Annotated in this window: 860 protein-coding genes, 12 tRNA genes, 3 pseudogenes and 1 riboswitch (2 of these 876 cut by a window edge); of the genes and pseudogenes, 479 read left to right on the top strand and 396 right to left on the bottom strand. The window is 69.2% G+C overall.

Features of this window, described 5'->3' with window-relative positions; all coding sequences use genetic code 11:
• A protein-coding gene (locus tag C6569_RS11520) for an acyl-CoA thioesterase (protein ID WP_106748983.1) crosses the window boundary here: on the top strand, positions 1-6 show its final stretch. The gene continues 396 nt to the left of window position 1, outside the view; the window shows 6 of its 402 coding nt (coding positions 397-402); its start codon lies beyond the left edge, outside the window; the stop codon is at positions 4-6.
• Positions 7-12: 6 nt separating this feature from the next.
• On the opposite strand, the gene C6569_RS11515 is transcribed toward C6569_RS11520, so the two are convergent.
• Positions 13-627, bottom strand: a complete 615-nt coding sequence (locus C6569_RS11515) for a TIGR02466 family protein (RefSeq protein WP_106748982.1) — start codon at positions 625-627, stop codon at positions 13-15.
• 137 nt (positions 628-764) lie between these two features.
• Here C6569_RS11515 and C6569_RS11510 point away from each other — a divergent pair, with 137 nt between their 5' ends.
• The gene (locus C6569_RS11510) at positions 765-2,549 is read left to right on the top strand and encodes an ABC transporter ATP-binding protein (RefSeq protein WP_106748981.1); all 1,785 of its coding nucleotides are present in this window, start codon (positions 765-767) and stop codon (positions 2,547-2,549) included.
• A 15-nt stretch (positions 2,550-2,564) separates the two neighbouring features.
• Here the strand turns inward: C6569_RS11510 and C6569_RS11505 are convergent, their stop codons facing one another.
• The gene (locus C6569_RS11505; protein WP_106748980.1) at positions 2,565-3,356 is read right to left on the bottom strand and encodes an SIMPL domain-containing protein; all 792 of its coding nucleotides are present in this window, start codon (positions 3,354-3,356) and stop codon (positions 2,565-2,567) included.
• Positions 3,357-3,433: 77 nt separating this feature from the next.
• Here C6569_RS11505 and C6569_RS11500 point away from each other — a divergent pair.
• A tRNA-Ile gene (locus C6569_RS11500) sits at positions 3,434-3,509 on the top strand.
• Positions 3,510-3,772: 263 nt separating this feature from the next.
• The gene (locus C6569_RS11495) at positions 3,773-4,450 is read left to right on the top strand and encodes an outer membrane protein (protein ID WP_106748979.1); all 678 of its coding nucleotides are present in this window, start codon (positions 3,773-3,775) and stop codon (positions 4,448-4,450) included.
• 85 nt (positions 4,451-4,535) lie between these two features.
• On the opposite strand, the gene C6569_RS11490 is transcribed toward C6569_RS11495, so the two are convergent.
• Positions 4,536-6,104: a GMC family oxidoreductase gene (locus C6569_RS11490; protein WP_106748978.1), complete on the bottom strand. Its 1,569-nt coding sequence runs from the start codon at positions 6,102-6,104 to the stop codon at positions 4,536-4,538.
• Positions 6,105-6,196: 92 nt separating this feature from the next.
• Here C6569_RS11490 and C6569_RS11485 point away from each other — a divergent pair, with 92 nt between their 5' ends.
• Positions 6,197-7,693 (top strand): bifunctional aminoglycoside phosphotransferase/ATP-binding protein, encoded by a 1,497-nt coding sequence (locus C6569_RS11485; RefSeq protein WP_106748977.1) that lies wholly within the window; start codon positions 6,197-6,199, stop codon positions 7,691-7,693.
• On the opposite strand, the gene C6569_RS11480 is transcribed toward C6569_RS11485, so the two are convergent.
• The 16 genes from C6569_RS11480 to C6569_RS11405 form a co-directional block, all read right to left on the bottom strand.
• Positions 7,684-8,556 (bottom strand): ABC transporter permease, encoded by an 873-nt coding sequence (locus tag C6569_RS11480; protein WP_106748976.1) that lies wholly within the window; start codon positions 8,554-8,556, stop codon positions 7,684-7,686. The two genes, C6569_RS11485 and C6569_RS11480, sit on opposite strands and share 10 nt — an antisense overlap.
• Positions 8,557-8,574: 18 nt before the next feature.
• Positions 8,575-9,639, bottom strand: coding sequence for an ABC transporter substrate-binding protein (locus tag C6569_RS11475; RefSeq protein ID WP_181313726.1), 1,065 nt, complete (start codon positions 9,637-9,639; stop codon positions 8,575-8,577).
• 47 nt (positions 9,640-9,686) lie between these two features.
• Positions 9,687-10,748, bottom strand: coding sequence for an ABC transporter ATP-binding protein (locus C6569_RS11470; RefSeq protein ID WP_106748974.1), 1,062 nt, complete (start codon positions 10,746-10,748; stop codon positions 9,687-9,689).
• Positions 10,749-10,751: 3 nt separating this feature from the next.
• Positions 10,752-11,567: an ABC transporter permease gene (locus tag C6569_RS11465; protein ID WP_245898077.1), complete on the bottom strand. Its 816-nt coding sequence runs from the start codon at positions 11,565-11,567 to the stop codon at positions 10,752-10,754.
• A 28-nt stretch (positions 11,568-11,595) separates the two neighbouring features.
• The gene (locus C6569_RS11460; RefSeq protein WP_106748973.1) at positions 11,596-12,834 is read right to left on the bottom strand and encodes a metal-dependent hydrolase family protein; all 1,239 of its coding nucleotides are present in this window, start codon (positions 12,832-12,834) and stop codon (positions 11,596-11,598) included.
• Positions 12,835-13,001: 167 nt separating this feature from the next.
• Positions 13,002-13,397: a RidA family protein gene (locus C6569_RS11455; RefSeq protein WP_106748972.1), complete on the bottom strand. Its 396-nt coding sequence runs from the start codon at positions 13,395-13,397 to the stop codon at positions 13,002-13,004.
• A 62-nt stretch (positions 13,398-13,459) separates the two neighbouring features.
• The gene (locus C6569_RS11450; RefSeq protein ID WP_106748971.1) at positions 13,460-15,010 is read right to left on the bottom strand and encodes an AMP-binding protein; all 1,551 of its coding nucleotides are present in this window, start codon (positions 15,008-15,010) and stop codon (positions 13,460-13,462) included.
• Between the two features lie 73 nt (positions 15,011-15,083).
• Entirely contained in the window at positions 15,084-16,313 is a 1,230-nt protein-coding gene (locus tag C6569_RS11445) for an ABC transporter substrate-binding protein (RefSeq protein WP_106748970.1), read from the bottom strand.
• Positions 16,314-16,404: 91 nt separating this feature from the next.
• Positions 16,405-17,457 (bottom strand): branched-chain amino acid ABC transporter permease, encoded by a 1,053-nt coding sequence (locus tag C6569_RS11440; RefSeq protein ID WP_106748969.1) that lies wholly within the window; start codon positions 17,455-17,457, stop codon positions 16,405-16,407.
• A 2-nt stretch (positions 17,458-17,459) separates the two neighbouring features.
• On the bottom strand, positions 17,460-18,365 hold the full coding sequence (locus C6569_RS11435) for a branched-chain amino acid ABC transporter permease (protein WP_106748968.1): 906 nt from the start codon (positions 18,363-18,365) through the stop codon (positions 17,460-17,462).
• Positions 18,366-18,393: 28 nt separating this feature from the next.
• A complete protein-coding gene (locus C6569_RS11430) occupies positions 18,394-19,107 on the bottom strand; it encodes an ABC transporter ATP-binding protein (protein ID WP_106748967.1) in 714 nt (237 codons plus the stop codon).
• Positions 19,108-19,110: 3 nt separating this feature from the next.
• Positions 19,111-19,920, bottom strand: a complete 810-nt coding sequence (locus tag C6569_RS11425) for an ABC transporter ATP-binding protein (RefSeq protein WP_106748966.1) — start codon at positions 19,918-19,920, stop codon at positions 19,111-19,113.
• A 300-nt stretch (positions 19,921-20,220) separates the two neighbouring features.
• On the bottom strand, positions 20,221-21,213 hold the full coding sequence (locus C6569_RS11420; protein ID WP_106748965.1) for a fumarylacetoacetate hydrolase family protein: 993 nt from the start codon (positions 21,211-21,213) through the stop codon (positions 20,221-20,223).
• 5 nt (positions 21,214-21,218) lie between these two features.
• Complete coding sequence (locus tag C6569_RS11415) at positions 21,219-21,995, bottom strand: cyclase family protein (RefSeq protein WP_106748964.1); 777 nt, start codon at positions 21,993-21,995, stop codon at positions 21,219-21,221.
• Positions 21,996-22,021: 26 nt separating this feature from the next.
• Positions 22,022-22,687: a TetR/AcrR family transcriptional regulator gene (locus C6569_RS22385; protein ID WP_106748963.1), complete on the bottom strand. Its 666-nt coding sequence runs from the start codon at positions 22,685-22,687 to the stop codon at positions 22,022-22,024.
• 75 nt (positions 22,688-22,762) lie between these two features.
• Positions 22,763-23,071 carry a plasmid stabilization protein gene (locus C6569_RS11405; protein WP_106748962.1) on the bottom strand — a complete coding sequence of 103 codons (309 nt, stop codon included), beginning with the start codon at positions 23,069-23,071 and terminating at the stop codon, positions 22,763-22,765.
• Between the two features lie 79 nt (positions 23,072-23,150).
• Here C6569_RS11405 and C6569_RS11400 point away from each other — a divergent pair, with 79 nt between their 5' ends.
• Positions 23,151-24,131, top strand: a complete 981-nt coding sequence (locus C6569_RS11400) for an alpha/beta fold hydrolase (RefSeq protein ID WP_106748961.1) — start codon at positions 23,151-23,153, stop codon at positions 24,129-24,131.
• Between the two features lie 825 nt (positions 24,132-24,956).
• Here the strand turns inward: C6569_RS11400 and C6569_RS11395 are convergent.
• The gene (locus tag C6569_RS11395; RefSeq protein WP_146144785.1) at positions 24,957-25,325 is read right to left on the bottom strand and encodes a hypothetical protein; all 369 of its coding nucleotides are present in this window, start codon (positions 25,323-25,325) and stop codon (positions 24,957-24,959) included.
• A gap of 216 nt (positions 25,326-25,541) precedes the next feature.
• Between C6569_RS11395 and ettA the strand changes: the two genes are divergently transcribed.
• A complete protein-coding gene (gene ettA / locus C6569_RS11390) occupies positions 25,542-27,194 on the top strand; it encodes an energy-dependent translational throttle protein EttA (protein WP_106748959.1) in 1,653 nt (550 codons plus the stop codon).
• Between the two features lie 8 nt (positions 27,195-27,202).
• Positions 27,203-27,718, top strand: a complete 516-nt coding sequence (locus C6569_RS11385) for a GNAT family N-acetyltransferase (RefSeq protein ID WP_106748958.1) — start codon at positions 27,203-27,205, stop codon at positions 27,716-27,718.
• Between the two features lie 147 nt (positions 27,719-27,865).
• Here C6569_RS11385 and prmB read toward each other — a convergent pair whose 3' ends face one another.
• The gene (prmB, locus tag C6569_RS11380) at positions 27,866-28,777 is read right to left on the bottom strand and encodes a 50S ribosomal protein L3 N(5)-glutamine methyltransferase (protein WP_106748957.1); all 912 of its coding nucleotides are present in this window, start codon (positions 28,775-28,777) and stop codon (positions 27,866-27,868) included.
• Positions 28,778-28,872: 95 nt separating this feature from the next.
• Positions 28,873-29,061 (bottom strand): hypothetical protein, encoded by a 189-nt coding sequence (locus C6569_RS21955; RefSeq protein ID WP_181313725.1) that lies wholly within the window; start codon positions 29,059-29,061, stop codon positions 28,873-28,875.
• Between C6569_RS21955 and C6569_RS11375 the strand changes: the two genes are divergently transcribed.
• Both C6569_RS11375 and C6569_RS11370 read left to right on the top strand, forming a co-directional pair.
• Complete coding sequence (locus C6569_RS11375) at positions 29,051-30,841, top strand: tetratricopeptide repeat protein (RefSeq protein ID WP_181313724.1); 1,791 nt, start codon at positions 29,051-29,053, stop codon at positions 30,839-30,841. The genes C6569_RS21955 and C6569_RS11375 overlap by 11 nt on opposite strands.
• Before the next feature lie 19 nt (positions 30,842-30,860).
• A complete protein-coding gene (locus C6569_RS11370; protein ID WP_106748956.1) occupies positions 30,861-31,745 on the top strand; it encodes a 4-(cytidine 5'-diphospho)-2-C-methyl-D-erythritol kinase in 885 nt (294 codons plus the stop codon).
• 39 nt (positions 31,746-31,784) lie between these two features.
• On the opposite strand, the gene queC is transcribed toward C6569_RS11370, so the two are convergent.
• Positions 31,785-32,480 (bottom strand): 7-cyano-7-deazaguanine synthase QueC, encoded by a 696-nt coding sequence (gene queC / locus C6569_RS11365; protein ID WP_106751006.1) that lies wholly within the window; start codon positions 32,478-32,480, stop codon positions 31,785-31,787.
• Positions 32,481-32,708: 228 nt separating this feature from the next.
• Positions 32,709-33,716 carry a polyprenyl synthetase family protein gene (locus C6569_RS11360; RefSeq protein ID WP_106748955.1) on the bottom strand — a complete coding sequence of 336 codons (1,008 nt, stop codon included), beginning with the start codon at positions 33,714-33,716 and terminating at the stop codon, positions 32,709-32,711.
• Positions 33,717-33,840: 124 nt separating this feature from the next.
• On the opposite strand from C6569_RS11360, the gene C6569_RS11355 reads away from it, so the two are divergent.
• Together C6569_RS11355 and C6569_RS11350 are read left to right on the top strand one after the other, a co-directional pair.
• Complete coding sequence (locus tag C6569_RS11355) at positions 33,841-34,071, top strand: putative signal transducing protein (protein WP_106748954.1); 231 nt, start codon at positions 33,841-33,843, stop codon at positions 34,069-34,071.
• Between the two features lie 92 nt (positions 34,072-34,163).
• Entirely contained in the window at positions 34,164-34,931 is a 768-nt protein-coding gene (locus C6569_RS11350) for a tRNA1(Val) (adenine(37)-N6)-methyltransferase (protein ID WP_106748953.1), read from the top strand.
• 396 nt (positions 34,932-35,327) lie between these two features.
• Here the strand turns inward: C6569_RS11350 and glyS are convergent, their stop codons facing one another.
• The 7 genes from glyS to C6569_RS11320 all read right to left on the bottom strand — a co-directional run bounded on the left by glyS (position 35,328) and on the right by C6569_RS11320 (position 41,328).
• Positions 35,328-37,571: a glycine--tRNA ligase subunit beta gene (glyS, locus tag C6569_RS11345; protein ID WP_106748952.1), complete on the bottom strand. Its 2,244-nt coding sequence runs from the start codon at positions 37,569-37,571 to the stop codon at positions 35,328-35,330.
• Between the two features lie 32 nt (positions 37,572-37,603).
• A complete protein-coding gene (locus tag C6569_RS11340) occupies positions 37,604-38,062 on the bottom strand; it encodes an endonuclease domain-containing protein (RefSeq protein WP_106748951.1) in 459 nt (152 codons plus the stop codon).
• 206 nt (positions 38,063-38,268) lie between these two features.
• On the bottom strand, positions 38,269-38,766 hold the full coding sequence (locus tag C6569_RS11335; RefSeq protein WP_106748950.1) for a DUF3828 domain-containing protein: 498 nt from the start codon (positions 38,764-38,766) through the stop codon (positions 38,269-38,271).
• Entirely contained in the window at positions 38,766-39,695 is a 930-nt protein-coding gene (locus tag C6569_RS11330; protein ID WP_106748949.1) for a glycine--tRNA ligase subunit alpha, read from the bottom strand. Before C6569_RS11330 ends, C6569_RS11335 begins: the two co-directional genes overlap by 1 nt.
• Before the next feature lie 68 nt (positions 39,696-39,763).
• The gene (locus tag C6569_RS21950; protein ID WP_181313723.1) at positions 39,764-39,925 is read right to left on the bottom strand and encodes a hypothetical protein; all 162 of its coding nucleotides are present in this window, start codon (positions 39,923-39,925) and stop codon (positions 39,764-39,766) included.
• A gap of 81 nt (positions 39,926-40,006) precedes the next feature.
• Positions 40,007-40,765, bottom strand: coding sequence for a hypothetical protein (locus C6569_RS11325; protein WP_106748948.1), 759 nt, complete (start codon positions 40,763-40,765; stop codon positions 40,007-40,009).
• Positions 40,766-40,905: 140 nt separating this feature from the next.
• Positions 40,906-41,328, bottom strand: coding sequence for an OsmC family protein (locus C6569_RS11320; RefSeq protein WP_106748947.1), 423 nt, complete (start codon positions 41,326-41,328; stop codon positions 40,906-40,908).
• Between the two features lie 170 nt (positions 41,329-41,498).
• Between C6569_RS11320 and C6569_RS11315 the strand changes: the two genes are divergently transcribed.
• A complete protein-coding gene (locus C6569_RS11315; RefSeq protein ID WP_146144784.1) occupies positions 41,499-41,897 on the top strand; it encodes a hypothetical protein in 399 nt (132 codons plus the stop codon).
• Positions 41,898-41,989: 92 nt separating this feature from the next.
• On the top strand, positions 41,990-42,400 hold the full coding sequence (locus tag C6569_RS11310; RefSeq protein ID WP_106748945.1) for a GFA family protein: 411 nt from the start codon (positions 41,990-41,992) through the stop codon (positions 42,398-42,400).
• Positions 42,401-42,507: 107 nt separating this feature from the next.
• On the opposite strand, the gene C6569_RS11305 is transcribed toward C6569_RS11310, so the two are convergent.
• Positions 42,508-44,184 (bottom strand): electron transfer flavoprotein-ubiquinone oxidoreductase, encoded by a 1,677-nt coding sequence (locus C6569_RS11305; protein WP_245898076.1) that lies wholly within the window; start codon positions 44,182-44,184, stop codon positions 42,508-42,510.
• Positions 44,185-44,442: 258 nt separating this feature from the next.
• Here C6569_RS11305 and C6569_RS11300 point away from each other — a divergent pair, with 258 nt between their 5' ends.
• Both C6569_RS11300 and C6569_RS11295 read left to right on the top strand, forming a co-directional pair.
• Complete coding sequence (locus tag C6569_RS11300; protein ID WP_106748944.1) at positions 44,443-45,069, top strand: transglutaminase-like cysteine peptidase; 627 nt, start codon at positions 44,443-44,445, stop codon at positions 45,067-45,069.
• Between the two features lie 100 nt (positions 45,070-45,169).
• Entirely contained in the window at positions 45,170-45,994 is an 825-nt protein-coding gene (locus C6569_RS11295) for a uracil-DNA glycosylase (protein WP_106748943.1), read from the top strand.
• A 21-nt stretch (positions 45,995-46,015) separates the two neighbouring features.
• Here C6569_RS11295 and C6569_RS11290 read toward each other — a convergent pair whose 3' ends face one another.
• Positions 46,016-46,639 (bottom strand): ribonuclease HII, encoded by a 624-nt coding sequence (locus C6569_RS11290; RefSeq protein ID WP_106748942.1) that lies wholly within the window; start codon positions 46,637-46,639, stop codon positions 46,016-46,018.
• A 288-nt stretch (positions 46,640-46,927) separates the two neighbouring features.
• Here C6569_RS11290 and ruvA point away from each other — a divergent pair, with 288 nt between their 5' ends.
• Entirely contained in the window at positions 46,928-47,545 is a 618-nt protein-coding gene (gene ruvA, locus C6569_RS11285; protein WP_106748941.1) for a Holliday junction branch migration protein RuvA, read from the top strand.
• Positions 47,542-48,585: a Holliday junction branch migration DNA helicase RuvB gene (gene ruvB, locus C6569_RS11280; protein WP_106748940.1), complete on the top strand. Its 1,044-nt coding sequence runs from the start codon at positions 47,542-47,544 to the stop codon at positions 48,583-48,585. The genes ruvA and ruvB overlap by 4 nt, the downstream gene beginning before the upstream one ends.
• A gap of 41 nt (positions 48,586-48,626) precedes the next feature.
• Here ruvB and C6569_RS11275 read toward each other — a convergent pair whose 3' ends face one another.
• Positions 48,627-48,860 (bottom strand): hypothetical protein, encoded by a 234-nt coding sequence (locus tag C6569_RS11275; protein ID WP_106748939.1) that lies wholly within the window; start codon positions 48,858-48,860, stop codon positions 48,627-48,629.
• Positions 48,861-49,050: 190 nt separating this feature from the next.
• Here C6569_RS11275 and ybgC point away from each other — a divergent pair, with 190 nt between their 5' ends.
• The 5 genes from ybgC to tolB all read left to right on the top strand — a co-directional run bounded on the left by ybgC (position 49,051) and on the right by tolB (position 53,762).
• Complete coding sequence (gene ybgC, locus C6569_RS11270; RefSeq protein WP_106748938.1) at positions 49,051-49,515, top strand: tol-pal system-associated acyl-CoA thioesterase; 465 nt, start codon at positions 49,051-49,053, stop codon at positions 49,513-49,515.
• Between the two features lie 398 nt (positions 49,516-49,913).
• The gene (gene tolQ, locus C6569_RS11265) at positions 49,914-50,639 is read left to right on the top strand and encodes a protein TolQ (protein ID WP_106748937.1); all 726 of its coding nucleotides are present in this window, start codon (positions 49,914-49,916) and stop codon (positions 50,637-50,639) included.
• A gap of 12 nt (positions 50,640-50,651) precedes the next feature.
• Positions 50,652-51,107, top strand: a complete 456-nt coding sequence (gene tolR, locus C6569_RS11260) for a protein TolR (protein WP_106748936.1) — start codon at positions 50,652-50,654, stop codon at positions 51,105-51,107.
• 20 nt (positions 51,108-51,127) lie between these two features.
• Positions 51,128-52,360 carry a cell envelope integrity protein TolA gene (tolA, locus tag C6569_RS11255; RefSeq protein ID WP_181313722.1) on the top strand — a complete coding sequence of 411 codons (1,233 nt, stop codon included), beginning with the start codon at positions 51,128-51,130 and terminating at the stop codon, positions 52,358-52,360.
• A gap of 82 nt (positions 52,361-52,442) precedes the next feature.
• Positions 52,443-53,762 (top strand): Tol-Pal system beta propeller repeat protein TolB, encoded by a 1,320-nt coding sequence (gene tolB, locus C6569_RS11250; protein WP_106748934.1) that lies wholly within the window; start codon positions 52,443-52,445, stop codon positions 53,760-53,762.
• A gap of 3 nt (positions 53,763-53,765) precedes the next feature.
• Here tolB and C6569_RS11245 read toward each other — a convergent pair whose 3' ends face one another.
• Positions 53,766-55,205, bottom strand: a complete 1,440-nt coding sequence (locus tag C6569_RS11245) for a hypothetical protein (protein WP_106748933.1) — start codon at positions 55,203-55,205, stop codon at positions 53,766-53,768.
• A gap of 123 nt (positions 55,206-55,328) precedes the next feature.
• Between C6569_RS11245 and C6569_RS11240 the strand changes: the two genes are divergently transcribed.
• The 9 genes from C6569_RS11240 (at position 55,329) to C6569_RS11200 (ending at position 67,924) form a co-directional block, all read left to right on the top strand.
• A complete protein-coding gene (locus C6569_RS11240; protein WP_181313721.1) occupies positions 55,329-55,757 on the top strand; it encodes a MarR family winged helix-turn-helix transcriptional regulator in 429 nt (142 codons plus the stop codon).
• A 43-nt stretch (positions 55,758-55,800) separates the two neighbouring features.
• Positions 55,801-57,153 (top strand): MATE family efflux transporter, encoded by a 1,353-nt coding sequence (locus C6569_RS11235; protein WP_106748931.1) that lies wholly within the window; start codon positions 55,801-55,803, stop codon positions 57,151-57,153.
• A gap of 393 nt (positions 57,154-57,546) precedes the next feature.
• Entirely contained in the window at positions 57,547-58,044 is a 498-nt protein-coding gene (gene pal, locus C6569_RS11230; protein ID WP_106751004.1) for a peptidoglycan-associated lipoprotein Pal, read from the top strand.
• Positions 58,045-58,171: 127 nt separating this feature from the next.
• Positions 58,172-59,143 carry a tol-pal system protein YbgF gene (ybgF, locus tag C6569_RS11225; protein ID WP_106748930.1) on the top strand — a complete coding sequence of 324 codons (972 nt, stop codon included), beginning with the start codon at positions 58,172-58,174 and terminating at the stop codon, positions 59,141-59,143.
• Positions 59,130-60,173, top strand: coding sequence for a tRNA lysidine(34) synthetase TilS (gene tilS, locus C6569_RS11220; protein WP_106748929.1), 1,044 nt, complete (start codon positions 59,130-59,132; stop codon positions 60,171-60,173). The genes ybgF and tilS overlap by 14 nt, the downstream gene beginning before the upstream one ends.
• 191 nt (positions 60,174-60,364) lie before the next feature.
• Positions 60,365-62,284 carry an ATP-dependent zinc metalloprotease FtsH gene (ftsH, locus tag C6569_RS11215; RefSeq protein ID WP_106748928.1) on the top strand — a complete coding sequence of 640 codons (1,920 nt, stop codon included), beginning with the start codon at positions 60,365-60,367 and terminating at the stop codon, positions 62,282-62,284.
• A gap of 349 nt (positions 62,285-62,633) precedes the next feature.
• Positions 62,634-63,752 carry a mandelate racemase/muconate lactonizing enzyme family protein gene (locus tag C6569_RS11210; RefSeq protein WP_106748927.1) on the top strand — a complete coding sequence of 373 codons (1,119 nt, stop codon included), beginning with the start codon at positions 62,634-62,636 and terminating at the stop codon, positions 63,750-63,752.
• A gap of 222 nt (positions 63,753-63,974) precedes the next feature.
• Positions 63,975-66,806, top strand: a complete 2,832-nt coding sequence (locus tag C6569_RS11205) for an EAL domain-containing protein (protein WP_106751003.1) — start codon at positions 63,975-63,977, stop codon at positions 66,804-66,806.
• Positions 66,807-66,913: 107 nt separating this feature from the next.
• Positions 66,914-67,924, top strand: a complete 1,011-nt coding sequence (locus tag C6569_RS11200; protein ID WP_106748926.1) for an aldo/keto reductase — start codon at positions 66,914-66,916, stop codon at positions 67,922-67,924.
• 22 nt (positions 67,925-67,946) lie between these two features.
• Here the strand turns inward: C6569_RS11200 and C6569_RS21695 are convergent, their stop codons facing one another.
• From C6569_RS21695 to C6569_RS11185, 4 genes are all read right to left on the bottom strand, one after another.
• Positions 67,947-68,621 (bottom strand): hypothetical protein, encoded by a 675-nt coding sequence (locus tag C6569_RS21695; protein ID WP_146144783.1) that lies wholly within the window; start codon positions 68,619-68,621, stop codon positions 67,947-67,949.
• Between the two features lie 128 nt (positions 68,622-68,749).
• Positions 68,750-69,259: a hypothetical protein gene (locus C6569_RS11195; protein WP_106748925.1), complete on the bottom strand. Its 510-nt coding sequence runs from the start codon at positions 69,257-69,259 to the stop codon at positions 68,750-68,752.
• 57 nt (positions 69,260-69,316) lie between these two features.
• Entirely contained in the window at positions 69,317-70,489 is a 1,173-nt protein-coding gene (locus C6569_RS11190; RefSeq protein ID WP_106748924.1) for a GGDEF domain-containing protein, read from the bottom strand.
• Positions 70,490-70,693: 204 nt separating this feature from the next.
• Positions 70,694-70,963, bottom strand: a complete 270-nt coding sequence (locus C6569_RS11185) for a hypothetical protein (RefSeq protein ID WP_106748923.1) — start codon at positions 70,961-70,963, stop codon at positions 70,694-70,696.
• A 135-nt stretch (positions 70,964-71,098) separates the two neighbouring features.
• Here C6569_RS11185 and C6569_RS11180 point away from each other — a divergent pair, with 135 nt between their 5' ends.
• The 3 genes from C6569_RS11180 to C6569_RS11170 all read left to right on the top strand — a co-directional run bounded on the left by C6569_RS11180 (position 71,099) and on the right by C6569_RS11170 (position 72,762).
• Positions 71,099-71,827 carry a phosphatase PAP2 family protein gene (locus C6569_RS11180; protein ID WP_106748922.1) on the top strand — a complete coding sequence of 243 codons (729 nt, stop codon included), beginning with the start codon at positions 71,099-71,101 and terminating at the stop codon, positions 71,825-71,827.
• A 90-nt stretch (positions 71,828-71,917) separates the two neighbouring features.
• Positions 71,918-72,127: a hypothetical protein gene (locus tag C6569_RS11175; RefSeq protein ID WP_146144782.1), complete on the top strand. Its 210-nt coding sequence runs from the start codon at positions 71,918-71,920 to the stop codon at positions 72,125-72,127.
• A 2-nt stretch (positions 72,128-72,129) separates the two neighbouring features.
• Positions 72,130-72,762: a disulfide bond formation protein B gene (locus tag C6569_RS11170; protein WP_245898075.1), complete on the top strand. Its 633-nt coding sequence runs from the start codon at positions 72,130-72,132 to the stop codon at positions 72,760-72,762.
• A 652-nt stretch (positions 72,763-73,414) separates the two neighbouring features.
• Here C6569_RS11170 and C6569_RS11160 read toward each other — a convergent pair.
• Both C6569_RS11160 and C6569_RS21945 read right to left on the bottom strand, forming a co-directional pair.
• A complete protein-coding gene (locus tag C6569_RS11160) occupies positions 73,415-74,524 on the bottom strand; it encodes a TRAP transporter substrate-binding protein (protein WP_106748919.1) in 1,110 nt (369 codons plus the stop codon).
• A gap of 177 nt (positions 74,525-74,701) precedes the next feature.
• Positions 74,702-75,169, bottom strand: coding sequence for a hypothetical protein (locus C6569_RS21945; protein WP_181313720.1), 468 nt, complete (start codon positions 75,167-75,169; stop codon positions 74,702-74,704).
• A 157-nt stretch (positions 75,170-75,326) separates the two neighbouring features.
• Between C6569_RS21945 and C6569_RS22180 the strand changes: the two genes are divergently transcribed.
• The 4 genes from C6569_RS22180 to C6569_RS11135 all read left to right on the top strand — a co-directional run bounded on the left by C6569_RS22180 (position 75,327) and on the right by C6569_RS11135 (position 79,150).
• Positions 75,327-75,569, top strand: a complete 243-nt coding sequence (locus tag C6569_RS22180; protein ID WP_245898074.1) for a DUF3297 family protein — start codon at positions 75,327-75,329, stop codon at positions 75,567-75,569.
• A gap of 170 nt (positions 75,570-75,739) precedes the next feature.
• Complete coding sequence (gene glmM / locus C6569_RS11145; protein ID WP_106748917.1) at positions 75,740-77,086, top strand: phosphoglucosamine mutase; 1,347 nt, start codon at positions 75,740-75,742, stop codon at positions 77,084-77,086.
• 135 nt (positions 77,087-77,221) lie between these two features.
• The gene (locus C6569_RS11140; protein ID WP_106748916.1) at positions 77,222-78,109 is read left to right on the top strand and encodes an outer membrane protein; all 888 of its coding nucleotides are present in this window, start codon (positions 77,222-77,224) and stop codon (positions 78,107-78,109) included.
• A gap of 195 nt (positions 78,110-78,304) precedes the next feature.
• On the top strand, positions 78,305-79,150 hold the full coding sequence (locus tag C6569_RS11135) for an outer membrane protein (RefSeq protein WP_106748915.1): 846 nt from the start codon (positions 78,305-78,307) through the stop codon (positions 79,148-79,150).
• A gap of 13 nt (positions 79,151-79,163) precedes the next feature.
• Here the strand turns inward: C6569_RS11135 and C6569_RS11130 are convergent, their stop codons facing one another.
• Together C6569_RS11130 and C6569_RS11125 are read right to left on the bottom strand one after the other, a co-directional pair.
• Entirely contained in the window at positions 79,164-79,604 is a 441-nt protein-coding gene (locus tag C6569_RS11130) for a VOC family protein (RefSeq protein ID WP_106748914.1), read from the bottom strand.
• A gap of 13 nt (positions 79,605-79,617) precedes the next feature.
• A complete protein-coding gene (locus C6569_RS11125) occupies positions 79,618-80,829 on the bottom strand; it encodes a PA0069 family radical SAM protein (RefSeq protein ID WP_245898073.1) in 1,212 nt (403 codons plus the stop codon).
• Positions 80,830-80,976: 147 nt separating this feature from the next.
• Here C6569_RS11125 and C6569_RS11120 point away from each other — a divergent pair, with 147 nt between their 5' ends.
• The 6 genes and pseudogenes from C6569_RS11120 to C6569_RS11095 all read left to right on the top strand — a co-directional run bounded on the left by C6569_RS11120 (position 80,977) and on the right by C6569_RS11095 (position 89,114).
• Positions 80,977-82,023 carry an ArsR/SmtB family transcription factor gene (locus C6569_RS11120; protein WP_425440671.1) on the top strand — a complete coding sequence of 349 codons (1,047 nt, stop codon included), beginning with the start codon at positions 80,977-80,979 and terminating at the stop codon, positions 82,021-82,023.
• Entirely contained in the window at positions 82,023-82,937 is a 915-nt protein-coding gene (gene metF, locus C6569_RS11115) for a methylenetetrahydrofolate reductase [NAD(P)H] (RefSeq protein ID WP_181313719.1), read from the top strand. The genes C6569_RS11120 and metF overlap by 1 nt, the downstream gene beginning before the upstream one ends.
• Before the next feature lie 70 nt (positions 82,938-83,007).
• Positions 83,008-84,081: pseudogene (locus tag C6569_RS11110) on the top strand (homocysteine S-methyltransferase family protein); the annotation flags it as partial.
• 8 nt (positions 84,082-84,089) lie between these two features.
• Positions 84,090-84,776, top strand: a complete 687-nt coding sequence (locus C6569_RS11105) for a class I SAM-dependent methyltransferase (protein WP_106748911.1) — start codon at positions 84,090-84,092, stop codon at positions 84,774-84,776.
• Positions 84,777-84,808: 32 nt separating this feature from the next.
• Positions 84,809-87,484 (top strand): annotated as a pseudogene (gene metH, locus C6569_RS11100) (methionine synthase); the annotation flags it as partial.
• Between the two features lie 109 nt (positions 87,485-87,593).
• On the top strand, positions 87,594-89,114 hold the full coding sequence (locus C6569_RS11095; protein ID WP_181313718.1) for a glycosyltransferase family 39 protein: 1,521 nt from the start codon (positions 87,594-87,596) through the stop codon (positions 89,112-89,114).
• A gap of 9 nt (positions 89,115-89,123) precedes the next feature.
• Here the strand turns inward: C6569_RS11095 and C6569_RS11090 are convergent, their stop codons facing one another.
• The 3 genes from C6569_RS11090 to C6569_RS11080 form a co-directional block, all read right to left on the bottom strand.
• Positions 89,124-90,581: a hypothetical protein gene (locus tag C6569_RS11090; RefSeq protein ID WP_106748908.1), complete on the bottom strand. Its 1,458-nt coding sequence runs from the start codon at positions 90,579-90,581 to the stop codon at positions 89,124-89,126.
• A 7-nt stretch (positions 90,582-90,588) separates the two neighbouring features.
• Positions 90,589-92,565: a potassium transporter Kup gene (locus C6569_RS11085; protein WP_106748907.1), complete on the bottom strand. Its 1,977-nt coding sequence runs from the start codon at positions 92,563-92,565 to the stop codon at positions 90,589-90,591.
• Positions 92,566-92,789: 224 nt separating this feature from the next.
• Entirely contained in the window at positions 92,790-93,725 is a 936-nt protein-coding gene (locus tag C6569_RS11080) for a DUF2865 domain-containing protein (protein ID WP_181313717.1), read from the bottom strand.
• Between the two features lie 596 nt (positions 93,726-94,321).
• Here C6569_RS11080 and C6569_RS11075 point away from each other — a divergent pair.
• A complete protein-coding gene (locus tag C6569_RS11075; RefSeq protein ID WP_106748905.1) occupies positions 94,322-94,930 on the top strand; it encodes a TetR/AcrR family transcriptional regulator in 609 nt (202 codons plus the stop codon).
• Positions 94,931-95,050: 120 nt separating this feature from the next.
• Positions 95,051-95,473 carry a DUF2852 domain-containing protein gene (locus tag C6569_RS11070; protein ID WP_106748904.1) on the top strand — a complete coding sequence of 141 codons (423 nt, stop codon included), beginning with the start codon at positions 95,051-95,053 and terminating at the stop codon, positions 95,471-95,473.
• 4 nt (positions 95,474-95,477) lie between these two features.
• On the opposite strand, the gene C6569_RS11065 is transcribed toward C6569_RS11070, so the two are convergent.
• From C6569_RS11065 to C6569_RS11050, 4 genes are all read right to left on the bottom strand, one after another.
• Positions 95,478-96,035, bottom strand: coding sequence for a hypothetical protein (locus C6569_RS11065; protein ID WP_106748903.1), 558 nt, complete (start codon positions 96,033-96,035; stop codon positions 95,478-95,480).
• Positions 96,032-96,268 carry a DUF2798 domain-containing protein gene (locus tag C6569_RS11060; RefSeq protein WP_106748902.1) on the bottom strand — a complete coding sequence of 79 codons (237 nt, stop codon included), beginning with the start codon at positions 96,266-96,268 and terminating at the stop codon, positions 96,032-96,034. Before C6569_RS11060 ends, C6569_RS11065 begins: the two co-directional genes overlap by 4 nt.
• 67 nt (positions 96,269-96,335) lie before the next feature.
• On the bottom strand, positions 96,336-96,698 hold the full coding sequence (locus tag C6569_RS11055) for a PilZ domain-containing protein (protein WP_106748901.1): 363 nt from the start codon (positions 96,696-96,698) through the stop codon (positions 96,336-96,338).
• 54 nt (positions 96,699-96,752) lie between these two features.
• Positions 96,753-97,490, bottom strand: coding sequence for an aspartate/glutamate racemase family protein (locus C6569_RS11050; RefSeq protein ID WP_106748900.1), 738 nt, complete (start codon positions 97,488-97,490; stop codon positions 96,753-96,755).
• Positions 97,491-97,592: 102 nt separating this feature from the next.
• Between C6569_RS11050 and C6569_RS11045 the strand changes: the two genes are divergently transcribed.
• On the top strand, positions 97,593-98,330 hold the full coding sequence (locus C6569_RS11045) for a hypothetical protein (protein WP_106748899.1): 738 nt from the start codon (positions 97,593-97,595) through the stop codon (positions 98,328-98,330).
• On the opposite strand, the gene C6569_RS11040 is transcribed toward C6569_RS11045, so the two are convergent.
• From C6569_RS11040 to C6569_RS11005, 8 genes are all read right to left on the bottom strand, one after another.
• Complete coding sequence (locus C6569_RS11040; protein ID WP_106748898.1) at positions 98,327-99,322, bottom strand: ABC transporter ATP-binding protein; 996 nt, start codon at positions 99,320-99,322, stop codon at positions 98,327-98,329. The two genes, C6569_RS11045 and C6569_RS11040, sit on opposite strands and share 4 nt — an antisense overlap.
• 9 nt (positions 99,323-99,331) lie before the next feature.
• Positions 99,332-100,339, bottom strand: coding sequence for an ABC transporter ATP-binding protein (locus C6569_RS11035; protein WP_106748897.1), 1,008 nt, complete (start codon positions 100,337-100,339; stop codon positions 99,332-99,334).
• On the bottom strand, positions 100,336-101,238 hold the full coding sequence (locus C6569_RS11030; RefSeq protein WP_106748896.1) for an ABC transporter permease: 903 nt from the start codon (positions 101,236-101,238) through the stop codon (positions 100,336-100,338). The genes C6569_RS11035 and C6569_RS11030 overlap by 4 nt, the downstream gene beginning before the upstream one ends.
• Positions 101,239-101,242: 4 nt before the next feature.
• Positions 101,243-102,196, bottom strand: a complete 954-nt coding sequence (locus C6569_RS11025) for an ABC transporter permease (RefSeq protein WP_106748895.1) — start codon at positions 102,194-102,196, stop codon at positions 101,243-101,245.
• Positions 102,197-102,218: 22 nt separating this feature from the next.
• A complete protein-coding gene (locus C6569_RS11020) occupies positions 102,219-103,838 on the bottom strand; it encodes an ABC transporter substrate-binding protein (RefSeq protein WP_106748894.1) in 1,620 nt (539 codons plus the stop codon).
• Between the two features lie 70 nt (positions 103,839-103,908).
• A complete protein-coding gene (locus C6569_RS11015; RefSeq protein WP_215905744.1) occupies positions 103,909-105,576 on the bottom strand; it encodes an ABC transporter substrate-binding protein in 1,668 nt (555 codons plus the stop codon).
• Between the two features lie 242 nt (positions 105,577-105,818).
• Positions 105,819-107,222 (bottom strand): amidase, encoded by a 1,404-nt coding sequence (locus C6569_RS11010; RefSeq protein WP_106748892.1) that lies wholly within the window; start codon positions 107,220-107,222, stop codon positions 105,819-105,821.
• Positions 107,219-108,352, bottom strand: coding sequence for an NAD(P)/FAD-dependent oxidoreductase (locus tag C6569_RS11005; RefSeq protein WP_106748891.1), 1,134 nt, complete (start codon positions 108,350-108,352; stop codon positions 107,219-107,221). The genes C6569_RS11010 and C6569_RS11005 overlap by 4 nt, the downstream gene beginning before the upstream one ends.
• Before the next feature lie 251 nt (positions 108,353-108,603).
• Between C6569_RS11005 and C6569_RS11000 the strand changes: the two genes are divergently transcribed.
• Positions 108,604-109,056, top strand: a complete 453-nt coding sequence (locus C6569_RS11000) for a hypothetical protein (RefSeq protein WP_106748890.1) — start codon at positions 108,604-108,606, stop codon at positions 109,054-109,056.
• Between the two features lie 39 nt (positions 109,057-109,095).
• Here the strand turns inward: C6569_RS11000 and C6569_RS10995 are convergent, their stop codons facing one another.
• Positions 109,096-110,010: a lipid A biosynthesis lauroyl acyltransferase gene (locus tag C6569_RS10995; RefSeq protein ID WP_245898072.1), complete on the bottom strand. Its 915-nt coding sequence runs from the start codon at positions 110,008-110,010 to the stop codon at positions 109,096-109,098.
• Between the two features lie 13 nt (positions 110,011-110,023).
• Positions 110,024-111,046: a zinc-binding dehydrogenase gene (locus C6569_RS10990; RefSeq protein ID WP_106748889.1), complete on the bottom strand. Its 1,023-nt coding sequence runs from the start codon at positions 111,044-111,046 to the stop codon at positions 110,024-110,026.
• Between the two features lie 312 nt (positions 111,047-111,358).
• Between C6569_RS10990 and C6569_RS10985 the strand changes: the two genes are divergently transcribed.
• The 7 genes from C6569_RS10985 to C6569_RS10955 all read left to right on the top strand — a co-directional run bounded on the left by C6569_RS10985 (position 111,359) and on the right by C6569_RS10955 (position 118,398).
• Complete coding sequence (locus tag C6569_RS10985; RefSeq protein ID WP_106748888.1) at positions 111,359-111,640, top strand: acyl carrier protein; 282 nt, start codon at positions 111,359-111,361, stop codon at positions 111,638-111,640.
• Positions 111,641-111,761: 121 nt separating this feature from the next.
• On the top strand, positions 111,762-112,235 hold the full coding sequence (locus C6569_RS10980; RefSeq protein ID WP_106748887.1) for a 3-hydroxyacyl-ACP dehydratase FabZ family protein: 474 nt from the start codon (positions 111,762-111,764) through the stop codon (positions 112,233-112,235).
• 9 nt (positions 112,236-112,244) lie between these two features.
• Positions 112,245-113,450, top strand: coding sequence for a beta-ketoacyl-ACP synthase (locus C6569_RS10975; protein ID WP_106748886.1), 1,206 nt, complete (start codon positions 112,245-112,247; stop codon positions 113,448-113,450).
• Between the two features lie 10 nt (positions 113,451-113,460).
• The gene (locus tag C6569_RS10970; RefSeq protein ID WP_106748885.1) at positions 113,461-114,735 is read left to right on the top strand and encodes a beta-ketoacyl-ACP synthase; all 1,275 of its coding nucleotides are present in this window, start codon (positions 113,461-113,463) and stop codon (positions 114,733-114,735) included.
• Positions 114,735-115,484: an SDR family oxidoreductase gene (locus tag C6569_RS10965; protein WP_106748884.1), complete on the top strand. Its 750-nt coding sequence runs from the start codon at positions 114,735-114,737 to the stop codon at positions 115,482-115,484. The genes C6569_RS10970 and C6569_RS10965 overlap by 1 nt, the downstream gene beginning before the upstream one ends.
• A gap of 16 nt (positions 115,485-115,500) precedes the next feature.
• Positions 115,501-116,850, top strand: coding sequence for an O-antigen ligase family protein (locus C6569_RS10960; RefSeq protein ID WP_106748883.1), 1,350 nt, complete (start codon positions 115,501-115,503; stop codon positions 116,848-116,850).
• A 108-nt stretch (positions 116,851-116,958) separates the two neighbouring features.
• On the top strand, positions 116,959-118,398 hold the full coding sequence (locus C6569_RS10955; RefSeq protein WP_106748882.1) for a mannose-1-phosphate guanylyltransferase/mannose-6-phosphate isomerase: 1,440 nt from the start codon (positions 116,959-116,961) through the stop codon (positions 118,396-118,398).
• 101 nt (positions 118,399-118,499) lie between these two features.
• Here the strand turns inward: C6569_RS10955 and C6569_RS10950 are convergent, their stop codons facing one another.
• The 6 genes from C6569_RS10950 to C6569_RS10925 all read right to left on the bottom strand — a co-directional run bounded on the left by C6569_RS10950 (position 118,500) and on the right by C6569_RS10925 (position 125,655).
• Positions 118,500-119,840, bottom strand: coding sequence for an HlyD family type I secretion periplasmic adaptor subunit (locus tag C6569_RS10950; protein WP_245898300.1), 1,341 nt, complete (start codon positions 119,838-119,840; stop codon positions 118,500-118,502).
• Positions 119,837-121,567: a type I secretion system permease/ATPase gene (locus C6569_RS10945; RefSeq protein ID WP_106748881.1), complete on the bottom strand. Its 1,731-nt coding sequence runs from the start codon at positions 121,565-121,567 to the stop codon at positions 119,837-119,839. The genes C6569_RS10950 and C6569_RS10945 overlap by 4 nt, the downstream gene beginning before the upstream one ends.
• 134 nt (positions 121,568-121,701) lie before the next feature.
• Entirely contained in the window at positions 121,702-122,622 is a 921-nt protein-coding gene (locus C6569_RS10940; RefSeq protein WP_146144781.1) for an NAD-dependent epimerase/dehydratase family protein, read from the bottom strand.
• Complete coding sequence (locus tag C6569_RS10935) at positions 122,619-123,629, bottom strand: MraY family glycosyltransferase (protein ID WP_106748879.1); 1,011 nt, start codon at positions 123,627-123,629, stop codon at positions 122,619-122,621. The genes C6569_RS10940 and C6569_RS10935 overlap by 4 nt, the downstream gene beginning before the upstream one ends.
• Positions 123,630-123,987: 358 nt before the next feature.
• Positions 123,988-125,136, bottom strand: coding sequence for a DegT/DnrJ/EryC1/StrS family aminotransferase (locus C6569_RS10930; protein ID WP_106748878.1), 1,149 nt, complete (start codon positions 125,134-125,136; stop codon positions 123,988-123,990).
• Between the two features lie 138 nt (positions 125,137-125,274).
• A complete protein-coding gene (locus C6569_RS10925; protein ID WP_146144780.1) occupies positions 125,275-125,655 on the bottom strand; it encodes a hypothetical protein in 381 nt (126 codons plus the stop codon).
• Between the two features lie 29 nt (positions 125,656-125,684).
• Here C6569_RS10925 and C6569_RS10920 point away from each other — a divergent pair, with 29 nt between their 5' ends.
• Entirely contained in the window at positions 125,685-128,177 is a 2,493-nt protein-coding gene (locus C6569_RS10920; protein WP_106748876.1) for a M10 family metallopeptidase, read from the top strand.
• A 153-nt stretch (positions 128,178-128,330) separates the two neighbouring features.
• Here C6569_RS10920 and rfbC read toward each other — a convergent pair whose 3' ends face one another.
• From rfbC to rfbB, 4 genes are read right to left on the bottom strand one after another with little or no spacing between them, the layout of a single operon-like run.
• Positions 128,331-128,882, bottom strand: a complete 552-nt coding sequence (rfbC, locus tag C6569_RS10915; RefSeq protein WP_106748875.1) for a dTDP-4-dehydrorhamnose 3,5-epimerase — start codon at positions 128,880-128,882, stop codon at positions 128,331-128,333.
• Between the two features lie 51 nt (positions 128,883-128,933).
• Complete coding sequence (gene rfbA, locus C6569_RS10910; RefSeq protein WP_106748874.1) at positions 128,934-129,806, bottom strand: glucose-1-phosphate thymidylyltransferase RfbA; 873 nt, start codon at positions 129,804-129,806, stop codon at positions 128,934-128,936.
• Positions 129,803-130,705: a dTDP-4-dehydrorhamnose reductase gene (gene rfbD / locus C6569_RS10905; protein ID WP_106750997.1), complete on the bottom strand. Its 903-nt coding sequence runs from the start codon at positions 130,703-130,705 to the stop codon at positions 129,803-129,805. Before rfbD ends, rfbA begins: the two co-directional genes overlap by 4 nt.
• 1 nt (position 130,706) lies before the next feature.
• Positions 130,707-131,768 carry a dTDP-glucose 4,6-dehydratase gene (rfbB, locus tag C6569_RS10900; RefSeq protein ID WP_106748873.1) on the bottom strand — a complete coding sequence of 354 codons (1,062 nt, stop codon included), beginning with the start codon at positions 131,766-131,768 and terminating at the stop codon, positions 130,707-130,709.
• Between the two features lie 447 nt (positions 131,769-132,215).
• On the opposite strand from rfbB, the gene C6569_RS10895 reads away from it, so the two are divergent.
• From C6569_RS10895 to C6569_RS10870, 6 genes are all read left to right on the top strand, one after another.
• Positions 132,216-137,234, top strand: coding sequence for a glycosyltransferase (locus C6569_RS10895; RefSeq protein WP_106748872.1), 5,019 nt, complete (start codon positions 132,216-132,218; stop codon positions 137,232-137,234).
• 92 nt (positions 137,235-137,326) lie between these two features.
• Positions 137,327-138,145 carry an ABC transporter permease gene (locus C6569_RS10890; RefSeq protein ID WP_245898299.1) on the top strand — a complete coding sequence of 273 codons (819 nt, stop codon included), beginning with the start codon at positions 137,327-137,329 and terminating at the stop codon, positions 138,143-138,145.
• Positions 138,135-139,481, top strand: coding sequence for an ABC transporter ATP-binding protein (locus C6569_RS10885; RefSeq protein WP_106748870.1), 1,347 nt, complete (start codon positions 138,135-138,137; stop codon positions 139,479-139,481). Before C6569_RS10890 ends, C6569_RS10885 begins: the two co-directional genes overlap by 11 nt.
• Positions 139,482-139,513: 32 nt before the next feature.
• Entirely contained in the window at positions 139,514-140,596 is a 1,083-nt protein-coding gene (locus tag C6569_RS10880) for a DegT/DnrJ/EryC1/StrS family aminotransferase (RefSeq protein ID WP_106748869.1), read from the top strand.
• Between the two features lie 14 nt (positions 140,597-140,610).
• Positions 140,611-141,531: a hypothetical protein gene (locus C6569_RS10875; protein ID WP_106748868.1), complete on the top strand. Its 921-nt coding sequence runs from the start codon at positions 140,611-140,613 to the stop codon at positions 141,529-141,531.
• Complete coding sequence (locus C6569_RS10870) at positions 141,528-142,136, top strand: acyltransferase (RefSeq protein ID WP_106748867.1); 609 nt, start codon at positions 141,528-141,530, stop codon at positions 142,134-142,136. Before C6569_RS10875 ends, C6569_RS10870 begins: the two co-directional genes overlap by 4 nt.
• Positions 142,137-142,172: 36 nt before the next feature.
• Here C6569_RS10870 and C6569_RS10865 read toward each other — a convergent pair whose 3' ends face one another.
• The 5 genes from C6569_RS10865 to C6569_RS10845 form a co-directional block, all read right to left on the bottom strand.
• Positions 142,173-143,366, bottom strand: a complete 1,194-nt coding sequence (locus C6569_RS10865; RefSeq protein ID WP_106748866.1) for a DUF2793 domain-containing protein — start codon at positions 143,364-143,366, stop codon at positions 142,173-142,175.
• An 85-nt stretch (positions 143,367-143,451) separates the two neighbouring features.
• Positions 143,452-145,317 carry an adenylyl-sulfate kinase gene (gene cysC / locus C6569_RS10860; protein WP_106748865.1) on the bottom strand — a complete coding sequence of 622 codons (1,866 nt, stop codon included), beginning with the start codon at positions 145,315-145,317 and terminating at the stop codon, positions 143,452-143,454.
• Positions 145,318-146,211 carry a sulfate adenylyltransferase subunit CysD gene (gene cysD, locus C6569_RS10855; RefSeq protein ID WP_106748864.1) on the bottom strand — a complete coding sequence of 298 codons (894 nt, stop codon included), beginning with the start codon at positions 146,209-146,211 and terminating at the stop codon, positions 145,318-145,320. It lies immediately after the preceding gene.
• Positions 146,212-146,492: 281 nt separating this feature from the next.
• Positions 146,493-147,416, bottom strand: a complete 924-nt coding sequence (locus tag C6569_RS10850; protein ID WP_106748863.1) for a rhamnan synthesis F family protein — start codon at positions 147,414-147,416, stop codon at positions 146,493-146,495.
• 162 nt (positions 147,417-147,578) lie between these two features.
• Positions 147,579-149,504, bottom strand: coding sequence for a glycosyltransferase family 2 protein (locus C6569_RS10845; protein ID WP_215905806.1), 1,926 nt, complete (start codon positions 149,502-149,504; stop codon positions 147,579-147,581).
• Between the two features lie 260 nt (positions 149,505-149,764).
• On the opposite strand from C6569_RS10845, the gene C6569_RS10840 reads away from it, so the two are divergent.
• Complete coding sequence (locus C6569_RS10840) at positions 149,765-150,631, top strand: WSC domain-containing protein (protein WP_146144779.1); 867 nt, start codon at positions 149,765-149,767, stop codon at positions 150,629-150,631.
• Between the two features lie 2,190 nt (positions 150,632-152,821).
• On the opposite strand, the gene C6569_RS10830 is transcribed toward C6569_RS10840, so the two are convergent.
• The 9 genes from C6569_RS10830 to C6569_RS10790 all read right to left on the bottom strand — a co-directional run bounded on the left by C6569_RS10830 (position 152,822) and on the right by C6569_RS10790 (position 162,323).
• Complete coding sequence (locus C6569_RS10830; RefSeq protein WP_106748859.1) at positions 152,822-153,244, bottom strand: GtrA family protein; 423 nt, start codon at positions 153,242-153,244, stop codon at positions 152,822-152,824.
• A 2-nt stretch (positions 153,245-153,246) separates the two neighbouring features.
• Positions 153,247-154,527, bottom strand: coding sequence for an NAD(P)/FAD-dependent oxidoreductase (locus tag C6569_RS10825; protein ID WP_106748858.1), 1,281 nt, complete (start codon positions 154,525-154,527; stop codon positions 153,247-153,249).
• A 10-nt stretch (positions 154,528-154,537) separates the two neighbouring features.
• On the bottom strand, positions 154,538-155,464 hold the full coding sequence (locus C6569_RS10820) for an NAD-dependent epimerase/dehydratase family protein (RefSeq protein ID WP_181313995.1): 927 nt from the start codon (positions 155,462-155,464) through the stop codon (positions 154,538-154,540).
• Positions 155,464-156,234: an SDR family NAD(P)-dependent oxidoreductase gene (locus C6569_RS10815; RefSeq protein WP_106748857.1), complete on the bottom strand. Its 771-nt coding sequence runs from the start codon at positions 156,232-156,234 to the stop codon at positions 155,464-155,466. The genes C6569_RS10820 and C6569_RS10815 overlap by 1 nt, the downstream gene beginning before the upstream one ends.
• The gene (locus C6569_RS10810; RefSeq protein ID WP_106748856.1) at positions 156,231-157,559 is read right to left on the bottom strand and encodes an FAD-binding oxidoreductase; all 1,329 of its coding nucleotides are present in this window, start codon (positions 157,557-157,559) and stop codon (positions 156,231-156,233) included. The genes C6569_RS10815 and C6569_RS10810 overlap by 4 nt, the downstream gene beginning before the upstream one ends.
• On the bottom strand, positions 157,559-159,013 hold the full coding sequence (locus tag C6569_RS10805) for a UbiA family prenyltransferase (RefSeq protein WP_181313994.1): 1,455 nt from the start codon (positions 159,011-159,013) through the stop codon (positions 157,559-157,561). The genes C6569_RS10810 and C6569_RS10805 overlap by 1 nt, the downstream gene beginning before the upstream one ends.
• 201 nt (positions 159,014-159,214) lie before the next feature.
• Complete coding sequence (locus C6569_RS10800; protein ID WP_106748854.1) at positions 159,215-160,810, bottom strand: hypothetical protein; 1,596 nt, start codon at positions 160,808-160,810, stop codon at positions 159,215-159,217.
• A 148-nt stretch (positions 160,811-160,958) separates the two neighbouring features.
• A complete protein-coding gene (locus tag C6569_RS10795) occupies positions 160,959-161,858 on the bottom strand; it encodes an FkbM family methyltransferase (RefSeq protein ID WP_146144778.1) in 900 nt (299 codons plus the stop codon).
• 204 nt (positions 161,859-162,062) lie between these two features.
• Positions 162,063-162,323 (bottom strand): hypothetical protein, encoded by a 261-nt coding sequence (locus tag C6569_RS10790; protein ID WP_146144777.1) that lies wholly within the window; start codon positions 162,321-162,323, stop codon positions 162,063-162,065.
• Positions 162,324-162,488: 165 nt separating this feature from the next.
• Between C6569_RS10790 and C6569_RS10785 the strand changes: the two genes are divergently transcribed.
• A complete protein-coding gene (locus tag C6569_RS10785) occupies positions 162,489-163,667 on the top strand; it encodes a glycosyltransferase (protein WP_106748851.1) in 1,179 nt (392 codons plus the stop codon).
• Between the two features lie 81 nt (positions 163,668-163,748).
• On the opposite strand, the gene C6569_RS10780 is transcribed toward C6569_RS10785, so the two are convergent.
• The 5 genes from C6569_RS10780 to C6569_RS10760 form a co-directional block, all read right to left on the bottom strand.
• Positions 163,749-165,593 (bottom strand): polysaccharide biosynthesis protein, encoded by a 1,845-nt coding sequence (locus C6569_RS10780; protein WP_181313993.1) that lies wholly within the window; start codon positions 165,591-165,593, stop codon positions 163,749-163,751.
• Positions 165,594-166,045: 452 nt separating this feature from the next.
• On the bottom strand, positions 166,046-167,041 hold the full coding sequence (galE, locus tag C6569_RS10775; RefSeq protein ID WP_106748849.1) for a UDP-glucose 4-epimerase GalE: 996 nt from the start codon (positions 167,039-167,041) through the stop codon (positions 166,046-166,048).
• A 67-nt stretch (positions 167,042-167,108) separates the two neighbouring features.
• A complete protein-coding gene (locus C6569_RS10770; protein ID WP_106750995.1) occupies positions 167,109-168,491 on the bottom strand; it encodes a UDP-glucose dehydrogenase family protein in 1,383 nt (460 codons plus the stop codon).
• 111 nt (positions 168,492-168,602) lie between these two features.
• The gene (locus C6569_RS10765) at positions 168,603-169,628 is read right to left on the bottom strand and encodes an aldo/keto reductase (protein WP_106748848.1); all 1,026 of its coding nucleotides are present in this window, start codon (positions 169,626-169,628) and stop codon (positions 168,603-168,605) included.
• Positions 169,629-169,735: 107 nt separating this feature from the next.
• Positions 169,736-170,785 (bottom strand): AraC family transcriptional regulator, encoded by a 1,050-nt coding sequence (locus tag C6569_RS10760; protein WP_106748847.1) that lies wholly within the window; start codon positions 170,783-170,785, stop codon positions 169,736-169,738.
• Between the two features lie 281 nt (positions 170,786-171,066).
• Here C6569_RS10760 and C6569_RS10755 point away from each other — a divergent pair, with 281 nt between their 5' ends.
• Both C6569_RS10755 and C6569_RS10750 read left to right on the top strand, forming a co-directional pair.
• Complete coding sequence (locus C6569_RS10755) at positions 171,067-172,743, top strand: methyl-accepting chemotaxis protein (RefSeq protein ID WP_106748846.1); 1,677 nt, start codon at positions 171,067-171,069, stop codon at positions 172,741-172,743.
• 129 nt (positions 172,744-172,872) lie between these two features.
• Complete coding sequence (locus tag C6569_RS10750; RefSeq protein WP_106748845.1) at positions 172,873-173,106, top strand: hypothetical protein; 234 nt, start codon at positions 172,873-172,875, stop codon at positions 173,104-173,106.
• Between the two features lie 33 nt (positions 173,107-173,139).
• Here C6569_RS10750 and C6569_RS10745 read toward each other — a convergent pair whose 3' ends face one another.
• Both C6569_RS10745 and C6569_RS10740 read right to left on the bottom strand, forming a co-directional pair.
• A complete protein-coding gene (locus C6569_RS10745; RefSeq protein WP_106748844.1) occupies positions 173,140-174,129 on the bottom strand; it encodes a Gfo/Idh/MocA family protein in 990 nt (329 codons plus the stop codon).
• A 118-nt stretch (positions 174,130-174,247) separates the two neighbouring features.
• Positions 174,248-174,712: a YccF domain-containing protein gene (locus C6569_RS10740; protein WP_215905805.1), complete on the bottom strand. Its 465-nt coding sequence runs from the start codon at positions 174,710-174,712 to the stop codon at positions 174,248-174,250.
• 120 nt (positions 174,713-174,832) lie between these two features.
• On the opposite strand from C6569_RS10740, the gene C6569_RS10735 reads away from it, so the two are divergent.
• The 5 genes from C6569_RS10735 to C6569_RS10720 all read left to right on the top strand — a co-directional run bounded on the left by C6569_RS10735 (position 174,833) and on the right by C6569_RS10720 (position 178,630).
• Positions 174,833-175,555 carry a transaldolase gene (locus C6569_RS10735; protein ID WP_106748843.1) on the top strand — a complete coding sequence of 241 codons (723 nt, stop codon included), beginning with the start codon at positions 174,833-174,835 and terminating at the stop codon, positions 175,553-175,555.
• A 60-nt stretch (positions 175,556-175,615) separates the two neighbouring features.
• Entirely contained in the window at positions 175,616-176,089 is a 474-nt protein-coding gene (locus tag C6569_RS10730; protein WP_106748842.1) for a PaaI family thioesterase, read from the top strand.
• Positions 176,090-176,204: 115 nt separating this feature from the next.
• The gene (gene murJ, locus C6569_RS10725; RefSeq protein WP_106748841.1) at positions 176,205-177,746 is read left to right on the top strand and encodes a murein biosynthesis integral membrane protein MurJ; all 1,542 of its coding nucleotides are present in this window, start codon (positions 176,205-176,207) and stop codon (positions 177,744-177,746) included.
• A gap of 85 nt (positions 177,747-177,831) precedes the next feature.
• Positions 177,832-178,068, top strand: a complete 237-nt coding sequence (locus C6569_RS21940) for a hypothetical protein (protein WP_181313992.1) — start codon at positions 177,832-177,834, stop codon at positions 178,066-178,068.
• Positions 178,069-178,078: 10 nt separating this feature from the next.
• On the top strand, positions 178,079-178,630 hold the full coding sequence (locus tag C6569_RS10720; RefSeq protein WP_181313991.1) for a Fic family protein: 552 nt from the start codon (positions 178,079-178,081) through the stop codon (positions 178,628-178,630).
• A 126-nt stretch (positions 178,631-178,756) separates the two neighbouring features.
• Here the strand turns inward: C6569_RS10720 and C6569_RS10715 are convergent, their stop codons facing one another.
• Complete coding sequence (locus C6569_RS10715; RefSeq protein WP_106748839.1) at positions 178,757-179,716, bottom strand: DMT family transporter; 960 nt, start codon at positions 179,714-179,716, stop codon at positions 178,757-178,759.
• A gap of 245 nt (positions 179,717-179,961) precedes the next feature.
• On the opposite strand from C6569_RS10715, the gene C6569_RS10710 reads away from it, so the two are divergent.
• On the top strand, positions 179,962-180,363 hold the full coding sequence (locus tag C6569_RS10710) for a DoxX family protein (protein ID WP_106748838.1): 402 nt from the start codon (positions 179,962-179,964) through the stop codon (positions 180,361-180,363).
• Between the two features lie 352 nt (positions 180,364-180,715).
• Here the strand turns inward: C6569_RS10710 and C6569_RS10705 are convergent, their stop codons facing one another.
• A complete protein-coding gene (locus C6569_RS10705; protein WP_106748837.1) occupies positions 180,716-183,025 on the bottom strand; it encodes a xanthine dehydrogenase family protein molybdopterin-binding subunit in 2,310 nt (769 codons plus the stop codon).
• Between the two features lie 155 nt (positions 183,026-183,180).
• Between C6569_RS10705 and C6569_RS10700 the strand changes: the two genes are divergently transcribed.
• A complete protein-coding gene (locus C6569_RS10700) occupies positions 183,181-183,468 on the top strand; it encodes a hypothetical protein (RefSeq protein WP_106748836.1) in 288 nt (95 codons plus the stop codon).
• A 6-nt stretch (positions 183,469-183,474) separates the two neighbouring features.
• Here C6569_RS10700 and C6569_RS10695 read toward each other — a convergent pair whose 3' ends face one another.
• Positions 183,475-183,711 carry an Lrp/AsnC ligand binding domain-containing protein gene (locus tag C6569_RS10695; protein WP_106748835.1) on the bottom strand — a complete coding sequence of 79 codons (237 nt, stop codon included), beginning with the start codon at positions 183,709-183,711 and terminating at the stop codon, positions 183,475-183,477.
• A gap of 117 nt (positions 183,712-183,828) precedes the next feature.
• Positions 183,829-183,932, top strand: a riboswitch (TPP riboswitch).
• Here C6569_RS10695 and thiM point away from each other — a divergent pair.
• The 4 genes from thiM to C6569_RS10675 all read left to right on the top strand — a co-directional run bounded on the left by thiM (position 183,921) and on the right by C6569_RS10675 (position 187,311).
• Positions 183,921-184,721 (top strand): hydroxyethylthiazole kinase, encoded by an 801-nt coding sequence (thiM, locus tag C6569_RS10690; protein WP_106750993.1) that lies wholly within the window; start codon positions 183,921-183,923, stop codon positions 184,719-184,721. (Overlaps the previous riboswitch by 12 nt.)
• Positions 184,718-185,515 carry a bifunctional hydroxymethylpyrimidine kinase/phosphomethylpyrimidine kinase gene (thiD, locus tag C6569_RS10685; protein ID WP_106748834.1) on the top strand — a complete coding sequence of 266 codons (798 nt, stop codon included), beginning with the start codon at positions 184,718-184,720 and terminating at the stop codon, positions 185,513-185,515. Before thiM ends, thiD begins: the two co-directional genes overlap by 4 nt.
• Before the next feature lies 1 nt (position 185,516).
• Positions 185,517-186,584, top strand: a complete 1,068-nt coding sequence (locus C6569_RS10680; protein ID WP_106748833.1) for a TRAP transporter substrate-binding protein — start codon at positions 185,517-185,519, stop codon at positions 186,582-186,584.
• A gap of 112 nt (positions 186,585-186,696) precedes the next feature.
• Positions 186,697-187,311, top strand: coding sequence for a helix-turn-helix domain-containing protein (locus C6569_RS10675; protein ID WP_106748832.1), 615 nt, complete (start codon positions 186,697-186,699; stop codon positions 187,309-187,311).
• 110 nt (positions 187,312-187,421) lie between these two features.
• Here the strand turns inward: C6569_RS10675 and C6569_RS10670 are convergent, their stop codons facing one another.
• The 8 genes and pseudogenes from C6569_RS10670 to C6569_RS10635 all read right to left on the bottom strand — a co-directional run bounded on the left by C6569_RS10670 (position 187,422) and on the right by C6569_RS10635 (position 193,600).
• Entirely contained in the window at positions 187,422-188,279 is an 858-nt protein-coding gene (locus C6569_RS10670; RefSeq protein ID WP_106748831.1) for a DMT family transporter, read from the bottom strand.
• A 27-nt stretch (positions 188,280-188,306) separates the two neighbouring features.
• Positions 188,307-189,180, bottom strand: a pseudogene (locus C6569_RS10665) (fumarylacetoacetate hydrolase family protein); the annotation flags it as partial.
• Between the two features lie 118 nt (positions 189,181-189,298).
• Complete coding sequence (locus C6569_RS10660; RefSeq protein WP_106748829.1) at positions 189,299-190,360, bottom strand: hypothetical protein; 1,062 nt, start codon at positions 190,358-190,360, stop codon at positions 189,299-189,301.
• A 55-nt stretch (positions 190,361-190,415) separates the two neighbouring features.
• Positions 190,416-191,591, bottom strand: a complete 1,176-nt coding sequence (locus tag C6569_RS10655; protein ID WP_106748828.1) for a vWA domain-containing protein — start codon at positions 191,589-191,591, stop codon at positions 190,416-190,418.
• Positions 191,592-191,644: 53 nt separating this feature from the next.
• Positions 191,645-191,830, bottom strand: coding sequence for a hypothetical protein (locus C6569_RS10650; protein WP_106748827.1), 186 nt, complete (start codon positions 191,828-191,830; stop codon positions 191,645-191,647).
• Between the two features lie 45 nt (positions 191,831-191,875).
• The gene (locus C6569_RS10645) at positions 191,876-192,064 is read right to left on the bottom strand and encodes a hypothetical protein (RefSeq protein WP_106748826.1); all 189 of its coding nucleotides are present in this window, start codon (positions 192,062-192,064) and stop codon (positions 191,876-191,878) included.
• A gap of 85 nt (positions 192,065-192,149) precedes the next feature.
• A complete protein-coding gene (locus tag C6569_RS10640) occupies positions 192,150-192,701 on the bottom strand; it encodes a hypothetical protein (RefSeq protein WP_106748825.1) in 552 nt (183 codons plus the stop codon).
• 50 nt (positions 192,702-192,751) lie between these two features.
• A complete protein-coding gene (locus C6569_RS10635; RefSeq protein WP_106748824.1) occupies positions 192,752-193,600 on the bottom strand; it encodes an AAA family ATPase in 849 nt (282 codons plus the stop codon).
• Positions 193,601-193,884: 284 nt separating this feature from the next.
• Here C6569_RS10635 and C6569_RS10630 point away from each other — a divergent pair, with 284 nt between their 5' ends.
• From C6569_RS10630 to C6569_RS10620, 3 genes are read left to right on the top strand one after another with little or no spacing between them, the layout of a single operon-like run.
• Entirely contained in the window at positions 193,885-195,237 is a 1,353-nt protein-coding gene (locus C6569_RS10630) for a flagellar hook protein FlgE (RefSeq protein WP_106748823.1), read from the top strand.
• 35 nt (positions 195,238-195,272) lie between these two features.
• Positions 195,273-197,165 (top strand): flagellar hook-associated protein FlgK, encoded by a 1,893-nt coding sequence (flgK, locus tag C6569_RS10625; protein WP_106748822.1) that lies wholly within the window; start codon positions 195,273-195,275, stop codon positions 197,163-197,165.
• A 9-nt stretch (positions 197,166-197,174) separates the two neighbouring features.
• Complete coding sequence (locus C6569_RS10620; protein WP_106748821.1) at positions 197,175-198,758, top strand: hypothetical protein; 1,584 nt, start codon at positions 197,175-197,177, stop codon at positions 198,756-198,758.
• 86 nt (positions 198,759-198,844) lie between these two features.
• Here the strand turns inward: C6569_RS10620 and flaF are convergent, their stop codons facing one another.
• The 3 genes from flaF to C6569_RS10605 all read right to left on the bottom strand — a co-directional run bounded on the left by flaF (position 198,845) and on the right by C6569_RS10605 (position 200,935).
• Positions 198,845-199,216 (bottom strand): flagellar biosynthesis regulator FlaF, encoded by a 372-nt coding sequence (gene flaF / locus C6569_RS10615; RefSeq protein ID WP_106748820.1) that lies wholly within the window; start codon positions 199,214-199,216, stop codon positions 198,845-198,847.
• A complete protein-coding gene (flbT, locus tag C6569_RS10610; protein WP_106748819.1) occupies positions 199,179-199,592 on the bottom strand; it encodes a flagellar biosynthesis repressor FlbT in 414 nt (137 codons plus the stop codon). Before flbT ends, flaF begins: the two co-directional genes overlap by 38 nt.
• Positions 199,593-199,714: 122 nt before the next feature.
• A complete protein-coding gene (locus C6569_RS10605; protein WP_106748818.1) occupies positions 199,715-200,935 on the bottom strand; it encodes a flagellin N-terminal helical domain-containing protein in 1,221 nt (406 codons plus the stop codon).
• Between the two features lie 325 nt (positions 200,936-201,260).
• On the opposite strand from C6569_RS10605, the gene fumC reads away from it, so the two are divergent.
• On the top strand, positions 201,261-202,652 hold the full coding sequence (gene fumC / locus C6569_RS10600; RefSeq protein ID WP_106748817.1) for a class II fumarate hydratase: 1,392 nt from the start codon (positions 201,261-201,263) through the stop codon (positions 202,650-202,652).
• 86 nt (positions 202,653-202,738) lie between these two features.
• Positions 202,739-203,602 carry a DMT family transporter gene (locus C6569_RS10595; protein ID WP_106748816.1) on the top strand — a complete coding sequence of 288 codons (864 nt, stop codon included), beginning with the start codon at positions 202,739-202,741 and terminating at the stop codon, positions 203,600-203,602.
• 61 nt (positions 203,603-203,663) lie between these two features.
• On the opposite strand, the gene C6569_RS10590 is transcribed toward C6569_RS10595, so the two are convergent.
• From C6569_RS10590 to C6569_RS10575, 4 genes are all read right to left on the bottom strand, one after another.
• On the bottom strand, positions 203,664-204,101 hold the full coding sequence (locus C6569_RS10590) for a flagellar protein FlaG (RefSeq protein WP_106748815.1): 438 nt from the start codon (positions 204,099-204,101) through the stop codon (positions 203,664-203,666).
• A gap of 146 nt (positions 204,102-204,247) precedes the next feature.
• On the bottom strand, positions 204,248-204,727 hold the full coding sequence (locus C6569_RS10585) for a hypothetical protein (protein ID WP_106748814.1): 480 nt from the start codon (positions 204,725-204,727) through the stop codon (positions 204,248-204,250).
• 3 nt (positions 204,728-204,730) lie between these two features.
• Complete coding sequence (locus C6569_RS10580) at positions 204,731-205,060, bottom strand: rod-binding protein (RefSeq protein ID WP_106748813.1); 330 nt, start codon at positions 205,058-205,060, stop codon at positions 204,731-204,733.
• Positions 205,060-206,160, bottom strand: a complete 1,101-nt coding sequence (locus C6569_RS10575) for a flagellar basal body P-ring protein FlgI (RefSeq protein WP_106748812.1) — start codon at positions 206,158-206,160, stop codon at positions 205,060-205,062. Before C6569_RS10575 ends, C6569_RS10580 begins: the two co-directional genes overlap by 1 nt.
• Before the next feature lie 236 nt (positions 206,161-206,396).
• On the opposite strand from C6569_RS10575, the gene C6569_RS10570 reads away from it, so the two are divergent.
• Both C6569_RS10570 and dksA read left to right on the top strand, forming a co-directional pair.
• Positions 206,397-206,831: a flagellar assembly protein FliX gene (locus C6569_RS10570; protein ID WP_106748811.1), complete on the top strand. Its 435-nt coding sequence runs from the start codon at positions 206,397-206,399 to the stop codon at positions 206,829-206,831.
• Positions 206,832-207,030: 199 nt separating this feature from the next.
• Positions 207,031-207,447 carry an RNA polymerase-binding protein DksA gene (gene dksA / locus C6569_RS10565; RefSeq protein WP_106748810.1) on the top strand — a complete coding sequence of 139 codons (417 nt, stop codon included), beginning with the start codon at positions 207,031-207,033 and terminating at the stop codon, positions 207,445-207,447.
• A gap of 164 nt (positions 207,448-207,611) precedes the next feature.
• Here the strand turns inward: dksA and flgH are convergent, their stop codons facing one another.
• Genes flgH through flgF form a run of 4 tightly spaced genes read right to left on the bottom strand, consistent with a single transcriptional unit; the run spans position 207,612 to position 210,945 of the window.
• Positions 207,612-208,346, bottom strand: coding sequence for a flagellar basal body L-ring protein FlgH (gene flgH / locus C6569_RS10560; protein ID WP_106748809.1), 735 nt, complete (start codon positions 208,344-208,346; stop codon positions 207,612-207,614).
• Between the two features lie 44 nt (positions 208,347-208,390).
• Positions 208,391-209,386 carry a flagellar basal body P-ring formation chaperone FlgA gene (gene flgA / locus C6569_RS10555; RefSeq protein ID WP_146144776.1) on the bottom strand — a complete coding sequence of 332 codons (996 nt, stop codon included), beginning with the start codon at positions 209,384-209,386 and terminating at the stop codon, positions 208,391-208,393.
• Positions 209,387-209,394: 8 nt separating this feature from the next.
• The gene (gene flgG, locus C6569_RS10550) at positions 209,395-210,183 is read right to left on the bottom strand and encodes a flagellar basal-body rod protein FlgG (RefSeq protein ID WP_106748807.1); all 789 of its coding nucleotides are present in this window, start codon (positions 210,181-210,183) and stop codon (positions 209,395-209,397) included.
• A 12-nt stretch (positions 210,184-210,195) separates the two neighbouring features.
• Positions 210,196-210,945, bottom strand: a complete 750-nt coding sequence (flgF, locus tag C6569_RS10545) for a flagellar basal-body rod protein FlgF (protein ID WP_106748806.1) — start codon at positions 210,943-210,945, stop codon at positions 210,196-210,198.
• Positions 210,946-211,265: 320 nt separating this feature from the next.
• Here flgF and fliL point away from each other — a divergent pair, with 320 nt between their 5' ends.
• From fliL to C6569_RS10520, 5 genes are all read left to right on the top strand, one after another.
• Positions 211,266-211,775, top strand: a complete 510-nt coding sequence (gene fliL / locus C6569_RS10540; RefSeq protein ID WP_106748805.1) for a flagellar basal body-associated protein FliL — start codon at positions 211,266-211,268, stop codon at positions 211,773-211,775.
• Positions 211,776-211,784: 9 nt separating this feature from the next.
• On the top strand, positions 211,785-212,942 hold the full coding sequence (fliM, locus tag C6569_RS10535; protein ID WP_106748804.1) for a flagellar motor switch protein FliM: 1,158 nt from the start codon (positions 211,785-211,787) through the stop codon (positions 212,940-212,942).
• Entirely contained in the window at positions 212,942-213,421 is a 480-nt protein-coding gene (locus C6569_RS10530; protein ID WP_245898297.1) for a DUF6468 domain-containing protein, read from the top strand. Before fliM ends, C6569_RS10530 begins: the two co-directional genes overlap by 1 nt.
• 12 nt (positions 213,422-213,433) lie before the next feature.
• A complete protein-coding gene (locus tag C6569_RS10525) occupies positions 213,434-214,162 on the top strand; it encodes a MotE family protein (RefSeq protein ID WP_106748803.1) in 729 nt (242 codons plus the stop codon).
• A 262-nt stretch (positions 214,163-214,424) separates the two neighbouring features.
• Positions 214,425-217,880, top strand: coding sequence for a tetratricopeptide repeat protein (locus C6569_RS10520; protein ID WP_106748802.1), 3,456 nt, complete (start codon positions 214,425-214,427; stop codon positions 217,878-217,880).
• A gap of 37 nt (positions 217,881-217,917) precedes the next feature.
• Here the strand turns inward: C6569_RS10520 and C6569_RS10515 are convergent, their stop codons facing one another.
• The 3 genes from C6569_RS10515 to C6569_RS10505 all read right to left on the bottom strand — a co-directional run bounded on the left by C6569_RS10515 (position 217,918) and on the right by C6569_RS10505 (position 220,895).
• Positions 217,918-218,865, bottom strand: coding sequence for a type I restriction enzyme HsdR N-terminal domain-containing protein (locus C6569_RS10515; protein WP_106748801.1), 948 nt, complete (start codon positions 218,863-218,865; stop codon positions 217,918-217,920).
• 67 nt (positions 218,866-218,932) lie between these two features.
• Positions 218,933-219,709, bottom strand: coding sequence for a flagellar type III secretion system pore protein FliP (gene fliP, locus C6569_RS10510; protein WP_106748800.1), 777 nt, complete (start codon positions 219,707-219,709; stop codon positions 218,933-218,935).
• A 181-nt stretch (positions 219,710-219,890) separates the two neighbouring features.
• Positions 219,891-220,895 (bottom strand): flagellar biosynthetic protein FliO, encoded by a 1,005-nt coding sequence (locus C6569_RS10505; RefSeq protein ID WP_106750991.1) that lies wholly within the window; start codon positions 220,893-220,895, stop codon positions 219,891-219,893.
• Between the two features lie 210 nt (positions 220,896-221,105).
• Here C6569_RS10505 and flgB point away from each other — a divergent pair, with 210 nt between their 5' ends.
• The 8 genes from flgB to C6569_RS10465 all read left to right on the top strand — a co-directional run bounded on the left by flgB (position 221,106) and on the right by C6569_RS10465 (position 229,441).
• The gene (flgB, locus tag C6569_RS10500) at positions 221,106-221,531 is read left to right on the top strand and encodes a flagellar basal body rod protein FlgB (RefSeq protein WP_106748799.1); all 426 of its coding nucleotides are present in this window, start codon (positions 221,106-221,108) and stop codon (positions 221,529-221,531) included.
• 8 nt (positions 221,532-221,539) lie between these two features.
• Positions 221,540-221,956 carry a flagellar basal body rod protein FlgC gene (gene flgC / locus C6569_RS10495; protein ID WP_106748798.1) on the top strand — a complete coding sequence of 139 codons (417 nt, stop codon included), beginning with the start codon at positions 221,540-221,542 and terminating at the stop codon, positions 221,954-221,956.
• 4 nt (positions 221,957-221,960) lie between these two features.
• A complete protein-coding gene (fliE, locus tag C6569_RS10490; RefSeq protein ID WP_106748797.1) occupies positions 221,961-222,269 on the top strand; it encodes a flagellar hook-basal body complex protein FliE in 309 nt (102 codons plus the stop codon).
• Positions 222,270-222,278: 9 nt separating this feature from the next.
• Positions 222,279-222,545: a flagellar biosynthetic protein FliQ gene (locus C6569_RS10485; protein ID WP_106748796.1), complete on the top strand. Its 267-nt coding sequence runs from the start codon at positions 222,279-222,281 to the stop codon at positions 222,543-222,545.
• A 93-nt stretch (positions 222,546-222,638) separates the two neighbouring features.
• Positions 222,639-223,379: a flagellar biosynthetic protein FliR gene (gene fliR, locus C6569_RS10480; RefSeq protein ID WP_106750990.1), complete on the top strand. Its 741-nt coding sequence runs from the start codon at positions 222,639-222,641 to the stop codon at positions 223,377-223,379.
• A 3-nt stretch (positions 223,380-223,382) separates the two neighbouring features.
• Positions 223,383-224,450 (top strand): flagellar biosynthesis protein FlhB, encoded by a 1,068-nt coding sequence (gene flhB / locus C6569_RS10475; RefSeq protein WP_106748795.1) that lies wholly within the window; start codon positions 223,383-223,385, stop codon positions 224,448-224,450.
• A 130-nt stretch (positions 224,451-224,580) separates the two neighbouring features.
• Complete coding sequence (gene cckA, locus C6569_RS10470) at positions 224,581-227,283, top strand: cell cycle histidine kinase CckA (protein WP_106748794.1); 2,703 nt, start codon at positions 224,581-224,583, stop codon at positions 227,281-227,283.
• 37 nt (positions 227,284-227,320) lie between these two features.
• Positions 227,321-229,441 carry a DUF294 nucleotidyltransferase-like domain-containing protein gene (locus C6569_RS10465; protein ID WP_106748793.1) on the top strand — a complete coding sequence of 707 codons (2,121 nt, stop codon included), beginning with the start codon at positions 227,321-227,323 and terminating at the stop codon, positions 229,439-229,441.
• A 5-nt stretch (positions 229,442-229,446) separates the two neighbouring features.
• Here C6569_RS10465 and C6569_RS10460 read toward each other — a convergent pair whose 3' ends face one another.
• From C6569_RS10460 to C6569_RS10450, 3 genes are all read right to left on the bottom strand, one after another.
• Entirely contained in the window at positions 229,447-229,809 is a 363-nt protein-coding gene (locus tag C6569_RS10460) for a hypothetical protein (protein WP_106748792.1), read from the bottom strand.
• Between the two features lie 4 nt (positions 229,810-229,813).
• The gene (locus tag C6569_RS10455; protein ID WP_106748791.1) at positions 229,814-230,263 is read right to left on the bottom strand and encodes a hypothetical protein; all 450 of its coding nucleotides are present in this window, start codon (positions 230,261-230,263) and stop codon (positions 229,814-229,816) included.
• A gap of 122 nt (positions 230,264-230,385) precedes the next feature.
• Positions 230,386-232,014, bottom strand: a complete 1,629-nt coding sequence (locus C6569_RS10450) for a fumarate hydratase (RefSeq protein WP_106748790.1) — start codon at positions 232,012-232,014, stop codon at positions 230,386-230,388.
• A gap of 233 nt (positions 232,015-232,247) precedes the next feature.
• Between C6569_RS10450 and recA the strand changes: the two genes are divergently transcribed.
• The 4 genes from recA (at position 232,248) to C6569_RS10430 (ending at position 238,812) form a co-directional block, all read left to right on the top strand.
• On the top strand, positions 232,248-233,327 hold the full coding sequence (recA, locus tag C6569_RS10445) for a recombinase RecA (protein ID WP_106748789.1): 1,080 nt from the start codon (positions 232,248-232,250) through the stop codon (positions 233,325-233,327).
• 281 nt (positions 233,328-233,608) lie between these two features.
• Positions 233,609-236,266, top strand: a complete 2,658-nt coding sequence (gene alaS / locus C6569_RS10440) for an alanine--tRNA ligase (RefSeq protein WP_106748788.1) — start codon at positions 233,609-233,611, stop codon at positions 236,264-236,266.
• A gap of 85 nt (positions 236,267-236,351) precedes the next feature.
• Positions 236,352-237,530 (top strand): cyclic nucleotide-gated ion channel, encoded by a 1,179-nt coding sequence (locus C6569_RS10435; protein WP_106748787.1) that lies wholly within the window; start codon positions 236,352-236,354, stop codon positions 237,528-237,530.
• A gap of 43 nt (positions 237,531-237,573) precedes the next feature.
• The gene (locus C6569_RS10430; RefSeq protein ID WP_106748786.1) at positions 237,574-238,812 is read left to right on the top strand and encodes an APC family permease; all 1,239 of its coding nucleotides are present in this window, start codon (positions 237,574-237,576) and stop codon (positions 238,810-238,812) included.
• Between the two features lie 4 nt (positions 238,813-238,816).
• Here C6569_RS10430 and C6569_RS10425 read toward each other — a convergent pair whose 3' ends face one another.
• Positions 238,817-239,260, bottom strand: coding sequence for a GNAT family N-acetyltransferase (locus C6569_RS10425; protein WP_106748785.1), 444 nt, complete (start codon positions 239,258-239,260; stop codon positions 238,817-238,819).
• 149 nt (positions 239,261-239,409) lie between these two features.
• On the opposite strand from C6569_RS10425, the gene C6569_RS10420 reads away from it, so the two are divergent.
• Complete coding sequence (locus tag C6569_RS10420; RefSeq protein WP_106748784.1) at positions 239,410-239,748, top strand: hypothetical protein; 339 nt, start codon at positions 239,410-239,412, stop codon at positions 239,746-239,748.
• A gap of 101 nt (positions 239,749-239,849) precedes the next feature.
• Here C6569_RS10420 and C6569_RS10415 read toward each other — a convergent pair whose 3' ends face one another.
• Together C6569_RS10415 and C6569_RS10410 are read right to left on the bottom strand one after the other, a co-directional pair.
• Positions 239,850-240,455 (bottom strand): YdeI/OmpD-associated family protein, encoded by a 606-nt coding sequence (locus C6569_RS10415; protein WP_106748783.1) that lies wholly within the window; start codon positions 240,453-240,455, stop codon positions 239,850-239,852.
• Between the two features lie 116 nt (positions 240,456-240,571).
• Positions 240,572-241,792 carry an NADP-dependent isocitrate dehydrogenase gene (locus tag C6569_RS10410; protein ID WP_106748782.1) on the bottom strand — a complete coding sequence of 407 codons (1,221 nt, stop codon included), beginning with the start codon at positions 241,790-241,792 and terminating at the stop codon, positions 240,572-240,574.
• 237 nt (positions 241,793-242,029) lie between these two features.
• Between C6569_RS10410 and C6569_RS10405 the strand changes: the two genes are divergently transcribed.
• Complete coding sequence (locus C6569_RS10405) at positions 242,030-242,839, top strand: hypothetical protein (RefSeq protein WP_106748781.1); 810 nt, start codon at positions 242,030-242,032, stop codon at positions 242,837-242,839.
• A 165-nt stretch (positions 242,840-243,004) separates the two neighbouring features.
• A complete protein-coding gene (locus C6569_RS10400) occupies positions 243,005-244,201 on the top strand; it encodes an MFS transporter (protein WP_106748780.1) in 1,197 nt (398 codons plus the stop codon).
• A gap of 5 nt (positions 244,202-244,206) precedes the next feature.
• Here C6569_RS10400 and C6569_RS10395 read toward each other — a convergent pair whose 3' ends face one another.
• Together C6569_RS10395 and C6569_RS10390 are read right to left on the bottom strand one after the other, a co-directional pair.
• A complete protein-coding gene (locus tag C6569_RS10395) occupies positions 244,207-245,709 on the bottom strand; it encodes a serine protease (RefSeq protein ID WP_106748779.1) in 1,503 nt (500 codons plus the stop codon).
• A 94-nt stretch (positions 245,710-245,803) separates the two neighbouring features.
• Positions 245,804-247,084, bottom strand: a complete 1,281-nt coding sequence (locus C6569_RS10390) for an MFS transporter (protein ID WP_106748778.1) — start codon at positions 247,082-247,084, stop codon at positions 245,804-245,806.
• A 129-nt stretch (positions 247,085-247,213) separates the two neighbouring features.
• Between C6569_RS10390 and C6569_RS10385 the strand changes: the two genes are divergently transcribed.
• The gene (locus C6569_RS10385) at positions 247,214-248,413 is read left to right on the top strand and encodes a TrmH family RNA methyltransferase (protein WP_106748777.1); all 1,200 of its coding nucleotides are present in this window, start codon (positions 247,214-247,216) and stop codon (positions 248,411-248,413) included.
• A gap of 137 nt (positions 248,414-248,550) precedes the next feature.
• A complete protein-coding gene (locus C6569_RS10380; protein ID WP_106748776.1) occupies positions 248,551-249,870 on the top strand; it encodes a TadE/TadG family type IV pilus assembly protein in 1,320 nt (439 codons plus the stop codon).
• Between the two features lie 7 nt (positions 249,871-249,877).
• Here the strand turns inward: C6569_RS10380 and C6569_RS10375 are convergent, their stop codons facing one another.
• Positions 249,878-250,804, bottom strand: a complete 927-nt coding sequence (locus C6569_RS10375) for a DMT family transporter (RefSeq protein WP_106748775.1) — start codon at positions 250,802-250,804, stop codon at positions 249,878-249,880.
• A 206-nt stretch (positions 250,805-251,010) separates the two neighbouring features.
• Between C6569_RS10375 and C6569_RS10370 the strand changes: the two genes are divergently transcribed.
• Entirely contained in the window at positions 251,011-252,513 is a 1,503-nt protein-coding gene (locus C6569_RS10370; RefSeq protein ID WP_425440714.1) for a flavin-containing monooxygenase, read from the top strand.
• A 69-nt stretch (positions 252,514-252,582) separates the two neighbouring features.
• Here C6569_RS10370 and C6569_RS10365 read toward each other — a convergent pair whose 3' ends face one another.
• Entirely contained in the window at positions 252,583-252,903 is a 321-nt protein-coding gene (locus C6569_RS10365) for a DUF1476 domain-containing protein (protein WP_106748773.1), read from the bottom strand.
• Between the two features lie 330 nt (positions 252,904-253,233).
• Between C6569_RS10365 and purC the strand changes: the two genes are divergently transcribed.
• The 5 genes from purC to purQ all read left to right on the top strand — a co-directional run bounded on the left by purC (position 253,234) and on the right by purQ (position 256,380).
• A complete protein-coding gene (gene purC, locus C6569_RS10360) occupies positions 253,234-254,022 on the top strand; it encodes a phosphoribosylaminoimidazolesuccinocarboxamide synthase (RefSeq protein WP_106748772.1) in 789 nt (262 codons plus the stop codon).
• Positions 254,023-254,032: 10 nt separating this feature from the next.
• Positions 254,033-254,704 carry a hypothetical protein gene (locus C6569_RS10355; protein ID WP_106748771.1) on the top strand — a complete coding sequence of 224 codons (672 nt, stop codon included), beginning with the start codon at positions 254,033-254,035 and terminating at the stop codon, positions 254,702-254,704.
• 82 nt (positions 254,705-254,786) lie between these two features.
• On the top strand, positions 254,787-255,329 hold the full coding sequence (locus C6569_RS10350) for a hypothetical protein (protein WP_106748770.1): 543 nt from the start codon (positions 254,787-254,789) through the stop codon (positions 255,327-255,329).
• A 98-nt stretch (positions 255,330-255,427) separates the two neighbouring features.
• The gene (gene purS, locus C6569_RS10345; RefSeq protein WP_106748769.1) at positions 255,428-255,667 is read left to right on the top strand and encodes a phosphoribosylformylglycinamidine synthase subunit PurS; all 240 of its coding nucleotides are present in this window, start codon (positions 255,428-255,430) and stop codon (positions 255,665-255,667) included.
• Between the two features lie 14 nt (positions 255,668-255,681).
• A complete protein-coding gene (gene purQ, locus C6569_RS10340) occupies positions 255,682-256,380 on the top strand; it encodes a phosphoribosylformylglycinamidine synthase subunit PurQ (protein ID WP_106748768.1) in 699 nt (232 codons plus the stop codon).
• A gap of 389 nt (positions 256,381-256,769) precedes the next feature.
• On the opposite strand, the gene C6569_RS22380 is transcribed toward purQ, so the two are convergent.
• Positions 256,770-257,987, bottom strand: coding sequence for a TadE/TadG family type IV pilus assembly protein (locus C6569_RS22380; protein WP_106748767.1), 1,218 nt, complete (start codon positions 257,985-257,987; stop codon positions 256,770-256,772).
• A 173-nt stretch (positions 257,988-258,160) separates the two neighbouring features.
• Between C6569_RS22380 and purL the strand changes: the two genes are divergently transcribed.
• The 5 genes from purL to C6569_RS10310 all read left to right on the top strand — a co-directional run bounded on the left by purL (position 258,161) and on the right by C6569_RS10310 (position 263,166).
• The gene (purL, locus tag C6569_RS10330; RefSeq protein WP_181313990.1) at positions 258,161-260,371 is read left to right on the top strand and encodes a phosphoribosylformylglycinamidine synthase subunit PurL; all 2,211 of its coding nucleotides are present in this window, start codon (positions 258,161-258,163) and stop codon (positions 260,369-260,371) included.
• A gap of 17 nt (positions 260,372-260,388) precedes the next feature.
• The gene (locus C6569_RS10325) at positions 260,389-260,622 is read left to right on the top strand and encodes a BolA family protein (protein WP_106748766.1); all 234 of its coding nucleotides are present in this window, start codon (positions 260,389-260,391) and stop codon (positions 260,620-260,622) included.
• Positions 260,623-260,660: 38 nt separating this feature from the next.
• The gene (gene grxD, locus C6569_RS10320) at positions 260,661-260,999 is read left to right on the top strand and encodes a Grx4 family monothiol glutaredoxin (RefSeq protein WP_106748765.1); all 339 of its coding nucleotides are present in this window, start codon (positions 260,661-260,663) and stop codon (positions 260,997-260,999) included.
• A gap of 203 nt (positions 261,000-261,202) precedes the next feature.
• The gene (locus C6569_RS10315) at positions 261,203-262,450 is read left to right on the top strand and encodes a D-Ala-D-Ala carboxypeptidase family metallohydrolase (protein WP_106748764.1); all 1,248 of its coding nucleotides are present in this window, start codon (positions 261,203-261,205) and stop codon (positions 262,448-262,450) included.
• A gap of 101 nt (positions 262,451-262,551) precedes the next feature.
• The gene (locus C6569_RS10310) at positions 262,552-263,166 is read left to right on the top strand and encodes a glutathione S-transferase (protein WP_106748763.1); all 615 of its coding nucleotides are present in this window, start codon (positions 262,552-262,554) and stop codon (positions 263,164-263,166) included.
• Positions 263,167-263,259: 93 nt separating this feature from the next.
• Here C6569_RS10310 and rpsD read toward each other — a convergent pair whose 3' ends face one another.
• Entirely contained in the window at positions 263,260-263,877 is a 618-nt protein-coding gene (gene rpsD, locus C6569_RS10305) for a 30S ribosomal protein S4 (protein ID WP_106748762.1), read from the bottom strand.
• Between the two features lie 167 nt (positions 263,878-264,044).
• Positions 264,045-264,917 (bottom strand): glutamate racemase, encoded by an 873-nt coding sequence (murI, locus tag C6569_RS10300; RefSeq protein WP_106748761.1) that lies wholly within the window; start codon positions 264,915-264,917, stop codon positions 264,045-264,047.
• A gap of 176 nt (positions 264,918-265,093) precedes the next feature.
• On the opposite strand from murI, the gene C6569_RS10295 reads away from it, so the two are divergent.
• Positions 265,094-265,873, top strand: a complete 780-nt coding sequence (locus tag C6569_RS10295; protein WP_106748760.1) for an HpcH/HpaI aldolase family protein — start codon at positions 265,094-265,096, stop codon at positions 265,871-265,873.
• A gap of 102 nt (positions 265,874-265,975) precedes the next feature.
• Entirely contained in the window at positions 265,976-266,179 is a 204-nt protein-coding gene (locus tag C6569_RS10290; protein WP_106748759.1) for a hypothetical protein, read from the top strand.
• Positions 266,180-266,182: 3 nt separating this feature from the next.
• On the opposite strand, the gene C6569_RS10285 is transcribed toward C6569_RS10290, so the two are convergent.
• The 5 genes from C6569_RS10285 to C6569_RS22375 form a co-directional block, all read right to left on the bottom strand.
• Positions 266,183-266,737, bottom strand: a complete 555-nt coding sequence (locus tag C6569_RS10285; RefSeq protein ID WP_106748758.1) for an RBBP9/YdeN family alpha/beta hydrolase — start codon at positions 266,735-266,737, stop codon at positions 266,183-266,185.
• Positions 266,738-266,740: 3 nt separating this feature from the next.
• The gene (locus C6569_RS10280) at positions 266,741-267,151 is read right to left on the bottom strand and encodes a type II toxin-antitoxin system VapC family toxin (protein WP_106748757.1); all 411 of its coding nucleotides are present in this window, start codon (positions 267,149-267,151) and stop codon (positions 266,741-266,743) included.
• Positions 267,148-267,405 carry a type II toxin-antitoxin system Phd/YefM family antitoxin gene (locus C6569_RS10275; protein ID WP_106748756.1) on the bottom strand — a complete coding sequence of 86 codons (258 nt, stop codon included), beginning with the start codon at positions 267,403-267,405 and terminating at the stop codon, positions 267,148-267,150. Before C6569_RS10275 ends, C6569_RS10280 begins: the two co-directional genes overlap by 4 nt.
• Positions 267,406-267,457: 52 nt before the next feature.
• Positions 267,458-268,765, bottom strand: a complete 1,308-nt coding sequence (purB, locus tag C6569_RS10270; protein ID WP_106748755.1) for an adenylosuccinate lyase — start codon at positions 268,763-268,765, stop codon at positions 267,458-267,460.
• Between the two features lie 74 nt (positions 268,766-268,839).
• On the bottom strand, positions 268,840-269,433 hold the full coding sequence (locus tag C6569_RS22375) for a hypothetical protein (RefSeq protein ID WP_106748754.1): 594 nt from the start codon (positions 269,431-269,433) through the stop codon (positions 268,840-268,842).
• A 132-nt stretch (positions 269,434-269,565) separates the two neighbouring features.
• Between C6569_RS22375 and C6569_RS10260 the strand changes: the two genes are divergently transcribed.
• Positions 269,566-270,174, top strand: coding sequence for an N-acetylmuramoyl-L-alanine amidase (locus C6569_RS10260; RefSeq protein ID WP_146144775.1), 609 nt, complete (start codon positions 269,566-269,568; stop codon positions 270,172-270,174).
• A 278-nt stretch (positions 270,175-270,452) separates the two neighbouring features.
• Here the strand turns inward: C6569_RS10260 and rpe are convergent, their stop codons facing one another.
• Positions 270,453-271,136 carry a ribulose-phosphate 3-epimerase gene (rpe, locus tag C6569_RS10255; protein ID WP_106748752.1) on the bottom strand — a complete coding sequence of 228 codons (684 nt, stop codon included), beginning with the start codon at positions 271,134-271,136 and terminating at the stop codon, positions 270,453-270,455.
• A 146-nt stretch (positions 271,137-271,282) separates the two neighbouring features.
• Here rpe and C6569_RS10250 point away from each other — a divergent pair, with 146 nt between their 5' ends.
• Together C6569_RS10250 and C6569_RS10245 are read left to right on the top strand one after the other, a co-directional pair.
• Positions 271,283-272,527 (top strand): NAD(P)/FAD-dependent oxidoreductase, encoded by a 1,245-nt coding sequence (locus C6569_RS10250; protein WP_106748751.1) that lies wholly within the window; start codon positions 271,283-271,285, stop codon positions 272,525-272,527.
• A 5-nt stretch (positions 272,528-272,532) separates the two neighbouring features.
• Positions 272,533-273,210 carry a DJ-1/PfpI family protein gene (locus C6569_RS10245; protein WP_245898296.1) on the top strand — a complete coding sequence of 226 codons (678 nt, stop codon included), beginning with the start codon at positions 272,533-272,535 and terminating at the stop codon, positions 273,208-273,210.
• On the opposite strand, the gene C6569_RS10240 is transcribed toward C6569_RS10245, so the two are convergent.
• The 3 genes from C6569_RS10240 to C6569_RS10230 all read right to left on the bottom strand — a co-directional run bounded on the left by C6569_RS10240 (position 273,200) and on the right by C6569_RS10230 (position 274,975).
• Complete coding sequence (locus C6569_RS10240; RefSeq protein WP_106748750.1) at positions 273,200-273,463, bottom strand: hypothetical protein; 264 nt, start codon at positions 273,461-273,463, stop codon at positions 273,200-273,202. The genes C6569_RS10245 and C6569_RS10240 overlap by 11 nt on opposite strands.
• A 110-nt stretch (positions 273,464-273,573) precedes the next feature.
• Positions 273,574-273,876 carry a hypothetical protein gene (locus C6569_RS10235; RefSeq protein WP_106748749.1) on the bottom strand — a complete coding sequence of 101 codons (303 nt, stop codon included), beginning with the start codon at positions 273,874-273,876 and terminating at the stop codon, positions 273,574-273,576.
• Between the two features lie 106 nt (positions 273,877-273,982).
• Positions 273,983-274,975, bottom strand: a complete 993-nt coding sequence (locus tag C6569_RS10230; protein ID WP_106748748.1) for a P1 family peptidase — start codon at positions 274,973-274,975, stop codon at positions 273,983-273,985.
• A 142-nt stretch (positions 274,976-275,117) separates the two neighbouring features.
• On the opposite strand from C6569_RS10230, the gene C6569_RS10225 reads away from it, so the two are divergent.
• Positions 275,118-275,852 (top strand): cytochrome c biogenesis CcdA family protein, encoded by a 735-nt coding sequence (locus C6569_RS10225; RefSeq protein WP_106748747.1) that lies wholly within the window; start codon positions 275,118-275,120, stop codon positions 275,850-275,852.
• A 126-nt stretch (positions 275,853-275,978) separates the two neighbouring features.
• On the opposite strand, the gene C6569_RS10220 is transcribed toward C6569_RS10225, so the two are convergent.
• The 6 genes from C6569_RS10220 to C6569_RS10195 form a co-directional block, all read right to left on the bottom strand.
• Complete coding sequence (locus C6569_RS10220) at positions 275,979-277,109, bottom strand: branched-chain amino acid ABC transporter substrate-binding protein (RefSeq protein ID WP_106748746.1); 1,131 nt, start codon at positions 277,107-277,109, stop codon at positions 275,979-275,981.
• Positions 277,110-277,235: 126 nt separating this feature from the next.
• Complete coding sequence (locus C6569_RS10215) at positions 277,236-277,616, bottom strand: DUF6867 family protein (protein ID WP_106748745.1); 381 nt, start codon at positions 277,614-277,616, stop codon at positions 277,236-277,238.
• Positions 277,616-278,329: an ABC transporter ATP-binding protein gene (locus C6569_RS10210; RefSeq protein ID WP_106750987.1), complete on the bottom strand. Its 714-nt coding sequence runs from the start codon at positions 278,327-278,329 to the stop codon at positions 277,616-277,618. The genes C6569_RS10215 and C6569_RS10210 overlap by 1 nt, the downstream gene beginning before the upstream one ends.
• Positions 278,330-278,334: 5 nt before the next feature.
• Entirely contained in the window at positions 278,335-279,168 is an 834-nt protein-coding gene (locus C6569_RS10205) for an ABC transporter ATP-binding protein (RefSeq protein ID WP_106748744.1), read from the bottom strand.
• On the bottom strand, positions 279,165-280,580 hold the full coding sequence (livM, locus tag C6569_RS10200) for a high-affinity branched-chain amino acid ABC transporter permease LivM (RefSeq protein ID WP_106750986.1): 1,416 nt from the start codon (positions 280,578-280,580) through the stop codon (positions 279,165-279,167). Before livM ends, C6569_RS10205 begins: the two co-directional genes overlap by 4 nt.
• Positions 280,581-280,590: 10 nt before the next feature.
• A complete protein-coding gene (locus C6569_RS10195) occupies positions 280,591-281,508 on the bottom strand; it encodes an ABC transporter permease subunit (RefSeq protein WP_106748743.1) in 918 nt (305 codons plus the stop codon).
• A gap of 286 nt (positions 281,509-281,794) precedes the next feature.
• Here C6569_RS10195 and C6569_RS10190 point away from each other — a divergent pair, with 286 nt between their 5' ends.
• On the top strand, positions 281,795-282,286 hold the full coding sequence (locus C6569_RS10190) for a flavin reductase (protein WP_245898295.1): 492 nt from the start codon (positions 281,795-281,797) through the stop codon (positions 282,284-282,286).
• 106 nt (positions 282,287-282,392) lie between these two features.
• Here the strand turns inward: C6569_RS10190 and pcaC are convergent, their stop codons facing one another.
• Complete coding sequence (gene pcaC, locus C6569_RS10185) at positions 282,393-282,779, bottom strand: 4-carboxymuconolactone decarboxylase (RefSeq protein ID WP_106748741.1); 387 nt, start codon at positions 282,777-282,779, stop codon at positions 282,393-282,395.
• Positions 282,780-283,007: 228 nt separating this feature from the next.
• Positions 283,008-283,787, bottom strand: a complete 780-nt coding sequence (gene pcaD, locus C6569_RS10180; RefSeq protein ID WP_106748740.1) for a 3-oxoadipate enol-lactonase — start codon at positions 283,785-283,787, stop codon at positions 283,008-283,010.
• Between the two features lie 250 nt (positions 283,788-284,037).
• Here pcaD and C6569_RS10175 point away from each other — a divergent pair, with 250 nt between their 5' ends.
• The 3 genes from C6569_RS10175 to C6569_RS10165 all read left to right on the top strand — a co-directional run bounded on the left by C6569_RS10175 (position 284,038) and on the right by C6569_RS10165 (position 287,776).
• On the top strand, positions 284,038-284,532 hold the full coding sequence (locus C6569_RS10175) for a (2Fe-2S)-binding protein (RefSeq protein ID WP_106748739.1): 495 nt from the start codon (positions 284,038-284,040) through the stop codon (positions 284,530-284,532).
• Between the two features lie 64 nt (positions 284,533-284,596).
• Positions 284,597-286,960: a xanthine dehydrogenase family protein molybdopterin-binding subunit gene (locus tag C6569_RS10170; protein WP_106748738.1), complete on the top strand. Its 2,364-nt coding sequence runs from the start codon at positions 284,597-284,599 to the stop codon at positions 286,958-286,960.
• Positions 286,961-286,978: 18 nt separating this feature from the next.
• Positions 286,979-287,776, top strand: coding sequence for an FAD binding domain-containing protein (locus tag C6569_RS10165; protein WP_106748737.1), 798 nt, complete (start codon positions 286,979-286,981; stop codon positions 287,774-287,776).
• An 85-nt stretch (positions 287,777-287,861) separates the two neighbouring features.
• On the opposite strand, the gene C6569_RS21935 is transcribed toward C6569_RS10165, so the two are convergent.
• Positions 287,862-288,227 carry a hypothetical protein gene (locus C6569_RS21935; RefSeq protein ID WP_181313989.1) on the bottom strand — a complete coding sequence of 122 codons (366 nt, stop codon included), beginning with the start codon at positions 288,225-288,227 and terminating at the stop codon, positions 287,862-287,864.
• A 202-nt stretch (positions 288,228-288,429) separates the two neighbouring features.
• On the opposite strand from C6569_RS21935, the gene C6569_RS10155 reads away from it, so the two are divergent.
• From C6569_RS10155 to C6569_RS10105, 11 genes are all read left to right on the top strand, one after another.
• Positions 288,430-289,272: a DUF3108 domain-containing protein gene (locus C6569_RS10155; RefSeq protein WP_181313988.1), complete on the top strand. Its 843-nt coding sequence runs from the start codon at positions 288,430-288,432 to the stop codon at positions 289,270-289,272.
• Between the two features lie 57 nt (positions 289,273-289,329).
• Positions 289,330-290,247, top strand: coding sequence for an AAA family ATPase (locus tag C6569_RS10150; protein ID WP_245898294.1), 918 nt, complete (start codon positions 289,330-289,332; stop codon positions 290,245-290,247).
• Positions 290,248-290,251: 4 nt separating this feature from the next.
• Entirely contained in the window at positions 290,252-290,749 is a 498-nt protein-coding gene (locus tag C6569_RS10145; RefSeq protein ID WP_106748734.1) for a hypothetical protein, read from the top strand.
• A complete protein-coding gene (locus tag C6569_RS10140) occupies positions 290,749-291,939 on the top strand; it encodes a vWA domain-containing protein (protein ID WP_106748733.1) in 1,191 nt (396 codons plus the stop codon). Before C6569_RS10145 ends, C6569_RS10140 begins: the two co-directional genes overlap by 1 nt.
• A gap of 105 nt (positions 291,940-292,044) precedes the next feature.
• Positions 292,045-292,368, top strand: coding sequence for an XdhC family protein (locus C6569_RS10135; RefSeq protein WP_106748732.1), 324 nt, complete (start codon positions 292,045-292,047; stop codon positions 292,366-292,368).
• Complete coding sequence (locus C6569_RS10130) at positions 292,368-293,045, top strand: XdhC family protein (protein ID WP_106748731.1); 678 nt, start codon at positions 292,368-292,370, stop codon at positions 293,043-293,045. Before C6569_RS10135 ends, C6569_RS10130 begins: the two co-directional genes overlap by 1 nt.
• Before the next feature lie 34 nt (positions 293,046-293,079).
• Positions 293,080-294,687 carry an NTP transferase domain-containing protein gene (locus tag C6569_RS10125; protein ID WP_106748730.1) on the top strand — a complete coding sequence of 536 codons (1,608 nt, stop codon included), beginning with the start codon at positions 293,080-293,082 and terminating at the stop codon, positions 294,685-294,687.
• A 304-nt stretch (positions 294,688-294,991) separates the two neighbouring features.
• The gene (locus C6569_RS10120) at positions 294,992-296,242 is read left to right on the top strand and encodes a BtaA family protein (protein ID WP_106748729.1); all 1,251 of its coding nucleotides are present in this window, start codon (positions 294,992-294,994) and stop codon (positions 296,240-296,242) included.
• A 35-nt stretch (positions 296,243-296,277) separates the two neighbouring features.
• Positions 296,278-296,910 carry a class I SAM-dependent methyltransferase gene (locus C6569_RS10115; protein ID WP_106748728.1) on the top strand — a complete coding sequence of 211 codons (633 nt, stop codon included), beginning with the start codon at positions 296,278-296,280 and terminating at the stop codon, positions 296,908-296,910.
• A gap of 35 nt (positions 296,911-296,945) precedes the next feature.
• Positions 296,946-298,049, top strand: coding sequence for a glycosyltransferase (locus C6569_RS10110; RefSeq protein ID WP_106748727.1), 1,104 nt, complete (start codon positions 296,946-296,948; stop codon positions 298,047-298,049).
• A gap of 67 nt (positions 298,050-298,116) precedes the next feature.
• Entirely contained in the window at positions 298,117-299,577 is a 1,461-nt protein-coding gene (locus C6569_RS10105) for a glycosyltransferase family 39 protein (RefSeq protein ID WP_181313986.1), read from the top strand.
• On the opposite strand, the gene bcsS is transcribed toward C6569_RS10105, so the two are convergent.
• Positions 299,571-300,281 (bottom strand): cellulose biosynthesis protein BcsS, encoded by a 711-nt coding sequence (gene bcsS, locus C6569_RS10100; RefSeq protein WP_146144773.1) that lies wholly within the window; start codon positions 300,279-300,281, stop codon positions 299,571-299,573. The two genes, C6569_RS10105 and bcsS, sit on opposite strands and share 7 nt — an antisense overlap.
• A gap of 191 nt (positions 300,282-300,472) precedes the next feature.
• Between bcsS and C6569_RS10095 the strand changes: the two genes are divergently transcribed.
• The 5 genes from C6569_RS10095 to C6569_RS10075 all read left to right on the top strand — a co-directional run bounded on the left by C6569_RS10095 (position 300,473) and on the right by C6569_RS10075 (position 303,657).
• Positions 300,473-300,775 carry an usg protein gene (locus C6569_RS10095; RefSeq protein ID WP_106748724.1) on the top strand — a complete coding sequence of 101 codons (303 nt, stop codon included), beginning with the start codon at positions 300,473-300,475 and terminating at the stop codon, positions 300,773-300,775.
• A gap of 102 nt (positions 300,776-300,877) precedes the next feature.
• Positions 300,878-301,498 carry an exopolysaccharide biosynthesis protein gene (locus tag C6569_RS10090; protein ID WP_106748723.1) on the top strand — a complete coding sequence of 207 codons (621 nt, stop codon included), beginning with the start codon at positions 300,878-300,880 and terminating at the stop codon, positions 301,496-301,498.
• A 36-nt stretch (positions 301,499-301,534) separates the two neighbouring features.
• A complete protein-coding gene (locus C6569_RS10085) occupies positions 301,535-302,158 on the top strand; it encodes an exopolysaccharide biosynthesis protein (RefSeq protein ID WP_181313985.1) in 624 nt (207 codons plus the stop codon).
• Positions 302,159-302,229: 71 nt separating this feature from the next.
• Positions 302,230-302,478 (top strand): zinc-finger domain-containing protein, encoded by a 249-nt coding sequence (locus tag C6569_RS10080; RefSeq protein ID WP_106748721.1) that lies wholly within the window; start codon positions 302,230-302,232, stop codon positions 302,476-302,478.
• Positions 302,479-302,481: 3 nt separating this feature from the next.
• Entirely contained in the window at positions 302,482-303,657 is a 1,176-nt protein-coding gene (locus tag C6569_RS10075; RefSeq protein ID WP_106748720.1) for an FAD-dependent monooxygenase, read from the top strand.
• Between the two features lies 1 nt (position 303,658).
• Here the strand turns inward: C6569_RS10075 and C6569_RS10070 are convergent, their stop codons facing one another.
• Complete coding sequence (locus tag C6569_RS10070; RefSeq protein ID WP_106748719.1) at positions 303,659-304,195, bottom strand: DUF3617 domain-containing protein; 537 nt, start codon at positions 304,193-304,195, stop codon at positions 303,659-303,661.
• 94 nt (positions 304,196-304,289) lie between these two features.
• Positions 304,290-304,374: transfer RNA gene (locus C6569_RS10065), tRNA-Leu, on the bottom strand.
• Between the two features lie 224 nt (positions 304,375-304,598).
• On the opposite strand from C6569_RS10065, the gene C6569_RS21930 reads away from it, so the two are divergent.
• A complete protein-coding gene (locus tag C6569_RS21930; RefSeq protein ID WP_181313983.1) occupies positions 304,599-304,769 on the top strand; it encodes a hypothetical protein in 171 nt (56 codons plus the stop codon).
• A 6-nt stretch (positions 304,770-304,775) separates the two neighbouring features.
• Here C6569_RS21930 and gpt read toward each other — a convergent pair whose 3' ends face one another.
• The 4 genes from gpt to C6569_RS10045 form a co-directional block, all read right to left on the bottom strand.
• On the bottom strand, positions 304,776-305,270 hold the full coding sequence (gene gpt, locus C6569_RS10060; RefSeq protein ID WP_106748718.1) for a xanthine phosphoribosyltransferase: 495 nt from the start codon (positions 305,268-305,270) through the stop codon (positions 304,776-304,778).
• Positions 305,271-305,425: 155 nt separating this feature from the next.
• Positions 305,426-306,166, bottom strand: a complete 741-nt coding sequence (locus C6569_RS10055) for an OmpW/AlkL family protein (protein WP_106748717.1) — start codon at positions 306,164-306,166, stop codon at positions 305,426-305,428.
• A gap of 198 nt (positions 306,167-306,364) precedes the next feature.
• Positions 306,365-307,138, bottom strand: coding sequence for a competence/damage-inducible protein A (locus C6569_RS10050; RefSeq protein WP_106748716.1), 774 nt, complete (start codon positions 307,136-307,138; stop codon positions 306,365-306,367).
• An 85-nt stretch (positions 307,139-307,223) separates the two neighbouring features.
• Positions 307,224-308,087: a hypothetical protein gene (locus C6569_RS10045; protein WP_146144772.1), complete on the bottom strand. Its 864-nt coding sequence runs from the start codon at positions 308,085-308,087 to the stop codon at positions 307,224-307,226.
• Positions 308,088-308,284: 197 nt separating this feature from the next.
• Between C6569_RS10045 and C6569_RS10040 the strand changes: the two genes are divergently transcribed.
• Positions 308,285-308,767, top strand: a complete 483-nt coding sequence (locus tag C6569_RS10040; protein ID WP_106748714.1) for a VOC family protein — start codon at positions 308,285-308,287, stop codon at positions 308,765-308,767.
• Between the two features lie 302 nt (positions 308,768-309,069).
• On the opposite strand, the gene C6569_RS10035 is transcribed toward C6569_RS10040, so the two are convergent.
• From C6569_RS10035 to C6569_RS10025, 3 genes are read right to left on the bottom strand one after another with little or no spacing between them, the layout of a single operon-like run.
• Positions 309,070-309,894, bottom strand: a complete 825-nt coding sequence (locus C6569_RS10035; RefSeq protein WP_106748713.1) for a transglutaminase family protein — start codon at positions 309,892-309,894, stop codon at positions 309,070-309,072.
• A 14-nt stretch (positions 309,895-309,908) separates the two neighbouring features.
• The gene (locus tag C6569_RS10030; RefSeq protein ID WP_106748712.1) at positions 309,909-310,853 is read right to left on the bottom strand and encodes an alpha-E domain-containing protein; all 945 of its coding nucleotides are present in this window, start codon (positions 310,851-310,853) and stop codon (positions 309,909-309,911) included.
• Positions 310,854-310,867: 14 nt separating this feature from the next.
• Positions 310,868-312,265 (bottom strand): circularly permuted type 2 ATP-grasp protein, encoded by a 1,398-nt coding sequence (locus C6569_RS10025; protein WP_106748711.1) that lies wholly within the window; start codon positions 312,263-312,265, stop codon positions 310,868-310,870.
• A gap of 241 nt (positions 312,266-312,506) precedes the next feature.
• Here C6569_RS10025 and trhO point away from each other — a divergent pair, with 241 nt between their 5' ends.
• The 3 genes from trhO (at position 312,507) to C6569_RS10010 (ending at position 314,327) form a co-directional block, all read left to right on the top strand.
• A complete protein-coding gene (gene trhO, locus C6569_RS10020) occupies positions 312,507-313,262 on the top strand; it encodes an oxygen-dependent tRNA uridine(34) hydroxylase TrhO (RefSeq protein WP_106748710.1) in 756 nt (251 codons plus the stop codon).
• The gene (locus C6569_RS10015) at positions 313,259-313,471 is read left to right on the top strand and encodes a SlyX family protein (RefSeq protein WP_106748709.1); all 213 of its coding nucleotides are present in this window, start codon (positions 313,259-313,261) and stop codon (positions 313,469-313,471) included. Before trhO ends, C6569_RS10015 begins: the two co-directional genes overlap by 4 nt.
• Positions 313,472-313,571: 100 nt before the next feature.
• Entirely contained in the window at positions 313,572-314,327 is a 756-nt protein-coding gene (locus tag C6569_RS10010; RefSeq protein ID WP_106748708.1) for a proteasome-type protease, read from the top strand.
• A 9-nt stretch (positions 314,328-314,336) separates the two neighbouring features.
• Here the strand turns inward: C6569_RS10010 and C6569_RS10005 are convergent, their stop codons facing one another.
• Together C6569_RS10005 and C6569_RS10000 are read right to left on the bottom strand one after the other, a co-directional pair.
• Positions 314,337-315,449, bottom strand: coding sequence for a DUF1176 domain-containing protein (locus C6569_RS10005; RefSeq protein WP_106748707.1), 1,113 nt, complete (start codon positions 315,447-315,449; stop codon positions 314,337-314,339).
• Between the two features lie 77 nt (positions 315,450-315,526).
• Positions 315,527-317,740, bottom strand: coding sequence for a glycoside hydrolase family 3 N-terminal domain-containing protein (locus tag C6569_RS10000; RefSeq protein WP_106748706.1), 2,214 nt, complete (start codon positions 317,738-317,740; stop codon positions 315,527-315,529).
• Between the two features lie 172 nt (positions 317,741-317,912).
• On the opposite strand from C6569_RS10000, the gene C6569_RS09995 reads away from it, so the two are divergent.
• The 8 genes from C6569_RS09995 (at position 317,913) to C6569_RS09960 (ending at position 323,192) form a co-directional block, all read left to right on the top strand.
• Positions 317,913-318,695: an alpha/beta fold hydrolase gene (locus tag C6569_RS09995; RefSeq protein WP_106748705.1), complete on the top strand. Its 783-nt coding sequence runs from the start codon at positions 317,913-317,915 to the stop codon at positions 318,693-318,695.
• A gap of 33 nt (positions 318,696-318,728) precedes the next feature.
• Positions 318,729-319,583, top strand: a complete 855-nt coding sequence (locus tag C6569_RS09990) for an alpha/beta fold hydrolase (protein ID WP_106748704.1) — start codon at positions 318,729-318,731, stop codon at positions 319,581-319,583.
• A gap of 224 nt (positions 319,584-319,807) precedes the next feature.
• A complete protein-coding gene (locus tag C6569_RS09985; RefSeq protein WP_106748703.1) occupies positions 319,808-320,626 on the top strand; it encodes a hypothetical protein in 819 nt (272 codons plus the stop codon).
• A gap of 107 nt (positions 320,627-320,733) precedes the next feature.
• On the top strand, positions 320,734-320,949 hold the full coding sequence (locus C6569_RS09980) for a DUF3126 family protein (protein WP_106748702.1): 216 nt from the start codon (positions 320,734-320,736) through the stop codon (positions 320,947-320,949).
• Between the two features lie 123 nt (positions 320,950-321,072).
• On the top strand, positions 321,073-321,393 hold the full coding sequence (locus tag C6569_RS09975) for a DUF6949 family protein (protein ID WP_106748701.1): 321 nt from the start codon (positions 321,073-321,075) through the stop codon (positions 321,391-321,393).
• Between the two features lie 74 nt (positions 321,394-321,467).
• Complete coding sequence (locus C6569_RS09970) at positions 321,468-321,977, top strand: DUF1579 domain-containing protein (protein ID WP_245898293.1); 510 nt, start codon at positions 321,468-321,470, stop codon at positions 321,975-321,977.
• A 75-nt stretch (positions 321,978-322,052) separates the two neighbouring features.
• Positions 322,053-322,583 carry a gamma carbonic anhydrase family protein gene (locus tag C6569_RS09965; protein ID WP_106748699.1) on the top strand — a complete coding sequence of 177 codons (531 nt, stop codon included), beginning with the start codon at positions 322,053-322,055 and terminating at the stop codon, positions 322,581-322,583.
• Between the two features lie 3 nt (positions 322,584-322,586).
• Complete coding sequence (locus tag C6569_RS09960) at positions 322,587-323,192, top strand: 2-hydroxychromene-2-carboxylate isomerase (protein ID WP_106748698.1); 606 nt, start codon at positions 322,587-322,589, stop codon at positions 323,190-323,192.
• A 121-nt stretch (positions 323,193-323,313) separates the two neighbouring features.
• Here the strand turns inward: C6569_RS09960 and C6569_RS09955 are convergent, their stop codons facing one another.
• The 3 genes from C6569_RS09955 to C6569_RS09945 all read right to left on the bottom strand — a co-directional run bounded on the left by C6569_RS09955 (position 323,314) and on the right by C6569_RS09945 (position 325,674).
• Complete coding sequence (locus C6569_RS09955; RefSeq protein ID WP_106748697.1) at positions 323,314-323,958, bottom strand: transglutaminase-like cysteine peptidase; 645 nt, start codon at positions 323,956-323,958, stop codon at positions 323,314-323,316.
• A 383-nt stretch (positions 323,959-324,341) separates the two neighbouring features.
• Entirely contained in the window at positions 324,342-325,001 is a 660-nt protein-coding gene (locus tag C6569_RS09950) for a PilZ domain-containing protein (protein ID WP_106748696.1), read from the bottom strand.
• 73 nt (positions 325,002-325,074) lie between these two features.
• Complete coding sequence (locus C6569_RS09945) at positions 325,075-325,674, bottom strand: PAS domain-containing protein (RefSeq protein WP_106748695.1); 600 nt, start codon at positions 325,672-325,674, stop codon at positions 325,075-325,077.
• Between the two features lie 427 nt (positions 325,675-326,101).
• Between C6569_RS09945 and C6569_RS09940 the strand changes: the two genes are divergently transcribed.
• Together C6569_RS09940 and C6569_RS09935 are read left to right on the top strand one after the other, a co-directional pair.
• Positions 326,102-326,818: a rhomboid family intramembrane serine protease gene (locus C6569_RS09940; protein WP_245898292.1), complete on the top strand. Its 717-nt coding sequence runs from the start codon at positions 326,102-326,104 to the stop codon at positions 326,816-326,818.
• A 128-nt stretch (positions 326,819-326,946) separates the two neighbouring features.
• Positions 326,947-327,378 carry a CBS domain-containing protein gene (locus C6569_RS09935; RefSeq protein WP_106748694.1) on the top strand — a complete coding sequence of 144 codons (432 nt, stop codon included), beginning with the start codon at positions 326,947-326,949 and terminating at the stop codon, positions 327,376-327,378.
• An 8-nt stretch (positions 327,379-327,386) separates the two neighbouring features.
• On the opposite strand, the gene C6569_RS09930 is transcribed toward C6569_RS09935, so the two are convergent.
• Both C6569_RS09930 and hisI read right to left on the bottom strand, forming a co-directional pair.
• A complete protein-coding gene (locus C6569_RS09930) occupies positions 327,387-328,460 on the bottom strand; it encodes a patatin-like phospholipase family protein (RefSeq protein ID WP_106748693.1) in 1,074 nt (357 codons plus the stop codon).
• A gap of 3 nt (positions 328,461-328,463) precedes the next feature.
• The gene (gene hisI, locus C6569_RS09925) at positions 328,464-328,916 is read right to left on the bottom strand and encodes a phosphoribosyl-AMP cyclohydrolase (protein WP_106748692.1); all 453 of its coding nucleotides are present in this window, start codon (positions 328,914-328,916) and stop codon (positions 328,464-328,466) included.
• 189 nt (positions 328,917-329,105) lie between these two features.
• On the opposite strand from hisI, the gene C6569_RS09920 reads away from it, so the two are divergent.
• Complete coding sequence (locus tag C6569_RS09920; RefSeq protein WP_106748691.1) at positions 329,106-329,456, top strand: hypothetical protein; 351 nt, start codon at positions 329,106-329,108, stop codon at positions 329,454-329,456.
• Here the strand turns inward: C6569_RS09920 and C6569_RS09915 are convergent.
• Positions 329,453-329,818, bottom strand: a complete 366-nt coding sequence (locus tag C6569_RS09915; RefSeq protein ID WP_106748690.1) for a TfoX/Sxy family protein — start codon at positions 329,816-329,818, stop codon at positions 329,453-329,455. The two genes, C6569_RS09920 and C6569_RS09915, sit on opposite strands and share 4 nt — an antisense overlap.
• Before the next feature lie 120 nt (positions 329,819-329,938).
• Here C6569_RS09915 and gatC point away from each other — a divergent pair, with 120 nt between their 5' ends.
• The 10 genes from gatC to C6569_RS09865 all read left to right on the top strand — a co-directional run bounded on the left by gatC (position 329,939) and on the right by C6569_RS09865 (position 337,336).
• Positions 329,939-330,226, top strand: coding sequence for an Asp-tRNA(Asn)/Glu-tRNA(Gln) amidotransferase subunit GatC (gatC, locus tag C6569_RS09910; protein WP_106748689.1), 288 nt, complete (start codon positions 329,939-329,941; stop codon positions 330,224-330,226).
• A gap of 3 nt (positions 330,227-330,229) precedes the next feature.
• Positions 330,230-331,741 (top strand): Asp-tRNA(Asn)/Glu-tRNA(Gln) amidotransferase subunit GatA, encoded by a 1,512-nt coding sequence (gatA, locus tag C6569_RS09905; protein WP_106748688.1) that lies wholly within the window; start codon positions 330,230-330,232, stop codon positions 331,739-331,741.
• A gap of 4 nt (positions 331,742-331,745) precedes the next feature.
• Positions 331,746-331,961 (top strand): hypothetical protein, encoded by a 216-nt coding sequence (locus tag C6569_RS09900; protein ID WP_106748687.1) that lies wholly within the window; start codon positions 331,746-331,748, stop codon positions 331,959-331,961.
• 229 nt (positions 331,962-332,190) lie between these two features.
• Entirely contained in the window at positions 332,191-332,730 is a 540-nt protein-coding gene (locus C6569_RS09895) for a sigma-70 family RNA polymerase sigma factor (RefSeq protein WP_106748686.1), read from the top strand.
• Positions 332,727-333,434, top strand: coding sequence for an anti-sigma factor (locus tag C6569_RS09890; RefSeq protein WP_106748685.1), 708 nt, complete (start codon positions 332,727-332,729; stop codon positions 333,432-333,434). Before C6569_RS09895 ends, C6569_RS09890 begins: the two co-directional genes overlap by 4 nt.
• 120 nt (positions 333,435-333,554) lie before the next feature.
• On the top strand, positions 333,555-335,024 hold the full coding sequence (gene gatB / locus C6569_RS09885; protein ID WP_106748684.1) for an Asp-tRNA(Asn)/Glu-tRNA(Gln) amidotransferase subunit GatB: 1,470 nt from the start codon (positions 333,555-333,557) through the stop codon (positions 335,022-335,024).
• A gap of 40 nt (positions 335,025-335,064) precedes the next feature.
• On the top strand, positions 335,065-335,631 hold the full coding sequence (locus C6569_RS09880; RefSeq protein ID WP_106748683.1) for a hypothetical protein: 567 nt from the start codon (positions 335,065-335,067) through the stop codon (positions 335,629-335,631).
• 67 nt (positions 335,632-335,698) lie between these two features.
• Positions 335,699-336,157 carry an HPP family protein gene (locus C6569_RS09875; RefSeq protein WP_106748682.1) on the top strand — a complete coding sequence of 153 codons (459 nt, stop codon included), beginning with the start codon at positions 335,699-335,701 and terminating at the stop codon, positions 336,155-336,157.
• A gap of 79 nt (positions 336,158-336,236) precedes the next feature.
• Positions 336,237-336,869: a glutathione S-transferase family protein gene (locus C6569_RS09870; protein ID WP_106748681.1), complete on the top strand. Its 633-nt coding sequence runs from the start codon at positions 336,237-336,239 to the stop codon at positions 336,867-336,869.
• Positions 336,866-337,336, top strand: a complete 471-nt coding sequence (locus C6569_RS09865; protein ID WP_106748680.1) for a GNAT family N-acetyltransferase — start codon at positions 336,866-336,868, stop codon at positions 337,334-337,336. The genes C6569_RS09870 and C6569_RS09865 overlap by 4 nt, the downstream gene beginning before the upstream one ends.
• Before the next feature lie 16 nt (positions 337,337-337,352).
• Here C6569_RS09865 and C6569_RS09860 read toward each other — a convergent pair whose 3' ends face one another.
• Complete coding sequence (locus C6569_RS09860; protein WP_106748679.1) at positions 337,353-337,640, bottom strand: hypothetical protein; 288 nt, start codon at positions 337,638-337,640, stop codon at positions 337,353-337,355.
• A gap of 217 nt (positions 337,641-337,857) precedes the next feature.
• Here C6569_RS09860 and C6569_RS09855 point away from each other — a divergent pair, with 217 nt between their 5' ends.
• Together C6569_RS09855 and C6569_RS09850 are read left to right on the top strand one after the other, a co-directional pair.
• A complete protein-coding gene (locus C6569_RS09855; protein WP_106748678.1) occupies positions 337,858-338,556 on the top strand; it encodes a glutathione S-transferase N-terminal domain-containing protein in 699 nt (232 codons plus the stop codon).
• A gap of 123 nt (positions 338,557-338,679) precedes the next feature.
• Entirely contained in the window at positions 338,680-338,973 is a 294-nt protein-coding gene (locus C6569_RS09850) for an SEL1-like repeat protein (protein ID WP_245898291.1), read from the top strand.
• Here the strand turns inward: C6569_RS09850 and C6569_RS09845 are convergent, their stop codons facing one another.
• A complete protein-coding gene (locus tag C6569_RS09845; protein ID WP_281260403.1) occupies positions 338,974-340,188 on the bottom strand; it encodes an MFS transporter in 1,215 nt (404 codons plus the stop codon). It lies immediately after the preceding gene.
• Between the two features lie 124 nt (positions 340,189-340,312).
• Positions 340,313-342,154 (bottom strand): dihydroxy-acid dehydratase, encoded by a 1,842-nt coding sequence (gene ilvD / locus C6569_RS09840; RefSeq protein WP_106748676.1) that lies wholly within the window; start codon positions 342,152-342,154, stop codon positions 340,313-340,315.
• Positions 342,155-342,437: 283 nt separating this feature from the next.
• Here ilvD (C6569_RS09840) and C6569_RS09835 point away from each other — a divergent pair, with 283 nt between their 5' ends.
• The 4 genes from C6569_RS09835 to C6569_RS09820 all read left to right on the top strand — a co-directional run bounded on the left by C6569_RS09835 (position 342,438) and on the right by C6569_RS09820 (position 349,202).
• A complete protein-coding gene (locus C6569_RS09835; protein WP_245898290.1) occupies positions 342,438-344,441 on the top strand; it encodes a hydantoinase/oxoprolinase family protein in 2,004 nt (667 codons plus the stop codon).
• Positions 344,438-346,018 (top strand): hydantoinase B/oxoprolinase family protein, encoded by a 1,581-nt coding sequence (locus C6569_RS09830; RefSeq protein WP_106748674.1) that lies wholly within the window; start codon positions 344,438-344,440, stop codon positions 346,016-346,018. Before C6569_RS09835 ends, C6569_RS09830 begins: the two co-directional genes overlap by 4 nt.
• On the top strand, positions 346,015-347,664 hold the full coding sequence (locus C6569_RS09825) for a long-chain-fatty-acid--CoA ligase (RefSeq protein ID WP_106748673.1): 1,650 nt from the start codon (positions 346,015-346,017) through the stop codon (positions 347,662-347,664). Before C6569_RS09830 ends, C6569_RS09825 begins: the two co-directional genes overlap by 4 nt.
• 98 nt (positions 347,665-347,762) lie before the next feature.
• Positions 347,763-349,202, top strand: a complete 1,440-nt coding sequence (locus C6569_RS09820) for an NAD(P)-binding domain-containing protein (protein WP_106748672.1) — start codon at positions 347,763-347,765, stop codon at positions 349,200-349,202.
• Between the two features lie 74 nt (positions 349,203-349,276).
• On the opposite strand, the gene C6569_RS09815 is transcribed toward C6569_RS09820, so the two are convergent.
• The 8 genes from C6569_RS09815 to C6569_RS09780 form a co-directional block, all read right to left on the bottom strand.
• The gene (locus tag C6569_RS09815; protein WP_106748671.1) at positions 349,277-350,953 is read right to left on the bottom strand and encodes a dipeptide ABC transporter ATP-binding protein; all 1,677 of its coding nucleotides are present in this window, start codon (positions 350,951-350,953) and stop codon (positions 349,277-349,279) included.
• Entirely contained in the window at positions 350,950-351,795 is an 846-nt protein-coding gene (locus C6569_RS09810; RefSeq protein WP_106748670.1) for an ABC transporter permease, read from the bottom strand. The genes C6569_RS09815 and C6569_RS09810 overlap by 4 nt, the downstream gene beginning before the upstream one ends.
• A complete protein-coding gene (locus C6569_RS09805) occupies positions 351,792-352,823 on the bottom strand; it encodes an ABC transporter permease (RefSeq protein ID WP_106748669.1) in 1,032 nt (343 codons plus the stop codon). Before C6569_RS09805 ends, C6569_RS09810 begins: the two co-directional genes overlap by 4 nt.
• A 14-nt stretch (positions 352,824-352,837) precedes the next feature.
• Positions 352,838-354,451 carry an ABC transporter substrate-binding protein gene (locus tag C6569_RS09800; RefSeq protein ID WP_106748668.1) on the bottom strand — a complete coding sequence of 538 codons (1,614 nt, stop codon included), beginning with the start codon at positions 354,449-354,451 and terminating at the stop codon, positions 352,838-352,840.
• Positions 354,452-354,662: 211 nt separating this feature from the next.
• The gene (locus tag C6569_RS09795) at positions 354,663-355,424 is read right to left on the bottom strand and encodes an SDR family oxidoreductase (RefSeq protein WP_106748667.1); all 762 of its coding nucleotides are present in this window, start codon (positions 355,422-355,424) and stop codon (positions 354,663-354,665) included.
• Positions 355,424-356,779 carry an aspartate aminotransferase family protein gene (locus tag C6569_RS09790; protein ID WP_106748666.1) on the bottom strand — a complete coding sequence of 452 codons (1,356 nt, stop codon included), beginning with the start codon at positions 356,777-356,779 and terminating at the stop codon, positions 355,424-355,426. The genes C6569_RS09795 and C6569_RS09790 overlap by 1 nt, the downstream gene beginning before the upstream one ends.
• Before the next feature lie 106 nt (positions 356,780-356,885).
• On the bottom strand, positions 356,886-357,836 hold the full coding sequence (locus C6569_RS09785; RefSeq protein ID WP_181313982.1) for an NAD-dependent epimerase/dehydratase family protein: 951 nt from the start codon (positions 357,834-357,836) through the stop codon (positions 356,886-356,888).
• A gap of 96 nt (positions 357,837-357,932) precedes the next feature.
• Entirely contained in the window at positions 357,933-359,240 is a 1,308-nt protein-coding gene (locus tag C6569_RS09780; RefSeq protein ID WP_106748664.1) for an Hsp70 family protein, read from the bottom strand.
• A 157-nt stretch (positions 359,241-359,397) separates the two neighbouring features.
• Between C6569_RS09780 and C6569_RS09775 the strand changes: the two genes are divergently transcribed.
• Positions 359,398-360,918: a helicase HerA domain-containing protein gene (locus C6569_RS09775; protein WP_106748663.1), complete on the top strand. Its 1,521-nt coding sequence runs from the start codon at positions 359,398-359,400 to the stop codon at positions 360,916-360,918.
• A 14-nt stretch (positions 360,919-360,932) separates the two neighbouring features.
• Here the strand turns inward: C6569_RS09775 and C6569_RS09770 are convergent, their stop codons facing one another.
• The 3 genes from C6569_RS09770 to pdxR all read right to left on the bottom strand — a co-directional run bounded on the left by C6569_RS09770 (position 360,933) and on the right by pdxR (position 366,077).
• Complete coding sequence (locus tag C6569_RS09770) at positions 360,933-362,333, bottom strand: amidase family protein (protein ID WP_245898289.1); 1,401 nt, start codon at positions 362,331-362,333, stop codon at positions 360,933-360,935.
• Between the two features lie 26 nt (positions 362,334-362,359).
• On the bottom strand, positions 362,360-364,393 hold the full coding sequence (locus C6569_RS09765) for a molybdopterin-containing oxidoreductase family protein (protein ID WP_181313981.1): 2,034 nt from the start codon (positions 364,391-364,393) through the stop codon (positions 362,360-362,362).
• A gap of 124 nt (positions 364,394-364,517) precedes the next feature.
• Complete coding sequence (gene pdxR, locus C6569_RS09760) at positions 364,518-366,077, bottom strand: MocR-like pyridoxine biosynthesis transcription factor PdxR (RefSeq protein WP_106748661.1); 1,560 nt, start codon at positions 366,075-366,077, stop codon at positions 364,518-364,520.
• 341 nt (positions 366,078-366,418) lie between these two features.
• Here pdxR and C6569_RS09755 point away from each other — a divergent pair, with 341 nt between their 5' ends.
• Positions 366,419-366,976, top strand: coding sequence for a hypothetical protein (locus C6569_RS09755; protein ID WP_146144771.1), 558 nt, complete (start codon positions 366,419-366,421; stop codon positions 366,974-366,976).
• Positions 366,977-367,130: 154 nt separating this feature from the next.
• Here C6569_RS09755 and C6569_RS09750 read toward each other — a convergent pair.
• Together C6569_RS09750 and gcvA are read right to left on the bottom strand one after the other, a co-directional pair.
• Positions 367,131-367,221, bottom strand: a tRNA-Ser gene (locus C6569_RS09750).
• Between the two features lie 112 nt (positions 367,222-367,333).
• The gene (gcvA, locus tag C6569_RS09745; RefSeq protein WP_106748659.1) at positions 367,334-368,302 is read right to left on the bottom strand and encodes a transcriptional regulator GcvA; all 969 of its coding nucleotides are present in this window, start codon (positions 368,300-368,302) and stop codon (positions 367,334-367,336) included.
• A gap of 137 nt (positions 368,303-368,439) precedes the next feature.
• On the opposite strand from gcvA, the gene C6569_RS09740 reads away from it, so the two are divergent.
• The 5 genes from C6569_RS09740 (at position 368,440) to C6569_RS09720 (ending at position 370,785) form a co-directional block, all read left to right on the top strand.
• Positions 368,440-368,736: a DUF2917 domain-containing protein gene (locus C6569_RS09740; RefSeq protein WP_106748658.1), complete on the top strand. Its 297-nt coding sequence runs from the start codon at positions 368,440-368,442 to the stop codon at positions 368,734-368,736.
• Positions 368,737-368,739: 3 nt separating this feature from the next.
• Positions 368,740-369,279 carry a GNAT family N-acetyltransferase gene (locus C6569_RS09735; RefSeq protein WP_106748657.1) on the top strand — a complete coding sequence of 180 codons (540 nt, stop codon included), beginning with the start codon at positions 368,740-368,742 and terminating at the stop codon, positions 369,277-369,279.
• 65 nt (positions 369,280-369,344) lie between these two features.
• A complete protein-coding gene (locus tag C6569_RS09730; protein ID WP_245898288.1) occupies positions 369,345-369,782 on the top strand; it encodes an ArsR/SmtB family transcription factor in 438 nt (145 codons plus the stop codon).
• The gene (locus C6569_RS09725; RefSeq protein ID WP_106750981.1) at positions 369,677-370,135 is read left to right on the top strand and encodes an SRPBCC family protein; all 459 of its coding nucleotides are present in this window, start codon (positions 369,677-369,679) and stop codon (positions 370,133-370,135) included. The genes C6569_RS09730 and C6569_RS09725 overlap by 106 nt, the downstream gene beginning before the upstream one ends.
• 5 nt (positions 370,136-370,140) lie before the next feature.
• Positions 370,141-370,785: a glutathione S-transferase family protein gene (locus tag C6569_RS09720; protein ID WP_215905804.1), complete on the top strand. Its 645-nt coding sequence runs from the start codon at positions 370,141-370,143 to the stop codon at positions 370,783-370,785.
• A 91-nt stretch (positions 370,786-370,876) separates the two neighbouring features.
• Here the strand turns inward: C6569_RS09720 and C6569_RS09715 are convergent, their stop codons facing one another.
• Together C6569_RS09715 and C6569_RS09710 are read right to left on the bottom strand one after the other, a co-directional pair.
• Positions 370,877-372,244 (bottom strand): serine hydrolase domain-containing protein, encoded by a 1,368-nt coding sequence (locus C6569_RS09715; protein ID WP_106748655.1) that lies wholly within the window; start codon positions 372,242-372,244, stop codon positions 370,877-370,879.
• 101 nt (positions 372,245-372,345) lie between these two features.
• A complete protein-coding gene (locus C6569_RS09710) occupies positions 372,346-373,506 on the bottom strand; it encodes a M20 aminoacylase family protein (protein WP_106750979.1) in 1,161 nt (386 codons plus the stop codon).
• Between the two features lie 206 nt (positions 373,507-373,712).
• Between C6569_RS09710 and C6569_RS09705 the strand changes: the two genes are divergently transcribed.
• Both C6569_RS09705 and C6569_RS09700 read left to right on the top strand, forming a co-directional pair.
• Complete coding sequence (locus C6569_RS09705; protein ID WP_106748654.1) at positions 373,713-375,203, top strand: amidase; 1,491 nt, start codon at positions 373,713-373,715, stop codon at positions 375,201-375,203.
• A gap of 90 nt (positions 375,204-375,293) precedes the next feature.
• A complete protein-coding gene (locus tag C6569_RS09700; RefSeq protein WP_215905803.1) occupies positions 375,294-376,871 on the top strand; it encodes an ABC transporter substrate-binding protein in 1,578 nt (525 codons plus the stop codon).
• 61 nt (positions 376,872-376,932) lie between these two features.
• Here C6569_RS09700 and C6569_RS09695 read toward each other — a convergent pair whose 3' ends face one another.
• Both C6569_RS09695 and C6569_RS09690 read right to left on the bottom strand, forming a co-directional pair.
• Positions 376,933-378,798, bottom strand: coding sequence for a cation:proton antiporter domain-containing protein (locus C6569_RS09695; RefSeq protein ID WP_106748652.1), 1,866 nt, complete (start codon positions 378,796-378,798; stop codon positions 376,933-376,935).
• 117 nt (positions 378,799-378,915) lie between these two features.
• Entirely contained in the window at positions 378,916-379,689 is a 774-nt protein-coding gene (locus C6569_RS09690; RefSeq protein WP_181313979.1) for an SDR family NAD(P)-dependent oxidoreductase, read from the bottom strand.
• 283 nt (positions 379,690-379,972) lie between these two features.
• Here C6569_RS09690 and C6569_RS09685 point away from each other — a divergent pair, with 283 nt between their 5' ends.
• Both C6569_RS09685 and C6569_RS09680 read left to right on the top strand, forming a co-directional pair.
• The gene (locus C6569_RS09685; protein WP_106748650.1) at positions 379,973-380,440 is read left to right on the top strand and encodes an Lrp/AsnC family transcriptional regulator; all 468 of its coding nucleotides are present in this window, start codon (positions 379,973-379,975) and stop codon (positions 380,438-380,440) included.
• 644 nt (positions 380,441-381,084) lie between these two features.
• Positions 381,085-382,401, top strand: coding sequence for a tyrosine-type recombinase/integrase (locus C6569_RS09680; RefSeq protein ID WP_106748649.1), 1,317 nt, complete (start codon positions 381,085-381,087; stop codon positions 382,399-382,401).
• A 122-nt stretch (positions 382,402-382,523) separates the two neighbouring features.
• Here the strand turns inward: C6569_RS09680 and C6569_RS09675 are convergent, their stop codons facing one another.
• Positions 382,524-383,867, bottom strand: coding sequence for a porin (locus tag C6569_RS09675; protein ID WP_181313977.1), 1,344 nt, complete (start codon positions 383,865-383,867; stop codon positions 382,524-382,526).
• A gap of 548 nt (positions 383,868-384,415) precedes the next feature.
• Here C6569_RS09675 and C6569_RS09670 point away from each other — a divergent pair.
• The 9 genes from C6569_RS09670 to ppx all read left to right on the top strand — a co-directional run bounded on the left by C6569_RS09670 (position 384,416) and on the right by ppx (position 396,898).
• Positions 384,416-385,789: a porin gene (locus C6569_RS09670; RefSeq protein WP_146144770.1), complete on the top strand. Its 1,374-nt coding sequence runs from the start codon at positions 384,416-384,418 to the stop codon at positions 385,787-385,789.
• A gap of 316 nt (positions 385,790-386,105) precedes the next feature.
• Entirely contained in the window at positions 386,106-387,686 is a 1,581-nt protein-coding gene (locus C6569_RS09665; RefSeq protein ID WP_106748646.1) for an OmpA family protein, read from the top strand.
• A 160-nt stretch (positions 387,687-387,846) separates the two neighbouring features.
• Positions 387,847-389,625, top strand: a complete 1,779-nt coding sequence (gene aspS, locus C6569_RS09660; RefSeq protein WP_106748645.1) for an aspartate--tRNA ligase — start codon at positions 387,847-387,849, stop codon at positions 389,623-389,625.
• A complete protein-coding gene (locus C6569_RS09655) occupies positions 389,625-390,509 on the top strand; it encodes an alpha/beta fold hydrolase (protein WP_106748644.1) in 885 nt (294 codons plus the stop codon). Before aspS ends, C6569_RS09655 begins: the two co-directional genes overlap by 1 nt.
• A gap of 93 nt (positions 390,510-390,602) precedes the next feature.
• Positions 390,603-391,133 carry a CDP-alcohol phosphatidyltransferase family protein gene (locus tag C6569_RS09650; protein WP_106748643.1) on the top strand — a complete coding sequence of 177 codons (531 nt, stop codon included), beginning with the start codon at positions 390,603-390,605 and terminating at the stop codon, positions 391,131-391,133.
• 89 nt (positions 391,134-391,222) lie between these two features.
• On the top strand, positions 391,223-392,326 hold the full coding sequence (locus tag C6569_RS09645) for an AI-2E family transporter (protein ID WP_106748642.1): 1,104 nt from the start codon (positions 391,223-391,225) through the stop codon (positions 392,324-392,326).
• 37 nt (positions 392,327-392,363) lie between these two features.
• Positions 392,364-393,029 (top strand): HdaA/DnaA family protein, encoded by a 666-nt coding sequence (locus C6569_RS09640; RefSeq protein WP_245898287.1) that lies wholly within the window; start codon positions 392,364-392,366, stop codon positions 393,027-393,029.
• A gap of 88 nt (positions 393,030-393,117) precedes the next feature.
• A complete protein-coding gene (locus C6569_RS09635) occupies positions 393,118-395,385 on the top strand; it encodes an RNA degradosome polyphosphate kinase (protein ID WP_106748640.1) in 2,268 nt (755 codons plus the stop codon).
• Positions 395,318-396,898, top strand: coding sequence for an exopolyphosphatase (gene ppx, locus C6569_RS09630; protein WP_106748639.1), 1,581 nt, complete (start codon positions 395,318-395,320; stop codon positions 396,896-396,898). The genes C6569_RS09635 and ppx overlap by 68 nt, the downstream gene beginning before the upstream one ends.
• Here ppx and C6569_RS09625 read toward each other — a convergent pair.
• Positions 396,888-397,325, bottom strand: a complete 438-nt coding sequence (locus tag C6569_RS09625) for a winged helix-turn-helix transcriptional regulator (RefSeq protein ID WP_106748638.1) — start codon at positions 397,323-397,325, stop codon at positions 396,888-396,890. The two genes, ppx and C6569_RS09625, sit on opposite strands and share 11 nt — an antisense overlap.
• Positions 397,326-397,454: 129 nt before the next feature.
• Here C6569_RS09625 and C6569_RS09620 point away from each other — a divergent pair, with 129 nt between their 5' ends.
• The 3 genes from C6569_RS09620 to C6569_RS09610 all read left to right on the top strand — a co-directional run bounded on the left by C6569_RS09620 (position 397,455) and on the right by C6569_RS09610 (position 400,368).
• Positions 397,455-398,021: an NADPH-dependent FMN reductase gene (locus C6569_RS09620; protein ID WP_106748637.1), complete on the top strand. Its 567-nt coding sequence runs from the start codon at positions 397,455-397,457 to the stop codon at positions 398,019-398,021.
• 156 nt (positions 398,022-398,177) lie between these two features.
• Entirely contained in the window at positions 398,178-400,199 is a 2,022-nt protein-coding gene (locus C6569_RS09615; RefSeq protein ID WP_106748636.1) for an acetyl-CoA carboxylase biotin carboxylase subunit, read from the top strand.
• Positions 400,200-400,283: 84 nt separating this feature from the next.
• Positions 400,284-400,368: transfer RNA gene (locus C6569_RS09610), tRNA-Leu, on the top strand.
• Positions 400,369-400,474: 106 nt separating this feature from the next.
• On the opposite strand, the gene C6569_RS09605 is transcribed toward C6569_RS09610, so the two are convergent.
• Positions 400,475-401,989 carry a tripartite tricarboxylate transporter permease gene (locus C6569_RS09605; protein ID WP_106748635.1) on the bottom strand — a complete coding sequence of 505 codons (1,515 nt, stop codon included), beginning with the start codon at positions 401,987-401,989 and terminating at the stop codon, positions 400,475-400,477.
• Between the two features lies 1 nt (position 401,990).
• Positions 401,991-402,434 (bottom strand): tripartite tricarboxylate transporter TctB family protein, encoded by a 444-nt coding sequence (locus tag C6569_RS09600; RefSeq protein WP_181313976.1) that lies wholly within the window; start codon positions 402,432-402,434, stop codon positions 401,991-401,993.
• A 464-nt stretch (positions 402,435-402,898) separates the two neighbouring features.
• Here C6569_RS09600 and C6569_RS09595 point away from each other — a divergent pair, with 464 nt between their 5' ends.
• The gene (locus C6569_RS09595; protein WP_106748633.1) at positions 402,899-404,491 is read left to right on the top strand and encodes an ABC transporter substrate-binding protein; all 1,593 of its coding nucleotides are present in this window, start codon (positions 402,899-402,901) and stop codon (positions 404,489-404,491) included.
• Positions 404,492-404,520: 29 nt separating this feature from the next.
• Here the strand turns inward: C6569_RS09595 and C6569_RS09590 are convergent, their stop codons facing one another.
• The gene (locus C6569_RS09590; protein WP_106748632.1) at positions 404,521-405,294 is read right to left on the bottom strand and encodes a polysaccharide deacetylase family protein; all 774 of its coding nucleotides are present in this window, start codon (positions 405,292-405,294) and stop codon (positions 404,521-404,523) included.
• A 121-nt stretch (positions 405,295-405,415) separates the two neighbouring features.
• Here C6569_RS09590 and mgtE point away from each other — a divergent pair, with 121 nt between their 5' ends.
• The 5 genes from mgtE (at position 405,416) to C6569_RS09565 (ending at position 410,795) form a co-directional block, all read left to right on the top strand.
• The gene (gene mgtE, locus C6569_RS09585) at positions 405,416-406,828 is read left to right on the top strand and encodes a magnesium transporter (protein WP_106748631.1); all 1,413 of its coding nucleotides are present in this window, start codon (positions 405,416-405,418) and stop codon (positions 406,826-406,828) included.
• A 154-nt stretch (positions 406,829-406,982) separates the two neighbouring features.
• On the top strand, positions 406,983-408,548 hold the full coding sequence (locus C6569_RS09580; RefSeq protein WP_106748630.1) for a putative bifunctional diguanylate cyclase/phosphodiesterase: 1,566 nt from the start codon (positions 406,983-406,985) through the stop codon (positions 408,546-408,548).
• A 71-nt stretch (positions 408,549-408,619) separates the two neighbouring features.
• Positions 408,620-408,952: a DUF1330 domain-containing protein gene (locus C6569_RS09575; protein ID WP_106748629.1), complete on the top strand. Its 333-nt coding sequence runs from the start codon at positions 408,620-408,622 to the stop codon at positions 408,950-408,952.
• A gap of 89 nt (positions 408,953-409,041) precedes the next feature.
• On the top strand, positions 409,042-409,761 hold the full coding sequence (locus C6569_RS09570) for a ribonuclease activity regulator RraA (RefSeq protein WP_106748628.1): 720 nt from the start codon (positions 409,042-409,044) through the stop codon (positions 409,759-409,761).
• 38 nt (positions 409,762-409,799) lie between these two features.
• Positions 409,800-410,795 carry a glycoside hydrolase family 25 protein gene (locus C6569_RS09565; protein ID WP_245898286.1) on the top strand — a complete coding sequence of 332 codons (996 nt, stop codon included), beginning with the start codon at positions 409,800-409,802 and terminating at the stop codon, positions 410,793-410,795.
• 36 nt (positions 410,796-410,831) lie between these two features.
• Here the strand turns inward: C6569_RS09565 and C6569_RS09560 are convergent, their stop codons facing one another.
• The 4 genes from C6569_RS09560 to C6569_RS09545 form a co-directional block, all read right to left on the bottom strand.
• Complete coding sequence (locus tag C6569_RS09560; RefSeq protein ID WP_106748627.1) at positions 410,832-411,119, bottom strand: acylphosphatase; 288 nt, start codon at positions 411,117-411,119, stop codon at positions 410,832-410,834.
• Positions 411,104-412,351 (bottom strand): SAM-dependent methyltransferase, encoded by a 1,248-nt coding sequence (locus C6569_RS09555; RefSeq protein WP_106748626.1) that lies wholly within the window; start codon positions 412,349-412,351, stop codon positions 411,104-411,106. The genes C6569_RS09560 and C6569_RS09555 overlap by 16 nt, the downstream gene beginning before the upstream one ends.
• Before the next feature lie 6 nt (positions 412,352-412,357).
• The gene (locus C6569_RS09550; RefSeq protein WP_181313974.1) at positions 412,358-412,768 is read right to left on the bottom strand and encodes a gamma-glutamylcyclotransferase family protein; all 411 of its coding nucleotides are present in this window, start codon (positions 412,766-412,768) and stop codon (positions 412,358-412,360) included.
• A gap of 148 nt (positions 412,769-412,916) precedes the next feature.
• The gene (locus tag C6569_RS09545) at positions 412,917-413,399 is read right to left on the bottom strand and encodes a methyltransferase family protein (protein WP_106748624.1); all 483 of its coding nucleotides are present in this window, start codon (positions 413,397-413,399) and stop codon (positions 412,917-412,919) included.
• Positions 413,400-413,500: 101 nt separating this feature from the next.
• On the opposite strand from C6569_RS09545, the gene C6569_RS09540 reads away from it, so the two are divergent.
• From C6569_RS09540 to C6569_RS09530, 3 genes are read left to right on the top strand one after another with little or no spacing between them, the layout of a single operon-like run.
• A complete protein-coding gene (locus C6569_RS09540) occupies positions 413,501-414,673 on the top strand; it encodes an isovaleryl-CoA dehydrogenase (protein ID WP_106748623.1) in 1,173 nt (390 codons plus the stop codon).
• 13 nt (positions 414,674-414,686) lie between these two features.
• Positions 414,687-415,280, top strand: a complete 594-nt coding sequence (locus C6569_RS09535) for a GNAT family N-acetyltransferase (protein WP_146144769.1) — start codon at positions 414,687-414,689, stop codon at positions 415,278-415,280.
• Entirely contained in the window at positions 415,277-416,095 is an 819-nt protein-coding gene (locus C6569_RS09530; protein ID WP_342750266.1) for a YdcF family protein, read from the top strand. The genes C6569_RS09535 and C6569_RS09530 overlap by 4 nt, the downstream gene beginning before the upstream one ends.
• 4 nt (positions 416,096-416,099) lie before the next feature.
• Here the strand turns inward: C6569_RS09530 and C6569_RS09525 are convergent, their stop codons facing one another.
• Positions 416,100-416,366, bottom strand: coding sequence for a DUF3253 domain-containing protein (locus C6569_RS09525; RefSeq protein WP_106748621.1), 267 nt, complete (start codon positions 416,364-416,366; stop codon positions 416,100-416,102).
• Between the two features lie 81 nt (positions 416,367-416,447).
• Between C6569_RS09525 and C6569_RS09520 the strand changes: the two genes are divergently transcribed.
• Positions 416,448-418,442, top strand: coding sequence for a hypothetical protein (locus C6569_RS09520; RefSeq protein WP_146144768.1), 1,995 nt, complete (start codon positions 416,448-416,450; stop codon positions 418,440-418,442).
• On the opposite strand, the gene C6569_RS09515 is transcribed toward C6569_RS09520, so the two are convergent.
• The gene (locus C6569_RS09515; protein WP_106748619.1) at positions 418,439-419,116 is read right to left on the bottom strand and encodes a DUF599 domain-containing protein; all 678 of its coding nucleotides are present in this window, start codon (positions 419,114-419,116) and stop codon (positions 418,439-418,441) included. The genes C6569_RS09520 and C6569_RS09515 overlap by 4 nt on opposite strands.
• A 112-nt stretch (positions 419,117-419,228) precedes the next feature.
• Between C6569_RS09515 and C6569_RS09510 the strand changes: the two genes are divergently transcribed.
• The 5 genes from C6569_RS09510 to C6569_RS09490 all read left to right on the top strand — a co-directional run bounded on the left by C6569_RS09510 (position 419,229) and on the right by C6569_RS09490 (position 423,783).
• Positions 419,229-419,642, top strand: coding sequence for a rhodanese-like domain-containing protein (locus C6569_RS09510; protein WP_106748618.1), 414 nt, complete (start codon positions 419,229-419,231; stop codon positions 419,640-419,642).
• A 97-nt stretch (positions 419,643-419,739) separates the two neighbouring features.
• Positions 419,740-420,390: a glutathione S-transferase family protein gene (locus tag C6569_RS09505; protein WP_106748617.1), complete on the top strand. Its 651-nt coding sequence runs from the start codon at positions 419,740-419,742 to the stop codon at positions 420,388-420,390.
• A gap of 44 nt (positions 420,391-420,434) precedes the next feature.
• Positions 420,435-421,217 carry a molybdate ABC transporter substrate-binding protein gene (locus C6569_RS09500; RefSeq protein ID WP_181313973.1) on the top strand — a complete coding sequence of 261 codons (783 nt, stop codon included), beginning with the start codon at positions 420,435-420,437 and terminating at the stop codon, positions 421,215-421,217.
• A gap of 96 nt (positions 421,218-421,313) precedes the next feature.
• Positions 421,314-422,921 carry a carboxyl transferase domain-containing protein gene (locus tag C6569_RS09495; protein WP_106748615.1) on the top strand — a complete coding sequence of 536 codons (1,608 nt, stop codon included), beginning with the start codon at positions 421,314-421,316 and terminating at the stop codon, positions 422,919-422,921.
• 133 nt (positions 422,922-423,054) lie between these two features.
• Positions 423,055-423,783: an SDR family NAD(P)-dependent oxidoreductase gene (locus C6569_RS09490; RefSeq protein ID WP_106748614.1), complete on the top strand. Its 729-nt coding sequence runs from the start codon at positions 423,055-423,057 to the stop codon at positions 423,781-423,783.
• A gap of 14 nt (positions 423,784-423,797) precedes the next feature.
• On the opposite strand, the gene C6569_RS09485 is transcribed toward C6569_RS09490, so the two are convergent.
• The 3 genes from C6569_RS09485 to C6569_RS09475 form a co-directional block, all read right to left on the bottom strand.
• Entirely contained in the window at positions 423,798-424,094 is a 297-nt protein-coding gene (locus C6569_RS09485) for a GIY-YIG nuclease family protein (protein WP_106748613.1), read from the bottom strand.
• A 300-nt stretch (positions 424,095-424,394) separates the two neighbouring features.
• Entirely contained in the window at positions 424,395-425,792 is a 1,398-nt protein-coding gene (locus tag C6569_RS09480) for an amidase (protein WP_106748612.1), read from the bottom strand.
• A 96-nt stretch (positions 425,793-425,888) separates the two neighbouring features.
• Positions 425,889-427,424 (bottom strand): peroxidase family protein, encoded by a 1,536-nt coding sequence (locus C6569_RS09475; RefSeq protein WP_106748611.1) that lies wholly within the window; start codon positions 427,422-427,424, stop codon positions 425,889-425,891.
• A 261-nt stretch (positions 427,425-427,685) separates the two neighbouring features.
• Here C6569_RS09475 and C6569_RS09470 point away from each other — a divergent pair, with 261 nt between their 5' ends.
• The 3 genes from C6569_RS09470 to C6569_RS09460 all read left to right on the top strand — a co-directional run bounded on the left by C6569_RS09470 (position 427,686) and on the right by C6569_RS09460 (position 430,855).
• Complete coding sequence (locus C6569_RS09470; RefSeq protein WP_106748610.1) at positions 427,686-429,734, top strand: acetyl-CoA carboxylase biotin carboxylase subunit; 2,049 nt, start codon at positions 427,686-427,688, stop codon at positions 429,732-429,734.
• Between the two features lie 301 nt (positions 429,735-430,035).
• Complete coding sequence (locus C6569_RS09465) at positions 430,036-430,395, top strand: hypothetical protein (RefSeq protein ID WP_106748609.1); 360 nt, start codon at positions 430,036-430,038, stop codon at positions 430,393-430,395.
• A gap of 46 nt (positions 430,396-430,441) precedes the next feature.
• Positions 430,442-430,855 carry a DUF1489 family protein gene (locus tag C6569_RS09460; RefSeq protein ID WP_106748608.1) on the top strand — a complete coding sequence of 138 codons (414 nt, stop codon included), beginning with the start codon at positions 430,442-430,444 and terminating at the stop codon, positions 430,853-430,855.
• 9 nt (positions 430,856-430,864) lie between these two features.
• Here the strand turns inward: C6569_RS09460 and panC are convergent, their stop codons facing one another.
• Positions 430,865-431,707: a pantoate--beta-alanine ligase gene (panC, locus tag C6569_RS09455; protein WP_106748607.1), complete on the bottom strand. Its 843-nt coding sequence runs from the start codon at positions 431,705-431,707 to the stop codon at positions 430,865-430,867.
• Positions 431,708-431,724: 17 nt separating this feature from the next.
• Positions 431,725-431,946, bottom strand: coding sequence for a DUF2842 domain-containing protein (locus C6569_RS09450; RefSeq protein ID WP_106748606.1), 222 nt, complete (start codon positions 431,944-431,946; stop codon positions 431,725-431,727).
• Positions 431,947-432,039: 93 nt separating this feature from the next.
• On the opposite strand from C6569_RS09450, the gene C6569_RS09445 reads away from it, so the two are divergent.
• Positions 432,040-433,125, top strand: coding sequence for a COX15/CtaA family protein (locus tag C6569_RS09445; protein WP_106748605.1), 1,086 nt, complete (start codon positions 432,040-432,042; stop codon positions 433,123-433,125).
• Between the two features lie 289 nt (positions 433,126-433,414).
• Here C6569_RS09445 and C6569_RS09440 read toward each other — a convergent pair whose 3' ends face one another.
• From C6569_RS09440 to C6569_RS09430, 3 genes are all read right to left on the bottom strand, one after another.
• Complete coding sequence (locus C6569_RS09440) at positions 433,415-434,698, bottom strand: O-acetylhomoserine aminocarboxypropyltransferase (RefSeq protein WP_106748604.1); 1,284 nt, start codon at positions 434,696-434,698, stop codon at positions 433,415-433,417.
• 154 nt (positions 434,699-434,852) lie between these two features.
• On the bottom strand, positions 434,853-435,395 hold the full coding sequence (locus C6569_RS09435) for a CoA-binding protein (protein ID WP_106748603.1): 543 nt from the start codon (positions 435,393-435,395) through the stop codon (positions 434,853-434,855).
• Entirely contained in the window at positions 435,392-436,204 is an 813-nt protein-coding gene (locus C6569_RS09430; protein ID WP_425440706.1) for an enoyl-CoA hydratase, read from the bottom strand. Before C6569_RS09430 ends, C6569_RS09435 begins: the two co-directional genes overlap by 4 nt.
• 95 nt (positions 436,205-436,299) lie before the next feature.
• On the opposite strand from C6569_RS09430, the gene C6569_RS09425 reads away from it, so the two are divergent.
• A complete protein-coding gene (locus C6569_RS09425; RefSeq protein ID WP_106748601.1) occupies positions 436,300-436,746 on the top strand; it encodes a PaaI family thioesterase in 447 nt (148 codons plus the stop codon).
• Between the two features lie 211 nt (positions 436,747-436,957).
• Here the strand turns inward: C6569_RS09425 and C6569_RS09420 are convergent, their stop codons facing one another.
• Complete coding sequence (locus C6569_RS09420; protein WP_106748600.1) at positions 436,958-438,547, bottom strand: AMP-binding protein; 1,590 nt, start codon at positions 438,545-438,547, stop codon at positions 436,958-436,960.
• A 206-nt stretch (positions 438,548-438,753) separates the two neighbouring features.
• On the opposite strand from C6569_RS09420, the gene C6569_RS09415 reads away from it, so the two are divergent.
• From C6569_RS09415 to rpsI, 3 genes are all read left to right on the top strand, one after another.
• Entirely contained in the window at positions 438,754-439,458 is a 705-nt protein-coding gene (locus tag C6569_RS09415; RefSeq protein WP_106748599.1) for a glutathione S-transferase N-terminal domain-containing protein, read from the top strand.
• 206 nt (positions 439,459-439,664) lie between these two features.
• Entirely contained in the window at positions 439,665-440,126 is a 462-nt protein-coding gene (gene rplM, locus C6569_RS09410) for a 50S ribosomal protein L13 (protein ID WP_106748598.1), read from the top strand.
• Positions 440,127-440,128: 2 nt separating this feature from the next.
• Positions 440,129-440,605: a 30S ribosomal protein S9 gene (gene rpsI / locus C6569_RS09405; protein WP_106748597.1), complete on the top strand. Its 477-nt coding sequence runs from the start codon at positions 440,129-440,131 to the stop codon at positions 440,603-440,605.
• A gap of 71 nt (positions 440,606-440,676) precedes the next feature.
• Here rpsI and C6569_RS09400 read toward each other — a convergent pair whose 3' ends face one another.
• Both C6569_RS09400 and C6569_RS09395 read right to left on the bottom strand, forming a co-directional pair.
• On the bottom strand, positions 440,677-440,925 hold the full coding sequence (locus C6569_RS09400) for a hypothetical protein (protein WP_106748596.1): 249 nt from the start codon (positions 440,923-440,925) through the stop codon (positions 440,677-440,679).
• 57 nt (positions 440,926-440,982) lie between these two features.
• A complete protein-coding gene (locus tag C6569_RS09395; RefSeq protein WP_106748595.1) occupies positions 440,983-441,375 on the bottom strand; it encodes a VOC family protein in 393 nt (130 codons plus the stop codon).
• A 101-nt stretch (positions 441,376-441,476) separates the two neighbouring features.
• Between C6569_RS09395 and C6569_RS09390 the strand changes: the two genes are divergently transcribed.
• Complete coding sequence (locus tag C6569_RS09390; protein ID WP_106748594.1) at positions 441,477-442,313, top strand: alpha/beta hydrolase; 837 nt, start codon at positions 441,477-441,479, stop codon at positions 442,311-442,313.
• A 13-nt stretch (positions 442,314-442,326) separates the two neighbouring features.
• On the opposite strand, the gene C6569_RS09385 is transcribed toward C6569_RS09390, so the two are convergent.
• Entirely contained in the window at positions 442,327-444,351 is a 2,025-nt protein-coding gene (locus C6569_RS09385) for a PhoX family protein (RefSeq protein ID WP_106748593.1), read from the bottom strand.
• Positions 444,352-444,567: 216 nt separating this feature from the next.
• Here C6569_RS09385 and C6569_RS09380 point away from each other — a divergent pair, with 216 nt between their 5' ends.
• The gene (locus tag C6569_RS09380; protein ID WP_106748592.1) at positions 444,568-444,780 is read left to right on the top strand and encodes a hypothetical protein; all 213 of its coding nucleotides are present in this window, start codon (positions 444,568-444,570) and stop codon (positions 444,778-444,780) included.
• Positions 444,781-444,913: 133 nt separating this feature from the next.
• On the opposite strand, the gene C6569_RS09375 is transcribed toward C6569_RS09380, so the two are convergent.
• From C6569_RS09375 to C6569_RS09365, 3 genes are all read right to left on the bottom strand, one after another.
• Entirely contained in the window at positions 444,914-446,620 is a 1,707-nt protein-coding gene (locus C6569_RS09375; protein ID WP_215905802.1) for a methyl-accepting chemotaxis protein, read from the bottom strand.
• Positions 446,621-446,957: 337 nt separating this feature from the next.
• A complete protein-coding gene (gene glnA, locus C6569_RS09370) occupies positions 446,958-448,367 on the bottom strand; it encodes a type I glutamate--ammonia ligase (RefSeq protein ID WP_106748591.1) in 1,410 nt (469 codons plus the stop codon).
• A gap of 61 nt (positions 448,368-448,428) precedes the next feature.
• The gene (locus tag C6569_RS09365; RefSeq protein WP_106748590.1) at positions 448,429-448,767 is read right to left on the bottom strand and encodes a P-II family nitrogen regulator; all 339 of its coding nucleotides are present in this window, start codon (positions 448,765-448,767) and stop codon (positions 448,429-448,431) included.
• Positions 448,768-449,100: 333 nt separating this feature from the next.
• Here C6569_RS09365 and C6569_RS09360 point away from each other — a divergent pair, with 333 nt between their 5' ends.
• The gene (locus C6569_RS09360; RefSeq protein ID WP_245898285.1) at positions 449,101-450,612 is read left to right on the top strand and encodes an NAD(P)H-hydrate dehydratase; all 1,512 of its coding nucleotides are present in this window, start codon (positions 449,101-449,103) and stop codon (positions 450,610-450,612) included.
• A 15-nt stretch (positions 450,613-450,627) separates the two neighbouring features.
• On the opposite strand, the gene C6569_RS09355 is transcribed toward C6569_RS09360, so the two are convergent.
• Positions 450,628-451,872, bottom strand: coding sequence for a multicopper oxidase family protein (locus tag C6569_RS09355; protein WP_106748588.1), 1,245 nt, complete (start codon positions 451,870-451,872; stop codon positions 450,628-450,630).
• 277 nt (positions 451,873-452,149) lie between these two features.
• Between C6569_RS09355 and C6569_RS09350 the strand changes: the two genes are divergently transcribed.
• The 8 genes from C6569_RS09350 (at position 452,150) to C6569_RS09315 (ending at position 460,725) form a co-directional block, all read left to right on the top strand.
• Positions 452,150-452,234: transfer RNA gene (locus tag C6569_RS09350), tRNA-Leu, on the top strand.
• A gap of 43 nt (positions 452,235-452,277) precedes the next feature.
• A complete protein-coding gene (tig, locus tag C6569_RS09345) occupies positions 452,278-453,636 on the top strand; it encodes a trigger factor (RefSeq protein WP_106748587.1) in 1,359 nt (452 codons plus the stop codon).
• A gap of 172 nt (positions 453,637-453,808) precedes the next feature.
• Positions 453,809-454,444, top strand: a complete 636-nt coding sequence (gene clpP, locus C6569_RS09340) for an ATP-dependent Clp endopeptidase proteolytic subunit ClpP (protein WP_106750975.1) — start codon at positions 453,809-453,811, stop codon at positions 454,442-454,444.
• Between the two features lie 290 nt (positions 454,445-454,734).
• A complete protein-coding gene (gene clpX, locus C6569_RS09335) occupies positions 454,735-455,991 on the top strand; it encodes an ATP-dependent Clp protease ATP-binding subunit ClpX (protein WP_106750974.1) in 1,257 nt (418 codons plus the stop codon).
• Positions 455,992-456,370: 379 nt separating this feature from the next.
• Entirely contained in the window at positions 456,371-458,797 is a 2,427-nt protein-coding gene (gene lon, locus C6569_RS09330) for an endopeptidase La (RefSeq protein ID WP_106748586.1), read from the top strand.
• A gap of 201 nt (positions 458,798-458,998) precedes the next feature.
• Complete coding sequence (locus C6569_RS09325) at positions 458,999-459,274, top strand: HU family DNA-binding protein (protein WP_106748585.1); 276 nt, start codon at positions 458,999-459,001, stop codon at positions 459,272-459,274.
• A gap of 148 nt (positions 459,275-459,422) precedes the next feature.
• Positions 459,423-459,498: transfer RNA gene (locus tag C6569_RS09320), tRNA-Val, on the top strand.
• A gap of 132 nt (positions 459,499-459,630) precedes the next feature.
• On the top strand, positions 459,631-460,725 hold the full coding sequence (locus C6569_RS09315) for an AbrB family transcriptional regulator (protein ID WP_245898284.1): 1,095 nt from the start codon (positions 459,631-459,633) through the stop codon (positions 460,723-460,725).
• Between the two features lie 69 nt (positions 460,726-460,794).
• Here the strand turns inward: C6569_RS09315 and C6569_RS09310 are convergent, their stop codons facing one another.
• Positions 460,795-462,774 (bottom strand): methyl-accepting chemotaxis protein, encoded by a 1,980-nt coding sequence (locus tag C6569_RS09310; RefSeq protein ID WP_181313971.1) that lies wholly within the window; start codon positions 462,772-462,774, stop codon positions 460,795-460,797.
• Positions 462,775-463,006: 232 nt separating this feature from the next.
• Between C6569_RS09310 and C6569_RS09305 the strand changes: the two genes are divergently transcribed.
• Positions 463,007-463,083 (top strand) — tRNA-Asp (locus tag C6569_RS09305).
• Positions 463,084-463,247: 164 nt separating this feature from the next.
• On the opposite strand, the gene C6569_RS09300 is transcribed toward C6569_RS09305, so the two are convergent.
• On the bottom strand, positions 463,248-464,525 hold the full coding sequence (locus C6569_RS09300) for a hypothetical protein (protein ID WP_146144767.1): 1,278 nt from the start codon (positions 464,523-464,525) through the stop codon (positions 463,248-463,250).
• A 445-nt stretch (positions 464,526-464,970) separates the two neighbouring features.
• Here C6569_RS09300 and C6569_RS09295 point away from each other — a divergent pair, with 445 nt between their 5' ends.
• The 26 genes from C6569_RS09295 (at position 464,971) to sugE (ending at position 488,163) form a co-directional block, all read left to right on the top strand.
• Positions 464,971-465,348, top strand: a complete 378-nt coding sequence (locus tag C6569_RS09295; RefSeq protein ID WP_106750973.1) for an NADH-quinone oxidoreductase subunit A — start codon at positions 464,971-464,973, stop codon at positions 465,346-465,348.
• 10 nt (positions 465,349-465,358) lie between these two features.
• Complete coding sequence (locus C6569_RS09290; protein ID WP_106748581.1) at positions 465,359-465,940, top strand: NuoB/complex I 20 kDa subunit family protein; 582 nt, start codon at positions 465,359-465,361, stop codon at positions 465,938-465,940.
• A gap of 10 nt (positions 465,941-465,950) precedes the next feature.
• The gene (locus C6569_RS09285; protein ID WP_106748580.1) at positions 465,951-466,202 is read left to right on the top strand and encodes a hypothetical protein; all 252 of its coding nucleotides are present in this window, start codon (positions 465,951-465,953) and stop codon (positions 466,200-466,202) included.
• Between the two features lie 5 nt (positions 466,203-466,207).
• Positions 466,208-466,801, top strand: coding sequence for an NADH-quinone oxidoreductase subunit C (locus tag C6569_RS09280; RefSeq protein ID WP_245898326.1), 594 nt, complete (start codon positions 466,208-466,210; stop codon positions 466,799-466,801).
• Between the two features lie 2 nt (positions 466,802-466,803).
• On the top strand, positions 466,804-467,988 hold the full coding sequence (locus C6569_RS09275) for an NADH-quinone oxidoreductase subunit D (protein ID WP_106748578.1): 1,185 nt from the start codon (positions 466,804-466,806) through the stop codon (positions 467,986-467,988).
• Positions 467,985-469,040, top strand: coding sequence for an NADH-quinone oxidoreductase subunit NuoE (gene nuoE / locus C6569_RS09270; RefSeq protein WP_106748577.1), 1,056 nt, complete (start codon positions 467,985-467,987; stop codon positions 469,038-469,040). The genes C6569_RS09275 and nuoE overlap by 4 nt, the downstream gene beginning before the upstream one ends.
• Before the next feature lie 5 nt (positions 469,041-469,045).
• The gene (locus C6569_RS09265) at positions 469,046-469,279 is read left to right on the top strand and encodes a hypothetical protein (protein ID WP_106748576.1); all 234 of its coding nucleotides are present in this window, start codon (positions 469,046-469,048) and stop codon (positions 469,277-469,279) included.
• A gap of 9 nt (positions 469,280-469,288) precedes the next feature.
• Entirely contained in the window at positions 469,289-470,590 is a 1,302-nt protein-coding gene (nuoF, locus tag C6569_RS09260) for an NADH-quinone oxidoreductase subunit NuoF (RefSeq protein WP_106748575.1), read from the top strand.
• A gap of 5 nt (positions 470,591-470,595) precedes the next feature.
• A complete protein-coding gene (locus C6569_RS09255) occupies positions 470,596-471,057 on the top strand; it encodes a hypothetical protein (protein WP_106748574.1) in 462 nt (153 codons plus the stop codon).
• 169 nt (positions 471,058-471,226) lie between these two features.
• Complete coding sequence (locus C6569_RS09250; RefSeq protein WP_146144766.1) at positions 471,227-471,925, top strand: hypothetical protein; 699 nt, start codon at positions 471,227-471,229, stop codon at positions 471,923-471,925.
• Positions 471,926-472,043: 118 nt separating this feature from the next.
• Positions 472,044-474,119: an NADH-quinone oxidoreductase subunit NuoG gene (gene nuoG, locus C6569_RS09245; protein WP_106748572.1), complete on the top strand. Its 2,076-nt coding sequence runs from the start codon at positions 472,044-472,046 to the stop codon at positions 474,117-474,119.
• 9 nt (positions 474,120-474,128) lie between these two features.
• Complete coding sequence (nuoH, locus tag C6569_RS09240) at positions 474,129-475,148, top strand: NADH-quinone oxidoreductase subunit NuoH (protein ID WP_106748571.1); 1,020 nt, start codon at positions 474,129-474,131, stop codon at positions 475,146-475,148.
• Between the two features lie 10 nt (positions 475,149-475,158).
• The gene (locus C6569_RS09235; RefSeq protein ID WP_106748570.1) at positions 475,159-475,416 is read left to right on the top strand and encodes a hypothetical protein; all 258 of its coding nucleotides are present in this window, start codon (positions 475,159-475,161) and stop codon (positions 475,414-475,416) included.
• Positions 475,417-475,429: 13 nt separating this feature from the next.
• On the top strand, positions 475,430-475,930 hold the full coding sequence (gene nuoI, locus C6569_RS09230) for an NADH-quinone oxidoreductase subunit NuoI (protein ID WP_106748569.1): 501 nt from the start codon (positions 475,430-475,432) through the stop codon (positions 475,928-475,930).
• A 133-nt stretch (positions 475,931-476,063) separates the two neighbouring features.
• Entirely contained in the window at positions 476,064-476,669 is a 606-nt protein-coding gene (locus tag C6569_RS09225) for an NADH-quinone oxidoreductase subunit J (RefSeq protein WP_106748568.1), read from the top strand.
• 6 nt (positions 476,670-476,675) lie between these two features.
• The gene (gene nuoK / locus C6569_RS09220; RefSeq protein WP_106750972.1) at positions 476,676-476,984 is read left to right on the top strand and encodes an NADH-quinone oxidoreductase subunit NuoK; all 309 of its coding nucleotides are present in this window, start codon (positions 476,676-476,678) and stop codon (positions 476,982-476,984) included.
• 7 nt (positions 476,985-476,991) lie between these two features.
• Positions 476,992-479,073 (top strand): NADH-quinone oxidoreductase subunit L, encoded by a 2,082-nt coding sequence (gene nuoL, locus C6569_RS09215; RefSeq protein ID WP_106748567.1) that lies wholly within the window; start codon positions 476,992-476,994, stop codon positions 479,071-479,073.
• On the top strand, positions 479,073-480,596 hold the full coding sequence (locus tag C6569_RS09210) for an NADH-quinone oxidoreductase subunit M (protein WP_106748566.1): 1,524 nt from the start codon (positions 479,073-479,075) through the stop codon (positions 480,594-480,596). Before nuoL ends, C6569_RS09210 begins: the two co-directional genes overlap by 1 nt.
• A gap of 11 nt (positions 480,597-480,607) precedes the next feature.
• Entirely contained in the window at positions 480,608-482,044 is a 1,437-nt protein-coding gene (nuoN, locus tag C6569_RS09205) for an NADH-quinone oxidoreductase subunit NuoN (protein WP_106748565.1), read from the top strand.
• Positions 482,045-482,205: 161 nt separating this feature from the next.
• Complete coding sequence (locus C6569_RS09200; RefSeq protein WP_245898282.1) at positions 482,206-482,979, top strand: biotin--[acetyl-CoA-carboxylase] ligase; 774 nt, start codon at positions 482,206-482,208, stop codon at positions 482,977-482,979.
• Between the two features lie 3 nt (positions 482,980-482,982).
• Positions 482,983-484,668, top strand: coding sequence for a ribonuclease J (locus C6569_RS09195; RefSeq protein WP_106748563.1), 1,686 nt, complete (start codon positions 482,983-482,985; stop codon positions 484,666-484,668).
• Positions 484,669-484,774: 106 nt separating this feature from the next.
• Complete coding sequence (gene mce, locus C6569_RS09190) at positions 484,775-485,179, top strand: methylmalonyl-CoA epimerase (protein ID WP_106748562.1); 405 nt, start codon at positions 484,775-484,777, stop codon at positions 485,177-485,179.
• On the top strand, positions 485,176-485,448 hold the full coding sequence (locus tag C6569_RS09185) for a DUF1467 family protein (protein WP_106748561.1): 273 nt from the start codon (positions 485,176-485,178) through the stop codon (positions 485,446-485,448). The genes mce and C6569_RS09185 overlap by 4 nt, the downstream gene beginning before the upstream one ends.
• A gap of 511 nt (positions 485,449-485,959) precedes the next feature.
• A complete protein-coding gene (gene proS, locus C6569_RS09180) occupies positions 485,960-487,285 on the top strand; it encodes a proline--tRNA ligase (RefSeq protein WP_106748560.1) in 1,326 nt (441 codons plus the stop codon).
• Positions 487,278-487,721: a GNAT family N-acetyltransferase gene (locus tag C6569_RS09175; protein ID WP_245898281.1), complete on the top strand. Its 444-nt coding sequence runs from the start codon at positions 487,278-487,280 to the stop codon at positions 487,719-487,721. Before proS ends, C6569_RS09175 begins: the two co-directional genes overlap by 8 nt.
• Positions 487,722-487,842: 121 nt before the next feature.
• Complete coding sequence (gene sugE / locus C6569_RS09170; RefSeq protein WP_106748559.1) at positions 487,843-488,163, top strand: quaternary ammonium compound efflux SMR transporter SugE; 321 nt, start codon at positions 487,843-487,845, stop codon at positions 488,161-488,163.
• A 156-nt stretch (positions 488,164-488,319) separates the two neighbouring features.
• Here the strand turns inward: sugE and C6569_RS09165 are convergent, their stop codons facing one another.
• On the bottom strand, positions 488,320-489,423 hold the full coding sequence (locus C6569_RS09165) for a Kelch repeat-containing protein (protein ID WP_245898280.1): 1,104 nt from the start codon (positions 489,421-489,423) through the stop codon (positions 488,320-488,322).
• A 143-nt stretch (positions 489,424-489,566) separates the two neighbouring features.
• On the opposite strand from C6569_RS09165, the gene C6569_RS09160 reads away from it, so the two are divergent.
• Positions 489,567-490,319: a vWA domain-containing protein gene (locus tag C6569_RS09160; RefSeq protein ID WP_106748557.1), complete on the top strand. Its 753-nt coding sequence runs from the start codon at positions 489,567-489,569 to the stop codon at positions 490,317-490,319.
• A gap of 9 nt (positions 490,320-490,328) precedes the next feature.
• Positions 490,329-491,048 carry a DnaJ domain-containing protein gene (locus tag C6569_RS09155; protein WP_106748556.1) on the top strand — a complete coding sequence of 240 codons (720 nt, stop codon included), beginning with the start codon at positions 490,329-490,331 and terminating at the stop codon, positions 491,046-491,048.
• 30 nt (positions 491,049-491,078) lie between these two features.
• On the opposite strand, the gene C6569_RS09150 is transcribed toward C6569_RS09155, so the two are convergent.
• A complete protein-coding gene (locus C6569_RS09150) occupies positions 491,079-492,674 on the bottom strand; it encodes a D-alanyl-D-alanine carboxypeptidase (RefSeq protein WP_245898279.1) in 1,596 nt (531 codons plus the stop codon).
• 433 nt (positions 492,675-493,107) lie between these two features.
• Between C6569_RS09150 and C6569_RS09145 the strand changes: the two genes are divergently transcribed.
• A complete protein-coding gene (locus C6569_RS09145; RefSeq protein ID WP_106748555.1) occupies positions 493,108-493,446 on the top strand; it encodes a phasin family protein in 339 nt (112 codons plus the stop codon).
• 67 nt (positions 493,447-493,513) lie between these two features.
• Here the strand turns inward: C6569_RS09145 and C6569_RS09140 are convergent, their stop codons facing one another.
• From C6569_RS09140 to C6569_RS09115, 6 genes are all read right to left on the bottom strand, one after another.
• On the bottom strand, positions 493,514-494,719 hold the full coding sequence (locus C6569_RS09140) for a pilus assembly protein TadG-related protein (protein WP_106748554.1): 1,206 nt from the start codon (positions 494,717-494,719) through the stop codon (positions 493,514-493,516).
• 179 nt (positions 494,720-494,898) lie between these two features.
• On the bottom strand, positions 494,899-495,687 hold the full coding sequence (gene trpC / locus C6569_RS09135) for an indole-3-glycerol phosphate synthase TrpC (RefSeq protein WP_106748553.1): 789 nt from the start codon (positions 495,685-495,687) through the stop codon (positions 494,899-494,901).
• A gap of 4 nt (positions 495,688-495,691) precedes the next feature.
• Positions 495,692-496,708: an anthranilate phosphoribosyltransferase gene (gene trpD, locus C6569_RS09130; protein ID WP_106748552.1), complete on the bottom strand. Its 1,017-nt coding sequence runs from the start codon at positions 496,706-496,708 to the stop codon at positions 495,692-495,694.
• Positions 496,708-497,322, bottom strand: coding sequence for an anthranilate synthase component II (locus C6569_RS09125; RefSeq protein ID WP_106748551.1), 615 nt, complete (start codon positions 497,320-497,322; stop codon positions 496,708-496,710). Before C6569_RS09125 ends, trpD begins: the two co-directional genes overlap by 1 nt.
• Complete coding sequence (gene trpE / locus C6569_RS09120; RefSeq protein ID WP_106748550.1) at positions 497,319-498,836, bottom strand: anthranilate synthase component I; 1,518 nt, start codon at positions 498,834-498,836, stop codon at positions 497,319-497,321. The genes C6569_RS09125 and trpE overlap by 4 nt, the downstream gene beginning before the upstream one ends.
• 24 nt (positions 498,837-498,860) lie before the next feature.
• Positions 498,861-500,747: a peptidylprolyl isomerase gene (locus C6569_RS09115; protein ID WP_181313970.1), complete on the bottom strand. Its 1,887-nt coding sequence runs from the start codon at positions 500,745-500,747 to the stop codon at positions 498,861-498,863.
• A 168-nt stretch (positions 500,748-500,915) separates the two neighbouring features.
• Between C6569_RS09115 and tpiA the strand changes: the two genes are divergently transcribed.
• The 10 genes from tpiA (at position 500,916) to glmU (ending at position 510,420) form a co-directional block, all read left to right on the top strand.
• The gene (gene tpiA, locus C6569_RS09110) at positions 500,916-501,668 is read left to right on the top strand and encodes a triose-phosphate isomerase (RefSeq protein WP_425440705.1); all 753 of its coding nucleotides are present in this window, start codon (positions 500,916-500,918) and stop codon (positions 501,666-501,668) included.
• A 10-nt stretch (positions 501,669-501,678) separates the two neighbouring features.
• Entirely contained in the window at positions 501,679-503,094 is a 1,416-nt protein-coding gene (mdtD, locus tag C6569_RS09105; protein ID WP_106748548.1) for a multidrug transporter subunit MdtD, read from the top strand.
• A gap of 105 nt (positions 503,095-503,199) precedes the next feature.
• Positions 503,200-503,619, top strand: coding sequence for a preprotein translocase subunit SecG (secG, locus tag C6569_RS09100; RefSeq protein WP_106748547.1), 420 nt, complete (start codon positions 503,200-503,202; stop codon positions 503,617-503,619).
• Between the two features lie 196 nt (positions 503,620-503,815).
• The gene (locus C6569_RS09095) at positions 503,816-505,444 is read left to right on the top strand and encodes a CTP synthase (protein ID WP_106748546.1); all 1,629 of its coding nucleotides are present in this window, start codon (positions 503,816-503,818) and stop codon (positions 505,442-505,444) included.
• Positions 505,444-505,791: a DUF1190 domain-containing protein gene (locus C6569_RS09090; RefSeq protein WP_106748545.1), complete on the top strand. Its 348-nt coding sequence runs from the start codon at positions 505,444-505,446 to the stop codon at positions 505,789-505,791. The genes C6569_RS09095 and C6569_RS09090 overlap by 1 nt, the downstream gene beginning before the upstream one ends.
• 55 nt (positions 505,792-505,846) lie before the next feature.
• The gene (locus C6569_RS09085; protein WP_106748544.1) at positions 505,847-506,254 is read left to right on the top strand and encodes a DUF350 domain-containing protein; all 408 of its coding nucleotides are present in this window, start codon (positions 505,847-505,849) and stop codon (positions 506,252-506,254) included.
• Positions 506,255-506,264: 10 nt separating this feature from the next.
• Complete coding sequence (locus tag C6569_RS09080) at positions 506,265-506,849, top strand: hypothetical protein (RefSeq protein ID WP_106748543.1); 585 nt, start codon at positions 506,265-506,267, stop codon at positions 506,847-506,849.
• A gap of 1 nt (position 506,850) precedes the next feature.
• Positions 506,851-508,011 (top strand): glutathionylspermidine synthase family protein, encoded by a 1,161-nt coding sequence (locus tag C6569_RS09075; RefSeq protein ID WP_106748542.1) that lies wholly within the window; start codon positions 506,851-506,853, stop codon positions 508,009-508,011.
• Positions 508,012-508,117: 106 nt separating this feature from the next.
• Positions 508,118-508,963 carry a 3-deoxy-8-phosphooctulonate synthase gene (gene kdsA, locus C6569_RS09070; protein ID WP_106748541.1) on the top strand — a complete coding sequence of 282 codons (846 nt, stop codon included), beginning with the start codon at positions 508,118-508,120 and terminating at the stop codon, positions 508,961-508,963.
• A gap of 77 nt (positions 508,964-509,040) precedes the next feature.
• Positions 509,041-510,420, top strand: coding sequence for a bifunctional UDP-N-acetylglucosamine diphosphorylase/glucosamine-1-phosphate N-acetyltransferase GlmU (gene glmU, locus C6569_RS09065; RefSeq protein ID WP_106748540.1), 1,380 nt, complete (start codon positions 509,041-509,043; stop codon positions 510,418-510,420).
• Between the two features lie 4 nt (positions 510,421-510,424).
• On the opposite strand, the gene C6569_RS09060 is transcribed toward glmU, so the two are convergent.
• Positions 510,425-511,990 (bottom strand): ABC transporter substrate-binding protein, encoded by a 1,566-nt coding sequence (locus C6569_RS09060; protein ID WP_106748539.1) that lies wholly within the window; start codon positions 511,988-511,990, stop codon positions 510,425-510,427.
• Positions 511,991-512,278: 288 nt separating this feature from the next.
• Here C6569_RS09060 and glmS point away from each other — a divergent pair, with 288 nt between their 5' ends.
• A complete protein-coding gene (gene glmS, locus C6569_RS09055) occupies positions 512,279-514,105 on the top strand; it encodes a glutamine--fructose-6-phosphate transaminase (isomerizing) (RefSeq protein ID WP_106748538.1) in 1,827 nt (608 codons plus the stop codon).
• Positions 514,106-514,114: 9 nt separating this feature from the next.
• On the opposite strand, the gene C6569_RS09050 is transcribed toward glmS, so the two are convergent.
• The 6 genes from C6569_RS09050 to topA form a co-directional block, all read right to left on the bottom strand.
• Entirely contained in the window at positions 514,115-515,281 is a 1,167-nt protein-coding gene (locus C6569_RS09050) for an MFS transporter (RefSeq protein WP_106748537.1), read from the bottom strand.
• 55 nt (positions 515,282-515,336) lie between these two features.
• Positions 515,337-516,269 (bottom strand): PepSY-associated TM helix domain-containing protein, encoded by a 933-nt coding sequence (locus C6569_RS09045; RefSeq protein WP_106748536.1) that lies wholly within the window; start codon positions 516,267-516,269, stop codon positions 515,337-515,339.
• A 94-nt stretch (positions 516,270-516,363) separates the two neighbouring features.
• Positions 516,364-517,110 (bottom strand): NUDIX hydrolase, encoded by a 747-nt coding sequence (locus C6569_RS09040; RefSeq protein WP_106748535.1) that lies wholly within the window; start codon positions 517,108-517,110, stop codon positions 516,364-516,366.
• A complete protein-coding gene (locus tag C6569_RS09035) occupies positions 517,107-517,547 on the bottom strand; it encodes a DUF983 domain-containing protein (RefSeq protein ID WP_106748534.1) in 441 nt (146 codons plus the stop codon). Before C6569_RS09035 ends, C6569_RS09040 begins: the two co-directional genes overlap by 4 nt.
• A complete protein-coding gene (gene rnr / locus C6569_RS09030; RefSeq protein ID WP_106748533.1) occupies positions 517,544-519,871 on the bottom strand; it encodes a ribonuclease R in 2,328 nt (775 codons plus the stop codon). Before rnr ends, C6569_RS09035 begins: the two co-directional genes overlap by 4 nt.
• 95 nt (positions 519,872-519,966) lie before the next feature.
• Positions 519,967-522,684 carry a type I DNA topoisomerase gene (gene topA, locus C6569_RS09025; RefSeq protein ID WP_106750968.1) on the bottom strand — a complete coding sequence of 906 codons (2,718 nt, stop codon included), beginning with the start codon at positions 522,682-522,684 and terminating at the stop codon, positions 519,967-519,969.
• A 200-nt stretch (positions 522,685-522,884) separates the two neighbouring features.
• Between topA and C6569_RS09020 the strand changes: the two genes are divergently transcribed.
• Positions 522,885-523,169, top strand: a complete 285-nt coding sequence (locus tag C6569_RS09020; protein ID WP_146144765.1) for a hypothetical protein — start codon at positions 522,885-522,887, stop codon at positions 523,167-523,169.
• On the opposite strand, the gene dprA is transcribed toward C6569_RS09020, so the two are convergent.
• The 5 genes from dprA to C6569_RS08995 all read right to left on the bottom strand — a co-directional run bounded on the left by dprA (position 523,133) and on the right by C6569_RS08995 (position 527,966).
• Entirely contained in the window at positions 523,133-524,275 is a 1,143-nt protein-coding gene (dprA, locus tag C6569_RS09015) for a DNA-processing protein DprA (RefSeq protein WP_106748531.1), read from the bottom strand. The genes C6569_RS09020 and dprA overlap by 37 nt on opposite strands.
• Positions 524,272-524,889, bottom strand: a complete 618-nt coding sequence (plsY, locus tag C6569_RS09010; RefSeq protein ID WP_106748530.1) for a glycerol-3-phosphate 1-O-acyltransferase PlsY — start codon at positions 524,887-524,889, stop codon at positions 524,272-524,274. The genes dprA and plsY overlap by 4 nt, the downstream gene beginning before the upstream one ends.
• A gap of 110 nt (positions 524,890-524,999) precedes the next feature.
• Positions 525,000-526,301, bottom strand: a complete 1,302-nt coding sequence (locus C6569_RS09005; protein ID WP_106748529.1) for a dihydroorotase — start codon at positions 526,299-526,301, stop codon at positions 525,000-525,002.
• An 11-nt stretch (positions 526,302-526,312) separates the two neighbouring features.
• The gene (locus tag C6569_RS09000) at positions 526,313-527,263 is read right to left on the bottom strand and encodes an aspartate carbamoyltransferase catalytic subunit (RefSeq protein ID WP_106748528.1); all 951 of its coding nucleotides are present in this window, start codon (positions 527,261-527,263) and stop codon (positions 526,313-526,315) included.
• 46 nt (positions 527,264-527,309) lie between these two features.
• The gene (locus tag C6569_RS08995) at positions 527,310-527,966 is read right to left on the bottom strand and encodes an alpha/beta hydrolase (RefSeq protein WP_106748527.1); all 657 of its coding nucleotides are present in this window, start codon (positions 527,964-527,966) and stop codon (positions 527,310-527,312) included.
• A gap of 231 nt (positions 527,967-528,197) precedes the next feature.
• On the opposite strand from C6569_RS08995, the gene C6569_RS08990 reads away from it, so the two are divergent.
• The 8 genes from C6569_RS08990 to C6569_RS08955 all read left to right on the top strand — a co-directional run bounded on the left by C6569_RS08990 (position 528,198) and on the right by C6569_RS08955 (position 535,577).
• Positions 528,198-529,352, top strand: coding sequence for a cysteine desulfurase family protein (locus C6569_RS08990; protein ID WP_106748526.1), 1,155 nt, complete (start codon positions 528,198-528,200; stop codon positions 529,350-529,352).
• A gap of 52 nt (positions 529,353-529,404) precedes the next feature.
• On the top strand, positions 529,405-530,877 hold the full coding sequence (sufB, locus tag C6569_RS08985; RefSeq protein WP_106748525.1) for a Fe-S cluster assembly protein SufB: 1,473 nt from the start codon (positions 529,405-529,407) through the stop codon (positions 530,875-530,877).
• A 76-nt stretch (positions 530,878-530,953) separates the two neighbouring features.
• Positions 530,954-531,709, top strand: a complete 756-nt coding sequence (gene sufC / locus C6569_RS08980; RefSeq protein WP_106750967.1) for a Fe-S cluster assembly ATPase SufC — start codon at positions 530,954-530,956, stop codon at positions 531,707-531,709.
• Positions 531,710-531,717: 8 nt separating this feature from the next.
• Positions 531,718-533,064 (top strand): Fe-S cluster assembly protein SufD, encoded by a 1,347-nt coding sequence (sufD, locus tag C6569_RS08975; RefSeq protein ID WP_181313968.1) that lies wholly within the window; start codon positions 531,718-531,720, stop codon positions 533,062-533,064.
• A gap of 4 nt (positions 533,065-533,068) precedes the next feature.
• Positions 533,069-534,325, top strand: a complete 1,257-nt coding sequence (locus C6569_RS08970; RefSeq protein ID WP_106748523.1) for a cysteine desulfurase — start codon at positions 533,069-533,071, stop codon at positions 534,323-534,325.
• A 39-nt stretch (positions 534,326-534,364) separates the two neighbouring features.
• Positions 534,365-534,736, top strand: coding sequence for an SUF system Fe-S cluster assembly protein (locus C6569_RS08965; RefSeq protein ID WP_106748522.1), 372 nt, complete (start codon positions 534,365-534,367; stop codon positions 534,734-534,736).
• Between the two features lie 104 nt (positions 534,737-534,840).
• The gene (gene sufA, locus C6569_RS08960) at positions 534,841-535,218 is read left to right on the top strand and encodes a Fe-S cluster assembly scaffold SufA (protein ID WP_245898278.1); all 378 of its coding nucleotides are present in this window, start codon (positions 534,841-534,843) and stop codon (positions 535,216-535,218) included.
• A gap of 29 nt (positions 535,219-535,247) precedes the next feature.
• Complete coding sequence (locus C6569_RS08955; RefSeq protein WP_146144764.1) at positions 535,248-535,577, top strand: TfoX/Sxy family protein; 330 nt, start codon at positions 535,248-535,250, stop codon at positions 535,575-535,577.
• Here C6569_RS08955 and C6569_RS08950 read toward each other — a convergent pair.
• Together C6569_RS08950 and C6569_RS08945 are read right to left on the bottom strand one after the other, a co-directional pair.
• Positions 535,564-536,616 carry a GGDEF domain-containing protein gene (locus C6569_RS08950; RefSeq protein ID WP_106748520.1) on the bottom strand — a complete coding sequence of 351 codons (1,053 nt, stop codon included), beginning with the start codon at positions 536,614-536,616 and terminating at the stop codon, positions 535,564-535,566. The genes C6569_RS08955 and C6569_RS08950 overlap by 14 nt on opposite strands.
• 111 nt (positions 536,617-536,727) lie before the next feature.
• Positions 536,728-538,161, bottom strand: a complete 1,434-nt coding sequence (locus tag C6569_RS08945) for a DEAD/DEAH box helicase (RefSeq protein WP_106748519.1) — start codon at positions 538,159-538,161, stop codon at positions 536,728-536,730.
• Between the two features lie 262 nt (positions 538,162-538,423).
• On the opposite strand from C6569_RS08945, the gene C6569_RS08940 reads away from it, so the two are divergent.
• Positions 538,424-539,149: an alpha/beta fold hydrolase gene (locus C6569_RS08940; RefSeq protein WP_106748518.1), complete on the top strand. Its 726-nt coding sequence runs from the start codon at positions 538,424-538,426 to the stop codon at positions 539,147-539,149.
• Positions 539,150-539,151: 2 nt separating this feature from the next.
• Here the strand turns inward: C6569_RS08940 and C6569_RS08935 are convergent, their stop codons facing one another.
• Together C6569_RS08935 and parE are read right to left on the bottom strand one after the other, a co-directional pair.
• Entirely contained in the window at positions 539,152-539,613 is a 462-nt protein-coding gene (locus C6569_RS08935) for a hypothetical protein (protein ID WP_106748517.1), read from the bottom strand.
• A gap of 2 nt (positions 539,614-539,615) precedes the next feature.
• The gene (parE, locus tag C6569_RS08930) at positions 539,616-541,658 is read right to left on the bottom strand and encodes a DNA topoisomerase IV subunit B (protein ID WP_106748516.1); all 2,043 of its coding nucleotides are present in this window, start codon (positions 541,656-541,658) and stop codon (positions 539,616-539,618) included.
• 221 nt (positions 541,659-541,879) lie between these two features.
• On the opposite strand from parE, the gene C6569_RS08925 reads away from it, so the two are divergent.
• The 4 genes from C6569_RS08925 (at position 541,880) to argC (ending at position 544,417) form a co-directional block, all read left to right on the top strand.
• Positions 541,880-542,368, top strand: a complete 489-nt coding sequence (locus C6569_RS08925) for a TspO/MBR family protein (protein ID WP_181313966.1) — start codon at positions 541,880-541,882, stop codon at positions 542,366-542,368.
• 12 nt (positions 542,369-542,380) lie between these two features.
• Positions 542,381-542,572: a twin transmembrane helix small protein gene (locus tag C6569_RS08920; protein WP_106748514.1), complete on the top strand. Its 192-nt coding sequence runs from the start codon at positions 542,381-542,383 to the stop codon at positions 542,570-542,572.
• Positions 542,573-542,584: 12 nt separating this feature from the next.
• Entirely contained in the window at positions 542,585-543,163 is a 579-nt protein-coding gene (locus C6569_RS08915) for a cob(I)yrinic acid a,c-diamide adenosyltransferase (protein WP_106748513.1), read from the top strand.
• A gap of 204 nt (positions 543,164-543,367) precedes the next feature.
• Entirely contained in the window at positions 543,368-544,417 is a 1,050-nt protein-coding gene (argC, locus tag C6569_RS08910) for an N-acetyl-gamma-glutamyl-phosphate reductase (RefSeq protein WP_106748512.1), read from the top strand.
• Between the two features lie 32 nt (positions 544,418-544,449).
• Here argC and C6569_RS08905 read toward each other — a convergent pair whose 3' ends face one another.
• Together C6569_RS08905 and phaC are read right to left on the bottom strand one after the other, a co-directional pair.
• Positions 544,450-544,872, bottom strand: coding sequence for an acyl-CoA thioesterase (locus C6569_RS08905; protein WP_181313964.1), 423 nt, complete (start codon positions 544,870-544,872; stop codon positions 544,450-544,452).
• A 14-nt stretch (positions 544,873-544,886) separates the two neighbouring features.
• Complete coding sequence (gene phaC, locus C6569_RS08900; RefSeq protein ID WP_106748510.1) at positions 544,887-547,400, bottom strand: class I poly(R)-hydroxyalkanoic acid synthase; 2,514 nt, start codon at positions 547,398-547,400, stop codon at positions 544,887-544,889.
• Between the two features lie 128 nt (positions 547,401-547,528).
• On the opposite strand from phaC, the gene C6569_RS08895 reads away from it, so the two are divergent.
• From C6569_RS08895 to recJ, 7 genes are all read left to right on the top strand, one after another.
• Entirely contained in the window at positions 547,529-547,975 is a 447-nt protein-coding gene (locus C6569_RS08895) for a hypothetical protein (RefSeq protein WP_106748509.1), read from the top strand.
• A 108-nt stretch (positions 547,976-548,083) separates the two neighbouring features.
• Entirely contained in the window at positions 548,084-549,313 is a 1,230-nt protein-coding gene (locus C6569_RS08890; RefSeq protein ID WP_106748508.1) for an LL-diaminopimelate aminotransferase, read from the top strand.
• 15 nt (positions 549,314-549,328) lie between these two features.
• Positions 549,329-549,565 (top strand): hypothetical protein, encoded by a 237-nt coding sequence (locus C6569_RS22470; RefSeq protein ID WP_342750264.1) that lies wholly within the window; start codon positions 549,329-549,331, stop codon positions 549,563-549,565.
• Complete coding sequence (locus tag C6569_RS08885; RefSeq protein ID WP_342750263.1) at positions 549,562-550,134, top strand: dihydrodipicolinate reductase C-terminal domain-containing protein; 573 nt, start codon at positions 549,562-549,564, stop codon at positions 550,132-550,134. Before C6569_RS22470 ends, C6569_RS08885 begins: the two co-directional genes overlap by 4 nt.
• Positions 550,135-550,227: 93 nt before the next feature.
• A complete protein-coding gene (locus C6569_RS08880; protein ID WP_106748507.1) occupies positions 550,228-551,547 on the top strand; it encodes a homoserine dehydrogenase in 1,320 nt (439 codons plus the stop codon).
• A gap of 32 nt (positions 551,548-551,579) precedes the next feature.
• The gene (glpX, locus tag C6569_RS08875; protein ID WP_106748506.1) at positions 551,580-552,581 is read left to right on the top strand and encodes a class II fructose-bisphosphatase; all 1,002 of its coding nucleotides are present in this window, start codon (positions 551,580-551,582) and stop codon (positions 552,579-552,581) included.
• A 4-nt stretch (positions 552,582-552,585) separates the two neighbouring features.
• Positions 552,586-554,385 (top strand): single-stranded-DNA-specific exonuclease RecJ, encoded by a 1,800-nt coding sequence (gene recJ / locus C6569_RS08870; RefSeq protein WP_106748505.1) that lies wholly within the window; start codon positions 552,586-552,588, stop codon positions 554,383-554,385.
• Here recJ and C6569_RS08865 read toward each other — a convergent pair whose 3' ends face one another.
• Positions 554,386-554,739, bottom strand: a complete 354-nt coding sequence (locus C6569_RS08865) for a hypothetical protein (protein ID WP_146144763.1) — start codon at positions 554,737-554,739, stop codon at positions 554,386-554,388.
• A 242-nt stretch (positions 554,740-554,981) separates the two neighbouring features.
• Here C6569_RS08865 and lysM point away from each other — a divergent pair, with 242 nt between their 5' ends.
• From lysM to C6569_RS08850, 3 genes are all read left to right on the top strand, one after another.
• On the top strand, positions 554,982-555,416 hold the full coding sequence (lysM, locus tag C6569_RS08860; RefSeq protein WP_106748503.1) for a peptidoglycan-binding protein LysM: 435 nt from the start codon (positions 554,982-554,984) through the stop codon (positions 555,414-555,416).
• A 70-nt stretch (positions 555,417-555,486) separates the two neighbouring features.
• On the top strand, positions 555,487-556,464 hold the full coding sequence (locus C6569_RS08855) for a tripartite tricarboxylate transporter substrate binding protein (protein WP_106748502.1): 978 nt from the start codon (positions 555,487-555,489) through the stop codon (positions 556,462-556,464).
• Between the two features lie 67 nt (positions 556,465-556,531).
• Positions 556,532-556,607 (top strand) — tRNA-Glu (locus C6569_RS08850).
• A 434-nt stretch (positions 556,608-557,041) separates the two neighbouring features.
• Here C6569_RS08850 and C6569_RS08845 read toward each other — a convergent pair.
• Entirely contained in the window at positions 557,042-557,980 is a 939-nt protein-coding gene (locus C6569_RS08845) for a LysR substrate-binding domain-containing protein (RefSeq protein ID WP_106748501.1), read from the bottom strand.
• A 123-nt stretch (positions 557,981-558,103) separates the two neighbouring features.
• On the opposite strand from C6569_RS08845, the gene C6569_RS08840 reads away from it, so the two are divergent.
• The 6 genes from C6569_RS08840 to C6569_RS08815 all read left to right on the top strand — a co-directional run bounded on the left by C6569_RS08840 (position 558,104) and on the right by C6569_RS08815 (position 565,038).
• Positions 558,104-559,225: a mandelate racemase/muconate lactonizing enzyme family protein gene (locus C6569_RS08840; protein ID WP_106748500.1), complete on the top strand. Its 1,122-nt coding sequence runs from the start codon at positions 558,104-558,106 to the stop codon at positions 559,223-559,225.
• Positions 559,222-560,304, top strand: coding sequence for a mandelate racemase/muconate lactonizing enzyme family protein (locus tag C6569_RS08835; RefSeq protein WP_106748499.1), 1,083 nt, complete (start codon positions 559,222-559,224; stop codon positions 560,302-560,304). The genes C6569_RS08840 and C6569_RS08835 overlap by 4 nt, the downstream gene beginning before the upstream one ends.
• A 57-nt stretch (positions 560,305-560,361) precedes the next feature.
• On the top strand, positions 560,362-561,558 hold the full coding sequence (locus tag C6569_RS08830) for an ABC transporter substrate-binding protein (RefSeq protein WP_106748498.1): 1,197 nt from the start codon (positions 560,362-560,364) through the stop codon (positions 561,556-561,558).
• Positions 561,559-561,642: 84 nt separating this feature from the next.
• Positions 561,643-562,500 (top strand): branched-chain amino acid ABC transporter permease, encoded by an 858-nt coding sequence (locus C6569_RS08825; protein WP_106748497.1) that lies wholly within the window; start codon positions 561,643-561,645, stop codon positions 562,498-562,500.
• Positions 562,500-564,305, top strand: coding sequence for a branched-chain amino acid ABC transporter ATP-binding protein/permease (locus C6569_RS08820; RefSeq protein WP_245898277.1), 1,806 nt, complete (start codon positions 562,500-562,502; stop codon positions 564,303-564,305). Before C6569_RS08825 ends, C6569_RS08820 begins: the two co-directional genes overlap by 1 nt.
• Positions 564,286-565,038 (top strand): ABC transporter ATP-binding protein, encoded by a 753-nt coding sequence (locus C6569_RS08815; protein WP_215905801.1) that lies wholly within the window; start codon positions 564,286-564,288, stop codon positions 565,036-565,038. Before C6569_RS08820 ends, C6569_RS08815 begins: the two co-directional genes overlap by 20 nt.
• Before the next feature lie 7 nt (positions 565,039-565,045).
• On the opposite strand, the gene C6569_RS08810 is transcribed toward C6569_RS08815, so the two are convergent.
• The 6 genes from C6569_RS08810 to uraD are packed head-to-tail and all read right to left on the bottom strand — an operon-like array spanning position 565,046 to position 569,915.
• Positions 565,046-565,393, bottom strand: coding sequence for a hydroxyisourate hydrolase (locus tag C6569_RS08810; protein WP_106748496.1), 348 nt, complete (start codon positions 565,391-565,393; stop codon positions 565,046-565,048).
• A 10-nt stretch (positions 565,394-565,403) separates the two neighbouring features.
• Positions 565,404-566,369 carry an ABC transporter substrate-binding protein gene (locus C6569_RS08805; protein WP_106748495.1) on the bottom strand — a complete coding sequence of 322 codons (966 nt, stop codon included), beginning with the start codon at positions 566,367-566,369 and terminating at the stop codon, positions 565,404-565,406.
• A 5-nt stretch (positions 566,370-566,374) separates the two neighbouring features.
• Positions 566,375-567,874 carry a tripartite tricarboxylate transporter permease gene (locus tag C6569_RS08800; RefSeq protein WP_106748494.1) on the bottom strand — a complete coding sequence of 500 codons (1,500 nt, stop codon included), beginning with the start codon at positions 567,872-567,874 and terminating at the stop codon, positions 566,375-566,377.
• Between the two features lie 16 nt (positions 567,875-567,890).
• On the bottom strand, positions 567,891-568,334 hold the full coding sequence (locus tag C6569_RS08795) for a tripartite tricarboxylate transporter TctB family protein (protein ID WP_106748493.1): 444 nt from the start codon (positions 568,332-568,334) through the stop codon (positions 567,891-567,893).
• Positions 568,335-568,357: 23 nt separating this feature from the next.
• Positions 568,358-569,335 (bottom strand): Bug family tripartite tricarboxylate transporter substrate binding protein, encoded by a 978-nt coding sequence (locus C6569_RS08790; protein WP_106748492.1) that lies wholly within the window; start codon positions 569,333-569,335, stop codon positions 568,358-568,360.
• Positions 569,336-569,354: 19 nt separating this feature from the next.
• Entirely contained in the window at positions 569,355-569,915 is a 561-nt protein-coding gene (gene uraD / locus C6569_RS08785; protein ID WP_106748491.1) for a 2-oxo-4-hydroxy-4-carboxy-5-ureidoimidazoline decarboxylase, read from the bottom strand.
• Between the two features lie 93 nt (positions 569,916-570,008).
• On the opposite strand from uraD, the gene C6569_RS08780 reads away from it, so the two are divergent.
• Entirely contained in the window at positions 570,009-570,956 is a 948-nt protein-coding gene (locus C6569_RS08780) for a LysR family transcriptional regulator (RefSeq protein ID WP_181313963.1), read from the top strand.
• A gap of 91 nt (positions 570,957-571,047) precedes the next feature.
• Here C6569_RS08780 and C6569_RS08775 read toward each other — a convergent pair whose 3' ends face one another.
• On the bottom strand, positions 571,048-571,641 hold the full coding sequence (locus C6569_RS08775) for a helix-turn-helix domain-containing protein (protein ID WP_106748489.1): 594 nt from the start codon (positions 571,639-571,641) through the stop codon (positions 571,048-571,050).
• 328 nt (positions 571,642-571,969) lie between these two features.
• On the opposite strand from C6569_RS08775, the gene C6569_RS08770 reads away from it, so the two are divergent.
• The 11 genes from C6569_RS08770 (at position 571,970) to paoC (ending at position 583,980) form a co-directional block, all read left to right on the top strand.
• Positions 571,970-573,589: an ABC transporter substrate-binding protein gene (locus C6569_RS08770; protein ID WP_106748488.1), complete on the top strand. Its 1,620-nt coding sequence runs from the start codon at positions 571,970-571,972 to the stop codon at positions 573,587-573,589.
• A 63-nt stretch (positions 573,590-573,652) separates the two neighbouring features.
• The gene (locus C6569_RS08765; RefSeq protein ID WP_106748487.1) at positions 573,653-574,651 is read left to right on the top strand and encodes an ABC transporter permease; all 999 of its coding nucleotides are present in this window, start codon (positions 573,653-573,655) and stop codon (positions 574,649-574,651) included.
• On the top strand, positions 574,644-575,489 hold the full coding sequence (locus C6569_RS08760) for an ABC transporter permease (RefSeq protein ID WP_106748486.1): 846 nt from the start codon (positions 574,644-574,646) through the stop codon (positions 575,487-575,489). Before C6569_RS08765 ends, C6569_RS08760 begins: the two co-directional genes overlap by 8 nt.
• A gap of 74 nt (positions 575,490-575,563) precedes the next feature.
• Positions 575,564-575,818 (top strand): hypothetical protein, encoded by a 255-nt coding sequence (locus tag C6569_RS08755; RefSeq protein ID WP_106748485.1) that lies wholly within the window; start codon positions 575,564-575,566, stop codon positions 575,816-575,818.
• Between the two features lie 83 nt (positions 575,819-575,901).
• Positions 575,902-576,405, top strand: a complete 504-nt coding sequence (locus C6569_RS08750) for a (2Fe-2S)-binding protein (RefSeq protein ID WP_106748484.1) — start codon at positions 575,902-575,904, stop codon at positions 576,403-576,405.
• Positions 576,392-577,369 (top strand): FAD binding domain-containing protein, encoded by a 978-nt coding sequence (locus C6569_RS08745; protein WP_106748483.1) that lies wholly within the window; start codon positions 576,392-576,394, stop codon positions 577,367-577,369. The genes C6569_RS08750 and C6569_RS08745 overlap by 14 nt, the downstream gene beginning before the upstream one ends.
• Complete coding sequence (locus C6569_RS08740) at positions 577,363-579,558, top strand: xanthine dehydrogenase family protein molybdopterin-binding subunit (protein WP_106748482.1); 2,196 nt, start codon at positions 577,363-577,365, stop codon at positions 579,556-579,558. Before C6569_RS08745 ends, C6569_RS08740 begins: the two co-directional genes overlap by 7 nt.
• A gap of 101 nt (positions 579,559-579,659) precedes the next feature.
• Positions 579,660-580,070 (top strand): OsmC family protein, encoded by a 411-nt coding sequence (locus C6569_RS08735; protein WP_106748481.1) that lies wholly within the window; start codon positions 579,660-579,662, stop codon positions 580,068-580,070.
• A 90-nt stretch (positions 580,071-580,160) separates the two neighbouring features.
• Positions 580,161-580,820, top strand: a complete 660-nt coding sequence (gene paoA, locus C6569_RS08730) for an aldehyde dehydrogenase iron-sulfur subunit PaoA (RefSeq protein ID WP_146144762.1) — start codon at positions 580,161-580,163, stop codon at positions 580,818-580,820.
• Positions 580,817-581,773 carry an FAD binding domain-containing protein gene (locus C6569_RS08725; RefSeq protein ID WP_106748479.1) on the top strand — a complete coding sequence of 319 codons (957 nt, stop codon included), beginning with the start codon at positions 580,817-580,819 and terminating at the stop codon, positions 581,771-581,773. Before paoA ends, C6569_RS08725 begins: the two co-directional genes overlap by 4 nt.
• The gene (gene paoC, locus C6569_RS08720) at positions 581,770-583,980 is read left to right on the top strand and encodes an aldehyde oxidoreductase molybdenum-binding subunit PaoC (protein ID WP_106748478.1); all 2,211 of its coding nucleotides are present in this window, start codon (positions 581,770-581,772) and stop codon (positions 583,978-583,980) included. The genes C6569_RS08725 and paoC overlap by 4 nt, the downstream gene beginning before the upstream one ends.
• A 60-nt stretch (positions 583,981-584,040) precedes the next feature.
• On the opposite strand, the gene C6569_RS08715 is transcribed toward paoC, so the two are convergent.
• Positions 584,041-584,658 (bottom strand): glutathione S-transferase family protein, encoded by a 618-nt coding sequence (locus C6569_RS08715; protein WP_106748477.1) that lies wholly within the window; start codon positions 584,656-584,658, stop codon positions 584,041-584,043.
• 10 nt (positions 584,659-584,668) lie between these two features.
• On the bottom strand, positions 584,669-585,748 hold the full coding sequence (locus C6569_RS08710) for a TRAP transporter substrate-binding protein (protein ID WP_106748476.1): 1,080 nt from the start codon (positions 585,746-585,748) through the stop codon (positions 584,669-584,671).
• Between the two features lie 73 nt (positions 585,749-585,821).
• On the opposite strand from C6569_RS08710, the gene C6569_RS08705 reads away from it, so the two are divergent.
• Positions 585,822-586,475 carry a helix-turn-helix domain-containing protein gene (locus tag C6569_RS08705; RefSeq protein WP_106748475.1) on the top strand — a complete coding sequence of 218 codons (654 nt, stop codon included), beginning with the start codon at positions 585,822-585,824 and terminating at the stop codon, positions 586,473-586,475.
• A 3-nt stretch (positions 586,476-586,478) separates the two neighbouring features.
• Here C6569_RS08705 and C6569_RS08700 read toward each other — a convergent pair whose 3' ends face one another.
• The 12 genes from C6569_RS08700 to C6569_RS08645 form a co-directional block, all read right to left on the bottom strand.
• Positions 586,479-587,435 carry a PDR/VanB family oxidoreductase gene (locus C6569_RS08700; RefSeq protein ID WP_106748474.1) on the bottom strand — a complete coding sequence of 319 codons (957 nt, stop codon included), beginning with the start codon at positions 587,433-587,435 and terminating at the stop codon, positions 586,479-586,481.
• Positions 587,436-587,437: 2 nt separating this feature from the next.
• Entirely contained in the window at positions 587,438-587,848 is a 411-nt protein-coding gene (locus C6569_RS08695) for an MOSC domain-containing protein (protein ID WP_245898275.1), read from the bottom strand.
• Between the two features lie 181 nt (positions 587,849-588,029).
• Positions 588,030-588,749, bottom strand: a complete 720-nt coding sequence (locus C6569_RS08690) for a TetR/AcrR family transcriptional regulator (protein WP_245898325.1) — start codon at positions 588,747-588,749, stop codon at positions 588,030-588,032.
• Position 588,750: 1 nt separating this feature from the next.
• Positions 588,751-590,424, bottom strand: coding sequence for an AMP-binding protein (locus tag C6569_RS08685; RefSeq protein WP_106748471.1), 1,674 nt, complete (start codon positions 590,422-590,424; stop codon positions 588,751-588,753).
• A 32-nt stretch (positions 590,425-590,456) separates the two neighbouring features.
• Positions 590,457-591,161 carry an ABC transporter ATP-binding protein gene (locus tag C6569_RS08680; RefSeq protein WP_106748470.1) on the bottom strand — a complete coding sequence of 235 codons (705 nt, stop codon included), beginning with the start codon at positions 591,159-591,161 and terminating at the stop codon, positions 590,457-590,459.
• Positions 591,154-591,924: an ABC transporter ATP-binding protein gene (locus C6569_RS08675; protein ID WP_106748469.1), complete on the bottom strand. Its 771-nt coding sequence runs from the start codon at positions 591,922-591,924 to the stop codon at positions 591,154-591,156. Before C6569_RS08675 ends, C6569_RS08680 begins: the two co-directional genes overlap by 8 nt.
• The gene (locus C6569_RS08670; protein WP_106748468.1) at positions 591,921-592,922 is read right to left on the bottom strand and encodes a branched-chain amino acid ABC transporter permease; all 1,002 of its coding nucleotides are present in this window, start codon (positions 592,920-592,922) and stop codon (positions 591,921-591,923) included. Before C6569_RS08670 ends, C6569_RS08675 begins: the two co-directional genes overlap by 4 nt.
• Entirely contained in the window at positions 592,919-593,806 is an 888-nt protein-coding gene (locus C6569_RS08665) for a branched-chain amino acid ABC transporter permease (RefSeq protein WP_106748467.1), read from the bottom strand. The genes C6569_RS08670 and C6569_RS08665 overlap by 4 nt, the downstream gene beginning before the upstream one ends.
• Before the next feature lie 70 nt (positions 593,807-593,876).
• Positions 593,877-595,133, bottom strand: a complete 1,257-nt coding sequence (locus C6569_RS08660) for an ABC transporter substrate-binding protein (RefSeq protein ID WP_106748466.1) — start codon at positions 595,131-595,133, stop codon at positions 593,877-593,879.
• A gap of 52 nt (positions 595,134-595,185) precedes the next feature.
• Positions 595,186-595,983, bottom strand: a complete 798-nt coding sequence (locus C6569_RS08655) for an enoyl-CoA hydratase/isomerase family protein (protein WP_106748465.1) — start codon at positions 595,981-595,983, stop codon at positions 595,186-595,188.
• Entirely contained in the window at positions 595,980-597,086 is a 1,107-nt protein-coding gene (locus C6569_RS08650) for an acyl-CoA dehydrogenase family protein (RefSeq protein ID WP_106748464.1), read from the bottom strand. The genes C6569_RS08655 and C6569_RS08650 overlap by 4 nt, the downstream gene beginning before the upstream one ends.
• Positions 597,086-598,270: an acyl-CoA dehydrogenase family protein gene (locus tag C6569_RS08645; protein ID WP_215905800.1), complete on the bottom strand. Its 1,185-nt coding sequence runs from the start codon at positions 598,268-598,270 to the stop codon at positions 597,086-597,088. Before C6569_RS08645 ends, C6569_RS08650 begins: the two co-directional genes overlap by 1 nt.
• Positions 598,271-598,530: 260 nt before the next feature.
• On the opposite strand from C6569_RS08645, the gene C6569_RS08640 reads away from it, so the two are divergent.
• Positions 598,531-599,850, top strand: coding sequence for a tetratricopeptide repeat protein (locus C6569_RS08640; protein WP_106748462.1), 1,320 nt, complete (start codon positions 598,531-598,533; stop codon positions 599,848-599,850).
• Positions 599,851-599,922: 72 nt separating this feature from the next.
• Positions 599,923-602,010 (top strand): ATP-dependent helicase, encoded by a 2,088-nt coding sequence (locus C6569_RS08635; RefSeq protein WP_106748461.1) that lies wholly within the window; start codon positions 599,923-599,925, stop codon positions 602,008-602,010.
• Positions 602,011-602,044: 34 nt separating this feature from the next.
• On the opposite strand, the gene C6569_RS08630 is transcribed toward C6569_RS08635, so the two are convergent.
• The 3 genes from C6569_RS08630 to C6569_RS08620 are packed head-to-tail and all read right to left on the bottom strand — an operon-like array spanning position 602,045 to position 603,512.
• On the bottom strand, positions 602,045-602,698 hold the full coding sequence (locus tag C6569_RS08630) for a glutathione S-transferase family protein (RefSeq protein ID WP_106748460.1): 654 nt from the start codon (positions 602,696-602,698) through the stop codon (positions 602,045-602,047).
• Complete coding sequence (locus C6569_RS08625; protein ID WP_106748459.1) at positions 602,695-603,168, bottom strand: SRPBCC domain-containing protein; 474 nt, start codon at positions 603,166-603,168, stop codon at positions 602,695-602,697. The genes C6569_RS08630 and C6569_RS08625 overlap by 4 nt, the downstream gene beginning before the upstream one ends.
• The gene (locus C6569_RS08620; protein ID WP_106748458.1) at positions 603,165-603,512 is read right to left on the bottom strand and encodes an ArsR/SmtB family transcription factor; all 348 of its coding nucleotides are present in this window, start codon (positions 603,510-603,512) and stop codon (positions 603,165-603,167) included. Before C6569_RS08620 ends, C6569_RS08625 begins: the two co-directional genes overlap by 4 nt.
• Before the next feature lie 122 nt (positions 603,513-603,634).
• On the opposite strand from C6569_RS08620, the gene C6569_RS08615 reads away from it, so the two are divergent.
• The 6 genes from C6569_RS08615 to C6569_RS08590 all read left to right on the top strand — a co-directional run bounded on the left by C6569_RS08615 (position 603,635) and on the right by C6569_RS08590 (position 609,955).
• Positions 603,635-605,035 carry an amidase gene (locus C6569_RS08615; protein ID WP_425440704.1) on the top strand — a complete coding sequence of 467 codons (1,401 nt, stop codon included), beginning with the start codon at positions 603,635-603,637 and terminating at the stop codon, positions 605,033-605,035.
• A 162-nt stretch (positions 605,036-605,197) separates the two neighbouring features.
• Positions 605,198-606,250 (top strand): ABC transporter substrate-binding protein, encoded by a 1,053-nt coding sequence (locus C6569_RS08610; protein WP_106748457.1) that lies wholly within the window; start codon positions 605,198-605,200, stop codon positions 606,248-606,250.
• A 45-nt stretch (positions 606,251-606,295) separates the two neighbouring features.
• Positions 606,296-607,381 carry an ABC transporter ATP-binding protein gene (locus C6569_RS08605; RefSeq protein WP_106748456.1) on the top strand — a complete coding sequence of 362 codons (1,086 nt, stop codon included), beginning with the start codon at positions 606,296-606,298 and terminating at the stop codon, positions 607,379-607,381.
• On the top strand, positions 607,378-608,214 hold the full coding sequence (locus C6569_RS08600) for an ABC transporter permease (RefSeq protein ID WP_106748455.1): 837 nt from the start codon (positions 607,378-607,380) through the stop codon (positions 608,212-608,214). Before C6569_RS08605 ends, C6569_RS08600 begins: the two co-directional genes overlap by 4 nt.
• Positions 608,211-609,011: an ABC transporter permease gene (locus C6569_RS08595; protein ID WP_106748454.1), complete on the top strand. Its 801-nt coding sequence runs from the start codon at positions 608,211-608,213 to the stop codon at positions 609,009-609,011. The genes C6569_RS08600 and C6569_RS08595 overlap by 4 nt, the downstream gene beginning before the upstream one ends.
• A complete protein-coding gene (locus C6569_RS08590; protein ID WP_106748453.1) occupies positions 609,011-609,955 on the top strand; it encodes a polysaccharide deacetylase family protein in 945 nt (314 codons plus the stop codon). The genes C6569_RS08595 and C6569_RS08590 overlap by 1 nt, the downstream gene beginning before the upstream one ends.
• 3 nt (positions 609,956-609,958) lie before the next feature.
• On the opposite strand, the gene C6569_RS08585 is transcribed toward C6569_RS08590, so the two are convergent.
• From C6569_RS08585 to C6569_RS08525, 13 genes are all read right to left on the bottom strand, one after another.
• Positions 609,959-611,350, bottom strand: a complete 1,392-nt coding sequence (locus C6569_RS08585) for an amidohydrolase family protein (protein WP_106748452.1) — start codon at positions 611,348-611,350, stop codon at positions 609,959-609,961.
• Positions 611,351-611,407: 57 nt separating this feature from the next.
• Positions 611,408-612,250: an ABC transporter substrate-binding protein gene (locus C6569_RS08580; RefSeq protein WP_106748451.1), complete on the bottom strand. Its 843-nt coding sequence runs from the start codon at positions 612,248-612,250 to the stop codon at positions 611,408-611,410.
• A gap of 87 nt (positions 612,251-612,337) precedes the next feature.
• Positions 612,338-613,228: a polysaccharide deacetylase family protein gene (locus C6569_RS08575; protein ID WP_106748450.1), complete on the bottom strand. Its 891-nt coding sequence runs from the start codon at positions 613,226-613,228 to the stop codon at positions 612,338-612,340.
• Positions 613,215-614,039, bottom strand: coding sequence for an ABC transporter substrate-binding protein (locus C6569_RS08570; protein WP_106748449.1), 825 nt, complete (start codon positions 614,037-614,039; stop codon positions 613,215-613,217). Before C6569_RS08570 ends, C6569_RS08575 begins: the two co-directional genes overlap by 14 nt.
• A gap of 61 nt (positions 614,040-614,100) precedes the next feature.
• Positions 614,101-614,883, bottom strand: a complete 783-nt coding sequence (locus C6569_RS08565) for an amino acid ABC transporter ATP-binding protein (RefSeq protein ID WP_181314009.1) — start codon at positions 614,881-614,883, stop codon at positions 614,101-614,103.
• Between the two features lie 35 nt (positions 614,884-614,918).
• Entirely contained in the window at positions 614,919-615,773 is an 855-nt protein-coding gene (locus C6569_RS08560; protein ID WP_106748447.1) for an amino acid ABC transporter permease, read from the bottom strand.
• Positions 615,770-616,705 (bottom strand): N-carbamoyl-D-amino-acid hydrolase, encoded by a 936-nt coding sequence (locus C6569_RS08555; RefSeq protein ID WP_245898324.1) that lies wholly within the window; start codon positions 616,703-616,705, stop codon positions 615,770-615,772. Before C6569_RS08555 ends, C6569_RS08560 begins: the two co-directional genes overlap by 4 nt.
• A gap of 202 nt (positions 616,706-616,907) precedes the next feature.
• A complete protein-coding gene (locus tag C6569_RS08550; protein ID WP_106748445.1) occupies positions 616,908-617,807 on the bottom strand; it encodes a LysR family transcriptional regulator in 900 nt (299 codons plus the stop codon).
• A 93-nt stretch (positions 617,808-617,900) separates the two neighbouring features.
• Positions 617,901-618,950 (bottom strand): sensor histidine kinase, encoded by a 1,050-nt coding sequence (locus C6569_RS08545; protein ID WP_106748444.1) that lies wholly within the window; start codon positions 618,948-618,950, stop codon positions 617,901-617,903.
• A gap of 16 nt (positions 618,951-618,966) precedes the next feature.
• On the bottom strand, positions 618,967-619,413 hold the full coding sequence (locus C6569_RS08540; RefSeq protein WP_106748443.1) for a response regulator: 447 nt from the start codon (positions 619,411-619,413) through the stop codon (positions 618,967-618,969).
• Positions 619,410-620,861: a sensor histidine kinase gene (locus C6569_RS08535; RefSeq protein WP_245898274.1), complete on the bottom strand. Its 1,452-nt coding sequence runs from the start codon at positions 620,859-620,861 to the stop codon at positions 619,410-619,412. Before C6569_RS08535 ends, C6569_RS08540 begins: the two co-directional genes overlap by 4 nt.
• A 175-nt stretch (positions 620,862-621,036) precedes the next feature.
• Positions 621,037-622,020, bottom strand: a complete 984-nt coding sequence (locus tag C6569_RS08530) for a Bug family tripartite tricarboxylate transporter substrate binding protein (protein ID WP_245898273.1) — start codon at positions 622,018-622,020, stop codon at positions 621,037-621,039.
• A gap of 91 nt (positions 622,021-622,111) precedes the next feature.
• Positions 622,112-622,771, bottom strand: a complete 660-nt coding sequence (locus tag C6569_RS08525) for a hypothetical protein (protein ID WP_106748441.1) — start codon at positions 622,769-622,771, stop codon at positions 622,112-622,114.
• Between the two features lie 152 nt (positions 622,772-622,923).
• On the opposite strand from C6569_RS08525, the gene C6569_RS08520 reads away from it, so the two are divergent.
• Positions 622,924-623,751: an AraC family transcriptional regulator gene (locus C6569_RS08520; RefSeq protein WP_181313959.1), complete on the top strand. Its 828-nt coding sequence runs from the start codon at positions 622,924-622,926 to the stop codon at positions 623,749-623,751.
• Between the two features lie 14 nt (positions 623,752-623,765).
• On the opposite strand, the gene C6569_RS08515 is transcribed toward C6569_RS08520, so the two are convergent.
• The 5 genes from C6569_RS08515 to C6569_RS21925 form a co-directional block, all read right to left on the bottom strand.
• Positions 623,766-625,268 (bottom strand): tripartite tricarboxylate transporter permease, encoded by a 1,503-nt coding sequence (locus C6569_RS08515; RefSeq protein WP_106748439.1) that lies wholly within the window; start codon positions 625,266-625,268, stop codon positions 623,766-623,768.
• A gap of 3 nt (positions 625,269-625,271) precedes the next feature.
• Positions 625,272-625,745: a tripartite tricarboxylate transporter TctB family protein gene (locus tag C6569_RS08510; protein WP_106748438.1), complete on the bottom strand. Its 474-nt coding sequence runs from the start codon at positions 625,743-625,745 to the stop codon at positions 625,272-625,274.
• A gap of 19 nt (positions 625,746-625,764) precedes the next feature.
• Positions 625,765-626,754 (bottom strand): tripartite tricarboxylate transporter substrate binding protein, encoded by a 990-nt coding sequence (locus C6569_RS08505; RefSeq protein ID WP_106748437.1) that lies wholly within the window; start codon positions 626,752-626,754, stop codon positions 625,765-625,767.
• Between the two features lie 116 nt (positions 626,755-626,870).
• A complete protein-coding gene (locus C6569_RS08500; protein WP_106748436.1) occupies positions 626,871-627,209 on the bottom strand; it encodes a rhodanese-like domain-containing protein in 339 nt (112 codons plus the stop codon).
• A gap of 23 nt (positions 627,210-627,232) precedes the next feature.
• On the bottom strand, positions 627,233-627,406 hold the full coding sequence (locus C6569_RS21925) for a hypothetical protein (protein ID WP_181313958.1): 174 nt from the start codon (positions 627,404-627,406) through the stop codon (positions 627,233-627,235).
• 231 nt (positions 627,407-627,637) lie between these two features.
• Between C6569_RS21925 and C6569_RS08495 the strand changes: the two genes are divergently transcribed.
• Genes C6569_RS08495 through C6569_RS08485 form a run of 3 tightly spaced genes read left to right on the top strand, consistent with a single transcriptional unit; the run spans position 627,638 to position 632,081 of the window.
• Positions 627,638-627,841: a YgaP family membrane protein gene (locus tag C6569_RS08495; protein WP_106748435.1), complete on the top strand. Its 204-nt coding sequence runs from the start codon at positions 627,638-627,640 to the stop codon at positions 627,839-627,841.
• 11 nt (positions 627,842-627,852) lie between these two features.
• Positions 627,853-628,851, top strand: coding sequence for an efflux RND transporter periplasmic adaptor subunit (locus tag C6569_RS08490; protein WP_106748434.1), 999 nt, complete (start codon positions 627,853-627,855; stop codon positions 628,849-628,851).
• Positions 628,848-632,081 (top strand): efflux RND transporter permease subunit, encoded by a 3,234-nt coding sequence (locus C6569_RS08485; RefSeq protein ID WP_106748433.1) that lies wholly within the window; start codon positions 628,848-628,850, stop codon positions 632,079-632,081. The genes C6569_RS08490 and C6569_RS08485 overlap by 4 nt, the downstream gene beginning before the upstream one ends.
• A gap of 45 nt (positions 632,082-632,126) precedes the next feature.
• On the opposite strand, the gene C6569_RS08480 is transcribed toward C6569_RS08485, so the two are convergent.
• From C6569_RS08480 to soxY, 9 genes are all read right to left on the bottom strand, one after another.
• Positions 632,127-632,600, bottom strand: coding sequence for a c-type cytochrome (locus C6569_RS08480; protein WP_245898272.1), 474 nt, complete (start codon positions 632,598-632,600; stop codon positions 632,127-632,129).
• 84 nt (positions 632,601-632,684) lie between these two features.
• Positions 632,685-633,959, bottom strand: coding sequence for an NAD(P)/FAD-dependent oxidoreductase (locus C6569_RS08475; RefSeq protein WP_106748432.1), 1,275 nt, complete (start codon positions 633,957-633,959; stop codon positions 632,685-632,687).
• 55 nt (positions 633,960-634,014) lie between these two features.
• A complete protein-coding gene (locus tag C6569_RS08470) occupies positions 634,015-634,524 on the bottom strand; it encodes a DsrE family protein (protein ID WP_106748431.1) in 510 nt (169 codons plus the stop codon).
• 26 nt (positions 634,525-634,550) lie between these two features.
• Positions 634,551-634,880 carry a c-type cytochrome gene (locus tag C6569_RS08465; RefSeq protein WP_106748430.1) on the bottom strand — a complete coding sequence of 110 codons (330 nt, stop codon included), beginning with the start codon at positions 634,878-634,880 and terminating at the stop codon, positions 634,551-634,553.
• Entirely contained in the window at positions 634,877-635,590 is a 714-nt protein-coding gene (locus C6569_RS08460) for a c-type cytochrome (RefSeq protein ID WP_106748429.1), read from the bottom strand. Before C6569_RS08460 ends, C6569_RS08465 begins: the two co-directional genes overlap by 4 nt.
• Positions 635,574-636,869 carry a sulfite dehydrogenase gene (soxC, locus tag C6569_RS08455; protein ID WP_425440713.1) on the bottom strand — a complete coding sequence of 432 codons (1,296 nt, stop codon included), beginning with the start codon at positions 636,867-636,869 and terminating at the stop codon, positions 635,574-635,576. Before soxC ends, C6569_RS08460 begins: the two co-directional genes overlap by 17 nt.
• A 29-nt stretch (positions 636,870-636,898) precedes the next feature.
• Positions 636,899-638,596, bottom strand: coding sequence for a thiosulfohydrolase SoxB (gene soxB, locus C6569_RS08450; protein ID WP_106748428.1), 1,698 nt, complete (start codon positions 638,594-638,596; stop codon positions 636,899-636,901).
• A 59-nt stretch (positions 638,597-638,655) separates the two neighbouring features.
• Complete coding sequence (gene soxZ / locus C6569_RS08445; RefSeq protein ID WP_106748427.1) at positions 638,656-638,985, bottom strand: thiosulfate oxidation carrier complex protein SoxZ; 330 nt, start codon at positions 638,983-638,985, stop codon at positions 638,656-638,658.
• A gap of 14 nt (positions 638,986-638,999) precedes the next feature.
• A complete protein-coding gene (gene soxY / locus C6569_RS08440; RefSeq protein WP_106748426.1) occupies positions 639,000-639,464 on the bottom strand; it encodes a thiosulfate oxidation carrier protein SoxY in 465 nt (154 codons plus the stop codon).
• A 205-nt stretch (positions 639,465-639,669) separates the two neighbouring features.
• Between soxY and soxA the strand changes: the two genes are divergently transcribed.
• The 5 genes from soxA to C6569_RS08415 are packed head-to-tail and all read left to right on the top strand — an operon-like array spanning position 639,670 to position 643,108.
• Positions 639,670-640,491, top strand: a complete 822-nt coding sequence (soxA, locus tag C6569_RS08435) for a sulfur oxidation c-type cytochrome SoxA (protein ID WP_106748425.1) — start codon at positions 639,670-639,672, stop codon at positions 640,489-640,491.
• Positions 640,492-640,503: 12 nt separating this feature from the next.
• Positions 640,504-641,145, top strand: coding sequence for a sulfur oxidation c-type cytochrome SoxX (gene soxX, locus C6569_RS08430; protein WP_106748424.1), 642 nt, complete (start codon positions 640,504-640,506; stop codon positions 641,143-641,145).
• Between the two features lie 10 nt (positions 641,146-641,155).
• The gene (locus tag C6569_RS08425; RefSeq protein ID WP_106748423.1) at positions 641,156-641,560 is read left to right on the top strand and encodes a thioredoxin domain-containing protein; all 405 of its coding nucleotides are present in this window, start codon (positions 641,156-641,158) and stop codon (positions 641,558-641,560) included.
• A complete protein-coding gene (locus C6569_RS08420; RefSeq protein WP_106748422.1) occupies positions 641,557-641,958 on the top strand; it encodes an ArsR/SmtB family transcription factor in 402 nt (133 codons plus the stop codon). The genes C6569_RS08425 and C6569_RS08420 overlap by 4 nt, the downstream gene beginning before the upstream one ends.
• Positions 641,959-641,998: 40 nt before the next feature.
• Positions 641,999-643,108 (top strand): YeeE/YedE family protein, encoded by a 1,110-nt coding sequence (locus C6569_RS08415; protein WP_106748421.1) that lies wholly within the window; start codon positions 641,999-642,001, stop codon positions 643,106-643,108.
• A 4-nt stretch (positions 643,109-643,112) separates the two neighbouring features.
• On the opposite strand, the gene C6569_RS08410 is transcribed toward C6569_RS08415, so the two are convergent.
• The 10 genes from C6569_RS08410 to C6569_RS08365 form a co-directional block, all read right to left on the bottom strand.
• The gene (locus tag C6569_RS08410) at positions 643,113-644,021 is read right to left on the bottom strand and encodes an MBL fold metallo-hydrolase (RefSeq protein ID WP_106748420.1); all 909 of its coding nucleotides are present in this window, start codon (positions 644,019-644,021) and stop codon (positions 643,113-643,115) included.
• 73 nt (positions 644,022-644,094) lie between these two features.
• Positions 644,095-644,961: an ABC transporter permease gene (locus C6569_RS08405; RefSeq protein ID WP_106748419.1), complete on the bottom strand. Its 867-nt coding sequence runs from the start codon at positions 644,959-644,961 to the stop codon at positions 644,095-644,097.
• Positions 644,958-645,893 carry an ABC transporter permease gene (locus C6569_RS08400; RefSeq protein WP_181313957.1) on the bottom strand — a complete coding sequence of 312 codons (936 nt, stop codon included), beginning with the start codon at positions 645,891-645,893 and terminating at the stop codon, positions 644,958-644,960. The genes C6569_RS08405 and C6569_RS08400 overlap by 4 nt, the downstream gene beginning before the upstream one ends.
• Complete coding sequence (locus C6569_RS08395) at positions 645,893-646,879, bottom strand: ABC transporter ATP-binding protein (protein WP_106748418.1); 987 nt, start codon at positions 646,877-646,879, stop codon at positions 645,893-645,895. Before C6569_RS08395 ends, C6569_RS08400 begins: the two co-directional genes overlap by 1 nt.
• Positions 646,876-647,922 (bottom strand): ABC transporter ATP-binding protein, encoded by a 1,047-nt coding sequence (locus tag C6569_RS08390; RefSeq protein WP_106748417.1) that lies wholly within the window; start codon positions 647,920-647,922, stop codon positions 646,876-646,878. Before C6569_RS08390 ends, C6569_RS08395 begins: the two co-directional genes overlap by 4 nt.
• Before the next feature lie 6 nt (positions 647,923-647,928).
• Entirely contained in the window at positions 647,929-649,494 is a 1,566-nt protein-coding gene (locus C6569_RS08385) for an ABC transporter substrate-binding protein (RefSeq protein ID WP_106748416.1), read from the bottom strand.
• 67 nt (positions 649,495-649,561) lie between these two features.
• Positions 649,562-651,199, bottom strand: coding sequence for an ABC transporter substrate-binding protein (locus tag C6569_RS08380; RefSeq protein ID WP_106750958.1), 1,638 nt, complete (start codon positions 651,197-651,199; stop codon positions 649,562-649,564).
• A gap of 151 nt (positions 651,200-651,350) precedes the next feature.
• Complete coding sequence (locus C6569_RS08375) at positions 651,351-652,166, bottom strand: sugar phosphate isomerase/epimerase family protein (RefSeq protein ID WP_106750957.1); 816 nt, start codon at positions 652,164-652,166, stop codon at positions 651,351-651,353.
• 124 nt (positions 652,167-652,290) lie between these two features.
• On the bottom strand, positions 652,291-653,073 hold the full coding sequence (locus C6569_RS08370; protein WP_106748415.1) for an SDR family NAD(P)-dependent oxidoreductase: 783 nt from the start codon (positions 653,071-653,073) through the stop codon (positions 652,291-652,293).
• Positions 653,074-653,153: 80 nt separating this feature from the next.
• Complete coding sequence (locus C6569_RS08365; protein WP_106748414.1) at positions 653,154-653,690, bottom strand: VUT family protein; 537 nt, start codon at positions 653,688-653,690, stop codon at positions 653,154-653,156.
• A 135-nt stretch (positions 653,691-653,825) separates the two neighbouring features.
• On the opposite strand from C6569_RS08365, the gene C6569_RS08360 reads away from it, so the two are divergent.
• On the top strand, positions 653,826-654,692 hold the full coding sequence (locus tag C6569_RS08360; RefSeq protein WP_106748413.1) for a phosphatase PAP2 family protein: 867 nt from the start codon (positions 653,826-653,828) through the stop codon (positions 654,690-654,692).
• Positions 654,693-654,694: 2 nt separating this feature from the next.
• Here C6569_RS08360 and metC read toward each other — a convergent pair whose 3' ends face one another.
• Positions 654,695-655,876, bottom strand: coding sequence for a cystathionine beta-lyase (gene metC, locus C6569_RS08355; protein ID WP_106748412.1), 1,182 nt, complete (start codon positions 655,874-655,876; stop codon positions 654,695-654,697).
• Positions 655,877-656,107: 231 nt separating this feature from the next.
• Here metC and C6569_RS08350 point away from each other — a divergent pair, with 231 nt between their 5' ends.
• From C6569_RS08350 to C6569_RS08335, 4 genes are all read left to right on the top strand, one after another.
• Positions 656,108-657,133, top strand: coding sequence for an amino acid ABC transporter substrate-binding protein (locus C6569_RS08350; RefSeq protein WP_106748411.1), 1,026 nt, complete (start codon positions 656,108-656,110; stop codon positions 657,131-657,133).
• A gap of 136 nt (positions 657,134-657,269) precedes the next feature.
• Positions 657,270-658,463: an amino acid ABC transporter permease gene (locus C6569_RS08345; protein ID WP_106748410.1), complete on the top strand. Its 1,194-nt coding sequence runs from the start codon at positions 657,270-657,272 to the stop codon at positions 658,461-658,463.
• Positions 658,464-658,473: 10 nt separating this feature from the next.
• Entirely contained in the window at positions 658,474-659,787 is a 1,314-nt protein-coding gene (locus C6569_RS08340) for an amino acid ABC transporter permease (RefSeq protein WP_106748409.1), read from the top strand.
• A 38-nt stretch (positions 659,788-659,825) separates the two neighbouring features.
• Positions 659,826-660,599: an amino acid ABC transporter ATP-binding protein gene (locus tag C6569_RS08335; RefSeq protein ID WP_106748408.1), complete on the top strand. Its 774-nt coding sequence runs from the start codon at positions 659,826-659,828 to the stop codon at positions 660,597-660,599.
• 72 nt (positions 660,600-660,671) lie between these two features.
• Here C6569_RS08335 and sseA read toward each other — a convergent pair whose 3' ends face one another.
• The 6 genes from sseA to C6569_RS08305 form a co-directional block, all read right to left on the bottom strand.
• On the bottom strand, positions 660,672-661,529 hold the full coding sequence (gene sseA / locus C6569_RS08330) for a 3-mercaptopyruvate sulfurtransferase (RefSeq protein ID WP_245898271.1): 858 nt from the start codon (positions 661,527-661,529) through the stop codon (positions 660,672-660,674).
• Between the two features lie 13 nt (positions 661,530-661,542).
• Entirely contained in the window at positions 661,543-662,262 is a 720-nt protein-coding gene (locus C6569_RS08325) for an alanyl-tRNA editing protein (RefSeq protein WP_106748406.1), read from the bottom strand.
• Positions 662,262-663,302, bottom strand: coding sequence for a cysteine synthase A (locus C6569_RS08320; protein ID WP_106748405.1), 1,041 nt, complete (start codon positions 663,300-663,302; stop codon positions 662,262-662,264). Before C6569_RS08320 ends, C6569_RS08325 begins: the two co-directional genes overlap by 1 nt.
• Before the next feature lie 79 nt (positions 663,303-663,381).
• A complete protein-coding gene (locus C6569_RS08315) occupies positions 663,382-664,638 on the bottom strand; it encodes a class I SAM-dependent methyltransferase (protein WP_425440703.1) in 1,257 nt (418 codons plus the stop codon).
• A 208-nt stretch (positions 664,639-664,846) separates the two neighbouring features.
• On the bottom strand, positions 664,847-666,295 hold the full coding sequence (locus tag C6569_RS08310; RefSeq protein ID WP_106748404.1) for a cryptochrome/photolyase family protein: 1,449 nt from the start codon (positions 666,293-666,295) through the stop codon (positions 664,847-664,849).
• Positions 666,296-666,394: 99 nt separating this feature from the next.
• Positions 666,395-666,469: transfer RNA gene (locus tag C6569_RS08305), tRNA-Asn, on the bottom strand.
• Positions 666,470-666,601: 132 nt separating this feature from the next.
• Between C6569_RS08305 and C6569_RS08300 the strand changes: the two genes are divergently transcribed.
• Complete coding sequence (locus tag C6569_RS08300; protein ID WP_245898270.1) at positions 666,602-666,910, top strand: hypothetical protein; 309 nt, start codon at positions 666,602-666,604, stop codon at positions 666,908-666,910.
• Positions 666,911-666,919: 9 nt separating this feature from the next.
• Here C6569_RS08300 and C6569_RS08295 read toward each other — a convergent pair.
• A tRNA-Cys gene (locus C6569_RS08295) sits at positions 666,920-666,993 on the bottom strand.
• Between the two features lie 182 nt (positions 666,994-667,175).
• Here C6569_RS08295 and C6569_RS08290 point away from each other — a divergent pair.
• The 3 genes from C6569_RS08290 (at position 667,176) to C6569_RS08280 (ending at position 670,254) form a co-directional block, all read left to right on the top strand.
• Positions 667,176-667,841: a protein-L-isoaspartate O-methyltransferase family protein gene (locus C6569_RS08290; protein ID WP_106748403.1), complete on the top strand. Its 666-nt coding sequence runs from the start codon at positions 667,176-667,178 to the stop codon at positions 667,839-667,841.
• 161 nt (positions 667,842-668,002) lie between these two features.
• Positions 668,003-669,424, top strand: a complete 1,422-nt coding sequence (locus C6569_RS08285) for a TolC family outer membrane protein (protein ID WP_106748402.1) — start codon at positions 668,003-668,005, stop codon at positions 669,422-669,424.
• 173 nt (positions 669,425-669,597) lie between these two features.
• Positions 669,598-670,254 (top strand): DUF2497 domain-containing protein, encoded by a 657-nt coding sequence (locus C6569_RS08280; RefSeq protein WP_106748401.1) that lies wholly within the window; start codon positions 669,598-669,600, stop codon positions 670,252-670,254.
• Positions 670,255-670,260: 6 nt separating this feature from the next.
• Here the strand turns inward: C6569_RS08280 and C6569_RS08275 are convergent, their stop codons facing one another.
• On the bottom strand, positions 670,261-671,475 hold the full coding sequence (locus tag C6569_RS08275; RefSeq protein ID WP_181313956.1) for an MFS transporter: 1,215 nt from the start codon (positions 671,473-671,475) through the stop codon (positions 670,261-670,263).
• A 124-nt stretch (positions 671,476-671,599) separates the two neighbouring features.
• Here C6569_RS08275 and C6569_RS08270 point away from each other — a divergent pair, with 124 nt between their 5' ends.
• The 4 genes from C6569_RS08270 (at position 671,600) to C6569_RS08255 (ending at position 678,463) form a co-directional block, all read left to right on the top strand.
• On the top strand, positions 671,600-674,266 hold the full coding sequence (locus tag C6569_RS08270; RefSeq protein WP_106748399.1) for a valine--tRNA ligase: 2,667 nt from the start codon (positions 671,600-671,602) through the stop codon (positions 674,264-674,266).
• A gap of 288 nt (positions 674,267-674,554) precedes the next feature.
• Positions 674,555-676,276 carry a dihydroxy-acid dehydratase gene (gene ilvD / locus C6569_RS08265; RefSeq protein WP_106748398.1) on the top strand — a complete coding sequence of 574 codons (1,722 nt, stop codon included), beginning with the start codon at positions 674,555-674,557 and terminating at the stop codon, positions 676,274-676,276.
• A complete protein-coding gene (locus C6569_RS08260; protein ID WP_106748397.1) occupies positions 676,263-677,075 on the top strand; it encodes a tetratricopeptide repeat protein in 813 nt (270 codons plus the stop codon). Before ilvD (C6569_RS08265) ends, C6569_RS08260 begins: the two co-directional genes overlap by 14 nt.
• Positions 677,076-677,089: 14 nt before the next feature.
• Complete coding sequence (locus tag C6569_RS08255; RefSeq protein ID WP_106748396.1) at positions 677,090-678,463, top strand: cytochrome P450; 1,374 nt, start codon at positions 677,090-677,092, stop codon at positions 678,461-678,463.
• Here the strand turns inward: C6569_RS08255 and xth are convergent.
• Entirely contained in the window at positions 678,460-679,242 is a 783-nt protein-coding gene (gene xth, locus C6569_RS08250) for an exodeoxyribonuclease III (protein WP_106748395.1), read from the bottom strand. The two genes, C6569_RS08255 and xth, sit on opposite strands and share 4 nt — an antisense overlap.
• Positions 679,243-679,333: 91 nt before the next feature.
• On the opposite strand from xth, the gene C6569_RS08245 reads away from it, so the two are divergent.
• Positions 679,334-679,939 (top strand): pyridoxamine 5'-phosphate oxidase family protein, encoded by a 606-nt coding sequence (locus tag C6569_RS08245; protein WP_106748394.1) that lies wholly within the window; start codon positions 679,334-679,336, stop codon positions 679,937-679,939.
• Here the strand turns inward: C6569_RS08245 and erpA are convergent, their stop codons facing one another.
• Positions 679,940-680,290 carry an iron-sulfur cluster insertion protein ErpA gene (gene erpA / locus C6569_RS08240; protein WP_106748393.1) on the bottom strand — a complete coding sequence of 117 codons (351 nt, stop codon included), beginning with the start codon at positions 680,288-680,290 and terminating at the stop codon, positions 679,940-679,942.
• Positions 680,291-680,460: 170 nt separating this feature from the next.
• On the opposite strand from erpA, the gene C6569_RS08235 reads away from it, so the two are divergent.
• The 12 genes from C6569_RS08235 (at position 680,461) to pssA (ending at position 692,599) form a co-directional block, all read left to right on the top strand.
• Positions 680,461-681,678, top strand: coding sequence for a deoxyguanosinetriphosphate triphosphohydrolase (locus C6569_RS08235; protein WP_106750954.1), 1,218 nt, complete (start codon positions 680,461-680,463; stop codon positions 681,676-681,678).
• Positions 681,679-681,706: 28 nt separating this feature from the next.
• The gene (argS, locus tag C6569_RS08230; protein WP_106748392.1) at positions 681,707-683,461 is read left to right on the top strand and encodes an arginine--tRNA ligase; all 1,755 of its coding nucleotides are present in this window, start codon (positions 681,707-681,709) and stop codon (positions 683,459-683,461) included.
• A 124-nt stretch (positions 683,462-683,585) separates the two neighbouring features.
• A complete protein-coding gene (locus C6569_RS08225) occupies positions 683,586-685,196 on the top strand; it encodes an SPOR domain-containing protein (RefSeq protein WP_146144761.1) in 1,611 nt (536 codons plus the stop codon).
• Positions 685,197-685,213: 17 nt separating this feature from the next.
• Positions 685,214-686,272, top strand: coding sequence for a beta-N-acetylhexosaminidase (gene nagZ, locus C6569_RS08220; protein WP_106748390.1), 1,059 nt, complete (start codon positions 685,214-685,216; stop codon positions 686,270-686,272).
• A 44-nt stretch (positions 686,273-686,316) separates the two neighbouring features.
• Positions 686,317-687,144 carry a segregation and condensation protein A gene (locus tag C6569_RS08215; protein WP_106748389.1) on the top strand — a complete coding sequence of 276 codons (828 nt, stop codon included), beginning with the start codon at positions 686,317-686,319 and terminating at the stop codon, positions 687,142-687,144.
• Positions 687,145-687,156: 12 nt separating this feature from the next.
• Complete coding sequence (scpB, locus tag C6569_RS08210) at positions 687,157-687,870, top strand: SMC-Scp complex subunit ScpB (protein ID WP_106748388.1); 714 nt, start codon at positions 687,157-687,159, stop codon at positions 687,868-687,870.
• Positions 687,867-688,976 (top strand): ABC transporter ATP-binding protein, encoded by a 1,110-nt coding sequence (locus C6569_RS08205; protein ID WP_181313955.1) that lies wholly within the window; start codon positions 687,867-687,869, stop codon positions 688,974-688,976. Before scpB ends, C6569_RS08205 begins: the two co-directional genes overlap by 4 nt.
• Positions 688,977-689,070: 94 nt before the next feature.
• A complete protein-coding gene (locus tag C6569_RS08200) occupies positions 689,071-689,364 on the top strand; it encodes a twin-arginine translocase TatA/TatE family subunit (protein ID WP_106748387.1) in 294 nt (97 codons plus the stop codon).
• Between the two features lie 72 nt (positions 689,365-689,436).
• The gene (gene tatB, locus C6569_RS08195) at positions 689,437-690,090 is read left to right on the top strand and encodes a Sec-independent protein translocase protein TatB (protein ID WP_106748386.1); all 654 of its coding nucleotides are present in this window, start codon (positions 689,437-689,439) and stop codon (positions 690,088-690,090) included.
• Entirely contained in the window at positions 690,087-690,953 is an 867-nt protein-coding gene (gene tatC, locus C6569_RS08190) for a twin-arginine translocase subunit TatC (protein ID WP_181313954.1), read from the top strand. Before tatB ends, tatC begins: the two co-directional genes overlap by 4 nt.
• A gap of 75 nt (positions 690,954-691,028) precedes the next feature.
• Entirely contained in the window at positions 691,029-691,730 is a 702-nt protein-coding gene (locus tag C6569_RS08185) for a phosphatidylserine decarboxylase (protein WP_106748385.1), read from the top strand.
• A 32-nt stretch (positions 691,731-691,762) separates the two neighbouring features.
• Positions 691,763-692,599 carry a CDP-diacylglycerol--serine O-phosphatidyltransferase gene (pssA, locus tag C6569_RS08180; RefSeq protein ID WP_106748384.1) on the top strand — a complete coding sequence of 279 codons (837 nt, stop codon included), beginning with the start codon at positions 691,763-691,765 and terminating at the stop codon, positions 692,597-692,599.
• Here pssA and C6569_RS08175 read toward each other — a convergent pair whose 3' ends face one another.
• The gene (locus C6569_RS08175) at positions 692,600-692,788 is read right to left on the bottom strand and encodes a hypothetical protein (protein WP_106748383.1); all 189 of its coding nucleotides are present in this window, start codon (positions 692,786-692,788) and stop codon (positions 692,600-692,602) included.
• Between the two features lie 272 nt (positions 692,789-693,060).
• Between C6569_RS08175 and C6569_RS08170 the strand changes: the two genes are divergently transcribed.
• The 15 genes from C6569_RS08170 (at position 693,061) to C6569_RS08105 (ending at position 704,831) form a co-directional block, all read left to right on the top strand.
• Positions 693,061-693,933 (top strand): urease accessory protein UreD, encoded by an 873-nt coding sequence (locus C6569_RS08170; RefSeq protein ID WP_106748382.1) that lies wholly within the window; start codon positions 693,061-693,063, stop codon positions 693,931-693,933.
• Between the two features lie 9 nt (positions 693,934-693,942).
• The gene (locus C6569_RS08165) at positions 693,943-694,245 is read left to right on the top strand and encodes an urease subunit gamma (RefSeq protein ID WP_106748381.1); all 303 of its coding nucleotides are present in this window, start codon (positions 693,943-693,945) and stop codon (positions 694,243-694,245) included.
• A 20-nt stretch (positions 694,246-694,265) separates the two neighbouring features.
• Positions 694,266-694,850: a HupE/UreJ family protein gene (locus tag C6569_RS08160; RefSeq protein WP_106748380.1), complete on the top strand. Its 585-nt coding sequence runs from the start codon at positions 694,266-694,268 to the stop codon at positions 694,848-694,850.
• Between the two features lie 23 nt (positions 694,851-694,873).
• Positions 694,874-695,125, top strand: coding sequence for a DUF1272 domain-containing protein (locus tag C6569_RS08155; protein ID WP_106748379.1), 252 nt, complete (start codon positions 694,874-694,876; stop codon positions 695,123-695,125).
• Positions 695,122-695,433, top strand: coding sequence for an urease subunit beta (locus C6569_RS08150; protein WP_106748378.1), 312 nt, complete (start codon positions 695,122-695,124; stop codon positions 695,431-695,433). Before C6569_RS08155 ends, C6569_RS08150 begins: the two co-directional genes overlap by 4 nt.
• Before the next feature lie 60 nt (positions 695,434-695,493).
• Entirely contained in the window at positions 695,494-695,751 is a 258-nt protein-coding gene (locus C6569_RS08145) for an AbrB/MazE/SpoVT family DNA-binding domain-containing protein (protein WP_215905799.1), read from the top strand.
• Positions 695,748-696,158, top strand: a complete 411-nt coding sequence (locus tag C6569_RS21920) for a type II toxin-antitoxin system VapC family toxin (RefSeq protein ID WP_181313953.1) — start codon at positions 695,748-695,750, stop codon at positions 696,156-696,158. Before C6569_RS08145 ends, C6569_RS21920 begins: the two co-directional genes overlap by 4 nt.
• Positions 696,159-696,169: 11 nt before the next feature.
• Positions 696,170-697,885 carry an urease subunit alpha gene (ureC, locus tag C6569_RS08140; protein ID WP_106748376.1) on the top strand — a complete coding sequence of 572 codons (1,716 nt, stop codon included), beginning with the start codon at positions 696,170-696,172 and terminating at the stop codon, positions 697,883-697,885.
• A 226-nt stretch (positions 697,886-698,111) separates the two neighbouring features.
• Positions 698,112-698,846, top strand: a complete 735-nt coding sequence (locus C6569_RS08135; RefSeq protein ID WP_106748375.1) for an urease accessory protein UreE — start codon at positions 698,112-698,114, stop codon at positions 698,844-698,846.
• On the top strand, positions 698,839-699,534 hold the full coding sequence (locus C6569_RS08130) for an urease accessory protein UreF (protein WP_245898269.1): 696 nt from the start codon (positions 698,839-698,841) through the stop codon (positions 699,532-699,534). The genes C6569_RS08135 and C6569_RS08130 overlap by 8 nt, the downstream gene beginning before the upstream one ends.
• A gap of 3 nt (positions 699,535-699,537) precedes the next feature.
• Positions 699,538-700,158, top strand: a complete 621-nt coding sequence (gene ureG / locus C6569_RS08125) for an urease accessory protein UreG (protein ID WP_106748373.1) — start codon at positions 699,538-699,540, stop codon at positions 700,156-700,158.
• A gap of 101 nt (positions 700,159-700,259) precedes the next feature.
• Positions 700,260-701,780 carry a UxaA family hydrolase gene (locus C6569_RS08120; RefSeq protein ID WP_106750951.1) on the top strand — a complete coding sequence of 507 codons (1,521 nt, stop codon included), beginning with the start codon at positions 700,260-700,262 and terminating at the stop codon, positions 701,778-701,780.
• Positions 701,781-701,948: 168 nt separating this feature from the next.
• A complete protein-coding gene (locus C6569_RS08115; RefSeq protein ID WP_106748372.1) occupies positions 701,949-703,001 on the top strand; it encodes a TRAP transporter substrate-binding protein in 1,053 nt (350 codons plus the stop codon).
• 4 nt (positions 703,002-703,005) lie between these two features.
• Positions 703,006-703,515, top strand: a complete 510-nt coding sequence (locus C6569_RS08110) for a TRAP transporter small permease (RefSeq protein ID WP_106748371.1) — start codon at positions 703,006-703,008, stop codon at positions 703,513-703,515.
• Positions 703,512-704,831, top strand: a complete 1,320-nt coding sequence (locus tag C6569_RS08105; protein WP_106748370.1) for a TRAP transporter large permease — start codon at positions 703,512-703,514, stop codon at positions 704,829-704,831. Before C6569_RS08110 ends, C6569_RS08105 begins: the two co-directional genes overlap by 4 nt.
• Here C6569_RS08105 and C6569_RS08100 read toward each other — a convergent pair.
• Both C6569_RS08100 and C6569_RS08095 read right to left on the bottom strand, forming a co-directional pair.
• The gene (locus C6569_RS08100) at positions 704,828-705,205 is read right to left on the bottom strand and encodes an Ig-like domain-containing protein (protein ID WP_106748369.1); all 378 of its coding nucleotides are present in this window, start codon (positions 705,203-705,205) and stop codon (positions 704,828-704,830) included. The two genes, C6569_RS08105 and C6569_RS08100, sit on opposite strands and share 4 nt — an antisense overlap.
• Before the next feature lie 75 nt (positions 705,206-705,280).
• Entirely contained in the window at positions 705,281-705,607 is a 327-nt protein-coding gene (locus C6569_RS08095; RefSeq protein ID WP_146144760.1) for a hypothetical protein, read from the bottom strand.
• 125 nt (positions 705,608-705,732) lie between these two features.
• Between C6569_RS08095 and C6569_RS08090 the strand changes: the two genes are divergently transcribed.
• Together C6569_RS08090 and C6569_RS08085 are read left to right on the top strand one after the other, a co-directional pair.
• Positions 705,733-706,197, top strand: a complete 465-nt coding sequence (locus C6569_RS08090) for a PaaI family thioesterase (RefSeq protein WP_106748367.1) — start codon at positions 705,733-705,735, stop codon at positions 706,195-706,197.
• Positions 706,198-706,207: 10 nt separating this feature from the next.
• Positions 706,208-707,011 carry a crotonase/enoyl-CoA hydratase family protein gene (locus tag C6569_RS08085; RefSeq protein ID WP_106748366.1) on the top strand — a complete coding sequence of 268 codons (804 nt, stop codon included), beginning with the start codon at positions 706,208-706,210 and terminating at the stop codon, positions 707,009-707,011.
• Here C6569_RS08085 and C6569_RS08080 read toward each other — a convergent pair whose 3' ends face one another.
• A complete protein-coding gene (locus tag C6569_RS08080; protein ID WP_106748365.1) occupies positions 707,012-708,100 on the bottom strand; it encodes a malate/lactate/ureidoglycolate dehydrogenase in 1,089 nt (362 codons plus the stop codon).
• A 144-nt stretch (positions 708,101-708,244) separates the two neighbouring features.
• On the opposite strand from C6569_RS08080, the gene C6569_RS08075 reads away from it, so the two are divergent.
• A complete protein-coding gene (locus tag C6569_RS08075; RefSeq protein ID WP_106748364.1) occupies positions 708,245-709,078 on the top strand; it encodes an alpha/beta fold hydrolase in 834 nt (277 codons plus the stop codon).
• Here C6569_RS08075 and C6569_RS08070 read toward each other — a convergent pair whose 3' ends face one another.
• Together C6569_RS08070 and C6569_RS08065 are read right to left on the bottom strand one after the other, a co-directional pair.
• Positions 709,079-709,903: an OmpA/MotB family protein gene (locus C6569_RS08070; RefSeq protein ID WP_106748363.1), complete on the bottom strand. Its 825-nt coding sequence runs from the start codon at positions 709,901-709,903 to the stop codon at positions 709,079-709,081.
• 7 nt (positions 709,904-709,910) lie between these two features.
• Entirely contained in the window at positions 709,911-710,681 is a 771-nt protein-coding gene (locus tag C6569_RS08065) for a motility protein A (RefSeq protein WP_106748362.1), read from the bottom strand.
• Between the two features lie 157 nt (positions 710,682-710,838).
• Here C6569_RS08065 and C6569_RS08060 point away from each other — a divergent pair, with 157 nt between their 5' ends.
• The 13 genes from C6569_RS08060 to C6569_RS08000 all read left to right on the top strand — a co-directional run bounded on the left by C6569_RS08060 (position 710,839) and on the right by C6569_RS08000 (position 721,529).
• Positions 710,839-711,036: a hypothetical protein gene (locus tag C6569_RS08060; RefSeq protein ID WP_106748361.1), complete on the top strand. Its 198-nt coding sequence runs from the start codon at positions 710,839-710,841 to the stop codon at positions 711,034-711,036.
• Positions 711,037-711,107: 71 nt separating this feature from the next.
• The gene (locus tag C6569_RS08055; protein WP_106750950.1) at positions 711,108-711,749 is read left to right on the top strand and encodes a glutathione S-transferase family protein; all 642 of its coding nucleotides are present in this window, start codon (positions 711,108-711,110) and stop codon (positions 711,747-711,749) included.
• A 13-nt stretch (positions 711,750-711,762) separates the two neighbouring features.
• Positions 711,763-712,260 carry a hypothetical protein gene (locus tag C6569_RS08050; RefSeq protein ID WP_146144759.1) on the top strand — a complete coding sequence of 166 codons (498 nt, stop codon included), beginning with the start codon at positions 711,763-711,765 and terminating at the stop codon, positions 712,258-712,260.
• An 85-nt stretch (positions 712,261-712,345) separates the two neighbouring features.
• Positions 712,346-713,695: an SH3 domain-containing protein gene (locus C6569_RS08045; RefSeq protein ID WP_146144758.1), complete on the top strand. Its 1,350-nt coding sequence runs from the start codon at positions 712,346-712,348 to the stop codon at positions 713,693-713,695.
• 72 nt (positions 713,696-713,767) lie between these two features.
• Entirely contained in the window at positions 713,768-714,505 is a 738-nt protein-coding gene (lepB, locus tag C6569_RS08040) for a signal peptidase I (protein WP_245898268.1), read from the top strand.
• Between the two features lie 8 nt (positions 714,506-714,513).
• Positions 714,514-715,257, top strand: a complete 744-nt coding sequence (gene rnc / locus C6569_RS08035; RefSeq protein WP_106748358.1) for a ribonuclease III — start codon at positions 714,514-714,516, stop codon at positions 715,255-715,257.
• Positions 715,254-716,162, top strand: a complete 909-nt coding sequence (gene era / locus C6569_RS08030) for a GTPase Era (RefSeq protein ID WP_106748357.1) — start codon at positions 715,254-715,256, stop codon at positions 716,160-716,162. Before rnc ends, era begins: the two co-directional genes overlap by 4 nt.
• Before the next feature lie 3 nt (positions 716,163-716,165).
• Positions 716,166-716,399: a DUF1737 domain-containing protein gene (locus tag C6569_RS08025; RefSeq protein WP_106748356.1), complete on the top strand. Its 234-nt coding sequence runs from the start codon at positions 716,166-716,168 to the stop codon at positions 716,397-716,399.
• Positions 716,400-716,403: 4 nt separating this feature from the next.
• Complete coding sequence (gene recO / locus C6569_RS08020; RefSeq protein ID WP_106748355.1) at positions 716,404-717,114, top strand: DNA repair protein RecO; 711 nt, start codon at positions 716,404-716,406, stop codon at positions 717,112-717,114.
• Positions 717,115-717,155: 41 nt separating this feature from the next.
• Positions 717,156-717,944, top strand: coding sequence for an ATP12 family chaperone protein (locus tag C6569_RS08015; protein ID WP_181314008.1), 789 nt, complete (start codon positions 717,156-717,158; stop codon positions 717,942-717,944).
• Positions 717,945-718,015: 71 nt separating this feature from the next.
• Positions 718,016-718,957: a hypothetical protein gene (locus tag C6569_RS08010; protein ID WP_106748354.1), complete on the top strand. Its 942-nt coding sequence runs from the start codon at positions 718,016-718,018 to the stop codon at positions 718,955-718,957.
• A 101-nt stretch (positions 718,958-719,058) separates the two neighbouring features.
• On the top strand, positions 719,059-720,591 hold the full coding sequence (locus C6569_RS08005; protein ID WP_106748353.1) for an acyl-CoA carboxylase subunit beta: 1,533 nt from the start codon (positions 719,059-719,061) through the stop codon (positions 720,589-720,591).
• 104 nt (positions 720,592-720,695) lie between these two features.
• Positions 720,696-721,529, top strand: coding sequence for a universal stress protein (locus C6569_RS08000; protein WP_106748352.1), 834 nt, complete (start codon positions 720,696-720,698; stop codon positions 721,527-721,529).
• Between the two features lie 36 nt (positions 721,530-721,565).
• Here C6569_RS08000 and C6569_RS07995 read toward each other — a convergent pair whose 3' ends face one another.
• From C6569_RS07995 to C6569_RS07985, 3 genes are read right to left on the bottom strand one after another with little or no spacing between them, the layout of a single operon-like run.
• A complete protein-coding gene (locus C6569_RS07995) occupies positions 721,566-722,765 on the bottom strand; it encodes a dipeptidase (protein WP_106748351.1) in 1,200 nt (399 codons plus the stop codon).
• Between the two features lie 10 nt (positions 722,766-722,775).
• Entirely contained in the window at positions 722,776-723,948 is a 1,173-nt protein-coding gene (rnd, locus tag C6569_RS07990) for a ribonuclease D (protein WP_106748350.1), read from the bottom strand.
• 43 nt (positions 723,949-723,991) lie between these two features.
• Positions 723,992-724,543 (bottom strand): glutathione peroxidase, encoded by a 552-nt coding sequence (locus tag C6569_RS07985; RefSeq protein WP_106748349.1) that lies wholly within the window; start codon positions 724,541-724,543, stop codon positions 723,992-723,994.
• A gap of 183 nt (positions 724,544-724,726) precedes the next feature.
• On the opposite strand from C6569_RS07985, the gene C6569_RS07980 reads away from it, so the two are divergent.
• The gene (locus C6569_RS07980) at positions 724,727-725,674 is read left to right on the top strand and encodes an acetamidase/formamidase family protein (RefSeq protein ID WP_106748348.1); all 948 of its coding nucleotides are present in this window, start codon (positions 724,727-724,729) and stop codon (positions 725,672-725,674) included.
• Between the two features lie 18 nt (positions 725,675-725,692).
• Here C6569_RS07980 and C6569_RS07975 read toward each other — a convergent pair whose 3' ends face one another.
• Positions 725,693-726,469: a creatininase family protein gene (locus C6569_RS07975; RefSeq protein WP_106748347.1), complete on the bottom strand. Its 777-nt coding sequence runs from the start codon at positions 726,467-726,469 to the stop codon at positions 725,693-725,695.
• A 296-nt stretch (positions 726,470-726,765) separates the two neighbouring features.
• On the opposite strand from C6569_RS07975, the gene C6569_RS07970 reads away from it, so the two are divergent.
• Both C6569_RS07970 and C6569_RS07965 read left to right on the top strand, forming a co-directional pair.
• The gene (locus C6569_RS07970; protein ID WP_106748346.1) at positions 726,766-728,865 is read left to right on the top strand and encodes a hydantoinase/oxoprolinase family protein; all 2,100 of its coding nucleotides are present in this window, start codon (positions 726,766-726,768) and stop codon (positions 728,863-728,865) included.
• A gap of 5 nt (positions 728,866-728,870) precedes the next feature.
• Positions 728,871-730,511 carry a hydantoinase B/oxoprolinase family protein gene (locus C6569_RS07965; protein WP_106750947.1) on the top strand — a complete coding sequence of 547 codons (1,641 nt, stop codon included), beginning with the start codon at positions 728,871-728,873 and terminating at the stop codon, positions 730,509-730,511.
• A gap of 18 nt (positions 730,512-730,529) precedes the next feature.
• Here C6569_RS07965 and C6569_RS07960 read toward each other — a convergent pair whose 3' ends face one another.
• Complete coding sequence (locus C6569_RS07960; protein WP_106748345.1) at positions 730,530-731,048, bottom strand: winged helix DNA-binding protein; 519 nt, start codon at positions 731,046-731,048, stop codon at positions 730,530-730,532.
• Between the two features lie 314 nt (positions 731,049-731,362).
• Between C6569_RS07960 and C6569_RS07955 the strand changes: the two genes are divergently transcribed.
• The 6 genes from C6569_RS07955 to C6569_RS07930 are packed head-to-tail and all read left to right on the top strand — an operon-like array spanning position 731,363 to position 736,863.
• Positions 731,363-732,361 (top strand): TRAP transporter substrate-binding protein, encoded by a 999-nt coding sequence (locus C6569_RS07955; protein WP_106748344.1) that lies wholly within the window; start codon positions 731,363-731,365, stop codon positions 732,359-732,361.
• A gap of 13 nt (positions 732,362-732,374) precedes the next feature.
• Complete coding sequence (locus C6569_RS07950; protein ID WP_106748343.1) at positions 732,375-732,956, top strand: TRAP transporter small permease subunit; 582 nt, start codon at positions 732,375-732,377, stop codon at positions 732,954-732,956.
• 48 nt (positions 732,957-733,004) lie between these two features.
• Complete coding sequence (locus tag C6569_RS07945) at positions 733,005-734,309, top strand: TRAP transporter large permease (protein ID WP_106748342.1); 1,305 nt, start codon at positions 733,005-733,007, stop codon at positions 734,307-734,309.
• Between the two features lie 12 nt (positions 734,310-734,321).
• Positions 734,322-735,047, top strand: coding sequence for a 5-oxoprolinase subunit PxpB (gene pxpB, locus C6569_RS07940; protein WP_106748341.1), 726 nt, complete (start codon positions 734,322-734,324; stop codon positions 735,045-735,047).
• A complete protein-coding gene (locus C6569_RS07935) occupies positions 735,044-736,084 on the top strand; it encodes a 5-oxoprolinase subunit C family protein (RefSeq protein WP_106748340.1) in 1,041 nt (346 codons plus the stop codon). The genes pxpB and C6569_RS07935 overlap by 4 nt, the downstream gene beginning before the upstream one ends.
• Positions 736,085-736,095: 11 nt before the next feature.
• Positions 736,096-736,863 (top strand): LamB/YcsF family protein, encoded by a 768-nt coding sequence (locus tag C6569_RS07930; protein ID WP_106748339.1) that lies wholly within the window; start codon positions 736,096-736,098, stop codon positions 736,861-736,863.
• On the opposite strand, the gene C6569_RS07925 is transcribed toward C6569_RS07930, so the two are convergent.
• Both C6569_RS07925 and ribA read right to left on the bottom strand, forming a co-directional pair.
• Positions 736,850-739,117 carry a hypothetical protein gene (locus C6569_RS07925; RefSeq protein ID WP_106748338.1) on the bottom strand — a complete coding sequence of 756 codons (2,268 nt, stop codon included), beginning with the start codon at positions 739,115-739,117 and terminating at the stop codon, positions 736,850-736,852. The genes C6569_RS07930 and C6569_RS07925 overlap by 14 nt on opposite strands.
• Before the next feature lie 61 nt (positions 739,118-739,178).
• Positions 739,179-740,300 carry a GTP cyclohydrolase II RibA gene (gene ribA / locus C6569_RS07920; protein WP_106748337.1) on the bottom strand — a complete coding sequence of 374 codons (1,122 nt, stop codon included), beginning with the start codon at positions 740,298-740,300 and terminating at the stop codon, positions 739,179-739,181.
• Between the two features lie 257 nt (positions 740,301-740,557).
• On the opposite strand from ribA, the gene C6569_RS07915 reads away from it, so the two are divergent.
• Positions 740,558-741,109, top strand: a complete 552-nt coding sequence (locus tag C6569_RS07915) for a cytochrome b (RefSeq protein ID WP_181313952.1) — start codon at positions 740,558-740,560, stop codon at positions 741,107-741,109.
• Positions 741,110-741,194: 85 nt separating this feature from the next.
• On the opposite strand, the gene C6569_RS07910 is transcribed toward C6569_RS07915, so the two are convergent.
• Positions 741,195-741,371, bottom strand: coding sequence for a YdcH family protein (locus C6569_RS07910; RefSeq protein ID WP_106748335.1), 177 nt, complete (start codon positions 741,369-741,371; stop codon positions 741,195-741,197).
• Positions 741,372-741,606: 235 nt separating this feature from the next.
• Between C6569_RS07910 and C6569_RS07905 the strand changes: the two genes are divergently transcribed.
• The 3 genes from C6569_RS07905 to C6569_RS07895 all read left to right on the top strand — a co-directional run bounded on the left by C6569_RS07905 (position 741,607) and on the right by C6569_RS07895 (position 743,539).
• A complete protein-coding gene (locus C6569_RS07905) occupies positions 741,607-741,819 on the top strand; it encodes a YdcH family protein (protein ID WP_106748334.1) in 213 nt (70 codons plus the stop codon).
• Positions 741,820-741,951: 132 nt separating this feature from the next.
• The gene (gene purE, locus C6569_RS07900) at positions 741,952-742,461 is read left to right on the top strand and encodes a 5-(carboxyamino)imidazole ribonucleotide mutase (RefSeq protein ID WP_106748333.1); all 510 of its coding nucleotides are present in this window, start codon (positions 741,952-741,954) and stop codon (positions 742,459-742,461) included.
• Positions 742,454-743,539 carry a 5-(carboxyamino)imidazole ribonucleotide synthase gene (locus tag C6569_RS07895; RefSeq protein WP_106748332.1) on the top strand — a complete coding sequence of 362 codons (1,086 nt, stop codon included), beginning with the start codon at positions 742,454-742,456 and terminating at the stop codon, positions 743,537-743,539. Before purE ends, C6569_RS07895 begins: the two co-directional genes overlap by 8 nt.
• Here C6569_RS07895 and C6569_RS07890 read toward each other — a convergent pair.
• The 5 genes from C6569_RS07890 to C6569_RS07870 all read right to left on the bottom strand — a co-directional run bounded on the left by C6569_RS07890 (position 743,526) and on the right by C6569_RS07870 (position 747,124).
• The gene (locus C6569_RS07890; protein ID WP_106748331.1) at positions 743,526-744,419 is read right to left on the bottom strand and encodes a DMT family transporter; all 894 of its coding nucleotides are present in this window, start codon (positions 744,417-744,419) and stop codon (positions 743,526-743,528) included. The genes C6569_RS07895 and C6569_RS07890 overlap by 14 nt on opposite strands.
• A gap of 81 nt (positions 744,420-744,500) precedes the next feature.
• Positions 744,501-744,749, bottom strand: coding sequence for a cysteine rich repeat-containing protein (locus tag C6569_RS07885; protein ID WP_106748330.1), 249 nt, complete (start codon positions 744,747-744,749; stop codon positions 744,501-744,503).
• The gene (locus tag C6569_RS07880) at positions 744,746-745,726 is read right to left on the bottom strand and encodes a small ribosomal subunit Rsm22 family protein (protein WP_106748329.1); all 981 of its coding nucleotides are present in this window, start codon (positions 745,724-745,726) and stop codon (positions 744,746-744,748) included. The genes C6569_RS07885 and C6569_RS07880 overlap by 4 nt, the downstream gene beginning before the upstream one ends.
• Positions 745,723-746,514, bottom strand: coding sequence for an SDR family NAD(P)-dependent oxidoreductase (locus C6569_RS07875; protein WP_106748328.1), 792 nt, complete (start codon positions 746,512-746,514; stop codon positions 745,723-745,725). Before C6569_RS07875 ends, C6569_RS07880 begins: the two co-directional genes overlap by 4 nt.
• A gap of 73 nt (positions 746,515-746,587) precedes the next feature.
• On the bottom strand, positions 746,588-747,124 hold the full coding sequence (locus tag C6569_RS07870) for an MOSC domain-containing protein (RefSeq protein WP_106748327.1): 537 nt from the start codon (positions 747,122-747,124) through the stop codon (positions 746,588-746,590).
• A gap of 124 nt (positions 747,125-747,248) precedes the next feature.
• Here C6569_RS07870 and C6569_RS07865 point away from each other — a divergent pair, with 124 nt between their 5' ends.
• From C6569_RS07865 to tsf, 3 genes are all read left to right on the top strand, one after another.
• Positions 747,249-747,899: an HAD hydrolase-like protein gene (locus tag C6569_RS07865; RefSeq protein ID WP_181313951.1), complete on the top strand. Its 651-nt coding sequence runs from the start codon at positions 747,249-747,251 to the stop codon at positions 747,897-747,899.
• A 152-nt stretch (positions 747,900-748,051) separates the two neighbouring features.
• The gene (locus C6569_RS07860) at positions 748,052-749,050 is read left to right on the top strand and encodes a 30S ribosomal protein S2 (protein ID WP_106748326.1); all 999 of its coding nucleotides are present in this window, start codon (positions 748,052-748,054) and stop codon (positions 749,048-749,050) included.
• A gap of 138 nt (positions 749,051-749,188) precedes the next feature.
• A complete protein-coding gene (tsf, locus tag C6569_RS07855; protein ID WP_106748325.1) occupies positions 749,189-750,112 on the top strand; it encodes a translation elongation factor Ts in 924 nt (307 codons plus the stop codon).
• A 65-nt stretch (positions 750,113-750,177) separates the two neighbouring features.
• On the opposite strand, the gene C6569_RS07850 is transcribed toward tsf, so the two are convergent.
• Positions 750,178-750,825 carry a 2-hydroxychromene-2-carboxylate isomerase gene (locus C6569_RS07850; RefSeq protein ID WP_342750260.1) on the bottom strand — a complete coding sequence of 216 codons (648 nt, stop codon included), beginning with the start codon at positions 750,823-750,825 and terminating at the stop codon, positions 750,178-750,180.
• On the bottom strand, positions 750,822-751,556 hold the full coding sequence (locus C6569_RS07845) for an SDR family NAD(P)-dependent oxidoreductase (protein ID WP_106748324.1): 735 nt from the start codon (positions 751,554-751,556) through the stop codon (positions 750,822-750,824). Before C6569_RS07845 ends, C6569_RS07850 begins: the two co-directional genes overlap by 4 nt.
• A gap of 167 nt (positions 751,557-751,723) precedes the next feature.
• On the opposite strand from C6569_RS07845, the gene pyrH reads away from it, so the two are divergent.
• The 12 genes from pyrH (at position 751,724) to lpxB (ending at position 764,230) form a co-directional block, all read left to right on the top strand.
• Positions 751,724-752,440: a UMP kinase gene (pyrH, locus tag C6569_RS07840; RefSeq protein ID WP_106748323.1), complete on the top strand. Its 717-nt coding sequence runs from the start codon at positions 751,724-751,726 to the stop codon at positions 752,438-752,440.
• A 55-nt stretch (positions 752,441-752,495) separates the two neighbouring features.
• Entirely contained in the window at positions 752,496-753,062 is a 567-nt protein-coding gene (gene frr / locus C6569_RS07835) for a ribosome recycling factor (protein WP_106748322.1), read from the top strand.
• 20 nt (positions 753,063-753,082) lie between these two features.
• Positions 753,083-753,850, top strand: coding sequence for an isoprenyl transferase (locus C6569_RS07830; RefSeq protein WP_281260399.1), 768 nt, complete (start codon positions 753,083-753,085; stop codon positions 753,848-753,850).
• A 1-nt stretch (position 753,851) separates the two neighbouring features.
• A complete protein-coding gene (locus C6569_RS07825; RefSeq protein WP_106748320.1) occupies positions 753,852-754,700 on the top strand; it encodes a phosphatidate cytidylyltransferase in 849 nt (282 codons plus the stop codon).
• A 5-nt stretch (positions 754,701-754,705) separates the two neighbouring features.
• Positions 754,706-755,875, top strand: a complete 1,170-nt coding sequence (gene dxr / locus C6569_RS07820; protein ID WP_106748319.1) for a 1-deoxy-D-xylulose-5-phosphate reductoisomerase — start codon at positions 754,706-754,708, stop codon at positions 755,873-755,875.
• Between the two features lie 55 nt (positions 755,876-755,930).
• Complete coding sequence (gene rseP / locus C6569_RS07815; RefSeq protein ID WP_106748318.1) at positions 755,931-757,073, top strand: RIP metalloprotease RseP; 1,143 nt, start codon at positions 755,931-755,933, stop codon at positions 757,071-757,073.
• 235 nt (positions 757,074-757,308) lie between these two features.
• Positions 757,309-759,813: an outer membrane protein assembly factor BamA gene (gene bamA / locus C6569_RS07810; protein WP_245898267.1), complete on the top strand. Its 2,505-nt coding sequence runs from the start codon at positions 757,309-757,311 to the stop codon at positions 759,811-759,813.
• Positions 759,814-759,863: 50 nt separating this feature from the next.
• Entirely contained in the window at positions 759,864-760,922 is a 1,059-nt protein-coding gene (gene lpxD / locus C6569_RS07805) for a UDP-3-O-(3-hydroxymyristoyl)glucosamine N-acyltransferase (protein ID WP_106750944.1), read from the top strand.
• Between the two features lie 2 nt (positions 760,923-760,924).
• Positions 760,925-761,380: a 3-hydroxyacyl-ACP dehydratase FabZ gene (fabZ, locus tag C6569_RS07800; RefSeq protein WP_106748316.1), complete on the top strand. Its 456-nt coding sequence runs from the start codon at positions 760,925-760,927 to the stop codon at positions 761,378-761,380.
• Positions 761,381-761,383: 3 nt separating this feature from the next.
• Complete coding sequence (gene lpxA, locus C6569_RS07795; RefSeq protein ID WP_106748315.1) at positions 761,384-762,235, top strand: acyl-ACP--UDP-N-acetylglucosamine O-acyltransferase; 852 nt, start codon at positions 761,384-761,386, stop codon at positions 762,233-762,235.
• Complete coding sequence (locus C6569_RS07790; protein ID WP_106748314.1) at positions 762,228-763,079, top strand: LpxI family protein; 852 nt, start codon at positions 762,228-762,230, stop codon at positions 763,077-763,079. The genes lpxA and C6569_RS07790 overlap by 8 nt, the downstream gene beginning before the upstream one ends.
• A complete protein-coding gene (lpxB, locus tag C6569_RS07785; protein ID WP_106748313.1) occupies positions 763,076-764,230 on the top strand; it encodes a lipid-A-disaccharide synthase in 1,155 nt (384 codons plus the stop codon). Before C6569_RS07790 ends, lpxB begins: the two co-directional genes overlap by 4 nt.
• A 51-nt stretch (positions 764,231-764,281) precedes the next feature.
• On the opposite strand, the gene gltA is transcribed toward lpxB, so the two are convergent.
• Both gltA and gltX read right to left on the bottom strand, forming a co-directional pair.
• Complete coding sequence (gene gltA / locus C6569_RS07780) at positions 764,282-765,580, bottom strand: citrate synthase (RefSeq protein ID WP_106748312.1); 1,299 nt, start codon at positions 765,578-765,580, stop codon at positions 764,282-764,284.
• 152 nt (positions 765,581-765,732) lie between these two features.
• Positions 765,733-767,151 (bottom strand): glutamate--tRNA ligase, encoded by a 1,419-nt coding sequence (gltX, locus tag C6569_RS07775; protein WP_181313950.1) that lies wholly within the window; start codon positions 767,149-767,151, stop codon positions 765,733-765,735.
• Between the two features lie 112 nt (positions 767,152-767,263).
• Between gltX and C6569_RS07770 the strand changes: the two genes are divergently transcribed.
• Complete coding sequence (locus C6569_RS07770; protein WP_146144757.1) at positions 767,264-769,531, top strand: ComEC/Rec2 family competence protein; 2,268 nt, start codon at positions 767,264-767,266, stop codon at positions 769,529-769,531.
• 6 nt (positions 769,532-769,537) lie between these two features.
• Here C6569_RS07770 and lexA read toward each other — a convergent pair whose 3' ends face one another.
• From lexA to C6569_RS07740, 6 genes are all read right to left on the bottom strand, one after another.
• The gene (gene lexA / locus C6569_RS07765) at positions 769,538-770,230 is read right to left on the bottom strand and encodes a transcriptional repressor LexA (protein WP_106748309.1); all 693 of its coding nucleotides are present in this window, start codon (positions 770,228-770,230) and stop codon (positions 769,538-769,540) included.
• A 111-nt stretch (positions 770,231-770,341) separates the two neighbouring features.
• Complete coding sequence (locus C6569_RS07760) at positions 770,342-771,544, bottom strand: molybdopterin molybdotransferase MoeA (RefSeq protein ID WP_106748308.1); 1,203 nt, start codon at positions 771,542-771,544, stop codon at positions 770,342-770,344.
• A 3-nt stretch (positions 771,545-771,547) separates the two neighbouring features.
• Positions 771,548-772,033, bottom strand: a complete 486-nt coding sequence (gene moaC / locus C6569_RS07755) for a cyclic pyranopterin monophosphate synthase MoaC (RefSeq protein WP_106748307.1) — start codon at positions 772,031-772,033, stop codon at positions 771,548-771,550.
• A gap of 63 nt (positions 772,034-772,096) precedes the next feature.
• The gene (locus C6569_RS07750; protein ID WP_106748306.1) at positions 772,097-772,765 is read right to left on the bottom strand and encodes a DsbA family oxidoreductase; all 669 of its coding nucleotides are present in this window, start codon (positions 772,763-772,765) and stop codon (positions 772,097-772,099) included.
• Between the two features lie 28 nt (positions 772,766-772,793).
• The gene (locus C6569_RS07745) at positions 772,794-774,449 is read right to left on the bottom strand and encodes an AMP-binding protein (RefSeq protein WP_106748305.1); all 1,656 of its coding nucleotides are present in this window, start codon (positions 774,447-774,449) and stop codon (positions 772,794-772,796) included.
• Positions 774,446-776,281, bottom strand: coding sequence for an extracellular solute-binding protein (locus tag C6569_RS07740; protein WP_106748304.1), 1,836 nt, complete (start codon positions 776,279-776,281; stop codon positions 774,446-774,448). The genes C6569_RS07745 and C6569_RS07740 overlap by 4 nt, the downstream gene beginning before the upstream one ends.
• 215 nt (positions 776,282-776,496) lie before the next feature.
• Here C6569_RS07740 and C6569_RS07735 point away from each other — a divergent pair, with 215 nt between their 5' ends.
• From C6569_RS07735 to C6569_RS07720, 4 genes are all read left to right on the top strand, one after another.
• Positions 776,497-777,297 carry an invasion associated locus B family protein gene (locus tag C6569_RS07735; RefSeq protein ID WP_106748303.1) on the top strand — a complete coding sequence of 267 codons (801 nt, stop codon included), beginning with the start codon at positions 776,497-776,499 and terminating at the stop codon, positions 777,295-777,297.
• A 129-nt stretch (positions 777,298-777,426) separates the two neighbouring features.
• On the top strand, positions 777,427-778,467 hold the full coding sequence (locus C6569_RS07730; RefSeq protein WP_106748302.1) for an HpcH/HpaI aldolase/citrate lyase family protein: 1,041 nt from the start codon (positions 777,427-777,429) through the stop codon (positions 778,465-778,467).
• Positions 778,468-778,562: 95 nt separating this feature from the next.
• Positions 778,563-778,898 (top strand): heat shock protein HspQ, encoded by a 336-nt coding sequence (gene hspQ / locus C6569_RS07725; protein WP_106748301.1) that lies wholly within the window; start codon positions 778,563-778,565, stop codon positions 778,896-778,898.
• Positions 778,899-778,973: 75 nt separating this feature from the next.
• Positions 778,974-779,969 (top strand): AEC family transporter, encoded by a 996-nt coding sequence (locus C6569_RS07720; RefSeq protein ID WP_106748300.1) that lies wholly within the window; start codon positions 778,974-778,976, stop codon positions 779,967-779,969.
• Between the two features lie 4 nt (positions 779,970-779,973).
• Here C6569_RS07720 and C6569_RS07715 read toward each other — a convergent pair whose 3' ends face one another.
• Positions 779,974-781,194, bottom strand: a complete 1,221-nt coding sequence (locus C6569_RS07715; protein ID WP_106748299.1) for a UbiH/UbiF family hydroxylase — start codon at positions 781,192-781,194, stop codon at positions 779,974-779,976.
• A gap of 104 nt (positions 781,195-781,298) precedes the next feature.
• Between C6569_RS07715 and C6569_RS07710 the strand changes: the two genes are divergently transcribed.
• Entirely contained in the window at positions 781,299-782,000 is a 702-nt protein-coding gene (locus C6569_RS07710; RefSeq protein WP_106748298.1) for a CDP-alcohol phosphatidyltransferase family protein, read from the top strand.
• On the opposite strand, the gene C6569_RS07705 is transcribed toward C6569_RS07710, so the two are convergent.
• A complete protein-coding gene (locus tag C6569_RS07705; protein ID WP_106748297.1) occupies positions 781,993-783,696 on the bottom strand; it encodes a SulP family inorganic anion transporter in 1,704 nt (567 codons plus the stop codon). The genes C6569_RS07710 and C6569_RS07705 overlap by 8 nt on opposite strands.
• 155 nt (positions 783,697-783,851) lie before the next feature.
• On the opposite strand from C6569_RS07705, the gene uraH reads away from it, so the two are divergent.
• The 6 genes from uraH to C6569_RS07675 are packed head-to-tail and all read left to right on the top strand — an operon-like array spanning position 783,852 to position 791,430.
• Positions 783,852-784,208 (top strand): hydroxyisourate hydrolase, encoded by a 357-nt coding sequence (gene uraH / locus C6569_RS07700; RefSeq protein ID WP_106748296.1) that lies wholly within the window; start codon positions 783,852-783,854, stop codon positions 784,206-784,208.
• Positions 784,205-785,680, top strand: a complete 1,476-nt coding sequence (gene xdhA / locus C6569_RS07695) for a xanthine dehydrogenase small subunit (protein ID WP_106748295.1) — start codon at positions 784,205-784,207, stop codon at positions 785,678-785,680. The genes uraH and xdhA overlap by 4 nt, the downstream gene beginning before the upstream one ends.
• The gene (gene xdhB, locus C6569_RS07690) at positions 785,670-787,982 is read left to right on the top strand and encodes a xanthine dehydrogenase molybdopterin binding subunit (RefSeq protein ID WP_106748294.1); all 2,313 of its coding nucleotides are present in this window, start codon (positions 785,670-785,672) and stop codon (positions 787,980-787,982) included. The genes xdhA and xdhB overlap by 11 nt, the downstream gene beginning before the upstream one ends.
• A 3-nt stretch (positions 787,983-787,985) precedes the next feature.
• Positions 787,986-788,948 (top strand): xanthine dehydrogenase accessory protein XdhC, encoded by a 963-nt coding sequence (gene xdhC / locus C6569_RS07685; RefSeq protein WP_106748293.1) that lies wholly within the window; start codon positions 787,986-787,988, stop codon positions 788,946-788,948.
• 20 nt (positions 788,949-788,968) lie between these two features.
• Entirely contained in the window at positions 788,969-790,159 is a 1,191-nt protein-coding gene (locus tag C6569_RS07680) for a urate hydroxylase PuuD (protein WP_106748292.1), read from the top strand.
• On the top strand, positions 790,156-791,430 hold the full coding sequence (locus tag C6569_RS07675; protein WP_106748291.1) for an allantoate amidohydrolase: 1,275 nt from the start codon (positions 790,156-790,158) through the stop codon (positions 791,428-791,430). The genes C6569_RS07680 and C6569_RS07675 overlap by 4 nt, the downstream gene beginning before the upstream one ends.
• A 9-nt stretch (positions 791,431-791,439) precedes the next feature.
• Here the strand turns inward: C6569_RS07675 and C6569_RS07670 are convergent, their stop codons facing one another.
• Positions 791,440-791,691 (bottom strand): hypothetical protein, encoded by a 252-nt coding sequence (locus C6569_RS07670; protein WP_106748290.1) that lies wholly within the window; start codon positions 791,689-791,691, stop codon positions 791,440-791,442.
• A 48-nt stretch (positions 791,692-791,739) separates the two neighbouring features.
• Positions 791,740-792,630, bottom strand: coding sequence for a hypothetical protein (locus tag C6569_RS07665; RefSeq protein ID WP_146144756.1), 891 nt, complete (start codon positions 792,628-792,630; stop codon positions 791,740-791,742).
• 317 nt (positions 792,631-792,947) lie between these two features.
• On the opposite strand from C6569_RS07665, the gene lipA reads away from it, so the two are divergent.
• Genes lipA through C6569_RS07650 form a run of 3 tightly spaced genes read left to right on the top strand, consistent with a single transcriptional unit; the run spans position 792,948 to position 794,911 of the window.
• Positions 792,948-793,907 carry a lipoyl synthase gene (gene lipA, locus C6569_RS07660; protein WP_106748288.1) on the top strand — a complete coding sequence of 320 codons (960 nt, stop codon included), beginning with the start codon at positions 792,948-792,950 and terminating at the stop codon, positions 793,905-793,907.
• Between the two features lie 13 nt (positions 793,908-793,920).
• A complete protein-coding gene (locus C6569_RS07655) occupies positions 793,921-794,448 on the top strand; it encodes a P-loop NTPase family protein (RefSeq protein ID WP_106750943.1) in 528 nt (175 codons plus the stop codon).
• A 1-nt stretch (position 794,449) separates the two neighbouring features.
• Positions 794,450-794,911 carry a type II toxin-antitoxin system RatA family toxin gene (locus C6569_RS07650; RefSeq protein WP_106748287.1) on the top strand — a complete coding sequence of 154 codons (462 nt, stop codon included), beginning with the start codon at positions 794,450-794,452 and terminating at the stop codon, positions 794,909-794,911.
• Here the strand turns inward: C6569_RS07650 and C6569_RS07645 are convergent.
• Together C6569_RS07645 and C6569_RS07640 are read right to left on the bottom strand one after the other, a co-directional pair.
• A complete protein-coding gene (locus tag C6569_RS07645) occupies positions 794,890-795,402 on the bottom strand; it encodes a CinA family protein (RefSeq protein WP_106748286.1) in 513 nt (170 codons plus the stop codon). The two genes, C6569_RS07650 and C6569_RS07645, sit on opposite strands and share 22 nt — an antisense overlap.
• A gap of 1 nt (position 795,403) precedes the next feature.
• On the bottom strand, positions 795,404-796,588 hold the full coding sequence (locus tag C6569_RS07640) for a bifunctional 2-C-methyl-D-erythritol 4-phosphate cytidylyltransferase/2-C-methyl-D-erythritol 2,4-cyclodiphosphate synthase (protein WP_106748285.1): 1,185 nt from the start codon (positions 796,586-796,588) through the stop codon (positions 795,404-795,406).
• A gap of 142 nt (positions 796,589-796,730) precedes the next feature.
• Between C6569_RS07640 and dusB the strand changes: the two genes are divergently transcribed.
• The 5 genes from dusB to ntrX all read left to right on the top strand — a co-directional run bounded on the left by dusB (position 796,731) and on the right by ntrX (position 804,125).
• Positions 796,731-797,771, top strand: coding sequence for a tRNA dihydrouridine synthase DusB (gene dusB / locus C6569_RS07635; RefSeq protein WP_106748284.1), 1,041 nt, complete (start codon positions 796,731-796,733; stop codon positions 797,769-797,771).
• Entirely contained in the window at positions 797,768-798,892 is a 1,125-nt protein-coding gene (locus tag C6569_RS07630) for a two-component system sensor histidine kinase NtrB (protein WP_106750942.1), read from the top strand. Before dusB ends, C6569_RS07630 begins: the two co-directional genes overlap by 4 nt.
• Positions 798,893-798,902: 10 nt before the next feature.
• Positions 798,903-800,342, top strand: coding sequence for a nitrogen regulation protein NR(I) (gene ntrC / locus C6569_RS07625; protein WP_106748283.1), 1,440 nt, complete (start codon positions 798,903-798,905; stop codon positions 800,340-800,342).
• 151 nt (positions 800,343-800,493) lie between these two features.
• Positions 800,494-802,737 (top strand): sensor histidine kinase NtrY-like, encoded by a 2,244-nt coding sequence (locus C6569_RS07620; RefSeq protein ID WP_106748282.1) that lies wholly within the window; start codon positions 800,494-800,496, stop codon positions 802,735-802,737.
• Between the two features lie 20 nt (positions 802,738-802,757).
• The gene (gene ntrX / locus C6569_RS07615) at positions 802,758-804,125 is read left to right on the top strand and encodes a nitrogen assimilation response regulator NtrX (RefSeq protein ID WP_106748281.1); all 1,368 of its coding nucleotides are present in this window, start codon (positions 802,758-802,760) and stop codon (positions 804,123-804,125) included.
• Positions 804,126-804,137: 12 nt separating this feature from the next.
• On the opposite strand, the gene C6569_RS07610 is transcribed toward ntrX, so the two are convergent.
• Complete coding sequence (locus tag C6569_RS07610; RefSeq protein ID WP_106748280.1) at positions 804,138-804,587, bottom strand: nuclear transport factor 2 family protein; 450 nt, start codon at positions 804,585-804,587, stop codon at positions 804,138-804,140.
• Between the two features lie 295 nt (positions 804,588-804,882).
• On the opposite strand from C6569_RS07610, the gene C6569_RS07605 reads away from it, so the two are divergent.
• The 3 genes from C6569_RS07605 (at position 804,883) to hflX (ending at position 807,539) form a co-directional block, all read left to right on the top strand.
• Entirely contained in the window at positions 804,883-805,740 is an 858-nt protein-coding gene (locus C6569_RS07605; protein WP_106748279.1) for a D-amino-acid transaminase, read from the top strand.
• Positions 805,741-805,902: 162 nt separating this feature from the next.
• Positions 805,903-806,154 (top strand): RNA chaperone Hfq, encoded by a 252-nt coding sequence (gene hfq / locus C6569_RS07600; RefSeq protein WP_106748278.1) that lies wholly within the window; start codon positions 805,903-805,905, stop codon positions 806,152-806,154.
• Positions 806,155-806,180: 26 nt separating this feature from the next.
• On the top strand, positions 806,181-807,539 hold the full coding sequence (gene hflX, locus C6569_RS07595; RefSeq protein WP_245898321.1) for a GTPase HflX: 1,359 nt from the start codon (positions 806,181-806,183) through the stop codon (positions 807,537-807,539).
• Between the two features lie 6 nt (positions 807,540-807,545).
• Here hflX and mazG read toward each other — a convergent pair whose 3' ends face one another.
• From mazG to C6569_RS22370, 9 genes are all read right to left on the bottom strand, one after another.
• On the bottom strand, positions 807,546-808,400 hold the full coding sequence (gene mazG / locus C6569_RS07590; protein WP_106748276.1) for a nucleoside triphosphate pyrophosphohydrolase: 855 nt from the start codon (positions 808,398-808,400) through the stop codon (positions 807,546-807,548).
• A 442-nt stretch (positions 808,401-808,842) separates the two neighbouring features.
• On the bottom strand, positions 808,843-809,529 hold the full coding sequence (locus C6569_RS21685) for a hypothetical protein (protein WP_146144755.1): 687 nt from the start codon (positions 809,527-809,529) through the stop codon (positions 808,843-808,845).
• 315 nt (positions 809,530-809,844) lie between these two features.
• Positions 809,845-810,645, bottom strand: a complete 801-nt coding sequence (locus C6569_RS07580; RefSeq protein ID WP_106748274.1) for an MBL fold metallo-hydrolase — start codon at positions 810,643-810,645, stop codon at positions 809,845-809,847.
• A 6-nt stretch (positions 810,646-810,651) separates the two neighbouring features.
• Positions 810,652-811,446 carry a TatD family hydrolase gene (locus tag C6569_RS07575; protein WP_106748273.1) on the bottom strand — a complete coding sequence of 265 codons (795 nt, stop codon included), beginning with the start codon at positions 811,444-811,446 and terminating at the stop codon, positions 810,652-810,654.
• Positions 811,446-812,990 carry a methionine--tRNA ligase gene (metG, locus tag C6569_RS07570; RefSeq protein ID WP_106748272.1) on the bottom strand — a complete coding sequence of 515 codons (1,545 nt, stop codon included), beginning with the start codon at positions 812,988-812,990 and terminating at the stop codon, positions 811,446-811,448. The genes C6569_RS07575 and metG overlap by 1 nt, the downstream gene beginning before the upstream one ends.
• Before the next feature lie 24 nt (positions 812,991-813,014).
• A complete protein-coding gene (locus C6569_RS07565; protein ID WP_106748271.1) occupies positions 813,015-814,064 on the bottom strand; it encodes a DNA polymerase III subunit delta' in 1,050 nt (349 codons plus the stop codon).
• Positions 814,061-814,723 (bottom strand): dTMP kinase, encoded by a 663-nt coding sequence (tmk, locus tag C6569_RS07560; protein WP_106748270.1) that lies wholly within the window; start codon positions 814,721-814,723, stop codon positions 814,061-814,063. Before tmk ends, C6569_RS07565 begins: the two co-directional genes overlap by 4 nt.
• Positions 814,720-815,907, bottom strand: a complete 1,188-nt coding sequence (locus C6569_RS07555; protein ID WP_245898266.1) for a D-alanyl-D-alanine carboxypeptidase family protein — start codon at positions 815,905-815,907, stop codon at positions 814,720-814,722. The genes tmk and C6569_RS07555 overlap by 4 nt, the downstream gene beginning before the upstream one ends.
• Before the next feature lie 53 nt (positions 815,908-815,960).
• Complete coding sequence (locus C6569_RS22370) at positions 815,961-817,208, bottom strand: septal ring lytic transglycosylase RlpA family protein (RefSeq protein WP_281260398.1); 1,248 nt, start codon at positions 817,206-817,208, stop codon at positions 815,961-815,963.
• Positions 817,209-817,526: 318 nt separating this feature from the next.
• Here C6569_RS22370 and C6569_RS07545 point away from each other — a divergent pair, with 318 nt between their 5' ends.
• The 3 genes from C6569_RS07545 to C6569_RS07535 all read left to right on the top strand — a co-directional run bounded on the left by C6569_RS07545 (position 817,527) and on the right by C6569_RS07535 (position 819,868).
• The gene (locus tag C6569_RS07545) at positions 817,527-817,937 is read left to right on the top strand and encodes a hypothetical protein (protein ID WP_106748269.1); all 411 of its coding nucleotides are present in this window, start codon (positions 817,527-817,529) and stop codon (positions 817,935-817,937) included.
• A 126-nt stretch (positions 817,938-818,063) separates the two neighbouring features.
• Complete coding sequence (locus C6569_RS07540; RefSeq protein ID WP_106748268.1) at positions 818,064-818,978, top strand: AraC family transcriptional regulator; 915 nt, start codon at positions 818,064-818,066, stop codon at positions 818,976-818,978.
• A gap of 140 nt (positions 818,979-819,118) precedes the next feature.
• On the top strand, positions 819,119-819,868 hold the full coding sequence (locus C6569_RS07535) for an SDR family oxidoreductase (protein WP_106748267.1): 750 nt from the start codon (positions 819,119-819,121) through the stop codon (positions 819,866-819,868).
• Positions 819,869-819,951: 83 nt separating this feature from the next.
• Here C6569_RS07535 and C6569_RS07530 read toward each other — a convergent pair.
• Both C6569_RS07530 and C6569_RS07525 read right to left on the bottom strand, forming a co-directional pair.
• A tRNA-Ser gene (locus C6569_RS07530) sits at positions 819,952-820,041 on the bottom strand.
• Between the two features lie 183 nt (positions 820,042-820,224).
• Positions 820,225-820,506, bottom strand: a complete 282-nt coding sequence (locus C6569_RS07525; protein ID WP_106748266.1) for a hypothetical protein — start codon at positions 820,504-820,506, stop codon at positions 820,225-820,227.
• A 189-nt stretch (positions 820,507-820,695) separates the two neighbouring features.
• Between C6569_RS07525 and rimO the strand changes: the two genes are divergently transcribed.
• Both rimO and C6569_RS07515 read left to right on the top strand, forming a co-directional pair.
• On the top strand, positions 820,696-822,039 hold the full coding sequence (gene rimO, locus C6569_RS07520; RefSeq protein ID WP_106748265.1) for a 30S ribosomal protein S12 methylthiotransferase RimO: 1,344 nt from the start codon (positions 820,696-820,698) through the stop codon (positions 822,037-822,039).
• 269 nt (positions 822,040-822,308) lie between these two features.
• On the top strand, positions 822,309-822,980 hold the full coding sequence (locus tag C6569_RS07515) for a L,D-transpeptidase (RefSeq protein WP_106750939.1): 672 nt from the start codon (positions 822,309-822,311) through the stop codon (positions 822,978-822,980).
• Between the two features lie 421 nt (positions 822,981-823,401).
• Here C6569_RS07515 and lpdA read toward each other — a convergent pair whose 3' ends face one another.
• The 8 genes from lpdA to C6569_RS07475 form a co-directional block, all read right to left on the bottom strand.
• On the bottom strand, positions 823,402-824,841 hold the full coding sequence (gene lpdA, locus C6569_RS07510) for a dihydrolipoyl dehydrogenase (protein WP_106748264.1): 1,440 nt from the start codon (positions 824,839-824,841) through the stop codon (positions 823,402-823,404).
• A 24-nt stretch (positions 824,842-824,865) separates the two neighbouring features.
• A complete protein-coding gene (locus tag C6569_RS07505) occupies positions 824,866-825,351 on the bottom strand; it encodes a hypothetical protein (RefSeq protein ID WP_106748263.1) in 486 nt (161 codons plus the stop codon).
• Positions 825,352-825,363: 12 nt separating this feature from the next.
• On the bottom strand, positions 825,364-826,740 hold the full coding sequence (locus tag C6569_RS07500) for a pyruvate dehydrogenase complex dihydrolipoamide acetyltransferase (protein WP_106748262.1): 1,377 nt from the start codon (positions 826,738-826,740) through the stop codon (positions 825,364-825,366).
• Positions 826,741-826,763: 23 nt separating this feature from the next.
• Positions 826,764-827,057, bottom strand: a complete 294-nt coding sequence (locus tag C6569_RS07495; RefSeq protein WP_106748261.1) for a DUF5076 domain-containing protein — start codon at positions 827,055-827,057, stop codon at positions 826,764-826,766.
• 172 nt (positions 827,058-827,229) lie between these two features.
• Positions 827,230-828,639 carry a pyruvate dehydrogenase complex E1 component subunit beta gene (locus tag C6569_RS07490; RefSeq protein WP_106748260.1) on the bottom strand — a complete coding sequence of 470 codons (1,410 nt, stop codon included), beginning with the start codon at positions 828,637-828,639 and terminating at the stop codon, positions 827,230-827,232.
• Positions 828,640-828,720: 81 nt separating this feature from the next.
• Complete coding sequence (pdhA, locus tag C6569_RS07485) at positions 828,721-829,830, bottom strand: pyruvate dehydrogenase (acetyl-transferring) E1 component subunit alpha (RefSeq protein WP_106748259.1); 1,110 nt, start codon at positions 829,828-829,830, stop codon at positions 828,721-828,723.
• A gap of 183 nt (positions 829,831-830,013) precedes the next feature.
• Entirely contained in the window at positions 830,014-830,331 is a 318-nt protein-coding gene (locus C6569_RS07480; RefSeq protein WP_106748258.1) for an FtsB family cell division protein, read from the bottom strand.
• A 7-nt stretch (positions 830,332-830,338) separates the two neighbouring features.
• Positions 830,339-831,280 carry a DMT family transporter gene (locus tag C6569_RS07475; protein WP_106748257.1) on the bottom strand — a complete coding sequence of 314 codons (942 nt, stop codon included), beginning with the start codon at positions 831,278-831,280 and terminating at the stop codon, positions 830,339-830,341.
• A 222-nt stretch (positions 831,281-831,502) separates the two neighbouring features.
• On the opposite strand from C6569_RS07475, the gene C6569_RS07470 reads away from it, so the two are divergent.
• Positions 831,503-832,180 (top strand): YbjN domain-containing protein, encoded by a 678-nt coding sequence (locus C6569_RS07470; RefSeq protein ID WP_146144753.1) that lies wholly within the window; start codon positions 831,503-831,505, stop codon positions 832,178-832,180.
• Between the two features lie 66 nt (positions 832,181-832,246).
• Here the strand turns inward: C6569_RS07470 and eno are convergent, their stop codons facing one another.
• On the bottom strand, positions 832,247-833,530 hold the full coding sequence (eno, locus tag C6569_RS07465; protein WP_106748256.1) for a phosphopyruvate hydratase: 1,284 nt from the start codon (positions 833,528-833,530) through the stop codon (positions 832,247-832,249).
• 195 nt (positions 833,531-833,725) lie between these two features.
• Between eno and queF the strand changes: the two genes are divergently transcribed.
• The 9 genes from queF (at position 833,726) to rpmG (ending at position 845,698) form a co-directional block, all read left to right on the top strand.
• Positions 833,726-834,172, top strand: coding sequence for a preQ(1) synthase (gene queF / locus C6569_RS07460; protein WP_106748255.1), 447 nt, complete (start codon positions 833,726-833,728; stop codon positions 834,170-834,172).
• 141 nt (positions 834,173-834,313) lie between these two features.
• The gene (locus tag C6569_RS07455; RefSeq protein WP_106748254.1) at positions 834,314-835,183 is read left to right on the top strand and encodes a hypothetical protein; all 870 of its coding nucleotides are present in this window, start codon (positions 834,314-834,316) and stop codon (positions 835,181-835,183) included.
• Positions 835,184-835,283: 100 nt separating this feature from the next.
• Complete coding sequence (pimA, locus tag C6569_RS07450) at positions 835,284-836,939, top strand: dicarboxylate--CoA ligase PimA (protein ID WP_106748253.1); 1,656 nt, start codon at positions 835,284-835,286, stop codon at positions 836,937-836,939.
• Positions 836,940-837,032: 93 nt separating this feature from the next.
• Entirely contained in the window at positions 837,033-838,010 is a 978-nt protein-coding gene (locus C6569_RS07445) for a DMT family transporter (protein WP_106748252.1), read from the top strand.
• 82 nt (positions 838,011-838,092) lie between these two features.
• Positions 838,093-839,646, top strand: a complete 1,554-nt coding sequence (locus tag C6569_RS07440) for an OpgD/OpgG family glucan biosynthesis protein (RefSeq protein ID WP_106748251.1) — start codon at positions 838,093-838,095, stop codon at positions 839,644-839,646.
• Positions 839,622-841,820, top strand: coding sequence for a glucans biosynthesis glucosyltransferase MdoH (mdoH, locus tag C6569_RS07435; protein WP_425440702.1), 2,199 nt, complete (start codon positions 839,622-839,624; stop codon positions 841,818-841,820). Before C6569_RS07440 ends, mdoH begins: the two co-directional genes overlap by 25 nt.
• Before the next feature lie 192 nt (positions 841,821-842,012).
• Positions 842,013-843,788, top strand: a complete 1,776-nt coding sequence (locus tag C6569_RS07430; RefSeq protein WP_106748249.1) for a NirA family protein — start codon at positions 842,013-842,015, stop codon at positions 843,786-843,788.
• Entirely contained in the window at positions 843,785-845,383 is a 1,599-nt protein-coding gene (locus tag C6569_RS07425) for a sulfite reductase subunit alpha (RefSeq protein ID WP_106748248.1), read from the top strand. The genes C6569_RS07430 and C6569_RS07425 overlap by 4 nt, the downstream gene beginning before the upstream one ends.
• 147 nt (positions 845,384-845,530) lie before the next feature.
• On the top strand, positions 845,531-845,698 hold the full coding sequence (rpmG, locus tag C6569_RS07420; RefSeq protein WP_106748247.1) for a 50S ribosomal protein L33: 168 nt from the start codon (positions 845,531-845,533) through the stop codon (positions 845,696-845,698).
• 361 nt (positions 845,699-846,059) lie between these two features.
• Here the strand turns inward: rpmG and C6569_RS07415 are convergent, their stop codons facing one another.
• Both C6569_RS07415 and C6569_RS07410 read right to left on the bottom strand, forming a co-directional pair.
• Positions 846,060-847,433, bottom strand: a complete 1,374-nt coding sequence (locus tag C6569_RS07415) for a PleD family two-component system response regulator (RefSeq protein WP_106748246.1) — start codon at positions 847,431-847,433, stop codon at positions 846,060-846,062.
• Between the two features lie 12 nt (positions 847,434-847,445).
• Positions 847,446-847,817 (bottom strand): response regulator, encoded by a 372-nt coding sequence (locus C6569_RS07410; protein ID WP_106748245.1) that lies wholly within the window; start codon positions 847,815-847,817, stop codon positions 847,446-847,448.
• A gap of 94 nt (positions 847,818-847,911) precedes the next feature.
• Here C6569_RS07410 and C6569_RS07405 point away from each other — a divergent pair, with 94 nt between their 5' ends.
• Positions 847,912-848,214 carry a DUF3572 domain-containing protein gene (locus tag C6569_RS07405; RefSeq protein ID WP_106748244.1) on the top strand — a complete coding sequence of 101 codons (303 nt, stop codon included), beginning with the start codon at positions 847,912-847,914 and terminating at the stop codon, positions 848,212-848,214.
• 49 nt (positions 848,215-848,263) lie between these two features.
• The gene (locus tag C6569_RS07400) at positions 848,264-849,526 is read left to right on the top strand and encodes a DNA polymerase IV (RefSeq protein WP_106748243.1); all 1,263 of its coding nucleotides are present in this window, start codon (positions 848,264-848,266) and stop codon (positions 849,524-849,526) included.
• A 6-nt stretch (positions 849,527-849,532) separates the two neighbouring features.
• Here C6569_RS07400 and C6569_RS07395 read toward each other — a convergent pair whose 3' ends face one another.
• Positions 849,533-850,375, bottom strand: coding sequence for an EipB family protein (locus tag C6569_RS07395; RefSeq protein WP_181313948.1), 843 nt, complete (start codon positions 850,373-850,375; stop codon positions 849,533-849,535).
• Positions 850,376-850,554: 179 nt separating this feature from the next.
• Between C6569_RS07395 and C6569_RS07390 the strand changes: the two genes are divergently transcribed.
• The 3 genes from C6569_RS07390 to C6569_RS07380 are packed head-to-tail and all read left to right on the top strand — an operon-like array spanning position 850,555 to position 852,960.
• Positions 850,555-851,013 carry a RidA family protein gene (locus tag C6569_RS07390; RefSeq protein ID WP_106748241.1) on the top strand — a complete coding sequence of 153 codons (459 nt, stop codon included), beginning with the start codon at positions 850,555-850,557 and terminating at the stop codon, positions 851,011-851,013.
• Complete coding sequence (locus C6569_RS07385) at positions 851,013-851,768, top strand: glycerophosphodiester phosphodiesterase family protein (RefSeq protein WP_106748240.1); 756 nt, start codon at positions 851,013-851,015, stop codon at positions 851,766-851,768. The genes C6569_RS07390 and C6569_RS07385 overlap by 1 nt, the downstream gene beginning before the upstream one ends.
• Positions 851,769-851,778: 10 nt before the next feature.
• Positions 851,779-852,960: a GNAT family N-acetyltransferase gene (locus tag C6569_RS07380; protein ID WP_106748239.1), complete on the top strand. Its 1,182-nt coding sequence runs from the start codon at positions 851,779-851,781 to the stop codon at positions 852,958-852,960.
• 3 nt (positions 852,961-852,963) lie between these two features.
• On the opposite strand, the gene C6569_RS07375 is transcribed toward C6569_RS07380, so the two are convergent.
• Positions 852,964-853,293 (bottom strand): hypothetical protein, encoded by a 330-nt coding sequence (locus tag C6569_RS07375; RefSeq protein WP_106748238.1) that lies wholly within the window; start codon positions 853,291-853,293, stop codon positions 852,964-852,966.
• A 231-nt stretch (positions 853,294-853,524) separates the two neighbouring features.
• On the opposite strand from C6569_RS07375, the gene C6569_RS07370 reads away from it, so the two are divergent.
• The 3 genes from C6569_RS07370 (at position 853,525) to C6569_RS07360 (ending at position 854,689) form a co-directional block, all read left to right on the top strand.
• The gene (locus tag C6569_RS07370; RefSeq protein ID WP_106748237.1) at positions 853,525-853,776 is read left to right on the top strand and encodes a hypothetical protein; all 252 of its coding nucleotides are present in this window, start codon (positions 853,525-853,527) and stop codon (positions 853,774-853,776) included.
• A 157-nt stretch (positions 853,777-853,933) separates the two neighbouring features.
• A complete protein-coding gene (locus C6569_RS21915; protein ID WP_181313947.1) occupies positions 853,934-854,170 on the top strand; it encodes a hypothetical protein in 237 nt (78 codons plus the stop codon).
• 72 nt (positions 854,171-854,242) lie between these two features.
• Positions 854,243-854,689, top strand: coding sequence for an HIT family protein (locus tag C6569_RS07360; RefSeq protein WP_106748235.1), 447 nt, complete (start codon positions 854,243-854,245; stop codon positions 854,687-854,689).
• On the opposite strand, the gene C6569_RS07355 is transcribed toward C6569_RS07360, so the two are convergent.
• The 4 genes from C6569_RS07355 to clpS all read right to left on the bottom strand — a co-directional run bounded on the left by C6569_RS07355 (position 854,690) and on the right by clpS (position 858,808).
• Positions 854,690-855,040, bottom strand: coding sequence for an AzlD domain-containing protein (locus tag C6569_RS07355; protein ID WP_106748234.1), 351 nt, complete (start codon positions 855,038-855,040; stop codon positions 854,690-854,692).
• A complete protein-coding gene (locus C6569_RS07350; RefSeq protein WP_181313946.1) occupies positions 855,037-855,777 on the bottom strand; it encodes an AzlC family ABC transporter permease in 741 nt (246 codons plus the stop codon). The genes C6569_RS07355 and C6569_RS07350 overlap by 4 nt, the downstream gene beginning before the upstream one ends.
• Before the next feature lie 136 nt (positions 855,778-855,913).
• Positions 855,914-858,403, bottom strand: a complete 2,490-nt coding sequence (gene clpA, locus C6569_RS07345) for an ATP-dependent Clp protease ATP-binding subunit ClpA (protein ID WP_106748232.1) — start codon at positions 858,401-858,403, stop codon at positions 855,914-855,916.
• Positions 858,404-858,472: 69 nt separating this feature from the next.
• The gene (clpS, locus tag C6569_RS07340) at positions 858,473-858,808 is read right to left on the bottom strand and encodes an ATP-dependent Clp protease adapter ClpS (protein WP_106748231.1); all 336 of its coding nucleotides are present in this window, start codon (positions 858,806-858,808) and stop codon (positions 858,473-858,475) included.
• Positions 858,809-859,125: 317 nt separating this feature from the next.
• On the opposite strand from clpS, the gene C6569_RS07335 reads away from it, so the two are divergent.
• Positions 859,126-860,376: a hypothetical protein gene (locus C6569_RS07335; RefSeq protein WP_106748230.1), complete on the top strand. Its 1,251-nt coding sequence runs from the start codon at positions 859,126-859,128 to the stop codon at positions 860,374-860,376.
• 3 nt (positions 860,377-860,379) lie between these two features.
• Here the strand turns inward: C6569_RS07335 and mfd are convergent, their stop codons facing one another.
• Both mfd and C6569_RS07325 read right to left on the bottom strand, forming a co-directional pair.
• Entirely contained in the window at positions 860,380-863,895 is a 3,516-nt protein-coding gene (gene mfd / locus C6569_RS07330) for a transcription-repair coupling factor (protein ID WP_106748229.1), read from the bottom strand.
• Entirely contained in the window at positions 863,895-864,194 is a 300-nt protein-coding gene (locus tag C6569_RS07325) for an FAD assembly factor SdhE (protein ID WP_106748228.1), read from the bottom strand. The genes mfd and C6569_RS07325 overlap by 1 nt, the downstream gene beginning before the upstream one ends.
• Before the next feature lie 211 nt (positions 864,195-864,405).
• On the opposite strand from C6569_RS07325, the gene recG reads away from it, so the two are divergent.
• The 5 genes from recG to C6569_RS07300 all read left to right on the top strand — a co-directional run bounded on the left by recG (position 864,406) and on the right by C6569_RS07300 (position 869,388).
• Complete coding sequence (gene recG, locus C6569_RS07320) at positions 864,406-866,520, top strand: ATP-dependent DNA helicase RecG (protein WP_106748227.1); 2,115 nt, start codon at positions 864,406-864,408, stop codon at positions 866,518-866,520.
• A 2-nt stretch (positions 866,521-866,522) separates the two neighbouring features.
• Positions 866,523-866,888, top strand: a complete 366-nt coding sequence (locus tag C6569_RS07315) for a YbaN family protein (protein ID WP_106748226.1) — start codon at positions 866,523-866,525, stop codon at positions 866,886-866,888.
• Complete coding sequence (locus tag C6569_RS07310; RefSeq protein WP_106748225.1) at positions 866,885-867,793, top strand: PfkB family carbohydrate kinase; 909 nt, start codon at positions 866,885-866,887, stop codon at positions 867,791-867,793. Before C6569_RS07315 ends, C6569_RS07310 begins: the two co-directional genes overlap by 4 nt.
• Before the next feature lie 20 nt (positions 867,794-867,813).
• On the top strand, positions 867,814-868,557 hold the full coding sequence (locus C6569_RS07305) for a hypothetical protein (protein ID WP_146144752.1): 744 nt from the start codon (positions 867,814-867,816) through the stop codon (positions 868,555-868,557).
• An 84-nt stretch (positions 868,558-868,641) separates the two neighbouring features.
• Positions 868,642-869,388 carry an SDR family oxidoreductase gene (locus tag C6569_RS07300; RefSeq protein ID WP_106748223.1) on the top strand — a complete coding sequence of 249 codons (747 nt, stop codon included), beginning with the start codon at positions 868,642-868,644 and terminating at the stop codon, positions 869,386-869,388.
• 13 nt (positions 869,389-869,401) lie between these two features.
• Here the strand turns inward: C6569_RS07300 and C6569_RS07295 are convergent.
• Both C6569_RS07295 and C6569_RS07290 read right to left on the bottom strand, forming a co-directional pair.
• Positions 869,402-869,476: transfer RNA gene (locus C6569_RS07295), tRNA-Lys, on the bottom strand.
• Between the two features lie 133 nt (positions 869,477-869,609).
• Entirely contained in the window at positions 869,610-869,870 is a 261-nt protein-coding gene (locus tag C6569_RS07290; RefSeq protein WP_146144751.1) for a hypothetical protein, read from the bottom strand.
• A gap of 159 nt (positions 869,871-870,029) precedes the next feature.
• On the opposite strand from C6569_RS07290, the gene C6569_RS07285 reads away from it, so the two are divergent.
• Positions 870,030-870,533, top strand: a complete 504-nt coding sequence (locus C6569_RS07285) for a DUF2937 family protein (protein ID WP_181313945.1) — start codon at positions 870,030-870,032, stop codon at positions 870,531-870,533.
• Positions 870,534-870,536: 3 nt separating this feature from the next.
• Here the strand turns inward: C6569_RS07285 and C6569_RS07280 are convergent, their stop codons facing one another.
• Positions 870,537-870,899: a hypothetical protein gene (locus C6569_RS07280; protein WP_106748220.1), complete on the bottom strand. Its 363-nt coding sequence runs from the start codon at positions 870,897-870,899 to the stop codon at positions 870,537-870,539.
• Between the two features lie 136 nt (positions 870,900-871,035).
• On the opposite strand from C6569_RS07280, the gene C6569_RS07275 reads away from it, so the two are divergent.
• A complete protein-coding gene (locus tag C6569_RS07275; protein WP_106748219.1) occupies positions 871,036-871,860 on the top strand; it encodes a polyphosphate kinase 2 family protein in 825 nt (274 codons plus the stop codon).
• Between the two features lie 10 nt (positions 871,861-871,870).
• On the opposite strand, the gene tgt is transcribed toward C6569_RS07275, so the two are convergent.
• From tgt to coaD, 5 genes are all read right to left on the bottom strand, one after another.
• A complete protein-coding gene (gene tgt / locus C6569_RS07270) occupies positions 871,871-873,007 on the bottom strand; it encodes a tRNA guanosine(34) transglycosylase Tgt (protein WP_106748218.1) in 1,137 nt (378 codons plus the stop codon).
• Positions 873,004-874,080: a tRNA preQ1(34) S-adenosylmethionine ribosyltransferase-isomerase QueA gene (queA, locus tag C6569_RS07265; RefSeq protein ID WP_106748217.1), complete on the bottom strand. Its 1,077-nt coding sequence runs from the start codon at positions 874,078-874,080 to the stop codon at positions 873,004-873,006. Before queA ends, tgt begins: the two co-directional genes overlap by 4 nt.
• A 77-nt stretch (positions 874,081-874,157) precedes the next feature.
• Positions 874,158-874,658, bottom strand: coding sequence for a peptidylprolyl isomerase (locus tag C6569_RS07260; RefSeq protein WP_106748216.1), 501 nt, complete (start codon positions 874,656-874,658; stop codon positions 874,158-874,160).
• A gap of 31 nt (positions 874,659-874,689) precedes the next feature.
• Positions 874,690-875,256: a peptidylprolyl isomerase gene (locus tag C6569_RS07255; protein ID WP_106748215.1), complete on the bottom strand. Its 567-nt coding sequence runs from the start codon at positions 875,254-875,256 to the stop codon at positions 874,690-874,692.
• Between the two features lie 36 nt (positions 875,257-875,292).
• Positions 875,293-875,799, bottom strand: coding sequence for a pantetheine-phosphate adenylyltransferase (gene coaD, locus C6569_RS07250; protein WP_106748214.1), 507 nt, complete (start codon positions 875,797-875,799; stop codon positions 875,293-875,295).
• A 173-nt stretch (positions 875,800-875,972) separates the two neighbouring features.
• On the opposite strand from coaD, the gene C6569_RS07245 reads away from it, so the two are divergent.
• A complete protein-coding gene (locus C6569_RS07245; protein WP_245898265.1) occupies positions 875,973-877,139 on the top strand; it encodes a M20 family metallopeptidase in 1,167 nt (388 codons plus the stop codon).
• A 72-nt stretch (positions 877,140-877,211) separates the two neighbouring features.
• Here the strand turns inward: C6569_RS07245 and gyrA are convergent, their stop codons facing one another.
• On the bottom strand, positions 877,212-879,968 hold the full coding sequence (gene gyrA / locus C6569_RS07240; RefSeq protein ID WP_106748213.1) for a DNA gyrase subunit A: 2,757 nt from the start codon (positions 879,966-879,968) through the stop codon (positions 877,212-877,214).
• Between the two features lie 210 nt (positions 879,969-880,178).
• On the opposite strand from gyrA, the gene C6569_RS07235 reads away from it, so the two are divergent.
• Positions 880,179-880,808 (top strand): MarC family protein, encoded by a 630-nt coding sequence (locus C6569_RS07235; RefSeq protein ID WP_106748212.1) that lies wholly within the window; start codon positions 880,179-880,181, stop codon positions 880,806-880,808.
• A gap of 9 nt (positions 880,809-880,817) precedes the next feature.
• Here the strand turns inward: C6569_RS07235 and C6569_RS07230 are convergent, their stop codons facing one another.
• Positions 880,818-881,213, bottom strand: coding sequence for a DUF2306 domain-containing protein (locus C6569_RS07230; protein ID WP_106748211.1), 396 nt, complete (start codon positions 881,211-881,213; stop codon positions 880,818-880,820).
• A gap of 85 nt (positions 881,214-881,298) precedes the next feature.
• Here C6569_RS07230 and C6569_RS07225 point away from each other — a divergent pair, with 85 nt between their 5' ends.
• Positions 881,299-881,772, top strand: coding sequence for a hypothetical protein (locus C6569_RS07225; RefSeq protein WP_106748210.1), 474 nt, complete (start codon positions 881,299-881,301; stop codon positions 881,770-881,772).
• A gap of 29 nt (positions 881,773-881,801) precedes the next feature.
• On the opposite strand, the gene C6569_RS07220 is transcribed toward C6569_RS07225, so the two are convergent.
• Entirely contained in the window at positions 881,802-882,350 is a 549-nt protein-coding gene (locus C6569_RS07220) for a GNAT family N-acetyltransferase (protein WP_106748209.1), read from the bottom strand.
• A gap of 17 nt (positions 882,351-882,367) precedes the next feature.
• Positions 882,368-882,898, bottom strand: a complete 531-nt coding sequence (gene ssb / locus C6569_RS07215; RefSeq protein WP_106748208.1) for a single-stranded DNA-binding protein — start codon at positions 882,896-882,898, stop codon at positions 882,368-882,370.
• Positions 882,899-883,294: 396 nt separating this feature from the next.
• On the opposite strand from ssb, the gene uvrA reads away from it, so the two are divergent.
• The 3 genes from uvrA to C6569_RS07200 all read left to right on the top strand — a co-directional run bounded on the left by uvrA (position 883,295) and on the right by C6569_RS07200 (position 887,837).
• Positions 883,295-886,216, top strand: a complete 2,922-nt coding sequence (uvrA, locus tag C6569_RS07210; protein ID WP_106748207.1) for an excinuclease ABC subunit UvrA — start codon at positions 883,295-883,297, stop codon at positions 886,214-886,216.
• A 40-nt stretch (positions 886,217-886,256) separates the two neighbouring features.
• A complete protein-coding gene (locus C6569_RS07205; RefSeq protein WP_106748206.1) occupies positions 886,257-887,534 on the top strand; it encodes an MgtC/SapB family protein in 1,278 nt (425 codons plus the stop codon).
• A 138-nt stretch (positions 887,535-887,672) separates the two neighbouring features.
• A complete protein-coding gene (locus C6569_RS07200) occupies positions 887,673-887,837 on the top strand; it encodes a DUF1127 domain-containing protein (protein ID WP_106748205.1) in 165 nt (54 codons plus the stop codon).
• A gap of 5 nt (positions 887,838-887,842) precedes the next feature.
• Here the strand turns inward: C6569_RS07200 and C6569_RS07195 are convergent, their stop codons facing one another.
• The 4 genes in view from C6569_RS07195 to secD are tightly spaced (at most 25 nt apart) and all read right to left on the bottom strand, a layout consistent with a single transcriptional unit that may run on beyond the window.
• The gene (locus C6569_RS07195; RefSeq protein ID WP_181313944.1) at positions 887,843-888,715 is read right to left on the bottom strand and encodes a phytoene/squalene synthase family protein; all 873 of its coding nucleotides are present in this window, start codon (positions 888,713-888,715) and stop codon (positions 887,843-887,845) included.
• A gap of 2 nt (positions 888,716-888,717) precedes the next feature.
• Positions 888,718-889,116 (bottom strand): Mth938-like domain-containing protein, encoded by a 399-nt coding sequence (locus C6569_RS07190; protein ID WP_106748203.1) that lies wholly within the window; start codon positions 889,114-889,116, stop codon positions 888,718-888,720.
• A gap of 1 nt (position 889,117) precedes the next feature.
• Positions 889,118-890,077 (bottom strand): protein translocase subunit SecF, encoded by a 960-nt coding sequence (gene secF, locus C6569_RS07185; RefSeq protein ID WP_106748202.1) that lies wholly within the window; start codon positions 890,075-890,077, stop codon positions 889,118-889,120.
• A 25-nt stretch (positions 890,078-890,102) separates the two neighbouring features.
• Positions 890,103-890,123: the end of a protein translocase subunit SecD gene (gene secD / locus C6569_RS07180; RefSeq protein ID WP_106748201.1), read on the bottom strand. 1,596 nt of this gene lie beyond the right edge of the window; 21 of the gene's 1,617 nt are visible here — the last part of the coding sequence; the start codon falls outside the window, past its right edge — the gene reads right to left on this strand; its stop codon occupies positions 890,103-890,105.

Raw genomic sequence — 890,123 nt, 5'->3', positions numbered from 1 at the left:
GCGTGAAGCCGCCTAGCCCCAGCGGTAGTTGAAGCTGACGGAGATGCGCTCCTCGGCGCTGCGGTTCACCGGCACCTCGTGGCGCACGAAGCTCTCCCAGAGAAGAACGTCGCCGGGCTGCGTCTCCACCGAGACGAAGGTCTTCAGTTCGCGCGGCGCCGCGGCCTTGCGGGGCGGGTGGGCCATCATGCGGCCGCTGCGGGGGTCCTCGAGCTTCAGTGCCGCCGCGCCCTTCGGCATGGCGACGTAGAGCGTGCCGGAGACGACGCTGTGCGGGTGGATGTGGGAGGCGTGGGCACCCCCTTCCGGCAGCACGTTCACCCAGAGGGAATCGAGGACCAGCTTTCGGCCGCCGAGGTCCAGCGCCAGATCCTTGGCGAAGGCGGCGACGTGGCGGTCGAGCTGGCGCGCCAGCGCCTTGAAGGTGGGAAAGCGCCAGGGAAGATCATTCAGCGAGGCATAGCTCGTATATCCCGGATAGCCGTTCTTGCGGCACCAGCGGATGCCGGCCGCGTCATCCACCGCCAGCGAGCGGCAGGCCTGTTCGACCTCGGCGAGAAGGCCGTCCTCGGGGCCGATCTCGCCGCGGTAGAGCCGGGTCACGAAGAGGTTTTCGATGGTCGCCATGGCGGCCTCTCTTCGCACCGACGGCCGACCGCCGCAAGCGGCCGCCGGCAGGGGAAAGCCGGCGGGGGCGTTCGCCTTGGTGTTGTGCGCGAAACCTGATATTCGGCGCGCTGAAATCGCTGCGAGTTCCGCGCCCCATGAGGCTTCTCCGCCTGTTCCCCAGAATCGACGCCCAGCGGGGCCAGACGCTCAAGCGCCTGGTGGGGGAGAGCCTGCGCGCCTATGCGCCGCGCTATGCGCTGGCCTTCGTCTGCATGGGCATCGTCGCCGGCTGCACGGCGCTCAGCGCCTGGATCATGCGCGACCTGATCAACGGCGTGTTCCAGAACCGCGACTTCACGCTGGCGGTGTGGTTCGGCGTCACGGTCTTCTCCATTTTTCTCGTCAAGGGCGTGGCCTCCTACGCCTCCAACGTCATCCTCTCGCGCATCGGCAACGCCATCGTGGCGGCCCAGCAGACGCGCATCTTCAACCACCTGCTCTCCCAGGGCGTCGACTTCTATCAGCAGCATGCCTCCGCCGACCTGGTGACGCGGGTGACGCACAACGCCCAGGCCGCCCGCGACGTGCTGCAGAACATCGTCACGACGGTGGGCCGCGACCTCCTGACGGTCGCCGGTCTGCTGGTGGTGATGATCGTCACCGACCCCCTGATGTTCGTCGTCTCCGGCGCCGTCATGCCGGTGGCGGTCTACGGCGTGAACCGGCTGAGGCGGCGGGTGCGGCGGCTGGCGCAGAGCGAGTTCACCTCGCTCTCCTCCATGGTCGGCGTGGTGCAGGAGACGGTGCAGGGCGTGCGCATCGTCAAGTCCTTCGGCATGGAGGACCGGATGCAGGCGCGCATGGACGACACCATCGCCTCGGTGCGTCACCGCGCCGACAAGATCGCGACGCTCGGCGCGCGCACCGGCCCGCTGATGGAGACGCTCGGCGGCCTCGCCATCTCCGCCGCCATCGTCTACGGCGCCTGGCGCGTCATCCACCAGGGCGTCGATGCCGGCGCCTTCTTCGCCTTCGTGACGGCGCTACTCCTCGCCTATGACCCGGCCAAGCGGCTCGCCCGGCTCGGCGTCGAGGTGGAGAAGGGGCTCGTCGGCGTGCGGTTGATGTACGAGCTGCTCGACACCGAGCCGACGCTGAAGGAGAAGCCGCAGGCCCCCGCGCTGGCGGTCGGCGAGGGCACCGTCGCCTTCGACCGCGTGACCTTCGGCTATCACGCGGAGGAGCCGGTCCTGCGCGAACTGTCCTTCGTCGCCGCGGGCGGCAAGACGACGGCGCTGGTCGGCCCCTCCGGCGGCGGCAAATCCACCATCATCTCGCTGGTCCAGCGCTTCTTCGACGTCAGCGGCGGCGCCATCACGGTGGACGGGCAGAACGTGCGCGACGTCACCTTCGCCTCGCTGCGCGGCGCCATGGCCTTCGTCAGCCAGGACGTGTTCCTGTTCCAGGGCACGGTGCGCGAGAACATCGCGGTGGGCCGGCCCGAGGCCACCGAGGCGGAGATCGAGGCGGCGGCCCGGGCGGCCCATGCCCACGACTTCATTCTCGGCTTGCCGGAGGGTTACCAGACGCTGATCGGCGAGCACGGGCAGGGCCTCTCCGGCGGCCAGCGCCAGCGCGTCGCCATCGCCCGCGCCATCCTGAAGGATGCGCCGATCATGCTCCTCGACGAGGCGACCTCCGCCCTCGATTCGGAGAGCGAGTTCGAGGTGCAGCGGGCGCTCGACCAGCTTTTGAGCGGCCGCACCTCCATCGTCATCGCGCACCGGCTCTCCACCATCATGCGCGCCGACAGGATCCTCGTCATCGAGGCGGGCCGGGTGGCGGAAAGCGGCACCCACGCCGAACTCATCGCCCGCAACGGGCTCTACGCCCATTACGTGGCGATCCAGTTCGGTGAGCGCGACGACGCGGCCGAATAGGCATACGCCCGCCGGTCAGTCCACCAGTTCCCACACCACCGAAACGGACAGGCGGAAGGTCTGGTCTCCGGTCGCGACCGGCGTCGGACCGGAGGCGGAGAGCGAGCGCGCCGGAGCGCTGCGGGTCATGGGCGGCGGCATGGCGCCGCCGTGCTCGGTGATGGTGAGCACCTTGCCGAGCCGGGCGCCGGCGGCCTGTGCGAGGGCCTCGGCCTTGCGCCGGGCATCGGCGATGGCGGCGATGCGGGCCTCGTCCACCTTGGCCGACCAGTCGGAGACCGTGAGATCCAGCCCGTCGATCTGGTTGGCGCCGGCGGCGACCATGCGGTCGAGCACGTCGCCGAGGCTGGTGAGGTCGCGGACGCGCACCTCGACCCGGTGCCCGGCCGTATAGCCCGTGACGCGCGGGCGGTTGCCCGATCCGTAGTCGATCACGGGCCTGAGGGTGAGGGCGGAGGTGGCGACGTCGCGCTCGGCGATGCCGGCCTGCTTCAGCGCCTGCTGGACCTGCCGCATGGCGGCGGAATTGCCCTCCATGGCCTCGCGGGCGGTGCGGGCCTGGACCTGCGTGCCGCCGCCGATCACCGCCTCGTTGGGGGCGGCCGAGGCCTTGCCCTCGCCCTGGATGCTGATCTGGCGCTGGGTGCCGGCGGACTGGGCGCTCGCGGGGGCGAGGGTTGCCGCCATGGCGGCGAAGGCGAGGGCGGCGAGGGGAAGGCGGCGCGAGAGGCGGAGCGAGGACGAGGCCATGTTGATCCCGATGGTTGCACGCGGGCGATGATTGACGCCGCGGGAGCGGAATGCCATCACCGTTTCGTGCCGCCGCAAGGGTTTCTTTGCAGCCTTTTCGCGGCACGCCGCGCGCGCCGAGGCGCCCGGCCGGTGGGCCTGTAGCTCAATGGTTAGAGCCGGCGGCTCATAACCGCTTGGTTGGGGGTTCGAGTCCCTCCGGGCCCACCATTTGCTCTCCTCCCGAAAACGCGAGAATCGCAGACACGCCAGGGGTGTTCGCCGGCGGCCACCTGCCGTAGCTGGAGATGTGCCGCGCAGGGCGAGTTCAGCTCCTCCTTGCGGTCATTACGTAGCACGTAACTGCGGTATTCTTGACACAGGAGCGACACGAAGCGTGGTCGGAAGCCCGTTCGGTGATGGAAACTGTTGCTGTTGTGCCGCTCGTGGCCTTACGGAAGACTTCCTCGCGCGGACATTAGGGAAGATACGAAATGAAGGCACTGCTCCTCGCCACCACCGCTCTCTTTGCTCTTTCGGCTGGTGCGCAGGCCGCCGACCTCGGCGCACCGCGCACGCCGATCGCAGCCTCCGTCGTCGTCCCCGCGTTCAGCTGGACCGGTTTCTATGTCGGTGCGCACGCTGGCTACGGCTGGGGCAATTCGCGCTTCTTCAACGGCATTGCCTTCCCGACCTCCACCAACGGGCCGTTGATCGGTGGGCAGCTGGGCTTCAACTACCAGTTCAACCAGATCGTTCTCGGCGTCGAGGCTGATCTGGCCTATGCGGCCATCACAGGCCGCGCCAGCAATCTCGCGGCCATCTCCCACCGTACCAACATGCTCGGTTCCGTGCGGGCCCGCGCCGGCTTCGCCGCGAACCGCGCGCTCATCTATGTGACGGGCGGCCTCGGCTTCCAGGGCGCTGCGACGGCCCAGACTCCTGTCGGGCCCGAGAGCTACAGCCGTGTCGGCTATGCGCTCGGAGCCGGCATCGAATATGCGATGACGCCGAACTGGACGGTCAAGGCGGAGTATATGTACTACAATTTCGGCACCCGGACCCTCGGGCCGCTCTACGCCGGTACGGTGCGTTCGGACATCCACACCGTCAAGCTGGGCGTCAACTATCTGTTTTCGACGGGCCCCTCGGCTGTGGTGGCACGCTACTGAGCCTCTCCGCGGCGCACCGAATGTGCTCATCGAATGGGTCGCCCTCGGGCGGCCCATTTTTTTGGGGCTGATCAGAAACTCTCCCCTACCGTCCCGCCCTCATCCGCTTCGCCGCCATCTCGCCGATCATCACGCAGGTGAAGTGCAGGTTGGCGCGGCAGTCGGTGGGCATGATGGCGGCGTCGGCGACCCGCAGGCCCTCGAGGCCATGGACCTTGAGGTGCGGGTCGACCACGGCGGCGGGGTCGCCGGACGGGCCCATGCGGCAGGTGCCGGCAGCGTGCTGGATGTCGGAAGCCTCCTGGAGCATCAGCGCGTCGAGCTCCGCATCGGGGAGGGCGGCTGCCGCGGCGAAATCCATGCCGCTCTCGCCGAAGGTGATCGCTGAGGCGATGCCGGCGACGGCGGGATGGGCGGTGAGGGCGGCGAGGCGGCGGATGCCGTCGCGCATGCGTATGAGGTCGCGTTCGTCGTCGAGCATGTTCTCCTCGACCACCGGATTGGCTTGCGGGTCGGCGGCGGCGAGGCGCACCTCGCCGCGCGAAAAAGCGTCGTAGAGGGCGATGCCGATGGCGCCCTGGGGGGCGGGGCGGCCGTCGCCGAGGCCGCGATGGTTGAAGCCGATCATGATCATGTCGCGCTCGCCGCCGCCGGCGAGACCGGTGGAATAGGTGACGCAGCAATTGGTGTGGCGGGCATCCGGGTGCTCGGCCGCCGCCTCGGGGGTGAGGGCGAGGCTGGCGCGCAGGATCGGGTGGTCCATGAAGCCGCGGCCGACGGCGGGGACGTCGTGGACGACGGCAATGCCGAGGGCGGCGAGGTCGCTCGCAGCGCCGACGCCGGAGCGCATCAGGATGGCGGGGCTGTGGATGGCGCCGGCCGAGAGCACCACCTCGCGCGCCGCGATGTCCTCGCTCGTGCCGCCGTCGAAGCGGACGCGCACGCCGGTGGCGCGGCGGCCGTCGAACAGCACGCGGTCGACCAGCGCGCCGCCGCGGATCGTCAGGTTCGGCCGGCTGCGGGCGGGTTCGAGATAGCCGTCATTGGTGGTGACGCGCAGGCCGTCGCGGCTGTTGATCGGGTAGCAGGAGACGCCTTCGCCGGCGGGGGCGTTGAGGTCCTCCTTCCAGGGATGGCCGGCTGCGAGGGCGGCTTCGCGCAATGCCCGGTCGACGCTGCCCCACTCGGCGAAGGGCGTGCGGTGGACGGGGAGCGGCCCGCCGCGGCGGGCGCCGGGGCCCGTGCCGGTCACCGGATCGTCCTCGATGGCGTCGAAGAGCGGCAGGACGTCGGCTGCCGACCAGCCGGTGCAGCCGAGCGCCGCCCAGCCGTCGAAGGCCTCGGGAACGCCGCGGATGGCGATCTGCGCATTGACCGTGGAGCTGCCGCCCATGGTCTTGCCGCGCCAATAGAATTTCGGCTCCTGCGCGCGCGTGCGGCGGGTCATGAGGCCCGGCCATTGCCACTCGGCCTGATGACGCGGGTCGTGCATGAAGGGGATGATGTTGGCGCTGCGCAGGGCGTGCGGCGCCTCGGCGGCTCTCCAGTCGCGCCCGGCCTCCAGCAGCAGGACGCGCCGCCCCGGATCCTCCGAGAGCCGCGCGGCGAGGGCCGCGCCCGCCGAACCCGCACCCACCACGATGACGTCGATCATGCCGTCCCCTCCGCCTGATCCTCGTCATAGAGCCTCGCCATGATCCCGGCTATGCAGGCAGGCGCGGGGCGGGGTTTTGGAAGGCGCGGGACATGGGTGATGAAGGCGCTGACGGAGCGGAGGTTTTCGCCTTCCTGAAAGACCTCGCGGGCGAGGGCGCCGAGGTCGTCACCACGCACATTTCCAGGGTGGTGATCGGCCGGGAGGTGGTGTTCAAGCTGAAGAAGCCGGTGAAGTTGCCCTATCTCGACTTCTCCACGCCGGCGCTGAGGCTCGGCTTCTGCGAACGCGAGTACGCGCTCAACCGGCGCAGCGACCCGGACGGGCTCATCTATTCGGGCGCCAGCCGCATCGCCCGCAGGGCGGACGGCAGTCTCGCCCTCGACGGCGAGGGGGAGCTGGTGGACGCGGTGGTGCGCATGCGCCCCTTCGATCAGGCGGGCCTCCTCGACCGGTTGGCAGGTGAGGGGCCGCTGCCGGGGGATCTCGTCGACAGGCTCGCCGCCGACATCGCCGCGCTGCATGCGGCCGCTGAGGTTTCCGCCGACCGGGCTGGGGCAGCGCGCATGGCGCGGGTGCTGGACGTCAACGCCGCCGCCTTCACCGCCAGCGGGCTGATGGACGAGGCGGCGGCGCGACAGCTCGACGGGCTGTTCCGCGCGGCCCTGGACCGGCACGCGGCGCTCCTCGACAGCCGCGCCGCGGCGGGCCTGGTGCGCCGCTGCCACGGGGATCTCCACCTGCGCAACATCTGCACGATCGACGGCCGTCCCGTGATCTTCGACTGCCTGGAGTTCGACGAGGACCTCGCCACCACCGACGTGCTCTACGACCTCGCCTTCCTGGTCATGGATCTCTGGCATCGCGGCCAGAAGACGGCGGCGAACCGGGTGATGAACCGCTATTGCGACGCGAGGGCCGAGGCGGGGGGTCTGGCGCTCATGCCCTTCCTCGTGGCGGTGAGGGCGGCGGTGCGCGCCCATGTGACGGCGGCGGCCGGCGATGCCGGGGAGGCGCAAACCTATCTGGCGCTGGTCCGCGAGGCGCTGGCGCCTGCGACGCCCAGGCTCCTGGCCGTCGGCGGGTTGAGCGGCTCCGGCAAGTCGACGCTCGCGACCCTCGTCGCTCCATCCCTCGGGCCCCTGCCGGGCGCGCGCATCCTCTCGAGTGACCGGCTGCGCAAGGCTCGGTTCGGCGTCGCGCCGACGGAGCGGCTCGGGCCGGAGGCCTATTGCCCGGAGGTGTCCACCGCCGTCTATGGCGCGATGCGCGAGGGCGCGGCGGCGGTGCTGGCGGCGGGCCATGCGGTCGTCGCCGACGCGGTCCATGCCCGTTCCGCGGAGCGCGAGGCGGTGGAGGCGGTGGCGCGCGCCGCCGGCTGCCGCTTCACCGGCATCTGGCTCGACGTGCCACCCGGGCGGCTGAAGGCGCGGGTGGCGGCGCGGCAGGGCGACCCGTCGGACGCCACCGTCGACACGGTGGAGGCGCAGTTCGGCTACGATCTCGGCGTCATCGGCTGGCGGCGGCTCGATGCCGGCCGCCCGCAGGAGGAGCTGGCGGCGGAGATCGTGGCCTCGGCTCAGGCGTAGCGGCGGCGGATCAGCAGGCTCGAGGCAACGGTCAGGATCAGCGTCGCGGTCATCAGGATGAAGGAGACGGCGCCGCCGAAGGGCCAGTTGTTCTGCTGGGCGAAGGTGGAGAAGACCAGCGGCCCCATGGTCTGGAACTTCGGCCCGCCGAGCAGCACCGGCGTCGCATAGGCGTTCATCGCCAGGATGAAGGTGAGGATGACGCCGGCGAGGATGCCGGGCAGGGCGAGGGGGAAGAGCACGCGCGTCGCCATGGTCATGGGCGGGGCGCCGAGGGAGAAGGCGGCCTCCTCGACGTTGCGGTCGATGCCCTCGATGACGCTCTGCAGGGTCAGCACCATGAAGGGCAGGTTCACCGCGATGATGCCGATGACCACGGCGAGCTCGGTGTACATGATCTCGATGGGCTGGGAGATCAGACCCATTCCCATCAGCGTCGCATTGACGAAGCCCTTGGAGCCGAAGGCGACCATCCAGCCGGCGGCGCGCACCGCATTGCCGACGAAGAGCGGCAGCACGATCGCCATGACCAGCAGGTTCTTGTAGCGGGACTGGGTGCGCGCCAGCACATAGGCGAGCGGGAAGCCGAAGATCAGGCAGAAGACGGTGCAGGCCACCGCCACGCGGATCGTGCGCCAGAGCACCTGCAGGTAGAAGGGGTCGGTGAAGAACTTGACGTAGTTGGCGATGGTCAGCGCGTCGACCATGAGCTGGCCGGGCACGAAGGCGTTCAGGCTGTAGCGGAAGAGGATCGCGATCGGCACCATGAGGCCGACCGCGACGAAGAGGGTGGCGGGCACGAGAAGGCCCGCCGCCGTGAGAGTGCCGGGCTCGCCGACCGGACGTTCCGAAATTGCCGCCATGGCGAGCCCGAGCTCCGATCAGGCCTTGAAGACCTTGTCCCACCACTCCTTCATCGCCGCGTCGTTCTTGGCGAGAAAGGCGTAGTCGAGGTCCTTCATCTTCTTGTTCTCCTCCTCGGTGAAGCCGATGCGCTTCATGAGGTCGGCGGCAACGACGGCATTGGTGACGGTGGGCGCATAGCCCATGTCGACGGCGAAGGCCTCCTGCGCCGACTTCTCCAGCATGGCGTCCATATAGGCATAGGCGCCGGCCTTGTTGGGGGCGTTCTTCGGGATCATGAAGCCCGAGATATAGGCCATGGTGCCCTCCACCGGGGCGACGGAGTCCACGGTGATGCCGGCGTTCTGCCACTGTACGGCGCGCGCCTTCCACATCAGGCCGATGGAAATCTCCTCGGTCTTCAGCGCCTGAGCGAAGGCCTCGTTGGTCGGGTAGATGCGGGCGCCGCCGCGCTTGGCGGCGAGCAGCAGCTCCTTGCCCTTCTCGAGAGCCGTCATGTCACCGGCGGCGGCAAGGCCCGCGGCGAGCATCACGTACTGATACTGGATGTCGATGAAGCCGAGCTTGTTGCCGTATTTCGGATCGAAGGCATCCTTGTAGGAGGTCGGCGCCGGCGTCACGAGCTTCGGATTGTAGACGACGACCTTGCCCGAGATGATGTGGCCGATGCCATAGGGATATTTGGCGATCGGGATGATGTTGCCGGCGTTCTTCAGCTTGGAATAGTCGATCGGCTCGGCGAGGCCGGCAGCGTTCATCTCGAACATCTGGGCGGCGGAGAGACCCTGGATGTCCGTGGTGCCGCGCGGCAGGCGGCGCTCGGCGACCATCTTGGCGCGGCGGGGCGCGTCGGAGGCCTGGTCCTGCACCACTTCGAAGCCCTTGGACTTGAGGAAGGGCTCCTCGATGTTCTTGTTGAGGAGGCGGGCGTAGTCGCCGCCCCAGGTGCCGACGACCACCCGGCCGGCGGCCTGGGCGGAGGCCGGGGTGGCAAGGCTTGCGGGCAGGAGCGCGCCGGCGGCCGCGAGGCCCATGCCCTTCAGCGTCGTGCGCCTGTCGATTCCCTTGGTGAACTTCGTCATGTCGATGTCTCCCTTCTGGATTCCCAGTTGGCGGCGGCGCCGCGGGTTCATGCAGCCTCGCGTGGAAAGACGAGGCAGGCCGAGGCCGGCCAGCCGACCTCGATCGTGTCGCCGACCGCAGGCACCTGCCCGTCGGAGCGGTTGGGGATCTGCACCACCACGTGGTCGGTGGCATTGAGGCGCACGTGCACGTCGAGCAGCGCGCCGAGATAGGAGACGAAGGTGACCGTGCCCGCGGCGTGATTGTCGAGGCCCCGGGCTGCGGCACCGAGCGTCAGCCGCTCCGGTCGGAGGGCGATGGTGGCGGGCCCCTCGGCCGACGACGCCTGGCAGGACAGCGGCAGGCCGCCGTCGGACCGGAAGGTACCAGGGCCGGTGACCACGCCGGAAATCATGGTGGAGCGGCCGACGAAATCGGCGACGAAGAGATCGGCGGGGCGCTCGTAGAGGTCGGACTGGGTGCCGACCTGGCGCACGCTGCCCTCGGACATGACCACCAACCGGTCGGCCATGGTCAGGGCCTCCTCCTGGTCGTGGGTGACCATGACGGTGGTGAGGCCGAGCTGCTGCTGCAGGGCACGGATCTCCAGCCGCACCTCGAGCCGCAGCTTGGCGTCGAGGTTGGACAGCGGCTCGTCGAGCAGCAGCACGTCCGGCCGGATGACGAGGGCGCGGGCGAGGGCGACGCGCTGCTGCTGGCCGCCGGAGAGCTGGCGGGGATAGCGCTCGCCGTAGCCGTCGAGGCGCACGAGGCGCAGCGCCTCGGCGACGCGCGGGCCGATCTCGGCCTTCGGTGTCTTCCGCATTTCCAGGCCGAAGGCGACGTTCTCCGCCACGGTCATGTGGGGGAACAGGGCATAGCTCTGGAAGACGAGGCCGGCATTGCGCTTCCACGGCGGCAGGCGGGTGATGTCGGTGTCGCCGATGCGGATGGAGCCGCCGCTCGGCGGCACGAAGCCTGCGATCATGCGCAGCGTCGTGGTCTTGCCGCAGCCGGAGGGGCCGAGCAGGACGAGGAATTCGCCGTCGCTGACGTCGAGCGAGACGGACTTCACCACGGCGTTGTCGCCATAGCGCTTGGTCAGACCGTCGAGGGAGAGGGAGGCCATGGATCAGACGACTCGGGCAAGCTTGACGTAGCGGTCGGTGATGATCATGGCGACCGCGATGAGAAGGATCTGCAGGACGGAGACGGCGGCGACCGTCGGATCGATCTTCCACTCCAGATACTGGAGGATGGCGATGGGAAGGGTGATGCGCCCCGGACCGACGAGGAAGAGGCTCATCTCCAGATTGCCGAAGGAGGTGACGAAGCCGAACAGGGCGCCGGCCACCACGCCGGGCCGGATCGCCGGAAGGGTGACGCGGAAGAATGTCGTCCACTGGTTGGCGCCGAGGCTCTGGGCCGCCTCCTCGGCGGCGCGGTCGAGGCCCGTCAGGCTCGCGGTGACGAGGCGCACGGTCCAGGGAATGACCAGGAGGGTATGGCCGGCGACGAGGCCGCCGAGCGAACCGAGGATCGGCAGGCCCGTGGCGATCTCGGTCTCGATCTGGAAGACGTAGATCGACGTGCCCATGACGACGCCCGGCACGACCAGCGGCAGCAGCAGGAACTGGTTGAGCGCCGCGCTGCCGAGGAACTGGCGGCGGGCGAGGATCAGGCTCGCCGGCACCGCGATCAACAGGCCGATGACCGTGGCCGCCACCGCCACCTGCAGGCTGGTGGAGAAGCCGGTGACGAAGTTGCGGTTGTCGGCGATGGCGCCGAACCACTTCACCGAATAGCCCTCCGGCGGGAAGGAGGGGATCTCCTGGGCGAAGAAGGCGAGCCAGGTGACGAAGATGAGCGGCAGGAGGATGAAGCCGAGCGTCGCCCAGGCGACGCCGTAGAGCGCCACCCGGCCCCAGATGCGCCCGTCCATGGTCATGCCGGCGATCCCGTCATCGTGCCGCCCGTCAGGAGAGCTGGTTCTTGTGCATGCGGCCGCCTTGCATGATCAGGGCCAGATGCGCGCCCTGCTTGGTGAGCAGCGACAGGTCCTTCAGCGGATTGCCGTCGACGAGCACGGCGTCGGCATAGGCGCCGGCCTTCAGCGTCCCGATCTGCCCCTCGCGGCGGCAGAGCTTGGCGGCATGCATGGTGGTGGAGCGGATCACCTCGATGGCGGGGAGGACGCGGCCGCGAATGACGAATTCCTCCGACTGGTGGCGATGCATCTCGCCGAGGAGGTCGGAGCCGTAGGCCATGGTGAGCTTGGCCTTGTGCATGATCTCCAGCGACTTCATGCCGGCGAGGCGGACGGTGTCGACCTTGCCGACCGAGATCGGATCGAGGCCGAGGGCCGGCCCTTCGACGCCGAGATATTCGTAGGTGACCAGCGTCGGGCAGGCGATGGCGCCCTTTTCGGCAGCGAACTTCGCTGTCTTGGACTGGATGAGGTTGCAGTGCTCGAGGCTGTGGACGCCGCACTCCACCGCGCGGCGGATGGCCTCGTCGGTGTAGAGGTGGGCGGCCACATAGGTGCCGGCATTGGTGGCTTCCTCGACGGCGGCGATGATCTCGTCGCGCGAATAGCCGAGGAAGTGGATCGGGTCGTTCGGCGAGGCGACGCCGCCGTTCGCCATGATCTTGATGAAGTGGGCGCCCTGCTTGATCTCCTCGCGGCAGGCCTGACGGACGGCGTCGACGCCGTCGGCGAGGCGGCCGAGCGAGCCGAGGGTGCGCGTCCATGTCTCGGGGTCGCGGCGGTCGTAGCGCGAGCGCGAGTCGCCGTGGCCGCCGGTCTGGGAGAGGGCCTTGCCGGGGATAATGAGGCGGGGCGCTTCGATCAGGCCCTGTTCCTGCGCCTCGACCAGGGGATAGGTGGCGCCGCCGAGATCGCGCACGGTGGTGAAGCCGCGGTCGAGCATGCCCTTCATGATGCGGGCGGCGCGATAGGCGATGAGCGCGTCCGGCACCAGGGCGTTCTGGCCGATGTTGACCATAGTCGCGATGACGTGGACGTGGCAGTCGATGAGGCCGGGCATCATCGTGCGCTTGCCGCAGTTCATGACCGTCGCCTTGGACGCCTTGATCGGCTTGTCCGAGAGTTCCTTGACCTTGTCGCCCTCGACCAGCAGTTCGTAGCCCTCGACCAGTTCGTCGGCGACGGCCGGATCCAGCAGGCGGAAATTGCGGAACAGGGTCAGGCTCATCGCGGCGTCCTCACGCAGGCAGGCGGTCCGTGCTTCGTTCCCGGCCCGAAAAAGGCCGTCAGCGGCGGCTGGAACGATCAGCTTATCCTAGTTGGAGCCAGTGCCGGAGCACCAGCGTTCTGTCGGCGCGCATCGGTGCATATTTTATACACGTGCGCAAGATCGCGTCACGGGATCGCGGCGATGCACTCGATCTCGATGTCGAAGGGCGCCGGCCAGGGGTTGATGCCGGCGCTGGTGCGGGCCGGGAAGCCGTCGGGGAAACGCTCGCGGTAGAGGGCGTTCACCGTGCCCATCAGCTTGGGGTCGGTGATGTAGACGGTGGTCTTCACCGCCATGGCGAGGGACGAGCCGGCGAAGGCGAGTGTCGCCTCCAGGGCGTCCAGGGCCGCGCGGGTCTGCACGGCGATGTCGCCGCGCACGATGTCTCCGGTGTGGACGTCGACCGGCGGCATGCCGCAGGTGAAGAGGAGGTCGCCGACCCGCACGAGGGCCGAGGTCGGCGCGCCGAGCCGGCGGATCGCCTCGGAGATGACGGGAACCTCGATGACCTGGCGTTTCATGGCATATCCTCGGCGGGCCGCCAGCCAACCGCGCCAGCTCCTGTATGGCAAGCGCCGCCGGCTCAGACGATCTTCACCTTGCGGTCGCCCCAGTAGCGGTCGCGCAGCGCCTTCTTGTAGAGCTTGCCCGTCGGCAGACGTGGCAGGGCGTCCATGAAGTCGATGGAGCGCGGGCATTTCTGCACCGACAGGTGCTCGCGGCAGAAGGCCATGAGCTCGGCGGCGAGGGCCTCGCCCGGCTCGTGGCCCGGCATCGGCTGGATCACCGCCTTCACCTCCTCGCCGAAATCCTCGTTGGGCACGCCGAAGACCGCGGCGTCCGCCACCTTCGGATGGGTGATGAGCAGGTTCTCGCATTCCTGCGGATAAATGTTCACCCCCCCGGAGATGATCATGAAGGTCGAGCGGTCGGTGAGGTAGAGATAGCCGTCGTCGTCGACATAGCCGACGTCGCCGACGGTCGACATGGTGCCGTCGGCCGAGCGCGAGGCGGCGGTGCGCTCGGGATCGTTGAAATAGACGAAGGGGTTGGCGGTCTTGAACCAGATCTCGCCCGGCTCGCCCTTCGGCGCCGGGTTCATGTCGGCGTCGAGGATGTGCAGGTCGCCCATCAGCACCTTGCCGACGGTGCCACGATGGCTGAGCCATTGCTCGCTGTCGCAGGCGGTGAACCCCATGGCCTCCGTCGCCCCGTAATATTCGTGGATGATCGGACCCCACCAGCCGATCATGTCCTCCTTCACCTGCGGCGGGCAGGGGGCGGCGGCGTGGACGGCGATCTCGAGGGACGACAGGTCGTAGCGCGCGCGCACCTCGATCGGCAGCTTGAGCATGCGCGAGAACATGGTGGGCACGAGCTGGCTGTGGGTGACGCGGTACTTCTCGACCAGGGCGAGATAGGCCTCGGGGTCGAAGTGCTCCATGACGATCACCGTGCCGCCGCGGCGGATGGCGAGGCCGACGGCCGCCTGCGGGGCCGAGTGATAGAGCGGCGCCGGCGACAGGTAGATCATGTCGTCGCGGTAGCGCCAGAGCTTGTCGAGGAAGGTGTAGAGCGGCAGCGGCTCGGAGGGCGGGTTCTCCGGTAGCGGGCGCAGGATGCCCTTCGGCCGGCCCGTCGTGCCGGAGGAATAGAGCATGGGCGTGCCGAGCGCCTCGTCGGGAAGAGGCGTCGATGGAAAGGCCGCCACGGCGGTGGCGAAGTCGGGATGGGCGGTGTCGGCCGGGTCGCCGTCGACGACGAGGCAGAGCGTCACGTTAGGGCACTGCTTCAGCGCCTGCAGCGCCACGTCCTTCTTCGACCGCGAGGTGATCAGCAGCTTCGATTCGCTGTTGTTGAGGATGTAGGCGAGCTCGTCCGCCAGCAGGTAGGAGTTGACGCAGGTGTAGTAGAGCCCGGCCCGCTCGCCGGCGCCGCAGGCCTCGAGATAGCGGGCGTTGTTCTCCATGAAGATGGCGTAGTGGTCGAGCCGCTTCAGGCCTTGGGCGCGCAGCAGATGGGCGAGGCGGTTCGCCCGCTGTTCGAACTCGCGATAGGTGACCGTCTCGCCGGAGCCGGCCATGATGAAGGCGGGGCGCCCCGGATGGGCCTCGGCATGGTGCCCGGGATACATGGTTCGGCTCTCGTGGGCTGACGGGCGGGTCGGGGAAGAGGCGGCGCGGTCGCCCGCGCCGCCAGGTCTCTCCTCAGGACGTGCTCTCGTTGGAGAGGACGTCGCCGAAGAGCTCGAAGCTCTCGCCCTTGACCCGGGCGAGCTGCACCGACTGGATGGGATAGAAGTCGGTCGGCGAGGTGTTGACCTTGATGCCGGGCAGGAGCAGCGGCGACTCGAAGCCCTTCAGGTTGGCCGCCTCCTTCATGACGTTCTCGCGCGTCAGGTTGTTGCCGGCCTGCTTCAGGGTCTGCAGCAGGGTGTGGGCGACGGAGAAGCCGAAGTTGTGCCCGTCGTCGCGCATGTCGGCGTTGGGCATGTACTTGGCCATGAAGGCCTTCCAGGCGACGACGTCGGGCGAATTCGCCCACTGCGGGTCGTTGGCGTCCTTACGGTAGAGGGCGACCATGATGCCCTGCGAGTTCTCGATGCCGGCCGGCTTCAGCACAGAGCCGAAGGACGACGAGACGTTGTTGAGGTAGTGGACCGGCTTCCAGGCAATCTCCGCCGCCTTCTTGATTGCCTGCGCCGCGAACTTCGGCGTGGTGATGTTGAAGAACACGTCGGCGCCGGAGTTCTTCAGCTGGATCATCTGACTGTCGACGGTGGGGTCGGTCACCTCGTAGGTGGAGAGCTGGACGATCTTGCGCTCGTTGGCGGCGCCCAGGCCCTGCTTGAAGCCGTTGAAGTAGTCCTTGCCGTAGTCGTCGTTCTGCATCAGCACGCCGATCTTGGCGTCCGGCTTCGTCGACAGGATGTGCTTGGCGTAGATCGCACCCTCGGTGACGTAGTCCGGCTGCCAGCCCATGGTCCAGGGGAACTGGCGCGGATTGCCCCACTTGGAGGCGCCGGTGGCGACGAAGAGCTGCGGCACCTTGCGCTGGTTGAGATAGCGCTGGATGGCGGTGTTGGAGGGCGTGCCGAGCGGGTTGAAGACGAGCAGGACCTTGTCCTCCTCGACCAGCTTGCGCACCATTTCCACCGCCTTGGGCGGCGAGTAGCCGTCGTCGTAGGTGATGAAGTTGATCTTGCGGCCATTCAGGCCCCCGGCATCGTTGACCATCTTCATGACGGCTTCCGACGTGCGGCCGATGACGCCGTAGGCCGAGGCGTTGCCCGAATAGGGCATGATGTTGCCGATCTTGATCTCGGTGTCGCTGGCGCCGTCGTCGTAGCGCTTCTGGGCGATGGCGGGGGCGAAAACCGGCGTCACGGCGAGGGCGCCGAGGCCGGCGATGACCGTTCTGCGTTTCATCTCAGTCATGGGGGTAGTCCTCCGGTGGTTGGTGCGGTCTTCTGGGGCCGCTTGGCTTGCACAGTGTGGCGATGCACTGCGGTCGGATCGGGGCGGCGCGTCAGCCGCCCGGGGATGGACGCCTCAGCCGCGCCCACAGGGCGGCGAGGCCCCCGGCGATGCCGCCGGGCATGACGTAGATCAGCACGATGAGGGTGATGCCGTAGAGCGTCCAGGGCTGGAGCTCGAGCGGCAGGTGGATCGCCTGGGTCAGCTTCTTCGTCATGGCATCGGCATATTTCTCGATGAACTGGACGAAGATGCCGCCGATCACCGCGCCGGGTAGGGAGGCCACGCCGCCCACCACCGCGCCGACGAGGATGGCGATGGAGAGTTCGAAGCGGAAACTGTCGGGCGAGACGAATTCGAAGATGATGGCGTGCAGGGCGCCGGCAATGCCGACGTAGAGGGCGGAAATGCCGAAGACCGTCGCCTTGTAGCGCGCGGTGTCGATGCCCATCGTGCCGGCGGCGAGCGTGTGGTCGCGGATCGCCACCATGGCGCGGCCGGGGCGGGAGTTGAGGAGGTTGCGCGCCATCCAGAACATGCCCACCGCCACCACCAGCACGACCAGATACATCCACTGGTCGCCGGAGAGCGGCAGGCCGAAGGGCGCGTCGGGCTTCAGAAGGTTGATGCCCATGACGCCGTTGGTGAGCGGCTCGAGGTGCTTGTACTTCAGCATCTGCGGCACGGCGATGGCGAGGCCGAAGGTGGCCAGCGCCAGGTAGTGGCCCTCGAGCCGGAGCGCCGGCAGGCCGAAGAGATAGCCGATGACGAAGCACAGGACCGCGGCCGCCGGCAGGGTCAGCCAGTAGTTGACGCCGAACTGCTCGATGAGGATCGCCGCCGTGTAGGCGCCGACGGCGAAGAAGGCACCGTGGCCGAGGGAGATCTGGCCGTTGAAGCCGGTGAGCAGGTTCAAGCCCAGCACGGCGATCGCATAGACGATCATCAGGCTGAGCTGCAGGAAGGTGAAGTTGGAGATGAAGCCCGACTTGCCGACCAGGAAGGGCAGGGCGGCGGCGAGCACGAGGAGGCCGAGGAGCAGGGTCCGCGTCAGGTTGCGCGAGCCCTCCGCAGCGGCCGGGGCGGTCGAGGTGACGGCGGTCATGGCTACACCCTCTTGACGGTGGTGCGGCCGAACAGGCCGGCGGGCTTCAGGGTGAGGATGGTGATGACGATGATCAGCGCCACGGTCAGCTTCTCGCCGTTGCCGACGATGTAGATGCCGAAGGTCTTCTCGGTGAGGTTGCCGAAATAGGCGACGAGGTTTTCCAGCACCCCGACGAGGAAGCCGCCGAAGACGGCGCCGGCCGGGTTGGAGATGCCGCCGACCAGGGCACCGGCGAAGCCGTAGAGCAGGATCGAGGCCATCATGTTAGGCTCGAGATAGACGACGGGCGCGACCATGGCGCCGGCGACCGCCCCGACGGCCGCGGCGAGGCCCCACCCCAGCGCCAGCATCCAGTCGACCTTGACGCCGACGAGCCGGGCCGAGACCGGGTTCTGCGCCGCCGCCCGCATGGCGAGGCCGAGGGGCGTGAAGCGGAAGAAGGCGAAGAGGGCGAAGAGCATCAGCAGCGAGACGACGATCATGCCGATCTGGTGCGAGCCGATGTAGCCCGAGCCGGCGAAGGTCACGTTCGGGAAGGGCGAGGGGAAGTTCTTGATCGTGTGGCTCCAGATGCCGCCGGCCAGCGAGTGGAAGATGGCGAGGAGCCCAATGAAGACGACGACGATGGAGAGCACGGAGGCGTTGTGCAGCGGCCTCAGGATGACCCGCTCGATGGCGACGCCGAGGATGAAGGAGAAGAGGATGGTGAAGCCGAGCGCCGGCCAGAACGGAAAGCCCCACTGGATGAGCTGCCAGCAGATATAGGTGGAGAACATCGCCATCTCGCCCTGGGCGAAGTTCAGGTGGTCGGTCGCCGTGAAGATCATCACCAGGGCGAGGGCGACGAGCGCATAGATCGCCCCCGACGCCAGTCCCGATGCGATCTGCTGGATCAACTGTTCCATGCGTCTTCCTCTGTCCTCTGCTGCCGGCTCAGTAGCCGAGGTAGGATTTGCGAATGCCCTCGTCGTTTTTCAGCTCGGCCGACGGTCCCGACATGACCACGGTGCCGGTCTCCAGCACGTAGGCGTTCTCGGCGAGGTTCAGCGCCAGCGACGCGTTCTGCTCGACGAGGAGCATGGAGACGCCGGCCTCCTCGTTGATCCGCCGCATGATGTGGAAGATCTCCTGGACGATGAGCGGGGCGAGGCCGAAGGAGGGCTCGTCGAGCAGCATCAGCCGGGGGCCGAGCATCAGCGCGCGGGAGATGGCGAGCATCTGCTGCTCGCCGCCGGACAGCGTGCCGGCCTGCTGGGCGATGCGCTCCTTCAGGCGGGGGAAATAGGTGAAGACGAGGTCGAGGTCGCGCTTGACGCCGGACTTGTCGCGCCGGCCGTAGCTGGCGATCTTGAGGTTCTCCTCCACCGACAAGCCGACGAAGGTGCCGCGACCCTCGGGCACGTGGGCGACGCCGAGGCGGGTGATGTCCTCGGTCGCCATCGCGCCGATGGGCTGGCCGTCGAAGACGATGCTGCCCTCGCGGCGCACGAGCCCGCTGATCGCCCGTAAGGTCGTCGTCTTGCCGGCGCCGTTGGCGCCGAGAAGGGTGGTGATGCCGCCCTGGGCGAGGGTGAAACTCAGCCCGTGCAGGGCCTCCGTCGCGCCATAGAAGGCCTTGAGGCCGCTGATCTCCAGAAGAGGCGCCATGGATCAGGCTCCCGTCCCGAGATAGGCGCGGATCACCTCGGGATCGCGCTGCACTTCGGCGGGCGTTCCGTCGGCGATCTTCTTGCCGAAGTCGATCGCCACCACCTTGTCCGAGACGGACATGACCAGGCTCATGTGATGCTCCACCAGCAGCGTGGTGACCTTCTGAATGTCGACGACGCGGCGGATCTGCTCCTTCAGGACCTCGATCTCCTCGTGGTTCAGGCCGGCGGCCGGCTCGTCGAGGAGGAGGAGCTTGGGCCTTGCCGCGAGGGCGCGGGCGAGCTCGACGCGCTTACGGATGGGGAAGGGCAGCGGGCCGGCCGGCATGGCCGCGAAGGGCTCGAGGCCCATGAAGGCGACGAGTTCGCGGGCGCGATCCTCGATCGCCTTCTCCTCCTCCGCCACGCCGCTCAGCCGCAGCACCGAACGCAGGAAACCGGCATGGGTCTGGCTGTGGCAGCCGACCTTGACGTTGTCGAGCACCGACATGCGGTCGAAGAGGGCGACGTTCTGGAAGGTGCGCCCCATGCCGATCTCGGCGATGGCGTGGCGCGGCGCCTTCATGATCGAGCGCCCCTCGAAGAGGATGTCGCCCTCATTGGGAATATAGAGGCGGCTGAGGCAGTTGAAGAGCGTCGTCTTGCCAGCCCCGTTGGGGCCGATGAGCCCGACCACGTGACCGGGCATGACATCGAAGGAGATGCCGTTCAGTGCGATGATGCCGCCGAAGCGAACGGAAATGTCGCGGACGGCCAGGAGCGGCGCCGGGACGGAGTCCGGATGTGCGTCGGCAAAGCCAACGGATGTCATTGGCCGTTATCCTCCCTGGAAGCCCTGCGCTTTTTGCGCTGCCGTTTTCGGCCGGGCCTTATCGTTGGAGGCAGTGTGAACAGATATGGGCGGCGGCTGCAATGCCCGCCGCCGGCCTTTCTGAGCGTGCCGCAATGCGGCACGGACGGCGGACATACGCACCGGTAGGTTACCGGGCCGGACAAAAAGAATGAAATCTCATTCCATTAGCCGAAATTGCGCGCCCGGCCGCAGGGCCCGCCCTCTTTCCAAAGACGGAGGCGATTTCGCGGTGCGGGACGTGTGGTCCGCAGCTTCGCGTCAGGCACCGGCGGCCAGGATGCGGTTGCGCAGCGTGCCGAGGCCGGCGACCGAGAGCTCGATGACGTCGCCGTGGGAGAGGAAGCGGTCATGTTCGAGGCCGCAGCCTCCGTTCACCGTTCCGGAGCCGAAAACCTCACCCGGCCGAAGGGTTTCCGACCGCGAGACATAGGCGATCATGTCCTCGAAGGAATGGAGCATCCCGGCGGTGCTGCTGTCGGTCCAGACCTGGCCGTTCACCCGCGCCGTGGCGGCGAGGCCGTAAGGGTCGGGAAGCTCGTCGGCGGTGAGGATGTAGGGGCCGAGCGCATTGCCGGCGTCGAAGCTCTTGCCCTTGGCGGGCCCGAGCATGCCGGCCATTTCGGCGAGCTGGGCGTCGCGGGCGGAGAAGTCGTTGAAGATCGTGTAGCCGAAGATGTGCCGGCCGGCGCCCGCGTGGTCGATATTGGACCCGCCGCCCCAGAGTACGGCGGCGAATTCCAGCTCGTAGTCCATCAGCTTCGAATAGTCCGGCCAGACGATGTCGGCATCCGGGCCGACGATCGAGAAGCGGTTGGTGAAATAGTAGATCGGCCGCTCGCGATAGACCTTCGGCACCTCCGCCTCGGGCTTCAGCGCCTGCGCGGCGGCCTCGTCGCCCTTGGCCCGCGCGATGATCCGCCTCATCCCCACCGGCGCGTCGAGGATGTGGCGGGGGAAGACGGAGAAGTCGCGCACCTGCGGCGGCACGGGGATCGGCGCCAGCAGGCGCACCCGCGACAGCGGCCGGGCGATGTCCTCGTCCACCTTGTGGGTCGCCGCGAGGTGGCGAGCCTTGTCGAGGGCGCGCGGGCCCGCCTCGATCAGCGCCAGCATGGAGCGGAAGGCGGTGGCAGGCACGTGATCGCGGTGCGCCGCCGTGGCGAGGTCGAGCACGTGCTCGTCGCCCTCCGGCCCGATGATGGCGCCGAGGCGCTCGCGGCCGTGGGAGCCGACGAAGGTGACGAGCTTCATGGCGGTCAGTCCTCGAAGATGGCGACGGCCCGGCAGAAGCCGGCGGAGGCCTTGTGGATCTTGAACGGGAAGCAGGAAATGGTGAAGCCGGTCGCGGGTAGCTTGTCGAGATTGGTCATCTTCTCGATATGGCCGTAAGCGCGCACCATGCCGGCGCGATGGCCCTCCCAGATGAGACCGGAATCGCCCGTTTCCGCATATTTTCGCGCCGTGTGGACGAAGGGCGCGTCCCAGCTCCAGGCATCGGTGCCGGTGATCCTCACGCCGCGCTCGGTCAGGTACAGCGTCGCCTCGCGTCCCATGCCGCAGCCGCGGCCGACATAATCCGGCTCGCCGTAGCGGGCGCCGGCGGCGGTGTTGACGACGACGATGTCGAGCGGCTGCAGGGTGACGTCGGCGCGCGTCAGCTCCGCTTCCACGTCGGCGGCAGTGGCGACATAGCCGTCGGGGAAATGGCGGAAATCGAGCTTCACGCCGCGCTGGAAGCACCAGTCGAGCGGCATCTCGTCGATGGTCCAGGCGGGCTTGCCGCCGTCGGTCGTCGAGTGGAAGTGGTAGGGCGCGTCGAGGTGGGTGCCGTTGTGAGTGGAGACGTTGAGTTGCTCCACCGCCCAGCCCTCGCCGCCGGGCAGGTCGTGCTGCGTCAGGCCTGGAAAGAACGGCAGGATCTGCCCGACCGACTGCTTGTGGTCGACATAGGTGATCGATGGCAGGGCCGAGGGCGGGTCGGAGGCGATGTCGGCGCGCAGGGCCACGGAGAGGTCGATGATGCGGCGGGGCAAGGCGGTCTCCTTCGGGTGAGGCGGGTTCAGTGGACGTCGGGTCCGGCGGCGGCCAGAGCCCGCAGCCCCGCCGCGGCGAAGACGACGGCGCGGGCCAGCATGGCGTCGGTGTCCTCGTCGCGCGCTTCGCCGCCAGACAGCCGGTCGGCGCGGCCGGTCGGCGCCATCTGGGTGAGGGCGGCGCCGACGACGAAGAGATAGCCCCAGGTGGCGGCGGCGCGGTCGAGGCCCGGCAGCGCCGCGGTTAGCGCGGCGATGAAGCGCCCCGCCATGGGATCGTAGCTGCGGGCGACGAGATCCCTCCGCCAATCGTCCTCGGCGGTTCCGGTCGCGAGGATGAGGCCGGCAAAGCGGCTTCCGCCACGGCGCGGGTCATGGCCGGCCTCGATGGTGGGGCGCAGCAGGGCCTCGACGATGTCCTCCACGCTCGGCTGGCCACGCGCCAGCATGACGTCGAGCCGCGCCAGCCGGATGCGGTTGATGGCGCCCGAGCGGCGGGTGAACATGGCCTCGAACAGGCCCTCCTTGGTCTTGTAATGGTAGTGGAGCAGCGCCTGGGCGACGCCCGCGGCCTCGGCGATGGCGCGCATCGAGGCGCCCTCGAAGCCGCGCGCGGCGAACACGGCCTCAGCCGCGTCGAGGATGTCCTCCTTCGCGGTCGGCTTGCTCGTCCCGGCGGCTCGCACGGCCATGCGCCCTCCCGCTGATCGTGTGATCAGTCAAGGCCAGGGCGGCCCGGCGCTCAAGATCGGCCGAACAGGGGAGGGTCAGTGCCTGGCGGCGTTACGCTTGCGGGTCGCGGCGGCCTTCTTCGCGGAGGCGGACCGCTCCGCGGCGCTGCGCGAGGCGCTGGCGGCGCCACCCTTCGCGCCGCCCCGTTTGGCCGAGACCTTGGTGTCGGCCTTGCCGCGGCCGGAGCCAGACTTGTTGCCGCCGCCGCTCTCCTTGTTGACGGTCGCCCAGGCGATGGCTTCCGCCCGCTTCTCCGAGGTGCCGCGCTCCTCGTAGCTCTTCTCGATATGCTCGGCCTTGCGCTTCTGCTTGTCCGTATAGGCCGACTTGTCGCCCTGGGGCATCGCCGCCTCCTGTTCGGGGGAATGTTCAAGGGCCAACGGCTGGGGCAGGCTTGCGGTTCCGCGCACCTTCGGAGGTCCCATGTCCGCGACGGAAGACGCGCCGATCCCGCTCAGAACCGTGAAGGCCAACGGCATCACCATGCGCATCGCCGAACTCGGCGAAGGCCCCCTCGTCCTGTTCTGCCACGGCTGGCCCGAGGGCTGGGCCTCATGGCGCCATCAGATGCGGGCGGTGGCGGCGGCGGGCTACCGGGCGGTGGCGCCCGACATGCGGGGCTACGGCCATACGGACGCGCCGGCGGAGATCGAGCGCTATTCCATCCTCGACCTCGTCGCGGATCAGGTGGAGCTGGTGAAGGTGCTGGGGGCGGAGGACGCCGTCGTGGTGGGCCACGACTGGGGCGCCCCGGTCGCCTGGCACTGCGCGCTGCTGCGCCCGGACGTCTTCCGCGCCGTGGTGGGCATGAGCGTGCCCTGGACGCCGCCCGGCTACAGCGACCTGCTGACGGCGCTGGAGAAGCTCGGCATCCGCGACTTCTACATGCAGTATTTCCAGGCGCCGGGCGTCGCCGAGGCCGAACTCGACCGCGACCCCGAGGACAGCCTGAAACGCATCTATTTCGACGGGTTCGGCGACCGCACCGGCCGCCGCAAGTCGATGATCCGCCTGAAGACGCCGGGCGGCCTCATCGCCAACACCGATCCGCCGGGCGAGCTTCCCGCCTGGCTGCCGCCGGCGCACATGGCCTATCTCGCGGGGCAGTTCGCCCATTCCGGTTTCCGCGGCGGGCTCAACTGGTACCGTAACCTGCGCCGGAACGCGGCGCTGACGGCGCCGTGGCGCGGCCAGCCGATCCGCCAGCCCTCGCTGTTCATCGCCGGGAGGAATGACGGCGTGATGCATTTCCCCGCGTCGAAGGCGCAGATCGAGGCTTATCCGAAGACACTGCCGGGCTGCCGCGGCGTGCATCTCATCGAGGGCGCCGGCCACTGGATCCAGCAGGAGCGGGCGGAGGAGGTGAGCGGGCTGCTGATGGGGTTCATCGAGGCGCTGGGTTAGGCATCACTGTCGGCGGCGCTTCATCAACTTTCGATCGCTTCGTGTCGGCGCGAAATCTTGATTGCCTCCGTCGGCGGCTCATGCATGACTTCTTCGTCCGCTATGAAGGAGCTGCTATGATCATCTGCCGCCGTCGCTTTCTCGACACCTTCGGCCTCGGACTGATCGCCACCACGCTGGTGGGCCAAGCCCCTATCGCCTCTGCACAGCAGCCGCATCCCGCTTGCCGCGGCATGCGGCAAGGCAACCCGCAATTTGCCACCCTGGGCTGCCGTACCACCGGCGGGGCAAGCACCCATCCCACCCAGCAGCAGCGTCCGTCGAACAATGCCGTGGTTCAGCAACCTAGGCGCCCCAACGATACTCTAATCCAGCAGCCGCATCCCGCCTGCCGCGGCATGAGGCAAGGCAACCCCCAGTTCGCTACACTCGGTTGCCGCACCACTGGCGGAGCGGGAAGCCGCTAACAGCCGCAGATTTAGCAAGCTGACAGACGCTCGCAGAGCTGCCTGCAGGCATTCTTCGATTGGGAAGTATGCCGAGGCGCAAACGCCATACTGAGAATATTGCATTGATGTTTCTCTACCGCGACTTCCCAACGGGGGGCAGTCGGCCGGAGCTGGCAGGGGCCCGTTCTGCGCATGCGAAGTTCACGTCGTGAATGGCCGGGACGAACCCGGCCATGACGCGGATCGGAAGGCGCGTCACTCAACCGGCGACACCGTCCCGGCACTCCCTTTCCGTCAGGCCCGGGCTCGTCCCGGACATCCACGCATGTCCTCGGTCCTTGTCAGTCCTATCGGAGCCTGCGCGCCAACGCCCGCCTCACCGCGCCGGGACGAGCCGCTCCTTGCCGACGCCTTCCTGGCCGGCGATGGTCCAGGTGCCCTCGAGCGTGCCGTCGTCGTTGATGCGATAGACCACGAGGCCCACCGATTCCCCCAGCTTGTAGGCGGCCGAGAGCACGTTGCCCTGGCGCATGCAGAAGCCCTGGGTCGGCGGCGTGTTGACGATGGCCCAGCGGATGCCGCAATTGCCGCCCGCCGTGCCGCTGATGACGGCCACGCCGCGATAGCCGGTGCCGTTGCCGTTGTCGCCGATGACGTTGTAGCGGCCGGTGAGCTGCTGGGCGCTCGCCGCGCCGATGCCCGCGATCAAGACGGCCGCAGCGGCGGCCAGGATTGTCCTCGCCATGGATGTCCCCCCGAGATAGTCGTTCGGCGCTTGCCGCGCCCGGCCCCAGATCAGCACGGTTCCGCCGGCTTGTCATAGGGGCGCGGCACGGAAAATTCGCCGCATCCGGCTTGCGGCTTTCCCCGCCGCCCGCTATCTCGCGCTGATCACGCGACATCCAGCTCGACGCGGCGCGGCACCGCCGGTGCACGCGGCACATCAGGGACGCCCCACGCCATGGCTCGCCAGTTCGCCTACCACATGTCCGGCCTGACCAAGGCCTATCCGAACGGCAAAAAGGTTCTGGAAAACGTCCACCTGTCCTTCTACCCGGACGCCAAGATCGGCGTGCTCGGCGTCAACGGCGCGGGTAAGTCCACCCTGCTGCGCATCATGGCCGGAATGGACAAGGAATATACCGGCGAGGCCTGGGCCGCCGAGGGCGTGCGCGTCGGCTACCTGCCGCAGGAGCCGCAGCTCGATACCAGCCTCACCGTGCGCGAGAACGTCATGCTCGGCGTCGCCAAGAAGAAGGCGATCCTCGACCGCTACAACGAGCTCGCCATGAACTATTCCGACGAGACCGCCGACGAGATGGCGAAGCTCCAGGACGAGATCGAGGCGCAGGGCCTGTGGGATCTCGACAGCCAGGTGGACCAGGCGATGGACGCGCTGATCTGCCCGCCGGACGACTGGGCGGTGGACAAGCTCTCCGGCGGCGAGAAGCGCCGCGTGGCGCTCTGCCGCCTCCTGCTCGACCAGCCGGAAGTCCTCTTGCTCGACGAGCCGACCAACCACCTCGACGCCGAGACGACCGCCTGGCTGGAAGGCCACCTCAGGACCTATCCGGGCGCCATCCTGATCGTCACCCATGACCGCTACTTCCTCGACAACGTCACGGGCTGGATCCTCGAGCTCGACCGCGGCAAGGGCATACCCTACGAGGGCAATTACTCCTCGTGGCTGCAGCAGAAGCAGAAGCGCCTCCTCCAGGAGGGCCGCGAGGAGGAGACGCGCCTGAAGACGCTGCAGCGTGAAGCCGAATGGATGGGCTCCTCGCCCAAGGCGCGGCAGGCGAAGAACAAGGCCCGCATCCAGCGCTACGACGACCTCGTCAAGAAGGCCGCCGAGGCCGGCCCGACCACCGCCCAGATCATCATTCCCATCGCCGAGCGCCTCGGCAACAACGTGATCGAGTTCAAGGACCTGTCGAAGGCCTTCGGCGACAAGCTGCTGATCGACAACCTGTCGTTCCGCCTGCCGCCGGGCGGCATCGTCGGCGTCATCGGCCCGAACGGCGCCGGCAAGACGACGCTGTTCCGTATGATCGCGGGCCAGGAAAAGCCGGACGGCGGCGAGATCATCGTCGCAGACAACGTCAAGCTCGGCTATGTCGACCAGTCGCGCGACGCCCTCGCCGACAACAAGACGGTCTATGAGGAGATCTCCGGCGGCAACGAGATCCTCTATCTGGGAAAACGCGAGATCAACGCCCGCGCCTATTGCGGCGCCTTCAACTTCAAGGGCGGCGACCAGCAGAAGAAGGTCGGCCAGCTCTCGGGCGGCGAGCGCAACCGTGTCCACCTCGCCAAGATCCTGCAGCGCGGCGCCAACGTGCTGCTGCTCGACGAGCCGACCAACGACCTCGACGTCGACACGCTGAGGGCGCTGGAAGAGGCGCTGGAGGATTATGCCGGCTGCGCCGTCATCATCAGCCATGACCGCATGTTCCTCGACCGCATCGCCACCCACATCCTCGCCTTCGAGGGGGACAGCCACGTCGAGTGGTTCGAGGGCAATTTCCAGGACTACGAGGAGGACAAGAAGCGTCGCCTCGGCATCGATTCGACCATTCCGAAGCGGATTCAGTACAAGAAGTTCGCGCGCTGAGGGTCCGCATGACCGGAGAGCCGACCATCCGCCTCGCCGGCCCGGACGACCACGAGGCCATCGCCGCCATGAACCGGGCGATGGACCTCTTCTACAACCCGCAGCTGCCGCCGAGTGCGGCGGGCGACGTGACTGCGCTGATGCGGCGGATCGAGGCCGATCCGCAGCTGGGAACGCTGGTGGCCCTCGCGTTCAACGAGGGGCAGCCCGTTGGCATCGCCTTCTTCGTGCTGGTGCACCCGGGACGGCGGCTCGGTGGCATGCTCTTCGTCAAGGATCTCTTCGTCGTCGAGGCGGCGCGGGGCGCCGGCATCGGCGAGGCGCTGATGGCCTTTCTCGCAGGCTTCGCCCGCGACAAGGGCATCACCCGCATCGACCTGACCGCCGAGCCCCACAACGAGGGGGCCCAGCGCTTCTACGAGCGGCTGGGGATGAAGGTTCGGCCGGCGATCTCCTACCGGCTGGAAGGGGAGGGGCTCGATGCCCTGGCCAGGGGCGACGGCAAGCGGACCCCCCACCCCTGACCCCTCCCCGCCGCAAGCGGGGGGAGGGGAACTGCGGGACGTCTCGTCGCGATCTGCCACACCACGGGCGCATGAAGGGGCTCGTCCCCTCCCCCCGCTTGCGGCGGGGAGGGGTCAGGGGTGGGGGTGAACTCAGCGCTGCGATGGTTATTCGGCCGCCAGATCAGCCGCACTGAGCCAGAACACCTCGCCCTCGCTCTCGGCCGAATCGAGCCAGAGGAACGGCAGGTCGTATTCGGCCTCGAGGATGTCGCGCCCGGTTCCGATCTCGCAGATCAGGCCGCCCTCGGGGGTGAGGTGGTCGCCCGCCTCGGCGAGGATGCGGCGGACGATGTCGAGGCCGTCGGCGCCGCCCAGATGGGCCATGACGGGTTCGGCGCGGTATTCGGCCGGGAAGGCGTCCACCTCGGCCTTCGCCACATAAGGCGGATTGGCGATGATGAGGTCGTAGCGGCGGCCGGCGAGCGGCTTGAACAGGTCGCCGGCGATGAGATGGACCCGGTCCTCCATGTCGTGGTCGGCGAGGTTGAGCTTCGCCACCTCCAGCGCGTCGCGCGACAGGTCCACAGCGTCGACGGCAGCGTTCGGATAGGCCATGGCGGCGAGGATGGCCAGGCACCCGGAGCCGGTGCACAGGTCGAGCACTCGGGAGATCTCGAAGGGGTCGGGAACGGGGCCCGCGCCGTCCTGGGTGAGCGCCCCCGTCATCATCATCTCGCCGAGATAGGAGCGCGGCACGATGACCCGCTCGTCGACCCGGAAGGGCACGCCCTGGATATAGGCGCGGCCGACCAGGTAGGGCGCCGGCTTGCGGGTGGCGATGCGGGCCTCGATGAGGCCGATCAGCCGCTCGCGCTCCGGCCGCGTCAGGCGCGCCTCCAGCCAGGGGCCGAGTTCGTCCACGGGAAGGGAGAGGCCCTCGAGCATCATGAAGGCCGCCTCGTCGAGGGCCGTGGTGGTGCCGTGGCCGTAGACCAGCCGGGCCTGGGCGAAGCGGGTGACGGCATAGCGGACGAGGTCGCGCAGCGTCAGGAGTTCGTCGGCGGGCGAGAGGGCCATGAGGCAGATTCCGGAACGGGCGAAAATGCTCGCCCCCGCGCCCTGCTAAAGCCTCCCACGGCCGGCTTCAAGCCTCGCCGGGGCCGTGGGACCGATCAACGCGCGACGATCACGAAACCGCCATCTGCCTTGGCATCGCCCAACTCACCCGCCAAGGTCTCCTTGCGGATCACCGGCTTCGAAGGCATGCTGGACCGATGCCCCGCCGACCCGACAGGCGCATTTTCTCGCGTGCGGCGCCGATCTTCTCCGAGGAATGACGAGAGAGCGATTGTGACGATCAAGACCCCTTTCCGCGTCCTCGCGCTGGCGGCGGCCATCGCCACCGCCGTCGTATCCCCGGGCCTGGCCCAGGCGCGCAACCAGAGCTTCGAACCGCTGGGCGCGACCCCGACCTTCCGTGACGCCCTGCGCGGCTCCGTTTATGGCAACGTGCTGGCGGCGCGGCTGGCCTCCAACGTGCGGGACACCTCGGCGGCGTCGGTCTACTGGCGCGCGGCGCTGCGGCAGGATCCGCGCAACAACGAGATCCTGGAACGTGCCTTCGTCACCACGCTGGCCGACGGCAATGTCGACGAGGCCGGCCCGCTCGCCGAGCGGCTGATCCAGATCGATCGCGGCCACCGCCTGGCGCGGCTGACCCTCGCCATGCGGGCGCTGAAGGCGAAACAGTTCCAGACCGCCCGCACCCATCTGACCGCGGCGCCGCGCGCCAATGCCGACCTGACCTCCGCCCTGCTCATCGGCTGGACCCATCTCGGCTCGGGCGACGCGCAGGCGGGTGTCGCCGCGCTCGACCGGCTCACCGGTGCCGACTGGTACAACCTGTTCAAGAACTTTCATGCCGGCCTGATCCTCGACGCCGCGGGACGCCGCGCCGAGGCCGGCCGTCGGCTGGAGGAGGCCTACAAGCAGGACCCGACGATCCTCAGGATCGTGGACGCCTACGGCCGCTGGGCCTCGCGCGCCAAGTCGGCCGACGACGCTCGGCAGATCTTCGCCGCCTACGACAAGGTGATTCCCAACCACCCCGTGATCGTCGCGGCGCAGGAGCGGCTGAGCCAGCCGGGCGGGTCGCTGCCCATGCTGGTGCGCACCAGCCAGGCCGGTGCCGCCGAGGTGCTCTACGGCCTCGGCTCGGCCCTGTCGCGCCAGGGCGGCGAGGACCTCGCCCTCATCTACCTGCAGCTCGCGCGTTGGCTGGAGCCGCAGCAGGACATGGCGATCCTGTCGCTGGCCGACCTCTATGAATATCTGAAGCTGCCGCGCCGGGCGATCGCGGTGTTCGAGGCCATGCCGGAGAGCTCGCCGCTCTACCGCAACGCCCAGATCCAGCGGGCGCTTAACCTCGAACAGCTCGACCGCACCGACGAGGCGCGCAAGGCGCTGTCCGACCTCATCGCCCGCAACCCGCAGGATCTCGAGGCGCTGCAGGCGCTCGGCAACATCCAGCGGGCGCGCAAGATGTTCGGCGAGGCGGCGGAGACCTATTCCAAGGCGCTGGCGCTGATCTCCGATCCGGGGCCGCAGCACTGGATCTACTTCTACTTCCGCGGCATCGCCTATGAGCGCACCAAGCAGTGGGCCAAGGCCGAGGCGGACCTGAAGAAGGCGCTCGAACTCATCCCCGAGAACAATGCCCGCGGGCGGGCGCAGGTGCTGAACTATCTCGGCTATTCCTGGGTCGACCAGGGCATCAACCTGGAAGAGGGCCTCGCCCTCGTGCGCAAGGCCGTCGAGCTGACGCCCGAGGACGGCTATATCGTCGACAGCCTCGGCTGGGCCTATTACCGCATGGGCCGCTACGAGGAGGCGGTGGCCGAACTCGAGCGGGCGATCGAGCTGAAGCCGGAAGACCCGGTCATCAACGACCATCTCGGTGACGCCTACTGGAAGGCCGGCCGCGAGCTCGAGGCCCGGTTCCAGTGGAACCATGCCCGCGATCTCAAGCCGGAGCCGGACGACCTGCCGCGCATCCTGGACAAGATCGCCAACGGCCTGACCGACAATCCGGTCCAGACCAGCCGCAACACCGGCGAGGGGCCGGCTCCCAAGCCGAACTGACCGCTCCCGGCCCCGGTTCATGCCGCCCGGCCTCACCGCGCGCGCGTCCGCCAAGGTGAACCTGACGCTCGCCGTCCGGGCGCGGCGCGCCGACGGCTATCACGACCTCGAAAGCCTCGTCGTCTTCGCGGCAGCCGGCGACGCGTTGCGGTTCGTGCCCGGCGGAGCGGGGTTCTCGCTGGTGACGCGCGGCCGCACGGCGGGGGAGGCGGGGCCGGTCACCGACAATCTCGTGCTCAAGGCGGCGCGGCTCCTGGCCGAGCGTGTGCCCGGCCTGCCGGGCGGCGCCTTCACCCTCATCAAGCGGCTGCCGGTGGCGGCCGGCCTCGGCGGCGGCTCGTCGGATGCGGCGGCGGCGCTGCGTCTCCTGGCAAATGCCGCGGGTCTTTCCCTCGACGACCCCCGCCTGATGGAGGCGGCCCGGCTGACGGGATCCGACGTGCCGGTGTGCCTCGCACCGGCCGCCCGCTTCATGCGCGGCACGGGGCACGACCTCGGACCGATCCTCGCCCTCCCGAGGCTGCCGGCGCTGCTGGTCAATCCGCGGGTGGCGGTGCCGACCCCCGCCGTCTTCGGCGGGCTCGGGTTGGCGCCGGGGGCGACCCGGGGCGGCGATCCCGCCGTTGTCGTGGAGGATGGCAGTCGCCGCGACCGGCGGGCCCTACTGCCGCTGCTCGCGGCTTCGCGCAACGATCTGGAAACGCGGGCCCTGGCGCTCGCCCCGGTCATCGGGGAGGCGCTGGCGCTGCTGCGCGGCGATCCCGCCTGCCGGCTGGCGCGCATGTCGGGCTCGGGCGCGACTGTCTTCGGGCTCTACGACACTTGTCGGGCCGCCGCGGCGGCGGGCAAGGCGATCACCGCCGTCCGGCCGCACTGGTGGGTGAAACCGACCATGCTGGGGTGAGGGCGCACCGGCGGATCGGCAGGGCGGTATGGGGCCTCATCATTCCCGATAACGCCGCCAGCCGGCGGCCCGCAGGTGGCAGGCCGGGCAGGTGCCGCAGCCGTGGCCCCACGCGTGAAGTTCCGTCCGGACGCCGAGGTAGCAGGAATGCGAGTCGGTGCGGATCAGCTCGACCAGCGCTTCGCCGCCGAGGCGTTCCGCCATCCGCCAGGTGTCGGCCTTGTCGATGAACATCAGCGGCGTGTGCAGCACGAAGCGCTTTTCCATGCCGAGGTTCAGCGCCACCTGCAGCGCCTTGATGGTGTCGTCGCGGCAGTCGGGATAGCCGGAATAGTCGGTCTCGCACATGCCGGCGACGATGTGCTTGAGGCCGCGGCGATAGGCGAGGGCCGCGGCGAAGGTGAGGAACACGAGGTTGCGGCCCGGCACGAAGGTGTTGGGCAGGTCCTGGTCGGTCATCTCGATGGCGACCTCGCGGGTCAGCGCCGTGTCGGAGACCTCGCCGAGGGCGGCGAGCCCCAGCGTGTGATCGGGGCCGAGGCGGGCCGCCCAGCCAGAATTCACCCGGCCGAGCCCGTCGCGAATGCCGGCACGGCAGGCGAGTTCGACCTGATGGCGCTGGCCGTAGTCGAAGCCCAGCGTCTCGACATGGGCGAAGCGGTCGAGCGCCCAGGCCAGGCAGGTGGCGGAGTCCTGGCCCCCGGAGAAGAGCACGAGGGCGCCGTCGTCAGCCATGAGGGCGCGCCCGTCCGCAGGCAGCCATCGCAGACCGCGCCGCTGCGTCATCTCTCCCCGGCGGGGAGAGGTCGGCCTCGGGCCTCGTGAGGGGGCCGGGCCTGACGGCGAGGGGTTTCCCCCTCACACGTCTCGCTGCGCTCGGCGACCTCTCTCCGCCGGGGAGAGGTGAGACGCCGACCCGCTCCGAGATGGGTCGATCGAGGTCGCGTTCCGCCACGGCCGCCATCAATGGGCGCGGGAGATGCAGAAATCGACCGCCTGGACGAGGGCGTCCTTCATCGGGCTGTCGGGGAAGAGGGCGAGGGCGTCCTTGGCCATGTCGCCGTAGTGGCGGGCGCGTTCGATCGTGTCGGCGAGGGTCCCGTGGCGCGCCATGAAACCGGTGGCGGTTTCGAGGTCTCCCTCCTCGATGGCGCCGTCCACCAGCACCTTCTTCCAGAAGGCACGCTCCTGTTCCGAGCCGCGGCGGAAGGCGAGCACCACGGGCAGGGTGATCTTGCCCTCGCGGAAGTCGTCGCCGGTGTTCTTGCCGAGCTTCTGCGACTTGCCGCCATAGTCGAGGGCGTCGTCGACGAGCTGGAAGGCGATGCCGAGATTCATGCCGTAGGCGCGGGCGGCGGCCTGCTCGGCCTTGGGCTTGCCGGCGATGACGGGGCCGACCTCGCAGGCGGCGGCGAAGAGCTCGGCCGTCTTGCCGCGGATGACGGCGAGATATTCGTCCTCGGTGGTGGCGGTGTTCTTGGCGGCGGCGAGCTGCATCACCTCACCCTCGGCGATGACGGCGGCGGCGGTGGAGAGGATGTCGAGGGCGCGCAGGGAGCCGACCTCGACCATCATCTTGAAGGCCTGGCCGAGCAGGAAGTCGCCGACCAGCACCGAGGCCTCGTTGCCCCAGACCATGCGCGCCGCCGGACGGCCGCGCCGCATGTCGCTCTCATCCACCACGTCGTCGTGGAGGAGGGTCGCGGTATGCATGAACTCGACGGCCGCGGCGAGTTTCACATGGCCCTCGCCCTGGTAGCCGGCGAGCGCCGCGGTGGCGAGGGTGAGCATGGGCCGCAGCCGCTTGCCGCCGGAGGAGATGAGGTGGTTCGCCACCTCCGGGATCATGGTGACTTCGGACCCCGTGCGCGACAGGATCATGGCATTGACCCGGTCCATGTCCGCCCGCGTGGCGCCCACCAATGCCTCGATGGAGGCCCTGTCCTTTTCGAAGGGGACAACGACTGCCACGCCATGCTCCACTGCCGGCCCGCAGGATGCGGGCAAATTCGTGACGGACAATAGGCAGGTGGAGGCGGCATCTCAAGCCGCCCGGCCTTCACGAAACGTCGCGCAGCCGCCGGGAGGCCGGGTTTTGGAAGAGATCATCCGCACCGCCGACCCCGTTCTCGTCAGCGCCGTCGAAGCGCTCCTGGAGGGCGAGGGAATCTCCGTCTTCGTCGCCGATCGCCACGTCTCAGCCATCGAGGCGCGAATCACCGCGTTTCCGCTGCGTATTTTGGTACCGGAAGCAGACGTCGCGCGGGCTCGCGCTGCCATCGTTGCGGCAGGATGGGGCGATACCTTGCGACAAGGGGCGCCGTGACGGCGATTCAGGCCGAGAAAATCTGTTGAATCCGCAACTGTCGCTAGAATTGAAATATTCTAATCAGCGCGTGTGTATGCAATAAGGCGCATATGACTCTGCTCGACGACCCCCTCTTCGAACACACGGCCGACCGGATCCTCGGGGGCCGTGTGGCGATCACCCAACCGCGGGTTGGACATCGCGCCGGACACGACGCCGTGTTGCTGGCGGCCGCGGTGCCGGCCTCGCCGGGAGACCGTATTCTCGACCTCGGCGCGGGCGTGGGGGCCGCCGCCTTCTGCCTGGCGGCGCGCGTGCCGCAGTGTTTCCTCACCCTGGTGGAGATCGACCCGGCCCTCGCCGAACTCGCCGAGCGCAACGCCGCCGCCAACGGCTTCGGCAACCGCACCCGGGTCATCGTCATGGACGCGCTCGCCCGCGGCGCTCCGCGCGAGAAGGCCGGGCTGCTGGTCGGCGAGATCGACCGGGTCATCACCAATCCGCCCTTCCACGACCTGCCGCGCCATCGCCCCTCGCCGGGGGTCGGCAAGCGCCTCGCCCATTCCGGCGGCGACGAGCTGCTGGCGGGCTTCCTGCGCACCGCCGTGGCGGTGCTGCGCCCCGGCGGCACGGTGACGCTCATCCACCGCGCCGACCGCCCCGACGCCCTGCTCGCCGCGATGAAGGGCCGTTTCGGCGGCATCACCGTGCGCCCGGTCCACCCCCGGCCCGGCGCGGCGGCGGTGCGGCTCATCCTGACGGGAACGAAGGGCTCGCGGGCGCCGGTCTCCATCCTCCCGGGGCTGGTGCTGCAGGACAGCCTGGGACAGCCGACGCCGGAGGCCGAGGCCATCCTGCGCGAGGGGCGGGGCTTTTAGGCCCGAACCGATCGGCGACGTCAGTGAGGGGGAGGCCCTGCTGCCTTCAGAGGAGGCAGACACCGGCTTTGCCGCTATGCTCGGCCTTGTGCCGGGTATCCACGACTTGAACTCCGAAGCTCCAGAATTCGTGGATGCCCGGGACGAGCTCGGGCATGACGGCGTGTCATCGGGGAAGGTGGCGCAGACGCGCGGCCGTCATGTCCACCCTGATCTTCGGAACGTCCGTCACGGCGCACTGCGCCACCCTCCCCTGGAGGGGGAGGGTCGATCGCGCGCAGCGCGGTCGGGGAGGGGTGAAAGGCCTAACGGGAGCTGCGTCACCCCACCCCGTCGGCCTGACGGCCGCCGACCCTCCCCCTCCAGGGGAGGGTGGGGTGGACGGCGACGCCGCCGTCAACCCTCGATCTTCGAGAAATCCGCCACCGTGGCCGTGGCGGCGCGGAGTTCCGCCAGGATCTTCAGCCGGTTCTCGCGCAAGGCGGGATCCTCGGCGTTCACCGTCACCTTGTCGAAGAAGGCGTCGACCGCGGGCCGCAGCTCCGCGAGGGCCTTCATCGCCCCGGCATAGTCCTCGCGCGCCACGTGGTCTCGGGCATGGGCGCTCGCCGACTGGAGCAGGCCGAACAGCGCCCGCTCCTCCGGCTCGCCCTTCTCGTGGACGAGGGCGGCGTCCGGCGCGCCGTCATAGGCGCGGCCGTCCTTCTTCTCCTCGATGCGCAGGATGTTGATGGCGCGCTTGGTGCCGGCGAGGAGGTTTTTCCCGTCCTCGGTGCCGAGGAGGGCGGCGAGCGCCTCGACGCGGCGGACGACGAGCAGCAGGTCGTCATTGCCCTCGCCGGAGGCGAGCACCGCATCGACGAGGTCATGGCGCTGGCCCTGGTCGCGGAGCAGGACCTTGAGGCGGTCGTGGAAGAAGGAGAGGAGGTCAAATGGGAGTTGTTGATAATCGAATGAGGGCCTAGAAATTGTTTTCTTCCAGATGCCGCTGCCCCCGCGCGCCAAAAGCTTCGGGTCATCAACAGGACCTTCTGATACTTCATGTACCTGAAGAATCGGTGCCCAGTGCTCCGACATCTTGCTTGTCACTTCTGCGAGTTTAAGTCGGAATGAGTTCTCCAGCACCAACCTGATCACGCCCAGCGCCGCCCGGCGCAGCGCGAACGGGTCCTTCGACCCCGTCGGCTTCTCGTCGATGGCCCAGAAGCCAACCAGCGTGTCCAGCTTGTCGGCCAGCGCCACGGCGACGGCCACCTTGTCGGTCGGGACGCGGTCGCTCGGCCCCTGCGGCTTGTAGTGGTCCTCGATGGCGGCGGCGACGCTCTCGTGCTCGCCCTGGAGCAGGGCGTATTTCCGCCCCATCAGGCCCTGAACCTCCGGGAATTCGCCGACGACCTCGGTCATGAGGTCGGCCTTGGCGAGCTCGGCCGCGCGCTCGGCATCCTTCGGATCGGCGTCGACCAGCGGCGCGATGTCGCGGGCCAGCGTCATGATGCGGTCGACGCGCTCGCCCTGCGTCCCCAGCTTCTCGTGGAACACGACGTTGAGGGCGCGCAGCTTCGCCATGCGCTGGTCCAGCGGCTTGCCCCTGTCCTCGAAGTCGGGAAGCGGCTTCTGGTCGGTCTCCCAGAAATAGAGTGCGTCGGAGAGGCGGGCGCGGATGACGCGCTCGTTGCCGGCGACGATGGCCTTGCCGCCGTCGCTGGCCTCGAGATTGGCGGTGAGCACGAAGCGGTTGGCGAGGCGGCCGGTCTTCGGGTCCCGCACCACGAAGCATTTCTGGTTCGCCCGGATCGTCGCGCGGATGACCTCGTCGGGGATGGCGAGGAAGCTCTCCTCGAAGGCCCCCATGAGCACCACCGGCCATTCGACGAGGCCGGCGACCTCGTTGAGCAGGTCCTCGTCCTCGACGAGCTCCAGCCCCTGGGCGAAGCAGAGGTTCCGGGCGTCGGCGAGGATGCGGCGCTTGCGCTCCTCCGGGTCGGCGACGACGAAGGCCTTCTCCAGGCTCGTCAGATAGTCGTCCATGCGCCGAACGCGGATGTCGCCGGGCGCCATGAAGCGGTGGCCGCGCGTCGTCTCGCCGGATGCGATGCCGTCGATGGAAAAGCGGATGACCTCGGGGTCCTCGGTCTCGGGGCCGAAGGTGCAGAGGATGGACTGCAGCGGTCGCACCCAGCGCAGCGACGAGGACGAGACCGAGGCGGCGCCCCAGCGCATGGATTTCGGCCAGGGGAAGGCGCGGACGATCTCCGGCACGATCTCCGCGATCACCTCGGGCACCGGGCGGCCGGGCTTCTCGATGACGGCGATGTAGCTGTCGCCTTTCTTCGGATCGGACTGGATGGTCGCCTGGTCGATGGAGGCGAGGCCGGCAGCCTTGAGGAAACCCTGGATGGCGGCGTCGGGCGCGCCGACGCGGGGGCCCTTGCGCTCTTCCTTCACATCGGGCGAGGCGACGGGCAGGCCGTGGACCGAGAGGGCGAGCCTCCGCGGCGTGACGATGACACGGGCGCCCTCGTAGAGGCAGCCGCGCGCCACCAGCGCGTCGGTGACGGCCTTCTTCAGATGCGCGGCGGCATCCGCCTGCATGCGGGCGGGGATCTCTTCGGAGAGGAGTTCGAGGAGAAGGTCGGGCATCGAACGGTCTTCCGGGCCTCGGCGAGGCTCATTCACCCGTCCCGCGAAGGAGAGGGGCGGGCCGCAGGACGGCCTGGGGTGGGCTGGAGTCGCCGCCGCCGATGGGTGACGGGCGCCTCCGGATCGCGCCCCAAGAACACGGCTCGGTGCACCGTGTCCAGTACTGACGTCATTTCCCGCATCACCTGGTGGTTCCAGAAGCGCAGAACGCGGAAGCCCTGACCTTCCAGAAAGGCGGTGCGGACGGCGTCGTGCCGCCGCTGGCCCGGATGCCCGTGGTGATCTCCGTCAAGCTCGACGACCAGACGGCTCGCGAGACAGGCGAAATCCGCGACATAGGGCCCGATCGATACCTGACGGCGGAAATGGGTGCCGGCGATGGGGATGCGGTGCAGTTCCCGCCACAGCCGGCGTTCCGCCGGCGTCTGGGTTGTCCGCAGGAGGCGGGCCTGCTCCAACCGAAAGCGCCTGAGTTGATCCGTGTCGCGCACGTCACCCCACCCCGTCGGCCTGCGGCCGCCGACCCTCCCCCTCCAGGGGAGGGTGAAACGTGCGAGACATCCTGGTCAAGGAACGCGAGGCGGTCGCGCCTCGTCACCCTCCCCTGGAGGGGGAGGGTCGGCGGCCGCAGGCCGGCGGGGTGGGGTGAACCTTTGCTACGGGCGCCTGACGGCTGCCTTCAGCCGATCGCTGCCCGTCACTCACGCATCTGCAGGAGCTGCGACAGCACCCAGCCGGGGTCGCCGGCGCCGGAGACGTCGTCGATCAGCCAGCGGCCGTTCTCCAGCGCCATGTCGAAGGTGATGACCTGCGTCTCCGGTTGGCTGGCGAAGACCTTGAGCGTCACCGCCACCTTGGCCTTGCGCTCGTCGCGGCTGACGAGGCGGTAGACGTTGCGGGTGTGATAATCGTCGTCGCTGTCCTGGCAGCCGCAGGCGAAGCCGAAGTCGAGGCCGGGCATCACGTCGCCGGAGCGGCGGCTGCGGGCCTGCTGTTCGGTATAGAGGCGGCGCAGCCGGGGCGTCAGATAGGGGTTCACCGAGGCGCGGCCGGGCTTGGCGTAGAAGGCGCGCAGCGCCGCGACCGGGTCGGCGGGGGCGGGCGCCTGGGCCGGCCGCGGTGCCGGCTGGGCGAGGGCGGGTGCGGCGGCGAGGACGAGGCCGGCGACGACGAGACGGCGGTTCATCAGGATCATCAGGCGGCTCCACCCGCTTCGGTCTTCAGCCAGGCGGCGCCGCAGGCCTTCGCCAGTTCGCGCACCCTCAAAATGTAGCTCTGCCGCTCGGTCACCGAGATGACGCCGCGGGCGTCGAGCAGGTTGAAGGCGTGGCCGGCCTTGAGGCACTGGTCATAGGCCGGCTGGACCATCAGGTGGCGCTCGCCGCTCTCGCCCTTGCCGAGGAGCGAGCGGCATTCGGCTTCCGCCTCGGCGAAACGGCGGAACAGGGCGGCGGTGTCGGCATGTTCGAAATTGTAGCGTGAATATTCCTGCTCGGCCTGCAGGAATACCTCGCGGTAGGTGACCTTCTCAGGCCCTTCGCGGCCGTTGAAGTTCAGCTCCATGATGCTCTCGACGTTCTGCAGGTAGCAGGCGAGGCGCTCGAGGCCGTAGGTCAGTTCGCCCGAGACGGGGGCGCATTCGATGCCGGCCACCTGCTGGAAGTAGGTGAACTGGCTCACCTCCATGCCGTCGCACCAGCACTCCCAGCCGAGGCCCCAGGCGCCGAGCGTCGGGTTCTCCCAGTCGTCCTCGACGAAGCGGATGTCGTGCAGCTTCGGGTCGAGGCCGATCGCCTCCAGCGAGCCGAGATAGAGCTCCTGCAGGTTCGGCGGGTTCGGCTTCAGGATCACCTGGAACTGGTAGTAGTGCTGCAGCCGGTTCGGGTTCTCGCCGTAGCGGCCGTCCTTGGGCCGGCGGGAGGGCTGCACATAGGCGGCGTTCCACGGCTTCGGCCCGAGGGAGCGCAGCATGGTGCCGGGATGGGAGGTGCCGGCACCGACCTCCATGTCGTAGGGCTGGAGGATGACGCAGCCCTGCTCCGCCCAGAAGGCCTGGAGCGCCAGGATCAGGCCCTGGAACGAGCGGTCGGGCCGCATGTGCGGCGGCAGATCGGATCGAGACATCGCGGAGCGGCCTGTCGGGACGGTGAGTGCCGTCCCTTAAAGACCGGGTGCGAGGGGGTCAACCGCCGTCAGAACGGGCGGTATTCGCCCGTTACGGGATCGCGGCGCAGGCGGCGGACGCCCTGCTGCGCGCGTACCGGCTTCAACTGCGTCTGCAGCGACCTGCGGACGAGAACATAGGTGGCGATCACGACGACCGCGACCGCGGCCCCCATCAGGACTGGCGGCATGATTCTCTCCCGCGGGCCTCAATGATGCGTTGCACTATGTCACACAGTGATTCCGGCGAAATAGCGGCAGTGCACTTCTGGTTAACCGCAGGTGACCCGGCCGAGGGTCACGCCCTCGAAGAGGCCGCGCGCCTGGGGGGAGGCGTCGAGGCCGAAATCGGCCGGGGCGAGGGCGCCCTTTTCGGCCAGCGGCACGACGGCGCGGCGCACCACGCTCGCCTCCGGTCGGCGCCAGAAGGCGGTGTCGGCCGCGGCGCGCGGGTCGACCGGCGTGCGCGGCGGCATGAAGCCGGCGACGAAGAGTGTGATGTTGGCCGCCGCCAGATGGCGCAAATGGCTGTCGCAAGGCGTGTAGGCGAGGGCACGCAGGTCGTTGGCAAGATGGGCGGCGTGGTCGAGCACGCCGTTGCCGGTGCGGCGCGGACCGAGGGGCGGGGGCAGGAGGCGCGGCCCGTCGATCTCCACATAGCCGCCGGGCTTGCGCAAAACCACGGGGCCGACGGGCGTGTAGGTCATGGCCACGGCGGAGGTGCCGACGAGCTGCATGCCGGTGGTGGCGGTGACGGATTCCCGGACGCCGGGGACGAGCGACATGATGCGCGGGCCGCCGTCTTCGGTCGCGGCCGGGCCCGCCGGGCCGGGGGCCTGCCAGAGGGCGGCCATGCGCGGCACGCCCGGCAGGGTGAGGGAGCCGGTGGCGAGAGCGAAGCCGCCGAAGCCGAGGCCGGCGGCGCAGACGATCAGCGCCAGCATGGACACGCCGCCGGAGGACGGATCGGCCTCGCGGTCGCCGGCGCGGCCGCGCTGCTTGCGGAAGTTCATTGCCACGTCGTCGGCCATGAGCCCTCGCTGTGGGAGCGGAACAGAGCCTCGATCGTGACACGGGAGGTATGAGGGCGGGCTTAACGCGGGCGCGGTCTTTGACGAAAAAGCGCCCCGGCACGGTAACCGGGGCGCAATCTTTGGGCGCGGGATCGAGGTCAGACGAGCGAGGCGTCGAGGGTGATCTCGGCATTGAGCAGCTTCGAGATCGGGCAGCCCTCCTTGGCGCCCTTCGCCACCTCGGCAAAATCCTCGGCCGAAATGCCGGGAACATGGGCCGAGAGCGTGAGGGCCGATTTCGACACCTTGAAGCCGGCGCCGTCCTTCTCCAGGGAGACCACCGCCTCGGTCTTCAGCTCGGTGGGGGTCAGGCCCTTCGACTGCAGCGCAAAAGCCAGCGCCATGGTGAAGCAGCCGGCGTGGGCGGCCGCGATGAGCTCTTCCGGATTGGTGCCCTTCTCGTCCTCGAAACGGGTGGTGAAGGAATAGGAGGTGCCGTCGAGCACGCCCGACTGGGTGGTGAGCGTGCCTTTGCCGTCGCGGCCGGTGCCGTGCCAGACGGCGCTTGCGGAACGATTCATGGGGAACTCCTGAGGGTCGACGGCGCAGCATGGGCCATCCGGGTGCAACCGTCATGACGGCTGGAGGTTCCCTCGACCGGCCGTTGGGCAGGCCGTCGCGGCGGGCGCGCTTCGGCGCTAGGGTGGCGCCACGGATTCGCCGCAAGATGCGGCACACTGGACCCATGATCATGCGCGCGCTCCTTCTCGCCCTGACCGCCCTTCTGGCGATGCCGGCCCTCGCGGCGGCCCAGGCTCCCGCCCCGGGGCAGGGGCAGCGCCTGCGCGGCGCCGACTTCGCCGGCTTCTGGGCCTCGCAGCCGGGCGGCCGCGCCGGCGTCGAAATCCGCGTCAGCGGCGCCTCCATCGTCGCCCGCGAGCTCTTCACCACCCAGGCGGCCGGCCGCTGCGGCACGGAGGGGCGCGGCCGGCTCACCGGCTTCACCTCGCGGCTGAACTTCCGCGGCCGCTGCGCCGACGGCAGCCGCACCTCCGAGACCTGGTGCTCGGTGACGCTGGAGAGCCGCGACCGCATCTCGTCGCGCTGCGGCAACGGCCACCGCATGACGCTTCACCGCGTCAGGGGCTGAGGGTCTGCCCAACGGCCGGCCTCGCCAGATCGGCGGTGCCGCTCTAGCCTTCCGCCGCGCCGCCGGCAGACGCGGCGGGCCGGGAGACGACCATGCTGACGGGCGGATGCTATTGCGGCGCGCTGCGCTACGAGGTGGCGGGCGAGCCGATGTTTCGCGGCGAGTGCCATTGCCGCGAGTGCCAGACAATCTCCGGCGGGGCCGAGAACTATTTCATGGCGGTGCCGGTCGAGGGCTTTCGCTATGTGCAGGGCGAGCCGGCGCGCTACAGCCGCCCCGATCTCGAGAACCCGGTGACGCGCGAGTTCTGCGCGACCTGCGGGACCCACCTCGCCACACTGTCCCCGCGGCGCAAGAACGCGGTGATCCTCAAGGTCGGCGGGCTGGACGATCCCTCCGTCTATGGCGGGCCTGACGTGGTGTTCTACACGTCCGAGGCGCAACCGTTCCACCTCATCCCCGAGGGCGTGCCGGCCTTCGAGAAGTTCCCGCCGCCGCGGTGAGCGCGCGCGATCCCGGGCCCCGGGCCGGTTCTTGAGCCTGCGCTCGGCACTTCAGGTGTGCAGGGCGGCCGCCGCAGACGAAAAGGGCGCCCGCAGGCGCCCTCGTCTCACATCCCCGGATAGTTCGGCCCGCCGCCGCCCTCGGGCGTCACCCAGTTGATGTTCTGGGCGGGGTCCTTGATGTCGCAGGTTTTGCAGTGGACGCAGTTCTGCGCGTTGATGACGAACTTCGGGTCGGTTCTCGCGGCGGGGTCGGCATAGACGACCTCGTAGACGCCGGCCGGACAGTAGAGCCGGGCCGGCTCGCCATATTTCGGCAGGTTCTCGCGGATCGGGACAGAGGGGTCCTTCAACTGCAGGTGGACCGGCTGGTCCTCCTCGTGATTGGTGTTCGAGATGAAGACGCTCGACAGCTTGTCGAAGGAGATGACGCCGTCGGGCTTGGGATAGACGATCGGCTTCACCTGATCGATGGGCTTCAGGGTCTCGAAGTCCGCCTTGCCGTGCTTCAGCGTGCCGAAGGGCGAGACGCCGAGGATCGAATTGATCCACATGTCGATGCCGCCGAGGATGACGCCGCCGATGGTGCCGAACTTGGACCAGAGCGGCTTGACGTTGCGGACCGTCCAGAGGTCCTTGCCCACCGCGCTGGAGCGCCAGCTCGCCTCGTAGGAGGCGAGCTCGTCATGGGCGCGGCCGGCGGTCAGCGCCTGGACCAGGTGCTCGGCCGCGAGCATGCCGGAGTGGACCGCGTTGTGGGAGCCCTTGATGCGGGGCACGTTGACGAGGCCCGCCGCGCAGCCGATCAGGGCGCCGCCGGGGAAGGCGAGTTTCGGGACCGACTGCCAGCCGCCCTCGGTGATGGCGCGGGCGCCGTAGGAGAGGCGCTTGCCGCCCTCCAGCACGGGGCGGACCATGGGGTGATGCTTGAAACGCTGGAACTCGTCGAAGGGCGAGAGGGTCGGGTTCTCATAGTTCAGGTGAACGACGAAGCCGACGTAAACCAGGTTGTCCTCGGCGTGGTAGAGGAAGGAGCCGCCGCCGGTCTTCATGTCCAGCGGCCAGCCGAAGGAGTGCTGCACGAGGCCGGGCTTGTGGTTCTCCGGCTTGACCTGCCAGATCTCCTTCAGGCCGATGCCGTATTTGCCGGGCTCGCGGCCCTCATCAAGCTTGAAGCGCTTGATGAGCTGTTTGGTGAGATGGCCGCGGGCGCCTTCGGCGAAGAGCGTGTATTTGCCGCGTAGCTCCATGCCGCGGGTGAAGCGGTCGGTGACCTCGCCGTCGCGGGCGATGCCCATGTCGCCGGTGGCGATGCCGGTCACGGCGCCCTTCTCGTCGAACAGAACTTCCGCCGCGGCGAAGCCCGGATAGATCTCGACGCCGAGCGCCTCGGCGCGCGCCGCCAGCCACTTCGTCACGTTGCCGAGTGAGCCGATGAAGTTGCCGTGGTTGTTCATCAGCTTCGGCATGCCGAAGTTGGGCAGGCGCAGGCCGCCCGCGGGCCCGAGGAAATAGAAGCGGTCGTCGGTGACCTGCTGCTTGAGCGGGCGGTCGGGATCCTCGCGCCAGTCGGGCAGCAGGGCGTCGAGGCCCGTGGGGTCGATCACCGCGCCCGAGAGGATATGGGCGCCGACCTCGGAGCCTTTTTCCACCACCACGACGGTCAGGTTCTCGTCGAGCTGCTTCAGGCGGATGGCCGCGGAAAGGCCGGCCGGGCCGGCGCCGACGATGACGACGTCGTAGTCCATGCCCTCGCGCTCGGGCAGGTCCATCGGTTCGGCCATTGAGATCCCTCGTGATTCACGGGGGCCGGCAGCCCCATGCGACTTTTGTCGATTTCTAAAGCACGGCTTACCGCCGATGACAACGCATCGACCGGGGGAGGGTTGCGCCCTGCGGCGTTGCGCCGGCGCATCACCCGTTAACCAATTGGAAAGATCTCTTAAGGATGTCTTAACATCGCACTTGAGCCGCAATGATTAACAGGAGATTAATGGACCCGGGTCGCAGGGCAGTCATCGTTGGTTCAGGGGTTCTCACCCATGTTTCGCTTTGCGTCCTGGTTTTTGTTCGCAGCTCTCGGCATCGCCGGCCTCGCCGACGGTGCTCTCGCCCAGCAGGGCGCACGCCGGCTCGCGTCGCTGACGGCGGGCGCGGTCACCTCGGCGCCGATCGGCTGGGTCCAGTTCTGCGGCGAGAATCCGGCGGACTGCGCCGAGCGCTCGCCGGTCGCCCGCACCGTCACCCTCACCTCCGCCGCCTTCGCGCAACTCGCCCGCGTCAATCTCCAGGTCAACCGGGAGATCGAGCAGGTGACCGACATGGATCATTTCGGCGTCGAGGAATACTGGACCTATCCGGTCGGAGGAAAGGGCGACTGCGAGGATCTGGTGCTGGAGAAGAAGCGCCGGCTGATCGCCCTCGGCGTGCCGCGCGAGGCCATGCTGATCACCGTCGTCCGCGACCTCAAGGGTGACGGCCATGCCATCCTGACCGTCGTCACCGACCGCGGCGACTACATCCTCGACAACTTCACCAACGAGGTGAAGCTCTGGCACGAGACCGGCTACCGCTTCATCAAGCGTCAGTCGCCGACCGACCCGAACCAGTGGGTTTCGCTGAACGGCGGCGCCGCCGGCCCGCAGCTCGTGGCCAATCCGCGGCGCTGACCTCCCACCATCTCGTTTCGTCTCCCCGGCGGTCGCAGCGGGTGGAGACGCAAGGCCGGAGCGGGTCGCAGCGCTCCGGCCTTTCGCTTATGATGGGCCCATGACCCTGTCGCTCACCCCGGACGAAATCGAGGCGCTGCTCGTCTTCTACCGCGACGCGGGGGTGGACGTGGCCGTCGGCGAGGATCCCGTCGACCGCTTCGCCGAGGCGGATGCGGAGGCAGCGCGCCGACGCGAGGCTCTCGCCGCACGTCAGGAGGCCGCGCGCGCGCCGGCCCTGGCGCGGCCGCAGCCGGTGAGCGCCGCAGGAGCGCCGCCGGCGCCCGATTCGGCGGTGGCCGCGGCGCGGGAGGCGGCGCGCTCGGCGAAGAGCCTTGACGAGCTCCGCGCCATCGTCGAGGCTTTCGAGGGCTGCGCTCTGAAGGCGACCGCCTCGCGCACCGTCTTCGAGGACGGTGCGCGCGACGCCCGCGTCATGTTCGTGGGCGAGGCGCCGGGCCGCGAGGAGGACATGGAGGGACGGCCCTTCGTCGGCAAGTCCGGACAGCTCCTCGACAGGATGCTGGCCTCCGTCGGCCTCGACCGGCAGACCAACGCCTATATCGCCAACATCATCCCCTGGCGCCCGCCCGGCAACCGCACCCCGACGCCGCAGGAGATCGCCATCTGCGAGCCCTTCGTGCGCCGGCAGATCGAGCTGAAGGCGCCGGAGCTGCTGGTCTGCGTCGGCGCGCCCTCCACCGAGACGCTGCTCGGCCTCAAGGGCATCATGAAGATGCGCGGGCGGATGACGGGTTACGAGGCCGGCGGGCGAACGATCCGGGCCATCGCGACGCTGCATCCGGCCTATCTGTTGCGCAGCCCCATCGCCAAGCGGCTCGCCTGGCGCGACATGCTGACGATCCGGAAGACGCTGGAGCTGTAAGCCCGCGACAGTGCGGCTGCCTCACTCGGCAGTGGCCTTCAGCGTGCCGAAGGTCATGCGGTGATGGAGGCAGGGGCCGTGCGCCGCGATGGCCTCTCGGTGCGCCTTCGTCCCGTAGCCCTTGTGGACGGCGAAGCCGTAGCCGGGGTGGGCGGCGTCGACATGGACCATCAGGCGGTCGCGATGGACCTTAGCGAGGATCGAGGCGGCGGCGATGGAGAGCACCAGCGCGTCGCCGTCGACGATGGCTTCGCCCGAGACGCCGAGGGGGAGGGGCGGCACGTCGCGGCCGTCCACGAGAACGTGGCGCGCCGGCAGGGAGAGGCCGGCGACGGCCCGACTCATGGCGTGGAGCGTCGCCTTGCGGATGTCCGTGGCGTCGATGCGCAGCGGTCCCGACGAGGCGATGGCGCAGGCGAGGGCGGAGCGGGTGATCGCCGCGTAGAGCTCTTCGCGGCGGGTGGCGTCGAGAACCTTGGAATCGGCAAGGCCCTTGGGGATGGCGCTCGGGTCGAGGATTACTGCGGCGGCGACGACGGGCCCCGCGAGCGGGCCGCGGCCGGCCTCGTCCACCCCTGCGACGGGGGCGAATCCCTGCTTAAGGGCGCGCCGCTCGAGGGCGAATGTGGGAATCGGCTGGGCCATGACCCTGTCTCGCCAAAAGGGCCGGCGGGGGCAAGGGGAGCCGCGGAACGCGCCCCGACGTCCTTCCCGTTCCGATTCAGGTCGAGCGCCAAAAGTCGTTTAATGCCAGGCTCTTGACGGCAGAACCTGCCGTCCCGATTCCGGTCTCCATATTCCGATTCAAGTTCTTCACGTGGTGATTCAGGACGAGGGCGCCGGCGGACGACGTGAGGCCCCGGGGCCGGCGACGGGGGGACCGCGCCGCCGGCGAATCCGCTATAAGCGCAGGCTCAAACCGGCGGACCTCACATGATCGGCAAGCTCAAGGGCACCATCGACAGCTACGGACCGGACTGGGTCATCGTCGACGTCCACGGCGTCGGCTACGTGGTCCACTGTTCGTCGCGCACCCTGCAGTCGCTGCCGGCGGCGGGCGAGGCGGCCGTGCTCTCCATCGAGACCATGGTGCGCGAGGACATGATCCGCCTCTACGGCTTCGCCAACGACCTCGAGCGGGAGTGGTTCCGGCTGCTGCTGGCGGTGCAGGGGGTGGGCGCCAAGGTGGCGCTGTCGGTGCTTTCGGCGCTGAAGGCCTCCGACCTCGCCAGCGCCATTGCCCTGCGCGACAAGGCGGCCATCGGCCGGGCCAACGGCGTCGGGCCGAAGGTCGCCGAGCGCATCATCACCGAGCTCAAGGACAAGGCGCCGGGCTTCACCGACATCGATCCGGCTCTCGCCAAGCTCGCCGGCGACGTCGACGAGAAGCGTGTGGCAGGCCCGGTCGCCGACGCCATCTCGGCGCTGACCAATCTCGGCTACGGCCAGCCCCAGGCGGCGGCCGCCATCGCGGCGGCGGCGAAGAAGGCGGGCGAGGAAGCGAACACGCAGACGCTGATCCGGATGGGTCTGAAGGAACTGTCGTCTTGAGCGAGACCGACCGCATCCTCTCCGCCGAACGCCGCGACGACGATGCCGACACGCATCTCAGGCCGCAGCGGCTCGCCGAGTTCATCGGCCAGGCGCAGGCGCGCTCCAACCTCGAGGTCTTCATCTCAGCGGCCCGCTCTCGCGGGGAGGCGCTCGACCACGTGCTCTTCGTCGGCCCGCCCGGCCTCGGCAAGACGACCCTGGCGCAGATCCTGTCAAAGGAGCTCGGCGTCGGCTTCCGCGCCACCTCCGGCCCGGTCATCGCCAAGGCGGGAGATCTGGCGGCGCAGCTGACGAACCTCGAAGAGCGCGACGTGCTCTTCATCGACGAAATTCACAGGCTCAATCCGGCGGTCGAGGAAATCCTCTACCCGGCCATGGAGGATTTCCAGCTCGACCTGATCATCGGCGAGGGGCCCGCGGCGCGCTCTGTGAAGATCGACCTCGCCAAGTTCACCCTGGTCGGCGCGACGACGCGGGCGGGCCTCCTCACGACGCCGCTGCGCGACCGGTTCGGCATCCCCATCCGCCTCGCCTTCTATACGGTGGAGGAACTGGAGCTGATCGTCACCCGCGGCGCGCGGGTACTGGGCGTCGGCATGACGGCGGACGGGGCGAACGAGATCGCGCGGCGCGCGCGCGGCACGCCGCGCATCGCCGGCCGCCTGCTCCGGCGGGTGCGAGACTTCGCCATCTACCGGGATTCCGACACGATCACCCGGACCATCGCCGACGAGGCGCTGACGCGGCTGGAGGTCGACGATGCCGGGCTCGACGCCATGGACCGCCGCTATCTGAAAGCCATCGCGCTGAACTATGGCGGCGGTCCCGTGGGGATCGAGACCATGGCGGCGGCGCTGTCGGAGCCGCGCGACGCCATCGAGGAGATCATCGAGCCCTTCCTGATCCAGCAGGGCTTCCTGCAGCGGACGCCGCGCGGGCGGCTCCTGACCTCGGGCGCCTTCCGCCACCTCGGCCTCGCCGAGCCGCAGCGCGACGGGGCGCAGTTCATGCTCTTCAAGGGCGACGAGGAAGAGTGAGCCGCCGGCCCCCCGTGGGGACCGGCGATCATCGTCTCGGGTTACTGCAGCGCCTTGGTCATGGCGTCGGCGAGCGAGGCGCGCGGATTGGCGCGGCAATAGGCGATGATCTTGGCGTCGTTCGGGTCGGTCGGCGGCATCGCCGTTCCGGCCGCCTTCATCGCCGCTTCCATCTCTGCGAGCGACTTCAGGTAGCCGGCGCAGGTGTCGGCGCCCTGCGCCATGGCGGAGGTCGTCAGCAGCGCCAGGAAGGCGGCCGTCAGGATCGGTTTCATGTGGGGATGTCTCATGCGATGGCCCATGCGCGGTTGCGCAGGCCGGCGGCTTAGAGCACGCGGCCGGAGCGAAGTCGACACCCGGTTTCCGCAGGGCGAACCCTTCTGGAACGGTGCCTCGCTTTCGTCCCATCGCCGCGTTAAGCGGGTTCGCACGATCCGATACTCGGCGAGCGTAAGGGATTACCGCATGACCGATGGCCACCACCTGGCCGGCCGCATCGACGGCGAGACGCATATCCTCCCCGTCCGCGTCTATTACGAGGACACCGACTTTTCCGGCGTCGTCTACCACGCCAGCTACCTGCGCTTCATGGAACGCGGTCGCACGGATTTCCTGCGGCTCCTTGGCGTGGCGCAAGGCGACCTGTTCGAAACGGCCAAGGAGGAAGCCGGTGGCGGCTTCTTCTTCGTCGTGCGCTCCATGGGCATCGAGTTCCTGAAGCCCGCGCGCATCGACGACGTGCTGACGGTGGAGACGCGCACCGAGGTGGTGAAGGGCGCGACGCTGAACCTTGCGCAGCGCGTCAAGCGCGGCGGGGAGGTGCTGGTGGAGGCGAGCGTGCGCGTCGCCTTCCTCGCCGGCGGAAAACCGGTGCGCATCCCCGACGGGCTGCGGCAGGCGATGACGCCGCGGGAGACGGGGGCTGCCTGACAGCGGTCTCGGCTCCGCGCGCCGGGCCGCACCAGCAGGTCACATCTTCGCCAGTGAGCTTGTTAGCGGCCAACGAGCGGGATATGGCCAGCGACGCCGGTTCTCGCCGGCGCGACAGGGTCCACCCGCCGGCAGTCCGGCCTTGTCCCGATGCGCTGACGCATCATTCATGATGCAGTGCCGAAGATAACCCGTCCTTAACCTTATCAATGGCTTGGTAGGTGACCACGCGGAAGCACGTTCCGCGCCACGGTCAAGACACATTCAGGGGCCATTTCGCCCCTTCCAGGGACGATTGAGCGTCAATTGGTGCAGTTGCCGCGGTCCTCCCGTGTTTTCGACCAGGGCCGGAACGTTCGCGCGACCTCAGAGCCGCCTGTCGCGAAAAGGATTTTGCCATGACCCCCGCCGACGCAGCCGCGGTCGCCTCCCACGATGTTTCCCTCTGGGGCCTGTTCTGGGCCGCCCACTGGGTGGTCAAGGGCGTGATGCTCGGGCTCGTCGCCGCCTCCATCTGGGTGTGGGCGATCATCGTCGAGAAAATCATCATGTATCGCCGGACCAAGACGCAGATGGACCGCTTCGAGCAGGTCTTCTGGTCCGGCCAGAGCCTTGAGGAGCTCTACCGCTCTCTGGCACAGCGTCCCACCACGGCCATGGCCGCGCTCTTCGTCGCCGCCATGCGCGAGTGGAAGCGCAGCCACGAGACGGCCTCGCGCTCCTTCGCCGGCCTGCAGCAGCGCCTCGACCGGGTGATGAACGTCACCATCCAGCGTGAGGTCGAGCGGCTCGAGGCCCGGCTGATGGTGCTCGCCACCGTCGCGTCGGCCGGCCCCTTCATCGGCCTGTTCGGCACCGTCTGGGGCATCATGACCGCCTTCCAGGCCATCGCGGTGTCGAAGAACACCTCGCTCGCCGTCGTCGCGCCGGGCATCGCGGAGGCGCTGTTCGCCACCGCCATCGGCCTCGTCGCCGCCATTCCCGCGACCATTGCCTACAACAAGCTCGCCGGCGAGGTGAACAAGATCGCCAGCCGCCTCGAGGGCTTCGCCGACGAGTTCTCCGCCATCCTGTCGCGCCAGATCGACCAGCAGGCCGGCGGCTACGACCAGCGCGCGGCGTAAGGAGCCAGCCACATGGGTGCCCAACTCGCAGGTGGCGGTGGCGGTGGCGGACGGGGCGGCGGTCGCCGCCGGCGCCGCTCCCACGTCATGAACGAGATCAACATCACGCCCTTCGTGGACGTGATGCTCGTGCTCCTCGTCATTTTCATGATCGCCGCGCCGCTGATGACGGTGTCGGTGCCGATCGACCTGCCGCAGGCCTCGGCCCGCGCCATCCAGCAGGACAAGCCGCCGATCACCGTCTCGGTGCGGCAGAACGGCGAGATCTTCGTCGGCGACGACAAGGTCGAGTCCGCGGCGCTCGTCGAGCGCGTCCGAACCCGCGCCCAGAACGGCGCGGAGGAGCGCATCTTCGTGCGCGGTGACGCTGCGGCGAACTACCAGGCCATCATGGACGTCCTGTCGCAGCTGAAGGGCGGCGGCTTCACCAAGGTGGCGCTGGTCGCCACCGAGCGCGCGACGCGCTGAGGGCAGGGCAGGGACAGGCTTTGGCGCTCCACCCGCAGAAGGTCGGTTACGGGGTTTCGGTCGCGGGGCACGTGCTCCTCGTGGTCGCGGGCCTCGTCGGCTTCCTGACGTCGCCCTCGAAGGTCGACGAGGGCGAGAGCGTGCCGGTGGAGATCGTCTCCGACGAGCCGGCGCAGTCGACCCGCGGCGACCGCCGCGGCGAGCAGACGCCGACGCCGCAGCGCGTCGTCGACCGCCAGGCGCCGGAAGAGCGCCAGACGCAGGACCCGGCGACGCTTCCCGTCGCCCGCGAGCGGGTGCAGAACACCGACGTGCCGCCGCCCCCGCCGCCGCGCCCCCCGGTGCCCGAGCCGAAGCCGGAGGAGGCCGCGGCCCCGCCGCCGCCGGCCGCGCGCCCCGCCCAGCTCGCCGCCGTCCAGCCCTCGATGCCGGTGCCGCCGCAGCCCCAGCCGCGGCCGACGCCGCCGGCCGCGGCCGCCGAGCAGCAGCAGGAGGACCTCGCCGCCAAGGAGGCCGAACTCCAGGCCCGCCAGAAGCGCGAGGAGGAGCAGCGCCGCCAGGAACAGCAGCGCCAGGAACAAGCCCGCCGCGAGCAGCAGCGCCAGGAACAGCAGCGTCAGGAACAGGCGCGCCGCGAGCAGGAACAGCGCGAGGCCCGCGAACGCCAGGAACGCCAGCAGCGGGAGGCGCGCGAGCGGCAGGAGCGTGAACGCGTCGCGCGAGAGGCCCGTGAACGCCAGCAGCGCGAGGCCCGCGAACGGGCGGAGCGGCAGCGGCTGGAACAGGCCAATTCCCGGCAGTTCGACCCCAATTCCATCGCCGCCCGGCTGGCCACCAGCCGCTCGCAGGAGAACGACCGGCGGGCCGCCACGCGCACCGAGGCGACGGGCGCCACAGTCGGCCGGAACAACAATTTGGGCACCACGACGGGCTCGGCCGCCCGCATCACCGGTCGCGAGATCGACGCCATCCGCGCCTGGGCCGAGCGGTGCTGGGAAATTCCGATCGCGGCGCGCGAGGGCAACAGCCCGGCGGTGCGGCTGCGCGTCTCCTTCAATCCCGACGGTACCGTGACCGCCCGTCCCGAGGTGCAGAACCCCCGCAGCGATTCCAACTTCCAGGTTCTGGCCAATTCCGCCGTGCGCGCCGTCATGCGCTGCTCGGCCGAGGGCGGGGTGCGGCTGCCGCGCGAGCGCTACGACACGTGGCGCGAAGTCGTCCTCAACTTCGACCCCAAGGAAATGATGCGCTGACGGACGTGTTGCGCCGGCTTGTCGTGAGGTTCTCGACGAACCGCCATGCCAGCGCCATCTGAAGGCCTCAAGAGACCTGATCATGACCCTGCTTCTGAACCGCCGCACCATCCTCTCCGCCGGCACCGCCATCGCCGGCACGAGCCTGTTCTCCCCCTGGTCGCTGGCGCAGGGCGCCCCGCCCGTCATCGACATTCGTCGTGGCCAGGTGCAGCCCTTCCCCATCGTCGTGCCGAATCTCGGCGGCGAGGGCGACATGGGCCGCAACATCTCCGGCGTCATCGAGAACAATCTCCGTCGCTCCGGCTTCTTCCGCATCATCGAGAAGCAGGCCTACGGCAATGCGACGCTCGATCCCGACCAGCCGCCGAACTTCGCCCAGTTCCGCCAGCTCGGGGCGGCGGCGATCGTCACGGGCCGCGCCGGCCGCGGTGCCGACGGCCGTTCGCGCGTCGAGTTCCGCCTGTGGGACGTTGCCCAGGGCGGCCAGCTCCACGGCCAGCAGTTCGCCACCCAGGAGCAGAACTGGCGGCGCATCGCCCATCTCGTCTCCGACCAGATCTTCGAGCGCGTCACCGGCGAGAAGGGCCATTTCGACACCCGCATCGTCTTCGTCGACGAAACCGGTCCCAAGGACCGACGCCAGAAGCGCCTCGCCATCATGGACCAGGACGGCGCCAACGTGCGCTACCTGACCCGCGGCGGCGACCTCGTGCTGACGCCGCGGTTCTCGCCGTCGAGCCAGGACATCACCTACATGGCCTATGCCGGCGGTGAGCCGCGGGTCTATCTCCTCAACATCGAGACCGGTCAGCGCGAGCAGGTCGGCAACTTCCCCGGCATGACCTTCTCGCCGCGCTTCTCGCCGGACGGGCAGCGCATCGCGCTGTCGCTGCAGCAGGGCTCCGGCTCCTCGCTCTACTCCCTCGACCTGCGCTCCCGCGCGGCGGTGCGCCTGACCGACGGTTCGGCGATCGACACCTCGCCCTCCTATTCGCCGGACGGCAGCCAGATCGTCTTCGAGAGCGATCGCGGCGGCGGCCAGCAGCTCTACGTGATGAGCGCCGGGGGCGGCGGCGCCAACCGCATCTCCTTCGGCCAGGGGCGCTATTCCACCCCGGTCTGGTCGCCGCGCGGCGACTACATCGCCTTCACCCGCCAAGGCGGCGGCCAGTTCGCCATCGGCGTCATCAAGCCGGATGGCTCGGGCGAGCGCATCATCACCTCGGGCTTTCACAACGAGGGACCGACCTTCTCGCCGAACGGCCTCTTCGTCATGTTCTTCCGCGAGCAGGGGGCGGGTCCCAAGCTGTTCCAGGCCGACATCTTCGCCCGCGCCGAGAACATCGTCCCGACGCCGAGCTTCGCCTCCGACCCGGCCTGGAGCCCGACGCTGCGCTGAGGCTCAGCTCCGCCGCGGCGGAAAGCGGTAGAGCGGCTCGGACACCGGCGCCTGCGGCCAGAGGGTACCGCCACAGCGCTGGTCGAGCGCGACGAGCATGGTGTGGGCCTGCTGGCGCACCTCGTCGGTGGGTCCCAGCGCCCGCAGAAGGCCCAGGGCCGCGGCATGGCGCCCGGCGGCGAAGAGAACCTCCGCCTCGACGATGCGATAGCTGTCCGGCGCCGGCTCGCCTCGGCGGATGGACTGCGCCGCGTTCAGCCAGCCCGACCAGTCGAAATCGACCGAGAGCAGCGGCGGGCGCGGCGGCGCCGGGGCTTCCCCGCGCACATAGGCGGCGAGGCTGCGGCGGGTGAGGGATCTCTCCAGGGTCACGAGGGCGTTGCCCGCCGGCCAGGTGTCGCCGGGTCCGGGGAAGGAGGCGAGCAGGGTGCGTGCGCGCTCGGCGCCCAGCACCCTCACCGTTCCCGCCAGGATCAGCGCCCTGATCGCGTCGCCATCGGCGGCCGGATCGATCTGCCGGTCGCGGATGCCCTTCAGCAGCGGAGCGGCCACCTCGCTGCCGAGGCGAGGCTCGCCGGTCTGGTTCATGGCCGTGGCGAGGATGGTCGCGGCCGGCGTGACGCCGAGGAGGTCGAGAACCGTGTCGAAACCCTCGGCTCCGGCCGGTCGGCCGGCGTCGAGGAGATCGACGGCGGCGCGGAGGTCGGCGGGCAGGGCATCGCGAGCGGGGCGCGCGAGACCGGGCATCAGGCTGCCCCGCCAGACGGGCGCGAACAGCGCAGCGAGAGACCGGGCGTCGGCCGGGGGCTGCGGCGACCGCCTGACGACGGCGAGCCAGGCCTCCATATCGCCGCGATAGGCGGCGAGGTCGCGGGCGAGGGTCCAGAGGCCATGCGCTTCCGCCCGCTCCGCGACCCGGAGGTTGGTGTCGCGGTCGAGATCGGCCAGGGCGCGGGCGAGGGTGACCTGCAGCGCCCCCACCGCCTGGGCCGGCGCTCCCGCCGCCGCGGCGCGGGCGATGTCCGCGAAGAGCCAGTCCGCCTCGCCGTCGAGGACGAAGGCGCGCAGGACCGAGAGAGTGCCCGGGCCGGGCAGGGGCGAGGTGCGCGCGGCGAGATAGGCGGCCTTGCGCTCGGCCGTCGGCAGCATGGCGAGGCGGAGCTCCTCGATGCGCTGGGGAGGCTTCGGCCGCGCCGCGAGCCCGTTCACCAGAGAGGCCGCGGCTGCCTCGGGCAGTTCGCCGTAGCGGATCAGCAGATAGGCGGCGTCGGCGCCGAAGCGATCGCGCCAGAAGCGGCGCTCGTTGCGCGGGTCGACCAGGAGCAGGTCGGCGGCGGCGACCACGTCCGGGGAGACCGGGCAGGTCCGTGGATCGGCGGCGAACCCCTGTCCGGCCCAGATCAAGGCCGCGCAGCCGGCGGCGATGCGGGAGAAAAGCCTCATGCGCGGGCCCTCCGGACGGTGCTCCTCAGCCTATGCGCGCGGGCAACAGCCATGCAAGGGGCGAGGCTGCCGGCCGCTGGACTTGCCTGCATATGCAGATAATCTGCCGGCATGAATCGCCCCGTGTCTCAGCCGGACCTGCCCTGCATCTGCGCCCGCATCCGGCGGACTGCGCGGCGGGTGTCGCAGATCTACGACCGCCACCTGGAGCCCTATCGCCTGACCATCGGCCAGTTCGGCGTGCTCGCGCAGGTCCGCACCGGGGATGCGCCCTCGATCGGCGAGCTGGCGGCGCGGATGGTGATGGATCCGACCACGCTCACCCGCACCATCAGGCCCTTGCAGCAGCGCGGCCTCGTCGCTCTCGCGCCCGACGCGGCGGACCGGCGGACGCGGCGGCTCGCCCTGACCGAGGCCGGTCTCGGCGCCCTGCGGCAGGCCCGCCCCGGCTGGGCGGCGGCGCAGGACGAGGTGCGCCTCGCCCTCGGCGAGGAGGCGAGCGCCGCCCTCGTCACCCAACTCGATGGGGCGCTCTCCCGGCTCTCGCTGTGACGCACCGCCTCTTCCCCTTGCTCATCCCCCGGAACCCGGCGCCATGACCGTGACATCCGCACCCGCCGGCAATCCGATCATCACCGGGCCCATCGTCGCGACGATCCTGAGGCTCTCGACCCCCAACATGATGGCGATGGTGGCCACCGCCGCGGTGGCCATCGCCGAGACGGCCTATGTCGGGCTCCTCGGCACGGCGGCGCTGGCCGGCATGGCCCTCGTCTTTCCCATGGTGATGCTGCAGCAGATGATGTCGGCCGGCGCCATGGGCGGCGGCGTCTCCTCCGCCGTCAGCCGGGCGCTGGGGGCAGGGGACATCGAGCGCGCCCGCTCGCTGGCCTTCCACACGGTGCTCATCGCGTTGGCCGGCGGCCTCGGCATGACCGTGCTGTTCCTCGGAATCGGTCCGGCGCTCTACCGTCTGCTCGGTGGCCGCGGCGCGGCACTCGACCAGGCGCTCGTCTATTCCAACGTGGTCTTCGTCGGCGCTCTCGCCATCTGGCTGTGCAACCTGCTGGCGTCCGTGGTGCGCGGCATGGGCAACATGGCCGTGCCGTCCGCCACCCTTCTGGCGGTCGCCGCCATCCAGATCGTCGTCGGTGGCGGGTTCGGCCTCGGGATCGGCCCGCTTCCGCGCCTCGGCATGGCCGGGGTCGGGCTCGGGCAGGTGGTCGCCTACGGGCTCGGCGCGCTCTGGCTGATGCGCTACCTGCGCTCGGGCCGGGGCCGGTTCGTGCTGCCGCTGTCGGGTGTCGCCCTGCGCCTCGACCATGCAGCCGACATCCTCAAGGTCGGAACGGTGGCCATGCTGTCGTCGTTCCAGTCGGTCCTCACGGTGCTGATCCTCACCCGGCTGGTGGCCCAGTTCGGCGAGGCGGCGCTCGCCGGCTACGGCATCGGCTCGCGGCTGGAATTCCTGCTCATCCCGGTCACCTTCGCCATCGGCGTCTCGCTGGTGCCGATGGTGGGCATGGCGATCGGCGCGGGCAATGCGCCGCGCGCCCGACGGGCCGCCTGGACCGGCGGCTTCATGGCCTTCGTGGTCACCGGGGCGGTGGGGGTTGCGGGCTGGCTGATGCCGGAGGCCTGGGCGCGGCTGTTCTCGGCCGATCCGGCCGTGATCGAGGCGGCGCGATCCTATCTCGTATGGGCCGGCCCCGCTTTCGGCTTCTACGGGCTCGGGCTCTGCCTCTATTTCGCGGCGCAGGGCGCCGGGCGCGTCTTCGGACCGGTTCTCGCCGGCACGGCGCGGCTCCTCGTCATCGCCGTCGGCGGCTGGTGGCTCGCCTCCACCGGCCAGCCGGCCTGGACCATGTTCGCCCTCGTCGGCTTCGCCATGGTGGTCTACGGGCTCGCCACCATGGCGGCGATCTGGTCGACGCGCTGGGGGCGGTGAGCCTGGAGTTGTTGCATCCGGGCCACAGCCGCCGGCCGCATGCCGTTACCGGGAAGGCTTCTCGCCAGCGCCACCCGCCTGCCACAGTCTCGTCACGCTGCACCGTGATGCGGGAGGCGTGCCGTCGCCAATTCGGCGGCAGGTGCCGGAGGGACGCCGTCCGTTAACGGACGGTTGACCATCCGGGCGATTGGCCGGGCGGCGAGGATTTAACGCCTCACCGCCCGACCAATCGCAAAAAACAACGTCGATTCAGGATCATAACCGACCGGGCGTCGGGCGGTGAGACAGGATTGGTGACCGAGGCCACGCCGGGGACGTCCGATCCCGGAAGGTTCGCTTAACCGAATTCCTGATAGAGCTTCGCCCATGTTTCAGGTCAAGGAGACCATCATGCTGACCATGGCTCTCGGCCGCAATCTGAAGTTTGCAGCCATCATGGCGTTCGGCCTCGCGCTCGGCGCCTGCGCCCAGAACCCCACCAACCAGGCCGGTGCCGGCGGCGCCGGTGCGGCGACCCCGGGCAGCGCCCAGGACTTCATCGTCAACGTCGGCGACCGCGTCTTCTTCGAGACCGACTCGTCCGAGCTGACGCCCCAGGCCCGGTCGACCCTCGACAAGCAGTCTGTCTGGCTGAACCAGTACAGCCGCTATTCCTTCACCATCGAGGGCCATGCCGACGAGCGCGGCACCCGCGAGTACAACATCGCGCTGGGCGCCCGCCGTGCCCAGACGGTGCGCGACTATCTCTCGGCCCGCGGCATCTCCTCGGCCCGCATCCGCACCATCTCCTACGGCAAGGAGCGGCCGGTGGCGGTCTGCAACGACATCTCCTGCTGGTCGCAGAACCGCCGCTCGGTGACGGTGCTGTCCGGCGGCGCCGGCTCCTGATCTGCGGCGATACCGCATGCGGAAACGGCGCACGGGGCACCCGGGCGCCGTTTTTGCTTGAAATGGGCCGAAATCTCGCCCAATTGCGCGCATGAATTGCCACGAGGCGAAGGGCTGAGGGACTGCGATGATGATCGGACGGGTGGCGAAAGCCTGGTTCCGCCTGACGGGAGGCGCGGGGGCTGTGGCCGTGGTGCTGGTGCTGGCCGCGATGCCGGTGCGCGCGCAGAGCGCCGCCGACCTGATGGACAGGATCCAGCGCCTCGAGGCGCAGATCCGCTCCCTCAACGGCCAGCTCGAACAGTCGCAGTTCCGCGTCCGCCAGATGGAGGACCAGCAGCGGCGCATGCAGGCGGACATCGAGTTCCGCCTCAATGAGCTGGAGAACGCCCGCGGCGGAGCCCGTCCTGCCCAGCAGCCGCGCCCTTCGCAGCAGCAACAGCAGCCGCAGCGGCGCGGCGACGTCTTCGACCCCTCCGAGCAGCAGTCCGCGCCGGGTGCACCGCGCGATCTCGGCGCGCTGCCCCCGGGCGCCAATGCGGCGCCGCCGCGCACAGCCCAGGGCGGCGGCGGTGGCGGCAATGCGCCGCTCGACCTCGGCCAACTCGCCGGCCGCGCGGCCGCCGACCCGAGCCTTGAGCCGCCGGAACCGCGCTCGGCCATCCCCGGCGCGGTGCCCTCGACGGGGAGCACCGGCACGCAGCCCGTCATCGCCGCCTCGCCGCGCGACGAGTACAATGCCGCGCTCGCCCTCCTCCAGCGGCGCGACTACGAGCAGGCGGAGATCGCCCTGCGCGGTTTCCTGCAGAACCACCCGCGCGACCGGCTGGTGGGGGACGCTACCCACCAGCTCGGCGAGAGCATGTTCCAGCGCCGCCAGTACCGCGAGGCGGCCGAGCAGTTCCTGAAGGTCTCGACGGACTATCCGCGCACGGCGCGGGCCCCTTCCAGCCTGCTGCGCCTCGGCCAGTCGCTCAATGCGCTGGGCGAGCGCGAGGCGGCCTGCGCCGCCTATGCCGAGTTCAACCGCAAGTATCCGAACGCCAACGCCTCGACGAAGACCGCCGTGGTGAGCGAGCAGCGCCGTGCCAGCTGCTGAGGCCGAGGCGGCAGCGCCCCTCGCCGACGACGACATCCGCGACCTTCTCTCCTCCCTGCCATCCCATGACCACCTGGTCCTCGCCGTCTCCGGCGGGCCCGATTCCTGTGGGATGATGGCGGCCTTCGCCCGCTGGCGCGACATGGGCGGCGCCGTGCCGGCCCTCTCCGTCGCCTGCGTCGACCACGGACTGAGGCCCGCGGCGGCGGCCGAATGCGCCGGCGTCGTCGCGGCCGCAGCCGGGCTCGGCCTCACCGCGCAGATCCTGCGCTGGGAGGGCGGGAAACCCGCCAGTGGATTGCAGGAGGCGGCCCGCGAGGCACGCTACCGCCTCCTCGCCGACCATGCCCGTGCGGTCGGCGCCGGCGCGATCGTCGTCGCCCATCATCTCGAGGACCAGGCCGAAACCGTGCTCATGCGGCTGGCGCGCGGGTCCGGCCCGCTCGGCCTCAAGGGCATGGCGACTGCCAGCCGGCGCGAGGGCATGGACATTCTCCGGCCCTTCCTGTGGGTGCCGAAGGCGCGCCTCGCCGCCACGGCGGGGGCGGCCGGCCTCGTGCCCGTCGACGACCCGTCGAACCGCGACCCCGGCTTCACACGCGTCCGGCTGCGGCAGATGCTGCCGGCGCTCGCGGATGAGGGGCTCGACGCCGAGCGACTGGCCATCCTCGCCGGGCGCATCAGGATGATCGAGGATGCGCTCGCCCGGCACGCCGCCGATCTCGACACCGCCTCGCGCCAGCAGAGCGTGGTGCCCGGCACGGTGGTGTTCGACGCGACCGGCTGGCTCGACAGGCCCTTCATCGACGTGCAGCAGCTCCTCGCGGCGGTGCTGCGGGAGGTTGCCCCCGACGGCGCGCGGGAGCGGCTGGAGGCGCTGGAGGCGCTCGCCGGCGCGGTGTTGATGGCGATCGCCGAGGGCGGGCCGTTGCGGCAGACGCTGCAGGGCGCGCTGGTGACGGTCACCGCGGCGGGGCGCGTCATCGTGGCGCGGGAGCCGCCGCGCCAGCCGGCTCGTAGGTCGGACTGAGGATCGGTTGACCGCAAAAGGCCACGAGGCACAACGCCTCACCACGGCGGCGCTTCTGCTCCTTGGCAAGACCCCCGCGCGCTCCTACATTGGGACGGGTAAGGGTTATGCCGCACGACGCATGAGCATGAACATGGCTTGCGCGCCATTTCGGCGCCTCGCGGCGGCGACACCCTAGGGATGGACAAGCGATGAACTCCAATTTCCGCAATCTGGCCCTGTGGGTGATCATCGTCCTGTTGCTCCTGGCGCTCTTCACGCTGTTCCAGAGCCCGCAGCAGCGCGCCGGTTCGTCCGACCTTCCCTTCTCGCAGTTCCTCTCCGAGGCCGATGCCGGCCGCGTTCGCGACGTGACCATCCAGGGGCCGGAGCTGACCGGCCACTACACCGACGGGCGCACCTTCCAGACCTACGCCCCGCCGTTCCCGGGCCTGACCCAGCGCCTGGTCGACAAGGGCGTGCAGGTCCAGGCCCGCGCTCCCGGCGAGCAGGTTCCGTGGTTCGTGGCGCTGCTGGCCCAGTGGTTCCCGGTCCTCCTGCTGATCGGCCTGTGGATTTTCATGTCGCGCCAGATCCAGGGCGCCGGCGGCAAGGCCATGGGCTTCGGCAAGTCCAAGGCGAAGCTCCTCACCGAGGCCCATGGCCGCGTCACCTTCGAGGACGTGGCGGGCATCGACGAGGCCAAGCAGGACCTGCAGGAGATCGTCGAATTCCTGCGCGACCCGCAGAAGTTCCAGCGGCTCGGCGGTCGCATCCCGCGCGGCGTGCTGCTCGTCGGCCCGCCCGGCACGGGTAAGACCCTCACCGCCAAGGCGGTGGCGGGCGAGGCCAACGTGCCCTTCTTCACCATTTCGGGCTCGGACTTCGTCGAGATGTTCGTCGGCGTCGGCGCATCCCGCGTCCGCGACATGTTCGAGCAGGCCAAGAAGAACGCGCCCTGCATCATCTTCATCGACGAGATCGACGCGGTCGGTCGCCATCGCGGCGCCGGCCTCGGCGGCGGCAACGACGAGCGCGAGCAGACGCTGAACCAGCTCCTCGTCGAGATGGACGGCTTCGAGCCCAACGAGGGCATCATCATCATCGCCGCGACCAACCGTCCGGACGTGCTCGATCCGGCGCTGCTGCGCCCCGGCCGCTTCGACCGACAGATCGTGGTGCCGAACCCGGACGTGAACGGCCGCGAGAAGATCCTCAAGGTCCATGCCCGCAAGGTGCCGCTGGCGCCCGACGTCGACCTCAAGATCATCGCCCGCGGCACGCCCGGCTTCTCCGGCGCCGACCTGATGAACCTCGTCAACGAGGGCGCGCTGCTTGCCGCCCGCCGCGGCAAGCGCATGGTCACCATGTCCGACCTGGAAGACGCCAAGGACAAGGTGATGATGGGCGCCGAGCGCCGCTCGATGGCCATGTCGGAAGAAGAGAAGAAGCTCACCGCCTATCACGAGGCGGGACACGCGGTCGTCGGCCTCAACGTGAAGGCCGGCCTGCCGGTGCACAAGGCGACGATCATCCCGCGCGGCCGCGCGCTCGGTATGGTGAAGTTCCTGCCCGAGGGCGACCGCTACTCGATGAAGTACAAGGAATACACCTCGCACCTGGCGGTGGCGATGGGCGGCCGCGTCGCCGAGGAGATCACCTTCGGCAAGGAGAACGTCACCTCCGGCGCCGTCGGCGACATCGACCAGGCGACCAAGATGGCGCGCGCCATGGTCACCCGTATGGGCTTCTCCGAGGAGCTCGGCATGGTCGCCTATGGCGACAACCAGGAAGAGGTCTTCCTCGGCATGTCGATGGGCCGGCAGCAGAACATCTCCGAATCGACGGCGCAGAAGATCGACAAGGAAGTGAAGCGGCTGGTGCAGGAGGGCTATGAGGAGGCCAAGCGCATCCTCACCGAGAACCACGACGCCTTCATCCAGGTGGCCGAGGCGCTGCTCGAATACGAGACGCTGACGGGTGACGAGATCCGCGATCTGCTGGCGGGCAAGCCGCCGGTGCGCGACGCCGAGCCGGACAAGAACCAGCCTCGGCACTCCGCCGTGCCCTCGGCCGGCAAGGGCCGCCGCCCCGCCAACGACGACGGGCTGGAGCCGCAGCCGCAGGCCTGAGGCCGGCGCACATGACGGATTGAGGGAGGCGGGCAGCGATGCCCGCCTTCGTCGTTTGGGGAGCCGCTTTCCCCTGGCTCTTCAAAACGCCCCTCACCCTTACCCTCTCCCCGCAGGCGGGGAGAGGGGGACTTTTGCGTCGTAAATCAGGTTCTGCTGTGGAGCCAGGCGTTCCGCTCCCGTTGAAGCGCAACGCTGGTGCTCCCCTCTCCCCGCATGCGGGGAGAGGGTAAGGGTGAGGGGCAGAAAGACGAGACACGCCGAGCAGGTAGATGCCCCTCTCCCCTCCGGCGCCCTTGAGCCCGGCTCCGGTGCCGCCCACACTGCCGGCCTCAACCGGGGCCGCCCCATGACCATCGCCCGCATCGAGCCCTTCATCCTGCACGTGCCGGTGACGGGCTCCTCGATCTCCGACTCGACGCACACGCTCTCGCATTGGGGCGTGGTCGGCTGCCGCATCCACACCCGCGACGGCCGGGTCGGCACAGGCTTCACCGGCACCCATGCCGATCTCTCCGGCGACCGGCTGATCGCCCGCTGCATCGGCACCTCCGTGGCCGAGCTCTTGGTGGGCGAGGACGAGCGCGACGTCACCCGGCTCTGGCAGAAGGTCGCCCGCCATCCGCCGCTGCAATGGATCGGCCGGGCCGGCATCGCCCATCTCGCCCTCGGCGCCGTCGACGTGGCGCTCTGGGACCTCAAGGCCAAGGCCGCGGATCTGCCGCTCTGGCGCCTGCTGGGCGGGGCGACCTCGGAGCGGCTCACCGCCTACAACACCGACATCGGCTGGCTGTCGCTCTCCGACGAGGAGCTTCTCGCCGGCGCCCGCCGGGCGGTGGAGGAAGAGGGCTTCCGCGGCATCAAGGTGAAGGTCGGCTCTGCGGATATCGGCCGGGACATCGACCGGCTCGCCGCCCTCCGCCGCGCCCTCGGCGACCGCGTCACCATCGCCACCGACGCCAACGGCCGCTGGGACCTCGCGACCTGCCTGCGCTTCACACGCCGTGCGGCCGGACTCGACCTCCTCTGGTTCGAGGAACCGCTCTGGTACGACGACGTGGAGGGCCATGTGCGGCTGGCGGCGGAGGGCGGCATTCCCGTGGCGCTCGGCGAGCAGCTCTACACGGCCGAGGCCTTCTCCGACTTCATCCGCCGCGGCGCCATGCATTACGTCCAGCCGGACGTCGCGCGGCTCGCCGGCATCACCGAATATATCCGCGTCGCGGAGGCCGCCCATGCGGCGCGGCTGCCGGTGGTCGCCCATGCCGGCGACATGGGGCAGGTCCATGCGCACCTGTCCTTCTGGCATCCGGCGACGTCGTCCTTCGAGTACATTCCCTGGATCGCCGCCTGTTTCGCGGAGCCGGTGACCGTGCGCGACGGCGACCTCGTCCGGCCGGAACTGCCCGGAGCCGGCACCTCCATCCTGCCGGAGGCCTTCGATCGCCATGCGAAAACGCTGGACTAGCCGCCAAAACGGTATCGCGACCCTTGCTCCGCGCCGCGCGGCGCGGCTAAGTCAGTGCCCAAGCATGTGAACGGGCGCCGCATTGGCGCCACAAGCGGGGCTCATGGCGTGACGCCTGTTCCAGAACCAGTGGTCACGACAAGGCTCCGACTGTTCCGCGTGCGACACATCCGCGTCCTCCTGCGTCCCCTCGTGCTGCTGCTGGCCCTCGCCTGCGGCCTCATGTCCGGCACCCCGCCTGCCGAGGCCGCCGATCCCGTGGCCGTCACGTCGGGGTCGCCTGCGATCAATCTCGGCCGCGCCGTCACCTTCGTGCCGGGGGAGGGAGACCGCGTCTCGGTGCCCACCGCGCCGGGGAGCGACGGCATCGTCCGCCGCATGGAGGTGCGCCAGACGCGCACGGATTCGAGCGCCGTCTGGGCGGTCTTCACCCTCGCCAATGCCACCGACGAGCAGGTCGACCGGCTGGTGGTCGTGCCGCATTACCGGCTGATCCGCTCCGGCCTGCTGCGGCCCGATCTCGGCGCCCAGCGCCTGGTGTCGCTGACGCCGAGCCAGGGGTTCCGGCCCGAGCGGCAGAACGCGGTGGACCAGGACGTCTTCCTCATCACTCTCGACCCCGGCACGACGGTGACCTTCGTCGCCGAGCTGCACGACCCGCGCATCCCGCAGATCACTCTGTGGCAGCCCGACGCCTTCAAGGACCGCGAGAACTCCTTCACGCTCTACCGGGGCATCATCCTCGGCATTTCGGGCCTGCTGGCGCTGTTCCTCACCATCCTCTTCGTGGTGAAGGGCTCGCTCATGTTCCCGGCGGCGGCGCTGCTGGCCTGGGCGGTGCTCGGCACGCTGGCGCTCGACTTCGGCTTCTGGACGCGGGTGATGGAGCTGGGCCCGGCGGCCGTCGCCTTCTGGCGGGCGGTGGCGGAGGCCATCCTCTCCGCAACCCTGATGATCTTCCTCTTCGCCTATCTCGACCTCAACCGCTGGCACGTGCGCTACACCGTGCTGATGGCGGTGTGGCTCGCCTTCGCCGGCGGCATGGTGACGGTCGCCTGGTTCGACCCGCCGATCGCGGCGGGCATCGCCCGGCTCGGCATCGGCGCGGTGACCATCCTCGGCACGGTGATCCTCGTCTACCTCTCCTTCCTGCGCTACGACCGCGCCATCAACCTCTTGCCGACCTGGGCGCTGTTCATGGTCTGGTCGGGGGCGGCGCTGCTCATGGTGTCGGGCCGCCTCAACAACGAGATCGCCGCGCCCGCCCTGCTCGGCGCGCTGGTGCTGCTGGTCATGCTCATCGGCTTCACGGTGATGCAGCACGCCTTCTCGGGCGCCGGCGTGCCGCGCGGCCTCGTCTCCGACACCGAACGCAAGGCGCTCGCTCTCACCGGTGCCGGCGACATCATCTTCGACTGGGACGTCGGCACCAACCGCATCTGGGTCGGGCCGGAGCTGGAGGCCCAGCTCGGCCTGAAACGCGGCACGCTGGAAGGCGTCGCCACCAAGTTCGTCGAGGCGTTGCACCCGGCCGACCGCGACCGCATCCGCTCCACCCTGGACACGGTGGTGGAGCATCGCCGCGGCCGCCTCGTCGAGGAGTTCCGCCTGCGCTCCGCCGACGGGCATTTCCTCTGGATCATGCTCAGGGCCCGGCCCGTGGTCGGCTCGGATGGCGAGGTGGTGCGCCTCGTCGGCACGCTCGCCGACATCACCGAGTTCAAGGCGGCGGAGGAGCGGCTGCTGCACGACGCGGTGCACGACAACCTCACCGGCCTGCCCAATCGCGAACTCTTCCTCGACCGGCTAGAAGCCTCGCTGATGAGCGGCCACGGCGACGATCCGCGCCGGCCGACCGTGCTGGTGCTCGACATCGACCGGTTCAAGCAGGTCAACGATTCCGTCGGCATCTCGGTCGGGGATTCGATCCTCCTCACCGTGTCACGGCGGTTGGCCAGGCTCCTGAAACCGCAGGACACGCTGGCGCGGCTCAACGGCGACCAGTTCGGCATCATCCTCGTCTCCGAGCGCACGCCGGAACGAATCACGGGCTTCGCCGAGACCATCCGCAAGGCGCTGCGCGCGCCCATCGCCTTCAGCGAGCGGGAGATCTTCCTCACGGGCTCCATCGGTATCGCGCTCGCCGATGGCACCCAGCGCAAGCGCGACGACCTCCTGAAGGACGCCGAACTCGCCGCCTATCACGCCAAGCGCCTCGGCGGCGACCGCATCGAGGTGTTCAAGCCGGCGCTGCGCGCCCACAAGAGCGACCGTCTGGCGCTGGAGAGCGATCTGAGGCGGGCGCTGGAGCGCGGCGAGATCGCCATCGTCTACCAGCCCGTCGTGCGCCTTGCCGACCGCACGCTCGCCGGCTTCGAGGCGCTGGTGCGCTGGGACCATCCGCGCCTCGGGCGCCTGCCGCCGGCCGATTTCATCGCCATCGCCGAGGAAACCGGCCTCATCGTCGAGCTCGGCCTCTTCGTCATGGACCGGGCGGCGCGCCAGCTCGCCGCGTGGCAGCAGATCATGCCGCTGGAGCCGCCACTCTTCACCGCCGTCAACGTGTCGAGCCGGCAGCTGCTGCGCCACGACCTGCTGCAGGATCTGAAGGGCGTGCTCGCCCGCTCCACCGTCGCGCGCGGCTCGCTGAAACTCGAGCTGACCGAGAGCCTGGTCATGGAGAATCCGGAATATGCGGCGCAGATGCTGCACCGGATCCGCGAACTCGGCGCCGGCCTGTCGCTCGACGATTTCGGCACCGGCTACTCCTCGCTCGCCTATCTCCAGCGCTTCCCCTTCGACACGATCAAGATCGACAAGAGCTTCGTGCGTGCCGACCAGCGCGGCGTGCGCCCGGTGATCCTCAGGACCATCATCGCGCTCGGCCAGGACCTCGGCATGGAAGTGGTGGCGGAAGGGGCGGAGAGCGACGCCGACGCCGTCGAGCTCTTCCAGCTCGGCTGCGACTACGCGCAGGGCTTCGCCTTCGGCGAGCCGATGACCGCCGACCAGGCGACGAAGCTCCTCAAGGCCGCGCTCGCCCAGGCGGCGTGACGACCGCGCCGGCCGGGTGGTTTCGCCGGGCCTCGCATGCAGGGGCGGTGGTTTTCTTTTGACCGGAGGCGCGGCCTACTGTGCCGAAGTCACGACAGGAAACGCCCATGACGCCCCGCAATCTCGGCCGTTCCGGCCTCAAGGTCTCGCCCATCTGTCTCGGCACGATGATGTTCGGCGGCCCGACCGACGAGAAGGACGCCGCCCGCATCATCGCCCGGGCCAAGGACGCGGGGGTCAACTTCATCGATACGGCGGACGTCTATACCGAGGGCCGCTCGGAGGAGATCACCGGCCGGGCGATCAAGGCCGACCGGTCCCACTGGGTGCTGGCGACGAAGCTCGCCAACCCGACGGGCCCCGGCCCCAACGACCGCGGCCTGTCGCGCCTCTACATGATGCGCGCCGTGGAGGCCTCGCTGAAGCGGCTCGGCACCGACGTCATCGACATCTACTACCTCCACAAGGAAGACCACGGCACGCCGCTGGAGGAGACGGTCCGCGCCCTCGGCGACCTCATCCGGCAGGGTAAGATCCGCCATTACGGCGTCTCCAACCACCGCTCCTGGCGCATCGCCGAGATCTGCAATCTCGCAGACCGCATGGGCATCGACCGCCCCGTCGTCAGCCAGCCCTACTACAACGCCATGAACCGCATGCCCGAGGTGGAGCACCTGCCGGCCTGCGGCTTCTACGGCCTCGGCGTCGTACCCTATTCGCCGCTCGCCCGCGGCATCCTCTCCGGCAAGTACGACCCCAAGGCGCCGCCGCCGGAAGGCTCGCGCGCGGGCCGCGCCGACAGCCGCATGATGCAGACGGAATGGCGCAAGGAGTCGCTCGTCATCGCCCAGAAGCTGAAGGCCCATGCCGAGAAGCGCGGCATCACGCCGGGCCAGTTCGCCACCGCCTGGGTGCTGAACAACGCCTTCGTGACCGCGGCCATCGCCGGCCCGCGCACCATGGAGCAGTTCGAGGACTATCTCGGCGCGCCGGGATACGGGTTCACGAAGGCCGACGAGGCACTGGTGGACCGGCTGGTGCCGGCGGGCCATCCCTCGACGCCGGGCTATACGGATCCCGCCTATCCGCTGGAGGGCAGGGTGGCGCGGAGCGGGTGAGGGGGCTTACACATGGTGCAGATTAGCGTGGCTCGTTGTCGAGGTCCCGAAGTAGGTAAATTAGGTCGCCGGTAAGCAGGTCGCCATTCAATACTTCGCGACCATTGTCGGCAATTGAATAGGAGAGGCCACGCCAAGTGGCACCAAGCCTTTCGTCGCTGATATGTACTCGCCCGTTGTGGGCCATCGCATCACGCACAATTTTTCCAAAACGCCAGACTTCCGGCCACGAAGCGATCGGGCCATAGTATTCTCTGAGTCTATATTGCTGCTTCTGGTAATAGCTAGTTATAAGGGAACGGCCATACGAATCGAACAGGTGCGAAATGGCCCCGAACTGCGCAGGAGAATTGTCTTCCGAATACGACGCATCAATTTCCACAAATTCGAAATCGGGCGGATTTAGATTATGCGCGAGCTGGCTTAGCGTTTCATAGGGCTTCCATGCGATAAATTTGCCGGCGCGTCTGGACTGGAAAACTGCGCAGTCATCGGGGCGCCAACCGGCCACCTCTCTGTCCTTATAGAATTCAGGAATATGAAGAAAACTTGCAATTGATGTTAGGTAAGCGGACAGCTCATAAAAATATTCATCAGAATAGTGCACTAAAAACGAAGCGGGCGTATTGGGTATATGTGCTGGTTTGTCTTCCATCCGCCCAATGAGCAGGCGAATATGGTTTTCCGACCTGCCCATTTTGAAACCTTTCGATCGGGCCTGAGACGTCGCTTCGGTTCTGAAACAATCGCCGGTCTCCTGTCAGCCGGCAAGCAAAAGTAGGAGTAACCAATTATGCGCAAGATGCGCTGGTCCATCCTCTAGCCTCACCTCACCCTCACGCTCTCCCCACACGCCTGCGCATGCTCGGGCGCCGGACGGCGTTCCAGCCGGAAGGTGGTGCAGCCCTCGGCCTGGGTCACCCGGCCGGAGAGGACGGCGCCTGAGCGGTCCAGCGTGCCGGAGAGGCCGACCGTCTCGTAGTCGCGCGGGCGGACGATCCAGCGGCCGCCGGAGAGCGTCAGGCGGCGGGTGGCGGGATCGAAGCGGCCGGTCTGGCTGAAGCAGCCGGTGGGGACGCCCGGATTGCTCGGGTCCGCGTAGAAATGGAAGGTCGCGCGCACGCGGTCGGCCTCGGGCTCCTCCACGGTGAGGGTCAGGCCCGTGCGGCCCTGGAGGCAGACATAGCTGCCGCTCCATGTGCCGGCGACGGCGGCAGGGGCGGCAGGCGCCGCGTCCTCGCGGGGGGCTTCGGCCTTGCCCTTGGTCTGGGCCGGCGCGCCGTCTGCGGCCGCGAGGAGCATGAGGCAGGCGAGGGCGGTGAGAAACGGGCGCATGGAGCCTCCGCGGGCAAGCCCCGAATTCGCGCCGATCAGCCGCGCCCGGTCAAGCCCTCACCCCGCCAGCCGCATGCCGTCCTCGCGCGCGACCACGCGGTTGCGGCCGGTGCGCTTGGCCTCGTAGAGGCAGGCGTCGGCGCGGTCGATGAGGTGGTCGAGGTCCGGCTTGCCGCCGGCGATGACCGAGACGCCGATGCTGATGGAGACGTGGACCATCTCGCCGCCGGCGCAGATGTCGAGGCTGGCGATGCGGGCGCGCAGGCCCTCGGCGATGACGGCGGCGGTCTGCAGCGTGGTGTTGGGGAGGAGGGCGGCGAATTCCTCGCCGCCGAGCCGGCCGAACGTATCGGTGGGGCGCAGGTGGGCACGGATGGTCTCCGCCACCTTCACCAGCACGGCGTCACCGCCGGCATGTCCGACCGTGTCGTTGATCGCCTTGAAGCGGTCGACGTCGATGACCAGCATGCAGGCGGGCCAGTGGTCGGTCTCGGCCACGAGCCGCTCGGCGGTGGCCATGAAGGCGCGGCGGTTCGGCTGGCCGGTGAGCACGTCGGTCTCGGCGGCGCGGCGATAGCGCTCCTCGGCCCGGTCCTTGATCAGCGAGAGCTGGAGGAAGGAGATCAGCGTCACGTGGATGAGGGATTCCATCATGATCAGCGTGACCAGCGGCGAGGCGTTGATCTCGTTGGAGGCGGGCACGGTGCTGAACAGCGGCGGCAGCAGGCGGATGGAGAAGACGAAGCCGTGGACCATGAGCCAGATGGCGGCGGGGCGGCGGGTGACGAGGTGCTCGTCCTTCAGGTTCAGGAGCGCCCAAGCCGCGACGAACGAGCACGCCGCGATGATGCCGGAGTTGACGATGAGCCGCCATTCGACGCTCGACATGAAGGCCGGCCAGAGGCCGAGCGCAATCCAGACACCCGCCGGCGCCGCCACCCAGCCCCAGTCGAGCCGGCGGCGGCAGAAATCCATCGTGCCCTTCACGTTGAGCGAATAGCCGAGGATGATCAGGGCATTGCCGATGACGACGGTGAACAGTTCGGGAATGAAGCCGCGTGCCGCCACCATGGCCGCGCCGATGCCGCCCAGAATATTGGCGATGCCCCAGGCCACGAGGCTGCGCTGGTCGTTGTTCTGACGCGACGAGACGAGCAGCAGCCCGCCCGTCGTGAGCGCGATCAGGACGACGGACAGAGCTATTGTCCGGGGGCTCAGAAATTCGTGCACGGCGATCCTCGGCCGGCAGCAGGCTCATGCTCGGGCCCGCCAGCCGGATGGCTCACTGTCGCGCAGATTCCTTTGCACCTTCGTTAAGTTCGCCGCATTTGCACAGGGAGCAGTCGTACAAAATCACACAGGGCGGCGCCAAAAAGAAACGGACCGGCCGAGGGGGCAGCCGGTCCGTTCTCCGTCAGCTTACGCGTGGCTGGATCAATACCAGCGACACACGCGGAAGCCGCGACGGTTGATGAAACAGCGCCGGCGACGGCGCATCCAGCGGCGGCGACGGCGCACCCACGGCGGGGGACGGCGCCAGCGGCGGCGCTGCATCTCCTCCGGCATGGCGGCAGCGGCCGGCTGCAGCGCCGACCTGACGCCGGCCAGGTCCGTCGCCGGGGCGGCCTGGACCTGCGTGAACGCGGCGGTGGTGGTGACGGCAAGGCCGCCGGCGAGGGCCGTCAGAAAGATCCGGCGTTCCATATCGCTTCCTCCTCGAGTGAATTGCTCCAGCCCCGGACGTCAACACGCCGGGGCGCAGACGGTTCCCCGGCGGCAGTCGGATTGTCACAGGGCCGCGCCCTTGACGCTCCGCGGGGCGACGTCCAAGTCTCGCCGATGACGTTCCTTGCCTCATGGTCGGCCCCGCGCGTGCTCCGCCTCCTGCGCGAGGAGATCGGCCTCGCCATCGTTCTCGTGGTCATCGCCGGCGGCATCCTCGCCTTCCTGAGGCTGGCCGACATCGTGGTGGAGGGCGAAACGGAGGCCTTCGACCGGGCGGTGCTGCTCATGTTCCGCGACCCCGCCGACCTCTCGCGGGGGCCGGGCCCGGCCTGGCTGTCCGGCGTCATGCGCGACATCACCGCCCTCGGCGGGCTGGCGGTCTTGACCCTCATCGTGGCCGTGGTGACGGTTTATCTGGTTCTCGTCGGCAAGCGCGCGGCCGCCCTCTTCGTCGTGGCCGCCGTGGCCGGCGGCACCCTCCTGAGCCACGGCATGAAGCTGTTCTTCGACCGGCCGCGGCCCGACCTCATCCCCAATGCGCCGCTGGAGCTGACGGCGAGCTTCCCCTCCGGCCATGCCATGATCTCGGCCGTGACCTATCTGACGCTCGGCGTGCTGCTCACCCGCCTCGACGCGCCGCGCCGGGTCCACGCCTATTTCCTCGCCGTGGCCCTGGTGATGACGGTGCTGATCGGCATCAGCCGGATCTATCTGGGTGTGCACTGGCCGACCGACGTGCTCGCCGGCTGGTGCCTCGGCGCCGCCTGGGCGATGTTCTGCTGGCTGGTGGCGCTGTGGTTGCAGCGGCGCGGCAAGATCGAGCGTTCCGACGAACGCGGCTGAGCCCCGCAACGGCATCTTGACCGTCGCCGCCCCCGCGTCGCAGGCTGGTCGCGGCGGGGCGAGGGGTCCCGTCGGCGGCCTGTCGGGGGCGTGACGGTCATGATGGTGGCGGTGTTCGCGACGCTGGTGCTCGCCATCCTGCTCGGCCAGTTCGGCCCGCGCTGGGCGGCGCTGGCCAGTCTCTTCGCCTGCCTCTGCCTCTTCGTCTGGCTGTTCCTGTTCGAGATCTACAGCCCGGAATACGGCTTCCGCCTGCCCTGGCTGCAGGTCGGCACGGCCGAACCGCCGCGGGAGGCGTGAGGATGCTCGGCGGCGTCGTCGCGGTCGATCTGCCGATCACCCGCATGGAGCGGGTGGCGGCCGGGCTCAACTATCTCTTCCTCGCCGGCATGCTCGTCGCCATCGACGTCGTGATCACCGCGGCCATGGTGATGCAGTTCGCCAAGGGCGAGCTGCCGTGCCCGCTCTGCCTGCTGCAGCGGGCGGCGCTGTTCGGAGTCGGCTTCGCGCTGATGCAGAACTTCCGCGCCTTCTCCCACCGCAATACGGGAATCGGCCTGCTCTTCGCCCTGCTGCTGCTCGTCGTCTCGGTGCGCCAGACGCTGCTCGACATCGTGCCGCGGCCGGATCACGCCTATGTCGGCTCGGCCGTGTTCGGTCTGCACATGCCGGTCTGGTCCGTCGTCATCGCCACCGTGATCATCGCGGCGCAGGCCGTCGCCCTTGCTCTCTTCGGCGGCGAGCGCCGGGTGGCGCGCCTGCACGTCGAGGCCTTCCCGGCCCTGGCGCGGGTTGCCGATTTCGCAGCCGCCTATCTCATCGTGCTGGCGCTGCTGAACCTCGGCGCGGTGGTGGTGCAATGCGGCTTCGGCGCCTGCCATACCGACGGCTACAAGCTCATCCGGCTGGGCCTCGACGGGCTCTGGGCTCCCTGAGGGCCGTCCAGCCATGAGAAAGCCCGGCGCGGGGCCGGGCTTTCCTGGATGCCGAATAGAAGGGGTCGGTCAGGTCACCAGACCGGGCGCCGGCAGACCCACTCGCCCCAACGGTTGTAGAAGCAGCGCCGGGGCGCGACATAGACCGGGCCGCCCCAGCCACGACGGAAGCCCGGCCGCGGACCCCATCCGGGGCGGAAACCGGGCCGCGGACCGAACCCGGGCCGCGGGCCGAACCCGCCGCCACGGAAGCCGCCGCCGCCGCCACGGAAACCACCGCCGCCGCCGCGGAAACCGCCGCCGCCACCGCGCATGCCACCGCCGCCCCCACGACCGCCGCCGCCACGGCCACCGCCGCGCTGCATCTCCACCGGCTCACCGCCGGCGAGTGCGCCGCGGACGGCGTCCAACGTCGGCGAGGCTGCGGAAGCGGCCTCGGCCGCCGATGGTGCGGCGACGGTCAGTGCGACCGCGCCCCCTGCAAGACTCAACAGAAAAAACCGACGATCCATCGCGTTCACCCTCTGTTATGCGCCGCCCTGGGAGGAAGACTAGCACGTGTCATCCCGAACGTCATCGTCATCGTGGGTGCCCTGACGAAAGGTCATGTCGTCGATTTTGCTGCAGTGCGGGGCGCCAATATTGACGCGGCTCAGCGCCCCTGCACCTGCGACGATGTAAAGGCGTCGAACGGCAGTTCCGCGACACGGAACCAGATCTGCTCCTTGCGCCAGTAGGGCAGCCAGGAGTCGTAGAACTTGCGGAAATTGGCGTTGCCGGCCGCCAGTTCGCCATAGAGGGCCTGGGCCTCGCGGAAGGCGGCCTGCATGACGTCCTGCGGGAAGGCGCGGAGCTCGGCGCCGCTGGCGACGAGGCGGAAGAGCGCGTCGGGATTGGCGTGGTCGTACTTGGCGACGCAGAGGGTCAGCGCCTCGGCGCAGGCGGCCTCCAGGACGGCGCGATAATGGGCCGGCAGGCCGTTCCACTTGTCCAGGTTCACGAAGAGCGAGACGTTGGCGCAGCCCTCCCAGAAGCCGGGATAATAGTAATATTTAGCGACGCGCTGGAAGCCGAGCTTCTCGTCGTCGGCGGGGCCGGAGAATTCCGCCGCGTCGATGGTGCCGCGCTCGAGCGAGGGATAGATGTCGCCGCCGCCGATCTGCTGCGGCACGACGCCCAGGCGCGCCATGATGGTGCCGCCGAGGCCGGCGATGCGGAACTTCAGACCCTTGAGGTCGGCGACCGACTTGATCTCCTTGCGGAACCAGCCGCCCATCTGGGCGCCCGTGTTGCCCGAGGGGATGGCGTGGACGTTGTGGCCCTTCATGAACTCGGCGACGAGTTCGCGGCCGCCGCCCTGGTAGAGCCAGGCATTGTGCTGGCGGGTGTTGAGGCCGAAGGGCAGGGAGGTGTCGAAGGCGAAGGCCGGGTCCTTGCCGATATAAAAGCTGGAGAGCGAGTGGCCGCATTCCACCGTGCCGTTCTGCACGGCGTCGAGCGCCTGCAGGGCGGGGACGATCTCGCCGGCGGCGAAGGGCTGGATCTGGAACTGGCCGTCGGTGGCCTCGGCCACGCGCTTGGCGACCTGGGTCGAGAGGCCGAAGAGCGTGTCGAGGCTCTTGGGATAGGACGAGGTCAGGCGCCAGCTGATCTTCGGATTGGCCTGGGCGAGGGCAGGCGTGGCGAGGGTGGCGGCGGCGCCCGCGAGGCCGGCCGTGCCGATCATGCGGCGGCGTGTGGGGGCGGTGTCACGAACGGACATGGTGTCTCCTCCTGTCGGCTTTATCCGGGAGCAGCCGGGGGCTCCCGAGGGGCGCGGACCATAGACCGCCGCCCCGGGGCCTGCTCTGCGCTGCGGTCCGGTCTGCCATCCGGCCGGCCCATGGCAAAAGCCCGGCCGCGGGGGCCGGGCTCTGCCGTTGCGCCGATGGGGCGCCGGTCAGAAGAAGGGGAAGAAGGGAAAGGGGATCGCCGGCCTGCGGCAGACGCGACGCCCGAACCGGTTGATCCAGCAGCGGCGCCGATAGCCCCAGGGACCACCATAGTATCCTCCGCCATAATAGGGGCCGCCGTAGTAGCGGCGACGATAATATGGCCGGCCGTAGAAGCCCCGGCGGCGCCAACCCCGGCCGCCCCAGCCGCGCCCGCCGTAGAAGCGCCGTCCGCCGCCGCGGAACCGGCCGCCGCCGCGGAACCTGCCGCCACCTCGGAACCCGCCGCCGCGGCGTCCACCGCCACCACCTGGGCCCCGGCCGCGCTGCATCTCGATGGGTTGGCCCGGCGCCGCGCCGAGGGCGCCCTGGACGTCCGCGAGGCCGATCGGCCCTGCCGCGCTCGCCGGTGCGGCCGATGCCGCCAGGCCTGTTGTCCCGGCCAGCGCCGCGACGATGAAATATCTCCGATCCATGAGCTGTTCTCCTCGACCGTTCCTCCCCCGGTCGGGAAGGAACGACGGGCTCGCGGGATCGGTTCCTAGCGGGCGGCCCGGGACGCGGCCGCTTGGCAGGGCGGCGGCGGGCGTCTATGTGCGGGGAAAGACCCGTCAGCCCGCGAGGAGCCCGACCGTGACCGATCTGCCGACCCTGCCGGACCGCCTGTCCACCGATCCGAAGAGCCCCCATTACGACGAGGCGGTGCTGTCGCGGGAGGTGGGCATCCGCTTCAAGGGCGTGGAGAAGACCAATGTCGAGGAGTATTGCGTCTCCGAGGGCTGGATCCGCGTCGCCGCCGGCACCGCCAAGGACCGGTTCGGCAATCCGCTGACCGTCAAGCTGAAGGGTCCTGTGGAGCCCTATTTCAAGAGCTGAGCACCGTCGCCGCCGGTCACGCCGAGGTGCCGAGGCACCTGTCATGGTCGCTCATCATTTGTGAACGGCGCGCGGCGACATCACCCGCATCGGCGCCTATAAGTGCGGGATCGCGGTTCGTTTCGCGAATCGCATGACGACGCCTCCCGAAGACGCACGAGACCACGCCCATGCCCCGCAAGTATTTCGGTACAGACGGCATTCGCGGCCGCGCCAACGCCTTCCCGATCACGCCCGAATTCGCGATGAAGGTGGGGCAGGCCGCCGGCCTGTCCTTCCAGCGGGGCGAGCACCGCCACCGGGTCATGATCGGCAAGGACACGCGCCTGTCGGGCTACATGATCGAGAACGCGCTGGTCGCCGGCTTCACCTCGGTGGGTATGGACGTGCTGCTGGTCGGCCCGATGCCGACGCCCGCCGTGGCCATGCTGACGCGCTCCATGCGTGCCGACCTCGGCGTGATGATCTCGGCCTCGCACAACCCCTTCGACGACAACGGCATCAAGCTCTTCGCCCCCGACGGCTACAAGCTCTCCGACGAGGTGGAGCGCGAGATCGAAGCGCTGCTCGACCAGGACCTGTCGCGGCGTCTCGCCGCCTCCCGGCTGCTGGGGCGCGCCAAGCGCATCGACGACGCCCAGGCCCGCTACATCGAATTCGCCAAGCGCACCCTGCCGCGCAATCTCGACCTCGCCGGCCTGCGCATCGTCATCGATTGCGCCAACGGTGCCGGCTACAAGGTGGCACCGGCGGCGCTCTGGGAGCTCGGTGCGGAGGTGGTGACGATCGGCGACAAGCCGGACGGGTTCAACATCAACGACGCCTGCGGCTCCACCCATCCGGAGACGCTGGTGGAGAAGGTGCGCGAGATGCGCGCCGACATCGGCATCGCGCTGGATGGCGACGCCGACCGCGTCCTCATCGTCGACGAGAAGGGCCATGTGGTCGACGGCGACCAGCTCATGGCCGTGGTCGCCCAGTCCTGGCTCGAAGACGGGCGTCTCACCCAGCCCGGGATCGTCGCCACCGTCATGTCCAATCTCGGCCTGGAGCGCTTCCTCGGCGGTCTCGGCCTGCAGCTCGCCCGCACGCCGGTGGGTGACCGCTACGTGCTGGAACACATGCGCGAGCACGGCTTCAACGTGGGCGGCGAGCAGTCCGGCCACATCATCCTGTCGGACTATTCGACCACCGGCGACGGCCTGGTGGCGGCGCTGCAGGTGCTCGCCGTCGTGCTGAAGATGGGGCGGCCGGTCTCCGAGGTCTGCCACCGCTTCGAGCCGCTGCCGCAGATCCTGAAGAACGTGCGCTTCAAGGGCGGCAAGCCGCTGGAGGCGGTGAGCGTCGTCACCGCCATCGACGACGCCAAGCAGAAGCTCGGCAATCACGGGCGCCTCGTCATCCGCCCGTCCGGCACGGAGCCCGTCATCCGCGTGATGGCGGAGGGGGACGACCGCGACCTCGTCGAGACGGTGGTCGACCAGATCGTGGAGGCGGTTGCCAAGGCCGCCGCCTGACCCCTCTGCGGCGCTTTTTCACGCCCTGTTCACCACGCCCGTTAGGGTTAAGCAGGCTTTAAGCAATCCCTGCGAGCATTCCGGCATTGACCCTCGGACGAGCCCTGTCGGCGCGTCCATCGCCAGGACATTGCCATGCGCCGCCCTTCCACAGCCGTCCTCGCCGCCGCGGCGGCGCTCGCCGCGACGGCCGCCACCGCCGCCGACATGCCGCCGGTGCTCCGCCAGTCCCAGCCCGTGGTCCAGCCCGCGGAAAGCGGCGGCTGGTACCTGCGCGGTGACATCGGCGTGGCCGGGCACAGCATCGGCAATTTCGGTGTGCTGCAGAACGGCTCCCAGGTTCGCGTCGGCACCGGCGGCGTCAACGACTACCAGCTCCGGATGAAGTCGCATTCCGAGACGGTGTCGATCGGCCTCGGCGCGGGCTATCAGTTCAACTCCTGGTTCCGCGTCGACGTCACCGGCGAATACCGGGCGGGCGGCCGCCTGCGCGGCATGGACTACGTCAATTTCGACCAGAGCGGCGGCACCACCTCGCAGACCAATCTCTACAACGGCGGCACCCGCTCGATCGTCGGCCTGGCCAATTTCTACGTCGATCTCGGCACCTTCTGCCAGATCGGATGCCTGACGCCCTATGTCGGCGCCGGCTTCGGCTTCGCCCACACGACGGTGAGCAACTTCACCGACACCTCCACCGGCTTCAACAGCGTGACGGGCGCCACCGGTTCGCTCGGTGGCTATGCCACCACCGCCTCGCGCACGAGCTTCGCCTGGGCGCTGATGGCCGGCGTCGGCTACAAGGTCAACGAGCGCCTGACGCTGGAGGCCGGCTATCGTTACCTCTCGCTCGGCGACCTGCCGGCGCTGCTGCTGCGCGACCCGGCCACCGGCCTGCCGCGCGCCGGAAACGAGACCGTGCAGGTCAGCCGTCTGACCGCCCACGAGATCAAGATCGGCATGCGCTGGTCGCTGAACTGCTCCTGCGCCGTTCCCTCGGAGCCGATCGTCGCGCGCTACTGATCTGCCACTCTCGACCTCGTGAGACGACGGCGCGGGCCCAGGCCCGCGCCGTTTCCGTTTCTCAGGGCAGGGGGGGGAAACAGGGTTAATTCTTAACCTTAAGCCGCCCTTAACCGGCCTGTCGGAGACTGGCGTCCTGTTCGTCATGTGCCCCGGAGCAGGGGCGATCCCCCGAAGCGTTGCAGGAAACGAGTGATGACCCGTCCGACCCAGCGGCTGCGCAGCGCGACCCGCCTCCCGGCTGCGGCTCTCGCCGCCCTGGTGCTCGCCGCGGTCCCGGTGCGCGCCGCCGACACGCGCGGCGCAGCTCCCGCCGCGCCGCTGCTGCCGCCCGTGCTCGCCGAGGACTTCTCGTCGGGCTGGTATGTGCGCGGCGACGTGACCGCCAGCCTCTTCCGCCGCCCGGCGGCCCGCTATTTCGACACGGTCAATTTCGCGCCGGGCGCCTGGGTCGACCTGCGCGACACCCGCGCCGCCAGCACCTTCGGCGGCGGTCTCGGCGTCGGCTTCAAGTACAAGTGGCTGAGGCTCGACACGACGCTCGACATCCGCTCCACGGCGCGCCTGTCCGGATCGGCGCCGCCGGAGGGCAACTGGGCCTATGTTGGCCCGCTGCCGGTGCCCGCGCGCACCGAACGTTTCGGCGTCACCGCCCATTCCGCCCTGGTCAACGCCTATGTCGATCTCGGCGGCTGGGGCGGCATCACGCCCTATGTCGGCGCCGGCCTCGGCACCGCGCGGCTCGCCGCCTCGGCCTATGTCTCGACGCCGGTGCCGGTGGCCGCCGCGCTCGGCGAGGCGACGCGCACGCCGAACCTCGTCAACACGGTGAAATGGACGCTCGCCTGGGCCGCCATGGCCGGCGTCACCGTCGACCTGTCGCCGCAGACCAAGATCGACATCGGCTATCGCTACACGCATATGGGCGCGCTGCGCTTCGCCGATACGGCGGGCGGGGCCTACCGCACCACGGTGGCGGCGCACGAGATCCGCATCGGCCTGCGCTACATGTTCGGCGACGGCGTCGCCGCCGGGCACTGAGGCCCGCGAAGCCTCACATCGGCAGGTCGATGGTGCCGTCGTCCCTGAGAGGGAAGAAGGGGTTCCAGGCGAGCTCGAGAGGATGGCCGTCGGGATCAGCGACATAGCCGCAATAGCCGCCCCAGAAGACCTCCCGCGGCGCCTGCAAGGGCCTCGCTCCCGCTTCAAGCGCCCGGGAGAAGGCCGCGTCCACCGCCTCGCGCGAGGGAAGGTTGCGCGCCAGGGTGATGCCGCCGAAGCCGCCGCGCCCGCCGTCCGGCAGCCCCGCATCCTCGGCGAGAGCGCGGCGATCGAAGAGGCCGAGCACCACGCCTCCCGCGCGGAAGAAGCTGACGCTGTCCCGGCTCTGCGAGACGGACTTCCGGAAGCCGATCGCCTCGTAGAACCGGGTGGCGCGGGGCAGGTCGTCGACGCCGAGGGTGATTAGCGCCACGGCGGCGGGGGCGGGGGCCATTGGCGTTCCTCCTTCAGAACAGGCTGAGCTGCTCGGCCGCGGCGGCGCCCTTGCGGGCCGGCGGGGTGAACTGCCCGGTGTCGAGCCTCAGCGTCCGCTTGTTGAAGCCGAGGCGCTCGCGCGCCACCTCAAACCTGCGGCCGATCATCCAGGCGAAGGGACCGGTGCCCTTCTGCCTCAAATGGAAGGTGGCGTCGTAATCCTTGCCGCCGCGGGTCTGCTGGACGAGGGAGAGCACGTGGCGGGCGGCGTCCGGCCGGTTCGCCACCAGCCATTCGCGGAAGAGATCGCGGATCTCGTGCGGCAGGCGCAGCAGCACATAGCCCGCCTCCCTGGCGCCCATGTGCCAGGCGGCGTCGAGGATGCGCTCCATCTCCGCATCGTTGACGGCCGGGATGACGGGTGCGACCAGCACGGCCGTCGGCACCCCAGCCTCCGAGAGCAGGCGGAGCGCTTCGAGCCGCTTCGCCGGCGTCGAGGCGCGCGGCTCCAGCGAGCGGGCGAGCTTGCCGTCGAGGGTCGTCACCGACAGCGCCACCTTGGCCAGGCCCTTGGCGGCCATGCGGCCGAGAATGTCGATGTCGCGGGTGACGAGGTGGTTCTTGGTGACGATGCCGACGGGGTGATTCGCCGCCTCCATCACCTCGAGGATGCGGCGGGTGAGCTGCCACTGCTTCTCGACGGGCTGGTAGGGGTCGGTATTGGTGCCGAGGGCGATGGTGCGCGGCTGGTAGCCCGGCGCGGCCAGTTCCTTTTCCAGAAGTTCCGCCGCATTGGGCTTGGCGAAGAGCCGCGTCTCGAAGTCGAGCCCCGGCGACAGGCCCATATAGGCGTGAGTGGGCCGGGCGAAGCAATAGGTGCAACCGTGCTCGCAGCCGCGATAGGGGTTGATGGAGCGGTCGAAGGAGAGGTCGGGCGAATCGTTGCGGGTGATGATCCGCTTCGCCTTCTCCTCGGTCACCGTGGTGGCGAGGGCGGGCAGTTCCTCCAGCGAGCCCCATCCGTCGTCCACCGCCTCGCGGCTCTCACTCTCGAAGCGGCCGGAGGCGTTGGTGAGGGTGCCGCGGCCGCGGCGACGCGCGTCCGCGACGGCGGGACCCGAGGACAGGTCGAGGGCGCCGGCGGTCCTCAGCCCGAAAATGCGGGCCGCCGCAGCCTCCATTCCACCGCCGTTCAGGCGGGCCGCGAGATCCTCGGGAACGGGTTCGGGATGGGAGCGGGGCATGGACCGAGATCTAGCAGAGCGGCGATCCATCCTCAAGAACAAAACTGGAACATTCGCTGGCGCCGGCTGGCCGAAGCGGGCATTAAAAGGCGGCTTGCCACGACGCCGAAACGGGCATAAAGATATCTTTATATGTGAGTGAGGCCTGTGACCCTGTCCCTCGGCAAATCCTTCGGCGGCCCCGCCGCGGCCTATGGTTTCGACGACGCCGTCGCCGTGCTGCGCGCCGTCGGCGAGCCGACGCGCCTGCGCCTGCTCGCGCTGCTGGCCCAGGCGGAGCTGACGGTCACCGATCTCGTCGACATTCTAGGCCAGTCGCAGCCGCGCATATCCCGCCATCTGAAGCTGCTCCTCGAGGCCTCCCTCGTCGAGCGGGTCAAGGAGGGCTCCTGGGCCTTCTTCCGCGCCTCGGGGGAGGGCGCCGGCGCCCGCACGGTGGAGGCGCTCGCCGCCCTCGTCGATCCGTCCGACGCCATTCTCGCCAGCGACCGGGAGCGGCTCGCCGAGGTGCGCGCCAAGCGCTCGGCCGAGGCGCAGGCCTTCTTCCGCCGCCATGCCGCGGACTGGGACCGGCTGCGGGCCCTGCACGTGCCGGAGGAACGGGTGGAGAAGGCGGTGCGCGACGCGCTCTCCGGCGCGCCGCTGCGCTCGCTCCTCGATCTCGGCACCGGCACGGGCCGCATGCTGGAGCTCTTCGCCCCGGACATCGACCGCGGCCTCGGTATCGACGCCAGCCCGGAAATGCTGACGCTCGCCCGCGCCGCCCTCGACCGCGCCGGCATACGCCACTGCTCGGTGCGCACCGGCGACATCTATTCGCTCGCCCTGCCGCGGGACGCCTATGACGGCGTCATCATCCATCAGGTGCTGCACTTCCTCGACGACGGCGCCCGCGCCATCCGCGAGGCGGCGCGTGTCCTGCGCCCCGGCGGGCGGCTGGTCGTGGTGGATTTCGCCCCGCACGAGCAGGAATTCCTGCGCGAGGCGCAGGCGCATCGCCGCCTCGGGTTCGCGCGCGACGTGATCGAGGGCTGGATGGCCGCCGCCGGACTGACGCCGGCCCGTTTCGTCAACCTCGCCCCGGACAAGCCCGAGGGCGACAAGCTCACCGTTTCCATCTGGGTCGGCCGCGACCCGCGCATCGTCACCGACGCCCCGGCCCTGCCGGCGGCTGCTGCCATCGAGGTCGCCTGATGTCCTCCGCCTACAAGCCGAGCCGCTACGTCTCCCGCTCCCGCCTGAAGGTCTCTTTCGAGTTCTTCCCGCCGAAGACCGAGGAGATGGAGGCGACCCTGTGGGAATCCATCGAGCGGCTGGCGCCGCTCGAGCCCTCCTTCGTTTCCGTCACCTACGGCGCCGGCGGCTCCACCCGCGAGCGCACCCACGCCACCGTGTCCCGCATCGTCAAGGAGACGGCGCTGAAGCCGGCGGCGCACTTGACCTGCGTCGCCGCCACCAAGGCGCAGGTGGACGACGTCATCCGCGACTACTGGGCGGCTGGCGTGCGCCACATCGTGGCGCTGCGCGGCGACCCCGTGGGCGGCGTCGGAACGACGTACGAGAGCCATCCGGGCGGCTACGAGGGCTCGCCCGAGCTCGTCGCCGGCATCAAGGCGATCGGCGACTTCGAGGTCTCCGTCTCGGCCTATCCCGAGCGGCACCCGGAAAGCCCCTCGCTCGAGACCGACATCGACATGCTGAAGCGCAAGGTCGATGCCGGCGCGACCCGGGCCATCACCCAGTTCTTCTTCGACAACGACGTCTACCTGCGCTACCTCGACCGCGTCCGCGCCGCGGGCATCACCATTCCGATCGTGCCGGGCATCGTGCCGGTGCAGAACTTCAAGCAGACGGCCGGATTTGCCGCCCGCACCGGCGCGAGCGTGCCGGACTGGCTCGCCCGCCGCTTCGAGGGGCTGGAGAACGATCCCGCGACGCGCAAGCTTATCGCCGCGGCGGTGGCCGCCGAGCAGGCGCTGGATCTCGTCGACCGCGGCGTCACCGAGTTCCACTTCTACACGATGAACCGCGCCGATCTCGTCTACGCGGTCTGCCACCTTCTGGGCATGCGGCCGAAGGATGCCGCGCCGAGCGCCGTAGCGGCGTAACGGGGAATGAACTCTCTCCCTTCATGGGAGAGGGTGGCGCCCTTTTCGTTCCAGTTTTGGAGTCCGTCCGATGACCCAGTTTCCCCACCGCCATTCCGACGGCGCCGAAGTCCTCGCCGCCCTCACCAAGGCCGCGAAGGAGCGCATCCTCGTGCTCGACGGCGCCATGGGCACGATGATCCAGCGCTACAAGTTCTCCGAGGCCGATTTCCGCGGCGAGCGCTTCGCCCACTGGAACCATGATCTCAAGGGCAACAACGACCTCCTGATCCTCACCCGTCCCGACGTGGTCGAGGCGATCCACCTCGAATATTTCGACGCCGGCTCGGACATGGTGGAGACCAACACCTTCTCCTCCACCTCCATCGCGCAGGCCGATTACGGCATGGAGGAGCTGGCCTACGAGCTCAACTACGAGGGCGCGCGGCTCGCCAAGAACGCGGCGAAGCGCGCCGCGGCGAAGGACGGCCGCCGCCGCTTCGTCGCCGGCGCCTTCGGGCCGACGAACCGCACCGCCTCCATCTCGCCCGACGTCAACAATCCGGGCTTCCGCGCCATCACCTTCGACCAGTTGCGCGAGGCCTATGCCGAGGAGGCCCGCGGCCTCATCGACGGCGGCGCCGACATCATGCTGGTGGAGACGATCTTCGACACCCTCAACGCCAAGGCGGCGCTGGTGGCGATCGAGGAGGTCTTCGAGGAGAAGGGCGTCCGTCTGCCGGTGATGATCTCCGGCACCATCACCGACCTGTCGGGCCGCACCCTCTCGGGCCAGACGCCGGAGGCCTTCTGGTATTCGCTGCGCCACGCCAGGCCTTTCTCCATCGGGCTCAATTGCGCGCTCGGCGCCAAGGAGATGCGCGGCCACATCCAGGCGCTCTCCAAGGTCGCCGACACGCTGGTCTGCGCCTATCCCAATGCCGGCCTGCCCAACGAATTCGGCCTCTACGACGAGAGCCCGGAGGCGATGGCGGCGATGGTCGGCGAATTCGCCACCAGCGGCCTCGTCAACATCGTCGGCGGCTGCTGCGGCTCGACCCCCGACCATATCGCGGCCATCGCGAAGGCTGTGAAGGGCGTAACGCCGCGGCCGATCCCGGTCATCGAGACCAAACTCCGGCTCTCCGGCCTCGAAGCCTTCGAGTTCGCAGCGTGAACCAGGGTTTTTTCGACGATCCGGAAAAGGTCGCCGCCTACGAGCAGGGACCGCGCTGGTTCATTCCGGCCTATGAGGCGAGCCACGACATGGCCGCCGTGCTGCTGCACGAGTTCGTGCCGGAGACGGGGCACATCCTGGTCGTCGGCGCCGGCGGCGGCATCGAACTCGCGGCGCTGGCCAAGGCCGGGCCGGACTGGCGCTTCACGGGAATCGACCCGGCGAAGCCGATGCTCGACATGGCCGAGGCGAGGCTCGCGGCCATGGGCGCGGCGGAGCGGGTGGCGCTGATCCAGGGTTACGTCGCCGATGCGCCGGCCGGGCCCTTCGACGCCGCGACCTGCTTCCTCACCCTGCATTTCGTGCCCGACGACGGGTCCCGGCTCGCCCTGCTGGAGGACATCCGGCGCCGCCTGAGGCCGGGCGCGCCCTTCCTCCTGATCAATGGCTGCCTCGACAAGACGTCTGCCCGGTTCGGGCGCGACATGGCCCGCTACAGCGCCTTCGCCCGGTTCAAGGGTGCGCCAGCCGAGATGGCCACCATGGCCGCCACCACCGTCGCCCAACAGGTCCATCTGCTTCCGGCCTCGCGCGACGAAGCGCTGCTGACCGAAGCCGGCTTCCATTCCGTCGAGCAATTCTACCGTGGCCTCTGGGTCCACGGCTGGCTCGCCCACGCCTGAAAGTGTCCCTGATGACCACCCCCGTCGCGTCCTTCATCAATATCGGCGAGCGAACGAACGTCACCGGTTCGGCGAAGTTCAGGAAGCTGATCACCAACGGCGACTACACCGCCGCCCTCGACGTCGCGCGCGAGCAGGTCGAGAACGGCGCCCAGGTGCTGGACGTCAACATGGACGAGGGCCTGCTCGATTCCGAGAAGGCCATGGTCACCTTCCTCAACCTGATGGCCGCCGAGCCGGACATCGCCCGCGTGCCGGTGATGGTCGACAGCTCCAAATGGGAGGTGATCGAGGCCGGCCTGAAATGCGTGCAGGGCAAGGCCATCGTCAACTCGATCTCCATGAAGGAGGGCGAGGAGAAGTTCATCGAGCAGGCGCGGAAGGTGCGCCGCTACGGCGCAGCCGTCGTCGTCATGGCCTTCGACGAGGTCGGCCAGGCCGACACGTTCAAGCGCAAGATCGAGATCTGCGAGCGGGCCTACCGCATCCTCGTCGACCAGGTCGGCTTTCCCCCCGAGGACATCATCTTCGATCCCAACGTCTTCGCGGTGGCGACCGGCATCGAGGAGCACAACAATTACGGCGTCGACTTCATCGAGGCGACCAAGTGGATCCGGCAGAACTTACCGCACGCCCATGTCTCCGGCGGCGTGTCGAACCTCTCCTTCGCCTTCCGGGGCAACGAGCCGGTGCGTGCCGCGATGCACTCGGTCTTCCTGTTCCACGCCATCAAGGTCGGCATGGACATGGGCATCGTCAATGCCGGCGCCCTGCCGGTCTATGACGAGATCGACCCGGAACTGCGCGAGCTCTGCGAGGACGTGATCCTCAACCGCCGCCCCGACTCGACCGAACGGATGGTGGACGCCGCCGCGCGGTTCAAGGGCGACGGCGTCGCCCAGCAGGACAACAAGAAGGACATGTCGTGGCGCGAGAAGCCGGTGGGCGAGCGCCTGACCCATTCCCTCGTCCACGGCATCACCGAGTTCATCGAGCAGGACACCGAGGAGGCACGCCAGCAGGCCGTGCGCCCGCTGCACGTCATCGAGGGACCGCTGATGGACGGCATGAACCATGTCGGCGACCTGTTCGGCGCCGGCAAGATGTTCCTGCCGCAGGTGGTGAAGTCGGCCCGCGTGATGAAGCAGGCGGTGGCCTACCTGCAGCCGTTCCTCGAGCAGGAAAAGCGCGACATGGGCCTCGTGGACAAGCCCGCCGCCGGCAAGATCCTGATGGCGACGGTGAAGGGCGACGTCCACGACATCGGCAAGAACATCGTCGGCGTCGTGCTCCAGTGCAACAATTACGAGGTCATCGACCTCGGCGTCATGGTGCCGGCGCAGCGCATCCTGGACGAGGCCAGGAAGCACCAGGTCGACATCATCGGTCTGTCGGGCCTCATCACCCCCTCGCTCGACGAGATGGTTCATGTGGCGAGCGAGATGGAGCGCGAGGGCTTCACCGTGCCGCTGCTGATCGGCGGCGCGACCACCTCGCGCGTCCACACGGCGGTGAAGATCCATCCGAACTACACGAAGGGCCAGACGGTCTACGTGCTCGACGCCTCGCGCGCCGTGGGCGTCGCCTCGGCGCTGCTGTCGGAGGACCAGAAGGGCGGCTATATCGCCGACATCCGGACCGAATATGCCAAGATCGCCGAGGCGCATCTGCGCGGCGAGCAGGCCAAGCTGCGCATGCCGCTGGCGGATGCCCGCGCCAACCGCCTGAAGCTCGACTGGGAGGGTTACGTGCCGCCGAAGCCCGGCTTCATCGGCACCCGCGTCTTCGAGGACTACGACCTCGCCGATCTCGTCAGCGCCATCGACTGGACGCCCTTCTTCCAGACGTGGGAGCTGAAGGGGCGCTATCCCGCCATCCTCGACGACGACAAATACGGCGAGGCGGCGCGCAACCTGTTCAAGGACGCGCAGGTGATGCTGCAGCGGATCGTCGGGGAGAAGTGGCTGACCGCCAAAGCCGTGGTCGGCCTCTGGCCCGCCAACACTGTGGGCGACGACATCGTCCTCTACGGCGACGAGGCCCGCAGCCAGGAGGTCGGCCGCTTGCACACGCTGCGCCAGCAGATCGCCCGCCGCGAGGGCCGCGAGCGCGCCCATATCGCGCTCGCCGACTATATCGCGCCGGTCGGCACGAAGCCGGACTGGATCGGCGGCTTCGTCGTCACCGCCGGCATCGGCGAGGAGGCGCTGGCGAAGCGCTTCGAGGCGGCCAAGGACGACTATTCCTCCATCCTCGCCAAGGCGCTGGCCGACCGCCTGGCGGAAGCCTTCGCCGAGCGCATGCACCAGATCGTGCGCAAGCAGCTCTGGGCCTATGCGCCGGACGAGACCGCCTCGAACGAGGAGCTCATCCTCGAGCAGTATCGCGGCATCCGCCCGGCGCCCGGCTATCCGGCCCAGCCCGACCACACCGAGAAGGACACGCTGTTCCGGCTGCTCGACGCCGAGCGCGCCATCGGCGTCAAGCTCACCGAGAGCCGCGCCATGTGGCCGGGCTCTTCGGTGTCGGGGCTCTATTTCGCCCATCCCGACAGCGCCTATTTCGGCGTCGGCAAGGTCGAGCGCGACCAGGTCGAGGACTATGCGCGGCGCAAGGGCTGGACGGTGGAGGAGGCCGAGCGCTGGCTCGCCCCGGTGCTGAACTACGACCCGGCGATCCTCCGCAGCCTCAGCGAAGCGGCCGAATAATCGGGAATGGGGATCGCCGCCGGCATCGCGCCGGCGGCTCGGATGGGCTATCGAAGCGGTCGCTTCCCCCGATCCCCGTCAAAGGCCCATGAACGTCAACGATTCCAGGATGCGACCGGTCTGGACCGTGGCGGTCGTGTTTCTCGGCGCCTGGCTCGCCCGGTTCGCGCCGCTCCTGCTGACCCCCAACATCCATCACCCCGACGAGATCTTCCAGAGCTTGGAACAGGCGCATCGCCTGGTCTTCGGATACGGCTTCGTGCCGTGGGAGTTCGAGCATGCGGTCCGCTCGTGGATCCTGCCGGGCTTCATCGCGGGCTGGATGCGGGCGAGCCGGCTCGTCGGGGAGGGGCCGCAGATCTACCTGCCGCTCGTCGGCGCCGTGCTCGGCGCGATCGGCGCTGCGGCCGTCGTCTGCGTCTATCTCTGGGCCCGTCGCCTGTTCGGCTTCTGGCCGGCGCTGGCCGCCGCAGCCGTGCCGGCGCTGGCGCCCGAACTGGTGCATTTCAGCGGCAAGGCGCTGACCGAGGTGGTGGGCGGCCATCTCCTCGTCATCGCCATCTATCTCGCCTTTCCGGGCCATGAAGTGACGAACCGGGGGCGGTTGGCCGTTGCGGGCGCCGTCGCGGCGCTGGCGGTGGCGATCCGGCTGCAGATCGCACCCGCTGTCGCGCTCGTCGGCCTGGTGGCGCTCGTCCGCTGGCCGCTGGGCAAGGTCGCCTTTCCAGCTCTCGGTGCCGCCGCCGTGGTCGCCGGCGCCGGCGCCCTTGACTGGGCGACCTGGGGGACGCCCTTCCTGTCCTACTGGCACAACTTCACCTACAACGTGACCTACGGCGTCGCGGCCCATTTCGGCGTGCAGCCCTGGTTCGACTATCCCGCGCAACTGGTCGTCGTGTGGGGCGGTGCGCTGGCGGCGATCCTCGCCTTCGCCGCGATCGGCGCGGTGTTCCAGCCGCTGCTCGCCGCCGTCGCGGTGATCGTTCTGGCGACCCACCTGCCGATCGGCCACAAGGAATTGCGCTTCCTCTACCCCCTCCTGTTCATCGTGCAGGCGCTGGCGGGCCTCGGCATCGCCGGTACGATGCGCTGGTTGGCCGGGTCGGGACTGGTGGACACCCTTCCCGTCGCGGCGCGGCGGCCCGGCGTCGTCGCCTCTGGCGCGGCGGCGCTGCTCGCCCTGTTCCTCGTCGGCCGCCTGCCGTCCTTCATGATGACGCCGGCCGCGGGTTCGGCCTGGCTCGAAAAGAGGGACGACGTGGCGGTGTCGCGCGCGGTCGCCACCCTCGGCGGGGTCTGCGGCATCGGCGGCTACGGCGTGCGCTGGGCCGAGACGGGCGGCTACGTGATGATGCACCGGCGGGCGCCGTTCCACGAGGCCCACGGGCCGGAGGAATTCGCCGCCCGGCTGCCGGCCTTCAACACGATCATTTTCGACCGGGCGCTGCTCCGCCACGTCGGATGGCCCGGTGCGCAGTGTTTCGGTGAGCGCTGCGTGGTGCAGCGCCCCGGCGGCTGCGAGCCGCGGCCGGTCGCGCCGCTGTCCCTGCCGCCGCAGCTCGAGGGCGTGCCGCGGGTGAGGGCGCTCTGGCCACCGCCGGCATCGCAATGGGACAGCCCGCGCCCGTGACGCGACCGCTCAGCGGGTGCGGCCCGCAACGGCCGTGCCGGCCGTCTCAATGGAGCAGATATAACGCTTCAGCAGGTCGACGCGGATCGCCGGCACCAGGCTGCGCGCGGTGTCCATCGCGCCGAGGGTCGCGCAGGTAATCGGCGTGAAGGTGTCCGCCGGCATGACCATGATGAAATCGCGCGCCGGCCCCCGATTGATCGCCGACTGATAGGCCAGGCTCCAGGTCCAGGCGACCGGCCAGCCGCGCCCGCCAGCCTCTGCCTGCCCATCCACCCGCGAACCGTCGGCCATGAGCAGCGACACGCCGCGCGGCAGTGTCGACGCGGCAGGCGGCGGGCCGGCCAGCGCCTGTTCGAGAGCTCGCCAGTGGGTGAGGAACCGGCCCGCCTCGGCCACATGCCCGAGCGCCGAGACGCAGACGATCACGGCGACGTTCAGCGAAACGACGTAGCGGTTGCGGGAGATCCACGCCTCGGCGCGCCGCACGAGGGCGGGCTGGATGTCCTCGGCGAGACGCCAGACCAGCATCGTGCCGAGGGCGCCCGCGAGGCCGACGAAGACGATGGTGCGGGCGATATAGCGGCGCAGGACGTGGACGTCGCCCGGCCAGAGCCACAGCACGACCGCGGCCGCCATGGAGACCGCGGCGACCACCGCGATGCCGGAGCGGCGGGTGCGGGGGGCGACGACGAGGATCAGCCCCTGAAGCAGCACCAGGGCGATGACGACGGTCAGCGAGATGTTGTTGAGGAGGTTGTCGGGGCTCAGGAAATTCAGCGCGTTCTCGTGCACGGTGCGCTGGATCTCGGCATTGGGAATGGCGATCGTCGCCTTCACCACCAGGGGCGGCAGGCTCACGGCCGCGAGCACGGCCAGGAACCGCGTCTCGCGGTGGACGAGATAGCCGTTCAGCAGCACGAGGGCCACGAGAGGCACGGCCGCCTCGTGGACGAAGTTGGTGACGAGCGCGAAGGCGAACAGGACGGGGGTCCGCACGTTCCCCCGGCGCGTGGCATAGGCGAGCAGCGGCCAGATCATCGCGTGGGCGAGCCACATCTCCGTCGGGAAGAAGGTGACGCTGAAGGCGAGGACGATGGTGGAGACGGCACAGGCGAAGGAGAGCCGCGAGCCCTTGTCCTCGAGGAGGCGCGTGGCGACGAGGCCGGCCAGGGGAACGGCGGCCATGATCAGGGCGTAGAGCCCCGTCGCGGCGCCGGCATGGCCGGTGGCGCGGGCGATCAGCCAGGGCGGGACGATGGTGAGGGCGAAGGCGGTCAGGCGGTTGGGATAGCTCGCCCAGGCGAGGGTCCAGGGATCGGGCGAGAGAATGCTGAGCACGAAGAAGCTGCCGTCGGCGAAGCCTACCGTGCCGAAGAGCGGGTAGACGACGATCAGCGCCGCCGACAGCGCCATGGCCAGCACGATGGTGGCCGACCTGCAGGCCCTGAGGTCGTCATCGGTCATGCGGGGATCAGATGGTCACCTGGGTGCCGACCTCCACCACGCGGCCGGTCGGCAGGTGGAAATAGTCGGAGGCGGAATTGGCGTTCACCGCCATGCCGATGAAGATGTAGTCCTGCCAGAGCGGCATGCCGAGCTTGCCGGAGGCCTTCAGGTGCCGGCGCGACAGGAAGAACGAGGTCGACATCATGTCGAACTTCAGGCCGAACTTCTTGCAGGCGATGAGCGCCTTCGGCACGTGCGGCGTCTCCATGTAGCCGAAGCGAACGGTCAGCCGCGAGAAGCGGTCGTTGATCTTCTCGAAGGAGATGCGCTCGCCGTCGGGCAGGCGCGGGGTGTCGACGCTCTTCACGGCGAGGAAGACGTTGTGCTCGTGCAGCACCTTGTTGTGCTTGAGGTTGTGCAGGAGCGAGGCGGGCGCATAGGCCTGATCGGAGGTGAGGAAGACGGCTGTGCCGGCGACCTGGTGCGGCGGGCGCTTGTCGAAGCTCTTGAGGAGGTCGACCAGCGGCACCTCGATGCGCCGCGTCTTGTCGGCGAGGATGGCGGTGCCTTTCCGCCAGGTCAGCATGAGGAACATGATGACCGCGCCGATCACCAGCGGCACCCAGCCGCCGTCCACCAGCTTGAGGAGGTTTGCGCCGAAGAAGATGAGGTGGATGACGATGAGCGGCACCATGACGACCACGGCCAGGACGATGTTCCACCGCCACAGGCGGCGCACGACGAACCAGGCGAGAACCGCGGTGATGAACATGGTGGCGGTGACGGCGATGCCGTAGGCGGAGGCCAGGCTCGACGAGTTCTTGAACAGGAGCACCAGCGTCAGGACGCCGATGAGGAGGCCCCAGTTCACCGCCGGCATGTAGATCTGGCCGGAATGCTCCTCCGAGGTGTGGCGGATCGCCATGCGCGGCAGCAGGCCGAGCTGGATGGCCTGCCGCGACAGGGAGAAGGCGCCGGTGATCACCGCCTGGCTGGCGATGATGGTGGCGAGCGTCGCCAGCACGACCATGGGCAGGAGGGCCCAGGACGGCGCCAGCAGGTAGAAGGGATTGGTGAGCTTGGACGGGTCGGCGAGCACCATGGCGCCCTGGCCGAGATAGTTCAGCGTCAGGGCCGGAAAGACGAGGCAGAACCAGGCCCACTGAATCGGCTTGCGGCCGAAATGGCCCATGTCGGTGTAGAGGGCCTCGCCGCCGGTGACGGCGAGGAAGACCGCGCCGAGCGCCAGCAGGCCGATCGTGCCGTTGTTGGCGAGGAAGACGATGCCGTAATAGGGATTGAAGGCGTGGAAGACGCCGAGGTCGTCGGCGATGTGGATGGCTCCGACGATCGCCATGGCGAGGAACCAGACGATGCAGATCGGCCCGAAATAGCGGGCGACGCTGGCCGTCCCATGGCTCTGGACGGCGAAGAGCGCGACGATCACCACCACCGTGAGCGGCAGGATGTAGGGCTCGAAGACGGGCGTCACCAGCTTGAGGCCCTCGAGGGCGGACAGCACCGAGATGGCCGGCGTGATGGCGGCGTCGCCGTAGAACAGGGCCGCGCCCGCCATGCCGAGCAGGGCGACCACGTAGCTCGGTTTGCCGATGGCGCGCTGGGCGAGGGCGACCAGGGTGAGGATGCCGCCCTCGCCCTTGTCGTCGGCGCGCAGCAGCAGCAGCACGTATTTGCCGGTGATGATGAGGATCAGGGACCAGAGGATGAGCGACAGGACGCCGAGGACGACGTCGCGGCTCGGGGCGCCCGTAGCACCGTGCCCGGTCGCCGCCACCACGGCCTCGCGGAAGGCGTAGAGCGGGCTGGTGCCGATGTCGCCGTAGACGACGCCGACGGAGCCCACGAAAAGCCCCCAGAAGCTTGCCTGGGAATGAGCATGGCCGTGTTCGTTGCGCACCTGCCCCTGGGTCCGAGGGTCCTGAGCGGGACCGCCGTCGGCCTCAGCCGGCTTGGGGGCGCCGGCCGCCGTGTCATCTGCCATCGGATCGAACCCTTGGGGACGGTCTGGTTGGAGCTCCTGAGAGCGCGCGCTGAACCTGAGGCGGCGCCTTCTCTCTGCCGGCATCAATCAGGACGGCGCGCCGACCTCATCATGCGCCGGCGCAGCCGATCACCACGTACCCTCGGGGGTGCGGGACAGGAGGCCTCCGGCGGCACGCTTTTACTCCTCCGCCGGGGCCGGATCAATGGGGACGGCGGGAGGTGTCACCGCACCAGAGTGTCGCGCCTCAGGGTCATGTCGATGACGCGGACGGAGGGCCGGCCCTCGTTCACGGGAATGGAGACGGGTGTGGGAGCGGCGACGTCGCGCGATCCGCCACCGGCGATCCGCGCCGGCCGCGACAGCCGCGCCACGGGGGCCGAAATGCCGGTGTCGCCGGCCTGGATGCCCGCCTGGATCTCATCGACGCGGCGGCGAACGTCGGCCGGCAGCCGCCCGTAGGAGCGGGCCGCGACGAAGTCGCGCGGCTGGTAGGGGAAGCGCGAGGCGCCGCGGAAGACCTGGGCGCCAGTCTCGGTGACGACCACGTCGCCGGGGCGGAGGGTGACGTCGTGGGTGATGGGCAGGCGGGCGAGGCCGTTGGCGGCAGCGCCCTGGCAGGAGCAGGTCCGTTCCAGTCCCTGGCGGAAGCGGAAGGCGGTACGCAGGGCGGAATAGGTCTGGCCGCGGGCGTTGACGGCATCCTCGATGCTGCCCTGCCGGCTGACCGAATAGAGCGCCACCTCGGCGCCCGGACACATGGCGTTGCAGCTCTCCTGCTGCGCCTGTCGCGCCCCGCCGGAGGTCGCCGGGCCCATGGGGAAGAAGAAGCCGTCGCAGGTGCGCACGCAATAGGCGCGCGGTCCGCCGAGATTTTCGCCGGAGGCCGAGCGGCCCTGCTCAGACTGGCTCCTGAGGCCGCGCTCGCCCTCGCCGGGCCGCACGGTGATCTCCGGCACGTGGCCGCGGCTGCCGCCACCGAAGAGGGAGAAGAAGCCGAAGCCGCCGCCGCCACGGCTTTCCGGGGCAGCGCGTCGTCCGGTTTCGCCGCGGGCGATGGCGTAGAATTCGTCGCGGTCCTGGGCCGCTAGCGGACCGGCGATGCCGGCCGACAGAAGTGCGGCGCCGAGAAGCGCGATGCGGTGGAATCGAGAGGTCATCGGTCCAACCTCCGGCTGGGCCGCGCGCGGTCGACCGGCGAGGCCAGGACGGGGGACGACGGGCAGAGGCCCTCCGCCACCCGACGGGACGGCCGCACCGATAGCGGTATGATGTTGCGCGAACATGTCGCGGCCTCGGTGCCGCGCTGAAACAGGGCGGCGGCGAAGCTGCCGCCGACCGCGGCTCGCGCCCCGGCCGGGACGGGCCGGCAGACGGTCAGAATGCGCCGAAGAGAATAGCCCCCACGAAGGCGAATGCGGCGCACGCGTAGACGATGTTGACGTGACGCACGAGTTCCACGGCTGATCTCCCAAACAGGAACCGGGTTCCTCAAGCTAAGCAGGCTCGCCAGGGGCCGCCAAGAGGAATTTGAGGATATCCAGATGTCTTGGCGTGACGACGTCGGCACTGGTCGGTCTCCGGTTTGACGACACTGCGGAATTTCGCCCGATCAACGCCGCGCATCGGGTGAGGGTTCCTGACCCATCGGCGAGAGCCGGCCGCGCTCGGGGCCCGGTATCAGGGTCCCGCCAACCGTCGCGCGGTCGAATCGCCCTTGACGCGCGGCGGGCCAGATGTCACGCCATTTCACATCATGGCACGCACCCCCGACACCGAACTGTCCGAACGCCGTGGCTATCATCACGGCAACCTGCGCGAGGCTCTGCTGGAGGCGGCCCGCCGGCTGATCGCCGAGCGGGGGCCGGCCGGCTTCACCCTGTCGGACGCCGCCAAGCTGGCGGGCGTGTCCCCGGCGGCTCCCTATCGCCATTTCAAGGACCGCGAGGCCCTGCTGAAGGAGATCGCGGTCCAGGGTTTCCAGGCGCTGGGGCGGCGGCTCGAGGCCGCGGCACGGGCAGGAGGCCCCGACGGCTTTCTCGCCATGGGACGGGCCTATCTCGCCTTCGCGCGAGAGGAGCCGGCCTACTACGCCGCCATGTTCAATACCGGCCATCCCGGCGGCGGTGGGTCGGGAGACGATCCCGGTTTCAACGCCCTGCGGCAGGCGGTCGGTCGCGCTCTCGGCAGCTCCGACCCGCAGCGGGTGACGATGGCGGCGACCCTGGTCTTCGCCCTCACCCACGGGCTCGCCTCGCTCGCCGCGCCGGGGTCCATCGCCATGCCCGGGGGGCTGGACGATCCCGAGCGCATGCTCGACGTCGGCGTCCATGCCCTGCTGACGGGACTCGGCAAGGCTCCCTGAGGGCCGGCATCGCTGTTCCAGGCCGCCGTGACCTGCTGCTGCCGAAGGACATGTGAAAGGGCTTGACATATGGAGTGTGAATGATAATATATTTTACATTCACACTCATGGAGAGCGTCGATGACCTGCCTGAACCAAACCTCCCCGCGTCTGCCGGCCTTCCACGGCGGCTGGCGCGGTGCCGCCGAGCGGCGCTGGCACCCCGTGGAACTGGCGGCGATGATCGTCGGCTTCGTGCTGTTCTGGCCGATCGGCCTCGCCATCCTTGCCTGGAAGAAGTGGATGGGAAACGCGCCACGCGGACGCGGCCGTGGCCGCGACGGCATGCACGCCCTGGCCGGTCCCGCCGATACGGGCAACGTCGCCTTCGAGGACTATAAGCGCCAGGAACTGGAGCGACTGGAGGCGGAACGCCGCCGGCTCTTCGAGGCGCAGGACGAGTTCGCCGCCTATCTCGAGCGGTTGAAGCGCAGCCGCGACCGCGCCGAGTTCGACCAGTTCATGGCCGAGCGCGCCGCGACGCCCCGTCCGCCCGCAGCCTGACGGCTCAGGCGAGAGCCCGCATCATCGCGAAGATGAGACTGACGGCACCGCTGGCGACGGCGGTGCCGAATTTCATGGCTGAGACCCAGGGCAGGACCACCGCGACGTCTGCCACGCCTGAATAGGCGACGACGAGCAGGGCGTTCTCGCACAGATCGACCGCCGCATAGGCGAGGGGCAGGGCGAGGAGGAGGCGCTGCGTGCGCTCGTTGACCGGCACGTCGCGGGTGACGAGGCCCACCGCCAGCAGCAGCGCGGCCGTGACGGCGGCGACCAGCGGCAGGTCGAGCAGGAGGCCGGCGAGCGCCCGGCCGCGCAGCGACCAGATCACGTCGAGATAGTCGCGGAACTCGGCGGCGCTGTAGCCGCCGTGGCGGGTATCGGGCCGCAGCGGCCTCAGGCAGGCGAGCCCGTCGCAGGGCGCGGAGCGCAGCGCCGCCTCGATGGGGGCATGGACGAGGGCGCCGACGAGCCACAGCCCCAACACCGTGGCGAGGGCGAGGGCGAGGCGCGCCGGCGAGGCGTCGCGGGCGAGGGCTGCGGCGACGCCGAGCGGGGTCACAGGCCCTTCGCCTCCATCCAGACGATGATGCGGCCGGTCAGGGTTCGAGCGATGGGGATGGCGATATAGGCCGCGACCGCCGCGGCCGGCCAGGCGATGGCGAAGGCGGTCATCCAGCGGCGGAGATAGTCGGGCGGGAAACCGAGGTTCAGCCATGTGATGAGCGCCGTCATGAGGAAGGCCATGACGGCGGCCATGAGGATGGGCTGGATGATGGCGGCTTTGGGCGGCATGGCAGGCTCCGGAACGCTGGCGGATCAGTGCCGCCTGCCGCGCCGCGATGCAAGCGGGAGGCCGCCTTCAGTCCGACGATTGCTCGTTCAGGCGGCGCAGCAGCCGACGGTTTTGCTGCTCGAGGGTCTTGAGCTTGTCGGCCAGAGAGTCCGACCCGTTCGCCGCCGTCTCCACGAAGGCCACGCCGATCTCCGGCATCCGACGCCAGATGACGGCGCAGTCGAAGGTCTCGCCCTTCTGGGGGATCTTCAACTGGAAGTGATCGGGCAGGTCGTTTACCCCGCCGCAGTCCAGGCGCGCGCCTTTCGGCGTGAAATTGCGCACCGTGCACTCGGTCGAGCGCAGTCCTCCGGGGAACAGGATCGTTCCCTTCCAGAAGGTGCGTGAGCGCTGCAAGGCGCGACGCTCGGAGGCTTCGACGGTGGACACTGCGGGGGCAACCCCGTTGGAGGGACGCGACGGCGCCAGCCTAGGGGCCAGCGATTAACCGTCCGTTGATACCCCTGCGGAAGCAAAGCGTCCGCGATAGGCCTTGGGCCGCGGCGGGGCATAGCCGCCGGCCTTGGAGGTCTTCAGGCCGAGGGCATGGAGGCTCTCGGCGAGCTTCACGGCAGCCGCCACGCCGTCGATCACCGGCATCCCGTGTTCGGCGGAAAGGGCCGCCGCGAGGTCCGCCATGCCGGCGCAGCCCAGCACGATCGCCTCCGCCCGGTCCTCGTTCTTGGCGCGGGCGATCTCCGCCGAGATGCGGGCGCGGGCGTCCGAGGTGGGGTCCTCGAGTTCGAGGACCGGCACCTCGCAGGCGCGCACGCGGGCGCAGCGATGGGCGAAGCCGTATTTGTGGACGTTGTGCTCCAGCGCCGGCACCGACACGGCGAGGGTGGTGACGACGGTGAATTTCGTCGCCAGCAACGTCGCCATGTGCATGGCCGCCTCGCCGATGCCGACCACCGGCACCGCCATGAGCGAGCGCGCGGCATCGAGGCCCGTATCGTCGAAACAGGCGATGACGAAGGCGTCGGAAGCGGGCCGCGCCCGCATCTCCTCGAGCATGCCCGGGATGGACCAGACCTCGTCGTAATAGCCCTCGATCGAAGCCGGGCCACTATCCGGATTGACGGCCTCGATGACGGTGCCCGCCGCGGCGACGGCACGGGCCGCCTCGCCGATGGTGCGGGTCATGGAGGCGGTGGTGTTCGGATTGACGATGGTCAGGTGCATGGCGGGACGGTCAACGGCAGCGGCAGGGATGGGCGGGCCAAGTGTCGCATAGGCGGCACGACGCAATGAAGCGGAAACGCAGGCGCGCGAGAAATCCGGTCGATGACGATGGAGGCGGCCCTGGTGCGGCTCTTCGCGATGCTTGCATTTCTGATGCCGCTGGCTGCCGCCGGCGCGGCAAAGGCCGGCGAGGGCGACTGTTTCTCTGATGACTTCACCGCGGAGGCCGAACTCCAGGCGGCCGTCGTGCGCAACGACGGCACGCGGCTGAGCTATGTGAAAAATGCGCAGGATCAGGCGGGATGCCCGGCCGCCGGCGAGGCCTGCCGGGAAAGAGCCTATCTCGTCCCCGGCAATGCGATCATCGTCGCGAAACGCCATGAGGGGTTTCGCTGCGCCATTTATCTGGCGACAAACGGCCAGTCCCGGACCGGATGGCTGCCCGAGGCCGGGCTGATGACCTTGCCGCCGCCGCTGGCGCCCGACTGGAGCGGCCGGTGGCGTGCTGGTCGCGAGCAGTCGATCACCATCCGCCGAAACGGTGCCACCTGGGAGATCGATGGCGATGCCACTTATGGCGCGGGTGATCCGGAGCGGATGCGTCGCGGCAGCGTGAACATCGGAAGCCTGTCCGCCACCCTGCCGCGCAGCGACAGGGGCGGGCCGACGGCGGTCGCCTTCACCGAGGGGCCTGACCGGACACTGGCCTATGACGAGGGGGAGCCGACGGCCTGCCGCGTCAGGATGCAACTGGTCGGCCCCTGGCTCGTCGTGTCGGACAACCGCCAGTGCGGCGGCTTCAACGTCAGCTTTTCGGGCATCTACCGCAGGGGGCCCTAGGCGGCGACGGGCGCCGTCGCATCGGTCCTGAAGCAGCGCGCCTCGTGGCCGGCACCAACCGCCACCGGCTCTGGCGTCGCTTCCGAGCAGGCGGGGAGTGCCAGCTTGCAGCGCGGTGCGAAGGAGCAGCCGGGCGGCAGGTTGGCGAGGTCGGGCGGCGAGCCGGGAATGGCGTCGAGCCGCGTGCCCTTGGTCATGGCGTCGTGGGCGCGGCTCTTCAGGAGGCCGATCGTATAGGGGTGGCGCGGGTTGCGCAGGATGTCGCGGATCGGGCCGGTTTCGACGATGCGGCCGCCATACATGACGGCCACACGGTCGGCGACCTCGACGGCAACGCCGATGTCGTGGGTGACGAAGATGACGGCAATGCCGAACTCGCGCTGCAGCTCGCGGATCAGCAGCAGGATCTGGATCTGCACGGTGGCGTCAAGGGCGGTGGTCGGCTCGTCGGCGAGCAGTACCTTCGGATTGCAGGCGAGCGCCAGGGCGATCATCGCCCGCTGGCGCATGCCGCCGGACATCTCGTGGGGGTAGTTGTCGAGGCGCCGCTCGGGCGAAGGGATGCGCACACGCTCGAAGAGATCGAGCGCCCGCTTCTTCGCATCGGCCCAGGAGCCGCCGTCATGCTTGACGATGGTCTCGGCGATCTGGTGGCCGAGCGTATAGACCGGGTCGAGGGCGAGGGCCGGCTCCTGGAAGATCATCGAGACGTCGCGGCCGCGGAAGGCCTGCAGGTCCTTCGGGCCGAGCGCCAGCACGTCCCGGTTCGCCACCGTGATCGAACCCTCGACCTTCGTCCGCTTCTCCGGGTTGAGGCGGAGCATGGCGCGCAGCGTCACCGACTTGCCGGAGCCGGACTCGCCGAGGATGGCGAGGGTCTCGCCGCGGTCGAGGGCGAGGTCGACGCCGTTGATGGCGCGGATCGGCTTGGGGCCGCCGGTGAAGGTGACCTTGAGATTGCGGATGTCGACGAGGGGCGGGGTGGTCAGCATGTCATGCCCTCACGCGGCCGCGGCCGTCGGCGGCGCCATGGTGTGGCCGGAGCCGGGCTCGGAACGGAGGCAGGCGACGTCGTGCAGCGTCGCGGCGCGGGTCAGTACCGGCTCGCGCTGGGAGCAGACGCCCTCGGCAAACGTGCAGCGGGTGTGGAAGCGGCAGCCGGGCGGGGGATCGATGGGGTTCGGCGGATCGCCGAAGAGCGGCGCCTGCTCGGTGCGGTTGTCCGGGTCCATGGTCGGCATGGAGCGGGTCAGGGCGCCGGAATAGGGATGGAAGGGATCGTCGAAGATCGCCTCGGAGGGGCCGATCTCGGCGACCTTGCCGAGATACATGACCATGACCCGGTCCGACATGTAGCGGACGACGTGGAGGTCGTGGGAGATGAAGATGTAGGTGAGCTTGAACTCCTCCTTGAGGTCGAGGAGGAGGTTGAGCACCTGCGCCTCCACCGACTTGTCGAGGGCGGAGACCGCCTCGTCGAGGATGACGACCTTGGGCTGGAGCGCCAGCGCGCGGGCGATGTTGATGCGCTGGCGCTGACCGCCGGAGAGTTCGTGCGGATAGCGGCCGGCGAAACGCTGGGGCTCGAGGCCCACCTTGGCGAGGAGGTCGCGGGCGCGTTCGATGGCCTCGCGCTGCGGCACGCCGTGAACCTGCGGCCCGAAGGCGATGGAGCTCTCGATGGTGAGGCGCGGGTTGAGCGAGGCGTAGCTGTCCTGGAAGACCATCTGCACCTGACGGCGATACTCGGTCAGGGACAGGTCGGGCGAGCCGACCTTGGCGCCGTCGAAGAGGATCTCGCCGGCGGTGGGGTCCATCAGGTGCATGAGCAGGCGGGCGGTGGTGGACTTGCCGCAGCCGGATTCGCCGACGATGCCGAGGGTCTCGCCGTCGATGACGTCGAAGTCGATGCCGTCCACGGCACGCACCACCTTCTTCGGGCCGAAGAACCCGCCGGCGACGGGGAAGTGCTTGACGAGGCCGCGGACGGTGAGGAGGGGCAGGCTCATACCTTGACATCCATGGCGTTGCGCAGCCCGTCGGCGAGCACGTTGAAGGAGATCGAGGTGATGAAGATCATCACGCCGGGGAGGGCCGCGACCAGCGGCTGGTTGTAGATGGCCGTGCGCAGGGTGTTGAGCATCAGGCCCCATTCGGGCTCTGGCGGCCGCACGCCGAGGCCGAGGAAGGAGAGGCCGGAGGCGAGGATCATCGACACCGAGATGAGGCCGGTCGCATAGACGAAGATCGGGCCGAGCACGTTGCCGAGCACGTGGACGCGGATGATGGTGAGCGCATCGGCGCCGGAGGCGCGGGCGGCCTCGACGTAGTCGCGGTTGCGCACCTGCGTCGTCACCGCCTCCGCGACGCGGGCGATGGGCGGGATGAAGACCACGGTGAGCGAGACCAGCGCGTTCTGGATGCCGGCGCCGAGCGCCCCTGACAGCGCCACCGCGAGGAGCACCGAGGGGAAGGCATAGAAGACGTCGATGGTGCGCATCATGACCGTGTTGGTCTTGCCGCCGACATAGCCGGCGACGACGCCGATGAGGCTGCCCACCCCGAAGGCCATGAGCACCGGCGTGACGCCCATCATGAGAGAATAGCGGGCGCCGTAGATGAGCCGTGAGAGCATGTCGCGGCCGAGCTCGTCGGTGCCGAGCGGGAAGCCCGTCGTGCCGACGGGCCTGAGGCGGCGGATGGTGCGGCCGGCATAGGGGTCCATCGGCGCGATGAGCGGCGCGAAGACCGCCATCAGGATCAGCAGCAAAACGAGAATGCCCGCGGCGATGGCGAGCTTGTCCCGGCCGAAGCGCCTGATGACGCCGGACCAGTAGCCGGGGGAGCGCTCGATGGGCGCGACGGTCTTGGCCGGGTCCTGCGGCAGGAGCGAGGCGACGGAGGTCATCGGGTCAGCTCCTCTGGATGCGCGGATCGATGGCCGTCTGGATGACGTCCACGATGAGGTTGAGGAGGACGAAGAAGAGGGCGAGGACGAGGATCGTCCCCTGCAGCAGCGGCAGGTCGCGCTGGAAGATGGCGGCGTTGAGCAGGAAGCCGGTGCCGGGCCAGGAGAAGACCGTCTCGATCAGGATCGAGCCGCCGAGGAGATAGCCGAGCTGCAGGCCCATGACGGCGAGGGCGGTGGGGGCGGCGTTCTTCACCACATGGCCGAAGATGCCGAGCTCGGAGAGGCCCTTGGCGCGCAGCGCCGGCACGAAGTCCTGGGAGAGGATGTCGGCGACGAGGGCGCGGATGGTGCGCGCCACGATGCCCATGGGAATGACGCTCATGGTGACGGCGGGCAGGATCAGGTGGCGGAAATGGGCCCAGTCCGGCTGCCAGTCGGAGGAGCCGCCGGGGCCCGCGCCGGTGGGCGGCAGCCAGTTGAGCTGCACCGAGAACACGATGACCAGCACCATGCCGAGCCAGTAGTGCGGCACGGAGACGCCGATGACCGAGAGGATGGAGGCGATCTTGTCGACCGGGCTGTTGCGGAAATAGCCGGCGACGAAGCCGAACAGCAGCCCGAAGAAGAAGCCGATGAAGGTGGCGACCACCGACAGCAGCAGCGTGTTCTTCACCGCCCGCAGCACCTCGCTCGACACGGCGCGGCCAGTGGCGATGGAGGTGCCGAGATCGCCGTGCAGGGCGCGCCAGCACCACAGCAGGAACTGCTCGTAATAGGGCCGGTCGAAGCCGTAGGCCCGCATCATCTGCTGCTTGAGCTGCTCGGACGCATCCGGCGGCAGCACCGAGACGAGCGGGTCCCCCGGCGCGATATGCACCAGCGCGAAGCAGACGACCGACACGCCGATGACGATCGGGATCGTGTAGACGAGGCGTTTGCCCAGATAGGTCAGCATGCGGTGCGTCCTGCGGCCGGCGTCATGCGACGGTGACCGGGGTGATGTCCTGGTACCAGTTCTGGGCCTGGACGAAGCCCTTCACCCGCGGGGACAGGGCGCGCGGCGCGACGTCGTGGGCGACGAACAGGAACAGCGCCTCGTCGACGAATTTCTCATGGGCGCGCTGGATGGCGGCGAGCTGTTCGGCCGCGTCGAAGGACGAGCGGATCTTGGCGAGGCGGGCGTCCATGTCGGGATCGACGTAGTAGCCCCAGTTGGTGCCCGCCGGGGGCAGGAGCCCGCCGTCGAGGTGGCGGATGAGGGCGGTGAAGGGGTCCTGGCTGAAATAGGAGGAGTTGGTGGAATGGGCGCCGCGCGAGGAGGGGTGCTTGGCGCCGGCCCGCCAGGAGCTCACCAGCGCGTTCCAGTCCATGACCTCGAACTCGACCTTGATGCCGATTTCGCCGAGGTTCTGCTGGATCAGCTCGTTCATCACCAGCGGCTGCATCTGGCCCGATCCCGACGGCGAGATGATCGCCTTGACCGAGAGCGGCTTGGCGGGACCGTAGCCCGCCTCCGCCATCAGTTTCAGGGCCGCGGGGACGTCGGTCTTGACGTCGAATGAGGGCTTGCCGAACCAGGGGCTGGAGGGCGGGACCATGCCCTTGGCAGGCAGCATCATGCCGCCGAGGAGCTCCACCATGCCGGCGCGGTCGACGGCGAGGTTCGCTGCCTTGCGGATGCGAACGTCGTTCCAGGGCGAGCCTTCGACCCGCGAGAAATGCCAGGTCCAGTTGTGCGGATAGACGTTGGAGGTGATCTGCATGCCGCGGGAGCGGAGCTGTGCGAGGGCGTCGGTGGCGGGCGCCTCGATCCAGTCCACCTGGCCGGAGAGGAGCGCTGCCGTGCGGGCGTTCGGCTCTGGCATCGGCACCAGCACGACCCGCTCGAGCTTCGGACGCCGCGCCGGGTTCCAGTAGGCGGCGTTGGGGGTGAGTTCCAGCCGCTCGCGCGGGGTGTAGCGGTCCACCTTCCAGGGGCCGGTGCCCGAGGGGGCCCGCAGGAAGGCGTCCCAGTTGCGACCGACCTTCTCCCACTGCGCGGGAGAGGACATCAGGATCCAGGAGATTTCGTAGGGGAACAGGGCGTTCGGCGAGGAGGCGATGAACTCCACCGTCATCGGATCGAGCGCGCGGTAGCTCTTCACCGAGGGGATGCGGGTGCGGCCCTGGCCGGACTGGCGGGGGTCGTGCTGCGGGCTGTCGGCCTTCAGGATCTTGTCGAAGTTCCAGACGACCGCCGCGGCGTCGAAGGCGGAGCCGTCGTGGAAGGTCACGCCGGGGCGCAGCACGAAGGTCCAGCGGGTGGGATCGGCCGGATCGACCTTCCAGGAGGTGGCGAGGCCCGGGACGAGGCCGCCCGGCGCGTCGGCCTTGGAGAGGTCCCAGAGGATGAGGCTGTCGAAGACGTTGTAGCCGACGAAGCGCATCCCCTCGGCGCCCTGGTCGGTCTGGCCGTTGGGGAGCGGGATGTCCGAGGCGGTCATGGCGATGCGCAGGACGTTCGAGCCCTGGGCGCTGACCTGCGACAGGTCGAAGAGGGAGGCACCCGCGGCTGCCGCGGCGCCGGCAAGGATCTGCCGCCTGTCGAACGAAGGCATCTGGACCTCGGAACTATCTGGGGACGAACCGGGCGGCCTCGACGAGGCCGCCCGGCGCGGGGCGTGAGGCTCAGGAGCCCGGACGGATGTCCATCGGCGCGATGTCGATGAACCAGGACCGCGGCTGGACGACGCCGGTGACGCGGGCCGACATGGCGCGCGGGCCGACGTCGTGGGCGACCCACAGGAAGGGCGCCTCCTCGACGATCCGCTTGTGCAGGGCGGCGAGGGCCCGGTCGCGGCCGGCATCGTCGAAGGTCGAGCGGGCCGTCGCGGCGAGCTGGTCGAACTCGTCGGAGTTGAAGAAGCCCCAGTTGTTGGAGGCCGGCGGGTTGGTCTGCCGCGTCACGAAGCGGATCATGGCGAAGAAGGGGTCCATGGCCGCGAAGGTGACGTTGGTGGCGTTGGCGCCGCGGGCATTGGCGTGGCCCGCGCCCTCACGCCAGTTGGTGAAGACCGCGTTCCACTCGGCGACCTCCAGCTCGACGTTGAAGAAGCACTCCTTCAGCGCCTGCTGCAGCCATTCGTTCATGACGATCGGCTGCATCTGGCCGGAGCCCGAGGCCGAGGTCAGGACCTTCACGGTCAGCGGCTTGGCGGCGGAGAAGCCGGCCTCCTGCATCAGCTTCTGGGCGGCCGGCAGGTCGTACTTGATCTGGAAGGACGGGTTGCCCCACCAGGGATGGCCCGCCGGAACGGTGCCGACCGGAATCTCCATCAGGCCGCCCAGCAGCTCCTTCAGCTCGGCGCGGTTGATGCAGAGATTGGCGGCGTGGCGCACCCGGCGGTCGAGCCAGGGCGAGCCCTCGCGGAACGAGAACTGCCAGGGCCAGACGTGCGGCTGGGCGTTGGTGTAGAGGGTGAAGCCGCGCTGCTTGATCTGCGGCACGGAGTCGGGCGCCGGCGCCTCGATCCAGTCGACCTGGCCCGAGAGCAGGGCGGCGGTGCGGGCGTTCGGCTCAGGCAGCGGCAGCAGCACGACGCGGTCGACCTTGGGCCGGCGGGCGGCGTCCCAGTAGTCCTTGTTGGCGACCATCTCGAAGCGCTCGCGCGGCACCAGGCGGACGCCGCGGAACGGGCCGGTTCCCGAGGGAGCGGCGGCGAAGGCGGTCCAGGCCGCCGCGGCGCGGGCCTTCGGGTCGGCGACGGAGGCGGGAACCTCTGACAGCAGCTTCTGCCAGTGCGTCGGCGACGCCATGAACAGGTTGGTGAGGTTGATCGGCAGGAAGGAGTCCGGCGCCTTGGTGGTCAGCTCCACCGTGAGGTCGTCGATGGCGCGGGCCGAGGCGAGGTTCGGCATGCGCGAGACGGTGACGCCGACCTGGCTCTGGTCGAAATGCGGGGCGTTCTGGTCGAGGACCTTCTGGACGTTCCACACCACCGCCGCGGCGTTGAAGCGCGAGCCGTCGTGGAACTTCACGCCCGGACGCAGGCGGAAGACCCACTTGTTCTTGTCGGCGGCGTCGACGGACCAGGACAGGGCGAGGCCCGGGATGATGACGGAGGCGGCGTCCGCCTTCGACAGGTCCCAGTGGACCAGCGCGTCATACATCGGGATGCCGGTGAAGCGGTTGCCCTCGAAGCCCTGGTCGGGCTGGCCGTGGGTGCGCGGAATGTCCGCCGCCGTCATGCCGATGCGCAGGACCTTTTCCTGGGCCATGGCTGAGGCCGAGGTCAGCAGCGCACCCGCAAGGGCGAAGGCGCCGGCGATCAACGCCGGACGAAACATGGTTCGCATACGAAGTCTCCCTGATACTTCCTCGGCAAGGGCTGGCAAGGCACATGCCAGACAGCCCGACGAGCCGGTTGATCCGGCTTCTCGAAGCCTGACCCAGGGGAACCGGCAAAGGAATGCCGGGCCCGGGTGCAGGCTGCCCAAGAATTGAGCAGGTCGTTCCACGGAGATCAAGACGCGCGGATGCCGCGCGCCCGGTAAATCATCATTCTCCGTCCGGCATGGAGGCTGGAGGGTTCGGCGCCTCAGGCGGGCAGGGGGAAGGGGCCCGAGACGGCCGCCTCGACGCTGCGCGCGATGCGCAGGGCAAGGGCGTCGGCGAAGCGCGGGGCGACGACCTGGAAGCCGACCGGAAGACCCGTCGCCGTCGGCGCCACGGGCACGGAGACGCCGCACCATTCGAGATAGTTGACGAAGCGGGTGAAGATGCCCGGCGCGCCGGCCTCGTCCACCTGGGTCAGGGGAACGGCGGGAACGGGCGTGGTCGGCAGGATGAGGGCGTCGATGCCGTTGCCGGCGAGGAAGGCCCTGGCCGCGGCCATGCGCTGCCGGCGGATCTCGACGCCGGCGAAATAGCGCGTCGCGGGTATGTCGAAGCCGCCGCCGATGCGCCGTGCCGCCCAGCCGCCGAGCCGGCAGGGGGCCTCGCGCGCCAGGACGCCGTGGTGGTGGGCGCCTTCCACCATCATAAGCTCGCCGCAGGCCTGGGTGTAGGTGGCAAGGCTCTCGGGCAGCGAGACCGGAACGAGCCGCGCGCCCGCCTTCTCGAGGGCGGCGGCGGCGGCGCTGAAGCTCGCGGCGACACCGTCGTCCACGGTGATGTCCGGATCGATCGCCAGCACGCCGAGGGTGAGGCCGCGCACCCCCGCCTCCAGCCCGGAGCCGAGGTCGAGTCCCGGCCCGGCCTCGGTGGAGGGGTCGGCCGGGTCGGAGCCGAGCAGGACCTGGCTCATCACCGCCGCGTCGCGCACGGTGCGCGCCAGCGGGCCGATGGTGTCGAAGTGGAGGGCCAGCGGCACCACGCCGGCGCGGCTGACGAGGCCCATGGATGTCTTGTGGCCGACCGTGCCGCACCAGGCGGCGGGCAGGCGGACGGAGCCGCCGGTATCGGTGCCGAAGCCGATGGGCACCAGGCCGGCGCCGACGGCGACGCCGGTGCCGGACGAGGAGCCGCCGGGGACGCGGTGCGTCGTGGCGTCGTGGGGGTTCACCGGCGTGCCGGCGATCGGATTGGTGCCCCAGCCGCCGAAGGCATATTCCACCGTGTGGGTCTTGCCGACGACGATGGCGCCCGCGGCTCTCAGGCGCGACACGCACCATGCGTCCGCCGCCGCGGCCGGCAGGTGGTCGCGGGTGAGGGAGCCGGCCCGCGTGCGCTGGCCGGCGACGTCGATAATGTCCTTCACGGCGACCGGCACGCCGTGCAGGGGGCCGCGGCGCTGGCCGAAGGACTGCACCGTGTCGAGCATGTCGGCCTCGGCGCGCGCCTCGTCGGCCATCACGGCGATGAAGGCGTGGAGGCGGTCGTTGGCGGCGGCGATGCGCGCCAGCGTCGTCTCGACCACGGCCCGGGCGCTGGTCCGTCCCTCGGCGATGGCTTCGGCCGTGGCGACGGCGCCGGCGGCGAGGACGGTGGCTGCATCTGTCATGGCACGGTCTCCAGGGCGGGCAGGCCGAGGCGGGCCGCCACGATGTCGGCGAGGGCGAGGGAGGCGGTCAGGCCCGGGCTTTCGATGCCCAGAAGGTTGACGAGACCGGCGATGCCGTGGACCTCCGGTCCGTCGATGCGGAAATCGGGCATCGGCATGCCGGGCCCGTGCAGCTTCGGCCGGATGCCGGAATAGTCGGGCTGCAGGGCACCGTCGGGCAGATCCGGCCAATAGGCGCGGATGGCGGCGTAGAAGCCGTCGGAACGGCGCGGATCGACGACCAGGTCGTGCTCGCTCTCCACCCATTCGACGTCGGGCCCGAAGCGGCAGCGGCCCTGGAGGTCGACGGTGGCGTGGACGCCGAGGCCGGCCGCGTCCGGCATCGGATAGACGAGGCGGGAGAAGGGCTGGCGGCCGACGAGGGAGAAGTAGTTGCCCTTGGCGTACCATTGCCGCGGCGCATGCTGCTGCGGAAAGCCCTCCAGGCCGGCGAGGAACTTCGGCGCGTAGTGGCCGGCCGCGTTGACGACGATGCGCGCGGCGATCTCGGCGCCTTCCGCGCCGCCGGTGCGCAGCACGATGCCCTCCGCCGTGACGCTCGCGCCGAGGATCGGCGTCTCGAAGGCCACCATGCCGCCGGCATTCTCGAGATCGCCCTGGAGCGCCAGCATGAAGCCGTGGCTGTCGACGATGCCGGTGGAGGCGGAGAAGAAGGCGCGGATGCAGGAGACTTCCGGCTCCATGGCCCGCACCTCGTCGGGTGTCTTCCAGGTGAGGCCCTCGACGCCGTTGGCATGGGCCTGGTCCCAGATCGCCTGGAGCTTCGGCAACTGGTCTTCGGAGGTCGCCACCATCAGCTTGCCGCAGGCCTTCGCCTTCACGCCGCGGTCGGCGCAGTAGCGGTAGAGCAGGTGCTTGCCGCGCAGGCAGGCGGCGGCCTTGATCGAGCCGGTCGGATAGTAGAGCGCGGCGTGGATGACCTCGCTGTTGCGCGAGGAGGTGCCGGTGCCGATGGCGTCGGCCGCCTCGATGACGAGGGTGTCGAGCCCGGCGAGCGCCAGGCGACGGGCCGCGGCGAGGCCGACGACGCCGGCGCCGATCACCACCGCGTCGATGGACCAGTCTGTCATGGGAGGCGGGCAGGGGAGGTGATGCGGGCGGTCATGACGCCATTCTTAAGGGCCGCCTGCGTGCGGGGAAAGCGCACTGCCTGCGCGGCTGGTCTTCGGCCGCGGCCGGGCGAGCCGCGAGGTCCCGAAGGCGAGCGTGCCGGAGCCGCCAAAAAAGGTCCCGCGATACGGATTTGAGCGGATGCGAATACCGCCACACGTCTTCATAGGAGGAGCGCGGTGAACCTTTGCCGTAACGGAAAGCTCGCATCATGACATCGCTCCCGCCGCTCTTGTTCAAACGCCCGGCGCGCCGCCTCCTCGCGTTTCTGGCGCTCGGCGCCATCGGCGCCCTCGCGCCTTCGGGTGCCGCCTTCGCCCAGCAGCCATGGACCTGTACGCGCCTTGGCGACGCCAGCGTCGCGCCGGGCAAAGGGCCGACTCAGGACCAGGCGTTCCGCAACGTCCGCAGCAACTGCATTCGCACCTACACGCCGAGCAACCTGGTTCAGGCCAATTGCGTCGGGACCGCCTTCCGCTGCCAGCAGGATGCGCCGCCGCGATGGTTCGTGTGCCAGGACAGCACCGGGCGCTGGCGGCAGGAGGGGCCCAGCGCCGAGACCGCCAAGATGGGAGCGGTCAATGCCTGCACCGCGGCCAATGGCGGCGGCGCCGCCTATGGCACCTGCCTCAACGCCGTCACCTGCCGGCCGTCGAACAACTGAGCATCCGTGCCGCGGTGGCTGCGCGGCGGAAGGTCCGCCTCACCGCCAGCGGCGATGCAGCCAGAGCCATTGCTCGGGATGCTCACGCACCCAGTCCTCGACGATGGAGGTGAGCACCTGCATCGTCGCCTTCACGTCGACGCGGCCTTCGTCATCGCGCGGCAGGACGATCTCCTCCGTCGCCTCCAGGCGGAAGCGGTTGCCGGGCAGGCGGATGACGCGGACGCCGTGGACCGGGCAGTCGAACTCGCGGGCGAGGCGCGCCGCGGTCGGATTCGCCTTGGCGGGCCGGCCGAAGAAGGTGACGTCGACGCCGCGGTGGAGATGCTGGTCGATCAGCATGCCGACGTGGTTGTTCGCCTCGAGCTCTCGGGCGAGCTGCAGCACGCCGCCGCCGCCGGAGGCCACCAGCTTGCCCATGGTCTTGCCGCGGATGCGCTGGATGGCGCGGGCGACGAAGCGGTTGTTGGGCATGCGGTAGAGGGCTGTGGTGTCGAGCCCGTGGGCGGCTGCCGCCACCGCCGGCATCTCCCAGTTGGCGAGATGGGCGGCGAAGAAGATGGCGGGCCTGCCGTCGTCGCGCAGGCGCTCGTAGAGCGGCACGTCGTCGGTGACGATGCGCCCCTGGTTGGGCCTCGCGGGGTCGTAGTCCCACAGGTCGTCCATGCAGGCATATTCGAAGGCGGTGCGGCCGAGATTGTTCCAGACGCCCCTGAGGATCGCCTGGATCTCGTCCTCGGATTTCTCCGGGAAGGCCGCCTTGAGATTGGCGTAGCCCGTGCGGTTCACCGGCAGCAGGCGGCCGATGGCGGGCAGGATGGCGGCGCCGAGATTGCTCGCCCGGTCGGGACCGAGCGCGCGGATGGCCGCCATGGCGCCGAGCACCAGCATGCCGACGACCCAGTCGAACGGCACCATGGCGGCGGGGTAGTTGTGGCGGATCCAGCGGACCAAGGGCCGGCGGCCTTCAGAGGTTCACGAGGATCTTGCCGAAGACCTTGCGGCCTTCCAGCCGGTCCAGCGCCTCGGCGAAGCGGTCGATGGGAAGCTCGGTGTCGATCACCGGCGTGACGCCCGCCTCGATGCGCTTGAGGCCGTCGGCGATGGCGCGGATGGGGGCGCCGAAGGAGCCGAAGATCTTGTACTGCTGCTGGAAGAGCTGCATCAGGTTGAAGGTGATGGTGGCGCCTGAGGTGGCGCCGCAGGTGGCGAGCCGGCCGCCGCGCCTGAGGCAGAACAGCGACTGGTTGAAGGTGTCCGCGCCGGTGTGCTCGAAGGCGACGTCGACGCCCTTCTTCTTGGTGATCTTGCGCACGACGCCCTCGAACCGCTCGGTACGGTAGTTGATGGCGTGGTCGGCGCCGATGGCGAGGGCCTTCTCCGCCTTCTCGTCGTCTCCCACCGTGGTGATGACGGTGCAGCCGATGGCCTTGGCCACCTTGATGGCGACGGTGCCGATGCCCGAGCCGCCGGCCTGGACGAGGACCGTTTCACCGGGCTGGAGCTTGCAGTTGTCGAAGAGCATGTGCTCGACGGTGGAGAAGGTGATCGGCGCGGTGGCGGCGTCGCGCAGCGACACGGAGGCCGGCACCGGCAGGACGTGACGGGCTTCCATGGTCACGAATTCGCGAGCGAAGCCGTCGATGTGGAAGCCCATGATGCCCTGCACGTCGGTGCACAGGTTGTCCTGGCCGGCGCGGCAGAACCGGCACGTGCCGCAGGTCTTGGCACCGAACATTACGACCTTGTCGCCGGCCTTGAAGGAGGTGACGCCGTCGCCGACGCTCTCGATGGTGCCGGAGGCCTCGGCGCCCACCACCAGCGGCATCTGCCGTTTGGCGAAGGCCATGCCGCGGAAGCCCCAGACGTCGATATGGTTGAGGGCGACGGCGGCGATCTTGATGCGGACCTCGCCGGGGCCGGGGGCGGGGGCGTCGGCGACCTCCTCGATGCGGAGGTCGCGATCACCGTGAAGGCGCAGGGCGCGCATGGGACAGATCCTCTTGCGGGCGGAATGGCCCGAAACGCGGCACAACACACCGCCGCACCGGCAAAGACTGCAAGGCGCCGGTGCCTAAAGGCCCGGGGCGGGATCGTCAACCGATGCGGCGAGTTCGGGGCGCCCGGCAGCGGTAAGGCCCTGCCGCACCGGCGCGAGGAGGGCCATGAGACGAAGGGTTGATGCGGCAAGCCGCCTCATCTATAGCAGCACCACCCTGTTCGAGGCGCCCCGTGCGGGTGAATGCCTTGTTTCGTGCCGCTTTGATCACCATCTGACGGCCGCCACGGAGATTGCGCTACCATGTCGTCCACCTTCGAAACCGTCTCGAAGATCATCTCGGAAACCTGTGACATTCCGCTGGAAAAGATCACGCCCGAGAGCCACGCGATCGACGATCTCGGTATCGATTCGCTCGACTTCCTCGACATCGCCTTCGCCATCGACAAGGCGTTCGGCATCAAGCTGCCGCTCGAGAAGTGGACGCAGGAGGTGAACGAGGGCAAGGCGAAGACGGAGGACTACTTCGTCCTCGGCGCGCTCTGCGGCAAGATCGACGAACTGGTCGCCGCCAAGGGCGCCTGACGCCGGTCGGGCCCGTCCCGCGCCGAGTCCAGTCCATTCTGCATGACCGGCCGGGTCTTCCGGCCGGTTTCGTCATCCAACCCCTGTCGAAAGCCTCCCGGCACGGGAGATCCATCCTCCCATGCGGCTCGAATATTTCCAGATGATCACGCGCGTCGTCGCGTTCGACGCGCAGGCGAAGACCCTGACGGCGGCGGCGGACGTGCCGGCCGAGAGCCCGGTCTTCGAGGGTCACTTCCCCGGCTATCCGCTGCTGCCCGGCGTGCTGATGATCGAGGCCATGGCGCAGACCTCCGGCTGGCTGATCCTCGGGCTCAACAAGCTCACCGCCATGCCGTTCCTGGTCGGCACCAACACCACCAAGATGCGCGACTTCGTCCAGCCCTCGACCCCGCTGATGGTCCACGCGGAAATGGTCGGCGACGGCTCGGGCTATGCGGTGACCAAGGCCTTCATCACGCGCGAGGGCAAGAAGGTCGCCGAGGCGGAAATCAAGTTCGCGGTCAAGACCTTCCCCGATCCGAAATTCGCCGCGATGATCCGCGAGTGGGGGGAACGTCTCCAGTTCCCCTTCGAGAAGCTGGAAACGGCCTGAAGGGAGTGCATGATGGCGATTGCCCCGGAACGTGAGGCCTGGATCACCGGGATCGGCCTCGTCTCCGCGCTCGGCGAGGGGCTGGACGCCCATTGGGAGGCGCTGAACGGCGACCGCGAGGCCTGGTTGAAGCTCGATTCGACCACCCACGCGCCCTATCAGGTGCACCCGGCCGTGGCGCTCGACCTCGCGAAACAGATTCCCGATCGCGGCGACCGCCGACAGATGGAAGGCTGGCAGCGCCTCGGTACCTATGCTGCCGGCCTGGCGCTTGAAAATGCCGGCGTGAAGGGCCAGGACGACCTTCTGAAGACCATGCACATGATCGTCGCGGCCGGCGGCGGCGAGCGCGACTATGCCGTCGACGGGCAGATCCTGTCGGGGCTGGAAGCCTCCAACGAGCCGGGCAAGTTCCTCAACGAGCGGCTGATGAACGATCTCAGGCCGACGCTCTTCCTCGCCCAGCTCTCCAACCTGCTCGCCGGCAACATCTCCATCGTCCACGGCGTCGTCGGCTCCTCGCGCACCTTCATGGGCGAGGAAATGGCCGGCGTCGACGCGGTGCGCGTCGCCCTCGGCCGCTGCCATGCGGGGCAGGGCGACATCTTCCTGGTCGGCGGCGCCTATTCGGCCGAGCGCCCGGACACGATCCTGCATTTCGAACTCGGCCACATGAACTGGACCAAGCCCTGGGCGCCGGTCTGGGAGCGGCCGAAGGACGGCGGCGGCACGATTCTCGGTTCTGTCGGTGCCTTCCTCGTCGTCGAGGCGCGCGAACACGCCGAGAAGCGCGGCGCCAAGCCCATCGCCAGGTTGTCCAAGGTCTCCTCCGACCGCACCCGCCGCAAGAACGGCGATGCCGAGCACTCCATGGCGGTGCAGTGGAACGAGATTTCGCCCGGCCTCATTCCCGGGGCCACCGTCGTGATCTCCGGCGCCACCGGCGTCAGCGAAGCCGTCGCCATCGAGCGCGACCTGCTCGACCAGCGCCGGGTGCCGACGCGCGCCACCGGCTCGGTGATCGGCCACAGCGTCGAGGCGACCTTCCCGGCCAACGTCGCGCTCGCTGCCATGATGGTGGCGCGCGGCGAGGCGGTGCCGCCCATCGGCGGCGCGAAGGACGAGGCGCGCATGACCCGCAAGGTCAAACAGGCGGTCGTCACTTCCGTCGGACACTGGCGCGGCGAGGGCATGGCCCTGGTCGAAGCGATCTGAGGAGGGCAGCATGGCTCCAATGAAGGACAAACACGGCCGCCCCGTCGTCGTCGTCACCGGCATGGGCGTCGTCACCTCGCTCGGCCAGGGCAAGGACGAGAACTGGGCGAAGCTGACCGCCGGCCAGTCCGGCATCCACACGATCACCCGCTTCCCCATCGAGGGCCTGCGCACCACCATCGCCGGCACCGTCGATTTCGTGCCCTTCGAGAATGCGCCGGACCTGACCACCAAAATGGCGGCACTGGCCGGCGAGGAGGCGGTGCAGGAGGCGAAGATCGGCGACGCGGACAGCTTCCCCGGACCTCTCTTCCTCGGCATGCCGCCGGTGGAGCTGGAATGGCCGCAGCGCCAGGACCTCGCCCGCGCCTCGGGCAAGAGCGCCGACATCACCTACACGGACATCCTCAAGGGCGCGGCGGCGAAGGATTTCTCCGCCATGCAGACGCGCTTCCTGTTCGGCTCGGTGGGCGATGCGCTGGCCGACCGCTTCGGCACCAAGGGCGCGCCGATCTCCATCTCCACCGCCTGCGCCACCGGCGCGACCGCCATCCAGCTCGCCGTCGAGGCAATCCGCCGCGGCGAGACCGGCGCCGCCCTGGTCATCGCCGCCGACGGTTCGGCCAATCAGGAATCGCTGGTGCGGTTCTCGCTGCTCTCGGCGCTTTCCACCCGCAACGGCGAGCCCACCGCCGCCGCCCGGCCCTTCTCCAAGGATCGCGACGGGTTCGTCATGGCCGAGGGGGCAGGGGCCCTGGTGCTGGAATCGTGGGAGCATGCCACTGCCCGCGGCGCCACCATCCTCGGCGTGGTCGAGGGCTGCGGCGAGATGGCCGACAGCTTCCACCGCACCCGTTCCAGCCCCGACGGCGCGCCGATCATCGGCTGCATCAGGAACGCCCTCGACGATGCCGGCGTGACGCCCGGCGACGTCCAGTACGTCAACGCCCACGGCACCTCGACGCCCGAGAACGACAAGATGGAATATGTCGGCCTCGCCGCCGTCTTCGGCGACCATCTGGCCAAGGTGGCGGTCTCCTCCAACAAGTCGATGATCGGCCACACCCTGTCGGCAGCCGGCGCCATCGAGGCGGTGTTCACGCTGATGACCATCCGCAGCGGCGTCATCCCGCCGACCATCAACCACACCGAGGCCGACCCGGCCATCAAGATGGACCTGGTGCCCAACGTCGCCCGCAAGGCGAGCGTCACCCGCGCCATCTCCAATTCCTTCGGCTTCGGCGGGCAGAACGTCTGCCTCGTCCTCGCCGCGGAGCCGGCGTGATGGGGCGCGTTCTCGTCACCGGCGGCGCCAAGGGCATGGGCGCCGCCATCGTCCGGGCGCTGGTCGCCGGCGGCCACGACGTCACCTTCACGGTGCGCTCCTCGGGCGAGGCGGCGGAGGCGCTGGTGGCCGAGCTCAAGGCCTCCCATCCGGACCGCGACGTCGCGATCGCCACCCTCGACCTCGCCGACAAGGCGGCGGTGGAGGCCTTCTGTGCCACCCTCGAGAAGGGCGAGGCGCTCTACGGCCTCGTGCATAATGCCGGCCAGCCCTACGACCAGCTCGCCGCGGTCATGGACCAGGCCAAGGCCGAGGCGGTCATGCAGATCAACTTCTTCGCCTTCACCCGCCTGGTGAATGCGGTGGTGCGCCCGATGATGCGGGCGCGGATGGGCCGCATCGTCGCCATCGGCTCGGTTACAGCGGAGCGCTCCAACCAGGGTAATGCCGCCTACGGCGCCTCCAAGGCGGCGCTCGCCGCCTATTGCCGGACGCTCGCCATCGAGAGCGCCAAACGCGGCGTGTCGGTGAACGTCGTCGCCCCCGGTTTCGTCGATACCGACATGATGGCCAAGTATGCCGACTATCGGGAGAGCATGGAGAAGCAGATTCCGGCCGGCCGTTTCGCGCGGCCGGAGGAGATCGGCGGTCTCGTCGCCTATCTCCTGTCGCCGCTTGCAAGTTACCTCACAGGCGCTACCATCAGCATCGATGGTGGACTGACAGCTTCGATGGGGCTGCAGCGATAGGGCATCTCAAGTCTTCATGATGTCATCGCGCGGTGCGCCCGAACGAGGCGATGCGAACTGGCGGGCCGGACGAGGATTTCTCGGCGCCCTCTGGGCTTGGCTGTGGGCGACCATCGACGATCCCAACAGGATTGCCTGGCTCTATATCCCCGTCCTCGCCTTTCTGCCGCTGACCTTCGGCAGCGTCGCGACCTTCTTCTATTTCGGCGCCTGCATCTATGTCGGCCTGATCTTCCTCGGCCGGCGGATCGCGTGGGTCTGGCCGCCGACCACTGCCTTCGGCTGCCTCGTCACCCTCGGCTATTTCGCGGTGACCGCGATCTCGCCGCTGGCCTTCCCGAACAAGGCCGCGGGCTGGCTCGATGTCGGCACGGCCATGCACTACCTGACGCTGACGATGCTGGTCGGCACCCTCGTGCAGACGCCGAAGGTCGACGTCTTCGCGCTGTTCCTCAATGGCGTCAGGGCGGCTGCCATCCTCTCCTTCGGCCACGCCCTCCTGCAGGTCCAGGTCTTGGGGCATCCCCGTGCGACCGCCGGCATGGCCAATGCCATTCCCTTCGGCGACACGGCCATGCTGGCGGCGGGTCTCGCCATGGTCGGTTTCGCGCGCCTCTCCGGACCGATGCGGATCTTCGCCGTCATGGCGCTGGTCTGCGGCATCGGCGGCAGCTTCCTGTCGCAGACCCGCGGCGCGTTGCTCGCCCTGCCGCTGGTCGTCCTGGTCGTGGCGGTGCACATCTGGCCGGCTGTCCGCATGCGGCGCTGGCAGGCGGCGATGACGGCGGCCCTGATCGCCGGCGCCCTCGCCATCTTCGCCGTGGCGATGAAGGTGCCGGAGCGGGTCGACGAGGTTCGTCAGGCGCTGCAGAGCGAGACCATGGACCTGGAGCGCGACCCGTCCACCGCCCACCGGGTGCTGCTGTGGACCTACGGTCTCGAGGCCTTCGTCGACCGGCCGGTCTTCGGTTACGGGAGCCAGAACGCCGTGGCCGAGGTCCGCCGGCGCGCCGCCGCCGAGGGCTTCGAGATCCCGCCCTATCGCCACCTCCACAACGAGTTCATCTCGGTTGCGGTGGGCCGCGGCGTGGTCGGGCTCCTCGTCCTCGTCCTGCTGCTGGCCGCACCTCTGGTGATCGTGGCGCAGGCGCCGCCGGACGACCGCCAGCGCGACCGCTGGGCCTTCGCGGTGCTGTTGTCGGGAAGCTATGGCATCTTCGGTCTGACCAATCTCCTGTTCAGCCACGACCAGACCAACACCGTCTATGCGACCGCCTATCTCGTGCTCTTGGTGGCGGCCCATCAGGCGAGGGTCGGTCTCACCGCCTTCAGCCGCCCCTTCCTCGGCGTTCCTCCGCGGCCTTGAACGGCCGCGGCCGTTGACCATTCCGACAGATGGCGGTGGCGCGCCCGCCGGCCAGCGGCTAGGTAACCCCACCAAGATGATGAGTGATCGGTGAAGGACATGCCTTCAATGTCGAAGCAAGCGCGGATCGTACCGGTCATCCTGTCGGGCGGCGCGGGCACGCGGCTCTGGCCCGCCTCGCGGGAGGCCTATCCCAAGCAGTTCCTGCCGCTTCTCGGCGAGCGCTCCACCTTCGAGGAGACGCTCGCCCGGGTGGGTGACCGCGCCATCTTCGCCGATCCGGTGATCGTCACCGGCGAGGATTTCCGCTTCCTCGTGGCCGACCAGCTCGCCCGCGCCGGCACGCCCGGGCGCATCGTGCTGGAGCCGATGCGCCGCGATTCCGGCCCGGCCATCGCAGTGGCCGCCGAACTCGTGGCCGCCGCCGACCCCGATGCCGTCATGCTGGTGCTCGCCGCCGACCATCTCGTCACCGACGCCGCGGCCTTCGCCGCCACCGCCGAGGCGGGGCTCGCCGTCGCCGAGGCGGGCGCCCTCGTCACCTTCGGCATCCGTCCGACCCACCCGGCCACCGGCTACGGCTACATCCGCCCCGGCGACGTCATGGACGGGCGGGTGCGCATGGTCGCCGCCTTCAAGGAGAAGCCCGACGAGGAGACGGCGAAGACCTTCCTGGCCGAGGGCTATCTGTGGAACTCCGGCAATTTCCTGTTCCGCGCCGATGTCTTCCTCGCCGAGCTCGCCCGTTTCGAGCCGGAGATCGCCGGCGCCGCCAAGGCCGTGGCCGCGTCGATGAGCGTGGATCAGGCCGGCAGCATCACCTTCGAGCGCATCGACCGTGAGGCCTTCGCCGCCTCTCCGGCGAAATCGGTCGACTATGCCGTGATGGAGCGCACCGACCGCGCCGCCGTCATCGAGGCCGACTACGCCTGGTCCGATCTCGGCTCCTGGGACGCCCTGTGGGAGGCCTCGCCGAAGGACGGACACGGCAATGCCGCCCGCGGCGCGGTGTCGCTCGCCGACACCCGCAATTCCTACGTCTCCAGCGACGAGGTCCACACGGCCGTGATCGGGCTCGACGACGTGGTCGTGGTGGCGACGAAGGACGCGGTGCTGGTGGCCGGCCGGCAGGTGGCGGGCGAACTCAAGACGCTGGTCCAAGACCTGCGCGCGGGCGATGCCCAGCGCCGGCGGCTGGCCGAGGAGCATCGCAAGGTGCTGCGCCCCTGGGGCTCCTACGAGAGCGTCGACCGCGGCGAGCGCTTCCAGGTGAAGCGCATCGTGGTGAAGCCCGGCGCGCGGCTGTCGCTGCAGAAGCACTTCCACCGGGCCGAGCACTGGATCGTGGTGAAGGGTACGGCGACGGTCGAGGTCGACGAGGTGACCCGGATCGTGCGCGAGAACGAGAACGTCTACATCCCCCTCGGCGCCTGGCACCGCCTCGCCAACGAGGGCAAGATTCCGCTCGAGCTCATCGAGGTTCAGTCGGGCAGCTATCTTGGCGAGGACGACATCGTCCGCAGCCAGGACGACTACAAGCGCGTCTGAGCCCGAGGCTTCAGCCGCGCATCATGCGGCCGAGGCGGGCGAAGAACCGGATACAACCCGAACGATCGTCCCGCCTGGGGCCATGTGACCGTGTCTGGTCCTCAGCGCTCCCGGAAGGCGCGGTGGACCTGGTCGACGATCGGCTTGGTCAGATAGGCGAGGGCGGTGCGGTCCCCGGTCCGGACGAAGACCTCTGCCGGCATGCCCGGCACGATCCTGTTGTCGCCGAGCCTGGCGAGCTCGCCTTCGGTCACGGCGATGCGGGCCGTGAAATAAAGGGCGCCCGTCTGGGACTCCTTCACCACGTCGGCGGAGACCCGCTGCACCGAGCCCCTGACCTCGGGGGTCGTGCCGTGCGGGAACGAGGTGAAGCGGATGAAGGCCGCCTGACCCGCAGCCACCTTGTCGATGTCCTGCGGCGCGATGCGGACCTCGATGACGAGGGTGTCGTTGTCCGGCACGATCTGCATGATCGGCGGGCCGCCGGCGGGAATGACGCCGCCCACCGTGTGGAAGACGAGCTGGTGGACGTGGCCCGTGGCGGGAGCCTTGATTTCGATCCGCTTCAGCACGTCCTCGGCCGCCACCCGGCGCTCGCCGAGTTCGCCGACGCGGGCCTGGACGTCGCGCAGTTCCGTGGTCACCTCACGCTGGAGCTCCAGGTCGATCTGCAGGATCTGCAACTCGCTTTCGCTGATGCGCCCCTGGGCCCGGCCCCGCTCGGAGACGAACTGGCCGACGTCACCGGCGAGGCGCGCGGATTCGCGCTCCAGTTCGACGAGACGCGTGCGCGGCACGAGATTGCGGGAGAACAGGTCGCGGATATCCTGCAGCTCGCGCTCGATCAACTGGACCTGCCGGCGCCGGGCCTCCTCTTGCGCGGTGATGCCGACGATCTCGCCCTTTATCTGTTCGATGCGCTCGCGCAGCTGGCGCCGCTGGCTCTCGCGGGAGGCGCGGCGGGCCACGAAGAGCTTGCGCTCGCCCTCCACGGCACGCAGGACGTCGGGTTCGTTCAGCCGCGCGCTCAGGAACGGGGGGACCGTGATCGTGTCGGCGCCGTCTCGTTCCGCCTCCAGCCGCGCCTGGCGGGCGGTGAATTCGTCGAGCTGCTTGCTGATCACCTGAAGGTTGGCCCGGGTGACGGTGTCGTCCAGCCGGATGAGGAGATCGCCTTCGCGCACGCGCATGCCGTCGCGGATGTGCAGGCGCTGGATGACGCCGCCGGTGGGATGCTGGACCGCCTTCACGTTGCTGTCGACCACCACGAGGCCGCTGGCGACCACCGCGCCCGAGAGCGGAACGGTGGCGCCCCAGACGCCGAGGCCGCCGACGAAGACGATGGACACGCCGAGCCCCGCGGCGATGAGGCGGCGCAGCGACGTGGTGTTCTCCGCGATGTCGCGGGCCATGGCGTCGGGCGGGGAAGGGGCGCGGGTCATAGCTGGGCAACTCCCTTCTGGGGCGCGAGAACGCGTTTGAGGACTTCCTCCTTGGGGCCGAAGGCCTGCATGCGCCCGTCCCTCATGACGCCGATCATGTCGACCGCCGAGATGGCGCTGGGGCGATGGGCCACCACGATGACGATGCCTCCGCGGTCGCGGACATGGCGGATCGCGCGGGTGACCGCGGCCTCGCCCTCGGCGTCGAGATTGGCGTTGGGCTCGTCGAGAATGACCAGGAACGGATTGCCGAACAGGGCGCGCGCGAGGGCGACCCGCTGCTTCTGGCCGCCGGAGAGCACGATCCCGCCCTCGCCGATGCGCGTCTGATAACCGTCCGGCAGGCCGCGGATCATCTCGTCGGCGCCGGCGGCGCGGGCCGCCTCGACGATGTCTGAGGCCTGCGCCGAGACGTCGAACCGCGCGATGTTCTCGGCGACGGTCCCGTCGAAGAGGCCGATCTCCTGCGGCAGATAGCCGACGATGGAGCCGCGCGCCGCCTCGCCCCACTGGGACAGTTCGGCACCGTCCAGCCGGACCGAGCCGCTCAGGGGCAGCCAGGCGCCGCTGAGCGTGCGCACCAGGGTCGACTTGCCCGACGCCGACTGGCCGATCACCCCGAGAGCCTGGCCGGCGAGCAGTGAGAAGGCCACGCCCTGGACGATCGGCGTCGTCGAGCCGGGGGCACCGGTGTAGACCTGATCGACGGTCAGCGTCGTGCTCGGGCGGGGCAGGGCGAGCGACTCCGCCGGCGGGGGCAGGAGCCGCGTGCTCTGGCGCAGGCGCTTCCAGGCCTGCCGCGCCGCGACGAAGCTCTTCCAGTGCGCGACCGCGGTCTCGATGGGCGCGAGCGCCCGTCCCATCAGGATCGAGCCGGCGATCATGACGCCGGGCGTCGCCTGCTCCATGAGGACCAGATAGGCGCCGAGGCCCAGCACCGCCGACTGCAGCGCCATGCGCAGGATGCGGGAGAGGGTGCCGAAGGTGCCCACTGCGTCGGTGGCCGCCTCGTTCGCCTTCAGGAAGCGCGAGGTGAGGTCGCCGTAACGCGACGCAAGGGCCGGGCCCATGCCCATGGCGGCGATGGCTTCCGCGTTGCGGCGCGAGGTCTCGGTGATGGCGGCGCGCCCGCCGGCCTCGCGGGCGACGGCGACCATGGGGTTGCGCGTCGCCCTCTCGGTCATCAGCGTCACCGCCAGGAGCAGCAGGGCGCCGCACAGGACCATGATCCCCATCCAGGGATGGAGGGCGAAGCAGAGCCCGATGAACAGCGGCATCCATGGCAGGTCGAAGAAGGCGGTCGGCCCGAGGCCGGACATGAAGCCGCGCACCGCGTCCACGTCGCGGCTCGGCTGCATGGCGTCGGCCTGGCCGCCGATCCTGACGGGAGCCAGGGTGACGAGGCGATAGACCTGCAGGGCGAGACGGCGGTCGATCGTCGCGCCGATGCGCGTCAGCACCCGCTGGCGGACGACGTCGACCACGCCCTGCACGAGGAAGACCAGGGCCAGCAGCATGCTCAGTCCCACCAGCGTCTGGATCGAACGGCTGGTCAGCACGCGATCATAGACCTGCAGCATGTAGATCGCGCCTGCCAGCATCAGGATGTTGAGGACGCCGGAAAACAGGCCTGCCGCCACCAGCGCGCCGCGGCAGGAGGCGAGCGCCTCCGCCACCGGATCGTTGCGTCTGTCGGGCGTCGGAGGATGGGACGATGTCGCGGACATGGGTGCCACTATGATTTGAATGTGTCGCCAGGCAAATCCCTTGCGGGGGTGCTTCAGCTTCTTCGTTACTGTGATGCCGTTCCGAGAATTTTTAGCGACACCTGCGGCAGGATCGACGGCCGGGCCACGAAGCTTCAGCCGCGCATCATGCGGCCGAGGCCCGCCGCCGAACTCTCGACAGGGCGCCAGCCGAGGGCGCGGATCGCCGCATCGTCGAGGATGAGATCACGGCAGAGCTGATCGGCGAGGGCCGGGGCGAGGCGCGTCACCAGCCGCTCGGTCAGCGCCGCGGGCAGGCCGACGATGCCCGGCGGGCGCCCGACGGCCTGCCGCATGGCGCCGATCATCTGCCCGACCGTGAGCGGATCGCCGTCCGCGAGGTGGAAGGTGCGCCCCGCGGCATCGGGCCGCGCCAGCACGAAGGCGACGGCCTCCGCCACGTTGGCGTCGGACAGGATCGACCGCCGCCCCGCCAGTCCGCCGAAGGGAAGGGGGAGAGGCGACCGGGCGAGGCGGGCGAGGCGGGCCATGTTGCCCTTCGCTCCGGCACCGTGCAGCACCGGCGGCCTGAGAATGATCGCCTCCGGCAGTTCCTCCCGCACGGTCCGTTCCGCCGCGAGCTTGGAGCGGCCATAGGCGTCGCTGGGGGCGGGCGTCGCCGTCTCCGTCAGGGGATGGGGCGAGGAGGGGCCGCTGACGGCGCGCGACGAGGAGATCAGCACGAAGCGTCCGACGCCCCGGCGCCGGGCCGCGCGGGCGAGGCTGGCGGAGGCGTGGGCGTTGACGGCCTGCATCACCGTCTCGTCGAGGCCGGCGGGCCGGTGGGCGAGGCCGGCGGCGTGGACCACCGCCTCCACCCCTTCGAGCAGCGCGCTGAACCGGTCGTCGAGGCCGGATCCGGCGAGGTCGGGCAGGGTGGCCGGGCTCACCCGTCCCGCCGGCAGTGCGGGCAGGGGGCTGCGGGCCGCGGCGCGCACCGCAAAGCCCCGCGCCGCGAGGGCTTCGACGAGGGCCGCGCCGAGGAAGCCGCCAGCACCGGTGACGAGGATGGTCATGCCGGCCGCCCCGGCCGCCGGAGCCACGACAGGATCGGGATCAGGACCACGGCGACGCCGAGGGCGAGGAGACCGGCCGCCGCCAGCGGGTTTCCGGCCCGGACGGAGAGCAGCGCCAGGGCGGCGCCGGCGGCGGAGACCGCGGCGACCGTGAGCGCCACCCGCGGCGCCCGCACGCCGCCGTCGACGGCGCGCTGATAGGCGTGGTCGCGGTGCGGCTCGGTGAGCCGCGCGCCGGCGCGGAACCGGCGCAGGAGCGTGATCCCGCCGTCGGCCAGGGGATAGAGCAGCATGAGGAGGCCGGCGGCGGGGGAACCGGAAAGGGCGAGATCGAGCGCCAGCCAGCCGAGGAGCAGGCCGAGGGGGAGGCTGCCGGAATCGCCGAGGAAGATCTTCGCGGGATGGCGGTTCCACGGCCAGAAGCCGAGCATGGCGCCGAGGCCCGCCGCGGCGAGAGGGCCGCTCGCGGCTCCGGCCGAAGACAGCGTCGGGACGAGGGCGGCGAGGGCGAAGGCCGGCGCGGCGTGGGCGAGGGTGATCTCGTCGATGCCGTCGACGAAATTGACGAGGTTGACGGTGGCGACGAGCATCAGGGCCGCCGCGGCGCGCTCGACCCAGAACAGGGCCGGCGGCACGAGGGAGGCCTCCGCCGGCAGGCCGGCGACCGCCAGAGCCGCGGCGAGGGCCTGGGCGGCGAGTTTCGGCCGCCAGGGAAGCGGGCGCCTGTCGTCGACGAAGCCGAGGGCGGCGAGGCCGACCATGGCGGTGAGCAGGGCGAGGAGCCGCGGCTCGCCCGCACCGGCGACGAGCACGGCGGTCCCGCCGGCCAGGACGATGGCGGCGACCACGCCGAGGCCGGCGCCCTGAGGCGTGACGGCGCGATGAGAGGAGCGCGCATCGGGCTTGGCCGCGGCGACCCGGGCGAGCCAGGGCCGCAGCGCGGCTATGGCGAGCCAGGAGAGCAGGACGGCGGCGACGACCGTCGCGAGGCTGGAGACTGCGTGCATGTGCGAGGCGGACCGCGCCGGTGCCGATCAACCGCCCGGCGGGCGGCACGCGAAGCTAGCCGATTCTGCGAAGAATCCCGCGGGCCTCCGCATCGGCAGAGCAGCCAAGGCTGGGGCAGAAGGCGGCGGGGGCGGTTCAGAGAGCCCGCAGACGATCGCGGACGACCATCCAGGCCGAAGCCACACCGAGAACCAGAGCCACCAGCTCGAAAGCGTTCTCCACGTTCACGCCCGTACCCCTCACACGCCACGTCACGAGTGCTGCACTGCGAAAAGCTTTGTTACAATCTCGCGATCGCAACCGTCCGTCAACCATGAAAATGTGCTGACTTCGTCGCAGTCGAGTCCGGGCGGGGCCTCAGGCGAGGGCGGCGCGCACGCTCTCCACCACCCGGTCCTGCAGTGCAGCATCGAGATAGGGATGCATGGGCAGGCTGATCACGTCGCCGGCGAGGCGGTCGGACACCGGCAGGCCGTTGCCGGCGACCGGATAGTGCCGGTAGGCGGTCTGCTGATGCAGGGGACGGGGGTAATAGATCGCGGTGGGAACGCCCTGCGCCTTCAGCTTTGCGGCGAAGGCCGTGCGGTCGCGGCCGCGCAGCCGGATCGTGTACTGGGCCCAGACGGAGACGAGCCCGTCGGCGACGCGGGGTACGTCCACCAGTGAGGCGAGCGCCTCGTTGTAGCGGGCCGCCACCACGTTGCGCGCCGCGATCTCGTCGTCGAAGATCTTGAGCTTCTCGATCAGCACCGCCGCCTGAATCGTGTCCATGCGGCCGGTCATGCCGATGCGCTGGTTGTCGTATTTGTCCTCGTTGTTCTGGCCGTGGATGCGCAGAGAGCGGATGATGTCGGCGAGGCCGTCGTCGTCGGTGAAGACCGCACCGCCGTCGCCGTAGCAGCCGAGCGGCTTGGCGGGGAAGAAGGAGGTGGCGGTCGCCATGCCGATCGTGCCGATCTTGCGGCCCTTGTAGCTGCCGCCGAAGGACTGGGCGGCGTCGTCGAGAAGCCAGAGGCCGTTTTCGGCGCAGAACGGCTCGACGGCGTCGTAATCCGCCGCCTGGCCGAAGAGGTCGACGGCGATGACGCCGACGGGGTTCAGACCCGCCGCCTTCGCGGTGGCAAGGCCCTGGACCAGGGACGCGCGGTCGATGTTGAAGGTCTGCGCGTCGACGTCGACGAACACCGGGCTGGCGCCGAGCCAGGCGACCACCTCGGCCGTGGCGGCGAAGGTGAAGGCGGGGCAGAGCACCGCGTCACCGGGCTTCACGCCCTTCGCCATCAGGATGAGGGCGAGGGCGTCGGTGCCGGAGGAGCAGGACACCGCATGCTTCGCGCCGCAGAAGCCGGTCAGCGCCTTTTCCAGCGCGAAGACCTCGGGCCCCATGATGTAGGCGCCGTGGTTCACCACCTTCAGGATCGCCTCGTCGACGGCGGCACCGAGCCGGCGGCGCTGGGCGCCAAGATCGATGAAGGGAATGGGGGCGAAAGCGGCTGCGTCTGTCACGTGTCGAGACCGTCTGCGTTCTGGCGGTTATGCGGGGCCACGGCGAATCGGAATGTGGCGGCGAAATCTGCCGTGATCCGATAAGCAGTCTCAGCCGCTGCCGGAAATCACTTTATCTTCCAAAAGATGTTGGCCCCATCACCGCGGGAGGGTCGACAGGAGGCGCCGCGCCTCGTCGGCAAGCGGATCGCCGGGGTGCCGGGCGATGAACAACTCCAGCGCGGCGCGGGTCCCCGCGCGTCGGGCGGCCTCGAATTCCTCCCGCACGGCGAAATGGCCTGGGCGGACCAGCGGGGGATCATCCTTGTCGGGAGCCGAGGGAACGGTGGGGCCAGTCAAGGGTGGGTTTCCCGAATGAGAGGGCGTCGCCACGATGAGGCAGAGACCCAGGGCCAGCGCGTATCGACGGTGGAGGCCGGCCATGGCTGCGGCGGCGTCACCTTTGCGCCTCATTGACGAACTGTCAAACGTCGGTAACTTAAGCGGGCCAATATTGTGGATGTAATTCCGCTGCGGCATGTTCCTGTCCTGGCTGGGGGAGAGTCCAAATGTGCAACGTTTGTTCAGGGCCGATGCTTAGGGATTGGACGGGAAAAACAGTCCACTCCAATACCGGGGGGCAAGACGGCCCGGGCGATGTGTCGTTCAAAGGGCTCACCGGCGGCATGTTGCAGAGCATCTATGGCGGGATCACCGGCGGTGTGTCGCAGGGCGTCCAGCAACCCACCGGCGGGGTGTCGCAGGGCGTCACTATCGGCGACCCCACCGGCGGAACGGCGGCGGAGCCCGCATCGGGAAGCTACTCTCAAAGCGCCACCGGCAACACCAACATCGACGGTATCCTTTCCGGCTACAAGTGGACGACCACGGCCCTGACGTGGCGCATCCCCACGTCCGCCGACCAGTACGACACGGATCCCGGGACCGCAGGCATTCAATACGGCGATACCGCGCGAACCAGCACGTTTCTCGCCCCGACCGCCGCCATGACGACCGCGACGGCCGAGATCCTGAACCAGATGTTCGGAGCGGTGAGCGGCCTGAGCTTCACCCAGGCGGCCGCCAGCGACACCACGGCCGACATGTCGATCGGCAGGTCCACGGCCAGCCCGTCCACGAACTTCAATACGGCCTATGCCTACTACCCGTCCGGTCCGGGGACGGGCCTGTCGGGCGATTCCTGGTACAGCGACGCCTATGAATCGTTCGGCTCGGGCTACGCCTACTCCAACCCGGTCAAGGGTGGGTATGCCTGGACGACCTATATTCACGAATACGGTCACAATATGGGGCTCAAGCACGGGCACCAGACGGGAGGGCCGGGCAACACCGCCATGTCGGCCGATCGTGACAGCATGGAATTTTCCGTGATGACGTACAGGTCGTACGTCGGACAGGACACGGTCGCCAATCCAGGCTATCAGAACGAGCAGTGGGGCTTCGCCCAGTCGTTGATGATGTACGACATCGCCGCGCTCCAGGTGATGTACGGCGCCGATTTCACCACCAACAACACCAACACCGTCTACACGTTCTCGGCCACCACCGGACAGATGTTCATCAATGGTGTCGGTCAGGGGGCTCCGGGAGGCAACCGCGTCTTCCTGACGATCTGGGACGGTGGCGGCATCGACACCTACGACTTCTCGAACTACACGGGCAACCAGACCATCGACCTCACGCCGGGCTCCTGGTCGTTGATGTCGACCACCCAGCGCGCGCATCTCGGGCAGGGCAACTATGCCCGCGGGAACGTGTTCAACGCCCTGCAATACAATGGCGACGTGCGCTCTCTCATCGAGAATGCCATCGGCGGGTCGGGTAACGACACGATTACCGGGAACGCTGCCGATAATACGCTGACGGGCGGCGCGGGCGCAGACACTCTCATCGGGGGCGGCGGATCCGATACGGCCTCGTACGCGACGTCGACGTCGCGCGTCGTTGCCAATCTGGCGGATTCCTCGATCAATACCGGCGACGCCGCGGGCGACACATATTCCTCCATCGAGAACCTGCTCGGTACCAATGTCTCCGGTGTGGGCGATGCGCTGGTCGGAAATTCCGGTCGCAACTTCCTTGAGGGCTTGGGAGGCAACGACCAGTTGTTCGGCCGCGCGGGCGACGACGTGCTTTATGGAGGGGCGGGCGACGACCTGCTGCTGGGCGGCCTCGGCGCCGACTGGCTGGACGGCGGCACCGATACCGACACGGTGTCTTACCAGGAGGCCGGCAGCGGCGTGGTCGTGGACATGCTGAACGCCAGCATCCAGACGGGCGAAGCGGCAGGCGATCAGCTGATCAGCATCGAAAACATCTTCGGCTCCAGTTTCGACGACGCGCTCTGCGGCAACAACGGGCGGAACTTCCTCTACGGTCAGGACGGCAACGACGTCCTGTTCGGCCGGGGTGGGGCGGACGTGCTGTACGGCGGCGCGGGAGCGGACACGCTGTTCGGAGGCGCCGGCTCAGACTGGCTGGATGGCGGTGCCGGCTTCGACTACGCCTCCTATCTCGACGCCGGCGCTGCGGTCCAGGTGGACATGAACAACCCCGCCATCAACCTCGGGGATGCGGCCGGCGATCAGTTGATCGACATCGAAGGTCTCGTGGGGTCCGGTTTCGACGACGTTCTTCTCGGCAACAATCTCGGCAATGCCATCTTCGGCGCCGACGGCAACGACGTCATCTACGGGCGTGGCGGCGGCGATTATCTCACGGGCGGTGCGGGGGCCGACCAGTTCCGTTTCGCCAATGCCGGGGACGCCGGCGACACGATCTCCGATTTCCAGCGGGGCCTGGACACGCTCCAGTTTTCAGCCTCCGGGTTCGGAGGCGGGCTGGCGGGAGGCGCGCTCGCCGCCAACCGGCTCGTGCTGGGCACCGCTGCCACGCAGAATTTTGGGCAGTTCATCTTCGACTCCAGCACGAGCATTCTCTACTGGGATGCCGACGGCACGGGAGCCGGCGCCAAAATCGCGATGATGGCGTTGAGCAACATCAACACCCTGTCGACGTCGGACTTCCTCATCAACGCCTGACGGCGGACCTGGAAGGCCTCGCCGCGAGGTGATGATCTGCCACCGATGACGCCGTCCAGGGGGAAGCCCCTGGACGGCGCTTCCGCTCCACTGAATGCCGCATGCCCCGATCCGGGCGTCTTGCTGACGCTCCGGGTCGAAGCGCTGGCCTCATCAATCCATGGGCTCGATGTCCCGAAGCAGCGGCGCGGTCTTGTCCTTGTCCGACAGGTGCGCTTCCGCCTCGCCCACCGGCCAGTTCACGCCGATCCCGGGGTCGTTCCAGCGCACGCCGGCATCATGATCGCGGCTGTAATAGTCGGTGACCTTGTAGATCACCTCGGTATTCTCGACGAGGGTGCAGAAGCCGTGGAGGAAGCCGGCGGGAACCCAGAGCTGGCGCCAGTTCTCGGCGGAGAGCTCCACCGCCACGTGCTGACCGAAGGTGGGTGATCCCCGGCGGATGTCGACGGCGACGTCGAGGATGGCGCCGCGCACCACGCGGATGAGCTTGCCCTGGGCGCGCGGCGCCTTCTGGTAGTGCAGGCCGCGAATGGTGCCCCGGGCCGCCGACAGCGACTGGTTGTCCTGGACGAAGGTGACCGGGCCCGCCGCGGCCTCGAAGCGGTCCTGCCGGAAGGTCTCCGAGAAGAAGCCGCGGGCGTCGCCGATCCTGGTCGGCTCGATCAGCAGCAATCCCGCGATGGGGAGCGTCGAGATGTTCATCGGGCGGGCATCCTTCTATCCAAAACGCGAGCTGTCGACGGCGCGATCGGCCTAGCGATGTTCCTCGACCACGCGCTCCAGATAGCGCCCATAAGGGCTCTTGCCGAGGGCCTTGGCGAGCACGAGCAACTGGGCCGCGTCGATGAAGCCCTTCTCGAAGGCGATCTCCTCGGGACAACAGATCCGTGTGCCCTGCCGCTTCTCGATGGTGCGGACGAAGTTGGAGGCGTCGGTGAGCGAATCGGGCGTTCCCGTGTCGAGCCAGGCGAAGCCGCGGCCCATGCGTTGCACGTGCAGGTCGCCCCGCTCCAGATAGGCCCGGTTCACGTCGGTGATCTCGTATTCGCCGCGGGCCGAGGGCTTCACCGCCTTGGCGATGGAGACGATGTCCTTGTCGTAGACATAGAGCCCGGTCACCGCCCAGCTCGATTTCGGCGCCGCCGGTTTCTCCTCGATGGACAGGGCCCGGCCCGCAGGATCGAAGGCCACCACGCCGTAACGCTCGGGATCCTCGACGTGATAGGCGAAGACGGTGGCCCCGGTCTCCCGCTCCATGGCCTTGTCGAGCAGGTCGCCGAGGCCGGCGCCGTAGAAGATGTTGTCGCCGAGCACCAGGGTGGCACGCTCGCCGCCGACGAAATCCTCGCCGATGACGAAGGCCTGGGCGAGCCCGTTCGGCTTCGCCTGCTCGGCATAGCTGAAGCGGACGCCCCAGCTCTCGCCGGTTCCCAGGAGGCGCCGGAAGGCGGGCAGATCGTGCGGTGTCGAAATGATCAGGATGTCGTCGATGCCGGCCAGCATGAGCACCGACAGCGGATAATAGATCATCGGCTTGTCGTAGACCGGCACGAGCTGCTTGGAGACGCCGAGCGTGATCGGGTGCAGGCGTGTGCCGCTGCCGCCGGCCAGGATGATGCCTTTCATGACGTGAGCGTTCCTTGCTGTTGCAGTCTGTCCATGCAGCGGGCCAGCGCATCGGTCCAGGTCGGCATGGTGATCCCGTGCATGCCGCGAAGGCGGCTGCAGTCGAGGCGGGAATTGGCGGGGCGCCGGGCGGGCGTCGGATAGTCGGCCGTGGTGATCGGCCGGACGGCTGCGGAAGGGCCGCCGCGCGCGGCGGATTCGCGGAAGATCGCCTCGGCGAAGCCGGCCCAGGTGGTTTCGCCCGCGCCGCTCATGTGGAACACGCCGCGCAGAGCGGGGTTTTTTGGCTCGGCCAGCAGGTTCCGCGTCACGCCCACCACGGCGTCGGCGATGTCGGGTGCATAGGTGGGCGTGCCCTGCTGGTCGGCGACGACGGCAATCTCCGGACGGGTCGCGGCGAGGCGCAGCATGGTGCGCAGGAAGTTCTTGCCCTCGGCGGCATAGACCCAGGCCGTCCTGAGAATGGCGTGGTCGGGAGCGGCGGCGGCGACCGCCTCCTCGCCCATCTGCTTGGAGCGGCCGTAGACGCTGGTGGGGCCGACGGGATCGGTCTCGACATAGGGCGTCGCCTTCGTCCCGTCGAAGACGTAGTCGGTGGAGAGGTGCACCACCGGAACGCCGAGCGCCGCAGCGGCCGCGGCCACCGCGCCGGCCCCGTCCCGGTTGATGCGGAAGGCGAGGTCCTGCTCGGTTTCGGCGGCGTCCACCGCGGTGTAGGCAGCGGCGCTGACGACGGCGTCCGGCTCCAGGCGGCGGAAGGCGACCGAGAGGTCGCCGGGCGCGGCGAGATCGAGCTCCGGACGGCCGAGGGTGAGAACGGTCAGCGCGGGATCGTCCGCGGCGCGCTCCATCAGGGCGGACACGACCTGGCCCTTGAGGCCGGTGACGAGGAGGCGCATCTCAGGCTCCGGCAGGGGCGAGGAGGCCGAGGCGTTCGCCCGCATAGACCTTGTCGCGCAGGGGGCGCCACCACCACTCGTTGTCGAGATACCAGCGCACCGTCTTCTCGATGCCGGTGTCGAAGGTTTCCTCGGCGCGCCATCCGAGCTCGGCTTCGAGCTTGCCGGCGTCGATCGCATAGCGCTGGTCGTGGCCGGGCCGGTCCGTCACGAAGGTGATCAGCGAGGCGTGTGGTTCGGCCTTGGGGGCGAGGCGGTCGAGGATGGCGCAGATGGTGCGAACCACGTCGATGTTGCGCCGCTCGTTGCGGCCGCCGACATTGTATTTCTCGCCGATCCGGCCGCGGTTGACGATCAGGTCCAGGGCGCGGGCGTGGTCGTCGACGAAGAGCCAGTCGCGGATGTTGTCGCCCTTGCCGTAGACCGGCAGCGGCTTGCCGTGGAGGGCGTTGAGGATGACGAGCGGAATCAGCTTCTCGGGAAAGTGGAAGGGCCCGTAATTGTTCGAGCAGTTGGAGATGAGGCCGGGAAACCCGTAGGTGCGCGCCCAGGCCGAGACGAGATGATCGGCCGCCGCCTTGGAGGCGGAATAGGGCGAGGAGGGATCATAGGGCGTCGTCTCGGTGAACAGGCCCTCCTCGCCGAGGGAGCCGTAGACCTCGTCGGTCGAGACGTGCAGGAAGCGGAAGGCCTCGCCGCGCTCCGCCGGCAGGCCGGACCAGTAGCGCCGGGCGGCCTCCAGCATCACGAAGGTGCCGACGATGTTGGTGTCGATGAAATCCCCCGAGGCGCTGATCGACCGGTCGACATGGCTTTCGGCGGCGAGATGGATGACGCGGGTGGGCTGGAAGGATTCGAAGGCCTCGGTGACGGCGCCGCGGTCGCAGATGTCCACCCGGGCGAAGCGGTAGTTCGGCGCGTTCTCGATCGGTCGGAGCGAGGCCAGATTGCCTGCGTAGGTCAGCTTGTCGAGATTGAGCACGTCGACGCCGGCGGAGACCAGATGGCGGCAGGTGGCGGAACCGATGAACCCGGCTCCTCCTGTGATCATCACGCGATGCATCGATAGTGGCTCCTTCCTGCCAGTCCTATAGAATTGCCCGGGATCGGCCGGCAAGTATTTTTAGACAAAACCGGGCGCTGCGCCCCCGAGGGCGAGGGGGTCTTGCTGTCCGTGTTGCTGACGAGCAACGCTCTAGGGGAAACAAGCCGGCCGGAATTTCGTCGGCTCCCGGCTAAAGACAAACACCTGACGTTGCGTAGCGCCAGAAAAGGCGTGACGCTCGTGCCGATCACCGTCACCGGGTGGGGTGTGGGAAGCATTTCTGCCGGTCTAAACTGCCGTACTTCATGAGAGTTCCATGTTTGTGACGGTCTCCGACGGTGTTCGGGTCGGCCCCTCACGGAGAGGTATGGATCAGAACGCATGGGACGCTCGTTCCTCGTCGTGGCCATCTCCCGCGCTGCAGCCGCGCTTGAAGCGACAGCCTGCGTTCGCTAGACGAAACCCATGGTGAACAGATTGCAAAAACCGCCGTCATCTCGTTCGACCACGGGCACGCGGGCGAAGCGCCAAGGGATTCTCGTGCTCGGCATGCATCGCAGCGGCACGTCATCCCTGTCGGGGACGCTGGTCAAGCTCGGCGTGTCGCCGCCGAAAACCCTTATGCAGGGCAAGCACGACAATCCCAAGGGACATTGGGAATCGGAGGTCCTCGCCGCGTTTCACGACGAGCTGCTGGCGAGCGCCGGCAGCCGCTGGGACGACTGGCGGCCGTTCCGGGCGGATTGGTTCGACACCCCCCTGGCCGATGCGTTCAAGGTGCGCGCCAAGGTTTTGCTGAAAGAGGAGTTCGGGCGTTCGCCCGTCTTCGTGTTGAAGGATCCGCGCATCTGCCGATTCGCGCGATTCTGGCTCGAGGTCTTCGAGGAAGAGGGAATCGAGGCAAAGATCGTGCTGCCCCTCCGGTCGCCCCTGGAGGTCGCGCAGTCCCATCGTACCCGTGACGGCTTTCCCATCCAGAAGGGCTTGCTGCTCTGGCTGCGGCACGTGCTCGACGCGGAGGCGACGAGCCGCGATTTGCCGCGGGGCGTGTTCGAATGGCCGGCGCTGCTCAAGGACTGGCGCGCCGTAGCCATGCGCCTCGAGACCTCTCTGGGGACCCGCTGGCCGGCGATGACGGATCTCTCGGCGATCGAGGTCGACCGCTTTCTGGCCCGGGACCTCAAACACGAGAGCGTGCCGGAAGCTGAACTCGTCACCCATCCCCAACTGCACGCCTGGATCATCGAGGCCTATGAGGCGCTGCGCGAACTGGCGCGCAATCCCGCCTCGAACAGTGCGCGCGCGACGCTCGACACGATCAGGGACCGCTTCGACGACGCGGCCCGGTTCTTCGGCGGCGCACTGGCCGAGATCGAGGTGGCCTACAGCGAAGCGGAGGCGATGCTGCGGGTCGAGCGCGAAGCCGCTGCCCGGGCCGCCGCCGAGCTGAGGCAAGAACTGGACGGTGTCGCGTCGCGGGAGCACCAGGCGCAGGCGGCGCTGCAGGCGCTGCAGGAGCACCAGGCCGCCAAGGTGGAGGAGGTCGAGCGTCTCACGGTTCTCGTCGACACGACGCGCGCCGGAGCCGAGCAGGTGGAGGCCGCGATCCGCGCCGAAATGACCGCGGCCATCGATGCCGAGCGCCAGGCCCGCGCCGCCGAAGCCGAGGCGCGAGAGGCTGCCATCCTGGCGCTGGTCGCCGAGCGCGACGCCAAGATCGAGGAGGTGGCCCGCCTCACGGAGGTCATCGAGGCGATGCCGGCGGAGGCTTCCAGGACCGAGGCGGCTCTGCGTCAGGACTATGAGAGCATCCTCGACAGCGAGCGTCAGGCCCGCGCGGCCGAAGCTGCAGCCTATGCGGCCAGTCTCGCTGCACTGGAGGCGGAGCGGGACGCGAAGGCCGCCGAGGTCGCAAGCATCAGCACCTTGCTCGACACGACGCGGGCGAGTGCCGAAGAGGCCTTGGCGATCGTGCGCCGCGACCTCGAGACGCTGCTGGACAGCGAGCGCGAGGCGCGGACGGCCGATGCCGCGGCCCATGCTGCGGCGATCGAGGCGCTGTCGAGCGACCGTGACGCGAAGGTGGAGGACATTGCGAGGCTGTCGGAGCTGATCGAGACCCTGACGAGGGAGGCGCATGACGCCCAGGCGCGGTTGAGGCTGGAATTCGAGACCGCGCTCGCGGACGAGAGGCAGGTGCGGGACGCCGTGCAAGAGAAGGCCGCGGTGGAACTGGCGCGGGAACAACAGAGGAGCCACGCCGTTGCGGCTGAACTCGCGGCAATGCGTGCGGCGCTCGACGGGCTTCAGGCCGTGTCGCGCCTGCGGGACGATGAGGTGAACAGGCTCACTGCTCAGCTCGGATTGCTGCGGACGGAAACCGAGGCGATGGGACGAGCTTACGAGACCTCAACGTCGTGGAAACTGACGAAGCCTCTGCGCGCGATCAAATCCTTCGTCGACCGCGGGGCGCGTGCCGTCAGCGGCACTTCGTCCCTGGTGCAGGAGGTCGGTGGCGCCGGTTCCGCGATGGGCCTGCTCACCCGCAAGGTGACGGAACTCGGTCCGCGCGGCGCGCTGGCGAGGGCGCGGGCACAACTGCGGCGGATTCACCAGGGAGCTCCGGCGGCGGCCAACGATCCGGGGTCGGTGGCACCGGCACCGCCGCCGGTTCACCAGGAGCCGGTGATCGCTTCCCCCCACGGCGATCATCCCCTCAACCAGCGCTACCGGATGTTGCAGGAGGATGCGCAGCGTCGATTCTCGGCGGACAGCGGCACCGTGCCCGGTTCGGCCGGGCAGGGGGAGCGCATCGCCATCCTGATGCCGGTGTACAAGGTCCCGGTCCAATTTCTCCGCAGGACCATCGACAGCGTCATCAACCAGACGCACGGGAACTGGGAACTGTGCATCGTCGACGACTTCTCCCAGGACGAGGACATCGCGGCGGCGCTGGCGGACTACGCCGCCCGGGACAGCCGGATCAAGGTGTCCTTCGCGTCGAAGAATCTCGGTATCGCCGGCGCGTCGAACATGGCGCTTTCGATGATCGAGAGCCGCTATTTCTGCCTTCTGGATCATGACGACCTGCTGACCTGCGACGCGCTGGAGTGCTTCGCGCGCACGCTGATCGATGCTCCGGGCACCGACGTGATCTATTCCGACGAGTGCAAGATCGACGAGAACGACGTGGTTCAGGACGTCTTCGTCAAGCCGGACTGGGACCCCTTCCTGCTGCACAATTCGATGTATATCGGTCACCTGACCCTGTATCGGACCGAGATCGTCCGGAACATCGGCGGCTTCCGGTCGGACTATGACCTGTCCCAGGATTACGACCTCGCCCTGCGGGTGACCGAAGCTCACAACGCCATCATCCACCTTCAGAAGGTCCTCTACGGCTGGCGCATGATCCCGCAGTCTGCGGCCAGCGGGGGCAAGCCGCATGCCCGGATCACCAATATCGCGGCTTTGCAGGATGCGATGAACCGGCGCGGCTGGGCGGGGTCCGCCGTCGCGCTGCCCGCTGCCAATCGGGTCGTCCGCGACCGTTCGCTCATGCACCAGAAGGTCGGCATCATCATCCCGTCGGACAATGTCGAACGGATCGTCGCGTCCATCGCGTCGATCCGTTCGGGAACGACCTATGCGGCTTACGAGATCGTCGTCGTGACGAACTCTCCCGACATCCGCAAGCTGCAGGCGAGAGTCGATGCCGCCGCGCCGGTCAAATTCGTCCCTTACGACCTGCCGTTCAACTTCTCGGACAAGTGCAATCGCGGAGCCGAGGCCACCGATGCCGACGTCTACGTCTTCTACAACGATGACGTCAGGGTGAAGACCGCAGACTGGGTCGAGTCGCTTCTGGACTACGTCGTCGATCCCGAGGTGGGCGCGGTCGGGCCGAAGCTGCTTTACGAAAACCACACGATCCAGCACGCCGGGATGGTCACGGGTGTGCGCGGCCTCTTCGGCACGGCTTTTCACGTGCTCAACGGCGACTCGTCGGCCTATTTCAACTTCATCCAGTCCGTCCGCCAGGTGTCCAATATCTGCGGCGCGTGTCTGGCCATGCGCAAAGAGGTCTTTTGGGACATCGGAGGCTTCGACGGCATCGATTTCCCCATCGCCCATTCGGACGGGGACCTCTGCTTCAAGGTTCGCGCGGCGGGCCTGGCCTGCGTCTACACCCCGCACGCCGAACTCTTCCACATCGGTCACGTGTCGATCGGGGAAACCAAAAAGGCCGGTGCCAGCAAACCCAAGCCGAAGACGAAGGTCGACATCAAGACCCTCAAGAAGTGGCCCGAGTTCATCTCATACGATCCGTTCTTCCATCCGCAGATGGCGGGGATCCTCTACCACGACTCGCAGCAGGACTATCAGCTTCTGCCGCCGGTGGGGGCCGAGCCGCGCACGCGCGCGGATGGACGGGACATTCTCCTCGTGTTCCACGACCTGACCAACAGCGGTGCTCCGAGGGTGCTCTTCGAGGTGGCCGTGGCACTGGTCCAGGAGGGGCATTTCGTCGTGGCCGTCAGCCCGGCCGACGGCCCCTACGCCGCCAAGCTGCGGGCCAACGGCGTGTTCGTCATCATCGATCAGCTCATCCTGAGCGGGCATCCGTCGGTCCATGCCTTCGTCCGCAACTTCGACGCGATGGTCGCCAACACGGTGGTCGCCTGGCCCATCGTGGCGCAATGCGCGGCCGAGGTCGAAACCTACTGGTACATCCACGAGTCGCGGCTCGTCAGCGACATCTGTGCCGAGAACCCGGAGATCGCGAACGTGTTCAAGGCGCCCAAGCAGGTGTGGGCGACCTGCGAACGGGTGAGGGCCGCCGTCGCGCCCTATCGACCGGACGTCACAGTGAACGAGATCGGCCTGTTCGTATCCCCTCCGAAGCCGGCGCGCAGGAAGAAGACGAATTCCGTCGTGGTCGCCGTGGTCGGGTCGATCGAGGAACGGAAGGGGCAGGATCTCGCCATCGCAGCCCTCGACATCGTCAGGCAGCAACATGGCGGAGACATCGCCCTCAGGATCGTCGGACGAACGCTGGATCCGCATTTTCACAAGGAAATTCTGCGGCTGGCCGGTGGAAGGCCCGACGTGACGTTCGTCGGAGCCTTGTCGCCGGAGGGTGCGCTGGAGGAGATCGGCGCCGCCGACATCCTCCTCATTCCCTCGCGGGACGAGCCGTTCTCGCTGGTCGGCGCGGAAGCGATGGCGCTCGGCAAGGTCGTCGTCCTCGGGCCGGAGGTGGGTCTGGCCGCCTATCTGAAGGACGGCGCAAACGGCTTCGTCGCAACCTCGGGTTCGCCCCACGACCTGGCGGGCGCCCTGTCGAGGGCGCTGCAGTCACGCCGGCAATGGGCCGGCATCGGGCGGGCCGCCCGCTCGACCTTCGACCGGTACTTCACCCTCGAACAACTGCGCAAGCGGATGCGGGATGCGCTGGCACGGGTGCCCAGCGAGGCGGCATAAGACGGTCCGACCACGCCGGGTTGCCTGAGAACGTCGCACGGCGGCGGGATCAGGGACCCGAAGTGGGCAATCGAGAGTGACGGCGAGCTGGAGTGTCCGAGCGTGCAACGTCGAAGGATTTCGTAGTGTCCAACGCTTTCCCGGGCTCGATCACGTATCAGCTCATCGTTCGCGAGATCGAATCCCGCTACCGGGGGTCGGTCCTCGGCGTGCTCTGGTCGTTTTTGACGCCGCTGTTCATGCTGGCCATTTTCACCTTCGTCTTCGCCGTCGTCTTCCGGGCGCGATGGGGCGGGTCGACCGAGACGAGCCTGACCGAGTATGCGCTGATCCTGTTCGCCGGCTTGACGGCCTTCAGCCTCTTCTCCGAGGTCTTCGGCCGGGCACCGATGCTCGTCACGTCCCAGCCGAATCTGGTGAAGAAGGTGGTCTTCCCGCTCCACGTCCTTGCCGTCGTCGCGCTGGGGTCGGCGCTGTTTCAGGCCGGCATTTCATTTGCCGTTCTCATCGCCTTCCAGGTCACCATCGGTTCCGGCTTTCACTGGCCGACGCTCCTCGTACCGTTTCTGATCGTCCCGCTGTGCCTGTTCACGCTCGGCGTCGCCTGGTTTCTCTCCTCCCTCGGCGTCTATGTCCGCGACGTCGGACAGATCATTCCGCCCGTCGTGACCGCCCTCATGTTCCTCAGTCCGATCTTCTACCCCGTCACGGCGCTGCCGGAATGGATCCGTCCGGTCGCGAGCTACAGCCCCATCGCCTACAGCGTCGAGACCGTCCGCGACGCCATGATCTTCGGGCGGTTGCCGGAGGTGGTGTCCTATCTCGTGGCGCTGGCCGGCGGTCTCGCCGTGGCGGGGCTGGGCTTCGCCTTCTTCCAAAAGACGCGCAAGGGCTTCGCGGATGTCCTCTGAAGTCGATATCCGCATCCGCAACCTCTCCAAGGTCTACCGGATCTACGAGCGTCCGGAGGACCGGCTCATCCAGATGGCGACGCTGGGGCGGCTCAGGCGCTTCACCGAGTTCCCGGCCCTGCACGACATCTCGCTCGACATCCATCGCGGCGAGACCGTCGGCATCATCGGCCGCAACGGCTGCGGCAAGTCCACGCTCCTGCAGGTGATCTGCGGAACCCTGCAGCCGACCTCCGGCACGGTGGAGGTGACGGGCCGCATCGCCGCGCTGCTCGAACTCGGCGCCGGCTTCAACGGCGAGTTCACCGGCCGCGAGAACGTCTACATGAACGGCGCCATCCTCGGCTTCAGCCGCGAGGAGATGGACGCCCGCTTCGACCAGATCGCCGACTTCGCGGGGATCGGCGAGTTCATCGAGCGGCCGGTGAAGACCTACTCCTCCGGCATGTTCGTGCGCCTCGCCTTCGCGGTGGCCACCGCGGTCGAGCCGGATATTCTCGTCGTCGACGAGGCCCTGGCGGTGGGGGATGAAGCCTTCCAGCGCAAGTGCTTCGCCCGCATCGAGGCCATCAAGGAGCGCGGCGGCACCATTCTCTTCGTCAGCCACGGCGCCCAGACCATCGTTCAGCTCTGCGACCGGGCCATCCTCATGGATGGGGGCGAGAAGCTCATGGATGGCGATCCGAAGACGGTGGTGAACCAGTATCAGCGGCTGCTGACGGTCCGGCCGGAGGACCTCGCCCAGGAGCGCGCGGCGCTGAAGGCCGGCCACGTCGGGGGCGAGGCGCCCGCTCCGCCGGAGCAGGTCGAGGCGGGCGTTACCCCGCCCCCGGCGGAAACCCTCGATCCCGATTTGTTCGATCCGAACCTCGTCAGCCAGTCGACCGTCGCCTATCCGGTCAACGGCGCGACCATATCGAACATCCACATCGAGAACGCGCAGGGCGTCACCGTCAACGTGATCCATTTCGGCCAGGATTATCTCTATTGCTACGACGTCGACTTTCTCGACGACGTGGCCAATGCAGGCTTTGGCATGGCGATCCGGGACGTCTCCGGCCTGCATCTCTTCGGCCAGAGCTCGGCCCTGCTGGGGAAGGGGAAGCCCTACCGGGCGGGGCAGCGGGTGCGGGTGCGCTTTCCGTTCCGCAACCTGCTGTCACCCGGCACCTATTTCTGCAATGCGGGTGTCGGAAAGGTAGAGAACGACGAGGCGGTCTTCATGCACCGGCTGGTGGACGCGTTCCTGTTCCGGGTCAGCCATTCCGGCGCCGACCTTCTCTGCTCCAGCCAGATCAGCCTTCGCAACGGCGATGCCATCATCGAGACGGACTGAGGGCGGCCAGCCCCGGTCGAAGGAGGATCCTGATGGTCAGACATCGGTTTGTCGATCCCGTCATGCCACCGCCCAGTGCTTACGCGGCCTTCCTGCAGGAGGCCTATGACGGGCGTATCTTCTCCAATTTCGGCCCCCTGTCGCGCCGCTTCGAGGAACGCCTCTGCAGCCGGTTCGGCCACCGCGACGAGCGGTGCGTTGCGGCGGCCAGTGCGACGGCCGGCCTGTCGGCCGCACTGATCGTCTCATGCAAGGCGGGGGACGTTCTCGTTCCGGCTTTCACCTTTCCCGCGTCGGCCGGGGCGGTGTTCGCAGCCAATCTGACGCCCCGCGTCATCGACGTCGATCCGCGGACATGGGCGGTCACCCGGGATATCCTGGAGCAGGCCTTCGCCTCGGAGAGACCGGGCGCGGTGATGCTGGTCGCGCCGTTCGGCATGGCGACCGATTTCAGCGACGCGATCGCCTTCTGCCGGGAACAGGGTTGTCCGGTCATCATCGACAATGCGGCCGGCCTCGGCATCGCGCGCAAGCCGCTCCCCGCCCATCCCGGGGTGTTTGAGGTCTTCTCCCTTCACGCCACGAAGACGTTCTGCGCGGGGGAGGGCGGGGTCGTTTTCGCTCACGCGGATCGCGAGACGGACCTCCGTGCAGCGCTCAATTTCGGCCTGCAGCGCGGCCACGAGGGCGCGCGCTGGGGGTTCAACGGCAAGATGTCGGAATTCCACGCGGCGGTGGCCCTTGCCCAGCTCGACCGGATCGACGAAGCGGTCGCTCACCGGCAGGCCTACGCGACGGAGTATCTGGCTCGATCGCGGAGGCTGCGGCAGACGCTTCCCTGCGGAGTGGCCGACGCGCCCTGGCAATGTATTCCCTACCTGGCGCTCGACGAGGGCGACGCCGACCGGATCGAGGCAGAGGCGGCGCGGGGTGGGGTCGAGATCCGGCGCTACTATCGGCCGAGCCTGTCGCAGTGGCCGGCCCTTTCCCAAACGGCGATCTGCCCCGTGGCGGAGGATCTATCGCGCCGGATGTGCGCGCTGCCCGTGCGCGCGAGCGATGATCCGGTTGTTCGCGACGAGATCGTCGGTACTGTGGCGGGCTTGTTGAATTAGAATAGGCACGCCTGGTGGATTTCGAGTTTCGTATTCCGATCGCTCCTCGGCCGGCTTTTTTCGCCCAGGTGGAGTTCTTCAATTTCCGGCTGCGATCGCTTGGCGGTCAGTACCGTTTCTGTCCGCTTCACATCTATGTGGGGGAGAAATGCGACCTCGACGCGGTGAGGGCGCAGAATGCCTGGAGCACGGACTGGCCCGTCTTCTGGCACCGGGTCCCCGACGCGGTTTTCGATCGCTATGACATGTACGGGACGGCCAACAGCCGTTTCCTGGGACCCGAGCCCTCCGCCGGGACCATCCTGTTCTGCGATGCGGATACGGTCCTGGTGCGCGAGATCGGCGACCTGTCCCTTGCGGGGGTCACCGACCACGGCGTCGTGACGGGGCACATGGCGCATTATCCGCCCGAGGAAAACGGACCGACCCTGCCGCCATCGACCTCCGAACAATACTGGCCCGAGCTTCTGGCGCGTTTCGGCCTGGCGATGCCTGACCGGCTGCAACGCTATTCCTGCGACACGTCGGGGCGCTTCCCTCTCTCGCCGCCCTATTTCAATCTCGGCGTGATCGCGATGAACCGCCGCGCGTTCGATCTCATCGCCGGCCGGATGGACCCCATCATGGATCGGCTCGGCGGGATCACGCAGAGCTTCATGCGCTGTCAGCTGGCGCTCTCGATCGCCTGTCTGCAGGGGGCGATCGAGACGAAGCTCCTTGATGCCCGGTTCAATGCGGCCAATGATCCGCTCCATGCCTCACTCCACGGCGTCACGGCAGAGAATGTGAGAATTCTTCATTATCTCAGGGGCGCCCGGATCGATCGCAACCGGATCGGGGAGGCCGACTATGTCCGCAGCCTTCCCGAGGCCGGAGAGCTCGACCTGGACCTTCTGCTGCGATCGGAACTCCTGAAGTGGCACACGCGGCGATGACCCGTTCGACCCGGCTCAACGCAGATTACCTTTCGGACGCCGAACTGGCGGCGCTGGAGTGGGGTGCGCTCGGCTCCAATGTCCGTATCCACGCGACCTGCGTGATCAACAACAGCGACCGGATCTTCATCGGCGACAATGTCCGGATCGATCCCTATTGCGTCATCTCCGTTGGCAGCCGGCTGACCATCGGGAGCTTCGTTCATATCGCCACAGGCGTTTCCATATTGGGCGCCGGCGAGGTCACCGTGAGCAATTTTGCGGGCATCTCACAAGGGACGCGGCTGATCAGCTCGACGGACGATTTCTCGGGACGCGCCATGACCGGACCCCTCGTGCCCGATGATCTCAAGGCGGTGATCCATGGTCCCATCGTCATAGGGGAGCACGCCGTCATCGGAGCCAATACGATCGTCCTTCCGGGGACCAAGGTGAACGACGGAGCAACGGTGGGCGCCCTGTCGCTCGTCAATCGCGATCTTGAGCCCTGGACCGTCAATGCCGGCATTCCCGCCCGCCGCGTTCGCGACCGTGACCGCGAGCCCGAGCGGCTCGCGCAGGACCTGCGCCTGCGGCTGCGCCCGAGCGACTCTCGCGAGGGCTGAGCGGGCCGCCCGGACCGTCGCGTCGGCGCAGCCTGCTCACGTCACCACCGCCCGGTCCGTCACCCGCCGCCAGGCCGTCCCGTCCGAGAAGGCCAGGACCGGGCCGCCGCTTTCGTCCGCGACCATCACGATCTGGCCCGCACCGGCGTCGGCGGCCGGCAGTCCGGCGACCGCATAGCTCTTGCACATGACCGGGCCGTCGACCTCCAGCGTGACCCGCGGGGCGGTCGTACCGACGCCGACGCGACCGGTGCCGGTGACGACCATGTGCACCTGATCGTCCAGATAGGGGTTGCCCGTGGGAGCCCCGCCGGTGGCGTAGAAGAACAGGTCCTGCGGCACCGACCCGGCCGCGACCGCGCCGGTGATCCGGGCGCCGAAGCCGGCCGTGGTCAGATAGGCGGTGCCGTCGTGGCCGCTGAAGTTGAAGGCGCCGCAATAGTCTCCGCTCTCGGCGGCGGCCGGGGCCGCCGTGGTCCCACGCGCCTTGCGGAAGGCCGCCAGGGCCGCCGCGGCGTTGGCGGTGATCTGGGTGTTGACGATGCCGCGGGCCGGGGAGACGGTCGCCGCCACCAGCTCCAGCGCCGCCGCGGGGGCGGCGGTGCCGATGCCGACATGGCCGGTGGCGGAATCCACGACCAGCGCTTCGGTCCAGACGGCGCCGTCCGCGCTGACCTTCACATGCAGCTTGTCGTCGCCCGCCGTGCCGATCTCCGCCCGTCCCGACCAGCCCGTCTGGAACAGAAGGCTCGCCGTATCGGCGGGCGCGGCCTTGTTCACCTTCACCTGCGTGCCCTCGCCGGCATGGGTGAACAGCACGGCGGGGCTCGCCACCGCCAGCCGGTTGGTGTTGTCGGCGGGCGTGCCCACACCCAGCCGGTCCGCGCGGCGCGGCTTCAGGTCGCGCCAGGTGGTGCCGTCGAAGACCAGCGCGACGTCCTCCTCCGACAGCCAGGCGAGCCAGCCGGCGGCGGGGGCCTCGAAACGCCAGAAGCCCGCCTCGAAGGTCGCGACCTCGTCCGCGTGGCCGGCAAAGGCGCCGGTCGGTGCATCGCCGACCAGATGACGGACGCCCTCGGCCGGAGCGGCCGAAGGCTCGTTCCGCCGGTCCGCCGCCGTGAGGTGGACGAGCCGGTCGAGGGCCAGCAGCGCCTCGTTGTGAGTGATGTGCTTCTGCGCCTGGGCGGGGGCGATCAACGGCAACGAAAGGCGAGGGGTGGCGTCCGACATCGTGCATCTCCTGACGAGCGAGGATGCTCGATCAGAACCTCAATGTCAAGGAATAAAATCTTCATAAGGACCAAAGTCCTTTTTGCTACCTCGCCTTCGCGGCCAGGCCGAGGCGCTCGAGAACGGCGTCGGCGTTGTCCTCCGCCGAGCGGCCCTCCGAGTCGAGATGAAGATCGGGGGCTTCCGGCCGCTCGTAGGCGGCGCCGATGCCGGTGAAGCGGGGCAGGTTGCCGGCGAGGGCGCGGGCATACATGCCCTTGGGATCACGGGCCCGGCAGGTCTCCAGCGAGGCGTCGACGAAGACCTCGATGAAACGCCCCGGACCGACCGTCTCGCGGGCCTTCTCGCGGTCGGCGCGGAAGGGCGAGATGAGCGACACGACGACGATGAGCCCGGCATCCGCCATGAGGGCGGCCACATGGGCGACCCGCCGAACGTTCTCGCTGCGGTCCGCGTCGGAAAAGCCGAGATCGGCGGTGAGACCATGACGCAGATTGTCGCCGTCGAGAACGACGCTGTGTCGGCCGAGCGCATGGAGCTTGCGGTCGACGAGATCGGCGATGGTGCTCTTGCCGGCGCCCGACAGGCCGGTCAGCCAGACGACCCGCGGCGACTGGCCGAGCGAGAGGGCGCGGTCCGCCGGGGTGACGACCATGGTCTGCCAGGGCGTGTCCTGGTTCTGCCGCTCGACCGAGAGGACCACGCCCGCGGCCACGGTGCGGCGGCTGGTCCGGTCGATGATGATGAACGCCCCGAGCCTGCGGTTCTCGGCGAAGGGCAGGGCGGGCAGGGCCGTGGCGAGCTGCAGGCGGGCGACCGCAATGTCGTTGGCCGCGAGGTCGTCGTCGAGGGCCGTGATGCCGAGTGCGTCGAGGTCGAGCCGGCCTTCGACCCTGGAAAAGGCGACGGCGCCGCGGGCGGTGCCGATCTCGATGTCGTAGGTGCGTCGCGGCTGGATCGGCTCGGGCGACAACCAGATGAAGCGCGCCCGCAGCTGCTTGGCCAGCGCCATGGCCGTGCCGTCGGAGAGGACCGCGCCGCGCCCGAGGTCGAGTTCGGGGGCGAGCTCCACCGCCACCGCCTCGCCGGTTCCGGCCCCGCTCACCTCCACGCCTGCAGACCAGAGACGGGTGATCGCGGCCTCGTGGCCCTGGTGCGACCGCAGCCTCTGGCCGATCGTGAGGCGGCCGCCGGCCACCTCGCCGAAGGAGACGCGGCCGCCACCGTCCATGCGACCGGTGAGGGCGACGGGGAGCACCGTTCGTTCCGCCGCCGGGGTGGCGGCGGGCTCGAAGCCTTCGAGGACGTCGAGAAGGGTCGGGCCCTGGTACCAGGGCATCGCCGTGCTGCGAGTGACGACGTTGTCCCCTTCGCGCGCCGACAGCGGGATGACCGCGACCGTCCTCAATCCGAGGGCTGCCGCGAGGCCCTTCAGCTCCGCGGCGACCGCGTTGAAGGGGCCGGCTTCACGGCCCGCGAGGTCCATCTTGTTCACGGCCACGACGATGTCGCGGACGCCGAAGAGCGCCGCGATGGCCATATGGCGGCGCGTCTGCCGCTGCACGCCGTCCACGGCGGAGACGAGGACGACGGCGAGCTGGGTCTGCGAGGCCGCCGCCGCCTGGTTGCGGGTGTATTGCTCGTGTCCCGGGGCGTCGGCGATGAGAAAGGCGCGTTTCGCCGTGTTGAAGTAGCGATAGGCGACGTCGATGGTGATGCCCTGCTCGCGCTCGGCCTTCAGGCCGTCGACGAGGAAGGAGAAGTCGAGGCCGCCGCCAGGTCCGGCACGCAGGGCTTCGGCGAGATGATCCTCGAAGACCGAGCCAGACTCCATCAGGAGCCGGCCGATCAGCGTGCTCTTGCCGTCGTCGACGGACCCGCAGGTCATGAAGCGCAGGCGGGGGAGGCGCATCGGCGCGGGAAGGGCGGTATGCCCGGGCTCGGATGCCATTCAGAAGTACCCCTCGCGCTTCTTGTCCTCCATCGACGAACCGACATGGTCGATGACGCGACCGATCCGTTCGGAGGTCCTGGCTTCGAGCAGTTCGCGGATGATGGCGGGAACGTCGGTCGCCTCGGATTCCACCGCCGCGGTCAGCGGGTAGCAGCCGAGGGTGCGGAAGCGGATGGTGCGCGTCTCGACAGTCTCGTCCGGACGCAGCGGCAGCCGGTCGTCCTCGACCATGATGAGCTGGCCGTTGCGGCGGATCACCGGCCGGGGCTTGGCGAAATAGAGCGGCACGACCGGGATGTCCTCGGCCAGGATGTAGCGCCAGACGTCGAGCTCGGTCCAGTTGGACAGCGGGAAGCAGCGCATGGTCGCTCCCGGCTCGAGCAGCGTGTTGTAGAGGCCGAAGAATTCGGGGGGCTGATTGCGGGGGTTCCAGACATGGCCCGGTTCGCGCAGGGAGAAGACGCGCTCCTTCGCGCGCGAGCGCTCCTCGTCGCGTCGCGCGCCCCCGATCGCGACGTCGAACCGGTGCTCGTCGATCGCGTTGCGGAGCGGCTCGGTCTTCATCGCGGCCGTGTAGGTCGACGCGTCGTAGTCGAAGGGGTTCATGCCCTCGCCGAGCGCATCCGTGTTGGTCGTGACGATGAGATCCAGGCCGTCACGGGCGGCCAGGGCATCGCGGAACGCCACCATCTCGCTGAACTTGTAGGTGGTATCGACGTGCATGAGCGGCATGGGCAGCCGAGTCGGCGCAAAGGCCTTCTTCGCCAGGTGGTAGAGGACGGATGAATCCTTGCCGATGGAGTAGAGGAGCACGGGCCGCTCGAAGCGGGCCCTGGACTCGCGCAGGATGGCGATCGCTTCGGCTTCCAGTGCTCTGAGATGAGGGTCCATGGTTCTCTCGACGCGCCCCGTCGCCGTCAGGGGCGAGGGCGCATGTCTGGTCCGGTCAGCGCGAAGTCAAGCCTGAAGCGGGTCAGGCGCGCACATGGAGAGCCACCGAACAGATTGAGCATCGTGGCCCGTGCATTATCACAGCGAGTCTGCAAAGTCCCCCGATGGCCACGCCGACGGTAACACATTACGCTTTCGAGGCTCTTCGCAAGCCGGACTGCCGGTCGATCAGGCTCCCGTGCAATCAGGCGCTCGGCCGGGCAGGGGACCCCCTCGCCCGCCTAAGCGGACGAAGAACGCGGACCGTCCGCCGACCGGGAGGTGCCGCGACCGAGGGGGGCGTCTCCGCCGGGCGGCAACAGGACGCGACCGTGCGTGTCGCAAATCTGATAGCCGGACGCGGTGGCAGCGAGGGCGAAGCAGCGCTCCAGCGCATGGTGCAGCGTGCCGTCGATCTGACCTTCCTCGGCGTCGAAATCCGCGGCGACGAAGGGCAACCTGGCAATGGATGTCAGTGCGGCCGGCCTGAACCAGAACATCGACCCGCCGAAGAAGGCGAGTTGGGGCCGGGGCGGTGGATCGAGGCGGGCCAGCAGGGCCTCGACGCGATCACGGTTGGTGTGCCAGTGGCGCTGCGCGGTGAGGAAGACCCGGCGCCATCCCACCATCCCGACGGACGGATCGTCCATGATCTTCAGCACGCCGTCGACGATGTCGGGCCGCCCGGCCAGCGAGGTCAGCATGGCGCGGCGCAGCAGATCGCCGTGGGACAGGTGGGTGCTGCGCTTGGCGTGAATCTTCAGCACCGCATCCAGGCCGTCCAGCGCGCCGGACTGAAGGACGCCGAGGAAGGGCGCGATGTCGCGGCCTCTGTTCTCCACGACGGTGAGCGTCACGTCGCCCAGCGCGCCGATGAGGGGGCGCAGGGATTCCGCAGCTTCTTCCGGCGCCGTGATGTGGCACACGGCATCGTCCGGAAGATGGGAGCGGCAGGCGAGGATTTCGGGGAAGAGATCGGGGTAGTAGACGTGGGCGACCAGTCCCGTGCGCAGGGATGTCTGCGCCTGTGGTCGCGAGTCCTGGCTCTTGCGCGCCTCGCTCGCCAAGTAGAGCCGCAGCGCGACCGTGTTCGCGGCGGACAACGTGCCTTTGCCGATGCGCGTCAGGGCGCGTCCGACCGGTGATCCTTTCAGCCTATTGCGCATTGACCATGAAACTGTGAGCCGGAGGCGAGCCGGCCTGCCATTGTGTCCAACTGTCGCACAGGCCTCTCCGCAGTATCGCTTGGTGGCACGGGCAGGTCACCATGTCCAAGCCTATCCGCATCGAACCAGCGGGGGGATCAACAGCAAAGCGTCGAAACTGTTTCAATCGGGCAACGGTTCCACCCGGCGGTCGCGAGGAGCCTTGCCGCCCGCCGCTTCTGCGAGAGGTGGAAGGCGAGGCGGAACGGCAAGGTCATAGGTCTCGTGCTCGAGGGTCAGGTTCGGCGAATAGAAGGGATCGGCGTCGAGAACGGGCCCCCAGCGCTGCCGCATGGCCGCGACCTCCGCCTCGAACCGGGCCCGTTTCTCAGGGGTGGTGTCGGCGCCTCGCGACAGGCTTTCGTGGTGGAGCAGGCAGGCGAAGGGGGTCCAGACGTTGCGATAACCCGCTTCGCGCACCTTGAGGCAGAAATCGACGTCGTTGAAGGCGACCGCCAATTTCTCCTCGTCGAGTCCGCCGACCTCCCTGAAGATCGATGCCCCGACCACCAGACAGGCCCCCGTGACGGCGGACACGGTGCGGCGCAGTTTCAGGCTCCCGAAGTAGCCGGGATGATGTTCGGGGGCGCCCTTGTAGCCGTGGCCGGCGACCCCGCCGATGCCGAGCACGACGCCGGCATGCTGGATCGCGCGGTTGGGGTAGAGGAGCTTGGCGCCGACACAGCCGGTCCCCGGCCGGGCGGCGAGGGAGACCATTTCGGTGAGCCACGCGGGGTCGAGAATCTCGATGTCGTTGTTCATGAGGCAGAGAAAACGGCCGCGTGCCTCCCGGGCCGCCAGGTTGTTGAGGGCGGAATAGTTGAAGGGGCGGGGATCACGCAGGACACGGATGCGATCGTCGCGCGCGCACCACCGCTCGAACAGCGCCGCGGTGTCCGGCTCAGTCGAGCCGTTGTCGACGATGATCACTTCCAGGGCACCGTAGTCGGTCCGGTCGAACAACGACGACAGGCATCGGTCGAGGATGGGGGCGCCGTCGCGCGTCGGGATGATGATGGAGACCAGCGGGGGAGGCGCGGGGAGCGGGTAGGTCACCCGGTAGTAGGGCGTGGCGGGCGCCAGGGTCACGGTGGCGCCGGGCAGACGGCGATCGGCATAATGTTGCAGGGCGCGCAGGGCGGCGTCCACGGCGTAGCTCTTCTCGTGCGTGCCGAGCGCGGTGGAGCCTGGTGTCGCGCGCCAGTGATAGAGGACGCGCGGGACGTGGACGACGCGCTCGGTTCCGACCCGGTCGAGGATGCGCAGGGTCAGATCATAATCCTGGCTGCCCTCGAAGCCTGGGCGCCAGCCGCCGACGGCCTCGATATTGGCGCGCCGGTGCAGCGTCAGGTGGTTGAGATAGTTCTGGCTCAGGAAGAGATCGAGGGAGAAATCCGGCTTGAAGTAGGGGTCGAACCGGCGCCCGCCCTCGTCGATCTTGTCCTCGTCGGAATAGAGGATCTCCGCGTCGCGGTTCCGGCCGATCGCCTCGACCATGCACAGCAGGGCATGGGGCCGCAGGATGTCGTCGTGGTCCAGCAACGCGATCCACTCACCCGTGGCGAGCGCCAGGGCGTCGTTGGAGGCGCGCGCGATGTGGCCGTTCTCCCGGCGCCAGACGATCTTGATCCGGGGATCGGCCGCGGCCTCCGCCTCGAGGACTTTGCGGACATGCGGTGCCCGGGAGGCATCGTCGGCGATACACAGTTCCCAGCGGTCGTAGATCTGGCTGCGCACGGAAGCGATGGCCTCGCGCAGATGGTTCTCCGGCGTCTCGTAGACCGGCATCACGATGGAGACGAGCGGCCGGTGGGCGAGGGCGGCGGAGCGCTCGGCGAGGCGGGCGAGATCGGCCGCCGACAGCGTGTCGTAGCGGCGCAGCCAGGTCGCATAGCCGATGGCGGCGCGCGGCCTGGACCGCAGCCTCAGCTTGACGCGAAGGACGAAGCCGCCCAAGCCCTCGCGGCGCCAGATGCCGAGGAGCGCGCCGACAAACCAGCGCGTCCGGGCGAGCATGCGTGAGGGCGAGGGCGGCGATCCCGCCGTCATCGACGCGAGCGCCCCGAGGGAGGGGTTCTGCCCGCCGGGCCGCGACGGGGAGCCGCAGGATTCGTCAGTACAGGTCGTCGTGACGTCATGATTCGTCGGGCTCGTCCAACACCGGAAATCACATCATTCCTGCCGATGCCAGAAAATGACCAGAATTTCCATATCACGGAGGCTTGCGCCGTTGTTGTCGCGCGCATGGTTGCGGCGCCCCTCTTGTTCTGGCCTATTATCCGCACAGGGCCAATGATCGTGATGCAGGAATGAGTTCTCGTCTGTCGCGCGATGAAGCCGCTTTGATCGGTCCCTATGTGAAGGCGACCCTCCTGATTCTCGCGCGTTTCGACTGGCGCGACGACGAGGTCGCTCGCCGGGTGGAAGCGATGGCGGTGGCGCGTCTGCCGGGCATCGTCTTGCCGGGAGGCGCCGACGCCGAAACCGAAGAGCGGCTGTCGGGGGTTCTGCGGGCCATCCTGACCCACGTGGTGGCCCATGCGAAGGCGCCGGACTTCGACCTGCAGGCCTTCGCTGAACGGGACTTCGACCCCTGGTGGCGGCGGGCCTTTCTCCCCGACGAGGATCCGGCAGTCCCTGCCGCCCCCGCCCTCGCCGCCGATCCGCCCCGGCCATCGCCGGAGACGGTGGCTCCTGCGGTGCGGCGGCCGCGTCCCGCAGCGCCGCCTGCCGCCACCTCGCTCGGATGGGTGATCGTGCTGACGCTCATCCTCGGCGTCAGTGGCGCCGCCTTCGGGCTCTGGGCCATCTTCCAGCCCGACGACAGGCCCGTGGTGAACGTGACGACGCCCTTCGACGGCAAAGTCGTCCAGGCTGGCGTGCCGTACGTGATCGACGGCTGGGCTTTTCGAGGGTGCTTCGTCGATTCCCCCGATCGGGATCTGGCTTTCGTCAGCCCGCCGATGACGTTGACGCTCCAGGCCTGTTCCGCGCTGTGCACGGCCCGGGGCGCCCGGCATATGGGATTGCAGAACACCAATCAGTGTTCATGCGGAAATGCCGAGTTCGGCCGCCATGGCCGGGCCCAGAGCTGCAACAAGCCGTGCTCGGGTGACGGGCGGGCCATATGCGGCGACGTCTGGTCCCAGGCGATCTTCACGCGGGTGGGCCAATAGACGGTGAGAGCGGTCAAGGAGCGGACGGCCGCATGGGCGTGGCCATGGCCCCCCAGGACCAAAGGATCGACCCGGAATCCTTCAGCCTGACCATGAGGGGCCTGCCCGTCCCACCGGGGCAGAGCTGTTCCGAGGTGATCTCCACGGCACCCCAGCGGTGCGGCACGAGGGGGTCGAGGCCGAAGCGCTCCACCTCGCGGTCGCGCTCCAGCGTCATGATGAGCCCCGTGGCGAGAGGTCCGCGCAACACGGGGACGTTTGCAGGGCCGCAGCCGATGAGAGCGGGATCGAGCGTCAACGAGAGGTCCCCCGCGGCCAGGTCGTCGCCCTGCCAGGTCCCCGCCAGCGCGACGCCCGGCACCGGAAAGGTCTCTGCCGCAGGGGACAGTCCCGGCCGAGGTCCTGCGCCGGACAGTTGGGTTGCTGGCGCGATCGGGATGCCGGCGGGAAGTTGCCCCCGAATCCGGCTGGCGGGCAGAGAAAGATCGAGTGCGATCGTACAAGCCGGGCGCGTTTGGCCGAAGAGCGCGACGAGAGTGATGGGCCCGGACGGGCGATCCGCTTCCGCGCGCAGCGGCAGATGGAAGCCCCGCATCCGCGCCGGACGGTGAGCCCGCGCGTCGGGACGCAACAGCAGCGGACGGGTCGCGCCGATGATACGGGCGGAGGAATCGGTCGCGACGACCCATTCCGGAAGTCGCTGCAATCCGCGGTCCGTGATCCACCCCGTGACGGACCAGCCGTCGGCCGACACGCGCGCGGCGCTTTCGACGGCGCCTGAGGGACAGGCGGCAAGGGAACCCGGACGAAGGTCATCGGGCATTTGGTCGGGCTTGGCCGCGACACCCCACCGCGGCGAGAAGAGATTGAGGCGTGCCTGCCGCAGATGGTCGACTGCCGCGGTGATCATGGCGGGATGCGGATAAAGGCTGACCATCTCGCCCTCTGAGGGGACGTTCCAGAGAAGAAAGGTTGCGGCGCGTGTCAGCCGCTCGTTCTGCGCACGGATCTTGCCGAAATTCTCCGGTCGCAAGCTGGTCGTCGCAGCGATGACGAGGGCGACGAGGAGCGTCGCCACGACAGGCATTGCGAGCGATCGGTCGCCGAGCGTCCGACAGGCGCTGCGTGCCAACCCCGCCACGACGACGAGCCAGAGCATCAGCATCGGCGTCGCGTAGCGGCTCGACAGAGCCGCCTCCAGCCCCAGCGTCACACGCCCCCAGGCGGCGGCTGCCGCTGTGCCGAGAAGGAAGACGCCGATCGCCGCCAGCCGCGCCTGTGCGACGTCGACCTCCTCACCCCGCCACCACGGCCTGGCGAGCGACCACGCGAGGCCGCAAAATCCTGCGAGCGCCAGGGTGCCGAGAACCAGCGCCAGAGGGAATGATGGTGTGAACGGGCCGCCGATCATCGCGACGGCGAACAGGACGAGGTTGACGGGCGTGCGAAGGGCCGCATCGCCGAGGGGCGGACCGCCGCGGACCACGAAGGGGACGAAGGCGACGATGAGGAGGCCGAGCAGGGCAAAGCCGAGCCAGCGGCGGCGACGTCCGAGGAGGACCGCCAGGAGCGCGAAGGAAAAGACCAGCGCGATGCCGTTGCCCATGGAGACGATGGCGCCGATGGCGAGGATGGCGCTCACCGCCCAGCGCGCGACGTCACCGACCGTGCCGCCGAAGCGGCTCGTTCCCGTCGCGGCGAAGATGGCGAGGATCGCGAACAGGATGACCAGTGGAAACTGGGTCTGGAACCCGATGGTGAGGTTTTCCCACTGGGCGAGGGACAGCATGACCGCGCCGTAGACACAGGCTGCGGCGAGACGTTCGCGGCGTCGCCGCGGCTCGGGAAAGGTGAGCCGAGCCATGAGGGTCGCAAGGAGGACGTTGAGCGCGAGGACACCGGCGACCAGGACATATCCAGTATATTCGAAGACATAATAGTCGATCAGAAACAGCAGCTTGCTGGTCGCGATCACGTGTTCGTTGTGATGTTCCAGCAGGTAGCGCAGCGACAGCAGGGAGCCGGGATCCGTTGCTGCCCGCTTCGCCATCTCCCACTGATCCCAATAGAGGACGGGAGAGACATACACGGCCACGACCGCAAGGCTGTAGAGACACAGGCCGAGGCTGGCGGCGAGGATGGAGGCATGTGCGACAGATCGGATACGGCCCTCGGCAAGAAGGTCACGCATCATGCGCCATCGGTCCGGCCGGCGAAGGAATAAAACTTGTGACCGGCATAGCTCGTCACCACGGGACTGAGCACCCCGATGACATGCGCGACCGTCTCGGCATGAAAGGTGAAACCAATTGCCGGAAACAGCCACCGGGCGAGGCCGACGCTGACGACCCAGACCTGCACGAGCGCGATCCCGTTGATGATCGCGAAGCGGGTCAGCTCGCTCCTCATGCCGCGGCCCGATGCCTCGAAAACGAAGGCTCGCATGAGCAGATAGGCAGTCAGCATGCCGACGAGGTAGGCGATCACGACCGCCAGATCGAAGGGCAGGACCATCGACAGGGCGATGCGCGACAGGATGTTGGCGCCTGCGGCGATACCGCCCGTCGCGAGAAAGCGGACGAAAGGGGTGTCGAGACGGCGGGCCAGGGACATGCTCACCCCACCCGCTCCGCCATCATGCGGCCGAAGCGGATGCTCTCGGCGACGCCACGGTCCTCGGGATAGTAGTAGCAGGTGTCGGCGATCTGCAGCCCGGCGATGGGCGTCTGGACGGGCGGGAGCTTGTCGAGGAAGTTGGGCTCGCAGACCGGCTGGGCATAGGTGAGGCGCCCCACCTTGGCGTCGATGAGGTCGTCGGCACCGATGGTCGGGTTGATGCGGCGGATATAGCCGAAGGCCTCGTCGACGAAAGCCTGGTCGTCCCAGGCCCATTTGGGCTGCGTCGCGGGCATGTAGTAGGGCACGTAGACGATGGTGTCGCCGGTCGGCCTGAGGTTCGAGAACTCGATGATTCCGGGAATGTCGATCGTGTCGTCGATGATGTTCAGCCAGAAGTTCTTCGACACCGAGCGCTTCAGCTTGAGGATGAGGCAGACGACGCCGATGTTGCGGATCGCATCGTAGCGCGATTTCCAGTCGTCGGGCAGATCGGGGACGAGGCGGGAGACCAGCGGCGTCGGCACGGTGGAGATCACGGCGTCAGCGGGGAAGAAGCGGTCCCGCGAGGTGACCCCCGTCACGCGGCCGTCGGCCGTCTCGACGCGTGTCGCAGGGGTGGTCAGGTGCAGCCGGCCGCCCTTGGCCTTGATCGCCTCGACGAGCGCCTCGACCAGCGTTTCGGACCCCCCGTCGATGTAGCCGAGCTCCTCCTGGAAGATGGAGCGGCGGGAATTGCCGATACGTTTGACGCGCGTCGCGATCCAGGAGGCCGAGACCTCGTTGGCCAGCTCGTAGAACTTCAGGTCCATCAGGCGCTTCCACAGGGTGTCGTAGACGCGCTTGCCCGAGCCGCTCTCGATCCACCGGCGGGCATCGAGGTGTTCGATGGACCGGAAGTTCGGACGCTTCGTCGTCCAGAACATCTGCAGTCCCGTGCGGAACTTCGAGATCAGGTCGAGATGGGGGAAGGTGAGGAGGGAGATGGGATCGCCCCAGGGATGAACCTTGCCCTTCATGTAATAGGCCATGGAGGTCGGCACCCAGCGCATCCGGTCGCCGATCCCGAGCTCCGCCATGAGGGCGAAGGTCGGCGCGTCCGACTTGCAGACGAAGTGGTAGAAGCGCTCGATGGAGACACCGCCGAAATCGAAATGCGCCGCCATGCCGCCGGCGGTGTCGCCGGCCTCGATCAGATCGACCTCGTGGCCGAGGCTGACGGCTCGGTGGGCCGTGGCGAGCCCCATGGGGCCGGCTCCGATGACGACGATCTTCGACACCGCGTGCTCCTCAGAAGTCCAGAACGATCCCGGAATAGTCCGGGTGGCGGTAGGTTTCCTCCAGCGCCGTCCGCAGCGGCGTGGCGGTCACGCCGAAAATGCCGGGCCAGTCGATCACCGGAAAGGTTTCAGGGATCACGAGGGCCTCGAGCTGCCGCGTGGTGAAGGGCGGGTTGCGATCGACCCGCGCATAGGCCCACAAGAGAAGCCAGAACACCCGATAGGGCAGGTGGATGATCCGCGCCTTCGGCTCGACGATGGCATGGATCATGCGGATGAGGTCGCCGTAGTGGATCTGCTCCCGTCCTGAGATATCGTAGGTGCCCGTCGCGCGGCTCGCGAGGCACGAGGCGATGATGGCCGCGAAGTCGCCGACATAGAGCGGCTGGCGGATGAATTTGCCGTCGCCGGGGATGGGGAAGACCGGCGTGCGGTCCATGAAGCGGCGCAGCCAGCCGAGATGCTTGCGGTCGAACCACCCGAACATCAGGGTCGGGCGAAGAACCACATGGGGAATCTCGACGGTGTCGATGTAGCGCTCCTGCGCCGTCTTCGAGCGGGTGTAGAAGTCGTCGGCGCGCGAGTTCACGACCGAGGAGGAGATGTGGACGAAGTAGGGCACGCGGTGACGCCGCATGGCCTCGACGATCCGCTCCGTGGCGGTGACGTTGTTGGCGACGAACTCCGCCTCGTCGAGGCCGCCGATCTGCGCCTGGTTGAGGACGACGGCGTCGGCGCCGGCGAAGGCGTCCTGCCATGGGCCGTCGACCGCGAGATCGGCTTCGATGACGGTCATCTCCGGGTGGATCCGGCGGAGCAGCGCGGTGTTGGTCGGGTGCTTGTCGATGCCGACGATCGACACGCCCTGCTGCCGCTTCAGGCGCGCGATCAGGTTCTGCCCGACGAGACCTGCCGCTCCGGTAACGACGATACGCATCAGATATCGAGCCTGTTGAAGATGGAGGCGGGCAGGAAGCGGATGATGAGCATGATGAACCGCCAGAACCACGGCGCGTAGACCACCGGTCCGCCCTTGTCGGCGGCGCGGCGCACCACGGCGGCGACCGCCTCGGGCTTGGCCCAGAGCAGGCCCTTGCGGGTCATGCCCGCCGTCATGGCGGTGATGGTCGGGCCGGGCTTCACCAGCACCGCGCGGGGGCCGGTCGCCGCGAAGCGGTGGGCGATGCCCTCGACCAGCGCGGCGAGGCCGGCCTTGGCGGCACCATAGACGAAGTTCTGGCGGCGGCCGCGGTCGCCGGCGACCGAGCCGAGCACGACCAGAGATCCGCGCCCCTGGGATTCCAGCAGGTTGGCGGCTGCCAGGCACCACGCGGCCGCAGAGTTGAAGTTCACAGTCATGATCCGCTCCGCCGCGGCGGCGTCGCGCGCCGCCTCGGCCTGATCACCGAGGATCCCGTAGGCGACGAGGATGTGGTCGACGCCGCCGAGGGTGGCGGCAAAGCCCGACAGTTCGGCCGCGGCATCGGCCGGCGCCGCGAGGTCCGAGATCGCGACCTCGGCCCGCCCCGCGCCGCGGACCCCGAGGTCGGCGGCGATCGTGTCCAGCTTGGTCCTGTCCCGCCCGACGAGGAGGATGTCGGCGCCTTCCGCCGCGTAGAGCCGCGCCGTCGCCTCGGCGATGCCGGACGTGCCGCCGAGAATGAGGACGCGAAGGCGAGGGCCCGGCTGCGGCGTGATCTCGGTCATGGTCCGACCCTGTTCCAGAACATCGACGACATCAATGGATCGACGTGGGAGGCGAAACGCTCCCAGCCGGGATAGCCCGCGCGGAACATGTCCCGCGGGATGCGGCCGTCCTTGGCCGGATAGAGTTTCCCTCCGGCCTCTCGCACGATCGCGTCGAGCCTGGCAAGGAGCGCCAGGGTGCCGTCGCCGCGGTTGGGGAAATCGAGGGCGAGGGTCGTTCCGGGGCTCGGGAACGACAGCATGCCCGGCGAGGGGCGGTCGCCGAAGGTCTTCAGCACGGCGAGGAACGAGCCCTCTCCGGCGGAGGCGATGGCCCGCAGCATGGCGGCCGTGGCGTCCCGGGCGGCGTCGGGCGGGACGACCGACTGGTACTGAAACATGCCCCGCTGCCCATACATGCGGTTCCACTGGCCGATGGCGTCGAGGGGATAGAAGAAGGGCTGGTAGTGCTGGATGGAGTTGCCGGCGGTGCGGCGGCCGTTCCAGGCATAGAGTGCGTTGAAGGCGCGGATGCTCAAGCCGTTCAGGGCGAAGCCGGGAAAATCCATCGGGATGGTGGGTCCGCCGGCCTTGCCGGCCTCCAGCGGCCCTGCGGCTGCGTGACGCCCCCGGGTGAACAGGCCGCGGCCGGTCCGGGCGCCGCCCGCCAGACAATCGACCCAGGCCACGGTGTAGTCGAAAGCCTGCTCGCTCGCCTCCGCCAGGGCGAAGAAGCCATCGAGATCGTCGAAGGCGATCGTCTCGACGTCCATCATGGTGCTGGTGATGGGCATCAGCGAGAGCTCGACCCAGGTGATGATGCCCGTCAGTCCGAGCCCGCCGATGGTGGCGGCGAAGAGCCCCGTCTCGTCGTCCGGCCCGAGATCGTGCTCGCGGCCGTCGGACCTCAGCAGGCCGAGCCGGCGCACCCAGCAGCCGATGGTGCCGGCGCCGTGGTGGTTCTTGCCGTGAACGTCGTTGGCGACCGCGCCGCCGAGCGTGACGAAACGGGTACCGGGCGTCACCGGCAAGAAGAAGCCCCGCGGCACCAGGGCCCGCAGCAGCGCGTCGAACGACAGCCCTGCATCGGCCCGAAGCACGCCGGTCGCGGGGTCGAAGGCGATCATGCGATCGACGCCGGTCATATCGATGACGGCACCGGCCGGGTTCAGGACGCTGTCGCCGTAGGAGCGTCTCAGCCCGACAGGCAGGAGGGACGGGAAACGCTGCCGGCCCTCGGCGACCACGGCGGGGATGTCTTGCCGCCAGGTCGGGCGCGCGACGTGATGGGGCGCGCGGTTGACGCGGCCCCAGGAGGTCCATTCGCTCGTCGGCGCGAAGACCATCACAGCGCCAGGACGAAGAAGGCGGCGACGGCGAAGCCGAGGCCGATACTGGCCCGGTCCCGCAGGGCGAAGCTGACGGGGTCGTCGTTCATCTCACCGCGGTGGGCGAGGAGCCAGATGCGTCCGACCCAGATGGCGAGAATGATCGGCACCCCCCACAGCATCTTCGGATTGCCGTAGACGTCGCGGCGGAACAGTTCCTCGACGATGAAGAGCACCATGATGAGCAGCGAGGCGACGCCCGTTGCGATGCCGAGCGCCAAGGTCAGGCCGCCGTCCTGGACGCGGTACCCGCGGCTGCTCAGCGCGTGCTCGCTGCTGTTTCCGGCACGCACGATCTCGGTGTGGCGCTTGGCGATGGCCAGCGACGTGAAGAAGAACACCGAAAAGGTGAGAAGCCATTCCGAATAGGGATGGCCGAGCAAGGCCATGCCCATGACGAGGCGGGTGGTGAAGAGGATGCCGATGATCAGCGTGTCGAGCAGGGGGATGCGCTTCAGGCCGAAGGAGTAGGCGAGCGTCAGGGCGAGATAGGCGGCGAGGGCGGCCGCAAATCCCGCGGAGAGGTGGAAGCCGCCGACGAAAGCCACGGCGATCGCCGTGGCGGCGATGCCAAGGGCCCGGCGGATCGGCAGGCGCCCCGAGGCGATGGCCCTGTTGCGCTTCGACCAGTGCCGCCGGTCGGAATCCAGGTCGGCCACGTCGTTGATCAGATAGGTGGCGGAGGTCACCAGCAGAAGGCAGCACAGGCCGAGCAGGGTGATCGCGAGGGTGCGCAGATCCGTGAAGGCATGGGCCAGGACCAGCGGGACGAAGATCAGGGCGTTCTTCGACCAGTGATGAACGCGGAAGGCTTTCAGCGCCTGCTTCACCGTGAGGGGCGGGTTGGTGAACTCGGCCTCAATAGGCTTGCCGAGGGCGCGCGCGCGGCGGGCGACGCTCGATCCCGCGCCGGCGAGAACGATTCCCCGGGCGGCACGCCAGACGTGCAGATCGGCGGGAGAATCGCCCACATAGACAAAGCCTTCGGGGAATCTCCGGGCGAGATAGTCCGCTTTGGCGGGCCCCTTGAGGTTCTCGTCCCCCGATCCGACGGCGCTCGCGAAAATTCCGACGCGTGCCGCGATCGCGTCGACGACGCTCTGATGCGCCGCCGAACACAAATGAATGTCGCGGCCTCGCGCGGCCTCGGCGCGGAGCCAGGCAAGCAGATCCTCGCGAAAGGGCAGGGCGGCGGTCGAGAAGTCGATTTCCCCGGCCAGAGCGGCCTTCAGCGCGGCCCGGCCCTGCGCCAGCCTGGGCAGCGCCGACAGGAACTGGAGCGGATTGTGGAACAGGGCGTGCGCCGCCTGTTCGTCGAGCGAGTCCGTCAGGATCAGCGTGCCGTCGAGGTCGACGACGAGCGGGAGGGCCGTCGCTTCCAGGTCGGCCGATGTGGTCAGTGACGTGTCCAACGATCCACCCGATGTCGCCGCCAGGCCCAGGGCCACTTCCCAGCGCGTCGCCGCGTCATCGCAGGCGCGCAGGCGTCTTCTGGCACAAGCAGGTCACCATTGGAACCACCAAGTCTGCCCGCGGGAAGTATATACCGCCGCGGCACTTCGAGCCGCAGGCATCCGACGCCTCCACGACGGGAATCATCCTGTGGGGAGACGTCATCCCAATACAGTGGAATACACGCTCGCCCAAAGCCTCAGGAAGACGATGTTGAGGATCAGCTGCGCGCCTGCGACAGCTTCGAGCAGATATCCGCGCGACCCCTCGCCGCCGAGCCAGACCAGGGGGGCGACCGCGAGAACCGGCCACACGGCCTGCCACCCGTGAAGAAGCGGCACAGCCGGTGTTCCGAAGACCAGGATCAGGGCGATACCCGCAACACCGGCAATGATGGTCATCTGCCGCAGCGCGTGGGCTTCCACCGTCTTGTAGCCGAGCCCGATGAAAAAGATGAGCAGCCCGAGCGGGGCCCAGATCGTGATGAGGTGGCGCGTGACCACCGACCGCACCTCGAAGGGAAAGACGTCGAGAGCGAGGGGCGCCAACGTCGTGTAGAGGTTCTTCAGCCGCACCCACACGATGTTGACGATATCCAGGTCCGTGCGCTGGTTCTGAACGATCAGGTCTGCAGGAATCTGCATCACGGCTTGGCTCAGCACCATCCAGAGCGCGACGGCCGTCAACGCCAGGGCGCCGGTGATCGCATAGTGCCGCGCCTGTTCGCCCCACTGCCTCTGGAAGAACATGGTCCATGCCGCATAGGCCGTGAACACGCCGATGAAGGCCAGGGCCAGCGGATGGGCCCAGTAGGCCAGCCCCAATGCGACCCCCGCGGCGACAGGACGTCTGGGACCGCAGAACAGCAAGATCAGAGAGGCGATGATAAAGAACGCCGCGAGGTTTTTCGGCCAGGTGAAGATCGTATGCAAAATCACATAAGGCGAGAGCGAGCAGAAAATGAAGGTCAATACGATCTTTTGCCGGACCTTGAAGTGTACGAGCAGCACATAAAACGCAACCGCAACCAGCGCATTCAGCGTGATGCCCAGTGCCAGGAACAGCCGGAAGTCGAAATCGGACACCAGCGACAGCGTGTCCGGCCAACTGGTCGACACATAGTCGAACCTCGGCATCGGGTCGGGCTTTTCGATCGAGCTTCCCAGCAGAACCCGCGCCGGTACTGCTGCCAGGCCGACGAGGATCGGGCGGTTGCTCACCTCCTGACCGGGCATGATCGGCCGCACGTCCGCGAACTTGATGCCTCGTGCAAGATATTCCGTGACGACGGCGGGCAGCGAATTGTCGGCTGGCAGATGCCCGGTCAAGCTCTGAATCTGGACCGGCAAGACCCAGCGTTTGAAGACATAGGGGCCGTCGAACAAGGTAGGGGGCTGGCGCGCCGGTGCGAAACTGACCGTGAGGGCGACAAGCGTCGACAATCCCCAGACGACCAATGGCCCCGAGGCGCTCTTCAGGAACGTTACATACCAGGCGACGAACCGGATTTCGGCGGCGACGGCAGCCGCCGCCGCGAGGGCGACTATGAAGGCGAACATGCGCTTATCACCCGGCCATGCCGCGATGATCGCGCCCATGCATGCCAGGATGAGCACGCCGTAGAGGATGGCCGAGAGGACGGTGCGGGCCCCTTCACCGCTGCTTCCAACCCGGCGAACGACCATACCGCCAAGGGCCAGAATGCCCGCGACGTAGCAGGCGGCCAACAACACCGACAACGACCACACCGAGACCATCAGAACACAACCCCCAGCCTGCCGCGGACGTTCAGGACACGGCCTTGTTAAGACTATTCGCGCGTGCCGACCCGGTCATCCGATGCTTGCGAATCCCTGTGACGGGCAGCGTGTCACGGTGTGTAGCGGGCACGCAACGCCCCACAGATCACGGGATCCACGATTTCGCCCAGTCCGCCACTTCCCGACCAGTTGCGGCGCCGATCCCTTCCGGTCGCTCGAACTGATGGGGCTGCGCTTCGTGAACATCGTATCGGATGCGCTCGAAGAGGGTCGGGTCCTCGTCAAATCTGGCGAGAGGTACCGCGAGGACGTTCAATTCTGTCGCATCACCGAAAATATTGGTCGTGTCGCCGCGGTAGTTGTTGCGGTTGAAGGGGTAGCACACGTGCCAGAAGAGCTTGTATCCGAACTCGGCGAGGAGGCTTGCCGTCGGCGCGTACATAGCCGGTCCATTCTGTTCGAAATACACGATCGGGCGGCGCTGGGCGATGAGGCTGCGCGCCCCGACAAGCACGTCGAACTCCATGCCCTCGACGTCGATCTTCACGAGGTCGACGGGCAGTGAAGCGAACATATCCAGGGTCAACTGCGCCGAAACGGCCAGATCGGCGTCGTTGATTTCACTTCCCGAGATCGAGGGGACCCGCTTGTAAGAGATGGCCCCGTAGTTGGCGCCGGGGGCAGTGAGTGTCTTCAGGTCCATCGCAATCACGGCTTGGCTGGCGCCGACCAGAGCCTGAACCGCCGTCACATTCGGTCGGTCCCGCGTGTTCAGCCGCAGCATCAGGTGATTGTCGGAGAAGGGCTCGAAGGAGAAGACCTTGCCACTGTCGCCCACCATGCGTGAAAACGCGACCGAATGGCAGCCTATGTTGGCACCGACGTCGAGCACGGTCGCGCCGGTCTTGACGAAACGAGACAGGAATTCGATCTCGTGTTCAGCCCATTCGCCGTAGCGGGTCAGGCTGGCGCCGATGGTGCTGTCGTCTCCATTGTAATGCATGGCCCCGTAGCGACATTGGGAGCGAGTAATCTCGAACACCACAGTTCGTCTCCAACGTATGATGCACGGGGTTCATGTGCGAGGAACCCACACCGGCCACTCGACTGAATTCGAGGAAAGCAAAGCGCGTCTACCACGCCGAGCGACTTGGCACAGATGTTTCGGGAGAGCAAGGCGTTGCCACCTTCGGGAGGGGACGCGTTGAACATCCGGATGTCTCGGCCCGGAGATTCGTGCGGCGACTTGCTAGAGCTCCGGCCGCATCGCCCCCCGCAATGAGCGCTCCAGCGTCGCCGCGATCTGGACCTCGGAGGCGCGCTCGGAGAAGTCGCGCACGACCTGGGGCGGGAGGCGCGAGGCGAGGGCGGAGACGAGGTCCACGAGTTGCGCGAGGCTCGCCTCGAAGTGGGCCCGCAACACGTCGGAGATGGCACCCGGGAACTTGGCGTGCAGTTCGGAGGCCACCACGACGGCGGACCTGTCCAGGCCATCACCGGTGCGGATCACCCTGTTCACACACAGACGGACGAACAGGGACAGACAGCGTTCCACTTCGCTGGCGACGGATTGCATGTGCGGGGCCTGATGATCCAAACTGGTGCGCGGGGCCTAGGGGCCCCGGCGGAAGCGAGCGGTTTTGTCTCATGAGGCCAGCTTGAAGGCAAGGAAACCGTGACCGAGGCTAGTGTGGCGCCGCAGCCGGAACCGAATGCGGCGGCCGAAGCGGGGCCTCCGCTGGTCCTCTGTCTCATCAACGAAGCCTGGTTCTTCCGATCGCATTTCCTGCCCTGGGCGAGGCTGGCGCGGGCGCGGGGTTTCGAGGTCATGATCCTGGCGACACCCGAGCGGGAGGCGCAGGCCTTCGGCGACGGCATCGCGGTCGTCGCCAGCCGGGCGACCCGGGGCGGGATCGTTCCGCCGGGGCTCTGGGGAGCGTCGGGGCAGGTCGTCGCGCTGGCGGCGAGCCGGCGTCCGGTCATCCTGCACGCCTTCGGGCTGCACGGCATGGCCATCGCGGCGCTTGCGAGGCTGCGGGGCGTCAGGCGGCCGCTTGCCGTCAGCGTCACCGGGCTGGGCTTCTTGGTTTCCAGAGGTGCCGTCAGACGGGCCTTCGGCAAGGGCGTCGCCCGCATGCTCGGGGCCATTCTGGACGGGCCGGCGACGCGCTGGCTGGTGGAGAACTCCGCCGATCCCGCCGCGATGGGGCTCGGCAACGCCGTGGAGGAGGGCCGCGTGACGGTGCTGACCGGGGCCGGCGTGGACCCCTCGGCCTTCGCGCCCGCGCCCATGCCGGCGCGGCCACCGCTCAAGCTGATCCTGGTGGCGCGCATGGTGCGGTCGAAAGGTGTCGATCTCGCCGTCGCTGCGGTTGCGCGCGCCCGCCAGGCGGGATCGGACGTCACCCTGACCCTGGTCGGTGACTGTGACGGGGCAAACCCGGCCTTCTACAGCGAAGAGGACATGGCGCGCTTCGCCGCGACGCCGGGGGTACATGTGCTCGGGCGACGGACCGACATAGCGGCCCTCCTGGCCGACCATCACCTGTTCATTTTGCCCTCACGCGGGGGCGAGGGACTGCCGAAGGCCCTGCTCGAGGCCGCCGCCGCGTCTCGTCCGGCGATCGTGACGGACGTGCCGGGTTGCCGCGACTTCGTGCAGCCCGGCGAGACCGGTTACGTCGTCGCCGCTGGGGCCGTCGCGGCGCTCGCCGACGCCATCGCCGCGGCTGCGCAGGCCGACCTCCCGGCCATGGGGCGGGCAGCCCGTACGCGGGTCGAACTGACCGGCTCGGTCGACGTGGTGGGGAGCCAGGTGGTGAGGGCCTACCGGTCCCTCCTGGACCTTCTGTGACCTCGCGGCCCTCGGGCGGCGCAGCCGCTCCGTCGCCGCGCGGACAGGCCTCGCCTGTCGCCGTGCTCGCTTCGGGCGGGCTCAGTGGTCGGCGTTGCTCGCGAGCGCATTGCGGAGCGGGATGACCCGCGAGGGCCGCGCGATATCCGGAACCAGCTCGGCGATGATGCCGCGGGCGCGGTCGTCGTCGCCCTCCATGGCGGCCATTTGAAGCCGGGAGAGAAACGGTTGCAGGCGGGACAGCGCCGGAGGCTGCGCCTCGGCCGCGACGATGCCGCGGACGCCAACCTCGAGGCGGGGCTCGCGCTCCTCGAACAGGATCTCGGAAAGCCGCTCGCCGGGGCGGCGGCCGGAATAGACGATGTCGATGCCCTTGCCCGGCTCGAAGCCGGCGAGCCGGATCATCCGCTCCGCGAGATCGGCAATCCGGACAGGCTGCCCCATGTTGAGCACGAGAATGGCGGAATGGCCGGCCGAGGCCGCTTCTCCGGTGATCCGCGCCGCGGTCCACAAGAGGTCGGTCGCTTCGCGCTTGGTCATGAAATAGCGGACCATGTCCGGGTCCGTGACGGTGACCGGGCCACCCGCCTCGATCTGGGCACGGAATCTCGGCACGACGGAGCCGGCGGTCCCCAGAACATTGCCGAATCGGACGGCCACCAGCCGGGTTCGTCGTGCCGGGGCGCCATCCAGCAGTTGAGGCGCGGCGTCCAGGGCCTGGACGTACATTTCGGCCAGACGCTTGGTCGCCCCCAGGATCGACACCGGTTCGGTCGCCTTGTCGGTCGAGATGAGGACGAAGGTCGCGGCGCCGGCGGCGACCGCCGCGTCGGCTGCATTGACCGTTCCCATGACGTTGGTTCGCACCGCGTCCGAAACCTCCTGTTCGAGGTGCGGCACATGCTTCAGGGCTGCGGCGTGGAAGACGACGTCGGGCGCGAATTCCCGCGTGATGGAGAGGAGGCGGGTCCGGTCGCGAATGTCGCACAGCCGGCCCGTGACGGGGGTATCGCCCGGACGGCTCTCCACCATGGCCCGGTCGAGGATGGCATGGAGGGCAGCCTCGGAGCTGTCGAGCACCAGAACCTGGTCTGCACCGAACTGAGCGCTGCGGATGGCGAGTTCGGATCCGATGGAGCCGCCTCCGCCGGTCACGATGACCCGCTTGCCACGGACGAAGGCCCTGAGCGGCTCCTCTTCGACGTCCACCAGCGGGCGGATGAGGAAGTCGTCGTCGATGACGGTGTGGAGGCGGGCACGCTGGGCGTAGCCGGACGATTCCGTCACGTCGATGCGGATGGGGGGAATGCCCATGCGGCGGAACACGCCGATCGACGTCTCCACGAGGGCGGGGGTGCGGAGCGCATCCGGGGCGATGATGGCGCGCTGGATGGTGATGCCGCGTGACGCCGAATCGCGAACGATCTGCTCGATCTGGTCGGTGCTGCCCCAGACGGGGACGCCCCGGACCGCCTGGCCTATCTCCTGGGCCACGGGCGACACGATCCCGAAGACCCGGATCGGCCCGGCGACGCCGGCCTCCACGGCCCGCAGAACGGCATCCGCATCGGAGGCCCGCCCGAGAACGATCGCCGCCAGCGGGTCCGAGTTCAGCGTCGACTGGCGTTTCCAGGACCGGTAGGCCCTGTAGGCGATGCGGGGGCCGCCGAGCAGCAGCACCTGGACACACCAGTAGATCGCCAAGGTGCGGCCGCCGAAGATCTTGGGAATGTCGGCCATCCGCGGCGTGATGATATAGTCGATCAGCAAGAGCAGCGCGGTGAGGATGCAGACGGCCTTGAAGATCCCGAACAGGTCGAACAGCGAAGCGAAGCGCCAACGGGACGCGTAGAGCGAGCACGAGGCGTAGATGATCAGCGCAATCCCGGCGAAACCAGCGGCCCAGAGCACCGGGTCGGCACCCATGATGGCCGGCACCCGGGGGTCGCCGCGAAGCAGAAGGGCCAGAAGTATAGCCGCGACAGTTACCGCAAAGTCGTGAAAAACCACTGCGCCCTGCTTCAAGCGAGACGACAGGGTCCGACGCCCCATTTTGGTCAAGGCTGGCAGCTGTTGCATCAGGGTAAGTTATTCCCTTCGGGCTGCACTGTCAGTTCAAAAAATGTGTACGCTTGATTCGGTGTATTATCCTGACTGTATCATTTTGACTATATCCGGCCGTGTGGCGAGGATGTCTTTCCACGCGTGGGGAAGGCCAGGAGCCGGCCGGCGTGGCGTCCTGCCCGGTCCGCGGGCCGACCGCTGACGGTGACCCCGCGGTGTGGCGCGCGAATCGCCACTTAGGACGGCCCGACGGATCGGATAGGTCCCGGCGCCAATCCGAACGCGCGTGCCGCAGGGCCGGGACGACTTTCCGCTCAGCGGCGGCCGACGTCGCCGTTGGCGAGGCGCCGTTCCCAGGCATAGGCCGCCTCGACGATGCCGGTGAGGTCGTTGTGGGCGGGGGTCCAGCCGAGGCGCGTGCGCGCGCGCGTGGCGTCGGCCACCACCGCCGCGGCATCGCCCGGCCGGCGCGGGGCATAGTCGGCGCGGAAATCGACCTTGGTGACGGAGCGCACCGTGTCGATGACCTCCTTCACCGAATAGCCGTGGCCGTAGCCGCAATTGGCGACGAGGCTCTCGCCGCCGGCGCGCAGATGGGCGAGGGCGGAGAGATGGGCGCGCACCAGGTCGGTGACGTGGATGTAGTCGCGCAGACAGGTGCCGTCCGGCGTCGGATAGTCCGTGCCGAAGACGTCCATCTTGGCCCTGAGGCCGAGGGCGGTCTGCACCGCCACCTTGATCAGGTGGGTGGCGTTCGGGGTGGACTGACCGGTGCGGCCCTTCGGATCGGCGCCGGCGACGTTGAAGTAGCGCAGCACCACGTAGGAGAGGTCGTGTGCGGCGGCGGCGTCGCGCAGCATCCATTCGGTGATGAGCTTGGAGGTGCCGTAGGGGCTCTCCGGACGGGTGGGCGCCTCTTCCGCCACCGGCATGACCTCGGGCGTGCCGTAGACGGCGGCGGTGGACGAGAAGATGAAGCGGCGCACGCCGGACGCCACCGCGGCGGCCATGACCGCGCGGGTCTTCACCGTGTTGGCGAGGTAATAGCCCAGCGGATCGGCCACCGAATCGGGAACGACGATGCGGGCGGCGAAGTGGATGACCGCATCGATGCCGTGCAGGCGCATGACGGTTTCGACCAGAGCCTGGTCGCCCATGTCGCCGACGATCAGGGTAGCGCGCGGATCGACGGCCCAGGCGAAACCGGTCGAGAGATTGTCGAGCACGACGACGCTTTCACCGGCGTCGAGCAGTTCGAGAACCATGTGGCTGCCGATGTAGCCGGCACCCCCGGTGACGAGAACGGTCATGGTGTAATCCCCGCGGGCGGCCCTCGCGGCGCGCCTGATGTCCCGGTCCTGACCTAGCGCAAAGAGGTCAAGAAAGTTCCAAGACGGGCAAGGGCATCGCCGCCGACGCGGCGGGGGAGGCGGCGTCACGGGCGGCGGCGTCGCGGGCAGCGCGGCCGACGGAACGGTAGTGGAAGCCGGCCCGCGCCGCGACCTCGGGGTCGAGGAGGTTGCGCAGGTCGACGAGCACCGGGCTGCGCATGGCGCGCGCGGCGGCCGCGAGGTCCAGGGCGGCGAATTCGGGCCATTCGGTGAGGACGACGGCGAGATCGGCGCCGGCGAGGGCTGCCATGGCGCTCTCCGCCATGGCGACGCCCGGCAGGAGGGGGGCTGCCTCCGCCATGCCGGCGGGATCGAAGGCGGTGATGCGGGCGCCCTGCTTCTGGAGCTGCGGCAAGATGACCAGGGAGGCTGCCGAGCGCATGTCGTCCGTGCCGGCCTTGAAGGTGAGGCCGAGCACGGCGATCCGCCGGCCGGCGACCGAGCCGCCGGCGGCGCGGACGATCTTGCGCACCATCTCGCCCTTGCGGGCATCGTTCACGGCCACCGCCGTCTCGACCGAGCGCAGCGGCACGCCGTGGTCCTGGCCCGTCTTCATGAGGGCGAGCATGTCCTTGGGAAAGCAGGATCCGCCGAAGCCGGGGCCGGCCTTCAGGAACTGCGCGCCGATGCGCGGGTCGAGGCCGATGCCGCGGGCGACGTCGCCGACATCGGCGCCGATCTCCTCGCAGAGATTGGCGATCTCGTTGATGTAGGTGATCTTCAGGGCGAGGAAGGAATTGGCGGCATATTTGATCAGTTCGGCGGCGCGCCGGTCGGTGACGAGGAGCGGCGCGCCGCGCTCGGTCAGCGGCCGGTAGATCGCCGCCATCACGGCGGCGGCGCGGCCGTCGTCCGTGCCGACGACGATGCGGTCCGGCCGCATGAAGTCGGCGATGGCGACGCCTTCGCGCAGGAACTCCGGGTTCGAGACGACGGCGACGTCTTGCGTCGTGGTCAGGGTGCGGACGAGCGCCTCCACCTCGTCGCCGGTGCCGACCGGGACGGTCGACTTCACGACGACGACGGTTCCCGCGGCCAGATGCGGAGCGATGGTGCCGGCCGCCGCCATGACCTGCCCCATGTCGGCATGGCCGTCGGAGGGGCGGGGCGGGGTGCCGACGCAGATGAAGACGGCGGCCGCTTCGGCCACCGCCGCGGCGAGGGCGGTGGCAAAGGACAGGCGGCCCATCGCCACCTCGTCGCCCACCAGTTCGGCGAGGCCCTCTTCGTAAATCGGCATGCGGCCGGCGCGAAGGCCGGCGATCCGGCCCTCGTCGCGGTCTACCACGGTGACCCGATGGCCGATGCCGGCGAGACAGGCGCCGGTGACCAGGCCGACATAGCCGGCGCCGACGACGGTGATGGGCATTGCGACGTGCTGCATGGCGGGTGCCTCGCCTGCCGGGGCGGGTGATTCCCGTTCGCCCCGGCCCGGCTCCCCCAAAGCACCGCAAGGTGACAGCGGGACGACAGGCCCGCTTCACATGACCGGCGGCGGATTGCGGCTCATCATGGTGCGGCGCTGGTGCCAGTAGGGATAGGCCGGCGGAATGGCGCTGGCGGCGTCGAGCGCGGCGGTCTGCTCCGCCGTCAGCTTCAGCTCGCAGGCGGCGAGGTTGTCGCGCAACTGCGCCTCGTTGCGGGCGCCGATGACGATGGAGGAGACGGTGGGGCGGGCGAGGAGCCAGGCGAGCGCCACCTGCGCCATGGAGCGGCCGACTTCGGCGCAGACCTTTTCCAGCGCGTCGGTGACGGCGTAGAGCCTGTCCTCCGGCACGGGCCAGCTCGCATCGGTGGCCAGGCGGCTGTCCTCCGGCGGGCGACGGTTGCGGCCGATCTTGCCGGAGAGCTTGGCGCCCGACAGCGGCGACCAGACGAGCGTGCCCACATTCTGGTCAAGGCCGAGGGGCATGAGCTCCCATTCGAAGTCGCGCGCCACCAGGGTGTAATAGGCCTGGTGGGTGACCGGCCGCGGCAGGCCGTGGCGGTCGGCGAGCGCCAGCATCTTCATCAGGTGCCAGCCGGAATAGTTGGAGACGCCGAAATAGCGGATCTTGCCGGCGCGGATCAGCGCGTCGAGAGCCGTCAGCATCTCCTCGATGGGGGTCAGCGCGTCGAAGGCGTGGAGCTGATAGAGGTCGACATAGTCGGTGCCGAGGCGCTTCAGGCTGGCCTCGCAGGAGGCGATGATCTTGGACCTCGACGTGCCGATCTCGTTGGGGCCGGGACCCATGGGCATGCCGGTCTTCGTGGCGACGATGACCGCGTCGCGGCGCCCCTTGATCGCCTGGCCGAGGATCTCCTCCGACAGGCCGGCGGAATAGCCGTCGGCGGTGTCGAACATGGTGCAGCCGAGTTCGAGGCTGACGTCGATCAGTCGGGTGGCCTCGGCGACGTCGGTGGCGCCCCATTTGCGCAGGAAGTCGCTGCCCCCGCCGAAGGTGGCGGTGCCGAGCGTCAGGGCGGGGATCTTGAGGCCGGAGCCTCCGAGCGTGCGGTAGTCCATGGCGTCATGTTCCTCGGCCGACGAGCCGGGGAGTGTGTCTGCCGAACCCGCGGGTGCGCAAGGCGGGCGCTGCGGGAGAGGCATGCGGCTTCGCCGCGGATCAGGTCTCAGCCGTCGAGCGTCCTGTCCAGGGTGCTGACCGGGCTCTCACCGAAAGCCGCGCGATATTCGACCGCGAACCGCGCCGCATTGGTGAAGCCGAGGCGAAGCGCCGCTTCCTTCACCGTCGTCACCGTGCCGCTCTCGAACAGCCGTCGGGCCTGCCGGAGCCGGGCGGCCTTGATGGCGGCATGCGGAAGGGCGCCAAAATGCTTGCGGAAGGCGATCTGCAGCGACCGTACGCTGACATTCAAGGTTTGGGCGAGCTCGACGACCGTCAGCGGCTCGGTCATGGACTCGATGATGTCGAGCGCTTTTTGCACCTGGGCGGCGGACGGCAGCGGCACGTCGTCATCGGGATCACCGAAGACACCTGCCTGCTCGAGCACGAACACCTTGATGGCTTCCCCGATCGCTCGCAGCGAATGGCTGGCCGGGCCCTCCCGGGTCTGCGCCAGTTCGACGGTGGCTGCAGCGGCGCGCACCAGGCTCTGAAGGCCCGCCCCCAAGACTTCGCGGGAGGTGAAGAGCCGGGTGGCTGGCCAGGTGTCCCGCAGCGGGCGGTCCACGAGGAAGCGCGAGGCCTCAACCAGCTGGTCGAAGCGAATCAAGACGACGGTGTCGGAGCAGTGGGCTCCTCCCGTATGGCCCTTGACCCGGGCGGTATCGAAGATCATGCCCTCGCCGGGCTTCACGCCGTCCACGTTCCGCGAGCGGAGAATTGCGCCGCTGCCACCCCACACGCAGCAGATGCCGAGGTAACGGGGACCGCTCTCGATCAACATCGGGCCGCCACTGCGTACGCGGTTCATGACGGTTGCGGTGCCATCCGATGCGAAATCCAGGGCCAGAGTATAGGGATGGAGCCTGGAGGGTTCATTCCTCAGGCGTGAGTGGGTCGCCTTTGACATCACCTCGGCGGCTTCGTCGGGATCGCGGAACCGAGCATTCCACAGTGACAAGTCGGTATTCATTGCGAAGGCACTGTCAGTTCCACCGGTCGGGGGGTCTGCTTGACCGTACGTCACGACTACCGGGTTGCCGGTGCCGAGGTCCATGCGGGGAATGACGTATCGTTCATGTTTCAATTTGTAGTTGTAGACAAAAGAATTGCAAATATACACATTGCGAATACTAAATTATTAACCATATTTTATAGTCAATACTTAATTCTGAATTCAGCCCGCTCGATGTTTTGGGCCTGTCGCACCTGGGGCAGCCGCGCACCGGCTTCTCCGAGTCGACCGACAATCACGAGGGACCGTAGCCCACGTGATGGCTGCATCGAGACCGGGTAGCGCGTGATATCGCAGTCAGCAACAGATCAGCGGATCGGAACATGAAAAATATATCGTTATCGAAGAAACTCATGATTGTATTCGGGGCGCTGGTCTTATTGTCGTCGGCCCTCAACGGCGTGATCTTCTACAACAAGGCCACGTTGGAGACGACGAGCACCTGGACCAACCACACGTTCCGGGTGATCGATCAGGCCAACACCCTGATGGCGGCCATGGTGGATCAGGAGACCGGCTTTCGCGGATATCTGATCACCGGGCAGGACGGCAGCCTGCAGCCCTTCAGGGCCGGCCAGGAACAGTTCCGTGCCGCCATGGCCCGGATCAAGTCCCTGACGTCCGACAATGCGGCCCAGCAGCGACGCCTGGACGAGATCGCCGCGGCCGCCAACCAGTGGCGGACCGAGGTGGCGGAAAAAGGCATCCGCCTGATGGCATCGGAGGCCACGCGCGCCGCAGCGCGTGATCTCGAGATCACCGGCGCGGGCAAGACGTCGATGGACAGAATCCGCGCGCGGGTCGCCGAGGTCATCGATGGCGAGCGAGCCCTGCTGGAGACGCGGGAGCAGGCGCGCCTTTCGGCTCAGAGCACCATCACCTGGGTCATCGCCATGAGCGCCGTCGCCATGCTGCTGCTCGCGGGCGTGTCGATCTATCTGCTGACCGCGGCCATTTCGACCCCGATCAGGACCCTGACGACCGCGATGGGGCGCATCGCCGCCGGCGAGTTGCAGACCACCGTGCCGTTCCAGACCCAGCGCGACGAAATCGGGCTGATCGCCAAGGCGTTGCAGAGCTTCCGCCAAAGCCTGGCCGAGGCCGAAACCGCCCGCCGCGACCAGGCCGCGCGCGAGGAGACCGAGCGTCAGACCCTCGCTCGCCGCGAGAAGCTGGCCGCGGATTTCGTGGGTCGCATGCAGGACCTCGCGAAAGGCTTTGCCCAGTCTTCGGGCGAGGTCGCCGACAGCGCCCGCAATCTCTCCGCCACGGCGGAAGAGACCTCGCGGCAGGCTCAGGCCGTGGCGGCAGCTGCCGAAGAGGCCGCGAGCAACGTCCAGACCGTCGCGGCCTCCGCCGAGGAGATGGCGGCCTCCGTCCGCGAGATCAACGGGCAGGTCAGCCATTCCACGGTCGTCGCCGGAACGGCGTTTGCCGAGGCGGAGTCGTCCAATACGCGCATCGCGGCGCTCGCCACGGCCGCGAGCGCGATCGGCGACGTGATCAACCTGATCAAGGGCATCGCCGACCAGACGAACCTGCTGGCCCTCAATGCGACGATCGAGGCCGCGCGGGCCGGAGAGGCCGGCAAGGGCTTCGCGGTCGTCGCCGCGGAGGTCAAGCAGCTGGCCACGCAGACGGCGAAGGCGACGGACGAGATCGGCGCGAAGGTCGGCGAAATCCAGCTCGCGACGGACGGCACCGTGAAGTCGATGACAGAGATCGTCCGGGTGATCGGCAACATCCGGGAGATCTCCTCGTCCATCGCGGGAGCCGTCGAGGAGCAGGGCGCCGCCACCGCCGAGATCGCCCGCAACTGCCAGCAGGCTGCCATGGGAACGCAGCAGGTCACGCAGAACATTTCCGGCGTCGGCCAGGCCGCCGAGATGACGGGTGCCGCGTCGACGCAGCTGATGACGCTCTCAGGTGGTCTGTCGAGCCAGGCGGCCGACCTGCGGCAGGTCGTCGAGACCTTCGTCAGCGAGTTCGCCGCCGCGTAACCGACAGCGGGCTCGGGGCGATGTCCCGGGCTCGCCCGACCATCGCAGGCGCCTCACGCGCCTGCATCCGGCTTGCTCCACCGGCGTTCGAGCAACGCAGCTCGTTCCATCCCTTTCGATACCGATGCGATGACAAACATCGTTCCTTTGAGGCCGATCGCGTACACCCCCGCGGATTCGGAGAAAATCCTCAGTCACTTCGACGACATCTACCGCGATCTAGAGATCGTGAGCGACGCCGTGAAGCGAATGGACCTGCCGGATGACGTCGCCCGTCGGGTCATGCTCCTGCTCTCCGAGGCGCGTCTCGCCGTCTTCCGCGCCAACGGCATTTTCATCGGCAGGGTCGAATGGGGCGACTGACGTCGCCCTGAAGCGTGCGCGGTGGCGCGGGCCTCAGCCGCGGCCGCCCGCCACCAGCTTCGGCTGCACGGCCGGGGCCGCGCGCTCGCCGAGGCAGCGCATTGCGATGTCGAGGGAGGCGAGGCCGTCGGCGCCGCCGGTGACCGGCGCCTTGCCGGTACGCACGCTGTCGATGAAGGCCACGAGCTCGGCGCGCAGCGGCTCGGCATAGGCGACCGAGAGGTGGCGCATCGAATAGGAGCCGTCGGGCTTGTAGTCGAAGCACTCGGTGACCTGGCGGGTGATGAGGTCGCCGGTGATGTATTTGTTGCGGGTGGCGACGTGCACCGTGCGCGCCTTGAACGGCGTCAGCCAGTTGGTGTTGATGTGCGCGAGCACGCCGGACGCGGTGCGGAACTGCAGCAGCGCGATGTCCTCGCGCTCGGCATGGATGGAGTTGGTCTGCGGCTGGATCTCGGCGATCTCGGAGCCGGTGAACCAGCGGATCAGGTCGATGTCGTGGACGGCGAGGTCGATGACGACGCCGATGTCGGACATGCGCGGCGGGAAGGGACCGACGCGGGTGATCTGGATGGAGAGTATGTCGTCGTCGGCGATGGCCTGGCGGATCGACTGGACAGCCGGATTGAAGCGCTCGACATGGCCAACCATCAGCGTGACGCCGGCCCGTTCGGCGGCGTCGATGATGCGGCGGCCTTCCTCGACCGACTGGGCGATGGGCTTTTCGACGAGGACGTGAATGCCGCGGGCGATGGCGGCGAGCGCGATGGGCGTGTGGAGCTGCGTCGGCGCGGCGATGGTGAGCGCGTCGATGCCGGCATCCATCAGCGCCTCGAGGGAGGCGAAGCCCGGGCACCCCAGGCGGGAGGTGACGAAGTCGACCTGAGCGGCATCGGGATCGGCGACGCCGGCGAGGGTGACGCCCGGCAGTTCGGCCAGCACCCGCGCGTGGTTCTTGCCCATGACGCCGAGGCCGACGACGCCGACACGCAGGGGGGAGCCGGCGAAGGGGGACTGGGTCATGAACAGGCCTCGGGAATCGATTTACGGGCGGCGGCAGGGCCGTCTTCTGCCGCTCCTATACGATTTCGCGCGGGGGCAGCGCAAACCTCAGGCCGATCACGAAGGATGACGGGCCGTGTCAGCGCCGCCAGCCGGCCAGCGCCGTCGAGGCGGACTGGCGACGCGCCAGATCGGCGACGTCGGATGCGACGACGCGCTGCCCCAGCGGGAAGACCGAGGCCGCCGCCAGTTTCAGATGCGCCCAGCCGAAGGGAATGCCGACGATGGTGACGAAACAGGCGAGGGCAGCGGCGACGTGGATCACCATCAGCGTGAAGCCGATCGGGACGAACCAGATGACGTTGCCGAGGAAGCGCAGCACGCCCATGGCGCCCGACGGGCGTCCGGTGAGTTCGCTCGCCCAGACCACGTCGCGGCCGAAGGGCCAGAGCGTGTAGGAGCCGATGCGGAAACAGGCGAAGGCCCAGGGCAGGCCGATGATGGTGATCGCCGCGATCGCGCCGGCCACGAACCAGGCGAGGCCGGCAATGAGGCCGCCGAGAACGAACCAGAGGATGTTGAGGATGAGGCGGATGGGTCCCATGGTCTCCTCGCGGGTGGGGCAGGTCCATGAGATGGGGATGCCTGCGGCGCGGCGCATCCCCGTTGGACACCCGCGGCCCGCCGCCCTAAAACCGGCAGCCTGAAACTCCGGGAGACGCACATGCCGGCCATCGCCGACCTGAAGGTCAAGCTCTACACGGACGGGGCCGAGAAGGCCTCCATCGTCGAGATGGGGAAGAAGCCGTGGATCCAGGGCTTCACCACCAACCCCTCGCTCCTGAAGAAGGCCGGCGTCTCCGACTACGGCGCCTATGCGAAAGACCTCGTCGCGGCGGTGCCCGACCATCACATCTCCTTCGAGGTCTTCTCCGACGATCTGAAGGAAATGGAGGCGCAGGCGCGCGTCATCGCGACCTGGGGGAAGAACGTCTACGTCAAGCTGCCCGTGACGAACTCGAAGGGCGAGCCGCTCTACGACCTCATCCACAAGCTCTCCCGCGAGGGGGTGAAGATCAATTTCACCGCGCTCTACACGGTGGAGCAGATCAAGGCCTCGGTGGAGGCGCTGAAGGGCGGCGCGCCCTCCATCGTCTCGGTCTTCGCCGGGCGCCTGGGCGACGCCGGCCACGACTACATGCCGGTCATGACCTATGCGGTGGGCCTCGCCCGCGGCACCGACACGGTGGAGGTCATCTGGGCCTCGACCCGCGAGGTGTGGAACGTCATCGAGGCGGACCGCATCGGCTGCCACATCATCACGGCCCCCGCCGACATCCTGAAGAAGCTGGAGGGCCTCGGCCGCGCGCCGGAGGACATCTCGCTCGACACGGTGAAGGGCTTCGTGGCGGACGCGCAGGCCGCCGGGCTGACGCTCGACGTCTGACGCCGGCACCCGCCGAATGCCGGTCTTGAGGCCGGTGGCGGGGCAGGGCCCAATGGCGCCATGGATGGTGCGATTCCGACTGCAGGACCAGTGCCGCCGGGCTTCGTCCGCCTCGGCGAGACCGAGGGGTTCATCGGCCTCGCCGGCCCCTATTACTGGCGGCCGACGCCCTCGGGAGCGGTCGAGTATGGGTTCGGCGCGGAGCTCCGCCATGGCAACCCGAACGGCGTGCTGCACGGCGGCTCCCTCACCACCTTCATGGACACGGTGCTGGGCTACGAGGTGATCCGCGTCACCGGGCGACGCTGCGCCACCATCGCGCTCAATACGCAGTTCCTCGCCGGCGGGCGGGCCGGCGACTGGGTCACCGGGCGGATCGCCATGCGGCGGCTGACCGGGTCCATGGCTTTCATCGACGGAGAGGTGCTGGCCGGCGAGACACTGGTCGCCACCACGACCGCGATCTTCCGCCTGTTCAAGCCCGAGGGCGCGCCGCACCTCCTGCGCGGCGGGCCACCGATCGCGGCCGGCTGACCCACGCCGAATCGCTTCTCCTCGTCTAAACCTTCATTCGGCCGGAATGGGCGGCTAGCGCCCTTCGGCGTCGGCGGCCCGAACCGCCATGGCGCGCACAAGGATCCCGTCGGTCGTGATCAGGAACATCTTCTCGGTCTCGGCGCTGACCCTGCTCAGCCGGCTGTTCGGCTTCGTGCGCGATCTCATGTTCGCGGCGATTCTCGGCGCCGGACCACTGGCCGATGCCTTCTTCGTCGCCTTCCGCATTCCCAACCAGTTCCGCGCCATCTTCGCCGAGGGCGCCTTCTCCGCCGCCTTCGTGCCGGGGTTCGCCAAGGTTGCGGCGGAGCGGGGACAGAACGCCGCCCTCGTCTTCGCCGACCGCATCTTCGCCTACCTGATCCTCGCCCAGCTCGTGCTGCTGGCCGCCGCCTTCATCTTCATGCCGACCGTGGTGTCGCTGATGGCGCCGGGCTTTGCCGGCGACCCCGTGCGCTTCCCCGTCGCCGTGGAGCTCACCCGCATCACCTTTCCCTATCTCGCCTTGGTCTCGCTGGTGATCCTCGTCAGCGGCGTTCTGAACGCGGTCGGGCGCTTCGCCGCGGCAGCGGCGACGCAGGTCGTCCTCAGCCTCGGCATCATCGGCGGGCTGCTGCTGGCCCGGCATTTCCCGACACCCGCCCATGCCGCCGCCTGGGGCATCATCGTCGCCGGGATCCTGCAGTTCCTGCTCGTCGCGGTGGACGCGCTCAGGGCCAACGTCATGGTGGAGCTGCGCCTGCCCAGGGTGACGCCGGACGTGAAGCGGTTCTGGAAGACGTTCGTGCCGGCGACGCTGGGCTCGGCCGGCACGCAGATCGCCGTGCTCGCCGATACGGTGGTGGCGAGCTATCTCGTCGCCGGCTCGGTCTCCTGGCTCTACTATGCGGATCGGCTGAACCAACTGCCGATGGGCGTGATCTCCATCGCGGTCGGCACGGTGCTCCTGTCGGAGATGAGCCGGCGGGTCTCGGCGGGAGACGAGGCGGGCGCCCGCACGGCGCAGCTGCGCGCCATCGAGCTCACCTTCGTCTTCACCCTGCCGGCGGTGGCCGCCTTCATCGTGGTGCCCGACATCCTGATGAAGGCCCTGTTCATGCGGGGCGCCTTCTCCGAGAACGACGCGGTGCAGTCGGCCCGGGCGCTCGCCGCCTACGGCACGGGGCTGGCCGCGCTGGTTCTGATCCGGCCGCTCACCGTCACCTTCCACGCGCGCGGCGATACGACCACGCCCGTCATCGCGGTGGCGGTGGCGATCGCCGTGAACGTGGCGCTGAAATTCGCCCTGATGGGGCCGCTCGGCCATGTGGGTCTCGCCACCGCCACCAGTGTCGGCGCCTGGATCAACGTCATGCTGCTCCTGGTCTTCGCGCGGCGGAAGGAGCTGTTCACGCTCGACACGCGGGCCCGCACCGTGCTGCCGCAGATCGCGGTCGCCTTTGCCGTGCTGACCCTCGCCCTCGTCGTCTCGTCGACGATCATGGCGAGCCTGCCCGGCCCCGGCCTCGACCCGAAGCTGGCCCTCGCCATTCTCCTGGTGGTGGGCGGGGCGGCTTACGGACTGGTGCTGGTCCTGCTCTTCGGCAAGCAGTTCATGGCGGATCTCAAACGCCTGAGACGCGGATTGAACGGCTAGGTTTCGGCGAGCCGTTCGACGACACTTGAATTTGTCTCGCAGGGGAGCATCTACTGAGCTGCTCCTTCCCAGCATGTCCGGTGCCATGGCCCACACGCTTAAATTTCCCCGGTCCGACCGGTCGTTCGAGCAGCGCGTCGCCGACCTAAGGCAGGCCATAGCCGAGTTGCCGGACCGGGAGGTGGGGGACGCGGAGTACAAGACGCGTTGCATCAGCTACGTCGTCGGAAACGGTTTCGATGCGGTCCAGGACGGCACCAAGTTCTCCTCGCGATTTGTGCGCAGGGCGCTGGACCCCCGTCGCAAACTGGTCGCGCGGTGACCGAGGCGCCATGCCGGTCATCAGGTCCGACACCCATGGCGACCTGTTTGCCCAGATCACGAGCCTCAACCTGGAGCGTCAGCAACTCCTGTTGCGCGACTCCATAGCCGTCGCTTTGCGGATCCCGTTCAGGATCGACGAACACCTCGTCCTCGCCCTTCATGCGGCTTGTGCCACGTTCCTGGTAGAAAGGCCTGGGCGCTACAGGACCGAGCCTGTATTCGTCAGCTATTCTGACCGTCTCTTTCCCGATCCGGAACACGTCCCGACCCTGGTCCGCGAACTGATCGTGGACGTCTACCGGCGGTGGCACGAGGACGATCCCTTCACACTCGCTGCCTACGCTCTGTGGCGCCTCAACTGGATACACCCGTTCGACGACGCGAACGGCAGGACTGCCCGAGCAGTAGCCGTCTATATCGTGTCCGTGAAGTTCGGGAGGTGGATGCCGGGGCGCATCGACGCCCTTCAGATCATCAAGGGCAATCATGACCGCTACGTAGCTGCGCTCCAGCATGCCGACCGCGGTATGGCGCCTCGCCGGATTTCCTGGAGCCGATGAAGCTGCTTCTCCTGGACGCTTTCGAACAGCAGGTCGCCAGCGTCATCACGCCATCGGAGCCCGGGAAGCCCGGGGAGCCCTAACGGCCTCGCCGCCTGTGGCCGCGGCTCGCGGTTCCGCGCAGCCTCACCCCTGGGGCGTGGAGACCTTGCGCTGGCGGGCGCGCTCGATGCCGAGTTTGTGCTCGCGCCAGATGACGAAGATGCCGGAGGCGACGACGATGGTGCCACCGGTGATCACATAGGCGCTCGGCAGGTCGGCGAAGACGAGATAGCCCATGATCACCGCCCAAATCATCGAGAAATAGTCGAAGGGCGCGATGAGCGAGGTGTCGGCATAGCGGTAGCTCAGCGTCAGGAAAATCTGGCCGAGTCCGCCTGTGACGCCGACCATGACGAGGATGAAGGCCTGCAGCGGCGTCGGCACGGTCCACTGGCCGATGACGGGGAGGGCGAGGCCCAGCGGCCAGGTGAGCAGGGCGAGGGTGGCGCAGAGGGCCATGAAGGTGAAGACGATGGCAGCCGTCGTCTCGGTGTTGACGAGCCGGCGCACCTGGATGGTGGCGAAGGCGGCGCAGACCGCGCCGCCGAGGGCGAACATGGCGCCGGTGCGCTGGCTGTCGGGGCGGTTGCCGAGGGCGCCGACGTCGAGATGGGGCCAGAGGATGACGAGCACCCCGACGAAGCCGACGGCGACCGCCGACCAGCGATAGACGCGCACCTGTTCGCCGAGGATGAAATAGGCCAGCGGCACCACCATGAGCGGGGCGGCGTAGCTGATGGCGGTGGAATCGGCGAGGGGAAGCAGGGTCAGGCCGACGAAGCCGGAAAACATGCCGGCGGCGCCGATGACGCCGCGCTTCATGTGCGAGCGGAAGCTCACATAGCGAAAGGCGTCCATCACCTCATCGCGCCAGGCGAGCATGAGGAAGAGCGGGATGAGGGCGAAGAAGGAGCGGCAGAAGACCACCTCGCCGACCGGGATTTCCTTGCCCGCCACGCGCACCAGCGTCGACATGGAGGTGAAGGCCACCGTCGACATCAGCTTGAAGAGGATTCCCGTGGCGGCGCGGGAGAGGACGGGCATGAAGGGGAGGGGCTCGGGAGGGGATGCGGCTCGACCTCCCTTGAACCACGGACCGCCGGATTCTGGCAGGGCCAATGCTGCACGCATGCCCTGCGGAGACGTCCCCGTTCGGCCTGCGCAAGGCCATGGCCTCGCCGTTTTCACGCGCGGGGGGCGGTTGCGCGGAAGGTCGGCCGGGGTAAGGTCGCTTCACCACCCTGCAAGAGGTGGTGCCACGACCTCATCGTCACTCAACGGGACCCCCCATGGACAGCCTCAATCCGACCCTCAACGCCTGGGCGCCGCGCGTGCTCTCGGTGCTCCGCATCATGTTCGCGCTGGTGCTGCTGCAGCACGCTCTCGTGAAGCTCTTCGGCTTCCCCATGAGCGTCAACTTCGCTCCGGTCGGCTCGCTGCCGTGGATCGCCGCCTGTATCGAATTCGTCACGGGCCTTTTGATTCTGTTCGGCTTTTTCACCCGCCCGGCGGCCTTCATCCTCGCCGGCACGATGGCGGCGGCCTATTTCATCGGCCATGCCGGCCGGGGCTTCTTCCCCATCCAGAACGGCGGCAACCTCGCCATCATGTACTGCTTCACGGCGCTCTATCTGGTCTTCGCCGGACCCGGCCCGTGGAGCGTCGACGCCCAGCGTTCGAACAATCCCTGACCCCGACCCGTCACGTCGGTGACGACGACGGCCGCGAGTCGCAGCTGCGCCTCGCGGCTTTTTCTTGCGCCGATGCCCACGAGTAACGCGCGGGTAACCGGCGACTGCGGCCGTTATTCCGCACACAAATCGCGGGTTTCCGTTCACACTTGTGTGAACACCGCAGAGGATTTGTGCCGTGCAGCAGGGGCTTAGTCGGGAATCTGGTGGAGACCTGTTGTCTGGTCGCCCGCCTCAATCCGCGGAGATGGACGGCGATTGTCTTGCGAAAATGCAATGATTGCCTTGCCGGGATGCAAGCCCGGCCGGAGCGACGGCCGCCGGCGGGGATTGCCCGTCGGCGGCACCGTCTTCAGGCGGCCTTCTCGGCCCTCGCCTGCTGGATCGTCTGCCAGACGAGGGCGGGGGTCGCCGGCATGTCGATCTCCTTGATCCCGTAGGCCCGCCACAGCGCGTCGACCATGGCGTTCATCACGGAGGGGCAGGCACCGATGGTGCCGGCTTCGCCCGCGCCCTTGATGCCGAGGAGGTTGGTCACGCAGGGGACATTGCGCGTCTCGAAGTGGAAGTGCGGAATGTGGTCGGCCCGCGGCATGGCGTAGTCCATGAAGGACGCCGTGAGGAGCTGACCGCTCTCCTTGTCGTAGACGGTGCGCTCCAGCAGCGCCTGGCCGATCCCCTGGACGATGCCGCCATGGACCTGGCCGGCGAGGAGGGTCGGGTTGATGGTGACGCCGAAGTCGTCGACCACCGTATAGCCGACGATCTCGGTGGCGCCGGTGTCAGGATCGATCTCCACCTCGCAGATATGCGTCCCGTTCGGGAAGGTCGGCTCCGGCGGGCGCCAGGTGCCGTGGCTCTTCAGCTTATCCTCGGCCCCGGGCAGGGACGCGATCTTCTCGTAGGAGATCGCCTTGTCGGTGCCGACGACGCGCACCGCGCCGCCGACGATCTCGACGTCGGCGACGCCGACCTCCATCTCGGTGGCCGCCATCTCGCGGATGACGTCGGCGAGCGCCCGGGCGCCGACGTCGACGGCCGCACCGCCGACGGGCAGCGAGCGCGAGCCACCCGTGCCGGTGCCGGTGGGGATCAGGTCGGTGTCACCCTGGATGACGGTGATCTTCTCGACGGGAATGTCGAGATGCTGCGAGGCGAGCTGGGCATAGGCGGTCTTGTGGCCCTGGCCGTTCGACTGGGTGCCGATCTTGATGGTGACCGAGCCGTCCTTCTCGAGGCTCATCCAGGCGTTCTCCGGCGCGCCGCCGCCGCAGGCCTCGATATAGGTGGCCATGCCGATGCCGCGGATCTTGCCGGCCTTCTTCGCCGCCTTGAGGCGGTCCTTGAACGTGTCCCAGCCGGCGACCTCCATGGCGCGGGTCATGTGGCCGTCGAACTCGCCGGAATCGTAGGTGCGGCCGACGGGCGTCTTCCAGGGGAACTGGTCCGGTCCGATGAAGTTGCGGCGGCGCACCTCGGCCGGGCTCATGCCTGTCTCGATGGCGATGCGGTCCATCAGCCGCTCGATGAGATAGGCCGCCTCCGGGCGCCCGGCGCCGCGATAGGCGTCCACCGGCACGGTGTTGGTGTAGGCGTATTTCAGCCGCACGTGCATGGCGGGGAAGGCATAGACGCCGGCCAGCATGAGGGCGCCGACATAGGGGATGAAGGTCGCGTACTGGGAGAGGTAGGCGCCCATGTCGGCGACGGTGTCGACCTTCACCGCCAGCACCTTGCCGCGCCTGTCGAGCGCCGCCGTGGCGGTGGAGACGTTGTCGCGGCCCTGGCTGCAGTTGACGAAATGGTCGCCGCGGTCCTGCACCCAGGCCACCGGCTTTCTCAGCTTGCGGGCGGCCAGCATGCACAGCGGATATTCGCGGAACATGAAGGTCTTGGTGCCGAAGCCGCCGCCGACGTCGGGGGTGACGACGCGGATCTTCTCTTTCGGCATGTTGAAGATCTTGGTCGCCAGGGTGTTCTGGATGCCGTGGCTGCCCTGGCTGCCGAGGGTGAGGGTGAAGCTCTTGGCCTTGGAATCATATTCGGCGAGGCAGCCCCGCGTCTCCATGTAGTTGGTGACGAGGCGGTTGTTGACGATGGTCAGCGACACCGTGCGGTGGGCCTTCGCGAAGGCCTTCTCGGTCGCCTCCGCCTCGCCGAGATGGACCTCGGCGCAGAGGTTGCCGGGAATGTCGGGCCAGACCTGCGGGGCGCCCTTCTGCAGGGCGTCGACCGCGTCGACGATGGGCTCGCGCGCCGTCCACTCGATGGCGATGGCTTCCGCCGCGTCCTTGGCCCGGTCGAGCGTGTCGGCCACGACGAAGGCGACGCCGTCGCCGACGTGGCGCACTGTCGTCGAGCAGAGCACTTCCCAGGGCGGATTGGGGATCGGGTTCACCGAGGGCACCTGCGACAGGCAGGGCAGGTTGCCGATGCCTTCGAGGTCGGCATGGGTGAACACCGCCTTGACGCCCTTCATGGAGCGAGCGGCGCTGGTGTCGGTGATGACGAAGTCGGCGAAGGCGAAGGGCGAGCGCAGCACGTAGCCGACCAGCGCTCCCTCGGGTACGAGGTCGGAGACGAAGCGCCCCTCGCCCTTGATCAGCGGGGCGTCCTCGACCCTGCTCAAAGCCTGGCCCATTCCGAATTTCGTCGGCGTCATGTCGCGTGCTCCGGGGAACTCGGGCGGCAGAATGGAACGCTTCGAGGCTGCGAGGCAAGCCTCGCCATCAGCAGGGGCGCAATGCGGGTGGCTGGCCATCGCCCCGTGAACCCGCCTAAATGGCGCCGACCCGCAGCCGTTCCAGGAAGGACTTCATGGCGCCGGAAGAGCCCAAGCCATCGACGCCCCCCGCCGTCTATCTCGGCCTGGCCTTTTGCCTGGTCTCGGTGGTCTGGTGGTTCGCCTATTACGCGCAGTATGGCGGAGCCTTCTCGCTGCTCGGGCTCAAGGTTGCCTGCATCGGCTTCGCCACGCCGGAATGCGCCTTCTTCCAGGCGAACATCCGCAGCGCCATCCCGCGTTACGTGCCGGTCCTCTGGTATGCCGGCATGGTGACGCTCGCCTTCGGCGTCTGGCAGCTCTGGCGCCAGCGGCAGCCGTGAACGGCCTCAGAAGGCCTTGAACGTGATGATCGTGTGCGTGTCCTGGATGCCCGGGATGAGCTGCACCTGCTCGTTGACGAAATGGCCGATGTCGGTGCCGGGCTCGACGTAGAACTTCACCAGCAGGTCGAAATTGCCGGCCGTCGAATAGATCTCCGAGGCGATCTCGCGGTCGGCGAGGGCGGCGGCCACCTGGTAGGCCTTGCCGAGCTGGCATTTGATCTGGACGAAGAAGGCGATCATGGGGACCCTCGCGGCATGCAGGCCTTTCCCATGCCATCAAAGGGCGCGCGCGTCATCCCCCCGCAGGCCGTGCCGGGCGAGCTTGCGCCGGGCGCTGCCATGGCCTAACTCTCCCCCATAGTCTCGTCGGGGTGCCCTTCACCGGGCTGAGAGGTCGCAAGGCCAACCCGTCGTACCTGAACCGGGTCATGCCGGCGGAGGAAACCGAGATGGACGCATTGCCCCCGCGCGGGGAATCCGAGCTCCCGACCGACATTCTCGGCGCCGCCCGCGACGGCCTTGCGGCGGTCCGCGTGCGGCGGCCGCGCATCCACTGCATCACCAACACGGTGGCCCAGGCCTTCACCGCCAACGCTCTGCTGGCCCTCGGCGCGGTGCCGTCCATGACTACCGCGCCGGACGAGATCGCCGCTTTCGCCGGCGGTGCCGACGGTCTCCTCGTCAACCTCGGCACGCTGGAGCCGGAGCGCCGCGCCGTCATCCGCACCGCCATCGAGGCGGCGAGCGCGGCGGGGAGGCCCTTTCTCCTCGACCCCGTCTTCATCGACCGCTCGGCGGGACGCGCCGCCTTCGCCCGCGACCTCGCGGCGCTCGGGCCGGCGGCGATCCGCGGCAACGGCGCCGAGATCGCCGTGCTCGACACCGACGCCGATGCCCTGGCGCTGCGCCTCGGCACGGTCGTTGCCGCCACCGGCGAGACGGACCTGGTGACCGACGGCCGGCGCCTCGCCGCCGTCGCCAACGGCCATCCGCTGATGGCGCGGGTCACCGCCATGGGCTGCGCCGGGGCGGCGATCACCACCGCCTTCATCGCGGTCGGCGAGGACGCCTTCACCGCGACCGCCGCCGCCATGGTCGTGCTCGGCATCGCCGGGGAGCGCGCCGCCGAGACGGCGCGGGGCCCGGGAAGTTTCGCATCGGCCTATCTCGACGCGCTCTATGCGCTGGAGGCGGATGACATCGCCGCTCGGGCGCGCGTCACGTCACCGTCCCAGGGAGAGGCTTCATGACCGCCATCGCCGTCACCATCGCGGGCTCGGATTCCGGGGGGGGCGCCGGCATCCAGGCCGATCTCAAGACCTTCTCTGCCCTCGGTGTCTATGGCGCGAGCGTCGTCACGGCTCTGACCGCGCAGAACACGCGCGGCGTCCAGGCGATCCACGACGTGCCGCCGGACTTCGTCGCTGCGCAGATGGATTCGGTCTTTTCCGACCTGAAGGTCGGCGCCGCCAAGATCGGCATGCTGTCACAGGTCACCGTCATCGAGGCGGTGGCGGCGGGGCTCGACCGCCACCGTGTGGAGCAGGTGGTGCTCGATCCCGTGATGGTCGCCACCTCGGGCGACCGCCTCCTCAACCCCGATGCGGTCTCGGCGCTGCGGCGGCTGCTCTTTCCCCGCGCGGTCCTCGTCACGCCGAACCTCCTGGAGGCCGCGGCCCTCCTCGACCAGCCGGTGGCGCGCAGCGAGGAGGACATGCTCGCCCAGGGGCAGGCGCTGATCCGCCAGGGCGCCCGCGCCGTGCTGATGAAGGGCGGACATGCGGTGGGGGAGACGAGCGTCGACCTTCTGGTCACGTCGGCGGGGGCGGTGCGGCTGGAGGCCCCGCGCGTCGTCACCCGCAACACCCACGGCACCGGCTGCACGCTCTCCTCGGCGGTCGCCGCAGGCCTCGCCAAGGGCTTCGCGCTGGGGCAGGCCGTGAGCGAGGCGAAGGACTACGTGACGGCCGCCATCGCCGCGGCCGACCGGCTTGCGATCGGCGAGGGCCATGGGCCGACCCATCATTTTCACGCCTGGTGGTGACATGACCTTCAATCGCCGATCCGCCCTCGCCGCCGGCGCCGCCGGTCTCGCGGCCGCCCCCGGTATCGCGCGGGCCCAGGCGCTGCGCTGGCGCCTCGTCACCTCCTGGCCGCGCAACCTCCCCGGTCCCGCCTTCTCGGCCCAGCGCATCGCCGACCGGATCAAGCTCCTGTCGGGCGGGCGGATCGAGGTGCAGGTCTTCGCCGCCGGCGAGGTGGTGCCGGCCTTTTCCGTGCACGAGGCGGTGGGCAACGCCACGGTCGAGCTCGGGCACACCGCCTCCTTCTTCGCCATCGGGCGGGAACCGGGCCTCGCCTTCTTCACCGCCATTCCCTTCGGCCTGACGCCGAACGAGCACAATGCCTGGGTGCTGAAGGGCGGCGGACAGGCGCTGTGGGACGAGGCGGCGGCGCGTTTCGGCGTCAAACCCTTCCTCGGTGGCAATACCGGCGTGTCGATGGGCGGCTGGTTCCGCCGGGAGTTGCAGTCCGCGGAGGACGTGAAGGGGCTCACCATCCGCATGGTGGGGCTGGGCGCCGAGCTGTTCCAGCGCCTCGGCGCCACCGCCATCGCCGTGCCGCCCGGCGATATCTATCCGGCGCTGGAGCGCGGTGCCGTGGACGGGGCCGAGTTCACCTCGCCCGGATCCGACATCCAGCTCGGACTGTGGCGCGTGGCGCCCTTCTACTACGCGCCCGGCTTCAACAAGCCCAACGGGTCGAGCGAGCTCGTCGTCAACAAGGCGCTGTGGGACGGGCTGCCTGACGACCTCAAGGCGGTCGTGCAGGCGGCGAGCGAGGCGGAGCAGGCGGTGGCGCTCGCCGAAATCGAGATCCTCAACATGGAGGCGCTGGCGACCATGGTCTCGACCCACGGCGTCCGGCTGCGCGGCTTCCCGACGCCGATGGTGCAGCTCGCCCGCCGCCACGCCGCCGACCTCCTCGGCGAACTCGGCACGCGCAGCCCGATGGCCGGCAAGATCGCCGCCCATTACACCGCCTTCCAGGGGCGCATCGGACCGTGGACGCGGGTTTCCACCCACGCCGCGCTCGGCGCACGCGAGGTCTGAGGGCGGGAAGGGCCCCTTCGGCGTTCCGCGACCTTGCGCCACGGGGGTGAGGGCCATAGAACGGCGGAACGAACGTTTCGTTCGACACGACGCACGGGACAGCTTGCCGCCCATGGCCGACCGGGACCCCAAGAAGATCGAGATGGATGCCGGAGCCCACGTGCTGTCCGGCAATCTCGGCAAGACGGTGCAGCGGCTGCGCAAGGCCTACAACCTGTCGCTGTCCGAGCTGTCGGAACAGTCGGGCGTCGCCAAGTCCATCATCAGCCAGATCGAGCGCAACGAAACCAATCCGACGCTCGCCACCATCTGGCGATTGAGCCAGGCGCTGGACGTGTCGATCGAGCGGGTGCTGGCGACCGCCACCGAAGAACCCTTCCTCGAGAAGCTGTCGCGGGCCGACACACCGCTGCTGGTCTCCGACGACGGCAAGTGCCGCCTGTCGATCATCGGCTGGATCAAGACCGTCGAGTGGCTGCAGTGGTACGACTTCCAGTGCGACCCCGGCGGGATGCTGGAGAGCGAAGGCCACCAGCGCGGGTCCATCGAGAGCCTGTCGGTGCTGGAAGGCGAGTTGCAGGTGGAGGTCGGCGACCGGCTCGAGACGGTGGGGGCCGGCGAGAGCGCGCGCTATCGCTGCGACGGCCGCCACGTCATCCGCAACGTCGGCACAGGGCCCGCCCATGCGGTCATGGTCTGCATCCTCAAGGCCGCCGTGATGGAGTGACGGGCGGACCGCCTTGCCGCTCCGTCTCATCCGCGCGTTCGAAGTCCCTGACGCGGAATCGCTTTCGCTGCTCGTCCTGAGGTGGAGAGTCCGCCTCTTCACAGATTGATTCAGTCGCCGCGCCGGCGCCGCTCGCCCGCGAGGATCACGACGGCGATGCCGACGATCATGCCGGCCGAGGCCAGAACCATGCGCGCCGTCAGCGTCTCGCCGATGAAGATCACCGCGCCCGCCGCGGCGATGGCGGGGACGGTGAGCTGGATCGAGGCGGCGGTGACGCGCGGCAGCGCGGGCATGACGGCGTACCAGACGGCATAGCCGAGACCCGAGGCGAGCGCGCCGGAGGCGATGGCATAAGCGAGCCCGGCCGGCTCCGGCGGATGGACGCGCCAGCCCCAGGCCAGGAGCAGCAGGGCCACGGGCAGGCAGCGCAGGAAATTGCCGGCGGTGTCGGCGAGCGGCTGTGTCGAGCCGCGGCCGAGGACGGAATAGACCGCCCAGGAGAGGCCGGCGGCGACCATCAGCAGCACGCCGGCGGGCGAGGGGGCGGCGACACCGGGCGCGACCAGCCAGACGAGGCCGGAGAAGGCTGCGGCAAGGCCCGCCCATTCGAGGATGCCCGGCCGGTCGCCAGCGGCGATGGCATGGCCCATCATGCCGAACTGCACCGCGCCGAAGAGCACGATGGCGCCCACAGCGGCGCCGAGCCAGAGATAGGCGATGGAGAAGGCGAGGGCATAGCCAAAGAGGGCGGCGGCCTGGCGCCAGCTCCCGGCGACGGCGGGACGGCCGTTGCGGCGGCCGGCGAGATGGGCCAGCAGCACCAGGACGAGGGCGCCGGAGGCGAGGCGCCAGCCGGTATAGCCGAGATCGTCGATGGCGCCACCGGCCAGCGCCAGCCGCGCCAGGACGGAGTTGGCTGCGAAAGCGACGAGCGCCGTCGTCGTCAGGGCGATGAGCCTGAGCATCGGGGGTTGCGGGTCGGCGGGGGCCGGGCGATGAGGTCGCCCGGCCGCGATCCGCTCACTGCCAGGCGATCACCTTCTGCTTCTGCTCGCCGAGGCCCTCGATGCCGAGGGTCATGACGTCGCCCGCCTTGAGAAAGCGCGGCGGCTTCATGCCGAGGCCGACGCCGGGCGGGGTGCCCGTGGTGATGACGTCGCCGGGCTCCAGCACCATGAATTCGGAGATGTAGGAGACGATGGTCTTCACGTCGAAGATCATGGTCTTGGTCGAGCCGGTCTGCATGCGCTCGCCGTTGAGATCCAGCCACATGCCGAGCTTCTGCACGTCCTTGATCTCGTCGGTGGTGACGAGCCAGGGGCCGAGCGGGCCGAAGGTCTCGCAGCCCTTGCCCTTCATCCACTGGCCGCCGCGCTCGATCTGGTACTCGCGCTCGGACACGTCGTTGCAGACGCAGAAGCCGGCGACGACCGACATGGCGTCCTTCTTGGAGACGTAGCGAGCGCGCTCGCCGATGACGATGGCGAGCTCGATCTCCCAGTCGGTCTTCACCGACTTCTTCGGCAGCATGACGTCATCGTTCGGACCGACGATGCAGGAGCGCGCCTTGTTGAAGAGGATCGGCTCGGTGGGGATGGCGGCGCCGGTCTCGGCGGCGTGGTCGGCATAGTTGAGGCCGACGGCGATGAAGTTGCCGACGTCGCCGACGCAGGCGCCGAGGCGCGGCTTTCCCTTGACCAGAGGCAGCTTCTCCCAATTGGCCTTGGCGATCTTGGCGAGGCCCTTCTTGCCGAGGGCGGCGCCGGCGATGTCGGGCACCACGCCCGAGAGATCGCGGATCTTGCCTTCGGGATCGATCAGGCCAGGCTTTTCCTTGCCCTTGGCGCCATAGCGAACGAGTTTCACGACTTCCCCTCCCATTGTTGTTGAAGGTCGTCGTGGAATGATGCCGGGGTCTTCAATCGTTTCGCAAGGGCAGGGCGCGCATGGCCGGGCGGCGCGGGGGAGGGGCGGAGGGCGCTCGTTAGCCGACCCGGCCGGGCTGGCTCCGCAGGACGGACAGCATCTGGTCCCGGCCAATGAGCGCGGCCAGCGCCGCTTCGGCGGCGTCGACGTCCGGCATGGTCTCGGCGCCGTCCGATGCGGCATCCCATCGCGCGACGAGGTCGTCGAGATCGGGGCCACCGTCGCAGGGGGTTCCGAACATGCGGTCATAGATGGCGGCGTGTGCATCGCCCGAACGTTGCAGGAGCCTCGGCCAGCCGATCGGAAGGTCGTCCGATACCTGCGGGCCCGGCAGCAGCGCGAGCAGGCAGGACAGGCGATAGCGCATCGCATCGCCGCCGATGCCGGCGAGGGCATCGGCCCGCCAGGCGTCGTAGAGATCGATCACGCTCATTCCGGCGCCGAGCACGGCCATGCGCAGATGGGGGGCGGTTCCGGTGGCGGTAGAATGCGCGTCCCACCGGCGGTCGTTCAGGAAAGGGAGCAGATGCGGGATGGCGGGGTCGCCGAAGGCGGCAAGGCCGAGGATGATGCCGGCGATGTTGTCGACCGCCGTCTGGGCTGCCAGTCTCGGCAACAGCGGGAGGAGCCCTGGATCTGCCGCGTGAAAGGCCAGGCTCGGCAGGAATTCCGGGAACAGGCTCCGCGCGCCGAGACCCCGGATGGTTTCGCTGATCGCGGCGGAGATCGGCTCGCAGGGCAGATCCATCAGGCCGAGACAGGCTGCCCGGGACTCGTGGTGCGGCGCCTCCCTGGCGATGGCCCAGAGCGCGGGGACGGCCGGGGCATAGCCGGTCGTCCCGACCACCTGCAGCACTTCGGCGGGACAATCGGGCCGCAATCCGTGGGAATCCACCATGGCCGCGAACAGGGACCATCCCGTTTCGGGGGTTCCGAAACGGGCGAGAACCGGCAGCGCGAACGCATCGGCCGTTTCGAGACACCAGGGAAGCAGGGCCTGCGCGTCGGCGCCGGAGCCGAAACGCAGGACGATGTCGCGGAGGACGGCAGCCTCGATCGCGCGGCTGGGCGTCGGCACTGCCTTGAGGCAAGCGAGCAACCGTTCGGTCTGCACCAGCATGAGGGGATCCTCGATCAGAACCGTCCGGGGCGGCGGGCCGCGAGCGCCCGCCCGCCTACCGCACCAGCTCCTTCATCGCCTTGTCGAGGCCGGAGAGCGTGAGCGGAAACATGCGCTGCTCCATGATGTCGCGCATCATGCCGATGGAGTGCGTGTAGTCCCAGTGCTTCTCCTTCACCGGGTTCAGCCAGACCATGGAGGGGTAGATGGAGGCGACGCGCTTCATCCAGGTGACGCCGGCCTCCTCGTTGAAATGCTCCACCGAGCCGCCGGGCTGGGCGATCTCGTAAGGGGACATGGAGGCGTCGCCGACGAAGATCACCTTGTAGTCGTTGCCGTATTTGTGCAGCACGTCCCAGGTCGGCATGGTCTCGTCGAAGCGGCGCTGGTTCTTCTTCCAAACCTTCTCGTAGAGGCAGTTGTGGAAGTAGAAATATTCCATGTGCTTGAACTCGGCCTTGGCGGCCGAGAACAGCTCCTCGCAGAGCTGGATGTGCCAGTCCATCGAGCCGCCGACGTCGAAGAAGATCAGCACCTTGATGGAATTGCGCCGCTCGGGGCGCATCTGCACGTCGAGGAAGCCGTGGCGCGCCGTCTCGCGGATCGTGCCGTCGAGGTCGAGCTCGTCTGGCGAGCCGGTGCGGGCGAACTTGCGCAGGCGGCGCAGCGCGATCTTGATGTTGCGGGTGCCGAGCTCGACCGTGTCGTCGTAGTCCTTGAACTCGCGCTTGTCCCAGACCTTCACGGCGCGGAAGTTGCGGTTGCCCTCCTGGCCGATGCGCACGCCTTCGGGATTGTAGCCATAGGCGCCGAAGGGCGAGGTGCCGCCGGTGCCGATCCACTTGTTGCCGCCCTGGTGGCGACCCTTCTGCTCCTCGAGCCGCTTCTTCAGCGTCTCCATCAGCTTGTCCCAGCCGCCGAGCGCCTCGATCTGGGCCTTCTCCTCCTCGCTGAGGAATTTCTCGGTGAGCTTGCGCAGCCATTCCTCGGGCACGTTGACCTCGAGCCCCTCGGCCAGGGTCTCGAAGCCCTTGAAGGTCGCGCCGAAGACCTTGTCGAACTTGTCGATGTTGCGCTCGTCCTTCACCAGCGTGGCGCGGGAGAGGTAGTAGAAGTCCGTCGGCGCGCGCTCGATGATGTCGGCGTCCAGCGCCTCCATGAGCGTCAGGTATTCGCGCACCGTGACCGGCACGCCCGCCTTCTTCAGGTCGTGGAAGAAATTGATGAACATGGCGGCAGCTTAGAGCGCTCCGCGCCGCGCGTCATCCCGTGCCGTTGGGCGGATCAGCCGGGTCCCGCGCCGGGCGGGGACCCGAAGCCGGCCGTTGCGGCGAGGCGATCGACCTTTGCCCGATGGGCCTCGGACTGGCGTGTCCTGGCGTCGTTGCGGAGCCGGCCGGCGAACCACCAGGAGGCCGGCAGCGACAGGAGGATCACCGCAAAGGCGCCGAGATAGGCCATGTTGCGCATGTGAAATATGTGCTCCTCGTCGCGGTATTCGTCAATATGCCGGCCTCAGTCGCCGCCGCCGTCGCCACCACCACCGCCGTCGCCACCACCGCCGTCACTGCCGCCGTCTCCGTCGGGCACGTCGCCGCCCTCTGTGGACGGCGACTCACCGCCGGCCCCGCGGTCGCCCAGCAGCCAGGCGAGCACGAGGCAGCCGCCGCCGGCGGTGAGGATCAACGTGAGGGTGGTGGCCATGCCGTGCGGTTCCTTGCGCAGAGGCGATGACAGCGCGCCGGGTTTCAGCCGCGTGGCGGCGCGCCGCCCGCGCCATGTCGCGGGATCAGGCGGGCTCCCAGGCCCCTGTGCCGGCGCGGCAGAAGCGCTGCTCGTCGAGGGGCACCGGCGGCGGGGCGCCGACGAGGCCGTCGGCAGGGCCATAGACGGTCAGGGTGGAGGCGACGACCCGGCAGGGTCGGCCGCGGCTCGCCTCGACCGGATAGACCGAGAGGGTGATCTCGCGACGGGCGCCGGCGCGGCTCTGCCAGTTGGTCTCCATGCCGCGGGCGCTGGCGGCCGTGGCGAGGAGAAGAGTGCGGATCTCGCCCACGTCCTCGTCGGTGAGGGCGAGGATGGAGGGGCAGTCCTCCGCCGATCCGGTGCGCGAGACGGCGGTGACCGAGCCGAAGACGGCGAAGCCGCCGCCCCCCGCCATGGCGGCGCGGGTGCCCCCCGACTGGGTGGCGCGGCAGCGGGCGACCTGCCGCTCGACCGCCCATTCCGAGGCGTCGATCCGGCCCGGCGGGCTCGCATCGAGGCCGGCCGAACAGCCGGCAAGGAGAAGGAGGGCCGGCAGCGCGGCTGCGGGGGCACCCTTGGAGGTTACGGTCGGCATCTCTCTCGATCCGGTGCTGCTGGGCGCAGGCGCGCCGGGCGCACCATGACTCAGCCGCGCTTGGCGAGGAAGGCCAGACGCTCGAAGAGGTGGACGTCCTGCTCGTTCTTCAGAAGCGCGCCGTGCAGCGGGGGAATGGCCTTGCGCGGGTCCTTCTCGCGCAGCGTCTCCGGTGAGATGTCCTCGACCATCAGCAGCTTCAGCCAGTCCAGCAGCTCGGAGGTGGAGGGCTTCTTCTTCAGGCCCGGCACGTCGCGCACCTCGTAGAAGATGCGCAGGGCCTCGGCGACGAGCTTCTGCTTGATGCCGGGGAAGTGGACGTCGACGATGGCCTGCATCGTCTCGGCGTCGGGGAACTTGATGTAGTGGAAGAAGCAGCGGCGCAGGAAGGCGTCGGGCAGCTCCTTCTCGTTGTTGGAGGTGATGACGACGATGGGCCGCTGGGCCGCCTTCACCGTCTCGCCGGTCTCGTAGACGAAGAACTCCATGCGATCGAGCTCCTGCAGGAGGTCGTTCGGGAACTCGATGTCGGCCTTGTCGATCTCGTCGATGAGCAGTACCGGCCGCACCGGGGCGGTGAAGCCTTCCCAGAGCTTGCCGCGCTTGATGTAGTTGCCGATGTCCTTGACGCGCTCGTCGCCGAGCTGGCTGTCGCGCAGGCGCGAGACCGCGTCGTATTCGTAGAGGCCCTGCTGCGCCTTGGTGGTGGACTTGACGTGCCACTCGATCAGCGGCGCGCCGATGGCCTTGGCGATCTCGATGGCCAGCACGGTCTTGCCGGTGCCGGGCTCGCCCTTCACCAGGAGCGGGCGCTGGAGCGTGATCGCGGCATTGACCGCCACCTTCAGATCGTCGGTCGCGACATAGCCGCTCGTCCCCTCGAAACGCCCGGACGCCATGTGATGTGCCTCATGTCCTGATGGGTGGCGGAGGCGGCGGCCTCCATCGTCGGCGCGCAGGGTAGGGGGCGGGCCGGACACCTGCAACACCCGGCAGAATATGCCGATCGGCACAGGCATTTGTGCCGGGCAAGCGCCGTCAACCCTTCGTAAACCATTCAACGCACTGAAAAATCGACATTTTCCTTTTGCCGCCCTTTGGCATGGCGGCTGCACAGATCGTTACAGAGTGCGGCGGCGTTCCGTCGCGATCGGGACCGCCGGCATCGGCGAAGGGAAGTTCGATGGGTATCTTCGGTGCAATGACGACGGCGGTCAGCGGCCTCTCGGCCCAGGCCTACGCTCTGGAAAACATCTCCGGCAACATCGCCAACTCGCAGACGACCGCCTTCAAGCGGATCGAGACGAGCTTCGTCGACCTCATCCCCGACTCGGGTCCGAAGCGGGAGCTCTCCGGCTCGGTCACCGGCTATTCGCGGGCGACGAACACCATCCAGGGGCAGATCTCGGCCACCTCGATCACCACCAACCTCGCCATCAACGGCGACGGCTACTTCGTCGTGCAGCAGCCCTCCGGCTTCGTCGACGGTCAGCCGACCTTCGCCACCTCAAATTCCTACACCCGCCGCGGCGACTTCACCGTCGACGCCAACGGATACATGGTGAACGGCGCCGGCTACTACCTGCGCGGCCTGCCGCTGGACCGCACCACCGGCAACCCGCTGGGCTCCTCCCCGGTGCCGATCCAGATCACCAACGACGTCATCCCGGCGCGCGCCACCGACAACCTGAAGTACCGCGCCAGCCTTCCGACGACCCCGGCCACCGCCAACGCCAACAGCACTCCCGGCAGCGAGCTGATGCAGACCTCGTTGATCGGCCAGGCGACGATCGGCTCGGCGGACGCCGCCAATTTCGTCGCGACGTCCATCGCCGGTGGCTCGCAGACGGTCTACGACGCCCTCGGCAACGAGGTGAACGTGCAGGTCCGCTGGGCCAAGACGGCGAACGCCGCCGCCGGCCCGCCCGCCGTCTCCGACACCTGGAGCGCCTATTACCAGTCCTCCTCGGCATCGGGCGCCGAGACCTGGACGCGGATCGGCGGCGACTTCACCTTCTCCGCCACTGGCCAGCTGACCTCGCCGACCTCCAACCCGACGATCTCGAACCTGACCGTCAACGGCACCAATGTCGGCAACGTCACCCTCGACATCGGCACCAACGGGCTGTCGCAATATGCCCGCTCCGACGGCACGGTGCAGGTCACCGACATCGGACAGAACGGCTATGCCGTGGGCGAGCTGATGAACGTCACGATCACCGATGCCGGCCGCGTCCGCGGCAACTATTCCAACGGCCAGTCGGTGGACCTGTTCTCCATCCCGCTCGCCAGCTTCAACGGCGACAACATGCTGAAGCGCCTCGACGGCGGCGCCTTCGCCGAGACCTCGTCATCGGGTCCGCCGATCCTGGGTGCGGCCGGTCGCATCGTGTCGCAGAGCCTCGAGAGCTCGAACGTCGACATCTCGGAGGAGTTCACCAAGCTGATCATCACCCAGCAGGCCTATGCGGCCAATACGCGGATCGTCACGACGTCCAATTCGATGCTTCAGGAAACGATCAACATGATCCGCTGAAGCGGATCGTGACGCACGGCAAGGAGTGACCGGGCATGACACTGACCAGCGCCCTCAGCAATTCGCTGTCCGGCCTGAGGTTCACCTCGACGGCGACGGCGCTGACCAGCGCCAACATCGCCAATGCGGGGAACCCCAGCTATACGCGCAAGCTGATCGATCCGGTCGACGCCCTTGCCGGCGACCAGATCGCCGGCGTCGCCGTCGGTTCGATCCGCCGCGAGTACGACGCCTTCGTGCAGCGCCAGCTGGTCGGCGAGCGCTCCAATGCCGCCTATGCCTCGACGCGTTCGCAGTTCCTCTCCCGGCTCGACCAGATGATGGGCGCGCCGGGCTCGGCGCGTGCCCTCGACACGGTGCTCAACACCTTCTCCTCCTCGTTCCAGACGCTGCTGACCTCGCCGGAGAGCGACACGGCGCGGTCCGGCGTCATCAACTCGGCGACGGTGGTGGCGCAGACGCTACGCAGCCTGTCGAGCGCCACGCAGGACATGCGCCTCGACGCGGAGAGCGGCCTCGCGGATGCCACGGTGCGCCTCAACACGCTGCTCACCGACCTGTCGAAGATCAATGCGCGCCTGTCGGTCGCCTTCACCGACGAGAGCCGGGTCGGCCTGCTCGACCAGCGCGACGCCATGGTGTCGGAGATCGCCGATTACGTTCAGGTCCGCACCGTCTACGACGACAGCGGCGCGGTTCAGCTCTATGGCGGTGCCGGCTTCGTGCTGCTGTCCACCAGCCGCTCCGAGCTCTCCTTCGATTCCCGCGACATCATCGGCCCGACCAACGTCTACGACGAGGACCCGACCAAGCGGACGGTGGGCACCATCACGGCGACGACGCCGTCGGGCACAGTGGACCTGATCGCCGCCGGCGTCTTCACCTCCGGCAAGATCGCCGCGCTGATCGAACTGCGCGACAAGGCGCTGCCCGCCACCCAGGCCCAGCTCGACCAGATCGCCGCCAACCTCGCCCAGGCGCTGGGCAATACCTCGACCTCGACGCCGGTCACCGTCGCGGGCCCGGGCCCCACCACCGGCTTCGACACGGCGCTCGGCAGCGGCCTCGTCGACGGCGACACGGTGACCATGGAGCTGACGGCGAACGGCGTCACCCAGAAGATCACCTTCAAGCGGGTGGACGATGGCGCGGTGACCATGTCCGACGACATGACCGCCGACCCCAACGACATCGTCTTCCGTCTCACCGGCACCTCGGCGGCGGGTCATGCGGCGCAGATGCAGGCGGCCATCGACACCTGGGCGGCCGGCGCCGGCGCCCCGGCAGGCGCCTTCAGCGTCTCGGTCAGTGGCGGCAACCTCCGGGTGCTCGCCGATCCGACCGTCACCGGGGGCGCCAGCGTCGGCAGCGCCGCCGCCAACGTCACCGCCCGCACGCTCACCGATGGCGGCAGCGCTCTGCCCTTCTTCGTCGACACGGCGGCGGCGAACGGCCTCTACAGCGGTCAGGTCACGGGCTCCGGCGCGCAATATGTCGGTCTCGCTTCGCGCATCGACGTCAACGGCGCGCTGAAGGCCGACCCGAGCGCGCTGGTGAAGATCAACTCCAGCACGCTGGAGTCGGACGAGACGCGCCCCTCGTTCCTCGTCGCGGCGCTGGCCAGCACGGACCGCTATTTCGCTCCCGCCGGCAGTCTCGGCACCACCAGCAACCCGTTCCAGGGATCGGTGCTCTCCTATGCCCGCTCCGTCATCGTCACCCAGACGAACGACGCGGCCAGCGCTCTGCAGGTGGCCGAGGGCCAGGAGGCGGTCGTCACCCAGTTGCAGGCGCGGTTCGACAGCGTGGCGGCGGTGAACATCGACGACGAGATGACCCTGCTGATCCAGCTCCAGACGGCCTATGGCGCCAATGCGCGCGTGATGAGCGCCGTCCGCGAGATGCTGGACGTGCTCCAGAGAATGTAAGGCCGCGTCATGTCCATCCGCACCTCGGGAATCCTGTCGGGCCTGAACGCCAGCGACTTCATGCGCATGAAGACGCAGCTCTCCGATCTGCAGCGACAGCTCGGCTCCGGCCAGAAATCGGAGACCTATGGCGGCCTCGGCCCGGAGCGTGGCTTCTCGCTCGCCTTCCGCGCCTCGATGAGCCAGATCGACGCCTGGCAGCAGAGCATCTCGCTGGTGACGACCCGCATCTCCATCATCGACACCTCGCTGACCGGCATCGCCAAGACCGTCTCCTCGACCAAGACCTCGCTGCAGCCGAACGAGTACAAGCTGTCCTCGGGCCGCACCATCGGTCAGGTCGCCGCCGGCGACGGCCTGAACGCCGTCGTCTCCATGCTCAACGCCAACGACGGCACCCGCTACGTCTTCGGCGGCCGCAAGTCGGCGACCCCGCCGGTGCTCGATCCGTCGATTTTCCTCAACGGCGACAACTCCAAGGACGGCTTCAAGACCGTCCTGCTCGAGCGCATGCAGGCGGACCTCGGCGTCGCCGGCGCCAATCCGGAGGCCAATTCCGCCGCGACGGGCCGGGTGACGCTGTCGGCCCAGGGCACCCAGCCGGTGGTTCTGGCAGAGGACGGCGCCCATGACTTCGGGCTGAAGATCGGCCTCGTCTCGGGCGCCGTTGACGGCATCACCGCCACGAAGACGGCGGGCCCGCCGGCATCGCTCTCGATCGCCGCGGGGGCCGGCAACGCCTCGCCGAACCAGGCGCTGACCGTCAGCTTCACCCTGCCGGACGGCAGCGTCGAGAACATGACCCTGACGGCGGTCGCCGCCGACGCCGACCTGCTGGCGACGGGGCAGTTCCGGGTCGGCGCGACCTCCGCCGAGACGCTCGACAATCTCCGTGCGACGCTCGGGACGGAGGTCAGCCGCATGGTCGGTTCGAAGCTGGCAGCCGCGTCGGCGGTGAAGGCCGGCGACGACTTCTTCCACGGCGAGACCAATGCCGCCGCGCTCGCCGGGCCGCCGGTCGTAGAGCCGGGCGTGCCGAAGCGGTTGGTGCCGGGGGTCTCCGGCACCATGGCGGATGCGGTCGCCTACGACACGCCGCAGAACGCCGATGCGACCACCGTGCGCTGGTACCAGGGCGACCGGGTCTCGCCCAATCCGCGGGCCACCGCATCGGCGGAGGTGGACAATTCCCAGTCCGTCTACTACGGCGTGCGCGCCGACGAGGAGGCGCTGCGCACCGCGGTCCAGTACATGGCGGTGGCGAGTTCGCTGCGCTTCAGCGAGAGCGATCCGAACGGCCTCGAGCGCTTCCAGGCGCTGACGCCGCGGGTGGTCTCCGGCCTCAGCATGGACAATGCCGGCCAGACGGTGCAGTCGATCCAGATCGAGATCGCCGCGGCCAACACGGCCGCCGATTCCGCCAAGACCCGCCACTCCGACCGACGCGCCATGCTGGGCGGGCTCCTCGCCGACATCGAGGGGGTCGACGACAACGAGGTGACGGTGCAGATCCTGGCGCTGCAGACCAATCTGCAGGCGAGCTACCAGACGAGCTCGATGCTCTCGAAGCTCACCATCGTCAACTACATGTAGGCCGGCCGCGGCGGATCGACGGAAACGAAAAGGGCGCGGCCCCGGCGGCCGCGCCCTTTTTCCGTCCGTGGCGGCCGCGGCGCCCGTCAGCTTCGGCCGGCGAGGCCCGCGGCGATGTTGGAATTGATGGAGACGAGGATGCCGAGCTTCTCCGGCGCCGGCTCGATCTCGATGTCGATGGTGCGCTGGAAGATGAAGAGGCCGAGATTGGCGATGTTGTTCTTGATCGGCAGCGGCAGCGGGTTTTCCGGCTTGGTCGCCGAGGTCGACAGGATCGTCCAGAGCTTGCGGTTGTAGGCGAGGGCGGGGCCGAGTTCGGCCCGGCCGGCGTCCCAGTTGTCCTTGACCGACTGCAGCCTGGCCGCCGCCTTCAAGAGCAGGCTCGCCTCCAGGTCGCGGGGATTGGTCGTTGCCGTGACCTTAGCGGTCGACGCGTACGCCGCTGCTCCGTGATGCATGACCCAGCAGAGTCCCTTCGTACTCGATCAGGCCCTTCGTGGCCTTTAGAGCCTTGTACAGCGAACCGGTTAATATGTGATTGTTGATGTCGTCGATGAAGCCGAGTGTCGAGGGTGCGGCCTTCACCACGTCGTTGACCAGGTCGAAATACATCTTGTGGTGGCGGGCCGGCTCACGGGACAGATACATGAGCTGGACGAGAAGATAGATCTTCTTGCAGGGCGTATCGGCGGCTTCCACCGTCATCACGTCCTTCTCGCGCAGGATCGGCGCCTCGCCCTCTATGGTGAGACGCGTGCGCTGGTCGTCGTTGACGATGACGCTGTCGCCGAGAATGAACTTCTCGCCGGGCTTCAATTCGACCTTCAGCGCCATCCCCAGCCTCCGCACGATTCGTCAATGGCGGATGCTAGCACATGCGGCCGCCGCGTCGTGACCTGACGATTCCTCCGGCGCCTGTCGGTCAATGCGGATCGCCCCTTCCTCGCCGCCGCGCCTCAGCCGAACAGGCTGAGGACGCTCTGGTCGGCCTGGTTGGCGAGCGAGAGGGCCTGGGTGGAGAGCTGCTGGCGGGTCTGCAGGGCCAGCATGTTGGCGCCTTCCTCGTTCATGTCGGCGAGGACCAGGTTGTCGGCGCCGGTCTTCAGCGTGTTCGCCATTTCCTGGGTGAACTTCTGGCGGATCTGCACCAGGGCGAGGTTGGAGCCGAAGGCGCTCGACTGCGAGCGCAGCTTGGCCATGGCCTGCGACAGGTCCTGCATGGCGACGTTGATGTCGCGGTCGGTCTGGAAGTTGTTCATCTGGTCGCGGATGGCCAAATCCTCTTCCACCGAGAAGCGCACGCCGGTGATGGTCAGCGAGGAGGTCTGACGCTCGTTGAACATCGCCTGCAGCGTATCGGCGTTCAAAAGGTTCACGCCGTTGAAGCCGGCATCCTTGGCGAGCTGGTCGATCTGCCGGCGCAGCTCGGAGAACTGTGCCGCGATGTTGGAGCGGGTGACGTTGAGCTCGCCGGCGAGCTTCGACCGGTCGGCCAGCTTGAAGCCCATGTTGTCGAGGGCCGAGCCGGCGTTGGACGAGGACAGGGTGATCGGCTGGGTGCCGATGGCCTCGATGACGAGGCGACCGTCGGGGGAGAGGAGGGCGCGGGCATCGGCACCCGAGGTGCTGCCCACGGTGACGCCCGTACCCGAGGCGGTAGTTTCGGAGGTGTTGTCGTTGATGGCATTGACGAGGTCGCCGACCGTCATGCCCGCGGCGATGGTCAGCGTGGTCGAGCGGTTGGTGCCGGTGTTGATGGTGATCGTCTCGGTATTGGCGAAACCGAGATCGGTGAGCGGCGTCTGCATGGTCATGGCGCCCTGGGCGCCCCCGACCGTGGGCAGCACACCGGAGAGCCGGGCGGTGGTGGCGGCCGAGCCCTGTGCCTGGCGGGCGAGGGCCTGGGCGTTCTCGACCACGCGGACGATGGAGCGGATGCCGTTGTCGGCCGCTTCCAAGGTCTTGATCGCCGTGCCTATGCCGTCGAGCAGGTTGGTGATGTCGGTGGCGCGCGAATTGAGCATCGCGGCGGAGAAGAAGTTGCCGGGATTGTCGAGCGCGGTGTTGACCTTCTTGCCCGTCGACAGCCGGTACTGAGTCCGGTCGCGCAGGTCGGCAGTGCTCATCAGCGAGAGAAGATTGCCGCGAATGCCTTTTGAAAGGACGATGTCGCTCATGGGTGGTCCTCGGCCGGGCCCGACGATTCTCACGGGCCTTTGACGCACCCTGCCCCGTTAACCCTAATCAAAGGTTAATTTCCGTCCCGCGGCCAAAATCATGCGTGTTCTGAAAGGCTTGGGCGGGTAGGGTGTGGCCTTCGCGACACGGCAAGAGTTAACCGGCAGGATTTGCCGGGTGGTCCGGGCGAGGGGCATTCCGCCGGCCGGTCGATTGCGCGGCGGGCGCTTCGGGTCTATCCCCGCCGGCAGATCGAGACCGCGCGGGGCCTCCGCGACGTCGATGGCCCGTCCGAGGCCCGGACCCCTCCGGAGGTATTGACCCATGGCGAAAACCCGTACCGAAACCGACACGTTCGGCCCGATCGACGTCGCATCCGACCGGTACTGGGGCGCGCAGGCCCAGCGCTCCCTCGGCAATTTCAAGATCGGCTGGGAGAAGCAGCCGGCGCCGATCGTGCGTGCCCTCGGCATCGTCAAGCGCGCCGCCGCCGAGACCAACATGGCGCTCGGCCGCCTCGACCCCGCCATCGGCGAGCGGATCGTCGCCGCGGCGCAGGAGGTGATCGACGGCAAGCTCGACGATCATTTCCCGCTCGTCGTCTGGCAGACGGGCTCCGGCACCCAGTCCAACATGAACGCCAACGAGGTGATCTCGAACCGTGCCATCGAGATGGCGGGCGGCGAGATGGGCTCGAAGAAGCCGGTCCATCCCAACGACCACGTCAACATGAGCCAGTCGTCCAACGACACCTATCCGACGGCCATGCACGTCGCCTGCGCCGAGGAGATCCACCACCGGCTCATTCCCGCCCTGAAGCACCTGCACGGCGCCCTCGACGCCAAGGCGAAGGCCTGGGACGACATCGTCAAGATCGGCCGCACCCATACCCAGGACGCGACCCCTCTGACCCTCGGCCAGGAGTTCTCGGGCTATGCCCAGCAGGTCGCCAACGGCATCGCCCGCATCGAGCAGACGCTTCCCGCGCTGATGGAACTGGCGCAGGGCGGCACGGCGGTCGGCACCGGGCTCAACGCGCCGGTGGGCTTCGCCGAGGAGGTCGCCGCGCGCATCGCCGCCATCACCGGCCTCTCCTTCACCTCGGCGCCGAACAAGTTCGAGGCGCTGGCCGCCCACGACGCCATGGTCTTCTCCCACGGGGCGATCAACACGGTGGCGGCCTCGCTGTTCAAGATCGCCAACGACATCCGCTTCCTCGGCTCGGGTCCGCGCGCCGGGCTCGGCGAGCTCGCCCTGCCGGAGAACGAGCCGGGCTCCTCGATCATGCCCGGCAAGGTCAATCCGACCCAGTGCGAGGCGCTGACCCAGGTCTGCGTGCAGATCTTCGGCAACAACGCGGCGCTGACCTTCGCCGGCAGCCAGGGTCATTTCGAGCTGAACGTGTTCAATCCCGTCATGGCCTACAACTTCCTCCAGTCGGTGCGGCTGATGGCGGATGCGGCGGTGTCCTTCACCGACAATTGCGTCGTCGGCATCGCGCCGCGCGAGGACAACATCCGCGCCGGCGTCGAGCGTTCCCTGATGCTGGTGACGGCGCTGGCGCCGAAGATCGGCTACGACGCCGCGGCGAAGATCGCCAAGACGGCGCACAAGAACGGCACCACCCTGAAGGAAGAGGCGCTGAAGACCGGTCTGGTCACCGCGGCGGACTACGACCTGCTCGTCGACCCGCGCAAGATGATCTCGCCGGGCTGATCCCGCTACCGTCGGCCAGTCGCGCGGCATGACTGCCGCGCGGCTGCGCCTGTTGCACTGCACGCCGCGCTGTCGCAATCGGGACCATGCTCGCCCGCGACTTCGCCCTCCTGATGCTGGTCTGTCTGATCTGGGCGACCAATTTCGTCGTGACGAAGCTGGCGCTCGTCCATCTCGACATTCCGCCGCTGCTGTTCTCGTCGCTGCGCTTCGTGCTGGTGCTGCTCGTCGCGCTGCCCTGGCTCCTGCCCTGGCCGCGGCCGCGCTGGCGCATCGCTCTGGTCGGGCTGATGATGGGGGCGGGCGGCTTCGGCCTCGTCTCCATCGGCCTGATGACCGCGACGCCGTCGAGCGCGGCGGTGGTCACCCAGCTCGGCGTGCCGATCACCGCTCTGCTGTCGGTCCTGATGCTGGGGGAGCGGATCGACTGGCGGCGGGGCCTTGGCATCGGCCTCGCCTTCGCCGGCGCCGTCCTCGTCATGTACGATCCGAAGGGTTTCGTGCTGTCGATCGGTCTCGTCTTCGTGCTCGCCAGCGCCTTCGCCTCGGCGTTCGGCGTGGTGCTGATGAAGAAGATGCACAATGTCCGGCCGCTGCAGTTCCAGGCCTGGGTCGGGTTTGCCTCGGCCATTCCTCTGGCTTTCGGCTCACTGGCGCTGGAGACGAACCAGCTCGAGCGGGCGGCCCATGCCGGCTGGCCCTTCCTCGGCGCGCTGATCTACACGGCGATGTTCGTGTCGCTGCTGGGACACAGCCTGTTCTTCAGGCTGGTCATGACATACGAGGCGAACCTCATCTCCACCCTGACGCTGATGTGCCCGCTCATGGCCATCGGGCTCGGCGTCGTGATCACGGGGGATAGTTTCGACCTGCGGATGATCGCCGGCACGGTTGTCGTGCTCGCCGGCGTGGCGCTGATCCTGCTGGCCCCGAAGCGCACGGCGCCCTGAGGCGGATCAACGGCGAAAGCCGCCCCGCGGGGCGGTCACGGACGGCGGAGGCGCGTGAGGGTCAGGCGACCCGCTCGACCCGCTGGGTGTCGGCGGCCTCGCTCTCCTCCTTGCGCGCCATTTCGCGCGCATAGGCCCTGAGCTTCAGCACCATCTCCTCGGGAAACTGGCGAACGACCTCGCCGGTCTCCTTGTCGACGGTGCGGTAGACGAGGAGGCCGGCCGCGTCGTCCTTCTCGATCCGACGCTGGAGCGATTCCCGGATCGTGTCGGCGATCCGCTCCACTCGCGCGCGACGGTCGGCGAGGATGCGCTCGTCGCGTGCCGCGAAGTCGCCGGGGCGCCTGTCGTCGACGGACGTGCCGGCGGCGTTGGACGGTGGTTGTGTCACCCGCTGGGCGCGGGGAAGCTCCGTCCGTACCGCCTCGCGGTACTGGACGGTATCCGGCCGCCCGGTAGAAATCGTTCCGACGGCCGGTCGTGAGGACGGAATGTCCATGACCGGTACTCCCTGTGGGGGAGGAACCTCGTGGTCCCTCTTCTCCCAAGTGCCGGATCATGACGATGAAGTCCTAAACTCACGTTAGGACATATGGTAAATGTTGCAGCGCCACATCTTCTAAAATGACGTCGAATATCGCCGCTTCACAGGCTCCGGACCAGCGCCATCGGAGCGGAGGCGCGCGGGGCGGGGGCGTGGGCGCGGCCGTTGGCGCCGTAGCCGGCGGGGGCGCGGCGCGCCTGCACCGTCTGCGACACGTGGCGGATGATGCCCTCGGCGACGGCATGGGCGGTGGCGAGCACCGCGAGATTGACCTGGAGCGCCTCCTGCAGGACGGCATGCTCGGCCTCGACGGCGTCGAGCGCGGCGCCGGCATGGGCGCGCAGGGCGGCACCGTGCAGCTTGAGGCGCGTGAGGTCGGCGAGATAGCGGTGCGACAGCTCGGTCTTGCGCAGCTCGAAGGGGCGGGCGGCCTTGATGCGGGCGGCGCGAACCAGCGCCGTCTCCTCGGCGAGGACGGAGCGCAGTTCCGCCATGGTGCCACGCAGCCCGTCGACGAAGGCGACGGCCTCGGCGGCGCTGGCGAAGGGCGGCGGGGCGGGGCGGGCGGTGGGCTGCTGCATGGCTCAGTTCCTCGCGGGCAGGCGGCGCGGCGCGGCTTCCTGCGCGCCGATCAGTTCGCGGTAGACGTGGTTGGCGAGGCCGATGCCGCCCTGACCGGTGACGGACTTGGCGTATTCGTCGACGAGCATGCCGCGCCAGGCCTCGCTCTGCTTGCCGCCGAGCGGGGATTCCGTGCCGATGCCGGTGAACATCTGCGAGAACATGGTGTTGAGGAACACCTGTTCGAAGTTCTGCGCCTGCGACCAGGCGCGCTGCTCGCGCGAGCCGGCGACGCGGGCGGCGGCGGGCGTCGCCGCGTTGATCGCCGGACGTTCGGGGGTCTGGCTGCGCATTAGAGCACCTCGATCTCGGCCTGGAGGGCGCCGGCGGCCTTGATGGCCTGGAGGATGGCGATCATGTCGCGCGGGCCGATGCCGAGCGCGTTGAGGCCGTCGACGAGCTCCTGCAGCGACACGCCCTCGCGCACCAGGGCGAGGCGCTTGCCCTCCTCGGTCGCCTGGATCTGGGTGCGGGGGGTGACGACCGTCTGGCCCTGGGCGAGCGGGTTGGGCTGGCTCACCTGGGGGCGCTCGGAAATGGTGACGGTGAGATTGCCCTGGGCGATGGCGACGGTGGAGACGCGCACGTCCTTGCCCATGACGATGATGCCCGAGGCCTCGTCGATGACCACCTTGGCGACCTGGTCGGGCTGGACCCGGAGTTGCTCGATCTCGGTGAGCAGGGCGACGATGTTGCCCTCGAAGCGCTGCGGCACCTTCAGGTGGATGGTGGCGGGGTCGGTGGGCTCGGCGGTCGGGGCGCCGATGAAGTCGTTGATGGCGGCGGCGATGCGGCGGGCGGTGGTGAGGTCCGGGTTGCGCAGGGCGAGCTTCAGCGAGGCCATGCGGTTGATGGAGAAGGCCACCTCGCGCTCGACGATGCCGCCGTTGGAGACGCGCCCGACCGTCGGAACGCCGCGGGTGATGGAGGCGGCGGCGCCCTGGGCCTGGAAGCCGGCGATGGCGACGGCGCCCTGTCCCACCGCATAGACCTCGCCGTCGGCGCCGACCAGCGGCGTCACGAGCAGTTCGCCGCCCTGCAGCGAGCGGGCGTCGCCCATGGCGGAGACCTTGATGTCGATGCGGGTGCCCTGGGTGGAGAAGGGCGGCAGGTTGGCGGTGACCATGACCGCCGCGACATTGGCGGTGCGCAGGTTCATGCCGCGCGTGTTGACGCCGAGGCGCTCCATCATCGACTGGATGGACTGACGGGTGAAGGGCGAGTTGTTCAGCGTGTCGCCGGTGCCGTTGAGGCCGACGACGAGGCCGTAGCCGATGAGCTGGTTCTCGCGGATGCCCTCGACGTCGACCAGGTCCTTGATGCGCGAGGTCGTGGCCCCGGCCGGAGCGACGAAGGCGAGGAGACTCAGAAGAAGGGCGAGGCGGCGGAACATGGAGATCCCCAGATGTCGACAGGGACCAGCACGTGGCGTGCCAATGTCCTCGGGGTGATCAAGTCATTGATCCGTAAACAGAGTTTTGTCGGGATGCGGGAGCGTCCGGGGGTATTTCGCCTGCCGCCCGGCAAGTCTTGCCGGGCATTAACCGCCCCTTAACCATGGCGTGGCTCTCTTAACCCGTCGAAAGACCTGTTGCGCCTTGCTGAAGCGGCCGTTCCGGAGAGGGACCCATGCGGATCATCACGCCGCCTGCCATCGGAGCCGTCACCACCGGCCAGCCGGCCCAGAAGGCCGACCGGCCGCGCGCCGCGTTCGAGCTGCCCGGCGCGAGGACCGAGACGCCGGCCGGCACCTCCGCCCGTCCCGCCATGGCGGCGGCGGGTCTCGAGACGCTTCTCGCCGTGCAGGGCATGCAGCCGGAGGACCGCCGCGAGAAGCGCCGCCGGGCCATGCAGCGCGGCCGCCAGTCGCTCGACCTGCTCGACGACCTGAAGCTGTCGCTGCTCGCCGGCGAGCCCATGCCGGCGGTGCTGCTGAAGCTGCGCAGTCTCACCGCCGCCGGCCTCGAGGACTCGGGCGATCCGGGCCTCGACGGGGTGCTCGCCGAGATCGACCTCAGGGCCCAGGTGGAGATCGCCAAGCGCGAGGCGGCGGCCAAGGCCTGAACCCCCTGGCACCACAGCGCAAGCCCCTGAAACTCCCGGAAAACCTCCCCTCTGGCACGGTTCCTGCCTTTCCGGGTCGTGCGCTTGCCCGTCGATGACGGCGGGATGACTGGGTTTCAGGTTGTACGCCCTCGGGACGAGTGCTATGAGCGCGCCGAAACACGGGGCCTGCATCCGTGAATCATGAGGGGTTCGGTGCATGACGTTGGAGTTGGAAGCGGACTACCGCCCGAATGACTCGGAGCCGTTCATGAACGAGCGGCAGAAAGAGTATTTTCGCAAGAAACTGCTCGCCTGGAAGGACGATATCCTCCGCGAGGCCAAGGAAACCCTGCAGAACCTGCAGGACGAGAACCAGAACCATCCCGACATCGCCGACCGCGCCTCGTCCGAGACGGACCGCGCGATCGAACTCAGGGCGCGCGACCGCCAGCGCAAGCTGATCGCCAAGATCGATGCGGCCCTCGCCCGCATCGAGGACGGCAGCTACGGTTTCTGCGAGGAGACCGGCGATCCGATCTCGCTGAAGCGCCTGGAGGCTCGCCCCATCGCGACGCTGTCGCTGGAGGCCCAGGAGCGGCACGAGCGCCGCGAGCGGGTGTACCGCGACGAGTAGACCGCCGCCCCGCGTCGGGACAATCCGGCCGCCCCTCGGGGCGGCCGTTTCATTTTGGGGCGGGCTCCCCAAACGCCGACGCCGCCCGCGTCGGGAGAACGCGGACGGCGCCGGACTTGCCGTAGTCGCTGGGGAGCGGGGACGGCTGGGAGCTCTGGGGATCGTCAGAAGGGCAGCAGCACGTCGAGCACCTGCTGGCCGTAGCGAGGCTGCTGCTGATCGGTGATCTGGCCGCGGCCGCCATAGCCGATGCGGGCCTGGGCGATCTTGTTGGAATCGATGGTGTTGTCGCTCTCGATGTCCTCCGGGCGGACGACGCCGGCGACGATCAGCTCGCGCACCTCGAAATTCACCCGCATCTCCTGCTTGCCCTCCAGCACGAGATTGCCGTTCGGCAGGACCTGCATGACGACGGCCGCCACGTTGGTGGTCAGCGTTTCGGAGCGGGTGACGGTGCCCTTGCCCTCGTTGGAGTTGGTGCCGGTGGTGGAGACGAGGCTGGAGGGATCGGCGCCGGTGCGGGCGATGAGGCGCTCGGCGCCGAACAGGCTCGGCGTGCCCATGGTCTGCGAGCCGGTGCGCGACTGGTTGGTGGTGTTCTGGATGTTGGCCTGGTCCTGGAACTTGACCTTGACGGTGAGAATGTCGCCGACGCGCTGGGCCCGCTGGTCGCGGAAGAAGGCGCGCGAGCCGTTGCGCCACAGCGAGTTCGGATTGTGCGAGACGGGCTGCGGCTCCGGCATGGGCATGGAGACGGGGCGGTAGCCGGGACGGGTCTGCGGATTCTCGACCGCCGAGAGCGCGGGCGCCTGGCCGACGTTGCGCAACCGGTCTGGCGCGCCGCAGGCGGCCGTGGTCAGGCCGGCGAGAAGGATGACGAGCGGGCGGACGGTTCGCATGGCGGGTCCTGACGCGGAACGGGGGAGGGAGGACTGAAGGACCATCACGGGATCCTCGACGCGGTGGTGAGGGCGTTCGGTTGCGCCGCCAGGGAGACGCGGTTCAGGCCCGTCACCACCGCCTGGAGCTTCTTGCGCGACTGCATGTTCTCGACCTGGATGACGTCGCCCTCGGCGCCGGCCTCCAGCGCCTTGCCGCGCATGGTGAGCGACAGGCCGGGCAGTTCGACGACGATCAGCACGTTGGCGTTGCGCTCCACCAGCTCGGGCTTCATCAGGTCGGCGGTGCGGAACGGGCGCTCGGGCGACAGCGGACGGCGGGCCGCCATCCCCACCGCCTGACCGAGGCTCACGATGGTGTCGGCGGTCATGCCGGGCAGAGCGCTGCGCGGCCTGCGCTCGACCGTGAGGTCGCTGGTGCGGACCACTTCGCCGCGACCGATGGTGCGGGCCGGAACCACGAACTCGACGAGTTCATTGGCGGTGCCATTGACACGGAAGCCGCCGGTGCGTTCCGACCGGCCCGAGCCGCGGATGCCGAGCACGGCGTCGAAGCGGCCGCTGCGGGGATCGTGCTCAAGGCGCAGGATGTCGATCTGCCCGGACGCTTCGCGCTCCACGACGAGGGGCCGGGTGCCGCGATCGAAGACGACCTGGATGCGGCTGGAATCGCTGAGGCCGAGGGTGCCCGCCAGGCCGGTGGCGATCTTCTCCTCCATCTCGGCGAGCGGTACGGTGCGGGCGTCGCGGGTGACGGTGACCTCGCGGTTGCGGTCGGCCGATTCCGGCTCGAGACCGGCGCGGCGGGCCGCCTCGACGATCCGCCAGGCGGGCACCTGGCCGGTATGACCGGGATCGGGGGAGCGGAAGACGGCGACGTCGGCGTGGCGTCCGGCATTCTCGAAGAGGTCGCCGAGGCGTACCACCTCGCCGGCGACGGTGACGTCGAGGCGCAGGACCGGACGGCCCGACTGGGCAGTCGCCGGCAGGGCGATGCCGCAGAGCAGCGTGGCGAGGAGGAGGCGGCGGGCGCGGGACATGATCAACCTCACCGCATCAACTGCGACGTGGATTGCAGCATCTGGTCGGCCGCCGAGATGATGCGGGCGTTCATCTCATAGGCGCGCTGGGCGGCGATCAGGTCCGAGATCTCCGACACGGCGGTGACGTTGGACTGTTCGAGGTTCTTCTGCAGCAGGGAGCCCATGCCCTCGTTGCCGGGGGTGGTGGTGATCGCCTGGCCGGAGGCGGCGGTCTCCAGGAAGAGGTTGTCACCCATGGATTCCAGGCCCGCCTTGTTGACGAAGCGCGAAAGCTGGATCTGCCCGATGGTCTGAGCTGCCGTCTGACCGGGCAGGGTCGCCTGGACGACGCCGGCAGCGCTGATGGTGACGGCGGTGGCGTTGTTCGGCACGGTGATGCCCGGCTCGATCTGGTAGCCGTCGACGGTGACGATCTGGCCGTCGGCATTGCGCTCGAAGGAGCCGTCGCGGGTATAGGCGGTGCGGCCGTCGGGGAGCTGGATGCGGAAGAAGCCCTCGCCGCGGATGGCGACGTCGTAGTCCTTCTCGGTGGAGAGGACGTTGCCCTGGGTCATGACGCGGGAGGTGCCCGCCGCCTTGACGCCGGAGCCGATGGAGATGCCGACCGGCAGGAGGTTGCCCTGCTGCGAGTTCTGCGTGCCGGCGCGGCGCTGGTGATCGTAGAGCATGTCCTGGAATTCGGCGCGCTGGCGCTTGAATCCGGTGGTTCGCATGTTGGCGATGTTGTTGGAGATCACCTCGACGGTGAGCTCCTGGGCCTTCATGCCGCTGGCGGCGGTGTGGAGCGCGCGCATGGTTCAGCCTCCTCAGGTCGACGGGTTGCCGAGCGAACGGATGGCGTCCCGTCGCATCTGGTCGTGCTTCTCGAGGCTTGAGGCCAGCGACTGGTAGGAGCGGGTCACCTCGATCATGCGCGACAGCGCGAGGACCGGCGTGACGTTGGAGTTCTCGAGCGCGCCCTGCCGCACGTCGGCATTGGCGACGGTCACTGCCTGGGTGCCGTCACGCAGGCGGAACAGGTTGTCGCCGGCCTTCTCGAAGGCGCGCGGGGCGCTGCCGTCGACCACCCGCAGCCGGCCGCGGGCGCCGCCCGAGGAGGCGACCGAGCCGTCGCGGCCGATGGTGATGCCGACGTCGTTGGCCTCGAAGGCGATGGGGCCGCCCTCGCCGAGGACCAGGTGGCCCTGTTTGTTGACGAGCTGGTTCTGCGCGTTGAGCTCGAAGGAGCCGTTGCGGGTGTAGCGCTCGCCCTCGGGGGTTTGGACCACGAAGAGGCCGCGGCCGTTGATGGCGACGTCGAGCGAATTGCCGGTCTGGGTGATGCCGCCCTGGCTCAGATTGGTGGTGGTCGCGCGGTCCCAGACGAAGGACATGCGGCGATCGGCCCCGCGCTGGAACGTATCGTCCCGCGCGACCGGCATCAGGTACTCCTGGAAGACAACGTCGTCCTGCTTGAACCCCGTGGTGTTCAAGTTGGCGAGGTTGTTGGCGATGACGTCGAGCTCGCGCTGCAGGGCGACCTGCCGCGAGAGACCGACGAGACCAATGTTCTCCATCGGACCAGTCCCTTCGTGTCCGCCTCGCCTGACCGTCTCTCCCAAGACGGTCGTCAGAAGCGGTGCTCCCCAGTGGCCCCCGGATCCGTTCTCCCAAACGAGCCCGGCGACCGCAGAACACCTCGCAGCCTTCGTGCCAACTGGCCGGTGCGAGCAATATCAATTGGTTAACCATGACGGACGGGTGCGGGGCGGGCGGCACGAAAGGTCCGGTCGGCGGTTTCGTCCCGGCAAATCTTGCCGTGCCCTTAACGAAAATAAACGACCCGTTAACCATTGGGGCGGCAATGTCCCATTCAGAGAATCCGGGGCGCTAAGTGATGGCGAAGAAACCGAAAAAGCCTGAGGCCGAAGGCGACGACGCCGAGGAGGGCGCAGCGCCCGAGGGCGGCGGCGGCAAGAAGAAGCTGATCATGATGGTGGGCGCCGCGGTGGCGGTGGTCGCGCTCGGTGGCGGCGGCTGGTTCTTCTTCATGAAGAAGAAGCCGGAGACGGCCGCCGCGCCGCCCGTGGAGGCCGTCAAGCCGGTCGCCTTCGTCGACCTGCCGGACATGACCGTCAACCTGTCGGTCGGCCAGGACCGGCCCCAGTACCTGCGCGTCAAGGTGGCGCTCGAGGTGAGCGACGCCAAGGTCGCCGACCAGATCAAGCCGATCATGCCGCGCGTGGTCGACGCCTTCCAGCTCTACCTGCGCGAGATGCGCCCCTCGGACATCGAGGGGTCGGCCGGCATTTTCCGCCTCCGGGACGAGCTGACGCGGCGGGTGAACACGGCCGTCCATCCGGCGCGGGTGAACGCCGTGCTGTTCCGCGAAATCGTCGTGCAGTGACGGTCTGACATGGCTGGCGATATCGATCAGGACGCCCTTGCCGCCGAATGGGGCATGGCGCTGGAGGAGCAGGGCTCCTCGGGGTCGGATGCGGAGCAGGGCTGGGAATCCGTCGGCGAAGACGGCATGGCCCATGTCAGCGCCGGCTCCAAGGGCGGCGCCGAGCGCATCCTCAACCAGGAGGAGATCGACAACCTCCTCGGCTTCTCCATCGAGGATCTGGCGCTCTCCGACAATGGCGGCATCCGCGCCATCATCGACTCGGCGATGGTCGCCTACGAGCGTCTGCCGATGCTCGACATCGTGTTCGACCGCCTGGTGCGGCTGCTCACGACGTCCCTGCGCAACTTCACCTCCGACAACGTCGAGGTCTCGCTCGACCGCATCCACGCCGTCCGTTTCGCCGACTACCTCAACTCGATTCCCCTGCCGGCCATCCTCTCCATCTTCAAGGCGGAGGAATGGGACAATTTCGGCATCGCCACCGTCGATTCGAGCCTCATCTACTCGATCATCGACGTGCTGCTCGGCGGCCGCCGCGGCGTCACCGCCATCCGCGTCGAGGGCAGGCCCTACACGACGATCGAGATGGGCCTCGTCAAGCGGATGATCGAGGTGATCCTGGCCGACGCGGAAGCCGCGTTCCGGCCGATCTCGCCGGTCACGTTCAAGATCGACCGGCTGGAGACCAATCCGCGCTTCGCCGCCATCTCGCGCCCCAACAACGCCGCCATCCTGGTGCGCTTCCGCATCGACATGGAGGAGCGCGGCGGCTCCATCGAGATGCTGCTGCCCTATGCGACGCTGGAGCCGATCCGCGATCGCCTGATGCAGACCTTCGTCGGCGAGAAGCTCGGCCGCGACCCGGTCTGGGAGGGGCATCTGGCCACCGAGATCTTCCAGGCCCGCACCCATGTCGAGGCGGTGCTCTACGAGAACAAGTTCCCGTTGCGCAAGCTCATGAACCTGAAGGTCGGCGACACGCTGGTCCTCGACATGAAGCCGGACGCGCTGGTCAAGGTACGCTGCGGGGACGAAACCCTCACCGAGGGACGGATGGGCCGGGTCGGCGACAAGGTCGCCATCCGCATCCAGAAGCCGCTCCGCCGCGGGCGGACGACCATGACCCAATTCGAACAGATCTCGTCGGGCGGACAGGAGCAATGATGAGCAGCTTCACCGTGTCCATGGTCATCGAACTTCTGGTGGCCGGGCTCCTCGCCGCGACCATCGGCTATTGCATCACGCTCAACCGGCGCCTGACGCGGCTGCGCTCGGACGAACAGTCGCTGAAGGCGACCATCGCCGAGCTGATCACCGCCACGGAGATCGCCGAGCGCGCCATCCAGGGCCTCAAGGTCACGGTGCGCGAATGCGACGGCACCCTCGGCGAGCGGCTGCGCACGGCCGAGCGGTTCCTCGTCGACATCGAGCGCGAGGTGAAGGCCGGCGAGACGGTGGTGGAGCGCATCAGTCGGATCACCGAGGCGGCGCGCGATGCCGGCAAGCCGCGCGTGCCCCCGATCCCGGCGGTGCCGCCCATCGTGCCGGTCATGGTGCGCGAGCCGGGCGAGCACGGCAGCGCCGCCTCGACGCTGGCGGCCGCCAAGGCCTTCGCGGCGCGCGTGCAGACGCGCGCGGCCTGACGGGAGAGCCTCATGCGGGACCTGCGCCTCCTCCCCATCGTCACCTTCGCCGCCGGCGGGCTCCTGTTCCTGAAGGCGGTCGGGCTGCTCAGCGGCGATCTGCCCGGGCCGCGGCAGGTGCGGGCGCAGGACACGACCATTCCCGGCATCGAGACGACCTCCGACGCCAATCTGGTCACGGGCGCCACCCCGGCCGCCGCGCCGCCGCCGGCCGCCGCCGCGCGCCCGCCGCAGCCGACGCCGGTGGCGACACAGCCCCAGCCGCCCGCCATCTCCGCCTCCGAGCGGGCGATCCTCGAACGCCTGCAGGAACGCCGGCAGGAGCTCGACACCCGCCAGCGCGAGCTCGACATGCGCGAGAACCTGCTGCGTGCCACCGAGCGGCGCATGGAGCAGCGCGCCAACGAGCTGCGCGAGCTGGAGACCCGCATCACCGGTCTCGAGCAGCGCCGCGACGAGGCCGAGCAGGCGCGCTTCCGCGGCGTCGTCAGCATGTACGAATCGATGCGGCCGAAGGACGCCGCGCGGATCTTCGACAGCCTCGACATGAGCGTGCTGATCGAGGTCGCCCGCGCCATGCGCCCGCCGAAACTCGCCGACGTCATCGCCCAGATGCAGCCCGACCCCGCCAAACGCCTGACGACGGAACTCGCCCGCCGGCCGAACCAGCAGGCCTCCGCCGATCCGCGCTCGGTATCGCCCGACACGCTGCCGAAGATCGAGGGCCGGCCGAGCCGCTGAGGCGAAACGCGGTGTTAATCACGATTGCCCATGATGCCCGTCGAACGGTGGCACGGAGCCGCCGCATGCCCGTCTCCCGAGACCGGCGGAAGGTTCGAGTGGCGATCCCATGGACGGGAACGCGTGGTGCGTTTGGCGTGTGACGCGGGCCGGCCTTGCCGCCGCCCTGCTTTGTCACGTCCCCCTCTCGCCGGCCCTTGCGCAGGCGCCGTCCGCAGCCCCCGCGGCGGGTGAGGCGAGAGCGGCGGCGGCCAAGGCCGAGGTGAGCGCCTCGACCACCGGAGGCTTCGCCCGCCTCGTCTTCCACTTCGACCAGCAGATCCCCGCCGACGTGAAGATCACCGGCGGCGTGCTCGTCATCGCCTTCTCCCAGCCGGTCGAGGTGCAGGTCAACCAGCTGACCACGCTGCTGCGCGACTACGTCACCGCGGTGCGGCGCGACCCTGACGGCAAGTCGCTGCGCTTCGCCCTGGGCCAGCGGGTCACCGTCAATTCGATGGAGGCGGGCGAGCGGCTCTTCGTCGACATGATGCCCGACAGTTGGCGCGGCCTGCCGCCCGGCCTGCCCGTGGATGTGGTGGAGGAGCTGACGCGGCGCGCGCGCGAGGCCGAGCGGCGGGCGCGCCTCGCCGAATCCCAGCGCGTGGCGCGCACCATGCCGCCGGTGACGGTGCGCGTCGGCAACCACCCGACCTTCTCCCGTTTCGTCTTCTCCCTGCCGGAGCCGGCGGCGGTGGCCATCGACCGGACCGGCGACCGGCTGACGCTGCGCGTCGCCAAGCCCTTCACCTCCGACCTGCGCCACGTCCGCGACGCCCTGCCGCCCTTCGTCGGCGAGATCGAGGCCGATACCGGTGCCGACGAGCTGGTCTTCCGCATGGCGGTGTCGCCGCAGGCCGACGTCAGGGCCTTCCGGGAGGAGGGGACCTATGTGCTCGACCTGACGATGCGCGGCGCCCCGGCGGGCACGCGGGATCCCGCCGCGCTCGCCCAGGCGCGCCAGCCGGGCCTGACCCCGCCCGCCGTCACCATGCTGCCGGGCAACGTGCCGACGCCGCCCCTGGCCGCGGCCCGCCCGGCCATGCCGCCGCCGGCACCGCGTGCCGCTCCCGCTCCCGTGCCCGTTCCCGAGCAGACCCGTCCGCCCGCCGTCGCCGCCGAGGCCCCGCGTCCAACGCCGCCGCCCGTGCCGCCGGCGCCGGTCGTCGCCGCGGCCCCGGCACCGGCACCGGCTCCGGCGGCGCCCGCGCCGGTCCAGCACCATGTCGAGACCGCGGACCCAGCGGCCCGCCCGCCCGCGCCGCCGCCCGGCCCGGTCGCCATGCAGGCGCGCCGCGCCGGCGGCACCGTGCGCATCCTCGTGCCCTTCACCCGCGAGACCCCGGGCGCGGTCTTCCAGCGCGGCGACACGCTGTGGCTGGTCTTCGACACGATGGAGGAGGTGGCGCTCGCCGGGCTGCAGGCCGAGGCCGCCGGCATCTTCTCCTCGGTGGACGCCTCGCGCTCGCGCAGCGGCATCGCCGTCAGGATCGGGCTCGAGCGCCAGAGCCTCGCCTCGGCGGGGCGGGACGGCCTCGCCTGGATCGTCACGCTGGCCGACAGCGTTCTGGAGCCGCCGCGGCCGGTCCATCTGGCGCGCGCCACCGAACAGGGAGACCGGCTCATCGCCACGGTGGACTTCCCGCAGGCCGGCTCGGTGCACCGGCTCGCCGATCCGCTGGCGGGCGATACGCTGATCGTGGTCACCGGCGCGGGCCCCGCCCGCTCCTTCGTGCAGACGCGGGAGATGGTGGAGTTCACGGCGCTCGCAGGCAGCCACGGCCTCGTCTTCCAGCCCATCGCCGACGACCTGAAGGTCACCATCTCCGGTGAACAGGTCAACATCAGCCGGCCCTTCGGCCTGCAGCTCAGCGCCGGTCATGCGCGGCCGCAGCCGGTTCAGCGCCTCACTCGCCGCCCGCGCACCATCACCTTCGACCTCGAACTCTGGGCGATGGACGAGCAGGCGCCGTTCCGCGAGCGCGAAAGCGATCTCCTCGCCAATGCCGCCGCGGTTCACGACACCCAGCGCACCGCCAAGCGCCTCGACCTCGTGCGCTTCTACATGGCGCAGCAGCGCTGGGCCGAGGCCAAGGCCGTGCTCGACGCCATCGTGCGCCAGGACCGGCGGATCGCCGAGGACGGCACGATCCAGGGGCTGCGCGGCGTCGTCTCCATCATGATGCACCGGCCGGCGGACGCGCTGCGCGAGTTCTCGCATCCGGCCATGGCGAACGCGCCCGACATCGCTCTCTGGCGCGCGACGGCGCTGGCCATGGACGGGCGGTCCAAGGAGGCCCACGACGCCTTCGAGGGCTCCGACGTTTCGCCCGCCACCCTGCCGCACCCGCTGGCGCGGGCGATCCTGGTGCGCGCCATCGAGGCGGCGCTCGACAGCGGTGCCGTCGACCGCGCCGACAAGCACCTCTCCGACCTGCAGGAGATCGGCATTCCGCCCTCCGCCGAGCAACAGTTCGCCCTGCTGCGCGGCCGGGTGATCGAGGCCAAGGGCATGGACCGCGACGCCCTCGTCGCCTATGCGCGGGCCGCCAACGGGCCGGACCTGCCGGTGCGGGCGGATGCCGAGCATCGGCTGCTCGCAGCTCGCCACCGGCTCGGCGAGATCGACCGCAAGGCGGCGATCGAGGAGCTCGAGGTGCAGAGCTATGCCTGGCGCGGCGACGAGGTCGAGGCGCGCACGCTCGCCCTTCTCGCCAAGCTCTATGCCGACCAGGGCCAGTTCCGCGAGGCCTTCACCACCATGCGGCTCGCCATGCGGGCCCATCCGCGCTCGGATTCGGTGCGCGGCATGCAGGACGACGTCGCCCGTCATTTCGAGCGGCTGTTCCTCGACGGCAATGCCGACCAGATGAAGCCGGTGGACGCGCTGGCGCTCTACTACGACTTCCGCGACATGACCCCTCAGGGCCGCCGCGGCGATGAGATCATCCGCCGCCTCGCCGACCGGCTGGCCGGGATGGACCTGCTCGACCAGGCGGCGGCGCTGCTGCAGCACCAGATCGACCGGCGCCTGACCGGGGCGGCGCGCTCGCAGGTGGCGGCGCGGCTGGCGCTGATCCACCTCAGCAACCGCAAGCCGGCGGCGGCACTGCAGGTGTTGCGCGCCACCCGTCTCGCCGACCTGCCGGAAGAGCTGCGCATCCAGCGCTATCTGCTGGAGGCCCGTGCCCATGCCGATTCCGGCCGGCCCGACCAGGCGCTGGAGATGCTCTCCGACATCCGCACCCCGGAGGCGGAGATGCTGCGGGCCGACATCCACTGGGGCGCGCAGCGCCATCGCGAATCCGCCGAGCAGAGCGAGCGCTGGGTCTCCTCCCGCGCCGGCACCGCGCTCGGCAACGACGAGCGCCGCCACCTGCTGAGGGCCGCCATCGGCTATGCACTGGTGGATGACGCGCTCGGCCTCGACCGCCTGCGCAACCGCTGGCGCGACGCGATGAAGGGCACGCCCGACGAGCGCGCCTTCGACGTTGTGACCTCGCCCATCGAGGCGCGAGGCGTCGAATATCGCGAGATCGCCAAGTCCATCGCAGACCGCGACACGCTGGACGCCTTCCTGAAGAACTACCGCGAGCGCTATCCCGGCGAGACGCCGGGCGCCGGCGGGCCGCAGCAGCAGTCCGACACGCCGACCGGCGCCACCCCGCGGCAGGGGTGAGGCGCGCGGCGCGACAAGCAGTGTTCGAGTTTAAGTACTATTCAAAATGCACATAGTCGCGAAGGCGAAATGCGTGCTGGGGTAAATCTTCAGCGGCCGGTTTTGTGAGCGCGTGTGGGTTGAAACGGGCGCCGAGAACTCGCTTAACAATGAACGGCCTAAACGGCTCGTGTTCGCCCATTGTTTTCGGCCCCAGAGTTGTTTCAATATCAACTTCGATCGCAAGCTCGGCGAAGGCCATAAATGGCGAAGTCTTGAGTGCATGTTCGAAGTGGCCCTGTATAACGGCAGGCACAGCATTGATAATTTTCCGAATGTGTATTCGTTTAAAGTCCATACTTACACAGTGGAAAATACCACCGAATTCCATATTTGCTGAGCTTGTGAATCGTTTGTCATCTAGCCGAGCTATCAAATTTAGAGATGCAGGCAGAAAATTAACCGAGAATCCTTCGCGCACACCAAGACGTTCTATTGCTAAGCCCAGGTCGGGTGCGAAATCTCTAAGCGTCGGGTTTCTAAGATAAAGGGGACCCAGAAATTTCTCTATCTTCTCCCAGTTCGATGCGAATTCCTCAAACTTGAGGTGAAGGCAGGGGGTGCTACTGTCTGTCGAAAAAATAATAAGCTCTCGGCCATTGCAGAGACCAAACTGCTGGCATTTTATTTCCGGGTGGACGCAGTAGCTGTAAACCTGTTGGATATTGTCGCGCGACGTCACGTCTTCCATTGGAGATTTCGCGTCCAAAATGAAGACGGGCTTCTCATCGCACAAAAGCGTATAGTCAGGGATCATTTTGACGGGTAGTTTTCGAGTGCCGGCATGAATAAATGGGTGTGTCAGCGTCTTGCTGCGTACGATCCTGTCTGCTCCCGATATTCGAAAACCTAGACGGGTCAGAATAGGCAATATAACAGCCTCTCTAACGGAGTCTTCCTTGAACTGGGGGTCGTCGAATATTGCTGTATCTAATTTATCGAACATTTTGAATTCACGTACATGGAGGATGCGAGAAGATTTGCGTGTTCTGAGCGATTGTCAAATGCTCTGGTCACGTCCCGAAACTTCGCACCAGACTGCCGGCGACGAGATTCCAGCCGTCCACCAGCACGAAGAAGATCAGCTTGAACGGCATCGAGACGGTGACCGGCGGCAGCATCATCATGCCCATGGACATCAGCACGGAGGCGACGACGAGGTCGATCACCAGGAAGGGCACGAAGAGCAGGAAGGCGATCTCGAAGGCGCGGCGCAGTTCGGAGATCATGAAGGCGGGGATGAGCACCCGGAACGAGACCTCCTGCGGGGTGGCCGGTACCGGCTCGCGGGAGAGTTCCTGGAACAGCGCCAGATCCTTCTCCCGCACGTGCTTTAGCATGAAGTCGCGGAACGGCCCGGAGGCGCGCTCGAAGGCCTGCGGCATCTCGATCTGGTTCTCGATCAGCGGGCGGACACCGAGGTCGTAGCTCTGCTGCAGCGTCGGCGCCATGACGAAGCCTGTCAGGAAGAGCGACAGGCCGACGATGACGGCATTGGGCGGGGCGGTCTGGGTGCCGATGGCAGTGCGCAGCAGCGAGAGCACGACCGCGATGCGGACGAAGCTCGTCACCATGATGAGAATGGAGGGCGCCACCGACAGGATGGTGATGAGGCCGATGAGCTGGATCACCCGCTCGTTGACCCCGGCGCCCTGGCCGAGATTGATCGAGATGTCCTGGGCGACGGCGGGGCCGGCGGCGAGGGCGGCGGCGGCGAGGATGCCGAGAACCGCCGCGCGGCGAATGGCCGGGCGGGTCCTTGTCCTGCCGTCAGGGGTCGTCAGCGCCATCGCCGTCCCGCACCGTGCGAATCGTTGGCGCGAGTCTAGCAGGCTCGGGGCGCCGGGCCTGTGGATGGCGGGAGGGGCAGGACGCCGCGAGCCTGGCGCCGACCGGAGGCTCGCCCGACCGGCCTGACATGGCGCCAGCAGCGTTGCGGTTCCCGGGGCGTCGGAGCCCGAAGGCCCGCGCTCAGCTCTTCGGCGGGGTCGGGCCGCGGCCGAGGAGGGCGGCCATCTCCTCCTCCAGGCTGTCGAAGACCGACTTCTCGTCGGCCGACAGCGCCTTGGGAGAAGCCGCTGGAGAGCCGGGCTGGGGGCGGGCGGGAGCGGCCGGCGCCGCCGGGGCGGCGGGCTTCGGCCCGGCCTGGACCGGATTGGCGCCGATCGGCTTGCGCAGCGCGGCCTCGAGCCTTGCCGCGACGTCGTCGGTGCCGGCTGCGGCGGCCGCAGGCGGCGGCGCGGGGCGGGGCGGCGGCACCGGCGTGCCGGGGCGGACCGGCTGGGTGACGACCGGGGTGATGCGCGGCGGTTCCGGGCGGGCAGGCTCGGGGCGCGCCGGTTCGCTGCGGGCAGGTTCCGGTCGGGCAGGCTCGGGGCGGGCCGGCGCCGCCACCGGCGCGGGACGGACGGGTTCGGGGCGCTGGACCACCGGCGGGGGCGCCGGGCGGGCCGGCTCGACGCGCGGCGGCTCGGGACGGACGGGCTCGGGGCGGGCCGGGGCCGGCTCGGGCCGGGTGGGCATGTCGAGGTTCATCGGCCGCGCCGGAGCGGGTTCGCCGGCGGCCTGGCGGGCGGCGTCGCGCAGCGAGGGACGTGTCTGCGGCAGCGGCGGATCGGGCTCGACATAGGTCGGGGCGGGGGCCGCCTCGCGCAGGGACGAGGCCTGGACGGGCATGCCGCGGACGATGGAGGTCTCGACCACCACGTCGGTCGGGCCGCCGAGGAGCAGCAGATGCTCCACGTTGTCGCGGCGGATGAGGACGAGTTTGCGGCGCTGGTCGACGTCGGCATAGTCGAGGACGGCGAGCCGCGGCTGGCGGCCGCGGCCGCCCGAGCCGATGCCGAGGCCGCGCCCGCGGATGAGGCGGAAGATCCAGGCGGTCAGGCCGATGAGAACGAGAACGGCCGCGAAGGCGACGATGAAAGTGGCTGCCAGGGGGGCGTTGGGACCGAGCAGATTGGTGAGAAAGTTCATCGAGACCGATCCCATGGCATTGCGCACGCCCGCCCGGAAGAGCGCGCGTTAAATCTATGTTGAGGTTAACAGACCCGGCAAGCCTTGCCGACTTCGACCTCGCGGGATGGTTAACCCGGCGGGGCAGAGGTTGAAAGACCCTTAACGGTTAACCGGTCGTTAACCATGTGCCCGGCATCCTTTGCCTATCGAAGGGGCGGAGGAATCGACATGGCGACCAGCGACGTGCCGATCTTCTCCATGCTGCGCAACCGCATGCGCTGGCACCAGGACCGGCAGAAGCTATTGGCTGAAAATGTCGCCAATGCGGACACGCCCGGCTACCGGGCGCGGGACCTCAGGCCGCCGAGCTTCGAATCGCTGGCGCGCGGTGCTGCCGTTGCCACCGCCGGCGCCAGCATCGGGGCAGGGCCCATGCGCACCGACCCGCGCCACATCCAGACCTCGGGCAGCCAGACGACGCGCTTCGACGTGCGCCGCGACACCGGCCTCGTGACGACGCCCGCCGGCAACCGGGTCAACCTCGAGGACGAGATGCTCAAGGTCTCGCAGAACCAGATGGACTACCAGGCCGTCGCCGGGCTGTACCAGCGTTCGCTCGGCCTGATCCGGACCGCCATCGGCAAGAAGGGCTGAGACAGACCATGTCCACCGACTTCCTCAAATCGATCCGCATCGCCGCCGGCGGCATGCGCGCCCAGGCCGGACGCATGCGCATCACGGCCGAGAACATCGCCAATTCCAGCTCCACGGCGGAGACGCCCGGGGGCGATCCCTACCGCCGCAAGATCCCGACCTTCCGCACCACCTTCGACCGCGAGCTGCAGGCGACCACCGTGCAGCTCGGGCCGGTGCGCCAGCAGCAGGGCGAATTCCGCACGCGGTTCGACCCTCAGCACCCGGCGGCGGACGCCCGCGGCTACGTGAAGGTGCCGAACGTCAATTCGCTGGTGGAGAGCCTCGACATGAGGGAGGCGCAGCGCAGCTACGAGGCCAACCTCAACGTCGTCACCTCCACCCGCCGCATGATCCAGCGCACGATCGAACTCCTGAGAGCCTGATCCGATGTCGTCCTCGTCCATCGCCGCAAACGCCTATGCGACGGCCGCACGCCTGTTCTCGCCCGCCGCCGGTGCCAGCCGCGCCGCCGGTCAGGGCGGCGGCTTCGGCGAGATGCTGCGCAGCGCCGTGCAGAACCTCGACCAGACCGCCCGCACCACCGACCAGCGCAGCCAGGCCATGGCCGCCGGGCGGGCCGACCTCATCGACGTGGTGACGGCGGTGGCCGAAACCGAGGTCGCCATCGAATCCCTGGTGGCCGTGCGCGACAAGGTCGTGCAGTCCTACGAGGAAATCATGCGCATGCAGATCTAGGACAAGGCCATGAGCCCCGCAGATGTTCTCGACGTCGCCCGCGACGGCATTCTCACCGTGATCCTGGTCTCGGCCCCGCTGATGGCGGTGGGACTGCTGGTCGGCGTCGCCGTGTCGCTGGTCCAGGCCCTGACCCAGATCCAGGAGCAGACGCTGGTCTTCGTGCCGAAGATCCTCGCCATCTTCGCCACCCTCATCATCGCGCTGCCCTTCATGGGCGACATGATGAACGGGGTCACGGCGCGCATCATGGCGAAAGTGGTCATGGGCGAGTGAATCAGCTTTGATCGGCGGCGCCCTCGGCCCGCCGGCGAGGCCCGGCTCCAGGAGGGGGCGCTTCCCGTGACCGTCCCCATCACCCCGGAGATCATGGTCGTCTTCCTGCTCGTCTTCGCGCGGGTCGGCACCATGATGGCGCTGATGCCGGGCCTCGGCGAGCGCTCGCTGCCCATGCGGGTCAGGCTCGGCATCGCGCTGCTGCTGACCCTCGTCCTCTTTCCGCTGCACCGGCCGCTCTACGACATCGACCTCGCCCGTCCCGGCGGCGTGCTAATGGTGCTGTTCATGGAGATGGCGGTGGGCTTCACCCTCGGCATGGCGGCGCGCATCGCGGTCTCGGCCCTGCTGACGGCGGGCGTCGTCATCGCCCAGGCCATGGGCATCGGATTTGCCATGCAGGTGGACCCGACCCAGGGCCAGCAGGGCGCCGTCATCGGCACCTTTTTGTCGATGGTCGGTGTGGCGCTGGTCTTCGCCACCGACCTGCACCACCTCATCATCGCGGCGATCTCGGACAGTTTCACCATCATCCGGCCGGGCCTCCTGCCGGCCTCGGGCGATGCGGCGCAGTTCCTGACCATGGTGATGGCGCGTTCCTTCGTCATCGCCATCCAGCTCTCGGCGCCGTTCCTGGTCTTCGCGCTGGTCTTCAACATCGGCCTCGGCGTGCTGTCCAAGCTGATGCCGCAGATGCAGGTCTTCTTCATCGCCATGCCGGTCACCATCGGCGTCGGCTTCTTCATCCTCCTCCTCGTCCTGTCGGTGATGATGTCCCACTACATGGGCAGCCTCGAAGCGATCCTGGGCGAGATCGCGGTCAACCGGAGGTAGACCGTGGCCGAGGGGGAGGACAAAGACCAGAAAACACACGATCCGACGCAGAAGAAGCTCGACGACGCGCTGAAGAAGGGCGACGTCGCCAAGAGCCAGGACCTCGTCACCTGGTTCCTGTTGTTCATCTCGACCCTCGTCGTCGCCACCATGGCGGCGGGGTCGGCGGGCGGGCTCGCCGTGCCGCTGAAGAACCTCATCGCCAATGCCGACCTCGTCACCGTTGACCGCGCAGGCGGCATGCGGCTCATGATCTCGCTGATCCTCGCCGTCGTGGTGGCGGTGGGGCTGCCCTTCCTCGGCCTCTTCGTCGCCGGCATCGCCGCCAATCTCGTCCAGCACCGGCTGGTCTTCTCGGCCGAGAGCCTGAAGCCGAAATTCTCCAAGATCTCGCCCATGGCCGGCGCCAAGCGCATCTTCGGCCCCGACGCGCTGGTAAACTTTCTGAAAGGCCTCGCCAAGATCACGCTGGTGGGTGTCGTCATCTTCACCGTGCTCTGGCCGCAGCGCAGCACCATCGACAGCATCGTGCGGATGGACGTGGAGATGCTGCTGCCGCACACGTTCTCGATCGTCATGAGCGTGCTGATGGCCGTGGTGGCGATCATGGCGATCATCGCCCTGGCCGACTACGTCTACCAGTACCAGCGCTGGTACACGCGGCAGAAGATGTCGATCCAGGAGCTCAAGGAGGAGTTCAAGCAGTCGGACGGCAATCCCGAGGTGAAGGGCAAGATCAAGCAGCTGCGCCGCGAGCGCTCGCGCAAGCGCATGATGGCCAACGTGCCGACGGCGACCGTGGTGGTGACCAACCCGACCCACTTCGCCGTGGCGCTGAAATACGAACCCGGCATGGTGGCACCCGTCTGCGTCGCCAAGGGCATGGACCTCATCGCCCTGAAGATCCGCGAACTCGCCACCGCGAGCGACGTGCCGATCGTCGAGAACGTGCCGCTCGCCCGCGCCCTGCACGCCAGCGTCGAGGTGGACCAGCCGATCCAGGAGGAGCATTTCCGCGCGGTGGCCGAGGTGATCGGCTACGTCATGCGGCTCAAGGGCACGATGCGCTAGGCTGCGACACCCGATTTGCGCGCCCGATGGCGCCGCCGCCCTTGCCTCGCGGGCGGCGAAGCGGCACGACTAGGCGGCGAGAATCGGCGATGGATTCTCGTTTGACCCTGACCAACGGCTCTTCCCCGCCATGGCCTTCGCCGAAAAGAACATCCGCGCCGACCATGCCTCTCCGGCCCTTCCGGTGACGCGCCGTTCGGTCGATCGCTCCGAACAGCCCGGCTCGACCGCCATGGTGCTGGTCGTCGCCGTCGTGCTCGTCGGCGCGGCGCTGTTCTTCCTGATGATCGGCCGCGACAATGCCTATCCCTATGTGATCGGACTTCTGGCGGCCCTGGCGGTCTGCGGCGTCTTCTCGCTCTTCGCCTATGCCTCGGGCATCCTGCGCTTCGCCAGCGAGGACAATCGCAACGACTTCACCAAGGCCATGGTCGACAGCGCCAGCGAGGCGGTGGTGGTGAGCGACCCGTCGGGCCGCGTGCTCTACGCCAACCCGGCCTATCTCGGCCTGACCGGTGCGTCCGGGGAGGAGGACGTCCGGGCGGTGGAGCGGGCCTTCACCGGCGCGCCGGAGGTCTCGGAAGCCATCTACCGGCTGTCGCAGGCCGCCCGCGAGGGCCGCCGGCACCAGGAGGAGGTGCGCCGCGCCGAGGCGGAGGACGCCCGCTGGCTGCGCCTGAAGGTGCGCCCGATGACCGGGGAGGGGGCCACCCGCATCCGCGGCGGCGGCCGCGCCAGCGTCTGGACGGTGGAGGACATCACCCGCGACCGGCAGAGCGCGGAGAGCGCCTTCGAGACGCTGCAGAAGGCCATCGACTTCCTCGACCACGCCCCCGCCGGCTTCTTCTCCATGGAGCCGACCGGCGAGATCGCCTACATGAACGCCACTCTGGCGGGCTGGCTCGACCACGACCTGACCGAAGTCGGCCCCGGCGGCCTCGCCCTCGCCGACATCCTCGCCGCCGACGCCGCGGCGCTGCTGCGCACCGTGCCGGCCAAGCCGTCGGAAGTGACGACGGCGACCTTCGACCTCGACCTGAAGCGCCGCTCCGGCGAGGCGCTGCCGGTGCGGCTCCTGCACAAGGTGGCCTTCTCCGCCGACGGCACGCCCGGCGCCTCCCGCACCCTCGTCATCAACCGGGCGCGCACCGGCGACAGCGGCGACAGCCTGCGGGCCGCCGAGGTCCGCTTCGCGCGCTTCTTCAATTCCTCGCCGCTCGGCATCGCCACCGTCGACCGTGACGGCGTGGTCGGCCGGGCCAACCCGATCTTCGCCCGCATGCTCGCCGACACGGCCGCGGGGACGGGCGCCCGCTCCGTGCTGTCGCTGGTGAAGGAGAATTCGCGGCCGGCGCTCGCCCATGCCATCGCCGAGGCGGCCGCCGGCAAGGGCGACCTCCCCCCCGTCGACGGCGCGCTGCAGGGCGACGCCAACCGCTTCGCCCATTTCTTCGTGGCGCCGGTGGACGATCCGGAACAGGCGGGCGAGGCGGCCTTCGTCTATGCGGTGGAGACGACCGAGCTGCGCCAGCTCCAGGAGCAGTTCGCCCAGTCGCAGAAGATGAACGCGGTGGGCCAGCTCGCCGGCGGCGTCGCCCACGACTTCAACAACGTGCTGCAGGCCATCATCGGCCATGCCGACCTCCTGCTGATGGACCACAAGCCGGCGGACCCGTCGTTCAACGACGTCATGCAGATCAAGCAGAACGCCAACCGGGCCGCGAGCCTGGTGCGCCAACTCCTCGCCTTCTCGCGCAAGCAGACGCTGCGTCCGCAGGTGGTGCAGCTCGGCGACGTGCTGTCGGACCTGTCCATGCTGCTGCGCCGCTCGCTCGGCGAGCGCGTCGGGCTCGACATGATCCACGGCCGCGACCTCTGGCCGGTGCGTGCCGACGTCACCCAGCTCGAGCAGGTGATCCTCAACCTCGCCGTCAATGCCCGCGACGCCATGCCGGACGGCGGCAAGCTGACCATCCGCACCGCCAACGTGGCTGCGGCCGACATCGCCCGCCACCGCTCCAAGGACGATCCGGTGGACATGCCGGAGAGCGACGCGGTGATGATCGAGGTGACCGATACCGGCACCGGCATTCCCGACGAGATCAAGCAGAAGATCTTCGACCCGTTCTTCTCCACCAAGGAGGTGGGCAAGGGAACGGGTCTCGGCCTGTCGACCGTCTACGGCATCGTCAAGCAGTCCGGCGGCTATGTCTTCGTCGACAGCCAGGTGGGCCGCGGCACCGTGTTCCGCGTCTTCCTGCCCCGCCACGTGGAGAGCGCCGAGCCCGCCGCGCCCCCGGCGGCGGTTGCAGAGCCGCCCGCCGCCTCGACGCCGGCGGCCCCCGCCGTCATGCTGGTGGCCGGCTCTCCGGAGGCCGCGGGCGAGGCTCCCGCACCGTCCGAGCCGCCCGCGGCCCAGCCGGCGGCCCCGCCGGCCGCCGCCGCGCCGCCGCGCGACGATACCGGCGCCGGCACCATCCTGCTGGTCGAGGACGAGGAGGCGGTGCGGGCCTTCGCCTCGCGAGCCCTCGCCTCGCGCGGCTACACGGTGCTGGAGGCCGGCTCCGGCGTCGAGGCGCTTGAGGTCATGGCCGAGCACGGCGGCACGGTGGACCTCGTCGTCTCCGACGTGGTCATGCCGGAGATGAACGGCCCGACCCTGCTGGGCGAGCTGCGCAAGACCAATCCGGCCATCAAGGTGATCTTCGTCTCCGGCTATGCCGAGGAGGCGTTCAAGAACGACCTGCCGGAGGGCCAGGCCTTCGCCTTCCTGCCAAAGCCTTTCTCTCTGAAGCAGCTCATCGAGGCGGTGAAGCAGCAGGCGAAGAGCTGACTGGCGGCGCCGGCCGCGCGGGACTAGGCTACCGTCCATGCCGGCCCCGTCCGTCCAGCCGCTGATCGCCCTCGACGCCGTGGTGCTCGACACGGAGACGACGGGGCTCGATCCGGCCAAGGCGCGCATCGTCCAGATCGGCGCCGTGGCGCTTCGCCAGGGGCGCCTGCTGCCGGAGGAGCGGTTCGAGCGGCTGGTCGATCCCGGTGTGCCGATCCCCGCCTCGGCGACCGCGATCCATCACATCGACGATGCGGCCGTCGCAGGCGCCGCCACCTTCGCCCAGGCCTTCGAAGCCTTCGAGACGTTCCGGGCCGGCCGCATCCTGGTGGGCCACAATCTCGGCTTTGACCTCGCCATCATCCGGCGCGAATGCCGGCTGGCGGGACGGGCCTTCGCGCCGCCGCCCTCGCTCGACACGCGCCTGCTCGGCCAGATCTGCTTTCCGACCCTCGCCGGCTACACGCTCGAAATCCTCGCCGAGCGGACGGGGGTCACCCTCGACCGCGGCGGCCGCCACGACGCGGTGGGCGATGCCGAGAGCGCCGGGGCCATCTTCGTCGCGCTGCTGCCCTTCCTGAAGGAGAAGGGGGTGCGGACGGTCGCCGAGGCCAACGAGGCCTGCCGGCGGCTCACCGACGCCATGGAGGGCTTCGCCCGCGCCGGCTGGGAGGAGCCGAAGGCGGTGACGGCGGGCGGGCAGGGGGCCCTGTCGCGCATCGATTCCTATCCGTTCCGCCACCGCGTCGCCGACCTGATGGGCCGGCCGCCGGCCGTGGCGCCGCCCGACATGACGGTGATGGCCGCGGCGCGGCTGATGACGGAACGCCGCATCTCCTCGCTCTTCGTCGCCCCACCGGGCCCGCCGCGGGTCGACGCGGCGGGCATCGTCACCGAACGCGACGTGATGCGGGCGGTGGCGACGGGGGGCGCGGCGGCGCTGGAGCGGCCGGTGGGGGAGATCGCCTCGCGGCCGCTCGCCCATGTCGGGGCGGAGGATTTCGTCTATCGCGCCATCGGGCGGATGGACCGGCTCAAGGTCCGCCACCTCGCGGTATCGGACGCTGCGGGGGCGATCGTCGGAGCCCTGTCGGCGCGCGACCTCCTGAGGATGCGGGCGAGCGACGCGCTGGCGCTGGGCGACGCCATCGAAGCGGCCGAGGGCGCGCCGGCGATGGCCGCCGCCTTCGCCCGCATGCCCCTGGTGGCGCGGCAACTCATCGAGGAGGAGGTGACCGCCGTTCAGGTGGCCGCCGTCATCAGCCACGAGATCGGTGCCCTGACGGCGCGGGCCGCCCGCGAGGCCGAGGCCATGATGCTGGCGGAGGGCGCCGGACCGCCGCCGGTCGCCTATGCGGTGCTGGTGCTCGGCTCGGTCGGCCGCGGCGAGAGCCTGCTCGCCGCCGACCAGGACAATGCGGTGGTGACTGAGGTCGCCGCCGATCCTGAGGCCGCCGACCGCTGGTTCGCCCGCTTCGGCGCCCATATGGCCGACATCCTCGACGCGGCCGGCGTCGCCTATTGCAAGGGCGGCGTCATGGCCCGCAACCCCGGCTTCCGCGGCTCCATCGAGGATTGGCGCGGCCGGATCGCCGACTGGATCGGGCGGACGCGGCCGGAGGACCTGCTGGCCGTCGACATCTTCTTCGATTTCCGCGCCGTGCATGGCGACACACGGCTGGCGGAGGCGCTGTTCGACGAGGCCTATGCGGCGGCCCACGCGGCGCCGATGCTCGCCAAGCTGCTGGCCGAGCAGATCGGCGCACACCGGCCGCCGCTGACCCTGTTCGGCGGCTTCCGCCTCACCGAGGGACGCGTCGACCTGAAGCTCGGCGGGCTGTTTCCGGTGGTGGCGGCGGCGCGCTGTCTGGCGCTGCGCCACGACATTCGCCGGCGCTCGACGCGGGAGCGGATCGCCGCGCTGCGCGAGAAGACGATCGGCGCCGCCGAGGACCTGGAGCGCTGGCTCGACGCCCATGGCGTCCTTCTCGACGCCATCCTGCGCCAGCAGATCATCGACCTCGCGGCCGGCCGCCCGCCGGGGAGCCGGGTCGATCCCGCCATCCTCGGCAAGGCCGGGCAGGCGCGGCTGAAGGCGGCCGTCGGCAACCTCGCCCATGTGGGCCAGACGGTGAGGGATCTCCTGTTCCAGGCCTGACGGCCTCACCGGCAGTTGCGGGCTATGATCTCCTGCCAGTCGACGATGGAACCCTGCATGTGGGCGACGTTCTCGCGGCCGTGATGGCCCGGGGTGCAGCGACGGAAGACGTCGGTGGCGCGCCGCATCACCCGGACATGCTCGCGGAAGACGCCGCAGCGCTCTGCCATCGGCGCGCGGGCCGTGGCGGACAGCCGTTCGGTGGCCTGGCGCAGGCGGATGTCGGTCAGAACCAGATCGGCCTCGCAACGGCCGGTGTCCTGCGGCGCGACGCGCTGGACGGGAAGGAACGGCGCGCCCGGCCCCTTGGCGGCGAGCGAAGGCCCCGCGGCGACGACCGCGAGGACCACAGCGAGTGCGAGGCGCATGGGATCAGCGGCAGCCGTGGGCGATGACGCCGCGCCACTCGGCGAGGGACTGGCGGAAGAAGCCGACCTTCTGGGCTCGCTCCGGGCCGGCGACGCAGCTCTCCACCGTGTCGACGGCGCGGTTCAGCGAGACGAGGTGGCCGCGGATCGCCGGGCACTGGGCGGCCATGTCGGCCTCCTGCAGCCGCTCGACGGCGACGAGGCTGCGGTTGATCTCGGCCTCGGCGCCGGCGAGGCGCTCGCCGCACGGAGCGGCGGCCTGCGGCATGGTGGCGAGGCCGGCCATCTGGACGGGGGCGGGCACGCCGCCGGCGCGGGCCGGCCAGGCAGTCACGACCATGGCGCAGAAGGCAATGGCGGTGGCGGCGACCAGCGAGGAGGCGATCAGGGCGAGCGAATGGGCGTCGGCGCTGGCGGTGCGGGTGGTGGCGACGGTGACGTGCGAGGTGCGCATGGCGATTCCCTCCGGGATGGCGGCAGGAATGAACCGCGCCCGTTTCGTGGGGATTTCAGCCGCGAGGCCGGATGTTTCCGTGTGGAAACAGCGGGCTCGCGACCCTTCGCCGCAACAACAGCTCAGCCGAGGTTGAGTTCCTTGAAGAAGTCGTTGCCCTTGTCGTCGACGACGATGAAGGCGGGGAAGTCCTCGACCTCGATCTTCCAGATCGCCTCCATGCCGAGCTCGGGATATTCCAGCACCTCGACCTTGCGGATGCAGTCCTGGGCGAGGCGGGCGGCAGGTCCGCCGATGGAGCCGAGGTAGAAGCCGCCGTGCTTGGCGCAGGCCTCGCGCACCTCGCGGGAGCGGTTGCCCTTGGCCAGCATGACCATCGAGCCGCCGGCGGCCTGGAACTGGTCGACGAAGCCGTCCATGCGGCCGGCCGTGGTCGGGCCGAAGGAGCCCGAGGCGTAGCCCGCCGGGGTCTTGGCCGGGCCGGCGTAATAGACCGGGTGGTTCCTGAAATAGTCCGGCATGGGCTCGCCGCGGTCGAGCCGCTCGCGGATCTTGGCGTGGGCGGCGTCGCGGGCGACGATCATCGGCCCGGTGAGCGAGACGCGCGTCTTGATCGGGTGCTTCGACAGCGTCTCGAGGATCTCCACCATCGGCCGGGTCAGGTCGATCTTCACGACCTCGCCGCCGAGCGCCCCCTCGTCGATCTCCGGCAGGTACTGGGCGGGATGATGCTCCAGCTCCTCGAGGAAGACGCCGTCGCGGGTGATCTTGCCGAGGGCCTGTCGGTCCGCCGAGCAGGACACCGCGATGGCGATGGGGAGGGAGGCGCCGTGGCGCGGCATGCGGATGACGCGCACGTCGTGGCAGAAATACTTGCCGCCGAACTGGGCGCCGACGCCCATGGCCTGGGTCAGCTTGTGGATCTCGGCCTCCATGCCGACGTCGCGGAAGGCATGGGCGAACTCCGAGCCCGCCGTCGGCAGGCCGTCGAGGTAGCGGGCGGAGGCGAGCTTGGCCGTCTTCATCGTGTGCTCGGCGGAGAGGCCGCCGATGACGATGGCGAGGTGGTAGGGCGGGCAGGCGGCGGTGCCGAGCGTCAGGATCTTCTCGTGGAGGAACTTGATCATCCGCTCGTGGGTGAGGATGGAGGGCGGCGCCTGGAACAGGAAGCTCTTGTTGGCCGAGCCGCCGCCCTTGGCCATGAACAGGAACTTGTAGGCGTCCTCGCCCTCCGCATGGATCTCGATCTGGGCGGGGAGGTTGTTGCGGGTGTTCCTCTCCTCGAACATGGAGATGGGCGCCACCTGCGAATAGCGCAGGTTCTTCTTGGCGTAGGCGTCGAGCACGCCCTGGCCGAGCGCCGCCTCGTCGTCGCCCTCGGTCCAGACGAGGCGCCCCTTCTTGCCCATGATGATGGCCGTGCCGGTGTCCTGGCACATGGGCAGCACCCCGCCGGCGGCGATGTTGGCGTTCTTCAAGAGGTCGTAGGCGACGAACCTGTCGTTCGCCGTCGCCTCGGGATCGTCGAGGATGCGGCGGAGCTGGGCGAGGTGGCCCGGCCGCAGCAGGTGGTTGATGTCGACGAAGGCCTGTTCCGACAGGAGCCGGATCGCCTCGCGGTCGACCACCACGACCTCCCGGCCGAGGACGCTCTCGACCCGGACGCCCTCCGAGGTCAGCTTGCGGTAGGGCGTCTCGTCCTTCGCCAGGGGAAAGAGCGAGTAGGAGCCGGCGGCGAGCGGAGCGTTCATCGGGCGAGATCCGTCGATGGGGCCGGGACGAAGGGCCGGCCGAGGAGACGGCCCTCCTTTACGCCATCGGCAGACCAGTTTGAAGGTGTTCCAGGGTAGGAGGCTGCTGCCAGGCTGTGGCAGCAGAGGAGAGGGGAACAAAAAAAGAACTTGAAGACCAGAACAAACCGTGTACGGTCGATTTCACAGGGGTTTCGGCCATCAGGCCTTGCCAGCACAGGGGAGCTACCGCCATGAGTCAGGCCGCACTGCGACTCGTCGAAGGTTCATCCATGGACAAGACCAAGGCGCTGGACGCCGCTCTCTCCCAGATCGAGCGCGCCTTCGGCAAGGGCTCCATCATGCGGCTCGGCAAGAACGAGAAGCTGATCGAGATCGAGGCGATCTCGACCGGCTCGCTCGGTCTCGACATCGCGCTGGGCATTGGCGGCATGCCGCGCGGCCGCGTGGTCGAGATCTACGGGCCGGAATCCTCGGGCAAGACGACGCTGGCGCTGCACACCATCGCGGAAGCGCAGAAGACCGGCGGGGTCTGCGCCTTCATCGACGCGGAGCACGCGCTCGACCCGGTCTATGCCCGCAAGCTCGGTGTCAATCTCGACGACCTCCTGATCTCGCAGCCGGACGCCGGCGAGCAGGCGCTGGAGATCTGCGACACGCTGGTGCGCTCGGGCGCCATCGACGTGGTGGTGGTCGATTCGGTGGCGGCGCTCACCCCCAGGGCCGAGCTCGAGGGCGAGATGGGCGACAATCAGCCGGGCATGCAGGCCCGCCTGATGAGCCAGGCGCTGCGCAAGCTCACCGCCTCCATCTCCAAGTCGAAGACCATGGTGATCTTCATCAACCAGATCCGCATGAAGATCGGCGTCATGTACGGCTCGCCGGAGGTGACCACCGGCGGCAACGCACTGAAGTTCTACGCCTCCATGCGCCTCGACATCCGCCGCATCGGTGCCATCAAGGACCGCGAGGAGGTGGTCGGCAACCAGACCCGCGTGAAGGTGGTGAAGAACAAGCTGGCCCCGCCCTTCAAGCAGGTCGAGTTCGACATCATGTACGGCGAGGGCGTGTCCAAGATGGGCGAACTCATCGACCTCGGGGTCAAGGCCGGCGTGGTGGAGAAGTCCGGCGCCTGGTTCTCCTACGACAGCCAGCGGGTCGGCCAGGGCCGCGAGAACGCCAAGACCTTCCTCAAGCAGAACCCGGACATGGCGGCCAAGATCGAGGCGGCGATCCGGCAGAACGCCGGACTCATCGCCGAGAAGATCCTCGGCGAGGTCGAGCCGGACGGCGACGCCGACAGCCCGGACTGAGCGCGCGGCGCCGGTCTCCCCCTCTCGCGAAGGCCGGGTCCGCCCGGCCTTTCGTGCGTTCCGGGGGGAAGGAACGGCCGGCCGGGGCGGCCGGCGGCCGAGAACGTCGCTGCCGGCCGGCGGGGCGCGGCCGGGGCGCGGGACCGGGGGCTCCGCATCCGCGGGGAGGCGGCGCCCGCCGAAACCGGTTCCATCGGCCAAAAAATGGTCTAGAACACCCGCCGATCCCATTTCAGGCCGTGCCCGTTCCGGGTCCGGCCGCAACCTCTCAAGTTCGGGCCATGACCGGCGTCAACCAGATCCGCAAGACCTTCCTCGACTTCTTCGCCAGGAACGGCCACGCCGTGGTGGAGAGTTCGCCGCTCGTGCCGCGCAACGATCCGACGCTGATGTTCGCCAATTCCGGCATGGTGCAGTTCAAGAACGTCTTCACCGGCGTCGAGAAGCGGCCCTATTCGACGGCGACGACGGCGCAGAAATGCGTGCGTGCCGGCGGCAAGCACAACGACCTCGACAATGTCGGCTACACCGCCCGCCACCACACCTTCTTCGAGATGCTCGGCAACTTCTCCTTCGGCGACTATTTCAAGGAACGGGCCATCGACCATGCCTGGACCCTGATCACGAAAGAGTACGAGCTGCCGGTGTCGCGCCTCCTCGTCACGGTCTTCTCCGAGGACCAGGAGGCCTACGACCTGTGGAAGAAGATCGCGGGCCTGCCGGATTCCAAAATCATCCGCATCCCGACCTCCGACAATTTCTGGCGCATGGGCGACACCGGCCCCTGCGGCCCCTGCTCGGAGATCTTCTACGACCACGGCGACAAGATCTGGGGCGGTCCGCCGGGCTCGGCCGAGCAGGACGGCGACCGCTTCATCGAAATCTGGAACCTCGTGTTCATGCAGTACGAGGAGCAGGCCGGCGGCATCCGCACCGACCTGCCGCGTCCCTCCATCGACACCGGCATGGGCCTCGAGCGCATCTCCGCCGTGCTCCAGGGCACCCACGACAACTACGAGATCGACCTGATGCGCGCCCTCATCGGCGCCTCGGCGGTGGAGACCGGCGTCGAGCCCGACGGGCCCAACAAGGTTTCGCACCGGGTCATCGCCGACCACCTGCGCGCCGCCTCCTTCCTCGTCGCCGACGGAGTCCTGCCCTCCAACGAGGGCCGCGGCTATGTCGTGCGCCGCATCATGCGCCGCGCCATGCGCCACGCCTCGCTGCTCGGCGCCAAGGAGCCGCTGATGCACAAGCTGGTGCCCACCCTGGTGCGCGAGATGGGCCAGGCCTATCCGGAGCTCGTCCGCGCCGAGGGCCTGATCGCCGAGACGCTGCGGCTCGAGGAGACGCGCTTCCGCAAGACGCTGGAGCGCGGCCTGTCCATCCTCGACGCCGAATCGGCGGGCTTGAACGAGGGCGCCACCTTCTCCGGCGAGACCGCCTTCACGCTCTACGACACCTACGGCTTCCCGCTCGACCTGACGCAGGACGCGCTGCGCCCGCGCGGCATCGCGGTGGACACGGCCGCCTTCGAATCGGCGATGCAGCTGCAGAAGCAGAAGGCGCGTGCCGCCTGGGCGGGCTCGGGCGAGGCCGCCACCGACACGGTTTGGTTCGCGGTGAAGGAAAAGACCGGCGCCACCGAATTCCTCGGCTACGACACCGAGACGGCCGAGGGCCAGGTGCTGGCGATCCTGAAGGATGGCGCGGAGGTCGCGGCGCTCGCGGCGGGCGAGACCGGCCTCGTCGTCGTCAACCAGACGCCGTTCTACGGCGAATCCGGCGGCCAGCAGGGCGACCGCGGCGTGATGAGCGGGGAGGGCGTCCGGGCCGCCGTCACCGACACGCAGAAGAAGCTCGGCGATCTCTTCGTCCATGCCGTCACGGTGTCGGAGGGGCGCCTCGCCGTCGGCCAGGCGGTGCAGCTCGACGTCGACCACGCCCGCCGCGCCGCCATCCGCGCCAACCATTCGGCCACCCATCTCCTGCACGAGGCGCTGCGCCAGGTGCTCGGCGACCACGTGGCGCAGAAGGGCTCGCTGGTGGCCCCCGACCGGCTGCGCTTCGACTTCTCGCACAACAAGCCGATCGGCGACGACGAACTCGCGAAGGTCGAGGACATCGCCAACCGGGTGCTGCTCGCCAATGCGCCGGTGGTCACGCGCCTGATGGGGCAGGAGGAGGCGATCGCCTCCGGCGCCCGCGCGCTGTTCGGCGAGAAGTACGGCGATGAGGTGCGCGTCGTCTCCATGGGCCCGGCGCCCGAGGGCTCGAAGGCCTCGGGCTGGTCGGTGGAGCTCTGCGGCGGCACCCATGTGGCGCGCACCGGTGACATCGGCCTCGTCACCGTGGTGGGCGAGGGGGCTGTCGCCGCCGGCGTGCGCCGGCTCGAGGCCATGACGGGCGATGCGGCGCGGCGGCACCTCGCCGAACAGGCGCGCAAGCTCGAAGCGGTGGCCGGCCTCGTGAAAACCTCGGTCGCCGACGTCGAGGCGCGGGTGGAGGCCCTGGTCGAGGACCGCCGCCGGCTGGAGCGCGAACTCGCCGAGGCCAAGAAGAAGCTCGCCATGGGCGGCGGTGCCGCGGGGGCCGATCCGGTGAAGACGGTGGGCAGCCTCAAGCTCCTGGCGCGCAGCGTCACCGGCATCGAGCTGCGCGACCTGAAGGGCCTCGCCGACGCCGGCAAGGCGCAGGTCGGCTCGGGCGTCGTCGCCATCGTCGGCGTGTCGGAGGACGGCAAGGCCGGCATCGTGGTCGGCGTCACCGCCGATCTCGCCGGCAAGGTCAATGCGGTCGACCTCGTGAAGATCGGCTCGGAAGCCCTCGGCGGCAAGGGCGGCGGCGGCCGGCCCGACATGGCCCAGGCCGGCGGCCCCGACGGCCACAAGGCCGATGCGGCGCTGGCCGCCATCGAGGCGGCGCTCGCCGCCGCCTGATGGCGCATCGGCCGGCGTTGACGCGCCGGCCCGCAGCGCTGCACGCTGGCGCCACCGGGCGACCGGGCTGCGAAGGGGCTGAGGCATGGCGGTGGCGGGGCTGCGGCGGCGGGTCTACGAACTGCTCGACAAGGGCCTCGCCGGCTCCTGGGTGGCCGATCTCGTGCACGGAGCGCTCATCGCGCTGGTCATCGTCAACGTGGCGGCGGTGGTGCTGGAATCCATGCCGGCGGTGGCAAACGCCTACGAGCGGCAGTTCCGCCTGCTCGAGATCGCCTCCGTCGCCGCCTTCACGCTGGAGTATGTCGCGCGGCTCTGGGTGGCGCCGGACCATCCGCCCTACCGGACCCTGACGCCGCTGCGCGCCCGCCTGCGCGCGGCGTTGTCCCCGGCGCTGGTCATCGACCTCCTGGCCATCGTGCCCTTCTACGTGGGCCTCCTCCTCGACATGGACCTGCGCTTCCTGCTGCTGCTCAGGCTGGTGCGCTTCTTCAAGCTGGCGCGCTATTCGCCGGGCTTCGCCAGCCTCGTCGACGCGCTGTGGAGCGAGCGGCGGGCGCTCGGCGCCTCGCTGCTCATCTTCCTCGGTGCCCTCGTCATCGTCGCCTCGGCCATGCGGCTCGCCGAGCAGGAGGCCCAGCCCGACAAGTTCGCCACCATCCCGGACGCGCTGTGGTGGGCGGTCATCACCCTGACCACGGTCGGCTATGGCGACGTCTATCCGGTCACCGGCGCCGGCAAGCTCATCGCCGGCGTCACCGCCGTGCTCGGCATCGTCATGCTGGCTCTGCCGGTCGGCATCATCGCCACCGCCTTCGCGCGTGAAATCCAGCGCCGCGACTTCGTCGTCACCTGGAGCATGGTCTCCGGCGTGCCGCTGTTCTCGGGGCTGGACGCGGCCTCGGTGGCGGAGGTGATGCGCGCCCTGACCAGCGCCACCTACGAGCCCGGCGCGCTGATCTGCCGGGCCGGACAGCCGGCGCGCGCGGTCTTCGTCATCGCCGAGGGCGAGGTCGAGGCGGAGGGCGCCGGCGGCCGCCGCACCCTCGGTGCGGGACAGTGCTTCGGCGAGGCGGCGGTGCTGCAGGGCCGTCCGATGGACGTGACGGTGAGGGCGACGAGCCGGGTCAAGGTCCTCGCCCTCGACGCCGACGAGCTGCACCACCTGCGGGAGACGCGCCCGGCCCTCGGCGTCGTCATCGCCGCGGTGGCGGAGACCTGGGAGAGCGGCGAGGCGCGCGACCCGGCGGCCGGGCGTCCTTGATCAGGGCCCGTGCCTCGGCCGGCGGCCCGTGCGAGGGTGAGCCATGACCGATCGCCACCCGACGACGACCTCCCATCCGCCGCCGGCCCTGCGCCGCCGCCTCGGCCTCGTGCTCCTGGTGCTCTACGGCGTCGGCATCACCGTGGGGGCCGGCATCTACGTGCTGATCGGCACGGTGGCGGGACACGCCGGCGTCCATGCGCCGCTCGCCTTCGCCCTCGCCGCCGTCGTCATGGCCTTCACCGTCGGCTCCTATGCGGAGCTGGCGACGCGCTACCCGGTGAGCGCGGGGGAGGCGGCCTACATGCGCGAGGCCTATGGTTCGCGCCTCGCCTCCACGGCGACCGGCCTCCTCACCGTCATCATCGGCATCGTCTCGGCGGCGGCCGTGGCGCTGGGCTCCGCCGGCTATCTCCACGCGCTGGTGCCGGCGCCACGGCCGGTGCTCGTCGTCGCGGTGGTGCTGGTTCTGGGGGCCGTGGCGGCCTGGGGCATCCTGCAGTCGGTGGTGGTGGCGAGCCTGTTCACCCTGGTGGAGGTCGGCGGCCTCGTCGTCATCGTCATGGCCGCCGCCGGCGGCGACCTGCCGTTCCTCTCCGCTCTCGCGACGCTGCCGCCGGCCGATCCGGCCGTGCTCTCCGGCATCGCCGCAGCGAGCCTGCTCGCCTTCTTCGCCTTCATCGGCTTCGAGGACCTCGCCAATATCGCCGAGGAGGCGAAAGACCCGCACCGCAACCTGCCGCTCGCCATGGCCCTGACGCTGGTGGTGGCGACGCTGCTCTACGTGCTGGTGGCGGCGGTGGCGGTCAGCGCCGTGGCGCCGGCCGAGCTCGCCGCCTCGGAGGCCCCGCTCAGTCTCGTCTTCCAGCGCCTCGCCGGCACCAGCCCCGCCACGATCGGCGTCATCGCCGTGGTGGCGACGCTCAACACCGTGCTGGCGCAGATGACCATGGTGTCGCGCGTCGTCTACGGGATGGCCCGGCTCGGCGACCTGCCGGCCGTGCTCGGCCGGGTCCATGGCGCCACGGGGACGCCACTGGCGGCGACGGGAGCGGTGGTGGCGGCGGTGATCGTCCTCGCCCTGTCGGTGACACTGGAGCGGCTGGCGGTGGCGACGTCGATGGCGACGCTGCTGGTCTTCGCCCTCGTCAACCTGGCGCTGATCCGGCTGAAGCGGCGCGGCACGACAAGCGCCGCGCGTCACGTCACCGTGCCGTTCTGGGTGCCGGTGGCGGGGCTCGCCACCTGCCTCGCCATGGCGGCCTTCGCCGCGCTGCCGTGAGCCTTCAGAAGATCTTCCGGTACTGGATGAAGCCGGATTTGCCGGCGATGCGATCGTAGAGGAGCATCGCATGGTGGTTGGTTTCGTGCGTCAGCCAGTGGACGCGGCCGGCGCCCTTCTCCTTGGCGATCTCATAGACCTTCTCGATGAGGGCGCGGCCGGCGCCGGTGCCGCGCACGGTCGGATCGACGAAGAGGTCCTGCAGATAGCAATAGTCCTCCACGGTCCAGCAGGAGCGGTGCAGGATGGCGTGGACGATGCCGACCATGCGCTCTCCGTCGAAGGCGCCGTAGGCCCACATGGGCTCCCTGGGGTCGTGGAAGCGGGACCAAGTGACGTCGGTGACGCCCGCGGGAATGTCGACCTCGTAGAAGGCCTGGTAGCCGCGCCAGAGCGGCTCCCACTGGGCGCGGTCGGCGGGGGTCAGTTCACGGGTCGTCACGGCCATGGGTCTCTCCTCGGGGCCGCCAGTGTGGCGCCGGGTTCGCCGCCGTCCAGAGCCGTTTTGTCATCGCCGCCATCACCGCGGCCGATCGGTCGGCAACGCAATGTTAAGGCCGGGGATGCGAGGGTGGCGGCGAGGAAAGGATTTCCGCCATGGTCGCCAGTCTAGGCGCGTCCGCCTGGGACACGATGCAGTCGTTCCGCACCAGCCGCAGCTACGGCGCGGCGCAGGGGATGGCGAACGCGTCCGCCATGGCGAGCCAGATCTTCGGCGCCGATCCTTCCACCAATGCCGCGCTCGCCGTCTTCGGCGTCGACACCGGCAATGCCGACAGTCTGTTCGCCACCACCAACGAGGGTCTCGAGGCCTCGATGACCATCGCCATGGCGCGGGCCGCCTGGGCCAAGGACACGCCGTCCAAGGCCGACGAGGTGACGGACAAGGCCCTCAACGGCGACGGGCTCGGCGAGATGTTCGACTTCTTCGCCTGAGGGGTGAGGGCGGGCCACCCCGGCCATGCCCGAACATGACGGCGGTCGTGGGCGGCGCTCCGGAGAGCCGGTCCGCGCGATGAGCGGGCTGGTCGGGGGGATCACAGCCCCTTTCGGCTGCCTTGCGGGTAAATGGTCTCGCCGCGTGCCAGCATGGCGACAAAGGCCTCGATCCTCCTCCGCCGACCCGCTTCGGTCTTCAGGCTGGCGAGCCGAAACAGCAGTGCGAAACGGTTCTGCGCGGTGAGGGTCTGGAACATGGCCCTCGCCTCGGGATCTGCGTCGATGGCGGCCTGGAAATCGCCGGGTACCTGCGCGTCGCGCACGCCATAGGCGCGATCCCACCGCCCGTCGGCCTTGGCGGCCGCGACATGCAGCAGGCCGTGTTCGGTCATGCGGCCTTCCGCAGTCAGCCGGGCGACATTGGCCACGTTGATCTTGCTCCAGACGCTCTTTCGCCCGCGCGGGGTGTAGCGCTGCAGGTAGCTCGTGGCGTCGAGCGACTTGCGGATGGCGTCGATCCAGCCCCAGCACAGGCAGATGTCGATGGCCTCGGCCGGCGTGATCGACTTCAGGCCCGATGAAACCTTGTGGAGCTTGATCCAGACCTCGGTCTCGCTCGCATGGTGGCGCGAGAGCCAGAGATTGAACGTCGCGGCGTCCTCGAATGCGTGAACCTTGTCCGGATCGACCTGCATGGGCGGCAAGGGGGGCTCCATCGGTCCGGCGCCCACCGGGGACGCTTCACGAAAAGGGCCGGCCAGCATGATGCCGGCCGGCCCGAAAGGATGTCAGCAGCAGGCGCTGGCGCCCGACCCGCTCGTCAGTTCCACTTGCCCATGGCGGCGGAGAGGTTCTCCGAAACCTTGTCGAGGAAGCCGGTGGTGGACAGCCACTTCTGGTCGGCGCCGATGAGGAGCGCGAGGTCCTTGGTCATGAAGCCGCTCTCGACCGTGTCGACGCAGACCTTCTCCAGCTCTTCCGCGAAGCGCTTGAGCTGGGCGTTGTCGTCCAGCTTGGCGCGATGGGCGAGACCGCGCGACCAGGCGAAGATGGAGGCGATCGAGTTGGTCGAGGTCTCCTTGCCCTTCTGGTGCTCACGGTAGTGGCGGGTGACGGTGCCGTGGGCGGCCTCGGCCTCCACGGTCTTGCCGTCGGGGGTCAGCAGCACCGAGGTCATCAGACCCAGCGAGCCGAAGCCCTGGGCGACGATGTCGGACTGCACGTCGCCGTCGTAGTTCTTGCACGCCCAGACGTAGCCGCCGGACCACTTCAGCGCCGAGGCGACCATGTCGTCGATCAGGCGGTGCTCGTAGTGGATCTTCTTCTTGTCGAACTCGGCCTTGAACTCGGCATCGAAGATCTGCTGGAAGATTTCCATGAAGCGGCCGTCATACTGCTTCAGGATGGTGTTCTTGGTCGACAGGTAGACCGGGTAGCTGCGCGCCAGACCGTAGTTGAAGGAGGCGCGGGCGAAGTCCTTGATCGATTCGTCGAGGTTGTACATCGCCATGGCGACGCCGGAGCCGGGGGCCTTGAAGACCTCGCGCTCGATGACCTTGCCGTCGTCGCCGACGAACTTGATCGACAGGGTGCCGGCGGTGGGGAACTTGAAGTCGGTGGCGCGGTACTGGTCGCCGAAGGCGTGACGGCCGACGACGATCGGCTGGGTCCAGCCGGGGACGAGGCGCGGCACGTTCTTGCAGATGATCGGCTCGCGGAAGATGACGCCGCCGAGGATGTTGCGGATGGTGCCGTTGGGGCTCTTCCACATCTCCTTCAGGCCGAACTCCTTCACGCGGCCCTCGTCGGGGGTGATGGTGGCGCACTTCACGCCGACGCCGTGCTTCTTGATGGCGTTGGCCGCGTCGATGGTGACCTGGTCGTTGGTGGCGTCGCGATGCTCGACGCCGAGGTCGTAATATTCGAGATTCACATCCAGATAGGGGTGGATGAGCTTCTTCTTGATGAGGTCCCAGATGATGCGGGTCATCTCGTCGCCGTCGAGTTCGACGACGGTTCCCGCGACCTTGATCTTCGACATGGTCGGCCTGCTTGAGAGCGCTGGAGCAGAGGGGACTCAGCCTCGGTGCACCGGACATGCGCTCTGTGAGCCCGGGCCCCCGCGACTGGCGCGCGCGTCTTAGCAGAGGAGCGGGCAGGGGGTAAGGGCGAAGAAGGTCGGAGACGCGCGCGGTCGGCGGAACGGGCCTGACGCTGCGGCATCGCCAAAGCGGAGATGGCATGGCATAGGATTCGGATCCCGAACCCCGAGGCCGCCATGGTTCCGCGTCGCCTGCTCCCGCGCCACCTGATCCTCGCCTCGGTCCTTCTCGCCGGCCTCGCGCCGCAGCCGGTCCTCGCGGCCTGGCAGGCCTGCCAGGGAACGACGGTGGCGCGGCCGGCGCCGCTGCCCGGCGGCGAGCCGGTGGCCGCTCCGCAGAACCGGCTGGGGTGCCGCCACGGCGTCTCGCTGAAGGTCGGCGACGCGACGCTCTGGCGCTGCCAGGTGGTGCCGGCCGATGACGGCGACCTGCCGGAGGGGACGCCGCCCTATGCCTTCCTGATCGACCGGCCGGGGCAGGAGCGCATCACCCTGCCGGACGACCTGATGGCCGGGCGTTTCACCGCCTTCGAGGTGACCACCGTGGACCTCGATGGCGACGGAAAGGCTGAACGGGTGCTCGCCGCCTGGAACGGGCAAGGGAACGGGCTCGGCGTCAACCGCTGGACGATCCGCGTCTTCGACCGCGACTGGACGCTGCTCGGCACCTTCGAGGACGTGTCGGACTGGGGAGATACGAGCCTCTTGCGCGCACCCCGCGGACGGCGCGGCTGCGACGTGGCCGTCACCACCGTCGTCGACAGCGTCAACCGGCGCGGCGTGCAGGGCATCTCGTTCCGCGCCCGCTTTCACCGGCTCGCCGGCGGGCGGATGGAGGTTGCAACCGACCGGCCGATGCGCCAGCGCCGCTACGACCGCGCCTTCGAGCGGCAGCGGACGGCGCATTTCCGCCGCGGCCAGGAGGAGCGGGGCGACCCCGGCGCCTGGCTCAAGCGGGCGCCGGAGGTGCCGGTGGTGACGGATTGAGAGGCGGGGTCTTCGGGCTGGGGGTCTTTCGGACCGTCCATCCGCCCCAAGCGCCCCCGCGGATGACAGCCCCCCGCAAAAGCCGCTGACCACGCGGCCCGCAATAGGCTATGTGCAGCCCCCCGCTCGGCGCCATTCCCCCGGCCGAGCCCCGACGGACGGCCGATGCAGACCTTCGCAGCCCTTCTCCTCGGCTACATCCTCTCGATCTTCTTCCGCTCGTTCCTCTCGGTGCTGGCGACGAAGATCATGGCCGACATGCAGATCGGCGCCACCGAGCTCGCGGCCATGAGCTCGGCCTGGTTCATCGTCTTCGCGCTGATGCAGTTTCCGGTGGGATGGGCGCTCGACGCGCGGGGACCGCGGCGCACCGTGCTGCCGCTGATGGCGGTGGGCGGCATCGGCGTCGCCCTGTTCCCCTTCGCTCCGAACGCGCTCGTCGGGGCGCTGGCCATGGGGCTGATCGGGGTCGGCTGCTCGCCGGTGTTCATGGGCGCGCTCTACGTCTTCGCCCGCATGCACGCGCCACACCGCTTCGGCTTCCTGGCCTCCCTCCTCCTCGGCTTCGGCTCCATCGGCAACCTCATCGGCACGACGCCGCTGGCGCTGGCGGCGGAAGCCTTCGGCTGGCGGCAGGCGATGTTGGGCCTCGCCGTCCTCTACGGGATCGCCTTCGTGCTGGCGGCGCTGTTCCTGAAGGACCCGCCGCAACTCGACAGGCAGGCCGGCGGCGGCATTCTCTCGGGGCTCGGGCAGATCGTGGCGAGCCGCGTCGTCTGGGCCTTCGTGCCCATCGTGCTGTTCAGCTACGCCATCACGGTGACGCTGCGGGGCCTGTGGGTGGCGCCCTATCTCGAGAAGGTCGTCGGCCTCGACGCGCTGGCGCAGGGCGACGTGGCGCTGATGATGGCGCTGGCCATGACGGTGAGCGCCTTCCTGTTCGGCTGGATCGAGAGCCGCTGGGGTTTCGCCAAGGCCATGGCCCTGTTCGGTAATCTCGTCATCGCCGGCATTCTCGCCGCGCTGGCGATCAGCGGCGTGCAGACGGCGTTCTGGGCCGGGCTCGCCTTCGTCGCCCTCGGCTTCTGCGGCTTCAGCTACACGATCCTGATGGCGCATATGCGCCCCTTCTTCCCCGACCATCTCGTCGGGCGCGGCATGACGCTGATGAACTTCCTCTTCATCGGCGGCGCGGCGCTGGTGCAGACCGGCTCCGGCTGGCTCATCGATCTCGGCCGCGCGCAGGGGCTCGGGGAGGCCGCCGCCTTCGCCCGCATGCACGGCGTGCTGGCGGCGGTGCTGCTGGCCGCGACGCTCGTCTATGCGCTGACGCCGGCCAGCCCGCGGCGGGCGGGGCCGTAGGGCGATCACTGCTTGATGCAGGCGACCTGCTGGACGGCGTCCTTGGCGGCCGCCACGATGTCGGTGGTCTCGCGCCGCTGCATGTCCACCGCCGCCACGCGGAACGTGATGCCGTGACGGCGCAGGAACAGCTCGGCCAGTTCCGACCGGATGGCGAAGTTGACGGACTGCGGAATGTCGCCCGTCGACTGGGCGACGCGGGTGGCGTTCAGCTTGCCGGTCACGATGCCGACGATCCGGCCGCTGCGGTCGAGGAGAGGCCCGCCGGAATTGCCCGGCTGGACGGCGGCGCTGATCTGGATGAACCGGCTGTCGCCGCCGATGCCGGCGAGAGCCGAGACATCCCCGCGCGTCATGTTGAGCCCGTTGGCGAGGATGTTCTGGAGCGGAAAGCCGAGAGCGATGATCTCCTCGCCGATCGAAGGCGACTTCGGCGCGAAGGACAGCGGTGAGCCGGGCACGACGGCGCCGACCTGGAGCAGGGCGATGTCGTTGGTGGTGTCGGCATCGATCAGCCGTGCCGGACCGAACACGCCCACCGAGATGGCAGAGCAGTCGCGGACCACATGGGCGTTGGTCAGAAAATGGCCTGAGGTGCTGACGAGAAAGCCCGTGCCGGTCGACAGGCCCTGGCGGATCGGCTCCGACGGTCCGCCGACGCCGGACGGTGCTCCGGCCGGAACCGGCGGCGGAGCCTGCGACACGGGGGGCAGGGGCTGGAGGTTCTGGCTCGGAGGCAGGGAGGCCTGACGGCTGCGCAGGCCGGAATAGTCGGCCTGCGATTCCGCGACGCTCATGCCGTCGGCCTGCGGGCGGAAGTCGCTCGACATGGCCGACACGACGGGACCGAGGACGGGCGTCAGCGCGGGATCGTAGCTGATGGCGAAGCCGCGCAGGGCGCCGCCGGTGTCGTGCATGCGGACATAGTAGTTTCTGCCGCCGCGCTCCTCGCCCGCGATGACGAACCAGTTGCCGCGGAACACCTTGTAATGGGCCGGCGGGCGGTTGCGCAGCGTCATGTCGTAGTGCTCGCCGAGGCTGCGCTCGGCGCGGGGGATTTCCATCGTGACGATGTCGATGTCGCCGGTCGGCGAGCGCAGCCGCGTGCCCCGCCGCACGCGCTCCGTGGTGGCGATCAGGCCCGAGGGCACTCCCACGACCGTGCCCGTGGCATCGTCGCGGACGGTCCGGTAGCCGACGCCGTCGCGAACCCGGGCCGCGTCGGCCAGCAGCCGGTCGAGTTCGTCCGGGCGCAGGAGGCCGGTCTCCGGCCGGCCGAGGCGGGCCTGATACTGGCGGATGGCGTTGATGGTGCGGGGCGAGATGTTGCCGTCGGCGATGGCCGGGAAGACGTTCACCCAGATCAGGCTGCGTTGCAGTCCGATCCGCGCCGGCAGATCGAGCGAGGCGTAGAAGCGGATCAGGTCCGCGTCGGCCGCGGCAGGGCTCGGGCCGAACCCGAGCAGAAGTCCCACCACGAGAACAATGGCCCTTGCCTGCCGGATCATGGCTCGCCCCGCCGTTCGCCCAGGGAATATTCCGGGCAACCACGGCCGAAGACAAGTCGAAAATACCGCGGTCGCAACCTCCGCGCGCTTCGCCTCATGCCGTCCTGATCCGCCCCGCCACCGCGCGGACCCGGCCAGGTCCCGCCATCCAGATGGCGGCGGCGGAGACGAGGCTCACCGCGATGCCGATCATGAAGGCGAGGCGGTAGCTGCCGGTGAGGTCGTGGATGAGGCCGGTGACATAGGGCCCGGCGGCGCCGCCGGAGAGGGCGACGAACATCACCGTTCCGAAGATCGTGCCGAAGTGACGGCCCTGGAAGATCTCGGCCACCACGGCGCCCATCACCGAGGTGAGGCCGTAGCCGAGGAAACCCTGGACCGCGACCATCGCGTAGACGAGCCAGAGGGCGGGGCTCTTCTCCATGGCGATGAGAGCGAGGAAGCAGAGGGCGAAGCCGCCCACCGCCATGGACCAGATCCATTCGCGACCGATGCGGTCGGAGAGGGCGCCGAGCGCGATGCCGCCGGGAATGCCGAGGAGGCTGACGAAGCCGAGGGCCCAGGCGGCCGCCGTCGAGCCGAAGCCGATCTCGACCAGATACTTGGTCTGGTGCACCTGCACCGCGTACCAGACGTAGAGCCCGCCGAAATAGCCGAGCGAGAGCCACCAGAAGCGCGCCGTGGCGAGGGCGCGGCCGAGCGTCCAGTCGGTGGCGGCCCAGGCCGCGTCGACGACGTTGGAGCGGGGCGGGGCGGCGTCGGGCAGCGGCGTCGCGTCGCCGTCGGGCTCGAGGCCCATGTCCTGGGGGCGCTTGCGCAGCAGCAGGTTGAGGGGGGCGAGGACGACGAGGATGAGCAGGCCCATCGCCAGGCTCGCCCGCCGCCAGCCGGAGCCGTCGATCATGGCCTGCACCCAGGGCAGCAGCGTCACCGAGCCGATGCCGACGCCCGCGAAGGCGATGCCGATGGCGAGGCCCCGGTTGCGGACGAACCAGTTGGGCAGGAACAGCGACTGGCCGGAATAGCCAAGGCAGACGGAGCCGGACCCGACGAGGACGCCGATGGTGAGATAGAGGTGCCAGGGCTGCGAGGTGAGGGGGGCGAGCAGCAGGCCGGCGCCCATCAGCACGACGCCGAGCTCCATGACGGTGCGCGGTCCGGTGCGGTCCATCAGCTTGCCCATGAGCGGCGAGAGCACGGCCGAGACGAGGAAGCCGAAGGAGAAGGCGCCGGCGGTGAGCCCGCGGTCCCAGCCGAACTCGTCGATGATCGGCGCATAGAGCAGGGAGAAGGAGGTGCGGGCGTTGACCCCGATGCCCATGGTGACGAAGGTCACCGCGACGATGACCCAGCCGTAATAGAGGGGCAGGCGCATGCTCTCGTTCCTCCCGCGCCGTCTTGCCGCGGCGCCGCGCCATCATGGCCCGCCGCGGCCGCGCGGCCAATTCCCTCGGACGTCATTTGCCGGTATAGGCGCCGCTCCCGCACCGCAGCCGAAGACGCGATGACCTCCTCCCCGCCCGCCGCGCCGCCCGAAGGCAGCCCCGTCGTCGTCCTGGTCGAGCCGCAGATGGCCGAGAACATCGGCACGACGGCGCGGGCCATGGCGAACTTCGGCCTGTCGCGGCTGCGCCTCGTGGCGCCGCGCGACGGCTGGCCCAATGCGCGGGCCTATCCGGCGGCCTCGGGGGCGAACCGGATCCTCGACGAGGCGGAACTGTTCGGCTCGCTCGAGGAGGCGATCGCCGACCTGACCTATACCTTCGCCGCCACGGCGCGCGGGCACGATCAGGTGAAGCCGGTGCTCGGGCCCCGCGAGGCGGTGGCCGGCCTCGTGGAGCGGACCGGCGCGGGGGAGGCGGTCGGCGTCGTCTTCGGGCGCGAGCGGAACGGGTTGCTCGCCGGCGAGGTGGCGCTCGCCAACGCCATCCTGACCTATCCGGTCAACCCCGCCTTCTCCTCGTTGAACCTCGCCCAGGCCGTGCTGGTGCTCGGCTACGAGTGGTTCTCGCAGGCTCACGGCGCCGTGCTGCCGCATCGTGGCGAGGAGCGCTCCGAGCCCGCCACCAAGGCCCAGATGCTCGCCTTCTTCGCCTCGCTGGAGAAGGCGCTGGACCGGGTCGAGTTCTTCCGCCCGCCGGAGAAGCGCGAGGGCATGGTCATCAACCTGCGCAACATCTTCCAGCGCATGCAGCCGACCCAGCAGGACGTGGCGACGCTGCACGGGGTCGTCACGGCACTTGGCGACGGGGCCAAGGGCCCGGCGCGCGGCGCCACCCTGACGCCGGACGGCGCGGAGGCACTGCGCAACTTCCTCGCCGATTCGACCAAGGGGCTCACCGGCGGCACCGCGCCGATCCGCGGCATTTCCCGCCTCATCCGCCGCAATCCGACGGAGGCGGAAAAGGCGCTGTGGGAGGTGCTGGTGAAGGACCGGCGCTTCGCCGGCCGCGGCTTCAAACGGGCGGTGCCGATCGGCCCGCACGTGGCCGACCTCGTCTCGTTCGACCTGCGCGTCGTCATCGACTTCGAACCGCACACGCAGGGGGACGACGCCGCCGAGCGGCGGGCGGAGAAGCGGGCCTGGCTCGCCGAGCGCGGTTACCGCGTGATCGTCATGGAGGCGCGGGTCGTGGAGGCGGATCCGGCGGCGGCGCTGGACCGGCTCGAGATGCTGCTGGCGGAGCGTCGGGACGGCGGTTAGCGGTCTATTCATCCTGATCGCCGACAGAGCGCGTCTGCCCCCCTCCCGCGGCCCGCGCAACCCGTTTTCGACCATCCTGTTTACGGAACGTCAGGGGGGAAGGTGGCAGTTTACCGTCGAGAGACGGAGTTTGGCCCATGCCGCATCGAGACAGCGTCACGCCGGCCGGCGGACGGCGCCCCCATCGCGCCCTGGGGCGGCTCGTGTCGCGGTTTCGCCGCGCCTGTGGGGGCGGCGTGGCCATTCTCTTCGCCCTGTCGCTGCCGCCCCTGCTCGGCGTGGTGGGCTCGGCGGTAGACTATACCTACGCCTCGCGCGCCAAGGCCAAGCTCGACTCGGTGGCCGACATCGCCGCACTGGTCGGGGTGAAGGTGTCGGCCACCATGCCGACGGCGACGGTGGCCAAGGCCAATGCCACGGCGAGCTTCAACGGCAACAACACGCCGATGCCGCGGGTGACGCTGAACAAGGTCGACATCGCGGTGACCGACAACGGCCTCGTCCGCACCGCCACGGTCACCTATACGGCGACCGTCGAGAACGCCTTCATGGGCCTCTTCGGCTTCAACACCATGCAGATCGGCGGCTCGGCCAAAGCCTCGTCCACCCTGCCGACCTATATCGACTTCTACCTGCTGCTCGACAATTCACCGTCCATGGGCATCGGCGCCACGCCCGCCGACGTCGCCACCATGGTGGCGAACACCTCCGACCAGTGCGGCTTCGCCTGCCACGACCTGTCGAACCCCTCGAACAACTACTACAAGCTGGCCAAGAAGCTGAACGTCACCATGCGCATCGACGTGGTGCGCCAGGCCACCCAGCAGCTGATGGACACGGCCCAGCAGACCCAGACGTCCAACGGCCAGTTTCGCGCCGCCATCTACACCTACGGAGAGTCCTGCACCGTCACCGGCATGACCGAGATCGCCGCGCTGACGACGAGCCTGTCCTCGGCCAAGGGCAAGGCCAATTCCATCGACCTGATGACGATCCCCTACCAGAACTACAACAACGACCAGTGCACCGACAACACGGCCAACCTGTCAGCCATCAACAAGGTCATCGCGACGCCCGGGGACGGAACCTCGGCCGCGGCGCCGCAGAAGGTGCTGATGCTGGTGGCGGACGGGGTGACGGATGCCAACTATCCCTCGACATGCACGCAGCCGACGGCGTCCGGCGGGCGCTGCCAGGAGCCGCTGAACCCAGCCATGTGCGAGACGATCAAGGCGCGGGGCATCCGCATCGCCGTGCTCTACACCACCTACCTGCCGCTGCCGACCAACTCCTGGTACAACAAGTGGATCTCGCCCTTCCAGTCGACCATCGGCACGCGCATGCAGAGCTGCGCCTCGCCGGGCCTCTATTTCGAGGTGAGCCCCACCCAGGGCATCTCCGAGGCGATGACCGCGCTGTTCCAGAAGGCCGTGTCCACCGCCCGTCTGACGCAGTGACCGGGGGTCAGGCGCGGATCGCCACCGTCATGCCGGTCATGACCACGACCATGCCGAGCACTTCGGTGAGGGAGGGCCATTCGCCGATGAGCAGGGCGCTGGCGATGGCGGTGATGGCCGGGACGATGGGCAGGAACAGGGTGGCGCGGGCAGCTCCGAGCACCTGGTTGGCGGTGGCATAGAGGAACACCGAGCCGACACCGACCAAAAGGCCCTGGTAGAGCGCCTGCAGCGCCAGCGGAGCGATGCCCACGGCGGCGATCTTGACCGGCGCCAGCAGGGCGAGGACCGGCAGGAGCGTCAGCGACAGGATCGAGAGCGTGATGGTCAGGTCGAAGGCATCGGCGCCCCAGCGCTTGGCGAGGATGGCGAAGACCGACCACATGGCCGCCGCGGTGACGAAGAGGAGGTCGCCGCGCCAGGCCTCGCCCTGGCCGATCTCCAGAACGGCCCGCCACGAGAAGAGCCCGATGCCGGCCACGATGAGGGCGAGGCCGAGGATGCGGGCGGGGGGCGTGCGCTCCTTCAGCCAGGCATAGGAGAGGATGGCGGTGAAGACCGGGATCAATCCCGGGCCGATCACCGCCGTGTGCAGGGCGGGGGCGAAGGTGGAGCCGCCGACCAGCACCGTGGCGAAGGGGGCGCCGCCGAGGAGGGTGAGGGCGAGCGAGCGCCGCCAGCCGAGCCGTCCCACGGGAAAGGGTTTCAGCCGCCGCAGCGCGAAGGGCATCAGCACCAGGGCGGCGGTGAGGAAGCGCAGGATGGTGACGTCGACCGGGCCGAGGCCGTCGGCGGCCGACTGCCGCGACACCACCGCCTGGACGCCCCAGATCAACGCCGCGCCGGCGCCACAGGCGAAGCCGAACAGGGCGCCGCGCCCCCCGGCGGGGGGTGAGGAAACGGGCGGGGCGGCCGCCTGGTCAGCGTGAGCCATGGGAGCTTCGTCGCGGATGCGCCGTGGCGCGGCAGGCTGAGATGCCCGCTCGCGAGCCGCCCGACAAGCGGCGCGGGCGCAGGGCAGCGGCGCGCCGGGTCGTGCGGCCCACCGCCGGACGGGGGATGTTGACCGCCCTCGCCGGCGGCATAGGCTCGTGCGTCCGGGCGGCGGGCCGCCCGCTCGCGGAGCGGCAAGCCATGGACATGCAGGCCGGCGACGACCAATCGATCCCCGCTTCCGCTCCGGCGGAGGACCTGGACGTGCTGGTGGTCGGCGCCGGCATGTCCGGCATCGGGGCCGCCTGGCACCTGACGAAACGGCTGCCCGGCACGCGCTTCCTCGTGCTGGAGGCGCAGGGCGGGTTCGGCGGCACCTGGCGCACGCACCGCTTCCCCGGCATCCGGTCGGACAGCGACCTGCATACCTTCGGCTACAGCTTCAAGCCCTGGACCGGGCCGCCTATCGCCACGGCGGCGGAGATCAAGACCTATCTGGGCGACATCATCGCGGAGAACGGCCTCGACGCCCATATCCGCTACGGTCACAAGGTCCTGTCCGCCGACTGGTCCGGCGCCGAGGCGCGCTGGACGGTGACGGTCAGGCGGGAGAAGACCGGCGAGGTATTCGTCGTCAGGGCCCGCTTCCTGTGGATGTGCCAGGGCTATTACCGCCACGAGCAGGGCTATACGCCGGACTGGCCGGGCCTGGCGGAGTTCGCAGGTCCGGTGGTCCACCCGCAGACCTGGCCGGAGGACCTCGACACCAGGGATAAGCGGGTGGTGGTGATCGGCTCGGGCGCGACCGCCGCGACGCTGGTGCCGGCACTGGCCGGCCGCGCGGCCCACGTCACCATGCTGCAGCGGTCCCCGACCTTCTTCCGCACCGGGCGCAACGCCATCGAGCTCGCCGAGACGCTGCGCCAACTCCAGGTCGACGAGACGTGGATCCACGAGATCGTCCGCCGCAAGATCCTGTTCGACCAGGATGCCTTCACCCGACAGACCTACGAGAACCCGGAGCGGGTGAAGGCGGAGCTGATCGGCGCCGTGAAGGCGGTTCTCGGTCCGGACTACGACGTCGACACCCATTTCACGCCGCGCTACCGGCCGTGGCGGCAGCGCATCGCCTTCGTGCCGGATGCCGACCTGTTCCACGCCATCCGCCGCGGCGAGGCCTCGGTGGTGACCGGGGAGATCGAGCGGTTCACGGCCGGCGGCATCAGGCTCGCCTCGGGCGAGGAGATCGCCGCCGACGTCGTCGTCACCGCCACCGGCTTCACCCTCAGCGTCATGGGCGACATCCCGTTCAGCCGCGACGGCGTGCCCATCGACTTCGCCGAGACCATCACCTGGCGCGGCATGATGTTCACCGGCGTGCCGAACCTTGCCTGGGTCTTCGGCTATTTCCGGGCGAGCTGGACGCTGCGCACCGATCTCGTCGCCGACGTCGTCTGCCGCCTCCTGCCGCACATGGCGGCGAAGGGCGCGCGGGCGGTGGAGCCGGTGCTGCCTGAGGAGGCGAAGGGGCTCGATGCCGGCCCATGGACCGACCCTGAGGACTTCAACCCCGGCTACCTCCTGCGTGACCTCGACCGCCTGCCGAAGACGGGGCCGGGCGAGGCCTGGCGCCACAGCCAGGACTACTGGCGCGACAAGGACGTGTTTCCGTCGCTCGACCTGGATGATGCGGCGTTGAGGTACGGGTGAGGGGGGAGACGACAAAGGCCGCCGGACGATGCCCGGCGGCCCTTGAAAAGGCACGAAGGCGAGGGGGCGTCAGCCCGCCTGGACCTGCGCGATGGCGGTGGCCATGAGCTCGTCCATGGTGCGGCGGATCTGGTGGTCCGACTGACCGGCATTGGCGGCGTCGAGGTCGGCCTTCACCTTGCGGAACACGTCGTCGTCGCCGGCCTCCTCGAAGTCGGACATGACCACGGACTTGGCATAGGCCTCGGCCTCGGCGCCGGTCTTGCCGATCTTCTCGGCGACCCAGAGCCCGAGGAGCTTGTTGCGACGGGCCGTCGCCTTGAAGCGCAGTTCCTCGTCATGGGCGAATTTCTTCTCGAAACCTTCCTGACGCTTGTCGAAGGTGCTCATCCGCTTGGTCCTCGGCCTTGGGTCCGTGAGTGCATTGGCGGATCGCAAGACCCGCCGGGAAGGGGTATCGCCCCGTCGGGCTTGCATATAGGCGCGCCATCCCCACCTTGGCGAGAGCAAAGGCGTCGCACCACGCGTTTTCATGCAGGGGCTTTCCGGCCCGCCACACCGCAGTCTCGGCCAGTTTCGACCGAGTTCATTGTGCATCGGCGAACGATCGGATAGGAAGACCCTGCGGGCAAAGGCGTCGGCGCGCCCGATTCTGGCGGGTGCGCGCAAACGCCCAATGTTCCGTCGCCGGAGACCGGCAGACCGGAAACCTGGTGAGAGATGGACTTCCTCAAGACACGGTATATCCCCATGAGCCGCCGTCGCCGCATCTATGAAGGCAAGGCCAAGGTTCTCTATGAAGGCCCCGAGCCGGGAACCCTCATCCAGCACTTCAAGGACGACGCGACCGCCTTCAATGCCAAGAAGCATGAGGTGATCGACGGCAAGGGCGTGCTCAACAACCGGATCTCCGAGTACATCTTCTCGAAGCTGAACGACATCGGCGTGCCGACCCATTTCATCCGCCGGATGAACATGCGCGAGCAGCTCATCCGCGAGGTCGAGATCATCCCGCTCGAGGTGGTGGTGCGCAACGTCGCCGCCGGCTCGCTGTCGACGCGCCTCGGCATCGACGAGGGTACGCAACTGCCGCGCTCGATCATCGAGTTCTACTATAAGAACGATGCGCTGAACGATCCGCTGGTGTCGGAGGAGCACATCACCGCCTTCGGCTGGGCGACGCCGCAGGAGATCGACGACATCATCGCGCTCGCCATCCGCGTCAACGACTTCCTCTCCGGCCTCTTCCTCGGTGCCGGCATCCGCCTCATCGACTTCAAGATGGAATGCGGCCGGCTGTGGGAGAACGACGTGATGCGCATCGTCGTGGCCGACGAGATCTCCCCCGATTCCTGCCGGCTCTGGGACATCAAGTCGAATGACAAGATGGACAAGGACCGCTTCCGCAAGGATCTCGGCGGCCTGATCGAGGCCTATACGGAGGTGGCCCGCCGCCTCGGCGTGATGGGCGAGAACGAGCGCGCGACCGGTCCCGTCCTGGTGCAGTGACTTCTGCGCCATGCGCTCGTCCACGCGCAGGCCGATCCCAGACGCGCCGGCGGAGGCCGCCGGCGATACGTTCCAGCTGCTCCGCGCCGGCTTCCTCGCCGTCTTCGCCACCGTCGTCCTCGCCTCCTGCGCCTATGTGCCGGTGGCGGTGGAGGGCGTGGCGACGCGGCCGGACATCGCAGCGCGCGACGCGGAAAACCCTTGGATCTTCGTGCCGGCGGGCGCCTGGATCACCCGCGACACGGTCACGCCGGTCTCCGTCGGAGCCTGCCCAACGCCGGCCTGCCCCGAGCGGGTGGCGATCGCCGTCGTGGAGGCGAGGGGCCCGGAAGCCCGCACCCTCGCCAGGACCCTGCGCCAGCCCGGCCCTCTCGTGACGCGGCTCGCGGAGGGCAACCGCCGCCGCATCGCCCTGGTGACCGCCGCCCAGCGCAACGTTCCCGCCGCCGTCGCCGCCCGGCGCATTCCGCATCGGGTGGCGAGCCGCAGCCGGCCGTTCCAGCATCGCGCCTTCACCGGCTTCCGGCTGGAGATGCGGCGCGAGACCGGCCCCGCCCGCACCGCCCATGCCGCCGTGCTCGGGCGCCGGCAGGGCGACACGGTGAAGGTGGTCGTGGTGATCGGCGAAACCGCGGCCCAGGCCGAGGCGACCGCCAGGACCGTCGCCGACGCCAATCTGTGAGGCGAGCCCGCGCGGGCGCCGCCAAGCGGAAATGGAGCCCGGCTAGTCAGGCGCATCCGTCTCATCCGCGAGGACTCTCCCGATGATCCGCCTGTTCGCCCTGGCCCTGGCCCTGATCCTCTCTCCGGTTCCGCCCGCTCCGGCGTCCGCCCAGGGGGCGGCCGTATCGATCGAGGGGTGGGATCGGCAGGTGGCCGACACCGGAACCGTCTATTTCCGCTGCCGCGCCGCCACCTGCGCCGCCCAGTCCACGGTTAGCTACCGGTCGCAATCGGTGACCCGGATGCCGCCGGTGGCGGAGTTCCGCCGCCGCCAGGAGGAGACGAACCGCCGCATGGTCGAGACGAGCAACGGACGGCTGAGCCGCGTCGAGACGATCGACGTAGCGGAGGCGGACCAGGCCGGAGCGAAGACGCTCACCGCGGTGAAGCTGCTGGTGGCGTCCGCCGGCGCCAACCAGTATCTGGCGACGAGCCTCGTCCTGCAGGGCGGTCGCGCCTTCTCCATCGTCTCGACGGCGCCGAGCGAGGCCGCAGCCCGCGCCAACCTCACCACCTTCATTCCGGTCGTGCTGCTGCAGGGGGGCCTCACCCCGACGCCGGCGCCCGCCGGCCGCAGCCTCTGAGGGCATTTCGTGGCGGCGGGCGGCAATCCTCCATTGATTGCGGCGGCGGGGCGGTCTAGACGGACGCCATTCCCGCCCATGCCTCGAAGGAGCGCCCGATGAAGGCCCGCGTCACCGTCACGCTGAAGACCGGCGTTCTCGACCCGCAGGGCAAGGCGATCGAGGGGGCGCTGAAGAGCCTCGGCGTCGACGGCATCGGTTCGGTCCGCCAGGGCAAGGTCTTCGACCTCGAGATCGCCGACATGGACAAGGCCGCCGCCGAAGCGGCCATCAAGGCGGCCTGCGAGAAGCTGCTGGCCAACACGGTGGTCGAGAACTACCGCATCGAACTCGTCTGAGCGGGGACACGCCCATGAAGGCCGCCGTCATCGTCTTTCCCGGCTCCAACCGCGAGCGCGACATCGCCTACGCCCTGGAACTGACCTCGGGCGTGAAGCCGGCCCTCGTCTGGCACGGCGACAGCGCGCTGCCGGCCGGCACCGACCTCGTGGTGCTGCCGGGCGGCTTCTCCTACGGCGACTACCTGCGCTGCGGCGCCATCGCGGCGCGCGCCACGATCATGGACGCGGTGAGGGCCCACGCCGCCCGCGGCGGCCTGGTTCTCGGCGTCTGCAACGGCTTCCAGATCCTCTGCGAGGCGGGCCTGCTGCCGGGCGTGCTGATGCGCAATTCGCAGCTCAAGTTCATCGCCCGCAACGTCCATCTGAAGGTCGAGCGCTCCGACACGCCCTTCACCCGCCGCTACAATGCGGGGGCGGTCATCGAGGTGCCGGTGGCGCACGGCGAGGGCAATTTCATCGCCGACGCCGAGACGCTGAAGCGCATCGAGGACGAGGGCCGCGTGGTGTTCCGCTATTGCGACGCGAGCGGCGCCGTGGTGCCGCAGGCCAACGTCAACGGCGCGACCAATGCCATTGCCGGCATCGTCTCGGAGAACCGGCGGGTGCTCGGCATGATGCCGCACCCGGAGAACCACGTGGACCCCGCCATCGGCTCCACCGACGGCCGCGGCCTGTTCGAGAGCCTCGCGGAGGCGCTCCAGACGGCGTGAGGGCACGTCGCCGTCGCCTGAGCGCGCGGCCCTGCATCGGGCAAGTGCGTCCTTCGGGGCTCGCCCCCGGGCGATGCCGAGGCATCGCCGGGGCTCGCACCTCAGGATGAGGCGCGTGGCGACCGGCACCAGCGTCTGATCCGCGCCGGCCGTTTCGCTTCATTCACCCGCCGTGCAGCTTCCAACCTTCCTCATCCTGAGGTGCGAGGTCCCGGCGATGCGCCAGCATCGTCCGGCAGCGAGCCTCGAAGGACGCACTTCGGTCATGCAGGGCGCCTGTCCGCCGACAGGTGTCGTGCTCCATCGTCAAGCGCTCATGACAATGAAGAGCGCGCGTCGCCTGAACCTTCTCCCGCAAGGGGAGACCGGAAGGGCCTCAGCGTTCCGACCTACGCCGACAGGCGCATGCGCTTGATCATGCTGGTGATGGCCTTGAAGGCGTCGCCGATGCCGCCCGAACTCGTCACGTTGAAATACATGGAGGGGTCGGTGGCGCAGGCGCGCAGCAGCGTCTGGTTGCCCTCGATGACGCGCACGGTGAACAGCGTGATGCCGGCGGCCTTGACCACGGTGCAGGCCATCTGGGTGCGCGGGTCGATCTGCCCCGCGGCGCCTGACCCGGAGGCGTAACGGCTCTGGGTGTTGTCGCCGTCGGTGAGCAGGATCATGTAGCGCAGCACGTCGGAGGAGGTGCCGGTCTGCTGGAAGGGCAGGGCGGAGGAGAGCACCGCCAGGCCCATCTGCACGCCGATGGTGATGTTGGTGTTGCCGGTCGGCTGCATGGCGTTGATGGCGGCGCGGGCGGCAGTGAAGTTGGTGGCGAGCGGCTGGACGGCGGCGAGGCTCGACGTGGCGCATTTGACGCCGCGATAGCGCGTGGCGCTGGAGGTCGGCGCGGCGTCGGTGGTGTCGGCCGGCTGGTCGCGGTCGGTCAGGCAGCCGGTCCAGGCCGACTTGGTGGTGACGAGGGTGGAATCGATGCCGGTGCCGTCGAAGCGCATCCAGGTCTCGTTGCGATAGGCGGTGCCGATGTTGACCTGCGTGGCGAAGGGCACGACGGCGATCTTCACCTGATCTGCGGAGACGCGGGTCGCTTCGAGTTCCGAGATGAGGTCGAGCGCGGCCGCCTTCAGGGCGGCCATCTTGCCGCTCCAGGCCATGGAGCCGGTGTTGTCGAGGACGAGGGCGATCTCGATCTTCGGTTCGTTCCACGAGGTCTGCGAGATGACGCTGACCGGCATGGAGGAGACGCCGAGGGTGGCGGCGATGGTGGTCTGCAGCGAGCCGGAGACGGCGAGGCGGATGGTGTTGCCGTCGCGGGTCACGCCGAGCGTGCCGAGGGTGAGGTCGGCGGGCGGCGTGAAATTGCCGGCGAAGGCCCGGTTGGCGGCCTCCTGGAGGCCGGAGGCGGAGAGCGTCCGCGAATCCTTGGCGACTGCCAGCGAGGCGGAATCGAGTGCCGCCTGGATCTGCACCTGTATGCGCGAGACGCGGGTGTAGTCGACCGCGGCGCCCACGACGCCGAACACCGGCAGGGCGGCGAGGCTGAAGAGCAGCGCCACGTTGGCGCGGATGTCGGACCTGAATCGGGACAGTTTCGCCTGCATCTGTGTCGCTCCCGGACAGCGCCCCGTCCGGCGGCGTCCTTCGGGCGACACGGATCAAGTCCCGTGCCGGCGATGGACTGTTCAGCGCGGCACAGGCCGCTTCGCCGTTGCGAAACGGGGGCTTGCCGGTTAAGTGCATCGCTTGCGAGACGGGCCCCCGGGACGGACACGGCATGATCCCCAACGAACCGAAGATCACTCCCGAACTGGTGGCCAGCCACGGCCTCAAGCCGGACGAGTACCAGCGCATCCTGAAACTCATCTCGCGCGAGCCGAGCTTCACCGAGCTCGGCATCTTCTCGGCCATGTGGAACGAGCACTGCTCCTACAAGTCGAGCCGCCTGCACCTGAAGACGCTGCCGACCAAGGCGCCCTGGGTGATCCAGGGGCCGGGCGAGAACGCCGGTGTCATCGACATCGGCGACGGGCTGGCGGCGGTGTTCAAGATGGAGAGCCACAACCACCCGAGCTACATCGAGCCCTACCAGGGCGCGGCGACGGGGGTCGGCGGCATCCTGCGCGACGTCTTCACCATGGGCGCGCGCCCCATCGCCGCGCTCAACGCCCTGCGCTTCGGCGATCCCGAGCATCCGAAGACCCGCCACCTCGTGGCGGGCGTGGTGGCCGGCGTCGGCGGCTACGGCAATTCCTTCGGCGTGCCGACGGTGGGCGGCCTCGTCGGCTTCCACACCCGCTACGATGGCAACTGCCTCGTCAACGCCATGGCGGTGGGCCTCGCCCGCACCGACGGCATCTTCTACGCCAAGGCGACCGGCATCGGCATGCCCATCGTCTATCTCGGCTCGAAGACCGGTCGCGACGGTATCCACGGCGCCACCATGGCCTCCGCCGAGTTCGGCGAGGGCGCCGAGGAAAAGCGGCCGACCGTGCAGGTGGGCGATCCCTTCGCCGAGAAGCTGCTGCTCGAGGCCTGCCTCGAGATCATGGAGAAGGACTGCGTCATCGCCATCCAGGACATGGGCGCGGCGGGCCTGACCTGCTCGGCGGTGGAAATGGGCGCCAAGGGCGACCTCGGCGTCGAGCTGCACCTCGAAAACGTGCCGACCCGCGAACCCGGCATGACCGCCTACGAGATGATGCTGTCGGAGAGCCAGGAGCGCATGCTCATGGTGCTGAAGCCGGAGAAGGAAGAAGAGGCTAAGGCCATCTTCCGCAAGTGGGGCCTCGATTTCGCGGTGATCGGCCACACCACGGACACGCTGCGCTTCGTGGTCAAGCACCACGGCGTGGTGATGGCCGACCTGCCGATCAAGGAACTCGGCGACGAGGCGCCGCTCTATGACCGCCCGCACGTGCCGACGGCGCCGAAGCCGGTGATCGAGGCCGAGAGCGTCGCGGCGCCGCTGTCGAACCGCGAGGCGCTGCTGAAGCTGGTGGCGACGCCCGAACTCGGCTCCAAGCGCTGGGTTTACGAGCAGTACGACTCCATCATCCTCGGCAACACGGTGCAGCGGCCGGGCGGGGACGCCGCCGTCATCCGCGTCGAGCACGGGCCGAAGGGCCTCGCCATGACCTGCGACGTGACGCCCCGCTATTGCGAGGCCGATCCCGTCGAGGGCGGCAAGCAGGCGGTGGCCGAGGTCTATCGCAACATCTCGGCCGTCGGCGCGCGGCCGCTCGCCATCACCGACAACCTCAATTTCGGCAATCCCGAGCGTCCGGAGATCATGGGCCAGCTCGTCGGCTGCATCCATGGCATCGGCGAGGCCTGCCGGGCGCTCGACTTCCCCGTCGTTTCCGGCAACGTCTCGCTCTACAACGAGACGCACGGCCGGGCGATCCTGCCGACGCCGACCATCGGCGGCGTGGGCGTGCTCGACGACTTCCAGGCGAGCGTCGGCATCGCGCCGAAGCGCGAGGGCGAGCAGGTCTTCCTCGTCGGCGCGACGCGGGGCTGGCTCGGCCAGTCGGTCTATCTGCGCGAGATCTGCGGCCGGGAGGAGGGCGCCCCGCCGCCGGTCGACCTCACCGCCGAGCGCCGCCACGGCGAATTCGTCCGCGCCCTGATCGGCGAGGGCCTGGTCGGCGCCTGCCACGACGTCTCGGACGGCGGCCTGGCGGTCGCGCTCGCCGAGATGGCGATCAGCTCCGGCATGGGCATCACCGTCGAGACGCTGTCGCACGACCTGCCGGCCCATGCCTTCTGGTTCGGCGAGGACCAGGGGCGCTATGTCCTCACCGTCGGCGCCGACCAGATCGAGACGCTGGCGACGCGCGCGGCGGGTGCCGGTGTCGAACTGACGCGGCTCGGCGTCGCGGGCGGAGCCGCGTTGACCCTGCCGGACGAGGAACCCATATTGGTGACCGACTTGAAGGCCGCCTTCGAGTCGTGGCTTCCCGCCTACATGGCCCGGGCGGCCTGAACCGGAGAGTTCATCCCATGCCGATGGCCGCTGCCGATATCGAGCGGATGATCAAGGACGCGCTTCCCGACGCGAAGGTCGAGATCAAGGATCTGGCGGGGGACGGCGACCATTATGCCGCCACCGTCGTGTCCGAGGCTTTCCGCGGCAAATCCCGCGTGCAACAACACCAACTGGTCTATGCCGCCCTCAAGGGCAAGATGGGCGGCACCCTCCATGCGCTGGCGCTCACCACCGGCGCGCCCACCTGACGTCTTGAGCGGCCCTTGACGCCGCGAGCGAGAGAACCATGACCACAGCTCACGACAAGATCGATGCCGAGGTGAAGAACAACGACGTGGTGCTCTTCATGAAGGGCACGGCGCAGTTCCCGATGTGCGGCTTCTCCGGCCAGGTCGTCCAGATCCTGGACTATCTCGGCGTGCCCTTCAAAGGCATCAACGTGCTGGACGCCGACGACATCCGCCAGGGCATCAAGGACTATTCCAACTGGCCGACCATCCCCCAGCTCTACGTCAAGGGCGAGTTCATCGGCGGCTGTGACATCACCCGCGAGATGTTCCAGTCCGGTGAGCTCGCCGAGCTGATGAAGACCAACGGCATCACCGTCCGCGAGACGACGGGCTGACATCCATCCTAAGGAGGGCAGCCCGGCGGCTGCCCTTTCTCTTTCTGCCCGGAAGTTGCCACGATCGACTGTAAGAGGGATAAGACAGCGGGGGCGACGTGAGTGCTCCCTTCCGTTGCGCGGCATGGCCGCGCTGCCCAGGCCTTCGGGCCAGCCCATGACCCCCCCAAGGGGGCCGCAAGCCACGGAATGCGTCGCGCCGCATGCCTACCGCCGCTCCCTTCTCGCGTGCCCCCGGTCGGCGCGCCCTGGTCGCCACATTCGGCCTTCTGGTCGTCTCCTCCTCCGCGGCCCTCGGCCAGCAGTCGATGGGCTTCCAGTCCGGCACCACCAGCGTCGGCGGCGGGCAGCCGCTGAACCTCCTCTCTCCCACCTTCATCGCGCCGGCCCCACGCGTCGCAGCGCCCCGCGGCGGCCCCATCGCCGGCGCCGTTCCGGCAACGCCCCCCGCCACCGCCATGACCGCGCCGCTGCCCCAGCCGCGCCCCGACGGCGCGCCGCGCGCCGTCATCACCCAGGCGAGCGCGCCCGCCGCCGTCGCCGCCTCGCTGGCACCCGTCGTCGCCGCGCAAGGTCAGGTCCCCCAGGCCGCGGCGCCTCAGATCGCTGAAGCCGCGCCCGTCGGCCCGCCGCTGCTGCGCCCGTCCATGGACGAGTGGCCGCAGGAGGAGGATCGTGGCCGCGTCATCATTCCCAGCGCCTACCAGCGCCCCCAGCCCCAGCCGCAGACGGGCATCGAGGCGATCGCCGCCGCAGCGCCGGAACAGCCCGGCCGGCCCCAGGGGGAGGCGGCCCTGCCGGCCCGCGCCGTCGCCTTCCATGCGCCCGTGCCGATGGTCCGTCCCGGCGCCACCACGGTCGTGCCCGTCTCCACGGGACCGGCGGCCGTCTCCGCCCCGACGTTGGCGGCGGCCTCTTCGACCCCCGTCACCCTCAACAGCCAGGGCACGGCAACCACCATGGTGGTGCCCTCCGGGCCGGCCGGCAGCCTGCCGGGCTCGCAGCAGGCCGTCATCGTGACGCCGACGCCCGCCCGCGGTCCGGTGCTGGCGGCGCTGCCGCCCGACGGCGGCGCCCGCGACTGGCCGCGCTACGTACCCGGCGCCCGCGGCGAGGACCGCAACCTCGGCATCGCCGGCGAGCGCGTCATGCCTGATCCCGGCGTGCCGCTGACCTGCCTGCCGGCGCCGGTGCGCCGCGCCCTCAACGACGTCGCCCTGCGCTTCGGGCCGGTGCTGGTGCGCTCGACCCACCGCGGCAACCGCGCCTTCGTGCGCACCGACGCCTGGCGCGGCTCCTATCACCGCGACTGCCGTGCCGCCGATTTCCGCGTCTCCGGCAGCCCCGAGGCGATCCTCGCCTTCCTCAGGGCGCGTCACGATCTCGGCGGCGTCAAGCGCTACCGCAACGGCCTGTTCCACATCGACAACGGGCCGCGCCGCTCCTGGTGAGCATTCATTCCCGCGCCTGATCGGTTCATCAGAAGCCTGAATTTGCCGGCGACGCGCTTCCCGGGCAGCTTTCCGCCTATCCCACGGATCAGGAGGACCGGATGCTGCTCGTCGGAATGCTGGACAGTCCCTATGTGCGCCGCGCCGCCATCGCCGGCACCGTGCTCGGCGTCGATTTCGAGCACCAGTCGGTCTCGGTCTTTCGCCACATGGACCGGTTCCGCGCCATCAACCCGCTGATCAAGGCGCCGTCCATGGTGGCGGACGACGGCACGGTGCTGATGGAATCCCAGCTCATCATCCAGCATATGGAGGATGTGGCGGGGAAGAGCCTGCGGCCCGCCGATCCGGCCGCGCGGCTCGCCGACCTCCGGGCGACGGGCCTCGCCGTCGTCACCTGCGAGAAGGCCATCGCCATCGAGTACGAGCGCAAGCGGCCGGAGGCGATCCGCCATGCGCCCTGGCTCGAGCGGGTCGGGGATCAGCTGCAGGAGGCGCTGGCCGCCCTCGACATGGTGGCCGGCGAGCGCTGGAAGTCGCTGCCCGCCGCCTGGACCCACGGCGCCATCGGCGCGGCGGTGGCCTGGGGCTTCATCCGCTTCACCATTCCCGACGCCGTGCCGGCGGACGCCTTCCCGGCGCTCGCCGCTCACGCGGCGCGCTGCGAGGCGACGGAGGTGTTCCGGAACTGGCCCATCGACCGCGAGAGCCCGTGAGGGGCATTGAAATCGGGCGGCGAAAGTCGTGCCCCCATACGCAAAAGGCCGCCCGATGGGCGGCCTTTCCGTCTCTGCCGGGGCAGGGAAAAATCAGCGCGAGTAGAACTCGACGACCAGCGAGGGTTCCATCTGCGTGGCGTAGGGAACCTCGGAGAGGGTCGGCACGCGGGACAGCTTGGCGGTGCCCTTGCCGTGGTCGACGTCGAGATAGTCCGGCACGTCGCGCTCGCCCGACTGGACGGCCTCCATGAACAGGATCATCTGGCGCGAGGTGTCCTTCACCTCGACCACGTCACCGACCTTCACCTTGTAGGAGGGGATGTTGACGCGGCGACCGTTGACCTTGATGTGGCCGTGGTTGACGAACTGGCGGGCGGCGAAGACGGTGGGCACGAACTTGGCGCGGTAGACCACCGCGTCGAGGCGGCGCTCGAGCAGGCCGATCAGGTTCTCGCCGGTGTCACCCTTCACGCGCACGGCCTCGGTGTAGGTGGCGCGGAACTGCTTCTCGGAAATGTTGCCGTAATAGCCCTTGAGCTTCTGCTTCGCCTTCAGCTGGGTGCCGAAGTCGGAGACCTTGCTCTTGCGGCGCTGGCCGTGCTGGCCCGGGCCGTATTCGCGGCGGTTGACGGGGCTCTTCGGGCGGCCCCAGATATTCTCGCCCATGCGGCGATCGATCTTGTACTTGGCAGCGTGACGCTTCGACATCGCGTGTCCCTTATTCGTTTGCTTCGATAGGAGACGCGCCCTCCTCTTACCCCTCGCGGGATACGACAGGCAGGCCGCAAGAGCCTGCCGCGGGTGCGCAATCCCGCCGCATCGCCGTGAAGCGACCCGTCAGGAAGCGGCGTCCTTAGCCGCGACGCCTCGCGATGTCAATGAAGGGGCAACGGTTCGACGCGGGTTTCGGCGAGGCCGAAGCCCCGGAACATCGCCGAGAGGCTCGCCAGAGCCGCGCCGCCGGTGAGAATGGCAGTGGCCGGCTTCGGCTCGGCGGCAGGACCTGCCGGGCCGAGGATCTGGGTCAGGCGGCGGGCGATGGCGGGGGCCGGATCGATCCAGTCCACCGGCCAGGGGGCGAGGGCCCGGAAGGTGTCGACCAGCAGTGGGTAGTGGGTGCAGGCGAGCGCCACCGCATCGGTCCGCCGGCCGGCGCGATCGACGAAACAGGGGGCGATCTCGGCGGCGACGGCGGCGGGGTCCGCCGTCTCGCCGCGCATGGTCGCCTCGGCGAGGCCGGCGAGGCGGGGGGCGCCGACCAGGGTCACCTCGCAGCCGCCGCCATAGGTGGCCACCAGCGCCTTCGTATAGTCGCGGGCGACAGTGCCGGGGGTGGCGAGGATGGAGACCATGCGGCTCGCCGAACGCTCGCAGGCGGGCTTGATGGCCGGCACGGTGCCGACGAAGGGCAGGGGAAAGCGGGCGCGCAGATGCGGCAGGACGAGGGTGGAGGCGGTGTTGCAGGCGATCACCACGCAGTCCGGCGCGTGGGCGGAGATCAGCCGGTCCATGACGGCGACGACGCGGGCGACGAGGTGGTCCTCGTCGAGGCCCCCATAGGGAAAGGCGGCATCGTCGGCGCAATAGACGAAGCGGGCGTCGGGCCGGGCGCGCACCAGCTCGCGGTGGACGGTGAGGCCGCCGAGGCCGGAATCGAAGACCAGGATGGTCGGCGGGCGACCGGCGAGGTCGGCGCCGCGGGAAGGGCTGAGTTTCATGCCGGCCAGGGGATCGAAGGCGATACGCATCACGCACCTTCACGCAGCACTGCCTGTGAGAACCGGCGGAATTCTGGCGGCAAAGCGTTAAGGTTTAGCAAGCGTTCGGCCATCCCGGCCGCCGGCAACGCTGATCCGCGCCGCGGCGGCGTTGACGCCTCCCGCCATCGCGTCCATTCAATCGACAAAACCCTGGGAGGACCCGCATGCACCAGACACCGAAGCCGTTCGAACTCGCGCGGCGCCTGCGCGCGGGCGAGAGCCTGTTCACCGCCTGGATGAGCATGCCGGAGCCGCTGCTGGCCGATCACGTCGCCCGCGAGGGCTTCGACGCCGTCACCTTCGACATGCAGCACTCCTCCGTCGACCTCCTCTCGGCGATGCGCGGCATCTCGGCGGTGAACCATGCCGGCAAGCCGGCCGGCGTGCGCATCGCGCTGGAAGCCTTCGGCGACGGCGCGCGCCTCCTCGACACGGGCGCGGAGATCATCATCGCGCCGATGATCAACTCGGTGGCGGACGCCAAGCGGTTCGCCTCGGCGGTGAAGTATCCGCCGCTCGGCGACCGTTCCTGGGGCGGCAACCGGTTCCAGCAGCTCACCGGCATGAACCCGCAGGACTATCTGCGCCAGGCCAACGAGATGACGGTCAGCCTCGCCATGATCGAGACGACGGCGGCCCTCGCGGCAGTGGACGACATCCTCGCCGTGCCGGGCATCGACGGCGTCTTTGCCGGCCCGTCCGACCTCTCCATCACCCTTTTGAAGGGCGAGAAGCTCGACCCGAACAATCAGGTGGTCAAGGACGCCTTCGCCAAGATCATGACGGCTGCGAAGAAGGCCGGAAAGCTCACCGGCTGCTACGCGCCGAGCCCGGCGCGGGCCAAGGAACTCGCCGCCGACGGCTGGGGCTTCATCACGCTGATCAACGACAGCCTGATGGTGCGCGGCGGGGCGCAGAACGCGCTGAACGTCGTGCGCGGCTGACGCCGGGCTGCGCGGAGGCCGGCGATTGACCGGCCTCAATGCGCGGCGCATCCCGATGCGCGAGGAGAGGATGTCCCCCGGACCTCTGGGTGGAGCCTCTCCATGCGCAATCTCTTCATTCTGATGTTCATGCTGGCGGCGACCGTGTTCGCAGGCAGCGCCATGATCGTGGTGGTGGCGACGCCCTCGCTCTATGACCGGGGCATGGTGATGATCCCCGTGGCGGCGGCGCTCGGCGTCGTCCTCGCCGCGCCCGTCGCCTGGCTCGTCGCCCGCGCCATCAGCCAGGCGTCGAAGCCGGTCTGAGACTCAGCCCAGCGCCTTCAGAAAACCCGCGAAGCGCATCAGCCCCTCCGGCCAGGGACCGTGGCCGGAGGCGGCGTTGATGTGGCCCGCGTCTCCCGCATCGGCCACCGCCGCGCCCCAGGCGTAGCCGAAGTCCTCGGCGCGCTCATAGGCGCAATGCGGGTCGGTGCGGCTCGCCACCAGCACCGAGGGGAAGGGCAGGGGATCGCGGGGGATCGGCGCGAAATGCCGCTCGACCTCCGGGATGTCCGGGTGCTCCTCGATGTCCGGCAGTCCCACCAGGAAGCCGCCCGCGACCAGCCCCTTGGGGAAGAGCGGCGCGGCATGGGCGATGGTGACAACCCCCAGCGAATGGCCGACGAGGATGACGGGCCGCGAGCAGGAGGCGACGGCGGTGGCGAGATTGTCGACCCAACGCGCCTTGTCGGGCTTGTGCCAGTCGCCGAGATGGACGCGTCGTGCCGTCGGAAGCTTGGCCTCCCAGCGGGACTGCCAGTGGTCCTCGGCGGAGTTCGTGTAGCCGGGAACGATGAGGATGTCGGCGTCGGCGGTGCGCATGGGTCAGAAAACTTCCACGGATTCGTGGCCGGCGGCCCGGCGCAGTCTCGTATCGAGGGTGGCGAGGGGGAGGCCACGGCGACGGGCCAGTTCGAGATAGCTGGCGTCGCAGGCGGACAGATGGTGCCTGCGTGCCAGATCCGCCACGGGACCCCATGGCGAGGACGCCCCCTCCTGGTCGACGGTGACCGCGACCTTGGCAAAATCCGCGAGGAGGGCGGCGAGAATGTCGCCGTCGAACCGGCCGCGGCGATGGGCCTGAAGCGCGCCATTGACGACTTCGAGGCGCCAGATGCCCGGCACCACGGCTCCGTTCGCCAGGGCACGGACGACGAGGTCGGCCGCTCCGCCGACCATTTCATCGGGCAGGAAGGCCGCGAGCATGCAGGAGGCGTCGAGGACGACCGACGTCATCGCCGGCCGTCGTCACGCCAGGACAGGATCTCGTCGACAGTCACCTCGCCGCCCTTGAGCACTCCGGGCTTTGAAAGGCGAGCGCGGATGCGTTCGAGAGCTTCGATCCCCGGATTGGCCGCGTCGTCGCGGTCGGGCACCAGCCTGACGACATGCTTGCCGTTGCGCGTGATGCGAACCTCCTCGCCACGCTCCACGCGGTCGATAAGTTCAGACAGCTTCTGCTTGGCCTCGAAGATGCCGACGGTGGTCACGTCCGTTATCCTATCCAGTCAGGCTGGATAGTATCACGCTGCCCCCGACCCGTCACGCTTCGCCAAAAACGCGGCGGAAGATGGTGTCGACGTGCTTCAGGTGGTACCCGAGGTCGAACTTTTCCTCGAGTTCGGCCTCGGAGAGCGCCGCGCGCACTTCCGGGTCGGCCTTCAGGAGTGTCAGGAACTCGCCCTCGCCGCGCCAGACCGGCATGGCGTTGCGCTGGACCAGCCGGTAGGAATCCTCGCGGCTGACGCCCTTCTGGGTGAGGGCGAGCAGAACCCGCTGCGAGTGGACGAGACCGCCCAGGCGGTCGAGGTTCTTCTGCATGTTGGCGGGATAGACCAGCAGCTTGTCGACGACGCCGGTGAGGCGCACCAACGCGAAGTCGAGGGTCACCGTGGCGTCGGGGCCGATCATGCGCTCGACCGAGGAATGCGAGATGTCGCGCTCGTGCCAGAGCGCGACGTTCTCCATGGCCGGCAGCGCCATGCCGCGGACGAGGCGGGCGAGGCCCGTGAGATTCTCGGTCAGCACGGGATTGCGCTTGTGGGGCATGGCCGAGGAGCCCTTCTGCCCCTCGGAGAAGAACTCCTCGGCCTCCAGCACCTCGGTGCGCTGGAGGTGGCGGATCTCGGTGGCGAGGCGCTCGATGCAGGAGGCGACCACGCCGAGGGTGGCGAAGAACATGGCGTGGCGGTCGCGCGGGATGACCTGCGTCGAGACCGGCTCGACCTTGAGGCCCATGGCCCTGGCGACATGTTCCTCCACCCGCGGGTCGATCTGCGCGAACGTGCCGACGGCGCCGGAAATGGCGCAGGTGCGCACCTCCTCGCGGGCGGCCTCGAGGCGGGCGAGGCAGCGGTCGAACTCGGCATAGGCCTGGGCGAGCTTGACGCCGAAGGTGGTCGGCTCGGCGTGGATACCGTGCGAGCGGCCGATGGTCGGCGTCATCCTGTGCTCGAAGGCGCGGCGCTTGAGGGCGGCGAGGAGCGCCTTCACGTCGGCGATGAGCAGGTCCGATGCCCGCACCAACTGGACGTTGAAGCAGGTGTCGAGCACGTCGGACGAGGTCATGCCCTGGTGGACGAAGCGGGAGTCGGGGCCGATGAATTCGGCGAGGTGGGTCAGGAAGGCGATGACGTCGTGCTTCACCTCGCGCTCGATGGCGTCGATGCGCGCGACGTCAAAGGTCACGTCCTTCGCCTTGGCCCAGATGTTGGCGGCGGATTCCTTCGGAATGACGCCGAGATCGGCGAGGGCGTCGCAGGCGTGGGCCTCGATCTCGAACCAGATGCGGAACTTGGTCTGCGGGTCCCAGATGGCGGTCATTTCGGCGCGGGAGTAGCGCGGGATCATGGGACGGGCCTCGGCGATGTCTCGAATGCGCGCGGCTTAGCAGGGTTGCGCTGGAGCGGCAATCGGTGGTGCGCTCAGCGCCGGTTCTGGCGCCAGAACAGCAGGGCCGCCAGCGCCGGCAGGGCGGCGCCCCAGGGCCACCAGAGGCGGAAGGCCGTGGTGGCGTAGAGGTAGAGCGCGCCGGCGGCTCCCATCAGGTGGTGGAGGAAGGACATCTCGCCGTCGTGGTCCTCGGCAAAGGCGAGGGAGCGGGAGTGGACGGCGAAGACGAGGCCCGGCGCCAGGAGCATGACGGCGAGGGTGCCGGCGAAGGCGAGGCCGATCCACAAGGCGAGCGGCGGGGCGGTGAAGCGGGCGCGCAGGCGCTCCAGCAGCCACCAGAGCAGCGCCATGCCCGGCAGCAGCGGCAGGGATTGCAGGCAGACCACCGACAGGCTGCGCCAGGAGGGGGCGTGTCCGGCCATCAGCGTCACCACCGCCGCGGCGAGGAAGGCGGCCGCGGTGACGACGAGCCCGGCGCGCAGCGCGCGCGCCCAGACGCCGGGCCTTGCAAGGCGTGCGGACGGCGCGCGCGACGCCTTTCCCGCCGGCTTGCGCCGGGGCCGGGCCGGGGTCTTGCGGGCCGGTTCTGCCGCGTCTCTGTCGAGGGCTGCGCTGCGAGTCGCCATGGCGCGAGACTAGCCCGGACGAGGTTGACGGGGACTGAATCGGGCCACGCTTATCCCCACCGGAGAGGGCGGGGCGATCCTTCGTGAGGAAGGCCGGCCGTGGTGGCCGGCCCAGGCTTTGCGAGGGTGTCCATGTCCTTCTCGGTGCTCAATCACAGGCTGTGTCTCGACGGGCGACCCGTCGGCTTCCGCCAGTCGCCGCACGGCGGGCGGGCGATGACGCCGCGCCACCTCATCCTGCACTACACGGCCGGCCTGACGGCGCGCTCCGCCATCGGGTGGTTCCTCGATCCGCGCGCCAAGGCCTCTGCCCATCTCGTCCTCGACCGCCAGGGCGAGGTGACGCAGATGATGGCCTTCGACCGCACCTGCTGGCACTGCGGGCAGAGCAGCTGGCAGGGGGTGAGCGGTCTCAACAGCCAGTCGATCGGCATCGAGATGGTCAATGCCGGGCGGCTGGCGAAGGGCGCGGGCGGTCGGTGGCGGACCTGGACGGGCGAGGCGGTGCCGGACGGGGAGGTGGTCGTCGCCCGCCACAGGCACGAGGGCGCGGACGCCGGCTGGCATGCCTATCCTGCGGCGCAGGTGGCGGCGGCGATCGCGATCGGCCGGGCGCTTCGGGCCGCCTACGGCTTTGCCTCGGTGCTCGGCCACGAGGACATCGCGCCGCGCCGCAAGGTCGATCCGGGGCCGGCCTTCCCGCTAGCGGAGGTCGCGGCGCAGATCCTCGAGCGGGGATAGAGCGGGCGGAGGTGGGGATCATCTTTCGCGAACCCCGCCGCTTCGTCATGCCCGCGCCTGACCGGGGCACGACGTGTCGCCCTTGGGGGGCGATGGTCCGGCCCCTCACCCTTCGCCTCTCCCCGCAGGCGGGGAGAGGGGGGCGTCGACGTCACGGCCGTCCTGTGACCGTGATGCCGGGCACCACCGTGGCCGCAAGCGGCGCGACGCTGTTGCCCCTCTCCCGCCTGCGGGGAGAGGGTGAGGGGCTTCGGTTCAACGCTGTCGAGCGATCCCGCTCACACCATCGTGCCGCGGGCGGTCTCGGCGGTGGAGCGGATGGCGGAGATGGCGGCGCCGTACTGGGCCGGGCCGCCCTTGAACACCGCGGAGCCGGCGACGAGCACCGTCGCCCCGGCGGCTGCAACCAGCGGGGCGGTGTCGGGCGTCACGCCGCCGTCCACCTCGATGACGATGTCGCGGCCCGCCACCATCTGCCGGATCTCGGCGATCTTCTCGACCTGGGAGGCGATGAAGGCCTGGCCGCCGAAGCCGGGGTTCACGGTCATGACGAGGACGAGGTCGACGAGGTCGAGCACATGGGCGATGGCGCTCGCGGGGGTCGCCGGGTTCAGCGCCACGCCGGCCTTCTTGCCGAGCGCGCGGATCGCCTGCAGCGAGCGGTGGAGATGGGCGCCCGCCTCGGCATGGACGGTGATGACGTCGGCGCCGGCGCGGGCGAAGGCCTCGAGATAGGGGTCCGTGGGCGCGATCATCAGATGGACGTCGAAGACCTTGGCCGTATGGGGGCGCAGCGCCTTCACCACGTCCGGCCCGAAGGTGATGTTGGGCACGAAATGGCCGTCCATCACGTCGAGATGGATCCAGTCGGCGCCGGCGGCGTCGACGGCGCGCACCTCCTCGCCGAGCTTCGAGAAGTCGGCGGCGAGGATTGAGGGGGCGATGAGCACGGGGCGGGTCATGGCAGGGGTCTCGCGGGAGGGCCGAGGCGCCGGGTAGCACGCGGCAAGGTGCGCGGGCAACGAGGGGCTGCCATCGCTTGCGATACCGTCGGCTCCCCGGCAATGTTGCGCCGCCCCCAGACAGCCATGCCCGCAGCGACGGATCAATGACCGACATTCACGACGTAATCGTTCTCGGCGCCGGCATGGTCGGCGTCTCGACGGCCCTCCATGCCCGCATGCGCGGACTGAACGTGGTTCTGGTCGACAGGCGCCAGCCGGGCGAGGAGACGAGCTACGGCAATTCCGGCGTCATCGACGGCGGCAATCTCTATCCCGTCGCCATGCCGCGCGACGTTCCCACGCTGTTCCAGCATGCGCTGAACAGGCAGACGGCCTCGCACTACCATGTCGGCGCGCTGCCGAAGGTCGCCCGCTGGATGTTCGACTACTGGCGCTGGTCGGCACCGGCCAAGCTCGAGGAGACGGCGCGGGTGATGCGGCCCTTCTTCGCCCAGGCGGTGGAGACCCATCGCGAGCTGATGGCGGTGGCGGGGGCCGAGCGCTATTTCCGCCAGACGGGCTGGCTGGAGCTCTATCGCCGCCCCGAGAGCCTGGCGGCGCAGGACCGCCGCCTCGCTCTGGCGCGGGAATTCGGCATCGACAACGTCAAGCTCACCCATGACGAGACGCTGGAGCTGGAGCCGCACCTCAAGGGCGCCTTCGCCGGCTCCATCTGGTGCAAGGGTGCCGACACCGTGTCGAACCCCGGCGGCGTCACCAAGGCCTATGCGGAAGCCTATGTGAGCCGGGGCGGCCGTTTCGTCATCGGCGACGCCATGACGCTGGAGAAGGTGGCCGGCGGCTATCGCGTGCAGACGGCGGACGGCCCGGTCACGGCCCGGCAGGTGGTCGTCGCGCTCGGCATCTGGTCGAAGGCGCTGGTGGCGAAGTTCGGCTATTCGGTGCCGCTCTCGGCCAAGCGCGGCTATCACCGCCACTACAAGCCCGCCGGCAACGCCTTCCTCAACCGCCAGGTCTGCGACGAGGACGTCGGCTACGTGCTCTGCCCGATGGAGCAGGGCATCCGGCTGACCACCGGCGTCGAGATCGCGCTGCCCGACGCGCCGGCGACGCCGGTGCAGGTGGAGCGCGCCTTCGCCCATGCCAAGGATCTGTTCGACCTCGGCGAGCCGGTGGAGGCGGAGCCCTGGATGGGGCGGCGGCCGGCGACGCCGGATTCGCGCCCCGTCGTCGGGCCGGCGCCGCGCCACGAGGGCCTGTGGTTCGCCTTCGGCCACGGTCACTGGGGCTTCACGCTGGGCCCCGCCACCGGCAAGGCACTCGCCATCGCCATGCAGGGCGCGCCGCAGCCGCTGGACCTCTCGCCCTACCGCATCGACCGCTGGTGACGCCCATGAACGTCGTCATGCTCCTGTTTCCGCGGCTCACCCAGCTGGACCTCACCGGTCCCTTCGAGGTGTTCACGCGGTTCAAGGAGCTGAAGGTCCATCTCGTCTGGAAGACGATGGACCCGGTGACGGACGCCTCCGGGCTGAAGATCCTGCCGTCGGCGACCTTCGCCGATTGCCCGCAGGCCGACATTCTCTTCGTGCCGGGCGGGCCGGGGCAGATGGGCGTCATGGAGGATGCCGAGACGCTCGACTTCCTGCGCCGGCAGGCGGCCGGTGCGCAGTGGATCACATCGGTCTGCACGGGGTCGCTGGTCCTCGCGGCCGCCGGCCTGATGACCGGCTACCGGGCGACTTGCCACTGGTCGTCCATCGATCAGCTGGCGCTTTTCGGCGTGACGCCGGTGGCGGAGCGCGTGGTGGTGGACCGGGACCGCGTCAGCGGCGCCGGGGTCACCTCCGGCATCGATTTCGCCCTGACGCTCGCCGCCCTGCTGTTCGGCGAGGAGCGGGCCCGGCAGGCGCAGCTGTTCATGGAATATGATCCGGCGCCGCCCTATTCCGGCGGCAGCCCGGCCTCGGCGCCTGCTGAGATGGTCGCAACCGTCCGCGAGGGACTGAAGCCTTTCCTCGCCGAGCGACGGGCCATATCCGAGCGCGCGGCCGCCGCCCTCAGACGGTGATGTCGAAGAGCCGGGCCGCGGGCGGATAGGCGGCGGACCCTGCGGGAGCCGGGAGGACAGCCTCCCCGGCGCGGATCATGTCGGCGAGACGCCCCTCATAGACCACGGCGGGCTCCGGCACGCGGCCGGCCTTCCTGTCGAGCTGTTCCTGCTTCACCGGATCGCGGGTCGGGTTCTCGGGATCGAGCCCGCGCTTGGCGTTGCTGACGTCCGTGCAGTCGGCGCAGGGATAGCCGTTGACCATCTCGATCATGGGGCGACACGTCCGGTGAGTGACGCCTCGTGCTTCGGGGCGCGGGGCGGTGTCGTTACCCGCCCGCGCGCCATCCGTCCGGACATGGTGAAGAGGCGGTAAACGCCGCTTCAGACGGTGATGTCGAACATGCGGGCCGAAGGCATGACCGCGGCGGCATTGGGGGATCGGGTGGGCTGCCGCTCCGCAGCCTCGGCGGCGCGGCGCATCTCGGCGATGCGGCTGTCGTAGACGACGGCGGGGTCCTCGGTCCGGGTGGTCGTGGAGGAGCCGACGGCTTTGCCTTCAGCTTCCGCGGCTTCCTGCGCGAGGCGCGCCTCTTCCGCCCGGCGCGCCTCTTCGGCGCGGCGATATTCATCCGCACGCCGGGTCGTATCGATCCCTGCGGCGCTGGGGCCTGTCGTGCTCATCATGGGCGGCACCTCCTGGTGTCCACCCCGTCCGGGAGCCACAAAGCCACAGCCGGGCGGCCGTTGCGAGCTTTCGCTCTCCGGGTGGTGAAGCCTCGGTAAAGGGGCCTCAGCCGAAGCGGCTCTTCCAGGAGGGCAGGGCGCCGGGGAAGGGCAGGGCTTCGGCCTCGAACACTGCCCTGGCGCAGGCGCGGGCGAGAACGGAAGCGGCGGTGAAGCCGAGCACCGCCATGTCGCGGGCATAGTCGGCGACCGGTACGGCGCCGGTGGCGGCGGCGAAGACCGTGTCGCCGTCGAGCGGCGTGTGGATCGGGCGGATGGCGCGGCCGAGCCCGTCCTGCGCCATGACGGCGAGATGGGTCGCCTGGCCCTTGTCGAGCACGGCGTCGGTGACGACGAGGGCGATGGTGGTGTTTTCCGGGCGCGCGCCCTTCAGCTTCAGCGCATGGGCGTCCGCCGGCCAGGGGCTGGGCAGGCCGCGGCCGCCGAACTCGGCGCCGACCTCGTCCGTCGCAGACCAGAAATGGCCCGAGGCGCCGATGGTGGCGCTGCCGACCGCGTTGACGATGACGATGGCCCCGACCCGGTGGCCGGTGGCGGAGACGGCCGAGGCCGAGCCGACGCCGCCCTTGAGGTCGGCCGTGGTGGCGCCGGTGCCGGCGCCGACGGTGCCGAGCGCCACGGGAGCGGCGGTGGCGGCGGCGGCCGCCTGATAGCCGAGGTCGCGATAGGGCGAGAAGCGGCCCCACGCCTTGTCGCCGCCGGAGAGCAGGTCGAAGACGATGGCGCCGGGCACGATCGGCACCAGCATGGAACCGATGGCGAAGCCCCGGCCGTTCTCGGCGAGCCAGGCGCTGACCCCGCCGCAGGCGTCGAGGCCGAAGGCGGAACCGCCGGAGAGCACCACGGCGTCCACCGTCTGCACGGTCTTGTCGGGCCGCAGGAGCTCCGTGTCGCGGCTTCCCGGCGCGCCGCCGCGCACGTCGACGGCACAGACGGCGGGCCGGTCGAAGACGATGGCGGTGGTGCCGGTTCCGCGGGCGAGATCGGTGGCGTGGCCGACCTTGAGGCCGGCGATGTCGGTGAGGCTGTTGGATGTCATGCTGCGGTGCCGTCGGGGATCATCACGCGGCATCACGCCTCTGCGATTGGGGCAAGTCAACGCTTCCGTCACGTCCGCCGCACATATAGACACCCCTGAATGAACGACCTGCGGCGGCGGCTGCAAGCGGGGCGGAACCGGAATGCCTGACGTCACCCTCACCGCGGCCCTGCTCGCGGGCCTCGTGAGTTTCCTGTCCCCCTGCGTGCTGCCGCTGGTGCCGCCCTACCTCGTCTATCTCACCGGTGCGACGCTGGACGACCTGGCCGAAGCCGAGGCGAACCCGTCTCTCGTGCGCCGCGCCGTGATGCTGGCCCTCGTCTTCGTCGCCGGTTTTTCCACCGTCTTCGTCGCCATGGGGGCCTCGGCCTCGCTGATCGGCCATTATGTGCGCATCTACTCGGGCACCCTGTCGATGGTTGCGGGCGTGGTGATCATCGTCATGGGCCTGCACTTCCTCGGCCTGTTCCGCATCCCGCTGCTCTACCGCCAGGCGAAGATCGACATGGCCCCGCCCAAGGCGGGCCCGACGGGGGCCTATCTCATGGGCCTCGCCTTCGCCTTCGGCTGGACGCCCTGCATCGGCCCGGTGCTCGCCGCGATCCTGGCGGTGGCGGCGTCCGAGATGACGCTGCACAAGGGCGCCCTGCTGCTGGCGGTCTATTCCCTCGGCCTCGGCATTCCCTTCGTCCTCGCCGCCTTCGCCATCAAGCCCTTCCTGCGCTTCGCCGCCTCCATGCGCGGCCGGCTGCGCGTGGTGGAGATGGTGATGGGCGGGCTCCTCGTGCTCACCGGGCTCGCCTTCCTGACCGGCCAGATGTCGACGGTCGCCTTCTGGCTGCTCGAGACCTTCCCGGCCCTCGGGGCGATCGGCTGACGGCCGCCTTTCGGGTCGCTCCGCGGAACCGGAATTCCCGAGGTCCACGGCTGCGGGACATGAAAAAGCCCGCCCGGTTGCAGCCGGGCGGGCGTCGTTTTCCCAAGTCCGCCTTGGGCGGGACGATCAGTTGGTCGTCGGGTTCTCGAAGTAGGAGACCTTGCCGTCCGGGCCGGCGCGCCAGGTGTACATGACGTAGTCGGCGCGGGTGATGTCGCCCTTCTTGTCATAGGAGATGTCGCCGATCACCGTCTTGAAGACGTGGCCGGTGCGCATGAACTCGGCGATCTTCTTGGGGTCGACCGAGTTGGTGGCGACAGCCGCCTGCTGGAAGATCTGCACGGCGGCGTAGCTGTAGAGCGTGTAGGCCTGCGGCTCGAAGCGACGGGCGGTGCGGAACTTCTCGACGATGGCGCGCGCCTCGGGGCGGTTGCGCGGGTCCGGCGGGAAGGTCATGAGCGTGCCGGTGGCGCCGGGGCCGGCGATGGCGGCGAACTCGTTGTCGGCGATGCCGTCACCCGACATCAGCGGGGCGGCGACGCCCTGGTCGCGCATCTGGCGAACGATGAGGCCGCCCTCGGTGTGCAGGCCGCCCCAGTAGACGACGTCGACGTTCGCCGCCTTGAGCTTGGAGATCAACGCCGAGAAGTCCTTCTCGCCGGTGTTGACGCCTTCGTAGATCACCTCCTTGAGGCCGGCGGCGTTCATCGCCTTCTGCGTCTCGTCGGCGAGGCCTTTGCCGTAGGTGGTCTTGTCGTGGACGATGGCCACGCGCTTGCCGGCGAACTGGCGGGCGAGATAGGCGCCGGCCACCGCGCCCTGCTGGTCGTCGCGGCCGCAGGTGCGGAAGACGTTCCAGAGGCCGCGCTCGGTGTAGCGCGGATTGGTCGAGGCGGGGGTGATGGCGACGATGCCGTTCTCCGCATAGACCTCGGAGGAGGGGATCGACACGCCCGAGTTGAAGTGGCCGACGACGAACTTGACGCCGTCGCCGACGAACTTGTTGGCGACGCTCACGCCCTGGCGGGGATCGGAGACGTCGTCACCGACCGAGAGCTGGATGCGCTGGCCGAGAATGCCGCCGGCGGCATTGATGTCTTCCACGGCCTGTTCGACACCGTGGCGCAACTGGGCGCCGAACGAGGCGTTCGGACCCGTGATCGGGCCGGCGACACCGAGACGGATCTGCGCCTGGGCGGGAAGCGCCAGGGCGAGACCCAGACCGAGCGTGAGCCCGGCGAGGAGTTTGGTCTTCATCTCTCATCCTTCCCAAGAGGGGTCACGAGGGGATCGAGCCTTCGCGGAGGACGGCCATGCCGTCCTTGACGGGGATCGAACACCCTTTTGCGGGACTTGTCAGCCCGTCCGGCTGCGACCGATGCGTCATCGGGGTTTTTCCGGAGGGGAGGACAGCGGGACCGGCCGCTCGCTCCAGGTGAGCGGGCCGGTGCGTTGGTAGAGCCACCAGTACTGGTGGACCATCTGGTCGGTGCGGGTGGCCCGCCAGGAGAGGAGTCCGATGGCGGTGACGATCACCGTGTCGACGACGTAGTAGCGCAGCGACAGCAGTGTGCCCTCGAACAGGGCGAAATGGGCGAAGCGCACGGCGAGGCCGAGGACGAGGAGGTAGGCGATGGTCTCGGGAATGCCGCGCCAGGTCTGGGCGCAGGCCCGGCCGGTCATCACGGCGAGCCAGCCGCCCAGGACCAGCGTCACCAGCAGGAACAGCCAGATGGACGGCTCTTCGTAGAGAATGCCCTGCATCAGTGCCGGCCTCCCTCGAGATAGGCGGCGCGGACCTCCTCGCGGGCGAGGAGCTCCTGGCCGGTGCCGGCCATGGTGACGGCGCCGTTGACCAGCACGTAGCCGCGATGGGCAAGCTTCAGGGCGTGATAGGCGTTCTGCTCCACGAGGAAGACGGTGAGGCCCTCCTGGCGGTTCAGCTCGCGGATGGCGTTGAAGATGCCGGCGACGATGAGCGGGGCGAGGCCGAGGGACGGCTCGTCGAGCAGCAGCAGCTTCGGCCGGCTCATCAGGGCGCGGGCGATGGCGAGCATCTGCTGCTCGCCGCCCGAGAGCGTGCCGCCGCGCTGGTCGCGCCGCTCCTTGAGGCGGGGGAAGAGGGCGAAGACCTTGTCGAGGTCGTCGGCGAAGAAGGCGGGGTCGGTGAGGGAGGCCCCCATCTGGAGGTTCTCGTAGACCGACATGCGCGGGAAGATGCGCCGGCCCTCCGGCGACTGGGCGATCCCCATGCGCATGATCTGGTGGGTCGGCAGCCGGGTGATGTCCTGCCCGTCGTAGACGATGGAGCCGCGGCGGGCCTGCGGGCTTCCGCAGATGGTCATCATCAGCGTCGACTTGCCGGCGCCGTTGGCGCCGATCAGGGTGACGATCTCGCCCTTGGCGACGTCGATGTCGATCCCCTTGAGCGCCTGGATGGCGCCGTAGAAGGTCTCGACGCCGCGGGCGGTGAGCAGCGCCGTCACAGCCCGACCTCCGCCTCGACCTTCTCGACCTCGGAATCGTCGACGCCGAGATAGGCGGCGATGACCTTGGGGTCCTCGCGCACCTGGGAGGGCGTGCCGTCGGAGATCTTGATGCCGTAGTCGAGGACGACGACGTGGTCGGAGATTTCCATGACCACACTCATGTCGTGCTCGATGAGCAGCAGGGAGGTGCCGTGCTCCTTGCGGATGAAGCGCAGCAGGTCGTTGAGCACCAGGCTCTCGCGCGGGTTGAGGCCGGCGGCCGGCTCGTCGAGGCAGAGGAGCTCGGGGTCGGTGCACATGGCGCGGGCGATCTCGAGGGCCCGCTGCGGCCCGTAGGAGAGATCGCCGGCAGGATCGTCGGCGCGGTCGGTGAGGCCGCACTTGTCAAGCCAGTAGGCCGCCTTCTCGATGGCCCGGCGCTCGGCGCGGCCATAGGAGGGCAGGCCGAGGATGCCGCCGATCGACCAGCCGGAGGCGGACATCAGCGGGTTGTGCTGGGCCACCAGAAGGTTCTCCAGCACCGTCATGCCTGAGAACAGGCGGATGTTCTGGAATGTGCGCGCGACCTTCGCCTCCTGCGAGATGCGGAAGTCCGGCAGGCGCTCGAGCAGGTGGGTGCGCCCGTCGGGATGGCGCATGGTGATGCGCCCCTGGCTCGGCTTGTAGAAGCCGGTGATGCAGTTGAACACCGTGGTCTTGCCGGCGCCGTTGGGCCCGATGACGGCGGTGATCTCGCCGCGGCGCGCCTCGAAGGAGAGGTCGTTGACGGCGATGAGGCCGCCGAAGCGCATGGTCAGGTGCTCGACGGAGAGGATGGCCTCGCTCATCCGTGGCCCTCCTTCACGTGGTCGGCGGAGACGGCACGCCGGGTCTTCAGGAAGGCGGTGGGCATGCGGGTGGAGACGAAGCCGCGCGGCTTCCACACCATGATCGCCACCATGGCGAGGCCGAAGATGAGCATGCGGTACTGGGCGGGGTCGAAGTCGTTGCCGAAGATGGCCTTCAGCCAGTCGAGCTCGCGCAGGAGTTCGGTGCCGCCGATCATGGCGACGGCGGCGATGGCGGTGCCGATCAGCGAGCCCATGCCGCCGAGCACGACGATGGCGAGAATGACCGCCGATTCCATGAAGGTGAAGCTCTCGGGCGAGATGAAGCCCTGGCGCGCGGCGAAGAAGGAGCCGGCGAAGCCGCCGAACATGGCGCCGATGGCGAAGGCGGTGAGCTTGGTGTTGACCGTGTTGATGCCGAGGGAGCGGCAGGCGATCTCGTCCTCGCGCAGCGCCTCCCAGGCGCGGCCGACGGGGAGCTTGCGCAGCCGGTTCGACACCCAGGCGGTGAGCAGGGCGAGGCAGACGATGACGTAGTAGAGGAAGATGGTGCGGTAGACGGGCGAGAACTCGAGCCCGAACACGGCTGCGAAGCCGGTGTCGGAGGCGTTGAAGGGAATGCCGAAGAAGGAGGGCCGCGGGATCGTCGAGATGCCTTCGTAGCCGTTGGAGAAGGCCGTCCAGTTGATGAGGATGAGGCGGATGATCTCGCCGAAGGCCAGCGTCACGATGGCGAGATAGTCGCCGCGCAATCGCAAGACCGGGAAGCCGAGCAGCACCCCCCAGAAGGCGGCGAGGATGCCGGCGATCGGCAGGCAGATCCAGAAGGCCCAGACGCCGAGGCCGGGGAAGGTCGCCGGGATCACCTTGGTGGCGATGAGGGCATAGGCATAGGCGCCGACCGCGTAGAAGGCGACGTAGCCGAGGTCGAGCAGGCCGGCGAGGCCGACGACGATGTTCAGGCCCCAGGCCAGCATCACGTAGATGAGGATCTGGATGCCGAAATTGTCGATCCACTTGAGGGCGCCGGACCCCCCGGTGAGCGACATGATCATCATCGGATAGACGAAGAGGGCGACGAGGGCGGCCGGCGGCAGGCCGTTCCTGATCACGGCCCGGATGCTCGGCGGGATCAGGCCCAAGACGAGGTGGGAGCCGATAGCCGCCGTGGTCTCGGGCCGCACCCGGGCCTGCCAGAGCGACAGCAGGAAGCGGCCGGCCCACACCAGCAGCACGACGACCGCGAGGAGGTCCCAGCGCGGCTCGACGATGAGCCGGTTCTGCATGTCCTGTGTCGTCTTGAAGGCGAGCAGGGGGCCGAAGACGCCGGCGGCGACGATGGCGGCGAAGAGCGCGTCCTTCATGGCACGGGCCACGGGCGAGGGGGCGGCCGGTGCGGTGTCCACGGGCATGGTCACGGCGTCAGACCTTCTCGACGTCGGGACGGCCGAGGATGCCCTGGGGCATGAAGATCAGCACGATCGCGAGGATGGAGAAGGCGGCAACGTCCTTGTACTCGACCGAGAAGTAGGCCGACCAGAAGACCTCGATCAGGCCGATCAGGAGGCCGCCCAGCACGGCACCGGGCAGCGAGCCGATGCCGCCGAGCACCGCCGCGGTGAAGGCCTTCACGCCGGGCGTGAAGCCGTCGGAGAAGTTCACCACGCCGTAATAGACGAGGTAGAGCGTGCCGGCGACGGCGGCGAGCGCGGCGCCCATGACGAAGGTGATGGAGATGGTGCGGTCGACGTCGACGCCGAGGAGCGCCGCCATCTTGCGGTCCTGCTCGCAGGCGCGCTGGGCCCGCCCGAGCGGCGTCTTGGCCACCACCCACCAGAACACGGCGAGGAGCGCTGCCGTGACCACGACGATGACGATCTGCTTGTAGGACAGCGTCACCTGGTAGCCGCCGGCGGCCGAGAGCACGAAGACGTTGTTGAGGATGGGGTCGATGGCCTTGTTGCGCGGGCCCTGGGCGACCTGCACGAAGTTCGACAGCACGATCGACATGCCGATGGCGGAGATGAGCGGGGCGAGGCGGAAGGACCCGCGCAGCGGCCGGTAGGCGACGCGCTCGATGGTCCAACTCACCAGCGACGTGAAGACCATGGCGACGATCAGCACGATCATCAGCGCGATGAGGATGGACCCGACGCCGAGCCAGGTGGTCAGGATCATCAGCGCGATGAGGGCGATGAAGGTTGAGACCATGAAGACATCACCATGGGAGAAGTTCACCATGCCGATGATGCCGAAGACCATCGTGTAGCCGATGGCGATGAGACCGTAGATCGACCCCAGCGTGACGCCATTGATCAGCTGCTGGAAGAAGACTTCCATGCCGTCACCTTCCCATGTTCCCCTCCGGCGCGGGATAGCGCCGTGATGGTCACCGGCGCCGGCCGCCTCTGCGGGCGGTCCATGCGGCGGAGCCAACGCCCTATCGGTAGCAAGCGTCCGGACAACTCACAATGGCACGACGCGCTTTATTCACACGCCGGCCTCAACCTTAATCACCGAGAATTCAGTCCCGGCCGTTGGCCCGGGCGGCCTGTCGGGCCTATATCATCGGGAGAACAGAGGATTGTGCATGGATGGCGGAGCCAGCCGCTCGATGATTCCGGGAGTGCGCGCGGCCTCCCCCCAGGCCTATCGCGACGGCATGGCGCATGTCGCCGGCCATGTGCACGTCATCACCACGGCCGGTCCCGCCGGCACGGGCGGCTTCACCGCCATCGCCGTCGCATCCGTTTCGGACGACCCGCCGACGCTGCTCGTCTGCCTCAACCGCAAGTCCGCCAACGGCGCCCTGATTGCCAGTAACGGTGTCTTCGCCGTCAACGCCCTGCCGGCCGGCGCCGAGGGACTGGCGGAGACTTTCGCCGGCCGCCGCGGCCTGACCGGGGCCGAGCGCTTCGGCGAAGGCGCGTGGTCACCGCTCGCCACCGGCGCGCCGACCCTCGACACCGCCCTCGTCGGCTTCGACTGCCGGCTCGTCGAGATGCGCGCCATGGCGACGCACCACATCCTCATCGGCCAGGTGGAGGCGGTGCGCATCGGCCCGACCGGGCCGGCGCTCGCCTATTTCGACCGGGCGTATCGGCCGATCCCGCGCTGAGGGGGCGTTTGCGCGACCCATCTGCCGCTCGTTCCCGCAAAGAATGCCTCACCCGAACCTCCCCTCGCTAGCGCGACGAGAGGATAAGGGTGGGTCCTGCAGAATCTCAGGTCTTGATGCCGAGCTCGGCGAAGACCTCCTTCGCCTCCTTCATCGCCGTGTTGGCGGCGGGAACGCCGGCATAGACGGCGATCTGCAGGATCACCTCCTTGATGTCGTCGGTGGTGACGCCGTTGGAGAAGGAGGCGCGGCAGTGCAGGCGGAACTCCTCCCAGCGCCCGAGCGAGGCGCAGATGGCGAGCACCAGGAAGCTGCGCGTCTTGCGCTCCAGGCCGGGCCGGGTCCAGATCTCGCCCCAGGCGTAGCGGGTGATGAAGTCCTGGAACTCGCCGGAAAAGCCGTCGCGAGCCGCCAGCGAGCGGTCGACATGGGCATCACCCAGCACGGCGCGGCGCACCGCGAGGCCTTTTTCGAAGCGGTCTTTTTCGTCCATGGAGGTCTCCTGTCGGGGCGGGCGCCCTGAATCGGTGGAATTGCGTCCTTCGAGGCTCGCCCCCGGCCGATGCGGCCGCATCGCCGGGGCTCGCACCTCAGGATGAGGGGCGTTGGTGTCCTGCACGACGCGGGACACGGTCGGTCGTCACGCCAGGCTCGACCCTCTTCCTACTGAGGTGCGAGCAGGCAGAGCCCCGAAGGGCGCACCGACACTCTTGCCGGCGCCTCAAGGCCGCAGGAAGCCCATCACCGTGTCGGTGAAGGCCTGTTCCTGCTCGATGTTGGAGAGGTGCGCGGCGTCGAGCTCGACATAGCGCGCGCCCGGGATGGCGGCCGCGATCTCGCGGCCCTTCTCCGGCGGGGTGGAGCCGTCGTGGGTGCCTGAAATGACCAGGGTCGGCAGGCGGATCGACCGGATCGATTCGCGCTGGTCCATGTCGCGGATGGCGGCGGAGCAGGCGGCGTAGCCCTCGGGCGGGGTCGTCTCCAGCATGGCGACGATTCGCGCCACGGCCTTGGGGTCCGCCTGCTGGAAGCGCTTGGTGAACCAGCGGTCGACGATGGTCGGGATGAGGGGGGCGAGGCCCTCGCGCTTCACGGTGGCGATGCGCTGGTTCCACATGTCGGCGGTGGGCATGCCCGCGCCGGTATTGCACAGGACGAGGCGGGTGAACCGGCTCGCGTGGTGGGTGCCGGCCCACATGCCGCTCATGCCGCCCATGGAAAGGCCGCACCAGTCGGCCTTGGCGATGCCGAGATGGTCGAGCAGTTCGACGGCGTCGAGGGTGAGGCGGGCGAAGTTCGTCGGCCCGACGCGCAACTCGCTCTCGCCGTGGCCGCGCTTGTCGTAGCGCACCACGCGGAACGCCTCCGCGAAGGCCGCCATCTGCGGCTGCCACATCTCCAGCCGGGTGCCGAGCGAGTTGGACAGGAGAAGCGCCGGCTTGTCGCCACCGGTATCCTCGTAGCGCAGCGACAGGCCGTCGGAGGTGGTGAAGCGGGGCATGAGGGCTCTCCTGCGACAGGGGTGGCGCGAGAGACTAGGGGAGAGCCGCGACATTGCAACGGGGCAGGGGGATGCGCGCGCGTGGGGGCCGTCCTGCACTCTGGTAAGGTTCCAGCTTGACGCTCCGTTGAGAACGGGTCCAAACTGCAATTCTCGCCGAAAACAGGCCGTTTCCGGCGCGGGAGCTGGCGGCGGAGACAAAAAACATCCCGTAGGCGCCCGTTTTGATGGAATGTGAGGAGGAACGCCCATGCCGACGGTGACCCTGACGGTCAACGGACGACCGGTGACGGCCGATGTCGATCCGCGCACCCTGCTGGTGCAGATGCTGCGCGAAAACCTGCACCTGACCGGCACCCATATCGGCTGCGACACGTCGCAGTGCGGTGCCTGCGTCGTCCATGTCGACGGCAAGGCCGTGAAGTCGTGCACGACCTTCGCGGTGCAGTGTCAGGGCGCCGATGTCGTGACCATCGAGGGGCTCGCCAAGGACGGCAAGCTGCACCCGATGCAGGAGGCCTTCCGCGAGCACCACGGCCTGCAGTGCGGCTTCTGCACCCCGGGCATGATCATGGCCGCCGTCGACATCGTGAACCGCAAGGGCGCGGTGGACGAGGCGACGATCCGCGAGGAGCTCGAGGGCAACATCTGCCGCTGCACCGGCTACCACAACATCGTCAAGGCGGTGGAAGCCGGCGCCCGGGCGATGACCGGTTCGGCCCCCGCGCGCCAGGCGGCGGAGTAAGCGGCGCCACAAGCCGCACCCGCAGCCTTTCCCGTCCATCCGACGTCCCCAGGGAGGATCGTCCATGACAGTCACCGCCATCGGTGCCGCCGTCCGGCGCAAGGAAGACCACCGCTTCATCACCGGCAAGGGCCAGTATACCGACGACATCAACCGCCCCGGCCAGGCGCACGCCTATTTCCTGCGGTCGCCGCACGCGCACGCGACGCTGAACGGCATCGACATTTCCCGCGCGAAGACCATGCCCGGCGTCGTCGCGATCTACACCGGCGAGGACGTCGCGGCCGACAAGGTCGGCGGCCTCATCTGCGGCTGGATGATCCATTCGAAGGACGGCACGCCGATGCGCGCCGGCCCGCATCCGATCCTCGCCCAGGGCAAGGTGCGCTATGTGGGCGACCACGTGGCCGTGGTGATCGCCGACACGCTGTCCCAGGCCAAGGACGCGGCGGAGGCCATCGTCGTCGACTACGGCGTGCTGCCGGCGAACGCCGACACGTCCAAGGCCCAGGGCGGCCCGGAGGTCCATTCCGAGGCGCCGAACAACACGGTCTACGACTGGCACATCGGCGACAAGGCGGCGACGGAGGCGGCCTTCACGGCGGCCAAGCACGTCACCACGCTCGAGATCGTCAACAACCGCCTCGTGCCCAACGCCATGGAACCGCGCGCCGCGGTCGGCGAATACGATGCCGGCAACGACGCGCTGACCCTCTACACGACGAGCCAGAACCCGCACGTCGCGCGGCTCGTTCTCTCCGCCTTCGTCGGCATCGCGCCCGAGCACAAGCTCCGGGTCATCGCGCCGGACGTCGGCGGCGGCTTCGGCTCGAAGATCTTCATCTATGCCGAGGAGACGGTCTGCGTCTGGGCGGCACGCAAGTGCGGCCGCCCCGTGAAGTGGACCGCCGACCGGACGGAGGAGTTCCTCTGCGTCGCCCACGGCCGCGACCACGTCACGCGGGCGCAGCTCGCCACCGACGCCGAGGGAAAGATCACCGGCCTCAGGGTCAAGACCATCGCCAATATGGGCGCGTACCTGTCGACCTTCGCCTCGTCGGTGCCGACCTATCTCTATGCGACGCTGCTGTCGGGCCAGTACGCCATCCCGAACATCTATGCCGAGGTGGACGCGGTCTATACCAACACCGCGCCGGTGGACGCCTATCGCGGTGCCGGGCGGCCGGAGGCGACCTTCGTCGTCGAGCGGCTGGTGGAAGCGGCGGCGCGCGAGCTCGGCATGGATCCGGCGGCCTTCCGTCGGCGCAACTTCGTGTCGAAGTTCCCGCACCAGACGCCTGTCATCATGACCTACGACTGCGGCGACTACAAAGCCTCGCTGGTGAAGGCCATGGAGATGGCCGACGTAAAGGGCTTCGGCAAGCGCCGCCGCGAGGCGGCCAAGCGCGGTAAACTGCGCGGCCTCGGCTATTCCACCTATATCGAGGCCTGCGGCATCGCCCCGTCCCAGGCGGTCGGCTCCCTCGGCGCCGGCGTCGGCCTGTGGGAATCGGCGGAGGTGAGGGTCAACCCGGTCGGCACGGTGGAGGTCCTCACCGGCTCGCACAGCCACGGCCAGGGCCACGAGACGACCTTCGCCCAGCTCGTCTCCTCGCGCCTCGGCATCTCCATCGACAACGTCTCCATCGTCCACGGCGACACCGACAAGGTGCAGTTCGGCATGGGCACCTACGGCTCGCGCTCGGGCGCGGTCGGCATGTCGGCCATCTCCAAGGCGCTCGACAAGATCGAGGCCAAGGCGAAGAAGGTCGCCTCCCACGTGCTGGAGGCGGCGGAGGCCGACATCGACTTCAAGGACGGCAAGTTCACCGTGAAGGGCACCGACAAGTCGGTGGATTTCGGCACGGTGGCGCTCAACGCCTACATCGCCCACAAGTTCAATCCGCAGGAGCTGGAGCCGGGGCTGAAGGAGGGTTCGTTCTACGACCCCACCAACTTCACCTTCCCGGCCGGCTGCCACATCTGCGAGATCGAGGTGGACCAGGAGACCGGCGTCGCCACCATCGCCAAGTGGACGGCGGTGGACGACTTCGGCAACGTCATCAACCCGATGATCGTCGAGGGCCAGGTCCATGGCGGCATCGCCCAGGGCGTCGGCCAGGCGCTGCTCGAGGGCACGATCTACAACACGGAAGGTCAGCTCGTGACGGCGTCCTTCATGGACTACGCCATGCCGCGGGCCCACGACCTGCCGTCCTTCGACGTCGGCATGACGGTGACGCCGTGCCCGTCCAATCCGCTCGGCATCAAGGGCTGCGGCGAGGCAGGAGCCATCGCGGCGCCCGCCGCCGTCATCAACGCGCTGACCGACGCGCTGGGCACGGAGGACGTGCCCATGCCGGCGACGCCCCAGGCCCTGTGGACGGTCATCCAGAAACAGTCCCGCGCCGCCATCGCGGCCGAGTAAGGTTCGAAAGAGGTCATCATGTATCCTTTCAAATACCAGAAGGCCGCAACCGTCCGCGGCGCCGTCTCGCTCCTCGGCAAGGCCGAGGACCCCAAGCTGCTGGCCGGCGGCCACACGCTGATCCCGACGATGAAGCAGCGGCTCGCCAGCCCGAAGACGCTGATCGACCTTTCGGGCGCCGGCCTGTCCGGCATCGAGCAGAAGGGGCGCTCCATCGTCATCGGCGCGATGACGACCCATGCGGAGGTGGCGAACTCGCCCATCGTCCAGCAGGCGATCCCGGCGCTCGCCCGGCTCGCCGCCCATATCGGTGACCCCCATGTCCGCCATCGCGGCACCATCGGCGGGTCGGTCGCCAACAACGACCCGGCGGCGGACTATCCGGCGGCACTGATGGCGCTGGGGGCGACCGTCCACACCAGCAAGCGGAAGATTCCGGCGGAGGAGTTCTTCGCCGGCATGTTCTCCACCGCCCTCGACGAGGACGAAGTCGTCACCAAGATCGCCTTCCCCGTGCCCGGCAAGGCCGGTTACGTGAAGTTCCCCAATCCGGCCTCGCGCTACGCCATCGTCGGCGTATTCGTCGCCAAGAAGGGCGGCAGCGTCCGGGTGGCAGTCACCGGTGCCGGCTCCAACGGCGTGTTTCGCCACACGGCGATGGAGGAGGCGCTGGCGAGGCGCTTCAATCCGAAGTCGCTGGAGGGCGTGACGACGCCTGCCGAGGACCTGAACGGGGACATCCACGCCTCGGCGGAGTATCGCGCCCATCTCGTCGGCGTCATCGCCAAACGGGCCGTCGCGGCGGCCCTGGGCTGACGGCCTGCCGGAAGCTCGACGCAAAGGAAAGGGCCGGTCGCACCCGCGCCGGCCCTTTCGCATGGGTGACGGGAGAACCGTCCGCTCAGCCCGCCGGAGCCGCGATGCGGCGCGTCTGGAGTACCTCGATCATCTCGCCGTCCTTGCGGTAGGCGACGCATCGCAGGGCGCCGAGGGGACCGGCGAGGCCGGGGTCGCGGGCATGGTTCTGGGCGAGCAGCGGCAGGCACTGTTCCGGAGTCTCGACGACGCGCAGGGTGCGCCAGCCGCGCGAGAGCTCGGGGTTCACGGTGATGTATTCGAGGCGGACGAGGTCGGGCCGCTTGGGATCGATCATGCGGCGGACGCTGCCGGTGACGAGGGCCGCCTCGCCGGGAAAGAACACGAACAGCGTCACCGCTGCGGCGAGGAGAGCGAGCAGCAGAGTGGTCAGGATCGTGCTGTGGCGCATCGGGGAGCCCGCGCTGGAATTGACGATCCCTGCGCTAGCACGCGCCGCCTTAATGAAAATTCGAATCGAATCCGCGAAAAATGGTTGCAACCCGGGCCTTTTTCCCGAGCCGCCGACGGCGCGGGCCGGCGCCCCAAAAACGCCCCACACCGACGTGCACAGTCCGGGATCGTCGACCGCCCGTCTGCCCCGAGGTGAGCGCATGAAGCCCGTCCCAGCCGTCCTCGCCTGCGCCGCTCTGGCCCTCGCCGGAGCACAGCCGTCGGCGGCCCGGGCCCAGGGGGCCGGGCAGGGACAGGTCTCGGCCGATTACAGCGTTACCTTCCTCGGCCTCTCCATCGGCCGCGGCACCATGGTCTCGACCAGCGACGGGCGGAACTACCGCACGACGCTGGACGTCCGCGTCACAGGGGTGGCGGCCATCTTCTCGGGCGGGTCGGGCACGGCCACCGCCACCGGCCAGATCCGCGGCGCGACGCCGGTGCCCTCGAGCTTCACGGTGGCGATCCGCTCCGGTGGCAAGGTGGAGACGACGCGCATCGCCATGGCCGGCGGCAACGTCACCGGCGTCGAACGCGATCCGGACAAGCCGCCCCATCCGCGCGCGACCCCCGTCCTCCCCGAACATCTGCGCGGCGTCCTCGACCCGCTCTCCGCCGGCATCTTCGTCGCCGGCGGCTCCGGGCCGGTGGCGGGAGCGGCGGCCTGCGAGCGGCGCACCCCGGTCTTCGGCGGTCGCGAGCGCTTCGACCTCATCTATTCCTTCGTCGAGACGCGCCAGGTCGAGATCGGCGGATACAAGGGCGAGGCGGCGGTCTGCCGGGTGCGCTTCGAGCCGATCGCCGGCTACCGGCCCGACCGCAACGACATCCAGAGCGCGCGGCAGCGCTCCGCCGAGGTCGTTCTCGTGCCGGTGCGCGGCACCCGCACGCTCCTTCCGGCAAAGATCACGCTATCGACCGGCTACGGCACCGGCATCGCCCAGGCGACACGGCTCGCCCTCGATCCCGGCCAGCCGCCCGCACGGCGCGCCGCCGCGGATTGAGGTTCTCGACGGCATGCCGGCTGCGCTATGGTCCCAGCGTCCAGCCGGAGTGCCTCAGTGACGACTGCCCAGCCGATCCCGCTTCCCACCTCCATCGACGAGACTCTGGCCCTGCTCGGGCGCGGCGACTACGTCGCCGACCGGTCGCTGGCGACCGTGCTGTTCCTGGCGCTGAAACTGGGCCGGCCTTTGCTGCTGGAAGGGGAGGCCGGCGTCGGCAAGACCGAGATCGCCAAGGTCCTCGCCACGGCGCTCGGCCGCAACCTCATCCGGCTGCAGTGCTACGAGGGGCTGGACGTCGCCGCGGCGGTCTATGAGTGGAACTACGCGGCGCAGATGATCACCATCCGCCTCGCCGAGGCTGAGGGGGCGGTGGACCGCGAGGCGCTGGCATCGGGCATCTTCTCCGAGCGGTTCCTGGTCAAGCGCCCGCTGCTCAAGGCGCTCGAGCCTGATCCGCGCGGCCCGCCGGTGCTGCTCATCGACGAGCTCGACCGCACCGACGAGGCCTTCGAGGCCTTCCTGCTGGAGGTCCTGTCAGACTTCCAGGTCACGGTGCCCGAACTCGGCACGATCAAGGCGCCGGCGGCGCCCATCGTCATCGTCACCTCGAACCGCACCCGCGAGATCCACGACGCGCTGAAGCGGCGCTGCCTCTACCACTGGGTCGACTATCCCGACGCGGCGCGCGAACTCGCCATCCTCAAGGCCAAGGCGCCGGGCGCGCCGGAGCGGCTGACGAAGGAGATCGTCGCCTTCGTGCAGCGGTTGAGGAAGACCGACCTGTTCAAGGTGCCGGGCGTCGCCGAGACGATCGACTGGGCGACCGCGCTGACCGAACTCGACGCCGTCGGGCTCGACCCGCAGGGCGTCACCGACACGCTCGGCGTGCTGCTGAAATATCAGGACGACATCCAGAAGATGCAGGGCGGCGAGGCCAAGGCGATCCTCGACGAGGTGAAGGCGGGACGCTGATCCGATGGCTCCGCTCGCCCTCGTCACCGATCCCGGCCGGATGGCCTGGCTGAAGGCCGCCGCCATCGGCGCGGCGCTGCTGGTGGTTCCGCTCGCCTGGTGGACGGCGCTGTCGCTCGCCGGAGTGCGGATGCCCGCGCCCGGACCCTCGCCGCTATCCATGGCGATGATCGTCGCCGCAGCCATTCTAGTCGCGCCGCTGATCGAGACGGCGGCGCTGGCGGTGCTGCACTGGCTGGTGGCGGTGCTGCTGCGGGCGCCGGTCGCCCTCTTCGTCGCCGCCGCGGTGGCGGCGGCGGTCGCCGCGCACCTGCCGCTGACGCTGGTCAGGACACCGGTGACCGCGGCGATCTTCCTCGTCTTCGCCCTGCAATATGCCGGCTGGCATGCCGCCCGCGGCTGGCGCACCGCCTTTCTCGGCACGGCGCTCGCCCATGGCGTCTACAATGCCGGCTCGCTAGCCCTTTCGCCGGTCTTCGCCTTCCTGCTGAGGCCCGCCTGATGGCGAACGCGCTCGCCGAGAACATCACCCATTTCGCCCGCGCGCTGCGCACGGCCGGCCTGCCCGTCGGGCCGGGGACGGTTCTCGATGCGGTGCAGGCGGTGGAGGCGGCGGGCATCGGCTCGCGCGAGGACTTCTACTGGACGCTGCACGCGGTGTTCGTGACGAAGCACGAGCAGTCGGTGCTGTTCCGCACCGCCTTCGAGATCTTCTGGAAGAAGCGGCACCTGATGGAGAAGCTGCTCTCCATCCTGATGCCGGTGGCGCCCGCGACGCCGGGTAAGCCCGATCCGGTGTCGCTGCGCCTGCAGGAGGCCTTCTTCAAACAGGCCGAGAGCGTGCCGGTGGAGAAGCCGGAGATCGAGGTGGATGCGAGCCTCACCGTTTCCGACATCGAGGTGCTGCAGAAGAAGGACTTCGCCCAGATGACGGCCGCCGAGATCGCCGAGGCGAGCCGCAGGGTGGCGGCCCTGGTGCTGCCCGACGATGCCGTGCCGACGCGGCGCCTCGCCCCGGACCCGCGGGGGCGGCGCATCGACCTTCGGCGCACGCTGCGCCGCTCCATCGGGGAGGGTGGCGGCATCATCGACCTCGCCCGGCGCGGGCCGAAGACCAAGCATCCGCCGCTCGTGGTGCTCTGCGACATTTCCGGCTCGATGAACCAGTACACGCGGGTGATCCTGCACTTCGTCCACGCGCTGATGGAGAACCGCCGCAACGTCCATGCCTTCACCTTCGGCACCCGGCTGACCAACATCACCCGCATGCTGAAGGCGAGGGACCCGGACGAGGCGCTGGCCGCCTGCACGGCGGCGGTGGAGGACTGGTCGGGCGGCACGCGCATCGCGCCCTCGCTCGCCGCCTTCAACAGGCTGTGGTCGCGGCGGGTGCTGTCGGGCGGGGCGGTGGTGCTGCTGGTGACCGACGGTCTGGAGCGCGATGGCACCGCCGACCTGGCGCGGGCCGCCGACCGGCTGCACCGCTCTTGCCGGCGGCTCGTCTGGCTCAATCCGCTGCTGCGCTTCGACGGGTTCGAGGCGCGCGCCCAGGGCATCCGCGCCCTGCTGCCCCATGTCGACGAGTTCCGCACCATCCACAACGTGGCGGCGGTGGCCGATCTCGTCGCGGCGCTGGACGCGCGCCGGACCGACCGGGCGCACGACCCGCGGCGGTGGATGAAGGCGCTGTAGGGCCATGGATGCCCGGCATCGAAGGACGTATCGAGCGCCCGCCCTTGCGCGGCGCTTCGGTTCGTCCGATGTCTTGGACGTTGGAGATGTTCCAGGGAGGCCGCCATGCTCTCGACCGACGACGATATCCTCGGCCAGGCCGAGGCCTGGGCGAAGGCCGGCAAGGGCGTGGCGGTGGCGACCGTCGTCGAGACCTGGGGTTCGGCGCCGCGACCGGTCGGATCTCATCTCGTCATCGACGAGGACGGCACCTTTCTCGGCTCGGTGTCGGGCGGCTGCGTCGAGGGCGAGGTGGTCACCGAGGCGCTGGACGTGATCGGCTCGGGCAAGGCCAAGATGCTCGAATTCGGCGTTGCCGACGAGACGGCCTGGCGGGCGGGCCTGTCCTGCGGCGGCCGTATCGCCGTCTATGTCGAGAAGGTCGGCTGATGCGCCTCGACCTCCTCTCCGCCCTCAATGCGGCGCGGGCCGGCCGGCGTGCCGCGGTTCTCGTCACCGATCTCGACGGCGGCGAGGCGCGGCTCGTCACGGCGGAGACCCTGGCCGGCGATCCGCTGGAGGGGGCGATCCGCGCGGCGCTGCGCACGGGCCGCAGCGGCGTCGTGGAGGGCACGCGCGCCTTCCTGACGGTGCAGGTGCCGCCGGCGCAGATGGTGATCATCGGCGCGGTCCACATCAGCCAGGCGCTGGTGCCGATGGCGCGCATGCTCGGATACGACCCGGTCATCGTCGATCCGCGCACCGCCTTCGCAACCCCCGAGCGCTTTCCCGGTGTCACCCTCCTGGCCCAATGGCCCGACGAGGCGCTGCCGGGCCTCCACGTGGACCGCTACACCGCCTTCATCGCGCTGACCCACGACCCGAAGATCGACGACCCCGCACTGACGCACGCCTTCGAGAAGGACTGCTTCTACATCGGCGCGCTCGGGTCGCGGAAAACCCATGCCCGGCGCGTCGAGCGGCTGACGGCGGCGGGCGTCGCGCCGGAAGCGCTCGCCCGCATCAAGGCGCCGGTGGGTCTCGCCATCGGCGCCATCACGCCGGCGGAGATCGCCGTATCGATCCTCGCCGAGGTGACGCAGGCCTGGCGGCAGGGCATCGCGTGAGCGGGTCCCGCAGTGGCGGCGAGGGAGGCGGCTGATGCGCTTCGGTCCCCTGGCGGTCGAGCAGGCCCTCGGCGGCGTCGTCGCCCATGCGGTGCGCCGGCCGGGGCTCCTCATGAAGAAGGGATCGGTGATCGGCGCTGCCGAGATCGCCGCGCTGAAGGCCGCGGGGATCGCGACCATCACCGTGGCGCTGGCCGAGCCCGGCGACATCGGCGAGGACGAGGCCGCCGGCCGCATCGCCGCCGCGGTGGCGGGGGAGGGCCTGCGCATCGATCCGCCGTTCACCGGCCGCGCCAATCTCTTCGCCGCCGAGGCTGGCGTGCTGATGGTGGACCGCGAGGGCATCGACCGGATCAACCGCATAGACGAGGCCATCACCCTGGCGACGCTGCCGGCCTTCGCCGCCGTCGAGGCGGGCGAGATGGTGGCGACCGTCAAGATCATCCCCTATGCGGTCGCCGGCGACAGGGTGGCGGAGGCGATCGCGGCGGGGCCTCTCGTCAGGGTCGCGCCCTTCGTGCGGCGGCGGGTCGCGGTGGTCTCGACCCTGCTGCCGGGGCTCGCCGACAAGGTGGTGGAGAAGACGCTGCGGGTGACCGCCGACCGGCTGGCTCCGGCGGGGGCGGCCATCGTCGCCGAGCGGCGCGTGCCCCATGAGGCCGCGGCCCTGACGGCGGCGATCGGCGAGGTGGCGGGCGGGGCCGATCTCGTCCTCGTCTTCGGCGCTTCCGCCATCGCCGACCGGCGCGACGTCATTCCGGCGGCGCTGGAGGCGGCGGGGGGACAGGTCGACCATCTCGGCATGCCGGTGGACCCCGGGAACCTGCTGATGGTCGGCGCGCTCGGCAGCGTCCCGGTGCTCGGCGCGCCGGGTTGCGCCCGCTCGCCGAAGGAGAACGGCTTCGACTGGGTACTGATGCGCCTGCTGGCCGGCCTGCCGGTGACCAAGCACGACGTCACCGGCATGGGGGTGGGAGGACTGCTGATGGAGATCGTGTCGCGTCCGCAGCCGCGCGAGGGTGAGATCGCGGCTCCGCCCGCCCCGCGCCTCGCCGCCGTCGTGCTGGCGGCGGGCCGCTCGACCCGCATGGGCGGCCCGAACAAGCTCCTGGCCGAGATCGGCGGCAGGCCGCTGGTGCGCCACGCCGTCGAGGCGGCCCTCGGGGCCGGTCTCGCCGAGGTGCTGGTGGTCACCGGCCACCAGGAGGCGGCCGTGCGCGCCGCTCTCGCGGACCTGCCGGTGCGCTTCGCCCATAATCCGGACTTCCCCGAAGGCCTCTCCACCTCGCTGAAGGCCGGCATCGCCGCTCTCGGCGAGGAGATCGACGGGGTCGTGGTGCTGCTCGGCGACATGCCGGCCATCTCCTCGGGCCTCGTCGGCAGGCTGGCCGCGGCCTTCGCGCCGGGGGAGGGGCGGCACGTCGTCGTGCCCGTCGCCGGCGGGCGGCGCGGCAATCCCGTGCTGTGGGGCCGCCGCTTCTTCGCCGAGCTGATGAAGGTCACCGGCGACCAGGGCGGCAGGGCGGTGCTGGCGGGCGCGCCGGAGGCCGTCGCCGAGGTGCCGGCCGAGACGGACGACGTCCATCTCGACCTCGACACGCCGGAGGCGCTCGCCGCGGCGGGCGGACGTCCCGCGCCTTAACGAAGCTGAAGTCCGTGCGGTAATTTTGACAAAAAAATCCCCGGGTCGTTGCCGGCCCGGGGCTTCAGATGATCATCTCCGTGGACGCGGAGTGGTTGGGACCGTCTATCTGACCATTCGCTGTGCAGCACAATCACAGCCGCATCTTTACCCTACCGGTTGACCTTAACCCGTCCCGACGGAAATCGCTGCAATTGTCCGCATCATCCTGCGGAACCGTCATCGCGGGGTCATCGCTGCTTCACCGGCGCGTCACGCCGTCCGCCTAACCCGGTCCGAACGCTTCCGAATCGGGATGAACGGCATGACTCTGGCGGCAGGCGAGGCGCGCAAGGCGACCCAGCGCAATATCGGGCGGGCCGTCGCCCGCCACCGGCCGCTGTCGCGGGCGGGACTGCAGGAGCAACTCTTCACGCTGATGTTCTCCGGCCTCGTCTATCCGCAGATCTGGGAGGATCCGGAGATCGACATGGAGGCGCTGGCGCTCGGCCCCGCGGATCACGTGGTGGCCATCGCCTCCGGTGGCTGCAACGTCCTCAGCTATCTCGTCGCCGGCCCTGCCGCGATCACCGCCGTCGACCTCAACGCCCATCACGTGGCGCTGAACCGGCTGAAGCTCGCCGCGGCCCTCCACCTGCCCGACCACGACAGCTTCTTCCGCTTCTTCGGCCGGGCCGACAACCGCGCCAATATCGCCGCCTACGACCTCCATCTGCGCGACCGGCTCGATCCGGCGACGCGCGCCTACTGGGAGCGGCGCGACTGGGCCGGGCGGCGGCGCATCCGGCAGTTTTCCGACAACATCTACCGCAAGGGCCTGCTCGGCTGGATGATCGGCACCGGCCATGCGGTCGCGCGGCTGCACGGCCGCGATCCCCGCCGCATGCTGGAAGCGCGCTCGCTCGCCGACCAGCGCGCCATCTTTGACGCGGAGCTGAAGCCGCTCTTCGCCTCGCCGCTGGTGCGCTGGCTGGTGAAGAACCCCGCCTCGCTCTACGGGCTCGGCATTCCGCCGGCCCAGTATCAGGCGCTGCTGACCTCGGCGAAGGCGGGCGGCGGGATGGAGGAGGTGCTGGTGGCACGCCTCGAACGTCTCGCCTGCGGCTTCCCGCTGGAGAGCAACTACTTCGCCTGGCAGGCCTTCGGCCGGCGCTATCAGGGTGCGGCGGGCGCCGTGCCGCCCTATCTCGCGGCCGGCCATTTCGACACGGTGCGGTCCCGTGCCGGCCGTGTCGAGGTGCGTCACGAGAATTTCATCGACCATCTGGAGAGCCTGCCGCCGGCCTCCCGCGACGCCTATGTGCTGCTCGACGCGCAGGACTGGATGACGGACGCGGTGCTGAACCGGCTCTGGGCGGCGATCCTGCGCACCGCCAGGCCCGGCGCCCGCGTCATCTTCCGGACGGCGGCGGAGGAGAGCCTGCTGCCCGGCCGCCTCTCGCCGGGGATCCTGGCGCGCTTCACCTATGACGCGGAGCGCTGCCGCGCCTGGACGGAGCGCGACCGCTCGTCGATCTACGGCGGCTTCCACCTCTACACCCTGGCCGCGCCGTGACCGCCCCGACGGACGTGTTTCCCGCCGCGGAGAGGATGGACGCCATCTACCGCTGGCAGGTCGGCATCTATGACGCCACGCGCAAGTTCTACCTGCTCGGCCGCGACCGCCTGATCGACGAGCTCGCGCCGCCCGCCGGGGGCACCGTGCTGGAGGTCGGCTGCGGCACGGGTCGCAACCTCGTCGTGGCGGCGCGGCGCTACCCGCAAGCGCGCTTCTACGGCTTCGACGTCAGCCCGGTCATGCTGGCGGAAGCCCGCCGCGCCGTCGCTCGCGCGGGGCTCGCCGACCGCATCCGCCTCGCCCGGGCGGACGCCGCCGGGTTCGATCCGCTCACCTGTTTCGCCCGTGACGGTTTCGACCGGGTGTTCTGCTCCTACACGCTGTCGATGATTCCGCCCTGGCAGGAGGCCCTCGGGCGGGCCATGGCGGCAGTCCTGCCCGGCGGTTCGCTCCACGTGGTGGATTTCGGCGGGCAGGGGCAATTGCCCGCCCTGTTCCGCTTGGGCCTGCGCGCCTGGCTGGCGCAGTTCCACGTGACGCCGCGGGACGGCGTCGCCGAGACCCTCGCGGCCCTGGCGGCGACGGAGGGCTGCGCCCTGCGACTGGAACGGCCTTACCGCGACTACGCGGTCCATGCCGTTGCGACACGTCCTGCCCTTGCTTGACCCCGTCGGCGGGCGGGGTCTATGACCCCGGCCCAATGACCCAGGACATCCCCACCGCCGGCGCCCCCGAACTGACGGTGGTCGTGCCCAGCTACAACGAACGCGAGAACGTGCCGGAACTGGCGCGACGCCTCGACGGCGTGCTCGCCGGCATCGCCTGGGAGATGATCGTCGTCGACGACGACAGCCCGGACGGAACGGCGGCCGTGGTCAAGGAGATTTCCCGCCGTGATCCCCGCGTGCGCTGCATCCGCCGGGTGGGGCGGCGGGGTCTCGCCGGGGCCTGCATCGAGGGGATGCTCGCTTCCTCCGCGCCGGTCGTCGCCGTCATGGACGGCGACCTGCAGCATGACGAGACGATTCTGCCGGCCATGCTGGAGCAGATCCGCGCCGGCCATGACCTCGTCGTCGCCAGCCGCAACATCGCCGGCGGATCGAAGACCGAGGGCCTGACGCCGATCCGCCAGGGCATTTCGGACCTCGGGCGGCGTCTGTCGTCGATGATCCTCAAGGCGCCGCTCTCCGACCCCATGTCCGGCTTCTTCATGATCCGCCGCGACATCGTCGAGGAGGTGGCGCCGCGCCTCTCCACCACCGGCTTCAAGATTCTGGCCGACATCGCCGCCTCGGTGCCCCGGGCCCCGCGCCTCGCCGAGGTGCCCTTCGTCTTCCGCGAGCGCATCCACGGCGAGAGCAAGCTCGATGCGAAGGTGGCGCTCGACTATGTCGGCTTCGTTCTCAACAAGCTGTCGGGCGGCATCATCCCGCTGCGCTTCATCTTCTTCGCGCTGGTGGGGACGAGCGGCCTGCTCGTTCATCTGGCGGTGCTCTATGCCGGGCTGACGCTCGACCTGCGCTTCGAATGGGCGCAGACGCTGGCGACCTATGTCGCCATGACGTCGAATTTCGTCATCAACAACGAGATCACCTATCGCGACGCGCGGCTGAAGGGCGGGCGCTTCCTGACCGGGCTCGTGCTCTTCTATCTCGTCTGCAGCATCGGCGCCTTCGGCAATGTGGGCGTGGCGAGCTGGCTCTATGCCGGCGACGTCGACTGGTGGCTGTCCGGCCTCGCCGGCGCCGTCATGGGCGCGGTCTTCAACTATGCCGCTTCCTCCGCCCTCGTCTGGCGGCGCTGACGTGGCGCCGGCCCTGCGCCCTGTCTGGGCGGGGAGCGCGGGTGCCGTCCTGGTTCTGGTCGCGGCCTTGACCGCGATCCGCCTGTGGGCGGCGGGATCGCTCGGCCTCGCCGCCGACGAGGCCTATTACTGGATCTGGTCGAAGAACCTCGCCTTCGGCTATTTCGACCACCCGCCGATGGTGGCGGTGCTGATCCGCGCCTCCACCGCCGTTTTCGGCGACGGCGAATTCGGCATTCGCTGGCTCTCGGTGCTGCTCGGGGCGGCGGCGAGCCTCGGCGTCTGGCGGCTGGTGTGGCGGCTCACCGACGATCGCGCCGCGGCGATCGCCGGGGCAGGCATGGTGCAGGCGACCCTGTTCCTCGGCGCCGGCGCGGTCCTGGTGACGCCGGACACGCCGCTGGTGCTGTTCTGGACGCTCGCGCTGCTGGCGCTGGTGGAGGTGTGGCGGACGGGGAAGGGAGCCTGGTGGCTCGCCGCCGGCCTGTCGGTCGGCCTCGCCTTCGTCTCCAAATACACCGCCGTCTTCCTCGGCCTCGCCATCCTCCTGTGGATCGTGCTGGTGCCGGAGCTTCGGCGCTGGCTGCGCTCGCCCTGGCCCTATGCGGGCGGCGTGCTCTGTCTCCTGGTGATGGCGCCGGTGCTGTGGTGGAACGTCGCCCATGGCGGCGCCTCGCTCACCAAGCAGTTCGGCCGCGCCGTGCCGAAGGCCTTCGATCCGCGCTTCGTGCCGGAATTCGTCGCCGGGCAGGCGGCGCTGCTGACGCCGCTGGTCGGGATCGTGGTGCTCTGGGGGCTCTGGGTAGCGGCGCGGCGAACCCTGGGTCAGCGCGAGCCGGGCGCGGTACTGGTCACCGTCTCGGTGCTGCCGCTGCTCGCCTATCTCCTCTGGTACGCGCTGTTCGACCGGGTGCAGGGCAACTGGACCGCCTGCCTGCTGCCGGCCTCCGTCGCCGCTGCCGTGATGGGCGCCAAGGCCCTGCCGGCCGCGCCCGCCATGGCAGCCGTGGTCAGGGCGAGCCTGCGCTGGTCGGTGGTGACCGGCGTGGCCCTCGGTCTCTTCGTCCTCGGCCACGCGGCGTTCCGGCTGGCGCCGCTCGCCATCGACCCTACCGGGCAGCTCCATGGCTGGCGGGCCGCGGCGGCGGCGGTTGAGGCCGTGGCGGAGCGGACCGGGGCGGGGACGATCGGCACGGCCAGCTACACGACGACGGCGCATCTGCGCTTCTACGGGTCCGGCCGGCCGCCGGTGGTCCAGCTTGGCGAGCGGCTGCGCTATGCCATGGAGCCGGAGCCCGACACCGCCACCATCGCCGCGCGGCCGGTGCTCGTCGCGGTCGAGAGCCGCCGCGAGGCGGAGGTCGCCGCGCGGCTCGGGCGGCACTACCGCGTCGTGGAGCCGGCAGGGGCGGTGGACCGGCTCTGGCGGCCGCGCTTCGGCCTGACGGACCGGATGGACCGGCTGGTGCTCTTCCTGGTGCGCGAGCCGGTGGCGCCGGGGGTTCCCGACCTCGCCGCGCCTCAATAGTCCCGCCACAGCGACAGGCCGCCGTAGACCCCGCCGCCGCCGCCGCGGTCCCGCGCATAGCCGCCCGAGAGCCGCAGCCCCACCGGCCCGATGGTGATGCCGGTGACATGCAGGCCAAGGCGGGTGCGCAGCGTGCCGTGATGGGCACTGAGCGTCGCCTCCGGCCCGACATGGACGCCGGAGGCGACGCGATAGCCCGGCGCGATGCGCAGGCTCGCCGCGTCGAAGGGGGTGGCATAGGTGGCGTGGACCTGGACGGCGACCCGGTCGGCCGGGGTCAGCCAGGCGTCGAGGACGAGCGCGGGCCCCAGCCTGGTGCCGAGATGGGGATCGGGCAGGGCGGGCGAGAGCCGCCGCGCTTCCATCGCCAGGCCGGCGAAGAGGGTCGCCGAGCCCCAGGTGCCCTGCTCGCGCCAGCCCGCCAGGAGCCGCGCGCTGGTGACCGTTTCGCTCACCCGGTCGGGCAGGGCCGGATCGATGCGGAAGCGGGAGAGGCCGGTGCCGGCCGTGGCGCGCAGGGTGAAGCCGCGGCCGTCTGCGCCCCGCCACGGAGAGAGGTCGAAGCCGGCGGAGAGATGGACCCCGTCGAAGGCCGCGTCGAGCCCCAGGAAACGGGTGGAGCGCGGTTCGCCGGGCGCCTCGGCGAGAGCCGCGACCGGCAACCATGCGACGGCGAAGGCTCCCCACACTCTCCATGCGCGCATGGCGCATTTCCCCATGAAATGGGTCGGGGCCGCCATATGGGGCATCACCGGATGGCCTTGCCGCCGCGCGGTGCGGAACAGCGCGTTAAGCCTTCGCTAACCATGCGGGTTGCTCAATCGGTACCGGGCACGGCCGGGAGCCGGGCCCCCGCAGACCGCAGTGCATCGTCGCAGCTTCGCCGGAGCCCGTCATGCCAGAGCCGTCCCCAGCCCCCGCCGCCCGCCGCGTCGACGCGGATTTCGTGCGGCTCATCGAAGGCTATTCCCTCACCACCGCCGAAATCCTGTACCGCATGCCGGACCACCCTCTGCTCCTGCAGACCTATCTCTGGCAGGACTACGACCAGGCGCCCTATTTCCCGGTGCTGAAGCGCTTCCTCGCCTTCTGGGAGAAAAGCCTCGACGGCCGGCTGCATGCGGTGACCGTCGCTTCCTCGCGCCTGGTGCGACCCTGCGAGTTCAGGCTGGCGCAGAGCGTGGCCTGGCTGCACTGACCGGCGCCAATTGTCGCAAGCGGAGGCGCCGCGTGCGAGGGCAGTGGCGGGCCGGCACGGGGCGACGTATGGTCATCGCCCTCGCATCAGCCGGAACCACTCGTGCCCGCCCCAGAAAAGACCTCGCAGATCATCGCGGCGCTGATGTCGGCCCAGGCGTCCAGCCATTCGGAGGTGCTGGGAAACCTGACAGTCGGCGACCTGATGGCCTCGCTGCGCTCGCGCGCCTTCGGCCTTTCGCTGATCCTGTTCGGCCTGCCGAACCTCCTGCCGATTCCCGGCCTGCCCATCTTGACCGGCATCGTGCTGGTGCTGCTGGCGCTGCAGATCCTCGTCGGACGCGAGGTGCCCTGGCTGCCGGCGCGCATCGCCGGCACGGCCCTGCCACGCGCCCGGCTGACGCAGGTGGTGAACCGCACCCTGCCGCTGCTCAGGCGGATCGAGACCGTGACGCGCCCGCGCTTCGCCGTGGCCGCGGGCCCGGCGGCGCGCCGGGTCGTCGGCCTCGCCGTGCTGGTGCTCGCGGTGCTGCTGATCATCGTCCCGATTCCCTGGATCGGCTCCATGCCCCAGGGCCTCGCGCTCTGCGTGCTCGGCCTCGGCCTGACCGAGAGGGACGGGGTTCTCGTGACGGCGGGATTCGTCCTCGCCGCGATTGCCACGGCGGTCGGCGCCGGAATCGGCTACACGGTCGTGGCGAGTACCCTTGCCGTCCTGTTCTGAGGACGCACGTTCCGCCGCGGAGACACAGCCTTGCAGGTGACACCCGATTCTTCGACGCTTCGGACCTCCGAGGTCTTCATCGCCCTCAAGACGGTGGGCGATGCGGACCGGATTTCGCTGGAGCAACTGACCCGGACGCTCGGAGACCGCGCCTTCGGGCTACTCGTGCTCATCTTCGCGCTGCCCAACATCATCCCGATGATCCCCGGCGTCTCCACCGTCTCGGGCGTGGTCATCGGCCTCGTCGGGCTGCAGATGATGGTGGGGCGGCATGCGCCGTGGCTGCCGGCGGCCATCGGGGAGAAGACGCTGCCTCGCGCCCAGCTCGCCGCCATGGTGGACCGGACGGTCGGCTGGGTGGCCCGGCTCGAGCGTGTGGCGCGGCCGCGCTGGACCTTCATGACGCGGGGCCTCGGCCATGTGGCGCTCGGCGCCATGTTCGTGCTGCTCGGCGGCATCCTCGCCCTGCCGCTGTCGTGGATCGGCAATTTCCCGCCCGGCGTCGCGCTGGTGGTGCTCTCCATCGGCCTGCTGGAGGAGGACGGTGTGCTGGTCGTCATCGGCCACGCCATCGGCATCCTCGCCACCGTGCTGGTCCTGGCGCTGGTGGCGGCGCTGGTGGCGGCGGCCGTCGCCAGTTTCGGCTGGCTGACCTCCTGAGGCCCTCAAGGCTGCTTCACTTGGACGCCCGCGGACAGTATGGTCCGCGCCAGCTTGGACGAGGACCTGCCATGGCCGATCACATCGTGCCCCATTTCGCCAATGACGACGGCGTCGCCGTCATCCATATCGGCGTCAAGGAATTCCAGTGCATGGGCGCCCGCGCGCCTTTCGACCACCCGCACGTCTTCCTCGACATTGGCGGCGACACCGAGATCGTCTGCCCCTATTGCTCGACGCTCTACAAGCACGATCCGGCGCTGCATGCCGACGAGACCCGCCCTGCCGGCGCCTATGTGAAGACCCTCGCCGACGCCTGATCGGTGGCCGGCGCTCGCCACGTCACCATCGCCGGGGCCGGCATCGGCGGGCTGACGGCGGCCCTGTGCCTCGCCCGCGCCGGCTTCGCGGTCACCGTGCTCGAACGCGCCCCGGCGCTTGAGGAGGTCGGCGCCGGCATCCAGCTCTCCCCCAATGCCAGCCGCGTGCTGATCGCGCTCGGCCTCGCCGAGGCGCTGGCGCCCGTCGTGGTGACGCCCGCGGGCATGGACGTGCGCTCCGGCCCCTCGGGGGCCCTGCTCGCCGCCGCCGACCTCGGCACTGAGGCGGCGCGGCGCTGGGGTGCGCCGTGGTGGGTCGTCCACCGCGCCGACCTTCTCGCCGTGCTGGCGGAGGCGGCGGCGCGCGAGCCCCTGGTGCAGGTCGAGACCGCCGCGGCCGTGGAGACGGTGACGCGGGCGGCGGTCGGCTTCGCCCTCACGGTGGCGGGCGGCGCGCGTCGTGAGGTGCCGGCGCTCGTCGGCGCGGACGGTATCCGCTCGGTGGTGCGCCTGAGCCTCGGCGATGCCGCCCCGCCGACCTTCCGCCGGCGCAGCGCCTTCCGCGCCACACTCGACATGGCGGCCGTGCCGGCCGCTCTGCGCGGCGACAGGCTCGGCCTCTGGCTGGGGCCGGACGTCCATCTGGTGCACTATCCGCTGCGGGCGGGAAGCCTCTGCAACGTCGTCGTCATCATCGGCGACGAGGCACCGATCGAGGGCTGGCGCGCGCCCGGCGATCCCGCCGTCGTCGCCGCCCGTCTGGCGCACTGGTCCGGGGCGCCGCGGCAGCTCGTGGCCGCGGCCGGCCCCTGGCAGCGCTGGTCGCTCGCCGACCGCCCGACCTGGTTCGGCCGGGGGGAGGGGGCGGCGACGCTCCTCGGCGACGCGGCCCATGCCATGCTGCCCTTCGTCGCCCAGGGCGGCGCCATGGCCGTCGAGGATGCGGCCGTGCTCGCCCGCTGCTGCGCCGCGGCGCCCGACGACCTGCCGCGGGCCTTTCGCGCCTATGAGGGCGAACGCGCCGCCCGCGTCGCCCGCATCCAGTCGCTCGCACGGCGCAACGGCGCGATCTACCACCTGAAAGGACCCGCCGCCTTCGCCCGCGACGCCACCATCCGCCTCATGGGCGGGCGCGGCCTCCTCGCCCGGCAGGACTGGATCTACGCCTACAGACCCTGACTCAGGGCTGGCGGGGCGTCGCCGCCTGGTCGCCGGTGCCGGCGAGATCGCGGATGTTGAGGCGCTGGCCGCCGGGCAGCAGGATGTCGCCGGGCCGGAGCCCGCCGCCGCAGCGGGCCGAGACGAAGCGGCCCTGCTGGGTGGTCAGCGTCTGTTGCAGTTCCGGCTGGCCGAGGACCTGGACCGTCCCCTCGATGCGCAGCGAATAGCTGGCCCTGAGGTCGCCGGAGATGACCGAGCGCGCCGTGGTGCGCGTCTGGCCGATCTGGCAGTCGCTCTCGATGACCACATCCTCGCCGTCGCGGCGGATGTCGTAGCGCTGGCACTGCCGGCCGAGCTGGCCGAAGCCGTATTGCACCATCTGCCGCTCGGTGGCGGCATCGGTGCAGGTCTGCAGGGTGAATTCCTGGCCGCCGGGCCCGCCGCCGGTCATCATGCGGATCTCCCAGTAGCCGGGACGGCGCAGGGGCAGTTCGGTCAGCGGCTGCGCGAGGGCGGGGCCGGCGGCGAGGCCGACGAGAAGCAGAACCCTCAGCATGATGTCTCCGGGACGGGGCGTCGTAACGGAACATAGAGCAGCGCCGCCTCGGGAACAGTGTCCGATGGGACACGGTCGGCCGGGTGCGAGGGGGTGGTGCGGACGGCCGGACTCGAACCGGCACGGGTTGCCCCGCAAGATTTTAAGTCTCGTGCGTCTACCGATTTCGCCACGCCCGCTCCGTCGCGAGGCTTAGCCGGATCGGCGAAGGCTGTCATCAGCCGCGTCGGCGCCGCCGCGAGATGACGTAGCGGCATCCCTCCGCCTTAACGATACCCTAACGTCAGGCGAACAGTTCGTTGACCATTTCGATCGGTCCGGTGAACCCGGCGTTGAAGGCTGCCGGCTAGGGTCGTCGGCGGGATTGCGGGGAGGGCCGGATCGTCACCTGAGGAGAGCGTCCGTGCAGCTCACTCCCGCCAAGATCGTCCTGTTCTTCGTCAGCGTCCTCGTGCTCATGAACCCGCCGCTGGTGCTCGGCCTGCTCGGGCCGGACGGCCGCCGCGCCGGGCTGATGATCGACGAGAGCCTCGGCACCGACACCATGCGCATCGCCATGTTCGGACGGCGGTGAGGAACGTCAGCCGGCGTCGCGGATCGGCGGCTGGAAGGTGTAGCCCATGTCCCAGGGGAAATAGATCCAGGTGTCCTGCGAGACCTCGGTGACGAAGGTGTCGACCATGGGCCGGCCCTGCGGCTTGGCATAGACGGTGGCGAAATGGGCTTTCGGCAGCATTTCGCGCACGACCTTGGCGGTCTTGCCGGTGTCGACGAGGTCGTCGACCACGAGGATGCCCTCGCCGCCGTCGGAAAGGAGATGCGGGGCGACCTCCTTGATCACCTTGAGCTGCCCCTGGCTCTGGTAGTCGTGGTAGCTGGCGATGCAGACCGTCTCGATCATGCGGATGCCGAGCTCGCGGGTGACGATGGCCGCCGGAACGAGGCCGCCGCGGGTGATGCAGACGATGGCGCGGAAGGGCCCGGCGCCGCTGATCCGCCAGGCGAGCGCGCGGGCGTCGCGGTGGAACTGGTCCCAGGAGACGGGGAAGGCCTTTTCCGGATTCGGGGTCGCCATGGGGCACTCCAGCGCAGGGACGTCGACAGGCCGGCGACACTAGCGGGGCGGTGTGCCGCGGCAAGCCGCGCGGCGCGCTTTTCCAAAGGGAATCTGCCGCCGGAGACGACGAAGGGCCCCGCAGGGCCCTTCGCGACGATGAGGTAATGCCCGGCTCAGAACCGGTAGGTGATGCCGGTGGAGATCAGCCAGGGGTCGATGGTGACGCGGCCCGAGGTGGTGGCCAGAACGCCGGTCGTGTCGGTGTACTTGAAGGTCGAGCGCAGGAAGATCTTCTTGACGTCGACGTTCACGCCCCAGTGGCGGTTGATCATGTAGTCGAAGCCGACCTGCAGGGCGAGACCGGCGGCAGGCGCCACCGAGAAGCGGTTGTAGGTGAAGGGCGCGCCGTTCGCCATGGCGCCCTGGGCCGACTGCGAGAAGAACATGGTGTAATTCACGCCGGCGCCGACATAGGGCTTGAAGGCGCCGAAATCGGTGAAGTGGTACTGCAGCATCAGGGTGGGCGGCAGCAGCCAGGTCTTGCCGATGGTTGCGGTGGAGCCGAGGGCCGTCGCCAGGGCGCCGGTCGGGCGGACGTTGTGCGGCGTCACGCCCAGGATGAGCTCCACCGCGATGTTCTTGGTGAAGTAGTAGGTGATGTCGAGCTCGGGCACGACCGAGGTGGAGATGCCGAGGTTGGAGATCGGGGCGACGGCCGCGCCGTTCAGCGTCGTCACCGCGCCGCTCGGCGAGGGAATGACGGCCAGGGCCCGAAGGCGGATCTGCCAGGGATTGAAGTCAGGGGCGACCGCGACGCTTTCGAAGGGGGTGCGCGGGGCGCCGATGTCGGCGGCGAGTGCGGGGGTGGCGAGGAGGGCCGCGCCGATGACGGCGCCGCGGATAACGGTCTTCATGAGGTGCCCCGATGGTATGCGAGCGTTTTGGTGGAACTGCGCGATCCGTCGGGGGTATCCGGCCGAAGCAGTGTTGCGGGTTGAGCAAGGGCACCATAGCGCCTCGCGGCCCTTGCGCTAGATCAAACCAGGCGGTTTCAAGGCACCATTGGTAGCTGACGGTGACGCTGTGTTGCGGCGGTGCAACAAACGGGGGCGTCAGGCCCCCCGCGTGATGGTCACCGGAGCGTCCGGACGCTTGTGCTCCTCGACCATGGCGACCACCGCCGTCTCGGCGGCGGCGAGCAGCGATTCGTCCTTGGCGCGCAGCACGAGGCGGGTCCAGAACCGGCCGTCCTGCATCATCGGGTAGGAGCCCATGATCACGCCCGGATGGGCCTTGGCGATCGCCGCATAGGGCGTGCCGATGTCGCCCTCGCGCAGGCCCGGCGCCTCGATGGAGACCTGCATCATCTTCGTGCCGGTCTTCAGGCGCGGCGCCACCACGTCCAGCATGGCCTGCATCACCGAGGGGACACCCGCCATGGTGACGACATTGCCGATCATGAAGCCGGGCGCCTTGGAGACCGGGTTCTCGATGAGCTCGGCCCCGGCGGGGATGCGCGCCATGCGCAGGCGGGCCTCGTTGAGGTCCTTCTCGGGAATGCGCTCCAGCAGCATGGCGCGGGCGCGCGGGTCGACGTCGATGGTGACGCCGAAGGCCTTGGCGATGCAGTCGGCGGTGATGTCGTCGTGGGTCGGGCCGATGCCGCCGGTGGTGAAGACGTAGCCGTATTTCGCCCGCAGGGTGTTGAGGGCGGGGACGATCTCGTCCTCCTCGTCCGGGACGACGCGCACCTCCTTCACGTCGATGCCGATGGCGGTGCAGTACTCGGCGATGTAGCCGATGTTCTTGTCCTTGGTGCGACCGGAGAGGATCTCGTCGCCGATGACGAGAATGGCGGCGGTGACGGTGGTCGGCTGCGCGGTCATGGAGCTCTCCGGGACTGCCGCCGAACTAGAGCGCGGCGGCGCCGGCGGCAAGGGGCTTGCCGGCGGCGCCGCGGAGCCTGTCGCGTCATGGACGCGGCTTCATCTCCTCGATCGCCTTGAGTTCGGCGGCGAGCGTCGCCTGGGCCTGGCCTGCCGCGGCCCGGGTGGTGCGGACCGCGTCGATCGGCGCCGCCGGGTCTTCTGCCGTCTTGAGGGCCGTGTCGAAGGCGGCGGCCACCGTATCCAGCCTCGCCCGGATGTTGCCCAAGGCCTGCTTCTGCTCGTCCGTAAGCTGGTCCTCCGGCATCTCGGCGGCCGCCCTCTTCACCTCGTCGAGGGTCGGGGCGGTGATCTTCAGGCCGTCGAGCTCGGCCCTCACCCGCCGGCGCTCGGCCAGGTGGGGATCGATGGGCTGCTCGTTCGGGCGCGAGCCGAAATAGAAGCCGATCATTGCCGCCAGCATGGTCGAGAGCATGGTCAGGATCTGCTTGGCCACGTCATCGGCCAATCGGTAGTCGGTGCGCGGAATGAAGGTGGCACGAATGGGCTCTACTGTCCCCGAGACCACCACCAGGCCCTCTCCGGCGAGCTGCGCCTGCAGCACCCTCGCCTCGGCGAGGGTGGTGACCGGCAAGAGGAACGGTTCGCTCGGCGCCACGAATCCGGTGCGGGACGTCTGGACCAGGAGGTAGCTGGCGAAGACCCCGACCAGGACGATGAACGCGAAGGTGAGGATGGCGCGGATGCTCCCCTCAGGCAGTCCGAAGGGATGGCGGGCGTCCAGCATGCCGAGGCGCTCGGCGGTGACGCTGAGAGCGCTCACGAATCCGGTGAAGGCGACGACACCGACCAGCACCAGCGCCGCCACCGCGGCAAAGCTGCGGGCGCCGGTGATCATGACGTAGCCGAGAACGAGAACGGCGCCCAAGGCGACCAACGCGGATATCATTCCAAACGGCTTTTGCATTGGATCGGCTCCTTCGCGCATGGTCGCGGGTGCACGTCAAGGTTGCGGTTTGCCGAGAGATCGCTGCAACTCCGGGCAATTCCGGACGCAGGGCGGGGGACGGCGCGTCGGCCGCCGGCGCTTGACGGGGTGCCCCTTCTGATACTTAATCGAATGGTTAAGTAATAGGGACGTCCCCCATGAGCCGCATCGTCTCCCGCATCATCCCGTGCCTCTGGTTCGACGGCGAAGCCGAGGCCGCAGCCGAGCATTACGTCGGCATCTTCCCCAACAGCCGGGTCACCGAGGTGATGCGCTGGCCGATGGACGGCATGGCGCCGGCCGGCAGCGTGCTGACCGTGACTTTCGAGCTCGACGGCACGACCTTCGTCGGCCTCAACGGCGGACCGCAGTTCACCTTCACGGAAGCCGTGTCCTTCCAGGTGATCTGCGAGAGCCAGGACGAGGTCGACCACTACTGGGCGCGGCTCGGGGAGGGCGGCAAGGAGATCGAATGCGGGTGGATCAAGGACCGCTTCGGCCTCGCCTGGCAGGTGGTGCCGCGGATGCTGCCCGAGGCGCTCGCCGGCGCCGACCGGGAGCGCGCGGCGCGGGTCATGCGGGCGATGATGGGGATGGTGAAGCTGGACATCGCGGCGCTGGAGGCCGCGGGAAGGGGGTGAGCCATTTTTCGGGGACATGACCCGCCGGGGAAGCGGACAGCTCGTCGAACGCTGAACCAAGGGTAATCTGCATAGCCGAAGTGCGTCCTTCGAGGCTCGCCATAGCATCGAGCGGACGCGAGGTGCGTCCGCATCTCGCTATGCGCTCGCACCTCAGGATGAGGAAGGTGGTGATTGGCAGGAAAGGCAGGGCGGGTGACGTCTTCGACATCTGCAACCCTCAGCCCTCCTCATCCTGAGGTGCGAGCGATAGCGAGCCTCGAAGGACGCACTTCAGTCTTGCAGGGCCTCGAACGGGCCTCCTACTGCACCTGCACCTGCCGCGAGGCCTGGTCGACCATGACCTTGACGGTCAGGAACTCACCCTCGCCGCCGTGGCGCGAGCCGCGGATGGGCGCGGCGTTGAGATAGTCGAGGCCGCAGGCGATGCGGATGTGCTGTTCGGTCGGGCAGAGGCCGTTGGCCGCGTCGAAGCCGACCCAGCCGAGGCCCTCGACATGGGCTTCGGCCCAGGCGTGCCCCGCCTCTTGGTCGACCGTGCCGTCGTCGTGCAGGAAATAGCCGCCGACGTAGCGGGCGGGAATGTTCAGGTGGCGCGCCGCGGCGATGAAGATGTGGGCGAAGTCCTGGCAGACCCCGCGCCTGAGCGCGAAGGCCTCCGCCGCCGTGGTGGCGGAGTGGGTCGGGTCCTTGTCAAAGGTGATGTCGCGGGCGAGGTCGTCGAGCAGGGCGTGCAGCGTGGAGAGCCTGTCGGAGGGCTGGTGGCGCGCCTCGGCATAGGCGCGGATGTCGGCGTCGGCGGTGGTCAGGTCGGTGCCCCGCAGGTAGAGGCCGGGCGGAAAGCGCTCGATGGCGCCGCGCACCACGCCGGCCGTGTCGGAGGTCTCGACGAGGCCGTCGACCCTGACGGTGAGGGTCTGCACCGGGCCGGTGCAGGAGAAGGTGTGGGTGATGTTGCCGAAGGCGTCCTCGTGGGCGTCCAGGCGGCAGTCCTGGTCGACGTCGATGCGCCAGTTGGAGACGTGCTGGCCCTCGTAGTTGCGCGGGGTCAGCCGCAGCGTCTGGATCACCGACCGGGCGGGGACGGCGTAGCTGTAAGTGGTCTCGTGGGCGATGCGGATGCGCATGGCGGGCGCCCGCTCTAGGTCAGGTATTGCTGGGTGATGGCGGCGCCCAGCCGGTTGTTCTCGGTGATGAAGTCCGAGACGAATTCATGCAGGCCCGACTGGAAGATGTCGTCGATGCGGGCGTTTTCCAGCCGCGTGCGGGTGGCGCGGGCGGCGCGTTGGGCCGGCCCCTGGCGGCCATAGGCGAGCGACAGGCTGTCGAGGTTGCGCACGATGCTCTCGTAGCAGGCGGCGAGCGAGCGCGGCATCTGGTCGTTGAGGATGAGGAGGTCGGCCACCAGCCAGGGCTTCAGGCTCTCCTTATAGACCCAGTGATAGGCGGTCAGCGCCGACACGGCGCGCAGGATCGCCGACCACTGGAAGTAGTCGAGCGAGCCGCCGACCTGCTCTGCGCCGGGCAGAAGCACGTGGTACTTCACGTCGAGGATGCGGGCGGTGTTGTCGGCGCGCTCGATCATCACGCCGAGGCGCGAGAACCAGTAGCCGTCGGAGCGCAGCATGGTGCGGTAGGCCGAGCCATCGAACCGGAGGCCGGTCTCCTTCACGAAGGACAGGAAGTTGGCGAGGTGCTCGTCCTGGTTGAGGCCGCTCGCCCGGTATTTCGACAGTTCCAGCCAGGCGGCGTTGATGGCGTCCCACATCTCGACGGTCAGGGCCGTGCGCACCGAACGGGCGTTGGTGCGGGCAATCTCGAAGCAGGAGCGGATGGAGGAGGGGTTGTCGGGCGAGAAGGCGAGGAAGTCGATGACCGTCTCGCGAGTCGCCTTGTCGTGCGCCTGGTAGAAGAGATGGGCGCAGCCGGCCGTGGCGACCGCCGATTCCCATTCGTTGGACGTGCCGGCATAGGCCGAGGGCAGATTGGCGAGGCGCGTCGAGGCCTCGATGATGCGGGCGAGATATTCGGCGCGCTCGACGTAGCGGGCGAGCCAGAACAGGTTGTCGGCGGTACGGGAGAGCATGGGTTCCGCCTATCTCACGAATCCAGGACCCAGGTGTCCTTGGTGCCGCCGCCCTGGCTGGAATTGACCACCAGCGAGCCCTCCTTCAGCGCGACGCGGGTGAGGCCGCCGGGGACGATGCGCACCTTGTCGCGCCCGGTCAGCACGAAGGGCCGGAGGTCGACGTGACGGGGGGCGACGCCCTCCTCGACCAGGGTCGGGCAGGTGGACAGCGCCAGGGTCGGCTGGGCGATGAAGTTGGACGGGTCCTTGATCAGCTTCTCGCGGAAGGTCTCGATCTCGGCCGTGGTCGCCTTGGGCCCGATGAGCATGCCGTAGCCGCCGGAGCCGTGGACCTCCTTGACCACCAGCTCGGGCAGCTTGTCGAGCACGTATTTGAGCTCGTCCGCCTCGCGGCAGCGCCAGGTCGGCACGTTCTTCAGGATCGGCTCCTCGCCGAGGTAGAACTTCACGATCTCCGGCATGTAGCTGTAGACCGCCTTGTCGTCGGCGACGCCGGTGCCGACCGCGTTGGCCAGCGTGACGTTGCCGGCGTGGTAGGCGGACATGATGCCCGGCACGCCGAGGGCCGAATCCGGCCGGAACACCAGCGGGTCGAGGAAATCGTCGTCCAGGCGGCGGTAGATGACGTCGACGCGCTTCGGCCCCTCGGTGGTGCGCATGTAGACGACGTCGGCCTTTACGAAGAGGTCGCGGCCCTCGACCAGCTCGACGCCGAGCTTGTCGGCGAGGAAGGTGTGCTCGTAATAGGCCGAGTTGAACAGGCCCGGCGTCAGCAGCACGCAGGTCGGGTCGGAGGAGGCCGAGCGGGGGGCCACCGACTTCATCGTGGCGAGGAGGTCGTCGGTGTAGTTTTCCACCGGCGCGACGCGGTGCTGGGAGAAGAGCTCGGGGAAGAGGCGGATCATCACCTCCCGGTTCTCCAGCATGTAGGAGACGCCGGAGGGCGTGCGGGCATTGTCCTCGAGCACGTAGAAGGTGTCGGCGTCGACGCGGACGATGTCGATGCCGGCGATCATCACGTAGATGCCGTGGGGCACCGGCTGCTGGTTCATCTCCGGGCGGAAGGCCGGATTGCGGTAGACCAGATCCTCCGGCACGAGGCCGGCGCGCAGGATCTCGCGCTTGGAATAGACGTCGCCGAGGAAGGCGTTGATGGCGCGCACACGCTGCGTCAGGCCCTTGGAGAGGCGCACCCACTCGTCGTTGGTCAGCACCCGCGGGATGACGTCGAAGGGAATCAGCCGCTCGGTCGAGGCGGCGTCGCCATAGACCGCAAAGGTGATGCCGATGCGGCGGAACAGCGCCTCGGCCTCGCGCGAGCGCGTGGCGAGCAGGTCCGTCGGAATGGTCTTCAGCCAGCGAGCCAGGGTTTCGTAGGCGGGGCGGACCGCACCGTCCGCGAGGTTCATTTCATCGAAGATCGGTGCAGCGCCTGCCATTGACGGCTCTATTCCCCTCTGGAAGACGAAGCATGGCCTCTCTCTTGCGGAGCGATCCTGACGCTTCGCCAACAAGCTAGCGGCAAATCACGTCGTTAGGGAAGGGGGCTTTCGCAGGCGCGAAAGGATCCCCATACCGAAATCGCATCCGCAGCGTTGCCGGTCCGGCCCCGGACGGCTATTGCAGCGCCATGCTCACCGGAAAGACCCCATGACCGTCCGGGTCGCCGCCCTTTACCGCTTCGCGCCGCTGCCGGACTGCGCCGACCTCGTCGCGCCGCTGGCGGAGTTCTGCGCCGCGCTCGGCGTGAAGGGCACGCTGCTGCTGGCGCCCGAGGGCATCAACGGCACGGTGGCGGGCGAGGCGGGAGCCATCGACGCGCTCGTCTCCCGGCTCTCGGCGGGATGGGTGTTCGGTGATCGCCTCGCCGGGATGGAGCTGAAGCTCTCCACCGCCGCCGCCATGCCTTTCGCCCGGCTCAAGGTGAAGGCGAAGCGCGAGATCGTCAGCTTCGACGGCGGCGTGACCGACCAATCCCGCCGAGTCGGGGCTTATGTGGCGCCGGCCGACTGGAATGCGCTGATCAGCGACCCCGGCACGGTCGTCGTCGACACGCGCAACGCCTTCGAGGTGGCGATCGGCACCTTCGAGGGCGCGCGCGACCCCGCCACCGCGAGCTTCGGCGACTTCCGCGGCTTCGTGGACCGGGAACTCGACCCGGCGCGTGACCGCCGCATCGCCATGTTCTGCACCGGCGGCATCCGCTGCGAGAAGGCGAGCGCCTATCTCCTCGACCGCGGTTTCGCCGAGGTGCATCACCTGAAGGGCGGGATCCTCGCCTATCTCGAACAGGTACCCGCGGCGGACAGCCTCTGGCGCGGCGGCTGTTTCGTCTTCGACGGGCGCCTCGCCCTCGGCCACGGCCTCGCCGAGGTACCCGAGACCGCCCGGGGCATCTGCGTATGACCGACACCGACCTCGCCGCCCGCCTCGACGCGCTGGAGATCAAGGCCGCCTATCAGGACCAGGCCATCGAGGACCTCAACGCGACGATCACCGCGCAGTGGAAGGAGCTGGAACGGCTCGGCCGGCTCGTCGCCCGCCTCGAGGACCAGTTGCGCGAGGCCCAGAGCGCCGGGCCGCAGGGGCCGGAGCCGCCGCCGCCCCATTACTGACCCACCGGGCTTGGCTGTGGACGAAGCCGGCGGGGCGGCCTCGCGCGTTGCCCCTGGCGGTGGGCGCCGCTACACCCGACGGGTTCTGGGAGAATCGCTGATGACCTATTGTTGCGGCATCCTCGTGCGCGACGGGCTCGTGATGATCGCCGACACCCGCACCAATGCGGGGCTCGACAACATCTCGACCTTCCGCAAGCTGCACATCTTCCAGCAGCCGGGCGAGCGGGTGATGGCGCTCGCCTCCGCCGGCAACCTGTCGATCACCCAGTCGGTCCTCGGCTTCCTGCACGAGGGCCTGCCCAACGAGGAGACGGGCGAGCTGGAATCCATCCTCAATGCCCCCACCATGTTCCAGGCGGCCCAGCGGGTCGGCCGCGCCATCCGCGAGGTCCGGCGCATCGACGGGCCGGGCCTGGAGGAGGACGGCATCAAGTTCGAGGCCTCCTTCCTGTTCGGCGGCCAGATCAAGGGCCGGGCGCTGCGGCTCTTCATGATCTATGCCGCCGGCAACTACATCGAGTGCACGGTCGACACGCCCTACCTGCAGATCGGCGAGCACAAGTACGGCAAGCCGATCCTGGACCGCGCCATCAAGTTCGACACCAACCTGAACGACGCGCTGAAGATCGGCCTCGTCTCGATGGATTCGACCATGCGCTCCAATCTCGGAGTCGGCATGCCCATCGACATCGCGGTGATGCCGCGGGGCGATGCGATCCTGCAGACCCATTACCGGATCGAGCCGGGCGAACCCTATTTCCACGACCTGCGCGAGCGCTGGTCGGCGGCGCTACGCAAGGCGCATATGGACATTCCGCCGCCGCCCTATGCCGGCTCCAACGTGGTGAAGTGAGCCGCGCGCTCAGCGGGTCCGGTACAGCGTCAGCCAGTTCGGCGGCAGGAGGCCGCGGCAGGTCGGCATGACCTCCAGCCGCAGCGGCTGGAACCGGGCGCCGTCCCAGCGCCATTCGCCGATCTCGCCGCAGTCGGACATGCCGCGTCCCTTGGCGAGGTGGAAGACGGTGCCGCCGGCGGGATCGAGCTCGCCGTTCCACAGGATGTGGTCCGGGTTGCGGTTGCTCGGCGGATCCTCGGCCGCCGGCAGGGCCTCGCGGATGCGGGGAAACGAGGCCGGACGGACACGCGGGCTCGGGCCGTCTTCGAGGATGTAATAGGCGCGGCTGAAATTGTAGGCGCCGCGCCAGCAGCGCACGCTGATGAGGACGAGACGCTCCGACAGGCGCTGGGCCTCGATGTCCTCGTCGTTGTCGTCCTCCTGGTTGCAGGCATCGCCGGGAATGGCGCGGAAGGCCTGCATGACCGGCCCGGTCCAGGCCTCCGGCAAGGGCGAGGGCACGGGCGGACCGGTCATGGCGACGCCGTCGCGCCGGGCTGGGGCTTGCGGCGGGCGCGGCACGATGGCGGCCGGCGACTCGCCGGGGCGGGCGAGGGCGGTGACGGTGCCGACGCGCTTCTGGCGGTCGTCCATCCACAGCAGCGCCGCCATGGCACCGTCCAGGGAGATGGGATCGGCACGTTCGCCGCTGCCCTGCGCGGGGTCGAGGGAGACGGCGAGGCTGCGGCCGCGGCGGATCTCGTCGATCAGCCGCCCCGCCGCCGCACGGTCGGTGAGGGTCACCTCGCCGTCCTCGACGGTGGCGCCCCGCCCGATCACCACCTCCACCATAGCTCCGCCGTCGGCCGTCACCTTGAGGCGGGTGCCCGCGGGAAGGGTGGCGTCCTGCGCGAGGATGACGGTGACGGTGGGCACGGCGCCGGGATCACCGGACCGGTCGATCCGTACCGCGAGCTGGGTGGAGGAATCGCGGGCGGCCATGCCGAAGGCGCGGCAGGTGCGGGCATTGTCACAGCCCACCACCCAGTCGCGGAAGGTGCGGACATGGCCCCGCTCCTCGGCGAGGGCGGTGCCGACGGCCAGACACAGGCCGGCGGCGAGAAGGGTACGGAGATGCATGGGCGCGGCGTCCTCGGCTGGCGTTGCCGCCTTGTCCGCCCGCAGCGTTTCCGCCGCTTGCCGCCCGGCAGGCGGCTCTAGTTCACCGTGAACCGGGCCGTCAGCGTGGCGTTGGAATCGCCGCCCACATAGACGTCGTACTCACCCGGCTCGATCCTGAACCGGCCCTGGTCGTCGTGGAAGCCGAGGGAGCGCACGGGGAAGGCGAAGCGCACCGTGGCATGACCGCCGGCGGCCACCTCCACCTTCTCGAAGAAGCGGAGCTGGCGCAGCGGCCGCGATCGCGATCCGACGCGCTGGTGCACATAGACCTGGACCACCTCCTTGCCGGCAGGGCCGACGGTGTTGGCGACGCGCACGCTGCCGGCGACGGTGCCGTCGCGGGCGAAGCGTCGAGCGTCAAGCGTGAGGGCCTCGAAGGCGAAGCGCGAGAAGGAGAGGCCGAAGCCGAAGGGATAGAGCGGCTCGAGCTTCTCGTCGGTGTAGCCGGTCTCGTAGCGCGCGTCGGTCAGGCGCGGCCGGCCGGTGGGCAGGCGGTCGTAATAGATCGGCACCTGCCCGGTGGCGCGCGGGAAGGTCATGGGCAGTTTGCCCGAGGGGTTGACCCGGCCGGTGATGACCTCGGCGAGGGCCGTGCGGCCCTCGGTGCCGAGGTGGAAGGCCTGGAGGATGGCGGCGACGCGGCCTTCGAACCGCGTCAGCACGAAAGGCCTGGTGGTGTGGAGGATGACGACCACCGGCTTGCCGGTGGCGATCAGCGCGTCGAGCAGGGCCTGCTGCACCGGCGGCAGGTCGAGATGGGCGCGCGATGTGCCCTCGCCGATCTGCTCGCAGTCCTCGCCGAGCATGACGACGACGATGTCGGCGGCCTCCGCCGTGCGCACCGCGCCGGCCGTGTCGCCGGCGGCGAGGTTGCAGTGGGTGGCGAGGCCCGGCGCGAAGGAGACGGCGACCTCGGGGCCGAGCAGGCGGGAGAGCTCGTCGGGGAGCTTCGGCGGGCGGACGCGCGGCAGGCCCGCATTGTCGGAATACTGCCAGTCCTCCTGATGGGTGGCGGCGCCGCCGACGACGGCGATGGAGCGCACCGAGGAGCGCAGCGGCAGGGCCTGCTCGTGGTTGCGGAGCATGACGATGGATTCGCGGGCGACCGCGAGAGAGGCCTCGCGCGAGGCGGGGGTGGCGAGGTCGCGGGCCGCCGTCGCCGGGTCGAAGGGCGGCTCGTCGAAGAGGCCCATGTGGAACTTGACGCGCAGCACGCGGCGCACCGCATCGTCCAGCGCCGCGGCGGGAACGCGCCCCGCCCGGATCTCGTCGGCGAGATGGGCGTCGTAGGCGCCGGACATCATGTCCACGTCGACGCCCGCGAGGAAGGCCTTGCGCGCCGCCTCCGCCCGGTCGGCGGCCATGCCGTGGTTGATCAGCTCGCGGACCGAATCGAAGTCGGAGACGACGAAGCCGCGGAAGCCGAAACGCTGCTTGAGGATGCCGGTGACGAGCGCCCGGTCGCCGGTGGCGGCGATGCCGTTCATGGCGCTGAGCGAGGTCATGACGGTGAAGGTGCCGGCGGCGATGGCGGCCCGGAAGGGCGGAAGCTGGTAGTCCCAGAGCTGGGAGACGGGGATCCAGACGCTGTTGTAGTCGCGCCCGCCCTCCGGTGCGCCGTAGCCGACGAAGTGCTTGGACGAGGTCGCGAGCCCGCCGCGATGGTAGCCGGTCACGCGGGCCGCGGCGACGACCGAGGCGAGGTGCACGTCCTCGCCGGCGCCCTCCATATTGCGACCCCAGCGGGCGTCGCGCGTCATGTCGATCATCGGCGCGAAGGTCCAGTTGATGCCGACGGCGCGGGCCTCGCGGGCGGACCAGTAGGAGGCGAGTTCGACGAGGCGCGGGTTGAAGGTGGAGGCCTGGCCGATGGGCTGGGGGAAATAGGTGGCGAAGCCGTTGATGGCGTCGAGGCCGAGGATCAGCGGGATCTTCAGGCGCGACTGGGCGACACGGGCGCGCACGGCGGCGATCTCGGCCGGCGCGGTGAAGTTCATGACCACGCCGGTGCGGCCCTCGGCCACCCATTCCGGGCGGAAGTCGTCGCCGCGGCCGCGCAGGTTCAACTGGCCGATCTTCTCGGCCATGGTCATGCGGGCGAGGAGGGCGTCGATCCGCCGCTCGATGGCGCGCGCCTCGGCGCCGGGCTTCCAGGCGAGCGCCGGCGGGCCGGAGGGTTGCTGGGCGAGGGCCTCAAGGGGCGCAAGGGCGAGGAGGAGCGGCAGCAGGCGACGGATCAAGGCGGTCATCGAAGGGCGCACGGCTCCTGGGGCGGACGGCCGGCGGGACAACCGCCGGACACGAAGGCGTCAGCTTCCTAGCCGTCTTTTCCCGCCTTCCGCAACGGCCACGCCGCGTCGCATCGGCGCCCGCCGCCCCCGAGGGTTCCGCGCCGCGCCGCGTCCGGTTACAAGGGCCGCCATGATCGCCTCGACCTCCCGCCTTCCCAAGCACAGCTTCTCCTCCGACGGGGTGGAGATCGCCTATTTCGACACCGGCGAGGGCGATCCCGTCCTGTGCATCCACGGTTTCGCCTCCACGGCGCACATCAACTGGACCTATCCCGGCTGGGTGGACACGCTGACCAAGGCCGGCCGCCGGGTCATCGCCCTCGACAACCGCGGCCACGGCGATTCGGAGAAGCTCTACGATCCCGCCGCCTATCACACCACGCTGATGGCCGAGGATGCCCGGGCGCTGCTCGACCATCTCGCCATCGCGAAGGCCACGGTGCTCGGCTATTCCATGGGCTCGCGCATCACCGCCTTCCTCGCCCATCGCCATCCGGACCGGGTGAAGGCCGCCATCATGGGCGGGCTCGGCATCAAGCTCATCGACGGCGTCGGCCTGCCGGAGACCATTGCCGAGGCGCTGGAGGCCCCGACGCTCGAGGAGGTCACCGACCCGCAGGGGCGGATGTTCCGCGCCTTCGCCATGCAGACCAAGTCCGACCGTCGGGCACTCGCCGCCTGCATCCGTGGCTCGCGCAACCTGATGAGCCGCGAGGAGGCGGCCTCCATCGCCTGCCCGGTGCTGATCGCGGTGGGCACCAAGGACGCCATCGCCGGCGCGCCCGAGCCGCTGGCGGCGATCATCCCTAAGGGGGAGGCGCTTTCGATCCCCGATCGCGATCATATGCCGGCTGTGGGCGACAAGGTCTTCAAGGCCGGGGCGCTCGACTTCCTGGCCCGGCACGCCGCCTAGGCGCCGCGGCCGATCGATCGGAATCGCATCGCCATGTCCCAGCATCCCCGCCACGCGCGCTTCACCGGCCACGACGGCAACCGCCTGGAGGCCGACGTCTACGGCCACGGCGAGAAGGTGGCGCTGCTGCTGCACGGCGGCGGGCAGACCCGCCACGCCTGGCGCGCCACCGCCCGGCGGCTGGCCGAGCGCGGCTTCACGGCGATCGCCGTCGACCAGCGCGGCCACGGCGACAGCGAATGGGTGGCGAGCGGGGCCTACGCCTTCGCCGACTACGGGCGCGACGCGGTGGCCCTCGGGCGCGAAATCGCCGAACGGTTCGGCGCCAAGCCGGCGGCGATCGGCGCCTCGCTGGGCGGCATCGCCTCGCTCCACGCGCTCGGCCTCGAGCCCTGCTTCTCCGCCCTCGTGCTGGTCGACATCGTTCCGCGCATGGAGGAGACGGGCGTCCGCCACGTGCAGAGCTTCATGCGGGCCCATGCGCGAGAAGGGTTCGGGTCCATCGAAGAGGCGGCGGAATCGGTCGCCTCCTATCTGCCGCACCGGACCCGGCCGCCCTCCGTCGAGGGGCTGAAGAAGAACCTCAGGCTGCGCGAGGACGGGCGCTGGTACTGGCACTGGGACCCCGCCTTCCTGGAGGGCGGACGCACCGTCAACACCGACCGGGGGACGATCGTCGCGACGCTCGAGGACGCGGCCCGCCAGCTTACCGTGCCGACCCTGCTGGTGCGCGGCAACGCCTCCGACATCGTCTCGCAGGAGAGCGCCGACGCCTTCCTGGCGCTCGTGCCCCATGCCCGTTTCGTCGACGTCAGCGGCGCCGGGCACATGGTGGCGGGCGACAAGAACGACATCTTCGCCGACGCCATCCTCTCCTTTCTCGGCTGAGGCTCCCCGCTTTTGCGAGTCTCATCAGCGACTTCAGTCTGCCTGTTGAGGTTGCGATTCCGATTCAGGGCGGCGTTCACGTTGTGATTCCGATTCAAGTCTCGGCCGCAACCGGCCGGCGCGGCAATGCGGGAGAAGCAATGGAAACGGGAGGGCCGGGCAGCCGCCACGGCGGCGCAGTGCGGGCACACTAGAGAGGGGTCACCGACAAAGGGGACCCCGCCATGAACCGCAACGCCTGCCGCCCGCTCTTCGCCGCCCTCGCTCTCGCCGTCCTGCCGCCCGCGGGCACGGCCGCGGCGCAGTCGGTTCCCGGCGTGCCACCCTCCATCGGCCAGGAGATCGATCGGGCGCTCTCGCAGGTCCCCGAGGCCCATCGCCGTTCGGCGCCCGGCGGTCCGACGGTCGGCCAGGAGATCGACCAGCTCATCAACCGCCCGGTCGGCCAGGCCGCCCCCGCGCGCAGCCGTCAGGTGTCGCTGGCCTTCGAGAACAAGACGGACGTCAAAGCCCTGGTCATCCAGTTCACGCCCTCGGGCTCAAGCACCTGGGGCCCGAACCGCCTGGCGCGCGAGACGCTGAACCCGCGCGCCTGGATGCGCTGGCGCGTCAGCGGCACGGACTGCCGCTACGACGTGCGCATCACCTTCGCGCTGGGACAGGAGTTCGTTCGCCTCGACCACGATTTCTGCGCCCAGGAGAAGATCGAGGTGACGGCGGTGGACGCCGCCGCGGAACGCCCGGCGCTGCCGGTGCGGGAGGGCGTGGCGCTCTTCCGGGTGGTCAACCGTACCGACACCCGCATCGCGGTCCTCCGCGTCTCTCCGGCCGGCGCGCGGCGCCCGCAGGGCGACCTGCTGGGCATCTGGATGATGGAGCCCGGCGACGTCTATACCGGCCGGGTGCCGCGCGGCGGCGCCTGCCTCTTCGACGTGCGCGCCGGCTTCGACCCCGAGGACACCGACACGGTGACGCTCGCCCGCCAGAACCTCTGCGAGACCCCGGAGGTCGTCGTTCCGGCCCGTCGCTCCGCCGGCGGCTGAGGGAGGCGCCGGCCGGTCCACAGGGGCGGGCCGGGCGCGCGGCCGCTTTGACTTCATGCCCCCGGCCATGGCACACGGCGCATCCAGCGACACACAGGAGATCGGCCGTGGACCGCACCGAGATCACCAAGATTCAGGACTACCTGCGCCGCAAGTTCGGCAACCAGGCGATCAAGCTGCAGCCGAACATGCGGCGCAAGGAGATGGTCGAGGTGATGATCGGCGACGAGCAGATCGGCACGCTCTACAAGGACGTGGACGAGGGCGAGACCTCCTACACCGTCACCATTTCCATCCTCGACATCGACCTCGAGGAGGGTTGAGCGGCCTGCGGCGGTTAACCCTTCCTTAAGGAACTCCGCCCGACCCCTTAACAGATCCCTAACGACGCGGTACCGATTGGAACGGGGGCAGCTGGCCCTCGTGTCCGGTCCGGGTTCCGCGTCATGTCCCTGCTCAGCCTCCAGCTCTTCCACTCGCTCGCGCTCGGCTTCGCCATGTCGGGCCTTCTGGTGGCGCTCTACCGGGCTCTCGCCGCCAAGCCCGCCTCGTTCCGCCTGTTGCAGGGCGGCGGCGCCGCGGCGGTCCTCGCCGTTCCCTTCCTCGCCTTCGCCGCCCCGGCCATCATCGTGCGCAACACGATCCGCGGCCGCCGCATCGAGAACCGGCGCTTCGAATTCGTCTTCCTCGCCACGCTCATCGCGCTGATCTGGAGCCTCATGTCGGGCCGGGTGCTCACCATGATGCTGCTGACACTCGGCCTGTAAGGCCGCGACCCACCTGACACGTCCTGACACCGGCCGGGTGCAGCCTCGCTCCGTCACAGGAGCGGGAGCGGACCATGACGGGTAGCGGAATCAGCATGGACGGCGGCGCGGAACCGGTCGACGGCCGCCGCGACTTCGATTTCCTGATGGGGACCTGGTCGGTGCATCACCGGCGCCTGCGCCGGCGCCTGTCGGCGGATACCGTCTGGGAGGAGTTCGGCGGCACCTGCGCCGCGCTGCCCGTGCTCGGCGGGGCGGGGAACGTCGACGACAACGTGCTGCACCTGCCCGGCGGCAGCTACCGCGCGCTCAGCATCCGCGCCTTCGACGCGGCCCGGCGGCAATGGTCGATCTGGTGGCTCGATTCCCGGGAGGCCGCCATTGGCCAACCGGTCCACGGCCGGTTCGAGGACGGCGTCGGAACCTTCCTCGGCGACGACACCTGGCAGGACCGGCCGGTGCGCGTGCGCTTCCTCTGGTCGGGGATCTCCGAGCAGTCGGCGCGCTGGGAACAGGCCTTCTCCGCCGACGGCGGCGCCACCTTCGAGACCAACTGGGTGATGGATTTCCGCCGCGCGCCGTAGCGGCCCGCCCGTTCCGCCGACTTCTCAAGCCCGGCGGGGGGTGCGATAGGTTGCGGCCCAGACGCGGAGGACGCCATGCCCATCTATGCCATCGACGGAATCCAGCCGGTCCTGCCCGAGGGCGACCGCTTCTTCGTGGCGCCCGACGCCCATGTCATCGGCAAGGTGAAGATCGGCGCCGACGTCGGCATCTGGTTCGGCGCGGTGATCCGCGGCGACAACGAGCTCATCGCCATCGGCGAGGGCACCAACATCCAGGAAATGTGCATGCTGCACACCGACCCCGGCGCGCCGATGACGATCGGGACCGGCTGCACCATCGGCCACAAGGTGATCCTCCATGGCTGCACGATCGGCGACAACACGCTGATCGGCATGGGGTCGACGATCCTGAACAACGCGAAGATCGGGAACAACTGCCTGGTGGGCGCCAATTCGCTGGTCACCGAGGGCAAGGAGTTCCCGGACAACTCGCTGATCGTCGGCGCGCCGGCGCGCGCCGTGCGCACCCTCGACGAGGCCGCCATCGCCCGGCTGAAGCTGTCGGCCGCGAGCTACGTGAACAATGCCCGGCGCTTCAAGGCCGGCCTCACGCCGGTGGGCTGAGCCATGGCGGCCGTCGAATTCTTCTACGAATTCGCCTCGACCTATTCCTATCCCGCGGCGATGCGGGTGGAGGAAGTCGCCGCCAAGGCCGGCGTCACGGTACGCTGGCGGCCGTTCCTGCTCGGTCCGATCTTCGCCGAAGCCGGCTGGACGACCTCGCCGTTCAACCTGATCCCGGCCAAGGGTCGGAACATGTGGCGGGATCTCGAGCGGATCACCGCCGATCTCGGCCTGCCCTTCCAGAAGCCCGATCCCTTTCCGCAGAACAGCCTGACCGCCGCGCGGATCGCCACGTCCCTGCCGGACGACGGCAAGCGCGCCGCCTTCTCGCGCGAGCTCTACCGGATGGAATTCGGCGAGGGCCTGTCCATCACCGATGCGGAGGTTCTGGGCCGGGCGTTGACAGCGGCGGGAGTCGAGCCCGCCACGGCCCTGGTCGCGGCGGGTTCCGATCAGGTGAAGCAGGCGCTGCGCGCCACCACCGAGGAGGCGAAGGCGAAGGGCCTGTTCGGCGCGCCGAGCCTCGTCACGGCCGACGGCGAACTGTTCTGGGGCAACGACCGCATCGAGCAGGCGGTCGCCTGGGCGGCCAAGGGTGGCTCCGCCTGACATTCGCATCCCTTGAAAAAGGTGACGGCCGGCCCTCGTTCTGAGGTACCGGCCGTCTGTTCGCGAACCCGGTCTGGGGACGGGGAGGGGTGGGACGTGACCGAGGACGCGAAACCTCGTGCTAGCGGGTGGCGACCGCGGCGGGCGCGCGGCCCGGCCCGATCGTCAGCCACTGATTGGGGTCGTAAGCGGCCTGGCGCTTGATGAAGCGGTAGCCGGTCTGGTTCCACAGGCGGATGTCGCTCGTCTCGTTGTCGAGGACGTAGTCGCCCCGGTCGGTCCGGACGGTGAGAATGGCGTGGCCGTCGCCCTGGCGGTCACGCACCACGGTGATGAGCAGGGCGCTGGCGGGGAAGCCGGCCTCGATCAGCAGCTTCTTCTTGAGGAGCACATAGTCCTCGCAGTCGCCGCGCCCGGACGTCGGGTAGGTCCAGAGTTCCTCCGTCCCGTACTGGTCCATGTCGGTGACCGGTTCGATGGCGGTGTTCACATGGGCGTTGATGCGGATCAGTGTCGCCCAGGCGTGGCGGTCGGCCTTGACGAGATCGATGGTCTGCGAGCGCGCCCGGCAATCGGCGGGGAAATCACGGCAGAACTGCCGCCAGCCGATGGGGGCGGTCGTCGCACCCTGTTCGGTCAGGAAGGCGTGGCGGTCGCCCGGCTCCGCGCTCGCCGCCGGCATCGCCGCGACGAGGCCGAGCATCAGCGCGGCGAGTGCCGCGCCCTTCGTCTTCACCCCTGGCCACCAGGTCCTGCGACCGTTCATGACGTGTCCCTCCGTCGATGGCGAGACACTGGCAGGCCGGCTTTGCGGCGCGCTGAAACCGATCGGTGAAAGGCGACGGTTTTGCGAGAGGGTTCGTTCAGTTTAACGGCGGGTGGATTTACCCTGCCGCTTCCCGGGCCGATTCAGCGTATCGAGCGAAGCGGCTGATATGAAATACGAAATTGTCCTCGGACGGCGCGCCGTGATCACCACCGGCTTAAGCCGGGGGCCGGGAGCCGGTCACAGAGATGAACGGGCGGAGCCTCCTCCGCGGCATGCCGTTAACGGCCGTTTCAGCACGTGCGCACGCCGTGTCTCTAGGGCAGGTCGAAGCGGGGGGATGACGCACCGGAATACGGCGAGCGGGACGCCCGCGCGGGAGGTCAGCGGGCGATCATCACCGGCTCGGCGTCCGCCTTCAGGTCGGCGCCGAGCTCCTGGCCGAGGGCGAGGATGGTGTCGATGGGCTGCTGGCCCGAGAACTCGATGGCGACGCCGCGCTCCAGCACGCGCACGACGCGCGCCATGGTCCGGGAGATCTGCACGATGTCGCCGGGCTTCAGGTCCTCCGCCCCGCCGATGGCGGCACCCGAGAGCGAGATGTCGAGAACGCGCACCGGCACCTTCTCGCCGAGAGGCGTGGTGATGGTGGTGAAGGGATTGCGCGGGATGACGCGCTCGTGGCGGCGGTCCTCGGGCAGGCCGAGGATCTGGCGATTGGCGAGCCAGGTGAGCTGGTCGGCGAGTTTGTCGCGCTTGCGCAGCGAGGCCTCGATGGTCATCGAGAAGCCGGTCTCGGTGACGCGGACGATCATGCCCTCGATGCGGCCGATATGGTCGAGATAGGCGATGACGCGCTCGCCGAGCTTGCCGACCACCGGCGCCACGATGGCGGCGCCACCGGGTGACATGTCCACGACCTGGCAGGGAAATTCGCGCCGGTCCGACAACATGAAGCGGCCGAGGACGTCCACCCGCACGCGCTGGAAGCGACGGTTCTCTTCCGACGAAGGTGCGGACAGGACTTTCGCGAGCGCTGACATCTGGGCCGGAGCTGGAGGACGATGCGCCAAAGATTAACGGCTGAGCGTTAACGCAGTGTTTCGCAAGCCCCCTTCATGCCACATTCCCGCCGTGAATGAGACGCAGCGCCGGCCGGGTCGCAAAGGCCGCCGGAGCCGGCTGGACCGGGGCGGCGGCGGCCATGGCCAGCGTGCCCTGCCAGCTCGGCCAGAGCAGGCGGACGGCCTCGACGTCGATGCGGGCGATGTCGTCCCGGCCGATCCAGTAGGGCGGGTCGCCGGCGCTGATGGCGCCGATGAGACGGCCGCCGAGCCGGCCGCGATGGACCAGCGGCAGGATGACCGCCTCGAGGGCGACGCTGCGCCCGGCGACGCTGGTGGCGGTGAGGGAGGCCATGAGGCCGGCGGGGGCGGCCATGGCGTCGGCGAGGGTGCGGATCAGCGTCGCGCGCGCCTCGGGAGAGAAGACGTCGAGGAAGTCCGAGCCCTTCAGCTCGCGGGCGAAGACGGCGCAGGCCCGCGATCCCGCCAGCCGATAGGCGAGGGAGCCGTCACGGCCGGCCTCGAGGATGAAGGTGTCGCCGAGAACGGGGGCGATGGCACGCGGATCGACTTCGGCGCGGTCGGGGGCCGGGCGGCCGGCGCGCAGCTGGTCCCAGTAGGCGAAGAGGGTGCTGCTGGCGGCATTGTTCATGGGGGCCTCGTCTGTGCCGATCCGGGACGGAATGCGATGGGTCCTGGACGAGGGAGCAGCGGCCGTGCCACGCCGCGGCGGGCGGCGCAGGGTTAACAAAGCGTTTCCGCGTTAGGGTTAAGCAAGGGTTTCGATTGCCGGCGGCCCGGCGCTCGTGTTTCGCTCGGGACGTTCCACGAATTCGGGACGCCGGTGTGACTCCCGGCCGACCGCGCCACTTTCAGGCATTCTCCTGGGGACACGAGGAGATGGAGACGTGACCAATCGGGAATGGTTCGCCATTCCCCACGTTCCCGCCGGGGGAGATCGCAAGATCTCCCCCTTTTTTTTGCCCATGCGCCGACGATGACGACGGGATGCCGCTCTCGACAGGGGGGCGGGCTTGGCTCTAGTGAGACCGTCCCTCAGGCGATGCCGGCAGTCCTCCTTGTCCGAACGCGAACCGATCCTCAACATTCCCGGCGTCGTCACCGCGCTCTGCCTGGCCATGATCGTCATCCACGCCGTCAGGGCTTTCCTGCTGGGGGACGATGCCGATCGCGAGGTGCTGCTCGCGTTCGCCTTCATTCCCGCCCGTTTCGAGACCTCGCTGGCGGGGGCCTGGTTCCCGGGCGGGGCCGCGGGTGATGCCTGGACCTTCGTGACCTACGGTTTCCTGCACGCCGACTGGACCCATCTGGCCGTCAACGTGCTCTGGCTCACGGTTTTCGGCTCCGCCGTGGCGCGGCGCTTCGGGACGATCCGGAGCCTCCTCTTCTTCGCCGTGACGGCGGCGGCCGGCGCTCTCGGGCACCTCGCAGCGGTCGGTACCGCCTTCGTGCCGGTGATCGGCGCCTCGGCGGCGGTCTCCGGTTTCACCGCGGCGGCGCTGCGCTTCATCTTCCAGGCGGGCGGCCCGCTGGGCGCCATGCGGGCGGGCGGCGAGGACACTTACCGGGTTCCGGCCCTCGGCCTCGCCGACATGATCCGCAACGGACCGGTCATGGGCATGATCGCGGTGTGGATCGCGGTCAACGTCGCCTTCGGCGCCATCAACCTGCCGATGCCCGGCTTCGAGGGGCAGATCGCCTGGCAGGCCCATCTCGCCGGCTTTGCGGCAGGATTGTTCCTCTTCCGCTTCTTCGATCCGGTGCCGGCCGCCTGAGCTGTTGCACCGCACTGCTGCCGTCTTGTCTTCGCCACGGCCGGGGCGAATACTTCACGTCCGGGCGACCGGGCATGACAAGGCGGGGCGGCCCGCGACGGGCCTCCCTCCGCGACCGGAGGCAGATCATGAACGTGAAGAGCATTCTGGACGCCAAGGGCAGGGCGGTCGCCACCATCGCCCCAGACGCGACGCTCGCGGCCGCGGCGCATATGCTGGCGGAGAAGCGGATCGGCGCGGTCGTGGTGACGGGGGCCGGTCATTCGGTCGCCGGCATCCTTTCCGAGCGTGACATCGTCCGGTCGCTGGCCGAGCACGGGGCCGGTGCCCTCGACCGCTCGGTGGCCGAGACCATGACGCGCAAGGTCGTCACCTGCTCGGAGCAGGATTCCATCGGTCAGCTCATGGAGAGCATGACCGACGGCAAGTTCCGCCACCTGCCGGTGGTGGAGGGGGGCCGGCTGGTCGGCATCATCTCCATCGGCGACGTGGTCAAGCGCCGCCTCGCGGAGATCGAGAGCGAGGCCAACGCCCTCAAGGACTATGTGATGAACGCCTGAGGCGGCGTTCAGCTCACGGCCTTCAGCGCCTCGGCGAGATCGGGCAGCAGCCGTTCGGCGGCCTCCTCGCCGAGCGCGATGGCCTCGGCGGCGCGGTGGAACTCGAACAGGCCGATCTTCGACAGGCGGGGGCCGATCAGGATGTTCGGCGGGTCGCCGGCGAGGCGCTGGCGGGCGATGCGCTCCTGGGTGGCGTTGAAGGCCTTGGCCATGACGGTGGGAATGCCGGGGGCCCGGGCGACGGCGAGGCGGGGGTCGAGCCTGCCGGGTTCGAGGTCGAGCGACATGGCGGCGCGCAGCGGCCGCGCCAGCGCCCGCCCGATACCGCGGCCGAGACCGCGCCCGATGCCCTTGCCAAGATCGACCACCGCCCGCACGCGGGGACGCCGCTCGACCAGCGGCAGCGCCTCGTCCTCCGGGCTGGTGCCGTGGTCCTGAATGACGGTGGAGCGGCCGAGAGCGTCGGCATTGAGGCTCACCGCGATGACGAGCCGGGCGCCGAGGGCGCGCGTCACCGAGACGGGAACCGGATTGGAAAGGGCGCCGTCCATCAGCCAGCGGCCGCCTACCCTCACCGGCGGCAGGATGCCGGGCAGGGCATAGGAAGCGCGCAGCGCCGTCATCAGCCGGCCGCGGGTCAACCAGATCTCGTGGCCGGTGCCGATCTCGGTCGCCACCGCGGCGAAGCTGATCGGCAGGGTCTCGATCCGCGTCTCGCCGATCTCCCGCTGCAGCAGATGGGCGAGCCTGGACCCGCCCATCAGGCCGCCGCCGGATATGGCGATGTCCACGAGCCCGATGACGTCACGTCGCTTCAGCGACAGGGCCCAGTCGGTGAAGGCGTCGAGCTTGCCGGCGGCATAGAGCCCGCCGACCGCCGCACCGATGGAGGTGCCGGCGATGACGTCCGGCTCGTAGCCGGCGCGGACCAGCGTGCGGATGATGCCGATATGGGCGAGGCCGCGTGCCGCTCCTCCGCCGAGCGCCAGGCCGATCACCGGTCGCGGCGGCGGCGTGGCGGCGCTCTCGGCGAAATCGGTCGGCTCGGCCTCCGGCCGGCGTCGGCGGCGCAGCGTCAGCATGGGTCAGCCGAAGGCCGGGCGCAGGCGCTCGGCGTCGCGCGGCACCAGCCGCACGTCCTCGAGCGGGCCGCCGGTGGGGACGGCGCGGTAAAAACAGGTGCGGCGCCCGGTATGGCAGGAGCCGCCGTCGCCGCCGACCGTCACCTTCAGCCAGACGGCATCCTGGTCGCAGTCCACCCGCATCTCGACCACCGTCTGGATCTGCCCGGAGGTGTCGCCCTTGTGCCAGATGACCTGCCGCGAGCGCGACCAGTAATGGGCCTCGCCGGTCTCGATGGTGAGGCGCAGCGCCTCGGCATTCATGTGCGCGACCATGAGGAGGTCCCCCGTCTGCGCATCGCTGGTCACCGCGGTGATCAGACCGTCTTTGCCGAAGCGGGGCATGAGGCGGTCGCCCTCCTCGACGTCGCTCTTGGAGGGTGACGCAGCGGCCTGCGAGGGGTGATCGGTGCACATGGGCGCGGTCCGGGGAGGAAAGGGGCTCTCGCCCTGTCAAGTGTCCTATCCGGGGCTTGTGGACAAGCCCGCAGACGAAGATCGGCGGAAGTGCCAGGCCACCGCCGCGTCAAGGTTAACGAATGGTTCGGCTCGTCCCGGCCGGTCCCCGCAGGTTAATTTCCCGGCTTCCCGTCACCGGAGACCCCCATGAGCGAACAGCGAGACCTTTTCTCGAAGTCCGTCGTCGCGGATCAGGCCGAACTCAAGGCCAATGCCGCTCTCTATGCGGCGCGGGAGAGGGCGGGCGTTGTGGAGGAGGAGACTCACCCTTTCGTCACGGCGCCGCCGCGGGTGATCCGCCAGGGGGGCGCCGAGGCGGCGCGGGCGCTGCGCGAAAGGCTCGTCGCCGAGCACCGGGCCGTGGTGGTGGAGGCGGCGGCGCGCTTCGCCCGCCGCGAGCAGGGAATTCCGGCCCGCTCGATCCTCAAGTTCAGGCTCAGCGACCTGCCGCGGCTGGTGCGTCCCGACCGCGACCCGCCCAAGGAGGACGGTCGCTAGAGCCCTTCGGCCTTCTTCGGCCCCCGGGCCTTGCGGGCCGCCTTGGCCGGCAGGCCGGCGACATGGCCGACGGTCATCGCAACCCATTGGGCGAGCGTGTCCTCATCCAGCCCCGCCGGGTCGACATAGAGATAGCCTTCCATGGTGCGCCCGCGCATCTCCATGGGCCGCGTGCCGGGGCGGGAGAGCGCCGCCGCGTGCTGGTCACGCCCGACGCGCAGCAGCAGCCCGCGGGGCGACAGCGCCGCCACCATGTTGCCGCCGAGCAGCACTGCCGTACCGCCGAACATGGCGATGCGGCCCGTCTCGCCGTGGGGGGACGCGGCCGCCTCGATCGCGGCGAGAATCGTCCGCTCGTCCATCACGCCCTCCTCGCTGCTGCCGGATGCTAGCGCGCCGGCCGCCTCGTTACCATTGCGGCGCGAAACGGGCTGATGCTAAGAGGCGCGATCCCCATCCTCGTTCCAACGGGTGAATTCCGCATGTCCGTCGATCAGGCGACCGTCCGGCGCATCGCGCATCTCGCGCGCATTGCCGTGACCGACGAGGAGGTGCCGCACCTCCAGGATGAACTCAACGCCATCCTCGCCTTCGTCGAGCAGCTCAACGAGGTCGACGTCACCGATGTCGAGCCGATGACCTCGGTGACGCCCATGGCGATGAAGAAGCGCCAGGACGTGGTGAGCGACGGCGGCATCGCCGACCTGATCGTCGCCAACGCGCCGGAGCGCGAGGGCCATTTCTTCGCCGTTCCCAAGGTCGTGGAGTAAGTCGTGGCCGACCTGACCCAGCTGACCATCGCCGAGGCCCGCGAGGGCCTGACGCACAAGACGTTTTCGGCCACCGACCTGACTGAGGCCTATCTCGCCGCCATGGAGAAGGGCCGCAAACTCAACGCCTATGTGCTGGAGACGCCCGAGAAGGCGCTGGAGATGGCGGCGGCCTCCGACGCCCGCATCGCCAAGGGCGAGGCCGGGCCCCTCGAGGGCATTCCGATCGGGGTGAAGGACCTGTTCTGCACCAAGGGCGTGCGCACCACCGCCTGCTCGAACATCCTCGGCAACTTCGTGCCGCCCTACGAATCGACCGTCACCAGCAACCTGTGGCGCGACGGCGCGGTGATGCTCGGCAAGCTCAACAACGACGAGTTCGCCATGGGCTCGTCCAACGAGACGAGCTGCTTCCCCGGCCCGATCAATCCGTGGCGCCGCCAGGGCTCCAACGTCGGCGCCGGTTCCGGCGCGGTCGAGGGCACCTATCTCGTCCCCGGCGGCTCCTCCGGCGGCTCCTCGGCGGCCGTCGCCGCCATGCTGTGCGCCGGCGCCACCGCGACCGATACGGGCGGGTCGATCCGCCAGCCGGCGGCGCTGACCGGGACGGTCGGCATCAAGCCGACCTATGGCCGCGTCTCGCGCTGGGGCATCGTGGCCTTCGCCTCTTCGCTCGACCAGGCGGGGCCGATCGCCCGCGACGTCACGGACGCCGCCATGCTGCTGCGCTCCTTCGCCGGCGCGGATGCCAAGGACACGACCTGCGTCGACCGGGACGTGCCGGATTACGTCGCGGCCGTTGGCAAGTCGATCAAGGACATGACGATCGGCATTCCCCGGGAATACCGCATCGACGGCATGCCGGCCGAAATCCAGAAGCTCTGGGACGAGGGCGCCGAAATCCTCAAGGAGGCCGGCGCCAACATCGTCGAGATCTCGCTGCCGCATACGAAATACGCGCTGCCCGCCTATTACATCGTGGCGCCGGCGGAGGCCTCGTCCAACCTCGCCCGCTACGACGGCGTGCGCTACGGCCTGCGCGAGCCCGGCAAGGACATCGTCGAGCTCTACGAGAAGACCCGCGCCAAGGGCTTCGGCAAGGAGGTCCGCCGCCGCATCATGATCGGCACCTACGTGCTCTCGGCCGGCTATTACGACGCCTATTACGTGCGCGCGCAGAAGCTGCGGACGCTGATCAAGCAGGATTTCGAACAGGCCTATGCCTCCGGCGTCGACGCCATCCTGACTCCGGCGACGCCCTCTGCCGCCTTCGGCATCGGCGAGAAGGGCTCGGCCGATCCGGTGGAGATGTATCTGCAGGACATCTTCACGGTGACCGTGAACATGGCGGGCCTGCCGGGCATCGCCGTGCCCGCCGGCCTCGACAATCAGGGCCTGCCCCTCGGCCTCCAGCTCATCGGACGCGCCTTCGACGAGGAGACGCTGTTCTCGGTGGCGAGCGTGATCGAGAAGGCCAAGGGCCGCTTCCCCGTCTCGGACCGCTGGTGGGGATGAGCCGGTGATCACCGCCCGGGCCGTCGCGATCGCCGCCCTGACGGTCTTCGCCTGGCTCGCCTGGGCGCTCGCCCTGGTGATGACGGTCTATGTCGCGCTCGCCTGGTGGTCGGGCGACCCGGCCTTCAAGATCGCCTATCTCGCTGCGGCGGGGCTCGCCGCGCTCGCGGGCGGCTTCGCCTGCCGGCGCTTCGCCCGTCGGATCGGTGCGGCCCGCTAGCCGGGCAGGCGACGCCCGCATTGGCGCGGGCGCCGCCGGGGGCCGGCGCGACGGGCGGTGCTGCCAGGCCCCTGGGGTGGGTGGAGGGGGGTCCACCCGCTGCGCTCTACGGCGCGATTCCGGCAGCGGATGCGGCCGCCGGGCGAAAAGCAGGCGACAGCGACAGCCTGTCGCATCCAAAGGGTCCGCTTTGGTGTAGAACCACTGACTGCATGGTTCGGGAGGCTCCATGGTTGCGGTCAGCGTCGATCTCAAGGACGCCCTCGCGCGCTGCGCGGGCGGCGACAAGGCTGCCCTCAGGATGATCTATGACAGCGAATGCGCATCGATGATCGGGGTCGCGGCGCGCATCGTGAAGCGCCGGGAGCTCGCCGAGGAGGTCGTGCAGGAGGTCTTCGTCAAGATCTGGCGCAACGCCCACCGCTACGATCCCGGCCTCGGGCCGGCGAAGGCCTGGATCTACGCCATCGTCCGCAACCAGGCGATCAACACCCTGCGCAGCGGCAGGCGCGAGGACCTCGTCGACGAGGTGCCGGAGGACGCCGGCTCGGCCGTCGAGGCCTATGCCGCCGCCGAGCGCCTGCCCGACGGAAACGCCCTGCGCCGCTGCCTCGAGGGGCTGGAGGCGCGCCGCCGCACCAGCCTGCTCATGGCCTATGTCGACGGCTTCTCCCACGGCGAGATCGCCGGCCGCCTCGGCCTGCCGCTCGGCACGGTCAAGGCCTGGATTCGCCGGTCGCTGCTGGCGCTCAGGGAGTGCATGGGATGACCGACGATCTCATCGCCACCGCCGGTGAATATGTCGCCGGACTGATGTCGCCGGAGGAGCAGGAGGCCTTCGAGCGGCGGATCGCCACCGATGGCGAGGCGCGCCGCGCCGTCGCGGACTGGCGCACGCGGCTTCTCGCCCTCGACGAGACGGCGACGCAACTGACGCCCTCGGAAGGGCTCTGGCCGGCCATCGAAGCGGCTGTGGGTTCGGCGCGCCCGGCGCCGGAAGCCGCCCCCGGATGGTTCGCCCGCGTCTGGCAGGATGTCTCGACCCTGAGGCTCGCGTCGCTCGCCGGTGCCGCGGCGGCGCTGGTCATGGCGGTGCTGCTGGTGGCCCAGCCCTTCGGCGGCGGCGCGGGCAAGCCGGCGGTGGTCGCGGTGCTGAACGCCCCGAACGGCGGCGAGGCCGGCGCCATCGTCGAGGCCTTCGCCGACGGGCGCATCCGTGTCGTGCCGCTGCGCGCCATCCCGGTGCCCGAGGGAAGGGTGCTGCAGGTCTGGACGCTGTGGGACCGGCAGGTCGGGCCGCGCTCGGTCGGCCTGATGGAACGGGCGCAGGCGCGCGACTATGCGACCTCCGGCATGCCACGGCCGGTGGACCAGCAACTCTACGAGATCACGCTGGAGCCGGCGGGCGGCTCGCCGACGGGCCGGCCGACCGGGCCGATCCTCTATGTCGGGCGGGGCGCCACGCCGCTGTGAGACCAAGGGCTGCCGGCCGTCGCCAGTGAGCCGTCGTCAGGAGCGACTGCCCACTGCCTATTGCCGATGGCGGCCGCATTGGGCTACCCAAGCGCATCTCCTTCACCGCCGGGCCCATCCATGACCGCTCACGCCAATCCGAAGAACCTCATCCCCGGCGCCACCGGCGACTGGGAGGTGGTGATCGGCCTCGAGATCCATGCCCAGGTGGCGTCCAACGCCAAGCTGTTCTCGGGCGCGGCGGTCGGCTTCGGTGCGCCGGAAAACAGCCAGGTCAGCCTCGTCGACGCGGCCATGCCGGGCATGCTGCCGGTGATCAACGAGGAATGCGTGCGCCAGGCGATCCGCACCGGCCTCGGCCTCAAGGCGAAGATCAACCACCGCTCGGTCTTCGACCGGAAGAACTACTTCTACCCGGACCTGCCGCAGGGCTACCAGATCAGCCAGTACAAGAGCCCGATCGTCGGTGAGGGCGAGGTCATCGTCGATCTGTCGCCGACCGAAAGCTTCAAGGTCGGCATCGAGCGCCTGCATCTCGAACAGGACGCCGGCAAGTCGATCCACGACCAGCACCCCACCCTGTCCTATATCGACCTCAACCGCTCGGGAACGGCGCTGATGGAGATCGTCTCCAAGCCGGACATGCGCTCGGCCGACGAGGCCAAGGCCTATGTGACCAAGCTGCGCACCATCCTGCGCTATCTCGGCACCTGCGACGGCGACATGGAGAAGGGGAACCTGCGCGCCGACGTCAACGTCTCCGTGCGCCGGCCGGGCGAGCCCTTCGGCACGCGCTGCGAGATCAAGAACGTCAACTCGATCCGCTTCATCGGCCAGGCCGTGGACTACGAGGCGCGCCGCCAGATCGGCATCATCGAGGACGGCGGCACGATCGACCAGGAGACGCGCCTCTACGACGCGACCAAGGGCGAGACGCGTTCCATGCGCTCGAAGGAAGAGGCGCACGACTACCGCTACTTCCCCGATCCGGACCTGCTGCCGCTCGAATTCAGCCAGGCCTATGTGGACGACCTCGCCGCGGTGCTGCCGGAGCTTCCCGACGCCAAGAAGGCCCGCCTCATCGCCGACTACGGCCTGACGCCCTACGACGCCTCCATCCTGGTGCTGGAGAAGGAGAGCGCCGACTATTTCGAGGCGGTGGCCAAGGGCCGTGACGGCAAGAGCGCCGCCAACTGGGTCATCAACGAGCTGTTCGGCCGCCTCAACAAGGAGGGCAAGGACGTCACCGCCTCGCCCGTCTCGCCCGACCAGATCGGCGGCATCATCGACCTGATCCAGGCCGGCACCATCTCCGGCAAGATCGCCAAGGACCTGTTCGAGATCGTCTTCACCGAGGGCGGCGACCCCGCGGCCATCGTCGAGGCGCGCGGCATGAAGCAGGTCACCGACACCGGCGCCATCGAGAAGGTCATCGACGAGGTCATCGCCGCCAATCCCGACAAGGTCGAGCAGGCCAAGGCGAAGCCCACCATGCTCGGCTGGTTCGTCGGCCAGGTGATGAAGGCGTCCGGCGGCAAGGCCAATCCGGAAGCCGTCAATGCCATGCTGAAGGCGAAGCTCGGGATCTGAGGCGGGGCGCGGCCCGTCCTGCGCCGGACAGGACCATCGGATGGCGAGCCTGTGGACGTCGAACATCGAGCGGGATCCCCGCTATCGCGGCGCCGAGGAGATCGTCGCGGCGGCGGGCTATCAGATCGCGGTCGGGGAGGGCGTCATCGCCGTCGCCCACGAAGAGACCGGCGAGAGCCGGCGCTTCCGCTCCCGCAAGGAGTTCCTCGCCTTCGCCGAAGCGCTCGCCAAGGGCGAGCCGCCGCCACCGGCGAAGCGCAGCGCCGGCATCCGCAATGGGCAGGGGTTCGGCGAGCGGGCGGCGCGGGCTCCCGCCCCGCCTCCGGACGAGGCCGCTTCGGAGGCGGACATCGCCAGGCTCCAGGCCCTCTGCCGGACGCTCACCATCGAGCGCGACGCCTGGAAGGCGAGGGCGCAGATCCGCGAGGAGAGCGCCGCGAACGCGCCCGTCGACAATGGCGAGAAATACCGCGCGCTGAAGAAGTTCATCGCCCGCGAGTTCCATCCCGACCAGGTCCGCGCCGACGGCATCGAGCGGCTGGTGCGGACGGAAGTGTTCAAGACGATCTGGGCCCATATCGAGGAACTGGAGCGGTCGGGGCGGTGATGACGCTGCGGCTGCACGCAACTTGCTTGAGCCCGTCTGCAAGACGATTCCGCAGCAAGGCCGCCCCATGATCCTGCGCAACACCCCGCCGACCCCCGCCCGGCTCGCCGCCGCCGCCATCGCTACCGCCGGCGTCGTGCTGGCGGCCACCTTCGCCTTCCGGACCTTCTCGCTGCCGCTGCTGCTCGCCTCCATCGGCGGATCGGCGGTGATCGTCTTCGGCATGCCCGACAGCCGCATGGCGCGGCCGCGCAGCCTCTATGGCGGCCATGCCCTCGGGCTCGCGGCCGGGTTCCTCGCGGTTCTTGCCGGACGCAGCGACTATGCAGTCGCCGGGGCGGTGGCTCTGGCGCTGGTGGCGATGCTGCTCACCGATACGGTGCATTCGCCGGCCGGGGCCGACCCGATCATCGTGGCGACGGGCGGGGCAGGGTGGGAAATCCTGCTGATTGCAGCGGGCCTCCTGCTGCTCACCGACCTGCTCGGCCGCTTCGTGGGCTGGTGCTTCGGCGACCCGCCGGCGTGAATGGCAGCAGCGCGCGCAGACCCTCTTGCGCGGCAGCGGTAGCCGGGGCTTCCATGCGCCTCCCTGGGAGGACCTCACAATGACGAAGCGCTTCACGCTCCACGGTTTCTGGCTGTCCGGCCCCACCTACAAGGTGGGCCTGATGCTCAGCCTCTGCGGCGAGGATTTCGCCTATCATTCGGTCAACCTGCGCGCCGGTGAGCACAAGAGCCCGGCCTTCCTCGCCAAGAACCGGTTCGGCCAAGTGCCGGTGCTGGACGATGCGAAGACCGGCCTCGCGCTCTGCCAGTCGGCCGCCATTCTCGAACATCTCGCGGCCGAGCTCGGCAAGTTCCAGGGGGAGGGCGCCGCCGGCCCCGCCCGCGCCCGCGAATGGATGTTCTGGGACTTCGACCGGCTGGCCGGGCCGATCTACCGCTCGCGCGCCCAGCGCTTCGGCATCCGCAACTTCAACCAGCCGGTCATGGAAATGTACTGGGCCGAGGGCAATGCCGCCCTGAAGGTGCTGGAGGAGGCTCTGGCCGCCTCCGACTGGCTCGTCGGCACAAAGCCAAGCATCGCCGACATCGACGTCTACGGCGTCGTCGCCTTCGCGCCACAAGCGGGCTTCGACCTGAAGGCCTATCCGGCCATCGGCGCCTGGATGGCCCGCATGGAGGCGCTGCCGGGCTTCATCCCGAGCGACGGCCTGCCCAAGACGGCGCAGGCATGAGCGACGTCGCCGTCCGGGAGGCGACCGCGGCGGACGTGCCGCGCATCGCCGCGCTCATCGCCATGGGCAATGCCGCGAAGCCGATGACGGCGGAGGAGGCCGAGGCGGAGGGCCGGCTGCCGGTCTACGCGGAAGCCTTCGCCCGGGTCGCCGCCTCGGAGGCCAACCGCCTCTTCGTCGCCGAAAAGGACGGGCGGGTGGTTGGCACCTACCAGCTCACCGTCCTGCCGGGGATCGCCGAGCGCGGCCGCACCCGCGGCAAGATCGAGAGCGTCCATGTCGACCCAACGCTGCGCGGCACCGGGGTCGGCGCGGAGATGATGCGCCACGCCCTCGACAGGGCGCGGCAGGCGGGCATCGGCCTGATCGAACTCTCCTCGAACAAGAGCCGGACCGACGCCCACCGCTTCTACGAGCGGCTGGGCTTTGCCAAGAGCCACGAGGGCTTCAAGATGGTCCTCGACTGAGGCCCGAAGGCCGGTCTCAGCTCCGGCGGCGGGCCCGGCACTCGGGCAGGAAGCTGCGCCAGGTCTTGCCGGCTGCCTGGAGGCGGGTCTTGTCGCGCCGCCATTCGGCGCCGCAGTCGCGCATGATCTGGTCGTTGCGGAGCTGGGCGGCCGAGCGCGGGCGGCGCGTGGTGGTAGATGCCGGCGGCGTGGTGGTGGTCTCGGTCGCGGAACTCCGGCTGCGGCCGGTCGTGGCGGTCTGCGCAGCGGCGATGTCGGCGGTGAGGACGAGGGCGGCGAGGGCCGCGAGCCAGTGAAGTCGCATGGGTGATCCTCCTTGTGATCGGGCGCACCATCCCACCCTCCGGCCGAACCCGGGATGAACGCCATGTCGGTTGCATCCTGCCGTGTTCCCGCAACCGCGCAACTGGGGCATCGCACGGATACGCCAGGCGGGGTTCACCTGCCGCACCCAAGTGCTAGGCTCCAAGCCGACGGCCGCCGGACCAGACCGGCACCCCAGAGCCCCGCGGAGACGCCCCATGTCGCAACGTCCGATCGAACTCCACTACTGGCCGACGCCGAACGGGTGGAAGATCACGATCATGCTGGAGGAATGCGGGCTGCCCTACACGGTCATCCCCGTGAACATCGGCAAGGGCGACCAGTTCAAGCCTGACTTCCTGAAGATCGCGCCCAACAACCGCATGCCCGCCATCCTCGATCCCGACGGGCCGGGCGGCGAGCCGATCTCGGTCTTCGAGTCCGGCGCCATCCTCATGTATCTCGGGCGCAAGACGGGCAAGTTCTATCCCCCCGACGAGCGCGGCCGGGTGGCGGTGGAAGAGTGGCTGATGTGGCAGATGGCCGGCTTCGGTCCGATGCTCGGCCAGACGCACCATTTCCGCATCTATGCGCCGGAGAAGATCGAATACGCCATCAACCGCTACACCAACGAGGCCAACCGCCTCTACGGCGTGCTGAACCGGCGGCTGGAGGGCCGCGAGTTCATCTGCGACAGCTATTCCATCGTCGACATGGCCTGTATCGGTTGGGCCAAGCTCTGGGAGCGGCAGGGCCAGGACATGGCGCAGTTTCCCAACGTGAAGGCCTGGATCGAGCGCATGCTCGCCCGCCCCGCCGTGCAGAAGGGGCTGATGGTCAACAAGGAGGACCGCGCCGCGACACCGCCGACCGACCCGGCGGCGCAGGCGGTGCTGTTCGGCCAGAAGGCGCGCTGAGGGCGCCGGCCCGTTCACCTTCCCGTAGCGTTAATCCATCGTTGACCTATGGGAAGCAGACTGCGCGTGACTGAAGGGTATCGGGCGGCCGCAGGGCGGCCCGTTTCAACCGGAGATCATGCGATGACCGTGATGATCCTCGCAGAGGGCGACGCGCCGTCCATCGTGCCCGGCGATCTCGCCGAGCTCGCCGACAGGCCGGCGCGGGAACTGGGGACGCTCTACGCCGCCGGCCGGGTCGTGCCGCGCGACCTCGTCGCCGCCCATATGTGGTTCAACATCGCCGCCCTGAAGGGAGACCGCGACGCCGCCCATCGGCGGCAGGAGGTCGCCGCCGAGATGAGCAAGGACGAGATTGCCCAGGCGCTCGGCTGGGCGAGGGCATGGCTCGACGCGCAGGCTCCCGTCGCCCTCTGATCAGGCCGGGCGCGCCCGCGGCTTCTCGACGTCGGGCAGGAAGATCGTCAACAGGCCGATGAGCGGCAGGAACGAGCAGAGCCAGTAGACGTAGTCGATGCCCTTGGCGTCGGCGATCTGGCCGAGCACCGCGGCGCCGATACCGCCCATGCCGAAGGCGAAGCCGAAGAACAGGCCGGAGATCATGCCGACCTTTCCGGGCACCAGTTCCTGAGCATAGACGAGGATGGCCGAGAAGGCCGAGGCCATGACGACGCCGATGATCGCCGTCAGCACGATGGTGCCGGTGAGCCCGGCATAGGGCAGGGCGAGGGTGAAGGGCAGGGTCCCGAGGATCGAGCCCCAGATCACCACCTTGCGGCCGAAGCGGTCGCCGATGGGCCCGCCGAGCAGGGTACCGACCGCCAGCGCCCCGAGGAAGACGAAGAGCATGAGCTGCGAGTCGCGCACCGACACGCCGAAACGGTGCATGGCGTAGAAGGTGTAGTAGCTCGAAAGGCTCGTCATGTAGACGTATTTGGAGAAAATCAGCAGGCTGAGCACGCCGATGGCGGCGATGACCCGCCGGCGCGGCAGCATGGTCGGCTTCGCGGGGGCGGGGCGGGAGGCCTGGGCGGCGCGGCGCTCCGCGTACCAGCCGCCGACCTTCGTCAGGATGACCATGGCGGCGAGGGCGAGGACGGCGAACCAGGCGACGGATTGCTGTCCGCGCGGCAGGATGACGAAGGCCGCGGCGATGGGGCCGAGAGCCGTGCCGGCATTGCCGCCGACCTGGAACAGCGACTGGGCGAGGCCGTGGCGCCCGCCGGATGCCATGCGCGCCATGCGCGAGGATTCGGGATGGAAGACCGCCGACCCGAAGCCCACCAGTGCCGCCGCCAGCAGCAGGAAGGCGTAGCTGCCGGCATTGGCGAGCAGGATGAGGCCGGTCAGGGAGAAGCCCATGCCGACGGCGAGCGAATAGGGCTGGGGATGGCGGTCGGTGTAGAGGCCGACCAGCGGCTGGAACAGCGAGGCGGTCCCCGAGAAGACGAAGGCGAGGAGGCCGATCTGGCCGAAATCCAACGCGTAATTCGCCTTCAGCACCGGGTAGAGGGCGGCCACCAGCGACTGCATGACGTCGTTCAGGAGGTGGCAGGTGCTGAGCGCCGCCAGGATGCCGAACGAGGTGCGGTCGACGGCAGGGGGGGCCGTGTCGACGGACGTGCTGGTCACGAATGCTCCTCGGGGCGGCAGCGGATGCGGCAGTGATGCCCGATTGGGAGGCAATCGCTGCCTCCGGTCAATGCTGCCGCGGCGGGAGCCCGCATGCGCGGGGCGGGGGGCTCCCGCAGGTCCGTCAGTCGACCACCCGCACGGCGCCCTTGGCGGCGCTGGTGGCGAGGGCGGCATAGGCCCTCAGCGCGGTCGACACCTTGCGCTTGCGCGGGGCCTCGGGCTTCCAGGCGGCCTTGCCCTTCGCTTCCATGGCGGCGCGGCGGCGGGCGATCTCCTCGTCGGAGACGCGCATGGCGATCGTCCGGTTGGGGATGTCGATGTCGATCATGTCGCCCTCTTCCACGAGGCCGATGGCGCCGCCCTCTGCCGCTTCCGGCGAGGCGTGGCCGATGGAAAGGCCCGAGGTGCCGCCTGAGAAGCGGCCGTCGGTGATGAGGGCGCAGGCCTTTCCGAGGCCCTTCGACTTCAGGTAGCTGGTCGGATAGAGCATTTCCTGCATGCCGGGGCCGCCGCGCGGGCCCTCGTAGCGGATGACGACGACGTCGCCGGCCTTGATCTTGTTGGTCAGGATGGCGTCGACCGCGGCGTCCTGGCTCTCGAAGATGCGGGCCGGGCCGGAGAATTTGAGGATCGAGGCGTCGACGCCCGCGGTCTTCACGATGCAGCCGTCGAGGGCGATGTTGCCGAAGAGCACGGCGAGGCCGCCGTCCTTGGAATAGGCGTGGTCGGCGGAGCGGATGACGCCCTTTTCGCGATCGAGATCGAGCTCCTCGAAGCGGCGGTTCTGGCTGAAGGCGACCTGGGTCGGGACGCCGCCGGGGGCCGCCGAATAGAAGGTGCGCACGCTCTCGCTGTCGGAAACCTTGACGTCCCAGCGGGCGAGGGCGGCGGCCATGCTCTCGGTATGGACGGTGGGCAGGCTGGTGTCGATGAGGCCGGCGCGGGAGAGCTCGCCGAGGATCGCCATGATGCCACCGGCGCGGTGCACGTCCTCCATGTGGACGTTGGCGACCGAAGGCGCGACCTTGCAGAGCACGGGCACGCGCCGCGACAGGCGGTCGATGTCCTCCATGGTGAAGCCGATCTCGCCCTCGTGGGAGGCGGCGAGCAGGTGCAGCACCGTGTTGGTCGAGCCGCCCATGGCGATGTCGAGCGTCATGGCGTTCTCGAAGGCCTTGAACGAGGCGACGGAGCGGGGCAGCACGCTCATGTCGTCCTGCTCGTAGTGGCGGCGGGCCAGATCGACGATGAGGTGGCCGGCCTCGACGAAGAGGCGCTCGCGGTCGGCGTGGGTGGCGAGCACCGAGCCGTTGCCGGGCAGGGCGAGGCCGAGGGCTTCGGTGAGGCAGTTCATGGAATTGGCGGTGAACATGCCCGAGCAGGAGCCGCAGGTCGGGCAGGCGGAGCGCTCGATGACCTTCACGTCCTCGTCCGAGACGCGGTCGTCGGCGGCGGCCACCATGGCGTCGATCAGGTCGACCTTCTTCAGCACGCCCTCGGCAATGAACTTGCCGGCCTCCATGGGCCCGCCGGAGACGAAGATGGTCGGGATGTTGAGCCGCATGGCGGCCATCAGCATGCCGGGGGTGATCTTGTCGCAGTTGGAGATGCAGACCATGGCGTCGGCGCAGTGGGCGTTGACCATGTACTCGACGCTGTCGGCGATGATCTCGCGCGAGGGCAGCGAATAGAGCATGCCGTCGTGGCCCATGGCGATGCCGTCGTCGACCGCGATGGTGTTGAACTCCTTGGCGACGCCGCCGGCCTTCTCGATTTCGCGGGCCACGAGCTGGCCGAGATCCTTCAGGTGCACGTGGCCGGGCACGAACTGGGTGAAGGAATTGGCGACGGCGATGATCGGCTTGCCGAAATCCGAGTCCTTCATGCCGGTGGCGCGCCACAGTCCGCGGGCGCCGGCCATGTTGCGGCCGTGGGTCGTGGTGCGTGAACGATAGGCGGGCATGGTCGTTTCCGGTGCTCGGCGTTGGGTGCTTGATCGGTCCGGCGCGCGGTCCGTTGATCCAGCCTTTATCGGTTCAAAACGGGTTAGGCCAGTGCGGCGCGGGATCGTCCCCCATGCCCGCCCTCGGCATGGCTGGCATTCACCGCGGCTGGTTCGGGACTTGCCTGCGCCGCAGCCGTGCAGCGAGGTCAGGCCTCCGGCCCGAAAGCGGACCTACCGCCGCCGGCCCCGCTTGCCGTTCAATGACGGGCGGACCGGCGGGACCGGTCATGGAGCATGCGACGTGCAGACGAGAGACTGGGACATCGGCACCGATATCGGCGGCACGTTCACCGACATCATCGCCGTCAGGAGCGGCAGCCACGAGACCCGGATCGCCAAGGTTCCCTCCCGCCCGGACGCTCCGGTCCAGGCCATGATGGAGGCGCTCGCCGCCGTCGGCCTCGGCGCCGACGACGTGCGCCGCTTCGTCCACGGCACGACCCGCGTCACCAATGCCCTGGTCGAGGAGCGGCTGCCGAAGGTGGCGCTGGTGGCGACGGCAGGCTTCGAGGACGTGCTGGAGATCGCCCGCTACCGGCGGCAGGAGCTCTACCGGCTCGACATTCCGCCGAAGGCCCCGCCGCTGGTGCCACCGTCGCTCTGTTTCGGCATCGCCGAGCGGCTCGACCATACCGGCGCGGTGCTGACGCCGCTCACCGAGGGCGAGATCGAGCGTCTCGTGGCCTGGCTGAAGGCCAACGCCGTGCAGAGCGTCGCGATCTGCCTCCTTCATTCCTATGCCAATCCTGCCCACGAGAAGCGGCTCGCCGAGCGTCTGGCGGGCGTCGTGCCGCATGTCTGCGTCTCGCACGAGATCAATCCGGAGGCGCGCGAATACGAACGGGCGTCCTCGACGGCCTTCAACGCGGCGGCCATGCCCATCGCGGTGGAATACCTGACCGAGCTCGAGGAGCGGCTGCCGATCGGGCCGGGGCTGCAGGTCTTCCACTCGGCGGGGGCGATGGTGCCGGTGCCGGCGGTGAAGCGGCGGCCCCTCGTCATGGCCATGTCGGGGCCCGCGGCCGGCGTCTCGGCCTCGGCGCGCATCGCCCGGGACCTGGCGCGGCCGCGCGTGCTCACCTTCGACATGGGCGGCACCACCACCGACGTCTGCCTCATCGTGGACGGGGCGGCGGAGATGACCGACACCCGCATGATGGGCGGGCGGCCGCTGCGCCAGCCCATGCTCGCCGTCCATTCCATCGGGGCCGGCGGCGGCTCCATCGTCGATCTCGGGCCTGGCGGCCTCACCGTGGGCCCGAAGAGCGCCGGCGCGGTGCCGGGCCCGGCCTGCTACGGCCGCGGCGGCACCCGCGCCACCATCACCGATGCCAACGCCATCCTCGGCTATCTCGATCCCGAGGCGGTGCTGGGCGACACGATCCGCATCGACGTCGGCAAGGCGCGGGAGGCCGTGCAGCCCATCGCCGACAGGCTCGGGCTGGGGCTCGCGGAGACCGCCCTCGGCATCGTCAAAGTCGCCAACGCCACCATGGCGCGGGCGCTCAGGCGGGTGACCGTCGAGCGCGGCGTCGACGGCCGCGACTGCACGCTGCTCGCCTTCGGCGGCGGCGGGCCGATGCACGCAACGGGCCTCGCCGACCTCTACGGGCTCAGGGAGATCATCGTGCCGGCGGCCTCCAGCGCCTTCTCGGCGCTCGGCTGCCTCACCGCCGATTTCTCCTTCCTGCAGCAGCGTACGGTCCGCATGGCGCTGAACGGCTTGTCGCGCGAGGTTTTCGCCGCGCGCGTCGCCGAACTGGTGGCGGAGGCGCGCGATCCCCTCATCGCCAACGGCATCCCCGGGGACGAGATCGGCGTCGAGCACGTGGCCCTGATGCGCTACGCGGCGCAGAGCGATTCCATCCCCATCGGCTTCGCCATGCCGCTCGACCCCGTTCGGCTGGAGGCTGATTTCCACGCCCGGCACCATGAACTCTTCGGCTATGCGACGGGCGAGGACTGCGTGATCGAGGCGTTGCGCGTGAAGGCGACCAAGCCGTCGGTGACGCCGTTCTCGCGGCCGGACGTCGGCCGCCCGCAGGTCGCCGGCCGCAGCCGGCCCTGCATCTTCGGGCCGGAGGGGCCGGTGGAGACGCACATCCTGCCGCGCGAGACCCTTTCCGGCATCACCACGGGACCTGCCATCATCGAGGACGCCTGGTCCACCGTCATCGTGCCACCGGGATGGCAGGCGCGGCCCGACGACCTCGGCAACCTCTTTCTGACCCGGAGCGCCTCATGACCCCGCTGGACCCTTTCGTCGTCGAGGTCATCCGCCACGGGCTGTCAGCGGCGGCCGAGGAGATGAGCCTCGTCATGACCCGCTCCGCCCGCTCGCCGCTCTTGCGCGAGGCGGGCGACCTTTCCTCCGCCATCACCGATGCGGAAGGCGGTCTGGTGGGGCAGGGGCGCGACATTCCCATCCATCTCGGCGCCATGGCCTATACGGTGAAGGAGCTCCTCAAGGTCTGCCCCGCCTCGGGCATGAAGGAGGGCGACGCGATCATCTACAATGTCGGCGCGCTGGGGGGTAACCACCTCAACGACGTGAAGATCGCCCGGCCCGTCTTCGTCGAGGGCCGGCTCGTCGCCTTCGCCCTCAGCCTCGCGCACTGGCCCGACGTCGGCGGCACCTGGCCGGGGAGCTATCTGGCGAACGCCTTCGACACGTTCCAGGAGGCGATCCGCATTCCTCCGCTGCCGATCGCCAGCGCCGCGGGCGTCAACCGCTCGGTGCTCGACCTGATCCTCGCCAATGTCCGCGATCCCGTCTCCTGCGAGGGCGACCTGATGGCGCAGCTCGCGGCGACGACCGCGGCCGAGCGGCGCATCCGCGAGATGTGCGCGCAATACGGCACCGAGACCTTCGTCGCCACCATGAGCCGCCTGCACGACCTCTCCGAAGCCGAGATGCGCGCGGCGCTGGCCGAACTTCCCGACGGCACCTACGAGGGCGAGGATTTCCTCGACGACGGCGGGCCGAACGGCGAGCCGGCGCGGATCCACGTGACGATCGAGATCCGCGGCGACGAGGCGACCTTCGACCTCTCGGGATCGGCCGACCGGGTCGCCAATTTCTGCAACACGACGCCTTTCATTGCCCGTTCTGCGGTGGTCTATGCCGCGCGCATCATGAGCGGGCGCGACATGCAGCAGAACGCCGGCGCACTCCGACCCATCACCATCGTCACGCGGCCCGGCTCCATTCTCGAGCCGGGTTGGAATGCCGCCGTGGCCGCCGGCAACCACGAGACCTCCATGCGGGTGGTGGACGCCATCTTCCGCGCCATGGAAAGCGTCATCCCCGAGCGGCTCTCGGCAGGCGGGCCTGCGACCTCCGGCCTTCTCGCCTTCGCCGAGCCGCTGCCGGACAGTTCCTGGCGCATGCTCTACGAGGTGCATGGGGGCGGCGAGGGCGCCCGTCACGACCGCGACGGCTGCCCGGCGACGCGCGTCCACCTCGCCAACACCTCCAACACGCCGGCCGAGATGATCGAGGCGAACTACGCCATCCGCGTCGAGAAACAGGCGATCCGCCGGGATTCCGGCGGAAAGGGCCAGCACAAGGGCGGCGACGGCGTCGTCCGTGCCTATCGGGTGCTGGCGCCGAGCCTGTGGCTGACCACTTGCGTCGAGCGCTCGGTGATGCCGACCTACGGCCTCAAGGGCGGCGAGGAGGGCAAGCCCTATACGATCACGCTGGAACGTGACGGCAAGGCTGAGCGCCTGTCGGGCAAGGCGAACCTGCTGCTCAAGGCCGGCGACCTCGTGACGCTGGAGGGCTGCGGGGGCGGCGGCTACGGGGCGCCTGCCGCATGAGCACCTGGCCGGCCGGCGTCGACCGCACCGTCGGGCCTTTGCCCGAGAGCCTCGGCGCGGCGCTGAGGGCGACCGCGGCGCGGCGGGGCGAGGCGGTCGCCATCGCCTTCTACGGCGCCGAGATCAGCTTCGCGGAGCTGCTGCGGCGGGTCGAGCGGCTCGCCGCCCATCTCCAGCACGCCTGCGGCCTCGCCCACGGCGATCGGGTGCTGCTCGACATGCAGAACTCGCCCCATGCGATCATCGCCTATCAGGCGATCGCGCGGGCGGGCGGCGTGGTGGTTCCGGTCAACCCCATGTGCATGCCGTCAGAGATCGCCTATCTCGCCGAGGACAGCGGCGCGACGGTCGCGCTGATCGGGGCGGAACTGGTGGGACGGTTCGCGGCGATGATTCCGGTGCCGCTGACCCATGTGATCGTCGCCGCCTATGGCGACGAAATTCCGGCCGACACACCCTTCCGCTTGCCGCCGGTGATCGCTGAGAGCGTGCTCCCCGAGAGCCTGCCGCCGGGCTTCACCGCCTGGAGCGCGGCGCTGGCGGAGGCGCGGCCGCCGCGGCCCGACGTGAGCCGGCCGGACGATCTCTGCGTCATGCCCTACACCTCCGGCACGACGGGCAAGCCGAAGGCCTGCATGCACACGCACCACAGCGTGCTCTTCACCGCCTTCGTCCAGGCGCGCTGGTATTTCTACGACGACGACACGGTACTGACCGGCTTCATGCCGATGTTCCACGTCGCCGGCATGCAGCTCTCGCTCAACGGCTGCGCAGCCTGCGGTGCGACGGTGGTCGTCATGGCGCGCTGGGACCGCGATCTCGTGGCGGCTCTGTTCAAGCGCTATGGCGTGACGCTGTGGAGCGCGGCGCCGACCATGGTGGTGGATGCGCTGGCCGCGGAGGGCTTCGACGAGGCCGCCTTCGCCAGGCTCAGGATCATCACCGGCGGCGGCGCGGCCATGCCGACGGCGGTCGCAGCCGAACTGAAACGGCGGTGGAACCTCGCCTATGTCGAGGGATACGGCCTCACCGAGACCATGTCCCCGAGCCACCTCAACCCGGTGGATCGGCCGAAGCCGCAATGCCTCGGCGTGCCGGTGCAGGAGACCGACGCGCGCATCATCGATCCTGCGACCCTTGCCGAACTGCCGCAGGGCGAGGCCGGCGAGATCGTGGTGGCCGGGCCGCAGGTGATGCGTGGCTACTGGAACCGGCCGGAGGCGACGGCGGAGGCCTTCGTCACCCTCGAGGGCAAGCGCTTCCTGCGCACCGGCGACCTCGCCCGCATCGACGACGAGGGCTATTTCCACATGGTCGACCGCCTGAAGCGGATGATCTCGGTTTCCGGCTTCAAGGTCTGGCCCTCGGAATGCGAAGCGACGCTCTACCGTCACCCCGCGATCCAGGAATGCTGCATCGTTTCCACTCCCGACGCCTATCGCGGCGAGACGGTGAAGGCCTTCGTCGTGCGGCGACCGGGCATGGAGCTGTCGGCTGAGGCGCTGATCGCCTGGGCGCGCGACGCCATGGCCGCCTACAAGGTGCCGCGGCAGGTGGAATTCGTGGAGGCGCTGCCGCGCACCGCCTCGAACAAGCTCGATTGGCGCTCCCTCCAGGACGCCGAATGGGCCAAGGCGCGCCCGTGACGACCGGCCTTGCCGCGCCGGACCGTGACCATCACCATGCGGCCTGCATCTTGCCTGCCCGTGCCACGCTCCCCCGGCGTGCCGCCTGAGACCTCGACATGACCCTGCCGTCCCTGACCGCCCTCGAAGCCCGCATCGGCGATGACCTCGCGCGGATCGCCCATCCGCGCGCGCCCTGGCTGACCCCGCGCACGGGACCGGATGGGTCGCAGGCGCTGGACGTGCTGATCGTCGGGGCGGGGCAGTCCGGCGTCGTCGCCGCCTTCGGCCTGAAGCGGTCGCGTGTGGACAACGTGCTGGTGATCGACCGGGCGCCCTATGGCCGGGAAGGGCCCTGGGTCACCTATGCGCGGATGAAGACGCTGCGCAGCCCGAAGGATTTCACCGGCCCCGATCTCGACATCCCGAGCCTCACCTACCAGTCCTGGCACGAGGCCCGCTACGGTGCCGACCACTGGCAGGCGCTGGACCTCATCACCCGCGAGGACTGGAACGACTACCTCCTGTTCATGCGGAAAGTGACCGACATCCCGGTCGAGAACGACACGGAACTCCTGTCGCTCGATCAGGCCGGCGAGCTCGTCGCGGCACGGTTGCGCGGGCCGGAGGGCGAGCGCACCGTCTTCGCCCGCAAGGTGGTGCTGGCGACGGGGCAGGATTCGACGGGGCGCTGGTGGATGCCGGATTTCGTCGAGCGCCTGCCGGAGCGCCTTCGCGCCCACACCGCCGATGCCATCGACTTCGCTTCGCTCAAGGGCAAGGTCGTGGCCGTGCTGGGGGCCGGCGCCTCGGCCCTCGACAATGCCGCGGAGGCGCTGGAGGCAGGGGCGGCCTCGGTGCATCTCTTCTGCCGCCGGCTGGAGCCGCAGGTCATCCAGCCCTATCGGTGGATCACGTTCCGCGGCTTCATGAAGCACTTCGCCGACCTCGACGACGCCTGGCGCTGGCGCTTCATGAGCCGCGTCATGGGTCTGCGCGAGGGCTTTCCGCAGGCGACCTATGACCGCTGCGCCGCCCATCCGAATTTCGTCCTGCACACAGGCGCCGCCTGGACGGCCGCGCGCGCCGAGGGCGGCCGTGCCGTGGTGACGACGCCGCACGGCGACTTCGCCGCGGACTTCCTCATCTGCGGCACCGGCATCGCCATGGACTATGCGGCGAAGCCGGAGCTCGCCGCCTTCGCCGACAACATCGCCACCTGGGCCGACCGCTACGCGCCGCCCGCGGACGAGCGGAACGACCGGTTGGGCGCCTTTCCCTACCTCTCGTCGGACTACCAGTTCATGGAGAAGGTGCCCGGGCGCACGCCCTGGATCGCCAACGTCCACCTCTTCTCCATCGCCTCGACCATGAGCTTCGGCCCGTCGGGTTCGTCGATCAACGCCATGACGACGGCGGTGCCACGGCTGGTCGATGGCGTCACCAAGGGCCTGTTCGCGGCGGACGTGGAGGCGAACTGGCAGGCCTTCCTCGCCTATGACGTGGCGCAGGCGGAGGTGCGGCAGACTGTGCCGGGGCTCGGCGTCGCGGCGGAGTAGACAATGTTCGCGCCCTCATCGCGTCATGCCTGGGTCGACCCCGGGCATGACCTGACGCGCTTGCGGGGAAAGGCTCACCCCGCGGTCGCCGTTTCCCTGTGCCGGGCCGTGGCCGCTTCCGGATCGAAATGCGGGATCGCGGCGATGAGCTCCCGCGCATAGTCCGACGCCGGGTCGGTGAACAGCGCGCCGCTCGGCCCCTGTTCGACGATGCGGCCCTTCTGCAGCACGATGGTGCGCTCGCACATCATGCGGACGACGTTGAGGTCGTGGCTGACGAAGAGATAGGCGAGGCCGGTCTCGCGGCGGAGCCGGTCGAGCAGGTGCAGGATCACCGCCTGGACGGAGACGTCGAGGGCCGCCGTCGGCTCGTCGAGGACGAGAAGGCGGGGCTTCGCCGCGATGGCGCGGGCAATGCCGACACGCGCCTTCTGGCCGCCGGATAGCTGGTGGGGGAAGCGGTCGAGAAATTCGGCGGGCAGGCCGACGCGGCGGGCGCAGTCTTCCACCTGGCGGCGCAAGTCGCGGGCGTCCTGCACGCCGGCGAGCAGCTTCAGCGGATCGGCGATGCAGTCGAAGGCGGAGAAGCGCGGGTTGAGGCTGTCGCCGTGGTCCTGGAAGACGATCTGGATGTCCTTGCGGAACCGGGACCGATAGAATTCGCGCGCCGAGATCCTGCCGATATCCTCGCCGTCGAAGCCGATGGTGCCGGCGGAATGGTCGAGCAGGCGGCAGACGAGGCGGGAAATGGTGCTCTTGCCCGAGCCTGATTCCCCGACGAGGCCGAGGCTTTCACCCGGCGCGAGGTCGAAGGAGACGTCGTCGACACCGCGAAAGCCGTTGTCGAAGGTCTTGATCAGGTTCGAGACCGAGAGCAGCGGCTCGGCCGGCCGCCGCAGCGACACGCGCGGCGCCGGGGGCGCAGGCTCGCCGGCATCGACCACGAGGCTGTCGACGGTGGAATGGCGGGTCGGCGAGGCCGCGACGAGGCGCTTCGTATAGGGGTGGCGCGGGGCGCCGAAGAGGCTCGCGGGCACCGCCTGCTCGACCACCAGCCCCTGTTCCATCACCGCGACGCGCTGACAATATTGCGCAGCGAGGCCGAGGTCGTGGGTGATGAGGATCATCGCCATGCCGCGCCGGGCGGTGATCTCGGCGAGGAGGTCCATCACCGTCTTCTGCGTCGTCACGTCGAGACCGGTGGTCGGCTCGTCGGCGATGAGCAGGGCGGGCTCGCAGGCGATCGCCATGGCGATCATAACGCGCTGGCACATGCCGCCGGAGAGTTCGTGCGGATAGGCGTCGAGGCGGGCCTCGGGGTCGCGGATCAGCACGGATTCCAGCAGCTTCAGTGCCTTCTGCCGCGCCTCGGCCGCCGAGAGCTGTTCATGGGCGCGCAGCACGTCGGCGATCTGCAGGCCGACCGTGCGGATGGGGTTCAGCGCCGCCCGTGGGTTCTGGAAGATCATCGACATGGCCGCGCCGCGCAGCGGCTGCAGCATGGACCTGGAGGCGCGGGTGATGTCCTGGCCGCGGAAGGTGATGCGGCCGGCGGTGATGCGGCCTGCACGGTCGAGGAGCTGCATGACCGAGAAGGCGGTGACCGACTTGCCCGAGCCGCTCTCGCCGACGATGCCGAGGGTCTCGCCGGCGTCGAGGGTGAGGGAGACGCCCTTCAGGGCCTCCACGAGGCCGTTGCGGGTGGAGAAGGTGACCTTGAGGTCGTCGATGGTGAGGAGCGGCGCGGTCATGTGCGCATCCGCGGGTCGAGGATGTCGCGCAGGCCGTCGCCGAGCAGGTTGAAGCAGAGCACGGCGCTCATCAGGGCCGCGCCGGGGAAGACGACCAGCCACCACTTGCCGGTGGTGATGAAGCGGGCGCCCTCGGCGACCATGATGCCCCATTCCGGCGTCGGCGCCTGCACCCCGAGGCCGAGGAAGGAGAGGCCGGCGGCATTCAGGATGGCCCAGCCGAGGTTCAGCGAGATCTGCACCGCCATGGCGGGGAGGACGTTGGGGAGCAGGAAGAGCAGGACGACCCGCACGTGGCTGTTGCCTGAGGCGCGGGCAGCCTCCACCCAGCCGGAATTCCTCCGCACGTTCACCTCGGCGCGGGCGAAGCGGATGTAGAAGGGCAGGTTGATGATGGCGGTGGCGTAGATGATGTTCTCGACCCGGTTGCCGAGTGCCGCCACCAACGCCATGGCCAGCACGAAGAGCGGGAAGGCCATGAGAACGTCGACGAAACGGCCGACCCAGCGGTCAAGGCGCCCGCCGGCATAACCGCAGAAGGCGCCGATCATGGCGCCGAGGACGAAGGACAGGCTCACCGCCGAGGCGGCGATGGCGAGGTCGAGGCGCGTCGCCACCAGCACCCGCGAGAAGACGTCGCGTCCGAGCTGGTCGGTGCCGAACCAGTGGGAGGCGCTCGGTGGCTGCAGCGCCTGCGGCACGTTGGAGACGGTGGGGCCGTAGGGTGCGATGGAGGGCCCGATGATGGCGATGAGGACGAGCAGCGCCGCGCCGCAGCCGGCGACCAGCGTCACCGGATTGCCGCGCAAGATGTAGCCGGTGTGGCGGAGCGTGGCGCTCATTCGATGGAGACCCGGGGATCGGCGAGGCCGTAGAGCACGTCGATGGTGAGGTTCACCAGGACGAAGATGAAGGCCATCAGCAGCACGAAGCCCTGGACCGGCGCATAGTCGGAGGTGAGGAGGGCGTCGAGGGCGTAAGACGCAACGCCTGGCCAGGAAAAGACCTTCTCTACCAGCACGTTGGCGCCGAGCATGGTGGAGAAGACGATGCCCATGATGGTGATGACGGGCAGCAGCGCGTTGCGCAGGGCATAGACGAGCACGACCCGCCGCCGCGACAGGCCGAGGGCCTCGCCGGTGCGGACGAAGTCGCTGGTCATGACGGCGAGCATGGCGGCGCGGGTCATGCGCGCAAGCGGCGCCAGCACGAAGAGCGCCATGGTGGAGGCGGGAAGGACGAGCTGGCTCGCTGCGGCCCACCAGGACTCCCATTCGCCGGCGATGGCCGCGTCGATGAGGATGAAGCCGGTGACGACGGGGGGCTGCGAGGCGAAGACGTCGAGGCGGCCCGTGGGGTCGGGGGCGATGCCGAGGATGTAGTAGAAGGCATAGATCAGCAGCAGGCCGGAGACGAAGGTCGGCACGCAGACGCCGAGCGAGCACAGGAAGCGCACGCCGTGGTCGACGAGGGAATTCGGCCTCAGTGCGGCGAGGATGCCGAGCGGCAGGGCGAGCGACAAGGCGAGCAGCAGCGCCGTGAAGGTCAGCTCGAGCGAGGCCGGCAGGCGGTTGATGAGGTCGGCCACCACGGGCTGGCCGGTGTTCATGGAGCGGCCGAGGTTCCCGGTGGCGATGTCCCTCAGGTAGAGCAGAAGCTGCTGGGGCATGGGCTTGTCCAGCCCCATCTGCTCGCGGATCATCTGGATTTCCGCTTGGCCGGCATTGGGGCCGGAGGCGAAGAAGACGGCCGGATCGCCCGGCAACACCCGCATCAGCAGGAAGGTGAAGACGATCACCCCGAAGAGCGCCGGGACGGAGGACAGGGCCCTCCGTCCGGCGCGCCTGGCGATGCTGGCTGCGAGGCTCATGACCGGCGGACCCGTCAGGTGCGCTTCACGTCGCGGAAGTCGACCTGGCGGTGGTAGCCGTAGGTGTAGCCGTCGATGTTCTTCGGCATGACGGCGTCCTGGTTCGGCTGCCAGAGCATGACGATCGGCGTCTCCTCGGCCATGATCGCGATCATCTCCTTGCAGGTCGCGTCATACTTGGCCTTGTCGGTCTCGAAGCGCGCCTTGCCGGCGAGATCGGCGATGCGCTCGTCGTTCCAGCCGGAATAGTTCCAGCGCTGGGGGCCATAGAGGAAGGTGCGGAAGAAGTAGTCGGTCGAGGGCAGCCAGGCGATCGAGGTCTCGATGAAGAAGGGCAGCTTGCGCTCGGTGACCATGGTGGAAATCTGGGCGTCGGGCAGCTTCTGGATCTCGACGCGGATGTTGATGGCGGCGAGGGCTTCCTTCACCAGCGCCGCGATGGGCTCGGCGAAGGCGGCGGAGCCGAGGTTGAAGGCGAAGAAGGTCTCGAAGCCGTTGGGGAAGCCGGCTTCCGCCAGCAGCGCCTTGGCCTTGGCGACGTCCTGCTTGTAGGGCATCGGCTGGGGGAAGGAGGCGTCGGTGGGCGTACCCGACCAGGTGCCGCCGTAGAGCTTGGCGCCGCGCTCGAAGAGGCCCGCCTTGAACAGCGAGTCGTAGGGCAGGGCGGCGGCGATCGCCTGACGGACCTTCTTGTTGTCGAAGGGCGGCATCTTGGTGTTGAAGGCGATCATCGAGAAGGCGTTGAACTGGGGCGTCGAGATCGCCTTGACGCGGCCGCGCGCGACGAGCGTGTCGATGTCGCTCGGCTGCAGGTCGATGGAGAGGTCGGCGTCGCCCTTCTCGATGAGGCTGGCGCGGGTCGCCGCCTCCGGAATGGTCTGGCAGATGATGCGGCGGAAGGGCGCGGGCTTGCCGTCGACGCCGCCGGTCCAGGCATCGTTGCGGCGCAGGATGACCTGCTCGCCGGGCTTGAAGCTCTCCACCGTATAGGCGCCGGAGCCGGCCGTATTGTCCTTGGTCCAGTTCTGGCCCCAGGGGTCCTGCGGCGTCACGTGCTTCTTCACCAGGGCCGAGTTGAAGACGATGGCGTAGAGCGTGCAGAGGTTCGGCAGGGCGAGACGGTCGGGTTTGTCGATCTTGCCGACGACCGTGTGGGTGTCGACGATGGTGAACTGCTCGGGCTTGGTCCAGGAGCCGGTGCCGATCTGGGCGGCGGCGAGGGAGCGGGCGGAGACGGCGCGGTCGTAGGACCACTTCACGTCCGCTGCCGTCACCGGCGTGCCGTCGTGGAACTTGGCGTTCTTGCGGATGTGGAAGGTGAAGGTCATGCCGTCGGGGCTGACGTCGACCTTCTCGGCGATCTCGCCGCGGATGGTGTCGATGTCGAAGACCCAGTTGCCGTTGCGCTGCTTGCGGCCGAAGGAGACGAGCCGGTCATAGACGTTGACGCTGACGCCGAAGGCCTCGCGCGTGGCGCCGGGCATGGTGGGGTCGAGGGTGTTGACGGCCGCGCCGGTGACGTAGCGCAGGGTCTCCGCGCGGGTCTGCGCCTCGGCCCTGCCGCCGAGATAGGGCGCTGTGGCGACGGCGGCCGTTCCCGCGAGGAGGTGACGACGGTTCAGCTTCATGACGCGGTCTCCGTTGACGCTTGCGGGCCCGGCATGGTGCCCGGCGGCTCGCCCAGATGGTTGCAATCTCCGTACCAGCAGCGAGAGCTGCTCATGCGATGCCGGTGCGAGGAGAATGTCCGTTCGCCGGAACCGCCGGCGTGGGAAATGCTCTTCGGCATTTGCACCCTGGGGAAGCAACGGGATCGCGCTGCCCAAGGGTTAGGCAGTGTCAGCCCGCGAGCCAGCCGCCGTCAACGGCTAGCGTGGTGCCGGTGGTGAAGGCGGCTGCGTCGCAGGCGAGATAGAGCACGGCCTCGGCGATCTCCTCCGGACGACCGAGCCGCCCCAGAGGGTGGCGCGCGACGGATCTGGCTTCCGCCGCGGCGGGATCGGCGGCGCGGCCGAAGCTGCGGCGGAGCATGGGCGTGTCGACGGCCCCCGGCGCCACCGCGTTGACGCGGATGCGGTCGGCGGCGAAATCCAGCGCCATGGTGCGGGTGAGGCTGAGAATGGCGCCCTTGGCGGCGATGTAGGCGGCATTGCCCGCACCGCCGGCAATGGCGAGCTGGGAGGCGGTGGTGACGATGGCACCGCCGCCCTGTGCCCGCATGAAGGGCACGACGGCGCGCGCCCAGAGCCAGGTGCCGCCGACATTGGCGCGGAAGACGCGGTCCCAGTCGTCGGGGCTGGTGGTCATGATCGTGCCGCCGACGGAGAAGCCCGCTGCGGCGAAGAGGATGTCGATGCGGCCGAACCGCGCCGTCACCGCAGCGGCGTCGCGGTCGGCGGTACCGGGCTCGCCGACGTCGGAGACGCAGGTCATGGCCTCGCCGCCTTCGGCGGTCACCATGGCGGCCGTCTCGTCGACGCCGGCGGCGTCGCGGTCGACGAGGGCGAGGCGCGCGCCCTCGCGCGCGAAGAGGAGAGCCGTCGCCCGGCCGATGCCCGAGCCGCCGCCGGTGATGACCGCGACCTTGCCCTGAAGGCGCATCAGGCCGCCTCGCCGGCAACGCCGGCCAGCGCCGCGTCCACCGCCTGTTTCAGGAGGTCCACCATGCGGTCGATCTCCGGGCGCGTGATGATGTAGGGCGGGGCGAGGATCACGTGGTCGCCGGAATGGCCGTCCGCCGTGCCGGGCGAGGGATAGCAGAGCAGGCCGCGGGCGAAGGCCTCGTCCTTGACGCGCTTGTAGAGCCCGAGGCCGCTGGCGAAGGGCGTCTTGGTCTCGCGGTCCTTCACCAGTTCGACGGCCACGAAGAAGCCGCGGCCGCGGATGTCGCCGACATGCGGGTTCTGGCCGAAGGCCTGGCCGAGGGCCTCCATCAGATAGGCGCCGTCGGTGCGGCACTTCTCGACGAGGCCGTCGCGGATGATGACCTTCTGCACGGCAAGGCCGGCGGCGCAGGCCGCGGTGTGCCCCGAGTAGGTGTGGACCGAGGCGATGGTGCCGAAGGTGTCGGCGATGGTGCGGTAGACCTCTTCCGTCATCAGCGCGGCGCCCAGCGGCGCATAGCCGCCGGCGAGGCCCTTGGCGGTGACCATGATGTCGGGCGAGACGCCGTCATGGGCGAGGGTGCGCCAGGTGCCGCAGCGGCCGACGCCGCACATGACCTCGTCGGCCACCATCAGGATGCCGTAGCGGCTGCAGATCTCGCGCATGCGGCGGGCATAGCCCTCGGGAGCCGGCACCGCGCCGCCGGCGGCGCCCACCACGGGCTCGAAGAAGAAGGCGGCGATGCGCTCGGCGCCGACACGGTGGATCTCGCGCTCGAACTCGGCGGCGAGGTGGTCGACGAGGTTCTCCGTCGCGACTCCGTCGGCGGGGCGGTAGTCGTTGGCGGGCGAGAGGTGGGTCACCGGCATGAGCGCGCCGACATAGGGCCGCCGGCGCGCCGGATGGCCGGAGAGCGACAGGGCGCCCATCGTATAGCCGTGCCAGGACTGGCGGCGGGCGAAGAACCGGTCGCGGCCGGCATGACCACGGGCAAGGTGATACTGCAGGGCGATCTTGATCGCGGTCTCGGTCGCCTCCGAGCCACCCGAGACGAAGGAGACGCGGCTCATGCCGCCGCCGGCCTGGTCGACGATGGTGTCGGCGAGGGCGTCGATGGGGTCGGAGGTGAAATCGGCGGAATAGCCGAAGGACAGCCGGTCGTACTGGGCCTTGATCGCCTCGATCACCTCGCGGTGGCCGTGGCCGAGGCAGAAGAGCGCCGGCCCCGAGGAGCCGTCGAGGAAGCGCCGGCCGTGTTCGTCGAAGACGTGGATGCCGTCGCCGCCCACGGCGCGCGGCAGCCTCTGCCCCGCGCGGTGCTGGTTGAGCCAGCGGTGCCCGACGTCGTCCATGGTGCTCTCCCTGATGCGGACGGGAAGGCTAGGGGAGGCGCTCGGCGACGGTCAAACCCGCCGGGCGCATGGCAGCCCCATCCCGATACCCGTCCCGCCTGGCGGGTCAGTCGCGGCCGGTCCAGGCGAGATAGTCGGCGGCCGCCGCCTTCAGGCCGAAGCGCGGCGCAAAGCCCGTCGCCGCCTTCAGGCGCTCGAAGTCGCTGCCCGGCCGGTCGGCGGGGATCTGGTAGCGCACGGTCGGCGCGGCGGGATCGACGGCGTGGCTCCAGCCTGGGAAGGCGGGGGCGATCTCGGCGCAGAAGTCCGCGATGGAGAACAGCTCCGGCCCGCCGAGATCGAAGATCGGCGCGGGATCCGCGAGGGTCGCGCCGCGCAGCGCCGCAAGGCCCGCCGCCGCGTCGCGGGAATAGAGCCAGCCGGCGAAGCCTGGGCGCGAGAGGCGGGTCGGCCGTCCGGCCTGCGCCTCGGCCATGACCTGCGCCGGCGCGGAGAGGATCTCGCGCACGCCGGTGTCGCGTTCATAGGGGCCGTAGACCCCGGCGATGCGCAGGATCGGCGTCGACAGGCCGTAGACGGCGCCGAGGCGGATCGCCACGTCCTCGGCCATCTTCTTGGTGAGACCGTAGAGAGCCGCCGGCCCGGGCGGGTCGAAATCGGCGCGGAAGCGCGCGCCGTCGCGCTTGGCGAGGGGATAGACGCTGGCCGAGGAGGCGATGACGACGCGCGGGCAGCCGGCCTCCGCCGCCGCCCGCAGGACCGCCGCCGTGCCGCCGACATTGACCGAGACGATCCGTTCGGGATGGGCGCGCTCCATGTCCTGCCCGGCGGTGATGGCGGCGGCGTGGATGACGGCGGAGAAGCGGTGGGCGCTCATCAGCGCCCTGAGGCCGTCGCCGTCTCTGATATCGCCGATGCTGACCTCGATCCCGGGGGGGAGCCAGCCCGGCTCCGCCGGGTGGGCGGCGAGCACCACGACTTCTTCGCCGGCCGAGACGAGGTGGTCGACGGTCGCAGCGCCGACGAAGCCGGTGCCTCCGGTGATGAGAACCGTCACGATCTGTCCTTCCGCGTGAGATGGGAGGCGATCATGGCGAGGTCGACGGCGTTGCGGGAGGTACCGTGACGCGGGGCGGGCATTCGCGCCCCGACGTCAGGCGGCCCAGCGCTCGGCGTCCGGCTCCCGGCCGATCAGGGCGAGGCCGTAGGCGATCGATTCGAACTGGTCGCCATGGGTCAGCCTCGCTTCGTCGAAGCGGTCGGTGAAGAGGCGGCGGATGGCCGGCACGAAGGAGGTGCCGCCGGTGAGGAAGACCCGGTCGATCTCACTTTCCCGGACGCCGGCGCGGGCGAGAGCCTCGTCGACGGTGGCGCCGATGCGCGCCACATCCGCGGCGATCCACGCTTCGAAATCGGCGCGGGTGATGCGGCCGGTGATGGCGACGTCCTCGGCCGCGAAGCGGAACTCCGCGGCGTCGGCGGCCGACAGCGTCACCTTGGCGTCGGAGACGGCGCGGTAGAGGGCCAGCCCGAGGTCGTAGTCGATGATGTCGATGAAGCGGCGCAGCTTGTCCGGCTCCACCGCCACCTTCTCGAGGTCGCGCAGGCCGGCGAGGTCGCCGTTGGACTTCATCATGGCGAGCTGATGCCAGCGGGCGAGATTGGCGTAGTAGCGGTTCGGCACGGTCAGCAGCTTGTCGAGCGAGCGGTAGTCGGAGCCCTTGCCAAGGGCGGGCGAGACCATGGCCTCGACGATGCGGTAATCGAAACTGTCTCCGGCGATGCCGATGCCGGCATGGGAGAGCGGTTCGGCGGCGAGCCGACCGTCGCGCCGGGTGAAGCGCATGACCGAGAAGTCGGAGGTGCCGCCGCCGAAATCGGCGACGAGGACGGTCGCGTCCCGGTCGAGGGCGCGGGCATAGAAGAAGGCGGCGCCCACGGGCTCATAGACGTAGCGGGCGGCGTCGAGGCCGAGCCGGCCGAAGGCGGCGCGGTAGCGCTGCATGGCCAGCGCCTCGTCGGGATTGCCGCCGGCGAAGCGGACGGGGCGTCCGATCTGCACCCGGGCGCTGGCGAAGCCGAGATCGCGGCCGGCATGGCGCTGGAGGGTCTGGATGAAGGCGACGAGGAGGTCCTCGAACCGCGTGGTCTGGCCGAAGATGCGGGTGTCCTTGAAGCTGGCGCTGGCGGCGAAGCTCTTGAACGACTGGATGAAGCGCTGCGCCCCGCCGCCGGCCATGAGCTGGTCCATGGCGAAGGGGCCGCCCTCGACCCGGTTGGTCAGCTTTCCCCCGCTGCGCTCCTGCCAGTAGCACAGGGCCGTGACGAAACCCTTCAGGTCGGCGTCGCCGTGACGGAAGGTGACCGCCTCGGCCGGGCCGTCGCCGCCGGCCAGCGCCACCACCGTGTTGGTGGTGCCGAAATCGATGCCGATGGAGAGGGGCGGGCTGGTTCTTGCCAAGATGGGGCCTCACGGGGGAAGCGGCGGGGCATAGACCATCGCCGCCCAGCCTACCAGAGGCCCGGCTGTTCCTGTGGGTTTCGCCGAAGCGGGGAGGCGCGCGCCGCGGCGGGGTGCTAGGAAGGCCGGCGCAGTGGATGAGGGTTCCTGAGTCGGGATGAAAGTCGATATCGACATGGGGTCGCAGTCCGGCGGGAAGGCGGCCACGCTCGATCTCGAGGAGTTGCTGGCGACCCGCCTGCTGGTGCAGGGCAATTCGGGCTCGGGCAAGTCGCACCTGCTGCGACGCCTGCTGGAGCAGAGCGCGCCCTGGGTGCAGCAATGCGTCATCGATCCGGAGGGCGACTTCGTCACGCTGGCGGAGCGCTACGGCCACGTCGTGGTGGACGCCGAGCGCACCGAGGCCGAGCTCACCCGCATCGCCGCGCGCATCCGCCAGCACCGCGTCTCCGTCGTGCTCAATCTCGAGGGCCTCGACGTCGAGCAGCAGATGCGCTGTGCGGCGGCCTTCCTCGGCGGGCTCTTCGATGCCGAGCGCGACCACTGGTACCCGGTCCTGGTGGTGGTGGACGAGGCGCAGCTCTTCGCCCCGGCGGTGGCCGGCGAGGTCTCTGACGAGGCGCGCAAGCTTTCCCTCGGCGCCATGACCAACCTGATGTGCCGCGGCCGCAAGCGCGGGCTCGCCGGCGTCATCGCCACCCAGCGCCTCGCCAAGCTCGCCAAGAACGTGGCGGCGGAGGCCTCCAACTTCCTGATGGGCCGCACCTTCCTCGACATCGACATGGCCCGCGCCGCCGACCTTCTCGGCATGGACCGCCGCCAGTCCGAGATGTTCCGCGACCTCGCCCGCGGCCATTTCGTCGCTCTGGGGCCGGCCCTGTCGCGGCGGCCGCTGCCGGTGACCATCGGCGCGGTGGAGACCTCGGCGCGCTCGACCAGCCCGAAGCTGACGCCGCTGCCGGAGGCGCCGGCGCCGGAGGATGCGCGCGACCTCATCTTCACCCCCGCCGCCGACGAGATCAGGGCGCTCCCCGTCCGCCGGCCTCCGCCGACCCCACCGGTCTCGACGGCCGACATCCTCACCCAGCTCGCCCAGGCCCGGCCAAAGGCGGAGGAGCCGGCCGAGCCCATGCTCCCGGTCATCGCCGAGGCCGAGCACAAGGCGCTGATCGAGGAGGTGCTGCGCGAGATCCTGGCCGATCCGGACGCCGCGTTCCGCACGGTGGCGGTGCTCTACCAGGACTTCCTCGTCCGCTGTCGCATCCGCCGCGTGCCCGGCGAGCCGCTAACGCTCGCCGATTTCCGCCGTCGCTTCGCCGTGGCGCGGGCCGGCGTCGACATGACGCGCGAGGGCGAGGAGGGCTGGAGCCAGGCGGTGACGCTCTCCGCCGGCCTGCCGGACGATCTGCAGGGCGTGTTCCTCGTGATTGCCCGCGCCGCGCTGACAGGGGCGCCGTGCCCCTCCGACGCCACCATCGCGAGGGTCTACGGCAGCCATTCGCCGAGCCGGGCGCGGCGACTCATCGCCTATTTCGAGGAGCGCGGGCTCTTCGTCATGCGGACGGACTTCCGTGGCCGACGCATCGTCGCTTCACCCGACCTCGGCTGCGAGACGGCGCCGGGTGATCCCGCCGGCCCGGTGGACGTCAGCCAGGACCTGCCGTCCGCCGCGGAATAGGGCATCCCGCCGGTTCAGCCGGTCCAGGCGGGGAAGGGCCGCGCCGCGAGGAAGGCGCGCGCCGCCCGCATGACCAGCGGGTCGGAGAGGCGCGGGCCGGCGATCTGCAGCCCGACCGGTAGGCCCTCCTGCGTGAGCCCGCAGGGCACCGAGACGGCGGGGCAATGGGCGAGGTTGAAGGGATAAGAGAACTCCGCCCAGGTGAGCCAGTCCCAGGCGTGGCCGGGCCAATGGTCGGGCACCTGGCGGCCGTGCGGAAAGGCGGCGACGGAGGCCGCCGGCGTCACCAACAGGTCCCAGCCCTCGCCAAACCAGCGCCCCACCGCTCCGGCATAGGCGTGGCGGCGCGCCTGGGCGGCCTGGACGTCGCGCCACGAGGCCCCGCCGCTCTCCCTGAGGCAGGCGACGAAGCCTTGGTCCATCGCGGCCTCCGCCGCGGCGTCGGCGGGCGCATAGGGCAGGAGAGGCGGACCCCAGAGGTCGCGGATCAGGCGCGGGCCGAGCGGGCCCCAGGCCGGTGCCACGGTCTCCACGGCGGCCCCGAGGCGTTCGAAGGCCCGCACCGCGGCCTCGACCATCCCGGCGATCTCGGGATCGACCCGGGCATGGCCGAGGTCGGGGCTGTAGGCGATCCTCAGGCCGGTGAGGTCCGGGCCGGCGGGATCGCGGCGGAAGCCGCCGGGCAGGGTGGTGTAGTCGGCGGAGTGCTGGCCCGCCATGACCTCCAGCATGAGTTCGGCATCGGCAGGGTCGCGGGCGATCGGCCCGATATGCGAGAGCCCGCCGTTGTTGGGCACGGGCAGGTAGGGCACCATGCCGAAGGTCGGCTTGAAGCCGACGACGCCGCAGAAATGGGCGGGGAGCCGCACGGAGCCGGCGCCGTCCGTACCGAGATGCAGCGGGCCGCAACCGGCGGCCGCGAGGGCCGCCGCGCCCGATGAGGAGCCGCCGGCGGTCCGGCCCCGTTTCCACGGATTGTCGGTGGCGCCGGTGAGCGGGTTTTCGCTGACGGCGGTCCAGCCCTGTTCGGTGGTGGTCGTCTTGCCGAGGATGACGGCGCCTGCCGCCCGCAGGCGGGCGACGGCGGGAGCGTCCTCGGCGGCAGGGGCGGGGTCGGAGTGCCAGGAGCCGCGGCGCGTCGGCAGGCCGGCCACGGCCTGCACGTCCTTGATCGTCACCGGGACGCCGTGCAGGGGCCCGAGACGCTTGCCGCGCATCACGGCGGCTTCCGCCTCATGCGCAGCGGCGCGGGCGCCGTCCACGTCGATCGCGACGAAGGCGTTGAGGCGCGGCTCCAGCGCGGCGATGCGGTCGAGCAGGTCGTCGAGGATCTCGACGGGGGAGGCGCACCGCGTGCGTACCAGCGCGGCCATTGCGTGGGCCGAGAGGGTGGCGAGCTGTCCGGTCGTGCTCATGTCGGCCCCCGCCGATCCGCCGCCGGTCAGGCTCTGACCTCCCAGGCCTCCACGTCGAGGAACGTGCTCTGGTAGGAGGCGCCTTCGCCGATGTCGGTGAGACGGTCGGAGCAGAGCATGTTGACCGTGCCGTCGACGGCCTCGGTGCCAGGGCGCTGGCCGGGGACGAGGATCACGCCGGGCTGGACGTCGTCAGCGACCTTCAGCACGAGGCCGATGGCGGCCCGCTCGTTGAACAGCCTCACCTTGGCGCCGTTCTCGAGGCCGCGTTTCGCGGCGTCCTGGGGGTGCAGCACGCAGAAGGGCTCGCCCTCGCGCTTGCGCAGGAAGGCGACGCCGGAGAATGCCGTGTGCGGCTGGAAATAGGAGGGCGCCGTGAGCAGGCGCAGCGGCCATTTCGCCGCGTCGGCCTCCTCCTGCGCGTCCGGCTGCCAGTCAGGCATGGGCGGGACGCCCTGGTCGGCGAGGGTCTGCGAGAAAATCTCCAGCTTGCCGGAGGGCGTCGCGAAGGTCTGGCCGGGGGGCGGGGCGACCTTGACGGGGACGCCGTCGTACAGACTGGCGGGATCCACGGCGGCGACCGCGCCGGTCGAGCCCTTGAAGAACTCGGGGAGGATCTCCTTCTCGCTCTTCGAGAAGATCGGGTCGGTGACGCCCATGCGGCGGGCGAGCTCCTGGGCCAGCCTGAAGTTCGACCAGGCCGCGCCCTGCGGGGCGACGGCGGCGGGCGAATACTGCATGTAGTAGCTGCCGTAACCGCGGTAGAAATCCTCGGTCTCGAGATAGGTCGTGGCCGGCAGGACGATGTCGGCATAGGCCGCGGTATCGGTCATGAAGGGGTCGTGGACGACGGTGAAGAGGTCCTCGCGGGCGAGCCCCTGGCGGACGAGGCCCGCCTCGGGGCAGGTCACGGCGGGATTGTTGGCGGCGATGAAGAGGGCGCGCAGCGGCGGGTCCTTCATCTCCAGGAGCTCGCGGCCGAGCAGGCTCTGGTTGACGAGGCGCGTGGCGGCCGGGCCGGAGGGCGGCTTGCGGACGGACGAGAAGTTGAAGTCCATCGAGCCGGCGGTGAGCAGCAAGGCGCCGCCGCCGGGCCGGCCGTAGGCGCCGGTGACGGCCGGCAGGGTGGCCACGGCGCGCAGCGCCTGACCGCCGCGGGCCAGCCGCGTCATGCCCTCGCCGATGCGGATGAAGGAGCGTTTCGCCGCGCCATACATCGCCGCGAGCGTCTCGATGTCGGCGACCGACAGACCCGTGATCTCAGACACGCGGTCCGGCGTGAAGCGCGGCACGATCTCGCGTTCCCAGCGGTCGAAGCCTAGCGTGTTGGCGGCGAGATAGGCGCGGTCGCACAGGCCGTCGCGCACCAGGATATGGACGATGCCGAGCGCCAGAGCGGCATCCGTGCCGATGCGGATCGGCAGGTGCCAGTCGGCGCTGGCGGCCGTGCGGCTGCGGCGCGGGTCGATGACGACGACCTTGACGCCGCGTTTGCGGGGTGCGTCGAGCTTCGCCCAGAAATGCACGTTCACCGCCATGAGGTCGCAGCCCCAGGCGATGACGAGATCGGAATCGACCACCGATTCCGGGTCGGCGCCGCCGACCGGGCCGAGCGTCAGGTCCCACGCGGTCTCGCAGCAACTGTCGCACACCGTCCCGGCCTGCAGGCGGCTGGTGCCCATGGCGTAGAACAGGCCGTTGACGATGTGGCGGTTCATCTGGCCCTGGTGGGCGCTGTAGGCGTAGCCGAGGAGGGCGAGCGGGCCGGATTCGGCGATGATGGCCTTCCAGCGGGCGGTGATCTCGTCCAGCGCCTCGTCCCAGGAGATCGACGCGAACCGGCCTGAGCCCTTGGGGCCGACGCGCTTCAGGGGCGTCTTCAGGCGCTCGGGCGAATGCACGAGTTCGGTGTCGCGATTGACCTTGGCGCAGGCGAAGCCGGCGGTGAAGGGCTGGTCCGGATCGCCCGAGATCTTCGTGATCCTGTCGCCGTCCACCTCGGCGATGAGGGAGCAGAGGTCGGGGCAGTCATGGGCGCAGGCCACGCGTACGGTCTTCATCGGCATCCTCGATCGGTGCGCGCGCGAAACGCCATCGGGGCGCGCCCGGCGATCTCAGTTTCGAACTGGAACAGCTGCAATGACCACTTGGGCCCTGAGCGGCGGGCCACTTGGCGCGCCGTCCTCAGCCGCGCGAGGCCGCCCCGGCGAAGGCGCGCCGGGGTACCGCCGGCCGCGACGGGGCGGCGGCGGGCCCCTCGGCCACGGCACGGACGATGCGACCGAGTTCGGCGGAAGCTGCGCGCAGCCTGTGGGCGTCGAAGCCGGAATAGCCGAGGACGAGGCCCTGGCGGGGCGGGGCGGCCAGGTAATGCGGGCTGACCGGCTTGACGACCAGACCCTGCCGGCGGGCGGCCTCGGTCACCGCGATGTCGGAAAGGCCATCGCGGAAGTGGACGACGAGCTGGATGCCGCAATCGGGCACCTCGATGTCGACGAGGTCGCCGAGGTGGCGGCCGATGGCCTCGACCACCACGTCGCGCGCCTCCTTGTAGCGCTGGCGCATGCGCCGGATGTGGCTGACCAGCAGGCCCTGGCGCATGAATTCGGCCGTCATGGCCTGCTGGAGTGTCGGCGGGGAGCGATCGGCGAGGAAGCGGGCGCCGCGGAAGACGTCGACGAGCTGGTGCGGCACCACGGCGAAGCCGAGCCGGATGCCGGGGAACAGCACCTTGCTGAGGGTGCCGACATAGACGACGCAGCCGTTGCGATCGAGGCCCTGGAGCGAGGCCAGCGGCCGGCCGGCATAGCGGAACTCGCTGTCGTAATCGTCCTCGATGATCCAGGCGCCGGTCTGCGCCGCCCAGGCGAGCAGGTCGAGGCGGCGCGCCATGCTCATCACCGCGCCGGTCGGATATTGATGCGATGGCGTGATGTAGGCCGCCCGCGCGCCACCGGCCGCGGCCATGCCGGCGGCGACGTCGAGGCCCGCCTCGTCCACCGGCACCGGCACGAGGGCGGCGCCGGCCGCCGCCAGCGCCTCGCGCGTGGCGCCATAGCCGGGATCCTCGATCCAGACGGGGTCGCCGGGATCGAGCAGCGTGCGGATCGACAGGTCGATGGCCTGCTGGGCGCCGGAGAGCACGACGACCTGCTCCTCGTCGCACCGGACGGCGCGGGCGGCGCGCAGATAGGCGGCGATCTCGCGGCGGAGGGCCGGTTCGCCGCTCGGATCGGCATAGGAGAGGTTGACCGGGTCGAGACGGCGCATCTGGCCGGCGCCGATGCGCCGCCAGTCCTCCACCGTCTTGGCGTCGACGGAGCAGCAGCCGGCGGCGAAGGGCAGGCTGCCCGGCAGCGTCATCTCGGCGGCGAAGCGACCGTAGCGCGCCCCCGCCACCGAGAGGCTGCGGCGGGTGGCGGCGCTCCCGCCGCCCGGGGCGGGCGGCGGCGCGAGGACGGCGGGCACCTCGTCCGAGACATAGGTGCCCGAGCCGCCGCGGCCGACCACATAGCCCTCGGCGAGGAGCTGGTCATAGGCGGAGACGACGGAGGTGCGGGAAACGCCGAGCCGGAGGGCGAGGGCGCGGCTCGAGGGCAGCCGGCCGCCGGGCGCCAGCGTGTTGGCGACGATCGCCTCGCGCAGCGCCAGATAGATCTGCTGGAAGATGGGGCTGTCGCCGGCCGGGTCCAGCGCCAGGTGCAGGAGATCGGACCATGTCGCGCGGGACGGCTTGTGTCGCATGGATCGCTCTCCTTGCGAGGGCCCGAGCAACCGCCGTGCCATGGGGAGCATGGCGTGGGGAGGGAGTCGGGGCAAGGGGAGGAACGAGAGCGATCGACGGCGCAAAGACAACGGTCATTTTGGCGAATTCGGTGCCGAACTGGCGCGCTCGACATGCGCGGCTCGCGCCAGCGAGGAAGAAGCGTTCGGTGATGGTGAGCTACCAGGCGGACCGACAAGCCGCGCAAGGGACGGACGCGCGGGTCTGCGAGGCTCGGCAGTGATGGCCTCCTCAGCCATGTCAGCGACTACCCCCGTAAGGTCGCAGGGCCACCGCGAATCCGCGAATGTCCGGGTGCGGCATGACCGACCGCCGCAGGCGCCTGTTCGAGTTCGACTATCCCGCGACGACCTGGACGGCCCCACCCACCTGCACTGCCCTGATCCTCACCCCCGGAGGCCGCATGGCTCGCGTCGACATCGTCTTTCTCGACCCCCTCGGCAAGCCTACGCAAGACAACGTCGCCGGCTTCCCCTGCATCAAGGTTCATGTCGGCTTCTATGGCGGCGGCGACGGCGGGATTTCGGAATGGGTCTGGGGCCTCATCGACACGGGCGTGTCCCGTATCCGCATGGATCCGGGCCTCTGCGAGCGGTTCGGCACGAAACTGGAGGGCACCTTTTCCGGCGTGCTCATCCGCGATGCAACGCGCTATCTGGCGCGCGTCAGCGTCGATCTCAGCCGGAACTACGATCTCAACGTCGACGCTGAGGTCCTGTCCCTCGTTCGTGACTATGAGAGGGTGCCGACCCGGGTGATCCTTGGTCGCGCCTTCCTGTCCCGCTGCCAATTCGTGTGGGATGGCGCAGGACAGCGCTATCATCTGGACTTTCCCGAGGCCGATGCGGCAGGCGCCTGAGAGGAGAGCGGGCGACTGCAACACTGTTGGGACAATGAAGAGGGCGGAGCGGCAAGGGCGACGTCCGAACTCTCAGCCAACAGCGCGACGGCGCGACCGGCCGACAGGCCCAATGCGGGTGTCGAGCGAAGCGTGGCTGCCGTGAGCGGGATGGTGGCGGAGACGGAGGGATTCGAACCCTCGATACCCTTTTGGGGTATGCTCATTTAGCAAACGAGTGCCTTCAGCCGCTCGGCCACGTCTCCGTTGACGGGTTCTATGCCCGCGCCGCCGCTGATTTGCAAGGCGGCAGGCCGGCCTTGTGGACAGGGGCGCGCCCCCGGCCTGCCGCAGCCGGCCCGCTCGCCCGGCCGTCCCTCACAGCACCGCCGCGCCGAAGCCGGCGCTGTCGGCCAGAGGCTCGGCGATGGCGTCCTCCGTCGCCTCCTCGCGCAGCCAGGCGCAGAAGGCGGCGACCTGCGGCCGCGCGGCACCGGCGCGCGAGCGGATGAGATAATAGCCGTGGGGGCCGTCCACCTGCCGGTCGAAGGGCGCGACCAGGGTGCCGGAGCGGATCGCCTCGTTGATCAGCGGCGAGACGCCGAGAGCGACGCCCTGGCCGCTCATGGCGGCCTGGATCATCTGGTCGTAGCGCGAGAAGCGCAGGGAGCCGGCCGGCCGCAGGTCCTCGATGCCGAGGGCGGTCATCCAGGTGCCCCAGTCGAACCAGGTGCGGCTGGCGCCGTGATAGTCGAGATGCAGCAGCGTGTGATGCCTCAGGTCCTCCGGCCGCAGCAGCGGCGTCGCGACGTCGGCCACCAGCGAGGGATGGCAGACCGGCAGGATGTCCTCGGCGAAGAGCTTTTCGGCGTCGGGCGCGGCGCGGTCCACCTTCGAATAGCGGATGGCGAGGTCGATCTGGCTGCGGTCGAGGTCGAGGACGCGGTCGTTGGCGATGATCCGGACGTCGATATGCGGGTTGAGGCGGGTGAAGCGCTTGAGGCGCGGAATCAGCCACAGCGAGGCGAAGCCGGTGACGGTGGTCACCGCGAGCTGGTTGTCGGCGCCGCGGGAGCGCATCTGGTTGATGGCGCCCTGCAGGCGGTCGAGCACGTCGACGGCGATACGCTGGAAGGCGCGGCCGTCCTCGGTGAGGGCGAGGGTGCGGTGGCGGCGCTCGAAGAGGACGACGCCGAGATGGTCCTCCAGCGTCTTGATCTGGCGGCTCACCGCCGACTGGGTCAACGCCAGTTCGTCGGCGGCGCGGGTGAAGGAGAGGGTGCGGGCGGCGGCCTCGAAGCCTTGCACGAAGCCCAGCGGGGGCAGGTCATAGCGTTTGCGTGCCATGAGCAGAACTCATCAGGTGTGTGAGATTTGATCGTTTGTGCGCTGCGGAAACCGCCTGCATTCTAAGCATAGAACGGCGCCGGTGTCGCGCCTCGCAGCAGCTTTCACATTCCCCTCACTCATCCAGGGAGGCCGCCATGGTCTGTCTCGATCCGTCCGTCCGCGTCGATCTCGTGCGGGGAGGCGTCGTCCGCCTGCCCGAGGCCGTGGGCACCCGCATCCTCGCCCTCGCCGGAGCCCTGTGGGTGACGCTGCAGGACGACCCGCGCGACGTCGTGGTCGAGGAGGGCGAGGCCTTCGTGGTCGACCGCGCCGGCCTGACGCTGGTCTGCGCCCTGGCCGGGCCGGCGGCTGTGCAGATCGAGACGGCCCCCGCCGCGCCGGCCGCCGCGCCGGAGACGAACGCGCCAGTAGCCGCCAGCCGGGCGGCCTGAACCATGGGCGCGGCCGACCACGTGGCGCTCGGCGCCGGGTTCCTCATCATCCGCCCCTTGGCAGCGGAGGAGGCGCCGCTCCTCGCCTCCCATGTGGCGGCGCTGTCGCCCGCCTCGCGGCACAGCCGCTTCCTCGGCGGCGTCAACCTGATCAGCGAGGCGGAGGCGCTGCGCCTCGTCGCCGGCCGCGACGTCTTCGCCCTCGCCGCCATCGCGGGCGGGCCGGGGGAGGGCGTGATGGTGGGCGAGGCGATCTGCGCCTTTGGCAGCGACGGCCGGGCCGAATTCGCCCTCTCCGTCGCCGATGCCTGGCAGGGGCGGGGCATCGGCCGGGCCCTGGTGGCGAGTCTCGCCCGCCGCGCCGCGCCGCGGGCCGCGCTCATCCACGGCGAGGTGCTTGCGGGCAACCGCCGCATGCTGGCGCTGGCGGCGCGGGCGGGCTTTGCCGCCGGCGTCTCGCGCAGCGATCCCCGCCTCGTGGCGATCTCGCGGCCGCTTCGCCCCGTCCCCGCAGCCTGCCGCCCGCTGCACCGCGCGGCCTGAGGGGGGCCGCTTGACAGCACGAGGCCGGCGCCCTAACACTTAACTTCATGGTTAAGCATCAGGCCTTGCCCCTCAACAGAACCTTCCAGGCTCTCGCCGATCCCACCCGGCGGGCGCTGCTGGCCCAGCTCGCCTCCGCCGAGGAGATGTCGGTCAGCGATCTCGCCAGGCCCTTCGCCATGTCGCTGCCGGCGGTGATGAAGCATCTCGACGTGCTGGCCGAAGCCGATCTCGTCACCCGGACCAAGTCCGGGCGAACCGTCCTCTGCCGGTTGAACGCTGCTCCGATGGAGGAGGCGGTGAACTGGCTCACCCACTACCAGATCTTCTGGACCCGCCGGCTCGACCGGCTGCAAGCCTTCCTGGAGGAGGAGTCATGTCCGCCCAGTCCCGACCGATCGACGCTCCGGCTCGCCACGGCGACGCCAAGCCCAGCCTCACCCTCCGGCGATGGCTCAACGCCTCGCCCGCGCGGGTCTACGCGGCGTGGACCGACCCGCTGAAGCTGGCGCAGTGGTGGGGGCCAGGCACCCCGGACGACATGCTCGTCGCCGATCTCGACGTCCGCGTGGGCGGCGACTTCCACATCGGCTTTTCCTATGCCGGCGAGCGCCATGACGTGCACGGCACCTACCAGGAGGTCGTGCCGGACGAGAGGCTGGTCTTCTCCTGGTACTGGAAATCGACGCCCGAGCGGGTGTCGCTGGTGACGGTGCGCTGCCGGCCGGACGGGGAGGGCTGCATGCTCACCCTCATCCACGAGCAGTTCTTCGACGAGGCGGCGCGCCTCGGCCATACGCGCGGCTGGACCGCCTCGCTCAACAAGCTCGAAGCCTACATGGCACAGGAGGCCTGACCGGCATGACGTTCCAGTCCCCCGACCGCATGCGGCTGCACTATGCCGAGACGCTGATGCCGCGGAAGGCCTGTTTCGTGGCGCGCCATCTCGACGCGCCGGTCGACTTCGTCCGCGTCGACCTCGGCAAGGGCGAGCACAAGGCGCCGGCCTTCCGCGCGTTGAACCCCAACGGCAAGGTGCCGCTGCTCGTCGACGGCGACCTCGCCCTGTGGGAGTCCGACGCGATCATGATGCATCTGGCGCTCGGCATGGGCTCCGATCTCTGGCCCGCCGATCGGCGCGGCCAGGTGGAGGTCCAGCGCTGGCTGAGCTGGGCGGCGCACGAGTTCAATCCGCAGGCCGGCACGCTCTATTTCGAGCACGTCATCCGCCCGATGTTCGGGATCGGCGAGGTCGACGGGCAGGCGGAGGCCGCCGCGCTCGCCCGAACTCGCAAGGGGTTGCAGATTCTCGACGCCGAACTGGCGGAAAGGAATTTTATCCTCGGTCCGACCCTCTCCCTGGCGGACGTTTCGGTGGCCGTCACCTTCCCCTATGCGGACAAGGCAAATATCCCGCTCGGCGACTACCCCGCGGTCGCCCGCTGGAACGACCGGCTGCGGGCGCTGGCCCATTGGGACGCGCCGTTTCCGCAGCTCGCCGTCTGACGAGGTCCAGAGGCCAGGGATTGGCCTCACGCCCGATCCTCCCCGGCCATCCCCGTGCCGGGAAGGGTCGGGCACCCTTCTTCCGCCGCCCTCAGGCGCCGTAGCGGCCCGCCGCCTCCTCGGCGAAGGCGAACTCGCCCACCAGGCGCACGCCGCCGAGCCAGATCTGCGATATCTCACCCTCGGCGTCGCGCATGCGGGTCGCCGCCTCGCCCGCCTGGTTGAAGCCGGGAGCACGGGTGATGAGGCCGGCGTCGAGCCCGGTCACGGTGATCTCGCTCACCTCGGAGAGAGGCGGGTTCAGCGCCGGCGGGCAGGCGAGAACCTTGTTGCCGACGGGCACGAGGTCGACCGCCCCCCAGAGCGTCCACCAGCGGCCGGCCCAGTCGGCGACCTCCGCGGCGGGCGGGCCGTTCTTCTCGAAGGTCTTGAGGATGTGGGCAATGCCGTCGACCCAGAGCTGCGCCGGGCCGTCGATGGCGTTGGTGAGCACCGAGATGGCGATGTCCTGCGCGGGGAAGACCGCCGTGCGCGACAGGGTGCCCGCGAAGGAGCCGGAATGGCCGAACCAATCCCAGCCGGCGACGGAGCCGGAGATGGTGCCGAGGCCGTAGTAGCGCTCGAGGGTCGATTCGTTGTCCCGCCAGTGGCGGCGCGTCATATCGCGGCGGGCCGCCGGCGAAAGCAGGGCGGCCGGCGACGAGGGCGCGAGTTGCGAGAAGAACCGCGCGAGGTCGGCGGCAGTGGAGACGAAGCCGGTGGCCGAGGCGAGATCGGCGGTCGCGGCATTGCCGGGAATGACCAGACGCTTGCCGAAGGGCAGGCGGGTGGAATGGCCGCTCGCCAGCGTGCCCTCGCGCATCAGGCCGATGTCGGCATAGGTCTCGGACAGGCCGGCAGGGCCGACGATCTCGCGCATGATCCAGTCGCGGTAGTGCTCGCCGGTGACCGCCTCGATGATGAGGCCGAGGATGCCGTAGCCGTGGTTGGAATATTTGAAGCGCTGGCCGGCCGGCAGGGGCGGGGCGAGGGCCAGTTCCTCGCGCAGCTGCGCTGCGGTGAGGAACGGCCTCAGGTCGGCGAAGTAGCCGGAGTCGGCCCCGTCGCGGACATAGCCGGCGCTGTGGGACAGGAGCTGCTGGACGGTGGCGGCGGCGGCCTCCTCGTGGAGCCCCTGCACGAAGGTGCCGGCGGCGTCGTCGAGGCGCAGCAGGCCGCGGTCCTTCAGCTTGAGAATGCCGGCGGCGGTGAATGTCTTGGAGTGGGAGGCGACCCGGAAGCGGTGGCGCGGGGTGAGCGCCTCGCCGGTCGACAGGTTCGCCGTGCCGAAGGCCTCCTCCAGCACGATTTCACCCTTGTGGGCGACGGCGATCGAACAGCCGGGCTGGTCGAGATGCTGGACCTGAAAATCGATCCAGCGCGGCACATAGTCGAGCGCGGCTCTCAGCCAGTCATCCATGGTTCACCCCTCGTCGCTTCTGTCGGGCGGACTGTGGCATGGCGGCCGGGCCGTGGCCAAGCGGCGCCGCTCCCCATGGTGAAGCGGCGCCGGACGGTGCGTCAGCCGGCCGCCAACTTCTTCTCCACGACCCGCGCATAGAAGGCGGCGGCGTAGGGCAGGACCTTGTCGTTGAAGTCGTAGGCGGGATTGTGGACCTGGGCGGAATCGCCGTTGCCGATGTTGATATAGGCGCCCGGCACCTTCTCCAGCATGAAGGAGAAGTCCTCCGAGCCCATCTTCAGCCCGCCGTCGCGGTTGACCTGCTCCTCGCCGACCAGTTCGGCCGCCACGTCGGCGGCGAAGGCCGCGTGGTCGGGCGTGTTGTAGAGCGGCGCGAAGATCAGCCGCCAGTCGACTTCAGCCGTGGCGCCGAAGCCGGCCGCGACCCCCTTGGCCATACGCTTCATGTTCTCCTCGAGCAGCTTGCCGATCTCGGGCTTGAAGAAGCGCGCCGTGCCGCGGATGAAGGCGGTGTCCGGCACCACGTTGTAGGCGTCGCCGCCCTCGATCCGCGTCACCGAGATGACGCCCTGGTCCACCGCGCCGATGTTGCGGGCGACGATGGACTGCAGCGCCGTGACGATCTGGCAGGCGGTCAGCACCGGGTCGATGGAATGCTCGGGATGGGCGCCGTGGGAGCCCCGGCCCTGCACCTTGATGTCGAAGAAGGCGCCCCCGGCCATCATGTAGCCGGGACGGATGGCGAACTTCCCGACGTCGAGCTTGGGCGCATTGTGGAAGCCGAAGACCACGTCGCAGGGGAAGCGGTCGAAGAGCCCGTCGGCCAGCATGGCGCGGGCACCGCCGACGCCTTCCTCGGCGGGCTGGAAGATGAGGGTCACCGTGCCGTCGAAGTTCTTCGTCTCGGCCAGGTACTTGGCGGCGCCGAGCATGCTGGACGTGTGGCCGTCATGGCCGCAGGCATGCATGCGGTTCTCGTACTTGGAGCGATAGGCGAGCTGGGTCGTCTCCTGCATCGGCAGGGCGTCCATGTCGCAGCGCAGGCCGACCGAGCGGGAGGAGGTGCCGACCTTGAGGCGGCCGACGACCCCGGTCTTGCCGACATTGCGATGGACCTCGTAGCCCCAGCCTTCCAGCGCCTTGGCGACGATCTCGGAGGTCCGCTGCTCCTCGAAGCCGATCTCGGGATGGGCGTGGAAATCGTGCCGCCAGGCGGTCATCTCGGGGGCGAGGGCGGAAATCTTCTCGGGGATCGGCATGGCGGGCCTGTTGGTGCGGAGGGTCGGCACGGGGCCGGGAAGAGGGACCATAGCCGCCGTCCGCGGAAGCCGCCATGCAAGGGGTGCGGACGAGCCTGACGAGCCATGCGCGGCTGCCATGCCTGGCTCCGGCGCGGTTGCCATGGCGGCCGCCCCCGTCCCAGGATGACGTACCCCGATCCTCCTGATCCCGAGTGCAGCCTGCCATGAACCCCTGCGATCTCACCGCCGTCGAGGCCCGCCGCCTGATCGGCGCGAAGAAGCTCTCCGCTTCCGAACTGCTGGAGAGCTGCCTCGCCCGCATGGACGCGGTCGACCCGGCGGTGAACTGCATGGTGGCGCGGGACGATGCGGCGGCGCGCGCCGCGGCGAAGGAGGCGGACGCCGCCGTGGCGCGGGGAGAGCCGCTCGGACCCCTGCACGGCCTTCCGGTGGGGGTGAAGGATCTCGAGAACACGGCCGGCCTCAGGACGACCTACGGCAGTGTCATCTTCAAGGATTTCGTGCCGGAGGAGGATCAGCTCATCGTCCGTTCCGTGCGCGAGGCCGGCGCCATCATCGCCGGCAAGACCAACACGCCGGAATGGGGCGCGGGCGCCAATACCCGCAACGCGGTCTATGGCGCCACCGGCAATCCCTTCGACCCGACCAAGTCGGCGGCGGGCTCCTCCGGGGGCTCCGGCGTGGCGCTCGCCTGCGGCATGGTGCCGATCGCCACAGGGTCCGATACCGGCGGCTCCCTGCGCAACCCGGCCGCCTTCAACGGCATCGTCGGCTTCCGTCCCTCGCCCGGCCTGGTGCCGAGCGACAAGCGGCCGCTCGGCTGGAATCCCTTGAGCGTGCTCGGCCCGATGGCGCGCACCGTGCCGGATCTCTGCCTCCTCCTCTCCACCATGGTCTCGGACGATTCCTGCGACCCGCTGGCGACCACCATCCACGGCAATACGGTGCGCCGGCCTGAGGATTTCGCCGTGCCGGCGGAGATCGACCTCGCCTCGCTCAGGGTGGCGGTGACGCCCCATTTCGGCTTCACGCCGACGGAAAAGCACATCCGGGCCGTGCTGGCCGAGAAGGTCGGGCTCTTCGCCCATCTCTTCGCCGGTGTCGACGAGGCGACACCCGATTGCAGCGGCACGGACGAGGTCTTCGAGGTGCTGCGCTCCGTCGCCTTCATGGCGGGCATGTACGAGCGTGTCAGGGATACGCCGGAACTCGTCGGTCCGAACGTGCGCGCCAATGTCGAGGAGGGGCTGACCTATTCGGCCCTCGACGTGACGAAGGCGCTCAAGCAGCAGACCGTGCTCTACAAGAACTGGGGCCGCTTCTTCGAGGGCTACGACGTCATCCTGTCGCCGGCGGTGACGCTGAGCCCCAGGCCCTGGTCGGAGCTCTATCCCGCCGAGATCGACGGCAAGCCGACGCGGACCTATTTCCACTGGCTCGCCAATGCCTATGCGGTGACGACGGTCGGCTATCCCGCGATTTCGCTGCCCGTCGGCCTCGACCATGCCGGCATGCCCTTCGGCCTGCAGATCGTCGGGCCTCGCGGCGGCGACGCCAAGGTGCTGGCGGTCGCGGCGGCGCTGGAGCGCGAACTCGCCGGCGACCCGCGCACGGCGCGACCGGTTCCCGACATCGCGAAGCTCGCGGCCGCGGCGCCCATCAGCGCCATGCCGGGCTTCATGGGCTTCGACTGACGGGTTCGACGGATTGCAAGACGGAGCGGGGCGCGCAACCATGCCGTCCTCGCAGTGAAGGCCGGCGCGAGCCGGGCAAGGGGGACCTGAATGATGTTCGACAGACGCACGCTCATGAAGGGCGCGGCGGCCACGCTGGTCGCGGCGCCCGCCCTGGCGCAGGACTGGCGCGCATCGACCATGCGCTTCATCCCGCAGGCCAACCTGTCGTCGCTCGACCCGATCTGGACCACCGCCACGGTCACCAACAACCACGGCTACTACGTCTACGACACGCTCTATGCGGCCGACATGGCGTTCAAGGCGCAGCCGCAGATGGCCGAGGGCCACGAGGTCCTCGACAACGGCCTGCGCTGGCGCATCAAGCTGCGCGCTGGGCTGAAATTCCACGACGGCGAGACCGTCCGCTCGCAGGACTGCATCGCCTCGATCATGCGCTGGACGCAGCGCGATTCCTTCGGCCAACTCGTCGGCAGGGTGATCGACAGCACCCAGGTGGTCGACGACCGCACCTTCGACATCAAGCTGAAGCGGCCGTTCCCGCTGCTGCTCGACGCGCTGGGCAAGCCGGACACGCCCGCCTTCATCATGCCGGAGCGCCACGCCAAGACCGAGGCGACCAAGCAGGTGACCGAGATGGTCGGCTCCGGCCCCTACCGGTTCGTGGCCGGCGAGTACAATTCCGGCAGCCGCGTCGTCTACGAGAAGTTCGACGGCTACGTGCCGCGCTCCGAGCCCGCGAGCCGCGGTGCAGGCGGAAAGGTGGCGTATTTCCCGCGCATCGAGTGGCACATCCTGCCCGACCCCTCGACGGCCGCCAACGCCATCATCCGCGGCGAGATGGACTGGTGGGAGCGCCCGCCCGCCGACCTGCAGCCGCTGCTGGCGCGCTCCCGCGACATCACCCGCGAGGTGACCGACCCGTCGGGTCGCGTCGCCATCATGCGGCTCAACCACCTGCAGGCGCCCTTCAACAATCCGAAGGTGCGCGCCGCCGTCCGCATGGCGGCGATCCAGGAGGACTATATGCGCGCCACCCAGGGGGACGACACCTCCGCCTGGCAGGTCTGCCGCAATCTCTGGCCGAAGGGCACGCCCTATTACAGCGGCGAGCAGGACGACCTGATGCCGCAGTCCATCGACAAGGCCAAGGCCGCCCTGCAGGCCTCCGGCTATAACGGCGAGAAGGTGGTGATCATCAACCCGACGGACTTCCCGGACATCGGGCCGCTCGGCCAGGTGACGGCCGACATCCTCAAGCGCGTCGGCCTGAACGTCGAGCTCGCCGAGACCGACTGGGGCACGGTGATCCAGCGTCGCGGCAGCCGCGAGCCGGTCGACAAGGGCGGCTGGAGCATCTTCCACACAACCGGCCCGGCGCCGGGCTGGGGCACCCCCGCCACCTCGCTGCTGGTGCGCGGTCAGGGCGCCCGCGGCTGGTTCGGCTGGTGGGACAGCCCGAAGGCCGAGGCCCTGACGGAGGAATGGCTCTACGCGCCCGACGAGGCGGGCCAGCAGAAGGCGGCGAGGGAACTCGGGCGCCTGGCGCTGGAGGAGGTGGCGACCGTTCCGCTCGGCCAGTTCACCCTGCGCACCGCCTATCGCAAGACGCTGACCGGCATGCCGCACGGCTCGGCGCCCTATCCGTGGAGCGTCAGGCGCGCCTGACGCCACCTGTTCGACTGCGCAAGGCCGGGCTCGTGCCCGGCCTTTTGCGTTGCGCTCCCGCTCAGGAGATCGTGCCGTCGCGCGGCGGCGGTGTGGGCTCGTCCAGGGGCACGAAGGGCAGGTCGCCGTGCGGCGCGGCGGCCGCCGGACTGTCCCGCATGGATGCCGGAGGGGGATTGGATCCGGCAGCCCGCGTGATCTCGGCGATGATGCCGCGGGCAATCTCCTGCTCGCCCATGATGACCGTGCCGGCGCCGAGGTTCGTGAGGTGCTCGACCTCCGCATCGGAATGGGCGCGGGCGATGATGATCAGCGCGGGGTTGGCGGCCTTCGCCGTCTCGACGATCTGGCCGGCCTCGAAGGCGTTGGGAATGGCGACGATGAGGCGGCGGGCACCGGCGATGTTGGCGCTGGCGAGGATGTCGCCCTGCACGGCATTGCCGGCGATGGTCTCGACCCCCTCGTCGCGCAGGCGGGCCTGGGGCCGGGTCGCGTCCTCGATGACGAGATAGGGGATGCCCTGCGCCCTCAACCCCTCGCCGACGAGGCTGCCGACGCGGCCATAGCCCACGAGGACGGTGTGGCCGGCGAGGGCGGTGCTCTGCGGCTCCTCGTCGTCGGTCGGCGCCGGCGCCGCCGGTGCCGTGGCGGCCTCGGCCGTGGGATCGGAAGCGGAGTCGGCGGGGGCCGGGGCGCCGGCCTGGCCCTGGTCGACGCGCCGCTTGATCCACCCCGCTGCGGCGAAGACGGCGGGGTTCAGCATGATCGACAGGATGGCGCCGGCGAGGATGAGGTCGCGGCCTTCCTGCGGCAAGAGCTTCAGGCCGACGCCGAGCTCGGCGAGGATGAAGGAGAACTCACCGATCTGGGCCAGCGAGGCCGAAATCGTCAGGGCCGTGCCCTTCGGATAGCGGAACGCGAGGACGATCAGGAAGGCCGCCAGCGACTTGCCAATGATGATGATGAACAGCGTGGCGAGGATCGGCCAGGCGGCCGTCACCAGCGTCCACGGGTTGAACAGCATGCCGACCGACACGAAGAAGAGCACCGAGAAGGCGTCGCGCAGCGGCAGCGATTCCTCCGCCGCCCGATGGCTGAGCTCGGATTCGCTCATGATCATGCCGGCGAAGAAGGCTCCCAGGGCGAAGGAGACACCGAAGAGCTTGGCGGCCCCGAAGGCGACGCCGAGGGCGATGGCGAGCACGGCCAGACGGAAGAGCTCGCGCGATCCGGTATGGGCGACATAGTGCAGGAGCCAGGGGATGACCTTGCGACCGAGGCCCATCATCACCGCCACGAAGCCGACGACCTTGAGCAGCGTCACGAGGATGACGCCGCCGATGCCGAGGCCGAGCCATTCGACCAGCGGGTCGCTGGCCGCGCTGGTGGAATTCTCGCCACCGAGGATTCCGGCGAGGGCCGGCAGGAGGACCAGCGCCAGGATCATGGCGATGTCCTCGACGATGAGCCAGCCGACGGCGATGCGCCCGCGCTCGGTCTCGATAATGCGGCGCTCCTGGAGCGCGCGGAGCAGCACCACGGTGGAGGCGACGGACAAGGCGAGGCCGAAGACGATGCCGGCGCCCATGGACCAGCCGAGGGCCCATGACAGCGCCATGCCCATGGCGGTGGCGGTGCCGATCTGGACGACCGCCCCCGGCACGGCGATGGCGCGGACGGAGAGCAGGTCCTTCAGCGAGAAGTGCAGGCCGACGCCGAACATGAGCAGGATGACGCCCATCTCGGCCAGCTCCGTGCCGAGCTTCTGGTCGGCGATGAAGCCGGGCGTGTGCGGCCCGATGAGGATGCCGGCGAGGAGATAGCCGACGAGCGTCGGCAGTTTCAGGCGATTGGCGATGACCCCGAAGATGAAGGCGAGCCCCAGACCAGCGACGATGGTGGCGATCAACGGGGTGTCATGCGGCATGGGGGGCCTTCATCCTCGGCACAATGGTTGGGGAACCGGCGCTCCGCGCCGGTTCAGCCATTATGGGGACCGGAACCCGGCGAGGCAACGCGACGCGCCGGGCGAGGCCCCGCGCCGTCAGATGCCGGAGGCGAGATAACCGCCGTCGACGGCGATCACCGTACCGGTGACGAAGCTGGCGGCGGGGGAGGCGAGATACACCGCCGCGCCCACCAGTTCCTGCGTCTTGCCCCAGCGCCCCATCGGCGTGCGCCTGAGGGCGTTCTCCTTGCGGTCCGGCGGCATCTTGGCGGCGTTCAGCTCGGTCATGAAGAAGCCCGGCGAGATGGCGTTGACCCGGACGCCCTGCGGCGCCCATTCCGCCGCCAGGGTCTGGGTGAGGCCGACGACGGCGTGCTTGGTCATGGCGTAGGGACAGGCCTTCGGCCAGCCGCGATGGGCGGAGAGCGAAGCGATGTTGACGATGGCGCCGCTGCCGCGCTCCAGCATCAACCGTCCGAAGACGGTGCAGGAGAAGAAGACGCTGGTCTGGTTGGTGCGGACGATGAACTCGACCTCCTCCTGCGTGAAGTCGAGGGTCGGCTTGATGATCGTGGTGCCCTGACAAGGCACGAGAACGTCGATCGGGCCGAGATCGCGCGTGACGGTCTCGGCCAGCCGGGCGAGTTCGCCGTCCGCCGTCACGTCGGCGACATAGCCTTTCGAGCCTGGATGGGCCGCCGCCAGGCGCGCCGCCGCCGCGTCGAGCTTGTCCGGGCTGCGGGCGGCGATGGCGACGCGGGCGCCGGCCTCGGCATAGCCGTGGGCGATGGCCTCGCCGATGCCGCTGGAGCCGCCGATGACGAGGGCGTTGAGGCCGGCGAGCGACAGGGACGTGCTGGGCGCGCTCATCGGGCGAGCCTCCGCCGGAGCGTGCGGGGGGACGGCCGGCCGGCGGCCGGGGCGGGCGGCATCAGGGGCATGGTGCATCTCCTCCACGGCCTTGTCGCGACCGCTGCGCCCAAGGTGCGGGCAGGCCGGTGCCGATGCAAGCGTCCCGCGGCCGAGCGCGGACGGCACGCGGGCCCCCTCCGAAAGAAGAATAAATTTCTCATTGTGCCGAGTTGTCGCATCCGTATAGGAACCGTTTTCTACGGAGCGTCAACAATCGGGCGCCCGTCCCGAGGAGCGGACCATGGACGCCACCGACCGTAAGATCCTGACCATCCTGCAGGACGACGCCAGCATCTCGATCGCCGAGCTGGCCTCGCGCATCAACCTGTCGCAGACGCCGTGCTGGAAGCGAATCCAGAAACTCGAGGCCGCCGGTTACATCATCAAGCGGGTGGCGCTGGTTTCGCCGGAAAAGCTCGGGCTGGGCCTCACGGTCTTCGTCTCGATCGAAACCTCCGACCATTCGCGCGACTGGCTGGCGCGCTTCGCCGAGACCGTCTCCGGCATGCCGGAGGTGATGGAATTCTACCGGATGGCCGGCGACGTCGACTACATGCTGCGCGTGGTGGTGACCGACATGGCCGCCTACGACGCCTTCTACAAGCGGCTGATCGACACCATCCCGCTGAAGAACGTCACCTCGCGCTTCGCCATGGAGCGCATCAAGTCGACGACGGCCTACGAGGTGCCGGACCAGCCGCGGCCGTGATCGGCGCGGCCTGCCACGACGCGTCCGCGTCGAGGACCGGGCGCCGGGAGCTAGGGTGACGATCCTACACGAGGACTTCAGGCCGGCTACCCCCGGTTGCAATCGACCGTGATGCCCCGGTCGATTCACGCCGCGAGCGGCGGTCCGTCGACCCGCTCCAGAAAAATGTCCTAGGTGAAAACCGGGTGTATGGGCCCGTATCTGCAACCCGTGATCATGGTATCACGGGCCGCTCACGGCTCCGTGATGCCCCGAACCGCCAAATGTACCAGCGGGAGTCGAGGGGCTGAGACCTGTAAACCCCCTCCAGAGCAGGCCTGGTGCCAGAGTAGGGCCGGCAGAACCCTTCGTTCCTCGTCTAGGAAAACCCGCTTCTCAGCGAAGCAAAAAAATCGAGTATGACGGTTCAGTTACAATCCTTTGGTGCTTCCCACTCGCACACGCAGGATTGATACTATGTGTGTGCAAGGAAGCCATGTGAAAACAACTGGCATTTGCACCCGTGCATGAAGTGGTTTTGGCTTCCGATAGGGAAGTTCACTTTCCTTTGAAGTGCCGACGCCGCCATGCCGAGTCTGCATGCGGGCCGTTGAGGTCTGCCAAATGGGGGATGCGTGGTGTTGGCGGTTCGGGGCGAACCACGGATGAACTTCGCCGTCGGCGGTGGCGTGACCTTCACGCCTCCGCTGCCGCCGGCGGTCCGTCGTGAGTTCGACGGACACGCGGTCGACGTCGACGTGGAAGGCCTTCGGTTTTCCGTCGTTATCGGCGAGGACATCCCGCTGCCCCTGAACTGCGCCTCCTTCCGGGAGGCGAAAGACATCGTCATGTCGGTGTCGATCCAGATCATGTCGGCCCTGCTGCAGTCCCGGCAGACGGAAGAGGTGGTGAAACACCGCGATCCCGCGCCGAGTCCGGTCCCGATCCGCGCCGCGACTCCGGCTTCGGTCGTGGTCCTGCACCGGCCGACCCCGGTTCCGGCCGCCGAACGCGGCGCCCCGGCCACGACCTTCGCCTCGCTGTTCGAAGCCTGGTCGCGCTACCATCTGAGCACCGGGGGGGCGCCGACGACGCCGCCCTACTGGAACGTGCTCGTCACCCGTTTCGCCGAATTTCTCGGTCACGACCGGCCGGCCGACGTGACGTCTCACGACATCCGCGCCTATCGCGACCATCTCATCGCGAGCGGTCGCCGGCTTCGCACCGCCCGGCATTCAGACTTCGCCGCTCTCAGGGCGATCTACCATTTCGGCGTCGAGAACGAGCTCGTTCCGGCCAATCCGACCATCGGCGTCAAGTTCAAGGCCGACCGGCTCGCCGCAGCGGAAACCATGTCGGCCTTTTCGGCCGACGAGGCGCGGACGATTCTCGCGGCGGCCGACCGCCAGACCATTCCCTCCCGCCGCTGGATTCCCTGGCTCACCGCCATGACCGGAAGCCGGGTCGCGGCAATCGCCAACCTGCGCAAGCAGGACGTGATCATGGTCGAGGGCGTCTGGTGCCTGCGCATCAGCCGGCAGGCCGGCCCGATCAAGACCGCGGCCTCCGAGCGGATCGTGCCGATCCACCCGGCGGTGCTGGAGCGCGGATTTCTCGCCTTTGTCGAAAAAACCCGGCGCGAACGCCTGTTTTTCGGCGAATCCGAGGGGGGAGTCGTCGGTTCGGGCAGCAATCCGCCGGTCGGGCAGGGCGCTCGACCCTACAATCCCGCCCGCTCGACCATCCGCCGGGTGACCGAATGGCTGCACGGGCTCGGTCTCGAGATCGGCCGCTCTGCCAAAAAGGATCCGAACCATGCCTGGCGGCACTGGTTCAAGGAACAGGCCTTCGCCGCGGGAATTCCGGAAAAGATCACGGATGCGATCGTCGGCCATGCCCAAGCGACGACCTCACGGCGCTACGGCGCGGTGTCGATCTCCGCGATGGATGCCGAACTGCGCAAGATCCTGCCGCCGGTCTGAGGGGGAGGGGGCGTTCGGCCCCATTTTCCGCATGCGCGGCCCGATGTGCCGGATACGGGAAAGCCCCGGCGGTTTCCCGCCGGGGCCTTTGAGACTGGAACCGGTCTTGCGACCGGACCCGATCAGAAGTTGCGCTGGACGCGGAACATGCCCGACCAGGCGTTGGCATTGCCCTGGCTCGAGATGCCGTTCGAGACGACGGCCACGTTGCCGGAGCCGTTCTGGCGCGCGCTGAGGTTCGAGTAGACGACCTCGACGCCGAGGTCGAGGTTGCGAACCGGCGACCAGATCGTGTTCACACCGACCTGCCAGAAGCGGATGTCGGCGAGGTTGCTGGTGACGACGGCCGGGGAGTCGACGTTGACGTACTTGCCCCAGATGGCCGAGCGGAGAGCCGGGGTCCAGAAGTGGCGGAAACCACCATGGATGCCCCAGGCCTTCGACTTCACGATGCCGGTGCCGGCAGCGTTCAGGTTGCCGTCGGCGTAGAGGGCGCTGACGAGACCGACGCCGACAGCCTGACGGGTCTGGATGAGGCCGTCCGAGTTGTCGTTCGTGAAGACGTAGCCGATGGCGCCGTCAGCGTAGGTGGCCTGCAACCACAGCACGTCGCCGCGGGCGAGCATGTCGAGGTTGAGACGCACGCCACCGCCGATGGCCCAGCCGGCAGCCGAGGCGCCGGTGGTCGGAGCGACGGTCGTCAGGTTGGTGCGCACCTCGTGATAGGCGGCCATGACCTGAGCGGAGCCCCAGCCCTGGTCGACGCGCAGGTTACCCACGATGTCGGGGATCTGGTTGCCGTTGTAGACCACGCCGTTCGCCTGCGAGGCGGCGGTCGTGATCGTGCCGATGGCGCCGATGCGGCGGAACTGCGGATCCTCGACCGAGATCGTGGCCGAGAAGCCCGAACCGAACGAGGCGGTGTAGGCGATCAGGTTGGACGAGTTGCGCGACGGGTCCATGGCGGAGCCCGACGAAGCCACGAACTGGACGTCGCCCTGGTAGAAGTTGAAGAACGAGGCCGAGTTACCGAACGTGAAGCCAGCGAACTGGATGAACGCGCGGGACATGTAGGCGGCCGAAGCCTGACCGGTCGAGCCGGCGCCGGTGGCGAGGGTCGACGGGACGACGTTGTTCGACGGGCCGCGCTGGATGAAGAACTCGCCGTAGGCGCGCAGGAGGCCGTACTCGGTGTTCGAGCGGGCGTCGAAGTTCAGCAGCAGGCGGGTGCGGGTGGTGTAGGCATTGGTGCCGGCACCGAACGTCTGGGTGGCATAGGCGTCCATGCGGACGTAGCCGCCGATGCGAAGGCAGGTGTCGGTGCCCGGGATGAAGAAGAAGCCCGCGCCGTAGGTGTCGCAGATGCGAACGTACTCGGCGGGAGCAGCCTTGCCCGGGAGATCCGCTGCCTGAGCGCCGGAGAGGGCAACGAAGCCCGCAGCAGCGCCGAGAAGAAGGCTCTTCACCGCCTGTGGCCTCCGGGGTTCTCCTGAGGGGCGATTCCGGCGCCTTTGGCAGCGCCGAGTCGCTCGCCGCGGTCCGCGCACTGCCTCTTCCGGCGATTCGTCGCGGATTGGCGGGTTGAGCGCCTCCGGCCGGGGATGCCGTCCCGCCGGGCCGGCCCGGAGGGGCGCGTGCCCTGCCGGACGAGGACTGAGGCGCCTGCGAAAGTTACTGCGGGTTAACGACTTCACGCCCCGTGAGTGGCGGAAAGCCGATGATTTTCATAAACTGGCCGGATATTTCGCCGATCCGCCTTGGTTAAGACGCCCGTGTCCTTCCTGCAACAGTGCGTGCCAAAGCCAGTGGGGACCCTGTTTGGAAGCGTTCTTTCGATTGATCGGCACCGGGGCATCGGTAATGGTGACCCTGCGACGAAGGGGGCACCCCGGTCGCACCGCCCTTCCTGGGGTCGAACGGCACCTTGCCACGACAGCAGAAAAGGCGGCCACACGGGGAATATCGGACCAAAGCCGTCAAAAGGCGCGGAACCAAGCTCCCTCAGGAGAAACATTTGGAGGTCTACACAATGAAGACGGTTAAGAGCCTTCTTCTCGGCGCTGCCGCAGGCTTTATCGGCCTGACGGGCGCTCAGGCAGCGGATCTCCCGGGCAAGGCTGCTCCCGCCGAGTACGTTCGCATCTGCGACACCTACGGCGCGGGCTTCTTCTTCATCCCGGGCACCGACACCTGCCTTCGCATCGGCGGCTACGTCCGTCACGAGAGCTATCTGGCTCAGCAGTTCTCCCCGGCGACCAACGTCTACTCGACGCGTACCCGCCTCCTGCTGAACTTCGACGCCCGCTCGAACACCGAGTACGGCCTCCTGCGCGCCTACGGCGAGTTCTTCGTCCAGCGCGGTCCGGGCGGCAACGCTCTCCCGGGTGCGTACGTGAACGTCGCCACCGGTCAGGGTTCGACGGTGCAGGCTTCCGCGACCTACATGTCGCGCGCCTTCATCCAGTTCGCCGGCTTCACCTTCGGTAACTCGGCCTCGTTCTTCAACTTCTACCAGGGCGACGTTCAGTTCGTGACCGCTGCCGGCGCCGCGTTCGACCCGGCCCGCGGTTCCTCGAACCTCATCGCCTACACCGCCTCGTTCGGTTCGGGCTTCTCGGCCACGATCTCGGTCGAGGATCCGCAGTTCAAGCGTATCGGCTCGCTGCCCACCGTTCCGGGCGGCGTGTGGACCCCGGCCTCCCAGGCCAACGGCGTCATCTACAACGGCAACGGCATCCCGGATGTCGTCGGTAACCTCCGCGTCGACCAGGGTTGGGGCTCCGCCCAGATCATGGCCGCCTATCACGAGGTTCGCACGACCAACGCCGGCATCGGCCGCACGGCTGCCGGCTGGGCTGTCGGCGGTGGTGTCCGTCTGAACCTCGACATGCTCGCCCGCGGCGACGTGCTGTGGTTGCAGGCTGCCTACGGCGACGGCGCTCTCGGCTATGTCGCTCACAACGATAACTCGGACGGTCTCATCCAGACCCGCCAGCAGATCGGCGTGGGCCTCCTGACCGCGACCTACGCTGACGGCGCTCTGAACGCTGCCGGCACGGGCATCGTGAACACGAAGGCCTGGTCCGTTCATGCCGGCTTCCGCCACTTCTGGACCCCCGCTCTGCGGTCGGCCATCTGGGGCAAGTACGTCGACGTGAACGCTCCGTCGGTCGCCAACAGCCAGGGTGTCAACCTGAACGACATCCGCTTCTGGCAGGTCGGTGTGAACACGATCTGGTCGCCGGTTCGCAATCTCGACCTCGGCATCGAGGTCGTCTACTCGAACCTGCGTTCGCGTGACACGGTCGGCGGCGGCGCTGTCAACGGCACCACCATCGGCACCCAGGGCGCCTGGTCCGGCGTGTTCCGCGCTCAGCGCAACTTCTGATCGGGTCCGGTCGCAAGACCGGTTCCAGTCTCAAAGACCCCGGCGGGAAACCGCCGGGGTTCTTTTTTGCAGCGGTTGCCAGTGGACAAGCGCGCGGCGAGGGCGGCACGGGTGACCCTGACGAGGTGTGCGTCAGGCAGCGAAAGCGGCGCACTCCCAAAGGCTTGTCCGATATTCTGAAGATTTCGAGTCACGTCGGGCGGGTGAAGCCGGGTTGTGGCGCGTGGTGCCGCCGGTTGCGGCGCGCTATTCTCTTGGCGGATTCGCGGCCGGCCCGAGGGCTCGCGCCGCGCGCGCCACGAGGGGAGACGAGGGCATGGTGACGATCCGCTGGCGGGATGCAGGCCGCCGCCTGCTCCGTGGTCTCGTCAAACTCGCCGCCGTCTCCGCCATGGCCGCGCCGGCTCCCGCCCTGGCGCAGGCGGCCGAACCCGTCCAGCTCTCTCTCGTCCGCGAGGGCGATGTCGTCGTGCTCGGCGGCGCGGTGCCGAACGAAGCGGTGCGCGAGGCGATCATTGCGGCGATCCGCGCCGCCTCCGCCGAGGCCTCCGTCATCGACACGACCACCGTCGCGCCGGAGGCGCCCGCCGGCTTCGCCGGGGCCGCCACCTTCGCCGCGGGCCTCGCGGCGCGCCTCAAACCCGGTGCCGTCCTCCTCTCCGGCGGCGACGTCGACGTCGAGGGCCGCCCCGAGGGCCTCGCGGGCCAGGCCGCCGTCACCGCCGCCCTGGCGGCGCTGCCCGAAGGCCTCCGCCTGAGGCGGCAGGCGCTGTTGCCGCCGATCGTGCGGCCGTATGGATTGGTACTCGCGCGCACGCGCGAGGGCGTGACCCTCTCCGGCGCCATCGCCGCGGCGGAGGAGGGGGCGGCGCTCGGCGCCTTCGCCGGCTCGCTCGGCCTCGGTCCGGTAACCGACCGGCTGGTCGTGGCGGCGGGAGCGCCCGAGGGTTTCGACCGGCCGGCCGCCGCCCGTTTCGCGCTGACGCAACTGGCGCGGCTCGCCACCGGCACGGCGACTCTCTCCGACAGATCCCTCGCGATCGAGGGCCGCGCCGCCGACAGGCCGGGCTTCGCCGCCGTCAACCTGGCCCTCTCCGGCCCATTGCCGGCGGGCCTCACCCTGGGACGCGCCGCCATCGCCGCCCCCGTCGTCTCGCCCTACGGCTGGTTCGCCGAGAAGACCGCCGCCGGCGTCCGCCTTCAGGGCTATGTCCCCTCGGAGGTCGTCCGCGGCGAAATCCGGGCCGCGGCGGAGGCGCTGTTCGCACCGCTTGCCCTCACCGATGCGCAGGAGATCGCAGAGGGCGCGCCCGACGGCTTCGCCCCCGCCGCCACCGCCGCCATGGGTCAACTCGTCCTCCTCGAGCGCGGCCGCGCGACCCTGCACGACAGCCGCCTCATCGTCACCGGCGAGGCGTCGTCGCCGACCGCCGCGGTCGCCGTCCGCGGCGCCATCGAGGGCTCGGCGCCCTACGGCTTCACCGTCGCCCATACGATCGCGGCGCCCGCCATCGCCGCGCCTCCGGCCGCCGCGCCCGCCGCCTGTCTCGGCAAGATCGAGGCGGAGATGGCGGCCGGCGGCGTCGTCTTCCAGTTCGGCCGCGAGGCCATGCGGCCGGAGAGCGTGACGCGGCTCCGCCGGATCGCCGCGCTGATGGCGGAATGCCCCGCCGTGCGCTTCTCGGTGGAGGGCCACACCGATTCCGACGGCGTTGCCGAGCAGAACGTCGACCTCAGCCACCGCCGGGCCCAGGCCGTGGTCGCGGTGCTGGTCCGGGCAGGCGTCGAGGCGAGCCGGCTGCTGTCGGAGGGCCACGGCGCGTCGAAGCCGCTGGTGCCGAACGATTCGCCGGCGAACAAGGCGCGCAACCGCCGCATCGAGATCATCGCGCGCTGACGGGCGACCGCTGCGGGGCGCGGCGGAATTTCATCGTCCCCTCCGGCGCTTGCCGCAATGCCGCTTCCGTTTGAAGCGGGCGCGTCCATCGGCTAAAGGGACGCGACGTTGAATTTTTGGGCCGCGCCCACCGCGCCGCCGTCGAGACTTCGAGGCTTCCATGCACCGCTATCGCTCCAAGACCTGCGGCGAGCTGCGCTCCACCCATGTGGGCGAGACAGTCCGCCTGTCCGGCTGGTGCCACCGCATCCGTGACCATGGCGGCATCCTTTTCGTCGACCTGCGCGACCATTACGGCATCACCCAGTGCCTGGCCGATCCGGATTCGCCCGCCTTCAAGGCGCTGGAGGCCTGCCGCGCCGAGTGGGTCATCCGCATCGACGGCAAGGTGAAGGCGCGCGACGAGGGCCTGAAGAACCCGAAGATTCCGACCGGCGACGTCGAGGTCTTCATCACCGAGCTGGAAGTGCTGGGCAAGGCGGACGAACTGCCGCTGCAGGTCTTCGGCGATCAGGAGTATCCGGAAGAGACGCGGCTGAAGTACCGCTTCTTGGATCTGCGCCGCGAGAAGCTGCACAAGAACATCATGACCCGCGGCGAGGTGGTGGACGCCATCCGCCGCCGGATGAAGGGGCAGGGCTTCTTCGAGTTCCAGACGCCGATCCTCACGGCCTCCTCGCCGGAGGGCGCGCGCGACTTCCTGGTGCCGAGCCGCATCCATCCCGGCAAATTCTACGCCCTGCCGCAGGCGCCCCAGCAGTACAAGCAGCTCATCATGATGAGCGGCTTCGACCGCTACTTCCAGATCGCGCCCTGCTTCCGCGACGAGGACCCGCGCGCCGACCGCCTGCCCGGCGAGTTCTATCAGCTCGACCTCGAGATGAGCTTCGTCGAGCAGGAGGACGTCTTCGCGGCGGTGGAGCCGGTGATCCGCGGCGTCTTCGAGGATTTCGCGGAAGGAAAGCCCGTCACGCAATCCTTCCCGCGCATCCCCTATGCCGAATCCATGCGCAAATACGGCTCCGACAAGCCGGACCTGCGCAACCCGCTGGTGATGCAGGACGTCTCTGAGCATTTCCGGGGGAGCGGCTTCAAGGTCTTCGCCCGCATGCTGGAGGACCCGAAGAACCAGGTCTGGGCCATTCCGGGCCCGACGGGCGGTTCCCGCGCGTTCTGCGACCGGATGAACGCCTGGGCGCAGGGCGAGGGGCAGCCCGGCCTCGGCTACATCATGTGGCGCGAGGGCGGCGAAGGTGCCGGCCCCATCGCCAACAATGTCGGCCCGGAGCGCACCGCGGCGATCCGCGATCAGCTCGGAATGAAGGAGGGCGATGCCGCCTTCTTCGTCGCCGGCGACCCGGAGAAGTTCGTGAAGTTCGCGGGGCTCGCCCGCACCCGCGTCGGCGAGGAGCTGAACCTCGTCGACAAGGACCGGTTCGAGCTCGCCTGGATCGTCGACTTCCCCTTCTACGAGTGGAACGAGGACGAGAAGAAGGTCGATTTCTCCCACAACCCCTTCTCCATGCCGCAGGGTGGCCTCGACGCCCTGAAGTCGCAGGATCCGCTCTCCATCAAGGCGTTCCAGTACGACATCACCTGCAACGGCTACGAGATCGCCTCGGGCGGCATCCGCAACCATCGGCCGGAGGCCATGGTGAAGGCCTTCGAACTCGCCGGCTATGACGAGCAGACGGTGATCGAGCGCTTCGGCGGCATGTACCGCGCCTTCCACTACGGCGCGCCGCCGCATGGCGGCATGGCGGCGGGCATCGACCGCATCGTCATGCTGATCTGCGGTGTGCAGAACCTGCGCGAGATCTCGCTCTTCCCGATGAACCAGCGGGCGGAGGACTTGCTGATGGGCGCACCGAACGAGGCGACGCCGAAGCAGTTGCGCGAGCTCTCGATCCGCATCGCCGTCGACCCGAAGAAGCCGTGATGGCGGCCGTGGCGGGGGAGGGCGCCTACGAGAGCCGCTTCGTCACGGCGAGCGACGGGCTGAAGCTCCATGCGCGGCTCTACGGCCGCCCGGTGGCGGAGCGACTGCCGGTCCTCTGCCTGCCCGGCCTGTCGCGCAATGCCGGCGATTTCGACGTCGTCGCCCGGGCGCTGGCCGAGGAGCGGCAGGTGGTGGCACTCGACTATCGCGGCCGCGGTCTCTCAGCCTTCGACCCGGACTGGCGCAACTACGCGCTGCCGGTGGAACTGGACGACATGCTGGCGGTAGCGACGGTGTTGGGCCTGTCGCGCGCCGTCTTCCTCGGGACCTCGCGCGGCGGCCTCCTGACCATGCTGACGAGCGCAGCGCGGCCCTCCCTCCTCGCCGGCGCCATCCTCAACGACATCGGACCGGTGATCGAGGGGGCAGGCCTTGCCCGCATCAAGAGCTATCTCGGCCGCCTGCCCGAGCCCGGCACCTGGGACGAGGCGGTGGCGCTCTTGAAGAGCATCGGCCAGTCGCGCTTTCCCGCGCTCACCGACGCCGACTGGCGGGGCCAGGCGGGGAGCATCTGGACGGAAGGGGACGGCCGGCTCGTCGCCGCCTTCGATCCGGCGCTGGCGAAGACCCTGGAGAGCGTCAGCTTCGACGGCCCCATGCCGACGCTCTGGCCGCAGTTCGACGGCCTCGCCGGCGTGCCGGTCATGGTCATCAGGGGCGAGCATTCCGACATCCTCAGCGCGGCGACCGTCGCCGCCATGGCCGACCGGCGGCCCGACCTCGACCTGCTCACCGTGCCCGGCCAGGGCCATGCGCCGCTGCTGACGGATGCGATGTCGATCGGGCGTATCCAGGCCTTCGTGCGCCGCTGCGACGGCGCCTGACGGCCGTCGGCCGCTGTGCCGTTCCGCCGCCTTGGCAGTGGGGGGCGGGCACTCTAATGTCGCGTTCCCGGGGGCTATCGCGACAGCGCAACAGTGAACATTCCAAATCTTCTGACGCTGCTGCGCATCTTGCTGGTGCCGGTGGTGGTATGGGCCATCTCCCAGGGGCAGATGGCTCTCGCCCTGGCCGCCTTCGTCATCGCCGGGATCACCGACGCGGTCGACGGCTATATCGCCAAGCATTTCGACCAGCAGACCGAACTCGGCGCCTATCTTGACCCGCTGGCCGACAAGACGCTGATCGTCTCCATCTACGTCTCGCTGGCGATCTTCGGCTTCATTCCGCCCTGGGTGGCGATCCTCGTGGTCTCCCGCGACATCATGATCGTCGGGGCGGTGGTCCTCTCGACCCTCATCGAGCGGCCGCTCACCATCCAGCCGCTCATGGTGTCGAAGGCGAATACGGTGGCGCAGATCGTCTTCGCCGCCCTGGTCCTGGCATCGAAGGGCCTGAAGATCGACCTCGACTGGGCGATCCTCGTCTGCATGTGGGCGGTGGCGGTCCTCACCCTCGCCTCGGCGGGCGCCTATCTCGTGAGCTGGACGCGCCACATGGCCAATTGAGAGCGCCGCTTCCGCCACGCGAGGCTTGAAAGCCGCCGCCCGCCTTGCGACGGTGCGCTGCCGTTCCACCGGCCAGAGAGGTTCCTCCCTTGACACTGCAGAGACAGGTCGGCTTCTGGATCGGCGGGCTCGCCGTGCTGGCGCTGTCGCTCTACGTGTTGCGCGGCATCCTGCTGCCCTTCATCGCCGGGCTGGCGCTGGCCTATTTCCTCGATCCCATCGTCAGCCGACTGGAAGGGATCAAGGTGCCCCGCGTCGCCGGCGCCCTCGCCGTGATCGGCACCTTCGTCGTCATCTTCATCGTGCTGACGGTGGTCATCGTCCCGATCCTGGCGAACCAGCTCACCTCCTTCGTCGCCCGCCTGCCGAGCTATGTGGTCCAGCTTCAGGCGCTCGCCACCGAGCAGAACCGCGAATGGCTGCAGCGCGTCCTCGGCGACCGGCTGCCGGACGTCTCGCGTAGCGTCGCCGACATCGTCACCCAGTCCACGGGCTGGATCGCCGGCTTCGTCCAGCAGAGCCTTTGGACGGGCGGGGCGACCTTCATCTACATCTTCGGCCTCTTCATCATCACGCCGGTCGTCGCCTTCTATCTCCTCAAGGACTGGCCGCGCATGATGGAGAAGATCGATTCCTGGCTGCCGCTTCAGCACCGCGAGACGATCCTCGGCCTGATGCGTGAGATGAACGTGGCCATGGCCGGCTTCGTGCGCGGGCAGGCCACCGTCTGCTTCGTGCTGATGGTCTATTACGGTATGGCGCTGAGCGGGGCAGGGCTCAATTTCGGCCTGCTGATCGGCCTCGGCACCGGCTTCCTCAGCTTCATTCCCTATGTCGGATCCATCACCGGGCTGACGCTGGCGGTGGGTGTCGCCATCGTGCAGTTCTGGCCGCAATGGACCATGGTGTTCGTCATCCTGGCGATCTTCGGCATCGGCATCTTCTTCGAGTCCTATGTGCTCTATCCCAACCTCGTCGGCGAATCCGTCGGCCTCCATCCGGTCTGGCTGATGTTCGCGCTGTTTTCCTTCGGCGCGCTGTTCGGCTTCGCCGGGCTGATGCTGGCCGTGCCGCTGGCCGCATCGCTCGGCGTCTTGACGCGGTTCGCGATCCGGCAGTACCTCGCCAGCCCGCTGTTCACGGGCGTGGCGCGGCCGCGGCCGCACGAGGGCCCGGGCCGGCCGGAGATGTGAGATGGTTGCCTGCGCACCGCGGGGGGGACCGCGCCAGATGGCGCTGGACCTGACCCTGCCCGAGAGCCTGTCCCGGGACGATTTCCTCGCCGCGCCGTGCAATCAGACGGCCCTCGACCTCGTCGAATCCTGGCCGGACTGGCCGGCGCGGGTGGTCGCGCTGGTCGGCCCGCCCGGTGCGGGCAAGAGCCATCTCGGCGCGATCTGGGCCGATCTCGCCGGCGCCCGTCGCCTCGCCGCCCGCGACCTCGCCGGGACGGCGCCGGGAGACGCGCTGGCCACCGGTGCTCTGCTGCTCGAGGATGCGGGGCCGAAGACCTCGGAAGTGGCGCTGTTCCACCTTCTCAACACGGCGCGGGAAGAGGACGCCTTCGTGCTGATGACGGCGCGCGAGGCGCCGGTCTCCTGGGGCGTCGGACTGAAGGACCTCGCCTCGCGGCTGAGGGCGCTGCCCTCGGTGGCCCTCGCCGAGCCGGAGGACGGGCTCCTGCGCGCCGTCCTCGTCAAGCTCTTCGCCGACCGTCAGCTCGTGGTGGATGCCGAGGTGGTGGAATATCTCGCCCGCCGGATGGAGCGCTCGCTCGACGCCGCCCGGCGCCTGGTGGCGGCGCTCGACCGCGAGGCGCTGGAGACGGGCCGGCGGCTGACGCGGCCTCTCGCAGCCCAGGTCCTCGACCGGATCATGCAACCGAACCTCATCTGAGCCGTTGGGGTCCGCGACCTGTTTGACGGTCGTCACAGTCCCGTCATGATGGCGGGTGATGGGTGGCGCAGTTCACCGCGGGGCTCCAATGACGGCTGGCGACACCAAGAAGGATGCAACGGCGCGCGTGGCGGCCGAGGTCAAGGGCTTCGGCCGCAGCCAGGCGCAGGCGGCGGCCTCCGCCGTGCGCGAGGTGGCGCAGGAGGTGGCCCGGAGCGAGCTGCGCGACAAGCCCGAGCGCTTCATCAACCGCGAGCTCTCCTGGCTGCAGTTCAACCGGCGGGTGATGGAGGAGGCCTCCAACCGCAATCACCCGCTGCTCGAGCAGCTGCGCTTCCTGTCGATTTCGGCCAACAACCTCGACGAGTTCTTCATGGTGCGCGTCGCGGGCCTGCGCGGACAGGTGCTGCAGGGCGTCGGCACCGTCTCGCCGGACGGGCTCACCCCGGTCGAGCAGCTCGCCAAGATCTCCGAGGCGGTGGCAAGTCTCGCCTCCGACCAGCAGAAGCGCTGGCGCGAGCTGCGCGAAGAGGTGCTGCACGAGGGCATCGTGCTGGTCGACGCTCCCGACGTGACGAAGGCCGAGCGCGCCTGGCTGGAGGATCATTTCCTCGGCCACGTCTTCCCGGTGCTGACGCCGCTCGCCATCGACCCGGCGCATCCCTTCCCCTTCATCCCCAATCTCGGCTTCACGGTGGCGCTGGCGCTCCAGCGCATCGCCGACGGCCGGCCGATGCGGGCGCTGATCCGCGTTCCCGCCAAGATCGACCGTTTCATCAAGCTGCCGGACCTCGCGGAGACCGGCGCCCGCCGCTTCGTGACGCTGGAGCAGACGGTGGGTCTCTTCATCAACCGGCTCTTCCCCGGCTACGACGTGAAGGGGCAGGGCGCCTTCCGCATCATCCGCGACAGCGACCTGGAGATCGAGGAAGAGGCCGAGGATCTCGTCCGGCATTTCGAATCGGCGCTGAAGCGGCGGCGGCGCGGCTCCGTCATCCGGCTGGAGGCCGAGGCCTCGATGCCGGACGACCTGCGCCACTTCATCGCCGGGGCGCTGGGCGTGGTCGACGACGAGATCTTCCGCGTCGAGGGCGTGCTGGCGCTGAACGAACTCTCCCAGCTCGTCTCGCTGGAGCGGCCCGACCTGAAGTTCGTGCCCTATGCGCCGCGATACCCCGAGCGCATCCGCGACCAGGGCGGCGACTGCTTCGCCTCCATCCGGCAGAAGGACCTGGTCGTGCACCACCCCTACGAGAGCTTCGACGTGGTGGTGCAGTTCCTCAACCAGGCGGCGCGCGACCCCAACGTCGTCGCCATCAAGCAGACGCTCTACCGCACCTCCTCAGACTCGCCCATCGTCAAGGCGCTGGCGGAGGCGGCGGAGGCCGGCAAGTCCGTCACCGCGCTGGTCGAGCTCAAGGCCCGCTTCGACGAGGAGGCCAACATCCGCTGGGCCCGCGACCTCGAGCGCGCCGGCGTGCAGGTGGTCTTCGGCTTCATCGAGCTGAAGACGCACGCCAAGCTGTCCATGGTGATCCGCCGCGAGGGCGAGAACCTCGTGACCTACTGCCATGTCGGCACCGGTAATTATCACCCGATCACGGCGCGCATCTACACCGACCTGTCCTACTTCACCGACGACCCGGTGATCGGCCGCGACGTCGCCCGCATCTTCAACTTCATCACCGGCTATGCCGAGCCGCAGGAGCTCGAGGCGATGGCGATCTCGCCCCTGAGCCTGAAGAAGAAGCTGCTGGAGCACATCGCCGAGGAGATCGCCTTCGCCAAGGCCGGCAAGCCCGCCGCCATCTGGCTGAAGATGAATTCGCTCGTCGACCCGATGATCATCGACGCGCTCTACGACGCCAGCCAGGCGGGCGTGCGCGTCGATCTCGTCGTGCGCGGCATCTGCTGCCTGAGGCCCGGCGTGCCCGGCCTGTCCGACAACATCCACGCCAAGTCCATCGTCGGGCGCTTCCTCGAGCACAGCCGCATCTACGCCTTCGGTGGCGGCCACGGCCTGCCGCACGCCAAGGCCAAGGTCTACATCTCCTCGGCCGACCTGATGCCGCGCAACCTCGACAGGCGCGTGGAAGTGCTGTGCCCGCTGGTCAATCCGACGGTGCACGAGCAGGTTCTCGACCAGATCATGATCGCCAATCTCAAGGACAACGAGCAGAGCTGGCGTCTCTTGCCGGACGGGACCTCGGAGCGTATCAAGCCGGCCAAGGGCGAAGAGGCCTTCAACGCCCACAAATACTTCATGACCAATCCGAGTCTGTCCGGACGTGGAAAATCGCTCAAAGAATCGTCTCCCCGCCGTTTCGCAAGCCGGGCCGAGCGGGCTGCCGAGTGACGCGTTCGAGATCGCCCCGGGCCGCCTCCAGCTCGGACCGACGATCGGGGTCATCGACATCGGGTCCAATTCCGTCCGCCTCGTCGTCTACGAGGCGCTGACGCGCTCGCCGACGCCGATCTTCAACGAGAAGACGCTGTGCGGCCTCGGCCGCAACGTGCAGACCTCCGGACGGCTTGCCGACGACGCGGTGGCGCGGGCGCTGGCCTCGATCCGCCGCTTCCGGGCGCTTTGCACCCAGCTCCGGGTCGGCGAACTGCACATCCTGGCGACCGCGGCCGTGCGCGACGCGAAGAACGGCGCGGAGTTCGTCGCCGCCTGCGAGGCCATCTGCGGCGTGCCGCTGCAGCTCCTCTCCGGCCGCGAGGAGGCGGCCTATGCGGCCCTCGGCGTCGTCTCCGGCATGTACCAGCCGAACGGCATCGTCGGCGATCTCGGCGGCGGCTCGCTGGAACTGGTCGACGTCAGAGGCGGGGCCATCGGCACGGGCGTGACCCTGCCGCTCGGCGGCCTCGCGCTGCAGGACACGTCGGGCCAGTCGGTGAAGAAGGCCGAGCGCATCGCCGCCAAGCTGGTCGGCAAGGTCGATCTCCTCAAGAAGGGCAGGGGCCAGACCTTTTATGCGGTCGGCGGCACCTGGCGCTCCCTCGCCAAGCTGCACATGGCCCAGCGCGGCTATCCCCTCAACGTCATGCACGGCTACGCCCTGACGGGGAAGGAGATCGCCGATTTCTGCTATCTCGTCAGCCGCCAGCCGACCGATTCCATCTCGCGCATCGACGTGGTGGCCGAGAGCCGCCGGCCGCTGCTGGCCTATGGCGCCTTGGTGCTGGAGGCGGTGGTCCGCGCCGCGCGGATCGAGCGGGTGGTCATCTCGGTCACCGGCGTGCGCGAGGGGCTGCTCTATTACCTCCTCGATCCGGAGGAGCAAGCCGCCGACCCGCTGATCGCCGCGGCGCGCGAACTCTGCCTTCTGCGCTCGCGCTCGCCGCGCCACGGCGAGGAACTGATCGCCTGGACCGACCGGTTCATGCAGGTCGCCCATCTGGAGGAGAGCGCCGAGGAGCAGAGACTGCGCCACGCCGCCTGCCTCCTCGCCGACATCGGTTGGCGCGCCCATCCCGATTATCGCGGCGAGCAGAGCCTCAACATCATCGCCCACGCCAATTTCGTCGGCGTCGACCATCCCGGCCGCGCCTATCTGGCGCTGGCGAGTTTCTACCGCCACGAGGGCCTGCTCGACGAGTTCATGTCGCCGCGCATCCGCGAACTCGTCGGGGTGCGGCTGCTCGATCGCGCCCGCATCCTGGGCGCGGCCATGCGGGTCGCCTATCTGGTCTCGGCCGCCATGCCGGGAGCGCTGCCGCGCGCGCCGCTGCGGGTCGAGGACCGCCGGCTCGTCCTCACCCTCGCCGGCGATCTGTCGGGGCTCGCCGGCGACAGGCTGTCGAACCGGCTGCGCACGCTCGGCCGCCTCGTCGGCCGCGACACCGAGCTGCGCGTCATCCCTTGAACACGGCGTCCGCCGGGCCGGCCGCGGCGGCTGGTGGGGCAGGGGCCTCGGCGGCGCCGTGGAGGCGGTCGAAGCGCGCCCGGGCGGCGTCCATTTCCTCGCGGTGGGCGAAGGCCCAGTTGCCGAGGGCGTTGATCGGGACCATCAGCGAGCGGCCGAGAGGGGTCAGTTCATATTCCACCCGCGGCGGAATGGTCGGATGGACGGTGCGGGTTACCAGGCCGTCACGCTCGAGGCCACGCAGCGACAGAGTGAGCATCCTCTGCGAGATGGTGCCGATCTCGCGCCTCAGCTCGTTGAAGCGGCGAGGCCCCTTGCGTCCCAGCAGGCGGACGATGAGCACCACCCATTTGTCGCCGATGCGGGCGAGGACGGGCTTCACCGCCGCGCAATCCTCGGGCCCATCATGTGCCACGGTTACATCCATGTGCCCTGCTTCCCCCGCTGTGCCTTCTTGCGCGATGCAACATAAGTTACCAGACTATCCTCGGTTACAAAGAGTAACCACGAGTTCCGTATCGCGGAAGCCCCTCGCGGCGCCGCCCAGGAGACCCCAATGAGCCTCAAGCTCCACACGATCATCACCAGCACCCGTCCGGGCCGCGTCGGTCCGCAGCTCGGCACGTGGTTCAACGACGTCGCCAACGCCCACGGCGCCTTCACGTCCGAGCTGGTCGACCTCGCCAGCTTCGACCTGCCGGTCTTCGACGAGCCGAACCATCCGCGCATGGCGAAGTACGAGAAGGACCACACCAAGGCCTGGTCGGCCAGCGTCAAGGCGGCGGACGCCTTCGTCTTCGTCACTCCGGAATACAATTACGGCGTGTCGCCGGCGCTCTACAACGCACTGACCTTCCTGTCGCAGGAATGGGCCTACAAGCCGGCCGGCTTCGTCGCCTATGGCGGCGTGTCTGGCGGCCTGCGTGCCGTGCAGCAGATCAAGCCGACGCTGACCACGCTGAAGATGATGCCCATTCCGCAGGCGGTGGCCGTGCCCGGCTTCGGCTCCTTCCTCGGCCCGGACGCCAAGTTCACGCCGAACGACCTCATGGCCACCAGCGCCAAGGAGGTGCTCGACGAACTCGCCAAATGGGCCGGCGCCCTGAAGCCGCTGCGCGGCTGAACGGCGCATTTTCGGCAGGCGATTTGCATGGGACAAGACCATCCGGCCGGTACCGCCGGGTCGTCATCCCATTAGCTGAGTGGACGGACGGGCGGGCTTGGCTCTAGAACCCGTCCGATCTGCTCCACTTTGCGTGCTGCCTGAAAGACTTCCCGCATGTTCAAGAAGATCCTGATCGCCAACCGCGGCGAGATCGCCTGCCGCGTGATCAAGACCGCGCGGCGGATGGGCATCAAGACGGTCGCCGTCTATTCCGACGCCGACCGTGACGCCATGCACGTGGAGATGGCGGACGAGGCCGTCCACATCGGCCCGCCGGCGGCTGCCGAAAGCTATCTCGTCATCGACAAGATCATCGCGGCCGCCAAGCAGACCGGCGCCGAGGCGATCCACCCCGGTTACGGGTTCCTGTCCGAGCGCGAGGCTTTCGCCCAGGCGCTGAAGGACAACGGCATCGTCTTCATCGGCCCCAATCCGCGCGCCATCGCCGCGATGGGCGACAAGATCGAATCGAAGAAGGCGGCGGCTGCCGCCAAGGTCTCGACGGTTCCGGGCTTTCTCGGCGTGATCGAGGATGCGGCGCACGCCACCCGCATCGCCGACGAGATCGGCTATCCCGTCATGATCAAGGCCTCGGCCGGCGGCGGCGGCAAGGGCATGCGCATCGCCAATTCAGCATCGGAAGTGGCCGAGGGCTTCACGCTCGCCAAGTCCGAGGCGAAATCCTCCTTCGGCGACGACCGAGTCTTCGTCGAAAAGTTCATCGTCAATCCGCGCCACATCGAGATCCAGGTGCTGGGCGACAAGCACGGCAACGTCATCTATCTCGGCGAGCGCGAGTGCTCCATCCAGCGCCGCAACCAGAAGGTCATCGAGGAGGCGCCCTCGCCGCTGCTCGACGAGGCGACCCGCCGCGCCATGGGTGAGCAGGCCGTCGCGCTGGCCAAGGCGGTGGACTACGATTCGGCCGGCACGGTTGAGTTCGTCGCCGGCCAGGACAAGTCGTTCTATTTCCTCGAGATGAACACCCGCCTGCAGGTGGAGCATCCGGTGACCGAGATGATCACCGGCATCGACCTAGTGGAGCAGATGATCCGCGTCGCCTACGGCGAGAAACTCGCCCTGACGCAGGATCAGGTGAAGCTGAACGGCTGGGCGGTGGAGAGCCGCATCTATGCCGAGGACCCTTACCGCAACTTCCTGCCCTCCATCGGCCGGCTCGTGACCTACCGCCCGCCGGCGGAAGGTCCGGCGGGGGACGCGGTGGTGCGCAACGACACCGGCGTGTTCGAGGGCGGCGAGATATCGCTCTACTACGACCCTATGATCGCCAAGCTGGTCACCTGGGCGCCGACCCGCGAGAAGGCCATCGCGGCGCAGGCGGACGCCCTCGACGCCTTCGCCATCGAGGGCATCCAGCACAACATCCCCTTCCTCTCCGCCCTGATGCAGCATCCGCGCTGGCAGTCGGGGGCGCTCTCGACCGGCTTCATCGCCGAGGAATATCCGGAAGGGTTCAAGGCGCGGCCGCCGGAGGGCGAGGCCGCCGGCGTCATGGCGGCGGTGGCGGCCTTCATCGACCACGTCCAGAACGTCCGCAAGCGCAAGATTTCCGGCCAGATGCGCCAGGGCCACCGGGTCGCGTTCGACCGCGACCGGGTCGTGCTGATGGCCGGCACGCGCCACGACGTCGAGGTGATCGACGAGGGCGGCAAGATCGCGGTGCGAATCTTCGACGGAGCGGGCGGGGCAGAGCTCAAGACCCACACGGTCTCCTCCTCCTGGACGCCGGGCCAGCCGGTGCTCGCGGGCCAGGTCGACGGCCGGCCGGTGAACCTCCTGGTGCGGACCGTCCCGAACGGCGTCGCGCTCGCCTATCGCGGCATCGCCACCACCGCCCATGTCTACACCCGCCGCGAGGCCGAACTCGCCGCGCTGATGCCGGTGAAGGTCGCCGCCGACACGGGAAAGAAGCTGACCTGCCCGATGCCGGGCCTCGTCAAGTCGATCGCCGTCTCGGTCGGCCAGGAGGTGAAGGCGGGCGAGGCGCTCTGCGTCGTCGAGGCCATGAAGATGGAGAACGTGCTGCGCGCCGAGCGCGACGGCAAGGTCAAGTCCATCGCCGCCAAGGCGGGCGACAGCCTGGCCGTGGACGCGGTCATCATGGAGTTCGAATGAGGTTGTCGACAGAGCGTTCTTTGTGCCTTGCAGGCACCCAAACGCTCTGCTAGACAGCGCGCCTCGCCGGAGAAATCCGGCGCTGCGGTCGTGGCGGAACTGGTAGACGCGCTACCTTGAGGTGGTAGTTCTTAACCGAGTGGAGGTTCGAGTCCTCTCGACCGCACCAAATTCGAAGCCCCGGTGGACGCTCAGTCCGCCGGGGCTTTTTGCTGTCGGGTGCGGGGCCGGAAGGCTCTGCCGGAGAGGCCGTGACGCCTCCGGTAGGGCAGGCGTCAGGACGCCGGTTCCGGTTCGGCCGTCGGGCGGCGGGTGGCCTGCCGGACCGCGGAGTACAAGGCCCACAGCACGAGCACGGCGCAGAGCGCCAGTAGCGTCGCGCTGATCGGCCGATCGAAGAGGCTGAGGTAGTCGCCCCGGGCCATCAGCATGGCGCGCCGGAAGTTCTCCTCGATCATCGGCCCCAGCACGAAGCCGATGAGGAGCGGCGCCGGTTCGAAGCCGAGCACCCGCATCGTGTAGCCGATCACGCCGAAGGCGAGCGCCAGATAGACGTCGAAGACGTTGTTGTTGACGCTGTAGACGCCGATGCAGATGAGCACGAGGATGGCCGGGTAGAGCAGGTGGTAGGGCACGGTGAGGATGCGCACCCACAGCCCGATCAGCGGCACGTTGAGGATCACCAGCAGCACGTTGCCGATCCAGAAGCTGGCGACCAGACCCCAGAACAGCTGGGGTTGGCTGGTCATCAGCATGGGCCCAGGGGTGATTCCGTGGATCATCAGCGCGCCGAGCATCAGCGCCATGGTCGCCGCGCCGGGAATGCCCATGGTGAGGGTGGGGATGAAGGCGGTTTGCGCGGCGGCATTGTTGGCCGCCTCCGGTGCCATGACCCCCTCGACGGCCCCCTTGCCGAAGCGTTCGGGCGTGCGCGAGACCTTCTTCTCCACCGCGTAGCTCATGAAGGCGGCGATCGTCTGGCCGGTGCCGGGAAGCGTGCCGAAGAACGAGCCGATGGCGGCACCGCGCGCCATGGGCAGGATGGAGCGCTTCAACTCGCCGGGCTTCGGCAGCATGGAGCGGAAGGTGATGGCTTTCGGCGGTTGGCGCTGGCTGCCGCGGATCGAGGCGATGATCTCGGAGATGCCGAAAAGGCCCATGGCGAGCGCGATGATGCTGACGCCGTCGAACAGGTTGTGAAAGCCCATGGTGAAGCGGTCCGCGCCGGTCTCGAGGTCGGCGCCGATGCAGCCGATGAGGACGCCGAGAACCACCATCACGATGCCCTTGACCGGGGTTCCCTGGCTGATGGCGCTGGCCGCCAGCAAGCCGAAGAGCATGACCGCGAAGTAGTCCGCCGCTCCGAAGGCCAGCGCCACCTGGGAGAGCAGGGGCGCAAAACCCATGAGCAGCACGATGCCGACGCTGCCGCCGACGAAGGAGGCGACGGTCGTCATGAACAGCGCCTCGCCGGCGCGCCCCTGCTGCGCCATCGGATAGCCGTCGAGGCAGGTGACCGCGGCCGAGGGGGTGCCGGGGAGATTGAGCAGGATGGAGGCGATGGAGCCGCCATATTCGGCGCCGTAGTAGACCCCGGCCAGCATGACGAGGGCGGCGGTCGGCGACAGGTAGAAGGTCACGGGGAGGATCATCGAGACGGCGGCAAGCGCCCCGATCCCCGGCAGGACGCCGATGAAGGTGCCGAGGAAGACGCCGAGGAAACAGTAGGCGAGATTTTCGGGGGAGAAGGCGGTCTGGAAGCCCAGCGCCATGTTGGACAGCAGATCCATGTCAGTACCACTTGATGGGCTGCATGGGCATGCCGAGCAGCGAGATGAAGAGGACGTAGGCCGCCACGCAGAGACCGGCGGCCAACAGCAGGGTCGGCAGGACGCGCGACCTGCGGTCGGCGAGAGCGGCGATCACCACGGTGGAGACGATCGCCGGCATCAGGCCGAGGAAATCCATGACGATGGCGAACGACAGGATCGCCGCGCAGACGCTCACAAGGGGGCGCCATGAGACCTCGGGAACATCTCCCGGGCGAAAGAGCGAGGAGGCCGCGATGATCACGGACAGCGTGATCAGCGTGCCGGCGGCGAGCATCGGGTAGTATCCCGGTCCCATCGCCGTGCTCGTGCCGACATGCATCTGCAGAGAGCGGAAGAGGAACCATGCCCCGAGCGTGAAGAGCAGGCCGCCGCCGATGAGGTCGCGAAGATCAATGCGCAGCACGTGGAGTTCCTCCCGTCTGTTGGTCGTCTTTGATTGTGCGCTGAATGCGGGATGGACGTTTGCCGATCCCGGCCCGGGCCATTCATAGTCATCGAGGCCGGACACGGGCAAGCAACGACCCGGTGTCGGGCGACCCTGCTTGGCCGGAACCACGGTGGCGTCGAAGGATTCTGGGAGGATTTACCGGCGCTGACGTCGGGAAAGCGGTGCTCCGGTGCATCATCTGAAACTTCAACCGGCCTCTTCGGTCGGGCGCGACCCGTCGCCACAGACGGCCGGATCCGCGCCGTCTTCCACCTCTTCCGTATCGCTGACCGATAGCGTTGTGCCGTTCGGGACCGGCTGTCTTGTCAACTTCGCATGTCTGGCCCGGACCCAACTCCCCTAGGCTCCCCGACGGGAGGCTGCGTCATCGTCGGGGCGCCGCCGGCATCCGCACAGCCGACGGACCGAGGGAGCTTTCCATGCGCATCACCCGTCGCCAGGGCCTTGTCGCAGCAGCGGCCATCCTCGCCGCGCCGCGGATCGGCTTCGCCCAGGGCCAGGCCAGGCCCCTGCGCTTCGTCGTCAATGTCGGCCTGCAGAACCTCGACCCGATTTCCTCGCCGTCCTTCGTGACGCGCAATTTCGGCTACATGGTCTTCGACACGCTGGTCTCATTGGACGGCAAGGGCGAATACAAGCCGCAGATGCTGGAGGGCTGGGAGGTCAGCGCCGACCGGCTGACCTGGAAGTTCAAGCTGCGCGGTGGCCTGATGTTCCACGACGGCCAGAAGGTGACCTCCGAGGACGTCATCGCCTCGCTGAAGCGCTGGGGCAGCCGCGACTCCATCGGCCGGCGCCTGATGGCGGCCACCGCCGAACTCACCGCCGACGGCCCCGACGCCTTCACCCTGAAGCTGTCGCGCCCCTTCGGCGGCGTCATCGACGCGCTGGGCAAGCCCTCCGTCCACGTGCCGATGATCATGCCGGCGCGTATCGCCTCGGCGACGCCGCCGACCCAGCAGGTCGCGGAGATCGTCGGCTCGGGCCCCTATGTGTTCCAGCGCAGCGAATGGGTGCCGGGCGACCGCGCCACCTTCCGCAAGTTCGACAAGTACGTCCCGCGCAGCGAGCCGGCCGACGGCCTCGCCGGCGGCAAGATCGCCAAGATCGACCGGGTGGAGATGCTGACCATGCCGGACATCGCGCTGCGCTATGCGGCGCTGACGCGCGGCGAGGTCGACTATCTGGAATATGCGCCGGTGGACCTCGTGCCGCGCATGCGGCGGGACCGCAACCTGGTCTTCGCCCAGGCGAGCGGGCGCGCCAACCTGATGTATGCGGTGTCGATCAACCACTTCCAGGCGCCGATGGACAACGTCCTCGTCCGCCGCGCCATCCAGCAGTGCCTCGACCGCGGCGAGGTGCTGGCCGGCGCCGGCTTCGGCGGCGACCTCGGCAAGCCCGACTGCACCTCCATGTTCATGTGCGGCGCGCCGTTCGAGAACAAGGGCGGCAGCGACGCGATCGCCAATCCGAGCATCGACAAGGCCAAGGCGCTGCTGGCCGAGGCCGGCTACAAGGGCGAAAAGATCGTCGTGCTGCACCCGCTCGACAGCCCGCTGCTCAATCCCTTCGGTGCCGTGCTCATCGACCGGATGAAGCGGGCCGGCTTCAACGTCGACGTGCAGGGCCTCGAATGGTCGGCGATCGCCCAGCGCTGGGTGCAGAAGAATCCGCTCGACCAAGGCGGCTGGAGCGTCATTCCGGTCGTCTATACCGGCTTCGACATGTCCGACCCGCTGTCCAATCTCGGCGTCGGCTTCAACTGTACCGGCAACCAGCCCTGGGGCTATTGCGTGCAGCCCATGGTGCCGGCCATCGAACGGTTCGAGGCGGAGAGCGACCCGGCCAAGCGCAGGGCGATCGCCGAGGAGATCCAGACTTTCGCGCTGGAGAACGCGACATTCCCCATCGCCGGCCAGTTCCAGAGCCCGGCCGTGTGGCGCGCCGAGCTGTCGGGGGTCATCGACTTCGGCTTCCCCGTCATGTGGAACATCGAGCGCAAGGCCTGATCGGGGCGGGCGGCCCGCGCCGCCCGCCCTCACGCCGGGACGATGTTGACCGCGCGGTAGCCCTCGTGACGCATGGCCTCGAGGAAGGCCGGCAGCATGGCCGCCGTCTGCGGTCGCGTGTCGTGGAACAGCAGGATGCCGCCGCGGGTCTGCTTCAGGCGGCGCATCACCAGGGCGAGCTGGGCCTGGGGCGCCATGTCGTTCCAGTCGCTCGCCCAGAGGTCTGCGCCGAAAATGCCGATCTGGCGCGCCGCCAGCCCCTGGTTCAGCGGCTCGGAATCGCCGAAGCCGGGATAGCGGAAGAAGGGCGTCCGGGGCCGGCCGGAATAGGTGCCGTAGAGCGCCCGGTCCACGGCGGCGAAACCGGCCTCGATGTCGGCCTCGGCCTGGGCCTGCGGCAGTTGCGCCAGCGTCATCGGGTGGGTGTTGGAGTGGTGGCCGACGGTGTGGCCCTCGGCGAGCACCCGCCGGGCGAGGGCAGGGTGGGCGGCCGCCTGCCGGCCGATCATGAAGAAGGTGGCCTTCACGCATTCGCGCGCCAGCGTCGCGAGGATCGGCTCCGTCGTGCCGGGATGGGGGCCGTCGTCGAAGGTGAGCAGCACGTCCCCCGGGGCGAGGGGCAGGGTGCGCGGATAGCTCTTGCGGCCGACGCGCAGGCCGCCCGCGGTGGAGACGGGGATGATGCGGGCCGTGCCCAGCCGGTCCGGCCCGCATTCCGCGGCCTGCGCCCCGCCCGCCGCCAGGGCGGACAGGGACAGCGCGCCGAGGACAGCCCGGCGCGAGGGCCTGTGGGTGGAGATCATGGGCTCGTCGTCCTGAGGTGAGTCGCAGCGGGCAATGCCGGTCGCAGCTTGCCAAATCGCTGCACTGCATCCAAGAACGTCCGATCCCTGATCCGATACCAGTGCCCGCCGGGAGGCCCCCATGGCCGAAACCACGTCGCCCGCCGCCATGGCCGAGGAATGGCGCGAGAAGGACTGGCGCGACGAGGAGGGCGAGCTGCTCCCCGAGGTCGTGGAACTCGTCCAGTCGATCCTCGCCGCGGAGGACGGCGCGAGCCTGAAGAGCCTCGTCTCCGACGCGCACGAGGCCGACCTCGGCGCCCTGTTGGCGCAGCTCGACGCGGAGGACCGCAGCCGGGCGGTGGCGCTTCTCGGTTCGGATTTCGACTTCAACGCGCTGAACGAGGTCGACGAGACCATCCGCGCCGAGATCCTCGAGGACATGGCCCCCGCCACCGTCGCCGAGGGCATCGCGACGCTGGAGACCGACGACGCCGTCGCCATCCTCGAGGATCTCGACGAGGACGAGCGCTCGGCCATCCTCGACAAGCTGTCGCCGGCCGACAGCTTCGCGCTGCGCCGCGCCTTCGACTATCCGGAAGGCTCCGCCGGCCGGCGCATGAAGGACGAGTTCATCGCTGTGCCGCCGTTCTGGACGGTGGGGCAGGTCATCGACCACCTGCGCGAAGCGGCGGACCTGCCGGACGACTTCACTGAAATCTTCATCGTCGACCCCGGATTTCACCTCCAGGGCCATATCCGACTCGACCGCCTGCTGCGCGCCAAGCGGCCGGTGGTGGTGACCGACATCCTCGAGGAGGAGATGCACACGGTCGGCGCCAGCGAGGACCAGGAGGACGCCGCGCTGCTCTTCGAGCGCTACAATCTGCTGTCCGCGCCGGTGGTGGACGAGGTCAACCGCCTCGTCGGCGTGCTCACCGTCGACGACATCGTCGACGTCATCGAGGAGGAGGCCGACGAGGACATCAAGGCGCTCGGCGGCGTCAAGGCGGACGAGGAGATCTCGGACAGCGTCTGGACCACCGCCAAGGGCCGCTTCCGCTGGCTGCTGATCAACCTGGTCACCGCCTTCCTCGCGACCACCGTGCTGAAGTCCTTCGAGCACCAGCTCGAGGCGATGGTGGCGCTCGCCGTCCTCGCCCCCATCGTGGCGAGCCAGGGTGGCAGCGCCGCGACCCAGACCATGACGGTGGCGGTGCGCGCACTGGCGACCCGCGAGCTCGGCCCGCGCAACGCCTGGCGCATCGTCCGCCGCGAGGTCTCGGTCGGCCTCTTCAACGGCATCGCCTTCGCCCTCATCACGGGGACCGTCGCGAGCTTCTGGTTCACCAATGCCGGCATCGGCGTGGTGATCGGCCTCGCCCTCGTCTGCAACCTCGTGGCGGGCTCGCTCGGCGGGGTGCTGGTGCCGCTGGCGCTGGACAGGTTGAAGGTCGACCCGGCCATCTCGTCGGGCCCCTTCGTCACCACGGTGACCGACGTGACCGGCTTCTTCAGCTTCCTCATGATCGCGAGCTGGTGGTTCAGGATCTGAGTCCGGCGGCCGTGGCAACGCTTTGAAATGCTTGCCGGATCGGCGTTCCGCTGCGCGCCTCCGAAGGATGGTGATCATAGCCGGCGCAGGAACCGGGCGTTAAGTCCCGCCCGCTAGACAGGTGCGGTAAGGGCCTGCCGTCCGGGGAACGGGAATGTCCATTTCGGTGAAGCGCCGTGCCGACGCGGCGTTGAGCGGCTATGTCTGGGCGGCGGGTGCCGCCGCTGCCACGTCCGGGGTTCTGGCGGGGGTCATGGGGTATCACGCCCTCGACCCGGCCCGGCTCGTCCTCGGCGCCGACGCTTCATGGGTGCCCCAGCTCACCGTCATGACGCTGGCCGCGACGCTGGCGGCCCTCGGCCTGCTCTGGTCTCTGCGCATCGCCCAGCGCCAGGTCATCGCGGGGGCGCGTTTCCTGCTGCCGCCCGGTATCGACGGGCTCACGGGCCTCGCCAACCGGGCCGCCTTCTGCCGCTCCTTCGAAGAGGGCCTCGACGGCGTCGACCGCAAGGGCGGCCTCACGCTCCTGCTGCTCGACCTCGACCACTTCAAGGAGATCAACGACACGTTTGGCCACCATGCCGGCGACACGGTGCTCGCCGAGGTGGCGCGCCGCCTGCGCTTCGTCTGCGGCCCGGAGGCGGTGATCGGCCGCCTCGGGGGCGATGAGTTCGCCGTGCTGATCCAGGGGTCGCCGGCCGCCACGGACATTGCCGCGGCCTGCCGCATGATCATCGCCGCCATTCGCAAACCGATCCCCTGCGACGGCCATGCGCTCGGCGTCGGCGTCTCCATCGGATTCCTGTCGACGGAGGACCGTACCGCGAGCCGCGACGACCTGATGCGCCGGGCGGACCGGGCGCTCTATGCCGCCAAGGCCGCCGGAAAGAACTGTGCCGTCGCCTTCCATCCCGACATGGACCGCGACGAATCGCACCGCCGCTACCTCGAACGCGAGCTGCGCGGTGCGTTGATCAACGGCGAAATTTCCATCGAGCTGCAGCCGATCTTCTCGGCGGACGGACAGAGGCTGGAGGGGGCCGAGGCGCTGGCGCGCTGGAACCACAGCTATCGCGGCCGGATCCTGCCGGTGGAGTTCATCCCGTTGGCGGAGACCAGCGGTCTCATTCACCAGCTCGGCCAGGTGGTGCTGCGCCAGGCCTGCCGGGCGGCGGCGCGCTGGGACGGGCCCTTCGTCTCCGTCAACGTCTCGCCGCTGGAGTTCCGCCGCGACGACTTCATCTTGAACGTCCGGGCGGCGCTGGAGGCCTCCGGCCTGCCGCCGGAGCGGCTGGTGCTGGAGATCACCGAAGGCGTGATGATCGAGAATGCCGACCATGCGCTGCACGCGATCCGCGCCATCCGGGCGCTGGGCGTGAAGGTGGCGCTGGACGATTTCGGTACCGGCTTCTCCTCGCTCAGCTACCTGCGCAAGTTCGAGCTCGACGCGCTGAAGGTCGACCGCAGCTTCGTCACCGATCTCGACAACGGCGCCGAAGCCGCCACCATCCTGCACTGCGTGGTCAATCTCGGCCGCGCCCTCGGCCTCTCGGTCGTTGCCGAGGGCGTGGAGACGGCGGACCAGGCGCGCTTCCTCAGGGCGGCCGGCTGCCACCGCATGCAGGGCTATCATTTCGGCCGGCCCATGCCCCTGGCGGGATTCGAGGCTCACTTCGGTCTCGCGCCGGACGGCGGGGAGGGGCATCGCGCGGTGGCATGACCTGCAAAGGTCATCGCGCCGGCGGCTCCGCCCTGCCACCGTGGCGCCTCACCCCGACGAGGACGCCCGCCATGACCGCCTATGCCGTCGCCCACCTGACATCCGTCGAGATGGGTCCCGCCATCCGCGCCTATCTCGCAGCGATCGATGCGACGTTCGCGCCGTTCGGCGGCCGGTTCCTCATCCACGGCGGCCGTGCCGAGGTGCTCGAAGGGCCCTGGTCGGGCGATCTCGTCGTCATCGCCTTTCCCGACCGCGCCAGTGCCGCTGCCTGGTACGGCTCGCCCGCCTACCAGGCCATCCTGCCGCTCAGGCGCGACCATGCCCGCGGCGCGGTCTTTCTGCTGGACGGCGTTGACGACAGCCACCGCGCCACCGACGTGCTGGCGGAAGGCGGGGGATGAGGGGGCTGTCCGGCATATTGTGCGCTCGACAGGCCGGCGCGGCTGGGGCAGGGTCCAGCCCTCTTTCAGCCCCTCCACGGACTCCTGCCATGACCGACGTCCTGCCCCTCGATCCCGCCGTCAAGGCGAAGCTCGAGACCATCACCACCGCGACCCTGACGACGGTCCTGCTCAAGAAGGGCCTGAGGAAAGTGTGGATGGCGGGCACGCAGCCCTTTTCGCATGCCGGCAAGCGCACGGTCGGGCGGGCGTTCACGCTGCGCTTCGTGCCGGCGCGCGAGGACCTCGCCACCCCTGCGAGCTGGTCGCATCCGATCTCGACCCGCGGCGCCATCGAGGCCATGCCCGAGGGCGTCATCGCCGTCGTCGACGCCATGGGCTCGAAGGACGCCGGCATCTTCGGCGACATCCTCTGCGCCCGCATGGCCAAGCGCGGCGTCGCCGCCCTCGTCACCGACGGCGTGGTGCGCGATGCCGACGGCGTGCGCGGCACGGGCCTGCCGGTCTGGTGCTCGGGCGCCGCGGCGCCGGCCTCGGTGGCCGCGCTCACCTTCATCAACTGGCAGGAGCCGATCGGCTGCGGCGGCGTCGCCGTCTTCCCGAACGACATCGTCGTCTGCGACGGCGACGGCGCCGTGCTCATCCCGCAGGACATGGTCGACGCCGTGCTCGAGGCCGCCGAGGCGCAGGAGCATCTCGAGGGCTGGCTGATGGGCGAGGTCGAGAAGGGCGTGCCGCTGCCGGGGCTCTATCCGCCCAATGCCGAGACCAAGGCCCGTTACGAAAAGGAAACGGGTCGTAAAGCATAAGAAGGGGACGAGCGGCCGCCATCCCGCGGCCGCAATCCTTGGCCACATCGCTGACCATGACACGACGCTCCATCGCCTTCACCGCCGTGACCCTGATGGGGCTGATGCTCGCCGGCTGCGGCAGCGTGCCGACCGAGGTCGCCGCGCCGCAGACGGGTGACCACCCGTTCCCGACCCTGACCCATACGGTGGGCCATCACGTCCACCCGGTGCACGGCATCGACGTGTCGAAGTACCAGGGCCAGATCGACTGGGAGCAGGTGAGGGCGGCCGGCGTCTCCTTCGCCTTCATCAAGGCGACCGAAGGCGGCGACCGCCTCGACAGCCGCTTCCGCGAGAACTGGGAAGCCTCGCGCCGGGCCGGCGTGCCGCGCGGCGCCTATCACTTCACCTACTGGTGCCGGCCGATGGCCGACCAGATCGCCTGGTTCAAGCAGAACGTGCCGGTGGAGCCGGACGCGTTGCCGCCGGTGCTCGACGTCGAGTGGAACTTCCAGTCGCCGACCTGCCCGCGCCGGGTGCCGGTGGCGCTGGCGCAGGCGAAGATGCGCGAGTTCCTGCACGCCATGGAGCGACACTACGGCAAGAAGCCGATCATCTACGCCGACATCAAGTTCCACCGCGAGGTGCTGGCCGGCAACGAGTTCGCCGAATACCCGTTCTGGGTCCGCTCGGTGGCGGCGGTGCCGCACGAGCGCTATCCCGGCCGGCGCTGGGCCTTCTGGCAGATCACCGCCACCGGCCGCGTCGCCGGGATCAACACGCCCGTCGACCGCAACGTCTTCGCCGGCACCCGCCAGCAATGGCAGCAGATCGCCCAGACCGGTTTCCGGCACCGGGGCCACGGAGCGACGGCGGTCGCCGCCGCGCCGGCTGCTCCCGCTGCGGCCCAGCCGGTGGCGCTCGCCGCCGCCGAGACCGCGCCCGCCCAGGTGCCGACCGCGACGACCTCCGTGCCCGCCGCCGCCGTTCCGACGGCCGATACGCCGGCCATGACCACGGCGCCGCTGCCGGCATCCCGGCCCCGCTTCTAGGATTCGCGGCGTCTGGCGACGCCGCGCCGCCGCCGGTCAGAGCGTCGGCCGGATCTCGAAGCCGTCGACCTGTTCGCGCGCCGGATCGGCGAAGCTGACCGCCTTGTGGTCGATGGCGTCGACCTCGGCGCCGAGCGGGCCGTTCATGGCGTCGCGCAGCAACTGCTCCGCCGCCTCGTCGCCGGCCCAGACCAGGGCTTCTACCGAGCCGTCCTCGCGGTTCCTCACCCAGCCGCTGGCGCCGAGTTCCAGCGCCCGGCGGCGGAACCACTGGCGGTAGCCGACGCCTTGGACGCGGCCGCGGATGGTCAGGTGGAGCGCCACGGCAGCACGCCCTCCCGCGTCGCCAGCTCCGCCTCGCGTTCGGTGATGAAGTCGCGCGTCACCGGCACGGCGTCGCGCCGCTCGGAGAGCAGGAGCTGGTAGACCATGTTGGAGCCGTCGCGGAAGCCGAGCTCGACGGCGGCGAGATAGAATTCCCACATGCGGGCGAAGCGCTCGCCCTGCATGGCGACGACCTCGTCCCGCACCGCCTCGAAGTTCTCGCGCCAGGCCTTGATGGTCCAGTAGTAGTGGAGGCGCAGCACCTCGCAATCATCCACCCACAGGCCGCAGCGCTCGGTGGAGGCGAAGACCTCGGAGAGCGCCGGCACATAGCCTCCGGGAAAGATGTATTTGCGGATGAAGGGCGCGGTGGTGCCGGGCGGCGACATGCGGCCGATGGCGTGGATCATGGCGTAGCCGTCGCGGCCGCAGAGCCGCTTTACGGTGGCGAAATAGTCGTCGAAATGGGCGACGCCGACATGCTCCATCATGCCGACGGAGACGACGCGGTCGAAGGTGCCGGTCAGCTCGCGATAGTCCTTCTCGAAGAAGGTGACGCGATCGGCGACGCCCGCCTGCGCCACCCGGTCGCGGGAGGCGGCGAGCTGGTCCGGCGAGACGTTGATGGCGGTGACCTTGGCCCCGCAGACGGCGGCGAGATAGGTCGCGAGCCCGCCCCAGCCCGAGCCGATCTCGGCCACCGTCATGCCCGGCTCGATGGCGAGCTTGGCGGCGATGTGGCGCATCTTGGCGACCTGCGCCTCCTTCAGGCTCATGTCGGGCCGGGAGAAGTAGGCGCAGGAATAGCTCATCGTCTCGTCGAGCCAGAGCTCGTAGAAGGCGCGGGGATGGTCATAGTGGCTCGACACGTTCGCCGCCGCCTGCCCGACGCGGTTCGACTGGTGGCGCCGCTTCAACGCGCGCCAGACCTTGCGCAGCGCCTGCTGCACCGGATGGGAACCGAGGCCGGCGCGGTTCACCGAGAAGAGGGTCAGGAGGTCGAGCACCCGGCCGCCGTTCTCGAAGGTCAGGCGGCCGTCCATATAGGCTTCGGCGGCCGCCAGCTCGGGATTGAAGAAGAGCTCGCGCTGCACCTTCGCGTCGTGGAGCCGGACGGTGACGTCGGGGCCGTCCCGGCCGGAACCGAAGCTCTCGCGGGCGTCGTCGTGGTGGATGACGGTCAGACGGCCGTTCCGGACGAAACGCGCGAGAAGATGGGCGAGCATGCTCATGGAGGTTCAGCCTCGAAAACCGTTCCGCGCGAGGCGGCGAAGCCCGGTCAGGGCGGCGACGGGCAGGTGCCAGGAGATCGCCGAAGCGAGCACGGCCTCCTCGAAGGGGTGCCGGAGGAGGCGCGCACCGGCCACCGTCCGGCCGCCATGATAGACGATCGCGGCGCGGGCGCCACCCGCGGTCAGGACCGGCCTGACCGCGCGCCGATAGCCTCCCGGGCCGACGCCCTCATAGGCGTCGAGCCGCACGAGGTCGCGCGGCGTCAGGCGCCAGAGGACACCGTGGACCATGCCGCCGGGGGCCCGCCGCACCGACAGGTATCCTGCCCGCGTGACGACGAGCCGGTGGCCGGCGAGGCGGCCGATGCCGACGGCGCGCGCGCCCGGCGCCCGCCGCGCCATGTCGGCCCTGCTCATGTTGGTGCCGTAGGCGAAGCAGATCATGGGGCAGGGATGGCAAAGCGCCGCAGGGACCGCAAGGGCAACGACCGAAGGGCGCGTGCATGACCGGAGCGTGCGGAGGCGGGCCTCGCAGGACGCACCTCACCAAGGCCGGGCGGGGGCGTCACGCCCACCGCCTCACGCGGCCGGCATAGGCCTCCCACGCGGGGCCGAACCGCGCCGCCAGATGCGCCTCCTCGCGCAGAACGGCGAAATGGGTCATGGCCAGCACGAAGACCGCCGCGGCGACGAGATAGGCCGCCGCGCCCTCGACGCCGCCGAAACCCGCAATGATCAGCGCCTCGCCGAGATAGATCGGATTGCGGCTCCAGGCGAAGGGGCCGGCGGTCACCAGGCGGCGGGCGGCGTGATGGGGCAGCACGGCGGTGCCGGCCCGCGACAGGGCGGAGGACGCCCAGAGAATGAGGGCGAGGCCGGCGCCGAGCGCCAGCGCGCCGGCGGCCTTGAACAGGATCGGCAGCGGCAGGGCGAGGGGAGCGAGGGCATTGAGCCCGTAACCGAGGGCGAGCGACCCGAGGAAGATGAGCGGCGGCAGCGGAAAGCGGTTCGGCCGCTCCGCATAAGGGGAATCCGCCTGGCCCGTCATCGTCGTCTCCCTGCCGCTCGGCCGATCATGACAGCCTGCCGGACGGCTTCTATAACCCTGATGTCGCAGCCGCACGAAGCCTGCGCGTGAAGGATGAAGCCATGCTGAGGAACACGCCGCGTCCCTTCGACTTCGACCTCGGCGAGACCGCCGACATGCTGCGCGACACGGTCTTCACCTTCGCGCAGGCGGAGATCGCGCCGCGCGCCGCCGAGATCGACAAGACCGACCAGTTCCCCATGGACCTCTGGGAGAAGTTCGGCGGCCTCGGCCTGCTCGGCGTCACGGTGGAGGAGGAGTACGGCGGCTCCGGCCTCGGCTATCTCGAGCACTGTATCGCCATGGAGGAGATCTCGCGCGCCTCGGCGTCGGTCGGCCTCTCCTACGGCGCCCATTCCAACCTCTGCGTCAACCAGATCCGCAAGAATGGCTCGGACGAGCAGAAGCGCCGCTACCTGCCGAAGCTGATGAGCGGCGCCCATGTCGGTGCCCTCGCCATGTCCGAGCCCGGTGCCGGCTCCGACGTCGTCTCCATGAAGCTGAAGGCCGAGAAGAAGGGCGACCGCTACGTGCTCAACGGCACGAAGATGTGGATCACCAACGGACCGGACGCCGACGTTCTCGTCGTCTATGCCAAGACCGATCCCGCAGCCGGCGCCCGCGGCATGACCGCCTTCCTCATCGAGAAGGGCTTCAAGGGCTTCTCCTGCGCCCAGAAGCTGGACAAGCTCGGCATGCGCGGCTCGCACACCGGCGAACTCGTCTTCGAGGACTGCGAGGTGCCGGAGGAGAACGTGCTCGGCCAGGTCGGCCGGGGCGTCAACGTGCTGATGAGCGGCCTCGACTACGAGCGCGCCGTGCTGGCGGCCGGCCCCATCGGCATCATGCAGGCCTGCATGGACGTGGTCATGCCCTATGTCCACGAGCGTAAGCAGTTCGGCCAGGCCATCGGCGAGTTCCAGCTCGTCCAGGGCAAGATCGCCGACATGTACGTGTCGATGAACGCCGCCCGCGCCTATGTCTATGCGGTGGCGAAGGCCTGCGACCGCGGCCAGACGACGCGCGAAGACGCCGCCGGCGCCATCCTCTACGCGGCGGAGAACGCCACCAAGATGGCGCTGGACGCCATCCAGCTCCTCGGCGGCAACGGCTACATCAACGACTATCCGACGGGGCGCCTCTTGCGCGACGCCAAGCTCTACGAGATCGGCGCCGGCACCTCCGAGATCCGCCGCATGCTGATCGGGCGGGAGCTTTTCGCCAAGACGATGTGACGGGGAGGGGGATGTGAGCGTCACGCTGAAGCCGCTGACACCCGATCTCTGGTCATCGCTGGAGGCACTGTTCGGCCGGAACGGCGCCCATGGTGGCTGCTGGTGCATGTACTGGCGCATTCCCGGACCGAGGAAGGCCTGGGCGGATGCCTGCGGCGCGCCGAACCGGGACGCCTTTGCTGCCGTGGTCGCGGAGGGGCCGCCGCCGGGGCTGATCGCCTTCCGCGGCGACGAGCCGGTGGGCTGGGTGGCGCTGGGGCCACGCAGCGCCTATCCGCGGTTCAATGCGGCGCGGACCGCGGCACCGCTTGACCCCTGCGACGCGACGGATGACCGCGTCTGGGTCATCACCTGCTTTTTCGTGCGCGCGAGCGCCCGGCGCGGCGGCCTGATGCGCACGCTGATCACCGGCGCCGCCGACTTCGCCCGCCGCAGCGGGGCCGATCGGCTGGAAGCCTGTCCCATCGACACGACACGCGACCTCGCCTGGGGCGAGGGCTATGTCGGCATCGGCTCGGCTTTCCGCGCGGCGGGATTTGCCGAGGTGGCGCGGCGGACGCCGACGAGGCCGCTCATGCAGCTCGACCTCGCACTCCGCCAGCCATGAGCCTCGCGAGCCACCTGTTCTTCTACCTGTCCAAGATCCTATGGTGGTTCGCAGCACCGTCGAACCTGCTGATGGCGCTCATCCTCGCCGGTGCACTGCTCCTGTTCACGCGCTGGGCGCGGGGAGGGCGGCGGCTGGTGCTGTCGGCGGCGCTCGGCCTGCTCGTCTGCGGCGTGTCACCGCTCGGCGTCTGGCTCGCCCGCCCCTTGGAGAACCGGTTCCCGCTGCCGCCCGAGGACATGCCGGCGCCGACCGGCATTCTCGTGCTCGGCGGGTCGATGGACCAGGTGACCAGCGCCGCGCGCGGACAGCCGACCATCGGCGCGGCACCGGGACGGCTCACCGAGGCGGTGACGTTGGCGCGGCGCTTTCCGTCCGCGCGGCTCGTCTTCACCGGCGGGTCTGCGACCCTGCTCGGCGAGGAGCCGGCCGACGAGGCGGGCGCGGCCGAGGCGCTGTTCCGGCGGCTCGGCGTCGACCCCGGCCGGATCACCCTTGAACGCGAGAGCCGCAACACCTTCGAAAACGCCGTGCTGACGAAGGCCATCGTGCAGCCGAAGCCGGGCGAGACCTGGTTGCTCGTCACCTCCGCCTGGCACATGCCGCGCTCGGTCGGCATCTTCCGGCAGGCGGGCTGGCAGGTCGTGGCCTATCCGACCGATTACGAGACACGGGGCCGGCCGCGCGAGCTCTGGCGGCCGATCCTTCCCGTCAGCCGCGGCCTCGACCTCGTCGACCGGATGACGCGGGAATGGCTCGGGCTCGCCGCCTACAGGCTGGGCGGGCGCACGGACACGCTGTTTCCTGGCCCCTGAGGCGTCAGTCCTGACGGGGGACGGTGAGGCGGTAGACGCCGCGGAAGTCGGCGGGGTCGACCGGCTTGCCCTTGCGCAGGATGACGAGCCGCCCCTCCATCGCCAGCGCCACGGCGGCCCGCCGGGCCGGCTGCATCAGCGTGTGCCAGTCGGTGCCGCGGGCGGCGGCCACGTGCTTGGCGGCCTCCGAGGGGCAGATGGACTTGTCCGGCCCGCGCGCCTGCGCGAGTTGCAGGATCGCAGCCTCGAGGTCTGAATCGGTCTTGGTCATGGCGCCGTCATGCACCAAGCCGCGACGGGCGTCGAGCCTCTGCGGCACCGGACGGAAACGAAGCGCGGCGATCTTCCGGCCATGAGCCGTCCCGCCTTTCTCCGTGCCGCCATGGCCGTCCTGCTGCTTCTCACGGCCCCCGCCGCGCGGGCCTTCGAGAGCGGCCGGCCCTTTCTCGACATGCTCGACCCGCCTGTCCTCGCGGCCCTCGAGGGCAGGGGCTTCGGCTTCGGCGCTGCGCTGGGGGAAAAGGGCGATGCGAGCAACGCGGCGCTGCAGGCGGCGAGCCCCGCCTGGCGGCAGCTCACGCAGACCGTATCCTCTGACATCGGGGAGCTGCGGCGGGCGATGGAGGCGACGGGCCGCCGCCTCTACGAGGTGACCGACGGCAACGTCGGACGGGTGTTCGAGACGGCCTGGCTGACCTCGCCGACGGCGCGGTTCGGCCTCGCCGGTGTCGTGCTGCGCCTCGACCGCCAGGACTTTGCGGATCCGGCGCGGCGGGAGGCGACCTGCGGCGAGGTCAGGCTCGTCTACCGGCTCGCCTACCGTTTCCAGCGCGGCGGGCGTGTCTATGCCTCGCGCATGCCCTTCTCGATCAACGTGGTGCACGACCTGCCGCGGCCCCCCGACGGCTGCGGGGTGCTCGCCCGCCGCTTCCGCGTGCCGGAGGGGCGCGCGGGGGCGGAGGCGCGCGCGGCCTGGCTCGCGGAGGGGCCGCTGGCCGGGGCGCGCGGCCTGCCGCGGCAGATCGAGATCAATGCCCAGATCGTCCGCTTTCCCTCCGGCATGGAGACGACCTTCGGCGGCCAGGCCGCCTATCTCATGCGGGTCTTCTCGGTGGAGGGCGAGGGCGGGGTGCGCCTCGTCGAAAAGGGGCTGGAGAACACGCCGGACGTCGCGCGGCTGCAGGGCGATGCGGTGCTGCGGGCCGACCTCGCCCGTTTCCTCGCCGAGCAGGCCGTGGCGGTCGACGGCGGCGTGCATCTGCTGCCGGAGCGGTTCCTCGCCACCCGGGCGCTGTCCTACTCCACCTACGGCTCGGCGCGGCTCGCCAACCGCCCCTATGCGCAGATCTTCGGGGCTGCCGGCGAGGCCTTCTCCGGCCTCGACTTCGCCGGGATGACGACCGCCGCGAGCCCGGCCGGGTTCATCGAGCGGCTCGACGCCGGCACCTGCCAGGGCTGCCACCAGAGCGGCGCCACCGCCGGCTTCCATCTCATCGGTGAGGACGAGCGGACGATGGCGCCGGTCAACCGCGTTCTCGTCGGCTATTCGCCGCACTTTTTCGCCGAGCGGCCGCGCCGCGCCGCCTATGCCGAGGCGCTGGCGGAGGACCGCGCGCCGAACCGCTACCGGCCGCTGCCGCTCAGCCCGCCGGCGCGCTGGGAGGGGGAGGGGGTTCCGGCCTTCCTGCCCGCGGGGCTCGGCCAGGCCTGCCTGCCCGCCAGCCAGCGCCGCCACATCGCGGCGGGCTTTGCCTGCGAGGGACGCGCCGCCTGTTCCGAACTCGCGCAGACCGCCGCCGTCGGCGTCGCCTACGGCCAGTGCGTGCTGAACGAGAAGCGCGACGAATTTTCCGGCCAGGCCTGCCTCACCGGCCGCATCACCACCACCGATCCGGCGCGCCCATGGCTCGACCGCTTCGCCGTCACCGGCCAGATCAACAGCCGCGCGGCCCGCATCAACGCCCGCGACCATACTTGCCGGCCGCCGGTTGGCGGCGCCCCGGCGGGCCTGGCCTATCGCCAGTGCGACGAGACGGACCGGCGCTTCGCCGCCTTCCGGCCCGGCCAGGCGCCGCCGAACGAGATTTGCGGCTTCGCGGGAGGGCGGGCCTTCGACATCTGCGTCGCCACCAACGACTTCGCCAACTGCCTCGGCGGCTCCATCGTGCGGGGCATGCGGGCGACCTGTTCGGCGGAGCGGCTCTGCCGCGAGGACTTCATGTGCCAGGCACTGCCGGCGGATCTGCCGGAGGTCGGCCGCGTCGCCGGGCTCGGCTATTGCTCGCCGACCTACTTCCTCTTCCAGATGCGCCTCGATGGCCATCCGGACCCGCGCCGGCGGAGCTAGATCACCGCCTGGCGGCTTTCGGAGAAGAACTGGCGGCGGTAGAGCACGGCGAAGACGGCCGTGGTCGCCACCATGAAGACGGCCGGCCCCGCGAACCAGCCGAGATAGCCGAGGGCGAAGAAGAAGGCGCGCTGGCCGCGGTTGAAATGGGCGGCGGCGATGGTGTTCATCCGCGCCGCGCGGCCGGCCATGGCCTCGGCCTCGGCGGAGTTGCGGCGCTCGCCCTCCGGCGTCGCGCCGATGAGAATGGCGCAGTAGTTGAACAGCCGGTAGGCCCAGCCGAACTTGAAGAAGGCATAGACGAAGATCACCATCAGGCCCGCCAGCTTGATCTCCCATTGCTCGCGCGACCCGGCATGGCCGAAGGAGAGCGACTGGACGACTTCCAGCGCCCGGTCCGAGGCGTTGATCAGACCGAGGCAGGCGCCGACCGCCAGAAGCGAGGTGGAGGCGAAGAAGGACGAGCCCTGCTGCAGGGTCATGTTGATCTGCGTGTCGACGATGCGGTTGGGGCGCACCAGCATCTCGGCCATCCAGCGCCGGCGATATTCGGCCATGGTGGCGGTGAGGCCGCGGCGCCTGCCACCCCAGACCTCCACCAGCCAGGCATAGGCGGCCCAGGCGAGCGCGAAATAGCCGAAGGCGAGGCCGTCGAGGAGGGTCATGCCGAACATGGACGATCGGTAGCAAGGGAGTGGCACCGACGTCCACCCGTCTGCCGTCCGTCGGGTGTCCGAGCCCGGCGGCATGGTGCTAGTGTCGCGGCTCGCAATGCCGGAGGATTCCATGCCGCAGACCATCACCAAGGGCTACAAGGCCCTGATCGACGAGGCCAATGCCGCCGTCGAGACGCTGACCATCGAGCAGGCCAAGGCCCTGCACGGGCGCGACGACGTGGTCTTCGTCGACATCCGCGACCCGCGCGAACTGGAGCGCGACGGCAAGGTGCCCGGTGCCTTCCACTGCACCCGCGGCATGCTGGAGTTCTGGATCGACCCGGAAAGCCCCTATGCCAAGCCGCAGTTCCAGGAGGACAAGAAGTTCGTCTTCTTCTGCGCCGGCGGGATGCGCTCGGCGCTGGCGGCCAAGACGGCGCAAGACATGGGCCTGAAGCCCGTCGCCCATGTCGAGGGCGGCTTCGGCGCCTGGAAGAAGACCGGCGGGCCGGTGGAGGAATGGGCGCCCAAGCCGAAGGCGTGAGGGCGATCCATCAGCCGATCACATGAGAGGATCACGAAGCTTGGCTGGAAGGGCTGCCGCCGCAACCGCATGATGCGCCTCTCCCGCGGAGGCGCTGATGAAGCTCGTGATCGGCAACAAGGCCTATTCGTCCTGGTCCTTCCGGCCCTGGATCCTGATGACGGTCCTCGGCATTCCCTTCGAGGAGGAGCTCGTTCCGCTCTACCGGGAGGGGTCGGCCGAGGCCATCCGCCGCGTCTCGCCGGGCGGCAAGGTGCCGGCCCTGATCGACGGCGACGTCGTCGTCTGGGAAAGCCTCGCCATCATCGAATATCTCGCCGACCGTTTCCCCGGGCGGGGGATCTGGCCGGCGGAGACGGCCGCCCGGGCCCATGCGCGGGCGCTGTCGACCGAGATGCATGCCGGCTTCCAGGCCTTGCGCAACCGCTGCCCGATGAACGTGCGCCGGGCGCCGAAGGCCGTGGCTCTCGGCCCGGAGGTCGAGGCCAATGTGGCGCGCATCGTCTCGGGCTGGGCGGAGGCGCGCGAGCGGTTCGGCTCGGGCGGGCCGTTCCTCTACGGCGCCTTCTCGGCCGCCGACGCCATGTATGCGCCGGTCGTGTCGCGCTTCCACGCCTATGCCGTGCCGGTGCCGCAGTCCGCGCGCGCCTATATGGACGCGGTCATGGCCCTTCCCGCCTGGAGCGCATGGGTCGCGGCTGGAGAGGCGGAGCCCTGGCACCTCGCCGATAGCGACGATGTGACGTGAGCTGCGACCCGGATGGGCCCATGATGGCCGCAGGGAACGCCATCATGACACCTCCAACCTCCACCCGCCGGTCCGTCTTCGCCCTCGCTCTCGCCGTCTTCGGCCTCGCCGGCGGCCCCGCCGCGGCCGCCGAGCTCCGGGTCATGGCGACCGGAGCCTCGAAGGAGGTCGTCCAGCGCCTCGCGGACCTGTTCCGGGCCCGCAGCGGTCACAGCGTCTCCCTCGTCGCCGACACGGCGGGCGGGGTCCGGCGGCGCATCGAGGCAGGCGAGGCGGCCGACGTCGTGGTGGCGACGCCGGTGGTGATCGATGCCCTCGTTGCCGCGGGTCGTCTCGCCGCGGGCTCTCGCTACGATCTCGCCCGGACCGGGATCGGCATCGGCATCGCCGAGGGCGCGCCGGTGCCCGCCATCGCCACTGTGGACGATATCCGCCGGCTCATCCTCGCCTCCCGCGGCGTCGCCTATGTCGATCCGGCGGGCGGCGGCACCAGCGGCATCTATTTCGTCCAGCTCGCCGAGCGGCTGGGGCTGAAGGACGCACTGGCGGCGCGGGCCCGGCCGCAGATGGGCGGCTATGTCGCCGAGCGCGTGGCGAAAGGCGAGGCGGACGTGGTGTTTCACCAGATCAGCGAGATCATGCCGGTGCAGGGCGTGCGCATGATCGGCCCGCTGCCGGCGGAGGTCCAACTGACGACGACCTATTCGGCGGGCCTTGCCGCGACCCCGGCCACGCCCGAGGCGGCGCGGGCCTTTCTGGCGCTGATGCGGACGCCGGAGGCGGCGGCCATCATCCGCGCGGCCCATATGGAACCGGCGGCGCCCTGACCTTTGGCCGGCCCTCCGCCACTCCGCCCGGATGACAGGTCATCCGGGCCGCGCTAACCAAGGCGTCCCGCAGCCCCTCGCCGGAGCCGTGACGCCTTGGCCATCCTGAAGTCATCGTTCAACGCCGCGACGCCCGATGCACGGGCCAATGCCGAGTCCTGGGCCGCGATCATCGCCGACCTGCAGGCCAAGCGCGCCGAGGCCGCGCTCGGGGGCAACGAGAAGAGCCGCCAGCGCCACGTCGCCCGCGGCAAGCTCCTGCCCCGCGACCGGGTCATGGGGCTGCTCGACCCCGGCTCGCCCTTCCTCGAACTGTCGCAACTCGCCGCCAACGGCATGTACGGCGAGGCCATCCACGGCGCCGGCGTCATCACCGGCATCGGCCGGGTGGAGGGACGCGAGGTGATGATCGTCGCCAACGATTCCACCATCAAGGGCGGCACCTACTATCCGATGACGGTGAAGAAGCACCTGCGCGCCCAGGAAATCGCGCTGCAGAACCGGCTCCCTTGTGTCTATCTCGTCGATTCCGGCGGGGCCAACCTGCCGCACCAGACCGAGGTGTTCCCCGACCGCGAGCATTTCGGCCGCATCTTCTTCAACCAGGCGAACCTGTCGGCCGCCCGCATCCCGCAGATCGCCGTGGTGATGGGTTCCTGCACCGCCGGCGGCGCCTATGTGCCCGCCATGTCCGACGAGACGGTGATCGTGCGCCGCCAGGGCACGATCTTCCTCGGCGGGCCGCCGCTGGTGCGCGCCGCCACCGGCGAGATCGTGACGGCCGAGGATCTCGGCGGTGCCGACGTCCATGCCCGCCAGTCCGGCGTCGCCGACCACTACGCCGTGGACGACGGGCATGCTCTGGCCATCGCCCGGCGCATCGTCGCCAACGTCAATTCGGTGAAGACCATCGACATCGCGCTCGCCGAACCGCGCGAGCCGAAATACGACCCGGCAGACCTCGAGGCTCTGGTTCCGACCAACCTCAAGACCCAGTACGACATCCGCGAGGTGATCGCCCGGCTGGTCGACGGCTCCGAGTTCGACGAGTTCAAGGCGCTCTACGGCACGACGCTGGTCACCGGCTTTGCGCGCCTGCACGGCATGCCCGTCGGCATCATCGCCAACAACGGCATTCTGTTTTCCGAAAGCGCGCAGAAGGGCGCCCATTTCATCGAGCTGTGCTGCCAGCGGCGCATTCCGCTGCTGTTCCTGCAGAACATCACCGGCTTCATGGTGGGCCGGCAGTTCGAGGCCGGCGGCATCGCCAAGGACGGGGCGAAGCTCGTCACGGCGGTCGCCTGTGCCCAGGTGCCGAAGATCACGCTGCTGGTGGGGGGAAGCTACGGTGCCGGCAATTACGGCATGTGCGGGCGGGCCTATTCGCCCCGCTTCCTCTTCACCTGGCCGAATTCGCGCATCTCGGTGATGGGCGGCGAGCAGGCGGCGAGCGTGCTGGCGACCGTCAAGCGCGAGAATTTCGAGGCCGAGGGCAAGGACTGGAGCGCCGAGGAGGAAGAGGCCTTCAAGGCGCCGATCCGCGCGAACTACGAGGCGGAGGGCCACCCTTACTATGCGACAGCGCGTCTCTGGGACGACGGCATCATCCTGCCGTCCGAGACCCGGCGGGTCTTGTCGCTGGCGCTGAGCGCGTGCCTCAATGCGCCGGTGCCGGAGACGAAGTTCGGCGTGTTCCGGATGTAATCGAGGGCCATCGCGCGGCGTTTTTCAGGACGCACTCGCGCCATGCAGCGCAGCCGCTCGCCTGATCCGCTGGGAGCCGGCTAGTCTCGTCCCCACAAGGGCCGGCGAACGGCCCGCATGAGGGACGAAACGCATGAGCACCCCTGAACCCGCCGCCTTGGTCACCGGCGGCTCCCGCGGCATCGGCGCGGCCATCGTGAAAAAGCTGCTGGCACGCGGGCTTTCCGTGGTCATTCTCGATCGCGAGGCCCCGGCTGAGTCCTCCGCCGCGCGCTTCGTCCAGTGCGACCTCACCGACCTCGCGGCGACTCAAGCAGCGCTGGCCGCCATCACCGCCACAAACGCCATCCTCTGGCTCGTCAACAATGCCGGCATCGCCGCCCCCGCGACGCTGGAGGAGACGACGCTGGAGGATTTCGACAGGGTCGTCGCCATCAACCTGCGCGCCTGCATCCTCGCCGCGCAGGCGGCGCTGCCGGCCATGAAGGCGGCGGGGCAGGGGCGGATCGTCACCATTTCCAGCCGGGCGGCGCTCGGCAAGGAGCTGCGCACCGCCTATTCCGCCACCAAGGCGGGGGTCATCGGCCTCACCCGCACCTGGGCGCTGGAGCTCGCGCCGCATGGGATCACGGTGAACGCCATCGGTCCCGGGCCGATCGAGACGGAGCTGTTCAAGTCGGCCAATCCGCACAATTCGCCGCGCACCCAGGCGATCATCCGCGGCGTGCCGGTGCAGCGGCTCGGGCAGCCCGAGGACATCGCCCACGCCGCCGATTTCTTCCTGTCGGAGGGCGCGAGCTTCGTGACGGGGCAGGTGCTGTACGTGTGCGGCGGGATGACGGTGGGCGTGGCGCCGATCTGAGGGGAGATGCGCCCTCAGGAGGAGCGTCCCAGACGGGAAGCGAGGTCAGGCAGCCGGTCCCACTCCCCCCGGATCACCGCCTCTTTCTTGGCGCGGCTCCAGCCCTTCAACTGTCGCTCGAAGGCGATGGCGTCGATGATGCGGTCGAACGCGCCGGACCAGACAAGCGTCACCGGCAGCCGCGCGGCCGTATAGCCGTCATGGAGACCCTGCTGATGCTCGGACAGGCGCCTCGCCACATCCTCTCCGCGGGTCGAGCCGACATAGGAGGACCCGTCGGAACAGCGCAGGATGTAGACGAAGGCGCGCATGAGGCGATCATCGCGGCAGATGCGCTCGGGGGCAATCTGCTTGCACGACGCAAGTGCGTCCTTCGAGGCTCGCCTTCTGCGATGCTGCGCATCGCAGCGGCTCGCACCTCAGGATGAGGAGGGGCGTGAATTGCATCCGGCCGGACGGCCTGTTGAGGGCATGCGGGCCATCCCTTTCGACGCTGATGCCAGTCCCGATCCCCCTCATCCTGAGGTGCGAGGCCCGGCGATGCGACAGCATCGGCCGGCGACGAGCTTCGAACGACGCACTTGGGTCATGCAGGGCGCAGACGCGCCGATCTAGGCGACCACCGGCCAGGCCTTCTGCGCCGGCCTGAGCTTCTCCATCGCCGCACAGAGCCGCATCACCCCCGCGTCGTCGAACCGGTGGCCGGTGACCTGCACGCCGATGGGGAAGCCCGTCGCGTCATAGCCCCAGTTGACGCTCGCCGCCGGCTGTTCGGAGAAATTCTGCGCCACGGTGAAGGGGATGTGCTCCAGCGCCCGGCGCGGGTCGTCGGTGGGGGAGTGGGCCTCGGCCGCATAGTTCACCGGGCAGGTGCAGGGCGAGAGCAGGACATCAAAACCCTGGATCGCCTTCGTGGCGGCCTCGCGCATGGCCTGTACGGCGAGGAAGCCGCTCATGACGTCGTCGCCGGTGAAGGCGCCGGCGCGCCAGGTCGCCCACTCGACGATATAGGGCAGGACGCGCGCCTTCTCGGCTGCCGAGAGCCGCGCCACGTCGCCATAAGAGCGGGCCTCGAAGAAGCGGCAGATGCCGTCGAGCATGGCTTCGGTGAGATAGCCCGCGACCGGCGTGACGATGGCGCCCTCCGCCGCGAGCGCCGCCGCCGCCGCCTCCACCGCCCCGACGATGGCGGGATCGGCGGGCAGGCCCGCCGGCATGGCCGTCATGACGCCGACCTTCAGGCCCTTGAGGTCGAGGCCGCCGAGGTCCGCCGCGAAGTCCTGGCCGTCATAGGGGAGGCTCGCATAGTCGCGCGGGTCGGGCCGCGAAATGACGTTCATCAGCAGCGCGCCATCCTCCACCGTGCGGGTCATGGGTCCTGCGACGCGGCCGAGGAAGGGCGGGTGGATCGGCACGCGGCCATAGGAGGGTTTGAGCCCGAACAGGCCGCAATGGGCGGCCGGCAGGCGGATCGAGCCGCCGATGTCGGTGCCGATATGCAGCGGACCATAGCCGGCCGCCGCCGCGGCGCCGGCGCCGGAGGACGAGCCTGCGGGATTCTTCGTCAGGTCCCAGGGGTTGCGGGTGACGCCGTGCAGCGAGGAGAGCCCCGAGGACATCATGCCGAAATCCGGCATGGTGGTCTTGCCGAGGATGACGCAGCCGGCCTCGCGCAGGCGCGCGGGTACCGGCGTGTCCTCCGCCCGCGGGGTCATGTCGGCGATGGGCACGCCGATGGGGGCAGGGTCGCCCTTCGTGCCGATGTTTTCCTTCACCGTCACCGGCACGCCGTCGAGGGCGGAGAGCGGCGCGCCCGCGGCCCAGCGCGTCTCCGCCGCCTTCGCCGCCGCCAGCGCGGCGTCCGACGAGACGATGTACATGGCGTTGAGCGCGGGCTCGCAGGCCTCGATACGGGCGAGGACGGCGCGCGTCACCTCAACCGGCGAAAGGCTCTTCGCCGCATAGGCTTCGGACAGGGCGGCGGCGGAAAGGTCGGCGAGATGTGGCATGGGGCACCCGGTGGCATTCGCGCCACCTTCGGCCCGGCCCGGGTGCTTTGCCAAGATGCGCGGCGCGCGCAAGCGCCATGCGATCCGTCTCCGGCCTCAGCCGTCGCCGAGGGGATTGATGTCGCCGACCACGCTCAGGAGATCAGCGAAGGTGAAACGCCCATCGACGGGGCCGATGCCGGAAGGGGTCCATTGCGGCGTCGCCGAGAGGTAGGACTGCGGATCGCCGGCGACGAGGCCGACGAAGACCTCCGCGACGATGGTCTTGCCGACGGGTCCGAGATGCTCGCCCCTGCCGAGCTGTTCGGCCTCTTTCAGGATGTAGTACCAGAGCGGCGTGTGGTCGATCAGGCGGTTGGCGGCGGCGACCGCACCGTCCGGCCCGGAGGAGAGCTGCGCCTTGGTGAGCGGCTTCACCTTCATGTGGGCGGCGATCGTCTGCCCCGAGGGCAGGCCGAGCAGCACGCCGCGCTTGAGGTTGCGGAACGCCAGATTGCCCTCGCGCCCGGCCGGGAAGCCGGGCAGCGTGTGGAGCGTCGGAATGAGGAACGGGTCGATCTTGCGGGCGACGTTGAACTCGAAGTTCGGCGTGCCCTTGGGGGTGCCGAGCTCGTGGAAGCGGCGCCAGTCGATCACCCAGTTGCTGGGAAGGGTCGCCATGCCGGGCAGGCCCGCCGGGAACGGGCCTTCGAAGAGGATGCGCCCACCGATACCGCCGGACTTGGCGGTGAAGTGGAACAGGAGCGGCAGGGTTGCCACCGTGGCGCCGCCCGGCCGGAAGACGATATTGTGGCTGTAGCCCTCGCGGATCATGCTGTGCCCGAAGCGGTAGGCGGCGGCGGAAAACTCCACCGGCATGAAGGGCCGTGACCGGAACCGGTAGAACTTCCGCCCCTCGTTCAGAATGCGGGCGGTGATCCCGGGTTCGCCGGTCAGCAGTTCCAGGAATTCGTGCAGGACCATCCACTGGTAGTGCCACGTCACGGTGCGGCGGGCCTCCAGGAAGAGGCGGTCGTCCGCCACGGTTCCGCGCAGCTTGTCGACGACGTGGTTGTGGAACTTGAGGAAGGCGAGATGGGTCTGCGCGACGATCAGGTTCTCGTCGTTGCGCGGATCGCCGATCAGGGCATGGCCTTCGGGACCGCGAGGCAGGTCACCGCCTTCGATGTCCGGAAATGTCCCCGGTGTGATCAGCTTGTCGCTTTCCGTGGCCAGGCCGAGCACGAACTTGTTGCCGATGAAGCCGAGCTTCTGCTCGCGGTGATAGAGATGCGGCATGACGTCGGGACCGAGCCCGTAGAGGCTGTCGAGATCGACACGCGGCGTGCGGAAATTGGTCTTGCCACTCCTGTCGGCGCGCTTCTCGGCGAGCGGCGTCACGTCGAGGGTGACGTCGTGGTCGATGAACTGGCCGAAATAGGTGATGCCGGCGGGAATCTTGGAATTGCCGCCGGGACTGCGGGGATCGGCATCCTTCATGGCGTTGGCCAGTGCCTCGAGCGCATCGTCCGAGGCGGTCAGCGGTGGCAGGCCTTCGAACATCCGGCCGAACAGGCCGGGGTCGGTATTGGCGGGCGATTGCAGGGAGAGCGGGGTCGGCTGGCGACCGGGCAGGCCATGCTGGATGGTCATGGGTCATCTCCGGAACACAGGCGGAAAGGCGGCTCGATGGCCCTGATGGACAGAGGCAGCCAGCCGCTCGCGCGCTGCCGCACGCGAAAGGCCAGTGTCGTCGGTTGCTCAAACCAGGGATAGCGCCATTATAGAATGCAACTTTAAGTTATTTGCAAGAGGGTCTGCAACCAGGGTTGTCCCGACCATCCGACGCATTGGCCCAAGGCCGCGAAGCGGCTAGCCTCGTCGTCCGATCACTGGTCAGATTGCGGGTGTTTCATGCTGTCCTCCGTTCTCATCGCCAACCGCGGCGAGATCGCCGTCCGCGTCATGAAGACGGCGAAGCGCCTGGGCCTGAGGACGATTGCGGTCTATTCGGAGGCGGATGCTGGCGCGATGCACGTGCGCATGGCCGACGAGGCCTATTGCATCGGCCCGGCGGCGGCGCGGGAGAGCTACCTCGTCATCGAGAAGATCATCGCCGTGGCGAAACAGGCGAAGGCCGAGGCGATCCATCCGGGCTACGGCTTTCTCTCCGAGCGCGCCGAATTCGCCGAGGCCTGCGCCGAGGCCGGCATCGTCTTCGTCGGCCCGCCCGCCTCGGCCATCCGCGCCATGGGCCTGAAGGACGGCGCGAAAGCCCTGATGCAGAAGGCCGGCGTGCCGGTGGTGCCGGGCTATCACGGCGCCAACCAGGAGCCGAAATTCCTGAAGGAGAAGGCCTACGAGATCGGCTACCCCGTGCTCATCAAGGCGGTCGCCGGCGGCGGCGGCAAGGGCATGAAGCGCGTCGACAAGGCAGTAGATTTTGATGAAGCGCTTGCCTCTGCTCAGCGCGAGGCTCAAGGAGCGTTCGGCGATCCGCGGGTGCTGATCGAGAAATACGTGCTGTCGCCCCGCCATATCGAGATCCAGGTCTTCGGCGACAGCCATGGGAACGTCGTCCACCTGTTCGAGCGCGACTGCTCGCTGCAGCGCCGCCATCAGAAGGTGATCGAGGAGGCCCCGGCCCCCGGCATGCCCGCCGCGATGCGCGAGGCCATGGGTCGCGCGGCGGTGGAGGCGGCAAAGGCGGTCGGCTATGTCGGCGCGGGAACGGTGGAGTTCATCGCCGACGGGTCGCAGGGGCTGCAGCCCGACCGGTTCTGGTTCATGGAGATGAACACCCGCCTGCAGGTGGAACACCCGGTCACCGAGTCGATTACCGGGCAGGATCTGGTGGAGTGGCAGCTCCGGGTGGCCTCGGGGGAGCGGCTGCCGCTCTTGCAGGAGAACCTTTCCATCGAAGGCCATGCGGTGGAGGCGCGGCTCTATGCCGAGGACCCGGAAAAGGGCTTCCTGCCCTCGACCGGCAAGCTGCACGCGCTGGAGTTCGGTTCGGCGGAGGGTGTGCGCATCGATACGGGCGTGGAAGAGGGCGCGGAGGTCTCCCCCTACTACGACCCGATGATCGCGAAAATCATCGCCCATGGCGCGACCCGCGACGAGGCGCTGGACCGGCTGGGTGCGGCGCTGGCCGCGACGGTGGTGGCGGGTCCGCGCACCAATGTGCGGTTCCTGAAGGCGCTGACCGAGGCGCAGGGATTTCGCGAGGGGGATTTCGACACGGGTTTCATCGACCGGAACGTCGAGGCGTTGGGGGCGGTGCCGCAGCCGATGGATGCGAGGGCGGCGGCTGTGGGGGTGTTGCGGCTGATTCAGGGCGACCTCAAGCGATTGAATCAGACGGGCATCGACTTTCGAGAGAGCCCTTGGGAACCGGCTCATGCGGACGGATTTCTGCTTTCCAACGATCCCTGGAAGCGCAAGTTGGCCGTCGTCGTTGACAGCGAAACCCAGAATGCAGTTGTGACGTGGTCGCAATCGGGTCCCGCCGTGGTGTTCGGGACTGGTGCTCCGGTTACCCCCGCCGCGCCGACGCTATATGGCTTCGGCCCGCTCTTCGACTTCATCTATGCGGGCGACAAGGTGTCCTATCCCTGTGACTCCAAGCTCGTATCCGCAGGTGACCGCGTCTTCGTCATCCGTAACGGCCGCCAGACCGAGGTTCGCGCCTTCGATCCGCTCGATGTCGACCTCGACCATCTCGACGGCGGCGGGTCGGTGAAGGCGCCGATGCACGGCAAGGTCGTGCAGGTCTTCGTCGAGGCGGGACAGCAGGTGGCCAAGGGCGACCGCATCGCCGTCATCGAGGCGATGAAGATGGAGCACACGCTGGTGGCACCCTCCGACGGCACGGTCACCATGGTGGCGGTGCTGGCCGGCGAGCAGGTGGCCGAGGGCGCGCCGGTGGCCTCCATCGAGGCGGCCGAGGCGCAGGCGGCGTGAGGGCGGTGATTCTGGTCGGCGAGCGCCCTGCACCGCCCAAGTGCGTCCTTCGAGGCTCGCCCCATCATCGAGCGAACGCGGGATGCGTTCGCGTCTCGCCAGGGCTCGCACCTCAGGATGAGGAGGGGAGTGCATGGCATCTGTGTGGATGAGGCGTCGGCGCCGCGCGTCCAGCCCGGATGGTGCAAGTCTCCCTCCTCTTCATCCTGAGGTGCGAGGCCCCGGCGATGCGTCCAGCATCGTCCGGAGCCGCGCCTCGAAGGACTCACTTGCCCGCTTGCAGTCTTCTTGGCGTTACGGAGTGGCCTTCCTCGCCCTCGCGGCCTTGCTCGCCGCCACCCACGCCTCCGCCTGCCAGTGCTTCAACTTCTCCCGCGCCGAGATCGTGCAGCGCGCCGACATCGTCTTCGAGGGCACGGTGGCGGCGGTCACCGTGGCGCGCGGCCAGGTGCAGGCGACCATCGACGTGCAGCGGCTGGAGAAGGGCCCGGACCTCACCTCCATCACCCTGCTGACGCCGGCGAGCGCGGCGGCCTGCGGCGTGTCGTTCCGGGTGCCGCAGCGGGTGATCGTCGCGGCGCGGCGGGACGGGCGCGTCTGGCGCACCGACCTCTGCATGGCGCTGGCGCTCCGGCCGCTGCCCTTTGTCCCCAGCCGCTGACGCCGCGGCCCTTGGGGCGGCGCACCCACCGCGCTAGATTGCCGACATGACCCTGCACCTCATCAAGCTCTGCGTCGGCGCCGACTCCGTCGAGGATTTGCAGCAATGGGTCGACTGGCGCATCAAGAGCTTCGGCGAGCAGGTCCACACCACCCGGATGCAGCCGAAGCGGGCCGGCGAGATCATCGGCGAGGGCTCGCTCTACTGGGTGATCAAGGGGCAGGTGCTCTGCCGCCAGAAGCTGCTGGGCGTGCGCCCCTTCACCGACGGCGAGGGCATTTCGCGCTGCGACCTCATCCTCGAGCCGGTCATCCACCGGGTGCAGCCCCGCCGCAAGGGGCCGTTCCAGGGCTGGCGCTATCTCGCCGCCGCGGATGCGCCGCCGGACCTCGATTCCGGCGCCACCAAGGGAATGCCGCCGGAGCTGGCGAAGGAACTGGCAGAGCTGGGGCTGCTCTGACCGGCAGCGTCACACCGCGATATTGTCGATGAGCCGCGTCTGGCCCAGCCTTGCGGCCACCAGCAGGCGCCAGGGCACGCCGGGGCGCGGCTCTCCCAGATCGTCGGCGGCGCGCAGTTCCAGATAGTCGAGGTCGAAACCGGCGGCGGCGATGGCTGCGCGGCCCTTCGCCACGGCCGCGGCGGGATCTCCGCCGAGCGCTGCCGCAACCTCCTGGAGAATGCGGTGGAGGGCGGGGGCCTTCGCCCGCTCGTCGGGGGAGAGGTAGACGTTGCGCGAGGACATGGCGAGGCCGTCCGCCTCGCGCAGTGTCGGGGAGCCGATCACCTCGACGGCCAGGTCGAGGTCGGCCGTCATGCGGCGGATGACGGCGAGCTGCTGGAAATCCTTTTCGCCGAAGACGGCGACGTCGGGGGCGACCTGCGTGAACAGCTTGGCGACGATGGTGGCGACGCCGGCGAAATGGAAGGGGCGGGAGGCGTCCTCCAGACCCACGGCCGCGGGGCCCTCGACCTTCACGGTGGTGGCGGCGCCGGGCGGGTACATGGTCGCGACGGCGGGCGCATAGACAGCCTCGGCGGCGACCGCCGCGAGCGTGCGAAGATCCGCCTCGAAGGTCCTGGGATAGGCCGTAAAATCCTCCGTAGGCGCGAACTGGGTGGGGTTCACGAAGATCGACACCACCACCCGGTCGGCGTGGCGCCGCGCGGTCTCCACCAGCAAGACGTGGCCGGCATGGAGGGCGCCCATGGTGGGCACCAGCGCGACCTTCAGGCCCTCGGCGCGCCAGCCGGCGACGCGGGCGCGGATCTCGTCGATGGTCCTTGCGACGGCGGGGGTCTCATCGCTCATGCACGTCTCCAAAGAGGTCAGGCCTCGTCGTCGTCGGGGTCGGGCCGCGTCATCCACCAGATCACCAACATGGCGACGGGAATCCAGGCGATGCCGGCCAGGGCGTAGAAGACCGGCTCGCCCACGGGTCCGAAGCGACGGACGGCGTTGTGCATGATCGCCATCACCACCAGGGCGTAGAACACCACCCAGATGAGGAGCAGGACCGTGCCGACGAGTTTGCGGGTGCGTTGACGCATGCGTGACCACCGGGCGGGGTTGCCGCCTTGCCGGGCGGGAGGGGAGGGCTATATCTCGGCCGGTACGCTCATCACAAGCTGGAGGATCGCCGCATGACGGCGCCAGCGGACCTTTCGTCCCGCCCCGACACCGACCGCGCCATCCGCCTCTGGCTGCTCGCCGTGGCCGCTCTCGTCTTCGCCATGGTGGTGGTGGGCGGGGCGACGCGGCTCACCGATTCCGGCCTTTCGATCACCGAATGGAAGCCGGTGACCGGCGCCCTGCCGCCGCTGACGGCGGCGCAATGGGCGGAGGAGTTCGCCAAGTACCGGGCAAGCCCGCAGTACCAGGCCATCAACCAGGGCATGAGCCTCGGCGACTTCCAGTTCATCTACTGGTGGGAATGGGGCCACCGCTTCCTCGGCCGGCTGGTGGGCGCGGCCATGCTGCTGCCCTGGCTCTACTTTGTGGCGCGCGGACGCATGTCGGCGCGGCTCGCCGCCGGCACCTTCGCCATCGGCCTGCTCATGGGCCTGCAGGGTTTCGTCGGCTGGCTGATGGTGGCCTCGGGCCTCCGGCCCGGCATGGTCTATGTGGCGCCGCTGAAGCTGATGTTCCACCTGTCGCTCGCCTGCCTCATCTTTGCGCTGCTGGTCTGGACGGCGCTGAGGCTGATGCCGGAGCGGCGTCGCGAGCCGGTGTCGGACGCGGTGCGCCGCGGCGGCATCGCCGTGCTGGCGGTGCTGGCGCTGCAGATCGCCCTCGGCGCGCTGGTCGCCGGCAACAAGGCGGGGATGCGGTTCAACGACTGGCCGCTGATGGACGGCGCGTTGGTGCCGCCCATGGCCGTGCTCTTCGACAAGCCGAGCGTCTTCGAGGCCTTCATCGATTCCCTGGCGCTCGTGCAGTTCAACCACCGCCTCGTCGCTTATGGGCTGTTGGGGCTGGCGCTCTGGCACTTGCTGGCGGCGCGCGGCACGGCCTATGGCAAGGGCGCCACGGTGCTGTTCGGGCTGATCGCGGCCCAGGCAGTGATCGGCATCGTCACGCTGATGCTGGTGGTGCCGCTCTGGGCGGGGCTGCTGCACCAGGGCTTCGCCGTGCTGGTGCTGGGCCATGCGCTGTCGCACGTCTTCGCGCTGACCCGCGCGCCGCGGATCGCGGGGCTGCCGGCGGGGCGCGCGGTTCCGGCGGAGTAGGGGGACGGCGTCTTGCAGTGAGCGAGTGCGTCCTTCGAGGCTCGCCGCCGGACGATGCTGACGCATCGCCGGGGCTCGCACCTTAGGATGAGGGGGTTGGGCGTCTGGCAGAACCGTTTCGCTGCGACAGCCGTGCTGCAGGTCTCCACATCCTCATCCTGAGGTGCGAGCCTGAAAGGCGAGCCTCGAAGGACGCACTGGCGACGTGCAGCAATCGTTCGAGTGGGCAAACCACTCGGTCATCATGCCCGGCACGAGGCCGGGCATGATGGATGTTGAAGCTCTGGCTTCACACCGCTCCCAGCGCCTTTTCCAAGTCGGCGATGATGTCGGCCGGGTCCTCGATGCCGATGGAGAGGCGCACCACCTCGGGCCCGGCACCGGCCACCGTCTTCTGCTCGTCCGACAGCTGGCGATGCGTCGTCGAAGCCGGGTGGATGATCAGCGAGCGGGTGTCGCCGACATTGGCGAGGTGCGAGAAGAGCTGCACCTCCGACACCAGTTTCACGCCGGCGTCGAAGCCGCCCTTGAGGCCGAAGGTGAAGACCGCGCCGGCGCCCTTCGGTGAGTATCTCTTCGCCAGGGCATGGCCCTTGTCGCCGGGAAGGCCGGGATAGGACACCCAGGCGACCTTCGCATGGGTCGAGAGGAATTCGGCCACCTTCTGGGCATTGGCGCAGTGGCGCTCCATGCGCAGCGGCAGCGTCTCGATGCCGGTGAGGATCTGGAAGGCGTTGAAGGGCGAGAGCGCCGGGCCGAGGTCGCGCAGGCCGAGCACGCGGGTGGCGATGGCGAAGGCGAAATTGCCGAAGGTCTCGGCGAGGACGATGCCGCCATATTCCGGGCGCGGCGAGGTCAGGAAGGGGTAACGGCCCGACTTGATCCAGTCGAAGGAGCCACCGTCGACGATCACGCCGCCGATGGAATTGCCGTGGCCGCCGAGGAACTTGGTGGCGGAATGGACGATGATGTCGGCGCCGTGCTCGAAGGGGCGGATGAGGTAGGGGGTCGCCAGCGTATTGTCGACGATGAGCGGCAGGCCGTGCTTCTTCGCGATCGCCGAGATGGCGGCGATGTCGGTGATCTCGCCGGCCGGATTGGCGATGCTCTCGATGAAGATCGCCTTGGTCTTCGGCGTGATGGCGCGCTCGAAGGAGGACACATCGTCCTGGTCGGCCCAGACAACGTTCCAGTTGAAGCTCTTGTAGGAGTGGTTGAACTGGTTGATCGAGCCGCCATAGAGCTTCTTCGAGGCGACGAACTCGTCACCCGGCTGCAGCAGGGCGTGGAAGACGAGGAATTCCGCCGCGTGGCCGGAGGCGACCGCGAGGGCCGCCGTGCCGCCTTCGAGGGCCGCCACGCGCTCCTCAAGCACCGCGTTCGTGGGGTTGCCGATGCGCGTGTAGATGTTGCCGAAGGCCTGGAGCCCGAACAGCGAGGCGGCGTGGTCGACGTCGTCGAAGACGAAGGAGGTCGTCTGGTAGATCGGCGTGGCGCGGGCACCCGTGGTCGGGTCGGGCTGGGCGCCGGCATGAACGGCGAGGGTCGCGAAACCGGGGGCGCGATCGGCCATGGGTGTCCTCCTTGGGGTGCCGCCCTGCGGCTGGCTTGATTGACGAACGAGATGTTCGTTTTACCGAACGCCGGAGGACAGGGTCAAGGAAAGAGAATTTTCTTTTCCGCGGCTCAGGGAGACGAGCGGTTTTCCGCGTGACGCCTCACCGCGGTCAATCGCCACCCTGAAAGGTCTGCCTCAGGCCGAGCTTCTGGAACTTGCCGGACTTGAGCTGGGGCGCGCGCTTGGAGGAAATCGTGCGGGAATTGACGCCCATCCAGGAGATTTCGGAGGAGAGCCGGCCGAGTTCGATCTTCGGGCAGCGATCCATCACCACTTTCAGGCCCGCCGCCTCGGCCTTCGCTGCGGCCTCGTCGTTGCGGACGGAGAGCTGCATCCAGACGACCTTCGGGCGAACGGGCAGGGCGAGGGCCTCGTCGACGATGGCGCCGGCCGCTTCGGAATTGCGGAAGATGTCGACCATGTCGACGGGTTCGGGAATGTCGGCGAGACGGCCGTAGACCCGGCAGCCGAGGATCTCCTGTCCCGCCAGGCCCGGATTGACCGGGTGGACGCGGTACCCGCGGTCGAGGAGATATTTGAGCACGAAATAGCTCGGGCGCACGGCATTGGCCGAGGCGCCGACCATGGCGACGACCTTCACCTCGCCGAGGATCGCCCGGATATGGGCGTCGGGATAGCTGTCGTGGTTCACCGGTCTTCCCATCGCGGCTGGCGCTTGGCGAGGGTGGCGCCGATGCCCTCCTCGGCGTCGCGGGCGAGCATGTTCTCCACCATCACGGCGCTCGCATGGTCATAGGCGTCGGAGAGGCGCAGGCCCATCTGGTCGTAGAAGGCCCGCTTGCCGATCTTCACCGTCAGCGTCGACTTGGCGGCGATGCGGGCCGCCAGCGCCTGCGCGGCTTCCAGTTCCTCGCCAGCGGGAACCACGCGGTTGACCAGGCCCATGCGCAGGGCCTCCTCGGCCGGGATCATGTCGCCGAGCAGCAGCATTTCCATGGCGTGCTTGGGCGCGACGTTGCGGGAGAGCGCCACCATGGGTGTCGAACAGAACAGGCCGATATTGACGCCCGGCGTGCAGAACCGCGCCGCGGTTGAGGCGACGGCGAGGTCGCAGGTGGCGACGAGCTGGCAGCCGGCGGCGGTGGCGAGGCCCTGCACGGCGGCGATCACCGGCTGGGGCAGGGCGACGATCTGCTGCATCATGGCCGAGCAACGGCCGAGGATGTCGGTGAAATAGGCACGGCCGCGGTCCGGATCGACGCGGCGGGCGGTCATTTCCTTGAGGTTGTGGCCGGAGGAAAAACAGGGGCCGACGGCGGTGAGCACCACGGCGCGCACGGAGCGGTCCGCGGCAAGGGCGGCGAAGGTGGCGGAAAGGGCGGCGAGCATCGCCTCCGACAGCGCGTTGCGGCTCGCGGGATCGTCGAGGGTCAGCGTCGTCACGCCGTCGCGGTCGTCGCGACGGAGGATGGGGCCGGGTGCCAGGGCAAGCGCGTTCATCGCCATCCGCCTTTCGCAAGAGGAGCGGGCGCGACTGTCGCCCGCTATCGTCGCCATCGCAAGGCGGCCGAACGACCGCGAGCCTGACGGATGCCATGACCCAGACGAAGCCGCCGCCGAAACTCGACACTGTCGCCATGGAAGCCTTCCTCGAAAAGGAGTTTCCACAGGTCTTCGGGGCGGGGAAGACCTTCCACGTCGAGGCGGTGGAGCACCGCTTCGCCCGCATGCGCTGCCGCTACGACCCGCGCCAGCTCCGCCCGGGCGGGACCATTTCCGGTCCCACGATGATGACGCTCGCCGATACCGGGCTCTACGTGGCGATCCTCGCCTCCATCGGGCCGGTGGCGCTGGCGGTGACCACCAACCTGTCCATCAATTTCCTGCGGAAGCCCGACCAGAAGGACCTGCTGGCGGAGTGCCGGATCATCAAGCTCGGCAAGCGACTGGCGGTCGGCGAGGTGGCGATCTGGTCGGAGGGCGAGCCGGACGAACTCGTCGCCCATGCCACGGGCACCTACTCGATCCCACCGGAGAGGTGAGGGGCCGGGGACCAGTCATGGCCCCTCACCCTTACCCTCTCCCCGCAAGCGGGGAGAGGGTTGCTCCGGCGTCGCGCGCTTCTGGAATCGATTGGCGAGGCTCGCCGGTTCAAGAACAAGCGGAACGTTGGAATTCCCCCTCTCCCCGCGTGCGGGGAGAGGGTAGGGGTGAGGGGCAGGACCGCCTCTCGCAGTGACAGTCGTCCGTCCCTCACGCCTCCAGGCGCTTCCTCAGTTCCGCCTTGGCGATCTTCTCCAGCGTCGAGCGCGGCATGTCGTCGACGAGGTGGACCTCGCGCGGCACCTTGAAGTCGGCGAGGGCGGAGCGGCAGGCGGCCAGCACCGTGTCGGCGAAAGCGGGCGGGGCGCCGGCGACGCCGCCCTGCGGGATGATGAAGACGACCGGCACCTCGTCGAGCATGGGGTGCTTCTTCGCCACCACCGCCACCTCGCGGACGCCGGGGACCGGCGCGATGACCTGCTCGATCTCGGAAGCCGCAACGTTCTCGCCGCCGACCTTCAGCATGTCCTTGTCGCGGTCGGCGAATTTCATGAAGCCCTCGGCCAGGAGGGTGATGCGGTCGCCGGTGATGAAATAGCCGTCCTCGTCGAAGCTCTCGCGCATCGCCTGGTCGTTGAACAGGTATTCCTTGAACAGCGACAGACCGGGAATGCCGCGGATGCGCAGGTGGCCGGTGCCGCCGACCGGCGTCGGCCGCCCGTCGTCGTCGACGACGCGGATCTCGTATTCGGGCGCGGCGCGGCCGATGGCCATGGGCGTGTTCGGCTGGTTGGCCTCGCCGACGATGCCGTGGGTGATGGTTTCCGTCATGCCCCACCAGCCGATGGTCTTCACCCCGAAGATCGCATCGGTCGGCGGTTCGCAGACGGCGCTGCCCCAGAGCCGGAAGGTGTGGGCCTTGGGAATGTCCCGCTCCATCAGGGCCCGCACGCAGAAGGGCACGACCGAGGTCCAGGTGCAGCGGTGCGCGGCGGCGGTGGCCCAGAAGCGGCTCGCCGAGAAGCGCGGCATGACCACGGCGGTGGCGCCGACCCAGAGCGCCGCGAGCACCGAATAGGCGAGTGCATTGGTGTGGAACAGCGGCAGGTGGACGAGGTGGACGTCCTCGGGGCGGAGGTCCTCGTGGACGGCGTTGACCTTCGCGCCCCAGAGCGCATTGGCGTGGGTCCAGAGCACGGCCTTGGGGCGTGCCGTGGTGCCGGAGGTGTATTGCACGCTGCAGGGCCAGAGCGGGTCATGCGGGCGCACCGGCCGGTCGGCGGCGTCGGCGAAGAGGGCGTCGAAGCGCAGCGCCTTCTCCGGAGCCGCCGCGGCCGCGGCGGGCTCGCCGCCGTCGTTGTCGGTGACGGCGATCCACCTGATGTCCGGGCAATGGGCGGCCACCGCGCCAGCATAGGCCGGCTGGGTGATGGCGGCCACCGCGCCGCAATGACCGGCGAAATAGGCGATCTCGGGCCCGGCGGAGCGGGTGTTGGTGGTGACGGCGACGGCGCCGAGCTCGACGCAGGCGTACCAGGCGAGGATCGCCTCGAGGCAGTTGTCGAGGTGGATGAGGACGAATTCGCCCGGCTTCACGCCACGCTTCGCCAGGCCCGCGGCGAGGGCGCCGACGCGGGCGTGGAAGGCGCCGTAGGTGAGTGTGACGGCCGGCCGCTCGAAGGGCGTCCAGACGATGAAGGGATGGTCGCGGCCGGTGCGGGCCCTGAGCGCCAGGAGCCAGGGCACGTCGAGGCCGGCGAAGGGGCCGACATGGCCCGCGGGCGGTGTGACCATCGGCATGGGGCTTCCTCTGATGTCGTGCGGGGCGGGTTGATCCCGCCTCCGGACGTGAGCCTGGGGCAGGGCGCTCCGCCGCTCAACTGGGCCGTGCGGCGGAGCCGGACGATCACGATGACGCGACGCTTGTGCGGGAGGAGTTGATCGCCGAGGGTCGGCGCCCATCTCTCGCCACACCGCCGTCCGGCCGACGGCCGAGGAGCCTCCCGATGTCCGACCTTTCCGCCTTCCCCGTCACCCGCCGCTGGCCGGCCGCCCATCCAGACCGCATCCAGCTCTATTCGCTTCCCACCCCGAACGGGGTGAAGGTGTCGATCATGCTGGAGGAGACGGGGCTCGCTTATGAGCCGCACGCCATCAATATCGGCCAGAACGAGACCTGGACGCCGGAATTCCTGGCGCTGAACCCGAACGGCAAGATCCCGGCGATCATCGATCCCGACGGCCCCGGCGGAAAGCCGCTCGCCCTGTTCGAGTCCGGCGCGATCCTGCTCTATCTCGCGGAGAAGACCGGCCGCTTCCTGCCCGCCGATCCCGCAGCCCGCATCGAGACCATCCAGTGGGTGTTCTTTCAGATGGCGGCGGTCGGGCCGATGTTCGGCCAGCTCGGCTTCTTCTTCAAGTTCGCGGGGCGCGACTACGAGGACAAGCGCCCCTTCGAGCGCTACCGCGCCGAGAGCCACCGCCTCATCCGCGTGCTGGAAACGCGGCTCGCCGGGCGGAGCTACATCATGGGCGATGACTACACGATTGCCGACATCGCGCTCGTCGGCTGGGTGCGCAACCTCGTCGGCTTCTACGGCGCCGCCGACGTCGTCGGCTATCACGAGCTGAAGGAGGTTCCCGCCTGGCTGGAGCGCTGCCTGGCGCGGCCCGCCGTGCAGCGGGGGCTGGAGATCCCGGCGCGCCCCTGAGCGCTGGCGACAGCGGCAAGCCCTTGCAGAATCGGACATAAAATCAAGGTATCAAAATACCTATTTTATAAGTTGCTGGTTTTGCGAGGGTTTTTGGCGGTCGCATGCGTTGACGCGCCGGCCGCTCTCGCCTATAGCCCTCCCGACGCGGCGGCCGGCTTTCCGGTGCGCCGCTTCCGATTTCCTCAATCCCGGAAGACACGACCATGAAGACCTATGTGGCGAAGCCCGCCGAGGTCGACAAGAAGTGGGTTCTGATCGACGCGAAGGGCCTGGTTGTCGGCCGCCTCGCGACGATCGTGGCGACGCGCCTGCGCGGCAAGCACAAAGCCACCTATACCCCCCATGTCGATTGCGGTGACAATGTCATCATCATCAACGCGGACAAGGTGGTCTTCACCGGCCGCAAGTGGGACCAGAAGGCCTACTATCACCACACCGGCTATCCGGGTGGCATCAAAGAGCGCGTCGCCAAGACCATCCGCGACGGCAAGTTCCCCGAGCGCATCGTCGAGAAGGCCGTGGAGCGCATGATCCCGCGCGGTCCGCTCGGCCGCCGGCAGATGTCGAACCTGCGCGTCTATGGCGGCGACAAGCACCCCCATGAGGCCCAGGCGCCCGTCGTCCTCGACGTCGGCGTGTTGAACTCCAAGAACGTGAGGGCCTGACCATGGCTGAGACCGTTTCGTCTCTCGAGGGCCTGAGCGCCCTCAAGCCGGCCTCCGCCGAGGCTCCGCGCCACGTGCAGAAGCTCGACAAGCAGGGCCGCGCCTATGCCACCGGCAAGCGCAAGGACGCGGTCGCCCGCGTCTGGGTGAAGCCGGGTTCCGGCAAGATCACCGTCAACGACCGCACCCTTGAGGTCTATTTCGCCCGTCCGGTGCTGCGCATGCTGCTCCGCCAGCCGCTCGTTCTCGTCAACCGCGACACGCAGTACGACATCAACGTGACGGTCGCCGGTGGCGGCCTCTCCGGCCAGGCCGGCGCGGTGCGCCACGGCATTTCCAAGGCTCTGACCTACTATGAGCCGGAGCTGCGCGGCGCGCTGAAGAAGGAAGGCTTCCTCACCCGCGACAGCCGCGTGGTCGAGCGCAAGAAGTACGGCAAGGCCAAGGCCCGTCGTTCCTTCCAGTTCTCGAAGCGCTGATTTCTCGCTTCACGACATCGAAAAGCCGGGCCCTGGGCCCGGCTTTTTGCTTTTCGGCCCTGTGACGGGGCTCAGGCGCTCTTCGGCACCAGGCGGTCGTGGGCCGGGATGGTGGTTCCGGCCTCGGTCGCGGTGGAATGGGCTTCCTTGAGCGTCTTCCGCTCAGTGGTCCCGCCGGCCTCGGCTTCCGCGTGCTGCTCATGGCTCTCGCCATCGCGTTTCACGGCCTTGTCGTGGGCGGGAATGGTCGTGCCGTCCTCCGTGGCCGTGTAGTGGGCCTCGCGCGTCGTCGTCTCGCGGGTGATCTTTCCGTCCTGCATGTCGTGATCTCCTCGGGGGTCTGCACCTCAACGGCAGGCGGGCGCGCTTGTTCCGGATCAGGATCGGACGGGGGTGGCGATCCACCAGGTGTTGCCGGCGGGATCCTTGAATCCGCCGCGCCGGTCGCCGTCACCCTTCTCGGAAGGCGCTTCCACCTCGACCGCACCGCGGGCGAGCGCCGCCGCATGTGTTGAGTCGACGTCGTCGACATAGACGTGCAGCCAGACCGGGAAGGCGGGGTAGTCGGCCGTCGCCTCGGCCAGCATGACGACGGAGTCGCCGATCTTGACGGAGGCGTGCATCAGGCTGCCGTCCTCGCGGTCGAGCGCCATGACCGGCGTCGCGCCGAAGACCGCGGCGAGAAAGCCCATGAGGTCGCGGGCGCCCGTCGCCATGACATAGGGGGAGACGGTGGAATGGTCGGCGGGCTGGCTGGCCGGTCGGGTCATGGTGATCTCCTGTGGTGGCGGGTGAACCGCATGCGGCCGTGGCGGTTCCCCCGGCTCCGTTCCGTGCGAGACTGGTATTCTCTGCAGGTGGACACCCGATCATGGCCATAGACGTCTCGCCCGTTCCACAGCCGACCCGCGATGCGGCCTACAACAACGGCCAGGCGGTGCCCTCGTGGACGGAGACTTTCGCCCGCTGGACGGAGGAATCGGCCGTGATTCGGGCGCGCCACGCCGCGACGATGGATCTCCCCTACGGACCCGGCGAACGGCAGAAGACCGACCTCTATCCGGGGACAGACCCCCGCGCGCCCTGCCTCGTTTACTTCCATGGCGGCTACTGGATGCGAAATGCCCGCGAGATGTTCTCCGTGCTGGGGGAGGGGGTGGCCTCCCGGGGCTGGTCGGTGGCGATGCCGGGCTACACGTTGGCGCCGGAGGCCTCGCTCGCCGCGATCGTCGGCGAATGCAGCGCGGCGCTGGACTGGCTGGCCGGAAACGCAGCCGCGCATGGTGCCGGCGGTCCGCTGATCGTCGCGGGATGGTCGGCGGGTGGGCATCTCGCGGCCATGGCGCTCAGCCACGAGGCGGTGACGGCCGGCCTCGCCATTTCCGGCATCTTCGAGCTCGCGCCTCTCGCCGACACCTATCTCGACGAGAAGCTGAGCCTGTCGCGCGAGGAGATCGCGGATCTGTCGCCGCTGCGCCGCCCGCCGGTGATGAAGCCGCTCGCCGTCACCTACGGCACGCGCGAGCTGCCGGCGCTGGTGGCGAACTCCCACGCCATGCACGCCGCTAGGATGCGCGCCGGCGCGCCAGGGCCGCTGCTGCCGGTGGAGGGAGCCGACCACTTCTCCATCCTCGACACCATGCGCCGGCCCGACGGCGCGCTGACGCGGGCGCTCCTCGACCTCGCGCCAGAGCTGCCGACGGTCTAGGGGCCAACGGTCCCTAGCTGCCCACCTTGCCACCGCCCTGGCGGGTGATGGCGACGATGGACGGCCGCGGCGGCATGTCCGGCGAGAAGTCCGGCCAGCGGGTCGACGGATTCTCGTAGGTCGCCGGGGCGGCGCTGGCATCCTCGGGATCGGCCTCGCCGGGGTGCTGGATCGCGACGAAGAAGGTCTCGCCGTCGGGGGTGAACTCGGGTCCGCAGAGTTCGGCGCCGAAGGGGCACTTGAAGAAGAGCTTCGAGGTGCCGCGCGCCTCGCCCTCGGTCTCCATGGCCCAGACGCCGTCGTTGCGTCCGGTGCGGCCGGGCGTGTTGCCGTCGGTGGCGACCCACAGCCGGCCATCCGCGTCGACGGCGCAATTGTCCGGCATGCCGAACCAGCCGTCCTGCGAGGTGCGGCTGTTGAAGGTCGCCCCCACCGTCGCGACGGCCGGGTCGCCGCACCGCACCAGAATGTCCCAGGTGAAGCGCGGCGCGGCATGGTCGCGGCCGTCCGGCAGCATCTCGACGATGTGGCCGAAGCGGTTGTCGGCACGCGGATTGGCGGCGTCGACCTCCTCCGCCTTGCGGCGGCTGTTGTTGGTCAGCATCACATAGACCTTGTCGGTGGCGGGGTTCGCCTCCACGTCCTCCGGCCGGTCCATGCGGGTGGCGCCGAGGAGATCGGCGGCGCGGCGCGTCTCGATCAGCACGTCGGCCTGGGAGTGGAAGCCGTTGGCGGATGTGAGGGGCCCCTCGCCGACGACGAGCGGCAGCCAGTCGCCGCTGCCGTCGGCATTGTAGCGGGCGACGAAGAGCGTCCCGCTATCGAGCAGGTCGGCGTCGCGCGCCCGGTCGCCGCTGACGCGGCCCGCTGTGACGAAGCGATAGACATAGTCGAAGCGCTCGTCGTCGCCGGAATAGAGCACGTAGCGCCCGTCGCGGGAGACGATGCCGGCGGCGCCCTCGTGCTTGAAGCGGCCCAGGGCGGTGCGCTTCTTCGGCGTCGAGGCGGGGTCGAAGGGGTCGATCTCCACCACCCAGCCGAAGCGGTTGGCCTCGTTCGGCTCCTTCTCCACGTTGAAGCGGTCGACGTGGTCGCCCCAATTGTACCAGCGGCCGGGAATGCCCATGCGGCGGTAGTTCGCGGTCTCGCGGTGGCCCTCCGGCAGGCGGCCGGTGAAGTAGCCGTTGACGTTTTCCTCGCAGGTCAGCCAGGTGCCCCAGGGCGTGCGGCCGCCGGCGCAGTTGTTGAGCATTCCGAGGACGCGGCGCCCTTGCGGATCGGCGGAGGTGCGCATGCGCGGGTCACCGGCGGCCGGACCGGTGATCGCCATGGGCGTCTCCGCGGTGATCCGGCGGGCGTAGCGGGAGCCCTGAACCACCCGCCAGCGGTCGCCCTCGCGGCGGACCTCCAGTACCGAACCGCCATGGGCCATCATCTCGACCGCGACGATCCCGGCCGTCATGCCAGAGAAGGCCTTGGCGCGGCCGAGCGGGCCGCCTGCATCCTGCCGGCCGAGGCCGGGGAACATGAGCTCCTCGTTGGTATATTCGTGGTTGACGCAGAGCAGGCCGTGGCGCGACGGGTTCGCGGCGCCGGGCAGCGGGAAATAGCCGAGATAGTCGTTGTTGTAGCCGAACTGGCGGGCCTGGGCGGGCCCCGTCTGGGCCGTCGGCGCAAAGGCCGGCGCATCGGCCAGAACCGGGTCGCCCCAGCGGATCAGCACCTCGGCGGCATGGCCGCTGGCCACCTCGGCGCGGTCGGTGGGGGTGGAGGAGAGTTCGCGGAAGCCGAAGGACGGCGTCGCCGACCCCGGCTGGGCGGCGGCGGTTCGGGCCGCGAGAGCCGCAGGGCCCAAGGCAGCCGTGATGGCGCCGACGCCGAGCACGCCCTTCACGAGTTCGCGGCGGTGGAAGCGCGCTGCGACGACGTCGCCGAAGGTCGGGCCGTCGGCCGGGCTGGTGCCGCGATCTTCAGCCAGTTCGGCGCGCTGGGAGACGCTGAGCAGGCCGGCCTCATGCGGCCTCGGTGCGTCGGACATGGTGTCAGGTTCCTCTTTCGTCGGCCCGGATCATTTCAGCCGAGGCCCGCGACAGTCCGGTGACGGATGGGAGTGAAACCCAAATGCCACAGGTGATCGCATTCCGCGCCATCAGGACGACATGGAACGCCGTCAGGACGTGATTGCAAAGTCCTCGTTTACGCCTGCCGCTTCACAGTGCGCGTCAGGGTGGGCGAGGCGTTCCGGAGTTGCGTCATGGACCGCGTGTTGGGACTGGTGACCGTCGAACAGGACATGGCGAAGCTGATGCGCGCCGCCGAGCGGGCGGGGCTGGCGCTCGGCTGCATCGACCCGGAGGAGACGAGCCTCGTGCTCCCCGGCGACGAGACCGATCCCGCCTGGACGCTGGGCCGCATCGGCGCCTGGGTCATCACCATGGGCCTCGCCGGCGCATTCCTGGTGCTTTGAGCGGCCATCGCGGGACTCTCGGCCCACCTCCATCCCTTCGCGTCGACCACGACGTCCGCCCGAGCGGCCCACCGAAAAGGGGCGCCCGAAGGCGCCCGTTCCGATGATCCGGTGAACGATGGTTCCCCCAGCGTCAGGCGGCCCTGACGGTGGCGAGGAACTGCCGGACCTCGTGCGACAGCCGCTCGGCCTGGCGGGCGAGGTCGGACGAGGCGGTGAGAACCTGATTGGCGCCGTGGCCGGTCTCGGCGGCGGCCTGGGCTACCGAAGTGATGGCCGAGGAGACTTCGGTCGTGCCGGTGGAGGCCTGGCCCACGGAGGCCACGATCTCGCGCGTCGCCGATCCCTGCTGTTCCACCGCCGAGGCGATGGAGGAGGTCGCCTGGTCGATGGAGCGGATGCTCGCGGTGATCCCGGCGATGGCGCTGACGGCCTTGTTGGTGGTCTCCTGGATGGCGACGATCTGGGCACCGATCTCGCTCGTCGCCTTGGCCGTCTGTTCTGCCAGGCCCTTCACCTCGCTGGCGACGACGGCGAAACCCCTGCCGGCCTCACCCGCGCGCGCCGCCTCGATGGTGGCGTTGAGGGCGAGGAGGTTGGTCTGCGAGGCGATGGTCGAGATCATCTCCACGATGTCGCCGATCCGCGCCGCACCCTGGGTCAGTTCGGAGACGATGGCGCCGGTGCCATCCGCCTCCTTCACCGCGCTGCGAGCGAGATTGGCGGAATGCTCGACCTGACGGCCGATCTCCTGCACGGAGGCGCCGAGCTCCTCGGCCGAGCCGGCGACGGCGGTGACGTTGGCGCCCGCCTCTTCGGCGGCGCTCGCCACCGAGGTCGACTGCGCCGAGGCTTCCTGAGCCGACGCGGAGAGCTGGGTGGCGGTCGCCTGCATCTCGGTGGCGGCGGAGGAGACCATGTCGACGATGCCGCCGACGGCGCCCTCGAAGCGGTCGGCGAGCTCGCGCATCATGACCTTCTGGCGCTCGGCATCGGCGGCCTTGGCGGCCTCTTGCTCGGCGCGCAGCCTTTCCGCCTCCATGCCGTTGGCGCGGAAGGTCTCGGCCGCCTTGGCGATGTCGCCGACCTCGTCACGGCGCTCGGCGCCGTAGGCGGCGACCTGGAAGTTGCCTTTGGCGAGTTCGGCGAGGACGGCGTTGATGCGCGCGATCGGGCGGGCGATGCCCACCTGGCCGATGACGAGGGCGAAGGCGATGCCGGCGACCAGGGCCAGGCCCATGAGCCCGTACATGAGCCGCTCCTTGGCGTCCGCCAGTTCCTGGATGCCCTTGGCATAAGCGTCGGAACGGGTGATGAGCAGGTTCGTCATCTCGGTGACGAGGCGGCGGGCCTCAAGCGTCAGCTCGCGGCTGGCCATGGCCATGTCCTTCAGCCGCTGCTGCTGTTCGGGCGTGGCGGTGCCCCGCACCTCTCCGGCGGCGGCGAAGGTCCGCTGGCTGAGGGCCAGCATGGCGTTGAAGGCGCCTTCGGCCTTGCGCAGCGCCTCCTGGACCTCCGGCGCGGTCGAACTGCGGATCATGCCGAAACGTTCGCGCGCCAGTTCCACCTCGCGGGCAGCGTCGGCCGGCAACTGGCGGATCAGGTCTGCCGTGGGGCTCGCTGCCAGGACGAATTCGAAGCGGTTGATGGCCATGACATGCTGGTTGAGGCGGGCCGAGGCGACGGCGCGACGGGCGGCGGCCGCAGCCTGGTCGGCGTCGTCGCCGACGCGGTCGAGGGCGAAAGATCCGATCAGCGCGACGGCGATGAGCGCCGCGTTCAGCATCGCCACGATGGCGAGGATTTTCGGCGTGATGCGGAACGAACCAAGCGACAGCATGTCAGGGAATCTCCGGGCTGGGGATGCGTTTCCCTTATGTCAGCCTTTATTAAAATACTCATTAACGATGTGGATAAAGGATTGTTGCGACGTTCCCCGTGCGAAGCTTGCGATGCGTTCACCATGGCTGCATCGGTCGTTTCGCGTTATGCGAGGCGGCGCGGCAGACAGCACGGCCGACAGATCACTCTCTGCGGCTGCCGGGCGAAAAAAAAAGGGCGCCTGAGAGGCGCCCTTTGGGACGGAAGACCACGCGGTCGAGCGCGGAAGATACGACCCGTTGTTGGTCCCCGTCGACGACGGGGCACGGGCGGGCCGCAAAGCCCGCCCGCCCGGATCAGACCGAGTAGTACATGTCGTACTCGACCGGGTGCGGCGTCATTTCGAAGCGCATCACCTCGGTCATCTTCAGCTCGATGTAGCTGTCGATGAAGTCGTCGTTGAAGACGCCGCCGGCCTTCAGGAAGGCGCGGTCCTTGTCGAGGTTGGTGAGGGCCTCGCGCAGCGAGCCGCACACCGTCGGGATCTTCTTCAGCTCCTTCGGCGGCAGATCATAGAGATCCTTGTCCATGGCCGAGCCCGGATCGATCTTGTTGGTGATGCCGTCGATGCCGGCCATCAGCATGGCGGCGAAGGCCAGGTACGGATTGGCGGTCGGGTCGGGGAAGCGGACCTCGACGCGCTTGGCCTTCGGGTTGGCCGTCCACGGAATGCGGCAGGAGGCCGAGCGGTTGCGGGCCGAGTAGGCCAGGAGAACCGGCGCCTCGTAGCCCGGGACCAGACGCTTGTAGGAGTTGGTCGACGGGTTGGTGAAGGCGTTCAGGGCCTTGGCGTGCTTGATGATGCCGCCGATGTACCAGAGGCACTCCTGCGACAGATCGGCGTACTTGTTGCCGGCGAACAGCGGCTTGCCGCCCTTCCAGATCGACTGGTGCACGTGCATGCCCGAGCCGTTGTCGCCGAAGACCGGCTTCGGCATGAAGGTGGCGGTCTTGCCGTAGATGTTGGCGACCTGATGGATGCAGTACTTGTAGATCTGCATCTGGTCGGCCATGTGCGTCAGCGTGTCGAACTTCATGCCGAGCTCGTGCTGGGCGGACGCGACCTCGTGGTGATGCTTCTCGACCTTCACGCCCATCTTGGCCATGGAGGCGAGCATCTCGCCGCGCATGTCCTGCAGGCTGTCGATCGGCGGAACCGGGAAGTAGCCGCCCTTGGTGCGGACGCGGTGGCCGAGGTTGCCGCCCTCGTAGTCCGTGTAGGAATTGGTCGGCAGCTCGGAGGAATCGACCTTGAAGCCGGTGTGGTAGGGCTCGGCGGCGAACTTCACGTCGTCGAAGACGAAGAACTCGGCCTCGGGGCCGACGAAGATGGTGTCACCGATCTTGGTCGACTTCAGATAGGCCTCGGCCTTCTTCGCGATGCCGCGCGGATCGCGGTTGTAGGGCTCGCCCGTCGAGGGCTCGAGGATGTCGCAGACGATGGAGAGCGTCGTCTCGGCGAAGAAGGGGTCGATCTGCGCGGTCGAGGGGTCGAGCATGAGGAGCATGTCCGACTCGTTGATCGCCTTCCAGCCGGCGATCGAGGAGCCGTCGAACATCGTGCCCTCGGCGAAGATCTCCTCGTCGATCATGGTGATGTCGAAGGTGACGTGCTGCCACTTGCCACGCGGGTCGGTGAAGCGGAGATCGACGTACTTCACGTCGTTCTCCTTGATCATTTTCAGGACATCCTTGGCAGTCGTCATTTAGTGCTTCCTCTTGGTTTGCACGTGTGCATTGCGGCAGGGCGGACCGGCCGAATTCCGTTCAGATCGCGTCGAGACCGGACTCGCCGGTGCGGATGCGAATGGCTTCCTCGATGGTCGAGACGAAAATCTTGCCGTCGCCGATCCGCCCGGTCTGGGCGGCACGGCGGATGGCGTCGATCGCCTTTTCCACCATGTCGTCGGGCATGACGATCTCGATCTTCACCTTGGGGAGGAAATCCACGACATATTCGGCGCCGCGATAGAGTTCGGTGTGGCCCTTCTGCCGGCCGAACCCCTTCGCCTCGGTGACCGTGATGCCCTGGAGTCCGACCTCCTGCAGCGCCTCCTTCACCTCATCGAGCTTGAAGGGCTTGATGATCGCCTCGATCTTCTTCATTCCGATCCTGCTCCTGTGGTCCGACCGCCGGATGTGGCTCCCGCCCCCGAACCGCATTCGCGGGCTAGCAGGAGATGTGCCAGAGGCGTCGCGTCCCGATTGTGCTGGAATCGCAAGGGGAAAGCCAGCCTTCAGGCGCTCCGGCCGGCGCCTGCGCCAGTCACAATGCCTCAGTTGTGAGCGGTATGCCTACTTTGTGTGCGTTTCGGGTGGCGCAGGGCGGTCCGCTGAGGAGCGGGGCGGGCCGGTGTGCCTCAAATTTAAGCGATGCCAGTCCCTCCACCGGCACGCGCCGCGATTGACCCGGTGCCGGCTGCTCCCGAAAGTGGCGCGATGACATGTCACCTCAGCGCCCTGCTGACTCCCGCGGCCATGGCCGAGGCGGATCGGCTGACCATATCCGCGGGCACGCCGGGCCGGGTGCTGATGCAGCGCGCCGGTATTGCCGTCGCCGATGTGGCGGCGCGCGGCACGCCGCCGGGCGCCTCCGTTGCGGTGCTCTGCGGACCCGGAAACAACGGCGGCGACGGCTACGTGGCCGCCAAAGTCCTGAGGGAGCGCGGGTTCCGGGTGACGGTCGCCGCTGCCGCGCCGCCGCAGGCCCGCGCATCGGACGCCGTGGCGGCCGCCGACGACTGGGGGAGGGCGCCGGTGCCGCTCGCAGCCTGGTCGGAGGACCGGCCCGCCGTGGTGGTCGACGCGCTCTACGGCGCAGGGCTTTCCCGCGACGTCGCCGGCGAGGAGGCGGAGGTGATCGACGCCGTCAACGCTTCCGGCTGCCGTGTCGTCGCCGCCGACATCGCCTCGGGCGTGGACGGCGCGACGGGCGCGGTGCGCGGCATCGCGGTGAAGGCGCACGAGACCGTCACCTTCTTCCGCCGCAAGCCCGGCCACCTGCTCATGCCGGGACGGCTGCAGTGCGGGCGGGTGCGCGTCGCCGACATCGGCATCTCGCCGGCGGTCATCGAGGCTCTCGCCATCCGCGACTTCGCCAACGAGCCGGATCTGTGGGGCGTGTCGCTGCCCCTGCCGCAGCCGGACGGGCACAAATACAGCCGCGGCCACGCGGTGGTCGTCTCCGGCGGGCTCGCCCGCACCGGGGCCGCACGGCTCGCCGCCCGCGGGGCGCTGAGGGCGGGGGCGGGGCTCGTGACGGTCGCCTCGCCGCCGGAGGCGCTCGCCGTCAATGCCGCCCATCTCACGGCGATCATGCTGGAGCGGATGGAGGGGGCGGACGGCCTCGCCGCCATCCTCGCAGATCGCCGCAAGAACGCCGTCTGCATCGGCCCGGCACTCGGCACCGGCGAGGCGACGCGCGCGCTGGTGGCCGAGGCGCTGGCGAGCGGGGCGGCGACGGTGATCGACGCCGACGGGCTCACCGCGTTCCAGGCGGATGCTGAGGCGCTGTTCGCCGGAATCCACGCCTGGCCGGACCGGCCGGTGGTGCTGACTCCCCACGGGGGCGAGTTCGCCAGGCTGTTCGGACCGGCCAAGGGCTCGAAGCTCGACGCCGCGCGCCTCGCGGCCGCGCGTTCCGGGGCCGTCGTGATCCTCAAGGGGCCCGACACGGTGGTGGCCTCGCCCGACGGCAAGGCCTCGATCGCCGCCAATGCGCCGCCCTGGCTGGCGACGGCGGGCTCGGGCGACGTGCTGGCGGGGTTCGTCACCGGCCTTCTCGCGCAGGGCATGCCGGCCTTCGAAGCGGCGAGCGCGGCGGTCTGGCTGCACGGGGAGGCGGGTCGGGCGGCGGGCATCGGGCTGATCGCCGAGGATCTTCCCGAGGCGATGCCGCGGGTCTTCGCGAGCCTCCCGGAGCGGTTCGCGCCGGCCGACGAGCCGGACTAGGCGGGGGCGGGGCGATCAGGCCACGTCGAGGGCGATCGCCACCGGCCCGCCGTCGGCATTGATCGGCTGGCTGGTGACGAGGAAGCGCCCGGCCTGCTCGGCGACGAAGGCGATCCGCGTGACCATGCCTGGGGCGACGAGCACCGTGTCGAGGAAATAGGGCTTCCAGCCGTCGTCGAGGCCGTCGAGCAGGCGCGCCGCATGGCCCTGGACGTGGACGGCATGGAGAACGGGGGACTCGTTGCGGATGGTGGCGACCACCACGGACCCGGCACGGGCGCGGAAGGCCGCCCCGGCGGGCGGGCCGCGATTGGCCTGGCCGGCGAGGATCGGGTCCTGCGCCGTGCCGCCGATGGGCCAGTCCCAGCGGAGCGCCCGGCGGAAATCCATGGCCTGGGGCAGGGCATTGGCGGGCAGGGGCTGCGGCGGCGGCAGCGCCGTCGCGCGGGCCGGTGCGTCTTCGACGGCAATCGTCTCATCGAGGCCTTCGCCGGCGAAGCGCGCCACCTGCAGCGGGACGCCCGGAGCCGCGGTGGCAACGTCCCAGAGGATCTCGGCGCGCTGCCCCGGCGCCAGCACGAGCCGGCCGCCGTCGAGCGGGAAGGGCTCGCAGGGCTGGCTGTCGAGGGCGACAAGGGTCAGGACCTGGCCGGGCAGGGCGAGGCGCAGGACGCGATTGGCGGTGCCATTGGCGAGGCGCAGCCAGAGCCGCTCGTTCGGCCGCACGGACCAGCCGAGGCGTCGCTCGCCGTTGGCAAGAAGGGCGCCCGGGCCCTCGCCGGGGGCCTCCGAGAGCAGAAGGGTCATTTCACGGTCGTGGACGGGGGGCGCCGCGTCGTCGACCAGCAGCAGGCCGGCGAGGCCGCGGCGCAGTTGCGCCTCGCCGCCGAGAAGCGGGGGGCGATAAAGAAAAGTGCCGGCATCCCGGAGGAGGAGGGGCGTCGCGCGCTCGGTGCCGGGGGAGACCGACGCCGGGTCGAGCGGCAGCCGCGCGCCCTGCCAGTGCAACGCCGTCGCCTCGTCGAGCCCGTTGCGGAAGAGCAGCGTCGCCGGCGCGCCGCGCCGCGCCCGCAACACCGGCCCGGGCAGGGTGCCGTCATAGCCCCAGAAGGGCGTCACGGCCTCGCCGTCGCCGAAGCGCCTGTCACCCGCTGCGGCGGTGAGCCGCAGGTCGCTCGCCTGCGCCGCCCGGCCGGCCAGGGCGAGGCCGAGAGCGAGGGCGCCGAGACGGCGGCGGGTCAGAGGCGGCATGATGGTCATCGAGGCTCCTGGCTCACGGACGGCGGCGATCGGCCATCACCGCCCGCGGGGGCCGGAGGAGATGGCATGGCCGGCCCGGCCTGCCAAGCGGCGGGCGCCGCGGCACCACCGACACTGTGGCGCCGCAGCGTTTCCGCCGCGTGCCGCGAGGGCGGCCGCAACGCCGCGGCGGAACCGTCATTTTCTTGGTGCAATCGCCAAAAGCCGATGTTATGAGGCCGCGCCCGGTGGATGACTTGCATCGACCGGGGCGAGAAGCTATTTCGAGCGGCCCTCGGCGGGCGTGGTGGAATTGGTAGACACGCGGGATTTAGGTTCCCGTGGCGAAAGTCGTGGGGGTTCAAGTCCCTCCGCCCGCACCATCCTGCCGGCCGCGCCGATCACGAACACGAAAGAAACGAAGCCATGCAGGTGACCGCCACCCTGTCCGAAGGTCTGAAGCGCGAATTCCGCGTGGTGGTTCCTGTGACCGACCTCGCCGCCCGCGCCGATGCCCGCCTCGACGACCTCAAGGGCCGCGTCAACATCAACGGCTTCCGCCCCGGCAAGGTGCCGACGGCGCATCTGAAGAAGCTCTACGGCCGCGCCGTGCTCGCCGAGACCATCGAGGCGGTGGTCGGCGAGGCCAACCAGAAGATCGTGGAAGAGAACGGCTTCAAGCTGGCCCAGGAGCCCTCGGTGAAGCTGCCGGAGGCCGAGGCCGAGGCGAAGGCCGTGTTCGACGGCACCGCCGACCTCGACTACACGGTGGCCTTCGAGGTGCTGCCGACGATCCAGCTCGCCGACTTCAAGGGCATCAAGGTCGAGAAGCCGGTGGTCGAGCCGGCCGAGGCCGACGTCCAGGCCATGCTAGAGACCATGGCCAAGCAGAACCGCCCCTTCGAGGCGAAGGCCGAGGGCGCCGCCGCCGAGAGCGGCGACCGCCTGACCATCGGCTTCGTCGGCACCATCGACGGCGAGAAGTTCGAGGGCGGCACCGCCGAGGACATCCAGCTCGAGCTCGGCTCCAACTCCTTCATTCCGGGCTTCGAGGACCAGCTCATCGGCGTCAAGGCCGGTGAGGACCGCGTCGTGAAGGTGAAGTTCCCGTCCAACTACATGGCCGAGAATCTCGCCGGCAAGGACGCCGAGTTCGCCGTTTCGGTGAAGTCGATCGAGAAGCCGGGCGACCGCGCCATCGACGAGGAGTTCGCCAAGATGGTGGGCTTCGAGGACCTCGCCAAGCTGAAGGCCGCCGTCTCCGACCGGCTGAAGAGCGAATACGCCGCCGCCTCGCGCCGCAAGGTGAAGCGCGCCCTGCTCGACGCGCTCGACGAGAAGCATGCCTTCGACCTGCCGCAGACGCTGGTCGACCAGGAGTTCGAGAGCGTCTGGCGCCAGGTCAGCCAGGACCTGGAGTCGCGCGGCAAGACCTTCACCGACGAGGAGACCACCGAGGAGAAGGCGCGCGAGGAATATCGCGCCATCGCCGAGCGCCGCGTGCGCCTCGGCCTCGTCCTTGCGGAAATCGGCGAGAAGGCCCAGATCAAGGTCAGCGACGAGGAAGTGTCGCGCGCCGTGGTCGAGCGGGCGCGTCAGTTCCCCGGTCAGGAGCAGCAGGTCTGGGACTACTACCGCAAGACCCCCCAGGCGCTCGCCTCGCTCCGCGCTCCGATCTTCGAGGAGAAGGTCGTGGACTACATCCTCGAACTCGCCGACGTCACCGAGAAGACCGTCTCCAAGGACGATCTGTTCAAGGACAACGACGAAGAGGAAGCCGCCTGAATGGCGCTGCGACCGGACAATTCCTTGTGAGGGAAGGGCCGCCGCTGGCGGCCCTTCGCTTTTCCGGCGCAATCGCGGTGGATTCACCGCGGATGCGCAGTGCCGTTAGGATGGCGTCAAAGAGATTCGGGGGATGCTCGCCCCGAATCGCGACCCCGAAGGACCGACGACGATGAGAGACCCGCACGACACGCTGATGAACTACCTGGTGCCGATGGTGGTCGAGCAGACCAACCGCGGCGAGCGGTCCTACGACATCTATTCCCGCCTCCTGAAGGAGCGGATCATCTTCCTGTCGGGCCCGGTCGAGGACGGCATGGCGACGCTGATCGTCGCCCAGCTCCTGTTCCTCGAGGCGGAGAACCCGAAGAAGGAGATCAACATGTACATCAACTCGCCGGGCGGCGTCGTCACGGCGGGCATGTCGATCTACGACACGATGCAGTTCATCAAACCGGCCGTCACCACGTTGTGCATGGGCCAGGCCGCCTCCATGGGCTCGCTGCTGCTCACCGCCGGCGCCAAGGGCCAGCGCTTCGCCCTGCCGCATTCGCGCATCATGGTGCACCAGCCCTCGGGCGGCTATCGCGGCCAAGTGACCGACATCCTGATCCACGCCGAAGAGGTGAAGGAGCTGAAGCGGCGGCTCAACGAGGTCTATGTGAAGCACACGGGCCGGACGCTGAAGGAGATCGAGGACGCCCTGGAGCGCGACAATTTCATGTCGGCGCAGAAGGCCCAGGAGTTCGGCCTCATCGACAAGGTGATCGAAGAGCGCGCCGACGAGCCCGAGGCCGCCAAGGCCTGATGCCCCTTGCGGTGACCCCGCGGCTGCCCGAAGCGGCATCCGGCGGGTGTCACTTTTGGGTCACCACGGGTGGTCCGCCGGTTGCATAGACTGATCCGACCGTCCGTGCGGTCCCTAAAAGGACCGTATGTGACAAAACAGCGTTAATCCTTTCTTGATCCCGCGGTGCGCACCATGTTTGGCTGAAGGGCCAATCGGCGTTCCGGGGGGCCGAGACATCGAGAGACCTTCGGGTCTCGCGTCAGACGATCCCGATCCGACAGGGTGACGGTTCGCGTTGGAGAGAGATGATGAGCAAGGCCGGCAGCGACGCGAAGAACACCCTCTACTGTTCCTTCTGCGGCAAGAGCCAGCACGAAGTCCGCAAGCTGATCGCCGGACCGACGGTGTTCATCTGCGACGAGTGCGTCGAGCTCTGCATGGACATCATCCGCGAGGAGTCGAAGTCCTCCCTGGTCAAGTCCAAGGACGGCATCCCGACGCCGAAGGAGATCTGCAAGGTCCTGGACGACTACGTGATCGGCCAGTTCCACGCCAAGCGCGTCCTCTCGGTCGCGGTCCACAACCACTACAAGCGGCTGAACCACGCCACGAAGCACAACGACGTCGAGCTGTCGAAGTCGAACATCCTGCTGATCGGCCCGACCGGCTCCGGCAAGACGCTGCTGGCCCAGACGCTCGCCCGCATCCTCGACGTGCCCTTCACCATGGCGGATGCGACGACGCTGACGGAAGCCGGCTACGTCGGCGAGGACGTCGAGAACATCATCCTCAAGCTGCTCCAGGCCTCCGACTACAACGTCGAGCGGGCGCAGCGTGGCATCGTCTACATCGACGAGATCGACAAGATCAGCCGCAAGTCCGACAACCCCTCCATCACCCGCGACGTGTCGGGCGAGGGCGTCCAGCAGGCACTGCTGAAGATCATGGAGGGCACGGTCGCTTCCGTGCCGCCGCAGGGCGGCCGCAAGCATCCCCAGCAGGAGTTCCTGCAGGTGGACACGTCCAACATCCTGTTCATCTGCGGCGGCGCCTTCGCCGGCCTCGAGAAGATCATCTCGACGAAGGGGCAGGGGTCGTCCATCGGCTTCGGCGCCACGGTGCGCGCTCCGGAAGAGCGCCGCACCGGCGAGATCTTCCGCGCGGTGGAGCCGGAGGATCTCTTGAAGTATGGCCTCATCCCCGAGTTCGTCGGCCGCCTGCCGGTGCTGGCGACGCTCGAGGACCTCGACGAGACGGCGCTGAAGAAGATCCTCACCGAGCCGAAGAACGCGCTGGTGAAGCAGTATCAGCGCCTGTTCGAAATGGAGAACGTCGACCTGACCTTCCACGAGGACGCCCTCGGCGCGGTTTCGCGCAAGGCGATCGAGCGCAAGACCGGCGCCCGCGGCCTCCGGTCGATCATGGAGAGCATCCTGCTCGACACCATGTATGACCTGCCGGGCCTGGAAGGCGTCGAGGAGGTCGTGATCTCCGAGGAGGTGGTGCAGGGCAAGGCCCGGCCGCTCTACATCTATGCCGAGAAGGAGAAGGCGCAGAGCGCCTGATTCCCTCGCAAAGCTTCGACGGAGGGCGGGTGCTGCACCCGCCCTTCTGCGTTTCAGGGGGCCGTCGCGGCCGGCTGCAACGGCCCGTTCACGAGCCTGTGCGTCCCGCACTTTCGTCGCCTTGACACCCGGGGTGTGCAGCGCCACCTAATGGTCACCGACAGACCCCCGGGCAGGGATTTGTGCCCGAGGTCGGCCAAGCGCCCCGAGACCTCCGAGGAAGCCGCAGAGCTTCCGGGCCGGCCTCAATCCCGCCGCCGTCCCCGCGCGACAAAAGCGTAATTTCGCGTCACCCTGCCAGGAATCATCCGAGCGCCGCCGTCGGCGCGGGCCCGTAAGGGCCGCTTTCGCGGCGTGTCGAGGAAAGGACGAGTGAACCATGAGCGAGACCAAGAAGCGTCCGCCCCTCAACCCCGGCGAGACCAAGACATTCCCGGTCCTGCCGCTGCGCGACATCGTGGTGTTCCCCCACATGATCGTGCCGCTCTTCGTCGGCCGCGAGAAGTCGATTCGCGCCCTCGAGGAGGTCATGCGCGCCGAGACGCACATCCTGCTCGCCACCCAGATGAAGGCGCAGGACGACGATCCGGAGCCGGACGCCATCTACGAGATCGGGACGCTCGCCTCCGTCCTGCAGCTCCTCAAGCTGCCCGACGGCACGGTGAAGGTGCTGGTCGAGGGCGTGTCGCGCGCCCGCATCGGCGCCTATTCCGGCCGCGAGGAATTCTATGAGGCCGAGGCCGGCGCCATCGCCGACGAGATCGGCGACAAGGTCCAGGTCCAGGCGCTCGCCCGCTCGGTGATCACCGAGTTCGAGGGCTATGTGAAGCTCAACAAGAAGGTCTCGCCCGAGATCGTCTCGGTGGTCAGCCAGATCGACGAGCCCTCCAAGCTCGCCGACACGGTCGCCTCGCATCTGGCGGTGAAGATTTCCGACAAGCAGGCCGTTCTGGAGACGATCGACGTCGCCAAGCGGCTGGAGAAGGCGCTCAGCCTCATGGAGAGCGAGATCTCCGTGCTGCAGGTCGAGAAGAAGATCCGCACCCGCGTCAAGCGGCAGATGGAGAAGACCCAGCGCGAGTACTACCTCAACGAGCAGATGAAGGCGATCCAGAAGGAGCTGGGCGACGAGGACGGCCGCGACGAGCTGGTCGAGCTCGAGGACAAGATCAAGCGCACGAAGCTCTCGAAGGAAGCCCGCGACAAGGCCAATCACGAGCTGAAGAAGCTGCGCCAGATGTCGCCGATGTCGGCCGAGGCGACGGTGGTCCGCAACTATCTCGACTGGATGCTGTCGCTGCCCTGGGGCAAGAAGTCGAAGATCAAGAAGGACCTGCCGGGCGCGCAGAAGCTCCTGGACGCCGACCATTTCGGCCTCGACAAGGTCAAGGACCGCATCGTCGAATACCTGGCGGTGCAGCAGCGCGCCAACAAGCTGACCGGTCCCATCCTCTGCCTCGTCGGGCCCCCCGGAGTCGGCAAGACCTCGCTCGGCAAGTCGATCGCCAAGGCGACGGGTCGCGAATTCGTGCGCATCTCGCTCGGCGGCGTGCGTGACGAGGCCGAGATCCGCGGCCACCGGCGGACCTATATCGGCTCCATGCCCGGCAAGATCATCCAGTCGATGAAGAAGGCGAAGACGGCGAACCCGCTCTTCCTGCTCGACGAGATCGACAAGATGGGCCAGGACTTCCGCGGCGATCCCTCCGCGGCGCTCCTCGAGGTTCTCGACCCCGAGCAGAACGCGACGTTCAACGACCACTATCTGGAGGTCGACTTCGACCTCTCGAACGTGATGTTCGTCACCACGGCGAACACGCTGAACATCCCGCCGCCCCTGCTGGACCGCATGGAGACGATCCGCATCGCCGGCTACACCGAGGACGAGAAGCGCGAGATCGCCAAGTCGCACCTCATCCCGAACGCGGTGGCCAAGCACGGCCTCAGCGAGAAGGACTGGTCGATCACCGACGAGGCGCTGATGACCGTCATCCGCCGCTATACGCGGGAGGCCGGCGTACGCAACCTCGAGCGGGAGATGTCCAACCTCGTCCGCAAGGGCGTGAAGGACCTCACGTTGACGAAGAAGAAGTCGATCAAGGTGACCCCGAAGGTGGTCGAGGAGTATCTCGGCGTGCCGCGCTATCGCTACGGCATGGCGGAGACCGAGGATCAGGTTGGCGCCGTCACGGGCCTCGCCTGGACCGAGGTCGGCGGCGAGCTGCTGACGATCGAAGCCGTGATGATGCCCGGCAAGGGCCGCATGACGGTGACGGGCAACCTGAAGGACGTGATGAAGGAATCGATCTCGGCGGCGGCCTCCTACGTCCGCTCGCGCGCGCTCGACTTCGGCATCAAGCCGCCCATGTTCGACAAGCGCGACGTCCACGTCCACGTGCCCGAGGGCGCGACGCCGAAGGACGGTCCGTCCGCCGGCATCGCCATGGCCACCGCCATGGTGTCGGTGATGACCGGCATCCCGATCCGCAAGGACATCGCGATGACCGGCGAGGTCACCCTGCGCGGCCGGGTGCTGCCCATCGGCGGCCTGAAGGAGAAGCTGCTCGCGGCGCTGCGCGGCGGGCTGAAGAAGGTCCTCATCCCGGAGGAGAACGCCAAGGATCTGGCGGAGATTCCGGACAATGTGAAGAACGGCCTGGAGATCATCCCGGTCAGCCGCATGGACGAGGTCCTCAAGCACGCGCTCATCCGCCAGCCCGAGCCGGTGGAATGGGACGAGGAGGCCGAACCCATCGCCCCGCGCAAGCCGGGCGAGGAGGATCCCGCCGGCGTCGTGGCGCACTGAGCCGCGCCATCAATCTAGAATGGTTCCAAACCCCGGGCCTCTGGCCCGGGGTTTTCTGTTGAAAGGCGCCGAAATCGTCCACAACAGCGGCGCAAACCCAGCATTTTCCTTGCTTTCACGATCATTGCGCGGCAAACGGGACGCCCGTCGGCAACGGAATCCCGCATTCCCGGACCGGCGCAAACTGAAGGAGAACAGCCCGTGACCAAGAACGAACTGATCGCCGCGGTCGCCGAAGCGGCGAGCCTCACCAAGGCGCAGGCGGGTGCTGCAGTTGATGCGACGTTCGATGCCATTGCCGCGACCCTGAAGGCCGGCGGCGACGTCAAGCTCGTCGGTTTCGGTGCCTTCTCGGTGACCAAGCGCGCCGCCCGCGAGGGTCGCGATCCGCGCACCGGCAAGCCCGTGCAGATCAAGGCCTCGAACGCGCCGAAGTTCTCGGCCGGCAAGGGCCTGAAGGACGCCGTCAACTCCTGAACGGATTGACGCCCTGCTGGAGAAACGCCGCTGCGGCCGCGGGCCGCGGCGGCGTTTCCGCTCCGGCCGGCCCGGAGGCAGGGCGGCATCGCGCCCCTTGTCGCCGCGCCGGGGGCGGTCTACATGGCGGAAACACCCGCAGTTCCGGGGGCGGTTAGCTCAGTTGGTAGAGCGCCTGCTTTACACGCAGGATGTCGGCGGTTCGAGCCCGTCACTGCCCACCATTCCCCCAGCTTCTCCGCTGTGAGTGCCCACCGGTGCGGGCACCTGATCTGTGGACATCGCGCCCCTGCGGCGCGTCGTGCCATGCTAAGCGGCGGCGAGACAGGGTCGGGACCGGCGGAGGGGGCAGGGACGTGACGGGGTGGCTTGCCGAGGTCCGCAGCGGTTTCGCCCAGCTGTCTCCCGCCATTTTTCCCTACCGCCGCTTCGCCTTCGCCCTCGTGCTCGGCGTCATCGGCGGCGCGCTCTTCTACTCCCTGCGCCTGCCGCTGCCGTGGATGCTCGGGGCCATGACCTTCTGCACCGTCGCGGCGCTGGCGCGCGCCCCGGTCGCCGCACCCGGCGTCATCCGCTCGCCCATGTCGGCGATCATCGGCGTCATGCTCGGCTCCGGCTTCTCGCCGTCCATCATCTACCAGCTGCCGCAATGGCTGGTGCCGCTGGCGGGGCTCGTGCTGTTCATGACCGCCTGCGGCCTCAGTGTCGTCTGGTACTACCGCCGCATCGGCGGCTACGACTGGGTGACGGCCTTCTTCTCCGGCATGCCCGGCGGCCTCGTCGAGATGGTCATCTACGGCGAGGAGCGGGGAGGCGACGCCCGCGTCATCGCCCTCGTCCATTCGGCGCGCATCCTGCTCGTGGTGCTGACGCTGCCCTTCATCATCCAGTTCAGCCAGGGCATCCGGCTGGACCGGCCGACGGGCGGCGTCTCCGTCTTCGACGCGCCGCTGACCGCCGAGCTCTGGCTCCTCGTCTGCGGCTTCGCCGGCGCCTTCCTCGGCCATGTGCTGCGCCTGCCAGCGAAGACCCTGCTCGGCTGCATGATCGTCAGCGCGGCGGTGCACGTCTCCGGCCTGTCCGACTTCAAGCCGCCCTTCGAGATCGTCAACGCGGCGCAGCTCGTGCTCGGCGTCGCCATCGGCTGCCGCTTCGCCGGCACCGCGAGCGGTGTGGTCTGGCGGGTGCTGGCGCTCTCGGTCGGATCCACCGCCATCCTGCTCTTCTGGATGACGCTCTTTGCCGTCACCGTCTCGCACCTGTCGGGGTTCTCGGCGGTGACGCTGATCCTCGCCTATTCACCCGGCGGGCTCACCGAGATGGCGCTGATCGCCGTGGCGCTCCATGCGGAGGTGGCCTTCGTCGCCGCCTTCCACATCATCCGCGTCTTCCTGACGATGATCGCCGCGCCGCTGACCTTCCGGCTGCTCGGCAGCGGGCGCGGTCCGTGAGCGGATACGACGAGGGCCGGAAGCGTCTCCGCTCCCGGCCCCTGGGACGGCGTGTTCCGTGCGGCTGCGTCAGGCGGCCTTGACCTCGGCGAGGAAGGTCTCGACGGAGCGGGAGAGGCTGATCGCCTGCTCCGACAGGCTGCGGGCGGCGGAGAGCACCTCGGAGGCCGAACTGTTGGTCTCGGCCGAGGCGGTGGTGACGCCGGTGATGTTGTCGACCACGCGGGCGGTGCCGGTGGCGGCGGCCTGGACGTTCTGCGAGATCTCGCCGGTGGCGGAGCGCTGCTGCTCGATGGCCGCCGCGACGGCGGAGGCATAGGACGCGACCTCCGTCATGGTCTGGGCGATGGCCTCGATGGAGCCGACGGCGGTGGTCGTCTCCTGCTGGACCGCGTTGATCTGCGCGGCGATCTCCTCGGTCGCCTTGGCCGTCTGGCCGGCGAGGGACTTTACCTCGCTGGCGACGACGGCGAAGCCGCGGCCGGCCTCACCGGCGCGTGCCGCCTCGATCGTGGCGTTGAGGGCGAGGAGGTTGGTCTGTTCGGCGATGGCGCGGATGAGGTTCAGCACCTCGCCGATGCGGCCGGCGGCCTCCGCCAGGGCCTTGACGCGCTGGTTGGCGCCGTCGGCCTCGGCGCTGGCGCGCTCGACGACGGCGTTGGTCTGCCCGATCTGGTTGGCGATCTCGTTGATGGAGGCCGAGAGCTCCTCGGAGGCGGCGGCCACCGACTGGACGTTGGCGGAGGCCTGGCGCGAGGCGCCCGAGGCCTGGTCCGCCTGGCCCGAGGCGCCGGCGGCGATGCCGGTGAGGGTGCGGGCGGTCTCCTCCATGCGGCCGGCATTGTCGCCGACGCCCTTCAGCACCGAGCCGATGGAGTCGGAGAAGTCGCGCACCAGGGCGTCGATCCGGGCCTGGCGCGCCTGGCGGGCGCGGGCCTCGGCCTCCGTCTCGGTCTCCAGCCGGGCGCGGGCGACGGCGTTCTCGCGGAACACCTCGACCGAGCGGGCCATGTCGCCGATCTCGTCGCGGCGGTCGACGGAGGGGACGCTCTGGGCGTGATCGCCGCCGGCGAGCGCCGTCATGGTCGCATTGAGTTCGCGGATGGGCTTGCCGAGATGGCGGGTGAGCAAGGTGGCGATGCCGATGCCGGTGACGGCGACCGCCAGCAGCACGCCGAGCAGCGTCAGCATGGCGGTGTTGCGGGCGGAGACGAAGGCGCTGGTGTCGATGGCGACCTCCAGCGTGCCGATGGACTGGCCGGAATAATTGCGCAGCGGGCCGGCGAGGACCGCGACGGGATGGCCGCCGATGGTGGATTCGCGCCACTGACCCGGCGCCTGCAGGGCCGCCTGATGCACCGGCAGCGCGAGCAGGGTCTTCTCGGCGAAGGTGGCGCCGAGCGAATTCAGCGTGGCGCCGTCGACGAGGTGCATGGCGATGTCGACCTTGAAGCGGCGCTTCAGGTCGGTGAGGAAGGGCAGGCCGAGGGCGGCGCCGATATCGGCGACGCCGACGATCTGGCCGCCGGCGCGGACCGGGGTGACGGCGAAGATCGAGACGTTGTCGCGGCCCGGCTCGATGCCGACCACCTGCCGGCCGGAGGCGATGGCGGCGCGGATCGTGGCGCGGCGGCTGAGGACGTTGTCACCGAAGGCCTGGGGTGCGTGGACGCGGGCGAAGGCGTTGCCGTCCGGCCGCTGGAAGCTGATGAGGCCGAGGCCGAGGCCGGTCTTCATCGGCTCGCCGAGATCCTTCATCGCGGCGAGGAGGCCGGCGCGGTCGTCCTTCTGGAAGCTGTCCGCGACGCGCGGATCGTTGGCGATGGCCTGGGAGGCGGCGGCGGCGCGCTGGCCCTGCTCGGTCATCGCGGCGACGACAGCCTCGTAGCGCTGGACGAGAGCCGATTCGATGGCCTGGTCGCTGAGGGCGTCCTGCTGGAAATAGCCCGCGACGCCGACGACGCCCGCGGCGACGAGGGCCGTGGCCGTCACGGAGACCATCAGTTTCGCGCCGATGGTGCGCAGGTGAAGCATGCTGCCGATAGCCATGGTGTTTCCAATCGATCCGGCGCATTCGCGCACCTTGTCCCAAGGGCATTTCAATCGATGGGGGTTAAGAAAGGTACAAATGTCATGAACCCCTGCGGTGATCGGCGAGGGCGGGCCCGGCGGCGCGCATCGGCCCATTTTCGCGGGTCGCCGCAATTCGCCTTGACAGGCCCCTGAGCCTCCCTTAAGTCCCGCCACCTCGACCGGCGCACGCAAGCGCGCCGAGCAGCGCGCGGGCGTAGCTCAGTTGGTTAGAGTGCCGGCCTGTCACGCCGGAGGTCGCGGGTTCGAGTCCCGTCGCCCGCGCCATTCTTCTCGAGGGGTCGAGCCATTCGCTCCTCCTCGGGTCGGGAACATCCGAGACTTCAGTCGTGCCCGATCGACACCGCGGGCGGACCGCGGGCGGCGGCCGTTGCCGTAGATGACGGGGAGCGACGGGCGCGAGGGGTTGCGCGCCACGTGCCGCCCTGCGGTCAGGGGAAAAAGCTGGGCCACAAGGTCGGGGCGACAAACCGGACGAAGACCGCGGTCGAAATCATCATTCCGGCAGCGCCGACGGCATAGACATAGGCCGGGACGCGCAAGGTCCCCGCCGCCAGCACAGCATAGAAGATCGGAAATATGAGATAGCGGCCGCCGATCAGAAACGCCACGAGGGTCGCGGCGCCCGTCTCTGCGCGGAGTCGGGCTGCGATGAGTCCGCAAGTGAGCACGTAGGCGCCGAGCGCCAGCGTGACGATCGGTACGGTCCCGGGCGTCCTCTCGATCGACGCTTTCCGCCAGCACGCGACCAGGCCGATGGCGGCCATTGCTGCGAAGGCACCCCCCCAAACCGCTTGAGTGGCGGGAATGCTGAGGTCGGGTTGCATGACCCACGGGGTCGCGAATGTAGCCCGCAGGGCCGCAATCGGCTGCTCAACGAGCAGCACCAGCAACCGCCTCACGCTGTCGACCCATTGCACCGCACCGTCGGCCCCACCGCCCCTGAGCATGATCGGGATGGCATGCAGGGCCGTCAGCACCGTTCCGACGATGAGCGGCCATTTGGCGAAGCGCCCGCTCGACTGTGCCCACGCGGTCAGGAAGAGGGCGAGCAGTGTTGCGGCGCTGATTGCCAACCCGACACCGAAAAAATGCATCGCCGCATAGCCCGACATGGCGCAAAGCCACGCCGTACGGGCGCTGGGATCGCGGGAAAATCGTGCAAGGAACATTGCCGCCGCCGATGCGCACGTCAGGCATGCGATCTGCATCACCATGAACGGCCAACTCATGAGGTCTGCTGCGAACGGATGAAACACCAGGATCGCCGCGAGACAGGCAGAACCGAAGACCGTGTTGGCGGGGTTGGCCTCGCGAAGGGCCGCAGTGGTCACCGTCGCAAAAATGGACAGCGCCAAACATTGCCTCACAAACCAGGCCGTCTCATTTGCCCCCAGCAGCTTAGACACCAACACTTCGGCAGTGAAGGCGATTGGAGCGAAGTGACCGGAATAAGCTCTAGCGACATAGGGCTGCATCGCCGCCCATGCGTCGGCGATTGGCAAGGAGGAAATCTGCAAAAATACGCCGGATTCCGCTCTCGAAAACTGCGTTGAAAATCCGAAAAATCGGTAAAAAAGAACGATTATCACGAACCATCCAGTAAAAGCGGCGATATGCGACCATGGTTTGTTTGCAAGCCCCGTCAACGCCGCGCCTTTCATGTGAGTTCGCACGGCAACTATTGTTGGCGGGTTGGCATTGCGCAACCCCTCTTCAGGCAACACGGCGGCGGGCCGGTATCGGGGCGGACACTTCCCGTCCGGACGGTGCGCGGGCGGGCGCTGTCGAGCGAGTCGTCCTGAGTCACCTCAAGTCCGCCGGCCCAATCCGTTCCGCTGAGGCCGCCTTGTCTACGCGGTGTCCACGCCCTTGCGCCCGACGCGGCGGAGAGGCCCGGGGGCTCGCCCCGGCGACCCTTGCGCGCCTGATCCCTCATCACCATTTCGTGGTTCCCGGCGCTGATTCGCGCCTTTCCAGGGCATTGCGCCGCGTCGACGCCGCCGCCCCACGGGAAAATCATAACGTTTCCAGGGAATGCGACTCCTGAAGGTCTGTCCGCTGCTTGCACCGCAACAGGGGAGGGAGTAAGGCACAGGACGACGCCGGATCGGGGGCTCGCGCGCCCCTTCCGGCCATGCTGGAGGGCCTATGATGCAGGCTGCGACGTCCGCGCTGCTCAATGACTATCTGCCGCTGGTGATCTTCATCGCCCTGGCCGGCGTCATCGGCATCGCTCTCCTGGTCGCCCCGTTCCTGGTGGCGTTCTCGCGGCCCGACAGCGAGAAGCTCTCGGCCTACGAATGCGGCTTCAACGCCTTCGACGACGCCCGCATGAAGTTCGACGTGCGGTTCTATCTCGTCGCCATCCTTTTCATCATCTTCGACCTCGAGGTCGCCTTCCTGTTCCCCTGGGCGGTCGCTTTCAAGGAGGTCGGACTTTTCGGCTTCTGGTCCATGATGGCCTTCCTCGGCGTATTGACGATCGGCTTCGTCTACGAGTGGAAGAAGGGCGCCCTGGAGTGGGATTGAGGTTCTGACCATGGCAACCGCTATCGACCGCGGCGCTCCGCTCGTCGCTCCGGCCCCCAAGGGCCTCGTCGGCGCCGACGGCCGCCCGCTCGGCGCCACCGACCCCTTCTTCACCGGCATCAACAACGAGCTCGCCGACAAGGGCTTCATCGTCACGGCGACGGACGATCTCATCAACTGGGCGCGCACCGGCTCGCTGATGTGGATGACCTTCGGCCTCGCCTGCTGCGCGGTGGAGATGATGCAGCTCTCCATGCCGCGCTACGACGTCGAGCGCTTCGGCTTCGCGCCGCGCGCCTCGCCGCGCCAGTCGGACGTGATGATCGTCGCGGGAACGCTGACCAACAAGATGGCTCCGGCCCTGCGCAAGGTCTACGACCAGATGCCGGAGCCGCGCTACGTCATCTCCATGGGCTCCTGCGCCAACGGCGGCGGCTACTACCACTATTCCTATGCGGTGGTGCGCGGCTGCGACCGGATCGTGCCCGTCGACATCTACGTGCCGGGCTGCCCGCCGACCGCCGAGGCGCTGCTCTACGGCGTGCTGCTGCTGCAGAAGAAGATCCGGCGCACCGGCACGATCGAGCGGTGAGGGGGCGGAGATGACCGAACCGGCCGACATGATCCTGCCGCTTCTGCGAGAGATGCGGGCGGAGAACGCCGCACTGCACGAGCAGACCCGTGCAGTGCTGGCTGCGCTCGACAAGCGGCTCGGGGGCGTAGAGGACGCTCAGAAGAGCTTCAGGCAAGCTCTGACGGCCGACACTCTCATGAGTCGCTTGGTCACGGGCGAATTCGAGGAACGCCTCGACGCCCTCGAGAAAAAGGTTCGGGAACTGGAGAGCCAGAAGTGACGGATCTGTCCGAACTCGGCGAGACCATCAAGGCGGCGCTTCCCGGCGCCGTGACAGGTGCGAGCGTCGCCTATGGCGAACTGACGCTGCAGGCGGAGGCGGGCGAGATCATCCGCGTGCTCACCCACCTGCGCGACGATCCGGCCTGCCTGTTCCGCAACATCATCGACATCTGCGGCGTCGACTATCCGGGCCGGCAGAAGCGGTTCGACGTGGTCTATCACCTCATGTCGCCGAAGCATAACCGCCGCATCCGCATCAAGATCCAGACGGACGAGACGACGCCGGTCGCCTCCGCCACCGACGTGTTCACCGGCGCCCTCTGGTTCGAGCGCGAGACCTACGACCTCTACGGCGTGCTGTTCACCGGTCACCCGGACCTCAGGCGCCTGCTGACGGACTACGGCTTCGACGGCCATCCGCTGCGCAAGGACTTCCCGACCTCGGGCTTCGTCGAGGTCCGCTACGACGACGAGGTCAAGCGCGTCGTCTACGAGCCGGTCCGGCTGCCGCAGGAATTCCGGCAGTTCGATTTCCTCAGCCCCTGGGAAGGCACCGACTACGTGCTGCCCGGCGATGAAAAAGCCAAGGCGAACTGACCATGGCCGAAGCCGAAATCCGCAATTTCACCTTCAACTGGGGCCCGCAGCATCCGGCGGCCCACGGTGTGCTTCGCCTCGTCATGGAGCTGGACGGCGAGGTGGTCGAGCGCTGCGACCCGCATATCGGCCTCCTGCATCGCGGCACCGAGAAGCTGATCGAGACCAAGACCTATCTGCAGGCGATCCCCTATTTCGACCGGCTCGACTACGTCGCGCCGATGAACCAGGAGCATGCCTTCTGCCTCGCCGCCGAGCGTATGCTCGGCATCGAGGTGCCTCGGCGCGCCCAGCTCATCCGCGTGCTCTACTGCGAGATCGGCCGCATCCTCTCCCACCTCCTCAACGTGACGACCCAGGCGATGGACGTCGGCGCGCTGACCCCGCCGCTGTGGGGCTTCGAGGAGCGCGAGAAGCTCATGATCTTCTACGAGCGCGCCTCGGGCTCGCGCATGCACGCCGCCTATTTCCGCGTCGGCGGCGTACATCAGGACCTTCCCGCCAGTCTGGTCGACGACATCGAGGCCTGGTGCGACCCGTTCCTCAAGGTGGTCGACGATCTCGACGCGCTGCTCACCCCGAACCGCATCTTCAAGCAGCGCAACGTCGACATCGGCGTCGTCACCCTCGACGAGTGCTGGGCCTGGGGCTTCTCGGGCGTCATGGTGCGCGGCTCCGGCGCGCCCTGGGACCTCAGGAAGTCGCAGCCCTACGAGTGCTATGCCGAACTCGATTTCGACATTCCGATCGGCAAGAACGGCGACTGCTACGACCGCTATCTCATCCGCATGGAGGAGATGCGCCAGTCGGTGAAGATCATGCGCCAGTGCTGCAAGCTGCTGCGCGAGACACCCGGCCCGGTCGCCGCCAAGGACAACAAGGTGGTGCCGCCGAAGCGCGGCGAGATGAAGCGCTCGATGGAGGCGCTCATCCACCACTTCAAGCTCTACACGGAAGGCTTCCACGTGCCGGCCGGCGAGGTCTATGCCGCGGTCGAGGCGCCGAAGGGCGAGTTCGGCGTCTATCTCGTCGCCGACGGCACCAACAAGCCCTACCGCTGCAAGATCCGCGCGCCGGGTTTCGCCCACCTTCAGGCCATGGATTTCCTGTGCAAGGGCCATTTGCTGGCGGACGTCTCCGCCATCCTCGGCTCCATCGACATCGTGTTCGGAGAGGTTGACCGGTGAGCGTTCGCAGACTGGCGCCAGACGAGGTCCAGCCGGCCTCCTTCGCCTTCACGCCCGACAATCTCGCCTGGGCGCAGAAGACCATCGCCAAATACCCGGCAGAGCGGAAGGCCTCGGCCGTGATCCCGCTGCTTTGGCGGGCGCAGGAGCAGCACGCCTACTGGCTGCCCAAGGCCGCCATCGAATATATCGCCGACATGCTCGACATGCCCTACATCCGGGTGTTCGAGGTGGCGACCTTCTACACGATGTTCCAGCTGCAACCGGTTGGAAAGAAGGCGCATATCCAGGTCTGCGGCACCACGCCCTGCATGCTCCGCGGCGCCGAGGCGCTGATCAAGGTGTGCAAGAGCCGCATCCATCACGAGCCCTTCCACCTCTCGGAAGACGGCGACTTCTCGTGGGAGGAGGTGGAGTGTGCCGGCGCCTGCGTCAACGCGCCGATGATCCAGGTCTTCTCCGACACCTACGAGGACCTGACGCCCGAGAGCTTCGAGAAGGTGCTCGACGCCTTCGCCCGCGGCGAGAAGCCGGCGCCGGGCCCGCAGAACGGCCGCCACGGTGCCGAGCCCGAGGGCGGGGCGTTGACGCTGCGCGACCTGCCGTTCAACGCCGCGTCGCCCGGCGGCACCGCGGTGGCGGAGAAGCCGAAGGTCGCCCCGGCTGCGCCGGCGCCTGAGGCCGGCCCGTCGGCCGAAGCCCTCGCCCTGGCGGCGAAGGAAGAGGCCGAGATCAAGGCGAAGCTTTCGACGCTGAGCGCCGACGCGACACCCGAGCAGAAGGCCGACGCCGTCGGGTCGCGGCCGCAGGGGCTGCCCGCTGCCCGCGACGCCAAGGCCGACAAGCTGCAACGGATCAAGGGCATCGGCCCGGTCAACGAGGGCAAGCTCCACGCCCTCGGCATCTTCCATTTCGACCAGATCGCCGCCTGGACCCGCGAGGAGATCCGGTGGGTCGGCACCTACCTGTCGTTCCCCGGCCGCATCGACCGCGAGGAGTGGACGGTTCAGGCCAAGGCGCTGGCGGCCGGTTCGCCGTCCGTGAAGGAGTGATCGGGATGACGCAGATCACCAACGAGCTGATGTTCGAGGTTCTCAAGACGATCCAATCTCGGTTGACCAACATCGAGACGGGCATTCGCGAGATCCGGACCGAACTCGTTGCGATCCGCGGCCATCTGGTGGCGACCCAGCAGGACGTCGCCAATCTCTATTCGGGTCAGGCTGCAATCGAACTCCGCCTCGAACATATCGAGCGGCGCCTCGATATCGCCGAAGCCCCGGCTCGCTGAGGACACGTGATGCTCGCCGACAAGGACCGCATCTTCACCAACATCTACGGGTTCCACGACAAGAGCCTGAAAGGCGCCATGGCGCGCGGGCACTGGGACGGGACCAAGGGTTTCATCGCGCAGGGGCGCGACTGGATCATCCAGCAGATCAAGGATTCGGGGCTTCGCGGCCGCGGCGGCGCCGGCTTCCCGACCGGCCTCAAATGGTCGTTCATGCCGAAGCAGTCGGACGGCCGGCCGCACTATCTCGTCGTCAATGCCGACGAGTCGGAGCCGGGGACCTGCAAGGACCGGGAAATCCTGCGCAACGACCCGCATACGCTGATCGAGGGCTGCCTGATCGCCGGCTGCGCCATGGGCGCCCATGTCGGCTACATCTATGTGCGCGGCGAGTTCATCCGGGAGCGCGAGGCGCTGCAGCGCGCCATCGACGAGTGCTATGACGCCGGCCTGCTCGGCAAGGGCAACAAGAACGGCTGGGACTTCGACCTCTACGTCCATCACGGCGCCGGCGCCTATATCTGCGGCGAAGAGACGGCGCTGCTCGAAAGCCTCGAGGGCAAGAAGGGCCAACCGCGGCTCAAACCCCCGTTCCCCGCGAACATGGGTCTCTACGGCTGCCCGACGACGGTGAACAACGTCGAGTCGATCGCGGTGACCCCGACGATCCTCAGGCGCGGCGCGACCTGGTTCTCCTCCTTCGGCGCGCCGAACAATGTCGGCACCAAGCTGTTCTGCGTCTCCGGCCACGTGAACAAGCCGGCGACCTTCGAGGAGGCGATGTCGATCCCCTTCTCGGAATTGGTCGAGAAGCATTGCGGCGGCATCCGCGGCGGCAAGGACAATCTGCTCGCGGTCATCCCCGGCGGCTCTTCGGTGCCGCTGGTGCCGGCCGAGCAGATCTGGGACGCGGCCATGGACTTCGATTCGCTCAGGGCGCTGCGCTCCGGACTCGGCACGGCGGCGGTGATCGTGCTCGACAAGTCGACGGACGTGGTGAAGGCCATCACCCGCATCTCCTACTTCTACAAGCACGAGAGCTGCGGCCAGTGCACGCCCTGCCGCGAAGGCACCGGCTGGATGTGGCGCGTGCTCACCCGCATGTCGGAAGGCCGCGCCCAGAAGAAGGAGATCGACATGCTCCTCGAGGTGGCGGGGCAGGTCGAGGGCCACACGATCTGCGCGCTCGGCGACGCGGCGGCCTGGCCGGTCCAGGGCCTGATCCGGCATTTCCGTCACGAGATCGAGAAGAAGATCGACGCCTATTCGGCCAACCCGCACGGCGAGCCCGTGCGCATCGCAGCGGAGTGACGACCATGACCCGGCACGGCCTGATCCTGATCGGCGCTCTCGTTCTCGGCGGCTGCGTGACGGCGGCCCCGCCGCCGCCCGCCCAGCCGACCGGCGTGGCGGAACTGCGCGTCACCATCAACACGACGCCGGACTATGTCCGCCAGACGATCATCGCCCGCGCTGCGGCTCGCGGCACCGCCGGCACCTCGCCCAACGCCCGCACCATCGTGCTGGAGCGCGAGATCCCTGAGACGACGGCGGCCCTGGCCGCGGTCTGCGGCCCGCACCAGCCGGGCCGCCGGGTTCGCGTCGTCCTGACGACGGACCGCGCCGGACCGCGCACCGTGGTGACCGAGCGGCGCTTCCTGCTCGACCGCGGCGGCGCCCGCTGCGCCGTGCTGCTGACGCCCGAGGACGTGGCCGCCGGCAACCGGTCTCTCGCCGAGCTGAAGGCCCAGGCCGAGACGCAGGTGGCGGGGCGCTGACGGGCATGAGGGCACCGCGCACCGATCGCAGGATCGACAGGGCCGCCGCCGGCGGATCGCCGTCGCTTGCGCCGGTCTCGGCCTTGATCGACGCGTGCCAGAACAAGACCCAGCCGGGAGTGGCGCCAGGGGCGACGTGCATCACCGCAACCACGATGGAGGGCCGGCCATGAGCGCTGCCGCCAAGGATGTGAGTGCATTGCAGACCGATTCCATCCGGGGCTTCGACGCCGTGGCCGGTCCCGCCATGGCGGCCATGGTGCTGCCGACGGCGATGATGATGGGCGGGTTCGTCGCCATGTGCGGCGTCGGCTTCGCCTTCGCCAGGGCCCTGTCGGCGACCGGGCGGCCGGAGACGGAGCCCGCCCCGGCGCCCGCCGCGCCGCGCCTCGTGGTCTCCAACCCGCCGGAGGCCGTTCCGACGGCCGCGGCCGAGGCGGCAAAGCCCGCGCCGGCCAAGCCGACGGGGACGCCGCCGAAGCCTTCGACGCCCGGCGGCACGCCGCCGAAGCCGAAGGCCGCCAAGGCCGTGTCGCCGAAGGACCGGCCCGCGCCGCCCAAGGCGCAGGCCGTGAAGGCGAAGGTCGACGAGGTGCCGGCTGCCGTTGCCGTGGCGGCCGCCAAGCCCGCGCCGGCCAAGCCGACGGGGACACCGCCGAAGCCGGCGACGCCCGGCGGCACCCCGCCCAAGCCGAAATCTGCCGCCGTTTCAAACACCGAAGCCGTTGCCGCGGTGCCGGTTGCGAAAAAATCTGTCCCCAAAGCGGCGAAAGCACCGACAATCGCGAAGACATCGACGGCCAAGGGCATTTCCCTGCCCAGGCTGTCGATCCAGAAGGCGCCGGGCTCCGAGCCCGGCAAGGATTGAACCTTCCGCCGGCCGGCCAGCCGGCCGGCGGAATCGAGACGAGGCGGCGTGAGCCGCCTGACGAGGATGCCGGAGCTGCGCGTGCGCAGATCCGGCCAGGACCGGATGGAATGAGCCGATGGCGAAGGTGATCGTCGACGGGCAGGAGGTCGAGGTGCCGGCCGAGTACACGCTGATGCAGGCGTGTGAGGCCGCGGGCGCCGAGATTCCGCGCTTCTGCTACCATGAGCGGCTGTCGATCGCCGGCAATTGCCGCATGTGCCTCGTCGAGGTGAAGGGCTCGCCGAAGCCGGTGGCCTCCTGCGCCCAGAACGTGCGCGACCTCAGGCCCGGCCCGAACGGCGAGCCGCCGGTGATCAACACCAAGACGCCGCTGGTGAAGAAGGCCCGCGAGGGGGTGATGGAGTTCCTGCTCATCAACCACCCGCTGGACTGCCCGATCTGCGACCAGGGCGGCGAGTGCGACCTGCAGGACCAGGCCATGGCCTATGGCGTCGACAAGTCGCGCTACAGCGAGAACAAGCGCGCCGTCGAGGACAAGTATATCGGCCCGCTGGTGAAGACGGTGATGACGCGCTGCATCCACTGCACGCGCTGCGTCCGCTTCACCACCGAGGTCGCCGGCATTTCCGAGCTCGGCCTGATCGGTCGTGGCGAGGACGCCGAGATCACCACCTATCTCGAGCAGGCGATGACCTCGGAGCTGCAGGGCAATGTGGTCGACCTCTGCCCGGTCGGTGCGCTGACCTCCAAGCCCTTCGCCTTCAATGCGCGCCCGTGGGAGCTGCTGAAGACCGAGTCGACCGACATGATGGACGCGGTGGGTTCGGCGATCCGGGTGGATGCCCGCGGCCGCGAGGTCATGCGCGTGCTGCCGCGCCTCAACGAGGCGGTGAACGAGGAGTGGATCTCCGACAAGACCCGCCACGTCGCCGACGGCCTGCGCACCCAGCGCCTCGACCGGCCCTATCTGCGCGAGAACGGCCGCCTGCGCCCGGCCACCTGGCCGGAGGCCTTCGAGGCCATCGCCGCGAGGGTGAAGGCGACGGCCCCGGCGAAGATCGGTGCCATCGCCGGCGACATGGCGACGCTCGAGGAGATGTATGCTCTGAAGGGCCTCGTCACCGCCCTCGGCTCGTCGAACATCGACGGCCGCCAGGACGGCGTGAAGCTCGACCCGGCGCTCGGCCGCGCTTCTTATGTCTTCAATCCCGGCATCGCCGCCATCGAGGAGGCCGACGCCATCCTGCTGGTCGGCACCAATCCGCGCCGCGAGGCACCGATCGTCAACGCCCGCATCCGCAAGCGCTGGCGCATGGGCGGGGTGAAGATCGCCGTCATCGGCGAGGTCGTCGACCTCACCTACACCTACGACTATCTCGGCGCCGGGCCGGAGACGCTGGCCGACGTCGTCGCCGGCAAGCACTCCTTCGCCGAGGTGCTCAAAGGAGCCTCGAAGCCGCTGGTCATCGTCGGGCAGGGGGCGCTCGCCCGCGCCGACGGCGCCGCGGTGCTGTCGCTCGCCGCCCATGCCGCGACCGCCTTCGGCGGCGTCGCCGAGGGCTGGAACGGCTTCGCCGTGCTGCACACGGCCGCCTCGCGGGTCGGCGCGCTCGATCTCGGCCTGGTACCGGGCGAGGGCGGACTGGACGCGGCGGCCATGGCGACCGGCGGCGTCGACCTCCTGTTCAACCTCGGCGCCGACGAGATCACGGTGGGCGAGGGGCCCTTCGTTGTCTATGTCGGCACCCATGGCGACCGCGGCGCGCACCGCGCCGACGTCATCCTGCCGGGCGCGACCTACACCGAGAAGTCCGGTCTCACCGCCAATACGGAAGGCCGCATCCAGGTCGTCAACCGCGCCGGCTTCCCGCCGGGCGAGGCCAAGGAGGACTGGGCGATCCTGCGCGCCCTCTCCGACGTGCTCGGGGTGAAGCTGCCCTTCGACTCGCTGGCGCAGCTGCGCGCGGCCATGGCGAAGGACTTCCCGCACACGCTGCGCATCGGCGCTCTGGCGCCGGTCGAAGGCGCTGCCATCGGCGCGCTCGCATCCCGCGGCGGCAAGGTGGAGGCGGCGCCCTTCGCGGCCTTCATCGACGACTTCTACATGACCAATCCGATCGCGCGGGCCTCCGCGACGCTCGCCGAGTGTTCGGCGATCGCCAAGGGCACGCACCGGCAGGCGGCGGAGTAAGGCAAGGCGATGACCGACTTCTGGACCCTGATCTGGCCGATCCTGCTCATCGCCATCCAGAGCCTCGTGCTCATGGTGGCGCTGCTGGTCTTCGTCGCCTTCATCCTGCTGGCCGACCGCAAGATCTGGGCGGCGGTTCAGCTGCGCCGCGGACCCAACGTGGTCGGGCCCTTCGGCCTGCTGCAGAGCTTCGCCGACCTCTTGAAATTCGTCTTCAAGGAGCCGGTGATCCCGTCGGGCGCCAACAAGGGCGTGTTCCTGCTGGCGCCCTTCGTCTCGGTGATCCTGGCGCTCGCCGCCTGGGCGGTGATCCCGCTCAACGAGGGGTGGGCCATCGCCGACCTCAATGTCGGCATCCTGTTCATCTTCGCGATCTCCTCCCTCGGCGTCTATGGCGTCATCATGGGCGGCTGGGCGTCGAACTCGAAGTATCCCTTCCTCGGCGCGCTGCGCTCGGCGGCGCAGATGGTGTCCTACGAAGTCTCCATCGGCTTCGTGATCATCTGCGTGCTGCTCTGCGTCGGCTCGCTGAACCTCTCCGACATCGTCCGCGCGCAGGACAAGGGCATCGGCCTGTTCGGCTGGTTCTGGCTGCCGCTGTTCCCGGTCTTCGTGATCTTCTTCATTTCGGCGCTGGCGGAGACCAACCGTCCGCCCTTCGACCTGCCGGAGGCGGAGTCGGAGCTGGTCGCCGGGTTCATGGTGGAGTACGCCTCCACGCCCTACATGATGTTCATGCTGGCCGAGTACGTGGCCATCATGACCATGTGCTCCCTCACCACGATCCTGTTCCTCGGCGGCTGGCTGCCGCCGTTCCCCTTCGCACCCTTCACCTGGGTGCCGGGGGTGATCTGGTTCGTGCTGAAGGTCTCCCTGGTCTTCTTCATGTTCGCCATGGTGAAGGCCTTCGTGCCGCGCTATCGCTACGACCAGCTCATGCGGCTCGGCTGGAAGGTGTTCCTGCCGATCTCGCTGGTGATGGTCGTCGTGGTGGCGGGCGTGCTGCAGTTCACCGGCTGGGCGCCGTAAGGAGCCCGCCATGGAGGGCCTGTTCAGCCCCGCCGGCCTGCTGGGCGCCCTGATCGGCGCAGCGGTGGGCTGGGTCGACTACCGGATCGTCTCGGGTCTGGTGGCGGGCAAGCTCAGGCAGACCGATCGCTCGACCACCGAGGCCGAGCGGCAGGACTACGAGCGCCGGATCGTGCTGGCGCAGCGGATCCTGATGGTCGTCATCGTGCCCGTCTTCGCGGGCCTTGGTTACTGGCTCGGCCGCTCGCTCAGCGGCTGGGGCATTTGAGGAGAAGAGGTCCATGGCGTCGACGTTCCGGCTCGACCGCGCGGCCAAAGCCCTGTTCCTGACGGAGTTCGTCTCGGCGTTCTTCCTGTCGATGCGCTATTTCTTCAAGCCGAAGGCGACGATCAACTACCCCTTCGAGAAGGGGCAGATCTCGCCGCGGTTCCGGGGCGAGCATGCGCTGCGCCGCTATCCCAACGGCGAGGAGCGCTGCATCGCGTGCAAGCTCTGCGAGGCGATCTGCCCGGCCCAGGCCATCACCATCGAGGCCGGCCCGCGCCGCAACGACGGCACGCGCCGCACCACCCGCTACGACATCGACATGGTGAAGTGCATCTATTGCGGTTTCTGCCAGGAGGCCTGCCCGGTGGACGCCATCGTGGAAGGCCCGAACTTCGAGTTCTCGGTGGAGACCCGCGAGGAGCTCTACTACGACAAGGCACGGCTTCTGGCCAACGGCGACCGCTGGGAACGCGAGATCGCCGACAGCCTGAAGAAGGACGCGCCTTACAGGTGACGACCGCGGGACGCGGCCCGGCGGTTCGCCGTCTGGACGGGTTCCAACTTGGACTTTATGAGAGGCGCGCGCAGGGCTCCCCCTGAGTCTTCGAAAAGCGCGCCCTCGAAACAGGAACGGGGCAAAGGGGCAGATGCTCGCCGGTCTCTTCTTCTACCTCTTCGCCGCGGTTCTCGTGGCCTCGGCCTTCATGGTCATCGCCGCGCGCAATCCCGTGCACTCGGTGCTGTTCCTCATCCTGGCCTTCGTCAACGCCTCCGGCCTCTTCGTGCTGATGGGGGCGGAGTTCCTGGCGATGATCCTGGTGGTCGTCTATGTCGGCGCCGTGGCGGTGCTCTTCCTCTTCGTCGTCATGATGCTCGACGTCGACTTCGTCGCGCTCAGGCAGGGCTTCCTGCAATATCTACCGGTGGGCGTGCTGATCGGCCTCGTGGTCCTCGCCGAACTGTTCATGGTGATCGGCGCCTGGACGCTCGGCGGCACCGCGCCCAAGACCATCACCGCCCCGATCCCCGCCGGCATCACCAATGCCGAGGCGCTGGGGCGGGTGCTCTACACCCAATATGTCTATTTCTTCCAGCTTTCCGGCCTCGTCCTGCTGGTGGCCATGATCGGCGCCATCGTGCTGACGCTCAGCCACCGCACCGGCGTGAAGCGGCAGGATCCGGGGGCGCAGTCGGCCCGCACGCCGGAGACGGCCATCGAGGTCGTCAAGGTCAAGACGGGCGAGGGGGTCTGAACCATGCTGACCATCGGTCTGTCGCACTACCTGTCGGTGGCCGCGATCCTGTTCACCCTCGGCATGCTGGGCATCTTCCTCAACCGGAAGAACATCATCGTCATCCTGATGTCGGTGGAGCTCATCCTGCTCGCCGTGAACATCAATCTCGTCGCCTTCTCCACCCATCTCGGTGATCTCGTTGGCCAGGTCTTCGCGCTCCTGGTGCTGACGGTGGCGGCGGCCGAGGCGGCCATCGGCCTCGCCATTCTCGTCGTCTTCTTCCGCAACCGCGGCTCCATCGCGGTGGAAGACGTCAACATGATGAAGGGCTGACCGGTCCATGTATCAGGCCATCGTCTTCCTTCCGCTCGTCGGCTTCCTCATCGCCGGCCTGTTCGGCCGGGCCATCGGGGCGCGCGCCTCGGAGATCGTCACCACGAGCCTTCTGGGCATCGCGGCGCTCCTGTCCTGGGTCGCCTTCTACCAGGTCGGCTATGCCGGGCAGGGCACCACGGTCGAACTGATGCGCTGGATCAGCGCCGGCTCGCTCAACGTGTCCTGGTCGCTGCGCATCGACACGCTCACCGCCGTGATGCTGGTGGTGGTGAACTCGGTCTCCTTCCTCGTGCACCTCTATTCCATCGGCTACATGCACGAGGATCCGGACCGGCCGCGCTTCTTCGCCTACCTGTCTTTCTTCACTTTCGCCATGCTCATGCTGGTGACGGCGAACGACCTGCTGCAGATGTTCTTCGGCTGGGAGGGCGTGGGCGTCGCCTCCTATCTGCTGATCGGCTTCTGGTACAAGAAGCCCTCGGCCAATGCCGCGGCGATGAAGGCCTTCATCGTCAACCGCGTCGGCGACTTCGGCTTCCTCCTTGGCATTTTCGGCCTCTACACCCTGACCGGCTCCATCGGCTTCGAGGCGGTGTTCAGCGCCGCCCAGGGCCTCTCCGGGCAAAAGATGGCCTTCCTCGGCTATCAGCTCGACGCGCTTACCGTCGTCTGCCTGCTGCTGTTCATGGGCGCCATGGGCAAGTCGGCGCAGTTCCTGCTGCACACCTGGCTGCCGGATGCCATGGAGGGCCCGACGCCGGTCTCCGCCCTCATCCACGCGGCGACCATGGTCACCGCCGGCGTGTTCATGGTGGCGCGCCTGTCGCCCGTCTTCGAATATGCGCCCGGTGCCCTGCAGGTGGTGATGTTCTTCGGCGCCACCACCGCTTTCTTCGCCGCCACCGTCGGTCTGGTGCAGAACGACATCAAGCGCGTCATCGCCTATTCGACCTGTTCGCAGCTCGGCTACATGTTCGTGGCGCTGGGGGCGGGGGCCTATTCGGTCGGCATCTTCCACCTCTTCACCCACGCCTTCTTCAAGGCGCTGCTGTTCCTCGGCGCCGGCTCGGTCATCCATGCGATGCACCACGAGCAGGATATCCGGCGGATGGGCGGGCTCGCGCCCCACATCAAGTTCACCTACGCCATGATGGTGATCGGCACGCTGGCCCTGACCGGCTTCGGCATCCCGTTCCTGCACATCGGCTTCGCCGGCTATCACTCGAAGGACGCGATCATCGAGGTCGCCTATGCCGCCCACGGCGCCATGGGGCCCTATGCTTTCTTCATGACCGTCATCGCGGCGCTGATGACCTCGTTCTACTCCTGGCGCCTGATCTTCATGACCTTCCACGGCCAGCCGCGCTGGGCCGGGGCCCACGGACATCATGACGACCATGCCCATGCCGACGCTGCCGCCCATGGCCATGCCGACCCGCATGCCCACGCGCATGGCGCCAAGGACGATCATCATCACGACGACCACGGCCACGGCCATGCCCACCAGCCGCACGAGAGCCCGCTGGTCATGCTGATCCCGCTCGGCGCGCTGGCCGTCGGCGCCGTCTTCTCCGGCGTCGTCTTCATGAAGAAGTTCACCGACGAGGCCGGCATCAAGGGCTTCTTCCGCGACTCCATCTTCATGCGGCCGGAGAACCACATCATCCACGAGTTCCACAGCGTTCCCGGCTGGGTGCCCTGGACGCCCTTCGTGATGATGGCGATCGGCTTCGCGCTCGCCTGGTACATGTACATCAAGCGGCCGGACGTGCCGGTGCAGCTCGCCCGCGAGCACCAGGGCCTGTACCAGTTCCTGCTCAACAAGTGGTACTTCGACGAGCTCTACGACCGCATCTTCGTGCGGCCCGCGCGCTGGCTCGGCCGCTTCTTCTGGAAGAAGGGCGACGGCTGGCTCATCGACGGGTTCGGTCCCGACGGCATCGCCGCCCGCGTCGTCGACATCACCCGCGGGGTGGTGCGTCTGCAGACCGGCTACGTCTACCACTATGCCTTCGCCATGCTGATCGGTGTCGCGGCCCTCGCCACCTGGTTCATGTTCTCCGGCGGCGTCGGAGGAGCACACTGATGTCGAATGCCCCGATCCTCTCGATCATCACCTTCCTGCCGCTGCTCGGCGCCGCGCTGATCCTGATGGTGCGCGGCGACGACGAGGCCGCCAAGCGCAACATCCGCATGATCGCGCTGTTCGCGACGCTGGTGACATTCGGCCTGTCGCTGATCCCGGTCTGGCTGTTCAACCCGGCGACCGCCGAGTTCCAGTTCGTCGAGCGCGCCCCCTGGCTCGGCGGGGTCATCAGCTACCGCATGGGCGTCGACGGCATCTCGCTGCCGCTCGTCATCCTCACCACCTTCCTGATGCCCTTCTGCATCCTCGCCTCCTGGGTCTCCATCGAGAAGCGGGTGAAGGAGTACATGGTGGCCTTCCTGGTGCTCGAGACGCTGATGATCGGCGTCTTCTGCGCCCTCGACATCGTGCTCTTCTACCTGTTCTTCGAAGCCGGCCTGATCCCGATGTTCCTCATCATCGGTATCTGGGGCGGAAAGCGGCGCATCTACGCCTCGTTCAAGTTCTTCCTCTACACGCTCGCCGGCTCGCTGCTCATGCTCCTCGCCATCATGGCGATGATCTGGACGGCGGGGACTTCCGACATCGCCGAGCTCCTGAAGACCGGGCCGAAGCTGTTCTCGCGCGACATGCAGTTCTGGCTGTGGCTCGCCTTCTTCGCCTCCTTCGCGGTGAAGATGCCGATGTGGCCGGTGCACACCTGGCTGCCGGACGCCCACGTCGAGGCGCCGACGGCAGGCTCGGTCATCCTTGCAGGCGTGCTCCTGAAGATGGGCGGCTACGGCTTCCTGCGCTTCTCGCTGCCGATGTTCCCGGAGGCCAGCGCCTTCTTCGCGCCGATCGTCTTCGCCCTGTCGATCATCGCCATCATCTACACCTCGCTGGTGGCGATGATGCAGGAGGACATCAAGAAGCTGATCGCCTATTCCTCGGTGGCCCATATGGGATTCGTGACCATGGGCATCTTCGCCGGCAACGCCGAGGGCATCCAGGGCGCCGTGTTCCAGATGATCTCCCACGGCATCGTCTCCGGCGCGCTCTTCCTCTGCGTCGGCGTCGTCTATGACCGCATGCACACCCGCGAGATCGCGGCCTATGGCGGGCTCGTGAACCGCATGCCGGTCTATGCGGTAATCTTCATGGTCTTCACCATGGCCAATGTCGGCCTGCCCGGCACGTCGGGCTTCGTCGGCGAGTTCCTGACGCTGATGGGCACGTTCAAGGCCTCGACGACGGCGACCTTCCTCGCCGCCACCGGCGTCATCCTCTCCGCCGGCTATGCGCTCTGGCTCTACCGCCAGGTGATCTGGGGCGAACTGACCAAGCCGTCGCTGAAGGCGATCACCGACGTCGACCGCCGCGAACTGACCATCCTGGTTCCGCTGGTGGTGCTGACGATCCTCTTCGGCGTCTATCCGCGCCCGATCCTCGCCACCTCCGAGGTGGCGGTGAACGCGCTGGTGGAATCCTACAATCAGGCGAACGGAGCGGCCCGCACGGCCGCCACCGTCCCGAGCCGCTGACGGTGCCGACGATGAACGCTCCGGTCCTCGACCTCGCCCCGATCCTGCCCGAGCTGATCCTAGCGCTCGGCGCCATGGCGCTGCTCATGTACGGCGTCTTCACCGGCGACCGCTCGGCCCGCACCGTGACGGTGGGCGCCATCGCGCTCCTGGTGGCGGCGGCGGTGGCGGTGATGCTGATCGGCGGCGCGCCGCGCTCCGTCTTCAACGGGTCCTTCGTCCTCGACGGCTTCGCGCGCTTCATGAAGGTGCTCGCCTTCCTCGGCGCCGCCGTGGCGTTGGTCCTCTCGCAGGACTTCCTCAGGCGCGAGCGGGTCGAGAAGTTCGAGTTCCCGATCCTCATCCTCCTGTCGACCACCGGCATGGGCGTGCTGATCTCGGCCGGCGACCTCATCGCGCTCTATATGGGCCTCGAGCTCATGTCGCTGGCGCTCTACGTCATCGCCTCGATCCACCGCGACAACGCCAAGTCGACCGAGGCGGGCCTGAAATATTTCGTCCTCGGCGCGCTCTCCTCGGGCATGCTGCTCTACGGCTGCTCGCTGATCTACGGCTTCACCGGCACGGTGCAGCTCGCCGGCATCGCCGCGGCCCTGAAGGGCGGCCCGATCGGCCTCGGCCTCGTCTTCGGCCTCGTCTTCCTCATCGCCGGCATGGCCTTCAAGGTCTCGGCCGTGCCCTTCCACATGTGGACGCCGGACGTCTACGAGGGCGCGCCCTCGCCGGTGACGGCCTTCTTCGCGGCGGCGCCGAAGGTCGCGGCCATCGCCATCTTCGCCCGCGCCCTCGTCACCGGCTTCCCGGCGGCGGCGCACCAGTGGCAGCAGATCGTCGTCTTCGTCTCGGTCGGCTCGATGCTGCTCGGGTCCTTCGCAGCCATCGGCCAGACCAACATCAAGCGCCTGATGGCCTATTCCTCCATCGGCCACATGGGCTTCGCGCTGGTCGGCCTCTCGGCAGGCACGGCGGCGGGCGTGCAGGGCGTGGCGGCCTACATCGCCATCTACATGATCATGACGCTCGGCACCTTCGCCTGCGTCATTGCCATGCGCCGCGGCGACGAGGCGGTGGAGACCATCGACGACCTCGCGGGGCTGTCGCGCACCAATCCGCTGATGGCGGCGGCGCTCGCGGCGCTGCTGTTCTCGCTCGCCGGCATCCCGCCGCTCGCCGGGTTCTTCGCCAAGTGGTACGTGTTCTCGGCGGCCATCGAGGCCAAGCTCTACACGCTGGCAGTGATCGGCGTGCTGTCGAGCGTCATCGGCTGCTACTACTACCTGCGCATCGTGAAGCTGATGTATTTCGACGAGCCGGCGCCGGCCTTCTCGCCGGTGCGGATCGAGCTGAAGACGGTGCTTGTCGCCTCGGCGCTGTTCAACACTCTCTTCGTCGTCTATCCGGCGCCGCTCGTCGCAGCCGCGGCAGCGGCGGCGCGGTCGCTGTTCTGACCCGGCCGGCATTCCGGCACCGCTCCTGCCGCGTCGCAGCACGGCCGGGCTTGTCCCGGCCTTTCGCGGCTTATAGGACTGCCGGGAGCGTCCGGCAGACCGGCGCGCCCTCTCGCCGGCAGCCCCGTGCCGCCGGTTCCCCCACGCGCATGCAGGATGTCGTGCTGACCCTTTCCGAGACCGCTCAGGCGGCAGGCTTCCAACTCGTTCATCTCGCCGAGGTCGGCTCGACCAATGCGGAGGCGCTGGCGCGCGGCGCGGCGGGCGAGACGCAGCCGACCTGGGTGGTGGCCGACCGCCAGACGGCGGGGAAGGGGCGGTGGGGCCGCTCCTGGACCGGCTTCGACGGCAATCTCTTCGCGACGCTCCTCCTCACCGATCCGGCGCCGGCGGCGCGCATCGCCGAGCTGTGCTTCGTCAGCGCCCTGGCGCTGGACGACGCGCTGCTGACGCTGGCCCCGGACCTCGAGAGCCGCTTCAAGGTGAAGTGGCCGAACGACGCGCTGCTCGACGGCGCCAAGGTCTCCGGCACGCTGATCGAGGCGACGACGCGTGGCGCGACCACGCAGGTCGCCATCGGCATCGGCGTCAACGTCGCGCACCATCCCGGCGACATGCCCTATCCGACCCAGAGCCTCAACGGGGCCGGCATCGCGGTGGACCGCGACCAGGTCTTTGCGGCGCTGAGCCGCTCCATGGTGACGGCGCTCGCCATCTGGCGGCGAGGCCAGGGCTTCAATGCCATCCGCGCCGGCTGGCTCGCCCGCGCCCACAATCTCGGCGGACCCATGGTGGCCAAGAGTGGCGACAGGCGCATCGAAGGCGTCTTCGTCGGCCTCGACGCCGAGGGACGCCTTCTCCTCGATACCCCGGACGGCCGGGAAATGATCACCGTCGGCGAGGTCGTTCCCGCGCTGGCCGGCACGGTGCACTGACCCATGGCGAAACGACCCCATTCCGGAACGGCCGACGAACTGGTGTTCTGCCCCCTGGGCGGCGTCGGCGAGATCGGCATGAACTTCTCGCTCTACGGCCACGGCTCGCCGGCCAAGAAGGACTGGCTGGCGGTGGACTGCGGCGTCGCCTTCGCCGGCCCCGACCTGCCGGGCATCGACCTGATCATGCCCGATCCGCGCTTCCTCACGGCGGAGAAGAAGCGGCTCAGGGCGCTGGTCATCACCCATGCGCACGAGGACCATATCGGCGCTGTGGCGGACCTGTGGCCGCGCCTCGGTTGCCCGATCTATCTCACCCCCTTCGCCGCGGCGATGCTGGAGGCCAAGCGCCTCAACGAGCCCGGCGCACCGAAGGTGCCGATCCACGTGATCCAGCCGGGGCAGGTGATCGAGGTCGGGCCGTTCTCCTTCGAGATGATCGCGGTGGCCCATTCGATCCCTGAATCGACCTCGCTGGCGATCCGCACGCCGCTCGGCCTCGTCGTCCACACCAGCGACTGGAAGATCGACCCGACGCCGGTGCTCGGCGCCGTCACCGACGAGGCGCGGTTCCGCGCTCTCGGCGACGAGGGCGTGCTCGCCATGATCGGCGATTCCACCAATGCCATCCGCGAGGGCATCTCGCCCTCCGAGCGCGAGGTGGCGAAGGAGCTGGAAAAGATCATCCGCGCCGCGAAGGGCAGGGTGGCGGTGACCACCTTCGCCTCCAATGCCGGCCGGATCCGCTCGGTGGCGGAGGCGGCGATGCGCTGCGACCGGCAGGTGGTGCTGGTAGGCCGCGCCATGGAGCGCGTCATCGGCATCGCCCGCGAACAGGGCATGCTGGACGGCATCCCGCCCTTCGTCGGTGCCGAATCCTACGGCTACCTGCCGCGCGACAAGGTGGTGGCGGTGCTGACCGGCAGCCAGGGCGAGCCGCGCGCCGCTCTCGCCCGCATCGCCAACGACGACCATCCGGAGGTGACGCTGACCCCGGGCGACACGGTCGTCTTCTCCTCGCGCACCATTCCCGGCAACGAGAAGGCGGTGGGCAACATCATCAACAGTCTGGTCAAGCAGGGGGTGAAGATCATCACCGACCGCGACGGGCTGGTGCACGTCTCCGGCCATCCGCGGCGCGGCGAGATGGAGCAGATGTACACCTGGGTGCGGCCGAAGATCGCCATTCCCGTCCACGGCGAGGCCTATCACATGGCCGAGCACGCGGCACTGGCGCGGCGCATGGGCGTCAAGGACGTCATCCTCGCCAATGACGGCGACGTCATCCGCCTCGCTCCCGGCGAGCCCGACGTGGTCGACACCGTGCCGGCCCAGCGCCTGTTCAAGGACGGCTCGCTGCTGATCGAGGAGGCGGCGCGTGTCGTTCCCGAGCGGCGGCGCCTATCCTTCGCCGGGATCGTGTCTGTCGCCATCGCCCTCGACGACCGCGGCCAGATCGTCGGCGACATCCAGATGGACATGGCCGGGGTGCCCGAGCAGGACGCCATGGGCGAGGATCTCGCCGAGCTCGTCGAGGAGACGGTCATCGACTGTGTCGAGGGCCTGCCCAAGGCCCGTCGCCGCGACCCCGATGCGGTGGCCGAGAGCGTCACCCGCGCCATCCGCGGCACGCTCAACGGCAGATGGGGCAAAAAGCCGATGTGCCATGTGCTGGTGGTGACGGTATAGCTGGGGCGAATGGGGAGTGGCGAATGGCGAATGGGGTCGACGCTGCCTGCCGCCGCGCCGGAGTCTCGCCACTCGCCACTCGCTACTCGCCACGAAGGAGCCCTCCATGATCGGACGCCTCAATCACGTCGCCATCGCCGTCCGTGACCTCGAGAAGGCCAGCGCGCTCTACCGCGACACGCTGGGGGCGACAGTCACGGCGCCGGTGGCCCAGCCGGCCCACGGCGTCACCGTCGTCTTCGTCGAACTGCCGAACACCAAGATCGAGTTCCTCGCGCCGCTGGGGGCCGACAGCCCGATCGCGAAGTTCCTCGACAAGAACCCGGACGGCGGCATCCATCACGTCTGCTACGAGGTGGACGACATCATCGCGGCGCGCGATCATCTGAAGGCGCAGGGCGCGCGTATTCTGGGGGACGGGGAGCCGAAGATCGGCGCCCATGACAAGCCCGTGCTGTTCCTGCACCCGAAGGACTTCAACGGCACTCTGGTGGAGCTCGAACAGGCATGAGTATCCCGGCCGCGCTCGCCATCTATTTCATCATCTGGTGGCTCGTCCTCTTCGTCGTCCTGCCCTTCGGCGTGAGGTCGCAGGTGGAGAGCGGGCGGGTGGTGCCGGGCAGCGATCCCGGCGCGCCGATGCGGACGGTGATGCGCGACAAGGTGATCGCCACCACCATCGTGGCGGGGATCGTCTTCGGGCTCTACTACCTGAATTACGCCTACGGCTTCATCACCCTGGACGACATTCCGTTCATGCCGCGGGCGGTGGTGGGCTGAGGGCCGAACCAAGCCCTGTATGCTGCAACGCAGCGCAAGAGTGGATAAGTATTCTTCCGGAGGGGTTGGCCTGCACTTTTTTTCGCCACCGGCTGCCCATGTTGGTGACAAACCATTTTTCGTGGTCTAGCCTTCCCTTGCTGCAAGAAAGAGGCCCCTGCGAACGACCGCGGTAAGGTCTCATGGCTCAGGTCTTGGGAGGAAGACCCCCCGGGTGCAGGTTCGGAAGAACCTTCGCGCGGGAAACAAAAAGAAGACGGCAGGCGCGATACTCCGCGACGTCGAGCTTCACTAGCATGTCCTAGAGGAGGCGGGATCCATGATCCCGCCTTTCCTTTTTTCCGGCCGGGCGCAGCGCCGCCGCCGGCAGGCCGTCGCGGAGCGGCGGCGCGCTGGGCCGAAGGGAGGCCATATCGGCCTTTCGTCTTGCTTCCGGCGGCAAAAGAGGGTCAATTCCCGCCTCCCGCGCCCTGGCGCGCGGCTGCCACCGCCATGCCCTCCGAGGTCTTCGATGCGTCTGTCCCGCTACTTCCTGCCGATCCTGCGCGAGACGCCGAAGGAAGCCGAGATCGTCTCACACCGCCTGATGCTGCGCGCCGGCATGGTGCGCCAGGAGAGCGCCGGCATCTATGCCTGGCTGCCCCTGGGCCTGAGGGTGCTGAACAAGGTGCAGGCCATCGTGCGCGAGGAACAGAACCGCTCCGGCGCCATCGAGCTGCTGATGCCGACCATCCAGTCGGCCGATCTGTGGCGCGAGAGCGGGCGCTACGACGCCTATGGCAAGGAGATGCTGCGCATCCGCGACCGGCACGACCGCGAGATGCTGTTCGGCCCGACCAATGAGGAGATGATCACGGAGATCTTCCGGGCCTATGTGAAGAGCTACAAGGACCTGCCGCTGAACCTCTACCACCTGCAGTGGAAGTTCCGCGACGAGGTGCGGCCGCGCTTCGGCACCATGCGCAGCCGAGAGTTCCTGATGAAGGACGCCTATTCCTTCGACCTCGACAAGGAGGCCGCGGTCCACGCCTACAACAAGATGTTCGTCGCCTATCTGCGGACCTTCGAGCGCTTCGGCCTGAAGTCGATCCCGATGCGCGCCGATACCGGGCCGATCGGCGGCGACCTCTCCCACGAGTTCATCATCCTGGCCGACACGGGTGAGAGCCAGGTCTATTGCCACAAGGACTATCTCGATTTCGCCGTGCCGCCGGCCGACACCGACTTCGACGACGTCGCCGGGATCAAGAACACGGTCGCCAAGTGGACCTCGCTCTACGCCGCCACCGACGAGATGCACGACGCCGCCGCCTACGAGGCGATCCCCGAGGCCTCCAGGGTCTCGGCGCGCGGCATCGAGGTCGGCCACATCTTCTATTTCGGCACCAAATATTCCGATCCCATGGCCGCCACGGTGCAGGGGCCGGACGGCAAACCGGTGCCGGTGCATATGGGCTCCTACGGCATCGGCCCGACGCGCGTCGTCGCCGCCATCATCGAGGCCTGCCACGACGAGGCCGGCATCAAGTGGCCGGCGGCGGTGGCGCCCTTCACCGTCTCGGTGATGAACCTCAAGCAGGGCGATAGCGCCTGCGACGCGGCCTGCGAGGAGCTCTACCGCACGCTCTCCGCCAAGGGCGTGGACGTGCTCTACGACGACCGCGACGACCGTCCGGGCGCCAAGTTCGCCACCGCCGACCTCATCGGCATCCCCTACCAGGTGATGATCGGCCCGCGCGGCCTCGCCGAAGGCAAGGTGGAGATGAAGCTGCGCGCCACCGGCGAACGCGAGATGCTGACGGCGGCCGACGTCGTCGCGCGCGTCACCGGTGGCTGAGGACCGGGACGCGGAGGCTGTCGAGATCCGGGCGGTCGGACCTGCCGACCGCGCGCTGTTCGCGCGGGTGGCGCCGGAGGTCTTCGACGGCGCGGTCATGCCGGAGCGGCTCGCAGCCTATCTCGGCTCGAAGGACCACATCATGGTTCTGGCGCTGCGGGACGGCGAGGTGGTGGGGCAGGTGGCCGCCGTCATCCACCGCCACCCCGACATGCCGGACGAGCTCTACATCGACAATCTCGGCGTGACGCCGGCGCTGCAGCGTCGCGGCATCGGCCGGCGGCTGATGGACGCGGTTTTCGCGCTCGGGCGGGCGCGGGGCTGCGAGGAGGCCTGGGTCGCCACCGAATTCGACAACCGGCCGGCGCGGGCGCTTTACACCCGGCTGGGGCCCGTCGAGGATGAGCCCGTCGCCTTCTATCTCTACGAGCTGTGAGGGCGCGGGCGCGGGGCCGGCCTTGCCCCGCGGCCGACAGTGCCTATCTCGGCAGGGCGGGGACGACCCCGCCGTCGGGATGGTTGCGCCGGGGACGACCCCGCATCAGGGGAGGGTCGTCATGGCCTGGATCTATCTCGCGCTTGCCGGCCTGTTCGAAGTGGGCTGGGCGGTGGGGCTCAAGTTCACCGAGGGGTTCACCCGGCCCGTTCCCACGGCCCTCACAGTCGCCAGCATGGCGGTGAGCCTCTTCCTCCTCGGCCTCGCGCTGAAGACGCTGCCGCTCGGCACCGCCTATGCCATCTGGACCGGCATCGGGACGGTGGGGACGGTCATCCTCGGCATCGCTCTGTTCGGCGAGAGCACCCAGGTGCTGCGCCTCGCCTGCATCGGGCTGATCGTCGCCGGCATCGTCGGGCTGAAGCTCGTCTCGCCGGAATGACGAGTCGCATGAATCGGTTGCGGCGGGATGCTGACAGATCGATTCCGGGCGTTGAGACGGTGATTCAAGGGCGGGTCTTGCCGAGAATTCGAGTCCGGAGCCCGCGCCAAGTCATTGGCGCGGGACTCGTTCTCCTCCGGAGGGAGGTTGCCCGCCTCAGCCCAGCGTGAAGGCCTCGTGGATGGCACTCTTCACGCCGCCGCCCATCTGCGGCCCGCCGCCGGCGACGTAGATGGCGTCGCCGATGGCCACCGCGCCCATGCCGTGGCGCGGGGTGAGCATGGGCGCATAGGCCTCCCAGCGGTCGGCGACCGGGTCGTAGGCCTCGTTCTGCCCGTAGACGCGGTTCCAGCCTTCGCCGCCCATGCAGAAGATCTTGCCGCGGTAGAGCACGGCGCCGTGGCCGGATCGGGCCGTCGGCATGTGGTTGCGCGCCGCCCATTTGTCCGCGGCCGCGTCGTAGACGTGGTGCAGCACCGAGTTGGTGTGGAAGCTGTCGACCCGCCCGCCGATGATGTGGATCGCGCCATTGACGTTCACCACGCCGACGTGGTCGCGGCCGAGGGGCATGGGCGCGAGGCGCGTCCAGCGGTCGTCCTTCGGGTCGTAGACGAGGTGCCAGTCGATGGACTTGCGCGTCTCGAAGCTGTTGCCGACGGCGCCGCCGATGGCGTGGATGCGCTCGCCGACAGCGATGCAGGCGATGGCGCCGCAGGCCTCGGGCAGGGGGCGGATGGCGGTCCACCTGTCGCCGTCGGCGCCCCAGACGAAACATTCGGCGTGGGGCGTGCGGTTCTGCTCGATGAAGCCGCCGATGGCGTAGAGCTTCGTGCCGGAGACGGCGACGCCAACGTGGTTGGCGCCGCGCGGCACTTCCGCCGCGGTGATCCAGGCATTGGCGGCCGGATCGTAGACGTGATGGTAGGGCCGGTCGACGCGCTGCTCGGCATAGCCGCCGACGAGGTGCATGCGGCCCTCGCGGCCGACGGCCCAGGCCATTTCGGTGCGCGGGATGGGGAGCGGCGCGCGGGCTTGCCAGCGGCCGGGGTTGGCGGCCATCGGCGCCGGGCTCACCGTATAGGCCTGGGAATGGTGGACCTCGGGAATGTCCATGCGGCCCGGCGCGTTCAGCCGCTCGAACTGGCCGTCGCGGTGGGGGTGGTGCGGCCCGTGGCCGGCATGCGGGTTCTGGGCGAAGGCGGCGCCCGAGACGAGGGCGAGGCCGCCGGAAAGCATGAGGCGTCGGGAGGGCTGGGTCATCGCGGTCACCGGGGTGAGAGGGCGCGGGAGGCGGAGGTTAACGCGGCCCTCGCGGCCGGCAAACGCCCGTGGTGGTCTAGACCGGCCACGGGCCGCGGCGGATCGCGGCTTGCATTCGACGCCGCCTTCGCCAAATTCAGCCCATGACGCAGAAGAATCCCCTCGCGCCCGGCCAGACCGGCACTCCCACGCCCGGCCGGACCGGGGCGGGCGGCGTATCCGTCTCGGGCGCGGCGGACATCGCCGCCTTCCTCAAGACCGCCGCAGCCGTCGGCCCGCCGAAAGTGCCGGGTGAGCGCGGCCGCCTCGTCTTCGCCCTCGACGCCACGGCCAGCCGCGAGCCGACCTGGGGCATGGCGCAGGAGATTCAGGGGCAGATGTTCACCGAGGCCGCGCGGGTCGGCACGCTCGACATCCAGCTCGTCTTCTTCCGTGGCATGGGCGAATGCCGCTCGTCGGGCTGGGTGGCGGACGCGGCGAAGCTGAAGGCGCTGATGGGGAAGGTCTCCTGCATCGGCGGCCAGACGCAGATCGGCCGCGTCCTCGCCCACGCTGCCGAGGAGGCGGCCGAGCGCCGGATCCATGCCGTCGTCTATGTGGGCGATGCGATGGAGGAGAGCCTCGACGACCTCTGCGGCAAGGCGGGCCGTCTCGCCATGGCGAACGTGCCTGTCTTCCTGTTCCTCGAGGGCGGCGATCCCGTCGCCGAGCACGCCTATCGCGAGATCGCCCGCATCACCCGCGGCGCCTTCGCGAGGTTCGATCCGGGGGCGGCGGCGCAGCTCGCCGAACTCCTGCGGGCCGTGGCGGCCTTCGCCTCCGGCGGCCGGCTGGCCCTGGCCGATGCGGCCAAGGGCTCGCGCGGGGCGCAGCTCCTCCTCGGCCAGATGCGCTAGAGCGGACCCATGACCTATTTCATCGCGGGCCTGATCGCGCTCATCGTCTTTTCCGGCGCGCTGAACCAGATTCTCGGCGCCAATCCGAAATGGCTGTCCAACACGGTGAAGAAGGTGGGCGGCGTCGCCGTCATCGCCTTCGGCCTCTTCCTGCTGGCGCGCGGGCGCTGGGAGATGGCGCTGCCGGCCTTCCTGGCGGGAGCCACCCTGCTCGGCATCGTGCCGGGGCAGGCGGCGCTGTCGGGCTGGGGGCAGGCGGGAACGAAGACCCCGCGGCAGAACTCGACGGTGCGCTCGCGCTTCGTCGAGATGGTGCTGGACATCGACACGGGCGAGATGAGCGGCCGCTTCATCGCCGGCTCGCTCGCCGGCCAGACGCTGGAGCAGATCCCCGTGCCCCGCCTGATCCAGGCCTTCGCCGAGATCGACGGGGAGAGCGCCCAGCTACTCGAGGCTTATCTTGACCGCCGGGAGCCCGGCTGGCGTGAACACGCTCATGGCAATGCGGGTGCGGGGCAGGGCGGCGCGCCGAGCTCGAGCGCGATGACGGAGGAGGAGGCCTACCAGATCCTTGGCCTTCAGCCCGGGGCGGACGAGAAGGCCATCCGCGGCGCGCATCGCGCGCTGATGAAGAAGCTGCACCCCGACCAGGGCGGCTCCACGTGGCTCGCCTCGCGCGTCAACCAGGCCAAGGACACCCTGCTGGACCGTCATGGCCGAAACTCCTGAAACGCGTGTCATCGGTGCGGATCGCCGGGGTCAGTTGCGGACGGGAATGCAGTCGAAGTCGCGGGACTTGAGGGCCCGGCAGGCGGCGTCGGCACCGGAGCGGTCGAAGCCGGCGAAGCGGGCGCGCACCAGGGTCATGCCGCGGGCCTCCACCTTCTCGGTATAGGGATCGGCGGCGCCGAGCTGGCGGCCGGAGGCTTCGCGCGCCTCCTTCAGCGTCTCGAGCGCGGCGCTCTCGGTCGGGAAGGCGCCGACCTGGATGGACCATTCGCCGCGGCGGGCGGGCGTCGCCTCGGCGACCGGGGCGGTGCCGGCCGACGCCATCTGAACGGGGCGCGGCGAAACCGAGGCGGTGGTGAGCTGGGACGCGTTGATCGTGCCGAGGACGCCGGGGCGCGGATTGGGATTGCCCGGTGCGGCGGCGGGTGCCACGGCCGGGGCAGGGGCCGGAACCGGACGGGAGGCGGCGGCGGAGAGAACGGTGGCGGCGGCGACCGGGGCCGGCGCGGTCTCGGCGCGGATGACCTGCCGATGCGGCTGGGCGCTGGCCGTGACCGGGGCTGCCGCCGAAGCACCGGTGGAGGCACCGCCGCGGGTCTGGCCGGCGGTGATGACCGCTGCGGCCATGGGCGTGATCGGCATCGGCTCGGCCACCGGCTGGCGGCGGCCCGGCACGGGCACCTGGGCGGCCACCGCGATGCGGGTCTGCGGACGGGCCGGCTCGCTGGCGCGGGCGACCATCGGGGCGGTGCGGGCGCCGGCATAGGCCCGCGGGAAGGTGGCCTCGACGAGCTGGCGCATGCGGGCGTCGCGGGCGCCGCCGGTGCGCCCGCCCATGACGACGGCGACGATCTGGCGCTGGCCGCGGCGGGCCGAGGTCAGGAGGTTGAAGCCGGAGGCGCGGGTATAGCCGGTCTTGATGCCGTCGACGCCCTCGACGCGGCCGAGCAGACGATTGTGGTTGCGGTGGTTCACGCCGCGATAGGCGAAGGAATAGGTCTGGAAATAGCGGTAATAGGTCGGGAAGTGGTCCTGGATGGCGCGCCCGAGGGTGGCGAGATCGCGGGCCGTGGTCATCTGAGAGGCGTCGGGCAGGCCCGAGGCGTTGCGGAAGGTGGTGCGGCTCATGCCGATGGCGCGCGCCTTGCGGGTCATGAGCTGGCCAAAGGCCTCCTCCGAACCGGAAATGTTCTCGGCAACCACGACGGCGACGTCGTTGGCCGACTTGGTGACGAGGGCGCGGATCGCCTCCTCGACGGTGATGGTCGAACCGGCCCGCACGCCGATCTTCGACGGCGGCTGGCTGGCGGCCTCGGCGGACACGCGCAGCGGCGACTGCAGCGAGAAGCGGCCGGAATCGATCTGCTCGAACAGCAGGTAGAGCGTCATGACCTTGGTGACGGAGGCCGGGAAGCGATGGGCGTCGGCCGCCTCGGCGTGGATCGTCTCGCCGGTCTTGGCGTCGACCACGATGGCCGAATAGGCGGGCGCATAGCCGGCATAGCGGCGCGGCCTCGCCTCGGCCTGGCTCGCCGCGGCGAGCGACAGAGTGGCGGCCATGCCCGCTGCCAGAAAGAAGGTCGCGCGGTTCCACACCGCCCGGCCGGCGCCGTTGATCGTCGCCATTTCCGCCACCCCTGAACTCTTTACGCGCGGGGCCGGGGAGCCTTCTGGCGACCGGTCCGCAATCCTGTCCCTGGCGCACCGGGTGAGGCTGCGGTTCGACCGGTCCATCACAACCGGCGGCCCCTGGGGACCGCCGGCGACGCGACACCACAATCGGCGATACGCAGCCGTACTCGGCACTGCAGCCCCTGAACCCCAGGGGCCGTTGACAAGCACGGTAAGCGTTCGCGGTTGCCAGTTGGTTAAGCGCCGATTCGCCGGCTCGATTGGTTCGATCAGCCGGCCAGGGCCTCGGCCGTTCGGCTGATGGTGCAGTGCAAAATGGTTAATTGACGCAGTGCAGCATAACCGGTATCAGGAGCCGGTGAGTACGTATGCTCGGCGACCCCGGCCGGGAGTTCCCATCGGTGGTTCCATCGCGAGGATTGCGGCCATGGCCCAGAATTTGGAAGACGTGCAGAAGCTCGGCAAAGACGGCCTCGACAATGCCGTCAAGGCGATGACGGCCCTGACCAAGGGCTACCAGGCGATCGCCGCCGAACTGGTCGACTACACCAAGAAGTCCTTCGAGGACGGCTCGGCCTCGATCGAGAAGATCGCGGCGGTGAAGAGCCTCGACAAGGCGATCGAGCTGCAGTCGGACTACGCCAAGTCCGCCTACGAGGCGGCGGTGGCCCGCGCCACCAAGATCGGCGAACTCTATACCGACCTCTTCAAGGAGGTCTTCAAGCCCTACGAAGCGGCGATGGCCAAGTTCGCCCCGGCGAAGTGACCCGTTCGGGCAAGCCCGGACGCAACAAGGCCCGGCGCCGCGCGCCGGGCCTTTTTCATGGGCGCCGTCACTGCGTGAGGCGCAATTGCCCGATCTCGGCGGCGATGCGCTGGAACACCGGCAGCAACTCCGAGGCCGTGCGGACGTCGTAGAACATCGACGTGGTGGTGGCGCAGCGGCGCAGCAGGGCGGCGTCGCCGTCGATGACGCGGATCGTGTAGAGCCGGATGCCGTTGGCCTTGGTGTTGGCGCAGGCCAGATCCGTGCGCGCGTCGATGGACGTGCCGTTGGTGGTCCAGCGGTTCTGCGTGTTGTCGCCGTCGGTGAGCAGGATGATGATCCGCTCGAGATCGGGCTCCTGAACCAGGGTGCGGGCCGTGGTGAGCGGCTCGTTGGCCGTCAGCATGTGCATGCCCCAGACGAGGCCGATGGTGACGTTGGTGTTGCCGGCTGGGGACATGGCGTCGACCTTTGCCTTCAGCGCCGTCCAGTCGGTGGACAGGGGCATGATGCTGGTCAGGTTGGAGTTGGTGCAGTTGCGGGCGGGGAAGAGGGTCGCCGGCGTGCCCGTGGTGGGCGTTGTGTCGGCGACGTCGTGGCTCTGGTCGCGGTCGGCGACGCATCCCGTCCAGTTGCTCGAATTGGTGCCCGAATTCGCATAGGTCAGCCAGCTCGCGCTCTTGTAGGTGGTGCCGACGCGGACCTGGACGTCGAAGGGCACGATGCCGATGCGGACCGCGTCGGGCTTGTTGGCCACCGTCGCCATGGTGTCGATCAGGCTCTTTGCGGCGGTCTTCAGCGCCGACATCTTGCCCGAGCTCGACATGGAGCCAGTGTTGTCGAGGACGAGGACGAGCTCGATCTTCTTGGTGCGCCAGGTGGCGCCGGCCACGCCGCTGATGGTGAGATCACTGGCGCTGAGAATGTTGGCCATGACCGGATTGATCTGGCCGCTGCCGGTGACCCGGACATTGGTGCTGTCCAAGGTGGCGGTGACGGTGACGTTGGTCATTTCCGAAGGGTTGACGTTGCCGAGGACGAAGGTGCGCGCGGCGGCCGTGAGATCGCTCGGCGCCTTGCCGTCGGCGACGAGGCGGGCGACGAACAGCGCCGCTGCGTCCAGCGCCGCCTGCAGGCGGGCCTGCTGCTGGCTTTGGCGACTGAGGTCCACCGCCGCGCAGATCATCATCAGGATGGGATAGAGCGAAACGGCGAAGACCACGGCGAGAGCGCCGCGCCGATCCTTCTTGAACCTCAGGACTATGTTCCACATCGCGTGGCGACCCCTCAATCTGCGACCGGAGCCGAGATTACGGGACACCAAATAAGGCTTTGGAATCGCACGCGATTCAATTGTTTAAGTGTTGGACGCAACGCGTTAGGCCGGGATTAACCCCAAAGCGCCGGATTCGTCAGCCCGCGCAAGGGAAAGCCACCTTCCGCAGCGTCGCGTTAGGTGAGGAGGCGCATCGTCGCTTCCGTAACGTCATCTTGACGCATCAGACTCTCTCCGACGAGGAGGGTGCGGATGCCCGCGCGGGCCAGGCGGGCGACGTCCGATGAGACGAAAATCCCGCTTTCGCCGACCACGATCCGGTCGGCGGGGATGCGGGGCGCAAGCCGCTCCGCTGTTTCCAGCGTCACTTCGAAGGTCCTGAGGTTGCGGTTGTTGATGCCGATGAGGCGGGAGGGCAGGGCGAGCGCGCGGTCTAACTCGGCCGCGTCGTGGACCTCGACGAGCGCGTCCATGCCGTAGTCGCTGGCGGCGGCGACGAGATCGGCGGCGAGGGCGTCGTCCACGGAGGCCATGATGACGAGGATGCAGTCGGCGCCCCAGGCCCTCGCCTCCGCCACCTGATAGGTGTCGTGCATGAAGTCCTTGCGCAGGGCGGGCAGCGAACAGGCGGCGCGGGCCGCGGTGAGGAAGTCCGGCGCGCCCTGGAAAGAGGGGGCGTCGGTGAGGACGGAGAGGCAGGTGGCGCCGCCGGCCTCATAGGCGCGGGCGAGCGCAGGCGGATCGAAATCGGCGCGGATCAGCCCCTTGGACGGGCTCGCCTTCTTGATCTCGGCGATGAGCGCCGTCCGTCCGGCCGCGATGGCCGCCTCGATGGCGCCGGCGAAGGGACGCACGGGCGCCGCCGCGCGGGCGGCGGCGTCGACGGTCGCGAAGGGGCGCTGGCGCTTCGCGGCGGCGATCTCCTCCAGCTTGTAGGCCTCGATGGTCTTCAGAATGTCGGCCATGGGATCACGCGGAGGCGGAGACGGCGACGAGCCGGTCGAGGGTTTTCGCCGCGGCGCCGGTGTCGAGGGCCGATGTCGCCATGGCGAAGCCGTCGGGGAGGGTGGCGGCGCGGCCCGAGACGACGAGCGCGGCGGCGGCGTTGAGGGCGGCAACGTCGCGGTAGGCGTTGCGGGCTCCCGTCAGCACCGCGCGAAGCTGGGTGGCGTTGTGGGCGGCATCGCCCCCCTTGAGGTCTCCCGGCTGGCAGAGGCCGAGGCCGACGTCGGAGGGATGGACGGTGAAGGAGGTGATGCGGCCGCCCTTCAGCTCGGCGACGGCGCTGGGGCCGGTGCCGGTGACCTCGTCGAGACCGTCGGAGCCGTGGACGACCCAGGCGTGGCTGGAGCCGAGATTGGCGAGCACCGCCGCCAGCGGCTCGACCCACTGGCCCGAAAAGACCCCGACCATCTGGCGCTTGACGCCGGCCGGATTGGAGAGCGGCCCGAGCAGGTTGAAGATGGTGCGGGTGCCGAGCTCCACGCGCGTCGGGCCGACATGCTTCATGGCGGGGTGGTGGGCGGGCGCGAACATGAAGCCGATGCCGGCCTCGCGGATGCAGCGGGAAATGCCGGCGGGGGAGAGGTCGATCTTGACGCCCAGCGCCATCAGGCAGTCGGCGGCGCCCGAGCGGGAGGACAGCGCCCGGTTGCCGTGCTTGGCGACGGGAACGCCGGCGCCGGCGACGATGAAGGCAGCGCAGGTGGAGATGTTGAGCGAGTGGGAGGCGTCGCCCCCGGTGCCCACCACGTCGACCGCGTCGGCCGGCGCATCGACGCGCACCATCTTGGCGCGCATGGTCTCGACCGCCGCGGTGATCTCGTCGACGGTCTCGCCGCGCACCCGCAGGGCCATCAGGAAGCCGCCGATCTGCGAGGGCGTGGCGTTGCCCGACATGATCTGGTCGAAGGCGGAGGCGGCCTCCTCGCGCGTCAGCGGCGCGCCGGTCGCCGCCTTGGCGATCAGGGTCTTGAACTGGTCCATCAGCGGCGTCCCTGGCTGCGGTTCCAAGCGGCCGCGAGGTCGAGGAAGGTGGCGATCATGCGGTGGCCGTGCTCGGAGGCGATGCTCTCGGGGTGAAACTGCACGCCGTGCAGGGGCCGCGAGCGGTGCATCAGGCCCTGGACCACGCCGTCCTCGGATTCGGCGGTGATTTCGAGAGCGTCCGGCCAGCCGGCGCGGTCGACGGTGAGCGAGTGGTAGCGCGTCGCCTGGAAGGGGCCGTTGATGCCGCGGAAGACGCTGCGGCCTTCATGCGAAATGGTCGACATCTTGCCGTGCATGGGCTTCGGCGCCCGCACCACCTGGCCGCCGAAAACCTGGCCCATGGCCTGGTGGCCGAGGCAGACGCCGAACATCGGGATGCGGTCGGAGGCCTTGGCGATGAGGTCGAGGCAGATGCCGGCTTCGTTCGGCGTGCAGGGGCCGGGAGAGAGCACGATGGCGTCGGGGTCGGCGGCGATGACGGCGTCGGCGGTGGTCTTGTCGTTGCGGACGACATCGACCTCGGGCCTGACGCCGCCGATCTCCTGCCCGCCGATGTAGTGGACGAGGTTCCAGGTGAAGCTGTCGTAATTGTCGATGAGGGTGATCTTCACTGGCCCCTCCCGACCCGGGCCGCCGTCTTCACCGCCTCGTTTGCGGCATGGACGAGGGCCTTGGCCTTGTTGACGCACTCGGCCTGTTCCATGGCGTTGACGCTGTCGGCGACGATGCCGGCGCCGGCCTGGACATACATCTGCCCGTCCTTGACCACGGCGGTGCGCAGTACGATGCAGGTGTCCATGGCGCCCGTGGCGGAGAAATAGCCGACGCAGCCGGCATAGAGGCCGCGCTTCTCCTTCTCCAGCTCGTCGATGATCTGCATGGCCCGCACCTTCGGCGCGCCGGAGACCGTGCCGGCCGGAAAGCCGGCGGCGAGGGCGTCGATCAGGTCGTGCTTCGGGTCGAGCTCACCCTCGACGTTCGAGACGATGTGCATGACGTGGGAATAGTGTTCCAGGAAGAACTTGTCGGTGACCTCCACCGTACCGATCTTCGCGACGCGGCCGACGTCGTTGCGGCCGAGATCGAGCAGCATGAGGTGTTCCGAGCGCTCCTTGGGGTCGGCGAGCAGTTCCTCGCCGAGCCGCTTGTCGTCGGCGGGCGTGGCGCCGCGCGGACGCGTGCCGGCGATGGGGCGGATGGTGACGCGGCCGTCGCGCACGCGTACCAGGATCTCCGGCGAGGAGCCGGCGACCGAGAAGCCGTCGAAGGCAAGATAGTAGAGGAATGGCGAGGGATTCACCCGCCTGAGCGCCCGGTAGAGCGAGAAGGGCGGCAGGGTGAAGGGCGTGGAGAAGCGCTGGGACAGCACGACCTGGAAGATGTCGCCGGCGGCGATGTAGTCCTTCGCCCGGTCGACCATGGCGGAATAGTCCGCCTCAGGGGTGTTGGAGACGAGGCCGGCCATGATCTCGGCGTGGTCGGGCAGAGGCGTCTGCCGCTCCAGCGGCCCGTCGAGGGCGTCGACGACCGCGACGAGGCGGTTGACCGCCTGGTCATAGGCCTGTTTCGCCGACTGCCCGGACTGCGGCCTGACCGGCGTCACCACGGTGATCTGGTCCTTCACCGCGTCGAAGACGAGGACCACGGTCGGGCGGATGAACAGCGCGTCCGCGAGGCCGAGCGGATCCGGCGGCACGTCGGGCAGGTGCTCCATCTGCCGGACCATGTCGTAGCCGAGATAGCCGAAGACACCCGCCGCCATGGGCGGCAGCGTGTCGGGAACGGCGATGCGGCTGTCGGCGAGGAGCTTGCGCAACTCGGTCAGCGGCGCATCGGGCAGCGGCACGAAGGCGTTGTGGTCGGCGGCGGGGCGGCGGTTGATCTCCGCCACCTGGCCGCGGCAGCGCCAGATCAGGTCCGGCTCCATGCCGAGCACGGAATAGCGGCCCTTGATGGCGCCGCCCTCGACGGATTCGAGCAGGAAGGCGTTGGTCTTCGATCCTGCGATCTTCAGATAGGCCGAGACCGGCGTCTCCAGATCCGACACCAGCGTCGTCCACACCACCTGCGGCTGGCCCGCGGCGTGGAGAGGCTGGAAGGCCTCGAAGGCCGGCTCGATCTGCATGACATCCTCGTCGTCGCTGCGGCGTCAGCGGGTCTCGGCCGTGCCGCCCACCGCCCGGTTGAGCAGGGTGCGGTTGACGGTGGAGCCGAAATCCTTCTGGAGGCGGGCGATATACTGGGCGAGGACGTCGTCCTCGATCGATTGCGAGAGCTGGTCGCGGGTGCGCTGATCGAGGCTCGCATCGGCCGGCAGCGCCACCTCCGTCGTCACGAAGACGATGCGGTCGATGCCGTCGGCGGCGGGCGCGTTGGCGCCCTGGCCCTTGGCCGTCGCGAAGAGCATCTGCACGGCACTGGCGCCCCAGACACCGTCGGTGGCGGTGCGCTTGAGGGCAGGGGTGGTGCGCACCTCGAGGCCCGCGGCCTGGGCGAGTTCGGCGAGCGGCTTGCCCTCGCGCAGCGCGGTGGCCATGACGTCGGCGGCCTTGCCGATGCGGATCTTCACCTCGTCCTCGCGCCAGCGTGCCTCCACCTGCGGGCGCACCTCGTCGAGGGTGCGGTCGCGGGCGGGCGTGACGGCGGCGACCTCGTACCAGACCCACAGGCCGCTCTCGCGGTTGTTGACCGGCTCGTTCTCGAGGCCGACCTCGGCGCGGAAGGCGGCAGGCAGGAAGTCGGAGGCGCCGGGAAGATTGAGCTGAACCTCGGAGGGGTCGCGGCCCTGGACGTCGACCGCGTCCACCGTATTGACGGTCAGGCCCACCTTGCCGGCGATGTCGGTCAGCGGCAGGCCGGAGGAGCGCTCCTTCTCGATGCGGTCGTGGAGGTCGTTGACGGCGTTGCGGGCCATCGTCGTGGCGATGGTCATGCGCGCCTGTTCGGTCGCCTGGCCCTCGTTGAAGGGTGCGACGGCGGTGACGCGGAGCAGGACGGTGCCGAAGCGGCCGCGCACCGGCTCGCTGACGGCGCCCTCGGCGAGGGCGAAGGCGGCATCGCGCACGGCGGGGTCGGCGACCTGGGCGCGTGACAGATTTCCGAGCGTCAGGTCGGCGGGGGAGACGTTGCGCTCTTTGGCGAGGTCGTCGAAGGAGAGCCCGCCCTTCAGCCGCTCGGCGGCGGCCTGGGCCTCCTCGGGCGTCGGGAAGGTGAGTTGCTGGATGGTGCGGCGCTCGCTCGTCTCGCGCAGCCGGGCGACCTCCTCGACCACCTGCGCGTCCGGCACCTGCTGGAAGCCGGCCTGCTCCTGCGGCGACAGGGTGAGGACCACGAGCTTGCGATATTCGGGCGCGCGAAAGCTCTGCTTGTTGGCGTCGAAATAGGCCTGGAGCGTCGTGCCCTCTGGCGCCGGGATATCGCCGGCCTGGGCCGCGCCGAGCACCACGTACTGGGCCTGGCGCGTCTCGTTCTGGAATCGCGTCATGGCGTCGATGAGCACCTGCGGCGTGCCGAGGCGGTCGGAGACAGCGCCAGCGATCTGCTGGCGGACGGCGAGGCGGCGCTCCTGCTCGATGAAGCTCTGCTCGGTGAAGCCGTACTGGCGCAGCACTTCGGCGAAGGCGTTGCGGTCGAACTGTCCGGTGGGGCCGCGGAAGGCGGGGGTGGCGACAATACGGTTGCGGATCGTCTCGTCGTCGACGCCGAGGCCGAGCTGGCGGCCGCGCTCGTCGAGCGTCGCCTCGGTGACGAGCTGGCTGAGGACGCGCTGGTCGATACCGAACTGGCGGGCCTGGTCGGGGGTGATGCCGCGGCCGACCATGCGGCCGAGATTCTGCACCTCGCGGTTGTAGGCGGTCTGGAAGTTCTGCACCGAGATCTGCGTGCTGCCGACGCTGGCCACCGTGGTCGCCGTGCCGCCGCGGAAGATGTCGCCGATGCCCCAGACGGCGAAGGACAGCACGAGGATACCCATGAGGGCGATCAGGATGAAGCGGGCGAAGCCCTTCTCGAAGGCGCTGCGAAGGCCGGTCAACATGCCGGTCGGGTCTCCTGCGGGCGGCGTCAAGGGGCCGCGAGGGGCGGAAAAAGTCGGCGGAGCATAGTGACGGCGCCCCGGAGGGGCAAGCATGGCAGGTGGTGCCCTCCCGCATGTTCTGCTAGGCAGCCGGCCACCCCATCTTCAACGCCATCCGAGGAGATCGTCATGAGCGTGCGTCCGCTCGTCGCCGGCAACTGGAAAATGAACGGCAGCCGCTCCGCGCTGAAGGAACTCTCCGCCATGGCGGAGGGCTACGACGCCGGCCTCAAGGCCAAGGTGGATCTGATGATCTGCCCGCCGGCGCCGCTCGTCTTCCTCGCGGCGGCCGCGGCCATCGGCACCCGCATCGCCATCGGCGGCCAGGACTGCCACACCGAGGCCTCCGGCGCCTTCACCGGCGAGGTATCCGCCGAGATGCTGGCCGATTCCGGCGCCGGCGCCGTCATCGTCGGTCATTCCGAGCGCCGGCAGTATTTCAAGGAGAGCGACGCTCTGGTCGCCGCCAAGGCCGCCGCCGCCATCCGGGCTGGGCTCGCCGCGATCGTTTGCGTCGGCGAGACGCGGGAGGAGCGCGAGGCCGGCAAGGCGCTGTCCGTCGTCGGCCGGCAGGTGGCGCGCTCGGTGCCCGAGGATGCGACGCCCGAGACGATCATCGTCGCCTACGAGCCGGTCTGGGCCATCGGCACGGGCCTGACGCCGACCGCGGCCGACGTCGCCGAGGTCCACGCCCTGATCCGCAAGAAGCTCGTCTCGCGCCACGGCAAGCAGGCCGCTGGCATCCGCATCCTCTATGGCGGCTCGGTGAAGCCCGCCAACGCCAAGGAGCTGATGGCGGTTGAGAACGTCGACGGCGCCCTCGTCGGCGGCGCGAGCCTGAAGGCGGCCGACTTCCTGGCGATCGCCGCGGCCTATCGCTGAGGATGAAGGCATGAGCGCAGCCGGCGGCGGAAGCTTCAGGATCCTGCTCTGGATCGTCGCCGTCGGCTTCTTCATGCAGACGCTGGATTCCACCATCGTCAACACGGCCCTGCCGTCCATGGCGCGGGCGCTGGGCGAGAGCCCCTTGAGCATGCATTCGGTGGTGATCGCCTATTCGCTCACCATGGCCATGCTGATCCCGGCCTCCGGCTGGCTCGCCGACCGCTTCGGCAGCCGCAACGTCTTCATCGCCGCCATCGTCCTCTTCACCGCGGGTTCGGTCGCCTGCGCCAGCTCGACCTCGCTGACGCAGCTCGTCCTGTCGCGCATCGTCCAGGGGGCGGGCGGCGCCATGCTGCTGCCGGTCGGCCGACTGGTCGTGCTGCGCAACGTGCCGCGCGACCAGTTCCTCCCCGCCATGAGCTTCGTCGCCATTCCCGGCCTGATCGGACCGCTGATCGGCCCGACGCTGGGCGGCTGGCTGGTGCAGGCGGCGTCCTGGCACTGGATCTTCCTCATCAACCTGCCGGTCGGCCTCGTCGGGGTCGTCCTCACCGCGATCTACATGCCGGAGGGGCGCAACGCGGGTGTCGGGCGCTTCGACGTCGTCGGCTATCTCATGCTCTCCCTCGGCATGGTGGCGCTGTCCTTCTCCCTCGACGGCCTGACCGACTTCGGCTTCGAGCGGGCGACGGTGCTCGTGCTCCTCGTCTTCGCCTTCGCGCTCATCATCGGCTATTTCCTGCACGCCCGGCGCCGACCCGACCCGCTGTTTCCCCTCAGCCTCTTCCGCATCCCGACCTACACGGTCGGGCTCATCGGCAACCTCTTCGCCCGCATCGGCTCGGGCGCCATGCCCTTCCTCATCCCGCTGCTGCTGCAGGTGGGCCTCGGCCGCAGCCCGGCGGAGGCGGGCATGATGATGCTCCCCGTGGCCGCCATGGCGATGACGGCGAAGCGCGCGGTCACCCGCCTCATCACCCGTTACGGCTACCGCCGCTTCCTCGTCGCCAACACGCTGGTGCTCGGCGCGCTGCAGGCGAGCTTCGCCTTCATGCCGCTGCTGCCATTGCCGGCCATGCTCGTGCTTCTCGGCTGCTACGGGGCCATCAATTCGTTCCAGTTCACCGCGATGAACACGGTGACCCTCCGCGATCTCGATCCGGCGGGGGCGGGGAGCGGCAACAGCCTGTTCTCGATGGTGCAGATGCTGTCCATGAGCCTCGGCGTGACGGTGGCGGGCGCGCTGCTCGCCACCTACACGGCGCATTTCGCCGCGGGCGCCCTCGGCTCCGCCGTGCCGGCCTTCCAGGCGACCTTCGTGACGATCGGCCTCATCACCACCGCCTCGGCCTGGATCTTCTGGCACCTCGATCCCGGCGTCACGGGCGGGGGCAGGGGCGTCGCGGCGGACGAGGCTGGCTGACGGGGCGGGGCCTCCCCATATACGGCCCGGCGCATCGGGGTAGGCAAGGCCGGCCCGATCGTGTAGAGACGCCCATTCTTTCGAGCCAGGGACCGTTGCGCGGCCATGCAGTCCGTCATTCTCGTCGTCCACCTGATGATCGTGCTCGCGCTGATCGTCGTGGTCCTCCTCCAGCGCTCCGAAGGCGGCGGCCTCGGCATGGGCGGCGGCGGCGGCAACTTCATGTCGTCCCGCGGCACGGCCAACGTGCTGACCCGCGCGACGGCCATCCTGGCGACCGGCTTCTTCCTGACCTCCATCACGCTCGCCCTCCTGGCGACGCAGGCGCGCGGTCCCCGTTCGCTGCTCGACCGCCCGGCGACGACGGCCCCGGCCGCGCCGACGGCTCCGGCCGCTCCCGCCGCGCCGCAGGTGCCGCAGTCCGGCGGCGGCCAGGGCGGCACCGGCATGCTCGAGGGTCTGCGCGGCCTGTCGCAGCCGCCGGCCGCGCCCGCCGCTCCGGCGGCTCCTGCCCCGCGCCCGTGACGGCACGCGGCATTTAAGCTGGGGACGGCGCCCGGGCGCCGCGCCGCGGCCATTGCCATCCGGCCGTGCGGCCTTCAAGCACGGTCATCCGAAACAGGGCCGGGAAACCGGCCCTTCTCTTTTGCCGGGGACAAGGCGCCGCGCGTCTCTCGTCCCGCTGTGCGAATCGCTCGATGCGCCTTAAGGAAGGGGCCCCATGACGCGGTATATCTTCATCACCGGCGGCGTGGTTTCGTCACTCGGCAAGGGTCTGGCTTCGGCGGCGCTCGGCGCCCTGCTGCAGGCACGCGGCTACACGGTCCGCCTGCGCAAGCTCGACCCCTATCTCAACGTCGACCCGGGCACGATGAGCCCGACCCAGCACGGCGAGGTCTTCGTCACCGACGACGGCGCCGAGACCGATCTCGACCTCGGCCATTACGAGCGCTTCACCGGCCGGCCCTGCACCCGCGCCGACAACATCACCACCGGCCGCATCTACCAGGACATCATCACCAAGGAGCGGCGCGGCGACTATCTCGGCGCGACGATCCAGGTGATCCCGCACGTCACCGACGCCATCAAGGATTTCGTGCGCACCGGCAACGAGGGTTTCGACTTCGTGCTGGTCGAGATCGGCGGCACGGTCGGCGACATCGAGGGCCTGCCCTTCTTCGAGGCCATCCGCCAGCTCGGTAACGAACTGCCCGAGGGCGACAGCATCTTCGTCCACCTGACGCTGCTGCCCTACATCGCCTCGGCAGGCGAACTGAAGACCAAGCCCACCCAGCATTCGGTGCAGGAGCTGCGCTCCATCGGCATCGCGCCGGACATCCTGCTGTGCCGCTGCGACCGGCCGATCCCGGAGGGCGAGCGCAAGAAGCTGGCGCTGTTCTGCAACGTGCGCCCCTCCGCCGTGGTGGAGGCGCGCGACGCCGGCTCGATCTACGACGTGCCGCTCGCCTATCATCAGGCGGGCCTCGACAACGAGGTGCTGCGCGCCTTCGGCATCGACGTGAAGGGCGAGCCGGACATGCGGCGCTGGGACGACGTCTCGGCGCGCGTCCACAATCCCGAGGGCGAGGTCAACATCGCCATCGTCGGCAAGTACACGGGCCTGAAGGACGCCTACAAGTCGCTGATCGAGGCTCTGGCCCACGGCGGCATCGCCAACAAGGTGAAGGTGAACCTCGAGTGGATCGAGAGCGAGGTCTTCGAGCACGAGGACCCGTCGCCCTACCTGCAGGACGTCCATGGCATTCTCGTTCCCGGCGGCTTCGGCCAGCGCGGCGCCGAGGGCAAGATCCGGGCGGCGCGCTTCGCGCGGGAGCGCAAGGTGCCCTATTTCGGCATCTGCTTCGGCATGCAGATGGCGGTGATCGAGGCGGCGCGGAACCTCGCCGGCGTGCCGCACGCCAATTCGACGGAGTTCGGCCCGACGCCGGAGCCGGTGGTGGGCCTGCTCACCGAATGGCTGCGCGGCAACGAGCTGCAGAAGCGCACGGCGGCGAGCGATCTCGGCGGCACCATGCGTCTCGGCGCCTATACCGCCCACCTGAAACCGGATTCGCGCATCGCCTCCATCTACCGCTCCGACGTCATCTCCGAGCGCCACCGCCACCGCTACGAGGTCAATCTCGACTACCGCAAGCGACTGGAGGACAAGGGCCTCGTCTTCACCGGCCTGTCGCCGGACGGCGTGCTGCCGGAAACGATCGAATATCCGGACCATCCCTGGTTCATCGGCGTGCAGTATCACCCCGAGCTGAAGAGCCGGCCCTTCGAGCCCCATCCGCTGTTCCGCTCCTTCATCGAGGCGGCCAAGGCCCAGTCGCGGCTCGTGTGATGCGACCGGTCGCGCTGGTCGTCACGGCTGTGGTCCTGACGGCCGGCGCCATCCTCGCCTATGTGGGCTTCACCGGCGGCGACTGCGCCGGCGCCACCGTCCATCGCTCCGTCGCCGCCTGCACGACGAGCGGCATGAGCGCCGCCCGCTGCACGGCGCTGATGGCCGAGGCCGACCGCCGCCTGTTACAGAGCGGCCCCGTCTTCGACATGCGCCAGCAATGCGAGGACCGCTACCCTTCCTGCCAGCCCGCCGCCGGGGCCACCGGATTCGTGCCGCGCGCCTCGGGCTTCTGCCTCAGGCCGGGCCCGCCGGAGCTGGTGGTTCCGGTCTTCGGGCGCAGCTAGCGGCAGGCCCCCCGGCCGGCCCTGGCGTCGCGGCGCAACGGTCGAGGAGGGGCTCGTGAGAATCGCCGAATATCTGTCGGGCTTCCCGGCCTTCCTGGCGCATTACGTGCTGGCGATCCTGTTCCTGGTCGTCTTCGCCGCGATCTATACGAAGATCACCCACCACAACGAGTTCGAGCTCATCCGCAAGGGCAACACGGCCGCCGCGCTGTCCCTGGCCGGCAGCCTGATCGGCTTCTCGCTGCCGCTGGCGGCCTCCGTCGAATATTCCGAATCGATCCTGGACAATGCGCTCTGGGCGACCGTCTCCCTGATCATCCAGGTCGTCGTCTATTATCTGGCGCGCCTCGTCATCGACGACCTCAGCGGCCGCATCGAGCGGCAGGAGCTCTCCGCCGGCATCTGGCTGGGGGCGGTCTCCATCACCTGCGGCCAGCTCGCCGCCGCCTCGATGACGACGTGAGGAGGTTCCGATGACGGACCCAAAACCTCCCTTCGGCAACCGGGAGCGGCGCAGCCTGCCGAAGCCGCAGTTGAGGGTGGACGCAGCCGCCGCCGCCACCCCTCCGGCGCAGAAGCGGTCGGTGCTTCTCAGCCCGGTCGGCATCGGCACGGCGGCGCTCCTCGGCATCGGGACGGTCACGGCGACCAACGGCTTCGGCCTCGGCGGCACGCGGCAGTCCTGCTCGGTCGGTCAGGTCGCGACCTCGGTGGCGCAGTGCGAGGCGCTGATGCCCGGCCCGCAATGCGCGGCCGCCTTCGCCGGCGGCGCAACGGCGGTGGGGCTGTCGCGCTCGGGTTCGGGGCCCTGGGGCATCCAGCCAGTGCGTCTGGGCACGGGCGGCGCCTATCAGACCCTCGCGGGCCAGCCCTTCAGCACCGCGCGCTCCTGCAGTTCGTCCTCGTCCTCGTCCTCGCGCTCCCATTTCTGGGGCGGCGGCAGCTCGTCGGCCGGCAATTCGTCGTCGGGCGCTGCGTCCAGCCAGAGCCAGGGTGTGACGCGATCGGGCTTCGGCTCGACGGCGCGCAGCTTCTCCAGCTCGTCCCGGGGAGGGTGAGATGCAGCGGATCGCCATCGCCGAGCGGGAGAACTGGAAGGCGCTCGCCGACGAATACGGCTTCGCCTATGCCATGCCGGACGGCCAGCGCTACTGGGACGAGCGGGCCTATTACCGCTTCACGCTGCGCCAGATCGAGGACGACATCGAGGAGGCGACGGCCGAGCTGGTCTCGCTCTGCGGCGAATGGGCGGGCAGGGCGGTGCGCGACGAGGAGTATCTCAAGCGCCTCGACATCCCCTCGACCTACTGGGACTGGATCGCGAAGAGCTGGGACCGGGGCGACCCGAGCCTCTACGGCCGCTTCGACCTCGTCTATGACGGCAAGGACCCGCCGAAGCTCCTGGAGTTCAACGCCGACACGCCGACCTCGCTCTACGAGGCCTCGGTCTTCCAGTGGTACTGGCTGGAAGACCGGATCAAAGCCGGGCTGCTGCCGCAGGGAGCGGACCAGTTCAACAATCTGCACGACCAGCTCATCGCCCGCTTCTCCGCCTGGCCGACGGGCGGGCTGCTGCACATGACCGCCTTCTCCGAGGAGCTCGAGGACCGCAAGAACGTCGAGTACATGGCCGAATGCGCCGGCGCCGCGGGCCACCAGGTGGTGCTGCTGGACATCGCCTCCATCGGCCTCGACCGCACCGGGCGCTTCGTCGACGAGGAGAACCGCGAAATCCGCACGCTGTTCAAGCTCTATCCCTGGGAATGGCTGATCCACGAGGAGTTCGGCTCGGCCATGCCGGGCTCGCCGACGGTGTGGATCGAGCCGCCCTGGAAGATGCTGCTCTCCACCAAGGCGATCCTGCCGGAGCTGTGGAAGCTCGCCCCCGGCCATCCCAATCTGCTGGAGAGCTATTACGAGGGCGATCCCGCCGCCTCCGCCATCGGTCGCGACCACGTCGCCAAGCCGATCTTCTCGCGCGAGGGCGCCAATGTGGAGATCCGCCGCGACGGCGTGACGCTGGTGGCGCAGGAGGGGCCCTACGACAGGCTGCCGCGCGTCATCCAGGCACTCGCCCCCGACGTCGTCTTCGACGGCATGCGGCCGGTCATCGGCTCCTGGATCATCGACCAGGATCCGGCGGGAATCGGCATTCGCGAGGATGCCGGCCTCGTCACCGGCAACACATCCTGCTTCCTCCCCCACGCCATCGTCGATTGACCGCGGCGATCCGCTTCCCCATCTGCGGTTGATCGCCGGGGACGGGTCTGCCAGAACCCGCCCGGCAGACCGGCCGCGCCCCCGCGGCGCCAGAAGGGACGATGACGTGATTGCAGCTCTCGAACAGGCGACCGTCGAGGTCGGCGACCTGCGCTTCGGCAACCGTCTGCCGCTGGCCCTCATCGCCGGCCCCTGCGCCATGGAAAGCCGTGACCATGCGCTGGAGGTGGCGACGGCGCTGAAGGAGATCACCGACAGGGTCGGCATCGGTCTCGTCTACAAGTCCTCCTTCGACAAGGCCAACCGCACCTCCGGCAAGTCCTCGCGCGGCATCGGGTTGAAGGCGGCGCTGCCGGTCTTCGCCGAGGTGAAGGAGAGGCTCGGCCTGCCGGTCATCACCGACATTCACGAGATCGGCCAGTGCGCACCGGTGGGCGAGGTGGTCGACATCCTGCAGATCCCGGCCTTCCTCTGCCGGCAGACCGACCTCCTGGTGGCGGCGGCCGAGACCGGCCGCGTCGTCAACGTCAAGAAGGGCCAGTTTCTCGCGCCCTGGGACATGGCGAACGTCGCCGCCAAGGTCCGCGAGGCCGGCAATCCCGGCGTCATGGTCACCGAGCGCGGGGTCTCCTTCGGCTACAACACGCTCGTCTCGGACATGCGGGCCCTGCCGATCATGGCCGAGACCACCGGCGCGCCGGTGATCTTCGATGCCACCCATTCGGTCCAGCAGCCGGGCGGCAAGGGCTCGTCCTCGGGCGGCCAGCGCGAATTCGTGCCGGTGCTGGCGCGGGCGGCGGTGGCGGTCGGCGTCGCCGGCGTCTTCATCGAGACCCATCCGGACCCGGACAAGGCGCCCTCCGACGGCCCCAACATGGTGCCGCTGAAGCAGATGGAGGCACTCCTGACGACCCTCGTCGCCTTCGACCGGCTGGCCAAGGGGCTGGGGTGAAGCCCTGGGCGTACGGTCTCCATGCCGGTCTCCAAAGGGCCTAGAATGAAGCCGAGCCGCCGAATCGGACCGATGCCATGACCGACCGCACCTGCCTGTCCATCGTGCTCGCCGCCGGCGAGGGCACGCGGATGAAATCCATGAGGCCCAAGGTGCTGCACGAGGTGGCGGGCCTGTCGATGGTCGGACACGTGCTGCGCGCCGTCGCCGAGGCCGGCGGCACGGCGGCGGCGGTGGTGGTCGGCCCGGACCGGGAGGACGTCGCCGCCGAGGCGCGGCGGCTGAAACCCGACGCCTCGATCCACGTGCAGAGCGAGCGTCTCGGCACGGCCCACGCCGTGCTCCATGCCGAGAGCGAGATCGCCCGCGGCTTCGACGACGTCATCGTCGCCTTCGGCGACACGCCGCTGGTGACATCGGAAACCTTCGCCCGCCTGCGGGCGGCTCTCGCCGATGGCGCGGCGGTGGCCGTGCTCGGCTTCGAGGCGGCCGACCCATTCGGCTATGGCCGGCTCGTCATGGAAGGCGGCGCGCTCGCCGCCATCGTCGAGGAGAAGGAGGCCAGCGCGGCCCAGCGGACCATCACGCTCTGCAACGGCGGGCTCATGGCGCTCGCCGGCGGAACGGCGCTCCCGCTCCTGAAAAGCATCGGCAACGCCAACGCGAAGGGCGAGTTCTACCTGACCGACGCCGTGGCGCTGGCCCGTGCCGAAGGCCTTTCCACCGCCGTGGTGCTAGCGCCGGAGGAGGAGGTGAGGGGGGTGAACGACCGCCTCCAGCTCGCCGAGGTCGAGGCCATCGCTCAAGCGCGGCTGCGCGCGGCGGCGATGCGCGGCGGCGTCACCATGACCGCCCCGGAGACGGTCTTCCTCGCCTTCGACACCCAGTTCGGCCGCGACGTGACCCTCGAGCCGCACGTGGTTTTCGGGCCGGGCGTCGCCGTCGCCGACGACGTCACCATCCGCGCCTATTCGCACCTAGCGGGATGCGTGGTGGACCGGGGCGCCATCATCGGCCCCTTCGCCCGCATCCGGCCGAAGAGCCGCATCGGCGAGAAGGTCCACATCGGCAATTTCGTCGAGGTCAACCGCACGACCATGGCGGCGAAGGCTGAGGCCAACCACCTCGCCTATCTGGGCGATGCCACCATCGGCGAGGGCACCAATATCGGCGCCGGCACCATCACCTGCAATTTCGACGGCGCCGACAAGCATCCCACCGTCATCGGCCGCGACGTCTTCGTCGGCTCCAACTCGACACTGGTGGCGCCGCTGACCATCGGCGACGAGGTGCTGATCGCCGCCGGCTCGACCATCACCCTCGACGCCAAGGAGGGCGCGCTCGTCTTCGGCCGCGCCAAGCAAGCGGGCCTGCCCGGGCGCGGCGCGGAGATGATCCGCGCCAACAAGGTCCGGCGCGCCGCCCGCAAGGCGAAGGAAGAGGCGGCGAAGGGCTGAAGGCTCACTCGCGCCGCATGTTCCACAGCACCGGCACGGGCGAGGTCAGCACGCCCTTGATGTTGGCGCGGGTGACGAGGGCGTTGCGCCACTGACCCAGCGGCACGAACTGGGTCCATTCGATCGCCCGGCGCTGGACCGCCTCAGCCAGTTCCTTCTGCTTCGCCGGATCGCCCTCGGCGGCGAAGGCGGTGCGCAGCCGCTCCATCTCCGGATCGCAGGGCCAGCCGACCAGGGCCCGCTCGCAGCGGGAGTTCAGCCAGGCGGTCATGACGGGATCGAGGACGTCGGCGGCGTTCCACGAGGTGAGATAGGCGCTCCAGCCGCCGGAGGAGGGCGGGTCGCGCTTGCCCAGGCGGGCGACGACGGTAGCCCAGTCCATGGTCAGCATGTCGACCTTGAAGCCGGCGCGCTCCATCAGCGACTTGGCGACGGGGGCGAGGTTCGCCAGCACCGCCACGTCGGAGGAGTGGAGGAGGACCACGGGCGTGCCGTCATAGCCGGCCTCCTGCAGGAGCTGGCGGGCCTTGGCCATGTTGCTCTCCAGGAGACCCTCCATGCCCGCTTCGCCGGCAAAGCGCGTCGGGCAGACGAAGACCGACTTGCAGGGCGAGTAGAATTCGGCGTCGCCGATGACGGCCTTGAGGAAATCCTCCTGGTTGAAGGCATACCAGAGGGCCTGGCGGATCTTCGGGTTGTCGAAGGGCGGGTGGAGCTGGTTCGGCCGGAAGGAGAACTGGTTGCCGATGGGATTGGAGGCCCACATGGTGACGCCCGGCGCGTCGCGCACGAGAGGGATGAGGTCGTGGGAGACGCCCTCGATCATGTCGATCTCGCCGGCGAGCAGCGCGTTCACCGTCTGCTGCTGGTCGGCGAGCACCACCCATTCGATGCGGTCGAAACGGGCGACCTTGCCGCCGGCGAGGCTGGAGGCGGGCTCAGGGCGCGGCACGTACCGGTCGAACTTCACATAGACGGCACGGTCGCCAGGCTTCCACTCGTCGCGGCGGAACATGAAGGGGCCGGAGCCGATGGCCTCGGTGATCTGCACCGTGTGCGGCGTCTCGGCGATGCGCTTCGGCATCATGAAGGGCACGGCGGAGGAAGGCTTGCCGAGGGCGTAGATGAGGAGGCCGGTCTTCTGCTTCAGGCGGATCGTGAAGGTTTTCGAACCGGTTGCGGCCATGTCCTCGACGAAGGTCATGACCGTCTGGCCCATGGTGTCGCGCATCCCCCAGCGGCGGATGGATGCGACGCAGTCCTCGGCGGTGACCGGCTGGCCGTCGTGCCAGAGCAGCCCCTCGCGCAGGGTGAAGGAATAGGTCAGGCCGTCGGCGGAGACGTCGTAGCCGTCGACCATCTGCGGCTTGATCTCGCCCTGCTCGTTCATGGCGAAGAGCGTGTCGTAGATCATGTAGCCGTGGTTGCGGGTGATGTAGGCGGTGGACCAGACGGGGTCGATGGCCCTGAGATCGGCGTGCATGGCCACCCGCAGCACGGACTGTGCCTGGACGGGGAGAATCTGGGTCAGGAGCAGCAGGAGAAATAGGCAAGGCAGTCGAAAGCGCATCGTCTGTCTCCGGTTTGCCGCGTCCTTCCCGCCTCGGGAGGCCGGCACCGTCGATCAAAGCATGAGACATGCCGTCCGGCTCAGTCGGTACCGCTCCTCTCCAATGCGCCACGATCGTACCGCATATCAATATGGCCGCGGCGACCCCCTGTTTCAAACCGTCACGGGAATTCATTTCCCGGCCCGGGTGCGGGCCCGTTAAACCCGCCTTGTCTTTCAGGCGGTATAAGCACCGGATTCGGACGCGGCGCGGCCCTGCCGCCGGACGGGACGTGGAGAACGACAGGCATGTGCGGGATCATCGGCATTCTCGGCAAGGAGCCCGTGGCGGGCCAGCTCGTCGACAGCCTCAAGCGGCTCGAATACCGCGGCTACGATTCCGCCGGTGTCGCGACGCTCGAAGGCGGGGTGCTGACCCGCCGCCGCGCCGAGGGCAAGCTGAAGAACCTCGAGGCGGCGCTCGCCAAGGCGCCGCTCATGGGCACGATCGGTATCGGCCACACGCGCTGGGCCACCCATGGAGCGCCGACCGAGACCAACGCCCATCCGCACGCTTCCGAGGGCGTCGCCGTCGTCCACAACGGCATCATCGAGAATTTCCGCGAGCTTCGTCAGGAGCTGGAGGCCAAGGGCGTCGTCTTCTCCACCCAGACCGACACGGAGACGGTGGCGCATCTGGTCGGGCAGGGCATGAAGGAGGGGCTGAGCGCCGTCGATGCGGTGGGGGCTGCCCTGCCGCGGCTGCGCGGCGCCTTCGCGCTCGCCTTCGTCTTCGAGGGCAACGAGAACCTGCTGATCGGCGCGCGCAAGGGCTCGCCGCTGGCGGTGGGCTATGGCGAGGGCGAGATGTATCTCGGCTCGGATGCCATCGCGCTCGCCCCGTTCACCTCGGCTGTCGCCTATCTCGAGGAGGGCGACTGGGCCATTCTCGATCGCAATTCGGTGGAGATCCGCGACGAGGCCGGCCATGTGGTGCAGCGGCCGGTGATCCGCTCCTCGGCCACCGCCTTCCTGGTCGACAAGGGCAACCACAAGCACTTCATGCTCAAGGAGATCTACGAGCAGCCGGAGGTCGTCGCCCGCACCACCGCCCACTATCTCGACATGGCCGCCGGCAAGGTGCGGCTGCCGGCGGACCTTCCCTTCGACTGGGCCAACCTGCCGCGCATCTCCATCGCCGCCTGCGGCACGGCCTATCTCGCGGGTCTCACCGCGAAGTACTGGTTCGAACGCTTCGCGCGCATCCAGGTCGACATCGATATCGCCTCGGAGTTCCGCTACCGCGAGACGCCGATGGTGCCTGGTGGGCTGATGATCGTCGTGTCCCAGTCGGGCGAGACCGCCGACACGCTCGCCTCGCTGCGCTACGCCAAGGAGAACGGCCAGCACGTGCTCGCGGTCGTCAACGTGCCGACCTCGACCATCGCGCGCGAGAGCCACATCGTCATGCCGACGCTCGCCGGCCCCGAGATCGGCGTCGCCTCCACCAAGGCCTTCACCTGCCAGCTCGCCGTGCTCGCCTCCCTCGCCATCGCCGCCGGCAAGGCGCGCGGCTTCGTCAACGCGGAGGAGGAGGACAAGCTCGTCCGCGCCATGATGGAGGCGCCGCGCTACATGAACGAGGCGCTGAAGCAGGAAGAGCACATCGCCGGGATCGCCAAGATGCTGTCGAAGGCGCGCGACGTGCTCTATCTCGGCCGCGGCACCTCCTATCCCATCGCCATGGAGGGGGCGCTGAAGCTGAAGGAGCTCTCCTACATCCACGCCGAGGGCTATGCGGCGGGCGAGCTCAAGCACGGCCCCATCGCGCTGATCGACGAGACCATGCCGGTCATCGTCATCGCCCCCTTCGACAAGGTCTACGAGAAGACCGTGTCGAACATGCAGGAGGTGGCGGCGCGCGGCGGCCAGATCCTGCTCGTCACCGACGAGAAGGGCGCCGAGCACGCCGAGGTGGAGACGGTGGCGACCATCGTCATGCCCGACGTGCCGGCGACCATCGCGCCCATCGTCTACTCGGTGCCGATCCAGCTCATCGCCTATCACACGGCGGTGGAGATGGGCACGGACGTCGACCAGCCGCGGAACCTCGCCAAGAGCGTGACGGTGGAGTGAGCGGCCCGCTCAGCGCGCCGTGCGCATGCGCCAGGCGACGACGCCAACATAGAGGCTGAAGAGCGCGGCGAAGGTCGCCATCAGCCCGTGCGGCGGCCAGAGGTCCATGCCCGCGCCGGCGAGGGGCGGACCGATCATCAGGCCCGCCGAATACATCACGACGAAGGCGGCGTTGGCCTGAGCGAGGTCTGCGCCTCGGAACCGGCTGCCGAGATGGGCGAGGCCCACCGTATACAGCGCCGCGACGATACCGCCCCAGACGAAGAGCAGCGCGCGGAACCAGCCGAGAGGCAGGGTGACGAGGGTCGCGACCAGCATGCCGACCGCGCCGACCACGCCGCAGGCGAGCAGGACTTTGCGCCTGTCCACGCGGTCGGCGATCAGGCCGATGGGGATCTGGAAGGCGAGGTTGCCCAGCGACATCAGCGAGACGAGTGTGGCGGCGCCCGAAACGTCGAGGCCTATCGCCGTGCCGTAGAGCGGCAACAGCGCGAAGGCGCCGGTTTCCGCCGAGCCGAAGACGAGGGCCGCAAGCGTCGCTGCGGGAGCCGCCCAGAGGAAGGTGACGAAGCCGGAAGAGGGCTCTTCGTCGATGGTCGGGATCATGTCGCGGGCGACCAGCACGGGCAGCATGGCGAGAATGATCAGCCCCGCGCCGGCGAAATAGGGCGCCGGACCGGAGGCGCCGAGCAGGATCAGCACATAGGGGCCGGCCGCGAAGCCGACGGAGAGCGCGCTGGCATAGATGCCGAGCACGAGGCCGCGCCTCTGCTCGGGCGCGGCGGCGTTGATCCAGTATTCCGAGAGAACGAAGAGGATGGTCAGCGCGACCGAAAACACGAAACGCAGCGGAAACCAGGCCCATAGAGGCTCGACGATCTGGAAGGCGAGGAGGCTCACGCCGGCCAGCAGCGTCGCCGCGACCAGCAGCGTCCTGACGCCGAAGCGCCTTGCCCAGCCGGAAATAAAGGGCGCGCAGACGATGGTCGCGACGCCTGCCATGGCGGTGTTGAGGCCGATGACCGTGCGCGACGCCCCCTTCGCGTCGAGCGCGAAGGAGAGGAGCGGAATCGACAGCGACAGGCCGATGCCGACCGAGACGATGCAGGCAATGGCCGCACCGAGAGAGGCGACGGTCTGGCGGGAGAATTGGACGGTGGTGGTCGGGCTGCTCATCAGGCCGCCTCCCATGGAGGCGCGACGGGCAGATGACAAGCGCCGAATTGCCGCGTCAGGCCGGTGTAACGAGCGTCGACCGCTCGCGCCTCACGCGCGGCCGGCGCTTGCGGAAGCGGCGGCGGGCCCAGATGACGAGGCCGGTGGCCATCAGCGCCGTGAGGGCGATGGAGGTCACGACGTTCATGAGCGCCGACCAGTGGCCGGCGAAATTGCCCTCGTGGAGCAGGCGCACCCAGTTGCGCGAGGTGGGGAACAGCCCCTCGGGCGTCACCGTGAAGACCCGGTATTCGCCGCGATCGACGACGCGGGCGAGGAGGCGGCCGCTGCGGCCGCGGATCCAGACGAGGCCGGAGAGATCGTGGGAGGCGCCGACGCGCCGGACAGCCTCGACCATGGAGAGCGGGGCGGACGGGGCGGGCGCGAAGGCGGGGCGGGCGAAGCTGACGCCCCAGGCGAGGAGGAGGCCGGTGACGGGGCTGAGGACGAGGATGGGCAGGAGGTTCCAGGCGATGCCCTTGTGCCAGCCGGAGAGGGTATTGGTGAGACGGGGCCAGCCCATGGCGATGCCGAGCGCCATGAGCAGGATCATCGCCATGGTCGAGACATGGACCAGCCAGCCGAGGTCCAGCATCAGCGTCTCGTGCAGGACGCGGGAATAATAGAACAGGTTGGAGAGTGTGCCGTCCTCGGTGAGTTCGGCACCGCTGCGCACGTCGACGTCGATGGTGTCGTCGGGGCGCACGCCGCCGATCGACAGGCGATGCTCGTAGGCGCGGAAGGTGAGGGAGCGCGCCTTGCCCTCGGGATCGTGGCGCTGGAGCAGGTCCACCACCCGATCGGCCGTGAGCGTCCCGGGCGCGGCGGCGCCGATCTGCGCCATGGGCTCGAAGGAGAGAACGAGCCCCGTCGAGACGATGACCGCTAGCGGGAGGGCGAAAACCAGCGTCAGCCACCGGTGAAGGCGCAGCAACCACGGCTTGATCATGTCGGACCCCCTCTGCGGCTGGACGCCGCAGCCCCTGATTAGATCGCTTCTAATCTGGGTCCTTGCGCTGCCTCAAATCACGAGGGCGCGATGGTCAGTCGATGACCTCGCGGCGGAACTCCTTCCGCACCATGAAATAGAAGGGCACGGGCAGGAGCGGGGAGAAGCCCTTGGCGATGCGGTCGCCGAGCTCTTCCAGAACGACCGTGGTGATGGTCGGCAGGTCTTCGTGCAGCGCCTCGTCGAGGGTGAGCCATTTCAGCTCGGTGAGTTCGGCATGGGGTCCGACGACGCCCTCGATCCGGTGGGCGATGTGCTCGGCGTCGCAGGCGAAGAAGCGGGTGTCGAAGCGCTTCGGCCGGCGCGGCGGGGTGATGGCGCGGGCGACGAAGTGCAGCGATTCGAGATCCGGGAAGACGCCGTGCTCGGCGAAGGCTTCCCAGCCCTTGGGCACCGATTCCGGCTTGCCGGCGTCGCGGGTGCCGAGGAGAAGGCCGGTCTCCTCGCAGGTCTCGCGGATGGCGGTGAGGGCGAGCGAGCGCGCGCGCGACATGGAGGGGCGCTGGACGCGCGCCATCAGGCGGGCCTGGGCGCGGTCGTCGAGCGTGCCGTAGACGGGCATGGCCCGGTCGTCGGGATCGCGCCGGCCGCCGGGGAAAACGAACTTGCCGGGCATGAACTTGAGGTCGTGGCGGCGCTTGCCCATCAGCACCTTGGGCTTGGTGCCCGAGCGGTCGATCAGGATGAGGGTCGCCGCGTCGACCGGCTTCTGGTTGGCCCAGCGGGTCTCACGCTCTGTCTTGGTCAGGCGCTCGGCGAGAGCGATGCCCTTGTCGGTCACTGTATCTGTCCCTGTTGGCGGTCTTCGCCGAACTCGTCGAAGCCGTGCATGCGCATGGCCCACTGGTATCCCACGACGAGGCCCTTGAGGGGAGGCAGCAAAAGGAGGGACATGACAAGCGTCAGCGGCAGCCAGATGGCCGCATGAATCCAGAGCGAGGGCTGATAGGCGAGCTCGAACCACATGAGCAGCGGGACGATGACGTGGCCGACCACCATGATGGTCAGATAGGGCGGCGCGTCGTCGGCGCGGTGGTGGTGCAGTTCCTCGCCGCAGCTCTCGCAGACCGGCGCGACCTTCAGATAGGAGGTGAAGAGCCGGCCCTCGCCGCAGGCCGGGCAGCGGCAGACCATGCCGCGCCGCACGGCGGTCCAGAGGTCGCGCGCCGGACGAACGGGCTCGGCCACCGGCTGCCCCGTGAGGATCTGAACCGTCATTTCCGGCCTTTCTTCTTCCACGGCGGCCTGGAGGGCTTGTCGCCCGGCCTTGCGCGCCGCCCGTCGGAAAAGCCGTCGTCGCGCTTCTTGCGGCCTATGTGCGCCCCGCGGCCCGCGGGTGCAAGGCCGCTGCGACCATCGCTCATCAGTTCGAATCGCAGGGCTCCGGCCACCGGCGCCGCCTCGACGAGGCGCACCGTGACCGTGTCGCCGAGGCGCCAGGTCTCTCCCGTGCGGGTGCCGACCAGGGCCTGCAGGCCCTCCTCGTAGCGGTAATAGTCGCCGCCGATGGTGGAGGCGGGCACGAAGCCGTCGGCACCGGTGTCATCGAGCTTCACGAAGAGACCGGATCGGGTCATGCCGGAAATGCGGGCGCCGAAGACGTCGCCGACACGCTCTGAGAGATGGGCGGCGATCAGCCGGTCGATGGTCTCGCGCTCGGCCGCCATGGCGCGGCGCTCGGCGGCGGAAATCTCCGCGGCGATTTCGGCGAGGGAGGCCGCCTGGCCGTCGGTCAAGCCGTCCTGGCCGAAGCCGAGGGCGCGGATCAGGCCGCGGTGCACGATGAGGTCGGCGTAGCGGCGGATCGGCGAGGTGAAATGTGCGTAGCGGCGCAGGTTGAGGCCGAAATGGCCGATGTTCTCCGGATCGTATTGCGCCTGCGACTGCGAGCGCAGCACCACCTGATTGACCAGCTCGGCCGATTCCGTGCCTTTCGCCCGCGCCAGGATCTGGTTGAAGTTCGAGGGCCTCAGCAGCGCCGCCTTGGGCAACGAGATGTCGAGCGTCTTCAGGAACTCCTTGAGCGAGAGGAGCTTCTCCATGCTCGGCGCGTCATGGATGCGGTACATGCAAGGCGTGCGGTGCTTCTCCAGCGTCTCCGCGGCGCAGACGTTGGCGAGGATCATCATCTCCTCGATCAGCCGGTGCGCCTCCAGCCGCTCGGGGACGACCACGCGGTCGACGGTGCCGTCGGGCTTCAGCACGATCTTGCGCTCGGGCAGGTCGAGGTCGAGCGGTTCGCGGTCGTCACGCGCCCGCTTCAGCGCCGCATAGGCCTCCCAGAGCGGCTTCAGGATGGGCTCGACGAGACCGTCCGTCGTCTCGTCGGGGTGGCCGTCGACGGCGGCCTGGGCCTGGGCATAGGCGAGCTTGGCGGCCGAGCGCATCATGATGCGGTGGAAGCTGTGGCTCTTCCGGCGCCCGTCTGCGCGGATGACGACGCGGCAGGCGAGGGCGGGGCGGTCCTCGTGCGGTTTCAGCGAGCACAGGTCGTTGGAGATGCGCTCGGGCAGCATCGGCACGACGCGGTCGGGGAAATAAACCGAATTGCCGCGCACCGCCGCCTCGCGGTCGAGCGCCGTGCCAGGCCGCACATAGGCGGCGACGTCGGCGACGGCGATGGTCAGGATGAAGCCGCCGGCATTGTCATCGGAAGGGTCCGGCTCGGCGTGGACGGCGTCGTCGTGGTCCTTGGCGTCCGGCGGGTCGATGGTGACGAGGGGGAGCTTGCGCCAGTCCTCGCGCCGCCCGACCGAGACCGGCTCGGCCTTCTCGGCTTCCGCCAGCGTATCGGCGCGGAAGACGTGGGGGATGCCGTGCACCTCGAGGGCAATGAGCGACACGGCGCGCTCGGATTTGAGGTTGCCGAGCCGCTCGCGGACCTTGGCCACCGGCGGGCCGAAGCGCGAGGTTCGGACAATGTCGACCGCGACGAGGTCGCCGTCCTTCGCGTCGCCCGTCGCTTCCTCGGGAATGGCGAGTTCGCGGCCGACGTTCTTCTTGTCGATGGGCAGGAGCCGGCCGCCGTGCCCGGGCACGGCCCGGAAGACGCCGATGGTGCGCGAGCGGCCACGCTCCAGCACCTTCATGACCCGGCCGACCGGGCGGGGGTCGTCGCTGGGCGCTCCGCCGTCGGAGAGGCGCACCAGCGCCCGGTCGCCGACGCCCGGGACCGGATCGCCGGGGCGCGGGCGATGCGGTACGGCGATGACGATGGTGGGGGCGGCGCCGTGCTCCTCTTCGTCCCATTCGGCGGGACTGGCGACGAGGTCTCCCTCGGCGTCGCGCGCGTGGATGTCGACGACCACCACCGGCGGCAGCGCGCCGTGCTTCGACAGCTTGCCGCGGCCCCTGGCGACCAGGCCCTCGTCGACGATGTCCTTGAGCAGCGCCTTCAGCGCCGCCTTGTCGGCGCCGTGCAGACCGAAATGCCGCGTGATCTCACGCTTGCCCACCCGGCCGGATTGGCTGGCGATGAAGGCCAGGACCTCCTCGCGTGAGGGAAGGGCGGATGGAAGGCCGGTCTTGGATCTGCGGGGCAAATGACGTCCAGGTCAGGCCGGCGCGGAGGCGTCGGGCACGGTCAGGCTAGCCGATCGGCGGATTCGGGGAAACGCCGTTCGCGAGAGGCCTGGGCTCAAGCCTCCGATTTGGCAACCTTGGCCTTCGCCGCGGGTTTCGCCGTCTTGGACCCCTTGGCGGCGGCCTTCGACTTCGCGGCGGCCTTGGGCTTGGCTTCCGCAGAGGTCTTGGGCTTGGCGGCAGCCTTCGCCTTGCCGCGGGCAGGGCCCTTCTTGCCGGAGCCGGCGGCCTCCGCCCGGGCGGCGAGCAGGGGGACGGCCTCCTCCATGGTCAGCGTCGCGGCGTCCTTGCCCTTGGGCAGGGTGGCGTTGACCGCGCCGTGCTTCACGTAGGGGCCGTAGCGGCCGGCCATGACGGTGACGGGGCCGCCGAGGGTCGGATGTTCGCCGAGCTCGCGGCCCGCCGGGGCGCTGCCGCGGCCGAAGCGGCTCTTGGCGCCGCTCTCCTTGGCGATGACGAGATCGATGGCGCGGTTGGCGCCGATCGCCAGCACGTCGTCGTCCTTCTCCAGGTTGGCGTAGGTCTTCTCGTGCTGGACATAGGGGCCATAGCGGCCGATGCCGACGAGGATGGGCTTGCCGCTCTCGGGGTGCTTCGCGACCTCCTTCGGCAGTTCGAGGAGGGCGAGCGCCCGTTCGAGGTCGAGCCCGGCCGGCGTCATGCCCTTGGGCAGGGAGGAGCGCTTCGGCTTCTCGCCCTCGCCGAGCTGCACATAGGGGCCGAAGCGGCCGTCACGCACCGTGACTTCGAGGCCGGTGACCGGATCCTCGCCGAGCTTGCGCGTGCCGTCGGCTCCGGCCGAGGCGGGGCCGTCACCCTCCGAATCCGGGCCCGGCGCGGCGAGCTGGCGGGTGAAGCGGCATTCGGGATAGTTCGAGCAGCCGATGAAGGCGCCGAACTTGCCGAGCTTGAGGGACAGCGCGCCGGTGCCGCAGACGGGGCAGGCCCGCGGGTTGGAGCCGTCGCCCTTGTCGGGGAAGATGTGCGGCCCGAGGCTGTCGTTGAGCGCGGAGAGCACATCGGAGACGCGCAGCTCCTTGGTCTCGTCGATGGCGGCGGCGAAATCGCGCCAGAAGTCGCGCAGCAGCGCCTTCCAGTCGAGTTCGCTGTTGGAGACGAGGTCGAGCCGCTCCTCCAGGGCTGCGGTGAAGCCGTATTCGACGTAGCGCTCGAAGAAGTTTTCCAGGAAGGCGATGACGAGGCGGCCCTTGTCCTCGGGGACGAGGCGCTTCTTGTCGATCTTCACGTATTCCCGGTCCTGCAGGGTCTGCAGGGTCGAGGCATAGGTGGAGGGCCGGCCGATGCCGAGCTCCTCCATGCGCTTGACGAGGCTCGCCTCCGAATAGCGCGGCGGCGGCTCGGTGAAGTGCTGGGTGGTGGCGATGGCCTTGCGGGCGAGCTTCTCGCCGACCGTCATGGCCGGCAGGCGCTTGCCGTCCTCGTCGTCGCCGTCGTCGTCGCGGTCCTCGGTATAGAGGGTGAGGAAGCCGTCGAACTTCACCACCTGGCCGGTGGCGCGCAGCTCCAGCCGCCGGCCCATGGCGGTGCCGAGGCCGCCCACCGTCGCATCGATGTCGACCGTGGTCCGCTCGAGCTCGGCGCTCTCCATCTGCGAGGCGACGGTGCGCTTCCAGATGAGCTCGTAGAGGCGGGCCTGTTCCGGCTCGAGGAAGCGGGCGACCTCGCGCGGATGGCGGCGCGCGTCGGTCGGCCGGATGGCCTCGTGGGCCTCCTGGGCGTTCTTCTGCTTGGAGGTGTATTTGCGCGGCGCGCTCGGCAGATAGCGCGGCCCGAAATCCTTGCCGATGAGGCCGCGGATGGCGCTGACTGCCTCGGGCGCCACGTCGACGCCGTCGGTTCGCATATAGGTGATGAGGCCGACCGTCTCGCCGCCGATGTCGGTGCCCTCGTAGAGGCGCTGGGCCACCTGCATGGTGCGCGCCGGTGCGAAGCCGAGCTTGCGGCTCGCCTCCTGCTGGAGGGTCGAGGTGGTGAAGGGCGCGAAGGGGTGGCGCCGGGCGGGCTTGGCCTCGACGCCGGAGACGGCGAAATGGGCCTCCGCCAGCGCCTTCTCGAAGGCGCGGGCTTCGGCCTCGGTGCCGACGTCGAGCCGCTGGATCTTCTGTCCGTCGGCGCCGACGAGGCGGGCCTCGAAGGCTTCGCCGCGCGGCGTGGCGAGGGTCGCCACGAGGGACCAGTATTCCTTCTTGCGGAAGCGCTCGATCTCGGCCTCGCGCTCGCAGACCAGCCTCAACGCCACGGACTGGACGCGGCCGGCCGAGCGGGCGCCGGGCAGCTTGCGCCACAGCACCGGCGAGAGGCGGAACCCGACGAGATAGTCGAGGGCGCGGCGGGCGAGATAGGCCTCCACCAGGGCGGTGTCGATGGACCGCGGGGCGGCCATGGCCTCCTGCACGGCCTGTTTGGTGATGGCGTTGAAGGTGACGCGCTCGACCGGCATGTCCTTCAGGACGCGCTTGTCCCTCAGCGCCTCCAGAAGGTGCCAGGAAATGGCCTCGCCCTCGCGGTCGGGGTCGGTGGCGAGGATCAGCTTGTCGGCGCCCTTGACCAGCTTGGCGATCTCGCCGATGCGCTTGGCGCCGCGACCGTCCGCCTCCCAGACCATGGCGAAGTCGGCATCGGGATCCACGGACCCGTCCTTGGGGGGCAGGTCGCGCACATGGCCGAACGAGGCGACGACCTCGTAGTCCGGACCCAGATATTTGTTGATCGTCTTGGCCTTGGCCGGCGACTCGACGATGACGACGTTCACGGCCACGCGTCCCTGCCCCTCGGAATTGTCGGCTCGCCGTTGATGCGGTGCCAGAAGTCGGCCGGAACATGGGCACAAGGCCGGCCCAAGTCAAATCGCCACCGTTATGCCCGCATAACGAGTATTTTGCGTTGACACGTTTACTGGGTTGTAAATACCGTCGCGCGGTGGCGATGGCTTCGAAGACGGGGGAGCGATGGATGGCGGGCGATGGCGGACGACGCCGTTCGGGATCGCGCGGTTGCCGCGAGGGTGTGGCGGCGGCCGCGTCGCCCCGCGTCGGACGCGAGGACGTCGCCGCCTATGTCGCCCGCCTCGCGGCCGAGATGGTGGAACTGGCCCGCGTGGCGGATCTGCATCTGCTCGCCTATCTCGCCGACATGACCCGGCTGGAGGCCGAGCAGCAGGTGCGGCTGCTGCGCAGGACCCCGCAGATCGGCCCCGCGCCTCAGGCGAGGGACACGCGGCCACCGGAGTCGCGGTGAAGCCGGCCGGCGAGTTCGAGTTCGAGCAGGGCCACGCGCACCGCCGCGACGCCGAGGCCCGAGGCGCGCACCACGTCGTCGACGGTCACCGGGACGGGACCGAGCAGGCCGAGGATGCGCTGCCGGCCGTCGTCACCCGGATCGGCCTCCTCCATCGCGACCTCGTGCTCCTCCATGGCCGTCTCGTCAGGCGGCTGGGCGAGGATGGGCCGCAAGACCCCCAGAACGTCGTCCACCGATGTTACGAGCGTGGCGCCCTGCTTGAGCAGGCGGTTGGTGCCCTCGGCCCTGGGGTCGAGAGGGGAGCCGGGCACGGCGAAGACCTCGCGGTTCTCCTCCAGGGCCAGCCGCGCCGTGATGAGCGAGCCGGACCGCTCGGCGGCCTCCACCACGACGACGCCGACGGCAAGACCTGCGATCAGCCGGTTGCGCCGGGGGAAGTCGCGCGCCCGCGGCTCATGGCCCATGGGCATCTCGCTGACGGCGGCGCCGCCGGCGGCGAGGATGCGCGCCAGCAGCGGTTCGTGCTCCGCGGGATAGACGTGGTCCTGGCCGCCGGCGAGCACGGCGACGGTTCCCGTGGCGAGGGAGGCCTCGTGGGCCGCCGCGTCGATGCCGCGGGCGAGGCCGGAGACGGTGGTGAAGCCGGCCTCGCCGAGGCCGCGGGCGAGGAGTGCCGCCATCTTGATTCCGGCGATGGAGGCATTGCGCGAGCCGACGAGGCCGACCATCGGGCGGGTCAGGCAGGCGGGATCGCCGCGCAGCGCGACGAGCGGCGGGGCGGAGGCGATGCGGCGCAGGCGGTCCGGATAGTCGCGTTCGCCGATGGCGACGAAGCTCACCCCGAAGGCCGCGGCCCTCGCCATCTCCCGTTCCGCCTCCGCGAGGGTGGCGATGCGGATGGTGCGGGCGCCGCCGCGGCGGGAGAGGTCCGGCAGGGCGTCGAGGGCGGCGCCGGCGCTGCCGTAGATATTGATCAGCTCGCGGAAGGTGCGGGGGCCGACATTCTCGGAGCGCGACAGGCGCAGCCAGTCGAGCCTCTGGCGATCCGTCAACCGGATCGCGGCGGTGGGGCGCGCGAAGAGGTCGTCGCCCTGTCCGCTCATCCCGGCGGTTTCGCACTCTTGGCGCCGATGCGGCTCTCGGTGCCGGCGAGGAGCCGCGCGATATTCTCGTGGTGCTTGGCGACGGAGAGCGCCGTCATGGCGGCGAAGACGAGGACGGTCGGCCAGCCGAGCCCCATGAAGAAGAGGACGACGGGGGTCGCGGCGCTGGCGACGAGTGCGGCGAGCGAGGAGTAGCGGAAGGCGAAGGCCATGGCGATCCAGATGGCGGCGAAGATCAGGAAAGCCGGCCAGTGGATGGCCAGGAGGACACCGAGGAAGGTCGCGACGCCCTTGCCGCCCTTGAAGCCGAGCCAGACCGGGAAGAGGTGGCCGAGAAAGGCGCCAAGGCCGGCGGCGAGGGCCGCAGCAGGCCCGAACCAGGCGGCGACAAGGACGGCGGCGGTGCCCTTCAGCCCGTCGAGGAGGAGGGTCGCCGCCGCGAGCTTCCTGTTGCCCGTGCGCAGGACATTGGTGGCGCCGATATTGCCGGAGCCGATGGCGCGGATGTCGCCGAGGCCGGCGCTGCGCGTCAGCACCAGGCCGAAGGGGATCGAGCCGAGGAGATAGCCGAAGGCGAGGGCGGCGGCGAGGAGGGGAAGCGATGCGGATGTCATGGGGCGGGCACCGGGATCGTGAAGGACAGGCTAGAGCCAATCGGCCCGCGAAGGCCATGCCCCCGACGGGCAGAATCGGCGCTCCGCACGAAAAAAGTGTGGCCGCGCGATCAGCCGGCGACGGCGTGAACGGTGCGGCCGCCGACGATGGTGCGCAGGACGCGGCCGCTCATGCGCGCCTCGTCGAAGGGCGAGTTCTTGCATTTGGACCTGAGGTCGTCGCGGTCCAGGACCCAGGGCGTGTCGAGGTCGATGACCACGAGATCGGCGGCCTCGCCGCGCGCCAGCGTGCCGCCGGGCAGGCGGAGAAGCTGGGCGGGCGCCGTCGACAGGGCGCGCAGCAGGGTCGCCAGCGGCACGAGGCCGCCATGGACGAGCCTCAGGGCCGCCGGCAGCATGGTCTCGACACCGACCGCTCCGGGAGCCGCCTCGGCGAAGGGCAGGCGCTTGGTCTCGACGTCCTGCGGGTCGTGATCGGAGACCACGACGTCGATCGTCCCGTCGGCGACGGCGTCGGCGAGGGCGAGGCGGTCGTCCTCGGTGCGCAGCGGCGGCGACAGCTTGCAGAAGGTGCGGTAGCTGCCGATGTCGTTCTCGTTGAGGGTGAGGTGGTTGATGGACACGGCGGCGGTGACCGGCAGTCCCTCGTTCTTCGCCCGGGCGATGATGGCGAGAGAGTCGCGGCAGGTGACGGAAGCGGCGTGGTAGCGCGCGCCGGTGAGCTTCACGAGACGGATGTCGCGCTCGAGCATGATGGTCTCGGCCTCGACGGGAATGCCGGCGAGCCCCAGGCGCGAGGCGAACTCGCCCTCGTTCATCACGCCCTCGCCGACGAGCGAGGGCTCCTCGGTGTGATGGACGATGAGGGCGTCGAAGTCGCGCGCATAGGTCATGGCCCGGCGCATCACCAGGGCGTCGGTGACGGAGCGCGCGCCATCGGTGAAGGCGACGGCGCCGGCCTCCTGCAGCAGGCCGAATTCGGTCATCTCGCGGCCGGCGAGCTTCTTGGTGATGGCCGCCATGGGGTGGAAGCGGACGATGCCGGTGTCGCGCGCGCGCCGGAGTAGGAAGTCGACGATGGCGGGATCGTCGACGGCAGGGTCGGTGGCCGGCTGGCTGACGAGGGTGGTGACGCCGCCCGCCGCCGCGGCGGCCGTGGCCGAGGCGATGGTCTCGCGGTACTCGTAGCCGGGCTCTCCGACGAAGCAGCGCATGTCGACGAGGCCCGGCGCGACGATGCGCCCGCCGCAATCGACGGTCTCGGTCCCTTCGGGGGCGGCGCCGGGCGCGAGATGCGGGCCGGCATCGGCGATGAGACCGTCGCGGACGAGGAGGCCGCCATGGACCTGCGTGCCGGCCGCGGGATCGACCAGCAGGGCATTGGCGAGGAGGAGGGGGCGCTGTGCGGTCATCGGCTTCGCCCTCACGCGTTCGGCAGGTTGCGGGCGAGGGCTTCCAGCACCGCCATGCGCACGGCGACGCCCATCTCCACCTGTTCGCGGATGAGCGACTGGGCGCCGTCCGCCACGGCGGTCGAGATCTCGACGCCGCGGTTCATGGGGCCGGGATGCATGACGAGGGCATCGGGCTTCGCATAGCGGAGCTTGACCTCGTCGAGGCCGAAATAGTGGAAATACTCCTGCACCGAGGGCACGAAGGAGCCGTTCATCCGCTCGCGCTGGAGGCGCAGCATCATGACGATGTCGACGTCCTTCAGGCCCTCCTTCATGTCGCGATAGACCTCGACGCCGAGGCGCTCGGCAGCGGCGGGCAGCAGCGTCGACGGGCCGATGGCGCGGACTCGCGCCTGCATCTGGTTCAACAGGATGATGTTGGAGCGCGCCACCCGCGAATGCAGGATGTCGCCGCAGATGGCGACCGTGAGCCGCTCGATGCGGCCCTTGTTGCGGCGGATGGTGAGGGCGTCGAGCAGCGCCTGCGTCGGGTGCTCGTGGGTGCCGTCGCCGGCATTGACCACCGAGCAGTCCACCTTGTTCGCCAGCAGTTCCACCGCTCCCGAGGCGGCGTGCCGCATGATCAGGATGTCGGGATGCATGGCGTTGAGGGTGAGCGCCGTGTCGATCAGCGTCTCGCCCTTCTTGATCGAGGACTGGGCCACCGACATGTTCATCACATCGGCGCCGAGGCGCTTGCCGGCGAGCTCGAAGGACGACTGGGTCCTGGTCGAGGCCTCGAAGAAGAGGTTGATCTGGGTGCGCCCGCGCAAGGACGTGCGCTTCTTCTCGATCTGCCGGTTGAGGGTGACGAACTCCTCGGCGAGGTCGAGGAGACCGGTGATCTCGGCGGGGGAAAGCCCCTCGATCCCGAGCAAGTGCCGGCGCTTCAGCACGAAGGACGAAGGGTCTTGGGTCATAAGCCCCGGGCTTTAAGCGGAGTCGGACGACCCCGCAAGCGCCGTGTCACTCCGCCGCGTCCTGTTTCCCCAGGCGCTTGTCGAGATAGCCGCCGACGACCTCCATGAGCGGGTCGATGGCGTTCTCGAAGAAGTGGTTGGCGCCGGGCACGACCTGCTGCTCGATGACGATGCCCTTCTGCGTCTTCAGCTTCTCGACGAGGCCCTGGACGGCGGTGAGCGGCACCACCGCGTCCTTGTCGCCGTGGACGATGAGACCGGAGGAGGGGCAGGGGGCGAGGAAGGAGAAGTCGTAGAGGTTGGCCGGCGGGGCGATGGAGATGAAGCCCTCCACCTCCGGGCGGCGCATGAGGAGCTGCATGCCGATCCAGGCGCCGAAGGAGAAACCGGCGATCCAGCAGGTGCGCGCTTCCGGATTGATCGCCTGGGCATAGTCGAGGGCGGCGGCGGCATCGGAGAGCTCGCCGACGCCGTGGTCGAAGGCGCCCTGGCTGCGGCCGACGCCGCGGAAGTTGAAGCGCAGGACCGAGAAGCCGCGGTTCACGAACTGATAGTAGCAGTTGTAGACGATCTGGTTGTTCATCGTGCCGCCGAACTGCGGATGCGGGTGCAGCACGATGCCGATGGGAGCGGAGCGGACCTTGGCGGGATGATAGCGCCCTTCGATCCGGCCTGCCGGACCGTTGAAGATGACTTCAGGCATCGGAAATCCTCGTCATGGTGGCCCATCGACACCGAAACCCGCCGGTAAGTCCGCGGCTTCGATGGAGTTCCGACCTTGACAGGGCGGCAGGGCGGCTCTAGAGTTTAGAATAATTCTAAACGCTTTCCCCTCCCGCTCTTCTGCTCGGGACGGGACTGGCGTATCGGGGTCGGGCCTATAGCACGAACCCGGCCTCCAATGCCAAGTTTTTCCGACAGGGCCTCTCCCCCGATGACCCGCGTCTATCTGGACCACAATGCCACGACGCCGCTCCGCAGGGAAGCGCGCGCGGCCATGGTCGCGGCGCTGGACATGACGGGCAACGCCTCGGCGGTGCACGGCGACGGTCGCGCCGCCCGGCGCCTGATCGAGGAGGCGCGCGCCTCGGTCGCCACCCTGGTCGGTGCGGACCCTCGCTGCGTCACTTTCACCTCGGGGGGGAGCGAGGCGGCGGCCACCTTGCTGTCGCCGGATTTCGTCGGCCGCGACGGCGCGGTGCAGGGTTTTGCCCGGCTGATCGTCTCGGCGGTGGAGCACTCCTGCGTTCTCGCCGGTGGTCGCTTCGCGCCGGAAGCCGTCATGGTCTGCCCGGTGGACGGATCCGGGCGCGTCGACCTTGCCGCGCTCGCCGCCTTGCTCGCGGACGGCGAGGGCCGGGCGCTCGTCGCCGTCATGGCGGCCAACAACGAAACCGGGGTGATCCAGCCGCTCGCCGAGGTCGCGGCGCTGTGTCGCGCCCATGGGGCGGGCCTCGTGGTGGACGCGGTGCAGGCGCTCGGCAAGCTGCCGCTCGCGATCGGCGAACTCGACTGCGACGCGCTCTTCGTCTCCGCTCACAAGATCGGTGGCCCTCAGGGCGTCGGTGCCGTCGTCGCCGCCTCGGAGGCGGTCGCTCTTTCGCCGCTGGTGCGCGGCGGCGGCCAGGAGGGCCGGCGTCGCGCGGGAACCGAGAACCTGCCGGGGATCGCCGGCTTCGGCGCGGCCGCTGCGGCGATCGGGCCGGTCTTCGCGGCGGAGATGGAGCGGATTGCCGCACTTCGGGACTGGCTGGAGGGCGAAATCGTCACTATTTCGGGGGCGAGCCGCGTCGTCGGCTTGCCAGCGGCCCGTCTGGCCAATACGAGCCTGACGGTCCATCCGGGCCTGGAGGGGGAGACGGCGGTGATCGCCCTCGATCTCTCGGGCGTCGCGGTATCGACCGGCTCGGCCTGCGCCTCGGGCAAGATCGCTCCCAGCCACGTTCTGGCGGCGATGGGACTCGCGCCGGCGGAGGCCCGCTCGGCCCTGCGTGTCAGCCTCGGCTGGACGACGACCCGTGAGGACGTGGAACGGTTCATGGCGGCCTTTGCCGCCCATGCCAGGATGATCGCGGCGCGCGCCGCGTGATGCGAATGCCAACCTGCGGCCCTTGAAGCCGCGAGGATGTGAGGAGAAGACCATGCCCGCGGTTCAGGAAACCGTCGAACAGGTCCGTGCGATCGACGTCGACCAGTACAAGTACGGGTTTTCGACCGAGATCGAGATGGAACTCGCCCCCAAGGGCCTGTCCGAGGACATCGTGCGCTACATCTCGGCGCGGAAGAACGAGCCGGCGTGGATGCTGGAATGGCGGCTGGACGCCTACCGCCGCTGGCTGACCATGCGCGAGCCGGAGTGGGCGCGCGTCGACTATCCGGCCATCGACTTCCAGGACATGTATTATTACGCGGCGCCGAAATCGAACGCCGCGCCGAAGTCGCTGGACGAGATCGATCCCGCCATCCTCGAGACCTACAAGAAGCTCGGCATCCCGCTGCGCGAGCAGGAGATCCTCGCCGGCGTCGCTCCCGAGAACCGGATCGCCGTGGACGCCGTCTTCGACAGCGTCTCGGTGGTCACCACCTTCAAGGAGGAGCTGAAGAAGTCGGGCGTCATCTTCTGCTCGATCTCGGAGGCCTTGCAGGAGCACCCGGAGCTGGTGCGCCAGTATATCGGCTCGGTGGTTCCGACGACCGACAACTTCTATGCGACGCTGAACGCCGCCGTCTTCTCCGACGGCTCCTTCGTCTACATCCCGCCGGGCGTGCGCTGCCCGATGGAGCTGTCGACCTATTTCCGCATCAACGAGCAGAAGACCGGCCAGTTCGAGCGCACGCTGATCATCGCCGACAAGGGCTCCTACGTGAGCTATCTCGAAGGCTGCACCGCGCCGATGCGCGACGAGAACCAGCTCCACGCGGCGGTCGTCGAGCTGATCGCCCACGACGATGCCGAGATCAAGTATTCCACCGTCCAGAACTGGTTCCCCGGCGATGCCGAGGGCAAGGGCGGCATCTACAACTTCGTCACCAAGCGCGGCGATTGCCGCGGCGCGCGTTCGAAGATCTCGTGGACGCAGGTGGAGACCGGCTCGGCCATCACCTGGAAATATCCGAGCTGCATCCTGCGCGGCGATGACAGCCAGGGCGAGTTCTACTCGATCGCCGTGTCGAACGGTGCCCAGCAGGTCGATTCCGGCACCAAGATGATCCACCTCGGCAAGAATACCCGGTCGCGGATCATCTCCAAGGGCATTTCGGCGGGTCGCTCGCAGAACACCTACCGCGGCCTGGTCTCGGCCCATCGCCGGGCGACCAACGCCAAGAACTTCACCAATTGCGACTCGCTGCTGATCGGCAACGCCTGCGGCGCGCACACGGTGCCCTATATCGAGAGCAAGACGGCCTCGGCGGTCTTCGAGCACGAGGCCACCACCTCGAAAGTGTCCGAGGACCAGATGTTCTACTGCATGCAGCGCGGGCTGACGCAGGAAGAGGCCATCGCGCTCATCGTCAACGGCTTCGTCAAGGACGTCCTCCAGCAGCTCCCGATGGAGTTCATGGTGGAGGCCCAGAAGCTCATCGCCATCTCGCTGGAAGGCTCGGTCGGCTGATCCGCCGGCCCGCTCCACCTCATACAGGCCGCCCCGCCGCGGCCCGTCCGTGATGTCAAGGACCACCCCCATGTCGCTGCTCGAAATCAAGAATCTGACCGCCAAGCTCGCCGACGAGGACAAACAGATCCTCAACGGCCTGAACCTCACCGTCGAGAAGGGCCAGGTCGCCGCCATCATGGGCCCGAACGGCTCCGGCAAGTCGACGCTCTCCTATGTGCTCGCCGGTCGCGAGGACTATGAGGTCACTGACGGTGAGGCGCTGCTGGACGGCGAGAACATCCTCGAGCTCGACCCGGACGAGCGGGCCGCCAAGGGCCTGTTCCTCGCCTTCCAGTACCCGATCGAGATTCCCGGCGTCGGCCAGATGACCTTCCTGAAGGCGGCCATCAACGCGCAGCGCCGCAAGAACGGCCTCGACGAGATCGCCACGCCCGAGTTCATCAAGCTGGTGAATTCCCGCGCCAAGGAGCTCGGCATCTCGCAGGACATGCTGAAGCGTTCGGTCAACGTCGGCTTCTCGGGCGGCGAGAAGAAGCGCAACGAGATCCTGCAGATGGCGCTGCTGCAGCCCAAGCTCGCCATCCTCGACGAGACCGATTCCGGCCTCGACATCGACGCGCTGAAGATCGTCGCCGACGGCGTCAACGCCATGCGTTCACCCGACCGCGGCTTCGTCGTCATCACGCACTATCAGCGCCTGCTCGACTATATCAAGCCGGACGTCGTGCACGTGCTGTCGGCCGGCCGCATCATCAAGACCGGCGGTCCGGAACTCGCCCTCGAGCTTGAGGCCAAGGGCTATGCCGACATCGTCGGCAAGGCCGCGTGAGCATGGCCATGAACGCTGTCACCCCCATCAGAACCCCGGCCGAACAGGCGCTGATCGGCGCCTTTGGCACCCTGCGCGACACCGGTCCGGCGGGCGCCGCCCTCGAGGGCCTGCGCATCGACGGCTTCTCCCGCTTCGAGGCGAACGGCCTGCCGCATCGCCGGGTCGAGGACTGGAAGTACACCGACCTGCGCGCGATGATGCGCGAGGCGAAGCCGCTCGCCGCGGCGCCCGACGCCTCGGCGCTGCTCGCGGCGAAGGTCGCGGTCGGCCGCCTGCCGCGTGTCGGCGGCAGCCGTATCGTGCTCGTCGACGGCTTCCACGCGCCCGATCTCGCCGACGGCGGTCCGCTGCCCGAGGGCGTCACCGTCTCCGGCCTCGCCGAGGCCATGGTACGGCGGCCCGACGTCGCGGCGCTGCTCGCGGGCCAGCCGGCAACCCGGGCCAACACCGCCTTCGCCCTCAACAACGCCTTCCTCACCGACGGCCTGCTGATCGAGGTGGCTCCCGGTGTCGAGCTCGGCCATGCGCTCGACCTCGTCTCCATCACGTCGGACGGCGCACCGCGCCTCGTCACCTCGCGTGTCGTCGTGGTGGTGGGGGCAGGGGCCTCGGCCGGCATCGTCGAGACCCATGTCGGTCCGGCGGGCGTCGACTATCAGAAGAACGTGGTGATGCAGGTCGTCGTGCGCGACGGCGCGACGCTCGAGCACGGCCGCCGCCAGGTCGAGGGCGACCAGGCCCTGCACCTGTCGACGCTGGAGGCCAATGTCGGCGCCGAAGCCCATTTCGACTCGCTGACGCTCACCACGGGCGCCGCCGTGTCGCGCAGCCAGCTCTTCGTGCGCTTCTCCGGCGAGCATTCCGACGTGACGCTGCGCGGCGTCACCATGCTCAAGGGCCGCCAGCACGCCGACACGGCGCTGGTGACGGATCACGCGGTGCCGCACTGCCAGAGCCGCGAAACCTTCAAGCACATCCTCGACGGCGAGGCCCACGGCGTGTTCCAGGGAAAGATCATCGTCCAGCCGGTGGCGCAGAAGACCGACGGGCGGATGATGAGCCAGACGATCATGCTGGCCGAAGGTCCGTCGATGGACAACAAGCCGGAGCTTGAGATCTTCGCCGATGACGTCGCCTGCGCCCACGGCTGCACCTGCGGCGAGCTGGACGCGGACCTGATGTTCTACCTGAAGGCGCGCGGCATCCCCCACAAGGAGGCCGAGGCGCTTCTGGTGGAGGCTTTCGCGCGTGAGGCCATCGAGGATTTCGGCGGTGGGCCGCTGGCGGTGGTGGAGGAACTGCGCGAGGCGATGCTCGCCTCCGTGACCGAGTGGATGCGGGCGAGGACCTGAGGCCATGACAGCGCCAGGCCAGCATCCGGCTGTCGCGAACGGCGGCTATGACGTCGATCTCATCCGCAAGGACTTCCCCGCCCTGGCGCTGAAGCCCTACGGCAAGGACCTGGTCTATCTCGACAACGCCGCCTCGGCGCAGAAGCCGCGGGCGGTGATCGACCGCATCAGCCACGCCTACGAGAGCGAATACGCCAACGTCCACCGCGGCCTGCACTATCTCGCCAATGCAGCGACCGAGGCCTACGAGGCCGCGCGCGAGAGCGTGCGCGCCTTCCTGAACGCGCCCTCGGTCGACCAGATCGTCTTCACCCGCAATGCGTCCGAGGCCATCAATCTGGTGGCCGCCTCCTTCGGCGGAACGGTGATCGGGGAGGGCGACGAGATCGTCCTGTCGATCATGGAGCACCACTCCAACATCGTGCCCTGGCACTTCCACCGGGAGAGGCGGGGGGCGAAGCTCGTCTGGGCGCCGATCGACGAGGAGGGGAACTTCCTCGTCGAGGAGTTCGAGAAACTGCTCGGGCCCCGCGTCAAGATGGTGGCGCTGACCCACATGTCGAACGCGCTCGGCACCGTCGTGCCGGTCAAGGAGTGCATCCGGCTGGCGCATGCGCGCGGCATCCCGGTGCTGGTCGACGGGTCGCAGGCCGCCGTCCACATGGAGGTCGACGTCCAGGACCTCGACGCCGACTTCTACGTCTTCACCGGTCACAAGGTCTACGGGCCCACCGGCATCGGCGTTCTGTACGGCAAGAAGGACCTCCTGGAGCGGATGCCGCCCTACAACGGCGGCGGCGAGATGATCTCCGTCGTCACCACCGAGGGCGTCACCTACAACGATCCGCCGCACCGTTTCGAGGCGGGCACGCCGGCCATCGTCCAGGCCATCGGCCTGGGAGCTGCGCTCGACTACATGCGCTCCATCGGCCGCCCGGCGATCCGCGCCCACGAGGACAGCCTGGTGCGCTACGCCCAGGATCGACTGGGGGCGATCAACTCGCTGCGCATCTTCGGCACGGCGCGGGACAAGGGGGCCATCGTCTCCTTCGAGATGAAGGGGGCCCATGCCCACGACGTCGCCACCGTGATCGACCGCTACGGCGTGGCGGTTCGCGCCGGCACCCATTGCGCCCAGCCGCTGCTTCAGCGATATGGCGTGACATCGACCTGCCGCGCCTCGTTCGGCCTCTACAACACGGCCGAAGAGGTGGACCGCCTTGCGGATGCCCTCCTCAAGGCCCAATCTCTCTTCGGCTGAGCCCTTCCGCCAGCCTCAGACCCACGGACCTTGAACCCGATGGACGAGTCCCAGACCCTGAACACCACCGTCGGTGGTGACACCGCCGCCATCCCGCCGGAAGAGCTGGATCGCCTGACCGACGACATCGTCGCGGCCATGAAATCGGTCTACGACCCGGAAATTCCCTCCGACATCTACGAGCTCGGCCTCATCTACCGGGTCGACATCGACGATGCCCGCAAGGTCTCCATCGACATGACGCTGACCTCGCCGTCCTGCCCGGCGGCGGCCGAGCTGCCGGGGATGGTCGAGAATGCGGTGGCCAGCGTGCCCGGCGTGTCGGAGGCCAAGGTCACCATCACGTTCGATCCGCCCTGGGACCAGAGCCGCATGTCGGACGAGGCGCGCGTCGCCCTCAACATGTGGTGACCGGGCGGCCGGCAACAGGGATTTAACTGAGGCCCGGCACTCTCTATATTGACGGGAGCGCTTTGAACGCCGGACCTTGAATCCGGGTGCCTTCGGAGACCGAAATGCCTTTGCCCAAGATGCAGGCCATGCGCCTGACCCAGGCGGCCGCAGACCGCGTCAGGGAGCTCGTCGAGGCCTCCGGCCATGCGAGCGCCGGACTGCGCGTGGGCGTGACCAAAGGCGGTTGCGCCGGCATGGAATACACGATGGAATTCGTCGATGCGCCGGCCAAATTCGACGAGATCGTCGAGGATCGCGGCGTCCGCGTCTTCATCGACGCCAAGGCGGTGCTCTATCTCCTCGGTACGGAGATGGATTACGTCACCGACAAGCTGTCGGCGAAATTCGTCTTCAACAATCCGAACCAGACCTCGGCCTGCGGCTGCGGCGAATCGATCGCCCTGACCCCGGCCCGCCCCGAGGCGCTCGGCGCCGCCTGACCGTGGCGGCCTTCGATCCCGACTTTCTCGTGGATCTGTTCGCCCCGTTTGCGCGCGTCACCGTCCGGCGCATGTTCTCCGGCTACGGCGTCTATCGCGAGGGGCGGGTCTTCGCCTGGGCGCTGACGGAAGGCATTTTCCTCAAGACCGACGAGGAGACCGCCGGCGCCTTCGACGCGGCGGGGCTCGCCATCTTCGTCTATCGGACGAAGGACGGCGCGCGCAGCGTCGGCAGCTACCGTCGGATGCCGGATAGCTGCTTCGACGACGAGGGCGAGTTGCGGCACTGGGCGGGGCTGGCCTGGCAAGCGGCGCTGAGGGCGCCGGTCAAGGCCGGCAAGGGGCTCAGGCGACCTTGAGTTCGGCTTCCGGATCGGTCTCGCAGACGACGCGGTTGCGGCCGTTGCGCTTGGCGGCATAGAGGCAGCGGTCGGCGCGCTCGTAGAGGCTCGCCGCGGTGTCGCCGGGCCGGAAGGCGGCGACGCCGAGCGAGATGGTGATGCGTCCGAGGTTCTCGCTGGTCGAGCGCTTGATCAGCTCCTTGGTCATGACCGAGCGGCGGATATGCTCGGCGACGGTGACCGCCGCGCGCAGCGTGGTGTCGGGCAGGATGATGGCGAATTCCTCGCCGCCGTAGCGGCAGGCGAGATCCTGACCCTTGACGTTCTGCTTCACGGAAAGGGCGACGAGGCGCAGCACCTGGTCGCCGGTGAGGTGGCCGAAGGTGTCGTTGAACTTCTTGAAATGGTCGATGTCGCTGACCAGCAGGCTGAGCGGCGTCTCTGCCTTATTGGCGAGCGCCACGGCCTTGGCGATGGACTGGTCGTAATATTTGCGGTTGCCGAGCGAGGTGAGGGGGTCGGTCAGGGATTCCGTGCGGACCGCGTCGAGATTGTCCTGCAGGAGCTTGATCTCGCTGCGGGAGGCCTTCAGTCGCTGCTCCAGCGCCTTGTTGTTGGCCTCGATCTCGCGCGTGGAGCGGATCAGCGTCTCGATGATCGTGCGCACGCCCTCCGGCGAGCCGACCGAAGCGAGCCGCGCGGTCGCGCCGGCGAGGTCGTTGCCATAGGCGCTCGCCTGGCCGGCGGCCGAATCGATCATGGTCATGACGTGCTCGATCTCGTCCATGACCCGGTTGCCGACGACGTCGATCTTCTCGCCCATCCGGCTCTGGGAGAGGAAATTCTCGTAGATCGTGTCGAGCTGATCCTGGGAGATGCTGCCCTTTTCGGACAGGACGAGATTCACGGCGTCGGACAGTTCCGCGTGGTAACCGGAGGCATAGCAGTACCAGACCTCGTAGTTGCGGGGCACGGCAGCGAGGCTGCGCCCCTTGATCTGGGAGAACGCGAGCTCGCCGAAGCTGTAGCTGCGCTCTATGTCGTCGCGGGTGTGCATCGGGCGGCCCTGTCCTGGGGAAAGAAGGAGCGACGCAGTGCGCGCTCCCCCCTCTGCCGAGGCTAGCCCCTGAATGCTTTATCGCGGGTAAAAATCAGACCTTACCCAACGTCATTTTCCGCGATAGGTCACGGGCCGAAGAAGAAATTGCGGCAGGTGCGACATGTCGGCCTCCTCGGCGGAGGAGGCACGCGCGGGTGCCCTGTCGCGGACCGGGGCAGGGGCCGCTTCGGCGCGGGCGGGACGTTCCGCACGCTCGGGGCGCCCCCCGGTGCGGGGTGCCGCAGGGCGCGGCTCGGCCGACCGGCGCGCCGGGCGCTCCTCGGAACTGCGCTCGCTGCGGCCAGAGGCCGCACGGGATCCGCGGCCGCCGCCGGCGCCGCGGCGCTCGCGGCGCGCCTCGCTCGCCTCTTCCTCCGAGATGGGGTCGCCCGCCCATTCGATCGACTGGCCGATCAGCTTCTCGATGGCCGAGAGGTTCTTGGAATCCTCGGGGGTCACGATGGTGATGGCGGTGCCGAGGCGCCCGGCGCGACCGGTGCGGCCGATGCGGTGGACATAGTCCTCGGCGTGGTGGGGCGTGTCGTAGTTGAAGACGTGGCTGACGTCGGGAATGTCGAGGCCGCGGGCGGCGACGTCGGAGGCGACGAGAAGCTGCGTCTTGCCGTCGCGGAAGCCGGCGAGGGCGGCCATGCGGGCGCTCTGGTCCATGTCGCCGTGCAGGGCGGCGACGGAGAACTCGTGCTTCTGCAGGGACTTGTAGACGGTGGCGACCTCGCTCTTGCGATTGCAGAAGATGATCGCGTTCTTCAGGTTCTCGGCACCGCGGATGAGGGCGCGCAGCGTGTCGCGCTTCTCGAAATCCTTCTTTCCGGAGCGCACGAGGCGCTGGGTGATGGTGGTGGCTGTGGAGGCCGCACGGCTGACCTCGACCTTCACCGGATTGTGCAGGAACTGCTCGGTGATGCGCTGGATCTCCGGCGGCATGGTGGCCGTGAAGAACAGCGTCTGGCGGGTGAAGGGCACCATCTTGCAGATGCGCTCGATGTCCGGGATGAAGCCCATGTCGAGCATGCGGTCGGCCTCGTCGATGACGAGGAGCTCGACGCCGGTGAGCAGCAGGCGGCCGCGCTCGAAATGGTCGAGCAGGCGGCCCGGCGTGGCGATGAGGACGTCGACACCGCGGGTGAGCTTGGCGTCCTGGTCACCGAAGGAGACGCCGCCGATGAGCAGGGCGACGCTGAGCTTGTGGTTGACGCCGTATTTGACGAAGTTCTCCTCGACCTGGGCGGCGAGTTCGCGCGTCGGCTCGAGGATCAGCGTGCGCGGCATGCGGGCGCGGGCGCGGCCCTCTTCCAGCATGGTGATCATCGGCAGGGTGAAGGCGGCTGTCTTGCCGGTGCCGGTCTGGGCGATGCCGAGGACGTCGCGGCGGGCCAGGACGTGCGGGATGGCCTGGGCCTGGATGGGGGTCGGTTCGGTATAGCCGGCCGAAGCCACGGCTGCCTGAACCTTGGCGCTGAGGCCGAGTTCGGAAAACGACATGTTGTGAGAGTGTCCTTGTGGTCTGGCGGGGTCTTGCGACGATGTCTTGAGGCGTTCGGCGCGAACGGATTTCGCGCTTGGCGGCCCCTAGAACCCACGAGGCCGAACGGACAGAGCAGCGAAGGGCCGGCATTCCGGTAATCCTTCGTCGCAGCGCAACATAGTCTCAATTGGTCGATTGTCAACGATTGCGACCTGTGCGAACGGTCTGCCGCGCTGTGGATTTGGCGGGATTCGCCGCGCATGGTGAAGGATCAGGACCATGACGACTCCCGCCTCGCAGCGGCCTTCCGGCCGGCCGCCTCTCGTTCTCGTGCCCGGCCTGAACTGCACCGCCGACCTGTTCGCGCCGCAGGTCGAAGCCCTGTCCGGCCGTTACGACATTGCCATCGCCGACCATTCCCAGGACGAGACCATCGCCGCGATCGCCCGCCGACTGCTCGCCACGGCGCCGCCGCGCTTCGCTCTCGCGGGACTCTCCCTGGGCGGCTATGTGGCGCTGGAGGTCATGCGGCAGGCGCCGCAGCGGGTGGAGCGGCTCGCCCTCCTCGACACGCGGGCGAGCGCCGACGCGCCGGAGGACACCGAGCTCAGGCAGGTGGCGATCAAGTTCGCCGAAACCGGCCGCTTCGACGACATCCACGGCATTCTCTGGCCGCGCCTCGTCCATATCCGTCGGCTCGGCGACGAGGCGCTGGAGGCGGCGGTGCGGCGCATGGCCGATCGGACCGGGCCCGCACGCTTCATCCGCCAGCAACGGGCGGTGATGGCCAGGCCCGCCTACGAGGCGGGGCTCAAGGCGATCCGCTGCCCGACGCTCGTTCTGGTGGGCGAGGACGACGCCATCACCCCGCGCTTCATGTCCGAGGACATGGCGGAGGCGATTGGGGGGTCGCGGCTGGTGGTGGTGCCCGACTGCGGCCACCTGTCGACGCTGGAACGGCCCGAGGCGGTGAACGCGGCGCTGGAATCCTGGCTCGCCGCCTGAACTCAGCGCAGAGCGGAAAAGCTCACCTCGCCCGGCGGGCCGATGGCGAGGACGTAGCGGCGGCTGCGGCCGGTGCCGATGATCCGCCCGTCGATGACGACGCGGGCGCCGTTCGCCTCCGGCTCGACGCGGTAATCCTCGATGCCGACGCGCCAGTCGAAGACCTCCGGGATTTCCTCGGTGGCGGCGATGGCGGGGCGGCCCGAGGCCGCGTCCGGGCGGTTGAGCCATTGCACGAAGAGGCGCTGGGCCCCGTCCGGCGAGCCGGAGCGGAGGAGAACGATGCGGGACGTGCCCTCGCGCTCCCCGGTTGTCCAGGTGCCGGTGGCGCGCACGAACATGATCTCGGGGGCGAGGGAGGAGAGGGCGCGGACGGGGTCGGGGGACTGGGCGCGAGCGGGCAGGGGGGCGACGCCTGCCGCCAGCAGCACCCATCCCATCGAGGCCGCTGCAAGCCGGCCCATCGTCAGATGTCCAGTTCCTCGGCGAATTCGGCGCGTTCCTGAATGAAGGCGAAGCGCGGCTCGGCCTTGACGCCCATCAGACGCTCGACGCTGTCGGCGGTCTCGGGGCGCTCCTCCGGGACGATGCCCACGCGCAGCAGCGTGCGCACCTTCTTGTCCATCGTCGTCTCCTTGAGCTGCTGCGGCATCATCTCGCCGAGGCCCTTGAAACGGCCGATCTCCACCTTCTGGTTGCCCTTGAAGGCGGTGCGCAGCAGCTCGTCCTTGTGGCCGTCGTCGCGGGCATAGAGCGTCTTGCCGCCCTGGGTGAGGCGGTAGAGCGGCGGCACGGCGAGATAGAGATGGCCGTTGTCGATGAGGCGCGGCATCTGCCGGTAGAAGAAGGTGATGAGCAGGCTCGCGATATGGGCGCCGTCGACGTCGGCATCGGTCATGATGATGACCCGCTCGTAGCGCAGGTCGTCGTCGCGGTAATGCGAGCCGGTGCCGCAGCCGAGAGCCTGGATGAGGTCGGAGAGCTGCTGGTTCTGGGCGAGCTTGTCGCGGCCGGCCGAGGCGACGTTGAGGATCTTGCCGCGCAGGGGGAGGATCGCCTGGGTCTGGCGGTCGCGCGCCTGCTTGGCGGAGCCGCCGGCGGAATCGCCCTCGACGATGAAGATTTCCGAGCCCGCGGCCGAGGTGTTGGAGCAGTCCGCCAGCTTGCCGGGCAGGCGCAACTTGCGCACGGCGGTCTTGCGGCTGACGTCCTTCTCGGCGCGGCGGCGCAGGCGCTCCTCGGCGCGCTCGATCACCCATTCCAGCAGCTTGTTCGCCTGGTTCGGATTGCCGGCCAGCCAGTGGTCGAAGGGGTCGCGGATGGCGTTCTCGACGATGCGCGAGGCTTCGCCCGTGGCGAGCTTGTCCTTGGTCTGGCCCTGGAATTCCGGCTCGCGGATGAAGACCGAGAGCATGACGCAGCAGCCCGCCAGTACGTCGTCGGCGGTCGCCTGGGCGGCCCGCTTGTTGCCGGTGCGCTCGGCATGGTCCTTCAGGCCGCGCAGCAGGGCGATGCGAAGGCCCTGCTCGTGGGTGCCGCCGTCGGGGGTCGGAATGGTGTTGCAGTAGGAGGACACGAATCCGTCCTGGTCACCAACCCAGCCGATGGCCCATTCCACCGAGCCGTGGCCCTGCTTGTCGAGCTTGCCGCCGAAGATATCCGGGTGGACGCGGGTGGCGCCTTCCAGGGTGGCGGCGAGATAGTCCTTGAGGCCGCCGGGAAACCGCAGCACGGCCTTCTCGGGCGTGTCGGTGCCCTTGACCAGTTCCGGATCGCAGGACCAGCGGATCTCGACGCCGCCGAAGAGATAGGCCTTGGAGCGCGCCATCTTGAACAGGCGAGCTGGCTTGAAGGTGCTGGTTTCCTTGAAGATCTCGGGATCGGGGACGAAGCGCACCTTGGTGCCGCGGCGGTTGTGGACGCGGCCGAGCTCCTCGAGCCCGGTCTGCGGGATGCCGCGGGAGAAGCGCTGGCGGTAGAGCATCTGGCCGCGCGCCACCTCCACGTCGAGGGCGACGGAGAGGGCGTTGACGACGGAGACGCCGACACCGTGCAGGCCGCCCGAGGTCTCGTAGACCTTGGAATCGAACTTACCGCCGGCGTGCAGGGTGCACATGATGACTTCGAGGGCCGACTTGCCGGGGAATTTCGGATGCGGGTCGACGGGAATGCCGCGGCCGTTGTCGGTCACCGAGAGGGAGCCGTCGGCGGAGAGCTCCACCTCGATCCAGGTGGCGTGGCCGGCCACCGCCTCGTCCATGGCGTTGTCGATGACCTCGGCGAAGAGGTGGTGCAGCGCCTTTTCGTCGGTGCCGCCGATATACATGCCGGGGCGGCGGCGCACCGGCTCAAGGCCTTCGAGCACCTCGATGTCGGACGCAGAATAGCCCTGTTCGCCCGGCGTGCCGGGGCGGGCGGCCTTGGCCGGCTCTGGCCGGGGGCGGGCGCCGGGAGGCGCCTTGGCGGCCGGTTCCTTCGGTCCTCCGAACAGGTCGCTGGAATTGTCCATCGTCACTCAATCCTCAAGGCCGCCTGGCGGCCGCGAATCAGTCGGGTCCATGATGGCATAGCCGGCCGGCGGCGCGAACGGAACGGAAACGGTCCCCGCCGCGCCTCGCCTCTGGACCGGCCCACGGCGGCGGGCCAGTCTTTGTCCCGTGCTGCGGAACGGCGGTGATCCCGCTGCGTTGGCCCATCGTAAGCGTCCCGGCGAGCATGAGGAAGACAGGCGTGGACAATCGAATTTCGACCGGCGGCATTGTCGCGGTCTACGGGGCGTTCTTCCTCGTCTGCATCCTCATCGCGATCACCGGCGGGATCGCCAATTCCTACGGCCTCGCGAGCTGGTATCCCGCCCTGACCAAGCCCTGGTTCAACCCGCCGAACTGGGTGTTCGGGCCGGTCTGGACCGTGCTCTACGGCATGATCGCGGTGGCAGGCGCCCGCTACGTCCTCTCGCCGGCACGCGAGAAGGAACCGACGCTCGCCCTCTACACCGCGCAGCTCGCGCTCAACGCCGCATGGTCCTGGGTCTTCTTCTACGGCCAGGCCATGGGAGCCGCGATCGCGGTGATCGTCGCGCTGTGGTTCGCCATCGCCGGGACCATCGCCTTCGGCTGGAACAAGGACCGTCTGGCCTCGCTCCTGCTCATTCCCTATCTTGCATGGGTCAGCTACGCCACCCTGCTGAACGTCGCCATCTGGCGGCTCAACGGCTGACGGGAACCGCCGATGTCCTTTAGCTTCTTCGTGCCCATCGCCGTCGCGGCGGTCGCCATCGTCCTGGTCATGGGCCTCGTCAACATGATGCGCGGCGGCGATCCCAACACGTCGCAGAAGCTCATGCGCTGGCGCGTGGGTCTGCAGTTCGTCGCCATCGTCATCATCGTCATCGCCATCTACTACAAGGCGAACGGCGGCTGAGGACGGGACTGCATGGTCAAGCTCAACAAGATCTACACGAAGACCGGCGACGACGGCACGACGGGGCTGGCGGCGGGGCCGCGTCGGCTGAAGTCGGACCTGCGCGTCGAGGCCTATGGCTGCATCGACGAGGCGAATTCCGCCATCGGCATCGCCCGGCTCGCCACCGCCGATCATCCCGTGGTCGACGCGATGCTGATGCGCATCCAGAACGACCTCTTCGATCTCGGCGCCGACCTGGCGACGCCTGACCTCGGCGAGGATCTCGGCTACGAGCCGCTCAGGATCGTGGAAGCCCAGGTGAAACGCATCGAGCGGGAGATCGACCAGCTCAATGCCGAGCTCGATCCCCTGAAGAGCTTCATCCTGCCCGGCGGAAGCCCCGCTTCGGCGCATCTGCACCTGGCGCGGACCATCGCCCGGCGCGCCGAGCGGATCATGGTCGACCTCGTGCGCCGTCCCGGCGAGGCGGTGTCGCGTCCCGCGCTCGAATATGTGAACCGGCTGTCGGACTTCCTCTTCGTCGCCGCCCGCTACCTCAACGACAAGGGCCGGGCGGACGTGCTCTGGGTGCCGGGCAAGAACCGGTAGCGCGGGCTCGTCTTGACAGCGTCATCCGCCGATTGCATGTAACGGCCATGATCACCGCCGCGACCAGCACCCGACGCCGTATCCTCATCCAGCGATGAGCGCGCGGCCGTGTGCCCTGATGATCGACCCGATCGCCGCGCTCCCAGCGCGGTTTTTTTGTCCCTGAATTCCTGAACCGACTTCTCGCACCCTGCGGAGACTGCCATGGCGACCAAGGCCAAAATCGCGATCCTCGGAGCCTCCGGCTACACCGGCGCCGACGCCGTGCGCCTCGCCGCCCGCCATCCGCATGTCGAGATCACCGCGCTGACGGCGAACACCCATGCCGGCAAGGCCATGGCGGATGTGTTCCCGCACTTCTTCATGCTCGACCTGCCGAAGCTCGTCGCCTGGGAGAGCGTCGACTGGAGCGGTCTCGACACGGTGTTCTGCGGCCTGCCGCACGGCACGACGCAGGAGATCACGGCCGCCGTGCTCGCCGCCAACCCGAAGATCAAGATCCTCGACATGTCCGCCGACTTCCGGCTGCGCGACGGGGCGACCTATGCGGAGTGGTACGGCCACGAGCACCAGGCGCCGGAGCTGCAGAAGGAGGCGGTCTATGGGCTCACGGAGTTCTACCGGAAGGAGATCACCGCCGCCCGCCTCGTCGCCTGCCCGGGCTGCTACCCGACCGCGACCCTGCTCGCGCTGGTGCCGATCGCCAAGGCCGGCCTCATCCACGCCGAGGACATCATCGTCGACGCCAAGTCGGGTGTGACCGGCGCCGGCCGGGGCCTCAAGCAGAACACGCTGTTCTCGGAAGCCGGCGAGGGGCTTTCGCCCTATTCGATCGGCAAGCACCGCCACGCGCCTGAGATCGAGCAGGAGATCGGCGTCGCGGTGGGTGGAAAGGTGACCATCAACTTCACGCCGCACCTCATCCCCATGGCGCGCGGCGAGCTCTGCACGTCCTATGTCCGGCTGAAGGGGGCCACCGCCGACGACCTGCGCAAAGCGCTCGCCGACGCCTACCGGGACGAGCCCTTCGTCCATGTGGCGCCGAAGGGCGTGGTGCCGCAGACGCAGAACGTGCGCGGCTCCAACTACGTGCAGATCGGCGTGTTCGAGGACCGGATTCCCGGCCGGGCCATCGTCATCTCGACCCTCGACAACCTGGTGAAGGGGTCGGCGGGCCAGGCGATCCAGAACATGAACCTCGTCCTCGGCTATCCCGAGACGACGGGTCTGGAGCAGATCGCGCTGTTCCCGTAAGGCGCGCGGCGCCGCGGGGGCGGCGCCGTCGGTCACCGCATCATCAGCCGCTCAAACTTGGCGCGCTGGACGTCGTTCCACGGCGTCGAGCGCTTGGTCGCCTTGTCGACCTGGGCCGTGGTCGTCGAGGCCGAGATGTGCCGCACCCCGTCGACGAAGACGGCCTGGTCGAAGGTGAGCGAGGAGGAGCCGACGCGCCGGATGCCGGAGACGATCTGCACGAAGCCGGGATAGAGAATCTCCCGGTGGAACTCGACCTCCATGTGGACCAGCGAGATGCCGCGGCCCTCCGCGGTGAGGCGGATGCCCTCGCGGTCGAAGAATTCGGTGCGGCCGATCTCCAGATAGGTTCCGATCACCGCGTTGTTGACGTGGTTGTTCGGGTCGAGATCGCCGTAGCGGACGGGATGCACGGTCAGGAACGGGTAGGCTTCGAGCGCCGGGCGCTCATTCAACGGTAGAGGCACTGTCAGTCCTTCACTTTCACGTAGCGCCCGGGGGCGTCCTCGATGGGCGGATAGGCGTTGGAGCCGATGCGGCGCGCCTCGACCTCCTTGCCGTCATGGGCGCGGACCCATTCGCGCCAATGCGGCCACCAGGAGCCGGGATGCTCCTCGGCGCGGGCGACCCAGTCGTCGAAGCTGCCCTCGGGCTTGCCGCCGGTCCAGTGCTGGTACTTCTTCTTCGCCGGCGGGTTGACGACGCCGGCGATGTGCCCCGATCCCGCCATGACATATTCCACCGGGCCGCCGAAGCTCTGCGAGCCGAGGAAGACCGAGTGTGCCGGGGCGATGTGGTCCTCACGCGCGGCGAGGTTGTAGACGGGCACCTTCACCTTCTTCAGGTCCAGCTTTTCCCCGGCGACCTCCATGCGGCCCTGGCTGAGGTCGTTCTGCAGATAGCAGTGGCGCAGGTAGAAGGAATGGTTCGCCGCCGGCATGCGGGGGGAATCGGCGTTCCAGTAGAGCAGGTCGAAGGGCATGGGCTGCTTGCCCTTCATGTAATTGTTGACGAAATAGCTCCAGATCAGGTCGTTCGAGCGCAGCATGTTGAAGGCGTTGGCCATCTGCTTGCCCTCGAGATAGCCGGTCTGCGCCATGCGCTTCTCGAGGCTCTGGATCTGCTCCTCGTCGACGAAGACCTTGAGGTCGCCGGCGTGGGTGAAGTCCACCTGGGTGGTGAAGAAGGTGGCGGTCTGCACCGTGTCCATGCCCCTGGCCGCCATGTAGGCGAGGGTCACCGCCAGCAGCGTGCCGCCGACGCAGTAGCCGATGGCGTGGACCTTCTCCTCGCCGGTGATCTCGCCGGCGACGCGGAAGGCGGCCAGCGGCCCCTCCAGCATGTAGTCGTCGAAGCTCTTGTTGGCGTGGCGCTGGTCTGGATTGACCCAGGAGACGACGAAGACCGTCAGGCCCTGGTCCACCGCCCATTTGATGAAGCTCTTCTCCTGGGTGAGATCGAGGATGTAGAACTTGTTGATCCAGGGCGGGACGATGACCAGCGGCACCTTGCCGACCGTCTTGGTGGTGGGCTCGTACTGGATGAGCTGAATCAGGTCGTTCTCGAAGACCACCTTGCCGGGTGTCATGGCGAGGTTGCGCCCGACCGCGAACTGGCTGTCGTCGGACTGGCGGATGCGCAGGTCGCCGCCGCCGCGCTCCACGTCCTCGGCGAACATCTTCATGCCGCGCACGAGGTTCTCGGCATTGGAGGAGATCGTCTCGCGCAGCAGTTCCGGATTGGTGACGACGAAGTTTGAGGGCGAGAGGGCGTTGGCGATCTGCCTGGCGTAGAACGAGGCCTTGTGCTTCAGGTGCTCGTCGAGCTCGGCCTCCGTGACGAATTTCTCGGCGAGCCCGGTGGTCACCAGGTAGAACTGCTTCAGGAAATCGAAGAAGGGGTTCTTCTCCCATTGCGGGTCCTTGAACCTGACGTCGCGCGGGTCGGGCCGGACCACCGGTTCCGCCGGTTCGCCCGCCATCGCCTTCAGCGACTGGGCCCACAGGTCCATATAGCGCGTGGCGACCTCGGACTGCGCCACCATGGCCCGCTGCGGGTCTTTCAGCCAGAACTCGGCGACATGGCCGAGGGTCTTGGCGACATCGGCGACGCCGTCCGGCGAATCGGAGGGGTGGGCGCCGGTCTCGCGCGGCTTCAGATAGGCGGCGAGCGCCTTGCCGCCGAGTTCGACCATGCGGGCGATGTTGGACGACAGGCGCTCGACGTCCAGGGCCTGGAAGCGGAAGGGATCGTCACCCGCCGCCTCGGCCGCAGGTTGGGGCGCCACGGCGGGTGGCGGAGCGGCCGCCGGCTCGGCGGACTTGCCGCCGGTGACGAGCGAGAGCGGCTTGCGGGGGGCGGCGGCCGGGGCCGGTCTGTCGGCCAAGGGTGCCGCCGCGGCGGGAGCGGCGGGTGCCTTCACCGCGGGAGCCGTCTTCGGTGACGTCGCCTCGACGGGCGCCGTCTTGGCGGGAGCGGGCTTGACGGAAGCAGGCTTGGCGGAAGCGGGCTTGGCGGGCCCGGGACGGGTCGCCGGCTCCCTCGTCGCGGCGGGAGCCGTCTTGGCAGGGGTTTTGGCGGGAGTCTTTGCGGCAGCCGCCTTGGCAGGAGTCTTGGCGGGAGCCGTCTTGGCAGGGGTCTTGGCGGCAGCCGTCTTGGCAGGGGTCTTGGCGGCAGGGGTCTTGGCGGCAGGGGTCTTGGCGGCAGGGGTCTTGGCGGCAGGGGTCTTGGCGGCAGGGGTCTTGGCGGCAGGCGTTTTTGCGACAGGCGCATTGGCCGCGGATGTGCCGGCTTTCGACCGATCCGGCCGGGCGGCGACCCTGGCCACCGCCGACTTCGCCTTGGGCGCGACAGCCGCCGCCGCCGTGCGCGGAGCCGAATCCGCCCGTGCGGCCGGAGCCGCCGGAGCGGCCTTATCGCGCGGCGAGGGTGCCTTGGGCGCGGCCTGCGGCGACTTCGGCTTGCCGGAATCGCGTTTCGCCATGAGCGTCCCTCCGAAAATCGCCGCTTTCGTCCATCACGAAATCGGTCCACTTTTTGATCTGAGCATATTAGGAAGGCGATGCGGAGGCCGCCATGCGAAAGATGTGTGGTTTCCCCTCGGAGAGCGACATGGCAGTTTCATTCCTCCGGCTGATCGCGCCGGCCCCGTCACGGCTCGCCGTCGTGGCCGCAGCGGCGTTCATGCTCGCCGGATGCCAGCACGCCAGCGACGGCTATCCCTCGCCCTACGGCCCCTCCCAGCCGACGCCGTTGCCACCGGTCGCCGGCGGCGGCCTCTGGGCTCCCGCGCCGCTCCGGGTCACCGGTTACGGCGCCGGCACCCTGATCGCCCGGCTGCCGCCGCCCGACCGGGTGGCGCCGCCGCCGCGCTCGTCGGAGACGCCGGAACTGCTGACCCCGGCCCAGCAGACGGCGCGTCGTCAGGAATTGGAGGCGCAGCGCGCCGCTCATTCCGGCGCGATGCAGCAGCGCCTGGAGAGCCAGGGCCGCATTCGCGGACCCGGGCCCGGCGCGCGCCCGGCCATCGATCCGGCCGAACGCGGCAGCGAGGACTAGGACGAAAGACGGGAGCGGCGCGGGCGCCCTCCCGTTCCAAGCCGTATTGCAATGTGATACGAGGCTAGCCCCTTGCGGCAAGGCCTGCCGCCCGAGCGACTCGCACCGATGACCCAGCCCCAGTTCCACCGCATCCGCCGGCTGCCTCCCTACGTCTTCGAGCAGGTGAACAAGGTGAAGGCCGCCGCCCGCGCCAAGGGCGTCGACATCATCGACCTCGGCATGGGCAATCCGGACCTGCCGGCCCCCGACCACGTCATCGAGAAGCTGAAGGAGACGATCGGCAAGCCGCGCACCGACCGCTACTCGGCCTCCAAGGGCATTCCGGGGCTCCGGCGCGCCCAGGCGGCCTATTACGCCCGCCGCTTCGGCGTGAAGCTCGACCCGGACACCCAGGTCATCGCCACGCTCGGGTCCAAGGAAGGCTTCGCCAACATGGCGCAGGCGATCACCGCCCCGGGCGACGTCGTGCTCTGCCCCAATCCAAGCTATCCGATCCACGCCTTCGGCTTCCTGATGGCGGGCGGCGTCATCCGCTCGGTGCCGGCCACCGCCGACGAAGAGTATTTCCGCGCGATGGAGCGGGCCATGCAGCATTCCATCCCCAAGCCCATCGCCGTCGTCACCTGCTATCCCTCCAACCCGACGGCGCAGGTTGCCGATCTCGATTTCTATGCCGAACTCGTCCGCTTCGCGAAGAAGCACGATCTGATCGTGCTCTCCGACCTCGCCTATGCCGAGGTCTATTTCGACGACGCCAATCCGCCGCCCTCGATCCTGCAGGTGCCCGGCGCCTTCGACGTGGCGGTGGAGTTCACCTCCATGTCCAAGACCTTCTCCATGGCCGGCTGGCGCATCGGCTTCGCGGTCGGCAACGAGCGGCTCTGCGCCGCGCTGGCGCGGGTGAAGAGCTATCTCGACTACGGCGCCTATACGCCGGTGCAGGTGGCGGCGACCGCGGCCCTGAACGGGCCGGAGGACTGCATCCACGAGATGCGCGGCACCTATCGCAAGCGGCGCGACGCGCTGGTCGAGAGCTTCGGCAAGTCCGGCTGGGACATTCCCGTCCCGCAGGCCTCGATGTTCGCCTGGGTGCCGATTCCCGATCAGTTCAAGCCGCTGGGCTCGCTCGAATTCGCCAAGCTGCTGGTCGAGAAGGCCGAGGTCGCGGTGGCGCCCGGCATCGGCTTCGGCGAGCACGGCGACGAGTATGTGCGCATCGCCGTGGTCGAGAACGAGCAACGCATCCGCCAGGCGGCGCGCAACGTGAAACGCTTCTTCGACGGCGCGGCGACCACCCTCCACAACGTCATTCCTATCGCCGCCGCCGGCCGCTGAGCCGAAGGAGCCGCCATGATCCGCATCGTCGTCGCAGGGGCCTCGGGCTGGGTGGGGCGCGAACTGGTGCGGGCGGTGGCCGCCGCGGGCGACCTGTCGCTCGTCGGCGCCGTGGCGCGCTCCGCCGCCGGCCGCGACGCCGGGGAGGTGGCGGGCGGGCCGGCGCTCGGTCTCGCCGTCTCGGCGACGCTCGCGGAAGCGCTGGCGGTGCCGAGCGACGTCGTCGTCGACTACACCAAGCCCATGTGGTGAAGGGCCATGCCCTCGAGGCGCTGGCGAGCGGCCGCCACGTCGTCATCGGCACGTCGGGCCTTGCGGCCGGGGATTATGCCGAGATCGACGCCGCCGCGAAGGCAGCGGGGAAGGGCGTCATCGCCGCCGGCAATTTCTCCGTCACCGCCTCGCTGCTGAAGCGCTTCGCCACCATGGCGGCGCGGCACGTGCCGGACGTCGAGATCATCGACTACGCCTCGGCCAAGAAGCCCGACACGCCCTCGGGCACGGGGCGCGAGCTCGGCGAAATCCTGTCGACGATCCGCGGCGCGCCGACCTCGAAGCCCGTCGACGAGCTCGGCGGCATCCGCGAGACGCGGGGCGGGGCGGTCAATGCCGGCGGGATCGCCGTCCAGGTCCATTCGGTTCGCATGCCCTCCTTCGTCCTCTCCGCCGAGGCGATCTTCGGCCTGCCGGACGAGCGGCTGACCATCCGCCACGACGCCGGCTCCTCGGCGGCCCCTTATGTCGGCGGAACGCTGCTGGCGGCGCGCCGGGTGGGCGGCTCCGTCGGCCTCACCCGCGGCATCGACCACCTGCTGGATTGAGGGCGCCGGGACCGGCATTCCTTGCCTTGTCGGGCCAAATCGGGCACAAGCCCGGCGCGACGCATCGGTCGCGGCAGTGCGGATCCATCAGCCATGCAGGACGTCTTGAAAGTCGGGATCGCCGGCCTCGGCACGGTCGGGGCCTCGGTCGTCCGGCTCATCGCCAAGCGCGACAATCGCCTGGCGGAAGCCGCCGGCCGTCCGATCCGCGTCACCGCCGTCTCCGCCCGCTCGCGCAGGAAGGACCGCGGCATCGACCTCTCCGGCGCGCGCTGGGTGGACGATCCCGTCAGCCTCGCCGCCGATCCGGAGATCGACGTCTTCGTCGAGCTGATGGGCGGCGCCGAGGATCCGGCCAAGGCGGCGGTGGAGACGGCTCTCGGCCACGGCAAGGCGGTGGTCACCGCCAACAAGGCGCTGCTCGCCGCCCACGGGCCGGCCCTGGCCAAGAAGGCCGAGGCCAAGGGCGTGGCGCTCAATTTCGAGGCGGCGGTGGCCGGCGGCATCCCCGTCATCAAGACCCTCAGGGAAAGCCTGCTCGGCAACACGATCGAGCGCGTCTATGGCATCCTCAACGGCACCTGCAACTACATCCTCACCCGCATGGCGGAGGAGGGCATCGCCTTCGAGGAGTGCCTGAAGGACGCCCAGCGCCTGGGGTATGCGGAGGCCGATCCGACCTTCGACGTGGACGGCTTCGACACCGCCCACAAGCTCTCGCTCCTCACCAGCCTCGCCTTCGGCACGCTGGTCGACACCAAGGGCATCTCCATCGAGGGCATCCGCTCGATCAAGCCGGTGGACCTGCGCATGGCCGAGGAGCTCGGCTACCGGGTGAAACTGCTGGGCGTCGCCCAGCGCACCGCCGACGGCGTCGAGCAGCGCGTGCACCCGACCTTCATCCCCAAGGACGAGGCCATCGCCCAGGTCAACGGCGTGCTCAACGCCGTGGCCATCGACGCCGACGCCGTGGACCTCACCCTGGTCGGCCCGGGGGCCGGCGGCGACGCCACCGCCTCCGCCGTCATCGCCGACATCGTCGACGTGGCGCGTGGGCACCGCACGGCGCCCTTCATCCGCCCGGTCTCCGCCTTGACGAAGCCCAGCCGGGCGCCGATGACCCGGCACGAGGGCGGCTACTACATCCGCCTCGAAGTGGTGGACAAGCCGGGCACGGCGGCGCGCATCGCCTCGCGCATGGCGCAGAACAACATCTCGCTGGAATCGATCGTGCAGCGCCGGGCAGGCCCCGTGCGCGGCGGCACCGATCCGGCCGCGGCTGCGGCGCCCGCGCCGGTCGTGCTCATTACCTACGCGACGACGGAGGCCGCCGTGCGGCGCGCCCTCAAGGCCATGGACACGGACGGAATCCTCCTGGGCGCCCCCCAGGTCATCCGCATCGAACGCAACTGACCACCGATCCCAAGAGCGAAAAGGACCTTCCAATGGCCGAGCAAGGGCTTTCCATCCCCAAGAACCTCGTCATCGAGCGGGTCCTCTCCATGGAACTCGTCCGGGTGACGGAGCGGGCGGCGGTGGCCTCTGCGCGCCTGCGCGGCCGGGGCAACGAGAAGGCGGCCGACCAGGCCGCCGTCGACGCCATGCGGCGCGAGCTGAACAAGCTGCCGATCGACGGCACGGTGGTGATCGGCGAGGGCGAGCGCGACGAGGCGCCGATGCTCTATATCGGCGAGGAGGTCGGCACCAAGAAGGGGCCGAAGGTCGACATCGCCCTCGACCCGCTGGAGGGCACCACCCTCTGCGCCAAGGACATGCCGGGTTCGATCGCCGTCATCGCCATGGCCGAGCACGGCTCGCTGCTCAACGCGCCCGACGTCTACATGGACAAGATCGCCGTCGGCCCGGGCTATCCGAAGGGGGTCGTCGACCTCGACGCCTCGCCGGTCGACAACATCCACGCCATCGCGAAGGCCAAGGGCGTGAAGCCCAACGAGATCACCGCGCTGATCATGGACCGGCCGCGCCACGCCAAGCTGATCGAGGCCGTGCGCGGCACCGGCGCCGCCATCCGTCTCATCACCGACGGCGACGTCGCCGGCGTCATCCACACCGCCAATGCGCTGGAGACCGGCATCGACATCTATCTCGGCATCGGCGGCGCGCCCGAGGGCGTGCTGGCGGCGGCGGCGCTGCGCTGCGTCGGCGGCCAGATGCAGGGCCGCCTGATCCTCGACACCGAGGCCAAGGTCGAGCGCGCCCGCAAGATGGGCGTGAAGGACCCGAACAAGAAGTATGCGATGGAGGAGATGGCCTCCGGCGACGTGATCGTCTCGGCGACCGGCGTCACCGACGGCGCGCTGCTCAAGGGCGTGGTCTTCGGCCCCGAGCTGATCACCACCGAGACCATCGTGTACCGGTCGACCACCGGCACCGTGCGGCGGATCTTCGGCGAGCATCGCCAGCTCGAGAAATTCCATCTCGACTGACCCCATGGAGCGCCGCCGGCTGTTCCTCGGCATCGAAACATCGGCCCTCGGTCGCGCCTGGCGCGACCGGCTCGATGAACCGGGGCGCGCCCAGGCGCTTGCCATCGCCCAGACCCACGGCCTGCCGGACATCCTCGCCCGGGTGCTGGCGGGCCGGGGCGTCACCGCCGACACCACGGAGGCCTTCCTGGATCCGACGATCCGGGAGGCCATGCCCGATCCCTCCGTCCTCACCGACATGGACCGGGCGGTGGAGCGGCTCGCCAAAGCGGTGCTGACTGGCGAGCAGGTGGCGATCTTCGGCGATTACGACGTCGACGGTGCGGCCTCCTCGGCGGTGCTGGCGCTGTTCCTGCGGGCCGCCGGCCTCGACCCCTTCCTGCACATCCCCGACCGCATCTTCGAGGGCTACGGGCCCAATGCCGAGGCGCTGCGCCAACTCGCGGGCCGCGGCGCGACGCTGCTCGTCACCCTCGACTGCGGCACCACCAGCCACCAGGTGCTGGGGGAGGCGGGGGCTCTCGGTCTCGACGTCGTGGTCTGCGACCATCACCAGGCCGACGAGACGCTGCCGGCCGTCGAGGCCGTGGTGAACCCCAACCGCCAGGACGATCTCTCCGGGCTCGGCCAGCTCTGCGCCGCCGGCGTCACCTTCATGCTCGTCGTGGCGCTGAACCGCCACCTGCGCGGCAAGGGGCATTGGACGACGGCGCGGCCGGAGCCCGACCTGATGGGCCTCGTCGACCTCGTGGCGCTCGGCACGGTCGCCGACGTGGTGCCGCTCACCGGGCTCAACCGGGCCTTCGTGGCCCGCGGCCTCGTCGTCATGCGGCGGCGCGAGAATGCCGGCCTGCGCGCGCTGATGGACGTGGCGCGGCTGGACGGGCCGCCGACGCCCTACCACCTCGGATTCCTCCTCGGCCCCCGCATCAATGCCGGAGGACGAATCGGCGATGCGGCGCTGGGGCTCAGACTGCTGATGACGGAGGACACGCTGGAGGCCGGGCGCCTCGCCGCCGATCTCGACCGGCTGAACCGCGAGCGGCAGGTGGTGGAGATGGGCACGGTCGCGGAGGCCGAGGCCGAAGCGCTCGCCGCACTGGGGCCGCTGGAGGAGGGAGCCGCCGTCGTGGTGACCGCCGGCAACGGCTGGCACGCCGGGGTCGTGGGTCTCGTCGCCTCGCGGCTTAAGGAACGCTTCAAACGGCCCGCCTTCGCCATCGCCTTCACCGGCGACACGGGGACGGGGTCTGGCCGGTCGCTGCCGGGGGTCGATCTCGGCGCGGCGGTAAGACGGGCGGTCGCCTCCGGGATCCTCGCCAAGGGCGGCGGCCACGCCATGGCCGCCGGCATCACCGTGCAGCGGGAGCGGCTGGCCGAATTCCGCGCCTTCCTCGAGGCGCACCTCGCCGAGGCGGTGAGCCGGGCGCGGCGCGAGGACATGCTGCTCGTCGACGCGGCGACCACGGCGGGAGCGCTGACGACCGAGCTCGTCTCCATGCTCGACCGGGCAGGGCCCTTCGGCACCGGCAATCCCGAGCCCATCCTGGCGCTGCCCTCGCACACGCTGGTGCACGTCGACGAACTCGCCGGCGCCCATGTGCGGGCGCGGTTGCGCAGCGGGGACGGCAAGACGGTCGACGCCATCGCCTTCAGGGCCGCCGGCCAACCGCTGGGGCAGATGCTGGCGGCGAACCGCGGCCGCCCGCTTCACGTCGCGGGATGCGCCGCCATCAACCGCTGGCAAGGCCAGGAGCGGGTGCAGTTCCGCATGACCGACGCGGCCGTTCCGCCGGGCCTCTGATCAGGTCCGGAAGAGCGGCGCGCGCAGAGCCCCGAGCCGGCGGCTGCGGGGCGGCTCCGGCTCGCTTCCGCCGGAACGCGAGCGACAGCGCGCCGCCATCAGCCGCTGGGCCTGAACGGCGAGGGTGCGGGCGCGCGGCGCCAGCGCCGCGTCCGAGGTGACGACGGTGCGCAGGGCGGCGAGCAGCGTTGCCGCCTCGGTCTTCGGGTCGGCGCAGGTGCGCGCATCCTCCAGCAGGTCGACGAAAGAGGGGTTCCAGGCGGGGTCGTGGAGGCGCCACAGGACCAGCGCGACCAGACTGTCCTCGCGGTCGCTGCCCGTCGGCAGGGTGAGGTCCACAGACGCAGTACCCATCAAATCGCACCTGGCACGCAAGGGGATGCACGGAATCGGTCGGGCCGACAGGGTGATTGCAACCCTTCGGCGAGGCGGCGGCAACGGCGGGAATGATGCGTCCATCCCTTATCCACAGACCCGCGTGCTGCAGCGCGGCGGCGTCGCCTGCCTTAACGTCATGTGCGCTGGCCAGGACGGTCCGGGGGCGCTACTGTGCCGTCAGTGCCGCCGATGAGCGGCCCCGCCGGGAGGAGCAGAGCATGGGATTCTTCGATTTCGTGAAGAGCGTCGGCAAGAAGCTGGTGGGCGCCAGCGAGGCGCAGGCGGCGCCGGCACCCGTCCTGACGCAGGAGGTGGCCAGCCACGGCTTCGACACGAGCAAGCTGCAGATCGGCACGTCCGGCAACAACGTGCAGCTCTCGGGCCAGGTGAAGTCGCAGGAGGAGGCCGAGCGCATCATCCTCGCCCTCGGCAACACGGTGGGGGTGGCGCAGGTCGACACCAGCCAGCTCATCGTGGCGGCGGAGACGCCGGCGGCCAAGTTCTACACGGTGAAGAAGGGCGACACGCTCTGGAAGATCGCCGAGACCCATTACGGCAAGGGCGCCGACTACCCGAAGATCGTCGCGGCCAACAATCCGCCGATCGTCAATCCGGATCTCATCCAGCCGGGTTGGGTGCTTCGCATTCCCTGACGCCGCCCTATACTCCCGGACGGGCGGAGGCCTCGACGCCTCCGCCGGCACATCGACCGGGAGAACGCCAATGCCTACCCTGACGCGCCGCGGCCTCGCCGCGGCTGCCATCCTCGCGCCGCTCGCCCCTGCCGTGGCGCGAGCGCAGTCCTGGCCCTCCGGCACGATCCGGATCGTCGCGCCCTTTCCGCCCGGCGGCTCCGTCGATGCGCTGGCGCGGCTCGCCCAGCCGATGCTCGAGCGCAGCCTCGGGGCCACCGTGATCGTGGAGAACCGGGCAGGGGCCGGCGGCAGCGTTGGCGCCAATGCCGTGGCCAAGGCGGCACCCGACGGCAATACCTGGCTGTTCGTCTTCGACACCCATGCGGTGAATCCGTCGCTGCTGCCGAACATGCCTTTCGATTCCCTGAAGGACCTCGATCCGGTCATGCTGATCGGCACGGCGCCGATGGTGCTGGTCACCCATCCCTCGCAGTCCTACCGGACCCTCGCCGAGGTGATCCAGGCGGGCAAGGAGCGGGCAGGGGGCGTGCCCTACGGGACGATCGGCAACGGCAGCCTCGGTCATCTCGCCATGACGCTGCTCGCCCGTCGCGCCGCTACCGGCTTCAACCACATCCCCTATCGCGGCGGCGGCCCGCTCATCAACGACGCGCTCGGCGGTCACGTGCCTTTGTCCATCGCATCCGTCGCGGTTCTCGCCGCCCATCTCACGGCGGGCACGCTGCGGCCGATCGTCCAGACGGGCGCACAGAGGGCGGCGACGCTGCCCGAGGTGCCGACGGTGGCCGAGAGCGGCTTTCCCGGTTTCGAGGCCGAAGCCTGGTGGGGCGTCTTCGCACCCGCCGGCACGCCGGCGCCCGTCGTCGCGCGGTTCCGGGAGGCGCTGGCCGGCGCTTTCCGCGAGCCGGCCACGGCGAAACAGCTCACCGAGACCCAGCAGATCAAGCTGCTGGCGACGGGGCCGGACGAGCTCAGGACCTTCTTCGCGAGCCAGATGAAGATCTGGGGAGACGTGGTGCGGGAGAATTCGATCAAGGCGAGCTGAATTTCCGCCCGGGCGCTTGATGGCGGCGGGGAACACCCCTATAACGCCCGCCGCCGCCATGCGGTTCGCTCCCTTCGTCTAGAGGCCTAGGACACCAGCCTTTCACGTTGGGTACACGGGTTCGAATCCCGTAGGGAGCGCCAGCCCTGTTTTGGGCTCGAAAAAACTGCGTCAAATCAATAGATTATCGCGCCTGTACTCATGGCCGGGCAAGCCGGCAGGACCGGTGGAATCTCAGCGCTCTGACCCTCAGTCGAGAGTTCCGCATGGCGCCGCCACAGCCGACATTCGAGTCGTGTCCCAGTGCGGACTCCCGCGTTTCCCATCGGGCGCAAGCCAACAGGCCGGTCGCCGCGACATTGTTGACGATCGCCGCGTCGCCTGTGTCGCTATCCGCCTCGGCGATCAGGGAACGGTCGACGTGATCCGAGGGAAGGGGAGGCGCCGATGCGCGCGGCGGGACCTGCCGGAGCCATTCGTCGCGCGCGACTCCGGTTCTCCTCACGCTGAGGCGCTTCGGCGTCTCGGCGGTCCGCCGCTTCGTTGCCGGTGAGCGCTGCCTCGGTCACCTCGAACGCTATCTTGCACCCGGGCTCGCCCCGATGCCTTCGAGAACGCCTTGGGCCTGAAGGGACTGAACGGTGCGCCGTAGGGTTGCGAGGAACAGACGCGCCGGTCGCGACAGCGACGAACTGCGCGACATCAGGATCTGCGCGCTCAACGCCGTCTTCGGCGCGAAGGTCAGGCAGACGATCCCGATTTCGCGTGCGTCGATCAGCCAGAAGGGGTCGATGACCGCGACGCCGGCTCCCGCGCGCGCGAGGGCGCAGGCGACCGACGACTGGTTGACCTCGATCGCAACCCGGCGCGGCGTTTGCGCCTGACGGAAGACCTGGTCGACCAGGGCGCCGAGCGGCTGGCTGCGGCTGAACGAAATCAGCGGATAGGGCGCGAGATCGGCCGCTTCGACCACGGCCCGGTCCGCCAGCGGATGGGTCGGGTTGACGACGACGACGAGGTCGGCGGTGCACAGCTCGATGGCGCGCGCGTCGTGCTGGGCGAGCGGCGACAGTGCCAGCCCGAGATCGACCTCGTCGCGCACCACACTCTGGATGACGCCGGGGTTGTCGGTCGTCCTGATGGTGATCTGGATGCGGGGGCGCGAGGCCTGGAACGCGGCGACCGCCGCCGGCAGAATGTTGTTGGCCAAAGTCGCGGTCGCCGCGATCTGGATCGAGCCGACATTGGTATCGCCCATATCTTCGATCAGCCGGCCGATCCGATCGACGCCGTCGAAGACGCGCTCCAGCTCGGCGATCAGGACGCGCGTCTCGGCGGTCGGCTGCAGGCGCCCCTGTTTGCGCACGAACATGGGGAAGCCGGCTTCCCGCGAACACTCGCGCAGCATCATGCTGACCGCCGGCTGGGAGATGCCCAGGGCCTGGGCGGCCGACGTGACCGACCCCGAACTCGCGACGGTATGGACGATCTGCAACTGGCGGATGCTGAGAGACATCAGCTCAGCTTATATGGAATTAAGCTGGAGACAATTGAGCTTATTCTGCCGTCGGCCTAGCGTCTGGGACATGGACGCTGCCCGACCCAAGAGGCCGGCGCCTGAGGAAATGCCGGACCGGACATGAAGATCACCGCGGTCGAGACCTGCGTCGTGGCGCTGCCCTTTGACATGGGCGGGCCGAAGCCGGCCTTTGCCGGCAGGCCCTGGGACCATCTCGAGATTCTTCTGGTCAAGGTGGAGACCGAGGACGGGCTCGTGGGGTGGGGCGAGGCCTTCGGCCACGCAGCCATTCCCGCGACGAAGGCCGCCATCGACACGATCGTCGGCCCGCTCATGATCGGCCGCGATGCCGGCGACATCCAGGGCCTGTCCCGCACCATCCTGCACAGCCTGCATCTGCTCGGGCGCAACGGCTCCTTCGTCTATGGCTATTCCGGCATCGAGATTGCGCTCTGGGATCTCGCGGGAAAGCGCGCCGGCCAGCCGCTCTACCGACTGCTGGGCGGCCGCGACCGCGGACCGATCCCCGGCTATGCGAGCCTTCTCGCCTACAACGACGATGCTCTGGCGGCCAAGAACACGGCGGCGGCCTGCGCGCGCGGCTATCGCTTCATCAAGCTGCACGAACTCACCCGCTCGGCGGTGCTGGCCTCCATGGAGGCGGCCGGCGACGTGCCGGTCATGATGGACGTCAACTGCGCCTGGTCGCCGCCGGCGGCCCGCGCCATGGCAGCCTCGCTCGTCGAGGACGGGCTGATGTGGCTCGAGGAGCCGGTCTGGCCGCCCGAGGATGTCGGGAGCCTCGCCAGCGTGCGCGCCTATGGCATTCCCATTGCGGCCGGCGAGAACGTCGCGGGCCTGTTCGGCTTCAAGACGCTGATCGATGCCGATGCCATCGACATTGCCCAGCCGAGCGTCACCAAGGTGGGCGGCATCGCGGAAATGCTCAGGATCTTCGACCTGTGCGAGGCCCACGGCGTCGAGGTCTGTCCCCACAGTCCCTATTTCGGACCCGGCTTCATCGCCACCCTGCACATCATCCAGGCGCGGATGGAAAAGCCCATGGTCGAGGTGCTCTGGCTCGACATGGAGGCCAATCCCTTCGATCCCTGGGTCAAGGGCGACAAGGGCCTGTTTGCGGTGCCGGACGGCCCCGGCCTCGGCGCCGATCCGGACCACGCCGTGCTGGCCCGCTACCGCGTCGGCGACATCACCCGCATCGACGGACGGAGCCGGCCATGAAAGTCACCAGGGTCGAGACCGACACGGTCACGCTGACGCTCGCCAAACCCATCGGCAGCGCGCTCGGCGAACTCCGCGACTTCGGCATGGTGCTGGTCACCATCCACACGGACCAGGGCCTGACCGGGGAAAACCTCGTCTTCACGCTGAACAACCGGCGGACGCCGGTGCTGCGGGCCATGGTCGAGGAACTGTCCGACCTGATCGTCGGGCAGGATGCGGGCCTGATCGCCGGCTTCAACGCCCGCGCCTGGACGGACATCAACTTCCTCGGCCACAAGGGCGTGACCGTCATGGGCATCTCGGCCCTCGACGGCGCGCTGTGGGATCTCGCGGGAAAGGCCGCCGGCCTGCCGCTCTACCGCATGCTCGGCGGCGCGCAATCGCGCGTACCGGCCTATCATTCCGGCGGGCTCTGGCTGTCGCTGTCGATCAGCGAATTGCAGGAAGAGGCCAGCCGCTTCATGGCCGAAGGCTTCAAGGCCATGAAGATGCGGCTCGGCCATGCCGATCCGCGTGACGACATCGCACGTGTGAAGGCCGTGCGCGAGGCGATCGGCCCGAAGATCAAGCTGATGGCCGATGCCAATCAGGGGCTCAACGAGCATCAGGCGATCCGCCTGGGACGCATGCTGGAGGAGTATGACCTCACCTGGTTCGAGGAGCCGCTCCCCGCCTGGGACCTGGACGGACTGGCGCGCGTCTCGGCCGCCCTCGACACGCCCATCGCCTCCGGCGAGACGGAGTATTCCCGCTACGGCTTCCGCCGCATGCTGGAGCTGCGGTCCGCCGACATACTGATGCCCGACCTGCAGCGCGCCGGCGGGGTCAGCGAATTCATGCGGGTCGGCCACATGGCGGAAGCCCACGATGTCGCGGTGTCGAGCCATCTATTCCCGGAGACCAGCATCCAGGTGCTGGGCGCCCTCTCCAACGCGATCTTCCTCGAATACATGCCCTGGTTCTCGCCGCTCTACACCGAGCCGCTGACCTTCGAGAACGGAGCGGCCGTCGTTCCGGAACGGCCCGGCTGGGGCTTCACCTTCAACCGCGACTACATCCGCCACCTCAAGGGCTGAAGGCCCGGAAAAACCCGCGCAGACGGGCAATTCTCACTCAGCGATCGGGAGGATCCCATGGCCATCAATCGTCGTCACTTCACCTTAGGCACCGCGGGAGCCGTCAGCGCATCGGCGCTCGGGCTCGCCCACCCGGCGATCGCCCAGGCCGAGCCGATCCGCATCGGCTGGCTGGCGGCCCTCACCGGACCGAGCTCGGCACCGGGTGTCGGCTTCAACCGCGGCGTCATCTATGCCGCGGAGGCCATCAATGCGGCCGGAGGCGTCAAGGGCCGCAGGATCGAGATCATCACCCGCGACACCCAGGGCGACCCGACGAAGGCGGTCAACGCCACCCAGGAGCTGATCAGCCAGGCCAAGGTCCACGCGATCTGGGGGCCGACCAACTCCGGAGAGTCTCTGGCGGTCACCCCGATCATGGCGCGCGCCAAGATGCCCAACATCCACCCCTGCGTGGTCGATTCCCTGATCGACGAGCGCCGCTTCCCCAATGCCTTCCGCATCTCGCCGTCGAACACCCAGTGGGACGACGCCGTGCGCAACTACTGCCTCGCCATCCTCAAGCTGAAGAAGATCGCCGTCATCGGCGACACCACCGGCTACGGCGTCAGCGCGGTCAATGCCTCGGTCGCCGGCTTCAAGAAGGACGGTGCCGAGGTCGTCTACCAGGCCAATATCGACGCGACCCAGCCCGACATGACCCCCGACATGCTGCGCGCCCGCAATGCCGGCGCCCAGGCGATCGTGGTGTGGAGCGTGTCCACCGGCATGGAGGCGCGGATGATGAACACTCGCGCCGCCATGAACTGGGACGTGCCCTTCGTCGGCCACCCCTCGCTGTCGTCGGGCGAGATCGGCGGCCTGATCGAGAAGCCGGCCAACTGGGACAAGGTCTACGCCATCGGCTATCGCAGCTGCAGCTACGGCGCCGACGGCAAGCTGCCGCCGAAGAACCAGGCCTTGGTGGAGAGGCTGGCCGGCAAGGTCAACCTGCAGGACACGCTGCTCTGGTGGGTCGCCTGCGGCATCGATGCGATCGACCTCGTGGCCAAGGCGGTCGACACGACCGGCTCGTCCTCGGGTGAGGCCATCATCGGCTTCTGGAATGGCCTCGCCAAATACGAGGGCTATTTCGGCAACTACTCCTACAGCCCAACCCGGCACAACGGCTATCCCGTGGCCGATGTGGTCATGTCGGCGGCCAGTTCGGCGAAGAACGGCACCTTTGCGCTGGCTCCCGGCTATTCCGGCTGAGCCGACAACCAACCAGGGCCGGGCTCGGCTCCCCAGAGCAGCCCGGCCTCGCATGCAGGCCTTCAGTCCCGAAAGAGATGACCCATGCTGGCTTCGATCCTCGCCTCGGGCCTCGCGGTTGGGGCGATCTACGCTCTCATCGGGATTGCCTACAACACCATGTTCTCGACCTCGCGGGTCATGAGCTTCACGGCAGGCCAGCTCGGCATGCTCGGCGGCGTCTTCGGCTCGCTGTTCATCCTGCGCATGGGCTTTCCGCCGGTCCTCGGTTTCCTGGCGATGATCGCCTGCTGCGCCCTGATCGGCGTCGTCACCGAGTTCGTGGCCGTCAGGCCGGTGCTGAAGAGCCTCGACCAGCATCTCTACGTGCTGTCCACCCTGGCGCTGGCGCTCATGATCCAGCAGGTGACCGCGATCGAGTGGAGCACCGAACCGCAGCCCTTCCCGAGGCTCTTCAGTTCGGGCGGCGGCTTCATCGAGGAGAAGTTCTGGCTGCCCGTGGCGGCTTGCGCCATCACCATCGTCGGGCTCGAATTCCTCTATCGCAAGACGCTGGTGGGCCGCGCCTTCCTCGCCATTGCCGAGGACAACTTCGCCGCGCGGGCCCTCGGCCTCCCCGAGCGCAACCTGCGCATCGCCAGCTATGCGCTCGCCGGTGCCATCGGGGGCCTGGCGGGATTTGCCGGCGGCCAATTGTTGCTGGCGTTCTTCGCCAACGGTCCTCTCCTGAACTTCTACGGCTTCGTGCCGGTGGCGCTCGGCGGGCTCGGCAACAACCGCGGCGCCGTCATCGGCGGCCTGGCGCTCGGCATCTTCCAGCAGGCGGCCAACTTCCTCGTCGGCGGCATCTTCTCCTCCGTCGCGGTGTTCGGCCTGTTCATCATCGTGCTGCTGATCGCACCACAGGGCCTGTTCGGCGGCCAGGCCGCGAGGAGGGTCTGATGGCCGACCTGACCAACACGGCCGGCATGGCGCCGGCAGACAAGACCGGCGGAGGTCCTGCGGTGCTGCGCGCCGCGCTGCCTTTCATCGCCCTCTTCGGTCTCGCCGCTCTGCTGCCGCTGACCGGCAACGAGTACTGGGGCCTCATCGCCACGCGCGCCGCCATCTACTGGATGCTCGTCGCAGGCCTCAACCTGATCGTCGGCTATGCCGGCCAGCTTGCGATCGGCTATGTCTCGCTCCTGACCCTCGGTGCCTATACGACCAGCGTCCTGGTGGCCGGCAATGTGACGCCGCCCCTGCCGGTCTTCGCCGCCCTCGCCGCGGCGGGCTGCGTCGGCGCCGTCTTCGGCGTCGTCATCGGCCTGCCCGCATTGCGGCTGCGGACATTCTACTTCGCGATGACCACGCTGGGATTTGCCACTATCGTCACCCAGGTGGCTCTGGCCTGGCAGAGCGTCACCGGCGGCGGGATCGGATTGTCGGGCCCGGAAATGCCGGCGCCCTTCGACAAGGCTTGGGGCTTCTTCTACCTGTGTCTGGGGATCGCTGCCTTCAGCACCTGGATCACCTCGAACATCGCCCACAGCCGGTTCGGGCGCGCCCTGATCGCCGTGCGAGACGCCGACGTGGCGGCTGAGGCGAGCGGCATTTCCAAGGCGCGCCTGCTCATCGCCGTGTTCATGCTGGCGGGAGCGCTGGCGGCCATGGCGGGCGGCCTGTTCGCCAGCCTCCAGACCTACATCACGCCCGACGCCTTCACCTTCGAGCTGTCGCTGCTGTTCTTCATCGCCGTGCTGATCGGCGGCCGCGGCTCGATCCTCGGACCGCTGATCGGCACGATCGTGCTGACCATCCTGCCGGAGATCGCCGCGCCGCTCGCCGCCTGGTCGACCTTCCTCTACGCGGTCCTGCTGCTGGTCATCGTCCTCGCCATGCCCGGTGGCATTGCCGCGCTCCTCGACTTCAAGAGCCGCAAGCCTCTGACCTTTGACCGGGCGATCAAGCCGCGCCCGGCGCTGCTGGCATCGCTGCTCGATCGCCGGGACGAGCGTACCCCGGTCGTGCTGACCGACATCGTGCTGAGCTTCGGCGGCGTCCGCGCGATCGATGGCGTCTCCCTCACCATCGAGACCGGCAAGGTGCACGGCCTGATCGGTCCCAACGGCAGCGGCAAGACGACCACCCTCAATGTGATCTCCGGCTATTATGCGCCAGAAAAGGGCAGCGTCACGCTCGGGCAGCCCCTGGAGCCGGGAGCGCCCGAGACCCGCGCCGGCCGGGGCATCGCCCGCACGTTCCAGACGCCGCGCATCGTCGGCGAGGCGTCCGTCATCGACAACGTGATGATCGGGGCGACGATCCAGGGGCAGGCGACCTTCATGGAGACGCTGTTCTCTCTGCCCCGCCATCGGGCCGACGAGAGGCGGCTGCGTGGCGCCGCCATGACGGCCCTCGCCGCCGTGGGGCTGGAGGCGCTGGCCGACGTCCGTGCCGACCGTCTGCAGCACAGCGAATTGCGCTTCGTCGAGATCGCCCGCGCCCTCGTCCTCAGGCCCGCCTTCCTGATGCTGGACGAGCCGGCCGCCGGCCTTTCGGTGTCCGAGATCGAGCGCCTCGCCGCCCTCATCAAGGGCATCAGCCGTCAGGGGACAGGCGTGCTGCTCGTGGAGCACCATGCCGACTTGATCTTCGACATCTGCGACCACGTCACGGTCCTGAACCTCGGCCGCGTGCTGGCCGCCGGAACGCCGTCGGAGATACGCGTGCACAAGGAGGTCGTCAGTGCCTATCTCGGAGGCTGAACCGCTGCTGGACGTCCGCGCGCTTCAGGCGGGCTACGGCAAGATCAACGTGCTGCATGACCTGACGCTGAACGTCGGTGCGGGCGAGGTCGTCGCCTTACTCGGCCCGAACGGCGCCGGCAAGACCACGCTGCTGCGTGCCATATCCGGGCTCCTGCCATGGGGTGCCGGCGACGTCCGCTTCGGCGGTTCCAGCCTTCGCGGCGTCAGTCCGCGCGAGACGGCGCGCGGGGGCCTGGTCCACGTGGTGGAAGGCCATCGGGTGTTCACCCAGCAGACGGTCACCGACAACCTGCTGCTCGCCGCCTACGATATCCCGCGGGCCGAACGCATGGCCCGCGTCGAGGAGGCGCTCGACTACTTCCCGGAGATCGCCGCGAAGCGGAACGACCGCGGCGGCTCGTTGAGCGGCGGCCAGCAGCAGATGCTCGCCGTGGCGCAGGGGCTCGTGCGGCGCCCCAGGCTCCTGATGCTCGACGAACCGTCCGCCGGGCTTTCGCCCGTGCTCGTCGACCGCGTGCTGGCCGTGGTCTCGACACTGCGGGACAACGGCACGGCCGTTCTGCTGGTCGAGCAGTTGATCGAGAAGGTTCTGGCGATCGCCGACCGCGTTTATGCGATGTCGCAGGGCAGCGTGGTGCTCGAGGCGCAGGCCAGCGAGCCGAACCTGCCGCATCGCCTGGAAAGGGCCTATTTCGGTGTCGAGAAGGCCGTTGCCGACCACGCCCGGTAATGTGGACCTAGACACCGCGAAACAGCGCCAGACCCCAGGGTGAGAACTTCAGGGGCAAATGCACATGCGGTCCCGGATCCTCGACGACGAAGCGGAAGTCGAGACGATCGAGGAAGGGGCAGGGGATGCCGCGTGGCGCGTAGAAGTCGCGGATCGCGAACGAGGCGACGTAGGTTCCGGCGATCATTCCCTCGCCGGTGACGACGGGATGATCGAGCATCCCGTTGGCTCCGAGGATGCCCTCGGCCACTGCCGCCTCGTCGGGTGCGATGCGCCGGATCGCGACGCGCATGCCCGTTGCGGCCTGGCCGCTGACGACATCGACGGCGTGCAGCGAAATTCCTCCGGCGGTCATGGCGTGCTCCTCATCGTCTACGTGCGAGAGTCCTGACGCGATCGTCGGCAGCCGGCAGGAACCGGGCGTCGAAGATTGCGCTCGTTGCTGGCCGGCGGGTCAGCCCCTTGACCCGCGCCACCAGGTCGATCGCCCGGTCGAGGCGGGCGGGGTCCACGGCCCCAATGCCGTAGGTCGCACCATCCGGATGCGCCATTTCGAGGGCGAGCGTTCCCGTCAGCCGCGCGAGATTGGCCTTCACGTCGATGCCGGGATCGCGCCGCCGCACGGCGCCGATGGCGGCCTCCGGATCTGCGACGACATCGGCCAATGCCCGGTTCACGGCCCGCACGAAGCCCCGAACGGCGTCTGGATGGGCTGCGATGAAGGCGGGACTGGCGATGACGGCGGCGCCGCAGAGGTCGGGGACGATGGTGCGCCATTCGAAATGCCGAAAGGCCGTGGGGTCGAGCCCGGCCTCGATGGCGGCCGAGGCGAGGGTGTTGACAAAGCCGAAGAGCCCGTCGGTCGTCCCGGCGAGGATGAGGGGCAGCAACTCGCGATGATGGCGGCCGTCCGGCGTCACGCTCACCGTGGCCGGGTCGACGTTCGCCGCCGCGGCGAAAGTGTCGAACATCTTCCAGGCCGCATCGTCCGCATGGCTGAGCAGGTGCCGACCCGCCAGATCGCCCGGCGTCCGGACCGGCCCTTCGGCCGCCACCGCGATCGTGTAGGGCGAGGCGTTGTGCATGATGAAGACGGCGGGGGGAGCGGCGCCGGGGGCTTCCGCGGCCAGGGTGATCACCGCATTGAGGTCGCCATAGCCGAGATCGAAGGCGCCGGAGGCGACCTTCGGGACGGCGTTGGCGAGGGTGTCGCCGGGAACGAAGGTGACCTCGAGCCCCTCCGCGGCGAAGTAGCCCCTGTCGTCGGCGACGAAGAACCAGGCCTGGGGGCCTGAGACGAAGGTGTTGAGGATGAATCGGACGTGCAGCATGGCGGCTAGTCCGCGTTGAGCGCGGTCTCGCGCGTCCGCTTAAAGCTCGGCAAGGCCATCAGCAGGAGCATGGCCACGGTCGCCAGCAGGAGGAAGGCGCTGATCGGCCGCGTGACGAAGGGCTCCAGGCTGCCGCCGGACAGGATCATCGCCCGCTTCAGGTTCTCCTCCATCATCGGGGCCAGGATGAAGCCGAGGAGCAGGGGCGTCGGCTCGAAGCCGAGCTTGATGAGCAGATAACCGACGACGCCGAAGCCGACGGCGACATAGACGTCGAAGGCCGAGTTGTTGATCGAATAGACCCCAATGCAGCAGAAGAACAGGATCGCCGGGTAGAGGATGCGATAGGGGACCTGGAGCAGCTTCACCCACAGCCCGACGAGGGGCAGGTTGAGGACGACCAGCAGCAGGTTGCCGACCCACATCGAGGCGATCATGCCCCAGAAGAGCTGAGCATGCTCCACCATCACCTTCGGGCTCGGCGCGATGCCCTGGATCGTCATCGCCCCGGCCATCACCGCCATGATGGCGTTCGAGGGCACGCCGAGGGTGAGCAGCGGCACGAACGAGGTCTGCGCCCCCGCATTGTTGGCGGCCTCCGGCGCTGCGACACCTTCCGGAGCGCCTTGCCCGAACCGTTCCGGCGTATCCGACAGCTTCTTCTCGATGGCATAGGCGCCGAAGGACGCGAGGAGCGCGCCGCCGCCGGGCAGCACCCCCAGAACCGATCCGATCAGCGTTCCGCGCAGCGTCGGGCCGACCGACCGGCGGATCTCCTCGCGATTGGGAAACAGGTCCCGCATCGCCACGGGCGCGACGCGCTGCATATCCTTTTCCAGGTTGAGGATGATCTCGCTGATGCCGAAGAACCCGACGGCGAGGGCGACGAAGTTGACCCCTTCGGCCAGCGCCGGAACGCCGAAGGTCAGGCGAGGCATCGGCGAATTCGCGTCGGGCCCGACGAGGCCGAGGAAAGCGCCGGCCAGGATCATGATGATGGCCTTGGCGAGCGAGCCCGAGGCGAGGATCACCGAGGCGACGAGGCCGAGCACCATCAGGGAAAAGTACTCGGCGGGGCCGAATTTCAGCGCCAGCTGCGCCATGAGCGGCCCGGCGACGGCAATGAGCAGGGTGGCGACCGTGCCGGCGACGAAGGAGGCGAGGGCGGCGATCGACAGCGCGGCACCCGCACGCCCCTTCTGGGCCATGGCATAGCCGTCGAGCACCGTCGCGACCGACGAGGCCTCGCCCGGCAGCTTGACCAGGATGGCGGTGGTCGAGCCGCCGTACTGGGCGCCGTAGTAGATGCCGGCGAGCATGATCAGCGAGGTCGCCGGCGGCAGGTGGAAGGTGACCGGCAGCAGCATCGACATGGTCGCGACCGCGCCGATGCCCGGCAGCACCCCGATCAGCGTGCCGAGGAGCACCCCGACGAAGCAGAACAGGATGTTGACCGGCGTGATGGCGACCGAGAAGCCGAGACCGATATTGGCAATGAGATCCATCGGACGCCTCCCTGTCTCACCTGGGCCAGATCGGAATGGCGAGCTTCAGCCCGACGATGAAGACGAGCACCGCGCCTGCCGCCAGGCAGCCGGCGATGAGAGGGGTCTCCCGCCAGCGGCTGATGGGGCTGGCAAGACCCGCGAGGAGGGTCATGCCGACGACGGCGATCACCATGCCGTACCTGTCGATCGAGGCGCCGAAGAAGAGGACGGCCGCTGAGATGGCGAAGAGCGGCCGCCAATGCAGGTCGGGAACGGGGGGATGAGCGCGGAACACGGCCAGACCCGTCATGGTCAGCCCGGCGAGGACCAGCGCCCAGGCGACCAGCCGCGGCAGATAGCCGGGGCCCATGTCGTTGGCGGTCCCGATCTCGAGGGAGCCGATCGCCGACAAGCCGAGCACGCCAAAGGCGACGACGAGCAACCCCGACGCCACCTCGCTGTTGATGAGCCGCCCCATGGATCGGTCCCCCCGGGTCCGCCTCAGCGTTCCTGCGCGCCGGCCTCGATGATGAGCGGACGCCAGACCTGGATCTGTTCCGCCACGAAGCCGGCATAGGCGGCCGAGGTCATCACCTTCTGCTCGACCCCCCACGACATCAGCCGCTCCTTCACCGGAGCGAGGGCGAGGACCTCGCTCAGCGCGGTGTGCATGGTCGCGACGACCGGCGCGGGGATGCCGGCGGGGCCCGAGACACCGAGCCAGTTTTCGAGGACGAGGTCGACGCCCTGCTCGCGGAAGGTCGGAACCTGCGGCGCCTGCGAGATGCGCTCCGGCGCAGCGATGGCAACACAGACTGCCTCGTTGGCGGTGAGGAGCGGCACGTTCTGCGCCACGAGGTCGTAGAAGCAGGTGAGCACGCCGGCCTTGAAGTCCTGGATGGCGGGTGCGGTGCCACGATAGGGCACATGCACCACGTTGATGCCTGCCCGCCGCTTCAGCGCTTCGCCGAGCACGTGGTGGATCGAGCCGACGCCGGACGAGCCGTATTTGATCTGGCCCGGCTGCGCCTTGGCCTTGTCGATGAACTCCTTCAGCGTCTTCACGCCGAGCGACGGCTGGACGAAGAGGCCCGGCGCCGAGGCGCCGATATAGGCGATATGGGTGAAGTCCTTCACCGTGTCGTAGGGGATCTGCCGGAACTGCGTCGGCGAGATCGTAAAGGGCGCATTGTTGGCGAGCAGCAGGGTGTGGCCGTCGGCGGCCTCCTTCTTGACGATGTCGGCGGCGAGCGTGCCGCCGGCGCCGGCGCGGTTGTCGACGATCACCTGCTGGCCGACCTTCTCCGACAGATACTGGCCGACGAGGCGGGCGACGATGTCGCTGGTGCCGCCCGGCGGGAAGGTCACGACGATGCGGATCGGCTTCGTCGGCCAGGCCGTCTGGGCCCGGCCGATCGCCGGGGCTGCGAGCAGCGAGGCGCCAGCCAGAAGCGTGCGCCGGTTCAATCTGAAGGTCATGTCCGTCTCCTGGCGTCAGTCATGGAATGTCGAAAGGGCCGAGCAGCAGCGACAGGCGCCCTGAGGTCACGGCGATGACCTCGTTCAGCGCGGTCGCCAGTTCGGCGTCGGGCGGCTGGCCCAGGCGCCGGTTCAGGTCGTCGAAGACCTCGTCGAGCGTGGCGCGGCGGCGCAGGGCCACCACGTAGGGAAAGCCGAAGCGCTCCCGATAGGCGCGATTGCCCTCGACGAGAGCGGCGAGGGCAGGGGCGGGCAGCCTGTCGAGGCCGAGGCGTCCCTGTTCGGTCGTGGAGGCCGCGGTCATCGTTCCAGCCGCCGCCTCGCGTCCGGCGAGCTCGGGATGGCCGCGCAGGAGCCTGATCTGGTCGTCGCGGGGCGCCGAGCGAATGACCGTGCCGATGGCATCAAGGACAGCCACTGGCCCGTCGAACGGCCGCGACGCGGCGACGCGCTCGCAGATCCAGGGCGCGTTCTCGACGGCCGGCGCCAGCAGGCGGACGAACGCGTCGCGCGTCGCCTCATTGAGTTCGGCGACCGGCAGGAACCGCCCCTCCGTCAAAGCCTGCTGCGCCAGATCCATGGTCCATGCCCCTCATCGACACAGTGACCCATGGCGCCATGGCAGGCCATCGCATAATAAGAGATGATCTGTTCTCATCTTGCGAATGGTTCGATGGCCTTTCCGCTGGTGCCGCGCGCCCTGCGCTACGTCGAGGAGGTGGCCCGTCAGGGGTCCATCCAGGCCGCGTCACGCGAACTGGGGATCGCCGCCTCGGCGATCGACCGGCAGATCCTCATTCTGGAGGAGGAACTCGGCGCGCCGCTGTTCGAGCGCCAGCCGACCGGCATGCGGCCGACGCCCGTCGGCGGCCTGATCATTTCCCTGTCGCAGCGATGGAAGACGGATGCGGGGAATCTGGCGGCCGCCGTGCGGCAGATGAAGGGCGTCGATATCGGCCATGTGCGGCTTGCGGCGATGGACAGTCACGCCAACGGCCTCCTGCCCTCCGTGATCAGCACCCTCGTGAGCCGCCATCCCCGCATCGCGCTTGAGGTGGAGATCGTCTCGACCGACGCCGCCGTCACCATGCTGATGGACGACAGGGTCGACCTCGTCGCCGCTTTCAACGTCAAGCCGCGCCGGGAAATCCACGTCCTGTGGTCCGCGGACCTGCCGCTCGGCTGCGCCGTGGCGCCGTCCCACCCGCTCGCCGCGCGGGCCTCGGTGCGACTGAAGGACGTCGTGTCCTTCCCGCTCGCCAGCCAGAGCCGAAGCCTCGCCATCCGCCGCTACATGGACGACCGCCACGCCTGGATGTTCTCGGAAAGGGACGCACCGATCGTCACCAACTCCCTGCAGCTGATGAAGAAGCTCGCAGTGAGCGGCAGTCATGTCGCCATCACCTCCGAACTCGACACGGCCCCCGAAATTCTCGCGGGCGACCTGCGCTTCCTGCCGATCATCGACGACACAGCCCGGCCGCAGTCGATCGCCGTTGCGATCAGCGCCCGTCGTCCCCTGTTGCGCACGGGGCAGATCGTCGCAGATCTCTTGCGTGACGAGGTCGTGGGAACCCTGGCAGAGGTCAGAGGACGCGTGAACGGCGGGTTGCGGGACTAAGGCTCGGGTATCGCCGGAGCACACCATGAGACGGGCGGTGTCGACGGTGGAGAGCGCCCGGGCGCGCCGGGCGAGGGCGGTCCGTGACCGGCTATCCCGCCTCGTTCGACCGGATGATCCACAGGATCTTGGCCTCGTCATCCGCGAGGTTGCGGAACCAGTGGGGCCGGCGGCTGTCGAACTGGAACGCGTCGCCCGGATGCAGGATGTGGACCTGGTCGTCGATCTTCAGTTCGAAACGACCCTGGAGGACATAGCCGCCCTTCTGGCCGTTCCGGCGCCAGGGGTCCGTCCCCGAGCCGCCGCCGGGCGCGATGGTCAGCATCAGCATCTCCATCTCCGAATGCCCCGGAGGCGAGAGCAATTCCTTGGTGAGCCCTGTCTTGCTGAAGGCCAGGGTGGAGCGCTGACCCGCGCGGGTGACGGTGCCTTCCTCGACCGAGCGATCCGTCTGGGCTTCGAAGAAGCTCGCGAGGGGCACCCCCAGCGCAACACGCAGGCGGTCGAGCAGCTTCAGCGACGGAGACGTCTTGCCCCGCTCGATGTGGCTGAGCATGCCGACGGAGATCTGGCTGCGCGTCGACAGCGTCGCCAGAGTGAGGTCGCGCTCCACGCGCAGATTGCGAATCCGCTCGCCGAGGCCAACCAGCGTGTTGCTGTCGAGTTCGTCGGTGCCGTCGGACATTCCAGGGCCATCGGAAAGGGCAGGGGGCGATGATCGCCTTATATGCCGGTTGAAAAATCTAGGCGAGGCCCTGCGCGTGAGGCGCACCCAACTTATACTGCTGTGATAACGGCCGGGCTCCCGCGTTCAGAATGTTTTTATGCGATTTCCCTCCATAATCGGGCGAATTGGCGGCCTTTTGCGGAAATCGCCCGAAAAACACTCAGTCGACCGAGCTCTCGAAGTTGAGCTGCATTGCTGCCCATTGAAAAAAGCACTTCGAAATTTTCAATCATGATGAAACGCTCAGGTCGTGCCCGCAAGGGCTGCTCACGACCGGGGAACGGCCATGGATCATCTCGTCACGTCGCGCAGGCTCTTCAACGGCCTCCTTCTCGGCACCGCGTTCGGCGCCCTGCTTCCCGCGTCGCAGTCCCTCGCCAATCCGCAGTCGGGCGGCACGCTGACGATCACCACCACGCCCGAGCCGGCGATCATCACCAACGCGCTGAGTTCGGCGCCGACCACCGCCGAGCTCGCCACCAAGATCTTCGACGGCCTGCTGGAATATGATCTCGAGCTGAAGCCGAAGCCCTCGCTCGCCGAGAGCTGGACGATCAGCCCGGACGGCAAGATCATCACCTTCAAGCTGCGCCAGGGCGTCACCTGGCACGACGGCAAGCCCTTCACCTCGGCCGACGTGCAGTTCGCGCTGATGGAGGTGGTCAAGAAGTTCCACCCGCGCGGCCAGGGCAATCTCGGCCCGGTCCAGTCCATCGACACGCCGGACGCCCATACCGCGGTGTTCAACCTCGCCCATCCCTATCCGCCGCTGATGATGGGCCTGTCGAGCCTCGAATCCCCGATCGTGCCGCGGCACATCTACGAGGGCACCGACTTCCGCAACAATCCCGCGGTGAACGCCCCGATCGGCACCGGCCCCTTCAAGTTCGCCCGCTGGGAGAAGGGCAACTTCATCCAGCTCGACAAGAACGAGAACTACTGGCGCCCCGGCCGCCCCTATCTCGACCGCCTCATCATCCGCTTCATCGCGGACTCGGCCACCCGCGCCGCCGGCGTCGAGCGCGGCGAGATCGACGTCGCGACCTTCGGCACCATCAACCCGGTGGAGATGCGGCGGCTGGAGACGCTGCCGCACATCGCCATCGCCAAGGGCGGTTACGAGGCCATCGCGCCCGTCATGATGCTGGAGCTCAACGTCCAGAAGCCCCCGTTCGACGACAAGCGCGTGCGCCTCGCCGTCGCCTACGCCCTTGACCGCAACTTCATCACGCGGGCGATCTGGCACGGTTTCGGCAAGCCGGCCGTCGGTCCCATCTCCTCCTTCATGAAGGGCAACGGCGCCTTCACCGACCAGAACATCCTGCGCTTCGACGTGCGTGACCGCCTGGAGATCGCCAACCGCCTGCTTGACGAGGCCGGCCTGAAGCGAGGCGCCAACGGCATGCGCGTGAAGATTTTCCACGATCCCGCCCCGTTCGGCGAGGATTGGCGGCGCATGGGCGAGTACATCAAGCAGGCGCTGGCCCGCGTCGGCATCGAGGTGGAACTGCGCAACCGGGATTACCCGTCCTTCGTGCGGCTGGTCCACAACGAGTACGACTTCAACATGACCTCGACCTGGTCGATCGGCATGGCCGACCCGACCCTCGGCGTGCAGAGGCAGACCTGGTCGAAGACCATCAACCGCGCGGTGCCCTTCGGCAACGTCTCGCAGTATTCGAACCCGGAGGTCGACAAGCTCTGGGAGGCGGCGCAGACGGAGATCGACCCCGCCAAGCGCAACCAGATCTTCCACAAGCTCCAGGAGCTTCTGGTCGCCGACAGCCCGATCATCTGGCTGATGGAGATGGATCTGGTTGCGGTGCAGAACAAGCGGGTCAAGGACCTGATCACCTCGCCGCTCGGCCTGCGCGGCGGGCTTTACGAGACCTGGATCCAGCGCTGACGATGCCCACGGGAGCCGGCCGTGCCGGCTGGCTCCCGCCCTTTCCCCCAGAGGTCTCAAGGCATGTGGTTCGCCCGTGGCAGATATATTCTCGAGCGGCTGGTTCGAGGTCTGCCGATCATCCTCGCCATCGTCGTGGTGAACTTCTTCCTCATCCGGCTCGCGCCGGGTGACGCCGCGCAGGTGATCGCCGGGGAGGCGGGCGCCGCGAGCGAGGAATACATGGCGCAGATCCGCCGCCAGTTCGGCCTGGATCAGCCGCTCTATATCCAGTTCCTCAGCTACATGAAGAACATCGTCACCTTCGACCTCGGCTTCTCGTTCCGCCATGGCCGCGAGGTTTCGTCGCTCATTTTCGACAGGCTGGGTGCCACCGCGATCCTGATGGGCGCGGCGATGGTGATCTCGGTCACGCTGGGGACGCTGCTGGGCGCCATCGCCGCCATGCGCGACCGCACCATCGTCAGCCATGTCATCGTGATCTTCGCGGTCGTGTCCTATGCCACGCCGCTGTTCTGGGTCGGCCTGATGCTGATCATCGTCTTCTCCATCCAGCTCGGCTGGTTCCCCACGAGCGGCATCATCACGGTGGGCGCCGACTATACGGGCCTGCGCGCCGTGGTCGACGTGCTGCACCATCTCGTCCTGCCGGCCGTCGCACTCTCGTGTTTCTACATGGCGCTGTATGCCCGCCTGATGCGCTCGTCGATGCTCGAGACGCTGGGGCAGGACTACATCCGCACGGCCAGGGCGAAGGGGTTGAGCGATCGCACGATCATGGCGACCCATGCCCTCCGCAATGCCGTGCTGCCGGTTCTCACCATGGCCGGCGTCCAGGTCTCCGGCATGCTCGGCGGCTCCGTGATCGTGGAATCGGTCTTCGGTTGGCCGGGCCTCGGCCTGCTGGCCTTCGAATCCCTGTTCGCCCGCGACATCAACCTGCTGCTCGGGATCTTCTTTCTCTCCTCGATCCTGGTGGTCGTGACCAACGCCGTGGTCGACGTGATCTACACGATCATCGACCCGCGGATCGCGCTGAACACGGGGCGGACCCATGGCTGAGACCTTTGCGCCCCGCAGGAGTGTCCTCGTCCGCGTCGCCGCGAACCCAGCCGGCGCCATCGGGCTCACTCTCATCGCCTGTATCGTGGCGCTGGCGGTCCTCGCGCCCGTCCTCTACCCGGACGGCCCCTTCGAGATGGTCGGCATGCCCTTCAGTCCGCCGTTCCAGGAGTACATCCTCGGCACCGACATGCTCGGCCGCGACATCGCGGCGGGCATTGCCTACGGGGCGCGTATCTCGCTGCTCGTCGGTTTCGTCGCCACCCTCTGCATCGTCATTCTGGGCACGGTCGTGGGTGGCCTCGCCGGCTATTACGGCGGGCGGATCGATTCCGCCGTCATGCGCGTCACCGAGTTCTTCCAGACCATCCCGACCTTCATCGGCGCCATCGTCATCGTCGCCATTCTCGGCGCCACCCTGCCGAACGTGATCGGTGCCATCGCCATCGTGTCCTGGGCGCCTCTTGCGCGCCTCGTCCGGGCCGAGGTGATCAGCGTCAAGAGCCGGGAGTTCGTGGCCGCCAGCGTGGCAATCGGGCTCAGCGATCTGCGGATCATGCTGGTCCAGATCCTGCCCAACGTGCTGTCGACCATCGTCGTCGCCGGCTCGCTGATGGTGGCGACCTCGATCCTCTTCGAGTCCGGCCTGTCCTTCCTCGGTCTCGGCGATCCCAACATCATGACCTGGGGCTTCATGATCGGCGCGGGACGGTCGGCCATCCGCACGGCGTGGTGGATGGTGACCCTGCCCGGGCTCGCGGTTCTGCTGACCGTGCTGGCCATCAACCTGCTCGGCGACGCGCTGAACGAGGCCCTCAATCCGCGCCTCGACCGCTGATCACCTCCCCGGCGGGCATGACATCCGCCTTTGCCCTCATCCCGCATCGCGAGATATCCCTGAAAGGAAAGACGATGAAATACCTCACCGCCCGGGTTCGGCCCGAGAAGGTCTATCTGGGCTATGACGACGACAACAAGATCGTCACCGAGAAGATGCCGAACACCGAGTTCGTCGAGAAGGTCATCCGCATCGACCGGATCCTCTCCTTCACGGAGACCTACATCTTCATCGAATGCCCGCACGAGACGGTCCAGACCTGGGAATACGAAGGCAGCCTCGAAGACATGAAGACGCGCCTGCGCAGCGCCGGCATGCTGATCGACTGATCGACCCGCGGAGGGCGCCCCCCGCGCCTTCCGCATTCCCTTCGCCGACCCGGGCCCTGCGCCCGACACCCGCGAGGTTTCCGATGGACAGCGCCAGCCCGACGATGACCGTGACCGCCGTCGTCAACGGACGGTCCGTGACGGTCACGGCCGACATCCGCCGCACGCTCCTCGACCTGCTGCGCGAAGACCTGCTCCTCACCGGCACCAAGAAGGGATGCGACCACGGCCAGTGCGGTGCCTGCACGGTGCTCGTCGACGGCCGACGCATCCTCTCCTGTCTCACCCTGGCGGCAACGACCGAAGGCCGCTCCATCCTGACCATCGAGGGTGTCGGCGCGCCCGGCGCGCTGCATCCGCTGCAGGAGGCCTTCATCCGCCACGACGCGCTGCAGTGCGGCTACTGCACGCCGGGCCAGATCATGTCCGCGCTGGAGTTGATCGCCGATTCGACGGTGACCACGCGCGAGGCGGTCCGCGAGCAGATGAGCGGCAATCTCTGCCGCTGCGGCGCCTACCACGGCATCGTCGAGGCGATCATGGACGTGAAGGCCGAGCTGGACGCGAGGGCCCATGCGCCCGTTTGAGTTCCACCGCGCCGCCTCGATGGACGAAGCCCTTGCGCTGCTGGCCCGTCCCGACGCGCGCGCGCTCGCCGGCGGCACTACGCTCGTCGACCTGATGAAGCTCGGCGTGGAGGCACCGGGTCTGCTCGTCGACATCGGCACGCTGCCCCTCGACGGCATCGCGCTGGAGGCGGCGACCCTGCGCATCGGCGCCCTCGCCAGCAACAGCGCCGTGGCCCGCGATCCCATCGTGCAGGGACAGTGTCCGGCGCTCTCCGAGGCTCTGCTCTCGGGCGCCTCCGGGCAGATCCGCAACGCCGCCTCCATGGGCGGCAACCTCATGCAACGCACCCGCTGCGCCTACTTCCGCTCCCACGACTGGCCCTGCAACAAGCGCGTCCCGGGCTCCGGATGTCCGGCCCACGAGGGGGCGAACGCCCACCATGCCGTGCTGGGCACCAGTGACCACTGCATCGCGGTCAGCCCCTCCGACGTCGCCGTGGCGCTGCTCGCCCTCGACGCGACCGTCGCCATCGCGAGCCCGCAGGGCGTCCGGCACGTGCCGATCGCCGCATTCTACCGCCTTCCCGGCGACACGCCCGCCATCGAGACCGTCGTGCAGCCGGGTGAACTGATCATCCACCTCGATGTCCCGGCGACCGCGCTCGCGGCCCGCTCGGCCTATCTGAAGCTGCGCGGCCGCGCGTCCTATGAATTCGCCAGCGCCTCGGTGGCCGGCGCGGTCAGGCTGGAGGGCGGCGTGGTGGCGGAGGTGGCGATCGCCCTCGGCGGGCTCGGCACGGTGCCCTGGCGCGACCGCCGGGCGGAGAGGCTGCTCCTCGGCCAGGCTCTGGGAGAGGCGTCCATCGACCGCTTCTGCGACGCGCTCCTCGCGCCCGCACGCCCGACGGCGGACAATCGCTACAAGCTCGATCTGGCACGCGGCGCCGTCCATCACATGCTGACGCGGAGCCTGCCATGCTGAAGCAGATCGGCACGCCCCGCAGTCGCATCGACGGCGTCGACAAGGTGACGGGCCGGGCGGCCTATGCCGCCGATCGCAGGCCCGATGGCCAGCTCTATGCTTTCGCGGTGCGCAGCCCCGTCGCCGCCGGGACGATCACCGCCATCGACATCGGCGAGGCCCTGGCCGTTCCCGGCGTCGTGGCGGTCTATACCCACGAGAACGCGGCCGAACTCCTGGACTGGCGGCCAAGCCCCGAGGTCATGGCGATGAGCGGCGAGGCGCTGGGGCGCACCGCCCTGGCCGCCGTCGAACCTCTCCCACCGCCGCCTTACTGGCCCCTCGGCGGGCCGGAAATCGTCTTCGCCGGCCAGTGGATCGCCGTCGTCGCCGCCGCATCGCTCGAAGCGGCCAGGCAGGCGACGCTCCTCATCCGGCCGCAGGTGCGGCAGGCCGGGTCGTCCGTCCATCCCGTGCCCGCCAGCGACGTCTTTCTCGAACCCGGATTCTTCTTCGCCGCGGAGATGCAGGTCCGCCGCGGCGACTGGCCGGAGCATCCGGGCGCGGCTCTCGCCGAGACCTTCCGCACGCCGATGCATCTGCATCATCCGATGGAGCCCTCGGCGACGGTCGCCGTCTGGGGCGGCGACACGGTGACCGTCCACGATTCGACGCAAGGGGCGATGGCCGCGCGGGACTATATCGCTGCGTCGCTCGAGGTCCCGCCCGACACGGTGCGGGTCGATGCGGCCTATGTCGGCGGCGGTTTCGGCGGCAAGAACCAGATGTGGCCGCACCAGGCGCTCGCCGCCCATATCGCCCGCCACCTCGGCCGGCCCGTTCGCCTGCAGCTGACGCGCGCCGACATGGCGGTCGCCTCCGGCCATCGCTCCGAGACGGAGCAGGCGATCGAGCTGGCGAGCGACGGCGAGGGGCGGCTGCAGGGCCTGCGTCACGTCTCCTATGTGCCCACCTCCATGCGGGGTCATTTCTTCGAGCCCTGCGGCCTCAATACGCTGCTCCTCTACGACACGCCGGCGCTGGAGGTGACCCACCACGTCGCCCGCAAGGCCATTGCGAGCCCGACGCCCTTCCGGGCGCCGGGGGAGACGCCCGGCTCCTTCGCCGTGGAATGCGCGCTGGACGAACTCGCCTTCCAGCTCGGCATCAATCCGCTGGAGTTGCGCCGCCGCAACTTCGCGGCCCGCGATCCCCATCACCACCGCGACTGGTCATCGAACCACCTGCTCGCCTGCTACGCGCAGGGCGCCGCGGCTTTCGGCTGGCCGGCCGATCTGCCGGAACCCCGCACGATGCGCGACGGGGACGTGCTGGTCGGCTACGGCATGGCGACCACCGCCTATCCCGCGCCGGCCCTGCCGGCCACCGTCAGGCTGCGCCTGAGCGGGGAGGGCCCCCTCGTGGTCGAGACGTCGGCCACCGACATCGGCACCGGCATGCGCACCATCCTGGCGCAGACGGTGGCGGACCAGTTCGGCCATCCCGTCGAAGACATCACGGTGCGCCTCGGCGATTCCAGTCTGCCGGCGGCACCGACGGCCGGCCGTTCCAAATCCACGGCGAGCCTCCTGCCGGCGGCGGCGAAGGCCTGCGAGGTCCTGCGTGAGACACTGTCCCGCCTGGCTCTCGACAATGACCTGCCCGCCGCATCGAACCGCTCGCCGATGGCTGTGCTTCAGGCCGCCGGACTGGCCGAGTTGACGGCCGAAGGCACGTCGACGGGCATGGCCGAGACCCGCAAGGACCGTAGCTACTATTCCTTCGGCGCCCATTTCGTCGAGGTGCGCATCGACGAGCGGCTCGGGCGCCTGCGTGTCTCCCGCGTCGTCAGCGCGCTCGATTGCGGCAAGATCATCAATCCGACCACCGCGACGAGCCAGATCAGGGGCGGCATCATCTTCGGCCTCGGCATGGCGCTCATGGAGGCCGCCGAATTTCATCCGACCCGCCACCGCGTCATCGGCGACAACCTCGCCGACTATGCCGTGCCCGTGCATGCGGACATTCCCCCGATCGACGTGATCTTCATCGACAGCCCGGATCCGGACCTCAATCAGTTCGGCGCCCGAGGCCTCGGCGAGATCGGCGTGCCGGGCCTCGCCGCCGCCGTCGCCAATGCCGCCTTCAACGCGACGGGCCAGCGTTTTCGCGATCTGCCGATCACCCCGGCCAGGATCGTCTCGGTTTAGCGGGGCGACACCTCACAGGCGCGTCCTCGGCCTCTGCCCCGCCGCAGTTTCCGATTGCCCCGGCTCCTCCTGGCGTCGACACTGTCGCCCTGGAGGCGGCCATGGCTGAGATGTCGGTGACGTTTCGCAGCATTCCCGGGACGCAAGCCGCCATCGGCGTTGCGGGCACCCATACGGTCGTCGTCGATCGCCCCCCGGGCAAGGCCGGCGGGCTCGGGCTCGGCTTCAACGGCGGGCAACTGCTCGCCATGGCCATCGGCGGTTGCTTCTGCAACGATCTGCACTATGTCGCCGCGGAGATGGGGATCGAGATCGCCTCGGTGGACGTGGAGGTGACGGCCGTTTTCGACGGGGAACCGCTGCTGGTGTCTGCGGTGACGGTCGATGTGAAGGTCACTCCGGCGGATCCCGGCGCGGATGTCGCCGGTCTGGTGGCGCGGGCGCGGGCGACATCGACCGTCAGCAACTCGATCGCCCGGGGCGTACCGGTCGCGTTCCACGGCGGGGATTGACGCCCGCGGTGCGGCCGTCGGCGGCCGTGCCCGCCGGGCTCCCTCGTCGAGACCGGGTCCGGCCGGCCCGCAGCCCCTGTCCGGCGGCCGATGTCCGTGCCGGCCCGCGCGACATGCCGGTGCGATCTTCGCAACCTTCCGCGGCTTCACACGTTCATCGCTGGTCCTTCGCGCCTCTCACCGGCGGCGCTCGATGTCCAACTCTCGACCCGCCGAGGAGGCGACGACGTGGCTTCAACGACGATGCCTGTGCGGTTCATGGTGAACGGCTCACCGGTCGAGCTGAGCCTCGATCCTCGCACGACCCTGCTGGACGCCCTGCGCGAGCACTTGCACCTCACCGGCACCAAGAAGGGCTGCGACCACGGCCAGTGCGGCGCCTGCACGGTCATCGTCAATGGTGCTCGCATCAATGCCTGCCTCAGCCTGGCCCTCCAGCACGAGGGCGACATCGTCACCACCATCGAGGGGTTGGGCACGCCGGAGGCCCTCCACCCCATGCAGGCCGCCTTCGTGGCGCATGACGCCTACCAGTGCGGCTATTGTACGCCGGGGCAGATCTGCTCGGCCGTTGCCGTTCTCGACGAGATCGCCTCGGACATCCCCAGCCACGTTCAATCGGACCTGTCGCGCGCGGCCGAGGCGACGCCGGATGAGCTGCGGGAGCGGATGAGCGGCAACATCTGCCGGTGCGGCGCCTATTCCAACCTCGCCGAGGCCATGGCCGCGGTGGCCGGGGGCGGGCGATGAGGTCCTTCACCTACGAACGCCCCACCGACCTCGTGTCCGCCGCCCGGGCGGTGGCGGATAGGCCCGGTGCCCGCTTCCTCGCCGGGGGCACCAATCTTCTCGATCTCATGAAGCTGGAGATCGAGACCCCGACCCATCTCGTCGACGTCCAGGATCTCGGCCTTGATGCGATCGAGCCGACGGGCGAGGGGGGCCTTCGCATCGGTGCGCTGGTCACCAACACGGCGCTCGCCGCCGACCGGCGCGTTCGGCGCGATTACGCCGTCCTCGCCCGCGCCATCCTGGCCGGTGCCTCCGGCCAGCTCCGCAACAAGGCGACCACGGCGGGCAACCTCCTGCAGCGGACGCGCTGCGGCTATTTCTACGACACGGCCATGCCCTGCAACAAACGCCGGCCGGGCGCCGGCTGTGCCGCCATCGGCGGCGCCTCGCGCCAGCTCGGGGTCATCGCGGTCTCGGACGCATGCATTGCGACATTTCCCGGCGACATGCCCATCGCCCTGCGGCTCCTCGACGCCGTGGTCGAGACCGTCGCCGGGTCGGGAGAGCGCCGCGCCATCCCCATCGCCGAATTCCACCGCGCCTGGGGCGAGACGCCGCATGTGGAAACGACGCTGCGACCGGGCGAGCTCATCACCGCCGTCGTCCTGCCGCCGCCTCTCGGTGGCCGCCATGCCTATGAAAAAGTCCGCGACCGCGCGTCCTATGCCTTCGCCCTCGTTTCGGTCGCGGCGGTGATCCAGCCGGACGGCACGGGCCGGGTCGCGTTCGGCGGCGTCGCGTCGAAACCCTGGCGGGTCGAAGAGGCCGAGGCCCTGCTGCCGCAAGGCGCCGCAGCGGTGACGGCGCGCGCCTTCGCCGGAGCGACGCCCACCGCGGAGAACGCCTTCAAGATCCCGCTCGCGACCCGGGCACTGGCTTCCATCATCGCGCAGACCAGGGGTGACGCATGAAGTTCTCGGAGCCCGCCACCCACAATCCGATCGACGCCATGACGGTGGTGGGCCGGCCGCACACCCGCGTCGAAGGCCCCCTGAAGGTGACGGGCCGCGCGCCCTATGCCGCCGAACACCATGAGGGCCTCGACGACCTCGCCTATGGCGAGATCGTGCCCGCCACCATCGCCAAGGGCCGGATCCTGCGGATCGATCTCGACGCGGCCCGCGCCGCGCCGGGCGTGCTCGCAGTCGTATCGGCCGGCGAGGCGGGCGAGCTCGGCAAGGGGAAGACCAATACCGTCAAGCTGATGGGCGGGCCCGAGATCGACCACTACCATCAGGCGATCGCCGTGGTGGTGGCCGAGACGTTTGAAGAGGCGCGACACGCCGCCCGGCTCGTCCGGGTGGACTATGCCACCGACGAGGGGCACTTCGACCTCGCCGAGGCACTCGCCGAGGCCGAGCCCTGCACCGATGCCAACGCCGCGCCGGCCGACGAGGAGCAGCGCGTCGGCCGCTTCGAGGAGGCCTTCGCGGCTGCGGCCGTCACGCTCGACGCGCAATACGCCACGCCCGACCAGAGCCACGCGATGATGGAGCCCTTCGCTTCCATCGCCTCCTGGGACGGGGACGAGCTGGCCCTCTGGACGTCGAGCCAGATGGTGGCATGGGGGCGGCGCGATCTCGCGGCCACGTTGAAAATGCCGAAGGAGAAGATCCGCTTCCGGTCGCCCTATGTGGGCGGCGGTTTCGGCGGCAAGCTTTTTCTCAGGGCGGATGCGGTGATGGCGGCGCTGGGCGCAAAGGCCGCGGGCCGTCCGGTGAAGGTCACCATGCCGCGGCCACTCATCCCCAACAACACGACACACCGTCCCGCCACCCGCCAGCGCATCCGGATCGGTTGCGAGCCGAATGGCCGGATCGTCGCCATCGCCCATGAAAGCGGCTCGGGCGACCAGCCGGACGGTGGTCCCGAGGCGGCGGTGAGCCAGACGCGGCTGCTCTATGCCGGGGCCAACCGTCTGACGGCGCTGCGGCTGGCCATCCTCGACCTGCCGGAGGGCAATTCGATGCGCGCACCGGGCGAGGCGCCGGGCATGATGGCCCTCGAAATCGCCGTCGACGAGATGGCCGAGAAGCTCGGCATGGACCCGGTGGCCTTCCGCATCGCCAACGACACACAGGTGGACCCCGAGAAGCCGGAGCGGCCTTTCTCGCAGCGGCAGCTCGTCCGCTGTCTCGAGGACGGCGCCCGGCGCTTCGGCTGGTGGCGGCGCGTGCCGCAACCGGCCTCGGTGCGCGAGGGGCGATGGCTCGTGGGAATGGGCGTCGCCGCGGCCTTCCGCAACCACATCGCCATGAAATCGGGCGCGCGCGTGAGGCTCACCCGGGGCGGCGGCGTGGTGGTCGAGACCGACATGACCGACATCGGCACCGGCAGCTACACGATCCTCGCCCAGACGGCCGCCGAGATGATGGGCGTTCCCGTGGGGGCCGTCACCGTGCGTCTCGGCGATTCCGCCTATCCGGTCTCCGCCGGCTCGGGCGGGCAGTTCGGCGCGGCCAACGCCACCTCCGGCGTCTATGCGGCCTGCGTGAAGCTGCGGGAGGCGGTCGCGCAGGCGCTCGGCTTCAACTCGGCGGAGGCGGTGTTCGCGGGTGGCCGCGTCACCAGCGGCAACCGGTCGGCGGCGCTCGCCGAGGCGGCCGCCGGCGGTGACCTCTCGGGCGAGGATCGCATCGAATACGGCGACCTCGACGAGACCCACCAGCTCTCGACCTTCGGGGCCCATTTCGTCGAGGTCGGCGTCGATGCCTATACGGGCGTCGCCCGCGTCCGGCGCATGCTGGCGGTCTGCGCCGCCGGCCGCATCCTCAATCCCGTGTCGGCGCGCAGCCAGGTGATCGGCGCCATGACGATGGGGGTCGGCGGCGCCCTGATGGAAGAGCTGGTCGTGGACACGCGGTACGGGTTCTTCGTCAATCACGACCTCGCGGGTTACGAGGTGCCGGTCCATGCCGACATTCCCCATCAGGACGTGGTGTTCCTCGACGAGGCCGACGACAAGGCCAATCCGATGAAGGCCAAGGGCGTCGGCGAACTCGGCCTCTGCGGGGTCGGCGCCGCGGTCGCCAACGCGCTCTACAACGCCACGGGCGTGCGGGTGCGCGACTATCCGATCACCATGGACAAGTATCTCGATCGATTGCCGCCCGTCTGACGGGGACGCGGAGGGGCCTCGGCTCGCTCCGCATCCCGCGACGCCGTCGGCCAGGCGAGGTCAGGGAATCGGCGGCGTGCCGAGCAGCCCGGGCATGGGGACATAGCCGGGCATGGCTTCGATCCGTTCCATCCAGTCGATGACATGGCGGAAGTCGTCGAGCGGCAGCTTTCCCTGTCGGGAGAGCCCGACATAGGGGTAGCAGGCGAGGTCGGCGATGGTCGCCCGGTCGGCCGCCAGCCAGGAGCGCCCCGCCAGTTCGCGGTCGAGGATGGTGAGGACGCGCAGGCCCCGGCGCGTCATCAGTTCGATGTCGATGTGCTCGCCGAGCAGGTAATAGAGTCGCGCCTGCTGGAGGCTGTTGTTGATCTCGTTGGTGGCGAAGGACAGCCACTGCACGACGCGCGCGGCCGGCTCCGGTTCCAGTGGAAACCAGTCCGGCCCGTAGCGTCGGGCGAGATAGACCAGGATGGCCTGGCTGTCCCAGATCACCGTCCCGCCGTCCTCGAGGATCGGAATCTGCAGGAGGGGATTGAGTGCCGCGAATTCCTCCTCCTGCTGCGGGCGGCCGCTGGGCACGTCCCGGAAGACGTGCTCATGGGCGAGCCCCAGCATGGACAGGAGCATGCGGACCTTGTGGCCGTTCCCCGACAGGGGATGGTCGTGAAGACGGATCATGCGCGGGCGCTCAGCCGCGATTGGCCGCGAGGAAGCGCTCTGCCGCGCCGTCGTTCACCGCGCTCCACAGCACCTGATCGTCGCGGAAGGCCTTCCAGTGCTGATGCACCTTGGCGAAGGTGGCGTCCTTCGCCGCGAAGTCCTGCATCGCCTCGGCCGTCGCCGTCTGCAGCGCCTTCATGATGTCGTTCGACCAGAAGCGCAGCTGGACGTTGGCGGCCAGAAGCCGGCGCAGCGCCTGGATGTTGTAGGCGTCGTACTTGGCCAGCATGTCGAGATTGGCCTCGGCACAGGCGGCCTCCAGCGCCTCGCGATATTGCGCCGGCAGTTCGCGCATCTTCGCCTCGTTGCCGATGAAGCAGAGAGAGGCGCCGAGCTCCATGACCCCGGGGGCGTAGTAGTTGTTGGCGACCTTGTGGAGACCGAGCTTCTCGTCGTCATAGGGACCGACCCACTCGACGGCGTCGAGCGTGCCGCGCTCCAGCGCCGGATAGACGTCGCCAGCGGGAATCTGCTGGACGACGACGCCGAGCTTGGAGAAGACGGAGCCGAGGAAGCCGGCGGCGCGCATGCGCAGGCCCTTCAGGTCGTCGACGGTCTTGATCTCCTTGCGGAACCAGCCGCCCATCTGCGCGCCCGTATTGCCGCAGGGGATCTGGACGACGTTGAACTGCTTGTAGAGGTCACGCATCAGGTCCAGCCCGCCGCCATAGCGCATCCAGGCATTGTGCTGGCGCGGCGTCATGCCGAAGGGCACGCCGGTGTCGAAGACGAGGGCCGGCATCTTGCCGATATAGTAGAAGCCGGCGGTGTGGCCGGCCTCGATCGTGCCGATCTGCACCGCGTCGAGGACCTGGAGAGGGCCGACGATCTCGCCGGCCGAGAAGACCTGGATCTCGAACTTGCCGTCGGTGAGTTTCGAGACCTTCTGGGCGATGGTCGTGGCGCCGCCGAAGACCGTGTCGAGGGACTTCGGGAAACTCGACTGCATGCGCCAGCGGATGGTCGGCTGGCTTTGGGCGAGTGCCGGAGCGGCGACCGCCGCGGCTCCTCCGGCAACTCCGAACTTGAGCATGTCGCGACGCTTCATTAAGCCCTCCTCAGTCTGGTAGACGAGTGTAGGCAAATTGTTGTCCAGAGAGCAACAGGGGCATCCGAAAACCGTGGCATCGACAGCGAAGAAAAAGCCGGGGAGCGCGACGGCGACCGACGTCCCCGCCTCGGCCCGTGCGACGGACCGGCAGGACACCGCCGCACGCATTCAGGGCATCGCGGCGCGGATCCGTTCGCTGCGCACCCGCGCCGGCATGACGCTCGACCAGCTGGCGGCCGCCACCGGCCTCGACAAGGGCTATCTGTCGCGGCTGGAACGCCAGGCAAAGACGCCGTCGATCACCACGCTGATGAAGCTCGCGGACGCCTTCGCGGTGGACCTCAGCCGGCTCTTCGGCGACACGGTGGAGCGCTCGGCGATCACCGTGGTCCGGCAGGCGGAGCGCATGCCCTATGGTGCCGGGGGCGACGAGCATGCCTACCAGGCCCTGTTCCAGGATGACGGGCAGCATCATCTCTCCGCCTTCGTCATGGAGCCGGGGGACCACGGCGACCGCGACATCGGCGAACATGCCGGCGACGAGATGATCTATGTGCTCAACGGCATGGTCGAGGTGGCCTTCGCCGACCATACGATCGTCCTGGAGGCGGGCGACAGCATGCGCTTCGAGGGCCACCTCAAGCACCGGCTGCGGCGCCTCGGCCCCGCGCGCTCCGAGGTCCTCATCGTCATCGCGCGGGACGGCGTGGCGAAAGAGCGCTAGGCCTCAGAGGTCGAGGACCAGCCGCTCGCTGGCGCAGCCGGAGACGCAGGGCGTCATGTACGTCAGCCGTTCCGCCGGCTTCATCACGAGGTCCCGGTGGATGGGGACGCCCTCGAGATAGCGGGTCTTGCAGGTCAGGCAGGCGCCGCCCTCGCAGGAGGCGTCGATCTCGACGCCTGCCTCGCGCAGCGCCTCGACGATGGTCATGCCGGCGGCGACGGGGACGCTTCGCTTCGACCGGGCGAGCTCGACGGTGAAGGCCTCGCCGCCGGGCGGAATGCGAGCGCTGCCGAAATGCTCGACGTGGACCGTGTCCTCCGGTCGGCCGGCGCCCGCCGCGACCACGGCCTCGATCATCCTCGCTGGACCGCAGCAATAGACATGGGTGTCGTCGGGCAGGCTTCTCAGCAGGCCGGCGAGGTCGATGCGGTTGCCGGCGCCATCGCGGCTCGCATGGATATGGGCGAGCCCTCGGCGCTCGAGCGTCTCCAGCCAGTCGCGGAAGGGCATGTCCGCCCGCGACCTGATGCAGGCGTGCAGCTCGAACGCCTCTCCACGCCGGCGCAGGGTTTCCACCATGGCCATGAGCGGGGTCAGGCCGATGCCGCCGCCGATGAGGACGTGGCGTCGGCCGGAGGCGGCGAGGGGGAAGTGGTTGCGCGGCAGCGACACGAGCAGCCTGTCGCCGGTCCGGATCGCATCGTGCATGAGGGCCGAGCCGCCGCGACCGCCGGCCTCCCGCTGCACAGCCAGGCGGTAGCGCACCCCGTCGGCAGGATCACCGCAGAGGGAATATTGGCGGACGGGTCCGCCGGGCAGGTGGACGTCGATATGGGCTCCCGCCTCGAAGGGCGGCAGCGGCCAGCCGTCGGGGTCCATCAGCGTGAAGGTGGAGATGGCGCTGTTTTCGCGCGTGATGTCGGTGACGACCGTGGTCACCCGATGATTGGGGCGGACCATGGTCACTCGCCCGTCATCACGTCGCCGACCCGCACGACCCCGCCGGTCAGGATGCGGGCGTGAAGGCCCGAGCGATGCAGCATCGGGGTGAAGACCTCCTGGCCGGTGATCTGCTCGATGTGGCGGCAGGGCGTGCTGAGCCGGGTACCCTCCAGCACCACGTCGCCGACCCGGAAGACCTTGCCGACGAGGTGGTTGAGGGGCGCGCCGCGGGTCGTGATGTTGCGGCGGTGATCGGCCGGCGCCATGCGGATTCCGTAGTCGCGCTCCAGCGCCACCAGGGTCTCGATCTCGAAGAGCGTGACCTGCCGGCCTTCCTCGGGACGGTCGGAATAGAATCCGGTGCCGGCGCGGTAACGATCACCCTCGATTCCCTCGCCCTTGATCAGGGTCAGGGCCTCGAAGGCGCCCATGGGCAGGAAGGCCCGTGGGCAACTGTGGAGATGTTCGACTTTTCCAGCCCACATGATCCATGCAACTTGTTGTCCAAGGGGCAATTATGCGGTCGGGCTCCGTGGGTGTCAAACAGTCCCGCCCGCCTGCCTCTCTGGAGTTGCCGGCGCGCATGCGCTCGCCAGAGCGACGGCAGCGGGCCTAGAGGGGTTCCTTCGGGAGGGGCCCGGCTGGTTGAGGCCGGAGTCTTCCGGGCTCCGTGTGGCGCAGCCCGTCGAGGAAGACGTCGAGATAGATCTCGAGCCGGGCCGGATCGAGGGGCCGCACGGCATTGCCGTCCTTGCAGAACATCATCAGCAGATAGGACCTCGCCCCGGTCAGGAGGGCCGCCACGGTCTCCAGATCCTCGTCGGCGAACTGGCGCAACTCACCGCGTTCCTTGCTCCGCTTCAGGGACCTCACGTAGCGCGCCTGGATCTCCTTCAGATATTGCTGGAAGGCGGCGGGCGCATAGAGCTCGGCCTCGTTCATCACCCGGTAAATCTCCGGATGAGAACCCAGGTACTCGAAATTGGCCGTCAGGCCGCGCCGCTCGATCTCCTCCAGCGACCGGCTGTCGCGGATGGCGGAGGTGAGGCTGTCGAGCATGGCGCCGCCGAGCTCGGGCAGGAGCACGTCGAAGAGCGCCTGCTGATTGGCGAAATGCAGATAGAACGCGCCGTGGGCGACGCCGGCCTCGGCCGTGATCCTGGCGATGGAGGCGCCGGCATAGCCGTGCCGGCCGACGACGACGCCGGCGGCCTCGATCAGCCGCCGCCGCGTCTCCGCGTTCTTGGCGGCCTGGCGCGCGCTCGGAGGCCGGCGCGCCGAGCGGCGGGGTTCGGGCCGATGGAGCGAGACCCGGTCCGTTCGGGAGGTCACGTCAGACAAGTGGAGATCCCGTAGAGGTGGCGGCGATCCTATCAGCGATCATGCGCCGGAGCATGTCCTTCTTGACTTTGCCCGATGCGGTTCGGGGCAGGTCGTCGACCAGTTCCAGATGCTCGGGAAACTTCTGCTTGGCAAGCCCCGCGGCCTCGAGATGGCGGACGAGTTCGGCGAGGTCGGGCGCATGACCGTCCTTCGGGACGACATAGGCACAGACGGTTTCGCCGAGGCGGGCATGGGGCATGGACACGGCCACCGCCTCGCGGACGGCGGGATGGCGGTGGAGGGCGTCCTCGATCTCCTTGGCGGAAATGTTCTCGCCGCCGCGAATGATCAGGTCCTTCTTCCGCCCGGTGATCAGGATGGAGTTGTCGGTCCCGACGAGGCCGATGTCGCCCATGCGGAAGAAGCCGTCGGCGGTGAAGGCCGCCGCCGTCTCAGCCGGATCGGCATAGCCGACGAACATGGCGGGCCCCCGGGCGAGGATTTCGCCCTCCGCGCCCGGCGCGACGTCGCGCTCCCGCTCATCGACGATCCGGACCTCGTAGTCGATGATCTGGCCGTCGGTCTGGGCGGCCAGCGAGGCGCTGTCGGGCGAGACGAAGCCGAGCGTGATCATCGGCGCCTCGGTGGAGCCGTAGACCCGCGTCGCGCGGCCCCTGGCGAAGAGCGCGTTGGCGCGGGCGACGAGGTCGGGTGGCACCGCCGCGCCGCCGCAGGCGAAGACCTTGAGCGAGGGCAGCCGCGATCCCGCCCTGTCGGCGGCGTCGACGAGTTCCTGCAGGAAGGGCGTGGCGCCGACGGTCACGGCGACGGCGTGGCGGTCTATCAGCCCGACGGCCTCCTCGGCGTTCCAGCGTTCCATCAGCACGGATGTGAGTCCGTGCTGGAACGGCTGTTCGAGGCCCCAGGCGAAGCCGGTCACATGGGTGACGGGAGAGGGCATCAGCACCACGTCGCCTTCGGCGAGCCGCCAGTGGTCGACGCAGGACGCCATCGAATGCGCCATGGTCTCGTGGGTGTGCAGGACGCCCTTCGGCATGCCGGTGGTGCCGGAGGTGTACATCACCATCTTGATCGCTTCCGGCACCTGGCGCGGCCAGGGAACCGGTCCGCCGCTCTCGGCCAGCGCCTCGAAGGCGATCGTGCCGGGGAGGGCGGCCGGAGCCTTCGCGACGACGACATGGCGGAGATAGGGCAGGTGCGGCCGCAGGCGCTCCACCATCGCGGCATAGTCGAAACCGCGGAAGGTCGCCGGGATGATGATTGCCTTCGCCCTGCAGTGGCGCAGGATCAGCCCGAATTCGGCATCGCGGTAGATCGGCACGATCGGATTGACCACGAGGCCGATGAGCGCCGCGGCGAGATCAACCGACAGCGCCTCCAGCCAGTTCGGCAGGGCGAAGGAGAGAACGTCGCCGGGGCGCAGCCCGAGCTCCCAGAGCCCCGCCGCCAGCCGCTCGGCCCGGACCAGCGCCTCGGCGAAGGTGAGCGTCGCCTCGCCGAGTTGCAGGCAGACCGTGTCGGGTGTCGCGGCGGCGCGCTCGCGCGCGTCGTCGGCGATGGTGCGGTTGCGCCAGGCACCCGTCGACCGGTGCCGGCCGACAAGGGCCGCATCGAGGCGCGAAGACCAGCCGCTGGGGTCGCGCCAGGGAAGGGGAGCGTTCATCGTCAACCTCGCAAGGCTTCTCTCGTCCCGCTCTATACCGCGAGATAGCGGGCTTCGAGATCGGGCGTCGCATCGAAGGTCCGCCAGTCGCCGGAGAAGACGATGGCGCCGGAATCGATGATGAGCAGGCGGTCGGTGCAGGCGCGAGCGAAATCGATGTTCTGTTCGGTGACGAGAAGCGCCAGGTTCTCCCGCCGCCGCACGGCCGAAATCTCGCGCGCCATGTCCTCGACGATGACCGGCGCCAGGCCTTCGGCCGGCTCGTCCAGCATCAGGAGCCTGGGGCGGGCCATCAGGCCCCGGCCCACGGCCACCATCTGCTGCTGGCCGCCGGACAGGCGGTCGCCGCGCCGCTCCAGGATCGGCGGAAGCAGGGAGAATTGCGCCGCGACCTCCTGAGGGGTCGGCGGCGTGACGCCCGGCGGACAGGCATGGCGCGCCAGTTCCAGGTTCTCCAGGACCGAGACATGGGGAAAGATCCGCCGGTCCTCCGGGACGAGGGCGATGCCCCGGCGGGCGCGGCGATGGGTCGGCTCCCCGGTCAGGTCGACGCCGTCGAAGCGGATGGTGCCCCTGGTGCGCGGGCCGGCATCCATGAGCGCCTTCAGCAGGGTCGACTTGCCGGCGCCGTTGCGGCCCAGCAGCGCCACGCCTTCGCCCGCCGCGATGGTCAGGCTCACCGCATGGAGGATGTGGCTGTCGCCGTAGAAGGCGTCGAGCTTGTCGATCTCAAGCATGATGGCCTCCGCGCCCGAGATAGATCTCCTTGACGAAGCTGTTGTTCCTGACGCCTTCGGGCGTGTCGGTCGCGACGATCTCGCCATAGTGGAGGACGCTGATCCGGGTGCCGAGGTGGAACACCACGTCCATGTCGTGCTCGGTGAGGATGAGCGTCGCCCCGGTCTCCCGCACGATGCGGTCGACGAGACGGACGGCCGACATGCGGTCGGCCGAGGCCATTCCGGCCGTCGGCTCGTCGAGCAACAGCAGGCGGGGCTTCAGCGCCAGCATCATCGCCAGTTCGAGGCGCTTCTTGTCGCCGTGGCTGAGGATGGAGGCCGGCTCGTCGCCGCGCGCCGCGAGGCCGAGATCGGTCAGGATTCTCTCGGCCTCGAGCCGCAGGGCCGGTTTCGGCGCGGTGGCGAAGCGCCATCCCGCCGTGCCGTTCGACACCTCGCCGGCCTCGAGCGCCACCACGACGTTCTCCGCCGGGGTCATGTCGGCGAAGATGCGGGCCACCTGGAACGAACGGCCCATGCCGGCGCGCACGCGCCGGAAGCCGCCGAGCCTGGTGACATCGCGGCCCTCGAACAGGATCCTGCCGGCGGAGGGGATGAGTTCGCCGCAGAGGGCGCGGAAGAAGGTCGTCTTGCCGGCGCCGTTCGGGCCGATCACCACATGGCGCTCGCCGGCCGCAACGGTGAGCGAGACGTCCTTGAGGATGGGCGCTCGGCCGTAGCCGGCGAACAGGCCCTCCACGAGGAGAGGGGCGTCGGTCATGGCCGGGCTCCTTCGGCGGCGGCATCGGTCACCGTGGCGGGTCGCTCACGCCGCCGGAGCCGTCGCACGACGAGGGCTGCGAGGCCGAGCAGTCCGCCGGGAATGGCGAGCACTACCGCCAGCAGCAGGCCGCCGGTGATGAGATCGGAGGCGCCGGCGAGGCTCCGCGTGGCGTATTCGACGCCGGAGAAGACGACGGCGCCCACCAGCGGCCCCCAGAAGTGCCCGGCGCCGCCGAGCAGTGTGAAGAGGATGGGTTTGGTGGATTCGCCCCAATGCGCGAGATCCGGGCTGACGATGGAGGTGAGGGGGCCCATCAGGCCGCCGGCTGCCGCCGCGCAGGCCCCGGAAACGGCGAAGGCCTCGAGCCGGCGCCGGCGCACATCGATGCCGAGGAAGGCGGCCCGCATCGGGTCGAGCCGGATGGCGCGGAAGGAGCGGCCGAGGCGGGAATGGGTGACCCACCAGAGACAGGCGATCAGCAGCGCCGTCACCAGGATGACGAAGACGTAGTAGGCCTGCCCGTCGGCGAGGTCGATGGGACCGATGCGCGGCCGGGGAATGCCGGTGAGGCCGTCGTTGCGGCCGAAGAACGAGGTCTTGGCGATGACGACATGGACGAGCTCGGCGAAGGCGAGCGTCAGCACCGCGAAATAGACGCCCTCGGTGCGGCGCAGAGCCACCAGGCCAATCGCCGTGGCGATGGCGGCGCCCGTGGCGGCCGCCGCTCCCAGCGCGACGAGGAACGGAATCTCGGGAACGCGGAGCAGCAGGAGGGCGACGGCATAGGCGCCCGCCGCCGAGAAGGTCGCCTGACCGAAGCTCAGGAGACCGGCGGTCGAGAACAGGAGGTTGAAGGCGAGGCCGAGGACGACGTTGATCGCCACGACGCCGGCGAGGAAGACGATGCCGCGGTTGGCGACCAGCGGCAGCAGCAGGGCGGCGCCGGTCAGCAGGCCGAGGACGAGGAGGAAGCGCAGGGCCGGGGACCTCGTCACGACAGCCTCCCCGAGGCGATCAGGCCGCGCGGCCGGATGAGCAGGATGGCGGCCAGGGCGACGAAGAACAGGACGCCCGGCATCTGCGGCAGCAGCGCCGTGCCGAAACTGTCGACGAGGCCGAGCAGGATGGCCGCGAGGAAGGCGCCGCGGATCGAGCCCATGCCGCCGACGATGACGACGCCGAAGGCCTGGATGATGAAGATGCCCGCGAGGTCGGGCGACAGGCTCTGGTTGGCGACGAGCAGGCCGCCGGCGAGGCCCGCGAGCGCGAAGCCGATGACGACCGTCGCCGAATAGATGAGCCCGACATTGACGCCGAGGAGGCGCGCCATCCACGGGTCGATGGCGATGGCCTGGATCAGGCGGCCGACCGAGGTCATGTTGATCAGCCATTCGAGCGCGAGGAAGACGACGACGCCGGCGACCACGACGAAGATCGAATAGTGCGGCAGGACGAGGTTGCCGAGGAAGGACACCTCGAAGAGCTCGGGCGGAGGCGAGGCGCTGACCACGTTGAGGCCCCAGACGAGCTTCACGAAACCATTGCAGACGAGAAGCAGGGCATAGGTCGCGACCAGGACATAGGCGCCGTCCACATGGGCGAGCCGTCTGAAGACCGCGCGGTCGACGACGAGCCCGACGATGCCGATCACCGCGCCGGCGAGGACGCTGGCGGCGAGGAAGCCCCAGATGTTCGCCATGGCCGCCGACCAGTTGGTCAGCGAATGGGCCACATAGGCGCCGATCATGAAGAAGCCGCCGTGCGAGAAGTTCAGCACGTGCAGGATGCCGAAGATCATGGTGAGGCCGGCGGCGACGAGAAAGGTCGCCATGCCCCAGACGAGGGCGTTGAAGAGCAGCGTGGGCAGGTCCGCGACCATGGGACGGCATCCCCTTCGAGGAAAAGGTGGGGAAGGCGGCGAACCGCCTTCCCCAGTTCCAGAGGGACCCTCAGGAGGGTTTGCGGAGGACCATGGCCTTGCCCGGTGTCGCCGGCTCGATGACGCCGGCGCCCGGGATCTTGACGTAGTCCGAAACCTTGAAGCCGACGTCGGAGCCCGCATCGGGCTCGATCTGGATCATCTCCAGGTCCTTGATGGCCTGGTTGTCCTCGGCGCGGATGGTGCGGGAGCCGGTGACCGTGTCGAAGGTCAGGCCCTTGAGGGCCTCGATGATCGCCTTGGTCTCCGTCGAGCCGGTCTTGGCGATCGCCGCCGCATAGGCCGCGACAGCCGCCTGCGCCTCGCCCGCCCAGCCCATCGGCATCTTCTGGCCGGTCTTGGCGACATAGGCCTCGTAGAAGGTCTTGCTCACGGGCGAGGAGTTGGCGGCGTAGTACCAGTGGGTGCCGGTCCAGTGCTTCGGCACCTGCGTCTTCAGAGCGTTGGCGACGATGAACTCGTTGGCGGCGTCCATGAGGATGCGGTTGTTGAACAGGCCAAAGGGGCGGGCCTGCTGGAAGAACGTCGCCGCGTCGCCGCCATAGGTGGCGTTGACGATGCCGCGGGCCGGGGTGCGCGCCGCCTGGGTGATGAAGTTGCGATAGTCGCCGCTGCCGTAGGGCACGATGATGGGATCGACGATCTGCGGCTGCTTGCCGGTGATCTTCGGATAGAACTCGAGCAGTCCGTCGACATAGATCGCCCAGACCGTGCGGCCGTATTCGTGGTCGGGGATGATGCCGGTCCAGCTCGTCACGTCCGGGAACTTCTCGGCCATCATGCGGGCCTGGGCGCGCATGCGGTAGGTGCCGTCGCCGATGCGGAAGACATGCGGGCTGTAGTTCTCGTGGTTGATCTTCTCGGACCCCGCGCCGCAGGTGAGATTGACGCCGTTCTCGGCCTGCATGAGCGGGCCGTAGGCGAGGGCGACGGTCGAGGCGATGGTGCCGAACTGCAGGTTGATGCCCATGCCGAGGAGTTCGCGCGCCACGGTGGTGGCGGCGGCCGGATTGGCCTTCTCGTCGCGGAATTCCAGGGCGAGAGGCCGGCCACGGACACCGCCGGCCTTGTTGATCAGGTCGACCGCCACCTCGGCGCCGTTCTTCACGAAGCTGCCGATGAACTCCTGCGGCCCCGAGAGCGGCGTCACCACGCCGAGGCGGATCGGCTCGTTGGTCTGGCCAACGCCGATCCGCGGATCGGCGGAGAGGGCAAGGGCGGTGCCGGCGCCCGAGGCCAGCAATGCACGGCGGGTCAGCTTGGTCATGGTGGTTTCCTCGTGGGTGGTCTGTGTTGTTCTTGTTGGGGCAGTGCGGCGCTCAGCGACCGGTGAAGACCGGCTTGCGCTTTTCCCGGAAGGCGTTGACCGCTTCCTGGTGGTCGGCGGTCAGGTTCGACATGGTCTCGTAGGCGAGGCCGGCGTCGAAATGGGCGTGGAACAGGGCCTTCAGCGGGAGGTTCGTGGTGATCTTGGTCCAGTTGATCGCCTTCAGAGCGCCCCCGGCCAGCCGCTCGGCGAGGCCGTAGACCTCCGCGTCGAGGTTTTCGGGGGCGACCACCTTGGTGACGAGTCCGATGCGCTCGGCTTCCGCCGCGCTCATCAGGTCGCCGGTCAGGAGGTAGTGCTTCGCCTTTGCGTAGCCGACGAGCTGCGGCCATATGAAGGCGCCGCCGTCGCCGGCGACGAGGCCGACGGAGACGTGGGGGTCACCGATCTTGGCCTTGTCCGAGGCGACGATGACGTCGCAGAGCAGGGCGAGGGAGGCGCCGAGCCCGGTCGCATGGCCGTTCAGGCGGCAGATGAGCGGTTTGTCCAGATCGAGCTGGCTGAAGACGATGTCCTTCGCCTCGCGGCCCGTCGCCTCGAACTCCTCCGGGCGGTCGATGGTCGACTGCATCCAGTCGATGTCGCCGCCGGCGCAGAAGGCACGGCCCTCGCCGGTGAGCACGACGATGTCGGCGTCCGGGTCGTTCCGGACGTCGACGAAGATCCGCGACAGTTCGCGATGGAGCTGCGCATTGACGGCGTTCAGCTCGTCCGGCCGATTGAGGGAGATCGTCAGGATCCGGCCCCGTCGCTCGGCCTTGATGGTCTGGTAGCTGTCGTAACGGCTCACGGGCGATGCTCCTGGGCAGGGAGGGGGTGGCCGGCGTCGAGCGCGGCGAAGCGGGCGCGATAGGCGTCGTCGTCGCCGTAGCGGCCCTCGGCCGCGACGAGCGCGCGGAAGTGGTGGCTGACCCGCAGGTCCTCGGTGATGCCGATGCCGCCGTGCATCTGGACGGCCTCCCGGCCGATGAGGCGGGCCGCACGACAGGCCACGACCTTGGCGACGGCGACGGCGCGGCTGAATTCCGCGCCCGGTCCGGCCGCGCAGGCGGCGTCGACGACCGCCTCGGCTTCCTCGAGCGCGATGGTCATGTCGACGGCCCGGTGCTGCAGGGCCTGGAAGCGGCCGATCGGCTGGCCGAACTGCTGGCGCGTCTTGAGATAGGCGAGGGTGTCGGACATGAGCACGCGCATCGAACCCACCGCCTCGGCCATGGCGAGGAGGGCGCCGCGGTCGAGCGCCGCGTCAACGGCTGCATCCGCATCCGCCAGCGGCAGCAAGCGGTCCTCCGGAACGACCGCGTCGAGCGTGACGTCCATGAGGAGGCGGCCGTCGAGGGCCGCATAGCAGCGGCGCTCGACGCCGCCCTCCGCCGTGGCGACAACCGCAACCGTGCATGTCCCGTCCGCTCGCCGGGCGGGAACGAGAAGATGGTCGGCGAGGGCGGCGCCCTCGACGGCGACCAGGCGGCCGCGGAGACGCCACCCGTCGGAGCCCGGCTCGAGCGTCGCCGCACCGTGGCCCCTGGCATAGCCGGCATCGGCGCCCTGGTGAGCCAGAACCGGCACGGCCGTGCCGGCGAGGGTCGCCGCCACCAGAGTGTCAACGAAGGGGCCGCCCGCTTCGGCCAGCAGCGGCAGGCCGACGCCTGCAACCGCCATGACGGGGACGGTGCAACGCGCCTCGCCGACCGCTCGCGCGAGTTCCGCGAGGTCGCCGAGGCCGAGCCCGAGACCGCCGGCCTCCTCTGCCAGGCCCACGGCGAGCCATCCGGCGTCCACCATGGCTGCATAGACGCCCGGGACCTGGCCGCCGGCAGCGAGAAGCCGCGCGGCGCTGTCGCCGAGAGCCCGGCGCATGTCGTCCTGCGGGGAGGGCACCGACGTCGTCATCACAGGCCCAGCCCCTGTTTCGCGATGATGCCGCGCTGGATCTCGTTCGATCCGCCGTAGATCGTCGCCGCCCGCAGGTGCATGAATTCGCTGGCCATGCCCACGGCTCCCGTCGGCCAGGCCGGCGGCACGTCTGCGCCCGGGTCGAGCGAGGCGGGATCGAAGGGAATGCCGAGCCTGCCGAGGGCGCGCATCATCTCCTCGGTGACCCGCTGCTGCAGTTCGGAGGAGCGGATCTTCAGCATGTTGACCTCGACGCCGCCGGGAGCGTCGCCGTCCGCCCGCGCCAGCAGCCGGGCGCAGACCGCTTCCAGCGCGGCGAGGTCGATGGCGATGTCGGCGATCCGTGCGGCGAAGGCAGGGGTCTCGGCCAGCGGCCGGCCGCCCTCGGTCAGCGCTGCGGCGGTCGCCCGCAGACCGGCGAGAAGATGGCGGATGCGTCCGGTCTCGGCGGCGATCAGGCGCTCCTGGACCAGCAGGAACTTGGCGTAACGCCAGGCCTTGCCCTCCTCGCCGACCAGGTTCTCGGCCGGCACGCGGACGTCGTCGAAGAAGACCTCGTTGACGTGATGCTTGCCGTCCATGGTGGCGATGGGGCGGACCGTGACGCCGGGGGATGTCATGTCCACCAGCAGGAAGGAGACACCGTCCTGGGGACGCTCGCCCGACTGCGTCCGCGCCAGGCAGAACATCCAGTCCGCCCAGTTGGCATAGGTGGTCCAGGTCTTCTGCCCGTTGAGGACGTAATGGTCGCCCTGCAGGTCGGCACGGGTCTTCAGGCCCGCGAGGTCCGAGCCGGCATTCGGCTCCGAATAGCCCTGGGCCCAGAAGTGATCGGCGCTGAGGATGGGCGGCAGGAAGCGGCGCTTCTGCGCGTCGCTGCCGAAGGTGTAGATGACCGGTCCCACATAGGCGACGCCCATGGGGATCAGCCAGGGTGCGCCCTCTTCGGCCAGGGTCTGCTCGAACAGCCAGCGCTGCAGCGGCTTCCAGCCGCGGCCTCCCCACTCGCGGGGCCAGTGGCCGCCCATCCAGCCCCGCTGGAACAGGATGTTCTGCCAGCGCTGGTGGTCCGCCCGCTCGAGGGACAGGTTCTCCTCGACCTTGCGGCGGATGTCCGCAGGCAGGGCCTGGCGGCAGAAGGCCCGCACCTCCTCGCGGAATGCCCTGAGTTCAGCCTGCACCGTCGTTTCCACCCGAAGTTATGAATTATGATCCACTGATCATACTTTTATCGAGCCGGGTGACAACGGCGTGATGCATCCCCCAAGCGGGATAGATCACTCAGCAGAGGCGACGTGGCCCCCGCGAGCGCCGGGTGGGCGTCGCGGCAGCGCTCTGCGGCGCCAGCGCCATGGCCGGCCGGCTCCATTGCCGCTGGTGCGGACCGCGGAATGGTGCATCCATTGCGTTCTCGCGCGACGCCTGCCTCCGGAGTTCGATCATGGCCCCTATCGATGGCCGCGGCCTGCCCATCACCACCAGCTCCGGCGAGGCGGCGGCGCTGTACCGCGAGGGCGTCGACCTGCTGCTTTCGGCCTGGCCGGGTGCGGTGGAGACGCTGCGCCGGGCGGTGGAGGCCGATCCGGGCTTCGCCCTCGCCCATGCGGCGCTGGCGCGGGCCCATGCCGTCCGGGCGGAACCGCAGGATGCGCGCAGACACATCGCCCAGGCGGTGGAACTCGCCCAGGTGAACGGCACCGAGCGGGAGCGGAGCCACGTGGAGGCGCTGTCCCTTGCCATCGGCGGGCAGGGCGCGCGGGCCCTCGACCGCGTCCTCACCCATCTCGACACCTGGCCGCGCGACGTCGTCATCTTCGGGCTGCCGCTCGGTGCCTTCGGCCTCTTCGCCTTTTCCGGCATGGCCGGGCACGACCAGGCCCGCGTCGACCTGTGCGAGCGCCACGCGGCCCAGTTCTCCGACGAGGACTGGTGGTTCCTGACCTATCGTGGCTGGTCGCAGGCGGAAAACGGCGCGGTCGCGCTCGGTCGCGATCTCGCGGAAAGAGGGTTCGCGCTGCGGCCGGCCAATGCCAACGGCGCCCATGCCGTCTCGCACGCCATGTTCGAGGAAGGGTCGGGAGCCGCGGCGGAGGCGTTCATCGAGGACTGGCTGCCGAGCTATGACCGGTCGGGGGTCCTGCACGGCCATATCGCCTGGCACCAGGCGCTGGCGGCGCTGGAGCGGGGCGATGCCGCGAGGGCTCTGTCCATCTATGACGGGTACGTCCAGCCGGCGGCATCGACCGGCCTGCCGATCAACATCGTCACCGACACGGTGTCGTTCCTCTGGCGAATGGCGGCCTACGGGCACGGCGTTCCCGCCGAGCTGTGGCGGCAGGCGGCGGATTATGCCGAGGAGAAGTTCCCGACGCCCGGCCAGGCCTTCATCGACGTGCATCTGGGGCTCGCCCAGGCGGCGACGGGCCGAACAGGGCTGTTGCAGCAGCGCATCGACGACACGACGAGGCTGGTCGAGGCCGGCACGCTGGCAGCCGGCCCCGTCGTGCCCGGCATGTGCCGGGCCGCCTTGGCCTTCGCGGAGGAGCGCTACGCGACCTGCGTCGCCATTCTAGAACCACTGGCGTCGGAGGTGTTGCGCATCGGCGGCAGCGGCGCGCAGCGCGAGGTCTTCCACGACACGCTGCTCGTCGCGCTGATGCGCAGCGGAGAGACCGAGAAGGCCCGCAGGCTGCTCGACCAACGCCTGCACCGGCGACCCTCGCCGCGCGACAGCGCGTGGATGCGGAGCCTCGCGGCCTGATCGACGCGCCGTCGTTCCCCGCGGCCCGACGCCGCCGATTGCGAACGAAGCGGAAACATCGTTCAGTCGGCCATGTCCGAGATCATCGATTCGCCGCCCGGCAGCGAGGCCGTCGACCACCTCGACCGGCTCAATCCGGCCCAGCGGGCGGCGGTCGAGCACGGCGAGGGCGGCATTGCCGAGCCGCTTCTGGTCATCGCCGGCGCCGGATCGGGCAAGACCGACACGCTCGCCCATCGTGTCGCCCATCTCATCGTGAAGGGGGCCGATCCCCGACGCATCCTGCTCATGACCTTCTCCCGTCGGGCGGCGGCGGAGATGAAGAACCGCGTCGAGCGCATCGCGCGCCGGGTGATGGGGGAGAAGGCCGCGACGCTGACCGAGGGGCTGACCTGGGCGGGGACCTTCCACGCCATCGGGGCGAGGGTCCTGCGCGACTATGCCCTCGAGATCGGCCTCGACCCCGCCTTCACCATCCACGACCGGGAGGATTCGGCCGATCTGATGAACCTCGTGCGCCACGAGCTCGGCCTCTCCGGCGCCGACAGTCGGTTCCCGACGAAGGGCACGTGCCTGGCCATCTATTCGCGGGCCGTGAACATGCAGGCCGACATCGCGCCCGTCCTCGCCAGACATTTTCCCTGGTGCGCCGGCTGGGCCGAGGAGCTCAAGCGGCTCTTCGCCGCCTATGTCGAGGCCAAGCAGGCGCAGAACGTCCTCGACTACGACGACCTGCTCCTGTGGTGGGCGCAGATGTGTGCCGAGCCCTCGATGGCCGCCCATCTCGGCTCGCGCTTCGACCATATCCTCGTTGACGAGTACCAGGACACGAACCGCCTCCAGGCGGCGATCCTGCTGGCGCTCAAGCCGGAGGGCCGGGGGCTCACGGTCGTCGGCGACGACGCGCAGTCCATCTATTCGTTCCGGGCCGCCGAGGTGCGCAACATCCTCGATTTCCCCCGGTCCTTTCCCGTGCCCGCCCGTATCGTCACCCTGGACCGGAACTACCGCTCGACCGACACCATCCTCGATGCCGCCAACCGCGTGATCGGCGAGGCGGCCGAACGTTTCACCAAGGATCTGTGGACCGAGCGGCGATCCCACGAGAAGCCGGAACTCGTCAGCGTCCGCGACGAGGCCGACCAGGCCCAATTCGTCGCCGCGAGCGTGCTCGCCGCGCGTGAGGAGGGCATCGCGCTGAAATCGCAGGCCGTGCTGATTCGCGCCGCCCACCATTCCGGACCGCTGGAGGTCGAGCTGACCCGGCGCAACATCCCCTTCGTCAAGTTCGGCGGGTTGAAGTTCCTCGACAGCGCCCATGTGAAGGACGTGCTCGCCGTCCTGCGCTTCGCCGAGAATCCGAAGGACCGGGTGGCCGCCTTCCGCGTCATGCAGCTCATGCCGGGGATCGGGCCGAGCGCGGCCGCCGCCGCGATGGGGGCCATGGCCATGGCGCTCGACCCGGTGCTGGGCCTCCAGGTCTATCGGGCCCCGGCGCGGGCGCAGGAGCACTGGCCGGCCTTCGTCGATCTCTTCGCCGAGCTGCGCTCGAAGCGGGCATGGCCGTCCGACCTGGAACGCGTCCGGCTCTGGTACGAGCCCCATCTGGAGCGCCGCCATGAGGACGCGACCTCGCGCCATGCGGACCTCGTGCAGCTCGAGCAGATCGCCTCCGGCTACGCCTCGCGCGAGCGCTTCCTCACCGAACTGACGCTCGACCCGCCGGACGCGACCAGCGACGAGGCGGGCCCACCGCATCTCGACGAGGACTATCTCATTCTCTCGACCATCCATTCAGCCAAGGGCCAGGAATGGACGAAGGTGTTCATCCTCAACGCCGTCGACGGCTGTATCCCATCCGATCTCGCCGTCGGCACGAAGGAGGAGGTCGAGGAGGAGAGGCGGCTGCTCTACGTCGCCATGACCCGCGCCCGGGACAGTCTCCACGTCGTGACGCCGCAGCGATTCTTCGTGCACGGTCAGGCGGCGCGCGGCGACCGGCACGTCTATGCCTCGCGCAGCCGCTTCATCAGTGCCGACATGCTCGACCGCTTCGCCCGCCTGTCGTGGCCGCCCCCGTCGGGGGAAGCGGGCGGGCGGGCGCCTCGGCCCGACGTGCAGGTTGACCTGAAGGCGAGGATGCGCGGCATGTGGCGCTGACCTCGGACGAGGCCCGGGAGCCGCCGCGGGTAGGCTAGTCCCTGTCCGGCGCGCCGAGCGGGAAATAATGCCGGAACGGACGCGCCTCCTCGACCGCCCGGGCGAAGGACGGTCGCTGAAGCAAGCGCGCGCGATAGGCGTGCAGGCTCTCGAAACGGGCGGGAATCGGGTGAGTCCAGTCGGCATAGAACAGCGAGGGGGCCGCCGCGCAGTCGGCCAGCGTGAAGCTTTCTCCGACCGCCCATGTCCGGCCTGCCATGCGGCGGTCGAGCCAGGCGTAGCTGGTGTCGAGCATCCTGCGGGCCTCGTCGACGCCGAAGGGATCGCGGTGCTCCGCCGGCCGCAGGGCGTCGAAGACGAACCTGCCCTGCGGGGTCATGACGTAGTTGTCGAAGACGCGGTCGAGCATGCGCGCCTCGAGCGCGAGATCCGGATCGTCCGGGATCAGGCGCACCGGTCCCGGGTGATGGTTCTGGAGATGCTCGATCACGATGGAGGCCTCCAGCACGACCCGGCCATCGTCCCGCAAGATGGGAAAGCGCTTCATCGGCCAGAGTGCGGAGAGTTCGTCGCCGACGCCCTCATCCTCCAGCATGCGGTAGGTGAACGGCACGTCGTTCTCGTAGAAGGCGATGAGCACCTTCTGGCAGTAGGACGAGAAGGGATGGGCGAAGAGTTCGATGGTCATGAGAAGGCCCGGGGTTCGTGCCCTTCGATGAGCGCGACCAGATTGTCGATGTGCCAGGTCGTTCCGTGCTGACGACCCTGCACGGCTTCCGCGCCACCGACGAGGTAGGAACCCTGTTCGGTGTGCAGGAGGCGCGTCTTGCTGCCCTCGGCCCTGAACTCCAGCGTCAGGAGCGAGACGGACAGCTTGTCGCGGTTGTGGAACAGGTCGTAGACGAGGATGATCCGCTCGTTCTCGACGATGTCGTGGTAGGTCGCCTGAAAATCGGTCTCCAATCCGCCTGGCCAGCGCGCGCGGAAGCGCTCTTCGCCTCCGGGCCGAAAGTCGAGGTGGCGGTCGAGCGTCTCGATCTCGGCGGGCGCCCTGAACCATTGGCTCTTGGCCTCGATCGTCGTGTAGGCCGCAAAGACGCGGGCCGGCGACGCATTCAGCACCCGTTCGATGGTGAAACTGGCGTTGGTGACGGTCATGGGTCGCTGTTCTCCGGTGCGGTCCTGGCGAGATAGGCTTCGAGCTGGTCGTATTGCTGGCTCCAGAACCGCTTGCGCTCGGCGAGCCAGCTCTCGACGCGATCCATCGCGCCGATGTCGAGTGAACAGGTCCGGACGCGGCCGACCTTCGCGCTCTTCACGAGGCCGGCCTCCTCCAGGATCTTCAGGTGCTGGACGACCGCCGACAGGGTCATGGGCAACGGCCTTGCGAGGTCGCTGACCGAAGCGGGACCAACGCTCAGACGCTCCACCATGGCCCGCCGGGCGGGATCGCCGAGGGCTTGGAAGGCGCGGTCGAGTGGCTGGACTTGATACTGTAGCATTCACTTAAGTATCGTCGTGAAGCGACGCCGCGTCAAGGGCTGTGGCGCGGATACGGGGAATGTGGCGTTGCGGGCACGGCTCGAGACTTGCTTTGCTGGCAGGCCCAACCGGAGAGTTCGCCGTGCCCATCGACATGACCGCCGCCTTCGCCTTCTGGCCGCCCGTCGCCGCCATCGCCGCGGCGGTGAACGCGGGGCGGAGCACGGCCGGCGCGGAGACGGCGCGGGCGCTCGCCCGAATTCGCGAGCTCGATGGCGAAATCGGCGCCTTCACCTCCGTCGACGAGGCTGACGCGGCGCGCCGCGCGGCGGCGGTCGACGCCCGCATCGCGGCGGGAGAACGGCTACCGCTCGCCGGGGTTCCCGTCGCGATCAAGGACAATATCTGGGTGAAGGGTCACCCAATCACCCAGGGTTCGATGCTTTTCCGCGCGTTCATCGCGCCGGAGGACGCCGAGGCCGTGGCGAGGCTGGTTGCGGCGGGGGCGGTGATCGTCGGCATCGCCAACACGTCGGAATTCGCCGCCAAGGGCCAGACCACCAATCTTCTCCACGGCGCGACGCGCAATCCCTGGAACACCGCCATGACGCCCGGCGGGTCCTCCGGCGGACCGGTGGCGGCGGTGGCGAGCGGCATGGTGCCGCTGGCGATCGGCACCGATGCGGGCGGGTCGAGTCGGCGTCCTCCCGCCCATACCGGCCTCGTCGGCCTGAAGCCCTCCTTCGGCGCCATTCCTTATGGCCCCGGCTTCCCCGAGCCCTTCTTCGGCATTTCCTGCATCTGCCCCATCGCCCGCACCGTGGCGGACACGGCCCTCGCCTTCGAGGTCATGGCGGGAACGAGCCTCGTCGATCCCCATTCGGCGCCGCTGCCGCCGGACGGCGGCCTGCGGCCGGACCGGATGCGGATCGCCTACACGCCGCGCTGGGGCCTCGATGTGCCGGTGGAGCCGGAGGTCGCCGCCCGCGTCGATGCCTGCGTCGCCAGTCTGCGCGCAGCCGGCCTGGCCATCGTCGACGCCGATCCGCGCTGGCCTGCGGGCGCGGCGGAGACGGGGCTCGGTGCCATCCAGCAGAGCGGGCTCGCTGCCTTGCACGGCGAGGCGTGGCGGCAGCGGCCGGACCTGATCGACCCCGACCTCGGGGCGCAAATCGCGGCCGGTCTCACGCTCTCCGGTGCAGACGTCGCCCGCGCACTGCTGCTCTCGGAGGAGGTGGCGATCGCCGGCGCCGCCTTCTTCCGGGAAGGCGGGATCGACGCCGCCATCGGACCGACCACGCCCTGCGCCGCTTGGCCGGTGGAGCACCTGGGCCCCGCCACCATCGCGGGAATGCCGGTAGGACCGCGCGGCCATGCCGTGTTCACGCCGCTGTTCAACCACACGCGCCAGCCGGCGATCTCCATTCCCTGCGGGCTCGACGGGGCGGGTCTGCCGCTCGGCCTGCAGATCGTCATGCCGCGCGGGCGCGACCGCGAGCTGCTCAGGGTGGCGGCGGCGCTGGAGGCGATCCTCGCCGGCTGACGCATCGAGTGCCCGGTGTCAGGTCGATGGCTGCCTAAAAATCAGGCGGGAGAGCCCTGGTCGGCGGGCCGGAGCGGCAATCACCCCGACGGCATGGCTCTTGCTGACCGTTGGTGAGGTCGCGGGCTGGATCGGCGACAGCGCGGCGAGAGGAGTTTCGACATGGCAGTCTTCAACCGTAACGGGATCGATCGGCGCAGCCTGCTGGCAAGCCTCGGGGTCAGCGGCGCGTTGGTCGCCGCGCCTTCTGTGCTGCGGGCGCAGACGCGCGAGATCGTGGTCGGCGGCGCTGCCAGCCACAAGCCCTGGGTCGAGGCCCATGTGGCGCCGCTGTTCGAGCGGAAATACAACGCCAAGCTGACCTTCGAGGGCACCCGCTCGCTGGTGAACCTCGAGAAGATGCAGAAGAACAAGGACCGGCCGTACCTCTCCGTCGTGCAGATGGACGATCCGGTGATGATCCTCGCGGTGAAGGAGCAGCTGCTGGAGCCGATCACGGCCGCCAAGGCGTCGAACCTCGCCAAGCTGAAGCCGGGCACCGTCCACATGGAGGGGCAGTGGGCGAACTACCTGCAGCCCTGGCAGGGCATCGCCTACAACACCAACGTCATCAAGACGCCGCCGGCCTCCTGGGCCGAGGCCTACGACCCGAAATACAAGGGCCGCATCATCATTCCGTCGCTGCAGAACACGGAAGGCCTGCCCAATCTGTTCATGGCCTCGCACCTGGCCACCGGCAAGCCGATGGCGGAAGCGACGCGGGACACGGAATCGGGCTTCAAGAAGCTCATTTCGCTCAAACCGAACCTGCTCACCGTCTACAATCAGATGCCGCAGGCCTTCAGCTTGCTGGAGCAGGGCGAGGCGCACATGATCGTCGGTGCGCTCTCCTCCTTCGCCCTGGCGCGCCGGCAGGACGGCGCCCCCATCGCGCTCGCCGCGCCGAAGGAGGGCATCTTCCCGGTGCCCTCGGGAATCGCGGTGGTGAAGGGCGGACCGAACCAGGACCTCGCCTTCGCCTATGTGAACGAGCTCCTCGGCGCCGAGGTGCAGGCCAAGATCGCCCCGCCCACCTTCGCCTTGCCGACCAACGTGGACGTTCCGCCGCCGCCCGGCATGCCCACCGGCGTCGCCGTCCACACCATCGACTGGGCCTTCGTCGCGGACAACCGCAACGACTGGGTGAAGCGCTGGGATCGCGAGATGTCCATGTAAGGCGCAAGGAGGGGCGGCGCCCGCCGCCGCCCCTCCGCCCATCCGATGGCCCAGACCCCCGCTTTCCTCGATGTCCGCCGCGCCGCCAAGGCCTTCGGCGGAACCATGGTGCTCGACGGTGTCGACCTCGGGGTCGCACCGGGCGAATTCGTGTCCCTGCTCGGCCCCTCCGGCTGCGGCAAGACCACGCTCCTGCGCATCGTCGCCGGCCTGCTCGCCGCCGATTCCGGTTCGATCGTCCTCGACGGCGAGGACATCTCCGCCAAGCCCCCGCACCATCGCGACGTCGGCGTGGTGTTTCAGAGCTACGCCCTGTTTCCGCATCTGACCGTGGCGGAGAACGTCGCCTTCGGGCTGGAGGCGCGCGGCGCGTCCCGCGAGGAGATCCGCGCCACCGTCTCGCGTTTCCTCGACCTCATCCATATGAGCCACCTCTCGGACCGGTCGGTGCGGGCGCTCTCGGGCGGCCAGCAGCAGCGCGTGGCGGTGGCCCGGGCCCTGGCGGTCAAGCCGAAGCTGATGCTGCTGGACGAACCCTTCTCGGCGCTCGACCGCAAGCTGCGCGAGACCATGCAGATCGAGCTGAAGCGGCTGCTGCGCGAGGTCGGCACCACCGCGATCTTCGTCACCCACGACCAGGACGAGGCGCTGATGATGTCCGATCGCATCGCGGTGATGAACCGCGGGCGGATCGAGCAGCTCGCCGATCCCGACACGATCTACAAGAAGCCGGCGACGCCCTTCGCGCTCGAATTCGTCGGCCTGTCGACGCGCATTCCCGGCACGGTGGCGGAGACGACGGGGGAGGGCGAGGTGGCGGTCGACACCGCCGCGGGGCGCATCCGCGCGCCCGGCCGCTTCGTGGCGGGGAGCCCTGTCCTCGTCGCGGTTCGACCCGAACTCATGGCCTTCGGCGAGAACGCGGCCGAGAACACCATCCGCGCGCGGCTGACCGACGTCGTCTTCCAGGGCTCGCGCGTCCAGGCGCATTTCGACGCGCCGGCAGACATGCCGATCCAGATCGAGAGCGTCGCCGGCCTTCCCGCGGGCACCACCCCCGGCGCCACGCTGGCCCTGTCGTGGCGCGTCGCCGACACCCTGCTCTATCCCATGCCGGACCGGGCCTCATGAGCGGCGCCGCGCAGAGGGATCCCATCGGCTGGCTCGCCCTGCCGGCCGTCGCCTATCTCGGCCTGGTCTATGCCCTGCCGCTGGTCTTCCTGCTGGCGCGCAGCGTCACCGGGCCGGAGGGCTTCACGCTCCAGCTCTTCGGGCAGTTCTTCGCCGATCCCTATTCCTGGCGGGTGATCTGGAACACGTTGCGCATCGCCTTGCTGACGACGCTGGTCTGCCTCCTCATCGGCTTTCCCGTCGCCATCGCCATGGCGCGGGCCAAGGGCCTGATGCAGGTGGCGCTGCTGGTGGCGATCATCCTGCCGCTCTCCATCGGCGTGGTGGTGAAGGCCTTCGCCTGGCAGATCGTGCTGCGGCGTGACGGCGTGGTGTCGCAGTTCCTCGTCGGCACCGGCATCTGGAGCGAGCCGCAGCGGCTGCTCTTCACCGAAACGGGCCTCGTCATGGGCGCCGCCAACGTCTTCCTGCCCTTCATGATCCTGCCGATCTATTCGGTGGTGAAGCTGATCGACCCACGCCTGTCGGAAGCGGGGGCGACGCTGGGGGCGAGCCCGCTCTACCGCTTCCGCCGCATCTTCCTGCCGCTGACGCTGCCCGGGCTCGTCTCGGGCATCGCCTTCGTCTTCTCCATGTCGGTGTCGATGTTCGTCATCCCGAGCCTGCTCATCGGCGACCGCTTCCAGATGCTGGCGACGCTGACAGGCCGGTCGTTCCTGCTGATGCGCAACGAGGCGCTGGGATCGACGACGGCCGTGGTGCTGCTGGTGCTCGCCGTCTCCATCGTCGTCGCCTCGTCCTGGCTCGCCAAACGCCTCGGGGGCTCGCAATGACGGCGATCGAACGTGTCGCCTCGGCGCTGGTCTGGGCCGTCGCCCTCTTCGCCATCGTGTTCCTGCTGACGCCGCTGGTGGTGACGGTTGCGGTCTCCTTCGGCTCCTCGGCGGTCTTCACCCTGCCGCCGCCGGGCTGGTCGATGCGCTGGTACAACCAGCTGCCGGCGACGCGGGGCCTGTGGCCCTCGCTCGCGACGTCGCTGCAGATCGCCACGCTCTCGACGCTGGTGTCGCTGGTGCTCGGCACGCTCTGCGCCATCGCGCTGGTGCGCGGACGCTTTTCCGGGCGCGACGCCATCGCCACCTTCCTCGTCTCGCCGCTGATGCTGCCCGGCCTCGTCGTCGGCATCGCCATGCTGCAGGGGTTCAAGGCGGTGGGGCTGCGCGAGGCCTGGCCGAGCCTGCTCGTCGCCCATGTGGTGATCACCATGCCCTATGTGGTGCGCACGGTGCTGGCCGCCCTCAGCCTCTTCGACTTCACGCTGATCGACGCGGCGCGGACGCTGGGCTGTTCCTACGGCAAAGCGCTGCGCAAGGTGATGGTGCCGGCGCTCGCGCCTGCCTTCCTCACCTCTGCCATGTTCGCCTTCCTCGCCTCGATGGACAATTACCCGATCTCCATCTTCTTCACCGACGCCTGGACCAAGACGCTGCCGATCCAGATGCTACAGTTCGTCGAAGAGCGCCCGGATCCGGTCATCGCCGCGATCTCGACGGGTCTCATCCTGCTGGCGGTGATCGCGCTCATCATCGGCGACAGGCTGGTGGGTCTGAGGCGCCTCGCGGATTTCTGATGCCCTTGTTCCCCGTGCCGACCTCCGACCGCGACTTCCGCGGCTATGGGGCCTCTCCACCCGTCGTCCGCTGGCCGAACGATGCGCGTCTGGCCGTCTCGATCGTCGTCAACGTGGAGGAGGGGGCCGAGCTTTCCCTCGGCGCCGGGGACGAGGCCAACGAGTTCATCTACGAGGCGGTGGAGCGCATCGAGGGTGCCCGCGACCTGTGCATGGAGAGCCACTATGAATACGGCACCCGGCGGGGCTGGCCGCGTATCCGCAAGGCGCTCGCGAACCGCGGCATCGCGGCGACGCTGAACGCCTGCGGCCGCGCCGTCGCCCTGTCGCCGTGGCTCGCCGAGGAGGCGGTGGCCGACGGCCACGAGATCTCCTGCCACGGCTGGCGCTGGGAGAAGCACGTCCACATGGCCGAGGAGGCCGAGCGCGATGTGATCGCCAAGACCGTCGGGGCCATCGCGGCCGCTGGCGGTACCCCTCCGGTCGGCTGGCACACCCGCTCCGCGACCTCGGTGAACACCCGGCGCCTGCTTCTTGATCACGGCGGCTTTTTGTACGATTCCAATGCGTACAACGACGATCTTCCCTTTCTACATGAAGAAGGTGGGCGCGACCTCGTGATCCTGCCCTATGCCTTCGACACCAACGACATGCGGTTCCAGCCGGGCGGCGGCTTCGTCCAGGCCGACGACTTCGCGCGCTACTGCATCGGCGCTTTCGACCGGCTGCTGGCGGAGGGGGCGAGCGAGCCGCGCATGCTCTCCATCGGCCTGCACCTGAGGATCATCGGCCGTCCGGCGCGCATCGGCGGGCTCGAACGCTTGCTCGACCACATGGCGGCGACTCCCGGCGTCTGGTTCGCGCGGCGCGACGCCATCGCCCATCATTGGCGCGCGGGCGTCGGGCTCGACCCCTGGCAGCCGCGTCCGCCGGCCCGGCGCTGAGCCTCAGCCGAGCCAGCGCAATTCGCCGGGCGGCGGTGCGATGTCGGGGTTGTCGGCGATCATCCGCTCCCAGACGCGCCGGGTCACGACCTCCGCCTCCCGGATCAGCGCCGGCTCGTCGATGGTCAGGACCTTGCGGTCCCGCATCAGGAACGCGCCGTCGGCCATTACCGAATGGACGGTGCCGGGGTGGCCGTAGTGCACCACGTTGGAGACGAGGCGGATGAGGGGCCGCAGCGCCGGGGCGGAGAGGTCGATGATCGTGAGGTCGGCCTTCTTGCCCACCTCGATGGACCCGATCTCGTCGCCGGCCGCGACAGATCCCGCCGCGAGACGCGTGACGCTGTCGAGGATCTGTTCGGGCGAGGGGTCGACGCCGCCCTCCACCTCCCGGCCTCGCCCGGTGCGGTGGACGATGGAGCCGAAGGCCATGGCCTGGAACATGTCCTCGCTCATGTTGTCGGTGCCGAAGACGACTTTCACGCCGGCGTCGCGGATTTGGCCGATGCGGACCCTGTGGAAGTTGCGCCGGGAGATGCTGGCCGGAGTATGGGCCATCTGCACGCCCTTCGACGCCAGCAGGCGGATGTCGCCTTCCGTGCAGAAGGTCCAGTGGGCGGCGACGAGGTCGGGACCGAGGAAGTCCTCGCGGTCGAGATATTCCGCCGAGGTCAGGCCATGGGCCGCCTTCACCGCCGCGACCTCGCCGGGGCTCTGCGACAGGTGGACGGTGCGGGTGAGGCCATGGCGTTCCGCCATGTCGCGGACGGCGCGCAGCATGGCCGGCGAGCAGTTGTCGGGCGCGTGGGCGGCGGCCTGACAGCGGACGCGATCGCCATGGGAGCCGTGGAAACCCTCGATCAGCGCCGTGGCGCGGTCGAGAAAGGCGGCGCCGAAAGCCTCGTCGACGCTGTAGTCCCCGTGGCGGATGCGGCGGGTGTCGATGTCGGCGCAGCTCTCGGTCAGCCAGAGGCGCATGCCGGTCTGCGCCATGGCGGAGGCATAGGTGGTGACGTGCCGGAACGGATCGACGAGGGTGGTGGTGCCGGAGCGGATGGCCTCCAGGCAGCCGAGCTGGGCGATGACCGAGCGCTCCTCGCCGCTCATCGCGTAGGAGATCGGCGTCATGTAGCGGTAGATGGCTTCGCCCGGCCAGTCCTCGATGGTGCCGCGGAGCGTCAGCAGCACGGTGTGGGTGTGGGCGTTGACGAAGCCGGGGAAGACGGCGAGGCCGCGGCCGTCGAAGCGTTCATGGCGCGGATAGTCGCGCTCGAGATCGGCCGTCGGGCCCACCGCGACGATGCGGTTGCCGGTGATGGCGACGGCAGATTCGGCGTGGATCGTCCGGTGATCGTCGCAGGTCACGACCACGGCGTCGGTGATGAGAATGTCCATGGCTGTGGCCTGCGGCGAGCGCGCGGACCGGCGGGCCGGTCCGCTCGGGTTCAAGGATCAGGGCTGGCCGGCGTCGATCTCGGCGCGGGCGAGGGCCTGCGCCTCCAGCCCGTGCTTCTTCAGGAGCGTCATGTAGGTGCCGTTCTCGATGAGACGGTTGAGGGCGGCGGCGACGGCGTCGCGCAGCACCGTCGACTCCTTCGGGAAGGCGAGGCCCGACATGTTGCGGCCGATGGGCGTGCCGATGGGCTTGATGGCGCCCGGCTCCTGCTGGGCGAGGAAGACGACATATTCCGCGCCGAGGACGGCGGCGTTGACGCGCGCCTGCCGGAGGTCGGTGCGGGTGGCGGCGGCGCCCTCGGTTCCCACCACGTTCACGGCGGGACGGCCCTGCGCGACGCAGTTCGCCTGGCTCCAGGCCTGCAGGGTCGGGAAATAGGCGGTCGTGCGCGGCGTGGCGATGGACTTGCCGCAGAGGTCCGTCGGCTGGTTGATGTCGGCCGCCTGCGCCGTCATGGCGAAGATCTGCGGTCCGGTGGAGATATAGTCGACGAAGGAGAGGCGCTCGCGGCGCGCCGGCAGGTCGGTCATGGACGAGCCGGAGAAGTCGATGCGGTTGGTGGTCAGCGCCGGGATGAGCTGGGCGAAGGCCATTTCCTCCCACTGGATGCGCAGTCCCAGCACCTTGGCGATCTCGGTGACGAGGTCGACGTTGAAGCCGCGGCGCTCGTTGGTGGCCGGGTCCTTGTAGGCCATGGGCGGATAGGTAGCCTCGATGCCGATGCGCACAACGCCCGCCGTCCTGATGGCGTCGGGGAGGGGGATGGGCTGCTGGGCCGAGGCCGCGGTGGAGACCAGCGCGGCGAGGCCGGCGGCGAAAGCGATCGTGCGGAAGGTCATGGCTGTCGTCCCCGTTGATTGTTGGCAGCTTCCGTTAGGAGTCGCAGGCCGCCCGGTCGAAGCGAGCGGCCTGCCGTCGTGTTCCGTTCACGCCGCCTTGGTGTCTGCCGCCTCGCAAGCCGCGAAGTGGCCGGCGATCTCGGCACCGGTGGCGATCCACACGTCGCCGTAGCTCTTCACGTGCTCGAGGAACTCGCGCAGCAGCTTGAGGCGCATGGGCCGGCCGGAGACCTGCGGGTGCAGGACGGTGGTGATGAGCCCGCCCCAGTCGCGCGTCTCGGCCAGTTCGTCGTTCCAGATCGAGAGCACATGCTCGCGGGGAAAGAGCGGACGGGGCGAGTAGCGGTGGGTGAGACCGTACATCCAGTCGTCGAAGGTCATGGTGGCCGGAAGCTCGACGACGCCGGGCGTGCCGTCGGCGAGGACCTGCCGGTAGGGGCGGACGTCGTCGCGCCACGACGACGAGTAGAGGAAGCCGTGCTTCTTCAGGAGCACGCGCAGCTCCTCGCAGCTCTCGCCGAGGGGGGCGCGGTATCCGACCGGCACCACGCCGAGCCGCCGCTTCAGGCTGTCGAGGCCCTTGTCCATCTCCTCGACGATGTGCGGCGCGCCCGGATCCGGCATCAGGTGGTGGAAACCGTGATGGCCGATCTCGTGGCCGTCCTTGAGGATCGCCTCGCAGGCCGCGGTATGCGCCTCGATGGCCCAGCCGGTGATGAAGAAGGTCGCCTTCAGCTCCTGCTCGCGCAGCATCTCCAAGAGCTTGGGGATGCCGACGCGGGCCTCGAAGCCGCCATATGACATGGTGACGAGCCGCTCGTAGTGGTTCGGGTCCTTCGCCGTCCACGCGGATTCCGCATCGACGTCGAAGGAGAGGAACACCGCCGCCTTGTTCCCCTTCGGCCAGGGATAGACGGGGGAGAGCGGCGCCCGGTTGGCGGGCAGCAGCGGCAGGGCGTCGAGACTAGCGACCGGCATTGATGGTGATCTCCGTGAGTTCGGACGGCTGCAGCTGCCACTTGACGAGAAGCTGCTTGTAGGTGCCGTCGGCGATGAGGGCCTTGAGCGCGCCGACAATGGCCTGGCGAAGCTCTTCCGCCTCCTTGGCGGTGGCGATGCCCATCAGGGTGTAGCGCGTCGGCTCGCCGACGAGGGCGAAGGTGTTGGGCTCGAGACCCATGATGTAGGGCAGCGTTTCCGAGCCCTGCATGGCGGCGTCGATGCGCCCCTGGCGAAGCTGGGTGCGGGCGTCGGCCGACCCTTCCGTGCCGACATAGCGGATCTCGGGGCGGCCGTGGGCGACGCAATTGGCATCGGAGAAGGCCTTGATCTCCGCCGGCAGAGAGGTGCGGCGCGAGGCGCCCACGGTCTTGCCGCAGAGCGCTTCGCGGTTGGGGAACTCGGCGGCGCGGGAGTGCTGGGTGAAGAACTGCGTGCCGGAGCGGATGTAGTTGATGAAGGTCGCGGTCTCCTGGCGGGCCGGCAGGTCGCTCATGCCGGAGAGGATGATGTCGACGCGGCCGGTGCGCACGGCGGCGAGCATCTGCTCGAAGCTCGTCTCCTGCCACTGCATGCGCACGCCGAGCTTGGCGGCGATGGCGTTGCCGAGCTCGATGTCGAAACCGGTGAGTTCGCCGGTCTGGGGGTTCTTCATCTCCAGCGGCGGGTAGTTGGGGATGACCGCGGCGATGATCGCGCCGCGCTGCTTGATGGCGGCGGGAAGCTCCTGGGCGCCGGCCGCGAAGGCGGTGACACAGAGGGCGGCGGAGAGCATCAGTCGTTTCAGCATGGGGTGGCTCCGGTCTGGAAGGGCGGCCGGTGGCTCCGGCTCTGGTCGCTTGAAAGGGGCGTCATGCCAGCACCGCGGCGATGAAGGCGCTGGTGCGCGCTTCCCGGGGCGATCCCAGCACCTGGCTGGCGGGCCCCATCTCGACGATGGCGCCGTGGTCCATGAAGACGACGCGGTCGGCGACCTCGCGGGCAAAGCCCAGTTCGTGGGTGACGACGATCATGGTCATGCCGGACGCCGCGAGTTCGCGCATGACGGCGAGCACCTCGCCGACGAGCTCGGGGTCGAGGGCCGAGGTCGGCTCGTCGAACAGCATCAGCTTCGGCTTCATGGCGAGCGCGCGGGCGATGGCGACGCGCTGCTGCTGGCCGCCGGAGAGATTGGTCGGATAGGCGTCCGCCTTTTCCGACAGGCCGACCCGCTTCAGCAGGGCGTGGGCCTCCTCGACCGCCTCGCGCTTCGGCTTGCCCAGCACCTGGACCGGACCCTCGATGATGTTCTCGAGCGCGGTCAGGTGCGGAAAGAGGTTGAAGCGCTGGAACACCATGCCGGTGGCGAGGCGCTGGCGGGCGATCTCCTTCTCCGGCAGGTGATGGAGCTTGTCGCCGTCGATCCTGAGACCGGCGAGTTCGCCGTCGACCCAGATGGCGCCGCGGTCGATCTGCACGAGTTGGTTGATGCAGCGCAGCAGCGTCGTCTTGCCCGAACCCGAGGCGCCGATGATGCAGATGACCTCTCCGGGGGCGACGTCGAGCGAGACGCCGTCGACCGCCTTGAAGGTGCCGAAGCTCTTGTGGACGCCGACGATGGAGACGATGGGCGGCTGGCCCGGGGGAGGGGTCATGATCGCAGAGGCCATGGCGGGAGCGGTCGTGGCGGTCATCGGCCGACCCCCGCGCCGCGGCCGTAATGGCGCTCCAGCAGCATCTGGGCGGGGGTCAGGACCGAGACCACCACGAGATACCAGATGGCGGCGACGATCAGCAGCTCGATGACCCGCGAGTTGGCGTAGTAGATGTTCTGCGCGTTGTGCAGGATCTCCGAATACTGGATGACGCTGGCGAGCGAGGTCAGCTTCACCATTCCGATGAACTCGTTGCCGAGCGGCGGGATGATGACCCGCATGGCCTGGGGGAAGACGATGCGGCGCAGCGCCTTGAGCCGCGTCATGCCGATGGATTTCGCCGCCTCGTACTGGCCGACATCGACGGAGAGCATGCCGGCGCGCATCACCTCGGAGGTGTAGGCGCCCTGGTTGATGCCGAGGCCGAGGAGCGCCGCCACCGCTGGGGTCATCACGTCCACCGTGCGGAAGGAGAACAGGCCGGGAATGCCGAGGGTCGGGAAGATCAGCGCGAGGTTGAACCAGAGCAGCAACTGGAGGATCACCGGCGTGCCGCGGAACAGCCAGGCGTAGCCCATGGCGACACCCTTCAGCACCGGATTGGGCGACATGCGCATGACCGCCGCAACGACGCCGAGGACGATGCCGAGCGTCATGGCGCCGATGGTCATCAGGATGGTGTTGGCGAGGCCGTCGAGGATGGACTTCGCCGTGAGGAACTGGCCGACATAGGTCCACTCGATCTGGCCGACGGCGAAGGCGCGGGCGAGAGCGGCGATGAGCAGGACGATGATCGCCACGGCGACCCAGCGGCCCCAGTAGCGCTCGGCGACGATGCTGTGGCCGGAAATGTCCGGCAGGCTCGGATGGGTGGCGGCGGGCGGTGTCATGCGCTGAGCCTTTCCGCGGCAGCCGGCTTCGGCGGCAGCACCGCCCCGACCTGATCGACGATGGCGCCGTAGTGCTGCGGCCGGCGGTGGGCGGCGAAGTTGAACATCTTCTCCTTCCCCTGCCGGCAGGCGTCGAGGTCGACCTCCGCCACCAGGACCTCGTCGCCCAGGGTCTCGGCCTGCGCCACCACGACGCCGTTGGGATCGACGATGCAGGAGCCGCCGATGAGGCCGGAGCCGTCCTCGTTGCCGGCCTTGGCCACCGAGACCGCCCAGGTGGCGTTCATGTAGGCGTTGGCCTGGACGGCGAGGGTCGAGTGGAAGGTGCGCAGGCCCTCGCTCTCGGTGGTGCCGCCATTGGGGTCGTAGGCCGCCGAGTTGTAGCCGATGAGCATGAGCTCGACGCCTTGCAGGCCGTAGCAGCGCCAGGCCTCGGGCCAGCGCCGGTCGTTGCAGACGAGCATGCCGAGCACCGGCTCCTGCCAGGCCTTCGGGCCCCAGAAGGCGGGGAAGCCGAGGTCGCCATAGTCGAAATAGCGCTTTTCGAGCTGCTGGAAGCGGTCTCCGGGCCGCGGTTCCACCGAGCCCGGCAGATGCACCTTGCGGTACTTGCCGAGGATCGTGCCGTCGGGGCCGACCGTGATGGCGCTGTTGAAGTGGCGGTCCCCTGCCAGCTCGGCGTAACCGACATAGAAACCGACCCGTCGCTCCCGCGCCCGGTCGAACAGCGCGGCGACCTCGGGGTTGGGCATCGCCGCCTCGAAATAGGCGTCGACCTCGCCGGTCTCCAGCAGCCATCGCGGAAAGAAGGTGGTGAAGGCGAGTTCCGGGAAGACGACGAGGTCGGCGCCGCGGTCGGCGGCCTGGTCGAGCAGCGCGACCATACGCGCGAGGATGGCGGAACGGGCGTCGGCACGCTGGTTGGGGCCCATCTGGGCGGCTGCGACGCGCAGGATGCGGGACATGAAGACCTCTGTCTCGGGACGTCGGCACATCCGCTGGCGGCGTGCCGCGGCCAGACTGCGACGGCGCCCGGGCGTGGGACAATCCTGCAGACTATGATTTTTTGGGCAAGCCTATTCGCTAGGCAAATACCTGCGCTGACGCCTCAGGCTTACCGCTTGCCGCCGTCGATCACGGCAGCCGTGCGGTGGCCTCGTCGAGGGCCATCCGCACCTCCTTGAGGAAATCGCCGGCGAGGCGGGAGAGCGGCCGGCTGCGCGAGGCGACCACATAGGCGCTGACCGGCGTCGCCGGCTCGAAGGGCACGACGGCGAGGTCAGGCCGGCCGCTGCCCGCGGGCGAAAAGGGATCGACGACCGCGACGCCGATGCCGCTCGCCGCCAGCACGCAGGCGGTGTGGCAGTAGCGGACTTCGACGGCGTGGCGGAAGGGCTCTCCGGCCGCCTCGAAGGCCTGGCGGACGGCGGTCCCGAGACGGGTGCCGCGCTCGAGGGCGATGAAGGGGAGGTCGCGGAGGTCTGCGGGGGTGATGACGTCGCGACCCGCGAGGGGATGACTGCGGTGCAGGGCGCAGACCATGCGGCCCTCGTAGACCGGCTCGACCTTCAGGGCGGGATGGTCGCCGATGCCGAGGACGAAGCCGAGTTCGGAGACGCCGAGCTCGACCTTCTCCGCCACGTCCTCGAGGCGCAGCACGTCGAAGGAGATGCGCACCTTCGGCCGGCGGGCGAGGAAGCGCTGCAGCGCGACGGGGATCGGGCCGTAGCCGAGCGGCGGGGTGGCGATGATGCGGATGCGGCCCGCCCGGTTTTCCCGCAAGTCCTGCACGCGGGCTTCCAGCGCCGTGTGCATGGCGAAGATGGGCTCGGAATCCTGGTAGAGCGTCCGCGCCTCCTGGGTGGGGAAGAGACGGTTGTTGATGCGCTCGAACAGGGCAAAGCCGAGCTGGTCCTCCAGATGCTTGACGGCGTTGGACACGGCGGGCTGGGACAGGCCGAGTTCACGCGCTGCGCCGACGGTGGTCTCGCAGCGGATCACGGCGCGGAGGAGTTCGAGCTGGCGCAGATTCAAGGGCGTTCCACCCGCGGGCAGGAGTAGGGCGGATGCCCTCAAGCAATTAGCATGCTGCACCGGCCGCGGCGAGGAAACGGGCCGACGCCGCGCTCAGCGCCGCTCCAGAACCGCGGCGGGCACCTGAAGCCGGGCGCAGGTGCCGGCGGGGACGTCGAGATAGTCGACCTGGCTGTCGAGGGTCTTGGCCATGGAGGCGATGATGCGGCTGCCGAGGCCCGAGCCCCGCGCCGGCCCGGCGCCGCGCCAGCCGACTCCGTCGTCGGCGACGGTGAGGACAATGCCGTCAGGTTCGGCGGCCAGCGTGACCCGGACCTCTCCGGCCCCGTCGGGATAGGCATATTTCAGGGCATTGGTGACGAGTTCGGTGACGATCATGCCCACCGAGACCGCCTTGTCAGTGCGGCACAGCACGGCGGCGGGCGTGAAGCTCACCGTCGCCGCCGAGCCGGTATCGGCGACCGACAGGCGCACCGCGTCGAGCACGGACGTGAGGTAGGCGCCGAGATCCACCGAGCGCACGTCGTCGGAGGTGTAGAGGTTGCGGTGCAGGTCCCCGACGGCGGCGATGCGGGCCTGGGTGGTGACCAGCGCGGCCTTGGTCTCCGGGTCCTTCGAGGCCGCGGCCTGCATGCGGATCAGCGAGGAGACGAGGGCGAGGCTGTTGCTGACGCGGTGATTGACCTCGGCCAGCAGGACCAGGGCGTGGTCGCGCGCCTCGGCCACCTCGCGTTCGGCCTTTTCCTTCAGCCGCAGAAGGATGCCCTTCTCGACCGCCTGGGTGATGGCGGAGAGCAGCAAGGTGTCGAAATCCTCGCCGACCGTCTTCACCACATAGTCGAAGGCGCCGGCCTTCAGCGCCTCGACCGCGATGGCGAGTTCCGTGGAGGCGGTGACGTAGATGACCGGCAGCGAGGGCGCCTGTTCCCTGATCCGCGGCAGGAGGTCGAGGCCGGTCGAGGTGCCGAGGTCGTGGTCGAGGATGACCACGTCGAAGGCGTCCCCGGCGAGGGCCTCCAGCCCGGCGGCGGCATCGCCCGCATGGACCACGGCGAAGCCATGGCGCGCCAGCCGTCGCTGGACGAGCCGCCCGAGGGCGGCGTCGTCGTCGACATAGAGAATCCGCTTCTGCGCGTCGGACATGGTCAGGTTTTACCGCTCAGTCGGCTTCCGGCACCTGCATCACCGCAAAAAACAGGCCGAGTTGGCGGATCGCCTGAGCGAAGCCGTCATAGTCCACCGGCTTGGTGATGTAGACGTTGGCGCCGAGGTCGTAGCAGCGCTGGATCTCGCGCTGGTCGTCGGTCGTCGTCAGGACGACGACGGGCGCGCGCTTGGTGTGGGGGTTCGACTTCACCTTCTCCAGGATGTCGACGCCGCCCATGTCGGGCAGGTTGAGGTCGAGCAGGATGAGGAGCTGGCGGCCGATGCTCACCTCGCCGGAGCCGTCGGCGCCGAGCAGGTGGGCGAGGGCCTCGGTACCGTTGGTGAAGGGGACGATCTCGTTGGAGACACCGGCGCGGCGGATGTTCTTCTCGATGAGGCGCGCATGGCCCTCGTCGTCCTCGATCATGATGATGGTGACGGGGTTTCCGCTCCGGTTCATAGCGCGGCTCTCCTCTTGAACTCATTGAAATCGATGGGCAGCCTGACGGTGAAGGTGCTTCCGCTGCCGAGGGTCGACGTGAGGGTGATGTCGCCGCCGAGATTGCGGGCGAGGGTGCGGACATGGGCGAGGCCGATGCCTTCGCCCGCCACCGTCTGGGGGCCGGAGCGGCGGAACAGTTCGAAGACGCGCTCGGTGTCGGAGGCGGCGATGCCGCGGCCGTTGTCCTCGACCTCCAGATAGGCGAAGTGCCGGTCGCGGCGGCCGCGGATCGCGATGCGGATGGGGCGGTCGGTGGCGCGGTACTTGATGGCGTTGTCGAGCAGGTTGCCGAGGATCTGGTCGACCGAAAGCCTGTCGCTGACGATCTCGAGGCGCGGGACCTCGATGCGGATGCCCGCATCGCCCTCATCGTCCGACGCCTGGTGGTGCACGGCGGCGGCGCTCGCCTCGGCGAGAGCCTTCAGGTCGATCGGCTCGGGCTTCAGGGTGCGCGTGCCGACGCGCGAGATCTTCAGGATGGCGTTGATGAGGTTGTCCATCTTCTGGGTCGACGAGCGGATGAAGCCGATGGCTTCCGGCAGGTCGGTCTCGATGGCCTGGCGGGCCTCCTCGCGATCGTGGGGGCTCGTCTCCTTGCCTCCGAGCAGGGTGGCGACGGGTTTCATCGAGGCTTCCAGCTCGCTGGTGAAGCCCATGATGTTGACCAGCGGCGCCCTGAGGTCGTGGGTGACGATATAGGCGAAGCGCTGGATCTCCTCGTTCGCCTTGGTCAGCGCTTCGGTGCGTTCATTGACCCGCTGTTCCAGCCCGGTATTGAGCACCTCCAGCTCGGCACGGGAATAGGCGAGCTCGCGGGTATAACCCGAGATAAGCCAGGCGGCCGCCGCGGCGAGACCGAGGATGATGATTGCGCCGGCGATGGAGACGAACTGCAACTGGTCGGTAGTGGCGTCCTGTGCGGCGATGGCGCGGTTGAGCGACTGCTCGCCCCGCTCCAGGACCTCGCCGAGATCGGCCCTGATCTCGTCCATCAGGCGCATGCCCGATCCGGTGCCGACCTCGGCGACTGCCTGCTCGAACCGGCCCGACTCGCCGAGCGCGACGCGGTTGCGCAGTTCCTCCATCTTGCGCCGGAGGCGCTCGTCCAGCCGGGTGGCGAGGCTGGCAAGCTCGGTCTCTGCCGCAATCGACTCGCGGAAGGCGGCGACCCGCTGCTCGAAATTGGCGAGGGCGCTGCGATAGGGACGCAGGAAGACGGGATCGCGGGTGATGAGGAAGCCGCGCTGGCCGGTCTCGGCGTCCTGCATGAGCGAGAGCAGGTCGGCGGTGGCGCTGCGGATGGCGCGCGAGGTGACGACCTCGCCGAAGTGCTGCTGCGAGCGGGCGGTGAGCCAGAGGGATGCCGCGACGATCAGGATCAGGACCGTGATACCGGCCGCCAGCATCAGAGCGGTGGTTCTGACGAAAGAACTTCTCAAAATACCCATGGAGCCCCGCTCAACGGGGCTCTTGTGGGCATAATCCCCGCTCTTGGCAAGCGCCCCGCGGCGCCGGGGAGGTCCGCGCTCGTGCCGACGGCAGACCCGCCCTGACCTGACACAGCGGCCGCCGATGCCGCGCTCAGTTCGGCTTGATGCCGTTGGTGCGGATGATGTCACCCCATTTGCGGGCTTCGGCCTGCATGAACGACCGAAGTTCGGTCGGGGTGGAGGTTGCCGGCTCGGCACCGACCTCGACGATGCGGCGGCGGACCGCCGGGTCGGCCATGGCCTTCATGTAGGCGGCGTGGAGTCGTGTGACGACGGGTGCCGGGGTGTTCCTCGGCGCGAGCATGGCGAACCAGCCATAGGCCTCGTAGCCCTGCAGTCCCACCTCTGCGACCGTCGGTACGTCGGGCAGCACTTCGGACCGACGGTTTGCGGTGATGGCGAGGGGCCGCACCTGGCGGCCCTGGATCTGGCCGAGGACGTTGGGAATCAACTGGAAGGACACTTGGAGCTGCCCTCCGACCAAATCGCTGACGAGTTGGCCGGTGACGCGATAGGGGACATGGGTCATGCGCGTCCCGGTCACCTGCTCGAAATAGGCGGCCGCCAGATGCTGGGAACTGCCGTTGCCGATGCTCCCGTAGTTGAGCTTGCCCGGATCCTTCTTCGCGGCAGCGATCAGATCCGCCACGGAGTTCAGCGGCAGCCCCGCGTTGACGACGATGACGTTGGGCAGTGTCGCGATGAGAGAGATCGGCTCGAAATCGGCGAGTGGATCGTATCCGATATTGGGGAACAGCGCCTGGTTGACGGCCAGGGGCCCGGAAGCGGAGACGAGGATGGTGTAGCCGTCGGGTTCAGCGCGCGCGACCGCACCGGTGCCGAGATTGCCGCTGGCGCCGGCCTGGTTTTCCACCACGAAGCGCTGTCCCAGATCGCTTGCCATGGCCTCCAGCACGATGCGCCCGACGATGTCCGAGGCGCTGCCGGCGGCGAAGGGCACGATCACCTTGATCGGGCGCTCCGGATAGGCGGATTGGGCGCCAGCGGCGGGCGCCGCGAGCGCCGCGCCGGTCAGGGCGAGGGCGGCCATGGCCGTTCTGCGGGTCAGCGTCATCGTACGGTTCCTCCGTTTGCCTTGTCTGCTCAGGCGGTCTTCCTGCCGCCTCACGCGGGGCGACGGGCCCCAACTGGTCGCCTCGACGGCGTCAGGTGTCGATGATCTGGTCCAGATATCCCTTGTAGGTCTGGGATTTCGGCTTCTCGCGGTCCTCGGCATTGACGTATGCGATCGAGGACCGCCCGTGGAGCGCAGCCGGCAGGACCATCACGCGGACGAAGCGGCTGGGGCGGTCGGCCGCGGCTTGGGCGAAGACCGGATCCGGGCCGCTCTCGAACCAGGCCGCGCCTGGGCCGTAGCTTGCCGAATGGCCCAGGGCGTCGATTCGAATCCCGCCGTCGATGAGGCAGCGGATGCCCGGCCCCTGGTGCGTATGCAGATAGGCGCAGCCGCCCGGCGGAAAGGAGACGCTGTCGGCGCGGATCAGAATCCGGTCGGCGACAGGCCAGGTGAGAGCCTCGCTCAGCTTGTCGCGCGTGACGCCGGCTTCGGCCGGCAGGCGAAAGACGGGCGCCCCTGCGGGCGCGAGTTCATAGCGCCAGACGGTTGCGCCCGCCGCACCGGCAACTGCGAGGGCCGGTCCGGTCAGAAGCACGGCCTGGTCGTCTTCCACTCGTCCGCCTCCCGCCTCAACGGCGCCGTGGACACAGTAGAGAACCCGCCGGACGCCGTCGTCGGGGAAGGAGAGACGCGCGCCTGCGGCGACGATGTCCTCGACGAGTCTCAGAACCATGGCGGGCGCGGTCATGCGTCGTCCTCGGAGCGGATGGCGGGATGCTGCAAAACCCTACAGGGGTCTCGCCCGCGCGGCTTACCGATGCGTCCTGTGACTTACCTTTTCGTCCGGTTTAGTGGATGCTGAGTCCGCAGCCCGCCGGCAGAGCGGGCGCTGGAGGAAGCATGACCGGCGTCATCGGCGTCCATCAGGGGCTCTTCGGTCGCGTGACTCTGTTCCGCACCAACCAGCCCGTCCACGTCCATGCCCATCCTCATGTCCACGCGCTCATCAAGGTGGAGGGGCAGGACGGTGCCTATGACGTGGAGGGGACGCGGTGCCCGATCACCGACGGCGAGATGGTGCTGCTCAACCCCTGGGTGCCGCACGCCAATTGGCGCGCCAGCGCCGATCCGCCCATCACCATCCTGGCGCTCTATATCGAGGCGGGCTGGCTGGTTCGCGGCAGCGGCGGAACGTCGCGGCGACCGTTCAGCCGGCAGTCGGCGCGCGTCGACGACGCCATGCGCCGCCTTGTCGGAAGGATCGCGGCGACCATCGCCGATCCCACCCTGACGGCGGCGGCGGACGATCTGGAGGGCGACATCCTCGCCCTTCTGACCCGCATTCTCGCCGCAAACTCGCCCGACAGCCTCGCTCCGGCGGAGCCGCGCTCGGTCGACCACCGCATCCGCAAGGCCATCGCGCTGATGCGCGCCGATCCCCCCAGGCCGCAGACGATCGATGTCCTGGCACGGGCGGTGGGCCTCTCGCGGTCGCGATTCTTCGAGCAGTTCACTGCCAGCACCGGAATGACACCGGCGGTCTACAACGACACGCTGAGGGTGGAATATGCCATCGAGCAGCTCATCGCCAGCGACCGTCCGGCCGGCGACATCGCGCTTGACCTCGGCTTTTCGGCGCCGGGTCACTTCTCGCGGTTCTTCAAAAACAAGATCGGTTTCACGCCGCGCGAATACCGGCGCGGGGCTCATGTGGCAGGCGCCCCCTGACGCTCGTCGCCCCCTCAGCCCTCGACGGCGATCTCCTTGCGCTTGGCGTTGATCCAGGGGACGAGCGCCGTCGCCAGAATGATCGCCGAGGCCAGCACGAAGAAGGCGGAGATCGGGCGCTCGATGAAGGTCATCCAGCTGCCGCGCGACAGGATCAGGGCCTTGCGCAGGTTGTTCTCGAACATGGGGCCGAGGACGAAGCCGAGGACCAGTGGGGCCGGCTCGTAACCCCAGCGCGCCACCAGCCAGCCGCCGACGCCGAAGGCGATCATCACATAGAGGTCGAAGATCTGGCCCGAGGTGGCATAGACGCCGATGCAGCAGAACAGCAGGATCAGGGGAAAGAGGATGCCGTAGGGCACCTGGAGGCATTTCACCCAGAGCCCGATGAGCGGCAGGTTCAGCACCAGCAGCATGACGTTGCCGACATACATGGAGGCGACGACGCCCCAGAAGAGGTCCGGCCGCTGGGTGATCATGGTCGGGCCGACCGGCACGTTGTGGATGATGAGTGCGCCGAGCAGCAGGGCGAGCACGGCATTGGGCGGGATGCCGAGGGTCATCAGCGGGATGAAGGCGGAGCCGGCGGCGGCGTTGTTGGCGGCTTCAGGTCCCGCGACCCCTTCGATGGCGCCCTTGCCGAAGCGCTCCGGCGTCTTCGAGAGCCGCCGCTCCATCGCATAGGAGACGAAGGAGGAGATGACGGCGCCGCCTCCCGGCAGGATGCCCAGCACGAAGCCGAGGGCCGTGCCGCGCACGATGGCCCAGCGCGACTGGATCCAGTCGGTCGAGGTGAGCCAGAGCCGTCCGACCTTGCTCTCGACCACGGTGCGGTCTGTGCCCTGTTCGAGGTTCTTGAAGATCTCCGCGACGCCGAACAGGCCCATGACGACGGGCACGAGGCCGATGCCGTCGAGCAGTTCCAGCCGGTCGAAAGTGAGGCGGGGCAGGGCGTTGATGGAATCGATGCCGACGAGGCCCAGCACCAGGCCGATGCCGGCCATGACCAACGACTTGATGACGGAGGCCTGGGACAGATAGGCGATGAGGCAGAGACCGAGGAGCATCAGCGCGCAATATTCGGCCGGGCCGAAGGCGAGCGCCACGGTGATCATCAGCGGCGCGACCAGGATCAGGCCGACGAGGGCGACGGTTCCGGCGAAAAAGGAGCCGATGGCGGCGACGAAGAGCGCCGCGCCGGCGCGGCCCTGTTTCGCCATCTCGTGGCCGTCGAGGCAGGTGACGACGGAGGCGGCCTCGCCCGGGATGCGGACCAGGATGGAGGTGGTCGAGCCGCCATACATGGAGCCGTAATAGATGCCGGCGAGCATGATGACCGCGCCGGTCGGCGGAATGGCGAAGGTGGCGGGGAGCAGCAGCGACATGGCGGCGATGGGCCCGATGCCCGGGAGCACGCCGACCAGGGTGCCGATCAGCACGCCGACGAAGCAGTAGAAGAGGTTGTCCGGCGACAGCGCGACGACGAAGCCGGTTCCGAGTTGACCGAGAAGCTCCATCGGTCAGTTCCCGAACACGGTGTTGACGAGGATGCCGGCGGGCAGGTTGCTGCCGAGGAGCCGGGCGAAGAGGAACCAGCAGAGGAAGGCCCCCGCAATGCCCATGCCGAGCGAGACCTGCCAGCGATAGCCGCCGACGAAGGCGAAGAGGCCGGCGAGCAGCGCCGCCGATGTCGGAATGAAGCCGATCGGCTGGAGCGCCAGCGCATAGCCGACGAGGGCGGCGATCCCCATGAGCGGCTGGGCGAGGGGACCGCCCGCGGGCGGCATGTCGGCCGGCTGGCGGCCCGCCGGGGCGAGGAGACCGGTGACGCCGAGGGCGCCGCCCGCCAGGATCATCGCCGCGCCGATCCACCAGAACATGAAGCCGGACCCCGGCTCCGTCGGTTCGCCGAGGCCGAGCTCGCCGCCCTCCCGCACGAGGAAGGCGCCGAGGCCGGCGATGGCCACGGCGGCCACGAGATCGGGAATGCGCATGACGGTGGCTTTCGCGGGATCAGCTGCGGCGCAGGCCGAGGCGTTCCACCTGCTGGCGCATGTCCTCGTACATGGTCTTGACGAAGGCTTCGTAGGTGGCCGTGTCCATGTAGTCGACCTCCTGGTCGAGCTGGTCCATGACCCGCATGTGGTCCGGCTCCTCGATGCCCTTCTTGAAGGCGTCGTGCAGCACCTTGACGATGCCGGGATCCATGCCCTTGGGGCCGGCGATGCCGAAGGGCGAGTTGGAGACGATGTCGATGCCGCTCTCCTGCAGGGTGGGCACGCTCGACCAGGTCTTCGTGCGCTTCTTGCCCCAGGTGGCGAGGAGGCGGAGCTGGCCAGCATTGACCAGCGGCGCCCAGCCGCTGGAATCGGCCTGGGCCGTGACGTGGCCGCCGAGCACCGCGGCATTGGTCTCGGAGGCGCCGCGGAAGGGAACGTGCGTCCACTTGATGTTCTCGCGCGCGGCGATGTCCATCATGGTGATGTGCAGCGAGGTGCCGGCGCCGGGCGTGCCGTAGGTGACCTTGTCCGGATTGGCGCGGGCGAACTCGACGAGGTCCTTCATCGTCTTGTGCGGGCTGTCGGCGCGCACCGTCGTGCCGAAGCAGTAGCCGGCCACGTGGACGACGTAGCTGAAGTCGGTCAGCGGGTTGAAGGCCACCCGCGTCATGTGCGGCAGGCGGAACATGGTGATCGGCATCTGCGCCAGCGTGTAGCCGTCGGGGCGGGCGCCCGCCGCCATCTGGGCCGGGCCCAGCGTGCCGCCGGCGCCGGGCTTGTTCTCGACGATGATGCGCTCGCCGAGGTGTTTCTGCGTGGCTTCGGCGAGAGCGCGGAAGCCCATGTCGGTGGAGCCGCCGGCCGTCCAGGGGACGATGAGCGTCACCGGCCGGTTCGGAAAGCGCGTCTGGGCGAGGCCCGGCGCCGCGAGGCCCGCGAGAGCCGCGGCCGACGAGGACGTGATGAAACGGCGCCGCGACGGCGTCCAGAGCGTCTTGGTCATGGGTCTTCCTCCTGGGGGACCCCGTCGCGCTCTATCGGCGCTGTTCGGTGGTCCGGCATGTCCTTCCAAGAGTCAGTAGACCGGACTTCGCCGGGCTGTTCAAGGCGGGCGCACGGTCAGCGGGTGACGGGCAGTCCCGCCCGCCGCCAGGCGGAGATGCCGCCGGCGACATGGCCGTCGGCGGGCAGGCCGAGCCGCGCGCATTCACCGAGGGCGCGCGCGGAGCGGGCTCCCGACAGGCAGTAGAGGACCAGGCGGCGCCCCTTCGGCAGCCGTCCGCTGTCCGCGGCGAAGCGCGAGAGCGGCAGGTGGACGGCGCCTGGAATGTGGCCGGACTGCCATTCGCCCTCCTCTCGCACGTCGACCAGCACGGCCTCGCCGCTGTCGGCGAGCGCCTTGGCCTCCTCGGGGGCGAGATCCCGGCCGGCGGACCGGCGGCTGAGCCATCCAAACATGGAAAGGTCCTTTCGGCTTCGGTCTAACGGGCGGTCGCTGGGGCGCCGACCGGGCTCAGCGCCACATAGGCCAGGACGGCAGTGCCGAGGGCGCCGGCCGTCCAGATGACGGTGATCAGGGCGACGAGGCGCCGTCGAGGGTCGCGGCGGTCAGGGCGCCCCGGTGCGCCTGCCGTATGGCCTTCTCGCGTCGTCATGGCTGGCTCCCCAGACGTGGTGGCCGAACGCAGGGCGTCGGCCCTGCGTTGCGGTCCGCGCTGCGAAGGATCGGGGACCGCTTGCGCAATGTCGACGTCGCCTCTTGATATTCGCATATTCGAATATATTACAGGGGTGCTGATACCGGAACGCCCCGGGGGGCGTCAAGCAGCTACCGCAACGACGCCGCGCCCGCGGTGATCCATCTTAAACCGGAAGGGGGAAGTCCCATGACCATCGACAACGCCGTCCTCAGTTTCGCCGGCCTTATGATCCTCGTCTCGCTGGCCCTCGCCTATCTCGTCTCGCCCTGGTTCCTGGCCTTCAACGCCTTCGTGGGCCTCAACATGCTGCAGGCTGGGTTCACTGGCTTCTGCCCTGCCGCCATGATCTTCAAGGCAATGGGCCTGAAGACCGGCTGCGCCTTCAAGTGAGGTCGCGAACGATGCGCGCGCGTCAACCTGCTGTTGCCGGCCTTCTGGGCCTGGCCGTTCTCCTGTCCCTCGCCCCCGGGGCGAAGGCCGCCGAAGAGGTGGTCCAGCCCGTGGCGGTGGTGGACAGCAAGGCCGTCTACGGGCGGATCGAGAGCCGGTTCGTCGTGCCGGCCCGCTCGCGCATCGGCGGCGTCCTTGTCGATCTCGACGTCACCGAGGGTTCGGTGGTGGAGGCGGGGCGGCCGATCGCCCGCGTCGCGGACGAGAAGCTCGTGCTGCAGATGAACGCCGCCGACGCGCGCATCCGTGCCGCCGCCTCGCAGTTGGACAACGCCCGGGTCGAGTTTGATCGCACGGCGGCTCTGCTCGCCCGTGGCGCCGCCACCCAGCAACGCCTCGACCAGTTGCGGATGCAGGTGGACGTGGTGACCAATCAGATGAACCAGGCCGAGGCCGAGAAGGCCGTCATCCTCCAGCAGGCGACGGAAGGCACCGTCGTCGCGCCGGCCGCCGGGCGGGTGCTGACGGTTCCGATCCGCCGTGGCTCGGTAGTGCTGGCGGGCGAGCAGGTGGCCACCATCGCCGGCGGCGGCCTGTTCCTGCGCCTCGCCATCCCCGAGCGCCATGCGCCGCTGCTCACCGTGGGCGCCGTCGTGGAGATCGGCGAAGGCGCGGCGCAAGCAGGCCGTCCGTCCCGCGGCAAGATCGAGAAGGTCTATCCGCAGATCGAATCCGGCCGCGTCATCGCCGATGTCGCGGTGGAGGGCCTTTCCGACCGGTTCGTCGGCGAGCGCGTGCTGGTGCGCGTGCCCGTCGCCACGCGGCAGGTGCTCGCCGTGCCGGAGGCGGCGCTGACGTTGCGCGCCGGCATCGATTTCGTCCGCATCGCAACGTCTCAGGGGGAGCGCGACGTCGCCGTCGTCATCGGCGCGCTCGTCGAGACTCCGACCGGGACCCGCCGCGAGATATTGACCGGGCTGCGGCCCGGAGACCGGGTGATCCTGCCGTGACCGAGACGCCGAAACTGGGCATTGCCGGCGCGCTGACCCGCGCCTTCATCACTTCGCCGCTGACGCCGCTCTTCCTGCTCGCCTCGCTGGTGCTCGGGATGGTGGCGCTGGTGACGCTGCCGCGCGAGGAAGAGCCGCAGATCTCCGTGCCCATGGTCGACATCCACGTGCGGGCCGACGGCCTCAAGGCGGAGGATGCGGTCAAGCTCGTCACCGAGCCGCTGGAGACGTTGGTCAAGTCGATCAACGGGGTCGAGCACGTCTATTCGACGACCCGCGACGACGGCACGCTGGTCACCGCGCGCTTCCTCGTGGGAACCTCGTCGGATGCGGCGATCCTGCGCGTCCACGAGAAGGTGCGCGCCAATCTCGACAGGCTGCCGACGGGCATTCCAGAGCCGCTGATCGTCGGCCGCGGCATCGACGACGTCGCCATCATGGTGCTGACGCTCGCCGCCAGGCCGGGAGCCGTAGACCGCTGGAGCGCCAACGACCTCACCCGCGTCGCCCGCGAGCTGCAGGTGGCGATCTCCCGGCTCGACAATATCGGCCTGACCTATCTGGTGGGACAGCAGCCCGAGGAAATCCGCGTCGAGCCCGATCCCGAACTGCTCGCCCGCGCCGGCCTGACGCTGCAGGCCCTCGCGGCCAAGGTGGAAGCGGCGAACCGCGCCTTCTCGGCCGCGACCATCCGAGACGGAAACCGGCAGATCGGCCTCGTCGCCGGCCAGACCCTCGGCGGCCTGCCGGAGATCGGCAATCTGCTCGTCACCACCCGCGACGGCCGTGCGGTCTATGTGCGCGACGTCGCCCGCATCACGCTGGCGACCGAGACGGCGGAGACCCGCGTCTCCCATCTGTCGCGCAACGGCGAGGGCGGTTTCGACCGGGCGCCCGCCGTCTCCCTCGCCATCGCCAAGCGGGCGGGCGCCAATGCCGTCACCGTCGCCCACGACATCCTCGCCGCGGTGAAGCGCGCCGAAGGCACCGTGGTGCCGGGCGACCTGGCCGTGCATGTGACGCGCGACTACGGCGAGACGGCCAACGAGAAGGCGAACGAGCTCCTGTTCCACCTCGCCCTGGCGACCGTCTCCATCGTCCTGCTGGTGTGGCTCGCCATCGGCTGGCGCGAGGCGCTGGTCGTGGCGATCGTCATTCCGGTGACGATCCTGCTGACGCTCTTCGCCGCGCGGATCATGGGCTACACGTTGAACCGCGTCAGTCTCTTCGCGCTGATCTTCTCCATCGGCATCCTCGTCGACGACGCCATCGTCGTCATCGAGAACATCGCCCGCCACTGGGCGATGAAGGACGGCCGCTCGCGCGCGCAGGCGGCGATCGACGCCGTGGGCGAGGTCGGCAATCCGACCATCGTCGCGACGCTGACCGTGGTGGCGGCGCTGCTGCCCATGCTCTTCGTCTCGGGCATGATGGGGCCCTATATGAGCCCGATCCCCGCCAATGCCTCGGCGGCGATGGTCTTCTCCTTCTTCGTCGCCGTCATGGTGACGCCGTGGCTGATGCTGAAGTTCGGCAAGGCCCATGGCGGGCACGAGACCGTCCATGGCGGCCATGGCGGGGATGACGGCGGACCGTTGGGTCGGGCCTACCGCCGGGCGGCGGCTCCCATTCTCGCCTCCAAGGCCCGCGCCTGGATGTTCCTCGTCCTCGTCGGGGTCGCGACGCTCGGTTCCATGGCGCTGTTCTATACCCAGCACGTCACGGTGAAGCTGCTGCCCTTCGACAACAAGTCCGAGCTCGGCGTGGTCGTCGACCTGCCGCGCGGCGCATCGGTGGAGGAGACCGATCGGCTGCTGCAGGAGATGGCGGCGCGCCTCGCGCCCATGGCGGAGATCGCCTCGATCCAGAGCCATGCCGGCACGGCCGCGCCGTTCAACTTCAACGGGCTGGTGCGCCATTCCTACCTGCGCAGCGAGCCGCAGATGGGCGACCTGCAGCTCAACCTCGTGGCGAAGGATAGGCGCAAGCGCGACAGCCACGCCATCGCCCTCGAGGTGCGCGAGCGGCTGCGGGGGATCGCCGTGCCGCCGCTGACGGCGGTGAAGGTGGTCGAGCCGCCGCCGGGACCGCCGGTCATGGCGACGCTGCTCGCCGAGATCTACGGGCCCGACGCCGAGACGCGCCGGCAGGTGGCGCGCAAGGTGCGGGAGGCCTTCGCCGCGGTGCCCTTCATCGTCGACGTGGACGACAGTTTCGGCACGGCCGCCGAGCGCGTGCGGCTCACCGTCGCCGACGACGCCCTCGACTTCCACCGCGTCGAACAGTCCGACGTCTTCTCCACCATCCGCATGCTCTATGGCGGCACCACGGTCGGCTATTCGCATCGGGGCGGCGGCCGCCAGCCCATCCCGATCCGGCTCGCGCCGGCGAAGAGCGGCCTCGTCGTCGACGAGCGGGCGCTGGCGACGCCCGTACCGGCCAACATCCTACCCGGCGATCGGTCGGTTGTGGAGCTCGGAGACGTGGTGCGGATGACCCGCGAGACCACCTCCCTGCCGGTCTATCGCCGCAACGGCCGCGCCGCCGAAATGGTGACGGCCGAGCTCGCGGGCGCCTTCGAGGCGCCGCTCTACGGCATGATTGCGGTGCAGCGGGCCATCGAGGCGGCGGACTGGGGGGCGGTGCCGAAACCTGCCGTCGCGCTCAACGGCCAGCCGGTCGACACCACGAAGCCGGTCCTGCTGTGGGACGGCGAATGGGAGGTGACCTGGGTGACCTTCCGCGACATGGGCGCCGCCTTCATGGTGGCACTGCTCGCCATCTACATCCTCGTCGTGATGCAGTTCGGCTCGTTCAAGCTGCCGCTGGTGATCCTGACGCCGATCCCGCTGACCTTCATCGGCATCCTGATCGGGCACTGGCTGTTCGGCGCGCCGTTCTCGGCGACATCGATGATCGGCTTCATCGCGCTCGCAGGCATCATCGTGCGCAACTCGATCCTGCTGGTCGACTTCATCCGCCACGCCCGCACACCGGGCCGGCAGCTGACGGAGGTGCTGCTGGAGGCGGGAGCCATCCGCTTCAAGCCGATCCTGCTGACGGCGCTGGCGGCGATGATCGGTGCGGTGACGATCCTCACCGACCCGATCTTCCAGGGGCTGGCGATCTCGCTGCTGTTCGGCCTGGCGTCGTCGACGCTGCTGACCGTGCTGGTGATCCCGGCCATCTATGTGGTGCTGCGGGGAGGCCATGCGGCGAAGCCGGCCTGACGCGGCCGGCCCACACTCCGCCGCCGGGGTGCGGGCCGCTGCGGCTTACTGGGCGCGCTTGCCCTCGGCGTCGAACTGCCGGAGGTAGGCGATGAGGTCGGCGATCTGGTTCTCGCTGCGGATGCCGGCGAAGACCATGCGCGTGCCCGGCGTCACCTCGCGGGGGTTGCGGATATAGACGGCGAAGTTCTCGGGTGACCAGACCTTCTCGGCGACGGCCGGCGTCTTGTAGGCCGGGGAATAGTTGAAGCCCGCCACGCTGCCGGCCTTGCGACCGAACAGCCCGTTGAGCTGCGGACCGACGACGTTGCGGGCCGTCGGGCCGACCTGGTGGCAGGCGCGGCACTGGGCGAAGACCCGCTCGCCGGCCGCCGGGTCGCCGGCCGCGGGAGCGGCCGCAGGAGCCGCCGCCGCGGGAGCGGCCGGGGCAGTGGCGGGAGGCGTCGGCGCGGGGGCCTGGGCCATGAGGGGAGACAGCATGGAGGCCGTGGCGACGAGCGCGGCGATGGCGATGCGCATGACAGGGGTCCTTCGGGGTGGGAACTCGGCGGATGGCGGCGACCGCCACCCGCTCGCTTGAAACGCGGCGCAGGGCCGGCCGGTTCAGGTGAACATGTCGGCGGTGATGCCGGCGTACCAACCCATGTTCTCCTCCTGGGTCTGCTTGCGCAGTTCGGCAGTCTCCCCGGTCTTGGAGATGAAGGTCTCCACGGCGGTGATCTTGCCGTCCTTGGCTTCATAGCGGCCGCCGACCTTCACGGTGTCGTCGGTCTCGATGAGGCTCCAGCAGGTGTTGGCGTAGCGGGCCGGGAAGGTCCGTGCGCCGGCGAGCTCGCCGCGCACCATCAGCGCCGCGACCTTCGCCTGGCTGTTGGCGGAGAAGCCGGATTTCGGCATGTCGCCGGCGATGCAGGCGTCGCCGAGGATGTAGATGCTGGTATCGTTCGCCGACTTCATGCTGGCGGGGTCGATGGGGCAGAAGCCCGAGCCGTTGGCGAGGCCGGCGTCGCGGGCGACGGCACCCGCCATCTGTGCCGGGATGACGTTGACGAGAGCCACCTTCTCGTAGGTCTCGAAACCGGTGACGACGGTGTTGGTCTTCGGATCCACCGACTTGATGCCGTCGTGGACCTTCGGGCCGATCCACTCGACCATGCCGGGATAGTGCTTCTCCCAGCCCTCCTGGAAGAGGCCCTGCTTGGAAAAGCTCTCCTTGGGGTCGAGGACGATGATCTTGGCCCGTGTCCGGCCCGAGGCCTTCAGCACATGGGCCATCATCGAGACGCGCTCGTAGGGGCCCGGCGGGCAGCGATAGGGGTTGGGCGGAGCGATCATGACAACGACCCCACCGTCCGGCACCGCGTCGAGCCGCGCCTTGAGGAGCTGGGTCTGGGGGCCCGCCCGCCAGGCATGGGGCATGGCCTCCTCGTGCTCACGGCCCCAGCCCGGGACGGAGTCGTATTTCAGGTCGATACCCGGCGACAGGACGAGCCGCTCATAGCCGAGGCGGGAACCGTCGGCGAGGACGACCTCCTTCTTCTCCCGGTCCACGCGCGTCGCCATCTGATGGTTCATGCGGAAGCCGTTGGCCGCCGAGACCTTGTCGTAGCCGTGGGTGATGGATTCGAAGCTGCGATAGCCGCCGAGATAAAGGTTGGAGTGGAAGCAGGTGGTGAACTGGCGCTGCGGCTCAACCAGAACCACGTCGATGGCGTTGCGGGCGTCCTTGGCGATGTATTTGGCCGCGGTGACGCCGCCGGGGCCACCGCCCACCACGACGACGCGCGCCCGCGCCTGGCCGAGAACGGCCGGAGCGCCGAGGGCCACGGCCGCAGCGGCGCCGCCCGCTGCGAGGAATTGCCTGCGATGGATCGTCATTGGTCGTCCTCCCGTGATCGTTCGCGGCCGGTTGGCCCGGCCTTGCGGCGGAACTCTAGCCGATTTTCAGATAGGCGAAGCCCTTCGCCTGCAGCGCCGCGACGGTGGCGACGCCCGAAGGCACGAAGCTGATGAAATCGGCCTTCCTCACCTTGGAGCGGTCGAGATTGAGGCGCTGGAAGGTGATGTCGCACAGATGCACCTTCAGGCCGTTCTTGGCCTGCAGGGCCACGCGGTCGAAGATCTGCGGCACCATGGCCTCGTCCCGCCAGCTCGTGCCCTCGAGGGTCTCGAGGAAGAACTTCACACCGGCGCCGTGGGCGACGACGACGAGCTGGATGGCGAAGGGGTCGGCGCCGTAGGCGGAGAAGTGGTTGCCGATATTGGTCAGCATCTGCACGAAGCGCGGCGGGTCGCCGAAATCGCAATGGTAGAGGCAGGCGACGTCCGCCTCCTTCTTCAGATCGGAGAACTGCAGCATGGGCGTCGCGCCCGCCGGCGCGGTGGCCGCGGCGGTGGCGAGTGCCGCCCCGCCGATGAGGATCCTGCGGTCGATGTCGGGCATCACGTCCTCCGCCTTGCTCGCTGGGGTCAGTTCTGCGGCTTGAGGCCGCCGAAATAGGCGGCGAGGGCCGCCACCTCCTCGGGAGAGAGGCGCGAGGCCATGGCCTGCATGACCTGGTTCTCGCGCTCGCGGCGCCGATAGCTCTCCATCAGCGCCACGAAGGCGTCTTCCGGCAGGCCGATGATGGCGGGGATGCCGCCGACCTGCCGGCCCGAGAGCTGGTGGCAGGTGACGCATTCGGCCGACAGATATTCGCCGAGCGCGGGGTCGCCCGCATGCGCCGGGCCCGCCGTCCCGACAGCGGCCGCCGCAAGGGCGAGCCAGGCCAGCGCGGGGGATCGCCAGCGCCTCGTCATTCGACCCTCGGCCCGCTCCGCCCTTCGGGCGTCACGTCGATGACACGGGCGCGGCCGGTGACCCGCGGCGGCGTCGGCCGGCAATCGCTCATGCAGGGATTGGGGTTCCAGAAGGCGCGCTCGCTGGTCTCGCGGTCGTCGTCGTAGAAGCCGCCGACATTGGGCATGGGGATGGAGGTGAAGTTCTCCCGCGTCAGCTCGAAGCTCTCCGGCACCAGGTCGTTGAGGAACATGATGTAGGCGGTGAGGGCGTAGACCTCGTCGTTGGAGAGCGACTGGGCGTTGCCGTAGGGCATGGCACGGCGGACGTAGTCGAAGGTGGTGGAGAGATAGGGCCAGAAGGAGCCGAGGGTCTTTTCCGGGTTCTCGCCCTTCAGCGAGCCGCGGCCGCCGGCGAGGACCGGCCAGCGTCCGGCGCCCTCGCCGAATTCGCCGTGGCAGGCGGCGCACTGGGTTTGGAAGATGTCCTCGCCCTGTTTGACGCTGCCGCGGCCGGGGGGAAGACCCTGGCCATCCGGGCGCACGGCGATGGACCAGGCCGCGACCTCGGCCGGGTGGGCCTCGCGGCCGAGCCCGGTCTTGGCGGGTTGCGCCGCGGCGGGGACAGCGGCGGGGGCGGCCGCCGGCCGCTGCTGGGCGAGACCCATGCCGGCCCACGCGAGGCCGGCGAGCAGCGTCGCGCCCGCGAGGAGCTCAGCCGATCTCGACATTTTCGGTCTCCCCGTTGGCGTGCACCAGCCAGGTCTGGATGCCGTTGTTGTGGTAGATGGAGTTGACGCCGCGCACCTTGCGCAATTCGTCCTTGGTCGGCTGAACGTAGCCGGTTTCGTCGATGGCGCGGGACTGGATCATCATCTCCTGGCCGTTCCAGTCGAAGTCGACATAGAAGCGGGTCAGCGACATCGGCAGGACCGGCCCGTCGATGCGGGCGCTGCGCCAGTTGCGGCCGCCGTCGAGCGAGACGTCGACGCGGCTGATGCGGCCGCGGCCCGACCAGGCGAGGCCGGAGAGGACGTTCGGGCCCTTGTGCTTCAGCGGTGCCTGGGGGGAGGGGTTCGTCACCACCGATTTCGCATCCATGACGAAGGTGAAGCGGCGCGAGCGGCCGTCGGCGAGGAGGTCGGTGTATTTCGACGTCTCCTCCCGCTGGTGCCAGGGCTGGTCGCCGACCTCGATGCGGCGCAGCCACTTGACCCACATGTTGCCTTCCCAGCCGGGAACGACGAGGCGGACCGGATAGCCCTGTTCGGGACGCAGGGCCTCGCCGTTCATCGACCAGACGACGAGGCAGTCCTTCAGGCCCTTCTCGAGAGGGATCGAGCGGGTCATGCCGGAGGAGTCGGCCCCCTCCGCCAGGAGCCACTTCGCATTCGTCCTGACGCCGGCCTCGTCCAAGAGGGTCTTCAGGGGAATGCCGGTGTACCAGACGTTGTGGACCATGCCGTGGGTGAACTGGCAGCCGTTGAGCTGGGCGCCGCGCCATTCCATGCCGGAATTGGCGGCGCATTCGAGGAAATAGGCGTGGTTCTGCCGGCCGGGGAAGCGCTTGAGGTCCTCGACCGTGAAGACCATGGGCTTGTCGACGAGGCCGTTGATCATCAGCCGGTGCTTGCCCGGCTCGATCTCGGCGATGCCGCCGTGGTGGCGCTCGAAGCACAGGCCCGAGGGCGTGATGATGCCGTCGAGCTCGTGCAGCGGCGTGAAGTTGACCGAGGATTCGCGGCTCGCCGTCAGCCATTCGACGTCGCGGCGCACGACGTGCTTCTCGTACTGCGAGGGCGAGCCGTAGGGACGGGCCTGGACGCCGTCGCCGAGCGTGCGCGCCCAGTCCTGCACGGTGGTGATGAGCGGGTCGGGAGCGGCGGGCGGGGCGGCCCTCAGGCCGGTTGCCGTGGCGGCGAGGCCGGCGCCGGCGAGGCCGGCCGCTCCGAGAAAGCCTCGCCTGTCGAGCCGCGTCGTCTCGCGCGGCGTCATGCCGGTATCCGTCATGGCGGTCTCCTGGGGGATCGTGATCCTCGTCATGCGCCGCTGACCTTCACGGCGGAGTTGGGTTCGATTCGGATGGTCTTGTGGCGCGCGACATGGGCCTTGACCACGTCCCAGATCGGCGGGCCCTGGGTGCCCTGGTTGACGCTCGCCCAGCCGGCGACCGTGTAGGCCTTCGAGGCCTCCAGCGGACGCCCGGTCTTCAACAGCGTGAGGTCGGAGATGCGCCGACCCATGGGGGCCGAGACGTCGATGGCATAGCCGACACCGCCGACTCGAACCATGTCGCCGCCGCCCTGGAAGTAGGGGTCGGGGTGGAAGATGTTGTCGGCGATGTCTTCGAGGATCTCCTTGAGCTGGCCGCCGGTCATCTCCATCCGGTAGCAGGCCGGGTAGGTGATGGCTGTGGCGTTGGAGATGGCCTCGAAGGTGATGGGATCGCCGGGCAGGAGCGTTCCGCCCCAGCGGAAGCCGGGGGTCAGCGCGATCTCGGCGTCGCGCTCGGCGAGCATGGCCTCGGCGATCAGGTCGTCGAAGGTGCCGTTGAAATTGCCCCGCCGGTAGAGAAGGCTGTCGGTGCGGCCGATCTCCTCGGCGAGGGCGCCGGCGAAGGGCTTGCGGATCGTCTCGACCAGGCCGGCCATGGTGGCGTCGGGCCGGATGGCGTCGGAGAAGACCGGCAAAAGCTTGTAGCGATAGCCGGCCACCTTCTTGTCGCGGATATCGAGGTCGAGGCGCGAGACGAATTTTCCGTGCGAGCCGGTGGCGACGAGGATCGTCCGGCCGGCCGTCACCACGCCCGGCATGGCGTCGTGCGTATGGGCGGTGAGGATGACGTCAATCCCGTTGACGCGGGTCGCGAGCTTGGCGTCGACGTCGAAACCGTTGTGCGAGAGGAGCACGACCACGTCGGCGCCCTCGGCGCGTGCCTCGTCGACCTGTTTCTGGACGTCCTCCTCGCGCAGGCCGAACTCCCATTTGGGGATCATCCAGCGGGGATTGGCGATCGGCGTCCGCGGGAAGGCCTGGCCGATGACGGCGATCCTCGCGCCCCCCTTTTCGAAGACCTTGCGCGGCTCGAAGACCGGCTCCTGCCATTCGTTGTCGCGGATGTTCTGGGCGAGGAAGGCGGCCTTGGACGTCTCCGCCAGCTCCTTCACGCGGTCCTCGCCATAGGTGAACTCCCAATGCGAGGCCATGGCCTCGACGCCGAGGGCGTTCATCACCTGGACCATGTCGTCGCCGCGCGTCTGCAGCGCCGTCCACGAGCCCTGCCAGGTATCGCCGCCGTCGAGCAGCAGCACCTTGTCCGCGCCGCGCTCGGCCCGGACGGCGGAGACGAGGCGCGCCACCCGGTCCATGCCGCCCATGCGGCCATAGGTGCGGGCGAGTTGGGTGAAGTCATCGGCGGTGAGGGCGTGGGCCTCGGCGGTGCCGTTGGCGACCTTGAAGAAGTCGCGGAAGGCCTGGTCGGTGAGGTGGGGCGGCTTGCCCTTGGCGGGGCCGACCCCGAGGTTGATGGAGGGCTCGCGGAAATGCAGCGGCACGAGCTGGGCGTGGATGTCGGTGACGTGCAGGATGGTCACCTGGCCCAGCGGCTCGAAACGGAGGATGTCCGCTTCCGTCAGGCGCTGCTGGGCGGCGGCGCGACCGAGCGGACCCAGCCCCGAGGCCGTGGCCAGGGCATGGGCAGCCGCCGTCGCATGCAGGAAGTGCCTGCGCGAGATCATGGGGTGTCCTGTCGCTCGAAGGAGGCGGTGCGGGCGCGCCGGGCGCGCCCGGCCCTGGTCTAGCTGACGGTGATGCGGCTGGTGGCCGTGTACTCGGAGCCGTCGTCGTCCTTCCAGACCATCTTCAGCTCGCCGCTCTCGGACGGTTTGAAGAAGAAGGACTGATAGGGATTGGCCGAGATGGAGGCGTGCCAGTCGGCGTCGAAGACAGGCTTGCCGTTGAAGGTCGCGGTGAAGCGGTTGATGATCTTGCGCGGGATCGGCTTGCCGTCCTGGCCGCGGCGCTGGCCGCTCTCCATCTCGTGGGAGATGAGGGTCTTCACCTCGACGGTGTCGCCGGCCTTGATGGTGCCGGGAACGCGGACGCGGGGAGTGGGTCTCGTCGACATGGCTCTATCCTCCCTCAGCCGCCGCAGCCGCCGATGGTGACCTTCACCTCGGCCTTGGTGGTGAACAGCGATCCGTCCGACATCTCGGCGACCGCGACGATGTTTTGCGTCTGCGCGAGGCGCATGCGGGTGGAGGCGGAAGCCCGGCCCGACAGCGGCGAGAAGCGGAAGGTGAAGACGCCGGGCAGGGGGTTGCCGTCGGCGAAGACGTGCACCGCCTTGACGTAGTTCTGCTCGGTCATCGGGCTCTCGACGTCGACGGTGATGGGCACGACGAGGCCGTTCTCGGCGATCTGCGGCACGTCCAGCTTCACCCGGCCCTCGGCCATGGTCTTGCCGTCGTACAGCTTCTTGATCTCGGCCTCGACCGCCTTGGCGTCGGCCCTGGAGAGGCTCGGCGCGATGACGGAAGCCGCGGCCGCGAGGGCCGCCATGCGCAACACGCTGCGTCTCGTCCGGCAGACGATTGGACCCGCCATGGGGACCTCCTTCGTGGTTTCCAAACCCGACGATTCTCTCTTGGAACCGTTCGATCTTCTTCTTGACGCCGCAGGTCCATGCCTGCAAGCTTCGATATATAGGAATATAGTTTTTCGTGAATGTAAAGCGCGAAAGACGACGCTTGCCGGATCGCTCCGCCAGAGAGCGACCGCTGAGGACACCAAGGAGACTACCATGGGTCGAATGAGGGGGATACGTGCCCTCGTCGCGGCGGCGGTGACCTGTGCCGGCATGGCCGGCGCGCTGGCGCAGACGCAGGACGAGAGCGAACGCGAGATCGAGCGCTACCGCGCCATGATCAACGATCCGATGGCCAATCCCGGCTATCTCGCGGTGGATCGGGGCGAGGTGCTGTGGTCGCAGGCGCGGGGGACAAAGGCGGTCTCGCTCGAGACCTGCGACCTCGGGGAGGGGCCGGGCAAGCTCGAGGGCGCCTATGCCCGGCTGCCGCGCTATTTCGCCGACGCCGACCGGGTGATGGATCTCGAACAGCGCCTGCTCTGGTGCATGGACAAGATCCAGGGGCTGGACACGGCCGACGTCGTGCGGCGCCGGTTCTCCGGTCCGGGGCGGGCCTCCGACATGGAGGACCTCGTCGCGTTTATCGCCAACAAGTCCAACGGCCTGCGGATAGAACCTCAGAGTTCACATCCGCGCGAACGGGAGATGACGGCCATGGGGGAGGCGATGTTCTACCGTCGCGCCGGCGTGATGGATTTCTCCTGCGCCACCTGCCATGCCGAGCCCGGCAAGCGCATCCGCCTGCAGGGCCTCCCGGATTTCTCGACGCCCGGCAAACAGGCGCAGGAGACCATGGGGTCCTGGCCGACCTACCGCGTCTCCCAGAGCGCTCTGAGGACCATGCAGCATCGTCTGTGGGACTGTTTCCGCCAGCAGCGCTGGCCGGAACCGGCCTATGCGTCGGACGGCCTGACGGCTCTTCAGATGTTCCTCAATGTCCAGGCGGCGGGCGGTGAGATCACCGTTCCCTCCATCAAGCGCTGACCGGAGGGTCCCATGGTCTCGTTCCCATCGCACCTCGTCCGTGCCGTCGCCCTGGTCGCCTGCGGCCTGGTGCTCGTCGTCACCCCCGCCGCCACCCAGGACCGGCCCGCCGCCGATCCCGCCAGGGTCGATGCCCTCATCGGCGCCATGTTCCAGCGCGTCTCGCCGGAATGGCGCGCGCGCACCGAGCTCGACCCGACACAGCGGACCTGCACGGATCGGCGCAACCAGGTCTCGGCCGCCGAGGCGGACGCGATCCAGGCGCGCGAGCGCGCCTCCGTCGTCCTGCCGCCCGACGGCAATTTCCTCGGCGACTGGCGCAAGGGCTTTCAAGTCGCCAACAACGGCCGCGGCTTCCAGTTCTCCGACCCGGCCGGGACGGTCGCAGGCGGCAATTGCTACGCCTGCCACCAGATGGACCCGAAGGAGGTCAGCTACGGCACGCTGGGGCCGAGCCTCGCCGGCTACGGGCGGGATCGGAACTACGATCCGGAGCTGATCCGCGACGTCTATATCAAGATCTTCAACGCCCAGGCGGTGGTCGCCTGTTCGAACATGCCGCGCTTCGGCTCATCGAAGGTTCTGACCATCGATCAGATCAAGGACGTGCTGGCCTATCTCTTCGACCGCCAGTCGCCGGTCAACCAGCCCTGAGAGCCAGCCCATGCGCCTGATCCGACGGCTGGTGCTGCTCGCATGTCTCGGTCTGGCGCCCAGCCAGCCCGCGGCGGCCCTGGAGCTGCTGATGTTCGAGCGGTCCGGCTGTCCCTGGTGCCTGCGCTGGACCCGTGAGGTGGCGCCGGCCTACCAGGCCTCGGAGGAGGGGCGCCTCGCCCCCCTCCGGCGCATCAACATCGACAGGGGCCAGCCCCAGGGGCTGGGCCTCGCCATGCCGGTCCATTACTCGCCGACCTTCGTCCTCGTCGACGAGGGACGCGAGATCGGACGTTTGATCGGCTACATTGACGCGTCGACCTTCTGGGGCTTGTTGACGAAGATGGTTCGCGATCATCGCGAACGGTCGGGCCCGGCGGAAGCGCCGAAGCCGCCGCAGGGAAGACCAGGATGACAGAGACGATCGTTCCCAAGTCGATCGAGGACGCGCTGCGCGACGGGGAGGAGTACTCCGTCGAGCTCGAGCAGCTCATGCGCAATGCCCGGGACGCCAGCGATTTCCTCAAGGCGCTGGCCCACGAGAGCCGGCTGCTGCTGCTGTGCCTGATCGCCGAGAAGGAGCGCTCGGTGGGCGAACTGGAGACGATCCTCTCGCTGCGTCAGCCGACGGTCTCCCAGCAACTGGCGCGCCTGCGCTTCGACGGCTTCGTCACCACCCGCCGCGACGGGACCACGATCTATTACAGCCTCGCCAACGACAATGTCCGGCAGGTCATCCGCGTCGTGTACGATATCTTCTGCAGCGGCGGCCCGACGGCCGCCCTGTGCCGACCCGGAACACCGGGCGCTTGAAGACCGAGGGAGCGCTCCGCCGCTCCCCGAGGGAGGACGGATGCAGGGGCTTACGGCCATCACCGTCGGGCTGATCGGGCTCGCCGTGGGTTTTGCCTGCGGATTCACGGTGCAGAGGGCGCGGCTGTGCACCTTCGGCGCGGTGGAGGACGCGCTGGTCGGCGGCAACTGGCGCCGTCTGAAGGCCTTCGGCCTGTCGCTCGCCCTGGCGATCCTCGGCGCCCAGGCCCTCGTCGCCGTCTTCGGCTTCGACCTCGGCACCACGACCTATGTGCCCGCCCGCATCGCGCTGGCCGGCACGCTCGTCGGCGCGATCCTCTTCGGCCTCGGCATGGCGTTGGTCGGCACCTGCGCCTTCGGCTCGCTGGTGCGGCTCGGCACCGGCGATCTGCGCAGCCTGGTGACGCTGCTGGTCTTCGCGGTCTTCGCCTATGCTGTGCTGCGCGGGGTCCTGGCGGGCGTGCGCATCGACACGGTAGAGGCGGTGGCGCTCTCCCTTCCGGCGGGAACCACCGGCGCCTATCCCGATCTGCTGGCCCTTTGGCTGGGCCCGTTCGCGCGCCATCTCGCCGGCCCGCTGGTCGCGGTCCTCCTCCTCGCGGTGGCGCTGCGCGATCAGCGTCTGCGCCGGTCGCCGCGCCTCCTCACCGCCGCCGTCGTCCTCGGTCTCGGCGTCGTCGTCGGCTGGGCGGTGACCGGCCCGCTGGCCGACCCCTTCGCCAGCGAGATCCGCGTGCAGAGCCTGACCTTCGTCGCGCCGGTGGCCAGGGCTTTCTTCGCGCTGGCGACGGGGGAGGGAATGCTGCTCGATTTCGGAGTCATGAGCGTCTTCGGGGTGGTTGCGGGCGCGGCGGCCGCGGCCTTCCTGGCGCGCGAATTCCGCTGGGAGGCCTTCGACGACCAGCGCGAGATGCGCCGCCACCTCGCCGGGGCGGCCCTGATGGGGGCCGGCGGGGTTCTCGCCGGCGGCTGTACCATCGGACAGGGGCTCACCGCCGGTTCGCTCCTCGCCGTCTCCTGGCCGGTGGCGGTGGCCGGCATGGTGGTGGGTGCGCGGATCGGCATCGCGATCCTGCTGGAGGGCTCGCCCCTGGAATGGCTGCGGGCGCTGACCCGCCGCGGCGACGGGCAGCGCTCGCCCGCCGAGTGAGGCGTCAGGCCGCCGGCAGGAAGCGGAAGGCGGTGCCGCTCGTCTCGACCCGGCCGAGCCCGCCGCGCGGCAGATGATAGGCCGCGAAGGCCAGTTTCTCCGAGGCGAGCTTGCCGAGCAGCCGCCGGCGGCTGGTGGCGGCCGTGGTGCCGTCCTGGTCGAACCCGGTGCTCCAGTCCGGCCGGGCGAAGGAGAGGACGGGATGGGTGAAGGCGTCGCCCACAACCACGAAGGGGTCGCCGCCGAGCCTCACCTCGAAGGAGACATGACCGGGCGTATGGCCCTTCGTGTCGACGGCGGCGATGCCGGGGACCACCTCGTCGCCGGGTTTGAAGCGCTTGAGCTGCGGCTCCAGCGCCTTGAGCACCCGCTGTGCGCCGGCGGCGAACGCGTGGCGGTCCTCCGGCAGGCGCCCGTAGACCCCGGGGTCGAACCAGAAGTCCCATTCCGCCTGGGCGATGTGATAGGTCGCGTTCGGACAGGCCGGGGTGTCGAACTCGTCGAGCGCGCCCCACAGGTGGTCCGGGTGAGCGTGGGTGAAGAGCACGTGCTTGACCCTGGCGGGGTCCATGCCGGCGCGCTCCATGGAGTCGGGCAGGCGGCCGGTGGTCGGCAGGAAGTTGCGTCCGGCTCCCGTGTCGAACATGACGAGGTCCTCGCCGGTCCGCAGCACCGGGACGTTGAGGGCGTTGGTCACCTCTTCCGTCGGCAGGCCCGCCGCCGTCAGCAGGCCGTTGACCTCCTCGCGCGGGGCGTCGCGCGCCAGCATGCTGCCGGGCAGGGTGATGGTGCCGTCGGTGAGCACGGCGAGCTCCGACGCGCCGAGCCGCGCGCTCGCCACCTGCGCACGGGACGGACCGGCCGCCGCGACGGCGGCCGAGGCGGCGATCAGGGTGCGTCGTGTGAGCTGCATGGCGTCCTCCCGTGGTTTTGCCACAGGCTAGCGGATCGACCATGCATTCGCATATGGAAATATGTGCGGTGTCCTAGCGCAGGGTCGGATCGAGCCGGTCGCGCAGCCAGTCGCCGAGGATGGAGACGGCGAGCGTGGTGAGCACGATGGTCGTGGCCGGCGCCAGCATGATCCAGGGGGCGCGGGTGATGTATTCGCGCCCGTAGCCGACCATGTTGCCGAGGCTGGTCATCGGCGGCTGCACGCCGAGGCCGAGGAAGGAGAGGCCGCTTTCGAGCAGGATCACCTCCGGAAAGACCAGGGTCATGGAGACGATCAGCGTCGAGGCGATGTTGGGGAGGATGTGCTTCAGGTAGACCCGCGTCGGCGCCGCGCCGAGCTGCGTCACGGCCGAGGCATAGCCCTGCGCACTGGCGGAAATGGCGAGGCCGCGGGCGATGCGGGCATAGCGCTCCCAGCCGAAGAGACCCATCAGGCCGATGAGCAGCGGCAGTGACGAACCGAAGAACGCGAGCACGGCGAGCGCCATGATGAGGAAGGGCATGCTGGCCTGGAAATCGGCAAGCATGAGCACGACCTGTTCGACGAACCCGCGGAAATAGGCAGCGAGGAAGCCGAGCGTCGTGCCGATCACCGCCGACATGATGCTGGCGCCGAAGGCGATCAGCAGCGAGATGCGGATGGAGACGATGAGGCGCGAGAGCACGTCGCGGCCGAGCTCGTCCGTCCCGAGCCAGTGCAGGGAGTGGCCGGGCGCCACGAGGCGGTTGCGCAGGTTCGGCGCGGTGTAGGAATAGGGGCTGATGAGGTCCGCCAGCAGTGCCACGGCGATCATGCCGACGAGCCAGGCGATCGCGAGCCAGACGAGGGGCGGGATGCCGCCTGGCGCCCGCGTCAGGCCGCTGCGCGGCGGGGCGGCGGCGAGGGTCTGGTCGGTCATGAGGCGCTCCGCGCGCCCGACTGGCGCAGGCGCGGATCGAGGAAGCCGTAGAGGAGGTCGACCACCAGGTTGGAGACGACCATGGTGGCGGCGACCAGCAGCAGGATGCATTGGACCACGGCGAGGTCCCGGTTCGACACCGCGACGACCAGCAGGCGGCCGACGCCCGGCCAGGAGAAGACGCTCTCGACCACCACGGCGCCGGCGATCAGCGAACCGACCATGAAGCCGATGATGGTGACGGTGGGGATGGTGGCGTTGGGCAGGGCATGGCCGATGACGACCCGCCGCCACGGCACGCCCTTGGCGCTCGCGGTCCGCACATAGGGCTGGCCGAGCACCTCCAGCATGGCGCTGCGGGTGAATCGGGCGAGGACCGCCGCACCGCCGATGCCGAGAGTGACGATGGGCAGGATGGCGTGGCGCCAGCTGTCCTGGCCTCCTGAAGGCAGCCAGCCGAGCTGGACGGCGAAGACGAGGACGAGCACCAGTCCGAGGACGAAACTCGGCACGGTGAAGCCGGCGACCGAGAGCAGCATGACCAGCCGGTCGGCGAGGCTGCCGCGGCGGAGGGCGGCGAAGATGCCGGCGGGGATGCCGATGCCGATCTTGAGGGCGAGGGCGGGGAGGGTCAGCGCGAGGGTGGCGGGGATGCGCTCGGCGACGAGCTCGATGGCGGCGCGCCCGTCGCGCATGGAGCGGCCGAGTTCACCCTGGGCGATGGCGGCGAAATAGCTGAAATATTGCTGCCAGAGCGGCTCGTCGACGCCCCAGGCCTTGCGGAAGGCGGCGATGGCCTCGGGCGCCGATTCCGGCCCCAGGATGATCAGGGCAGGGTCGCCGGAGAGGCGCAGCACGACGAAGGCGAAGGTGACCACCAGCGCGATGGTGACGAAGGCCCTGAGCAGGCGCAGGGCGAAGAAGCGCAGCATCAGGCGGCCTCGCGGGTCTGGTGGGCGCCTTCGACGAGGTGGCAGGCGACGCGCCGCCCGCCGTCCAGTGTCCGCAGCACGGGGCTCTCGCTGCGGCAACGGTCGACCGCGAGGGGGCAGCGCGGATGAAAGGCACAGCCGGGCGGGCGCTGGGCGGGATTGGGCGGCTCCCCCGTCAGCACGATCCGCTCGCTCTTCGCCCCCGGCGCCGGTGCGGCGGAGACGAGGGCGCGGGTGTAGGGATGGCGGGGCGCGGCGAAGAGGTCGTCGGCATCGCCCTCCTCGACGAAGCGGCCGAGATACATGACGGCGACGCGTCGGCTGATCTGCCTGACGACCCGGAGGTCGTGGCTGATGAAGAGCATGGCGAGGCGGAATTCCTCCTGCAGGTCGACGAGGAGGTTGACCACCTGGGCCTGGATGGAGACGTCGAGGGCCGACACCGGCTCGTCGCAGACGAGGAACTCAGGCGCGGTCATCAGCGCCCGGGCGAGGACGACGCGCTGGCGCTGGCCGCCGGAGAGCTCGTGCGGATAGCGGCCGGCGAGGTGGGAGGAGAGGCCGACGCGCGAGAGCATGGCGAGAGCCTCGCCCGCGCGCGCCTCGCGGACGCCGCGGCCATGGATGTCGAGCGGCTCGCGCACCTGGTCGAGCACGGTCAGCCGCCGGTCGAGGGCGCCGAGCGGATCCTGGTAGATCATCTGCATGCGGGCCCGCGAGCGGCGCCATTCTCTGGTGAAGGAGGCCGGCATGGGCTCTCCGTCGAAAGTGACGGTGCCTTCGTCCGGCCGTTCGAGGCCGAGCACCATCCGGCCGAGGGTCGACTTGCCCGAGCCGGATTCACCGACGATGCCGAGTGTCTCGCCGGCGGCGATGCGCAGGCTGACCCCGTCCACGGCGCGGACGTCCACCCCGGCGCCGAACAGACCGCGCCGCATCTGGTAGGTCCGCGACAGGGACTTCGCAGTCACGAGGGAGGGGATCATGCGGGCTGGACCTCGATGCCGGCCGGCAGGCCGACGGGAAGCGCCGGCGCCGGCGGCAGGGTTGCGGCCGCCGCATCCGCCCTGAGGCAGGCGACGCGATGGCCCGGCGCCACGGCACCAAGCGCGGGGTCGGCCTCTGCGCAGGAGCGCAGCGCCAGGGCGCAGCGCGGCGCGAAGGCGCAGCCGGTGGGCAGGTGCCGTGGATCGGGCACGATGCCGGGGATGGAGGTCAGCCGCCGGCGCGGGCCCGAGAGGGGGGGAAGCGAGCCGATGAGGCCGCGCGAATAGGGATGGCGCGCCGCCTCGAACAGCCTGTCGGCAGCGGCCTCCTCGACGATGCGGCCGGCATACATGACCGCGACGCGGTCGCAGGTCTCGGCGATGACGCCGAGGTCGTGGCTGATGAGCACGAGGGCCATGGAGAATTCGCGCCGCACGGAGCGCAACAGGTCGAGAATCTGCGCCTGGATGGTGACGTCGAGGGCTGTGGTCGGCTCGTCGGCGACGAGCAGGTCCGGGCGACCGGCCAGCGCCATGGCGATCATCACGCGCTGGTTCTGGCCGCCCGAGAATTCGTGGGGATAGGCGTCGAGCCGACGGCCGGCATCGGGGATGCCGACGAGGTCGAGCAGGCGCTTCGCCTCCGCCCTCAGCGCCGCGCCGGAGAGATCGGTGTGCAGGGCCAGCGCCTCGGCGATCTGGCGGCCGACCTTGAGTACCGGATTGAGGGCGCTCGCCGGGTCCTGGAAGATCATGGCGATGCGACCGCCGCGCACCGTATCGAGCACGGAGGCTGGCGCGCCGACGAGTTCCCGTCCCTCCAGCCGGGCGCTGCCGCCGACGCTCGCCTTGGCCGGCAGCAGGCCGAGCGCGGCGAGCCAGGTGACGGACTTGCCGGAGCCGGATTCGCCGACGAGGCCGACGGCCTCGCCGCGGCCGACCGTCAGGTCGATGCCGCGCAGGGCGGGAACGCCGGCGAAACTCACCCGGAGGTCGGCGAGCTGGACCAGCGGGCCGGCGGGAATGGGGGCAGAGGATGCCATGCCGCGTCAGCCCATGTTCGCTGCGCGGAAGTCCATGTACTCGATCGGATAGGGGTGCCAGGGCACGTCCTTCCGCTTGCCGTAGAACATGGTGAGATCGTGCAGAACGGTGCCTGCGGGGTCCTCGGTGTCGAAGATCTCCAGCATGCGGCGGAAGGCGGCCTTGCGCTCGGCGGTATTAAGGCTGGAGGCGAGCACCGCCGCCTTTTCGTTGAACTCGGCGTTGGACCATTCCTTGTAGACGCGCTGGGTCGGTCCGTTGGGGCCGAAGAGGCGCACCAGCACGCCGGCGGGGTCGTTCCAGAAGATGGTGTTGGACCAGTCGCGGATGCCGCGCCCCTCCGGCGGGTTGACCACGGCGCCGACATTCTCGCGCACTTGGAGGTCGATGCTGAGTCCGACGTTCCGCCACATCTCGACGAGGATCTGCGCCGTCTGCAGTTGCAGCGTGTAGTAGTTGGGCAGGATGCGGTAGGGGATGGGCTGGCCGGCATAGCCCGCCGCCTTGACGAGGGCGCGGGCCTTGTCGGGATCGAAGCCGGGGGCAGGATAGTCCGGCATGTAGAGATCGCCATAGGTCGGGTTCTGGTGGCCGGGCGGGACCGTGGTGCGGCCGCCGTAGAGGGCGTCGACGATGGCCTTGCGGTCTATGGCAAGGCCGAGGGCCTGCCGGATCCGGACGTCGGCGAGAACCGGGTGGTGCTTGTCGTAGGCGAGGACGCGGATGTTCTGGATCGGCCCGCCGGCGATCTCGCAGCCGGACATGGCCTCGACGCTGCGGAAATGGTCGGGTGACAGTTCGGTGATGATGTCCGCCTCGCCGGTGGAGAGGGCGTTGAGCCGGCTCGCCAGTTCCGGCACCACGCGGAAGAGCACCTCCCGCACCGTCGGCGCGCCGCCCCAGTAGGCGTCGTGCGCCTTGAGGAGCAGGTGCTGGTCGACCTTGAACTCGGCGACGGCGAAGGGGCCGGTGCCCACCGGCGCCTTCTCCCAGGCCTCGAAGGCGGGAGCGGCGAGGAAGGCGCGCTTGGAGACGATCTGCCCGGCCCAGCCGGCGAGACGCTGTTCGATCAGCGGATCGGGGGCGCGGGTGACGACACGCACCTGGCGCTGCCCGATCGCCTCGACGCGCTCGATCGTGCCGAGGAAGGGGCGGCTCAGGGCATGTCCCGGTGCCTTTGCGTCAGCAACGCGTTCCGGCCCGAAGGTGAAAGCCACATCCTCTGCGGTGAGAACGTCGCCGTTGTGGAAGCGCACGCCGTCGCGCAGGTCGAGTTCGAGCACGCGCGGTTCGGTCCGCCGCCAGGCCGTGGCGAGGCCCGGCTTCAGCCTGGCGCCGTCGCGGTAGTCGACGGTGATCAGCGTGTCGAAGATGTTGTAGGCGGTGCGGAAGAGGACGTTCGAGACCTCTCGTACGGGTTCGAGGACGCGCGGGCTGACCGGCATGGCCACCGTGACGCGGCGCCCGCCGGCCTGGGCGATCGCCTCTGCGCGGCCGAGCGATGACGCCACAACGGCGAGGCCGGACGCCTTCAGGATCGTGCGGCGGGACAGAGCAGGCGTCTTGGTCATGTAAAGCGATCCTCGTCGACAGGGGAAGGGCCGGCCGGCGAGGGCCGGCCGACCCGTCCGGGCGGCGTCAGGCGCCGTAATTGCCGGGGCGGAAGTCCATGGCGAAGGCGGGCGCGGTCTTCCAACGGATCGCCTTGGGCTTGGCCGTGAAGGTCGCGTTCTGGTGGAGCACCGTGTAGGCCGGGTCCTCGCGCTCGCAGATTTCCAGCATGCGGCGGAAGGACTTGCGGCGCAGCGCGCGGTCGGTGGAGGTCTCCAGCACCTCGCAGAGCTGGTTCATCTCGGCATTGGTCCACTCGCCGATCTGCTGCTGCTGGCCGTTCGGACCGTGCTGGTTGACCAGCGAGGAGACCGGGTCGTTGAAGGGCGCCGAGTTGGACCAGTCGCGGACGGCGCGGGCCGGGCCGCGCTCCATGATCTGGCTCCAGTTCTCCACCGTCTGCATCTGCACGTTGAGCCCGACGGAGCGCCACATCTCCGTGAGGATCTGCGATGTCGGGTTCTGGTTCGTGTAGTAGTTGTTGAGGACACGGTAGGTGATGGGATCGCCCTTGTAGCCGGCCTGGCGGAGCAGATCGCGGGCGATCTTCGGGTCGTAGTCCGGCACCTTCCAGTCGGCGTGGAACATGTCGCCGTAGAACTCCCACTGCAGGCCGGCGGGAACCTTGGTGCGGCCGGCCCAGAGCGAGTCGACGATGGCCTGGCGGTCGATGGCATGGGTGAAGGCGCGGCGCACCAGCGGGTTGGCGAGCTGGGCGTTGTTCTTGTCGAAGACGGTGAGGCGGTGGTTCTGGATCGTGCCGCCCTGCACCTCGAAGGCGGCGTTCTTCTCGACCTCGCCGATCTGGTCCGGCGGGATGTCGCAGGCGAACTGATACTGGCCGGAGAGCAGGCCGGCGACGCGGCTCGCCACTTCCGGCACCTCGACGAAGCGGATGGACTTCAGCGGAGGGCGGCCGCCCCAGTACTCGTCATGGGCGACGAGGAGGAGCGAGGTGTCGGGGCGGAACTCGGCCACTTTGTAGGGACCGGTGGTGATGGGCTTGCGCGCCCAGTCGAGATAGCTCGCGGCCTCTTCCCAGCCGCGCCGGCTCATGATGTCGGAGCCGTAGCGGGACAGGCGCCCTTCCAGCGTCACGTCAGGCGTCGCATTGACGAAGCGGACGGTGTAGCGGTCGACGGCGTCGACGCGCAGCAGGTCCGGCCAGATGCGGCGGGCGGCGGCCGGGACCTCGCCGGGGAGTTCCTTGCCTGGACGCGGCGCCGGGATGTTCTCGAAGGCTTTCAGCGTGGAGCGGTTCTTGGCCTCGGTGTTGCCGAACATGCGCTCGCGCGAGAAGGTGAAGAGCACGTCTTCGGCGGTCATCTCGTCGCCGTTGTGGAACTTGACGCCCTGGCGCAGCTTCAGCTCGACGGTCTGGTCGTCGACGCGGCGCCATTCGGTCGCCAGGCCGGGGCGCGAGGACAGGTCGCCGAGCCAGTCGCGGCCGATCAGCGCCTCCCAGAGCGATGTGAAGAAGATCCGCTCGCCGACATTGGACTGCTCGCGCAGCACGTCGAGGACATTGGAATTGACGATCTTCTGCACCGCGATGGTGATGGCGGGCCGGTTGTCGGCCTGGGCGAGAGCGAAGCGCGGCACCAGCGGCGCGGCGACGGCGGCGCCGCCGAGCAGCAGAACGGAACGTCGGGTGGAGGGGATCAGCATGGTCGCCATGTCCTGGTTTGCGGGGCCGGGTTGGACCGGAGGCGGGGGCGGGACCTGCCGGCCCCCGCGTCTGAGGCGGTCGTCTAGACCTCCGCCGTAACGGCGCCATGACCCGTGGATGACCCCTGCATGACAGGGGCGGCCGGCCTCATCGGGCGAGGCCGAGGCCGATCAGGTGGTCGGCACCGGCGCGGACCAGATCCTTGTTGCGCACCTCGAGAATGAGCCGCGGATTGCTGGACAGGGTGCCGAGGGCGCGGAAGAGCTGCGGCCAGGCGATCGTGCCCTCACCGGGGTTCCAGTGACGGTCGGCATAGCCGTCGGAATCCTGCAGATGCACGTGGTGGAGCATGTCGCCGGCGGCGGTGACGTAATAGTCGACGGGCGGCGCGCCGGTGCTGGTATGAGCGTAGTTGGCGTGGCCGGTATCGATGGAGACCCGCACGGCCGGGCTGTCGAAGGAGCGGGCGAGGGCGACGCGGTCGGCCGGGTCGCAGTCCTCGATGTTCTCGATGACCAGCGTCACGCCCATGTCCTCGGCGCGACGGACGGCCGCCTTGAGCGTGTCGTGGGTTCGCTCGACCACCTTGGCGCGGGCGCCGGGATTGTAGTCGAGATTGTTGTAGTCCCAGGTCGTATAGGGCGAGTGGATGACCATCTGCGTGGCGCCGAGGGCGGCACAGACGTCGAGCCCCTGGTCCATGCGGCGGGCGACGAGCCGGCGCACGTCGGGATCGAGGCTGGCGATGGTGAAGCCCCAGAACGGGCCGTGGATGCCGAGCCGGCCGGTGTGGCCGTCGAGTTCCTTGGAAATGGCCTCGGCCAGCGGCTTCCAGTCGCCGTTCAGGACCTCGGCCCAGAAGAAGTCCTGGACCTCGAGGTCGCGCTGGCTGTCGAGAATCCAGGAGCGGTGCTGGCGCAGGCCTTCGAGCGGAAGGGCGACGCCGAGAACGGGAAGAGACATGGCAGGAATCCGGTGGCTGGCGGCCGTGCGGCCGCGGACCGCATTCTCATCCACCGCCCTGACGACAGCGCGATGACGGGCGGGCTCCTCCGCTCCCTGCCGGGGCGGGGCAATCCGGAGCCGGCTAGAAGATGCTGTAGCCGCCGTCCACCACCAGGGTCTGGCCGGTGACATAGGAGGAGGACCGGCTCATCAGGAAGACGGCGATGCCGCCGAAATCGGCCGGCGTGCCGAAGCGGCGCACGGGAATGCGCGGCGAGACCGCCTTGACGAACCTCTCGTCGGCGAAGGCCCGCGCCGTCATGTCGGTCTCGATCCAGCCCGGCAGGACCGTGTTGACGGTGACGCCGTGCCGCGCGAGGTCCACCGCGATGGCGCGGACGAAGGAATTCACCGCCCCCTTGGAGGCTCCGTAGTGCTCGTTCTGCGCCGCGCCCTCGATGGAGGCGACGGAGGAGGTCGCCACCAACCGGCCGTAGGGGTCGCCGGCCTTGGCGCGCTCGACCATGTGGCGGGCGGCGAGCTGGAAGCAGTGGGCGACGCCCTCGACATTGGCCTCCATGACGCGGCGCCAGTCGTCCATGTCGCGATCGATGAAGGGGCCCTTGGTCCGTCCGGTGATGCCGGCATTGGCGAAGAGGCCGTCGACCCGGCCGAACTCGGCGAGGGTGGCGGAAAAGGCCTCCTCGACGGAGGCGCGGTCGGCGACGTCGCAGAAGCGGGCCGACACCTGGCCGCCGGTCGCCTTCAGCCGGGCGACGGCGGCGGCGTTTTTCTCGGCGTTGCGGCCCCAGATCGAGACGGCGCAGCCGGAGCCGGCCAGCGCCTCCGCCATGCCGAGACCGATGCCGCCGTTGCCGCCAGTGACGACGGCGACGCGTCCGGAGAGATCGAAGAGCGTCGACATGGGGTTTCCTCGCGCGGCTGGGCGGCCATCCGACCCGCCGCCGGGTGCCTCCGTCAATTCGGCCGTGCGGGTGAGCCGCCTCAGCGGGCGGCGAAGGCGTCGGGATCGCGGCGGCGCAGGATCCACAGCACGAGGGTCGCCGCCGCCACCATCCAGACCTTGCCGAGGACGAGGCCGGGCAGGAGGCTCACCGAGCCGAAGGCGAGCCACAGGAAGAGGGTGGAATCGATGACCGTGCCGACGAGGCTGGAGGCCCAGACTGCGGCGATGAGGCGCTTCTTCGCCAGCGGCGTGTAGACGGCGGTGTCGGCGAGCTCGGAGAACAGGAAGGCGGCGGCCGAGGCCAGCGCCAGGGCAGGGGCCGCCACGGCCCAGGAGAGGGCGGCGCCAACGAGAATGCCGGCGAGGGACCACAGCACGCCGAGGCGGCGCTGGACGAGGTCGCGCAGCACCAGGGCGAGGCCAATCATCAGCACGCCGCTCGGCGCCATCAGGCCGAAGCCGACGGGGATGAGGCAAGGGCCGTTCGGCGTGCAGACGGTGCCGGCATGACCGATGAGCCAATTGGCGGCGGGAATGGTGGCAACGAAGCCGGCGAGGGCGAGATAACCGAGCATGGCGGAGGCAATCTGTGGCTGAAGGGCGCTTCCATAGCGCCGTCGCGGCGAAAGGTCACCCCCGCCCGGCCGCATCGGTGCGCTTTTGCGTCGCGGGACCGTGACCGCGGGGCGCGAATGGCCTAAACGGACCGCATGAGCCTGTCGACTTCCGCCTCCACCGGTGACGACGGCCGCGGACTGCGGCGGCGTCTGGACACGTTCGTCGCCACCTTCGCCGGCGCGCTCCGGCGTCTCGTCCGCCCCGCGCGGCCGGGGGCCGCGCCGATGCTGCGCCTCTTCGACAGCGTCGCCGAGCGATTCTGCGCGGGCCTCGTGGCGCTGGCGCTCATTCTCGCAGGGATGGCCTATCTCGATCCCTATTTCCAAGGCGTGCGGGCCTATACGTCCGGCACGACGGCGGTCGTCTGGGAGACGGTGACCGATGTCGGCAAATCCGCCTGGGTGCTGGTCCCGAGTGGTGTCCTGATCCTCCTGATCCTCGCCGTCGCCAGGCCGGTGCGCGGCTTCGCCGACAAGGTCATGCTGGCGCTCGCCGCCAGGCTCGCCTTCGTCTTCATCGCCGTCGGCGGCTCGGGCCTGATCATCACCATCGTCAAGCGCATCATCGCCCGCGGCCGGCCGCGCTATTTCGAGGAATTCGGAGCGCTGCACTTCCAGTTCCCGAGCTGGCAGGCATCCTATGCGAGTTTTCCCTCCGGGCATTCGCAGACGGCCTTCGCCATCGGCATTGCCTTCGCCTGCCTCGTCCCACGCTGGCGCAAGGCCTTCATCGCCGCCGCCGCGGTGGTCGCCTTCAGCCGCATCGCGGTGGACGCGCATTATTTCACCGACATCGTCGTCGGTTCGCTGTGGGGGGCCTGGTTCACCGTGATGACGCGCGACTGGTTCGCGCGCCGCGCCCTGGTCTTCACGCCGGGGCCGGAACGCCGGCCGTTCCCCATGCCGCTGCGCCGGGTGCGACAGGCGCTCGGACGGATCGTCCGGCGCCTCGCCGGCTGACGTCAGCCGGCGGCCTTGATCCGCTCGAAGCCGGCGGCGAGGTCGGCCTGGAGATCGGCGACGTCCTCGAGACCGATCTGGAAGCGCAGGGCGGTGCCGCCGGGGTTCCAGGTGGTCGCGGTGCGGTAGGGGGCGCAGTCGAAGGGCACGACGAGGCTCTCGTAGCCGCCCCAGGAATAGCCCATGCCGAAGAGTTCCAGCCCGTCGAGGAAGGCGCCGAGCTGCCGTTCGGTGAGCGGGTGAAGGATGACCGAGAAGAGCCCCGAGGCGCCCTTGAAGTCGCGCTTCCAGATCGCGTGGCCGGGATGGGAGGCGAATGCGGGGTGCAGCACCGTCTTCACCTCGGGGCGCTGCGACAGCCACTCCGCCATGGCCATGCCCTGGCGGTTCGCCTCGTCGAGGCGCAGCTTCATGGTGCGCAGCCCGCGCAGGGCCAGGAAGCAATCTTCCGGCCCGGCGCCGACGGCGGTGAGATCGAAGGTCTCCTTCAGCGCCGGCCAGGCACGCGCGTTGGCGGTCACGAGGCCCATGAGCAGATCCGAATGGCCGCCGAGATATTTGGTGCCCGCCTCGATGGCGATGTCGGCCCCGCGCTCGTGCGGCGGAAAATAGAGCGGCGTCGCCCAGGTGTTGTCCATCACGACCAGCGCTCCCTTGGCGTGGGCCGCGGCGGCGATGGCGGGAATGTCCTGCATCTCGAAGGACTGCGAGCCCGGCGCCTCGGTGAAGACCACCGTGGTGTTCGGCCGCATGAGGTCGGCGATGCCAGCCCCGACCAGCGGGTCGTAATAGGTCGTCTCGACTCCGAAGCGCTTCAGCACGCCGTCGGCATATTGCCGCGTCGGGCGGTAGACGGAATCGGTCACCAGCATGTGGTCCCCGGCCTTGAGGCAGGACTGCAGCGCGACCGCGATGGCGGCGAGACCGGAAGGCACGAGGACCGTCCCCGCGGCGCCGGAGAGGTCCGTCCAGGCCTCCTCGAGAGCCCGTGTCGTCGGCGTGCCCTTGGTGCCGTAGATATATGTCTGGCGGCGCGCCTTCAGCTCCTCGTAGGTCGGGTAGAGGACGGTGGACCCTCTGTAGATCGGCGTATTGACGAAGCCGAACTGCTCGGCTGGCTTGCGGCCGCCGAGAACGAGCCGCGTGCGCTCGGACAGGCGCTTGGTATCAGAAGGGCCAGCCATACCTGCCTCGAATTGTTCAGGAAGTTGTCTCAGAGAGAAGAATCTCCCCAAGGGAGCGGCGGCCATTTCCGCGGCGAAATGTGCTCCCGTCAAGCCCTTGACCCCGCTGGCGAGATGGCCTGTGATGCAGAAATGCGGGGTCTTCGGGATGAAAGTCCTCGACGACGGTGCCGTTTCGGCGCCCGCAAAGACAACAAACAATCCACATTCAGAGTGGGAAAGGCTGCCACCATGAAACGTATCGTCTCAACGCTCGCGCTCGGGGCTGCGCTCGGCCTGGGCGCCACGGCCGCCCTGGCCCAGGCGCCCTCGACGCTCCGCAACGTGCAGAACAAGGGTTTCGTCCAGTGCGGCGTGACCCAGGGTCTCGCCGGCTTCTCCATGCCGGACAGCGCCGGCAACTGGACCGGCCTCGACGTCGATCTGTGCCGCGCCGTCGCGGCGGCGATCTTCAACGATCCGACCAAGGTCCGCTTCTCGCCGCTCTCGGCCAAGGACCGCTTCACCGCGCTCCAGTCCGGCGAAATCGACGTCCTGTCGCGCAATACCACCTGGACGCTTCAGCGCGACACCTCGCTCGGCCTGAACTTCGCCGGCATCAACTACTATGACGGCCAGGGCTTCATGGTGCGCAAGTCGCTCAACGTGAAGAGCGCCCGCGAGCTCTCCGGCGCCTCGGTCTGCGTGCAGACGGGCACCACCACCGAGCTCAACGTCGCCGACTTCTTCCGGGCCAACAACCTGAAGTACGAGCCGGTGGTGTTCGCCAGCGCGGACGAGACGGTGAAGGCCTATGATTCCGGCCGCTGCGACGTGTTCACGACCGACGCCTCGGGCCTCTACGCCGAGCGCGTCAAGCTCGCCAAGCCCGACGACCACGTCGTGCTGCCGGAGATCATCTCGAAGGAGCCGCTCGGCCCGGTGGTCCGTCACGGTGACGACCAGTGGCTCGACATCGTCAAATGGGTCCACTTCGCGATGATCACCGCCGAAGAGCTCAACATCACCAAGGCCAATCTCGACCAGATGATGCAGTCGACCAACCCCGAGATCCGCCGCGTGCTCGGTGTCGAGGGCAACGGCGGCGAGGCTCTCGGCCTGACCAAGGACTGGGTGGTGCGCATCGTCCGTCACGTCGGCAACTATGCCGAGGTCTTCGATCGCAACGTCGGCCCGTCCACCCGTCTCGGCATCTCGCGCGGCCTCAACGCCCTGTGGACGAAGGGCGGCCTGCAGTACGCGCCGCCCATCCGCTGAGCGCGCCCAAAAAAACGGCGCTGAGCGACTAGACACGATGATCGTCCCGGGTCCACGATCCGGGACGGTTTTCCGGTGAAGACAACCGCTTTCCATCGAGAAGGCACTCACCGGGCCAGAGCAGGGGATGGCGAATATGACGGACGGCACGTTGCCGGCTCGCGCGACAGGTGCGCCCAAAGTGGCGTTCTTCAACGATCCGAAGACGCGGAGCCTGATCTTCCAGGGATTGGCACTCGCTCTCCTCGTCTTCGTGATCTTCACGGCGGTCACCAACGCGGTGACCAACCTGCGCAACCAGAACATCGCCGGCGGCTTCGGTTTCCTGGAGCAGACGGCGGGCTTCGGCATCTCGCAGACGCCCATCGCCTGGGCCGAATCCATGTCCTACGGGCGGGCCTTCCTCATCGGCCTCCTGAACACGCTGCTGGTCGCCGTGGTCGGCATCTTTTTCGCGACCCTCCTGGGTTTCGTGGTCGGTGTTGCCCGCCTCTCGCCCAACTGGGTCATCTCCAAGATCGCCTACTGGTATGTCGAGGTGATCCGTAACCTGCCGCTGCTGTTCCAGATCCTGTTCTGGTACCTGGCGGTGCTCGCGGCCATGCCGACGCCGCGCAATTCCCACTCGCTGTTCGGCCTGTTCTTCGCCAACCAGCGCGGCATCACCGTGCCGCGGCCGATCTTCGAGGCGGGAGCCGGCGCCATCGGCATCGCTCTCCTCGTCGGCATCGTCGCCGCCTTCGCGGTCCGCTCCTGGGCCTACAAGCGCCAGGCGGCGACGGGACAGCAGTTCCCGGTGGCCGCCAGCATGGCGGGGCTGATCCTCGGTCTGCCGATCCTCGCCTATTTCCTCAGCGGCATGCCGATCTCCTTTGACTATGCCCAGCAGGGCCGCTTCAACCTGACCGGCGGCATGACCCTGATCCCCGAATTCGTCGCGCTCACCATCGCGCTGGTGGCCTATACCGCCGCCTTCATCGGCGAGATCGTCCGCGCCGGCATCCAGGCCGTCAGCTACGGGCAGACCGAGGCGGGCCGCTCGCTCGGCCTGGCGGAAGGGCGCATCCTCAACCTCATCGTCGTCCCGCAGGCGCTGCGGGTCATCATCCCGCCGCTCACCAGCCAGTACCTGAACCTCGCGAAGAACTCCTCGCTGGCGGTCGGCATCGGCTATCCCGACATGGTGTCGGTCGGCGGCACGATCCTCAACCAGACGGGCCAGGCGATCGAGATCATCGCCATGTGGATGGGCTGTTACCTGACGATCTCCATCGTCACCTCCATCTTCATGAACTGGTACAACCAGCGCATCGCGCTGGTCGAGCGGTGAGGGCACGGCGATGACCACCTCCTTCACCCGTTCGGAACTGCTGCAGCCGCTGCCGCCGCCGGCGAGCCTCGTCGGCCCCTGGGGTTGGGTGCGCGCCAACCTCCTGTCCAGCCCGCTCCAGGCGCTGCTGACCGTCGTCGGCGCCTATATCGCGGTGACGCTGCTCTGGACCTTCATCGACTTCACCATCATCCGGGCGGTGTGGACCGGCGCCGACCGGGACGCCTGCCTCGACGAAAAGGTCGGCCGGTCGGTCGGGGCCTGCTGGCCCTTCGTCTGGGCGAAGTTCGGCCAGTTCATGTACGGCTTCTATCCGGTGGACGAGCGCTGGCGGGTCAATCTGACCTATGCGGTGGCGGTGGCGCTCCTGGTGCCGTTGCTCATCCCGGCGGTGCCGCAGAAGCCGCTCAACGCCGTGCTGTTCTTCGGCGCCTTCCCCATCCTCGCCTTCAATCTGCTCTACGGTGGATCGCTCATCAATCCCTGGCTCAGCGTCGTCGGCTGGCTGGCGATCCTCGGCGGCATCACCCTCGTCGTCGGCTACCTGATGAGCCGGGTGGAGGGGCCGCCGAACATGCTCTTCCTCAAATGGGGCGGGGCGGCGATCGCCGTCGGCATCCTGCTCCTCCTGCTGGTGCGCACGGGGATCTTCGCCGTCCCGCGGCTGCCCGTCGTCGAGACGCGGCAATGGGGCGGCCTGCTGGTGACCCTGGTGGTGGCGACCACCGGCATCGTCGCGGCGCTCCCCATCGGCGTCGCCCTCGCGCTGGGGCGGCGCTCGAAGATGCCGATCATCCGCCTCCTGTCGGTGGCGGTGATCGAACTTGTGCGCGGCGTGCCGCTCATCACCGTGCTGTTCTTCGCCACCTACATGCTGCCGCTCTTCCTCGAGCGCTCGCCGGACGCCATGGTGCGCGTCCTGGTCGGCGTCTCGATCTTCTCCGGCGCCTACATGGCCGAGACGATCCGCGGCGGCCTGCAGGCGATCCCGAAGGGGCAGTTCGAAGGCGCCATGGCCCTCGGGCTGAACTATCCGCGCATGATGAGCCTGATCATCATGCCGCAGGCGCTGAAACTGGTGATCCCCGGCATCGTCAACGCCTTCATCGGCCTGTTCAAGGACACGACGCTGGTCTCCATCGTCGCGATCTTCGACCTTCTCGGCGGCATCCGCGCCGGCTTCACCGACCCGCAATGGGCGAGCCCCGTCACGCTCTACACCGGCTTCGCCTTCGCGGGGATCATCTACTTCGCCTTCTGCTACTTCATGTCCCGCTACTCGATCTTCGTCGAGAACCGCCTCAACACCGGACGCCGCCGCTAAGAGCGGCACTCCGTCGAACTGGATTTCAGGAGTTCCGCATGGCCAGCCCCTCCGTCGCCAAGATGCCGACGACGACCAACGAGGTCGCCGTCTCCATCACGGGCATGCACAAGTGGTACGGCGAGTTCCACGTGCTGAAGGACATCAACCTCACCGTCCACCGCGGCGAGCGCATCGTCATCTGCGGGCCGTCGGGCTCGGGCAAATCGACCATGATCCGCTGCATCAACCGGCTGGAGGAGCACCAGCAGGGCAAGATCGTCGTCGACGGCATCGAACTGACCAACGACCTGAAGAAGATCGACGAGATCCGCCGCGAGGTCGGCATGGTGTTCCAGCACTTCAACCTCTTCCCGCACCTGACCATCCTGGAGAACTGCACGCTGGCGCCGATCTGGGTGAAGAAGATGCCCAAGAAGGACGCCGAGGAGGTGGCCATGCACTACCTCAAGCGGGTGCGCATCCCCGAGCAGGCGATGAAATATCCCGGCCAGCTCTCCGGCGGCCAGCAGCAGCGCGTCGCCATCGCACGGGCGCTGTGCATGAGCCCGAAGATCATGCTGTTCGACGAGCCGACCTCCGCCCTCGATCCGGAAATGGTCAAGGAGGTGCTCGACACCATGGTGGGCCTCGCCGAGGAGGGCATGACCATGCTCTGCGTCACCCACGAAATGGGTTTCGCCCGGCAGGTGGCCAACCGCGTCATCTTCATGGATTACGGGCAGATCATCGAGATGAACGAGCCGGCGGCCTTCTTCTCCAACCCGCAGCACGAGCGCACCAAGCTGTTCCTCAGCCAGATCCTGCACTGAGCCGGGCACTACCCCTGACATGCAAAAGGGCGCCGCGAGGCGCCCTTTTTCCATCGCACGGCAAGGATGGGCTCAGGCCGGGCCGGTGACGACAGGGCAGTCGTCGCGGGCGCCCCATTCGCTCCACGAGCCGTCGTAGAGCCCGGCCGGCTGCTTGCCGAGGGCGTCGAGGCCGAGCCAGAGAATGCCGGCGGAGACTCCGGAGCCGCAGCTCGTGATGACCGGCTTGTCGAGGTCGACGCCCGCCGACGTGAAGGCGGCGCGGATGCGATCCTGCGAGACGAGGCGGCCGTCCTCGACCAGGGCGGAGGAGGGGACGTTGAAGGAACCCGGCATGTGACCGCCCTTGAGGCCCGCCCGGGGCTCCGGCGCCTCGCCGCGGAATCGCTCGGCCGAGCGGGCGTCGACCACCTGAACCTTGCCGCTCGCCAGAGCCTTCTTGACGTCGCCGAGATCGGCGACGGCGCCGTGGTTCTGCCGCGCCGTCAGATGACGCGCCTCGCGCGGCCGCGCCGGGCCGGTCTCGACCTCGCGGCCCTCGGCCACCCATTTCGGCAGCCCGCCGTCGAGGATGAAGACGCGCTCGATGCCGAAGCTGCGGCACATCCACCAGACCCGCGGGGCCGAGAACAGGCCCAGCGAATCGTAGACCAGGACCGACTTGCCGTCGCCGATGCCGAGCTTGCGGCAGGCGGCGGAGAAGACGGTCGCCGAAGGCATCATGTGCGGCAGATCGGAATCGGGGTCCTTGATGACGTCGATGTCGAAGCGCTGGGCGCCGGGAATATGGGCCTCCAGGAACTCGGCATCGGCATCCCGCTTCATCGTCGGCAGGAAATAGGAGCCGTCGAGGATGACGAGGTCGGGATAGCCGAGGTGCTCGGCCAGCCAGTCGGTGGATCGCAGCCAGGGCGAGGGCAGGGTGCTCACAGGTCTCGTCTCCTCACGCGAACACGACGCGCACGCGCCGGTTCTGCTTGCCTTTTTTCTCGATGGCCGAGACGGCCATCCGTCCGATCTCGCCGGTGCGCCGCACATGCGTGCCGCCGCAGGGCTGGAGGTCGAGGCCGGCGATCTCCACGAGCCGCACCTTGCCCGATCCCATCGGCGGCTTCACCGCCATGGTCTTGACCAGCCCAGGATTGGCCTCGAGCTCGGCATCGGTGATCCAGCGCTCCGTCACGGCCGCATCCTGCCCGATCAGGGCGTTCAGCTTCTCCGTCAGCACGTCGCGGTCGAGGCCGGATTCGGGAATGTCGAAGTCGAGCCGGCTCTCCTCGGCGCCGATGGACCCGCCCGTCACGGGATAGGGCAGAACCACGGAGAGCAGGTGCAGGCCGGTATGCATCCGCATCCGGGCATGGCGGACGGGCCAGTCGATGCGGGCGGTCACCTTCGTGCCCACGGGGGGAGCGAAGGCTCCCGGCGCCAGGACATGGACGATGTCGCCCTTGGTCTCGCCATAGACCGCGGTGGCGACGGCGAGATCCTCGCCGCCCAGCCGCAGCCAGCCGGAATCGCCGGGCTGACCGCCGCCGGTCGGATAGAAGACGGTGCGGTCGAGCTCCACGCCTAGCGCGCCGTTCTTCTCGCCGACGGCGGTGACCACCGCCTCGCATTCGGTCAGGTAGGCGTCGTCGCGAAACAGAAACTGGGTCGGCATCAGGTCACCGGCAGGAGGTCCGTCAGAGGCAGCGCCGGCTGTTCGAGCAGGGCCGGAACGGCCAGCCCTTTGCTGCGCAGGAAGGCGGGGTCGTAGATCTTCGAGGCATAGCGGAAGCCGTAGTCGCACAGAATGGTCACGATCGTATGGCCGGGTCCCATCTGGCGGGCGAGACGGATGGCACCGGCGACGTTCACGCCGGAGGAGGGGCCGACGCAGAGCCCCTCGTGCTCCAGCAGGTCGAACATGACGGGGATCGCCTCCTCGTCGGGAATCTGAAAAGCGACGTCGACGGGAGCCCCGGCGACGTTCGCCGTCACCCGTCCCTGGCCGATGCCCTCGGCGATGGAGGAGCCGCTCGCCTTCAGCTCGCCGCTGGTGAACCAGGAATACATGGCGGCGCCCAAGGGGTCGGCGCAGCCGATCGTCACGGCCGACGACCGCTCCTTCAGCGCCATCGCCGTACCGGCGAGCGTGCCGCCGGAGCCGACGGCGCAGATGAAGCCGTCGATGCGGCCGTCGGTGCCGCGCCAGATTTCGGGGCCCGTCGTCTCGATGTGGGCCTGGCGGTTGGCGACGTTGTCGAACTGGTTGGCCCAGAAGGCACCGTTGGGGTTCTCGCGCGCCAGCCGCTCGGCGACCCGGCCCGAGACCTTCACAAAATTGTTCGGATTGGCATAGGGCACGGCCGGCACCTCCATGAGGCGCGCGCCGAGCTGGCGCAGCGTGTCCTTCTTCTCCTTGGACTGGGTCTCGGGGATGACGATGACGCAGTCGAGGCCGAGAGCCCGGCCGACCATGGCGAGACCGATGCCGGTATTGCCGGCCGTGCCTTCGACGATGGTGCCGCCCGGCCGCACCAGCCCCTTCGCCATGGCGTCGCGGATGAGGAAAAGCGCCGCGCGGTCCTTCACCGACTGGCCGGGGTTCATGAACTCGGCCTTGCCGAGGATGGTGCAGCCGGTCGCCTCGCTCGCCCGCGTCAGGCGAATGAGGGGCGTATTGCCGATGGCGTCGACCACGGTGGCTGCAAGGGACATGCGACGGCTCCGCTCCGGCCCGGGACGCTATCCGAGCGTCGTGCGCGGCTCAACCCCGCGACACGGCGCCCGGCGCGAGCTACAGCCGGCGATAGACCATCTGGCGCACGTCGATGCCGCCCGTTCGGAACCCCGCCTCGCAGTAGCAGAGATAATAAAGCCACATGCGCCGGAACCGCTCGTCGAAGCCGAGCGGGACGAGCCGACCCCAGGCCGCCGTGAAGGTGTCGGCCCAGGCGTGGAGCGTGCGGGCATAGTCCCGGCCGAAACCGAGCTCGCCCTCGACGGCGAGGCCCGCCCGCCGCGGCAGGTCACGCATATGGGTCGGCGTCGGCAACATGCCGCCGGGAAAGATATAGGCGCGGATGAAGTCGATCTCGCGCACGTAGTCGCTGAAATAGGACTCGTCGATGGTGATGACCTGCAAGCCGGCGCGCCCGCCCGGCTTCAGGCAGGCGGCGACGCGGTCGAAGTAGGTCTGCCAGTACTCCTTGCCGACGGCCTCGAACATCTCGATGGAGGCGACGGCGTCGTAGCGGCCGCCTTCGTCGCGGTAGTCCTGCAGCTTGATGGTGACGCGGTCGGCGAGGCCGGCCTCGGCGATGCGGCGGGTCGCGTGGTCGAACTGCTCCCGGGACAGGGTCAGGCCGGTGACGCGGGCGCCGAACTCACTGGCGGCGACCTCGGCGAAGCCGCCCCAGCCGCAGCCGATCTCCAGCACGTGGTCGCCCGGCTTGAGCCCGAGCTCGCGCGCGAGCCGCCGGTACTTGGCGAGCTGGGCCTCGTGCAGGGTCTCGTCACCGCGGGCGAAGAGGGCCGAGGAATAGGTCATCGAGGGGTCGAGCCACTCGCGGTAGAAGGCGTTGCCGAGGTCGTAATGGGCGGCGATGTTGCGCCGCGCCTGGGTGCGGGTGTTGCGGTTGCGCCAGTGGCGGTAGCGCTGCATCAGGCGTGCGACGGGGTTGAACCGCGTCAGGTTGCGCACCGCCTCCATGTTGAAGGCGAAGAAGTGCAGGAAGCCCGAGAGGTCGGGCGTGTCCCATTCCCCCCGGATATAGGCCTCTGCGAAACCGACATCACCGTCGAGGATCAGGCGTCGGGCGAAGGTCAGGTCGTTGACGATCATCTCGGCGCTCGGACCGGCCTCGGCGCCGCGGAACAGAAGACGGCGACCGTCGGGCAGGCGGAGGGTCAGTTGGCCGTAGCGGATCTTCAGCGGATAGCCGAGGGCGAGGCGCATCAGCGAGGGCAGGCCGGCGGTGGCGCGGCGCAGGCTCTCTTTCGTCACCTCGATCGTTTCGGCGAGACTGGGGGCGGGGCGGCTGGTCATGCTCATCGGAACATCGCCTTCCGTTGGTTCGGAACGACTCGGGGCCCTCGAAACCGGCGTTGCGGCGGACCGTTCCAGGCGATGCGGTTCTCCCGCGACGGAAATCCGCGAGCGGCTGCGGTTTCTGGTGCCAAGGACAGACTAGGCAATTTCACAAATCCTTCAATGCCGCCGGGAGTTCCCGGACGGGGCGCGGAGGGGGCGGGTGAGGCCGTCATGCCGCGGTGGCGTCGCGGATTTCGGAAAGGGCGGCGAGGGCTCGCTCGCGCGCGGCGTCGTGGTCGACGATCGGCGCGGGATAGGTCTCGCCGAGAGTGACCCCCGCCTTCTCCAGGACTGCCGTCGGGGCCTTCCAGGGGGCGTGGATCGCCGCAGCGGGGAGCGCGGCGAGTTCGGGCACCCAGCCCCGGACATAGTCGCCGCCAGGGTCGAACTTCTCGCCCTGCAGGACGGGATTGAAAATGCGGAAGTAGGGGGCGGCGTCGGCGCCGGAGCCCGCCACCCACTGCCAGCTGGCGGGATTGTTGGCGACGTCGGCGTCGACCAGCGTGTCCCAGAACCAGCGTTCGCCCTCGCGCCAGTCGACCAACAGGTGCTTGACCAGGAATGACGCGACGACCATGCGGACGCGGTTGTGCATCCAGCCGGTCCGCCAGAGCTGGCGCATGCCTGCATCGACGAGGGGATAGCCCGTCAGGCCGCGCTGCCAGGCGCGCAGGGACGCGGTGTCGCTGCGCCAGGGAAAGCCGTCGAAGCGCGGCTGGAAATTGTCCGATGCCAGCGTCGGCCAATGAAAGAGCAGGTGGTAGGCGAATTCGCGCCAGCCGAGCTCGGCGAGGAACTTGGCGAGGTCGCGGCCATGGTTCATGCCGGCCGCGATATGCGCCTGGTGCCAGATCTGCACGGGCGAGATCTCGCCGAAGCGCAGGTGCGGCGACAGCCGCGAGGTCGAGGGGCGGTCCGGCCGGTCGCGGCCGTCGGCATAGCCGGCGAGCTCCTCGTCGAGGAAGGTGGTCAGGCGTGCCTGGGCGCCGGCCTCGCCGGGGGTCCAGACCTGCGGGAAGTCGCTGGCCCAGTTCGGACGGGTTGGCTCGAGCTTCCAGGATTCGAGATCCTCCGAGGGCAGGGGGCCCTCGAAGGCAGGGAGCGCGCGCGGTGCGCGCAGCGGCACGCGGATGTCGCCCAGCCGCTGATGGGCGCGCCAGAAGGGCGAGAACACCTTCATCGGCTCGCCGGCGGCGGATTTCACCTCCCAAGGTTCGCGCAGAAGATTGCCGGGCAGGCTCGCCGCCTCCAGCCCCTCCGACCGGAGGGCGGTCTTCAGCGCCTTGTCGATTGCGATGCCGCCGGCGTCGTAGCGCCGATTCCATAGGACCGTGCGGGCCCCGGTCGCGGCGGCGACGTCCGTGATGACCTCCCCGGCCGTCCCGGACCGGAGAACGAGGCTGTTGCCGAGCCCGCGAAGGGAGGCGTCGAGCGCCCGCAGGCTTTGTGCCAGCCACCAGCCGGCGGCGGCGCCCATGGCGCGTTGGCTGCCTGTGGGCGTTTCCCGGATGTAGAGACAAATGACCGGCGCGCCCGACCCGGCGGCGCGCGCCAGCGCCGGGTTGTCCGCGAGACGGAGATCATCACGAAACCAGACGAGGACGGGTGCTTGCGACATGAGCCGGTTACGGGCTCGCCGCTCGTCCGGTTCACCCGCGCCGACCCGCAGGCCAAGAAAAAACCCTGGAACGCCCAAGCGTTCCAGGGTTCTTCGAAATGGCTCCCCGGGCCGGATTCGAACCAGCGACCAACCGGTTAACAGCCGGTTGCTCTACCACTGAGCTACCGAGGATCACGTGCTCGTCGTGAGAGCGGCGCGAATAACACAGGTGCTTCGCCATTGCCAAGGGCCAATCGTCGCCAGCGGGCATTTTGATGGGCGGGGCAATTGATCCGACGGGTCCCCGGGGCCATGACTGTGCTCATGGATACAGCCGTCCCGCCCGCCTCCGACAGCAAAGCCGCGCGCGGGGCGCCGGTGACGGCCGTCGTCTTCGGCCGGCGCTATCGCCTGCCGGGCACGCCGCTGCGCCGCCGGGCGCTCGGCTGGTCCTTCATCGCCGGCGGCATGCTGAGCTTCCTGCCCGTGCTCGGGCCGTGGATGTTCCCGGTCGGCTTCGTGATTCTGTCGGTGGACAGTCGCCGCATGCGGCGCTCGCGGCGTCGACTGACCATCACCATCGGACGGCGCTGGCCGAAGCTGAACGCCGCGATGCAGCCAAAGCGGCCATGAGGGGAAAGGTGGAGGCCTCGCCCGGAATCGAACCGGGGTGCAAGGATTTGCAGTCCTCTGCGTAACCACTCCGCCACGAGGCCATCCCGTACTCGCCGGTCCAGCCGGCGCGGAGTGCGATCGCTCTAGCATGGTGCCGATGGCCCCGCAACAACCCTCGGGTGATCGCTGGCGCCTTGCCTTTGCGGCCGCACCACCGGTAAACACGACGCGACGACACGGCCTTAAGGCATCTTCCCGGTGCCGCGATCGAGGGATTGAGCCCATGATGGATTTTGCCAGGGCGCGCCGCACCATGGTCGACACCCAGATCCGCGTGAACGACGTGACGGACACCCGTATCGTCGATGCGCTGATGGCGGTGCCGCGGGAGGACTTCGTCCCCGAGGCGCTGCGGCCGCTGGCCTATCTCGACGACGATCTCGCCGTGAAGGGCGAGGGGGGCAGCCGCGGCGCGCGCTACCTCGTCGAACCGGTCGTGCTGGCGAGGATGATCCAGGCGGCGGGCATCGGGGCGGGCGACCGCGTCCTCGATGTCGGCGCCGCCACAGGCTATTCCAGCGCCGTTCTCGCCCGCATCGCCGGTTCGGTGGTGGCGGTCGAGGAGGACGGTGACCTGGCCTCCCGGGCGCGTGCCGCGCTCGGCGGCGATTCGCGGGTGACGCTGGTCGAAGGGCCGCTGGGGGAGGGTGCCGCCGACCGCGGACCGTTCGACGTCATCCTGCTCGAGGGAGCGGTGGAGCTCGTTCCCCAGGCTCTTCTCGGACAATTGAACGAGGGCGGCCGTCTCGTCGCGGTCGTCGGCACCGGCCGCGCCGCAAAGTGCATGATTCACGCCCGCCTGGGCGAGGAATACAGCGTGCGGCCGGCTTTCGACGCGGCCATCCCGCTGCTGCCCGGCTTCGAGAAACCGCGCGGATTCGTGTTCTGAGATCCTCAGGTGTTGCCGACTTGTCCCACCCGGTGGGGGAAGCGCGGACTAGACCGCCTCGAGGGGTTTCCTCGACCGGTAGATTTCATTAATTCTTTCATCCAGTGCCTTGGGGTCGTGGCGGACCACTCCGGGGCGGCGCCAAAAAGCAGGTGTTGTCCATGACCGGAGCCACGAGGTCCCGTGCGCGCTCCGCGGCGGTTGTTTCCGTTGCGTTCGCTTCTATCGCCCTGTCGGTTCTGCCCGCGGGGGCGCAATCCATCGAGCAGACCCTCGTCCAGGCCTACAGGAACAATCCCGACCTCAACTCCGCCCGCGCCAGCGTGCGTGTGGCCAATGAAGGCTTGCCGGCGGCCCTGTCGGGCTACCGTCCCTCGGTGAGCGCCACCATCACGGCCGCCGGCCAGGTCGCCGAATCGAGTGTCGGTGCCTCTCCCTATCTGGGCACCATCAATGGCAGCGACCGGACCATCCGCAGCCTTCCCCGGGCCGCGACGCTCTCCGTCACCCAGCCGCTGTTCGACGGCAACCGCACGACCAATTCCGTCCGCCAGGCCGACCAGAACGTGCTGGTCGCCCGCGAGACCCTGCGCAATACCGAGCAGACCGTGCTGCTCGCCTCGGCGACGGCGCATATGAACGTGCTGCGCGAGCAGGCGGTGCTCGATCTCAGGCGCCGCAACGTGGAGGTGCTGCGCGAGCAGCTGCGCGCCACCCGCGACCGCTTCAACGTCGGCGAGGTGACGCGGACCGACGTCGCGCTGGCCGAATCCGCTCTGCAGGCGGCCATCGCCACCGCGACCGGCGCCGAATCCGATCTCGCCAATGCCCGGTCCGTCTACATGCAGCAGGTGGGCGTGCAGCCCGGCCGCCTGACGCCGGCCCGCACGATCGAGCGACTGCTGCCGCGCAGCCTGGACGCCGCCATCATCGCCGGGCAGAGCGAGCACCCGTCGATCCGCGGCGCCCGCCACGGTGCCGACGCGCAGCTTCTGCAAGTCCGCATCGCCGAATCGGCGCTCTATCCGACCCTCGGCCTCTCCGCCAGCGTGACCCGTGCCGCCGAGCAGTCCTCGAGCAGCGGCCAATCGCTCTCCGGCTCGCTCGGCGTGACGCTGACCATTCCGATCTTCGCCAACGGCGGCCGTGACTATTCCACCATCCGTGCCGCCAAGGAAACCTACGGCCAGCGGCGCATCCAGATCGAGACGGCGGCAGCGAGCGTCCGCCAGGCGGTGACTCAGTCCTGGGCGGCGCTGGAAGCCGCGCGCGCCCAGATTCAGGCGGCCGAGGTGCAGGTGCGCTCGCAGGATATCGCCGTCAACGGCATCCGTGAGGAGTACAAGGTCGGCCAGCGCACCATCATCGACGTGCTGAACGCGACGCAGAACCTCACCGAGGCGCGCGTCTCGCTGGTCCGCGCCCAGCGCGACCGAGTCGTGCTGTCCTACTCGGTGCTCTCGGCCATGGGCCGTCTCTCCGGCAGCAAGCTGGCGCTGCGCACCGAGATCTTCGATCCCACCGTCCACTACAACCAGGTGCGCGACCAGTGGATCGGCGTGCGGACGCCCGACGGGCGCTGATCGCCGCGCCGCGGGCGACGCGGCGGAGTTTGGCTGTGGATCGGTGCCGCGCGCGTTGGCCACAGCTGCCCCGGCGGTGCATAGTCGGCGGAGTTGATTCGGACAGCGATTCGGTTTGAGGCCGCTCTATTGCCCTTCGCTTCCGATGCGTGCGACGTTTGAGGTGGGCGGGGATGTCACAGACGGCCAAGGCGAACGAACCGTCGATGGAGGAAATCCTGGCGTCGATTCGCAGGATCATCGCCGACGACGAACCGGCCAAGGCCCCTGCGGCCAAGGCCGCGCCTCCTGCTCCGCCGCCCGCGCCCGAGCCCGCCGCCGAAGAGGCGCCGAAATCCCAGGACGACATCGACGCGCTTCTCGCCGGCTTCGATGCCATGGACGAGGAGCCGGAGCCCGCGCCGCCCCCGCCGCCTCCCCCGCCTCCACCGCCCGCGCCTCCCAAGGCCGCAGCGCCCGAGCCCGACATCTTCGAGCTGAGCAAGGCCGATGCGGTGCCGGAGCGCATGGGCATGATCAAGCCCATCTCGCAGCGCGCCGATCTCGACTTCGTCGATGCGCCGCCGCCGCCCGAGCGCTACGCCCCGCCACCGCCGCCTCCTGCCGCCGTCGCCTCGCCGCTGCTCTCGGCGGAGGCCCACGCCGCCGTCGGGGCCGCCTTCGGATCGCTCGCCAATTCCATGCTGGTCGGCAACCGGACGATCGAGGATCTGCTCCGGGACATGCTGCGCCCGATGCTGAAGACCTGGCTCGACGACAACCTGCCGCAGCTCGTCGAGCGGCTCGTCCGCGCCGAGATCGAGCGGGTGTCCCGCGGTCCCGGCCGCTGAGGCCGGTCAGGCCTGCTGGACGGCCAGGAGCCGGGTTCTGAAGACCAGGGCCATGGCCGGCATGAGCACCGCCGCCGCCAGGAAGATGGGCTCGGGCCCCCAGCGGTCGAACATGACGCTGGTGCACAGCACTCCCAGCGTCTGACCGGCGAAGAAGCAGAAGGCGAAGGTCGCGATGGAGGCGCCGCGCGCCTCCGGGTTGATCTGCGTCGCCATGATCTGCAGCGCATTGTGGAACAGCGCGAAGGCGCCGCCGCAGAGCACGATGGCGAGGCCCACCGGCCAGAGCCAGGGCGACAGGGCGATCACCAGGAAGCTGACCGAGAAGGCGAGACCGGACAGGGCGAGGAGGCTCGACTGGGAGAACCGCGCCAGCAGCATGGGCGCGAAGGACGAATAAGCCACCGCGCCGACCGCCGCGAGCGCGGTCATGATGCCGATCACCGTGAAGCTCACGTCAAACTTATCGTGGAGATGGGCGCCGACGAAGGTGAAGGCGCCGATATAGAGCACGGCCTCCGCCGTCACCGTGGCGAGGACCAGGCGCCCCATCGGCGTCCTGCCGCTGGCGAGGATCTGGCGGAACGATCCGGCGAGGCCCCCTAACGGGACGGCGGTGCGGCGCGACAGGACGGGATTGGTCCGCAGCTGAACGGTGAGGGTCAGGCCGGCCGCGATCATGAAGCCGCCGACCATGACGAAGGCCGCCGGCCAGCCGAAGGCGTCGGCGAGAAGGCCGCCCACCGCCTGCCCGCTGATGGCGCCGGAACTCATGAAGATCATGTAGCGCGCCAGCACGGCCTGCCGCTGGGCGAGCGGGATGGTGTCGCCGATGAAGGCGAGGCAGTTGGGAATGATGGCCGCACCGGTCAGGCCAGCCAGAAACCGGAAGACGGCGATCTGCTCGAGGCTGGTCGCGAAGGCGCAGGCGAGGGTGAAGAGCCCGCAGAGGGTGGCGCCGAGCGCGATCATGCGGACCTTGCCGTAGCGGTCGCCGAGCGGGCCGGTGACGAGCTGGAATCCGCCATAGGCCACCGCATAGGCGGTGACGACGACGGCGGCGCCGCCGGGGGTCGTCCGGAAGGCGTCGGCCAGGGTCGGCAGCAGCGGATCGCAGAAGCGCAGACCCGCCGAGGAGGCGAAGGAGGCCGATCCCAGAAGGAAGAGGGCCCGCCACGGCACGGCGTCGGACGGCACGGCATCTGCGTCGGGCTGGGTCATCACCAGCCTATGTGCCCTGTTCCTGCACTGCGGCAAGTCACGGCTTCGCATGGCAGAAATGTTGACTTCTCCGCCCGGGCGCGGCTTTGGTGCGCTCCCATCGCCGCTCAGCCGCCGGACCGTCATGCTTGAGAAGACCTATTCGCCCAAGGATATCGAGGCCCGCATCGCCGCCGCCTGGGACGAGGCCGGTGCGTTTCGGGCCGGGCGGCCCGACCGCGCCCCCGCCGAGGCCTATTGCATCGTCATCCCGCCGCCCAACGTCACGGGCTCGCTGCACATGGGCCACGCGCTCAACAACACGCTTCAGGACGTGCTGTGCCGCTATGAGCGCATGCGTGGCAAGGACGTGCTCTGGCAGCCGGGGACCGACCATGCCGGCATCGCCACCCAGCTCGTCGTGTCGCGCCAGCTCGCCGACAAGCAGATCCAGATGCGCGATCTCGGCCGCGAAAAATTCCTGGAGAAGGTCTGGGAGTGGAAGGCGGAGAGCGGCGGCACCATCGTCAACCAGCTCAAGCGGCTCGGGGCCTCCTGCGACTGGTCGCGCGAGCGCTTCACCATGGACGAGGGACTGTCGCGGGCGGTGATCAAGGTCTTCGTCGACCTGCACAGGGCCGGCCTCATCTACCGCGACAAGCGGCTGGTGAACTGGGATCCGGAGTTCCAGTCGGCGATCTCCGACCTCGAGGTCGATTCCCTCGAGGTGAAGGGCAACCTCTGGCACTTCAAATACCCGCTGAAGGACAGCCCCGGCGAGTTCATCGTCGTGGCGACCACCCGCCCGGAGACCATGCTCGGCGACACGGCCGTCGCCGTCCACCCGGAGGACGAGCGCTACCGGCACCTCATCGGCAAGATGGTGGTGCTGCCGCTGGTCGGCCGCGAGATCCCCATCGTCGGCGACACCTATTCCGATCCAGAGAAGGGGTCGGGGGCGGTGAAGATCACGCCCGCCCACGACTTCAACGACTTCGAGGTGGGCCGGCGCCACGACCTCGAGCTCATCAACATCTTCGACGCCTCCGCGGTGGTGAACGAGAATGCGCCGGAGGCCTATCGCGGCCTGCCGCGGTTCGAGGCGCGCAAGAAGGTGGTCGCCGACATGGAGGCGCTCGGCCTGGTCGAGAAGATCGAGCCGCACACCCACATGGTTCCACATGCCCAGCGCGGCGGCGCGGTGGTCGAGCCCTGGCTGACCGAGCAGTGGTATGTCGACGCGGCGACGCTGGCCAAGCCGGCGCTTGAGGCGGTGCGCAAGGGCGAGACGCGCTTCGTCCCGGAGCGCTTCTCCGGCGACTATTTCCGCTGGCTGGAGAACATCCAGCCCTGGTGCATCTCGCGCCAGCTCTGGTGGGGCCACCAGATCCCCGCCTGGTACGCCGAGGACGGCGAGGTCTTCGTGGCTGCCAGCGAGGCCGAGGCGCAGGCCCTGGCGGATGCGCATTTCGGCAGGGCAGGGGTTCCGCTCACCCGCGACCCCGACGTGCTCGACACCTGGTTCTCCTCGGGGCTCTGGCCCTTCTCGACGCTGGGCTGGCCGGACGACACCGCCGAGGTGAAGCGCTTCTATCCGACCGCGACCCTCGTCACCGGCTTCGACATCATCTTCTTCTGGGTCGCCCGGATGATGATGCTCGGTCTGCATTTCATGGGGGAGAAGCCCTTCTCCGACGTCGTCATTCACGGCCTGGTGCGCGACGACAAGGGCCGCAAGATGTCGAAGACGCTCGGCAACGTTGTCGATCCGCTCGGCCTCATCGACGAGTTCGGCGCCGATGCGCTGCGCTTCGCGCTGGTGGCGCAGGCGAGCCAGGGCTCGGACGTGAAGTTCGCCCGCTCGCGCGTCGAGGGCTACCGCAACTTCGCGACCAAGCTGTGGAACGCTGCCCGCTTCGCCGAGATGAACGAGTGCCGCCGCGTGGCGGGCTTCGACCCGGCGGCCGTCGAGACGACGCTGGCGAAGTGGATCGTCGGCGAGACTGCCAAGGCCGTGGCGGAGACTGAAGGCGCCATCCAGGCCTACAAGTACAACGAGGCGGCGGGCGCGGCCTACCGCTTCGTCTGGAACATCTTCTGCGACTGGTTCCTCGAATTCGCCAAGCCGATCTTCACCGGCACCGACGAGGCGGCGAAGGCCGAGGTGCGTGCCGCCACCGCCTGGACGCTGGACCAGATCCTGAAGCTGCTTCACCCCTTCATGCCCTTCATCACCGAGGAACTGTGGACGGTGACGGGCGAGGCGGGCCCCGCGCGCGCGGGCGTGCTGGCGCTGAGCCCCTGGCCGGCCCTCGACGGGCTCGCCGACGAGGCGGCGGAGGCGGAGATCGGCTGGCTGGTCGACGCCATCACGGCGATCCGCTCCGTGCGTGCCGAGATGAACGTCGCGCCGGGCACGCAGGTGCCGCTCGTCCTGCTGTCACCATCAGAGCGTACCAAAGCCGTCACAGAGCGTTACGGTGATCTCCTCAACCGTCTTTCGAGGCTTTCGGGGATCACCGTCGCCTCCGAGGCACCGGCGGGATCGGTGCAGATCGTCGTGCGCGGCGAGACGCTGGCCCTGCCCATGGCCGGTCTCATCGACGTCGCCGCCGAGCGCACGCGCCTGACCAAGGCGCTGAAGGAGGCGGACAGCGACATCGCGCGCTGCGACGCAAAGCTCAACAATGCCAACTTCATGGCCCGCGCGGCCGAGGACGTGGTGGCCGAGCAGCATGAGAAGCGCGCCGAGGCTGCCGAACGGCGCCGCAGCGTCGAGGCGGCGCTGCAGAGGCTGGCGACGCTCGCCTGACCCGAACCCGCGACGCGAAAAACCACGGGGCCGGCGGCCTGGTCCGCCGGCCTTTTCGTGTCCTTTTGGCAACAGACTGGAACGGCTCGCAAAGGCGGCTTTCGTTCACCATGTTTTGCCGCAATCCCGCCACAGGCCGAAGCGCAGAAATTTAGCGCAAATCCCCCGTTTCCGGCTCCTGCCGAGGAACCATCGAGTGGCCTGCGCGTAGATGACCTTCCGCCTTCGCCTTCATCGTTCCATCGGCTGGCCGTCCGGCTTCTCCGACCTGTGCCGGGGAGCCGCGCGATGAGTGCATTCGACAAGGCCAAACTGCCCAGCCGCCACGTGACGGAGGGCCCGTCGCGGGCGCCGCACCGGTCCTATCTCTACGCGATGGGGCTGACGACCAAGCAGATCCACCAGCCCTTCGTCGGCGTCGCCACCTGCTGGAACGAGGCCGCCCCCTGCAACATCGCCCTGATGCGCCAGGCGCAGGCGGTGAAGAAGGGCGTCGAATCCGCGCAAGGTACGCCGCGCGAGTTCTGCACCATCACCGTCACCGACGGCATCGCCATGGGCCATGCCGGCATGAAGTCCTCGCTTCCCTCCCGCGAGATCATCGCCGACTCGGTGGAGCTTTCCATGCGCGGCCACGCCTATGACGCGCTCGTCGGCCTCGCCGGTTGCGACAAGTCGCTACCCGGCATGATGATGGCCATGGTGCGCCTCAACGTGCCGTCCATCTTCATCTATGGCGGCTCGATCCTGCCTGGAACGTTCCGCGGCCGTCAGGTGACCGTTCAGGACCTGTTCGAGGCCGTCGGCAAGCATTCGGTCGGGGAGATGTCGGCCGAGGACCTCGACGAGCTGGAGCGGGTCGGCGCGCCCTCGGCGGGTGCCTGCGGCGCGCAGTTCACCGCCAACACCATGGCCACCGTCTCCGAGGCGATCGGCCTCGCGCTGCCTTACTCGGCCGGCGCGCCGGCGCCCTACGACATCCGCGACGCCTTCTGCTACGCGGCGGGCGAGAAGGTGATGGAGCTGATCGCGAAGGGTATCCGCCCGCGCGACATCGTGACCCGCAAGGCGCTGGAGAACGCCGCCACCGTCGTCGCCGCCTCGGGCGGCTCGACCAACGCGGCGCTGCACCTGCCGGCCATGGCGCATGAGTGCGGCATCAAGTTCGACCTGTTCGACGTCGCCGAGATTTTCAAGAAGACGCCCTATATCGCCGACCTCAAGCCGGGCGGGAAATATGTGGCCAAGGACATGTTCGAGGCAGGCGGCATCCCCCTGCTGATGAAGGCGCTGCTCGACGGCGGCTTCCTGCACGGCGACTGCATGACGGTGACTGGCAAGACCATGGCCGAGAACCTCGCCAAGGTGCGCTGGAACCCCGATCAGGACGTGGTCTATCCGACCTCCAAGCCCATCACGAAGACCGGCGGTGTCGTCGGTCTGAAGGGCAATCTCGCCCCCGACGGCGCCATCGTGAAGGTCGCCGGTATGAAGAAGCTGCGCTTCAAGGGACCGGCGCGCTGCTTCGACCGCGAGGAGGAGTGCTTCAAGGCGGTGACCGAGCGGACGATCCGCGAAGGCGAGGTCATCGTCATCCGCTACGAGGGCCCCAAGGGTGGCCCCGGCATGCGCGAGATGCTGGCGACCACCGCGGCGCTCTACGGCCAGGGCATGGGCGACAAGGTCGCCCTCATCACCGACGGCCGGTTCTCGGGCGCGACGCGCGGCTTCTGCATCGGCCATGTCGGCCCGGAGGCGCAGGTCGGCGGGCCCATCGCGCTCCTGCGCGACGGCGACATGATCGAAATCGACGCGGTCAAAGGAACGCTCAAAGTTCGCCTTACGGCCGCCGAATTGCGGGCGCGTAAGAAGGACTGGAAAGGCCCGAAACCCACGGAATACGGGTCGGGCGCCATCTGGAAATACGCCCAGCAGGTCGGACCTGCGGTTGACGGTGCGGTGACCCATCCGGGCGGCGCCGGGGAAAAGCACGTCTATGCGGATATCTGATCGTCTTACCCTGCGGGTCGCCCTGGTGGCGACGGTGCTGGCGGCGGCCCTCCCGGCGGGAGGCGCCTACGCCTTCGACGGCCAGCCGTCGGGCGATGCCCGCTCCGCCCTCGACGCCTTCCGCGCCTATGGCCGTGCCCTGCGCGACGGACGCACTGACGAGGCGGTCTCCGCCCTGCAATATGCCGCGAGCGGCGGCCATGCGGCCTCCGCCTGGCGCCTTGGCCGCATGTACATGGAAGGCGAGGGCGTCGCCCGCTCCGACCTCAAGGCCTTCGAGACCTTCCGCCAGATCACCATCACCCGGCGCGAGGAAGGGCCCAATTCACCGGACGCGCGGTTCATCTCCTCGGCCTTCGTCGCCATGGGCAACTACCTCGTCGAGGGCATCCCGAACACCTACGTGCGCCCCGACCCGGGCAAGGCCGTCGAGCTCTATTTCTACGCCGCCTCCACCTTCGGCGATGCCGACGGTCAGTTCCGCCTCGGGCGCATGCTGCTGGAGGGCAAGGGCGCCCCGCGCGACCCGCGCCAGGCGGCGCGCTGGCTGCAGCTCGCGGCGCAGAAGAGCCACCACCAGGCGCAGGCCGTGCTCGGCCACATGCTGTTCACCGGCCGCGACGTGCCGCGGGCCGCGCCGCGCGGCCTGATGTTCCTGACGCTCGCCAAGGAGGCGGCGACAGAGAGCGAGCCGTGGATCAGCGAGATGTACGAGGAGGCCATGCGCCAGGCCTCGGACGACGAGCGAGGGGTGGCGCTGCGGATGGTCGAGGCCTGGATCAAGACCGTCCGACGGTAGAGGGAGGCGCGTCGATGACGCTGGTCGAGCCGGCCCTGTTCACCCCACAGTCCCTCGACCATCCGGACCGGCCGCTCGGCCTGTTTCGCCTGCTGCGCACCCTCGTCCACAACCCGCTGGAGACCTGGCCGCAGCCGCTCTTCACCGAGCGGCTGTTCTGGCAGCGATTCGCCGGCCGGCCGCTGCTCTTCGTCATGGATCCGGCGCTCGTCGACGAGATGCTGGTGGCCAAGGCCGCCGTCTTCCCCAAGGCGCCGATCATCCGCCGCACTATCGGCCCGGCTGTCGGCAACGAATCGATCTTCACGGCGGAGGGCACGCAGTGGCGCTGGCAGCGCCGGGCAGCCGCGCCGCCGTTCCGCCATTCCACCATCCTCGGCTTCGTCCCGGCCTTCCACGCGGCGGCGGCGCGCACCGTCGCCGATCTCGGCTCGCGCGGCGGCGAGACCGTCGACGTCGCCGAGCTGATGATGGCGACGACCTTCGACGTCATCGTCGAGACCATGCTGTCGGGGGCGGCGAGCTTCGACACCAAGCGCTTCGGGCAGGAGATATCCCACTATTTCGATACGGTGGGTTGGATCGCGGCCCTCTCCATCCTGCGGGCGCCCGCCTGGCTGCCCTATCCCGGCAAGCGTCGCGCCCGCGAGGGCAACCTGTTCCTGAAGCGGGAGATGGCGCGGGTGATCGCGGAGCGGCGGGCGAGGCCGGCGGCGACGCCGGACCTTCTCGATTTCCTGATCGCCGCCGCCGACCCGGAGACGGGCAGGGCGATGACCGACGCGGAACTCGCCGACAACCTGCTGACCTTCGTGGTGGCCGGACACGAGACGACGGCTCTCGCCCTCACCTGGGCGCTGTGGCTCGTCGGCAATGCGCCCGAGGTGGAAGCCCGGCTCCTCGACGAGGTGACGCGCGTCGTCGGCGACGGACCGGTCGAGGCCGGCCATATCGACGGGCTCGTCTATGCCAAGCAGGTCGTGCAGGAGGCGATGCGGCTCTATCCGCCGGCGCCGCTCATCCCGCGCATCGCGAGCGAGGACGTGACGCTGGGCGGCGAGGCCATCGCGGCGGGGACGCCGGTCTACGTGCCCGTCTATGCGGTCCATCGCCACGCGCAGATCTGGCAGAGGCCGGACGCCTTCGATCCCGACCGCTTCGCGCCGGAGAGCGCGAGGGCGCTGCACCGCGGGGCCTACCTGCCGTTCGGTGCCGGGCCGCGCATCTGCATCGGCGCTGCCTTCGCCATGGCCGAGGCGGTGGCGATCCTCGCCACGCTGGTGCGGGCCATGCGGTTCGTCCCGCTCGCCGGCCACCAGCCGCTGCCGACCATCCGGCTGACGCTGCGCCCGGACGGCGGCATGCCCATGCGGGTCGAGCCGCGCTAGGCCCGGATCTCGCACCACACGGGCACGTGGTCGCTCGGTTTCTCCCAGCCGCGCACATGCCTGTCGATGCCGGCGGTCACCAGCCGGTCGGTCGCCTGTGGCGAGAGCATGAGATGGTCGATGCGGATGCCGTTGTTCCGCTGCCAGGCGCCCGCCTGATAGTCCCAGAAGGAGTAAAGGCCGCCCGAATCGTCGCAGGCCCTGAGCGCGTCGGTGAAGCCGAGCGCCGCGAGCTGCCGGAACCTGCCGCGGGATTCCGGCTGGAACAGCGCATCGTTCACCCAGTCCTTCGGGTTCTTCGCGTCCTCCGGCATGGGGATGACGTTGTAGTCGCCGCAGAGGAGGAAGGGCTCCTCCAGGGCGAGCCGGTCGCGGGCATGGCGGATGAGCCGGTCCATCCAGCCGAGCTTGTAGCCGAACTTCTCGGTGCCGATCGGATTGCCGTTCGGCAGGTAGAGGCTGGCGATGCGGACGGCCCCGCCGGCGGTCGAGACCACCGCCTCGAGATAGCGGGCCTGCTCGTCCGCCTCGTCGCCGGGGAGGCGAGAGGTCACGTCCTCCAGGGGCAGTTTGGAGAGGATGGCGACGCCGTTGTAGGTCTTCTGGCCGTGGGTCGCGACATTGTAGCCGGCGCTCTCGAAGGCCTCGCGCGGGAAGGCCTCGTCGACGCATTTGATCTCCTGCAGGCAGACGACGTCGGGATCGCGCTCCTTCAGCCAGGCGAGGGTGTTCTCCACCCTGATCTTGACCGAATTGACGTTCCAGGTGGCGACGATCATGACGGGTCCTGCGATTCTTGCCGGGGCAGTCTAGCGCCAGCTTCGCACGCGGTCGCCCCCGCCACGACAGCAGCCGACGGAGACAGGGCCCATGTGGATCGACAGCGAGGAGGCGCTGAAGGCGCTCTACGGAGAGGTCGGGGAAGCCTCGCTCGTCAAGGAGGTCGCCGGCCTCACGCCCGAGTATCGCGCGCTTGTCGAAGCCTCGCCCTTCTGCGTGCTGGCGACGGCCGGGCCGGAAGGGCTCGACGCGACGCCCCGCGGCGATCCGCCGGGCTTCATCCGCGTTCTCGACGAGAAGACGCTGCTGATCCCGGACCGGCGCGGCAACAACCGCATCGACAGCCTCCTCAACGTCGTGCGCGACCCGCGCGTCGCGCTGCTGGTCATGGTGCCCGGGGTCGCCGAGACGCTGCGCATCAACGGCCGCGGCCGCATCACCACCGACCCCGCCCTGCTGCAGCCGGCGGCGATGGACGGCAAGGCGCCGGTCACCGGCCTCGTGATCACCATCGAGAGCGTCTATTTCCAGTGCTCGCGGGCGCTCATCCGCTCCCGCCTGTGGGATCCCGCGGCACGGCGCGAGCGCGGGGACCTGCCGACACCGGGGCAGATGCTGAAGGGCGCAAAGGCGGGGTTCGACGCGGAGGCCTACGACACGGCGCTGCCGGCGCGGCTCACCGCGACCCTCTACTGACTACAGCGAGAAGCTGGTGCCGCAGCCGCAATTGGCGACGGCGTTCGGGTTCTGCAGCTTGAACGCCGAGCCGATGAGGTCGTCCACCCAGTCGAGCTGCGTCCCCGCCATGTAGGGCAGGGAGATCTCGTCGACGAGCACGGTCGCCCCGTCCTTGACGATGGCGAAGTCGTCGGGATTGCGCGTGGTGGTGAAGTCGAACTTGTACTGGAAGCCCGAGCAGCCGCCTCCCTCGACCGAGATGCGCAGCATGGAGCCGGGCGGTTCGCTCGCCATGATCTTCGCGATGCGGGCAGCGGCGCGGTCGGTGACCGTCACCGGGGGGGCGAGGGTGTCGGCGTCGGTGGTCATGGGCTTGTCTCCCCGGTTCAAGGCCGGAAACACAGGAAAGGGCGACCGGCCGCCTTGCGGCCCGGCGGTCTCATAGGTATGTGCGCCCCAGGCCCCGGTCAATCACCGCGGGGCCGTTGTGCGGAAACCGCCGGCCTCTCGGGGGCGCTGCGGAACCTCCGGGGATGGGCATGGCCGTCGCGAGCTATTTCTACCCGCCACTCGCGCCCTATGCCTGCGATTCCCGCACCAGCCGCGGCCGGCTGGTGGCCGAGCCCGCCTCGCCGACCCGGACGGAATTCCACCGCGACCGCGACCGCATCGTCCACGCCACCGCCTTCCGCCGGTTGAAGCACAAGACCCAGGTCTTCGTGTCGCCGGAAGGGGACCATTACCGCACCCGGCTGACGCACACGATCGAGGTGGCGCAGATTGCCCGGTCGCTGGCGCGGGCTCTCGGTCTCGACGAAGACCTCGCCGAGACGCTGGCACTCGCCCATGACCTCGGCCACACGCCCTTCGGCCATACGGGGGAGGACGCCCTGGACGAGGTCATGCGGCCCTATGGCGGCTTCGACCACAATGCCCAGTCGCTGCGCATCGTCACGCGGCTGGAGCGACGCTATGCTGGCTTCGACGGGCTGAACCTGAGCTGGGAGACGCTGGAGGGCCTCGTCAAGCACAACGGGCCGCTGCTCTCCGCCGACGGCACGCCGGGCGAGCGCTATCGCGACCGCGGCATTCCCGTCGCCATTCTCGAATACGACGCGCTGCAGCCGCTCGACCTCGCGACCCATGCCAGCGCCGAGGCGCAGGCGGCGGCGATTGCCGACGACATCGCCTATGACGCCGCCGACATCGACGACGGGCTGCGGGCGGGGCTCTTCACGCTCGACGATCTCGGCGACGCGGTGCCGCTCGCGCGGCAGTTCCTCGACGAGATCCGCGCGCGCCATCCCGCGCTCGAGAAGCCGCGCGAGATCAACGAGCTTACGCGGCGGGTGATCACCCGGCTGGTGGAGGACGTCATCACCGAGGCCGGCCGCGCCATCGCCGAGGTGGCGCCGACCAGCGCCGACGACATCCGCCGCTGCGGCCGGACCCTGGTGCAGTTCTCGCCCGCCATCCGCGCCTATGACGACGGGATCAAGGCCTTCCTCTTCGCCAACGTCTATCGCCACCCGCGGGTCGTGCCGGTCCGGCGCGAGGCGGCCGGCGTGGTGCGCGACCTCTTCGCCGCCTATTTCGAGCACCCCAGCGCCATGCCGCCGCAATGGTCGGCCGGGGTGGACCTGCTGGACGAGCCGCGGCGGGCGCGGCGCGCCGCCGACTATATCGCCGGCATGACCGACCGCTACGCCCTCGACGAGCACCGCCGGCTGTTTGCGACCACGCCCGATCTGCGCTAGAGGCGACCGCTTCTGGTCAGGTATCGGCATGAACATCTTCGCTCTCTTCACCCAGCATGTGCGCCAGGCCGTGGCGGCTCTCGCCGCCGAGGGAATCGCCCTTCCGGAGGCCTCCCTCGACCGCATCGTGGTGGAGGCGCCGCGCGATCCGACCCATGGCGACCTCGCCACCAACGCGGCCATGGTGCTGTCGAAGGAAGCGGGCCTGAAGCCGCGCGACCTCGCCGAGAAGATCGCCGCGCGCCTTTCCGCGCTGGGCGACGTGGAGAAGGTCGACATCGCGGGCCCGGGCTTCATCAACCTGACCGTGAAGGCCTCGGTCTGGCCGCGCGTCCTGAAGGCGGCGGTGGAGCAGGGCGAGGCCTTCGGCCGGGCCTCGCTCGGCCAGGGCGCCAAGGTGAACGTCGAATATGTCTCGGCCAACCCGACGGGGCCGATGCACGTCGGCCATTGCCGCGGCGCGGTGTTCGGCGACGCGCTCGCCAATCTTCTCGACGTCGCGGGCTACGACGTCACGCGCGAATATTACATCAACGATGCCGGAGCGCAGGTTCAGGTGCTCGGCCGCTCGGCCTATCTGCGCTACCGCGAGGCGCTCGGCGAGACCATCAGCATCCCAGACGGCCTCTATCCCGGCGACTACCTGAAGCCCGTCGGCGAGGCGCTGAAGGCGGCCCACGGCGACCGGCTCATGAACGCTCCCGAGGCGGAATGGCTACCGATCTGCCGGGACGCGGCCATCGCCGCGATGATGGAAGAGATCCGCGGTGACCTCGCCGCGCTCGACGTGCGCCATGCCGTATTCTTCTCGGAGCGCTCGTTGCAGACCCCCGTCGACAAGGTGCGCGCCGCCATCGAGACCCTGCGCGCCGACGGACAGATCTACGAGGGCGTGCTGGAGCGGCCCAAGGGCGCCGACGACGACGAGTGGGAGGAGCGTGAGCAGACGCTGTTCCGCTCGACCGCCTTCGGCGACGACGTCGATCGTCCCCTGATGAAGTCGGACGGCTCCTACACCTATTTCGCCTCCGACATCGCCTATCACAAGGACAAGGCGGACCGCGGCTTCCTCGACCAGATCGACGTCTGGGGCGCCGATCACGGCGGCTACGTGAAGCGCATGCAGGCGGCGCTGAAGGCGATCACCGGCGGGCAGGCGACCCTCGACGTGAAGCTGGTGCAACTCGTGCGGCTGTTCCGCGACGGCGAGCCTGTGCGCATGTCGAAGCGCTCCGGCGATTTCGTCACCCTGCGCGAGGTGGTGGACGAGGTGGGGCGCGACGCCGTCCGCTTCATGATGCTCTACCGCAAGAACGACGCGACCCTCGACTTCGACCTCGCCAAGGTGAAGGAGCAGTCGAAGGACAATCCGGTCTTCTACGTCCAGTACGCCCATGCCCGCGGCTGCTCGATCCTGCGCAATGCCGCGGCGGCCATGGCCGATCTCGACCTCTCGCCGACGGCGCTCGCGGCCGCGCCGCTCGACAAGCTCGACGATGCCGGCGAGGTCGCCATCATCCAGCGGCTGGCTCAGTATCCGCGGCTGATCGAGGCGGCGGCACAGGCACATGAGCCACATCGTGTGGCTTTCTATCTTTACGAGCTTGCGTCCGACCTCCATTCACAGTGGAATCGGGGGAAAGATTCGCCGCATTTACGCTTCATTATGGAAAATGATCGACAAATGACGGCGGCGCGCCTTGCGCTGGTCCAGGGTATCGTGACCGTTCTCAGATCGGGACTTGCGATCCTCGGCGTCGAGGCCGTCGAAGAAATGCGTTGATCGCGCCGCGCGTATTCGTTTGCGGCGCCCACCGACGGCGGGGCCCATGGCCAACGAGAACAGTGTGCGTAGCTATCGCGATTACGATGCGTATGATCGCGAGGCCCGTGAGCCGGAGCCGGCCGTGTCCCGCCGCGCCGGGAGCGATCCGCTGGCGGATCTCGCCCGGATCATGGGGCAGGACGACGGCTATGCCGATCTGCTCAAGTCGGTGGCGCGCACCCGCGGCCTGACGGCCGAGCCGGCCGCCGTCGCGGACGGCGCCGACGAGATCGCCATCCCCGCCATGCCGCTGCGCGCTCCCGCCGCCGACGAGCAGGGGATCGACTGGGAAGATCTCGAGGCCGAGCTCGCCAAGCACCGCCAGGCGGCGGAGGCTTCCGCCGCCGACGAGTTCCCCATGGACGACCTGCGCGGTTCGCACGAGGCCTGGCCGGGCGAGGCGGCTGCGGCCGACGATCTGGAGCGGCGTCTCGCCGCCGAATTCGAGCGATCCTTCGATGAGGGCGAGCCGTCACGCGACGGACACGGCCTCCATCTGGCTGCCGGCGCCGCCGCCGTGGCCGGCGCGGCGGGCCTCGCCTATGCGGCGCGGCGCCAGCCGCGCGACCAGGACCATTCGCCGCAGCCGCAGGTCTCTGCTGCCGACGTCGACACCTACGGCTATGCGGACGAGGCGCCGCCCCGGCGCCGCCGCGCAGGCTTGACCGCCGTCGCCGCCGTGCTCGCTCTGGCTGCCGTCGGTGGCGGAGGCGTCTATGCCTATCGCGCCATGTCGGGTGCTGGCCCTGCCGGCGAGCCGCGGGTCGTGCGGGCCGACACCAGTCCGGTGCGCGTCGCCGTGCAGCAGGCCCAGGAGGCCAAGCCCGTCGCCGACCGGGTTGCCGGCGGCGAGCGCGTCGTGACGCGCGAGGAGCGGCCGGTGAGCGTGCGCGAACAGGCGGCGCAGGTCCAGGTGCCGCCGACGCCCGCCCGCGTCATTCCGTTGGCCCAGAGCCAGGCCGCCGCTCCCGGCGTGGTGACCGATCCCGGCCAGCCGCCCGTCCGCGCGGTCAATGCGGTGCCTGTCGCCGCCGCCATGCCGGCAGCCGCCGCGCCGACGCCGGCGCCGATCCAGGCGCGCGTTCCCGAAGAGCCGCGCCGCGTCCGCACCGTGCAGGTCGGGCCGGACGGCAGCATCCTGACGCCGAGCCAGTCGGCGCCCGCGCGTCCCGCCGCTGCCGCGGCGGTGCCGCAGCAGCAGGCGCTGTCGGTCGTTCCCGTCGCCGCCCCGGCCGCGCCGAATCTCGCGGCGGCCGAGAGCCGCCCGGCGCCGGTTCCCCCGCCGCGCCCGGTCCAGACCGTGCGGGTCGCCCGCGTCGAGCCGGCCCAGCCGACCTCGGTGGAGCCGGCCCGCGCCGCCGCACGTCCGACCCCCGCAGCGGCGCCGACCCAGGCCCAGCCGCTCGATCTCGGCCCGCAGCGCACCGCCTCGGTCCGGACTGCGGCCACCGCCGGCGGTGGCACCTTCGTGCAGATCTCGTCGCATCAGTCGGATGCGGAGGCGCGTTCCGCCTTCGCCGTGGCGAGCCGCCGCTATCCGCTGCTGCAGGGCCAGACGCCGAACATCCGGACGGCGGAAATCCCGGGCCGCGGCACCTGGCACCGGCTGCGCGTCGGCCCCTTCTCGCGCGAGGAGGCCCAGGGCTTCTGCCAGCGGCTGAAGGCGGCCGGCGGTTCCTGCGTGCTCAACTGAGCGGCGCCGCCACGGCCATGAGCGTCAAGGCCCTGATCCTCGGCTGCGCCGGCACGGTCCTGTCGGCGGAGGAGGCGGCCTTCTTCCGCGACCTCGACCCCTGGGGACTGATCCTGTTCCGGCGCAACTGCGCCGACCCGGACCAGATCCGCCGCCTCGTGTCCGACTTCCGCACAGCGGTGGGCCGCGCCGACGCTCCGGTGCTCGTCGACCAGGAGGGGGGGCGGGTGCAGCGCCTGGGGCCTCCGCACTGGCCGAAATACCCGCCGGCGCGGGTCTTCGCCCGCCTCGCCAACGATCCGCTGCATGGGCGCGCCCTGGCGCGCCTCGCCGGCCGGCTGATGGCGCACGATCTCCACAGCGTCGGCATCACGGTGGACTGCGCGCCCGTCCTCGACGTGCCGGTGGCGGGCGCCCACGACGTGATCGGCGACCGCGCCTTCTCCTCCGACCCGGCCGAGGTGGCTGCGCTGGGTCGCGCCATGGCCGAGGGGCTCATCGCCGGCGGCGTGCTGCCGGTGATCAAGCACATTCCCGGCCATGGCCGGTCAGGGGCCGACAGCCATGCGGCGCTGCCGGTCGTTGAGGCGTCGCGGGAGGCGCTTGAGGCCGATTTCCTGCCGTTCCGGACCCTGACCGACATGCCGCTCGCGATGACCGCCCATGTCGTCTACACGGCGATCGACCCTCGCCGCCCGGCGACCACCTCCCGCCGCGTGATGCGATCCGTGGTGCGCGACGCCATCGGCTATGATGGCCTGGTGATGACCGACGACCTGTCCATGAACGCGCTCGAGGGCTCGCTCGGCGAGCGGGCCCGGCAGGCCTACCGGGCCGGCTGCGACGTGGTGCTGCACTGCAACGGCAAGCTCGATGAGATGCGGCAGGTCGCGTGCGAGGCGCGCGCCCTCGCGGGGCGGGCGAAGCAGCGGGCAGCGGCCGCGCTCGGCCGCATCCGCCACGTGCCGGAGCCCTTCGATGCGCGCGAGGCGCTTGCCGTGTTCACGAAGAGCCTCGAACGGGCGGAGAGCGCGCCGTCCACAGGCTTTGCCGCGGACCATGCCCTGAGCCTATGATGGGCGACGGGAGGCCCGGCCGGGTCCTCCGGCCCGGACCCCACATGGCGCGCAATCCCTTTCCCACCGGCGGCAACGTCCTGCCCTTCGAGACCATGGCCGACCGCGGCACGTCCGAGCCCGCCTTCGTCGTCGACCTCGACGGGTTCGAGGGGCCGCTGGACATGCTGCTGGCGCTCGCCCGCACCCAGAAGGTGGACCTGACCAAGATCTCCATCCTGGCGCTGGCGGACCAGTATCTCGGCTTCATCGAGGAGGCGCGCAAGTTGCGCCTGGAACTCGCCGCCGACTATCTCGTCATGGCCGCCTGGCTCGCCTATCTCAAATCGCGCCTGCTGATCCCGGAGCCCGCCAAGGGGGAGGGGCCGACCGGTCCCGAACTCGCGGAGGTGCTGGCCTTCCGCCTGCAACGCCTGCAGGCCATGCGCGACGCGGCGGCGCGGCTGATGACGCGCCACCGGCTCGGCCGCGACGTCTTCGGGCGCGGCGATCCCGAGCCGATCGTGGCGCTCGCCGACAAGCGCTGGGAGGCGAGCCTCTACGACCTCCTCACCGCCTATGCGCAGCAGCGCGAGAAGACGGCGCTCTCCCACGTCACCATGGAGCACCGGAAGGTCTGGTCGCTCGCCGAGGCGCGCGAGATTCTCGAAAGGCTCGTGGGCGCCTCGCTCGACTGGACCCCGCTCGACGCTTTCCTCATCGACTATCTGGTCAGCGAGGAAAAGCGGGCCACGGTGCTCGCCTCCAGCTTTGCCTCCAGCCTGGAACTCGTGCGCGAGGGCGTGCTCGAAGTGCACCAGGAGCGTCCGCTCGGCCCGCTCTTCATGCGCAAACGCCGGGGCGATCCGGCTTCCAAGCCGCCCGGGACGTGATAGAAGCCCGGCATGGCCAACGAGCGGGACATGGACGATCCGGCACAGCTTCGGCTCGGCGCGCCCGTCGGCATGGTCGACGGGCCGGTCGAGCAGTTGCGCATCGTCGAGGCGCTGCTCTTCGCCGCGGCCCAGCCGCTCGACGAGGCGGCGCTCGCCGAACGCCTGCCGCGCGGCGCCGACCTGCGCTCGCTTCTGGCCACGTTGCAGGCCTTCTACGCGCCGCGCGGGGTGAACCTCGTGAAGGTCGCCGGCAAATGGGCCTTCCGAACGGCGCAGGACCTCGCCTTCCTGCTGCACCGTGAGACGACGGACGAGCGCAAGCTGTCGCGGGCCGCGCTGGAGACCCTCGCCATCGTGGCCTATCACCAGCCGGTGACGCGCGCCGAGATCGAGGAGATCCGCGGCGTCACGGTCGCCAAGGGCACGATCGACCTGCTCATGGAAACGGGCTGGCTGCGCATCCGCGGCCGCCGCAAGGTTCCGGGCCGGCCGGTGACGTTCGGCACGACCCCGGCCTTTCTCGACCATTTCGGGCTCGAGGCCATCGGCGACCTTCCCGGCCTCGACGACCTCAAGGCGGCGGGCATGCTGGACGGGCGGCTGCCGCCCGGCTTCCGTATCCCGATTCCCAACGACGACGTGGCGCTGCGCGACGACGAGGAGCCGGACGAGGGCGAGCTCGACCTCGGCCTCGGCCCCGTTCCCGACAGGGAAACCCCATGAACCGCACGCTGATGGACACGGTGTCGGGCTGGGGACGGCGCGGCACCGCGGGCACGTCGATCGCCTCGGCGCTCGCCTTCGAGGACGTGGTCCACGGCTACGGTCCGGTGAGGGCGCTCGCCGGCATCTCGCTGGTGGTCGCTCCGGGCGAGGTGCTCTGCCTGCTCGGCCCGTCCGGATGCGGCAAGACCACCCTCCTGAGGATCGCCTCCGGCATCGAGCGGCCGCAGGCGGGGCGCGTGCTGATCGACAGCCGCGAGGTGGCGGGGCCCTCGACCTTCGTGCCGCCCGAGCGGCGCGGCATCGGGCTGGTCTTCCAGGACTTCGCGCTGTTCCCGCATCTCAGCAATCTCGCCAACGTGATGTTCGGCCTGAAGGCGTTGCCGAAGGCGGACGCGGAGCGGGCGGCGCGGGTGGCGCTCAGCCGCGTCGGCCTCGCCGATCACGCTCTCGACTATCCCCATACGCTCTCGGGCGGCGAGCAGCAGCGCGTGGCGCTGGCGCGCGCCATCGCGCCGCGGCCGAGCATCCTGTTGATGGACGAGCCCTTTTCCGGCCTCGACAGCCGCCTGCGCGACGCGATCCGCGAGGAGACGCTGGCGGTGATGCGGGAGACGCGGGCGACCTGCATCGTCGTCACCCACGATCCGGAGGAGGCGATGCGCATGGCCGACCGGATCGTGCTGATGCGCGAGGGACGCATCGCGCAGATCGGGACGCCGCGCGACCTCTACCAGGCGCCGGCCGACCTCGACACCGCCCGGTTCTTCTCCGACGTCAACGAGGTGCCGGGCGTCGTGCAGGGCGGGCGGCTCATCACCCCGGTGGGGTATTTTGCCGCGCCCGGCCTGGCGGAGGGCGCACCGGCGGTGGCGGCCATCCGGCCGCAGTCCATCCTGCCGAGGCCGGCGGGCATGTGCGTGCCCGGACGGCTGGTTTCACGGCGGTATCTGGGGGAAGTGGAGCTGCTCGAGATCGTCGTCCAGGGCATGGAGGCACCGCTGAAGGCCCGTGTGCGCTCGGCCGAGGGCCTCCATCCCGGCCGCGATATCGGCGTTGACGTTACCGCATCCGAGGTTCTTGTTTTTGCCGCACCCGCCGCATAGTTTCCCAACACAACGGTCGTTCCAGGGCCGCACGAAACAATCGCGCCGCCCGGCCCGCTGCGGGACGCGGCGCCAAACGGTCAAGGAGTGAATCATGGGTACGTTTAGCGCCTGGCACTGGATTCTGGTCGCCATCGTGGTGCTGCTGCTGTTCGGCCGCGGCAAGATCTCCGAGTTCATGGGCGACGCCGCCAAGGGCATCAAGGCCTTCAAGAAGGGCCTGGCCGAGGAGGACAAGCCGGAGACGCCGACGGTGGTACCGGCCTCGACCATCGACCATCAGCCGCCGGTCACCCCTGCGGCTCCGCCCCCGGTCGTCACTCCCACTCCCGCGCCCGCCGCCACCACGTCGGACCAGACGCCCGCTTCCGCTCCCAAGGTCGGCTGAGGCGTCGGGTCTTCGCGGAGCCGGGTGCGCTTCCTCCTGAGGCCCGCGCATGCGCGTGGACGGTGAATTGCCATGTTCGATCTGAGCTGGGGCGAAATTGCATTGATCGGCGTCGTCGCGCTGATCGTGATCGGCCCGAAGGAGCTGCCCGGTGTCCTCAGGGGCATGGGGCAGGCGCTCTCCAAGCTGCGCCGCATGGCCTCGGACTTCCAGTACCAGTTCAACCAGGCCCTGCAGGAGGCCGAGGTCGACAAGGTCAAGTCCTCGATCAACAGCGTGACGGACGCGGTGGGCTCGACGCCCTCCTCGACCTTCAGTCCGATCGATTACGCCCGCGACCAGATCAAGTCGGCGGTCGACGACATCAAGGGCCAGCCGGCACCCGGCACGATCGGTCCGCCGGCGCCCGATCCGCTGGCGCAGGCCGTCCCCGCGCCACCCTCGTACACGGCCGACCCCCAGGCCATCCAGAACGCCTTCAAGCCGGCGCCGATCGAGCCGCCGCCGGCCTTCGCCTCGCCCGCACCGGCGCCGGTGCAGGCCCCGGTCCTCGGCGCCGCCCCGGTCGATCCGCCGTCCGGCTTCATGGCCGCCGCGCAGCCGACCGAATCCGCTCCGGCCATGCCGGCACCCCCGGCGGCAGAGCCCGTCGAGACGGCGGCGCCGACCGCTGACGGAGAGGGCGTCGCGGAAAAGCCGAAGCGCGCCAGAAAGACCAAGGCATGACCTCCGTTCCCGCCCGCGAGGACAAACTGAAGGCGGACGAGGACGCCATCGAGGCGTCGAAGGCGCCGCTGATGGAGCACCTGATCGAGCTGCGGTCGCGGCTGATCAAGGCCATGCTCGGCTTCGTCGTCTGCTTCATCTTCTCGTTCGCCTTCTCCAAGCAGATCTTCCAGATCCTGGTGCTGCCCTACGAATGGGCGGCGGACTATCTGAAGATCCCGCGGCAGGAGGTGCGCCTCATCTACACGGCGCCGCTGGAATATTTCTTCACCCAGCTTAAGATCGGCATGTTCGGCGGGGCGTTCTTGGCCTTCCCGGTCATCGCCATCCAGCTCTACAAATTCGTCGCGCCGGGTCTCTACAGCCACGAGAAGGACGCGTTCCGGCCCTATCTCATCTGGACGCCGATCTGCTTCTTCACCGGCGGCATCTTCGTGCTCGTCTTCGTCATGCGGGCGCTGATGCTGTTCTCGCTCGGGATGCAGCAGGCCCCCAGCGACACCGCGACGGCCATCCAGTACCTCGGCCGGGTCGAGGACTATCTCAGCCTCATCATGACGCTGATCTTCGCCTTCGGCATCTCCTTCCAGCTTCCAGTGATCATCGCGCTGCTCGGCCAGATCGGCGTGGTGGACACCGAGTTCCTGCGCGGCAAGCGGCGCTATTTCATCGTCATCGCCTTCGTTCTCGCGGCCGTCCTGACGCCGCCCGACGTGATCAGCCAGTTGTCGCTGGCTATTCCGCTCATCGGGCTTTACGAGGTCGGCATTCTCGTGGTCGCACGCATCGAGAAGAAGCGCGCAGCCGAAAAGCGGGAAACCGACGGTGACGGCGACGGCGAGACCACGGCTACCGCAGCTTAAGGCCGCGGGAGTTCATCAGGGTTTCGCCATCCGCACGTCGGGCAGACGCGATGCGGGCCCTTGCGGAGAGAGTTCATGTCCATCGTCGACAGTATCAGAACCACCGTTCTCGTTCCGGTTCATCGCGAGGGCTATCCCTTCATCGCGATCGCCGGCGCCGGCACGCTGGTGCTCGCCTGGTGGGGCGCATGGCTCGCTTGGCCGATGCTGGCCCTCACCGTCTGGGTCGTCTTCTTCTTCCGCGATCCGGTGCGCGTCACGCCGGCCCGTGACGGCCTGGTGATCTCGCCGGCCGACGGGCGCGTGTCGCTCATCTCGCGGGTGGTGCCGCCGGTGGAGCTCGGCCTCGGGACCGCGCCGATGCTGCGCGTCTCGATCTTCATGTCGGTCTTCGACTGCCACGTGAACCGCGCGCCGATCGGCGGGACCATCGAGAAGATGGCCTATCGTCCGGGCAAGTTCCTCAACGCCGATCTGGACAAGGCCTCGGAGGACAACGAGCGCAACGGCCTGGTCATCCGCAACAGCTACGGCGCCTTCGGCGTGGTGCAGATCGCCGGCCTCATCGCCCGCCGCATCGTCTGGTGGGTGAACGAGGGGCAGCCGATGGCCACCGGCGAGCGCTTCGGCATGATCCGCTTCGGCTCCCGCGTCGACGTCTATTTCCCTGAAGGGGCGCAGCCGCTCGTCGCCGAGGGTCAGCGTGCCGTCGCCGGCGAGACGGTGCTGGCCGACATGGCTTCCGACGAGCCGCAGAGGATCGTCCGCATCGGCTGACGCGTCCCGCAATTCAGGCTAGGGTCCGCGCCATGTCCTCGCTCTTCCAGCCCTTCACGCCGGACCGCAACGAACCGCCCCGGCGGCGGTTCCGACCGGTTCCCATGCGCCTCCTGATCCCCAACCTCATCACGCTGCTGGCGCTCTGCGCCGGGCTCAGCGCGATGCGCATGGCGCTGGAGGGCAAGTTCGACATCGCCGTCTATCTCGTGCTGCTCGCGGCAATCCTCGATTCGATGGACGGGCGCATCGCGCGGCTGCTGAAGGGCACCTCGAAGTTCGGTGCGGAGCTCGACAGCCTCGCCGATTTCGTCAGCTTCGGCGCGGGCCCGGCACTCATCCTCTATCTCTGGGGCATGAACGCCGCGGGCCCCGTCGGCTGGATCGCCGTGCTGGTCTTCTCCATCTGCGGCGCTCTGAGGCTCGCCCGGTTCAACGTTCAGATCGAGGATCCGAACCGTCCGGCCTGGATGGCCAATTTCTTCACCGGCGTACCGATTCCCGCCGGAGCCATCCTGCTGCTGCTGCCGATCTATCTGGACCGCAGCGGCCTGCCCAATCTGTTGAGCCCGCCGCTGGTGGCGACCGCCTATACGATCCTCATCGCTCTGCTGATGGTGTCGAAGGTGCCGGTCTTCTCGGGCAAGAAACTCGGGGCCCGCGTGCCGCGCGAGAGGGTGCTGCCGCTGTTCGTCGCGGCCATCGCCTTCGTCGCGCTGCTGTTCAGCTATCCGTGGGAAGTGCTGGCGGTCGGCTCGGTCGCCTATCTGGTCTCGCTGCCGGTCATCGCACTGCAGGCCCGCAAAATGGCGCAGGCGGAGCGGGATGCGCCGCCGCCGCCCGCGGAAGGCGAGCCGCCGGCCGCCTGATCACCCGCGACGCCAGTCGGCGATGGCGGCGACGCGCTCGCAGAGCGCCGTCTCGGGAAAACGCTTGCGCAGCACGGCGAAAGCCTCGGCATCGGTGAGTTCGCCGCGGCGGCCGAGGCTCGCCACCATCGGATCGGTGGTGTCGGAACGGCGGGCCGGTTCGGTCACGGAGCGCGTGAGTGTCTGCATCAATGTCGTCTCCAGGGCGATCCTGCTGGGTGGCGATGAGCCCTGACAGGAACGGGTCCACACGGGATGCGATGCACGGCAAGCCGACAGTGTTCCCGGACAAGGTTAATACGCGGTAACCGGGCGCGGGTTCCGGCGGAGATGATGGGGGCGGCGGGCGATTCGGGCAGGCCTTCCTTTTGGTCGCTTGCGCGGGCGGCCTGCACAATTTCTGTGCTTGCGGCGCAGGTGGGCGGTGACCAAAATCGCGGCAGGCGGGGGTCATCTGGCACATGCTGGCGGTTGTTGCAGAGGGGGCGACAGAAGGGCTCTTCGCCTGGCGCACCGCCGGCGCGCGGATGCAGCGGGCCCACGGGAACGGACGTCTGGCGTTCGCCACCCGCGATGGCACCACCGTGGTCCGGGAATGCTACCAGGAAGCGGGCCTGCGCATCCGCATGCCGAGGGTGGAGCCGGGCGATGCGTTCGAGGCGGTGGTGATCAACACCGCAGGCGGCATCACCGGCGGCGACCGGTTCGCTCTCGACATCGCGGCCGGGCCGTCGACCCGGGCGGTGGTCACCGGCCAGGCTGCCGAGAAGGTCTACCGCTCCTCGGGCGGCATCGGCCGGTTCGACACGACGATCCGCATCGCCGAGGGTGCCGACCTCGCCTGGCTGCCGCAGGAGGCGATCCTGTTCGAGGGCTCGGCGCTGGAACGGCGCCTCGATGTCGAGATGGCGGCGGATGCGCGCCTGCTGGCGGTGGAGAGCGTCGTCTTCGGGCGGCTGGCCCGCGGCGAGCGGGTGGACCACGCCTATCTGTTCGACCGCTGGCGCATCCGGCGCGGCGGCCGTCTCGTCTATGCCGAGGGGCTGAAGATGGAGGGCGGCATCGGCCGGGCCCTGTCGCGGCGTGCCTGCGGGGCGGGGGCGCATGCCGCCGCGAGCCTCGTGCTCGTCGCGCCGGACGCCGAGGCGCGCGTCGAGGCGGTGAGGGAGCTGCTGGAGCCGTTGGGGGCGAGGGGCGTCGAGGCCGGCTGCAGTGGTTTCGACGGGCTCCTGTCGCTGCGCCTGCTGGCGCCCGACCCGTTTGCGCTCCGTACGGCTCTGGTGAACATTCTGGAACTGCTGCGCGGACCGCTCCCGCGCGTCTGGTCCTGCTGAGGAAGGTCGATGAATCTCTCGCCGCGCGAAAAGGACAAGCTGCTCGTCTCCATGGCCGCCATGGTCGCCCGCCGGCGGCTGGAGAGGGGCGTCAAGCTGAACTACCCGGAGGCGATCGCGCTGATCACCGATTTCGTCGTCGAGGGCGCCCGCGATGGCCGCGCCGTCGCCGATCTGATGGAGGCGGGCGCCCATGTCGTCTCCCGCGACCAGGTCATGGACGGCATCGCCGAGATGATCCACGACATCCAGGTCGAGGCGACGTTCCCGGACGGCACCAAGCTCGTCACCGTCCACGATCCCATCCGCTGACCCAGCAACAGGCCCGGCCCATGCGCTCCCTTCGCCTCGTCCTCACCGCCGCCGCCCTGACCGCCGCCACGGCGGCGGAGGCCCATACGGGCCATGGTGCGACCAACGCCTTCACGTCCGGCTTCGCCCATCCGCTCGGCGGCTTCGACCACCTGCTGGCCATGGTGGCGGTCGGCCTCTGGGCGGGCCTCGCCGGGGGCAGGGCGCTCTGGCTCTGGCCGGCCGCCTTCGTCGGGGCGATGGTGCTGGGGGGTGCGCTCGGCATGGCGGGCCTGCCCATGCCCTTCGTCGAGCAGGGCATCGTCGCCTCGGTGATCGTCATCGGCCTCGCGGCGGCGCTGGCCTTCAGCCCCTCGCTCGCCACCGGAATCGCCGTCGCGGCGCTGGCCGGCCTGTTCCACGGCCATGCCCACGGGACGGAAGTGCCGGCCGACGCCTCGGGCCTCGCCTATGCCGCGGGCTTCGCCCTTTCGACCGCGCTGCTGCACGCCTGCGGCATCGCCGTGGCGGTCATCGCCACCCGCTTCACCGTGCCGGTCGCGGCGCGCGCCGCCGGCGGCCTGACGGCTGTCGCCGGCGTGGTGCTCGCCGCCCGCTTCTTCTGATCCGCGTCCACCGGGAGGTTCGCATGCTGGATCTGCGCCCGAACTGCGAATGCTGCGACCGCGATCTGCCGCCGGACGCATCCGACGCCATGATCTGCACCTTCGAGTGCACGTTCTGCGCCGATTGCGCATCGGAGAAGCTCGGCGGCACCTGCCCCAATTGCGGGGGCGAACTGGTGCGCCGCCCGGTCCGGCCGGCCGCCAAGCTCGCCCGCTTCCCGGCCTCGACCACCCGTGTCTTCAAGCCGCAGGGCTGCGCGGGAGCCGCGCCATGAAACCCGGCGAGATCATTCCGGCCGAGGGCACGGTCGAGCTCAACCAGGGCCAGAACAGCGTCGTGCTGACGGTTTCCAACACCGGCGACCGGCCGGTGCAGGTGGGCTCCCACTACCATTTCTACGAGACCAATCCGGGCCTCGCCTTCGACCGCGAACAGGCCCGCGGCATGCGTCTCGACATCCCGCCGGGCACGGCCGTGCGCTTCGAGCCGGGGCAGACCCGGGAGGTGACGCTGGTGCCCTATCGCGGCTCGCGCACCGTCTATGGCTTCCGCCAGTCCGTCATGGGTCGGTTGAACGAGTGACCATCATTCCTTACACTAGACGAGCGAATGTAAGGAGGGCGCATGCGGTACAGGGCCAGGATGACCTCCAAGGGTCAGCTCACCTTGCCGGTCAAGCTGCGGGAATCCCTCAACCTCAAGGCTGGGGACGAGGTCGTCTTCATCGAGAACGAGGCGGGGACCGTCGTGCTGGCGGCCGGCCGTCCGAGCCTCGCCAGCCTGCGGGGCGTCGTCCGCCTTCCCGAAGCGCAGATCGACGAGTGGATCGACGAGGCACGATCGGCGCGGGGCCAGGCTGCCCTTCCCGTCACCCGCAGCCCCGCGGGGCGCGGCGCGTGATCGGGCTCGACACCAACGTCCTGCTGCGCTGGCTGATCGACGATCCCGAGGCCGCGGGCGAGCAGCCGTCGCAGATCGATCTTGTCCAACAGGCCATCCTGGACAGCGACGAGACCTTCTACGTCAACCACGTGGTTCTGGCGGAGACGATGTGGGTGCTCCGCAACAGGGCGGGACAGAGCAAGGAGGCGGTCTGCGCCATCGCGGCCCGTCTGCTGCATGCGAGCAACATCGAGGTTCAGGATCGGCGGGTCGTGGAGGCCGCGATCTCGAGCTTCGCCAAGGAGCCCGGCGACTTCGCCGATCATCTGATCGGCCAGATCAACCGGGCCGCACGATGCACCACGACGCTGACCTTCGACCGAAAGGCCAGCAAGAGCCCGACCTTGTTCAAACGCCTCGGCTAGTAGAGGGACACATGCCCTACAGGATGACGCGCGGCGCCTATGCCGACATGTTCGGGCCGACGGTGGGGGACAAGGTGCGGCTCGCCGACACCGAGCTCTTCGTCCAGGTCGAGAAGGACTTCACCACCTATGGCGAGGAGGTGAAGTTCGGCGGCGGCAAGGTGATCCGCGACGGCATGGGCCAGAGCCAGGTGACCAACCGGGCAGGGGCGGTCGACACGGTCATCACCAACGTCCTGATCATCGATCACTGGGGGATCGTGAAAGCGGATGTCGGCCTCAAGGAGGGCCGCATCGCCGCCATCGGCAAGGCCGGCAATCCCGACGTCCAGCCGGACGTCAACATCATCATCGGTCCGGGCACCGAGGCGATCGGCGGCGAGGGCAAGATCCTCACGGCGGGCGGCATCGATACCCACATCCACTTCATCTGCCCGCAGCAGATCGACGACGCGCTGATGAGCGGGCTCACCACCATGCTCGGCGGTGGCACCGGGCCTGCCTCCGGCACGACGGCGACGACCTGCACGCCCGGCCCCTGGCACATCACGCGCATGCTGCAGGCAGCGGAAGCCTTCCCGATGAACCTCGCCTTCGCCGGCAAGGGCAATGCGGCGCTGCCGGACGCCCTCGTGGAGCAGATCGAGGCGGGGGCCTGCGCCCTCAAGCTGCACGAGGACTGGGGCACGACGCCCGCCGCCATCGACAATTGCCTGTCGGTCGCCGACGATCACGACGTACAGGTGATGATCCATACGGACACGCTGAACGAGAGCGGCTTCGTCGACGACACGATCGCGGCGCTGAAGGGCCGCACCATCCACGCCTTCCACACGGAAGGCGCCGGCGGCGGCCATGCGCCCGACATCATCAAGGTCGCCATGGTGGAGAACGTGCTGCCGTCCTCCACCAACCCGACCATGCCCTACACCGTGAACACGATCGAGGAACATCTCGACATGCTCATGGTTTGCCACCACCTCTCGCCGTCCATCCCCGAGGACGTCGCCTTCGCCGAGAGCCGCATCCGCAAGGAGACCATCGCCGCCGAGGACATCCTCCACGACATGGGCGCGCTCTCCATCATGGCCTCCGACAGCCAGGCCATGGGGCGCATCGGCGAGGTGATCATCCGCACCTTCCAGACCGCCCACAAGATGAAGGTGCAGCGCGGGTCGCTGCCGGAGGACGTCGGCACCGGCGCCGACAATTTCCGGGTGAAGCGCTACATCGCCAAGGTGACGATCAACCCGGCCATCGCCCACGGCCTGTCGAAGCACATCGGCTCGGTGGAGGTGGGCAAGCTCGCCGATCTCGTCCTGTGGGAGCCGAAGTTCTTCGGCGTGAAGCCGGCCCTCGTCATCAAGTGCGGCACGATCGCGGCGGCGCCCATGGGCGACCCCAACGCCTCCATCCCGACGCCGCAGCCGATGCACTACCGGCCGATGTTCGGCGCCTTCGGCAAGGCGATGACCGCCTCCTCGGTCACCTTCGTCTCGAAGGCGGCCTATGAGAAGGGCGTGCACGAAAAGCTCGGCCTCGACCGCATCGTCCTCCCCGTGGAGAACGTGCGCGGCGGCATCTCCAAGAAGAGCCTCATCCACAACGGCGCGACGCCGCATATCGAGGTCCATCCCGAGACCTACGAGGTGCGCGCGGACGGCGAGCTCATCACCTGCGAACCGGCGAAGGAGCTGCCCATGGCGCAGCGCTACTTCCTGTTCTGAGGTTCGCCAGCGTGCCGTATTTGCGCTATTGCCTCCTTCGAGGCGCACTCCGCTCGCACCTCAGGATGAGGAGGGTTGAGACTGGCATCGGTGTCGGACGACGCGCGATGTCTTCGCTTCATCCCGTGGTGCATTGCAGTCGCGCCTCATCCTGAGGCGCGAGGCGACAGCCGAGCCTCGAAGGACGCGCTTCAGTTCTGCAAGGCGTCCAGGACAAGAGACACACATGATCCGCGCGACCGAAGTCCTCGCCCCCCGTTCCTTCGCCGAGACCGCCGTCGTCGACCGCGTCGTGCTCGATTATGACGATCGCCACCGGCGCCGCCTGGCGATGGAGGGGGTGGAGGGCACGGCCTTCCTGCTCGATCTGCCGGAGGCGGTGCCGCTCGTCTCCGATTCGGGGTTGAAGCTGGAGGACGGCCGCGTCGTCATGGTGGTGGCCGCCGCCGAGCCGCTCGCGGAGATCCGCACCAGCGATCCCAACCACATGGTTCGCGTCGCCTGGCACCTCGGCAACCGCCATCTGCCGACCCAGATCATGGGCACGCGGCTGCGCATCCGTCGCGACCACGTCATCGAGGACATGGTGCGCGGGCTCGGCGCCAAGGTGGTGCCGATCGAGGCGCCCTTCGACCCCGAGGGCGGCGCCTATGGTCACGGCACGGTGACGGGTCACGACCATGGTCACTCGCACGGCCATTCCCATGCGCATGATCATGGGCATTCGCACGACCACGGGCATTCCCACAGTCATTCGCATGCACATGACCATGGTCACGCCCCCAGCCATTCGCACAGCCATTCGCATGGTCACGCTCCGGCGCCGAAGCGCGACGTCCTCACGGTGCAGACCGCCGGCCATGTCCACGACGATTCCTGCGGCTGCGGCCACGACCACCACGGCCACGACCATGGCCACGACCACGGCCATCATCACGGCCACGACCACAAGCATGGCTGAGCCGGCGGCCGCCCCGGCGGCGCTCTACCGTCTGCTCGCCTGGATGTCGCCGGCCTATCCGGTCGGCGCGTTCAGCTATTCGCACGGCATCGAATGGGCGGTCGAGGCCGGCGACATCACGGACCTCGCCAGCCTCGTCGACTGGCTGGGGCTCGTTCTCGCCGAGGGCTCCGGGATCGCCGACGCCACCTTCTGCGCCCACGCCCATCGCGCGGTGGCGGCGGGCGAGGGCAGGGCGCTCGCCGAGGTCGCGGAACTGGCGCTCGCCTTCCAGCCCTCCAAGGAGCGGCGGCTGGAAACCACCGCCCAGGGCAATGCCTTCATGGCCGCGACCGAGGCCGCCTGGCCGGCGGCGCCGCTCGCGCTCGTGCGCGCCGCATGGCCGGACGCCGTCGCCTATCCCGTGGCGGTGGGCGCGGCGACCGCGGCCCACGGCATCGACGAGGCGACGGCGCTCAACGCCTTCCTGCACGCAGTTGCGGCGAACCTCATCTCGGCCGCCGTGCGGCTCGTCCCGCTCGGCCAGACCGACGGCCAGCGGGCGCTCGCCGCCCTCGAGCCGGTGGTGACGGCGACGGCGGCGGCGGCGCGCGCCCTCGCCCTCGACGACATCGGCGGCCACGCCCTGCGCTCGGATCTCGCGTCCATGCGCCACGAAACCCAGTATACTCGCCTGTTCAGGAGCTGACCCATGGCCTCACCCCACGGACCCCTGCGCGTCGGCATCGGCGGCCCCGTCGGCTCCGGCAAGACGGCGCTGATGGACGCGCTCTGCAAGGCGCTGAGGCAGGACTTCGAGATCGCCGCCATCACCAACGACATCTACACCAAGTGGGATGCCGAATACCTGATGCGGTCCGGCGCGCTGCCGACCGAGCGCATCATGGGGGTGGAGACCGGCGGCTGCCCGCACACGGCCATCCGCGAGGACGCCTCCATCAACCTGGCGGCGGTGGCGGAAATGCGAGCCAAGTTCCCCGAGCTCGATCTGATCCTGATCGAATCGGGCGGCGACAATCTCGCGGCGACCTTCTCGCCGGAGCTCGCCGACATCACGATCTACGTCATCGACGTGGCGGCGGGCGAGAAGATCCCGTCCAAGGGCGGACCGGGCATCACCCGCTCCGATCTCCTCGTCATCAACAAGACGGACCTCGCGCCGCTGGTGGGCGCCGATCTCGGCAATATGGACCGCGATTCGAAGCGCATGCGGGGGCAGCGGCCTTTCGTCTTCACCAACATCAAGACGGGAGACGGGGTCGCCGAAGTCGCCCGCTTCGTGCGCGAGAAGGGCGGGCTCGCGGCCGGCTGAGGCGGGGCCGGCTCTCGCGTCGGACCTCTTCCCTTAAACCGGTTGAAAGGCCATGATCCCCGGCAATGACGGCCGAGTGGCCGCTGTGCCGGGAGAGCCCCATGACCACCCAGCCCCGCTTCATACGCCTCGCCGCGGAGGACAATGTCGTCGTCGCCGTCGACATCATCGACGCCGGCAAGAGGGTGGACGGGGTGACCGCCACGGCCCGGGTGATGAAGGGCCACAAGATGGCGACGAAGCCGCTCGCGCAGGGCGCGCCCATCGTCAAATACGGGCAGATCATCGGCTTCGCCTCGCAGCCGATCACGCCCGGAGACTGGGTGCATACCCACAACTGCGCCTTCGCCGCCTTCGAGCGCGACTATGCCTTCGCGCGGGACGCGAAACCGGTGGACGTCCTGCCGCTGGAGCAGCGCGCCACCTTCCAGGGGTTCCGCCGGACGAACGGGCGGGCCGGCACGCGCAACTACATCGCCATCCTCACCTCGGTGAACTGCTCGGCCTCGGTTGCGCGGTTCATGGCAGAGGCGGTCAACCGGTCGGGCATGCTCGCGGAATTCCCCAACGTCGACGGCGTCATTCCGCTCGTGCACGGCACGGGCTGCGGCCTGGCGAGCGAAGGCCTCGGCTTCGACATCCTCGAGCGCACGATCTGGGGCTACGCGACCAATCCCAACGTCTCCGCCGTACTGATCGTCGGGCTCGGCTGCGAGGTGTTCCAGATCCCCCGGCTGATGAAGGATTACGGCATCGAGCCCGGCGACCGCTTCCAGTCCATGACCATCCAGGAGACGGGCGGGACGAAGAAGTCGATCGAGGCGGGCATGGCGCGCATCCGGGAGATGCTGCCGATCGTCAACCAGGCGCAGCGCGAGACGCTGCCGGCTTCCGAACTCTGCCTCGCGCTCCAGTGCGGCGGTTCCGACGGCTATTCCGGAATCACCGCCAATCCCGCCCTCGGCAAGGCGGTCGATCTCCTCGTCCGCCACGGCGGCACCGCCTGCCTGTCGGAAACGCCGGAAATCTACGGCGCCGAGCATCTCCTGACACGCCGCGCCGAGAGCCGCGAGGTCGGCGAGAAGTTGGTCGACATCATCCGCTGGTGGGAGGGCTATACGGCCAAGCACGAGGGCTCGATGGACAACAATCCCTCGCCCGGAAACAAGGCGGGCGGCCTGACCACCATCCTGGAGAAGTCGCTCGGCGCCGCCGCCAAGGGCGGCTCCACGACGCTGCGCGGTGTCTACCACTACGCGGAAAAGATCGACCGCGCCGGCTTCGTCTACATGGACACGCCGGGCTACGATCCCGTGGCGGCGACGGGGCAGGTGGCCGGCGGCTCGAACCTCCTGTGCTTCACCACTGGCCGCGGCTCGGCCTATGGCTGCAAGCCGACGCCCTCGATCAAGCTCGCGACCAATTCCGACATCTACGCCCGGATGATCGACGACATGGACATCAACTGCGGCGACGTGCTGGACGGGGTGTCGCTGGAGGACAAGGGCAAAGAGATCTTCGACCTGATCCTCAGGACCGCCTCGGGCGAGAAGACCAAGTCGGAGCTGCTCGGCTACGGAGACAACGAGTTCGTGCCCTGGCAGATCGGCGCGACCATGTGATCCGGCCGCCGGCGTCCGTAGTCCTGCGCAGGCCGATTTAGTCGGATATCCAACCAAATGCCTTGCGACGGGCACCCGCCCGCCGCTATCGTCGCGCGCAAAGCATCAAGACGCCATCAACGGCGCCGGCCCCAGGGCCTCCCGAGGAACGTTGACGAGGATTTCGCCATGACGCTCACCCGTCGCCATGCGCTGGCTCTGGCCGGCGCTGCCGTCGCAACCCCCGCCGTGATGCGCACGGCCTGGGGCCAGTCCCCGCAGGTGACGCTGCGCCTGCACCACTTCCTGCCGCCCGTGTCGAACGCTCATCAGCGGTTCCTGCTGCCCTGGTCGCGCAAGGTTCAGGAGGCCTCCGGCAACCGGATCAAGATCGACATCTTCCCCTCGATGCAGCTCGGCGGGGCCCCGCCGCAGCTCTTCGATCAGGCGCGCGACGGCGTCGCCGACATCGTCTGGACGCTTCCCGGCAACACGCCCGGCCGCTTCCCTGCCACCGAGGCGATGGAACTGCCGTTCATCGCCGGCAAACGCGGCGTCACCAATTCCAAGGTGATGGCCGAGCTGGGCCCGACGCATTTCTACAAGGAATATTCCGAGGTCCAGCCGCTCTGCCTCTGGGCGCACGATCACGGTCTGATCCATTCCAACAAGCAGGTGAAGACCCAGGCCGACCTGCAGGGCCTGAAGCTGCGCTTCCCCACCCGCCAGGCGGGCGAGGCGCTCAGGGCGCTCGGCGCCACGGCCATCGGCATGCCGATCCCGCAGGTGCCGGAGGCGCTGGCCCAGGGCGTCATCAACGGTGCCGTCGTGCCCTGGGAGGTCGTGCCGGCGCTGCGCCTGCACGAGCTGGTCAACCACCACACGGAGATTCCGGGTTCGCCGACGCTCTATACGGCCACCTTCATCCTCGCCATGAACAAGGCGAAGTACGAGGGTCTGCCGGCGGACCTGAAGAAGGTCATGGACGACCATTCCGGCATGATGGCCGCCGTGATGGCGGGCGAGATGTGGGACGAGCGCGGCCGTACCGTCGCCGAGATGGTCAAGGGCCGTTCGCGCAACACGATCACCGTCCTCGCCGAGGACGAGGCGGCGAAGTGGCGCGCCGCCACCCGGCCGGTCGAGGAGGCCTGGATCAAGTCGGTCAAGGATCGCGGCCTCGACGGGCAGAAGATCGTCGACGACGTCAGGGCTGCCGTCGCCAAGCACATGGCGGCCTGACCGCATGACGCAGGAGGGGGCCGAGCAGCGGGGCGTTCCGGCTCCCGGGATCATCGACGCCGTGACGCGGGCGCTCGCCATCCTCGGCGGGCTCCTGATGCTCGCTGCCGCGGTGATGGTGACCGTGTCCGTTCTGCTGCGCTGGCTGTTCCGTTCCGGCGTGCAGGGCGACTTCGAGATGGTGCAGATCGCCACCGCCGTGGCGGTCTTCGCCTTCCTGCCCTATTGTCAGATCCGCTGCGGCAACGTCTTCGTCGACACCTTCACGCTGCGCACGCCCGACTGGCTCAACCGCAATCTCGACCGCCTCTGGGACCTCGTCTATGCCGGCTTCGCCGTGCTCATCGGCTGGCGCCTGATGGCCGGCGGCCTCGACGCCATCTCCTCGCGCACCAGTTCCATGGTGCTCGCCATCCCCATCGGCTGGGCGATCCTGGCCACCGCGCTGATGGCGCTGTTCCTCGCCTTGGTGACGCTGACCACGGCCCTGCGCCTCGGGCGGGCCGACCGATGAGCGGCGCCGCCGTCGCGGCTGTCGGCTTCGCCGGCATGCTGGTCCTGCTCGTTCTCAGGATGCCCATCGGGCTCGCCATGCTGACGGCGGGGTCCATCGGCTATGCCTGGTTCACTAGCTTGCCGATCTTCCTCAACTACATGAAGACGACGCCCTATCACCTGTTCGCGAACTACACGCTGTCGGTGATCCCGCTCTTCATCCTGATGGGGGCCCTGGCGGAGAAGTCGGGCCTCTCGACGGCGCTGTTCCGGGCGGCGGCGAGCTTCCTGGGCCACCGCCGCGGCGGGCTCGGCATGGCGCTGATCGGCGCCTGTGCCGGCTTCGGCGCCATCTGCGGCTCCTCGGTCGCGACCACCGCCACCTTCGGGCGGGCGACGCTGCCGGAATTCAAGCGCTACGGCTACGACCAGGGCTTCGCCACCGGCATGATCGCGGTGGGCGGCACCCTCGGCATCCTCATCCCGCCCTCGGTGATCCTCGTCGTCTATGCCATCACCACCGAACAGAACATCGCCAAGCTGTTCATGGCGGCGCTGATCCCCGGCCTGCTGGCGGCCGTCTTCTACTGGATCGTCATCGCCGTCATGGTGCGGCTGAGACCCGAGGCGGGCCCCGCCGTCCACCGGGTCGGCTGGGCGGAGCGCTGGCGCGCCCTCGTCGGCGTCTGGCCGGTGATGCTGATCGCCACGACGGTGGTCGGCGGCATCTACGGCGGGGTGTTCACGCCCACCGAGGGCGCTTCCATCGGCTGCATCGCCATGCTGGTGGTTGGGGTGGTGCAGGGCGGGCTCGGCTGGAGCGAGATCAAGGCCTCGCTGATCCAGACCGCCGAGACCTCGGCGATGATCTTCATCATCCTGCTCGGCGCCGAGGTGTTCAACGGCTTCCTCGCCCTGTCGCAACTGCCGGCGACCGCCGCCGAACTGGTGACCCAGTCGGGCCTGCCGCCCTACGGCGTCATCGTCGGCCTGCTGGTCTTCTACATCATCCTCGGCGGCGTCATGGACGAGCTGGCCATGATCCTCCTGACCCTGCCGATCTTCTTTCCCATCGTCACGGCCCTCGACCTCGGCATGATGCCGGACGACATCGCCATCTGGTTCGGCATCCTGGTGCTGATGGTGGTCGGTATCGGCCTGACGGCGCCGCCCATCGGGCTCAACGTCTTCGTCGTCTCCGCCATCGCGAAGGACGTACCGATCCTCGCCACCTATCGCGGCGTCATTCCCTTCGTGGTGGCGGACGTGGTGCGGCTCGGCCTCGTCGTGGCGTTCCCGGCGCTGGCGCTCTGGCTCGTCAATCTGTTGAGCTAGCGGGCCTGCGGCACGTCCACGTCGACGTGGAGTTCGGACGTGCCGCTGCCGATGCTGCTGGTCCCCGTCACGGCGATGACGAAGCGGTCCCGGCCGGCGAAACCGGGGCGGGGCGTATAGACGACCCCGGTGCGCCCGTCGGGGACAACCCGGCCGCCGCGCGGCCTTTCGACCACCTGGAGCGCCTCGAAGTGGCTGCGTTCACCCGCCTGCAGGCTGATGCGGCAGGGCTCGCCAGCCACCATCATGGCGACGCGACCGGGCTGTCCCATGACGAAGGGCCGAGCGGAGATGTTGCAGAGGGCGGATGCCGAACTCGTCGCGGCGGCGAGGGCCGCGCCGGCCATGGCGAGGGAGAGGAACGGGTGCCGCATGTCGGCCTCCTTGGCGGCGCCTTCAGGCGCGTCGGTGAAGCCCCCGTTCCCGACATGGGGCTCCTCCGCACCGCGTCAAGGGCGGCCGAGCCGCTTGGCGTTGGCCCTCGCCCGTCGCGCGGCGGGACGCGCCGCCGCGACGCCGATGGCCAGCAGGCCGTGGGCGACGTCGTCATGCGACAGCCGGCCCGTGGCGCTGCGCAGGGCGAGGCGGCTGGCCTCCATGGCCGCGTCGAAGGACCCCTGCGTCGCCGCGTCGACCTTCTCCGCGATCATCTGCACCGCCTCGCTGCGCGTCGACAGGTCCCAGATCGTGGCGGGGTCGCTCATCAGCATCATGCGATGGGTGATGGTGACGGCCGACGCGACAGCCGTCGCAGCCGACAGGGTGACGGCGCTCATCGCGGCCTCGGTGAAACGTGGCATGTACCAGAAGAGCAATGCGATCCCTCAACCGACCAGCCGGCTTGCAGTAAGATAGGCGAGTTTGCGACGCTCTGCCCGGATTTGAACGAAGGTGACCGCGCATGGCTGCCGCGCAGCAGGAGTTTTCCCCGAAGGATGCGGATTTTGAAGCCCGCGCCCGCGCCAGTTTCGCCCGCCAGACCATGATGACCACCCTCGGCATGAGCCTCGGGCCGGTCGCGCCGGGCCTCGTCGAGATGACCATGCCCTATGCGCCGCACATCCTGCAGCAGCACGGCTTCGTCCATGCCGGCGCCATTTCCGCGCTCGTCGACAATGCCTGCGGCTTCGCGGCGATGACGCTGATGCCCCGCGGCACCGGCGTGCTGACGGTGGAGTTCAAGGTCAACATGATGTCGCCCGGCAAGGGCGATCGCTTCATCGGGATCGGACGCGTCGTGCGGCCGGGCAAGACGGTCATGGTGACGCTCGGCGAGTGCTTCGCCGAGACGGGCGGGGAGCGCAAGCTCATCGCCATGATGACGGCCACCATGATGGTGGTGCAGACACCTGGCATCGTCGATTGAGGAGAGCGTCATGACCGATCTCGCCGTCGAGACCTCGGGGCCCGTGACCACCTTCATCCGCACCCGCTCGGCCGCACGCAATGCGATGAACCCGGCCGGCGCCGAGACCCTGGAGGCGGCCCTGCTCGCCTTCGAGGCGGACGAGACCGCGAGCGTCGGCGTTCTCTGGGGCGCGGGAGGGGCCTTCTGCGCCGGCTTCGACCTGAAGCATGCGGCGGCGGCACCGGGCGGCACGCCCTTCGGCGGCGACCTCGACATTCCAGACGGGGACACCGGGTGGCCGCGCGGACCGATGGGGCCGACACGGCTGATGCTGTCGAAACCCGTCATCGCCGCCATCGCCGGCCCGGCGGTCGCCGGCGGCATGGAGATCGCGCTGTGGTGCGACCTCAGGGTGATGGAGGAGGACGCCTATATGGGCGTCTACTGCCGGCGCTGGGGCGTGCCGCTGATCGACGGCGGCACGGTGCGGCTGCCGCGCCTCGTGGGGCAGGGGCGGGCGCTCGACCTGATCCTGACCGGCCGCAAGGTGGACGCGGAGGAGGCCCTGCGCATCGGCCTCGCCGACCGGGTGGTGCCGAAGGGCACCTCGCGCGAGGCGGCGGAGGCCCTGGCGCACGAGATCGCCCGCTTCCCGCAAGGGTGCCTGCGCGCCGACCGCGCCTCGGCCCTGTCGCAGTGGGACCTGAGCCTGCCCGAGGCGCTGCGCAACGAATGGCGCACCTCCTCGGCCATGGCCGTCAGCGAGGGGATCGCGGGGGCAGGGCGCTTCGCCGCCGGCAAGGGGCGCGGCGGCGATTTCGGCTCGATCTGATCAGCGCAGCGCCGCCTTGATGACGTTGTCGCCGATGCCGAGGGCGGCCGCCGTGGCGGCGATGGCGTCCCAGGTGCCGTCCGAGAGGGGCACGCCGTCCTTCAGCTTCTTCGACCGGGAGCGCAACTCGGCCTCGCCCGGCACCAGCACCTCGCCGCCGGGCTCTACCGGGCGCGCGCTCTTGTAGTAGGCGACGTAGTCGGCGCATTCGGCCGGGAAGAAGCCGTCGGGATCGACCACCTTGGGGTCGATATAGATGGACATCATGCCGTTGCAGAACCGCTTGTCCGGCCCGGTGGCGCCGGCGCCGGTCAATGCGCCGCCGAGGATCTCGCACATGAAGGCGAGGCCCGAGCCCTTGTGCTCGCCGAAGGCGCGGATGGCGCCGGGGCCGTTCATCGGGTCGCGGGTGCCGGGACCGGCGGGATAGGGGCCGTAGAGGACGGCGGGGTCGCCGCTCCTGGTGCCGTCGGGGGAGATCAAAGCGTCCGGCGGGATGGGCTTGCCGCCCATGGAGGCGACGAGGACCTTGCCCTCGGCGACCAGCGAGGTGGCGAAGTCGAGTAGCAGCGGGGGCTCGCCCGGCCGCGGCACGCCGATGCAATAGGGGGCGGTGGAGAGCCGCCGGTCGACGCCGCCGTGGGGGGCGACGAGGATCGAGCCCACCACGTTGACGAAATGGATGGAGACCAGGCCTTCGGCGGCGGCCATCTCGGCGAAATCGCCGATGCGGCCGAGATGGCCGGCCTTGCGCAGGGCCACCGCCGCGAGTCCGTTCTGCTTCGCCTTGGCGATGCCGATGCGCACGGCCTGCGGGCCGACGGTCTGGCCGAAGCCGTAGTGGCCGTCGAGCACGGTGATGGCAGGCGTGTCGACGATTGCCGTGACCGACTTGCCGGCCTCGACGCGGCCTTCCTTCAGCCAGTCGACATAGCGCGGCACGCGGGCGACGCCGTGGCTGTCGTGACCGGTGAGGTTGGCCTCCGTCAGGTAGTGCCCGATGCGCCGGGCCTCCTCGGCGTCGCAGCCCGCCCGTTCGAATACCGTCGCGACGAGCGCTGCGAGGCGCTCCGCATCGACTATGGCCATGTTATTTCCTCCCGATGTTTCGGCGATCATGAACGGGCGGGAGGCCGGCGGAAAGGGGCGCGCCGGCACGGTCGGCCTGCATGGCACACGCTTCCGGCGTGGCCACCGGCGGTCTAGGCTGGCGGGGTCCGAGGAGCGCTTTCCATGTCCAAACCCTATCCCATGCTGACCGCCGGCCGCCTGGAGCGCCCCGACGGGGCGGTGATCCACTACGAGACGGGTGGCGAGGGGCCGGCCATGGTCTTTGCCCACGGTCTCGGCGGCAATCACCTGAGCTGGTGGCAATCGGCGCCGGTCTTCGCCCAGTGGCACAGGGTGGTGACCTTCTCTCACCGCGGCTTTGCGCCCTCCACCGCGCCCGGTGGCGTCGCCGATCCGACGCTCTATGCCGGCGATCTTCTCGCCCTGCTCGACCATCTCGGCATCGCCAAGGCGGTGATCATCGGCCAGTCGATGGGCGGTTGGACCTGCGTTGAGACGGCGCTGGCCGCCCCCGAGCGCGTCGCCGGGCTGGTCATGGCCTGCACGACCGGCTCCTTCGATTATGACGGTTTCGGCGATCCGCAGGTGCAGGCCTGGCGCCAGGCCATGCCCGCGCGGCTCGCGGACTTCACCGCCCGCGGCATTCACCGGGCGGCCGGCGAGCGCATGGCAGAGGACAATCCCTCACTGCACGCCCTCTACCAGGGCATCGACCGGCTGACCTATGGCCTCGACAAGGACGATGTGGGCAAGCGAATCCGCGCCATGCGCACGCGCGGCGCGGCCGATGCCGCCCGCATGACCTGCCCGGCGCTGTTCGTGATCGGCTCGGAGGATCCGCTGATCTGCCCGCGGGGGATCGAACTCGTCGCCGACAGCTGGCCGAGCGCTTCGACCCACAGGGTCGAGGGCGCCGGGCATTCCGTCTATTTCGAGCACGCGATCCGGTTCAACAAGGTCGTCAACGAGTTCCTCGGCATGATCGGCTGGACCTGATCAGTTGCCGAGGAAGGCGCGCGGCGCGACCGGCGCTTCCTTCATGAGCAGGATGGACACCCGCCGGTTGGCGGCGAGATAGGGATCGTCGGGAAACATCGGCTCGCTGTCGCCCTTGCCGATGACCGCGAAGATGCGGTCCGGCGGCAGGCCGTGCTCCTCCATGATCATGCGGACGGCGTTGGCCCTGTCGGCGGTCAGGTCCCAGGGCCCGTAGCCGGGCCGCCCGAGGACGCGCGAGCCGGAAGTGTGGCCGGTAATGGTGACGCGGTTGGACAATTGCCGCAGGGCCGGGGTCAGCGCCGCGATGAGGCGGCGCGTGCGCTCGTAGGGCTCGCGGCCGTCCGGCGGGAACATGGCGCGGCCGTCCTGGTCGACGATCTGGATGTCGAGCCCGTCCGGGCGCTCCTCCATGATGACGTTCTTGGAGAGTTCGGCGATCTCCGGGAAAGCCTGCAGCGCCTGGCGCAGGCTGGCGGCGGCGAGCGCCATGCGGCGGTCGGCCATGGCGTTGATGGCGTCCGGGTTGCGCTCGTCGGTTCGCGGCGCCGGCCGGTCGGTCGGTGATTCGGGGGTGGAGGAAAGGTTCTGGATGAAGGGCCGGGTCGGGATGCCGTGCAGCTCGATCATGCCCGTGAGGCTGGTGTTGCTGGTCGTGCCGAAGGCCTCGCGGAACGAGCCCGTCATCATGTGCTTCTTGCGCTCGTCCTGATTCGAGGTCGCGACGAGCACGACGAAGAAGGACATGAGCAGGGCCATGAGATCGGCGAACGTGACATACCAGCCGTGGCCGCCGGCATGACCTCCACCCTTGCGCTTTGCCATGGTGACCTCAGGCGGCTTCGGCCAGTGCGTGGCGATCGTGCGGCGTCAGATAAGCCAGCAGCATCTCCTTGACGACCTGCGGGCTCTTCTGATTGCGGATCTGGATGACCCCGTCGATGATGATCGAGCGGTTGAGATCCTCCTCGGCCATCTTCAAGTGGCATTTGTCGGCGATCGGCAGACAGACGAAGTTGGACACGACGGCGCCGTAGAGCGTGGCGAGCAGCGCCATGGCCATGATCGGGCCGAGCTTGGAGGGGTCGGTCATGTTGGCGAACATGTTGACCATGCCGAGGATGGTGCCGACCATGCCGAAGGCGGGGGCGCAGTCGCCGATGGAGCGATAGACCTTCTGGGCTTCGTCGAGCTGCGCGTAGACGTTGTCCTTGTCCGTCTCCATCGTCTGGCGGATGAAGTCGGCGTCGTAGCCGTCGGCGATGTAGCGGATGCCCTGGGCGAGGGTAGCGTCCGACACGTCCAGCTTCTCCAGCGCGTTCGGACCCTGCTTGCGGGCGACGTCGGCGATGCGGGCGAGCTCCTCGACCAGTTCGCGCGGGCTCGACTGCGGCATGGCGAGGACCGCCTTGAACCCCATCGGCAGGCTGTGGGCGATGACGCCGAGCGGGAACCGCGCCATGGTCGCCACGGCCGAGCCGCCGAAAATGATGATGACCGCGTGCTTGTCGAAATACTGGGCGAAATTGCCGCCGTCGATCATGATGAGGGTGACGATGACGCCGATGGCCCCAACAAGCCCGAGGATTGTGGCGATATCCATCGTGGTCTCCGAACGCGCAACCTTGCTGGTAACGGACTGTAGAAGGCGGCACCTAAGACTTGTTTAAGGTTGCCAGGGGCTTGCCGTTTTCGGGCGACTTGCGGAGGCCGCCATGCGGGCGGTAAAGGGCATCTGTCATCCAGGGAGACGTTGAGCCATGAAGAGACAGATCCTCGCGGGCCTGACCGTCGTCGCCATGGCCGGGCTCGCCGGCTGCGCCCAGACCCAGCCCGCGGCGCCTCCCGGGCCGCCGGTGGTCAATGCGACGCCGCCGCCGCTGCCGCCGGATCCGGCCCTCGGACCCCATGCGAACCAGGGTGAGGGCCAGCCGCAGGGCAATCGCCGCCGGCGCTGAGGCTCCGCCACCATTTCGCCATGGCGCGCCGCTTCCCTGCGTCATTCCGTCTCGCCAGTCGCGGGGTCATCGTGGCCGCCTATCGCCTTCACTGTTTCGCCCAGTCGGGCAACGCCTACAAGGTCGCGCTCATGCTGTCGGCCTGCGGGCTCGACTGGGAGCCGGTCCTCGTTCGCTTCTTCGACGGGGCGACGCGCGATGCCGTCTGGCGCCAGGACGTCAACGCCATGGGCGAGGTGCCGGTTCTGGAGCACGAGGGCCGGCGGCTGTCGCAATCGGGTGCCATCCTGACCTATCTGGCGCGGCGGACGGGCCAGTTCGCCGCCACCAACGAGGACGAGGAGCTCGACATCCTCCGCTGGATCCTCTTCGACAACCACAAGTTCACCAGCTATTTCGCCACCCACCGCTTCATGCTGTCGCTCGCCGGCAAGCCGGCCGACCCCGCCGTGCTGTCCTTCCTGCGCGGGCGGGTCGACGGCGCGCTGTCGCTGGTGGACAAGCACCTTTCGCAGACGCCTTTCCTGGTCGCCGGCCGCCCGACCATCGCGGACATGTCGATCGCGGGCTACATGTTCTATCCGCAGACCGAGACCGGCTACGACATCGAGGCCGGCTACCCCCACCTCCATGCCTGGCGGGAGCGGATGGCGGCGCTGCCCGGATGGAAAGCGCCCTACGACATGATGCCCGATGCCCTGCCTGCGGCCTGAACGGACCGACCCCATGACCATGCGCGCCGCCACCATTATCCTCCCGGTCCTGCTCCTGGCCGGCTGCATGGGCCGGGAAGCGCCCGTCGCCGCTCCCGCCCCGGTCCCGGCCGCACCCGTGCAGCGGGTGGAGACCGCCGCCCTGCCGGCGCCCGCGACCGTGGGGCAGGCCGCCGCGCCCTCGGGCCGCACCGTCGCCACGGCGCCCTCGCGCATCGAGGTCGACGGCATGCGCACCGCGCCCGGCGCGCGGGAGAGCACCAGCCTCACCAACGTCTCCCGCGTCTCCACCGGTGCGCCGACCGGCGGCAATGCTCTCGGCGGCACCATCGTCAGCGGTCAGTCGGCCGGCGCCATCCCCACCACGGTCGACCGCAACCGCGAGCCGCCGCGGCGGATCACCGCGCCGCGCGATCCGCTCGGGCCCGGCACGCCGCCGCCGGTGATCGCGCCCGAGCTGCGCGATACGACCGGCCGATCCATCCGCAACCGGCAGGAAGTGCAGTTCTAGCGAAACGCTGGAAACGGCAGCGGTCGCCCGGCGGGATCGGCTGGCAGCACGCCGGATGGATAGGAGGACGCGGGAGGAAGCCGCCGTGTCCAGCTCTGTTCGCAGCATCCGCATCGCCTTGGCTCTCGCTGCTTCGGTCGGCTTCGCGTCACCATCCCTCGGTCAGGGATCGTTGGTCCTGCCGCCATGCAGCCTGGGTGATACGGACTGGCGGCTCGATCCCGTGCTCCAGGCCAGCCGGGATTCCTCGCAGCGGGGACGCCGGGTCGGCGAGCTACGCTGCAAAACGGTCGATGTATCGAGCTGGACGATCGGCGGGCAGCATCTTCAGCTCGTCCGTGCCAAGGTGTTCGAGGCCACCGGAAGCGATGGCGACGGCATTGAACAGGGCGTGAACCTGTTCATCCTGTCACGAGGCCTCAATGATGCGGCCACGGTCATCGGCCGGGCGCTCGAGCCTTACGACGTGTCGCGGGATGAGCCGAAATTCTTCAGCCAGGCCGAGGGTAGGCCTGAGGGCGTCATCGTTCAGCTCGACCGTCGGGTTGGTGCCGCCTATCTCGTTTCCGGCGATACGATGCGGCGGATCGACACCCATGGCTGGATCAATGCGCCGGGAACCAGCCCGCCGGCGGGATGGGTTCCCGGCCCGGTCCGCAACGTCGATCTGCGGCGGATGAAGGGCTACGTGTCGCTGTTCCGGGACGGGGCCGACGATCCGGCCCGCCCGGGCAGCGCCGCCGATGCCGGGCAGGCCATCGAATTCGATCTCGCCTTGGCCGGCGACCGGTTCGTGACGACCGGCTCGCGCGTGGTCGACGCCCATTTCGCACAGGACACCGAGGAATGGACCGGCTTCGTCTCGGACGTCGAGGAGTTGCTCATAGCGCGGCAACGACTGCCTGCCGGCACCGAGGCTTGCGACATCGGCGGGTGGTCAGCCGACACCGACCCGGCCGGCATGAACCTTCGGGCCGGGCCCAGCGCCCGGGCCCGCGTAATCGGCCGTATCCCTGCGCCATGGAAGGCGCCGGACCGGGAGGGCGACACGGGCGAGACCTACCGGTCTGAGTTCAAGATCATTGGATACCGGAATGGCTGGTTTCTCGTCCGCGACATCAGCGCGCCGGGGGTGGCCTACGGCGAGCGCTATCCACGACATCTGCCCCAGGCACCGCGCGGGCAAGGCTGGGTTTCCGCCCGCTTGGTCGGCGCTGCCCTGGCCTTTGGCAGCTTGCCGGCGGGTCGCCTGTATCAGGCACCCAATGAGCATTCCGCCCATGCGAACGTGACCCGTCGGGACAGCCCCATCGGCACCGGCGATCCGGTCCAGCGGCTCCACGCCTGCTCCGGCGTCTGGGGCCTCGTGGAGATCGGCGGCCATCGCGGCTGGTGGCGGAGCCTTTGCGCCAATCAGGTCACGAATTGCAGCTGAACGCCGTTGTCGTTGCATGACCTCGCCGCGGCGGGCTATAGGGCGGGCTCATTCGACATGAGGTTCGAGCGCGTGGCCGAAGACAACAAGGGCGGACTGGGCGAGACGGTCCGCGTGGTGATCCACGCGCTGCTGATCGCCTTCGTGATCCGCACATTCCTGTTCCAGCCCTTCAACATCCCCTCGGGTTCGATGAAGGAGACGCTGCTGGTCGGCGATTATCTCTTCGTCTCGAAATTCTCCTACGGCTATTCGAAATATTCCTTCCCCTTCTCGCCCAATCTGTTCGAGGGGCGGATCATGGGGTCGGTGCCGAACCGCGGCGACGTGGTGGTCTTCCGCCTGCCGCGCGAGCCCGACGTCGACTACATCAAGCGCGTCATCGGCCTGCCGGGCGACCGGATCCAGATGATCGGCGGCCAGGTGCACATCAACGGCACGGCCGTGCCGCGCGAGCGCATCGACGACTTCATGGACAACGAGGACGGCCGTCAGGTGCGGACCCGGCGCTACCGCGAGACCCTGCCGAACGGCGTCTCCTACACGACCCTCGACCTCTACGAGAACGGCTTCTACGACAACACGCCGGTTTATGAGGTGCCGCAGGGCCACGTCTTCGTCATGGGCGACAACCGCGACAATTCCACCGACAGCCGCGTGCTGAGCCAGGTCGGTCCGATCCCGCTCGACCATCTGATCGGCCGCGCCCAGGTCCTGTTCTTCTCCATCGAGGAGGGCGAGCGCGCCTGGGCCTTCTGGCGCTGGCCCTGGTCGATCCGGTGGACGCGGTTCGGAACCCTCGTGAGGTGACGGCTGCCGTGGCGCCGGGTCGCAAAGCCAAGGCCCAGCGGGCGAGCCTCGAGGAGATCGAGGCCCGAATCGGCCACGTCTTCTCCGACAAGGGGCTGCTTGCCCGCGCACTCACCCATCCGAGCGCCGTCTCGGGCATCGAGAAGCGGTCCGGGTCCTATCAGCGGCTGGAATTTCTCGGCGACCGGGTGCTCGGCCTCGCCGTGGCGGCCATGCTGTTCGAGGCGCTGCCCGAGGACGACGAGGGCACCCTGTCGAAGCGCCTGTCGGACCTGGTCAGGGCGGAGACCTGCGCCGAGGTCGCCGCGGCGTTGGGGCTCGGGGACGGCGTCCATGTAGGCCCCACCGAAAGCCAGACCGCCGTCGGTCGCCGGCCCGGCGTTCTCGCGGACCTCTGCGAGGCGGTGATCGGCGCCATCCATCTCGATGCCGGCTGGCCGGCGGCGGAGGCTTTCGTCGTCCGCAACTGGCGCGACCGGCTCTCGGCCAACGCCTCGCCGCTGCGCGATGCCAAGAGCGCCCTGCAGGAATGGGCGCAGGGCCGGGGCTATGCCACGCCCGTCTACCGGGTCGTCTCCCGCACCGGCCCCGACCACGCCCCCATCTTCACCATGGCGGTGATCATTCCGGGCCTCGCCGACGGAACCGGCGAGGGCGCCGCCAAGCGCCAGGCCGAGATCGCCGCGGCCACCGCCGTGCTCGTTCGCGAGGGGGTCTGGCCGGCGCTCCCCCAGGCAGAGGCCGGGCCATGACCGAGACCACCACACGCTGCGGCTTCGTCGCCATCATCGGCGCGCCGAATGCCGGCAAGTCGACGCTGGTCAACGCGCTGGTCGGCGCCAAGGTGACCATCGTCTCGCACAAGGTGCAGACGACGCGGGCGCTGGTGCGCGGCATCGCCATGGAGGGCGCCTCGCAGATCATCCTCGTCGACACCCCCGGCCTGTTCTCGCCGAAGCGGCGGCTCGACAGGGCCATGGTCTCGGCGGCCTGGGGCGGGGCGGCGGACGCCGACCGCGTGCTCGTGCTGGTCGATGCCAAGAAGGGGATCGACGAGCCGGTGGACGCCATCCTCGACAAGCTCGGCGACATCCGCCAGCCGATGGACCTCGTCCTGAACAAGGTCGATCTCGTGGAGCGGCCGAAGCTGCTCGACCTCGCCACCGCGGTCAACGCCCGCGCCCGATTCGACCAGACCTTCATGATCTCCTCGACCACGGGCTCCGGCGTGATGGACCTGAAGCGCCATCTCGCGGCGGTCGTTCCCGCCGGACCCTGGCACTATCCCGAGGACGAGATTTCGGACGTGCCGGCGCGCATGCTCGCCGCCGAGATCACCCGCGAGAAGCTCTACCACCGCCTCCATGACGAGCTGCCCTACGACGCGACGGTCGAGACGGAGAGCTACGAGGAGCGCAAGGACGGCTCCATCCGCATCGAGCAGACCATTTACGTGGTGCGCGAGGGCCAGCGGAAGATCATGCTGGGCAAGCGGGGCGAGACCATCAAGCTGATTTCTACCTCCGCCCGCGAGGAGCTCTCGAAACTGTTCGAGACCAAGGTGCACCTATTCCTCTTCGTGAAGGTGCGCGAGAACTGGGGCGACGATCCCGAGCGCTACGAGCGCATGGGGCTCGAATATCCGAAAGGCAGGTGAGCCATGCTGTCCGTCCGACCGAAAAGCACCACCACGCTCTACCGCTACCTGACCGGGCCCGACGATTCGGCCTTCTGCCACCGCGTCAGCGAGGCCATCAACAAGGGCTGGCAGCTCTACGGCCAGCCGACACTGACCTTCGACGCCGCCAAGGGCCGGGTGATCTGCGGCCAGGCCATCGTCAAGGAAGTGGAGGACGTGGCCTATTCGCCGGACCTGAAGCTCTCCGACTTCTGACCCGATGCACTGGGTCGACGAGGGAATCGTTCTCGGCGCCCGGTCCTACGGGGAATCGAGTGTGATCCTCGAACTGTTCACCCGCGCCCACGGCCGCCATCTCGGCCTGGTGCGGGGAGGGCGGTCGCGGCGCCAGCAGCCGGTCATCCAGCCCGGCAACACCGTGCATGCGAACTGGTCGGCGCGGCTGGACGAGCATCTCGGCACCTATGCCATCGAGGTCTCGGTCTCGCGCGCCGCCCGGCTCATGGAGGCGCGGGAGGGCGTTGCCGGAATCACGCTCCTCGCCGCCACCGCCCGGCTCATGCCGGAGCGCGAGGCCCATGAGGGCCTCTACGAGGCGGTGGCGCTCATCGCCGACACGCTGCCCGACGTCGCCATCGCGGCGCCGCTGATGGTGCGCTTCGAACTGGAGGTGCTGCGGCTCCTTGGCTTCGGCGTCGACCTGTCGGAATGCGCCGCCACCGGGACGACGGAGGACCTCGTCTATGTCTCGCCGAAGACGGGCAGGGCGGTGTCCCGCGCCGCCGGCGAGCCCTGGCGCGACCGGTTGCTCGCCCTGCCGCCGTTCCTGCGCGGGGCCGCCGCCATCGCGCCGGAAGACGTGCGCGCCGGCTTCCGGCTGACCGGCCATTTCCTCGCCCGCCACGTCTTCGAGCCGCGCGGCCTGCCCATGCCCGACGCCCGCGAGGTCTTCCTGCGCTTCGTCGCCTGAGCCGGTTTGAAATCGGGCTGCGGAGCCTCTACATGGCGCTGATGAGCAAGAGCGTCTTCGAAGACTGGTTCGCCAAGGACCTCGATCCCGCCGCCTACGACCCCGTTGCCGCCGCCCGGCTCGCGATGAAGCCGACCTATCCCAAACGCTTCTACACGGAGGCGTCCGCGGGCCCGTCGGACGACGGCTGGCGGCTGCTCCTCGACGGGCGGCCGGCCAAGACCCCCGGCCGCCATCCGCTGGCCTTTCCATCGGAGGCGCTGGCGGGCGCGGTGACGGCGGAATGGGCCGCACTCGGCGAGGTCATCGATCCGATGAAGATGCCGGTGACGCGCATCGCCAACTCCATCATCGACGGCGTCCTGCCCGATCCGGCGCCGGTCGCCGCCGATATCGTCCGTTATGCGGGATCCGATCTCCTCTGCTACCGGGCCGACTCGCCGGCGAGCCTCGTCGCGCGGCAGGACGCGGCCTGGAACCCGGTGCTCGACTGGGCGCGTGACGCGATCGGCGCGCGGCTGATCCTCTCGCAGGGCGTCGTCTTCGTGACCCAGCCCCCCGCCGCGCTCGCGGCGATCGCCGCCGCCCTGCCGCAGGGCGATGGCTGGCGCATCGGGGCGAGCCAGGTGGTGACCACCCTGACGGGCTCGGCGCTCCTCGCGCTCGCCCTGTTGCACGGCCGGCTCGACGCCGACGCCGTCTGGGCCGCCGCCCATGTGGACGAGGATTTCCAGGCCTCCCAGTGGGGCGAGGATGCCGAAGCCGCCGAGCGGCGCGCGACCCGGCGCCGCGAGTTCGATGCCGCGGCAACGGTGCTCGCCACCGTGTGACACCACGGTGAAACGGGGCGGGCGCCATTGCTGGGCCCGACGATGCCCCAGAGACCGCCCGGAGCGCGCCCATGAAGATCACCCTCGACATCGGCAAGCTGGTGGAGCAGGGCCGCCTGACCCCCGAGGAGGCCGCCCGCCTGCAGACCCTGGCTGCGGAGACGACCGGTTCGCTGGCGATGAACATGCTCATCGGTTTCGGCGTGGTGGCGGTGGCGCTCGGCGTCATGGGCCTGGTGCCGGAGCCCATGGTGGCGGTGGTCCTCGGCGCCATTCTCGGCGGCGTCGGCCTCGGCTTTCTGCTCAAGGGCGAACAGGCCTGGTCGGTGCTGGCACAGATCGTGGTGCTCGCTGGCGCGCTGTTGCTCGCCGGCGGCGTCATGTTCCTGACCAAGGGCTCTGTGCCTGCTCTGCTCGCGGTGACAGCCATTTTCGCTGGCGCCGGTATCGCGGCGCGCTCGGGCCTGCTCGTCGCGCTCGCCGTGCTCGCCCTGTCGGCGACGATCGGCGCGCGAACCGGCTACATGCACGCCACCTATTTCCTCGCCATCCGCCAGCCGGCGATGACGGTGCTCATGTTCTCCGGCCTCGCCATCGCGGCCTACCAGGCCTCGAAGGTGGTGCGCGCCGACCTGTCGCGCCTCGCCATCATCGCCGCCCGCACGGCGCTTCTCCTGGTCAATTTCGGCTTCTGGATCGGCTCGCTCTGGGGCGACAGGCTGACGTGGTTCGTCGAGCCGGCCAGCACCTCGCGCTATGCGCCGGTCATTCCCGCTTTCGCCTTTTCTGTCGCCTGGCTCGTCGCCATCGTCGGGGCCGGCATCTGGGCGGCGCGGGCCAACCGGCCGTGGGTGCTGAACCTTGCCGCCGTCTTCGGCGCCATCCACTTCTACACCCAGTGGTTCGAGAAGCTCGGCGCCACGCCCTTCACGGTGCTGGTGGCCGGCATCACCACGCTCGCCCTGGCGGTCGGGATCTGGAAATACAACCAGGGCAAGACGATCGCCGCCTGAGCCGCATCCCCCTTCAGTCTCATTGGTTGGCGCGGAGCTTGCGTGCTATCGGACCAGCTTGGCTCGATACCTGAGGGGCGGGGCGCGATCCCCGGCGTGCAATGAAGGACGTCCTTGAAAGGCTGGAAGACCGTCGTGCCGAGGCCCGCCTCGGCGGTGGCCAGAAGCGCATCGACGCCCAGCACGCCCGCGGCAAGCTGACCGCGCGCGAGCGTATCGAACTCCTGGTCGACAAGGGCTCGTTCGAGGAGTTCGACATGTTCGTGCAGCACCGCTGCGCGGATTTCGGCATGGAGAAGTCGCATATCCCCGGCGACGGGGTGGTCACCGGCTGGGGCACGGTGAACGGGCGCACCGTCTTCATCTTCTCCAAGGACTTCACCGTCTTCGGCGGCTCGCTGTCCGGCGCCCATGCCGCGAAGATCACCAAGATTCAGGACATGGCGCTGAAGGCGAGGGCGCCGGTCATCGGCCTGTTCGATGCGGGCGGGGCCCGTATCCAGGAAGGTGTCGACGCGCTCGGCGGTTATGGCGAAGTCTTCAAGCGGAATGTCATCGCCTCGGGCGTCATTCCGCAGATCTCGCTGATCATGGGTCCCTGCGCCGGCGGCGACGTCTATTCGCCCGCCATGACCGATTTCATCTTCATGGTGAAGGACACGAGCTACATGTTCGTGACCGGCCCGGACGTGGTGAAGACGGTGACCAACGAGGTCGTCACGGCCGAGGAACTGGGCGGCGCCTCGGTTCATGCGGTGAAGTCGTCGGTCGCCGACGGCGCCTACGAGAACGACCTCGAAGCGCTGTTGCAGATGCGCCGCCTGATCGACTTCCTGCCGTCGAACAACACGGAGGGCGTGCCGGAAATCCCGTCCTTCGACCAGCCCGACCGCATCGACATGTCGCTGGACACGCTGGTGCCGGACAATCCGAACAAGCCCTACGACATGAAGGAACTGATCCTGAAGACGGTCGACGAGGGCGACTTCTTCGAGATCCAGGGCAAGTTCGCGCCCAACATCATCACCGGCTTCGCGCGGCTCGAGGGCCGCTCGGTCGGCATCGTCGCCAACCAGCCCATGGTGCTGGCGGGCGTCCTCGATTCCGACGCCAGCCGCAAGGCGGCCCGCTTCGTGCGCTTCTGCGACGCCTTCTCCATCCCCATCCTCACCTTCGTCGACGTGCCCGGGTTCCTGCCCGGCACGAGCCAGGAATATGGCGGCCTCATCAAGCATGGCGCCAAGCTGCTCTTCGCCTATTCCCAGTGCACGGTGCCGCTCGTCACCGTCATCACCCGCAAGGCCTTCGGCGGCGCCTATGACGTCATGGCGTCCAAGCACATCGGCGGCGACATCAATTATGCCTGGCCGACGGCGCAGATCGCCGTGATGGGCGCCAAGGGAGCCGTCGAGATCATCTTCCGTGCCGACATGAACGACGCGGAAAAGATCGCGGCGCGCACGAAGGAGTACGAGGAGCGCTTCCTGTCGCCCTTCGTGGCGGCCGAGCGCGGCTATATCGACGAGGTCATCATGCCGCACTCCACCCGTCGCCGGGTGGCGCGGGCGCTGTCCCTGCTGCGCCACAAGGCGGCCGAGACGCCGTGGAAGAAGCACGACAACATTCCGCTCTGATCGGCTAGAGTGGGGGCGCGGCGTCTGATCTCCATCAAGGACGCACGACCTGGAACGCGCGACCGTCCCGGCGTGTTCGCTCGTGAATAAGGAGCTCCCCCACCATGTCGATCAAGTCTGTTTTGCTCGCTCTGATTGCCGGTGACGGCGCCCGCCCTCAGGGCGCCATCGACTATGCCGTTTCGCTCGCCGCCTCCCACGGGGCGCATCTGTCCGTCGTGGTCGGCGCCATCAAGGTGCCGGTGGTCGTCTATTCCGGCGTCGCCGAGGTGCAGGCCATCGTCGCCGACGAGAACGACACCCGCACCGACAAGGCCGACGAGCTCTGCGACGCCATCCGCAGCGCCGCCCAGACGGCGGGCGTCGCCGCAACCGTCGAGGTGGTGACGGACGCCATCGACCCGCTGTTCGGCCGCATCGGCAAGCGCGGCCGCCTGCACGATTTCTGCGTCTGCGGCCGGCCGCGCCCCGACGACGTCTGGGCCACCGAACTCGCCGAGACGCTGCTGCTCTCCACCGGGCGCCCCACCATCCTCGCCCCCGACGGGTTCGACCCGGCGCGAGCCGGCAATTCCATCGTCGTCGCCTGGGACGGTTCGGCGGTCGCCGCCCGCGCCATCGGATCGGCCTCGGACTTCATCGACAAGGCGGGGCAGGTGGAGATCGTCTCGGTGCTGGGCGACCGCCATGCGGACGATCTGGTGGCCGGTGCCGACCTCGCGCCCATGCTCGCCCACCACGGCGTGAAGGTCACGGTGACGAACCTTCCCTACAGCCGCAATGTCGGCAAGACGATCGTCGAGCACGCCCAGAACACCCGCGCGCAGATGATCGTCATGGGCGCCTATGCCCATTCGCGCCTGCGCCAGATGGTGCTCGGCGGCACGACGACGACGCTGCTGCAGTACTCGCCGGTGCCTGTGCTGATGGCGCACTGACGGCGCCTGTCCCGTTTCTCGCGGAAGCCGGCGGCCTCAGGTCGCCGGCTTCTTGCGTCCGGGGGGCGCAAGCGACTCGGCGGCGACGCGCGCGATGCCGGGCGGGCGCGCGGCCTTCAGCGTCGCCGAGACCTTCTCCACCGTCCGCCAGACCCTGAGCATATTGCCGGAGAGGATCCCTTTCAGCGCCGCGTCGGACCAGCCGCGCCGCACCAGTTCGGCGACGAGGTGGGGGAAGCGCGAGGCGTCGGCGAGGTCCGGCGGATTGGGGCCGCCGTAGAAATCCGAGCCGATGCCGATATGGGCCAGGCCGGTGCGGCCGACGATGTACTGGATGTGGTCGCAGAGTTCGCCGATGGAGGCACGCGGCCAGGGCCCGGCTTCCGCCGCCCGGCGGGCGACCGCCGTGTCGATGTCCGCGCCCGGCGGCGTCTTGCCGTGGACCTGAAGCGGCGTCATCCAGTCGTGGCTCTTCCGCGAGATGAAGTTCGGCACGAAGGTCGCCATGACGACGCCGCCATTGGCCTTGACCCGGTCGAGCACGTCGTCAGGCACGTTGCGCGGATGCGGGCAGAGCGCCGCGGCGTTGGAATGCGACCAGAGGAGCGGCGCCGCCGCCACGTCCAGCGCGTCGTGCTGGGCCTTCGGGGAGGCGTGGGCGAGGTCGACCATCATGCCGATGCGGTTGCATTCGGCGATCAGGGCGCGGCCGAAATCGGTCAGGCCGCCGTGGCGCGGCGCGTCGGTGGCCGAATCGATCCAGGCCAGCGTCTCGTTGTGGCAGAGGGTGAGGATGCGCACGCCCGCGGCGTACCAGACCCTGAGCGGCGACAGCGAACCGCCGAGGCCGACGGCGCTTTCGACCGAGAGCACCGAGGCGATCTTGGCCATCCGGCGGGCCGCGGCGACGTCGGCGGCGCGGCGGGCGGGATGGAAAATGTCGGCATGCACCGTCTCGATGTCGAGGCCGATGGCGACCTGCTCGAGGGTGAACCGGCCGGGATCGGGCACCGAGGTGGGCACGAAGGCGGCGAAGACCTGCGCCCCGACCTTGCCCTGGCGCAGCCGCGGAATGTCGGTATCGCTCTCCTGGTGGACGCGGTCGAGACCGTAGGCGGCGACGTCGCCGTCCGCCGCGCGGCGGATCGAGAACGGCAGGTCGTTGTGCCCGTCGAAGAGGACGAAGCGCTCGAGCAGGTCATGGGCCCTGGCGAGGGCCGGATCGGTCCTGCTCATGCGTGCTTCCTCAGGCTTCGGCGATGACGACCGCCGGTGTGCGTTCGACCGTGGTGACCCGGCCGCGCTCGATGGCGAGGGCCAGCTTGCCGTGTTTCAGGGCGAGGGCCTTGTCGCCGAAGAGTTCGCGCCGCCAGCCCTTGAGGGCGCCGACATCGGCCTCGTCGCTCTCCGCGATGCGGTCGAGGTCGTCGGAGGTCGCCACCACCTTGGCGGCCACGTGATGCTTCTCCGCGACCATCTTGAGGAGGACCTTGAGGAGCTCGACGGTCGCCGACTGCGACTGGCTCTGCGGGCGGTGCTTGTCGATGGGCGGCAGTTCGCGGGGATCGCGGGCGAGGCCCGCCTGCACCGCCTCGACCACGGCCATGCCGTCGCGCGAGCGCTCCCAGCCCTTGGGGATGGACCGCATGGCGCCCAGGGCCTCGACGCTCTTCGGGCCGGTGAGGGCGATGTCGAAGAGACTGTCGTCCTTCAGGACACGCGAACGCGGCACGTCGCGGGCCTGCGCCTCGCGCTCGCGCCAGGCGGCGACCTCCATCAGCACGGCGAGCTCGCGCGGCTTGCGCACGCGGCTGCGGAACCGCTCCCAGGCGCGCTCCGGCTCCTGCCGGTAGGTGTCGGGCGAGGTGAGGACGCGCATCTCCTCGGCGACCCAGTCGCTGCGGCCGCGCTTCTGCAGTTCGCCGGTGAGCTTCACGTAGACGTCGCGCAGGTGGGTGACGTCGGCGATGGCATAGTCGATCTGGGCCGGGCTCAGCGGCCGCTTCGACCAGTCGGTGAAGCGGCTGGTCTTGTCGAGCTGCGTGCCGTTGGTGCGCTGGACGAGCTGGTCGTAGGAGATCGAGTCGCCGTAGCCGAGCACCATGGCGGCGACCTGGCTGTCGAACAGCGGTTCGGGAATGCGTTTGGACAGATGCCAGACGATCTCCACGTCCTGCCGTGCCGCGTGGAACACCTTCACGACGGCGGGGTCGACCATCAGATCGAAGAAGGGCGTGAGGTCCATGCCGGGCGCGAGCGCGTCGACGGCGACCGCCTCGGCCGTGCTGGCGAGCTGGATGACGCAGAGCTTCGGCCAGAAGGTCGTCTCACGGAGGAACTCCGTGTCGACCGTGACGAAGGGGTGCTTGGCGAGCCGCGCGCAAACGGCGGCGAGTTCTGAAGAGGACGTGATCAGCATCGTCCTCCTCCTTACAGGAGTCGGGCGCGGATGCGAACGGTCTTCAGGCGGAGGCCAGTTGCGCCTCGATCAGGGCGACGATGCGCGGATCGGTGGGCCGGACACGGGCCGGAAAAGCCCCGACCACCTGGCCGCTGCGCCCGAGGACGTATTTGTGGAAATTCCACGTGGGGATGTCGGCCGGCCGCTGGGCGGCCACCCAGCGGTAGAAGGGATGGGCCTCGCCGCCGGTAACTCGGTGCTTCGAAGCCATGGGGAAGGAGACGCCGTAGACTCCCTGGCAGATCGCGGCGATGTCGGCTGCCGAGCCGCGCTCCTGGTTGAAGTCGTCGGAGGGGATGCCGACGATCGTCAGCCCCCGTTCGCGGTAGCGGGTCCAGAGGGCTTGGAGATCGGCATATTGCGGGGTGAAGCCGCAGGAGGAGGCGGTGTTCACCACCATCAGCACCCGCCCGGCATGGTCGGCGAGGCGCACCGGATTGCCGTCGAGGCCGTCGAAGGCAAAGGCATAGGCCGAGGACGACACCTGGGCGCGGAGCGGCGCGGGCAGGGCGGCGAGAAGCGGGGAGGCGAGGAGGACGCGGCGTGTCGGCATGGTTCGGGCTCCAGCGCGGATACCCAGTCTACGCCATCGGGTGGGCTTTGGATGCACCCCCACGCAGACGTGAAGCGCGGTCGCCAGGCCGTCGCAGACGGCTGCGCTGCACTGCGGCAGGCGAGGCTAGGCAGGCGCGGATCAGCGGCTACACTCCATTGGTTTTCCCGGGGACCCGCAGCCATGACCCATCGCCTCGACGCCGGCGCCGACACCGCCCATTGGGGCTATTTCGATGCCACGCTGGCGCCGAAACTCACGATCCGCTCCGGCGAGACCGTGATGCTGTCGACGATGTCGGGCGGCACGGACGTCCTGCCGCCGGCCGATTGGGGCATTCCGCCGGGGCTCCTCGCCATCCATCAGCGCTTCGGCGGGCCGACCCTGCCGGGCCACATCTGCACCGGGCCGGTGGCGGTGGCGGGGGCGAAGGCCGGTCATGTGCTGCAGGTCGACATCCAGGCGATCGACCTCCATTACGACTGGGGCTACACCTTCGTCGCGCCACTGGTCGGGGCGCTGCCGGACGACATCAAGGCCAAGCGCCTGTTCCACTCGCGTATCGACCGGACCCGCAAGGTCGCCACCATGCCCTGGGGCCACGAGATCCCGCTGGACCGGCCGTTCTTCGGCGTGATGGCGGTGGCCCCGCCGCCGGAATGGGGCCGGGTCAACACCCTGCCGCCGCGCCGCAACGGCGGCAATCTCGACAACAAGGAGCTGGTGGCGGGCACGACGCTCTATCTGCCGGTCTTCGTCGACGGCGCCAACTTCTCGGTCGGCGACGCCCACGGCGCGCAGGGCGACGGCGAAGTCTGCATCACCGCCATCGAGACCGGCCTGATCGGGACGTTCAAGCTCACCGCGCGCGACGACATGCGGCTGACCTGGCCGATGGCCGAGACGCCCACCCACGCCCTCACCATGGCCTTCGACCCGGACCTCGACACGGCGGCGCAGATCGCCCTCAGGTCGATGATCGATCTCGTCACGGCGCGGGCCGGGCTCGACCGCGACGAGGCCTTCGCGCTGCTGTCGCTCGTCGCCGACGTGCGGGTGACGCAGGTCGTCAACGGCAACAAGGGCATCCACGTGATGCTCGACAAGAAATGGCTGGCGAAGATCCGCTAGCGCTTCACTCCCGAACCCTCACTCCCACGGCTCGCCGCGGACGATGAGGTCGGCGAGGGCGTCGGTGGCGGCGGCGAGGAGCTTCTCGCCCTTGTCGCGGCTCGCCTTGCGCGCGTCGCCGAGCACGCCGGAGGGGGTGAGGGTGGCGAAGGAGCGGAAACGTTGGGCGGGCGGGGCCAGCACGGCGCGAGGGTCGCCGAAATGCGGGCCCACCGCCTCGGCCAGCTTGGTCTCGCGGACGGCCTCCGGCGCCACCGCCATCATCATCGCGGTCTCCGCCTCGCAGGCATGGAGCACGCTGGTCTGGTCCTCGAGCAGCGGGGCGAAGGCCGGCTGGGCCAGTTCGAAATAGGTCGTCGCGGCGACCACCAGTCCCGTCTCGCGCTCGAGGTCGGGAAGGAAGGCGTTGAGCGCGGTCATGTTGCCGCCGTGGCCGTTGACGATCAGCACCCGCTTGAAGCCGTGGCGGGCGAGGGAGCGGATCAGGCAGAGGAGAACCGCCCGGTAGGTCGGGATGTCCAGGGTGAAGGTGCCGCCATGGGCCATGTGGTGCTCGGCCATGCCCACCCAGAGCGTCGGCGCCACGACGGTCGGCCGGCGGTCCGCCGCCTTTTCCGCGGCGATGCGGCAGACCGTGCCGCAGAGTGTCGTATCGACACCGGTGCCGAGATGCGGCCCGTGCTGCTCGGTGGAGGCGACAGGCAGCAGCACCGTCGCGCCGGCCGCGGCCATGGCGTTCAGCTCAGGGGCGGTGAGCTTGGCCCATTCGACGAGGGGCTTGGGGGTAGCGGTCATGCTGATGCTCCGGAGGGCAATTGGTCAGATGCGCCGGAGCCTGCGCCGCCGGGCCGGCGCCGTCGAGCCCCGCAGCGGCATTGCTGCGCGCCCATCGCAGGGGTGCCCCGCGCTCTGCTTCATTTCGACGACGAATTGTCGATGAATCGTTGACATCGGCACCGGCCGACCTGAATGTCTCACCCCGCGCGGTCCCTGTCGCCGAACCCGCGGGTTCATGTCAGAAGGGTCGTGGCATCGGTAACGGAGGGCTGCCCGGCAGCGCCCCGGCCGACTCGAGGGACCGGACACCAGGCATGACCCAATCCGCCATCACCCGTCTCGCCACCGATATCGGCGGCACCTTCACCGACATCGTGCTGGAGCACGGGGACGAGCGGTTCACCACCAAGGTGCTGACCACGCCCCACGCGCCGGAGGAAGCGGTGGTGGAGGGAACGCGCCTCGTCCTGACCCAGGCTGGCATCGGCTTCGCCGACCTCGATGTCTTCGTCCACGGCACGACGCTGGCCACCAACGCCGTGATCGAGCGCAAGGGCGCGAAGACGGCGCTGATCGCCACCGACGGCTTCCGCGACGTGATCGAGATCGCCGACGAAGGCCGCTACGACCAGTACGACATCTTCATCGACAAGCCGCGCCAGCTCGTGCCGCGCGAGCTGCGGTTCACGGTTCCCGAGCGCATCGACGTCACCGGCAAGGTCTGGATCGACCTCGACGAGGCGGCGGTCGTCGCGGTCGCCGGAGCGCTGAAGGCGGCCGGCGTCGAGGCCGTGGCCGTGGCCTTCATCCATTCCTACGCCAATGCGGCCCACGAGGCGCGTGTGCGCGACATCCTCGCCCGCGAGACGCCGGGCATCGCCGTGACCCTGTCCTCGGAGGTCTGCCCGGAGATGCGCGAATACGAGCGCACCTCGACGGCGGTCGCCAACGCCTATGTGCAGCCGCTGATGGCCGGCTATCTCGGCCGGCTGAAGGCCCGCTTCGCGGCGGAGGGCTATACGAAACCCATCCATCTGATGACCTCCGGCGGCTCGCTGGCGACGCTGGAGACGGCCGCGCGCTTTCCCATCCGCCTCGTTGAATCCGGCCCGGCCGGCGGCGCCATCCTCGCCGCCCACATCGCCGCAGAGCGCGGCGAGGGCAAGGTCCTGTCGTTCGACATGGGCGGTACCACCGCCAAGATCTGCCTCATCCACGACGCGACGCCCTACAAGGCGCGCACCTTCGAGGTGGACCGCCAGTCGCGCTTCATGAAGGGGTCCGGCCTGCCGGTGCGCATCCCCGTCATCGAGATGGTGGAGATCGGCGCGGGCGGCGGCTCCATCGCGCGGGTCGACACGCTGAAGCGCATCACCGTCGGACCCGATTCTGCCGCCTCCGTTCCCGGACCTGCCTGCTACGGCCGCGGCGGCGAACTGCCGACCGTCACCGACGCCGACGTGGCGCTGGGCAAGATCGAGCCGGCGCGTTTCGCCGGCGGCGCCATCACGCTCTATCCGGAGAAGGCGGATGCGGCGCTCGACGCCAGCGTCGGCAAGCCCCTGTCCCTCTCGACGGCCATGGCCGCCCACGGCGTCGCCGAGATCGTCGACGAGAACATGGCGAACGCCGCCCGCGTCCACTCGGTCGAGCGCGGCGTCGTGGTCTCCGACCACACGATGGTCGCCTTCGGCGGCGCCGCTCCGCTCCACGCCGCGCGCCTTGCCGAGAAGCTCGGCATCGCCCGCGTGGTGGTGCCTGCGGATGCCGGCGTCGGTTCGGCGGTGGGTTTCCTGCGCGCCCCGGCGGCCTATGAACTGGTCCATTCGAAGTTCATGCGGCTCGATAAGTTCGACCTCGCGGAGGCCAACCGGCTGCTCGCGGCCATGAGCGCCGAGGCGACGGAGCTCGCCAGCGCCGCCGCCGGCAACCGCGCCCTGACCGAGACCCGCACCGCCTTCATGCGCTATGCGGGGCAGGGGCACGAAATCGCCGTGGCCCTTCCCAACCGCCCGCTGGCGGAGGCCGACATTCCGGCCATGCGGGAGCACTTCGAGGCGGGTTACCGCCAGCTCTTCGCCCGCCACATTCCCGGCGCCGCCATCGAGATCCTCTCTTGGTCGCTGCTGGTGACCACCGACACGGCGCGCCCGCCGCTGCTGGCGACGCCCGCGGCCGCCGCGGGCCCCAAGCCCATCGGCATGCGCCCGGTCTTCGACGCCAAGGCCGGCAAGACGGTTGAGGTGCCGATGTACGACCGCCTCGCCATGGCGCCCGGCGCCCGCATCGAGGGCCCGGCCATCGTCGTGGAGGCCGGCACCTCGACCTATGTGACCGCCGCCTTCGACGCCGAGATCGACGGCGGCCTCGGCCTCGTCCTCACCGCCCGCAAGTCCACCGCGAAGGGACAGTGACCGTCATGAGCAAGCTTTCCGACATCGAACTGCAGGTCATGTGGAACCGCTTGATCGCGGTGGTTGAGGAACAGGCGCAGGTGCTGCTGCGCACCGCCTTCTCGCCCATCGTGCGCGAGGCGGGCGACCTCTCCGCCGGCGTCTTCGACCGCGAGGGCAACATGCTGGCCCAGGCGGTGACCGGCACCCCCGGCCACGTCAATTCCATGGCCGAGAGCGTCAAGCACTTCGTCCGCGTCTTCCCCGTGGAGACGATGAAGAAGGGCGACATCTACATCACCAACGATCCGTGGATGGGCACCGGCCACCTCAACGACTTCGTGCTGACGACGCCGGCCTTCCACAAGGGCAAGCTGGTGGGCCTGTTCTCCTGCACCAGCCACCTGATGGACATCGGCGGCATCGGCTTCGGGCCCGACGGCACGGACGTCTTCATGGAGGGTCTCTACATCCCGCTCCTCAAGCTCGCCGACCAGGGCCAGCTCAACGAGACGCTGATGGCGATGATCCGCGCCAATACGCGCCTGCCGATCGACACCGAGGGCGACGTCTATTCGCTCGCCGCCTGCAACGACGTCGGCTGCGAGCGTCTGTCGGAGATGATGGAGGAGTTCGGCCTCGACGACCTCGACGTGCTCTCCGAGCACATCCTCTCCCGGTCGAAGGCGGCGGTGCTGGAGGCCATCGCGGAGCTGCCGAAGGGCAAGTGGTCCAACACCATGACGGTCGACGGCTACGACGAGCCGGTGACGCTCGCCTGCACGGTCGAGGTCACGCCGTCCGGCATCCATGTCGACTATACGGGCACGGGGGACGCATCGAAGCGCGGCATCAACGTGCCGCTCGCCTATACGACGGCCTATACGGTCTTCGGTCTCGCCTGCATCGTCGGCAAGGACATCCCGAACAATGCGGGCTCGCTGGCCCCTCTGACCGTCTCGGCGCCGGAGAACTCCATCGTCAATGCGCTGAAGCCGAAGCCGGTCGCCTCCCGCCACATCATTGGCCAGATGCTGCCCGACGTGGTGTTCGGCGCCCTGCGCCAGGCGGTGCCGGACCGCGTCCCGGCAGAGGGCACGTCCTGCCTGTGGAACCTCAACGTCCGTGGCCAGACCGACGAGGCGGGCCTCGGCAATTACGGGTTCATGATGGCCGTCACCTCCAACGGCGGCACCGGCGCCCGGCCGATGAAGGACGGATTGTCGGCGACGGCCTATCCGTCGGGCGTCAAGGGCACGCCGGTGGAGATCGCCGAATCGATCACGCCGCTGATCTTCTGGCGCAAGGAGTTCCGCGAGGATTCCGGCGGGGCAGGGACCACGCGCGGCGGCCTCGGCCAGGTCATCGAGGTCGGCAGCCGCATCGGCAAGCCCTTTGACCTGCTCGCCGCCTATGACCGTATCGATCACCCGCCGCGCGGGCGCGACGGCGGCAAGGACGGCGCCGCCGGCGCAGTCTCGCTGAAATCCGGCAAGGTGCTGAAGGGCAAAGGCTTCCAGCTCATTCCGCCGGACGACCGCCTGGTGGTGATGACGCCGGGCGGCGGCGGCATCGGCGATCCTTCCAGGCGCGACCGGACGAAGCTGGCGAAGGACGTCAGCGAGGGGCTGGTCAGCGCAGAGGGCGCCAAGGCCTATGGCGGCTGACGCGTCCGGCCGCCGGCCCTAGAGGCTGGCGGCCGCTCTCGCCGCCTGGTCGTAGAGGCCGGAGAGGGCACGCATCTCGGTCGCGATGCGGCTGAGCACTTCCGGGTCGGTGCCGAAGGCCTTGACACTCTGGATCAGCAGGGCCTCGCGCACCTCGTGGTAGCGCATGACGGCCTCGGCGCCCTTCTTGGTCACCGAGACGGCCTTCTCCTTGCCGATCTTCTCGCCCTTCACCAGCCCCGCCTTCTCAAGCTTCTTCACCGCATAGGTGACGAGGTGCATATCCTCGACGTTGAGCACGAGGGCGATGTCGGCGAGCCGCTTCGGCCGGCCGCGGTGATAGACCGTGTGCAGGATCATGTTCTCCAGCGCCGACAGGCCGGGAGCACCGCCCGCCGCCGCGCAGCGCACGGTCCAGCGGTGGAAGGCATGGCTGACCATCATCATGCCGAACTCGAATTCGGACAGGGCCGGCAGCTCGCCCGAGGCCAGGTGGGCGGACGAGACGATGGGGCCGAGCTTGGAAGGAGGCGTCATCGACAGACCTCGAAGCTGTGCATTCAGCACGGCCTGTCAGACTGCCGCGACTCTTCGTCGAAATCAAACAGAGAAAACGACGACAAAACGTCAACATGATGTTGACACAAAGGTCCCGTTGCGGGATCGTCCAGCAACGATCGCCGGCAAGCGGCGGCATGGCAGGCGTTCCAGATGCGCGTGTTCCAGGCTCGCGCTGCACGGATTTCGGCCTTGTCAACATGGCCAAACAGCGGTCCAATCCCGACAAGGGCGCCAAGCCCGACCGCCGCGAACGGCGGACCATCCAGAGACAGGAACCAGGAGCTCCGCCAATGTTCGATCGCCGTCAATTCGTCGCCGGCCTCGCCGGAACGAGCCTTCTCGCCGCGCCGACGGTGGCGCGCGCCCAGGCTGCCAACTGGGACCTCTCGACCGTCTGGCCTGACGGCAACTTCCACACGATCAACGCCAAGAAGTTCGCCGACGAGGTGAAGGCCGCGACCGGCGGCGCCGTCAACATCACGGTGAAGGCCGGTGGCCAGCTCGGCTTCAAGGGCCCGGAGCACCTGCGCGCGGTGCGTGACGGTCTGGTGCCGATCGCCGACGTGCTGAACATCCAGCAGATCGGCGACGAGCCGATCCTCGGCGCCGAGGGCATTCCCTTCCTGGTCGGCTCGGTGGACGAGCTGCGCATCTACCACAAGCACATTCGCCCGGTGTTCGAGCGCGTGGTGCAGAACAACAATCAGAAGAACCTCTACATCGTGCCGTGGCCGACCCAGTACCTGCACCTCAAGGTGAAGGCGGACTCGCTGGCGGGCCTCGCCGGCCAGAAGGTGCGCTGCCCGGATCGCGGCGCGCAGGACATGGTCAACGCGCTCGGCATGACCGGCGTCGTCATCCCCTGGGGCGAGACGATCCCGGCGCTGGCCTCCGGCGCCGTCCAGGGCGTGTCGACCTCCGCCGTCTCCGGCGTCGACGGCAAGTTCTGGGAGTTCCTCAAGTACGTCTACCCGACCAACCACGTCTGGTCGTGCCAGATGGTCAACGTCAACATGGACGCCTGGAACAAGCTGCCGGCGAACCATCGCGCGTCGATCGAAGCCGTCGCCAAGAAGCTCGAGCCGGAGTTCTGGGCGACCTCGGTGAAGGCCGACACCGACAGCCTCGCCCGCCTCAAGCAGGGCGGCATGGAGGTGGTCGACATTCCGGCGCCGATGATGGCGGACATGCGCCGCCGCACCGCCAGCATGGTGCAGGACTACATCAAGCGCGTGCCTGCCGCGAAGGGCCCGATCGAGGCCTACCTCGCCGAAGTCAAGCGCTCCTGACCGGAACGGCCCGATGGTACCCCACACTGATCTCAATGCCGGGGCGCCGTCGGGCATCCGGTGGTTTCTCGCTGGCATCGACCGGCTCGGCCGTCTCGACGGCTGGGTCGGCGCCCTCTGCCTTCTGGCGCTGACCTGCCTGATGCTGGCCGAGGTGATCGCGCGGGCGGCGTCGAACTTCTTCGGCATCGGCCCGGGCGTCGTTCCCAACGCTTGGGAATATTCGTCCTACCTGATGGCGGCCGCCTTCACCTTCGGCGCCGCCATGACCCTGCGCGGCGGCGGCCATATCCGCGTGACCCTTCTGGTCGGCAACGCCGGGCCGGTGTTCAAGCGGATCCTCGAGGTGACGTCGTCGGCGCTCGGCTGCGCCGCCATGAGCTACCTGACGGTGGCCATGGTGATGTTCACCTGGAGTTCCTATGCGCGCGGGCAGGTCTCCATCTCGTCGGGCACCATCGTCTGGCCGCCCATGGCGCTGGTGACCTTCGGCATGGCGCTGCTGGCACTGCAGTTCCTGGCGCGCACCATTCGCGCGGCGCTCGACCTGCCGCTCGAGGATCCGTCCATGCGGGCCTCCAACCCCGTCGAATAGCGGCCTCCGCGTCGCCCTGACCCCTTTCTACTGCCGAGCGGAGCCGTCATGGCCGTCGAAGTCATCGTCATGTTCGTCATCCTGTTCGGCCTCCTGGCCGGCGGGCTGTGGATCGGCCTCACGCTCGGCGTCACCGGGACGATCCTGCTGGCGATCTTCCGCGACATCCCGCTCTACCGGCTGGTGTCGCAGTATTCCTGGAACATCCTGACGACGCAGGAACTGCTGGCCCTGCCGCTGTTCATCCTGATGGGTGAACTCCTGTTCCGCACCAACCTGTCGCGCTCGCTGTTCACCGGCCTCGCCCCCTGGGCCGGGCTCCTGCCGGGCCGGCTCATCCACGTCAACGTCATCGGCTGTACCATCTTCGCGGCAATCTCCGGCTCGTCGGCAGCGACGACGCAGGTCGTCGGCCGCATCGCCCTGACCGAACTCCTAAAGCGCGGCTATTCGCGCGACATCGCCGTCGGGTCCCTGGCAGGCGCCGGCACGCTGGGCTTCCTCATTCCGCCGTCCAACATCCTGATCATCTACGGCGTTCTCGCCGACGTCTCGATCATCAAGCTGTTCACCGCCGGCCTCATCCCCGGTCTGCTGCTCGCCGGCTGTTTCATGGGTTGGGTGATGATCCACACCACGCTGCGCCGGGATCTCGTTCCGGAGAGCGAAAGGGCGCTGCGCAACCTCTCCTGGGGTGAGCGGTTCGCCTCGCTGAAGGACCTGTGGCCGGCCCTCTTCCTCATCGCCTGCGTCCTCGGCTCCATGTATGGCGGCATCGCGACGCCGTCCGAAGCCGCCGCCGTCGGCGTTCTGGGCGCCGCCATCGTCGCTCTCGCCCAGCGTTCGCTGACCTGGGAGGCTGCCCGGCAGATCGCCATCGGCTCGGTGGTCACCTGCTCCATGATCGCGCTGATCCTGCTCGGCGCCTCCATCCTCGGCTCGGCGGCTGCCTTCCTCGGCATTCCCGCCAAGGTTGCCGCTTTCGTCCAGGGGCTCGGGCTGACGTCGTTCCAGCTCATGCTGGCGCTCGTGGTCTTCTACCTCGTGCTCGGCTGCTTCCTCGACGGCTTCTCGATGATCGTGATGACGCTGCCGATCGTGCTGCCGATCGTGAAGATGGCCGGCTTTGACCCGATCTGGTTCGGTGTCTTCATCGTGCTGGTGGTGGAGATGGCCCAGATCACGCCGCCGGTCGGCTTCAATCTCTTCGTCATCCAGGGCATCACCGGCGACAGCCTGTCCTATCTCGCCAAGGTGACGCTGCCGTACCTGCTGATCATGATCATCTTCACCATGACGCTGGTGGTGTTCCCGCAGATCGTCATGTTCCTGCCCAACTTCCTGGCCGGCTGACCGGATCATCCCATGGGCGCCCCCATCCCGCGCTTCCTGCCGTGCGGCGACACCGCCGTCACGGTGGAGTTCGGCACCGAGATCGACGACGGCCTCAACGCGCTGTGCCTCGTCTTCGACGCGGCGCTGGCGGAGGCGGCGATCCCCGGCGTCATCGAGACGCTGCCGACCTACCGTTCGGTGCTGGTGCAGGTCGATCCGCTGGTCATCGACATGCCGGCCTTCGAAACCCGTGTGCATGAGATCCTCGCCGGGCTCGCGACCGACGGGCGGCCGCCGCGACGCTGGATCATCCCGGTCGTCTATGGCGGCGAATTCGGCATCGACCTCGAGGATGTTGCGCGCAGCCACGGCCTGACGACGGAGGAGATCATCCGCCGCCATTCCAGCCGCACCTATCGGGTCGCCATGCTCGGCTTCCTGCCGGGCTTCTGCTATCTGTCGGGCGCCGATCCCTCCATCGCCCTGCCGCGACGCACCAGCCCGCGCCTCAAGACGCCCGCGGGGACCGTCTCCATCGGCGGCGTCCAGGCGCTTTTCGCGTCGGTCGAGGCGCCGTCCGGCTGGCACCTCTTGGGACGCACGCCCGTGCGCAACTTCATGCCCGACCGCGATCCGGTCTTCCTCGTCGGCGCCGGCGACGAGGTGGTGTTCCGGCCCATTCCGGCGGCCGACTGGGACGCGCTCGACGCGGCGGCGGCGGCCGGAGAGCCGGTCGCGGAGCTGGTGGCGGCATGATCCGGCTCCTCGTGAAGGATTGCGGCGCCGGGACCACCGTCCAGGACGGCGGCCGCTTCGGCTACCAGCGCTATGGTGTGGGCCCGGCCGGCGCCATGGATCGCATCGCGCTGGCGGTGGCCAACATGCTGGTCGGCAACGAACCCGGCGAGGCGGCGGTCGAGTTCACCGTGCTCGGCGGAAACTTCGTCGTCGAGGGCGGCCCGGTGCGTGTCGCGCTGGCCGGCGCCTTCGCCGACCTGAAGATCGACGGCGAGGCGGTGCCGCCGCTCACCAGCGCCACGGCGCTGGATGGGCAATCCGTCACCGTCGGGGCCGCGAAGGCGGGCACCTTCATGGTGCTGGCGGTATCCGGCGGCGTCGCCGTGAAGCGGGATCTCGGCAGCCGGTCGTTCCACCTGCGCGGCGGCCTCGGCGGCCTCGACCGGACGCCGGTGCGTCCCGGCCAGGTCCTGCCCGTCGGCGGCACGCCGCAGGGACCCGATCTCGTCGCCACCGTCGCGCCGCAGGTTTCGGCGGGTGCCTTTCGGGTCGTGCTGGGGCCGCAGGACGACTATTTCACGCCCGCCGGCATCGCCACCTTCCTCGGCGAGACCTACCGCGTCTCGGCCGAGGCCGACCGCATGGGCTACCGGCTGAGCGGGCCGGCCATCGAGCACGCCAAGGGCTTCAACATCGTCTCGGACGGCATCGTCACCGGCTCGGTGCAGGTGCCGGGATCGGGCGAGCCCATCGTCCTCCTCGCCGACCGCCAGACCACCGGCGGCTATCCGAAGATCGCGACCATCGTCTCCGCCGACCTGCCGCGCTTCGTGCAGCAGCGGCCGGGCGGCGAGATGCGCTTCACCGCCGTGACCCTCGCCGAGGCCATCGCCGCGGCACGCGACCAGGCGGCGATGCTGGCGGCCGTGCGCGCCGGCCTGAAACCCGCGGGCCTAGGCCTCGACACCGAACATCTCCTGTCGGTCAATCTCGTCGACGGCTGGGTCGACGCCCATGCGCCGCCGGCCGAGCCGCCGCTCCATTCCGCCGCCTGAAGGAGGCTCTGATGACAGCCGTCGATCTCAATTCGGACATGGGCGAGGGCTTCGGCCCCTGGAAGATGGGCGACGACGAGGCGATGCTTTCCATCGTCTCCTCGGCCAACGTCGCCTGCGGCTGGCACGCCGGGGACCCGCTGATCATGCACCGCACCGCCGAGATCGCGAAGGCCAAGGGCGTCTCCATCGGCGCCCATCCCGGCTTCGGCGATCTCTGGGGGTTCGGCCGGCGAGTGATCCGCGGCGACAGCATGTCCGACCTCGAGAAACAGATCGCCTACCAGGTCGGCGCGATGCAGGCGCTGGCCGTCATGGCCGGCCACAAGGTCACCCATGTGAAGACCCACGGCGCCCTCGGCAACATGACCAATGACGACGACGACATGGCCATGGCGGTCGGCCGCGCCATCAAGGCTGTGGACCGGGACCTCGTCTATGTGGTCATGCCGGGCCTCTCGACCGAACGCGCGGCGGCCAAGCTCGGCCTGCCGATGGCGCGAGAGGTCTTCGCCGACCGCACCTATGACGACAGCGGCAACCTCACGAGCCGCAAGGTGGAGGGCGCGGTCATCCACGACGCCGCTCTCGCCGCAGCCCGGGTGCTGCGCATGGTTCAGGACCAGGAGGTCGTCACGGTCACCGGCAAGCGCCTGAAGGTCGGCATCGACACCATCTGCGTCCACGGCGACAACCCCGCCGCCGTCGCCATGGCGCGGACGGTGCGCGAGACGCTGGAAACGGCCGGCGTCGCCATCCGGCCGTTCAAGGCCGGCTGAACCGCTCCGAGACCTGCCGGGCGAGGCCGCGCAGCGGCTCGAAGGTGAACGTCACCGTCACGGTGCCGGAGGGAACCTCGACGGCGCGCACGAGGCCGAAGGCGCGGCGGATCGGCACCTCGCGGCCCTCGATCCGCGCGCTCCACCAGGGATGCCAGGCATCCGCGAGGACGAGGACGCCGCCATCCGCGGTCGTCGTCTCCACCGTGACGCCCGTATTGCCGTAGGCGAGAAGGCGGGCCGTGCCGCCGGGTTGCCGGGGCGGCGGAACCTCTCCTTCGACAAGCACCGTCCGGCGCGGATCGAGACCCGAGGGGAAGCCGGCGGTCGCGAGGTCCGGGGGCGTCGCCATGGCGGTCGGCGCGACCCAGACGCGGGGCAGGGCCCGGGTGTTCTCGTAGATGCGGACGCCGCCGGCCTCGCCGACCAGCGGCAGGGCGTCCGGGGCGAGCCGCTTGTCGATGTCGTTCGGGGGAACCCGAGAGACCACGTAGCGCAGGCCGAGGATGTCGGCGAGTTCGCCGCGGTAGGACGGAAAGGCCGGGGGGAAACGCCGCTGGCCGGGCAGGGCCGCGATGTCCTCGGCGCCGACGAGGTTCGCATAGGCGGCCGAGCGCACGGGGTTGAAGCCGAGGACGTCCTCGAGATCGTGCGACATGGCCGCGTTCTGCCATTCGTAGCCGAGGCCGATGAGCTCGACGCGGTCCCGTCGTGTGGCGTCGCGGACGGTGAGCGAGCGGATCAGCGCCAGGGCCGGGTCGGTGCTGCCCGGTTCCAGCACGTCGTAGCTCGCCGGCGGCAGGGCGGTCGATTCGCTCGGCCCGTTGGTGAGGCGCAGGTCCGCCGTCAGCACCACCGCGAGAACGGTCGCGAGCGCCATCGCGGGCAGGCGGCGGCCCGGGCCGAGGACGAGCAGCGCCGCCGCGATGGAGCAGACGGCGACGGCGAGGTTCATCCACGCGGCCTGCGGCGCGCCCTTGGCGACGATCAGGGCGCTCGCCAAGGTGACCAGAGCGGCGGCGACGAGGGCCTCGACGCGCCAGCCCGTGGCGAGCGTTCCCGTCAGCAGCCGGTGGGCGCCATAGCCTGCGAGAATGGCGAAGAGACCGCCGACGACGAAGACCGCATCGGCGGGGCGGCGGAACAGGTCGACACCCGGCAGGTGCCAGAACAGCCGGAAGGCCGGCGTGTACCAGCCGAGAGCGTAGAGCAGCATGACGGCGAGGGCGATCGTGACAAAGCGGATCTCGCGGTCGAAGGCGGCGCCGGTGCGCAGGAGCCCGAGCACCAGCAGGAGGGGCAGGGCGCCCGCGTAGAGATTGCCCATGTTGCGGGCGAGGAACAGGCCGGTCTCGCCCCAGGTCGGGCTCGGCGGCCCCCAATGCTCGGCGAGAGGCCCGGCCGCGCCATAGAGGTTGCCGACCACCCAGGTGAGGAGATGGCCGGGGTGGAGCGAGCCGCGGCCGGCGCCGATCTCGTCGATGACGACGCGGTTGGACTCCGCCCCCCACAGCGCCGACATGAGGACCGGCACGGTCACCACCAGGGCTCCCGCCACGGCCGCGGCGACCAGCGGCGCGAGGGTCGCGCGTACCTCACGGAGAGGCCGCTCAGCCGAGGCCCAGTGCGCGATGATCGTCGCCGCCAGCAGATAGGCGCAGAGCATCGCAACCTGGTCGCGGCCGAGCACCATCAGCGCCGCAGCGAGGCCCGCGGCGATGCCCCACAGGATCGATCGGCGGTCGAGGGCGCGGGCCAGCAGCCACCAGGCGAGCGGCCACCAGCACAGCGAGAACACCTGAGAGAGATGCTGGATGCGCCAGGCCGCCGCGGCGCCGAAGGCGAAGGCGAGGGCGGCGACGAGCGAGCCGCCCCAGTGCCAGCCGCGGTCGCGGAACAGGAGGATCACGCCCGTCCCGCCGGCGAAGAGCATGGCGAAAACGGCCCAGTCCATGGCGGTCAGCCCGGGCTTCGGCATCAGCGCGGCGAGGGCGAGGAGCGGCGCCGAGAAGAGCACCGACTGGGGATCGGCGATCTCCGTTGAGCCCGCGAAGATGTTCGGCGTCCAGGCCGGGGAGGCGGCGGCATGGAGGGCCCGCGCCGCGAAGACGAGGTGCGGATACCAGTGGGCCTTGGCGTCCCAGGGGATCGTCACCTGGCCGAGCAGCCAGGGTGCGGCGAGGGCGAACCAGCCGAGCGCGAAGAGCCCGAGGGCCGGCACGAGGCGGAAAGGCACGGCATGGGGAGCGGGCATGGGTGGCGCCGGTTGGGACCTGCCGCCTCTTAGCCCAGCGCGGCCCGCGCCGCCATCCCGCCTATTTGCGGGAGGCGAGGCTGGCAATGAGCGCGTCGGCATCGATGGCGTGGCCGGCGCGGTCGCGCTTGGAGGTGAGGTAGCGGACGTTCTCGTCCGTCGCGCGGCCGATGACGCGCCGCTCCGAGCGCACCTCGATCCCGGCCTCCGCCATGGCGGCGATCTTGACCGGATTGTTGGTCATGACGTCGATGGAGCGGATGCCGAGCTGCTTCAACATCTCCGCCGCGAAGTCGAAGCGGCGCTGGTCGAGGTCGAAGCCGAGGACCTCGTCGGCGTCATAGGTGTCCCAGCCGAGCGACTGCAGCCGGTAGGCGCGCATCTTGTTGGCGATGCCGTTGCCGCGGCCTTCCTGGTCGAGATAGAGCAGCACGCCGCCGCCGTTCTTCGCCATCCACTCGACCGTGTCGCGGAGCTGGTCGCCGCAATCGCATTTCAGCGAGCCGAAGAGATCGCCGGTGAGGCAGGCCGAATGCAGGCGCACCGGCACCGGCTGGGTTGGATCGGGCTTGCCGATGACGATGGCGACCTGGTCGCGCAGGCCCTCGCCGCCGCGGAACACGACGAACTCGGTTTCCGGGGCACCTTCCAGAGGCACCGGTGCGCGGCCGACGATGCGGATGAGCCGGGCCTCGAGCTTGCGGAAATCACCGATCGCCGTCGCCTCGACCGCGAGGACATGACCGGGAGCGGCGCTGCCGGTGGCCAGCGGCACCATCACCACGGCCGGCACGACGAGGGCGAGACGGGCGAGTTCGAGCGCGGCCTCGTCGAGGTCGTCGACGGGAGAGACCGGCGCGTCGATCCGCGCCTCGACGGTGAGCGCGAGGCATTCGATCCGTCCGGCGTCGATCTGCGGCAGGGCGACGCGGGCGGGGGCCGAGCGGTCGAGGCCGAGGCGGCGCAGACGGGCTGCCGGCAGCACCAGATGGGCCATGGTGGGGCTGAGGCGTGCGGCAGCTTCCGCCGCGCCGTGGTCGAGGCCGTCGACGCCGAAGACGAGCACGGCCCGCCCGGCGCTGCCGATCATCACCGGTCGGGCGGCGCGCAGCTCGGCAATGGCCCGTTCGACCTGGGCCCGGACGATATCGGCCGCGCCGCCGAGAATTCCGGAAGTGTCCATCGTCAACAAGGCCTTTCATGCCCCCGGAGCGGCACCGGCGGGACGTCCGTCCGGCTGCTCACGGTCCATGTATGGTGTCTCTGTCCCTTTTGGATCAGGAGCGGCGAAAAAAGTGTCACCAGCCATCGTCGCATCAAATGGCGCCGGCGTCATCGTTCCGTAACGACAGAGGCCCGCATTCCCCGGCGGCAACGGCACTTGCCTCGACCGCCGCGCCCGCTCATCATCCCCCGGATACGAGAGAAGGGATGGCAGCCATGTCGCAGGCCGATGTCTATTCGACGCCCCATCGGATCATCCACTGGGCCACCGCCGCGCTCATCATCGGCCTGGTGCCGATCGGCATCTACATGTCAAGCATTCCCTATCCGCCCAACCCGGGCGCGAATCCTGCGCTGAAGAACAGCCTCTACGAGTGGCACAAGTCCTTCGGCCTCGTCGTCCTGCTACTTGCGGTGGCGCGGGTGGCGCTGAAGGTCACGCAGGGGACGCCGCCGCCGGTGCCGACCCTGACCACATTCCAGCGCATCGCCTCGGCGGCGACCCACCACCTGCTCTACGTGCTGATCTTCCTGGTGCCCTTCCTCGGCTGGCTCGCCACCTCCATGTGCTACGGGCCGGTCAACCTGTTCTGGACCATTCCGGTGACGCTGCCGTTCTCCGGGCAGGAAAGCACCTGTGCGGGTATCTACCGCGTCCATTTCGGCACCGCCGTGTTGATGACGCTGCTTGTCTTCGCCCATGTGGGGGCAGCGCTCATGCACCTCGTCGTCTTCAAGGACGGCGTGTTCCGGCGGATGTGGCCCTGAGCGTCGGGGGCCGGAAACGACGCTGCCGGCGTCCTTGAGGGCGCCGGCAGCTCGAAACTTCGGGGACGGCCGTGGTGGTTCCGGCCTAATGGAGCGAATTCGCCCTCAGGCGCTCGATTTCGTCCTTCAACTGCAGCTTCCGCCGCTTCAGCTCCGTGATCTCCGCATCCGGGGAGGATGGACGGGCGACGACCTGGCTCAACTGCCGGTCGAGTGCCTCATGACGCTTTTCGAGTTCCGCGAGGTGCGACTGCAAGCTCATCAAAGTCCTCCTTGTGGCAAAGAGTCCCGACGGCTTCGGACCAGGTCCGAAACGCATCGGACTGCCGTCGAGTGTGGACCCGTATGCGGCAAAGTAAAGTCACGGAATGTTACGGCGACGCTCCGCCGCAGGCACGAGAGCCCCTGCCGCCGCCTTGCCCAAGGCGTGGCGGCGGCGGCATAATGGATCCTGCGCCGGGCACCGCCCAGGCCCCGACCCAGCCTCTGGACCCGCAATGGCATCGAACGACATCGACGAGCGCGAGGCGCTGGCGGAACTGGAGCGGCTGAGACAGGAACATCGCGACCTCGACGCGGCCATCGACGCCCTGGCGCGCATGCCGGTGGCAGACCGCCTGCAGATCCAGCGGCTGAAGAAGCGCAAGCTGGTGCTGCGCGACCGCATCGCCTTCCTGGACGACCTGCTGACGCCCGACATCATTGCCTGACCCTTCGGGAGCGAACGCTCCGGCGCCTCGATATTGCCGGCCGAGGCGTCTTGCTACGAACCGGTCCTCTGCCTATTCTCCGCCGCTTCTTTCTGGATGCCGTCGATCCTCGACGTGCGGGGGGAGGCGTCGATGCCGGAGACGGCCGCGAGCGGGGGCAAGCCCGTCGCCATCATCATGGGGTCCCAGTCCGACTGGGCGACCATGCGTCATGCCGCCGAGATCCTGGCCGGCCTCGACATCGGCCACGAGGCGCTGATCGTCTCCGCGCACCGCACCCCGGACCGGCTCTACGACTTCGCCCGCTCGGCCCGCGACAGGGGCTTCAAGATCATCATCGCCGGGGCCGGTGGCGCCGCGCATCTGCCGGGCATGGCGGCGGCGCTCACGCCGCTTCCCGTTTTCGGCGTGCCGGTGGAGAGCAAGGCGCTGTCGGGCGTCGATTCGCTCCATTCTATCGTGCAGATGCCGGGCGGCATCCCCGTGGGGACCCTGGCCATCGGCAAGCCCGGCGCCATCAACGCGGCGCTGCTGGCGGCCGCGGTCCTCGCCCTCAACGACCCGGACCTCGCGGGCCGGCTCGACGCCTATCGCGCGCGCCAGACGGCCGCCATCGCGGAGCGACCCCGTGACGATGTCTGACCGCTCGGTCGGCCCCGACCAGATCATCGGCATCCTCGGCGGCGGCCAGCTCGGCCGCATGCTGGCGCTCGCCGGCGCACGGCTCGGCCTGCGCTGCCAGATTTTCGCCCCCGAGCCGGAGAGCCCGGCCTTCGACGTCGTCCGCCGCATCACCGAGGCGGACTATTCCGACGAGGAGGCTCTGGCCCGTTTCGCCGGCGACGTCGACATCGTCACCTATGAATTCGAGAACGTGCCGGCGCGAGCCGCCGATTTCCTGGCGAGCCGCCTGCCGGTGCGGCCCGGACCGATGGCGCTCACGGTCTCTCAGGACCGCATTCGGGAGAAGACCTTCGCCCGGGAATGCGGCCTGGCCGTGCCCGATTTCGCGCCCATCAATTCGGTCGACGACCTCGTGCAGGCGCTGGAGACGATCGGCCGGCCCGCCGTTCTGAAGACCCGCCGCTTCGGCTATGACGGCAAGGGGCAGGTGGTCATCCGGGCCGGCGACGATCCGGCGCGGGCGCTCGCCGCCATCGGCCACCAGCCGGCGATCCTGGAAGCCTTCGTGCCCTTCGAGCGCGAGATCTCGGTGCTCGTCGTTCGCGGTGCCGACGGCGAGATCCGCCACTACGACCCGGTGGAGAACGTCCACCGTGGCGGCATCCTGCGGACCTCAACGGTTCCGGCCGCGATCGACGTGTCGCTCGGCGCACGTGCCGCGCTCACCGGCACGGTGCTGGCGGAGAAGCTCGATTATGTCGGCGTGCTCGCCGTGGAGCTCTTCGTGACCCGCGACAGCCAGTTGCTGCTCAACGAGATGGCGCCGCGCGTCCACAATTCCGGCCACTGGACGGAAGCCGCCTGCCATTGCTCCCAGTTCGAGAACCACATGCGGGCCGTCGCCGGCCTGCCGCTCGGTTCGACCTCGCGCCATTCCGACGCGGTGATGCAGAACCTCATCGGCGACAATGTCGAGACCTGGCGGCGCCTCGCGGCCGAGGAGGGCAGCGTGCTGCACCTCTATGGCAAGCGCGACCAGCGCGAGGGCCGAAAGATGGGACACGTCACGCGGTTGTCGCCGCTCAGCCGAGACTGAGCAGCAGGGCGACGCCGCCGACGATCAGGGCGATGGCGAGACCTTCGCGGGGGCTCGTCGCCTGCTTGATGATGGCGCCCGAGACGATGCCGGCGAAGAGCACCTCGACCAGGGCGAGGGTGCGCACCTTGGCGACCGTCTCCAGGGCGAAGGCGAGAAACCAGAACTGCGAGGCGAAGGCGCCGAGGAATCCGGCCGCGACGGAGGGCCGCCAGGCGCGGAAGATCGTCATCAGGCCCGGCCGGTCCATGACGGCGAGATAGGCGGTGAGCACCGCCGTCTGGATGAAGAGGCTCCAGGCGAGGGTGGTGGTGGCGGCGAGCAGGAAGCTCTCGGTGTCGAGCGTGCGGATGGCGCCGCGGAACCCCACGGATGCCAGGCCGAACAGCGCCGCCGAGACGATGCCGAGCACCGCCGGGCGCAGGGACTGTTCGGTGCCCGGCTTCCAGGACATGAGGACGATGCCGCTGGTGGCGACCAGGATGGCGCTCCAGGCCCAGCCGGTCAGGTGATCGCCGAGCAGGACGACGCCGAAGAGGGCGACGAGGACCGGTTCCGTCTTGGTATAGGCGGTGGTGACGACGAAGGAGCGTTCGCGCATGGCGGCGAGCATCAGCGCCGTCGCGCCGATCTGCGCCAGGGCGCCGGCGAGCGTCCAGGCGATGAAGGGTGCGGAGACCGACGGGGCACGGGCGGGAACGGCGAGATGGACCAGCCCGAGGAAGATCAGCGCGAAGGGAAAGCCGTAGAGGAAGCGCACATGGGTGGCGCCGATCGTGCCGAGACGCTCTGTGAGGCTGCGCTGCAGGGCGTTGCGCGCCGTCTGGGCGGCGGCCGCGATGACGGTGAAGACGGCCCAGAGCCAGGGCATGACGAGCATCAGAGCACTCCCGATGCCTGCCTATCGGCCCTTCCGGCGCGGCGGGTCAACGGCGCGGCGCGCAGGGCTGCGGTGCCGGCCTCAGCGCAGGCCGGCCTGGCGGATCGCCGTGGTGCAGGACTGCGAGAGCTGCGCCTGGTTGCTGCGCAGGCAGGCCGAAACCCTGGCCGAATCCGTGCCGGCGCTCGGGCACTTGGCGTCGAGGTCCGGTTTGCAGGCGCGGTAGATGCTCATGCGCTGCGAGAAGGACAGATTCTCGCCCTGGGCGAAGGCCGGCAGCGGCGCGAGAGCGGACATGAGGGCGAGGGCGATGACGGTCTGGCGTGTCATGGCGGTTCCGGGGGCTCGATGTCGAAAGCGTCGCCCCATCCGAGCCGGCGCGTCAAGCGGTGATGATCGCGGTCGCGGCTCGGCACGGTGCGCGAGACGGCGCCCGCGGGTGTGCAGAGCGCGAAGGTCGTGCCGGCCTTGTCGGCGCGAGGCGGGCGCAGGATGCGCGCCGCCGCCGGCGTGACGGCGATGCCGGGCCGCACCGCCACGAGATAGGCAAATCGCTCGTCCTCGAAGGGCACGTCGGCGCCCTTGGCGGCCTTGTGGGCGCGCAGACGCGGGAGGCGCGCGGAGAAATGGCACCAGTCGGGCGGCGCGACCGGGCAGGGCCTCTCCGTCGGGCAGGGCGCCGCGAGGCGCGCGCCGTCGGCAAGCAGCGCGGCGCGGGCGGCGGCGATGACCGCGAAGCCGGCGGGCGTTCCCGGTTCGACCAGGACGAGGAGCTGGCCCGCGGCCGCATGCAGCGCCCGTGCCGCTCCGGCCACCTCCGCGGGCTGCAGCTCGTTGAGGGCGTAGCTGGCGACGACGAGGTCGGCGGAGGGGAGGTCGGCGCCGAGACGGCCGGTCTGCCAGTCGGCGCGGGAGAGCAGCGGCGGGCCCTCCGAGGCGAGGTCGCGGCCGAGCGAGACCATGCCGGCATGGGCGTCGCGCAGCGTGGCGCGGTCGAGGCTCGGAAAGGCCTCTCGCGCGGCCCATGTGGCCGTGCCCGGCCCGCAGCCGACGTCCAGCACGGATCGCGGCGCACAGGCGGTCCGCTCCGCCGCCTCGGCCAGCGCGGCGGCGCAGGCTGCATAGGTCGCCGGCATCCGGGCGACGGCATAGGCGGCGAGATCGACGGGGGAGGGCAGACGCGAACCGCGGCCGGCGCGGTAATCGGCGGTGATGCGGGCGCTGGCGGCCGCGAGGTCGCGGCCGCCGAAGCGGCCGGCGAGGCCCTCCAGCGCCGCCCTCAGGGCCGGCGGCAGGTCGGCGCTCAATCCTGCACCGGCACCGTGTAGTTCAGGCCGAGGCGGCCGCCGTCGGCATAGATGGTCTGGCCGGTGATGTAGCTGGAGGCGTCGGAGGCCAGGAACACCGCGACCTTGGCGATCTCGTCCGGCTCGCCGAGGCGGCGCAGCGGCGTGCGCGAGAACAGGCGGTGCCGGGCCGTGCGGTCGGTGTTGACGCTCGCCAGCATCTCGGTGGCGATGGAACCCGGGCCGATGGCGTTGACGCGAATGCCGTGCTCGGAAAGACCCAGCGCCATGACGTTGGTGAGCTGGCCCACGCCGCCCTTGGAGACGCAGTAGGGGATCTGGTTGACGATGGCGAGCCGGGCGTTGACCGAGCTCATGTTGACGATGGCGCCGGGCGCCTTGCCGGCCTTGACCTGCTCGACCATGCGGCGGGCGACGGCCTGTCCCACGAGGAAGGAGCCCTTCAGGTTCACCCGCAGCACCTTGTCGAAATCAGCCTCGGCGAGGTCGAGGAATTCCGCCGTGTGGACGATGCCGGCATTGTTGACGAGGATGTCGATGTCGCCGGTAAAGGCCTTGCGGGCGGCCTCGACCAGGCCGGCCACCGAGGCGGCGTCGCCCACGTCGGCGGACACGAAGGCGGTCTTGCCGGTCTTGCCGATTTCGTCCGCGGTGGCCTTGCCTGCCGTGACGTCGATGTCCGAGAGGACCACGCTCGCGCCCTCGGCCGCGAACCGTTGCGCGATGGCCTTGCCGATGCCGCGCGCGGCTCCCGTGACGATGGCAACCTTGCCGTCCAGTGCGCCCATGGTGATCCCCTGATGTCGGTGCAGAAGGCGCTTCTAGACCAGAAGTGCCGGCGGCGGGAGAGGTGCGTTGCGTTCAGACTTTCTGGAGCGGGCGGTGCGGCCCCTCGGGCAGGGTCACCGCGATGGCGTCGCCCGGCCGGACGGCGCCGCCGGCGACGACGATGCCCATGATCCCGGCCTTGCGGACGAGGTTGCCCTCCGCATCCCGGTCGAGGGTCGCCTGCATCAGGCCGTCCTGGAACCGGTCCATCTGGATGCAGGGGTTGCGCAGGCCGGTGATCTCGATGACCGCATCACCGATGGAGAGGCGGGCGCCGGTCGGCAGGCCCAGCAGATCGATGCCGGAGGTGGTGATGTTCTCGCCAAGTTCGGCGGGGGCGACGGAAAAGCCCTTCGCCGCCAGTTCGTCGAAGAGTTCGGCGTGGATGAGGTGGACCTGTCGCAGGTTCGGCAGCGTCGGGTTGAAACGGGCGCGGGAGCGGTGCTTCACCGTCACCCCGCAATGGGCGTCGCCCGCTACCCCCTCGCCGGCAATGAGGGTGATCTGCGGGACGGAGGCCTTGGAGAACCGGTGCCGACGGTCGAGGCTGACGGAAATGACCTTGCCCATGGCGTGCCTCCGCGAAAGCGGCCTTGTGCCCCGGCGCGGGCGGACTGTCACCCCGCGGGCACGGGGCAGGGCCCCTGCGGCGGCAGCGATGGACGGGGCGCGCCCGCGGCCCTATTCAGACCGGATGCCCAGCACAATCCTCTTCGACCTTGACGGGACCCTCACCGATCCCGCGCCGGGAATCATCGGCTCGTTCCGCAAGGCGCTCGCCGATCTCGGCCATGAGCCGCCGCCCTACGAGACGCTCGGCTGGATCATCGGCCCGGCCCTGCGCCTGTCCTTTCCGAAGGTGATGGGGGAGGGGGCGGATGCGGAAGCCGCCGTCGAGCGCTACCGGGTGCACTACCGCGCCGGCGGCATGTACGACCTCTCGCTCTATCCCGGCATGCCCGAGTCCGTGGCCGCCATCGGTGCGGCGTCGGCCCGCATGTTCGTCTGCACGGCCAAGCCCGAGCCCTATGCGATCCCCATCGTCGAGCGCTTCGGCTACGCGCCGCATTTCGAGCGGGTCTACGGCGCGGCGCTCGATGGCAGCCTCGACGACAAGGCCGACATCATCGCCAAGATCATCGCCGAACAGGGCATCGACCCCGCCGACACGGTCATGATCGGCGACCGGATGCACGACATCCACGCGGCGCAGCGCCACGGCATCGCCTCGATCGGCGTCGCCTGGGGCTATGGCGGCGTGGTGGAGCTGCGGGAAGCCGGCGCGACGGCGATCTGCCAGCGACCGGAGGATTTGCCGGAGATGGTGGCGTCCCTTCCGTGCTGACCGCCTTGCACTTCGCGCCCTGATCGTGTATCGCCCCGGCCATTCCACACGCGGACCCGCGGCTGAGGACGAATGTCCTTTGCCGCTCCGGTGGCGACGGAGCCTCACCCGAGGCCGGCCATAGTCCGCGGAGGCACAACCGGAGAAGACCCATGGCGCTGCCCGATTTCAGCATGCGTCAGCTTTTGGAAGCTGGCTGCCACTTTGGCCATCAGGCCCACCGCTGGAACCCGAAGATGAATCAGTACATCTTCGGCGTCCGCAACAACATCCACATCCTCGACCTCGCCCAGACCGTGCCGATGCTGCATCGCGCGCTCGTCGCCGTGTCCGACACGGTGGCGAAGGGCGGCCGCGTGCTCTTCGTCGGCACCAAGCGCCAGGCCCAGGAGGCGATCGCCGCCGGTGCCAAGCAGTGCGCCCAGTATTACGTCAACTCCCGCTGGCTCGGCGGCACGATGACCAACTGGAAGACCGTGTCCGGTTCGATCTCGCGCCTGCGCAAGCTGGACGAGGCGCTGGCCTCGGGCGGCGCCGGCTACACCAAGAAGGAAGCCCTCACTCTCGCCCGCGAGAAGGAGAAGCTAGAGCGCGCCCTCGGCGGTATCAAGGACATGGGCGGCGTGCCGGACCTGATGTTCGTGATCGACACCAACAAGGAGGCGATCGCCATCCTCGAGGCCAAGCGCCTCGGCATTCCGGTGGTCGCCATCGTCGACACCAACTGCGATCCGGACGGCATCACCTATCCGATCCCGGGCAATGACGACGCCGGCCGCGCCATCTCGCTGTACTGCGACCTGATCGCCCGCGCCGCCATCGACGGCATCGGCCGCGCCCAGGGCTCGTCGGGCATCGATCTCGGCGCCTCCGAGAAGCCGATGGTCGAGGACCTGCCCGAGGCCGCCGCTCCCGCCGGCGTCGAGCGTCTCGCCGGTCCGCGTGGGCCCGCCGACGAGCTGATCAAGCTCACCGGCGTGTCGCCCGACATCGAGAAGCAGCTCAACGACCTCGGCATCTTCCACTTCTGGCAGATCGCCGGCTTCACCGCCTCCGACGCCGCCGAGATCGGCGACAGCGTCGGCCTGCCGGGCCGCGTCCAGGGCTGGATCGACCAGGCCAAGACGCTGGTCGAGGCCGAAGCCGCCTGATCCAGGCTGCCGGCCGGCGTCATCCGCGCGACACGAAAGCCGTGTTGGGCGGAGATCGGTTCTGAGTTCCGGCCGGCTCGCTCCCGCGGGCCGGCCGTTTCCCTTCCCCACACAGACTTTCAATTCGAGGACGGCCCCATGGCGAACATCACCGCCCAGATGGTCAAGGAACTGCGCGAGATGACCGGCGCAGGCATGATGGACTGCAAGTCGGCGCTGAACGAGACCGGCGGCGACATCGAGGCCGCGGTCGACCTGCTGCGCAAGAAGGGCCTGTCCAAGGCCGCCAAGAAGGCCGGCCGCGTCGCCGCCGAGGGCCTCGTCGGCATCGTCACCGCCGGTCCGAAGGCCGCGGTCGTCGAGGTCAATTCCGAGACCGACTTCGTCGCCCGCAACGAGCAGTTCCAGAACCTCGTGAAGGCCATCGCCGACGTGGCGCTGAAGACCGGCAACGAGGTCGACGCGATCCTCGCCGCTCCCGCCGCCACGGGCGGCACGGTCGCCGACGCCATCGCTTCGGCGGTCGCCACGATCGGCGAGAACATGACGTTGCGCCGCGCCTCTGTGCTCTCGGTCTCCGACGGCGTCGTCGGCAGCTACATCCACAACGCCGTCGAGCCGGGCCTCGGCAAGATCGGCGTGCTGGTGGCGCTCGAATCGACCGGCTCCAAGGACGAGCTCGCCGCCCTCGGCCGCATGGTGGCGATGCATGTCGCCGCCGCCAATCCGCTGGCGCTGGACGCCGAGGGTCTCGACCCGGCCGTGGTCGCCCGCGAGAAGGCGATCCTCGCCGAGAAGAACGCCGGCAAGCCGGAGAACGTCATCGCCAAGATCGTCGAGTCGGGCATCAAGACCTATGCCAAGGAGGTCTGCCTCCTCGAGCAGATCTACATCCACGACGGCGGCAAGACGGTGGCCCAGGCGCTGAAGGAAGCCGAGAGCAAGGTCGGCGCGCCGATCAAGCTGAAGGCCTTCACCCGCTTCGCCCTCGGCGAGGGCATCGAGAAGGCGGAGAGCGACTTCGCTGCCGAGGTCGCCGCGCAGGCCGGCCTGAAGAGCTGACGCGACCCATCATTGCGGACGAACAGAGGGGCGGGCGACCGCCCCTTTTTCGTGGGCGCACCGCGTCAGCCGGCCAGCGCCTCCTCGACGTCGCGCAGGCGATCCTTGCCGAAATACATTTCGCGGCCGATGAAGAAGGTCGGCACGCCGAAGGCGCCCCGGCCGACGGAGGCTTCGGTGTTGGCGATGAGGGCCGCCTTGACGTCCGGGGCCTGCGTCGCCTCGAGCAGAGCCGCGCCGTCGATGCCGGAGGCGTCCATGGCGGCCTTGAAGACGGCGGGATCGTCCATCTTCTTCGGCTCCTCCCACATGTGGTGGAAGGCCGCCTCGGCGTAGGGCGCGAGCCGCCCCTGCTTGTCCATGGCCACCGCGCCCCGCATCAGCAAGAGGGCGTTGACGGGGAAATAGGGGTTCATCTTGAATTCCGGCAGCCCGTGGCGGGCGACGAAGCGGGCAATCTCCAGCCTCTCATAGGCGAGCTTGTTGCGGATGCCGGCGAAGGCCTCGAAGGGCGAGCGGTTGTGCGTCGCCTTGAAGATTCCGCCGAGCAGGACCGGCACGTAGCGGACCGTGGCACCGGTGCGGGCGGCGAGGGCGGGCAGGACCTTGTGGACGAGATAGGCATTGGGACTGCCGAGATCGAAATGGAACTCGACCAATTTCGGTCCGGTCAGCGGCATGGAGGCCTCATCGTCGGCAGGAATGTCCGTCACCATGTCTCCGCCCAGGGGCGAATGTCGAGTTCGTGTGTCCACGCATCGCGGGGCTGGCCGTGGAGCTGCCAGTAGGTCTCGGCGATGGATGCGGGGTTCATCAGTTCGTCCGCCGCGACCTCGTCGCGGCCGGTGCGTTCGCGCCGGAGATTCCGCACGAAGGGGGTGTCGACGCCGGCGTCGACGACGAGATGGGCGACGTGGATGTTCTGCGGTCCGAGCTCCCGGGCCATGCTCTGGGCCACCGCGCGCAGGCCGAACTTGGCGCTGGCGAAGGCAGCAAACCCGGCGCCGCCCCTCAGGCTCGCCGTGGCGCCGGTGAAGAAGATGGAGCCGCGGCCGCGCGGCACCATGATCCGCGCCGCCTCGCGACCGGTCAGAAACCCGCCGTAGCAGGCGAGCTCCCAGACCTTGCGGAACACCCGCTCCGACGTGTCGCGGATGGGGAAGCGGACATTGGCGCCGACGTTGAAGACACAGACCTCCAGCGGTGCGTGGCCATCGGCCTCGGCGAGAAAGGTGGCGACCTCGTCCTCGCGGCGAGCGTCGAGGCTGCGGCCGAAACAGGTGCCGCCGGCGGCGGCGACCTCCTGCTCGAGGGCCGCGAGCCTGTCGCCGTTGCGCCGGCCGGCAAAGACCGCATAGCCGCCGGCGGCGAAGCGGCGGACGATGGCGGCACCGATATGGTCGCCGGCTCCGACGACGGCGACGCTGGCCTTGGGCTGGGGCATGGCGCGGCCTTTCCTGCGGACGGGCGGGAGGGTCAGCCTATATCGTGTATCAGCACGATGCCAAGGGACCCTCGGCCGCGGCGTCTGGACGGTTGCGCGCGGCGGGCATTGCGCTAAACCCGGCTGACGCAAGCTTCCAGACAATGATCGCGAATCGGGGGAACGATATGGCCGGGCCACGCTACAGGCGCGCGCTGGTGAAGGTGTCCGGCGAGGCACTGGCGGGCGACCAGGAGTTCGGCTTCGACCCGGCGACGGTGAAGGCCATCGCCGAGGACCTGATCGCCGCGGCGAAGGCGGGCACCGATATCGCAGTGGTCGTGGGCGGCGGCAACATCTTCCGCGGCCGGCAGATCGCCGGGATCGGCCTCGGCCGGGTCGATGCCGACGCCATCGGCCGCCTCGCCACGGTGATGAACGCCATCGCGCTGGCCGGCCAGATCACCGCTCTCGGCCATCCCGCGGTCGCGCTCTCCGCCGAGCCGGTGCCAGAGGCGCTCGACGTCTATACGGTGCGCCATGCGCTCGCCCATCTCGCCGCCGGCAAGATCGTCGTGCTCGGCGGCGGCATCGGCGTGCCGCTGCTCACGACCGACACCACCGCCACCATGCGGGCGGTGGAACTCGGCTGCGACGTGGTGCTGAAGGGGACCAATGTCGACGGCGTCTACTCCGCCGACCCCAAGCGCGATCCCGCGGCCGTCCGCTACGACCAGATCACCGCCGACGAGGCGATCGCCCGCGATCTCAAGGTGATGGATACGGCCGCCTTCGCGCTTGCCCGGGAGAACCGTCTTCCGATAATCGTGTTCTCCCTCGATGCCCCCGGCGCCGTCGCGTCGGTGCTGGCGGGCGAGGGCCGATGCACCGTGGTCACCGTCTGACCGCGTCCGTGTCCTTCCCGCGGATCTCCCGCGCAAATTTCAAGAGGCGTACCCCATGGCCGCGTCCCCGACCTTCGATCTTGGCGACCTCACGCGTCGCATGCAGAGCTCGATCGCATCCTTCAAACATGAACTGGGCACGCTGCGCACCGGCCGCGCCTCGCCGAACCTGCTCGATCCGATCCAGGTCGAGGCCTATGGCCAGTCGATGCACATCAACCAGGTCGCCACGGTGAGCGTGCCGGAGCCGCGGCTGCTGTCCGTGCAGGTCTGGGACCGTTCCATGGTGGGTCCGGTGGAGAAGGCGATCCGCGAGTCGAGCCTCGGCCTCAATCCGCAGACCGAGGGCCAGGTCATCCGCCTGCGCATCCCGGAACTGACCCAGGACCGCCGCAAAGATATGGTCAAGGTGGCGCACAAATATGCCGAGGGCGCCCGCGTCGCCATCCGGCACATCCGCCGCGACGGGATGGACATCCTGAAGGCCAAGGAGAAGGATCATTCGATGAGCGAGGACGAGAACGTCCGCGCCGCCGATCAGGTCCAGAAGGAAACGGACAAGCACATCGCCGAGATCGACCAACTGCTCGTGCAGAAGGAAAAAGAGATCATGACGGTCTGAGTGCGGGAACGGACATGACCATGGTGGATCGACAGGGCCTGGCCTCGGAACCGGGTGCCGCCGTGGCGGCGCCCGCGGCGCTGCCACGCCATGTCGCCATCATCATGGACGGGAACGGCCGCTGGGCGAAGCAGCGCGGCCTGCCGCGGATCGAGGGGCATCGTCGCGGCGTCGACGCCCTGCGCCGGACCCTGCGCGCGGCACGCGAAATCGGCATCGAGATCGTCACCGTCTATTCCTTCTCCTCGGAGAACTGGTCCCGTCCGGCCACCGAGGTGTCGGCGCTGATGGGCCTGCTCAAGCGCTTCATCCGCAACGACCTCGCCGAACTGCACGAGGCCGGTGTGCGCGTCCGCATCGCCGGCGATCGCGACAGCCTGGAGCCGGACATCCGCCTGCTGCTGACCGAGGCGGAGGCGCTGACCAAGGCCAACACCCGGCAGACGCTGATCGTCGCCTTCAACTACGGCTCGCGTCAGGAGATCGCCGCGGCGGCCCGCGCCCTCGCGGCCGAGGTGGCGCGCGGCGAGCGGACGGTCGACAGCATCACTCCCGAGGCCATCGAGGCGCGGCTCGCCACGGCCGGCGTGCCGGATCCCGACCTCGTCATCCGCACCTCCGGCGAGATGCGGCTGTCCAACTTCCTCATGTGGCAGTCGGCCTATGCGGAACTCGTGTTCCAGCCGATCCTCTGGCCCGACTATGGCCGCGAGGCGCTGGTGGAGGCCCTCGCCGAATATGGCCGTCGGGAGCGCCGCTACGGCGGCCTCGGCTCCGTCGGCGCCTGACATGCGCCCCGACCAGCGCCCCGCCGGCGCCTTTTCCGATCCCGATCTGATGAAGCGCATCGTCTCCGCGCTCGTCCTTATCCCGGTCGCCATCTTCACCGCCTGGCTGGGCGACTGGCCCTTCGCCATCCTGTGGCTGTGCGGCGCGGCGCTCGTCCTGTGGGAATGGAACCGGCTGGTGCTGCCCGGCGCGCCGGCGGTGCTCTATGCGGGCGAACTCGTGGCGCTGACGGTGGCGCTCGGCCTCGAACGCTATTTCCTCAATCCCGGCTTCGCCATGGTGGCGCTCGGTGCCGGAGCGGGCGTGGCGCTGGCGCTCAGCCCCCAGGGGCGCTCGCGCTGGGCCATCGCCGGCCTCCTCTATGCGGCGGCCGTCGTGCTCGGCCCCACCATCCTGCGCGACGACAACAATCTCGGCTTCGTCGCCATCCTCTGGCTCTTCGCGGTAGTCTGGGGCACCGATGTCGCGGCCTATTTTGCCGGCCGCTCCATCGGCGGGCCGAAGCTGTGGCCACGGCTGTCGCCGAAGAAGACCTGGTCGGGCTTCATCGGCGGCACGCTGATCGGCACGGCCATCGCCCTGGTGGTGGTGAGGCTCGCCGGCATTCCCTTCAGTCTCGGCCTCGCCGTCGCCACCTGGGTCATCGCGGCGCTGAGCCAGGGGGGCGACCTCTTCGAATCCTCCGTCAAGCGACGCTTCGCGGCCAAGGATGCCGGTTCGATCATTCCCGGGCACGGCGGCGTCATGGACCGGCTCGACGGCTTCCTCGTCGCGGCGGTGGCGGCCGCGGCGCTCGGCCTGATGCGGGGCGGGATCGGCAATCCCGCGGCCGGCCTCCTGCTGTGGTGAGGGGCATGCGCCGGCTCTCCATCCTCGGCGCCACCGGCTCCGTCGGAACCAGCACGCTCGATCTCGTGGCGCGGCACCGCGACCGCTTTTCCCTCGAGGCGGTGACGGCGAACGGTGACGCGGCCGGGCTCGCCCGCATCGCCCTCGACTACGGCGCGCGGTTCGCCGCCGTGGCGGACGAGGCGGCCTATCCGGCCCTGAGGGAGGCTCTGGCGGGCAGCGGCATCGAGGCCGCGGCAGGGCCGTCGGCCGTCGCCGCGGCCGGGGCGCGGCCCGCCGATATGGTGGTGGCGGCGATTTCGGGCGCGGCGGGCGTCGAGCCCGTGCTCGCCGCGATCGGGCAGGGGACGACGGTGGCGCTCGCCAACAAGGAGAGCCTCGTGGCGGCCGGCGCCCTGGTCATGGGCGCGGCACGTGCGCGGGGGGTGGCGATCCTGCCCGTCGATTCCGAGCACAACGCCGTCTTCCAGGCCCTGGCGGGCTCACGCATGGAGGATGTGGAGACGGTCTGGATCACCGCCTCGGGCGGGCCGTTCCGCACCTGGGACGCGGCGGCGATCGCTGCGGCGCGGCCCGAGGATGCGCTCAAGCACCCCAATTACGCCATGGGCGCCAAGGTGACGGTGGATTCCGCCGGCCTGATGAACAAGGGGCTCGAACTCATCGAGGCGCACCACCTGTTCTCGCTGCCGCCGGAGCGGCTGAAGGCGCTGATCCACCCGCAGCAGGTGGTTCACGGCATGGTCGGCTATCGCGACGGCTCCATCGTGGCGCAGCTCGGGGCGGCGGACATGCGGGTGCCCATCGCCCATTGCCTCGGCTTTCCGGAGCGGATCGACGGGCCTTCGAGACGGCTGGATTTCGCCGCGATCGCGACCCTCACCTTCGAGGAACCGGATCTGGTGCGGTTTCCCGCGCTGCGCCTCGCCATCGAGGCCATGACCGCCGGGGGCAGGGCGCCGACGGTGCTCAACGCCGCCAACGAGGTGGCGGTGGAGGCCTTCCTGGCCGGGAGCATCGGCTTTGCCGCCATAGCGCCCCTCGTCGAGGCCGTGCTGGCCGAGGAGGGGGTCGGCCCCGCTCCGGCCACATTGGACGATTTATGGTTGATTGACCATGCCGCACGACACCGGGCGAGGGCCACTATGCTTAACGCGCGGGCTGCGGCATCTTGAACGTGGGAGGGTATGAGTCTCGGATTTCCGCGGTTCAGACCCATGGGACATCGCAATGAACGTCGTTTCCGCTCTGGGCGGATGGGGCCAGACCCTGATCTGGACCATCATTCCGTTCCTGTTCGTCCTGACCGTCGTGGTGTTCTTCCACGAACTCGGGCATTTCTGGGTCGCGCGCCGCAATGGCGTCCGCGTGGAGGTGTTCTCGATCGGTTTCGGGCGTGAGCTGGTGGGCTTCAACGACCGTCACGGCACCCGCTGGAAACTCTGCCTCATCCCGCTCGGCGGCTACGTGAAGTTCTACGGCGACGCCGACGCCGCTTCGAAGCCGGATTTCGAGACCGCGTCCGCCATGACGGACGAGCAGCGCTCGGAGAGCTTCTTCCACAAGTCGATCGGCCAGCGCGCCGCCATCGTGGCGGCCGGGCCCATCGCCAATTTCATCCTCGCCATCGTCATCTTCGCCGGCGTCTTCACGCTGTTCGGCAAGCCGATCACCCAGCCGCGCGTCGAGACGATCGTCGCCGACAGCGCCGCGCAGCGCGCCGGGTTCCAGCCGGGCGACCTCGTCCTCGCCATCGGCGGCCGGCCGATCGAGAGCTTCTCCGACATGCAGCGCATCGTCGGCTCCAGCGCCGGCGAGCGGCTCGCCATCAAGGTGCAGCGCGACGGTCGCGAGGTCGACCTCACCGCCGTGCCCACCGTCTTCGAGTTCAAGGACCGTTTCGGCGGCACCCACCGGATCGGCCGGCTCGGCATTTCGCGCTCCAACCAGCCGGGCGACACGCAGATCCGCCGCTACGATCCCTTCACCGCCACCTGGATGGGTGTGAAGGAGACCTGGTTCGTGGTCGAACGCACCTTCGCCTATCTCGGCGGTGTCGTAATGGGCACGCAGAGCGCCGATCAACTCGGCGGCCCGATCAGAATCGCCCAGGTCTCGGGCGAGGCGGCGCAGATCGGATTCGTGGCGCTTCTGAGCCTCGCGGCCCTCATCTCCGTGTCGATCGGCCTGCTCAATCTCTTCCCCATCCCGATGCTCGACGGCGGGCATCTGGTCTTCTACGCGATCGAGGCCATTCGCGGCCGGCCGATGAGCGAGGGAGCCCAGGAAATGGCGTTCCGCTTCGGTTTGGCGCTGGTGCTGATGCTGATGATCTTCGCCACCTGGAACGACATCCGGGGGCTCGTCGGCTGATGGCGAGCGTGGCGAACCGGCAACGGACTTCGAAAAACCGGCCGGGGCCGGGAGGTGCGGTTTGCACTCCCGGACAAACCGGCTACAAGCGTGTCGCCCGGGCGGAATCCACGGGTGGTTCGCGTTCGCGTGAAACCGACATACCAAACAGACAGGCGCGTGCTTCATGACTTCTTTCGCTCGGACGGTCCGAACGGTCGTGATCGCAGGGACGATGACCGCGGTGGGCCTGGTGATGGCCACATCCGCGGGCATGGTGCTCTCGACTGAGGTGAATGCGCAGTCGGCGAGCGGCATCGTCGTGCAGGGCAACCGCCGCATCGAGGCGGATACGGTCCGCTCCTATTTCCGCACCGGCCCGGGTGAGCCGCTGACCGCCGCCCGCGTCGACGAGGCCATCAAGGCCATGTACGCGACCGGCCTGTTCCGCGATGTGCGGGTGAGCCGCCAGGGGGGCCGCCTGGTCGTCCAGGTTTCCGAGAACGAAGTGATCAACCGCGTCGTCTTCGAGGGCAACCGCCGCCTGAAGACCGAGCAGCTGCAGGGCGAGATCGAGTCCCGCGCTCGCGGCACCTTCTCCCGCGCCACGGTCCAGTCCGATACCCAGCGCCTCTACGACGTCTATCGCCGCACCGGCCGCTACGAGGTCGAGATCGTTCCGAAGACCATCGAACAGCCGAACGGCCGTGTCGACCTCGTCTTCGAGATCACCGAGGGCAAGAAGGCCGGCGTCCGGGCCATCAATTTCGTCGGCAACAACGCCTTCGGCCGCCAGCGCCTGCTCGACGTGATGTCGACCGCCGAGACCGGCATCCTGTCCTGGCTGAAGTCGAACGACGTCTATGACGCCGACCGCCTCAATGCCGATCAGGAGGCGATCCGCCGCCTGTATCTGCGCGCCGGCTACGTCGACATGCGCATCCTCTCGGCGCGCGCCGATTTCGACCAGGCCGCCAACACGTTCAACATCACGATCGAGATCGAGGAAGGTCCGCAGTACCGGATCGGCGCGGTCGACGTTCAGTCGAACATCCGCGACGTCGACGGCGCCACGCTGCGCGGTGCCGTGAAGACCCAGCCGGGCGCGGTCTACAATGTCGAACTCGTCGACAAGACGCTCGAGGACGTGACCCTCGAGGTCGCCCGCCGCGGCTATGCCTTCGCCTCTGTCCGCCCCCGCGGCGAGCGCGATCCCTCGACCCTGACCGTCAACCTCGTCTACGTCGTCGAGGAAGGCCCCCGCGTCTACGTCGAGCGCATCAACGTGCGCGGCAACACCCGCACCCAGGACCGCGTCATCCGCCGCGAGTTCGACATGGCGGAGGGCGATGCCTACAACCGCGTGCTGGTGGACCGCGCCGAGCGCCGCCTGAAGAACCTCGGCTTCTTCAAGGAAGTGAAGATCACCACCGAGCCGGGTTCGGCCGCCGACCGCGTCATCGTCAACGTCGAGGTTCAGGACCAGCCGACGGGCGCCTTCTCCATCGCCGGCGGCTACTCCACCGCCGACGGCTTCATCGCCGAGGCTTCGGTGGAGGAGCGCAACTTCCTCGGCCGCGGCCAGTTCGTCCGCCTCGGCGGCATGTTCGGCCAGCGCTCGCGCGGCGTGAACTTCTCCTTCACCGAGCCCTTCCTGATGGACTACCGTCTGTCGGGCGGCTTCGACCTGTTCTACCGGCACACCAGCCGCGCCACCTACCAGCCCTACGAGTCGACCTCTTACGGCGGCACTCTGCGCCTGGGCATCCCGATCACCGAGCAGTTCGCGGTGCAGCTGCGTTACAGCGCGGTATCGCAGCGGATCCGGATCAACGACGATCAGGTTAACTGCTACACGGGTTATGGCGGCGCGCTGACCCAGTACAACAACAACGGCACCATCTCCTATTACGAGGCGACCGACCCGCGGGCCCTCGCGGCCGGCACGGCGGTCGGCCCGGCCTATGTGCAGGCGGACGGCAGCGTGGGCACGACGGTCACGGGCACGCCCTACAGCTGCTTGCACGACGGCGAAGTGTCGTCGGCGCTGCGGGCGATCAACGGCAGGACCCGCTTCATCTCGATGCTGGGCTACTCGCTGATCTATTCGAACCTCGATCGCGCCATCAACCCGAGCCAGGGCCTCTATGCCGAGCTGCGCCAGGACGTGGCGGGCGTCGGCGGCAACGCCCGCTTCATCCGCACCACGGGTGACGCGCGCTACTATCACGACCTGACCAACGAGTGGATCGCCATGCTGCGCGTCCAGGGCGGCCACATCGCCGGCCTCGGCGGCAAGCTCGACTCGGTGGACCAGTTCTTCATGGGCCCCGAGCTCGTCCGCGGCTTCCAGACCGCCGGTATCGGCCCGCGTGACTTCGCCATTCGCAACGCCGCGGCCGGCGTGGGTCTAGACCGGGCGGCCGACGCGGTGGGCGGCACCATGTACTGGGGCGCTTCCGCCGAGGTGACCTTCCCGATCACCTTCCTGCCGAAGGATTTCGGCATGCGCGGCGCCCTCTATGCGGATGCCGGCTCGGTCTGGGGCTACAGCGGCATCACCTCGTACAATACGGGCGGCGCCGTTCTTCCTGTCACGCTCGACGGATCGGACGCCCACAAGATCCGCTCGTCCGTCGGTGTCGGCCTCTTGTGGAACTCGCCCTTCGGCCCGATCCGCTTCGATTATTCCTTCGTCCTGTCCAAGGCGAGGGGCGACCAGACGCAGGCCTTCCGCTTCTCGGGCGGCACGCGATTCTGACCGACGGCGTCCCTGGAGCCAGGGGCGCTGCGGTCCCTGGCGGGATGATCATGACGGAACCCCAGTTCCTCGTTCCGGCCGAGGCGATGACCGTCGCCTCGGTCGCGGCTTTTCTGAAGGCCGAATGGGCCGGCGGCGACGGCGATCGCGTCATCGGCCGCGTCTCGGCGCTGTCCAACGCGGCCGCCGACAGCCTCACCTTCCTCGACAATCCGAAATACGGCGACCAGCTCGCGGCGACGCGGGCGGCGGCCTGTCTGGTGTCCGCAAGGCAGCGGGACCTCGTGCCGGCGGGGGTCGCGGCCATCGTCGTGCCGCACCCGCATGCGGCCTTCGTCCAGGTGTCGCGCAAGCTCTATCCGCAGGCGCTGCGGCCGCAATCCCTGTTCGGCGCCACGGGCATATCGCCGGGCGCCATGATTCATCCCTCGGCGCGGCTCGAACCCGGCGTGGTGGTCGATCCCGGCGTGGTCGTCGGCCCGCAGGCCGAGGTCGGCTCCGGCACCTTGCTGGCGGCGGGCTGCGTCGTCGGGCCGGGCGTGAGGATCGGACGCGATTGCGCGATCGGCCCCCATGTCTCGCTGGTCCACGCGCTGGTGGGCAACCGCGTCATCCTCCATGCCGGGGTGCGCGTCGGCCAGGACGGCTTCGGCTTCGAACTCGGGCGGGTCAAGCACGCCAAGGTGCCGCAGGTCGGCCGCGTCATCATCCAGGACGACGTGGAGATCGGCGCCAATTCGACCGTCGACCGGGGCCATGTGCTGGACACGGTGGTGGGTGAGGGCACCAAGATCGACAACCTCGTGCAGATCGCCCACAACGTCGAGATCGGACGCCATTGCGTCATCGTCAGCCAGGTGGGCATTTCCGGCTCGGCCCGGCTCGGGGACTTCGTCATGCTGGGCGGCCAGGTCGGGGTGAACAACCACGTGACGATCGGCAGCGGGGCGCAGATTGCCGCCACCTCCATCGTCAAGGATGATGTGCCCGACGGGGCGCGCTGGGGCGGCCGGCCGGCCAAGCCGGTGAGGGAGTGGTTCCGCGAGATCGCCGCGGTGGAACGGCTGGCCCGTGCCCGGCCTGCCGACAGGGACGAGGGGGCTTCCTGACGATGAACGAGACGACGACCAGCATCGATACGGCCGGCATCCAGAAGATCCTCAGCGTGCTGCCGCACCGCTATCCGTTCCTGCTCATCGACAAGATCGTCGACATCCGCGGCGACGAGTTCGGCATCGGCATCAAGAACGTCACCGCCAACGAGCCGCAGTTCATGGGCCATTTTCCGGGCAATCCGATCATGCCCGGCGTGCTGATGATCGAGGGCATGGCCCAGACCGGCGGCGTCATGGCGCTCACCTCGGTGGGCGGGACCGGCAAGCTCGTCTTCTTCATGACCATCGACAAGGCCAAGTTTCGCAAGCCGGTGACCCCCGGTGACCGGATCGAGTATCACATGACGAAGATCGCCAAGAAGCGTAACATCTGGTTCTACCGCGGCGAGGCCAAGGTCGACGGCAAGCTGGTCGCGGAGGCCGAACTTTCGGCCATGCTGGCGGACGCCTGACCCATGACGAGCCGCGCCACCGAGATCCATCCCCTGGCCTATGTGGCCCCCGCGGCCCGGCTGGGGCAGGGGGTCCGCGTCGGCCCCTTCTGCACCGTGGGGCCGGATGTGGAGCTCGGCGACGGGGTGACGCTCCACTCCCACGTCAATGTGGACGGCCACACGAGCATCGGCGCCCGCAGCGAGGTCTTTCCCTTCGCCTCCATCGGCACGGCGCCGCAGGATCTCTCCTACAAGGGCGAGCCGACGACGGCGAGCATCGGCGAGGACTGCGTCATCCGCGAGAGCGTGACCATCAACCGCGGCACGCCGAAGACCGGCGCCACCGTGCTTGGCGACCGCTGCTTCCTCATGGCCTATGCCCATGTCGCCCATGACTGCCGGGTCGGCAACAACGTCATCTTCGCCAATGCGGCGACCCTCGGCGGCCATGTGAAGGTCGGCGATTACGTCTTCCTCGGTGGGCTCTGCGCGGTGCACCAGTTCACCCGCATCGGCGATTTCGCCATGGTGGGCGGCGTCACCGGCGTGAAGGACGACGTCATCCCCTACGGCATGGCCTTCGGCGCCAACGGCACCTCGGGCGAGCTGATCGGCCTCAACGTCGTCGGCATGAAGCGGCGCGGCCTCAGCCGCGACGACGTCCGCACGGTGCGCGCCTGCTACGAGACGCTGTTCTACGGCGTCGGCACTTTCGCCGAGCGTCTCGCCGACGCCACGGCGGCCTATCGCGACCATCCCGCCGCCGGACGCCTCATCGCCTTCATCGAGGCCGGCGAGAAGCGGCCGGTGATGATGGCCGCGCCGAAGAAGACCCGGGTGGCCGGGACGGGGCCCACCGCCGCCGATGAGTGAGACCGGCCCGCTCGGCATCATCGCGGGAGCGGGGAGCTTTCCCCTGGCGCTGGCGCGGGCGGCCACCGCCCAGGGGCGCCCCGTCTTCGCCCTGCTGCTCAAGGGGATCGCCGGGCCGGATCTCGAGGCCTATCCCCATGCCTGGATCGGCATCGGCCAGTTCGGCGCCATGGTGGCCCAGGCCAAGAAGGCCGGATGCCGCGACCTCGTGCTGATCGGCTCCCTGGTGCGGCCGAACCTCTGGACCACGGTTCCCGATCTCGGCGGCCTGCGCGTGCTGCCGGACATCGTGCGGCTGTTTCGCGGCGGCGACGACCATCTCCTGCGCGGTATTGCCGGCATTTTCGAGCGCCACGGGTTTCGCCTGCTCGGCGCGCACGAGGTCGCCCCGGAACTGTTGATGCCCAAGGGGCCGCTCGGGGCGCTGCGGCCGTCCGAGGCCGACGAGGAGGACATCGCGCTGGCACGCCAGGCCATTGCCGCCCTCGGCCCCTACGATGTCGGCCAGGGCATGGTGATCGGCAGCCGCCGCATCGTCGCCGTGGAGGGCGCAGAGGGTACGGACGGGATGCTCGATCGCTGCGCCACCATGCTCGCCGCCGGGCGGCTGAAGTGGCCTCGCGGCAGCGGCATCCTCGTGAAGGCGCCGAAACCCGAACAGGACCGGCGCATCGACATGCCGGCCATCGGCCCGGGGACAGTGGCCAAGGCCGCCGCTGCCGGGCTCAAGGGCATCGCTGTGGTTGCCGGTTCGACGCTGGTGGTCGACGTGCAGGAAGTCATCCGCCTCGCCGACCGGCACGGGCTCTTCGTCACGGGCGTCTCGGCCGGCGAGACGCCATGAGCGCGCTCGACGTCTTCATCGTGGCGGGGGAGGAATCGGGCGACCAACTCGGCGCGCACCTGATGGATGCCGTGGTGGCGGGCCATGGCGGCCCGGTCGCCTTCCGCGGGGTCGGGGGCCGGCGCATGGAGGCCCGCGGTCTCGCCTCGCGCTTTCCCATGGCCGAGATCGCCCTGTTCGGCCTCACCTCCATCATCGTCCACATCCCCCGGGTGCTGAGGCGCATCCGCGAGACGGTGGCGGCGATCCTCGAGCGGCCGCCGGCCGTGCTGGTGCTGATCGACGCGCCGGGCTTCAACCGCCGCGTGGCGCGGCACGTGCGCCGGTCGCGACCTGACATTCCCATCGTCTTCTACGTGTCGCCGACGGTCTGGGCCTGGCGGCCGGGGCGCGCCGCGGAGATGCGTCCCTATGTCGACCATCTCCTCGCGCTGCTGCCCTTCGAGCCGGAGGTCCACCGCAGGCTCGGCGGCCCGCCGACCACCTATGTCGGCCATCCCATCAGCGAGCGGCTCGCGGACATCAGGCCGGGGCCGGAGGAGGCGCTGCGGCGCGATGCGACACCGCCGCGGGTGCTCGTGCTGCCCGGCAGCCGGCGCAACGAGATCATCAGGCTGTCGCCGCTCTACGCCGCCGTCCTGGCGCGGGTGGAGGCTGGCCATGGCCCCATCGACTGGGTTCTGCCGGCGGTGGCGCAGCATCGCGACCTCATCGCCCGCGAGGTGTCGGCCTGGCCGGTGAAGCCGCGCATCGTCGAGGGGGAGGCCGAAAAGTTCGCCGCCTTCCGGTCGGCGCGCGCCGCGCTCGCCTGTTCAGGAACGGTGACGCTGGAACTCGCCGTGGCCGGCGTTCCCCAGGTGGTCGCCTATCGCACCGGCTGGCTGGAGGCGCAGATCGCCCGCCGCCTGATCACCGCGGAGACGGCCGTTCTCGCCAACCTGGTGATCGGCGAGAAGGTGGTGCCGGAATTCCTGCAGGAATACGGGACGGTGGAGGCGGTCTCGGCGGCGCTGGCGGCGATCATCGCCGAGGGGCCGGAACGGCAGCGCCAGGTCGAGGCCTTCGCCGGGCTCGACGCCATCATGGGCTTTGCGGACGAGGCGCCGAGCGTCAAGGCGGCGCGGATCGTCCTCGCCGCCGCCTCCCAATGAAACGGGGCGCCGAAGCGCCCCGCCGAACGTCGTGACCGGGATGGCCGGCGATCACTTGCGCCGGGAGATCGGCGTATAGTCGCGGCGCGTCGCGCCCGTATAGAGCTGACGCGGGCGGCCGATCTTCTGCTGCGGATCCTCGATCATCTCCTTCCACTGGGCAATCCAGCCGACGGTGCGGGCGAGGGCGAAGAGCACGGTGAACATGTCGGTCGGGAAGCCCATGGCCTTCAGGGTGATGCCCGAATAGAAGTCGATGTTCGGATAGAGCTTCTTCTCGATGAAATACTCGTCCGACAGGGCGATGCGCTCCAGCTCCACCGCGACGTCGAGCAGGGGGTCGTCCTTGATGCCGAGTTCGCCGAGGACCTCGTGGCAGGTCTTCTGCATGATCTTGGCGCGCGGATCGTAGTTCTTGTAGACGCGGTGGCCGAAGCCCATCAGGCGGAAGGGATCGTTCTTGTCCTTCGCCTTGGCGACGAATTTCGGGATGTTCTCCACCGAGCCGATCTCGCCGAGCATCTTCAGCGCGGCCTCGTTGGCGCCGCCGTGGGCCGGACCCCAGAGGCAGGCGATGCCGGCGGCGATGCAGGCGAAGGGGTTGGCGCCCGACGAGCCGGCGAGGCGCACGGTCGAGGTCGAGGCGTTCTGCTCGTGGTCGGCGTGGAGGATGAAGATGCGGTCCATGGCGCGGGCGAGGACCGGATTGGCCTTATACTCCTCGGCCGGCACGGAGAAGCACATGCGCAGGAAGTTCGAGGCGTAGTCGAGCGAGTTCTGCGGATACACGAAAGGCTGGCCGATCGAGTACTTGTAGGCCATGGCGGCCAGGGTCGGCAGCTTCGCCACGAGGCGGATCGAGGAGATCATCCGCTGGTGCGGGTCGGCGATGTCGATGGAGTCGTGGTAGAAGGCCGAGAGGGCGCCGACGGCCGCCACCATCACCGCCATCGGGTGGGCATCGCGGCGGAAGCCGGTGAAGAAGCGGCTCATCTGGTCGTGCACCATGGTGTGGTGCGTGACGCGGTAGTCGAAATCGGCCTTTTGGGCGGCGGTCGGCAGGTCCCCGTAGAGCAGCAGGTAGCAGGTCTCAAGGAAGTCGCCGTGCTCGGCGAGCTGCTCGATCGGGTAGCCGCGATAGAGGAGCACGCCCTCGTCGCCGTCGATATAGGTGATCTTGCTCTCGCAGCTCGCCGTGGAGGTGAAGCCGGGATCGTAGGTGAACATACCGGTCTGGGCGTAGAGCTTGCCGATATCGACGGTGGACGGGCCGACGGTGCCGTTGGAGATCGGCAGCGGGATGGTCTTGTCGCCAAGAGTGAGTGTCGCGGTCTTTGCACTTGCGGACATCGGCAACCCCTTGAATTTCCTATCTGAATATGCGTGCCCGCCCATGGTGCAGAGCACCCGTCGCGCCGTCATGACCGGATAGACGCTTTTTGACCATGCGGCAAGCACGTGGGGCTGCGTAGGCCCCGCCGTGCGACATAGGTATGACGCCTTCAGGCCGGCATCTGGTCGGCGATGCGGGCGAGGCTCTCTTCGCGGCCAAGCACCTCCAGCACGTCGAAAATGCCGGGAGACGTGGTGCGGCCGGTCAGCGCCGCGCGCAGCGGCTGAGCGAGCATGCCGAGCTTGACGCCGCGCGCCTCGGCCTCGGCCCGCACCGCGGCATCGGTCGCCGCAGCGGTCCATTCGGGCAGGGCCGCGAGGCGCTCGTGCAGCGCAGCGAGGTGGCCGCGCGCCTCCGGCGAGAGCAGGGCGGCGGCCTTGTCGTCGACGGCGAGCGGGCGGCTGGCCAGAATGAATCCGGCGCCGTCGATCAGTTCGAGGACGGTCTTGGCGCGCTCCTTGATACCGGGCATCGCCTTCAGCACCTGGGCGCGGCGGGCGGGGGTCAGCGCCGCGGCGATGTCGGGCCCGCCCTCGATATGGGGCAGAATGTCGTCGATGGCGGCGAGCAGCCGGTCGTCCGCGGCGTGACGGATGTAGTGGCCGTTCACCGCCTCGAGCTTGGCGAAGTCGAAGCGCGCCGGCGAACGGCCGACGGCGGAGAGGTCGAAGGCCTCGATCATCTCCTCGGTGGAGAAGAACTCCTTGTCGCCCTGGCTCCAGCCGAGGCGCACGAGATAGTTGCGCAGCGCCTCCGGCAGGTAGCCCAGCGCCCGGTACTGCTCGACGCCCAGCGCCCCGTGGCGCTTGGAGAGCTTGGCGCCGTCCGGCCCATGGATCAGCGGGATATGGGCCATGGCCGGCACCGGCCAGCCCAGCGCCTCGTAGATCTGCGTCTGACGTGCGGCATTGGTCAGGTGGTCGACGCCGCGGATGATGTGGGTGATGCCCATGTCGTGGTCGTCCACGACGACCGCGTGCATGTAGGTCGGCGTGCCGTCGGAGCGCAGCAGGACGAGATCGTCGAGGTCCTTGTTGGGGATGACGACGCGGCCCTGGACGAGGTCGTCCACCACGGTCTCGCCGTCCTGGCGGGCCTTCAGCCGGATCACCGGCTTGAGGCCGGGGGGCGCCTCGGAGGGATCGCGGTCGCGCCAGCGCCCGTCATAACGCGGCGGACGGCCTTCCTTCATGGCGAGGGCCCGCATCTCGTCGAGCTCCTCGGGGGTGGCGTAGCAGTGATAGGCGCGCCCGGCGGCCAGCAACTGGCGCGCCACCTCGGCATGCCGCTCGGCGCGGGCGAACTGATAGATGGTCTGGTCGTCCCAGCCGAGGCCGAGCCAGGACAGGCCGTCGAGGATGGCGTCGATCGCCTCGGTGGTCGACCGCTGGCGGTCGGTGTCCTCGATGCGCAGCAGCATCTTGCCGCCGGTCTTCCTGGCATAGAGCCAGTTGAACAGGGCGGTGCGCGCGCCGCCGATGTGCAGGAAGCCCGTCGGGGAGGGAGCGAAGCGGGTGACGACGGTCATGATTCTTCCGAAGACGACAGGGGAAGCCGGGCCGCGTTAGGCTCGGCGCCGGAAAGCGCGTGGCTGTAGCATGTTGTGAAGGGCTTGGGGAGCGGCCCATGGAGACGGCGCGTTGAGGGGACGGGCGAGAGCCATCGCCGCCGTGCTGGCCGGCCGCGCCGTGCCGCCGGCGGGCCTCGCCGTCGCGCCCTTCGCGGAGGCCTGGCGCGCACGGCTCCTCGCCTGGGGCGCGCTCGAACTGGAGCGGGGGCGGGCCTTCCTGATGCTGCCGGTCGCGATGGGCACCGGCATCCTCCTCTATTTCGCGGCGCCCGAGGAACCGTCGCTGGCGGCGCCGCTCGGGCTCGCCGCGGCTCTCGCGCTCCTGGCGATGCGGCTGCGCCATCGCTACCGCGCCTTCCTCGTCGCGACGGGGCTCGCCGCCGTCGTCTGGGGCTTTGCGGCGGGAACGGTGAAGACGCGCCTGATGGCCCATCCCGTGCTCGCCGCGGAAACCGGGTTGCTGCGCATCGAGGCCTGGGTGGAGGGGGTGGAGCGGCGCGAGGCCGGCGACCGGCTGACGCTGCGGGTCGTCACCGTCAGCCCGGCGCCGGAGCGGAGCCCCCAGCGCATCCGCGTCACCAGCCGCACCCGCACCACGGCGGTGCCGGGCCAGCCGGTGGCGCTGACGGCGCGGCTCAGGCCGCCAGCCGATCCCGCGGCTCCGGGCCAGTATGATTTCGGCCGCGACGCCTATTTCATGGGTCTCGGCGCGAGCGGTTTCGTGGTCGGCCCCGTGACGGCGGCGACACTGACCTCCGAGCAGCCGCTCGGCGTGCGGCTGCGGGCCGCTCACGAGCGGATGCGCAGCGCCATCAGCGAGCGTATCCGCGCCGCCATACCCGGGACGTCCGGCGCCATCGCCGACGCCCTCGTGACCGGCCGGCGCGACGGCATTCCCGAGGGCATCAACGAGGCCATGCGGGCGGCCGGCACCTACCACATCCTGTCGATATCCGGCTTCCACATGGCGCTGGTGGCGGCGCTGGTCTTCGCCCTCGTCCGCGGCGGGCTGGCCCTCGTCCCGGCGCTGACGCTGAGGCGCCACGTCAAGGCCTGGGCGGCGCTGGCGGCGCTCGCCGTCGCCACGGCCTATCTGGTGATCTCGGGAGCGGAGGTGGCGACCCAGCGCTCCTGGATCATGATCGCGGTGGTGCTGGTGGGCGTCGCCCTGGACCGCGGGGCGCTGACACTGCGCACCCTGGCGCTGGCCGCCCTCGCGGTCCTCGCCATCGCGCCGGAAAGCCTGCTGGGGCCGAGCTTCCAGATGTCCTTCGCCGCGACGCTCGCCCTCGTCTCCGGCTATGTCACCCTGCGGCCCTGGGCCGAGCGCCATTCGGGCGATCCGGCGGGATGGGGGCGGTCTCTGCTCATCGTCACCAACGGCATCATCGGCCTCGCCGCGAGCTCCTTCGTCGCATCGCTGGCGACCACGCCCTATGCGGCCTTCCACTTCAACACGGTCCATCTCTACGGCGTGGCGGGCAACCTCATCGGCGCGCCGATCATCGAGTTCTTCGTCATGCCGCTGCAGATCCTCGCGCTGCTGCTCTGGCCCTTCGGCTGGGACCGGCCGGTCTGGGCCCTGGCCGGGCTCGGCATCGACCTCTTCGTCCGCTCGGGGGAATGGGTGGCGTCCTGGCCCGGCGGCCGCGTCATCGTGCCGTCGCTGGCGCCGTCCGGGCTGCTGGTCCTGTCGGCGGGCTTCATCGTGGTCGCCTTGCTGTCGACGCCGCTGCGCTGGCTCGGCCTGCCGTTCGTCGCGCTGGGCCTCGCCCTCGCCCCGGCGGGGCAGCGTCCGCTGATCCTGGTCGACGCCGAGGGGGCGACGGTCGCCGCCCGTGCGCCGGACGGGCGGTTACGGGTCGTTTCCGCCCGCGGCAACCGCTTCGCCGTCCAGCGATGGCTCACCGCCGAGGCGGACGGCCGCAGCGCGGTGGACGAGAGCCTGCAGCAGGGCGTTCGCTGCGATCCGCTCGGCTGTGCCATGCCGCTGGCGGGGGGAGGGCGGATCGCCGTGCCGCGCCACCCGGACGCGCTCGCCGACGATTGCCGCGAGGCGCGCATCGTCGTCACGCGGCACGATCCGCCGGAGGCCTGCGCGGCGGTGATCGTCGACCTGCGCGCCATCGCCCGCACCGGGGCCGTGCGCCTCCACGAGAACGCCGGGGCCTTGCGCGTCGAGGCGGCCCGGCCGGACGGCACCGACAGGCCGTGGTTCCGGCCGCGTCCGCCCGGAACCACCCCGGTGCTCGTCAGGGCCCCGGCGCGCACTCCGCCCGCGACGCAGAAGGCGTCGGCAACGGACGAGATCGAGGATGATGTGGAGCCGGCTCAGTAAAAGGGCTCAGTAGCGGCGGATGAGGCCCACCAGCTTGCCCTGGATCTGCACCCGGTCAGGCCCGAGGACGCGGGTCTCGTAAGCGGGGTTGGCGGCCTCCAGCGCGATGGAGGTGCCGCGCTTGCGCAGCCGCTTCAGCGTCGCCTCCTCGTCGTCGATCAGGGCGACGACGATGTCGCCGGTCTCGGCGCTGTCGCCCTTGCGGATGAGCGCCAGATCGCCCTCCAGGATGCCGGCCTCGATCATCGAATCACCACGCACCTCAAGGGCATAGTGCTCGCCGCGCGCCAGCATTTCCGGCGGGACCGACACCGTGGACATACGCTGTTCGATGGCTTCCCGCGGCACGCCCGCGGCGATGCGGCCCATCAGCGGCACGGCGACGGGCATGGCCACGTCGTCGTCCTGAGCCGGCGGCCGGACGCGGCCGAGGGAGCCCTCGATGACGCTCGGGGAGAACTTGCCGCGGGCCGGACCAGCGGACTGCTCCGGCTGGCGAATCACCTCGAGGGCGCGGGCCCGATTCGGTAGCCGGCGAATGAACCCACGCTCCTCCAGCGCCGTGATCAGCCGGTGGATGCCGGATTTCGACTTGAGGTCCAGCGCCTCCTTCATCTCGTCGAAGGAGGGGGGCACGCCGCTTTCCTTCAGCCGCTCCTGGATGAAGCGGAGAAGTTCATGTTGCTTGCGCGTCAGCATCGGTTCCCGTCCCCTGCAGTGCCGTCGGCCGACTCAACCGAACAGATCATGAACAATCACTATCTGTTCTTTATGTGTTCCGCAACCGTTGAGATCCGGTAAAGGCGCCGCCTAGCGATCGAGCCGCAGGATCCGGCAGGGGGAGCCGGCGGCGACGGCCGGCGCATGCGGCGCCCTCAGGATCAGCGCCTCGGCCTCGGCCAGCACCCGGATCATGGAGGAATCCTGGACGGGGAAGGGGGTGGCGACCAGCCGCCCGTCGCGCTGCGCGAGGCTCGCCCTGAGGTGGTCGGCCCTCAGGTCGTTCGCCGGGACGTCGGCACCGAGGACGGCCTCTTCGGGCTCCTCGGCCGAATCGCCGCGGCCGGCGAGGCGCAGCAGGAGCGGCCGCAGGAAGAGCATGGAACAGACGAAGGAGGCGACCGGGTTTCCCGGCAGGCCGAGCAGCCGCATGGCTCCGAGATCGGCCATCATCAGCGGCTTGCCGGGGCGCATGGCGATCTTCCAGAAGCCGGGTTCGGCGCCTTCCGCGGCGATCACGTCACGCATCAGGTCGTATTCGCCCACCGAGGCGCCGCCGGAGGTGACGAGCACGTGGTGACCGCTCTGCCGGGCGAAGCGCACGCGCTCGAGCGTGGCGTCGAGGCGGTCGGGGGAAATGCCGAGCAGGGTCGGCTCGCCGCCGGCCCGGCGGACGACGGCGGCGATGGCGAGGGCGTTGGACGAGACGATCTGGCCAGGACCCGGCACCGTTCCCGGCTCCACCAGTTCGTCGCCGGTCGACAGGATGGCGACGCGCGGACGGCCGTGCACGGGCACGATGGCGTGGTTCATGGCGGCGGCGAGCGCGAGGCGCCGCGGATTCATGAGCGTGCCGGCGGCAAGGCCGGTCAGTCCCTCGGTGAAGTCGAGCCCGCGGCGGCGGATGAACTGGCCGGGCCGGGCGGTGCCGGCGATCAGGACACGGTCGCCCTCTCGTGCCGCATCCTCCTGCATCACCACGGCATCGGCACCGACGGGCACGCCGGCGCCGGTGAAGATTCGGACGGCCTCGCCCGCCGCCATCTGTCCCGCAAAGCCCCGGCCGGCCGCCGATTCGCCGATGACGGCGAGGCGACCGGGAAGGTCCGCGGCGCGCACCGCGTAGCCGTCCATGGAGGAGACGTCCTCGGGCGGCTGGCTGCGGCCGGCGACGAGGTCGCGCGTCAGAACGCGGCCGTCGCAGTCGCCGACGGCGATCCATTCTTCAGGGAGGGGTTCGGCGCCCGCCAGGACCCGGGCCAGCGCCTCATCGACGGGTAGCAGCCCCGCCATGGCTCACGGGGCCCTGTAGGGGCCGGAGGCGCCGCCGGTTTTCTCGACGAGGTGGATCGCCTCGATCCGCATGCCGCGGTCGACCGCCTTGACCATGTCGTAGACCGTCAGGCAGGCCACCGAGACCGCGGTGAGCGCCTCCATCTCGACGCCAGTCTGCCCCGACACCTTCACGGTGGCGCTCACCCGGACGCCGGGAAGGCCGTCGTCGGGGGTCAAGTCCACGGCCACCTTGGTCAGCAGCAGCGGGTGGCAGAGCGGGATGAGCTCATGGGTGCGCTTGGCCGCCATGATCCCGGCCAGGCGGGCGGTGCCCAGCACGTCGCCCTTCTTGGCGTCGCCGGCGCGCACGATGGCGAGGGTCTCGGGTTTCATCACCACCCGGCCCACCGCCACTGCGGTGCGTTCCGTCGCCGGCTTCGCCGAGACGTCGACCATGTTGGCCGCGCCGCTGGCGTCGAGATGGGTGAGGCTGGATGACTGTGCCATGGAACCGACCTAGCGCCTTCGCGGCGGCTCTGCAACGACCGCGCCCGCAGGGGCGGCCGGCGGTCAGGCCACCGTCTCGGAGGCGGCCTGGCGGATGGCGCCGGCGATCGTCTCGGGAGCCTCCGCGCCGGCGATTCCATAGCGCCCCGCGACGATGAAGAAGGGCACGCCGGTCACGCCGATCCGCTGGGCCGAGGCATATTCGCGCCGGGTGCGCTCGACGTCGGCGTCGGTGGGAAAGAGTTCGGCGAGCAGGGTCCCGTCGAGACCGCAGGCCTCGCCGATCGCGATGAGTTCGTCGTCGTCGGCGAGGTTGCGGCCCTCGACGAAGAAGGCGGTGAACAGCGCCTCCACCACGCGGCTCTGGATGTCCGGCGAGCGGGCCCAGAGGATCAGGCGATGGGCGTTCAGGGTGTTGGGAGCGACCTCGATGCGGTCGAAGTCGAAGGCGATCCCCTCCTCGGCACCGATGCCGGTCAGGCGTTCGTGGATCTGGCGAACGCGGTCGGGATCGCCGAACTTGTCCAGCATGTACTGGCGCCGCGGCTTGCCCTCGGGCGGGAGCTCGGGGGCGAGCTGATAGGGCCGCCAGCGGATCTCGGTGGCGATGTCCGGCGTCAGGGCCAGCGCCTTTTCCAGCCGGCGCTTGCCGACGAAACACCAGGGACAGACGACGTCGGAAACGACGTCGATCGTCAGCGTCTGCGGCGTCGGGAACGGGGTGTCGGCCATGGCGGGCTCCCTGGGGCAAAGCCCAGACTTAATACCCCGCGGCCGCGCGCGCCACGCTCAGCAGTTGTGCGAGGGCGGAATGGGCGTCCCCCAGCGGGTCGAGGATGGCTTCGGGCTCGCGCGGGCGGGTGTCCTCGAAGGGAAGCTGACCCGCCTGGCGCGTGCCGCCGGGGATGGCGAGGGGGGTAACGCCGGTCTCGATCAGGCGGCCGGCGAGGCCGGCGATCGCGCGGCCGTCGCCGACGACGCCGGAGACCCGGTCGCCGAGCAGCGGGTCGGGCCGGATCACCGGCGCGATCTCGCGGCCGGCCTCGACATAGGCGGCGCGCAGGGCGGCCTCGGCGAAGCGGCGTCCGCCGATCGAGACGACGCCCGGCTCGCGCGAACCGATGGAGAGACTCTTGCGCGCCTTGTCGGCGGCGGCGGGAAGGCCGGTGTCGCGGAAGCCGCCCTCGTCCACGGACCAATAGGGCGGAACCCCGTTCTCCGCACCGGGCGGAAAGGCGGCGCGGGGCACCATGGCGCCGCGCAGCTCCAGCCGCCCCTCGGGGCCGACGCGGGATTCGACCAGCACCGGCGACTGGCCGCTGCCGGAGGTGTGGGTGTCGGGGCCGAGCATGATCGCGCCGGCGCCGTCCTTCAGGGCGCGGGCCACCGCCGTCTCGCCGATGCCGAGGAAGACGTCGACGGCGAGGCCCTCGGCGATCGCTTCGGCGAAGGCTTCGGCCTCGACGGGCCGGCGGGAGAACAGGGCGAGGTGGCGCAGAGACGGACGCTGGGCGAGCGGGGCGGAGACGATCGCGGCGGCCGCGGCAGCCGGCAGAACGGCGTGGGTGGCGCCGTCGGGCGCGAGCCGGTCGAGGACGATGCGCAGGGCGAGCGGCGGATGGGCGACGAGGGTGCCTCCCGACATCAGCCAGGGCACGATCTGCAGGGCGAGCCCGGCGAAACAGTCGGGGGCGAGTGTGGCGGCGAAGACGGAGTGTTCGTCGGGAACGCCGGCCATGAAGGCGGCGAGGCCGCCGGCTATCAGCTCGTTGTGACTGCGGGCGACGGCGATATGGCCCTCGGCCACCGCGTCGGGGGTCACCACCGCGACGTGGTCGGCGGGATTGTCGGGACGGGCGATCTCCACCCGTTCGGCCGCGGCGGGATGGGCCAGCACGTCGTCGAGCGGGATGACGCCGTCGAGCGAGGGACCGCCGAGCGAGAGGACGAAGCGCACGGAGAAGGTTTCCGCCGCGGCGAAACGCATCATGTCGGCGCAGTCGACCGGACCGGCGCGACCTGCCGTCAGGATGGCGCGGGCGCCGATGCGCTGGAGATGGGCGGTGGTTTCGCGCCGTCCCCAGCCGAGCGGGATGGGCGCGGCGACGAGGCCGGCGCGCATGAGGGCGAGGAGGGTGATGACGGCGTCGCTCGACAGTGCGAACTGGGTCGCGACCACGGCGTCGGTCGGCAGGCCCATGTCCCTGAGGCGGCCGGCGAGGGCGTCGACCAGACCGTCGAGCTCGGCCCAGGAGAGCTGGCGCGGCTCGCCGCCGATGAGGTGGGGGCGGTTCGGCGCGTCGGTGAGCGCCCGCGCGGCGGGACGGATCTCGGCGGCGCGGCGCAACAGCGAGTCGAGCGTCGCGCGGCCCGCCAGGCCCGAGGCCGTCCCCTTCCTGCCACGCCCGAGAATCACTGTTCGTCTGCCCCACCGGCGTCACGACGCCACCACGTCTCAACGAGATAGCCGAAAACGGATGATTCGGCAGGCATGCCGATATGATTCCAACGGGCGATCCACTGGGACGGCTGGTGGAACAGCGGAACCCAGTAGAAGCCGGAGGTGATGACGCGGTCGAGGGCCCGGGCGGCGGTGACGAGATCCTCGCGCCGGCGCGCCTCGACGATGGCCTCCACCAGCCGGTCGACGGCGGGGTCGGCGATGCCGGGCAGGTTGCGACTGCCGGGCGAGCGGCCGGCGGCGACGCCCCAGTAGAAGGCCTGTTCGTTGCCGGGGGAGAGCGAGGTGTTCCACCAGCGGTAGTCGACCATGTCGAAGTCGTAGTCGCGCAGCCGGCGGTCGTACTGCACCGCGTCCACGTTGCGGACCGCCATGCGGATGCCGGCGCGCTGGAGGAAACGCTGGTAGGTGAGGGCGAGGCGCTCCTGGTCGCGGGTGGCGACGAGGAATTCGAAGGTGAAGGGCTTTCCGCTCGCGGCATGGCGCATGGCGCCGTTCTCCAGCCGCCAGCCGGCTGCGGCGAAGAGGGCGATGGCCTGGCGCAGCCTGCTGCGATCGCTGCCCGAGCCGTCGGAGACCGGCACCTGATAGGTACCGTCGAGGATGTCGGTCCGCACGCTGGCCCCCGTCGCGGCGAGCAGGCGGCGCTCGTCCTCCGCCGCGGACCGGCCGCGGGCGGAGAGTTCCGAGCCCTCGAACAGCGACTGCGTCCGCTCGAAACCGCCGGCATAGAGGGCGCGGTTGGTCCACTCGAAGTCGAAGAGGAGGCCCAGCGCCTCGCGGACGCGGACGTCCTCGAACGGCGGCCGCCGCGTGTTCATGGTCAGGCCGCGGATGCCCTTCGGGGTACCGGGCCGCAGCGTCGCGCGGACGATCCGGCCCTCGCGCATGGCGGGAAAATCATAGCCCGAGGCCCAGCGGCCGGGATCGGTCTCGACCCGGCTGTCGACCAGGCCCTTCTTGAAGGCCTCGAACAGCGTGTTGCCGTCGCGATAGAAGTCGAAGCGGATCTCGTCGAAGTTGAAGAGACCGCGGTTGATGGGAAGGTCGCGCCCCCACCAGTTCGGGTCGCGCCGGAGGCTGAGGCTCTCGCCGGCCCGAACCTCGCCGATCACATAGGGCCCTGAGCCCACAGGCGGCTCGAGCGTCGTCTCCTCGAAGGTGGCGGGATCGGTGGCATGGGCGGGGAGGATCGGCATGAGGCCGAGGATCAGCGGCAATTCGCGGTCGTTGGCGCCGGCGAGGTCGAAGCGGATCGTCCGCTCGTCGAGGAGCGCGACGCTCTTCACCTTCGCGTAATAGCTGCGATGGTTCGGCCGGCCGCGCTCCTTCAGCAGTTCGAAGGAGAAGCGCACGTCGGCGGCAGTCACCGGCCGGCCGTCGGAGAAGCGGGCGCGCGGATCGACGTGGAAGATGATCCAGGAGCGGTCCTCGGGCAGTTCGAGAGCCGCCGCGATCTGCGGATAGAGGGTGAAGGGCTCGTCGTAGGAGCGCGCCAGCAGCGTCTCCCAGAGGTACTGGCGCGCGCCCGGCACGGGCAGGCCGCGCACGACGAAAGGGTTGAGCGTGTCGAACGTGCCCTGCACGCCGAGGACGATGCGCCCGCCCTTCGGCGCGTCGGGGTTGACGTAGCGCCGGTGGGCGAGGTCGGGCGGGCCCGCCGGCTCACCGTGCATGGCGAGGGCGTGGCGCAGCGGCGCGCGCGGCATCTCGGCCACGGCGGGGGCCGTTCCGAGGCAGGCCAGCAGGGCCATGGCGAAGAGGACGGGCAGGTTGCGATGCAGCATGGAATCCGGTGGGTTGGTCCGGCTCGATCCCTAGCATGAGGCAGGGTGATTCCGGCTTTTCAACGGGACGGCGAGCCGCTATTGAGCGCGACGAGGGACCGCGCCACCGTGTCGCCACGTTCGACAGCGACATAGCGCGTCCGAATCCGACCCATTAAGGTCCGGCCCGCCCAGGCTCCCTGCCTGCGCTTCGGACACGATCGAAAGGACCTTTCATGTCGTTCTCCGCCAAAGCCGCGGCTCGCGTCGGAGCAGGCCTCGCTCTCGCGCTGGTGCCCGCTTTCGCCCTGGCGCAGGCCCAGCAGCGCCCGGCGCAGCGTCCGGCCCAGCCTGCTCCCGCTCAGGCCGCCCCGGCTCAGCCCGCCGCCCCGGCCGCTGGCGCCCAGGACAATCTCGCCGCCATCCAGACTCCCTGGGTGAAGCTCTGCGACCAGGTTCCGACCGACGAGCGCACGCCGCCGACGACGAAGAAGCTCTGCATGGTCGTGCAGGAGACCCGCGCCGAGAACGGCCAGATGCTCGCCTCCGTGCAGATCCGCGACCTCGAGGGCGAGAAGCCGCGCCTGATCATCGCCGTGCCGGTCGGCATGTCGCTCCAGCCGGGCATCCGCGTCGTGCTCGAGGGCCAGGGCCAGGCGCAGCCGCAGGCCATGCGCTACGAGGTCTGCCTGCCGAACGCCTGCTTCGCCCAGATGGAACTGCAGCCGGAGTTCCTGACCCGGATGAAGCGTTCGACGAACCTCAACATCCAGGTCGTCAACATGAACAACCGGGCCATCTCGCTCGGCATGTCGCTGCAGGGCTTCCAGGCCTCCTATGACGGCGAGCCGGTGGACCCGAAGGCCTACGAGGAGAGTCAGCGCCGGCTGCAGGCCGAACTGCAGCGCCGCGGCGAGGAGGCCCAGCGCCGCCTGCAGGAGCAGCAGCAGCGCCAGCAGCAGGGCGCCACCCCCGGTGCCGCGCCCGTCCCGGGCGCGCCGGCCGGCATGCAGCCGCTCGCCCCGCCGCAGCGCTGACGCTTCTCTGCCAGCCATTCCCGAAAGGGCGCGGACCGGTTCCGCGCCCTTTTTTCGTCCATCCGCCCTTCCACGGAATTGTGCGGTGCAACCGCCTCCTGTAGCGCTGGTCGCAACGAGGAGTGGGACATGAAGTTGCCGCGCAACGTCTACAAGCCGCTGGCGATCGGGGCCCCCGAGCCCTACCGGGAGTTGCCGGTCCGGCTGGAGCGGATGATCCATTTCGTGCCGCCGCACCTGGAGAAGGTGCGGGCCAAGGTTCCGGAACTCGCCAGGAGCGTCGACATCGTGCTCGGCAACCTCGAGGACGCGATCCCGCTCGACGCCAAGGAGGCGGCGCGCGCCGGCTTCATCGCCATGGTGAGGGAGACCGATTTCGGCACGACCGGCGTTTGGACGCGCGTCAATGCGCTGAACTCACCGTGGATTCTCGACGACCTGACGCAGATCGTCGCCGAGGTCGGCAACAAGCTCGACGTCATCATGCTGCCGAAGGTGGAGGGGGCCTGGGACATCCACTATCTCGACCAGCTCCTCGCCCAGCTCGAGGCCCGCCACAGGGTCGCCAAGCCGATCCTGATCCACGCCATCCTGGAGACGGCCGAGGGGGTCAAGAACGTCGAGGAGATCGCCGCGGCCTCCCCGCGCATGCACGGCATGAGCCTCGGGCCGGCGGATCTCGCGGCCTCCCGTGCCATGAAGACGACACGGGTCGGCGGCGGCCATCCCGAATACAAGGTGGTGGCCGATGCCGGCGGCGAGGGGCCGCGCGCCGCCTACCAGCAGGATCTCTGGCACTACACGCTCGCCAAGATGGTGGATGCCTGCGCCGCCAACGGACTCAAGCCCTTCTACGGTCCCTTCGGCGACTTCTCCGATCCTCTCGCCTGCGAGACGCAGTTCCGCAACGCCTTCCTGATGGGCTGCGCCGGCGCCTGGACCCTGCATCCCTCGCAGATCGACATCGCCAAGCGTGTGTTCTCGCCCGATCCGGACGAGGTCGCCTTCGCCGCCCGCATCCTCGCCGCCATGCCCGACGGATCGGGGGCGGTGATGATCGACGGCAAGATGCAGGACGACGCCACCTGGAAACAGGCCAAGGTGCTGGTCGATCTCGCGCGCATCGTCGCGGCCAAGGACCCGGACTTTTCCGCCCGTTATGCGATCTGATCGGCAGGGTCATCCGTAAAACGCGTGAAACGGCGTTGACACGGCGGTCCCATGCCGCTTTTGTCCCGCCCCCGAAGCGCATCCAAGGGACCGGCGTGATCGACAAGCCGCGGCAAGCCAAGTTCAAGATCGGCCAGATCGTGAAGCACCGGATCCATCCGTTCCGGGGCGTGGTCTTCGACGTGGACCCGACCTTCGCCAATACGGACGAGTGGTACGAGGCGATCCCGGCCGAACTCCGGCCCTCCAAGGACCAGCCCTTCTATCACCTCTTCGCCGAGAACGAGGTGACCGAGTACATCGCCTATGTCTCCGAGCAGAACCTTTTGATCGACACCAGCGGGGAGCCGATCCGCCATCCGCAGGTCGACGAGGTGTTCGAACGGGGCGCCGACGGCGAATACCGGGTCAAGCGCTCGGGCCTTCATTGATTTGGGCTCGGCCGTTGACCCCGGCCGTCGCGCCCGCTAGCGGTCGCTGACATCCCGCCGCGCAGCGATCCATCCATGCTCCAGGTCCTCAACCTCGCGATGCCGTTCTTCGGCCTGATCGCGCTCGGCTTCTTCACAGCGCGCTACAAGGCCTGGAAGGGAACTCCCATCCCCGAGGCTGGCCTCGCCTGGATGAACGTCTTTCTCATCTACATCGCGCTGCCGGCCCTGTTCTTCCGCATCCTGGCGCAGACGCCGCTGGAAAAGCTCAACAACGTGCCCTTCGTGGTCGGCACGACCTTCGCCACCTTCACGGTCTTCGTGCTCGGTTTCGCCTACGTGGCCTGGCGGTCCGGCGGCCATACCGGCCACGCGACCGTGGCGGGCGTCGCCGCCGCCTATGGCAATATCGGCTATATGGGCCCGGGCCTCGCCTTTTCGACCATCGGATCGGAGGCGGCGGCGCCGGTGGCGCTGATCTTCTGCTTCGACAACATCCTGCTGTTCTCGCTGGTGCCGCTGCTGATGGCGCTCGACGGCACGACGCGGCGCTCCATCCTGTCGGTGGTGGGGGAGGTGATCGTAAAGATCGTCACCCATCCCTTCATCCTGGCGACCGTCGCCGGCGTCGTCTCGGCCTTCCTTCAGTTCAAGCCGCCGGAAATGCTCGACCGGCTGCTCGCCTTCCTGCAGAACGCGGCGGCGCCCGTGGCACTGTTCACCCTGGGCGTCACCGTCGCCCTGCGCATGGAGAGCTTCGCCGCGCTGGGTCGCGTCGCCGCCGCCATCTCGCCGATCCTTGCCCTGAAACTGCTGATCCACCCGGCGCTCGCCGTGCTGATCCTGTCGTTTCTCGGGACCTTCGAGCCGTCCTGGGTCTATGCCGCGGCGCTGATGGCCTGCCTGCCGCCGGCCCTCAACGTCTTCATCATCGCCCGGCAATACGACACCTTCGTCGAGGAGGCGTCGAACGCGGTGCTGCTCGGCACCGTGGTGTCGGTCGGTACGCTGACGAGCGTGCTCTATCTCGTGAAGAACGAGCTCCTGCCGATCAACATCTTCTCGCCCTGACCGTTCAGGCTGCGTCGCGCGCGGCGGGACGCATCAGGCGCGGCGCCGCCTGGGAAGGCTGCAGCCCCTCGCGCATGAAGGCGCGCCGCAAAGGGCCGATCTGGTCCAACGCCCAGAGGCCGGCACCCCGGACGAGGTGGACCGGCAGGAAGGGCGAGAGCAGCGAACGGTTGAGCACGTCGATGGCGAAGGTGCGGCTGACGATGTCGGCGCGGCGGGCGCGGTCATAGGCCGCCATGGCGCGACCCCCGCCGAGCGGCTCGCCGGCGGCCCGGGCATCGGAAAGGCAATCGGCGAGGGCCGCACCGTCGCGCATGCCGAGATTCAGGCCCTGGGCACCGATGGGCGGCACGACATGGGCAGCCTCGCCGACGAGCGCCGCGCCCGGCACCGCGAAACGGCGGGGCGTCATGGCACCGAGATCGTAGCGGCCGCGGCCGGGCTCCGGCGTCACCCGGCCGAGGATGGCCTCGGAGCGCTTCTCGATCTCGCGGGCGAAGGCGCCGTCGTCCATCGCCAGCAGCGCATCCGCCTCGCGGGGCGTGACGACGCAGACGAGGCTCGAGCGGTCGCCCGGCAGCGGCACGAGGGTGAAGGGGCCGGTGGGCGTGTGGAACTCGGTGGAGACGTCGCGGTGGGGCCGGCTATGGGCGAAGGTCGCGGTCACCGCCGTCTGCGGATAGCGGGTGGCGACCACCTCGATGCCGGCGGCCTCCCGGACCTGCGAGCGGCGGCCGTCCGCCCCGGCGACGACCGTGGCGGAGAGCACCTCCCCGGAGGCGAGGGTGAGGGTTCCGCCGGGGATGTCGACGCCGGTGACGTGTCCCTCGACCAGGGTGACGCCCCGGTCGCGGGCGCAGGCCAGCAGGGCTTCGCCGATGTCGTCGTTGGCGAGGTTGAAGCCGAAGGCGTCGAGGCCGATCTCTTCCGAGCGACCCTCGAAGACGGGTGCGCGCAGGAGACTGGCGGTGGCATCGACGAGGCGCATGACCCTGAGCGGCGCAGCATGGGGCCTGAGGCGGTCCCAGACGCCGAGACGCTGCAGCGCGAGGACGGAGCCGTCGAGCAGCGCCGAGGTGCGCCGGTCGGTCGCCTGGCCGGGCAGGGCGCCGACGACGGCCACGTCGAACCCGGCGTCGGCGAGTGCGAGCCCGGCGAACAGGCCCGCCGGTCCGGCGCCGACCACGACGACGTCGAATCTCACCCTGGTCGCGATGTCGCTCATGCGCCTTGCCGCCTGATGCCGTGTCGGGCCACTCTCCTAGCATCCGGCTGCGTCCTGCCCAAGGTCCAGATCGCCGCGGCGGGCGGCCCGGAGGACAAGGGGCGATGATGGCGGAGAAGGACAGGGGAGCCGGATCAGCCGTCGCCGTTCATGTGTTCACGGCCTCCGGGGCGGTGCTCGGGCTCCTCGCGTTGCAGGCGGCCGCCGAGCGGCGCTTCGCCGCCGTCTTCCTCTGGCTCGGCCTCGCCCTGGTGGTGGACGGGATCGACGGCACCATCGCCCGCCGGCTGCGCGTCGCCGAACGCCTGCCGCGCTATTCCGGCGAGATCCTCGACCTCGTGGTCGACTACCTCACCTATGTGGTCGTCCCGGTCTTCGTGCTGCTCCAGGCCGGGCTGGTGCCGGACGGCCTCGCCTGGCCGCTGGCGGCGGCGATCCTCGTCTCTTCCGCCTTCTATTTCGCCGACGGCGAGATGAAGACGCCGGGGGGCGGGTTCCGAGGCTTTCCCGCCATCTGGAACGTGGCGGTCTTCCTCGTCATGGTCTTCGCCCTGCCGCCCGCGGCCAATGCGGTGATCGTTCTCGGGCTTGTCTGCGCGACCTTTGCCCCCTTCGTCTTCGTCCACCCCTTCCGGACGGTCGCGCTGAGAGGGCTCACCGTCGCCGTGCTAGTCCTTTGGATGGCCGCGGCGGCCGCGGCCGTCGTGGCCGATCTCGCGCCCACGGCGCCGGTCACGATTGTGCTGGCGCTGGCCACCGCCTATCTCGGCCTCGTCGGTTTCCTGGTGCGGGAGCCCGTCAGGTGACGGCGAGCCGGGCTTCGGCCGCCCGCATCGCGTCTTCCGCCGACGCGGCGAGGGTAACGCGCGGCTCGGCGATGCCGAAATGGGCGAGGGTCTGCCGGCCGCCGTCGCGCAGGCCAGTGATGACCACGGCGGTCCCGGCGCGCTCCAGCTTGTGGACGAAGCTTTCGAGCGTGTAGGCGCCCGTCGTGTCGAGGAAGGGCACGTCCGTCATGTCCAGGATGAACACGGCGGGCGGGTCGCCGATGCGGTCGAAGACGGAGGCGACGGTCGCCGCCGCGCCGAAGAAGAAGGCGCCGCTGAGCCGGTAGGTGACGATGCGGCGGTCGGCGCTGCGGGCGGGGTCGAAGCGGCCATGGCCGTCCGCGCTGTCGGCCACGTCCTCGTCGAGGAGCCGCACCTTGCTGTCGACCGCCATCGCCTCGGCCATCCGGTGCATGAAGAGCAGCGAGCCGAGGACGATGCCGACGCCGATGCCCGCCGTCAGGTCGACGAAGACGGTGAGCAGGAAGGCGGCGAGGAGGACGAGCGCGTCGCCGGCGGAGGCCCGCAGCAGCATGGCGAATTCGCGCTTCTCCGCCATGTTCCAGGCGACGATGGCGAGGACGCCGGCGAGCGCCGCCAGCGGCACGTAGCTCATCAGGCCGCCGGCGAGGGCCAGGAAGACGAAGAGGAAGACGGCGTGGGCCATGCCGGCGACGGGGCCGCGCGCGCCGGCGCGCACGTTGGTCGCAGTGCGCGCGATCGTGCCCGTGACGGGAAGGCCGCCGAAGAGAGCGGAGGCGATGTTGGCGACGCCCTGGGCCACCAGCTCGCAATTGGAGCGGTGGCGCCGCCCGGTCATGCCGTCGGCGACGACGGCCGAGAGGAGCGATTCGATGCCGCCGAGCATGGCGAAGGCGACGGCTGGCACGATCAGTTCGCGGACCCGGGCGAGGGAGAGCCCCGGCAGGCCGTTGAAGCCGATGCCCGTCGGCAGGGTCCCGAAGCGCGAGCCGATCGTCTCGACGGGCAGTGCGAAGAGCGCCGTCGCGGCGGCGCCGAGCGCCACCATCACCAGCATGCCGGGCACGGCCGGCCGCCAGCGCTTCAGCGCCAGGATGCCGCCGATGGCGAGAGCCGCGATGGCCACGGCGACCGGATTGACCGTCGGCAGGGCCTGCCAGAGCACCGGCAGCTTGTGCAGCATCTCCGGCGGTTCGGGCCCCGAGAGGCGCAGCCCGAGGAGGTCGCGGACTTGGCTGACGAAGATGATCACGGCGATGCCGGCGGTGAAGCCGACGGTGACGGGATAGGGGATATACTTGATGTAGGTGCCGAGCCTGAGGAAGCCGACCGCGACGAGCATGATCCCCGCCATGAACGTGGCGATCACCAGGCCGTCATAGCCGTGCACGGCGATCGTCGACGCGACGAGGGGGATGAAGGCGCCCGCCGGGCCGCCGATCTGGAAACGCGAGCCGCCGAGGGCGGAGATGAGGAAACCGCCGACGATGGCGGTGATCAGCCCCTTGTCCGGCGTCGCGCCCGAGGCGATGGCGATGGCCATGGAGAGCGGCAGGGCGACGATGGCGACGGTGAGGCCCGCCACCGCATCGGTGCGCAGGTCCCTCCATCCATAGCCCTCGCGCAGGACCGTCACCAGCTTCGGGGTGAACAGGTCGCGGAAGGACGCTTGCGGGGCGGGACTGGGCGTCATGGAATCGGTTCTGGCGGGGGCGGTCCGACCCTAGGCGCAGTCGCTGCGGCGCTGCGTCCGCACAAATACGTGGGCTGCCGGCAGGCCAGCCCGTCTTTTTGCGATGCAAAGCCGGCGTCTTCGTGCTCACAATGGCGCGACAGAGGAGCTGCCGCATGCCCGGACACCTTTCCACCCATGTCCTCGACACGGCGGCCGGACGCCCCGCCGCGGGCATCGGCTACCGGCTCTATGCCATCGACGGCGACACGCGCCGCCTCATGGCCGAGGGCCGCACCAATGCCGATGGACGCGCGCCCGAGCCCCTGCTGACGCCGAAGACGATCCGCAGTGGCCCCTACAGCCTCGAATACGACGTGGCGGCCTATCATCGCGCGGCGGGCGTTCCGGTCGGCGATCCGCCCTTTCTCGACATCGTGACGCTGCGGTTCAACGTGACGGCGCTCGACCAGCACTACCACGTCCCGCTGCTACTCTCCCCCTACGGCTACACGACCTATCGCGGCTCATGACGACACGGCCCATCCGCTTCCTGCACCGGGGCGCCGTGGTCGAGGCGCAAGGCTTTCCGCCGATGACGACCGTGCTCGACTGGCTGCGCCTCGACCGCCGCCTGACCGGCACCAAAGAAGGTTGCGGCGAGGGCGATTGCGGCGCCTGCACGGTGGCGCTCGGCCGGGTGAAGCACGGCCGCCTGGCCTATGAGCCGGCCAATGCCTGCATCCTGCTGCTCGGGCAGATTGACGGCGCCGAACTCGTCACCGTCGAGGATCTGGCGGACGGCGAACGTCTGCATCCGGTGCAGCAGGCGCTCGTCGATCATCACGGCTCGCAATGCGGCTTCTGCACGCCGGGCTTCGTGATGAGCCTGTTCACCCTCTACCAGGAGGGTGCGGGCGCTGACCGGGACGCCGTGCTGGATCGGCTCGCCGGCAATCTCTGTCGCTGCACCGGCTATCGCCCGATCGTCGATGCGGCGCTCGCCGCCTGTTCCGCGGCCCCCGACGACGCGCACGCCCGGCGGGGCGCGGCGACCGCGGCGGCGCTGGCAGCCCTCGCCGATGGCGACGACGTCTTCGTCGGCAACGAGGAAGCCTTCTTCGCCGCGCCAGCCTCGCTCGATGCCCTCGCGGCGCTCATGCAGCGTCATCCCGATGCGACGCTGGTGGGCGGGGCGACCGACGTCGGGCTGTGGATCACCAAGCATCTGAGGGCGCTGGCCAGGATCGTCCATACCGGCCGGGTGGCCGAGTTGCGGGCGCTGTCGCAGACGGACGAGGCGCTGACGATCGGCGCGGCCGTCACCTATGCCGAGGCGGCGCCGGCTCTGGGCACGTTTGACCCCGACGTCGCCTTGCTTCTCCAGCGCCTCGGCTCGGCGCAGGTGCGCACCGCCGGCACGATCGGCGGCAACGTCGCCAATGGTTCGCCCATCGGCGACATGCCGCCACTCCTCATCGCGCTGGGGGCGGAGGTGTCCCTCCGGCATGGCGAGACCGTGCGGAGGCTGCCGGTCGAGACGTTCTTCCTCGCCTATGGCCGCCAGGACCGCCTGCCGGGTGAGATCCTGACCTCTCTGACCGTGCCGAAGCCGGGGGCAGACGAGCATCTACGGGCCTTCAAGATCGCCAAGCGCCATGACCAGGACATTTCCTCCGTCATGATGGCGCTCAAGGTCCGGCTCACCGAGGGGCGCATCAATGAGGCGCGCATCGCCTTCGGCGGCATGGCCGGCATCCCGAAGCGCGCCGCGGCGGTCGAAGCAGCGCTCGAGGGCGTCGCCCCCGACGACTCGGCGGCCATCGGACGGGCCGTGGCGCGGCTGGGCGAGGATTTTTCGACGCTCGACGACCACCGCGCCTCCGCCGCCTACCGGCTGAGCGTCGCCGGCAATCTCGTCACCAAGGCGCTCGCGGAAATCGCAGCCGGTGACCGCTCGACGACGCGGCTCGCGCCGCTCGGGGGAGCCTCCCATGCGGCCTGAGCGGGACGGGGAGAGGCTGCGGCACGTCCGCCGGTCGATCCGCCACGACGCGGCGGAGCGGCACGTGACGGGCGCCGCGCCCTACATCGACGACATCCGCGAGCCGGAGGGGACGCTGCACGTCGTGCCGGGCGGATCGCCGGTGGCCTACGGCCGGCTCGTCCGGCTCGACCTCGCCCCGGTGCGTGCGGTTCCCGGTGTCGTGACCGTCCTGACGGCGGACGACATTCCCGGCGCCAACGACGTCAGCCCCGTGGCCGGCGACGACCCGCTCTTCGCGGCGGAGACCGTATCCTTCCACGGCCAGCCGCTCTTCGCCGTGGTGGCGGAAAGCCGGGACGCGGCGCGGCGCGCCGCCCGGCTTGCGGTGGTCGAGGTGGAGGAGGCAGCGCCCCTCGTCGACGTCGCCGAGGCGCTCGCGGCCGACGCCGACCTGATGCCGGCCTACTCATTCCGGCGCGGTGATCCCGAGGCGGCCATCGCCGCGAGCAGCTACCGGGTCGACGGCGAGATGCGGATCGGCGGCCAGGAGCATTTCTACCTGGAGGGGCAGGCGGCGCTGGTCGTCCCCGAAGAGGACGGCACCTTCCTCATCCATTCCTCCACCCAGCACCCGAGCGAGGTGCAGCACGTCGTCGCCCGGGTTCTCGGCCTGCCGGACGCCGCCGTCGAGGTGGCAGTGCGGCGCATGGGCGGCGGCTTCGGCGGCAAGGAGAGCCAGGCGAGCGGCTGGGCGGCCATGGCGGCGCTGGCGGCGCGGCTCACCGGTCGTCCCGCCAAAATCCGGCTCGACCGCGACGACGATTTCGTCATGACCGGCAAGCGCCACGACTTTCTCGTCGGCTACAGCGCCGGCCACGATGCCGACGGCCGGCTGGAGGCCGTCGCCGTGCAGTTCGCCGGCCGCTGCGGCTACAGCCACGACCTGTCGTCCTCCATCAACGACCGGACGATGTTCCACGCGGACAACGCCTATTTCTATCCGCAGGTGCACATCCACTCGCGGCGGTTGAAGACGCACACGGTCTCCAACACCGCCTTCCGCGGCTTCGGCGGGCCACAGGGCATGGTCTTCGCCGAGCGGCTGATGGACCGCATCGCCTGGGTTACCGGGCGTGATCCGCTCGACGTGCGCTACGCCAATCTCTATGGCACGGACGAGCGCAACATCACGCCCTACGGCATGACCGTGGAAGACAACGTTGCCGGCGAGATCATGCGGCAGCTCGAGGCCTCCAGCGACTATCGCGCGCGGCGCGAGCGTATCGCCGCCTTCAACGCGGGGTCGCGATTCCTCAAGAAGGGGCTCGCCCTGACGCCGGTGAAGTTCGGCATCTCCTTCACCACCACTTTCCTCAACCAGGCCGGCGCCCTCGTCCACGTCTACCAGGACGGCTCCATCCACCTGAACCACGGCGGCACGGAGATGGGGCAGGGGCTCTTCATCAAGGTGGCGCAGGTGGTGGCAGAGGAGTTCGGCGTCGCCCTCGACCGGGTCCGCATCACCGCCACCCATACGGGCAAGGTGCCGAACACCTCGCCGACGGCGGCCTCCTCCGGCACCGACATGAACGGCATGGCGGCCCGCAACGCGGCGGCCGAGATCAAGGGCCGCATCGCCGAGTTCATCGCCCGCGACTGGCAGGTGCCGGTGGCGAGCATCAAATTTCGCGACGACAGGGTGTGGTGCGGCGAGAAGAGCCTCGTCTTCGCCGAGGTGGTGAAGAAAGCCTATCTCGCCCGCACGCACCTGTCGGCGGCGGGCTTCTACGCCACGCCGAAGATCACCTGGGACCGGCCGAAGGCGACGGGGCGGCCATTCTTCTATTTCGCCTATGGCGCCTCCTGCTCGGAGGTGACGATCGACACGCTCACGGGTGAGTTCACGCTCGATCGTGTCGACATCCTCCACGATGCCGGGCGATCGCTGAACCCGGCCATCGACATCGGCCAGATCGAAGGGGGCTTCGTCCAGGGCATGGGTTGGCTCACCATGGAAGAGCTCGTCTTCGACGCGAAGGGGCGGCTGCGGACCCACGCGCCCTCGACCTACAAGATCCCCACCGCCCGCGACGTGCCGGCGGATTTCCGCGTCGCCTTCTTCGACAATCCCAACCGGGAGGACACGATCTATCGGTCCAAGGCCATCGGCGAGCCGCCGCTGATGCTGGCCAATTCCGTCTTCTCTGCCGTCGCCGACGCGGTCCATGCGCTGAGGCCGGGCCGCCCCGTGCATCTCGACGCTCCGGCCACCCCCGAGGCGATCCTCGTCGCCTGCGGGAAGCAGACCGGGGAGGGGTGAGCGATGGAGGTCTGGCCGCGCGTCGCCTCGCTCATCGCCACGGAAGGGGCCTGCGCCCTCGTCAGCGTCATGGCGACCCGCGGCTCGGTTCCCCGCGGAGCGGGCGCGCGGATGATCGTCAGGCCGGACGGCGCCTTCTTCGGGACGATCGGCGGCGGCACCCTGGAATGGCAGGCGCTGGCGAAGGCGCAGGCGCTGCTGGAACGCCGGGACGCCGCCGCCCTCGTTCTCGATCAGCCGCTGGGGCCGGCGCTGGGGCAGTGCTGCGGCGGCCACGTCACCCTCGCCATCGAGCGCTTCGGGGCCGGGGATCTCGATGCCGTCACCCGGCTCGCCGCGGCAGAACGGAAGGGGCCGTTCCGCACCCGGGCGACGCTCCGGGGTGGCGGTTTCGTGCGTGAGGTGATCGAGGGCGAGACGGCTGCCGCCGGTCAGGCACCATCCTTCGTCGAACAGTTCGGCGAAGTGCTCCCGGTGGTCGCCCTGTTCGGCGCCGGGCATGTCGGCAAGGCGCTGGTCCTGGCACTGGCGCCGCTGCCCTTCCGCGTGGTCTGGCACGACGGGCGGCCCGGCGCCTTCCCGGCGGCGGTGCCGGCCAATGCGAGCCTGCGCTCCGGCCCGCCCGAGGCCGTTCTGGCCGCCGTCCCGGACGGCGCGCAGATCCTCGTCATGACCCACAGCCACGCCCTCGACCTCGCGGTGGTGACGGCGGCGCTGTCCGCCGGTCGTTTCGCCCATGTCGGCCTGATCGGCTCGGCGACCAAGCGGGCGCGGTTTCTCCGCCAGCTCGGGGCCGTCGGACTCGGTGAGGTTGCGGCGACGGGACTGCGCTGCCCGATCGGCCTTCCCGGCCTCGCCGGCAAGCAGCCGGCCGTCATCGCCGCCTCGGTCGCCGCGGAGTGCTTGATCTTGGCGCAGTCCCGTACCATCAACGCAGAGCCGGCTCACCGGCGACACAGCGCCTGAAGAGGCCGGCCGGACGCCCCATGGACATCGCCCTCGCCACGGACTGGTTCAACCTGCTCTCGCGCTGGTTCCACATCACCGCCGGGATCACCTGGATCGGCACCAGCTTCTACTTCATGTCGCTGGACTTCAGCCTGAAGCCGCGGGCGCCGGGCGCCACGGGTGCCGACGGTGTCGCCTGGGAGGTGCACGGCGGCGGCTTCTACCACGTGCAGAAATATCTGGTGGCGCCCGACGACCTGCCGCCGGACCTGCTCTGGCACAAATGGGCGGCCTATCTGACCTGGGTCTCCGGCTTCGTCCTGCTCATCGCGCAGTACTATCTCAATGCCCGCGGCTTCCTCATCGACCCCGCCGTCGCCGACATCGGGCCGGGCCAGGCCATCGCCGTCTCGCTCGCCTCCATCGTCGTCGGGTGGCTGCTCTACGACGCGCTGTGCAAGTCGCCGCTGGCGGACCGTCCGCCGGTTCTCGCCCTCGTCGTCTTCCTGATGGTGGTGGGCGCCGCCTGGGCCTTCTCGCAGGTCTTCTCCGGCCGCGGCGCCTTCATCCATGTCGGCGTCTTCATCGGCACGATCATGGCGGCCAACGTCTTCCTGGTGATCATCCCCAACCAGCGGATCGTCGTCGCCGACCTCATCGCCGGCCGCAAGCCCGACCCGAAATACGGCAAGATCGGCAAGACCCGCTCGACCCACAACAATTACCTGACGCTGCCCGTGCTGCTGATGATGGTCTCCAACCATTATCCCATGCTCTACGCCCATCCCCATTCCTGGCTGGTCGTCGCCTTCGTCGTGATCACCGGGGCGCTGGTGCAGCACACGCTGAACCGGCACGAGGCGCACGATCCCTGGAAGAGCTACGGCTGGGCCGTGCCGGTGGCGGCGCTCTCGCTGCTCGTCGCCGTCTTCGTCACCTCACAGCGGCCGAAGCTCGACCTCGCGGGCGCCGGCCAGGTGGGCGAAGCGCAGGCGCTGCAGATCGCCGCCACCCATTGCGCCACCTGCCATGGCCGCCGCCCGACCCACGAGGGCATTGCGGAAGCGCCGAAGAACGTCATGCTGGAGACGGCCGCCGACCTGCGCCGCCACGCCACCGCCGTGATCCAGCAGGCGGTCCAGTCCAGGGCCATGCCACTCGGGAACCAGACCGCCATGACCGACCAGGACCGCGCCGCCCTCGGCGCCTATCTCTCCGGACTGCGATGAGCGACCTCGACATCGACCGCCTCGGCCGCCGCGCCGAAGCCATGCTGGACGAACTCGCGGCCATCTCGGAGGAGCCGGACCGGCTGACGCGGCGCTATCTCACGCCGGAGCACAAGCGCGCCGCCCATCTGGTGGCGCAGTGGATGGCGGAAGCCGGAATGGCGACGCAGGAGGACGCCGTCGCCACCGTCCGCGGCCATTATCCGATGGCTGGCGAGGCGCCGGGTGCCAATGCGGTGCCGCGCCTGCTGATCGGCTCCCACATCGACACGGTCATCAACGCCGGCAAGTACGACGGCATGCTCGGCGTCGTCTGCGGCATCCTCGCGGTGGAGCATTTCCGCGATGCCGGCCGCCGCTTCCCCTTCGCCATCGACGTGCTCGCCTTCGGAGACGAGGAGGGCGTGCGCTTTCCCACCGTCCTGTCGTCCTCCGCGGCGGTCGCGGGGGCATACGAACCGCGCTGGCTGGAGGGCCAGGACCGCGACGGCGTGACGCTCGGTCAGGCCCTCGCCGACTATGGTCTCGACCCTGCCGCCATCCCGACGGCCGCCATGAGCCGCGACGAGGCTCTTGCCTATGTCGAGATCCACATCGAACAGGGCCCGGTGCTGGAGCACCAGGAGGCCCCCCTCGGCGTCGTCACCTCCATCGCCGGCCAGTTCCGCACCCGCGTCACCGTCTCCGGCATGGCGGGCCATGCGGGGACCGTGCCGATGCCGCTGCGCCAGGACGCGCTGCTGGCCGCCTCCGAGATGATGCTGATGGCCGAATCCATCGCCAAGGCCCATCCGGAGGCCGCCATGGTGGCGACCGTCGGCCAGATCGGCGTCAAGCCGGGCGCCATCAACGTCATCCCGGACCGGGTGGAATTCGTCCTCGACCTCCGGGCCGCGTCCGATGCCCCGCGCCACGCCGCGCTCGAATCCTTCACAGCGCGGGCGGAAGCGCTGGCGGCCGCCCGCGGCTGTGCCGTCGCTTTCGAGACCTATCACGACTGCCCGACGGCGGCCTGCGCGCCCTGGCTGCAGGACGGCCTCGCCGCCAGCATGGAAAGTCTCGGGCTCGCCGCGCCACGGCTCGTCTCGGGCGCCGGCCACGACGGGCAGGCCATGGCAAGGCTCACCGACTTCGCCATGATGTTCGTGCGCTGTAAGGGTGGCATCAGCCACAATCCGCTGGAATTCGCCACCGTCGCCGACATGGGCGCGGCAGTGGCCGCCCTCATCCGCTTCATCGAAGGATTCGCGCCGTCGAGGCCTAAGACGTGAGGGTCACGGTTACACGCAATTGCAGCGATCGCCTTCCAGCCCCCTGCGCTGGAGCGTGGTGAGTCTCCCTGCCGATTCCTGCGACAGGCCCCCTCTGAGGAACGGCAGGAGGATCGCCATCGCAGCTTGCGGGATTTGCGCGGTCAGATTGTGCCGGTCGCACAGCGCCGCCAAGCCTTCACGATTGCCACTCTCGATCGCTGCCGCGACCATATCGATGATCATGCGTCCCGGCACGTTGGCCATGTCCTGGTCTGCCATTGCAAGTCCTCCCCAAAATGTCCGAAACGACCGGTTCTGCCGTGTCGATCACCTCCGCAGGCCGGCCAGAGCCTGAAGCTCCTCCTGCCTGCTAAGGTCACGCACGATCTGTTGTTCGGCGATCGTTCTGTCGAGCGGGGCGTTCTCCGGCGGCAGCGCGATGGCGATGGTCACCTTGTGAATGTCCGAGCGGCTGGCGTCGGCACTGCCACTGGCGGACGCGAACTGCGCCGAGTTCCCCAGCCGGGCCAACTGCACGCCGCCGTTGATCGAGCCGCTGATTTTAGTGGTGAACTGGACCGTATCGATAAGGGTCGGGATGAGGCTGTCGCTGCTGACGAGGTTGCCGGACTCCGTCAGGTCGAAAAACAGCTTCAGCTGCTCGAGCATGCCGATTTGGCCCGTGATGGGATAGACCGCATTGACCGCGCTGTCGCCGTACTCTCGGCATCGCTCGTCCATTCTAGGCGTCGTCAGCAACCGCTCCCAGGTGTCGATAACGCGGAAAGCCCGGACGTTCTGTCTCTCCAGATTTCCCGTGGCTGCCGCTCCCAAGACCACCGGCGCCCGGACGAGGGGGAAGAGAACGCCGACCGAGGCCGTCGCATTCTCGGATTCCGACATGTTGAAGTTGAAACTGTAGCCGATCGTCGTTCCATCGTATCGATCGAACCTGGCGCGCACCGCAGCAGGGAGGCGCGAACGGTTGATCTGGGCGAAAGTCAGTTCTCCTGCCTCAAGCCGCCGCGCGATATCGGCGAACCCTAGACGCCGCAATTCCCCTATGGCCATGGCGCTGAGAGCAATCCGCGCTTCGCAGCGGATGCGCATGGAAATCGCGTAGGTGTCGGTCGCACGTCCCAGACCTGTCGGTGTGGGTCTGATGCTACATGCCGACAATGCCACTGACAGAGCCGCAATCACATGAACAGCACGCATCACGCCCCCCACCTGGACGCCTCGATACGACCACCGGCTCGCCGCGGCGAAGGGTTAGGGTACTCGGGAGAGCCCAATGCAGGGCGAGGGAGCCGATCTCAATCTTTGCGAGCGTATAAAACATTACGCAATCGTCAATATATTTCTCCGAGCGTTCGATGGGTTCTTATTCGGACGTCGCGCGAGGAATCCCTACCGATGGGGCACTGTTCGAACGCTGCGATGCCATCCGGCGTCGTCTGGATCACATGCCGTGTCGTACGCCCTTGCAGACAGCCGTATCGAACGCCTAGTTAGGGGCCTACACGGAAACCGCCATGGCCACGCTGATTGACACGCTGAAGCGCGACAACCGCCCCCGGCACCCGGAAAAGGCGCATCGGCCCGACCAGCCGATCCAGCGCAAGCCGGAGTGGATCCGCGTCAAGGCGCCGGGTTCGCCGAAATGGGCCGAGACCCACAAGATCGTGAAGGAGAACGGCCTCGTCACCGTCTGCGAGGAGGCCGGCTGCCCCAATATCGGCGAGTGCTGGGAGAAGAAGCACGCCACCTTCATGATCATGGGCGACACCTGCACGCGCGCCTGTTCCTTCTGCAACGTCAAGACCGGCATGCCGGCGCCGCTCGACCCCAACGAGCCCGAGCACACGGCCATCGCCGTGGAGAAGCTCGGCCTCGAGCATGTCGTCATCACCTCGGTGGACCGTGACGACCTCGCCGACGGCGGCGCGCAGCATTTCGCCGACGTGATCCATGCCATCCGCCGCCGCTCGCCGAAGACGACGATCGAGATCCTGACGCCCGACTTCCTGCGCAAGGAGGGGGCGCTCGAGGTGGTCGTCGCCGCCCGCCCGGACGTCTTCAACCATAACCTGGAGACGGTGCCGTCCAAGTACCTGAAGGTCCGGCCCGGTGCGCGCTACTTCCACTCCATCCGCCTGCTGCAGCGGGTGAAGGAGCTCGATCCCACCATCTTCACCAAGTCGGGCATCATGGTCGGGCTCGGCGAGGAGCGGAACGAGGTGCTGCAACTGATGGACGACCTGCGCTCGGCCGACGTCGACTTCATGACCATCGGCCAGTACCTGCAGCCGACCCGCAAGCACCACGAGGTGGTCCGCTTCGTTACGCCCGACGAGTTCAAGGGTTTTCAGACGATCGCCATGGCCAAGGGTTTCCTGCTGGTGTCGTCGAGCCCGCTGACGCGGTCCTCGCACCATGCCGGCGACGATTTCGCCAAGCTCCGGGCCGCCCGCCTGGCACGCCTCGGCCATTGAGGCCGGCGGCGCGATGCGACGCGTTCTGGTGATGGGCTGTTCCGGCTCGGGCAAGTCGACCTTCGCCAAGGCGCTCGCCGATCGAGTGGGCCTGCCCTACGTGTCGCTCGACGGCCTGTTCTGGAAGCCCGGCTGGGTCGAGCCCGACAAGGCGGACTTCGGCGCCCTGGTGCTTCGTGAGGCGGATCGCCCGGCCTGGATTCTCGACGGCAATTTTACGAGCCATGGCGGCGCCGAACGCCGGCGTGAGCGCGCCGACACGGTGTTCTGGTTCGATCTGCCACGCCGAGTCTGCGTGACGGGCATCTTGCGACGGATCGCATCGACCTATGGCCGGGTGCGGCCGGAAATGGCGGCCGGGTGCCCCGAACGGCTGGACCTCGACTTCCTGCGCTGGGTCTGGAACTACCGGCGCGACCAGCGTCCGAAGCAAGTGGCCTATCTCGACCGGCTACGCCCCGACCAGACGCTCGTCACCTTCACCAGCCGGCGGCAGGCCAACGCCTATCTCGCCGGGCTCGACGTGGCGAAGGCGCACTGACATGCCCGTCTTCAAGACCGAGCGGAGGGTCGGCCATCGCCCCGAGCAGATGTTCGACCTCGTCGCCGACGTCGACAAATATCCGCTCTTCGTGCCGCTCTGCGAGGCGCTGAAGGTCCGCCGCCGGGTCAATGCCGGCGACGACGGCATCGAAATCCTCGTCGCCGACATGACGGTGGCCTATGGACCGCTGCGGGAGACCTTCACCAGCCGGGTGACGCTGGACCGGCCGCGGCTGCACATCGTCGCCGAATACATCGACGGGCCCTTCTCGCGGCTCGAGAACCACTGGCGCTTCGCCGCGGACGGGGAGGGGACGCGAGTCTCCTTCTCCATCGACTACGAGTTCCGCTCGCGCGCCCTGGCCCTCGTCATGGGCGCGGTCTTCGATGCGGCGTTCCGGCGCTTCGCCGAAGCCTTCGAGGCCCGCGCCGACGCGGTTTACGGGCGTCCCGGCGCCTGATCGTCGGTGGCCAGCGCCAGCAGCAGGCCGAGCGCCACACGGACGCTCGCCCGGCGCACCGCCTCCCGGCCGACGGCGCCGAAGCGCTCCTCGCGCAGGACCAGCCGGTCGCCGCGCCGCGCGGCGAAATGGACGAGACCGACCGGCTTGCCCGGTGTCGCGCCGCCCGGTCCGGCAATTCCGGTGACCGACACGGAGATCTGGGCTCGCGACCGGGCGAGGGCCCCCGCCGCCATGGCGGCTGCCGTCTCCGCCGACACCGCGCCATGGGCGGCGAGGGTGGCCTCCGGCACGCCGAGCATCTCCTGCTTGGCCTCGTTGGTGTAGGTGACGAAGCCGCGATCGACCACGGCGGAGGAGCCGGCGATGGCGGTCAGCGCGGCGCTGACGAGCCCGCCGGTGCAACTCTCCGCCGTCACCGTCATCAGTCCGCGGGCCCGGCAGGCGGCGAGCACATCCGTCGCGAGCCGCTCGGTCTCGGTGTCGGTCATCTCACTGTCCCGGCAGACGAACGGTGGCGACGGCGAGGGCGGCGAGACCTTCACGGCGCCCGGTGAAGCCCATCTTCTCGGATGTCGTCGCCTTGACGGCGATGCGGTCTGTGCCGACGCCGAGGATCGCCGCCATCCGCTCCCGCATGGCCTCGCGGTGCGGCCCGACGCGCGGGGCCTCGCAGACCACCGTCACGTCGAGCATGGCCAGGCGGCCGCCCCGCGCGGCGAGGAGACCGGCCGCATGGGCCAGGAACCGGTCGGAGGAGGCGCCGCGCCACTGCGGATCGCTCGGCGGGAAATGGGTGCCGATGTCGCCGTCGGCGAGCGCACCGAGAATCGCATCGGTCGCGGCGTGCAGCACCACGTCGCCGTCGGAATGGGCGAGGACGCCGCGGTCATGGGCGATCCGGATGCCGCCCAGCCAGACGTGATCGCCCTCGGTGAAGGCATGGACGTCATAGCCCTGGCCGACACGCACGTCGTTCATCGCCGTCTGCATCCGCCGTTTCGCCGCATCGAAATCCTCGGGAAGGGTGAGTTTCACATTGCCGGACTCGCCCGGAAAGACCGTGACGGGATGGCCGGCCCATTCCATCACCGAGGCATCGTCGGTGAGGCCGACGATGCCGGCCGCCGCCGCGCGGCGATGGGCGTCCAGCAAAGCCGGGAAGGCGAAGGCCTGTGGCGTCTGCACGGCGCGCAGGGCGGCGCGCTCCGGCGTGCCGACGACCCGGCCGTCGGCGTCCACCGTCTTGATCGTGTCGACCACGGCGGTGCCCGGGACGGCGGCCACGGCGCCGGTCGCGACGGTCGCGATGGCGTCGTCGATGAGCCGCGCGGAGACGAAGGGACGGGCGGCGTCGTGGACCAGGACGATGTCGGGGGGCGTCGCCGCCAGCGCTTCGAGACCCGCCAGCACCGAGGCCTGCCGCGTCTCACCGCCCGTGACGGGCGGCAGCAGGGTCGCCGAGAGCGTCACCGCCGCCCCGTAGAGGTCCTCGTCTCCGGCGCCGATCACCACGAGGAGCTGGCTGAGGCCGTCATGATGCTGGAATGTACGGAGCGCATGGCTCAGGAGCGGCCGGCCTGCCAGCATCCTGTACTGCTTCGGCCGGCCGCCGCCGGCGCGCAGGCCGCGGCCGGCGGCGACGACGATGGCGGCGACATGGGGTTTCGAGCGCATGCGGGGCGTCCAGTTTTTCAGCGCTTTCCCTAGCGCGTTCACCACGTCCTGTCTTGTCGTGAGGCCCGCCTCTTGTGCAGCGCGAAAAATGATGTCTAAAGTGTAGGCATCACCGCATCACGCTTACGAAATAGGCAGTTGAATGACCAACCCATCGACCCCTGCGCCTGTCCGGCGCGTGCTGTCGATCGGGCCGTTCGAGATGGCATCCCCCGTTGCGCTCGCACCCATGTCCGGAATCACGGACGCGCCCTTCCGGCGGATGGTGGCGCGGTTCGGCGTGGGCTGGACCGTGTCGGAAATGGTCCCGGGCGACGGCCTTGCCGCCGGCGAGGAGGAGGCGCGGCTGCGCGCCGAGGGGGAGGGCCTGTCCCCGCACGTGGTGCAGATCGCCGGCTGTGATCCGCACTGGATGGGCGAAGGGGCCCGGATCGCCGTGGCGGCGGGGGCCGACGTGATCGACATCAACATGGGCTGCCCGGCGAAGCGCGTGACGGGCGGCTATGCGGGGTCGGCGCTGATGCGCGACCTCGACCACGCGGAACGCCTGATCGAAGCGACGGTCGCCGCGGTGGGCGTTCCGGTGACGCTGAAGATGCGGCTCGGCTGGGACCATGCCTCGCTCAACGCGCCGGACCTGGCGCGCCGCGCCGAGCAGGCGGGCGTCGCCCTCGTCACGGTGCACGGGCGCACGCGTCAGCAGTTCTACAAGGGCCGGGCCGACTGGCGGGCCATCGCGGCCGTCAAGGCGGCGGTGACGGTCCCAGTGGTCGCCAACGGCGACATCGAGACACCGGAGGATGCGGGCCTGGCGCTGGCGCAGTCCGGCGCCGACGCGGTGATGGTCGGCCGCGGCGCCCAGGGCCGTCCCTGGCTGCCGTCGCAGGTCGCCGCCCATCTCGCCGGGCAAACCGTGCCCGCCGATCCCGATCTTTCCACCCAGCTCGCCTGCGCCGTCGAGCTCTACGAAGCCCAGCTCGCCCATTACGGCCTGGGCGTCGGCATCCGCCACGCCCGCAAGCACCTCGGATGGGCCCTGGACGCCGCGGCCGCGACCTGCGGCGTCGGCGACGACTTGCTCGGCGAGGCGCGCCGCCGCGTCCTCACGTCGGAGGATCCGCGCCGGGTCGTCGCCGCGCTCGCCGAGAGCTACGACCGATTCCAGTGGAGGCGCGCGGCATGAAGGCCTCGGCACAGATGCTCCCGGTGCACGATTCGATTCTCAACGCCCTGCCGCACCCCGTCATCAGCGTCTCGGCGACGGGCATGGTGCTCGACGGCAATGCCGCCGCCGAGGGCTTCTTCCAGGCCTCGATCTCGGTGCTGAAGCGCCATGCGCTGAAGGAGCTCGTGCCCTTCGGCTCGCCGCTCCTCGCGCTCGTCGAGCAGGTCCGCGAGCGCCATGCCCCGGTCAACGAGTACAAGGTCGACCTCGGCACCCCGCGCAACGGACACGAGCGGATCGTCGACATCTACGTCGCGCCGCTGGCCGAGCGGCCGGGCGACGTGGTGGTGATGCTGCAGGAGCGCACCATCGCCGACAAGATGGACCGCCAGCTCACCCATCGCGGCGCCGCCCGTTCGGTCACGGCGCTCGCGGCCATGCTGGCCCACGAGATCAAGAACCCGCTCTCGGGCATCCGCGGCGCGGCGCAGCTCCTCGAGGCCTCCGTGGACGACCAGGACCGGACGCTGACCCGCCTGATCTGCGACGAGGCCGACCGGATCGTGAAGCTCGTCGACCGGATGGAGGTCTTCTCCGACGAGCGCCCCGTCGAGCGCCAGCCCGTCAACATCCACGTCGTGCTCGAGCATGTGAAGAAGCTGTCGCAGTCGGGCTTTGCCCGCCACATCCGCTTCGTCGAGGAATACGACCCCTCGCTCCCGCCGGTCTTCGGCAATCGCGACCAGCTCATCCAGGTCTTCCTGAACCTGGTGAAGAACGCCGCCGAGGCCATCGGCGAACAGGCCGGCGACGGCGAGATCCTGCTGACGACGGCATTCCGCCCGGGCGTCCGCCTGACCATGCCGGGCATGTCGAGCCGCGTGGCGCTGCCCCTCGAGGTCTGCGTGCGCGACAACGGCCCGGGCGTTCCGGACGACCTGATGCCGCACCTGTTCGACCCCTTCGTCACCACCAAGAGTTCGGGCACCGGCCTCGGTCTCGCCCTGGTGGCCAAGATCGTCGGCGACCACGGGGGCATCGTCGAGTGCGACAGCCAGCCCCGCAAGACGGTCTTCCGCATCCTTCTGCCCATGGCCCGTGTGTCGCAGACCGACACCAACGGCCGCAAAGCGCTCTGAAGAGGTCCATATGCCGACGGGAACCATCCTTGTCGCCGACGACGACGCCGCGATCCGCACCGTGCTCAACCAGGCGCTGTCGCGGGCCGGCTACGACGTCCGCCTGACCGGCAACGCGACGACGCTGTGGCGCTGGGTCTCTCAGGGCGACGGCGACCTCGTCATCACCGACGTGGTGATGCCGGACGAGAACGCCTTCGACCTCCTGCCGCGGATGAAGAAACTGCGCCCGGACCTGCCGGTGGTGGTGATGAGCGCGCAGAACACGTTCATGACGGCCATCAAGGCCTCCGAGCGGGGCGCCTACGACTACCTGCCGAAGCCCTTCGACCTGAAGGAACTGGTGGCCATCGTCGGGCGGGCCCTGGCCGAGCCCAAGGGCAAGCCCGGCAAGGCCTCGCCGGTGGACGCCGACACCATGCCGCTGGTCGGCCGCTCGCCGGCCATGCAGGACATCTATCGCGTCCTCGCCCGCCTGATGCAGACCGACCTCACGGTGATGATCGTCGGCGAGAGCGGCACGGGCAAGGAGCTCGTCGCCCGAGCCCTCCACGACTACGGCAAGCGCCGCAACGGACCCTTCGTCGCCATCAACATGGCGGCCATCCCGCGCGACCTCATCGAGAGCGAGCTGTTCGGCCACGAGAAGGGCGCCTTCACCGGCGCCCAGTCTCGCAATCCCGGCCGGTTCGAACAGGCGGAGGGCGGCACGCTCTTCCTCGACGAAATCGGCGACATGCCGATGGAGGCGCAGACCCGCCTCCTGCGCGTCCTGCAGCAGGGCGAATACACCACGGTGGGCGGCCGCACCCCGATCAAGGCCGACGTGCGCATCGTCGCCGCCACCAACAAGGACCTGCGCCAGCTCATCCAGCAGGGCCTGTTCCGCGAAGACCTGTTCTTCCGCCTCAACGTCGTGCCGCTGCGCCTGCCGCCGCTGCGCGAGCGCAGCGACGACGTGCCGGATCTGGTGCGTCACTTCTTCGCCCAGGCCGAGCGCGAGGGCCTGCCGGCCAAGCAGATCGATTCGGCCGCCCTCGAGAAGCTCAAGCGCTATCGCTGGCCCGGCAACATCCGCGAGCTGGAGAACCTGATCCGGCGCCTGACCGCGCTCTACCCGCAGGAGATCATCACCGCGCCCATCGTCGACAACGAGCTGGCGACGCCGGAGCCGGCCTCGCCGGGCGACGAGCCGCGCGAGGACGATACGCTGATGGCCTCCGTGGAGCGGCACATGGGGAGCTATTTCAAGGGTTTCGGAGACGATCTTCCGCCGCCGGGTCTCTATCACCGCGTGCTGCGCGAGGTGGAGATTCCGCTGATCTCGGCGGCGCTCGCGGCGACCCGCGGCAACCAGATCAAGGCCGCCGATCTCCTCGGAGTGAACCGCAACACCCTGCGCAAGAAGGTGCGGGATCTCGACATCCAGGTGATCCGTACCTCGCGGTGAGTGCGGTCGGGGCGGTCACATTTTCGTCCGCGGTCCACGCGAGGGCGTGACGTTTCGGTCACACATGTTGTAAGAGGGTCACCCTGGAACGATTGAGCGAGGCGGTCGGCCGTGCCGGCTTTCCGCCGAACTCTGCGAAGATGATCGCAGGATGACGATTTCGCCGCAGACAGCGACGACCACCTCTCCGCCCGACGCTTCGGCCTTCATGCCGCGCCTGCGGGCCCGCCGGGTCGGGCCCATCATGGTGGCCGTGGCCCTGTTCTTCGGCCTCATCACCTTCCTGCTTGTCACCGGCCTGCTGCCGATCGCCGCCACCCACGAGGTGGTGCTCTCCGTGCTCGTCGCTGACGGGCTGCTCGTCTGCGCCCTGATCGTGCTCATCGTGCGGGAGATCCTCGTGCTGAGGCGGGCGCGGCGGGCGGGGCAGGCGGCATCCCGCCTGCACGAGCGCGTCGTCCGCCTCTTCGCCATCGTCGCCTCGGTGCCGGTGGCGGTGATCGCCATCGCCGCCTCGGTGACCCTGGACCGCGGCCTCGAGAGCATCTTCTCGGGCAGCGTCCGCCAGTCGGTGGAGGCCTCGGCCAATCTCGCCAACGCCTATCTCAACGAGCAGGTGCAGGTGGTGCGGGCCGAGGCGGCGGCCCTCGTCCAGGACATCGAGCGGGTGCGGTCGCTGAATTCGACGGAGGTGAATTTCGGCCGTTTCCTCACCGCACAGGCCATGGTGCGCGGCCTCACCGTGGTGCGCGTGCTGAAGACCGACGGCTCGATCGTCGACCGGGCCGACCTGCCCATGCAGGCCGATTTCAGCGTTCCCGCAGCGATTCTCGACGAGGTGAGCAAGACCGACGACATCATCGCGAACGTCTCCTCGCTCAACGACCGCGACTTCATCGAGGCGATCCTGAAGCTGCAGCGGGGAGGGGACGAGATCCTCTACGTCGTCAGGCAGATCAGCCCGCAGATCGCCCAGCACCTGCGTGCCACCCAGGCGGGGCTCTTCGAATACCAGGCCTTGCAGTCGCGCCGGCTCGGACTGCAGATCGCCTTCGCCCTGATGTTCGCGCTGATCGCCTTCCTGGTCACCCTGTCGGCCGTCTATCTCGGCCTCAGCTTCGCCAACCGCCTGGTGCAGCCCATCCGCCGGCTCATCGGCGCGGCGGACCAGGTGGCTGCCGGCGATCTCGACGTCGAGGTCCATATCCGCAAGTCCGAGGGCGACCTCGCCAATCTCGGCGACACGTTCAACAAGATGACGGCGGAACTGCGCGACCAGCGCGCCGACCTCATCGCGGCGCGCGACCAGATCGACAGCCGGCGCCGTTTCACCGAGGCGGTGCTGGCCGGAGTCACCGCGGGCGTGATCGGCCTCGACGAGGCCGGCCGGGTGACGCTGCTCAACCGGTTCGCGATGGAGATCCTCGGTGTCAGCGAGAGCGAGCTGTCCGGCACCATGCTCGCCGAGAGCGTGCCCGAGTTCGCCGAGCTGATCGCCGGGGCGGCGCGCGGCGCGCCGATCGTCCAGGGCCAGGTCATGCTGGTGAAGGGCGGGCGCGAGCGCACCCTCGTCGTCCGCGTGGCGCTTGAGGCGGACGAGAACGGCGCCCACGGCGCGGTGGTGACGCTCGACGACGTCACCGATCTCGTCGTCGCCCAGCGCACCTCCGCCTGGGCCGACATCGCCCGGCGCATCGCCCACGAGATCAAGAACCCGCTCACCCCCATCCAGCTCTCGGCCGAGCGGCTGAAGCGGCGCTACGGCCGTGTCATCACCGAGGACCGGGAGGTCTTCGACCAGTGCACCGACACGATCATCCGCCAGGTCGGGGACATCGGCCGCATGGTGGACGAATTCTCCTCCTTCGCCCGCATGCCGAAGCCGGTCTTCGAAATGGAGGACGTGGCCGACACGGTCCGCCAAGCGGTGTTCATGATGCGGATCGGCTATCCGGAGATCGACATCGTCGACGACATTCCGGAGGGACCGCTGCCCGCCTCCTTCGACCGGCGGCTGATCAGCCAGGCGCTCACCAACATCATCAAGAACGCCACCGAGGCCATCGCCGCCGTGGCGGAGCAGGAGCGCGGCAAGGGCCGGATCCTCGTGCGGCTGACGGCCAACAAGTCCTCCTACGCCGTCGACGTCGTCGACAACGGCATCGGCCTGCCCAAAGAAAACCGTCATCGGCTGCTTGAGCCTTACGTTACGACACGGGAAAAGGGCACGGGGCTGGGGCTGGCGATCGTCGGCAAAATTCTCGAGGAGCACGGTGGGGGCCTCGGCCTCTACGATGCTCCGGCGGGAAGCGACGAGCAGCAGCGGGGCGCCCTGATCCGCCTCAGTTTCAGAGACCAGCGGCTGGCGGTCCAGGCGACCGCCGCAGCGGAATGACGAAGAACGGATAAGCACGCATGGCAGGAGACATTCTCGTTGTCGACGACGAAGCGGACATCCGGGACATCGTCGCCGGCATTCTCGACGACGAGGGTTATCGCACCCGCACGGCCCGCAATGCCGACGAGGCGCTGGCGGCGATCGAGGCACGCCGGCCCAACCTCGTCTTCCTCGACATCTGGATGCAGGGCAGCCGCCTCGACGGCCTGCAACTCCTCGACGTGATCAAGGAGCGCCACCCGGAGATGCCCGTGGTGATGATTTCCGGCCACGGCAACATCGAGACCGCCGTCTCTGCCATCAAGCGCGGCGCCTACGACTATATCGAGAAGCCGTTCAAGGCGGACCGGCTGGTGCTGATCGCGGAGCGGGCGATCGAGACCTCGCGTCTGCGCCGCGAGATCAAGGAGCTCCGCCAGATTTCCGGTCAGGCAGCCGGCCTCATCGGCCGCTCCTCGGCCATGAACCAGCTCCGCCAGACGATCGAGCGCGTCGCCCCCACCAACAGCCGCATCATGATCTTCGGCGCCTCGGGTGCCGGAAAGGAGCTCACCGCCCGCACCATCCACACCGCCTCGGCCCGCGCCGGCGGGCCCTTCGTCGTCATCAACGCGGCGGCGATCACCCCCGACCGCATGGAGATCGAGCTGTTCGGCGCCGAGAGCGACGGCGCCCAGGGCCGCAAGGTGGGCGCGCTGGAGGAGGCGCACGGCGGAACGCTCTTCATCGAGGAGGTGGCGGAAATGCCGCGCGAGACGCAGAACCGCATCCTGCGGGTCCTCGTCGAGCAGAGCTTCCAGCGCGTCGGCGGCACCGCCAAGGTGCAGGTGGACGTGCGCATCATCTCCGCCACCGCGCGCGACCTGCAGGCCGACATCGCCGAGGGACGCTTCCGCGAGGATCTGTTCCACCGTCTCGCCGTGGTGCCGGTCCGGGTGCCCTCGCTCGCCGAGCGGCGCGAGGACATTCCCGAACTGGTCGAGCATTTCGTCGAGCAGCTCGCCACCGTCTCCGGTCTGCCGCGGCGCAAGATCGGCGACGACGCCATGGCGGTGCTGCAGTCGCACGACTGGCCGGGCAACCTGCGCCAGCTGCGCAACAACATCGAGCGGGTGCTGATCCTCGCCGGCGGCGATCCGGACGCGGTGGTCTCGGTCTCCATGCTTCCGCCGGACGTCGGCGCCGCGGCGCCGTCCATGCCGACGGGGCAGGGGGGCGAGCACCTGATGGCGCTGCCGCTGCGCGAGGCCCGCGAGGCCTTCGAGCGCGAATATCTCGCCGCCCAGATCAACCGTTTCGGCGGCAACATCTCGCGCACCGCCGAGTTCATCGGCATGGAGCGCTCGGCGCTCCACCGCAAGCTGAAGGCGCTCAGCGTCGACTGACGCCGGGTGCCGTCAGAACATGCCGTTGCCGTGGGCCATGGTCTCCGGGACGGGCTGGATGACATCCCAGTGCTCGACGATCTTGCCGTTCTCGAGCCGGAAGATGTCGACGATCGCCGTCCCGCGATCATTGGGGTCGCGCTTGGCGTGGACGTGCAGGATGACGAAATCGCCCTCGGCGAAGACGCGCACGATGCGCCCGTGGGCCTGCGGCGTTCGCTCCTTGCGGAAGGCGATGAAGGCCTTGAACCCCTCGATGCCGTCCGGCGCAACGGGGTTGTGCTGGATGTAGCGCGGGCCGAAATGGACGGCGGCGGCCTCGAAGTCCTTCTGGTTCAGGCCCTTCTCGTAGAAGTCGATCACCGTCCGCTTGTTGGCTTCCAGCGTCGAGCTCTGGGCCGAGGCCGAGGTCGCCGCGACCGGCAGGGCCGCCACGCCCCATCCGAAGGTTCGCCTGTCCATTCCGTTCTCCTGTTCGCGCCGGCCCTGGCGGCCGTACCGGCGCACCATCGACCAGAGGGTGCGGCTTCGGAACAGGGGGCAGCTTCACTTCGCCGTGTCTCCGGCGTGATCGCGCGGCCGGGACGCCGGGCGATGCGGGAGGAGGTGAGGGGCGTGATCCGCGATTTCGGCAGGGCGGCCCTGCGCTGCCGCGGCCGCCGGCGCATTTCGCGCGGTCGGCGAACCATGGCACATTGCCGCTGCACTGCGGCAGGACCCGCCGTTGATCCTCGTCCATCCCCAAGGAGCCCGCCGAATGTCCCGCGTCGCCTATGTCAACGGAAGCTATGTGCCGCATGGCGAGGCCGCCGTTCATATCGAGGACCGTGGCTATCAGTTCGCCGACGGCGTCTACGAGGTCTGCGAGGTGAGGGGCGGGCGCCTCGTCGACGAGACGCGCCACATGGACAGGCTGGAGCGCTCGCTCGGCGAGCTGCGCATCGCCATGCCCATGGCGCGCCGGCCGCTCGGCATGGTGCTGCGCGAGACGGTGCGCCGCAACCGCGTGCGCGACGGCCTGGTCTACCTCCAGGTGACGCGCGGCGTCGCCCGCCGCGACCACGCCTTCCCGAAGCCTGGTACGCCTCCGGCGCTCGTGGTGACGGCGAAGAACATCGACCCGGCCAAGGGCGAGGCGAGCGCCGCCAAGGGCGTGAAGGTGATCTCGCTGCCCGACAACCGCTGGGAGCGCGTCGACATCAAGTCGGTCGGCCTGCTGCCGAACTGCCTCGCCAAGCAGGCGGCCCGCGAGGCGGGGGCCTACGAGGCCTGGCTGGTGGACGAGGACGGATTCGTCACCGAGGGCTCCTCGACCAACGCCTGGATCGTCACCAAGGACGGGGCGCTGGTGACGCGCTTCGCCGACACCGGCATTCTCAAGGGCATCACCCGCACCACCATCTTCGACCTGTGCAAGCGCGAGGGCCTGCGGATCGAGGAGCGCAAGTTCACGATCGAGGAGGCGCAGAACGCCCGCGAGGCCTTCCTGTCTTCGGCGACGACGATCGTCATGCCCATCGTCGAGATCGACGGGCGTCCGGTCGGCAACGGCGCTCCGGGCTCGATCGCCACGGAGCTGCGCTCCAAGTTCCACGAGGTGGCGGAAATCGTCTGAAACCGAAGACCTGCGCCAACACGAGGCCGTGACGACTCTTTCGCTTGTGCGCTGCGGGAGGATCGGCCTTAAATGGAGGCGTCAAGAACAAGCCCGACCGGCCCGGCCGGTCCATAAACCTTCGCGGCATGTGTGAGTCCGCGGCAACAACGGAAAAAGACAATGGCGGAACGAGCTCAGAACCTCCAGGACACTTTCCTCAACCACGTCCGCAAGCATAAGATTCCGCTGACGATTTTCCTCGTCAACGGCGTCAAGCTGCAGGGCGTCGTCACCTGGTTCGACAATTTCTGTGTGCTCCTGCGTCGCGACGGCCACTCGCAATTGGTCTACAAGCACGCCATATCCACGATCATGCCCGGCGCGCCGGTCCAGCTGTTCGATCCGCAGGACGGAGACGGCGACAAGGGCTGAGGTTTTCTCCCGAGGCCCTGTTGGACATTCGTCGACCCGATATCGTTTCCACCACCCAGCACGACGGCGATGAACCGCGCGGCGAACCGACGCGCGTCGTCGTGGTCGTTCCGGTCCTCACCGGCAGGCGAGGCGAGGGGGCCGATACGCCCTCGCGCACGGTGGAGGCGCGCCGCGACGAGGCCGTGGGCCTCGCCGCCGCCATCGACCTCGAGGTGATGGAGACGGTCACCGTCTCGCTGAACATGCCGCGGCCGGCGACGCTGATCGGCAAGGGCAAGGTGGAGGAGATAGGTGGTCTCGTCACCGCCCACGATGCCGGCCTCGTCTTCGTCGACGCGGCGCTTTCGCCCGTCCAGCAGCGCAACCTCGAAAAGGCCTGGAAGGCGAAGGTCGTCGACCGGACCGGCCTGATCCTCGAGATCTTCGGCCGCCGCGCCCGCACCAAGGAAGGCGCACTGCAGGTCGAACTCGCCCATCTCAGCTACCAGAAGAGCCGGCTCGTCCGCTCCTGGACCCACCTCGAACGCCAGCGCGGCGGCTTCGGCTTCCTCGGCGGCCCCGGCGAGACGCAGATCGAGGCCGACCGCCGCATGATCCAGGAGCGCATCACCCGCATCGAGCGCGAGCTCGAACAGGTGACGCGCACCCGCCGCCTGCACCGCGAGAGCCGCCGCCGCGTGCCCTATCCGATCATCGCGCTGGTCGGCTACACCAATGCCGGCAAGTCGACGCTGTTCAACGCGCTGACCACCGGCGGGGTGCTGGCGCAGGACCTGCTCTTCGCCACCCTCGACCCGACGCTGCGCCAGATGCGCCTGCCGCACGGCACCAAGGCCATCCTCTCCGATACCGTGGGCTTCATCTCGGACCTGCCGACCATGCTGGTGGCCGCCTTCCGGGCCACGCTGGAGGAGGTGATCGAGGCCGACGTGATCCTGCACGTGCGCGACGTCAGCCACGGCGACACGGAGGCGCAGGCCGCCGACGTCGCGGCGATCCTCGCCGATCTCGGCATCGACCCCGCGACGCGCACCATCATCGAGGTCTGGAACAAGGTCGACCTGCTCGATCCCGAGGCGCGCGAACAGGCGCTGAACCGCGCGGCGCGCCATGAGGAAGGCGAGCGTCCCTTCTTCGTCTCGGCGATGACGGGCGAGGGGCTTCCGGGCCTCCTCGCCGCGGTCGAGGACAAGCTGCGCGCCGCCCACGAACGCCTGACGGTGACGGTGGCGGCGGTCGACGGCGGCACGCTGCACTGGATCCACGAGAATGCCGAGGTGGAGGAGCGCAAGGCGCTCGCCAGCGGCGACACCCAGGTGACGCTGCGCATCGCGCCTGAGAAGCGCGATCAGCTCGAGCGGCGCCTCACCGGGACGGCCTGATCCGCCTCAACCTTCGCGTTCGCGCCGCTTCGCCTCGTCCCAGAGCGCATCCAACTCGGCGAGCGAGGCTTCCGCGGGACCGCGGCCTTCGGCCGCCAGCGCCGCCTCGATGGCCGCGAAGCGGCGCTCGAACTTGGCGTTGGTGCCGCGCAGCGCCGCTTCCGGATCGACGTCGAGGTGCCGCGCCAGATTGACCGCGGCGAAGAGCAGGTCGCCGACCTCGTCGGCCAGCGCCTCCCGCGACGCGCCTTCGGTCCGTGCCTCGACGATTTCGCCGGCCTCCTCGACGATTTTGGCGAGGACGGCATCGACGTCGTTCCAGTCGAAGCCGACCGTGCCGGCCTTGGCCTGGAGCTTGAGGGCACGGGTGAGGGCGGGCAGGGCGGGCGGCACCCCCGCCAGGACACCTCCGGTCGTCTCAGCCGGCAGGCCGAGCCGCTGGCGCTCCACGGCCCGGGCACGCTTCTCCTGTGCCTTGATGCTGGCCCAGAGCCCCTTCACCGCCTCCGGGCTCATATCGCGGTCGCCGCCGAAGACGTGCGGATGGCGGCGGATCAGCTTGTCCGTGATGGCGCGGACGACGTCCGGAAAGGCGAAGAGGCCTTGCTCCTCGGCCATGCGGGCGTGGAAGACGACCTGGAGCAAGAGGTCACCGAGCTCGTCCTTCAGGTCGGCGAGGTCGCCGCGCTGGATGGCGTCGGCCACCTCGTAGGCTTCCTCGATCGTGTAGGGCGCGATCGTCGCGAAAGTCTGGCCGAGGTCCCAGGGGCAGCCGCGTCCCGGCGTGCGCAGCCAGGCCATGATGGCGACGAGGTCGGCGATATCGCCGGAGGGCGTCGGGGTCTCTGGATCGGATGTCATGGCTCAGTGTGGGGGGCGAGCGGCCGCGAATGGCAAGCACCGCGCGGAGCCGTCCACAGGATGCGGCAACTGAGGGGTGCGCGAGACCTCTATCCGCGACGCGCAAAGTAGGAAGTGTCGCAATTCGGTGCGTGAGTGAGTAGCATAGCAGCTGGCACTCTCCGCTCTGCCAGGCCACATAATCCGGTGCGCACCATAAGACCGAATTTTGGAGCGTCGGTTATGCACCATGTGCCACCGTGGTCCCGACTTTAAATGGTGCGCGGTTTGACGAATTTTCAAGCCCGGTTCGTGTGACGTGGCCCCTCAGGACGACGTTGACGACATGCCGGGCCGCGAGCTCTCAGATGAAATCCGTCGTGCAAGTCGCCGGTGTTCGACTTCGTGGAGGATGTCGGCGGTCAGCCGGCTCCGGCGGTGGGGACTGGAGGACAGGCTGCCATCAGTTTTCAACACGCTGGACGAAATCGGACAGAACATCGCGCACGGCCCGGTCGAGCCGTTCGAGGTCCACTTCCGCATCCGTATCGGCAAAGAACTGGATCCGCAGCGAGACATTGTCCGACAGCGGATAAACGATGTTGCAGCCGCGCATGTGCCCGTCGGCTCCGCAGCGGCGGTTGCACGCGGCGACCACCGCATGCCCGACCTCGCGCTCGTATGAAGGCTTGGCCTTGATCATATGGCCTATGCAGATATCGCCGCTCGGAAGCGGGGAAGGCGGCAGGTCGCTAGGCGGCGTGGGGAAGGGCAAGCCGTTTGGCCCGCGACGAAGGATCACGATCGTCGCTGCCCCGACGGCGGCGGCGCGAGCATGTACCCTCGGACGCGTCTCCTTCGCCGTACGCGAGGAATAGATCTGGCCCAGCCATATGGCTGCCATCCGAACTGTGCAGTCAGGCGCCGGCTCCCGGGAAATGAACAGAGGTCGGACGGCGGCGCCGGGGTTGTTGGGATGAGGGATCTCCGTCGCCAGTTCGTGGGCTGTATTGATGCGAAAATTCCCCACAATGACGGGCCCCGAAGTATCGCAGGCCATCGGGCGCCCTGTGGCGAAAGGAGGAAAAGAGGTCACCAATGCCAGTACAAATGGCACTATCGAGGAGACAATCAGCTGCTTCGGCGTCATCTCGCATTCCCTCCATGTATCACATAATGCGCGGAACCCGTGACGCTCGCGCTTACAGGCAGGTGGTCTCCCAAAAAATGCATCAGGTCGGAGATCGAAACCCACCGGCGCGTCGGAGGTTAGCTCCCAGATGAAAATCGCTGGCGCAACCCGGATGCACCACATCTCCGGCCCAGACTTCCCGATTTACCTCGTCGCCGCAGACAGGGCAGGCGAAACGCGCACCAAAATCGAAACTTCCTGCAATTCGCATAAGACATATTATGGAACTCGCATCCGTCCCAGGAACCCCCCGGCACCGGTCCCGACGACCCGTCACGCCGTCTGCACGACCATCCCGTCATAGGCCGGCGCGATGCCGGACGGCAGGCGCGCGGCCAGCGTCGCGTAATCGATGTCGGAATGCAGATTGGTCAGCACGGCGCGGCGCGGCGCGAAGCGGTCGATCACCGCCAAGGCCTCGTCGACCGAGAAATGGGTTGGATGGCGGGTATAGCGCAGCGCGTCGAGGATCACGGTGTCGGCGCCTTCGAAGTAGTGCTCGCTCTCCGGCAAAAGCCGATTGATGTCAGGGCAATAGACGCAGCCGTTCACACGGAAGCCGAATGCCCTGTACCCGGCGCCATGCTCCACCGGAAACGGCGTGAAGGTCACCGCACCGCCAGGTCCCGCGATGCTCACCGGCGCGTGCGGTTCGAACAGGTCGAGGTCGATGATCGGCGGATAGTCGCTGCCCGGGGGCGAGGCGAAGCAATAGCCGAAGCGTTCGCGCAGGGTGCCGGACGTGATCGCGTCGGCGTGGGCCGGCATGCGGCGGCGCATGGCGAGCACCAGCGGCCGGAGATCGTCGATGCCGTGGGTGTGGTCGGCATGGTCGTGGGTGTAGAGTACGGCGTCGAGCCGTGTGACGCCGGCGGACAGGAGCTGTTCGCGCAGGTCCGGTCCGGTGTCGATCAGGACGCTGGTGACGCCCTCCGGACCCTGCTGCTCGACCAGCGCGGCGCAGCGACGGCGGCGGTTGCGTGGCTCGTTCGGATCGCAGGCGCCCCAGCCGAGGCCCGCTCGCGGCACGCCGCCCGACGAACCGCAGCCGAGGATGGTGACCTTCAGCGCCATGACGTCTCAGGCCGAGAGCTGCCGGCCAGGATCGGCCTTGGCGAAGAGACGGTAGAAATTCTCGGTGGTCTGGCGAGCCATCTCTTCCGGCGCGACGCCGCGCGCCTCGGCGATCACCCGGCCGGTCTCGACGACGTAGGACGGCTCGTTGGTCTTGCCGCGGAACTTGCCCGGCGCAAGGTACGGCGCGTCGGTCTCCACCAGAATGCGGTCGGCGGGAAGTTCAGCGGCGAGTTCGCGCAGGTTGGCCGCGCTCTTGTAGGTGGCGATGCCGGAGAAGGACACGTAGAGGCCCAGCGCCACGCCGGCCATGGCGAGTTCGCGCGAGCCGGTGAAGCAGTGCAGGACGGCCTTGAAGGCCCCCTTCCCCATTTCCTCCGTCAGGATCGCCGTGACCGTCGCGTCGGCCTCGCGGGCGTGAATCACCAGCGGCAGGCCGGAGGCGCGCGCCGCGGCGATATGGGTGCGGAATCCCTGCTCCTGCGCCTCGCGTGGCGACTTGTCGTAGAAGAAGTCGAGGCCGGCCTCGCCGATGGCGATCACCCTGGGATGTTCAGCGAGGGCGACGAGTTCCTCCGCCGTGACGTCCAGTTCCTCATGCGCATTGTGCGGATGGGTGCCGACCGAGCACCAGATGCCGTCATGGGCTTCCGCGATGGCGCGGATGCCGTCGAAGCGGCGGACGCGGGTGGAGATGGTCACCATGGACCGGAGCCCCGCCGCGACGGCCCGGCCGATCAGCCCGTCGCGATCGGCGGCGAGTTCCGGGAAATCCAGGTGGCAATGGCTGTCGACCCACATCAGGCCGCGGTCTCCGGCTCGACATAGCGCGGGAAGACGCCGGCCGGCGCCGGCAGCGCGGTGCCCGGCTTCAGCCGCGTGCCGAGGGCCGCGAAGTCACGGGCGTCCTCCGGCACGGCCAGCAGGTCGAGCAGCTTCGGCGCGCCGAGCGGAATGGCGGGCGCCGCGAGGATCGCCGCCTGGCGGATCACCTCGGCCGTGACGTAGAGCACCGTTTCCATGCGCGCGGGATCGGTCTTGCGCAACGCCCAGGGAGCCTGCCCCGCGAAATAGCGGTTGGCTTCGCCCACCACCGCCCAGACCGCCTCGAGCCAGCGATGGATCTGCTGGCTCGCCATGGCCTCGCGCGAGACGGCCAGCATGCCGTCTGCGGCCGCGAGCATCGCCTCATCCTCGGGGCTGAAGGCGCCGGGCGTCGGCAGAATTCCTTCGCAGTTCTTGGCGATCATCGACAGCGAGCGCTGGGCGAGATTGCCGATGTCGTTGGCGAGATCGGCGTTGGTGCGCGCGACGATGGCCTCGTGCGAATAGGAGCCGTCATTGCCGAAGGCGACCTCGCGCAGCAGGAAATAGCGCATGGCGTCGACGCCGTAGGCCTCGGCCATGGCGAAGGGATCGACGACGTTGCCGAGCGACTTCGACATCTTCTCGCCGCGGTTGAACAGGAACCCGTGGCCATAGACGCGCTTCGGCAGGGCTAGGCCCGCCGACATCAGGAAGGCCGGCCAGTAGACGGCGTGGAAGCGGACGATGTCCTTGCCGATGACGTGGAGGTCCGCCGGCCAGTAGGCCCATTTCGGATCGGTCTCGTCGGGAAAGCCGGCGCCGGTGATGTAGTTGGTCAGAGCGTCGACCCAGACATACATGACGTGACCGTCGGCGCCGGGCACCGGCACGCCCCAGTCGAAGGTGGTGCGCGACACCGAGAGGTCCGTGAGACCGCCCTTCACGAAGCTGATGACCTCGTTGAAGCGCGTGTCCGGGCCGACGAAGTCGGGGTTGGCCTCGTAATGGGCGAGCAGACGGTCCTGGTACTTGGACAGGCGGAAGAAATAGGTCTCCTCCTTCGTCCATTCGACCGGAGTGCCCTGCCCGCCGACGCGCACGCCGTCCGCGCCGACGGAGGTCTCGTCCTCGGCATAGAAGGCCTCGTCGCGGACCGAGTACCAGCCCTCGTAGCCACCGAGATAGATGTCGCCGGCCGCCACCATGCGCTCCCAGATCGCCTGGCTGGAGCGGTAGTGCCGCGGCTCGGTGGTGCGGATGAAGTCGTCGTTGGAGATGGCGAGCGCCCCGGCCATGGCACGGAAGCGGTCGGCATTGCGGTCGGCGAGCGCGCGCACGGGCAGGCCCTCGCGCTCGGCCGTCTGCACCATCTTCAGGCCGTGCTCGTCGGTGCCGGTCAGGAAGAAGACGTCGCGCCCGTCCGCCCGCATGAACCGGGCGATCGCGTCGGTGGCGATCACCTCGTAGGCGTGGCCGATATGGGGCGCGCCGTTGGGGTAGGAAATGGCGGTCGTGACGTAGAAGCGGGGCTTCGACATGGGGCGTTTCGGACGGTTGCGGGGTCAGGCGCGCCGCCGGCCGGCCTCGGCGAGCCAGCCGAAAACCTGGAAAACGAAGGGCTTGCGTTCGAGGTTGAACGTGCGCACCTGCGCCGCGGTAGCCTCGACCTTCTCCCATACCTCGGCATGGGGTGCAAGGCGGCGGGGCCCCTCGCCCGCGGCCGCCGCCACCTGCCGGTGGAGGTGGGCGAAGACCAGCCGCAGGAAGAGCTCGAACAGGCCGTCGTCGCGGCGGGCGAGCTTGTCGCCGAGGGCGTGGACGGCGAGCGGATCGGGCGACGGCAGGCCGTCGAGGAGCCGGGTGACCTCGCCGGCGAAGCTCTCCTGGCCGCCCTCGGCGATCTCCAGCGCCCGGCGCAGGCTGCCGTCGGCGAGCGCGGCGATGCGGCCGGCCTCGTCCGACGGCACGCGGATGTCGTCGAAGGTCTGGAGCCCCGCCGCGATCTCCTCTTCGCTCAGCGGCAGCAGCGGCAGGGTGCGGCAGCGCGAGCGGATGGTCGGCAGCAGCCGGCCCGGCATATGGGCGAGGATGAGGAAGAGCGAGCGCGGCGGCGGCTCCTCGAGGAGCTTCAAAAGGGCGTTGGCGCTGGAACGGTTGAGGTCGTCGGCGGCGTCGACGATGCAGATGCGCCATCCCCCCTCGCCCGCCGTGGAGCCGAAGAAGCGGACGATCTCGCGCATGGCGCCGACGGAAATGTCCTGCGGGATCTTGTCCTTGCCGGCCTCGGCGATGCGGCGCAGCGCCAAGAGGTCCGGGTGCGATCCGGCGACGATGCGACGCGCGGCGGGGTGGTCGGCGGCGACGGCGAGGTCCGCCATGCCGGCGGGAACGGCAGCGGGCACGGGATTGGCGAGGACGAAACGGGCGAAGCGATAGGCGAGCGTCGCCTTGCCGATGCCCTCGGGGCCACCGATCAGCCAGGCGTGGTGCATGCGCGGGCCGCGATAGGCGTCGAGCAATTGCCGCTCGGCCTCGGCATGGCCGATCAGCACCTGCCGCTCGCGCGGGTGCGGTGCGCCGTCGAGCCGGTCGGCGGCATTCTCCTCGATCATGGCGCCACCAGCCGCGGGGCGAGGCCGAAATGGGCGGTGACGGCCTGGCGGATGGATTCGGCGACCACGTCCGCCTCGGCGGCGGCGTCGATCAGGCGGCAACGCTCCGGCTCGGCGCGGGCGATGGCCTTGAAGCCGGCCCGCAGCTTGTTGTGGAACGCGAGGCCCTCCTTCTCGAATCGGTCGGTGGCTTCGCCCCGGCTGGCGACGCGGGCGAGGCCGACCTTCACCGGCAGGTCGAGGATGAGGGTCAGGTCCGGCCGGTCCTCCCCGACCGTGACCCGCTCGAGGGCCTGGATGAAGCCGAGCGGCACCTTGCCGGCATGGCCCTGATAGACGCGGGTGGAATCGGCGAAGCGGTCGCAGATGACCCAGGCGCCGCGCTCCAGCGCCGGCTTGATGGTGACGGCGAGGTGGTCGCGGCGCGCCGCGGCGAAGAGCATGGTCTCGGCCTCCGGCCCAAAGGGCTCGGCGCCGCCGGAGAGCAGGACGTGGCGCATGATCTCGGCGCCGGGCGAGCCGCCGGGCTCGCGCGTCATCACCACGTCGAGGCTCCGCTGTTCGAGGAAGGCGGCGAGACGGCGCGCCTGGGTCGACTTGCCGGCCCCCTCCCCGCCCTCAAGCGTGATGAAGCGGCCGCGGGGCTTCTCCGCGGTCACGGCCTCGCCACCCCGCGGATCCAGCCGGTGCCGAGTTCCCAGGCGCCCTGCATGGCGCGCTGGGTGAGCGTGCCGGCCTCGACGTCGGCGGCGGCGAAGACCGGCACCTGCAACGCCACCTGCGAGCCGCGCATGACCCTCAGATAGCCCACCTCGGCGCCCTGCCTCACCGGCGCGCGCACCGGGCCGCGATAGACGATCTGGGCGCTGACCCGGTCCGACTGGCCGCGCGGCAGCAGCAGGCGCACGAGCTTGCCGGCGGTGACGGGCACGCTGCCCTGCGCGCCGCCAAAGACGGCGACCTCGCCGATCCTTTCCTGCTCCTGGAAGAGGTCGCGCAGCTCGAAGGAGCGGAAGCCCCAGTCGAGCAGTTTGCGGGCCTCGTTGGAGCGCTCCTGCAGCGAGCGGGCCCCCATCACCACGACGATGAGACGCTGGCCGTTCTGCACTGCCGACCCCGCGAGGTTGAAGCCGGCCTCCTCGATATAGCCGGTCTTCAGCCCGTCGGCGCCGGCATAGGTGCCGAGGAGCGGGTTGCGGTTCTGCTGGCGGATGCCGCCCCAGGTGAACTCGCGCTCGGCATACAGGGCGTACTGCTCGGGGTAGGTGCGGATGATGTGGTCGGCGAGCAGCGCGATCTCGCGGGCGGTGGTGCGCTGTTCCGGATCCGGCAGGCCGGTGGCGTTGCGGAACACCGACCGGGTCAGGCCGATGGCGCGCGCCCGCGTCGCCATGACCGGCAGGAAATTCGCCTCGGTGCCGGAGACCGCCTCGGCGAGCGCGATGGCGGCGTCGTTGCCGGACTGGATGATGGCGCCGCGCATCAGGTCCTGCACCTTCACGCGCGAATTGACGGCGGCATACATGGAAGAGGTGCGGGACGGGGCCCCTCCCCGCCGCCAGGCATCCTCGCTGATGACCACCTCCTGCTCCGGCTGCAGCCGACCCTGACGGATCTCCTCGAAGATCACGGCCATGGTCATCAGCTTGCCGAGGCTGGCGGGCGCCTGGAGCTCGTCGGCCGCTTTCTCGAACAGCACGGATTGCGTGCCGACGTCGACGAGGATGGCGTTGCGGACCGTGGTCTGGAAATTGTCCTGGGCGCGGGCCGGCGACAGGGCCGCCATCAGGGCGACGAACACTGCGGCGGCGGTCACGATCAACCCGTTCGGCGGCTTGGTCACTGTCGTCCTCCCGCCCCATGGATGGGGCGGGCCGCCGGTGAAATCAAGGCGGATCAGTAGAGGGAGGAGAAGCCGAGAGCGGCGCGGACCGGGGCACCGCCCGGCATGGCGGCGATGGCCGGCGCCGGGGCGCGCGGCGGCGCGAAGGCCGTGGCGGCGGGAATGCTCACCGGCCGCGACGAGGCGGTGGCGAGGACCGGGGCAGAGGGCGTTGCAGGAATCGCCTGCGGCGCCGGTGTGGCGACGACGGTCACGCCGGGCGCAGTCTGGATCGCCGCGGGCTGCATGGTTGCGCCGGAGCGGGCGACGACCGTAGTGGCGGCCGGCTCGAGCGAGGACGGACGGGTGGGCGGCAGCGGCGCGGAGGCCATGGTGACCGGCGATTCGGCCGCCTGCGGCGCTGCGGCCTGGATGACCGGGGCGACGCTCGGCGAGGGGTCCGGCTGGCGCATGTCCGGGCTGGACACCGGCCGGGCCTGCGCCTCCTGGCGGAAGAAACCGAAGGCGGGCGCGGGAGCAGTCGCCTGCGCCGGGGCGGCGGCCACCTGTACGGCGGGAGCCGCGGCGCGCGGGGCCGGATCGGGCACGGTCTGCGGCGCCGCCGAGGCGATCATGGTGTCGGTGACCTGCTGCGGGCGCGGTGCCGGCCGACCGTCGGTGCGCAGGGTGGCGAGCAGGATGCGGTCGTCGGACCCTTCCAGCGCGGCGCGGCCGAGATATTCCACCTTCACGCGGGCAAGGCCCTGGCCGCGGAAGTTCAGCATGTTGGAGGCCCGGTGCGACAGGTCGATCACGCGGTTGCCGTGGAACGGGCCGCGGTCGTTGACGCGCACCACCAGCGAATGGCCATTGGAGAGATTGGTGACGCGGGCATAGCTCGGCATCGGCATGGTGCGGTGCGCCGCCGAGAGCATGTTCATGTCGTAGACTTCGCCGTTGGCGGTCAGCCGGCCGTGGAACTGGCGTCCGTACCAGGAGGCGACGCCGGTCTCGGTATGGCCGTCGCGCTTTTCGAAGGGCGTGTAGACGCGGCCCGCGACGCGATAGGGTCGGCCGACCCGGTAGACACCGCCGCCGCGGGGCACGGGAGCGCCCTCCGCCACCACGCGCGGGCTAGAGCTGACTCCGTAGCGGGCATTGAAGCGGTCCACGGGGCCGTCGCCGGTCGCGGCGGTCTGGCTGTTGCAGCCGCCGAGCGCGATTCCCATGCCGCAGAGGGCGGAACAGGCGAGAAGCCTCGTCAGGGAGGCCTTGCGCATGGCCGTCGGACGCGATCCCTCGCTCGTCGCAATCTGGGTCAAGCCGGTCGCTCCATGCCGCATGCCGCGGGCCTTACGGCCCTCATCCCGTCGGTTGTCATAACCGATGGAGACGCAGGCCGCCAGTGTCGGGGAAATTGAGACGAATTCGTGACGCGTGTCTCATTCTGGCCCGGTGATGGTTGAGGCGGGATTAAGGGGGCGGAAGGCACGCCACCCGGGCGTCAGCCTGCGATCAGCCGCTCCGACCGGCGGATGGGACGCCGCGGCCTTGCGGTTCACGCCCCGACCGTGCGCAAATTGCGCCGCGTGGCCCGTCTGGCACCTCCGGATCTGCCCTGCCCCCCCCAGGACAAGCGCATGTTCGGCATCATGGCCCTGCTCGCCTTCACACTGCCCTGGGTGCTGCTGCCCGCGATGGCGGGGCTGATCTGGCTGCTGCGGACCCGGCGCCTGCGCGCCGTGCCGGCGCTCGCGGCCCTGATTCTCGCGGCGCTGCCGCACCTGCGCGAGTGTCTCCATGCGATCGGCCTCGGGCTGCCCTATCCGGGCGAAGAAACGACGGCGCTGGGCCGCAGTTTTCGTGCGCAACTGAGCGCCGCCGAGGGTTTCGCCTGGCCCCTGCTCGTCCTCGCGGCCGTGGCGGCGGCCGTCTTGTCGTGGCCTCCGCCCGACAGGACCGGCACGCGCGTGCTGGCCGTGCTGGTGGTGGCCGGCCTCGCGGCTTCGGCGGCGCTGATCTGGTCGTTCACCGGGTTGCGGTTCAACTGAGCCGTGGATCGACCGCGACCGGAGGTGTTCCCGCCTGTTGCGTTCCCGCCGTCGAGGCGCCGATAGACAGCACGCCGCGAGACGCCTTAGATATCATCGCCTCGCAAATAATACGGATCGTCTCGCTTGGACCCTCTCAGCGATGTCATTGCCCTGCTGCGGCCACACACGGCCATATCCAAGCCGATCACCGGGCGGGGGTCCTGGGGTGTGCGCTACGCGGCCCACAATGCTCCCGGTTTCACGATCATTCTGAAAGGCACCTGCTGGATCGCATTCGAAGGCGAAGAACCCTGGATCCTGGACACAGGCAGCTTTCTTCTCCTGCCATCCGCCCCGGCTTTCACACTGAGCAGTCATCCGGGCATCGACTGCCAGCCGCGCGAGCCGATGGGCGGGGCAGTCCGCCATGGTGAGCAGCATGGCGAAGCCGAGTTCGAGGCGCTCGGCGGTACGTTCCACATTGAGGCGATCAATGCGCCGCTCGTTCTCGCAATCCTTCCGCGCATGATCCATATCCCGCATGCGGCCGGCCGCTCGGCGCGACTTGGTCGGGTGATCGACCTGATCCGGGAAGAGTGCAGCCGCGACGAGCCGGGCAAGGACATGATCCTCCAGCGCCTGCTGGAGGTGCTGCTGGTCGAAGCCCTCCGCTGGCATGGTGTCACGCCTGACGATGCCCGCGCCGGCCTTCTCAGGGGGATGCGCGATCCAGCCCTGGCGCGCGTCCTCGGTGCCATGCACGCCGACGTGCGCGCCGACTGGACCGTCGCGAGCCTCGCGCGGATCGCCGGACAGTCGCGCTCCGCCTTCGCCGCGCGTTTCGGCGCGGCTCTGGGTTGCGGGCCGATCGAATATCTCGCCCGGTGGCGCATGGCCTTGGCAAAAGACGCCCTGATGCGCGGCACAAAGACGCTCGACCGAATTGCCGAAGAGATCGGCTACGAATCCGCGAGTGCCTTCAGCACGGCGTTCCGCAAGCGACTTGGATGTCCGCCGGGGCGGTTTGCCCGGACGGGCGGGTCCGCCGATACCGCATAGAGCCGGTCGGACGCGACACCTGCCCGTATCGCCCCTGTCCCTCCGCTGGACGGTATGACATAAACGCCGGACTGTGAATTATAGACCGTCCTGTTCGGCGTGGCTATCAGGGGACCATTCGCAACCGAATGGAGTTTCCCATGCAGACGATCCTGATCACCGGCACGTCCTCCGGCTATGGCCTGGAGACGGCGCGTCATTTCCTCGACAAGGGCTGGAATGTCGTCGCGACCATGCGGCGCCCCGACCCCACGCTTCTGCCGACATCGCCGAACCTGCGTGTCCTGCCGCTCGACGTGACGCAGGACGAAAGCATCGCAGCGGTCGTTGCGGCCGCCGGGCCGATCGATGTGCTGGTCAACAATGCCGGCATCGGCGTCGTCGGCGCCTTTGAAGCGACGCCGATCGCCCATATCCGCAAGGTGTTCGACACCAATACGTTCGGTGTCATGGCCATGTGTCAGGCCGTCATTCCGCAGATGCGCGAGCGCTGCTCGGGCGTGATCGTCAACGTGACATCGAGCGTCACGCTCGCCGCCATGCCGCTCGCGGCGGCCTATACCGCCAGCAAGCAGGCCATCGAGGGCTTTACCGGCTCTCTCGCCCACGAACTCGCCCATTTCGGGATCCGCGCCAGATTGGTGGAGCCGGGATACGCTCCAACGACACGCTTCGCGCAGAATTCGGACCTGTCCGTCGCGGATCTCATTCCGCCGGCCTATGCCGATTTCGCGGCACCGATCTTCGACGGCTTCGCCAGGCCGGCGATGACGACGAAGGAGACGGATGTCGCGGAGGCGGTCTGGAGCGCGGTCCACGACAGGTCCGGCCGGCTTCAGTTTCCGGCCGGGGCCGATGCGGTCGCTCTCTTCGAGGCGCGCCGGGGCTGAGGTCCGCCCCGGATTGATTTCCCAGAGGCAATCCGACGGTGGCTCGTGGGACGCTTCTCGCAAAGTCGGCATTGGGGCGAAGCTGGCGGAGAGGGTGAGATTCGAACTCACGGTGGGCTTGCACCCACGGCGGTTTTCAAGACCGCTGCCTTAAACCACTCGGCCACCTCTCCGGGGCGTCGCCGCCGGTCCTGTTGTCTAGGGCGAGGCGGCCCGTGCCGTCAACGCGGCGGATGGGTGGCCGGGAGCCGTGGGTGAAGCCCGCCCTGCCCGCTTTCGCCGCCTTCCACGCCGGGCATGAAAAAGCCCCGCCGCCCGGAGGCGACGGGGCAGGCCCGATGGCGGGAGGCCGGCCGTCAGAAGCGGCAGACGCGCTCGCCCCAGCGGTTGATCCAGCAGCGGCGCACCGGACGGAAGGGGCGCGGGCCGTAGAAGCCGTAGGGACGGTAGGGGCGATAGGGACGGTAGTAGCGGCGGCGCGGGCCGTAGCCGTAGCCCCACTGCATTTCCAGCGGCGCGCCGGCAGCGGGTGCCGCGGCGGCCGGAGCGGCGGGAGCCGCCGAAGCGGCGGTCGCACCGAGCGCGCCGGCAGCGACGGCGCCGCCTGCGAGCGTGAGGAAGAACGAGCGACGATCCATGTGTAACCTCCTTGGACTTCACTGGGAGGACAGTGCCCCGGCCCAGTTGAACGATCGATGAACCGGCCGGCTGGCATTTGGTTCATTCGCTTCACCTGCCGTCGACGGACCGGCTCCCGCGCCCGGTCTGGCTTGTCCCGCCCCGCGGTTTCGCCTATTGGCGGGCCCTGCCCCCCGTGACGAGCTCCGATGACCGACACCGCCACCCTGCCCCCGCCGACCGACCGCGCCGCGCCGAAGATTTCCTTCGTCTCGCTCGGCTGCCCGAAGGCGCTGGTCGATTCCGAGCGGATCATCACGCGCCTGCGCGCCGAGGGCTACGAGCTGTCGCGCAGCCACCAGGGCGCCGACCTCGTGCTCGTCAACACCTGCGGCTTCCTCGATTCGGCCAAGGCCGAGAGCCTGGCGGCCATCGGCGACGCGCTGAAGGAGAACGGCCGCGTCATCGTCACCGGCTGCATGGGCGCCGAGCCGGACCAGATCCGGGCCGCCCACCCCTCCGTGCTCGCCATCACCGGTCCGCAGCAATACGAGAGCGTGCTGGCCGCAGTGCACGAGGCGGCGCCGCCGAAGCACGATCCCTTCCTCGACCTGGTGCCGCCGCAGGGCATCAAGCTGACGCCGCGCCACTATGCCTATCTCAAGATTTCCGAGGGCTGCAACAACCGCTGCACCTTCTGCATCATCCCCAAGCTGCGCGGCGACCTCGTCTCGCGCCCCCTCGGCGAGGTGATGCGCGAGGCGGAGAAGCTGGTCGCAGCGGGGGTGAAGGAGCTCCTCGTCGTCAGCCAGGACACGTCGGCCTACGGAATCGACGTGAAGTATGCCGAGAGCCAGTGGCGCGACCGCAGCTGGCGGACGAAGTTCCTCGATCTCGCCCAGGCGCTCGGCGAACTCGGCGTCTGGGTGCGGATGCAATACGTCTACCCCTATCCGCATGTCGACGAGGTCATCCCGCTGATGGCCGAGGGCAAGATCCTCCCCTACATCGACATCCCCTTCCAGCACGCCCATCCCGACGTGCTGCGCCGCATGAAGCGCCCGGCGCACCAGGAGAAGACGGTCGAGCGGATCCGGCGCTGGCGGGAGATCTGCCCGGACCTCACCATTCGCTCCACCTTCATCGTCGGCTTTCCCGGCGAGACCGAGAAGGAGTTCGAATTCCTGCTCGACTGGCTGGACGAGGTCGGCCTCGACCGGGTCGGCTGCTTCAAGTACGAGCCGGTGGCGGGCGCCACGTCCAACGCGCTGGAGGGCCAGGTGCCGCCCGAGGTGATGGAGCGGCGCTGGCACCGCTTCATGAAGAAGCAGGCGGAGATTTCCGCCCGCCGGCTGAAGCGCAAGGTCGGCACGCGCCAGCAGGTGCTGGTCGACGAGGTGGGCCCCACCGTGGTCAGGGCCCGCTCGAAGGGAGACGCGCCGGAGATCGACGGGTCGGTCTTCATCCACACGAGGCGCAAGCTCGCCGTCGGAGAGCTGGTCACGGTGAAGATCGACCGGGCCGGCGACTACGACCTGTTCGCGAGTTTGTGATCGCGGTTCGGCACGCGGCGATTGCCAGGAATTAACCGTTTTCCGGCCATCGTTCCCGCGCAGGTGGCGTGAGGCGTGGGTGCCGCAGAGGTCCGGGTGGTGCAGTGCGGCAACAGTAACGCCGCGTTTCGCCGGGCCTCACGGTTTCGTCATGTTTGACGCCCACCGCCGGTGTTACGAGCCGCCCCCTGTTCACGTAGACGCAGCGACCGACAAATCCCTCGCGGGGCGGGGAACCTTGTTCGCGGCGTCAGGTTCTGAGGCTTATGATGACGATCGATCGACGTTTCCTTGTTCTGGGCGCCCCGTTCATTCTCGGTGCCTGCACCACCCGACGCGAGGAACTGGCGATCGAGACGCCCCGTTTCGATCCCTATTACGTTGCCATGTACGGCGAGGTGCAGGGTGAGCCCCACCCCGTGCCGGCCATCGACCTCAGCCAGGTCGACCAGCGCTTCTGGCGCCGCGAGGTGCCCTATCGCGGCCGTGAAAATCCCGGCACGATCGTCGTCGATCCCACCTCCCGCTACGCCTATCTCGTCATGGAGAACGGCCGGGCCATGCGCTACGGCGTCGGCGTCGGCAAGGAGGAGGGTTTCAATCTCACCGGCATCGCCTCCATCGGCCGCAAGGCGGTCTGGCCGCGCTGGACTCCGACCCAGGACATGATCCGCCGCGAGCCGGACCGCTACGGACCCGTCGCCGGCGGCCTTCCCGGCGGCCCGGAGAACCCGCTCGGTCCCCGCGCGCTCTACCTCTACCGCGGCAACCGCGACACCCTCTATCGCCTGCACGGCACCACCGAGCCCTGGACGATCGGCACGCAGGTGTCCTCCGGCTGCATCCGGTTCCTCAACCAGGACATCATCGACCTCTACGGCCGCGTGCCGGTGGGCGCGACCGCCATCGTGTTGCCGTCGGGCGAGAGCGTCACCAGCTGACGCCGCAACGCGCCATCCGTCGAACCGAAGGCCGGCCTCGCGCCGGCCTTTTTCGTTGGCGCGGGCCGTGGCGATGCCGGCCTCGCCCGGCAGGACGGCGGCTGCCGGCGGAGCTGCGAGCGCCAGCACCGAAACAACGATCGCGACGATGAGTCCGGCCATGGTGACCTCTCCTTCCAGAACCGCTGGAGGATAGGGCTCGCCGGACTTTCGGGGACAAGGACCGTGCTCAAAGCCGTGCCGCGGGACGGCGGCGACCGCCGCGGAGCCAGCGATCATGCGGCTTCGGCCCGTTCAAAAAAATCACGGTGGTCCCGTGGCGGCCCGGGGTTGTCCCCGCCGGCCGCCCTGAACGCGGAATCATCAGCAAGGGTGATAGGACGATCATCCTTGCGGACAATCATCCTATCACCTTTCGTGATCAGGTGTGGACGACCCGGCCATAGGCGTCGAGGACGCTCTCGTGCATCATTTCCGAGAGGGTCGGGTGCGGGAAGACGGTGTGGATCAATTCCTCCTCCGTCGTCTCGCAGTTCATGGCGACGACGAATCCCTGGATGAGCTCGGTCACTTCCGCCCCGACCATGTGGGCGCCGAGGAGCTTGCCGGTCTTCGAATCGAAGATGGTCTTGACGAGGCCCTCAGGCTCGCCGAGCGCGATGGCCTTGCCGTTGCCCATGAAGGGGAAGCGACCGACCTTCACCGTGTAGCCGGCTTCCTTCGCCTTGGCCTCGGTGAGGCCGACGGAGGCGACCTGCGGGTGGCAATAGGTGCAGCCGGGGATCATCGCCTTGTCCAGGGCGTGGGTGTGCAGGCCCTTGATGGTCTCGACGCAGATGACGCCCTCGTGCTCGGCCTTGTGGGCGAGCATCGGCGGTCCCGCCACGTCGCCGATGGCGTAGATGCCGGCAATGTTGGTGCGGCCGAGCCCGTCTGTCTTCACCGTGCCGCGGTCCATGGTGACGCCGAGCGCCTCGAGGCCGAGGCCCTCGACATTGCCGACGACGCCGACGGCGGAGATCATCCGCTCGGCGGTGATGGTGCGCTTGGCGCCCTTCTCGTCCTCGACGGTCGCCGTGACGGAATTGGCGCCCTTCTCGACCTTGGTCACCTTGGTGGAGGTGAGGATCGTCATGCCCTGCTTCTCGAAGCGCTTGCGGGCATGGGCCGAGATCTCGGCATCCTCCACCGGCATGACCTGCGGCAGCACCTCGACCACGGTCACGTCGGCGCCCATGGTGCGGTAGAAGGAGGCGAACTCGATGCCGATGGCGCCGGACCCCATGACGATGAGGCTCTTCGGCATGGCCTCCGGCTTCATCGCCTCGAAATAGGTCCAGATCAGCTTGCCGTCGGGCTCGATGCCCGGCAGCACCCGCGGCCGGGCGCCGGTGGCGACGATGATGTGCTTCGCCTGATAGGTCCCTGCCCCCAGCGTGCCCTTCGGCGGGGGTACCTGCGGCTGCACCGCGGGCTTCGACGACGCGGTGACCACCAACTGCCCGACCTTGGCGATCTTCGCCTCGCCCCAGATGACGTCGATCTTGTTCTTCTTCATCAGGAAGCCGATGCCGCCGTTGAGCTGGGCCGAGACGCCGCGCGAGCGCTTCACCACGGCGCCCATGTCGACGCTCATCGTGCCGTTCAGCGTCAGCCCGTAGTCCTTGGCGTGGGTCGCGTAGTGATAGATCTCGGCCGAGCGCAGCAGCGCCTTGGTCGGGATGCAGCCCCAGTTGAGACAGATGCCGCCGAGATGCTCGCGCTCCACCACCGCGGTCTTGAAACCGAGCTGGGCGGCGCGGATGGCCGCGACATAGCCGCCGGGGCCGCCGCCGATGACGATGATGTCGTAGCTGGACATGGGTGAGGCCTTTCGTGGGTGGCGTTACAGGAACGACAGGCGCGCCGTGCGGGCGCAGTCCTCGTTCATCTCTCCGAACAGGGTGTCCGCCTCGCCATAGGCCTTGTCGAAGGCCTCGCGCGGCTGCTTGAAGGTCTCCCGGGCGATCGCCAGCAGCTTCCAGGAGAGCTGCGTGTAGCGCTCGCGGACGGCGTCGTCGCGGAAGTTGGCGAGGAATGTGCCGAGCGCGCCGAACCTGAAGACGCTCGCCTCCACCTCACGCTGGGCGAGCGGTGCGGCCGGCTCCGCGCCGGCGGCGCCCGCTGCCTCGTGCATGGCGTAGGTGCGCATCTTGATCTGGAAATAGGCGTCGATGATGTCGCGGCAGGTGCGCAGATATTCGCCGCGGATGACGTTGCGCTGCACGACCTCGAGGTTGCGCGAGTAATTGTAGCTCTGGAAGAAGGAGGACACCATGGCGAGCGTCGCCACCGCGAGGGACAGGTAGGTGAGGCGCGACGTGGCGTTCATCGCGCCTCCTCCTCAGACCAGCATGCCGATCGGGTTCTCGATATAGCCCTTGAAGGCGGCCATCAGCTCGGCGCCGAGCGCCCCGTCCACCGCGCGGTGGTCGGTGGAAAGCGTCACGCTCATGACGGTCGCCACCGCCGGCTGATCGTTCTTCACGACGACGCGCTTTTCGCCGGCGCCGACGGCGAGGATCGTCGCGTGCGGCGGGTTGATGACGGCGGCGAAGTCCTTGATGCCGAACATGCCGAGGTTGGAGACCGCCGAAGAGCCGCCCTGGTACTCCTCGGGCTTCAGCTTGCGGTTGCGGGCACGGGCCGCCAGGTCCTTCATCTCATTGGAAATGACCGAGACCGGCTTGTGGCAGGCGTCGCGGATCACCGGCGTGATGAGGCCGCCGGGGATCGACACGGCGACGCCGATGTCGGCGTGCTGGTGCTTCAGCATGGCGCCGTCGGTCCAGGTGACGTTGGCGTCCGGCACGGCGCGCAGCGACAGGGCCAGCGCCTTGATGACGAGGTCGTTGACCGAGAGCTTGTAGGCCGGCTTGCCGTCGCGGACGGGCGCCGCCTTGTTGATCTGCTCGCGCAGCGACAAGAGGGCGTCGAGCTCGCAGTCGATGGTCAGGTAGAAGTGCGGAATGGTGGTCTTCGCTTCCGTCAGGCGGCGGGCGATGACCTTACGCATGTTGTCGTGGGGGATCTCCTCGTAGGAGCCCGGCTCGAAGAGCTTCTTGATCTGCTCGTCGGAGGGTCCGGAGACGGGCGCCGGCTTGGGGGCGGCAGCCGCAGGTGCGGCGGTGGGAGCCGGCGCCGCCTTGGCCGTTCCACCCGCAGCGGCGGCCTTGACGTCGCGCTCGACGATGCGGCCGTGCGGACCGGTGCCTGCGACCTTGGACAGGTCGATGCCCTCGAGCTTGGCGATGCGCTTGGCCAGCGGCGAGGCGAAGAGCCGGATGCCGGAGGCCGCCTGGGCGATGCTGGCGGGAGCGGCGGGCACGGCCTGCGGCTTGTCCTCAGCCTTTGCGGGCGCCGCGTTGCCGATCTCGCCGCCCGTCGCCGCCTTCGGCTCGGCAGCCTTCGCCGTTTCCGGCTTCGGTGCAGCCGCAGGCTTGGCCCCTGCCCCTGACGCGGCGGCCTTCACGTCCTCGCCCTCGGCGGCGATCACCGCGATGAGCTGGTTCACCGGCACGTCCTGCGAGCCCTCTGCGACGACGATCTTCGCGAGGATGCCCTCGTCCACCGCCTCGACCTCCATGGTCGCCTTGTCGGTCTCGATCTCGGCAATGACGTCGCCGGCCTTGATGGTGTCGCCTTCCTTCTTCAGCCACTTCGCGAGGTTCCCCTTCTCCATGGTCGGGGACAGCGCGGGCATCAGGATGTCGATGGGCATGGTCGGTGCTCCGGACGGGGCCGTTAGCTGATGGCGGTGGTGGTGCCCGGATCGGTCGGGCTGTCGAGTTCGGCGTCCAGCATGTTGCGGATGCGGTCGAGGGTCAGGTCCTCGGAGGCGCCGGTCTCCATGGCGTGGATGCGGGCTACGTGACGGGCGATGTCGGCGAGCACCATGCCCCAGGCCTGGGCGTCGTCGAAGGCTCGGCGCACCGAGATATGCAGGCCTCCCTCGACGATGGCGGCGCGCACGATCTCGACGCCGCCCTTTTCCAGGGCGGCGGGCGGGATGGCGAGGGCGTCGAAGGGAAGCGTCATGTCAGCCGGCCCCCACCACGAGCAAAGACTCCTGCGTCATCCCCGGCCGAGCGCAGCGAGGGGAAGGGAATCCAGGGGCCGAAGACCACAGCCCCTGCCCTCCTGGACCCCCTTCCCTCGCCCTGCGGGCTCGCCGGGGGGTGACTGCTGAGTGGGTGGGCCACGGCCTCTCTCACTTGTAGGTCACGGCCTTCGCCGCCTCGATCACCTCGGCCACCGAAGGCAGCGCGAGCTTTTCGAGATTGGCGGCATAGGGCATGGGGACGTCCTTGCCGGAGACGCGGGCGGGAGGCGCGTCGAGATAGTCGAAGGCCTGCTCCACCACTCGCGCCGAAATCTCGGCGCCGACGCCGGACTGCTGCCAGCCCTCCTCGACGGTGACGATGCGGCCGGTCTTCATCACCGAGGCGATGATGGTCTCGGTGTCGAGCGGGCGCAGGGAGCGCAGGTCGATCACCTCGGCGTCGATGCCGAGCTTTTCCAGTTCCGCCGCCGCCTTGGTGGCATAGGTCATGCCGATGGACCAGGCGACGATCGTCACGTCCTTGCCGGGACGGTGGATGCGCGCCTTGCCGATGGGGAGCACGAAATCGTCGAGCTTCGGCACCTCGAAGCTCTGGCCGTAGAGGATCTCGTTCTCGAGGAAGATGACCGGGTTCGGGTCGCGGATGGCGGCCTTGAGGAGACCCTTGGCGTCGGCGGCCGTATAGGGCGCGACGACCTTGAGGCCCGGAATGTGCGAGTACCAGGCCGAATAGTCCTGGCTGTGCTGGGCGGCGACGCGGGCGGCGGCGCCGTTCGGGCCGCGGAAGACGATGGGGCAGCCCATCTGGCCGCCGGACATGTAGAGGGTCTTGGCCGCCGAATTGATGATCTGGTCGATCGCCTGCATGGCGAAGTTGAAGGTCATGAACTCGACGATGGGTTTCAGGCCCGTGAAGGCGGCGCCGACGCCGATGCCGGCGAAGCCGTGCTCGGTGATCGGCGTGTCGATGACGCGGCGGGCGCCGAACTCCTGCAGCAGCCCCTGCGTGATCTTGTAGGCGCCCTGATATTCCGCGACCTCCTCGCCCATGACGAAGACGGCTTCGTCCTTGCGCATCTCTTCGGCCATGGCGTCGCGCAGCGCCTCGCGCACCGTCATGGTCACCATCTCCGTGCCCTCCGGCACGTCGGGATCGGCGGCAAGCGTCGGCTGCGGCGCGGCGGCGGGCGGCGCGGTCATCACCGCGGGAGCGGCCGGCGGGGCGGACTGGTCGGCGCGCATGGCGGCGGCCTCGGGCGTCGGCTCCTGCGCCTTAGCGACGGGGGCGGGAGTCGAGGCCGCGGACGCGTCCTCGCCCTCCTGGGTCAGCACGGCGATGATCTCGTTCACCGCCACGTCCTGGGTGCCCTCGGCGACGAGGATCTTCGCCAGGATGCCCTCGTCGACGGCCTCCACCTCCATGGTGGCCTTGTCGGTCTCGATCTCGGCGATGACGTCGCCGGGCTTGACCTTGTCGCCTTCCTTCTTGGTCCACTTGGCAAGGTTGCCCTTCTCCATCGTGGGCGACAGCGCCGGCATCAGGATGTTGACAGGCATGGACGGATTCCGGTCAGGAGGTCAGGTACGGCGGATGCGATGGGCACGGCGCGGGCGGCGGAGCGCGCCCGCAGGCCGCTGTCACTTCAGGATGTCGGTCCAGAGCTCCGCGGCATCGGGCTCGGGATCGTTGGTGGCGAACTCGGCGCTCTCGGCGACGATGTCGCGCACGCCGGCGTCGATCTTCTTCAGCTCCTCCTCGGAGACCTTCCACGCCTTCAACAGGCGCTCGCGCACCTGCTCGATCGGATCGTGCTCGGTGCGCATCTTCTGCACCTCGTCCTTGGAGCGGTACTTGGCCGGGTCCGACATGGAATGGCCGCGGTAGCGGTAGGTCTGCATCTCGAGGATGTAGGGGCCCTTCCCCGCCCGGCACCATTCCATGGCGCGCAGGCCCGCGGCATAGGTCTCGCGGATGTCCATGCCGTCGACCTGCTCGCCGGGAATGTTGAAGGACAGGCCGCGGCGGGAGAAGTCGGTCTGCGCCGAGGCGCGGGTCACCGCCGTGCCCATGGCATAGCGGTTGTTCTCGATGATGTAGATGACCGGCAGCTTCCAGAGCGCGGCCATGTTGAAGCTCTCGTAGACCTGGCCCTGGTTGGCCGCGCCGTCGCCGAAATAGGTCAGCGAGACGTTGTCGTTGCCGCGATAGCGGTTGGCGAAGGCGAGGCCGGTGCCGAGCGAGACCTGGGCGCCGACGATGCCGTGGCCGCCGTAGAAATGCTTCTCGGCGGAGAACATGTGCATGGAGCCGCCCTTGCCGCGGGAATAGCCGCCGCGGCGTCCGGTGAGCTCGGCCATGACGCCGTTGGCGTTCATGCCGGTGGCGAGCATGTGGCCGTGGTCGCGATAGCCGGTGATGACCTGGTCGCCGGGCTTGGAGGCCATCTGCATGCCGACGACCACCGCCTCCTGGCCGATGTAGAGGTGGCAGAAGCCGCCGATGAGGCCCATGCCGTACATCTGGCCGGCCTTCTCCTCGAAGCGGCGGATGAGCAGCATCTCGCGATAGGCGGAGAGCTCCTGCTCCTTCGTCAGCGTCGGGGTCTTCGCCGTCGCGGACTTGGTGGCCGGCGCGCGGCCCGCGCCCTTGGATACCGGCGCCGGGCGCCCGCCCTTGGCCGGACCGTCCGACGTCTTGCTGGCCGATTTCAGATCGGCGGGCGCGGCCTTGGTCCGGGTTGCAGCCATCGGTGTCCCCTGGGCATTGGATGCTGCCCAACATGTAGCGTTTCACTCACCTCCTGGGAAGAGACGCCCCGGCGCCGTTGTGCAATGCACAAACATTTGGCATTGCAACGCAATCATGGGCTTAACCGGATCGTGGTTCACACCTGTCCGTCAACCGATTTTCGGTTCACGACGGGATGGCCGTCAGCGCCGGCCGGTGATCAGCACGAGGTCGCGGGGGTCGACGAAATTCAGGATCTCACGGGCACGCTCGTCGAGCATGTCGGGATCGATGGCGTCGGAGCGGAGCAGCGCGACGCGGCGGGCGACCTCCGTGCGCTCCTTGCGCAGGGTGGCGAGCTGGCCGTTGAGTTCGTCGATCTGGGCGATGAACTGCTGCTTGGCGTGGATGCCGCGCTCGCCGTGATAGGCGTGGAAGCCGAAATAGGCGATCAGCGCGGCGGCGGCCGCATAGAGCCCCATCGCCTGGAGAATCCGCTGACGTCTCGTGCGCACGACCATGGGGCGATCATGCGCGATCGGCGGTTTCGGGAGCGTTAACGCTTGCTGAAGGGCGGGCCCTGCCGGTGCCGGCCGCTGCGGCAACGAGCAGGCCGACGACGATGCCGGCGACGCCGAGGGCGGCGAGCGGCGTCGGAACCTCGCCGAGGGCGGGAATGCCGATGAGGGTGCCGAGGACCGGGATCATCGGCGGGAAGCGGGCGGCCAGCGCCACGCCGAGGGTGCGGGTGCCGTAGGTCCACAGCAGCAGGCCGATGGCGATGTTGAGCACGCCCTGGTTGAGGCCGTGGAAGAGCAGGACGGGCCAGGAGACCGTCGACAGGCCGGGTTCCAGAAAGGCGGCATAGACCGGCAGGAAGGCGACGGCCGACAGGGTCGAGACGATGGAGGCGCCGACCACCGAGGGCACCTGCCAGCGGCCGCAGAGCCAGGTGAAGATGCCCCAGCCGACGCCGCAGAGCACGAAGATGAGATCGCCCAGGATGGTCAGCGGCCCCTCGCGGCCGGAGGACCCGGCAATGGCGATGGCGGTGAGGCCGGCGAGCACGATGGAGAAGCCGACCATGGCGCCGAAGGGCACGCGGGCGCGCATGCCGAGATAGGCGAGCGTCGTCGCCGTCACCGCGACCATGCCGGGCTGGATGGCGGAGGCGTGGGCGGCGGGCGCGTAGTTGAGCCCGATGTTGGAGAGCACGGTCAGGGGAACCCCGCCGGTCAGCGCGAGGGCGAGGCCCCTGCCCCAGCCGAGGCCGGCGCAATCGATCGCGCCCGCGCGCACGAAGAAGGGCGCCATCACCGCCGCAGCGAAAATGAAGCGCAGCGCCGCCATGTCGTAGGCGGAGAGGCCGGATTGGAGGCCCCAGCGCACCGAGACGAACTGGCCGCCATAGATGGAGACGGCCGCGAACATGGCGAGGAGGGCGAGGCGACGTGGGGCGATGACGGGCACGGGACACCCTGTGTCGATCCTCCGCACCGCCGCAATGGGTCCGTGTGCATCGCAACCATGTGTCGCCGCCGGTAGCGGGCATTGCAGGGTCCCGCCGAGCGGCTTCCCGCCGCGGGCGGACGGACGCAACATGGACTCCACCGAAGCGCCACGGCCCGGAAATGCGGGCCAGCCACCCTGAACCCCGCAGCCCGAGGGCCGCCACACGTGCAGGAGCCGACCATGACCCTTCGCAAGTCCCGCCTCGCCCCTCTGGCTGCCGCAGCCTTCGTCGCGCTGGTTGCGGGTGGCCCGCCCGCTGCGGCACAGAAGCGCATGCCGCGCTCGGAGACGCAGGAGGGAACGCTGGCGCGGATCCATCCCGGCCAGATGGCGGCGCTGCTGCGCAATCGCGGCCTCGAGGCGGAGGTGGTGACCGAGAACAACCGCACGCGCATCCGCACCGAGATCGGCAACCGCCGCACGTCGGTCCACTTCTACGCGTGCAACGACGGCGGCTGCCAGTCGATCCAGTACCGCGCGCTGTTCCGACGGCACGAGCGCTTCACTCTCGCCTTCGTCAACGCCTGGAACTACGAGAAGCGCTTCGCCAAGGCCTATCTCGACCGGGAGGGAGGCCTGGTCCTCGAATGGGACGTGGACCTCGACGGCGGCGTGACCGTCGGCTTCGTCGCAGAATCCGTCGCCACCTTCCAGACCATGCTGACCGCCTTCGACCGCTTCACGCCGCGCGACGACGGCCCGGTGGCGCCCGATCCCGGCAATGCCGGCCGGTCCCTGTCGCCGGGTGCGCCGGATGCGGGGCGCTCGCCCACCCCGGGCCGCCCCCCCGCCGGACCCGGGCCCCAGCCGAGCGGCAAGGGGTCGACGGGCGACGCGCCGGGCGAGCGCCGCATCTGACCCGACCGACATGAAAACGGCGGGCCCCTGGCCCGCCGTCCGTCATCCCGGAAACGGGAGATCAGGTCAGCCCTTGACCTTCAGCGCGCCGCGGCCGGCGTAACGCGCCTGGGGCCCCAGCTCCTCCTCGATGCGGATGAGCTGGTTGTACTTGGCGGTGCGGTCGGAGCGGGCGAGCGAGCCGGTCTTGATCTGCCCGCAATTGGTGGCGATCGCGAGGTCGGCGATCGTCGAATCCTCGGTCTCGCCGGAGCGGTGCGACATGACGGCGGTGTAGCCGGCATTGTGCGCCATGGAGACGGCCGCCAGGGTCTCGGTCAGCGTGCCGATCTGGTTGACCTTCACCAGGATCGAATTGCCGAGGCCCTTGTCGATGCCCATCGAGAGGCGCTTCGTGTTGGTGACGAAGAGGTCGTCGCCGACGAGCTGGCACTTGCCGCCCACGAGGTCGGTCAGGATCTTCCAGCCCTCGAGATCGTCCTCGGACATGCCGTCCTCGATGGAGAGGATCGGATAGTCCGCCACGAGCTTGGCGAGGTACTTGGCCTGGGCCTTGGGGTCGCGGGTCTTGCGCTCGCCCTCGTAGACATAGGCGCCGTCCTTGAAGAACTCGGTGGCGGCGCAGTCCAGCGCGATGACGATGTCGTCGCCGGCCTTGTAGCCGGCCTTGTCGATGGCGGTCATGACGAAGTCGAGCGCGGCCTGCGCCGACTTCAGGTTCGGCGCGAAGCCGCCCTCGTCGCCCACATTGGTGTTGTGGCCGTCGGCCTTCAGCGCCGCCTTCAGCGTGTGGAAGACCTCCGAGCCCATGCGCACCGCCTCGGCGAAGGTCTTGGCCCCCACCGGCATGACCATGAACTCCTGGAAGTCGATGGGATTGTCGGCATGGGCGCCGCCGTTGACGATGTTCATCATCGGAACGGGCAGGACGTGGGAGAAGGCGCCGCCGACATATTTGTAGAGCGGCAGGTCGCGCGAGATGGCGGCGGCCTTGGCGGTGGCCAGCGAGACGCCGAGGATGGCGTTGGCGCCGAGGCGCGACTTGTTCTCGGTGCCGTCGAGAGCGATCATCGTCTGGTCGATCTGCACCTGGTTGTTGGCGTCGAGGCCGGAGAGCGCGTCGAACAGTTCGCCGTTGACGGCATCCACCGCCTTCGTCACGCCCTTGCCGAGATAGCGCTTCTTGTCGCCGTCGCGCAGCTCCACCGCCTCGTGCGCGCCGGTGGAGGCGCCCGAGGGCACGGCGGCGCGGCCCTTCGAGCCGTCGTCCAGCAGCACGTCCACCTCCACCGTCGGATTGCCGCGGCTGTCGAGGATTTCGCGGGCGATGATGTCGACGATGGCAGTCATGGCGGCCTCTCCGGCAAGGGGCGGTGGGAATGCCGGCCTTCTACAGCATGGCGCGGCTGGTTCAAGCAGCCAGGAACGGCATGGCTGCCGGGCGCCGGGCGGCGGTTTTCCCTCCGGCTCGCCGATCTGCTACACGCCTGCCCGACGAGGGGTCCGCGCCGACGGCGCCAACGGACCGCCAACAGGACGACGACCATGGCCGAACTCATGCTGGGCAAGACCGTCGGCATTCCCGCTTCGCCGGAGGCGGCGGAGCTGGACCGCGTGCCCAATCCCCATCCCGACACCAATTATGTCGCGCGTTTCGTCGCGCCGGAATTCACCTCGCTCTGCCCGGTGACGGGCCAGCCGGACTTCGCCCATCTCGTCATCGACTATGTTCCGGGCGACTGGCTGGTCGAGTCGAAGTCGCTGAAGCTCTACCTCACCTCCTTCCGCAACCACGGCGCCTTCCACGAGGACTGCACCGTGGCCGTCGGCAAGCGGCTGCGCGATCTGCTCAGCCCCCGCTGGCTCAGGATCGGCGGCTACTGGTACCCGCGCGGCGGCATTCCCATCGACGTGTTCTGGCAGACGGGAGCCCCGCCGGAAGGGGTGTGGATCCCCGACCAGGGCGTCGCGCCCTATCGCGGCCGGGGCTGAGCGCCGGGGACCGGAGCGCCCCCCGCCCGGCACCTCACGCTAGGGAATTGACTTTTCAGCACGAATTCCGTCTCGCCGACGCTCTGCCGGCCGGCGGATCGATGGACGCCGCCCTCCCGAATCAGCGAAAGCTGGTGCGCCATGCTGAAGGCGAAACGCGACCAGGATGCCCCCGATCTTCCGGTGAGGCTCGACGGGCTGACCGACGAGCCGCCGCCGCGCAGTCTCGCGCGGCTGATGACCTGGGCCGGCATCGCCCTCTTCGCCGTCGGCGCCGCCGTCCTGGCAGCACGCAGCGAGGCGGGAAGCCAGCGTGTGGCGCGGCTCTGGGCCCCCGTCGCCCCCGGCCAACAGCAGGCCCGGGCGGAGCCCTCCCGTTCCGCAGGGTCCGACCCGCTGCTCGTCTACGAGACCCGCCGCCTCGCCGACCAGATCCGTGTCCTCGCCGCCGAACGCGAGGCGCTGATGGAGCGGCTGGCGAGCGTCGAGCGCACGGTGGGAGACGTCACCGCCTCGATTCCGCGCAGCGATCCTGCGACGGCACCGCGGCCGAACGTGCGCGTGATCGCTCCATCGCCGCCGCCCGCCGCCGCGGTCAGCCCGCCGCCGGCAGCGCCGGCCCCGGCCAGTGCCCCGCCTTCGGCACCCAGCGTCGCCCCGGTGCCGGTGCCCTCACCCGTCGCCACTCCGGTGCCGGCCGGCGCGACGCCGGAGGCGAACGATTCCACCGCCATCCGCACCGAATTCGGGGTCGACCTCGCGGGCGATCCGTCGATCGACGGGCTGCGGAGCCGCTGGCAGCAATTGCGCGCCCAGCACGGCCCCGTGCTCGAGGGCCTGAGGCCGGTCGTCGCCATCCAGGAGGGCGGCGGTGGCGGCTTGGAACTGCGGCTGGTGGCGGGGCCCCTCTCCAATGCCAATGCCGCGGCGCGGCTCTGCGCGACGCTCACCCTCGCAGGGGTCAATTGCAAACCGACCGTTTTCGACGGACAAAGGTTGGCCCTGCGCTGAGAGGCGCGGGCGGCCGCCGACGACGGTGGTCCGTGGCATCGACAACCGAAGAGCGGACAGCGGCCGGGCCGTCGAAGTTCGCCGTCAGGGAGGAATTCGCATGGCAGCCAGGCCCTTCGCTTGGGAAAAATCCTATCCGGCCGGCGTCCGCTGGGATGCGCCGATCAAGATCACCACCCTCGGGCGCCTGATCGACGAGGCGACCTCGACCTTCGCCGAGCGCCCGGTCTTCGAGTTCCGGGACAGGCTGATCAGCTACCGCGAGCTCGGCGAGCGGGTGTACCAGTTCGGCGCGGCGCTGGTGCGCGCCGGTCTCGGCCGAGCCGACACCGTCGCCCTCTACCTGCCGAACATGCCGACCCATCCGATCAGCTTCTTCGGCGCGGCCAAGGCCGGCATCCGGCTGGTCCATCTCTCGCCGCTCGATGCCGAGCGCGTCCTCGCCTACAAGCTGAAGGATGCCGGCGCGCGCACGCTCGTCACCTCCAACATCGCGCCGCTCTTCGGCATGGCGCTGAAGCTCCACGAACAGGGCCTGGTGGACCGGCTCATCGTGGCGGAGGACGCCGCCTTCGGCGAGTCCGGCCTGCCGACCCTGCCCATTCCGGACAGGCCGGGCATCGTCACCTTCGCCGATTTCGTCGCCGGTGCCGAGCCGCCGGCGGCCTGGCCCGCGGTCGACCCCGAGGACGTCGCCCTGCTGCAATATACCGGCGGCACGACGGGCATGCCGAAGGGCGCCATGCTCAGCCACAAGAACATCACCGCGGCGGTTTCCATCTACGACGCCTGGCAACCCGCCCTGCCCTCGGGCGATCCGGCCAAGGACAAGATCATCCTGGTCCTGCCGCTGTTCCACATCTATGCGCTGACCAGCGTCATGCTGCGGCAGATCACCCGCGGCTCCTGCATGCTGCTGCGCATGCGCTTCGACCCCGACCAGACCTTCGACGATTTCGAGAAGCGGCGGGCGACCATATTCCCCGGCGTGCCGACCATGTGGATCGCGCTGGTCAACCACCCGCGCTTCGCCACCGCCGACCTTTCCTCGCTCATCTACGCCGCTTCAGGCGGCGCGCCGCTGCCGGTGGAGATCGCGCGGCGCTTCGAGCAGCGCGCCGGCTTCCGCCTGACCGGCGGCTGGGGGATGACGGAGACCTCGCCGTCCGGCACCAACGTGCCGAACACCGGCGTTTCGAAGCCGGGCACGATCGGCCTGCCGCTGCCGGGCCTCGAGATGGACATCTGCGCCCTCGACGATCCGCACGCGGTGCTGCCGCCGCGCGAGATCGGCGAGATCCGCATCCGCGGCCCCAACGTCACCACCGGCTACTGGAACAAGCCGGAGGAGACCAAGGCGTCCTATGCCGACGGCTGGTTCCTCACCGGCGACATCGGCTACATGGACGAGGACGGCTTCTTCTTCATCGTCGACCGCAAGAAGGACATGATCATCTCCGGCGGCTTCAACGTCTATCCGCAGATGATCGAGCAGGCGATCTACGAGCATCCCGCGGTGGCCGAGGTCATCGTGCTCGGCGTCCCCGATTCCTACCGCGGCGAGGCGGCCAAGGCCTTCGTGACGCTCAGGGCGGATGCCAAGCCGTTCACGCTCGAGGAGCTGCAGGTCTTCCTGAAGGACAAGGTGGGGCGGCACGAGATGCCGCAAGCGCTGGAGTTCCGCGACTCGCTGCCGAAGACCACGGTCGGCAAGCTGTCGCGCGCCGAACTGCGCAACGAGATCAGGGCGGGCTGACGACACCCTGCCCGGGCGTCCGGCTTGCCCCGGGCGCACCTTCCGTGCTGACAGTGACGGGCGGAGCGGCGGGCTCCGCCGGAGCATAGAGCCATGGCGACACCGAGCGAGGCGAGACGCGCCACTCTGCTGCTCCTCGTCATGCCGCTGTTCTTCTCCTCCAACCTGGTGATCGCCCGCGCCATGGGCGATGCCGTGCCGCCGTTCACCCTCGCGCTGCTGCGCTGGGGCGTGGCGGTGCTCATCCTGCTGCCCTTCACCATCGACGGGCTGAGGCAGAGCGCGGCGCTGCTGGCGGCGCACTGGCGGCGAATCGCCCTGCTCGGCTTTCTCGGCATGTGGATCTGCGGCGCCGGCGTCTACTGGGCGCTGGGACTGACGACGGCCACCAACGGCACGCTCATCTACACGACCTCCCCCATCCTCGTGCTGCTCATCGAACGGCTCGCCTACGGCAAGGCCCTGCCCTGGATCCGGCTGGCGGGCGTGCTGGTGGCCATGACCGGCGTCGCTGTTATCGTGCTCAAGGGGGATCCCTCCGCACTCGCCCGGCTCGACCTCAATCTCGGCGATCTCGGCATCGCCGCCGCGGCGCTGGCCTGGGCCGTCTATTCGCTGGTTCTGCGCAACGATGGGCTGGCACGGCTGCCCACCATGCCGCTGTTTACCGCCATCGCCATCGCCGGCGTGGCGACGCTGGCGCCGTTTTCGGCGGCGGAACTGGCGATGGACGGCGGCTCGCCGCGCACCGCCTGGGACTGGGCCGGCGTGCTCGGCCTCGCCCTGTTCTCGGCGGTTGGCGCTTTCTCGCTCTACCAGTACGGGGTGAAGATCGTCGGCCCCGCGGTGACCTCCTGCTTCCTGTATCTGCTGCCGGTCTACGGGGTCGGCATGTCCGTTCTCTTTCTCGGCGAGGCGCTCCACCCCCACCATTTCCTCGGCATGGCCCTGGTGCTCGGCGGGCTCGTCGCCGCCACCGTGCCCCAGGATGTGGTCGCGGTGGCGCGGGGCGCGCTGAAACGCAAATTTGCCGTGCCTGGGAGCGGTTCTCCCCCCTCCTCAACGCCGTAATTTGGGCTATAAGGCCGGGCATTGTTTCGGCTTGCTTCTCTCACGATCACTCTGCCCGGAACACCCGCCGATCACCGACGACATGCCGAGCCGCCGCGACCTTCTTGCATCCCTCCTGGCCGCGCCGGCAGCTTTGACGCTGACCCGATCGGCGATCGCCCAGCCGTCGCCTCTGCAGGCGGCGGCCGCCGCCGTGTCGGACGGCCAGCCCATCTCCCGCGATGCGCTGCTCGCTTTCGCGCGCGAGGTGTCGCGAGTGCCGTATCAGGCGCCACGGGCCGACGTGCCGCGGGCGCTGACCCAGCTCAATCTCGACCAGTACCGCCAGATCCGCATGAAGCCCGACCTTCGGATCTGGGCCGGTGAGAATCGCGGCTTCACCCTCGACCTGCTGCCCACCGGCAGCGTCTTCACCAATCCGGTGACGATCCGCACGGTCGACGGCGGGATCATCCGCGACAAACGGTTTGCCGGCGACCAATATGATTTCGGCCAGGTGCCGCCGCTGCCGCCGGAGGCGGCCGTGCCCTATTCCGGCTTCCGCGCCTATACCAGCCTCAACGGCGAGGCGCCGGTCGACGAGGCGCTCGTCTTCCAGGGAGCGAGCCTGTTCCGCTCCCTCGCCAAGGGCCAGGTCTTCGGCGTCATGGCGCGCGGGCTGACGCTCAACGTCGCCGAAGCCCAGGGCGAGGAGTATCCCGCCTTCCGGCAGTTCTGGATCGAGCGGCCCGGCCCCGGCGCCTCCGCGATCGTCGTCCACGCGCTCCTGGACACCGACAGCGTCACGGGCCTCTACCGCTTCGCCGTCCGGCCGGGCGACGCCACGGTCTGCGACGTCGAGGCGACGCTGTTCCCGCGCGTCGACCTGCAGCATGTCGGCATCGCCCCGATGACGGCCAACTACCTCTTCGCGCCCAACGACCGGACGGGCGTCGACGACGTGCGCGGCGGCGTCCACGACGCCCAGGGCCTGCAGATCTGGAACGGCAACGGCGAGTGGATTTGGCGGCCGGTGACCAATCCGGAGACGCTGCAGGTCGCCGCCTTCGTCGACCAGAACCCGCGCGGCTTCGGCCTGCTGCAGCGCGACCGCAGGTTCGAGGCCTTCAACGACCTCGACGCCCGCTTCGAGCGGCGCCCCAGCGTCTGGATCGAGCCTCTCGGCGAATGGGGCCAGGGCCAGGTGCAGCTCGTCGAGATCCCGGTCAACGACGAGATGAACCGCAACATCCTCGCCTACTGGCGCCCGCGCACGCCGCTGGCGCGCGGCGCCGAGCATTTCTTCACCTACCGCATGCACTGGTGCTGGTCGCCGCCGGAGCGCCCGGCCTTCGCCTATGTCTCCTCCACCCGCACGGGCCGCGCCCAGGGCGGCGGACGCCGGCGGCGCTTCCTGGTCGACTTCACCTCCGAGGATTTCGCCGATCCCGCCAAGGCCGCGGGCCTGAGGGCCAACCTCACCAACCAGCGCGGGCGCATCGGCAATGTCGACGGCCGGCTGGTGCCGGAACTGAGGCTCTACCGTGTCGCTTTCGATCTTGACCCGGAGACCGGCAATCAGGTGGAACTCAGGCTCGTGCTCGAGCGCGAGGGACAGGCCCAAAGCGAGACATGGCTCTATCGATGGACGCCCTGACAGACCGGCCCTTGGCTGCGCCCGTGCAGCGCGAGCGCACGGCCATGCCCTCGTCGGCGCCCCTCGCCATGCCGGCCCAGTCGCTGCGGCGGTGGACCGATGCCGAACGCCGCCCCCTGAAGGCCCCCGGCCTCTGGCGCACGCCCTGGTTCGCGCGGCTCGTGGCCTTCGGCGGCATGGTGGCGATCACCGCGGCCGGCGGCTGGCAGATGTACAAGGTGGTCGAGGCCGGCGGCGTGACGCTGCTGGAATGGGCCTTCCTCGCCTTCTTCGTCGTCAATTTCTCGTGGATCGCGCTCGCATTCACCACGGGCCTGCTCGGTCTCGCCGACCTCCTCGTCCACGGGCTCAACCGTAAGCCGGTGCTGCCGCCGGCCCTCGGCAAGCGGACGGCGGTGGTGATGCCGATCTACAACGAGAGCCCGGCACGGGTCTTCGGCACCGTCCAGGCCATCGCCGAGGACGTTGCGGCCACCGGCCACGGCGCCTCCTTCGACTTCTTCTTCCTGTCCGACACGACCGACCCCGACATCTGGATCGCCGAGGAGCGGTCCTATGTGGCGCTGCGCGAGCGCCTGCCGGACATCGCCGTCCATTACCGGCACCGGCCGAAGAACACGGCGCGCAAGGCGGGCAACATTGCCGATTTCGTGACGCAGTGGGGCGGCAACTACGACCACATGATCGTGCTCGACGCCGACAGCCTGATGACCGGCGAGACGATCGTGGCGCTGGCCGACGCCATGGAGAAGGATCCCGACGCCGGCATCATCCAGACGCTGCCGCGGCTCATCAACCGCAACACGCTCATCGCCCGCCTGCAGCAGTTCGCGGCGCGGGTCTACGGCCCGGTCTGCGCGGCGGGCCTCGCCGTCTGGTCGGGGCGCGACAGCAACTACTGGGGCCACAACGCCATCATCCGCATGGAGGCCTTCGCCTCCTCGGCGGGCCTGCCGGACCTGCCTGGCAAGCCGCCCTTCGGCGGCCACATCCTCAGCCACGACTTCGTCGAAGCCGGCCTGATCCGGCGGCGCGGCTATGCGGTCTATATGCTGACGCGGCTCGACGGCTCCTACGAGGAGAGCCCGCCCTCGCTGATGGACCTCGCCATCCGTGACAGGCGCTGGTGCCAGGGCAACCTCCAGCACAGCCGCGTCATCGGCGCCAAGGGGCTGCACTGGGCGACACGCCAGCACCTCGCCACCGGCATCATGAGCTACGTGTCGAGCCCGCTCTGGCTGATCCAGTTGCTCATCGGCCTGTTCCTCGCCCTGCAGGCGGCCTTCATCCGGCCGGAGTATTTCACCAACCAGTTCACCCTCTTCCCGGCCTGGCCGGTGTTCGATTCCGAGCGGGCCTTCAAGCTCTTCCTCATCACCATGGGGATCCTCCTGGCGCCCAAGCTGTTCGGCTGGTTCGTCACCCTGGTGAACGGTCCGGCCCGGCGCGGCTGCGGCGGCGCCATCATGCTGACGCTCTCCACCCTGCTCGAGATCGTCCTCTCGGCGCTGATCGCGCCGGTGATGATGCTCATCCAGGCGAGTTCGGTGTCGTCCATCATCTCCGGCCGCGACACCGGCTGGAAGACGCAGCGCCGCGACGACGGCTCCATTCCCTTCCGCGCCATCGTCGAGCGGCACTGGCGGCATACGGCCCTCGGGGTCGTCGCCGCCATCGCCGCCTTCTCCATCTCGCCCTACATCTTCGCGTGGATGTCGCCGACCATCGTCGGCCTCTGGCTCGCCATACCGACATCGTGGGCCTCGGCCTCGGCGACGATCGGCTGGAGCCTGAGGCGCCTGCGCCTGCTCCTCATCCCGGAGGAATATGCGCCGCCGCCCATCGCCGAACGGGCCTATCACCTCGGCAAGGAGTTCGAGGCCCTGGCGCTCGAGGACGGCAAGGCCCTCGACCTCGTCCACGGCGATCCCGCCTTCCGCGACCTGCACCAGCACATCATCCAGGTCCCGCCGCCGCGGGTGCGCGGCAAGGTCGACACCGACCGCGTCATCGCGGAGGCGAAGCTCACCGACGCCCAGTCCATCGAGGACGCGCGCCAGTGGCTCTCCGGTCGCGAGGCCATGCTGGTCCTGCACGACCGCGCGCTGATTGCCCTGCTGGCCGCCCTGCCCCATGCCCAGCAGGCGGAGCCTGAGCGAGCGGCGCAAAATTAGGCGCTTGTCGGGCGCGCGCGCCTAATCCTGACGCAGTCGGCCGCCGCATCGCGCGGCTCGCCGCGGGCGCTTCCGCCCGGCCCGCCTGAGGCGGCTCCGGCCCCGTCCGGATGGCACCTCGCTTGCATGACCCCCGGCAGCTCAGATGGCCGCCAATGACGCCGGCTCCCTCGCCTTTCGCACGGGAAACGGATGTCACAGGACTTCAGCGCGGAACAGAAGCGCTATCTCGAAGGATTTGTCGCAGGGGCGGCCGCCTCCCAGGTGGTGGGTGCGACTGCGCCCGCCGCGGCCGTGCCGACGGGTCCCGACGCGCCGCATCTCCTCGCCCAGGACGCCCAGGTGAAGGCCGGGGCCAAGCTCGCCGAGCCGGAGAAGTGGAAGCGCGACGAGCACCCGTTCGACGCATGGCAGCGGCTGACCGCCGAGGCGGCCACCGGCAAGCTGCCGGGCCCGGCCGACAATTTCCGCTGGCGCTATTTCGGCCTGTTCAACGTCGCACCGGCGCAGGACAGCTTCATGCTGCGCATGCGCCTGCCCAACGGCATCCTGAAGGCGCACCAGCTCGCCGGCTGCGCGCGCCTCGCCGAAACCTATGGCGGTGGCGTTCTGGCGGTGACCACCCGCGCGAACCTGCAGATGCGCGAGATCCGGCCGGAGAACGCCAAGCCGCTGATCGAGGAGCTGATGGACCTCGGCATCGTCGCCCGCGGCTCCGGCGCCGACAACATCCGCAACGTGACGGGGTCGCCGCTGGCGGGGATCGACCCGCAGGAACTCCTCGACACCCGGCCGCTGGCCCGCGACTGGCATTTCCACATCCTCAACAGCCGCGTGCTCTACGGCCTGCCGCGCAAGTTCAACGTCTCCTTCGACGGGGCGGGCCTGTCCCCAGCGCTCGAGGAGACCAACGACATCGGCTTCCAGGCGGTTCGCGTCCCCGAGGGGGGTGCGGCAGAGCCCGGCATCTGGCTGCGCATCGTCCTCGGCGGCATTTCGGGCCATCGCGACCTCGCCCGCGCGACGGGCGCCTTCTGCCGGCCAGAGGAGGCGACGGCCATCGCCGACGCCATCATCCGCGTCTTCATCGACCACGGCGACCGCACCAACCGCAACCGCGCGCGGCTGAAATATGTGCTGGACGCGTGGGGGTTCGACCGCTTCCTCGCGGCGGTGGAGGAGAAGCTCGGGCGACCGCTCGTGCGCATCGCCGAGGCCGAGGTGGCGCCGCGCCCGCCGACGGATCGCTACGCCCATGTCGGCGTCCATCCGCAGAGACAGCAGGGCCTCAACTGGGTCGGCGTCGTCATGGCGGTGGGCAAGCTGACGCGCCGCCAGGCTGAGGGCCTCGCCGCGATCGCCGTCGAATGCGGCGACGGCGACGTCAGGCTGACCGTCTGGCAGAACCTGATCCTCTCCGGGGTCCCCGATGGGCGGGTCGCCGAGGTCGAGGCGAGTATCGCGGCGCTCGGCCTCTCCACCACTGTGACGCCGATCCGCGCCGGGCTCGTCGCCTGCACCGGCAATGCCGGCTGCAAGTTCGCCGCCGCCGACACCAAGCGCCACGCCATGGAGATCGCCGCCCACGTGGAATCGCGCGTCGCCATCGACGTGCCGGTGAACATCCACCTCACAGGCTGCCACCACTCGTGCGCCCAACACTATATCGGCGATATCGGCCTGATCGGCGCCCGCGTGCCGGTCAATGCCGACGGGGACACGGTGGAGGGCTACGACATCGCGGTGGGCGGGGGCTTCGCCGAGAATGCGCGGATCGGCCGGACGCTGTGGAAGGGCGTAAAGGCGGAGGATGCGCCGCGCCATGTGGAGGCGCTGCTGAGGGCCTATCTCGGCCACCGCCAGGGCCCTGCCGAGGGTTTCCAGGCCTTTACCATCCGCCACGACGCGGAGGCGCTCGAAAGCCTCGTCACGCCGCATCTCTCGCCCCTCAAGGAGGCCGCGGAATGAGCCTCGTCCCTGCGCCGGCCAGCTTCTCGCTGATCCCCGACACCGCCCCGTTCAGCCCCGAGCAGCGGCAATGGCTCTCCGGCTTCTTCGCCGCCGCTCTCGCACCCCTCGTGCCCGCCGGAGGTGCCCTCTCCGCCCCCGCGGCGGCTGCCGGGACCTCGGACCTCGCCTCCAACGACGACGCGCCCTGGCATGACCCGGCCATGGCCCTCGCAGACCGCATGGCGCTCGCCGAGGGCAAGCCGATCGCGCCCCGCCTGATGGCGGCCATGGCGCAGCAGGATTGCGGCCAGTGCGGCTACAGCTGCGCCGACTATGCCAATGCGCTGGCGGGCAAGGCGGAGGAGCGGCTCAACCTCTGTGTGCCCGGCGGCAAGGAGACGCTGCGCATGCTGAAGGCGTTGGCGGCAGAGATCGGCGCGACGCCGGCCACCGCCCCGGCGGGCCCTGCCGAGGCGCCTGCGCCGCCCCCCGAGGCCACGCCCGGCCGCTCGCGCGAGGCGCCGGTGGCGGTGCCCTTCCTCTTCTCCCGGCGGCTCACCGGCGAAGGCTCGCAGAAGGAGACGTACCATATCGAGTTAGATCTCGGCGCCGCCGGCCTCGACTATGTCGCCGGCGACGCGCTCGGCGTCTTCCCGACCAACGACCTCGGCCTCGTCGACCAGATCATCGCCATGCTCGGCGCGGCGCCCCTCGCCGAGGTGCGGGGGCGGACGTTGCGCACGGTGCTCGCCGAGGAGGTGTCGCTCTCGCCTGCCCCCGACAGCCTGTTCGAGCTCGTCTCCTTCCTCACCGGCGGGGCGCAGCGGGAGAAGGCCCGGGCGCTGGCCCGCGGCGAGGATCCGGATGGCGACGCGGCGACCCTCGACGTGCTCGCCACCCTCGCCAAGTTCCCGGCGGCGCGGCCGCATCCGGAGGCCTTCGTCGAGGCGCTGGAGCCGCTGCAGCCGCGGCTCTACTCCATCTCCTCCTCGCCCAAGGCGGTGCCCGGACGGGTCAGCCTCACCGTCGATGCGGTGCGCTACGTGATCGGCAAGCGGCGCCGGCTCGGGGTGGCGTCGACCTTCCTCGGCGAGCGCGCGCGCGAGGGCGCGCCCGTGCGGGTCTATGTGCAGCGCGCCCACGGATTCGCCCTGCCGGCAGACCCCACCCTGCCCGTCATCATGGTGGGCCCCGGCACCGGCGTCGCGCCGTTCCGGGCCTTCCTGCAGGACCGGGCCGCCGACCGGGCGCCGGGTCCGAACTGGCTCTTCTACGGCCACCAGCGGCAGGCGAGCGACTTTTTCTATGCCGAGGAACTCGCGGCGCTGAAGGCGTCCGGCGTGCTGACGCGCCTGTCGCTGGCCTGGTCGCGCGACGGCAACGAGAAGATCTATGTCCAGGACCGCATGCGCGAAACGGGGGGCGAGCTCTGGCGTTGGCTGGAGGCGGGCGGGCACTTCTACATCTGTGGCGATGCCAAGCGCATGGCCAAGGACGTGGAGGCCGCCCTCGTCGACGTGATCGCCGGCCACGGCGGCCGCAGCCCCGACGACGCGGTCTCCTATGTCCAGGCAATGAAGAAGGCGGGCCGCTTCCAGGCCGACGTCTACTGAGAGCCAGAGCCGCCGAGACCGCCGGATCGCCTTGACAAGGCGGCATCTTCCTGTCACATCGGCCGCAACCAGCCGGCGGCGACGCGGCGGGCATATGCCTGCTGTTCCCAAGGCCCGACCCGTTCACCGACCTTTCGAGGACTTGCCATGGCCAAGGCCGCCACCATCAAGATCAAGCTGATCTCGACCGCCGACACCGGCTACTTCTACACCGCGAAGAAGAACTCGCGGACCATGACCGACAAGCTGACCAAGAAGAAGTACGACCCGGTCGCGCGCAAGCACGTCGAGTTCAAGGAAGCCAAGATCAAGTGATCGGACGGTCGGCATCGCCGATCGACGTTTAGACGGCCCCTTCGGGGGCCGTTTTTCGTTTGGGGCGATGGAAGGTTCGAAACCCGAGGTGGCCGGCCGGGCCAACGGCTAAGCGGAGAGGCCATCCGCGCCGAACCCGACCGGCCGACCCTACGGTTCCCAGGAGATGCGGCGGACCTGAGTGCACGCAGGGTTTCGATCAGGCCGACGCCGAACTCCCCGAGAGGAGATCACAGCCTGATCTAGATGAAACCCTAGTCGCGGGGGGCGTCGTCTTCAACGGTTTCAGGTCATAACTGTCGGTAAACCGCTTCTTAACCTGAAGAAACAAGGTTTACTCGAAAGGTAAACGCTGGCGCCCTCAGGCGGCGTCGAGGACCACGCGGTTGCGGCCGTCACGCTTGGCGCGATAGAGCGCCTGGTCGGCGCGCTTCAGGATGACCTCGGCGTCGACATCGCTGCCCTGACGCTGGGCCATGCCGATGGAGACGGTCACGTCGATGGCCCGGGCGCCCTTGTTGATGGGGAACGGATCGCCGGCGACGCGGTTGCGAATGCGCTCGGCGACGATGGAGGCGACCCCCGCATCGGTGTCCGGCATGATGACGACGAATTCCTCGCCGCCGAGGCGGCAGACGAGGTCGATGCCGCGCACGCTCTTGCGCAGCCGCTGGGCGAATTCGCGCAGCACCTCGTCGCCGGCGTCGTGGCCGTAGGTGTCGTTCACCGCCTTGAAGTAGTCGATGTCGAGCACGAGGACGGAGAGCGGCTTGCCGCGCATCGAGGCCTGTTCCACCAGGGTGCCGAGGTGGCTCTCCATGTAGCGGCGGTTGTGCAGGCCGGTGAGGCCGTCGGTGATGGCCATTTCCATGGACTGCTGGACGTTGTCGCGCAGCCGCGCCGTGTAGCGCTTCTTGCGCACCTGCGTGCGCACGCGCGCGGCCATCTCGTTGCGGTCGATGGGGCGCAGCAGATAGTCGTTGGCGCCGATGTCGAGGCTGCGCAGCAGCCGCGCCTCGTCCTCCGGCTCGGCGACGACGAGGACCGGCAGGCCGCGGGTTCGGTCGAGGGTGCGCAACTGGGAGCAGAGGCGCAGCGGGTCGAAGTCGGAGAGGCCGAGCGAGACCATGACGAGGTCGTAGTCACCCTCGGCGGCGCGGAACAGCGCCTCCTGCGGCCGGGTCTCGACCTCCACCTTGTGGTGGCTGCGCAGCGCCTGGGCGATGCGCTCGTGAGAGGAGGCGCGGTCGTCGACGACGAGGATGCGGCCGTCCAGGCCGCTCTCCGCCACCGCCTCCAGCAGCGGGTCGCGCATGCCGATCTCGCGCGAGGTGACGGCGCGCATGCGCAGCTCGTCCTGCATCATCTTCAGCCGGACGAGCGAGCGCACGCGGGTGACGAGGGCGAAGTCGTTGACCGGCTTGGTGAGGAAGTCGTCGGCGCCGGCCTCCAGGCCCTTCACCCGGTCGGCGGGCTGGTCCAGCGCGGTGACCATGATGACGGGGATGTGGTGGGTGGCGGGATTGGCCTTCAGCCGCCGGCAGGTCTCGAACCCGTCCATGCCCGGCATCATCACGTCGAGCAGGACGATGTCGCACTGGGCGCGTTCGCAGATGGACAGGGCCTCGGGGCCCGAACTCGCCGTCACCACGTCGAAATATTCAGCCGAGAGCCGCGCTTCCAGCAGCTTGACGTTGGCGAGGATGTCGTCGACGACCAGAACGCGCGCGGTCATGGCAGTTTCCCCTCAGGCCGCACCGAGAAAATGACGGACGGTCTCGATGAACTTGTTCACGGAAATGGGCTTCGACAGATAGGCTTCGCAGCCGCCGGCGCGGATCCGCTCCTCGTCGCCCTTCATGGCGAAGGCCGTGACCGCGATGACCGGGATGTGCCGGATCGTCTCGTCCTCCTTGATCCACCGCGTGACGTCGAGGCCGGAGACCTCGGGCAACTGGATGTCCATCAGGATGAGGTCGGGATGGTGCTCGCGCGCGAGCGACAGGGCTTCCGTGCCGTTGCGGGTCTGGATCGTCCGGTAGCCGTTGGCCTCCAGAAGATCGTGGAAGAGCTTCATGTTGAGCTCGTTGTCTTCCACGATCATGACGGTTTTCGACATCGACCACTCGCATTTCCCGGGCGGCCGCGGATGGTTGCCGGACCTTGACGGATGGCCCACAAGCTAGCGCGAAATCCTTTCAAAAGGACAAACCATGACGTTGCGTCGGCATGAACGAAACAGGGCCGCCGCCGAGGAGATCGCGGTCCGCGCGCTCGCCTTCCTCGCCGCCGACGAGGACCGGCTCACCCGTTTCGCCGCGCTGGCGGGGATCGATCTCGGCCAGATCCGGGAGGTGGCGGGACAGGCCGGCTTTCTCGCTGCGGTGATGGAGCACCTGATGGGCGACGAGCCCCTGCTCCTCGCCTTCGCCGCTGAGGAAGGCGTCAAGCCGGAGGTGGTGGTGCGCGCCGCCCACGCCCTCGGCGCCGGCCCCTGGGAGCGCGATCACGCCTGATGCCAAACTCCCCCTTGAAGAGCCCCGCCTTCGCGTCCACGGTCCCTCCATGGCCGCCCTCGCCTTCTGCCGCGACTGCCTGACCGAAGCCGCGCCGGGCGCGCTTCGCTGCCGCGCCTGCGGGTCGCCGCGCATCGCCCGCCACGACGAGCTGGGCACGCTCTCCATCGCCCATGTCGACTGCGACGCCTTCTATGCGGCCGTGGAGAAGCGGGACGATCCGAGCCTCGTCGACAAGCCCCTCATCATCGGTGGCGGCCGGCGCGGCGTCGTCTCCACCTGCTGCTACGTGGCCCGCATCCACGGCGTGCGCTCGGCCATGCCCATGTTCAAGGCGCTGCAGCTCTGCCCCGAGGCGGTGGTGATCAAGCCGAACATGGAGAAATATGTCGGCGTCGGCCGGCAGGTGCGCCAGGCCATGCGGGCGCTGACGCCGCTGGTGGAGCCGCTGTCGATCGACGAGGCCTTCCTCGACCTGACCGGCACGGAACGGCTGCACGGCGCCCCGCCCGCCGTGGTGCTGGCGCGTTTCGCCCGGAGCGTGGAGCGGGAGATCGGCATCACCGTGTCGGTCGGGATCTCCTACAACAAGTTCCTCGCCAAGATCGCCTCCGACATGGACAAGCCGCGGGGTTTCGCCGCCATCGGCCGCGCCGAGGCGCTGGACTTCCTCGGGTCCAAGCCGGTCTCGCTCATCTGGGGCGTCGGCCGCGCCACGCAGGAGGCGCTGGAGCGGGAGGGTTTTCGGCTGATCGCCGACCTCAGGCGGCTCGACGAAGGCGACCTCATGCGCCGCTTCGGCGCCATGGGCCTGAGGCTCGCCCGCCTCAGCCGCGGCATCGACGACCGGCGCGTCTCGCCCGACGAGGAAACGAAGTCGATCTCGGCCGAGACCACCTTCGACACCGACATCCGCGATCCCAGGACGCTCGAGAAGAAGCTGTTCCTGCTCTGCGAGAAGGTCTCGGCGCGGGCGAAGGCCCAGGGCTTCGCCGGCACCACGGTGACGCTGAAGCTGAAGACGGCCGATTTCAAGATCCGCACCCGGTCGCGCGCCCTGCCCTCGCCGACCGTGCTCGCCGCCCGGCTGTTCGACGTGGGCCGCGACATGCTGATGAAGGAGGCGGACGGGACCGCCTACCGGCTCATCGGCATCGGCATGTCGGAGCTCACCGATCCCGGCAAGGCGGATCCCGCCGATCTCGTCGACCCCTCCATCGCCCGCTCCGTGAAGGTCGAGGGCGCCGTCGATGCGCTGAGGACGCGGTTCGGCAAGGCCGCGGTGGTGAAGGGCATCACCCTGGACGACTGATCGGCGTCAGGGGCGCGCGCAGGCGGTCTCCGGCTGCCATTCGACGCTCTTCAGGTCGCCGCGCAGCGAGAACTCCCCGTAATGGATGACGAGCTGGCGCGAGACGCCGTTCTCGTAGAGTTCGAAGGCGATGGAATAGACGGGCGTCGGGCTGTCGCGGCCGTCCTCGAAATAGCTGATGGTCACCGGCCAGCGGGCGAGCGCGGCGAGCCGCGGATCGCGCGCGGCCTCCTCCACCTCGCCGGCGCCGGGCGCGATGCGACGGCCGATGATGGCGGTCGCGTTGTAGAGCTTCTCGCCGGTCTCGGCGCCGTCGTAGACCTTGACCTCGAGGACGTTGCGGCCCTCGCGCGCCGCCTCGACGAGGCGGATGAGATGTTCGGTCGGGAAGATCGCGGCGCGGTCGATCTGCCGCGTCAGTTCCCGCGGCCGCCTCACCGCGACGTTGACGGCGTCGGGACCGCGCGTCGCCGTGCCGTCCGTCTCGGTCTGCGCGGCGCCGTTGTGGCTGGAGCGCGAGGTGAAACGGAAGCTCGATCCGTCGCCCTCCTCGAAATGGGCGGTCCGCACGTCCATGACCAGGCGGCTGCCGTTCATGCTGAGCTCCACCACCTGCCGGAACGAGGTCGTGAACCCCTCGCAGCGGTTGCCGACGGTGTCGAAGAGGATGCGGCCGCGAGCCTGGTCGAGGCCGCGGGCTTCGCGCCGGGTGTCGAGACTCAGGTCATAGACGGCCCGGTGGGGTGCGAGAACGGCGGCGGCCCCCTCCGCGCGGACGCTCAGGCCGCCCGCGCCCGTGAAGAGCAGGCCGGCGAGGGCGGCGGAAAGGGCGGTGCGGACGGCGGTCATGGGGCGAGCTCCTGGCGGCGAACCGGCGGAATCGGCCGCGCGGCGACCCTCGGCGTCGCAGCATAGAGAGGCCGCGTGAGGGCGACAACGCGGCATGGTGGTGTCCCGCCGCGCTCCCTTGCCCCGGCGGGCGGCTTGGGGCAGGTTCCGCGGCGTCCTTCCAGCCGCCCGAGGTTCCGATGTCCACCATTGCCGCCCGCCTTGCCGAACTGGGCATCGTCCTGCCGACCCCGGTGGCGCCCATCGCCAATTACGTGCCCTTCGTGCGCTCCGGCACCATGCTGGTCGTCTCCGGCCAGATCTCGCTCGGCCCCGACGGGCTGATGGCGGGCAAGCTCGGCGGCGGCGTCTCGATCGAGGAGGGCCAGAAGGCGGCCCGCCAGTGCGGGCTCAACGTCATCGCGCAGATCCAGTCCGCCGTCGGCAATCTCGACAACGTCATCCGCATCGTCCGCCTCGGCGGCTTCATCAACTGCACGCCGGACTTCCTCGACGCGCCGAAGGTGATGAACGGCGCCTCCGACCTGATGGTCGAGGTCTTCGGCGAGAAGGGCCGCCATGCCCGCTCGACCATCGGCGTGGCGGCGTTGCCGGCCAATGCGGCGGTCGAGGTCGAGGCCATGGTCGAGATCGCCTGATGGCCGGCCGCGGCGATCTCGGCTGGCTGACGGCGCGTCCCATCGCCCATCGCGGGCTGCACGGGCTGACGCCGGGGGTGGTCGAGAACTGCCCGCGAGCCTTCGAGGCGGCGATCGCCGGCAATTATGCCATCGAGTGCGACGTGCAGCCGACCGCCGACGGCGACGCCGTGGTCTTCCATGACGGCACGCTGGACCGCCTGACGCAGGCGTCCGGGCGCGTCGACGCCCTGCCGGCGGCGGCGCTGAAGGCCGTTTCCTTCAAGGCCACCGACGACCGGATGATCACGCTCTCCGAGCTCTTCTCGCTGGTGGCCGGCCGGGTCCCGCTGGTCGTGGAGATCAAGTCGGAGTTCGACGGCAAGCTGGCCCTCACGGAAAAGGTCGCGGCCCTCGCCGCGTCCTATGCCGGTCCGGTGGCGTTGATGTCCTTCGACCCCGCTCCCATCGCCTGGCTGAAAGAGCATGCGCCCGGGCTGGTGCGGGGCATCGTGGCGGAGTCCCACTATGCCGGCGCGCACTGGGCACGGCTGCCGGCGGCGATGCGGGCTGACCTCGCCGCGCTCGGCCATATGGAGCGCACCGACCCGGACTTCCTCTCCTGGCGCGTCGCGGACCTGCCGAGCGTCGCCACGGAACGCTTCCGCGGCTCGCTGAAGCGGCCGGTCGTCTGCTGGACGGTGAGGACGGATGACGAGCGTGTGATCGCCGCCCGCCACGCCGATCAGGTGACCTTCGAGGGCTATCTCGCCTAAGCTGAAGGCCATGAGTTCCATGCCCTTCACCCTCCGCGTCGCCACCAGCCTCGCGGACATTCCCGCCGCGGTCTGGAACGCCTGCGCGGCGGACGAGACGGGCCATGTCGACCCCTTCCTCGACCACGCCTTCTTCCTCAGCCTCGAGGAATCGCGCTCGGCCGTCCGGGAGACCGGCTGGCTCGGCCACCACCTCATCCTCGAGCGCGGAGGCGAGATCGCAGGCGTCATGCCCTGCTACCTGAAGAGCCACTCGCGCGGCGAATACGTCTTCGACGGCGGTTGGGCCGAGGCCTATGAGCGAGCCGGCGGGCGCTATTATCCCAAGCTCCAGGCGAGCGTGCCGTTCACGCCCGCGACCGGCCGGCGGCTGCTGGTGCGACCGGGCGCCGAGGCCGATCTCGCACGCACCGCCCTCGTCCAGGGCGCGGCGCAGGTGACGCTGCAGACGGGAGCTTCCTCGCTGCACGTCACCTTCTGCCGCGAGGACGAGTGGGAGCTGATGGCGGCGACGGGCTATCTGCAGCGCACCGACACTCAGTTCCACTTCGAGAACGAAAGCTACGGCAGCTTCGACGACTTCCTCGCCGCCCTCTCCTCGCGCAAGCGCAAGGTCATCCGCCGCGAGCGGCGCGAGGCGCTGGACGGGCGCGGCATCACCATCCGCTGGCTCACGGGGGCGGAGCTGACGGAGGCGGTCTGGGACCGGTTCTACGAATTCTACATGGACACCGGCTCGCGCAAATGGGGCCGGCCCTACCTGACCCGCGCCTTCTACTCGCTGATCGGCGAGCGCATGGCCGACAGGATTCTGCTGGTGATGGCCGAGCGCGAGGGCCGGTACGTGGCCGGCGCCATCAACTTCATCGGCCGCGAGGTGCTCTACGGGCGCCACTGGGGAGCGGTGGAGGAGCACCCTTTCCTGCATTTCGAGGTCTGCTACTACCAGGCCATCGACTACGCGATCCGCCACGGCCTGAAGCGCGTCGAGGCGGGCGCGCAGGGCGAACACAAGCTGGCGCGCGGCTACCGGCCGGTGACGACCCGCTCCGCGCACTTCATCGCCGACCGCGGTCTGCGCCGCGCCGTGGACGACTATCTCGCCCGCGAACGCAGCTATGTGGCCGAGGCGGTGGAGGAACTGGGCGCGATGACCCCCTTCCGGCGCGGCGTGCCGGAGGAGCAGGACTGAGGCTCAGAGGTCGAGGCCGGTCAGGCCTTCGGCGATGCCGCCGACGACGCTCCCGACCCCGGAGGCGATGGACCCGACCGTGTCGACGGCTCCCGAGGCGATGGCGCCGCCGGTCTCGAACGCACTGCCCGCGAGGGTGCCGGCGGTCTGGGTCACGCTGGCTGCGGCCGATGCGGTGACCTGGCCGGCGGATGTGACGGCGGTGCCGACCACGTCGAGGACGTTCGTCGCGATGTCGGCGACGTCGAACCAGGAGCCGGACTCGGCCGCCTTCTTCTGCTGTTCCTCCTGCTGCGCGGCCGCGGCGGCCGCAGCGGGATCCTGCATGGTCATGGTGGTCTCCCGAAGGACTGTGCTGACGGTGCGAGGCTGGCCGGGCCGCGTTTCACCGGGATGGCGCCGTACCCGCCGAAATGTGACGCGGATTCGGCCGGCGGCCAATCTGAACGCCGGCTAAATCGCGCGATATCGGCGGTTCAGCATCAAGGGGCGAGGATGCATCACGAACCGCGAGAGACGGTTCGCCCAAGGTCCACAACCCAGGTCCCACAAGGAGACATCGCCATGATCCATCGTCGCTCGTTCTTCACCGCCCTCGGCGCCGGCGTCGCCGCCACCGCCCTCGCCGCCGCCGCCGCGCAGGCCGCCCCGCTCGCCGTCGCGGCGGAGGGCCTCGCCACCGAGACCGTCGCGACCCCCGTCGCCGCCGAGCCCCTCGAGATGCGCCGCCATGCGCGCCGCCGCGTCCGCCGCGTGGTGCGTCGCAGCCGTCGCCGGACCCGCCGCGTCGTCCGCCGCGCCCGCCGCCGGAGCTGAGCGCTTGCAGCGCCCGGCGACACGACCTCCGTCGCCGGGCGTCGATCTTCAGAAACAGTCCCCTGACACGTTTGGAAACGAAGCGACTTGACGTCGCGTCAACCGGGGCAGCACTGTCTCCCCGGATGCGCCAGGACAGCTTTCAGGAGGATTGAGAATGATCCATCGTCGTACCTTCTTCGCAGCGGCCGCCGGAGCCGTTGCGGTCGCCGCCGCCGGCGGTGCCGCCCAGGCCGCGCCTGCTGCCGCCACCGCCGCGGCTCCCGTCGCCGCCGCCCAGCCGACGGAGATGCAGTACTACATCATCCGCCGCCGCCGCGTTCGCTACTACTATCGCCCGCGCCGGGTCTATTTCATCCGCCGCCGCTTCTATCGCCGCCGCTTCTACTGGTGAGCGGGCGGCGCGGCTTGACGCCGCGCTCCGTGATTGCGACACCCTCGCGGACAATTTCGCGAGGGTGTTTTCATGTCAGCCACCGCCTATGACCCAAACAACGTCTTCGCCAAGATCCTGCGCGGCGAGATGCCGGCCCAGAAGGTCTACGAGACCGACAAGGTGCTGGCCTTTATGGACATCATGCCGCGCGCCGACGGGCACGTGCTGGTCATCCCCAAGGCGGCGGCGCGCAACATCCTCGACATCCACCCCGACGACCTCGCCGATCTCGCGCGGGCCGTTCAGTTCGTCGCCAAGGGCGTCAAGCGCGCCATGGCGGCCGACGGGCTGACCATCCAGCAGTTCAACGAGAGCGCCGGCGGCCAGGTGGTGTTCCACATCCACGTCCACGTGCTGCCGCGCTGGACCGGCGTTCCGCTGCGGCCCCATACAGGCGCCATGGAGAACCCCGAGGTTCTGGCGACCCATGCGGCGACCATCCGCGCCGCGCTCGAAGCCATGCAGGCGGGCGGCTGACTATTTCAGTCCGAGCCAGAAGGCGCCGCCGACGATGACGAGCTCGGCGGCGAGCACGCCGAAGAGCACGCTGCGCCGGCCGATCCAGTAGACCGCCACACCGGCCAGAAACGCGCCGATGCGCCAGCCGAGCGGCAGGCTGGCGAGGGCGCCGCCGGGAAAGAAGGCGAGCTTGGCGACGACGGCGGCCAGGGTGGCGGTCGCCACCGCGCGCACCCAGATCAGGATTTCCGAGTTCTCGTCGAGGCCGCGCCCGACCACCAGCGCCATCCAGCGCCAGATCTCGCTCGGCAGGAAGCCGACGAGTATGAGGGCGATATAGGGCGTGAGGTCGGAGCCGAAGAGGGTCACACCGCGTCCCTCGCCCGCTTCAGCCGCGCCAGACCATAGGCGAGCGTACCGCCGCCGAGGCCGGCATAGAGCAGCTCCAGCCCGTCTCCCGTCAGTGCGCCCACCAGCAGGCCGAAGAAGCCGAAGGCGATGGCGAGCTGATCCGACAGGATGCGCGCCGTGGTGAAGAGCGACAGCAGGAAGAAGATCGGGGTCAAGAACAAGAGCCCCGCCGCGAAGGCATGGGGAATGACGCCGGCGAGGCCGTAGCCCACCGCGGTCGCCGTGGTGGCGGAGGTCAACAGGCCAGTGCCGAGCCCGAGGAAGAAGGGCACCCGCCCCTCCCCGTCGATCTTCGGCAGCAGGCGCAGGCCCTCGACCCATATCGAGATGGCGACGAGGTGGGCGCAGGCGACCGCGGTGACCGGATGGCGGTTCTGCAGCCTCAGATAGGGCAGCAGCGAAACCACCATGGGGAGGAGCCGCACCGAGGACAGGCCGACGGTGAGGGCGACGGCGAGCCAGGAGGCACCGGAGCCGAGGCCGCCGACGAGGATGAGATGGGCCGGTCCCGCCCAGATCAGCACGGTGGCCAGCATGGCCCAGGCCAGCGGCATGCCGTAATCGGCGCAGACCGAGCCGATCCCGATGAAGGTGGCGGCAAGGATGACGGCCGGCAGGGCCGCAGCCGCGCGCAGGCCCTGGCGGTAGTAGGCGCCGGGCTTGAGCGGCGGCAGTGGCGGGTTTTCGGCGTGCATCAGACTGGGATCACTCGGCCAGGCCGCGCGCCGTGGCAAGGAGCGATCCTGCATGCGGGGCATTCGCGGGCCTGAAAAGACCGGGCCCGGCGCAATCCCCATGGGATCGGCCGGGCCCGATGTCGTTTCGCGGTGGTCAGTCCGCCTTCAGCGGAACCTTGGGCACGGAGCCCGAGGGTCGCCGCGGTTCCGAGGGAACCGGGACGCCGCCCCCGCCGCCGCCGTTCCCGCCGCCCTTGGGCTTGCGCTTGGGCTTGGCGGGTGCCGACTTCCTGGCCGCCGCGCTCTTGGCGATACGGCGCACGTCGGGCGCCACAGGCTCGGCGCGCGGCGTCACGGGTCCGGCGGGATAGTCGAAGGAGAGGATGGGGAAACCCTCTTCGTCCTTGGAGACGATCACGCGGACGTGACCGCCGTTCTTCAGCCGCCCGAAGAGGAGATCCTCGGCCAGCGGCTTCTTCACATATTCCTGGATGACGCGCGCCATGGGCCGGGCGCCCATCTGCTCGTCGTAGCCGCGCTCGATCAGCCAGTCCTTGGCGTCGGGCGACAGTTCGATCGTGACCTGACGGTCGGCGAGCTGGGCCTCGAGCTGGAGGACGAACTTCTCCACGACGTTGCCGATCACCTCGGTCGACAGATGGCCGAAGGCGATGACGGCGTCGAGGCGGTTGCGGAATTCCGGCGCGAAGAGCCGGTTGATCGCCTCCGAATCGTCGCCGGTCCGCTTGTTGCGGGTGAAGCCGATGGCGGGCTTGGCGAGGTCGGCGGCACCCGCATTGGTCGTCATGATCAGAATGACGTTGCGGAAATCCACCTGCTTGCCGTTGTGGTCGGTCAGCTTCCCGTGGTCCATGATCTGCAGGAGGATGTTGAAGAGGTCCGGATGGGCCTTCTCGATCTCGTCCAGCAGCAGCACGCAATAGGGATTCTGGTCGACGCCGTCGGTGAGCAGGCCGCCCTGGTCGAAGCCGACATAGCCGGGAGGCGCGCCGATCAGCCGCGAGACCGTGTGGCGCTCCATGTACTCCGACATGTCGAAGCGCAGGAGCTGGACGCCGAGCACCTGGCTGAGCTGCTTGGCGACCTCGGTCTTGCCGACGCCGGTGGGGCCGGAGAACAGGTAGTTGCCGATCGGCTTCTCCGGTTCGCGCAGGCCGGCGCGCGCCAGCTTGATGGAGGCGGAGAGCGCCTCGATCGCCTTGTCCTGGCCGTAGACCACGCGCTTCAGCGTCGTCTCGATGTTGCGCAGCACCTCGGCGTCGTCCTTGGAGACGGTCTTCGGGGGGATGCGCGCCATGGTCGCGATCGTCGCCTCGATCTCCTTGAGGCCGATCGTCTTCTTGCGCTTGCCCTCTGGCACAAGCATCTGCGCCGCGCCGCTCTCGTCGATCACGTCGATCGCCTTGTCGGGCAGCTTGCGGTCGTGGATGTACCGGGCCGAGAGCTCGACCGCCGCCTTGATGGCCTCGTTGGTGTAGCGCAGCTTGTGATAGGTCTCGAAGGTGGTCTTCAGGCCCTTCAGGATCTCGATGGAATCCTCCACCGTCGGCTCGCTGACGTCGATCTTCTGGAAACGGCGGACGAGGGCCCGGTCCTTCTCGAAATACTGGCGGTATTCCTTGTAGGTGGTCGAGCCGATGCAGCGCAGCGTGCCCTGGGCGAGCGCCGGCTTCAAAAGGTTCGATGCGTCCATCGCGCCGCCGGAGGTGGCGCCGGCGCCGATCACCGTGTGGATCTCGTCGATGAACATGATGGCGTTGGGGTGGGCCTCCACCTCCTTGATCACCTGCTTCAGCCGTTCCTCGAAATCACCGCGGTAGCGGGTGCCGGCGAGCAGCGTGCCCATGTCGAGGGAGAAGACGGTTGCGTCCTTCAGAACCTCGGGCACGTCGTTCTCGACGATGCGCTTGGCCAGGCCCTCGGCGATGGCGGTCTTGCCGACGCCGGGATCGCCGACCAGCAGCGGGTTGTTCTTCTGGCGGCGGCAGAGAACCTGGATGGTGCGGCTGATCTCGCTGTCGCGGCCGATCAGCGGGTCGATGCGGCCCTCGCGCGCCTTCTTGTTGAGGTTGACGCAATAGGTGTCGAGCGCGTCGCCCTTCTTCTTGTCGCCGTCAGGGGCCTTTTCCTTGGCCTCCTCCGGCTCCTCGGCCCCCTTGGGCGCGCGGGTCTCGGACAGCCCGGCGCGCTTGGCGATGCCGTGGCTGATGTAGTTGACCGCATCGTAGCGGGTCATGTCCTGCTCCTGCAGGAAATAGGCGGCATGGCTCTCGCGCTCGGCGAAGATCGCCACCAGCACGTTGGCGCCCGTCACCTCCTCACGGCCGGAGGACTGGACGTGGATGACGGCACGCTGGATGACGCGCTGGAAGCCGGCGGTGGGCTTGGAATCCTCCGAGCCGTCGGTGATCAGGTTCTCGAGCTCGGAATCGACATAGCCGACGAGGCTCTTCTTGAGCTTCTCGAGGTCGACGCTGCAGGCCTTCATCACAGCCGCTGCGTCCTGATCGTCGACCAGAGCGAGGAGCAGGTGCTCGAGCGTCGCATATTCGTGACGGCGCTCGTTGGCGAGCGCGAGGGCCCGGTGGAGTGACTGTTCAAGGCTGCGGGAGAATGAAGGCAAGGGGACCTCGTCAACGTTCGCTGTGCGCCGAAGCGCCCAAGAGTGCCGGAAAACCGACCCTCGCAAAACTCATTTCTTTTCCATCACGCATTGCAGCGGATGCTGGTTCTTGCGGGCGAAGTCCATGACCTGGGTCACCTTGGTCTCCGCCACCTCGTAGGTGTAGACGCCGCACTCGCCGACGCCGTGCTGGTGAACGTGCAGCATGATGCGCGTGGCGTCGTCGGTGCTCTTGTTGAAGAATTTCTGGAGGATGTGCACGACGAACTCCATGGGCGTGTAGTCGTCGTTGAGCAGCAGAACCCGGTAGAGGCTCGGCCGTTTGGTCTGGGGGCGCGTCTTGGCGATGACGGAGGTGCCGGGACCCGTCGGATCCTGGTCGCGCTCGTCCCGCTTGCCGGCCATGACGGTGCCGGCGGTCCAGCGTCCCGCCGCCTCGTCCTCGCCCCTCGCCGCTCCTGCGTCTTGTGTCATGGTCCCAATTTCGTGCCGCATTGACGCCACGCCTGATAGCCGGTTCGATCGATGTCCATTCCGATGCGAATATGGACGCCTGCACTGCGGGAATCATGCCGAGCCACGCCGCCGGAGGCTAGCCCCAAAATAGGGGCGGACGTGTGGTCTCGCCAGATGTGGTGGACAAAGGCCTCCGCATCCCTGCCGTTCGGCGGGCGCGGCGGCGATGGGGAACGCCGGGTGGATGCGAACGACCAGACGAGGGAATGGACACGATGAGCGGCGTGGAGATCATCCTCCGTCTCATCGGCGCCTTCTACATCCTCGCCGGGCTGATCGCCGCCCGTCAGATGGTGATGGAGGCTTTCCTCGACAAGGCCCTCGCCGGGCTCACCCTGAAGCCGGTGCCGCGCGCCGATCGGCTGCGCGGGCGGTGGATGCTGGGGATCGCGGCGAGTGTCTTCGCGGGCGGCGTTCTGCTGCTCGCGCTGAGCATCCTCGCCCTCCCCGCCTTTCTCGCCTGTGCCGCCGCACAAGCCGCCTATCTCGGCCACGCGGCTCCGAGGCTGATCGATCCGGACGACCCGCCGGACCCCGCCGGCCGGCGTCGCACCCGCAACGCCTTCCTCGTCTATCTCGGTGCGACGGGGCTCGTGGCGGCCGCCGCCGCGACGGCGCATCTGCGCTGGCCGTGGGACGATCCCTGGCCGGCGGCGATTGCAGGAATCGCCCTCGCTGCCTTCGTGGCCTGGCACGTCGCGAAGGCTTCCGAGACCCTCGGCGGGCGGCGGGGCTTTTCCATCGAGCCCGTCGAGCCGGAGACGCCGGAGGTGCTGCCCGGCAGGGTGCGGTTGATGGTGCGGCCCTTCGTCCTGCCCTTCGCCGACGACGCCACGGGGCGTGTCGTGCCGCAATCCCTCGCCGTCAGCACCTTCGGCGAAGCGCTGGTGGCCGATATTCTCGATTGGGAGGAGGCCTATCTCGCGACCATACCGGCGCGAAAACGTACCGGCGGCTTCGCCGACCCGGACGCGGCGGCCCGCCACGCGGCCGAGGGACGCGCCTTGGCGGAACGGATGGCGGCCGTGCTCGGTGCGGAGCGGGTTGCCTATGAGCCGGTGGGCACGCCGTTTCCAGAAGCCCCGGAGCGCAGTTACACCCGCCCGGAGCGCATCAAGGTGATGGCCGACTACGCCTGCCACCCGCTGTGGTCGATGGACCAGGCCTATTCCGGCAATCTCGATCCGGAGGTGCTCGGCCTGTCGCCAAGCCTCGTCACCGATCTCGCGGCCTGGGCGGAGCGGTTCGACGATGCGCTGGACTGGGACAATCCCGGCGCCGTTCGGGACGACGACGGGTTCCTCGCAGCGCACGAGGCGGAAGGCCGCCTCCTGGCCGAGCGGCTCGCCGAGGAGTTTGCGGTCCAGGGACGGGATGTCCAAGTCTGTTTCATGACCCAGGACCACGGCGTCATCGAGGTCACGGGCGGGCCGTCACCGCCCGCCCCCGCGGCCTGAGCCTCACGCCGCCTTCTTCGTCTCGGCGATCTTCACAAGGTTGCGCAGGATGACAGCCGTTCCCTTCAGGCGGTCCTCGGCCTTCGGCCAGTCGCGGATGAAGACGATCTTCTGGTCGGGGCGGACCTTGGCCAGCGAGCCCTGCTCGCCGATATAGCGCACCAACCCGGCGGGATTGGCGAATTTGCCGTCCCGGAAGGTCATGACGATGCCGCGCGGCCCCGAATCGACCTTCTCGACGTTGGCTCTGCGGCAATAGGCCTTAATCACCGCCACCTTGACGAGGTGCTGCACCTCCTCCGGGAGCGGGCCGAAGCGGTCGATCATCTCGGCGGCAAAGGCGTCGATCGCCTCGTCGGTGTCGAGGTCGCCGAGCCGGCGGTAGAGCTGCAGGCGGAGGCCGAGGTCCTCCACATAGGTCTCGGGGATAAGGATGGGTGTGCCCACCGTGATCTGCGGAGACCACTTGTCCTCGACCGTCTCCTCGACGAGGCCGGCCTTCATCATCGACACCGCCTCCTCCAGCATCTGCTGGTAGAGCTCGTAGCCGACCTCCTTGATGTGGCCGGACTGCTCGTCGCCGAGGAGGTTGCCGGCACCGCGGATGTCGAGGTCGTGGGAGGCGAGCTGGAAGCCCGCGCCGAGCGTGTCGAGAGACTGGAGAACCTTCAGCCTTCGCTCGGCCTGCGGCGTCACCGGCTTCTTCTCAGGCAGCGTGAAGAGCGCATAGGCGCGGGTCTTGGCCCGGCCGACGCGGCCGCGCAGCTGGTAGAGCTGGGCGAGGCCGAACATGTCGGCGCGCCAGACGATCAGCGTGTTGGCGCGCGGGATGTCGAGGCCGGATTCGACGATGGTGGTGGAGAGCAGGATGTCGACCTTGCCGTCGTAGAAGGCGCCGATGCGGTCCTCGAGGTCGCCGGCCGCCATCTGCCCGTGGGCGACGATGAACTTCGCCTCCGGCACGTGCTCGCGCAGGAAGGCCTCGGCCTCCGCCAGATCCTCGATGCGCGGGCAGACGAAGAAGGCCTGGCCGCCGCGGTAGCGTTCGCGCAGCAGGGCCTCGCGGATGATCAGCGGGTCGAAGGGCGTCACGAAGGAGCGGACCGCGAGGCGGTCGACCGGCGGCGTCGCGATGATGGACAGGTCGCGCACGCCGGTCATGGCGAGCTGGAGCGTCCGCGGGATCGGCGTCGCGGTCAGGGTCAGCACATGGACCTCGGCGCGCAGCTCCTTGAGCCGCTCCTTGTGGCCGACGCCGAAATGCTGCTCCTCGTCGACGATGACGAGGCCGAGATCCTTGAAGGAAATGGTCTTGCCGAGCAGGGCGTGGGTGCCGACGACGATGTCGACCGTCCCGTCCGCCAGGCCCTTCTTGGCGGCGGCGAGATCGGCGGAGCCGACCATGCGGGAAGCCTGGGCGACCGTCACCGGGAGCCCCTTGAAGCGCTCGGCAAAGGTTTTGTAGTGCTGCCGGGCGAGAAGCGTCGTCGGCACCACCACCGCCACCTGCTTGCCGCTCATGACGGCGGCGAAGGCGGCGCGCAGCGCCACCTCGGTCTTGCCGAAGCCGACGTCGCCGCAGACGAGCCGGTCCATCGGCCGCCCGGAACCCATGTCCTCCAGCACGGAATCGATGGCGCCGGCCTGATCGTCCGTCTCGTCATAGGGGAAACGGGCGGCGAACTCGTCATAGGCGCCGTCGGGCGCCACCAGCTTCGGCGCCTCGCGCAGGGCACGGGCCGCGGCGATCTTGATGAGACCGGCGGCCATTTCGAGGATGCGCTTCTTGAGGCGGGCCTTGCGGGCCTGCCAGGCGCCGCCGCCGAGCTTGTCGAGCTGGGCCTCCGCGTCCTCCGAGCCGTAGCGCGTGAGGAGCTCGATGTTCTCCACCGGCAGGAAGAGCTTGTCGCCGCCGGCATAGTGCAGCTCGACGCAGTCGTGCGGCGCGCCCGCCGCAGTGACCGTCTTCAGGCCGACGAAGCGGCCGATGCCGTGGTCGACATGGACGACGAGATCGCCGGCCGACAGGCTCGTGACGTCGGAGAGGAAGTCCTGCGCCCTCTTCCGCCGCTTCTGGGCACGGACGAGACGGTCGCCGAGAATGTCCTGTTCGCCGACGACGGCAAAGTCGGGTGTCTCGAAGCCCTCCTCGACGCCGAGCACGGCCAGCGCGATCTCGTCGCCGCGCAGGGCCTGGGCGGAGGACCAGCTCGCCACCGGTCGCAGCGCCTTCAGCCCGTGGTCCTCGAGGATCGGCTGGAGCCGTTCCCGCGACCCCTCCGACCAGGCGGCGACCAGGACGCGCTTCTTGTCCTTGCGCAGCGCCGCCACATGGGCCGTCACGGCGTCGAAGACATTGGCGTTCTCGTCGGCCCGCTCCGCCGCGAAGGACCGGCCGCGCCGGCCCCCGAGGTCGATCAAGGCGCCGTCGGAGGCGCCGGCGAGCGCGAAGGGCGAGAGCTTCACGACGGCCTCGCCGCCGCTCCGGCGGTCCCAGTCCGCGGGCGACAGATAGAGCGCGTCCGGCGGCAGCGGCTTGTAGGAGGCGGAGGCGTCCTGCTCGAGCGCCGTCTTCCGCGCATCGTAGTAGTCGGCGATCGTGGTCAGACGCTCGCGCGCCGCTTCCTCCACCTGGGCGTCGAGGACCATGCCGGCATCGGGCAAATAGTCGAAGAGCGTGTCGAGACGGTCGTGGAACAGCGGCAGCCAGTGTTCCACGCCGGGGTGGCGGCGCCCCTCGGAGACCGCCTCGTAGAGCGCGTCGCCCTTGGTCGAGCCGCCGAAGGCCCGCACATAGGCGAGCCGGAACTTCGACATGGTCTCGGTGGTGATCTGCATTTCCGCCGTCGGCACGAGGTCGAGGCGGCGCAGATTGCCGGTGGTGCGCTGGGTCTCCGGGTCGAAGGAGCGGATTGACTCCAGCGTGTCGCCGAAGAAGTCGAGGCGGATGGGCGCGTCGAGGCCCGGCGCGAAGAGGTCGAGAATGCCGCCGCGCACGGCATATTCGCCGACCTCGCGCACGGTCGAGGTGCGCAGGTAGCCGTTGGTCTCCAGCCAGGACTGCAGGTCGGTCATGGCGATGACGTTGCCCGGCGCCGCGGACAGCGATTGCTGCGCGAGGACCGCGCGCGCGGGCACCCGCTGCAGCGCGGCGTTGACCGTGGTCAGCACGATGGCCGGGGTCGCGCGGCCGGTGGTGCGGGCGAGGCGCGACAGGGTCAGCATCCGCCGCGCCATGACGGCGCCGTTGGGGGAAGCGCGGTCATAGGGCTGGCAGTCCCAGGCGGGGACGGTGAGGATTTCGATGCCCGGCGCGAAGAAGGCCAGCGCCGTCTCCATGGCCTGCATGCGCGGGCCGTCGCGGCAGATCACAAGCAGCTCGGGCGAGGCCTGGTCGCCCTTGGCATGGAGCTGGCGGGCGAGGTCGGCGACGACGAGAGCGTCGTAGCCCTGCGGCACGCCCGCGAGGGTCAACCGCCCGCGCGAGGCGACGACGTCGGCGGGAGAACGTTTCGCCATCAGCCGACCCAGGCCCCGCGGCCCTCGGCGTGGAAGGTCTTGAGCGAGCGGAAGACCGAGGTGTCGTAATTGGCCGGCGTATCGGCCTTGTCGGTGACCCAGGCGAAGAGGTCGCGGTCCGGCACCTCGATCAGGCGCTCGAAATCGTCGAGCTCCGCCTCGCTGAAGTCGCCGATATGCACGTCGGCGAACCGGCCCATGATCAGGTCCATCTCGCGCGTGCCGCGATGCCAGGAGCGGAAGAGGATCTTCCGGCGGCGCGGATCGAGATCGGCGGAGGAACGGGTGGTTCCGGTCATCGACAGGGCCTCGTTGCGTGTTGCACGGCATCTACGCGCGAGGCCCGTTTCCGGAGCCGGCGCGAATGCAGGGCAGCTAACGGCAAAAGCCGGGCAGGCCCTTTCGGACGAAACCCGGTGCGGTGCACCCCTAGCAAAGCCGGAGAGGGATTTACAAGCCGCGCGGCCCGCGGGCCTGTCGGCAGCGGACGCCACGGACTAGATTGCCGCGATGCGTCCCACGCGACTCGATCCCCTGTTTGCGCGGCTGACCACCCTGAAGGGCGTCGGCGCCAAACTCGAAGGCCTCTATGCGAAGCTGCTCGCCAGCGAGGGGCCGCCGCGCGTGGTCGATCTCCTCTTCCACCTGCCGAGCGGGCTGATCGACCGGCGGTCGCGGCCGACGCTCGCCGAGGCCGTGCCGGGCGCCATCGTCACCCTCGCCGTGCTGGTCGAACGGCACCGGCCGGCGCCGCCGGGCAAGTCGCGGGCCCCTTACAAGGTTCTCGTCTCGGACGAGACGGGCGACCTGACGCTCGTCTGGTTCAACGCCCATCGCAGCCGCATCGAGCAGATGTGCCCCGTCGGCGAGACGCGGATCGTCTCCGGCCGCATCGAGCTCTTCGACGGCATGCGCCAGATGGTGCATCCCGATCGGGTGCTGGCGCCGGAGCAGGCGGCGACCATGCCGATGATGGAGCCGGTCTATCCGCTGACGGAGGGGCTCGGCTCCGGCCATGTGCGGCGCGCCGCCGAGGCCGCTCTCGCCCGCCTGCCGGTCCTGCCGGAATGGCTGGAGCCGCGGCACCTGGCGCGCGAGGGCTGGCCAGACTTCGCCGCGGCGCTCAAACGCATGCACCAGCCCGAAAGCCCCGAGGATTTCGCGCCCGATGGCCCCGCCCGCTCGCGGCTCGCCTATGACGAACTGCTCGCCAACCAGCTCGCCCTCGGCCTCGTCCGCGCCAACCTGAAGCGGCCGGCGGGACGCCGCAATGTCGGCGACGGGTCGCTGCGGGAGCGCATCGCCGGCGCCCTGCCCTTCGCCCTCACCGGCTCGCAGACGGCGGCCATCGCCGAGATCGCCGCCGACATGAGTGCGCCGACCCGCATGCTGCGCCTCCTCCAGGGCGACGTCGGCTCCGGCAAGACGGTGGTGGCGCTCATGGCCATGGCCGCCGCCGCGGAGGCCGGCCGGCAATCCGCCCTGATGGCGCCGACCGAACTGCTGGCACGCCAGCACGCCAAGACGCTGACCCCGCTCGCCGCCGCCGCGGGTCTCAGGGTGGCGATCCTCACCGGCCGGGAGAAGGGCCGCGAGCGCGAGGACATCCTCGCCGGCCTCGCCTCGGGCGCCATCGCCATCGTCGTGGGCACCCACGCGCTGTTCCAGGAGCATGTGCGCTTCCACGATCTCGGCCTCGCCGTCATCGATGAACAGCACCGCTTCGGCGTGCAGCAGCGCCTGGCGCTGGCGGCCAAGGGCGAGGCCGTCGACCTCCTGGTGATGACCGCGACGCCGATCCCGCGCACGCTGGTTCTGACCTATTTCGGCGACATGGAATCCTCGCAGCTCCGCGAGAAGCCGGCCGGCCGCAAGCCGGTCGACACCCGCGTCATCGCCATGGAGCGGCTCGGAGACGTGGTCGACGGCATCGGCCGGGCGCTGGAGGCGGGACGGCAGGTCTACTGGGTCTGCCCGCTGGTCGCCGAGGCGGAGGAGCCGGACGAGAACACGCCGGACCTCGCCGCCGCGGAGGAGCGCTTCGCCCTGCTCCAGCAGCGGTTCGGCGCGGCGGTGGACATGGTCCACGGCCAGATGAAGGGCACCGACAAGGATGCCGCCATGGTGCGTTTCTCGGCCGGCGAGACGCGCCTCCTCGTCGCCACCACGGTCATCGAGGTGGGCGTCGACGTGCCGGAGGCCTCGATCATGGTGATCGACCACGCCGAACATTTCGGTCTTGCCCAGCTTCATCAGCTGCGCGGGCGCATCGGCCGCGGCGCCGCAGCCTCCACCTGCATCCTGCTCTACAAGGGGCCGCTGCGCGAGACGGCGCGCCGCCGCCTCGACATCATGCGCGAGACCGAGGACGGGTTCCGTATCGCCGAGGAGGATCTGACGCTGCGCGGCGAAGGCGATCTCCTCGGCACCAAGCAGTCGGGCATGCCGGGCTTCCGCCTCGCCCGGCTCGAGCACCACGCGCCGCTGATGGAGACGGCGCGCAGCGACGCCAGGCTCATCATCGAGACGGATCCGCAGCTCGCCTCGGCCCGTGGCGCGGCGCTGCGCGATCTGCTCTATCTGTTCGGTCGCAACGAGGCGATCCGCCTCATCAAGGCCGGCTGACCATGCTCGCCCGTCCCCTCCGCCTGCTGGTCTTCCTCGCGGGATGCCTGTTCACGGTCATCGGCGTGATCGGCGTCATCCTCCCCGGCCTGCCGGGCACGGTGTTCCTCATCCTCGCCGCCTGGTGCTTCGCCCGCTCCTCGCCGCGCTTCGAATGGTGGCTTCTGAACCATCCCCGCCTCGGCCCGCCGGTGAGGACCTGGCGCGAGCGCGGCGCCATCGCGCCCCGCATCAAGGCGATCGCGCTCGGCTCCATGGCTCTGTCCTGGGGTCTCGTCTGGCTCACCGCCCCGCCCGTCGGTATCGCGGTCTCGGGCCTCTGCATCGCCGCCGGCGCCCTTTATGTCGGGACGCGGCCCTCGTCATGACCGCGGATCCGCGACGGCGCATCGTCTGCGCCGGCATTACCACGCTCGACATCATTTACGGCCTGGACGAGATTCCGACGGTGCCGCTCAAGTTCCGCTCGACGCGAATGGTGACGTCGGGCGGAGGGCTCGCCGGCAACGCCGCCACCGCCTGCGCCCGGCTCGGCGCCTCGGTGTCCCTGATCGCGCGCCTCGGCGACGATGCCTTCGCCGCCATGATGATCGAGGAGCTGGAGCGCGACGGCGTCGACTGCTCGCGGGTGCAGCGCTGCCCCGGCCATCGTTCGCCGGTCTCGGCCGTCGTCATCGACCGCCATGGCGAGCGGCTGGTGGTGAGCTATGCCGACCCCGACATTCCCTCCGATGCCGGCTGGATCGACGAAGGCGCCCTCGCCGGGGCGCATGCCGCCTATGCCGAGACGCGCTGGATCGAGGCGGCGCTCACCCTGCTGCCGCTGGCGCGGGACGCGGGCCTTCCCTCCGTGCTGGACGCCGACCGCCGCCCGGACCGTCCGGAGGTTCTGGCCCTGGCGAGCCATGTCGGCTTTTCGGCGCCGGCGCTGCGCGACCTGACCGGCATCGACGACCTCGCCACCGCCCTCGCCCATGCATCCGAAAGCGCCGCCAACGTGTTCCTCGTCACGGATGGCGCGCGCGGCGCCTGGTATATGGAGGGCCGTCTCGTGCGCCACGTTCCGGCCTTCGACGTGACCGCGGTGGATACGCTGGGCGCCGGCGATACCTGGCACGGGGCGCTGGCCGTCGCCCTCGCCGAACGACAGCCGCTCGACCGGGCCGTCCGCTTTGCCAATGCGGCGGCGGCCCTCAAGTGCACCGCCTTCGGCGGTCGCAAGGGCATGCCAGACCGGGCGAGCGTGGATCGGCTGCTGGCGGGACGCCGATGACTTGGGGTAAGGTGCGGTTCGTGACGACATGTAACCGCTCCCGCCTGCTGGCCGCCCTGGTCGCGCTCTGCCTCGCCGCCTTCGCGACCTGCGCCGAGGCTCGCACGACGGCCGTTCTCGTCCAGGGCCTCACCCAGGCGCAGGTGCTTTACCGCGCCGCCACCACGAGCCTGAGGAACGGGCGCGCCGAGGAGGCCGAGGCCGCCCTCAAGGCGCTGATCGCCCTCTGGGACGAGACCGCGGCGGCGACGACCGCCGACCCTCCGCCCGTGACCAGCCGGATCAGCCTCTTCGCCGAGGTGATGGAAGGCGGCCGGGCGCGCCTGCGCCGTGCCGCCGAGGTGCTGGCCCAGGGGCGGCAGGACAGCGCCCTCGAGGAACTCTCTCCGCTGAAGCGCGAATGGATCGGCCTGCGGCGCAGCATCGGCCTCTACGGCCTGGTCGAATGCCTGGACGAATCGAGCGAGGCCGCCGAGGCGCTGATGGTGCACAGGCGCCAGCCGGCCGACCTCACCCGCGGCGAGACCCGCGGCGACATCATCGCCAAGGCCGCCGTCTATCGCTTCGCCCTGCGCCGCTGCGAGCCCTTCGCGGCGCTGGACCCGGCCGGCAACGGCGAGTTCCGCCGCCAGGCGGAGGCGATCGGCGCCGCCATCGACGTGATCGATTCCGCCCTTCGCCTGCGCGATCCGGCCCTGCTGGAGCGGGTGCTCGGCGATCTCAAAACCTTCGACACGCAACTCTCCCAGCGGTTTGGCGGATAGCTGGCGGCTGGACAGGCGCGTCGGCGACATGGCACGACTTCAACCGATTTGAGCCGCAGAGAACGGCCGAGACGGGAGAGAGACATGGCGAAGAGGCTGGCGGGCAAGGTCGCGGTCGTGACCGCGGCAGGGCATGGGATCGGGCGTGCCATCGCCATGGCCTTCGTGGCCGAGGGTGCGACGGTGATCGCCACCGACATCGACAAGGCGAAGCTCGAGGGGATCGCCAAGGCCAAGAAGCTGCGCCTGGACGTCACCTCGACCCGCGCCGTCGAGGCGCTGGCCGCCAAGACCGGTCCCGTCGACATCCTCGTCAACGCCGCCGGCTGGGTGCATCACGGCACCGTCCTCGACACCAGCGAGGCGGACTGGGACCGCTCCTTCGACCTCAACGTCAAGTCGATGCACCGCACGATCCGCGCCTTCCTTCCGGGCATGCTGGAGAAGGGTTCGGGCTCCATCGTCAACATCGCGTCCGGCGCCTCGTCCGTGCGCGGCGTGCTCAACCGCTACGCCTACGGCGCCTCCAAGGCCGCCGTGATCGGCCTCACCAAGTCGGTGGCCATCGACTACATCCGCCGCGGCATCCGCTCCAACGCCATCTGCCCGGGAACGATCCAATCGCCTTCCCTGGACGAGCGCATCAAGGCGCTGGCGGCCTCCACCGGTCAGTCCGAGGCTGATGCCCGCAAGGCCTTCATCGACCGCCAGCCCATCGGCCGGCTCGGCACGGCGGAAGAGGTTGCGATGCTGGCCGTCTATCTCGCCTCGGACGAGGCCGCCTACACCACCGGCGCCATCCACATCGTCGACGGCGGCTTCTCGCTCTGAGGGAAGAGGCGGATGGTGAGCGGGGAGGGGATCGAACCCTCGACCACATGATTAAAAGTCACGTGCTCTACCGCTGAGCTACCCGCCCATCCGGCGGGGGGTTTGGCGGATTGCCGCCGCGAAGTCAATTGCGGGCGACATCGCGACGCGGTGAGCTTCCCGGCGCCCTGCCCCCGGACGAAGAACGGGCCCGCGCCTTGCGACGCGGGCCCGGTGGGCTGTTACCAGCCGCGGCGATAGGCGCGGCGGCGCCAGTAGCGGCGACGATAGCGGCGGTTGCGCCATTCGCGGCGATAGGCGCCGCGGCTGCCTCGACGCAGGACGCGGCCGCGCGGGGTCTGCTCGGACTGCATCTCGACCGGGGCTGCGGCAGTCGGCGCGGCAACCAGCGGCGCGGCCTCCGCGGCGCTGGACAGGCCGCCGGCAGTTGCGACGGCGGCGAGGCCGGCGATCGTTCCGAAGAACATGCGTCTGGTGGTCATGGGGCTCTCCTAGACATGGGGGAACGGCTGCGGGGCAGCCGGCGAGCCGCGTATCAGGCGGTAGAACGGGAACGCATGTCGGCGGTATTTGTTCACGACAGGGGCGAACGACGCGCTCCTGCGCCCTGCCCTTTCAGCGTTGCCGCCCGGACATCCCCGATGATCCTCCGCCGAATCGTCTTCTTCCTCGCGCTGGTCCTCGGCGTCGTGGCCTCGCAGGTGCCGGAGTTCGCCCAGCAGTACCGCCAGCGGCTCGGCGGCGCGGTGGACGAACTCAACCGCATTATCCGCGCGTTCGATGCGGATGCCGCGCGCCTTCAGATGAACCGGGACACCGGGCTCGAACGGCTGCTCGGCAATCCCGACGACTTCGTGCGCCAGCGCGGCGAGCAGATCCGGGCGGATGCGGCGCGGGCGGCGCGGCTGGAGGCTCAGCTCCAGTCCTACGAGAGCGCCGGACCGTTCTGGCGGCTCGCCACCTTCGCGCGCAGCTATGAGCCTGAGATCGCCCGCCGCGCCGCGCAGAACTTCGAGCCTGCCGTGCCGGTCACCAGCGAAGGGCTGGTGATGACGGCACTCGGCTTCCTCGTCGGCTGGCTCGGCGGACGCGCCGTCATCGCGCCGATCCAGCGAAGGCGGCGGACCAGGACGCTGCGGGCGTGAGGGTCAGTCCGGCGCCATGCGGCGCACGCCGTCCTTGATGAAGACGCGGAACGGCGTGGTGCCGGAGGCGCCGCCGTCCTCGGCCCGCCAGCGGCCGTTGGTGCAGAGGATGCCGCCGGCGGCGGGCACCGCGTCGAATTCCACCCGGTTGCGGTAGATCGTGCCGTCCGGCGTCGTCGCGGTGAAGGCGGTGGTGCACTTGCCGTCGGCCACGACGGGATCGTAACCGCCGATCATGATGCCGCCGCCGCCCGTGCTGGGAAACGGGTCGCGCAGGAGCGGCCAGGAGCCATAGTCCTCGGCCGCCGTGGCGCCGCCGATAGCCAGCAGGGCCGCTGCCACGGCCGTCATCATCGTCTTCCGCATGGTCGGGTCTCCTCGGGGCCGCGCGAAGGCGCGTCCATGGAGGGAACACGGCAGGTCACTCCCACGGATGCAGGGCCGCGCTTGCACCCGGCGCCCAGACGCGGGAACAATGCCGCCCCCTCCCCGGCGGTGACCCATGTCGCATTCCTGCCCGAAGCACCTCTCCCATCTCCTCGTCAGCCCCGGCGGCGCGGTGGATCTCGACGACATCGACCCTCGCGAAGTCGGCTTCCTCGGCGACGAGGACAAGGTGCGGGCGCGCCTCGTCGAGGATGCCGAGGCCATCGACCGGCTGCAGGACCGGCTCTACGCCGAGGGCAAGCGGGCGCTGCTCGTCGTCCTCCAGGGCACCGACACCTCGGGCAAGGACGGCACGATCCGCGGCGTCTTCAACGCCACAGGCCCGCTCGGCGTCACGGTGACGGCGTTCAAGCGGCCGAGCGAAGAGGAACTCGCCCACGATTTCCTGTGGCGGGTGCATATGGCCGCCCCGCGGCGCGGCACGATCGGCATCTTCAACCGCTCGCACTATGAGGACGTGCTGGTCGGCCGGGTGCGCAACCTCGCGCCGAAGGAGGCGATCGAGGACCGCTACCGGGCGATCAACGACTTCGAGCGGCTGCTGACCGACAACGGCACGGTGGTGCTGAAGTTCATGCTGCACATCTCCAAGGCCGAGCAGGCGGAGCGCTTGCAGGAGCGGCTGGACGAGCCGGAGAAGCACTGGAAGTTCAACGCCGGCGACCTGGAGGACCGCAAGCTCTGGGGCGCCTTCAAGAAAGCCTACGAGACCGCCCTCTCCCGCTGTTCGACCGACCACGCGCCCTGGCACATCGTGCCGGCTGATCGGAAGTGGGCGCGCAACGCCATCGTCGCGGCCATCGTCCGCGACACGCTGGAGACCATGGATCCGCGCTATCCGAAGATGCCGTGGAAGCCGTCGGACTTCACCATCACCTGAGGCCGAAGGGTCACCCCTGCCAGGGCGCGATGTCGCCCCTGGCCCAGCCTTCCCTCACCGCGGCCATGTAGTCGGCGTAAGCTCCCCGCGCGATCGCCTCGCGGGCGCCGGCCATCAGCTCCTGGTAATAGGCGAGGTTGATCCAGGTGATCAGCATGGAGCCGAGCATCTCCTCGGTGCGCACGAGGTGGTGCAGATAGGCCCTGGAATAGTCGCGCGCCGCCGGGCAGGACGAGGTCTCGTCGAGGGGGCGCGGATCCTCGGCGTGGCGGGCATTGCGGAAGTTGACCTTGCCGAAACGCGTGAAGGCCTGGCCGTGGCGGCCGTTGCGGGTGGGCATGACGCAGTCGAACATGTCGACGCCCCGCGCCACTGCCGCCAGGAGGTCGTCCGGCGTGCCGACGCCCATGAGGTAGTGCGGCTTCTCCTCCGGCAGGTGCGGCATCACCGCCTCGATCATCGCCAGCATGACCTCCTGCGGCTCGCCGACCGCGAGGCCGCCGATGGAATAGCCGGGAAAGTCCATGGCGGCGAGCGCCCGGGCGCTGGCGATGCGCAGGTCCGGCTGATCGCCACCCTGGACGATGCCGAACAGCGCCCGGCCCTCCGGCTGCGCCTCGAAGGCGCGCTTCGAGCGCTCGGCCCAGCGCAGCGAGAGCTGCATGGCCTTGTCGATGGCGGCGCGCTCGTTGGGCAGCGCCACGCACTCGTCGAGCTGCATCTGGATGTCGGCGCCGAGCAGGCCCTGGATCTCCACCGAGCGCTCCGGCGTCAGCTCGAAGCGGGAGCCGTCGACATGGCTGGAGAAGGTCACGCCCTGTTCGGTGAGCTTGCGGAGCTTGGCCAGCGACATGACCTGGAAGCCACCGGAATCGGTGAGGATCGGACCGGTCCAGCCGCCGAAGCGGTGCAGGCCGCCGAGTTTCGCGATCCGCTCGGCGCCGGGGCGCAGCATGAGGTGATAGGTGTTGCCGAGGATCACGTCGGCGCCGAGCGCCTTCACCTGATCCATGTACATGCCCTTCACCGTCGCCTGGGTGCCGACGGGCATGAAGGCGGGCGTGCGGATCGGGCCGCGCGGCGTCGAGACGACGCCGGTGCGGGCGGCGCCGTCGCGGGCGGCGATGGCGAAGGAGAAGCCGGTCATCGCGCGTCCTCGCGGAAGAGAAGCGAGCCGTCGCCGTAGGAATAGAACCGGTAGCCGGTGGCGATGGCGCGCGCATAGGCCGCCCTCATGGTGTCGAGCCCGGCAAAGGCGGAGACGAGCATGAAGAGGGTCGAGCGCGGCAGGTGGAAATTGGTCATCAGCACGTCGACAGCGCGGAAGCGGTAGCCGGGCGTGATGAAGATGGAGGTCTCGGCGGCGAAGGGACGGATCGTGCCGTCCTCGGACGCGGCGCTCTCCAGCAGCCTGAGCGATGTCGTGCCGACGGCGACGATACGCCCGCCGGCGGCGCGAACCGTGTTGAGCGCAGTCGCGGTCTCGGCCGTCACCAGCCCATATTCAGGGTGCATGCGGTGGTCGGCCGTGTCGTCGCTCTTCACCGGCAGGAAGGTGCCGGCGCCGACATGCAGGGTGAGGAAGTGGAGGCTCACCCCCCGCGCCTTCAGGCGGTCGAGGAGGTCGGGGGTGAAGTGGAGACCGGCGGTGGGGGCCGCGACCGAGCCTTCGTCGCGGGCATAGACCGTCTGGTAGTCGGCGCGGTCCTGCGCGTCCTCCCGCCGCTTCGAGGCGATGTAGGGCGGCAACGGGATGTGGCCGACGCGGGCGACGGCCTCGTCGAGATAGGCGCCGGCGAATTCAAACTCCAGCACCACACCGTCGTCGTCCTTGGAGACGATGGTGGCGTGGAGCCCGGAGAGCAGACAGGCCTCGGGCGTCTCGCCGAAGCGGACGAGATCGCCCGGCCGGAGCTTCTTCGCGCCCCTGACGAAGGCGAGCCATCGGTCGGGGGCGAGGCGGCGATGAAGCGTCGCGGAGATGGAGGCCACCTGCCCTGCCCGCTCCCGCACGCCCTCGAGCTGGGCCGGGATGACGCGCGTGTCGTTGAAGACGAGGGCGTCGCCCGGGCGCAGGATTTCGGGGAGATCGCGCACGACGCGATCGCCGATCTCCGCTCCCGGCCGCACCACCATGAGCCGCGCGGCATCGCGAGGGCTCGCGGGCCTCAGCGCGATGCGGTCGGCAGGCAGGTCGAAATCGAAGAGGTCGACGCGCATGGTCCGGCGGGTTCTGCAGTCCCAAAAGAAAACGGCGCCCGGATCGCTCCGGGCGCCGTGTCCCCTAGCACGGGGCATCAGAGCTTGGCGACGACCTCGCCATAGGTCGCGGTGTCGTCGGCGGCGATCTTGGCGACGACGATCTTGTCGGGATCACGCACCGGCTCGCCGCGCTTGATGCCGTCGACGTTCTCCATGCCGTCCACGACCTTGCCCCAGACCGTGTACTGCTTGTCGAGGAAGCGGGCGTCGTCGAAGCAGATGAAGAACTGCGAGTTGGCCGAGTTCGGGTTCTGGGCGCGGGCCATGGAGGTGATGCCGCGCACGTGGGGCTCGGCGTTGAACTCCGCCTTCAGGTCCGGGTACTTCGAGCCGCCGGTACCTGTGCCGTGGGGGCAGCCGGTCTGGGCCATGAAGCCGTCGATGACGCGGTGGAAAACGATGCCGTCATAGAAGCCCTCGCGGACGAGCTTCTTGATGTGGTCGACGTGGCCGGGGGCGAGGTCCGGGCGCATGGCGATGACGACACGACCCTTGGTCGTCTCCAGGATCATGGTGTTTTCGGGATCGAGGGCCATCCAGGCCTCCTGTTCTCGTTGAAAGGGATGATCAGCGGATGTCGGCGGCGACGCGGACACGGACCATGCGGTCCGGCTGGGTCACGGTGCCGTTTGCGGCGGGATTGCCGCGCTTGATCTTGTCGACCGCCTCCATGCCGGAGACGACGTTGCCGAAGACGGTGTACTGGCCGTTGAGGAACGAGCCCTCGGCGAACATGATGAAGAACTGCGAATTGGCCGAGTTGGGGCTCTGCGAGCGGGCCATGCCGAGAGTGCCGCGCACGAAGGGCTCGCGCGAGAACTCCGCCGGCAGGTTCGGCAGGGGCGACCCGCCCATGCCGGTGCCCTGGGGATCGCCGGTCTGGGCCATGAAGCCCTCGATGACGCGGTGGAAGACGATGCCGTTGTAGAAGCCCTGGCGGGCGAGCGTCTTGATGCGCTCGACGTGCTTGGGCGCGAGGTCGGGGCGCAGGCGGATGATGACCGGCCCGTCCTTCAGCTCGATGACGAGCGTGTTCTCCGGGTCGGCGCCGGCGGGAAGGCGGATCGCCTGGGCGGCGGCGGGGCCGGCGGCGGCGAGGGCCAGCGAACTGGCGAGGAAGGTGCGGCGCTTCACGGGACGTCTCTCCGGTTGGAACGGGGGTGCGCGCCGTCAGGCGCGGCGCTGGACCTTGGCGGCGAGCGCCTGGGCCACGGCGGGGGGCACGAAAGAGGTCACGTCGCCTCCCATCAGCGCGATCTGGCGGACGAGCGTGGCGGTGATGGGGCGAACCGTAGGCGATGCGGGGAGAAAGATGGTCTGCACGCCCGGCGCCATCTGCGCGTTCATGCCCGCCATCTGCATCTCGTAGTCGAGATCGGTGCCGTCGCGCAGGCCGCGGATGAAGAGGCTGGCGCCGACGCGCTGGGCCGCCCAGACCGCGAGGTCGTCGAAGGTGATGGTCCGGAACTCGCAGTCCTCAGCGGCGGCTATCGGCGCGCAGACCGCGTCGAGCAGCGAAAGGCGCTCATCGGCGGAGAACATCGGTGCCTTGCCCGGATGGACGCCGACGCCCACCACCAGCTCATCAGCCAGACGGCAGGCATGGCGGATGACGTCGAGATGGCCGTTGGTGACCGGATCGAACGAACCCGTGTAGAGGGCGATGCGTTTCGTCATGGGCCTCCGCCGCGACAGGACGAGGGAGGCTTAGCGAAGCCGGGGAGCGGGCGCAAGGGAAGGCGCCCCGCGCGCCGGCCGTCATGGGCCGCGTGCGGAGGATCGGTTGCCTCGCACGGCGGCCCGCGGGAAGAATGCCCCCAACCGGCCCTGCCGCATGTCCCGAGGATCCCATGACCACACCAACCGAAACCCGCATCACCGAGTGGCTCGCCGCGCATAAGGAGGCCATGGTCGACCTGCTGCGCGAGGTCGTGGATATCGATTCAGGCTCCTACGACAAGGCGGGCGTCGACGCCGTGGGCGCGCGCTTCGAGCGCTTCTTCGAGGAACACGGCATCTCCGCCTGGCGCGAGCACCACGACCTCTATGGCGACGCGATCCATGCGCTGGTCGCCGAACCCGGTTCAAACGAGAAGCCGGTTCTGCTGATGGGCCATAGGGATACGGTCTTTCCTAAAGGCGAAGTGTCAAGGCGCCCCTTCAGCATCGAAGGCGGCCGCGCCTATGGTCCCGGCGTCGCCGACATGAAGGCCGGCCTCGTGATGAACGTCTTCGTCGCCGCCGCCTTCAAGGCGCTCGGCGGCATGCCCTGCCCGATCCGCGTTCTCATCACCTCCGACGAGGAAATCGCCTCGCCCTCGTCGCGGCCGATCATCGAGCGGGAGGGCCGCGCCGCCCGCGCGGTGTATAATTCCGAGCCCGGGCGCCCCTCGGGCAACGTCACGACGGGTCGCAAGGGCGGCGTCTTCATGCGCTTCGACGTCTACGGCAAGGCGGCTCATTCCGGAGGCAATTTCACCAGCGGCGTCAGTGCCATCGGCGAGCTTGCTCACAAGATCGTCCAGATTCACGCGCTGACCGATCTCGCTAAGGGCATCACCCTCAACGTCGGTCTCGTCTCGGGCGGCCAGTCCGTCAACACGACGGCGCCTCATGCCGAGGGCCAGATCGACCTGCGCTACATCGACCCGGCCGACCGGGCACGCACCCTCGCCGCGATCCAGCGGATCATCGACACACCGACGGTGGCCGGCACGACCGCCAAGCTGGAGATCAAGGGCGAGTTCCTGCCGGTGGTTCAGACGCCGGAGGCCAAGGCCATCTTCACCGCCTATCAGTCCGCCGCGCGCGATGCGGGCCTCGCCACGCTCGACGGCGAGTTCTCCGGCGGCTGCGCCGATTCCGGTTTCACCGCGAGCGTCGGCACGCCGACCATCTGCGGCGTCGGCCCGGTCGGCGGCAATGCCCATACGGTGGAGGAATATCTGGAGATCGACAGCATCGTGCCGCGCGCCCAGGCGCTGGCCCTAGCCATCCTCAGGACGCAGGTGGACTGACAGCTCGCGCAAAAACAATCGCCCGGCACGGGGCCGGGCGATCGAAATCCTCACAGGTCCTCGGACCGGGCCTCAGCTCTCCGCGGCCTCGCCGCCCTCGGTCTCGGGAAGGTCGCCCTCCTCCTCGCCCTCGTCGGAGATGTGCTCGACCGAGACGACCTTTTCGGTCTCGTCGGTGTCGAAGACGATCACGCCCTGGGTGCCGCGGCCGGCGACCCGGATGCCGGCCACCGGGCAGCGGATGAGCTGCCCGCCGTCGGTCACCAGCATGATCTGATCGCGGTCCTCCACGGGGAAGGAGGCGACCAGGCGCCCGTTGCGCTCGTTCACCGCCATGGCGACGATGCCTTTGCCGCCGCGGCCGGTGATGCGGTACTCGAAGGACGAGGTGCGCTTGCCGTAGCCGTTCTCGGAGATGGTGAGCACCACCTGCTCGGCCGCCGACATTTCGGCGTAGCGCTCCGAGGCGAGTTCGCCGGAGCCGTTGGTCTCCTCGTCCTCGCCCTGGTCCTCGCCGGCCGCCGCCTCGCCGGCGATGGCGCGGCGCATCTTCAAGTAGGCCGAGCGCTCCTCGGAGGTCGCGTCGAAATGGCGCAGGATGGCCATGGAGATGATGCGGTCGTCCTCGGCCAGGGAAATGCCGCGCACGCCCATGGAATCGCGGCCCTTGAAGACGCGCACCTCCGGCACGGCGAAGCGGATGCACTGGCCCTGCGCGGTGGTGAGCAGCACGTCGTCGGCCTCGGTGCAGACGCCGACACCGACGATGCCCTCGCCCTCGTCGAGCTTCATGGCGATCTTGCCGCCGCGGTTCACCTGGACGAAATCCGACAGCTTGTTGCGCCGGACCGTGCCGCGGGTGGTGGCGAACATGGCGTCGAGCTCGCCCCAGGTCGTCTCGTCCTCGGGCAGCGGCAGGATGGTGGTGATGCGCTCGTCCTGGTCGAGGGGGAGGATGTTGACGAAGGCCTTGCCGCGGGCCTGGGGCGCCGCGAGCGGCAGGCGCCAGACCTTCATCTTGTAGACCTGTCCCTTTGAGGAGAAGAACAGGATCGGCGTGTGGGTGTTGGCGACGAATAGGCGGGTGACGAAATCCTCGTCCTTCGTCTGCATGCCGGAGCGGCCCTTGCCGCCGCGGCGCTGGGCCCGGTAGGTCGAGAGCGGCACGCGCTTGACGTAGCCGGCATGGGACACGGTGACCACCATGTCCTCGCGGGCGATGAGGTCCTCGTCCTCGAACTCGCCGACGCCGTCGACGATCTCGGTCTTGCGCGGGGTGGCGAACTCGTCCCGCACCGCCTTCAGCTCGTCGGTGATGATCTGCATGATGCGGGCGCGCGAGCGCAGGATGTCGAGATAGTCGAGGATCTCCTCGGACAGGGTCTTCAGCTCGTCGCCGATCTCGTCGCGGCCGAGGGCCGTGAGGCGGCGCAGCGGCAGGTCGAGGATGGCGCGCGCCTGGGTCTCGGAGAGGCGGTAGGTGCCGTCCTCGTTGAGCGGGTGGCGCGGATCGTCGACGAGCCGGATCAGCGGGGCGATGTCGTGCGCGTCCCAGTCGCGGCCCATCAGCGCCTCGCGGGCGGATGCGGGGTCGGCCGAGGTGCGGATGATGCGGATCATCTCGTCGATATTGGCCACCGCGATGGCGAGGCCGCACAGCACATGGGCGCGGTCGCGCGCCTTGCCGAGCAGGAACTTGGTGCGACGGGAGACGACCTCCTCGCGGAAGGCGATGAAGGTGACGATGAGGTCCTTGAGGTTCATCACCTCGGGACGGCCGCCGTTCAGTGCGACGAAGTTGCAGCCGAAGCTCTGCTGCAGGGCGGTGAAGCGGAAGAGCCGGTTGAGCACGACGTCGGCCACGGCGTCGCGCTTCAGCTCGATGACGATGCGCATGCCCTCGCGGTCGCTCTCGTCGCGGAATTCGGCGATGCCCTCGACGCGCTTCTCGCGCACCAGCTCGGCCAGGCGCTCCAGCATCTGCGCCTTGTTTACCTGGTAGGGGATCTCGGTGACGATGATCGCCTCGCGCTCGCGGCGCACCGTCTCCATGGAGGTGCGGGCGCGCATGACCACCGAGCCGCGGCCGGTCAGGTAGGCCTGGCGGATGCCGGTGCGGCCGAGGATGATGCCGGCGGTCGGAAAATCCGGCCCCGGAACGTAGTCCATCAGCTCCTCGACCTCGATGTCCGGCCGCTCGATGGTGGCGATGCAGGCGTCGATGACCTCGCCGAGATTGTGCGGCGGGATGTTGGTCGCCATGCCGACGGCGATGCCGCCGCCGCCGTTGACCAGCAGGTTCGGGAACTTGGCGGGGAGCACCTTCGGCTCCCGCTCGGAATTGTCGTAGTTGTCCTGGAAGTCGACGGTCTGCTTGTCGAGGTCGGAGACGAGCTGGTCGGCGATCTTCTCGAGCCGCACCTCGGTGTAGCGCATGGCCGCCGGCGGATCGCCGTCGACCGAGCCGAAATTGCCCTGTCCGTCGATCAGCTCGACGCGCATGGAGAAGTCCTGCGCCATGCGCACCAGGGCGTCGTAGACCGACTGGTCGCCGTGGGGATGGTATTTACCGATGACGTCGCCGACGACGCGGGCCGACTTGCGGTAGGGCTTGTTCCACTCGTAGCCGTTCTCGTGCATCGAATAGAGGATGCGCCGGTGAACCGGCTTCAGGCCGTCGCGCGCGTCCGGCAGGGCGCGGCTGACGATGACGCTCATCGCATAGTCGAGATAGGACCGCCGCATCTCGTCGGTGATCGAGATCGGGCGAATTTCGGTCGGGTCGGAGGGCGTCGCGCCCGCCGGCGTCTTGTCGTCGTCGTCTGCCAAGAGAACACTTCCGGTGGGGCGGGCGCGAGGCACCCGCTGGACGGCCTCTTCTAGCCGATTCCGGCTCCGATCTCCAACCCCAAACGCGCTTTTACCGCGCGGAATTGTCTCGCCTTTTCAATCGGTTGCTGGAGGTGGTTTCAGGGTTGTGGACGGCGCGGGACACAAACGCCCACAATCCCCGCCCGGGAACAGCGAAACGGAGCGCCGATGACCGTCGAATTCCTCACCAGCGCGCTCGTCACGATGTTCGTGATCGTCGAGCCCTTCGCCCTCGTGCCGATCTTCCTGGCGGTCACCCAGGGCTTCTCGGCGGCGCAGCGGCGCCAGGTGGCCTGGCGCGCCTGTCTCATCGCCTTCCTGATCCTCTCGGCCTGCGCCTTCTTCGGCGACTGGCTGCTGCGCAAGCTCGGCATTTCCCTGCCGGCCTTCCGCATCGCCGGCGGCCTGCTGGTGTTCTGGATCGCCTTCGAAATGGTCTTCGGCCTGCGCGCGGGCCGCAAGAGCGAGACGGCGCGCGAGGCCATCGACAAGGAGCATATCGTCAACGTCGCCGCATTCCCGATGGCGATTCCGCTGCTGGCGGGGCCGGGCGCCATCACCGCCACGCTGCTCCTGGCCGGTCAGGCCTCTGGCAGTCCGGCGACCATGGCGGCGCTGATCGCCGTGCTGGCCGTTGTCGTTCTGGTCTCCTGGGCCTGCCTCAGCATGGCGGAGGCGGTCAACGCGCTGCTCGGCACGCTCGGCAACGCGGTGGTGTCGCGCCTTCTCGGCATCATCCTCGCGGCCCTGGCGGTGCAGTTCGTGATGGACGGCGTCAGGGCGGCGCTGAGGGCCTGAGGGAGACGCTCAGCCGCCGAAGACCACCTGTCCCATGATGCGGTAGGGCAGCAGGGTGAAGAGCCCTGCCCCGGCCCATCCTGCCGCCACGCCCAGCATGCCCAGGCGATGGCCGCGCATGTGGCCGGACCGGCGCGCGACAATCGCATAGGCGAGGGTCACGAGCGTCGCCACCGACAGGAGGTGGATGGTGCTGAAGGGACCGATCGTCTTGTTCCCGTGAATCCAGAACGAGGACACGGCGGTGAAGGTCATCATCACCACCCAGACCCAGCCGATGCGCCGATGCCAAGCGCCACTCTTGCGGCGCCCCAGTTGGACGACCGTTAGCGGGATCAGCGAAAGGGCGGCGACGGCGTGAAGCTGGATGGCGAGAGGCGCACCGAGCAGTGGTTCGAGGGTCATGGGTCTCTCCGACGTTATGCAAATGTCATTTACATTTTATCCGGAGTATGTCAATCGCCTTCACATCACCACGAAAGGAAATCCCATGCCGATCCTCACCGCCGTCCCGCTCTGGGTCTGGCCGCTCTTCGCCGCCCTCGTCCTGCTCGGCCTGAAGTCGCGACAGGAGCGCAGCCTGCCCATGGCCGTCGTCTTCCTGCTGCCCGCGGTCGGGCTCGTCACCGTCCCGACGCTGGTCGCCCTTCCCCATGCGGGCTTTGCCCTCGGCGCCCACGCCCTCGCCTATGCCGCGGGAGCGGCGGCGGGCTATCGCCTGCAGGGGCGCTGGATCCTCGCCAAAGGGGGCGGACGGGTGCGGCTCGCCGGCGAGAGCCTCACCCTGGCAGGGATGATGACACTGTTCAGCGCCAAGTTCGTCCACGGCGCCATGACGGCGGTCGCGCCCGCGGCGGTGTCGGGCCTCGTGTATGTCGTCGCCTTCGCTGCGGTCACCGGCCTCGCCGCCGGCCTGTTCGGCGGACGGGCGCTGCGGACCATCATCGCTCCCGCGATGGCCTGAGGCGTTTCAGGGCCGGCTTGTCGAGAGGGCTATTCGGGCCGCCCTGCCGAAGCCTGGCAGCCGGCCTGACGCGCCTGCCATTCCGGGCGGAGGATGGACATGACCGCGAGGCTCGCCCTACGGCCGTCGGCCCTGACGACGCTCTCGCGCATCACGCCCTCCTCGACGAGGCCGAGGCCGGCATAGAGGGCGCGGGCGACCGGATTGTCGGTGAAGACGTCGAGCCAGAAGCGGTGGCAGGCCGTCTGTGTGAAGGCCAGCTCGACGAGTCCGATCAGGAAGGCGCGGCCCGTCCCCTGCCCCGGCGCCGCCACCGAGATGCGCTGGAGCGCGACGTTGCCGTTGCGATCCGTCAGGCCCTTCAGGATGGCATAGCCGAGCGGCGCGCCGTCATCGCCCAGGGCCAGCCAATAGGCGAAGTCCGGGTCGGCGAGACAGGCCTCGTGACGCTCGCGCGGCCACCGGCTGATGCGCAGGGCGTTGTGCGGCATGCCCTCCGTCGTGAGGACGAAGGGCAGATCACCGGCCTCGGCCCGCCGTAGGCGCACCGCTCCCGCCCCGGTGGCGTGGGAGGCCATCCCGGCCGCTCCGCAGATCAGAACGGAATTTCGTCGTCGTCCATCGGGCGGCCGCCCGCAGGCGCAGCGGACCGCCGCGGCGCTTCCGATCGCCCCCCGCCGGAGCGACCCTCGATGGCGCCGCCGCCGAAGCCGCCGGAGCCGCCGAAGCTCTCGTCACCGTAATCGGCGCCGCTGCCCCCGCCGCCACCACCGCCGCGGCTGTCGAGCAGAACCATTTCGCCGCGGAACCGCTGCAGCACCACCTCGGTGGAATATTTCTCGACGCCCGACTGGTCGGTCCATTTGCGGGTCTGCAACTGGCCCTCGACATAAACCTTGGAGCCCTTCTTCAGGTACTGCTCGGCCACGCGCGTGAGGTTCTCGTTGAAGATCACCACCTGATGCCACTCGGTGCGCTCCTTGCGCTCGCCCGACGCCTTGTCGCGCCATGTCTCGGTGGTGGCGAGGCGCAGGTTGCAGACCTGCTCCCCGTTGTTCAGCCGGCGGATTTCGGGGTCGCGGCCCAGATTGCCGATCAGGATGACCTTGTTGACGCTGCCTGCCATCGTCGCTCTCCCCTCCCCGCAGCCGTTGCCCGGGGCGCCTTGCGCTCACATCGGCCCGAGGCTTCCCACGTTCGCGGTCGGGCGTCACGACCAGACCCTTCCGCTTTCGCGAACTATCCCCAGATTGCGGGAGCGGACGCGCCGCACCCCGTCCGTGTTCTTTATTTGTTCTTGCCGCACATGGCAAGGCTTTCTATACTCCTGCGGAGTCGGCGGCCTCGCCGGGGGGCGATTCCGGGCGCACGGCTGCCATCCGGTCCCGCAGAGGTCTGGCGCCGGTGCTCCGGCGTTTCTACCTTGGGGACGGCCGGCATCCTGCTGCCACGTCCCTGCCGAGACCGTGCCTAGCCTGAAACCGCGCAGCGTGCCCGCCGGGGCGCCCGAAGGCCTGTTGAGATGAGCGACCTGTTCGACAAGTTCCGCGACGACGTCCGCCGACCGGATTCCCGCTTCATTTCCGTGAGGGGCGCGCGCGAGCACAATCTCAAGAACGTCGACCTGACGATCCCCCGGGATTCGCTGGTGGTCTTCACCGGCCTGTCGGGCTCGGGCAAATCCTCGCTCGCCTTCGACACGATCTATGCCGAGGGCCAGCGCCGCTATGTCGAGAGTCTGTCGGCCTATGCGCGCCAGTTCCTCGAGATGATGCAGAAGCCGGACGTCGACCAGATCGACGGCCTGTCGCCGGCCATCTCCATCGAACAGAAGACGACGTCGAAGAACCCGCGGTCCACCGTCGGTACGGTCACCGAGATCTACGACTACATGCGTCTGCTCTGGGCCCGCGTCGGCGTACCCTATTCACCGGCCACCGGCCTGCCGATCGAGAGCCAGACCGTCAGCCAGATGGTGGACAAGACCCTCGCCTTGCCGGAGGGCTCCAGGCTCTACCTGCTGGCGCCCGCCGTGCGGGGCCGCAAGGGCGAGTACCGCAAGGAGCTCGCCGACTGGCAGAAGAAGGGCTTCCAGCGCGTCAAGATCGACGGCGCCTTCTACGAGATCGCGGACGCTCCCGCCCTCGACAAGAAGCTGAAGCACGACATCGACGTGGTGGTCGACCGCATCGTCGTGCGGCCCGACATGGCGACCCGCCTCGCCGACAGCTTCGAGACGGCGCTGAAGCTCGCCGACGGCATCGCGGTGATCGAGTTCGCCGACGCCAAGACCGAGGGCGGCGAGCCGATGCGGCTGCTCTTCTCGGAGAAGTTCGCCTGCCCGGTCTCGGGCTTCACCATTTCGGAGATCGAGCCGCGGCTGTTCTCGTTCAACAACCCCTTCGGCGCCTGTCCCGCCTGCGACGGGCTCGGAGTCGAGCAGACGATCGACCCGGATCTCGTCATTCCCGACAAGGACCTGTCGCTGCGCAAGGGCGCGATCGGCCCCTGGTCACGATCCACCTCCCCCTTCTACACCCAGACGCTCGACGCGCTGTCGAAACACTACGGCTTCTCGCTGACCACGCCCTGGTCGAAGCTGCCGGAGAAGGCGCGGCACGCCATCCTCTTCGGCACCGGCGAGGAGACCGTCACCTTCCGCTACGACGACGGCCTGAGGTCCTACGAGACGACCAAAACTTTCGAGGGCGTGGTGCGCAATCTCGAGCGGCGGCTGAAGGAGACGGAGAGCGACTGGGCGCGGGAGGAGATCTCCCGTTACGTCTCCGACACGCCCTGCAAGGTCTGCTCCGGCTTCCGCCTCAAGCCCGAGGCGCTCGCGGTCAGGGTCGGCGGCCGCCATATCGGCGAGGTCTCGCAGATGTCGGTGCGCGGCGCGGGCGCCTGGTTCGGGGCACTGCCCGAACAGCTCAACGCCAAGCAGAACGAGATCGCCGTCCGCATCCTGAAGGAGATCCGCGAGCGGCTCCACTTCCTCATCGACGTCGGCCTCGACTACCTCACCCTCGGCCGCAACTCGGGAACCCTCTCGGGGGGCGAGAGCCAGCGCATCCGTCTCGCCAGCCAGATCGGCTCGGGGCTGACCGGCGTTCTCTACGTCCTCGACGAACCCTCGATCGGCCTGCACCAGCGCGACAACGAGCGCCTGCTCGGCACGCTGAAGCGGCTGCGCGACCTCGGCAACACGGTCATCGTCGTCGAGCATGACGAGGACGCCATCCTGCAGGCCGACCACGTGGTCGATGTCGGCCCCGGCGCCGGTATCCACGGCGGCCGGATCGTCGCGGCGGGCACGCCGGCGGAGATCATGGCCGATTCCGCCTCGCTCACCGGCAAGTACCTGACGGGCGAACTCGGCGTGCCGCTGCCCAAGCGCCGCAAGCCGCAGAAGGGCCGCTCGATGAAGATCGTCGGCGCCCGCGGCAACAACCTGAAGAACGTCACGGTGGACATTCCGCTGGGGCTCTTCACCTGCATCACCGGCGTCTCCGGCGGCGGCAAGTCGACCCTCCTTATCGACACGCTCTACCAGGCGGTGGCGCGCAAGCTGAACGGGGCGAGCGATGCCCCTGCCCCGCACGACCGCATCGAGGGTATCGAACATCTCGACAAGGTCATCGACATCGACCAGTCGCCCATCGGCCGCACGCCCCGGTCGAACCCCGCCACCTATACGGGCGCCTTCACGCCGATCCGCGAATGGTTCGCAGGGCTCCCCGAGGCCAAGGCGCGCGGCTACGAGCCCGGCCGCTTCTCCTTCAACGTCAAGGGCGGGCGCTGCGAGGCCTGCCAGGGCGACGGCGTCATCAAGATCGAGATGCACTTCCTTCCCGACGTCTACGTCACCTGCGACGTGTGCAAGGGCAAGCGCTACAACCGCGAGACCCTGGAGGTGGTGTTCAAGGGCAAGTCGATCGCCGACGTGCTCGACATGACCGTCGACGAGGGCGTCGAGTTCTTCAAGGCCGTGCCCAGAGTGCGCGACATCCTCAAGACCCTGTCGGAGGTCGGCCTCGGCTACATCCACGTGGGCCAGCAGGCGAACACCCTGTCGGGCGGCGAGGCGCAGCGGGTCAAGCTGTCGAAGGAACTGTCGCGGCGCTCCACGGGGCGGACGCTCTACATCCTCGACGAGCCGACGACGGGCCTGCATTTCCACGACGTCGCCAAGCTGCTCGAAGTGCTGCACGAGTTGGTCAACCAGGGCAATTCGGTCCTCGTCATCGAGCACAATCTCGAGGTCATCAAGACCGCCGACTGGGTCATCGACATGGGGCCGGAGGGTGGCGACGGCGGCGGCGAAGTTGTCGCGGAGGGCCCGCCGGAACTGATCGCCAAGGAAAAGCGTAGTCACACCGGCCGTTTTCTCGCAGAAGTGCTCACCCGCAGGCCGCTGAAGGTGAAGAGCGAGGCTGCGGAATAGGGCCCAAGCCGGGCGGGTGTGGCGAGGGGCGTGTAAGGGCATGACGGAACTCGAACTCGCCCAGCGGCTCGGCGTCGCCATCGCCGTCGGTGCGCTCGTCGGGGCGGAGCGGCATTGGCGCGACCGGGCGGAAGACGACGGCCAGCGCACGGCGGGGCTGCGCACCTATACGCTCGTCGGCATGCTCGGCGGCATCGCCGGCGCGCTCGAGTTCGCCCTCCGCGGCACCGGCGGCGGGCCGGGCGGCGTCGTGGTGGTCGGCGTCTTCGTCGCCTTCTCCCTCGTCTTCGGCCTGTTCCAATACCGCGAGCAGCAGGCTGAACAGTCCTACAGCGTCACCTCCGTCGTCGCCGGCATGGTCACCTTCTCTCTCGGGGTGCTGGCGGTGCTCGGCGACATGCGACTCGCGGGGGCGGCCGGCGTCGTGCTGGTGGCGATCCTGGCGGCGCGGGAGGCGCTGCACCGCTTCGTCGAGGCGCTGACCTTCGCAGAGCTGCGCTCGGCCATCGTGCTGCTGGCCATGACCTTCGTCATCCTGCCGCTGGTGCCGACCGATCCCTTCGGCCCCTTCGGCGGCGTGTCGCCGGCGCGGATCTGGACCCTCGCCATTCTCGTCGCGGCCATTTCCTTCGCCGGGTACGTGGCGGTGAAACTGCTCGGCGAGCGCAACGGCGAACTGGTGGCCGGAGCCGTCGGTGGGCTCCTCTCGTCCACCGCCACGACCGTGACCAATGCGCGGCGCTCGGTGGATGCCGGCGAACCGGACCGGCTGGTCGCCGGGGCCCTCGGCGCCGGCGTCGTGTCCTATGCGCGCACCTGCCTGCTGGTCCTCGTCCTCGCCCCGTCGCTCCTCGTCACGGTGGCGCCGACCCTCGCGGCGGCAGGTGCGGTCATGGTCGCCGCGGCCCTATGGCTGGCGCGGCGCGATACGCAGGGCCACGGCAGCAGCGAGACGGCCAATCCCTTCGACCTGCGGCAGGTGTTCCAGATGGCGGTCCTGCTCACCGCCATCGCCTTCGCCACCCGGGCCGCCGCCGCCTGGTTCGGCGATACCGGCGCCATCGCCGTCTCCGCCTTGACCGGGCTGGCCGATGTCGACGCGCCGGTCGTCACCACCGCGGGTCTGCTGGGCGGCGGCCTGTCGGCGGAGGTGGCGGCCCTCGCCATGGTGGTGGCCGTGACGAGCAACACGATCGCCAAGGCGGCCTACGGGCTGATGCTCGGCTCCTGGCGCTTCGGGCTGCTCTTCGCGTCCGCCTCGGCCGCCGCTCTTATCGCCGGCGCCGCCGCGTTCCATGCGGTGCGCCTCCTCGGCTGATCAGAATTCGTTAACAATCGCATGTGCCTATCGCATAGCTGCGGTGCACAATTTCTCATCTCGCAACTGCAGCATAATGACTATCTAGGAGGCAAGCGACGGGTCACGACAGGCCCGTCCGGATCAGGACCGATCGCCATGCTGTACCTCCTCAACGCCCTCATCGCCCGCTTCAAGGCCCATCTCGTCTATCTGCGCACCCGCGAGGAGCTGACCCAGCTCGACGACCGCGCGCTCGCAGATCTCGGCTTCCAGCGCGGCGAGATCGAGTACATCGCCCGCCAGGTCGCCGACGCCGCCTGAGCCGATCAAGCGCGGCCGAAGCGCCGCGCGAAGCGCCACATCGCCCATTGCAGCCGCCACTGAGCCACGTCCGGTGGCGGCGCGAAGGGGTTGCGCTGGCGCGACAGCAGAGCGAGCCGCGGCGTGACCGTGGCCAGCGGCACGAAGGCGGCGACGGTGCGCCGATCAGCCCCGCGAGCGAGCTCTTGCGCTGCCGCCGCATGCCGCCGCGCCATGGCGACGACGGCATCGCGCACCTGCCGCATGGCGTCCGACTCGCGCCCCGTCACCACCTCGTCGCGACCGATACCCTCGGCGGCGAGAATGTCGGCTGGGATGAAGACCTGGCCGCGCGACGCGCCGAGCCCGAGCGCGCGCAGCAGCCCCGTCAGCGCATAGGCCATGCCGGCATGGCCGGCGAGATCCCCGGTGCGCGGATCATCGCCCTCGGCCAGCACCAGAGCGCCCATCTGCATGAGCGCCCCGCTGGTTTCCCCGCAATAGCCCTCCAGATCGGCAACCGACGGCATCGGATCGTCGTAGAGATCGAAGACGCGCGCGTCGATCAGATCGATGAGCGGCTTGATCGGCAGGTTGTGGCGGCCGATCACGTCCAGCAGGGCCGCCGCCACCGGATGGGCGGTGATGTCGCCCCGACCCTCGCCCGTCAGCACGTCGCGCCACCATTGCAGCCGCACCTCGCCGGGTAAGGGTTCGGAGACGCGGTCCCGCACCGAGGCGATCTCGAGATTGAAGGCGGCGAGCGCCACCAGGTCGCCGCGGCGGTCGGAGGGAGCGAAGAGCGCGGCGAGCCAGCGGTCCTTGTCGCCGGCGCGGACCTGCGCGTCGCAATGGTCATAGGCCGCGGCGAGCGTGGCGGAGGGCGGGAGCGGCGCCACCGTCAGGGCACCGCGACGAGGGCGGCCGCGACGCGGCGGTTCTCCCCCAGCATGATGTTGTAGGTGCGCGCGGCAGCGCCGGTCGCCATCACGTCGAGGCCGATGCCGGCCTCCCGCAGCGCCCAGCGAACCGCGTCGTCGACAGGAACCGGGGCGGAACCGGTGCCGAGGAGCAGCACGTCGATGTCCGCGCCTTCGGCCACGACCGCGGCGAAATCGGCCGGGGTCAGGGCCGCGCCCTCCCTGGGCGGCCAGGCGTGGACGCCGGAGGGGAGCGCGAGGATGGACCCGCGGTGGCTCATCTCGGCGAAGCGGAAGCCGCCGCGGCCATAGGCGTCGATGGCGAACCGCCCGGGAACGAACCCCTCGTGCAGGACCTTGAGCGGTTCGCCCCGCGGCACGTCAGGCCTTGGCCTTGGCCGTGGCTCCCTCGCCGTCCTCGGCCTCGGCGCGGGCCGTGCCGAAGCCACCCTGGCGCAGGCCGAGATAGATGAGGATCGGCGCGGCCATGAAGATGGAGGAATAGGTGCCGACGATGACGCCCACCAGCATCGAGGCTGTGAAGCCCTGAATGACCTCGCCGCCGAAGAAGAACAGGCCGAGCAGCGCGAGGAAGGTGGTGGTGGCGGTGATGGTGGTGCGCGACAGGGTAGAGTTGATGGCGACGTCCAGCAGTTCGGCCACCGGGAGCTTCTTGTGCTTGCGCATCATCTCGCGGATGCGGTCGAAGACGACGACCGTGTCGTTGAGGGAATAGCCGATGATGGTGAGCACCGAGGCGATGGAGGTGATGTCGAAATCGGCCTGCGTGAAGATGTAGAAGGCCATGATCGCGGTGACGTCGTGCAGCGTCGCGATCATCGCGGCGACGGCGAACTGCCACTCGAAGCGGAACCACAGATAGATCAGCACCGCGAGGATCGACAGGATCACGCCGATCACAGACATCTGGACCAGTTCGGAGGAGACGGTGGGGCCGACGACCTCGGTGCGGCGCACCTCGTAATCGGCATCGATCAGGGCACGAACGCGGCGCAGCGCCGCCTGCTGCCCAGGCTCGCCCCCCGGCTGTTCGCCGTAGCGGACCATGACGAGGTTGGGGCCGCCGAATTCCTGAAGCTGCACATCGCCGACATTGGCGCCCTGCAACCGGGTGCGCAGCTCGCCGATATTCGCATGGCCCTGCTTGGCCTGCAGCTCGACCAGGGTGCCGCCCTTGAAGTCGATGCCGATGTTCAGGCCGATCGTCAGGAACCCGACGATGGTGGCCATCGAGATCAGCGCCGACAGCCCGAAGGCGAAGGGCCGGAACTTCATGAACGGGAAGGACGTGTCGTCCGGAATCAGTCTCAGCAGGCGCACGGCGGAAGTCTCCCAGTCGCCCGGATCACATCGGAACCCGAGCCGG

Origin of the sequence: Phreatobacter cathodiphilus (assembly GCF_003008515.1) — a bacterium.
Classification (GTDB): Bacteria; Pseudomonadota; Alphaproteobacteria; order Rhizobiales; family Phreatobacteraceae; genus Phreatobacter; species Phreatobacter cathodiphilus.
Note: the sequence above shows the minus strand (reverse complement) of the source record. Positions and strands in the feature narration are given on the sequence as shown.

Excerpts from the sequence above, each read along its gene's own strand:
- C6569_RS11515 (WP_106748982.1), bottom strand. The coding sequence starts at position 627 with ATGGCGACCATCGAAAACCTCTTCGTGACCCGGCTCTACCGCGGCGAG.
- C6569_RS11510 (WP_106748981.1), top strand. The coding sequence starts at position 765 with ATGAGGCTTCTCCGCCTGTTCCCCAGAATCGACGCCCAGCGGGGCCAG.
- C6569_RS11505 (WP_106748980.1), bottom strand. The coding sequence starts at position 3,356 with ATGGCATTCCGCTCCCGCGGCGTCAATCATCGCCCGCGTGCAACCATC.
- C6569_RS11495 (WP_106748979.1), top strand. The coding sequence starts at position 3,773 with ATGAAGGCACTGCTCCTCGCCACCACCGCTCTCTTTGCTCTTTCGGCT.
- C6569_RS11490 (WP_106748978.1), bottom strand. The coding sequence starts at position 6,104 with ATGATCGACGTCATCGTGGTGGGTGCGGGTTCGGCGGGCGCGGCCCTC.
- C6569_RS11485 (WP_106748977.1), top strand. The coding sequence starts at position 6,197 with ATGGGTGATGAAGGCGCTGACGGAGCGGAGGTTTTCGCCTTCCTGAAA.
- C6569_RS11480 (WP_106748976.1), bottom strand. The coding sequence starts at position 8,556 with ATGGCGGCAATTTCGGAACGTCCGGTCGGCGAGCCCGGCACTCTCACG.
- C6569_RS11475 (WP_181313726.1), bottom strand. The coding sequence starts at position 9,639 with ATGACGAAGTTCACCAAGGGAATCGACAGGCGCACGACGCTGAAGGGC.
- C6569_RS11470 (WP_106748974.1), bottom strand. The coding sequence starts at position 10,748 with ATGGCCTCCCTCTCCCTCGACGGTCTGACCAAGCGCTATGGCGACAAC.
- C6569_RS11465 (WP_245898077.1), bottom strand. The coding sequence starts at position 11,567 with ATGACCATGGACGGGCGCATCTGGGGCCGGGTGGCGCTCTACGGCGTC.
- C6569_RS11460 (WP_106748973.1), bottom strand. The coding sequence starts at position 12,834 with ATGAGCCTGACCCTGTTCCGCAATTTCCGCCTGCTGGATCCGGCCGTC.
- C6569_RS11455 (WP_106748972.1), bottom strand. The coding sequence starts at position 13,397 with ATGAAACGCCAGGTCATCGAGGTTCCCGTCATCTCCGAGGCGATCCGC.
- C6569_RS11450 (WP_106748971.1), bottom strand. The coding sequence starts at position 15,010 with ATGTATCCCGGGCACCATGCCGAGGCCCATCCGGGGCGCCCCGCCTTC.
- C6569_RS11445 (WP_106748970.1), bottom strand. The coding sequence starts at position 16,313 with ATGACTGAGATGAAACGCAGAACGGTCATCGCCGGCCTCGGCGCCCTC.
- C6569_RS11440 (WP_106748969.1), bottom strand. The coding sequence starts at position 17,457 with ATGACCGCCGTCACCTCGACCGCCCCGGCCGCTGCGGAGGGCTCGCGC.
- C6569_RS11435 (WP_106748968.1), bottom strand. The coding sequence starts at position 18,365 with ATGGAACAGTTGATCCAGCAGATCGCATCGGGACTGGCGTCGGGGGCG.
- C6569_RS11430 (WP_106748967.1), bottom strand. The coding sequence starts at position 19,107 with ATGGCGCCTCTTCTGGAGATCAGCGGCCTCAAGGCCTTCTATGGCGCG.
- C6569_RS11425 (WP_106748966.1), bottom strand. The coding sequence starts at position 19,920 with ATGACATCCGTTGGCTTTGCCGACGCACATCCGGACTCCGTCCCGGCG.
- C6569_RS11420 (WP_106748965.1), bottom strand. The coding sequence starts at position 21,213 with ATGAAGCTCGTCACCTTCGTCGGCTCCCACGGCCGCGAGCGCCTCGGC.
- C6569_RS22385 (WP_106748963.1), bottom strand. The coding sequence starts at position 22,687 with ATGGCCGTGCGAGCCGCCGGGACGAGCAAGCCGACCGCGAAGGAGGAC.
- C6569_RS11405 (WP_106748962.1), bottom strand. The coding sequence starts at position 23,071 with ATGCCCCAGGGCGACAAGTCGGCCTATACGGACAAGCAGAAGCGCAAG.
- C6569_RS11400 (WP_106748961.1), top strand. The coding sequence starts at position 23,151 with ATGTCCGCGACGGAAGACGCGCCGATCCCGCTCAGAACCGTGAAGGCC.
- C6569_RS11395 (WP_146144785.1), bottom strand. The coding sequence starts at position 25,325 with ATGGCGAGGACAATCCTGGCCGCCGCTGCGGCCGTCTTGATCGCGGGC.
- ettA (WP_106748959.1), top strand. The coding sequence starts at position 25,542 with ATGGCTCGCCAGTTCGCCTACCACATGTCCGGCCTGACCAAGGCCTAT.
- C6569_RS11385 (WP_106748958.1), top strand. The coding sequence starts at position 27,203 with ATGACCGGAGAGCCGACCATCCGCCTCGCCGGCCCGGACGACCACGAG.
- prmB (WP_106748957.1), bottom strand. The coding sequence starts at position 28,777 with ATGGCCCTCTCGCCCGCCGACGAACTCCTGACGCTGCGCGACCTCGTC.
- C6569_RS11370 (WP_106748956.1), top strand. The coding sequence starts at position 30,861 with ATGCCGCCCGGCCTCACCGCGCGCGCGTCCGCCAAGGTGAACCTGACG.
- queC (WP_106751006.1), bottom strand. The coding sequence starts at position 32,480 with ATGGCTGACGACGGCGCCCTCGTGCTCTTCTCCGGGGGCCAGGACTCC.
- C6569_RS11350 (WP_106748953.1), top strand. The coding sequence starts at position 34,164 with ATGACTCTGCTCGACGACCCCCTCTTCGAACACACGGCCGACCGGATC.
- glyS (WP_106748952.1), bottom strand. The coding sequence starts at position 37,571 with ATGCCCGACCTTCTCCTCGAACTCCTCTCCGAAGAGATCCCCGCCCGC.
- C6569_RS11335 (WP_106748950.1), bottom strand. The coding sequence starts at position 38,766 with ATGATCCTGATGAACCGCCGTCTCGTCGTCGCCGGCCTCGTCCTCGCC.
- C6569_RS11330 (WP_106748949.1), bottom strand. The coding sequence starts at position 39,695 with ATGTCTCGATCCGATCTGCCGCCGCACATGCGGCCCGACCGCTCGTTC.
- C6569_RS21950 (WP_181313723.1), bottom strand. The coding sequence starts at position 39,925 with ATGCCGCCAGTCCTGATGGGGGCCGCGGTCGCGGTCGTCGTGATCGCC.
- C6569_RS11325 (WP_106748948.1), bottom strand. The coding sequence starts at position 40,765 with ATGGCCGACGACGTGGCAATGAACTTCCGCAAGCAGCGCGGCCGCGCC.
- C6569_RS11320 (WP_106748947.1), bottom strand. The coding sequence starts at position 41,328 with ATGAATCGTTCCGCAAGCGCCGTCTGGCACGGCACCGGCCGCGACGGC.
- C6569_RS11315 (WP_146144784.1), top strand. The coding sequence starts at position 41,499 with ATGCGCGCGCTCCTTCTCGCCCTGACCGCCCTTCTGGCGATGCCGGCC.
- C6569_RS11310 (WP_106748945.1), top strand. The coding sequence starts at position 41,990 with ATGCTGACGGGCGGATGCTATTGCGGCGCGCTGCGCTACGAGGTGGCG.
- C6569_RS11305 (WP_245898076.1), bottom strand. The coding sequence starts at position 44,184 with ATGGCCGAACCGATGGACCTGCCCGAGCGCGAGGGCATGGACTACGAC.
- C6569_RS11300 (WP_106748944.1), top strand. The coding sequence starts at position 44,443 with ATGTTTCGCTTTGCGTCCTGGTTTTTGTTCGCAGCTCTCGGCATCGCC.
- C6569_RS11295 (WP_106748943.1), top strand. The coding sequence starts at position 45,170 with ATGACCCTGTCGCTCACCCCGGACGAAATCGAGGCGCTGCTCGTCTTC.
- C6569_RS11290 (WP_106748942.1), bottom strand. The coding sequence starts at position 46,639 with ATGGCCCAGCCGATTCCCACATTCGCCCTCGAGCGGCGCGCCCTTAAG.
- ruvA (WP_106748941.1), top strand. The coding sequence starts at position 46,928 with ATGATCGGCAAGCTCAAGGGCACCATCGACAGCTACGGACCGGACTGG.
- C6569_RS11275 (WP_106748939.1), bottom strand. The coding sequence starts at position 48,860 with ATGAAACCGATCCTGACGGCCGCCTTCCTGGCGCTGCTGACGACCTCC.
- ybgC (WP_106748938.1), top strand. The coding sequence starts at position 49,051 with ATGACCGATGGCCACCACCTGGCCGGCCGCATCGACGGCGAGACGCAT.
- tolQ (WP_106748937.1), top strand. The coding sequence starts at position 49,914 with ATGACCCCCGCCGACGCAGCCGCGGTCGCCTCCCACGATGTTTCCCTC.
- tolR (WP_106748936.1), top strand. The coding sequence starts at position 50,652 with ATGGGTGCCCAACTCGCAGGTGGCGGTGGCGGTGGCGGACGGGGCGGC.
- tolB (WP_106748934.1), top strand. The coding sequence starts at position 52,443 with ATGACCCTGCTTCTGAACCGCCGCACCATCCTCTCCGCCGGCACCGCC.
- C6569_RS11245 (WP_106748933.1), bottom strand. The coding sequence starts at position 55,205 with ATGAGGCTTTTCTCCCGCATCGCCGCCGGCTGCGCGGCCTTGATCTGG.
- C6569_RS11235 (WP_106748931.1), top strand. The coding sequence starts at position 55,801 with ATGACCGTGACATCCGCACCCGCCGGCAATCCGATCATCACCGGGCCC.
- pal (WP_106751004.1), top strand. The coding sequence starts at position 57,547 with ATGCTGACCATGGCTCTCGGCCGCAATCTGAAGTTTGCAGCCATCATG.
- ybgF (WP_106748930.1), top strand. The coding sequence starts at position 58,172 with ATGATGATCGGACGGGTGGCGAAAGCCTGGTTCCGCCTGACGGGAGGC.
- ftsH (WP_106748928.1), top strand. The coding sequence starts at position 60,365 with ATGAACTCCAATTTCCGCAATCTGGCCCTGTGGGTGATCATCGTCCTG.
- C6569_RS11210 (WP_106748927.1), top strand. The coding sequence starts at position 62,634 with ATGACCATCGCCCGCATCGAGCCCTTCATCCTGCACGTGCCGGTGACG.
- C6569_RS11205 (WP_106751003.1), top strand. The coding sequence starts at position 63,975 with ATGTCCGGCACCCCGCCTGCCGAGGCCGCCGATCCCGTGGCCGTCACG.
- C6569_RS11200 (WP_106748926.1), top strand. The coding sequence starts at position 66,914 with ATGACGCCCCGCAATCTCGGCCGTTCCGGCCTCAAGGTCTCGCCCATC.
- C6569_RS21695 (WP_146144783.1), bottom strand. The coding sequence starts at position 68,621 with ATGGGCAGGTCGGAAAACCATATTCGCCTGCTCATTGGGCGGATGGAA.
- C6569_RS11195 (WP_106748925.1), bottom strand. The coding sequence starts at position 69,259 with ATGCGCCCGTTTCTCACCGCCCTCGCCTGCCTCATGCTCCTCGCGGCC.
- C6569_RS11185 (WP_106748923.1), bottom strand. The coding sequence starts at position 70,963 with ATGGAACGCCGGATCTTTCTGACGGCCCTCGCCGGCGGCCTTGCCGTC.
- C6569_RS11180 (WP_106748922.1), top strand. The coding sequence starts at position 71,099 with ATGACGTTCCTTGCCTCATGGTCGGCCCCGCGCGTGCTCCGCCTCCTG.
- C6569_RS11170 (WP_245898075.1), top strand. The coding sequence starts at position 72,130 with ATGCTCGGCGGCGTCGTCGCGGTCGATCTGCCGATCACCCGCATGGAG.
- C6569_RS11160 (WP_106748919.1), bottom strand. The coding sequence starts at position 74,524 with ATGTCCGTTCGTGACACCGCCCCCACACGCCGCCGCATGATCGGCACG.
- C6569_RS21945 (WP_181313720.1), bottom strand. The coding sequence starts at position 75,169 with ATGGATCGGAGATATTTCATCGTCGCGGCGCTGGCCGGGACAACAGGC.
- glmM (WP_106748917.1), top strand. The coding sequence starts at position 75,740 with ATGCCCCGCAAGTATTTCGGTACAGACGGCATTCGCGGCCGCGCCAAC.
- C6569_RS11140 (WP_106748916.1), top strand. The coding sequence starts at position 77,222 with ATGCGCCGCCCTTCCACAGCCGTCCTCGCCGCCGCGGCGGCGCTCGCC.
- C6569_RS11135 (WP_106748915.1), top strand. The coding sequence starts at position 78,305 with ATGACCCGTCCGACCCAGCGGCTGCGCAGCGCGACCCGCCTCCCGGCT.
- C6569_RS11130 (WP_106748914.1), bottom strand. The coding sequence starts at position 79,604 with ATGGCCCCCGCCCCCGCCGCCGTGGCGCTAATCACCCTCGGCGTCGAC.
- C6569_RS11125 (WP_245898073.1), bottom strand. The coding sequence starts at position 80,829 with ATGCCCCGCTCCCATCCCGAACCCGTTCCCGAGGATCTCGCGGCCCGC.
- metF (WP_181313719.1), top strand. The coding sequence starts at position 82,023 with ATGTCCTCCGCCTACAAGCCGAGCCGCTACGTCTCCCGCTCCCGCCTG.
- C6569_RS11095 (WP_181313718.1), top strand. The coding sequence starts at position 87,594 with ATGCGACCGGTCTGGACCGTGGCGGTCGTGTTTCTCGGCGCCTGGCTC.
- C6569_RS11090 (WP_106748908.1), bottom strand. The coding sequence starts at position 90,581 with ATGACCGATGACGACCTCAGGGCCTGCAGGTCGGCCACCATCGTGCTG.
- C6569_RS11085 (WP_106748907.1), bottom strand. The coding sequence starts at position 92,565 with ATGGCAGATGACACGGCGGCCGGCGCCCCCAAGCCGGCTGAGGCCGAC.
- C6569_RS11080 (WP_181313717.1), bottom strand. The coding sequence starts at position 93,725 with ATGACCTCTCGATTCCACCGCATCGCGCTTCTCGGCGCCGCACTTCTG.
- C6569_RS11075 (WP_106748905.1), top strand. The coding sequence starts at position 94,322 with ATGGCACGCACCCCCGACACCGAACTGTCCGAACGCCGTGGCTATCAT.
- C6569_RS11070 (WP_106748904.1), top strand. The coding sequence starts at position 95,051 with ATGACCTGCCTGAACCAAACCTCCCCGCGTCTGCCGGCCTTCCACGGC.
- C6569_RS11060 (WP_106748902.1), bottom strand. The coding sequence starts at position 96,268 with ATGCCGCCCAAAGCCGCCATCATCCAGCCCATCCTCATGGCCGCCGTC.
- C6569_RS11050 (WP_106748900.1), bottom strand. The coding sequence starts at position 97,490 with ATGCACCTGACCATCGTCAATCCGAACACCACCGCCTCCATGACCCGC.
- C6569_RS11045 (WP_106748899.1), top strand. The coding sequence starts at position 97,593 with ATGACGATGGAGGCGGCCCTGGTGCGGCTCTTCGCGATGCTTGCATTT.
- C6569_RS11040 (WP_106748898.1), bottom strand. The coding sequence starts at position 99,322 with ATGCTGACCACCCCGCCCCTCGTCGACATCCGCAATCTCAAGGTCACC.
- C6569_RS11035 (WP_106748897.1), bottom strand. The coding sequence starts at position 100,339 with ATGAGCCTGCCCCTCCTCACCGTCCGCGGCCTCGTCAAGCACTTCCCC.
- C6569_RS11030 (WP_106748896.1), bottom strand. The coding sequence starts at position 101,238 with ATGACCTCCGTCGCCTCGCTCCTGCCGCAGGACCCGGCCAAGACCGTC.
- C6569_RS11025 (WP_106748895.1), bottom strand. The coding sequence starts at position 102,196 with ATGCTGACCTATCTGGGCAAACGCCTCGTCTACACGATCCCGATCGTC.
- C6569_RS11020 (WP_106748894.1), bottom strand. The coding sequence starts at position 103,838 with ATGCCTTCGTTCGACAGGCGGCAGATCCTTGCCGGCGCCGCGGCAGCC.
- C6569_RS11015 (WP_215905744.1), bottom strand. The coding sequence starts at position 105,576 with ATGCGAACCATGTTTCGTCCGGCGTTGATCGCCGGCGCCTTCGCCCTT.
- C6569_RS11010 (WP_106748892.1), bottom strand. The coding sequence starts at position 107,222 with ATGACAGATGCAGCCACCGTCCTCGCCGCCGGCGCCGTCGCCACGGCC.
- C6569_RS11005 (WP_106748891.1), bottom strand. The coding sequence starts at position 108,352 with ATGACAGACTGGTCCATCGACGCGGTGGTGATCGGCGCCGGCGTCGTC.
- C6569_RS11000 (WP_106748890.1), top strand. The coding sequence starts at position 108,604 with ATGACATCGCTCCCGCCGCTCTTGTTCAAACGCCCGGCGCGCCGCCTC.
- C6569_RS10990 (WP_106748889.1), bottom strand. The coding sequence starts at position 111,046 with ATGCGCGCCCTGCGCCTTCACGGTGATCGCGACCTCCGCATCGAGGAG.
- C6569_RS10985 (WP_106748888.1), top strand. The coding sequence starts at position 111,359 with ATGTCGTCCACCTTCGAAACCGTCTCGAAGATCATCTCGGAAACCTGT.
- C6569_RS10980 (WP_106748887.1), top strand. The coding sequence starts at position 111,762 with ATGCGGCTCGAATATTTCCAGATGATCACGCGCGTCGTCGCGTTCGAC.
- C6569_RS10975 (WP_106748886.1), top strand. The coding sequence starts at position 112,245 with ATGATGGCGATTGCCCCGGAACGTGAGGCCTGGATCACCGGGATCGGC.
- C6569_RS10970 (WP_106748885.1), top strand. The coding sequence starts at position 113,461 with ATGGCTCCAATGAAGGACAAACACGGCCGCCCCGTCGTCGTCGTCACC.
- C6569_RS10965 (WP_106748884.1), top strand. The coding sequence starts at position 114,735 with ATGGGGCGCGTTCTCGTCACCGGCGGCGCCAAGGGCATGGGCGCCGCC.
- C6569_RS10960 (WP_106748883.1), top strand. The coding sequence starts at position 115,501 with ATGATGTCATCGCGCGGTGCGCCCGAACGAGGCGATGCGAACTGGCGG.
- C6569_RS10955 (WP_106748882.1), top strand. The coding sequence starts at position 116,959 with ATGTCGAAGCAAGCGCGGATCGTACCGGTCATCCTGTCGGGCGGCGCG.
- C6569_RS10950 (WP_245898300.1), bottom strand. The coding sequence starts at position 119,840 with ATGACCCGCGCCCCTTCCCCGCCCGACGCCATGGCCCGCGACATCGCG.
- C6569_RS10945 (WP_106748881.1), bottom strand. The coding sequence starts at position 121,567 with ATGTCCGCGACATCGTCCCATCCTCCGACGCCCGACAGACGCAACGAT.
- C6569_RS10940 (WP_146144781.1), bottom strand. The coding sequence starts at position 122,622 with ATGACCATCCTCGTCACCGGTGCTGGCGGCTTCCTCGGCGCGGCCCTC.
- C6569_RS10935 (WP_106748879.1), bottom strand. The coding sequence starts at position 123,629 with ATGCACGCAGTCTCCAGCCTCGCGACGGTCGTCGCCGCCGTCCTGCTC.
- C6569_RS10925 (WP_146144780.1), bottom strand. The coding sequence starts at position 125,655 with ATGCCGCAGCGGAATTACATCCACAATATTGGCCCGCTTAAGTTACCG.
- C6569_RS10920 (WP_106748876.1), top strand. The coding sequence starts at position 125,685 with ATGTGCAACGTTTGTTCAGGGCCGATGCTTAGGGATTGGACGGGAAAA.
- rfbC (WP_106748875.1), bottom strand. The coding sequence starts at position 128,882 with ATGAACATCTCGACGCTCCCCATCGCGGGATTGCTGCTGATCGAGCCG.
- rfbA (WP_106748874.1), bottom strand. The coding sequence starts at position 129,806 with ATGAAAGGCATCATCCTGGCCGGCGGCAGCGGCACACGCCTGCACCCG.
- rfbD (WP_106750997.1), bottom strand. The coding sequence starts at position 130,705 with ATGCGCCTCCTCGTCACCGGCCTCAAGGGCCAGGTCGTGTCCGCCCTG.
- rfbB (WP_106748873.1), bottom strand. The coding sequence starts at position 131,768 with ATGCATCGCGTGATGATCACAGGAGGAGCCGGGTTCATCGGTTCCGCC.
- C6569_RS10895 (WP_106748872.1), top strand. The coding sequence starts at position 132,216 with ATGGTGAACAGATTGCAAAAACCGCCGTCATCTCGTTCGACCACGGGC.
- C6569_RS10885 (WP_106748870.1), top strand. The coding sequence starts at position 138,135 with ATGTCCTCTGAAGTCGATATCCGCATCCGCAACCTCTCCAAGGTCTAC.
- C6569_RS10880 (WP_106748869.1), top strand. The coding sequence starts at position 139,514 with ATGGTCAGACATCGGTTTGTCGATCCCGTCATGCCACCGCCCAGTGCT.
- C6569_RS10870 (WP_106748867.1), top strand. The coding sequence starts at position 141,528 with ATGACCCGTTCGACCCGGCTCAACGCAGATTACCTTTCGGACGCCGAA.
- C6569_RS10865 (WP_106748866.1), bottom strand. The coding sequence starts at position 143,366 with ATGTCGGACGCCACCCCTCGCCTTTCGTTGCCGTTGATCGCCCCCGCC.
- cysC (WP_106748865.1), bottom strand. The coding sequence starts at position 145,317 with ATGGCATCCGAGCCCGGGCATACCGCCCTTCCCGCGCCGATGCGCCTC.
- cysD (WP_106748864.1), bottom strand. The coding sequence starts at position 146,211 with ATGGACCCTCATCTCAGAGCACTGGAAGCCGAAGCGATCGCCATCCTG.
- C6569_RS10850 (WP_106748863.1), bottom strand. The coding sequence starts at position 147,416 with ATGCGCAATAGGCTGAAAGGATCACCGGTCGGACGCGCCCTGACGCGC.
- C6569_RS10845 (WP_215905806.1), bottom strand. The coding sequence starts at position 149,504 with ATGACGGCGGGATCGCCGCCCTCGCCCTCACGCATGCTCGCCCGGACG.
- C6569_RS10840 (WP_146144779.1), top strand. The coding sequence starts at position 149,765 with ATGAGTTCTCGTCTGTCGCGCGATGAAGCCGCTTTGATCGGTCCCTAT.
- C6569_RS10830 (WP_106748859.1), bottom strand. The coding sequence starts at position 153,244 with ATGTCCCTGGCCCGCCGTCTCGACACCCCTTTCGTCCGCTTTCTCGCG.
- C6569_RS10820 (WP_181313995.1), bottom strand. The coding sequence starts at position 155,464 with ATGCGTATCGTCGTTACCGGAGCGGCAGGTCTCGTCGGGCAGAACCTG.
- C6569_RS10815 (WP_106748857.1), bottom strand. The coding sequence starts at position 156,234 with ATGACCGAGATCACGCCGCAGCCGGGCCCTCGCCTTCGCGTCCTCATT.
- C6569_RS10810 (WP_106748856.1), bottom strand. The coding sequence starts at position 157,559 with ATGGTCTTCGCGCCGACGAGCGAATGGACCTCCTGGGGCCGCGTCAAC.
- C6569_RS10800 (WP_106748854.1), bottom strand. The coding sequence starts at position 160,810 with ATGGTCTCGGTGTGGTCGTTGTCGGTGTTGTTGGCCGCCTGCTACGTC.
- C6569_RS10780 (WP_181313993.1), bottom strand. The coding sequence starts at position 165,593 with ATGGGTGCCGACCCGGTGCTCTGGGCCGCTGGTTTCGCCGGGATTGCG.
- galE (WP_106748849.1), bottom strand. The coding sequence starts at position 167,041 with ATGACCGTTCTCGTCACCGGGGGTGCCGGCTACATCGGCAGCCACATG.
- C6569_RS10770 (WP_106750995.1), bottom strand. The coding sequence starts at position 168,491 with ATGCCCATCACCGTCGTCGGCGCCGGCTATGTCGGCCTGGTCACCGGC.
- C6569_RS10765 (WP_106748848.1), bottom strand. The coding sequence starts at position 169,628 with ATGGACTACCGCACGCTCGGAGGCTCCGGCCTCAAGATCCCCGCCCTG.
- C6569_RS10760 (WP_106748847.1), bottom strand. The coding sequence starts at position 170,785 with ATGGACCTCGGCACCGGCAACCCGGTAGTCGTGACGTACGGTCAAGCA.
- C6569_RS10755 (WP_106748846.1), top strand. The coding sequence starts at position 171,067 with ATGAAAAATATATCGTTATCGAAGAAACTCATGATTGTATTCGGGGCG.
- C6569_RS10750 (WP_106748845.1), top strand. The coding sequence starts at position 172,873 with ATGACAAACATCGTTCCTTTGAGGCCGATCGCGTACACCCCCGCGGAT.
- C6569_RS10745 (WP_106748844.1), bottom strand. The coding sequence starts at position 174,129 with ATGACCCAGTCCCCCTTCGCCGGCTCCCCCCTGCGTGTCGGCGTCGTC.
- C6569_RS10740 (WP_215905805.1), bottom strand. The coding sequence starts at position 174,712 with ATGGGACCCATCCGCCTCATCCTCAACATCCTCTGGTTCGTTCTCGGC.
- C6569_RS10735 (WP_106748843.1), top strand. The coding sequence starts at position 174,833 with ATGCCGGCCATCGCCGACCTGAAGGTCAAGCTCTACACGGACGGGGCC.
- C6569_RS10730 (WP_106748842.1), top strand. The coding sequence starts at position 175,616 with ATGGATGGTGCGATTCCGACTGCAGGACCAGTGCCGCCGGGCTTCGTC.
- C6569_RS21940 (WP_181313992.1), top strand. The coding sequence starts at position 177,832 with ATGGCCCACACGCTTAAATTTCCCCGGTCCGACCGGTCGTTCGAGCAG.
- C6569_RS10720 (WP_181313991.1), top strand. The coding sequence starts at position 178,079 with ATGCCGGTCATCAGGTCCGACACCCATGGCGACCTGTTTGCCCAGATC.
- C6569_RS10715 (WP_106748839.1), bottom strand. The coding sequence starts at position 179,716 with ATGCCCGTCCTCTCCCGCGCCGCCACGGGAATCCTCTTCAAGCTGATG.
- C6569_RS10710 (WP_106748838.1), top strand. The coding sequence starts at position 179,962 with ATGGACAGCCTCAATCCGACCCTCAACGCCTGGGCGCCGCGCGTGCTC.
- C6569_RS10705 (WP_106748837.1), bottom strand. The coding sequence starts at position 183,025 with ATGACGCCGACGAAATTCGGAATGGGCCAGGCTTTGAGCAGGGTCGAG.
- C6569_RS10700 (WP_106748836.1), top strand. The coding sequence starts at position 183,181 with ATGGCGCCGGAAGAGCCCAAGCCATCGACGCCCCCCGCCGTCTATCTC.
- C6569_RS10695 (WP_106748835.1), bottom strand. The coding sequence starts at position 183,711 with ATGATCGCCTTCTTCGTCCAGATCAAATGCCAGCTCGGCAAGGCCTAC.
- thiM (WP_106750993.1), top strand. The coding sequence starts at position 183,921 with ATGGACGCATTGCCCCCGCGCGGGGAATCCGAGCTCCCGACCGACATT.
- thiD (WP_106748834.1), top strand. The coding sequence starts at position 184,718 with ATGACCGCCATCGCCGTCACCATCGCGGGCTCGGATTCCGGGGGGGGC.
- C6569_RS10680 (WP_106748833.1), top strand. The coding sequence starts at position 185,517 with ATGACCTTCAATCGCCGATCCGCCCTCGCCGCCGGCGCCGCCGGTCTC.
- C6569_RS10675 (WP_106748832.1), top strand. The coding sequence starts at position 186,697 with ATGGCCGACCGGGACCCCAAGAAGATCGAGATGGATGCCGGAGCCCAC.
- C6569_RS10670 (WP_106748831.1), bottom strand. The coding sequence starts at position 188,279 with ATGCTCAGGCTCATCGCCCTGACGACGACGGCGCTCGTCGCTTTCGCA.
- C6569_RS10660 (WP_106748829.1), bottom strand. The coding sequence starts at position 190,360 with ATGCTGGTGCAGACCGAACGGTTGCTCGCTTGCCTCAAGGCAGTGCCG.
- C6569_RS10655 (WP_106748828.1), bottom strand. The coding sequence starts at position 191,591 with ATGTTCATCAATTTCTTCCACGACCTGAAGAAGGCGGGCGTGCCGGTC.
- C6569_RS10650 (WP_106748827.1), bottom strand. The coding sequence starts at position 191,830 with ATGCGCAACATGGCCTATCTCGGCGCCTTTGCGGTGATCCTCCTGTCG.
- C6569_RS10645 (WP_106748826.1), bottom strand. The coding sequence starts at position 192,064 with ATGGCCACCACCCTCACGTTGATCCTCACCGCCGGCGGCGGCTGCCTC.
- C6569_RS10640 (WP_106748825.1), bottom strand. The coding sequence starts at position 192,701 with ATGCCGACCGTAACCTCCAAGGGTGCCCCCGCAGCCGCGCTGCCGGCC.
- C6569_RS10635 (WP_106748824.1), bottom strand. The coding sequence starts at position 193,600 with ATGGCGTCCGGGCGTTTCGAGGGGACGAGCGGCTATGTCGCGACCGAC.
- C6569_RS10630 (WP_106748823.1), top strand. The coding sequence starts at position 193,885 with ATGGGTATCTTCGGTGCAATGACGACGGCGGTCAGCGGCCTCTCGGCC.
- flgK (WP_106748822.1), top strand. The coding sequence starts at position 195,273 with ATGACACTGACCAGCGCCCTCAGCAATTCGCTGTCCGGCCTGAGGTTC.
- C6569_RS10620 (WP_106748821.1), top strand. The coding sequence starts at position 197,175 with ATGTCCATCCGCACCTCGGGAATCCTGTCGGGCCTGAACGCCAGCGAC.
- flaF (WP_106748820.1), bottom strand. The coding sequence starts at position 199,216 with ATGCATCACGGAGCAGCGGCGTACGCGTCGACCGCTAAGGTCACGGCA.
- flbT (WP_106748819.1), bottom strand. The coding sequence starts at position 199,592 with ATGGCGCTGAAGGTCGAATTGAAGCCCGGCGAGAAGTTCATTCTCGGC.
- C6569_RS10605 (WP_106748818.1), bottom strand. The coding sequence starts at position 200,935 with ATGAGCGACATCGTCCTTTCAAAAGGCATTCGCGGCAATCTTCTCTCG.
- fumC (WP_106748817.1), top strand. The coding sequence starts at position 201,261 with ATGGCGAAAACCCGTACCGAAACCGACACGTTCGGCCCGATCGACGTC.
- C6569_RS10595 (WP_106748816.1), top strand. The coding sequence starts at position 202,739 with ATGCTCGCCCGCGACTTCGCCCTCCTGATGCTGGTCTGTCTGATCTGG.
- C6569_RS10590 (WP_106748815.1), bottom strand. The coding sequence starts at position 204,101 with ATGGACATTCCGTCCTCACGACCGGCCGTCGGAACGATTTCTACCGGG.
- C6569_RS10585 (WP_106748814.1), bottom strand. The coding sequence starts at position 204,727 with ATGCAGCAGCCCACCGCCCGCCCCGCCCCGCCGCCCTTCGCCAGCGCC.
- C6569_RS10580 (WP_106748813.1), bottom strand. The coding sequence starts at position 205,060 with ATGCGCAGCCAGACCCCCGAACGTCCGGCGATCAACGCGGCGACGCCC.
- C6569_RS10575 (WP_106748812.1), bottom strand. The coding sequence starts at position 206,160 with ATGTTCCGCCGCCTCGCCCTTCTTCTGAGTCTCCTCGCCTTCGTCGCT.
- C6569_RS10570 (WP_106748811.1), top strand. The coding sequence starts at position 206,397 with ATGCGGATCATCACGCCGCCTGCCATCGGAGCCGTCACCACCGGCCAG.
- dksA (WP_106748810.1), top strand. The coding sequence starts at position 207,031 with ATGACGTTGGAGTTGGAAGCGGACTACCGCCCGAATGACTCGGAGCCG.
- flgH (WP_106748809.1), bottom strand. The coding sequence starts at position 208,346 with ATGCGAACCGTCCGCCCGCTCGTCATCCTTCTCGCCGGCCTGACCACG.
- flgA (WP_146144776.1), bottom strand. The coding sequence starts at position 209,386 with ATGTCCCGCGCCCGCCGCCTCCTCCTCGCCACGCTGCTCTGCGGCATC.
- flgG (WP_106748807.1), bottom strand. The coding sequence starts at position 210,183 with ATGCGCGCGCTCCACACCGCCGCCAGCGGCATGAAGGCCCAGGAGCTC.
- flgF (WP_106748806.1), bottom strand. The coding sequence starts at position 210,945 with ATGGAGAACATTGGTCTCGTCGGTCTCTCGCGGCAGGTCGCCCTGCAG.
- fliL (WP_106748805.1), top strand. The coding sequence starts at position 211,266 with ATGGCGAAGAAACCGAAAAAGCCTGAGGCCGAAGGCGACGACGCCGAG.
- fliM (WP_106748804.1), top strand. The coding sequence starts at position 211,785 with ATGGCTGGCGATATCGATCAGGACGCCCTTGCCGCCGAATGGGGCATG.
- C6569_RS10530 (WP_245898297.1), top strand. The coding sequence starts at position 212,942 with ATGAGCAGCTTCACCGTGTCCATGGTCATCGAACTTCTGGTGGCCGGG.
- C6569_RS10525 (WP_106748803.1), top strand. The coding sequence starts at position 213,434 with ATGCGGGACCTGCGCCTCCTCCCCATCGTCACCTTCGCCGCCGGCGGG.
- C6569_RS10515 (WP_106748801.1), bottom strand. The coding sequence starts at position 218,865 with ATGTTCGATAAATTAGATACAGCAATATTCGACGACCCCCAGTTCAAG.
- fliP (WP_106748800.1), bottom strand. The coding sequence starts at position 219,709 with ATGGCGCTGACGACCCCTGACGGCAGGACAAGGACCCGCCCGGCCATT.
- C6569_RS10505 (WP_106750991.1), bottom strand. The coding sequence starts at position 220,895 with ATGAACTTTCTCACCAATCTGCTCGGTCCCAACGCCCCCCTGGCAGCC.
- flgB (WP_106748799.1), top strand. The coding sequence starts at position 221,106 with ATGGCGACCAGCGACGTGCCGATCTTCTCCATGCTGCGCAACCGCATG.
- flgC (WP_106748798.1), top strand. The coding sequence starts at position 221,540 with ATGTCCACCGACTTCCTCAAATCGATCCGCATCGCCGCCGGCGGCATG.
- fliE (WP_106748797.1), top strand. The coding sequence starts at position 221,961 with ATGTCGTCCTCGTCCATCGCCGCAAACGCCTATGCGACGGCCGCACGC.
- C6569_RS10485 (WP_106748796.1), top strand. The coding sequence starts at position 222,279 with ATGAGCCCCGCAGATGTTCTCGACGTCGCCCGCGACGGCATTCTCACC.
- fliR (WP_106750990.1), top strand. The coding sequence starts at position 222,639 with ATGGTCGTCTTCCTGCTCGTCTTCGCGCGGGTCGGCACCATGATGGCG.
- cckA (WP_106748794.1), top strand. The coding sequence starts at position 224,581 with ATGGCCTTCGCCGAAAAGAACATCCGCGCCGACCATGCCTCTCCGGCC.
- C6569_RS10465 (WP_106748793.1), top strand. The coding sequence starts at position 227,321 with ATGCCGGCCCCGTCCGTCCAGCCGCTGATCGCCCTCGACGCCGTGGTG.
- C6569_RS10460 (WP_106748792.1), bottom strand. The coding sequence starts at position 229,809 with ATGCGCCTCGCACTCGCTGTGGTCCTCGCGGTCGTCGCCGCGGGGCCT.
- C6569_RS10455 (WP_106748791.1), bottom strand. The coding sequence starts at position 230,263 with ATGCGCACCTCGCACGTCACCGTCGCCACCACCCGCACCGCCAGCGCC.
- C6569_RS10450 (WP_106748790.1), bottom strand. The coding sequence starts at position 232,014 with ATGAACGCTCCGCTCGCCGCCGGCTCCTACTCGCTCTTTCCCCTGGCG.
- recA (WP_106748789.1), top strand. The coding sequence starts at position 232,248 with ATGAGTCAGGCCGCACTGCGACTCGTCGAAGGTTCATCCATGGACAAG.
- alaS (WP_106748788.1), top strand. The coding sequence starts at position 233,609 with ATGACCGGCGTCAACCAGATCCGCAAGACCTTCCTCGACTTCTTCGCC.
- C6569_RS10435 (WP_106748787.1), top strand. The coding sequence starts at position 236,352 with ATGGCGGTGGCGGGGCTGCGGCGGCGGGTCTACGAACTGCTCGACAAG.
- C6569_RS10430 (WP_106748786.1), top strand. The coding sequence starts at position 237,574 with ATGACCGATCGCCACCCGACGACGACCTCCCATCCGCCGCCGGCCCTG.
- C6569_RS10425 (WP_106748785.1), bottom strand. The coding sequence starts at position 239,260 with ATGGCCGTGACGACCCGTGAACTGACCCCCGCCGACCGCGCCCAGTGG.
- C6569_RS10420 (WP_106748784.1), top strand. The coding sequence starts at position 239,410 with ATGGTCGCCAGTCTAGGCGCGTCCGCCTGGGACACGATGCAGTCGTTC.
- C6569_RS10410 (WP_106748782.1), bottom strand. The coding sequence starts at position 241,792 with ATGTCGAAGATCAAGGTCGCGGGAACCGTCGTCGAACTCGACGGCGAC.
- C6569_RS10405 (WP_106748781.1), top strand. The coding sequence starts at position 242,030 with ATGGTTCCGCGTCGCCTGCTCCCGCGCCACCTGATCCTCGCCTCGGTC.
- C6569_RS10400 (WP_106748780.1), top strand. The coding sequence starts at position 243,005 with ATGCAGACCTTCGCAGCCCTTCTCCTCGGCTACATCCTCTCGATCTTC.
- C6569_RS10395 (WP_106748779.1), bottom strand. The coding sequence starts at position 245,709 with ATGATCCGGCAGGCAAGGGCCATTGTTCTCGTGGTGGGACTTCTGCTC.
- C6569_RS10390 (WP_106748778.1), bottom strand. The coding sequence starts at position 247,084 with ATGCGCCTGCCCCTCTATTACGGCTGGGTCATCGTCGCGGTGACCTTC.
- C6569_RS10385 (WP_106748777.1), top strand. The coding sequence starts at position 247,214 with ATGACCTCCTCCCCGCCCGCCGCGCCGCCCGAAGGCAGCCCCGTCGTC.
- C6569_RS10380 (WP_106748776.1), top strand. The coding sequence starts at position 248,551 with ATGCCGCATCGAGACAGCGTCACGCCGGCCGGCGGACGGCGCCCCCAT.
- C6569_RS10375 (WP_106748775.1), bottom strand. The coding sequence starts at position 250,804 with ATGGCTCACGCTGACCAGGCGGCCGCCCCGCCCGTTTCCTCACCCCCC.
- C6569_RS10370 (WP_425440714.1), top strand. The coding sequence starts at position 251,011 with ATGCAGGCCGGCGACGACCAATCGATCCCCGCTTCCGCTCCGGCGGAG.
- C6569_RS10365 (WP_106748773.1), bottom strand. The coding sequence starts at position 252,903 with ATGAGCACCTTCGACAAGCGTCAGGAAGGTTTCGAGAAGAAATTCGCC.
- purC (WP_106748772.1), top strand. The coding sequence starts at position 253,234 with ATGGACTTCCTCAAGACACGGTATATCCCCATGAGCCGCCGTCGCCGC.
- C6569_RS10355 (WP_106748771.1), top strand. The coding sequence starts at position 254,033 with ATGCGCTCGTCCACGCGCAGGCCGATCCCAGACGCGCCGGCGGAGGCC.
- C6569_RS10350 (WP_106748770.1), top strand. The coding sequence starts at position 254,787 with ATGATCCGCCTGTTCGCCCTGGCCCTGGCCCTGATCCTCTCTCCGGTT.
- purS (WP_106748769.1), top strand. The coding sequence starts at position 255,428 with ATGAAGGCCCGCGTCACCGTCACGCTGAAGACCGGCGTTCTCGACCCG.
- purQ (WP_106748768.1), top strand. The coding sequence starts at position 255,682 with ATGAAGGCCGCCGTCATCGTCTTTCCCGGCTCCAACCGCGAGCGCGAC.
- C6569_RS22380 (WP_106748767.1), bottom strand. The coding sequence starts at position 257,987 with ATGCAGGCGAAACTGTCCCGATTCAGGTCCGACATCCGCGCCAACGTG.
- purL (WP_181313990.1), top strand. The coding sequence starts at position 258,161 with ATGATCCCCAACGAACCGAAGATCACTCCCGAACTGGTGGCCAGCCAC.
- C6569_RS10325 (WP_106748766.1), top strand. The coding sequence starts at position 260,389 with ATGCCGATGGCCGCTGCCGATATCGAGCGGATGATCAAGGACGCGCTT.
- grxD (WP_106748765.1), top strand. The coding sequence starts at position 260,661 with ATGACCACAGCTCACGACAAGATCGATGCCGAGGTGAAGAACAACGAC.
- C6569_RS10315 (WP_106748764.1), top strand. The coding sequence starts at position 261,203 with ATGCCTACCGCCGCTCCCTTCTCGCGTGCCCCCGGTCGGCGCGCCCTG.
- C6569_RS10310 (WP_106748763.1), top strand. The coding sequence starts at position 262,552 with ATGCTGCTCGTCGGAATGCTGGACAGTCCCTATGTGCGCCGCGCCGCC.
- rpsD (WP_106748762.1), bottom strand. The coding sequence starts at position 263,877 with ATGTCGAAGCGTCACGCTGCCAAGTACAAGATCGATCGCCGCATGGGC.
- murI (WP_106748761.1), bottom strand. The coding sequence starts at position 264,917 with ATGCGTATCGCCTTCGATCCCCTGGCCGGCATGAAACTCAGCCCTTCC.
- C6569_RS10295 (WP_106748760.1), top strand. The coding sequence starts at position 265,094 with ATGCACCAGACACCGAAGCCGTTCGAACTCGCGCGGCGCCTGCGCGCG.
- C6569_RS10290 (WP_106748759.1), top strand. The coding sequence starts at position 265,976 with ATGCGCAATCTCTTCATTCTGATGTTCATGCTGGCGGCGACCGTGTTC.
- C6569_RS10285 (WP_106748758.1), bottom strand. The coding sequence starts at position 266,737 with ATGCGCACCGCCGACGCCGACATCCTCATCGTTCCCGGCTACACGAAC.
- C6569_RS10280 (WP_106748757.1), bottom strand. The coding sequence starts at position 267,151 with ATGACGTCGGTCGTCCTCGACGCCTCCTGCATGCTCGCGGCCTTCCTG.
- purB (WP_106748755.1), bottom strand. The coding sequence starts at position 268,765 with ATGATCCCGCGCTACTCCCGCGCCGAAATGACCGCCATCTGGGACCCG.
- C6569_RS22375 (WP_106748754.1), bottom strand. The coding sequence starts at position 269,433 with ATGGCGACTCGCAGCGCAGCCCTCGACAGAGACGCGGCAGAACCGGCC.
- C6569_RS10260 (WP_146144775.1), top strand. The coding sequence starts at position 269,566 with ATGTCCTTCTCGGTGCTCAATCACAGGCTGTGTCTCGACGGGCGACCC.
- rpe (WP_106748752.1), bottom strand. The coding sequence starts at position 271,136 with ATGACCCGCCCCGTGCTCATCGCCCCCTCAATCCTCGCCGCCGACTTC.
- C6569_RS10250 (WP_106748751.1), top strand. The coding sequence starts at position 271,283 with ATGACCGACATTCACGACGTAATCGTTCTCGGCGCCGGCATGGTCGGC.
- C6569_RS10245 (WP_245898296.1), top strand. The coding sequence starts at position 272,533 with ATGAACGTCGTCATGCTCCTGTTTCCGCGGCTCACCCAGCTGGACCTC.
- C6569_RS10240 (WP_106748750.1), bottom strand. The coding sequence starts at position 273,463 with ATGATCGAGATGGTCAACGGCTATCCCTGCGCCGACTGCACGGACGTC.
- C6569_RS10235 (WP_106748749.1), bottom strand. The coding sequence starts at position 273,876 with ATGATGAGCACGACAGGCCCCAGCGCCGCAGGGATCGATACGACCCGG.
- C6569_RS10230 (WP_106748748.1), bottom strand. The coding sequence starts at position 274,975 with ATGACATCCAACAGCCTCACCGACATCGCCGGCCTCAAGGTCGGCCAC.
- C6569_RS10225 (WP_106748747.1), top strand. The coding sequence starts at position 275,118 with ATGCCTGACGTCACCCTCACCGCGGCCCTGCTCGCGGGCCTCGTGAGT.
- C6569_RS10220 (WP_106748746.1), bottom strand. The coding sequence starts at position 277,109 with ATGAAGACCAAACTCCTCGCCGGGCTCACGCTCGGTCTGGGTCTCGCC.
- C6569_RS10215 (WP_106748745.1), bottom strand. The coding sequence starts at position 277,616 with ATGCAGGGCATTCTCTACGAAGAGCCGTCCATCTGGCTGTTCCTGCTG.
- C6569_RS10205 (WP_106748744.1), bottom strand. The coding sequence starts at position 279,168 with ATGAGCGAGGCCATCCTCTCCGTCGAGCACCTGACCATGCGCTTCGGC.
- livM (WP_106750986.1), bottom strand. The coding sequence starts at position 280,580 with ATGCCCGTGGACACCGCACCGGCCGCCCCCTCGCCCGTGGCCCGTGCC.
- C6569_RS10195 (WP_106748743.1), bottom strand. The coding sequence starts at position 281,508 with ATGGAAGTCTTCTTCCAGCAGCTGATCAATGGCGTCACGCTGGGGTCG.
- pcaC (WP_106748741.1), bottom strand. The coding sequence starts at position 282,779 with ATGGACGAAAAAGACCGCTTCGAAAAAGGCCTCGCGGTGCGCCGCGCC.
- pcaD (WP_106748740.1), bottom strand. The coding sequence starts at position 283,787 with ATGCCCCGCTTCACCACCTCCGACGGCCTGTCGCTGCGCTACGAGGAT.
- C6569_RS10175 (WP_106748739.1), top strand. The coding sequence starts at position 284,038 with ATGCCGACGGTGACCCTGACGGTCAACGGACGACCGGTGACGGCCGAT.
- C6569_RS10170 (WP_106748738.1), top strand. The coding sequence starts at position 284,597 with ATGACAGTCACCGCCATCGGTGCCGCCGTCCGGCGCAAGGAAGACCAC.
- C6569_RS10165 (WP_106748737.1), top strand. The coding sequence starts at position 286,979 with ATGTATCCTTTCAAATACCAGAAGGCCGCAACCGTCCGCGGCGCCGTC.
- C6569_RS21935 (WP_181313989.1), bottom strand. The coding sequence starts at position 288,227 with ATGCGCCACAGCACGATCCTGACCACTCTGCTGCTCGCTCTCCTCGCC.
- C6569_RS10155 (WP_181313988.1), top strand. The coding sequence starts at position 288,430 with ATGAAGCCCGTCCCAGCCGTCCTCGCCTGCGCCGCTCTGGCCCTCGCC.
- C6569_RS10145 (WP_106748734.1), top strand. The coding sequence starts at position 290,252 with ATGGCTCCGCTCGCCCTCGTCACCGATCCCGGCCGGATGGCCTGGCTG.
- C6569_RS10140 (WP_106748733.1), top strand. The coding sequence starts at position 290,749 with ATGGCGAACGCGCTCGCCGAGAACATCACCCATTTCGCCCGCGCGCTG.
- C6569_RS10135 (WP_106748732.1), top strand. The coding sequence starts at position 292,045 with ATGCTCTCGACCGACGACGATATCCTCGGCCAGGCCGAGGCCTGGGCG.
- C6569_RS10130 (WP_106748731.1), top strand. The coding sequence starts at position 292,368 with ATGCGCCTCGACCTCCTCTCCGCCCTCAATGCGGCGCGGGCCGGCCGG.
- C6569_RS10125 (WP_106748730.1), top strand. The coding sequence starts at position 293,080 with ATGCGCTTCGGTCCCCTGGCGGTCGAGCAGGCCCTCGGCGGCGTCGTC.
- C6569_RS10120 (WP_106748729.1), top strand. The coding sequence starts at position 294,992 with ATGACTCTGGCGGCAGGCGAGGCGCGCAAGGCGACCCAGCGCAATATC.
- C6569_RS10115 (WP_106748728.1), top strand. The coding sequence starts at position 296,278 with ATGGACGCCATCTACCGCTGGCAGGTCGGCATCTATGACGCCACGCGC.
- C6569_RS10110 (WP_106748727.1), top strand. The coding sequence starts at position 296,946 with ATGACCCAGGACATCCCCACCGCCGGCGCCCCCGAACTGACGGTGGTC.
- bcsS (WP_146144773.1), bottom strand. The coding sequence starts at position 300,281 with ATGCGCGCATGGAGAGTGTGGGGAGCCTTCGCCGTCGCATGGTTGCCG.
- C6569_RS10095 (WP_106748724.1), top strand. The coding sequence starts at position 300,473 with ATGCCAGAGCCGTCCCCAGCCCCCGCCGCCCGCCGCGTCGACGCGGAT.
- C6569_RS10080 (WP_106748721.1), top strand. The coding sequence starts at position 302,230 with ATGGCCGATCACATCGTGCCCCATTTCGCCAATGACGACGGCGTCGCC.
- C6569_RS10070 (WP_106748719.1), bottom strand. The coding sequence starts at position 304,195 with ATGCTGAGGGTTCTGCTTCTCGTCGGCCTCGCCGCCGGCCCCGCCCTC.
- gpt (WP_106748718.1), bottom strand. The coding sequence starts at position 305,270 with ATGGCGACCCCGAATCCGGAAAAGGCCTTCCCCGTCTCCTGGGACCAG.
- C6569_RS10055 (WP_106748717.1), bottom strand. The coding sequence starts at position 306,166 with ATGAAGACCGTTATCCGCGGCGCCGTCATCGGCGCGGCCCTCCTCGCC.
- C6569_RS10050 (WP_106748716.1), bottom strand. The coding sequence starts at position 307,138 with ATGACCGCGCAGCCGACCACCGTCACCGCCGCCATTCTCGTCATCGGC.
- C6569_RS10045 (WP_146144772.1), bottom strand. The coding sequence starts at position 308,087 with ATGATATCCGCGTTGGTCGCCTTGGGCGCCGTTCTCGTTCTCGGCTAC.
- C6569_RS10040 (WP_106748714.1), top strand. The coding sequence starts at position 308,285 with ATGAGCCGCATCGTCTCCCGCATCATCCCGTGCCTCTGGTTCGACGGC.
- C6569_RS10035 (WP_106748713.1), bottom strand. The coding sequence starts at position 309,894 with ATGCGCATCCGCATCGCCCACGAGACCACTTACAGCTACGCCGTCCCC.
- C6569_RS10030 (WP_106748712.1), bottom strand. The coding sequence starts at position 310,853 with ATGCTCTCCCGTACCGCCGACAACCTGTTCTGGCTCGCCCGCTACGTC.
- C6569_RS10025 (WP_106748711.1), bottom strand. The coding sequence starts at position 312,265 with ATGAACCTCGCGGACGGTGCGGTCCGCCCCGCCTACGAAACCCTGGCT.
- trhO (WP_106748710.1), top strand. The coding sequence starts at position 312,507 with ATGACCGTCCGGGTCGCCGCCCTTTACCGCTTCGCGCCGCTGCCGGAC.
- C6569_RS10015 (WP_106748709.1), top strand. The coding sequence starts at position 313,259 with ATGACCGACACCGACCTCGCCGCCCGCCTCGACGCGCTGGAGATCAAG.
- C6569_RS10010 (WP_106748708.1), top strand. The coding sequence starts at position 313,572 with ATGACCTATTGTTGCGGCATCCTCGTGCGCGACGGGCTCGTGATGATC.
- C6569_RS10005 (WP_106748707.1), bottom strand. The coding sequence starts at position 315,449 with ATGCATCTCCGTACCCTTCTCGCCGCCGGCCTGTGTCTGGCCGTCGGC.
- C6569_RS10000 (WP_106748706.1), bottom strand. The coding sequence starts at position 317,740 with ATGACCGCCTTGATCCGTCGCCTGCTGCCGCTCCTCCTCGCCCTTGCG.
- C6569_RS09995 (WP_106748705.1), top strand. The coding sequence starts at position 317,913 with ATGATCGCCTCGACCTCCCGCCTTCCCAAGCACAGCTTCTCCTCCGAC.
- C6569_RS09990 (WP_106748704.1), top strand. The coding sequence starts at position 318,729 with ATGTCCCAGCATCCCCGCCACGCGCGCTTCACCGGCCACGACGGCAAC.
- C6569_RS09985 (WP_106748703.1), top strand. The coding sequence starts at position 319,808 with ATGAACCGCAACGCCTGCCGCCCGCTCTTCGCCGCCCTCGCTCTCGCC.
- C6569_RS09975 (WP_106748701.1), top strand. The coding sequence starts at position 321,073 with ATGTCCCTGCTCAGCCTCCAGCTCTTCCACTCGCTCGCGCTCGGCTTC.
- C6569_RS09970 (WP_245898293.1), top strand. The coding sequence starts at position 321,468 with ATGACGGGTAGCGGAATCAGCATGGACGGCGGCGCGGAACCGGTCGAC.
- C6569_RS09965 (WP_106748699.1), top strand. The coding sequence starts at position 322,053 with ATGCCCATCTATGCCATCGACGGAATCCAGCCGGTCCTGCCCGAGGGC.
- C6569_RS09960 (WP_106748698.1), top strand. The coding sequence starts at position 322,587 with ATGGCGGCCGTCGAATTCTTCTACGAATTCGCCTCGACCTATTCCTAT.
- C6569_RS09955 (WP_106748697.1), bottom strand. The coding sequence starts at position 323,958 with ATGAACGGTCGCAGGACCTGGTGGCCAGGGGTGAAGACGAAGGGCGCG.
- C6569_RS09950 (WP_106748696.1), bottom strand. The coding sequence starts at position 325,001 with ATGTCAGCGCTCGCGAAAGTCCTGTCCGCACCTTCGTCGGAAGAGAAC.
- C6569_RS09945 (WP_106748695.1), bottom strand. The coding sequence starts at position 325,674 with ATGAACAATGCCGCCAGCAGCACCCTCTTCGCCTACTGGGACCAGCTG.
- C6569_RS09935 (WP_106748694.1), top strand. The coding sequence starts at position 326,947 with ATGAACGTGAAGAGCATTCTGGACGCCAAGGGCAGGGCGGTCGCCACC.
- C6569_RS09930 (WP_106748693.1), bottom strand. The coding sequence starts at position 328,460 with ATGCTGACGCTGCGCCGCCGACGCCGGCCGGAGGCCGAGCCGACCGAT.
- hisI (WP_106748692.1), bottom strand. The coding sequence starts at position 328,916 with ATGTGCACCGATCACCCCTCGCAGGCCGCTGCGTCACCCTCCAAGAGC.
- C6569_RS09920 (WP_106748691.1), top strand. The coding sequence starts at position 329,106 with ATGAGCGAACAGCGAGACCTTTTCTCGAAGTCCGTCGTCGCGGATCAG.
- C6569_RS09915 (WP_106748690.1), bottom strand. The coding sequence starts at position 329,818 with ATGGACGAGCGGACGATTCTCGCCGCGATCGAGGCGGCCGCGTCCCCC.
- gatC (WP_106748689.1), top strand. The coding sequence starts at position 329,939 with ATGTCCGTCGATCAGGCGACCGTCCGGCGCATCGCGCATCTCGCGCGC.
- C6569_RS09895 (WP_106748686.1), top strand. The coding sequence starts at position 332,191 with ATGGTTGCGGTCAGCGTCGATCTCAAGGACGCCCTCGCGCGCTGCGCG.
- C6569_RS09890 (WP_106748685.1), top strand. The coding sequence starts at position 332,727 with ATGACCGACGATCTCATCGCCACCGCCGGTGAATATGTCGCCGGACTG.
- gatB (WP_106748684.1), top strand. The coding sequence starts at position 333,555 with ATGACCGCTCACGCCAATCCGAAGAACCTCATCCCCGGCGCCACCGGC.
- C6569_RS09880 (WP_106748683.1), top strand. The coding sequence starts at position 335,065 with ATGGCGAGCCTGTGGACGTCGAACATCGAGCGGGATCCCCGCTATCGC.
- C6569_RS09875 (WP_106748682.1), top strand. The coding sequence starts at position 335,699 with ATGATCCTGCGCAACACCCCGCCGACCCCCGCCCGGCTCGCCGCCGCC.
- C6569_RS09870 (WP_106748681.1), top strand. The coding sequence starts at position 336,237 with ATGACGAAGCGCTTCACGCTCCACGGTTTCTGGCTGTCCGGCCCCACC.
- C6569_RS09865 (WP_106748680.1), top strand. The coding sequence starts at position 336,866 with ATGAGCGACGTCGCCGTCCGGGAGGCGACCGCGGCGGACGTGCCGCGC.
- C6569_RS09860 (WP_106748679.1), bottom strand. The coding sequence starts at position 337,640 with ATGCGACTTCACTGGCTCGCGGCCCTCGCCGCCCTCGTCCTCACCGCC.
- C6569_RS09855 (WP_106748678.1), top strand. The coding sequence starts at position 337,858 with ATGTCGCAACGTCCGATCGAACTCCACTACTGGCCGACGCCGAACGGG.
- C6569_RS09850 (WP_245898291.1), top strand. The coding sequence starts at position 338,680 with ATGACCGTGATGATCCTCGCAGAGGGCGACGCGCCGTCCATCGTGCCC.
- ilvD (WP_106748676.1), bottom strand. The coding sequence starts at position 342,154 with ATGCCCGCCTATCGTTCACGCACCACGACCCACGGCCGCAACATGGCC.
- C6569_RS09830 (WP_106748674.1), top strand. The coding sequence starts at position 344,438 with ATGACCCCGCTGGACCCTTTCGTCGTCGAGGTCATCCGCCACGGGCTG.
- C6569_RS09825 (WP_106748673.1), top strand. The coding sequence starts at position 346,015 with ATGAGCACCTGGCCGGCCGGCGTCGACCGCACCGTCGGGCCTTTGCCC.
- C6569_RS09820 (WP_106748672.1), top strand. The coding sequence starts at position 347,763 with ATGACCCTGCCGTCCCTGACCGCCCTCGAAGCCCGCATCGGCGATGAC.
- C6569_RS09815 (WP_106748671.1), bottom strand. The coding sequence starts at position 350,953 with ATGACCGCGCCGCTCCTCACCATCGACGACCTCAAGGTCACCTTCTCC.
- C6569_RS09810 (WP_106748670.1), bottom strand. The coding sequence starts at position 351,795 with ATGAGCGCCACGCTCCGCCACACCGGCTACATCTTGCGCGGCAATCCG.
- C6569_RS09805 (WP_106748669.1), bottom strand. The coding sequence starts at position 352,823 with ATGAGCCTCGCAGCCAGCATCGCCAGGCGCGCCGGACGGAGGGCCCTG.
- C6569_RS09800 (WP_106748668.1), bottom strand. The coding sequence starts at position 354,451 with ATGAAGCTGAACCGTCGTCACCTCCTCGCGGGAACGGCCGCCGTCGCC.
- C6569_RS09795 (WP_106748667.1), bottom strand. The coding sequence starts at position 355,424 with ATGCGCCTTCAGGGCAAGGTCGCGGTCATCACCGGCGGCGGCTCGGGC.
- C6569_RS09790 (WP_106748666.1), bottom strand. The coding sequence starts at position 356,779 with ATGGACGACGTCGGGCACCGCTGGCTCAACCAGCACCGCGCGGGGCAG.
- C6569_RS09775 (WP_106748663.1), top strand. The coding sequence starts at position 359,398 with ATGAAAGTCGATATCGACATGGGGTCGCAGTCCGGCGGGAAGGCGGCC.
- C6569_RS09770 (WP_245898289.1), bottom strand. The coding sequence starts at position 362,333 with ATGAGCACGACCGGACAGCTCGCCACCCTCTCGGCCCACGCAATGGCC.
- C6569_RS09765 (WP_181313981.1), bottom strand. The coding sequence starts at position 364,393 with ATGAAGACCGTACGCGTGGCCTGCGCCCATGACTGCCCCGACCTCTGC.
- pdxR (WP_106748661.1), bottom strand. The coding sequence starts at position 366,077 with ATGCGACACAAGCCGTCCCGCGCGACATGGTCCGATCTCCTGCACCTG.
- C6569_RS09755 (WP_146144771.1), top strand. The coding sequence starts at position 366,419 with ATGACCGACCGCCGCAGGCGCCTGTTCGAGTTCGACTATCCCGCGACG.
- gcvA (WP_106748659.1), bottom strand. The coding sequence starts at position 368,302 with ATGGCACGCAAACGCTATGACCTGCCCCCGCTGGGCTTCGTGCAAGGC.
- C6569_RS09740 (WP_106748658.1), top strand. The coding sequence starts at position 368,440 with ATGGTCTGTCTCGATCCGTCCGTCCGCGTCGATCTCGTGCGGGGAGGC.
- C6569_RS09735 (WP_106748657.1), top strand. The coding sequence starts at position 368,740 with ATGGGCGCGGCCGACCACGTGGCGCTCGGCGCCGGGTTCCTCATCATC.
- C6569_RS09720 (WP_215905804.1), top strand. The coding sequence starts at position 370,141 with ATGACGTTCCAGTCCCCCGACCGCATGCGGCTGCACTATGCCGAGACG.
- C6569_RS09715 (WP_106748655.1), bottom strand. The coding sequence starts at position 372,244 with ATGGATGACTGGCTGAGAGCCGCGCTCGACTATGTGCCGCGCTGGATC.
- C6569_RS09710 (WP_106750979.1), bottom strand. The coding sequence starts at position 373,506 with ATGCCGATCCCCGAGAAGATTTCCGCCCTCGCCCCCGAGATGACCGCC.
- C6569_RS09705 (WP_106748654.1), top strand. The coding sequence starts at position 373,713 with ATGAACCCCTGCGATCTCACCGCCGTCGAGGCCCGCCGCCTGATCGGC.
- C6569_RS09700 (WP_215905803.1), top strand. The coding sequence starts at position 375,294 with ATGATGTTCGACAGACGCACGCTCATGAAGGGCGCGGCGGCCACGCTG.
- C6569_RS09695 (WP_106748652.1), bottom strand. The coding sequence starts at position 378,798 with ATGCCGCATGACACCCCGTTGATCGCCACCATCGTCGCTGGTCTGGGG.
- C6569_RS09690 (WP_181313979.1), bottom strand. The coding sequence starts at position 379,689 with ATGAGCGCGCCCAGCACGTCCCTGTCGCTCGCCGGCCTCAACGCCCTC.
- C6569_RS09685 (WP_106748650.1), top strand. The coding sequence starts at position 379,973 with ATGGACGCCACCGACCGTAAGATCCTGACCATCCTGCAGGACGACGCC.
- C6569_RS09680 (WP_106748649.1), top strand. The coding sequence starts at position 381,085 with ATGAACTTCGCCGTCGGCGGTGGCGTGACCTTCACGCCTCCGCTGCCG.
- C6569_RS09665 (WP_106748646.1), top strand. The coding sequence starts at position 386,106 with ATGGTGACGATCCGCTGGCGGGATGCAGGCCGCCGCCTGCTCCGTGGT.
- aspS (WP_106748645.1), top strand. The coding sequence starts at position 387,847 with ATGCACCGCTATCGCTCCAAGACCTGCGGCGAGCTGCGCTCCACCCAT.
- C6569_RS09655 (WP_106748644.1), top strand. The coding sequence starts at position 389,625 with ATGGCGGCCGTGGCGGGGGAGGGCGCCTACGAGAGCCGCTTCGTCACG.
- C6569_RS09640 (WP_245898287.1), top strand. The coding sequence starts at position 392,364 with ATGGCGCTGGACCTGACCCTGCCCGAGAGCCTGTCCCGGGACGATTTC.
- C6569_RS09635 (WP_106748640.1), top strand. The coding sequence starts at position 393,118 with ATGACGGCTGGCGACACCAAGAAGGATGCAACGGCGCGCGTGGCGGCC.
- C6569_RS09625 (WP_106748638.1), bottom strand. The coding sequence starts at position 397,325 with ATGGATGTAACCGTGGCACATGATGGGCCCGAGGATTGCGCGGCGGTG.
- C6569_RS09620 (WP_106748637.1), top strand. The coding sequence starts at position 397,455 with ATGAGCCTCAAGCTCCACACGATCATCACCAGCACCCGTCCGGGCCGC.
- C6569_RS09615 (WP_106748636.1), top strand. The coding sequence starts at position 398,178 with ATGTTCAAGAAGATCCTGATCGCCAACCGCGGCGAGATCGCCTGCCGC.
- C6569_RS09605 (WP_106748635.1), bottom strand. The coding sequence starts at position 401,989 with ATGGATCTGCTGTCCAACATGGCGCTGGGCTTCCAGACCGCCTTCTCC.
- C6569_RS09595 (WP_106748633.1), top strand. The coding sequence starts at position 402,899 with ATGCGCATCACCCGTCGCCAGGGCCTTGTCGCAGCAGCGGCCATCCTC.
- C6569_RS09590 (WP_106748632.1), bottom strand. The coding sequence starts at position 405,294 with ATGATCTCCACCCACAGGCCCTCGCGCCGGGCTGTCCTCGGCGCGCTG.
- mgtE (WP_106748631.1), top strand. The coding sequence starts at position 405,416 with ATGGCCGAAACCACGTCGCCCGCCGCCATGGCCGAGGAATGGCGCGAG.
- C6569_RS09580 (WP_106748630.1), top strand. The coding sequence starts at position 406,983 with ATGTCCATTTCGGTGAAGCGCCGTGCCGACGCGGCGTTGAGCGGCTAT.
- C6569_RS09575 (WP_106748629.1), top strand. The coding sequence starts at position 408,620 with ATGACCGCCTATGCCGTCGCCCACCTGACATCCGTCGAGATGGGTCCC.
- C6569_RS09570 (WP_106748628.1), top strand. The coding sequence starts at position 409,042 with ATGACCGACGTCCTGCCCCTCGATCCCGCCGTCAAGGCGAAGCTCGAG.
- C6569_RS09555 (WP_106748626.1), bottom strand. The coding sequence starts at position 412,351 with ATGAGCATGCTCGCCCATCTTCTCGCGCGTTTCGTCCGGAACGGCCGT.
- C6569_RS09550 (WP_181313974.1), bottom strand. The coding sequence starts at position 412,768 with ATGAGCAGGGCCGACATGGCGCGGCGGGCGCCGGGCGCGCGCGCCGTC.
- C6569_RS09545 (WP_106748624.1), bottom strand. The coding sequence starts at position 413,399 with ATGACGGGCCAGGCGGATTCCCCTTATGCGGAGCGGCCGAACCGCTTT.
- C6569_RS09540 (WP_106748623.1), top strand. The coding sequence starts at position 413,501 with ATGCTGAGGAACACGCCGCGTCCCTTCGACTTCGACCTCGGCGAGACC.
- C6569_RS09530 (WP_342750266.1), top strand. The coding sequence starts at position 415,277 with ATGAGCCTCGCGAGCCACCTGTTCTTCTACCTGTCCAAGATCCTATGG.
- C6569_RS09525 (WP_106748621.1), bottom strand. The coding sequence starts at position 416,366 with ATGACCAAGACCGATTCAGACCTCGAGGCTGCGATCCTGCAACTCGCG.
- C6569_RS09520 (WP_146144768.1), top strand. The coding sequence starts at position 416,448 with ATGAGCCGTCCCGCCTTTCTCCGTGCCGCCATGGCCGTCCTGCTGCTT.
- C6569_RS09515 (WP_106748619.1), bottom strand. The coding sequence starts at position 419,116 with ATGTTCGGCATGACCCTCCTCGACGGCCTCGCCTTCGGCTATTTCGCG.
- C6569_RS09510 (WP_106748618.1), top strand. The coding sequence starts at position 419,229 with ATGCCGCAGACCATCACCAAGGGCTACAAGGCCCTGATCGACGAGGCC.
- C6569_RS09505 (WP_106748617.1), top strand. The coding sequence starts at position 419,740 with ATGAAGCTCGTGATCGGCAACAAGGCCTATTCGTCCTGGTCCTTCCGG.
- C6569_RS09500 (WP_181313973.1), top strand. The coding sequence starts at position 420,435 with ATGACACCTCCAACCTCCACCCGCCGGTCCGTCTTCGCCCTCGCTCTC.
- C6569_RS09490 (WP_106748614.1), top strand. The coding sequence starts at position 423,055 with ATGAGCACCCCTGAACCCGCCGCCTTGGTCACCGGCGGCTCCCGCGGC.
- C6569_RS09485 (WP_106748613.1), bottom strand. The coding sequence starts at position 424,094 with ATGCGCGCCTTCGTCTACATCCTGCGCTGTTCCGACGGGTCCTCCTAT.
- C6569_RS09480 (WP_106748612.1), bottom strand. The coding sequence starts at position 425,792 with ATGCCACATCTCGCCGACCTTTCCGCCGCCGCCCTGTCCGAAGCCTAT.
- C6569_RS09475 (WP_106748611.1), bottom strand. The coding sequence starts at position 427,424 with ATGACCATCCAGCATGGCCTGCCCGGTCGCCAGCCGACCCCGCTCTCC.
- C6569_RS09470 (WP_106748610.1), top strand. The coding sequence starts at position 427,686 with ATGCTGTCCTCCGTTCTCATCGCCAACCGCGGCGAGATCGCCGTCCGC.
- C6569_RS09460 (WP_106748608.1), top strand. The coding sequence starts at position 430,442 with ATGACCCTGCACCTCATCAAGCTCTGCGTCGGCGCCGACTCCGTCGAG.
- panC (WP_106748607.1), bottom strand. The coding sequence starts at position 431,707 with ATGAGCGATGAGACCCCCGCCGTCGCAAGGACCATCGACGAGATCCGC.
- C6569_RS09450 (WP_106748606.1), bottom strand. The coding sequence starts at position 431,946 with ATGCGTCAACGCACCCGCAAACTCGTCGGCACGGTCCTGCTCCTCATC.
- C6569_RS09445 (WP_106748605.1), top strand. The coding sequence starts at position 432,040 with ATGACGGCGCCAGCGGACCTTTCGTCCCGCCCCGACACCGACCGCGCC.
- C6569_RS09440 (WP_106748604.1), bottom strand. The coding sequence starts at position 434,698 with ATGGCCGATCGCGCCCCCGGTTTCGCGACCCTCGCCGTTCATGCCGGC.
- C6569_RS09430 (WP_425440706.1), bottom strand. The coding sequence starts at position 436,204 with ATGAACGCGCTTGCCCTGGCACCCGGCCCCATCCTCCGTCGCGACGAC.
- C6569_RS09425 (WP_106748601.1), top strand. The coding sequence starts at position 436,300 with ATGACCCAGACGAAGCCGCCGCCGAAACTCGACACTGTCGCCATGGAA.
- C6569_RS09420 (WP_106748600.1), bottom strand. The coding sequence starts at position 438,547 with ATGCCGATGGTCACACCGCCCGCGGGCCATGTCGGCCCCTTCGCCGGC.
- C6569_RS09415 (WP_106748599.1), top strand. The coding sequence starts at position 438,754 with ATGTCCGACCTTTCCGCCTTCCCCGTCACCCGCCGCTGGCCGGCCGCC.
- rplM (WP_106748598.1), top strand. The coding sequence starts at position 439,665 with ATGAAGACCTATGTGGCGAAGCCCGCCGAGGTCGACAAGAAGTGGGTT.
- rpsI (WP_106748597.1), top strand. The coding sequence starts at position 440,129 with ATGGCTGAGACCGTTTCGTCTCTCGAGGGCCTGAGCGCCCTCAAGCCG.
- C6569_RS09400 (WP_106748596.1), bottom strand. The coding sequence starts at position 440,925 with ATGCAGGACGGAAAGATCACCCGCGAGACGACGACGCGCGAGGCCCAC.
- C6569_RS09395 (WP_106748595.1), bottom strand. The coding sequence starts at position 441,375 with ATGACCCGACCGGCCAGCCAGCCCGCCGACCATTCCACCGTCTCCCCC.
- C6569_RS09390 (WP_106748594.1), top strand. The coding sequence starts at position 441,477 with ATGGCCATAGACGTCTCGCCCGTTCCACAGCCGACCCGCGATGCGGCC.
- C6569_RS09385 (WP_106748593.1), bottom strand. The coding sequence starts at position 444,351 with ATGTCCGACGCACCGAGGCCGCATGAGGCCGGCCTGCTCAGCGTCTCC.
- C6569_RS09380 (WP_106748592.1), top strand. The coding sequence starts at position 444,568 with ATGGACCGCGTGTTGGGACTGGTGACCGTCGAACAGGACATGGCGAAG.
- C6569_RS09375 (WP_215905802.1), bottom strand. The coding sequence starts at position 446,620 with ATGCTGTCGCTTGGTTCGTTCCGCATCACGCCGAAAATCCTCGCCATC.
- glnA (WP_106748591.1), bottom strand. The coding sequence starts at position 448,367 with ATGACGACTGCCAAGGATGTCCTGAAAATGATCAAGGAGAACGACGTG.
- C6569_RS09365 (WP_106748590.1), bottom strand. The coding sequence starts at position 448,767 with ATGAAGAAGATCGAGGCGATCATCAAGCCCTTCAAGCTCGATGAGGTG.
- C6569_RS09360 (WP_245898285.1), top strand. The coding sequence starts at position 449,101 with ATGACATGTCACCTCAGCGCCCTGCTGACTCCCGCGGCCATGGCCGAG.
- C6569_RS09355 (WP_106748588.1), bottom strand. The coding sequence starts at position 451,872 with ATGACCATCATGCCGCCTCTGACCCGCCGCCGTCTCGGCGCCCTCGCT.
- tig (WP_106748587.1), top strand. The coding sequence starts at position 452,278 with ATGCAGGTGACCGCCACCCTGTCCGAAGGTCTGAAGCGCGAATTCCGC.
- clpP (WP_106750975.1), top strand. The coding sequence starts at position 453,809 with ATGAGAGACCCGCACGACACGCTGATGAACTACCTGGTGCCGATGGTG.
- clpX (WP_106750974.1), top strand. The coding sequence starts at position 454,735 with ATGAGCAAGGCCGGCAGCGACGCGAAGAACACCCTCTACTGTTCCTTC.
- lon (WP_106748586.1), top strand. The coding sequence starts at position 456,371 with ATGAGCGAGACCAAGAAGCGTCCGCCCCTCAACCCCGGCGAGACCAAG.
- C6569_RS09310 (WP_181313971.1), bottom strand. The coding sequence starts at position 462,774 with ATGGCTATCGGCAGCATGCTTCACCTGCGCACCATCGGCGCGAAACTG.
- C6569_RS09295 (WP_106750973.1), top strand. The coding sequence starts at position 464,971 with ATGCAGGCTGCGACGTCCGCGCTGCTCAATGACTATCTGCCGCTGGTG.
- C6569_RS09290 (WP_106748581.1), top strand. The coding sequence starts at position 465,359 with ATGGCAACCGCTATCGACCGCGGCGCTCCGCTCGTCGCTCCGGCCCCC.
- C6569_RS09285 (WP_106748580.1), top strand. The coding sequence starts at position 465,951 with ATGACCGAACCGGCCGACATGATCCTGCCGCTTCTGCGAGAGATGCGG.
- C6569_RS09275 (WP_106748578.1), top strand. The coding sequence starts at position 466,804 with ATGGCCGAAGCCGAAATCCGCAATTTCACCTTCAACTGGGGCCCGCAG.
- C6569_RS09265 (WP_106748576.1), top strand. The coding sequence starts at position 469,046 with ATGACGCAGATCACCAACGAGCTGATGTTCGAGGTTCTCAAGACGATC.
- nuoF (WP_106748575.1), top strand. The coding sequence starts at position 469,289 with ATGCTCGCCGACAAGGACCGCATCTTCACCAACATCTACGGGTTCCAC.
- C6569_RS09255 (WP_106748574.1), top strand. The coding sequence starts at position 470,596 with ATGACCCGGCACGGCCTGATCCTGATCGGCGCTCTCGTTCTCGGCGGC.
- C6569_RS09250 (WP_146144766.1), top strand. The coding sequence starts at position 471,227 with ATGAGCGCTGCCGCCAAGGATGTGAGTGCATTGCAGACCGATTCCATC.
- nuoG (WP_106748572.1), top strand. The coding sequence starts at position 472,044 with ATGGCGAAGGTGATCGTCGACGGGCAGGAGGTCGAGGTGCCGGCCGAG.
- nuoH (WP_106748571.1), top strand. The coding sequence starts at position 474,129 with ATGACCGACTTCTGGACCCTGATCTGGCCGATCCTGCTCATCGCCATC.
- C6569_RS09235 (WP_106748570.1), top strand. The coding sequence starts at position 475,159 with ATGGAGGGCCTGTTCAGCCCCGCCGGCCTGCTGGGCGCCCTGATCGGC.
- nuoI (WP_106748569.1), top strand. The coding sequence starts at position 475,430 with ATGGCGTCGACGTTCCGGCTCGACCGCGCGGCCAAAGCCCTGTTCCTG.
- C6569_RS09225 (WP_106748568.1), top strand. The coding sequence starts at position 476,064 with ATGCTCGCCGGTCTCTTCTTCTACCTCTTCGCCGCGGTTCTCGTGGCC.
- nuoL (WP_106748567.1), top strand. The coding sequence starts at position 476,992 with ATGTATCAGGCCATCGTCTTCCTTCCGCTCGTCGGCTTCCTCATCGCC.
- C6569_RS09210 (WP_106748566.1), top strand. The coding sequence starts at position 479,073 with ATGTCGAATGCCCCGATCCTCTCGATCATCACCTTCCTGCCGCTGCTC.
- nuoN (WP_106748565.1), top strand. The coding sequence starts at position 480,608 with ATGAACGCTCCGGTCCTCGACCTCGCCCCGATCCTGCCCGAGCTGATC.
- C6569_RS09195 (WP_106748563.1), top strand. The coding sequence starts at position 482,983 with ATGGCGAAACGACCCCATTCCGGAACGGCCGACGAACTGGTGTTCTGC.
- mce (WP_106748562.1), top strand. The coding sequence starts at position 484,775 with ATGATCGGACGCCTCAATCACGTCGCCATCGCCGTCCGTGACCTCGAG.
- C6569_RS09185 (WP_106748561.1), top strand. The coding sequence starts at position 485,176 with ATGAGTATCCCGGCCGCGCTCGCCATCTATTTCATCATCTGGTGGCTC.
- proS (WP_106748560.1), top strand. The coding sequence starts at position 485,960 with ATGCGTCTGTCCCGCTACTTCCTGCCGATCCTGCGCGAGACGCCGAAG.
- sugE (WP_106748559.1), top strand. The coding sequence starts at position 487,843 with ATGGCCTGGATCTATCTCGCGCTTGCCGGCCTGTTCGAAGTGGGCTGG.
- C6569_RS09165 (WP_245898280.1), bottom strand. The coding sequence starts at position 489,423 with ATGACCCAGCCCTCCCGACGCCTCATGCTTTCCGGCGGCCTCGCCCTC.
- C6569_RS09160 (WP_106748557.1), top strand. The coding sequence starts at position 489,567 with ATGACGCAGAAGAATCCCCTCGCGCCCGGCCAGACCGGCACTCCCACG.
- C6569_RS09155 (WP_106748556.1), top strand. The coding sequence starts at position 490,329 with ATGACCTATTTCATCGCGGGCCTGATCGCGCTCATCGTCTTTTCCGGC.
- C6569_RS09150 (WP_245898279.1), bottom strand. The coding sequence starts at position 492,674 with ATGGCGACGATCAACGGCGCCGGCCGGGCGGTGTGGAACCGCGCGACC.
- C6569_RS09145 (WP_106748555.1), top strand. The coding sequence starts at position 493,108 with ATGGCCCAGAATTTGGAAGACGTGCAGAAGCTCGGCAAAGACGGCCTC.
- C6569_RS09140 (WP_106748554.1), bottom strand. The coding sequence starts at position 494,719 with ATGTGGAACATAGTCCTGAGGTTCAAGAAGGATCGGCGCGGCGCTCTC.
- trpC (WP_106748553.1), bottom strand. The coding sequence starts at position 495,687 with ATGGCCGACATTCTGAAGACCATCGAGGCCTACAAGCTGGAGGAGATC.
- trpD (WP_106748552.1), bottom strand. The coding sequence starts at position 496,708 with ATGGACCAGTTCAAGACCCTGATCGCCAAGGCGGCGACCGGCGCGCCG.
- trpE (WP_106748550.1), bottom strand. The coding sequence starts at position 498,836 with ATGCAGATCGAGCCGGCCTTCGAGGCCTTCCAGCCTCTCCACGCCGCG.
- C6569_RS09115 (WP_181313970.1), bottom strand. The coding sequence starts at position 500,747 with ATGTTGACCGGCCTTCGCAGCGCCTTCGAGAAGGGCTTCGCCCGCTTC.
- tpiA (WP_425440705.1), top strand. The coding sequence starts at position 500,916 with ATGAGCGTGCGTCCGCTCGTCGCCGGCAACTGGAAAATGAACGGCAGC.
- mdtD (WP_106748548.1), top strand. The coding sequence starts at position 501,679 with ATGAGCGCAGCCGGCGGCGGAAGCTTCAGGATCCTGCTCTGGATCGTC.
- secG (WP_106748547.1), top strand. The coding sequence starts at position 503,200 with ATGCAGTCCGTCATTCTCGTCGTCCACCTGATGATCGTGCTCGCGCTG.
- C6569_RS09095 (WP_106748546.1), top strand. The coding sequence starts at position 503,816 with ATGACGCGGTATATCTTCATCACCGGCGGCGTGGTTTCGTCACTCGGC.
- C6569_RS09090 (WP_106748545.1), top strand. The coding sequence starts at position 505,444 with ATGCGACCGGTCGCGCTGGTCGTCACGGCTGTGGTCCTGACGGCCGGC.
- C6569_RS09080 (WP_106748543.1), top strand. The coding sequence starts at position 506,265 with ATGACGGACCCAAAACCTCCCTTCGGCAACCGGGAGCGGCGCAGCCTG.
- C6569_RS09075 (WP_106748542.1), top strand. The coding sequence starts at position 506,851 with ATGCAGCGGATCGCCATCGCCGAGCGGGAGAACTGGAAGGCGCTCGCC.
- glmU (WP_106748540.1), top strand. The coding sequence starts at position 509,041 with ATGACCGACCGCACCTGCCTGTCCATCGTGCTCGCCGCCGGCGAGGGC.
- C6569_RS09060 (WP_106748539.1), bottom strand. The coding sequence starts at position 511,990 with ATGCGCTTTCGACTGCCTTGCCTATTTCTCCTGCTGCTCCTGACCCAG.
- glmS (WP_106748538.1), top strand. The coding sequence starts at position 512,279 with ATGTGCGGGATCATCGGCATTCTCGGCAAGGAGCCCGTGGCGGGCCAG.
- C6569_RS09050 (WP_106748537.1), bottom strand. The coding sequence starts at position 515,281 with ATGAGCAGCCCGACCACCACCGTCCAATTCTCCCGCCAGACCGTCGCC.
- C6569_RS09045 (WP_106748536.1), bottom strand. The coding sequence starts at position 516,269 with ATGATCAAGCCGTGGTTGCTGCGCCTTCACCGGTGGCTGACGCTGGTT.
- C6569_RS09035 (WP_106748534.1), bottom strand. The coding sequence starts at position 517,547 with ATGACGGTTCAGATCCTCACGGGGCAGCCGGTGGCCGAGCCCGTTCGT.
- C6569_RS09020 (WP_146144765.1), top strand. The coding sequence starts at position 522,885 with ATGGCGGGCGATGGCGGACGACGCCGTTCGGGATCGCGCGGTTGCCGC.
- dprA (WP_106748531.1), bottom strand. The coding sequence starts at position 524,275 with ATGAGCGGACAGGGCGACGACCTCTTCGCGCGCCCCACCGCCGCGATC.
- plsY (WP_106748530.1), bottom strand. The coding sequence starts at position 524,889 with ATGACATCCGCATCGCTTCCCCTCCTCGCCGCCGCCCTCGCCTTCGGC.
- C6569_RS09005 (WP_106748529.1), bottom strand. The coding sequence starts at position 526,301 with ATGACCGCACAGCGCCCCCTCCTCCTCGCCAATGCCCTGCTGGTCGAT.
- C6569_RS09000 (WP_106748528.1), bottom strand. The coding sequence starts at position 527,263 with ATGACCCAAGACCCTTCGTCCTTCGTGCTGAAGCGCCGGCACTTGCTC.
- C6569_RS08995 (WP_106748527.1), bottom strand. The coding sequence starts at position 527,966 with ATGCCTGAAGTCATCTTCAACGGTCCGGCAGGCCGGATCGAAGGGCGC.
- C6569_RS08990 (WP_106748526.1), top strand. The coding sequence starts at position 528,198 with ATGACCCGCGTCTATCTGGACCACAATGCCACGACGCCGCTCCGCAGG.
- sufB (WP_106748525.1), top strand. The coding sequence starts at position 529,405 with ATGCCCGCGGTTCAGGAAACCGTCGAACAGGTCCGTGCGATCGACGTC.
- sufD (WP_181313968.1), top strand. The coding sequence starts at position 531,718 with ATGAACGCTGTCACCCCCATCAGAACCCCGGCCGAACAGGCGCTGATC.
- C6569_RS08970 (WP_106748523.1), top strand. The coding sequence starts at position 533,069 with ATGACAGCGCCAGGCCAGCATCCGGCTGTCGCGAACGGCGGCTATGAC.
- C6569_RS08965 (WP_106748522.1), top strand. The coding sequence starts at position 534,365 with ATGGACGAGTCCCAGACCCTGAACACCACCGTCGGTGGTGACACCGCC.
- sufA (WP_245898278.1), top strand. The coding sequence starts at position 534,841 with ATGCCTTTGCCCAAGATGCAGGCCATGCGCCTGACCCAGGCGGCCGCA.
- C6569_RS08950 (WP_106748520.1), bottom strand. The coding sequence starts at position 536,616 with ATGCACACCCGCGACGACATAGAGCGCAGCTACAGCTTCGGCGAGCTC.
- C6569_RS08945 (WP_106748519.1), bottom strand. The coding sequence starts at position 538,161 with ATGTCGTTTTCCGAACTCGGCCTCAGCGCCAAGGTTCAGGCAGCCGTG.
- C6569_RS08940 (WP_106748518.1), top strand. The coding sequence starts at position 538,424 with ATGACGACTCCCGCCTCGCAGCGGCCTTCCGGCCGGCCGCCTCTCGTT.
- C6569_RS08935 (WP_106748517.1), bottom strand. The coding sequence starts at position 539,613 with ATGGGCCGGCTTGCAGCGGCCTCGATGGGATGGGTGCTGCTGGCGGCA.
- parE (WP_106748516.1), bottom strand. The coding sequence starts at position 541,658 with ATGGACAATTCCAGCGACCTGTTCGGAGGACCGAAGGAACCGGCCGCC.
- C6569_RS08920 (WP_106748514.1), top strand. The coding sequence starts at position 542,381 with ATGTCCTTTAGCTTCTTCGTGCCCATCGCCGTCGCGGCGGTCGCCATC.
- C6569_RS08915 (WP_106748513.1), top strand. The coding sequence starts at position 542,585 with ATGGTCAAGCTCAACAAGATCTACACGAAGACCGGCGACGACGGCACG.
- argC (WP_106748512.1), top strand. The coding sequence starts at position 543,368 with ATGGCGACCAAGGCCAAAATCGCGATCCTCGGAGCCTCCGGCTACACC.
- phaC (WP_106748510.1), bottom strand. The coding sequence starts at position 547,400 with ATGGCGAAACGCGATTCCGGCAAGCCGAAGTCGCCGCAGGCCGCGCCC.
- C6569_RS08895 (WP_106748509.1), top strand. The coding sequence starts at position 547,529 with ATGGCAGTTTCATTCCTCCGGCTGATCGCGCCGGCCCCGTCACGGCTC.
- C6569_RS08890 (WP_106748508.1), top strand. The coding sequence starts at position 548,084 with ATGACCCAGCCCCAGTTCCACCGCATCCGCCGGCTGCCTCCCTACGTC.
- C6569_RS22470 (WP_342750264.1), top strand. The coding sequence starts at position 549,329 with ATGATCCGCATCGTCGTCGCAGGGGCCTCGGGCTGGGTGGGGCGCGAA.
- C6569_RS08880 (WP_106748507.1), top strand. The coding sequence starts at position 550,228 with ATGCAGGACGTCTTGAAAGTCGGGATCGCCGGCCTCGGCACGGTCGGG.
- glpX (WP_106748506.1), top strand. The coding sequence starts at position 551,580 with ATGGCCGAGCAAGGGCTTTCCATCCCCAAGAACCTCGTCATCGAGCGG.
- recJ (WP_106748505.1), top strand. The coding sequence starts at position 552,586 with ATGGAGCGCCGCCGGCTGTTCCTCGGCATCGAAACATCGGCCCTCGGT.
- C6569_RS08865 (WP_146144763.1), bottom strand. The coding sequence starts at position 554,739 with ATGGGTACTGCGTCTGTGGACCTCACCCTGCCGACGGGCAGCGACCGC.
- lysM (WP_106748503.1), top strand. The coding sequence starts at position 554,982 with ATGGGATTCTTCGATTTCGTGAAGAGCGTCGGCAAGAAGCTGGTGGGC.
- C6569_RS08855 (WP_106748502.1), top strand. The coding sequence starts at position 555,487 with ATGCCTACCCTGACGCGCCGCGGCCTCGCCGCGGCTGCCATCCTCGCG.
- C6569_RS08845 (WP_106748501.1), bottom strand. The coding sequence starts at position 557,980 with ATGTCTCTCAGCATCCGCCAGTTGCAGATCGTCCATACCGTCGCGAGT.
- C6569_RS08840 (WP_106748500.1), top strand. The coding sequence starts at position 558,104 with ATGAAGATCACCGCGGTCGAGACCTGCGTCGTGGCGCTGCCCTTTGAC.
- C6569_RS08835 (WP_106748499.1), top strand. The coding sequence starts at position 559,222 with ATGAAAGTCACCAGGGTCGAGACCGACACGGTCACGCTGACGCTCGCC.
- C6569_RS08830 (WP_106748498.1), top strand. The coding sequence starts at position 560,362 with ATGGCCATCAATCGTCGTCACTTCACCTTAGGCACCGCGGGAGCCGTC.
- C6569_RS08825 (WP_106748497.1), top strand. The coding sequence starts at position 561,643 with ATGCTGGCTTCGATCCTCGCCTCGGGCCTCGCGGTTGGGGCGATCTAC.
- C6569_RS08820 (WP_245898277.1), top strand. The coding sequence starts at position 562,500 with ATGGCCGACCTGACCAACACGGCCGGCATGGCGCCGGCAGACAAGACC.
- C6569_RS08810 (WP_106748496.1), bottom strand. The coding sequence starts at position 565,393 with ATGACCGCCGGAGGAATTTCGCTGCACGCCGTCGATGTCGTCAGCGGC.
- C6569_RS08805 (WP_106748495.1), bottom strand. The coding sequence starts at position 566,369 with ATGCTGCACGTCCGATTCATCCTCAACACCTTCGTCTCAGGCCCCCAG.
- C6569_RS08800 (WP_106748494.1), bottom strand. The coding sequence starts at position 567,874 with ATGGATCTCATTGCCAATATCGGTCTCGGCTTCTCGGTCGCCATCACG.
- C6569_RS08795 (WP_106748493.1), bottom strand. The coding sequence starts at position 568,334 with ATGGGGCGGCTCATCAACAGCGAGGTGGCGTCGGGGTTGCTCGTCGTC.
- C6569_RS08790 (WP_106748492.1), bottom strand. The coding sequence starts at position 569,335 with ATGACCTTCAGATTGAACCGGCGCACGCTTCTGGCTGGCGCCTCGCTG.
- uraD (WP_106748491.1), bottom strand. The coding sequence starts at position 569,915 with ATGGATCTGGCGCAGCAGGCTTTGACGGAGGGGCGGTTCCTGCCGGTC.
- C6569_RS08780 (WP_181313963.1), top strand. The coding sequence starts at position 570,009 with ATGGCCTTTCCGCTGGTGCCGCGCGCCCTGCGCTACGTCGAGGAGGTG.
- C6569_RS08775 (WP_106748489.1), bottom strand. The coding sequence starts at position 571,641 with ATGTCCGACGGCACCGACGAACTCGACAGCAACACGCTGGTTGGCCTC.
- C6569_RS08770 (WP_106748488.1), top strand. The coding sequence starts at position 571,970 with ATGGATCATCTCGTCACGTCGCGCAGGCTCTTCAACGGCCTCCTTCTC.
- C6569_RS08765 (WP_106748487.1), top strand. The coding sequence starts at position 573,653 with ATGTGGTTCGCCCGTGGCAGATATATTCTCGAGCGGCTGGTTCGAGGT.
- C6569_RS08760 (WP_106748486.1), top strand. The coding sequence starts at position 574,644 with ATGGCTGAGACCTTTGCGCCCCGCAGGAGTGTCCTCGTCCGCGTCGCC.
- C6569_RS08755 (WP_106748485.1), top strand. The coding sequence starts at position 575,564 with ATGAAATACCTCACCGCCCGGGTTCGGCCCGAGAAGGTCTATCTGGGC.
- C6569_RS08750 (WP_106748484.1), top strand. The coding sequence starts at position 575,902 with ATGGACAGCGCCAGCCCGACGATGACCGTGACCGCCGTCGTCAACGGA.
- C6569_RS08745 (WP_106748483.1), top strand. The coding sequence starts at position 576,392 with ATGCGCCCGTTTGAGTTCCACCGCGCCGCCTCGATGGACGAAGCCCTT.
- C6569_RS08740 (WP_106748482.1), top strand. The coding sequence starts at position 577,363 with ATGCTGAAGCAGATCGGCACGCCCCGCAGTCGCATCGACGGCGTCGAC.
- C6569_RS08735 (WP_106748481.1), top strand. The coding sequence starts at position 579,660 with ATGGCTGAGATGTCGGTGACGTTTCGCAGCATTCCCGGGACGCAAGCC.
- paoA (WP_146144762.1), top strand. The coding sequence starts at position 580,161 with ATGTCCGTGCCGGCCCGCGCGACATGCCGGTGCGATCTTCGCAACCTT.
- C6569_RS08725 (WP_106748479.1), top strand. The coding sequence starts at position 580,817 with ATGAGGTCCTTCACCTACGAACGCCCCACCGACCTCGTGTCCGCCGCC.
- paoC (WP_106748478.1), top strand. The coding sequence starts at position 581,770 with ATGAAGTTCTCGGAGCCCGCCACCCACAATCCGATCGACGCCATGACG.
- C6569_RS08715 (WP_106748477.1), bottom strand. The coding sequence starts at position 584,658 with ATGATCCGTCTTCACGACCATCCCCTGTCGGGGAACGGCCACAAGGTC.
- C6569_RS08710 (WP_106748476.1), bottom strand. The coding sequence starts at position 585,748 with ATGAAGCGTCGCGACATGCTCAAGTTCGGAGTTGCCGGAGGAGCCGCG.
- C6569_RS08700 (WP_106748474.1), bottom strand. The coding sequence starts at position 587,435 with ATGGTCCGCCCCAATCATCGGGTGACCACGGTCGTCACCGACATCACG.
- C6569_RS08695 (WP_245898275.1), bottom strand. The coding sequence starts at position 587,848 with ATGGGCGCCTTCGAGGCCCTGACCCTGATCAAGGGCGAGGGAATCGAG.
- C6569_RS08685 (WP_106748471.1), bottom strand. The coding sequence starts at position 590,424 with ATGAACGCTCCCCTTCCCTGGCGCGACCCCAGCGGCTGGTCTTCGCGC.
- C6569_RS08680 (WP_106748470.1), bottom strand. The coding sequence starts at position 591,161 with ATGCTTGAGATCGACAAGCTCGACGCCTTCTACGGCGACAGCCACATC.
- C6569_RS08675 (WP_106748469.1), bottom strand. The coding sequence starts at position 591,924 with ATGACCGACGCCCCTCTCCTCGTGGAGGGCCTGTTCGCCGGCTACGGC.
- C6569_RS08665 (WP_106748467.1), bottom strand. The coding sequence starts at position 593,806 with ATGGTCGCGGACCTGCCCACGCTGCTCTTCAACGCCCTCGTCTGGGGC.
- C6569_RS08660 (WP_106748466.1), bottom strand. The coding sequence starts at position 595,133 with ATGACCAAGCTGACCCGCCGTGCATTGCTGGCCTCGGGCGCCGGCACC.
- C6569_RS08650 (WP_106748464.1), bottom strand. The coding sequence starts at position 597,086 with ATGACGACGTCGGTGCCCTCCCCGCAGGACGACATGCGCCGGGCTCTC.
- C6569_RS08640 (WP_106748462.1), top strand. The coding sequence starts at position 598,531 with ATGGCCCCTATCGATGGCCGCGGCCTGCCCATCACCACCAGCTCCGGC.
- C6569_RS08635 (WP_106748461.1), top strand. The coding sequence starts at position 599,923 with ATGTCCGAGATCATCGATTCGCCGCCCGGCAGCGAGGCCGTCGACCAC.
- C6569_RS08630 (WP_106748460.1), bottom strand. The coding sequence starts at position 602,698 with ATGACCATCGAACTCTTCGCCCATCCCTTCTCGTCCTACTGCCAGAAG.
- C6569_RS08625 (WP_106748459.1), bottom strand. The coding sequence starts at position 603,168 with ATGACCGTCACCAACGCCAGTTTCACCATCGAACGGGTGCTGAATGCG.
- C6569_RS08620 (WP_106748458.1), bottom strand. The coding sequence starts at position 603,512 with ATGCTACAGTATCAAGTCCAGCCACTCGACCGCGCCTTCCAAGCCCTC.
- C6569_RS08610 (WP_106748457.1), top strand. The coding sequence starts at position 605,198 with ATGGCAGTCTTCAACCGTAACGGGATCGATCGGCGCAGCCTGCTGGCA.
- C6569_RS08605 (WP_106748456.1), top strand. The coding sequence starts at position 606,296 with ATGGCCCAGACCCCCGCTTTCCTCGATGTCCGCCGCGCCGCCAAGGCC.
- C6569_RS08600 (WP_106748455.1), top strand. The coding sequence starts at position 607,378 with ATGAGCGGCGCCGCGCAGAGGGATCCCATCGGCTGGCTCGCCCTGCCG.
- C6569_RS08595 (WP_106748454.1), top strand. The coding sequence starts at position 608,211 with ATGACGGCGATCGAACGTGTCGCCTCGGCGCTGGTCTGGGCCGTCGCC.
- C6569_RS08590 (WP_106748453.1), top strand. The coding sequence starts at position 609,011 with ATGCCCTTGTTCCCCGTGCCGACCTCCGACCGCGACTTCCGCGGCTAT.
- C6569_RS08585 (WP_106748452.1), bottom strand. The coding sequence starts at position 611,350 with ATGGACATTCTCATCACCGACGCCGTGGTCGTGACCTGCGACGATCAC.
- C6569_RS08580 (WP_106748451.1), bottom strand. The coding sequence starts at position 612,250 with ATGACCTTCCGCACGATCGCTTTCGCCGCCGGCCTCGCCGCGCTGGTC.
- C6569_RS08575 (WP_106748450.1), bottom strand. The coding sequence starts at position 613,228 with ATGCCGGTCGCTAGTCTCGACGCCCTGCCGCTGCTGCCCGCCAACCGG.
- C6569_RS08570 (WP_106748449.1), bottom strand. The coding sequence starts at position 614,039 with ATGCTGAAACGACTGATGCTCTCCGCCGCCCTCTGTGTCACCGCCTTC.
- C6569_RS08565 (WP_181314009.1), bottom strand. The coding sequence starts at position 614,883 with ATGACCCCTCCCCCGGGCCAGCCGCCCATCGTCTCCATCGTCGGCGTC.
- C6569_RS08560 (WP_106748447.1), bottom strand. The coding sequence starts at position 615,773 with ATGACACCGCCCGCCGCCACCCATCCGAGCCTGCCGGACATTTCCGGC.
- C6569_RS08555 (WP_245898324.1), bottom strand. The coding sequence starts at position 616,705 with ATGGGCCCCAACCAGCGTGCCGACGCCCGTTCCGCCATCCTCGCGCGT.
- C6569_RS08545 (WP_106748444.1), bottom strand. The coding sequence starts at position 618,950 with ATGTCCGACGCGCAGAAGCGGATTCTCTATGTCGACGACGACGCCGCC.
- C6569_RS08540 (WP_106748443.1), bottom strand. The coding sequence starts at position 619,413 with ATGAACCGGAGCGGAAACCCCGTCACCATCATCATGATCGAGGACGAC.
- C6569_RS08535 (WP_245898274.1), bottom strand. The coding sequence starts at position 620,861 with ATGCTGGCGGCCGGTATCACGGTCCTGATCCTGATCGTCGCGGCATCC.
- C6569_RS08530 (WP_245898273.1), bottom strand. The coding sequence starts at position 622,020 with ATGACGCTGACCCGCAGAACGGCCATGGCCGCCCTCGCCCTGACCGGC.
- C6569_RS08525 (WP_106748441.1), bottom strand. The coding sequence starts at position 622,771 with ATGACCGCGCCCGCCATGGTTCTGAGACTCGTCGAGGACATCGTCGCC.
- C6569_RS08520 (WP_181313959.1), top strand. The coding sequence starts at position 622,924 with ATGACCGGCGTCATCGGCGTCCATCAGGGGCTCTTCGGTCGCGTGACT.
- C6569_RS08515 (WP_106748439.1), bottom strand. The coding sequence starts at position 625,268 with ATGGAGCTTCTCGGTCAACTCGGAACCGGCTTCGTCGTCGCGCTGTCG.
- C6569_RS08510 (WP_106748438.1), bottom strand. The coding sequence starts at position 625,745 with ATGCGCATTCCCGATCTCGTGGCCGCCGTGGCCATCGCCGGCCTCGGC.
- C6569_RS08505 (WP_106748437.1), bottom strand. The coding sequence starts at position 626,754 with ATGACCAAGACGCTCTGGACGCCGTCGCGGCGCCGTTTCATCACGTCC.
- C6569_RS08500 (WP_106748436.1), bottom strand. The coding sequence starts at position 627,209 with ATGTTTGGATGGCTCAGCCGCCGGTCCGCCGGCCGGGATCTCGCCCCC.
- C6569_RS21925 (WP_181313958.1), bottom strand. The coding sequence starts at position 627,406 with ATGACGACGCGAGAAGGCCATACGGCAGGCGCACCGGGGCGCCCTGAC.
- C6569_RS08495 (WP_106748435.1), top strand. The coding sequence starts at position 627,638 with ATGACCATCGACAACGCCGTCCTCAGTTTCGCCGGCCTTATGATCCTC.
- C6569_RS08490 (WP_106748434.1), top strand. The coding sequence starts at position 627,853 with ATGCGCGCGCGTCAACCTGCTGTTGCCGGCCTTCTGGGCCTGGCCGTT.
- C6569_RS08480 (WP_245898272.1), bottom strand. The coding sequence starts at position 632,600 with ATGCGCATCGCCATCGCCGCGCTCGTCGCCACGGCCTCCATGCTGTCT.
- C6569_RS08475 (WP_106748432.1), bottom strand. The coding sequence starts at position 633,959 with ATGACGATCCATCGCAGGCAATTCCTCGCAGCGGGCGGCGCCGCTGCG.
- C6569_RS08470 (WP_106748431.1), bottom strand. The coding sequence starts at position 634,524 with ATGCCCGACATCGACCGCAGGATCCTCATCGGCGGGGCGGCACTCGCC.
- C6569_RS08465 (WP_106748430.1), bottom strand. The coding sequence starts at position 634,880 with ATGACGAGGCGCTGGCGATCCCCCGCGCTGGCCTGGCTCGCCCTTGCG.
- C6569_RS08460 (WP_106748429.1), bottom strand. The coding sequence starts at position 635,590 with ATGTCGAGATCGGCTGAGCTCCTCGCGGGCGCGACGCTGCTCGCCGGC.
- soxC (WP_425440713.1), bottom strand. The coding sequence starts at position 636,869 with ATGACGGATACCGGCATGACGCCGCGCGAGACGACGCGGCTCGACAGG.
- soxB (WP_106748428.1), bottom strand. The coding sequence starts at position 638,596 with ATGATCTCGCGCAGGCACTTCCTGCATGCGACGGCGGCTGCCCATGCC.
- soxZ (WP_106748427.1), bottom strand. The coding sequence starts at position 638,985 with ATGTCGACGAGACCCACTCCCCGCGTCCGCGTTCCCGGCACCATCAAG.
- soxY (WP_106748426.1), bottom strand. The coding sequence starts at position 639,464 with ATGGCGGGTCCAATCGTCTGCCGGACGAGACGCAGCGTGTTGCGCATG.
- soxA (WP_106748425.1), top strand. The coding sequence starts at position 639,670 with ATGAGGGGGATACGTGCCCTCGTCGCGGCGGCGGTGACCTGTGCCGGC.
- soxX (WP_106748424.1), top strand. The coding sequence starts at position 640,504 with ATGGTCTCGTTCCCATCGCACCTCGTCCGTGCCGTCGCCCTGGTCGCC.
- C6569_RS08425 (WP_106748423.1), top strand. The coding sequence starts at position 641,156 with ATGCGCCTGATCCGACGGCTGGTGCTGCTCGCATGTCTCGGTCTGGCG.
- C6569_RS08420 (WP_106748422.1), top strand. The coding sequence starts at position 641,557 with ATGACAGAGACGATCGTTCCCAAGTCGATCGAGGACGCGCTGCGCGAC.
- C6569_RS08415 (WP_106748421.1), top strand. The coding sequence starts at position 641,999 with ATGCAGGGGCTTACGGCCATCACCGTCGGGCTGATCGGGCTCGCCGTG.
- C6569_RS08410 (WP_106748420.1), bottom strand. The coding sequence starts at position 644,021 with ATGCAGCTCACACGACGCACCCTGATCGCCGCCTCGGCCGCCGTCGCG.
- C6569_RS08405 (WP_106748419.1), bottom strand. The coding sequence starts at position 644,961 with ATGACCGACCAGACCCTCGCCGCCGCCCCGCCGCGCAGCGGCCTGACG.
- C6569_RS08400 (WP_181313957.1), bottom strand. The coding sequence starts at position 645,893 with ATGCTGCGCTTCTTCGCCCTGCGCCTGCTCAGGGCCTTCGTCACCATC.
- C6569_RS08395 (WP_106748418.1), bottom strand. The coding sequence starts at position 646,879 with ATGATCCCCTCCCTCGTGACTGCGAAGTCCCTGTCGCGGACCTACCAG.
- C6569_RS08390 (WP_106748417.1), bottom strand. The coding sequence starts at position 647,922 with ATGGCATCCTCTGCCCCCATTCCCGCCGGCCCGCTGGTCCAGCTCGCC.
- C6569_RS08385 (WP_106748416.1), bottom strand. The coding sequence starts at position 649,494 with ATGACCAAGACGCCTGCTCTGTCCCGCCGCACGATCCTGAAGGCGTCC.
- C6569_RS08375 (WP_106750957.1), bottom strand. The coding sequence starts at position 652,166 with ATGTCTCTTCCCGTTCTCGGCGTCGCCCTTCCGCTCGAAGGCCTGCGC.
- C6569_RS08370 (WP_106748415.1), bottom strand. The coding sequence starts at position 653,073 with ATGTCGACGCTCTTCGATCTCTCCGGACGCGTCGCCGTCGTCACTGGC.
- C6569_RS08365 (WP_106748414.1), bottom strand. The coding sequence starts at position 653,690 with ATGCTCGGTTATCTCGCCCTCGCCGGCTTCGTTGCCACCATTCCCGCC.
- C6569_RS08360 (WP_106748413.1), top strand. The coding sequence starts at position 653,826 with ATGAGCCTGTCGACTTCCGCCTCCACCGGTGACGACGGCCGCGGACTG.
- metC (WP_106748412.1), bottom strand. The coding sequence starts at position 655,876 with ATGGCTGGCCCTTCTGATACCAAGCGCCTGTCCGAGCGCACGCGGCTC.
- C6569_RS08350 (WP_106748411.1), top strand. The coding sequence starts at position 656,108 with ATGAAACGTATCGTCTCAACGCTCGCGCTCGGGGCTGCGCTCGGCCTG.
- C6569_RS08345 (WP_106748410.1), top strand. The coding sequence starts at position 657,270 with ATGACGGACGGCACGTTGCCGGCTCGCGCGACAGGTGCGCCCAAAGTG.
- C6569_RS08340 (WP_106748409.1), top strand. The coding sequence starts at position 658,474 with ATGACCACCTCCTTCACCCGTTCGGAACTGCTGCAGCCGCTGCCGCCG.
- C6569_RS08335 (WP_106748408.1), top strand. The coding sequence starts at position 659,826 with ATGGCCAGCCCCTCCGTCGCCAAGATGCCGACGACGACCAACGAGGTC.
- C6569_RS08325 (WP_106748406.1), bottom strand. The coding sequence starts at position 662,262 with ATGCCGACCCAGTTTCTGTTTCGCGACGACGCCTACCTGACCGAATGC.
- C6569_RS08320 (WP_106748405.1), bottom strand. The coding sequence starts at position 663,302 with ATGTCCCTTGCAGCCACCGTGGTCGACGCCATCGGCAATACGCCCCTC.
- C6569_RS08315 (WP_425440703.1), bottom strand. The coding sequence starts at position 664,638 with ATGAGCATGACCAGCCGCCCCGCCCCCAGTCTCGCCGAAACGATCGAG.
- C6569_RS08310 (WP_106748404.1), bottom strand. The coding sequence starts at position 666,295 with ATGTCGCAAGCACCCGTCCTCGTCTGGTTTCGTGATGATCTCCGTCTC.
- C6569_RS08300 (WP_245898270.1), top strand. The coding sequence starts at position 666,602 with ATGGATACAGCCGTCCCGCCCGCCTCCGACAGCAAAGCCGCGCGCGGG.
- C6569_RS08290 (WP_106748403.1), top strand. The coding sequence starts at position 667,176 with ATGATGGATTTTGCCAGGGCGCGCCGCACCATGGTCGACACCCAGATC.
- C6569_RS08285 (WP_106748402.1), top strand. The coding sequence starts at position 668,003 with ATGACCGGAGCCACGAGGTCCCGTGCGCGCTCCGCGGCGGTTGTTTCC.
- C6569_RS08280 (WP_106748401.1), top strand. The coding sequence starts at position 669,598 with ATGTCACAGACGGCCAAGGCGAACGAACCGTCGATGGAGGAAATCCTG.
- C6569_RS08275 (WP_181313956.1), bottom strand. The coding sequence starts at position 671,475 with ATGACCCAGCCCGACGCAGATGCCGTGCCGTCCGACGCCGTGCCGTGG.
- C6569_RS08270 (WP_106748399.1), top strand. The coding sequence starts at position 671,600 with ATGCTTGAGAAGACCTATTCGCCCAAGGATATCGAGGCCCGCATCGCC.
- ilvD (WP_106748398.1), top strand. The coding sequence starts at position 674,555 with ATGAGTGCATTCGACAAGGCCAAACTGCCCAGCCGCCACGTGACGGAG.
- C6569_RS08260 (WP_106748397.1), top strand. The coding sequence starts at position 676,263 with ATGCGGATATCTGATCGTCTTACCCTGCGGGTCGCCCTGGTGGCGACG.
- C6569_RS08255 (WP_106748396.1), top strand. The coding sequence starts at position 677,090 with ATGACGCTGGTCGAGCCGGCCCTGTTCACCCCACAGTCCCTCGACCAT.
- xth (WP_106748395.1), bottom strand. The coding sequence starts at position 679,242 with ATGATCGTCGCCACCTGGAACGTCAATTCGGTCAAGATCAGGGTGGAG.
- C6569_RS08245 (WP_106748394.1), top strand. The coding sequence starts at position 679,334 with ATGTGGATCGACAGCGAGGAGGCGCTGAAGGCGCTCTACGGAGAGGTC.
- erpA (WP_106748393.1), bottom strand. The coding sequence starts at position 680,290 with ATGACCACCGACGCCGACACCCTCGCCCCCCCGGTGACGGTCACCGAC.
- C6569_RS08235 (WP_106750954.1), top strand. The coding sequence starts at position 680,461 with ATGGCCGTCGCGAGCTATTTCTACCCGCCACTCGCGCCCTATGCCTGC.
- argS (WP_106748392.1), top strand. The coding sequence starts at position 681,707 with ATGAACATCTTCGCTCTCTTCACCCAGCATGTGCGCCAGGCCGTGGCG.
- nagZ (WP_106748390.1), top strand. The coding sequence starts at position 685,214 with ATGAGCGTCAAGGCCCTGATCCTCGGCTGCGCCGGCACGGTCCTGTCG.
- C6569_RS08215 (WP_106748389.1), top strand. The coding sequence starts at position 686,317 with ATGGCGCGCAATCCCTTTCCCACCGGCGGCAACGTCCTGCCCTTCGAG.
- scpB (WP_106748388.1), top strand. The coding sequence starts at position 687,157 with ATGGCCAACGAGCGGGACATGGACGATCCGGCACAGCTTCGGCTCGGC.
- C6569_RS08205 (WP_181313955.1), top strand. The coding sequence starts at position 687,867 with ATGAACCGCACGCTGATGGACACGGTGTCGGGCTGGGGACGGCGCGGC.
- C6569_RS08200 (WP_106748387.1), top strand. The coding sequence starts at position 689,071 with ATGGGTACGTTTAGCGCCTGGCACTGGATTCTGGTCGCCATCGTGGTG.
- tatB (WP_106748386.1), top strand. The coding sequence starts at position 689,437 with ATGTTCGATCTGAGCTGGGGCGAAATTGCATTGATCGGCGTCGTCGCG.
- tatC (WP_181313954.1), top strand. The coding sequence starts at position 690,087 with ATGACCTCCGTTCCCGCCCGCGAGGACAAACTGAAGGCGGACGAGGAC.
- C6569_RS08185 (WP_106748385.1), top strand. The coding sequence starts at position 691,029 with ATGTCCATCGTCGACAGTATCAGAACCACCGTTCTCGTTCCGGTTCAT.
- pssA (WP_106748384.1), top strand. The coding sequence starts at position 691,763 with ATGTCCTCGCTCTTCCAGCCCTTCACGCCGGACCGCAACGAACCGCCC.
- C6569_RS08175 (WP_106748383.1), bottom strand. The coding sequence starts at position 692,788 with ATGCAGACACTCACGCGCTCCGTGACCGAACCGGCCCGCCGTTCCGAC.
- C6569_RS08170 (WP_106748382.1), top strand. The coding sequence starts at position 693,061 with ATGCTGGCGGTTGTTGCAGAGGGGGCGACAGAAGGGCTCTTCGCCTGG.
- C6569_RS08165 (WP_106748381.1), top strand. The coding sequence starts at position 693,943 with ATGAATCTCTCGCCGCGCGAAAAGGACAAGCTGCTCGTCTCCATGGCC.
- C6569_RS08160 (WP_106748380.1), top strand. The coding sequence starts at position 694,266 with ATGCGCTCCCTTCGCCTCGTCCTCACCGCCGCCGCCCTGACCGCCGCC.
- C6569_RS08155 (WP_106748379.1), top strand. The coding sequence starts at position 694,874 with ATGCTGGATCTGCGCCCGAACTGCGAATGCTGCGACCGCGATCTGCCG.
- C6569_RS08150 (WP_106748378.1), top strand. The coding sequence starts at position 695,122 with ATGAAACCCGGCGAGATCATTCCGGCCGAGGGCACGGTCGAGCTCAAC.
- C6569_RS08145 (WP_215905799.1), top strand. The coding sequence starts at position 695,494 with ATGACCTCCAAGGGTCAGCTCACCTTGCCGGTCAAGCTGCGGGAATCC.
- ureC (WP_106748376.1), top strand. The coding sequence starts at position 696,170 with ATGCCCTACAGGATGACGCGCGGCGCCTATGCCGACATGTTCGGGCCG.
- C6569_RS08135 (WP_106748375.1), top strand. The coding sequence starts at position 698,112 with ATGATCCGCGCGACCGAAGTCCTCGCCCCCCGTTCCTTCGCCGAGACC.
- C6569_RS08130 (WP_245898269.1), top strand. The coding sequence starts at position 698,839 with ATGGCTGAGCCGGCGGCCGCCCCGGCGGCGCTCTACCGTCTGCTCGCC.
- ureG (WP_106748373.1), top strand. The coding sequence starts at position 699,538 with ATGGCCTCACCCCACGGACCCCTGCGCGTCGGCATCGGCGGCCCCGTC.
- C6569_RS08120 (WP_106750951.1), top strand. The coding sequence starts at position 700,260 with ATGACCACCCAGCCCCGCTTCATACGCCTCGCCGCGGAGGACAATGTC.
- C6569_RS08115 (WP_106748372.1), top strand. The coding sequence starts at position 701,949 with ATGACGCTCACCCGTCGCCATGCGCTGGCTCTGGCCGGCGCTGCCGTC.
- C6569_RS08110 (WP_106748371.1), top strand. The coding sequence starts at position 703,006 with ATGACGCAGGAGGGGGCCGAGCAGCGGGGCGTTCCGGCTCCCGGGATC.
- C6569_RS08105 (WP_106748370.1), top strand. The coding sequence starts at position 703,512 with ATGAGCGGCGCCGCCGTCGCGGCTGTCGGCTTCGCCGGCATGCTGGTC.
- C6569_RS08100 (WP_106748369.1), bottom strand. The coding sequence starts at position 705,205 with ATGCGGCACCCGTTCCTCTCCCTCGCCATGGCCGGCGCGGCCCTCGCC.
- C6569_RS08095 (WP_146144760.1), bottom strand. The coding sequence starts at position 705,607 with ATGAGCGCCGTCACCCTGTCGGCTGCGACGGCTGTCGCGTCGGCCGTC.
- C6569_RS08090 (WP_106748367.1), top strand. The coding sequence starts at position 705,733 with ATGGCTGCCGCGCAGCAGGAGTTTTCCCCGAAGGATGCGGATTTTGAA.
- C6569_RS08085 (WP_106748366.1), top strand. The coding sequence starts at position 706,208 with ATGACCGATCTCGCCGTCGAGACCTCGGGGCCCGTGACCACCTTCATC.
- C6569_RS08080 (WP_106748365.1), bottom strand. The coding sequence starts at position 708,100 with ATGGCCATAGTCGATGCGGAGCGCCTCGCAGCGCTCGTCGCGACGGTA.
- C6569_RS08075 (WP_106748364.1), top strand. The coding sequence starts at position 708,245 with ATGTCCAAACCCTATCCCATGCTGACCGCCGGCCGCCTGGAGCGCCCC.
- C6569_RS08070 (WP_106748363.1), bottom strand. The coding sequence starts at position 709,903 with ATGGCAAAGCGCAAGGGTGGAGGTCATGCCGGCGGCCACGGCTGGTAT.
- C6569_RS08065 (WP_106748362.1), bottom strand. The coding sequence starts at position 710,681 with ATGGATATCGCCACAATCCTCGGGCTTGTTGGGGCCATCGGCGTCATC.
- C6569_RS08060 (WP_106748361.1), top strand. The coding sequence starts at position 710,839 with ATGAAGAGACAGATCCTCGCGGGCCTGACCGTCGTCGCCATGGCCGGG.
- C6569_RS08050 (WP_146144759.1), top strand. The coding sequence starts at position 711,763 with ATGACCATGCGCGCCGCCACCATTATCCTCCCGGTCCTGCTCCTGGCC.
- era (WP_106748357.1), top strand. The coding sequence starts at position 715,254 with ATGACCGAGACCACCACACGCTGCGGCTTCGTCGCCATCATCGGCGCG.
- C6569_RS08025 (WP_106748356.1), top strand. The coding sequence starts at position 716,166 with ATGCTGTCCGTCCGACCGAAAAGCACCACCACGCTCTACCGCTACCTG.
- recO (WP_106748355.1), top strand. The coding sequence starts at position 716,404 with ATGCACTGGGTCGACGAGGGAATCGTTCTCGGCGCCCGGTCCTACGGG.
- C6569_RS08015 (WP_181314008.1), top strand. The coding sequence starts at position 717,156 with ATGAGCAAGAGCGTCTTCGAAGACTGGTTCGCCAAGGACCTCGATCCC.
- C6569_RS08010 (WP_106748354.1), top strand. The coding sequence starts at position 718,016 with ATGAAGATCACCCTCGACATCGGCAAGCTGGTGGAGCAGGGCCGCCTG.
- C6569_RS08005 (WP_106748353.1), top strand. The coding sequence starts at position 719,059 with ATGAAGGACGTCCTTGAAAGGCTGGAAGACCGTCGTGCCGAGGCCCGC.
- C6569_RS08000 (WP_106748352.1), top strand. The coding sequence starts at position 720,696 with ATGTCGATCAAGTCTGTTTTGCTCGCTCTGATTGCCGGTGACGGCGCC.
- C6569_RS07995 (WP_106748351.1), bottom strand. The coding sequence starts at position 722,765 with ATGAGCAGGACCGATCCGGCCCTCGCCAGGGCCCATGACCTGCTCGAG.
- rnd (WP_106748350.1), bottom strand. The coding sequence starts at position 723,948 with ATGCTGATCACGTCCTCTTCAGAACTCGCCGCCGTTTGCGCGCGGCTC.
- C6569_RS07985 (WP_106748349.1), bottom strand. The coding sequence starts at position 724,543 with ATGCCGACACGCCGCGTCCTCCTCGCCTCCCCGCTTCTCGCCGCCCTG.
- C6569_RS07980 (WP_106748348.1), top strand. The coding sequence starts at position 724,727 with ATGACCCATCGCCTCGACGCCGGCGCCGACACCGCCCATTGGGGCTAT.
- C6569_RS07975 (WP_106748347.1), bottom strand. The coding sequence starts at position 726,469 with ATGACCGCTACCCCCAAGCCCCTCGTCGAATGGGCCAAGCTCACCGCC.
- C6569_RS07970 (WP_106748346.1), top strand. The coding sequence starts at position 726,766 with ATGACCCAATCCGCCATCACCCGTCTCGCCACCGATATCGGCGGCACC.
- C6569_RS07965 (WP_106750947.1), top strand. The coding sequence starts at position 728,871 with ATGAGCAAGCTTTCCGACATCGAACTGCAGGTCATGTGGAACCGCTTG.
- C6569_RS07960 (WP_106748345.1), bottom strand. The coding sequence starts at position 731,048 with ATGACGCCTCCTTCCAAGCTCGGCCCCATCGTCTCGTCCGCCCACCTG.
- C6569_RS07955 (WP_106748344.1), top strand. The coding sequence starts at position 731,363 with ATGTTCGATCGCCGTCAATTCGTCGCCGGCCTCGCCGGAACGAGCCTT.
- C6569_RS07950 (WP_106748343.1), top strand. The coding sequence starts at position 732,375 with ATGGTACCCCACACTGATCTCAATGCCGGGGCGCCGTCGGGCATCCGG.
- C6569_RS07945 (WP_106748342.1), top strand. The coding sequence starts at position 733,005 with ATGGCCGTCGAAGTCATCGTCATGTTCGTCATCCTGTTCGGCCTCCTG.
- pxpB (WP_106748341.1), top strand. The coding sequence starts at position 734,322 with ATGGGCGCCCCCATCCCGCGCTTCCTGCCGTGCGGCGACACCGCCGTC.
- C6569_RS07935 (WP_106748340.1), top strand. The coding sequence starts at position 735,044 with ATGATCCGGCTCCTCGTGAAGGATTGCGGCGCCGGGACCACCGTCCAG.
- C6569_RS07930 (WP_106748339.1), top strand. The coding sequence starts at position 736,096 with ATGACAGCCGTCGATCTCAATTCGGACATGGGCGAGGGCTTCGGCCCC.
- C6569_RS07925 (WP_106748338.1), bottom strand. The coding sequence starts at position 739,117 with ATGCCCGCTCCCCATGCCGTGCCTTTCCGCCTCGTGCCGGCCCTCGGG.
- ribA (WP_106748337.1), bottom strand. The coding sequence starts at position 740,300 with ATGGACACTTCCGGAATTCTCGGCGGCGCGGCCGATATCGTCCGGGCC.
- C6569_RS07915 (WP_181313952.1), top strand. The coding sequence starts at position 740,558 with ATGTCGCAGGCCGATGTCTATTCGACGCCCCATCGGATCATCCACTGG.
- C6569_RS07910 (WP_106748335.1), bottom strand. The coding sequence starts at position 741,371 with ATGAGCTTGCAGTCGCACCTCGCGGAACTCGAAAAGCGTCATGAGGCA.
- C6569_RS07905 (WP_106748334.1), top strand. The coding sequence starts at position 741,607 with ATGGCATCGAACGACATCGACGAGCGCGAGGCGCTGGCGGAACTGGAG.
- purE (WP_106748333.1), top strand. The coding sequence starts at position 741,952 with ATGCCGGAGACGGCCGCGAGCGGGGGCAAGCCCGTCGCCATCATCATG.
- C6569_RS07895 (WP_106748332.1), top strand. The coding sequence starts at position 742,454 with ATGTCTGACCGCTCGGTCGGCCCCGACCAGATCATCGGCATCCTCGGC.
- C6569_RS07890 (WP_106748331.1), bottom strand. The coding sequence starts at position 744,419 with ATGCTCGTCATGCCCTGGCTCTGGGCCGTCTTCACCGTCATCGCGGCC.
- C6569_RS07885 (WP_106748330.1), bottom strand. The coding sequence starts at position 744,749 with ATGACACGCCAGACCGTCATCGCCCTCGCCCTCATGTCCGCTCTCGCG.
- C6569_RS07875 (WP_106748328.1), bottom strand. The coding sequence starts at position 746,514 with ATGGGCGCACTGGACGGCAAGGTTGCCATCGTCACGGGAGCCGCGCGC.
- C6569_RS07870 (WP_106748327.1), bottom strand. The coding sequence starts at position 747,124 with ATGGGCAAGGTCATTTCCGTCAGCCTCGACCGTCGGCACCGGTTCTCC.
- C6569_RS07865 (WP_181313951.1), top strand. The coding sequence starts at position 747,249 with ATGCCCAGCACAATCCTCTTCGACCTTGACGGGACCCTCACCGATCCC.
- C6569_RS07860 (WP_106748326.1), top strand. The coding sequence starts at position 748,052 with ATGGCGCTGCCCGATTTCAGCATGCGTCAGCTTTTGGAAGCTGGCTGC.
- tsf (WP_106748325.1), top strand. The coding sequence starts at position 749,189 with ATGGCGAACATCACCGCCCAGATGGTCAAGGAACTGCGCGAGATGACC.
- C6569_RS07845 (WP_106748324.1), bottom strand. The coding sequence starts at position 751,556 with ATGCCCCAGCCCAAGGCCAGCGTCGCCGTCGTCGGAGCCGGCGACCAT.
- pyrH (WP_106748323.1), top strand. The coding sequence starts at position 751,724 with ATGGCCGGGCCACGCTACAGGCGCGCGCTGGTGAAGGTGTCCGGCGAG.
- frr (WP_106748322.1), top strand. The coding sequence starts at position 752,496 with ATGGCCGCGTCCCCGACCTTCGATCTTGGCGACCTCACGCGTCGCATG.
- C6569_RS07830 (WP_281260399.1), top strand. The coding sequence starts at position 753,083 with ATGGTGGATCGACAGGGCCTGGCCTCGGAACCGGGTGCCGCCGTGGCG.
- C6569_RS07825 (WP_106748320.1), top strand. The coding sequence starts at position 753,852 with ATGCGCCCCGACCAGCGCCCCGCCGGCGCCTTTTCCGATCCCGATCTG.
- dxr (WP_106748319.1), top strand. The coding sequence starts at position 754,706 with ATGCGCCGGCTCTCCATCCTCGGCGCCACCGGCTCCGTCGGAACCAGC.
- rseP (WP_106748318.1), top strand. The coding sequence starts at position 755,931 with ATGAACGTCGTTTCCGCTCTGGGCGGATGGGGCCAGACCCTGATCTGG.
- bamA (WP_245898267.1), top strand. The coding sequence starts at position 757,309 with ATGGCCACATCCGCGGGCATGGTGCTCTCGACTGAGGTGAATGCGCAG.
- lpxD (WP_106750944.1), top strand. The coding sequence starts at position 759,864 with ATGACGGAACCCCAGTTCCTCGTTCCGGCCGAGGCGATGACCGTCGCC.
- fabZ (WP_106748316.1), top strand. The coding sequence starts at position 760,925 with ATGAACGAGACGACGACCAGCATCGATACGGCCGGCATCCAGAAGATC.
- lpxA (WP_106748315.1), top strand. The coding sequence starts at position 761,384 with ATGACGAGCCGCGCCACCGAGATCCATCCCCTGGCCTATGTGGCCCCC.
- C6569_RS07790 (WP_106748314.1), top strand. The coding sequence starts at position 762,228 with ATGAGTGAGACCGGCCCGCTCGGCATCATCGCGGGAGCGGGGAGCTTT.
- lpxB (WP_106748313.1), top strand. The coding sequence starts at position 763,076 with ATGAGCGCGCTCGACGTCTTCATCGTGGCGGGGGAGGAATCGGGCGAC.
- gltA (WP_106748312.1), bottom strand. The coding sequence starts at position 765,580 with ATGTCCGCAAGTGCAAAGACCGCGACACTCACTCTTGGCGACAAGACC.
- gltX (WP_181313950.1), bottom strand. The coding sequence starts at position 767,151 with ATGACCGTCGTCACCCGCTTCGCTCCCTCCCCGACGGGCTTCCTGCAC.
- lexA (WP_106748309.1), bottom strand. The coding sequence starts at position 770,230 with ATGCTGACGCGCAAGCAACATGAACTTCTCCGCTTCATCCAGGAGCGG.
- C6569_RS07760 (WP_106748308.1), bottom strand. The coding sequence starts at position 771,544 with ATGGCGGGGCTGCTACCCGTCGATGAGGCGCTGGCCCGGGTCCTGGCG.
- moaC (WP_106748307.1), bottom strand. The coding sequence starts at position 772,033 with ATGGCACAGTCATCCAGCCTCACCCATCTCGACGCCAGCGGCGCGGCC.
- C6569_RS07750 (WP_106748306.1), bottom strand. The coding sequence starts at position 772,765 with ATGGCCGACACCCCGTTCCCGACGCCGCAGACGCTGACGATCGACGTC.
- C6569_RS07740 (WP_106748304.1), bottom strand. The coding sequence starts at position 776,281 with ATGCTGCATCGCAACCTGCCCGTCCTCTTCGCCATGGCCCTGCTGGCC.
- C6569_RS07735 (WP_106748303.1), top strand. The coding sequence starts at position 776,497 with ATGTCGTTCTCCGCCAAAGCCGCGGCTCGCGTCGGAGCAGGCCTCGCT.
- C6569_RS07730 (WP_106748302.1), top strand. The coding sequence starts at position 777,427 with ATGAAGTTGCCGCGCAACGTCTACAAGCCGCTGGCGATCGGGGCCCCC.
- C6569_RS07720 (WP_106748300.1), top strand. The coding sequence starts at position 778,974 with ATGCTCCAGGTCCTCAACCTCGCGATGCCGTTCTTCGGCCTGATCGCG.
- C6569_RS07715 (WP_106748299.1), bottom strand. The coding sequence starts at position 781,194 with ATGAGCGACATCGCGACCAGGGTGAGATTCGACGTCGTCGTGGTCGGC.
- C6569_RS07710 (WP_106748298.1), top strand. The coding sequence starts at position 781,299 with ATGATGGCGGAGAAGGACAGGGGAGCCGGATCAGCCGTCGCCGTTCAT.
- C6569_RS07705 (WP_106748297.1), bottom strand. The coding sequence starts at position 783,696 with ATGACGCCCAGTCCCGCCCCGCAAGCGTCCTTCCGCGACCTGTTCACC.
- uraH (WP_106748296.1), top strand. The coding sequence starts at position 783,852 with ATGCCCGGACACCTTTCCACCCATGTCCTCGACACGGCGGCCGGACGC.
- xdhA (WP_106748295.1), top strand. The coding sequence starts at position 784,205 with ATGACGACACGGCCCATCCGCTTCCTGCACCGGGGCGCCGTGGTCGAG.
- xdhB (WP_106748294.1), top strand. The coding sequence starts at position 785,670 with ATGCGGCCTGAGCGGGACGGGGAGAGGCTGCGGCACGTCCGCCGGTCG.
- xdhC (WP_106748293.1), top strand. The coding sequence starts at position 787,986 with ATGGAGGTCTGGCCGCGCGTCGCCTCGCTCATCGCCACGGAAGGGGCC.
- C6569_RS07680 (WP_106748292.1), top strand. The coding sequence starts at position 788,969 with ATGGACATCGCCCTCGCCACGGACTGGTTCAACCTGCTCTCGCGCTGG.
- C6569_RS07675 (WP_106748291.1), top strand. The coding sequence starts at position 790,156 with ATGAGCGACCTCGACATCGACCGCCTCGGCCGCCGCGCCGAAGCCATG.
- C6569_RS07670 (WP_106748290.1), bottom strand. The coding sequence starts at position 791,691 with ATGGCAGACCAGGACATGGCCAACGTGCCGGGACGCATGATCATCGAT.
- C6569_RS07665 (WP_146144756.1), bottom strand. The coding sequence starts at position 792,630 with ATGCGTGCTGTTCATGTGATTGCGGCTCTGTCAGTGGCATTGTCGGCA.
- lipA (WP_106748288.1), top strand. The coding sequence starts at position 792,948 with ATGGCCACGCTGATTGACACGCTGAAGCGCGACAACCGCCCCCGGCAC.
- C6569_RS07655 (WP_106750943.1), top strand. The coding sequence starts at position 793,921 with ATGCGACGCGTTCTGGTGATGGGCTGTTCCGGCTCGGGCAAGTCGACC.
- C6569_RS07650 (WP_106748287.1), top strand. The coding sequence starts at position 794,450 with ATGCCCGTCTTCAAGACCGAGCGGAGGGTCGGCCATCGCCCCGAGCAG.
- C6569_RS07645 (WP_106748286.1), bottom strand. The coding sequence starts at position 795,402 with ATGACCGACACCGAGACCGAGCGGCTCGCGACGGATGTGCTCGCCGCC.
- C6569_RS07640 (WP_106748285.1), bottom strand. The coding sequence starts at position 796,588 with ATGCGCTCGAAACCCCATGTCGCCGCCATCGTCGTCGCCGCCGGCCGC.
- dusB (WP_106748284.1), top strand. The coding sequence starts at position 796,731 with ATGACCAACCCATCGACCCCTGCGCCTGTCCGGCGCGTGCTGTCGATC.
- C6569_RS07630 (WP_106750942.1), top strand. The coding sequence starts at position 797,768 with ATGAAGGCCTCGGCACAGATGCTCCCGGTGCACGATTCGATTCTCAAC.
- ntrC (WP_106748283.1), top strand. The coding sequence starts at position 798,903 with ATGCCGACGGGAACCATCCTTGTCGCCGACGACGACGCCGCGATCCGC.
- C6569_RS07620 (WP_106748282.1), top strand. The coding sequence starts at position 800,494 with ATGACGATTTCGCCGCAGACAGCGACGACCACCTCTCCGCCCGACGCT.
- ntrX (WP_106748281.1), top strand. The coding sequence starts at position 802,758 with ATGGCAGGAGACATTCTCGTTGTCGACGACGAAGCGGACATCCGGGAC.
- C6569_RS07610 (WP_106748280.1), bottom strand. The coding sequence starts at position 804,587 with ATGGACAGGCGAACCTTCGGATGGGGCGTGGCGGCCCTGCCGGTCGCG.
- C6569_RS07605 (WP_106748279.1), top strand. The coding sequence starts at position 804,883 with ATGTCCCGCGTCGCCTATGTCAACGGAAGCTATGTGCCGCATGGCGAG.
- hfq (WP_106748278.1), top strand. The coding sequence starts at position 805,903 with ATGGCGGAACGAGCTCAGAACCTCCAGGACACTTTCCTCAACCACGTC.
- mazG (WP_106748276.1), bottom strand. The coding sequence starts at position 808,400 with ATGACATCCGATCCAGAGACCCCGACGCCCTCCGGCGATATCGCCGAC.
- C6569_RS21685 (WP_146144755.1), bottom strand. The coding sequence starts at position 809,529 with ATGACGCCGAAGCAGCTGATTGTCTCCTCGATAGTGCCATTTGTACTG.
- C6569_RS07580 (WP_106748274.1), bottom strand. The coding sequence starts at position 810,645 with ATGGCGCTGAAGGTCACCATCCTCGGCTGCGGTTCGTCGGGCGGCGTG.
- C6569_RS07575 (WP_106748273.1), bottom strand. The coding sequence starts at position 811,446 with ATGTGGGTCGACAGCCATTGCCACCTGGATTTCCCGGAACTCGCCGCC.
- metG (WP_106748272.1), bottom strand. The coding sequence starts at position 812,990 with ATGTCGAAGCCCCGCTTCTACGTCACGACCGCCATTTCCTACCCCAAC.
- C6569_RS07565 (WP_106748271.1), bottom strand. The coding sequence starts at position 814,064 with ATGATCGAGGAGAATGCCGCCGACCGGCTCGACGGCGCACCGCACCCG.
- C6569_RS07545 (WP_106748269.1), top strand. The coding sequence starts at position 817,527 with ATGTTCGGCATCATGGCCCTGCTCGCCTTCACACTGCCCTGGGTGCTG.
- C6569_RS07535 (WP_106748267.1), top strand. The coding sequence starts at position 819,119 with ATGCAGACGATCCTGATCACCGGCACGTCCTCCGGCTATGGCCTGGAG.
- C6569_RS07525 (WP_106748266.1), bottom strand. The coding sequence starts at position 820,506 with ATGGATCGTCGCTCGTTCTTCCTCACGCTCGCAGGCGGCGCCGTCGCT.
- rimO (WP_106748265.1), top strand. The coding sequence starts at position 820,696 with ATGACCGACACCGCCACCCTGCCCCCGCCGACCGACCGCGCCGCGCCG.
- C6569_RS07515 (WP_106750939.1), top strand. The coding sequence starts at position 822,309 with ATGACGATCGATCGACGTTTCCTTGTTCTGGGCGCCCCGTTCATTCTC.
- lpdA (WP_106748264.1), bottom strand. The coding sequence starts at position 824,841 with ATGTCCAGCTACGACATCATCGTCATCGGCGGCGGCCCCGGCGGCTAT.
- C6569_RS07505 (WP_106748263.1), bottom strand. The coding sequence starts at position 825,351 with ATGAACGCCACGTCGCGCCTCACCTACCTGTCCCTCGCGGTGGCGACG.
- C6569_RS07500 (WP_106748262.1), bottom strand. The coding sequence starts at position 826,740 with ATGCCCATCGACATCCTGATGCCCGCGCTGTCCCCGACCATGGAGAAG.
- C6569_RS07495 (WP_106748261.1), bottom strand. The coding sequence starts at position 827,057 with ATGACGCTTCCCTTCGACGCCCTCGCCATCCCGCCCGCCGCCCTGGAA.
- C6569_RS07490 (WP_106748260.1), bottom strand. The coding sequence starts at position 828,639 with ATGCCTGTCAACATCCTGATGCCGGCGCTGTCGCCCACGATGGAGAAG.
- pdhA (WP_106748259.1), bottom strand. The coding sequence starts at position 829,830 with ATGGCTGCAACCCGGACCAAGGCCGCGCCCGCCGATCTGAAATCGGCC.
- C6569_RS07480 (WP_106748258.1), bottom strand. The coding sequence starts at position 830,331 with ATGGTCGTGCGCACGAGACGTCAGCGGATTCTCCAGGCGATGGGGCTC.
- C6569_RS07470 (WP_146144753.1), top strand. The coding sequence starts at position 831,503 with ATGACCCTTCGCAAGTCCCGCCTCGCCCCTCTGGCTGCCGCAGCCTTC.
- eno (WP_106748256.1), bottom strand. The coding sequence starts at position 833,530 with ATGACTGCCATCGTCGACATCATCGCCCGCGAAATCCTCGACAGCCGC.
- queF (WP_106748255.1), top strand. The coding sequence starts at position 833,726 with ATGGCCGAACTCATGCTGGGCAAGACCGTCGGCATTCCCGCTTCGCCG.
- C6569_RS07455 (WP_106748254.1), top strand. The coding sequence starts at position 834,314 with ATGCTGAAGGCGAAACGCGACCAGGATGCCCCCGATCTTCCGGTGAGG.
- pimA (WP_106748253.1), top strand. The coding sequence starts at position 835,284 with ATGGCAGCCAGGCCCTTCGCTTGGGAAAAATCCTATCCGGCCGGCGTC.
- C6569_RS07445 (WP_106748252.1), top strand. The coding sequence starts at position 837,033 with ATGGCGACACCGAGCGAGGCGAGACGCGCCACTCTGCTGCTCCTCGTC.
- C6569_RS07440 (WP_106748251.1), top strand. The coding sequence starts at position 838,093 with ATGCCGAGCCGCCGCGACCTTCTTGCATCCCTCCTGGCCGCGCCGGCA.
- mdoH (WP_425440702.1), top strand. The coding sequence starts at position 839,622 with ATGGCTCTATCGATGGACGCCCTGACAGACCGGCCCTTGGCTGCGCCC.
- C6569_RS07430 (WP_106748249.1), top strand. The coding sequence starts at position 842,013 with ATGTCACAGGACTTCAGCGCGGAACAGAAGCGCTATCTCGAAGGATTT.
- C6569_RS07425 (WP_106748248.1), top strand. The coding sequence starts at position 843,785 with ATGAGCCTCGTCCCTGCGCCGGCCAGCTTCTCGCTGATCCCCGACACC.
- rpmG (WP_106748247.1), top strand. The coding sequence starts at position 845,531 with ATGGCCAAGGCCGCCACCATCAAGATCAAGCTGATCTCGACCGCCGAC.
- C6569_RS07415 (WP_106748246.1), bottom strand. The coding sequence starts at position 847,433 with ATGACCGCGCGCGTTCTGGTCGTCGACGACATCCTCGCCAACGTCAAG.
- C6569_RS07410 (WP_106748245.1), bottom strand. The coding sequence starts at position 847,817 with ATGTCGAAAACCGTCATGATCGTGGAAGACAACGAGCTCAACATGAAG.
- C6569_RS07405 (WP_106748244.1), top strand. The coding sequence starts at position 847,912 with ATGACGTTGCGTCGGCATGAACGAAACAGGGCCGCCGCCGAGGAGATC.
- C6569_RS07400 (WP_106748243.1), top strand. The coding sequence starts at position 848,264 with ATGGCCGCCCTCGCCTTCTGCCGCGACTGCCTGACCGAAGCCGCGCCG.
- C6569_RS07395 (WP_181313948.1), bottom strand. The coding sequence starts at position 850,375 with ATGACCGCCGTCCGCACCGCCCTTTCCGCCGCCCTCGCCGGCCTGCTC.
- C6569_RS07390 (WP_106748241.1), top strand. The coding sequence starts at position 850,555 with ATGTCCACCATTGCCGCCCGCCTTGCCGAACTGGGCATCGTCCTGCCG.
- C6569_RS07385 (WP_106748240.1), top strand. The coding sequence starts at position 851,013 with ATGGCCGGCCGCGGCGATCTCGGCTGGCTGACGGCGCGTCCCATCGCC.
- C6569_RS07380 (WP_106748239.1), top strand. The coding sequence starts at position 851,779 with ATGAGTTCCATGCCCTTCACCCTCCGCGTCGCCACCAGCCTCGCGGAC.
- C6569_RS07375 (WP_106748238.1), bottom strand. The coding sequence starts at position 853,293 with ATGACCATGCAGGATCCCGCTGCGGCCGCCGCGGCCGCGCAGCAGGAG.
- C6569_RS07370 (WP_106748237.1), top strand. The coding sequence starts at position 853,525 with ATGATCCATCGTCGCTCGTTCTTCACCGCCCTCGGCGCCGGCGTCGCC.
- C6569_RS21915 (WP_181313947.1), top strand. The coding sequence starts at position 853,934 with ATGATCCATCGTCGTACCTTCTTCGCAGCGGCCGCCGGAGCCGTTGCG.
- C6569_RS07360 (WP_106748235.1), top strand. The coding sequence starts at position 854,243 with ATGTCAGCCACCGCCTATGACCCAAACAACGTCTTCGCCAAGATCCTG.
- C6569_RS07350 (WP_181313946.1), bottom strand. The coding sequence starts at position 855,777 with ATGCACGCCGAAAACCCGCCACTGCCGCCGCTCAAGCCCGGCGCCTAC.
- clpS (WP_106748231.1), bottom strand. The coding sequence starts at position 858,808 with ATGGCCGGCAAGCGGGACGAGCGCGACCAGGATCCGACGGGTCCCGGC.
- C6569_RS07335 (WP_106748230.1), top strand. The coding sequence starts at position 859,126 with ATGGACACGATGAGCGGCGTGGAGATCATCCTCCGTCTCATCGGCGCC.
- mfd (WP_106748229.1), bottom strand. The coding sequence starts at position 863,895 with ATGGCGAAACGTTCTCCCGCCGACGTCGTCGCCTCGCGCGGGCGGTTG.
- C6569_RS07325 (WP_106748228.1), bottom strand. The coding sequence starts at position 864,194 with ATGACCGGAACCACCCGTTCCTCCGCCGATCTCGATCCGCGCCGCCGG.
- recG (WP_106748227.1), top strand. The coding sequence starts at position 864,406 with ATGCGTCCCACGCGACTCGATCCCCTGTTTGCGCGGCTGACCACCCTG.
- C6569_RS07315 (WP_106748226.1), top strand. The coding sequence starts at position 866,523 with ATGCTCGCCCGTCCCCTCCGCCTGCTGGTCTTCCTCGCGGGATGCCTG.
- C6569_RS07310 (WP_106748225.1), top strand. The coding sequence starts at position 866,885 with ATGACCGCGGATCCGCGACGGCGCATCGTCTGCGCCGGCATTACCACG.
- C6569_RS07300 (WP_106748223.1), top strand. The coding sequence starts at position 868,642 with ATGGCGAAGAGGCTGGCGGGCAAGGTCGCGGTCGTGACCGCGGCAGGG.
- C6569_RS07290 (WP_146144751.1), bottom strand. The coding sequence starts at position 869,870 with ATGACCACCAGACGCATGTTCTTCGGAACGATCGCCGGCCTCGCCGCC.
- C6569_RS07285 (WP_181313945.1), top strand. The coding sequence starts at position 870,030 with ATGATCCTCCGCCGAATCGTCTTCTTCCTCGCGCTGGTCCTCGGCGTC.
- C6569_RS07280 (WP_106748220.1), bottom strand. The coding sequence starts at position 870,899 with ATGCGGAAGACGATGATGACGGCCGTGGCAGCGGCCCTGCTGGCTATC.
- C6569_RS07275 (WP_106748219.1), top strand. The coding sequence starts at position 871,036 with ATGTCGCATTCCTGCCCGAAGCACCTCTCCCATCTCCTCGTCAGCCCC.
- tgt (WP_106748218.1), bottom strand. The coding sequence starts at position 873,007 with ATGACCGGCTTCTCCTTCGCCATCGCCGCCCGCGACGGCGCCGCCCGC.
- queA (WP_106748217.1), bottom strand. The coding sequence starts at position 874,080 with ATGCGCGTCGACCTCTTCGATTTCGACCTGCCTGCCGACCGCATCGCG.
- C6569_RS07260 (WP_106748216.1), bottom strand. The coding sequence starts at position 874,658 with ATGGCCCTCGATCCCGAAAACACCATGATCCTGGAGACGACCAAGGGT.
- coaD (WP_106748214.1), bottom strand. The coding sequence starts at position 875,799 with ATGACGAAACGCATCGCCCTCTACACGGGTTCGTTCGATCCGGTCACC.
- C6569_RS07245 (WP_245898265.1), top strand. The coding sequence starts at position 875,973 with ATGACCACACCAACCGAAACCCGCATCACCGAGTGGCTCGCCGCGCAT.
- C6569_RS07235 (WP_106748212.1), top strand. The coding sequence starts at position 880,179 with ATGACCGTCGAATTCCTCACCAGCGCGCTCGTCACGATGTTCGTGATC.
- C6569_RS07230 (WP_106748211.1), bottom strand. The coding sequence starts at position 881,213 with ATGACCCTCGAACCACTGCTCGGTGCGCCTCTCGCCATCCAGCTTCAC.
- C6569_RS07225 (WP_106748210.1), top strand. The coding sequence starts at position 881,299 with ATGCCGATCCTCACCGCCGTCCCGCTCTGGGTCTGGCCGCTCTTCGCC.
- C6569_RS07220 (WP_106748209.1), bottom strand. The coding sequence starts at position 882,350 with ATGGCCTCCCACGCCACCGGGGCGGGAGCGGTGCGCCTACGGCGGGCC.
- ssb (WP_106748208.1), bottom strand. The coding sequence starts at position 882,898 with ATGGCAGGCAGCGTCAACAAGGTCATCCTGATCGGCAATCTGGGCCGC.
- uvrA (WP_106748207.1), top strand. The coding sequence starts at position 883,295 with ATGAGCGACCTGTTCGACAAGTTCCGCGACGACGTCCGCCGACCGGAT.
- C6569_RS07205 (WP_106748206.1), top strand. The coding sequence starts at position 886,257 with ATGACGGAACTCGAACTCGCCCAGCGGCTCGGCGTCGCCATCGCCGTC.
- C6569_RS07200 (WP_106748205.1), top strand. The coding sequence starts at position 887,673 with ATGCTGTACCTCCTCAACGCCCTCATCGCCCGCTTCAAGGCCCATCTC.